The sequence below is a fragment of the Nocardia otitidiscaviarum genome, assembly GCF_007362295.1.
Classification (GTDB): Bacteria; Actinomycetota; Actinomycetes; order Mycobacteriales; family Mycobacteriaceae; genus Nocardia; species Nocardia otitidiscaviarum.
Genome location: NZ_CP041695.1, coordinates 3,779,548 through 4,694,806, shown reverse-complemented (window position 1 = coordinate 4,694,806; position 915,259 = coordinate 3,779,548). Strand labels below are relative to the sequence as shown.

The 915,259-nt window shown below is 69.2% G+C and carries 852 protein-coding genes, 12 tRNA genes and 8 pseudogenes (2 of these 872 running past the window's edge); 488 read left to right on the top strand and 384 right to left on the bottom strand.

All coding sequences use genetic code 11. The features are described from left to right. The 3 genes from FOH10_RS20970 to FOH10_RS20960 form a co-directional block, all read right to left on the bottom strand. Positions 1-4,903: the 5' portion of a non-ribosomal peptide synthetase gene (locus FOH10_RS20970; RefSeq protein WP_143982024.1), read on the bottom strand. 8,339 nt of this gene lie to the left of the window's left edge; only the first 4,903 of its 13,242 coding nucleotides appear in the window; the start codon lies at positions 4,901-4,903; the stop codon falls past the left edge of the window. 33 nt (positions 4,904-4,936) lie between these two features. Beyond that, a complete protein-coding gene (locus FOH10_RS20965; protein ID WP_143982023.1) occupies positions 4,937-5,401 on the bottom strand; it encodes an AMP-binding protein in 465 nt (154 codons plus the stop codon). 165 nt (positions 5,402-5,566) lie between these two features. After that, a complete protein-coding gene (locus FOH10_RS20960) occupies positions 5,567-6,436 on the bottom strand; it encodes a helix-turn-helix domain-containing protein (RefSeq protein ID WP_143982022.1) in 870 nt (289 codons plus the stop codon). 264 nt (positions 6,437-6,700) lie between these two features. Here FOH10_RS20960 and FOH10_RS20955 point away from each other — a divergent pair, with 264 nt between their 5' ends. Together FOH10_RS20955 and FOH10_RS20950 are read left to right on the top strand one after the other, a co-directional pair. Further along, positions 6,701-7,060, top strand: a complete 360-nt coding sequence (locus tag FOH10_RS20955; protein WP_039816306.1) for a DUF4254 domain-containing protein — start codon at positions 6,701-6,703, stop codon at positions 7,058-7,060. A gap of 322 nt (positions 7,061-7,382) precedes the next feature. Beyond that, positions 7,383-7,754 carry a hypothetical protein gene (locus FOH10_RS20950; protein ID WP_143982021.1) on the top strand — a complete coding sequence of 124 codons (372 nt, stop codon included), beginning with the start codon at positions 7,383-7,385 and terminating at the stop codon, positions 7,752-7,754. A 13-nt stretch (positions 7,755-7,767) separates the two neighbouring features. On the opposite strand, the gene FOH10_RS20945 is transcribed toward FOH10_RS20950, so the two are convergent. From FOH10_RS20945 to FOH10_RS20920, 6 genes are all read right to left on the bottom strand, one after another. Further along, positions 7,768-8,565: an ABC transporter permease gene (locus FOH10_RS20945; protein ID WP_143982020.1), complete on the bottom strand. Its 798-nt coding sequence runs from the start codon at positions 8,563-8,565 to the stop codon at positions 7,768-7,770. Position 8,566: 1 nt separating this feature from the next. After that, on the bottom strand, positions 8,567-9,457 hold the full coding sequence (locus FOH10_RS20940) for a 2-aminoethylphosphonate ABC transporter permease subunit (RefSeq protein WP_143982019.1): 891 nt from the start codon (positions 9,455-9,457) through the stop codon (positions 8,567-8,569). Further along, positions 9,454-10,638 (bottom strand): ABC transporter ATP-binding protein, encoded by a 1,185-nt coding sequence (locus FOH10_RS20935; RefSeq protein ID WP_143982018.1) that lies wholly within the window; start codon positions 10,636-10,638, stop codon positions 9,454-9,456. The genes FOH10_RS20940 and FOH10_RS20935 overlap by 4 nt, the downstream gene beginning before the upstream one ends. 30 nt (positions 10,639-10,668) lie before the next feature. Next, positions 10,669-11,652, bottom strand: a complete 984-nt coding sequence (locus FOH10_RS20930; protein WP_143984232.1) for a 2-aminoethylphosphonate ABC transporter substrate-binding protein — start codon at positions 11,650-11,652, stop codon at positions 10,669-10,671. Between the two features lie 176 nt (positions 11,653-11,828). Further along, entirely contained in the window at positions 11,829-12,515 is a 687-nt protein-coding gene (locus tag FOH10_RS20925) for a phosphonatase-like hydrolase (RefSeq protein WP_143982017.1), read from the bottom strand. Between the two features lie 8 nt (positions 12,516-12,523). Further along, positions 12,524-13,639 (bottom strand): TIGR03364 family FAD-dependent oxidoreductase, encoded by a 1,116-nt coding sequence (locus FOH10_RS20920; RefSeq protein ID WP_143982016.1) that lies wholly within the window; start codon positions 13,637-13,639, stop codon positions 12,524-12,526. A gap of 98 nt (positions 13,640-13,737) precedes the next feature. Between FOH10_RS20920 and FOH10_RS20915 the strand changes: the two genes are divergently transcribed. The 4 genes from FOH10_RS20915 (at position 13,738) to FOH10_RS20900 (ending at position 16,800) form a co-directional block, all read left to right on the top strand. After that, a complete protein-coding gene (locus FOH10_RS20915; RefSeq protein WP_143982015.1) occupies positions 13,738-14,463 on the top strand; it encodes a GntR family transcriptional regulator in 726 nt (241 codons plus the stop codon). A gap of 376 nt (positions 14,464-14,839) precedes the next feature. Further along, positions 14,840-15,508, top strand: coding sequence for a universal stress protein (locus FOH10_RS20910; protein WP_143982014.1), 669 nt, complete (start codon positions 14,840-14,842; stop codon positions 15,506-15,508). Between the two features lie 183 nt (positions 15,509-15,691). Beyond that, entirely contained in the window at positions 15,692-16,348 is a 657-nt protein-coding gene (locus FOH10_RS20905; protein WP_143982013.1) for an SRPBCC family protein, read from the top strand. After that, positions 16,348-16,800 carry an ArsR/SmtB family transcription factor gene (locus FOH10_RS20900; RefSeq protein ID WP_143982012.1) on the top strand — a complete coding sequence of 151 codons (453 nt, stop codon included), beginning with the start codon at positions 16,348-16,350 and terminating at the stop codon, positions 16,798-16,800. Before FOH10_RS20905 ends, FOH10_RS20900 begins: the two co-directional genes overlap by 1 nt. Here the strand turns inward: FOH10_RS20900 and FOH10_RS20895 are convergent. Together FOH10_RS20895 and FOH10_RS20890 are read right to left on the bottom strand one after the other, a co-directional pair. Continuing rightward, positions 16,706-17,722, bottom strand: coding sequence for a TerC family protein (locus FOH10_RS20895; RefSeq protein ID WP_143982011.1), 1,017 nt, complete (start codon positions 17,720-17,722; stop codon positions 16,706-16,708). The genes FOH10_RS20900 and FOH10_RS20895 overlap by 95 nt on opposite strands. Positions 17,723-17,984: 262 nt before the next feature. Continuing rightward, on the bottom strand, positions 17,985-18,992 hold the full coding sequence (locus tag FOH10_RS20890; protein WP_143982010.1) for an LLM class flavin-dependent oxidoreductase: 1,008 nt from the start codon (positions 18,990-18,992) through the stop codon (positions 17,985-17,987). Positions 18,993-19,102: 110 nt separating this feature from the next. Between FOH10_RS20890 and map the strand changes: the two genes are divergently transcribed. From map to FOH10_RS20875, 3 genes are all read left to right on the top strand, one after another. Next, positions 19,103-19,966, top strand: a complete 864-nt coding sequence (gene map / locus FOH10_RS20885; protein ID WP_029929917.1) for a type I methionyl aminopeptidase — start codon at positions 19,103-19,105, stop codon at positions 19,964-19,966. Positions 19,967-19,997: 31 nt separating this feature from the next. Beyond that, complete coding sequence (locus FOH10_RS20880) at positions 19,998-21,512, top strand: cobyric acid synthase (RefSeq protein ID WP_143982009.1); 1,515 nt, start codon at positions 19,998-20,000, stop codon at positions 21,510-21,512. Between the two features lie 64 nt (positions 21,513-21,576). Continuing rightward, on the top strand, positions 21,577-22,140 hold the full coding sequence (locus tag FOH10_RS20875) for a hypothetical protein (protein WP_039816034.1): 564 nt from the start codon (positions 21,577-21,579) through the stop codon (positions 22,138-22,140). On the opposite strand, the gene FOH10_RS20870 is transcribed toward FOH10_RS20875, so the two are convergent. Further along, positions 22,120-23,187, bottom strand: coding sequence for an alpha/beta hydrolase (locus tag FOH10_RS20870; protein ID WP_143982008.1), 1,068 nt, complete (start codon positions 23,185-23,187; stop codon positions 22,120-22,122). The genes FOH10_RS20875 and FOH10_RS20870 overlap by 21 nt on opposite strands. A gap of 231 nt (positions 23,188-23,418) precedes the next feature. Here FOH10_RS20870 and mqo point away from each other — a divergent pair, with 231 nt between their 5' ends. From mqo to FOH10_RS20830, 8 genes and pseudogenes are all read left to right on the top strand, one after another. Beyond that, positions 23,419-24,888 carry a malate dehydrogenase (quinone) gene (mqo, locus tag FOH10_RS20865; protein WP_228808029.1) on the top strand — a complete coding sequence of 490 codons (1,470 nt, stop codon included), beginning with the start codon at positions 23,419-23,421 and terminating at the stop codon, positions 24,886-24,888. A gap of 12 nt (positions 24,889-24,900) precedes the next feature. Beyond that, complete coding sequence (locus FOH10_RS20860) at positions 24,901-25,350, top strand: GNAT family N-acetyltransferase (protein WP_029929906.1); 450 nt, start codon at positions 24,901-24,903, stop codon at positions 25,348-25,350. A 313-nt stretch (positions 25,351-25,663) separates the two neighbouring features. Next, positions 25,664-27,849: pseudogene (locus FOH10_RS20855) on the top strand (VWA domain-containing protein). Between the two features lie 140 nt (positions 27,850-27,989). Further along, complete coding sequence (locus FOH10_RS20850) at positions 27,990-28,172, top strand: hypothetical protein (RefSeq protein ID WP_115061543.1); 183 nt, start codon at positions 27,990-27,992, stop codon at positions 28,170-28,172. A gap of 118 nt (positions 28,173-28,290) precedes the next feature. Then, positions 28,291-29,211, top strand: a complete 921-nt coding sequence (locus FOH10_RS20845) for an alpha/beta fold hydrolase (protein ID WP_143982007.1) — start codon at positions 28,291-28,293, stop codon at positions 29,209-29,211. 286 nt (positions 29,212-29,497) lie between these two features. Further along, positions 29,498-30,118 carry a cob(I)yrinic acid a,c-diamide adenosyltransferase gene (cobO, locus tag FOH10_RS20840; RefSeq protein WP_143982006.1) on the top strand — a complete coding sequence of 207 codons (621 nt, stop codon included), beginning with the start codon at positions 29,498-29,500 and terminating at the stop codon, positions 30,116-30,118. Then, a complete protein-coding gene (locus FOH10_RS20835) occupies positions 30,112-31,944 on the top strand; it encodes a cobyrinic acid a,c-diamide synthase CobB (protein ID WP_143982005.1) in 1,833 nt (610 codons plus the stop codon). Before cobO ends, FOH10_RS20835 begins: the two co-directional genes overlap by 7 nt. A gap of 156 nt (positions 31,945-32,100) precedes the next feature. Continuing rightward, a complete protein-coding gene (locus FOH10_RS20830) occupies positions 32,101-32,469 on the top strand; it encodes a cobalamin biosynthesis protein (protein WP_308212912.1) in 369 nt (122 codons plus the stop codon). A gap of 204 nt (positions 32,470-32,673) precedes the next feature. Here FOH10_RS20830 and FOH10_RS20825 read toward each other — a convergent pair whose 3' ends face one another. Continuing rightward, entirely contained in the window at positions 32,674-33,774 is a 1,101-nt protein-coding gene (locus FOH10_RS20825; RefSeq protein ID WP_143982004.1) for an Rv3169 family protein, read from the bottom strand. Between the two features lie 22 nt (positions 33,775-33,796). Continuing rightward, complete coding sequence (locus FOH10_RS20820) at positions 33,797-34,930, bottom strand: phosphotransferase family protein (RefSeq protein WP_143982003.1); 1,134 nt, start codon at positions 34,928-34,930, stop codon at positions 33,797-33,799. 277 nt (positions 34,931-35,207) lie between these two features. Between FOH10_RS20820 and FOH10_RS20815 the strand changes: the two genes are divergently transcribed. The 5 genes from FOH10_RS20815 to FOH10_RS20795 all read left to right on the top strand — a co-directional run bounded on the left by FOH10_RS20815 (position 35,208) and on the right by FOH10_RS20795 (position 41,316). After that, a complete protein-coding gene (locus FOH10_RS20815; protein WP_143982002.1) occupies positions 35,208-36,557 on the top strand; it encodes a DoxX family protein in 1,350 nt (449 codons plus the stop codon). A 102-nt stretch (positions 36,558-36,659) separates the two neighbouring features. Beyond that, positions 36,660-37,070 (top strand): PPOX class F420-dependent oxidoreductase, encoded by a 411-nt coding sequence (locus FOH10_RS20810; RefSeq protein WP_235204458.1) that lies wholly within the window; start codon positions 36,660-36,662, stop codon positions 37,068-37,070. Positions 37,071-37,304: 234 nt separating this feature from the next. Beyond that, positions 37,305-38,534: a uroporphyrinogen-III C-methyltransferase gene (cobA, locus tag FOH10_RS20805; protein WP_244962106.1), complete on the top strand. Its 1,230-nt coding sequence runs from the start codon at positions 37,305-37,307 to the stop codon at positions 38,532-38,534. Positions 38,535-39,125: 591 nt separating this feature from the next. Next, positions 39,126-40,610 carry an MFS transporter gene (locus FOH10_RS20800; protein WP_425326095.1) on the top strand — a complete coding sequence of 495 codons (1,485 nt, stop codon included), beginning with the start codon at positions 39,126-39,128 and terminating at the stop codon, positions 40,608-40,610. A gap of 67 nt (positions 40,611-40,677) precedes the next feature. Then, positions 40,678-41,316 (top strand): HD domain-containing protein, encoded by a 639-nt coding sequence (locus FOH10_RS20795; protein ID WP_143982000.1) that lies wholly within the window; start codon positions 40,678-40,680, stop codon positions 41,314-41,316. 24 nt (positions 41,317-41,340) lie between these two features. Here FOH10_RS20795 and FOH10_RS20790 read toward each other — a convergent pair whose 3' ends face one another. Together FOH10_RS20790 and FOH10_RS20785 are read right to left on the bottom strand one after the other, a co-directional pair. Next, positions 41,341-41,580: a hypothetical protein gene (locus FOH10_RS20790; protein ID WP_143981999.1), complete on the bottom strand. Its 240-nt coding sequence runs from the start codon at positions 41,578-41,580 to the stop codon at positions 41,341-41,343. 701 nt (positions 41,581-42,281) lie between these two features. Continuing rightward, a complete protein-coding gene (locus FOH10_RS20785; protein WP_143981998.1) occupies positions 42,282-43,748 on the bottom strand; it encodes an HNH endonuclease signature motif containing protein in 1,467 nt (488 codons plus the stop codon). 230 nt (positions 43,749-43,978) lie between these two features. Between FOH10_RS20785 and FOH10_RS20780 the strand changes: the two genes are divergently transcribed. Continuing rightward, positions 43,979-44,230 (top strand): hypothetical protein, encoded by a 252-nt coding sequence (locus FOH10_RS20780; protein ID WP_143981997.1) that lies wholly within the window; start codon positions 43,979-43,981, stop codon positions 44,228-44,230. Here the strand turns inward: FOH10_RS20780 and FOH10_RS20775 are convergent. Continuing rightward, positions 44,227-45,051 (bottom strand): helix-turn-helix domain-containing protein, encoded by an 825-nt coding sequence (locus tag FOH10_RS20775; RefSeq protein ID WP_244961305.1) that lies wholly within the window; start codon positions 45,049-45,051, stop codon positions 44,227-44,229. The two genes, FOH10_RS20780 and FOH10_RS20775, sit on opposite strands and share 4 nt — an antisense overlap. A gap of 106 nt (positions 45,052-45,157) precedes the next feature. On the opposite strand from FOH10_RS20775, the gene FOH10_RS20770 reads away from it, so the two are divergent. After that, a complete protein-coding gene (locus FOH10_RS20770) occupies positions 45,158-45,976 on the top strand; it encodes an alpha/beta fold hydrolase (protein WP_244961304.1) in 819 nt (272 codons plus the stop codon). A gap of 68 nt (positions 45,977-46,044) precedes the next feature. Here the strand turns inward: FOH10_RS20770 and FOH10_RS20765 are convergent, their stop codons facing one another. Further along, positions 46,045-47,412 (bottom strand): aspartate aminotransferase family protein, encoded by a 1,368-nt coding sequence (locus FOH10_RS20765; RefSeq protein ID WP_143981996.1) that lies wholly within the window; start codon positions 47,410-47,412, stop codon positions 46,045-46,047. 18 nt (positions 47,413-47,430) lie between these two features. Continuing rightward, positions 47,431-48,921, bottom strand: a complete 1,491-nt coding sequence (locus tag FOH10_RS20760; protein ID WP_143981995.1) for a CoA-acylating methylmalonate-semialdehyde dehydrogenase — start codon at positions 48,919-48,921, stop codon at positions 47,431-47,433. Positions 48,922-49,079: 158 nt separating this feature from the next. On the opposite strand from FOH10_RS20760, the gene FOH10_RS20755 reads away from it, so the two are divergent. Then, positions 49,080-50,678 carry a PucR family transcriptional regulator gene (locus FOH10_RS20755; protein WP_143981994.1) on the top strand — a complete coding sequence of 533 codons (1,599 nt, stop codon included), beginning with the start codon at positions 49,080-49,082 and terminating at the stop codon, positions 50,676-50,678. Here FOH10_RS20755 and FOH10_RS20750 read toward each other — a convergent pair. The 5 genes from FOH10_RS20750 to FOH10_RS20730 form a co-directional block, all read right to left on the bottom strand. Then, a complete protein-coding gene (locus tag FOH10_RS20750; RefSeq protein WP_143981993.1) occupies positions 50,625-51,407 on the bottom strand; it encodes a potassium channel family protein in 783 nt (260 codons plus the stop codon). The two genes, FOH10_RS20755 and FOH10_RS20750, sit on opposite strands and share 54 nt — an antisense overlap. Before the next feature lie 81 nt (positions 51,408-51,488). Next, the gene (locus FOH10_RS20745; protein ID WP_143981992.1) at positions 51,489-52,856 is read right to left on the bottom strand and encodes a DoxX family protein; all 1,368 of its coding nucleotides are present in this window, start codon (positions 52,854-52,856) and stop codon (positions 51,489-51,491) included. A 383-nt stretch (positions 52,857-53,239) separates the two neighbouring features. Beyond that, on the bottom strand, positions 53,240-54,418 hold the full coding sequence (gene tuf / locus FOH10_RS20740) for an elongation factor Tu (RefSeq protein WP_143981991.1): 1,179 nt from the start codon (positions 54,416-54,418) through the stop codon (positions 53,240-53,242). 228 nt (positions 54,419-54,646) lie between these two features. After that, positions 54,647-55,303, bottom strand: coding sequence for a response regulator (locus FOH10_RS20735; RefSeq protein ID WP_143981990.1), 657 nt, complete (start codon positions 55,301-55,303; stop codon positions 54,647-54,649). Then, complete coding sequence (locus FOH10_RS20730; protein ID WP_143981989.1) at positions 55,300-56,403, bottom strand: sensor histidine kinase; 1,104 nt, start codon at positions 56,401-56,403, stop codon at positions 55,300-55,302. Before FOH10_RS20730 ends, FOH10_RS20735 begins: the two co-directional genes overlap by 4 nt. A gap of 187 nt (positions 56,404-56,590) precedes the next feature. Here FOH10_RS20730 and FOH10_RS20725 point away from each other — a divergent pair, with 187 nt between their 5' ends. Further along, positions 56,591-56,992 (top strand): DUF6223 family protein, encoded by a 402-nt coding sequence (locus tag FOH10_RS20725; RefSeq protein ID WP_143981988.1) that lies wholly within the window; start codon positions 56,591-56,593, stop codon positions 56,990-56,992. 18 nt (positions 56,993-57,010) lie between these two features. On the opposite strand, the gene FOH10_RS20720 is transcribed toward FOH10_RS20725, so the two are convergent. Beyond that, the gene (locus FOH10_RS20720) at positions 57,011-57,490 is read right to left on the bottom strand and encodes a nuclear transport factor 2 family protein (protein WP_143981987.1); all 480 of its coding nucleotides are present in this window, start codon (positions 57,488-57,490) and stop codon (positions 57,011-57,013) included. Positions 57,491-57,582: 92 nt separating this feature from the next. Here FOH10_RS20720 and FOH10_RS20715 point away from each other — a divergent pair, with 92 nt between their 5' ends. Genes FOH10_RS20715 through FOH10_RS20705 form a run of 3 tightly spaced genes read left to right on the top strand, consistent with a single transcriptional unit; the run spans position 57,583 to position 59,961 of the window. Further along, positions 57,583-58,341, top strand: coding sequence for a sporulation protein (locus tag FOH10_RS20715; RefSeq protein ID WP_143981986.1), 759 nt, complete (start codon positions 57,583-57,585; stop codon positions 58,339-58,341). A gap of 52 nt (positions 58,342-58,393) precedes the next feature. Next, complete coding sequence (locus FOH10_RS20710; protein WP_143981985.1) at positions 58,394-59,473, top strand: NAD(P)H-dependent amine dehydrogenase family protein; 1,080 nt, start codon at positions 58,394-58,396, stop codon at positions 59,471-59,473. Next, positions 59,470-59,961 carry a carboxymuconolactone decarboxylase family protein gene (locus FOH10_RS20705; RefSeq protein ID WP_143981984.1) on the top strand — a complete coding sequence of 164 codons (492 nt, stop codon included), beginning with the start codon at positions 59,470-59,472 and terminating at the stop codon, positions 59,959-59,961. Before FOH10_RS20710 ends, FOH10_RS20705 begins: the two co-directional genes overlap by 4 nt. A 480-nt stretch (positions 59,962-60,441) precedes the next feature. On the opposite strand, the gene yaaA is transcribed toward FOH10_RS20705, so the two are convergent. Further along, complete coding sequence (yaaA, locus tag FOH10_RS20700) at positions 60,442-61,185, bottom strand: peroxide stress protein YaaA (RefSeq protein WP_143981983.1); 744 nt, start codon at positions 61,183-61,185, stop codon at positions 60,442-60,444. Positions 61,186-61,243: 58 nt separating this feature from the next. On the opposite strand from yaaA, the gene FOH10_RS20695 reads away from it, so the two are divergent. After that, complete coding sequence (locus tag FOH10_RS20695) at positions 61,244-63,001, top strand: proline--tRNA ligase (protein WP_143981982.1); 1,758 nt, start codon at positions 61,244-61,246, stop codon at positions 62,999-63,001. 145 nt (positions 63,002-63,146) lie between these two features. On the opposite strand, the gene FOH10_RS20690 is transcribed toward FOH10_RS20695, so the two are convergent. The 5 genes from FOH10_RS20690 to FOH10_RS20670 all read right to left on the bottom strand — a co-directional run bounded on the left by FOH10_RS20690 (position 63,147) and on the right by FOH10_RS20670 (position 67,412). Further along, positions 63,147-63,629 carry a nitroreductase family deazaflavin-dependent oxidoreductase gene (locus FOH10_RS20690; RefSeq protein WP_143981981.1) on the bottom strand — a complete coding sequence of 161 codons (483 nt, stop codon included), beginning with the start codon at positions 63,627-63,629 and terminating at the stop codon, positions 63,147-63,149. A 96-nt stretch (positions 63,630-63,725) separates the two neighbouring features. Then, on the bottom strand, positions 63,726-64,346 hold the full coding sequence (locus FOH10_RS20685; RefSeq protein ID WP_143981980.1) for a TetR/AcrR family transcriptional regulator: 621 nt from the start codon (positions 64,344-64,346) through the stop codon (positions 63,726-63,728). A 253-nt stretch (positions 64,347-64,599) separates the two neighbouring features. Beyond that, positions 64,600-66,138, bottom strand: a complete 1,539-nt coding sequence (locus tag FOH10_RS20680; protein WP_221937850.1) for a three-helix bundle dimerization domain-containing protein — start codon at positions 66,136-66,138, stop codon at positions 64,600-64,602. 279 nt (positions 66,139-66,417) lie between these two features. Beyond that, complete coding sequence (locus FOH10_RS20675; RefSeq protein WP_143981979.1) at positions 66,418-66,849, bottom strand: ferritin-like domain-containing protein; 432 nt, start codon at positions 66,847-66,849, stop codon at positions 66,418-66,420. Continuing rightward, entirely contained in the window at positions 66,846-67,412 is a 567-nt protein-coding gene (locus FOH10_RS20670) for a hypothetical protein (protein ID WP_244961303.1), read from the bottom strand. The genes FOH10_RS20675 and FOH10_RS20670 overlap by 4 nt, the downstream gene beginning before the upstream one ends. A 320-nt stretch (positions 67,413-67,732) precedes the next feature. Between FOH10_RS20670 and rimP the strand changes: the two genes are divergently transcribed. The 8 genes from rimP (at position 67,733) to car (ending at position 78,713) form a co-directional block, all read left to right on the top strand. Beyond that, positions 67,733-68,371 carry a ribosome maturation factor RimP gene (gene rimP / locus FOH10_RS20665; protein WP_143981978.1) on the top strand — a complete coding sequence of 213 codons (639 nt, stop codon included), beginning with the start codon at positions 67,733-67,735 and terminating at the stop codon, positions 68,369-68,371. Beyond that, entirely contained in the window at positions 68,368-69,399 is a 1,032-nt protein-coding gene (gene nusA / locus FOH10_RS20660) for a transcription termination factor NusA (protein ID WP_029929831.1), read from the top strand. The genes rimP and nusA overlap by 4 nt, the downstream gene beginning before the upstream one ends. 122 nt (positions 69,400-69,521) lie before the next feature. Continuing rightward, complete coding sequence (locus tag FOH10_RS20655) at positions 69,522-69,863, top strand: YlxR family protein (RefSeq protein WP_370450420.1); 342 nt, start codon at positions 69,522-69,524, stop codon at positions 69,861-69,863. Positions 69,864-69,978: 115 nt separating this feature from the next. Continuing rightward, entirely contained in the window at positions 69,979-72,822 is a 2,844-nt protein-coding gene (gene infB, locus FOH10_RS20650) for a translation initiation factor IF-2 (protein ID WP_143981977.1), read from the top strand. A 137-nt stretch (positions 72,823-72,959) separates the two neighbouring features. Then, positions 72,960-73,250 carry a DUF503 domain-containing protein gene (locus FOH10_RS20645; RefSeq protein WP_029928021.1) on the top strand — a complete coding sequence of 97 codons (291 nt, stop codon included), beginning with the start codon at positions 72,960-72,962 and terminating at the stop codon, positions 73,248-73,250. 24 nt (positions 73,251-73,274) lie between these two features. Then, positions 73,275-73,724 (top strand): 30S ribosome-binding factor RbfA, encoded by a 450-nt coding sequence (rbfA, locus tag FOH10_RS20640; RefSeq protein WP_039815975.1) that lies wholly within the window; start codon positions 73,275-73,277, stop codon positions 73,722-73,724. A gap of 145 nt (positions 73,725-73,869) precedes the next feature. After that, a complete protein-coding gene (locus tag FOH10_RS20635) occupies positions 73,870-74,910 on the top strand; it encodes a DHH family phosphoesterase (protein WP_051037542.1) in 1,041 nt (346 codons plus the stop codon). Positions 74,911-75,242: 332 nt separating this feature from the next. Further along, a complete protein-coding gene (car, locus tag FOH10_RS20630; RefSeq protein WP_143981976.1) occupies positions 75,243-78,713 on the top strand; it encodes a carboxylic acid reductase in 3,471 nt (1,156 codons plus the stop codon). Here the strand turns inward: car and FOH10_RS20625 are convergent. The 3 genes from FOH10_RS20625 to FOH10_RS20615 form a co-directional block, all read right to left on the bottom strand. Further along, entirely contained in the window at positions 78,702-79,562 is an 861-nt protein-coding gene (locus FOH10_RS20625; protein ID WP_143981975.1) for a helix-turn-helix domain-containing protein, read from the bottom strand. The genes car and FOH10_RS20625 overlap by 12 nt on opposite strands. Further along, positions 79,559-80,311 (bottom strand): DUF6879 family protein, encoded by a 753-nt coding sequence (locus FOH10_RS20620; protein WP_244961302.1) that lies wholly within the window; start codon positions 80,309-80,311, stop codon positions 79,559-79,561. Before FOH10_RS20620 ends, FOH10_RS20625 begins: the two co-directional genes overlap by 4 nt. Before the next feature lie 357 nt (positions 80,312-80,668). Then, a complete protein-coding gene (locus tag FOH10_RS20615) occupies positions 80,669-81,028 on the bottom strand; it encodes a cysteine hydrolase family protein (RefSeq protein WP_143981974.1) in 360 nt (119 codons plus the stop codon). Positions 81,029-81,216: 188 nt separating this feature from the next. Between FOH10_RS20615 and FOH10_RS20610 the strand changes: the two genes are divergently transcribed. From FOH10_RS20610 to FOH10_RS20595, 4 genes are all read left to right on the top strand, one after another. After that, the gene (locus FOH10_RS20610) at positions 81,217-82,572 is read left to right on the top strand and encodes a 2OG-Fe(II) oxygenase (protein WP_143981973.1); all 1,356 of its coding nucleotides are present in this window, start codon (positions 81,217-81,219) and stop codon (positions 82,570-82,572) included. A 111-nt stretch (positions 82,573-82,683) separates the two neighbouring features. Continuing rightward, positions 82,684-83,055 (top strand): DUF2628 domain-containing protein, encoded by a 372-nt coding sequence (locus FOH10_RS20605; RefSeq protein ID WP_051037536.1) that lies wholly within the window; start codon positions 82,684-82,686, stop codon positions 83,053-83,055. A 109-nt stretch (positions 83,056-83,164) separates the two neighbouring features. Beyond that, positions 83,165-83,416 (top strand): hypothetical protein, encoded by a 252-nt coding sequence (locus FOH10_RS20600; RefSeq protein WP_115061549.1) that lies wholly within the window; start codon positions 83,165-83,167, stop codon positions 83,414-83,416. Positions 83,417-83,572: 156 nt separating this feature from the next. Further along, complete coding sequence (locus FOH10_RS20595; RefSeq protein WP_143981972.1) at positions 83,573-84,991, top strand: MATE family efflux transporter; 1,419 nt, start codon at positions 83,573-83,575, stop codon at positions 84,989-84,991. Positions 84,992-85,049: 58 nt separating this feature from the next. On the opposite strand, the gene FOH10_RS20590 is transcribed toward FOH10_RS20595, so the two are convergent. From FOH10_RS20590 to grpE, 3 genes are all read right to left on the bottom strand, one after another. Next, entirely contained in the window at positions 85,050-85,748 is a 699-nt protein-coding gene (locus tag FOH10_RS20590) for a hypothetical protein (protein WP_039815968.1), read from the bottom strand. Between the two features lie 184 nt (positions 85,749-85,932). After that, positions 85,933-87,060: a 3-ketosteroid-9-alpha-monooxygenase, oxygenase component gene (locus tag FOH10_RS20585; RefSeq protein ID WP_143981971.1), complete on the bottom strand. Its 1,128-nt coding sequence runs from the start codon at positions 87,058-87,060 to the stop codon at positions 85,933-85,935. Between the two features lie 41 nt (positions 87,061-87,101). Then, on the bottom strand, positions 87,102-87,662 hold the full coding sequence (gene grpE, locus FOH10_RS20580) for a nucleotide exchange factor GrpE (protein ID WP_244961301.1): 561 nt from the start codon (positions 87,660-87,662) through the stop codon (positions 87,102-87,104). 50 nt (positions 87,663-87,712) lie between these two features. Between grpE and FOH10_RS20575 the strand changes: the two genes are divergently transcribed. From FOH10_RS20575 to FOH10_RS20560, 4 genes are all read left to right on the top strand, one after another. Continuing rightward, positions 87,713-89,395: an Hsp70 family protein gene (locus tag FOH10_RS20575; RefSeq protein WP_029928047.1), complete on the top strand. Its 1,683-nt coding sequence runs from the start codon at positions 87,713-87,715 to the stop codon at positions 89,393-89,395. Between the two features lie 10 nt (positions 89,396-89,405). Beyond that, positions 89,406-91,721, top strand: a complete 2,316-nt coding sequence (locus FOH10_RS34895; protein WP_186000542.1) for a SaeA-related protein — start codon at positions 89,406-89,408, stop codon at positions 91,719-91,721. A gap of 160 nt (positions 91,722-91,881) precedes the next feature. Next, positions 91,882-92,826 carry a metallophosphoesterase family protein gene (locus tag FOH10_RS20565; protein WP_029928051.1) on the top strand — a complete coding sequence of 315 codons (945 nt, stop codon included), beginning with the start codon at positions 91,882-91,884 and terminating at the stop codon, positions 92,824-92,826. Between the two features lie 119 nt (positions 92,827-92,945). Next, entirely contained in the window at positions 92,946-94,106 is a 1,161-nt protein-coding gene (locus FOH10_RS20560) for an XdhC family protein (RefSeq protein WP_143981969.1), read from the top strand. A 41-nt stretch (positions 94,107-94,147) separates the two neighbouring features. Here FOH10_RS20560 and FOH10_RS34890 read toward each other — a convergent pair whose 3' ends face one another. The 5 genes from FOH10_RS34890 to FOH10_RS20535 form a co-directional block, all read right to left on the bottom strand. Beyond that, positions 94,148-94,291, bottom strand: coding sequence for a hypothetical protein (locus FOH10_RS34890; protein WP_186000541.1), 144 nt, complete (start codon positions 94,289-94,291; stop codon positions 94,148-94,150). 172 nt (positions 94,292-94,463) lie between these two features. Then, positions 94,464-95,906, bottom strand: a complete 1,443-nt coding sequence (locus tag FOH10_RS20555; protein ID WP_143981968.1) for a DUF1254 domain-containing protein — start codon at positions 95,904-95,906, stop codon at positions 94,464-94,466. A gap of 134 nt (positions 95,907-96,040) precedes the next feature. After that, positions 96,041-96,520: a DUF6461 domain-containing protein gene (locus tag FOH10_RS20550; protein WP_143981967.1), complete on the bottom strand. Its 480-nt coding sequence runs from the start codon at positions 96,518-96,520 to the stop codon at positions 96,041-96,043. Between the two features lie 231 nt (positions 96,521-96,751). After that, positions 96,752-97,264 carry a nitroreductase/quinone reductase family protein gene (locus FOH10_RS20540; protein ID WP_143981966.1) on the bottom strand — a complete coding sequence of 171 codons (513 nt, stop codon included), beginning with the start codon at positions 97,262-97,264 and terminating at the stop codon, positions 96,752-96,754. 88 nt (positions 97,265-97,352) lie between these two features. Continuing rightward, on the bottom strand, positions 97,353-97,754 hold the full coding sequence (locus FOH10_RS20535) for a hypothetical protein (RefSeq protein ID WP_143981965.1): 402 nt from the start codon (positions 97,752-97,754) through the stop codon (positions 97,353-97,355). Positions 97,755-97,765: 11 nt separating this feature from the next. Between FOH10_RS20535 and FOH10_RS20530 the strand changes: the two genes are divergently transcribed. Continuing rightward, positions 97,766-98,512 carry a hypothetical protein gene (locus FOH10_RS20530; RefSeq protein ID WP_143981964.1) on the top strand — a complete coding sequence of 249 codons (747 nt, stop codon included), beginning with the start codon at positions 97,766-97,768 and terminating at the stop codon, positions 98,510-98,512. A gap of 129 nt (positions 98,513-98,641) precedes the next feature. On the opposite strand, the gene FOH10_RS20525 is transcribed toward FOH10_RS20530, so the two are convergent. Next, complete coding sequence (locus FOH10_RS20525; RefSeq protein WP_143981963.1) at positions 98,642-99,235, bottom strand: hypothetical protein; 594 nt, start codon at positions 99,233-99,235, stop codon at positions 98,642-98,644. 188 nt (positions 99,236-99,423) lie between these two features. Between FOH10_RS20525 and FOH10_RS20520 the strand changes: the two genes are divergently transcribed. After that, positions 99,424-99,834 (top strand): RidA family protein, encoded by a 411-nt coding sequence (locus tag FOH10_RS20520; protein ID WP_143981962.1) that lies wholly within the window; start codon positions 99,424-99,426, stop codon positions 99,832-99,834. 29 nt (positions 99,835-99,863) lie between these two features. Here the strand turns inward: FOH10_RS20520 and pip are convergent, their stop codons facing one another. The 3 genes and pseudogenes from pip to FOH10_RS20505 form a co-directional block, all read right to left on the bottom strand. Continuing rightward, positions 99,864-100,823 carry a prolyl aminopeptidase gene (pip, locus tag FOH10_RS20515; protein ID WP_255056445.1) on the bottom strand — a complete coding sequence of 320 codons (960 nt, stop codon included), beginning with the start codon at positions 100,821-100,823 and terminating at the stop codon, positions 99,864-99,866. A gap of 136 nt (positions 100,824-100,959) precedes the next feature. Then, positions 100,960-101,358 carry a VOC family protein gene (locus FOH10_RS20510; RefSeq protein ID WP_143981961.1) on the bottom strand — a complete coding sequence of 133 codons (399 nt, stop codon included), beginning with the start codon at positions 101,356-101,358 and terminating at the stop codon, positions 100,960-100,962. Between the two features lie 74 nt (positions 101,359-101,432). Beyond that, positions 101,433-102,395: pseudogene (locus FOH10_RS20505) on the bottom strand (helix-turn-helix transcriptional regulator); the annotation flags it as partial. 63 nt (positions 102,396-102,458) lie between these two features. Here FOH10_RS20505 and FOH10_RS20500 point away from each other — a divergent pair. The 3 genes from FOH10_RS20500 to FOH10_RS20490 all read left to right on the top strand — a co-directional run bounded on the left by FOH10_RS20500 (position 102,459) and on the right by FOH10_RS20490 (position 105,401). After that, complete coding sequence (locus FOH10_RS20500) at positions 102,459-102,812, top strand: YybH family protein (RefSeq protein ID WP_143981960.1); 354 nt, start codon at positions 102,459-102,461, stop codon at positions 102,810-102,812. Positions 102,813-102,952: 140 nt separating this feature from the next. Then, positions 102,953-104,329, top strand: a complete 1,377-nt coding sequence (locus FOH10_RS20495; RefSeq protein WP_143981959.1) for an acyl-CoA dehydrogenase family protein — start codon at positions 102,953-102,955, stop codon at positions 104,327-104,329. A 121-nt stretch (positions 104,330-104,450) separates the two neighbouring features. Then, complete coding sequence (locus FOH10_RS20490) at positions 104,451-105,401, top strand: alpha/beta fold hydrolase (protein ID WP_143981958.1); 951 nt, start codon at positions 104,451-104,453, stop codon at positions 105,399-105,401. 140 nt (positions 105,402-105,541) lie between these two features. Here the strand turns inward: FOH10_RS20490 and FOH10_RS20485 are convergent, their stop codons facing one another. The 3 genes from FOH10_RS20485 to FOH10_RS20475 form a co-directional block, all read right to left on the bottom strand. Next, positions 105,542-106,261, bottom strand: coding sequence for a TVP38/TMEM64 family protein (locus FOH10_RS20485; RefSeq protein ID WP_143981957.1), 720 nt, complete (start codon positions 106,259-106,261; stop codon positions 105,542-105,544). Between the two features lie 159 nt (positions 106,262-106,420). Beyond that, the gene (locus FOH10_RS20480; RefSeq protein ID WP_143981956.1) at positions 106,421-107,560 is read right to left on the bottom strand and encodes a TfoX/Sxy family DNA transformation protein; all 1,140 of its coding nucleotides are present in this window, start codon (positions 107,558-107,560) and stop codon (positions 106,421-106,423) included. Positions 107,561-107,609: 49 nt separating this feature from the next. Continuing rightward, positions 107,610-108,206 (bottom strand): TetR/AcrR family transcriptional regulator, encoded by a 597-nt coding sequence (locus FOH10_RS20475; protein ID WP_143981955.1) that lies wholly within the window; start codon positions 108,204-108,206, stop codon positions 107,610-107,612. 61 nt (positions 108,207-108,267) lie between these two features. On the opposite strand from FOH10_RS20475, the gene FOH10_RS20470 reads away from it, so the two are divergent. Then, the gene (locus FOH10_RS20470; RefSeq protein ID WP_143981954.1) at positions 108,268-109,641 is read left to right on the top strand and encodes a flavin monoamine oxidase family protein; all 1,374 of its coding nucleotides are present in this window, start codon (positions 108,268-108,270) and stop codon (positions 109,639-109,641) included. Positions 109,642-109,674: 33 nt separating this feature from the next. On the opposite strand, the gene FOH10_RS20465 is transcribed toward FOH10_RS20470, so the two are convergent. The 4 genes from FOH10_RS20465 to FOH10_RS20450 form a co-directional block, all read right to left on the bottom strand. Beyond that, entirely contained in the window at positions 109,675-111,477 is a 1,803-nt protein-coding gene (locus FOH10_RS20465; protein ID WP_143981953.1) for an LVIVD repeat-containing protein, read from the bottom strand. A gap of 147 nt (positions 111,478-111,624) precedes the next feature. Beyond that, positions 111,625-113,889 (bottom strand): xanthine dehydrogenase family protein molybdopterin-binding subunit, encoded by a 2,265-nt coding sequence (locus FOH10_RS20460; RefSeq protein WP_143981952.1) that lies wholly within the window; start codon positions 113,887-113,889, stop codon positions 111,625-111,627. After that, the gene (locus FOH10_RS20455; protein WP_143981951.1) at positions 113,889-114,896 is read right to left on the bottom strand and encodes an FAD binding domain-containing protein; all 1,008 of its coding nucleotides are present in this window, start codon (positions 114,894-114,896) and stop codon (positions 113,889-113,891) included. Before FOH10_RS20455 ends, FOH10_RS20460 begins: the two co-directional genes overlap by 1 nt. Further along, positions 114,893-115,432 (bottom strand): (2Fe-2S)-binding protein, encoded by a 540-nt coding sequence (locus FOH10_RS20450; RefSeq protein ID WP_425326094.1) that lies wholly within the window; start codon positions 115,430-115,432, stop codon positions 114,893-114,895. The genes FOH10_RS20455 and FOH10_RS20450 overlap by 4 nt, the downstream gene beginning before the upstream one ends. A 221-nt stretch (positions 115,433-115,653) precedes the next feature. Here FOH10_RS20450 and npt point away from each other — a divergent pair, with 221 nt between their 5' ends. From npt to FOH10_RS20415, 7 genes are all read left to right on the top strand, one after another. Beyond that, positions 115,654-116,328, top strand: coding sequence for a 4'-phosphopantetheinyl transferase Npt (gene npt / locus FOH10_RS20445; protein ID WP_143981950.1), 675 nt, complete (start codon positions 115,654-115,656; stop codon positions 116,326-116,328). 6 nt (positions 116,329-116,334) lie between these two features. Beyond that, a complete protein-coding gene (gene truB, locus FOH10_RS20440) occupies positions 116,335-117,270 on the top strand; it encodes a tRNA pseudouridine(55) synthase TruB (RefSeq protein WP_143981949.1) in 936 nt (311 codons plus the stop codon). A 212-nt stretch (positions 117,271-117,482) separates the two neighbouring features. Further along, a complete protein-coding gene (locus FOH10_RS20435; protein WP_228815021.1) occupies positions 117,483-118,649 on the top strand; it encodes a glycosyltransferase family 4 protein in 1,167 nt (388 codons plus the stop codon). Further along, positions 118,646-120,790: an amylo-alpha-1,6-glucosidase gene (locus FOH10_RS20430; RefSeq protein ID WP_143981947.1), complete on the top strand. Its 2,145-nt coding sequence runs from the start codon at positions 118,646-118,648 to the stop codon at positions 120,788-120,790. The genes FOH10_RS20435 and FOH10_RS20430 overlap by 4 nt, the downstream gene beginning before the upstream one ends. Before the next feature lie 63 nt (positions 120,791-120,853). Further along, positions 120,854-121,678 (top strand): hypothetical protein, encoded by an 825-nt coding sequence (locus FOH10_RS20425; protein ID WP_244961300.1) that lies wholly within the window; start codon positions 120,854-120,856, stop codon positions 121,676-121,678. 105 nt (positions 121,679-121,783) lie between these two features. Beyond that, positions 121,784-122,680: a LysR substrate-binding domain-containing protein gene (locus FOH10_RS20420; protein WP_143981946.1), complete on the top strand. Its 897-nt coding sequence runs from the start codon at positions 121,784-121,786 to the stop codon at positions 122,678-122,680. Between the two features lie 68 nt (positions 122,681-122,748). After that, positions 122,749-123,687, top strand: coding sequence for an SDR family oxidoreductase (locus FOH10_RS20415; RefSeq protein ID WP_221937849.1), 939 nt, complete (start codon positions 122,749-122,751; stop codon positions 123,685-123,687). Positions 123,688-123,700: 13 nt separating this feature from the next. Here FOH10_RS20415 and FOH10_RS20410 read toward each other — a convergent pair whose 3' ends face one another. Next, the gene (locus FOH10_RS20410) at positions 123,701-124,486 is read right to left on the bottom strand and encodes a metal-dependent transcriptional regulator (RefSeq protein ID WP_081872230.1); all 786 of its coding nucleotides are present in this window, start codon (positions 124,484-124,486) and stop codon (positions 123,701-123,703) included. Positions 124,487-124,674: 188 nt separating this feature from the next. On the opposite strand from FOH10_RS20410, the gene FOH10_RS20405 reads away from it, so the two are divergent. The 5 genes from FOH10_RS20405 to FOH10_RS20385 all read left to right on the top strand — a co-directional run bounded on the left by FOH10_RS20405 (position 124,675) and on the right by FOH10_RS20385 (position 131,933). Next, positions 124,675-125,610: a bifunctional riboflavin kinase/FAD synthetase gene (locus FOH10_RS20405; protein WP_143981945.1), complete on the top strand. Its 936-nt coding sequence runs from the start codon at positions 124,675-124,677 to the stop codon at positions 125,608-125,610. 105 nt (positions 125,611-125,715) lie between these two features. Beyond that, the gene (gene rpsO, locus FOH10_RS20400; protein WP_029928108.1) at positions 125,716-125,985 is read left to right on the top strand and encodes a 30S ribosomal protein S15; all 270 of its coding nucleotides are present in this window, start codon (positions 125,716-125,718) and stop codon (positions 125,983-125,985) included. A gap of 371 nt (positions 125,986-126,356) precedes the next feature. After that, positions 126,357-128,606: a polyribonucleotide nucleotidyltransferase gene (locus FOH10_RS20395; protein ID WP_029928110.1), complete on the top strand. Its 2,250-nt coding sequence runs from the start codon at positions 126,357-126,359 to the stop codon at positions 128,604-128,606. Positions 128,607-128,733: 127 nt separating this feature from the next. Next, positions 128,734-130,101 (top strand): M16 family metallopeptidase, encoded by a 1,368-nt coding sequence (locus FOH10_RS20390; protein WP_143981944.1) that lies wholly within the window; start codon positions 128,734-128,736, stop codon positions 130,099-130,101. Between the two features lie 134 nt (positions 130,102-130,235). Then, entirely contained in the window at positions 130,236-131,933 is a 1,698-nt protein-coding gene (locus tag FOH10_RS20385) for a tetratricopeptide repeat protein (protein WP_143981943.1), read from the top strand. A 296-nt stretch (positions 131,934-132,229) separates the two neighbouring features. On the opposite strand, the gene FOH10_RS20380 is transcribed toward FOH10_RS20385, so the two are convergent. Continuing rightward, positions 132,230-133,039: an MBL fold metallo-hydrolase gene (locus FOH10_RS20380; RefSeq protein ID WP_143981942.1), complete on the bottom strand. Its 810-nt coding sequence runs from the start codon at positions 133,037-133,039 to the stop codon at positions 132,230-132,232. Positions 133,040-133,085: 46 nt separating this feature from the next. Here FOH10_RS20380 and FOH10_RS20375 point away from each other — a divergent pair, with 46 nt between their 5' ends. Beyond that, positions 133,086-133,514: a MerR family transcriptional regulator gene (locus FOH10_RS20375; RefSeq protein WP_143981941.1), complete on the top strand. Its 429-nt coding sequence runs from the start codon at positions 133,086-133,088 to the stop codon at positions 133,512-133,514. Here FOH10_RS20375 and FOH10_RS20370 read toward each other — a convergent pair. Together FOH10_RS20370 and FOH10_RS20365 are read right to left on the bottom strand one after the other, a co-directional pair. Beyond that, the gene (locus tag FOH10_RS20370; RefSeq protein WP_143981940.1) at positions 133,511-134,020 is read right to left on the bottom strand and encodes a GNAT family N-acetyltransferase; all 510 of its coding nucleotides are present in this window, start codon (positions 134,018-134,020) and stop codon (positions 133,511-133,513) included. The genes FOH10_RS20375 and FOH10_RS20370 overlap by 4 nt on opposite strands. Before the next feature lie 59 nt (positions 134,021-134,079). Then, entirely contained in the window at positions 134,080-134,406 is a 327-nt protein-coding gene (locus FOH10_RS20365; RefSeq protein ID WP_029928120.1) for an ArsR/SmtB family transcription factor, read from the bottom strand. Between the two features lie 92 nt (positions 134,407-134,498). Here FOH10_RS20365 and FOH10_RS20360 point away from each other — a divergent pair, with 92 nt between their 5' ends. Both FOH10_RS20360 and FOH10_RS20355 read left to right on the top strand, forming a co-directional pair. After that, entirely contained in the window at positions 134,499-135,695 is a 1,197-nt protein-coding gene (locus FOH10_RS20360; protein ID WP_143981939.1) for an MFS transporter, read from the top strand. Between the two features lie 207 nt (positions 135,696-135,902). Then, positions 135,903-137,345, top strand: coding sequence for a pentapeptide repeat-containing protein (locus FOH10_RS20355; protein WP_143981938.1), 1,443 nt, complete (start codon positions 135,903-135,905; stop codon positions 137,343-137,345). Here the strand turns inward: FOH10_RS20355 and FOH10_RS20350 are convergent. After that, positions 137,342-138,424 (bottom strand): PQQ-dependent sugar dehydrogenase, encoded by a 1,083-nt coding sequence (locus FOH10_RS20350; RefSeq protein ID WP_425326164.1) that lies wholly within the window; start codon positions 138,422-138,424, stop codon positions 137,342-137,344. The genes FOH10_RS20355 and FOH10_RS20350 overlap by 4 nt on opposite strands. Before the next feature lie 948 nt (positions 138,425-139,372). Here FOH10_RS20350 and FOH10_RS20345 point away from each other — a divergent pair. Then, positions 139,373-141,364 (top strand): peptidoglycan DD-metalloendopeptidase family protein, encoded by a 1,992-nt coding sequence (locus FOH10_RS20345; protein WP_244961299.1) that lies wholly within the window; start codon positions 139,373-139,375, stop codon positions 141,362-141,364. Positions 141,365-141,368: 4 nt separating this feature from the next. Here FOH10_RS20345 and FOH10_RS20340 read toward each other — a convergent pair whose 3' ends face one another. Then, on the bottom strand, positions 141,369-142,022 hold the full coding sequence (locus FOH10_RS20340; RefSeq protein ID WP_143981936.1) for a class I SAM-dependent methyltransferase: 654 nt from the start codon (positions 142,020-142,022) through the stop codon (positions 141,369-141,371). Between the two features lie 80 nt (positions 142,023-142,102). Between FOH10_RS20340 and FOH10_RS20335 the strand changes: the two genes are divergently transcribed. The 5 genes from FOH10_RS20335 (at position 142,103) to FOH10_RS20315 (ending at position 145,508) form a co-directional block, all read left to right on the top strand. Beyond that, a complete protein-coding gene (locus FOH10_RS20335; protein ID WP_143981935.1) occupies positions 142,103-143,218 on the top strand; it encodes an alcohol dehydrogenase catalytic domain-containing protein in 1,116 nt (371 codons plus the stop codon). Between the two features lie 85 nt (positions 143,219-143,303). After that, a complete protein-coding gene (locus FOH10_RS20330) occupies positions 143,304-143,588 on the top strand; it encodes a type II toxin-antitoxin system Phd/YefM family antitoxin (RefSeq protein ID WP_143981934.1) in 285 nt (94 codons plus the stop codon). Continuing rightward, positions 143,585-144,007, top strand: coding sequence for a type II toxin-antitoxin system VapC family toxin (locus tag FOH10_RS20325; RefSeq protein WP_143981933.1), 423 nt, complete (start codon positions 143,585-143,587; stop codon positions 144,005-144,007). The genes FOH10_RS20330 and FOH10_RS20325 overlap by 4 nt, the downstream gene beginning before the upstream one ends. A gap of 141 nt (positions 144,008-144,148) precedes the next feature. Beyond that, the gene (gene dapB / locus FOH10_RS20320; RefSeq protein ID WP_186000916.1) at positions 144,149-144,889 is read left to right on the top strand and encodes a 4-hydroxy-tetrahydrodipicolinate reductase; all 741 of its coding nucleotides are present in this window, start codon (positions 144,149-144,151) and stop codon (positions 144,887-144,889) included. 136 nt (positions 144,890-145,025) lie between these two features. After that, positions 145,026-145,508: a hypothetical protein gene (locus tag FOH10_RS20315; protein WP_143981932.1), complete on the top strand. Its 483-nt coding sequence runs from the start codon at positions 145,026-145,028 to the stop codon at positions 145,506-145,508. Positions 145,509-145,652: 144 nt separating this feature from the next. On the opposite strand, the gene puuE is transcribed toward FOH10_RS20315, so the two are convergent. The 7 genes from puuE to FOH10_RS35780 form a co-directional block, all read right to left on the bottom strand. After that, on the bottom strand, positions 145,653-146,537 hold the full coding sequence (gene puuE / locus FOH10_RS20310) for an allantoinase PuuE (RefSeq protein ID WP_029928138.1): 885 nt from the start codon (positions 146,535-146,537) through the stop codon (positions 145,653-145,655). 29 nt (positions 146,538-146,566) lie between these two features. Beyond that, a complete protein-coding gene (gene alc, locus FOH10_RS20305) occupies positions 146,567-147,598 on the bottom strand; it encodes an allantoicase (protein ID WP_143981931.1) in 1,032 nt (343 codons plus the stop codon). Continuing rightward, the gene (locus FOH10_RS20300) at positions 147,595-148,809 is read right to left on the bottom strand and encodes a DUF6986 family protein (protein ID WP_244961298.1); all 1,215 of its coding nucleotides are present in this window, start codon (positions 148,807-148,809) and stop codon (positions 147,595-147,597) included. Before FOH10_RS20300 ends, alc (FOH10_RS20305) begins: the two co-directional genes overlap by 4 nt. Then, positions 148,806-149,552, bottom strand: coding sequence for an aspartate/glutamate racemase family protein (locus FOH10_RS20295; protein WP_143981930.1), 747 nt, complete (start codon positions 149,550-149,552; stop codon positions 148,806-148,808). Before FOH10_RS20295 ends, FOH10_RS20300 begins: the two co-directional genes overlap by 4 nt. A gap of 5 nt (positions 149,553-149,557) precedes the next feature. Next, positions 149,558-151,057, bottom strand: coding sequence for an NCS1 family nucleobase:cation symporter-1 (locus tag FOH10_RS20290; RefSeq protein WP_143981929.1), 1,500 nt, complete (start codon positions 151,055-151,057; stop codon positions 149,558-149,560). Positions 151,058-151,148: 91 nt separating this feature from the next. Further along, positions 151,149-151,886: a GntR family transcriptional regulator gene (locus tag FOH10_RS20285; protein ID WP_195147624.1), complete on the bottom strand. Its 738-nt coding sequence runs from the start codon at positions 151,884-151,886 to the stop codon at positions 151,149-151,151. Positions 151,887-151,993: 107 nt separating this feature from the next. Beyond that, complete coding sequence (locus tag FOH10_RS35780; protein ID WP_244961297.1) at positions 151,994-152,515, bottom strand: hypothetical protein; 522 nt, start codon at positions 152,513-152,515, stop codon at positions 151,994-151,996. 197 nt (positions 152,516-152,712) lie between these two features. Here FOH10_RS35780 and FOH10_RS20280 point away from each other — a divergent pair, with 197 nt between their 5' ends. Further along, positions 152,713-153,315, top strand: coding sequence for a maleylpyruvate isomerase family mycothiol-dependent enzyme (locus FOH10_RS20280; RefSeq protein WP_143981927.1), 603 nt, complete (start codon positions 152,713-152,715; stop codon positions 153,313-153,315). Between the two features lie 190 nt (positions 153,316-153,505). Here FOH10_RS20280 and FOH10_RS20275 read toward each other — a convergent pair whose 3' ends face one another. Continuing rightward, entirely contained in the window at positions 153,506-153,850 is a 345-nt protein-coding gene (locus FOH10_RS20275; protein WP_143981926.1) for a DoxX family protein, read from the bottom strand. A gap of 77 nt (positions 153,851-153,927) precedes the next feature. Between FOH10_RS20275 and FOH10_RS20270 the strand changes: the two genes are divergently transcribed. The 4 genes from FOH10_RS20270 to FOH10_RS20255 all read left to right on the top strand — a co-directional run bounded on the left by FOH10_RS20270 (position 153,928) and on the right by FOH10_RS20255 (position 156,308). Next, positions 153,928-154,800: a sigma-70 family RNA polymerase sigma factor gene (locus FOH10_RS20270; protein WP_143981925.1), complete on the top strand. Its 873-nt coding sequence runs from the start codon at positions 153,928-153,930 to the stop codon at positions 154,798-154,800. Positions 154,801-154,853: 53 nt separating this feature from the next. Continuing rightward, a complete protein-coding gene (locus FOH10_RS20265; protein ID WP_235204425.1) occupies positions 154,854-155,171 on the top strand; it encodes a DUF222 domain-containing protein in 318 nt (105 codons plus the stop codon). Between the two features lie 115 nt (positions 155,172-155,286). Next, on the top strand, positions 155,287-156,018 hold the full coding sequence (locus tag FOH10_RS20260; RefSeq protein ID WP_143981924.1) for an SDR family NAD(P)-dependent oxidoreductase: 732 nt from the start codon (positions 155,287-155,289) through the stop codon (positions 156,016-156,018). Positions 156,019-156,095: 77 nt separating this feature from the next. Further along, positions 156,096-156,308, top strand: coding sequence for a hypothetical protein (locus FOH10_RS20255; protein ID WP_143981923.1), 213 nt, complete (start codon positions 156,096-156,098; stop codon positions 156,306-156,308). A 389-nt stretch (positions 156,309-156,697) separates the two neighbouring features. Here the strand turns inward: FOH10_RS20255 and FOH10_RS20250 are convergent, their stop codons facing one another. Continuing rightward, the gene (locus FOH10_RS20250; RefSeq protein ID WP_143981922.1) at positions 156,698-157,681 is read right to left on the bottom strand and encodes a DUF2332 domain-containing protein; all 984 of its coding nucleotides are present in this window, start codon (positions 157,679-157,681) and stop codon (positions 156,698-156,700) included. Between the two features lie 277 nt (positions 157,682-157,958). On the opposite strand from FOH10_RS20250, the gene FOH10_RS20245 reads away from it, so the two are divergent. Then, positions 157,959-158,366, top strand: coding sequence for a transcriptional regulator (locus FOH10_RS20245; protein ID WP_143981921.1), 408 nt, complete (start codon positions 157,959-157,961; stop codon positions 158,364-158,366). Positions 158,367-158,369: 3 nt separating this feature from the next. On the opposite strand, the gene FOH10_RS20240 is transcribed toward FOH10_RS20245, so the two are convergent. Next, positions 158,370-158,828: a DUF6194 family protein gene (locus FOH10_RS20240; RefSeq protein WP_143981920.1), complete on the bottom strand. Its 459-nt coding sequence runs from the start codon at positions 158,826-158,828 to the stop codon at positions 158,370-158,372. 43 nt (positions 158,829-158,871) lie between these two features. Here FOH10_RS20240 and FOH10_RS20235 point away from each other — a divergent pair, with 43 nt between their 5' ends. Continuing rightward, positions 158,872-159,624 carry a MerR family transcriptional regulator gene (locus tag FOH10_RS20235; RefSeq protein ID WP_143981919.1) on the top strand — a complete coding sequence of 251 codons (753 nt, stop codon included), beginning with the start codon at positions 158,872-158,874 and terminating at the stop codon, positions 159,622-159,624. Positions 159,625-159,850: 226 nt separating this feature from the next. Here the strand turns inward: FOH10_RS20235 and FOH10_RS20230 are convergent, their stop codons facing one another. Continuing rightward, positions 159,851-160,882 carry an AraC family transcriptional regulator gene (locus FOH10_RS20230; protein WP_186000539.1) on the bottom strand — a complete coding sequence of 344 codons (1,032 nt, stop codon included), beginning with the start codon at positions 160,880-160,882 and terminating at the stop codon, positions 159,851-159,853. 109 nt (positions 160,883-160,991) lie between these two features. Between FOH10_RS20230 and FOH10_RS20225 the strand changes: the two genes are divergently transcribed. The 8 genes from FOH10_RS20225 to FOH10_RS20190 all read left to right on the top strand — a co-directional run bounded on the left by FOH10_RS20225 (position 160,992) and on the right by FOH10_RS20190 (position 167,405). Next, the gene (locus FOH10_RS20225) at positions 160,992-161,543 is read left to right on the top strand and encodes a hypothetical protein (RefSeq protein WP_143981917.1); all 552 of its coding nucleotides are present in this window, start codon (positions 160,992-160,994) and stop codon (positions 161,541-161,543) included. Between the two features lie 84 nt (positions 161,544-161,627). Then, positions 161,628-162,092: a DUF5946 family protein gene (locus tag FOH10_RS20220; RefSeq protein ID WP_143981916.1), complete on the top strand. Its 465-nt coding sequence runs from the start codon at positions 161,628-161,630 to the stop codon at positions 162,090-162,092. Between the two features lie 132 nt (positions 162,093-162,224). Further along, a complete protein-coding gene (locus FOH10_RS20215; protein ID WP_143981915.1) occupies positions 162,225-162,689 on the top strand; it encodes a YybH family protein in 465 nt (154 codons plus the stop codon). Positions 162,690-162,815: 126 nt separating this feature from the next. Continuing rightward, on the top strand, positions 162,816-163,700 hold the full coding sequence (locus FOH10_RS20210; protein WP_143981914.1) for a class I SAM-dependent methyltransferase: 885 nt from the start codon (positions 162,816-162,818) through the stop codon (positions 163,698-163,700). Positions 163,701-163,710: 10 nt separating this feature from the next. Next, positions 163,711-164,163 carry a flavodoxin family protein gene (locus FOH10_RS20205; protein WP_143981913.1) on the top strand — a complete coding sequence of 151 codons (453 nt, stop codon included), beginning with the start codon at positions 163,711-163,713 and terminating at the stop codon, positions 164,161-164,163. 272 nt (positions 164,164-164,435) lie between these two features. Continuing rightward, positions 164,436-165,104, top strand: coding sequence for a response regulator transcription factor (locus FOH10_RS20200; RefSeq protein ID WP_143981912.1), 669 nt, complete (start codon positions 164,436-164,438; stop codon positions 165,102-165,104). Beyond that, positions 165,101-166,390 (top strand): sensor histidine kinase, encoded by a 1,290-nt coding sequence (locus tag FOH10_RS20195; RefSeq protein WP_143981911.1) that lies wholly within the window; start codon positions 165,101-165,103, stop codon positions 166,388-166,390. The genes FOH10_RS20200 and FOH10_RS20195 overlap by 4 nt, the downstream gene beginning before the upstream one ends. Next, positions 166,377-167,405 (top strand): hypothetical protein, encoded by a 1,029-nt coding sequence (locus FOH10_RS20190; RefSeq protein ID WP_143981910.1) that lies wholly within the window; start codon positions 166,377-166,379, stop codon positions 167,403-167,405. The genes FOH10_RS20195 and FOH10_RS20190 overlap by 14 nt, the downstream gene beginning before the upstream one ends. A gap of 62 nt (positions 167,406-167,467) precedes the next feature. On the opposite strand, the gene FOH10_RS20185 is transcribed toward FOH10_RS20190, so the two are convergent. Next, positions 167,468-167,914 (bottom strand): hypothetical protein, encoded by a 447-nt coding sequence (locus FOH10_RS20185; protein ID WP_143981909.1) that lies wholly within the window; start codon positions 167,912-167,914, stop codon positions 167,468-167,470. A gap of 147 nt (positions 167,915-168,061) precedes the next feature. Between FOH10_RS20185 and dapA the strand changes: the two genes are divergently transcribed. Together dapA and FOH10_RS20175 are read left to right on the top strand one after the other, a co-directional pair. Then, a complete protein-coding gene (gene dapA / locus FOH10_RS20180; protein WP_029928186.1) occupies positions 168,062-168,970 on the top strand; it encodes a 4-hydroxy-tetrahydrodipicolinate synthase in 909 nt (302 codons plus the stop codon). Continuing rightward, positions 168,967-170,976 (top strand): ribonuclease J, encoded by a 2,010-nt coding sequence (locus tag FOH10_RS20175; protein WP_186000538.1) that lies wholly within the window; start codon positions 168,967-168,969, stop codon positions 170,974-170,976. The genes dapA and FOH10_RS20175 overlap by 4 nt, the downstream gene beginning before the upstream one ends. Before the next feature lie 68 nt (positions 170,977-171,044). Here FOH10_RS20175 and FOH10_RS20170 read toward each other — a convergent pair whose 3' ends face one another. Together FOH10_RS20170 and FOH10_RS20165 are read right to left on the bottom strand one after the other, a co-directional pair. Beyond that, positions 171,045-171,602, bottom strand: coding sequence for a WKL family lipoprotein (locus FOH10_RS20170; protein WP_143981908.1), 558 nt, complete (start codon positions 171,600-171,602; stop codon positions 171,045-171,047). A gap of 29 nt (positions 171,603-171,631) precedes the next feature. After that, entirely contained in the window at positions 171,632-172,015 is a 384-nt protein-coding gene (locus FOH10_RS20165; RefSeq protein ID WP_143981907.1) for a DUF4189 domain-containing protein, read from the bottom strand. Between the two features lie 239 nt (positions 172,016-172,254). On the opposite strand from FOH10_RS20165, the gene FOH10_RS20160 reads away from it, so the two are divergent. The 3 genes from FOH10_RS20160 to FOH10_RS20150 all read left to right on the top strand — a co-directional run bounded on the left by FOH10_RS20160 (position 172,255) and on the right by FOH10_RS20150 (position 179,098). Beyond that, entirely contained in the window at positions 172,255-172,878 is a 624-nt protein-coding gene (locus tag FOH10_RS20160) for a TIGR03085 family metal-binding protein (RefSeq protein WP_039815833.1), read from the top strand. 154 nt (positions 172,879-173,032) lie between these two features. Then, the gene (locus FOH10_RS20155) at positions 173,033-175,906 is read left to right on the top strand and encodes an AfsR/SARP family transcriptional regulator (protein ID WP_143981906.1); all 2,874 of its coding nucleotides are present in this window, start codon (positions 173,033-173,035) and stop codon (positions 175,904-175,906) included. A 597-nt stretch (positions 175,907-176,503) separates the two neighbouring features. Continuing rightward, on the top strand, positions 176,504-179,098 hold the full coding sequence (locus FOH10_RS20150; protein ID WP_143981905.1) for a DNA translocase FtsK: 2,595 nt from the start codon (positions 176,504-176,506) through the stop codon (positions 179,096-179,098). A 3-nt stretch (positions 179,099-179,101) separates the two neighbouring features. Here the strand turns inward: FOH10_RS20150 and FOH10_RS20145 are convergent, their stop codons facing one another. The 5 genes from FOH10_RS20145 to FOH10_RS20125 all read right to left on the bottom strand — a co-directional run bounded on the left by FOH10_RS20145 (position 179,102) and on the right by FOH10_RS20125 (position 183,656). Beyond that, positions 179,102-179,473 (bottom strand): hypothetical protein, encoded by a 372-nt coding sequence (locus FOH10_RS20145; protein ID WP_039815813.1) that lies wholly within the window; start codon positions 179,471-179,473, stop codon positions 179,102-179,104. Positions 179,474-179,476: 3 nt separating this feature from the next. Further along, on the bottom strand, positions 179,477-179,962 hold the full coding sequence (locus tag FOH10_RS20140) for a roadblock/LC7 domain-containing protein (protein WP_235204426.1): 486 nt from the start codon (positions 179,960-179,962) through the stop codon (positions 179,477-179,479). After that, complete coding sequence (locus FOH10_RS20135) at positions 179,959-180,765, bottom strand: hypothetical protein (RefSeq protein ID WP_143981904.1); 807 nt, start codon at positions 180,763-180,765, stop codon at positions 179,959-179,961. Before FOH10_RS20135 ends, FOH10_RS20140 begins: the two co-directional genes overlap by 4 nt. Further along, on the bottom strand, positions 180,755-181,147 hold the full coding sequence (locus FOH10_RS20130) for a hypothetical protein (RefSeq protein ID WP_039815809.1): 393 nt from the start codon (positions 181,145-181,147) through the stop codon (positions 180,755-180,757). The genes FOH10_RS20135 and FOH10_RS20130 overlap by 11 nt, the downstream gene beginning before the upstream one ends. Positions 181,148-181,475: 328 nt before the next feature. Continuing rightward, complete coding sequence (locus tag FOH10_RS20125; RefSeq protein ID WP_244961296.1) at positions 181,476-183,656, bottom strand: CocE/NonD family hydrolase; 2,181 nt, start codon at positions 183,654-183,656, stop codon at positions 181,476-181,478. Positions 183,657-183,683: 27 nt separating this feature from the next. Here FOH10_RS20125 and FOH10_RS20120 point away from each other — a divergent pair, with 27 nt between their 5' ends. Further along, complete coding sequence (locus FOH10_RS20120) at positions 183,684-184,319, top strand: TetR/AcrR family transcriptional regulator (RefSeq protein WP_039815807.1); 636 nt, start codon at positions 183,684-183,686, stop codon at positions 184,317-184,319. Positions 184,320-184,407: 88 nt separating this feature from the next. Here the strand turns inward: FOH10_RS20120 and FOH10_RS20115 are convergent. Further along, positions 184,408-184,481, bottom strand: a tRNA-Arg gene (locus FOH10_RS20115). A 69-nt stretch (positions 184,482-184,550) separates the two neighbouring features. Then, positions 184,551-184,625, bottom strand: a tRNA-Leu gene (locus tag FOH10_RS20110). A gap of 449 nt (positions 184,626-185,074) precedes the next feature. Between FOH10_RS20110 and FOH10_RS20105 the strand changes: the two genes are divergently transcribed. Beyond that, a complete protein-coding gene (locus FOH10_RS20105; protein WP_081592598.1) occupies positions 185,075-185,296 on the top strand; it encodes a DUF397 domain-containing protein in 222 nt (73 codons plus the stop codon). A 104-nt stretch (positions 185,297-185,400) separates the two neighbouring features. Here FOH10_RS20105 and FOH10_RS20100 read toward each other — a convergent pair whose 3' ends face one another. Together FOH10_RS20100 and FOH10_RS20095 are read right to left on the bottom strand one after the other, a co-directional pair. After that, on the bottom strand, positions 185,401-186,321 hold the full coding sequence (locus tag FOH10_RS20100) for a helix-turn-helix domain-containing protein (protein WP_143981903.1): 921 nt from the start codon (positions 186,319-186,321) through the stop codon (positions 185,401-185,403). Positions 186,322-186,564: 243 nt separating this feature from the next. After that, positions 186,565-187,233, bottom strand: a complete 669-nt coding sequence (locus tag FOH10_RS20095) for a TetR/AcrR family transcriptional regulator (protein ID WP_143981902.1) — start codon at positions 187,231-187,233, stop codon at positions 186,565-186,567. A gap of 118 nt (positions 187,234-187,351) precedes the next feature. On the opposite strand from FOH10_RS20095, the gene FOH10_RS20090 reads away from it, so the two are divergent. Then, positions 187,352-188,239 (top strand): alpha/beta fold hydrolase, encoded by an 888-nt coding sequence (locus tag FOH10_RS20090; RefSeq protein WP_143981901.1) that lies wholly within the window; start codon positions 187,352-187,354, stop codon positions 188,237-188,239. Between the two features lie 174 nt (positions 188,240-188,413). Here FOH10_RS20090 and FOH10_RS20085 read toward each other — a convergent pair whose 3' ends face one another. Together FOH10_RS20085 and FOH10_RS20080 are read right to left on the bottom strand one after the other, a co-directional pair. After that, the gene (locus tag FOH10_RS20085; RefSeq protein WP_143981900.1) at positions 188,414-189,310 is read right to left on the bottom strand and encodes a phosphatidylinositol mannoside acyltransferase; all 897 of its coding nucleotides are present in this window, start codon (positions 189,308-189,310) and stop codon (positions 188,414-188,416) included. 69 nt (positions 189,311-189,379) lie between these two features. Continuing rightward, complete coding sequence (locus tag FOH10_RS20080) at positions 189,380-192,916, bottom strand: ATP-binding protein (RefSeq protein WP_186000537.1); 3,537 nt, start codon at positions 192,914-192,916, stop codon at positions 189,380-189,382. Positions 192,917-193,151: 235 nt separating this feature from the next. Here FOH10_RS20080 and FOH10_RS20075 point away from each other — a divergent pair, with 235 nt between their 5' ends. Then, positions 193,152-193,871 (top strand): alpha/beta fold hydrolase, encoded by a 720-nt coding sequence (locus FOH10_RS20075; protein ID WP_143981898.1) that lies wholly within the window; start codon positions 193,152-193,154, stop codon positions 193,869-193,871. Between the two features lie 66 nt (positions 193,872-193,937). Here FOH10_RS20075 and FOH10_RS20070 read toward each other — a convergent pair whose 3' ends face one another. Both FOH10_RS20070 and FOH10_RS20065 read right to left on the bottom strand, forming a co-directional pair. After that, on the bottom strand, positions 193,938-194,912 hold the full coding sequence (locus FOH10_RS20070) for a terpene synthase family protein (protein WP_143981897.1): 975 nt from the start codon (positions 194,910-194,912) through the stop codon (positions 193,938-193,940). A gap of 86 nt (positions 194,913-194,998) precedes the next feature. Beyond that, positions 194,999-196,639 carry a cytochrome P450 gene (locus FOH10_RS20065; RefSeq protein WP_244961295.1) on the bottom strand — a complete coding sequence of 547 codons (1,641 nt, stop codon included), beginning with the start codon at positions 196,637-196,639 and terminating at the stop codon, positions 194,999-195,001. A gap of 106 nt (positions 196,640-196,745) precedes the next feature. Here FOH10_RS20065 and FOH10_RS20060 point away from each other — a divergent pair, with 106 nt between their 5' ends. Then, positions 196,746-197,897: a DUF6236 family protein gene (locus FOH10_RS20060; protein ID WP_143981896.1), complete on the top strand. Its 1,152-nt coding sequence runs from the start codon at positions 196,746-196,748 to the stop codon at positions 197,895-197,897. Between the two features lie 10 nt (positions 197,898-197,907). Here FOH10_RS20060 and FOH10_RS20055 read toward each other — a convergent pair whose 3' ends face one another. Continuing rightward, complete coding sequence (locus FOH10_RS20055; RefSeq protein ID WP_143981895.1) at positions 197,908-198,192, bottom strand: YciI family protein; 285 nt, start codon at positions 198,190-198,192, stop codon at positions 197,908-197,910. A gap of 40 nt (positions 198,193-198,232) precedes the next feature. Further along, complete coding sequence (locus tag FOH10_RS20050; RefSeq protein WP_081592592.1) at positions 198,233-198,775, bottom strand: amino-acid N-acetyltransferase; 543 nt, start codon at positions 198,773-198,775, stop codon at positions 198,233-198,235. A gap of 119 nt (positions 198,776-198,894) precedes the next feature. On the opposite strand from FOH10_RS20050, the gene pgsA (FOH10_RS20045) reads away from it, so the two are divergent. The 15 genes from pgsA (FOH10_RS20045) (at position 198,895) to FOH10_RS19985 (ending at position 212,808) form a co-directional block, all read left to right on the top strand. Beyond that, complete coding sequence (gene pgsA, locus FOH10_RS20045) at positions 198,895-199,560, top strand: CDP-diacylglycerol--glycerol-3-phosphate 3-phosphatidyltransferase (protein WP_244961294.1); 666 nt, start codon at positions 198,895-198,897, stop codon at positions 199,558-199,560. 11 nt (positions 199,561-199,571) lie between these two features. Then, entirely contained in the window at positions 199,572-200,084 is a 513-nt protein-coding gene (locus FOH10_RS20040; protein ID WP_425326093.1) for a CinA family protein, read from the top strand. Positions 200,085-200,177: 93 nt separating this feature from the next. Next, positions 200,178-200,585, top strand: a complete 408-nt coding sequence (locus tag FOH10_RS20035) for a helix-turn-helix domain-containing protein (RefSeq protein ID WP_143981894.1) — start codon at positions 200,178-200,180, stop codon at positions 200,583-200,585. Positions 200,586-200,789: 204 nt separating this feature from the next. Further along, positions 200,790-201,620, top strand: coding sequence for a phage shock protein PspA (gene pspA / locus FOH10_RS20030; protein WP_039815749.1), 831 nt, complete (start codon positions 200,790-200,792; stop codon positions 201,618-201,620). Between the two features lie 948 nt (positions 201,621-202,568). Continuing rightward, positions 202,569-203,387, top strand: coding sequence for a phage shock envelope stress response protein PspM (gene pspM / locus FOH10_RS20025; RefSeq protein WP_143981893.1), 819 nt, complete (start codon positions 202,569-202,571; stop codon positions 203,385-203,387). 559 nt (positions 203,388-203,946) lie between these two features. Then, positions 203,947-204,120, top strand: a complete 174-nt coding sequence (locus FOH10_RS34885) for a hypothetical protein (protein WP_029928261.1) — start codon at positions 203,947-203,949, stop codon at positions 204,118-204,120. Positions 204,121-204,354: 234 nt separating this feature from the next. After that, a complete protein-coding gene (locus FOH10_RS20020; RefSeq protein WP_143981892.1) occupies positions 204,355-205,299 on the top strand; it encodes an NADP-dependent oxidoreductase in 945 nt (314 codons plus the stop codon). A 108-nt stretch (positions 205,300-205,407) separates the two neighbouring features. After that, complete coding sequence (locus FOH10_RS20015; protein WP_143981891.1) at positions 205,408-206,568, top strand: sugar ABC transporter substrate-binding protein; 1,161 nt, start codon at positions 205,408-205,410, stop codon at positions 206,566-206,568. 6 nt (positions 206,569-206,574) lie between these two features. Continuing rightward, on the top strand, positions 206,575-207,348 hold the full coding sequence (locus FOH10_RS20010) for an ATP-binding cassette domain-containing protein (RefSeq protein WP_143981890.1): 774 nt from the start codon (positions 206,575-206,577) through the stop codon (positions 207,346-207,348). After that, positions 207,345-208,052, top strand: coding sequence for a hypothetical protein (locus tag FOH10_RS35270; RefSeq protein ID WP_221937848.1), 708 nt, complete (start codon positions 207,345-207,347; stop codon positions 208,050-208,052). Before FOH10_RS20010 ends, FOH10_RS35270 begins: the two co-directional genes overlap by 4 nt. Then, entirely contained in the window at positions 208,046-208,771 is a 726-nt protein-coding gene (locus tag FOH10_RS35265; RefSeq protein WP_221937847.1) for an ABC transporter permease subunit, read from the top strand. Before FOH10_RS35270 ends, FOH10_RS35265 begins: the two co-directional genes overlap by 7 nt. Positions 208,772-208,796: 25 nt before the next feature. Beyond that, complete coding sequence (locus tag FOH10_RS20000) at positions 208,797-209,969, top strand: ROK family transcriptional regulator (RefSeq protein ID WP_143981889.1); 1,173 nt, start codon at positions 208,797-208,799, stop codon at positions 209,967-209,969. A 78-nt stretch (positions 209,970-210,047) separates the two neighbouring features. Further along, positions 210,048-210,758: a PIG-L deacetylase family protein gene (locus FOH10_RS19995; protein WP_143981888.1), complete on the top strand. Its 711-nt coding sequence runs from the start codon at positions 210,048-210,050 to the stop codon at positions 210,756-210,758. 354 nt (positions 210,759-211,112) lie between these two features. After that, positions 211,113-212,279 (top strand): glycosyltransferase, encoded by a 1,167-nt coding sequence (locus tag FOH10_RS19990; RefSeq protein WP_143981887.1) that lies wholly within the window; start codon positions 211,113-211,115, stop codon positions 212,277-212,279. Between the two features lie 337 nt (positions 212,280-212,616). Further along, the gene (locus tag FOH10_RS19985) at positions 212,617-212,808 is read left to right on the top strand and encodes a DUF3046 domain-containing protein (protein ID WP_143981886.1); all 192 of its coding nucleotides are present in this window, start codon (positions 212,617-212,619) and stop codon (positions 212,806-212,808) included. A 10-nt stretch (positions 212,809-212,818) separates the two neighbouring features. Here the strand turns inward: FOH10_RS19985 and FOH10_RS19980 are convergent, their stop codons facing one another. Continuing rightward, positions 212,819-213,334: a CGNR zinc finger domain-containing protein gene (locus FOH10_RS19980; RefSeq protein WP_143981885.1), complete on the bottom strand. Its 516-nt coding sequence runs from the start codon at positions 213,332-213,334 to the stop codon at positions 212,819-212,821. Positions 213,335-213,487: 153 nt separating this feature from the next. Between FOH10_RS19980 and FOH10_RS19975 the strand changes: the two genes are divergently transcribed. The 11 genes from FOH10_RS19975 to FOH10_RS19920 all read left to right on the top strand — a co-directional run bounded on the left by FOH10_RS19975 (position 213,488) and on the right by FOH10_RS19920 (position 225,605). Beyond that, positions 213,488-213,949 (top strand): VOC family protein, encoded by a 462-nt coding sequence (locus FOH10_RS19975; RefSeq protein WP_143981884.1) that lies wholly within the window; start codon positions 213,488-213,490, stop codon positions 213,947-213,949. Between the two features lie 68 nt (positions 213,950-214,017). Beyond that, entirely contained in the window at positions 214,018-214,905 is an 888-nt protein-coding gene (locus FOH10_RS19970) for a pyridoxamine 5'-phosphate oxidase family protein (RefSeq protein ID WP_143981883.1), read from the top strand. A gap of 24 nt (positions 214,906-214,929) precedes the next feature. Next, on the top strand, positions 214,930-215,382 hold the full coding sequence (locus FOH10_RS19965) for a nuclear transport factor 2 family protein (RefSeq protein ID WP_143981882.1): 453 nt from the start codon (positions 214,930-214,932) through the stop codon (positions 215,380-215,382). Positions 215,383-215,541: 159 nt separating this feature from the next. Beyond that, positions 215,542-215,937 carry a hypothetical protein gene (locus tag FOH10_RS19960; protein WP_143981881.1) on the top strand — a complete coding sequence of 132 codons (396 nt, stop codon included), beginning with the start codon at positions 215,542-215,544 and terminating at the stop codon, positions 215,935-215,937. An 83-nt stretch (positions 215,938-216,020) separates the two neighbouring features. Beyond that, on the top strand, positions 216,021-216,815 hold the full coding sequence (locus FOH10_RS19955; RefSeq protein ID WP_143981880.1) for a tryptophan 2,3-dioxygenase: 795 nt from the start codon (positions 216,021-216,023) through the stop codon (positions 216,813-216,815). Continuing rightward, positions 216,812-218,056, top strand: a complete 1,245-nt coding sequence (locus FOH10_RS19950; RefSeq protein ID WP_143981879.1) for a kynureninase — start codon at positions 216,812-216,814, stop codon at positions 218,054-218,056. Before FOH10_RS19955 ends, FOH10_RS19950 begins: the two co-directional genes overlap by 4 nt. Continuing rightward, positions 218,049-219,041 (top strand): PaaX family transcriptional regulator, encoded by a 993-nt coding sequence (locus FOH10_RS19945; RefSeq protein WP_244961293.1) that lies wholly within the window; start codon positions 218,049-218,051, stop codon positions 219,039-219,041. The genes FOH10_RS19950 and FOH10_RS19945 overlap by 8 nt, the downstream gene beginning before the upstream one ends. Before the next feature lie 166 nt (positions 219,042-219,207). Continuing rightward, on the top strand, positions 219,208-220,245 hold the full coding sequence (gene recA / locus FOH10_RS19935; protein WP_029928296.1) for a recombinase RecA: 1,038 nt from the start codon (positions 219,208-219,210) through the stop codon (positions 220,243-220,245). An 814-nt stretch (positions 220,246-221,059) separates the two neighbouring features. Further along, positions 221,060-221,560 carry a recombination regulator RecX gene (recX, locus tag FOH10_RS35775; protein ID WP_255056541.1) on the top strand — a complete coding sequence of 167 codons (501 nt, stop codon included), beginning with the start codon at positions 221,060-221,062 and terminating at the stop codon, positions 221,558-221,560. A gap of 1,368 nt (positions 221,561-222,928) precedes the next feature. After that, positions 222,929-224,245 (top strand): hypothetical protein, encoded by a 1,317-nt coding sequence (locus tag FOH10_RS19925; RefSeq protein ID WP_143981878.1) that lies wholly within the window; start codon positions 222,929-222,931, stop codon positions 224,243-224,245. A gap of 130 nt (positions 224,246-224,375) precedes the next feature. Continuing rightward, positions 224,376-225,605, top strand: a complete 1,230-nt coding sequence (locus tag FOH10_RS19920; protein ID WP_143981877.1) for a cytochrome P450 family protein — start codon at positions 224,376-224,378, stop codon at positions 225,603-225,605. A 131-nt stretch (positions 225,606-225,736) separates the two neighbouring features. On the opposite strand, the gene FOH10_RS19915 is transcribed toward FOH10_RS19920, so the two are convergent. The 4 genes from FOH10_RS19915 to FOH10_RS19900 form a co-directional block, all read right to left on the bottom strand. Next, complete coding sequence (locus FOH10_RS19915; protein WP_143981876.1) at positions 225,737-226,636, bottom strand: amino acid ABC transporter permease; 900 nt, start codon at positions 226,634-226,636, stop codon at positions 225,737-225,739. After that, a complete protein-coding gene (locus tag FOH10_RS19910; RefSeq protein ID WP_143981875.1) occupies positions 226,633-227,313 on the bottom strand; it encodes an amino acid ABC transporter permease in 681 nt (226 codons plus the stop codon). The genes FOH10_RS19915 and FOH10_RS19910 overlap by 4 nt, the downstream gene beginning before the upstream one ends. Positions 227,314-227,387: 74 nt before the next feature. Beyond that, the gene (locus FOH10_RS19905; protein ID WP_039815725.1) at positions 227,388-228,221 is read right to left on the bottom strand and encodes a glutamate ABC transporter substrate-binding protein; all 834 of its coding nucleotides are present in this window, start codon (positions 228,219-228,221) and stop codon (positions 227,388-227,390) included. 34 nt (positions 228,222-228,255) lie between these two features. Then, on the bottom strand, positions 228,256-228,984 hold the full coding sequence (locus FOH10_RS19900) for an amino acid ABC transporter ATP-binding protein (RefSeq protein WP_162836486.1): 729 nt from the start codon (positions 228,982-228,984) through the stop codon (positions 228,256-228,258). 257 nt (positions 228,985-229,241) lie between these two features. Here FOH10_RS19900 and miaB point away from each other — a divergent pair, with 257 nt between their 5' ends. Continuing rightward, positions 229,242-230,774 carry a tRNA (N6-isopentenyl adenosine(37)-C2)-methylthiotransferase MiaB gene (miaB, locus tag FOH10_RS19895; protein ID WP_143984211.1) on the top strand — a complete coding sequence of 511 codons (1,533 nt, stop codon included), beginning with the start codon at positions 229,242-229,244 and terminating at the stop codon, positions 230,772-230,774. A gap of 61 nt (positions 230,775-230,835) precedes the next feature. Continuing rightward, the gene (locus FOH10_RS19890) at positions 230,836-231,423 is read left to right on the top strand and encodes an Rv2732c family membrane protein (protein ID WP_143984210.1); all 588 of its coding nucleotides are present in this window, start codon (positions 230,836-230,838) and stop codon (positions 231,421-231,423) included. A gap of 16 nt (positions 231,424-231,439) precedes the next feature. On the opposite strand, the gene FOH10_RS19885 is transcribed toward FOH10_RS19890, so the two are convergent. Beyond that, positions 231,440-231,910 carry a hypothetical protein gene (locus FOH10_RS19885; protein ID WP_143981874.1) on the bottom strand — a complete coding sequence of 157 codons (471 nt, stop codon included), beginning with the start codon at positions 231,908-231,910 and terminating at the stop codon, positions 231,440-231,442. Between the two features lie 46 nt (positions 231,911-231,956). Next, positions 231,957-233,396 (bottom strand): DUF349 domain-containing protein, encoded by a 1,440-nt coding sequence (locus tag FOH10_RS19880; RefSeq protein ID WP_029928317.1) that lies wholly within the window; start codon positions 233,394-233,396, stop codon positions 231,957-231,959. A 176-nt stretch (positions 233,397-233,572) separates the two neighbouring features. Between FOH10_RS19880 and FOH10_RS19875 the strand changes: the two genes are divergently transcribed. The 7 genes from FOH10_RS19875 to FOH10_RS19845 all read left to right on the top strand — a co-directional run bounded on the left by FOH10_RS19875 (position 233,573) and on the right by FOH10_RS19845 (position 240,779). Then, on the top strand, positions 233,573-234,328 hold the full coding sequence (locus tag FOH10_RS19875; RefSeq protein WP_143981873.1) for a class III extradiol ring-cleavage dioxygenase family protein: 756 nt from the start codon (positions 233,573-233,575) through the stop codon (positions 234,326-234,328). Continuing rightward, positions 234,325-235,242 carry a tRNA (adenosine(37)-N6)-dimethylallyltransferase MiaA gene (gene miaA / locus FOH10_RS19870; protein ID WP_143981872.1) on the top strand — a complete coding sequence of 306 codons (918 nt, stop codon included), beginning with the start codon at positions 234,325-234,327 and terminating at the stop codon, positions 235,240-235,242. Before FOH10_RS19875 ends, miaA begins: the two co-directional genes overlap by 4 nt. Then, positions 235,242-236,063: a TrmH family RNA methyltransferase gene (locus FOH10_RS19865; RefSeq protein ID WP_143981871.1), complete on the top strand. Its 822-nt coding sequence runs from the start codon at positions 235,242-235,244 to the stop codon at positions 236,061-236,063. Before miaA ends, FOH10_RS19865 begins: the two co-directional genes overlap by 1 nt. A 23-nt stretch (positions 236,064-236,086) precedes the next feature. Beyond that, positions 236,087-236,965, top strand: coding sequence for a diaminopimelate epimerase (gene dapF, locus FOH10_RS19860; RefSeq protein WP_143984209.1), 879 nt, complete (start codon positions 236,087-236,089; stop codon positions 236,963-236,965). Between the two features lie 62 nt (positions 236,966-237,027). Further along, positions 237,028-238,488, top strand: coding sequence for a GTPase HflX (gene hflX, locus FOH10_RS19855; protein ID WP_143981870.1), 1,461 nt, complete (start codon positions 237,028-237,030; stop codon positions 238,486-238,488). A 96-nt stretch (positions 238,489-238,584) separates the two neighbouring features. Continuing rightward, entirely contained in the window at positions 238,585-239,466 is an 882-nt protein-coding gene (locus FOH10_RS19850; RefSeq protein WP_244961292.1) for a lysophospholipid acyltransferase family protein, read from the top strand. 167 nt (positions 239,467-239,633) lie between these two features. Then, entirely contained in the window at positions 239,634-240,779 is a 1,146-nt protein-coding gene (locus tag FOH10_RS19845) for an acyl-CoA dehydrogenase family protein (RefSeq protein ID WP_143981869.1), read from the top strand. A 153-nt stretch (positions 240,780-240,932) separates the two neighbouring features. Here the strand turns inward: FOH10_RS19845 and FOH10_RS19840 are convergent, their stop codons facing one another. From FOH10_RS19840 to FOH10_RS19830, 3 genes are all read right to left on the bottom strand, one after another. After that, complete coding sequence (locus tag FOH10_RS19840) at positions 240,933-242,951, bottom strand: copper-translocating P-type ATPase (protein WP_244962103.1); 2,019 nt, start codon at positions 242,949-242,951, stop codon at positions 240,933-240,935. Between the two features lie 107 nt (positions 242,952-243,058). Beyond that, positions 243,059-243,922 carry an ATP-binding cassette domain-containing protein gene (locus tag FOH10_RS19835; RefSeq protein WP_143981867.1) on the bottom strand — a complete coding sequence of 288 codons (864 nt, stop codon included), beginning with the start codon at positions 243,920-243,922 and terminating at the stop codon, positions 243,059-243,061. Beyond that, complete coding sequence (locus FOH10_RS19830; RefSeq protein ID WP_143981866.1) at positions 243,919-245,028, bottom strand: ABC transporter permease; 1,110 nt, start codon at positions 245,026-245,028, stop codon at positions 243,919-243,921. Before FOH10_RS19830 ends, FOH10_RS19835 begins: the two co-directional genes overlap by 4 nt. Positions 245,029-245,370: 342 nt before the next feature. On the opposite strand from FOH10_RS19830, the gene FOH10_RS19825 reads away from it, so the two are divergent. From FOH10_RS19825 to FOH10_RS19815, 3 genes are all read left to right on the top strand, one after another. Next, positions 245,371-245,619 (top strand): SHOCT domain-containing protein, encoded by a 249-nt coding sequence (locus tag FOH10_RS19825; RefSeq protein WP_244961291.1) that lies wholly within the window; start codon positions 245,371-245,373, stop codon positions 245,617-245,619. Continuing rightward, on the top strand, positions 245,616-246,248 hold the full coding sequence (locus tag FOH10_RS19820) for a hypothetical protein (RefSeq protein ID WP_221937846.1): 633 nt from the start codon (positions 245,616-245,618) through the stop codon (positions 246,246-246,248). The genes FOH10_RS19825 and FOH10_RS19820 overlap by 4 nt, the downstream gene beginning before the upstream one ends. A gap of 361 nt (positions 246,249-246,609) precedes the next feature. Beyond that, a complete protein-coding gene (locus FOH10_RS19815) occupies positions 246,610-247,266 on the top strand; it encodes a class I SAM-dependent methyltransferase (RefSeq protein WP_143981865.1) in 657 nt (218 codons plus the stop codon). Between the two features lie 73 nt (positions 247,267-247,339). On the opposite strand, the gene FOH10_RS19810 is transcribed toward FOH10_RS19815, so the two are convergent. Together FOH10_RS19810 and FOH10_RS36075 are read right to left on the bottom strand one after the other, a co-directional pair. Further along, on the bottom strand, positions 247,340-247,789 hold the full coding sequence (locus FOH10_RS19810) for a hypothetical protein (RefSeq protein ID WP_244961290.1): 450 nt from the start codon (positions 247,787-247,789) through the stop codon (positions 247,340-247,342). Positions 247,790-247,792: 3 nt separating this feature from the next. After that, positions 247,793-247,915 (bottom strand): hypothetical protein, encoded by a 123-nt coding sequence (locus FOH10_RS36075; protein ID WP_255056467.1) that lies wholly within the window; start codon positions 247,913-247,915, stop codon positions 247,793-247,795. Between the two features lie 199 nt (positions 247,916-248,114). Here FOH10_RS36075 and FOH10_RS19805 point away from each other — a divergent pair, with 199 nt between their 5' ends. Then, positions 248,115-248,849: a Crp/Fnr family transcriptional regulator gene (locus tag FOH10_RS19805; RefSeq protein WP_143981864.1), complete on the top strand. Its 735-nt coding sequence runs from the start codon at positions 248,115-248,117 to the stop codon at positions 248,847-248,849. 209 nt (positions 248,850-249,058) lie between these two features. Here FOH10_RS19805 and FOH10_RS35765 read toward each other — a convergent pair whose 3' ends face one another. From FOH10_RS35765 to FOH10_RS19790, 4 genes are all read right to left on the bottom strand, one after another. After that, complete coding sequence (locus FOH10_RS35765) at positions 249,059-249,313, bottom strand: hypothetical protein (RefSeq protein WP_244961289.1); 255 nt, start codon at positions 249,311-249,313, stop codon at positions 249,059-249,061. 183 nt (positions 249,314-249,496) lie between these two features. Further along, the gene (locus FOH10_RS35760; protein WP_244961288.1) at positions 249,497-250,132 is read right to left on the bottom strand and encodes a flavin-containing monooxygenase; all 636 of its coding nucleotides are present in this window, start codon (positions 250,130-250,132) and stop codon (positions 249,497-249,499) included. A gap of 14 nt (positions 250,133-250,146) precedes the next feature. Next, positions 250,147-251,364: an MFS transporter gene (locus FOH10_RS19795; protein WP_143984205.1), complete on the bottom strand. Its 1,218-nt coding sequence runs from the start codon at positions 251,362-251,364 to the stop codon at positions 250,147-250,149. Between the two features lie 48 nt (positions 251,365-251,412). Further along, the gene (locus tag FOH10_RS19790; protein ID WP_143981863.1) at positions 251,413-252,750 is read right to left on the bottom strand and encodes an FAD-dependent oxidoreductase; all 1,338 of its coding nucleotides are present in this window, start codon (positions 252,748-252,750) and stop codon (positions 251,413-251,415) included. Positions 252,751-252,851: 101 nt separating this feature from the next. On the opposite strand from FOH10_RS19790, the gene FOH10_RS19785 reads away from it, so the two are divergent. Further along, complete coding sequence (locus tag FOH10_RS19785) at positions 252,852-253,712, top strand: helix-turn-helix domain-containing GNAT family N-acetyltransferase (RefSeq protein WP_143981862.1); 861 nt, start codon at positions 252,852-252,854, stop codon at positions 253,710-253,712. 37 nt (positions 253,713-253,749) lie between these two features. Here FOH10_RS19785 and FOH10_RS19780 read toward each other — a convergent pair whose 3' ends face one another. Both FOH10_RS19780 and FOH10_RS19775 read right to left on the bottom strand, forming a co-directional pair. Then, positions 253,750-254,460, bottom strand: coding sequence for a GNAT family N-acetyltransferase (locus FOH10_RS19780; protein WP_244961287.1), 711 nt, complete (start codon positions 254,458-254,460; stop codon positions 253,750-253,752). A gap of 60 nt (positions 254,461-254,520) precedes the next feature. Continuing rightward, entirely contained in the window at positions 254,521-255,408 is an 888-nt protein-coding gene (locus FOH10_RS19775; RefSeq protein ID WP_143981861.1) for a DUF1963 domain-containing protein, read from the bottom strand. Positions 255,409-255,612: 204 nt separating this feature from the next. Between FOH10_RS19775 and FOH10_RS34880 the strand changes: the two genes are divergently transcribed. The 6 genes from FOH10_RS34880 to FOH10_RS19745 all read left to right on the top strand — a co-directional run bounded on the left by FOH10_RS34880 (position 255,613) and on the right by FOH10_RS19745 (position 260,704). Then, on the top strand, positions 255,613-256,050 hold the full coding sequence (locus FOH10_RS34880; protein WP_186000536.1) for a hypothetical protein: 438 nt from the start codon (positions 255,613-255,615) through the stop codon (positions 256,048-256,050). A 108-nt stretch (positions 256,051-256,158) separates the two neighbouring features. Next, positions 256,159-256,941, top strand: a complete 783-nt coding sequence (locus FOH10_RS19765; RefSeq protein WP_052373137.1) for a DsbA family protein — start codon at positions 256,159-256,161, stop codon at positions 256,939-256,941. Further along, positions 256,938-257,780: a cytochrome c biogenesis CcdA family protein gene (locus tag FOH10_RS19760; RefSeq protein ID WP_143981860.1), complete on the top strand. Its 843-nt coding sequence runs from the start codon at positions 256,938-256,940 to the stop codon at positions 257,778-257,780. Before FOH10_RS19765 ends, FOH10_RS19760 begins: the two co-directional genes overlap by 4 nt. Positions 257,781-257,849: 69 nt before the next feature. Beyond that, positions 257,850-258,185, top strand: coding sequence for an ArsR/SmtB family transcription factor (locus FOH10_RS19755; RefSeq protein ID WP_029928352.1), 336 nt, complete (start codon positions 257,850-257,852; stop codon positions 258,183-258,185). 1 nt (position 258,186) lies between these two features. Further along, positions 258,187-259,140 carry an SRPBCC domain-containing protein gene (locus FOH10_RS19750; RefSeq protein WP_143981859.1) on the top strand — a complete coding sequence of 318 codons (954 nt, stop codon included), beginning with the start codon at positions 258,187-258,189 and terminating at the stop codon, positions 259,138-259,140. A 346-nt stretch (positions 259,141-259,486) separates the two neighbouring features. Further along, complete coding sequence (locus FOH10_RS19745; protein ID WP_143981858.1) at positions 259,487-260,704, top strand: PucR family transcriptional regulator; 1,218 nt, start codon at positions 259,487-259,489, stop codon at positions 260,702-260,704. Here the strand turns inward: FOH10_RS19745 and FOH10_RS19740 are convergent. Beyond that, positions 260,694-261,710, bottom strand: a complete 1,017-nt coding sequence (locus FOH10_RS19740) for an FAS1-like dehydratase domain-containing protein (RefSeq protein ID WP_143981857.1) — start codon at positions 261,708-261,710, stop codon at positions 260,694-260,696. The genes FOH10_RS19745 and FOH10_RS19740 overlap by 11 nt on opposite strands. Before the next feature lie 27 nt (positions 261,711-261,737). Beyond that, complete coding sequence (locus FOH10_RS35260; protein ID WP_221937845.1) at positions 261,738-262,355, bottom strand: YdcF family protein; 618 nt, start codon at positions 262,353-262,355, stop codon at positions 261,738-261,740. 266 nt (positions 262,356-262,621) lie between these two features. On the opposite strand from FOH10_RS35260, the gene FOH10_RS19730 reads away from it, so the two are divergent. After that, positions 262,622-263,836 (top strand): esterase/lipase family protein, encoded by a 1,215-nt coding sequence (locus FOH10_RS19730; RefSeq protein WP_143981856.1) that lies wholly within the window; start codon positions 262,622-262,624, stop codon positions 263,834-263,836. 66 nt (positions 263,837-263,902) lie between these two features. Here FOH10_RS19730 and FOH10_RS19725 read toward each other — a convergent pair whose 3' ends face one another. Further along, complete coding sequence (locus tag FOH10_RS19725) at positions 263,903-264,601, bottom strand: TetR/AcrR family transcriptional regulator (RefSeq protein WP_029928362.1); 699 nt, start codon at positions 264,599-264,601, stop codon at positions 263,903-263,905. Between the two features lie 114 nt (positions 264,602-264,715). On the opposite strand from FOH10_RS19725, the gene FOH10_RS19720 reads away from it, so the two are divergent. Next, on the top strand, positions 264,716-266,104 hold the full coding sequence (locus tag FOH10_RS19720; protein ID WP_143981855.1) for an ABC1 kinase family protein: 1,389 nt from the start codon (positions 264,716-264,718) through the stop codon (positions 266,102-266,104). Here the strand turns inward: FOH10_RS19720 and FOH10_RS19715 are convergent. Further along, positions 266,101-266,589, bottom strand: a complete 489-nt coding sequence (locus FOH10_RS19715; RefSeq protein ID WP_143981854.1) for a response regulator — start codon at positions 266,587-266,589, stop codon at positions 266,101-266,103. The genes FOH10_RS19720 and FOH10_RS19715 overlap by 4 nt on opposite strands. Positions 266,590-266,841: 252 nt before the next feature. Between FOH10_RS19715 and FOH10_RS19710 the strand changes: the two genes are divergently transcribed. Continuing rightward, positions 266,842-267,342 carry an acyl-CoA thioesterase gene (locus FOH10_RS19710; RefSeq protein ID WP_143981853.1) on the top strand — a complete coding sequence of 167 codons (501 nt, stop codon included), beginning with the start codon at positions 266,842-266,844 and terminating at the stop codon, positions 267,340-267,342. 12 nt (positions 267,343-267,354) lie between these two features. On the opposite strand, the gene ctaD is transcribed toward FOH10_RS19710, so the two are convergent. The 3 genes from ctaD to FOH10_RS19695 all read right to left on the bottom strand — a co-directional run bounded on the left by ctaD (position 267,355) and on the right by FOH10_RS19695 (position 271,901). Beyond that, positions 267,355-269,094 (bottom strand): aa3-type cytochrome oxidase subunit I, encoded by a 1,740-nt coding sequence (gene ctaD / locus FOH10_RS19705; protein ID WP_143981852.1) that lies wholly within the window; start codon positions 269,092-269,094, stop codon positions 267,355-267,357. Positions 269,095-269,314: 220 nt separating this feature from the next. After that, positions 269,315-270,313: an Acg family FMN-binding oxidoreductase gene (locus FOH10_RS19700; protein WP_143981851.1), complete on the bottom strand. Its 999-nt coding sequence runs from the start codon at positions 270,311-270,313 to the stop codon at positions 269,315-269,317. 67 nt (positions 270,314-270,380) lie between these two features. Beyond that, on the bottom strand, positions 270,381-271,901 hold the full coding sequence (locus FOH10_RS19695) for a flavin-containing monooxygenase (RefSeq protein WP_143981850.1): 1,521 nt from the start codon (positions 271,899-271,901) through the stop codon (positions 270,381-270,383). A 134-nt stretch (positions 271,902-272,035) separates the two neighbouring features. Between FOH10_RS19695 and FOH10_RS19690 the strand changes: the two genes are divergently transcribed. Next, complete coding sequence (locus FOH10_RS19690; protein WP_143981849.1) at positions 272,036-273,043, top strand: AurF N-oxygenase family protein; 1,008 nt, start codon at positions 272,036-272,038, stop codon at positions 273,041-273,043. A gap of 54 nt (positions 273,044-273,097) precedes the next feature. Next, the gene (locus tag FOH10_RS19685; RefSeq protein ID WP_051037501.1) at positions 273,098-273,445 is read left to right on the top strand and encodes a hypothetical protein; all 348 of its coding nucleotides are present in this window, start codon (positions 273,098-273,100) and stop codon (positions 273,443-273,445) included. Positions 273,446-273,457: 12 nt separating this feature from the next. Here the strand turns inward: FOH10_RS19685 and FOH10_RS19680 are convergent, their stop codons facing one another. The 4 genes from FOH10_RS19680 to FOH10_RS19665 form a co-directional block, all read right to left on the bottom strand. Further along, positions 273,458-273,904, bottom strand: coding sequence for a hypothetical protein (locus tag FOH10_RS19680; RefSeq protein ID WP_039815689.1), 447 nt, complete (start codon positions 273,902-273,904; stop codon positions 273,458-273,460). Between the two features lie 177 nt (positions 273,905-274,081). Next, a complete protein-coding gene (locus FOH10_RS19675) occupies positions 274,082-275,089 on the bottom strand; it encodes an NADP-dependent oxidoreductase (protein WP_143981848.1) in 1,008 nt (335 codons plus the stop codon). Between the two features lie 43 nt (positions 275,090-275,132). Beyond that, a complete protein-coding gene (locus tag FOH10_RS19670) occupies positions 275,133-275,681 on the bottom strand; it encodes a TetR/AcrR family transcriptional regulator (RefSeq protein ID WP_143981847.1) in 549 nt (182 codons plus the stop codon). Positions 275,682-275,684: 3 nt separating this feature from the next. Then, positions 275,685-276,380: a type 1 glutamine amidotransferase domain-containing protein gene (locus FOH10_RS19665; RefSeq protein WP_143981846.1), complete on the bottom strand. Its 696-nt coding sequence runs from the start codon at positions 276,378-276,380 to the stop codon at positions 275,685-275,687. Between the two features lie 213 nt (positions 276,381-276,593). Here FOH10_RS19665 and FOH10_RS19660 point away from each other — a divergent pair, with 213 nt between their 5' ends. The 3 genes from FOH10_RS19660 to FOH10_RS19650 all read left to right on the top strand — a co-directional run bounded on the left by FOH10_RS19660 (position 276,594) and on the right by FOH10_RS19650 (position 279,545). After that, the gene (locus FOH10_RS19660) at positions 276,594-277,094 is read left to right on the top strand and encodes a hypothetical protein (RefSeq protein ID WP_228814318.1); all 501 of its coding nucleotides are present in this window, start codon (positions 276,594-276,596) and stop codon (positions 277,092-277,094) included. A gap of 39 nt (positions 277,095-277,133) precedes the next feature. Continuing rightward, positions 277,134-277,574 (top strand): class I SAM-dependent methyltransferase, encoded by a 441-nt coding sequence (locus FOH10_RS19655; RefSeq protein WP_342355899.1) that lies wholly within the window; start codon positions 277,134-277,136, stop codon positions 277,572-277,574. A 75-nt stretch (positions 277,575-277,649) separates the two neighbouring features. Further along, positions 277,650-279,545: an HNH endonuclease signature motif containing protein gene (locus FOH10_RS19650; protein ID WP_143981844.1), complete on the top strand. Its 1,896-nt coding sequence runs from the start codon at positions 277,650-277,652 to the stop codon at positions 279,543-279,545. A gap of 217 nt (positions 279,546-279,762) precedes the next feature. On the opposite strand, the gene FOH10_RS19645 is transcribed toward FOH10_RS19650, so the two are convergent. The 7 genes from FOH10_RS19645 to FOH10_RS19615 form a co-directional block, all read right to left on the bottom strand. After that, positions 279,763-280,776: an NADP-dependent oxidoreductase gene (locus tag FOH10_RS19645; RefSeq protein WP_143981843.1), complete on the bottom strand. Its 1,014-nt coding sequence runs from the start codon at positions 280,774-280,776 to the stop codon at positions 279,763-279,765. 104 nt (positions 280,777-280,880) lie between these two features. Continuing rightward, positions 280,881-282,101, bottom strand: coding sequence for a cytochrome P450 family protein (locus tag FOH10_RS19640; RefSeq protein WP_244961286.1), 1,221 nt, complete (start codon positions 282,099-282,101; stop codon positions 280,881-280,883). Beyond that, positions 282,098-283,378, bottom strand: a complete 1,281-nt coding sequence (locus FOH10_RS19635; protein WP_029932934.1) for a cytochrome P450 — start codon at positions 283,376-283,378, stop codon at positions 282,098-282,100. The genes FOH10_RS19640 and FOH10_RS19635 overlap by 4 nt, the downstream gene beginning before the upstream one ends. Further along, complete coding sequence (locus tag FOH10_RS19630) at positions 283,375-284,007, bottom strand: GTP-binding protein (protein ID WP_425326092.1); 633 nt, start codon at positions 284,005-284,007, stop codon at positions 283,375-283,377. The genes FOH10_RS19635 and FOH10_RS19630 overlap by 4 nt, the downstream gene beginning before the upstream one ends. After that, a complete protein-coding gene (locus FOH10_RS19625; protein ID WP_029932932.1) occupies positions 283,988-284,359 on the bottom strand; it encodes a DUF742 domain-containing protein in 372 nt (123 codons plus the stop codon). The genes FOH10_RS19630 and FOH10_RS19625 overlap by 20 nt, the downstream gene beginning before the upstream one ends. Next, positions 284,356-284,769: a roadblock/LC7 domain-containing protein gene (locus FOH10_RS19620; protein ID WP_143981841.1), complete on the bottom strand. Its 414-nt coding sequence runs from the start codon at positions 284,767-284,769 to the stop codon at positions 284,356-284,358. Before FOH10_RS19620 ends, FOH10_RS19625 begins: the two co-directional genes overlap by 4 nt. Next, positions 284,766-286,130, bottom strand: coding sequence for a sensor histidine kinase (locus FOH10_RS19615; protein WP_244961285.1), 1,365 nt, complete (start codon positions 286,128-286,130; stop codon positions 284,766-284,768). Before FOH10_RS19615 ends, FOH10_RS19620 begins: the two co-directional genes overlap by 4 nt. Before the next feature lie 356 nt (positions 286,131-286,486). On the opposite strand from FOH10_RS19615, the gene FOH10_RS19610 reads away from it, so the two are divergent. Further along, positions 286,487-286,777, top strand: a complete 291-nt coding sequence (locus FOH10_RS19610) for a WhiB family transcriptional regulator (RefSeq protein WP_029932929.1) — start codon at positions 286,487-286,489, stop codon at positions 286,775-286,777. 14 nt (positions 286,778-286,791) lie between these two features. Here the strand turns inward: FOH10_RS19610 and FOH10_RS19605 are convergent, their stop codons facing one another. Continuing rightward, positions 286,792-288,522 carry an alpha/beta hydrolase gene (locus FOH10_RS19605; protein WP_143981839.1) on the bottom strand — a complete coding sequence of 577 codons (1,731 nt, stop codon included), beginning with the start codon at positions 288,520-288,522 and terminating at the stop codon, positions 286,792-286,794. A 493-nt stretch (positions 288,523-289,015) separates the two neighbouring features. On the opposite strand from FOH10_RS19605, the gene FOH10_RS19600 reads away from it, so the two are divergent. Continuing rightward, on the top strand, positions 289,016-290,332 hold the full coding sequence (locus FOH10_RS19600) for an ABC1 kinase family protein (RefSeq protein ID WP_186000535.1): 1,317 nt from the start codon (positions 289,016-289,018) through the stop codon (positions 290,330-290,332). A gap of 6 nt (positions 290,333-290,338) precedes the next feature. Here FOH10_RS19600 and FOH10_RS36070 read toward each other — a convergent pair whose 3' ends face one another. The 3 genes from FOH10_RS36070 to FOH10_RS19590 form a co-directional block, all read right to left on the bottom strand. Then, positions 290,339-290,461 carry a hypothetical protein gene (locus FOH10_RS36070; protein WP_255056468.1) on the bottom strand — a complete coding sequence of 41 codons (123 nt, stop codon included), beginning with the start codon at positions 290,459-290,461 and terminating at the stop codon, positions 290,339-290,341. A gap of 171 nt (positions 290,462-290,632) precedes the next feature. After that, on the bottom strand, positions 290,633-291,823 hold the full coding sequence (locus tag FOH10_RS19595) for a KasA/KasB family beta-ketoacyl-ACP synthase (protein WP_244962102.1): 1,191 nt from the start codon (positions 291,821-291,823) through the stop codon (positions 290,633-290,635). Between the two features lie 258 nt (positions 291,824-292,081). Then, entirely contained in the window at positions 292,082-292,861 is a 780-nt protein-coding gene (locus tag FOH10_RS19590; protein ID WP_143981837.1) for an SGNH/GDSL hydrolase family protein, read from the bottom strand. Between the two features lie 154 nt (positions 292,862-293,015). Here FOH10_RS19590 and FOH10_RS19585 point away from each other — a divergent pair, with 154 nt between their 5' ends. From FOH10_RS19585 to FOH10_RS19570, 4 genes are all read left to right on the top strand, one after another. Further along, entirely contained in the window at positions 293,016-293,315 is a 300-nt protein-coding gene (locus tag FOH10_RS19585) for a hypothetical protein (RefSeq protein ID WP_143981836.1), read from the top strand. A gap of 15 nt (positions 293,316-293,330) precedes the next feature. Further along, entirely contained in the window at positions 293,331-295,010 is a 1,680-nt protein-coding gene (locus FOH10_RS19580; RefSeq protein WP_143981835.1) for an alpha/beta hydrolase, read from the top strand. Positions 295,011-295,240: 230 nt separating this feature from the next. Further along, positions 295,241-295,801, top strand: a complete 561-nt coding sequence (locus FOH10_RS19575; RefSeq protein WP_143981834.1) for a hypothetical protein — start codon at positions 295,241-295,243, stop codon at positions 295,799-295,801. 67 nt (positions 295,802-295,868) lie between these two features. Then, positions 295,869-296,333, top strand: a complete 465-nt coding sequence (locus tag FOH10_RS19570; RefSeq protein WP_143981833.1) for a DUF2231 domain-containing protein — start codon at positions 295,869-295,871, stop codon at positions 296,331-296,333. 87 nt (positions 296,334-296,420) lie between these two features. Here the strand turns inward: FOH10_RS19570 and lexA are convergent, their stop codons facing one another. Then, the gene (gene lexA, locus FOH10_RS19565) at positions 296,421-297,143 is read right to left on the bottom strand and encodes a transcriptional repressor LexA (protein ID WP_029932920.1); all 723 of its coding nucleotides are present in this window, start codon (positions 297,141-297,143) and stop codon (positions 296,421-296,423) included. Between the two features lie 269 nt (positions 297,144-297,412). Between lexA and FOH10_RS19560 the strand changes: the two genes are divergently transcribed. From FOH10_RS19560 to nrdR, 3 genes are all read left to right on the top strand, one after another. Next, positions 297,413-297,868 carry a hypothetical protein gene (locus tag FOH10_RS19560; protein WP_143981832.1) on the top strand — a complete coding sequence of 152 codons (456 nt, stop codon included), beginning with the start codon at positions 297,413-297,415 and terminating at the stop codon, positions 297,866-297,868. Between the two features lie 150 nt (positions 297,869-298,018). Beyond that, the gene (locus FOH10_RS19555; protein WP_244961284.1) at positions 298,019-299,296 is read left to right on the top strand and encodes a hypothetical protein; all 1,278 of its coding nucleotides are present in this window, start codon (positions 298,019-298,021) and stop codon (positions 299,294-299,296) included. 85 nt (positions 299,297-299,381) lie between these two features. Further along, on the top strand, positions 299,382-299,858 hold the full coding sequence (gene nrdR / locus FOH10_RS19550) for a transcriptional regulator NrdR (RefSeq protein WP_039815659.1): 477 nt from the start codon (positions 299,382-299,384) through the stop codon (positions 299,856-299,858). A gap of 135 nt (positions 299,859-299,993) precedes the next feature. On the opposite strand, the gene hrpA is transcribed toward nrdR, so the two are convergent. Then, positions 299,994-303,995 (bottom strand): ATP-dependent RNA helicase HrpA, encoded by a 4,002-nt coding sequence (gene hrpA, locus FOH10_RS19545; RefSeq protein WP_143981831.1) that lies wholly within the window; start codon positions 303,993-303,995, stop codon positions 299,994-299,996. Positions 303,996-304,133: 138 nt separating this feature from the next. Here hrpA and FOH10_RS35755 point away from each other — a divergent pair, with 138 nt between their 5' ends. Next, positions 304,134-304,811, top strand: coding sequence for a Pr6Pr family membrane protein (locus FOH10_RS35755; protein WP_244961283.1), 678 nt, complete (start codon positions 304,134-304,136; stop codon positions 304,809-304,811). A 26-nt stretch (positions 304,812-304,837) separates the two neighbouring features. Here the strand turns inward: FOH10_RS35755 and FOH10_RS35750 are convergent. Further along, positions 304,838-305,317, bottom strand: a pseudogene (locus tag FOH10_RS35750) (HAD family hydrolase); the annotation flags it as partial. Positions 305,318-305,428: 111 nt separating this feature from the next. Here FOH10_RS35750 and FOH10_RS19530 point away from each other — a divergent pair. Both FOH10_RS19530 and glmS read left to right on the top strand, forming a co-directional pair. Then, positions 305,429-305,704: a hypothetical protein gene (locus FOH10_RS19530; RefSeq protein WP_143981830.1), complete on the top strand. Its 276-nt coding sequence runs from the start codon at positions 305,429-305,431 to the stop codon at positions 305,702-305,704. A 47-nt stretch (positions 305,705-305,751) separates the two neighbouring features. Next, the gene (gene glmS, locus FOH10_RS19525) at positions 305,752-307,578 is read left to right on the top strand and encodes a glutamine--fructose-6-phosphate transaminase (isomerizing) (RefSeq protein ID WP_143981829.1); all 1,827 of its coding nucleotides are present in this window, start codon (positions 305,752-305,754) and stop codon (positions 307,576-307,578) included. Positions 307,579-307,582: 4 nt separating this feature from the next. On the opposite strand, the gene FOH10_RS19520 is transcribed toward glmS, so the two are convergent. Further along, entirely contained in the window at positions 307,583-309,091 is a 1,509-nt protein-coding gene (locus tag FOH10_RS19520) for a PucR family transcriptional regulator (RefSeq protein WP_029932910.1), read from the bottom strand. A gap of 164 nt (positions 309,092-309,255) precedes the next feature. Here FOH10_RS19520 and uraD (FOH10_RS19515) point away from each other — a divergent pair, with 164 nt between their 5' ends. From uraD (FOH10_RS19515) to FOH10_RS19495, 5 genes are all read left to right on the top strand, one after another. After that, a complete protein-coding gene (gene uraD, locus FOH10_RS19515) occupies positions 309,256-309,792 on the top strand; it encodes a 2-oxo-4-hydroxy-4-carboxy-5-ureidoimidazoline decarboxylase (RefSeq protein ID WP_143981828.1) in 537 nt (178 codons plus the stop codon). Beyond that, complete coding sequence (gene uraH / locus FOH10_RS19510) at positions 309,789-310,088, top strand: hydroxyisourate hydrolase (RefSeq protein WP_029932908.1); 300 nt, start codon at positions 309,789-309,791, stop codon at positions 310,086-310,088. Before uraD (FOH10_RS19515) ends, uraH (FOH10_RS19510) begins: the two co-directional genes overlap by 4 nt. 3 nt (positions 310,089-310,091) lie before the next feature. Then, positions 310,092-310,964, top strand: coding sequence for a factor-independent urate hydroxylase (gene pucL, locus FOH10_RS19505; RefSeq protein WP_029932907.1), 873 nt, complete (start codon positions 310,092-310,094; stop codon positions 310,962-310,964). Between the two features lie 54 nt (positions 310,965-311,018). After that, positions 311,019-312,368 carry an 8-oxoguanine deaminase gene (locus tag FOH10_RS19500; protein WP_186000534.1) on the top strand — a complete coding sequence of 450 codons (1,350 nt, stop codon included), beginning with the start codon at positions 311,019-311,021 and terminating at the stop codon, positions 312,366-312,368. Positions 312,369-312,558: 190 nt separating this feature from the next. After that, positions 312,559-314,007, top strand: a complete 1,449-nt coding sequence (locus FOH10_RS19495; RefSeq protein WP_143981827.1) for an NCS2 family permease — start codon at positions 312,559-312,561, stop codon at positions 314,005-314,007. A 4-nt stretch (positions 314,008-314,011) separates the two neighbouring features. Here FOH10_RS19495 and FOH10_RS19490 read toward each other — a convergent pair whose 3' ends face one another. After that, positions 314,012-314,698, bottom strand: coding sequence for an IclR family transcriptional regulator (locus FOH10_RS19490; RefSeq protein ID WP_244962101.1), 687 nt, complete (start codon positions 314,696-314,698; stop codon positions 314,012-314,014). A gap of 142 nt (positions 314,699-314,840) precedes the next feature. On the opposite strand from FOH10_RS19490, the gene FOH10_RS19485 reads away from it, so the two are divergent. The 12 genes from FOH10_RS19485 to alc (FOH10_RS19430) all read left to right on the top strand — a co-directional run bounded on the left by FOH10_RS19485 (position 314,841) and on the right by alc (FOH10_RS19430) (position 325,044). Continuing rightward, positions 314,841-315,083, top strand: coding sequence for a thiamine-binding protein (locus tag FOH10_RS19485; protein WP_029932903.1), 243 nt, complete (start codon positions 314,841-314,843; stop codon positions 315,081-315,083). Further along, complete coding sequence (locus FOH10_RS19480; protein ID WP_029932902.1) at positions 315,076-315,465, top strand: helix-turn-helix domain-containing protein; 390 nt, start codon at positions 315,076-315,078, stop codon at positions 315,463-315,465. The genes FOH10_RS19485 and FOH10_RS19480 overlap by 8 nt, the downstream gene beginning before the upstream one ends. Positions 315,466-315,651: 186 nt before the next feature. Beyond that, positions 315,652-316,152 (top strand): 2-oxo-4-hydroxy-4-carboxy-5-ureidoimidazoline decarboxylase, encoded by a 501-nt coding sequence (gene uraD / locus FOH10_RS19475; protein ID WP_143981825.1) that lies wholly within the window; start codon positions 315,652-315,654, stop codon positions 316,150-316,152. Next, entirely contained in the window at positions 316,149-316,481 is a 333-nt protein-coding gene (gene uraH, locus FOH10_RS19470) for a hydroxyisourate hydrolase (protein ID WP_039815645.1), read from the top strand. The genes uraD (FOH10_RS19475) and uraH (FOH10_RS19470) overlap by 4 nt, the downstream gene beginning before the upstream one ends. 5 nt (positions 316,482-316,486) lie before the next feature. Next, positions 316,487-317,392: a factor-independent urate hydroxylase gene (gene pucL / locus FOH10_RS19465; protein WP_143981824.1), complete on the top strand. Its 906-nt coding sequence runs from the start codon at positions 316,487-316,489 to the stop codon at positions 317,390-317,392. Between the two features lie 15 nt (positions 317,393-317,407). Beyond that, on the top strand, positions 317,408-318,805 hold the full coding sequence (locus FOH10_RS19460) for a nucleobase:cation symporter-2 family protein (RefSeq protein ID WP_244961282.1): 1,398 nt from the start codon (positions 317,408-317,410) through the stop codon (positions 318,803-318,805). A gap of 125 nt (positions 318,806-318,930) precedes the next feature. Further along, a complete protein-coding gene (locus FOH10_RS19455; protein WP_029932897.1) occupies positions 318,931-319,311 on the top strand; it encodes an allophanate hydrolase-related protein in 381 nt (126 codons plus the stop codon). Beyond that, positions 319,308-320,105 (top strand): hydroxypyruvate isomerase family protein, encoded by a 798-nt coding sequence (locus tag FOH10_RS19450; protein WP_143981823.1) that lies wholly within the window; start codon positions 319,308-319,310, stop codon positions 320,103-320,105. Before FOH10_RS19455 ends, FOH10_RS19450 begins: the two co-directional genes overlap by 4 nt. Before the next feature lie 95 nt (positions 320,106-320,200). Further along, positions 320,201-321,031, top strand: a complete 831-nt coding sequence (locus FOH10_RS19445) for an NAD(P)-dependent oxidoreductase (protein ID WP_228809123.1) — start codon at positions 320,201-320,203, stop codon at positions 321,029-321,031. Next, on the top strand, positions 321,028-322,827 hold the full coding sequence (gene gcl / locus FOH10_RS19440; protein WP_143981821.1) for a glyoxylate carboligase: 1,800 nt from the start codon (positions 321,028-321,030) through the stop codon (positions 322,825-322,827). The genes FOH10_RS19445 and gcl overlap by 4 nt, the downstream gene beginning before the upstream one ends. 17 nt (positions 322,828-322,844) lie before the next feature. Further along, positions 322,845-324,002: a glycerate kinase gene (locus tag FOH10_RS19435; RefSeq protein WP_244961281.1), complete on the top strand. Its 1,158-nt coding sequence runs from the start codon at positions 322,845-322,847 to the stop codon at positions 324,000-324,002. A gap of 7 nt (positions 324,003-324,009) precedes the next feature. Next, a complete protein-coding gene (alc, locus tag FOH10_RS19430; protein WP_143981820.1) occupies positions 324,010-325,044 on the top strand; it encodes an allantoicase in 1,035 nt (344 codons plus the stop codon). 186 nt (positions 325,045-325,230) lie between these two features. Here alc (FOH10_RS19430) and FOH10_RS19425 read toward each other — a convergent pair whose 3' ends face one another. Then, positions 325,231-326,868 (bottom strand): AAA family ATPase, encoded by a 1,638-nt coding sequence (locus tag FOH10_RS19425; RefSeq protein WP_186000533.1) that lies wholly within the window; start codon positions 326,866-326,868, stop codon positions 325,231-325,233. Positions 326,869-326,892: 24 nt separating this feature from the next. Here FOH10_RS19425 and FOH10_RS19420 point away from each other — a divergent pair, with 24 nt between their 5' ends. Both FOH10_RS19420 and FOH10_RS19415 read left to right on the top strand, forming a co-directional pair. Next, positions 326,893-329,007: an HNH endonuclease signature motif containing protein gene (locus FOH10_RS19420; protein ID WP_143981818.1), complete on the top strand. Its 2,115-nt coding sequence runs from the start codon at positions 326,893-326,895 to the stop codon at positions 329,005-329,007. A gap of 312 nt (positions 329,008-329,319) precedes the next feature. After that, positions 329,320-329,901 carry a DUF5134 domain-containing protein gene (locus FOH10_RS19415; RefSeq protein WP_143981817.1) on the top strand — a complete coding sequence of 194 codons (582 nt, stop codon included), beginning with the start codon at positions 329,320-329,322 and terminating at the stop codon, positions 329,899-329,901. Positions 329,902-329,968: 67 nt separating this feature from the next. On the opposite strand, the gene FOH10_RS19410 is transcribed toward FOH10_RS19415, so the two are convergent. The 3 genes from FOH10_RS19410 to FOH10_RS19400 all read right to left on the bottom strand — a co-directional run bounded on the left by FOH10_RS19410 (position 329,969) and on the right by FOH10_RS19400 (position 333,734). Continuing rightward, complete coding sequence (locus tag FOH10_RS19410; protein WP_143981816.1) at positions 329,969-331,552, bottom strand: FAD-dependent monooxygenase; 1,584 nt, start codon at positions 331,550-331,552, stop codon at positions 329,969-329,971. A gap of 144 nt (positions 331,553-331,696) precedes the next feature. Continuing rightward, positions 331,697-332,713, bottom strand: a complete 1,017-nt coding sequence (locus FOH10_RS19405; protein WP_143981815.1) for a Gfo/Idh/MocA family protein — start codon at positions 332,711-332,713, stop codon at positions 331,697-331,699. Between the two features lie 16 nt (positions 332,714-332,729). Continuing rightward, positions 332,730-333,734, bottom strand: coding sequence for a LacI family DNA-binding transcriptional regulator (locus FOH10_RS19400; protein ID WP_143981814.1), 1,005 nt, complete (start codon positions 333,732-333,734; stop codon positions 332,730-332,732). A 257-nt stretch (positions 333,735-333,991) separates the two neighbouring features. Between FOH10_RS19400 and FOH10_RS19395 the strand changes: the two genes are divergently transcribed. From FOH10_RS19395 to FOH10_RS19335, 13 genes are all read left to right on the top strand, one after another. Then, positions 333,992-334,894, top strand: a complete 903-nt coding sequence (locus tag FOH10_RS19395) for a TIM barrel protein (protein WP_143981813.1) — start codon at positions 333,992-333,994, stop codon at positions 334,892-334,894. Between the two features lie 117 nt (positions 334,895-335,011). Continuing rightward, the gene (locus FOH10_RS19390) at positions 335,012-335,905 is read left to right on the top strand and encodes a sugar ABC transporter substrate-binding protein (RefSeq protein ID WP_244961280.1); all 894 of its coding nucleotides are present in this window, start codon (positions 335,012-335,014) and stop codon (positions 335,903-335,905) included. A 20-nt stretch (positions 335,906-335,925) separates the two neighbouring features. Beyond that, positions 335,926-336,981, top strand: coding sequence for an ABC transporter permease (locus FOH10_RS19385; RefSeq protein ID WP_143981811.1), 1,056 nt, complete (start codon positions 335,926-335,928; stop codon positions 336,979-336,981). Beyond that, positions 336,978-337,763 carry an ATP-binding cassette domain-containing protein gene (locus FOH10_RS19380; RefSeq protein WP_039815619.1) on the top strand — a complete coding sequence of 262 codons (786 nt, stop codon included), beginning with the start codon at positions 336,978-336,980 and terminating at the stop codon, positions 337,761-337,763. Before FOH10_RS19385 ends, FOH10_RS19380 begins: the two co-directional genes overlap by 4 nt. Then, positions 337,760-338,698 carry a 5-dehydro-2-deoxygluconokinase gene (gene iolC, locus FOH10_RS19375; RefSeq protein WP_143981810.1) on the top strand — a complete coding sequence of 313 codons (939 nt, stop codon included), beginning with the start codon at positions 337,760-337,762 and terminating at the stop codon, positions 338,696-338,698. The genes FOH10_RS19380 and iolC overlap by 4 nt, the downstream gene beginning before the upstream one ends. Beyond that, on the top strand, positions 338,689-339,582 hold the full coding sequence (locus FOH10_RS19370) for a Cgl0159 family (beta/alpha)8-fold protein (RefSeq protein ID WP_039815617.1): 894 nt from the start codon (positions 338,689-338,691) through the stop codon (positions 339,580-339,582). Before iolC ends, FOH10_RS19370 begins: the two co-directional genes overlap by 10 nt. After that, positions 339,579-340,469 (top strand): 5-deoxy-glucuronate isomerase, encoded by an 891-nt coding sequence (iolB, locus tag FOH10_RS19365; RefSeq protein ID WP_143981809.1) that lies wholly within the window; start codon positions 339,579-339,581, stop codon positions 340,467-340,469. The genes FOH10_RS19370 and iolB overlap by 4 nt, the downstream gene beginning before the upstream one ends. A gap of 10 nt (positions 340,470-340,479) precedes the next feature. Beyond that, complete coding sequence (gene iolD, locus FOH10_RS19360; RefSeq protein WP_143981808.1) at positions 340,480-342,324, top strand: 3D-(3,5/4)-trihydroxycyclohexane-1,2-dione acylhydrolase (decyclizing); 1,845 nt, start codon at positions 340,480-340,482, stop codon at positions 342,322-342,324. A gap of 58 nt (positions 342,325-342,382) precedes the next feature. After that, positions 342,383-343,657: an aminotransferase family protein gene (locus FOH10_RS19355; RefSeq protein WP_143981807.1), complete on the top strand. Its 1,275-nt coding sequence runs from the start codon at positions 342,383-342,385 to the stop codon at positions 343,655-343,657. A gap of 196 nt (positions 343,658-343,853) precedes the next feature. Next, on the top strand, positions 343,854-344,546 hold the full coding sequence (locus FOH10_RS19350) for a chymotrypsin family serine protease (RefSeq protein WP_143981806.1): 693 nt from the start codon (positions 343,854-343,856) through the stop codon (positions 344,544-344,546). Between the two features lie 283 nt (positions 344,547-344,829). Continuing rightward, positions 344,830-345,216, top strand: a complete 387-nt coding sequence (locus FOH10_RS19345) for a hypothetical protein (protein ID WP_143981805.1) — start codon at positions 344,830-344,832, stop codon at positions 345,214-345,216. A gap of 41 nt (positions 345,217-345,257) precedes the next feature. Then, a complete protein-coding gene (locus FOH10_RS19340) occupies positions 345,258-345,950 on the top strand; it encodes a S1 family peptidase (RefSeq protein WP_143981804.1) in 693 nt (230 codons plus the stop codon). Between the two features lie 116 nt (positions 345,951-346,066). After that, a complete protein-coding gene (locus FOH10_RS19335) occupies positions 346,067-346,732 on the top strand; it encodes a molybdopterin-dependent oxidoreductase (protein WP_143981803.1) in 666 nt (221 codons plus the stop codon). Between the two features lie 5 nt (positions 346,733-346,737). On the opposite strand, the gene FOH10_RS19330 is transcribed toward FOH10_RS19335, so the two are convergent. The 8 genes from FOH10_RS19330 to FOH10_RS19295 all read right to left on the bottom strand — a co-directional run bounded on the left by FOH10_RS19330 (position 346,738) and on the right by FOH10_RS19295 (position 353,607). Beyond that, on the bottom strand, positions 346,738-348,294 hold the full coding sequence (locus FOH10_RS19330; RefSeq protein WP_143981802.1) for an MFS transporter: 1,557 nt from the start codon (positions 348,292-348,294) through the stop codon (positions 346,738-346,740). Positions 348,295-348,426: 132 nt separating this feature from the next. Beyond that, complete coding sequence (locus tag FOH10_RS19325) at positions 348,427-349,443, bottom strand: beta-ketoacyl-ACP synthase III (RefSeq protein ID WP_143984195.1); 1,017 nt, start codon at positions 349,441-349,443, stop codon at positions 348,427-348,429. 107 nt (positions 349,444-349,550) lie between these two features. Further along, the gene (locus tag FOH10_RS19320; RefSeq protein WP_308212913.1) at positions 349,551-350,309 is read right to left on the bottom strand and encodes an LGFP repeat-containing protein; all 759 of its coding nucleotides are present in this window, start codon (positions 350,307-350,309) and stop codon (positions 349,551-349,553) included. A 98-nt stretch (positions 350,310-350,407) separates the two neighbouring features. Then, a complete protein-coding gene (locus FOH10_RS19315) occupies positions 350,408-350,875 on the bottom strand; it encodes a nitroreductase/quinone reductase family protein (protein WP_143981801.1) in 468 nt (155 codons plus the stop codon). Between the two features lie 150 nt (positions 350,876-351,025). Next, positions 351,026-351,487, bottom strand: coding sequence for a peptide-methionine (S)-S-oxide reductase MsrA (gene msrA, locus FOH10_RS19310; RefSeq protein WP_425326163.1), 462 nt, complete (start codon positions 351,485-351,487; stop codon positions 351,026-351,028). 154 nt (positions 351,488-351,641) lie between these two features. After that, complete coding sequence (locus FOH10_RS19305; protein ID WP_039815605.1) at positions 351,642-352,334, bottom strand: PhzF family phenazine biosynthesis protein; 693 nt, start codon at positions 352,332-352,334, stop codon at positions 351,642-351,644. A 112-nt stretch (positions 352,335-352,446) separates the two neighbouring features. After that, positions 352,447-352,986: an alkylhydroperoxidase, AhpD family gene (gene ahpD / locus FOH10_RS19300; protein ID WP_029925887.1), complete on the bottom strand. Its 540-nt coding sequence runs from the start codon at positions 352,984-352,986 to the stop codon at positions 352,447-352,449. Between the two features lie 33 nt (positions 352,987-353,019). Then, positions 353,020-353,607 (bottom strand): peroxiredoxin, encoded by a 588-nt coding sequence (locus FOH10_RS19295; protein ID WP_143981799.1) that lies wholly within the window; start codon positions 353,605-353,607, stop codon positions 353,020-353,022. Positions 353,608-353,715: 108 nt separating this feature from the next. On the opposite strand from FOH10_RS19295, the gene FOH10_RS19290 reads away from it, so the two are divergent. The 4 genes from FOH10_RS19290 to FOH10_RS19275 are packed head-to-tail and all read left to right on the top strand — an operon-like array spanning position 353,716 to position 357,560. Continuing rightward, a complete protein-coding gene (locus tag FOH10_RS19290) occupies positions 353,716-354,624 on the top strand; it encodes a hydrogen peroxide-inducible genes activator (RefSeq protein ID WP_029925891.1) in 909 nt (302 codons plus the stop codon). A 58-nt stretch (positions 354,625-354,682) separates the two neighbouring features. Then, complete coding sequence (locus tag FOH10_RS19285; protein ID WP_143981798.1) at positions 354,683-355,465, top strand: MBL fold metallo-hydrolase; 783 nt, start codon at positions 354,683-354,685, stop codon at positions 355,463-355,465. Positions 355,466-355,469: 4 nt separating this feature from the next. Then, positions 355,470-355,913, top strand: coding sequence for a gamma-glutamylcyclotransferase family protein (locus FOH10_RS19280; protein WP_221937844.1), 444 nt, complete (start codon positions 355,470-355,472; stop codon positions 355,911-355,913). Between the two features lie 60 nt (positions 355,914-355,973). Further along, on the top strand, positions 355,974-357,560 hold the full coding sequence (locus tag FOH10_RS19275; RefSeq protein WP_143981796.1) for an acyl-CoA synthetase: 1,587 nt from the start codon (positions 355,974-355,976) through the stop codon (positions 357,558-357,560). Here FOH10_RS19275 and FOH10_RS19270 read toward each other — a convergent pair whose 3' ends face one another. The 18 genes from FOH10_RS19270 to FOH10_RS19185 all read right to left on the bottom strand — a co-directional run bounded on the left by FOH10_RS19270 (position 357,561) and on the right by FOH10_RS19185 (position 379,662). After that, positions 357,561-357,998, bottom strand: a complete 438-nt coding sequence (locus FOH10_RS19270; protein ID WP_143981795.1) for an RpiB/LacA/LacB family sugar-phosphate isomerase — start codon at positions 357,996-357,998, stop codon at positions 357,561-357,563. 342 nt (positions 357,999-358,340) lie between these two features. Beyond that, complete coding sequence (locus tag FOH10_RS36065) at positions 358,341-360,314, bottom strand: hypothetical protein (protein WP_143981794.1); 1,974 nt, start codon at positions 360,312-360,314, stop codon at positions 358,341-358,343. 3 nt (positions 360,315-360,317) lie between these two features. Further along, positions 360,318-361,442, bottom strand: coding sequence for a VWA domain-containing protein (locus FOH10_RS19260; protein WP_143981793.1), 1,125 nt, complete (start codon positions 361,440-361,442; stop codon positions 360,318-360,320). After that, entirely contained in the window at positions 361,435-363,780 is a 2,346-nt protein-coding gene (locus tag FOH10_RS19255; protein ID WP_143981792.1) for a DUF5682 family protein, read from the bottom strand. The genes FOH10_RS19260 and FOH10_RS19255 overlap by 8 nt, the downstream gene beginning before the upstream one ends. Positions 363,781-363,785: 5 nt before the next feature. Further along, a complete protein-coding gene (locus FOH10_RS19250) occupies positions 363,786-364,874 on the bottom strand; it encodes an ATP-binding protein (protein WP_244961279.1) in 1,089 nt (362 codons plus the stop codon). A gap of 94 nt (positions 364,875-364,968) precedes the next feature. Then, a complete protein-coding gene (gene acs / locus FOH10_RS19245; protein ID WP_425326091.1) occupies positions 364,969-366,912 on the bottom strand; it encodes an acetate--CoA ligase in 1,944 nt (647 codons plus the stop codon). Positions 366,913-366,959: 47 nt separating this feature from the next. Next, on the bottom strand, positions 366,960-368,588 hold the full coding sequence (locus tag FOH10_RS19240) for a solute symporter family protein (protein ID WP_143981790.1): 1,629 nt from the start codon (positions 368,586-368,588) through the stop codon (positions 366,960-366,962). Then, positions 368,585-368,944 (bottom strand): DUF485 domain-containing protein, encoded by a 360-nt coding sequence (locus tag FOH10_RS19235; protein ID WP_029924006.1) that lies wholly within the window; start codon positions 368,942-368,944, stop codon positions 368,585-368,587. The genes FOH10_RS19240 and FOH10_RS19235 overlap by 4 nt, the downstream gene beginning before the upstream one ends. A gap of 173 nt (positions 368,945-369,117) precedes the next feature. Beyond that, positions 369,118-370,878 (bottom strand): sodium/solute symporter, encoded by a 1,761-nt coding sequence (locus FOH10_RS19230; RefSeq protein ID WP_143981789.1) that lies wholly within the window; start codon positions 370,876-370,878, stop codon positions 369,118-369,120. A 2-nt stretch (positions 370,879-370,880) separates the two neighbouring features. Then, positions 370,881-371,243 (bottom strand): hypothetical protein, encoded by a 363-nt coding sequence (locus tag FOH10_RS19225; protein ID WP_029924004.1) that lies wholly within the window; start codon positions 371,241-371,243, stop codon positions 370,881-370,883. Beyond that, positions 371,240-372,013 (bottom strand): LytR/AlgR family response regulator transcription factor, encoded by a 774-nt coding sequence (locus FOH10_RS19220; protein WP_143981788.1) that lies wholly within the window; start codon positions 372,011-372,013, stop codon positions 371,240-371,242. The genes FOH10_RS19225 and FOH10_RS19220 overlap by 4 nt, the downstream gene beginning before the upstream one ends. Before the next feature lie 72 nt (positions 372,014-372,085). Next, on the bottom strand, positions 372,086-373,657 hold the full coding sequence (locus FOH10_RS19215) for a flavin-containing monooxygenase (RefSeq protein ID WP_143981787.1): 1,572 nt from the start codon (positions 373,655-373,657) through the stop codon (positions 372,086-372,088). Beyond that, positions 373,654-374,211 carry an SRPBCC family protein gene (locus FOH10_RS19210; protein ID WP_143981786.1) on the bottom strand — a complete coding sequence of 186 codons (558 nt, stop codon included), beginning with the start codon at positions 374,209-374,211 and terminating at the stop codon, positions 373,654-373,656. The genes FOH10_RS19215 and FOH10_RS19210 overlap by 4 nt, the downstream gene beginning before the upstream one ends. A gap of 14 nt (positions 374,212-374,225) precedes the next feature. Further along, complete coding sequence (locus FOH10_RS19205; RefSeq protein ID WP_143984193.1) at positions 374,226-375,800, bottom strand: flavin-containing monooxygenase; 1,575 nt, start codon at positions 375,798-375,800, stop codon at positions 374,226-374,228. Between the two features lie 26 nt (positions 375,801-375,826). Then, the gene (locus FOH10_RS19200) at positions 375,827-376,399 is read right to left on the bottom strand and encodes an alpha/beta hydrolase (RefSeq protein WP_143981785.1); all 573 of its coding nucleotides are present in this window, start codon (positions 376,397-376,399) and stop codon (positions 375,827-375,829) included. After that, a complete protein-coding gene (locus FOH10_RS19195) occupies positions 376,396-377,940 on the bottom strand; it encodes a flavin-containing monooxygenase (RefSeq protein WP_143981784.1) in 1,545 nt (514 codons plus the stop codon). Before FOH10_RS19195 ends, FOH10_RS19200 begins: the two co-directional genes overlap by 4 nt. Positions 377,941-377,947: 7 nt before the next feature. Further along, on the bottom strand, positions 377,948-378,808 hold the full coding sequence (locus FOH10_RS19190; RefSeq protein WP_143981783.1) for an SDR family NAD(P)-dependent oxidoreductase: 861 nt from the start codon (positions 378,806-378,808) through the stop codon (positions 377,948-377,950). Next, positions 378,805-379,662 (bottom strand): SDR family NAD(P)-dependent oxidoreductase, encoded by an 858-nt coding sequence (locus tag FOH10_RS19185; protein WP_143981782.1) that lies wholly within the window; start codon positions 379,660-379,662, stop codon positions 378,805-378,807. The genes FOH10_RS19190 and FOH10_RS19185 overlap by 4 nt, the downstream gene beginning before the upstream one ends. 200 nt (positions 379,663-379,862) lie before the next feature. Between FOH10_RS19185 and FOH10_RS19180 the strand changes: the two genes are divergently transcribed. Together FOH10_RS19180 and FOH10_RS19175 are read left to right on the top strand one after the other, a co-directional pair. Continuing rightward, on the top strand, positions 379,863-380,537 hold the full coding sequence (locus tag FOH10_RS19180) for a TetR/AcrR family transcriptional regulator (RefSeq protein WP_186000532.1): 675 nt from the start codon (positions 379,863-379,865) through the stop codon (positions 380,535-380,537). 54 nt (positions 380,538-380,591) lie between these two features. Continuing rightward, on the top strand, positions 380,592-381,989 hold the full coding sequence (locus FOH10_RS19175) for an ABC1 kinase family protein (RefSeq protein ID WP_143981780.1): 1,398 nt from the start codon (positions 380,592-380,594) through the stop codon (positions 381,987-381,989). Between the two features lie 5 nt (positions 381,990-381,994). Here the strand turns inward: FOH10_RS19175 and FOH10_RS19170 are convergent, their stop codons facing one another. The 4 genes from FOH10_RS19170 to FOH10_RS19155 are packed head-to-tail and all read right to left on the bottom strand — an operon-like array spanning position 381,995 to position 387,879. Then, positions 381,995-383,191: a sensor histidine kinase gene (locus tag FOH10_RS19170; RefSeq protein ID WP_143981779.1), complete on the bottom strand. Its 1,197-nt coding sequence runs from the start codon at positions 383,189-383,191 to the stop codon at positions 381,995-381,997. A 43-nt stretch (positions 383,192-383,234) separates the two neighbouring features. Further along, a complete protein-coding gene (locus FOH10_RS19165; protein ID WP_143981778.1) occupies positions 383,235-386,450 on the bottom strand; it encodes a DUF4132 domain-containing protein in 3,216 nt (1,071 codons plus the stop codon). Positions 386,451-386,506: 56 nt separating this feature from the next. Then, positions 386,507-387,343 (bottom strand): helix-turn-helix domain-containing protein, encoded by an 837-nt coding sequence (locus tag FOH10_RS19160; protein ID WP_143981777.1) that lies wholly within the window; start codon positions 387,341-387,343, stop codon positions 386,507-386,509. Next, positions 387,340-387,879, bottom strand: a complete 540-nt coding sequence (locus FOH10_RS19155; protein WP_143981776.1) for a DUF6879 family protein — start codon at positions 387,877-387,879, stop codon at positions 387,340-387,342. Before FOH10_RS19155 ends, FOH10_RS19160 begins: the two co-directional genes overlap by 4 nt. A gap of 486 nt (positions 387,880-388,365) precedes the next feature. Between FOH10_RS19155 and FOH10_RS19145 the strand changes: the two genes are divergently transcribed. From FOH10_RS19145 to FOH10_RS19120, 6 genes are all read left to right on the top strand, one after another. Continuing rightward, positions 388,366-388,590 (top strand): hypothetical protein, encoded by a 225-nt coding sequence (locus tag FOH10_RS19145; RefSeq protein ID WP_143981774.1) that lies wholly within the window; start codon positions 388,366-388,368, stop codon positions 388,588-388,590. A gap of 228 nt (positions 388,591-388,818) precedes the next feature. After that, complete coding sequence (locus FOH10_RS19140) at positions 388,819-389,655, top strand: ion transporter (protein WP_186000531.1); 837 nt, start codon at positions 388,819-388,821, stop codon at positions 389,653-389,655. Further along, entirely contained in the window at positions 389,579-389,980 is a 402-nt protein-coding gene (locus FOH10_RS19135; RefSeq protein WP_143981773.1) for a hypothetical protein, read from the top strand. The genes FOH10_RS19140 and FOH10_RS19135 overlap by 77 nt, the downstream gene beginning before the upstream one ends. A 457-nt stretch (positions 389,981-390,437) precedes the next feature. Continuing rightward, positions 390,438-390,935 carry a GNAT family N-acetyltransferase gene (locus tag FOH10_RS19130; RefSeq protein WP_143981772.1) on the top strand — a complete coding sequence of 166 codons (498 nt, stop codon included), beginning with the start codon at positions 390,438-390,440 and terminating at the stop codon, positions 390,933-390,935. A 240-nt stretch (positions 390,936-391,175) separates the two neighbouring features. Further along, positions 391,176-392,399, top strand: coding sequence for an FAD-dependent oxidoreductase (locus tag FOH10_RS19125; RefSeq protein ID WP_143981771.1), 1,224 nt, complete (start codon positions 391,176-391,178; stop codon positions 392,397-392,399). A gap of 21 nt (positions 392,400-392,420) precedes the next feature. After that, the gene (locus tag FOH10_RS19120; protein WP_143981770.1) at positions 392,421-393,059 is read left to right on the top strand and encodes a TetR/AcrR family transcriptional regulator; all 639 of its coding nucleotides are present in this window, start codon (positions 392,421-392,423) and stop codon (positions 393,057-393,059) included. An 11-nt stretch (positions 393,060-393,070) separates the two neighbouring features. Here FOH10_RS19120 and FOH10_RS19115 read toward each other — a convergent pair whose 3' ends face one another. Next, a complete protein-coding gene (locus tag FOH10_RS19115) occupies positions 393,071-394,078 on the bottom strand; it encodes a PHP domain-containing protein (protein WP_143981769.1) in 1,008 nt (335 codons plus the stop codon). A gap of 22 nt (positions 394,079-394,100) precedes the next feature. Beyond that, on the bottom strand, positions 394,101-394,772 hold the full coding sequence (locus FOH10_RS19110) for a GntR family transcriptional regulator (protein WP_244961278.1): 672 nt from the start codon (positions 394,770-394,772) through the stop codon (positions 394,101-394,103). A gap of 56 nt (positions 394,773-394,828) precedes the next feature. Here FOH10_RS19110 and FOH10_RS19105 point away from each other — a divergent pair, with 56 nt between their 5' ends. Further along, entirely contained in the window at positions 394,829-395,347 is a 519-nt protein-coding gene (locus FOH10_RS19105; RefSeq protein WP_143981768.1) for an SRPBCC family protein, read from the top strand. Between the two features lie 5 nt (positions 395,348-395,352). On the opposite strand, the gene FOH10_RS19100 is transcribed toward FOH10_RS19105, so the two are convergent. Both FOH10_RS19100 and FOH10_RS19095 read right to left on the bottom strand, forming a co-directional pair. Beyond that, positions 395,353-396,336, bottom strand: a complete 984-nt coding sequence (locus FOH10_RS19100) for a dimethylarginine dimethylaminohydrolase family protein (RefSeq protein WP_143981767.1) — start codon at positions 396,334-396,336, stop codon at positions 395,353-395,355. A gap of 194 nt (positions 396,337-396,530) precedes the next feature. Beyond that, positions 396,531-396,773 carry a hypothetical protein gene (locus FOH10_RS19095; protein ID WP_143981766.1) on the bottom strand — a complete coding sequence of 81 codons (243 nt, stop codon included), beginning with the start codon at positions 396,771-396,773 and terminating at the stop codon, positions 396,531-396,533. A 275-nt stretch (positions 396,774-397,048) separates the two neighbouring features. Here FOH10_RS19095 and FOH10_RS19090 point away from each other — a divergent pair, with 275 nt between their 5' ends. Beyond that, positions 397,049-397,519, top strand: a complete 471-nt coding sequence (locus FOH10_RS19090) for a hypothetical protein (protein WP_143981765.1) — start codon at positions 397,049-397,051, stop codon at positions 397,517-397,519. 14 nt (positions 397,520-397,533) lie between these two features. Here FOH10_RS19090 and FOH10_RS19085 read toward each other — a convergent pair whose 3' ends face one another. From FOH10_RS19085 to FOH10_RS19065, 5 genes are all read right to left on the bottom strand, one after another. Beyond that, positions 397,534-400,842 (bottom strand): DUF4132 domain-containing protein, encoded by a 3,309-nt coding sequence (locus FOH10_RS19085; RefSeq protein WP_143981764.1) that lies wholly within the window; start codon positions 400,840-400,842, stop codon positions 397,534-397,536. Between the two features lie 225 nt (positions 400,843-401,067). Continuing rightward, positions 401,068-402,282 (bottom strand): adenosylmethionine decarboxylase, encoded by a 1,215-nt coding sequence (gene speD / locus FOH10_RS19080; RefSeq protein ID WP_143981763.1) that lies wholly within the window; start codon positions 402,280-402,282, stop codon positions 401,068-401,070. An 8-nt stretch (positions 402,283-402,290) separates the two neighbouring features. Next, a complete protein-coding gene (locus FOH10_RS19075; RefSeq protein WP_143984191.1) occupies positions 402,291-403,391 on the bottom strand; it encodes a type III PLP-dependent enzyme in 1,101 nt (366 codons plus the stop codon). Positions 403,392-403,598: 207 nt separating this feature from the next. Next, complete coding sequence (locus FOH10_RS19070; protein WP_143981762.1) at positions 403,599-406,106, bottom strand: DEAD/DEAH box helicase; 2,508 nt, start codon at positions 406,104-406,106, stop codon at positions 403,599-403,601. Positions 406,107-406,129: 23 nt separating this feature from the next. Then, a complete protein-coding gene (locus FOH10_RS19065) occupies positions 406,130-407,086 on the bottom strand; it encodes a PAC2 family protein (RefSeq protein ID WP_039815511.1) in 957 nt (318 codons plus the stop codon). Between the two features lie 302 nt (positions 407,087-407,388). On the opposite strand from FOH10_RS19065, the gene FOH10_RS19060 reads away from it, so the two are divergent. After that, positions 407,389-408,096: a DUF5642 family protein gene (locus FOH10_RS19060; protein ID WP_244961277.1), complete on the top strand. Its 708-nt coding sequence runs from the start codon at positions 407,389-407,391 to the stop codon at positions 408,094-408,096. Positions 408,097-408,100: 4 nt separating this feature from the next. Here the strand turns inward: FOH10_RS19060 and FOH10_RS19055 are convergent, their stop codons facing one another. Together FOH10_RS19055 and FOH10_RS19050 are read right to left on the bottom strand one after the other, a co-directional pair. After that, entirely contained in the window at positions 408,101-408,607 is a 507-nt protein-coding gene (locus tag FOH10_RS19055; RefSeq protein ID WP_143981761.1) for a hypothetical protein, read from the bottom strand. 20 nt (positions 408,608-408,627) lie between these two features. Continuing rightward, positions 408,628-409,047 carry a hypothetical protein gene (locus FOH10_RS19050; RefSeq protein WP_143981760.1) on the bottom strand — a complete coding sequence of 140 codons (420 nt, stop codon included), beginning with the start codon at positions 409,045-409,047 and terminating at the stop codon, positions 408,628-408,630. 1,181 nt (positions 409,048-410,228) lie between these two features. On the opposite strand from FOH10_RS19050, the gene FOH10_RS19045 reads away from it, so the two are divergent. Then, positions 410,229-411,317 (top strand): DUF4192 domain-containing protein, encoded by a 1,089-nt coding sequence (locus tag FOH10_RS19045; RefSeq protein WP_143981759.1) that lies wholly within the window; start codon positions 410,229-410,231, stop codon positions 411,315-411,317. Positions 411,318-411,619: 302 nt separating this feature from the next. Here FOH10_RS19045 and galE read toward each other — a convergent pair whose 3' ends face one another. Together galE and FOH10_RS19035 are read right to left on the bottom strand one after the other, a co-directional pair. Further along, positions 411,620-412,603 carry a UDP-glucose 4-epimerase GalE gene (galE, locus tag FOH10_RS19040; RefSeq protein ID WP_039815508.1) on the bottom strand — a complete coding sequence of 328 codons (984 nt, stop codon included), beginning with the start codon at positions 412,601-412,603 and terminating at the stop codon, positions 411,620-411,622. A 3-nt stretch (positions 412,604-412,606) separates the two neighbouring features. Next, the gene (locus FOH10_RS19035) at positions 412,607-413,293 is read right to left on the bottom strand and encodes an iron-dependent transcriptional repressor DtxR (protein WP_039815507.1); all 687 of its coding nucleotides are present in this window, start codon (positions 413,291-413,293) and stop codon (positions 412,607-412,609) included. Between the two features lie 176 nt (positions 413,294-413,469). Here FOH10_RS19035 and FOH10_RS19030 point away from each other — a divergent pair, with 176 nt between their 5' ends. The 4 genes from FOH10_RS19030 to ppc all read left to right on the top strand — a co-directional run bounded on the left by FOH10_RS19030 (position 413,470) and on the right by ppc (position 420,709). Then, positions 413,470-414,708, top strand: coding sequence for an acetoin utilization protein AcuC (locus FOH10_RS19030; RefSeq protein ID WP_029923970.1), 1,239 nt, complete (start codon positions 413,470-413,472; stop codon positions 414,706-414,708). Further along, entirely contained in the window at positions 414,701-417,499 is a 2,799-nt protein-coding gene (locus FOH10_RS19025; RefSeq protein WP_425326090.1) for a bifunctional acetate--CoA ligase family protein/GNAT family N-acetyltransferase, read from the top strand. The genes FOH10_RS19030 and FOH10_RS19025 overlap by 8 nt, the downstream gene beginning before the upstream one ends. 32 nt (positions 417,500-417,531) lie before the next feature. Beyond that, complete coding sequence (locus FOH10_RS19020) at positions 417,532-417,873, top strand: DUF4333 domain-containing protein (RefSeq protein ID WP_143981758.1); 342 nt, start codon at positions 417,532-417,534, stop codon at positions 417,871-417,873. Positions 417,874-417,946: 73 nt separating this feature from the next. Continuing rightward, positions 417,947-420,709, top strand: a complete 2,763-nt coding sequence (gene ppc, locus FOH10_RS19015; RefSeq protein ID WP_143981757.1) for a phosphoenolpyruvate carboxylase — start codon at positions 417,947-417,949, stop codon at positions 420,707-420,709. A 158-nt stretch (positions 420,710-420,867) separates the two neighbouring features. On the opposite strand, the gene FOH10_RS19010 is transcribed toward ppc, so the two are convergent. From FOH10_RS19010 to FOH10_RS18995, 4 genes are all read right to left on the bottom strand, one after another. After that, the gene (locus FOH10_RS19010) at positions 420,868-421,836 is read right to left on the bottom strand and encodes a sigma-70 family RNA polymerase sigma factor (protein WP_029923966.1); all 969 of its coding nucleotides are present in this window, start codon (positions 421,834-421,836) and stop codon (positions 420,868-420,870) included. Positions 421,837-422,217: 381 nt separating this feature from the next. Further along, positions 422,218-423,738 (bottom strand): DUF7782 domain-containing protein, encoded by a 1,521-nt coding sequence (locus FOH10_RS19005; protein ID WP_143981756.1) that lies wholly within the window; start codon positions 423,736-423,738, stop codon positions 422,218-422,220. 56 nt (positions 423,739-423,794) lie between these two features. After that, entirely contained in the window at positions 423,795-424,526 is a 732-nt protein-coding gene (locus tag FOH10_RS19000) for a VOC family protein (protein ID WP_244961276.1), read from the bottom strand. 12 nt (positions 424,527-424,538) lie between these two features. Continuing rightward, positions 424,539-425,516: a GlxA family transcriptional regulator gene (locus tag FOH10_RS18995; protein ID WP_143981755.1), complete on the bottom strand. Its 978-nt coding sequence runs from the start codon at positions 425,514-425,516 to the stop codon at positions 424,539-424,541. Positions 425,517-425,606: 90 nt separating this feature from the next. Here FOH10_RS18995 and FOH10_RS18990 point away from each other — a divergent pair, with 90 nt between their 5' ends. Further along, positions 425,607-426,926 carry an MFS transporter gene (locus tag FOH10_RS18990; protein WP_143981754.1) on the top strand — a complete coding sequence of 440 codons (1,320 nt, stop codon included), beginning with the start codon at positions 425,607-425,609 and terminating at the stop codon, positions 426,924-426,926. On the opposite strand, the gene FOH10_RS18985 is transcribed toward FOH10_RS18990, so the two are convergent. Then, positions 426,897-427,247: a DUF3099 domain-containing protein gene (locus FOH10_RS18985; RefSeq protein WP_228814498.1), complete on the bottom strand. Its 351-nt coding sequence runs from the start codon at positions 427,245-427,247 to the stop codon at positions 426,897-426,899. The two genes, FOH10_RS18990 and FOH10_RS18985, sit on opposite strands and share 30 nt — an antisense overlap. Before the next feature lie 159 nt (positions 427,248-427,406). On the opposite strand from FOH10_RS18985, the gene FOH10_RS18980 reads away from it, so the two are divergent. Continuing rightward, complete coding sequence (locus FOH10_RS18980) at positions 427,407-427,649, top strand: DUF3039 domain-containing protein (RefSeq protein ID WP_029923960.1); 243 nt, start codon at positions 427,407-427,409, stop codon at positions 427,647-427,649. A 36-nt stretch (positions 427,650-427,685) separates the two neighbouring features. Here the strand turns inward: FOH10_RS18980 and FOH10_RS18975 are convergent, their stop codons facing one another. Then, positions 427,686-429,002, bottom strand: coding sequence for a site-specific integrase (locus FOH10_RS18975; protein WP_143981752.1), 1,317 nt, complete (start codon positions 429,000-429,002; stop codon positions 427,686-427,688). Between the two features lie 34 nt (positions 429,003-429,036). Continuing rightward, positions 429,037-429,267 (bottom strand): helix-turn-helix domain-containing protein, encoded by a 231-nt coding sequence (locus FOH10_RS18970; protein WP_143981751.1) that lies wholly within the window; start codon positions 429,265-429,267, stop codon positions 429,037-429,039. Positions 429,268-429,935: 668 nt separating this feature from the next. Here FOH10_RS18970 and FOH10_RS18965 point away from each other — a divergent pair. The 4 genes from FOH10_RS18965 (at position 429,936) to FOH10_RS18950 (ending at position 433,681) form a co-directional block, all read left to right on the top strand. Next, positions 429,936-430,313, top strand: coding sequence for a YbaB/EbfC family nucleoid-associated protein (locus FOH10_RS18965; RefSeq protein WP_143981750.1), 378 nt, complete (start codon positions 429,936-429,938; stop codon positions 430,311-430,313). 107 nt (positions 430,314-430,420) lie between these two features. Further along, entirely contained in the window at positions 430,421-430,723 is a 303-nt protein-coding gene (locus FOH10_RS18960; RefSeq protein ID WP_143981749.1) for a hypothetical protein, read from the top strand. 37 nt (positions 430,724-430,760) lie between these two features. Further along, positions 430,761-433,097: a TPR repeat domain-containing protein gene (locus FOH10_RS18955; protein WP_143981748.1), complete on the top strand. Its 2,337-nt coding sequence runs from the start codon at positions 430,761-430,763 to the stop codon at positions 433,095-433,097. Next, positions 433,094-433,681, top strand: coding sequence for a hypothetical protein (locus FOH10_RS18950; protein ID WP_143981747.1), 588 nt, complete (start codon positions 433,094-433,096; stop codon positions 433,679-433,681). The genes FOH10_RS18955 and FOH10_RS18950 overlap by 4 nt, the downstream gene beginning before the upstream one ends. A gap of 133 nt (positions 433,682-433,814) precedes the next feature. Here FOH10_RS18950 and FOH10_RS18945 read toward each other — a convergent pair whose 3' ends face one another. Together FOH10_RS18945 and FOH10_RS18940 are read right to left on the bottom strand one after the other, a co-directional pair. Beyond that, complete coding sequence (locus FOH10_RS18945) at positions 433,815-434,243, bottom strand: nuclease-related domain-containing protein (RefSeq protein ID WP_186000530.1); 429 nt, start codon at positions 434,241-434,243, stop codon at positions 433,815-433,817. Further along, positions 434,191-434,532, bottom strand: coding sequence for a hypothetical protein (locus tag FOH10_RS18940; RefSeq protein ID WP_143981745.1), 342 nt, complete (start codon positions 434,530-434,532; stop codon positions 434,191-434,193). The genes FOH10_RS18945 and FOH10_RS18940 overlap by 53 nt, the downstream gene beginning before the upstream one ends. Before the next feature lie 234 nt (positions 434,533-434,766). Between FOH10_RS18940 and FOH10_RS36310 the strand changes: the two genes are divergently transcribed. The 5 genes and pseudogenes from FOH10_RS36310 (at position 434,767) to FOH10_RS18915 (ending at position 438,278) form a co-directional block, all read left to right on the top strand. Then, positions 434,767-435,147, top strand: coding sequence for a class I SAM-dependent methyltransferase (locus FOH10_RS36310; RefSeq protein WP_143981744.1), 381 nt, complete (start codon positions 434,767-434,769; stop codon positions 435,145-435,147). Next, positions 435,093-435,452 carry a class I SAM-dependent methyltransferase gene (locus tag FOH10_RS18930; protein WP_143981743.1) on the top strand — a complete coding sequence of 120 codons (360 nt, stop codon included), beginning with the start codon at positions 435,093-435,095 and terminating at the stop codon, positions 435,450-435,452. Before FOH10_RS36310 ends, FOH10_RS18930 begins: the two co-directional genes overlap by 55 nt. A 36-nt stretch (positions 435,453-435,488) precedes the next feature. After that, positions 435,489-435,794 (top strand): annotated as a pseudogene (locus FOH10_RS36305) (FAD-binding protein); the annotation flags it as partial. Between the two features lie 109 nt (positions 435,795-435,903). After that, entirely contained in the window at positions 435,904-436,500 is a 597-nt protein-coding gene (locus FOH10_RS18920; protein ID WP_244961275.1) for a hypothetical protein, read from the top strand. After that, a complete protein-coding gene (locus FOH10_RS18915) occupies positions 436,497-438,278 on the top strand; it encodes a tetratricopeptide repeat protein (protein WP_143981740.1) in 1,782 nt (593 codons plus the stop codon). Before FOH10_RS18920 ends, FOH10_RS18915 begins: the two co-directional genes overlap by 4 nt. 137 nt (positions 438,279-438,415) lie before the next feature. Here FOH10_RS18915 and FOH10_RS18910 read toward each other — a convergent pair whose 3' ends face one another. Further along, positions 438,416-444,646: an NACHT domain-containing protein gene (locus FOH10_RS18910; RefSeq protein WP_143981739.1), complete on the bottom strand. Its 6,231-nt coding sequence runs from the start codon at positions 444,644-444,646 to the stop codon at positions 438,416-438,418. 60 nt (positions 444,647-444,706) lie between these two features. Beyond that, entirely contained in the window at positions 444,707-444,961 is a 255-nt protein-coding gene (locus FOH10_RS18905; protein WP_143981738.1) for a hypothetical protein, read from the bottom strand. Between the two features lie 403 nt (positions 444,962-445,364). On the opposite strand from FOH10_RS18905, the gene FOH10_RS18900 reads away from it, so the two are divergent. Next, complete coding sequence (locus FOH10_RS18900; RefSeq protein WP_143981737.1) at positions 445,365-446,501, top strand: Fic family protein; 1,137 nt, start codon at positions 445,365-445,367, stop codon at positions 446,499-446,501. A gap of 112 nt (positions 446,502-446,613) precedes the next feature. Continuing rightward, entirely contained in the window at positions 446,614-448,815 is a 2,202-nt protein-coding gene (locus FOH10_RS18895; protein WP_221937843.1) for a TerD family protein, read from the top strand. 42 nt (positions 448,816-448,857) lie between these two features. Here the strand turns inward: FOH10_RS18895 and FOH10_RS18890 are convergent, their stop codons facing one another. After that, complete coding sequence (locus FOH10_RS18890; protein WP_143981736.1) at positions 448,858-449,574, bottom strand: maleylpyruvate isomerase family mycothiol-dependent enzyme; 717 nt, start codon at positions 449,572-449,574, stop codon at positions 448,858-448,860. 79 nt (positions 449,575-449,653) lie between these two features. Between FOH10_RS18890 and FOH10_RS18885 the strand changes: the two genes are divergently transcribed. From FOH10_RS18885 to FOH10_RS18865, 5 genes are all read left to right on the top strand, one after another. Beyond that, entirely contained in the window at positions 449,654-450,091 is a 438-nt protein-coding gene (locus FOH10_RS18885; protein ID WP_143981735.1) for a MarR family winged helix-turn-helix transcriptional regulator, read from the top strand. A gap of 144 nt (positions 450,092-450,235) precedes the next feature. Then, the gene (locus tag FOH10_RS18880) at positions 450,236-451,288 is read left to right on the top strand and encodes an ABC transporter substrate-binding protein (RefSeq protein WP_143981734.1); all 1,053 of its coding nucleotides are present in this window, start codon (positions 450,236-450,238) and stop codon (positions 451,286-451,288) included. A 95-nt stretch (positions 451,289-451,383) separates the two neighbouring features. Then, positions 451,384-452,337 (top strand): FecCD family ABC transporter permease, encoded by a 954-nt coding sequence (locus FOH10_RS18875; protein ID WP_228814496.1) that lies wholly within the window; start codon positions 451,384-451,386, stop codon positions 452,335-452,337. After that, entirely contained in the window at positions 452,334-453,116 is a 783-nt protein-coding gene (locus FOH10_RS18870) for an ABC transporter ATP-binding protein (RefSeq protein WP_143981733.1), read from the top strand. Before FOH10_RS18875 ends, FOH10_RS18870 begins: the two co-directional genes overlap by 4 nt. Positions 453,117-453,145: 29 nt before the next feature. Beyond that, the gene (locus tag FOH10_RS18865; protein WP_244961274.1) at positions 453,146-454,447 is read left to right on the top strand and encodes an MFS transporter; all 1,302 of its coding nucleotides are present in this window, start codon (positions 453,146-453,148) and stop codon (positions 454,445-454,447) included. A 13-nt stretch (positions 454,448-454,460) separates the two neighbouring features. Here the strand turns inward: FOH10_RS18865 and FOH10_RS18860 are convergent, their stop codons facing one another. Next, positions 454,461-455,060: a GNAT family N-acetyltransferase gene (locus FOH10_RS18860; RefSeq protein ID WP_143981732.1), complete on the bottom strand. Its 600-nt coding sequence runs from the start codon at positions 455,058-455,060 to the stop codon at positions 454,461-454,463. A 189-nt stretch (positions 455,061-455,249) separates the two neighbouring features. Beyond that, positions 455,250-456,317: a YihY/virulence factor BrkB family protein gene (locus FOH10_RS18855; protein WP_143981731.1), complete on the bottom strand. Its 1,068-nt coding sequence runs from the start codon at positions 456,315-456,317 to the stop codon at positions 455,250-455,252. A gap of 123 nt (positions 456,318-456,440) precedes the next feature. Here FOH10_RS18855 and FOH10_RS18850 point away from each other — a divergent pair, with 123 nt between their 5' ends. After that, positions 456,441-458,162, top strand: coding sequence for a DEAD/DEAH box helicase (locus FOH10_RS18850; protein ID WP_244961273.1), 1,722 nt, complete (start codon positions 456,441-456,443; stop codon positions 458,160-458,162). A 166-nt stretch (positions 458,163-458,328) separates the two neighbouring features. After that, positions 458,329-459,879: an APC family permease gene (locus tag FOH10_RS18845; protein WP_143981729.1), complete on the top strand. Its 1,551-nt coding sequence runs from the start codon at positions 458,329-458,331 to the stop codon at positions 459,877-459,879. 27 nt (positions 459,880-459,906) lie between these two features. Here the strand turns inward: FOH10_RS18845 and FOH10_RS18840 are convergent, their stop codons facing one another. Further along, positions 459,907-460,509: a TetR/AcrR family transcriptional regulator gene (locus FOH10_RS18840; RefSeq protein WP_143981728.1), complete on the bottom strand. Its 603-nt coding sequence runs from the start codon at positions 460,507-460,509 to the stop codon at positions 459,907-459,909. 109 nt (positions 460,510-460,618) lie between these two features. Between FOH10_RS18840 and FOH10_RS18835 the strand changes: the two genes are divergently transcribed. After that, the gene (locus FOH10_RS18835; protein ID WP_143981727.1) at positions 460,619-461,359 is read left to right on the top strand and encodes an SDR family oxidoreductase; all 741 of its coding nucleotides are present in this window, start codon (positions 460,619-460,621) and stop codon (positions 461,357-461,359) included. A gap of 151 nt (positions 461,360-461,510) precedes the next feature. Here the strand turns inward: FOH10_RS18835 and FOH10_RS18830 are convergent, their stop codons facing one another. From FOH10_RS18830 to FOH10_RS18815, 4 genes are all read right to left on the bottom strand, one after another. After that, positions 461,511-462,062 carry a hypothetical protein gene (locus FOH10_RS18830; RefSeq protein ID WP_143981726.1) on the bottom strand — a complete coding sequence of 184 codons (552 nt, stop codon included), beginning with the start codon at positions 462,060-462,062 and terminating at the stop codon, positions 461,511-461,513. A 1-nt stretch (position 462,063) separates the two neighbouring features. Then, complete coding sequence (locus FOH10_RS18825; protein ID WP_143984184.1) at positions 462,064-463,791, bottom strand: DEAD/DEAH box helicase; 1,728 nt, start codon at positions 463,789-463,791, stop codon at positions 462,064-462,066. Positions 463,792-463,981: 190 nt separating this feature from the next. After that, complete coding sequence (locus FOH10_RS35745; protein WP_029924071.1) at positions 463,982-464,176, bottom strand: DUF7455 domain-containing protein; 195 nt, start codon at positions 464,174-464,176, stop codon at positions 463,982-463,984. Between the two features lie 349 nt (positions 464,177-464,525). After that, the gene (locus tag FOH10_RS18815; protein ID WP_143981725.1) at positions 464,526-466,310 is read right to left on the bottom strand and encodes an acyl-CoA dehydrogenase; all 1,785 of its coding nucleotides are present in this window, start codon (positions 466,308-466,310) and stop codon (positions 464,526-464,528) included. 52 nt (positions 466,311-466,362) lie between these two features. Here FOH10_RS18815 and FOH10_RS18810 point away from each other — a divergent pair, with 52 nt between their 5' ends. The 3 genes from FOH10_RS18810 to FOH10_RS18800 are packed head-to-tail and all read left to right on the top strand — an operon-like array spanning position 466,363 to position 468,450. Next, on the top strand, positions 466,363-466,764 hold the full coding sequence (locus FOH10_RS18810; protein WP_143981724.1) for a DUF952 domain-containing protein: 402 nt from the start codon (positions 466,363-466,365) through the stop codon (positions 466,762-466,764). 10 nt (positions 466,765-466,774) lie between these two features. Beyond that, positions 466,775-467,257 (top strand): cation:proton antiporter regulatory subunit, encoded by a 483-nt coding sequence (locus tag FOH10_RS18805; protein WP_029924074.1) that lies wholly within the window; start codon positions 466,775-466,777, stop codon positions 467,255-467,257. Between the two features lie 5 nt (positions 467,258-467,262). Further along, positions 467,263-468,450 carry a cation:proton antiporter gene (locus FOH10_RS18800; RefSeq protein ID WP_143981723.1) on the top strand — a complete coding sequence of 396 codons (1,188 nt, stop codon included), beginning with the start codon at positions 467,263-467,265 and terminating at the stop codon, positions 468,448-468,450. Here FOH10_RS18800 and FOH10_RS18795 read toward each other — a convergent pair. Beyond that, complete coding sequence (locus FOH10_RS18795) at positions 468,349-469,173, bottom strand: rhomboid-like protein (protein WP_143981722.1); 825 nt, start codon at positions 469,171-469,173, stop codon at positions 468,349-468,351. The two genes, FOH10_RS18800 and FOH10_RS18795, sit on opposite strands and share 102 nt — an antisense overlap. Positions 469,174-469,343: 170 nt before the next feature. On the opposite strand from FOH10_RS18795, the gene eat (FOH10_RS18790) reads away from it, so the two are divergent. Genes eat (FOH10_RS18790) through FOH10_RS36385 form a run of 3 tightly spaced genes read left to right on the top strand, consistent with a single transcriptional unit; the run spans position 469,344 to position 473,259 of the window. Beyond that, positions 469,344-470,762, top strand: coding sequence for an ethanolamine permease (gene eat / locus FOH10_RS18790; protein ID WP_143981721.1), 1,419 nt, complete (start codon positions 469,344-469,346; stop codon positions 470,760-470,762). Then, positions 470,759-472,171 (top strand): ethanolamine ammonia-lyase subunit EutB, encoded by a 1,413-nt coding sequence (locus tag FOH10_RS18785; RefSeq protein WP_143981720.1) that lies wholly within the window; start codon positions 470,759-470,761, stop codon positions 472,169-472,171. Before eat (FOH10_RS18790) ends, FOH10_RS18785 begins: the two co-directional genes overlap by 4 nt. A 5-nt stretch (positions 472,172-472,176) precedes the next feature. After that, positions 472,177-473,259: an ethanolamine ammonia-lyase subunit EutC gene (locus FOH10_RS36385; RefSeq protein ID WP_244961272.1), complete on the top strand. Its 1,083-nt coding sequence runs from the start codon at positions 472,177-472,179 to the stop codon at positions 473,257-473,259. 62 nt (positions 473,260-473,321) lie between these two features. Here FOH10_RS36385 and FOH10_RS18770 read toward each other — a convergent pair whose 3' ends face one another. Then, on the bottom strand, positions 473,322-473,753 hold the full coding sequence (locus tag FOH10_RS18770) for a DoxX family protein (protein WP_143981719.1): 432 nt from the start codon (positions 473,751-473,753) through the stop codon (positions 473,322-473,324). A gap of 100 nt (positions 473,754-473,853) precedes the next feature. Here FOH10_RS18770 and FOH10_RS18765 point away from each other — a divergent pair, with 100 nt between their 5' ends. Next, a complete protein-coding gene (locus FOH10_RS18765; protein WP_143981718.1) occupies positions 473,854-474,429 on the top strand; it encodes a TetR/AcrR family transcriptional regulator in 576 nt (191 codons plus the stop codon). A gap of 14 nt (positions 474,430-474,443) precedes the next feature. Here the strand turns inward: FOH10_RS18765 and FOH10_RS18760 are convergent, their stop codons facing one another. Further along, positions 474,444-476,033, bottom strand: coding sequence for a Na+/H+ antiporter (locus tag FOH10_RS18760; RefSeq protein WP_221937842.1), 1,590 nt, complete (start codon positions 476,031-476,033; stop codon positions 474,444-474,446). 68 nt (positions 476,034-476,101) lie between these two features. On the opposite strand from FOH10_RS18760, the gene FOH10_RS18755 reads away from it, so the two are divergent. The 3 genes from FOH10_RS18755 to FOH10_RS18745 all read left to right on the top strand — a co-directional run bounded on the left by FOH10_RS18755 (position 476,102) and on the right by FOH10_RS18745 (position 478,930). Beyond that, the gene (locus FOH10_RS18755) at positions 476,102-477,217 is read left to right on the top strand and encodes a sensor histidine kinase (protein ID WP_143981716.1); all 1,116 of its coding nucleotides are present in this window, start codon (positions 476,102-476,104) and stop codon (positions 477,215-477,217) included. Then, positions 477,214-477,861, top strand: coding sequence for a response regulator transcription factor (locus FOH10_RS18750; RefSeq protein WP_143981715.1), 648 nt, complete (start codon positions 477,214-477,216; stop codon positions 477,859-477,861). The genes FOH10_RS18755 and FOH10_RS18750 overlap by 4 nt, the downstream gene beginning before the upstream one ends. An 85-nt stretch (positions 477,862-477,946) precedes the next feature. Further along, positions 477,947-478,930: a DUF418 domain-containing protein gene (locus FOH10_RS18745; RefSeq protein WP_221937841.1), complete on the top strand. Its 984-nt coding sequence runs from the start codon at positions 477,947-477,949 to the stop codon at positions 478,928-478,930. Here the strand turns inward: FOH10_RS18745 and FOH10_RS18740 are convergent. After that, entirely contained in the window at positions 478,902-479,735 is an 834-nt protein-coding gene (locus FOH10_RS18740; protein WP_143981713.1) for an MHYT domain-containing protein, read from the bottom strand. The genes FOH10_RS18745 and FOH10_RS18740 overlap by 29 nt on opposite strands. Positions 479,736-480,117: 382 nt before the next feature. Between FOH10_RS18740 and FOH10_RS18735 the strand changes: the two genes are divergently transcribed. Beyond that, the gene (locus tag FOH10_RS18735) at positions 480,118-481,083 is read left to right on the top strand and encodes an alpha/beta fold hydrolase (protein WP_221937840.1); all 966 of its coding nucleotides are present in this window, start codon (positions 480,118-480,120) and stop codon (positions 481,081-481,083) included. A gap of 104 nt (positions 481,084-481,187) precedes the next feature. On the opposite strand, the gene FOH10_RS18730 is transcribed toward FOH10_RS18735, so the two are convergent. After that, positions 481,188-482,132 carry an alpha/beta hydrolase family protein gene (locus tag FOH10_RS18730; RefSeq protein ID WP_143981711.1) on the bottom strand — a complete coding sequence of 315 codons (945 nt, stop codon included), beginning with the start codon at positions 482,130-482,132 and terminating at the stop codon, positions 481,188-481,190. 150 nt (positions 482,133-482,282) lie between these two features. Here FOH10_RS18730 and FOH10_RS18725 point away from each other — a divergent pair, with 150 nt between their 5' ends. Then, positions 482,283-482,879: a TetR/AcrR family transcriptional regulator gene (locus FOH10_RS18725; protein ID WP_143981710.1), complete on the top strand. Its 597-nt coding sequence runs from the start codon at positions 482,283-482,285 to the stop codon at positions 482,877-482,879. Here FOH10_RS18725 and FOH10_RS18720 read toward each other — a convergent pair. The 3 genes from FOH10_RS18720 to FOH10_RS18710 form a co-directional block, all read right to left on the bottom strand. Then, entirely contained in the window at positions 482,833-484,128 is a 1,296-nt protein-coding gene (locus FOH10_RS18720) for a hypothetical protein (protein ID WP_143981709.1), read from the bottom strand. The genes FOH10_RS18725 and FOH10_RS18720 overlap by 47 nt on opposite strands. Beyond that, positions 484,125-485,318: a coiled-coil domain-containing protein gene (locus FOH10_RS18715; RefSeq protein ID WP_143981708.1), complete on the bottom strand. Its 1,194-nt coding sequence runs from the start codon at positions 485,316-485,318 to the stop codon at positions 484,125-484,127. Before FOH10_RS18715 ends, FOH10_RS18720 begins: the two co-directional genes overlap by 4 nt. 225 nt (positions 485,319-485,543) lie before the next feature. Then, the gene (locus FOH10_RS18710) at positions 485,544-486,119 is read right to left on the bottom strand and encodes a CGNR zinc finger domain-containing protein (protein ID WP_143981707.1); all 576 of its coding nucleotides are present in this window, start codon (positions 486,117-486,119) and stop codon (positions 485,544-485,546) included. Positions 486,120-486,201: 82 nt separating this feature from the next. Here FOH10_RS18710 and FOH10_RS18705 point away from each other — a divergent pair, with 82 nt between their 5' ends. The 3 genes from FOH10_RS18705 to FOH10_RS34875 all read left to right on the top strand — a co-directional run bounded on the left by FOH10_RS18705 (position 486,202) and on the right by FOH10_RS34875 (position 488,396). Beyond that, on the top strand, positions 486,202-487,377 hold the full coding sequence (locus FOH10_RS18705; protein ID WP_143981706.1) for an epoxide hydrolase family protein: 1,176 nt from the start codon (positions 486,202-486,204) through the stop codon (positions 487,375-487,377). Positions 487,378-487,678: 301 nt separating this feature from the next. Further along, on the top strand, positions 487,679-488,254 hold the full coding sequence (locus FOH10_RS18700; RefSeq protein ID WP_186000528.1) for an ADP-ribosyltransferase: 576 nt from the start codon (positions 487,679-487,681) through the stop codon (positions 488,252-488,254). Between the two features lies 1 nt (position 488,255). Next, entirely contained in the window at positions 488,256-488,396 is a 141-nt protein-coding gene (locus FOH10_RS34875) for a hypothetical protein (RefSeq protein ID WP_186000527.1), read from the top strand. 296 nt (positions 488,397-488,692) lie between these two features. Here the strand turns inward: FOH10_RS34875 and FOH10_RS18695 are convergent, their stop codons facing one another. Together FOH10_RS18695 and ppgK are read right to left on the bottom strand one after the other, a co-directional pair. Next, positions 488,693-490,108: an RNA polymerase sigma factor gene (locus FOH10_RS18695; protein ID WP_039815454.1), complete on the bottom strand. Its 1,416-nt coding sequence runs from the start codon at positions 490,106-490,108 to the stop codon at positions 488,693-488,695. 146 nt (positions 490,109-490,254) lie between these two features. After that, positions 490,255-491,013 carry a polyphosphate--glucose phosphotransferase gene (ppgK, locus tag FOH10_RS18690; RefSeq protein WP_143981704.1) on the bottom strand — a complete coding sequence of 253 codons (759 nt, stop codon included), beginning with the start codon at positions 491,011-491,013 and terminating at the stop codon, positions 490,255-490,257. A 141-nt stretch (positions 491,014-491,154) separates the two neighbouring features. Between ppgK and FOH10_RS18685 the strand changes: the two genes are divergently transcribed. Continuing rightward, on the top strand, positions 491,155-492,081 hold the full coding sequence (locus FOH10_RS18685) for an inositol monophosphatase family protein (protein WP_425326089.1): 927 nt from the start codon (positions 491,155-491,157) through the stop codon (positions 492,079-492,081). A gap of 155 nt (positions 492,082-492,236) precedes the next feature. Here FOH10_RS18685 and cei read toward each other — a convergent pair whose 3' ends face one another. After that, positions 492,237-492,911, bottom strand: a complete 675-nt coding sequence (cei, locus tag FOH10_RS18680) for an envelope integrity protein Cei (protein WP_039815451.1) — start codon at positions 492,909-492,911, stop codon at positions 492,237-492,239. A 379-nt stretch (positions 492,912-493,290) separates the two neighbouring features. Between cei and FOH10_RS18675 the strand changes: the two genes are divergently transcribed. Continuing rightward, complete coding sequence (locus tag FOH10_RS18675; RefSeq protein WP_029924101.1) at positions 493,291-493,593, top strand: DUF4193 domain-containing protein; 303 nt, start codon at positions 493,291-493,293, stop codon at positions 493,591-493,593. A 223-nt stretch (positions 493,594-493,816) separates the two neighbouring features. Here the strand turns inward: FOH10_RS18675 and FOH10_RS18670 are convergent, their stop codons facing one another. Then, the gene (locus FOH10_RS18670) at positions 493,817-494,287 is read right to left on the bottom strand and encodes a DUF3093 domain-containing protein (RefSeq protein WP_029924102.1); all 471 of its coding nucleotides are present in this window, start codon (positions 494,285-494,287) and stop codon (positions 493,817-493,819) included. An 82-nt stretch (positions 494,288-494,369) separates the two neighbouring features. On the opposite strand from FOH10_RS18670, the gene dut reads away from it, so the two are divergent. Together dut and FOH10_RS18660 are read left to right on the top strand one after the other, a co-directional pair. Further along, positions 494,370-494,870, top strand: coding sequence for a dUTP diphosphatase (gene dut, locus FOH10_RS18665; RefSeq protein WP_029924103.1), 501 nt, complete (start codon positions 494,370-494,372; stop codon positions 494,868-494,870). Between the two features lie 5 nt (positions 494,871-494,875). Beyond that, positions 494,876-495,769, top strand: a complete 894-nt coding sequence (locus tag FOH10_RS18660; RefSeq protein WP_244962098.1) for a DUF3710 domain-containing protein — start codon at positions 494,876-494,878, stop codon at positions 495,767-495,769. Between the two features lie 97 nt (positions 495,770-495,866). Here FOH10_RS18660 and FOH10_RS18655 read toward each other — a convergent pair whose 3' ends face one another. Next, entirely contained in the window at positions 495,867-496,592 is a 726-nt protein-coding gene (locus FOH10_RS18655) for an alpha/beta fold hydrolase (protein ID WP_143981701.1), read from the bottom strand. Between the two features lie 141 nt (positions 496,593-496,733). Between FOH10_RS18655 and FOH10_RS18650 the strand changes: the two genes are divergently transcribed. From FOH10_RS18650 to FOH10_RS18640, 3 genes are all read left to right on the top strand, one after another. Next, positions 496,734-497,126: an OB-fold nucleic acid binding domain-containing protein gene (locus FOH10_RS18650; RefSeq protein WP_029924106.1), complete on the top strand. Its 393-nt coding sequence runs from the start codon at positions 496,734-496,736 to the stop codon at positions 497,124-497,126. A 204-nt stretch (positions 497,127-497,330) separates the two neighbouring features. Further along, entirely contained in the window at positions 497,331-497,906 is a 576-nt protein-coding gene (locus FOH10_RS18645; protein ID WP_039815559.1) for a DUF3159 domain-containing protein, read from the top strand. A 157-nt stretch (positions 497,907-498,063) separates the two neighbouring features. After that, a complete protein-coding gene (locus FOH10_RS18640) occupies positions 498,064-498,774 on the top strand; it encodes a sigma-70 family RNA polymerase sigma factor (protein ID WP_081592564.1) in 711 nt (236 codons plus the stop codon). A 47-nt stretch (positions 498,775-498,821) separates the two neighbouring features. On the opposite strand, the gene FOH10_RS18635 is transcribed toward FOH10_RS18640, so the two are convergent. Both FOH10_RS18635 and FOH10_RS18630 read right to left on the bottom strand, forming a co-directional pair. Continuing rightward, entirely contained in the window at positions 498,822-499,544 is a 723-nt protein-coding gene (locus FOH10_RS18635) for a potassium channel family protein (protein ID WP_143981700.1), read from the bottom strand. Between the two features lie 2 nt (positions 499,545-499,546). Next, complete coding sequence (locus tag FOH10_RS18630; RefSeq protein ID WP_029924110.1) at positions 499,547-500,212, bottom strand: potassium channel family protein; 666 nt, start codon at positions 500,210-500,212, stop codon at positions 499,547-499,549. Between the two features lie 209 nt (positions 500,213-500,421). Here FOH10_RS18630 and FOH10_RS18625 point away from each other — a divergent pair, with 209 nt between their 5' ends. The 3 genes and pseudogenes from FOH10_RS18625 to FOH10_RS18615 all read left to right on the top strand — a co-directional run. Further along, entirely contained in the window at positions 500,422-502,413 is a 1,992-nt protein-coding gene (locus FOH10_RS18625) for an APC family permease (RefSeq protein ID WP_143981699.1), read from the top strand. Further along, positions 502,388-502,501: pseudogene (locus FOH10_RS36290) on the top strand (hypothetical protein); the annotation flags it as partial. The gene FOH10_RS18625 and the pseudogene FOH10_RS36290, both read left to right, overlap by 26 nt. A gap of 597 nt (positions 502,502-503,098) precedes the next feature. Continuing rightward, positions 503,099-504,208 (top strand): annotated as a pseudogene (locus FOH10_RS18615) (class I SAM-dependent RNA methyltransferase); the annotation flags it as partial. A 285-nt stretch (positions 504,209-504,493) separates the two neighbouring features. Here FOH10_RS18615 and FOH10_RS18610 read toward each other — a convergent pair. After that, the gene (locus FOH10_RS18610; protein ID WP_143981698.1) at positions 504,494-505,030 is read right to left on the bottom strand and encodes a M15 family metallopeptidase; all 537 of its coding nucleotides are present in this window, start codon (positions 505,028-505,030) and stop codon (positions 504,494-504,496) included. Positions 505,031-505,117: 87 nt separating this feature from the next. On the opposite strand from FOH10_RS18610, the gene FOH10_RS18605 reads away from it, so the two are divergent. The 3 genes from FOH10_RS18605 (at position 505,118) to FOH10_RS18595 (ending at position 508,251) form a co-directional block, all read left to right on the top strand. Continuing rightward, positions 505,118-505,789 (top strand): response regulator transcription factor, encoded by a 672-nt coding sequence (locus FOH10_RS18605; RefSeq protein ID WP_143984182.1) that lies wholly within the window; start codon positions 505,118-505,120, stop codon positions 505,787-505,789. A gap of 10 nt (positions 505,790-505,799) precedes the next feature. After that, positions 505,800-506,870, top strand: a complete 1,071-nt coding sequence (locus FOH10_RS18600; protein WP_280525728.1) for a sensor histidine kinase — start codon at positions 505,800-505,802, stop codon at positions 506,868-506,870. A gap of 76 nt (positions 506,871-506,946) precedes the next feature. Then, positions 506,947-508,251, top strand: a complete 1,305-nt coding sequence (locus tag FOH10_RS18595) for a DoxX family protein (protein WP_143981696.1) — start codon at positions 506,947-506,949, stop codon at positions 508,249-508,251. A gap of 76 nt (positions 508,252-508,327) precedes the next feature. Here FOH10_RS18595 and FOH10_RS18590 read toward each other — a convergent pair whose 3' ends face one another. Then, entirely contained in the window at positions 508,328-509,008 is a 681-nt protein-coding gene (locus tag FOH10_RS18590; RefSeq protein ID WP_411157805.1) for an SIMPL domain-containing protein, read from the bottom strand. 382 nt (positions 509,009-509,390) lie between these two features. Here FOH10_RS18590 and dxs point away from each other — a divergent pair, with 382 nt between their 5' ends. Further along, complete coding sequence (dxs, locus tag FOH10_RS18585; RefSeq protein WP_029924119.1) at positions 509,391-511,331, top strand: 1-deoxy-D-xylulose-5-phosphate synthase; 1,941 nt, start codon at positions 509,391-509,393, stop codon at positions 511,329-511,331. Positions 511,332-511,431: 100 nt separating this feature from the next. After that, on the top strand, positions 511,432-512,235 hold the full coding sequence (locus FOH10_RS18580) for an enoyl-CoA hydratase (RefSeq protein WP_143981694.1): 804 nt from the start codon (positions 511,432-511,434) through the stop codon (positions 512,233-512,235). A gap of 339 nt (positions 512,236-512,574) precedes the next feature. Here the strand turns inward: FOH10_RS18580 and FOH10_RS18570 are convergent, their stop codons facing one another. After that, entirely contained in the window at positions 512,575-513,828 is a 1,254-nt protein-coding gene (locus FOH10_RS18570) for a ribonuclease D (protein ID WP_143981692.1), read from the bottom strand. Positions 513,829-514,019: 191 nt separating this feature from the next. Continuing rightward, on the bottom strand, positions 514,020-514,571 hold the full coding sequence (locus FOH10_RS18565) for a DUF3000 domain-containing protein (RefSeq protein WP_228814472.1): 552 nt from the start codon (positions 514,569-514,571) through the stop codon (positions 514,020-514,022). 156 nt (positions 514,572-514,727) lie between these two features. On the opposite strand from FOH10_RS18565, the gene hemE reads away from it, so the two are divergent. The 3 genes from hemE to hemQ all read left to right on the top strand — a co-directional run bounded on the left by hemE (position 514,728) and on the right by hemQ (position 518,437). Next, positions 514,728-515,795, top strand: a complete 1,068-nt coding sequence (hemE, locus tag FOH10_RS18560; protein WP_143981690.1) for a uroporphyrinogen decarboxylase — start codon at positions 514,728-514,730, stop codon at positions 515,793-515,795. A 192-nt stretch (positions 515,796-515,987) separates the two neighbouring features. Next, the gene (locus FOH10_RS18555) at positions 515,988-517,343 is read left to right on the top strand and encodes a protoporphyrinogen oxidase (RefSeq protein WP_143981689.1); all 1,356 of its coding nucleotides are present in this window, start codon (positions 515,988-515,990) and stop codon (positions 517,341-517,343) included. A gap of 398 nt (positions 517,344-517,741) precedes the next feature. After that, complete coding sequence (hemQ, locus tag FOH10_RS18550) at positions 517,742-518,437, top strand: hydrogen peroxide-dependent heme synthase (RefSeq protein ID WP_143984181.1); 696 nt, start codon at positions 517,742-517,744, stop codon at positions 518,435-518,437. A 223-nt stretch (positions 518,438-518,660) separates the two neighbouring features. On the opposite strand, the gene msrB is transcribed toward hemQ, so the two are convergent. From msrB to FOH10_RS18530, 4 genes are all read right to left on the bottom strand, one after another. Then, positions 518,661-519,095 (bottom strand): peptide-methionine (R)-S-oxide reductase MsrB, encoded by a 435-nt coding sequence (msrB, locus tag FOH10_RS18545; protein ID WP_029924133.1) that lies wholly within the window; start codon positions 519,093-519,095, stop codon positions 518,661-518,663. A 39-nt stretch (positions 519,096-519,134) separates the two neighbouring features. Further along, complete coding sequence (locus FOH10_RS18540) at positions 519,135-520,424, bottom strand: glycosyltransferase family 87 protein (protein ID WP_244961271.1); 1,290 nt, start codon at positions 520,422-520,424, stop codon at positions 519,135-519,137. A gap of 145 nt (positions 520,425-520,569) precedes the next feature. Beyond that, a complete protein-coding gene (locus tag FOH10_RS18535; RefSeq protein WP_143981687.1) occupies positions 520,570-522,129 on the bottom strand; it encodes an alpha/beta hydrolase in 1,560 nt (519 codons plus the stop codon). Between the two features lie 94 nt (positions 522,130-522,223). After that, positions 522,224-522,979, bottom strand: coding sequence for a pyrimidine reductase family protein (locus FOH10_RS18530; RefSeq protein ID WP_308212914.1), 756 nt, complete (start codon positions 522,977-522,979; stop codon positions 522,224-522,226). 53 nt (positions 522,980-523,032) lie between these two features. Here FOH10_RS18530 and zapE point away from each other — a divergent pair, with 53 nt between their 5' ends. Both zapE and FOH10_RS18520 read left to right on the top strand, forming a co-directional pair. Further along, on the top strand, positions 523,033-524,055 hold the full coding sequence (gene zapE / locus FOH10_RS18525) for a cell division protein ZapE (protein ID WP_143981685.1): 1,023 nt from the start codon (positions 523,033-523,035) through the stop codon (positions 524,053-524,055). Between the two features lie 90 nt (positions 524,056-524,145). Further along, complete coding sequence (locus FOH10_RS18520; RefSeq protein WP_143981684.1) at positions 524,146-524,952, top strand: tyrosine-protein phosphatase; 807 nt, start codon at positions 524,146-524,148, stop codon at positions 524,950-524,952. 101 nt (positions 524,953-525,053) lie between these two features. Here the strand turns inward: FOH10_RS18520 and FOH10_RS18515 are convergent, their stop codons facing one another. Beyond that, entirely contained in the window at positions 525,054-526,007 is a 954-nt protein-coding gene (locus tag FOH10_RS18515; RefSeq protein ID WP_143981683.1) for an oxygenase MpaB family protein, read from the bottom strand. A 161-nt stretch (positions 526,008-526,168) separates the two neighbouring features. On the opposite strand from FOH10_RS18515, the gene FOH10_RS18510 reads away from it, so the two are divergent. Beyond that, positions 526,169-526,813, top strand: coding sequence for a TetR/AcrR family transcriptional regulator (locus FOH10_RS18510; protein WP_143981682.1), 645 nt, complete (start codon positions 526,169-526,171; stop codon positions 526,811-526,813). Positions 526,814-526,828: 15 nt separating this feature from the next. On the opposite strand, the gene FOH10_RS18505 is transcribed toward FOH10_RS18510, so the two are convergent. From FOH10_RS18505 to FOH10_RS18495, 3 genes are all read right to left on the bottom strand, one after another. Continuing rightward, positions 526,829-527,326, bottom strand: coding sequence for a GbsR/MarR family transcriptional regulator (locus FOH10_RS18505; RefSeq protein WP_143981681.1), 498 nt, complete (start codon positions 527,324-527,326; stop codon positions 526,829-526,831). Positions 527,327-527,398: 72 nt separating this feature from the next. Then, complete coding sequence (locus FOH10_RS18500; protein WP_143981680.1) at positions 527,399-528,178, bottom strand: ABC transporter permease subunit; 780 nt, start codon at positions 528,176-528,178, stop codon at positions 527,399-527,401. 36 nt (positions 528,179-528,214) lie between these two features. Then, positions 528,215-529,102, bottom strand: coding sequence for an ABC transporter ATP-binding protein (locus tag FOH10_RS18495; protein ID WP_143981679.1), 888 nt, complete (start codon positions 529,100-529,102; stop codon positions 528,215-528,217). 253 nt (positions 529,103-529,355) lie between these two features. Between FOH10_RS18495 and FOH10_RS18490 the strand changes: the two genes are divergently transcribed. After that, complete coding sequence (locus tag FOH10_RS18490; protein ID WP_143981678.1) at positions 529,356-530,993, top strand: TlrC/CarA/OleB/SrmB family ABC-F type ribosomal protection protein; 1,638 nt, start codon at positions 529,356-529,358, stop codon at positions 530,991-530,993. 188 nt (positions 530,994-531,181) lie between these two features. Here FOH10_RS18490 and FOH10_RS18485 read toward each other — a convergent pair whose 3' ends face one another. Next, positions 531,182-531,724: a GNAT family N-acetyltransferase gene (locus FOH10_RS18485; protein ID WP_244961270.1), complete on the bottom strand. Its 543-nt coding sequence runs from the start codon at positions 531,722-531,724 to the stop codon at positions 531,182-531,184. Positions 531,725-531,998: 274 nt separating this feature from the next. Between FOH10_RS18485 and FOH10_RS18480 the strand changes: the two genes are divergently transcribed. Continuing rightward, positions 531,999-532,964: a hypothetical protein gene (locus tag FOH10_RS18480; RefSeq protein WP_244961269.1), complete on the top strand. Its 966-nt coding sequence runs from the start codon at positions 531,999-532,001 to the stop codon at positions 532,962-532,964. Positions 532,965-532,986: 22 nt separating this feature from the next. Here the strand turns inward: FOH10_RS18480 and FOH10_RS18475 are convergent, their stop codons facing one another. The 6 genes from FOH10_RS18475 to FOH10_RS18450 all read right to left on the bottom strand — a co-directional run bounded on the left by FOH10_RS18475 (position 532,987) and on the right by FOH10_RS18450 (position 541,079). Further along, positions 532,987-537,588: a cation-translocating P-type ATPase gene (locus FOH10_RS18475; RefSeq protein WP_143981676.1), complete on the bottom strand. Its 4,602-nt coding sequence runs from the start codon at positions 537,586-537,588 to the stop codon at positions 532,987-532,989. After that, the gene (locus tag FOH10_RS18470) at positions 537,588-538,388 is read right to left on the bottom strand and encodes a hypothetical protein (RefSeq protein ID WP_143981675.1); all 801 of its coding nucleotides are present in this window, start codon (positions 538,386-538,388) and stop codon (positions 537,588-537,590) included. The genes FOH10_RS18475 and FOH10_RS18470 overlap by 1 nt, the downstream gene beginning before the upstream one ends. Before the next feature lie 107 nt (positions 538,389-538,495). After that, the gene (locus FOH10_RS18465; protein ID WP_244961268.1) at positions 538,496-539,665 is read right to left on the bottom strand and encodes a hypothetical protein; all 1,170 of its coding nucleotides are present in this window, start codon (positions 539,663-539,665) and stop codon (positions 538,496-538,498) included. Between the two features lie 127 nt (positions 539,666-539,792). Beyond that, positions 539,793-540,074 carry a hypothetical protein gene (locus FOH10_RS18460; protein WP_029924149.1) on the bottom strand — a complete coding sequence of 94 codons (282 nt, stop codon included), beginning with the start codon at positions 540,072-540,074 and terminating at the stop codon, positions 539,793-539,795. Between the two features lie 161 nt (positions 540,075-540,235). Continuing rightward, a tRNA-Gly gene (locus FOH10_RS18455) sits at positions 540,236-540,308 on the bottom strand. A 114-nt stretch (positions 540,309-540,422) separates the two neighbouring features. Then, the gene (locus FOH10_RS18450; protein ID WP_143981674.1) at positions 540,423-541,079 is read right to left on the bottom strand and encodes a DUF8176 domain-containing protein; all 657 of its coding nucleotides are present in this window, start codon (positions 541,077-541,079) and stop codon (positions 540,423-540,425) included. 1,500 nt (positions 541,080-542,579) lie between these two features. On the opposite strand from FOH10_RS18450, the gene FOH10_RS34870 reads away from it, so the two are divergent. After that, positions 542,580-542,717, top strand: coding sequence for a hypothetical protein (locus FOH10_RS34870; RefSeq protein WP_186000526.1), 138 nt, complete (start codon positions 542,580-542,582; stop codon positions 542,715-542,717). Positions 542,718-543,013: 296 nt separating this feature from the next. On the opposite strand, the gene FOH10_RS18445 is transcribed toward FOH10_RS34870, so the two are convergent. Genes FOH10_RS18445 through FOH10_RS18425 form a run of 5 tightly spaced genes read right to left on the bottom strand, consistent with a single transcriptional unit; the run spans position 543,014 to position 548,445 of the window. After that, positions 543,014-544,672 (bottom strand): cutinase family protein, encoded by a 1,659-nt coding sequence (locus tag FOH10_RS18445; protein ID WP_244961267.1) that lies wholly within the window; start codon positions 544,670-544,672, stop codon positions 543,014-543,016. A 44-nt stretch (positions 544,673-544,716) separates the two neighbouring features. Then, positions 544,717-545,343: a hypothetical protein gene (locus FOH10_RS18440; RefSeq protein WP_143981673.1), complete on the bottom strand. Its 627-nt coding sequence runs from the start codon at positions 545,341-545,343 to the stop codon at positions 544,717-544,719. Beyond that, on the bottom strand, positions 545,340-546,167 hold the full coding sequence (locus FOH10_RS18435; protein WP_143981672.1) for a MinD/ParA family ATP-binding protein: 828 nt from the start codon (positions 546,165-546,167) through the stop codon (positions 545,340-545,342). The genes FOH10_RS18440 and FOH10_RS18435 overlap by 4 nt, the downstream gene beginning before the upstream one ends. A gap of 6 nt (positions 546,168-546,173) precedes the next feature. Then, positions 546,174-546,980 (bottom strand): DUF8176 domain-containing protein, encoded by an 807-nt coding sequence (locus FOH10_RS18430; RefSeq protein WP_143981671.1) that lies wholly within the window; start codon positions 546,978-546,980, stop codon positions 546,174-546,176. A gap of 28 nt (positions 546,981-547,008) precedes the next feature. Next, positions 547,009-548,445, bottom strand: a complete 1,437-nt coding sequence (locus tag FOH10_RS18425) for a hypothetical protein (protein ID WP_143981670.1) — start codon at positions 548,443-548,445, stop codon at positions 547,009-547,011. A 336-nt stretch (positions 548,446-548,781) separates the two neighbouring features. Here FOH10_RS18425 and FOH10_RS18420 point away from each other — a divergent pair, with 336 nt between their 5' ends. Beyond that, positions 548,782-549,414: a DUF8175 domain-containg protein gene (locus FOH10_RS18420; protein ID WP_244961266.1), complete on the top strand. Its 633-nt coding sequence runs from the start codon at positions 548,782-548,784 to the stop codon at positions 549,412-549,414. A gap of 244 nt (positions 549,415-549,658) precedes the next feature. Here the strand turns inward: FOH10_RS18420 and FOH10_RS18415 are convergent, their stop codons facing one another. Continuing rightward, on the bottom strand, positions 549,659-550,603 hold the full coding sequence (locus FOH10_RS18415) for an NAD(P)/FAD-dependent oxidoreductase (protein ID WP_143981669.1): 945 nt from the start codon (positions 550,601-550,603) through the stop codon (positions 549,659-549,661). 82 nt (positions 550,604-550,685) lie between these two features. Between FOH10_RS18415 and FOH10_RS18410 the strand changes: the two genes are divergently transcribed. From FOH10_RS18410 to FOH10_RS18395, 4 genes are all read left to right on the top strand, one after another. Further along, a complete protein-coding gene (locus FOH10_RS18410; protein WP_143981668.1) occupies positions 550,686-551,273 on the top strand; it encodes a helix-turn-helix domain-containing protein in 588 nt (195 codons plus the stop codon). Between the two features lie 176 nt (positions 551,274-551,449). Next, positions 551,450-552,829: a TrkH family potassium uptake protein gene (locus FOH10_RS18405; protein WP_143981667.1), complete on the top strand. Its 1,380-nt coding sequence runs from the start codon at positions 551,450-551,452 to the stop codon at positions 552,827-552,829. Then, a complete protein-coding gene (locus tag FOH10_RS18400) occupies positions 552,822-553,508 on the top strand; it encodes a potassium channel family protein (protein WP_143981666.1) in 687 nt (228 codons plus the stop codon). The genes FOH10_RS18405 and FOH10_RS18400 overlap by 8 nt, the downstream gene beginning before the upstream one ends. A 59-nt stretch (positions 553,509-553,567) precedes the next feature. Further along, positions 553,568-553,987 (top strand): VOC family protein, encoded by a 420-nt coding sequence (locus tag FOH10_RS18395; protein ID WP_143981665.1) that lies wholly within the window; start codon positions 553,568-553,570, stop codon positions 553,985-553,987. Positions 553,988-554,070: 83 nt separating this feature from the next. Here the strand turns inward: FOH10_RS18395 and FOH10_RS18390 are convergent, their stop codons facing one another. After that, positions 554,071-555,318, bottom strand: a complete 1,248-nt coding sequence (locus FOH10_RS18390; RefSeq protein ID WP_143981664.1) for a TMEM143 family protein — start codon at positions 555,316-555,318, stop codon at positions 554,071-554,073. A gap of 425 nt (positions 555,319-555,743) precedes the next feature. Here FOH10_RS18390 and FOH10_RS35250 point away from each other — a divergent pair, with 425 nt between their 5' ends. Both FOH10_RS35250 and FOH10_RS18375 read left to right on the top strand, forming a co-directional pair. Then, positions 555,744-556,190 carry a hypothetical protein gene (locus FOH10_RS35250; protein ID WP_221937839.1) on the top strand — a complete coding sequence of 149 codons (447 nt, stop codon included), beginning with the start codon at positions 555,744-555,746 and terminating at the stop codon, positions 556,188-556,190. A gap of 458 nt (positions 556,191-556,648) precedes the next feature. Then, positions 556,649-557,662, top strand: coding sequence for a helix-turn-helix domain-containing protein (locus FOH10_RS18375; protein ID WP_186000525.1), 1,014 nt, complete (start codon positions 556,649-556,651; stop codon positions 557,660-557,662). A 5-nt stretch (positions 557,663-557,667) separates the two neighbouring features. Here the strand turns inward: FOH10_RS18375 and FOH10_RS18370 are convergent, their stop codons facing one another. From FOH10_RS18370 to FOH10_RS18350, 5 genes are all read right to left on the bottom strand, one after another. Then, a complete protein-coding gene (locus tag FOH10_RS18370) occupies positions 557,668-560,049 on the bottom strand; it encodes an ATP-binding cassette domain-containing protein (RefSeq protein WP_143981662.1) in 2,382 nt (793 codons plus the stop codon). Positions 560,050-560,087: 38 nt separating this feature from the next. Then, complete coding sequence (locus FOH10_RS18365; RefSeq protein ID WP_039819190.1) at positions 560,088-560,501, bottom strand: VOC family protein; 414 nt, start codon at positions 560,499-560,501, stop codon at positions 560,088-560,090. A 14-nt stretch (positions 560,502-560,515) separates the two neighbouring features. Continuing rightward, positions 560,516-560,953: a helix-turn-helix transcriptional regulator gene (locus FOH10_RS18360; protein WP_186000524.1), complete on the bottom strand. Its 438-nt coding sequence runs from the start codon at positions 560,951-560,953 to the stop codon at positions 560,516-560,518. A gap of 84 nt (positions 560,954-561,037) precedes the next feature. Continuing rightward, positions 561,038-561,109, bottom strand: a tRNA-Val gene (locus FOH10_RS18355). Positions 561,110-561,122: 13 nt separating this feature from the next. Then, positions 561,123-561,195, bottom strand: a tRNA-Gly gene (locus FOH10_RS18350). 228 nt (positions 561,196-561,423) lie between these two features. Here FOH10_RS18350 and FOH10_RS18345 point away from each other — a divergent pair. Together FOH10_RS18345 and FOH10_RS18340 are read left to right on the top strand one after the other, a co-directional pair. Next, positions 561,424-563,421, top strand: a complete 1,998-nt coding sequence (locus FOH10_RS18345) for a hypothetical protein (protein ID WP_143981660.1) — start codon at positions 561,424-561,426, stop codon at positions 563,419-563,421. 51 nt (positions 563,422-563,472) lie between these two features. Further along, positions 563,473-564,219 carry an SDR family NAD(P)-dependent oxidoreductase gene (locus FOH10_RS18340; protein WP_143981659.1) on the top strand — a complete coding sequence of 249 codons (747 nt, stop codon included), beginning with the start codon at positions 563,473-563,475 and terminating at the stop codon, positions 564,217-564,219. A 1-nt stretch (position 564,220) separates the two neighbouring features. Here the strand turns inward: FOH10_RS18340 and FOH10_RS18335 are convergent, their stop codons facing one another. Continuing rightward, positions 564,221-564,418: a hypothetical protein gene (locus tag FOH10_RS18335; RefSeq protein ID WP_029924169.1), complete on the bottom strand. Its 198-nt coding sequence runs from the start codon at positions 564,416-564,418 to the stop codon at positions 564,221-564,223. Between the two features lie 225 nt (positions 564,419-564,643). Further along, on the bottom strand, positions 564,644-565,321 hold the full coding sequence (locus FOH10_RS18330; protein ID WP_143981658.1) for a TetR/AcrR family transcriptional regulator: 678 nt from the start codon (positions 565,319-565,321) through the stop codon (positions 564,644-564,646). 148 nt (positions 565,322-565,469) lie between these two features. Between FOH10_RS18330 and FOH10_RS18325 the strand changes: the two genes are divergently transcribed. Continuing rightward, entirely contained in the window at positions 565,470-566,555 is a 1,086-nt protein-coding gene (locus FOH10_RS18325) for a saccharopine dehydrogenase family protein (RefSeq protein WP_143981657.1), read from the top strand. A 55-nt stretch (positions 566,556-566,610) separates the two neighbouring features. Here FOH10_RS18325 and FOH10_RS18320 read toward each other — a convergent pair. The 3 genes from FOH10_RS18320 to FOH10_RS18310 form a co-directional block, all read right to left on the bottom strand. After that, positions 566,611-566,685 (bottom strand) — tRNA-Val (locus FOH10_RS18320). Between the two features lie 25 nt (positions 566,686-566,710). Beyond that, positions 566,711-566,781 (bottom strand) — tRNA-Cys (locus tag FOH10_RS18315). Positions 566,782-566,804: 23 nt separating this feature from the next. Beyond that, a tRNA-Gly gene (locus tag FOH10_RS18310) sits at positions 566,805-566,877 on the bottom strand. 384 nt (positions 566,878-567,261) lie between these two features. Here FOH10_RS18310 and FOH10_RS18305 point away from each other — a divergent pair. Next, a tRNA-Val gene (locus FOH10_RS18305) sits at positions 567,262-567,333 on the top strand. Between the two features lie 98 nt (positions 567,334-567,431). Here the strand turns inward: FOH10_RS18305 and FOH10_RS18300 are convergent. The 3 genes from FOH10_RS18300 to FOH10_RS18290 all read right to left on the bottom strand — a co-directional run bounded on the left by FOH10_RS18300 (position 567,432) and on the right by FOH10_RS18290 (position 569,530). After that, positions 567,432-568,451: an AbfB domain-containing protein gene (locus FOH10_RS18300; RefSeq protein WP_143981656.1), complete on the bottom strand. Its 1,020-nt coding sequence runs from the start codon at positions 568,449-568,451 to the stop codon at positions 567,432-567,434. Between the two features lie 354 nt (positions 568,452-568,805). Continuing rightward, a complete protein-coding gene (locus tag FOH10_RS18295; RefSeq protein WP_039819129.1) occupies positions 568,806-569,156 on the bottom strand; it encodes a cupin domain-containing protein in 351 nt (116 codons plus the stop codon). Positions 569,157-569,161: 5 nt separating this feature from the next. Next, entirely contained in the window at positions 569,162-569,530 is a 369-nt protein-coding gene (locus tag FOH10_RS18290; protein ID WP_039819185.1) for a nuclear transport factor 2 family protein, read from the bottom strand. A gap of 146 nt (positions 569,531-569,676) precedes the next feature. On the opposite strand from FOH10_RS18290, the gene FOH10_RS18285 reads away from it, so the two are divergent. Further along, complete coding sequence (locus FOH10_RS18285) at positions 569,677-573,093, top strand: ATP-binding protein (protein WP_143981655.1); 3,417 nt, start codon at positions 569,677-569,679, stop codon at positions 573,091-573,093. Next, the gene (locus FOH10_RS18280) at positions 573,077-573,508 is read left to right on the top strand and encodes an SRPBCC family protein (protein WP_143981654.1); all 432 of its coding nucleotides are present in this window, start codon (positions 573,077-573,079) and stop codon (positions 573,506-573,508) included. Before FOH10_RS18285 ends, FOH10_RS18280 begins: the two co-directional genes overlap by 17 nt. Positions 573,509-573,548: 40 nt before the next feature. Here FOH10_RS18280 and FOH10_RS18275 read toward each other — a convergent pair whose 3' ends face one another. The 3 genes from FOH10_RS18275 to FOH10_RS18265 form a co-directional block, all read right to left on the bottom strand. Beyond that, a complete protein-coding gene (locus tag FOH10_RS18275; RefSeq protein ID WP_143981653.1) occupies positions 573,549-575,186 on the bottom strand; it encodes a LuxR family transcriptional regulator in 1,638 nt (545 codons plus the stop codon). Between the two features lie 52 nt (positions 575,187-575,238). Further along, positions 575,239-576,348 carry a flavin-containing monooxygenase gene (locus tag FOH10_RS18270; RefSeq protein ID WP_143981652.1) on the bottom strand — a complete coding sequence of 370 codons (1,110 nt, stop codon included), beginning with the start codon at positions 576,346-576,348 and terminating at the stop codon, positions 575,239-575,241. Between the two features lie 135 nt (positions 576,349-576,483). After that, complete coding sequence (locus tag FOH10_RS18265; RefSeq protein WP_143981651.1) at positions 576,484-576,759, bottom strand: Clp protease/crotonase-like domain-containing protein; 276 nt, start codon at positions 576,757-576,759, stop codon at positions 576,484-576,486. Positions 576,760-577,107: 348 nt separating this feature from the next. On the opposite strand from FOH10_RS18265, the gene FOH10_RS18260 reads away from it, so the two are divergent. Continuing rightward, a complete protein-coding gene (locus FOH10_RS18260; protein ID WP_143981650.1) occupies positions 577,108-578,286 on the top strand; it encodes a hypothetical protein in 1,179 nt (392 codons plus the stop codon). Positions 578,287-578,305: 19 nt separating this feature from the next. On the opposite strand, the gene FOH10_RS18255 is transcribed toward FOH10_RS18260, so the two are convergent. Then, positions 578,306-579,202, bottom strand: coding sequence for an alpha/beta fold hydrolase (locus FOH10_RS18255; RefSeq protein WP_143981649.1), 897 nt, complete (start codon positions 579,200-579,202; stop codon positions 578,306-578,308). A 168-nt stretch (positions 579,203-579,370) separates the two neighbouring features. On the opposite strand from FOH10_RS18255, the gene FOH10_RS18250 reads away from it, so the two are divergent. The 3 genes from FOH10_RS18250 (at position 579,371) to FOH10_RS18240 (ending at position 583,349) form a co-directional block, all read left to right on the top strand. After that, a complete protein-coding gene (locus FOH10_RS18250) occupies positions 579,371-579,910 on the top strand; it encodes a hypothetical protein (protein WP_029924176.1) in 540 nt (179 codons plus the stop codon). 72 nt (positions 579,911-579,982) lie between these two features. Continuing rightward, positions 579,983-581,644: a bifunctional 3'-5' exonuclease/DNA polymerase gene (locus FOH10_RS18245; protein WP_143981648.1), complete on the top strand. Its 1,662-nt coding sequence runs from the start codon at positions 579,983-579,985 to the stop codon at positions 581,642-581,644. Positions 581,645-582,017: 373 nt separating this feature from the next. Next, positions 582,018-583,349: a TerD family protein gene (locus FOH10_RS18240; protein WP_143984177.1), complete on the top strand. Its 1,332-nt coding sequence runs from the start codon at positions 582,018-582,020 to the stop codon at positions 583,347-583,349. 7 nt (positions 583,350-583,356) lie between these two features. Here the strand turns inward: FOH10_RS18240 and FOH10_RS18235 are convergent, their stop codons facing one another. Continuing rightward, positions 583,357-583,740 (bottom strand): hypothetical protein, encoded by a 384-nt coding sequence (locus FOH10_RS18235; RefSeq protein ID WP_143981647.1) that lies wholly within the window; start codon positions 583,738-583,740, stop codon positions 583,357-583,359. Positions 583,741-584,005: 265 nt separating this feature from the next. Between FOH10_RS18235 and FOH10_RS18230 the strand changes: the two genes are divergently transcribed. Then, positions 584,006-584,620 carry an alpha/beta hydrolase family protein gene (locus FOH10_RS18230; protein WP_143981646.1) on the top strand — a complete coding sequence of 205 codons (615 nt, stop codon included), beginning with the start codon at positions 584,006-584,008 and terminating at the stop codon, positions 584,618-584,620. 19 nt (positions 584,621-584,639) lie between these two features. On the opposite strand, the gene FOH10_RS18225 is transcribed toward FOH10_RS18230, so the two are convergent. After that, positions 584,640-585,074 carry a hypothetical protein gene (locus FOH10_RS18225; protein WP_143981645.1) on the bottom strand — a complete coding sequence of 145 codons (435 nt, stop codon included), beginning with the start codon at positions 585,072-585,074 and terminating at the stop codon, positions 584,640-584,642. 296 nt (positions 585,075-585,370) lie between these two features. On the opposite strand from FOH10_RS18225, the gene FOH10_RS18220 reads away from it, so the two are divergent. After that, entirely contained in the window at positions 585,371-586,612 is a 1,242-nt protein-coding gene (locus FOH10_RS18220; RefSeq protein WP_143981644.1) for a cytochrome P450, read from the top strand. Between the two features lie 140 nt (positions 586,613-586,752). Next, positions 586,753-587,172 (top strand): GtrA family protein, encoded by a 420-nt coding sequence (locus FOH10_RS18215; RefSeq protein WP_308212880.1) that lies wholly within the window; start codon positions 586,753-586,755, stop codon positions 587,170-587,172. Positions 587,173-587,177: 5 nt separating this feature from the next. On the opposite strand, the gene FOH10_RS18210 is transcribed toward FOH10_RS18215, so the two are convergent. Genes FOH10_RS18210 through FOH10_RS18200 form a run of 3 tightly spaced genes read right to left on the bottom strand, consistent with a single transcriptional unit; the run spans position 587,178 to position 590,856 of the window. After that, positions 587,178-589,523 carry an ABC transporter permease gene (locus FOH10_RS18210; RefSeq protein ID WP_143981643.1) on the bottom strand — a complete coding sequence of 782 codons (2,346 nt, stop codon included), beginning with the start codon at positions 589,521-589,523 and terminating at the stop codon, positions 587,178-587,180. A gap of 6 nt (positions 589,524-589,529) precedes the next feature. Further along, positions 589,530-590,276, bottom strand: a complete 747-nt coding sequence (locus FOH10_RS18205) for an ABC transporter ATP-binding protein (protein ID WP_143981642.1) — start codon at positions 590,274-590,276, stop codon at positions 589,530-589,532. Then, positions 590,242-590,856 carry a TetR/AcrR family transcriptional regulator gene (locus tag FOH10_RS18200; protein ID WP_143981641.1) on the bottom strand — a complete coding sequence of 205 codons (615 nt, stop codon included), beginning with the start codon at positions 590,854-590,856 and terminating at the stop codon, positions 590,242-590,244. The genes FOH10_RS18205 and FOH10_RS18200 overlap by 35 nt, the downstream gene beginning before the upstream one ends. Before the next feature lie 182 nt (positions 590,857-591,038). On the opposite strand from FOH10_RS18200, the gene ligD reads away from it, so the two are divergent. Beyond that, the gene (ligD, locus tag FOH10_RS18195) at positions 591,039-592,013 is read left to right on the top strand and encodes a non-homologous end-joining DNA ligase (protein ID WP_143981640.1); all 975 of its coding nucleotides are present in this window, start codon (positions 591,039-591,041) and stop codon (positions 592,011-592,013) included. Positions 592,014-592,041: 28 nt separating this feature from the next. On the opposite strand, the gene FOH10_RS18190 is transcribed toward ligD, so the two are convergent. Continuing rightward, the gene (locus FOH10_RS18190) at positions 592,042-592,350 is read right to left on the bottom strand and encodes a MerR family transcriptional regulator (protein ID WP_029924200.1); all 309 of its coding nucleotides are present in this window, start codon (positions 592,348-592,350) and stop codon (positions 592,042-592,044) included. Positions 592,351-592,513: 163 nt separating this feature from the next. Between FOH10_RS18190 and FOH10_RS18185 the strand changes: the two genes are divergently transcribed. Beyond that, positions 592,514-592,936 carry an Hsp20/alpha crystallin family protein gene (locus FOH10_RS18185; protein ID WP_029924201.1) on the top strand — a complete coding sequence of 141 codons (423 nt, stop codon included), beginning with the start codon at positions 592,514-592,516 and terminating at the stop codon, positions 592,934-592,936. A gap of 213 nt (positions 592,937-593,149) precedes the next feature. Here FOH10_RS18185 and FOH10_RS18180 read toward each other — a convergent pair whose 3' ends face one another. Then, on the bottom strand, positions 593,150-595,897 hold the full coding sequence (locus FOH10_RS18180) for a LuxR C-terminal-related transcriptional regulator (RefSeq protein WP_143981639.1): 2,748 nt from the start codon (positions 595,895-595,897) through the stop codon (positions 593,150-593,152). Positions 595,898-596,018: 121 nt separating this feature from the next. Here FOH10_RS18180 and FOH10_RS18175 point away from each other — a divergent pair, with 121 nt between their 5' ends. From FOH10_RS18175 to FOH10_RS18165, 3 genes are read left to right on the top strand one after another with little or no spacing between them, the layout of a single operon-like run. Then, the gene (locus FOH10_RS18175; RefSeq protein WP_143981638.1) at positions 596,019-596,960 is read left to right on the top strand and encodes an alpha/beta hydrolase; all 942 of its coding nucleotides are present in this window, start codon (positions 596,019-596,021) and stop codon (positions 596,958-596,960) included. After that, positions 596,960-597,799, top strand: coding sequence for an alpha/beta hydrolase (locus tag FOH10_RS18170; RefSeq protein WP_143981637.1), 840 nt, complete (start codon positions 596,960-596,962; stop codon positions 597,797-597,799). Before FOH10_RS18175 ends, FOH10_RS18170 begins: the two co-directional genes overlap by 1 nt. Positions 597,800-597,826: 27 nt before the next feature. Beyond that, a complete protein-coding gene (locus FOH10_RS18165; RefSeq protein WP_143981636.1) occupies positions 597,827-598,630 on the top strand; it encodes an alpha/beta fold hydrolase in 804 nt (267 codons plus the stop codon). Positions 598,631-598,633: 3 nt separating this feature from the next. Here the strand turns inward: FOH10_RS18165 and FOH10_RS18160 are convergent, their stop codons facing one another. Further along, positions 598,634-599,845, bottom strand: a complete 1,212-nt coding sequence (locus tag FOH10_RS18160; protein WP_143981635.1) for a L,D-transpeptidase — start codon at positions 599,843-599,845, stop codon at positions 598,634-598,636. Between the two features lie 239 nt (positions 599,846-600,084). Between FOH10_RS18160 and FOH10_RS35735 the strand changes: the two genes are divergently transcribed. The 3 genes from FOH10_RS35735 to FOH10_RS18140 are packed head-to-tail and all read left to right on the top strand — an operon-like array spanning position 600,085 to position 606,080. Continuing rightward, positions 600,085-604,374 carry an amino acid adenylation domain-containing protein gene (locus tag FOH10_RS35735; protein ID WP_244961264.1) on the top strand — a complete coding sequence of 1,430 codons (4,290 nt, stop codon included), beginning with the start codon at positions 600,085-600,087 and terminating at the stop codon, positions 604,372-604,374. Continuing rightward, entirely contained in the window at positions 604,371-605,069 is a 699-nt protein-coding gene (locus tag FOH10_RS18145) for a DUF6875 domain-containing protein (protein ID WP_143981634.1), read from the top strand. The genes FOH10_RS35735 and FOH10_RS18145 overlap by 4 nt, the downstream gene beginning before the upstream one ends. A gap of 39 nt (positions 605,070-605,108) precedes the next feature. Then, entirely contained in the window at positions 605,109-606,080 is a 972-nt protein-coding gene (locus tag FOH10_RS18140) for an alpha/beta hydrolase (RefSeq protein ID WP_029924209.1), read from the top strand. Between the two features lie 13 nt (positions 606,081-606,093). Here FOH10_RS18140 and FOH10_RS18135 read toward each other — a convergent pair whose 3' ends face one another. Then, complete coding sequence (locus FOH10_RS18135) at positions 606,094-607,608, bottom strand: MFS transporter (RefSeq protein ID WP_244961263.1); 1,515 nt, start codon at positions 607,606-607,608, stop codon at positions 606,094-606,096. Positions 607,609-607,779: 171 nt separating this feature from the next. On the opposite strand from FOH10_RS18135, the pseudogene FOH10_RS18130 reads away from it, so the two are divergent. The 4 genes and pseudogenes from FOH10_RS18130 to trpA all read left to right on the top strand — a co-directional run. Next, a pseudogene (locus tag FOH10_RS18130) lies at positions 607,780-608,502 on the top strand (M23 family metallopeptidase); the annotation flags it as partial. 42 nt (positions 608,503-608,544) lie between these two features. Next, positions 608,545-608,709 (top strand): tryptophan biosynthesis modulator TrpM, encoded by a 165-nt coding sequence (gene trpM, locus FOH10_RS34865; RefSeq protein ID WP_186000522.1) that lies wholly within the window; start codon positions 608,545-608,547, stop codon positions 608,707-608,709. A gap of 134 nt (positions 608,710-608,843) precedes the next feature. Next, positions 608,844-610,082 (top strand): tryptophan synthase subunit beta, encoded by a 1,239-nt coding sequence (trpB, locus tag FOH10_RS18125; protein WP_143981632.1) that lies wholly within the window; start codon positions 608,844-608,846, stop codon positions 610,080-610,082. After that, complete coding sequence (trpA, locus tag FOH10_RS18120) at positions 610,079-610,888, top strand: tryptophan synthase subunit alpha (protein ID WP_143981631.1); 810 nt, start codon at positions 610,079-610,081, stop codon at positions 610,886-610,888. The genes trpB and trpA overlap by 4 nt, the downstream gene beginning before the upstream one ends. Positions 610,889-611,334: 446 nt before the next feature. Here the strand turns inward: trpA and FOH10_RS18115 are convergent, their stop codons facing one another. Then, positions 611,335-612,159 (bottom strand): universal stress protein, encoded by an 825-nt coding sequence (locus FOH10_RS18115; protein ID WP_143981630.1) that lies wholly within the window; start codon positions 612,157-612,159, stop codon positions 611,335-611,337. 83 nt (positions 612,160-612,242) lie between these two features. Here FOH10_RS18115 and FOH10_RS36060 point away from each other — a divergent pair, with 83 nt between their 5' ends. After that, positions 612,243-612,368, top strand: coding sequence for a hypothetical protein (locus tag FOH10_RS36060; protein WP_255056037.1), 126 nt, complete (start codon positions 612,243-612,245; stop codon positions 612,366-612,368). Between the two features lie 2 nt (positions 612,369-612,370). Then, positions 612,371-612,742: a hypothetical protein gene (locus tag FOH10_RS18110; protein WP_039815371.1), complete on the top strand. Its 372-nt coding sequence runs from the start codon at positions 612,371-612,373 to the stop codon at positions 612,740-612,742. Between the two features lie 97 nt (positions 612,743-612,839). Here the strand turns inward: FOH10_RS18110 and FOH10_RS18105 are convergent, their stop codons facing one another. After that, a complete protein-coding gene (locus FOH10_RS18105; RefSeq protein WP_081592556.1) occupies positions 612,840-613,550 on the bottom strand; it encodes a DUF4389 domain-containing protein in 711 nt (236 codons plus the stop codon). 43 nt (positions 613,551-613,593) lie between these two features. Further along, entirely contained in the window at positions 613,594-614,523 is a 930-nt protein-coding gene (locus FOH10_RS18100; RefSeq protein WP_186000521.1) for a ribose-phosphate diphosphokinase, read from the bottom strand. Positions 614,524-614,908: 385 nt separating this feature from the next. Between FOH10_RS18100 and FOH10_RS18095 the strand changes: the two genes are divergently transcribed. Together FOH10_RS18095 and FOH10_RS18090 are read left to right on the top strand one after the other, a co-directional pair. Continuing rightward, positions 614,909-617,119, top strand: a complete 2,211-nt coding sequence (locus FOH10_RS18095) for a SulP family inorganic anion transporter (protein ID WP_143981629.1) — start codon at positions 614,909-614,911, stop codon at positions 617,117-617,119. Between the two features lie 201 nt (positions 617,120-617,320). Further along, positions 617,321-619,522 (top strand): SulP family inorganic anion transporter, encoded by a 2,202-nt coding sequence (locus FOH10_RS18090; RefSeq protein ID WP_143981628.1) that lies wholly within the window; start codon positions 617,321-617,323, stop codon positions 619,520-619,522. Between the two features lie 494 nt (positions 619,523-620,016). On the opposite strand, the gene eutC is transcribed toward FOH10_RS18090, so the two are convergent. From eutC to FOH10_RS18060, 6 genes are all read right to left on the bottom strand, one after another. After that, positions 620,017-620,841 carry an ethanolamine ammonia-lyase subunit EutC gene (gene eutC, locus FOH10_RS18085; protein WP_425326162.1) on the bottom strand — a complete coding sequence of 275 codons (825 nt, stop codon included), beginning with the start codon at positions 620,839-620,841 and terminating at the stop codon, positions 620,017-620,019. A 158-nt stretch (positions 620,842-620,999) separates the two neighbouring features. Next, positions 621,000-622,349, bottom strand: coding sequence for an ethanolamine ammonia-lyase subunit EutB (locus FOH10_RS18080; protein ID WP_425326161.1), 1,350 nt, complete (start codon positions 622,347-622,349; stop codon positions 621,000-621,002). A 59-nt stretch (positions 622,350-622,408) separates the two neighbouring features. Next, on the bottom strand, positions 622,409-623,851 hold the full coding sequence (gene eat / locus FOH10_RS18075) for an ethanolamine permease (protein ID WP_244961262.1): 1,443 nt from the start codon (positions 623,849-623,851) through the stop codon (positions 622,409-622,411). A 37-nt stretch (positions 623,852-623,888) separates the two neighbouring features. Beyond that, entirely contained in the window at positions 623,889-624,422 is a 534-nt protein-coding gene (locus FOH10_RS18070; protein ID WP_143981624.1) for a DUF779 domain-containing protein, read from the bottom strand. Next, positions 624,422-625,945, bottom strand: coding sequence for an aldehyde dehydrogenase (gene adh / locus FOH10_RS18065; protein ID WP_143981623.1), 1,524 nt, complete (start codon positions 625,943-625,945; stop codon positions 624,422-624,424). Before adh ends, FOH10_RS18070 begins: the two co-directional genes overlap by 1 nt. A 93-nt stretch (positions 625,946-626,038) precedes the next feature. Next, positions 626,039-627,271 (bottom strand): transcriptional regulator, encoded by a 1,233-nt coding sequence (locus tag FOH10_RS18060; RefSeq protein WP_244962096.1) that lies wholly within the window; start codon positions 627,269-627,271, stop codon positions 626,039-626,041. 291 nt (positions 627,272-627,562) lie between these two features. Here FOH10_RS18060 and FOH10_RS18055 point away from each other — a divergent pair, with 291 nt between their 5' ends. From FOH10_RS18055 to FOH10_RS18020, 8 genes are all read left to right on the top strand, one after another. Further along, positions 627,563-627,991 (top strand): TIGR02611 family protein, encoded by a 429-nt coding sequence (locus tag FOH10_RS18055; RefSeq protein WP_143981621.1) that lies wholly within the window; start codon positions 627,563-627,565, stop codon positions 627,989-627,991. Continuing rightward, positions 627,958-628,869: a (2Fe-2S)-binding protein gene (locus tag FOH10_RS18050; RefSeq protein WP_244961261.1), complete on the top strand. Its 912-nt coding sequence runs from the start codon at positions 627,958-627,960 to the stop codon at positions 628,867-628,869. Before FOH10_RS18055 ends, FOH10_RS18050 begins: the two co-directional genes overlap by 34 nt. A gap of 459 nt (positions 628,870-629,328) precedes the next feature. Further along, positions 629,329-631,386, top strand: a complete 2,058-nt coding sequence (gene thrS, locus FOH10_RS18045) for a threonine--tRNA ligase (RefSeq protein WP_143981620.1) — start codon at positions 629,329-629,331, stop codon at positions 631,384-631,386. 26 nt (positions 631,387-631,412) lie between these two features. Further along, positions 631,413-632,006, top strand: a complete 594-nt coding sequence (locus FOH10_RS18040) for an ATP adenylyltransferase (protein WP_029924231.1) — start codon at positions 631,413-631,415, stop codon at positions 632,004-632,006. Between the two features lies 1 nt (position 632,007). Further along, positions 632,008-632,679: a phosphatidylinositol phosphate synthase gene (gene pgsA, locus FOH10_RS18035; protein WP_143981619.1), complete on the top strand. Its 672-nt coding sequence runs from the start codon at positions 632,008-632,010 to the stop codon at positions 632,677-632,679. Then, positions 632,676-633,746 carry a phosphatidylinositol mannoside acyltransferase gene (locus FOH10_RS18030; protein ID WP_143981618.1) on the top strand — a complete coding sequence of 357 codons (1,071 nt, stop codon included), beginning with the start codon at positions 632,676-632,678 and terminating at the stop codon, positions 633,744-633,746. The genes pgsA (FOH10_RS18035) and FOH10_RS18030 overlap by 4 nt, the downstream gene beginning before the upstream one ends. Continuing rightward, positions 633,743-634,867 (top strand): glycosyltransferase family 4 protein, encoded by a 1,125-nt coding sequence (locus tag FOH10_RS18025; protein WP_143981617.1) that lies wholly within the window; start codon positions 633,743-633,745, stop codon positions 634,865-634,867. Before FOH10_RS18030 ends, FOH10_RS18025 begins: the two co-directional genes overlap by 4 nt. Continuing rightward, positions 634,867-635,910, top strand: coding sequence for an NUDIX hydrolase (locus FOH10_RS18020; protein WP_143984171.1), 1,044 nt, complete (start codon positions 634,867-634,869; stop codon positions 635,908-635,910). Before FOH10_RS18025 ends, FOH10_RS18020 begins: the two co-directional genes overlap by 1 nt. Before the next feature lie 66 nt (positions 635,911-635,976). Here the strand turns inward: FOH10_RS18020 and FOH10_RS18015 are convergent, their stop codons facing one another. Both FOH10_RS18015 and FOH10_RS18010 read right to left on the bottom strand, forming a co-directional pair. Next, positions 635,977-637,251, bottom strand: a complete 1,275-nt coding sequence (locus FOH10_RS18015) for a hypothetical protein (RefSeq protein ID WP_143981616.1) — start codon at positions 637,249-637,251, stop codon at positions 635,977-635,979. Between the two features lie 42 nt (positions 637,252-637,293). Further along, on the bottom strand, positions 637,294-638,040 hold the full coding sequence (locus tag FOH10_RS18010) for a hypothetical protein (protein WP_143981615.1): 747 nt from the start codon (positions 638,038-638,040) through the stop codon (positions 637,294-637,296). Positions 638,041-638,218: 178 nt separating this feature from the next. Here FOH10_RS18010 and FOH10_RS18005 point away from each other — a divergent pair, with 178 nt between their 5' ends. Beyond that, positions 638,219-638,926, top strand: coding sequence for an EthD domain-containing protein (locus tag FOH10_RS18005; RefSeq protein ID WP_143981614.1), 708 nt, complete (start codon positions 638,219-638,221; stop codon positions 638,924-638,926). Between the two features lie 254 nt (positions 638,927-639,180). After that, entirely contained in the window at positions 639,181-639,648 is a 468-nt protein-coding gene (locus tag FOH10_RS18000) for an aggregation-promoting factor C-terminal-like domain-containing protein (protein ID WP_221937838.1), read from the top strand. A 90-nt stretch (positions 639,649-639,738) separates the two neighbouring features. Here the strand turns inward: FOH10_RS18000 and FOH10_RS17995 are convergent, their stop codons facing one another. Beyond that, on the bottom strand, positions 639,739-640,878 hold the full coding sequence (locus FOH10_RS17995; RefSeq protein WP_143981613.1) for an acyl-CoA dehydrogenase family protein: 1,140 nt from the start codon (positions 640,876-640,878) through the stop codon (positions 639,739-639,741). Positions 640,879-640,958: 80 nt separating this feature from the next. Here FOH10_RS17995 and FOH10_RS17990 point away from each other — a divergent pair, with 80 nt between their 5' ends. The 3 genes from FOH10_RS17990 to FOH10_RS17980 all read left to right on the top strand — a co-directional run bounded on the left by FOH10_RS17990 (position 640,959) and on the right by FOH10_RS17980 (position 643,766). Further along, positions 640,959-641,639, top strand: coding sequence for a winged helix-turn-helix transcriptional regulator (locus FOH10_RS17990; RefSeq protein ID WP_143981612.1), 681 nt, complete (start codon positions 640,959-640,961; stop codon positions 641,637-641,639). Positions 641,640-641,770: 131 nt separating this feature from the next. Continuing rightward, on the top strand, positions 641,771-642,688 hold the full coding sequence (gene pdxS, locus FOH10_RS17985) for a pyridoxal 5'-phosphate synthase lyase subunit PdxS (RefSeq protein ID WP_029924241.1): 918 nt from the start codon (positions 641,771-641,773) through the stop codon (positions 642,686-642,688). A 229-nt stretch (positions 642,689-642,917) separates the two neighbouring features. After that, a complete protein-coding gene (locus FOH10_RS17980; RefSeq protein ID WP_143981611.1) occupies positions 642,918-643,766 on the top strand; it encodes an MHYT domain-containing protein in 849 nt (282 codons plus the stop codon). A gap of 18 nt (positions 643,767-643,784) precedes the next feature. Here the strand turns inward: FOH10_RS17980 and FOH10_RS17975 are convergent, their stop codons facing one another. Both FOH10_RS17975 and FOH10_RS17970 read right to left on the bottom strand, forming a co-directional pair. Next, the gene (locus tag FOH10_RS17975) at positions 643,785-644,666 is read right to left on the bottom strand and encodes a hypothetical protein (protein WP_143981610.1); all 882 of its coding nucleotides are present in this window, start codon (positions 644,664-644,666) and stop codon (positions 643,785-643,787) included. Between the two features lie 113 nt (positions 644,667-644,779). Further along, a complete protein-coding gene (locus tag FOH10_RS17970; protein WP_143981609.1) occupies positions 644,780-645,610 on the bottom strand; it encodes a helix-turn-helix domain-containing protein in 831 nt (276 codons plus the stop codon). Positions 645,611-645,698: 88 nt separating this feature from the next. On the opposite strand from FOH10_RS17970, the gene FOH10_RS17965 reads away from it, so the two are divergent. Both FOH10_RS17965 and FOH10_RS17960 read left to right on the top strand, forming a co-directional pair. Then, a complete protein-coding gene (locus tag FOH10_RS17965; RefSeq protein ID WP_143981608.1) occupies positions 645,699-646,130 on the top strand; it encodes an SgcJ/EcaC family oxidoreductase in 432 nt (143 codons plus the stop codon). 45 nt (positions 646,131-646,175) lie between these two features. Then, positions 646,176-646,586 (top strand): hypothetical protein, encoded by a 411-nt coding sequence (locus FOH10_RS17960; protein WP_228814280.1) that lies wholly within the window; start codon positions 646,176-646,178, stop codon positions 646,584-646,586. 16 nt (positions 646,587-646,602) lie between these two features. Here FOH10_RS17960 and FOH10_RS17955 read toward each other — a convergent pair whose 3' ends face one another. From FOH10_RS17955 to FOH10_RS17945, 3 genes are read right to left on the bottom strand one after another with little or no spacing between them, the layout of a single operon-like run. Beyond that, positions 646,603-647,634 (bottom strand): alpha/beta fold hydrolase, encoded by a 1,032-nt coding sequence (locus tag FOH10_RS17955; protein WP_143981607.1) that lies wholly within the window; start codon positions 647,632-647,634, stop codon positions 646,603-646,605. A gap of 41 nt (positions 647,635-647,675) precedes the next feature. Next, positions 647,676-648,491 (bottom strand): methyltransferase domain-containing protein, encoded by an 816-nt coding sequence (locus FOH10_RS17950; RefSeq protein ID WP_143981606.1) that lies wholly within the window; start codon positions 648,489-648,491, stop codon positions 647,676-647,678. Then, positions 648,488-649,510, bottom strand: a complete 1,023-nt coding sequence (locus FOH10_RS17945) for a hypothetical protein (protein ID WP_143981605.1) — start codon at positions 649,508-649,510, stop codon at positions 648,488-648,490. The genes FOH10_RS17950 and FOH10_RS17945 overlap by 4 nt, the downstream gene beginning before the upstream one ends. Before the next feature lie 91 nt (positions 649,511-649,601). On the opposite strand from FOH10_RS17945, the gene FOH10_RS17940 reads away from it, so the two are divergent. Next, a complete protein-coding gene (locus FOH10_RS17940; RefSeq protein WP_143981604.1) occupies positions 649,602-650,219 on the top strand; it encodes a TetR/AcrR family transcriptional regulator in 618 nt (205 codons plus the stop codon). A gap of 123 nt (positions 650,220-650,342) precedes the next feature. Here the strand turns inward: FOH10_RS17940 and FOH10_RS17935 are convergent, their stop codons facing one another. Beyond that, entirely contained in the window at positions 650,343-650,954 is a 612-nt protein-coding gene (locus FOH10_RS17935) for a nucleoside/nucleotide kinase family protein (RefSeq protein ID WP_143981603.1), read from the bottom strand. A gap of 85 nt (positions 650,955-651,039) precedes the next feature. Here FOH10_RS17935 and FOH10_RS17930 point away from each other — a divergent pair, with 85 nt between their 5' ends. Genes FOH10_RS17930 through FOH10_RS17920 form a run of 3 tightly spaced genes read left to right on the top strand, consistent with a single transcriptional unit; the run spans position 651,040 to position 653,368 of the window. Further along, complete coding sequence (locus tag FOH10_RS17930; RefSeq protein WP_029924251.1) at positions 651,040-651,888, top strand: acyl-CoA thioesterase; 849 nt, start codon at positions 651,040-651,042, stop codon at positions 651,886-651,888. Positions 651,889-651,934: 46 nt separating this feature from the next. Continuing rightward, positions 651,935-652,558, top strand: coding sequence for a pyridoxal 5'-phosphate synthase glutaminase subunit PdxT (gene pdxT, locus FOH10_RS17925; RefSeq protein ID WP_029924252.1), 624 nt, complete (start codon positions 651,935-651,937; stop codon positions 652,556-652,558). Between the two features lie 54 nt (positions 652,559-652,612). Then, entirely contained in the window at positions 652,613-653,368 is a 756-nt protein-coding gene (locus FOH10_RS17920; protein ID WP_143981602.1) for a YebC/PmpR family DNA-binding transcriptional regulator, read from the top strand. A 73-nt stretch (positions 653,369-653,441) separates the two neighbouring features. Here the strand turns inward: FOH10_RS17920 and FOH10_RS17915 are convergent, their stop codons facing one another. The 3 genes from FOH10_RS17915 to FOH10_RS17905 all read right to left on the bottom strand — a co-directional run bounded on the left by FOH10_RS17915 (position 653,442) and on the right by FOH10_RS17905 (position 655,149). Next, positions 653,442-653,897 (bottom strand): DUF4383 domain-containing protein, encoded by a 456-nt coding sequence (locus tag FOH10_RS17915; RefSeq protein WP_143981601.1) that lies wholly within the window; start codon positions 653,895-653,897, stop codon positions 653,442-653,444. A gap of 158 nt (positions 653,898-654,055) precedes the next feature. Next, on the bottom strand, positions 654,056-654,262 hold the full coding sequence (locus tag FOH10_RS17910) for a DUF397 domain-containing protein (RefSeq protein ID WP_143984168.1): 207 nt from the start codon (positions 654,260-654,262) through the stop codon (positions 654,056-654,058). Further along, positions 654,262-655,149, bottom strand: a complete 888-nt coding sequence (locus FOH10_RS17905; protein WP_143981600.1) for a helix-turn-helix domain-containing protein — start codon at positions 655,147-655,149, stop codon at positions 654,262-654,264. Before FOH10_RS17905 ends, FOH10_RS17910 begins: the two co-directional genes overlap by 1 nt. A gap of 207 nt (positions 655,150-655,356) precedes the next feature. On the opposite strand from FOH10_RS17905, the gene FOH10_RS17900 reads away from it, so the two are divergent. The 10 genes from FOH10_RS17900 (at position 655,357) to FOH10_RS17855 (ending at position 662,973) form a co-directional block, all read left to right on the top strand. Then, on the top strand, positions 655,357-655,548 hold the full coding sequence (locus FOH10_RS17900) for a hypothetical protein (RefSeq protein WP_143981599.1): 192 nt from the start codon (positions 655,357-655,359) through the stop codon (positions 655,546-655,548). 4 nt (positions 655,549-655,552) lie between these two features. Beyond that, positions 655,553-655,756: a hypothetical protein gene (locus tag FOH10_RS17895; RefSeq protein WP_143981598.1), complete on the top strand. Its 204-nt coding sequence runs from the start codon at positions 655,553-655,555 to the stop codon at positions 655,754-655,756. After that, on the top strand, positions 655,753-655,953 hold the full coding sequence (locus tag FOH10_RS17890) for a hypothetical protein (protein ID WP_143981597.1): 201 nt from the start codon (positions 655,753-655,755) through the stop codon (positions 655,951-655,953). Before FOH10_RS17895 ends, FOH10_RS17890 begins: the two co-directional genes overlap by 4 nt. A 224-nt stretch (positions 655,954-656,177) precedes the next feature. Next, on the top strand, positions 656,178-656,696 hold the full coding sequence (locus FOH10_RS17885; RefSeq protein ID WP_143981596.1) for an O-acetyl-ADP-ribose deacetylase: 519 nt from the start codon (positions 656,178-656,180) through the stop codon (positions 656,694-656,696). Between the two features lie 269 nt (positions 656,697-656,965). Beyond that, the gene (gene ruvA, locus FOH10_RS17880) at positions 656,966-657,571 is read left to right on the top strand and encodes a Holliday junction branch migration protein RuvA (protein WP_143981595.1); all 606 of its coding nucleotides are present in this window, start codon (positions 656,966-656,968) and stop codon (positions 657,569-657,571) included. A 9-nt stretch (positions 657,572-657,580) separates the two neighbouring features. Continuing rightward, a complete protein-coding gene (gene ruvB, locus FOH10_RS17875) occupies positions 657,581-658,672 on the top strand; it encodes a Holliday junction branch migration DNA helicase RuvB (protein WP_029924264.1) in 1,092 nt (363 codons plus the stop codon). 139 nt (positions 658,673-658,811) lie between these two features. Continuing rightward, positions 658,812-660,245 carry a sensor histidine kinase gene (locus FOH10_RS17870; RefSeq protein WP_143981594.1) on the top strand — a complete coding sequence of 478 codons (1,434 nt, stop codon included), beginning with the start codon at positions 658,812-658,814 and terminating at the stop codon, positions 660,243-660,245. A gap of 88 nt (positions 660,246-660,333) precedes the next feature. Beyond that, a complete protein-coding gene (locus tag FOH10_RS17865) occupies positions 660,334-660,537 on the top strand; it encodes a hypothetical protein (protein ID WP_143981593.1) in 204 nt (67 codons plus the stop codon). 94 nt (positions 660,538-660,631) lie between these two features. Next, complete coding sequence (locus tag FOH10_RS17860) at positions 660,632-662,167, top strand: cytochrome P450 (RefSeq protein WP_143981592.1); 1,536 nt, start codon at positions 660,632-660,634, stop codon at positions 662,165-662,167. Next, the gene (locus tag FOH10_RS17855) at positions 662,164-662,973 is read left to right on the top strand and encodes a TetR/AcrR family transcriptional regulator (RefSeq protein WP_143981591.1); all 810 of its coding nucleotides are present in this window, start codon (positions 662,164-662,166) and stop codon (positions 662,971-662,973) included. Before FOH10_RS17860 ends, FOH10_RS17855 begins: the two co-directional genes overlap by 4 nt. A 23-nt stretch (positions 662,974-662,996) precedes the next feature. Here the strand turns inward: FOH10_RS17855 and FOH10_RS36055 are convergent, their stop codons facing one another. Together FOH10_RS36055 and FOH10_RS17845 are read right to left on the bottom strand one after the other, a co-directional pair. Then, positions 662,997-663,548, bottom strand: a complete 552-nt coding sequence (locus FOH10_RS36055) for a DivIVA domain-containing protein (protein WP_143981590.1) — start codon at positions 663,546-663,548, stop codon at positions 662,997-662,999. A 168-nt stretch (positions 663,549-663,716) separates the two neighbouring features. Continuing rightward, entirely contained in the window at positions 663,717-664,391 is a 675-nt protein-coding gene (locus FOH10_RS17845) for a TetR/AcrR family transcriptional regulator (protein ID WP_051037445.1), read from the bottom strand. Positions 664,392-664,429: 38 nt separating this feature from the next. On the opposite strand from FOH10_RS17845, the gene FOH10_RS17840 reads away from it, so the two are divergent. The 6 genes from FOH10_RS17840 (at position 664,430) to FOH10_RS17815 (ending at position 672,067) form a co-directional block, all read left to right on the top strand. After that, the gene (locus FOH10_RS17840; RefSeq protein WP_039815321.1) at positions 664,430-665,923 is read left to right on the top strand and encodes a flavin-containing monooxygenase; all 1,494 of its coding nucleotides are present in this window, start codon (positions 664,430-664,432) and stop codon (positions 665,921-665,923) included. Positions 665,924-666,013: 90 nt separating this feature from the next. Then, entirely contained in the window at positions 666,014-666,391 is a 378-nt protein-coding gene (yajC, locus tag FOH10_RS17835) for a preprotein translocase subunit YajC (RefSeq protein ID WP_143981589.1), read from the top strand. A gap of 98 nt (positions 666,392-666,489) precedes the next feature. Then, positions 666,490-668,280 (top strand): protein translocase subunit SecD, encoded by a 1,791-nt coding sequence (gene secD / locus FOH10_RS17830; RefSeq protein ID WP_143981588.1) that lies wholly within the window; start codon positions 666,490-666,492, stop codon positions 668,278-668,280. A gap of 2 nt (positions 668,281-668,282) precedes the next feature. Beyond that, a complete protein-coding gene (gene secF, locus FOH10_RS17825; RefSeq protein WP_143981587.1) occupies positions 668,283-669,485 on the top strand; it encodes a protein translocase subunit SecF in 1,203 nt (400 codons plus the stop codon). Between the two features lie 279 nt (positions 669,486-669,764). Beyond that, positions 669,765-671,462 (top strand): ABC transporter substrate-binding protein, encoded by a 1,698-nt coding sequence (locus FOH10_RS17820; protein WP_186000913.1) that lies wholly within the window; start codon positions 669,765-669,767, stop codon positions 671,460-671,462. Between the two features lie 32 nt (positions 671,463-671,494). After that, entirely contained in the window at positions 671,495-672,067 is a 573-nt protein-coding gene (locus FOH10_RS17815; protein WP_029924278.1) for an adenine phosphoribosyltransferase, read from the top strand. Between the two features lie 16 nt (positions 672,068-672,083). Here the strand turns inward: FOH10_RS17815 and FOH10_RS17810 are convergent, their stop codons facing one another. Then, on the bottom strand, positions 672,084-672,377 hold the full coding sequence (locus FOH10_RS17810) for a hypothetical protein (protein ID WP_051037444.1): 294 nt from the start codon (positions 672,375-672,377) through the stop codon (positions 672,084-672,086). Between the two features lie 272 nt (positions 672,378-672,649). On the opposite strand from FOH10_RS17810, the gene FOH10_RS17805 reads away from it, so the two are divergent. The 4 genes from FOH10_RS17805 to FOH10_RS17790 all read left to right on the top strand — a co-directional run bounded on the left by FOH10_RS17805 (position 672,650) and on the right by FOH10_RS17790 (position 679,076). Continuing rightward, the gene (locus FOH10_RS17805) at positions 672,650-674,248 is read left to right on the top strand and encodes an ATP-binding cassette domain-containing protein (RefSeq protein ID WP_143981586.1); all 1,599 of its coding nucleotides are present in this window, start codon (positions 672,650-672,652) and stop codon (positions 674,246-674,248) included. A gap of 319 nt (positions 674,249-674,567) precedes the next feature. Beyond that, positions 674,568-676,982 (top strand): RelA/SpoT family protein, encoded by a 2,415-nt coding sequence (locus tag FOH10_RS17800; RefSeq protein ID WP_425326160.1) that lies wholly within the window; start codon positions 674,568-674,570, stop codon positions 676,980-676,982. Positions 676,983-677,047: 65 nt separating this feature from the next. Beyond that, on the top strand, positions 677,048-677,359 hold the full coding sequence (gene ppnP / locus FOH10_RS17795) for a pyrimidine/purine nucleoside phosphorylase (protein WP_143981584.1): 312 nt from the start codon (positions 677,048-677,050) through the stop codon (positions 677,357-677,359). Between the two features lie 175 nt (positions 677,360-677,534). Then, the gene (locus FOH10_RS17790) at positions 677,535-679,076 is read left to right on the top strand and encodes a DEAD/DEAH box helicase (RefSeq protein WP_143981583.1); all 1,542 of its coding nucleotides are present in this window, start codon (positions 677,535-677,537) and stop codon (positions 679,074-679,076) included. A gap of 616 nt (positions 679,077-679,692) precedes the next feature. Here FOH10_RS17790 and FOH10_RS17785 read toward each other — a convergent pair. Continuing rightward, on the bottom strand, positions 679,693-679,971 hold the full coding sequence (locus tag FOH10_RS17785) for a hypothetical protein (protein WP_143981582.1): 279 nt from the start codon (positions 679,969-679,971) through the stop codon (positions 679,693-679,695). After that, complete coding sequence (locus FOH10_RS17780) at positions 679,968-680,342, bottom strand: hypothetical protein (protein WP_143981581.1); 375 nt, start codon at positions 680,340-680,342, stop codon at positions 679,968-679,970. Before FOH10_RS17780 ends, FOH10_RS17785 begins: the two co-directional genes overlap by 4 nt. A gap of 200 nt (positions 680,343-680,542) precedes the next feature. On the opposite strand from FOH10_RS17780, the gene FOH10_RS17775 reads away from it, so the two are divergent. Next, a complete protein-coding gene (locus tag FOH10_RS17775) occupies positions 680,543-681,436 on the top strand; it encodes an alpha/beta fold hydrolase (RefSeq protein WP_143981580.1) in 894 nt (297 codons plus the stop codon). Positions 681,437-681,516: 80 nt separating this feature from the next. Here FOH10_RS17775 and FOH10_RS17770 read toward each other — a convergent pair whose 3' ends face one another. Genes FOH10_RS17770 through FOH10_RS17730 form a run of 9 tightly spaced genes read right to left on the bottom strand, consistent with a single transcriptional unit; the run spans position 681,517 to position 689,956 of the window. Further along, positions 681,517-682,110 (bottom strand): hypothetical protein, encoded by a 594-nt coding sequence (locus tag FOH10_RS17770; RefSeq protein ID WP_186000519.1) that lies wholly within the window; start codon positions 682,108-682,110, stop codon positions 681,517-681,519. A gap of 16 nt (positions 682,111-682,126) precedes the next feature. Continuing rightward, the gene (locus FOH10_RS17765; protein ID WP_143981579.1) at positions 682,127-683,098 is read right to left on the bottom strand and encodes an MlaD family protein; all 972 of its coding nucleotides are present in this window, start codon (positions 683,096-683,098) and stop codon (positions 682,127-682,129) included. Continuing rightward, positions 683,095-684,159: an MlaD family protein gene (locus FOH10_RS17760; RefSeq protein ID WP_244961260.1), complete on the bottom strand. Its 1,065-nt coding sequence runs from the start codon at positions 684,157-684,159 to the stop codon at positions 683,095-683,097. Before FOH10_RS17760 ends, FOH10_RS17765 begins: the two co-directional genes overlap by 4 nt. After that, on the bottom strand, positions 684,156-685,256 hold the full coding sequence (locus tag FOH10_RS17755; protein WP_143981578.1) for an MlaD family protein: 1,101 nt from the start codon (positions 685,254-685,256) through the stop codon (positions 684,156-684,158). Before FOH10_RS17755 ends, FOH10_RS17760 begins: the two co-directional genes overlap by 4 nt. Further along, complete coding sequence (locus FOH10_RS17750; protein ID WP_143981577.1) at positions 685,257-686,237, bottom strand: MlaD family protein; 981 nt, start codon at positions 686,235-686,237, stop codon at positions 685,257-685,259. After that, positions 686,225-687,262, bottom strand: a complete 1,038-nt coding sequence (locus FOH10_RS17745; protein ID WP_143981576.1) for an MlaD family protein — start codon at positions 687,260-687,262, stop codon at positions 686,225-686,227. The genes FOH10_RS17750 and FOH10_RS17745 overlap by 13 nt, the downstream gene beginning before the upstream one ends. Continuing rightward, a complete protein-coding gene (locus FOH10_RS17740) occupies positions 687,259-688,308 on the bottom strand; it encodes an MlaD family protein (RefSeq protein WP_143981575.1) in 1,050 nt (349 codons plus the stop codon). Before FOH10_RS17740 ends, FOH10_RS17745 begins: the two co-directional genes overlap by 4 nt. A gap of 2 nt (positions 688,309-688,310) precedes the next feature. After that, entirely contained in the window at positions 688,311-689,108 is a 798-nt protein-coding gene (locus tag FOH10_RS17735) for an ABC transporter permease (protein WP_143981574.1), read from the bottom strand. Continuing rightward, on the bottom strand, positions 689,105-689,956 hold the full coding sequence (locus tag FOH10_RS17730) for an MlaE family ABC transporter permease (RefSeq protein WP_143981573.1): 852 nt from the start codon (positions 689,954-689,956) through the stop codon (positions 689,105-689,107). The genes FOH10_RS17735 and FOH10_RS17730 overlap by 4 nt, the downstream gene beginning before the upstream one ends. Before the next feature lie 290 nt (positions 689,957-690,246). Between FOH10_RS17730 and FOH10_RS17725 the strand changes: the two genes are divergently transcribed. Beyond that, the gene (locus tag FOH10_RS17725) at positions 690,247-691,413 is read left to right on the top strand and encodes an alpha/beta hydrolase (RefSeq protein ID WP_143981572.1); all 1,167 of its coding nucleotides are present in this window, start codon (positions 690,247-690,249) and stop codon (positions 691,411-691,413) included. A 13-nt stretch (positions 691,414-691,426) separates the two neighbouring features. Here FOH10_RS17725 and FOH10_RS17720 read toward each other — a convergent pair whose 3' ends face one another. Further along, a complete protein-coding gene (locus FOH10_RS17720; protein WP_143981571.1) occupies positions 691,427-692,230 on the bottom strand; it encodes an SDR family oxidoreductase in 804 nt (267 codons plus the stop codon). Between the two features lie 294 nt (positions 692,231-692,524). Here FOH10_RS17720 and FOH10_RS17715 point away from each other — a divergent pair, with 294 nt between their 5' ends. Continuing rightward, entirely contained in the window at positions 692,525-693,568 is a 1,044-nt protein-coding gene (locus FOH10_RS17715) for an AraC family transcriptional regulator (protein ID WP_143981570.1), read from the top strand. Positions 693,569-693,573: 5 nt separating this feature from the next. Here the strand turns inward: FOH10_RS17715 and FOH10_RS17710 are convergent, their stop codons facing one another. From FOH10_RS17710 to FOH10_RS17700, 3 genes are all read right to left on the bottom strand, one after another. Beyond that, positions 693,574-693,993, bottom strand: a complete 420-nt coding sequence (locus FOH10_RS17710) for a hypothetical protein (RefSeq protein ID WP_039815275.1) — start codon at positions 693,991-693,993, stop codon at positions 693,574-693,576. 141 nt (positions 693,994-694,134) lie between these two features. Next, positions 694,135-695,511 (bottom strand): HAMP domain-containing sensor histidine kinase, encoded by a 1,377-nt coding sequence (locus FOH10_RS17705; RefSeq protein WP_244961259.1) that lies wholly within the window; start codon positions 695,509-695,511, stop codon positions 694,135-694,137. After that, the gene (locus FOH10_RS17700; protein WP_143981569.1) at positions 695,508-696,173 is read right to left on the bottom strand and encodes a response regulator transcription factor; all 666 of its coding nucleotides are present in this window, start codon (positions 696,171-696,173) and stop codon (positions 695,508-695,510) included. The genes FOH10_RS17705 and FOH10_RS17700 overlap by 4 nt, the downstream gene beginning before the upstream one ends. 76 nt (positions 696,174-696,249) lie before the next feature. Here FOH10_RS17700 and FOH10_RS17695 point away from each other — a divergent pair, with 76 nt between their 5' ends. The 3 genes from FOH10_RS17695 (at position 696,250) to FOH10_RS17685 (ending at position 700,370) form a co-directional block, all read left to right on the top strand. Next, a complete protein-coding gene (locus FOH10_RS17695) occupies positions 696,250-698,199 on the top strand; it encodes a glycoside hydrolase (protein ID WP_143981568.1) in 1,950 nt (649 codons plus the stop codon). Positions 698,200-698,296: 97 nt separating this feature from the next. Then, positions 698,297-698,869, top strand: coding sequence for a TetR/AcrR family transcriptional regulator (locus tag FOH10_RS17690; protein ID WP_143981567.1), 573 nt, complete (start codon positions 698,297-698,299; stop codon positions 698,867-698,869). A gap of 301 nt (positions 698,870-699,170) precedes the next feature. Then, positions 699,171-700,370: a Cmx/CmrA family chloramphenicol efflux MFS transporter gene (locus FOH10_RS17685; protein ID WP_143981566.1), complete on the top strand. Its 1,200-nt coding sequence runs from the start codon at positions 699,171-699,173 to the stop codon at positions 700,368-700,370. A 376-nt stretch (positions 700,371-700,746) separates the two neighbouring features. On the opposite strand, the gene FOH10_RS17680 is transcribed toward FOH10_RS17685, so the two are convergent. After that, positions 700,747-701,508, bottom strand: coding sequence for a 3-hydroxyacyl-CoA dehydrogenase (locus tag FOH10_RS17680; RefSeq protein WP_143981565.1), 762 nt, complete (start codon positions 701,506-701,508; stop codon positions 700,747-700,749). Positions 701,509-701,800: 292 nt separating this feature from the next. Between FOH10_RS17680 and FOH10_RS17675 the strand changes: the two genes are divergently transcribed. The 14 genes from FOH10_RS17675 to FOH10_RS17610 all read left to right on the top strand — a co-directional run bounded on the left by FOH10_RS17675 (position 701,801) and on the right by FOH10_RS17610 (position 717,761). Next, the gene (locus tag FOH10_RS17675; RefSeq protein WP_143981564.1) at positions 701,801-702,409 is read left to right on the top strand and encodes a hypothetical protein; all 609 of its coding nucleotides are present in this window, start codon (positions 701,801-701,803) and stop codon (positions 702,407-702,409) included. A 14-nt stretch (positions 702,410-702,423) separates the two neighbouring features. Continuing rightward, complete coding sequence (locus FOH10_RS17670) at positions 702,424-703,293, top strand: MinD/ParA family ATP-binding protein (protein WP_029924304.1); 870 nt, start codon at positions 702,424-702,426, stop codon at positions 703,291-703,293. Beyond that, positions 703,290-703,934 (top strand): hypothetical protein, encoded by a 645-nt coding sequence (locus FOH10_RS17665; RefSeq protein WP_143981563.1) that lies wholly within the window; start codon positions 703,290-703,292, stop codon positions 703,932-703,934. Before FOH10_RS17670 ends, FOH10_RS17665 begins: the two co-directional genes overlap by 4 nt. A gap of 183 nt (positions 703,935-704,117) precedes the next feature. Continuing rightward, entirely contained in the window at positions 704,118-704,408 is a 291-nt protein-coding gene (locus tag FOH10_RS17660; RefSeq protein WP_029924306.1) for a hypothetical protein, read from the top strand. Further along, complete coding sequence (locus FOH10_RS17655) at positions 704,408-704,677, top strand: hypothetical protein (protein ID WP_029924307.1); 270 nt, start codon at positions 704,408-704,410, stop codon at positions 704,675-704,677. The genes FOH10_RS17660 and FOH10_RS17655 overlap by 1 nt, the downstream gene beginning before the upstream one ends. 17 nt (positions 704,678-704,694) lie before the next feature. Continuing rightward, positions 704,695-705,306: a DUF8175 domain-containg protein gene (locus tag FOH10_RS17650; RefSeq protein WP_143981562.1), complete on the top strand. Its 612-nt coding sequence runs from the start codon at positions 704,695-704,697 to the stop codon at positions 705,304-705,306. Further along, positions 705,303-706,133 carry a DUF8175 domain-containg protein gene (locus FOH10_RS17645; protein ID WP_143981561.1) on the top strand — a complete coding sequence of 277 codons (831 nt, stop codon included), beginning with the start codon at positions 705,303-705,305 and terminating at the stop codon, positions 706,131-706,133. Before FOH10_RS17650 ends, FOH10_RS17645 begins: the two co-directional genes overlap by 4 nt. A gap of 34 nt (positions 706,134-706,167) precedes the next feature. Continuing rightward, positions 706,168-707,637: a hypothetical protein gene (locus tag FOH10_RS17640; protein ID WP_143981560.1), complete on the top strand. Its 1,470-nt coding sequence runs from the start codon at positions 706,168-706,170 to the stop codon at positions 707,635-707,637. Then, positions 707,634-709,124, top strand: a complete 1,491-nt coding sequence (locus FOH10_RS17635; RefSeq protein WP_143981559.1) for an SCO6880 family protein — start codon at positions 707,634-707,636, stop codon at positions 709,122-709,124. The genes FOH10_RS17640 and FOH10_RS17635 overlap by 4 nt, the downstream gene beginning before the upstream one ends. Before the next feature lie 2,922 nt (positions 709,125-712,046). Continuing rightward, entirely contained in the window at positions 712,047-714,539 is a 2,493-nt protein-coding gene (locus FOH10_RS17630; protein ID WP_244961258.1) for a hypothetical protein, read from the top strand. Continuing rightward, on the top strand, positions 714,536-714,844 hold the full coding sequence (locus tag FOH10_RS17625) for a transposase (RefSeq protein WP_039815235.1): 309 nt from the start codon (positions 714,536-714,538) through the stop codon (positions 714,842-714,844). Before FOH10_RS17630 ends, FOH10_RS17625 begins: the two co-directional genes overlap by 4 nt. Positions 714,845-714,933: 89 nt before the next feature. Then, positions 714,934-715,482, top strand: a complete 549-nt coding sequence (locus FOH10_RS17620; protein ID WP_244961257.1) for a hypothetical protein — start codon at positions 714,934-714,936, stop codon at positions 715,480-715,482. 36 nt (positions 715,483-715,518) lie between these two features. Beyond that, a complete protein-coding gene (locus FOH10_RS17615) occupies positions 715,519-717,378 on the top strand; it encodes a type IV secretory system conjugative DNA transfer family protein (RefSeq protein WP_143981558.1) in 1,860 nt (619 codons plus the stop codon). After that, positions 717,375-717,761, top strand: coding sequence for a DUF4913 domain-containing protein (locus FOH10_RS17610; RefSeq protein ID WP_051037435.1), 387 nt, complete (start codon positions 717,375-717,377; stop codon positions 717,759-717,761). The genes FOH10_RS17615 and FOH10_RS17610 overlap by 4 nt, the downstream gene beginning before the upstream one ends. Positions 717,762-717,900: 139 nt before the next feature. On the opposite strand, the gene FOH10_RS17605 is transcribed toward FOH10_RS17610, so the two are convergent. Beyond that, positions 717,901-718,455: a hypothetical protein gene (locus FOH10_RS17605; RefSeq protein ID WP_029924317.1), complete on the bottom strand. Its 555-nt coding sequence runs from the start codon at positions 718,453-718,455 to the stop codon at positions 717,901-717,903. 468 nt (positions 718,456-718,923) lie between these two features. After that, positions 718,924-719,814, bottom strand: a complete 891-nt coding sequence (locus FOH10_RS17600; RefSeq protein ID WP_143981557.1) for a peptidylprolyl isomerase — start codon at positions 719,812-719,814, stop codon at positions 718,924-718,926. Between the two features lie 238 nt (positions 719,815-720,052). On the opposite strand from FOH10_RS17600, the gene hisS reads away from it, so the two are divergent. The 3 genes from hisS (at position 720,053) to FOH10_RS17585 (ending at position 725,139) form a co-directional block, all read left to right on the top strand. Then, the gene (hisS, locus tag FOH10_RS17595; protein WP_143981556.1) at positions 720,053-721,327 is read left to right on the top strand and encodes a histidine--tRNA ligase; all 1,275 of its coding nucleotides are present in this window, start codon (positions 720,053-720,055) and stop codon (positions 721,325-721,327) included. Positions 721,328-722,273: 946 nt separating this feature from the next. Then, complete coding sequence (locus tag FOH10_RS17590) at positions 722,274-722,921, top strand: hypothetical protein (protein WP_143981555.1); 648 nt, start codon at positions 722,274-722,276, stop codon at positions 722,919-722,921. A gap of 193 nt (positions 722,922-723,114) precedes the next feature. After that, positions 723,115-725,139: a M13 family metallopeptidase gene (locus FOH10_RS17585; protein WP_186000518.1), complete on the top strand. Its 2,025-nt coding sequence runs from the start codon at positions 723,115-723,117 to the stop codon at positions 725,137-725,139. A 55-nt stretch (positions 725,140-725,194) separates the two neighbouring features. On the opposite strand, the gene FOH10_RS17580 is transcribed toward FOH10_RS17585, so the two are convergent. Then, positions 725,195-725,530 carry a hypothetical protein gene (locus FOH10_RS17580; RefSeq protein WP_143981553.1) on the bottom strand — a complete coding sequence of 112 codons (336 nt, stop codon included), beginning with the start codon at positions 725,528-725,530 and terminating at the stop codon, positions 725,195-725,197. Between FOH10_RS17580 and FOH10_RS17575 the strand changes: the two genes are divergently transcribed. Beyond that, complete coding sequence (locus tag FOH10_RS17575) at positions 725,511-726,257, top strand: hypothetical protein (protein ID WP_143981552.1); 747 nt, start codon at positions 725,511-725,513, stop codon at positions 726,255-726,257. The two genes, FOH10_RS17580 and FOH10_RS17575, sit on opposite strands and share 20 nt — an antisense overlap. A gap of 440 nt (positions 726,258-726,697) precedes the next feature. Here FOH10_RS17575 and FOH10_RS17570 read toward each other — a convergent pair whose 3' ends face one another. Next, complete coding sequence (locus FOH10_RS17570; protein WP_143981551.1) at positions 726,698-727,255, bottom strand: hypothetical protein; 558 nt, start codon at positions 727,253-727,255, stop codon at positions 726,698-726,700. 419 nt (positions 727,256-727,674) lie between these two features. Between FOH10_RS17570 and FOH10_RS17565 the strand changes: the two genes are divergently transcribed. Further along, complete coding sequence (locus FOH10_RS17565) at positions 727,675-728,055, top strand: hypothetical protein (RefSeq protein ID WP_143981550.1); 381 nt, start codon at positions 727,675-727,677, stop codon at positions 728,053-728,055. A gap of 54 nt (positions 728,056-728,109) precedes the next feature. On the opposite strand, the gene FOH10_RS17560 is transcribed toward FOH10_RS17565, so the two are convergent. After that, positions 728,110-729,234: an erythromycin esterase family protein gene (locus FOH10_RS17560; RefSeq protein WP_143981549.1), complete on the bottom strand. Its 1,125-nt coding sequence runs from the start codon at positions 729,232-729,234 to the stop codon at positions 728,110-728,112. A gap of 81 nt (positions 729,235-729,315) precedes the next feature. Here FOH10_RS17560 and FOH10_RS17555 point away from each other — a divergent pair, with 81 nt between their 5' ends. Both FOH10_RS17555 and FOH10_RS17550 read left to right on the top strand, forming a co-directional pair. Then, positions 729,316-730,038 (top strand): TioE family transcriptional regulator, encoded by a 723-nt coding sequence (locus FOH10_RS17555; RefSeq protein ID WP_143981548.1) that lies wholly within the window; start codon positions 729,316-729,318, stop codon positions 730,036-730,038. A gap of 64 nt (positions 730,039-730,102) precedes the next feature. Further along, on the top strand, positions 730,103-731,128 hold the full coding sequence (locus FOH10_RS17550; RefSeq protein ID WP_425326159.1) for an alpha/beta hydrolase: 1,026 nt from the start codon (positions 730,103-730,105) through the stop codon (positions 731,126-731,128). A 167-nt stretch (positions 731,129-731,295) separates the two neighbouring features. On the opposite strand, the gene FOH10_RS17545 is transcribed toward FOH10_RS17550, so the two are convergent. After that, a complete protein-coding gene (locus FOH10_RS17545) occupies positions 731,296-732,048 on the bottom strand; it encodes an alpha/beta fold hydrolase (protein ID WP_143981547.1) in 753 nt (250 codons plus the stop codon). Positions 732,049-732,124: 76 nt separating this feature from the next. Between FOH10_RS17545 and FOH10_RS17540 the strand changes: the two genes are divergently transcribed. Beyond that, complete coding sequence (locus FOH10_RS17540) at positions 732,125-732,730, top strand: TetR/AcrR family transcriptional regulator (RefSeq protein WP_143981546.1); 606 nt, start codon at positions 732,125-732,127, stop codon at positions 732,728-732,730. A 338-nt stretch (positions 732,731-733,068) separates the two neighbouring features. Here FOH10_RS17540 and FOH10_RS17535 read toward each other — a convergent pair whose 3' ends face one another. Both FOH10_RS17535 and FOH10_RS17530 read right to left on the bottom strand, forming a co-directional pair. Next, positions 733,069-733,941 carry an LLM class flavin-dependent oxidoreductase gene (locus FOH10_RS17535; RefSeq protein ID WP_143981545.1) on the bottom strand — a complete coding sequence of 291 codons (873 nt, stop codon included), beginning with the start codon at positions 733,939-733,941 and terminating at the stop codon, positions 733,069-733,071. Between the two features lie 52 nt (positions 733,942-733,993). Further along, positions 733,994-734,875 (bottom strand): alpha/beta fold hydrolase, encoded by an 882-nt coding sequence (locus tag FOH10_RS17530; protein WP_143981544.1) that lies wholly within the window; start codon positions 734,873-734,875, stop codon positions 733,994-733,996. 89 nt (positions 734,876-734,964) lie between these two features. On the opposite strand from FOH10_RS17530, the gene FOH10_RS17525 reads away from it, so the two are divergent. Further along, on the top strand, positions 734,965-735,804 hold the full coding sequence (locus FOH10_RS17525; RefSeq protein WP_143981543.1) for an N-formylglutamate amidohydrolase: 840 nt from the start codon (positions 734,965-734,967) through the stop codon (positions 735,802-735,804). A gap of 40 nt (positions 735,805-735,844) precedes the next feature. Further along, on the top strand, positions 735,845-736,849 hold the full coding sequence (locus FOH10_RS17520; RefSeq protein WP_143981542.1) for a malate dehydrogenase: 1,005 nt from the start codon (positions 735,845-735,847) through the stop codon (positions 736,847-736,849). 15 nt (positions 736,850-736,864) lie between these two features. Here the strand turns inward: FOH10_RS17520 and FOH10_RS17515 are convergent, their stop codons facing one another. Next, complete coding sequence (locus FOH10_RS17515; RefSeq protein ID WP_143981541.1) at positions 736,865-737,737, bottom strand: TIGR03619 family F420-dependent LLM class oxidoreductase; 873 nt, start codon at positions 737,735-737,737, stop codon at positions 736,865-736,867. A gap of 247 nt (positions 737,738-737,984) precedes the next feature. Between FOH10_RS17515 and FOH10_RS17510 the strand changes: the two genes are divergently transcribed. Continuing rightward, complete coding sequence (locus FOH10_RS17510; RefSeq protein WP_143981540.1) at positions 737,985-738,734, top strand: SDR family oxidoreductase; 750 nt, start codon at positions 737,985-737,987, stop codon at positions 738,732-738,734. A 119-nt stretch (positions 738,735-738,853) separates the two neighbouring features. On the opposite strand, the gene FOH10_RS17505 is transcribed toward FOH10_RS17510, so the two are convergent. Both FOH10_RS17505 and FOH10_RS17500 read right to left on the bottom strand, forming a co-directional pair. Then, entirely contained in the window at positions 738,854-740,446 is a 1,593-nt protein-coding gene (locus FOH10_RS17505) for a hypothetical protein (protein WP_143981539.1), read from the bottom strand. Then, entirely contained in the window at positions 740,443-740,772 is a 330-nt protein-coding gene (locus FOH10_RS17500; protein ID WP_029924340.1) for a type VII secretion target, read from the bottom strand. The genes FOH10_RS17505 and FOH10_RS17500 overlap by 4 nt, the downstream gene beginning before the upstream one ends. A gap of 136 nt (positions 740,773-740,908) precedes the next feature. Here FOH10_RS17500 and FOH10_RS17495 point away from each other — a divergent pair, with 136 nt between their 5' ends. The 4 genes from FOH10_RS17495 to FOH10_RS17480 all read left to right on the top strand — a co-directional run bounded on the left by FOH10_RS17495 (position 740,909) and on the right by FOH10_RS17480 (position 746,138). Next, positions 740,909-741,901, top strand: coding sequence for an NAD-dependent epimerase/dehydratase family protein (locus FOH10_RS17495; RefSeq protein ID WP_143981538.1), 993 nt, complete (start codon positions 740,909-740,911; stop codon positions 741,899-741,901). 31 nt (positions 741,902-741,932) lie between these two features. Then, positions 741,933-742,973 (top strand): Rv2578c family radical SAM protein, encoded by a 1,041-nt coding sequence (locus FOH10_RS17490; protein WP_143981537.1) that lies wholly within the window; start codon positions 741,933-741,935, stop codon positions 742,971-742,973. A 157-nt stretch (positions 742,974-743,130) separates the two neighbouring features. Continuing rightward, a complete protein-coding gene (locus FOH10_RS17485; RefSeq protein ID WP_143981536.1) occupies positions 743,131-745,059 on the top strand; it encodes a 2-oxoacid:acceptor oxidoreductase subunit alpha in 1,929 nt (642 codons plus the stop codon). Beyond that, positions 745,059-746,138, top strand: coding sequence for a 2-oxoacid:ferredoxin oxidoreductase subunit beta (locus FOH10_RS17480; protein ID WP_143981535.1), 1,080 nt, complete (start codon positions 745,059-745,061; stop codon positions 746,136-746,138). Before FOH10_RS17485 ends, FOH10_RS17480 begins: the two co-directional genes overlap by 1 nt. Before the next feature lie 24 nt (positions 746,139-746,162). Here the strand turns inward: FOH10_RS17480 and FOH10_RS17475 are convergent, their stop codons facing one another. Further along, the gene (locus FOH10_RS17475; protein WP_244961256.1) at positions 746,163-746,579 is read right to left on the bottom strand and encodes a hypothetical protein; all 417 of its coding nucleotides are present in this window, start codon (positions 746,577-746,579) and stop codon (positions 746,163-746,165) included. A gap of 649 nt (positions 746,580-747,228) precedes the next feature. Continuing rightward, positions 747,229-748,152: a KPN_02809 family neutral zinc metallopeptidase gene (gene ypfJ / locus FOH10_RS17470; protein WP_143981534.1), complete on the bottom strand. Its 924-nt coding sequence runs from the start codon at positions 748,150-748,152 to the stop codon at positions 747,229-747,231. Positions 748,153-748,342: 190 nt separating this feature from the next. Between ypfJ and aspS the strand changes: the two genes are divergently transcribed. Next, positions 748,343-750,136: an aspartate--tRNA ligase gene (aspS, locus tag FOH10_RS17465; protein ID WP_143981533.1), complete on the top strand. Its 1,794-nt coding sequence runs from the start codon at positions 748,343-748,345 to the stop codon at positions 750,134-750,136. Between the two features lie 55 nt (positions 750,137-750,191). Here aspS and FOH10_RS17460 read toward each other — a convergent pair whose 3' ends face one another. Continuing rightward, a complete protein-coding gene (locus tag FOH10_RS17460) occupies positions 750,192-751,424 on the bottom strand; it encodes a hypothetical protein (protein ID WP_143981532.1) in 1,233 nt (410 codons plus the stop codon). A 195-nt stretch (positions 751,425-751,619) separates the two neighbouring features. Between FOH10_RS17460 and FOH10_RS17455 the strand changes: the two genes are divergently transcribed. Further along, positions 751,620-752,789, top strand: a complete 1,170-nt coding sequence (locus FOH10_RS17455) for a phosphotransferase family protein (protein WP_143981531.1) — start codon at positions 751,620-751,622, stop codon at positions 752,787-752,789. A 77-nt stretch (positions 752,790-752,866) separates the two neighbouring features. Here FOH10_RS17455 and FOH10_RS17450 read toward each other — a convergent pair whose 3' ends face one another. Next, entirely contained in the window at positions 752,867-754,522 is a 1,656-nt protein-coding gene (locus FOH10_RS17450; protein WP_244961255.1) for an alkaline phosphatase D family protein, read from the bottom strand. Positions 754,523-754,628: 106 nt separating this feature from the next. Between FOH10_RS17450 and FOH10_RS17445 the strand changes: the two genes are divergently transcribed. Continuing rightward, positions 754,629-755,975 (top strand): replication-associated recombination protein A, encoded by a 1,347-nt coding sequence (locus FOH10_RS17445; RefSeq protein ID WP_029924364.1) that lies wholly within the window; start codon positions 754,629-754,631, stop codon positions 755,973-755,975. Between the two features lie 131 nt (positions 755,976-756,106). Beyond that, positions 756,107-756,682: a Uma2 family endonuclease gene (locus FOH10_RS17440; protein ID WP_218007355.1), complete on the top strand. Its 576-nt coding sequence runs from the start codon at positions 756,107-756,109 to the stop codon at positions 756,680-756,682. A 67-nt stretch (positions 756,683-756,749) separates the two neighbouring features. Here FOH10_RS17440 and FOH10_RS17435 read toward each other — a convergent pair whose 3' ends face one another. Then, on the bottom strand, positions 756,750-757,427 hold the full coding sequence (locus tag FOH10_RS17435) for a CatB-related O-acetyltransferase (protein WP_221937837.1): 678 nt from the start codon (positions 757,425-757,427) through the stop codon (positions 756,750-756,752). 53 nt (positions 757,428-757,480) lie between these two features. Between FOH10_RS17435 and alaS the strand changes: the two genes are divergently transcribed. The 5 genes from alaS to FOH10_RS17410 all read left to right on the top strand — a co-directional run bounded on the left by alaS (position 757,481) and on the right by FOH10_RS17410 (position 763,691). After that, positions 757,481-760,150 (top strand): alanine--tRNA ligase, encoded by a 2,670-nt coding sequence (gene alaS / locus FOH10_RS17430; protein ID WP_143981529.1) that lies wholly within the window; start codon positions 757,481-757,483, stop codon positions 760,148-760,150. Between the two features lie 113 nt (positions 760,151-760,263). Beyond that, positions 760,264-760,824, top strand: a complete 561-nt coding sequence (ruvX, locus tag FOH10_RS17425; protein WP_029924369.1) for a Holliday junction resolvase RuvX — start codon at positions 760,264-760,266, stop codon at positions 760,822-760,824. After that, the gene (locus tag FOH10_RS17420) at positions 760,821-762,287 is read left to right on the top strand and encodes an endolytic transglycosylase MltG (protein WP_143981528.1); all 1,467 of its coding nucleotides are present in this window, start codon (positions 760,821-760,823) and stop codon (positions 762,285-762,287) included. Before ruvX ends, FOH10_RS17420 begins: the two co-directional genes overlap by 4 nt. Further along, positions 762,262-763,089, top strand: coding sequence for a shikimate dehydrogenase (locus FOH10_RS17415; RefSeq protein WP_425326088.1), 828 nt, complete (start codon positions 762,262-762,264; stop codon positions 763,087-763,089). Before FOH10_RS17420 ends, FOH10_RS17415 begins: the two co-directional genes overlap by 26 nt. Positions 763,090-763,184: 95 nt before the next feature. Then, positions 763,185-763,691: a B-4DMT family transporter gene (locus FOH10_RS17410; protein WP_186000517.1), complete on the top strand. Its 507-nt coding sequence runs from the start codon at positions 763,185-763,187 to the stop codon at positions 763,689-763,691. Between the two features lie 118 nt (positions 763,692-763,809). Here the strand turns inward: FOH10_RS17410 and aroB are convergent, their stop codons facing one another. From aroB to FOH10_RS17390, 4 genes and pseudogenes are all read right to left on the bottom strand, one after another. Beyond that, the gene (gene aroB / locus FOH10_RS17405; protein WP_143981527.1) at positions 763,810-764,928 is read right to left on the bottom strand and encodes a 3-dehydroquinate synthase; all 1,119 of its coding nucleotides are present in this window, start codon (positions 764,926-764,928) and stop codon (positions 763,810-763,812) included. A gap of 1,280 nt (positions 764,929-766,208) precedes the next feature. Next, positions 766,209-766,694 (bottom strand): annotated as a pseudogene (locus tag FOH10_RS17400) (shikimate kinase); the annotation flags it as partial. 86 nt (positions 766,695-766,780) lie between these two features. Continuing rightward, positions 766,781-767,986, bottom strand: coding sequence for a chorismate synthase (gene aroC, locus FOH10_RS17395; protein WP_143984158.1), 1,206 nt, complete (start codon positions 767,984-767,986; stop codon positions 766,781-766,783). A 60-nt stretch (positions 767,987-768,046) separates the two neighbouring features. After that, positions 768,047-768,679: a prepilin peptidase gene (locus FOH10_RS17390; RefSeq protein ID WP_143981526.1), complete on the bottom strand. Its 633-nt coding sequence runs from the start codon at positions 768,677-768,679 to the stop codon at positions 768,047-768,049. 169 nt (positions 768,680-768,848) lie between these two features. On the opposite strand from FOH10_RS17390, the gene FOH10_RS17385 reads away from it, so the two are divergent. From FOH10_RS17385 to FOH10_RS17370, 4 genes are read left to right on the top strand one after another with little or no spacing between them, the layout of a single operon-like run. After that, a complete protein-coding gene (locus FOH10_RS17385) occupies positions 768,849-769,970 on the top strand; it encodes a M24 family metallopeptidase (RefSeq protein ID WP_143981525.1) in 1,122 nt (373 codons plus the stop codon). Between the two features lie 34 nt (positions 769,971-770,004). Then, positions 770,005-770,568 carry an elongation factor P gene (gene efp / locus FOH10_RS17380; protein ID WP_029924386.1) on the top strand — a complete coding sequence of 188 codons (564 nt, stop codon included), beginning with the start codon at positions 770,005-770,007 and terminating at the stop codon, positions 770,566-770,568. 19 nt (positions 770,569-770,587) lie between these two features. Then, the gene (gene nusB / locus FOH10_RS17375; protein ID WP_039815178.1) at positions 770,588-771,106 is read left to right on the top strand and encodes a transcription antitermination factor NusB; all 519 of its coding nucleotides are present in this window, start codon (positions 770,588-770,590) and stop codon (positions 771,104-771,106) included. Further along, positions 771,107-771,364 (top strand): YciI family protein, encoded by a 258-nt coding sequence (locus FOH10_RS17370; protein ID WP_221937836.1) that lies wholly within the window; start codon positions 771,107-771,109, stop codon positions 771,362-771,364. 27 nt (positions 771,365-771,391) lie between these two features. Here the strand turns inward: FOH10_RS17370 and FOH10_RS17365 are convergent, their stop codons facing one another. Then, positions 771,392-772,375: a quinone oxidoreductase family protein gene (locus FOH10_RS17365; protein ID WP_143981524.1), complete on the bottom strand. Its 984-nt coding sequence runs from the start codon at positions 772,373-772,375 to the stop codon at positions 771,392-771,394. A gap of 86 nt (positions 772,376-772,461) precedes the next feature. Here FOH10_RS17365 and FOH10_RS17360 point away from each other — a divergent pair, with 86 nt between their 5' ends. Continuing rightward, the gene (locus FOH10_RS17360; RefSeq protein WP_143981523.1) at positions 772,462-773,037 is read left to right on the top strand and encodes a TetR/AcrR family transcriptional regulator; all 576 of its coding nucleotides are present in this window, start codon (positions 772,462-772,464) and stop codon (positions 773,035-773,037) included. Between the two features lie 278 nt (positions 773,038-773,315). Here the strand turns inward: FOH10_RS17360 and FOH10_RS17355 are convergent, their stop codons facing one another. The 4 genes from FOH10_RS17355 to FOH10_RS17340 all read right to left on the bottom strand — a co-directional run bounded on the left by FOH10_RS17355 (position 773,316) and on the right by FOH10_RS17340 (position 776,802). Next, positions 773,316-773,948, bottom strand: coding sequence for an NUDIX hydrolase (locus FOH10_RS17355; protein WP_143981522.1), 633 nt, complete (start codon positions 773,946-773,948; stop codon positions 773,316-773,318). A gap of 9 nt (positions 773,949-773,957) precedes the next feature. Further along, positions 773,958-775,211 (bottom strand): adenylosuccinate synthetase, encoded by a 1,254-nt coding sequence (locus FOH10_RS17350; protein ID WP_143981521.1) that lies wholly within the window; start codon positions 775,209-775,211, stop codon positions 773,958-773,960. A gap of 12 nt (positions 775,212-775,223) precedes the next feature. Then, on the bottom strand, positions 775,224-776,195 hold the full coding sequence (locus FOH10_RS17345) for a hypothetical protein (RefSeq protein WP_244961253.1): 972 nt from the start codon (positions 776,193-776,195) through the stop codon (positions 775,224-775,226). A gap of 154 nt (positions 776,196-776,349) precedes the next feature. Then, positions 776,350-776,802: an SgcJ/EcaC family oxidoreductase gene (locus tag FOH10_RS17340; protein ID WP_029924397.1), complete on the bottom strand. Its 453-nt coding sequence runs from the start codon at positions 776,800-776,802 to the stop codon at positions 776,350-776,352. A 132-nt stretch (positions 776,803-776,934) separates the two neighbouring features. On the opposite strand from FOH10_RS17340, the gene FOH10_RS17335 reads away from it, so the two are divergent. Together FOH10_RS17335 and FOH10_RS17330 are read left to right on the top strand one after the other, a co-directional pair. Next, positions 776,935-777,483 carry a DUF4334 domain-containing protein gene (locus FOH10_RS17335; RefSeq protein WP_425326158.1) on the top strand — a complete coding sequence of 183 codons (549 nt, stop codon included), beginning with the start codon at positions 776,935-776,937 and terminating at the stop codon, positions 777,481-777,483. A 52-nt stretch (positions 777,484-777,535) separates the two neighbouring features. After that, positions 777,536-778,765 (top strand): FAD-dependent oxidoreductase, encoded by a 1,230-nt coding sequence (locus FOH10_RS17330; RefSeq protein WP_143981519.1) that lies wholly within the window; start codon positions 777,536-777,538, stop codon positions 778,763-778,765. Between the two features lie 21 nt (positions 778,766-778,786). Here the strand turns inward: FOH10_RS17330 and FOH10_RS17325 are convergent, their stop codons facing one another. The 8 genes from FOH10_RS17325 to FOH10_RS17290 form a co-directional block, all read right to left on the bottom strand. Further along, positions 778,787-779,671: an aldo/keto reductase gene (locus FOH10_RS17325; RefSeq protein WP_143981518.1), complete on the bottom strand. Its 885-nt coding sequence runs from the start codon at positions 779,669-779,671 to the stop codon at positions 778,787-778,789. 60 nt (positions 779,672-779,731) lie between these two features. Further along, positions 779,732-780,556, bottom strand: coding sequence for a carboxymuconolactone decarboxylase family protein (locus FOH10_RS17320; protein WP_029924401.1), 825 nt, complete (start codon positions 780,554-780,556; stop codon positions 779,732-779,734). Positions 780,557-780,603: 47 nt separating this feature from the next. Continuing rightward, complete coding sequence (locus FOH10_RS17315; protein WP_143981517.1) at positions 780,604-781,233, bottom strand: alpha-ketoglutarate-dependent dioxygenase AlkB; 630 nt, start codon at positions 781,231-781,233, stop codon at positions 780,604-780,606. 54 nt (positions 781,234-781,287) lie between these two features. Continuing rightward, positions 781,288-781,899 carry a hypothetical protein gene (locus FOH10_RS17310; RefSeq protein ID WP_186000516.1) on the bottom strand — a complete coding sequence of 204 codons (612 nt, stop codon included), beginning with the start codon at positions 781,897-781,899 and terminating at the stop codon, positions 781,288-781,290. Between the two features lie 161 nt (positions 781,900-782,060). Further along, positions 782,061-783,047, bottom strand: a complete 987-nt coding sequence (locus FOH10_RS17305) for a VOC family protein (protein ID WP_143981516.1) — start codon at positions 783,045-783,047, stop codon at positions 782,061-782,063. A 29-nt stretch (positions 783,048-783,076) separates the two neighbouring features. Beyond that, positions 783,077-783,790, bottom strand: coding sequence for a TetR/AcrR family transcriptional regulator (locus FOH10_RS17300; RefSeq protein ID WP_143981515.1), 714 nt, complete (start codon positions 783,788-783,790; stop codon positions 783,077-783,079). A 102-nt stretch (positions 783,791-783,892) separates the two neighbouring features. Next, positions 783,893-784,771 (bottom strand): alpha/beta fold hydrolase, encoded by an 879-nt coding sequence (locus tag FOH10_RS17295; protein WP_244961252.1) that lies wholly within the window; start codon positions 784,769-784,771, stop codon positions 783,893-783,895. Positions 784,772-784,795: 24 nt separating this feature from the next. Next, positions 784,796-785,893, bottom strand: coding sequence for a mechanosensitive ion channel family protein (locus tag FOH10_RS17290; protein WP_143981514.1), 1,098 nt, complete (start codon positions 785,891-785,893; stop codon positions 784,796-784,798). A gap of 414 nt (positions 785,894-786,307) precedes the next feature. On the opposite strand from FOH10_RS17290, the gene pyrR reads away from it, so the two are divergent. The 15 genes from pyrR to FOH10_RS17215 all read left to right on the top strand — a co-directional run bounded on the left by pyrR (position 786,308) and on the right by FOH10_RS17215 (position 803,153). After that, positions 786,308-786,943, top strand: coding sequence for a bifunctional pyr operon transcriptional regulator/uracil phosphoribosyltransferase PyrR (gene pyrR / locus FOH10_RS17285; RefSeq protein WP_143981513.1), 636 nt, complete (start codon positions 786,308-786,310; stop codon positions 786,941-786,943). Continuing rightward, complete coding sequence (locus tag FOH10_RS17280; RefSeq protein ID WP_143981512.1) at positions 786,940-787,905, top strand: aspartate carbamoyltransferase catalytic subunit; 966 nt, start codon at positions 786,940-786,942, stop codon at positions 787,903-787,905. Before pyrR ends, FOH10_RS17280 begins: the two co-directional genes overlap by 4 nt. Beyond that, the gene (locus FOH10_RS17275) at positions 787,902-789,236 is read left to right on the top strand and encodes a dihydroorotase (RefSeq protein WP_143981511.1); all 1,335 of its coding nucleotides are present in this window, start codon (positions 787,902-787,904) and stop codon (positions 789,234-789,236) included. Before FOH10_RS17280 ends, FOH10_RS17275 begins: the two co-directional genes overlap by 4 nt. Further along, positions 789,236-789,736 carry a PH-like domain-containing protein gene (locus tag FOH10_RS17270; RefSeq protein ID WP_143981510.1) on the top strand — a complete coding sequence of 167 codons (501 nt, stop codon included), beginning with the start codon at positions 789,236-789,238 and terminating at the stop codon, positions 789,734-789,736. Before FOH10_RS17275 ends, FOH10_RS17270 begins: the two co-directional genes overlap by 1 nt. Next, positions 789,733-790,869: a glutamine-hydrolyzing carbamoyl-phosphate synthase small subunit gene (gene carA / locus FOH10_RS17265; protein ID WP_143981509.1), complete on the top strand. Its 1,137-nt coding sequence runs from the start codon at positions 789,733-789,735 to the stop codon at positions 790,867-790,869. The genes FOH10_RS17270 and carA overlap by 4 nt, the downstream gene beginning before the upstream one ends. After that, positions 790,869-794,210 (top strand): carbamoyl-phosphate synthase large subunit, encoded by a 3,342-nt coding sequence (carB, locus tag FOH10_RS17260; protein ID WP_143981508.1) that lies wholly within the window; start codon positions 790,869-790,871, stop codon positions 794,208-794,210. Before carA ends, carB begins: the two co-directional genes overlap by 1 nt. Positions 794,211-794,214: 4 nt before the next feature. Continuing rightward, complete coding sequence (gene pyrF / locus FOH10_RS17255) at positions 794,215-795,039, top strand: orotidine-5'-phosphate decarboxylase (protein WP_143981507.1); 825 nt, start codon at positions 794,215-794,217, stop codon at positions 795,037-795,039. Between the two features lie 72 nt (positions 795,040-795,111). After that, complete coding sequence (locus tag FOH10_RS17250) at positions 795,112-795,738, top strand: LysE family translocator (RefSeq protein ID WP_186000911.1); 627 nt, start codon at positions 795,112-795,114, stop codon at positions 795,736-795,738. A 656-nt stretch (positions 795,739-796,394) separates the two neighbouring features. Further along, positions 796,395-796,718, top strand: coding sequence for an integration host factor, actinobacterial type (gene mihF, locus FOH10_RS17245; protein WP_029924430.1), 324 nt, complete (start codon positions 796,395-796,397; stop codon positions 796,716-796,718). A 7-nt stretch (positions 796,719-796,725) separates the two neighbouring features. Next, positions 796,726-797,337, top strand: coding sequence for a guanylate kinase (gene gmk, locus FOH10_RS17240; protein WP_143981505.1), 612 nt, complete (start codon positions 796,726-796,728; stop codon positions 797,335-797,337). Between the two features lie 89 nt (positions 797,338-797,426). Beyond that, a complete protein-coding gene (gene rpoZ / locus FOH10_RS17235) occupies positions 797,427-797,693 on the top strand; it encodes a DNA-directed RNA polymerase subunit omega (RefSeq protein ID WP_029924434.1) in 267 nt (88 codons plus the stop codon). A gap of 125 nt (positions 797,694-797,818) precedes the next feature. Beyond that, a complete protein-coding gene (coaBC, locus tag FOH10_RS17230; RefSeq protein WP_039814982.1) occupies positions 797,819-799,039 on the top strand; it encodes a bifunctional phosphopantothenoylcysteine decarboxylase/phosphopantothenate--cysteine ligase CoaBC in 1,221 nt (406 codons plus the stop codon). A gap of 213 nt (positions 799,040-799,252) precedes the next feature. Beyond that, positions 799,253-800,467, top strand: coding sequence for a methionine adenosyltransferase (metK, locus tag FOH10_RS17225; protein ID WP_039814981.1), 1,215 nt, complete (start codon positions 799,253-799,255; stop codon positions 800,465-800,467). Between the two features lie 90 nt (positions 800,468-800,557). Then, positions 800,558-802,594: a primosomal protein N' gene (locus FOH10_RS17220; RefSeq protein ID WP_483406963.1), complete on the top strand. Its 2,037-nt coding sequence runs from the start codon at positions 800,558-800,560 to the stop codon at positions 802,592-802,594. 67 nt (positions 802,595-802,661) lie between these two features. After that, positions 802,662-803,153 carry a pyridoxamine 5'-phosphate oxidase family protein gene (locus FOH10_RS17215; protein WP_143981504.1) on the top strand — a complete coding sequence of 164 codons (492 nt, stop codon included), beginning with the start codon at positions 802,662-802,664 and terminating at the stop codon, positions 803,151-803,153. Between the two features lie 6 nt (positions 803,154-803,159). Here the strand turns inward: FOH10_RS17215 and FOH10_RS17210 are convergent, their stop codons facing one another. Beyond that, the gene (locus FOH10_RS17210) at positions 803,160-803,564 is read right to left on the bottom strand and encodes a nuclear transport factor 2 family protein (protein WP_186000515.1); all 405 of its coding nucleotides are present in this window, start codon (positions 803,562-803,564) and stop codon (positions 803,160-803,162) included. Positions 803,565-803,635: 71 nt separating this feature from the next. Between FOH10_RS17210 and FOH10_RS17205 the strand changes: the two genes are divergently transcribed. Continuing rightward, positions 803,636-804,772, top strand: a complete 1,137-nt coding sequence (locus tag FOH10_RS17205) for a LysR family transcriptional regulator (RefSeq protein ID WP_143981502.1) — start codon at positions 803,636-803,638, stop codon at positions 804,770-804,772. Here the strand turns inward: FOH10_RS17205 and FOH10_RS17200 are convergent. Then, the gene (locus FOH10_RS17200) at positions 804,745-805,584 is read right to left on the bottom strand and encodes an NAD(P)H-binding protein (protein WP_143981501.1); all 840 of its coding nucleotides are present in this window, start codon (positions 805,582-805,584) and stop codon (positions 804,745-804,747) included. The two genes, FOH10_RS17205 and FOH10_RS17200, sit on opposite strands and share 28 nt — an antisense overlap. 76 nt (positions 805,585-805,660) lie before the next feature. On the opposite strand from FOH10_RS17200, the gene FOH10_RS17195 reads away from it, so the two are divergent. The 8 genes from FOH10_RS17195 to FOH10_RS17165 all read left to right on the top strand — a co-directional run bounded on the left by FOH10_RS17195 (position 805,661) and on the right by FOH10_RS17165 (position 812,224). Then, positions 805,661-806,245 (top strand): TetR/AcrR family transcriptional regulator, encoded by a 585-nt coding sequence (locus FOH10_RS17195; RefSeq protein WP_244961251.1) that lies wholly within the window; start codon positions 805,661-805,663, stop codon positions 806,243-806,245. A gap of 155 nt (positions 806,246-806,400) precedes the next feature. After that, on the top strand, positions 806,401-807,051 hold the full coding sequence (locus tag FOH10_RS17190) for a PadR family transcriptional regulator (RefSeq protein ID WP_039815157.1): 651 nt from the start codon (positions 806,401-806,403) through the stop codon (positions 807,049-807,051). Positions 807,052-807,144: 93 nt separating this feature from the next. Further along, a complete protein-coding gene (locus FOH10_RS17185; protein WP_372341737.1) occupies positions 807,145-808,146 on the top strand; it encodes an esterase/lipase family protein in 1,002 nt (333 codons plus the stop codon). A 64-nt stretch (positions 808,147-808,210) separates the two neighbouring features. Then, positions 808,211-808,777, top strand: coding sequence for a peptide deformylase (gene def / locus FOH10_RS17180; protein ID WP_143981500.1), 567 nt, complete (start codon positions 808,211-808,213; stop codon positions 808,775-808,777). Then, on the top strand, positions 808,777-809,700 hold the full coding sequence (fmt, locus tag FOH10_RS17175) for a methionyl-tRNA formyltransferase (protein ID WP_029924459.1): 924 nt from the start codon (positions 808,777-808,779) through the stop codon (positions 809,698-809,700). Before def ends, fmt begins: the two co-directional genes overlap by 1 nt. A 303-nt stretch (positions 809,701-810,003) precedes the next feature. Next, the gene (locus FOH10_RS35720) at positions 810,004-810,672 is read left to right on the top strand and encodes a hypothetical protein (RefSeq protein ID WP_244961250.1); all 669 of its coding nucleotides are present in this window, start codon (positions 810,004-810,006) and stop codon (positions 810,670-810,672) included. After that, entirely contained in the window at positions 810,564-811,859 is a 1,296-nt protein-coding gene (locus FOH10_RS17170; RefSeq protein ID WP_039815153.1) for an RsmB/NOP family class I SAM-dependent RNA methyltransferase, read from the top strand. Before FOH10_RS35720 ends, FOH10_RS17170 begins: the two co-directional genes overlap by 109 nt. A 164-nt stretch (positions 811,860-812,023) precedes the next feature. Further along, complete coding sequence (locus tag FOH10_RS17165) at positions 812,024-812,224, top strand: nitrilase-related carbon-nitrogen hydrolase (RefSeq protein WP_143981499.1); 201 nt, start codon at positions 812,024-812,026, stop codon at positions 812,222-812,224. A gap of 206 nt (positions 812,225-812,430) precedes the next feature. Here FOH10_RS17165 and tnpA read toward each other — a convergent pair whose 3' ends face one another. Then, positions 812,431-812,847 carry an IS200/IS605 family transposase gene (gene tnpA, locus FOH10_RS17160; protein WP_143981498.1) on the bottom strand — a complete coding sequence of 139 codons (417 nt, stop codon included), beginning with the start codon at positions 812,845-812,847 and terminating at the stop codon, positions 812,431-812,433. Between the two features lie 25 nt (positions 812,848-812,872). Between tnpA and FOH10_RS17155 the strand changes: the two genes are divergently transcribed. Together FOH10_RS17155 and FOH10_RS17150 are read left to right on the top strand one after the other, a co-directional pair. After that, positions 812,873-814,033: an RNA-guided endonuclease InsQ/TnpB family protein gene (locus FOH10_RS17155; protein WP_143981497.1), complete on the top strand. Its 1,161-nt coding sequence runs from the start codon at positions 812,873-812,875 to the stop codon at positions 814,031-814,033. Positions 814,034-814,168: 135 nt separating this feature from the next. Then, a complete protein-coding gene (locus FOH10_RS17150) occupies positions 814,169-814,489 on the top strand; it encodes a carbon-nitrogen hydrolase family protein (RefSeq protein WP_143981496.1) in 321 nt (106 codons plus the stop codon). Positions 814,490-814,513: 24 nt separating this feature from the next. On the opposite strand, the gene FOH10_RS17145 is transcribed toward FOH10_RS17150, so the two are convergent. Together FOH10_RS17145 and FOH10_RS17140 are read right to left on the bottom strand one after the other, a co-directional pair. Further along, the gene (locus FOH10_RS17145; protein ID WP_280525727.1) at positions 814,514-815,428 is read right to left on the bottom strand and encodes a SigB/SigF/SigG family RNA polymerase sigma factor; all 915 of its coding nucleotides are present in this window, start codon (positions 815,426-815,428) and stop codon (positions 814,514-814,516) included. Next, entirely contained in the window at positions 815,428-815,850 is a 423-nt protein-coding gene (locus FOH10_RS17140; RefSeq protein ID WP_143981495.1) for an ATP-binding protein, read from the bottom strand. The genes FOH10_RS17145 and FOH10_RS17140 overlap by 1 nt, the downstream gene beginning before the upstream one ends. A gap of 135 nt (positions 815,851-815,985) precedes the next feature. Between FOH10_RS17140 and rpe the strand changes: the two genes are divergently transcribed. Further along, a complete protein-coding gene (gene rpe / locus FOH10_RS17135) occupies positions 815,986-816,648 on the top strand; it encodes a ribulose-phosphate 3-epimerase (protein WP_029924469.1) in 663 nt (220 codons plus the stop codon). Between the two features lie 10 nt (positions 816,649-816,658). On the opposite strand, the gene FOH10_RS17130 is transcribed toward rpe, so the two are convergent. Then, complete coding sequence (locus FOH10_RS17130; protein ID WP_029924471.1) at positions 816,659-817,105, bottom strand: hypothetical protein; 447 nt, start codon at positions 817,103-817,105, stop codon at positions 816,659-816,661. A 447-nt stretch (positions 817,106-817,552) separates the two neighbouring features. On the opposite strand from FOH10_RS17130, the gene FOH10_RS17125 reads away from it, so the two are divergent. From FOH10_RS17125 to FOH10_RS17095, 7 genes are all read left to right on the top strand, one after another. After that, on the top strand, positions 817,553-818,179 hold the full coding sequence (locus FOH10_RS17125) for a riboflavin synthase (protein ID WP_143981494.1): 627 nt from the start codon (positions 817,553-817,555) through the stop codon (positions 818,177-818,179). A gap of 95 nt (positions 818,180-818,274) precedes the next feature. Beyond that, positions 818,275-819,534: a bifunctional 3,4-dihydroxy-2-butanone-4-phosphate synthase/GTP cyclohydrolase II gene (locus FOH10_RS17120; protein WP_143981493.1), complete on the top strand. Its 1,260-nt coding sequence runs from the start codon at positions 818,275-818,277 to the stop codon at positions 819,532-819,534. A gap of 61 nt (positions 819,535-819,595) precedes the next feature. Then, on the top strand, positions 819,596-820,075 hold the full coding sequence (gene ribH / locus FOH10_RS17115) for a 6,7-dimethyl-8-ribityllumazine synthase (RefSeq protein ID WP_143981492.1): 480 nt from the start codon (positions 819,596-819,598) through the stop codon (positions 820,073-820,075). A gap of 361 nt (positions 820,076-820,436) precedes the next feature. Continuing rightward, complete coding sequence (locus tag FOH10_RS35715; protein WP_244961249.1) at positions 820,437-820,925, top strand: PH domain-containing protein; 489 nt, start codon at positions 820,437-820,439, stop codon at positions 820,923-820,925. 119 nt (positions 820,926-821,044) lie between these two features. Beyond that, the gene (locus FOH10_RS17105; RefSeq protein WP_029924481.1) at positions 821,045-821,344 is read left to right on the top strand and encodes an ArsR/SmtB family transcription factor; all 300 of its coding nucleotides are present in this window, start codon (positions 821,045-821,047) and stop codon (positions 821,342-821,344) included. Between the two features lie 92 nt (positions 821,345-821,436). Beyond that, positions 821,437-823,281: a phosphoenolpyruvate carboxykinase (GTP) gene (locus FOH10_RS17100; protein ID WP_244961248.1), complete on the top strand. Its 1,845-nt coding sequence runs from the start codon at positions 821,437-821,439 to the stop codon at positions 823,279-823,281. After that, positions 823,170-824,900, top strand: coding sequence for a SulP family inorganic anion transporter (locus tag FOH10_RS17095; RefSeq protein WP_425326087.1), 1,731 nt, complete (start codon positions 823,170-823,172; stop codon positions 824,898-824,900). Before FOH10_RS17100 ends, FOH10_RS17095 begins: the two co-directional genes overlap by 112 nt. Before the next feature lie 19 nt (positions 824,901-824,919). Here the strand turns inward: FOH10_RS17095 and FOH10_RS17090 are convergent, their stop codons facing one another. Next, positions 824,920-826,872 carry a gamma-glutamyltransferase family protein gene (locus tag FOH10_RS17090; protein ID WP_143981488.1) on the bottom strand — a complete coding sequence of 651 codons (1,953 nt, stop codon included), beginning with the start codon at positions 826,870-826,872 and terminating at the stop codon, positions 824,920-824,922. Positions 826,873-827,121: 249 nt separating this feature from the next. Between FOH10_RS17090 and FOH10_RS17085 the strand changes: the two genes are divergently transcribed. After that, on the top strand, positions 827,122-828,591 hold the full coding sequence (locus tag FOH10_RS17085) for an amino acid permease (RefSeq protein WP_143981487.1): 1,470 nt from the start codon (positions 827,122-827,124) through the stop codon (positions 828,589-828,591). A 231-nt stretch (positions 828,592-828,822) separates the two neighbouring features. After that, entirely contained in the window at positions 828,823-829,341 is a 519-nt protein-coding gene (locus FOH10_RS17080; RefSeq protein WP_029924486.1) for a hypothetical protein, read from the top strand. Positions 829,342-829,441: 100 nt separating this feature from the next. On the opposite strand, the gene FOH10_RS17075 is transcribed toward FOH10_RS17080, so the two are convergent. Then, complete coding sequence (locus FOH10_RS17075) at positions 829,442-831,106, bottom strand: FAD-binding dehydrogenase (protein WP_143981486.1); 1,665 nt, start codon at positions 831,104-831,106, stop codon at positions 829,442-829,444. Between the two features lie 131 nt (positions 831,107-831,237). On the opposite strand from FOH10_RS17075, the gene FOH10_RS17070 reads away from it, so the two are divergent. Beyond that, positions 831,238-832,449 carry a winged helix-turn-helix domain-containing protein gene (locus FOH10_RS17070; protein ID WP_143984151.1) on the top strand — a complete coding sequence of 404 codons (1,212 nt, stop codon included), beginning with the start codon at positions 831,238-831,240 and terminating at the stop codon, positions 832,447-832,449. 161 nt (positions 832,450-832,610) lie between these two features. Here FOH10_RS17070 and FOH10_RS17065 read toward each other — a convergent pair whose 3' ends face one another. Both FOH10_RS17065 and FOH10_RS17060 read right to left on the bottom strand, forming a co-directional pair. Beyond that, positions 832,611-832,952: a hypothetical protein gene (locus FOH10_RS17065; protein ID WP_039814955.1), complete on the bottom strand. Its 342-nt coding sequence runs from the start codon at positions 832,950-832,952 to the stop codon at positions 832,611-832,613. Between the two features lie 113 nt (positions 832,953-833,065). After that, entirely contained in the window at positions 833,066-833,530 is a 465-nt protein-coding gene (locus FOH10_RS17060; protein ID WP_143981485.1) for a winged helix-turn-helix transcriptional regulator, read from the bottom strand. Between the two features lie 89 nt (positions 833,531-833,619). Here FOH10_RS17060 and FOH10_RS17055 point away from each other — a divergent pair, with 89 nt between their 5' ends. The 8 genes from FOH10_RS17055 (at position 833,620) to tpiA (ending at position 843,318) form a co-directional block, all read left to right on the top strand. Further along, positions 833,620-834,846 carry an MFS transporter gene (locus tag FOH10_RS17055; RefSeq protein ID WP_244961247.1) on the top strand — a complete coding sequence of 409 codons (1,227 nt, stop codon included), beginning with the start codon at positions 833,620-833,622 and terminating at the stop codon, positions 834,844-834,846. A 10-nt stretch (positions 834,847-834,856) separates the two neighbouring features. Next, on the top strand, positions 834,857-837,037 hold the full coding sequence (uvrC, locus tag FOH10_RS17050) for an excinuclease ABC subunit UvrC (protein WP_143981483.1): 2,181 nt from the start codon (positions 834,857-834,859) through the stop codon (positions 837,035-837,037). Between the two features lie 119 nt (positions 837,038-837,156). Continuing rightward, entirely contained in the window at positions 837,157-838,113 is a 957-nt protein-coding gene (rapZ, locus tag FOH10_RS17045; RefSeq protein WP_039814952.1) for an RNase adapter RapZ, read from the top strand. Continuing rightward, positions 838,110-839,156, top strand: a complete 1,047-nt coding sequence (locus FOH10_RS17040) for a gluconeogenesis factor YvcK family protein (RefSeq protein ID WP_143981482.1) — start codon at positions 838,110-838,112, stop codon at positions 839,154-839,156. Before rapZ ends, FOH10_RS17040 begins: the two co-directional genes overlap by 4 nt. After that, positions 839,147-840,130, top strand: a complete 984-nt coding sequence (whiA, locus tag FOH10_RS17035; RefSeq protein ID WP_029924495.1) for a DNA-binding protein WhiA — start codon at positions 839,147-839,149, stop codon at positions 840,128-840,130. Before FOH10_RS17040 ends, whiA begins: the two co-directional genes overlap by 10 nt. A gap of 151 nt (positions 840,131-840,281) precedes the next feature. Further along, positions 840,282-841,301, top strand: coding sequence for a type I glyceraldehyde-3-phosphate dehydrogenase (gap, locus tag FOH10_RS17030; protein WP_143981481.1), 1,020 nt, complete (start codon positions 840,282-840,284; stop codon positions 841,299-841,301). 4 nt (positions 841,302-841,305) lie between these two features. Next, positions 841,306-842,529, top strand: a complete 1,224-nt coding sequence (locus FOH10_RS35710; RefSeq protein WP_143981480.1) for a phosphoglycerate kinase — start codon at positions 841,306-841,308, stop codon at positions 842,527-842,529. 3 nt (positions 842,530-842,532) lie between these two features. Further along, complete coding sequence (gene tpiA / locus FOH10_RS35705) at positions 842,533-843,318, top strand: triose-phosphate isomerase (RefSeq protein WP_143981479.1); 786 nt, start codon at positions 842,533-842,535, stop codon at positions 843,316-843,318. A 72-nt stretch (positions 843,319-843,390) separates the two neighbouring features. On the opposite strand, the gene FOH10_RS17015 is transcribed toward tpiA, so the two are convergent. Then, positions 843,391-843,663, bottom strand: a complete 273-nt coding sequence (locus FOH10_RS17015) for a YggT family protein (protein WP_039814948.1) — start codon at positions 843,661-843,663, stop codon at positions 843,391-843,393. Between the two features lie 174 nt (positions 843,664-843,837). On the opposite strand from FOH10_RS17015, the gene FOH10_RS17010 reads away from it, so the two are divergent. Continuing rightward, positions 843,838-844,302 carry an SRPBCC family protein gene (locus FOH10_RS17010; protein ID WP_143981478.1) on the top strand — a complete coding sequence of 155 codons (465 nt, stop codon included), beginning with the start codon at positions 843,838-843,840 and terminating at the stop codon, positions 844,300-844,302. A 26-nt stretch (positions 844,303-844,328) separates the two neighbouring features. Here FOH10_RS17010 and FOH10_RS17005 read toward each other — a convergent pair whose 3' ends face one another. Together FOH10_RS17005 and FOH10_RS17000 are read right to left on the bottom strand one after the other, a co-directional pair. Beyond that, positions 844,329-845,987 carry an alkaline phosphatase D family protein gene (locus FOH10_RS17005; protein WP_143981477.1) on the bottom strand — a complete coding sequence of 553 codons (1,659 nt, stop codon included), beginning with the start codon at positions 845,985-845,987 and terminating at the stop codon, positions 844,329-844,331. A 34-nt stretch (positions 845,988-846,021) separates the two neighbouring features. Next, a complete protein-coding gene (locus FOH10_RS17000) occupies positions 846,022-846,882 on the bottom strand; it encodes a TIGR02452 family protein (protein ID WP_143981476.1) in 861 nt (286 codons plus the stop codon). A 105-nt stretch (positions 846,883-846,987) separates the two neighbouring features. On the opposite strand from FOH10_RS17000, the gene FOH10_RS16995 reads away from it, so the two are divergent. Further along, a complete protein-coding gene (locus FOH10_RS16995; protein WP_143981475.1) occupies positions 846,988-847,350 on the top strand; it encodes an ACT domain-containing protein in 363 nt (120 codons plus the stop codon). A gap of 8 nt (positions 847,351-847,358) precedes the next feature. Here FOH10_RS16995 and FOH10_RS16990 read toward each other — a convergent pair whose 3' ends face one another. Beyond that, positions 847,359-848,894 (bottom strand): multicopper oxidase family protein, encoded by a 1,536-nt coding sequence (locus tag FOH10_RS16990; RefSeq protein ID WP_143981474.1) that lies wholly within the window; start codon positions 848,892-848,894, stop codon positions 847,359-847,361. 203 nt (positions 848,895-849,097) lie between these two features. Here FOH10_RS16990 and FOH10_RS16985 point away from each other — a divergent pair, with 203 nt between their 5' ends. From FOH10_RS16985 to FOH10_RS16970, 4 genes are all read left to right on the top strand, one after another. Further along, on the top strand, positions 849,098-849,472 hold the full coding sequence (locus tag FOH10_RS16985; RefSeq protein WP_039814938.1) for a BlaI/MecI/CopY family transcriptional regulator: 375 nt from the start codon (positions 849,098-849,100) through the stop codon (positions 849,470-849,472). 96 nt (positions 849,473-849,568) lie between these two features. Next, entirely contained in the window at positions 849,569-849,976 is a 408-nt protein-coding gene (gene lpqS, locus FOH10_RS16980; protein WP_143981473.1) for a putative copper homeostasis (lipo)protein LpqS, read from the top strand. A 91-nt stretch (positions 849,977-850,067) separates the two neighbouring features. Continuing rightward, on the top strand, positions 850,068-851,153 hold the full coding sequence (locus FOH10_RS16975; protein WP_143981472.1) for a PLP-dependent cysteine synthase family protein: 1,086 nt from the start codon (positions 850,068-850,070) through the stop codon (positions 851,151-851,153). Beyond that, on the top strand, positions 851,150-852,430 hold the full coding sequence (locus tag FOH10_RS16970) for an MFS transporter (RefSeq protein ID WP_186000875.1): 1,281 nt from the start codon (positions 851,150-851,152) through the stop codon (positions 852,428-852,430). Before FOH10_RS16975 ends, FOH10_RS16970 begins: the two co-directional genes overlap by 4 nt. Here FOH10_RS16970 and FOH10_RS16965 read toward each other — a convergent pair. From FOH10_RS16965 to FOH10_RS16940, 6 genes are all read right to left on the bottom strand, one after another. Further along, positions 852,400-853,545 carry a transcription termination factor Rho, short form gene (locus FOH10_RS16965; RefSeq protein WP_143981471.1) on the bottom strand — a complete coding sequence of 382 codons (1,146 nt, stop codon included), beginning with the start codon at positions 853,543-853,545 and terminating at the stop codon, positions 852,400-852,402. The two genes, FOH10_RS16970 and FOH10_RS16965, sit on opposite strands and share 31 nt — an antisense overlap. 189 nt (positions 853,546-853,734) lie before the next feature. After that, a complete protein-coding gene (locus FOH10_RS16960) occupies positions 853,735-854,574 on the bottom strand; it encodes a M56 family metallopeptidase (RefSeq protein WP_143981470.1) in 840 nt (279 codons plus the stop codon). Positions 854,575-854,812: 238 nt separating this feature from the next. After that, positions 854,813-857,038, bottom strand: coding sequence for a thiamine pyrophosphate-dependent enzyme (locus FOH10_RS16955; RefSeq protein ID WP_143981469.1), 2,226 nt, complete (start codon positions 857,036-857,038; stop codon positions 854,813-854,815). A 128-nt stretch (positions 857,039-857,166) separates the two neighbouring features. Beyond that, positions 857,167-857,721, bottom strand: coding sequence for a 3'-5' exonuclease (locus FOH10_RS16950; RefSeq protein WP_143981468.1), 555 nt, complete (start codon positions 857,719-857,721; stop codon positions 857,167-857,169). A 55-nt stretch (positions 857,722-857,776) separates the two neighbouring features. Further along, positions 857,777-858,562, bottom strand: a complete 786-nt coding sequence (locus FOH10_RS16945) for an META domain-containing protein (protein WP_143981467.1) — start codon at positions 858,560-858,562, stop codon at positions 857,777-857,779. Between the two features lie 19 nt (positions 858,563-858,581). Beyond that, entirely contained in the window at positions 858,582-859,985 is a 1,404-nt protein-coding gene (locus FOH10_RS16940; RefSeq protein WP_143981466.1) for a lipase family protein, read from the bottom strand. A gap of 164 nt (positions 859,986-860,149) precedes the next feature. Here FOH10_RS16940 and FOH10_RS16935 point away from each other — a divergent pair, with 164 nt between their 5' ends. The 12 genes from FOH10_RS16935 to FOH10_RS16885 all read left to right on the top strand — a co-directional run bounded on the left by FOH10_RS16935 (position 860,150) and on the right by FOH10_RS16885 (position 869,433). Beyond that, positions 860,150-860,782, top strand: coding sequence for a TetR/AcrR family transcriptional regulator (locus FOH10_RS16935; protein ID WP_244962026.1), 633 nt, complete (start codon positions 860,150-860,152; stop codon positions 860,780-860,782). 182 nt (positions 860,783-860,964) lie between these two features. Then, the gene (locus FOH10_RS16930; protein ID WP_143984149.1) at positions 860,965-863,106 is read left to right on the top strand and encodes an MMPL family transporter; all 2,142 of its coding nucleotides are present in this window, start codon (positions 860,965-860,967) and stop codon (positions 863,104-863,106) included. 73 nt (positions 863,107-863,179) lie between these two features. Next, entirely contained in the window at positions 863,180-863,449 is a 270-nt protein-coding gene (locus FOH10_RS16925; protein ID WP_029924528.1) for a metal-sensitive transcriptional regulator, read from the top strand. A gap of 56 nt (positions 863,450-863,505) precedes the next feature. After that, entirely contained in the window at positions 863,506-865,113 is a 1,608-nt protein-coding gene (locus tag FOH10_RS16920) for an MFS transporter (RefSeq protein ID WP_195146073.1), read from the top strand. A 120-nt stretch (positions 865,114-865,233) separates the two neighbouring features. Further along, on the top strand, positions 865,234-865,422 hold the full coding sequence (locus tag FOH10_RS16915; protein ID WP_029924531.1) for a YegP family protein: 189 nt from the start codon (positions 865,234-865,236) through the stop codon (positions 865,420-865,422). Positions 865,423-866,040: 618 nt separating this feature from the next. After that, positions 866,041-866,754: a hypothetical protein gene (locus FOH10_RS16910; RefSeq protein ID WP_143981464.1), complete on the top strand. Its 714-nt coding sequence runs from the start codon at positions 866,041-866,043 to the stop codon at positions 866,752-866,754. Between the two features lie 117 nt (positions 866,755-866,871). After that, entirely contained in the window at positions 866,872-867,684 is an 813-nt protein-coding gene (locus FOH10_RS16905) for an Rpn family recombination-promoting nuclease/putative transposase (protein ID WP_143981463.1), read from the top strand. A gap of 149 nt (positions 867,685-867,833) precedes the next feature. Then, positions 867,834-867,919, top strand: a tRNA-OTHER gene (locus FOH10_RS34860). Between the two features lie 204 nt (positions 867,920-868,123). Further along, a tRNA-Glu gene (locus FOH10_RS16900) sits at positions 868,124-868,199 on the top strand. A gap of 5 nt (positions 868,200-868,204) precedes the next feature. Next, positions 868,205-868,277 (top strand) — tRNA-Glu (locus FOH10_RS16895). A gap of 85 nt (positions 868,278-868,362) precedes the next feature. Continuing rightward, positions 868,363-868,596: a preprotein translocase subunit SecG gene (secG, locus tag FOH10_RS16890; RefSeq protein WP_029924535.1), complete on the top strand. Its 234-nt coding sequence runs from the start codon at positions 868,363-868,365 to the stop codon at positions 868,594-868,596. 150 nt (positions 868,597-868,746) lie between these two features. Next, on the top strand, positions 868,747-869,433 hold the full coding sequence (locus tag FOH10_RS16885) for a DUF1361 domain-containing protein (RefSeq protein WP_143981462.1): 687 nt from the start codon (positions 868,747-868,749) through the stop codon (positions 869,431-869,433). A 22-nt stretch (positions 869,434-869,455) separates the two neighbouring features. Here FOH10_RS16885 and fadD8 read toward each other — a convergent pair whose 3' ends face one another. The 3 genes from fadD8 to FOH10_RS16870 are packed head-to-tail and all read right to left on the bottom strand — an operon-like array spanning position 869,456 to position 873,177. Further along, positions 869,456-871,063, bottom strand: coding sequence for a fatty-acid--CoA ligase FadD8 (gene fadD8, locus FOH10_RS16880; protein ID WP_143981461.1), 1,608 nt, complete (start codon positions 871,061-871,063; stop codon positions 869,456-869,458). A 23-nt stretch (positions 871,064-871,086) separates the two neighbouring features. Continuing rightward, complete coding sequence (locus tag FOH10_RS16875) at positions 871,087-872,280, bottom strand: thiolase C-terminal domain-containing protein (protein WP_143981460.1); 1,194 nt, start codon at positions 872,278-872,280, stop codon at positions 871,087-871,089. Between the two features lie 48 nt (positions 872,281-872,328). Beyond that, a complete protein-coding gene (locus FOH10_RS16870) occupies positions 872,329-873,177 on the bottom strand; it encodes an SDR family NAD(P)-dependent oxidoreductase (protein ID WP_143981459.1) in 849 nt (282 codons plus the stop codon). A gap of 54 nt (positions 873,178-873,231) precedes the next feature. On the opposite strand from FOH10_RS16870, the gene FOH10_RS16865 reads away from it, so the two are divergent. Both FOH10_RS16865 and FOH10_RS16860 read left to right on the top strand, forming a co-directional pair. Continuing rightward, positions 873,232-874,218 (top strand): alpha/beta fold hydrolase, encoded by a 987-nt coding sequence (locus FOH10_RS16865; RefSeq protein ID WP_244962025.1) that lies wholly within the window; start codon positions 873,232-873,234, stop codon positions 874,216-874,218. 128 nt (positions 874,219-874,346) lie between these two features. Continuing rightward, a complete protein-coding gene (locus FOH10_RS16860) occupies positions 874,347-875,015 on the top strand; it encodes a YoaK family protein (RefSeq protein ID WP_143981458.1) in 669 nt (222 codons plus the stop codon). A gap of 58 nt (positions 875,016-875,073) precedes the next feature. Here FOH10_RS16860 and FOH10_RS16855 read toward each other — a convergent pair whose 3' ends face one another. The 3 genes from FOH10_RS16855 to FOH10_RS16845 all read right to left on the bottom strand — a co-directional run bounded on the left by FOH10_RS16855 (position 875,074) and on the right by FOH10_RS16845 (position 877,287). After that, on the bottom strand, positions 875,074-875,808 hold the full coding sequence (locus FOH10_RS16855; RefSeq protein ID WP_143981457.1) for a PRC and DUF2382 domain-containing protein: 735 nt from the start codon (positions 875,806-875,808) through the stop codon (positions 875,074-875,076). A gap of 136 nt (positions 875,809-875,944) precedes the next feature. Continuing rightward, positions 875,945-876,757, bottom strand: a complete 813-nt coding sequence (locus FOH10_RS16850) for a DUF72 domain-containing protein (RefSeq protein ID WP_143981456.1) — start codon at positions 876,755-876,757, stop codon at positions 875,945-875,947. Between the two features lie 68 nt (positions 876,758-876,825). Continuing rightward, positions 876,826-877,287: a MarR family winged helix-turn-helix transcriptional regulator gene (locus FOH10_RS16845; protein ID WP_228810324.1), complete on the bottom strand. Its 462-nt coding sequence runs from the start codon at positions 877,285-877,287 to the stop codon at positions 876,826-876,828. Between the two features lie 121 nt (positions 877,288-877,408). Between FOH10_RS16845 and FOH10_RS16840 the strand changes: the two genes are divergently transcribed. The 3 genes from FOH10_RS16840 to FOH10_RS16830 are packed head-to-tail and all read left to right on the top strand — an operon-like array spanning position 877,409 to position 879,622. Beyond that, the gene (locus tag FOH10_RS16840) at positions 877,409-878,413 is read left to right on the top strand and encodes an SMP-30/gluconolactonase/LRE family protein (protein WP_186000874.1); all 1,005 of its coding nucleotides are present in this window, start codon (positions 877,409-877,411) and stop codon (positions 878,411-878,413) included. 59 nt (positions 878,414-878,472) lie between these two features. After that, positions 878,473-879,249, top strand: a complete 777-nt coding sequence (locus FOH10_RS16835; RefSeq protein ID WP_221937994.1) for an arsenate reductase/protein-tyrosine-phosphatase family protein — start codon at positions 878,473-878,475, stop codon at positions 879,247-879,249. Continuing rightward, complete coding sequence (locus FOH10_RS16830) at positions 879,230-879,622, top strand: VOC family protein (protein WP_143981455.1); 393 nt, start codon at positions 879,230-879,232, stop codon at positions 879,620-879,622. Before FOH10_RS16835 ends, FOH10_RS16830 begins: the two co-directional genes overlap by 20 nt. An 11-nt stretch (positions 879,623-879,633) precedes the next feature. On the opposite strand, the gene FOH10_RS16825 is transcribed toward FOH10_RS16830, so the two are convergent. Further along, complete coding sequence (locus tag FOH10_RS16825; protein WP_143981454.1) at positions 879,634-880,092, bottom strand: SRPBCC family protein; 459 nt, start codon at positions 880,090-880,092, stop codon at positions 879,634-879,636. Next, the gene (locus FOH10_RS16820) at positions 880,089-881,594 is read right to left on the bottom strand and encodes a YbfB/YjiJ family MFS transporter (protein WP_186000873.1); all 1,506 of its coding nucleotides are present in this window, start codon (positions 881,592-881,594) and stop codon (positions 880,089-880,091) included. Before FOH10_RS16820 ends, FOH10_RS16825 begins: the two co-directional genes overlap by 4 nt. A 70-nt stretch (positions 881,595-881,664) precedes the next feature. On the opposite strand from FOH10_RS16820, the gene FOH10_RS16815 reads away from it, so the two are divergent. Next, positions 881,665-882,498 (top strand): LysR family transcriptional regulator, encoded by an 834-nt coding sequence (locus FOH10_RS16815; RefSeq protein WP_143981452.1) that lies wholly within the window; start codon positions 881,665-881,667, stop codon positions 882,496-882,498. Between the two features lie 300 nt (positions 882,499-882,798). Here the strand turns inward: FOH10_RS16815 and pgl are convergent, their stop codons facing one another. From pgl to tkt, 5 genes are read right to left on the bottom strand one after another with little or no spacing between them, the layout of a single operon-like run. Then, on the bottom strand, positions 882,799-883,533 hold the full coding sequence (gene pgl, locus FOH10_RS16810) for a 6-phosphogluconolactonase (RefSeq protein WP_143981451.1): 735 nt from the start codon (positions 883,531-883,533) through the stop codon (positions 882,799-882,801). Next, positions 883,526-884,434, bottom strand: coding sequence for a glucose-6-phosphate dehydrogenase assembly protein OpcA (gene opcA, locus FOH10_RS16805; RefSeq protein ID WP_174385109.1), 909 nt, complete (start codon positions 884,432-884,434; stop codon positions 883,526-883,528). Before opcA ends, pgl begins: the two co-directional genes overlap by 8 nt. After that, positions 884,431-885,990, bottom strand: coding sequence for a glucose-6-phosphate dehydrogenase (gene zwf, locus FOH10_RS16800; protein ID WP_244962089.1), 1,560 nt, complete (start codon positions 885,988-885,990; stop codon positions 884,431-884,433). The genes opcA and zwf overlap by 4 nt, the downstream gene beginning before the upstream one ends. 2 nt (positions 885,991-885,992) lie before the next feature. After that, positions 885,993-887,123 (bottom strand): transaldolase, encoded by a 1,131-nt coding sequence (gene tal, locus FOH10_RS16795; RefSeq protein ID WP_143981449.1) that lies wholly within the window; start codon positions 887,121-887,123, stop codon positions 885,993-885,995. A gap of 4 nt (positions 887,124-887,127) precedes the next feature. Further along, positions 887,128-889,272: a transketolase gene (gene tkt / locus FOH10_RS16790; protein WP_143981448.1), complete on the bottom strand. Its 2,145-nt coding sequence runs from the start codon at positions 889,270-889,272 to the stop codon at positions 887,128-887,130. A gap of 422 nt (positions 889,273-889,694) precedes the next feature. On the opposite strand from tkt, the gene FOH10_RS16785 reads away from it, so the two are divergent. Together FOH10_RS16785 and FOH10_RS16780 are read left to right on the top strand one after the other, a co-directional pair. After that, positions 889,695-890,633, top strand: coding sequence for a heme o synthase (locus FOH10_RS16785; protein WP_085996436.1), 939 nt, complete (start codon positions 889,695-889,697; stop codon positions 890,631-890,633). A 196-nt stretch (positions 890,634-890,829) separates the two neighbouring features. Then, positions 890,830-891,093 carry a DUF2798 domain-containing protein gene (locus tag FOH10_RS16780; protein ID WP_143981447.1) on the top strand — a complete coding sequence of 88 codons (264 nt, stop codon included), beginning with the start codon at positions 890,830-890,832 and terminating at the stop codon, positions 891,091-891,093. A 335-nt stretch (positions 891,094-891,428) separates the two neighbouring features. On the opposite strand, the gene FOH10_RS16775 is transcribed toward FOH10_RS16780, so the two are convergent. Beyond that, a complete protein-coding gene (locus FOH10_RS16775; RefSeq protein ID WP_143981446.1) occupies positions 891,429-893,861 on the bottom strand; it encodes an NERD domain-containing protein in 2,433 nt (810 codons plus the stop codon). A gap of 284 nt (positions 893,862-894,145) precedes the next feature. Further along, the gene (locus tag FOH10_RS16770; protein ID WP_143981445.1) at positions 894,146-895,594 is read right to left on the bottom strand and encodes an FAD-dependent monooxygenase; all 1,449 of its coding nucleotides are present in this window, start codon (positions 895,592-895,594) and stop codon (positions 894,146-894,148) included. An 86-nt stretch (positions 895,595-895,680) separates the two neighbouring features. Here FOH10_RS16770 and FOH10_RS16765 point away from each other — a divergent pair, with 86 nt between their 5' ends. Continuing rightward, the gene (locus tag FOH10_RS16765) at positions 895,681-896,283 is read left to right on the top strand and encodes a TetR/AcrR family transcriptional regulator (protein ID WP_143981444.1); all 603 of its coding nucleotides are present in this window, start codon (positions 895,681-895,683) and stop codon (positions 896,281-896,283) included. A gap of 113 nt (positions 896,284-896,396) precedes the next feature. Here the strand turns inward: FOH10_RS16765 and FOH10_RS16760 are convergent, their stop codons facing one another. Next, entirely contained in the window at positions 896,397-897,365 is a 969-nt protein-coding gene (locus FOH10_RS16760; protein WP_143981443.1) for a quinone oxidoreductase family protein, read from the bottom strand. Positions 897,366-897,447: 82 nt separating this feature from the next. Here FOH10_RS16760 and FOH10_RS16755 point away from each other — a divergent pair, with 82 nt between their 5' ends. Both FOH10_RS16755 and FOH10_RS16750 read left to right on the top strand, forming a co-directional pair. Beyond that, positions 897,448-897,798 (top strand): hypothetical protein, encoded by a 351-nt coding sequence (locus FOH10_RS16755; RefSeq protein ID WP_143981442.1) that lies wholly within the window; start codon positions 897,448-897,450, stop codon positions 897,796-897,798. Positions 897,799-897,842: 44 nt separating this feature from the next. Beyond that, a complete protein-coding gene (locus FOH10_RS16750) occupies positions 897,843-898,571 on the top strand; it encodes a GntR family transcriptional regulator (protein ID WP_244962024.1) in 729 nt (242 codons plus the stop codon). Between the two features lie 74 nt (positions 898,572-898,645). Here FOH10_RS16750 and FOH10_RS16745 read toward each other — a convergent pair whose 3' ends face one another. Next, on the bottom strand, positions 898,646-899,095 hold the full coding sequence (locus FOH10_RS16745; RefSeq protein WP_143981441.1) for a PTS sugar transporter subunit IIA: 450 nt from the start codon (positions 899,093-899,095) through the stop codon (positions 898,646-898,648). A gap of 5 nt (positions 899,096-899,100) precedes the next feature. Next, on the bottom strand, positions 899,101-899,331 hold the full coding sequence (locus tag FOH10_RS16740; protein WP_039814894.1) for a PTS sugar transporter subunit IIB: 231 nt from the start codon (positions 899,329-899,331) through the stop codon (positions 899,101-899,103). Between the two features lie 119 nt (positions 899,332-899,450). Here FOH10_RS16740 and FOH10_RS16735 point away from each other — a divergent pair, with 119 nt between their 5' ends. Genes FOH10_RS16735 through nagB form a run of 5 tightly spaced genes read left to right on the top strand, consistent with a single transcriptional unit; the run spans position 899,451 to position 904,535 of the window. Continuing rightward, complete coding sequence (locus tag FOH10_RS16735) at positions 899,451-900,674, top strand: PTS transporter subunit EIIC (RefSeq protein ID WP_143981440.1); 1,224 nt, start codon at positions 899,451-899,453, stop codon at positions 900,672-900,674. Beyond that, positions 900,671-900,934 (top strand): HPr family phosphocarrier protein, encoded by a 264-nt coding sequence (locus FOH10_RS16730; protein WP_039814892.1) that lies wholly within the window; start codon positions 900,671-900,673, stop codon positions 900,932-900,934. Before FOH10_RS16735 ends, FOH10_RS16730 begins: the two co-directional genes overlap by 4 nt. Continuing rightward, entirely contained in the window at positions 900,924-902,582 is a 1,659-nt protein-coding gene (ptsP, locus tag FOH10_RS16725) for a phosphoenolpyruvate--protein phosphotransferase (protein WP_186000871.1), read from the top strand. Before FOH10_RS16730 ends, ptsP begins: the two co-directional genes overlap by 11 nt. Before the next feature lie 16 nt (positions 902,583-902,598). Continuing rightward, entirely contained in the window at positions 902,599-903,765 is a 1,167-nt protein-coding gene (locus FOH10_RS16720) for an N-acetylglucosamine-6-phosphate deacetylase (RefSeq protein ID WP_143981438.1), read from the top strand. Further along, positions 903,753-904,535: a glucosamine-6-phosphate deaminase gene (gene nagB, locus FOH10_RS16715; RefSeq protein WP_143981437.1), complete on the top strand. Its 783-nt coding sequence runs from the start codon at positions 903,753-903,755 to the stop codon at positions 904,533-904,535. Before FOH10_RS16720 ends, nagB begins: the two co-directional genes overlap by 13 nt. 4 nt (positions 904,536-904,539) lie before the next feature. On the opposite strand, the gene mraY is transcribed toward nagB, so the two are convergent. Beyond that, positions 904,540-905,610 carry a phospho-N-acetylmuramoyl-pentapeptide-transferase gene (mraY, locus tag FOH10_RS16710; protein WP_143981436.1) on the bottom strand — a complete coding sequence of 357 codons (1,071 nt, stop codon included), beginning with the start codon at positions 905,608-905,610 and terminating at the stop codon, positions 904,540-904,542. Between the two features lie 273 nt (positions 905,611-905,883). Between mraY and FOH10_RS16705 the strand changes: the two genes are divergently transcribed. Next, complete coding sequence (locus FOH10_RS16705) at positions 905,884-906,756, top strand: CE1 family esterase (protein ID WP_143981435.1); 873 nt, start codon at positions 905,884-905,886, stop codon at positions 906,754-906,756. Positions 906,757-906,887: 131 nt separating this feature from the next. On the opposite strand, the gene mbp1 is transcribed toward FOH10_RS16705, so the two are convergent. Then, positions 906,888-907,130 (bottom strand): microaggregate-binding protein 1, encoded by a 243-nt coding sequence (mbp1, locus tag FOH10_RS16700; RefSeq protein ID WP_143981434.1) that lies wholly within the window; start codon positions 907,128-907,130, stop codon positions 906,888-906,890. A gap of 137 nt (positions 907,131-907,267) precedes the next feature. On the opposite strand from mbp1, the gene FOH10_RS16695 reads away from it, so the two are divergent. After that, positions 907,268-907,939, top strand: a complete 672-nt coding sequence (locus FOH10_RS16695; RefSeq protein ID WP_143981433.1) for a DNA alkylation repair protein — start codon at positions 907,268-907,270, stop codon at positions 907,937-907,939. Between the two features lie 88 nt (positions 907,940-908,027). On the opposite strand, the gene FOH10_RS16690 is transcribed toward FOH10_RS16695, so the two are convergent. Both FOH10_RS16690 and FOH10_RS16685 read right to left on the bottom strand, forming a co-directional pair. Then, on the bottom strand, positions 908,028-909,503 hold the full coding sequence (locus FOH10_RS16690; protein WP_244962023.1) for an MFS transporter: 1,476 nt from the start codon (positions 909,501-909,503) through the stop codon (positions 908,028-908,030). Positions 909,504-909,589: 86 nt separating this feature from the next. Then, positions 909,590-910,696, bottom strand: a complete 1,107-nt coding sequence (locus FOH10_RS16685) for an FAD-dependent monooxygenase (protein ID WP_143981432.1) — start codon at positions 910,694-910,696, stop codon at positions 909,590-909,592. 127 nt (positions 910,697-910,823) lie between these two features. On the opposite strand from FOH10_RS16685, the gene FOH10_RS16680 reads away from it, so the two are divergent. Both FOH10_RS16680 and FOH10_RS16675 read left to right on the top strand, forming a co-directional pair. Further along, positions 910,824-911,429: a TetR/AcrR family transcriptional regulator gene (locus FOH10_RS16680; protein WP_143981431.1), complete on the top strand. Its 606-nt coding sequence runs from the start codon at positions 910,824-910,826 to the stop codon at positions 911,427-911,429. A 62-nt stretch (positions 911,430-911,491) separates the two neighbouring features. Next, positions 911,492-911,860 (top strand): hypothetical protein, encoded by a 369-nt coding sequence (locus FOH10_RS16675; RefSeq protein WP_221937991.1) that lies wholly within the window; start codon positions 911,492-911,494, stop codon positions 911,858-911,860. Positions 911,861-911,957: 97 nt separating this feature from the next. Here the strand turns inward: FOH10_RS16675 and FOH10_RS16670 are convergent, their stop codons facing one another. Further along, entirely contained in the window at positions 911,958-912,167 is a 210-nt protein-coding gene (locus FOH10_RS16670; RefSeq protein WP_143981430.1) for a hypothetical protein, read from the bottom strand. A gap of 176 nt (positions 912,168-912,343) precedes the next feature. Between FOH10_RS16670 and FOH10_RS16665 the strand changes: the two genes are divergently transcribed. Beyond that, on the top strand, positions 912,344-912,955 hold the full coding sequence (locus FOH10_RS16665) for a DUF4126 domain-containing protein (RefSeq protein WP_143981429.1): 612 nt from the start codon (positions 912,344-912,346) through the stop codon (positions 912,953-912,955). A 41-nt stretch (positions 912,956-912,996) separates the two neighbouring features. After that, positions 912,997-913,650, top strand: a complete 654-nt coding sequence (locus FOH10_RS16660) for an alpha/beta fold hydrolase (protein WP_143981428.1) — start codon at positions 912,997-912,999, stop codon at positions 913,648-913,650. On the opposite strand, the gene FOH10_RS36140 is transcribed toward FOH10_RS16660, so the two are convergent. Both FOH10_RS36140 and FOH10_RS16650 read right to left on the bottom strand, forming a co-directional pair. Beyond that, complete coding sequence (locus FOH10_RS36140; protein WP_342355926.1) at positions 913,632-913,736, bottom strand: MerR family transcriptional regulator; 105 nt, start codon at positions 913,734-913,736, stop codon at positions 913,632-913,634. The two genes, FOH10_RS16660 and FOH10_RS36140, sit on opposite strands and share 19 nt — an antisense overlap. A gap of 178 nt (positions 913,737-913,914) precedes the next feature. Then, positions 913,915-914,835, bottom strand: coding sequence for an SDR family oxidoreductase (locus tag FOH10_RS16650; protein ID WP_143981427.1), 921 nt, complete (start codon positions 914,833-914,835; stop codon positions 913,915-913,917). 136 nt (positions 914,836-914,971) lie between these two features. On the opposite strand from FOH10_RS16650, the gene FOH10_RS16645 reads away from it, so the two are divergent. Next, positions 914,972-915,259 carry the 5' end (the start) of a TetR family transcriptional regulator gene (locus FOH10_RS16645; RefSeq protein ID WP_143981426.1) on the top strand. 330 nt of this gene lie beyond the right edge of the window, so the window shows 288 of its 618 coding nt (coding positions 1-288); its start codon is at positions 914,972-914,974; the stop codon falls past the right edge of the window.

Genomic DNA, 915,259 nt, shown 5'->3' with positions numbered 1-915,259 from the left:
GGCGATCGGTCGACTCCGGAAGCTGGGTGAGATCCATTTCCTGCCAGGCGATCTCGGCGGAGCCGAGTACCAGCTGCCGGGGCCCGTCCGGGGTTTCGACGAAGGCGACGCGCAGCACGTCGTGCCGGTCCAGCAGCGTCTGGGCGGCGGCGCGCAGGGCGGGCGCGTCCACCCGGCCCGCCAGCGACAGCCGGGTCTGCACCGTGTAGCCGTCGGCGGTGTCGTTGTCGTAGCGGGCGTGGAACAGCAGCCCGTACTGCAGCGGTGACAGCGGCCAGATATCGGTGAGCGCGGGGTAGTCGCGCTCCCACCCGTCGATCCGGTCCTGGGGCACCTCGACCAGCGGGAAGTCCGAGGGGCTGTGCCCGCCCGCCCCGGTGCCGCGGGCGTGCGCGGTGAGCGCCGCCAGCGCCTGCGACCACAGGTCCGCGAGTTCGCGCACCTGGGCGTCGGTGAGGATGCGCGCGGCGTAGGCCCAGGTGACCTCCAGCCCGGCCGCGGTGTGCAGGGCATTGACATCGACCACGGCGGCCAACGGCGCGTGATCGTCCTGAGTGGCGGTGAAACGTCGTGGCAGCCAAGCGCCTTCGCCACCGGCTCCGGTGCGGCCCAGGTAGTTGAAGCTCAGGTGCGGGGTGGGTGCGTCCGCGAGCGCGGTCGCCGTCTCCGGGGTGAGGTAGCGCAGCATGCCGAAGCCGACACCCTTGTCCGGTATGGTGCGCAGCCGCTCCTTCACGGCCTTGAGCGCCGCGCCCGCCGCGGGTCCGCCGTCGAACGCCTCGGCGATATCGATCGCGCCGAGTTCCAGGGCCACCGGGTAGACGCTGGTGAACCAGCCCACCGTGCGGGAGATGTCCGCGCCGGGCAGGATGACATCCTCCCGCCCGTGCCCCTCCAGGGTGAGCAGCGTATCGGTGCGGTCGCGCCAGCGCGCCCAGGCCAGCGCGAGCGCGGTGAGCAGGGCGTCGTCCACGCCGCAGTGGAAGCGCTCCGGTATGAGTTCCAATGCGGTGGAGGCGGTTTCGGTGTCGACGACGGTGACGACCTGCCCCATGGTCGCGGTCGTGTCGAATTCGAGATCGAGCGCCCGCAACCCCAACTCGCCCTGCGGCGTCGCCGCCATCCGCTGCCACAGCGGCAGTTCCCCGACCCGCTCGGCGGCATGCTCCACCTGCCCGTGCGCCCACCGCCGGAACGAGGTGCCGACCGCCTGCAACGGCACCCCCGCGTACGCCAGCGCCAGATCCGGCAGCAGAATCCGCCAGGACACCCCGTCGACCACCAGATGATGCAGCACCATCCACAGCCGCGGCGCGTCCTCGGCCCGCTCCATGACCACGAACCGCGCCACCGTCCCGGCCGCCGGATCGAGCAGATCGGCGGCCCGCCGCAACGCGGCTTGCTCGTCGTCGGCCTCGGAGTCGGAGTCGGAGTCGGCGGCGACGGTGACGTACTCGACGAGCGCCGCGGCCTCCACCGTCCCGGGCGGCTCCACCAGCCACTCCCACCCGTTCGCCCGGTCCGTTGCCGCCGCGTCGTCGCTCGCGCGGTGAATCAGGGTGCTGCGCAACAGGTCGTGGTGGTCCACCAGGGTGTGGATCGCCGCGGCCAGGCGGGCGCGGTCGAGGTCGGCGGGCAGGTCGATCAGGGCGGCCTGGGCGAAGCGCGGCCAGGTGTCGCCCTGCTCGAGCATGGCGTGCACGATCGGGGTGAGGGGGATCGGGCCGGTGCCGCCGCCGGGGAGTTCGCGCACCTGGAGTGCGGTGACGTCGGTGGCGGCGGCGGCCAGGGCGGCGACGGTCTTGTGCTCGAACACATCCCGGGCTCGCAGCCCCAGACCAGCGGCCTTGGCGCGGGCCACCAGCTGGATGGCGACGATGCTGTCGCCGCCGAGGGCGAAGAAGTTGTCGTCCGCGCCGACCTCGTCCAGTCCGAGCACATCGGCGAAGACGGCGGCGAGGGCGCGCTCACGTGGCGTGTCCGGGGCGCGGCCGGCGCGGGCGCGGGTGCCGAAATCGGGTGCGGGCAGCGCCTTCCGGTCCACCTTGCCCGCCGGGGTGAGCGGCAGGCTGTCCAGCACCATCACCGCCGTCGGCACCATGTAGCCGGGAAGGTGTTGCGCGACGGTGGCTTTCACCGCCTCCGGATCGACCGCCGCGGCGGGGTCGGCGCGGACGTAGGACACCAGCGCCGTCGCTCCGGCCGGGGTGTTCGCGCCGACCGTCACCACCATTTCGACGCCGGGATGCCGCGCCACCGCCGCATCCACCTCGCCCAGTTCGATGCGGAATCCGCGCACCTTCACCTGGGTGTCGCCGCGCCCGGCGTACTCCAGGCTCCACGTTCCGGCGACCGCACGCCAGCGCACCAGATCGCCGGTGCGGTACATGCGTTCACCCGTCGTGAAGGGATTCGCCACGAATCGTTCCGCGGTCAGGCCGATGCGCTGGTGATAGCCGCGCGCCAGACCCGGGCCGCCGAGGTACAGCTCACCGGTCGACCCGGGCGGCACCGGCCGCAGCCAGGGATCCAGCACCACCGCGGTGACACCGCGCGCGGGTCCGCCGATGGTGATCGGGTCACCGGCGGCCAGGGGTGCGCTCAGGGTGGCGGTCACCGTCGTCTCGGTCGGCCCGTACCCGTTGAGCACCCGGCGTCCGGCCCAGCGGGCGACCAGTTCCGGCGGACACGCCTCACCGCCGACCACCACCGTGCGCACCCGGGGCAGCGTCTCCGGTTCGAGTGAACCCGCCACCACCGGGGTCACATTCAGATGGGTGACCTCGTGCGCGCGCAGTACCCGCGCCAACTCCTCACCCGCGTAGGCGGCGGGCGGCACCACGGCCACGGTCGCGCCCGCCGCGAAGGCGACGAGCAGTTCCTCCACGGAGATGTCGAAGCTCGGCGACACCGCGTGCGCCATCACCGCGCCCGCGCCCACACCGAAGGCAGCGCCGGAGCCGGTGGCCAGATTCGCCAGACCGCGATGGGTCACGCCGACACCCTTGGGCAGCCCGGTGGAACCGGAGGTGTAGATGAGGTAGACCAGCTGGTCGATGCGCAGCGGCGAGCGCCGGTCGGCATCGGTCACCGGCGTGAAATCCGCTGCGGCGAGGGCGGATTCGGTGTCCGCGTGGTCCAGCACCAGCCAGCGCACCCGCTCGGGCAGCCCCGCGCGCGCAGCGGCGACGGTCACCCCGGCCACCACGCCGCTGTCGGCGAGCATGTGCTCGATGCGGTCGACGGGATAGTCCGGGTCGACGGGCACGAACGCGGCCCCGGTCAGCGCCACCGCCCACATGGCCAGCACCGACTCCGCCGAGCGCGGAATCGACACCGCCACGGCGCGTTCGGGTTCCGCCCCGGCGGCGATGAGCACCCGGGCCAGCCGCCGGGTGTACTCGCTCACCTCGCGATAGGTGAGCACGGTGTCGTGGGCGCGCAATGCCACGGCCGCGGGATCGAGCGCCGCCCCGGCCTCGAGCAGCTCCGGCAGCGTGCGGGCAGCGGTCCCGGCCGGTCCGCGCGCGGGGACGAGTTCGCGCTCGTCGTCGGCCAGCACGGTGAGCGCCGCCAGCCGCGTATCCGGTCCGGCGGCCAGGAACGAGTGCAGGTAGGCCAGGAACCGCCCGTGCAGCGACACCAGCTCGGCCTCGTCGTAGCGGTTCGGGTTGGCCTGGAAGTCGATGTGGGTGCTCTCGCCGCCGACCCCGGGGTAGACGTTGACGAACAGATCCTCGATGAGCCCGGAGGTGAGCACGTGCAGCCGCCCGGTCACACCGCCGAGCCGGATGCGGCTGTCCACCAGCATGAGATTGACCGTCGGCCCGAACGAGCCCACCTCGTCCATGGACCAGCCGAGGTCGCGGACGATGTCCTCCTGCCGGTACCGCTGCCGCCGCAGCGCCGCCGTCAGCTCGCTCCGGGTGGCGCGAATCAGCTCGTCCACGGTGCGGGTGGGTGACTGCCGCAGCCGCAGCGGCACCACATTGGCCATCATGCCGCCGGAGCGGCGCAGCGTGGCGGTGGTGCGTCCGGAGACCGGCAGGCTGAGCACGATCTCCGGCGCACCGGTCAGCGCTCCCAGGAAGGCCGAGAAGGCGGCGACGATGACGGGTGCGGCGCTGGTGGACAGCCGGGCCACCAGCTCGTCGAGCAGGGCGGCGGTATCCGCGGGCAGGGCGCGGCTGAGCAGCCGCGGATGGGCGTCCACCGCATCGCTGTGACGACCCAGCCGCACCGGTTCGGCCAGCCCCGTCAGATGCTCCCGCCAGTACTCGCGGTCGGCGGCGATGCGGTCCGAATTCCGGTACGCCGCATCGGCGTCCACGATCCCGCGCAGATCCTCGGCCCGGCCGGGCGGGATCTCGCGCCCCGCCGCGGCGGCGTTGTAGATGTCGCCGGTGCGCTGCAGCATGGTGAGCGCGCCGACGCCGTCGAGCGCGATGTGGTGGAAGCGCGAGTACCAGAACCAGCGGTCCTCGCCCAGCCGCAGCATGGTGACCTGGCAGAGCCGGTCGCGCAGCGGGTCCAGCGGCGCGGTGTACTCCGCGCGCATCCAGGCGTGCGCGGCCGCCTCCGGGTCGGGCGCCGAACGCAGGTCGACCGTGTCGATGGCGTCGTCGAGCGTGGTGTCGACGACCTGGTAGGGCAGGTCGTCGAGTTCGAGCAACCGCAGATAGCCGGTGCCGAACTCCTGACCCGCCCGGCGGGCCGCCGCCGCCAGCAGTGCCACGTCCACCGCGCCGACGAACTCGACGTACTGGGCGATGGAGACGGGCGTGTCACCGGCGAGGTGCTGGGCGAACCAGATGCCGCGCTGTGCGGCGGACAGCGGGAAGGGCGCGGCCGGACCGGTGGCGGCGCCGACCGGGGCGGGGGACAGGGCGGAACTCGAAACCATGAACAGTCCTGCGTGCTGGTGAGATATGACGGCTCAGGACGCCTTCCTCGCCGTCTGTCGTTCCGCGTCGGTGATCGGCGCGTCGGAACCGGTCAGGTACTGCACCAGCGTGGAGCGCTCGTCCAGCACCAGCCAGCGGGTGGTGTCGGCCGTGCGCGGCTTGCCCTCCTTGGTGGTCACGCCGAAATCGGCGCGGGTGGAGGAGGTTTCGGTGCCGAGCGGGACCGGGGTGGCACCCGTCTTGGTAATGGCCAGACGTGCGACCACCGATTCGAGTCGCGGGGTTCCCGCGATGGCGACCCGGGTGCCGGGGCGGGCTCCGAGCCGCAGCAGCATCCGCGCCAGGCGGTTGGACCAGCGCTCCAGCTCGCCGTAGGAGAGCGCGCAGTCGGCCGCCGTCACCGCGATGGCAGCCGGGTCGAGCGCGGCGGCGACCGGCTCGGTCGCGCCCGGGCGGAGAGCGACCAGTGTTGCGGACGAATCGACCGGCTTGCACATGAATATCATCCCCTCGGATGTGGTGATCTGTGGCGCTGTTGGGATGTATTCAGACTCGCGGTCGGCGAGTTCATCCGACAGCAACCTCAGTGCGGGGGATCACCTCTCCGAGGGTGCGGGAATCCTCACCCAAGGTGTATTGATCACCCGGGGGAATCGGTGCGTCTACGTGGACTGGCGCAGCTCCTCGATGACCTGGTTGATCACTTCCTCGGAGTTGCGCGGGCTCAGCGCCATGGCGCGCAGCTGATCGAACATCACCCCGTAGCGGCGCACCTCGCTGTGGCCCTCGATGATCTCGTCGCTGGCGATGCCCTCTACGTACACCAGTTCCGGGTCGGCGGGGTTCTGGAAGTCCAGCACCACGAAGGATCCGGACATGCCGGGATGCGCGCCCGCGTCGAAGGGCAGCAGTTGCAAGATGACATTGCGTTGCGCGGCGTCGTTGAGCAGTCGCTGCAACTGCCCGATCATGACCTCCGGTCCGCCGACCATGCGGCGAATCACGGCCTCGTCCAGCACCACCCAGAGTTCGAGGGGCTCCTCCTTGGTGAGCACCTTGGCGCGTTCCACCCGGGCCCGCACCCGCTGACTGCGCACCTCGTCGGAGATCTTGGGCCAGGAGGTCTGCATGACGGCGTCGGCGTACTCCTCGGTCTGTAGCAGTCCGGGGATATAGCTGGCCTGGAAGAAGCGGGCGGACAGGGCCTCCGCCTCGAAGTTGATGTACGCGCCGTACACCTCGCCGACGGCGGCCTCGAAGGGCCGTGCCATACCGGGCTTCAGCGCGTCGGTCAGCAACTGCAAGGCATCTGAACGCTGCGGCTCGCCGATGCCGTACAGATCGAGCATGGCCGTCAGGGTGCGGCGCTGCGGGCGCGCCTGGGCGGTCTCGATCCGATACAGGGTGGTGACATTGATACCGGTACGGCTGCTGACCTCTTCCTTGCTGAGTCCGGAGTTCTCGCGCAGCTCGCCCAGCATCGCCGCGAGTCTGCGCAAACGGACGGTCAACACGGTGCGCTTGCCTGCCATGTCCAACCCTTTCGCCTAGCGCACGAGTTAGAACGCAGTATTGCGTTCTTGCATTTGTAAGAGCATGATCCAGCTAGCCTAGTTCTTGTACGACCGATCCGATGAGCGGTACAGCTGAATCCGGAGACCAATCATGTTGGTGCGAATAGTGATGTTGTCGGGAACGTTCTGGGAGTCGCGATGACCATGTCCATAGCCGGCGGGCTGCCGACCGCCCCGCAATTGCTCTGCGCCTTCCAGGGCCGGCGTTTCCAGGACCGGGTTCTGCTCCGGTCGGCGCACGCGCTCGCGGAACTGCACGAACGCCGCGCGCAAGTGGCCGACCCGCTCCTTGCCGCCGAGATCGATTGTCGGCGCGGCGAACTCGTTGACGATATCAACGAATGGGTGGAACGGGAACTGCCGCAGCATCGCAACGGCGCCGCCCTGCACACCGAGAGTCTGGGCGCGGTGGTGGACCGGATGGCCCGGAGCTGGGTGGAGGCCAACCAGGTCATCGACCACGAGGGCGCGGCCAGCGACAATACCCATAAACACTGGTATCACCTCGCCGAACTCGTTGACGGCTACACTGATCTCGTAATCGACGTGGCCGGAGGCCGTCGCCGTTTACCTGAGCAGTGACTCCCGAAATGCGTTGACACGATTGATTGCATTGCTACAGAGCCATTGTCGTCAGCGGAGACGTCAATAGAGCGGTCTATCCGACCAATAGCTCGCTCGAAACGTTGGACGTCGCCCGCCACAAGACGGCGGGCGCAACGGGGCGCCCCGCCCGGCGTGCCGCGTGGTCGACTGGCGCGGCACGCCCGTACCCGATATCGCGTTGCAATACCCCATATCGCTGTGTTTTTCGGCAAGGCGGCTACCGCAATTGCTCACCGCATAACTACACACCATTCGGTTTCTTATGAATGGATTCATCGGTGCTCGCGAATGGAGTTCGATGGTGAACGAAGCTGATTCGACTGCTGCGGCATTCCGCGGGCAGGCCGCGGCCGGGGCGTTTCGCATGGATACGGACGCGGCGCGGGGATGCGCCGCGAACTTCCTGCGATTCGCGGCGGCGGTGGAACCGCAGCGGTCCCGGGCGGCGCGCACGCACCGCCTCACCGGCTTCGGCGGCTTCGATTCGGCCCGGCAGTTGCGGTGCGGATTCGAGCACAAGGGCGTCGAACTGAGTCGCTCACTGTCGGAGCTGCGCGATGCCGCGGTACGGATGGCGGAGGTGTATCTCCTCGCCGGCGGCCTCATCGAGGAAGCCGATCAATTGCCCGTCGATGCCCTCCGCGCGCTCGCGGAGGGCATCGACGGGTGAACGCGGGGCCCGTTCACCGCAGCGCGGCGCGGCCGCGCAGGCGGCCCAGCACCACCAGCGCGATCAAGGTGACCAGTACCAGTAGCGTGGTGCTGGCGGCGGCGTCGAAGACCTCACCGCGATCGGTGGCCGCGAAGATGGTGACCGGCAGCGTTTTCCAGGTGGCCGGGTAGACCATGATCGTCGCGCCGAGTTCGCCCATGGACAGTGCGATCGACAGTCCCGCCGCCGCGCCGAGCGCGGGCAGCAGCAGCGGCAGGGTGATCCGGAACAGCACCCGGACCGGCCCCGCCCCCAACGATTCGGCGGCCTGCCGGTATCCGGGGTCCAGCCGATCCAGGGCGGCGCTGACGCCGCTGAAGGCGTAGGCCAGCACCAGCACCGTATGGGCCAGGACGACAATCCATTTGGTGCCGCCCAGCAGCAGTGGACGTTCGTTGAAGGCGATCAGGACGCCGAGGCCGATGGCCACCGACGGCACCGCCACCGGCACGTGGAAGACGGCATCGGTGATGCGGCGCAACCATTCCGGTGTTTCCCGGGCGGCCAGCGCCGCCCAGGTGCCCAGGACCAGCGCGGCCGCACCGGCCAACAGCGCGGTCTGCAGGCTCACCGACAGACTGGCCGCCTGCTCCCCGGACAGTGCCCGACCGACATTGCCGAAGCCGAGATCCGAGGGCAGCGGTCCGGTCCAGCGTCCCGCCAGCCCCGCCGCCACCACCGTGGCGATGGGCGCGATGAACACCACCGTCACCACCACCGCGAAGACGGCGAGTACGGCGGCGCGCCCGCGCCGGGTCCACACCAGCATGTCAGCGCTCCTTCCGAGTCCCGGTGAGCCGGGCGAAGATCAGGCGATAGCCGAGGTAGAGGCTCAGCGACAGCAGTACCTGCACGCTGGCCAGCACCGCCGCGCCGGGCAGGTCGAAGGTGACGATGCCCCGGGTGTAGATGAGCGCGGGCAGGGTGATGACGCCCTTGGCCCCGGTGAAGAGCACGATGCCGAATTCGTTGAGCGTCAACAGCAGAACGAGGCTGCCGCCCGCGGCCAAGGCGGGCCAGGCCTCCGGCAGCACCACCCGCCACAGCACCCGCCACGGCGACGCCCCCAGGCTCGAAGCCACATCCAGCTGTTCGCGCGGCAGTTGGGCGAAGGCGGCCAGCAGCGGGCGCACGACGAACGGGGTGAAGAAGGTGACCTCGGCGGCGATCACACCCAGCGGGGTGGTGAGGAAGTTCAGCGCCGGTTCGCCGCGGCCGGTGAGTTCACCGATGAGCGCGTTCACCGCGCCCGCCGTGCCGTAGAGGAAGGTGAAGGCCAGCGTCACCAGGAAGGAGGGCAGGGTGAGCACGGTGTCGATGAGGCGGCCCACCAGACCCGATCCCGGAAACGGCACGAAGGCCAGCACGATCGCGAGGAAGGTACCCAGCACCAGGCAGCCCAGGGTGGAGCACGCCGCGATGGATACGGTGCGCCACAACGCGTTCCGGAACGACTCCGAGCCCAGCACCGTGGTCCAGGTCTCGGTGCCGCGGCCCGCGTCGGTCCGGGTCGACTCCAACAGCACCCGGCCGATCGGATAGACGGCGATACACAACACGACCAGCACCGGCGGCAGTGTCCAGAGCAGCGGCGCGAGCGAACGGCGCGGGCCGGGTGGGGTGGTGGCGGGGGCGGCGGGTGCGGTGCGGGTCGCGATCACGCCCGCACCTCGGATTCGTCCGCCGCGGCGGCGGTTCCGATCCCGGGCGGAATCAGCACGCCGGCCGGATCGGGGAACTTCACGCCCACGACATCGCCGATCTCCAACTCCGCGTGGCCGGGCACATCGGCGGTGAGCTCACCGGGCAGACCGGTGACGTCCAGGTGCAGCCGGGTCGACGCGCCCCGCCACACCGTGCCGGTCACGCTGGCGCGCAGGACGTCCTTCTCGGTGAGCGGCCGAATCGAGACGGTGTGCGGCCGGACGCACAGGTGCGCATCGGCATTCGGCACCCAGTCGGGCCGCCCCACCCCCGGCGCGGGAACCTCCGCGCGCAGCGTGTGCTCGCCGACGGTGACCAGCGCGGCGGTGCCGGTGACGTGATTGACGGTGCAGGGCAGCAGATTCGCGCCGCCCAGGAAGGCGGCGGTGAAATCGGTGGGCGGCCGCTGCCACAGCTTCCGGGCGCTGTCGATATCGACCAGGCGGGCATCGCGCATGACGGCGATCCGGTCCGCCAGCGCCAGCGCCTCGGATTGGTCGTGGGTGACATACAGCATGGCGGTGTCCGGCAGGGCTTTACGCAACTGCTGGAGCTCACCGAGCATGGACTGCCGCAACTGCGCGTCCAGGGCCGCGAGCGGTTCGTCGAGCAGCAGCACCTTGGGGCGGATGGCGAGCGCGCGGGCGATGGCCACCCGCTGCTGCTGTCCGCCGGACAGTTCCCGCGGCAGCCGCTCCGCGTACCCGCCCATGCCCACCATGGTCAGCGCCTCGGCGACGCGTGCGCCGATCTCCCTGCGCGGCACCCGATGTGAGCGCAGTCCGAAGGCCACGTTCTCACGCACCCGCATATGCGGGAACAGCGCGTAGGACTGCACCACCACCCCGATGCCGCGTCGGGCGGGGGAGAGCTGGGTGACGTCGCTGCCCGACAAGCGCACCGCACCCGAGGTGGGCCGGACGAAGCCGGCCAGCGCCTTGAGCGCGGTGGACTTGCCGGAACCGCTGGGCCCGAGCAGCGCGACCGTTTCCCCCGCGGCGACGCGGAGCGTGAAATCGGCCAGTGCGACAGTGCTTTTCCGGCCGCGGCCGTAGGTGACGCCGACCCGGTCGAATACGATGGCCGGCTCGGCGGTCGCGGCGTCGGTCGCCCTGGATGTCGTCAACGCGGTGGTCATGAGTGCGCTCCTCGGGGGTGGGGCGGATTCCTACTGGCCGGTGGCCTGCTGGTAGGCGGCGAGGTCGGCGTCGAGATCGGTCAGCACCTGCGCCCAGTCCGGGTAGATGATCTGGACGTTCTGCAGCAGCACCGCCGGATTGGTCGCGCCGCCGGAGGACATGACGCCACGCAGTTCCTGGCGGGCCGGAATGGCGAAGGAGTTGGGCAGCGCCTGCTGCGCCTCGGCGGAGAGCAGGAACTCCATGAGCTGCTTGGCCTCGGCCTGGTGCGGCGCGCCCTTGGCCAGGCCCATCAGATACGGCACCGGTACGGTGCTGGCCTTGCCGTCGGCGTTCGCCGGGAAGAACACCGTGAACTTGGAGCCCTTCTCCTTGATATTGGCCATATTCATCTGGATGTCGCCGTTGGCGATGAGGATCTCGCCCTTGTCGACCTTGGCCTGGAGCTTGCCGGTGGAGGAGGAGGGACCGACATTGTTCTCCTGGAGCTTGGCCAGGTAGTCGAGCGCGCCCTGCTTGCCGTAGAGCTGCTGCAGCAGGATCAGCACCGCGGTGCCGTCACCGGCCTGGCCCGGGGTGGAGTACTGGATCTTGCCCCGGTACTCCTGCTTCAGCAGGTCGTCCCAGGTCATCCCGGCGACATTGACCGAGGGGTTGGCGATGAAGCAAAGGTAGTTGCCCGCCATCATGACGTACTTGCCATTCGGGTCCTTGTCCGAGTCGGCGACGGCGCTGGTGTCGATGCCGCTGGGCTCGAGCAGACCGGACTTGTCGGCCTTCTGCATGAACGGCGGCAGCGTGACCAGCACATCGGCCTGCGGGTTGGACTGCTCCTTCTCCACCCGGTTGACGACCTCACCGGAACCGGCTTCCACCAGGTTCACCGCGATGCCGGTCTGCTCCTTGAACTTGTCGAACTGGGTCTTGTACCACTCGCCGACGCCGTCGGCGGAGTAGACGGTCACCGTCTTGCCGTCGGCGGATTCGGTGCCGGTGCCGCCGCAGGCGGTCATGCCGAAGACGACGGCGGTGGCGGAGGTGAGGATCAACGCCGTCCTGGCGAGGGAGCGTGCGAGGCGGTTGTTCGGATTGCGCACGGGGGAAGCAACTTTCGGTTTGTCGGAACTGCTGAATCGAAGGGATGGGGGAGGGCCGCCGCCCGGCTCCCTCGGGAGCGGGCGGCGGGGCTTCAGGAGCGCTGCGCCAGCAGCAGCCGGGCGAACTCGGTGACGGAATCCACCACGTGGGTGGCGCCCGCGGCGCGCAACTGCTCCGCGTTGTGTGCGCCGGTCAGCGTGCCCGCCACGATGCGCGCGCCCGCGGCCCGGCCGGTGGCGATATCGCTGGCCGTATCGCCCAGTACCGCAACGCGATCCACGGCGTCGATACCCAGCCGCAGCAGTGCGGTGAGCACCAGGTCCGGATAGGGGCGGCCGCGGCCGGCGTCGGCGGGGGACAGCGTGAGGTCGGCGAGGTCCTGCCAGCCCAGCGCCGCCAGCAGCTTGTCCTGGGTGGCGCGGCTGAATCCGGTGGTGAGCGCCACCTTGATACCGGCCGCGCGCAGTGCCGTGATCGCTTCGGCCGCACCGGGAACGGGCGCGGCCGCGGTGGCGGCGAACCTGTCGTAGGCGGCCTCGAATGCCTGATTGGCATGCTGCGCGCGGTTCTCGTCGCCGAGCAGCGCGCGGAAGACCACGATCTTGGACTGGCCCATGGTGTCGAGGACGTAGCGACGGGCGGCCTCGCGCTCGATACCCTCGGCGGGGATTCCGGCGGCGGTGGCGGCCTCCTCGAAGGCGCGCAGCACCAGCCCGCCGTCGGCGACGGTGGTTCCGGCCATATCGAGGACGGCGAGATCGATCTGTGTGTCGGACATGGGATTTCCTACAGGTTCAGAAGGTCGGCGGTCTCTTCGCCGAGGGCCGGGCCGAGGGTCATGCCGCGTCCGCCCGGACCGGTGACGACCCAGACTGCGTCATCGGCCCGCACCCGGGTGACGATGGCCGCCGGATCGACGGACTGGCTGTACACGCCCGCCCAGCGGCGCACCACCGGCGGGAGTTTGCGGCCGAGCAGCTCCTCCACGACCCCGGTGAGGTATTCGTAGGGGGCCTCGTCCACGTCGAAGGCGAAGGGCTCCTCGTATTCGTGGGTGTCGCCGATGGTGAGGCCGCCGTGCAGGCGCTGCACGCACAGCATCTGCATCCTGTGCCGGGCGGCGACGAAGGACTGCGACTCCTCGGCCTCGAGCCGATCGAGCGCATCGCTCGCGTAGCCGGGGTAGTAGCGGAAGCTGTCACCGTCGGCGATGGCGGTGGTGAGATCCTCGCCCAGCGGGGCGGTCTGCATCATCTGCAACCGCACCCGGCGAACGGGCATGTCGCCCACCAGTTCCCGGGCGAGTCCGCGGTGCGACGCACCCGGGCACACCACCACGAGATCGCCCGTGTGGCGACGGCCGCGGTCGTCGGTCACGGTGCCGCCGGTGACGGCGCGCGCCTCGGTTCCGGCGAAGAACCGATAGCGGCCGGTGGCGTCCAGGTACCGGCGCAGCGCGGGCAGCACCTGTCGGGACTCCACCGCCGCATCGGTCGAACAGTGCAGTCCGGCAAGGAATTTGCCGCGCAACGCGGGATTGAGCGCGCGCACCCGATCGGGTTCGAGCAGTTCGAATCCGCGCTCGGCGGCGGACGCGGCGTTCGCGGCGGCCTCGGCGACCGCGAGTTCGGCCTCGGTGCGCACCAGGGTCAGCGAACCCGCGGGGCGGAAGCCGACGCCCGGCACCCGGCCGCCGATCTCCTCCCACAACTGCCGGGAGCGCAGCGTGATCTCCAGCTCACCGGCGCTGCGTCCGGACACCCACACCAGGCCGAAGTTGCGCACGGTGGCCCCGCGGGCCTCGACCTCGCGCTCTAGCTGGATCACTTCGTGGCCGCGCCGGACGGCGGCCAGGGCGTGGGCGGTGCCGAGGATGCCGCCGCCGATGATGACCAATCGCATGCGCCCTATCGTGGTCACTGGTCTAGACCTAAGAGTGTTTCGTACGCAAACGGCAGGTTAAAAATTGGTATAGACCATTTCGCTGTACGCTGTGGGGCATGGAGAGATCCGACGCGGCGGGGGCGGGCGCTCGTATCCCGAAGGCGTATCGAATCCGCACCGAACTCGACGCCATGCTGGCCGAACTGGCCGTCGGCGATGCCGTCCCCCCGGAACGCGAACTCGCCCTGCGCTTCGGCGTCGCCCGCGAAACCGTCCGACAGGCGCTGCGAGATCTGTTGGTGGAAGGCCGGATTCGGCGCAAGGGGCGCGGGACCGTGGTTTCCCGCCCGAAGATGGTGCAGCCGCTGTCACTGCGCTCCTACACCGAGGGGGCGATCAGCTTCGGCCGCGCCCCCGGCCGCCTGCTCGTCGACTGGGCCGACATCCCCGCCGACGACGACATCGCCCGCGATCTGGCCCTGCCCGCCGGAACGCCCGTCATGCATCTGGAACGCGTCCTGCTCGCCGACGGCGAACGCATCGGCCTGGAGAGCACCTACATGCCCCTGCCCCGCTTCGCCGCCCTGCGCGACAGCTACGACCCGGAGACCTCCCTCTACGCCGCCACCCGCGCTCTCGGCGTCACCTACGCCGCCGCCACCGAACGCATCGAAACCGTGCTCGCCTCCCCCCGCGAGGCCGCCCTCCTGGAATGCACCACGGCACTGCCCATGATCCTGCTCCACCGCCGCAGCCTCGACCCCGACGGCACCCCCATCGAACGCGTCCGCTCCCTCTACCGCGGCGACCGCATCGCCTTCGAAGCGCAGCTGCGCGAATAGCGGAACCGCTCAGGCGCGCAACGCCTTCGGGGCTACGCGGCCAGCTCGGTGGCCCTGGCGGCATGGCTGGTCCGGTTCGCCGCGGACAGGCGGCCAGGTCGACTGCATCGGCACGGTGGCCGGGGCCAGCGGTTGACCGTCGCCGGGTGGCGGGGTCCGTCCGACGTGACGATCCGCGTGCGCCGGGGCGGTGGGGATTTCCGGGCGCGCGGCAGGCTGGCCGCTGTGTGCGTGTCGTGTGCGTGTCCGCATGGTCGGGGTGGTCCGCTCGCCACTCGCCGGTGGCCGGTGGCCGGTGGGCCGTGGGACGTAAGTCCCCGCAACCGGGGGCTTCGTGCGCTACACGTGCGGGTGTCCGCCGGGGGACCGTGGAGCCATGGCGCTCACACTGGCACTGTTTCTCATCGCCTGGGCGTTCATCGGCGTGGTGACCGGCCTGTGGATGATCCGTCGCGGCCACGACCCGATGTGGCTCGTCATCGCTGTCGCGCTGGGGCCGCTGTTCGTCCCGATCGCGTGGGAGCGGGTCGAGCGCCGCCCGCGTCTGGCCGCGTCGGGGCCCGAGGGCATTCTGGGTCGCGCCGAAACTCGTGGGCCTCGGGTGCTGGTGGCCATGGACGGCTCCCCGGAATCCGATCGTGCGCTCGATACGGCGCTCACCCTGTTCGGATCCGGGTGCGGCATGCTCGTACTCGCCGAGGTGGTCTGCTACGACGCCACCGACGACGCCACCCACGCCGCGATCGACGCCGCCGACGCCCGCTTGGCCGCCGCCGCGGAGCGGGCCCGCGCCGCCGGAATGCCGGTGCGCTTCGAGGTGCTGGCAGGTCCCTCGGGTGAGACCCTCCGCCGCTTCGCCACCGACCAGGACATGGACGTACTGATCGTCGGCCGCCGCGGTCGCGGCCTGTCCACCCGCTTGCTCGGCAGCGTGTCCACCGAGCTGGTCCACCACGCCGCCCTCCCGGTCCTGGTCGTCGAGCCCGCGCGACTGCGTGCTCCGGAGTCGAACGAGACGGTTTCGGCACGATCCGGTCGCGGCTGATCCCTGTGGTCGCCAGCTGCTGACCCCGTGGTCGTGCTGGTCGCTGTGGTCTCCAGGGCTGAGCGCCGTGGTCGGCAGAGGCTGATCGCTGTGATTGGCGGGGTGATTGCTGTGGTCGGCAGGGGTGGCGGGGTGGGCTCGCGCGCGCTAATATAAGTGCCAACTTATAGAGGAGGTTTCGTTATGCCCTTGTTGACCGATCCGGCCGCCGTAGCCGGACTCGTGGCCCGTGAACTGCGCAGCGGTGAGCGCGCCGGTGCGCCGACCAAGATCGCTGTCGCACGCCGGACCTACGCGACCGAACAGGCCGATCTGTGGAGCGCGCTGACCGATATCGAGCGCATTCCACGGTGGTTCGCGCCCGTCTCGGGTGACCTGAAGCTCGGCGGGAAGTACCAGATCGAAGGCAATGCCGGTGGCGTCGTCGAGGAATGCGACGAACCGCGACGATTCGCCATCACCTGGGTGTTCAACGATCAGACCTCGTGGGTGCAGGTGACCCTCACCCCGGACGGCGACGGCACGCGGCTGGAACTGGTGCACGAGGCACCCGTCGACCCGGAGTTCTGGGAGCGGTTCGGGCCGGGCGCGGTCGGGGTCGGCTGGGATCTCGCCCTGATGGGACTGGGGGAGCACCTGGCGACCGGGCAGCCGATGGATCCGGCGCTGGCGCAGACCTTCCACGAGACGCCGGAGGGGCGCGACTTCATCGAGCACGCGGCACGCGGCTGGGCCGAGGCCGCCATCGGCGACGGCGAGGACCCGGCCGCCGCCCGGGCGGCCGCGGACCGCACCATCGCGTTCTACACCGGTGCGCCCGAGGACGGCGCGCACTCCTGATGGACCGCTCCCCGGCGAAGATCTTCGAGGCGCTGGGCGATCCGATCCGCCGCCACATCCTCGAACTGTTGGCCGCCACCGGCGAACAGCCCGCGGGCGCGATCGTGACCGCGGTGCAGCGCCACGCGACCATCTCCCAGCCCGGCGTCTCCCAGCACCTCAAGGCGCTGCGCGACGCCGGGCTGGTGCGCACCCGCGCCGACGGCACCCGCCGTCACTACGCCCTCGACCCGGACGGTATCGAGGCGGCGCAGCATTGGCTTGCGGCCCTGCACGATTCGCTCACGCCGTTCGCCCAGCCGCTCGACGCCCTCGCCACCGAGATCGCCCGCGGCAAACGCGCCCGCCGCGACGAGATCAGCCCGGCTGCCCCTGCCGGTCGCGCTCCTGATCCGGATGAGCCCGCAGCGAGCCCGCGTGCGCCTTCGCGGTCGGATCCTGCCGCGTCTTGATCAGGCTGGCCACGGTGACGATCACGAGCACGGCGACGATCACGCCCAGGCTGACCGAGGTCGGAATCTCCGGCACGCGGTCGTCGATGTCGACGTGCGCCCAGTGCAGGATGAGCTTGGCGCCGATGAACGCCAGGATCAGCGACAGGCCGGTCGACAGGTACACCAGCCGGTCCAGCAGGCCCTTGACGAGGAAGAACAGCGCCCGCAACCCCAGCAGCGCGAAAGCGTTGGCGGCGAAGACGATATAGGGCTCGCGGGTGACGCCGAACACCGCCGGAATCGAGTCCAGCGCGAACAGCAGATCGATACTGCCGATGGCCAGCAGCACGATGAACAGCGGCGTCACCATCCAGCGCCCGTCCACGCGGGTCGACAGCTTGCCGCCCACATAGTCGTCGGTAATGGGCAGCAGCCGCCGCGCGGCCCGCACCATCACATTGTCGTCGACCTCGGGATCCTGATCGCGGTGCCGGAACAGCTGCACCGCGGTGTAGATGAGCAGCAGCCCGAACAGCAGGAACATGAAGGAGAACAGCGACAGCAGCGTCGCGCCCAGGGCGATGAAGATGGCCCGCATGATCAACGCCAGCACGATGCCGAAGGTGAGCACCTTGTGCTGATGCTCCTCCGGCACCGCGAAGGTGGTCATGATGATCACGAAGACGAAGAGGTTGTCCACCGACAGGCTCTTCTCCACCACGTATCCGGCGAAGAACTCCGCCCCGAACCCGCTGCCGTACTGCCAGGCGAACCACACCCCGAAAGCGACGGCCACGAGAATGTAGAACACCGACCAGAGGGTGGCCTCCCGGAAGCCCACCCGATGCGGCTTCACCGCCGCCACGATCAGATCCACCGCGAGCAGCGACAGAATCAGACCGATGGTGACAATCCAGGTCAGGGTGCTGATTTCGGCCACGCGCGCATCCTCCGCTGTGTGCTGCCCCGCGCGGCGTCGACGCCACCCGAGAGTGTCCCCGAGATCGTAACGGTAGCCAGTGACCGTGCGGGCCGACCGCGCCGGAACCGGGCCTCCAGGTGCGCATGAATCGGTGTCGGTCACGGCACCGCCGGTAACGGCCGCGAGCCCGTGGTCGGCCGGGCCTCTTGTCGGCCTGCTCACCGCGTCGTGCCGGGCATGACCGCGGATCGGCGATCGACGCGGCTCCGGCCGTCGCCGCTCACCGCACCTGCGGGGCCACCTTGTCGCCGAGCAGCTCGATGTTGCGCAGCACCTTTTCGTGCGGCAGCGTGCCCACGCTGGTGTGCAGCATGAAGCGGTCCAGGCCGAGATCGTCGCGCACGGTGGCGATCTTCTCCGCCACGTGGTCGGGGGTGCCGACGAACAGCGAACCGCTTCGGGAGCGCAGGGCGTCGAAGTGGTCCCGGGTCATGGGGGCCCAGCCGCGTTCGCGTCCGATGGCGCTCATGGCGGCGGCGTAGGGCGCGTAGAAGTCGTTCACGGCCTGCGAATCCGTTTCCGCCACATAGCCGTGCGCGTGCACCGCCACCGGCCGCGGCTCGTGGCCGCCCTCCGCCAGTGCCCGGTGGTACAGGTCCACCAGCGGTCTGAAGCGCGCGGGCTGCCCGCCGATGATGGCGATGGCCAGCGGCAGGCCCAGCAGCCCGGCGCGGGCGACGGATTCCGGGGTGCCGCCCACCGCGATCCACACCGGCAGCGGGCGTTCGGTGCGCGGATACACCACGGTGTCGCTGAGCGGGGCGCGGAACTTCCCGGACCAGGTGACCGGCTCGTCCGCGCGAATCTTCAGCAGCAGCGCCAGTTTCTCGTCGAAGAGTTCGTCGTAGTCGCTCAGGTCGTAGCCGAACAGCGGGAAGGATTCGATGAACGAGCCACGGCCCGCCATCAGTTCGGCGCGCCCGCCGGAGAGCAGGTCCAGGGTGGCGAACTCCTGGTACACGCGCACCGGGTCCGCGGAGCTGAGCACGGTGACCGCGCTGGTGAGCTGGATGCGTTCGGTGCGGGCGGCGATGGCCGACAGCACCACGGTGGGGGCGGAGGCCGCGAAGTCGGCGCGGTGGTGTTCACCGACGCCGTAGACGTCCAGTCCGGCGCGCTCGGTGGCGACGGCCTCGGCCACCACCTCGCGCAAGCGCTGTCCGGCGCCGGGCGCGGGCCGGTCGCCGACGGCGGTCATCTCGGCGAATGTGGTCAGTCCCAATTCCACGGCGGGTGCCTCCTGCAAGTAGTTACCGCGTCAACCAACCTACTAAACGGACCATGGTCCGGAAGTATTCCGGGTAAGAACCACTCCTCGCGGACGGATAGTCTTGTTCCATGTCAGTGCGCACCCGCAAACCTCTCGTTCCCGGCACCCAGTCGCCCATTCGAGAGGTGCCGAAGTCCATCGAGCGGCCGGAGTACGTCTGGAAGAAGACGGTCAACGAGGGACACGAGCCCTGGGTGCAGACGCCGGAGACCATCGAGAAGATGCGGATCGCGAGCAAGATCGCGGCGCAGGCGCTCGCCGAGGCGGGCAAGGCCGTCGCACCCGGCGTCACCACCGATCAGCTCGACGCCATCGCGCACGAGTACCTGTGCGATCACGGCGCGTACCCGTCGACGCTGGGCTACAAGGGATTCCCCAAATCCTGCTGCACCTCGCTCAACGAGGTCATCTGCCACGGCATCCCCGACTCCACCGTGATCGAGGACGGTGACATCGTGAATATCGACGTCACCGCCTACATCCACGGCGTGCACGGCGACACCAACGCCACCTTCCTCGCCGGTGACGTGGACGAGGAGGTGCGCCTGCTGGTCGAGCGCACCGAGGAGGCGACCATGCGGGCCATCAAGGCGGTGCGCCCCGGCCGCGCCCTCAATGTCATCGGCCGCGTCATCGAGTCCTACGCCAACCGCTTCGGCTACGGCGTGGTGCGCGATTTCACCGGCCACGGTGTCGGCCCCACCTTCCACAGCGGCCTGGTGATCCTGCACTACGACCAGCCCGCCGTGGAGGCCGAGATCGAGCCGGGCATGACCTTCACCATCGAGCCCATGATCAATCTGGGCGGCATCGACTACGAGATCTGGGACGACGGCTGGACGGTGGTCACCAAGGACCGCAAGTGGACGGCACAGTTCGAGCACACCCTGGTCGTCACCGACACCGGCGCGGAAATCCTCACCCTGCCGTGAGCGCGCGCCCGTCCGCCGCGAAGGCCAGCCGGTGAAGGGCGCGCTGCTGGTCGCGGGCACCACCTCCGACGCCGGGAAAAGCGTTGTGGTGGCGGGTCTCTGCCGCATGCTGGCGCGGCGCGGGGTGCGCGTCGCGCCGTTCAAGGCGCAGAACATGTCCAACAACTCCGTCGTCACCCCCGACGGCGGGGAGATCGGCCGCGCGCAGGCCCTCCAGGCGCGGGCGTGCGGACTCGAGCCCAGCGTGCGCTTCAATCCGATCCTGCTCAAACCCGGCAGTGACCGGCGCTCCCAGCTGGTGGTGCGCGGGCGGGCCGTCGACACCGTGGGGGCGCGCGACTACTTCCGGCACCGGCAGCACCTGCGGCAGGTGGTGGCGGACGAATTGGCCGCGTTGCGAGCCGAATTCGATGTGGTGATCTGCGAGGGCGCGGGGTCACCGGCCGAAATCAACCTGCGCGCCACCGATTTGGCGAACATGGGCCTGGCGCGCGCGGCCGGGCTGCCGGTGCTGCTGGTCGGCGATATCGACCGCGGCGGGGTGCTGGCGCATCTCTTCGGCACCGTCGCCATTCTGGAACCCGAAGACCAGCAACTGATCTCGGGATTCGTCATCAACAAGTTCCGCGGTGACGTGGAGCTGCTGCGACCCGGTATCGACCAGCTCACCGCGCTCACCGGCCGCCCCACACTCGGTGTCCTCCCCTTCGCCGAGGAGCTGTGGATCGACGCCGAGGATTCGCTCGGCACCGTCGCCGACGCCCCGGTGGGCCGCTCCCTGCCGCCGCGCGGGCCGGAATGGCTGACCGTCGCCGCCATCCGGCTGCCGCGCATCTCCAACTCCACCGATGTGGAGGCGCTGGCCTGCGAACCGGGGGTGGCCGTGCGCTGGGTCACCGATCCCTCCCGGCTGACCGGCGCGGATCTGGTGATCCTGCCCGGCAGCAAGGCCACCGTGAGCGATCTGGAATGGCTGCGCCGCACCGGAATCGCCGATGCCCTGCGCGCCCGCGCCGCCGCGGGCGGGCCGATCCTGGGCATCTGCGGCGGCTACCAGATGCTGGCCCGTGCCATCGAGGACCGCGTGGAATCGGACGCGGGCACGGTCGCGGGCCTCGGCCTGCTGGACCTCGAGATCGAATTCGCCGACCCGAAGGTGCTGCGCCGCGCCACCGGCCACGCCCGCGGCCTGCCCGTGCACGGATACGAGATTCATCACGGTCGGGTCCGTCACAGCGGCGACCGGCCCTGGCTGGAGTTGGACGGCGCTCCCGAAGGGAGTGCGCGCGGCTGCGTCTGGGGCACCCACCTGCACGGCGCCCTGGAGAACGACGCGTTCCGCCGAGCCTGGCTGCGCGAACTCGCCGAGCGCGCCGGGCGTACGGGCTTCGTTGTGGCCGACGATGTTTCGGTGGCGCGGGAGCGCACCGCACAGCTGGACCTGCTCGCCGACCTGATGGAGAAGCACCTCGACGAGGCGGCCCTGGAAGGACTGATCACCGGCGGCGCACCGACCGATCTCGCCATTCTGCGCACCACCCGCTGAGCCCCGATCGAAATCACACCGACACGCGATGCGGTCTCCCCGGTGACGTGTACCGTGAATTCACATGGAATCTCGGCAGCTCACGGTCGGTGACAAGACGTGGACCGTGCGAGTCGGGGGCCCCGAATCCCGGCACAGTGTTCTGCTGCTGCCCGATGCGGGCGCTCCCGCGGACGTCTACGACCAGGTCTGTGCCCGCTTGCACAACTCCGATCTGCGCACCTTCGTCGTCGAGCACGCCGACGGCCTCGACACCGCCACCGTGCTCGCCCTGCTCGATCAACTGCGGGTGCCGTGGGCCAACCTGGTCGGCTGCGGCGCCGGGGCCGAGCTGGCCTGGCAGCTGTCCGCCCGGGGTTTCGGCCGGTTCATGAGCCTGGTCGTGGCCGGTCGCGCCCACCCCGCGGTGCCCGTCACCGGCGGCACGGCCCCGGATCCGAGCTGCCCCGCCGTGGAGATACCCACCACCCTGCTGGCCACCAAGGCGCTGCCCCGGGAGGCGGCCGAGGCGTCCGGCCGCCATGTCTACGGGGAATACCGCCTGGTCACCATGGATGTCACCGACGTGGCCACCGAGGCAGACCACGAACTGGCCACCGAGATCGTGCTACGCACCAGCTTCTGGTGAGGTGGCGACGGGCTCGGCCGAGGCGGTGTCGAGCCAGTCCAGCCACGAATCCAGCTCCGCGAACGCCTGTTTACGCGGCGTCTCCGCGGACAGGAACACATCGTGGCGGGCCCCCTCGATGGGCACGATATTGGTGCGCGTGCCCAGGCAGCCCGACCAGCGCTGGATCTGGCGGACATCCAGCACCACATCCGACACATCCGCGGCCGGACCGTACTTGCGCATGAACTTGGTCACCTTCGACCGCATGATGAGCGCGGGCACCCCGATATCCAGGCCCTGATGCAGGCGGGCATGCCCGCGGCGGATCGCGCGCAGCCAGCCCGCGTGCACCGGGAAGCCGGTCAGCGGCTTCCAGTCCAGGTCGTAATCCCATTCCCCGGCGACGGTGTGGTGCAGGCTGTCGCCGTAGGCGCTGCCCTCGGGCAGCGGCAGGCGAGTCATGGCGCTGAAGCGGGCCAGGCCGTGCAGTACCGCCGTACCGACCGACCGGTAGTAGGCAGGTCCCTGCAAGTCGAACCACGGGCTGTTGAGCGCCAGTCCGGTAATGCCCTGCGCCCGCACGCCGCCGGAGCGATTGAGTCGGTTCAGCCACAGCGAGGCGATCAGCCCACCCGTCGAATGCGCCAGGATCAGCGTGGGCAGCCCGGTCTCGGCACGGATGGTCCGCAGCGAGCGATTCAACTCGGCGTCGTAGAGCGTCAGATCGCTGACATAGTGCGCGGTCTGCCCCGACTTCCGGGCCCGGCCGCACTTGCGCAGGTCGAGCGCGTAGAAGCGGTATCCGCGCCCGGCGAAATGCTCGGCCAGATGCTTCTGGAAGAAGTAGTCGGTGAACCCGTGCACATAGAGCACGGCCTTGGTCGCGACCGGCGCCTCGGTGGGCGTGTGGCGGACCAGGACGGCCTCCACCTCACCCTCGCCGTCCGGGTCGGGACCCAGTGGGATGGTCAGTCGTTCGTAGCCCGCACCCAGCACATCCGGTTGCCAGGCGGGAGCCGTCGGATCGGTGACGGTGGAGGTCGCGGCGGGCGTATCGGAGCTCACAGTCCCAATCTATCCCCCGACGTCGCGGCATCACACCCGGGAGGGATCTCTCACAATCGGCCCTGTCGCTGCGTGAATTCCACGTGTTGAGGGGCACAATCGAAACTAGGTGAACGACGGGTAACCTAAGCGCCGCTAGGTTGCCGCATCTAGGACAAGGAAGTCGATCTACCCGTGCCGAACGCTGCCAAGATTGAGAAGACCGATGTAGTACTCATCGGTGCCGGCATCATGAGTGCCACCCTGGGTGCACTGCTTCGCCAGGTGCAGCCGGACTGGTCGATCACCGTGTTCGAGCGGCTCGACGCCGCCGCCGCGGAGAGCAGCGACCCGTGGAACAACGCGGGCACCGGCCACTCGGCGCTGTGCGAGCTCAACTACACGCCGCAGAACGCCGACGGCTCCGTCGAGATCACCAAGGCCATCGACATCAACGAGCGCTTCCAGGTGTCGCGCCAGTTCTGGTCGTACGCCGTGGAGACCGGCATCCTGGCCGAACCCTCGAACTTCATCAACCCCATACCGCACGTGAGCTTCACCCACGGCGAGGCGGATGTGCAGTACCTGCGCAAGCGCTACGAGGCGCTGTCGCGGCATCCGCTGTTCGAGGGGATGGAATTCATCGACAGCCCCGACGAATTCGCGCGTCGGCTGCCGCTCATGGCCCGCGGCCGCGACTTCTCCGACCCGGTCGCGCTGAACTGGACCGACGCCGGCACCGATATCGACTTCGGCGAGCTGACCACCGAACTGCTGGCCTACCTGGGCGCGTCCGGTGCCGATCTCGCCTTCGGGCACGAGGTGCGCAACCTCACCAAGCAGTCCGACGGTTCCTGGCTGGTGAAGGTGCGCAACACCCGCACCGGTAAGGCGCGCGTCGTCAACGCCAAGTTCGTCTTCGTCGGCGCGGGCGGCGGCGCGCTGCCGCTGCTGCAGAAGTCCGGCATCAAGGAGATCTCCGGCTTCGGCGGGTTCCCGGTGTCGGGTCTGTTCCTGCGCTGCACCAATCCGGAACTCATCGCCAAGCACGAGGCCAAGGTGTACGGCAAGGCCGCCGTGGGCGCGCCGCCGATGTCGGTGCCGCACTTGGACACCCGCGTCATCGACGGGGACCGTGGACTGCTGTTCGGCCCCTACGCGGGCTGGACGCCGAAGTTCCTCAAGGACGGCGGCTACACCGACCTGCTCAAGTCGGTGAAACCCAACAACCTGTTCTCCATGCTCGGCGTCGGCGTCACCGAACTCGGCTTGGTCAAGTACCTGGTCTCGGAGCTGCTGAAGTCGCAGGCCGGTCGGGTCGACGCGATGGAGGAGTTCATTCCGCGCGCCGACGGCCACGACTGGGAGCTGATCATCGCTGGCCAGCGCGTGCAGATGATCCGGCGCAAGGGCGCCGGCGGCGTGCTGGAACTGGGCACCGCCGTGGTGGCGGCCGAGGACGGCACCATCGCCGGTCTGCTCGGCGCCTCCCCGGGCGCGTCCACCTGCGTGAGCGCCATGCTCGACGTCATGCAGAAGTGCTTCCCGCACGAATACGCCTCGTGGCAGCCGAAACTCAAGGAAATGGTGCCCTCGCTGGGCGTGAAGCTCTCGGAGAACCAGGCGCTGTTCCGCGAGGTGTGGGACTGGTCCAACAAGGCGCTGCGTCTCGAATCGAACACGCCCGATACCGAAGGGGTCGCGCCGCACGCCGCGGTGTGATAGCAAGACGCGATGATGTCAACGGTTGCTCTCAAACGGTCGTGGGCCCAGGACCTGGATACCGAGACCCTGTACAAGCTGTTGAAACTTCGCGTCGAAGTGTTCGTCGTCGAGCAGAAATGCGCCTACCCGGAACTCGACGGGCTCGACCTGCTGCCGGAGACCCGGCACTTCTGGCTCGACGACGAGGGTGAGGTCATCTGCACCCTGCGGCTGCTCGAGGAGCACCACGACGGCGTGAAGTCCTTCCGCATCGGCCGCCTCTGCACCAGCGTTCCCGCCCGCGGACACGGCTACACCACCCGCGTGCTGCAGGCCGCCCTCGCCGAGGCGGGTTCGGCCACGGTCCGCCTCAACGCCCAGACCTACCTGGTCGACATGTACACCAAGCACGGCTTCAAGCCCGACGGCGACGAGTACATCGAGGACGGCATACCGCACATCCCGATGCGCCGCGGCTGAGCCGCCGCATCTTCCTCGGCCCCCACCGAAACCCGGTGCGGGGCCGAACCTTTGTCCCGGTACGGCGGTCGCGTGCACCCAGCCGCGGCCGTCGGTGAATGCCGATGCGATGGAACCGGCCTGCGACGGGGTTCGGGTTTCACCGTGGCGTCTGTGGCCGGCGGCGTCGAGCGGATGCGGCGGCGACCGGTCACGCTGTCGCCATCGACGCTCAGATCTCAGCTGTGACGGGGGCGTGGTGAGGGCCGGTGTGTGGCGCGCATACAGTGGGGGCGTGTCGGCTTCCCGTGTTGCGCATCCCGAATCCGTACGAGTGGGCGGTTCGTCCGTCGGGGACGATGCCGGGTTCCCGTTCTCGGCCGTGGTCGGTCAGGAGCGGTTACAGCTCGCGCTGATCCTGTGCGCGGTGCATCCCGGTATCGGTGGTGTGCTGGTGCGCGGGGAGAAGGGCACCGCCAAATCGACCGTGGTGCGTGCGCTGGCGCAGTTGCTGCCGCCCATCGTGGACGAGAGCGGGGCGCGGCCCGCCCGGCTGGTGGAGTTGCCGGTGGGCGCGACCGAGGACCGTGTGGTCGGCTCACTGGATCTGGAGCGGGTGCTGCGCGACGGCGAGCAGGCGTTCAAACCCGGTCTGCTGGCGGCCGCCCACCACGGCGTGCTCTACGTCGACGAGGTGAACCTGCTGCACGACCACCTGGTGGACGTGCTGCTCGACGCCGCCGCCATGGGGCGGGTGCATATCGAACGCGATGGCGTCTCGGCCTCGCATCCCGCCCGTTTCGTGCTGGTGGGCACCATGAATCCGGAGGAGGGCGAGCTGCGGCCGCAGCTGCTGGACCGCTTCGGCCTCACCGTCGACGTGGTCGCCTCGCGCGAGGTGGACGTGCGCATGGTGGTGGTGCGCCGCCGCCTCGACTACGAGGCGGACCCGGCCGGATTCGCGGCCCGCTACACCGCCGCTGACCGTGAGGTGGCCGAGCGCATTCTGTCCGCACGCGACCGCCTCGACGAGATCACCCTCGACACCGTGGAACTGCGCCGCATCGCAGCCCTCTGCGCGAGCTTCGACGTGGACGGGATGCGCGCCGATCTGGTGGTGGCACGCACCGCCACCGCACACGCCGCCTGGCGCGGCGGCGGCGCGGTCACCGAGGAAGATGTGCGGGTGGCGGCGGAACTCGCACTGCCGCACCGACGGCGGCGCGACCCGTTCGACGAGCCCGGTATCAGCGAGGAGCAGCTGGACGAGGCCATGCGGCAGGCGGCGGAGGAAGCCGCGCGGGCGCAGGAGGACGATCCGGGAAAAGCGATGGGGTCTCGCCCGACGACGGTGCGGGGCCGCTGACCGACGACACGGAACCCGAAGGCGGAGCGGCTGATTCGCCCGAGCCCGAGGACTCGCGAGGCTGCGCGGATTCTGCCGAGGGCGGTGCCGATACTGCTGAGGGCGGTGCGGATGCTGCCGAGGGCCGTTCGGAGAGCCGGGACGGCCATTCGGACCTTTTCGATGGCCGTTCGGATGAATCAGACAGCCATTCGGGCCAGTCCGAGTCGGCGTTGGATCCGACCCGGGATGGGCCGAATCATCCTGACGCCGAATCGGATTCACGGGTCCGTCCACCAGGCGATGTGAATTCTCCTGATGGCGAGTCGAATTCCGGTCGTCCCGCCCGGGAGAACGATGCGGGACTGCCCGCGCTCTCCCCGGCCAAGCCCCCGCGCTGGGAGGTCCCGGGTATCGGCGAGGGTGCCCCCGGCCGCCGCTCCCGCGCCCGCACCCGGCAGGGCCGGGTGGTGCGCGCCATCGCGGACACCACCGGCGGCCTGCACCTGCTCGGTACCGTTTTCGCCGCCGCGCCGCACCAGCGCGCCCGGGGCCGCGACTCCGGCCCCCTCGCGCTGGCCGTCGACGACCTGCGCGGCGCGTATCGCGAAGGCCGCGAAGGGAATCTGGTGGTCTTCGTGGTCGACGCCTCCGGTTCCATGGCGGCCCGCGACCGCCTGTCCGCCGTCACCGGCGCGGTGGTGACGCTGCTGCGCGATGCCTACCAGCGCCGCGACAAGGTCGCCGTCATCACCGTGCGTGGTCAGGACGCCGACCTGGTGCTGCCGCCGACCTCCTCGGTGGACATCGCCGTCCGTCGCCTGGCGGGCATCCGAACCGGCGGCAAAACCCCACTGGCGCAAGGACTTCTGAAGGCCCGCGAGGTTCTGGCCCGCGAGCGCGTTCGCGACCCCCGGCGCCGCCCGCTGGTCGTGCTGCTCACCGACGGCCGCGCCACCGGCGGCACCGATCCGGTCCCGCGCGCTCGCACCGCCGCCCGCCTGCTGGCCGGTGACGGGGTCACCGCCATGGTGGTGGACTGCGAACGCGGCATGATCCGCCTCGGCTTGGCCCGCGATATCGCCCGCGACCTGCGCGCCGGATATCTGCGGCTGGGTGAGCTCACCGGCGAGTCGGTCGCGGGCGTGGTCCGCGCCGGAGTCGGCGTCGCCTGATCCGGGTCGTCTGATCCGGGTCGCCGGTGCGTCCCCTGCGCTGCGATGCCGGGCGTTCGGTGCCGCCGACCGGCCGCCGCGCGACCGCAGGCGCCGATCGCCCACGGGAACGAATCGTGGCGCCCACACGTCGAAGGTGTATGGGGATATTTCGTCGTCGTGACCGGCGGGCCGACCGGCGCGGCCAGGTGGCCGACAATGGTGCCGATTTCATGGGGGAGGCCGCACCGGCCTTGATCGAGGCCGCCGCACCCGGCCTGTTCCGTGCGATCACCAGCGGTATCGGCCGTCTCTTCTCGGCGGTCCTGCACGCCCTGAACTGACCGACTGCTGCCAATCCGGTGGCTGCTGGCTGGATTGTGCCCGGAATCGTGCTTGAAATAGTAAAGTCCGTAGGAAATATTCAAGCTACTCGGGAGTCCGAGGAGAGAGGGGGCCGCCATGGCCGATATCACCAGGAGTGTGCGGCCCGACTGGGTCGATGACGCCCTGTTTCCGTTCGAGAGCCGATTCATCGATATCGACGGGCACACCGTGCACTACGTCGACGAGGGGTCGGGGCCCACACTGCTTCTGCTGCACGGCAATCCGACCTGGTCGTTTCTCTGGCGCGACGTGATCCGGGGGCTGCGCGACGACTTCCGGTGCGTCGCCCTCGACTATCCGGGCTTCGGGCTGTCGACGCCGAAGCCCGGATACCGCTACCTGCCCGAGGAACACGCCGACGTGGTCACCGCATTCGTCGACGCGCTCGGCCTCGAGGGCGTCACCCTGATCGGGCAGGACTGGGGCGGCACGATCGGCCTGGCCGCGGCGCAGCGGCGGCCGGGCGTCTTCGAGCGCCTGGTACTCGCCAATACCTGGGCGTGGCCGGTCAACGGCGACCTGCACTTCGAGGCGTTCTCGCGCCTCATCGGCGGACTTCCGGGGCGCTTCCTGGTGCGTCGGTTCAACCTGCTCGTCAACACCTTCATCCCCACCGGACATCGCCGGCGCACGCCCACCGCGGCCGAAATGGACCACTACCGCCGCGCGCTGGACACTCCGGAACGCCGCCAGGCCTCGGCCGTCCTGCCCGGCCGGGTCCTCGCCAGCCGGACCTTCTTCGCCGAGGTCGAGGCGGGTCTCGCCGATATCGCGCAGCTGCCGACCCTGATCGTGTGGGGTGACGCCGATATCGCCTTCCGGTCGCGGGAACGTGAGCGTCTGGAAGCGACCTTCCCCGATCACCGGACCGTGATCGTCCAGGGTGCCGGCACCTATGTGGAGTCCGACGCGCCCGAGGAGTTCATCGCCGCGTTCCGCGACTGGGCGGCGAGCCGGAGCGGGTCCGCCGGTCGCGCGGGTGAGGAGCGCCCATAGTCCGCCGGACATCCGGCTGAGCGGACAGCACCGGACGCCCGCGACTTCGACACCGATGCCGCCGCCGCGGACGGGGCATCCTGGAGTGGCGAGTGGCGAGCGGCAGGCGCGGGCGGCCAGCGAGCCAGTTGGCGGCTTCGGTCGCCCGGCCGGGCTCGCGGCGGTCGGTGTGGCGCGTTGCCCGGCGGGCGGTGTGGCGCGCTGCCCGGCGGTCGGCGCGGGGGCGTGGTGTGGCACCGTTGGGGGCGGCGACCGGGGGTCGCCGTCGCGAAAGGAGCCACATTCCATGCCCAAAGGTGTCCCGCTGCCGGAGAGCATTCCCGACGACGGACTGACGACGCGGCAGCGGCGCAATCAGCCGGTGCTCGCGGTGCACACCGGGCCCGGCAAGGGGAAGTCGACCGCGGCGTTCGGGATGGCGTTGCGGGCGTGGAATCAGGGCTTCGACATCGCGGTGTTCCAGTTCGTGAAGAGCGCCAAATGGAAGGTGGGGGAGGAGGCGGCCTTCCGCGCCCTCGGCGGCCTGCACGAGCAGACCGGTGCGGGCGGGGCCGTGGAATGGCACAAGATGGGTGAGGGCTGGTCCTGGACCCGCAAGCACGGCACCGAGCAGGATCATGCCGCCGCCGCCCTGGCGGGCTGGCAGGAGATCGCGCGCCGCCTCGCCGCCGAGCAGCACCGCTTCTACGTCCTCGACGAATTCACCTACCCGCTGAAATGGGGCTGGGTCGATGTGGACGAGGTGGTCGACACCCTCCGCTCCCGTCCCGGCAACCAGCACGTGGTCGTCACCGGCCGCGACGCCCCGCAGGCCCTCGTCGAGGCCGCCGACCTGGTCACCGAGATGACCAAGGTGAAACACCCGATGGACGCGGGCCGCAAGGGCCAGCGGGGGATCGAATGGTGAGTACACCGGCGGTGGTGATCGCCGCACCCGCCTCCGGCAGTGGAAAGACCACGGTCGCAACGGGTTTGATCGGTGCGCTGCGGCGAGCCGGGCATCGGGTGGCCCCCTTCAAGGTCGGCCCCGACTACATCGACCCCGGCTATCACGGACTGGCCGCTGGTCGCCCCGGCCGCAACCTCGACCCCGTCCTGGTCGGCGCGGAACGGATCGCGCCGCTGTATCTCCACGGCAGCCGCGACTGCGATATCGCGGTGGTCGAGGGCGTCATGGGCCTGTTCGACGGTCGCATCGACGAACACCACACCGCACCCGTGGCCGAGGGCTCCACCGCCCAGATCGCCGCCATGCTGGGCGCACCGGTCGTCCTCGTGGTCGACGCTCGCGGCCACAGCCAGAGCCTCGCCGCGCTGCTGCACGGTTTCGCCACCTTCGACAGCGGTATCCGCCTCGGCGGCGTCATCCTCAACCGTGTCGGCAGTGAACGCCACGAACAGGTGTTGCGCGCCGCCTGTGCCCGCGTCGGCCTCCCGGTCCTCGGCGCACTACCCCGCATGGCCGAATTGGCCGTCCCCTCCCGCCATCTCGGCCTCATCCCCGCCGTCGAACACGGTGTCGCGGCCGAATCCGCGGTGGCGGCCATGACCGACCTCATCGCCGCACACATCGACCTGCCCGCCGTGGTGTCCCTGGCAGCCTCCCGGGTCACCGGCCCCGCCTGGGACCCCGCCGCGGAATTGCGGGCCGCGATGGCAGCACACGGCATCTGCTCGGCAGCTACCGCTGCCGCCGATCAGACCCACGAGCCGGGCGCTCCCACCTCGACCGCTCCCGCCGAGGCGGTCGTGGGCGTCGGTGCCGCTGTCGGCGAGGGGCACGAGCCCGTCGGAGCATCCGTCATGCGAGATATCGGCGTCGGCGCTCGGCGGCGGGACGGTTCCGGTGCCACCGGTCCCGCGGCCGCCGCCGTCCCCGACGCGGCCGCGGTGCCTCGTGCCGATCGTGTCGCCGCCGTCACGACAGATATGGGAGACGGCACTCGACGTGGCGATGCGGTAGGAGGAATCGAAGAGCCTGCCTCGTCGGCCGGGGCGACCGGTGGCGGAGTCGGCGGTGCCGGGGTCGGCACCATTGGCGGCAGCGCCGCCGGGTTTGGTGGTGTCGAGGACGGCGATTCGGCCGCGGTCGCGTCGCACGGTGCCGGTGTGGTCGTCGCCGTCGCCGGGGGCGCCGCGTTCACCTTCGGTTACGCCGAGCATCGGGAACTGCTCGAGGCGGCCGGGGCGCGGGTGGTGGTTTTCGATCCGCTGCGTGACGAATTGCCGCCCGGCACAGCGGGTCTGGTGTTGCCCGGCGGGTTCCCCGAGGAGCATGCGGCGGAGCTGTCGGCGAATACCGCGCTGCGCGACGCGGTGGCCGAGAGCGCGCGGCGGGGTATGCCGATCCATGCCGAATGCGCCGGTCTGCTCTACCTGACCCACTCGCTCGACGGCCATCCCATGGCCGGAGTCGTCGACGCTGCGGCCGAATTCGGCCCCCGCCTCACCCTCGGCTATCGGGATGCGGTGGCGCTGTCCGATTCCCCGCTGTGGTCGGCGGGCGAACGGGTACGCGGCCACGAGTTCCACCGCACCCGGCTTACCGCCACGGGTGCGGACCTCCCCGCCTGGGGCTGGCGCTCACCCACCGGCGAAACGGTCAGGGAAGGCGCTCTCCCGCACCGCGTCCACGCCTCCTACCTGCACACCCACCCCGCCGGAAATCCGGCGGCCATTGCCCGCTTCGTCACCGCCGCAGCGGATTTCGCCCGGAGCCGGACAGGTGCCTGACGCACCCGGCGGCGCGATCGACATCGACCGGCACCGCACTCCCGATCGGCTTCAGCCGACCGATCACCGGGTGCGTGACCATCGCCGCAGCGGCCTGGTGCGTTTGGACATACCCCCGGCCGCTGGTGCCGTAGCGCCCGGAGGGAGTGGGTTCTCGTGACGGGTGCTCTCGTGGTCGGCGTGGGCATGCGGACCGGGGCCGATGCCGCTGACATTCTCGATGCGGTGCGCGCGGTGGCCGCCGAGGTCGAGGTCGCCTGCCTGGCCACCGTGGACCGCAGGGCCGAGGAGCCCGGATTGGTCGCGGCGGCGGCCGAACTCGGCGTTCCGGTGGTCGCGTTCACACCGGACGAACTGGCGGCGGTGGCGGTGCCCAACCCCTCGGTGCGCACCGCCGCCGCGCTCGGCACGCCGAGTGTGGCGGAGGCCGCCGCACTGCTCGCGGCGACGGGTGGGCGGTTGGTGGTTCGGAAACGCGTGGTCGGCGGAATCACGGTGGCGACGGCTGTATTCGGCGGACGCTAGCGGATCCACCGCGCCGATCGCATCGCGAGGCGGCCGTTTGGTCAGGGACGCCCCGCGCGGTTAGGGACGTCGCGCGTGGTTAGAGACGCCCCACGTGATTTGGGACGCCACGCGTGGTTAGGGAGGCCCCGCGCCGGGTGTCGGCGCGGGGTCCCGTCGAACCGTGGCATGAAGTACTTCGTCACCACCGGCCCGTCGGATTGCTCAGGGTGCCACCGACGTCCAGTCCGCGAATCCGGTCGGGTCGTGGCGGCCCAGGCTGCCGTGCTCGAACAGCCCCCAACCCTCGGCATCACCGCAGCGGGCCTTGCCCACATGGTCGATGACGCCGAACGGGATGCGGCCCGCGATGGCGGGGTCGGTGAGGTCGTAGCGGCGGCTGTCGACCCAGCGGCGGCCCTTCCACTGGCCGTGCAGCCAGTCGGGGTCGCCGCCGTAGCCGCAGCCCACGTTCAGGGCGATGAAGGTCCCGGCTTCGACCTCCACTTCCAGCGGTTTGCCGTCGGGGGTGGTCAGTTCGAGGCGCAGCGACACCGGAATCCGCGTGCCGGACTTGTAGGTGAGGTGCACCCGCGGCCAGCCGAGCTGTTCGATGCGCCCGTCGTGCCAGATGCGGGTGGCGTCGTTGAGCGTGCGGAATCCGTTGGGTTCCTCCTGCACGATGACGATGATGGAGAAGTCGTCGAAACGCAGCGGCACGTACAGCCACCAGAAGCCCTGTGACGGTTCGTCGGCCGCGCGTCCCGGCGGATCGGATTCGCCGACCGGCCGGATGCCCCAGGACCGGTCCCGGGTCCCGGTCCACACCGCCGGATCGACCGTGAAATCGGTGCCGTCCACGGTGAGCGTCCCCGACCACGATCCCACCTGCGCGAACCGCTGCGCGTCGATGATGGGCCGGTTCAGCCCGGTGATGATGGTGTGCGGCTCCTCCCGCACCACGGGAAACGCGCCCTCCCATGTCATGTCGAAGGACAGATCCTCGTGTTCGCACACCGCGCGGATCTTGTGCAGCGGCTCGATCACCTCCAGCCGGTACCCGCCGACGGCGAGATCCAGGCTGCGCTCGGACAATGCGTCCGAGAAGCGCACCGCCCGTTGCTCGTTCCCGCGTCGCACGGTCGCGAAGGCGTCCACCACACCGAGATTCGGGTACACACCGAACCCGGTGACGAGGAAGGTGCCGCCGTCCCGGTCGGAGGCGTTGAAGTAGCTGCGGTCGTAGAAGTTACGATCGCTGGTACCCACCCGCGCCATGGGCAGCGGCGTCTGGTGGATGGGGTATTCGTCCAATGGACCGATCATGTCGTTTCCTCGGTTCGCGGGGTCAATCCCAGGCGTAGGTGCCGTCGAGCAGGGCCTGCAGCAGTGGCCGGTGCATGACGTAGTCGTCGCGGTCGGCGGTGTCGGTGTCCTCGCCGAAATGGATCATGCGGCGTTTGATGCGCGCCATGACGATGCCGTGTCGCAGCGCCGCGTACATGAGGTACCAGTCCAGGTCGCGCACCCGGTGCCCGGTGAACTCCTCGTACAGCCGCTCGACGTCGCTGCGCCGCATGAAGTCCGGCAGGCCGGGCTGGTCGAATCGGGTGGCGATGTCCTGGAAGAACCGGTGGATGAGCACTGTCCACGCCACATCGAGTTCGCGCGGGCCGATGGCCGCCATCTCCCAGTCCAGCACCGCGACCGGATCGAAGTCGCCGAACATGATGTTCCCGGGCCGGGCGTCGCCCCAGCTGAGCACATCCGGTCCGGGATCGGCGGGCCAGTGTTCCTCCAGCCAGTCGAAGGCCCGCTCCAGGATCGGGATGCGATAGCCGTCGCGTGCGAGCGCCCAGTCGTACCACGCCTTCTGGGCGTCCACGTGTCGCCGCAACGACGATCCGGTCCCGGCCAGCGTCGGAAACCGCTCGGCGGGATCCTCGATGGCGTGGATCTTGGCGATGACCTCGATGGTGTTGCGGGTCACGGCATATCGCTGCTCGGGCGTGGCGTCGAACAGCCAGCCGAGGAAGACGTAGGGCGGATTGTCCTCGGGCACTCGCCCGTCCACGCGCCGCATGACGAAGAACGGCGCGCCCAGCACGCTCGGATCCGGCTCCAGCCAGGCCAGTGGCGGCACCGGCACGTCGGTGGCTTCAGCCACCCCGGCCATCACCGCGAATTGGGTTGCCAGATCGTAGGTTTCGAAAACGGGAAAGGAGCTGTCCTCCGGTGGCAGCCGCGCCACGAACGCGCCGCCGGCCGCCGCGCCGCGCTCGGTCCAGGCGGCGTCGAAGAGCAGGGTGGTGCTCGACATGCCGCCCGCCGTCGGACGGGTGATGGACGTGACCTCGGGCGGGCGGTCCGCCTCGACCTTGGTGGCGAGCCACTGCGCCAGCGCGGCGGCGACCGCGTCGAGGTCGCGTTCGGTGGTGGTCAGTTGCCGCCGCTGGTTGGGATCGGCGTCGGCCGATGTCATGGATCCTCCTGACACAGTGGGACGGTGAGTGGAATGTAACGCGTTCTAGTTGCCGTGCGCCATGAAATCGGCGGATGGAATCCGGTAGTTCCGGTCACCGGGATGATCCCTTGTCTTCCCCGGCTGTACTGGGGAAATACGCCGCGGTGTGGATGGCACGTAAGCCGCGAGGAGTACGTCGGCTCCGGCGGAACCGGGGTGGAAATCAGGGTCAGCCTGGAGGTCGCGCGCGCCCGGAATTCGTAGCGTCGAACTCTCGACAAAGAGAGGGGACACCATGAGCGTGGGGACGGTCGCCGTCGACACCGACCTCGATCAGCCTCCGGCGGCCGCGACGCGGTGGAATCCGTTCACCCGCATCGCCTTCCGTTTCAGCTTCGTCTACTTCGGGCTGTTCTGCGTGCTCTTCCCGCAGATAATGCTGTCGTTTCTGGGACCGCTCGCGCTGCGGCTGCCCGACGACCTGGTCATCAGATACGCGCAGCTGCCCGCACCGGTCATCGAATGGGTGGGCCGCGCGGTCTTCGACGCCGAGGCGGTCGTGCGCACCGATTCGGGCAGCGGCGACCAGGTCTACTTCTTCGTCCTGGTGTTCTGCATCCTGGTGCTGGCGGTCGCGGCCACGGTCGTCTGGACCCTGCTGGATCGCCGGCGCACCGAATACCGTCGCCTGGCGGGCTGGTTCCTGCTCTTCCTCCGCCTGTGCCTGGCCACCCAGATGCTGCTCTACGGCTTCGCCAAGGCCATTCCCACCCAGATGGCGGAACCGTCGCTGGTGACCCTGCTACAGCCGTACGGCGACTTCACCCTCATGTCGGTGCTGTGGAGCCAGGTCGGCGCGTCCCCGGCCTACGAGATCCTGCTCGGCGCGGCCGAGATACTGGGCGGCCTGCTGCTGCTCCTGCCGCGCACCGCGCTGGCGGGCGCGCTGCTGAGCCTGGTGAGCATGGCGCAGGTGTGGGTGCTGAACATGACCTACGACGTGCCGGTGAAACTGCTGTCGTTCCACCTGCTGCTGCTCAGCCTGGTGCTGCTGGCCCCGGAGGCACGCCGCGTGACCGCGGTGCTGCTCGGCGGCGCGGCCGGACCGTCCACGGCTCCGCGTCCCTTCCACGGCCGCGCCGCCCGAATCGCCGCCGTGGCCCAGATCGCGCTGGCCGCGTGGCTGTGCGTCGGCTTCGCACAGATCAATCTGGAGGGCTATCGCGAATGGGGCGGCGGTCGGCCGACCTCCGAGCTGTACGGCATCTGGAACGTGGACGAGTTCACCCGCGACGGTATTCCGCAGCCGCCGGTGCTCACCGATGAAAACCGTTGGCGGCGGGTGGTGTTCGAGGATCTCGAAGTGATCCACTACCAGCGGATGGACGACACGCTGGTGCCCGTGCTCGGCACGGTCGACGCCGCGGCGGGCACGATCGTCATGAAGCCGGATCCGGAGGGGCCCACCTGGGCGGACTTCACCTACGAGCGACCCGCTCCCGACCGGCTGGTGTTGACCGGCACGATCGACGGCCAGCCGGTCACCATGACGTTGATGCGGCAGGACGAGAACGAATTCGCCTTGCGCGGTTCGGGATTCCATCTGGTGCAGGATTATCCGCACCTCAGCGGCGGTGTGCAGTGAGGTAGGGACGCACGGCCGAACGAGTGATCCCGGCGCTCTCCGGCGAGATCGCCGGGGGACCGCCGGGAATGCTCGGCGTAGGGGTTGGCGTTCGCAGCGAATGTGAACGCAGCCACTCTGCCCGAGAGCCTGAAGAACCACATCGACGAGGCGAAGGTGTACGCCACCGTCGCCACGATCGGAGCCGACGGCCAGCCGCACCTGACCGTGGTGTGGCTCGACCGCGACGGCGACGAGCTCATCTACTCCACGACGGTCTCGCGCCAGCAGTACCGGAACATCGTCCGCGACCCGCGTGTCACGGTGATGATCAACCCGCCGGATCGGCCGTACGTCTACGCCGAGGTCCGCGGCGTGGCCAAGGCCGTTCCGGACCCGGAACGCGCCCTGCCCGACCACATGTCGCTGAAATTCACCGGCAAGCCCTACCGCGAGTTCAATCCGGCCTCGGTCGACGATGCCGACCGCGTGGTCGTACGGATCAGCCCCACCAAGGTGCTGGGCCGCTTCTGAACAATCGGGGGCGACAGCCCGGTGCGCCCGTGCCGGATCGGCGCGGGTCCGGGGTTCGAGGGCCGCGTACCCGGTGAGGTATCTATCGTTTGCCACACGGAAGCCGGTCGCATGTCGGGTCCGCTCGGCCACGCCGTAGGCTTGAACCTTGTGCAGAACACGTCAGCCGCATCTCATGACCGCGCCGGCGGCGACCCGAACTTCGCTCCCCGCGCGGGCGGGGATGAGCCGTACCTGGTCGGACTGGATCTGAACGGTCGTCGCGTCGTCGTCGTGGGCGGCGGGACCGTCGCCCAGCGGCGGCTCGGACTGCTCATCGCCTCCGGCGCGGACGTGCACGTGATCACCCGGGCCACCACCCCGGCAGTGGAGGGCATGGCCACCTCCGGGCAGCTCACCCTCACCCTGCGCGACTATGTCGACGGCGACCTGGACGGGGCCTGGTACGCCCTGGCATGTACTGATGAGCCCGACACCAACGCGGCCGTGGTCGCCGAGGCCGAGCGCCGACGCGTCTTCTGCGTGCGTGCCGACGCCGCTCGCTTCGGCACCGCCGTGACCCCGGCCACCGCCCGCTACGACGGTCTGACCCTTGGCGTGCTGGCCGGCGGCGAGCATCGCCGCTCGGCCGCCGTGCGCACCGCACTGCTCGAGGCGCTGCAATCCGGGGTGGTCACCGACGAATCCGAACCGACCGCCCCGGGGGTCGCGCTCATCGGCGGCGGCCCCGGCGATCCCGATCTCATCACGGTGCGCGGCCGCCGCCTGCTGGCGCGCGCCGATCTGGTGGTGGCCGACCGGCTCGCCCCGCCGGAACTGCTCGCCGAACTCGGACCGCACGTCGAGGTGGTCGACGCCGCCAAGATCCCGTACGGCCGCGCCATGGCGCAGGAGGCCATCAACGACGCGCTCATCGACGGGGCGAAGGCGGGCAAATTCGTGGTGCGGCTCAAGGGCGGCGACCCGTACGTGTTCGGGCGCGGCTTCGAGGAATTGGAGGCGTGCGCGGCGGCGGGTGTCCCGGTGACGGTGGTGCCGGGTGTCACCAGTGCCATCTCGGTGCCCGCCCTGGCCGGGATACCGGTCACGCACCGCGGCGTCACCCACGAATTCGTGGTGGTCAGCGGCCATGTCGCCCCCGACCATCCGGATTCGCTGGTGGACTGGCCCGCCCTGGCCCGGCTGCGCGGCACCATTGTGCTGCTCATGGCGGTGGAGCGGATCGAGCAGTTCGCCGCCGCCCTGCTCGCGGGCGGCCGCGCCGCCGACACCCCGGTCACCGTCGTCCAGGAGGGCAGCCTGCGCACCCAGCGCACCCTGCGCGCACAGCTGTCCACGGTGGCCGAGCGCGTACGCGCAGAGGGCATCCGCCCGCCCGCGATCATCGTCATCGGCCCCACCGCCGGATTCACCGCGGGCACGCCGGACGCTGAGGCTGTGTCTATTGACCAGGGCGCGAGCTGAGTTGGCAGGGGGCGTGAGCTGAGTTGACCGGGGCGCGAGAGCTGAGGTGACTGGTGGCGTGAGCCGAGGTGACCGGGGGCGTGAGCTGAGGTGACCGGGGGCGCGAGCCGAAATGGCCGGTGGCGTGAGCCGGGCTGGCTGGTGGCGTGAGCTGAGGTGACCGGGGGCGTGAGCCGAGGTGACCGGGGGCGCGAGCCGAGTTGACCGGGGGCGCGAGTTGAGTTGGCCGGTGGCACGAGGTTGACGGTCGGCGTGGGCTGGTCGTGGGCGTGGTGATGGTCGTGCGAGTTGTTCGGCGTCCTGTCGGGTGCGATCGGAGGCACGCATCCCGCGGGCGAGAACCGACTGGCCGGTCGTTCGTGTGTACGGACCGGTTGTGCTCGGTTGGTGGTGCGAGAGCCCGCGGGGGTGGGCGTTGGTTGAGGTCCCCGACGCGAGCGACGGTCGAACCCGATCGTCGGCGTGTGTCGGTCGCGCCGGTTGCGCGCCTCAGGTCGGGGGCGTGTGGAGGCTACCGGGCGGCCGCTGCGTGGCTCCGACCGCGCGGTGAGATCGGTTGGCCGTGTCCGGCATCCATTACAGTGGCTTGCTGTGCTCGATAAACCCGCTGCGACGATGCAGTATCCGGTGACCACGCGGGCGTTCGGGCTCGCAATCCTCGTCCTGAGCGGGCTGCAGCTGATGGTGGTGCTCGACGGCACCGTCATGATTCTCGCGCTGCCGCGGTTGCAGGAGGAGATGGGCCTGTCCAGTTCGGGCAGCGCCTGGACCGTCACCGCCTACGGCCTGCCGTTCGCGGGACTCATGCTGCTGGGCGGGCGGCTCGGCGACTCGTTCGGCCGTAAACGCATGCTCATCCTCGGCGTCGCGCTGTTCACGGTGGCGTCCGCGCTGTGCGGTACCGCCACCAACGAAGCCTGGCTCATCGCCGCCCGCGCCTTGCAGGGCACCGGCGCCGCCATTGCCGCGCCCACCGCATTCGCGCTCGTGGCAAGCACTTTCGCGCCGGGGCCCGCGCGCAATCAGGCCATCGCCATCTTCGGCTCCATGGTGGGTATCGGCTCGGTCGGCGGTCTGGTGATCGGCGGCGCGCTCACCCAGGTCGACTGGCGCTGGATCTTCTGGATCAATGTCCCCATCGGCATCCTCATCGTGATCGGCGCGATCTATCAGCTGCGCGATACCGAGCACCACCGCATCAGCATGGATGTGCGCGGCGCGATCCTGGGCACGGTGGCGGTGGCGGCCATCGTGTTCGCCGCCACCGAGGGGCCGGTGTACGGCTGGGACAGCGCGGTCATTCTCGGCTCGCTCATCGGCGGCTTCCTGCTGCTGCTCGTCTTCATCTTCGCCGAGCGCACGGTCGCCAATCCGCTGCTGCCGTGGTCGCTGTTCGACAGCCGCGACCGGGTCATCTCCTTCGCCGCCATCTTCCTGGCCTCGGGTGTGCTGGGCGCGACCACCTTCTTCGTGGCGCAATTCCTGCAGAACGTGCTCGGCTACAGCCCGCTGATGGCCGGTCTGGCGAGTATTCCGTTCACCCTCGGCGCGGGCGTCGGCACGGCCGTCGCGTCCAAACTGGCCATGCTGGTGCCGCCGCGCTGGCTGCTGTTCGCCGCCGCCCTGCTGCTGGCCGCCGGGCTCTTCTTCGGCTCGACACTGGATCAGACCGCCGAATACTTCCCGACCCTGCTGATCCTGCTGTCCGTGGTCGGCTTCGCGGTGGGCACGACCATCGTGATCCTGCCGCTGTGCGTGCTGGTGGGCGTGGATATGGCGAATATCGGCCCGCTGTCGGCGGTCGGCCAGATGTTCATGAATATGGGCACCCCGGTCGCGGTCGGCCTGCTCAGCCCGGTCGCGGCCTCCCGCACCCTCTCGCTGGGCGGGCACACCGGCAAGGCCGCCGATATGAGCACCGCCGAAATCGCCGCGCTCGGCAGCGGTTACACCCTCGTCCTGCTGGTCTGCGCCATCGGCACCGCCATCATGGGCCTGCTCGCCCTGACCCTGCGCTACACCCCCGCCCAGCTGGCGCAGGCCCAGCACAATCAGGAGGAAGCCGAACGCTCCTGAGCGCGGTGGTGAAAACCACCGTGCGCCAAGGGTGTTGCGCGGGCCGACGATTCGGCACACTGCGTACATGAGTACCGACGCGACGCTGATGGAACGGTGGGCGGCGCTGGCCGGTCCGCATGCGCGGGCGGTGGGGGAGGATCTCGTCCGGCGGTACCGTGAGCCGCACCGGCGGTACCACACGGTCGAACATCTGGCGGCCATGCTGGCCGTCATCGACGATCTGGCCGCGGCCGCCGACGATCCGGACGCCGTCCGCTACGCGGCGTTCTTCCACGACGCCGTCTACGCGGTCGACCGCGCCGACAACGAGGAGCGCAGCGCGCGTTTGGCGGAAGCGGCACTGCCCGATCTCGGCGTGGATGCGGGCACGGTGGCCGAGGTGGCGCGGCTGGTACGCCTGACCGCCGGGCACGCCCCGCAACCCGACGACCGCAATGGCGCGGTACTCTGCGACGCCGACCTGGCCGTGCTCGCCGCGGACGAAACAGGTTATGCCGCCTACGTATCCGCCGTCCGCGCCGAATACGCCCAGATCCCCGACGACGCGTTCCGCACCGGCCGTCGCGCGGTACTGGAGGGCCTGGCACGGCTACCGCGACTGTTCCACACCGACATCGGCCGCACCCGATACGAGTCCGCCGCACGAGCCAACCTCACCCGCGAACTCGCGGCGCTGTCGACTCAGCGGGTGCCCCACCTGTAGGTCCCTTTCGCGCAGCGTCCCCGTTCACACGGCCAACGGAGCCGGTGCCGAGGCGGCCTGCCGGGGTGGATCATACGAACGCCAGACCCGCGCCAGCCGCCGCACCGCCTCCCGCAGTTCGCCCGGACCGGCGACGAAGCCGATCCGGATCATATAGAGACTGCCGCCGGTGGGGCCCAGTCCGGAATCCGGCAGCACCGCGACGCCGCACCGCAGGGCACCTTGGGCGAAGGCGATGCTGTCACCGTGGGGAGTCGCACCCACAGCGTCCGCCCACCGGCAGTCTCGGGCACCCGCCATTCGGGCAGATGGTGGCCAAGGCGTGGTGCAGGAGACCGTGGCCTTCCTTGCGCTCGTGGGGGCGGGGCGAGACGCGGGCTCATCGAGCTGGCGCTTTCCTGGAATGTATGGGCTTTGAGGTGGCAAGAGATATGAAGTGTGGTGGCGTTGGGTGCCTTTCCTGACTTTCGCTGACGCCGGGTTGGGTGCCGTTGGCTGCTATTCCGGCCTGCGGACTGGCTGCGGTGGCGTTTTACAGATTTGATGGTTCGGGGATTGTTCGACGCTTGAGGTCTGGCGGGGGTTTCGGAGCTTTGGGGATCGCGGCGGTGCGGTTGGGTGCTGGCTGGAAGGTCGGGTGCGTGCTGGGCCTGGTGAATCAGGCCGTTCGTGATGTTGCTTGCGTGCGGCCCGCAGGGTCTGGGTGTGGCCGGAACGCGTGGATGCGGCTGGACGGCGTGAGCGTGGCCGCAATGTGCGTAGGCGCGGCCCGACGGCGGAGGCGGAGCCCGATGACGTGAGTCTCCCCGGATGACGTGGGCGTGGCCGGACGGTGTGGGCGTTGGTGTGGCCGGATGGCGTGGGTGTGGCCCGCGCGGGCAGGTGGTGGCCGTGCGGGTGGTCCTGTATACCAGGTGCCCTGGTGGACGGTTGGTGTCCCGTCCACAAAGGGTGTGGTGGTGGGCTTATTGCCGCAGGGGTGGTGGTGGTAGCCCGGCGTCTTGTTTGACGCGCAGTCGGTGGATGGCGGGGCCGAGGAGTTCGTCGCCGTGGTGGCGGTGGTTGACCCGCCGACCCCGTGCCGGATCGTGATGGGCCGGGGGACGCCACCCGGTACGACCCGGATACCCAGTGTGCGCACCCATGCGTTCGGTGGCCCATCCGGTGGGGTCGTCGGTGTCCTCGGCGACCTGGGCGTGGTGCCGGTCGCACACCAGGGTCAGGTTGTCGATATCGGTGCCACCCTGGTGTGCCCACGGGATCAGATGGTGCACCGCGCACATCGTCGCGGGCGCGTCACAACCGGGGAAGGTACAGCCACGGTCACGGGCCACACACGCCAACCGCTGCCACCGCGACGCCAACCGCTGCCCGCGCCCGAGGTAGAGCGGGACTCCGTCGCGGCCGAAGAGCAGCAGCCACGGGTAGCGGCCCTCGGCCAGCCGCAACGCGGCCGGGATCGACATCGTCGTGCCCGCGGCGGTGACCGCGTGCCCGGTACCGCGTTCGAGATCTTCCATCCGCATGGTGAGTACCACCGAGACGGGCATGCCCCGGTGACTGCCGAGGGTTTTCGATCCGCCGGTGGCGGTCAGGAACGCGGCCACAGCATCGTGATTGCGTTGCGCGATGGTGCGGGTGTCGCGTCCGGCGGCGGCCTCGAGGTGTTTCGGGTCGATGGCGCGGGTGGCCAGCGAGGGACTGTCGGGGTCGGCGGGGTTACACATGCCCGGCCGCGATCCCTTGGCCAAGACCGCGTCCAGCAGTGCCCGCAGGTGCGGGGTGAGCAGTCCGCAGATTTCGGTCATGCCGTCGATGCGTTGACGTCCCACCGTGATCCCCCGGACGCGGGCGCGGTCGCGGTCGTCGGTCAGGGTGCCGTCGGGGTCGAGGTGAGCCAGGATCGATTCCCCGACCGTCACGATCGCTTCCGGGGTCAGCTCGCACGCGTGCTGGGCCAACAGCTGTTCGGCCTCTACCCGTAATTCGGTCGGTACGGCGGCGGGGATGCGGTCCATGACCGTCATGATGCGGCGGGCGTGTTCTACCGACAGCAGCCCGGCCGCTTGGTGGGCGGCGGTGTGCGGTAATTCCGGTTCCCGGTCTTCTCCGTGCACGAAATGGAACACGCCGAGTTTCTGTGCTGCGCGTCGTCGTGATCCGGCCTCGGCCATCGATATCCGCAGGGTTTCGCTCAAATACTTGGTCAGGCTCTTGGATCCGGCGCGTTCGGGCAGGTGCCGGTCGCTGGTCTCGATGACCAGGCGATGCGACACCGCGCCCAACCGGGCGCGGAAGGCTTCGACGCGTCGCATCAGTTCCACGAAGTCGGTGTCGGTGTAGCGGGTGAGGTCTTCGTCGAGCAGGGCGGTGGTCGCGGTCGTCAATTCCTCCACGACCGCGAATACCTCTCCTGCCCGGCTCGTATTCATGCCGAAATTCTATCGGGAAAAGCCACTGTGCCAGAAGGAGAAACATCGTTCACGCACCCCTTCCAGCAATGCGATTTGTCCTTTGATTATCGCCCTGTGGCTACCGTGCCCGCGAATACACGAACCCGACGTATCGACCGCCTCCCCCCACCATCGATCGGAGAGACCGACGTGCTGTCGGGTCGGCCTGACGATCTCTCGAACAGCGAGAAGGATGCGAGAATCGCCCGATGGACGACTACACCACCCACAAGCAGCGGGCCGAGGCGCTACTCGAGGAGCTCACCGCCGCAGCGGAAGTCAGCGAAGCGGAGCGACGGAACGTGATCGCGCAGGCGCAGGCGCACGCCGCCCTCGCGCAGGCGGAGGCCCAACGGGAGACCGCGGAGGCAATACGTGCGATCGGGGCGTTGTCGGCGTCGGAGCCGAGCGGTTTGACCGAACCCGGATCGGGCTCGCGTTCGGTCGTCCGTGGGAATTAGATTGTCGGCCAAGCGACTTCGTCGATCGCAAGCCATGGCGCGGTGGCCACGCCGGTGGGGGTCATATCGATGATCGACTTGATTCGGCGGTGAAGATGGGACTGGTCGGCATAGCCGGCCTCGGCGGCCACATCCGCGGGCGGGCGCCCTGCCGCGAGGAGATGGGCGGCATGATCGAAGCGTACGAGTTCGCACGCTCGCTTCGGCGAAACTCCGAGATGAGTCCGGAAACGAGACCATAGGCGCTGGCGCGTCCAGCCGATCTCCATGGCAAGGTCCTCGACGCGGAGCAGCCCTCTGGTGCGGATGGTCTGGTTCCAGGCGTACGCGATCTCGGGCGCGACGCCGAATCTGCGGGCGGCCCGGTCGCGAAGGAACTCTGCGGCGACTGCGAACCGATCGTCCCATGACGGCGTCGCACGCAGCCGCTCGGCAAGGGCGGTAGCGCAGCTGCCCCACAGTTCCCGCAGCGGAGTCACGGTACCGCCGATGACGTCGGTGTCGCGGAGAATTGCTGCGGCGACAACAGGAGACACCCGGATCTGTAGGACGTCGCCGGCGCCTGCCCCGGCGACACGTACGGCACCCGCATCGAGGCCGACGATCGTGTCACCCGTGACCGAGCGCCCGAGCCGATCGTGGACGACCACCTGCTCGCTGAGATCGAACAGGAGCGTAACCATGGGGTACGGGATCATCGTGATGTCGACCGAGGCACCGTAGTTGTATCGGAAACCCGCCATCCAGACTCCCGGAGTCGGTTGTCGGACCGGAACCGCGACATCGACCCGATTCCAATCCAATTGGCCGGCAGCGGTCATGCAGCCAGATTAGTCGGTGTTCCGGATGCTCGGCGAGCGCGCGGACGGCGCGCAGGCGTGACATTCGTTCAATACGGCGGGGCCGCCTGCGACGACGCTGTCGGGTATGACCAAATCGACTCCAGCGCAGGCGCGACGCTCGAGGACGGTGCGCGGGGTGCACGTCGTCATCGACGGGAACTCGGCGGCGCCGCCCGTGCTGCTCATCCACGGTTCGGGCGCCGTCGGTTCCACCTGGGCAGCGGTGGTGCCGACGCTGAGCAGGGAACATCGGCTGATCACGATCGACCTTCCCGGATGCGGCCGGTCCGAGTCGGCCTCGACGTATGCCGTTGCACAGCAAGCGGATCGGATAGCCGCCGTATTGGACGAACTCGGCGTCCGAAACGTGGATGTCGTCGGTCACTCCAGTGGAGGTTACGTCGGCACAGCCCTCGTAGAGCGTCGTCCCGACCTGGTCGGCAAGTTGATCCTGGTCAGCACCGGGCCGAGCCTTACCGCCCTGCGCCCCGAACCGGCCATCATCCGGGTGCTCGTCTCGCCGCCGATCGGGCCGCTCATCTGGTCGATTCGTAGCGACTCGATGATCCGCCGCGGACTAGCGGCGACGGCGGCGGCCCGGATCACGGTGCCCGACGAGGTTGTCGCCGACCTGCGAAGGACTTCCTATCGAGCCTTTCGTGCGATTCTCGCCGCCAACGGCGACTACATTTCCACCCGATCGGTTCCCCAGCGCCTCATCGACGCCGGGAAACCCGTCTTCGTGATCTTCGGAGACTCCGACCCTCGTTGGGACCCGGCGTCGGCGCACCAGTACGCGGCGGTGCCGGGTGCCAAGCTGGAATACCTCCGCGGAGTCGGACATATCGCGATGCTCGAGGACTGCGATGCTCTCGCCCTGAGTCTCGCCCGCGCACTCGAATAGCCAACACGTTGGCCGGAGCATCAGCCGAGGTGCCGAAGACCTGATGAGGGTGAGCCTTCCGGCAGGAGTCAGCCGAGATGGCCGTCCGCGACCGTCAGTGCCTGATCCAGCAGCCCCAGACCCTCCTTGGCCTCGGCCTCCGTGATGGTGCACGGTGGCACCACGTGCAGGCGGTTGAAGTTCACGAACAGCAGCAGCCCGGCGGACTTGGCGGCGGCCACCGTGTCGATCATGGCCTGGCTGGTGCCGCCGTAGGGGGCGAGCGGTTCGCGGGTGCCGCGGTCGCGCACCAGCTCCACCGCCCAGAACACGCCGAGTCCGCGCACCTCGCCGATGCTCGGATGGCGCTCGGCCAGCTCCCGCAGACCCGGCCCGATGACGCGTTCGCCGATATCGGCGGCGTTCTCGACGATCCGCTCCTCGGTCATGGCCTCGATGGTCGCCACCGCGGCCGCCGTCGCCAGCGGGTGCCCCGAATACGTGAGTCCGCCCGGATACGCCCGGTCGTCGAAGGTGGCGGCGATCTCGGGGCTGATGGCCACCCCGCCCAGCGGCACGTATCCGGAGTTCACGCCCTTGGCGAAGGTGATGAGGTCGGGCACCACGCCCTCGAAATGCTGGATGGCGAACCACTTTCCGGTGCGCCCGAAGCCCGCCATCACCTCGTCGGCGATGAGGACGATGCCGTGCCGGTCGCACAGTTCGCGCACCCCGGCCACGTATCCCGGTGGGGGAACCATGATTCCGGCCGTACCGGGAACCGGCTCCAGGATGACGGCCGCGATGGTGGCCGGTCCCTCGAACAGGATCGTCTGCTCGAGATGTTCCAGTGCCCGCTGCGACTCCTCCGCCTCGGTGCTCGCGTGGAACTGGCTGCGGTACAGGAACGGTCCGAAGAAGTGGACCACGCCGCTGCTGCCGGTGTCGTTGGGCCACCGGCGCGGGTCGCCGGTGAGATTGACCGCGGTATCGGTGCCACCGTGATAGGAGCGGTAGCGGGCGAGCACCTTGGGGCGGCCGGTGTGCAGCCGCGCCATCCGCACCGCGTGCTCCACCGCGTCCGCGCCGCCGTTGGTGAAGAAGATGCGGTTCAGCTCACCGGGGGTGCGTTCGGCGATCAGCCGCGCCGCCTCGGAGCGGGCGTCGTTGGCGTGCGGCGGGGCGACGGTGCACAGCTTGCCCGCCTGCTCCTGGATGGCGGCGACCACCTTCGGATGCTGGTGTCCGATATTGGTGTTCACCATCTGCGAGGAGAAGTCCAGCAGTCGGTTGCCGTCGCCGTCCCACACGTACGAACCCTGGGCGGCGGTGATGACCATCGGTTTCAGTGCCGCCTGCGCCGACCAGGAGTGGAAGACGTGCTTGCGGTCCAATGCGTAAGCGCGGGCGGCCTGTTCGCGTGCCGCCTCGGGGGTGAGTCCGTTCGGAAGGGTCATGATGGTCCTTACGCGGCGTCAGTGGTTCTGCGGGAAACCGAGATTCAGGCCGCCGTGGCTGGGGTCGAGCCAGCGGGTGGTGACGGCCTTGGTGCGGGTGAAGAAGTGCACGCCGTCGATGCCGTGCGCGTGGGAGTCGCCGAACAGCGAGTTCTTCCAGCCGCCGAAGCTGTAGTAGGCCATGGGCACCGGAATGGGGACGTTGATGCCGACCATGCCGACCTCGACCTCGTTGTGGAAGCGCCGGGCCGCGCCGCCGTCATTGGTGAACAGGGCGGTGCCGTTGCCGTACGGGTTGGCGTTGAGCAGCGCCATGGCCTCCTCGTAGGACTCGACCCGCAGCACCGACAGCACCGGTCCGAAGATCTCGTCGGTGTACACGCTCATCTCGGGAGTGACGTGGTCGAGAATGGTGGGGCCGAGCCAGAATCCGTCCGCCGCGCCGTCGGCCTCCACCGTGCGACCGTCGAGAACCACTGTCGCACCGGCGGATTCCCCGGCCTCCACATAGGACGCCACCCGGTCCCGATGCGCCCGGGTCACCAGCGGCCCCATATCGGCGTCCCGGGTGCCGTCGCCGGTGCGAATGGTCTTGGCGCGCTCGGCGATCCGCGCCACCAGGTCGTCGGCCACCGGACCGACCGCCACCAGCGCGCTGATGGCCATGCATCGCTCTCCGGCGGAGCCGAAGCCCGCGTTCACGGCGGCGTCGGCGGCCAGATCCAGATCCGCGTCCGGCAGCACCACCATGTGGTTCTTGGCCCCGCCCAGCGCCTGCACCCGTTTGCCGTTGGCGGTGCCGCGTTCGTACACGTACCGGGCGATGGGCGTGGACCCCACGAAGGACACCGCCTTGACGGCCGGATTGTCGAGCAGTTCGTCCACCGCGACCTTGTCGCCCTGCACCACGTTGAACACGCCGTCGGGCAGCCCGGCCTCCTGCCACAGCGCGGCCAGCCACAGTGAGGCCGACGGATCCTTCTCGCTCGGCTTGAGCACCACGGTGTTCCCGGCCGCGATGGCGAGGGGGAAGAACCACATCGGCACCATGGCGGGGAAGTTGAACGGCGAGATGACCGCGACCGGTCCCAGCGGTTGGCGCACCGAGAAGATGTCGACCTTGGTGGAGGCGTTCTCGGTGTACCCGCCCTTGAGTAGATGCGGTATGCCGCAAGCGAATTCGACTACTTCCAGGCCGCGTGTCACCTCGCCGAGCGCATCGGCGAGCACCTTGCCGTGTTCGGCGGTGATGATGGCGGCCAGTTCCTCCTTGCGCTCGTTGAGCAGTTCGCGGAATCGGAACAGCACCTGGGTGCGTTTGGCGAGGGAGGCGTCACGCCAGGCGGGGAAGGCCGCGACCGCCGCGTCCACCACCGCCCGCACATCGGCCTGGTCGGCCAGTGCGACCTGTCCGGTCACCGCGCCCGTGGCGGGATTGGTCACCGGCGCGGTCGCCTCGCTGGATCCGGCGAACGGTTTGCCGTCGAGCCAGTGCGCGATGGTCTGCATAGTTCCTCGATTCGGTGAGCCGCGATCCTGAAAGGGGGGTCCGCTCCCGGTCACCGGCATGACGGGACGGACCCTCCGCGTCCTACTCTGCGCTGTCCATCATCATTCGCACCCCGACGATCTGTATGTGTTTTCGGATTTCGTATTACGATTCGTCGGTGCTGCTCTCCGTCGCTGATGTCCTGGCGATGCCGGTGGTGCGCGCCGGGGAACCCGAGGTGGTCGGCGGCGGATCGCTCGACCGGCCGGTGCGCTGGGTGCACGTGAGCGAACTGCCCGAGGTGGCGGAACTACTGGTGGGCCGCGAACTCATCCTCACCACCGGCCAGGCGCTCACCCACGGTGCCGCCGCCACCGTCGACTATCTGAAAGCCTTGGCCGCGGCCGGTGTTTCGGGACTGGTGGTGGAACTGGGCACCTCCGTGCGGGAACTCTCCCCGCTCGTTGCCGCCACCGCCGACGAACTGGGCATGCCGGTGATCGCGCTGCACCGGGTGGTGCGATTCGTGGAGATCACCGAGGCCGTGCACCGGGTGATCGTGGCCGACCAGTACGCCGAGCTGGAGTTCGCGCGCACCGTGCACGAGACCTTCACCGCCCTGAGCGTGCGCCGCGCATCGCTGGCCGAGATCGTGCAGACCGCCGCCACCATGCTGGACGCCTCGGTGGTGCTGGAGGATCTCACCCACCGCGTGCTGGCGCTGACCGCGCGCCATGCCGCCACCTCGGCCATTCTCGAGCACTGGGAGACCACCTCCCGGCTGCTGCCCGACTCCGACCCCACCGTGGTGCCGGTCGGCCCGCACACCCAGCGCTGGGGGCGGCTCATCCTGCGCTCGCATCGGGTGCCGACGGCTCGCGCGCGCATGGTGCTGGAACGCGCGGCGCAGACGCTCACCCTGCACCGCATGATCGAACGGGATCGGTTCGGTCTGCACCGGCAGGCGCAGACCGGACTCATCGACGACATGGTGACCGGGCGGATCAGCGACGAACGCGACGCCCTCGCCCTGGCCGCCTCCCTCGGACTGGCCCGCCGGGCCCGCTATGTGCCGATGGCCATCGATGTCGACGCCGTCACCGAGGCCGATCCGGTGGCGCGCCAGCGCCGCACGGCCGCCATTCTGGACGCCGCCATGCACGGGGTGGCGCTGGGCCGCGCCACCGCGCTGGCCACCCCGGGGCACGGCAGTCGCGTACATCTCGTCCTCGCCGTGGGCCGTACCGCCGATCCGGACGCGAGCCTCACCACCGTGTGCACGGCCGTGGCCGCCGAGGTGCGCCGGGTGGCGGGCGTGGACCGGGTGGTCATCGGTGTGGGCGCGGATTCGGAATCCCTGCTCGACACCGCCCGGGAGCTGGCGCAGGCCGCGCATATCGCGGAGGTGGCGCTGTCGCTGGAGACCTCGCGCCCGCGGGCGTTCTATCGCAGCGGCGATGTGCGGCTGCGCGGGCTGCTGTCGCTCATCCGTGCGGAACCGGGCGTGCAGCGCTTCGCCGAAACCGAGCTGAGTGCCCTGCTGCGCCACGACATTCGGCACGACACCGAGCTGGTCCGCACCCTGCGCCTGTTCCTGGATCTGGCGGGCAACAAGACCGAACTGGCCCGGCGGTTGACCATCAGCAGGCCCACGCTCTACGACCGGCTGGCGCGGATCGAGCGGATTCTCGACGTCGATCTCGACAACGGGGAGACCCGCACCTCACTGCACACCGCGCTGCTCATTCGCGATCTGGCCCCCGGCGACGGTGCGTGATTCGCGCAGCGCGGTGACCTCGGTGCGCAGTGCCCGCAGTTCCTCGACCAGTTTGCCGATCTCGCGGTCGGTGCGGTCGGCGGACTCCTCCACGGTCTTCAGCTTGTCGATGACCCAGCTGGTGGTGGTGCCGATGGCGAAACTGATCAGGCCGATGCCGAAGGTCATGAGCACCAGCGCCACCAACCGGCCCTCGGTGGTGACCGGGTAGAAGTCGCCGTAGCCGACCGTGGTCACCGAGACCATCGACCACCACAGCGCGTCGCCGAAGTTGTGGATGTTCGAGTCCTCCACCCCGTACTCGGCGTCGTAGATGGCCAGACTGCACAGATACAGCATGAGAATCGAACTGGCGCCGATGAACACCGACAGCCGCGCACGGGTCAGCGTGTGCCGGTGCAGGGTGTCCAGCAGGATCATGGCCGCGCGCAGCAGCCGCAGCGGACGGAACGGCGGTAGCAGCACGAACAGCAGATCCAGCGGATTCTGCTTCACGAACTGCCAGCGGTGCGTGGACAGCCGCAGCCGCACCCCGAAGTCCACCGCGAACACCGCCCACACCAGGACGTCGACGGCGGTGAGCCAGAAGTCCAGCCGCGGTGACGGCCCGGTGTCGAGCACCTGCCAGGAGTAGACGCCCAGGAATACCGCCGCCAGCACCGTCAGGGGGATGTTGGCGGCGCGCTCCCAGCGCTGGAGGCGGTCGGCGGGCGGGGTGGACGTGGCCATCGGTACAACCTGCGGATTCGAGTACACGGACCAGCCGAGGTTACGAGATGACCACCGTCGCGCACGAGCAGACCCCGAAACCTATCGGTAGTAGGGCACGGGGGAGACCCAGTGGACGCCGCGCGAGACCACCGGGAATCGGTCCAGGTCGAGCAGTTCCAGCTGCATCCGCACCGGACGGCCGCCGAGCTGGCCGGTGAGGATCAGCCGGTCCGGCTCCGGCCGCTGATAGCCGAACATGCCGAGCGGCCAGGTGTGCGAGGTGTCCTTGGACAGCGTGATGGTCTGCCGTTCGGTGTCGATGCGGGCCGGGAACGACAGCAGCGAGTCGTCCATGCGCTGTGCGGTCACGCCCTGCGGGATATCGAAGATGATGCGGCGCAAGCGCGCGGCGGGGTCGAGTGCCGAGCCGGTGTCGGGCGCGCCGTCGAAGTCGGTCAGCGCGGGCATGGTCTCGCCCGCCACGGTGTACTCGGTGACATCCCAGATGCCGTACAGCGGTGAGCGGTCGCGGCCGTTTCCGGTGGTGCGCCAGGCGTCGTGGGCTTCGACGGTCGCGGTGAACAGCAGCCAGAGGCCGAGCACCGCCTGCGCGCCCACCAGGATGCGCCGTGCCCGCGGGGTCGAGACCAGCGGTTCGGCCGCGCGGACACCGACGGCGTGGCCGAGCAGCGCTCGCACCAGGCGCACCAGTTCGGGCGCGGCGAGGATCAGCGCCCAGACCAACAGTTGCCCCGCGAAGAGCTTCACCGGCACGTCGAAGGTGAGATTGAGCAAGAGCACCTGCATGGCCACCACGAGCGCCAGCACCGACCCCAGACCGGCCGTGACCGGCAGCACCAGCAGCAGCGCGGCCGCGACTTCCGCCGCGCCCAAGGCCATTTCGTACGGCTCCGATGCCGAGGTCTGCGCCCACAACACCGCCATCGGACTCATCTGCCCGAACGGCTCCACCAGCCGCTCCAGATAGAACGTCATCTGCGAGGGCAGCAGTTTGATCATGCCGTACAGCAGCAGCGCGCTCATCAGCGCCAAGCGCAGCAGCAGCCGGAACCACGCGTACAGCCGCAGGTAGTTGGGCCGGTTCCGGTCCACCAGCGACCACACCGCCGTGGCCACCAGGCTGACCAGCAGCAGCGTGAACTGTGAAATCCAGTGCGCCGCGGTGTCGCCGCTGCCGGTCGGCGTGTAATCGACGGTGACGCCGAAGATTCGCGCACCCACCCAATCGGTGAGCGGAGACAGCGCCAGCCAGGTCGACAGCTCGAGCACCGCATCCTGCGGCACGCCCACCGATCGCACCAGGGTGTGCGCCAGCCAGGTGCCCGCCATGCCGATGCCGACGAAGACGAACCCGAACCGAAAGACCACCCGCGTCAACGGATGCCACCGCACGACGGTCTCCGGCTCGTCCGTGCGAATCGCCTCGACCGCCACTTGCGCAACCACGTCGATCCCTCCACCGCTACCGCGCCCAAATCCTTTGCGGCCGAAACGCTATGGCACCTCGTGACCTAGTCGTATCCACCAAATACTGTGCCCCGACCTTCGGTGCCCCCAGAACGCGGGTGGACCCGCATCCACCCGAGCCGAGGTGATCGGGACTCACCCGCGGCGGGGGCTCGACGCGGGACCTGCCCGCGTCGGGAGGGCGACGACGGCACCCACCCGCGTCGGGAGGGCGAGGACGGCACCCAACCCGTGCCAGGGCGCGGCGACGGAACCCATTCGCGCCGGGCGAGCACCGTTGGATCGCGGCGACCGCTCGCACGCGAACGTCCGGCCCGACCGCCGTGGCGGCCGGACCGGACGCGATGTCGAGCAGCGCCGTACTACCCGTCTACCGTGAGCACCGAGCCCGCGGCCACGGTCCGGCCGCCCTCCCGGACGGCGAAGCCGAGGCCGGGCTCCAACGGCACCGGTTGGCCCAGCTCCACCGTCACCTCGACGGTGTCGCCGGGCATCGCCATCGTCGCGGTGCCGAGGGCGACGTCGCCGACCACATCGCCGGTGCGCAGGTAGAACTGCGGCCGGTAGCCGGTGGTGATCGGCGTCCGCCGCCCGCCCTCGGCCGCCGACAGCAGGTGCAGGCGCGCGGTGAAGCGGGTGCGCACCTCGACACTGCCGGTGGCGGCGACGATCTGACCGCGCCGCACCTGATCGCGCTGGACGCCGCGCAGCAGCAGCGCGACATTGTCGCCCGCCTCCGCGAATTCCATGGTGCGACCGAAGGTTTCCACACCGGTGACCACCGTCTCCAGCTCGCGGCCGTAGCCGAGCACCGCGACGCGGTCGCCCATGCGGACCCGCCCGCGCTCCACCGCACCGGTGACGACGGTGCCGCGGCCGGTGATGGTGAGCACGTTCTCGATCGGCAGCAGGAACGGCGCGTCGGTGTAGCGCACGGGCGTGGGGATGTGGTTGTCCACCGCGTCCAGCAACCGCAGCACCGCCGCCGACCAGTGCGGGTCACCCCGCAGCGCGAGCAGCCCCGAGACCGGCACCACCGGCGTGGCCGCACCGTCGTAGCCGTGCACACTCAGCAGCTCGCGCACCTCGAGGTCGACCAGCTCCAGCAGCTCGGGATCCGCGCCGTCGGCCTTGTTCAGCGCGACGACCAGGTGCTCGACCCCGACCTGCCGGGCCAGCAGCACATGCTCGACGGTCTGCGGCATCACGCCGTCCTGCGCGGACAGCACCAGGATCGCGCCGTCGACCTGCGCCGCCCCGGTGATCATGTTCTTCACGAAGTCGGCGTGCCCCGGCATGTCCACGTGCGCGTAGTGCCGGGCGTCGGTCTCGTACTCGACGTGCGCGATATTGATGGTGATACCGCGGTCGACCTCCTCCGGGGCGCGGTCGATGCGCTCGAACGGTACGTAGGAGCCGCCACCGCGCTCGGCGAGCACCTTGGTGATGGCGGCGGTGAGCGTCGTCTTGCCGTGGTCGACGTGGCCCATGGTGCCGATATTGAGGTGCGGCTTGGTGCGGACGAATGCCTGCTTGGCCATGATGAGATCTTTTCTGGGAGTCGTGGATCGGGACCTCGGCGACGAACCACCTTCCCCATCCGAGGTCCCGGGGACATCCCGGGGAAGGTCAGCGTCGGGCGCCGTCGAACGCGGATGCGACCACCAGGGCAGCCGTCATCGCGCCCGCTGCCGCGGGCGAGACGATGATCAGCTGCCGGAACATGCGGACCATGGTGCCGTCCGCACGGCCGTGTCCGCCACCGAATTTCAGCGGTCGCGCGGCACCACCAGGCCGGATTCGTAGGCGAGCACCACCAGTTGGGCTCGATCCCGGGCCCGCAGTTTGGTCATGGCCCGATTGACATGGGTTTTCGCGGTGAGCGGGCTGATGACCATCTGGTCGGCGATCTCGTCGTTGGACAGCCCCCGGGCGACCAGTGCCACCGCCTCGCGCTCCCGATTGGTGAGGTCGTCCAGGCCGCCGCCCACCGCGAGCGGCAGGCTGACGTAGCGGTCGATCAGGCGACGGGTGATGGATGGGGCCAGCAGGGCGTCACCGCGGGCGGCGACCCGGATGGCGTGCAGAAAGTCCTCCGGCTGAACATCTTTCACCAGGAACCCGGCCGCGCCCGCGCGCAACGCGTGGAATACGTACTCGTCCAGACCGTAATTGGTGAGGATGACGACGTGCACCCCGGCCAGCGCCGGATCCGCGGCAATGCGTCGCGTCGCCTCGATACCGTCCAGCACCGGCATCTGGATGTCGACCAGCGCGATATCGGGCAGCAGCTCCCGGGCCAGTTCCACGCCCGCGTATCCGTCGGCGGCCTCGCCCACCACCTCGATATCGTCCTCCATATCGAGCAGCGCCCGGAATCCACTGCGAATGAGCGGCTGGTCGTCCACCAGCAGGACGCGGATCACGGCTGTCCCACCGGCAATTCGGCGTGCACGCGGAATCCGCCGTCGGCGCGCGGCGCCGCCCGCAGTCGACCGCCGAGCGCGGTGACCCGCTCGCGCATGCCGTGCAGTCCGACCCCCGGCACCGGCTCGCTGTCCGGCATCGCCCGGCCGTCGTCGTCGACCCGGACCACGAGTGCGTCCGGGCGGTAGTCCAGGCGCACCGAAGCCGTCGCGGCGGAGGCGTGCCGGGTGATGTTGGTCAGCGCCTCCTGCACGATTCGGTAGGCGGTCCGGCCGACTGTGGCGGGTAGGTCCCGGGGTTGTCCGGCCACCGTCAGGCTGGCGTCCAGGCCGGTGCTGCGCGCCCGTTCCAGCAGGTCCGCGATGTGGTCCACGCCGGGCGGCGGAGTCCGGTCGTCGTCGCGCAGCGCCTCCAGGGTCGCCCGTAACTCGCGGGTCGCCTCCCGCCCGGCCTCCCGGATGGCCAGCAGCGCCTCCGGCACCTGTTCGCCGCGCTTGTGGGCCAGATGCACGGCGACCTCGGCCTGCACCTTGATGACCGAGATCTGGTGGGTGAGTGAATCGTGCAGTTCCCGCGCGATGTGCAGGCGTTCCTCGTCGGCGCGGCGGCGCGCGGTCTCCTCGCGGGTGCGCTCGGCCTCGTCCGCCCGCCGCTCGGCCTGCCGCAGCGCCTCACCCGCGGCCGCGGCCGCGATCAGCCACGCCAGTTCGAGCGCACCCCGGGCCTGCGCGAACGCCTCGCGCGAATCGTCGAGGGCGACGAAAGCGGCCAGCGGCAGGGCGGCGACCAGCGACACCGCCGCGATGGCGGTGACCACATGGTGTCCGGCCCGCACCGCCGCGTACACCGCGAACAGGAAGGCCACCGCGGGCACATCGAAGCCCACGGCCTGGTACCCCAGTGAGCATGCCCCGGTCACGGCCAGCACGGCGATCGGCGCGCGGCGGCGCACCACCAGCACCAGGCCGCTGGCCGCCAGCAGCGCGTAACCGAGCGGGTCCAGCGCGGTGGGGGAGTGTCCGGCCGAGCGCCCGGCGAGGAGCAGGCTCGCGGCCACGCCGAGGGCGATCGCCCAGTCCACGAGTCGTGCCCTGCTCATGCGCGCACATTAACCGGCCGCCCACGCGACGGAAACCCGCCTACGGATGATTTCCGCCTACCGCGTCCGCGGTATGTGCACGGCGTCGGCGGTAGCGCGAAGTGTCCGCGCTCGCACGACGACTCGCGGCCGGTCCGCCGGACATGCTGCGGGGGAGTGCTCGTTCTCGACGCGAAGGAAGCAGATCATGTCCGCTCGTCACCGGGTCGCCGCCGCGACCGCCGTTCTCGCAAGTTCCGTCCTCACCCCCGCGGTCGCGCACGCCGCGGCGGAACCGGTCGCCGCCGGTGCCTCCGAGCTCAGCGCCGGGCGATTGGGCGGTCTCGTCGCCGCGCTCGTCGGGATCGCCGGGGCGGTGGTCGGCGGGCTGGCTCTCGCCCGGCGCGGTGGCCGTCTCGGCACCGGCGGCGGGGCGATCGTCGCCGCGGCGGCCGGACTGTTCGCGCTCGTGCTCGGCGCGGTGGTCGTGGCGACCGCCGACGGCGGATTGGGCACCGGCAACGGGCTCGGCGGTGGCGTCGTGGCCATGGTCATCGGGTTGATCGCCCTGATCGTCGGCGGGCTCGCCTGCGCCCGCCGCGTCGGCTGATGCGGAAACGCTCCCGCCTCAGGCGGATTCGGCGGGAGCCCAGCGATTGGCGGTGAGGGTGAACCCCGGCAGGGCGTCGAGCGACATGGTGGCCTCGAAGATGCGCTCGTAGCCGGTGTGCGCGATGCGCCAGCGCCCATCGTCGCGGCGGTACCGGTCGCGGTAGTAGGCGGCGCCCCGGATCAGCACCCGATACTCGGGCACGATCACGGTGTCCTCCAGACACCAACTGCCCGCGGCGGTGTCGCCGTCCACCTCGATCTCCGGGTGGGTGGCGACGTGCACCGTGATGATAGTGGCGCTCAACGCCGAGCGCATGTAGTCGACGATCGCGTCGCGGCCGGTGAACCGCAAAGGCATACCGCCGGAGGGGGATCCGTAGTCACCGGTCGCGTCGGGAGTGAAGGTGTCGGCGAATTCGTCCCACTGCTTGAGGTCCAGGGACCGCAGGTAGCGATATTTGAGGGAGCGGATGCTCTCCACGGCTTCCAGGTCCATACCGGACACCTTCCTGAGAACATGTTCTAGTTCGCAGCAGGCTAGAGCACTTGTTAAGCGATCGACAAGGGTTGCCGGTAAGACTGTGGCCCATGTTCAAGAAGTTGCTGGCAGCCGTCGGAGTCGGTGGGGCCGAGGTCGAGACCGAATTGCACACGCCCGGAGTGCAACCCGGCGGGACGGTGCACGGTGTCGTTCGCCTGCGCGGGGGGAGTGTCGAACAGGAGATCAACCGCGTCGCGGTGGAACTGGTGACCCGGGTCGAGATCGAGCACGCCGACGAGGAATACGACGCCTACCGGTCCTTCTGGTCCGCCGACGTGCACGGGCCGTTCACCCTGGCGGCGAACGCGCCCTACGAATTCCCGTTCGCGCTGCACACTCCGATGGAAACCCCGATCACCTTCTACAACGGTCGGCATCTGCCCGGTATGGAGGTCTTCGTTCGCACCGTGGTCGAGGTCAGCGGTGCGGTGGACCCGGGCGACCGCGATCCGCTCGGCATCGGCGCGCTGCCCGCCCAGCATGTCATTCTCGCCACCCTGGAGCAGTTCGGCTTTCCGCTGCATCGCGCCGACGTCGAGGCCGGTCGCCTGCGCGGCATCCAGCAGCAGCTGCCCTTCTATCAGGAGATCGAATTCGGCCGCTCGCACAACTATCCGCGACTGAACCAGCTCGAGGTCACCTTCGTGGCCCGGCACGACGGTATGGACGTGGTGCTCGAGGCGGACAAGAAGGGCGGCTGGATCAGCGAGGGTCGCGATGTGTTCGATGTGATCCACGTCGACTACGGCGCTCTCGACCACACCGACTGGGCGGCGGTGCTGCACGACCGGCTGGCAAAACTGTAACGTGTTCTCGAAATAGCCTCGGGCGGTACCGAGCGGTTGCTACCCTCCCGGCATGATCGCCACCCTGGTCTGGGGAACCGGCAATGTCGGCCGGGCAGCCATCCGCGCCGTCGCCGCGCATCCAGCGCTCGAACTCACCGGCGTCCTCGTGCACGACCCGAAGAAGGTCGGCCGGGACGCCGGTGACCTGGCCGGGCTCGACACCGAACTGGGCGTCGCGGCCACCGACGACATCGACGCCGCGCTGGCGGACGGCCCCCGCGCCATCGTCTACGCCGCGTCCGGGGATATCCGCCCCTTCGAGGCATTCACCGATATCGTGCGCGCCCTGCGCGCCGGAGCCGTGGTCGTCACGCCCGCGCTCTACGCCTTCTACGACCATCGCAGCGCCCCGGCCGATCTGCGTGAGCAGGTGCTGGAAGCGATTGCGGCGGGCGGTGGTTCGCTGTTCGTCTCCGGCATCGATCCGGGCTGGGGCAACGACGTGCTGCCCCTGCTCATGACCGGGCTCGCCAGCACCGTGGAGGTGGTGCGCTGCCAGGAGATCTTCGACTACAGCACCTACGACCAGCCCGATTCGGTGCGCTACCTGGTCGGCATGGGGCAGCCCATGGACTACGAACCGCCCATGCTCGCGGCGGGCGTCCCGACCATGGTGTGGGGCGGGCAGATTCGACTCATGGCGCGCGGACTCGGCGCGGAACTCGACGAGATCCGGGAGACCGTGGAACGCCGCGCCCTGGACGAGACCGTCGGCACCGAACTCATGGGCGAATTCGACGCGGGCACACAGGGTGCCGTGCGTTTCGAGGTGCAGGGCATCGTCGGCGGCGAACCCCGCATCGTCATCGAACACGTCACCCGCATCCACGGCGGTTGCGCCCCCGACTGGCCCACCCCGCCCACCGGCGACGGCGCGCACCGCGTCATCCTCGAGGGCCGTCCCCGGATCGAGGTGAGCGTCGAGGCCACCGACGAGGGCGGCAATCGCTCCGCGGGCGGAAACGCCACGGCCGTGGGCAGATTGGTCGGGGCCATCGACTGGCTGGCTGCCGCCGAACCCGGACTCTACGACGCCCTCGACGTCCCGCTGCGCGCGGGCGTCGGCATTCTCGGAAAGGCACGCTCATGATCATCGACATTCCCGCGGGCAAGGATCCGATCGGCTACGTGTGGGGTGAGATGGTGCCCGGCATCGGCCTGGCCGCCTCCCGGTTCTCCCTGGCCGTCTATGAGCACACCACCCTGGGGCTGCGTGAGTTCGAGGCCGCCCGGCTGCGCATCGCCCAGCTCAACGGCTGTCTGTTCTGTCAGGACTGGCGCACCGAACGCGACGGGCAGAAGGTCGAGGACGGTTTCGACGCCGCGGTCACCGCATGGCGCACCACCTCGTCCTTCGACGAGCGCACCCGCATGGCGGCCGAGTACGCCGAACGCTACGCCCTCGACCATCACAATCTCGACGACGAGTTCTGGGCCCGGATGACCCGGCACTACACGCAGGCCGAGATCGTGGAGCTCAGCATGTGCATCGGCTCATGGCTGGCGTTCGGGCGGCTCAATCACGTGCTGGGACTGGATGCCGTCTGTGTCCTGCCCGGCCACCCGAACTCGCGGTAGGGCCACGGTTCATCACCGTATTCCACCACGCGTCGAGGGGACTGGGATGCGGCCAGACCGCCACCACGTCCTCGCCCTCGATGTCGTCGTCGCCACCGCTGGTATCGATATCGCTCACCGTCCGCGCCCTTCCCGGGACAGGAGGAACCTGTCTCACATCCGTTGTATCCCAAGAAAAGTCGGACCTCGCGGTTTTGGGAAGCGGCTGGCGCTGACGACGGGGCATTCCGGGCGGCCGCGCACGCCGGTTGCTCGATCTGTGCGGCGGTATTGCTCCCGCGCGCGGTCCGGACCGAAATCGGCGCGGTGATGCGCGGCAGCTCCGCCGGCGGTGTCGCGGTGATGTCGCCGAGCAGTCGCTGTATCGGCGTCAGGCTGCCCTGGGGTGCGTGAAAATACCCGTGCCGCAAGGACTTCGAGAAACTGGTCTAGCGGGGTATACAGCGCTGACCGACGTCCGGCTCGCGGATTCCCGCCGCGTCAGGTGATGACGAGCAGTTCGGTGGGCGAGGCGATCTCGACGCGCAGTCCGGCCTTCTCCGCCACCCGCGCCAGTCCCCGCACGTCCGTGGGCTCGGCGCGGGTCAGCACCAGGGCGCGGGCCAGCAGTCCCTTGTGGTGTTTGTTGAAGTGGCTCACCACGGTTCGCGACCCGTCCGGCCGCTCGGTGAGCACGGTGGCCGTCACCGCACCCGGCACCCGGCCCAACTGCTGATAGGTGCCCGAGCGCAGATCCACCACGAGCTCACCCTCGGTCTCGTCGCGCAGCGCCTGCGGCAGCACCTCCTTCCACACCGACTGCAGGGTCGGCAGGCCGGGCAGCTTGGAACCACCCGAGAGCCGATACGCCGGAATCGGATCGCCCGCGCGCACCACCCCGAACAGCGCCGAGCCGATGCCGACCCGCGCCTGCGCCTTGGCCCGCTGCGCCTTGGTGAAGGAGGCGGCGTCGAACGCGTCGTAGAGCACCCCGGTGTAGCGGTCCAACGCGGGCCGGGTGGGGGAGGAGCGCAGCGCCGCATTGCGCGCGATCTCGGCGTCAGCCCCCTTGCCCAGGCCCAGCGCGGCGCGGGCGGTGTCGGGGTCGGCCGCCAGCGCCGTCAACTCGGTGCAGAGCCGGTCGCGCACCTTCGTGAGCTGCGGCAACGACAGGGCGTCCAGGTCCAGCGGACCGCCCGATCCGCCATCGGACTTGGTTTCGGAGGGAGGCAGCAGCACCAGCACGAGCGAACACGGTAATCCCTTACGGAGTTCCCCTGCGCAGCGGCTACGCTGTGGAGCCGTGATCACCCGCCTCTCCCACCTGTTCCTGCGCACGCTGCGCGACGACCCCGCCGACGCCGAGGTGCCCAGCCACAAACTGCTGGTGCGTGCCGGATACGTGCGGCGCATCGCGCCCGGTGTCTACTCGTGGCTGCCGCTCGGCCTGCGCGTGCTGCGCAAGGTCGAGAACGTGGTCCGGGAGGAAATGGACGCCATCGGCGCCCAGGAGATCTCACTGCCGGCGCTGCTGCCGCGCGAACCGTACGAGGCCACCAATCGCTGGACCGAATACGGCGACGCCCTGTTCCGGCTCAAGGACCGCAAGGGGCAGGACTACCTGCTCGGACCCACCCACGAGGAGCTGTTCGCGCTCACCGTGAAGGGCGAGTACAACTCCTACAAGGATCTGCCCGTCACGCTGTACCAGATCCAGACCAAGTACCGCGACGAAGGCCGTCCGCGCGCGGGCATCCTGCGCGGGCGCGAGTTCATCATGAAGGACTCGTACTCCTTCGACCTGGACGAGGACGGGCTGAAGAACAGCTACAACGCCCATCGCGAGGCGTACCAGCGCATCTTCGACCGGCTCGGCGTCAAGTACGTGATCGTGGCCGCCACCTCCGGCGCCATGGGCGGGTCGGCCTCCGAGGAGTTTCTGGCCGACAGCCCCGTCGGCGAGGACACCTACGTCATCTGCCGCGCCTCCGGCTACGCCGCGAACGTGGAGGCGGTGGTCACCCCCGCGCCGCCGGAGATCCCCATCGAAGGCCAGGCCGAGGCCGTCGTGCACGACACCCCGGACACCCCCACCATCGCGACGCTGGTCGACTGGGCCAATGCCGCCGGGATCGCCGAGCGGCTGGGCCGCCCGGTGACCGCGGCCGACACCCTCAAGAACGTCATGGTCAAGCTGCGCTACCCGGACGGCAAGACCGAGATCCTCGGTGTCGGCATCCCCGGCGACCGCGAGGTCGACGACAAGCGCCTGGAAGCCGCGGTCGAACCGGCCGAGGTGGAGATGCTCGACGACGCCGACTTCAAGGCCAACCCGTTCCTGGTGAAGGGTTACATCGGCCCGAAGGCGCTGCTGGCCAACGGCATTCGCTACCTGGTCGATCCGCGCGTGGTGAGCGGCAGTGCCTGGATCACCGGCGCCGACGAGTCCGGCAAGCACTACGTCGGCCTGGTCGCCGGGCGCGACTTCACCCCGGACGGCACCATCGAGGCCGCCGAGGTGCGCGACGGCGACCCCTCACCCGACGGCCGCGGCGTCCTCGAGGCCGCGCGCGGTATCGAGATCGGCCACATCTTCCAGCTCGGCCAGAAGTACACCGACGCCTTCGACGTCGACGTGCTCGGCGAGAACGGCAAGCCGGTGCGCCTCACCATGGGCTCCTACGGCGTCGGCGTCTCTCGCATGGTGGCCGTGGTCGCCGAGCAGATGCACGACGACAAGGGCCTGCGCTGGCCGGGCGAGATCGCCCCCTTCGACGTGCACGTCGTCATCGCCAACAAGGACGCCGGCGCTCGGGCCGGAGCCGAACAGGTCGCGGCGGAACTGAACGCGGCCGGGCTGGAGGTGCTGCTCGACGACCGCACCGCCTCCCCGGGCGTGAAGTTCAAGGACGCCGAACTGCTCGGCATGCCGCTGGTGCTGGTGGTCGGCCGCGGCTGGGCCGACGGCAAGGTGGAACTGCGCGACCGCTTCGCGGGCACCGGCGACGAGATCCCCGCCGAGGACGCGGTGCGGGCCGTACTCGCCAAGGCGCGCGGCTGAGCGAACCGAAGCCCCCCGGGTCCCCGCCGGCGGCCCGGACGGCACAGCGGGTCGGTCGGACCGGCTCGCTGTGCCGACCCACCCGCTCCATCGATGCCGCTTCGAGCGCGTGGCATGCGGGTCTCGGCGCGTGGCGTCCGGGGGCTCAGGTGCGCGGTACGAACCGCACGAAGGGGATGCGCTCGCCGACGGCGCGGAAATCGGCCTGTGAGCCGTCGACCTTGTAGCCCATCAGGCGGGGGAGCAGCTTCTCCGCCGCGCGGCGGTGTTCGACGGCGTAGCGCGCGAACACCTCCGCACCGTCCTGCTGCGGCACGAATTCGGCCGTAACCGGGATGGTGCGGCGACCGACCTGGATGGTGACCTCCGGGGTCTTCTGGAGATTGCGGTACCAGGCGGCGGTGGGGCCCCAGCCGGACGCCACGATGTAGCTGCCGTCCGCCGGGTCGTGATGCACGACCTCAAGCACTACCTCGCGGGGTTTGCCGCTCTTGCGGCCGATGTGATGCAGCAACATCATCCGGCCGCCGAAGATCCAGCCGAGATGCCAGTGGTAGAAGTGGATCGGCAGCCGGAAGAACCAGCGCTTCAGTCCGGTCGGCGGGCCGATGTTCTTCACGATATCCACGGGATACTCCTTCCGTCGGACGGCGCGGCGGCCGTCGGCATCGCGATGGTCGATGAGCGGTGTGCCGCCGCGATGCCTCGGCGGAACACCGGATTGCTATTCCGCCTGCGGATTCGATGTGTCGTCACGCCGGGGCGAGGGCGCGGGGGAGCGGGGCGGTTCCACGAGCCGGTACAGCACGGCGGCGATCGAATCCTCGGTGTGGCGCAGCCGCAGTGCGCGATGGATGACCAGCCCGTCGACAGCGGCCATGACCGCTGCCGCGCCGCGGTGTGGGTCGGTGACGCCGTGTGTGGCGAACCAGTCGCCGAGCCGGGCCACGAATTCGTCCAGCACCGCCGCGACGGCCGCGCGCAGCGTCGCGTCCCGGGTGGCGGCCAGGGCGGTCTCGGTGAAGAGCAGGGTGGCCGGATTGTCGCCGGTGTAGGTGGCCGTGATCGCCAGCAGGGCGTCCACGGCTTCGGTGGGGGTGGTGACGCTGTCGAGCAGATCCCCCATCCGGGCGGTGGCCGCCCGCAGCTCCTGGGTCACGGCGTCGGTCAGCAGCGCCTGGAGCGATGAGTAGTGATAGTGCACGACGCTCGGGTTCACTCCGGCGCGTTCGGCCAGCACCCGGGTGCTGACCGCGGACCAACCCCGTTCGGGGATGAGCGTGACCGCTGTCCGCCGCAGCCGCTCACGCACCTCATGTCCGCGCATCGCCGCTGGTGAAACCATGTACTACACCTCTCGGGAACCGCACCGGCGGCCATGTCGAGCATTCGTCCTGTACGACTGCCCTGTACGAATGACCCGAATCTACCTCGGAAAGATCGATCGGTCCAGACGCGCTCCCGACCGGTGCCCCGCTCGCGCGTGTCACGCCCGGTATCGACGCCGCCCGGCGCGATACCTCGGATGCTCAATGATCAGGCGAATTCCGCATGTGCGGCCGAACCCGGCGAGTCATGGCCGGGCTCGGCGACGCGACTCAGTTGTACGACTGGGCGACCCCGTCGAGCAGGCGCTCCAGCGTCTCGTAACTCGGCAGGTCTGCCACATCGATGAGATCCGCGGTGACGGGCACCCGATTGCGCTCGGCCACGTCGGTGAACAGTTCGGCGTCGCCGGTGCGGAAGCCGTATTCGGCGGCCAGTCGCTGCAATTCCGGGTCGGTGGAAAGCAATTCACCGAGCCGGTCGCCGCTGTCGCTGAGCGGCACCACCGTGTGATGCGACATCACCGTCGGCGACGGGTACAGCATGACCATGTCCGGCTTCAGCTCCCCGTGCACCGCCGCCTCGACGTACTGGGCCTCGTACGCCCACACCAGCGGCGTGGTTCCCATCCCGGTCGACAGGTACTCCCGGAACGGCCCCTCACTGCTGTTCTCGGTGTAGCCCTGCCGGGTGAACAACCGGGCCACCCGGGAGAGCGCGTGCTCCTCGGCGGCGGCGCCGCGCACCACCGAATGCTCGTTCGCCACATGGGATGCCACCGCCAGATACATGGCGGCGGAGTTGGAGGTGCGCGGATCGGTGGTGGAGATCAGCATGTGCTTGCGCACCGGATAGGCGGTATTGCCCGGCAGCTGGTCCCACTGCGTCCCCCGCTCGACCAGTTCCAGGTACTTCGCCATATCCAGCACCGGCGTCGGACCGGGCCGCACCACACCCGCCGCCGTGAGCAGATCCACGATCGGCCGGAAGGTCGCCACGATCATGGGCGAGGAGAACGGCGTGTACTTCGCGCTCACCCCCACCTGTCGCTGAATACGTTCCGCCGCTACGGAACTCGACGGGAACGCGAAGTCGTAGTCCGCCAGGTCCACCGAGGTGGCGATCTGCCGCGACCCCGCCGGATCCACCTCCACCGTCAGCCCGTGCCCCGCCAGCGTCTCGATCACGCGGGCATCACCGAAGAACGCCGCCTTCTCCGACCCGATCACACCGCGCACCGTGGTGAGCGTCGCCGGAGCGGCCGTCACCGGCCCGGATTCCGACCCGCCACCCCCGACCGCCACCGCGACAGCGGCCACCGCCACCACCGCGACCGCCGCTGCCGCCAGTACGCGCTTGTCGCGCACGTTCACGGCGCGCAGCCGCTGCGCGACCCGCCGCAGCGCGCCCGTGGCTCCGCCGACACCGGCCGCCCCCGCCTCGGTCCGCGCATGTCTCGGCGCACCGGCGGCAGGCGTACCGGCGGCGACCACGCCCCGATCGTTCGCGGCGCTGCTCCCGTCGTCCGCGGCCCGGTCTCCACCCTCCACCGCCGCGTCGGGATCGGCGGCGACCAACTCCGCGGCATCCACCTGGTGCGCGGGTTCCAGCTCGCTCCGCACGATCCGCTCCACCAGAATCGGCACGAACTCCCGAATCTTGCGCCCCTCGAACCGTTTTCTCGCCTCCCCCACCGCCGACTCGACGCGCTCCACCGAATGCGCCCGCCCGTACGCATCCACCAGCCGCTCCCGTACCTGCGCCAGCGCCTTCTCCTCGCGGGCGGTATCTCGGGGGGTTTCGACCGTCACCGGCTATCTCCTCAGCCTCGCACCAGATCATCCGCGCGCCAGCCGGATCACCCACCGACACGTCCCGAAGCTGTCTACCCGTTCCGGTGAAACATCCAGCAACACACAGGTGTTCACCGCCTGAACACGGCGCGAGCTTCGTTCGGAAATTCCACCGAGTGCTCCTGATGATCGGCCGGGCCGCGGCGCACCCAGTACTCCGGCAGGTCCGGTCCCGCGGCGGACGATGTGGCGCATCGGCCATGTCACCGAGGTGATGCCCCGCCCGGAGCCGAACGCCTACTGACCCGGGAAGGCGACCGTGGCCGGATCGGTGCCCAGAATCGTCTGCCAGGTCGCCAGTCGCATCGCCGTCTCGGTGAGCGCTTCGATACCGGTGCGGCGAAGGTCGGGGGAGGCGGCACGTTCCACCACCGAACGCCAGGCCGCGGCGGCATCGGATTCGACGGCCACGGCGAGATTCGCTGCCGGAATCGGATCGTCGACCGGGAAGGGGGCGGTGTAAGCGGCATCCGGGGCGGGGACCGGCGCGCCGAGCGACTTCAACAGGTCGGCGGTGGCGTCGCGGCGGGCGCGGTGGGCGGCGGTGAACTCCGAAACCACTTGGAGCCGTTCCGGATTGGCGTAGGCGGCGATGACGCCATAGGCGTAGACGGCCGCGTATTCGGCGCTCAACGCGGCGGTGAGCGCCTGCTGGTCGGCGGTGGTCATGCGAGCAGAACCCCCGCGTGGGTGGCGCAGGCGGCGCTGATGGAGGCGAGCAGGGCGGCGCGGTACCCGGACAGCGTGGCCGCCAACTCGGCCGCGGAGCGCTGGGAATCGGTGAGGGCGGTGCGCAGTTCGGTGAGCGCGGGCGGCGTCACCGGGGCGGTGGGGGTGACCGGCGGCGTGCGGTGCGCGGGCGTGGTGCCGTCTCCGTAAACGCCTATGACACGGTCGATCTCGGTGCGCAGCGCTTCGGCGTGCGCGGTGCGCTGATCCGCGACGGTGCGCAGTGCCGCGGCCCGTTCGGGCAGCGCCGCGATGGCGGCGGTGGCGGCCACCGCGTCGGCGCGGGCCGAGGTTTCCTGGGCCACAAGCGGATCGGGTGCGGCCGGGGTCTCCTGGGCGCAGCCCGCGACCGCGCCCACGGCGGTGACCGCGAGCGCGCCGCCACCGGCCAACCGCAGCAGGCCGCGACGGTCCAGGGTGAACGACGGTGAGCTGGGACACGGTGTCGAGCGGTCGGCGTGGACCGTGAGATCGGCCGCATGACGGCGGAGGCTGCTGGGCACGCAACCATGGTGCCAGTCCGCCGAGCGGACCCGCGCCCCCAGTCCCCTCGGATAGGCTGTGATCTCGATCGATATCGGCCACCACCGGGCGCGTCCGCGCGGAGTCGCACTGGACACGCCGACGGTGCGGCCGGTGCGACAAGGCGAAAGCCGGGGCCGTTGGCTGGTCCTTTACACTCTTTCAGCGCGTTACGCTAGACCTTTGGCAGGGTATTTCGCCGTGGCTGCCCGCCGACACCGCTCGACCCTATCGATACCGGCCCCACCTGTATCGATACCGACAACTCAACCCGCCACAACTGAACCAGGAGCCGCCCCACATGCCGATGCCGACCGAGGAAAGGGTGAGCCAGCTAGTTGCTGGGCTCGTCGAACGCCGAGGATTCGACCTCGAAGGCGTCGTGATCGCGGCTGCGGGAAAAGAGCAGGCGAAGGTCACGGTGATCGTCGACAGCGACGGCACCACCGACCTGGACGCCGTGGCGGAGCTGAGTTCGGATCTCTCGGCGCTGCTCGACGAGGCCGGTGACTTCGGAGAAACCCCCTATCTCCTGGAGGTCACCACCCCCGGCATCGACCGCCCCCTCACCGCGCTCCGGCACTGGCGGCGGGCCCGGGGTCGAAAAGTCGCCGTCACAATGCGCCCCGGCACCGAATCACCGGAGGGCAAGCCGAAGTTCGAGGCCCGCGTCGGGGCAGTCACCGACACCGACGTGGCCCTGGTGCTGGGCGGTAAACGGAATCCGCACCGGGTGACGGTGCCGCTGGCCGATATCGAGCGGGCCGTCGTGCAGGTGGAGTTCAACCCACCGGGTGCGGCCGAGCTGGAGTTGGCGGGGGGAGTCGCACCGGGCCGGCCCCGGCCAGGTGCCCAGGAGGTATCCGAAGTATCCGAAGACACAACAGCAGAGGCAGCAGTGGCAGCGTCCGCTTCACCGACCGAAGGGATCGTGGAATGAACATCGAAATCGAAGCCCTGCGCGCGATTGTCGCCGACAAGGGAATCTCGATGGAGACGGTGATCTCCGCGATCGAGTCCGCGCTGCTCACCGCCTACCGCCACACCGAGGGCCACCAGCCCAACGCCCGCATCGACATCAACCCCAAGACCGGCGTGGTGCGAGTGATGGCGCGCGAGCTGGACGCCGACGGCAATGTCGTCTCCGAATGGGACGACACCCCCGAGGGCTTCGGCCGCATCGCCGCCACCACCGCCCGCCAGGTCGTGCTGCAGCGGTTGCGCGACGCCGAGAACGAGAAGTCCTTCGGTGAGTTCTCCACGCACGAGGGCGATATCGTCGGCGGCGTCGTGCAGCGCGACGCCCGGATGAACGCCCGCGGCACCGTGGTGGTGCGGATCGGCAGCGAGGCGCACGGCGCGGAGGGGCTCATCCCGCCCGCCGAGCAGGTGCCCGGGGAGACCTACGAGCACGGCGACCGCATCAAGTGCTACGTGGTCGGCGTCTCCCGTGGCCCCCGCGGCCCGCAGATCACCCTCTCGCGGACCCACCCGAATCTGGTTCGCCGCCTGTTCGCTCTCGAGGTGCCCGAGATCGCCGACGGCTCGGTCGAGATCGTGGCGGTGGCCCGCGAGGCCGGACACCGCTCCAAGATCGCGGTGCGCTCGACCGTGCCCGGCGTCAACGCCAAGGGCGCGTGCATCGGCCCGATGGGTCAGCGCGTGCGCAATGTGATGAGCGAGCTGGCGGGGGAGAAGATCGACATCATCGACTACGCCGACGATCCGGCCGCGTTCGTCGGGAATGCGCTGTCGCCGTCGAAGGTTGTCTCCGTCACGATCGTCGACCCCGATGCCCGTGCCGCCCGCGTGGTGGTGCCGGACTTCCAGCTGTCGCTGGCGATCGGCAAGGAGGGGCAGAACGCCCGCCTGGCCGCCCGTCTGACCGGCTGGCGTATCGACATCCGCAGTGACGCCGCCCCGGATGTGGCGGGCGCCCCCCGTACGGAGGCGCATCACCGGGGGTGATCACAACGACCCGCGAATAGGCTCTCACCAGCACGGAGATTCGCGGAACAGACCTTCCGGATGACATGTTGGTAACTTCCGAGAAGGACGGATGCGGAGATCGGGACACGGTGGAGGTAGAGTTGACGCAGGCTCAGCGCGAGTCTTCGGCTACTTCGCACTCCGCGCGGGTCCGGGATCAACGACCGGCACCCGTGCGGACATGTGTGGGGTGCCGGAAACGCGAGCTGGCCGCCGATCTGTTGCGGGTCGTGGCGCAGGATGTGGATGGAGAGCATTCGGCTGCGGTCGTTCCCGATCCGCGGCGCAGACTTCCCGGACGGGGTGCCTGGTTGCACCCCCTTTCGGCCTGTCTGAGCACGGCAGTTCGGCGCCGAGCATTCGGCAGAGCACTACGAGTGTCCGGAAATCTGGATATCTCAGCCCTGGAGCAGTACGTAGAGAACAGGCACGAGCACTCATGAGCACACCGTGAAGTCCCAGCGATGATCGGCCATCGGAAATAACCGGAGGTCGTGCGGGTTCCCCATCACCTAACGACGGATGGGTGCCACGCTCGACCTCTCAGTGAGGAGAGCAGTGGCAGGCAAGGCCCGCGTGCACGAGTTGGCGAAAGAACTCGGTGTCACGAGCAAGGAACTACTCGCAACGCTCAAGGAGCAGGGCGAGTTCGTGAAGTCGGCGTCATCGACGGTGGAGGCCCCCGTCGCGCGCCGCCTGCGCGAGTCGTTCGCGTCGAAGAACGCCCCCGCGAACGGCAACGCCGGCAAGGGCGGCGGCAAGCCCGGTCAGTCCCAGGCCCCGCGTCCGGCCGCCAAGCCGGCCGCCCCGGCCGCCGGAGGACCGCGTCCCGGCCCCCGTCCCAGTGCGCCGAGCCCGGCGCAGACCCCCGCGCCCAAGCCCGCGCCGGAGCAGACCGCCCCGGCCGCGCGCACCGAGGCGCCCAGCGTGAAGCCGGGACCGGCCGCCAAGCCCGGTCCCGCCGCCAAGCCCGAACCGCGGGAGACCCCGGCCGCCGCGTCCGGCGCGACCCCGTCGGCTCCGGCCGGTCCGCGTCCGACCCCGGGCGGCCCGCGTCCGGGTCAGCAGTCGGGTGCCCCGAGCCCGGGCGGCCCGCGTCCGGGTGGTCCGAAGCCGGGTCCGCAGGGCGGTCAGCGTCCGGCTCCGGGTCAGGGTGGTCCGCGTCCGGCCGCCGCGCAGGGCGGCCCCCGTCCGGGCGGCCCGCGGCCGAGCCCCGGCTCGATGCCGCCGCGGCCCAACCCGGGTGCCATGCCCCAGCGCGCCCAGCGTCCCGGCCCCGGTGGCGGCGCGGGTCGTCCCGGCCGTCCGGGCGGTGGCCCGGGTGGCGGCGGTCGTCCGGCCGGTGCCGGTGGTCCGTACCGCGGTGGCGGTGGCGGTGGCACGGGTGCCCCGGGTGCCGGTGCCGGCGGTGGCGCCGCGGGTGGTTTCCGCGGTCGTCCCGGTGGTGGCGGCGGTGGCCGTCCCGGTGCCGGTGGTCGCGGTGGCGCGGCCGGTGCCTTCGGTCGTCCCGGTGGGGCTCCGCGTCGTGGTCGCAAGTCGAAGCGGGCGAAGCGCGCCGAGTACGAGTCGATGCAGGCGCCCGCCGTCGGCGGCGTGCGGCTGCCGCGCGGCAACGGTGAGGTCATCCGCCTCGCCCGCGGCGCGTCCCTCTCGGACTTCGCGGAGAAGATCAACGCCAACCCGGCCTCGCTGGTGCAGGCGCTGTTCAACCTCGGTGAGATGGTCACCGCCACCCAGTCGGTGAGCGAGGAGACCCTCGAGCTGCTGGGCGCGGAGATGAACTACGTGGTGCACGTGGTCTCGCCCGAGGACGAGGACCGCGAGCTGCTGGAGAGCTTCGACCTCACCTACGGCGAGGACGAGGGCGACGAGGAGGACCTGCAGGTCCGTCCGCCGGTGGTGACCGTCATGGGTCACGTCGACCACGGTAAGACCCGACTGCTGGACACCATCCGCAAGGCCAACGTCCGCGAGGGCGAGGCCGGCGGCATCACCCAGCACATCGGCGCCTACCAGGTGCTCTCGCACGTCAACGACGCCGACCGGCTCATCACCTTCATCGACACCCCGGGTCACGAGGCGTTCACCGCCATGCGTGCCCGCGGTGCGAAGGCGACCGATATCGCGATCCTGGTGGTCGCCGCCGACGACGGCGTCATGCCGCAGACGGTGGAGGCCATCAACCACGCGCAGGCCGCGGACGTGCCGATCGTGGTGGCGGTCAACAAGATCGACAAGGAAGGCGCGAATCCGCAGAAGATTCGCCAGCAGCTGACCGAATACGGTCTGGTGGCCGAGGAGTACGGCGGCGAGACCATGTTCGTCGACATCTCCGCCAAGCAGGGCACCAATATCGAATCGCTGCTGGAGGCGGTCGTGCTGACCGCCGACGCGGCGCTCGACCTGCGGGCGAACCCGGATATGGACGCCCAGGGCGTGGCCATCGAGGCGCACCTCGACCGCGGTCGCGGTCCGGTCGCCACGGTGCTGGTGCAGCGCGGCACGCTGCGCGTCGGCGACTCCATCGTCGCCGGTGACGCCTACGGCCGCGTGCGCCGCATGGTGGACGAGCACGGCGAGGATGTCAGCGAGGCGCTGCCGTCGCGTCCGGTCCAGGTCATCGGCTTCACGTCGGTGCCCGGAGCGGGTGACAACCTGCTGGTCGTCGAGGAGGATCGCATCGCGCGCCAGATCGCGGACCGGCGCAATGCGCGCAAGCGCAACGCCCTGGCCGCGCGCAGCCGCAAGCGCATCTCCCTGGAAGATCTGGATGCCGCTCTGAAGGAGACCTCGGAGCTGAACCTGATCCTCAAGGGCGACAACTCCGGTACCGTCGAGGCCCTCGAGGAGGCGCTGCTCGGTATCGACGTCGGCGACGAGGTGCGGCTGCGGGTCATCGACCGCGGTGTCGGTGGTGTCACCGAGACCAACGTCAACCTGGCCTCGGCCTCGGACGCGATCATCATCGCGTTCAATGTGCGCGCCGACGGCAAGGCGACCGCGCTGGCCAACCGCGAAGGTGTGGACGTCCGGTACTACTCGGTCATCTACCAGGCCATCGACGAGATCGAGAAGGCCCTCAAGGGCATGCTCAAGCCGATCTACGAAGAGGTCGAGCTGGGTCGGGCGGAGATCCGCCAGATCTTCCGCTCCTCCAAGTTCGGCAATATCGCCGGTTGCATGGTGCTGTCGGGTTCGGTCAAGCGCAATGCCAAGGCGCGCCTGCTCCGCGACAATGTCGTGGTCGCCGAGACCATGACCATCGCCTCGCTGCGACGCGAGAAGGACGACGCCATGGAGGTCCGCGAGGGCTTCGAATGCGGTATGACCGTCACCTTCAACGACATCAAGGAAGGCGACATCATCGAGGCCTACGAGCTGCGGGAGAAGCCGCGCGACTAGGCGAGTGACACCAGCGTCCCGCCGGGCCCACCGGGTCCGGCGGGACGGTGCTCCCGCCGCGATGAGCGACGGGTTCTACTATCCCCGACCGGGTAACTCACGCGCATTTCCCGGGGCGCGTTCATATGACTGAAAAGCTGTTTTTCGGAGCGCTGGAATTCGATATCTTGCTCGGTGACGTGCGTTCACTGAAAGAGAAGCGCTCCGTCATCCGCCCGATCATCGCCGATCTGAAACGGTTCGGCGTGAGTGTCACCGAGGGCGGGGAACACGATCTGTACCGGCGTTCGCTGCTCGGCGTGGCGATAGCCAGCTACGGCATGAATCATCTGACCGAAGTGTTGGACAAGTGTGAACGGCACGTCGCGTACCGACCGGAGTTAGAGTTGCTGTCGGTACGCCGCCGCGTCTTCGGACCCGAAGACTGAAAGACGAGTTAGGAGGGACGTCCCATGGTTGATCAGGCCAGGGCACGCCGACTCGCGAAGCGGATCTCCACGATCGTGGCTACTGCCATCGAATACGAGATCAAGGATCCGCGGCTGCGTTTCGTGACCGTCACCGATACCAAGGTGACCGGAGATCTACGCGAGGCCACCGTCTACTACACGGTGATGGGGGAAACCCTGGACACCGAACCGGATTACGCGGAAGCGGCGGCCGGACTGGAGAAGGCCAAGGGCATTCTGCGTTCCAAGGTGGGTGCGGGCACCGGGGTGAAGTTCACCCCCATCCTGTCCTTCGCCCTCGACACCGTGCCGAACGCGGCGCGGGAGATGGAGGAGCTGCTCGCCCGCGCCCGCGCCGCCGACGCCCAGGTGGCGCAGGTGGCGGCGGGAGCCAAGCACGCGGGTGACGCTGATCCGTACAAGTCCGACCGCGACGACGACGCCGAGGACTGAGACGGGTGACGGCGCGGGCCGGTGGGTACTACCCCGGTAATGAGTATTACCGACCGGTCCGCTATCGGGCGGGAATGGAGCCGTCGTGAGTGAGGCCGTGGACGCCGATAACAGCACCGCCACGAGCGCCGATCCCTCCCCTGTGATGAACGATTCGGGTGTCGCACCCGTGGTGGCCGGGATCGGCGCCGAAGAACCGAGCAGTCCGGTCGATCTGTCCGCCGCCGTCGACGTGCTGGACACCGCGCGATCGGTCACGGTGCTCTGCCACGTCCAACCCGATGCCGACACCATCGGCAGCGGACTGGCGCTGGCGCAGGTATTGCACCGGCGCGGGGTGCCGGTGCGGGTGTCCTTCGCGGAACCGGCGGAGGTGCCGGTCTCCATGCGCTCGCTGCCCGGTATCGAACTCCTGGTGCCGCCGGATCGGGTGCCCGCCGAGGTCGATGTGCTGGTGGCCGTGGACTGCGGCAGCGTGGGGCGCCTGGGAACGTTGCGCGACCGCCTCGCCGGTGCCCGGGTGAGCCTGGTACTCGATCACCACCGCTCCAACACCCGCTTCGGCACCGTCAATGTCATCGACGAATCCGCGGAATCCACAGCGGGTTTAGTGGTTCGGGTGCTGGATGCCTGGGGCGAATCCATCGATCGCCCCATCGCGCACTGTCTCTTCGCGGGACTGGTCACCGATACCGGTTCCTTCAAATGGCCGCGCCCCGGCTCGCACACCCTCGCCGAACGTCTGCTGGCCACCGGTATCGACGGCGCCGCCATCACCCGCACCCTGATGGACACCCATCCCTTCGCCTGGCTGCCCATGCTCTCCAAGGTCCTCGGCTCCGCCCGCCTGGAGCCCGCGGCCGCCGGTGGCGCGGGCCTGGTCTACGCCTTCGTCCGGCGCGACGACACCGCGGGTGTCCGCTCGGAGGAGGTGGAGAGCGTGGTCGATATCGTCCGCACCACCGCCGAGGCCGACATCGCCGCCGTCTTCAAGGAATCCCGCACCACCCCCGACCTCTGGACGGTCTCGCTGCGCTCGCACGCCCGCCCCGACGGCACCCCGGGCGTCGACGTCGCCCGCATCGCCACCACCCTCGGCGGCGGCGGTCACCGCTATGCGGCGGGCTACACCACGTCCGGCACCCCGGACCAACTCGTGGCCACCCTGCTCGCCGAACTCGGCTGATCCACACGACGATCCATGCCGTCGCGCCTGCCCGGTGGCGATGAGCCGGTTTGCCGACAGTGAGGATCGTCACTGCGTGTCGTGCCGCGGTGGCGTCGCGTGGACCTGCCGGGTGGGGAATGTCGCCGGTATCGGGGACGAGCGGCCGACCATCGCATCCGGTGTCCACTGTCGGGGAGCGCGCCGTGCGGCCACGTTGTTACCCGATGGTTCTTGACAGCGGCGGGCGTAAGGCGGACGCTGAGATAGTTACTAAAGCTAAGTTAATTGTGACATGTCCCGTCCGCCACGTGCGGATGTACTGAATCCGGCAATTGTGCAGGAGGTTGGTCATGCTCGATGATGCACGCGCCGAACGGCGTGAACGGCGAATCGCGGACGCACTGGCCGATGATCAGGTGCGCGAGGCGGTGGCGGATGCCGCCGTGAGCGAGTCGGTGCGTCGGGTGGAGGTGCGACTCGCGAGGATCGTCGACGCGGTGATGTCGGGGTACGGGGACCGGGCGGCCCTGGCGTGGCGGCGGTCGGAGCTCGTCGACGGGGCGGTGCGGCTGCTGCCCGAATACTCGACCATGACCTATCGCGAACTGTGGCGACGAGCCGGCGCGGTCGCGGCCGAATGGGGTGCCGATGCCGAATCCCCGGTCCGCGCAGGTGATTTCGTATGCACGCTGGGCTTCACCAGCCCGGACTACACGGTGGTGGATCTGGCGCTGGTCCGGCTGGGCGCGGTGGCGGTGCCGCTCCAGGCCAGCGCCTCGGTGGCCCAGTGGCGGTCGATCATGGCCGAGACCGAGCCGCGGATGCTGGCGACCAGTGCCGAAACGCTCCCGGCCGCGGTCGAAGCCGTCCTCGGCGGATTCGCGCCGCGCCGGGTACTCGTCTTCGACTACCGGCCCGAGCTCGAGGCGCACCGGTCGGCCGTCGACTCGGCGCGCGAGCGGCTGGCCGAGGTGGGCTGCCGGGTCGCCACCGTGGCCGATGCCGTCGACCGCGGGGCGAGTCTCCCCGCACCCCTGTGCATTCCGTCCGACCGTGAACGGCTCGCCCTGCTCATCTACACCTCCGGCAGCACCGGCGCTCCCAAAGGCGCCATGTACACCGACCGGCTCGCGGCCGGTTTGTGGTTGTCGGCGAACGACATTCGAGTACCTGCCCTCACCATGAACTACATGCCGCTCAGCCATGTCGCGGGCCGGATGTCCCTCTACGGCACGCTGATGCGCGGCGGCACGGCCTATTTCGCCGCCGCCAGCGATATGTCCACCCTCCTGGACGATTTCGGTCTGGCGCGGCCTACCGAACTGTTTCTGGTGCCGCGCGTGTGCGAGCTGCTCCACCAGCGCTATCAGAGCGAGTTGGACCGGCGGGTGCTCGCGGGCGACGATGTCGAGACCACCGCCACCGACGTGAAAGCGGAACTGCGGGAACGAGTGCTGGGTGGGCGCTACCTCACGGCGCTGTCGGGGAGTGCGCCGCTGGCCGCCGAGATGAAGACCTTCATGGAATCGTTGCTGGACGATGAGCTGCACGATGGCTACGGCTCCACCGAGGCGGGTGGCAGCGTGCTGCTGGACAACCGCATCAAGCGGCCTCCCGTACTCGACTACCGGCTCGTCGACGTCCCCGAACTGGGCTACTTCCGCACCGACAAGCCCCACCCCCGTGGGGAATTGCTGCTGAAGACCGAAAGCATGTTCCCGGGCTACTACAAGCGCCCGGAGATCACCGCCGAGATGTTCGACGCGGACGGCTTCTACCGCACCGGTGACGTGGTGGCCGAACTCGGCCCGGATCAGCTGGTGTACGTGGACCGCCGCAACAATGTGCTGAAGCTGTCGCAGGGCGAGTTCGTCACCGTGGCCGCCCTGGAGGCCGTGTACGCGACGAGTCCGCTGATCCGGCAGATCTTCGTGTACGGCTCGAGCGAACGCGCGTACCTGCTGGCCGTGGTGGTGCCGACGGACGAGGTGCTGGCGCTGCCGCCCGCCCGGGCGCGTGCGGAGGTGGGGGAGTCGCTGCACCGCATCGCCAAGGAATCCGGCTTGCAGCCGTACGAGATCCCGCGCGAGGTGCTCATCGAATCCGAGCCCTTCACCATCGACAACGGTTTGCTGTCGGGTATCGGAAAACTGCTGCGGCCCAAGCTCAAAGAGCACTACGGCGAGCAATTGGAGCGGCTGTACACCGAACTGGCACAGCAGCGCGAGGACGAGCTGACCACGCTGCGGCGCGGCGCGCACGAACGCCCGGTCCTCGAGACCGTGACCCGTGCGGCCGGTGCCGTGCTCGACCTGGCCGCCGGGGAGGTGTCGCCCGACGCCCACTTCGCGGATCTGGGCGGCGATTCCCTGTCCGCGCTGTCGTTCTCGACCCTGCTGCGGGACATCTTCGGCGTGGAGGTGCCGGTCGGTGTCATCGTCGGCCCGGCCACGGATCTGACGCGGATCGCCGAATACCTGGTGGCCGAACGTGATTCCGGCACCCGGCCGACCGCCGCCACCGTGCACGGCGACGACGGACTGCTGCGCGCCGACGATCTCACGCTGGAGGCATTCCTCGATCCCGGCACGCTGGCCGCGGCCACGCGCCTGTCGGCCCCGACGGACCCGCCGCGCACGGTCCTGCTGACCGGCGCCAACGGCTATCTCGGCCGCTTCCTCGCCCTCGAATGGCTACAGCGCCTGGACGTTTCGGGCGGCACCCTGATCTGCCTGGTCCGCGGCAGCGACGCCGACGCCGCGCGCCGCCGTCTCGACGCGGTGTTCGCCACCGGCGATCCGGAGCTGGAAGCCCACTACCGCGACCTCGCCGGGCGGCGGCTGCGCGTCCTGGCGGGCGATATCGGCGAACCGAATCTCGGCCTGAGCGAACAGGACTGGCGCGACCTCGCCGAATCCGTCGACGTGATCGTCCATCCGGCCGCCCTGGTCAACCACGTCCTGCCCTACGCCCAGCTGTTCGGCCCCAATGTCGTCGGCACCGCCGAGGTCATCCGCCTGGCCCTGACCGCGAGGCTGAAGCCGGTCACCTACCTGTCCACCGTGGCGGTATCCGCCGGTATCGACCCGGAGACGTTCACCGAGGACGGCGACATCCGTGAGATCAGTCCGGTACGCCGCCTCGACGACGGTTACGCCAACGGCTACGGCAACAGCAAATGGGCCGGGGAGGTGCTGCTCCGCGCCGCCCACGACCGTTTCGGGCTCCCGGTGGCGGTCTTCCGCTCCGACATGATCCTGGCCCACAGCCACTACGCCGGACAGCTCAACGTGCCCGATATGTTCACCCGCCTGCTGCTGAGCGTCCTCGCCACCGGCCTGGCGCCCGGCTCCTTCCATGACGCGCACGGTGAGCGCCACCGCGCCCACTACGACGGCCTCCCCGCCGATTTCACCGCCGCGGCCGTCACCACCCTGGGCGCCCAGGCCACCAGCGGCTTCGACACCTACGACGTCCTCAACCCACACGACGACGGCCTGTCCCTGGACACCTTCATCGACTGGCTCATCGACTCCGGCCACCCCATCGACCGCATCGACGACTACGCCGACTGGTTCACCCGCTTCGAAACGGCCGTGCGCGCCCTACCCGAACCCCAACGCCAACACTCCCTGCTCCCCCTCCTGCACGCCTACCGCCACCCCACCCCACCCCTGCGCGGAGCCGCCCTCCCCGCCAAGCACTTCCGTGCCGCCGTACAGCAGGCGAAACTGGGCCCGGACGCCGATATCCCACACCTGACGCGGGAGCTGATCGAGAAATACGTCAGCGACCTGCGCCTACTGGGGTTACTCGGGTGACCGGGGCTTGCCGCGCCCGGTCCGAGTCGCGAGAGCGCGCCGTATCAGGGCTCGGGCGGCCGGGCCTGTCACCGCCTGCCCGGCCAGCACATCGAATGCCCGGCCGTACTGGGCTATCTCCCGGGGCTGGGTGACGGTCAGCTCGGCTGTCACGGTTTCGATCATGACCCGCGCCTGGTCGAACATGGCGAAGTTCGTCATCGACACCCGATACGGCGACTCGGCGGGGATGATCCCGAGCGCGACCCTCGGCATGCCGAGCACGGCGGACAACCGATCGAGCTGGCCGATCATGGTCTGATCGGTGCCCACCGTGGTGTGTAGTGCTTGCTCTGCGATGACGAAGTGGAACCTGTGGTTGCGGCGGTACAGGATCTGCTGGCGTTCCATCCGTTTGGAGACACCTTCGTCGATGTCGTCGGGTGTCTGCTGAAACTCGACAACACTCCGCAGCACCGCCTCGGCATACTCCGCCGTCTGAAGCAGGCCCGGGACCAGGAACGGATGAAAGACCCGAAGGATTTCGGTCTCGGCTTCCAGTCTGATCGAAACCTGCTGTCTGCGTTTGGTTCCGGTGCCGAGAACGCGTCTCCACTCGACCCACGCGGCTTCGATGTTCCGCAGGGTGGCGATCAGGTCCGGTATCTGAGCCTCGGACCCGGTGTGCGCGCACCACACTCGGATATCTTCGTCCGCGGGCTTGGTTTTGCCGTACTCGATCTTCGAGACCTTGGTCTGATGCCATCCGGCCCGGCGGGCGAGTTCGGTGCCGGTGATACCGGCATCCTGGCGAAGCTCCCGGAGCCGAGCCCCGAGCGCTTCCTTTGCCTGTTCCAGCGAACCGGTCACGCGTCGATGTACTCCGACAGGGGAACAGCCAGTGACCAGACCCGTTCCTTGACACCTCGCATGTAGGAGACGATGCGAGGGTCGGTGGTCACGGCCCCACCGACCCAGCGTCCGTTCGTACCAGGTTCGAATACCGTGAACGCCACGACCGAGTCATCGAATAACCACCAATCGTCCGTGGTCAGCTCGGTGGGGGCGATCAGATGCCGAGACAGGTAGCGAACGTCCTCGCCTGCTTCGACATTGAGGCGGGCAACGTGTTTCGCGTATCGGGTGTAATCGTTGTGCGGCACCGTGACCACCCGCGCTCGATGGACGGCCACTCCGCGACGGACAGTCTCCCGGACGTGGCTCAACCATGGCTGGAACCATCCGTAGTCGTCGGGCTCGTCGGCGAGGAACCGGACCAGTGGTGGATAGTCCGCCGGGTAGTAGTCATCCCGCACTTCGAGGTGAAAGGCTTCCCGCTCGGCCTGCTGTCGCAACGCTTCCAGATCGGTGACCGATGTGCCGGACAGTACGAAGGTCCCGCGACCCGTATCGGTCATGGTCGCCCCGATGAACGTGCCCGGCAGCGCGAAGCCCAGCAGCAGATGGGGGATCTCGATCGTGCCCGGTGTGCCGGTCCGCCAACCTTGAACGACGTAGGTGCCCCTGTCCGTCGCATACAACGAGGGGCACCCGCCACCTTCGGTACCACCTTTGCCGAGAAATCGTAATCGCATGGTTCGACCCCCAAATCGGTGCAAGCGGATTCATGCTCGTACTTGCTCCATGATCCCCTCATACCGCCCGCTGTGTTGCCGAACAGCCGATATGAGCATTCTCGAGCATAGACATGGACCAGTTCCGCTGGGAGTTCCTAGCGTGCGGTCCAAGCGCTCGGTGGCGGTGCGGTCGTCCCGCCGCCGGGCGTGGACAACCACCAGACGGAGGGGCGCGGGATGGCGAAACGGACCTGGATCGGCGAGTTCCCCGGCGGCGTCCTCGAACTCGACGCCTACGACGATGACCCCGCCTGGGAGCGCGGGCTGTCATAGTGCCGGGCCTCGAACATGTCGAAGGTGGGCAGGTCCCCGGATCTCTGACCGAATGAATCGTCGTCATCACCGTGTGCCCGGAGGCGACCTACGAGAGTCGAGCTGTTCCACCGTTGCCGAATTTGCCACCCAGTAAAGCAAATGGAGCCTAGTGCGTATCGAGGATGCGATCTCAGGAAAAGGGGCATAGAGCACCCGCATCGAGTCGAGGGCGCCGCGGTGCAGTGCGGGTCTGTCGGTGGAGACGGCGTTCTCCGCGACCGCAACCTCGTAGTTGCGCTCCAGTGCCGCGCGCACCGTCGCTTCGACGCAGACGTTCGTCTGCAATCCCGCCACGAGAAGCCGTTGCGCCCCAAAGTTTCTGAGGACCGGGTCCAGTTCGGTATAGGTGAAGAAGCTGATCATCAACACCGCGCGATCCGCCATGATGCCTCGTCTCCTCGCCCAGCAGCGAATCGAATAGGGGACCCACCGATCATCCTCGCCCCGGACACCGGGAGTCCCTGTTTCCGGCCGCGACCGCCCCGCCCGTACCTCCCGGCGCAGGCTCCCACACGGATTGTCGGTGCGCTTCGAGAGGATGCTCCCGAACGTTGTCGGACAAAGGAGATGGGATGACGGACAGCACTTTACGAGCGATCGGCGAGCTCATGGGTTCGGTGCCGTCGGCGGGTTCATTCGCCGCGCAGCACACCGGGTCGGCGGAGAACCTCGTGATCGAGGTGGAGGGGGTGGGGCGACTCGAGTTGCCGGTGACGCCGAACCAGGCGCGGCGACTGTGCGAGGTCGCGCGTCCGGCGCGGTACGGCCTGCGCGAGCAGACCCTGCTGGATGCGAATGTGCGTGACACATGGGAGGTTCCGCGGGAGCGGGTGGCGATCGACGACGGGCAGTGGCACAAGACGTTGCTGCCCCTGCTGGACACCCTGCGGGCCGAGTTGGGCCTGGCCCCGGACTGTGAGTTGTCCGCGGAACTGCATTCGATGCTGGTTTATGAACCGGGGCAGTTCTTTCAGCGTCACCAGGATTCGGAGAAGACGGAGGGCATGATCGGCACATTGGTGGTGACACTGCCTTCGGCGTTCACCGGAGGGGCACTCGTGATCGATCAGCAGGGGGCGCGGGTCATCGACCGAGGTTCGCCGGAGCGATTGTCCTTCGTCGCGTTCTACAGCGACTGTGAGCATGAGGTGCTACCGGTAACCGACGGATTCCGAGTTACGTTGACCTACAACCTGATGGCGAAGGGACGTACCGGACCCGGAAGCGCCGATTTCGCTCGGCATCCGTCGGTCGCGCTGCTAGCCGAGCAATTGCGCGCGCATTTCACCACGCCGATCGAATCGGCGGCGGATTACTTCCATCGGTCGGCGCCACGGCCACCCCGTCAACTCGTCTATCTGATGGACCATCAGTACTCTCAGAACGGTTTCGGGTGGGACCGACTCAAGGGCAGCGACGCGGGCCGAACCGGAATGTTGCTGGCGGCGGCCGAGATCGCGGGGTACGACACAGCGCTGGCGCTGGCGGAGGTCGAGGAATGCTATGAGGAAGAGGACTACACCACCTCGATGTTGATCTATCGGCAGCGCTGGGAACGCGTTGCCGACGGGTGGAAATGCGTCGAAAGTTCCGAGGTGGATTTCGATGACGAGGGGGAAATGATCGACCCGGTGGCAGATGATCCCGCAAGCATCCCGGTTCGTTCCGACCTTCCCTTGCAGCCGAACTCGGACGAGCTCGGTGAACTGCGTTTCTCCGACCTGAGGTTGACGTGGCTGATCGATCGGTCGGGAGCTGCCGGTAAGCCCGAAGTGGCACGGGTCCAGGACGAGGAGTTGTGCACGGGCGCGACCACATCGGCGCTGGAGCCCTTCGCGTCGGAGTTGGAGGGGTACATGGGCAACGAAGGAAACAACGCCAATTTCTGGTATCGGCGCGCGGCGATCGTCGTCCGGCCGCATCAGTAGATTTGCAGAGGGGCGACGCCTCGGATTCACGGTTGAACGGCCGATTTGTGGCTTGTGATACCGTCCTGGACGCTCCGGCCGGGCAGGGCTGGCCTGTAGTTCAGACTGCCGGTGCCCGGTGACGAAGCTGTGGGACCCGGGGCGCCGGAATACCGCCAGGCGGTACGCGGTCTGCCGTTCCGCAAGCAGATGCTGGTGGGGTCGAACTTCATCGCCTTCTTCTTCGGGCCGATCTATTTCTTCGTTCTCGGTCTCTGGAGGAAGAACCTCTCGCTGCTCGGAATCTGGGTCGGGGTCGTTGTCGCGATCATCGCACTGGAAGCGATCATGGAGACAACGGTGCCCGACCTGGTTGCCCGAGGTGTCGGTTTCGGTATGGCCGCGCTGTACATGTCGACCGCGAACTACGCCTATTACCTGCAGCGCACGCGTGGGATCCAGGGGTGGAACCCCTTCGAGGGGATGGGCAAGCGCGCGCCGTAGCCGTTCGTCGGCCCGTCCACGTGCTCTTCACCGGTTGCCGGTGAGACGGCATCAGAACCGCGCCTTGTCATCTCTCACCGGAGGTGCTGTTCTGTGGCAGTCTGGCCGCGTGCGTGAGAGTGAAAAGGCCGGGCATGAAAGCGGAGTCGCTGCGATCATCGAGAGGATCGCGGTCAACAACGGGGGAGCCTTCGGGGTGGAGGTTGCCGTCGGGAGAAGGGTTGAGGTTCGACCTTCGACGCAGCGGATGGCTCAGCCCGCCCGAGTATTCTTCCTCTGTTCGGTGTTCATCGCTGTTCTGCTGGCGGTCCTCCTATGCGTGGGAGTGACTTTCTTCGGGTTCCTGGTCTTCCTCTTCTAGCGGCACGGTTCGCCAGTTCCGGATCGTTACACGGGATACCGTTTCGGTCGGTGAATGGCCACACGGCACATCTCGCCAGGGTGGCTTCGAGCCGGGCCTGCGGGCTTGCCGCGGCCGTGCTCGGAGTGTGTCGGCGGCGTGTGCGATCGTGATCGAATGCGCGAGGGTGATGGCGAAGTGGCCGAGGAGTCGGAGGCCGTGGCGCGGAGTGAGGCGAATACGGTGACGACCGCGTACCCGGATCGGGGCGCGGATGCCGCTGATGCGGGACCGCGGCGGATTCTCGGAATCGCCGTGCCGACGCTCGGGGTGCTGGCGGCGGAACCGCTATACCTGCTGTTCGATATGGCCGTCGTGGGGCGGTTGGGGGCGTTGGCGTTGGCCGGGCTGGCGGTGGGCGGTCTGGTGCTGGCGCAGGTGTCGGCGCAGTTGACGTTTCTGAGTTACGGCACCACGGCGCGGGCGGCGCGGCGGCATGGTGCGGGGGATGAGCGCGGCGCCGTGGGGGAGGGGGTGCAGGCCAGTTGGGTCGCGGTCGGGGTGGGGTTGGCGATCGTCGTGGTCGTGCAGGCGCTGGCGGGGCCGGTGGCTCGCGTCATCGCGGGTGGGTCGGAGATCGCGGACGAGGCGCTGCCGTGGCTGCGCGTGGCCCTGTTCGGGGTGCCGTTGATCCTGCTCTCCATGGCGGGGAACGGATGGATGCGCGGGGTGCAGCAGACGCGGCGGCCGCTGCTGTATGTGGTTGCGGGGCTGGCATTGTCGGCCGTGCTGTGTCCGGTGCTGGTGCACGGGCTGCTGGGTGCGCCGCGCCTGGAGTTGACGGGTTCGGCCGTCGCCAATCTGCTCGGGCAGCTCGTGACCGGCGGGCTGTTCGTGCGCGCGCTGTTGCGTGCCCGGGTGCCGCTGGCCCCGCGGCCCGACATCATGAAGGCACAGCTGGTGCTGGGCCGCGACCTCATCGCCCGCAGCCTGGCCTTCCAAGCCTGCTTCGTCTCCGCGGCGGCGGTGGCGGCCCGGTTCGGCGCGGCCTCGGTGGCCGCGCACCAGCTGGTGCTGCAACTGTGGAATTTCCTGGCGCTGACCTTGGATTCCCTGGCCATCGCGGCACAGACGCTGGTGGGCGCGGCGCTGGGCGCGAACAATGCCCGGGGCGCGCAGGGCCTCGCGCGCCGGATCACCGGCTGGTCCACGATCTTCGCGGTGCTGCTGGCGGTGGTGTTCGCGCTGGGGCACACCGTGATTCCACTGCTGTTCACCGATGATACCGGCGTGCTCGACCGCACCCACGTGGTGTGGTGGTTCTTCGTCGCCATCATTCCGGTGGCGGGCGTGGTCTTCGCCCTGGACGGCGTGCTGTTGGGTGCGGGCGATGCCGCCTTCCTCCGCAATGCCACCCTCGGTTCGGCCCTGCTCGGCTTCCTGCCGGTCATCTGGCTCTCACTCGCCTTCGACTGGGGGATCGCCGGAATCTGGTGGGGCCTGGTCGCTTTCATGGTGCTGCGCCTGATCGCGGTGTCGTGGCGGGCCCTGTCGGGCCGGTGGGCGCGAACTGGCGCGGAGGTTCCGCACCGGTAGACATCCCCGAGCCGACGGCCGGTCAGCTCGGGGGTGCCCACCTGGGCGGGAAACGGCCCTACTGGCCGTCGAGTTGCTTCACTACGTCCCGGTAGGCGTTCGGTACCGTGACTTCGATCAGGTGATTCTGCGCCTGCTCAACCGTCCAGCCGAGCTCGCCGTCTTTCCGCTTGTCTTCCCGAGCGAGATCATTGTCCAGGTTGATGTCGAACATCATCATCAGATCGCGCTTCCTGTCGAGCACGAAGACCGTGATCATCCGACCGGCCACGTAGGCTTTGATGAACGTCGCCTCGTCCCAGGGGCCTTCGATCGTACGATCTTCCACGTCCTCGTCGTCGTCCCTGATCAGATTCCGGCGCAACTGGATCTGCTCGTCGTAGCGTCCGGTAGGGGTTTGGTATTCCCGGTCGGCATAACGTTCGTCGACCTGTGAGGCGGTGGCGAGCCCGAACGAGATGTCGCCGTCGATCTTGCGGGCATACGAGTCGTCCCCCTTGCCGTCGTCGACCCAGATGACCGACCCGGCGCACGGCCTGACGCCACCGGTCAGCTCACCACCGCGGCTGTTGGGTTCCTTTCGGAACCGGTCGTAGTCCAAGAACTCCACGAACTCCTGCAAATGCTCGCCGAGCACCTCACACGGGTCCAGGCTTTTCGGGCTCCGGGACGACGCGGTGCTCGGTCCGCCGCCGGGGATATTCGATCCATCGGCCACGACCTGCCTGTCGCCACAGGCCACCGTCGCCATGATCATGGCGGCAGCGAGCGGCACGACCCTGAGCTGCCGAAGTGTGGTCCGAGTTCCCCGCATGTCTGTCCTCCCATATCTGTGACACGTCGCCTGCGCGTTAGCTGTTCGCGCAGGCGGCGAGATCGTGACATGCGTTCCAGATATAGACAAAATGGACATTGTTGTGTGGGGTGCGGTGTGCCTCCGGTTAATCCCGCTGTTCCAGGTTGGCGGCCACCTCGGCCTGCCAGGCACGGTTGGCGTGCGTGGTGTCGACCTCGAATTCGAAGCGCTGCGTCATTTCCGGCGTCACATCGGCGACATCCACATAGAACTGTTCGTACCAGCGGCGCAGCTGGTACACCGGCCCGTCCTCCTGGGTGAGTAGTGGATTGTCGATGCGGGACTTGTGCTTCCAGATCTCCACGTCCTGGAGGAAGCCCACCCGGAAGCTCTTGGCGAACGCCGCGGCCAGCTTGTCGGCCTTCTCCGGCGGCAGCCCGGGAATCCGCTGCACGCTCACCCCGTACTGGAGGACGAAGGAGTCCTGACTCACCGGATAGTGGCAGTTGATCAGCACCGCCTCGACGGTGTAGTCCTCGAAGTCGTTGTGCAGATAGTTGATCATGTACGCCGGCCCGTAATACGAAGCCTCCGAACGCAAGAGCGCCATCTGCGAGTAGTTCGATCCGGTGGCCATATCGGGCCGCCCCTTGGAACGCAGAAACTGCGTCGCCACATGCCCTTCGAACACGTTCTTGAAGTACACCGGATACGCGTAGTGGATATAGAAGAAGTGCGCCATATCCACGTTGTTGTCCACGATTTCGCGGCAGTGCGAGCCCTCGATGAGCATGGAGTTCCAACTCCAGTCGCTCCACAGGTCGGTCTCGATGCCGTCGATGTGGGGTATGGCGACCTCGGGCGGCGGCGGATTGCCCTCCGGGTCGTTCCACACGAACAGTTGCCCGTTCTCCTCGCAGGTGGTCCACGACCGCGTGCGCGCCAGCGGCGGTACCCGGCGCGCGTAAGGGATTGCGGCACAGCGTCCGTCGCCGCGCCAGCGCCAGTCGTGGAACGGGCAGGCGATATCGTCGCCCTTGACGCTGCCGTAGGAGAGGTCCGCGCCCATATGGCGGCAGTAGCCGTCCAGCACGTGCAGCTCACCCTTGCTGTCCGCCCAGACGACGAGCTTCCCGCCGAACGCCTGGATCGCGTGGGGTTGACCGTCGCGGAAGGTCTCCGCCAGTCCGAGGCAGTGCCATCCGCGCGCGTAGCGGGTCATCGGCTGCCCCACATCGATGGACCGATAGGTCTGGCTTCGAGTGTGCGCCATGAGCCGAGGTTAAGCGCCTCGGCGCAAAATTGCAACCTGTTCTAGTTTTGCGTCGTGGCTCCGGAGCGGTGCCGCCGCACCACCACCCGTGCCGGACGCACCGACCGCTCCGCCACCAGCAGTCCCGGCTGCACCACCGCGTCGACGGTGCGGTCCGCCGCCGGATCGTCGGTGGCCGTCACCTCGGCGGCCTCCATGGTCAGCGCGTCGAACACCGCCCCGGGTTCGGGCGCCACCAGCCGCCCACCGCGCCCGGTGAGCAGCCGCTCCACCCGCCCCGCGAAGGTCTCGAACGCGGCCCGCTCGGTCTCGGATCCCGCCGTGTCCGCGAGCGTCCGAGCGTCGCCGTAGAGCGCGAACAGCTCCACCACCAGCGGCAGATCCGCCCCGGCGCGCTCCCGCTGCGCCCGGGCCTTGGCCTCGTCGACCAATCGCTCGATGGTGCCCGCCTGGCGGGCGATCACCCGGGCGAGATCGTCCACGCGCTCGAGCACCCGCTCGGTCAGGTGGTCGGTCACCGGCGCGGACACGCCCGGTCCGGGTTCGGTATCGGTCGTCGCGTCGGTCTCGGATTGTCCGGCGGCTGCGGCGGATTCGGTCACCGGCAAACTGTATCGCCGCTGTCGGATTTCGGCTGCTACGATCGCCAGCCATGGGGGTCTTCGGCATAGACCTGGGCACGACGAATTCCGCTATCGCACGTATCGACGCGGATGGTCGCCCAGAGGTTCTGGTTGGGTTGAACGGTGAACCGACGGTCCCCTCGGTGGTCCTGTTCGCCTCCGCGCACGACCACGTGGTCGGCGAGGGCGCGCGACGGCAGGCCCGACTGGACCCGGAGCACGTGTGCGCCCTGGTGAAGCGCCGAATGGGCGATGCGGACTGGCGGTTCATGGCGCACGGTCAGGCGTGGTCGGCGCCCGCGGTGTCCTCGCTGATCCTCAAGAGCCTCGCGGCCGACGCGGAATTCGCGGGGGCGCAGCCGGTGCAGCGGGTGGTCGTCACCGTGCCCGCGTACTTCGGCGACGAGGAGCGCCGCGCCACCATGCAGGCCGGAAGTTACGCCGGATTCGACGTGGCTGGTGTGCTCTCCGAGCCCATCGCGGCCGCACTGTCCTACGGTTTCGGACGGCTCGACGGCAGCCTCGATGTCGGCAAGGGCGACACCCGCGAAACCGTCCTCGTCTACGACCTCGGCGGCGGCACCTTCGACGCCACCGTCATCGAACTGGCCGACCGGCGCATCTCCGTGCTCGCGGTGGAGGGCGACCATCAGCTGGGCGGCGCGGACTGGGACGAGCGCATCGCACTGCACCTGTCGCAGCGGTTCTGCGCGGAGCATCCGGAGGCCGAGGATCCGCTGGATGATTCGGCCGGATCGCAGATGCTGGTGCTGGCCGCCGAACGCGCCAAACACGAACTGAGCGAGGCCGAGAGCACCGAAGTGGTGGTCGCCCACGACGGGGTCCGCGCGGTCGTCACGCTCACCCGCGCCGAGATGGAGGCCATGACCGCCTCGCTCATGCGCCGCACCCTCGACCTCACCAAGGCGTGCCTGGCCGCGGCCGGGCAGCGCGGTGTGCACGCCGTGGACCGGGTGCTGTTGGTGGGCGGCTCCTCCCGCATGCCCATGGTGGCGCGGGAATTGCAGCGTGAACTGGGCCTGGTGGGCGAACTGCGCGACCCGGACCTGTCGGTGGCGCGCGGCGCGGCGCTCTACGGCGAGAAGCTGGAGATGGAACGCCTGGTGGTCGCCGATCTGGTGACCCGCGGGCGGCTGCGCGACGGAGCGGAACTGCGCGAGGCGTCCCCGGCCGATCTGGAGCAGTCCATCGCGCGGGTGGCCGACTCCTTCGGACAGCCGGTGGGCCTGGTGCGCCGCATGCTCGAGATCCGGGTGGACACCGTGGTGTCGCGCGGATTCGGCGTGCTGGCGCTGGACCCCTACAGCGGTCTGGCCGCCAGCTGGCTGGTGCACCGCAATCAGACCCTGCCCATTCGGGTGCGCCGCTCCTACGGCACCGTGCGCGCCGATCAGGATCAGATCGAGCTCACCATCGTCGAACAGCAGGGCCAAGCCGCCTCCGTCCGGCCCGAGGATACGAAAGTCTTGGTGGAGGGCCATATTCGCAATATTCCGCCCGGCTATTCGGCGGGCAGCGAAGTGCAGGTCACCTTCGAGATGGGGTTCGACGGGGTCTTGCACGTCACCGCCTATCACGTGGAGGCGCGCATGCCGTTGACCCTGTCGGTGCAGACCGGCGCGACCCTGTCGCAGGCGGATGTGGCGCGCGAACTGGACCAGTTGCAGCGCACCCGCCGCCGCCCCGCCTAGGCGAGAACAGATGCAGCCCTTCAGCCCCAACGACTATCGCAAACGCGTGCTCGCCGCCGTGGAGCGCCGCGGCGGCCTCGAGCATTCGGATGCCTTCGAGCTCTACGACATTCCGCTCGACGAGGCGACCACGCTCACCGACACCGAGGTGGAAGCGCGGATCGAGCAGGTGTGGGGCTTCTGGCAGAAGCAGCGCGACCATCCGAAGTACCGGGTGCTGGTCGGGCTGCTGGTGGACGGCCACGAAGAGCTGTCGTACCCCCTGCTGTCGGCGGCCTCACGGCGGGTGGAGGCCGATCGGGTACGGCAGGTGCGGGCGCGGCGCGAGGGCGAGCGCTACGAGATGCTCGACACCGCCATCGAACGAATGGTGAACCGGCACGGCGGAATTCCCGCCGCGAAGCTCCCCGGCCTCGAGGATATCGGCAAGCTCAGCGGGCTCGACGCCGACGAGATCGCCGCCCGGCTGCGCCGACATCCGATTCTCGACGAAACGCCCGCCGCCGCACCGCCGCCCACGACCGAGGTGACCGCGCAGCGGCGTCAGCAGATCCGCCAGCTGCTCACCGAATACGAGCGCCTGCTCCCCGGCGACCCCGTTCCGACCCTGCTCGTGCTGCTCGGCCTGGACTACGCCCGCGCCCACGAGACCGCCGAGATCCGGTTGCGCGCCGAAGCGCTGCGCGCCCGCACCCGCGAACTGCCCCCCGGTCGCGTCCGCGTGGTCCTGGACGAACTGCTGGTACACGTCCAGGACCTGCTCGAACCCGGCGGCCACACCGTCGACGACTATCTGCGCGCCATCGCCGCCGACGTCGCCGACCAACTGCGCCCCCAGGTCCGCGCCGCCATCCTGGTGGAAGACCAACTGGTGGAGGCGGATTACGACTTCCTGGTGCACGAGGCCATCGCGGGCGGACTGGACCACTCGACGGCGCAGCAGGTGGTCGTCGGGCTCGCGACCGAGCTGGGATCGACCGTGGAGGGCGTCACGGGGGTGTCGGACGCTCGGGGGACGTCCGCACCGGGTCACGGCTCCGACCGCCGCGGTTCGACATCCGGGGGCGGGTACGGCACTACCTCCGCGAGTCCGCACCCACGCGCCTGGGAGGAACCCCTGAAGGCCGCGCGGGCCGCGCTGCGCGCCGGGCATCCGCGCAAGGCCGCCCACCATGTGGAGCGGGCGCGTCGTGCGGTCGACGCCGACGGCACCGGTATGACCTCGGTGCGCCCGGTCGCCGAGGAGGTGGATCGGGTGCTCGCCGAGGCGGTGGTCCGCTGGCGTTCGGCCACCGTCGGCTGCGCGGGCAAGCGTTATGTCGAGGCCCTCGACCACCTGCAGTATCTGGAGCGCCATGCCTCCGACGTCCCCGATCCGCAAGGCGGCCGGGATCTCTCGCAGCTCCTCGCGGAGGCCCGCGCCGCCATCGCCGAGGCGGACCGCCTGCTCGCCGCCGCCCCCACCGGGCCCCTCGATACCCGCATGCGCGCCATGCGCGCCGTCCTCGACCTCTGCGCCGACCACACCGGTGCCCGCGCCGCCCTCGCCGCCGTCCCCATCGACCCGCCCGGCGCGCTCACAGCCATCCGCCAACCCAATGGCACCGTGACCCTCAGCTGGGAACCCTCACCCACCGCGGATGTCGAATACCGCGTCACCCGCCTGCAACCCGACGACTCCTGGCGGGTGGTCGGCCGCACCCGCGCCACCGAACTCGAGGACGGCGGCGCCCCCGACGGCCCGCTCCCGATCTACGCGGTGGTCGCCACCCTGTCCGGCCGCACCTCGGACATGAGCCGCACCGACGCCCCGAGCACCCCACCGCCGACCCCCGCGCCGACCCCACCGACTCCCGGCCGCATCGACATCACCCGCCCGGACCGCCGTGCCGCCCGAGCCGCCGCCCGCGCGAACGCCACGACCGGTGCCGGCGCGGCTGATCCCTCCGGGGGTGCGCGCGCGTCGACCGGTTCGAGCGCCCACCCGGGGGCTGCGCCATCGACCGATCCCGCACCCAGCGGCATCCCCGTGGTCGAGAACCTCGCGATCCGGGGCGATGTGCTGACCTTCGACTGGCCGCTCGGCGTCACCGAGGTCATGGTCGTGGTCCGCACCGATTCGCCGCCGGTCGCCCCCGACGATCCCGACGCCCGCGCCTGGAAGCTCACCAACACCCGCTACCAGATCGACGGCGGCGGTCGTCTGCCCGCCGATATCCCGCGTCCCTGCCATATCGCCATCGCTTCCACCCGGCGCGAGCCCAATGGAATGCTCACGGTGGCGGCCGGATTCGTGTCCTCGGCCCGCATCCGCTGGGAGGCGTGAGCCCGCGCCCACCGTGGGTAGACGATCGGCACGGCGGCAGGCGGGTGATCGGCGTGCGATCGCGCATGGGAATCTGGTGGGAGCCGCCGCTGTTGCCGCAGGGAGTGCGTGCGGCGCGTGGTCGTGAGCAGAGAGGCGGAGCTGGGTGAATCCGAAGCTGATGGCGGTGAGCGACATCCATGTCGGTCATCAGGGCAACAAGCCGGTGGTGGAGCGGATCCGGCCGGACTCGCCCGAGGACTGGCTGATCCTGGCCGGTGACGTGGGCGAGAAGACCGACGACATCCGCTGGGCGCTGGAGACCCTGCGCGGCCGCTTCGCCAAGGTGATCTGGGTGCCCGGCAACCACGAATTGTGGACCACCGCAAAGGATCCCGTACAGATCCACGGCGCTCCCCGCTACGACTACCTGGTCTCGCTGTGCCGCGACCTGGATGTGATCACCCCGGAGGACCCGTTCCCGGTCTGGACCGGCGCGGGTGCGGAGGAGTACGGCGGCGCGGTCACCCTCGCTCCGCTGTTCGTCCTCTACGACTATTCGTGGATGCCCGACGGTGCGCTCACCAAGGCGCAGGGCCTGTCCATCGCTCGGGACCGCAATGTGGTTGCCACCGACGAGTTCCTGCTCTCCCCGCAGCCGTACGCCACCCGCGACGCCTGGTGTCACGCCCGCGTGCAGTACACCCAGCGCCGCCTGGACGCGCTCGCCCCCGATACCCCGCTGGTGCTCATCAACCATTTCCCGCTGCTGCGCGACCCCACCAAAATGCTGTTCTACCCGGAGTTCGCGCTGTGGTGCGGCACCGAGCTCACCGAGGACTGGCACATCCGCTACAACGTCGTGTGCTCGGTCTACGGTCACCTGCACATTCCGCGCACCACCTTCCACGAGGGCGTGCGCCACGAGGAGGTGTCGCTGGGCTACCCGCGTGAATGGCAGCGGCGCGGGCTGCCGGATCAGCTGCTCCGCCAGATCCTGCCGACACCGCAGTACGGCCCGGACGATCTGAATGCCTGGGGTGGGCACTTCAAGATCACACCCGAGATGGAGAAGATGGCTGCGCAGATGCGGGCACAGGCCGACAAGCGGCGCGGACTGGCCTAGCGGAACCGGATTTTCACCGCTCAGAGCGTTGCATCTGGTGCCACTTCGTCGGTAGCTGAATATTCGCCACATCAGCGCTGCGGCGTGCATGCCGACCATCCCACTGTGATGATGGGGGAGTGCGCGAGCTGCTGCCAGAACTGCTCGACCAGGTCCGGCGCGGACCGGTCGCGCTCGCCCGCATTATCGACGTCACCGGCGCGGGACCGCGTGAGGTGGGTGCCGCCATGCTGGTCACCCCGGCGGGCGAGGTTCTCGGTTCCCTGTCCGGCGGCTGTGTCGAATCGGCCGTGGTGGTCTCGGCGGCCACCGTCCTGCGGGGCGCGGATGCGGTGGTCGAACACTTCGGCGTGGCCGACCCCGACGGTATCGCCGTCGGCCTGACCTGCGGCGGCGAGATGGAGATTTTCGTCGAGCGGGTCGACGCCGCACAGCTGCCGCTGCTCGAGGTGCTGCATCGCGACATCTGTGCTGGTCACCCGGTCGCCCTGGTGACCAGCATCGACGCCACCCCGTCCTGGCAGCTGATCCATCCCGGCCCGGCCGATGCCCCGCCCCGAGCTGCCCTGTCCGGTGCTGCGCCGTCCCGCAACGCCCCATTCCGAGACAGACCGGCCCGAGCATCCTCGTCCCGAGGCGGCCCGGCTCCCTCCCGTGATGCCCTCGGCATGGCGCGGGCGGGGCGCACCGGTTCGATCGGCGCCGACGCATGCGAGGGCTCCGACTTCCCATCGCGCGCCTTCGTGCAGAGCTTCGGCCCGCCCGCCCGCATGATCCTGGCCGGAGCCAACGATTTCGTCCGCGCCCTCAGCCGCACGGCCGCCCAGCTCGGCTACCGCGTCACCGTCGTCGACGCCCGGGAAACCTTCACCACCCCAAGCCGTTTCCCCGCCGCCCAGGAGGTGGTCGTGGACTGGCCGCACCGCTACCTGCGGCGCGAACACGACGCGGGCCGCCTCGACTCCCGCACCGTGGTCTGCGTCCTCACCCACGACCCCAAATTCGACGTCCCCCTGCTCACCGAGGCGCTCGCCATTCCCACCCTGGCCTTCGTCGGTGCGCTCGGCTCCCGCCGGACCCACGCCGATCGTCGTACCCGCCTCATCGAGGCGGGCCTCACCACGGAGCACCTGCGCCGCCTGCACAGCCCTCTCGGTCTCGACCTCAACGCTCGTACCCCGGAGGAAACCGCCATCTCCATCGCCGCCCAGATCATCGCCGAGACCGGCCGCGCCTCGGCGCGCCCGCTGTCCAGCTTGGACGGCCCAATCCATCACTGAGGCAGTGGATTTCGCCAGTCCGCTAGCGGCGGACGTCGGCCCTAGCCGATAGCCCGGTCGACGAGTAGCAGGGCGGCGACGATTCCGGCCGCCACCACCAAGGGGTAGTTACCTGCCGCCGTCGTGTAGTCGAGCATCGACGCCGCCAGGAGTATCGCGAGGATCAGGAAAAGAAGCCGCTTCACTGGATGCCCCCTTGACCGGCTTCCAGCGTAGAAGGTGCGGATCCCTCGGTACCACAGGTGAACTCGCTTGTGGCAGCGTCCGGACATACCTGAGGCAGGAGAGGGGCGGACCTGCTCCCCGGAATGGTCGTCCGGCAGCTGAATTACGCTGCCGGACGGCCGGTTTGGTGCGTCAGTTGCGTGTGACGGCGGGCGGGTTCCAGCTACCATCGATAATCGCCTGATCGGGCCAGTAGAGCCGCAGCAGCATATTGAAGTCTCCGCCGGCGGGGGTGGGTAGCCAGTTGGATTCCTTGTCCGCGCCGGGGTTTTCGCGCTGAATATAGATGTCGACCGACCCGTCGGGATTCTTGGTCAGCCGCTCGCCCCGCACGGTGTAGCGGTTGTCCGGATTGTCGACGAAGAACCCTTGTTCGTCGTACATGGTGAGCGACCAGAATCCTTGAACGGGCGGAAGCTGGCTGGCATCGAAGTGCAGCACGTAAGAGTGCTCGGAGGTGAGCTGAGTGTTGCTCGCGTCGACGCGGGTGGCCGGGTAGATCGCGTCCTGCGGCAGGTTCGCGCCCAGGCCGGCGTAGGCGACGACAGCGCGGGCGGCGTAGTTGGTGCCGTAATCGCCGATATCGCTGCGCGCGATCCGCCAGCCGTTGACCTCGTCGTTGCCGAGATCGAGCTCGATGTGCGCCAGCGCCTTCGGCCACGCCTGTTCCCATCGGGTGCGCTCGGTCTCCGCGAGAGTGCTCAGGTCGAGCTTCGTCTCCGGGGACCAGCCGATGGACGCCAGCCGGTCGAGCAGGGCTTCGTCGCCGGGGCGGGTCTGAGAGTGTGACAGGTTCGAGTAGTACAGCTCCCAGTACTGCTGCGGGGTCAAATCGTGTATGTACTGGGCGACCTCCTGATCCCGGGGCCAGTCCGGATGCAGGTCGGGGTTAGCCGGGGGCGTGTAGGGCGTGCCGTATGCGCTGAGCGGGACCGCGGTCATCCGGTCCTGGATGGCGATCACATTCGGTACGTCGTCGGGGCCCTCCACCTGGATGCGACCGATCATCCAGCCGGAATCGGTGGCGAGCCGGTATTCACGCACCCCTTCGGGCAGACTGCCCTGCCAGTCGGGTCCGACCAGCGCGAATTCGTAACCCGTCACGTCGCCGAGGGTCCTCGAACCGGGGGAGACGTCGATATTGGTCCACATATCCATGATCGGGAACAGGTGGTACCGGTCGCCCATATCGGGGACGCTGATGATCAGCGGCTCCTGTGCGACATCGAAGAACATCGACGTGTAGAGGGTGTCGACGTTGGGACGCACGACATTCTTGAACGTCGCGTCCGGGAGGAAGTGCAGGGGCGCCAGCTGATTCATCGGGGCCGCCCCGATCAGTGGGTCCTGGGCCGGGTAGTTGGTCGACTGCCGCCGCGTCACCTCCACCGCCACCAGGGGGTAGGTGTACACGTACGCCTGTACCGCCAGATCATCGGCGGTCGGAGCGGCGGCCCCGGTCGGCTCCGACGATTCCGAGGAACTCGACGAGCAGGCCGCCGCCAGCGCGATCACCGCCACCATCCCCATCGCGACCGCCGCCCTGCCGCGTCCAGATTTCGAACTGCTGATCACCGCATCCTCCTGTGTGGATCCGCCGAGCACAGTTGCGAGTGAGCCAGGTGGCTCACTCCTCGCGAGCGTAGCCGCTTCCTGCGTGCGGAGTTGGAACGACGAGGCCGTCTCGGCATTCCATGGCCTCCAGCCGGTCAGCCGGCACACCTCCAGATGCCGTGCGGCGCATCAGCGATCTCGCCCCACCTCAGTCCGGCCAATCGCGCCATCATCTCGAAGAGATGGTCCTCGTCGAAAGGCCCTGGAGCCGATACTTCTTCCGGCAGGGGTGGCCCGTACTCATCGACGACCGCACCCTCGGCGTGCACAATGCGTCGTACCGGGATCCCGTCGATGTACCAGGCGAACCCATGCACGGTCGAAACGCTGTTGGTCACCCACGCCAGCGCTCTTCCGGTCCGAGAAAGCGACCGCACTGCTTCATCGTCGAACGCCACCCGAAACTGCGGATCGGCAATGCACGTCCATCCGCCGACTGTCGACACCCCGTAGCCGCGCAACTGCCGAAACACTTCGTCGAATTCGATAAGCTCCCGGCCGTCGGACGGTTGCCCGGGAAGATCGGCCGGGTCGACAACTCCTTCGACGAACAGCCCCTGTACTTTCCACCCCATGGTCAAACGCCTCTCCGTGTCCTGGACGCTGCGACCACTGCGTCGCGTCCGTGCGCGAGGCGTTCGAGTCGCTACCGGGTGTCACGGCGATCACCATAGACGTCGGTACCGACTCCGTCCGGGTAACCAGCACGCACAGCCTCGAGCCGATGCCGTCCGCGCGGTTGTCGACGCGGCCGATTACGAGCTGGCCGGTTCCTGATTCCGCTCGTGCCGAATCGGCTGGGGCGTTCAGCTCTCGTCGTCGAAGATCAGGACGACCAGCGGTATCGGTCGGTCGACCTTGGACTGGAAGTCCGCCAGTAGCGGGTTGTGGGCCAGTACCCAGGCCGCGAACTCGTCGTATTCCGCGCCTTCCAGCGCCTTTCCGGTCGCCCGGTAGGTCTTGTCCCGGAGCTCGACGGTGACCTGCGGATTCGCCTTGATGTTGTACCACCAGGCCGGGTACTTGTCCTCGATGAACGAGCTCACGTACATGACGTCGCCCCGGTACAGCGGGCCCAGCGGAGTCGTGTGCCGCTTACCGCTCCTGGCTCCCGTGGTGGTGAGCAGGATGAGATCCCCACCCGCGTAGGCACCGCCCACCTTGCCCGAGTTGTTCCGGAACTCCTCGATCACGTCGGCGTTCCAGTTGGCGATGCCGCCCTCCTGGTCCCACGCCTGGTTCCACGGCGCGTTCGGGTCGTCGTAGTCGGTGATCGCGGGCTGATCCGGTTGTTCCGCAGTCGATTCGAAGTCGCTCATGATTCGATTGTGGCGCAGGAATAGGACAGATACTGTCCTAGTTCGGCGCGGGGCTCGAGATTTCTCGGTCGATGGCAGGAGAAGTACGTCACGCAGGACCGTTCACGGCCAGCAGGAAGCTGACGACCCCCACACCGATCAGCAGTGGAATCGCCAGCACTGGCCATATCAGCAAGGAACGCTTACGCGACCAACTCCGCGCCATCAGCACCAGTGCGACGCACCCGGCGCCAAGCGTTCCGAAAAACATCAGGCCAGCGCCTACGTCCACGTAGGTGCGGCACCGGTCGGCGCACGCGCTGGATTCTCCCCCGGGGGCACCGACGAAGCCGATCATCAGCGTCGCGGTCATTCCGGCGAACACCACGAATGCGAGCAGGGCCACTGCTGCGGTCAGGTCGACGGCACGCAAACCTGGTTTGCTGTCAAACTCCACGGCCGCAGCATAATCCGCAATGCGGGCGGGGGAAGTGCGGATCTTCGGCACCATGGGCGGCCCGAATGTCGGTGACTCAGTATGCGCCCCATGACAATCAACTCGTCGAGATGGAGGTCGTTGCGGCGGTGGTGGATGCTAATGGGGGACAATCGATACCGGGAACATCTGTGGCCGATGGCGGTGACAGCGCAGCTAGGACGGATGACATGACCGATACCTTGGTGTTGGACGACTTTCTTCCCACTTACGACCACGTCGTCTCCGTTTCGCGGGTTTTCCGAGCGCCGCCCGCGGAGGTTTTCGAGGCGGCGGTGACCATCGATCTGTATCGACTTCCGCTCGCGCGATTGCTGATCGCGGCCCGTGGGCTACCGGCGCGGATCTCCGATGTGCGGGCGCGGCGGCGGGGCGAGGCGGTGCCGCCGGAACCGCCGACGTTTCGGGTGCGGGACCTACCGGAGCACGGGTGGATGCTGTTGGGTGAGCGTCCGCATGCCGAACTCGTCTTCGGCACCGTGACCAAACCATGGCGTGCGCTCGGTGGTGAACCCGAGAAGCCTGTTACCGCGGAGAGCTTCGCCGGTTTCGACGAGCCGGGGTTCGCCAAGATGGCCGAGAGCACCAGGGTCAGCCCCTATGGTGCCCACGCGTGCATCCTCACCCTGGAAACCCGCGTGGCGGCGACGGACGAGGACAGTCGGCGGCGATTCCAACGCTATTGGCGGTTGACCGGACCATTCATCGAACTGATCCGCCCGGCCGTGATGCGTGCCCTCGAACGGAAGCTCTCACAGCCTGTCGGCGGGTGAGGATCGATTTCGCGGCACTACGCATCACGAAGATCACGCCGTGAATATCCGGCGGTCATACAGACCGGATCGTCATGGGCATGGTCACCGTCGTCATCGGGCGGATGTATCGCGGACAGTTCCCGCAGCTCAGCGACTTCCGCTGTGCCCGAGTCGTTTCCGGATCGAGGGCGGGGAGCCACGCGGGCGTCGGGATGTCGGGCGGAGCACGCCGATCAGCACGGCGATACCTCCGATCGCGAACAGCAGGCCGAGCACCAGACAGAATCCGCCGATGAAGATGGTGACGATCAGGTTTCTCGCCCAGCCCGCACCACGTTCATACGCCTGATTCACCCGGCTCGCCGAGTTCCAGCTGTCCGGGCTGCCGCGCACGAGTTCGACGGCGACCCGGTCACCCGGTGTGCAGGAGTGGACGTGTACACGGAGCCCGGTGCGGACCGGCCCGGCGTGCTCCGGAGTGAAATCGCCCCAGCAGGTGAATCCGGAGCTGCGCCCGCTCGTACGCGTCTTCCCGGTAATAGTCACCATGCCCGCTCCGTCGCCCCGCCCGGCCCAGGACGCGGCCAGCGCGCGCGTGGTATGTCCGGCCAGATCGACCAGAACGTGCAGGAAGAAGTAGCCGACGGCCAGGCACACCAGCGCGAGTATCAGCGCGGCGCGCCGTTCGGCAGGCGTGCGCACCGTCGCCCGGCTCCGCGCCCGCCAGCGCCTGTTCCGCACGAATCGAACCCTTGTCATCGGCTTGCGCGTCCGGTCTCCGGGTGACATCGATGCACCTCCCGGGCGCTGTGGAGCGTCACGGCATCGTACCGACGTGCCGAATCGTAGGCCAACCCAGGCAGCTCTCCTCGACCGTCTCGACCGAAGCCGTACACGACTGCTGGTCCGACGTGCGACATGATGGCCACATGTCCGAACACATCAGCCTCATCCGCTCCGGCATTCTTTCCGACACGGCCGAATATGCCTACGCCGCGACGGCTCCCGCTGGTGCGCGGTTGATCTTCATGGCCGGAGCCTGCCCGCTCGAGGCCGACGGTTCCACCGCCGCGGTCGGTGACTACGTCGGCCAGGCGCGGAAGGTCATGGCGAACCTGCGCGTCGCCCTTTCCGATGCTGGTGCCTGTCTCGACGACGTGGTCAGTACCCGCGTCTATGTTGCCTCCTCGAACCAAGCCGACCTGGTGGCGGTCTGGGAGATGGTGAGAGACGCCTTCGCCCCTCATGATCCACCGAGTACGTTGCTCGGCGTCACCGTGCTCGGGTACGACGATCAACTCGTCGAGGTGGAGGCTGTTGCGGCGGTGGTGGACGGCTGATCCACGGATCGCTCGGCCGCCGGGCGGACCTACGGCTCGGGCTGCTCTGAGAATGCGGCGATGGCCCGCATCATCGCCTGGATCATCGCGGGACCACCGTGCCCTTCGTCGTCGATCAGGACGAAGCGGGATCCCGGCCATGCCTTGTGCAATTCCCACGCCGTCGCCGCCGGTCCGCTGACGTCGAGCTTGCCCTGGATCAGCACTGCGGGAATGTGATGCAGTGCGGGCAGGCCATCCCACAGCGCTGACGGCGGCAGGAAGGCCGCGTGCTTCCAGTAGTGCACCACGAGCGTGGTGAATACCCGTCGCCACACCGGATCCTGCTCGTCGGCAGCCGGTTTCGCACCGAGCGAGACGTGCGCGTCCTCCCATGCCATCCAGGAGTCCACCGCTCGCGTCCGAACCTGTTCATCGGTGTCGGTGAGCAGGTCGTAGTAGGCGTCGACCAGGCGTTGGCCGGGCCGTGCACCGGCCGCGCTGCGAAAGGCGTCCCATTCGACGGGAAACAGCCGTCCCACCGTTTCGGTAATCCACTCCACCGCATCGGAATCGGTGAACGTGGTGGACATCAGCACCAGCTGGTCGACCCGCCCCGGGTGGGCCTGCGCATACGCCAACGCCAGCGTGGTACCCCAGGAGACACCGTCGACGAGCCACGACCGTATGCCGAGATGCGCACGCAGGACCTCGATGTCGGCGACCAGATGCGCCGTGGTGTTCGTCGCCAGCGCGGCGGCGTCCGGGGTGACGAGCGGTCGGCTACGACCACAACCACGCTGCTCGAACCCGACGATCAGATACTTCTCCGGATCGAACCACCGCCGATAGCCGGACCCGATCCCCCCGCCCGGCCCACCGTGCAGATACAACGCCGGCTTCCCGCGGGGGTTACCGATGCTCTCCCAGTAGATCTCATGCCCATCACCGACCGGCAGCATTCCGCTCGCGTACGGCTCGATCGGCGCGAACAGCGCGGGGGTCGACACGGGTCGACCCTATTCCCCCGGGTATCACCGACTCGTCGCCCCCTCGGACAGACCGCGTGCACGATGGTCCGCTGAAGGAATCTCCATTCGACTCAGAGATCGCGAGTAGCGGTGTCCGCGCGATTGCTTCGCATCGCTACGTACTCGACGGGCTCCCCACCGCTTCCACGCGGCGTCGCAGGAGGCAGAATTCGTTGCCTTCCGGGTCGGCCAGGACGTGCCAGGAGACGTCGGGGCCCTGGCCGATGTCGATGGGGCGGGCGCCGGCGGCCAGTAGGCGGTCGAGTTCGGTGTGTTGGTCGCGGTCGGTGGGGTTGAGGTCGAAGTGCAGGCGGAGTTTGGTGCGTTTCGGTTCGGGGTTGGGGAGGAACATGAGGGTGGGTCGGGGGCCGCCGAATCCGGTGTCGGGCGGGCCTATTTCGAGGGCGCCGTCTTCCCAGCCGAGTTCCACGTAGCCGAGGACCTCGCACCAGAAGTCGCCCAGTCGTTGCGGGTCGGCGCAGTCGATGAGGAGTTGGGTGATTCGGCAGGCCATGGAGGTGACGGTACCTGCGCGGGATTGTCCCGGATAGTCGTTTTCGGTGCTGGTCGGCGCGTTCGGGGGGATGCTTCGTAGCGGGCCACGATCGCGGCGGCGCGGTCGCGCAGCGAGGTGCGCAGCCATTGCGGCGCAAGGACTTCCGCATTGGCGCCGAGCTGCCACAGCGCCCATTCGGCATGTCTCGAATCCTGGAAGGTCACTTCCAGCCGGACCCAGCCGTCCGGGTCGTCGGTCTCGGCGCCGACCGACAGTGCGGTGCCCACCAGTTCCGCCCGCTGCGCCGGATGCACCCGGGCCAGCACGGTGACCTGCTCACCGCCGGTGCGGAAGCGGGTGGCGCGCTCCTCCCAGGCCCGCGCCAAATCGACGCGGTCCGGGCGCTGCGCGGGTTCGGGGAGCGCTTCCGCGGCCCGGATCCGGGACAGCCGATAGGTGCGCTCCGCCCCGGACCGCCTGGCCATCAGATACCCCTGGCCGCGCACGGTGACCAGGCCGATCGGGTCCACCGTCCGCCACTGCGGGGTCTGGTCCACGGCGGCGTAGTGGATGCGCAGCCGATACCCGGCGAATACCGCCCGCCGCACCTCGGCCCCGATCGCGTCGGGTACGTCCTCGGCGATCAGACGGCGCGCGAGCAGGTCGGTCTCCGGTTCGATGAGCAGCCGCTGCGCCGCGCCGGTCGCGGTGGCGCGATTGCTGTCCGGGAGCGCGTCGACCACCTTGCGCATGGCCGAGGACAGCGCCGTGCCGAGGCCGAAAGCCAGTGCGCCGTGCCGTGATCCGGCGACCAGCAGCGCGAGCGCCTCGTCGTGGTTGAGCCCGGTGAGCTCGGTGCGGAAGCCGGGCAGCAGGGCGAAACCACCCCGCCGACCGCGTTCGGCGTACACCGGGACCCCGGCCGCGGACAGCGCCTCGATATCGCGCAGCACCGTGCGGGTGGACACCTCGAGTTCGCGGGCGAGCGCGGTGGCGGACAGCCGACCGTGCTGGCGCAGCAGCAGCACCAGCGAGACCAATCGGTCGGCGCGCATGCCGAGAACTCTATCGGAAATACCTGACAGAGGATGTCGTGTTTCGTTGGCAGGGTTATCGGCATGACAACCAACGACAAGGCCACCGACCCCAACGACCTGGGCAAGTACTTCATCGAACGCGCCAATGCGGGCGACGTCGACGGACTGGTGGCGCTGTACGAGCCGAATGCCGTCCTGGCCTTCCCACCCGGCAGCCTCGCCACCGGGCACGCGGAGATCCGCAAGGTCTACGAGCAGTTCGTCGCGGCCGCGCCGGTGCTCACCCCGGGACGGCAGCATCCGGCGCTGGTGAGCGGCGACCTGGCGCTGACCGCGTCCACCCTCACCACCGGTGAGATCACCGTCGAGATCGCCCGGCGACAACCGGACGGATCCTGGCTGTGGGCCGTCGACCAGCCGGCACTCGAGGCGTAACGCGACGGCGGTGGGCCGGTACGGCTCGGCCCACCGCCGCACGGCGGGCCCGCGAACAACCGACGCGGGCGAACGGCAATCCGAACGAACAGCAATCCGAACGAGCGGTTCGACGGCACCCGACCGGGTATCGACCAATCGTGACCTTCGATCTGACACCGACGGCGGCACAGCACGAACTGGCCGAGCGGGCACACGAGTTCGCTCGCGACCACATCAGACCGGTGGCCGCCCACTACGACCGGACCCAGGAGTTCCCGTGGCCGGTCCTGGAGGAGGCCGCCGCACGCGGGTTCTACAGTCCGCTGTTCTATCGCGACCTCATCGGGGACCCGACCGGACTGTCGCTGCCGATGTTCATGGAGGAGCTGTTCTGGGGCTGCGCCGGAATCGGTTTGGCCATCGTGATGCCTGCCTTGGCGCTGTCGGCGATCGGCCGCGCCGCGACACCCGAGCAGATGATCCACTGGGCGCCGGAATGTTTCGGTACGCCGGGCGACCTGAAGCTCGCGGCACTCGCCATCTCGGAACCCGAAGGCGGCAGTGATGTGCGCAACCTGCGCACGCGGGCCGTCCGCGACGGCGACGACTGGATCATCGACGGCCACAAGATGTGGATCGGCAATGGCGGCATCGCGCACGTGCACGTGGTGAACGCGGTGGTGGACGAACAGTTGGGCCATCGCGGCCAGGCGCTGTTCGTGGTGCCCGGCGGCACCCCGGGATTGCAGCTGGTGCGCAAGCTCGACAAACTGGGCTGCCGCGCCTCGCACACCGCCGAGTTGACGTTCGACGGCGTGCGGGTGCCCATGGAGAATCTGCTCGGCGGGCCGGAACGGCTGGAGCGGATGCTGGCCGAGCGGCGCGAGGCGCGCGGCAACGGCCGCTCCGGTTCGGCGACCCTGGGCACCTTCGAGCAGACGCGTCCGATGGTCGCCGCGCAGGCGCTCGGAATCGCCAGGGCCGCGCTCGAATACATGACGTCCTACGCGAATCGGCGCGAAGCCTTCGGTGCGCCGATCATCGACAATCAGGGCATCTCGTTCCCCATCGCGGACCTGGCCACCCAGATCGACGCCGCGCGGCTGCTGACCTGGCGCGCATCCTGGATGGCCGCGCGCGGAGTCCCCTTCGAACGTGGCGAGGGGTCGATGGCCAAACTGGCGGCCAGCGAAATCGCCGTGCGGGCAACCGAACGCGCGATCCAGACGCTCGGCGGATGGGGGTACATCACCGACCATCCGGTGGAGAAGTGGTATCGAGACGCGAAGCTGTACACCATTTTCGAGGGCACCAGCGAAATTCAGCGCATTGTCGTCGCCCAGGCGATGGGAGCCGCCGCGGGCCGCCTACCCCTGCATATCGACCTCGAACCGTCGGGCGGGCCGCTGAACCGGATGTTCGGCCGCGGCACCCCGGCGCGCGGGCGGGTGGCCGCGGCGGCGCTCGGTATGCGCGACCGCGTGCCCGCTCCGGTCGTGCGGGCCGCGATGAAGGTGCTGCGGCCACCACGCTGAACCGCACCTAGGTGGCGATTCGCTCCACCCTGGGCGGCGACGCCCACCCCTCGGTGGGCTGATGTCGGCGGCCCCTCCGGCGGACAGTGGAACATGTCCCGTCCAGGAACCGGAGCCACCGATGTCGATCACGCGCACCACCGCCAGCACGGCGCACCGCCGTGCCACGGTCCGGACAGCGGACGGCATCGCCCTGGCGGTGCGGGAGTACGGCCCGCGCGACGCGGAGTCGACCGTGGTGCTGCTGCACGGGCACTGCCTGCGCGCCGAGTCCTGGACCTATGTCCGTGACGCCATGGCGCGGTATCCGGGCGCGCGCATCGTCTGCTACGACCATCGCGGGCACGGCGCGTCCGCCGCCGCGCCCCGCCGCACCTACCACCTCGACCAGCTCGGCCGCGATCTGCGCGACGTTCTCGACGCGGTCGCCCCCACCGGACCGGTGGTCCTGGTCGGGCACTCCATGGGCGGTATGACCGTGCTCACCTATGTCAGCCAGCAGCCGCACGAGATCGGCACCCGCATCGTCGGTGTCGGCCTCATCGCCACGGCCGCCAGCGGTCTGGCCGACGCCGGATTCGGCCGCCTGCTGCACAACCCGCTCATCTCCCTGTTCCAGACCGCCGTCCGCTTCGCGCCCACGCTGATGCAGCGGGCGAAACTCCTGGCGTGCAAGGTTTTCGCGCCCATCGTGCGGGCCGCCGAATTCGGTGACCGCAAGGTCAGCCCGCGCGTACTCGCACTCGCCAACGCCATGCACAACCAGACCTCGATCGTCACCATGGCCGGCTTCCTGAGTTCCTTCGCGACCTACGACCAGACCGCCGCCCTCGCCGTGCTGTCGAAGATCCCCACCCTGGTCGTGTGCGGCGCGGCCGACCTGATGACGCCGCCCGCCCACTCCGTCGCCATCGCCGCCGCCGTCGACTACGCCGATCTCGTCCTGATCGACACCGCCGGTCACTCGGTGATCCTCGAACAGCCGGTGCCGGTGGCCGAGGCGATCGGCCGCCTCCTCACCCGCGTGTCCGGCACGCGCACCCACCCGCGCCGACTCTCGCTCGCCGCGTGATTCGTGCCGACGAATCCGTGACGCCGTCACGACAGGATCTCTCCGCCGGAGTGCCGCGGTGGTCGATGAGCTCGTGCACGGGCCGGAGCGCCGCCGGTACGGGGATGTCGTGGCTGTCGGAGTCGATCGCCACGCACGGGTCAGCTGTCGTGGGCGGCCGGGGAGCCGGCATCGCCAGCCGTGCGGGATTGCCGCCAGAGCCGGTAGCCGCGATGGGCGGTGAACGCGCCGAGGATCGCGACCACGCACCAAACCGTGATGGCGGCGACCGCGAGCGGGGCCGACAGGTCGCCGATCGACGCGCCGAGGGCGGTGTAGACGAAGGCGCGCGGGGTCGAGCCGATGAGAGCGCCGACCGCCATCTGCCACAGCGGGATTCCGAGCGCCCCGAACAGATAGGCCGCCATGGCGTCGGAGACACCGGGGATGAAGCGCTGGCCGACGACCGCCCACAGGCCGCGCCGGCGGATCTGCGCGTCCAGCAGGTCGGCGCGTGCGGGGCCGAGCAGTTCGCGGGCGCTCGCATGACCGGCCCGCCGCCCGAGGAAGGCGCACAGGGTGGCCGATCCGGCGGTGCCGCCCAGCGTCACGAACGTCCCGACCAGGGGGCCGAACAGCAGGCCGCTGCCCGCGGCCAGCATCGGCCCCGGCACGAAGGTCGCGCCGAGCAATGCCGCGGCCACCGCATAGGCCAGCGGTGCGGCGGGACCGGTCGCGGCGACCAGGTCGCGCACCCCGTCGACATCGACAACACGCGCGATGGCCACGAGATAGAACATCGTCGACAGGAACACCACGCACAGCGCGAGGCGCAGGATGTGCCGCCGTCGGCTGGTCGGCGGGCCGTCGATCGCTGTCATGGTGCATCACCCTGCCGCATCCGAGGCCGAGCCCGCGACCCGGGCGCTCATCCGATGCCGTCGCCGGCTGCGAGCGGCCGGATCACGCGGGGGCCGGCCGCCACGCTCGGCGGTACCGGACGCAGTCGTGCATCCGGTACCACGTGGCCCCACCCCTGATCAGCGCGCCGCCGGAAGTCGCGCCCGCCGTGTCGGCAGCCGAGTCGGGCGCGAGGAGCGGCGGCGTTCCGGCGTGGCGGGAGCGGGTAGGTCCCCGAGGGCCTCGAACAGCTCGCGCCGCCGGGCCGCGGAGACGCTACGGCGGTCGCGATAGGTGAGCGCGGCCTCGATCGCCCACAGCATGTCGAGGGTCAGACCTTTCACCCGTGCGGCGTGCAGGCGGCGATACGCCTCGACCGGGCCGACGGCCGCCAGCCCGTCGAGGGTGTTCACGTCGGCGTGAACCAGTACCGCCGCGGCCTCGCGGCCGAGTTCCCAGCCGCCGCTGCGCCATTCGCGGATCCTGAGATGGGCTTCGCCCCTGACCGTTTCGGCCTCGCGCCACACCGCGCAGCGCAGGGACTCGGGGTCTGCCGGTGCGTCCTCACGCGAGAGCACCTGGGCGCGGGCCTGGTTGGCCACGCTCACCATCGGGTGGAAGCGTCGGAATATCTGGATCTCGCCGTCGTACCCGTAGTTCCAGGGGCCGAGATAGGTGTAATCGCTGCCGTACCCACCCGTCGTGTCGAGACCGGCCGCGTCCAGCGCCCATGCGCGGGCCTCATCCGGAGTGCGCGGACGAAGGACGAGCAGGCCGCCGCGACGCCTGACGCTGCCCCGGTCCTCGCGTCGGCGAGAGCGGTCCCACCGGGTCTCGCGCACCGCCGGCCGCAGCGTCCGATCGAGGCCGAAGGTGTGCCAGCGCACGGTACCGTCCGGATTCGACAGCGGCAGTCGGTTCTTCAAGCTTCGGGCGATGCGGTCATCGAAGGGCGTGCACCAGCCCGGAACCAGCACGATGGGATCGGCCGGATCCGCGTCGAACGGGTTCGGGCGGAGGAACGGCCGGTCGACGAGCACGACCGTGTGCGGACGCGCCTGATACGACAGGCCCCACAGCAGCCGAGCGAGCAACCGTGCGCCGTGGTCGTCGGACAGCACATGCCAGGTGTCGTGGAATCGGTTCGTGCTGAACCCGGCACGGGTGCCCGGCCGCAGGGTGATCACGGTGTGGACGCGACCGGGCGACCGCACCAGATGCCGGTGCAGTTTGAGGCCGTCGGAAACGGATCGGGCGGTGGCCGGACGTTGCTGCTTCATCGTGATCCATGACGCCACAACGGTGTTCGCCGCACAACCGAATTTCGCCCTACGGTCGTTGCGTGGCCAGCCCGCCGAGCAGCTCGTGCACCAGCCTGGCGCTCAGCGTCCGGGCGTGTGCGGGGTCGTCGGTCTCGGTGATGGTCAGCGGTAGTTCCGTGAGTGCGCCGTAGAAGGCGCTCGCGATGAGTTCGGCCGGATAGGGCCGGATGAGTTCGGCGGCCAGCAGCTCGCGGATCGCCTCCAGGAGCAGACCGCCGAGATGCCGCTGGTCGAGTTCACGCCAGCGCCGCCAGCCCAGCGCGATCGGGCCCTGTTCCAGCACGATCTGCCGGTAGTCGGGTTCGGCGCAGATCTCGAGGAATGCCGCGATGCCGCGGTCGATCCGCTCGAAGGGGTCCGACACCGCGGCGACAGCACGCCGGATGCGTTGTGCCGCTCGGTCTTCGAGCAGTTCGACGACCGCCTCGAACAGGCCGCGCTTGCCGTCGAAGTGGTGGTAGAGCGCCCCTCGGGTGAGGCCCGCGGTGCGCACCAGTTCCTCGGCCGAGAGGTTCGCGTACTCGCGTTCGGCGAACAGGCGCGCGGCGGTGTCGATCAGCGTCTGGCGGGTGTTCTCGGCGTACTTCTCCCGCAGGGATTCCATACGCCATGGATATCACATACAGTGTGCATGTCAGATACATGTTGTATGAGAGCAGGTGGTCATGGACAAGTCGGTAGATGTCGTGGTCGTCGGGGCCGGGATCGCGGGACTGGTCGCCGCCCGCGATCTGGCGCGCGACGGGGCCGAGGTGCTGGTGCTGGAGGCGCGCGATCGGGTCGGTGGGCGACTGCTGAACGGCGAACTGCCCGGCGGGGCGCCCATCGAGGTGGGCGGCCAGTGGGTCGGGCCCGGACAGCATCGCATCCTGGCATTGCTCGCGGAACTGCGCTTGGACACCTATCCGACGCATACCGCCGGGCGGAGTATCGCCGAAATCGGTTCGGCCCGATCGGAGTACACCGGCCGTATCCCGAAGCTGAACCCGCTGGCGCTGGCCGATGTCGCCCAGGCACAGTGGCGGCTGGACCGGATCGCACGTCGCGTCGCGGCGGGGGAGCCCTGGCTCGCGGCCGAGGCCGAAACGCTGGACGGGCAGACCTTCGCGACCTGGTTGCGGCGCACCGCCCGCACCCCGGGCGGCCGATCCTTCTTCCGGATCATCACCGAGGCGGTGTTCTCCGCCGAACCCGAGGACATGTCGGCGCTGTGGGCGGCCTTCTACGTCGGCGCGGCGGGTGGTCTGGACGCCTTGATAAGCACGGCGGGCGGGGCGCAGCAGGACCGTGTCGTCGGCGGTTCGCAGACCATCGCCACGGTGCTGGCCGACGAATTGGGGGAGCGGGTCGTCCTCGGTGCCCCGGTGCGCGATATCGAGTGGGACGCCGCGGGTGCCCGGGTCCGCGCGGGCCGTACCGTGGTGCGGGCCCGGCGTGCGGTGGTGGCGGTGCCGCCGCCACTGGCGGCGCGCATCCGCTTTTCGCCAGGACTGCCCGGTGATCGCGACCAACTCGTACAGCGGATGCCGATGGGCCGGGTGATCAAGGTCAATGTCGCCTATGACGAACCCTTCTGGCGGCGAGCCGGTTTCAGCGGTCAGGCCAACAGTGATCGACGTGCGCTGGGCACCGTCTTCGACAACACCCCGCGCGACGGCGCACCCGGCGTGCTCGTCGGATTCCTGGAGGGACGGCACGCCGATACCGCGGCACGCCTGGATCTCGCCGACCGTCGCGCCCGGGTCGTCGACGACCTCGTCGGCTACTTCGGCCCGCGCGCCCGCACGCCCATCGACTACCTCGAACGTGACTGGGCCGAAGAGGAATTCAGTCGCGGCTGCTACGGCGCCTTCACCCCACCCGGCGCACTCACCCGCTTCGGCCCCGCCCTGCGCGCCCCGATCGGCCCCCTGCACTGGGCGGGCACCGAAACCGCCACCCGCTGGGCCGGATATATGGACGGCGCGGCCGAATCGGGCCACCGGGCCGCACGGGAAGTCGCCGCCGCGTTGGCCGCGGCCTCGCGGGTGACCACCTGAACCACCCGCGAAGCCGCCCGGCTCGGATTCGGTTCAACGCGCGCTGGTGCGGAACGGCGCGGTCGGAGCGCCGAGATTCGGTGTGCCCAACAGGTCCTGGGACGACAGCGCGTAGATGCCGTCATTGGTCAGCAGCCAGACGATCTTGCGGTCGTACTCCACGTACACGCCGTGGGTCGGATTGCTCCGCGCCCAGTCCTCGGTCTCCGGACCGAAGGTGGGCGGTGCGAAGTATCCGGCGATGCGCGGTCGCCGCGGATCGGAGACGTCGAAGAACTGCGCTCCCGCGTTGTAGAAGTCGTAGACGAGCAGCCCGTCCTTCGGGTCGCCGGGCGAGGTGTAGTACCCGCTGCGCTTGGGTCCGAAGCTGCCGCCGCGCTGGCAGAAGTCGGTCACCACGGCCTCTTTCGGCGGTGTCGGGCGGGGCAGCCGCCCGACGATGCGCGGACGCGCCGGATCGCGGGCATCCACCTGGAAGATGTCCTTGTAGGGCTCGTAGCAGTCCTCGGACAGCGGATATCCGCTCAGATAGACCATGCCCGTCCGTTCGAACTGCGAGACGTCGATATTGTCGGCCTCGGTTCCGGCGACCGACATCGGGACGTCGAGATGGCCGATCTCGCGCAGATTCGCCGGATCGGAGATGTCGAGGATCGACATGCCGAGACCGCCCAGGGCCGCGAATCCGTACCTGCCGCCCTCCTCGACCGGTGTGGGAATGTAGAGCGGATTGCGCGAACCCATCCACGAGGTGCGGTTGCCGCAGCGGGGATTGGTCCGGTAGGCGTCCTCCTCACCGCGCACCGTGCCCTCGCGATGCCAGGTGTCGAGCAGTCGGGGCCGGGCGGGGTCGGCCATATCCCACGCCTGGAATCCGTTGGCGTACAGGTACGTCGGATACTCCTGCAACGACCAGTCGTCGCTGGGCGCGGTCGCGATGAACATGTAGCGCCCACCGTCCCACTGCGGGACGTCGAGGGATCCGGAGCCCTGCTGCGGTGCACCGAGATCGGGTGCGAGCGGATCCCGCTGGTGTTCGTCGGTGCTCACCGTCGCCAGCAGCTGCCAGTCCCGTTTCCGGGGGCCGTTCAACTTGTAGACCTTGAATCCCTTGAGTTGGGTGTCGGCCCGGGCGGCGGCCACCCCGGCGGGCGCGGCGTACTTGCTGTGCTCGGGGGTGTCGCCCATCCAGAACGGCACCTGGCGGCGCATCTCGAAGCTCTGCACCATGATGTAGCCGTCGTACCGGTCGCTCCACTGGATGGTGGAAGCGCCCCAGAAATCACCGGCGGCCCAATCCTTTCCGGCGACGGCCTCGGCATTCCCGTCGACACCCGCCACATCGTCGCGCGACAGCGATTCGACCACCCGCACATCGGTGACATCGGTGATGTCGTAGACGCGGGCCTCGCTGCGGTCGTACTGGAACATGTAGCGCCGACCGTCGAAATCGACGATGTTCTGCCAGGAGTGGAAGGGATCCGGGGTGAAGCGCGCGCCCGGATAGTGCGCTTCCACGGTCACATTGTCGCTGCGGTAGGTGTTCGGGTCGTAGCCGCCGGTCTCGGGGAACAGATCCTCGCCGCCGCCCGGGAACGGATGCTGCTCCTCCTCGTTCACGTAGGTCAGCGACGGATGCAGGAACGACCCGTCGTGCTGCATGCCGTAGCTGCCCGGGTCGATCGCCGCCGGACGCCTGTCCTCGCACACCAGCGGGATATCGGGATCCGCCCGGGCGACGCCGGCGCCTTCGTCGTCCACGATCCGGGTGACCAGCACCCCACCCGCCACGGCGACGACCGCCAGCCCGGCGGCCCATCTCATTCGCGATGTCACGGCACCGAGTCTGGTCAGCGTGGGCCTTCGGCGGTTCCTCCGCGCAGGCGGCTCCCGGCCGCCGGATCCCGCCCCGGCGGCTCTTGTGCCAGCGGAAGTGATGTGATAGCTGGTCGGACCGACGCCGCTGCGGCGTGCGGACGACGGTCAGGGCGTCATCGGCTCGGTGAGCAGATGTTCGATGCGGAGCGGGATCTCCCGGATGGTTCGGCCGGTGGCGTGGCGCACCGCATTGACGATCGCCGCCGCCGCGCCGACCATGCCGAGCTCGCCGAGCCCTTTGACCCCCAGGGGATTCACCACGGGATCGGCGACCTCGACGAAGGAGATGTCCACCTCCGGGGCGTCGGCGTTGACCGGCAGCAGGTACTCCAGCAGGGAGGAATTCGCCCAGCGACCGTCGCGGGTATCGGGCAGGCTGGCCTCCATGAGGGCCTGCGACAGTCCCCAGTTCATCCCGCCGAGCACCTGGCTGCGGGCCAGCTTGGCATTGAGGACGCGGCCGGGGGCGAACGCGCCGACCATGCGCCGCACCCGCACCAGGCCCAGATCCGCGTCCACGGCGACCTCGGCGAACTGCGCGCCGAAGCTCATCCGGCCGTAGGGCAGGTCCTGCGCCGGGGGATGCCAGGTGCCGATGGTCTCCACATCGGTGAGATGGTTGCGGGACAGCAGATCCGAATACGCCTCGGCCACACTGGGATCGGACTTCAGGCGCAGCATGCCGCCCCCGCCCTCGATGGCGTGCGCGGGCAGTCCGTGCAGGACCGACTCGGCATCCGCCACGGCCAGCGCGATCAGCTGGGCCAGCAGTTCGGTGCAGGCGGTGTGCACCGCCGCGCTGATCATGCCCGCGCCCATGGAGCCCACGGCCGCCGCGATATTCGGATAGTCGGTATCGCCGATATCGACCCGCACCCGTGCCCAGGGGACGCCGAGCGCATCGCCCGCCACCTGCGCCATGGTGGTCGCCACCCCGGTCCCGAAATCCTGGGTGCCCGCCTGCACGATCAGGGAGCCGTCGGCGAGCAGGCGGGCGTGCGCGCGCTGCGGCTGACCGGGCAGGAAGACCGGGTACCCGGCGGTGGCCACACCCCAGCCGATGAGCCAGTCGCCGTCGCGGCGCATCCTGGCGCGGCGGTCGCTCGCCGACCAGCCGAAGCGTTCGGCGGCCAGGTGCAGGCATTCCGCGTAGCCGTCCGAGGACCACGGATGCCCGCTCTCCGGATCGAGCGCGGCGTGATTGCGCAGCCGCAGTTCCACCGGATCGATCTCGATGGCGTCGGCCAGCTCGTCGATGGCGCACTCCATGGCCACCATGCCGGAGGTCTCCCCGGGCCCGCGCATGAAGGTGGGCGTCATGGTGTTGCCGCGCACCAGCCGATAGCGCCCCTCCCAGTTCGGGATTCCGTACGCCTGCCCGGCCACGCCCAGCGACAGTTCGGCCCAGTCGTCGAACGGGGAGGTGACCGACAGCTTGTGGTGCCGCAGCCCGGTGAACATGCCCTCGTTGTCGCAGACCAGCGTGACCCGCTGCTCCTGCTCCTCGCGTAAACCGGTGCCGTAGAACATCTGCTCGCGGGTGAGCACCAGTTTGACCGGCCGCCCCAGTTCCCGCGCGATCATGGGTGCGAGCGTCACATGCGGCCACATCATGGCCTTGGCACCGAAACCGCCGCCCACGTAGTGCGCGATCACCCGCACATTGCTCGGTGAGATGCCGAGGTAGGCGGCGATGGTGGCCTGGGTGGCGCTCACCCCCTGGGTGGCGTCGTACACCGTGACGGTGTCGCCGTCCCAGACCGCCGCCGTCGCCGAGCATTCGATCGGATTGTGGTGGTTGGCGGCGAAATGGTAGGTGGCGTCGACGGTATGGGCGGCGTCGGCGGCGGCCGCGGCGACATCGCCGCGCGACTGCACGGCGGGCACCAGCCCGCAGAAGACCGTGTCCGGCTGGTACTGCCGATCGCGGCCGTCGTCGAGGCGCATCAGCGCCGGACGCTCGTCGTAGTGGGCGTCCACCAACTCGGCCGCCTGCTGCGCCGCCTCGAAGGTGTCGGCCACGACCACCGCGATGGGCTGGCCGAAGTAGTGAATCACGGTGTCCTGCATGGGGAAGAAGGTCTGCCCGGGTGCGGGGCCGCCGAATCCGGAGGGGAGGACCGGCGGCACGGCCGCCACCCGGGGCAGGTTCTCGTGGGTGAACACCGCGACCGCGCCCGCGGCCATGGCCCGGCGGGTGTCGATGGATCGCACCGCGCCGCTGCCGATCCGGGCTCCGACGATCACCGCGTGCGCCACCCCGGGCAGCGGGATCTCGGCGGTGTAGTGCGCCGCGCCGGTCACCTTGGCGCGGCCGTCGACGCGATCGAACCCCTGTCCGACGAGTCGTCCGGAGACCGTGGCGGTCATCACCGGACTCCCGATGGAAGCACTTGCGGTCGAACTGCTTCCAAGGCTCGCACCAGGGTGCGCGCGCCGAGTTCGATCTTGAAGCGATTCATCGGGTGGGTATCGTCGGCCGCCTCCAGCTCCGCCGCCGCGGCCAGCGCGAAATTCGGTGTGGTGGCGGGCTTGCCGAGGAGCAGCTCCTCGGCGACCCGTGCCCGCCAGGGTTTCGTCGCCACCCCGCCGAGACCGATGCGCACGTCCACCACGGTCCCGTCGGCCACATTCATGGCCACCGCCGCCGAGGCGAGGGCGAATTCGTAGGATTCGCGGTCGCGCACCTTGAGGTAGTGCGAATTCCGCGCGAAGGGCAGTGCGGGCACGTCGACGCGGGTGATGAGTTCGTCGTCGGCCAGCGGGTGTTCGAGGTGAGGGGTCTCACCCGGTTCCGGGAAGAAGTCGTCGAAGGCGATGCTCCGCTCCCCGCGCGGCCCCCACACCGTCACCGTCGCGTCCAGGGCGACCAGCGGAATCGCCGCATCGGAGGGATGGGTGGCGAAGCACAGGGGACTGGTGCCGAGCACCGCGTGCCCCCGGTGGATCCCGTCGACGGCCGCGCAGCCCGAGCCCGGATCGCGCTTGTTGCAGGCGGTTCCGGGTTCGCGGAAGTACGCGCAGCGCACCTTCTGCATGAGGTTGCCGCCCAGGGTGGCCATATTCCGCAGCTGTGCCGACGCGCCCTTCCAGAGCGCCACCGAGAGGAATGGGAAGCGTTCCACCACACCGGGATCCGCGGCGATCTCGCTCAATCTGGCGAGTGCGCCGATCCGCAGCCCGCCCTCGGCGGTGTGCTCGATACCGCCGAGCGGCAGCCAGGTGATGTCGACGACATTGTCCGGTTCCATGGCTCCGGTGCGCAGCAGGTCCACCAGAGTCGTTCCGCCCGCGAGGAATACGGTGTTCGGCCGGGAGGTGACGGTGGTGACGGCCTGCTCCAGGCTGTGCGGGCGGGCATAGGCGATCGGTTTCACCGCGCACCCCCGCGCATGGCGTCGCGGCCGATGCGCACCGCGTCGCGTATGTTCTGGTAGGCCGCGCAGCGGCAGATATTGCCGCTCATCCACTCCGCGATCTCGGTATCGGATTCGGCGTGGCCCTCCTCGATGCACTTGATGGCCGACATGATCTGCCCGGGAGTGCAGTACCCGCACTGGAATCCGTCGGCCGCCAGGAAGGCCCGCTGCACCGGATGCAGGTTCTCGCCGTCGGCGACGCCCTCGATGGTGGTGATCTCGCGGCCCTCCGCCGCCAGGGCCAGGGTGAGGCAGGCCAGCACCCGGCGATTGTCGATCCACACCGTGCACGCCCCGCAGCCGCCCTGATCGCAGCCCTTCTTGGTGCCGGTGAGCTGGAGGTGCTCGCGCAGCGCGTCCAGCAGGCTGGTGCGCGGCTCCAGCACCGCGTAGCAGTCGTGCCCATTGATGTGCAGCGTGGTCATGATGCGGGACGGCCCGATGAATTCGGCCGGTTCCGCGGTGGGCCGGCTGGTCGACGGCTCGACGGTCATACCTCACCCTCCTGCCCCGCGGTCGCGTGGACGCGCCGCGGAAAGTGCTGGACTGCGTGCGGATATGAATCAGCAACATCGTAGCAACCGATGGGTGTCGGTGTGCCGGACGGATCGCCCGGTCGCGTGCCCGGGGCGGCGGGATAGGCTCGTGACGCAACGATCACGAGCAGGAGGCGGTCATCGAACAGCGGGCAGCAGCGACCGAGGGGTCGGCGCGTTTGATCGGCAGAATTCTGCCCACCGGGGTCGCCGCGGCCGAACTGCTGGCGTACCCGCCGGAGTTGAAGGCGCACCCCGGCGAGGAGCATCTCATCGCCAAGGCGGTGGAGAAGCGGCGGCGCGATTTCATCGGCGCCCGCCACTGCGCCCGCCAAGCCCTGGCCGCACTCGGCGAACCCGCCGTCGCCATCGGCAAGGGGGAGATGGGCGCGCCCGTCTGGCCGCGCGGCGTCGTCGGCAGCCTCACCCACTGCGACGGCTACCGCGCCGCGGCGCTCGCGCACAAACTGCGCTTCCGCTCGGTCGGCATCGACGCCGAACCGCACGGCGCACTGCCCGACGGCGTCCTGGACTCGGTCAGCCTGCCCGCGGAACGCTCCTGGCTGGCCGCCGCGCTGCCCGGCACGGACCTGCACCTGGACCGCCTGCTGTTCTGCGCCAAGGAGGCCACCTACAAGGTCTGGTACCCGCTCACCGCGCGCTGGCTGGGCTTCGAGGACGCACACATCACGTTCACCGTGGACGAGGAGTCCGACGGCGGCGGGGCGGGCACCTTCCGCAGTGAACTGCTGGTCCCCGGCCACACCACCGACGGCGGATCGCCGCTGACCTCGTTCGACGGCCGCTGGCTCATCGCCGACGGCCTCATCCTGACCGCGATCGTGGAGGGCTGAGACCGTATGGGTGAGAAGCGAACCCCGGTCGTGGACGCGCTCGGCGGCCTGCTGATCGTGGACAAGGACGGCGGCTGGACCAGTCACGACGTGGTCGCCAAGGCCCGACGGCTGCTGCGCACCAAGAAGGTCGGGCACGCGGGCACCCTCGACCCGATGGCCACCGGGGTGCTGGTGCTCGGCGTGGAGCGGGCCACCAAGATGCTGGGCCTGCTCACCCTGACCACCAAGGCGTACACCGCCACCATCCGGCTCGGGCAGTCCACCGTCACCGACGACGCCGAGGGCGAGGTCACCGCGACCACCGCCGCCGGACATCTCACCGATGCCGAAATCGCCTCCGGCGTGGCGGCATTGACCGGCGACATCCAGCAGGTGCCCGCCACCGTGAGTGCCATCAAGGTCAATGGCGAACGCGCCTACGCCCGCGCCCGCGCGGGGGAGGACGTCCAGTTGGCCGCGCGTCCGGTCACCGTCAGCCGGTTCGACGTGCTGGCGCGCCGGGAGGTCGACGGCGAGGACGGGCGGTTCGTGGACCTGGACGTCGAGGTCGAATGCTCCTCGGGCACCTATGTGCGGGCGCTGGCTCGCGATCTCGGCGCGCGGCTGGGCGTGGGTGGGCATCTGACCGCGCTGCGCCGCACCCGCGTCGGGCCGTTCACCCTCGAACACGCGCGCACCCTGGCGGAATTGACCGCGGCGGCCGAGGCGGCGGAGCCGTTGCTGAGCCTGGATGTCGATGCCGTCGCCCGGACCGCGTTCGCGGTGCGTGCGATCGACGAACGGCAGGCCGAGGATCTGCGCAATGGCCGCTGGCTCGAACCGGTCGGTCTCTCAGGTGTTTACGCCGCCATCGACCCCTCCGGTCGGGCCATCGCCCTGCTTCAGGAAAGCGGCAAACGCGCCTCTTCGGTCATGGTCGTGCGACCGGCTAACCTTTGAATCCGGCCCGCCACCTCGTAGAGGTTTGAGTTCCGCGCATTGGTGGAATGTGCTACGCGGAGTCATTCACCTCAATGAGGAGGCTTGGAATGAGTTTCGAGGAGCCGGAATCCGACGAGGATTATCCCGCCACCATTTTCGATTTCGTACGTTCGGCCAGGGCGGTTTCGCCCGGTTCGGGCACCGGCCCGGACAGGCCGTTGAATATCGTCATGGTGGCTCCGCCGTATTTCGATATCCCACCGGCAGGGTATGGCGGCGTAGAGGCGATAGTGGCGACACTGGCCGATGAACTCGTGGATCGTGGACATCGAGTGACCCTCATCGGCGCAGGTCGGCCAGGTACCAAGGCTCGATTCATCCCGGTTTGGAATGAAATTCAGGCGCATCGGCTCGGCGAGCCGTATCCTGAGATCGTGCATGCCATGAAGGCTTTACGCGTCATCATGGAATTGAACGGAGAAGACTCCGTCGATATCGTGCACGACCACACTTTCGCCGGTCCGCTGAACGCCGCGGCGTATCGCACGCTCGGTATTCCGACGGTGGTCACCGTGCACGGTCCGGTCGACCCGGACATGCACGAGTACTATCGGTCCTTTGACCAGGACGTGCAGTTGGTCGCCATCAGCGACCGGCAGCGCGAATTGGTGCCGGATCTGAATTGGATTGCCCGCGTACACAATGCGATTCGGCCGGAAGAATGGCCGTTCCGCACCGAGAAGCAGGATTACGCGCTGTTCCTCGGCCGGTACGCGCCGTACAAGGGACCGCATCTGGCGCTCGATGCCGCACACGCGGCCGGACTGCGCCTGGTGCTGGCGGGCAAGTGCAACGAGCCGCCCGAGAAGAAGTATTTCGAGGAGGCCGTCCGACCACTGCTCGCCGACGGCGACGACGTCTTCGGTGAGGCGGACGCGGTCGCCAAGCGACATCTGCTGGCGGGCGCGCGCTGCCTGCTCTTCCCGATCCGCTGGGAGGAGCCCTTCGGCATCGTCATGATCGAGGCCATGGTGTGCGGCACCCCCGTCATCGCGCTGCGCGGCGGCGCGGTCGACGAGGTGATCGAACACGGTGTCACCGGCTTCATCTGCGACGATCCGGAGCAGCTGCCCGAATTCATCGCGCGGGCCGACGAAATCGACCCCTACGCCTGCCGGGAGCGGGTGGAGCGGCTGTTCGCCTCCGACCGGCTCGCGTCCGGCTACGAGACGGCCTACCGCCGTGCCGTGGCCGCACGGGTCGCGGCTGAGCGGGTCGCGGCCGGGCGTCGGGTCGAGGCCGAAGCCGTGCCGATCCTGGTACCCGAGCAGCGGTTGGCGACCCCGACCGTGCTGGGTACGGCGGCGGTCAGCGGGGCGGTGCGCAGCCCGCAATGAGTATCTTCAACGCCGGTCAGCCCCCGATCGCCGATGGTCACGGCGGTATCGTGACCATGGTCGAGGCGAGCACCTTCTGTCTGTCGGACCAACTCGGCGATATCCACGCGGGCACTTCGCAGGGCCTGTTCTACCGGGACGCCCGCGTCCTGGCCCGCTGGGAGCTCCGGCTCGACGGCCATGCCCCGGAACAGCTTTCGGTCATGATGCCGGAAGCGTTCCGGGCACGGTTCGTCGCGCGGAAACAGCCGCGGCCCGGCGTGGCCGACGCCACCGTGCTGGTACTGCGCAAGCGGATGATCGGTGACGGCATGCGCGAAAAGATCGTGGTGCACAACCTCGGCGACGAGGACACCGCCATGACCATCACGCTCACCGCCGACTCCGATTTCGCGGATCTGTTCGCGGTCAAGGCGGGGCGGGTCGATGGCGGCGGATGTGAACTCAACATCTCCGACAGCGCCCTGCACCTCACCGATCGCAAGGACTCCGGTCGTGGTCTCACGGTGACCGCGACCGGGGACCCGGTCGTCCAGCTCGGCACCATGAGCTGGCGGATCGTCGTACCCCGCCGCGGCACCTGGCAGACGGTGGTGCTGTGCCAGCCGATCCTGGAACACCGCGCGGTGCCGATGAACCTCACCGCGGACGACGAGGACAGCCCCACCAACAAGATTCGCCAGTGGCGGGCCACCGCCACCCGGCTCACCACCGGTGACGTCGGCCTGACCGCCGTCCTGCAGCGCACCGAGAGCGATCTCGGCGCGCTGCGGATGGACGATCCGGCCGACGGCACCGCGTACGTGGCGGCGGGCGCGCCGTGGTTCATGGCGCTGTTCGGCCGCGACAGTCTGCTCACCTCCTGGATGGCCTTGCTGCTGGACTCCGACCTGGCGCTGGGCACCCTGCGTCAGCTCGCGAAACTGCAAGGCACCCAGGTGGATCCGGTCACCGAGGAGGAGCCCGGCCGCATCATGCACGAGATGCGGCACGGGCCCGGCGGCGACCAGGTGCTCGGCGGCACCGTGTACTTCGGCACCGCCGACGCCACCCCGCTGTTCGTCATGCTGCTCGCCGAATGCTGGCGCTGGGGCGTGGAGGAGTCCGCCATCCGCGAACTGCTGCCCGCCGCCGACGCCGCCCTGGAATGGATCGACCGCTTCGGCGACAGCGACGGCGACGGATTCGTCGAGTACCGCCGCAAAACCGATCGGGGCCTGGCCAATCAGGGCTGGAAGGACAGCTGGGACTCGATCAGTTTCGCCGACGGACACCTCGCCGAGCCGCCCATCGCGCTGTGCGAGGTGCAGGCCTACACCTATGCCGCCAAGCTCGGCCGCGCCGAACTGGCCGAAGCCTTCGGCGAGAAGGGTCGGGCCGCGCGGTTGCGGGCCGAGGCCGAGAAGCTGCGCGAGCGGTTCGACGATGCGTTCTGGCTGCCCCGATCCGGTTGGTACGCCATGGCACTCGACGGCGGCAAACGTCAGGTCGACGCACTCGGCAGCAATGTGGCGCACTGTCTGTGGACCGGAATCGTGCCCGACGAACGCGCCGCGCAGCTCATCGAACATCTCGGAAACGCCGATATGGACAGCGGTTTCGGGCTGCGCACGCTGTCCTCGTCCATGCGGCGGTTCAATCCCATGGGCTACCACAATGGTTCGGTGTGGCCGCACGACACCGCCATCGCCGTCGCGGGACTGCTGCGCTACCGGCACCTGCCCGGAGCCTGGGAGCTGGCCGAGCGGCTGGCGGGCGGACTCACCGAGGCCGTCATGAGCTTCGGCGCGCGGCCGCCGGAGCTGTACTGCGGCTTCGGACGCTCCGAATTCCGTTCTCCGGTGCCCTATCCCACCTCCTGCTCCCCGCAGGCGTGGGCCAGTGCCGCACCGCTGCTGCTCATGCGCTCCTTCCTCGGGCTCACACCCAATGTGCCGCGTCGCACCCTCACCGTCACCCCGCGCCTGCCCGAGCGGGCCGGGCGGGTACGGCTGGCGGATCTGCGCCTGGGCGCGGCGACGGTGACCATCGAGGCCGAGGGAACCTCGGTCACGGTGGAAGGGCTGCCGGGGGACTGGGAACTGATCCAGGACGGGGCCGCTCCCGTCGTGCCCCAGGAAATAGGGGGTGAGCAGCGGTAATCGCTGCCGGTCCGGAGCCGATATCCCCGATGTCGGAATGATGCGACCGGAAGGTGCACGGCTATGCGAACGCGGCGAATCCTACAGGCGGTGCTGCTGGGCGGGGCGATGATGGTGGTGACGGCGTGTGAGAACGGCGCGCCGGAGCCGCCGCCCGGCACCACCGCCCCCACGGTGACGGTGACAGCGCCGTCGTCCGGCGGGCCGACAGTCGTTCCGGGCGTGACGAATCCGAGCGCGCCCGCAGCGCCGCGGACCGATTCGAAGACCACCGTCGCGCCGTCCGAGGATTCGGAGCCGCCGCGCGGCAGCGGCACGGTCGTGATCCGGACCGCCAGCCTCTCCGGTACCGCGATTCCGTATGTTCCGGTGGAACTGGCGCTGTTCCGGCCCTGTGATCCACTCGCCCACGATCTGCCGGAGGGCACACCCGAGGCCGAGCGGTGGCACGCGACCACCGGAATCGACGGGCAGGCCGCCTTCTCGGTTCCGGTGGGCTGCTACCGGTTCGGCATGAATCCACCACCCGGAACCGACCCGGTGCCCGAGGGTATGCATACGCTGTTCGTGGAGTCCGACGGCCAGACCGTGTTCGGCAGCTTGCGATTCCAGGATCCGGCGCCCGAACCCGTCTGCGCCGCACAGACCATCGTGCACGATCTCGGTGCGGGGCCGCCGTTCACCACCGCCACGCCCAGCGTGGCGTACTGTGACCGGTCCTGGGCGGTCATCGCCTGGGATATCCCGGGCGACAGTCAGCGGATGGTGCGCCGGGTGGATGGTGCGCCGTGGACCACCTACGTGTACTTCCCCAACGATGTGTGCCGGGCGCAGGCGCGGGCCGACGGGGTGCCGGTCGGACTCGAGGAGTACTTCCCCGTCTGCTGAGCGGCGGGTGGCATCCGTCACACGACCGCGCGGACCCGCTGCTTGTGGCCTCGGCCCGATTCGTCGCCGGTTCACCTCCGGTGACGGGGTGGCTAGGGTTCGGGTGTGGTGGAGTTGCGGCAGTTACGGTATTTCGTCGCCGTGGCGGAGGAGTTGCATTTTCGGCGGGCGGCGGAGCGGTTGTTCATCTCGACGCCGACGCTGAGCCAGCAGATCCGGGCCATCGAGCGCGAGGTCGGCGGGCTGCTGCTGGTGCGCGGGCCGCAGGGGGTCGAGCTCACCGCCGCCGGGGAGGTGCTGTTGGCCTCGGCGCGCGAGGTACTGGCGGCGGCCGACGGGGCGGTGCGCCGCACCCGCGCGGCCGTGCGGGCGGACGCGGCCTTCCGGCTCGGCGTGGTCAACGGTGCGCCGTTCGGACTGTCGGCTCGCATGGAAGCGCTGCTGCGCGCCCACAAACCCGGCCTGCGAGTGGCATTGACCACGGGGACCTCCGCCGAACAGGTGCGCCTGGTCGATCAGGACGAGGTGGATCTGGCGGTACTGCGCGGCCCGGCGTCGCTGCCCCCGCACCTCACCCAGGCGGACGTCATCGAGGAGGAACTCGGCGTGCTCATGTCCGCCGCGCATCCCCTCACCGCCCACGACGCCATCGACCCCACCGCCCTGTCCGGCCTGGAACTGATCCTGTTCGCCCGCGCCTCCGCTCCCGAACTGCACGACGACCTGCTGCGCCAACTGCGCGAGCGCGGCGCGGACGTGGTGCTCAGCGACAGCGCCCTCAGCCACGCCCAAATGCTGTGCCTGCTCCCACTGCGCCCCGACGCCATCGGCCTCGGCTCCGGCCGCACCGCCGGAACCCCCGGATTGGCCTGGCGCCCATTGCGTTCCGGCCCCCTGCGCATCACCTACCTCGCCGCCTGGCGCACCGCCACCCGCGACCCCCTGGTCCGTGAGATAGCCGACATCCTCACCACCGGCCCCCTCCCGGACCGGCCCCATTAGCCCACCCCTCACACGCCTTCGCCCCCACGACATGGACCCCCACCGCCACCCCTGGTCGGCTGGAATCCATGACAGCGAACAAGAACCCCTCGACCGGTATCCCGACACCCACCTCCGCGTCGGCCCATGACATCGCCACCAGCGGGCAGGCGACCGCTGCGGCGGAGCAGGCTGTGCCGAGCTGGGACGATATCGGGCGGGCGGTGGTGATCGGTGGTGGGTCCGGGATGGGGCGCGCCATTGCCGCGGCTCTGGTCGCGGCGGGGAGCAGGGTGACCATTGTCGGCCGCTCGGAGGAGCGGCTCGCGCGGGCCGTGCGGGAATTGCGCTCGGCCGCGGTCGGTGCCGCGGCTTCGCCCGATGCCGATGCCGATGCCGCGTCCGGTCGCACGGTGGTTCACTCCGCTGCTGCGGTGCCCGCCGGGCCGACAACCGGTGGCGGCGAGGTGGATTGGATGGTCGCCGATATCGGGGACGAGGTGCGGGCGGCGCGGTTGTTCGAGCGGATCGGCCCGGTCGATCATGTGATCAGCACGGCCGCGGATGTGGGTGGGGCGTACGGGCCGATCGGGGAGTTCGACTTCGCGGCGGGGCGTGGTTTTCTCGATACCAAGTTGATCGGGTCCATGCTGGTGGCGAAGTACGCCCGGGTGCGGGCCGGGGGTTCGCTCACCTTCACCTCCGGGATCGCGGCCTACCGCCCGGCGGCCGGGGGAGCCATGGTGGCGGCGGTGAACGGGGCGCTGGAGTCGCTGGCCTACGCGCTGGCCGTGGAGTTGGGGCCGACCCGGGTGAACGTGGTGTCGCCGGGGTGGGTGCGGACCTCGATCTGGGATCGGCTCGGCTGGCCCGACAGGGAGGAGCGGCTGGCCGCCATGGCGGGGCGGCTGCCCGCCGGACGCCTCGGCACACCGGAGGACATCGCGGCGGCCGTGCTCTCGCTGCTGCGCAACCCGTTCGTGACCGGTACGGTCCTGCACGTCGACGGCGGGCACCGGCTGGTCTGAACCCGCCGGGGGACTAGGCCGTCAGCCAGATGGCCTCGGCGGCGATACCGCCCAGGTCGATGGTGCGGTCGTCCACGCGAATGGCGATGGTGCCCGCGAAGTCCCGCCGCTCCACCACCGCGATCGGGGTGTCCAGCGCGATGCCGAGCGAATCGAAGTAGCGCAGCATGGCCGGATCGGAATCGGAGATCCGCGCGACCCGCCCGGATTCGCCGTCGTGGAAATCGGAGAGCTGCCGGGCCGGGGGCGTGGGCACCGCGCCGTCCGCCGAGGGAATCGGATCGCCGTGCGGATCGCGGTCCGGATGCCCCAGCTTGGCGTCGATGCGCGCCATGAGGGTCTCCGAGACCGCGTGCTCGAGCACCTCCGCCTCGTCGTGCACCTCGTCCCACCCGTAGCCGAGTTCCTGCACCAGAAAGGTCTCGATGAGCCGGTGTCGCCGCACCATGGCGACGGCCGCCCGGCGGCCCTCCTCGGTCAGCGTGATGGCCCCGTAGCGGGCGTGCTCGACCAGCCCCTGGTCGGCGAGCTTGCGCACGGCCTCCGACACCGTCGAGGCCGACACCCCGATCCGCTCGGCCAACAGCTTGGTCGACACCTTCTCCTGCGACCACTCCTGCGCGGTCCAGATCACCTTCAGATAGTCCTGCGCGACCGACGACAGCACCGGTGCGACACTCGTGCTCGAACTCACCGCGGCGGTGGCGACATCTCCGAGGGGTGCGGATGCGGACGGATCGGCCAGCTCGCGGCGCGTGGCGATGTCTCGTTTTCCTGGCACGTCCCCGAGCTTAGGCATACCTCGCCCGGTTTCCCACATCGGCGCGCCTGCTGGTCGAGCCGGTGCGCGACTGTTCGAACGGTGTGGTGACGGGTGGTGGCGCGCACCCGGCGCGGGGGTGAATCGGGGGTGGCGGGGGTCGGTCCGGCGGTGAACATCACCACGGCCGAATATTGTCTGTGACGCGCTTTCCGTAAGCTGCGCTTGTGCAGAGATGGCGAAGTCTCGATGAGATGCCCGCGGAGTGGGGCCGGTGCGTGCTCACGATCGGGGTGTTCGACGGCGTGCACCGGGGTCACGCTCAGCTCATCAGCCGCGCGGTGAAATCCGCTGCGGCACGGGGCGTTCCCGCGGTGCTCATGACCTTCGACCCGCATCCGCTCGAGGTGGTGCGGCCCGGCTCGCATCCCGCGCAGCTGACCACGCTGGACCGCCGCGCCGAACTGGTGGCCGAACTCGGCATCGACGTCATGGTGGTGATGCCGTTCACCCAGGAGTTCATGAAGCTGACCCCCGAGCGCTACGTGCAGGAGCTGCTCGTGGACAAGCTGCAGGTGGCCGAGGTGGTGGTGGGCGACAACTTCACCTTCGGCAAGCAGGCCGCGGGCACCGTGGACACCATGCGCGAGCTGGGCGGCCGCTACGGCTTCGACACCGACGGGGTGCAGTTGCTCGGCGAGCACGCGGTGACCTTCTCCTCCACCTACATCCGCTCCTGCGTGGTCGCCGGTGACATGGCCGCCGCCGCGGAGGCGCTGGGCCGCCCGCATCGGGTGGAGGGCATCGTGGTGCGCGGGGACGGGCGCGGCAAGGGCCTCGGTTTCCCGACCGCCAATGTGGCCCCGCACCTGCATGCCGCCGTCCCCGCCGACGGCGTGTACGCGGGCTGGTTCACCGTGCTGGACTCCGGCGATCCGGTTCGGCGCATGGCCGCCGTCTCGGTGGGCACCAACCCCACCTTCGACGGTCGCAACCGCACCGTGGAACCGCACGTGCTGGACTTCGACGGCGACCTCTACGGCAAGCGGGTGGCGGTGGACTTCGTCGAACAGCTGCGCGGAATGCGCAAGTTCGACTCCATCGACGAACTGGTGGAGGCCATCGGCCGCGATGTGAAACAGGCCCGCGAAATCCTCGCCTGACGGTTCGTGTACTCTGGTCCGCTGGGTTTGCTGCGGTCCGCGGCGGCACCCACCCAGGGCGACCTGGCACTTCGAGCGCGGACTGGAAATTACAGGAGAAATTCTGTGGCTCTGACCACCGAGCAGAAGAAGGCGATCCTCGCCGAGTACGGCGTCCACGAGAAGGACACCGGTTCCCCGGAGGCGCAGATCGCGCTGCTGTCGAAGCGGATCGCCGACATCACCGAGCACCTCAAGAAGCACAAGCACGACCACCACACCCGCCACGGTCTGATGGCGCTCATCGGTCGTCGCAAGCGTCTCTCGAAGTACCTGCAGGACAAGGACATCGAGCGCTACCGTGCCCTGATCGAGCGGCTCGGCCTGCGTCGCTGATCATCGCGACACAACTCCGGGTTCCCGGAGCCTGTTGACGAAGCAGCCAACGGGGAGGCTTAGAATCTCCTCGTTGGCTATTCGTGCATGCGGCCAGTGGTGCATGCACGACCAACGCACAGCCGTATGCACCCGTCGCGTGGCGTCGGTCTTCGGTAGTGGCTTTTCGGTGCGCCGCACTCGCGCGGCCCGGAGGGCTTCGATCGATGACCGCCTCCGCGTCGCTGTATCCAAGGGGATATCGGCACGGGTGTGCGCGCTGCCGCCAGGAGGGCTGTGGCGTGTCCACGCCGGGTACGGCTGACGATGCCGGATCGCGCGCTGACCTAGCGCACGCGGGTCCGGCGAGACGAGAGGTTGAGAGAAGAACAATGACAGAGACTGTGACGACCGGTTCCGCCGCCGAGGTCGAGCCCGGCGTTTTCGAATCCGTAGCGCTCATCGACAACGGTGACCTCGGAACCCGCACCATCCGCTTCGAGACCGGCCGCCTGGCCAAGCAGGCCGCCGGCTCCGTCGTCGCCTACCTGGACGACGAGACCATGCTGCTGTCGGCCACCACCGCGGGCAAGCAGCCCAAGGACCAGTTCGACTTCTTCCCGCTGACGGTCGACGTCGAGGAGCGGATGTACGCCGCGGGCCGCATCCCCGGCTCGTTCTTCCGCCGTGAGGGCCGTCCCTCCACCGACGCCATCCTGACCTGCCGCCTGATCGACCGCCCGCTGCGCCCGTCCTTCGTCGACGGTCTGCGCAACGAGATCCAGGTCGTGGTGACCGTCATGTCGCTGGATCCCAAGGATCTGTACGACGTGGTCGCCATCAATGCCGCGTCGGCGTCCACCCAGCTCGCCGGTCTGCCGTTCTCCGGCCCGGTCGGCGGCGTGCGGGTGGCGCTCATCGACGGGCAGTGGGTCGCCTTCCCGACCGTGGAGCAGCTCGAGGACGCCGTCTTCGACATGGTGGTCGCCGGTCGCGTGGTCGACGGTGACGTCGCCATCATGATGGTCGAGGCCGAGGCCACCGAGAAGGTCATCGAACTGGTCGCCGGTGGCGCGCAGGCGCCCACCGAGGCCGTGGTGGCCCAGGGCCTGGAGGCCGCCAAGCCGTTCATCGCCCGCCTGTGCAAGGCGCAGCAGGATCTGGCCACCCTGGCCGCCAAGGAGACCGAGGAGTTCCCGCTCTTCCTGCCCTACCAGCAGGATGTCTTCGAGGCCGTGGAGGGCACCGCCAAGCGTCCGCTGAACGAGGCGCTGTCCATCGCGGGCAAGCAGGAGCGCGAGGAGAAGATCGACGAGATCAAGCTCGAGGTGCTCTCCAGCCTGGCCGAGGATTTCGAGGGCCGCGAGAAGGAGATCGGCGCGGCGTTCCGCTCGGTCACCAAGAAGCTGGTGCGCCAGCGCATCCTGTCCGACGGCTTCCGCATCGACGGTCGCGGTCTGGCCGATATCCGTGCCCTGTCCGCCGAGGTCGCCGTGGTGCCCCGCGCGCACGGTTCGGCGCTGTTCGAGCGCGGCGAGACCCAGATCATGGGTGTCACCACCCTCGACATGGTGAAGATGGCGCAGCAGGTCGACTCGCTCGGCCCGGAGACCTCCAAGCGCTACATGCACCACTACAACTTCCCGCCGTTCTCCACCGGTGAGACCGGTCGCGTGGGTTCGCCCAAGCGCCGCGAGATCGGCCACGGCGCGCTCGCCGAGCGGGCGCTGGTGCCGGTGCTGCCCTCGCAGGAGGACTTCCCGTACGCCATCCGCCAGGTGTCGGAGGCGCTGGGCTCCAACGGCTCCACCTCCATGGGCTCGGTGTGCGCCTCCACCCTGTCGCTGCTGAACGCCGGTGTGCCGCTGAAGGCCCCGGTCGCCGGTATCGCCATGGGTCTGGTGTCGGACACGATCAAGAACGACAAGGGTGAGGACGAGGTCCGCTACGTGGCCCTCACCGACATCCTGGGCGCCGAGGATGCCTTCGGCGACATGGACTTCAAGGTCGCCGGCACCCCCGACTTCGTGACCGCCCTGCAGCTGGACACCAAGCTGGACGGCATCCCGTCGCAGGTGCTGGCCGGTGCGCTGAACCAGGCCAAGGACGCCCGCCTCACCATCCTGGACGTGATGGCCGAGGCCATCGCCACCCCGGACGAGATGAGCCCCTACGCGCCGCGCGTCACCGCCATCAAGATCCCGGTGGACAAGATCGGCGAGGTGATCGGACCCAAGGGCAAGGTCATCAACCAGATCACCGAGGACACCGGCGCCAACATCTCCATCGAGGACGACGGCACCGTGTTCGTCGGCGCGACCGACGGCCCGTCCGCGCAGGCCGCCATCGACGCCATCAACGCGATCGCCAACCCGCAGCTGCCGAAGGTCGGCGAGCGCTTCCTGGGCACGGTCGTGAAGACCACCGCCTTCGGCGCGTTCGTCTCGCTGCTGCCGGGCCGCGACGGTCTGGTGCACATCTCCAAGCTGGGCAACGGCAAGCGGGTCGCGAAGGTCGAGGACGTGGTGAACGTCGGCGACAAGATCCGCGTGGAGATCGCCGATATCGACAACCGCGGCAAGATCTCCCTGGTTCCGGTCGAGGAGGAGTCCGAGGCGGCGGCCCCGGCCGACGCGGAGTAACCTTCGGTCGTCCGTAACGCGCGGTGGCCCCTCACCCCGATAATCGGGTGAGGGGCCACCGGATTTTTCATTGCCGGGTTTCATTGCCTCGGATGCCATCGTGTGGTCAACATGCTGTGTGGGAAACATGGTTCGGAAGAAGGACACTCCACTGTCGGGTAGCAAAGCCCCTTCGTTGAGGCTCTCCACCACCGAAGCGACGCTGGCCGATACCGGTGTGCGCAAGACCGTACTGCCCGGCGGGCTGCGGGTCGTCACCGAACATGTGCCCGGGGTGCGGTCGGCCTCCATCGGTGTGTGGGTCGGCGTCGGCTCGCGCGACGAGGGGCCCACGGTGGCCGGGGCGGCGCACTTCCTCGAACATCTGCTGTTCAAGGCGACGCCGTCACGATCCGCCCTCGATATCGCGCAGGCCATGGATGCGGTCGGCGGCGAACTCAACGCGTTCACCGCCAAGGAGCAGACCTGCTACTACGCGCACGTCATCGACGAGGATCTGCCGCTGGCGGTGGATCTGGTGTCCGATGTGGTGCTGCGCGGGCTGTGCCGGGCCGAGGACGTGGCCGTCGAGCGGCAGGTGGTGCTCGAGGAGATCGCCATGCGCGACGACGATCCCGAGGACATCGTGGGCGACACCTTCCTGTCGGCGCTGTTCGGTGATCATCCCGTGGGCCGTCCGGTCATCGGATCCATCGAGACCATCGAAGCCATGCAGGCGCACCAGCTGCACTCGTTCCACCTGCGCCGCTATCGGCCGGACCGGATGGTGGTCGCGGTGGCGGGCAATGTCGAACACGAGCACACCGTCGAGCTGGTGCACCGCGCCTTCGCCGACCGGCTCGAACCCGGCCGGGAACCGGCCCCGCGCCGCGAGGGCCGATTCCGGCCGCGCGGCGCCCCCGAACTGCACCGCATGTTCCGCGACAGCGAACAGGCGCATCTGGTGTTCGGCACCCGGGCCTTCGGTCGGCACGAGGGTGAGAAGCGCTGGCCGCTGTCGGTGCTCAACACGGTGCTCGGCGGTGGACTGAGTTCGCGGCTGTTCCAGCGCATTCGCGAGGAGCGCGGGCTGGCGTACTCGGTGTATTCGAGCGTGGACACCTTCGCCGACACCGGGGCCTTCTCGGTGTATCTCGGCTGCCAGCCCGAAAACCTCGGCAAGGTGGCGGCTTTGGCGCGCGGCGTGCTCGAGGAGGTGGCCGCCGACGGCATCACCGACGCCGAATGCGCCCGCGCCAAGGGTTCGCTGCGCGGCGGCCTGGTGCTCGGTCTGGAGGACTCCGGCTCGCGCATGAACCGCATCGGCCGCAGCGAACTCAGCTACGGCAATCACCGCAGCGTCTCCGAAACCCTCGCCCGCATAGACGAAGTCACCACCGACGAGGTGTCCGCCATCGCCCGCACCCTGCTCTCCCGCCCGTTCGGGGCGGCGGTGGCGGGGCCCTACCGCCGCACCCGCGATCTGCCCGCGGCGGTGCGCCGCCTGGTCGGCTAGCCCGCCCCGAATCGGTTCGGCTACCTTCCGGCGGCCCGCGTGCGAGACTGTCGGCGGCTGTCGGCCGGGTGCCGCTGCCCGCCGGTCGCTGACAGGCTAGTCTCAGCGTCCGGAGTGTTTTGATCGGGAGAGGGATGAACGACACCTCGCAGGTGCTGGAAAGCGCGCGTGCCGCAAGTGATCTCGGACGGCTGGAAGAGGCTCGGCGGATAGTCGGGGACGCGTTGGAGGACGCACCGCACGATCCGGAACTGTTGAATTCGATGGCCGATATCGCCTATCGGCTGGACCGGGTGGACGAGGCGCTACGGATGGTCGGATTGGCCATCGCGGCCGACCCCGATCGGGTGGAGCCGCATCTGACCGCGGCGCTGGCGTTCGAGGCGTCGGCGCGGTGGGAGGAGGCGATTCGGCATGCGCGGGTTGCCGTTTCGCTCGCGCCGGAGAATCCGAACGCGCTGCTCACCGTGGCGGGGGTGATCGCGCGGAAATTCGGCCCCAGTGAAGCCGAACGTTCCGAGGCGCGCACCGCCGTGGTGCGGGCGCTGCGGATCGCGCCGACCGCCGACACCCATGCCGCGGCGGCCGAGGTGGAACTCGAGTTCTCCGACCGCATCGCGGCGGCGAAACACGTCGAGGACGGGCTCGCGCTGAACTCGCTGCACCCGGAACTGCTTGTGCTGCAAGCGCGCCTGCAGGCGTGGCGCGGGGGACCGGTGGGTGTGCTGCGCGGACTGCTCGCCTCCCGGCCGGACCATCTGCCCGCGCGGCAGACGCTGTCCGCCCGCACCTGGCGGGGACTGCTGCGGCTGGCCGAATGGGTGTGGGCCGGTGCGGGAATCGCCGCGCTGGCGTCGGTGTGGCTGCCCCCGGCGGGCCTGCTCGGCCTGCTGCCCGTGCTGCTCGCGGTGATTCCGGTGGCCTGGTTCGTGGTGTACCGGATGCTGCGGCGACAGCTGCCCGAGGGGTATCTGAAGCGGCGGATCGGCGCCCGGCCCGGAGCGCTCGCCGGACTCGCGACCCTGGTGGTGACCGCGCTCATGGCCGGGTACGGGGCCGTGCTGCTGGCCACCGGCCACGAGGCGGCCGAGGTGCACGGCGCCCAGGTGTTGCTGGTGGCCGCGGCCGTCGGCGCCGGGGTCGGCCATGTGCTGGTCTTCCTGGCGTGGTTGCGGCGCAAGGGCGGCGAGGAAGACGCGCTGGGCAGCTACCCCTACGCGGCCAAGGGTTTCCTCGGCGTGCTCGTGGGCGGCCTGATCGGCGTCGGCGCGGTCGCGGCGCTGGCCCAGTGGGCGCGGCAGCCCGACGCCGCCTGGGCGCTGGCCGCCGTGGTCAGCGCGGTGGCGTTCACCCTCGCCGTGGAAACCCTTGTCACCCTGCTGGTTCAGGCCCGCCGTCGCCGCCTGCGCCGCCTCGCGGCCATGCTGGCGGCCCTCATCGCCCCGGTGATCGTGGCGGCGGGCGCGGCCTTCTGGTGGACCGCCGGACACACCGCCACCGCCGACTACCGCGGCACCGACCCGGACCCGGTCCCGGTCACCCCGGCGGTGACCCCCGCGCCGACGACCACGACCTCGGCCACCCCGACGACGACCACCCCGGCGCCCCCGCCCGCCGAACCCGTGGCCCCACCCGCCCCCGACGCCCCACCCCCCGGCGAACCGGTCTCACCCCCGCCCGGCGAACCGGCCCCACCGCCCCCGGGCGAGCCCGTCCCGCCACCTCCCGCGGAACCGGCACCCCCGGCCCCGGAGCCCGCCCCGCCCGCGGACGTACCACCCCCACCCGCCCCCGTGGAGGGCGAGGCACCCCCACCGCCGCCCCCGGCGTAATCCACCGGCGCCCGGCCGTGCGCCCCGCTGTCGCGGCGTGCACCGGGCGCACCGCGTAGGTGCCCGCGCCCGGTTCCACCTTCGCCTTCGGCGAATGCCCTGCGCTGATGCGGCTTCGGTCACGACCGCGGCCCGATGGTTTCCTCGGTGTGCGCGGTGGCCACGTCGAACCGGCTGGATACCGAGCCGGGCTGGGTGCGAGGCCGGTGGCCGCCCGGCGTCGGTACCCGGGGTGTCGGCCTGTCCCGCCGGACTCGCGGTACCGAGTCGTTCGCACGCACGACCTCGGCCTGCTTTCACGCGCTGTGGGCCGGGGCCTGCCGGGCCTGGAGTTGCCAGGGGTCGTGGGCGTTGAAGAGGGTGACCTCCTGCGGGTGGGTGCGGACGAGTTCGCGGAGGCGGGCCTGGGTGCCCAGGCGAAGGTCGCGGTCGAATTCGGTGGACTGCTGGAGCAGGTCGAGCAGGGGGTGGGGCTGGGGTGGGAGGTCCAGTTCGCGGTGGTAGAAGAAGGCGTCGCCGCAGTGCAGGAGCCAGTGGTCGTCGTGGCGGACCGCGACGCCCGTGTGGCCGGGGGTGTGGCCGCCGAGGGGGACCAGGCGGAAGTCGGGGCTCAGCCCCTGGACGGGGGCCGAGGTGAAGCCGAACCATTCGTCGCCGGGTTCCGGGGCGTAGCTCACCCATGTCGGGCCGTGTGCCCAGTGCGCGGGGCGGTAGCGGCTGGCGGCGGATTCGGCCAGGGCCGTGGCCAATTCGGCGGCGTGGACGTGTACCCGCGCGTGCGGGAAGTCCGGCAGGCCGCCGGAGTGGTCGACGTCGAGGTGGGTGAGGATGATGTGGCCGACATCGCCGGGGGAGTAGCCGAGCCGCTCGATCTGGCGGATGGCGGTCTCCTGCTCGTCGAGCGCCGGTCGGGCGAAGTCGACCCAGTCCGGATCGAGGGTGCCCGCCGGATTCCGCACATTCTCCAGCCCGAGTCCGGTGTCGATGAGCACCAGATCGTCGGCGGTCTCCACCAGCAGGCAGTGGTTGACCGTGGGGGCGGGGGCCACGTCGTAGGTCGCTTCGATCTCGGCCATGGAGCCGCAGTTGAGGTGATGGATCTGCATGGGCGCTAGTCTGTGACTTGAAGCGCGCTTCAAGTCAAGGAGTGATATGTCCCACGCCCTGTTGGATATCGCCGAGGTCGCCGCTCGATCCGGGATGGCGGCCTCCGCCCTGCGCTACTACGAACAGCAGGGGCTCATCGCGTCGGCGGGCCGCAACGGCCTGCGCCGCACCTATGAACCGGAGGTGGTGCCCCGGCTGGCGCTCATCGCCTGCGCCCGCCGTGCCGGTTTCACCATCGCCGAGATTCAGCACTTCCTGCGCGCCACCCCCGACGACACCGCCCTGCGCGCTCAATTGGCCCGGAAGGCGCGGGAGGTCGACGAGGACATCGCCCGGCTCACCCGCATGCGCGACGGTCTGCGGCACGCGGCCGTCTGTACGCACTCCCGGCTCGTCGACTGCCCGGAATTCACGCGCACCTTCGCGCCGCCGGGCGCGAAATCACCCGGCGGCGAGCACTGTTCGAACGATTAGGCCAGCTCGCGCCGCATGGCGATGCGGGGCCAGCGGTCCAGGCCGACCTCGGCCTCGTGGGCGCGAATCTCCCGCAGTTCCGGGGTGAGTTCCGCATCGGGTATCCGGCGGAAGCCGAGCCGTTCGTAATACGGTGCGTTCCAGGGCACTTCGAGAAATGTGGTGAGACTCAGCGCGGGCAGCCCCCGCGCCCGGGCGAAGTCGGCCAATCGTTCGATCATCGTGCGCCCGATGCCGTGATGGGCGAAATCGGGGATGACCGAGACCTGGCAGATGTGTTCGGTGTCGTCCACCTGCCTGCTGACGAGGTACGCGACGGGCATGCCGTCGTCGTCCACGGTGACCCAGGCCCGGCCCGCGCGCAGGTGCGCGTCGAGGGTCTCGATGCTGGGCGGGTCGTCATCGGCGATCTCGAGCATGCCGAGGGTGCGGAAGGGCTCTCCGGCGGCGATCTCGATCTTCTGGAGTGTTGGCAGGTCCTCCGTCGTCGCGACGCGAATACGCATGAGATGACGGTAGCGCGGCCGGGGGTCCGATGGCTGCAGGGTTTATCGTCGGATCTGCACTATTTGTCGGTGGTGTCACTCGACCTGTTGGCAGCCTCGAGCACCGCCTCGAGCAGGCCGGGCAGCGCCGCGCCGATCTCGGCGGTGCGCAGCCGGACGAAGGTTTGCCCGTCCACGGATTCGCGATCGGTGAGGCCGGCCTCGCGCAGGATCTTGAAGTGGTGCGCGGCGGTCGATTTGCTGATGGAGTCGTAGAGCGCGCTGCAGCGCTGTGGTTCGCCCGCGGTGCCGAGACGGCGCACCATCTCCAGGCGAATCGGGTCCTGGAGCGCGCCGAGCACCGTGGACAGCGGCGCCACCGCGGGCTTCACATCGGTGTCGGACATGAGCTACCTCACTCGGAGACTGGTTTGACGATCATCGAACCAGGAGTATGGTCAGGTTCGATCACGATCAAACTTACCTGATGGAGAGTTCGATGTCAGCGGATGTTGCGGTTCGGGCCGAGCCGGGCACACAGACCTGGGCGTACGCGCTCGTACTCGCCGCCAGCGGCGTGGCACTGGGAGTGTCCGGGGTGCCGGCCCCGCTCTACGGCATCTACCAGCAGGAGTGGCATTTCACGCCGCTCACCACCACCTTCGTCTTCGCCGCCTACGCCGTCGCGGCCCTGGGCGCGGTGCTGGTATCGGGCCGGATCTCCGACGCCGTGGGCCGAAAGCCGGTGCTGCTGGGAGCCTTCGGCATCATGGTCGCCGGACTGGTGGTGTTCCTGCTGGCCGACAACGTGGCCATGCTGCTGCTGGCGCGGGCGCTGCACGGCGCGGCGGTCGGCTCGACGGTGGTGGCGGGCGCGGCGGCGCTGCTGGACCTGCGGCCCAAACATGGTGCGCGCTCCGGGCAGCTGACCGGGGTGGCCTTCAATGTCGGCATGGCCGTCGCCATTCTGGGTTCGGCGCTGTTGGCGCAGTACGCGCCGTATCCGCTGCGCACGCCCTACGTGGTGATCACCGTGGTCTGTCTGCTGGTCGGCGTCGGCGTACTGGCGCTGCGCGAACCGCACACGGCCCGGGTGGCCGGTCCCATCCGCATCGCCAAACCGGCGGTGCCGCAGGAGATTCGCGGCGACTTCTGGTTCTCGGCGCTGGGCGTGATGGCGGCCTGGTCGGTGCTGGGCGTGCTGCTGTCGCTGTATCCGTCGCTGGCGGCGGCCAAGACCGGGGTGCACAATCTCGTGTTCGGCGGCGCGGTGGTGGCGGCCACGGCCACCGCCGGTGCGCTGGCGCAGTTCTTCGCCACCGCCATTCCGGCCCGTCGCGCGGCCATCGCCGGGGATATCGGCATGGCGGCGGCGCTGCTGCTCACCCTGCCCGCGCTCGCCACCCACAACGGGGTGTGGGTGCTGGCCTCGGGGGTGCTGCTGGGTGCGACCTTCGGACTCGGCTTCGGCGGTTCGCTGCGCCACCTCTCCGATGTGGTGCCGCAGCACAAGCGCGGCGAGACCATGTCGGCCTACTACCTGCTGGCCTACTCGGCCATGGCGCTGCCGACGGTGCTGGCGGGCTGGGCGGCGACCACCTGGGGGCTGAATACGGTCTTCCCCTGGTTCGTCGGTGCGGTGGCGGTGGCGTGCCTGGTGGCGGCGGGCCTGGGCATGCGACGACGGACGGCATGAGACGGCGACCCGGTTCGGCGCGGCGGGCGGTTCGAGGCGACCGGGCGGCGTGGAGAGTCCGCCCTGCGGTGGGAACCGTCGGGCGGACTTCGCTTTTCGGGCATAGTGCCTGGTCGCGAACCATCCGGTCGGCATCGAATCTCATGGAGCGGAACGGGAATCGGGGCTCCCTGTGCGCTCGCGCGCCGCGGTCGTTACCATCTCGCTATGCGGCGGCGTTGGGGGTGGTTCGGGTCCAAGACCGAGCGACGGACCCGAACGGCGCTCTCGCCGTCGGTGTTCCTGGCGGTCTCGAGCGGCGTGGCGGTGGCGGCACTCACCTGGTGGGTGCTGTGGTTACTGTTCGGCGCGACCGATGCGCGCCCGGATCGGCTCGATCTCGCCGAGATCGCGCTCTGGGTGACCGCAGGGGTCGGCGTCGCGGTGGCGCTGGTGCTCGCCGCCAGACGGCAGCGCGATCACGACCGCGGCCGCTTCTCGGAGCTGTTCGGCGCGGCCGCCCTGCAACTGGGCGCTGCGGACGTCGCCGTGCGGCTCGCCGGCGTGTACGCCATGGCCGGGGTGGCCGACGAATTCCCCGAACGCGCCCGACGTCAGCAGTGCATCGACGTGCTGTGCGCCTACCTGCGGCTGCCGTACGCGGCCAAGGAGGGTGTCAACCACCTCGTCTCCCGCACCGAGCGGCTGGAGGAGGACGGCGCGGGGGTGGAGCGGGTCTACCACTACCGGCAGAACGACCGGCAGGTGCGCGACACCATCGTGCGCGTCATCGCCGAACACCTGCGCGACACCGCCGAGAGTTCGTGGTCGGCATGCGATTTCGACTTCACCGAGGCGGTACTGGAGAACGCCGACTTCCAGAACGCGGTCTTCGCGGGCGACAGCACCCGCTTCACCAACACCGATTTCGTCGCCTCCCGCGTCACCAGCTTCGAGGGCGCGCGCTTCATCGGACGGCGGGTCAGCTTCCAGGGCGCGGCCTTCCGCGGTCGCGGCGTGACCTTCCAGCACGCGCGATTCCAGCCACCGGAGGCGGATCGCGCCGAACCCGACGGCACGGCGGTGAGCTTCGCCGAGGCCAGCTTCTCCTGTCCGACCAGCTTCGAATCCGCCGAATTCTCCGGTGCGCGCACCACCTTCGACCGCGCCACCTTCGCCAACCAGCGCACCAACTTCGGTGAGGTGAACTTCGGCTCCGCACTCACCTCCTTCGGCCGCGTCGTCTTCGACGGCGACCGCATCTCCTTCGACAGCGCCGAATTCTCCGGGACCAAGGTCGCGTTCACCGGTGCTCGCTTCTACGCCGAGGGCACCAGCTTCGACGGCACCCAACTCGGCGCGCGGCAGCGCTGGCGCTCCGGCGGCACCCAGGAGATCGACTTCGCCGACGCCGAATATCACGGCGCGGTGTCCTTCGCGGACGCCGTCTTCGAGGCGCGCTCGGTGTGCTTCACCGGCGGTGACTTCTTCGGCGACATCTCCTTCCGCCGCGCCGCCCTGCACGCCCGCGAGGTGTCCTTCGAGCGGCCCAAGGCGTGGGTGGGGACGCAGTTCGACTGGGACGACGATCCCGGTGCGAAACCGGAGAACGTGAAGCCCGAGCACTGGCCGCCGCGCCCGGTGAGCTCGCAGCTGGAACCGCTGATCTAACGCGCGGGGAAGCGGACGATCCGATCGTCGCCGGCGCGCACGTCGCCGCGGCCGTCGGTATTCGACGTGGTCAGCCAGAGCGCGCCGTCGGGTGCCACCGCCACCGTGCGCAGCCGCCCGATCCGATCGGCCAGGCGCGCGGTCGGCGTGCCGAGCGCGCCGTCGCGCAGCGGCACCGTCCACAGCCGCTCGCCGCGCAGCGCGGCCACGTAGAGGATGTCGCCGGCGATGGCGACACCCGAGGGCGACGCCTCCGAGGTTTCCCAGGTGACCAGCGGATCGACGAATCGGTCACCGCCGCCGACCCCCTCCACCTCCGGCCAGCCGTAATTGCGGCCCGGTTCGATCAGGTTGATCTCGTCGGCGCGGTTGCGGCCGAATTCGGCGGCGAACAGGCGGCCCGCGGAATCCCACGCCAGCCCCTGCACATTGCGGTGGCCCAGGCTGTAGACGGGGGAGCCCGGCGTGGGATTGCCGGGTGCGGGGCCGCCATCGGGTGTGAGGCGCAGGATCTTTCCGTTCGGACTGCTCGGATCCTGCGACAGCGCCGGGCGACTCGCGTCGCCGGTACCGACGTAGAGCATGCCGTCCGGACCGAAGGCGATCCGGCCACCGTCGTGGATGGACGCCGCCGCGATGCCGGAGAAGATCACCGTCGGTGGTTCGCCGAGCCGGAAGCGCACGATGCGGTTCTCGTCGGCGGCGGTGAAATAGGCGTACACGTAACGGTCTTCGGCATAGTTCGGGGAGACGGCGAGGCCGAGCAGCCCACCTTCCCCGGCCGCCGCCACCTCCGGCACCGCGTACACCGGCTCCGCCGCCGTGCCCGGCACCACCCGCAGTATCCGACCGGTATCGCGTTCGGCGACCAGCGCGCTCCCGTCGGGGAGGAAGGCCAGCCCCCAGGGCGCGTCCAGCCCGTGCACCAGATCCTGCCCCGCGTCCAGATCCGGTACTCCGGAGGAACTGCTGGGCGCGAGCGACGTGGCGACGACCCGCGAATCACCGGAGCCGTCCGCACCGTCCCCACAGGCCGTGACCGCGCCCAGCGCGAGGAGACCCGCCGCGATCACGCGCAGCGGAACCGAAGTCCCTGTCCGCCACCGTGACCGGCCGAAGCCCCAGCGCTGTTCGCCGTAGCTGCGGTGCTGTTCGCTGGAGTTGCGGTGCTGTGCGTTGGAGTTGCGGTGCTGTGCGTTGGAGTTGCGGTGTTGCTCGCTGGAGTTGCGGTGTTGCTCGCTGGAGCTGTGGTGCTGTTCGCCGTAGCCCCGGCGCCGGTCGCCGGAGCGGGGTGTCGCAGTCGCGGACACGGTGCCGAACGGGGGGATTCCGCGCATACCCTCCATCCTGCGCCGTCCAGTTCGTTTTGGGCGGAGATCGAGCGGTCGCTGCCCCGAGCCACCGGTCAGCTCCGTGCACGCTCTGTCCCGCCCGCCGTGCTCCGGGTTCCCTACGGTGCCTTCTACCTGCCGCATCCGCGATCCTGGCCGACGCGGTTCCCGCCGCACCGCGCGTAGCGCGGAAGGCGGTGCGGCAACAGGCGTCCGATATCGTGCTCGCGCCGAACACCCCGGTACCGGTGGGCGGCGGGCAGATCGCGCGGGCACCCCGCGATCCGGCCCACCGCGACCCCGCGCAGCTGGCCGTGGCGGCACCGGGGGGTCGCGTCGCCGACTGGCGCGTCCGCACATCCCGCGTCGCCACACCGGCGCATTCGCGCACCCGTGTCGCTGTGCGGCCGTCTGCGTTCGGGTGGGCCGCAACCGTCGCCATGCACGATCGCGGTATCCGACGTACCCGGGCCGTCGCGTCGGACCGCGCGGTGAACACTCGCGGGAGATACCGCCGTCCCCGCTCCGGGCATGGCAGAATGACCTCGCGATCTGTGCCGATCACGCCCGACCCGTTCGCGCCGAAGGAGCATGACCGATGCCTCGCTCAGTGCAGTCCACCGCATCGGCGGTCGGCGCACCTGTTCCGGCGGTCGTGGTCGGTCCGCTCGCCGCACCGGCCGGGAGCGCTCTCGCGTGACGGGCTCTCGCCTGGCGATGATCGCGGGCGGCACGGTGCTGGCCCTGGTCACCCTGCTGCTGGTGATCGTCCTGCCCGCCAGCGACGACGCCTGCGCCCCCGGTATGCCCGCCATCGCCACCACGACACGCGCTGCGACGGAACCGAATTGCCCGGCCACCGGTGCACCGGCCGAGGTCGGCCTGCAGGAGGGAGCGCTGCGCGCGCTGCGCTGCGTGGTGGCCCGGTTCGGCATGATGGATATGCGCGGACGCATGGACGACAGCGCCTATCCCGATCATGCGAGCGGACGCGCGGTGGAATTCATCGTGGGCGCCGATGGCATCGGTCAGGCCAAGGGCGACGCCATCGTCGCCTTCCTCCAGGAGAACGCCGCGAATTTCGGTGTGGAGTACGTGATCTGGAAGCAGCGCAGCTGGACCCCCGACACCGCGGCGGGCGTGCGCTGGACACCGCTCGCGGATCGCGGCAGCGACGAGCTCAACCACATGGACCGGGTGCAGGTCACCGTGAAGGAACAGGCGACCACCCCGGCCCTCGACGATCCGACCGTGTCGCTGGCGGCCATGCCCGGCCCGGTCAACGAGGCGGGCGGCCTGCGCCCCAACAACTCTCGCAGCTTCCCGCTCGCGGCGAACTCCTACACCGTGTCCGACGTCTACGGGTCGCGCGGCGGCGGCCACCACGGCGTCGACCTGGCCGCCCCCTCCGGCACTCCCATCTTCGCCGCGGCCGACGGCCGGGTGGTGGCCGCGGGACCGGCCTCCGGTTTCGGCGGCTGGGTGGTGATCGACCACCTCGACGCGAAGGGGAACCGCTACTCCACCGTCTACGGACATATGTACCTGCCGCAGATCTACGTGAAGGTCGGCGATGTCGTGCGCGCCGGACAGCACATCGCCGATGTCGGCAATGCCGGTGAATCCACCGGACCGCACCTGCATTTCGAACTCGTCCCCGGCGGCCGCATGACCGGTGGGCGGGCGGTGGACCCGATGCCGTGGCTGTCGGGCGGTGCCATGCCGTCGCTCGAGGATCTGGTCTCGGTGTTCTGCGACAACGGTTTCGGCAGCCCGGGCGGCAATCTCGCCAGCGGCAAGGTGCCGCCGGAACTCGAGATCTGGTACCGGCGCGCCGGGTCGCTGTGCCCGCAGATCAGCGCCTCGCTGCTGGCCGCGCAGGGCCAGGCCGAATCCGGCTTCCGGCGCGGCGCCGTATCTCCGGCGGGCGCACAGGGTTTGGCGCAGTTCATGCCCGGTACCGCGGTCTCGGCCGCACCGGACGGCCAGCCCTATGTCATCGACGCCGACGGCAACGGCGTGGCCAGTGTGTGGGACGACGGCGACGCCATCATCGGTCAGGGCCGCTACATGTGCGCGCTGGCGGACAAGGTGCAGGGCTGGGTCGACCAGGGCACGGTGGCCGGTGACGTCACGGCGCTGACGCTGGCCGCCTACAACGCCGGTGAGGGAGCCGTGCTGGCCTCGGGCGGCATGCCCAACCAGTACGCCGCGCACTACACCGAGACCCGCCCCTACGTGGCGCGAATCCTGGCCGCGGAGGCCGGATTCCGCAGTATGGGCAGCGCCGGACGCTTCGTCCCCGATCCGGACGCGGATCTGGGCCCGCAGATCGTGGAGGCCGCGCACGACTGGGTCGGCACCCCCTACGTCTTCGGCGGCGGCGGACCGCAGGGGCCGTCCGCCGGTGGGTTCGACGAGGCGGGCTTCACCGCCGCGGCCGTCTCGGCGGCCAGCGGCGGCAGCATCACCCTGCCGACCACGGTCGAACAGCAGTGGGAGGTGGGCACGGAGGTGCCCGCGAGCAGGGTCGCACCCGGCGACCTGGTCTTCAGTGACTTCCGCACCCGCGGACCGGTGCTGGTCGGTATCTACACCGGCGGCGGTGCCATGGTGTACGCGCAGCCCGACGGCACCGTGCGGGAGGTGCCGGTGCCCGGCGATATGCGAGCGCGCCGCATCGGGTGACCGGTCAGCGGCGGCGGGCGACGGTGATCACATCGGGAATCAGGAAGTCCGGCAGCGGCGGCCGGTGCACCTTGCGCTGATCGGTCACCTCGAAACCGGCTCGCTCCAGCAGGTTTCGCGTCTCCTGCGGAGAGGGCGCGTGCGCCGGGAACTTCGGGCTGCGGGTGAGCCGCTGTAGGGGGCGGCTGGCCGGGGCGGACGGATGCACGGTGGCGATGGCCACCAGACCGCCGGGCGCGAGCACCCGGTGGAATTCGCGCAGCGCCGCCGGATGGTCGAAGAAATGGAAGGCACTGGTGGTGACCACCGCGTCGAGTTCGCCGTCGGCCAGCGGCAACCGCTCGGCCGGGCCGCGTACCCAGCGCACCGCGGTGGAACGCCGCCCGGCCCGGGCGAGCATGCCCGCCGAGGCGTCCACCCCGTACACCACCTCGGGGTGCAGTTCGCGCTCGATGCGATCGGTGAGAATGCCGGTGCCGCAGCCGATATCGGCGATCCGGCGGGAACCGGCGGCGCGCAGTTCGGCCACCACCTGATCCTGCGGCGGCCGGTACACGAGGCGTTGCAGCGTCGCACTGTCGTAGGCGCGGGCGACCTGCCCGAAGAAGTCGGTCACCACATGGTTGAGCGCCCGGCTGGACGTCTGGACTCTGCTCATGGTCGCCTCCTGGTGTCTGGGACAATAGAAGCAGGCTTCGGCTCGTTCCGAAAGGGGGAAAATTGGGTACCGTCTGGCCCATGAGGATTCGTGGTGCAGTACTGGAGCGGATCGGCGCGGAGCCGCCCTACGAGCGGTCCCAGCCGATAACCGTGAGCGAACTCGACCTGGCCGAGCCCGGAGCGGGCGAATTGCTGGTCCGGATCGAGGCCGCCGGACTGTGCCATTCGGACCTGTCGGTGGTGGACGGCAACCGGGTGCGGCCGGTGCCCATGCTGCTCGGCCACGAGGCGGCCGGGCGGATCGAAGCGGTCGGGCCGGGGGAGAGCACGCTGCGCGTCGGCCAGCGGGTGGTCATGACCTTCCTGCCGCGCTGCGGGGAGTGCGCCGGATGCGCCACCGAGGGGCGCACACCGTGCCTGCCGGGCAGCCTCGCCAACAACGCGGGCGAACTGCTCGCGGGTGGGCGGCGGCTGCTGCGCGACGGCGACGAGGTGCACCACCATCTCGGAGTGTCCGGCTTCGCCACCCATGCCGTGGTCGACAGCCGTTCGGTGGTGCCGGTCGACGACGACGTGCCCGCCGACGTGGCGGCGGTGCTGGGCTGCGCCGTGCTGACCGGCGGTGGGGCGCTGCTGAATTCGGCGAAGCCGGGACCGGCCGACCGCATCATGGTGGTCGGGCTCGGCGGGGTCGGCATGGCGGCCGTGCTGGTGGCCGCCGCGCTGCGGGAGGGCACCGGCCGCGATGTCATCGCCGTCGACACCGTGCCCGAGAAACTGAAGCCGGCCACGGAATTCGGCGCGACGGCCGCCTACACCCCGGCCGAGGTCGCCGCCGAGGGCATCCAGGCCGAGATCGTGATCGAAGCGGCGGGCAATGTCCGCGCCTTCGAAACCGCCGTCGCCGCAACGGCTCCCGGTGGTACCACGGTGACCGTCGGCCTGCCCGCACCGGACGCGACCGCCACCATCTCCCCGCTCGGACTGGTCGCCCAGGGCCGCTCCATCGTCGGCAGCTACCTGGGCTCCGCCGTGCCGTCCCGAGACATCCCCGAGTACGTGCGCATGTGGCGAGAGGGCAGCCTCCCGGTGGAACGCCTCATCTCCGCCCGCATCCGCCTCGAGGACGTCAATCAGGGCATGGACGAACTGGCCTCCGGCCACGCCCTGCGCCAGATCATCGTCTTCGACTGACGTCTGGACGCCGAATGTTGATCATTCGGATCGGCTATAGACCGAAGTGACTAGTTTGACTAGCCTGGATGTGGGAGGTGGTCAGATGGTGGACGAGGCTCGACGAACCCGCATGGACGTCGCGTGGCCGCTGGCGGAGGCCAAAGCCAAGCTGTCCGAATTGATCGACAAGGTCGAACGGGAGGGACCGCAGGTGATCAGCAGGCGCGGACGTGAGGTGGCCGTCGTGGTGCCGGTGGACGAGTGGCGTCGGAAAAGTGCGCGCACCGGTAGTCTGGCTCAGTTCTTCGCCGAATCGCCGCTACGTGACTCCGGGGTGGTGATCGAGCGCGAGCGCAGTGATTCCCACCACCGGGACGTCCGGCTGTGAATTTTCTCCTCGACACCAACGCGGTATCGGAATGGGTGAAGCCCCAACCGAATCGAGGGCTGGCCGACTGGTTCGACTCGATCGACGAGGACCGCACATTCCTCAGCGTCGTGACGCTCGGTGAATTGCGTAGGGGCGTCGACAGACTGCCGGACGGCAAACGGCGGGAGCGGCTGTCCGCATGGTTGACGGAGGAGGTGCCGGATCGTTTCGCGGGTCGGCTGCTACCGATCGACGAGGTCGTCGCGCTGGCGTGGGGACGATTGCGGGCCCGGGTGGACGTGCTGGGCCGCTGCGTCGACCCGGTCGACGGACTCATCGCCGCGACCGCCGAATCTCACGGGCTCACGATTGTGACCCGCAATGTGCGGGACTTCGAAGTGACCGGCGTGCCGATCGTCGATCCGTGGACCCGATAGGCGCGCGGGCTGCACGGTGCCGTACTCGGTGACGTGGAGAGGGACGCATCCCACCGGGGGTCCGGCGGTGCTCGGTGGGCGCAGTAGGCTCACTGGCGACTGCCGAACGACGGGTGAGGAGAACAGGTGACCACGAACCGGATCCGGGTGGGTGTGCTCGGGGCGCAGGGCAAGGTCGGGCAGGCGATCTGCGCGGCGGTCGAGGCGGCCGATGATCTGGAGCTGGTCGCGCAGGTGGACAAGGGGGATGCGCTGGACGCGTTCGCCGAGTCCGGGACGCAGGTCGTGGTCGACTTCACCCACCCCGACGTGGTGATGCCGAATCTGCGGTGGCTGGTCGAGCACGGGATCCACGCCGTGGTCGGCACCACCGGCTTCGATGCCGCGCGACTCGACGAGGTGCGCGGGTGGCTGGCGCAGAACCCGGAGGTGGGCGTGCTCATCGCGCCGAACTTCGCCATCGGCGCGGTGCTGTCCATGCGGTTCGCCGAGCAGGCGGCGCGGTTCTTCGACTCCGTCGAGGTCATCGAACTGCACCACCCCAACAAGGCCGACGCGCCGTCGGGCACCGCCTACCGCACGGCGGGGCTGATCGCCGCCGCACGCGAGAAGGCCGGGGTCGGACGCAGCCCCGACGCCACCACCACCGAACTCGAGGGCGCGCGCGGCGCTGATGTGGACGGGGTGCGGGTGCACTCGGTCCGCCTCGCCGGACTGGTCGCCCACCAGGAGGTGCTGTTCGGCACCCAGGGCGAGACCCTCACCATCCGCCACGACTCCATCGACCGCAGCTCCTTCGCACCGGGCGTGCTGCTGGGCGTCCGCAAGACCCCGCACCGCCCCGGCCTGACCGTCGGCATCGATCCGCTGCTGGACCTGTGAGCGAGCGGGCCGATGACACAGGTCGCAGCCTGCGCGGCGGCACCGAGGGTCGTGCGGCAGTGAGCGTGTGTGCGAGTGAGCGGATGACACAGGGCGCAGCATGCGCGGCGCTGTCGAGCGTCGGCCAGGTGCGGCGGTGAGCGGTACCGGCGGCAATCGGTCGCCGCGCATCATCGGGCTGATCGCCTTCCTGGTGGTGGCGCTGGGGTTCTACTTCTTCCTGCTCGGCCGGATCGCGTTCAGCCTGCTCGGATCCGGTGACCTGGCCGCCATCGGCATCGGCATCGGCGTATTGATCCTCCCGATCGTCGGCGTCTGGATCGTCTACAGCTCCGTCCGCGCCGCCCTCGACCATCAGCGCCTGGCTCGGCGCATGGCCGAGGACGGCCAGGAACTGGACGTCTCCGACCTGCCCCGCCGCCCCTCCGGCCGCATCCAGCGCGACGCCGCCGACCAACTCTTCGCCCAGGTCAAATCCGAATGGGAGGCCGACCCGGACAACTGGCGCACCTGCTACCGCGTGGCCCGCGCCTACGACTACGCGGGCGACCGCTCCCGCGCCCGCGAAACCATGCGCCGCGCCGTGGAACTGGAGAAACTGGAGCGCCACGGCGGCTGAGTGCCGACCGGCGGGCGGCGTATGCCCGAGTGCAGGTGACCGGGGCGGCACGCCCGGGACCGTGCCGCTGCGCTTGGGCAGTCTGCGCCAGGGGCGCAGGGTGGGCAAGCGCAGCACCCTCCGCCCGAGCGCCGTTCCCACCACTCAGCGCGGCGGATGCACCGTGCGCCAGTGCTCGGCGATATCGATCCGCCGCGCCAGCCACACCTTCTCGTGCGACTGCACGTAGTCCAGGAACCGCTCCAGCGCCGCCGCCCGCGCGGGCCGCCCCGCCAGCCGGCAGTGCAGTCCGACGGACAGCATCTTCGGTGCCCCCGCCATCCCCTCGGCGTACAGCACGTCAAACGCGTCCCGCAGGTAGGCGTAGAACTCGTCCCCGTTGGCGAATCCGGCCGCCGAGGAGAAGCGCATGTCATTGGCCTCCAACGTGTACGGCAGCACCAGTTGATCGGTGTCGCCGACCTTCACCCAGTACGGCAGGTCGTCGGCGTAGGAGTCGGAGTCGTAGACGAATCCGCCGTGCTCGACGACCAGTTCCCGGGTGTGCGGCGAATCGCGCCCGGTGTACCAGCCGCGCGGCGGTTCACCGAACAGGCGGGTGATGATCTCCACCGCCTCCGCCATATGCTTGCGCTCGGTCTCGCGGTCGACCGTCTGGTAGGAGATCCAGCGCAGCCCGTGGCAGGCGATCTCGTACCCGTTGCGCTGGAACGCCGCCACCGCCTCGGGATTGCGTTCCAGCGCCCGGGCCACCCCGAAGATGGTGAGCGGGATATCGCGTCGTTCGAAGGCACGCAGCACCCGCCAGAGTCCGGCGCGGGAGCCGTACTCGTAGAGCGACTCCATGCTGAGGTGCCGGTCCGGGAACGACTGTGCCGGAACGATATCGGAGAGGAAGGTCTCCGATCCCTCGTCGCCGTCCAGGACGCAGTTCTCGCCGCCCTCCTCGTAGTTGAGCACGAACTGCACCGCGATATTCGCCTCGCCCGGCCACTGCGGATGCGGCGGGTTGGGGCCGTAGCCGACCATGTCGCGCGGGTAGGTGGTGTCGAATTCGGTCACGACAGCTCCTCGTATTCGGCCCGCAGTCGTGCGCGGGCATCCTCGGTCAGGGTGCCCACCAGCCGCAGCCGGGCCAGGCCGCCGTCGGGGTAGGCATCCAGGCGCACCTCGGTCACCGCCGCGTCGGAGTCGATGGCGAAGCGGTGCCGGGTGTCGGGGCGCAGCACCGTGCGCGGCAGCAGCTCGACCTCGCTGCCGTCGGCGCGAATTCCGGTGAGGGAGGCCGCGCCCGGGCTGTTGAACAGGAAGTAGGAGGTGTCGATCTCGGCCATGGTGAGCACGCCCTCACCGGCCAGCCGCACCCGGACCCAGTCGTTGTCCCGGTCGCGGCGGCGCGCGGTCTCCCAGCCGTCACCCATGACCCGCGCCCGGCCGGGCATCAGAATGTTCTGCGGATGCGAGTAGAAGCGGTTGGAGCAGTCGGCCACCAGTCCGCCGTTCTCCAGTGCCGCCAGGTCGAACTGTCCCGAATCCAGCAGTCGCAGATCGGGTTTCGCCTCACCATGCACGCGCAGCCGGGCCACGCCGCCGTCGGGGAACATGCGCAGCCGCACATGCGTCCAGCGCTTGCGCGAATCGACGGAGAACGGGTTGCGGCTGTCGCCCTCGACCTTCGCCCGCTGTACCAGGGTGGTCCAGTCGTCCCTGGCGACCAGCTCGTCGGTGGCCGGATACCCTTCCACCGCAATGGCCTCCATGGTCACCTCGGGCGGGTAGTTGCCCTTGAACCACGCGGTGTCGACCACCACGCCGTGGATGACGCCGGGCACGCCGAGGCGCACGATGGCGGTATCGCAGTCGTCGGTGTCCGGATGCGCGCCCAATTCGCCGCGGCGGCGGCGGGTCTCCCACCCGTCGTACACCTGGCCCTTGTGGCCGAAGGTGGCGGGGGAGTAGGTGGACTCCTCCGGACGGATGAGATTCTCCTTCTCCGCGAAGGATTCGTCATTGGCCCACACCACCGCACCGCCGAGGGTGCGCAGGGCCAGATCCGGGAGCAGCGTGAAATCGGGGGTCGTGCCGGTCATAGGGTCGGCATCTTCCTTTCTCGCAGTTGGTGCAGGACGTCGACGGTGGCGCGGGGGACCAGCGCGGTGACCTCGGCGGCGGTGAACGCGCCGCAGTCCAGTCCGCGCAGCACGACGGTGGCCAGCGCCTGTGCTGTGGCGGGTTCGTCCACCACGGCCCCGCCCTGACGGTCCAGATAGCGGCCGATGCGCGGTGCGGCGACGCCGAGCGCGGTTCGGTAGAAGGCGAAGGTGGCCAGCCAGCGGGTGACCAGATGTCCGGCACCCATATCCCAGCCCTGGTAGTAGCCGCGCTCCAGGGACCGGGTGACGAGCCGGAAGTGCCGCGCGATCGCCTCGCGCACTTCGTCGTCGGTCCCCAGCGGCAGCACCTGCGTGGAGCCGTCGCACACCCACACCCCGGTCTGCGCGGCGGCGGCCTGCATGACCGCCTTGGCGTGATCGGCCACCGGATGCTCCAGCGACTGGAACTGCGGCGCGATACCGCAGGCGGCGCTGTAGTCGTAGGTGCCGTAATGCAATCCGGTGCAGCGCCCATCGGTACGGTGGATCGCCCGGGCCACCGTGGCGGTGCCGTCGGCGGCGATCACCGCCTGCGGGCTCTCGATCTGGAGCTCGAACTTCAGTGCGCCCGAGGGCAGTCCGTGCGCGGATTCGATGGCATCGCAGAGCAGGACGGCGGTGTCCACCTGGTCGGCGTCGCGAATCTTGGGAATGGTGAACACGAAACCCGACGGCACCCCGCCCGCCCCGTCGAGCACTCGCTCCAGGGTGCGCACGGCCCGCGCCCACTCCAGGGTGGTCAGACCCTTGATCCGAATGCCGCGCGAGTACACCTGCGCGGGCAGCTCCCGCAGCATCTTCCCGGCGCGCGACGCGTCCCGATCCTCGATCTCGTCGCCGCGGGTGCCGTAGCCGTCCTCGAAATCCAGGCGCAGATCCTGAATCGGCCGCTCCCGCAGCCGGTCCAGCACCAGTTCCACCACGTCGTGCCCGGCCAGTCCGGTCAGCAGTTCGCGATGCTTCTCACCCAGTTCGATGGCCGCCGCACCCCAGCGGCGCGGCAGATCGACCGTGGCGTCGGCGGCACCGATGTAGGCGGTGTGGATCGGCTGCCCGGGACGCTCGCCCGGGTAGTGCCGAGCCAACCGCGCATCGACCGCCTCGAGTCGGGATTCGATCCCAGCCAGCACATCCGGTGGCAGGGTCACAGGCGCTTGTCCTTTCCGTCGGTTCCGAATTCGGCGAGCAGGCCGATATAGCGTTTGGGCAGCGGGGCCGCGAACTCGCCGCGGCCGGATTTGCGCAACCCCATGGTGACCAGCGACTGCACGGTCAGCGTCGCCGCGCCGACCCCGTCCACCACCGGTACGCCCACCTCCTCGGTGAGGTACTCGCACAGATCCGCCATCCCGGCGCAGCCGAGCACGATGGCGTCGGACCCGTCGGCGTGCACCGCCTCCCGGCACGCGTCGGCGATCACGGTGCGCGCCTTGGGATCCTCGAGTTCCAGCACCGGGATCTCACAGGCGTGCACGCCGAGGCAGAACCGTTGCATCCCATAGCGTTCCGCCAGATCATGGGCCCGCCCCGCGGTGCGGGCCAGCGTGGTGACCACACTGAACCCGCGCCCGAGATGGCTGGCCGCGTGCATGGCCGCCTCGGCGATACCGATCACCGGTCCGCGCGCCAACTCCCGCGCCGCGTCCAGTCCCGGGTCGCCGAAGCAGGCCAGCACATACCCGTCCACACCCACCTGTTCCCCGCGCGCGATCTCGGCCAGCACGCCGGGCACGGCCAACGCCTCGTCGTAATGCGATTCGATGGAGGCCGGACCCATACTCGGCGTGATCCCCTCCACCACGGTGCCGGGCGCGACCACCGCGCGGGCGGCCTGCTCGATCACCGCCGTCATGGCGGCCGTCGTATTGGGGTTGATCACACGAATACGCATATCCCTCACCGAGTTTCGGGCGCGGGTAGCCGCAGCGGCCCGCGCGTGGCCAGCAGGTGGTAGCAGACGAGCCCGAGTGCGCAGCCGATGAACCAGCTGTACTGGGCGGCGGTGTACATACCCGTGATATCACCGGAGGTGAGCACGGGGAATACGGCCACCGCCGCGCCGATCGCGGTGGCCAGCACGGCGGCCGGGTTGTATCCGCTGCGGTACCAGTAGGTTCCGGTCTTCGCCATGGTGAACAGGTCGTCGACGATCACCCGCTGCTTGCGCACCAGGTAGTAGTCGGCGATGAGCACGCCGAACAGCGGGCCGATGAACGCGCCCAGGGTCTCCAGCGTGTAGTGGATGACCTCCGGGTTGTTGTACAGGTTCCACGGCGTGATGAGCACCGAGCCGACGGCCGCGATCATGCCGCCCGCCCGCCAGCTGATGCGCTGCGGATCGACATTGGAGAAGTCGAAGGCGGGGGAGATGAAGTTGGCGACGATATTGATGCCGATGGTGGCGATGCTGAAGGTGAGCGCGCCCAGCACGATCGCGAAGGTGTTGTCGATGCGGGCCACGGTCGCGACCGGGTCGGTGATGAGTTCGCCGTACACCGGCAGCGTCAACCCGGCGGTGATCACCACGAGCAGCGAGAACACCAGGAAGTTCAGCGGCAGGCCCAGCAGATTGCCGCGCTTGACGGCGGCGAAGCTGCGGCCGTAGCGCGAGAAGTCGCCGAAGTTGAGCATCGGCCCGGAGAAGTACGACACCACCAGCGCGATCGCGCCCAGCATGACCGGCACCGCCTCCCAGCCGGACAGCGTGACCGCGCCCAGGTTCAGGTCGATGGCGCTCCACCCGGCCTTCCAGATGAGGTAACCGCACAGTACGAACATGACCACGTAGACGGCCGGACCGCAGAAGTCGATGAACTTGCGGATGGACTCCATACCGCGCCAGAACACCGCCGCCTGCAAGACCCACAGCAGCAGGAAGCTGCCCCAGCCCAGGGCGGACAGGCCCACGAACCCGTAGTCCTCGACCACCGCGTACGGGGCGAGCCCCGGGAACAGTTTGATCAGCACCACGTCCAGGGCCGCCGAGGCCAGGAAGGTCTGGATGCCGTACCAGGCCACCGCGATCAGACCGCGGATGATGGCCGGGATGTTCGCGCCGAGCACACCGAAGGCGCTGCGACAGATCACCGGGTAGGGCACGCCGGTGATCTGGCTGGGCTTGGCGACCAGATTGCACAGCCCGTACACGATGGTGATGCCGACGACCAGCGCCACCAGCACCTGCCAGCTGTGCAGACCGAGGGCGAACAGGCTGCCCGCGGTGACGTACCCGCCGACGCTGTGCACGTCCGACATCCAGAACGCGAAGATGTTGTAGGTGCCCCAGGTCTGGTTTTTCAGCGGGGCGAGATCCTCGTTGGTGAGCCGGGGATCGTATGCCGGCGCGGTGGTCGCCGGGGCCGCCTCGGTCCCCGGCGACACAACAGTGTCGGTCATGGTCGCACATCCGATCGTGAAGTCCCGCTCACGGCGGGAAAAGGCATTTGCGCGACGCTATCGAGCGGGTATTGCCCGGGTGTTGCGAAAACTATATATCTTTTACGGCGTCCGAATCGGCGGCCAGCAAGCCGCTGGTCGTCGGCAGCTGATCCAGCACCCCGGTCATGTGCGCATGGTGCTGCGCGGTTGCCGCCAGCAACGCCTCGGCATCACGGGCCAGGAAGGCGTCCAGCTGCCGTCGATGATCGGCGTGCAGCACCACCCGATCGGCGGTGGTCACATGCACCATGGGCTGCACCGGTTCGGTGATGTTCCAGGCGTACTCCAACATGTGTACCAGGCGCGGCATCCCCGACGGCCGCACCAGGGCGAGGTGGAATTCCCTGGTCTCGCGGTGGTAGGCGACCGCGTTCTCGGTGAGCACCGCCCGCTCCATGCGGTCGTGCGACTCCCGCGCCGCCCGGTGGTCCGCGGCGGTGGCGCGCGGAACCGCCGCCAGCAGAGCCGTGGACTCCAGACGTTCGCGCACCAGATACAGCTCCCGCAACTCCGCGGCGGTCAACTGGGTGACGCGATAGCCGAGGTTCGGCTTGTGCTCGATGAGCCCCTCACCGATCAGGGTTTGCAGTGATTCGCGCACCGGAATCGCACTGGTTCCGAACTCCCGCGCCAGCTCGCCGAGTGGCATCCCGGTGCCGGGTGGCAGGTTTCCCTCCAGGATCAGCCGGCGCAACTCGTCCAGCACCTCGTGCTGCGCGTAGCCGCGCCGCGCGTCGTGCGGCGGGGTGAGCTGCGGCAATCGGGGTAGGCGGGGACGAGGTGGCACCCCGCTACGGTAGCCGTCGGTGCGGCCGTGCCCGCCGTCGGTCGCGTCACCTGAGCCGACCGGGCGGTTGGGCAGCCGCGCGAGGGCGGGCGTGCTCGCGGATCGTGTCAGCGGGTTGTCGTCGCGGTGAGGTCGTCGAGCAGGATCATGACCTCGCCCTGCTGCTTCACCACGTGCATGAGCCGCACCCGCAGACCCACCAGGCTGGCGTCCGTCATCGGCTGCGGAACCTCGAGCTCCACATGCTGCCATTCGCCACCGGCGGGCACAGTGCCGAACTGCGCCTGCGCGCTGCCCTGCTCGGATTCCAGCCGGGCGTGCACGCGAATGGCGGCGTGCGGGGAACGCACCCACAACCGCAGGGCGGTGAGCTCGCCCGCGATGGTGAACGGCCGACCGGCCTTGGCGACCAGGTCCACCTCGAAGTCGTCGGCGGCCCGGCGGATCAACAGCACCAGCGCCCGGTAGTCGCGTCCGGCCGCACCGTCGGCGAAGGAGGCCACCTCCTTGTTGGGCGCTCCCTCCGCGAAGGTGGTCAGATGCGTCCGCTCCGCGCCCGCACCGCCGAGTTCCCAGTTGCCCTTGTCCTCGAAGTCGTCCAGGAGCACCTCGACCGATGCTTCCGACATCCCCGCCGTCCCTTCGTTATTCGTGCCCGGTGGACCGCTGTGGCCCGCCGAGAACCCTATCGGTCCGCGTCGGCGCCCGCGCAGTGATCGCGTCCTCGACCGCGGGCGGTCACCACCCGTTCACGTCCGGGTCCGATGAATATCGGTGACACGCGCCGTCACTACGGATAATCGTCCGTCCGAACCGGGAGTTACCTGTGAACACCGAACTGATCCAGCGGTGGGTGCGCGACGAGCGCCTGTCCCTCGCGGACTTCCTCGCCGGGCTCAGCGCCGACGACTGGAACCGCGACTCCCTCTGCGACGGCTGGACCGTGCACGACGTCCTCGCCCATGTCGCCCTCTCCAATCGCGACACCTGGCGACGCGTCCTCACCGACATCATCCGGGCCCGAGGCGACTGGAACCGCATGACCGCCGACCAGGCACGCCGATATGCCGCACACGTCACCCCGGCCGAACTCATCGCCCAGTTGCGCGACGGCGCCGATCTCCACCGCCCCGCCCCGGGCGCGAGCCAACTCGACCCCCTGGTGGACATCATCATCCACGGCCAGGACATCGCCCGCCCCCTCGGCCGCCCCCGCCCCGTCCCCACCGCCCCCGGCATCGCCGCCCTCGACCACGTCCTGCGGAGCCGCTTCTACGGCGCCCGCAAACGCCTGCGCGACACCCGCCTGATCGCCACCGACGCCGACTGGACCCACGGCACCGGGAGCACCGAGATCCGCGCCTCGACAGCCGATCTGCTGCTCGCCGCCACCGGCCGCCTGGAACCCCGCACGCTGTCTCGGGCATAGCCGTCGGCTGGCCCGAGATTCGCGGCGTCCGAGCCGCACACTCCGAAGTTCCGCGATGATGTCGTGCGGGTTCCCCGCGGTGGCGAGGCCGGGGTGACTCTGGAACGGCCCGATTTCGGGATCAGGGCAGCGGTGAGCGCATACAGCGCTGCGACTCTCGGCTGGCCGCGAGGCTGTCGTTCCGTCCCGATCAGGTGAGATGCAGCGCCAGCGCGGCCGCCGCGAGTGCGAGAAACGGCAGCGGGTAGCCGACATCGGACCACGCGCGGGCTCGCACCACGGTTGCGAGTGCGAGCACGAAGTAGATCGTCAAACCGGCGGCCGCCGCGAGCGCCAGCGGGTGCGCGGCCAAGCCGATCAGCAGCCCCGCTCCGCCCAGGGCCTTGACGCCCGCCAACCCTGCCAGCCAACCGCGAGGCACGCCGTAGCGGGCCATATTGCCTGCCACCCAGTCGGTCCGGATCACGTCGGCACCGGCCGCGACAAGTGCCGCCAGGGCTGCCAGCACGGACACGATGATGGCTGCGGTAGACATGGATACTCCTTCGATATCGCCACTTCCCCCGTACGGGGTCTCGACAGGTGGACGAACGGGCGGGGGGAAAGGTGACGATGTCCGATCAGGGCGAGTTGGCCAGGCAGTTCGAAGCGCAGCGCTCGCACCTGCACGCCGTCGGCTACCGCATGCTCGGGTCGTGGGCCGCGGCCGAGGACGCCGTGCAGGACACTTGGCTGCGCCTGTACCGCACCGACCCGGCCGAGGTGGCGAACCTGTCCGCCTGGCTCACCACGGTGGTTTCACGAATCTGCCTGGACCGCTTGCGTTCCCGCACAGCCCATCCCGAGCACCCGCTCGACGACGCTGCCCCCGACCTGTGGGACACCACCCACGACCCGGAACAGGCGGCGGTGCAGGCAGACTCGGTCGGCCGCGCCCTGCTGGTGGTGCTGGATCGGCTGTCGCCCGCCGAACGGGTGGCTTTCGTGCTGCACGACGTCTTCGCGGTGCCGTTCGACCAGATCGCCGCGGTCGTCGACCGCACACCGACGGCTGCCAAACAGCTCGCCAGCCGCGCCCGCCGACGCGTCCGGGGCAACCCCGCGGTTTCCCCCGTGGACCTCGCCCGGCACCGCCGCGTGGTCGAGGCGTTCCTGGACGCCGCCCACACCGGCAATGTCGAAGCGCTGCTCGCGATCCTGGCTCCCGACGTCGTCCGCCGCGCCGACGCCGCGGCCGTCCCCACCGGCACCCCGCTCACCGCGCACGGCATCACCCGCGTCACCGAGGACATCGCCCGATTCGGCCGCCGCGCCGCGTTCGCCGAACCCGCCCTCATCGACGGAACGGTCGGCGCCGTGGTCGCCCCGCGAGGTCACCTGACCCTGGTCCTGCGCTTCCAGGTCGAAGGCACTCGCATCACCGAATACGAAGTCATCGCCGACCCCGACCGGTTGCGCACCCTGGCCATCGCCACACTCCCCTGAGCATCCGCCGCGTTTCTCGAACATATGTTCTATCGTGCGGTAGGCTGCGTCGGGTGACCACACATTCGACCGCGCTGGCGCCGAATGCTCCAGCACCAGGATGGCCGGACCTGGCCGATGTCGACCTGCTGCGCACCCTCGTCGAAACCGAACGCCGCCGGAGGCGACTGGACGCCGCCATGCGCGCCGCCGTCGCCGAGGCCGAGCGCCGTGGGCTCGCCGCGGATACCGGCTATCGGGACACCGTGGAGTTGCTGACCGATCTGTTGCGCATCAGTGCGACCGAAGCGCGTCGGCGCATCGAGTACGCGGCCCCGCAGGTTCGCTCGCGTTCCAGAAAGGTGTGGCGGGTGCTGGCGACCGCAGGCTGAGGGAGCCGCCGGGTGCGCGGAATGCCACGTCGGATTCCCGCCGGTGCCGTGTGGTCCTCGCGGGCCATGATCCGAGGGACGTTCTTTCGAGCGGCGTATTCGGAGAGGAATCGGTGTGGCCGAGGTTGCGGTGGTGACGGGCTCGACCCGTGGTATCGGGTTCGAGACGGCGCTGGGGTTGGGCCTGGCGGGGTGCACGGTCCTCGTGACTGGGCGTTCGGAGCAAGCGGCGGTAGCCGCGGCGCGGCGGCTGGGGGAGCGGGGTGTCGACGCACACGGTTACCACCTCGAGGTCACTTCGACCGCATCGGTGCAGCGGCTGGCCGACGACATCGAACGCGACCACGGTCGGCTCGATGTGCTGGTGAACAATGCGGGCATCGCCGCCGAATGGGATGCGCCCGGCCCCAGCCGGTACGTGCACCCGGAAGCGGCGCGGCGCACCGTCGAAACCAATGTGATCGGGGTGTTTCACATGGTGGAGGCAATGCTGCCGCTGCTGCGGCGCGGCGACTCGGGTCGGATCGTGAACGTGTCCTCGTTCATGGGTTCGCTGACCCTGCAGTCCCAGGCCGATCCGGCGGCCCTGGTGGTGCCCGCCTATCAGGCATCCAAGGCGGCCCTCAACAGTCTGACCATCACCCTGTCGAAGGTCCTCGCGGACACCGGCATCACGGTCTACTCTGTCGACCCGGGTTTCGTGCAGACCGACTTCTCACCCATCAACCGCGCCCAAGCGCCCCTCACCGCCGCGCAGGGCGCGGAACCGGTGGTCGCGGCCGCGATGCGGGCAATCGACGCCGCCTCCGGCTCATTCGTGAGCCGTGACGGAGTGGTGCCATGGTGACAACGGCATCGACGAAGCGATCGAGACCCTGTATTCGGGGGCAGCCGAATTCGCCTGCCCGACCATACGATTCAGCCATGAACCGCCCAACCCGAACACTGCGCGTAACTGTCGCCACCCTCGCCGTCGCCACCGGACTTGTCACCGCGGCCGGTTCCGCCACCGCGGAAACCACCGGCACCGGCAGCAGTTCCCTCGGCACCGGTTCCGCCGACGTGATGCAGAACCTGCTCACGTCACTCGCCTGTGCCGTGGGCGCCATGTCCTGTCCCATCGTCATACCGAATTGATCGAGGCGCGCCAGCTACTCCACCGGTCGCCCTCGGTGCGGCCCTCAGCGTCAAGACCGTTGGGTTCAGCGCAAGACAATAGGATCCTGACATGGCCGACGCAGCACAGGGTTTCGTCGAGGGAGACTTGCGACTCGCGCGGGAACCTTTGCCGCACGATCATGGACGCAGTGCATATCGAGAAGCGCTAGCGTCGCCACGCCAACCCAGCGCTGGGGGTCGAGGTCGGAAGCAGGTGGAACAGGACGGGTGCACGAATCCAGATGAGACCGATACCCAGTGGAACGCACTCACTTACCGCTTACATGGTGACTCCGGCCAGCCAGCCCGCAGCCAGCGATCGACCGGCCGAGCCGATCTGAGTTCGGCAGCATCCCCGTAACTGCCGCTCATTTCGTGCCTTGGTCAGTCTGATTGATCCAGTCCAGCGTCTGACCGTGTGCGCCCGCGTAGGCGAGCGGTTGGCCATCGAGACTGACGACGAACCTGCCTCGGGAGCCGCCGAGCGGCTCGGGCAGGCGCGCGGCGACCGACTCGATCACGCCGGTGCCCTCGTTGGCGATCCAGCGACAGTCGAGAACCCGCACTGTCGACTCGAATACGCGTCGAGCATCTGGGGCGAGATAGGACAGCACTGCACTACCGAAGACCACCACGGTGGTGGCCGATGGGGCCGCGTCGACCAGCTCCGCGACTGAATCGAGTAGGTCCCCGACGACCAGTCGGGGCGCGTCGAAACGAGCGATGGCGACTGCGGCGCGTAGTCGCCGCAGTCGGTGGTGCTGCTCCGGCCAAACCAGGCATTCTAGCCAGCGCACATCATCAGGGTCGTTGACGTCGAGCGGATTCACATCGACCCCGACCCGTGAGGTCACTGTGGGTAGGCGGGCGGGCAATGGCGGATTCCCCGAGGTCGTGCACGGCAACACCACCGTGGACACCCCATCGGTCGGATCGATGTTCACTTCGTCGTCGTAGCGATAGCTGTACCGGTCGGGATACAGACACAACCCGGCCGAAGCCCCAACCTCTATCAACGACAGCGGTCCGGGAATCTGCGTCAGGACCGGCAGCAGCACGGCCGTGCGGCCGGGCTCGTTCGTCTGGGTGCGCCGCCGCAGTGCGACCTCGACGACGTGTGTCCAATGGTCTGTCAGCCAGTTCCTGAAACTTCGGTAGTCCGACGGTTCGACACCGAGATAGCGGGCCGCGCCGAGGACGAGATTCGGTTGCCGCTTTTCCGGAGGAAGCTGCTCGATCAGACCGAGAACACCTTTGTCGCAGGCAATTTCGTGGCACCAATTCTCGTAGCACGGCGAATGCCCGCCTGCCTCGTACTCGGCGAAGAACTCATACCGCTGGGCCGTGTCCATCCGTCCCCCTCGACCCGACCGTAAGGCCGGGACCATAATGCTGAGCTACCGAACGATCGGCAAACTGGACGTCCTGACCCGGTCTTCGGTAGCCGCCGACTGCGCAAACCGTACCGGCCAGCGCGGCGCCGCGCACCAACTCCGACGGCTCGCTCGACTTCTACGGCCAGCCCCCAACCACGGTTCCATGCGATGAGATGTCGCTCGTTGCGGCGGCGCGGTCGCGCCTGAGGGGGTGCGCTGCTACCTCGCGTAGTAGGTCGCTAGCATCGTCGCTGTGCCGGACAAGAGACGACTGACGCTGGTGGGTGCCGTGCTGTCGGCGGCGGCCGCGATGTTGCTGCTGCTCGGTTGGTTGGCCTGGGGGCGCGGGTCCGGGTATGGGGTCGACGACAATCCGGGTTATGTGCTGTTGTTCCCGGTGTTCGCGGGGTTCTTCCTGTGGGGGCTGGTCCGGTTCCGGGCGATGGAGCGGGATGCGGCGCTGACCGAAGGGAACCCCTTGTCGGATAGGGAGATTCGGAAGATTCCCGCCGGGCTGCTGCCCGCGCGCGGGGCGGCCGCGAGCGATACCGATCGCGCGATGGACGCGTACAACCGGTATCTGGCCGAACTCAATGCGCGCGAGCTGCAACACCATTTGCGGGCAGCGGGTTTGGACGTCTTCGCGGGTGACCGGAAGTAGGCGTTAGCCGGCGCGTCGGTCGTAGCGGCTTCGGGCGCGGTCGTGGGCGGTGCGGAGCAGTTCACGCACCGTGGTATCGGTGCGCGGGCCCGGGTTCACCACCGCCAGCCACGCGGCGCTCTTGTACACGGGGTGGGGTAGGACCGTATCGGCGACGCTGGCGTCGACCTCGGGGGCTTCGCGTGGGGTATGTTCGGTCGACTGTACGAAGGCGTCCTTTCCGGCGCTGATGTTCAGGCGGAACGTGTTCGGCCGGTACAGCTGTGACGCGGTGTCGTCGGGATAGTCCTTGGTCACGATGGTGGCGAAGGGTTGGGTGGTGGTCGGCACCTGCCCGTCGGGGGCGTAGTAGAAGAACGCGTCGCCCCAGGCGATCTCGGGCGTGCCGTCGCCGGGCTGCGGCTTCAGGGTCAGCACGCCGCCGAGGCTTTCGATGTAGGCGATGATCTCATCGATACTCATGGTTACAGCGTGGCATTGAAGTGCTTGTGTAGGGTTTTCGGTGATGGGCGCAGGTGAGGTCGGAGAAAGTCGCAACTCGTCGGGTTTGCGCACCGCTGCGGTGGCGCGGCTGGCCGGGTACTCCGTGCAGCAGGTGCGCAACCTCGAACGCGACGGGGTGCTGCCGCCCGCGCGGCGCACGCCCACCGGGTACCGGGTCTACGACGACACCCATGTGCGCGCCGCCCGCTCCTACCGGGCGTTGGCCGCGGGTGTGGGTCCGGTCGAGGCCAAGACCATCATGCGGGCGGTGCACGCGGGGCCGCCGTCGCAGCCCCTCGCGCTGCTGGACGCCGCGCACGCGCGCCTCGATCGCGAACGTCGCGATCTCGCGTTGGCGCAGGCGGCGGTTCACGCCATCGCCGACGAGTCCATCGACGACGTGCGCGCCGCCGACGCCATGAGCATCTCGGAGTTGGCCGAGGCGCTCGGCGTGCGGCCGTCGACGCTGCGGCATTGGGAGGCAATGGGTTTGGTGACTCCGGGGCGCAGCTCGACCGGTGCGGCGCGCAGCTACCGGCCCGGTGATGTCCGGGACGCGCGCATCGTGCACCAGCTGCGGCTGGCGGGCTACCGCATCGCCCCGCTCCAGTCGCTCATGCCGCAACTGCGCGGGGCGCGCCGCTGGGCCGAGGTGCTGGCCGGGCTGTCCGCTCGGGACGCGGATATCACGGCGCGCTCCCGCGCCCTGCTCACGGCGGCCGCCGAACTCGACGCACTCCTGCCGCCGATCGGTGCCGTGCCGGACGCTCGGTAGATACGTGCCGTGCACGGCGTGCCGCTGCCAGGAGACCCGGCGTCGGCCATGAGCGCGCTGGACCGGTAGGACCCAGGCTGCCGCCGCCGCAGTCGGCACCGCGAGGACCAGGAGCTCGCAGGCCACCGGCGGGATTGCGCCGGGCGACGTTGCGGCGCGGTAGTTTCTGCGTCGTCGAGCGCGTGATGCGGTTGTTCCGGCCAGTCGACAGCGGTGCACGTCCGCGTCAGCCCCTGCTGGCCTCCTGCCGGCTCTCGCGGGCGAAACGGCCGGGGGCCAACCCTTTCCAGGTGCGGAAGGCGGTGGAGAAGGCCGACATGCTGGAGTACCCCAGCCGCTGCGCCACCGTGTCGACGGTGAACCCCTTGGCGAGCAGTTCCTCGGCGAGCATGCCGGTGGTCTCGTGGCTCAGGGCGCGAAAGCTGGTGCCCTCGTCGGCGAGTCGGCGGCGCAGCGTGCGGACGCTGATGTTCAGGTCGGCCGCCACCTCCGTCTGCCCCGCGAGTCCGCCCCGGTAGACGAGCAGTTCGCGCACCTGCCCGCTGAGGCCGGTGCGCGCGTGCCGCTTCTGGATGGTCTCGACGCAGAGCCGCTCGTATTGCGCGCGCAGCAGCGGATGGGCCTGCGGCATGGGGTGGCGCAGATCGGCGGCGTCGAGGACGAGCACGGTGCGCTCGGCGTCGAATCGGATCTCGGGCACGTTCAGCAGGGTGCCGACCGCCTCGTAGACGGGGGAGTAGCCGAGGATGACATCCAGCCGCTGCACCGGCACATCCCAGCTCAACAGCTCCCGCTGCACCGTGCGGATCAGCGTGAGATCGCGTTCGATCGCGAACTTCCGCACCGGCTCGGGAACATTCGAGGCGTCCATACTCACCAGCACCTGCGCCCCGGACGTCTCCAGCGCGTACCGCACATACGCGAACGACAGATCCGCGAACCGCGTCCACATCTCCACCATCTCCCGCACGGTCGCGCACGCGCTCAAGGCCACCCCGAGATTCCCGATCACCGGCAGATGCACCGCCATTCCGGCGATCAGCCCAAGCCCCGGCTCGTCCCCGGTCACATCCAGAATGTTGCGGATGATCCGGAACTCCTGGTCGAGGTCGATCTCCACCGTCGGATCGGTGAGCTCAGCCTCCTCGATCCCCGTCCCCGCCAACGCGACCGTTCCCGCGATCCTCCGCTCCGCCGCGAAGTCGACCAACAGTGCCGCACTGACCGTCGAGCGCACATACCAAGGGTCCCTGGCCATACCGAGAATCATCGCAACCCGAACCCACCCGCATCCCCCGAATCGAAGACCACGACCTGGTTGCTTCGGTTACGCTGCGGTCGCGGCTCAGGATCGAAGGAGGGCCACCGTGCACATCGTCATCTCCGCCCTCCCGGCCACCGCCGCTACTCCGCACATCGAGATCGCCGTCATCGCAGCCGCGTCGGTACCCGTTGTGGGAGCGATTCTTTCGGCCCCACCCCTGCGCGGCCGCCGTCCCGCCGGTACCGGACGAAGTCACCTGCTCGCACAACTCTTCGCCACCCTGGGCGCCCTCACCTACATCGCCGCCGTCCTCCTCGGCGTCTTCACCGACGACGCCCCGACGGAGGTCATCTTCACCGCCCTGGTCGGCGCCACCTGCGGCGTGGTCGCCCTCCTGGTCGCCCGCCGCACCGGGGTCGACCACCGGTTCCTGCTCGACGCGGCCGCGACCGCCCCGCAATCCGACCTCCCGGCCCGCTACGCCCTCATCGACACCCTGATCGCCGGTATCGCCGACCGGGGCGTCCAAGACCGGGTACGCGCCGACGCCGCCCAACGCCTGGTCGGCTCCATCACCACCGACCCCGAACCACTGGACGCCGCCGCTGCCGTCCCGGTCAGCCCCGCGAAGCCCCTCCCGACATCCGATTCCTGATCGGTTCGCCCCGTCTGCCGCATCCAGACACGAGCGCATCCACATGCCTTCCGTCTGCGATCGCGGGCGGCCTAGCCTGGAGGCATGACCGGTAGGGGCGGGTGTGAGTGTGGTGCGTCGGCACCGTGTGTCGACAGCTGGTACGAGGCGCTCGCGCAGGAGCACGAGGATCCCGAGATGGCGGCGTGGCATGCGCCGTTGGTCTGCACCTTCGTGTTGCAGCACCCGTCCCGGAACGAGGAGCGGTTCGCCGATGTCCAGTTCCGGCTGTTGCAGTTCTTCCTGGACCGAGGAGTGGTGGCGACGAACCGGCTGGCGCGGCATCAGGTGGCGCGCAACAAGAGTGGCGGGCCGGGATACGACATGACGCCACTGGAGCCGTATCACGCACTACCGCAAAGGTTGTCGCTACCACGCTTCGCCCTCGGCGTCGCAGACCTCAGGGATGCCGACGGCGGGTTCGTCGGCGACGGTCACGTGGCCTACGGTGAGCGCATGCGGCAGGTCGCCGATGCGACCGTCGCGGGCTACCTCGCGCCGGACGGCTAGGTCGAGGGCGTCGAAGGCGTCGGCGAGGGTAGCCCGATATCGGCCGATCATGTGGGCTGCCGCAGCTTGCGGCTTGACCTCAACCTTGGTTGAGAATCGAGGCTGGGTCCGACGCCGACAACGGAGGACGACATGGATACTCGACCGACCCTGCACGACCCGAGCGCCCAGGCGACGGCCGAGACGGTCGCTGCCGATCTCGCCGCCGAGCTACAGCGGGCGGGCGAGACCGCCGACGCCGACCGCTACGACAGCTGGTTCGCGGCGGACGTCGTGTGGGGCTCGCCCTTCGGCGCCCTGGTCGTCGGGTATGAGCAGATCAACGCGATCCACCGGCGCATGATGGTGGCGGCGAAACCTGTCGCGCCGCACTCCCGGTTCGAGGTGGTGGTGGCGACCAGTCCTGCTCCGGGGGTGGTCGTGACGCAGATTCGCCGGCAGGCGCTCGAGCCCGGTGGCTTCTCCGAGGTCGCGTTGTACGTGCTGGTGGAGCGCGACGGGAAGTGGTGGCTGTCGGCGGCGCAGAACACCCCCGTCGACGAAGCGAAATCGGTGCTGAAGCGGGGGCGAATCGTGCGTCCTGACCCGGCGGAGTGATACCGCGGCCCGGTGGGAAAGCATCGGCGGGGTTGTGCGGAGCCGGGCGCGTACGACGAGGCGTCCGCCGTACGGTGCGGCGAAATTCGATGGTGTCGAACCGATCGTGACCGTTAGCGTCCGGGCATGGCTTATGAGCATCCGCTGGCGTATGTGCTGGGTGTGGAGGGTGCCGCGCTGCTGCGTGCCTTCGCCGGGGAATACGACCGGGCCTTCACCGAGGCCCGGATCGAGGAGGTGCGGCGCTTGCTGAACGATCCGGTGCTCGCTGCGGGGATAGCGGTGGACCATCTGGATCCTGTTGTGGGATATGGCATCTGGTCGCGAGCATATGACGACCCGGGCAATCCGGCATTCGGTTACGACGAGGGCATCGTTCGAGCCGTGGCGGCGTCGGCAGCGCGCGGGGTCGCACTGGACGCCGCCTGCGGCACCGGGCGGGTGGCGGCCGTGCTGGCCGAGTACGGGCACCGTGTCATCGGCGTGGACAGCTCACCGGAGATGCTGGACATCGCGCGGAAGCGGTTGGCGGAGGTGGATTTTCGGCTGGGGGAGGTGGCCGGCCTGCCGGTGGAGACCGATACGGTGGATATCGTCACGTGCTCGCTCGCATTGACGCACCTGCGCGAACTGGGCGAGGCGTTCGGCGAGTTCGCTCGGGTGCTGCGCCCCGGGGGCCAGCTCGTCATCGCCGACGTTCATCCCGAGTTGGTGGCGCGCACCCACATCCCGACGGTACGGCTGCCCGACGGGACTCCCGCCCGGGTCCGCTCGTATCGTCACCGCACCGGCGACTATCTGCGCGCCGCACTCGCGGCGGGCTTCACCGCCCGCCGCTGCGAGGAACCCCGACCGCGGCGCGTCGCCGCCGATGCGACCCCGACCGCCGAGCCCGGCCCCTGGGACGCCTGGCCCTGGTCGCTGACCGGTCTCGTTCCCGAAGCCGCGCGTGCCGCCGACACCGACGTCCCGGCCATGCTCCTCTGGCACTTCGAACTGACCGGCCCCTAGGCTCGATACCATGCCGCGGTTGCTGATCATCCACCACACGCCGTCCCCCTTCATGCAGGCGATGTTCGAAGCGGTGGTCTCCGGCGCGACCGATCCCGACATCGAGGGCGTGGAGGTCGTGCGCAGGGCAGCGCTGGCCGTATCGCCGACCGATGTGCTGGAGGCCGATGGTTACCTGCTCGGCACCCCCGCGAACCTCGGCTACATGAGCGGAGCCCTCAAGCACGCGTTCGACGTCGTCTACTACCCCTGCCTCGATTCGACCCGAGGCCGCCCCTTCGGCTGTTACCTCCACGGCAACGAGGGCACGGAGGGAGCGGAGAAGGGCGTCACCTCGATCACGACAGGACTCGGATGGACGAAAGCCGCTGAATACGTGGTGGTATCGGGCAAGCCGTCCAAAGATGCGCTCGAAGCGTGCTGGGAACTCGGTGCGACCGTGGCGGCGCAGCTCATGGAGTGAGTGCGACCGGAGCTCACCCCGCCTCGAGGCGGCGCTCCAGTTCGGCCGCGATCAGCTCGTGCGCCGCGTCGCAGAAGAGGGTGATCGCCGAGTTCGGAGCCCGTGCACGGCAAACGTCCGTTCGCCAACCGCACAGCCTCCGCGAGGGCTCGCGCGTCGTCGGGTCGAGGCCCAGTTCGCCCCCCGATTTCTGGTGGCTGACATACCTGGCGGGAATACGGTCATACTGCTCAACGGGGTACATCGGGATTGGGAAGAGGTGAAGGGTCGCCGTGGAGGCGCAGGAGTCGAGGCCACGCCGGATCGGGTTGGTCGAGGATCACGAGTCGGTGGCGATCGGGTTGGCGGCCATGTTGGCGCCCGAGGCCGATCTGGAATTGGTGATCACGGCGGGTACGGTGCCGGAGTTGTTGGCGGCGGCGCCGGAGCTGGATCTGGTGGTGCTGGATCTGCGGTTGGCCGACGGGTCCTCGCCCGAGGACAATGTGCTGGCGCTGCGGGAGAGCGGTGTCGAGGTGCTGGTGTTCACCGGTGCGGACAATGCGTTCCTGGTGCGGGCCGCCGCACGCGCGGGAGTGCTCGGCGTGGTCCGCAAATCCGAGGATGTGCCCACCGTGGTGGCGGCCGTGCGGCGGGCCGCGCACAAGGAGCTGGTGGTGACCACCGACTGGGCCGCCGCCATCGACGGCGACCCCAAACTCCAGGACGTGGGCCTGAGCCCGCGGCAGCAGGAGGTGCTGCAGCTCTACGCCTCCGGTGAGAAGGCGTCGCGCGTGGCCCGGCTGACCGGGCTGTCCGAGCAGACCGTCAACGACTATCTGGGCCGTATCCGGCAGAAGTACGCCGATGCCGGACGTCCCGCGCACACCAAGACCGACCTGTACAAGCGGGCCGTCGAGGACGGCTGGCTGCCCGTGCCGGAACGCGACACGAACGCATGACCGCGTCCAGCGCGCTGGACTCCCCGCCCGCCGAGGCCGCCGCCATGTCCTGGACCGATGCGCTGCGGCGATTGCGGGGAGCGCTCGATACGGCCGACGGCAGGACGACGGCCGCCTCCGACCGGATCATGCGCCGCCTCGGCGTCTCCCTCGGTATCGGCGGGGTCATCATCGGCCTGTTCGAGGTGCCGGAGATCGCCGAGCACGGGCGGTTCGTACCGGTCTGGTGGACGATTACCGCGGCCCTGCTGACCTTCGGATTCTTCCCGATCCTGGCCCTGGTGGCGACGCTGACCGGGCAGCGGCCGATCAAAATCGTCTCCGCGTGCGCCGCCCTGAGTTTCCTGGTGGTGGTCGCCAGCGTGCCCGCCGTCTTCGAGCCGGACACCGTGAACGCCTCCACCATCTGGCCGTTCCGGGTGCTCGTCATCGCGGTGACGGCGGCGGTGCTGGCGTTCCCCACCCGCTGGGCGATCGTCTACATGATCGTCGCGTCGGCGGCGGCAGCCACCGCCAATGTCTATACGCTGACCGATTTCACGGCCGCGCTGTTCATCGAGAACTTCCTGCGCGCGGCCGGACTCGCGGCGCTGTTCGTCTGGTGCGGCACCGCCGCGCGCGGCGCGGCCGAACGGGTGGACCGTGAATCGGCCATCGCCGCGCGCCGGGCCGCCGTGGCCGCCGCCGCGCAGGCCCGCGACCGGGAGCGCGCCCGCTTCGCCGCCCTCATCCACGACGCGGTGCTGTCCACCCTGCTGGAGGCCTCGCGCGCGGGCACCGAATCGGATGTGCTGCGCCGCCAGGCCGAACGCACCCTGGAACAGCTCGAGGAGGTGCGCGGCGGGGAACGCGATCCGGATCTGCTGGACGCCCGCTCGGCGGTGCTGTTCCTGCGTTCGGCCGTGCAGGAGGTGAATCCGAGCATCCGATTCGCCACCCGCACCTGGCCCGGCTTCGACGACCTGCGCATGCCGGTGCCGGCCGCCAGCACCCTGGCCGCCGCCCTCACCGAGGCCGTACGCAACAGCCTGCGCCACGCCTCGGTGCCGGGGCGGGAGGTGCGGCGCACGGTCACCACCACCATCAGCGCGGGCAGTATCCGCATCGTATTCACCGATGACGGAGCGGGTTTCGACCTCGCCGCGGTCTCGGCCGACCGGCTCGGCATCTCCATGAGCATCATGGGCCGCATGCGCCAGCTCGCGGGCGGCTCGGCCTTCGTGGAATCACAGCCGGGGGAGGGGACCACGGTGACACTGGTCTGGGGTGGCGATGGCTCGCTCTGACGTTTCCGACAGCCGCTTCGGCCTCGGCGATCTGCTGGGGCTGCGCGGCGGCGCGGGCTGGTTGTTCCTGGTCATCCTGGAAGCCACCATCGCGCTGTACATGTACAAGAACTTCCACGGGGTGCCGTTCTGGTCGGCGCTGGCGGGGATGGCGCTCATGCTCGCGGCGGGTGCGCTGGTGATGGTGGTGCCCGTCGATCCGCTGCCGGTTCCGGTGGCATTGTTCGCGGCCGCCGCCGGACCCGCCTCGGCGGGGCTGACGGTCATGAGCCTGTCCCCGGGCGGGCAGTCGCATTCGGTGTGGACCGCCTACGCGAGTTCGTACGTGCTGGCGGTGCTGGTGCTGCGGGGGCGGGTGCGCATCGCCTGGGTGGGTGTGGCCGCCATCGCGGCCGTCGTCGCGGTCGCGGGGATGGGTCCGCAGTTGGAGGCCAGCGCGGTGGTCGGCTCCATCGTGCCCATCGGCACGGTCGCGGCGATCACGGTGTTCGCGGCGATCATGCGACCCATGCAGCGGTCGCTGCGGCTGTTGCGCGAGGAGGCCATGCTGCGCGCGGCCGCCGAGGCCACCATGTCGGCCGCCGACAACGAGCGCACCCGCCAGCTCACCCGGCTGGACCGGGTGGCGGGGCCGATCCTGGAGCGCATCGCCGACGGCGTGGAACTCACCGTCTCCGAACGCGAGGAATGCCGCCTGCTGGAGGCCGAGCTCCGCGACGGGCTGCGGGCGCCGCAACTGGTGACCGATGAGCTGAGCTGCGCGGCGCGGGGTGCGCGATCGCGCGGGGTCGAGGTGGTGCTGCTCGACGACGGCGGTTTCACCGGTGTGCCCGAGTGGGTGCGCAAGCGGGTGATCGACGCCGCCACAAGGGAATTGGACGCCGCCAATACGGGCACGGTGACGGTGCGGGTGCTGCCGCTGGGGCGGCGGCTGCTGGCCACGGTGCTGGCGACCGGTCCGGAGCGCGACCAGCGCACCGAGATCGACACCGACGGCAAGGTCACGGTGGGCTGATCCGATCGGCTCGTCGGTGTGTCGGCCGGACGTCGCGGGCGCGACGGCGGGCCGTCACCGCCTCACTCGTCGTAGCGTCCGGTGCCGCCCTTGCGCATCTGGTCCCGCAGCGCGCCCTGCACGGCGGTCGACAGCCACGAGTTCAGCGATTGCCCGCTCTGTGCTGCGGCCTCCTCCGCGCGCGATTTGATCTGCTCGACCAGTCGCAGGGTGACCCGGCTGATATCGCCCGTGACCTCCTCGAAGGAGGGCTGTTCGGCATCGGATGCGGTCTTGCGCACATCCACGTGGGCGTCGGTGCCGTCGACGGAGACGTGCACGGTCCGATCGCCCAGCGTGGTGCTGATCTCGGTGGCCAGATCCGAGAGCGCGGCCAGCAGGGTCAGCCGGGCGGAATTCTCCGTGGCTGCGGCCAGCGCGGCGGCCGTGGCCTGCGTTTTCTCATCGCCGAGCGCGGCCGCGGCAATGAGGTCCTCGCGCAGGCGAGCGGTGTATTTGTTCAGGTCCATGACACCAGTGTGACGTCACGAATGACACCACACAAGGAGTGAAATGATGTCAGGTACAACCCCCATTACACGAATCCGCATCCGACTGGCGGCGCTTCGGCGACAAGGGTGCAAAACCCATTCCTGCCACCGGGTAGCCTTCTGGCTATGACGAACGGTAATTCGACGCGAACCGAGCTGCACGCGTCCGGCACTGTCGGTGTCGCGATGGTGACCCCCTTTACCGCCGAAGGCAAGCTCGACGTCGATACCGGTGTCGCCCTCGCGTCCAGCCTGTGCGATCGAGGCGTCGACCTGCTCGCGATCTCCGGCACCACCGGCGAATCTCCGACCACCACCGAGTCCGAGAAGTTCGACCTGCTGCGTGCCGTCATCGACGCGGTCGGTGACCGCGCCACCGTCATCGCGGGCGCGGGCACCTACGACACCGCGCACAGCATCGAGCTGGCGCGCAACGCACAGCGCGCGGGTGCCCACGGTTTGCTGGTCGTCACCCCGTACTACTCGCGGCCCTCCCAGGACGGGTTGGTCGCACACTTCACCGCCGTCGCCGACGCCACCGATCTGCCGGTGACGCTCTACGACATCCCGCCGCGCTCGATCATCCCCATCGGGCCGGAGGCGCTGCGGCGGCTGGCCGAACATCCGCGCATCGTCGCGGTCAAGGACGCCAAGGGCGATCTCAACGCGGGTGCGGAGATGATCGCAGAGACCGGGCTGGACTACTACTCCGGCGACGACGTGCTCAACCTGCCCTGGCTGTCCATCGGAGCCGTCGGATTCATCAGTGTCATCGGGCATCTGGTGCCCGATCGGCTGCGCGCCATGCACACCGCCTACCAGGCCGGTGACGTCGTCAAGGCGCGCGAGATCAATGCCAGCATGATTCCACTGAACCGGGCCATGGCCCGTCTCGGAGGTGTTGCCATGACCAAGGGTGCCCTGCGCCTGCTCGGCGTCGAGGTCGGCGAACCGCGCCTGCCGCAACTCATCCCGAACGACAGACAACTCGACGACCTGGCCGCGGACCTGCGCGCCGCGGGGGTGCTTGTATGAGCAACCCCATCGGTCGTCGTCCACGCCGTACCGCGAGTCGCGCCGCGGGAGCACCGGAGCCGGTGCGGGAGCGCGACACCCAGCAATCAGCCACACCTATCAAGGAGACCGCCGCGCCGACAACGGAAACCGCCGCACCGGCTTCGACGTCCACTACGACGCCCGAACCCGCTGCCGCGCAACAGGAATCACGAGATCGCAGCCGAAACGAGTCCGAGGGCGGACGTTCCGGCCGGGGCCGCTCGTCCGACCGCAACCGGCGTGGCGGCCGGGGCCGTCAGTCGGGCCGGTCCGATCGCGGCGAGCAGTCCGCACCGCCGGTGCGCGATCCGCACGCCTTCGGCACCCCGCCCGCCGCCCCGCGCGGCGGCCTGCGGGTGTTCGCGCTCGGCGGCATCGGCGAGATCGGTCGGAACATGACCGTCTTCGAACATGACGGCAAACTGCTCATCATCGACTGCGGTGTGCTGTTCCCGGAGGACCAGCAGCCCGGCGTCGACCTGATCCTCCCGGACTTCGGCCCCATCGAGGACCGCATCGACGATGTCGCGGCGGTGGTGCTGACTCACGGTCACGAGGACCACATCGGTGCGGTGCCGTTCCTGCTGCGCCTGCGTCGCGACATCCCGGTGGTGGGCGCGAAGTTCACGCTCGCGCTGGTGGCGGCCAAATGCCGCGAACATCGGTTGCAGCCCAAGCTCATCGAGGTCAGCGAGGGCGAGCACACCCAGCACGGGCCGTTCGACTGCGAGTACTTCGCGGTCAACCACTCCATTCCCGACGCGCTCGCGGTGGCGGTGCGCACGCCCGCGGGCATCGTCCTGCACACCGGCGACATCAAACTCGACCAGCTGCCCCTGGACGGCCGGCTCACCGACCTGGCGGGCTTCTCGCGACTCGGCGACGAGGGCGTGGATCTGTTCCTGGTGGACTCCACCAACGCCGAGGTTCCCGGCTTCGTCACCCCCGAACGCGAGATCGGGCCGGTGCTCGATTCGGTGATCGGCAAGGCGCGCGGCCGGGTCATCGTGGCCTCCTTCGCCTCGCACGTGCACCGCATCCAGCAGGTGGTGGACGTGGCGCAGCGCTACGACCGCCGGGTGTGCTTCGTGGGCCGGTCCATGGTCCGCAATATGCAGATCGCCCAGGATCTCGGCTACCTCGACATCCCCGATGGCCTGGTGGTCGATCTGGATCAGGCGGCGAATCTGCCGGTGCACAAGCTGGTGCTCATCTCCACCGGATCGCAGGGCGAGCCGCTGTCGGCGCTCTCGCGCATGGCGCGCGGCGACCACCGGCAGATCAATATCCGCGCCGACGATCTGGTGGTGCTGGCGTCCTCGCTCATTCCGGGCAACGAGAACGCCGTCTTCACCGTGGTGAACGGGCTGGCGCGGCTCGGGGCCACCGTGGTGACCCAGCAGAACGCGAAAGTCCATGTCTCCGGCCACGCTTCGGCCGGTGAGCTGCTGTACCTCTACAACGCGGTGCGGCCCACCAACGCCATGCCGGTGCACGGCGAATGGCGGCATCTGCGCGCGAACGCGGCACTGGCGGTGGCCACCGGCGTACCCGAGGAGCGGGTGGTGCTGGCGGAGAACGGCGTCGTGGTGGATCTGGTGGACGGTATCGCCAGCATCACCGGCAAGGTGCGGGTCGGCCAGGTGTACGTGGACGGTCTATCCGTCGGCGATGTGGGCGAGTCCACGCTGTCGGACCGGCTGGTGCTGGGCGAGGGTGGCTTCATCTCCATCACCGTCGCCGTCGACGAGACCACCGGAAAGGCCGTCACCACACCGGAACTCAACGGCCGCGGCTTCTCCGACGATCCGGACGCGCTGGCCGACGCGCAGGAACTGGTGGAGGCCGAACTGCGCCGCCTGGCGGGCGAGGGCGTCACCGACACCCACCGCATCGCGCAGGGCGTGCGCCGGGTGGTGGGCCGCTGGGTGGCCGACACCTACCGCCGCCGCCCGATGATCGTCCCGACGGTCATCGGCGTGTAGGCGGCGTCGGCGGACGAATCAGCGCCCCAGCGGAAATCGCTGGGGCGCTGCGTTTTTCGCCGCTACTCTCAGTTGTCCTGGCAGGCGGCGGAATCCAGCTTGGCGGCCTTCACGATGCTGCACGCGAAGCCGTGGTCGACCTTCCACTCGGTGCCCTCGGCGACGAAGGCGACGGTGGCGTTCTCCACCGGGGAACCGTCGATGGTCACATTGGCGTCGGCCTTCAGCTTGCCGTCGACCGGATCCTGCACATTGGTGATCTCGACGGTGACGTTGTTCTGCTTGGCGGCCTCGACCAGCTTGTCGACCAGTTGCGGATCCTGGGCCGCGTCCTCGATCCACGAGATCTTGGTCTTGGCGTCGATGGACGGATCGAACGCTTTATTGATCTTGTCGTTCAGTTCCTGCACGGTCGGCTTCGGCAGATCCGGCACCGCGGTGGTGGACGGCGCGGCGCCGGTCACCTTCGCCTCGTCGTCGGTGGAACCCTCGAACTCGCCCGCGGGGGCGGCGGAGGTAGTGGTCGCGTCGGCGCCGGTGTCGTCACCGGAGCCACAGGCCGCCAGACCGAAAGCCGACGCCGCCAGCGCCACCGCGGCGGCGGCGCGGAAAATGGTGTGCTTCAACGAATTACTCCCTGAATCGGAAAGAAGGATTAGAGCCGGTAACCGCTGGTGCAGTTCCAGTGGATGATGGTGGCGTCGGAGAAGTTGCGATCCAGTGCCTGATTGCGCGCCGCGCTGCGGGAGGCCGCCGCCCCGTAGGTGTAGAAGCCCTGCGGCGAGTAGGCGACCGCGCCGCAGCCGTTGGCGAAGCGCGCGACGATCTTGCAATCCATCCCCCGGCATTCGCTCAGCGCGCCGTCCTGCGCCGCCGCCGACGTGGAGTAGTCGTAGGAGTAGCCGATACTCCCGGTCGACGGTGAGAGCGCGATGGCGCCGTAGTTGTACCCCGCCGCGTTCGCCGGTGCCGCCGTGACGGCCAGCAGGGAACCCGCCGCCGCGATCACAGCGGCCGCGCCGCTGACAATCTTCTTCAAGGTGTTGCCCTTCTTTGCTTATGGGTCCACGACCCGATGGACCGAGGAGTCAAGCTACCGACCCGAATTGGCCGACGCCAACCCGGAAGCAGCGGAAACGAGCGATCGCCGCACGATTCGCGTACCGGACTGCCGTGCCGGTGATGCGGTAATGATCATGTGGAGCGCTTATCGACGGCCGGGTGTTTCCCTTAAGGCCGACCCTTCTGCTGAGCTGTTTGTCCGATTAGGGTGCGCGTATGAGCATGGCCCAACGCGAGCGGCAACATCTGGTGCAGACCATGGCGGCCGCCGGTCCGGACGCCCCCACCCTCTGTGGCGACTGGACGGTGCGGGATCTGGCCGCCCACTTGATCGTTCGTGAGCGCCGTCCGGACGCGGCGCCCGGAATCCTACTGAAACCCCTGGCCGGATATTTGGAACGCGTGCAATCCACAGTGGCGCGGCGGCCGTTCCCGCAACTGCTCGAACAGGTGCGCACCGGCCCGCCCGTCTGGTCGCCCCTGCGGCTGGTGGACTCGGTCGCCAATCTCACCGAGATGTTCGTCCATCACGAGGACGTCCGCCGCGCCGGCACCAGCTGGGAGGCCCGGGAGATGTCACCCGACGACGAGGACCGGCTGTGGAAGGCGCTGCGTCCCGTCGCCAAGATGGCGTATCGCAAGTCGCCGGTGACCGTGGTGCTCGCGACCCCGGACGGCCGCCGCCACACCGCGCACACCGCCGGTGGCCGCACGGTGGTGCTCACCGGACCGCCGTCGGAACTGCTGTTGCACGCCTTCGGACGCGATGAGGTGCGGCTGAGCATGTCCGGCGACCCGGACGATGTGCGGGCGGTGCTGGCCACCGATCGCAGCGTCTGATCCGCCCGATTTCCGGGCACCCGCCGACCACATCCCGGTTCGGCTGGTAATAACCACCGTGGTCGTGCAACGATCACGACGAGCGGTGGCTCACCGTGACGAGCGCCACATCCGGCGGTCGGCGCGGGAGTGTAGGTATTGAGGTGGAATTGCGATGACATGGCGACTGTCGGTACTCGGACCGGTCGAGCTGAGTCACGAGGGCGTGCCAACGGCCGCCATGCCGCCCAAACAGCAGGCCGCCCTGCTCATTCTGGCCGGGGCGCGCGGACGCACCGTCTCGGTCGAGGAGCTGGTGGACGGCATCTGGGGCGAGCGGCGGCCGCCGTCCGCGCTGGGCGCGCTGCGCAATTACGCCTGGGCGCTGCGCAAGCGTTTCGCCGCGGGCACCCATGCGGTGCGGTTGACCTCCGGCACCGGCGGCTACCGGCTCGACGGGGCCGTCGAGCTCGACACCGACCTGGTCGACCGCTTCCGGGTCGAGGTCGAACAGCTGCGCATCGCCGGCGATCTGGACCGCGCCGAATCCGTCCTGGAGGCGGCGCTGGGCCAGTGGCGCGGCGACCCGCTCACCGGGGTGCCCGGTCCGTGGGCCGAGGCCGAACGGGCCCGGCTGCGCCGCCTGCACCGGGTGCTGTGCGAGGACCGGGTCGAACTCGCCGTGGCCGCACAGGACTATCCGCGCGCCATCACCGATCTGGAAGGGCTGATCACCGCCGACCCGCTCAGCGAACGGCTGCGCGGACTCATGATGACCGCGCTCTACCGCGCGGGCCGCCGCACCGAGGCGCTGGAGGAATATCAGCGCATCCGCCGCCTGCTCGTCGCCGACCAGGGCATCGAACCGGGACCGGCGCTCATCGAACTGCATCAGCGCATCCTCACCGACGAACTGCCCACCGTGGCCGCCGGTGCGCCCGCACCGCTGCCGGTGCCCGCCCAATTGCCGCCCGACACCGCGGATTTCACGGGTCGGCGCGAGGCCGTGGAGCGGCTGTGCGACGAATTGCGCGACGATCTGAGCCTGCCCATCGCGGCCGTATCCGGTATGGGCGGGGTCGGTAAGACCACCCTCGCGCTGCATGTGGCGCATCGGATGCGCGCCCGCTTCCCGGACGGGCAGCTCTATGTGGACCTGCACGGCGCGGCCGCGCTGCCCGCCGACCCGGGGCAGGTGCTGGGCGGATTCCTGCGTGCCCTGGGCGTGCCCGATTGGGAGATGCCCGCGGGGGTGGACGAGCGGGCGGCGCTGTTCCGGTCCACGGTGAGCGGTCGGCGGCTGCTGCTGGTGCTCGACGATGCCTTCGACGGCGCCCAGATCGCGCCGCTGCTGCCCGGAACGCCCGGATCCGCGGTGCTGGTGACGGCGCGGCGACCCCTGACCGCGCTGCCCGGGGCACGGCCCACCGCGCTGGGCGTGCTCGCCCGCGACGAGGCCGAGGAGCTGTTCGCGCGGATCGTCGGCGTGGATCGGGCGGCGGCCGAACCCGAGGCGTCCCGGCGGGTGGTCGAGCTGTGCGGGCTGCTGCCCCTGGCGATCCGGATCGTGGCCGCGCGCGTGGCGGCCCGGCCCACCTGGACCATTGCCTCGGAGGCGCGGAGACTGGCCGAGGAACGTGCCGGGCTGCGCTGTTTCCGCACCGGGGAACTAGCCCTGGACGCGGTGTTCCAGGCCGGCTACGACCAGCTCGATCCGGCGGCGGCGCGGGCCTTCCGACTGCTGGCCGGTACCGGTCTGCCGGAGCTGCCGCTGGCCGCCGCCGCGGTGGCGCTGGGATGTGCGGTGGACGAGGCCGAGGAGGTGTGCGAGGGACTGGTCGATCGCGGCATGCTCGAATCCATCGGGCGCGGGCGCTATCGCTACCACGAACTCATGCGGATGTTCGCACTCGGCCACGGCTCTCGGCCCGATGAGACCGATGTGCTGGCGCGGTTGCTCGATCACTACCTGGCGACCATGAAAACCGTGCTGCGGGTGCGGCATCCGGGACTGGTGCTGCCGTCGAGTGCGACCGTGTCGGCGGGGGAGCGGCTGCGCGACCTGGACGACACCCGGCGCTTCCTCGAGCTGGAGCGGCGCAATATCGCCGCACTGTACCGGCTGGCGGCCGCCGCGACCCCGCCACACCGGGTGGTGGCCGCGGATCTGGCGATCACGGTGGCGGTGACCCTGCTGGCCGGTGATGCCACCGCCGACCTCGAACAGGCGCTGGACGGCCTGATCGCGGCGACCGCGGCCGACGGGAACGCGGCCGCATGCCGCCGGGCGCGGCTGGCGCTGGCGTTCGCGCTGCTCGTGGAGTTCGGTGAACCGGAACGGGCGGCGGTCGAACTGCGGCAGATCCTCGACGGCATCGACCCGAGCGCCGAGATCTGGGTCGGCGGCGCCGCCCATCTGCTCACCGGCGCGCTGGCCCTGGGGGAGGGGGAGGCCGACGCCGCGATCGACTCCTTCCGGATGGCGCTGCGGCTGCACCGGCTCGGCAACAGTCCGGAATGCGTGCGCGTCGCCTACGCCATGCTGGCGCGCGCCTACGCGGTCGCGGGTCGCGACCGCGACGCGCTGGCCGCCGCCGCCCGCGCCGTGGTCGGCGACCAGCGCCCCGGCACCCGCCACAACATCATGTGGGCCCTCACCGAGGCGGCCTGGGTCATCTGCCGCGACAACGACCCGGACCTGGGCCAACGCCTCTTCGACGCCGCCCTCACCGCCGCCCGCCGCGCGGGCAGCCCGCGCTTCGAATCCGCCGTCCACACCCGCGCCGCCCTCGCCAATCTGGCCGCGGGCCGCCTCCGCGAAGCCGTCGACGCGGCCGACCGCGCCGAGGCCACCCGCGGCCCCACCCGCACCGCCCATCCGCACAACCAACTCATCCGCTACACCGCCCTGCGCCGCCTCGGCCGCACCCTCGACGCCGCCGAGTGCTACCGCACCGCCGCCAGCCAGATCCCCGACTTCGACACCGCACTGGCCCGCTGGACCGCCACCCCCGCCGCGACCGCCCACCCCCTCCCCAGCGCCAGTTGACCCACCCGCTGCCGAAGCCGGTCCGGCGCGTTCAATGCGGCCGGTATCCCCCGGCCTCATCGGCGCGCTCAGGGCGACCGGTGTGCCTGCGCACTCACTCGCCGCTGCGCTTGGGCAGTCTGCGCCAGGGGCGCAGGGTGGGCAAGCGCAGCACGCTCCGACCACGAGCGTTCCCCCTGCCGCACGTCACCGAAACCCGCACCATCCGGGCAGCGGATCTCCTGCGCACTGGAGGCCGCCCGCACCTGCACCGCCCCGCGGACCATGCGATCGGCCGTCCCCGGCGTCGCTCGCCCGCTGATGGGGCCGCGCGCCCGTGCCCGCGCTGGACCGGGCACGTTGGTGTCGCCACCTCCATGTCGAATTCCCGCAACGCGCTTCCGGCGTGTCGCACGCGAGTGCCCGCGTCGCGTCGGCACGGTGCGGTTCACTGGTACTCAGCCGAGCCGCACGGTGTCATCGCAGCTCGCACGACCGGCTCCGCCCGTGCGGCGGCCTCCGGTCCGCCCGTCGCCCGCCCCGATCTCCGGGGTGTGATGTGCGTGGGGTGGGTGTTGCGGATGGTCCGGATGATGCGCCAGCGGCTAGCCTGAGTGCATGGCAGGTAAGTCCCGCACCACCGCAACGTCCCGTTCGCGGGCGGGATCGACGCGGGGGCAGGCTCCTGCACGGTCTCGTTCCAAGGCCCCGCGTTCGGCCCCCGCCGCCCAGCGCCGGTCGGCGTCGGCGGGCCGGGTGCGGCGTTCCCCGGCGCGCCGCCCCGCCCGCGCCCGCTCGAACACCGCCCCGCTGGCGGTGTTCACCCGCGGGGTGAGCAGCGGCTGGAACATGCTGGCGCGCGGCCTCGGCGCCACCACCCGGGCGCTCGGCCGGGCGGGGGAGATCGAGCACGGCCATCGCCGCGACGGCATCGCCCTGGCCCTGGTCGCCTTCGCCTTCATCATCGCCGCCGCGGTCTGGCTGTCGGCGGGCGGCCCGGTCGGGCGCGGGGTCGATACCGCCATCCGCTGGGTCGCCGGGTCCGCCTCGGCCGCACTGCCTTTCGTGGCGTCGGGGATCGCGGTGATCCTGATGCGCACCGAACCGCATCCGGAGGCCCGCCCCCGCCTGGTGCTCGGCGGCCTGCTGGTCGGCCTCCCGATGCTCGGCCTGTGGCATCTGGCCTCCGGTTCCCCGTCCGATATCGATGGTCGTTCCCGCGGTGCGGGTTTCGTCGGCTACGTGGTCGGCGGCCCGCTCAGCGACGGTCTCAGCGCGTTCCTGGCCGTGCCGCTGCTCATGCTCGCCATCCTCTTCGGCGTGCTGCTGCTGACCGGCACCACGGTGCGCGAGATCCCGGAACGGATGCGCGAACTGTTCGGCACCGGCAGCGGCGGCGACGAATACGACCGCGAGCCCGGCGAATTCGGCCTCTACGATCCGGCCGACTACGACGCCGACGGCTTCCCGATCCATCAGAAGACCAAGCGCCGCCGCGGTAGGTCCCCCTCGGACAACTATCCGACCGACGAATTCTGCGGCTCCGACGCGGTCACCGAGATCATCGGCGAACCCCCGCTGCAGGACGCCAAGGACATCGCCCCGCCCGAACCGCCGAAACCCAAGGCGCGCAAGGCCCCCAAGGTGGTCGATCAGACCCCGCCACCGCAGCAGGCCGAGCAGTTGGAGTTCGTCACCGACCGCGAGGTCGAGGGCGACTACCAGTTGCCGCCCATGACCCTGCTCACCGACGGCGATCCGCCCAAGAAGCGCAGTGCCGCCAACGAATCCATGATCGAGGCGATCACGGAGGTGTTGGTGCAGTTCAAGATCGACGCCGCCGTCACGGGTTTCGTGCGCGGTCCGACGGTCACCCGCTACGAGGTGGAGCTGGGTCCCGGCGTCAAGGTCGAGAAGATCACCGCACTGGCCCGCAATATCGCCTACGCGGTCGCCACCGAGAACGTGCGCCTGCTCGCGCCCATCCCGGGCAAGTCGGCGGTGGGTATCGAGGTGCCCAACTCCGATCGCGAACTGGTCCGGCTCGCGGACGTGCTGAAGGCCCCCTCCACCCGCAACGACCATCACCCGCTGGTGATCGGACTGGGCAAGAACATCGAGGGCGAGTTCGTCTCGGCGAATCTGGCCAAGATGCCGCACCTGCTGGTGGCCGGTTCCACCGGTTCCGGTAAGTCCAGCTTCGTCAACTCGATGCTGGTGTCGCTGTTGCAGCGTGCCACCCCCGATGAGGTGCGCATGATCCTCATCGACCCGAAGATGGTGGAACTCACTCCCTACGAAGGCATTCCGCATCTGATCACGCCCATCATCACCCAGCCCAAGAAGGCCGCGGCGGCGCTGGCCTGGCTGGTGGAGGAGATGGAGCAGCGCTATCAGGACATGCAGGCCAACAAGGTCCGCCACATCGACGACTTCAACCGCAAGGTCAAGTCGGGGCAGATCACCGCCCCGCTGGGCAGCGAGCGAGTGTACCGCCCGTACCCGTACATCCTCGCCATCGTCGACGAGCTCGCCGACCTGATGATGACCGCTCCCCGCGACGTCGAGGACGCCATCGTCCGCATCACCCAGAAGGCCCGCGCCGCCGGGATTCACCTGGTGTTGGCGACCCAGCGGCCGTCGGTGGACGTGGTCACGGGCCTGATCAAGACCAATGTGCCGTCCCGGCTCGCCTTCGCCACGTCGTCGTTGACGGATTCGCGCGTCATCCTCGATCAGCCGGGCGCGGAGAAGCTCATCGGTATGGGTGACGGCCTGTTCCTGCCCATGGGCGCGAACAAGCCCACCCGTTTGCAGGGCGCGTTCATCTCCGACGAGGAGATCCACGCCGTCGTCGAATTCACCAAGGAGCAGAAGGAACCCGAGTACCAGGAGGGTGTCACCGCCGGGAAGTCGGGTGAGAAGAAGGACGTCGATCCGGATATCGGCGACGACCTCGACCTGTTGCTGCAGGCCATCGAACTGGTGGTGACCAGTCAGTTCGGGTCCACGTCGATGTTGCAGCGCAAACTCCGCGTCGGTTTCGCCAAGGCGGGTCGCCTCATGGACCTGATGGAAACCCGCGGGGTGGTCGGCCCCAGCGAGGGCTCCAAGGCCCGCGACGTCCTGATCAAGCCCGATGAGCTGGACGGACTGCTCTACACCATTCGTGGTGGGGGAGAGGCGGATTCGGAGCCCTCCGGCGCGGAGTAAGGGTCACACCTCGAGGTCTTCCTCGATGCCCTTGAGTCGGTGGCGGGCCATGGCCAGATTGGCGCGGTTCTTGTCCAGTGCCACATACAGGAACAGGCCCTTGGATTTTCGGCCCGTCATGGGTCGGATGATGTGGTACTGGCTGGAGAGGGTGATGAGGATGTCCTCGATATCCTCATTGAGCCCCAGCTGTTCGATGGTGCGCATCTTGGCCCGCACCACCTCGGTATTGCCGGCGGCGGCGACCTGCAGGTCCAGTGCCTTCGAGCTGCCGAGCATGCCGAGGGCCATACCGCTGTTGTAGTCGACCACGGCCGCGCCGACCGCGCCGTCGATGACCATCATGTCCTTGAGCGCGATATCCAGATTGGACATAGTTCATTCCTTTCCCACTGTTTTCTTGCGCTGGTCTTTGCGGTGTTGGCCCGTGGTCGGCGACAGATGGTCGGAGATGGCACGGGCCACCGGGCGCGACTCCAGGTGGAGGCGGCCGATATTCACCTCGGGACCGGCCAGCACGGTCAACGAGGTCCAGCCCGCCGCGTAGATGACGACGGACCCGTCGGTGCCGTTGACCACCACCTCGTGGAAGCCGCCACCGTGTGCGGTGGTGGCGAGGCGGTGCGACAGCGACAGATGTGCGGCGGACATGGCCGCCATGCTCGCGGGTTCGATGTGCGGCGGTAGATCGTGTGCGACCAGCAGTCCGTCCGCGGACGCCACCAGCGTGCCGGTCAGCCGGGGTACGCGGGCGCGCAGCGCCTTCAACTCCTCCAGTACCGCCGGATCGGGTTCGGGTCCGGTCATCGCCACCTTGGTCAGCCTTCCCATGAGATCGCCGAGCAGTCTTTTCCGCGGGGTCACGCAAGCTCCTCCAACGCCGCCCGCAGCCGTATGAGCACATCGCGGTCGACGGGCTCCCAGCGATCGGGTACGGAGATCACGGGAGTCTGTCGGACCCGGCGGCGCAACGGTGGTGTGGGGCCACCGATCGCGGGTTCGGCCACCATCGACTCGGCCATGACGAGTGGGGCTCGAACCGGGGCGGCGGGTGGTTCGATGAGGCCGACGGCGCTGAGATCGCGGACCGCCGCGAGGCATCCGTAGGTGGTGCGGCCGAGTTCGCGGGCGATGGCGGTAATGCTGCGGCGGGTATCGGCGGCGGCGAGCACTTCGGCCGCGCCGCTGGTGAGCACCACCCGCCGCTGCCGGAAGTGCCGGGCCGGCACCACGGGCACCCGATCCACCAGATCCGGTGTCCACGGGCCGGATTCGCGGTTCGCGCGCCGGGCGCACTCGTTCACCAGAATGCGGGGCGCGATCCGGCAGACCGGTGCCAGCCAGTGCGGCGGCGCGGGCCGGAAGTCCACCGTGGTGGTGGATTCCAGCAGGAAGTAGGCGGCGTCGAAGACCGACAGCAGCGCCAGCGCTTCCAGGCGCGGCCGCTCCAGCAGCGACCCCGGGTCGCCGATCTCGGCTCGTCGCCATTCGTCGGCGCTGGCCACCCCGGCCTCCACCACGAGCCGGTCCATACCGGTGGTCCGGCGGCAGTCGGCGAAGGCGATCGCACCGCTCACCAGATGGAATATGCCGTCGCCCGCTCGCAGTATGCCGGTATGCCTTTCCGTCTCCAGCCGACGCAATTCCGCGGCAAGATCAACGCTCATGACCACCCTCGGCCAATTCCGCCAGAATGCCCCGTAGCTGGAAGCGCGCCATGGCGAGATTGCCGGTGGTTTCGTCGATGAGCACGTGCACGAACAGTCGCCCGTCGAAGTCGCCGTCCACCAAATTCAGTAGGTGGAATCCGTGCGTGCCGAATACGACGATCTCACTGATGTCGTCGCCGTCGCGACCGCTCGCCAGCGCCGGGCAGGCGAGCACAGCCCGCACCACATCCGTTGTGGCAGCGGCATCTTCATGCTGATCAACCAGTTCGTGCTGCCCCGCCGCCGCTATCGCCAGCCCGCTCGCCCCGTCCACGAGCGTGGCGCAGCGCGCACCGGGAATATCCATGATCGATTGCAGACAACCGTCGATTCCGAGCACCGTGCCACCGCATTTTTCCCGTGAGACATTCGAGCGCTGGCGACGTTACACACTGTTCGCCAGCAATGTGCCGGAACCGCAAGAGGATTGCTGAGATCGGGAAATGTTTGCTGGCTCTTGGAAATGGATACCTAAAGGTATCGAATACCTTTCGGTTGCCGGTAGTGCGAATGCCCGGCGTTGTCTAGAGTCTTTCCGACCTTCCTGTATGACAATTCGTGCCTACCCGGCCCTGAGCCGCGTGCTCATGCCGTGGCGGATCTTCTGGATCGCTGTCCACGCCTCCCAGCGGCCGTGCGCGCCGTGGTGCGCACGGCCGTCCAGGGGCCTATTCGGGAATCGGGTTGTCCAGCGCCACGTTGATCCAGCTGGGTGCGTCGGGGTCCAGGCGCAGGTGTTCGGGCCTGAGTCCGGAGTCGGCGAGGAACATCATGGGCGGCAAGCCTTTCGGGAAGTTGCTCGCGTAGATGTCGATGCGCAGCCGATGTCCTGGTTGCAGGACGGCGTCGATCGGGGTGAGCGCGATGTCCAGGGTGACCGGGACGCCGGGCACGGTCGGTTCGCGTTTGTCGAGGTCGAGGTAGTAGGTAGGTGCGGTGTAATCGCCGTTGGGTGACTTCGTGCTGTTGGCGTCGTCGATCTGGCGCATGGAGGCGACCAGTTGGCCGGTGGCGATCTCGCGTGAGGCGCCGTCGGGCGCGACGTCGTTGACCGTGGCCACCCAGTAGCCGTCGGTGGCGTCGTGGACGACGTTGAGGTGCGCGGTGATCGGGCCGGACAGGGTGGTCGGCATGGTCACCGGACTGCTGGTGAAGCTCAGCCCGTCGTTCTCCCAGATGCGCGAATCGTTGCCGCAGGCTTCGATGATGGAGGTCACGCCCGCAGTGATCTGTGCGACATCGCGACCGCACAGACTCAGCAGGCCCGGCGCCACCGTCAGGTCGCGGATGCCTGCCTGCCGTGGGGTCGCGGACAGGCCGCCGTCGTAGACGGAGTGCGGGCTGGTGCCGGAGGGGAGGTCGTTGAGGTACATGCGCCGATAGGTGACCTCGGAGCGCGGGAATCGCAGTGCATCGTTCCAGCCACCGCCCTGCTGTTTGATGGTCAGCGGACTGTACTTCTCGATGCCGTTGTCGATTCCACGCAGCCAGCGGTCGAACCAGGCGCGCTGCAAGACATCCAGGCGCGGGGGCATGCCGGTGTGGCCGAAACCGGCCACACCCGCGCCCGCATGGTAGCCATCGCCCATGATCAGCTTCTTCTGTTCCAGCGGCAGCGGAATGGCATCGAACGTGGCGGTGGGCGAATTGCCGAAGATATCGAACCACGCGCCGACCATGAAGGTCGGCACCTGGATGCGGGTGACATCGGTTTTCAGGCCCTGCCGCAAGTAGGAATTCGGGTCTACGAGTTGCTTTGTCGCATCGGTCAATTGGTCGGGAGTCATGGCGGTGTAGCCGTTGATGACCATGTCTACCAGGGTCAGCGGGTTGGCGAGGCGATCGCGCAGCCACTGCAATTGCTGTTCGGGATCGAACTTGCCGACGACCAGGGATGTGATGTCCGGCAGCATCTTGAGTGCGTTGACGCCCAGTAGCCAGGGAATCAGGAATCCGACGCCGACCGCACCGCCCGTGCCGGTGATGTCGTTGAAGAGGTCCGCGCTGCCCTCGTAGGCGAAGACGGCCTTCAGCCCCGGCGGCTGACGATCGGTGGCCTCGAGCGCGGTGATCGCGGTGAAGGAGGTTCCCATGGTGCCGACGTTGCCGTCGCTCCACGGCTGGCTGGTGATCCAATCGATGACCTGTGCGATGTCCTGCTTTTCGCGGTCACCGAAAACCTGCCACGCACCCTGTGAACTGCCGGTGCCCCGCAGATCGACCTGGACCAGGGTGTAGCCGGCGTCGACGAGGGCCCAGTCCTGCACCGCGGCTTCTATGGCGCCGGAGTCGGCTTGCCGGGTCAGCTCGAACAGGCCGTCCAGTCCGACTCCCGGAAGATTCAGCGAACCGATCCAATTCTCCAGCGGCGCTTTGATTCCCAGGTCGTCGGCGGCATACAGCAGGGCCTGTCCGATCAGCATCGGTAGTTTGCCGTAGCCCTGCATCTGCAGGATCACCGGTCGCTGACCGTCGGCGATCCGGCCGTCCTCGGCCGGATGAATGATATCGGCCGCGAGTACCGTGCCGTCGTCCATCGTGATCGGTACCGCCAGATCGGGCACGATGCCGTTGTAAGGCTGCGGCCCGTCCACGGCTTCCGTCCACCGGGCGGCGTATTCGCCCCCGTCGATACCGGTGAACCGCTCGTTCTGCTCACCGGACGCCGACGGGGCCACGAACATCGCGCTCACCGCCAGTGCGACCGTCGCGGCCAGTGACCGCGCTGTTGTCCTGCGAATCGATAGTCCAGCCTTCATCGGAACCCCGCTCTCCGCCCATCTTCTTACCGGCGAGTAGGACTGTAACGGGGGACACACCCGGTAAGCAAGATAGCGATAGGTCACCATCTAAATGAGATGTCCTACAGTTGACCGGTGCGCAGGACACAGCAGGAACGCCGGGAAGCCACCATCGCCAAACTGTTCGACGCTGCGATCGCGACTCTCGACGAACTCGGTTACGCCCGAGCCTCGGCCAACACCGTCACCGCCCGCGCCGGCATCTCCTACGGCGCACTGTTCCGTCACTTCCCAACCATGAGCGAGTTCATGGCCGCTGTCGCCCGGGAAGCCGTACGCCGCAACGCCGAACTCGTGACTCGCCGCGTTCAGGAGCTCGCCGACGCGTCGAGCGGGACCGACATCGAGACCCTGCTGCGGGTGCTGCACGAGTTGACCGACAATCCGACCCACCACGCGATCCTGGAACTCACCACGGCGGCGCGAACCGACGAGCAGCTCCGCGACGCGATGCGTCACTCCATGACCGACGTCGGCCCTTTCATGATCGACACCGCCGCTCGCATCGTAGGCCCCGAGTTCGATCTCGACGCACAGGACTTCGCCACCCTCGTCTTCATCCTCGTAGACCTGTTCGACAGTGAAGCCATCCAGCACCCCCTGCGTGCCGCGTATCCCGAGATCTACGAACGCCGTATCCCGCTACTGGTCCACATGCTGAATTCCTTTACGTCCCGGACCGATTCGGTGGCCGATTCACGGTGCCGGTAAGCAGCATCGGCGTAGCCGCACGCGCGGTGCCGCATCGTGATCGGTGGCTGTCCGCGGGGCCGGTAGGTGGTGTCGGGTCTGGCGGTCGTGTGCCCGGGAGGATTCGAACCCCCGGCCTCCTGCTTCGTAGGCAGGCGCTCTTTCCGGCTGAGCTACGGACACGTGGCCCCGCGCGGATGTCGCCGTTGACATCCACTCCGCGCTGAGCTGCGCGGGGCGAGAAAGAATGGGTTCCCTCGGTGAGATTCGAACTCACACTGTCCGGATCCTGAATCCGGTGCCTCCTGCCAATTGGGCTACGAGGGAAGGGGATACGAAAAGGGCCGCTCCGGCAGCGTGTCCTGGAGCGACCCTGTGGTAGAACTCGGGTGAGATCTAGGGAACGCTCCGTACGCCTGCGCGGAGGCGTCGGGGGAAGGTGAGGGCGCGCGCGATGCGACGCTGTGTCGGCTCGGTCACGGTGCCGCCTTTCCCGGTTGTCGGAGGAACGTGTCGAGACCACGGTAGCAATGCGATCGGGCGGCGGTAAAACGATTTTCCGACCTGCCGATCTGCCGCGTCGCCGCGGCCCGTACGCCCCCGTAACTTGTCGGTGGGTGGCCGTAAGGTTGCTTTCATGAGCGTTTCGATGTATCAGCGCGCGGGTCCGGACGAAATCAGTTGCGCGGCTGGGGGTCCGGATATCAGTGTGGGTGTCGTCAGCGTTGTACGCGAGGGTCATGGGGAGTGACTCTCCGGGGGAAGGAATGAATGCCATGAACGGCAATATGATTCGCGGGGAGCGTCGCGGCCCGAAGTTCGCCAAGAGCAGCTTCAGTTACGGTGGCGGTGATTGCGTCGAGGTCGCGTACCACGACGGCCGGATCGCATTGCGTGATTCCAAGGATCGGCACAGTCCGACGCTGTGGTTCACGCGGTCGGAGTGGCGAGCGTTCACCTCGGGTGTGCGGGCCGGTGAATTCGATTTCGGTGACTGATTCGGTGACCGAAGTCGGTCGGTGGTGCCGCAGCGAATTCGCTGCGGCACCACCACCCCCACCCCCAGTTGCGGCCGACCCCTCGTGCGGCCGCTGGAAACAGGTCAATTCATTGCGACGTGGTGTATTTCGGCTCGGAGTTCGGCGAGGAATTCTCGGGCATCGGAGTCGAATACGGCCATGCGAGTCAGTGCCACCCAGTGACGGCGGTGCGCGTCGACGAGTTCGGGTCCGCGCGTGACCAGGCTGCCCGCGATCGGCTCCGCCGAAGCGACGGCGTGGTCGGCGTTCTCGTAGATGACGAAACCGTGCGGGATCGTGGTGCTCGCCTCGATGTCCTGCGGAATCACCCCGATGGTGACCGTATCGAGGGTCTCGATCGAGATGATTCGGTCCAGTTGGGCGAGCAGCACGCGATGCGGACCGGGCCGAAAGCGCAGGGCCGCTTCGGTGATCAGGAATTCGAAGCGCTTCGTCGGGTCGTACAGCACCCGCTGGCGCTCCAGCCGTGCGGCGAGTGCGGCCGCCAGGGCGTCGGGCGCATAGGGCGGATCGAAATTGGCGAACACCCGGCGGGCGTAGTCGGCGGTCTGGAGCAGACCCGGCACCAGTGAGGGCTGGAAGTTGCGCACCGTCTGCGCGTCCTCTTCGAATGCCCGGACGTCGTCCTGTAGATGCGTGCGGTCGGCGAGCGCGGCCGCCCAGTCACTGACCTCGGGTGAGTGCGCCGCCTCGGTGAGCGTACGCAGCGACCGGCGGCAATCCGGTTCCGCACCGACCGCTTCGGCCCAGTCGAGGACCTGCGGCAGCGGGGGAACCACCTGCCCGGCTTCGATCCGCGACAGCGTCGACTGGCTGATGCCGACCCGCTTGGCCAGTTCCCGCCCGGAGATGCCGGCCAGATCCCGCAGCCGACGTAGCTCCACACCCAGCTGCTGACGCGGATGCGTCTGGCGCGCACCGGAATTCGCGACGACTGCCGCCGCAGCCGCCGCGTCCTCCGCAGGGTGATTCAGTGGAACCATGATGATTCGAATCGAATCAGTTTGATTCAGCCGAGTCAAGTCCGACTTGGTCGACGAGAGTTCGCTGCCCGCAGTGGATCTGGCTCTCGCGGACGCGGATGTCCGGATATGGTCGCGATTCGGCGTATCGTGCCGTCGGGTGTGGGGTGCGACACATCTGTAGCGGGCGCGGTCGAGACCCTGCGTGTCGAGCCGGATTCGGCACCCGGCGGACCGCGCGGAACTCGGCATGTCGAGTGTGGGTTACTCCGGCTGGTCCGGCGGTGTGGTGAGCATGGGGGCGAGGTAGTGGCGGGCGAACTCGCGTGCCTGGTCGGTGGTGTCCAGGGCGATGGCGGTGTCGGTGGTCAGCAGTAGTGACAGGGCGATGCGGATGTGGAGTTCGGCCACGGTGCGCAGGTGCTGTTCGGTGTGGTCGGAAATCGGTGTGTCGCCGTAGAGTTCGTGTTTCCACAGGGCGACGCAGAATTCTCGGAACAGGCCGATGATGGGTCCGGCGTCGAGGGTGAGACCGGGCAGGGCGGTGTCGGGTTCGGTGTCCAGCAGTCGCCGCAGCAGGCGGTGTTCGCGCAGGTATTCGGTGGTGTAGGCGGCGCTTTCGGCCAATCGTTCGGCGATATCGGTGCGCCCCGCGACCGCCGCGGTGCTCCCGGCCAGGTATTTGCGCAGTTCATCGTGCAGCACGGCATCGGTGAGCACGGTCTTGTTCGGGAATTTCCGGTAGACGGTCGCGCGTCCGACCTTGGCGCGTTTGGCGACGTCCTCCATGGTCGAGCGGCGCCAGCCCACGGTGGCCATCTGCTCGACGGCGGCGGTCAGGATGCGCGCGGTGACCTCGTCCGGGTCGTCGAGCAAGCGCAGCACCGCCGGGTCCGGATCGGTGAGTCTGTGCGTCCATGTGCTCTCGGTCACTCGCGGTGCGCTCCTTGTTGCCAGGCGAATCAGGGCAACCGTATCGTGTGAGACGGCAAGTCAAATCTTGTCTCAAGCGTATCATCCACTGGATGGATGGAACCGGCACGGAGGCGTCATGGCCCAGATCGCACCGCAGCGACCGTCCCGCACGGTCACCTCGACCGACGGCGTCGAACTCGCCGTCTACGAGCAGGGATCCCCGACCGACCCGGCCGTGGTCCTCATCCACGGCTATCCCGACGATCACGCCATCTGGGACGGGGTCGCCGCGATCCTGCGCGATGACGGGTTCCGCGTCATCGCCTACGACATGCGCGGCGCTGGCCGCTCCGATCACCCGGCATCGACCAGCGCCTACCGGATCGCGCGGCTGGTCGACGACCTGGTCGCGGTGGTCGACGCCGCCGCCCCCGAGGGCGCGCATCTGCTCGCCCACGACTGGGGCTCGATCCAGGCTTGGGACGCGGTGGCCGACCCGCGCCTGACCGACCGCATCGCGACGTTCACCAGCATCTCCGGGCCCTCGCTGGACATGATGGGGACCTGGCTGCGCGGGATCGCCCACCAGCCCCGCGCCGTGCTGTCACAACTGGCGCGCTCCTCCTACGCGCTGGGATTCCAGGTTCCCGCCGTCGCCGAATTCGCTGTCCGTCGCGGTGTCGTCGACCGCGTCGTCGCCGCCTCCAGCACTCGTGGGGAGCCCGCGGGCACCACACCACGCACACCCTCGTCGGCGGCGGATGCGATCGACGGAATCGCCTTGTACCGCGCCAATCTCGGGCGGTTGTTGCGCCCGCGCCCGCGCTCGGTCTCGGTCCCGACGCAGGTTCTCGCCCCGGTGCATGACGTCAACGTCACCGTCGCCTGCCAGACGAGCGCCCCGCGCGCCTTCGTGCCCAACCTGCGCACCTACGTCATCGAGGGAAACCATTGGGCCCCAGCCCAACACCCGGACGCTATCGCCGAACGCTTCCTCGCCTTCGTCCGCGGACTCGACATCTAGCCGACCTGTACCGACGAAAGGGAGCTCTGTCGACGGCAGAGCGCACCATATCGCTGTGCTGGTGGTTGGTCGATGAACTGTGCCGACCAGCGTCAGGGTCCCGGCTGGTCGGCGAACGACTCCGTCGCCGGAGGAGCCGAGCTCGTGACGAGTGCGTTCGACAGGCCGGCGCGATCAGATTCCGCCGTCGGGCCGGGCGGCGCGGAAGTCGGCGGTCCACACCGGTTGCAGCATGTGCCAGTCGGCGGGGTGCGCGGTGATAGCGGCGGCGAAGCGGTCGGCGAGTGTCTGGGTGGTGCGCAGCACTCCGCCGGTGGTGTCGATCGGCTCGTCGATGTGGAAGCCCCAGCCGCCCGGGGTGAACCAGCAGCGCACCGGCAGCAGGGGTGCGCCGGAGGCGATCGCCAGCCGGGCGGGGCCGGTGGGCATGCGGGCCGGTTCGCCGAAGAAGTCGACCGTTACACCCGAGCCGGTCAGGTCGCGTTCACCGAGCAGCCCGACGATGCGTCCCTGTCGCAGTCGTGCGGTCAGCTGCTCGAATGGTGGCATCGTGCCGCCGGTGAGCGGGATGATCTCGAATCCCAGGCCCTCCCGGAAGCGGACGAAACGCTGGTACAGCGCTTCGGGTCGCAGTCGCTCGGCCACCACGGTCGGCGATCCCACCCGCTGCACCACCCAGACTCCCGCCAGATCCCAGTTGCCGCAGTGCGGTAGGGCCAGCACCGCGCCGCGACCGTGCGCGACGGCCGCGTGGATGTGTTCGAGCCCGGTGGCCACCGATTCGATGCGTTCGGCCAGTCGTACCGGATCCATCGAGGGCAGCCGGAACGACTCGCACCAGTACCGCGCGTAGGAGCGCAAGCTCGCGCGCACGAGTTCGTCGGGCACTTGCTCTGGTGTCGTGGACAGCACCCGGGCCAGGTTGCGCCGCAACTGGATCGGCCCGCCATCGCGGGCCGCGCGATCGGCCGCCAGGCCGAACAGGCCGAGCGCCCACCGCTCCGGCAGGGCGCGTACCAGTCGCCAACCCGCCGCGTACCCGAGATCCTGGACCGCGTCCCGCGGATTCACCGCTCACCCTCCCGACCCATCCCTGCAGTCTCCTCCCTCGCACCGACCGAGGGGAAGTGCGGTATCAGGTCAGCCCGCAGCGGCCTGCATCCGCCCCTCCGCCACCGCCCGGTCCTGGGCGGGGTCGCGGCCGGTGCGACGGTCGACGGCGAGGGAGCGCAAGCGCGCGTCGATACGGTCGGTGAACAGCGTCGCACCTCGCCCGGCGGCGATATCGCGGGCGGTCAGCAGATGCTCCCGCGCGGCGCGGTCGTCACCCGCGCGCCGGAGGGCGTCGGAGAGGTCGATCTCGGCGAGAACGAGTTCGGTGACGGTTTCGGAGTGCCGCAGGTGGTCGACCGCTCGGTGCAGAAGTGGAATCGTCTGGGACTCATCGGAAGTCAGGGCCACCGCGCGGTAGGCGCGGCCGAGGGTGTACGGAGTGTTCCAGCGGAGCGCGAGTTCCAGTTCGGCGGTGGCGAGTTCGCGCGCTCGCGCCGTCTCTCCCAGCGAAACGAGTTGCAGCGCGGCGGAACTGCGCCAGGCGATGTGGGCGGGATTGGCCAGACCCTTCGCGGCGGTGCGGCGGCCGCAGTCCAGGAAGAGCGTCGCGGCTTCGCGGGCGCGGCCGCGCGCGGCGCAGACCAGGGCGCGCACGTACTTCACCACGGTCCATTCCCAGGCTTCGGGATTGGCCTGATCGGTGACGCTGTCGAGCCAGTGCTCGGCCTCGTCGGCGCGGCCGAGGCCGAGCAACGCGTGCGCGTACTGGGCGACCAGGGCGGCCGGGCGGCGGGTGACGGGGCGGGCCGGATCGGTTCCGATCAGGTCGCATTGGGCCAGGGCTCGGGTGTAGTGGCCGCCGCGCAGCAGCGCTTCGGTGTAGACGACACGGCGGTAGACGTCGAGATCGCCGAAGGACCGGTCATCGAGTTGCTCGCTGAGTTGGCAGGCCAGGGTCAGATCATCAGCCCACATGGCCACCGACGCGACGATGCCGCCGATCTCCCGGGGCAGGTGATCACCGGAGCCGAACATCGGGAAGCGGGCCAGCGCCTGCTGTGCGCTGCAGCGGACCGCGAAGGCGTCGTCCCAGGAGAGCACCGCGGCGGTAATGGTGTCGCGGACGGGTTCGCGGCGCAGCCGGGCGACGAAGTCGCGCCAGGACTGGTCGGTGAGCGCGGCGATCATCCACATCGACGCGCGCAGCGGGACGGCGGCGGCCGGATCGCGGACGGCGGTCTCGGCGATCACCTCCTCGACCAGCGTCCGGGCGGCGTCGGCTTGGCGGCCCGTGGCGAGCACCCAGGCGAGCGGAATGACGGCCGTCGGGGTGACACCCAGGCTCCGCTGACTGGTCAGGGCTTCGTCGAAGTACTCGCGCGCGGCGGCCGGGTCGGTCCACAACTTCAGCTGACCGAGCCGGATCAGAGTGTGTTCGCGCTGTTCGGATCCGGCGATGCGCAGCGCCGCGGTCAGATGGTCGGCGGCCTCGGTCAGGTCGCGGTGGCGTGCGGCCTCGTCGGCTGCCTCCAGCAGCGCCGGGACCCAACCCGACCACCGCTCGCCGCGCAGCCCGTGCAGGTAGCGCGCGACCGTGCGGGGATCACAGGATTCGCGTCGGGCCTGGCGGGCGGCCGCGAGCCGGATGCGCTCGATCTCCTCGGGCGCGGCCAGCCGCAGCAGGGTGGTGGCGAACAGTGGATGGCACAGCCGCGGTCGCGCCGCATCGTCCAGAATGCCGACGGTCACCAGCAATTCGCAGCGCTCCCGGAATTCCGCCGCGTCCTGTTCGCAGGCGGCGGCCAGCACCGCGAGCGGTGGCTCCCCGTGCTGCAACGCCGCGATCGCGCGCAGCATTCGGCCACCGTCGACGGAATACCGGCTCAGCTGATGGCGCACCGCCCGGGCGTAGCCGCCGCCGGGCAGCCGGGCGGGCACCGTGCGCGGGTCGTCCAGCAGGCGCAGATCGTCGAGCAGCGCGGTGACCAGGACCGGCATTCCGGCGGTGGCGCGGTGGATGTCGGCGGCCAATTCGGCGGGGCAGGGGCGACCCAGTTCGCGGGCGGCGAGCGCCCCGATCGCGGCCGGACCCAGCCCCGCCAACCGGACGGTGGTGATCGCGCCGCGCTCCAGGGCGGCATGCCATTCGGAGGTGACGAGCGGATACCACGGCCGGTCGTCGAAGGCGACCACGATCAGCACCGGCATCGAGCGCAGTGCCGGTGCGAGCGCGGTCAGCAGCCGTAGCGATGGCTCGTCGCCGTCGGTCACGTCGTCGAGCAACAGCACCAGCGGATGCGCGACGGACACCGCGACCAACAGGTCGCGCACCCGGTCGACCAGCGTCGGGAGATCGTGGGTCGGCTCGATCTCCGCGGCTCCGAGGGCGGCGTGGATGATGTCGAGGACGCGCGGTTCACGGCCGCCCGGAGCGGCCAGGCTGGCGCGATACGACGACGGAATCCGCTGCGCCACCGCCTCGAGCAGTGCGGTCTTGCCATATCCCGGATAGCCGGAGATCAGCACGACCCCGCCCGCGCCCGCGATGGTGCGGCGATGGGCGGCGAGAATGCGATCCACCTGTTCACGACGGCCGGGCGGCAGTGGCGCATCGGCGTTCCGCGTGGGTGTCGGCACTTCGTGCGACGGTGTGGCACCGTGCGATGTGAGCGGTGAACCTGCTCGCACGGGTGTGGCAGCACCTGGTGTGGGCGGCGAAAGATGCTGTGGCCCAGCGGCGAAGCCCGGCCCCGGTGTCGCTTCGTCCAGTGGCGGTGCGGGGTCCAGCTGTGGCGCGGGGTCCGCCGATACCGGTAGGGGAGTAGCCGCCACCCGGAAGTCCGTGCCGCCGTTCAGGATTCGCGCCTGAAGCGCGCACAGTTCGGCACCCGGCTCCACCCCGAGTTCGTCCACCAGCCGCCGCCGGATCCGCGTGTACGTCGTGAGCGCTTCGGCGCGCCGTCCCCGCTCGGCGAGCGCGCGCATGAGCAGCCCCGCCGCGCGCTCCCGCAGCGGATGGTCGGCCAGCAGTTGCCGCGTGCACTCGATGACATGGTCGGCCTGTTTGAGTGTCAGGTCCACCTCGAGACTGTCCTCCACGACCGCGAGGCGGCGTTCGATCAATGCGATGCGCTGACTCTCGGCATACGGGCCCGGCATTCCGGCCAGCGGTTCGCCCGACCACAGGCCCAGGGCCCGGCGGTAGCGCTGCTGGGCGGACACCGGATCGGCGCGGACCAGTTCGGCGTCGGCGACGAGCCGATCGAAGACACCGAGATCGATCCGGTCGTCGTCGATGCGCAGCTGGTATCCACCGTGGCCGGACAGCAGCACCATGGGTGCGGTGCGCGGCGGCCGGTTGGGTTCCAGCGCGCGGCGCAGGGCCGAGATATGGGTCCGCACCACGCCGATTCCGCTGGCCGGGGCCGCCCCGTCGTAGAGGGCGTCGAGCAGCGTCCGCGCCGACACCCACTGGCGGCGGCGGAAGGCCAGGGCGCACAGCAGTGCCCGCCGCTGCGGCGGTCCCAGCGGCACCGGGATGCCGTCGCGTTCCACCTCGACGCCGTTGAGCACGATGAACCGCAGCCCGGTCCGGGCTCCGGATTCCGCGTCGTGCCGGTCCATGCAACCTCCGCAACCTGGCCTGCGCCCGATCGGCACAGGGAAATTCATCCTATGTGTGACGGTGTGGGCGGCCGCGTCGAGTACCGGGCGCAGCGGGCCGCCGATCGCGCCCACAACAGCGTTTCAGCTGCGCTTTCATCGAGCTTTCACACGGCGTTGAGTCCTCTGCCACACGGTGGTCGCGATCGAGAACCCCGACCGTGCGCGGTGATTCGCGTGCGAACAAGGAGCGGATATGACCGACCACCCCAACGTGCTACTGGTGCACGGCGCCTGGGCCGACGCCTCCAGCTGGGCCCCCGTCATCGAACTGCTGCACCGGGACGGCTTCGGTACGGTCGTGGCCAGCCAGTTGACCCTGCGCACCTTCGCCGACGACGTCGCGACCGTGGCCCGCGACCTCGACCTGCTCGCCGGACCCACCATCGTGGCCGGGCACTCCTACGGCGGCGCGGTCATCAGCCAGGCCGCCGCCGGGCGGGCCGACGTCACCGGCCTGGTGTACGTGGCGGCCTACGCGCCCAAGGCCGGGCAGTCGGCCTTCGCGATCAACCAGGAATTCGGTGCCGCCTCCCAGGGCGCGGCCGACCTGGTGAACATCGGCGCGGACGACGCCCCCGACCTCGTCCTCGACCGCGCCCGCTTCCACGCCGACTTCTGCGCCGACCTGCCCGCCACCCAGGCCGCGGTGCTGGCCGCCGTCCAGAAGCCCACGTCGGTGCTCTCCCTCGCAGGCGCGGGTGCCGCGGTGCCCGCCTGGGAGACCCTGCGCGCCAACACCTGGTACCAGATCTCCGCCGAGGACAAGATGATCCAACCCGAGCTGCAACGGCAGCTGGCCGCCCAGGTCGCCGACGACGAGCGGATCGTCACCCTCCCCGCCGCCCACGCCTCGATGCTGAGCCGCCCCGCCGAGATCGCCGGACTCATCGAGAAGGCCGCCCACAACAGCTGATCTCGGGCCGCCGCCGGAACGCGCACAGCGCTCCGGTCCGGCGGCCGTGGATGGATGCGGCCCGGGTCAATCGCCGAACAGGCGCTGTGCGGTCCAGTCGGGTGCTTCGTCTCGGCTGTGCCGCGCGGCGGCCAGATAGTCCGACGCGTTCCGGTACCGCTGCGTGCGACCCTCGATATCGAAACAGGCTCGGCAGACCTGACGGTAGGAGACGAAGCACTGTTCGGCGTCGGCGCGATCCCGAGCCGAGGCCGCGGTCGCATCGAATGCCGAGCGGCACTCGCGCTCGCATTCGAGATATCGCCTCATACAGTGATCCGCCATGTCGGAAACGGCGACGAGCGATTGTTCCAGGGACAGCCCACCCGTGCGGTGGACGATGCAGACGGCATTGTGCGCCGGGTCGATCTCGAGATCCTTTCGCGCCATGTAGATGTCGTTGTGCAATCCGATCCATTCCGCGAGCCACAGCCGAGCCCGCGAGAATTCCGGCAGGGCGCGCAGCCGCGGATCGACATCCACTCCGACCGAGAGTTCCGCGAGGTCGAAGAACATCGGCATGCCGGACCCATAGCGTCGCCGTCGTCGATACTCCGCGATCGTGGGGCGGTAATCGTGCCGTCGGTCCTCGGCGTCGAGGCGCAGTGAATCCAGCCATTCCCCGGTGCTGGTGCTGAACTGTTCGATCCAACCCCGCGACCGCCGCGCGACGGCGCGCGTCCAAATATCGCGCAGCGCTCGCGCGGGGCGGCTGCGGGCCCGCGTCGGAGTCGTCTCCAGTTGGGCTCGGAGCTCGGTCACGGCGGCGGTCGCCTGTGCGACATCGCGCCCCACCGGACCGTCGTCGAATTGATCGTCGACGATGAAGGCCCAGGCCAGGTGCTGCGTCAGCACGGGCAGGACGTGGGGTGCAGCCTGCGGGTAGAACAGGCTCGCGATCCACGGGGTTTCGGTGCGCTCCAGGTGCTTCCGGCTGCTGTCGGTCGGAGTCAGCTCGAACGAGTCGACCCATGCCCACACCCCGGCCGCGGTGGCGCTCATCGCAGGATTCTCGGTGCACTCGTCGAACGGCATGAACAGTCGCGGCATCGGCAATCCGTCATTGGTCGCCTGTCGGCCTTCCGCTGTCATCGGTCGGCCTTGTCGCCCGCGCGGACCGGGGTGGTGTGTCGGGAGCTGGCCGTCATCAGTAGATTTCGAGGTCGCAGCAGCAGACCCGTCGCCGGGGTCACATCCCGGGTGGTCGACAGCCGTAATCGCCGGCGACTCGCGATGGTCGCCAGCGCGAGGGTCGCCTCGGTCATGCCGAATCTGTCGCCGATGCATTTTCGCGCGCCCCCGCCGAAGGGGATGAAGTGCTCCGGCGGTGGTTGTGCGGAATCGGGATCCCATCGATCCGGATCGAAGATCTCCGGCTCCGGGAAGACGTCCGCCCGGTGGTGGATCAGATAGGGGCTGTAGGCCACTGTCGTGCCGGCGGGCAGCGTGTACCCGCCCAGCGTGGTGGGGCCGGTGACCACCCGCATCGACAGCCAGGCCGGTGAGTAGACGCGCAGCGCTTCGGTGATCACCCGTTCGGTCAGGGTGAGTCGACGCAGATCGGGATAGCGCGCGGTCCGGTCCGGCAGGACCGCGTCGACCTCGGCGTGCAGCCGGTGTTCGACGTCGGGATTGCGGGCCAGCAGGTACAGCGCCCATGCCAGCGTCGTCGCGGTGGTCTCGGTGCCGGCGAGAAAGAACGCGATGATGGTGTCGGTGATCTCCTCGTCGTTCATTCCGCCGCCGTCGTGTTCGACGTCTCTGGCCGACATCAGGGCGGACAGCAGGTCGCCGTGGTCCGCGGGCGCGCGACGTCGTGCCGCGATGATGTCGTCGACGGTGCGGCGCAGGCGCGCGTGCGCGCGGCGGTAGGACAGGTTTCCCGGTGACGGAAAGCGGTCCAGTGGCGGCGGCAGGAAGGTGCGCAGATAGAAGCCGTCGAAAAGGGTTGTGATATCGGTCAGCAGCCGATCGAGCAGTTCGGCGGGGAGGCTGTTCGACAACAGGGTGGAGGCCGTGACGCGCGAGGTGATCGTCATCATCTCCGTCAGCAGGTTCAGCGGCTCGTCGTCGGGCCAGGAATCGATGACGTCGACAATGCATTCCGTCATCGTCTGCGCGTACAGCGGGAGGCGGTCGGAGCGAAAGGCGGGCTGCGCCAGGCGGCGCTGCCGGCGATGTGCCTCGTACGGGCAGGAAGCGAGGCTGTCCCGCAGCACTTCGCGGATTCGGTCGTAGATCGGTCCGCCCTTGTCGAAGGTCCGATCGTCGCGCAGCAGTTGGCGAACCGTCGCGGGATCGCAGGCCAGCACCATCCGGGCGGGGCCGATACGAATCCGGATCAGGCTTTCCGTGGTGGGCAGCGAGGTGAGGAAGCGCGTCGGATCTCGGAGCAGCGGACCCGCGTGCCCGAGCAGCGGCATCGCTTTCGGCGCAGTGGGAATGGAATTCACGGAGCGCATGCGCACCTCTCGCTCGATTCGTCGGATCGTCTGGTGCCGCAGGACTTCTCGCTGACGGGAGCGGAGGCACGGAAAAGAGATCAACGGAACGGTCGAAGATGTGCTTTTCGACGAATACGCCGAAAGGATTGGACATTCGGAATGTGGGCGCGTCGTGATCGAGCCCAGTGGTGTGCGACGATTCGGTGTGCGGTCGAGGCCGGATTGCTCGGAAACGGAAATCCCACTGACAGTTGTGATTTTAGTCTCAGCGACGTGGCGTCGCAAGGTTTTGCCGGACCATCGAAGAACAGATCCAATGCTGCCGAACGCAATTCGGATGCGGCAGTGCTTTCGCGAGACAGCGCTCCGGTGGTGCTGGCATGCTGGGGCCGTGTCACAGATCGCCCTGTACTACCCGTGGATGCGTTTCCGGAACGAGAACTGGCTGAAACTGGCCCTGCTGACGTGGGACCATCTCGCGCGCATTCGGCCGCGATCGGCCACGGAAACCGATTCGGACGCGGTGGCCAGGTTGCGTGCGGAGACCGATTTCCTGCACGACGTGGAGCCGGTTCGGGAGGATCTGCGGCGGCTCACCAATATCTTCGGCGACATCATCACCTTGGGGGAGCCGCGGGTATTGCAGCCGTACGCGTGGCGGGCGGTGGTGGACTCGGCCGGGTCGGCGGCCACGCCGCGCAGGTCCGGTGGGCCGCGCCGGGCGTACCCGGGTCTGGCGTGGGTGCACGTCGGCACCGACGGACCGAAGGCGCACCTCGCGCTGTCCCGGCTGCTGGAGGAGGAGGGGTTGGCGGTGGCCGTCGAGGAGGCGACCGGTCCGTACCTGGGGATGCATCCTCGCCTCGCCGACGTCTACCGGACGGCGCTCGCCGATGTGGTGGCGGCGCGGCAGCGGGTCTCACCCGTGACCGACGACCCCCGTGCGCACGCGGCCGTCGGCACCATCGACCGGCTCTACGCTCTGCTGGTCGACGACGATACGGCCGAGCCGGTGAGCGAGGACGCGCAACACGCCTACATCCATTTCGCCGCGCACGCCGCGCTGCGGCCCGAGCGGTTGCGTGACGTGCCGCTGTCGACGCTGCTGTCGTTTCGCGAGCGCCACGCGGGGCCGCTGCGGGCCTTCCGGGAGCACATCGGATCGCTGTCGAAGGAACTGGAGAGCGTCGTGCTCGTCGCGGGGCCGGAGTCGGCACGGCGCCGACTCCGGGACGTCTACCGGTCGACAACCAAACCCCGGCTCGAGGAGCTGTGCCGAGCGTCGGACGACTTCGGTATCGACGCCGCACCCGGTCTGCTGGGCATCAAGGTCGATCTGCCCGCCGCGAGCACCAGGGCGACGCTTCCCGCGCTCTCCGATCTCGCCGGTTCCGGAACGGGTTTCGCCTTCGCGGTCGTCCCGTACGTCGCGGACCGGATGCGCGCTCGCCGCACCACCATCCAGGAAACGCCGGTCTCCTACCTGCTCACGGCCGACCGCAAGCTGACGGGCAAGGCGCTGCTCGCCGGCATGCGGCGCTGACCGCGCCCGGCTACTCCGCGAACGCGCCCATCACCGGCAGCCACTCCACGAACCGCACCTCCTCGATCAGCCCCAGCTGCGCGAACGGATCCTGCGCCAGCAGCTTCGGCATCTCCTCGGCGTCGGAGACGCGGAAGAGCAGCAGCGCGCCGGAGCCGTCGGGGTACGGGCCGCTGGTCAGCACGATGCCCTGGTCGACCAGTCCGTTGAGGAAGGCGCGGTGCGCGGGGCGGTGTTCGGTGCGGGCCGCGGCGGTGGCATCGGTGTAGGTGTAGTGGACGGCGAAGATCGGCACGGGTGGAGCTTCCTGGTCGGGGGGACGGTTGTCGAAAGGTTCAGAGGTTCAACAGCATTCGGGTATTCCCGAGAGTGTTGGGTTTGACGTAGCTGAGGTCGAGGAATTCGGCGACGCCGGTGTCGTAGGAGCGGCACATCTCGGCGTACACCTCGGCGGTGACCGGGGTGCCGTCGATCTCGGCGAAGCCGTGGCGGCCGAAGAAGTCCACCTCGAAGGTGAGCACGAACAGGCGCTTCAGTTCCAGCTCCCGCGCCACGGTGATGAGCTGGGAGACGAGCATGTGCCCGACTCCCGAGCCCTTCACATCCGGGTGCACGGCCACGGTGCGCACCTCGCCGAGGTCGGCCCACAGCACGTGCAGGGCCCCGCAGCCGACGAGGCGGCCGTCGAGTTCGGCCACCCAGAACTCCTGCACCGCCTCGTAGAGATTGACCAGGTTCTTCTCCAGCAGGATCCGGCCCGCGTAGATATCGACCAGGCCCTTGATCTCGGGCACATCCGAGGCGCGGGCGCGGCGCACGGCGGGAGTGCCCGCCGCCGCGCCGTCTACCGAACCGCTGTGAGGTGCCCGTGTTGTCATGGGGTGCACAGTAGTCGGCCCCCGTACCGATAGTCTGAAGGTGTGTCGCACATCCAGTCCCCCCGCTGCCCGGTCGTCGCCGGGTCCCTTGGCCGAGTCGCCGGCCGGTGGGGGCGCTGGTGACCGTGCAGCGTGAGGAGGGCCGCTGGGCCGGGGCGGGTTCCCCGCATTCCGGGTTCGCGCCCGCACCCCGACCGGAGGTCGGCGCCGTCGAACCGGCCGCCGTACCGCTCATGAACGTGGCCAATGTGCTGACGGTGTTGCGCATCGCCATCGTGCCGCTGTTCCTGGCGGCGCTGTTCGCGGGCGGCGGCCACGACACCGGCTGGCGGTGGGCCGCGGCCGCGCTGTTCGGCATTGCCGCCATCACCGACCGCATCGACGGGCAGCTGGCCCGGAAATACGGTCTGATCACCGATTTCGGCAAGCTCGCCGATCCGATCGCGGACAAGGCGCTGATCGGCGCGGCTCTGGTGGGGCTGTCCATGCTGGGCGATCTGCCCTGGTGGATCACCATCGTCATCGGCGCCCGCGAAATCGGGATCACGCTGCTGCGCCTGGCGGTGGTCCGGCGCGGGGTGATTCCGGCCGGTCGCGGCGGCAAACTCAAGACGCTGGTGCAGTCGGTGGCCATCGCCGTGCTGCTGCTGCCGCTCTCGGACGGCTGGTTCACCGCGGGCATGCTGCTGATGTACGCGGCGGTGGCGCTGACCGTCGCCACCGGCCTCGACTATGTGGTGCAGGCGGCCCGGCTCTGGTTCGGCGCGCCGCGCCGCACGGCCTGACGGGTCCGGCCGTGACCGCCGTCCGGACACCCTCGACCGATCCCCTGACCGCCGAGGCCCCGGCCGCCGAACTGGTGCGCGCTCTGCGCGCGGCGGGGCAGACGGTGGCGACCGCGGAATCGCTCACCGCCGGACTGCTCGCGGCCACCATCGCCGGAGTTCCGGGTGCGAGCGCCGTGCTGCGCGGGGGACTCGTCGTCTACGCCACCGACCTCAAGGCGACCCTCGCCGGGGTGAGCGCCGACACCCTCGACACCGACGGACCGGTGGCCGCCAGCACCGCCGAACAGCTGGCCGTGGGCGCGCGCATCCGGTGCGGAGCCGACTGGGGCGTCGGATTGACGGGGGTCGCCGGACCCGAACCACAGGACGGCCGCCCGGTCGGCACGGTATTCCTGGGATTGGCGGGTCCGGAGGGCACCGAGGTGATTCGGTTGAAACTGTCCGGGGACCGGTGGACGATCAGGGTGACCGCGGTTCGCGCCGCGATCACCGAACTGCTCCGCGGCGTGCGGGGTGGTTGAGGCGTTCGGGAACGCGAGGGCGCCGCTGGGCGTTGTCCAGTCAGGCTCCGGGATTCGATCCATCCGCCCGGCGACGAGTGTGAGGAGAACGAGATGACGCTGCTGCGAGAAGCCATCGGGGAAAGTCTGCGGCGCGCTCGGGTCGCCCAGAGCCGGACGTTGCGCGAGGTCTCCACCTCGGCGCGGGTCAGCCTGGGGTACCTGTCGGAGGTCGAGCGCGGCCGCAAGGAAGCGTCCAGTGAGCTGCTGGCGGCCATCTGCCAGGCGCTGGACGTGCCGCTGTCGCAGGTGCTTTTCGATGTGAGCGCGGCCATGGCCGACGCCGACCGCGAGACCGAGCGCGCGGCCGCCGCACCCGCCGGGGCCGCGACGGCGAGCGCCGCCGCGTCCGCCGCGTCCGGTTCCGGTGTGACGCCGCGCGGCGGGGACGGCGCGTTCGGCCCCCGGTTCGTCATTCCGGCGCCCAAATCGGATCGCCTGGTGCTGGTCGCGGCCGACTGAACACTGTGCGATGGAGCCGAAAGGGATAAATTCTCGGTAGGCTTCGTGCCGGGAGTGTTGTGCGGGGACGGTCCCCTAGGGGGCCGTCCCGGATTTCAACGGCTACCGCGCAGTGGAGGATAGGGACACAACGGGGTGCGTGACGGTCGCGCACTATGTCGCGTGGGCTCGCGCGGCACGTCAGTATGGAGGCGGGATCAATCGATGGCTAATCCGTTCGTCAAGGCCTGGAAGTACCTGATGGCCCTCTTCGACTCGAAGATCGAGGAGCACGCGGATCCGAAGGTTCAGATCCAGCAGGCTATCGAGGAAGCCCAGCGCCAGCATCAGGCCCTGTCGCAGCAGGCCGCGTCGGTCATCGGCAATCAGCGTCAGCTGGAGATGAAGCTCAACCGCCAACTCGACGAGGTGGAGAAGCTCAACGCCAATGCCCGCCAGGCGGTCATGCTCGCCGACCAGGCCACCAACGCCGGGGATACCGAGAAGGCGATCCAGTACACCAATGCCGCCGAGGCTTTCGCGGCGCAGCTGGTGACCGCCGAGCAGTCCGTCGAGGATCTGAAGGTGCTGCACGACCAGTCGCTGCAGGCCGCCGCCCAGGCCAAGAAGGCCGTGGAGCAGAACGCCATGCTGCTGCAGCAGAAGGTGGCCGAGCGCACCAAGCTGCTGTCGCAGCTGGAGCAGGCCAAGATGCAGGAGCAGGTGTCGGCGTCCCTGCAGCGGATGGACTCCACGCTCTCCGCCCCCGGCACCACCCCGAGCCTGGACGCGGTGCGCGAGAAGATCGAACGCCGCTACGCCAATGCGCTCGGCGCCGCCGAACTGGCCCAGAACTCGGTGCAGGGCCGCATGATGGAAGTGCAGCAGGCCAGCATCCAGATGGCGGGCCACAACCGCCTCGAGCAGATCCGCGCCTCCATGCGTGGCGACGCCCTGCCCTCCAGCGGTGCGTCCCCGCAGCTCAACCAGGGCCAGGCCGCCGCCAACCCGGCCCAGCCGCAGCTGGACAAGGACCGCAGCGCACAGCAGCAGTAGTGACCGAGCGCTCCGGCGGGCCCTCGCCGGGAGCGCTGCGCAGCAATCAGGCGAAAGGTTCGACCGATGGGGAGATCGCGGGCAGCGGGTGAGCCCGCGACCCCCCGCGCCCGCTTCCGCCGCAAACCGGTAGCGGAGCGCTCGACCGGATTCCGATTCCCGATCCCGGGCCTGGGGTCCGCAGCCGACCGGGACGCGACGCCCCCGGTTGCCCCGCCGCCGGTCGCGAAGAACTCTTCCGGCTCCTCGTCTCAGGGTGAATACGGCCCCGCCGGTCCCGACGCCGCCGGTCGGACGACATCCGGGTACCCCTCGCCCCCGCGCCCGGCCGCACCGGAACCGCCGGACCCTCTCGACCCTGCGCCGACCGGAACGGCCCATGAATCCAGCAGTGCCACAATCGCTTTCGGCGCGGCTGGCTATCGGTCGGACCACGGGGTCGGGGACTGCCCCGATCCGAGCGCGACAGGTGCGTCTCCGCGTGCGACCGGCGCGTCCACAGGCGCACCGGTACGGCCGTGGAACCCCTTGCCCGGCTTCGATATCGGCGTCGTGCGCGACCGGTGGGCGGCCACCGCCGAACGGGGCATCTCGCGCGACGAGCCCCGGGACCAGCCACGCGGCGTCTACCGGGACTCCGACGCCGGGCGGCAGCGAGCCCGGGAGGACGACGGATCCGTCGATGACGCATGGGATCTCCGCTCCGGCGGCGATGTCTCGAGAGTTCCACGCCGTGATGATGCCGAGCGTGGCACCCGCGGCGATGCGGGGCACGGCGGTTCGCGTGGTGTTGCCGGGCGCGGTGACTCGCGTGGGGATCTGCGGGATGGACGGACTGGTGGCGTGTTCGGTCGGGGAGGCGGTGCTCGTGGGGCGGCCGGTGGCCCAGAATCGACGGTGTTCGGGGTGCGGGGGGCTCGGGAACGGGCTGGCGAGACCGTTCGGGAGATGTTGGCTCCGGCCGGTGTGGAGCCGGAGGAGTTGGCGCAGCGGCTGCCCGAGGCGCTGCGCGGGATGGGGGAGCAGGCGTTCGCCACGGTGCGGCGCTGGGCCGATCCGCGGGAGCGTGAGTTGCGCAAGCGGCGGCGGGTGCGGCGGCGCAGCCTGCGGTTGGGCACCGCCTCCGGGGTGACGACCATCGGCACCATCGGCCTGGTGCTGATCTCCGCGCCCGCCTGGGCCGTGGTGGTGGTCGGCGGCGGTGCGGTGGCCTTGGTGACCGGGGCGGCCGTGACCACCAAGCGGTACCTGCAGATTCGCAACGATCCCCTGCCACCGGCCGCGTTCCAGCCCAGGCGGCTGCCACCGGTGCGGTCGGCCGCGCGGGCGGCGATCGCGCGACTGGTGCGGGCCGAGCGCGCCATGCACGGCCTCGGCAATCAGATCGCCCGCTCCGGGCGGTTGCCCGCCGACGACCTCGCCGACACTCTGGAGACCGCCGGGTCCGGAGCGGCCGCCCTGCATGCCCTGGCCGCCGACATGGTCGCCATGGAACGTGCCGCGAGCGCCCTGTCCCCAACGAATTCTCCTGTGGCCGAACATATTCGGATCGCCGCCGGACGCCTCGACGCCGGTGTCGCCGAATACGAGCGAATCGTGGCCGCCACCGCCCAGGTGCTCGCCGTTCCCGAGAGCGCCGCGCTCGCCGACGACCTCGGCTGGGCCATGGTGGACCTGCGCGACGCCGCCGACCGCCTGGACGGCTGGGCACAAGCCCTCACCGACCTCGCCGACGGCCGCTACCGCGCCACACCGCCCACGGCCTGACCCGCAAATCGTCGCAACCCCACCCGCGCTGTTGGACCGCCGTGCGCGATCGGCTGGAGCCGCTGCTGTGAGCGTGACTGCTTCGCGCCGTTCGTTCACCCGTGGCGCGATCGGCTGGAACTGCCGCCGTGAGCGTGACTGCTTCGCGCCGTTCGGTCACCCGTGGCGCGGCCGGCTGGAACTGCTGCCGTGAGCGTCGCCCTGCCTGATCGCCCCGCGCCGTTCGACCGGCTGTGCTGTTCGGTGCTCGCGGACCGGCTGTGTCGCTCGGGCGCGTTCGCGTGACTGAACTCGGTCCGGCCGTTGCGGCACCCCGTGCTGCCTGCTCGGCTGGGGTATCGGATGGTCGGCCGCGAGCGGTGTCTGCTGTCGATCGGGTGTGTCCGTGCGGGCGCTGCCGGGCGGGTGCACGTCAGGTCGGCCGTGGCGTGGGCTCAGGGGGAACCCTGAACTTTCCCGGATATTGGCGCTGACCTGGTGTTTTTCTCTTGCGGCCCTGCGAGTATGGAGGGTGTCGGATCGCGCGAACGCCGGTTCGGGAAGACTTCGGGAGGTACCAATGCTGTGGAAGATCATCGGCGTCGTCGCGGTGGTGTGGATCGCGCTGGCCATTATCGGCGCGCTGATCAAGGGCCTGTTTCCGATCCTCATGATCAGCCTCGTGGTGTTCGGGCTGTACCTGCTGTACAAGGCGGTGTCGGGCTCGGACAAGTCGACGATCAGCAAGATGTAGACGTACCGGCACAGCCGATCGGGCCGCCCGCGATTTCTCGCGCGGGCGGCCCGATGCCGTGTCGGCAGACCGTGGGATTCGGCCCCGGGGCCGTATACCTCCGGCCCGCGTGCTCGCGTTCCGGCCAGCGCGCCCGCTCTCCGGCCCGTGTGCCCGTGGCTGCCGGAAAGCGTGCCCGCGTCCGCGTGGTGCATGCGGGGGAACAGTCCACGCGACCGAACCGTTGACCGCGCTATGGCTATCGCGATCATCGCCACCGCCTACGGTGGCCCGGAAGTCCTCACTCCCATCGAGATCGACGTACCCGCGCCCGGGCCGGGTGAGGTGACCGTCGAGGTGCGGGCGGCCGGAGTGAACCCCTTCGACTACAAGCGCTACTCCGGAGCGTTCGGCACCGACCCCGATGCCCTGCCGATGCGGCTGGGTGGCGAGGTGTCCGGTGTGGTAACCGCGGTGGGCCCTGACGCCGTCGGCCCGGCCGGTCCGATCCACCTCGGTGACGAGGTGCTGGCCCGGGTGGACGGCGGCTACGCCACCGCGGTCACCGCGCGGGCCGACCGCGTGGTCCCCAAACCGAAGGCGGTGAGCTGGGAGGTCGCGGCCGGAATCCAAGCCGTCGGCGGAACCGCCGTCCACACGCTGGCGGCGACCGCCGTGCGCGCGGGCGACACGGTGCTCGTGCACGGTGCGGCGGGCAGTGTCGGCGCGACCGCCGCACAGTTGGCCGTCGCGCGCGGCGCGCGGGTGATCGGCACCGCGGCCCCCGCCCGCCACGAACGCCTGCGCGGCTACGGCGTCGAACCGGTCGCGTACGGGCCGGGGCTCGCCGATCGCGTGCGCGCGCTCGCTCCCGGTGGCGTGGACGCCGCCATCGACACCGTCGGCACCGACGAGGCCGTCGACGTCTCCCTGGCGTTGGTCGCCGACCGTGCGCGCATCGCCACCATCGCGGCGTTCGGGCGGGTGGCCGAGACCGGTATCAAGGCCCTGGGTGGCGGTCCGGGCGCGGATCCGGGCACCGAGATCCGGGCCGGGGCGTGGCGGGAACTGCTCGAGCTGCTCGGCGCGGACAAACTGGAACTCGTCATCGCCGCGACCTATCCGCTCACCGAGGTCGCCGCCGCGCACGAGTTCGTCATCGCGGGCCATGCGGGCGGAAAGGTCGTACTGCTGCCCTGATTCGGGCAATTCGCCATCGGAGGCGACCGCCGTCGCATATGTTGTTGCCCACAACATTTAGTCGGTGCGCGGTCGCCTACCCGTGACCGCCGCTCGAAAGGTCACCCGATGAGGACGAAAACCCCGCTCCCGCCCCGAAACTCCCGGCGCACCCGCCGCCCGGGGTACGCGCTGTGCGCCCTGGCCATATCCGGGCTCATGGCCCTCACCGCCTGCGGCTCCAACACCACCCGCGACGACGGCCCCACCACCGCGGCGGGCGGCGGTGGCGGCAGCGGCACCGTCGGCGTGATCCTGCCGGAGACCGCCACCTCCGCCCGCTGGGAGTCCTTCGACAAGCCCATGCTCGAACAGGCCCTGCGCGCCGAGGGTTTCGACGCCGACGTGCAGAACGCCCAAGGCGACGTCCAGAAGTTCAGCGCGCTGGCCGACGGCATGATCGCCCAGGGCGTGAAGGTGCTCATCATCGCCGCCATCAACAGCGAGGTGGGCAGCACCGTCGCCGCCAAGGCACAGCGCGCGGGCATCCCCACCATCGACTACGACCGGCTCAGCCTCGGCGGATCCTCCGACTACTACGTGTCCTTCGACAATGTGCGCGTCGGCGAACTCCAGGGCCAGGCCATGGCCGACGCCCTGCGGGACAAGCCGGGCGCGGAGGTCATCGAGATCGAAGGAGCTCCCACCGACAACAACGCGACCCTCTTCCATCAGGGGCAAACGAACATCCTGAAGCCGCTGTACGATTCGGGCGCTTTGAAGCTGGTGCACAGCCAGCCCATCGACGGCTGGGACAACCAGAAGGGCGGCACCGTCTTCGAACAGCTGCTCACCGGCAACGGCGGCAAGGTCGACGGTGTGGTCGCCGCCAACGACGGACTGGCGGGCGCGGTGATCACCGTGCTCAAGAAGAACGGCCTCAACGGGCGGGTGCCGGTCACCGGCCAGGACGCCACCGTGGAGGGCCTCAAGGCCGTGCTGCGCGGCGACCAGTACATGACGGTGTTCAAGCCGATCCAGGCCGAGGCCGAGGCCGCCGCCGCACTGGCCGCCGCCCTGGCCAACGGCGACAAGGCCGCCGCGGACGCGTTGGCCCAGGACGTGAGTCAGGATCCGAAGGGCGATCGCGAGGTGAAATCGGTGCTGCTGGAACCGCAGACGATCCTGAAGGATCAGGTGAAGACGGTCATCGACACCGGCTATGTGCGGGCCGCCGACGTCTGCTCCGGTGACCTGAGCGCCATCTGCGCCGAACTCGGCATCGGCTGATCCGCCATGACCGAGCCATTGCTCGACATCACCGGGCTGAACAAGAGTTTCGGCCCGGTGCGGGTATTGCACGAGGTGGACTTCACCGTACCGGCCGGATCGGTCACCGCCCTGGTGGGCGACAATGGCGCGGGCAAGTCCACGCTGGTGAAATGTATCGCCGGCATCCACGCCGCCGACTCCGGCACGGTGCGCTTCCGTGGCGAGGACGTCCGCATCCACGGCCCCAAAGACGCTGCCGCCCTGGGCATCGAGGTCGTCTACCAGGATCTGGCGCTGGCCGACAATCTCGATATCGTCGCGAATATGTTCCTCGGCCGCGAGCGCGGCCGACCCTGGTTCCTCGACGAGGCGAGTATGGAGGAGGCGGCGCGGCGCACCCTCGCCTCCCTGGGCGTGCGCACCGTGAAATCGGTCCGCACTCCGGTCTCGGCGCTGTCCGGCGGGCAGCGGCAGACGGTGGCCATCGCCAAAGCCGTACTGTGGAACAGCAATCTGGTGCTGCTGGACGAACCCACCGCCGCGCTCGGCGTGGCCCAGACCCGCCAGGTGCTCGACCTGGTGCGCAGGCTCGCCGAACAGGGGCTCGGGGTGGTGCTGATCAGCCACAATCTCGCCGACGTGTTCGAGGTGGCCGATCGCATCGCCGTGCTGTACCTGGGCCGGATGGCGGCGCAGGTGCGGGCGGCCGATGTCACCCACGCCCAGGTGGTGGAGCTGATCACCGCGGGCCGGTCCGGTGAACTCGGGCTGGCGCGACCGGAGGCGGTGGCGCTGTGAAGGTTTCCGAATCCGCCGCCTCGCCGGCCGCCGACACCGCGGTCTCCGATTTCGGGATCGACACCACCGCCAAGTCGACCCGGGATGCGCTGCGCGACTATCTCATTCGCGTGCGATCCGGCGATATCGGTTCGCTGCCGGCCATTTTGGGCCTCATCGCGCTGGTGGTGCTGTTCTCGACGCTGTCGGATGTCTTCCTCTCGCTCAACAACATCGCCAATCTGCTGGCGCAGGGCGCGGGGCAGACCATCATCGCCATCGGCATCGTCTACGTACTGCTGATCGGTGAGATCGACCTGTCCGCGGGCACCGCCTCCGGCGTGGCGGGCGCGGTCCTGGCCATGCACTACGTGGAGAACGGGAATCTGCTCGCGGGCATGGGATCGACGGTCTTCATCGTCTTCGTGGCCATGCTGGTGCTGGCCGCCGCCCTGGCGGCGTTCCTGCGCATCTGGCCGGGTGTGTTCATGTCGCTGCTCGGCGTCGCCATCACCGTCATCGGCTTCGAGGCGAACCCGTGGGTGGAGATGCTGCTCGCGGTGTGCGTGGGCACCGCCATCGGCTGCATCACCGGCTTCCTCATCGCCAAGATCGGGATGCCCTCCTTCGTGGTGACGCTCGCGCTGTTCCTCGCCTGGCAGGGCGTGATCCTGCAACTCATCGGTGAGGGCGGGGTGCTGGGCATCAGCTCTCGCACGTGCTGAACCAGGTAGCCAACGGCAATCTGTCCACGATCGGCAGCTGGGCGCTGTTCGTCATCGCGGCCGGCGGCTACGCGGCGGTCACGCTGGGCGGACATCTGCGGCGGCGCAAGCGCGGCCTGGTGACCCAGCCGACCCCGCTGGTGGTCACGAAGGTGGTGGCGCTCACCGGATTCGCGGCCGTGGTGACCGCGCTGCTCACCGTGAACCGGTCGCCGAGCGATCTCATCGAGATCTCCGGCGTGCCGTACGTGGTGCCGATCGTGCTGGCGCTGCTGGTGGTCGGCACCTATGTGCTCAACCGCACCACCTACGGTCGCCACATCTACGCGGTGGGTGGCAACCGGGAGGCGGCGCGGCGCGCCGGTATCGACGTCACCCGGTTGCGGGCCAGCGTTTTCGTGATCAGCTCGGCGTGCGCGGCGGTCGGGGCCATCGTCTACTCGTCCAAGGTCGGCTCGGTCGACCCGCAGGCCGGCGGGCTCAATACGCTGTTGTTCGCGGTGGGCGCGGCCGTGATCGGCGGCACCTCGCTGTTCGGCGGCAAGGGCCGGGTGGCCGACGCCGTCATCGGCGGCGCGGTGCTGGCGGTGGTGGCGAACGGTCTGGGGCTGCTGCGCCAGCCCGCCGCGGTGGTCTCCATCGTGACCGGACTGGTGCTGCTGCTGGCCGCCACCGTCGACGCCCTGTCCCGCCGTCGCAGCGCCGCGTCGGGACGGTGAGCGCCGCAATGGTATTCCTGATGCCATGACCGTCGCCCGCCCGGACGAGGTGCGCCGCTTCAACCGGTCCAGTCTGCTGCGGCTGCTGCACATCGGCGGACCGGCGACCCGGGCGGCCCTCGCCACCGACCTCGGACTCAACCGGTCCACCATCAAGATGCTGGTGGACGGGTTGGCCGAGGCCGGGATCGTGGAGGAGCGGGTCCCGCGCCAGACGCCCGCTGGTGCCGGGCGCGGGGCCGGGCGGCCGTCGCTGCTGGTGCTGCCGCAACCCCAGGCGGCGGTGGTGCTGGCGGTGGACGTGCAGGTCGAACGCACCGCCATCGCGCTGGTGGGATTCGGCGGGCACATCCTCGGGCGCAACAGCTGGAATCTGCACGGGAGGCAACGCGATCCGATCGAAGTGGTCACCCATGTCGCCGAATCCGCCGCCCTGCTGGCCGGTGATCTCGGCGTGCACCCGGTGGCGGTCGGCATCTCGGTGCCCGGGGTGGTGCGCCGCACCGACGGATACGTCCACACGGCGGCCAACCTGCGGTGGTCGGAAGTGGCGCTGGGGGAGCGTGTGTCGGCGGTGCTGGGGCTGCCCGTGGCGGTCGGCAACGACGCCGAATTCGGTGCTCTCGCCGAACATGTGCGCGGCGCGGGCCGGGGCACGGCCGACGCCGTCTTCGTCTCCGCCGATGTAGGCGTGGGCGGCGGTCTCATCGCACAGGGCGGCATTCTGCGCGGCGCGGCCGGATACCTCGGCGAGATCGGGCATATGACCGTGCGCCCCGACGGGCGGGCCTGCCACTGCGGCAATGTGGGCTGCTGGGAGAGCGAGGTCGGCCAGGCCGCGCTGTGCCGGGCGCTCGGCCTGCCCGAACACGGTCCGCGCGGTGGAATCGTCGCCGAATTGCGCGCCCTGGAACGGGATTCGGACCCGCTGGCGCGGCTGGGGGAGTACCCGGACTGGTTGGTGCTCGGCCTGGTGAACGTGGTGAACGTCCTCGGCCCCGAACTGGTGGTGCTCGGCGACCTGTTCACCGCCCTGCCCGATGTGGTCGTCGCGCGCGTCCGGGACCGGGTGCGTGAGCGCAGCATCGTCAGTCGGGCACTGGGCGGGGTTCGGATCGAGAAGTCCACGCTGGGAGCGGATTTGAAGCTGCTGGGGGCCGCCGAGGCGGCGTTCGAGGGGGTGTTGGGTGCGCTGTGAGACGAGATCCGGGCAGGTCGCGCCCGACTGGGCGCGGCGCCCGAGTGTTCGGGCGCGCGCGGATGTTTGAATACCGCCATGGAGCAGCTACCCGAGGACTGGCAGCGCGGCATCGTCATCGTCGCGCACCCCGATGACATCGAGTACGGCGCGGCCGCTGCCGTGGCGCGCTGGACACGGCAGGGCAAGGATATTCGCTATGTGCTCGTGACCAGCGGTGAGGCCGGAATCGCGGGGTTGCCGCCCGCGGAATCCGGGCGGCTGCGCGAGGCGGAGGAGATCGCCGCCGCCAAGGCCGTGGGGGTCGCGGAGGTGGAGTTTCTCGGGTATCCGGACGGGCGGGTCGAGGAGTCGCTCGCACTGCGCCGGGACCTGGCCGCCGCCATCCGCCGGCACCGGCCGGAGATGGTGATCCTGTTCAACTTCGGCGATACCTGGGCACCCGGATACGCCAACAGCGCCGACCACCGGGCGGTGGGCCGGGCCGGTCTGGACGCCGTCTCCGACGCGGGCAACGAGTGGATCTTCCCCGAGCTGGCGGAGCTGCCCGTCTGGTCGCCGCGCTGGGCGGCGGTCACGGGGCCGAAGGTCACCCACGCCGTGGACGTCACCGATACCATCGAGCCCGCAGTGGAATCCCTTGTCGCTCATGGCCGCTACCTCGCCGCGTTGAGCTCGGACCCGGTGCTGGAGCAGGCGCGCGCCATCGTCGACATGTCGACCGGGCCCATCGAGGGCTTCCCGGCCGCTCGCGCGACGGGGTTCGAGCTGTACTACTTCGGCGGCTGACTGGCTGGGTGCGGCCGTTACGAGCGGCGGCTGCATAGCCGGTGTATGTGGCTGCGCAGCTCGGCGTCTGTGACAGCCCTGCCCGGCGGCTGAGTGCGTAGGCGGCGCAATGGCGTTGCGACGGCACGACTGTGCCGCGTGCCTGGCGGGAGTCGCGCATTGCGCACGCGCGGGGCGCGGGATCCTGGCTGCCCGCGTGCCCGCCCGGCTGGCTCGGGGGCGGGTAACAGGCACAGCGATATCGACACTGAAATATGCGCATTCTGACATCCATTCCGTACCTGTCGTGCGGGTGATCGACCGTGCTCAGTGGTGTGTGCTGAGTTCCACCCGCGGATATGGCACGCTGGGCGCGTGCGAGTAGCGGTGGTGGCCGGGCCGGATCCGGGGCATGCGTTCCCCGCGATCGCCCTGTGTCTGCGATTTCTCGAGGCGGGCGATGAGCCCGTGCTGTTCACCGGGCCGCGGTGGTTCGACGCCGCGAAGCAGGTCGGTATCGGGGTGCGGCGGCTGAAAGGGCTCGCGCCCCGGGCCGAGGACGACGATGCCGACGCCGGGCAGCGGATCCACGAACGCGCGGCCTTCATCTCGACCGAGATCCTGCCCGATATGAGTGCCATGCTGCCCGATCTGGTGGTGTCGGACGTGCTCACCGCGGGCGGCGGGATGGCGGCCGAGCGGATGAAGGTGCCGTGGGTGGAACTCTCCCCGCATCCGCTCTACCTGCCGTCGAAAGGGCTGCCGCCCATCGGAAGTGGGCTCGCGCCGGGGGAGGGGCTGAGCGGCCGGGCCCGCGACGCGGTGCTGCGCGGAATGACTGCCCGCGCCATCCGGCAGGGCGAGGAGCAGCGCGAGCGAGCCCGGGCGGGCATCGGCCTGCCGCCCGAGGATCCCGGTCCCGCGGCGCGGCTGGTCGCGACCCTGCCCGCGTTGGAGGTGCCCCGCCCGGATTGGCCGGACAACGCGCACCTGGTCGGCCCGCTGCTGTGGGAGCCGACGGCGAATGTTCTCGACCTGCCGCCGGGTGACGACCCGCTGGTCATGGTCGCGCCGTCCACCGCGCACACGGGTGTCAGCGGCATGGTGGACACCGTGCTCGAGGCGCTCGACGGCGCCGGGGTGCGGGTGGCGATCTCCATGCTGGACACCCCGCCCGCCGAGCTGCCGCCGTGGGCCACAGCGGGTTTGGGTCGCCAGGACGAGTTGCTGCGGCACGCCTCGGTCGTGATCGGCGGCGGCGGCCACGGGCTGCTGGCGAAATCGCTGCTGGCCGGTGTGCCGGTGGTGACCGTCCCGGGTGGCGGCGATCAATGGGAACTGGCCAATCGCGCGGCCCGCCACGGCAGTTCGCTCCTGGTCCGCCCGCTCACCGCCGAGGCCGTCCGCACCGCGGTGCGCCGGATACTCGACGAGCCGACCTTCGCCGAGCGCGCCCGCAAGGCGTCCGCCGACGCGAGTGTGGTCTCGGACCCCGTGCCGCTGTGCCACGAGGTGGCCGCTGCGGCGCGCACACACCGCTAGCCGAGGTGGCTCGCGACGAGCACACCGGTAGCCGAGGTGGCTCGCGGTGCGAACACACTGACACCGGTAGCCGAGATGGCCCACGGCGAGCACGCCGGTAGCCGAGGTGGCTCGCGGTGCGAACACACTCACATCGCTAGCCGAGATGGCTCGCGGTGCGAACACACTCTCGGCCGGGGTGGCTTCGGTGCTTGGCGGACGCGCGGCCGGCCAGCCGTGGCGTTGTGACGAGCGGTGGCCTCCGACGGCCGCGTGCGTGATGTCGCCCGGCACGCGGCCGAGTGGGCGCGGACCCGGGCTCGTACCGGCGTTCGTGCCCTCGCGTAGGCTCGCGGCCGTGCGGTTGACGGAGTTCCAGGAGCTGTTGTACACCGAGTTCGGTACGGCGCGCGGGGATGCGCTGCTGAGCGACCACGTGCTGCCGTCCATGGGGAAGACCGGGGCGCAAGCCATCGAGGCGGGGATCGATCCCCGCGATGTGTGGCGCGCCCTGTGCGCCGAATTCGATGTGCCCAAGGCGCGGTGGTGAACTCAGCGTGTCAGGCGTTGCGCGCGTAGTGCCGGGCCGCCTTGGCGCGGTTGCCGCAGGTCGCCATGGAGTGCCACCGCCGGGCACCGTTCTTCGAGGTGTCGTAGAACCAGAGCACGCAGTGCGGGTGCGCGCACTGCTTGATGCGGTCGGGCGCCGCCATCAGAGTCAGCAGGTCGTCGGCGGCCAGCCAGCCCGGTAGCCATGCGGGGTCGCGGACCTCCACCTCGTCCCGGGGGCCGTGGTCGGTGAGGATGCGGCGGATCCGCCCGTGCTCGAGGATGCCGTTGAGCGCCTCGATATCGTCGCCGCGCGCCGCGCGCAGGATGGCCTCGCGTGTCCGCACGAGGGCGTGCAGGGTCGCCGCGTCGGCCGGGCAGCGTTCGGCGAGATCGTTGTCGGCCAGCCATTGCCGCAATCCCGCCACGTCGGAGAGCAGATCCTGCAGTCCTTCCCCGCTCATCCAGCGGGTGTTGAGCAGGTCCAGGGCGAGCGGCTCTCCGAGGTGGGGGCGTGGAACGGGCATGCCTGAGGGTAACCAGCTTCCGGTCCGGTTCGGTTGCGGCAGTGCCATTCTAACCACTCAAATCATTTAGGGGGTTGACAGCGGTTCCCCGCTGCTTCTAGATTCTAACCATCAAAACAACACAAACCAGTTAGAGCTTCCTCGGAGGAAATCATGACCGCGGTCACCGCACCCCAGCTCGCCACCGGCCACATCGGCTTGAACGTCACCGACCTCACCCGCTCGGTGGACTTCTACCGCCGCGCCTTCGGCTTCGAGCAGCTCGGCGCGAGCACTGAGGGTGAGCAGCGCTTCGCCTTCCTCGGTGCCGACGGCAAGCTGGTGCTGACCCTGTGGCAGCAGAGCGATGGCGAGTTCTCGGCGAAGACGCCCGGCCTGCACCACCTGTCGTTCCAGGTCGACAGCCTGGAGCAGGTGCGGTCGGTGGAGTCGGTGCTCAAGGATCTGAACGTGAGCTTCGCCCACGACGGCGTCGTCGCCCACGGTGAGGGCGCCTCCTCCGGCGGCATCTTCTTCAGCGACCCCGACGGCATCCGGCTCGAGGTGTACGCGCCGAGCGGTGCCGAGGCCGCCCCCGCGCCCAGCGGCACCGCCCCCACCTGCGGATTCTTCTGACCGACATCGTGATTCACCCGGTGCGGGCATCGAGCCCGCACCGGGGCGGACGCACACCGGAGAACGAGATGACCACCAGCTACCACCCGGGCGAGGTGGCCGTGCAGCAGCGCATGGGCCAGTCCGATATCGCCCAGCACGTCGGACGCATGATCCGCGCCGAGATACCGCACACCGCGGCGGCTTTTCTCGCCGAGCAGCCGCTGGTCGTGATCGCCGCCGCCGATGGCGCGGGCCGACTGTGGGCGAGCCAGTTGATCGGTCCGGCCGGATTCGCCCGCGCCACCGACGAGCGCACCATCGTGGTGGACGCGCTGCCCACCGCCGCCGATCCGCTCGCCGAACCCCTGCGTTCCACCCGGCACATCGGCATGATCGCCCTGCAACCGCAGCGCCGCCGCCGGATGCGCGTCAACGGCGTGACCGAACCGACCGAGCGCGGGCTGCGGATCACCACCGACCAGGTGTACTCCAACTGCCCGAAGTACATCACCCGCCGCACCATCGACGACTGGAGCGGCGCCTCCGCGGTGACCGTGCACCGATCGTCCGAGCTGACCGCCGCGCAGCAGCGGGCGATCACGGCCGCCGACACCTTCTTCATCGCCTCCGCCGATCCGGACGGCAATGCCGACGCCTCCCACCGCGGCGGCAATCCCGGCTTCCTCCAGGTGCTTTCGCCCACGCGCCTGCGGTGGCCGGACTACCGCGGCAACTCCATGTTCATGACGCTGGGCAATATTGCCGCCGACCCGCGCTGCGGACTGCTGATCCCGGACTGGCGCACCGGCTCGACCCTGCAGCTGACCGGAACTGCGGAAATAATCTGGGACGACACCACATTCGCCCCCGGCTCACAGGCCACGGTGGACTTCACCGCCACCGAGGTCGTCGAGATCGCCGGTGCCAGCCCGCTGCGCTGGGGTGCGTCCGAACTGTCTCCCGCGAACCCCTGAAGCCACCCTCCGAAAGGATCCGCCATGCGACCCCCACTGCCCCCGTTCGATCTGGAATCGGCCCAGACCAAGGTCCGCGCCGCCGAGAACGCCTGGAACACCCGCGATCCGGAAACCGTCGCGCAGGCGTACACGGAGGATTCCGTGTGGCGCAATCGCGATGAGTTCATGACCGGCCGCGCCGAGATCGTCGACTTCCTGAAGCGCAAGTGGGCCAAGGAGAACGGCTACGCCCTGCGCAAGGAACTCTGGGGATTCCGGGAGAACCGCATCGCCGTCCGCTTCCAGTACGAATGGCACGACGAGGACGGCCAGTGGTACCGCAGCTACGGGAACGAGCTGTGGGAGTTCTCCCCCGAGGGACTCATGTCACGGCGCGAGGCCAGCATCAACGACACTCCCATCGCCGAAGCCGACCGTCGCATCTTCGGCCCCCGTAGTCCGGAGGAGGAGAACGCACTGCTGCCGATCCGGTGACACCCGTCGAGTCCCCGTCCGCGTCCGCCCCTCGGACGGGGGCTCGGTTGTGCCCCGCCGTGGCCGTGCGGGACCATGGAGTTCGCGGTGCCCGCGTACCGCGATCTCTTCTGAGTGTGTTCGGTGATCTGTTCCCGCTACCCAGGAGGACGACGATCTATGCGCACCATTCGGAACTACCGCCGCTCGGCCCTGCTGACGGCCGCTCTCGGTGCTACAGCCACGGCTCTCGTCGCCACCGCGGCCCCTGCGGTCGCTGCCAACTCCATCGACATCACGGGCGTCGGCCCGGCCAATATCGGCATCGACTACAGCTGCGAGGCCACGGCCGGAGTGGTCGCCGCCAAAGCGCTGGTCGGCGCGCCCGAGGCGGACAGCCCCTCGGCCTCGGGCTCCCATTCCGCCCTCATCTGCGATGGCTCCGCCCGGTCCGCCGTGATCGCGCTGACCGGCGCACCGCTGTCGGCGGGGCAGACCGTGCAGGTGCGGGTCGCGCTCGTCGACCACACCGACACCGTGGTGTCGGGTCGGGCGGAGGTGGTCACGCTCGGCTAGTGGTGTCTAATGACGTATTCGTGACGGACGTCATAGTTGTGTACTAACCTGAGGTGGTCGGCACCGTCTGAGTGGGGACCGCCATGACCTACAGCACCTATCTGGACCTGGAGACGCTGCTCGGTGCGCAGCATCCGGTCAGCAGGCCGCCGCAGCACGATGAAATGCTGTTCATCATCCAGCACCAGACCACGGAACTGTGGCTGAAATTGGTGCTGCACGAGATACGCGCGGCGCGTGCGGCTTTCGACGACGATGCGCCCGATATCGCGCTCAAGGGCATCGCGCGCGTGAAACACATCCAGCAGACGCTGACCGAGCAGTGGTCGGTGCTGGCGACGCTGACGCCCACCGAGTACGCGCGGTTTCGGGGAGCGCTCGGAAACTCCTCGGGGTTTCAGTCGTATCAGTACCGAGCCGTGGAATTCATTCTCGGCAACAAGAATCCCGCGATTCTGGCCGTTTTCGCGGACGAACCGCAGGCCGCCGCGGAGTTGACGGCACTGGTCTCCGAACCCACGCTCTACGACGCCTTCTGGCGGCATCTGGCGCGCACCGGACTGGAGGTGCCGCGGTCGACGCTGGAGCGGGATGTCACCGGACGCTACGCACTCGATCCCGCGCTGCTCCCCTTGGTGAAATCGGTGTATCAAGCCCCGCAGCAGTATTGGTCGGTCTACGAGACCTTCGAGGAACTGGTCGACCTGGAGGAGAACTTCCAGCTGTGGCGGTTCCGGCATCTGCGGACGGTGCTGCGGACCATCGGGTCCGCGCGGGGGACCGGGGGGACCAGCGGCGCGGGCTTCCTGCGCCGCGCTCTCGAGGTCAGCTTCTTTCCGGAACTCTTCGCCGTCCGCACCGAAACGGGAGCCCCATGACCCGCAGCGACACCGACTTCACCGCTCGGGCAACGGCTCTCGACGCCGCCGATCCGCTGGCGGCGTATCCGGGCGAGTTCGTCGGCCACGACGATCCGGAGATCGTCGCCTATCTCGACGGCAACTCCCTCGGCCGCCCCACGCGCCGCACCGCCGAACGCCTGTCCGCGTTCGTGACCGAGGCGTGGGGCCGCAGACTCATTCGAGGCTGGGACGAGGAGTGGTTCGAGCTGCCGCTGATCCTCGGCGACCGGATCGGCGGCACCCTGCTGGGCGCCGCGCCCGGACAGACCACCATGGGCGACTCCACCAGCGTGCTGCTCTACAAGCTCGCGCGCGGCGCGCTGGCCATGCGGCCCGGACGCACCGAGATCGTGCTCGACCGCGACAACTTCCCCACCGACCGCTATCTGATGGAATCCATTGCCGCCGACAGCGATATGACGCTGCGCTGGATCGACGCCGACTTCGACGGTGGCGTCACCGCCGCGGACCTGGCCGCGGTGGTCTCCGAACACACCGCGCTGGTGGTGCTCAGCCATGTCGCCTACCGCTCCGGCTATCTGCTCGACGCGCCCGCCCTCACCGCCGTCACGCACGCCGCCGGGGCCATGCTGCTGCTCGACCTGTGCCATTCCGTCGGCGCGGTGGAGATCGAACTCGACACCTGGGGAGTCGATTTCGCGGCCGGATGCACCTACAAGTACCTCAACGGCGGGCCCGGATCTCCGGCCTTCGCCTATGTGCGCGCCGACCATCTGGCCGATTTCCGGCAGCCGATCTGGGGCTGGATGGGCCGGGAGAATCCCTTCGACATGGCACAGGGTTACGTGCCCGCGCCCGGCATCCGGCGGGTGATCAGCGCCAGTCCCGGCATCGTGGGGATGCTCCCGATCCAGGACATGCTCGACCTCATCGAGGCGGCCGGGATGCCGCGGGTGCGCGCGAAGTCGGTGGCGCTCACCGAATTCGCACTCGAACTCGTGCGGGAATGGCTGCTGCCCCGCGGTGTGACAGTGTCCTCGCCCATCGATCCGGCCCGGCGCGGCGGGCACGTCACCATCGATCACCCCCGGTTCCGGGAGATCACCGCGCGGCTGTGGCAGCGTGGCGTCATGCCCGATTTCCGTCGGCCGCACGGTGTCCGCCTGGGCCTGAGCCCGCTGAGCACCACGTTCGGTGAGGTGCTCGCCGGAGTGGCCGCCATCCGCGACGAGCTCGACGCCGATCCCGATGTCTGAACTCCGCGCCGTCGGCGCCATCCTCGACGACATCGATTCCCGGCCCGGCAGTGTCACCTCGCTGGCGCGAACCGTATTGGGCGCGTACGTGCGCGAACTCGGCGGCTGGATCGCCATCGCCGATTTCGGCGGGCTGCTCGCCGCACTCGGGGTGCCCGAGCAGAGCGCGCGCACGGCGGTCACCCGGTTGAAGGGCAAGGGCGTGCTCGATGCCGAAACACGCGGCGGCCGCAGCGGATACCGTCTCACCCCGGCCGCCGAGGCCATGTACGCACGGGGCGATGCCCGCATCTTCGGCTTCCGGCGGATGGGCGAGGACGATCCCTGGCAGCTGATCTGTTTCGGCATTCCGGAATCGGCGCGCGCGGCGCGACATCAGCTGCGCCGCAGGCTGTCCGCCATCGGCTGCGGGACGGTCGCGCCCGGACTGTGGATCTGCCCGCACTACCTCGCCGACGAGGCCACGGCCATCGTCACCGCACTCGGACTCGACGAGTACGTGACCACCTTCCGCGCCACCGATATCACCGCGCCGACGACGCCGCGCGCCGCCGCGACGCAGTGGTGGGATCTGGACGCCCTCGCCCGGAGATATCGGGCCTTCCTCGCACACCATGGTGGGAGCTTCACCGGCGCTGACGGGGTGGCTGTCGATGGGACCGTGGCCGAGGGGACCGTGGCCATGGCGAGTTCGGCCATGGGGAGGGCGGCAGGTGGGCACACGGTCGAGGGGAATGCGAGTGCGGGCAACGCGACAGGGAGCGCCGGGGCGGATCGGCTCGGTGACGACGAGCGGGCGTTCCGGATCTTCGTCCCGCTGCTGGACGAATGGCGGACCATTCCCTACCTCGATCCCGGACTACCCGAGCGCATGCTGCCCCCGGACTGGCCGGGACCGGCCGGCGTGCGGCTGTTCGCCACCGCTCGGGACCGCTGTCTGGGGCCGAGTCTGCGCTGGGTACGGTCGGTCGTCGACCCTCGGTAGCCGACCGTGCGCGGCGGGTCGCCCGACCGATCCGCGTGTCGAGGGGCGCGTCGCTTGCATCGAACATCTGTTCGTCTAAGCTCGGCGGCGGAACTTGTCGGTGCCGCCCTCTAACGTGGGCGCCAACCACAGATTGAGACTCACCCGTCGAGAAGGGGACCAGACGATGGCACCACAGGCTTTTGACCGCGACAAGGCGCTCGAACTGGCGTTGGCGCAGGTCGAGAAGAGCTTCGGCAAGGGCGCGGTCATGCGCCTGGGCGAAGAGGCGCGCCAGCCCATTTCGGTGATTCCGACCGGCTCCATCGCGCTCGACGTCGCCCTCGGCCTCGGCGGTCTGCCGCGCGGCCGCATCGTCGAGGTCTACGGTCCGGAATCCTCCGGTAAGACCACCGTCGCCCTGCACGCGGTAGCCAACGCGCAGGCACAGGGTGGTGTGGCGGCCTTCATCGACGCCGAGCACGCGCTCGATCCGGAGTACGCCCGCAAGCTGGGTGTCGACACCGACGCGCTGCTGGTCTCCCAGCCCGACACCGGTGAGCAGGCACTGGAGATCGCCGACATGCTGGTGCGCTCCGGCGCCATCGACATCATCGTCATCGACTCGGTGGCCGCCCTGGTGCCGCGCGCCGAGATCGAGGGCGAGATGGGCGACAGCCACGTCGGTCTGCAGGCCCGCCTGATGAGCCAGGCGCTGCGCAAGATGACCTCCGCGCTCAACAACTCCGGCACCACCGCCATCTTCATCAACCAGCTGCGCGAGAAGATCGGCGTCATGTTCGGCTCGCCCGAGACCACCACCGGCGGTAAGGCGCTGAAGTTCTACGCCTCGGTGCGCCTGGACGTGCGCCGTATCGAGACCCTCAAGGACGGCTCCGACGCGGTCGGCAACCGCACCCGCGTCAAGGTCGTCAAGAACAAGGTCAGCCCGCCGTTCAAGCAGGCCGAGTTCGACATCCTCTACGGCGTGGGCATCTCCAAGGAGGGCTCCATCATCGATATGGGTGTCGAGCAGGGCTTCATCCGCAAGTCCGGCTCCTGGTACACCTACGAGGGCGACCAGCTCGGCCAGGGCAAGGAGAACGCCCGCAAGTTCCTGCTGGAGAACACCGACGTGCGCGACGAGATCGAGAAGAAGATCAAGGAGAAGCTCGGCATCGGCGCGGATGTGACCGTGGGCGACGAGGCCCCGGCCGACTTCTGATCCCTCGATGACCGACCGGGACACCCCCGAGCCCCGGCCCGCCTCGCCGGGGCACGGCAACACCCGCCTGGAAGCGGTGGAACGCCTCCGCCGCCAACTCGACGCCATCGAATCCCGTGCCCGCAAGTCCGACAAACCGTCGCACCTCGCCCGCTACGGCACCGGTGTCTACAGCGCCGAAACCTACGGCCGCCGCCCGGACGAGGACGACGCCGGCGAGGGGTACCCGGCGGAGGAGCCCACCGCGCGCCGTGCACCGGCGCGGCGGCGGGCAGCCGCGCCCGGCACGGGGCACGATGTCGAATCCGATGCGGAGGAGCCGTATTCGGTGACGGCGTGGCCGCGTCGCGCATCCGCTGGGGCCCGGTCGTCGCGTGAGTGGGGGCGTGCTGACGCGGCACGGGATGTCGAGCCAGGGCATGCCGCCCACCACGGGATGGCGGGGGACGAGGACGCAGCCGGCGACATCGCGGGCGGCAGCCATGACCGCGGTGCTCGCGGGTCCGACACCTCCGAGGGCTTGCATCGGCGCGGTAGGCGGTATCGGCGCGCGGATATCGGTGCGGAGCCTGATTCCGCTGCCTTGGAGGAGGAGCACAGCGGTGCCGATGGGTCGTCCGGCGGTCGAGGTCGGCGGTATCGGCGTACGGGCTTCGGAGGAGAGCCTGACGGCGCGGCGTTCGAAGGAGAACGAGGCCGGGGCGGTTCGGGTTTCGCTGGACCGGGCGGTGAGCCGGGGGAGTCCGATGGGAGGCGTGGTCGGGGGCGTGGAGCGCGGCGGCGGTCTGCCGGTGGGGGCGAGCCGGGGGAGGGGCTGCCCGGGGGCGGGACCGAGGCGCAGGCGAAGGACGTGTGCCTGCGGTTGTTGACCGATCGGGCCCGGAGCCGGGCGGAGTTGGCGGATCGGCTGGCGGCGAAAGGGTTCTCCGCCGAGGTGGCGGGGCGGGCGCTGGACCGATTGGCCGAGGTGGGATTGATCGACGACGCGGCGTTCGCGGAGCAATGGGTGCATTCGCGGCACACCTTCTCCGGAAAAGGAAAGAAGGCGCTGGCGCAGGAATTGCGGCGCAAGGGGGTCGCGCCCGAGGACGCGGAATCGGCGCTGGCCGGGATCAGCACCGAGGACGAGCACGAGCGCGCCACCGAGTTGGTGCGGCGCAAATTGCGCACCCTGCCGCGAGATCTGGATCGGGAGAAGACCATTCGGCGGTTGGTGGGCATGCTGGCGCGGCGCGGATACAATCAGTCCACCGCCTTCACGGTGGTGAAAGCCGAACTGGCCGACCGGGATCTCGCCGAACCCGACTCCCACTGACGAGCGCCACCGGATTCCCACCGGTGGGCAGCGGAATTAATCGAGCGCGCGGTCGGAATGTCTCGTCTACTATCGCGGAGGACGGCTGCGGCCGGACGATAGCGGGGGTGGGAGAATGGGACCTCGTCTACCGGTTGTGAGATGCGACCGGGATGCCGGGTGGGGGCGACGGATGGAGAACCCGTCGGTGACTATCGGGGTGGTAGCCACGAAATTCGCTGCGCCGTGCGCGTTCACGGGAACCCCGTACGCGTATCGGCTTGACGATACGACCGGTCGACGAAACCGGGCGCTACCGCACACCGGCTTATCGCCGTGCTTCCGCAGCAGCGGAACGGTGCGCCCGTTCCAGCGGTCCGACCACCTTCGATCCGCCTCCCGCGACACGGCCGCCGACTCCCCGGATGCGAGGACCAACCGGTGAGCGGTGAGTCGGACGCCGAGCCGACCCCGCCCCCTCCCGACCCCGCGGCAGCCGATCCGGTAGTGCCCGATGATCCCGCGACGTCCGGCCAGGCGGCACCCGATCCCACAGAGTCCGGCCAGGCAGTGTCGGGCCAGGCAGTCTCGGACCAGGCAGAGTCCGGCCAGGCAGAGTCCGGCCAGGCAGACTCCGGCCAGGCAGACTCCGGCCGGGCAATGCCCGAGGCGGCAATACGCGATCCGCTGGCGTCCGACCCGGCAATCCCCGGCCCCGATCCCGCGTCCCGATCCGCCCCGACCGATGGTCCGTCCGGATCCACACCCGATACCGCTCGGCCCGACCACGCGGCCGCCGAGCACCTTTCCCATTTCACTCAGCCCGACCGCGCCGCGGCCGGGCCCGTCCGCGAGGAAACCGCGCCTGTGACCGATGCACCCATACCCGCCGTCGACGCTCCCGCTGCCGAAGCACCCGCCACTCCCGAGGAAGCGGCCACACCACCGTGCGACGGAACCGAGGCAGCAGTGCCCGGTGCCGCGCCCGATCCCGCGGCGGTGCCCTCGAATCCCGGGTACAGCGTGTCGGGACCTGCGGCAGCGTCCTCGAGTCCCGGGTACGGCGCGTCGGACTCCGGGGCGGTGCCCTCGAGTCCCGGGTACGGCGCGTCGGGATCTGCGGCAGCGTCCTCGAGTCCTGGGCGCGGCGCGTCGGACTCCGGGGCGGTGCCCTCGAGTCCTGGGCACGATGCGTCGGGACCTGCTGCGGTGCCCTCGAGTCCTGGGCACGGTGCGTCGGGACCCGCGACGGATCGGTCCGGCGCGCCGGGCGGGCCACCGCCCCGCATTCGGCGGGTGGCGCTGCCGGACCGGGACCGGCCCGTCGGACCGTGCACCGGATGCCGAGGGGAGAACTACGACCGTGCCGGGCACTGCGCGGGCTGCGGAATGCCGCATCCACGGCAGGATCGGTTCGAGGCCGACCTCGGGACGGTATGCGTCGTCACCGACCGCGGACTCGTGCACGAGCACAATGAGGACTCGGTGGCCGTGGCCGTCCTGGACGGCCCGACCCCCGGCCAGCCCGGCGCGACCGTGATCGTGGTCTGCGACGGTGTGTCCACCTCCGAGGATCCACAGGCCGCATCGGGTGCCGCGGCACGGGCCGGGGTCGCGGCGAGCCTGGCGGCGTTCGGCGCGGGCGCGGTGCTGGAGGAGGTGGCGCTGGCCGGACTGTCGGCGGCCGCCAAAGCGGTCCGCGCCGTCGGAACCCCCGAGGGCCGCGCCCCCTCGTGCACCTACGTCTCCGCCGTACTGGTACCGACGGCGGACGGCACCCACATCACGGTCGCGAACGTCGGTGACAGCCGCGCCTATTGGCTCGCCGCCCCCGCTCCCGCCGCTCCCGGTGCAGCCGCAGGGCGCGCCACGCCGGGCGCGCCCGCGCCATCGGGCGCGACCGGCACAACGACAGGCACCAGCGCGTCCACCGGGCCTGGTGCGTCCGCCGCGCCCGGTGCAGTCGTGGGGGGCACCGCGGCGGGTGCGCCCGCTACCCCCGGCTCATCCGAAGCGACCGACACAGCGGCAGGCACCGGCGCGTCCGCCGGGTCTGGCGCTTCCGCTGCGTCCGGTGCAGCAGCAGGGAGCACCGCGCCAGGTGGGTCCGCTCCGTCCGATGCATCGGGCGCGACCAGCACAACCGCCGGCACGAGTGCGTGGACAGGATCTGGCGCGTCCGCCGAGTCCGGCGCGTCCGCCGGGTCCGGCGCGATGGGTGCAGCCGTGGAAAGCGCTGCGCCGGGTGGGTCCCCCGGGTCCGGTGCGGCAGCCGGGGCCGGGGCACCCGGTCAACTCGGCGTGGGCACAGGCTCACGCCGTCTCACCGATGACGACTCCCTGGCCCAGGACTTCATCAAGATCAGCGGTGTGGACGAGCGCACCGCCATGAGTATGCGCGGGGCGCATACGCTCACCCGCTGGCTCGGCGCGGATATCGGCACCACGCCCTGGGCGGAGGACAGTATCCGCTCGCTGCACGCCACCGGTCCAGGCGCGTTGCTGCTGTGCAGCGATGGCCTGTGGAACTACCTGCCCGAGGCGGAAGCGTTGGGGGACTACACCTTCGGGCCGGCGGGCGCGACCGGTCCGGTCGGGCTGTCGGAGGCTCGCGCCCTGGTCGACTTCGCCATCCGTCAGGGCGGCAGCGACAACATCACCGTCGCGCTGGCTCCCGTCCCGGGTGCCGCCCAGCCGCCTCGGTAATGCGGGCGTACCGGTCTCCAGCAGCGAAAACGGCGTCCCGCCAAGCGTTTCGGTAGCGTGGTCGCCGTCGGATCTCTTCATGGTGGACAGGTGGGGCGCGGCGGTGGGTCGCGGTGGTCAGGAGGATGACATGGTCGACAGCGGTACCACCGAATCGATCGAGGTGGTGGGCGAGGACTTCCACGCCGATCCGCACCGGTACTACGACCGCTGGCGCGCCCACGGTCCGGTGCACCGGGTGCGCTTTCCGGGCGGCTCCCCCTGCTGGGTGATCATCGGCCACGCCGAGGGCCGCGCGGCCCTGGCCGACCCCCGGTTGCGCAAGAACGCCGACGACCTCTACGCCCTGTTCCGCGCCAAGAACGTGCGGACCCTGTCGGATTCGAATGCCCAGGCGCTGGCCGCGCACATGCTCAACAGCGATCCGCCCGAACACACCCGGCTGCGAAAACTGGTGAACAAGGCGTTCCTACCGCGCCGTGTCGCCACCCTGCGCCCGCGCATCGAGGCGATCACCGCCGGTCTGCTCGACGAGATGGCCGCACACGACGAGGTCGATCTCATGCGGGTCTTCGCGAACCCGCTCCCGGTCACGGTGATCTGCGAACTGCTGGGCATACCGTTGGACGCCCGCGCCGACTTCCAGGCGTGGACACGGGTGCTGGTCTCCTCCGGGAATCGGGTGGAGGAGCGGGAGGCCGCCACGCTGGGCATGTCGGAGTACCTGCGTCGGCTCATGGCCGACAAGCGCGCCGATCCGGGTGACGACCTGTTCTCCGATCTGGTGCACGCCGCCGAGGACGGCGACCGGCTCGACGAGCGGGAACTGGTGGCCATGGCGTTCCTGCTGCTGGTCGCCGGGCACGAGACGACCGTCAACCTGATCGGCAACGGCACCTACGCCCTGCTGCGGAACCGATCCCAATGGGAGACGCTGCGCGAACATCCGGACCGGGTGCCCGCCGCCGTGGAGGAGTTCCTGCGCTACGACGGCCCGGTCGGCTGGTCCACCATCCGATACACCGCCGAACCCGTCCGCATTTCCGGAATCGATATTCCCGCAGGGGAATTCGTCTACATCGCCCTGGCCGCCGCCAATCGCGACCCGTCCCGCTACGACTCCGGCCCGGACCTCGATATCGACGGAAACACATCCGGGCACCTGGCCTTCGGCCACGGCATCCACTTCTGCGTCGGCGCGCCGCTGGCCCGGCTGGAGGCCGATATCGCCTTCCGCGCCCTCCTGCGCCGCTTCCCGCACCTGGAATTGGCCGACGCGGCATTCACCCCCGCATGGCAGACCAGCGTGCTGATGCGAGGCATGAACGAGCTTCCGGTGCGGCCCCAGGGGAGCGGGTAGCGCCGCGCGATCGAGCTGTGCTGCACAGCAGTTGACCCGCTGCAGCAGTGAACCCCGCTCCGCGGCCGCGCAGCGGGGTCCATTCGAGGTGCGGGAACGCGGTCGCCGAACCGAATTCAGTCCTTCTTGACTCAGTCCTTCTTGGTGAGCGTGATATCCATTCCGGGCGGTGCGGCGGCGGTGGCGTTGTCCGCGCCGATCGCGGTCCGCCCGCCGCGCTTGCGGGTGCGCAACCACCGCTCGACCCGGGTCGCCACCACGGTCAGCGTGTAGTTGAGCGCGATCATGATGGCCGCGATGACCAGCAGCGCCTGGAAGGTATTGCCCTGCGCCGACCCGAGCTGCTGTCCGGAACGCACGACCTCGACGTAGCCGATGAGGTAGCCCAGCGCCGAATCCTTCAGCGCCACCACCATCTGTGAGATCAGCGCGGGCAGCATGGCGGTGATCGCCTGCGGCAGCAGGATGGCGGTCATCACCTGGGACTTGCGCATGCCGAGCGCCACGGCGGCCTCGGTCTGCCCCTTGGGCAGCGATTTGATGCCGGAGCGCACGATCTCGGCGATGACGGAGCCGTTGTAGATGGTCAGCGCCGTCACCACGGCGGCGAGCGCGAGCCGGTCGTTGGGGAAGACGTTGTACTCGGCGTAGACCGCGAACAGGAAGATCATCAGGATCAGCACCGGGATGGCGCGGGCGATCTCCACCACGGTGCCCGCCACGATGCGCACGCTGCGGTGATCCGACAGCCGCAGAATGCCGAAGAGCATGCCGAGCACGAGTGCGAAGGCGATCGACAGTGCCGCCGCCACCAGGGTGCCCCGAATACCCGGAAGCAGATAGGTTTCCCAGATCTGCGCGTCCAGGAACGGCTCCCATTTGTCGGCGGCCCACTGGCCTTGAGCGTCCAGGCCGCTGTAGACCACCCAGGCGAGTGCCGCCACCGCCGCCACGACCACGGCCGTGTACAGCCAGTAGCGCATGCGCGCCTTGGGGCCGGGGGCGTCGTAGAGAACGGTTCCGGCGCTCATCGGGCCACCTCGAATCGCTTGGCCAGCCAGCCGAACAGCAGACCGGTGGGCAGGGTCAGGACCACGAAGCCGAAGGCGAAGATGGCACCGACGGCCAGCGGCGCGGCCTCCACCTCGATCATCTCGTTCATGAGCAGGGCGGCCTCACCGACGCCGATGGCCGCCGCGACCGTCGAGTTCTTGGTCAGCGCGATGAGCACGCTGCCCAGCGGTGCGATCACCGAGCGAAAAGCCTGCGGCAGCACGATGAGTCGCAGATTCTGCGAGAAGGTGAAGCCCAGTGACCGGCCCGCCTCCGACTGCCCCATGTGCACCGTATTGATTCCCGAGCGCAGCGATTCGCACACGAAAGCCGCCGTGTACACCCCCAATCCGACGACCGCCCAGCGGAAGTTGTTCTCCGCGAGGTCGTTCGGCCCCTCACCGGCGAGTTTGATACCGAGCTGGAAGTACAGGCCCAGCGAGCAGATGACGATGATCAGCGTCAGCGGGGTATTGCGGAAAATCGTCACGTACGCCGTGCCGACCCAGCGTGCCACGGGTACCGGCGCGACCCGCATGGCGGCGATGATCGTGCCGAGGACCAGCGCGAGCACTCCGGAGAAGACCGTCAGTTTGATGGTCACCCAGAACGCGTCGAGCAGCTGGTCGGAATACTCAGAGATCAAATCGAACACGGCGTGCGCATCCCTCCGATCGAAAGACGTCGCGTGCCGGGCGGGGACGCCCCCGCCCGGCACGCACGGTCAACTCAGTAGCGGTCCAGCTGCGGCGGCTCGGGGATCTGGATTCCGGTGGAACCGAAATTCTTCTCCAGCGCGGCCTGCCAGGCGCCGCTGGTGATCATGTCCTCGATCGCGTCGTTGATCTTCTGGCGGGATTCGGTGTCGCCCTTCTTCACACCGATGCCGTACTTCTCGACGGTGAAGGTGTCACCGACGACCTTCAGCGCGCCCGGGTTCTGCGCCGCGTAACCGCGCAGGATGATGTCGTCGGTGGTGACGGCGTCGACGGCACCGGCCTTCAGCGCCTCCACGCACAGCGAGTAGGTGTCGTACTCCTGGAGCTGAACGTCCTTGGCGTAGGTGTCCTTCACGTTCTGCGCGGGGGTGGAGCCCTTGACCGAGCACAGCTTCTTGTTGCCGCTCAGCGACTCCGCGCCGGTGATGTCGGTGTTGTCCGAGCGCACCAGCAGCGACTGGCCGGTTATGAAGTACGGCCCGGCGAAGTCGACCTTCTCCTTGCGCTTGTCGGTGATGGAGTAGGTGGCGGCGATGAAGTCCACCTGCCCGTTCTGGATCAGCGTCTCGCGCTGTGCCGACGGTGCTTCCTTGAAGGTGATGTTCTCCGGGGACACGCCCAGCTTCTCGGCCACATAGGTGGCGACGTCGACATCGAAACCGCTGAAGGAGCCGTCCTTCTCGCGCAGTCCCAGGCCCGGCTGGTCGTACTTGATGCCGATGGTGAGCTTGCCGTCGGCGGCGTTCTCCGTGGCGGTCTTGTCGCTGCCGCCGCCGCAGCCGCTGGCGACCACGGTCAGGGCGATGGCCCCGACGGCTAGCCGCAGCGCTTGGGTGATCCTCATCTGAATCCTTCTCTCTCGTGAAGTGGCGGAGTGTTTAGTGGCTGAGAATCTTGCCGAGGAAATCTTTCGCGCGTTCGGATTTGGGCGCGGTGAAGAACGTGTCCGGATCGGTGTCCTCGACGATCTGACCGTCCGCCATGAACAGCACCCGGTTGCCCGCGCGCCGCGCGAAACCCATCTCGTGGGTGACCACCACCATGGTCATACCGTCCTTGGCCAGCTGCACCATGACCTCGAGAACCTCGGACACCATTTCGGGGTCGAGCGCGGAGGTGGGCTCGTCGAACAGCATCACCTTCGGGTCCATGGCCAGCGCGCGAGCGATGGCGACGCGCTGCTGCTGACCGCCCGACAGCTGGGCGGGATACTTGTCGGCCTGATTGGCGATGCCGACCCGTTCGAGCAGTTCCATGGCGCGGGCGCGCGCCTTCGTCTTGTCCATCCGGCGCACCTTCACCGGCGCCAGCATGACGTTCTCGAGAATGGTCTTGTGCGCGAACAGATTGAAGCTCTGGAACACCATGCCCACATCGGCGCGCAGCCGCGCCAGGGCCTTGCCCTCGTCGGGCAACCGCACCCCGTCGATGGCGATGGTGCCGGAGTCGATGGTCTCGAGCCGGTTGATGGTGCGGCACAGCGTGGACTTACCGGAGCCGGACGGTCCCACCACGATGACGACCTGGCCCCTGGGCACTTCGAGGTTGATGTCCTGCAGGACGTGCAGAGCCCCGAAATGCTTGTCCACGGTCTGCATCGAGATCATCGGCGCGTCGGCGGTGACGGGTGTGGCGGCGTCGGTCATGACCAGTGACCTTAGAGGGCCGTTGCCCGAAATGCTCGCCTTTGGCCCCCGCGACGCCACAACCGCCCGGACTCGACACCCCGCCGTAACCGAGGATTGACGCCGCGGTGACGGGAGAGAGACGGATCACGCTGATCCCATGGGGTGGAACGGCCGCGAATCGGAGCCCGTACCCTGGACGGGTGAATTCGTTGGGGCTGGTTTCCGCACGTGACTCGATGGACGTCGATGTCGTGCGCACCTATGAGGTGCGCACCTACGGCTGCCAGATGAACGTGCACGACTCCGAGCGGCTGTCCGGTCTGCTCGAGGACGCCGGGTACGTCAAGGCCACATCCGGTGACACCGCCGATCTCGTCGTGTTCAACACCTGCGCGGTGCGCGAGAACGCCGACAACAAGCTGTACGGCACCCTCGGCCATCTCGCGCCGATCAAGGCCGAACGTCCGGGCATGCAGATCGCCGTCGGCGGCTGCCTGGCCCAGAAGGACCGCGACACCGTCGTGAAGAAGGCCCCCTGGGTGGACGTGGTGTTCGGCACCCACAACATCGGTTCGCTGCCGGTGCTGCTGGAACGCGCCCGCCACAACAGCGAGGCGCAGGTGGAGATCATGGAGGCGCTCGAGGCGTTCCCGTCCTCGCTGCCCGCCAAGCGTGAATCCGCCTACGCGGGCTGGGTGTCGATCTCGGTGGGCTGCAACAACACCTGCACCTTCTGCATCGTGCCGTCGCTGCGCGGCAAGGAGGTGGACCGCCGTCCCGGCGATGTGCTGGCCGAGGTGCAGGCGCTGGTCGACCAGGGCGTCATGGAGGTGACGCTGCTGGGGCAGAACGTCAACTCCTACGGCGTCTCCTTCGCCGACCCGAACGAACCGCGCGATCGCGGCGCCTTCGCCAAACTGCTGCGCGCCTGCGGATCCATCGAGGGCCTGGAGCGGGTGCGCTTCACCTCCCCGCATCCGGCCGAGTTCACCGACGACGTGATCGAGGCAATGGCCGAGACGCCGAACGTGTGCCCGCAGCTGCACATGCCGCTGCAGTCCGGTTCCGATCGCGTGCTCAAGGCCATGCGGCGCTCCTACCGCAAGTCCAAGTACCTGGGCATCATCGAGAAGGTGCGGGCGGCGATGCCGCACGCCGCCATCACCACCGACATCATCGTCGGCTTCCCGGGCGAGACCGAGGAGGATTTCCAGGAGACCCTGGATGTGGTGCGGCAGGCGCGGTTCACCAGCGCCTACACCTTCCAGTACTCCATCCGCCCCGGCACCCCGGCCGCCGAGATGCCCGATCAGCTGCCCAAGGACGTGGTGCAGGAACGCTATATGCGGCTCATCGAGTTGCAGGAGCGGATTTCCCTGGAGGCCAATCAGGCACTGGTCGGCACCGAGGTGGAACTGCTGGTGGCCGAGAGCAGCGCGGGCAAGAAGAACGCCGCCACCGCGCGCATGAGCGGTCGCGCCCGCGACGGCCGCCTGGTGCACTTCCGTCCCCCCGCCGATCCCGCGCCCGGAACGGAGATCCGTCCCGGCGATCTGGTCACCGTCGACATCACCGGCGCGGCTCCGCACCACCTCATCGCCGACAGCGTGGTCCGCGACCATCGCCGCACCCGCGCGGGCGACGCCCACGAGCGCGGCGTCACCCCGAAGACCGCGCCCATCGGCGTCGGCCTGGGACTGCCGCGCATCGGCGCACCCGAACCGCTGCCCGCCGCGTCGTCGGGCTGCGACAGCGGCTGCGGGCTGTGAGCGCGCGATGAGCGATCGGCACGGCGACGAGCCCAACACCCCCGACCCGAACGAGGAGACGATGAAGTCCACCGAGCAGGGCAGCCAGGAGTTCGAGCAGTTCCGCGGCGATCTGGAGGCGGTGGAACGCAAGATCGCCGGTGAGATCGATCCGGGGGTGCGCGCCCTGGTGGTCGCTGGCGCGGTGTTCGTGCTGCTGCTCTCGCTGGTGCTGCCGCACGCCGGGGCCGCCCGCGGCTTCGACGTGCTGCTCTACGATGCGGTCGCCCAGGACGAGCACATCGGCCTGCCCTCCCGGGTCTTCGAGTGGTTCGTGGTGGTGTTCGGCATCGGCTTCTCACTGGCCGCCCTGACCACCCGCCGCTGGGTGCTGGCCTGGATCGCCACCGCGGGCACCGCCATCGCCAGCGTGTTCGGCGTCTTCTCCATCTGGCACCGCCAGACCCCCGGCCTGGGCAACTACGAGGGCTCGGGTCCCGGCATCGGGCTGATCCTGGCGGCCATCGCCGCGATCGTGCTCACCTTCCACTGGATTCGCGTCGTGTGGAGCCGCACCGTCGTGCACCTGGAGGCCGAGGAGCGCCGCCGCCAGGCCGCGGCCGCCGCCGAGCAGCAGGACCGCCGCTGGCTCACCGGCGACGAGGAGTGAGCCGCCGCGGCGCGGGTCAGCTGTCGCTCGCGTCGTCCTCCCGCTCCACCGCGCCCTCCTCGGGCGTCTCGTCGTCCGCCGCCGCTCGCGCGCGCTGGGCGATGGCGAGTTCCAGGCCCGCGAGCAGCGGGTAGACCAGCGCGATGAGGAAGCCCGCGAGCGGCCAGGCGAGGGTGCCGCCGACGAAGCGGGCGACGACCCAGGCCACGCCGATGGTGGCGCCGACCGAGAGGAAGCTCAACGAGACACCCAGCGCCATCACGGTGCTGGGCTCCTTGTCGAGCCGCTGCCGGAATCCGGTCGAGACGACCGCTTCGAGCAGACTGAACGCGGCGACCGCGCCCATGGCGAACAGGAAGATCTGTGCCGCGCCCGCGCGATGCGCCTCGGTATTGAGCAGTGCGGCGCCCGCGGTGATGGAGACGGAGAAGCCGTAGGCCTGCCCGTTGTTGCGCATGGACGCCCGGAGCCCGCGCTTCAGGTGCATGCCTCACTCCCGTCCGGCTCCGGGTGCCCGACGGTGGTGGCGGTGATCAGCGCTGGCTGACCGCGCCCTCGGCGGCCTCGGCCCATTCTCGCCACTGTTTGGCCTGCTCCAGGGCTTTCTCCGCGTCGCGGGTCTTGCCCGCGGCCTGGGCCTTGGCGGCCTGCTCCTCGAATTGGGCGACGCGTTCGCGGAATTGGGCGGCGCGCGCCATGGCCTCCGGGTCGGTGCGCCGCCACTGGGCGTCCACCGCTTCGCGCACCTTCTTCTCGATGGCGCGCAGGCGGCCCTCGAGTTCGTGGATGCGTTCGCGGGGGACCTTGCCGATGGCGTCCCACTTCTCCTGGAGGTCGCGCAGGGCGGCACGGGCGGCGTCGAGTCCGGATTCCGGATCGATGTGCTCGTACTGCTTCAGCAGTTCCTCCTTGGCGGCGGCGTTCTGCTCGAATTCCGCGTCGCGTTCGGAGGCGGCCGCGTTGCGGGCGGCGAAGAAGACGTCCTGGGCGGCCTTGAACCGCCGCCACAGCTGCTCGTCGGCCTCGCGCGGGGCCCGGCCCGCGGCCTTCCATTCGGTGAGCAGGTCACGGAACACCGAGGCGGTGCCCGCCCAGTCGGTGGAGGAGGACAGCTCCTCTGCGCGCACGCACAGTTCTTCCTTGCGGGTCTTGGCGGCGGCCCGCTCCCGGTCCAGTTCGGCGAAGTGCGCACCGCGGCGGCGGTTGAACGCCTCGCGCGCCTTGGAGAAGCGCCGCCACAGTGCGTCGTCGACCTTGCGGTCCACGCCGCGAATGGTCTTCCACTCCTCCAGGATCTCGCGCAGCCGGTCGCCCGCGGCCTTCCACTGGGTGGATTCGGCGGCGATCTGCTCGGCCTCGGCGGCGAGCGCCTCCTTGCGTTCGGTGTGCTCGTGCCGGGTGCGCTCCTTCTCCTCCTTGGCGTGCGCGGCCGCCTCGTCGGAGTGTTCGATGATGGCCTGCAACCGCCGGGCCAGACCGTCGATGTCACCGATCACGGCGGCGGTCGGCAACGATTCGGCAAGCGCGGCGGCATCGGCCTTGATCTTGCGGGCGTCGGCTCCGGCGGCGAGCCGTTCCTCGAGCAGCACCACGTCGGTGGCGAGGTTGTCGAAGCGGCGGCCGAAGTGCGCCAGGCCCTCGGCGGCGTCACCGGCCTGCCAGGAGCCCACCACCCGCTCGCCGTCGGCGGTCTTCACCCAGGCGGTGCCGTCCTCGTCCACGCGCCCCCATTGGCTGGGGTCGCTGACGGTCGGCACCACCACCGCATGCGGGTGGGGGGTGTGCGCCGGGCCGGGCGCGGGTTTGACCGCATGGGGTTTGGGGGTATCAGAGCTGCGGGCACCGGGTTTGCGGGGCCGATTGCCGGCGGCCTCGGCGGCTGGTGACGGTCGTTCGGCGGCGGCCGCGCCAGGCTGGGGCGTCGTGGTCGACTCCGGGTGGGTAGCTTTGTCGTTTCCGTTGTTGTCGGTCATTGCTCCTCGTCCCTGCCGCGCGTCACGGCTGCCTGGTTACGCCCTGGTCATCCCATCTAGCTTGACCCCATTCAACCAGGCTGGGTGGCGAAATGCTGCGTTTGCGGGCCGCGTCACCGCGCGGCGGCGCGGACGGGGTGGGGCTGGTGTGGCGGGTTAGCGCTACGGTTGACGGCGTGTTCAGTGTTGCGGCCCTGGTCCCTTCGCCGCCCGTGCTCGTACCCGAGTTGGGCGGTGCCGCGGGTGTGGCGGACGGTGGCGAGGTGACGGCGCTGCGGGAGGCCACGCTGGATGCGGTGCGGGAGCTGGCCCGGTCGGCGGTGCGGTGGATCGTCATCGGGGTTTCGGAAACCGACCGACAAGTAGCCTCGACGGCGGTGGGCACGTTCCGCGGATTCGGCGTCGATGTCCGGGCGGGCCTCTCGGCCGCCGCGCTGACCGCCGATACGGCCGCCGATCCGGGTTTGCCGCTGCCGGTGCTGATCGGTGGCTGGCTGCGCGCCCGGACCGCCCCGGACACCAGCGCCGAAGTCCGGCTGCTGGCCGCCGACACCCCCGGCGCGCGGGCCCTGAACGTCGGCCGCGAGCTGCGCGCCGAACTCGACGCCGACCCCGAACCCGTCGGCGTGCTGGTGGTCGGCGACGGTGCGGCAACCCTGACCACCGCCGCGCCCCGCTATTTCGATCCGCGCGCCGAAGCCTTCCAGGCCGATCTCGACCGCGCGCTCACGGCGGGGGACCGGGACGGCCTGGCCGCGCTGGACGCGCCGCTGTGCGCCGAACTGTCGGTGGCGGGCAGACCGGGGTTCCAGGCGCTCGCGGGTCTGTTCGTGGACGACCCGAGCCGCCCGCGGGTCGAGACCCGTTACCGCGCGGCACCGTTCGGCGTCGGCTATCACGTCAGCGTCTGGCGGCCCGGGGGCGAGCGGTGATCCGCCCCGTCGCCGTCGTCGGCCCCACCGCCACCGGAAAGTCGGATCTGGCTCTGGAGCTGGCGCTGCGCCTCGGCGGCGAGGTCGTGAACATCGACGCCATGCAGCTGTACCGCGGTATGGATATCGGCACCGCCAAACTGTCCGTCGCCCAGCGGCGCGGGATTGCGCACCATCAGCTCGACGTGCTCGACGTGACCGAGTACGCCACCGTCGCCGCCTACCAGACGGCCGCCCGCGCCGATGTGGAGCAGATCATGGCGCGTGGGCACGTTCCGGTGATCGTGGGTGGCTCCATGATGTACGTGCAAGCGCTACTGGATGATTGGGATTTCCCGGCGACCGATCCGGAGGTCCGCGCCAAGTGGGAGCGGGTGCTCGCGGAGCGGGGCCTCGGCGCGGTGCACGAGGCGCTGCGGGCCGCCGATCCGGTCGCGGCGGCCACCATCCTGCCCACCGACGGCCGCCGCATGGTGCGCGCGCTCGAGGTGGTGGAGCTGACCGGGCAGCCGTTCGCCGCCTCCCAGCCGAGGATCGGCGAACCCCGCTGGGGCACAACCGTCATCGGTGTCGACCGGGAGACCGCCGAACTCGACGCCCGCATCGAGCTGCGCACCGCCCGCATGTTCGAGCAGGGTCTCGTCGAGGAGGTGATCGGGCTGCTCGATCACGGTCTGCGCGAAGGGGTTACGGCGCGGCGCGCGATCGGATACGCACAAGTCCTCGCGTACCTCGACAACGAATACGACCTGAGACACGCACAGGAGCGCACCTTCATCGGCACCCGGCGCTACGTTCGACGGCAGCGTTCGTGGTTCCGGCGGGACCCCCGGGTGCGCTGGGTCGACGGCGCGGATCCGGATCTGGTCGCCACGACGTCGGCCCTCCTCGAGGAACAGGAACGAGTTCGGTAGTGACGCAGCGCGGCAGCACCCGTAACGCCTCGGTTCAGGTGTGGCAGGCATATCTGAACAATCGGACCAAACGGGCGCGCGATGGACGTTTTCTCGTGCTCGGGCAGCGGGCCATCGCGCGCGCGCTCGAAACCGATTGGCCGCTCGAAACGCTGGTGTACCGGCTCGGTACGCCCGCGCCGTCGGTGTGGGCGCGGCAGGTCATCGACAGCAGCGGGGTACCGAGCGTCGGCCTGGTGCCCGAACTCATGGCCGAACTGGCCGAACCCGCGGAGTCGGTACCCGAACTGGTCGCGGTCGCGGTGTCGCGGCACACCGAACTCGAGGACTTCGCACCCGGATCGGTGGCGGATCCGCCCGTGGTGGTGGTCATCGACCGGCCGTCCTCGGCGCTGCGCCTGGGGGCGCTGCTGCGGTCCGCCGCCGCCTACGGAGCCGCCGGGGTCATCGTGACCGGTTCCGGTGCGGACCATTTCGACCCGCAGGCGGTGCGCGCCTCCGACGGGGCGCTGTTCGCCGTGCCGGTCTTCCGGGTGCCCGGCCCCGAGCGGGTGCTCGCCTTCCGGGACGCCCTGGAGGCGCGCGGACTCGACCCCCGTATCGTCGGCAGCGACGATCGCGGCGGGATGGCGCTCGACGAACTCGACTTCGGCGGAGCCACCATCCTGGTGCTCGGCGACGAGCGGGACACCCTCGGCTCGGCCTGGGCGCCGGTGTGCGACGAGCTGGTGAGCATCCCGACCCACGGGACGCTCGGCGCGCCGTCGGCCGCGGCGGTGGCCCTGTACGAAATTTCCCGGCAGCGCCGGGCGTTGCGGTGAGGACTATGAGCGAGAGCGCTGAGATCGAATTCAGCAAGGGGCACGGCACCCAGAACGATTTCGTGGTGCTGCCCGATCCGGACGCGTGGCTGGAGCTGACCGAATCCCGCGTCGCGGCGCTGTGCGACCGGCAGCGCGGACTCGGCGCGGACGGGGTGCTGCGGGTGGCGCGCGCGGGTGCGCTCGTCGACACCGGCGTGCTGGCCGAACTCCCCGCGGGCGTGCGCGCCGCGGACTGGTTCATGGACTACCGCAATGCCGACGGCTCCATCGCCGAGATGTGCGGTAACGGGGTCCGCGTCTTCGCCCACTACCTCGCCGCCACCGGCCTGGAGAGCCGCGACGAGTTCGTGGTCGGCAGCCGCGCCGGAGCCCGGCCCGTCGTCGTGCACCACGCCGACGCCGTGCACGGCGAGGTCACCGTCGACATGGGCCGCGTGCGCCGGCTCGGCACCTCCACCGCCACGCTGTCCGGCCGCACCGTCACCGGCCTCGGCATCGATGTCGGCAACCCCCACCTGGCCTGCGTCGACCCGACGCTCACCGCCGCCGACCTGGCCGCGCTCGACCTCACCGCCGCCCCCACCTTCGACCGCACCGTCTTCCCCAACGGCGTCAATGTCGAAATCCTCACCCCGCTGCACGACGGCGCGGTCGATATGCGCGTCTACGAACGCGGCGTCGGCGAAACCCGTTCCTGCGGCACCGGAACCGTCGCCACCGCGGCCGCCGCCCTGGTCCGCGCGGGCGTCGACATCGACACCGCATCCGGCGAGGTGCACGTCCGCATCCCCGGCGGCGAGGTCACCGTCACCATTGACCACGGCACCGCCACCCTGCGCGGCCCCTCGGTCCTCGTGGCATCCGGTCGCATCGCCGCGAAGTGGTGGCAGGAGCTCTGAGCGCGACGCGCGTGAAATAACCGAATGCGCCTTCTTGTTCCTTCGTGGGACCATGGAGGTGTATGAGCAAACAAGAAACGTACGAGTTCACTCCCGCCGAGGAGATCGCCGAGGCCAGCCGTAACGGCTGGTCCGCTGATCCCACCGTCGGTGAGCTGCAGCTCGAGGACCGCAGCGCGCTGCGCCGCGTGGCCGGGCTGTCCACCGAACTCACCGATATCACCGAGGTCGAGTACCGCCAGCTGCGCCTGGAGCGCGTGGTGCTGGTCGGTGTCTGGACCGAGGGCACGGCGACGCAGGCCGAGGCCAGCATGGCCGAGTTGGCCGCGCTCGCCGAAACCGCCGGATCCGAGGTGCTCGACGCGCTGATCCAGCGCCGCGACAAGCCGGACCCGGCCACCTACATCGGCTCCGGCAAGGCCGAGGAACTGCGCGCCGTGGTGCTCGACACCGGCGCGGACACCGTGATCTGCGACGGTGAACTGACCCCCGCCCAGCTGACCGCGCTGGAGAAGGTCGTCAAGGTCAAGGTGATCGATCGGACCGCCCTGATCCTGGACATCTTCGCCCAGCACGCCACCTCCCGCGAGGGCAAGGCACAGGTCTCGCTGGCCCAGATGGAGTACATGCTGCCGCGGCTGCGCGGTTGGGGTGAGTCCATGTCCCGGCAGGCCGGTGGTCGTGCGGGCAGCAATGGCGGTGTGGGTCTGCGCGGTCCCGGTGAGACCAAGATCGAGACCGACCGTCGCCGGATTCGCGAACGCATGGCCAAGCTGCGCCGTGAGATCCGCGAGATGAAGACCGCCCGCGACACCAAGCGTTCCAAGCGCACCTCGAGCGGCATTCCGCAGGTCGCCATCGTCGGCTACACCAATGCCGGTAAGTCGAGCCTGATGAACGCGCTCACCGGCGCCGGAATCCTGGTGCAGGACGCGCTGTTCGCCACCCTGGATCCGACCACCCGCCGAGCCGCCCTGGAGGACGGTCGCGAAGTGGTGTTCACCGATACCGTCGGCTTCGTGCGGCATCTGCCCACGCAGCTGGTCGAGGCGTTCCGCTCCACCCTGGAGGAGGTGACCGGCGCGGATCTGCTGCTGCATGTGGTGGACGGTTCCGATCCGCTGCCCGATCAGCAGATCAAGGCGGTGCGCGAGGTCGTCACCGAGGTGCTGCGCGAGTCGGATACCCCGGCCCCGCGGGAACTGCTGGTGGTCAACAAGATCGACGCACTGGATCCGCTGGAGCTGACCCAGTTGCGGGCGGCCATGCCCGATGCGGTGTTCGTCTCCGCGCGCACCGGTGCTGGCCTGACCGACCTGCGGGATCGGCTGGCCGAGATTCTCGGTGGCCTGGATGTGGAAGTCGGTGTGCTGCTGCCGTATTCGCGTGGCGATCTGCTCTCGCGAGTGCATGCGGACGGTCGCATCCTCAGTGAGGAGCACGAGGAGTCCGGTACCCGGTTGCGGGCGCGGGTGCCGCGGGCACTGGCCGCGGTGCTCACCGAATTCGCGCACGCCGGGTGAGCTGGGTCACGTTCGGAGTGTGACACCCACAATCGGTGCCTTGCAGTGGTTTTCGTTACCATGACGTAATCGAATTTTCTGCAGGGAGGGAATTTCGTGTCCGACCGAGTCACGTATTTGTCCGATAAGACCGATCGTCCGGCGCTCACCGACGGTGCGCCGCTGCATGTGGAACTGTCCGACCTCGATCGCCGCATGCTCGATGTGCTGGCGGTGCCGGGGCGGGCCTGGTTCAGTCCGCGGTTCTACGGACTGGACCGGCTGCCGACCGACGGGCCGGTGCTGCTGGTGGGCAACCACACCCTCACCGGTGGCCTGGACGCGCCCATGCTGGCGCATGAGATCCTGCGCCGTACCGGACGGCTGGCGCGCGGACTGGCCGAGAACGTGCTCATCGACGTGCCGGGGTTGCGCGATGTGCTGCACCACCTCGGCGTGGTGCGCGGCAACCGGCACAACTGCACCACCCTGCTGCGGCAGGGGGAGATCGTCGCGGTATTCCCGGGCGGGGGCCGGGAAGCCATGAGCGGCAAGCACGAGAAGTACGTCCTGAACTGGAAGGGGCGTACCGGATTCGCGCAGATGGCCATCGAGGCGGGCGCACCCATCGTGCCCATGGGCATGATCGGGGGCGACGATGTGTACGACGTGGTCTTCGACGGCGCGCATCCGGTCATGCGCCCGGTGCGGGGTCTGGTGGAGGCGCTGGGCCTGCGCGCCAGCCTCACCCCGCCGCTGATTCGCGGCCTCGGACCGACCCTGCTGCCCAAGCCCGAGCGCTTCTACTTCTCCCTCGGCGACCCCATCGACACCAGTGCGTGGGCCGACGCCTCCGATCCGGCCGAGGCGGCCCTCGAATTGCAGGGCGTGGTGCGCAAGGCGCTCGAGGAGGAGATCCGTTTCCTTCTCGCCCAGCGTGACGCCGATCGCGGTCGCAGTCTGCTGGGTCGGGTGATGCAGGCCGCGAACCCAGCCTGACTGGACGGTCAGGTTTACGGTCGTTCGTTTGGTGCAAACTGCGACTGGTTCGGATACAGCCGCAGTTCCACCCACTTTTTCGGGGTCGGAAGTAAACGACGATTCGACTTCCGTGTACCGTATGTGACGTAGGCATCAGTGCCGCTGTGGTCACATAGGAGGTCGGCGTGGAGCGCACCCTTTTCGAACCCGAACACGAGCTGTTCCGGGAGTCCTTCCGCAAGTTTCTGGATCAGCACGTCGCCCCGAACCACGAGCGGTGGGAAGAGGCGGGCATCGTGGATCGCGCGGTCTGGCTGGAGGCGGGCAAGCAGGGCTTCCTCGGAATGGCGGTGCCGGAGGAGTTCGGCGGCGGCGGAGTGAAGGACTTCCGCTACAACGCCATCGTCACCGAGGAGACCACCAAGGGCATGTACTCGGGCCTGGGCTTCGGACTGCACAACGACGTCATCGCGCCGTACCTGCTGGAGCTGGCCAACGACGAGCAGAAGGCCCGCTGGCTGCCCGGTTTCTGCACCGGCGAGATCATCACCGCCATCGCCATGACCGAGCCCGGCACCGGCTCCGATCTGCAGGGCATCAAGACCCGCGCCGTCCGCGATGGTGACGACTGGATCCTCAACGGCTCCAAGACCTTCATCACCAACGGCATCAACTCCGATATCGTCATCGTGGTCGCCCAGACCGACCCAGAGAAGGGTGCGATGGGCTTCTCCCTGCTCGTGGTCGAGCGTGATATGCCCGGCTTCACCCGCGGCCGCAATCTCGACAAGATCGGTCTCAAGGCGCAGGACACCGCCGAACTCTCCTTCGACAATGTGCGCGTCCCCGGCAAGAACCTGCTCGGCACCGAGGGCATGGGCTTCATCCACCTCATGCAGAACCTCCCGCAGGAGCGCCTGTCCATCGCCGTCATGGCCGCCGCCGCCATGGAATCCTGTCTGGACCTGACCTGCCAGTACGTCCGTGACCGCAAGGCGTTCGGCAAACCCATCGGCGCACAGCAGAACACCCGCTTCGTCCTCGCCGAACTCGCCACCAAGACCACCGCCGTCCGCGTCTTCGTCGACCACTGCATCACCCTGCTCAACCAGGAGAAGCTGTCCCCCGAGGACGCCGCCAAGGCCAAATGGTGGAGCACCGAGGAACAGATCGACCTCATCACCAAATGCCTGCAACTGCACGGCGGCTACGGCTATATGCGCGAATACCCGATCGCCAAGGCGTACATGGACGCCCGCGTGCAGACCATCTACGGCGGTACGACGGAGATCATGAAGGAGATCATCGGGCGGAGCTTGAAGCTGGCCTGATCACGGTCGGTCTTCCGACTCGGGAGACGGCTGATGTCCCGGCTGCATCCCGTCTCAGCTCTGAGACTTGTTCGTTTCCGTGGGGGTGCGCCCCGGCGTATCCCCTTCGAGACGGCGCTGCCCGCGAACGACGCTGCGACACAGCGGGATCCGTCAGATGTGGACACGGCGTAGTCGAAGGGCGTTGGCGATGACGGACACCGAGCTGAAGGCCATTGCGGCGGCTGCGATCATGGGGGAGAGCAGGATTCCGAAGGCGGGATACAGCACGCCGGCGGCGATGGGGACGCCGACGGCGTTGTAGGCGAAGGCCCAGAACAGGTTTTCGCGCATGTTGCGCATGGTGGCCTCGGACAGGTGGCGGGCGCGGGCGATGCCGCGTAGGTCGCCCTGCACCAGGGTGACGCCCGCGGTCTGCATAGCGATGTCGGTGCCGGTGCCCATGGCGATACCGACCTGGGCCTGGGCCAGGGCCGGGGAGTCGTTGATGCCGTCCCCGGCCATGGCGACGAATCGGCCTTGTTGCTGTAGTTGTCGCACGATTGTGGCCTTCTGGTCGGGCAGCACCCCGGCGACCACATCATCGAGGCCGAGACGGGCGGCGACGGCGTGGGCGGTGGTTTCGTTGTCGCCGGTGAGCATGACGATCCGTATCCGGGCCGCGTGCAGGGCGTCGATGGCTTCCGGGGTGGTCGGGCGGACCGGATCGGCGACCGCGACCATACCGGCGAGTACGCCGTCGGAGGCCAAGTACATGATCGTTTTTCCCTCGGCGCGAAGGCTGTTCGCGTGTGCTGTCGTGGCGGCGGTGTCGATGTGGTGTGCGGCCATGAGTGTGTCGTTGCCCAGCGCGAGGTGCCGGCCGTCGATGCTGCCGGTGACGCCCTTGCCGGGGACAGCCTGGAAATCGCTGACGGGTGACAGTGCGATGCCACGGTCGGATGCGCCCGCGACGATGGCGGCGGCGAGCGGGTGTTCGCTGCCGCGTTCCAGCGAGGCGGCCAGTCGCACCACGTCCGTCTCATCGTGGGTCTCGAGCGCCACGACGTCGTGCAGGCGGGGATGTCCTTCGGTGAGGGTGCCGGTCTTGTCCACCACGAGAGTGTCGACTCGGCGCAGGGTTTCGATGGCGGCGGCGTCGGAGAACAACACCCCGAAGCCCGCTCCTTTCCCGGACGCGACCACGATCGACATGGGCGTGGCCAGGCCGAGTGCGCAGGGGCAGGCGATGATCAGGACGCCGATGGCGTTGAGGATGGCGTAGGCCAGTGCGGGGGCCGGTCCCCAGGTCACCCACACCGCGAAGGTGACGGCCGCGATGATCAGGACTACGGGCACGAAGTATCCGGAGACGATATCGGCGAGGCGTTGGATGGGGGCGCGGCTGCGCCCGGCCTCGCTGACCATGTTCACGATCTGGGCCAGCAGGGTGTCGGCGCCGACGCGGCGGGCCTGGACGATCAGCGAGCCGGTGCCGTTGACCGTGGCGCCGATGACCTTGTCGCCTTCGGTCTTCTCCACCGGGATCGGTTCACCGGTGATCATCGATTCGTCGATCGAGGAGCGGCCTTCGACGACGATCGCGTCCACGGGCACCTTCTCACCGGGTCGTACCCGCAGCCGGTCGCCGACCCGTATCCGGTCGAGTGCCACATCGTGTTCGGTGCCGTCGGGTTCGATCCGGCGTGCCGTCTTGGGAGCCAGTTCCAGCAGTGACCGGATGGCGGCGTTGGTCGAGCCCCGGGCTCGGAGCTCGAGGACCTGCCCGAGCAGTACGAGGGTGGCGATGATCGCCGCGACTTCGAAATACACCGGTGGGCCGGATTCGCCGGTGTGAAGGGACTCGGGGAAGGCCCCGGGCGCGGTCACGGCGACCACGCTGTAGAGGTAGGCGACGCCGATACCGAGTCCGGTCAGGGTGAACATGTTGGGCCGCGGCGGAATCAGCGAGCGCGCGAACCGCACGAAAATCGGCCAAGTCCCCCACAACACGACCGGGGTGGTCAACGCCAGCTGCGCCCAGTGCGAGATCGACGACGGCGCGATGCTCGTCATACCCAGCACCGCGATGGGAACCGACAACGCGGCGCTGACCCAGAACCGCCGTGTCATATCGGCCAGTTCGGCATCGCCGGACGCGTCCGGGTCTGGTTGGCGTGGCTGCAAAGTCATGCCGCAGACCGGGCACTGACCGGGCGCCGACCGGATGATGTCGGGGTGCATGGGACATACCCATTCCCGCGCGGACACCGCTGCGGATGTGTCGATGGTGTGACCGGTCATCGTGTGCCCTGCCCTTCGTCGTTCGGCACCGCCGACCGGTACCGCTGCGGGTCGGCGTCGTATTTGTCCAGGCATATCCGGGAGCAGAAGTACAGGGTGCGGCCGCCCGCGGTGCGGTGGCCGGCGGCGCGTTCGACCATGATCTCCATGCCGCAGACGGGATCCGCGGCGGTGACGAACGCGGTTTCGCGGTCCCGCAGTTGCCCCTCGGCCAACCACAGCAGGCGATCGGCGACAGCGGTGATGCGGTGATCATGGGTCACGATCACGATGGTCTTTCGCTCGTCGGCGGCGATCTCCTGCAGCAGATGCAGTACCTGATAGCCCGAGGCGGCATCCAGATTCGCGGTGGGCTCGTCGGCCAGCAGCAGCGACGGATCGTTGATCAGGGCTCGGGCGATGGCGACGCGCTGTTGCTCCCCGCCGGACAACGCGTCCGGACGGTGTCGGCTCCGATGCGCCAGACCCAGCCGAGCCAGCAGCGCCTCCGCACGATCGCGGCGAGTGCGGTGGGAGGCTCCGGCCAATGCGGCGGGCAGGGCGACATTCTCGAGCGCGCTGAGCGCGCCCAGCAGATTGTACGACTGGAATACGAAACCGAGTTCATGCAACCGCAGCCGGGCCAACTCGGCATGCCCGAGACCCGACAGCGGCCGGTCCTGGATGCGGATCTCCCCTTCGCTGGGTGAGAGCAGCGCACCCATCAGCTGTAACAGGGTGCTCTTGCCCGATCCCGAGGGGCCCATGACGACGATCAGTTCGCCGACCGCGACGGCTAGATCAACCCTGTCGACGGCTCGGACCGCGGTCTCGCCTCGACCGAAGGTCTTGGTGACGTGGTCCAGTCGCAGCACCGTCATGACCGGAACACCTCGGCCGGATCGATGCGCGCGATGCGAGCCAAGGGAATCAGCGAAGCCACCACGGCCATCGCCACCGTCGCGGCCGCGATCCACGCGAGGTCAGCGGCGACGATATCGGAGACGAACGCCGGCACCCACCGTTTCGCGGCGGAACGGGCGGCCACGGCGAGTCCGATACCGGCCGCATAGCCGGCGAGCGCGGCGATCAATGCCTGGGCGGCGACGGTGACGGTGAGCTGTCGGGCGCGGGCCCCGAGCGCTTTGAGCACCCCGTACTCGCGGCGCTTCTCCAGCACGGCCGAATAGATGGTCAGGCCGACGACCGCGACACCGACGGCGAATCCGATGATCAGCAGGACGGTGATCACCGGTAGGAAGCTGCCGGTGATCACCCGTTGGTTGGCTGCGACCACCGACGCGGTGTCACGCACCGACAGCTGCGGTGACAGCGCTTCGATCCGGGCGATCACCGCGGCCCGGTCGGCGTCGGGGGCGAGCCCGACGAGTATGCCGTTGTCGGTGTCGGGCATGGAGAGCACCTGCCGGGCGGTCGCCGTGGTCACGTAGGCGTACTGGAACATCACCATGTCGCCACCGCTGCTGATTCCGGTGACACGCAGGGTGATCCCGTTCAGCACCAGGTCGTCGCCGAGGTGCACACCGTGCTCGGCCGCGAACACCTGATCCACGATGATCCCGCTGTCGTTCGGTGCCGCGGAGCCGGATTCGAGCTGGGCCGGGCCCGCGACCGGTAGCGTCGGGTCGAACCCGACCAGGTAGAGCAGGGCTGGCTCCCCGTGCAGGGTGAAACCGACCTGACGGGCGAGGTACGGGTACGTGAACGTCACCCCGGGTGTGGCCGCGATCTGCTCCCTCTCGCCGTCGGCGACGATCGAGTAGGAGTGGAAGAAGTCCGCGGTGCCCTGTTGCACCACCCACAGCTGGGCCGGGATACGTTCGAAGTACCCGCTGACCTTGTTCTCGTAGGACACATACAACCCACGCAGCAGCACGATCAGCATTACCGCCAGCGCTACCCCACCCACGGAAATGGCCAGGCGCATACGCTCCTTGGCAAGGTTTCTGGCCGCGAAGGCAATCATCGCCGGGCTCCCGGAGGGGTTCGGTTTATCGTTCGAGAATCGACCATCGCATCCGGGCTCGGTGTGCGATAGCGACCTTCGTCCGGAAACCGGGAGGGCGGAGGTCCCTTGCCTCCCCTGCCGTCGGACGGCTCGCGTTGCACTCTCACGGCCCGTGACGCGGTGCTAGGTGGATGTGCTTTCAAACGCTCCCCGACACCCCGCGCCGGGTGCTTGCGACCGGTCCCGATTCCGAGGCGGGGTATCGAGACATGCAGATTCAGGACCAATTCCCCTGTGCGTCTGTTAGCAGGGGTGGCCATCGTGGAAGGACGAGGTTGCTCGTCTGACGGAGGTGACGACATGATGCACGGCTACGACTGGGGCTGGGGTGGGGGTTGGATGATGCTGATGCCGGTGGTCTGGATACTCCTGATCGGTGTGATCGTCTGGGCCGCGGTCACTCTGACCCAGCGGTCGTCGGATCGCACGACCCCGCACCGGGAGACGCCTTCGGAGATCTTGGATCGGCGATTCGCCAGCGGCGAGATCGACGCGAAGACCTACGCCGAGGCACGAGCTCAGCTGACCGGGCGAGGACGGGAGACATGATGGGCCGCAATCGCTCCCGCTGGTTGCTGCTCGCCGTTCTAGTCGCGGCATTCGCCGCACTCGTCGGCTCGATCGCATGGGTGGGTGGCCGGGACGGCTGGCGGACCACACCGGGGCCGATGATGGGATACACCGTCGGCGGAGGAGGGCCCGTCCGTGATCTCGCCGCCGCCGAAGACAGTGCACAGGAGTTCGCGCGGCGGTGGGGACTCGACGTCGGAGAGGTAATGCAGTTCGACAACGGTTTCTACGCCGAACTAGTGGATTCCGACGGCAACGGGGCGACCGAGGTACTGATCGATCCGCGCACCGGCGCCACCCAGCTCGAGTGGGGTCCGGCCATGATGTGGAACACCACCTACGGCATGCATCATCACGGCCGCTCCAGCAGCACCTGCACCGTCGATGCAGACCGAGCGCGCGACATCGCCGGACAATGGCTGCGCGACAACCGATCCGATGAGACACCCGCGGGGCCCGACGCGTTCCCCGGCTATTACACCCTGCACACCCTCCGCGGCGACACGGTGACCGGAATGCTGTCCGTACACTGCTATTCGGGCGAGGTCTGGTATCACGACTGGCACGGACAGTTCGTCTCCATGAGCGAACACCAGGAACCGCGCTGACAGCTCCGAACGGGAGAAACTCGGACCCCGATCTGGCTCGCCGATTTGCCCCTCACGCGCTTTCGGATCGACGAGTCTCGTACATGCGACGGCCACGGCGGCACTGACGAGGGTGGCTGCCCACACTGTGGCGTGCAGATCCAGCAGGTCCGCGACCACGCCACACCGGGTCGGCGACATCGCCGATGACCGCGAGCAGTGTGCGAAGACATGGCGGTGCCCGCGCTGCGCAGCACGGTCCCGGCGGCCCATCCGGTGAATCCGTGGGAGCGGTCTGACGATGCGAATTCGACAGTACCGGTGGCAGTTTGGGGGTTGTCCCTGATGTGGTGAGACGTCAGAGCTGGTTGGGTGTACAGGTATGACAGCCGCATATGGAGCTGGCAAGGTCGAGCGGATATTCGACCGACTCGCCGCCGGCTACGACCGACAGATCACCAGGTCGGAAAGGTTCATGCTCGGCAACGCCCGCACCTGGGCGGTGGCACAGGCATCGGGCACCGTGCTCGAGATCGGCGTCGGCACCGGATTGAATATTCCTCTCTACGGCTCGGACGTCACCAACATCATCGCAGTGGATCTGTCTCGAGAAATGCTGCGCATCGCCCGTGGCCGCGTCTCGGCCGCCGACACGGAACGGTTCAGCTTGCACCACGGCGATGTAGAGCACTTGGACCTGCCCGACGCCTCGATCGACACCGTCGTCTCGACCTACACCTTCTGCACGATCCCCGACCCACTCGCCGCCTCTCGCGAGGCGCACCGGGTGCTGCGCCCAGGCGGACTGTTCGTGCTCGCCGAGCACGGCCCATCCCGAAACCGGCTGGGCGCGAGGGTGATGCGCCTGATCGAGCCGATCACTGTGCGATTCGCGGCCGACTACCTGACCCGCGACCCCGTCCCGTACTTGCGGGACGCGGGATTCGCGGTGGAATCGGTGACACGCACCGGACGTGGCGGGGTGACCTTCCGGGTGCTCGCCCGCAAACCCGGTCTCACGGTCGAAACCAGTTCCTGACGCTCGGCCCGAATACACGATCAATGACCGCGTAGGCTATGACGATGCCGACACCAGAGTGGTGCCGGGCGGCCTACTGCCGATGTGCGCGCCAGGCCAGCAGCATGCCGAGTGCGCCGCCGAAGAGCAGGTGTTCGACGATGAAGGTCGGGTAGCCGACCATGCTGGCCATATCGCTGATCGGATCGCCGCCGCTGAAGATCGCGGCCGCGAGGGGCAGCCCGATCCAGGCGCTCACCGCGAAAACGATCAGGCCCCAGACGATTCCGGCCATGGTGAGCACGGCCAGGCCGTGCGGTTTGGCGACGCGGGCGATGACGGCGAACAGTGCGCCGTACATGGCGCCGACCATCATGTGGATGACCGCGCCGAGGACGGCGGGGCCGAAGGAGAAGTAGAACAGTGATCCGTCGCCCGCGCGTGCCATGGAGGTCATCATGGTGTCGGGAGCGATGAACGTGGTCGCGATGCGGTAGAGCGGGGTGAAGAAGCCGGTGCTCTGGTAGGTGGCGGCGGCGATCATCGCCTAGGCGGCCATCACCATGGCGGCGGCGAAGCCGAGGAGTGCACCCCATCCGGCGGCGACGCCGACGGCCCGCCCGGTGACGGTGCTCGGGGAGAACGAGCTGCTGGAAGCCGAGGTGGCCATGACGGAAATCCTCTCGATCCGAGGTGCGCGGTATCACCTTCAGCCAACCTCGCCCGGCCGGGCTGTCGCGCATCGATTGTCAGGTGCATGACAATGTCGGTGTCCCTGTCGCTTCACCTGTGCGACAGTCGAGGCGATAGCGGGTGAGCTCGGTGGGTTGTCTGTGGATGCGGGGCACGACGCGAATCGAGAGGATCCGATGAGTCGACTGGAACGGCCGTTCACACAGCTGGTGCGGGCGGTCGGAGGTGAGGCGTACTCCGACGATCAGTTGCGTCAGGCGGCGTGGATCGCGCGTTGCGTGGGACGGGGCGAGTCGGCTCCGCTGGGAGCCGACGACCTGACCGCGTTGGCGGATTTTCTGGAGTTGCGGATAGCGCCGCCCGGAACGGTGCTGTTCACCGCTGGCCGTCCCTCCGACGGAGTGTGGGTGATCCGGCACGGACGGGTGGAGTTGTCGGTGGGCTCGGGTCGTCGGCGCGCGATTGTCGATGTGCTGCGGCCGGGCGACGTCGACGGGGATATTCCGCTGCTGCTGGATATGCCGCTCATGTACACCGCACGGGCACTGACGGATACCACCTGTCTGTTCCTGTCGCAGGCGGCGTTCGAGAAGCTGCTCGCCGCGCGTCCGGCCATCACTCGCCGCTGGCTGTCGAGTGTTGCCCAGCGCACCTCCGCGGCCCAGAACCGGTTGTTGAGCATTCTCGGGCGGCCGCTGCCCACCCAGGTGGCGCAGTTGCTGCTGGACGAGTCGGTGGACGGGAAGGTGCCGCTGGCCCAGCGCACCCTCGCCGCCATGATCGGGGTGCAGCGGCCGTCGCTGAACAAGGTGCTCAAGGATTTCGAGCGCGACGGGTTGATCGGCACCGGCTACGCGGCGATCGAGATCAGGAATCCGGACCGATTGCGTGCGATACAGCGACGATCCTGATGGCTAGCTCGAGGTCCTTGCGCTCGGCGGACTTCTCGGGGGTGCCCTCGACGCGTACCCCGTTCCAGAAGGCGACGTGGTTCGCGCGCATCATCGGATTCCATACCTCCTGCAATCGATTCTCCTCCATCGAATCGCGCGCGACCGGACCTGCGCGAGTGAACTGTCAGGGTGCTGACCCGATCGGCGATTCCTTGTCGAAGCGCCGGTCAGTCGATCGGTCGGCTGGCGCGTGGTCTCGGCGAGAGCAGCTCCCGTGCCAGTCGGTCCGCGTCGCGGCCGACGCCGCGCAGGGAGTTCGACGAAGGGCTGCGCTGCCATTCGAGGCCGACGTATCCGAGCCCGATATGCGTGGTGGACAACCCCATTCGGTGCCGGGGCAGGCCGGTGTCGGTGAGGGCGGCGATGTCGGTGAGATAGGGCAGGTGCGGGCGGTAGCCGGTGGCCAGGATGATGGTGTCCACCGGCCTGCGGGTGCCGTCCGGCCAGGTGGCCGTGCCGCCGTCGAGATGGGGGAACAGGCGTGTGCGTGTCGGTGCGCCGGTTGCGAGGGCCGCTCGGTAGCGGCCGGTGTCGAAGTCCGGCTGCGTTGGTGGGTTTCGGATGAAGCGGCCGAGGGGGAGAGTGTCGAATCCGGTTGTGCGCAGCTAGAAATGCACGTCGCGACCGAGTGGACGTTGCGGGAAGAATCGCACCGGTGTGCGGGAGGCGAGGGTGACGGTTGCCGTGGCGGCGAGTTCGGTGGCGATCTGGACGGCGGAGTTGCCCGCACCCACCACGATCACCTGCTGGCCGTCGAAGGCATCGGGTGCTCGATAGTCGCTGGCGTGCAACAGCTTTCCGGCGAAACCGGTCTGGCCGGGCAGCGTCGGCAGGTGTGGTGCGCCGAAGGTGCCGCTGGCGGCGATCAGTCGGGGTGCGCTGAACGTGCCGCCGGTCGCGGTGTGAGCGGTGAAGACGTGATCCCGATGGGTGACCGATTCGACCCGTTCACCGAGGCGGATGTCGGCGTCGAGGGTTGCGGCGTAGCGGCGCAGGTAGGCGACGACCTCGTCGCGGTGCGGGTAGCGATCCGGATCACCCGGGAAGGGCAGGCCCGGTAGCGAGCTGTAGCGGGCGGGGGAGAACAGGGTGAGGCTGTCGTAGTAGCGCGGCCAGGACCCCACCGGCTCCGTCCCGGCCTCCAGGATGGCGACGGACAGGCCACGGCGGGTCAGATGGTGGGCGGCGGCGAGTCCGGACTGGCCGCCGCCGACGATGAGGGCGTCGTATTCGGTGGGCATGGTGCCCCTTTCGTTCAGCGCGAGATTCGAACGGTGCGTGCGGCCAGTACGGAGGCCGGTGCCGCGAGGAGGGCGAGTGCGAGGTAGGCGCGGGCGTAGTCGCCGGTCCAGGCCGAGAGCAGGCTGCCTGCCCAGGGGGCCAACGCCATGACGATGACGACCGGTGCGGCCAGCAGGCCGTTCAGTCGGCCGTAATGGGTTGCGCCCCAACGGTCGGTGATGGCCGTGGCCTGGATGAGGGTGAACAATCCCCTAACCACTCCGGCGCCGATGCCGATGGTGATCAAGACCGGCACCGTGGTGCCGACGCCGAGCAGCGCGGTCGCGAGCGCGGTCGCCGCGACGATAGCCACCGTCCGCGCCGCCACGCTGGTGCGGGCGGCCAACGCCAAGTAGCCGATACGCCCCAGCAGCTGCCCGGCCCCGCCGAGACCGAGTGCCAGCGCCGCCAGTTCCGGGGAGAACCCGCGCTCCTGGAGGAGCGGAACGAGATTGAACAATCCGGCGGAGGTCACGAACGCGGTCACACACAGCGTGATCACCAGGGCGGTGAACGCGCGGCTGCGGGCGATGGCGGTATGGTCGTCGAACGCGGCGGTGACCGGCGCGGGCGGATGCGGCCACGCGCCGCGCAATCCTGCCCAGTGCGCGGGCACCGTCACCACGGCGAGGACGACCGCGAGCGCCAGATAGGTTGTCCGCCAATCGGATCGCTGCGCCAGCACGGCGGTCAGCGGTGCGAACAGGGTGCTGGCCAGTCCGGCGGCCAGCGTCAGGATCATGAGCGCGCGCACCCGCTCCGCACCCCACCAGCGGGTCAGCGCGGCGAAGGCGGGCGGGTACAGCACCGCGCCCATGGCGGTTCCGGCCGCGAACCAACCGGTGAAGAACACCGCGAGATTCGGTGCGGTGGCCACGACGACCAGTGCCGCCGCGCCCACCGCCGATCCGGCGGTCATCACCCCGCGTGGACCGGCGCGATCGAGTACGCGGCCGACCGGGATCCCGATCAAGGCGGCGGTCAGCTGGCTGATCGAGAACGCCGCCGTGATCACCCGCGCCGACCATCCGGTATCGCGGGTGATCGATACGGCCAGCACCGGGAACGCGTAGTAGAGCACGCCCCAGCTGGTGATCTCGGTGAGGCACAGCACGGCCAGGACGCGGCGCAGTCCGGCACGGGTGAGCGCGCCCGTCCGCGGCGCGGTCTCGGAGTCGGGCTCACCCGCCATCCGATCACCGCGCCCGGAGGAGTCGCCGCGCGATGTCGTCGCCATCGATCAGGAATCGGCGCGGACCGACCCCAGGGAGATCAGCTGCGGTGTCGGGGATCCGCAGCAGCCACCGCCGTCGCCGTCCGGCTCGGATTCGTCGACCACGCCCGCTCCGCCGCAGACTCCCGTCTCGGGCAGGGTGAGTTCGACGCGGGCGGCGGACTCACGATCCCCGGCGAGTTCGGCGGCGATGCTGCGGACCTGCTCGTATCCGGTGAGCGCCAGGAAGGTCGGCGCGCGACCGTAACTCTTCATGCCCGCGAGGTAGAACCCGGGCTCCGGATGCGACAGCTCGGCCGCGCCGTGTGGGTACACCGTGCCGCAGGAATGCACGTTCGGGTCGATGAGCGGGGCGAGCCGCACCGGGGCCTGGAGCACCGGGTCCAGGTCGAGGCGGAGCTCCGACAGCCACGACAGCTCCGGCCGGAAGCCGGTCAGCGCCACCACTCGGTCCACGCCTTCGACGCGAGTGCCGGACTCGGCCGTCAGCGTGATCCGTTCGCCGTCGGATTCCACTGCCGCCGTGCGGAACCCGGTGACGAGCCGGAGCAGTCCGGCGTCGACGGCGGCCTTGGCGCGCAGGCCGAGGGCGCCGCGTGCGGGCAGCTGATCGGCCGCGCCGCCGCCAAAGGTGTCGCCGACCTCGCCCCGGCGCAGTACCCAGGTCAACCGGGTGCCCGGGGCGTCCTTCGCCAGTGCCGCCAGGGCCACGATCGCGGTCAGCGCCGAATGACCGCTGCCCGCGATGACGGTGTGCGCACCGGCGTACCGGGCCCGCTCGCGCGCATCGTCCAGGTCGGGTACCCGATATGAGATCGCCGCGGCCGCAGCGGATTCCCCGAGGGCGGGCAGTCCGTCGCCGCCCAGGGGATTCGGTCCGGTCCAGGTGCCCGAGGCGTCGATGACCGCGCCTGCGGTGACCCGCTCTTCGCCGTCGGCGGAGCGCAGCCGCACGATCAGCGGTTCGGTGTCGCGTCCCGCGCCCACCACCCGGTCGCGACCGCGCCGCGTCACCCCGACCACCTCGACACCGAGTCGAACCACTTTGTCGCCCAAGGCATCCGCCAGCGGAAGCAAGTAGTCGTGCGCCCAATCCCGCCCGGTCGGATACGTATTCGGATCCGGTGCGGTCCAGTCGGTGGACTCCAGCAGCCGCCGGGCGGCCGGGGCGATCAGCTCACCCCAGCGGGAGAAGAGCCGCACATGATTCCACTCCGACACCGCCGCGCCCGCCCGCTCGCCGCGTTCGAACACCAGCGGGCGCAGTCCGCGTTCCCCCAGTTCGGCCGCCGCCGCCAAGCCGATCGGCCCGGCTCCCACCACGACCACAGGCAACTCGTTCATCGGAAGATCCTTCCATCGATACTCATCGATTTAGTGCTTCGAACTCTATCGACCACTGTCGATGAAAGCAACCATTGATGTACATCGATATAGTGGAGGGCATGACGTCGCTGGATATGCCGGTCGTGCGGGCCGAATACCGCGTGGACACCCTCCCGGTCGCCGATGCGACCACCTACGCGGGCTGGTTCGCCTGCCTGGCCGACCCGACGCGGGTGCGCCTGCTGCACCACGTCGCCAGTCGACCGGCCGGGATCACGGTGGGGGAGATCGCCGAAGCCCTCGGCATCGGCCAGCCGACCGTCTCCCACCACGTGCGCAAACTCGCCGATGTGGGGTTCGTGCTGGTGCACAAGGAACGCACCAGCACCGTGGTCACCGTCAACCCCGCCTGCTGCACCGGTCTGCCGCATGCCGCCGACGCCGTCATGGGCGTGCTGCCGCCGCAACCGTGCTGCCCCCAGGACATCCCCGACGATGTCACCGTCCGCGCCATGACCGATGCCGACTGGGACGCCGTGCTCCGCATCTACGGTGAGGGAATCGCCACGCGCAATGCGACTTTCGAAACGGAGGTGCCGGAGCGCGCGGACCTCGATGCCACCTGGCTGCCCGGGCATCGCTGGGTCGCCGAGATCGACGGCGCGGTCGTGGGCTGGGCGGCGCTGGCCCCTGTCTCCCGCCGTGACTGCTACCGAGGCGTCGCCGAAACCTCGGTCTACGTGGCCGCGAGCATGCGGGGCCGCGGTGTCGGCAAGGCGCTGCTGCGCACCCAGGTGTGCACCGCCGACGAGGCGGGCCTGTGGACGCTGCAGAACTCGATCTTCCCCGAGAACCGCGCGAGTATCGCCCTGCATCACGCGGCGGGCTTCCGCACCATCGGCGTGCGCGAGCGCATCGCCCGCCTCGACGGCGAATGGCGCGACACCGTCCTGCTCGAACGCCGCGGTCCGGTCGCCTGATCATCGCCGCGCCGACCGGATCACCGGCGATATCGGTCTACGGTGCCCCGTTGCCGGCTCGCACGGCCCGGTCGAGCCGAGCGGTCAGCCGCGTTCGGGTCGCGGGCCAGTCCTCGGCGATGATCGAGAACAGCACGCTGTCACGAACGGTGCCGTCGGCGCGACGGAAGTTGCGGCGCAGCACCCCCTCGTAGCGAGCGCCGAGACGCGCGATGGCCTGCTGTGAACGATGGTTGCGCACATCGGTTTTCAGCTGCACCCGCCCCACGCGCAACTGTTCGAACGCGAATTCGAGGAGCAGCAGCTTGGTTTCGGGATTGACGCTCGTCGCCCATACCGCCGGGTCGTACAGCGTGAACCCGATCTCCATCGCCGCATCACGCGCGGACACCGCGAGATAGGCGGTGACCCCCACCATCGTGTCGGCGTCCACGTCGCCGATGCGCCGCCGAGTCCGCACGGTCCACAGCTGCCAATCCGGTTGCCGGCCGGTGACTTCCAAGTGCTCGCGAAATCGCAGCGGATCCGACGGCCGCCACGGCACGTGCGCCCACACCCGGTCGTGATCGAGCGCCGCGAACAGCGCCGTCGCGTCCGCGGCCGGGTCGAGCGGTGTCAGCCGCACCGTCGCACCGACCAACTCCGTCGTCGCGGGCACCGGCCAGATCATCTCCGGCCACGGTTCGTCGGCCGGACGGGGATCCGGAACGGGTGTGAACCGGTGCGGTTCGTCGATGCTCTCGCTCACGGCAGCACACTAGTGGGGTCGTGCCGCCGCGAGGAATCGAATTCTTGTGGAGCGGCCGGATCAATCGTGCTCGTGGGCGATCGGGCGGTCCGGGCATCGACGGCATTCGAAGATGTAGACGCCTCCGGAGCGGCCGATGTGAACGCCGACCGGTTCGAGTCGATCGGTCGGGTAGTAGGAGTCCGCCCGGATCGCGGGTGCCGTCCGCTCCTCCAGCGGCAGCCAGGTGCGCCAGCTCTCGCCGTCGTATTCCGAACTCGGCACGGTGAGCAGATGCTCCATGCGCTGCCCGCAGGACGCGCAGTCGGGCCAGACCGGATCGGTGGACCAGCCCGGATATCCGCCGAGCTTGATGCCCGGGGCGGTGGACAGGTGGTACTGATACTCCCAGCCGGTGTCCGCCGTGAGCTGCTCGAACCGGGGTCGCAGCGCACCTCTGAGGCGAGGGTGCAGTTCCAGATCCCAGCTGGGGTACTCGGCGACTTGCTCCGGATGCGCCAGGCACGGTGACGGGATGTATTCCGGCTCGGCGGCCGCGGGCAGCGCCGGGGCCGTCCGCATCGTTCCAGCCGTCGCCGAGTCTCGCCAGAACACCTGTGGGCGTGGACATTCGAGCTCTTCGTGATCGAGCGGGCACCACAGCACCTGGAGGAGGTCACGGCCCTCCGGAAACGGGAGTCCGGGAGCGTCCCGCCGCCACACCTGCACGATCGGCACCATGGGCACCTCGTCGTCGACCGCTGTGGCCGAGGCGATCCCGAAATGCGGCTCCTCGCAGACCGGCCACGGTTCATCCTCCGGCCACCGCAGCGGCCCGCCGACCGAACTGTCCGTGGCCGTCGGCCGACCGGGCCTGGGATGCAATCGCACCGTATCCAGGCGCAGCGCGGCCAGTTCCGGAAAAGTCTCCTCGATATCCACCGGCCGGGCCGGTGTGCGAAAGCTCATTCAACATCCCCCGATGTGACGCAACGGATCAACCGCTGTCCGAGCATAGGCCACCCGACAGTGGACTGTCGGGCCGGTCGAACACCGCGTACGGCACGCTGGCGCGGAAGGATTCCCGCACGCCCGAGCTGGGGCAGTGTCCGAAGGGTTGCCCGTCTGCACTGTAATCCGGCCCGTCCGTGGCGGTGTCGTACACTCGGCGGCGTGAGTCTCCGATCCGGTTCGCGTCGACGGGTGGCTTCGCAGCGCCGTCCCGCGCTGGTCGGAGTCGTGGTGACGGCTGTTCTCGGCCTGGTTGTCAGCCTGGTCGCGGCATGTGCGTCCGCTGATCGGTCTCCGACTGCCCAGCGGGTTCCGGAGGTGGCGGCGGTGTCCGCCGGAGCGGCGGCGGAGGCGACCGGTACGGCGGCCGTCGCGGTGAACGCGGACAAGGCACCGGGTTGCCGGAAGATGCCTGAACAGCCCCCGACGCCGCTGCGGGATGCCGCGTCGCATCGGGAGGACATCCGGATACCGGTCGCGATCCGGGAGACGCCGGACCCGGCCGTGGCCGGACGCTCACCTTCCGTGCGGCCGGTGCCGATCGAGACGACGGGCCCGCCGATATCACCACTGGATCTGACTACTGTCCTGCGGATTTAGACGACCCCGGACAGCACCGACTCGCCGTCGGCGGGCGGGCTGTATTCGGCATGTCCTCGAGTCGTAGGTCGCGCGTCCACGCCGGACGTGCGTAGTCAGGAGTCTCCCATGTCCAATCGTTCCCAGCGCCGTGTCCGGAACACCCCGGCCGCACGGCCGTCCGCTCGACCGGCCATCGCGAAAATCGGGGCGGGTCTCGCGGTGTTCGCCGCGGTGGCCTTGCTCGTGATCGCGATCTCGCAGATCGCCCACACACGCACCGAGGAATCCGCACGGGCGGATTCGGCGGCCACGTCGACGGCGGACGACGAGATCATTCGGCAGCTGGCCGCCCTGGCGCGCCGAGACGCCGCCGACCCCATGGCGCGCGGTGCGGTGGACGCACCGGTGGTGATGATCGAATACTCCGATTTCCAATGCCCGTACTGCCAACAGTTCGCCCAGCACACCGAACCGGAACTGGTGCGGCGGTATCTCGACAGCGGGCAGTTGCGCATCGAGTGGCGGAGTATGGCGTTCTTCGGGCCGGAATCCGAGGTGGCGGCGCGGGCCGCCTGGGCGGCGGGGCAGCAGGGCCGCTTCTGGGAGATGCACGATCTGCTGTTCGCCCATTCGCCGGAGAAGAAGAACACCGGTGCGTACACCGATGACACCGTGACCGAGTGGGCGATGCGCGCCGGGGTCGCCGATATCGCCAAGTTCCGGGCGGACCTGAATTCCGATGCGGCGCGCGACGCCGTGGACGCCGATATGAGCGAGGCGATCGGGATCGGAGTCGGCTCCACGCCGGCCTTCCTGATCAATGGGCGGCCGATCCTGGGCGCGCGGCCGGTCGAGCAGATGATCGCGGTGATCGAAGCCGGGCTACGCGACCGGGAGGGCGTCAAGTGAGCTCCGGAATCGGTTATGCCGCAGCGTTTCTCGGTGGAGTGCTGGCTTTGCTGAGCCCGTGCGGCGCACTGCTGCTGCCGAGCTTCTTCGCGTACTCCTTCGGTGCCACCGGGAAATTGATGTCCCGCACCGGCATCTTCTACCTCGGCCTGTGCACCACCCTGGTGCCGCTCGGTGCGGCCGGATCACTGCTCGGGGGCGTGCTGACCCGGCATCGCGAACTCGTGATCGCCATCGGCGGCTGGACCATCATCGCGCTCGGAGTGGTGCAGATGCTCGGTCGCGGTTTCGCTTTCGGTTTCGCCCAACGCGGAATGGCCAAGCACGGCGGATCCGAGAAGTCTGGTGCGGTCTATCTGCTCGGCATGGTCTACGGACTGTCCGGATTCTGCGTCGGCCCGATTCTCGGCTCGATTCTCACGGTGGCGGCCCTGAGTTCCTCGCCGGTGCACGGCGGCACCCTGCTCGCCGTCTACGCGCTGGGCATGGCCCTGCCGCTGTTCGTCCTGGCCCTGCTCTGGGATCGCTTCGACCTCGGTCGCCGCCGCTGGCTGCGCGGCCGCCCGATCACGATCGGGCGTCTCCACCTGCACACCACATCGCTGCTCTCGGGCGTGTTCTTCATCGCCGTCGGCGCACTGTTCCTACTTTCCGACGGCGGCTCGATCATCGCCGGAAATGCCGACGCCAGTGTCGATCTCGAAGACCGGGTGTTGCGTCTCACCGCCGCCCTGTCCGACACCACGGTGCTGCTTCTGCTCGGCGCGGTCGCGCTGCTGCTGGTGGCGTGGCGATTGCTCCGTGCCCCTCGACGCGAGGGGGACAGCGTCGAGGTGTGAACATCCCCGGCGCCGTGTCGGATGGCCGCACCCGTTGCCTTTATATTCCCTCGCGGCTATATTGCCGGTATGGCATATACGTTCGAGGTGGTGGCCGAGCCACGGCGTCGGGAGATACTCGACCTGCTGCGGGATCGCGACCGGCTGGTGGGGGAGCTGGTGGCGGAGTTGCGGCTGGCGCAGCCGACGGTCTCCAAACATCTGAAGGTGCTGCATCGGGCGGGGCTGGTCGAGGTGCGGCGGGATGCGCAGCGCCGGTGGTATCGGCTGCGACCGCAGCCGCTCGCCGAGATCGACCTGTGGCTGGCCCCCTACCGCTCGCTGTGGGAGACCAGTCTGAATGCCCTGGAGCGCCATCTCGACACCATGCCCGACGACACCGCGCCCGATGACGAGGAGGAATGACATGGACGACCGGGCTGAGCTGAATGTCGTTCGCGGCGAACCGATCCTGCGGCTCGAGCGCCGTCTGGCACACCCACCCGAGAAGGTGTGGAAGGCGATCACCGACCCGAAGGAGCTGGTCGCCTGGTTCCCGGCGATGGTGGACTACACCGAGTTGCGGCCCGGTGTGCCGATGCGGTTCACCTTCCCGGGCGAGGCCGTGGTGGACGGCACCTGGGCGGGTGAAGTCCTCGAGGTCGACCGGCCCAAGGTATTCATGTTCCGCTGGAGCCACGATGTGCTGCGCTTCGAACTGATACCCGACGGGGCCGGGTGTCGGCTGGTGTTCACCCAAACCATCGGTGGCGGCGGAATCGGTCGCCTGGGCGCGGCCCGCTCCGCGGTCGGCTGGGAAGACTGCCTGACCGAACTCGTTGCCGCACTCGACGGCGTGGCGGCGAGTCCGAACGGTGAATTCCTGCCCCGGGTCGAGCGGTACATCGCCGCATTCGACTTGGGCACCGGCGTTCTCGCCGAAGCGGGCGATGACCGCGACATCCGGTTCGTCCGCGATCTGGTCTGGAAGCCCGCCGACGAGGTGTGGTCGGTGCTCGTCGAGGACGCCGCCGCGGCCGTCGGCGGGCAGCCGCCGGTGCGTGCGTACAACGAGCACATCCCGATCGGAACCGTCACCGCCGTCGAGCCGCCGCGAATACTCGAGTACAGCTGGCTCCACGACGGTGTGCCGGTCGGCCGGGTTCGCTGGACCGTCGTCACGGACCCGGAGTTCGGCACCCGCGTCGAACTGAGCCAGACCCTGCCACGCCACCTGATCGCGCTGGCTCCCGAATTCCTCGCCGCCTGGCACGTCCACCTCGACCTGTTCTTCGCCGCGGTCCACGGCGAGGTGCGCTGCGGCTGGCCCGCCGACCGCGTCGCGGCCCTGACCGAGCGGTACGCGTCGATCGTGTCGTGAATGCGGCCGGTTGTGGCAGGCCGTGGGCATTCGCCTCGGCGGCAGTGTCATTCGGGCTGAAAGTGCGCGCGGGCCGGAGTGTGCGCGCGGATCAGCGGCCGCTGCCCGGTCGTCGTCTGTGGGACTGGGCGGAGCTGGGCGATGAAAAGTGAGCGCTTGTGTACAGGCGGCGCCGTCTCGAACTGGTCGAAAGTCCGATTCTGTGGACAAGGCGGCTGGTCGTTCGCCGGGTGCGCCGATACCGGGGTCGCGGCGCGAAAGGGGAGTAGAAGGTGAGCGCTTCTTCACTTTAGGCTTCGATCATCGGCCGAAAGGACCGCAGCACCTGGGCGGAAAGGAGTCGACGATGACATCCAACGAGGCACTCCGGGCGGGACTCACCCTCTCGGGAAAACCCATGTCCTCCCCGCTACAGGACGTGCGCGCCGTGTCGAGGCGACTGGTCGGACACTTCGTCGACAACGTGATCCCCTGCGGCACCCTGCCCGGCGACATCATCGCCGGGGATGTCACCACGATCACCAGGTTCTGCCTACGGCTGTCGGTCAGCATGCTGGACGGGCAGGACATTCCGGCGAAGACCGACCGGCTGGCCGCCGCGGCGGCGGGCTGGGCGCGCGAAGGCGTGCCGATCGACACGATCCTGCATGCCATCCACGAGGGATTCAAGGTCGGAATGGATCTGGTGCTGTCGAATGCGACGGCCAACGACTACGACAATCTCGTGGGCGGTGCGAAATTGGTGGTGGAGATGCTGGACACCATGAACGCCACGGTCGCCCGTGCCTACGTGAGCGAACATCGGGCGGCCGTCAGCGAACATCACACCGCCGTGCACACCCTGACCTCGGCCCTGCTGGCGGGCTGCCCGACCTCGACCATGGCCCGGGAGTGCGGGATCGCCATCGCGGAAGCGTATTTCGTACTGGCGCTGGATATTCCGATGCATCCGGACGAACAACATCCGATGCTCGACGGCAAGGTCGTCGCCCGGCGCAAACTCCGGCGGCTACAGACCGAACTCGGCGCCCGCTGCGGTGAGGACGCACTCGCGCTGCTCAGCGTGGACGGCGGCACGATCCTGCTGCCGACGGCGGGCCGCCGCGACGAGCATCTCGACGAACTGCTCGAGCACCTGTCGGCCGCCGCGCGGGTGTCGGTGACCGCCGCCGTGGTCACCGCCGCCGTCGACGATGTGCCTGGTGCGGCCGATCGCGCCCACGAGGTGCTCGACATGGTGCAGCGGCTCCATTGCGTTCCGGGCCTGTACCGATTCACCGATATGGCACTGGAATATCAGCTGACGCGGCCGGGGCCGGGCCGCGAGGCCCTCGGCTCACTGCTGGATCCGCTCGACTCGCATCCCGAACTGCTCGACACCCTGCTGAGCCATATCGCCAACAATCTCAATCGCCAGCGCACCGCCCGCGAGTTGCACATACACACAAATACCGTGGACTATCGACTGCGCCGCATCGGGCAGCTGACCGGATTGGATCCGACGGTGACTTCCGGTCTGTGGCAGTTACGTTCGGCGATCATCGCCCGCTCTTTCACGGAGTGAATTCGAGGGTCGTGTGACGTGCCGCAGGGGGCGGAAAGCGCACCTCCGCACTCGCATAGCCGAAGAGCTTGCGGCCCTGCGATATCGCATTGAGCGAGACGGTGGCGGTGCGGCGGATGCGGTCGCAGGCGACGACCCGCCCGCTGAACTCGATATCGACCGCATCGGCCCGCGGCACCGCCAGATAGTGGACCTGGTTGGCGAATTCGGCGCGGTAGGTGGTCACGGCTGCGGGGTCGCCGGTCCACGAGGTGAGGTACCCGGCGGTGAGCGCCAGCACGAGGATGCCGGGCGCGACGACCACCGGCTGCCCGGCGGAGGCGGCGCACTCCGGCATGTCGACATCCCCGACGGCGCGCGCGTAGGTGGCCAGATCGCGTCGGGTCAGTGTGGTGCCGGCGGTGGGGAGATCGGTGTCGACGGTCAGCCGGTCCAGATCGACGCGTGTCCGCGGTCGCCGGAGGCGTCGCACCGGGGCGAGGGCGGGTTCCCGGTCGAATCCGGCTCGCGTACGCATCGACGAATGCGGACCTTCGGGCGGCGCGGTGCGGGCGAGCAGAGCGGTCGATCCGGTCTGAACCGGCATTCCGTGCTGGTCGGTGAGCACCCCGTTGATGGTGATCACGTCGAAGTCGTGGAACTGCCGGAACGACTCGAAATAGATGTCGCAGGTGAGTACGTCACCCGCGAGCAGGGGACGGCCGATCTCCAGCGTTTGATCCACGTGCACGATCCGGTCGAGCCGATATCCGGTGATCAGCGTCCGCAGGATCTCACGTCGGGCCTGCTGCCAGATCAGCGCCGCGAAGGACGGCGGCGCCACCACGGCGTCGAAACCCAATCGCGCCGCCGCGGCCTCTCGCCAGTGCGCCGGGTGATACGCCTGAACGGCCCGGGCGAACTCCCGAATCCGAGTGCGCTCCACCCGGAACGGTTCCGCGCAGCGGTAGTGATGCCCGACCAGCGCCCTGGCCTGTCCGGCCGCACTGGCCACGGTGTTCGACATGGTGTCTCCCTTTCGAATCGGGCACGGCTACGGCAGCGGGCCGTAGTGCAGGAGGACGGGTAGCTGGTCGGGGGTGAAGGTGTCGGCCAGGTCGATGCCCGCGGCCCGGAAGATCGCGGTGGCCCTGGGCATATGGTCGGCGGAGGTGATCAGCAGTGCGTCACTGCTGCCGACCCGTGTCATCATCTCGGCGGTGTAGGCGGCGTTCTCCACGGTGGATCGCGCGGCCGGTTCGACATGGATGCGCGCGGCCGGAATGCCATGGGCCACAAGCCAGGCCGCCATGGCCTCGGCCTCGGTGACGCCCGACCGCGGGTTGCCGCCGGTGACGATGACGGGGGCGGTCGGCGAGACGAGCGCGCCGAGATAACCGGCGCGCAGCCGATCGATCAGCTCCGGGCGCATGGTGCCGTCCGCACGCAATCCGTAGCCCAGGATGACGATCGCGGTGCCGGGGCCGTGCGCCGTGGGCAGCGGAAGACCGGCGGCGGACGGCAGCGCGGGCGGCGGCGCGGCGGAGCCGGTGCCGACGGCACTATCCGCCCGGGCGGCCGAACCGGTGGTGAGCGCGGCGGCGGTCAGCACCGCCGCCGCCACGACGCTGCCGAAACACCGGAACAATCGATCGACGGGTAAGTCGCGCATGTGGACTCCAGGATCACGCGAGGGCTGTAGGGAATGACGGTCGGTCTGTCGATGATTCGGCCGGATGTCATGGCGATGGGCAATTCGACGCCATTCCTGGAGATCTCACCGAGAGACCGAAATCGGATTGGTGAGGTTTGTCAGAGTTCGTTCCGGTCGCGTCGAACGGAATCTTTTCCGGCCTAGCGTGAACGCGGTTTCGGCGCCCGGCATTTCGTCGCCGGTCGCGGAACCGGAATCACCAGCGGGATACAGGAAGGCGCGAAATGAGACGAAGTACCCGCCGCAGGACGGTCATGGCGGCGGTCATGACCGGAGTCTCGATACTGGCCATCGGATTCGCAGGACCGACCGTGCACGCCGAACCGGAATCCGCCCCGACCGAACAGCAGTTGGCCGACATCATCGGTGCGGGGCTGAAAGATCCAGCGGCACGGCCGATCGTCGACTCGGGCAGTGCGGGCTCCGGGTCGGCGTGCACCTCGGGCAGCGGGGCGGGGTCGGGCAATGGCTCCGGCGACTGCTACGGCGGTTCCGGATCGAGCTCCGGCTCGGCGGGCGGATACGCCTCCGATACCGTGGGGCACGGCCCGGCCATGACCTCCTGGGTCGCGGCCTTCGGCCACGGCCTGCTCAATCCGGATGTCGCGCCGCCGGGCGCGAACGACTGGAACTGCAAGCCCACCGCCGAGCATCCGCGGCCGGTGCTGCTGGTGCACGGCACCTGGATGAACGCCTACAACGGATTCGCGTACATGGGCCAGCCCATCAAGGACGCCGGATTCTGCACCTTCACCTTGAATTACGGGCGCTCGAACCTCGTCGAGGGCGGCGGACTCGGATCGGTGCTGCCCGGCGTCATGGGCACCGGCTACATCCAGGACTCGGCAAAGCAGTTGGCCGCCTTCGTCGATCGGGTGCTGGCGGCCACCGGCGCCGAGCAGGTCGACATCGTGGCGCACTCCCAGGGCGGCTCGATGGCGAACTGGTACACCAAGTTCGAGGGCGGCGCGGCGAAGGTCCACGACCTGATCACCTACGGCGCGACACATCACGGCACCTCGCTGGTCGGGATCGGCGCGCTCGGTCGCGCCATCAACAACCTCGGGATCGATGTGCTCGGCCTCGTCGAGATCTTCGTGGGGCACGCCGGAATCCAGCAGACCATCGGCTCGGATTTCGTGAATCGGCTGAACGCCGACGGCGATACCGTTCCCGGGATCGAGTACACCATCGTGGCCACCCGCTACGACGAGATCACCAATCCGTACGATCTGACCTTCCTGCGGCCGGGACCCGGTGCGCGGGTGGACAATATCCTGCTGCAGGACGGCTGCGAACAGGACCTGTCGGATCACCTCACCATGATGTACTCGCCGCGGTCGCTGTCCATCGCGCTGCGGGCGCTCGACCCGGTGCGGTTCCCGGAGCTGGTGTGCGACTTCAACCCCTGGCTGGTCGGCGGCGGCGGATCGCTCTGACGGACGGCTCGAACAGGCCCACCGGGAGCTGACCCCGCCCGGTGGGCACGCCCCACGCCGATGCCGTCAGTTGGCCGCAGCGACGCCGTCGACCACGGGAGTCGTTGTGGCCGAGACGGTTCGAGCGTCGCGCTGCTCGGACTCCATCCACGCGCTGATCATGCGCGCGGTCGAGGCGATGGCCTCGCGGCGGGCCTCCCCGTCGACATCCAGCGCCGAGGCCCGCAGTACTCCCGCGAACCCGGTGTTGATCAGTACGAAGGTCATGACGTCGTACCGGTGATCGTCACCCGGTCCGAGCAGTTGGATCAGCAGCACCTTGACCAGCAGGCGCAGCCGCGGTTCGAATTCCGGGAGACCGCTGCTGTAGAACTGCACTCCGGCCACCAGGGCGCGCACCAGTTTCGCATTGGCCACCAGCTCCTCGGTGAACACCTCCAGCAGTTCGGTGATCAATTCCGGCAGCGCATCGACGAATGTCGAGTTGACCTGTTCGCGCGATATCTCGGAAACCCACTGGGTGAAGCGACGTTCCGAGCTCTCCAACAGCCGCCCCAGCAACTCGTCCACGATCACGGAGCGATCGGAGAAGTACCGGTACAGGGTGCCGATGCTCACCCCGGCCTCGGCGGCGATCCGATTCGTGGAGGTATCGGCGATTCCGCGTTCACCGAACAGGCGTGCGGCGGTGTCGAGAATGTGTTCCCTGGTCGCCTTCGCGCGCTCCTGGGTCGGACGACGGCGCTGTCTGACGGCTTTCGTCATCCTCGCGATCTCCTGTCGTGCGGTGAAAGTCGAGCTTTGCTCATCTTAGGGTGTTCCAGATCACTGCGGTGCGGTATGTTGATGCGCCACACGTGGCACAGGGAGGTGCGCGCAATGGCCGGTCGAGTGCCTTCGGGGCGGCTGGAGCGGGGAACTCGACTGGGTCGACTGGCCGCGGGGCAGGCGATGCGCGGCATCGGCACCAGGCTGTCCATGATCGGCCGTCCCGACGAGGCGCGACGAATCCTCGCGGAGCGCTCCACATTACAGGCCGCGCAGCAACTGGTCGCCGTGCTCGGCACCATGAAGGGCGCGGCCATGAAATTGGGGCAGATGCTGTCGGTGCTCGATCTGGATCTCGTCCCGGAATCTCATCGGGAACTGTTCCGGCAGAAACTCGCCGAACTCCAGGACCGGGCGCCGGTGGTCGAGTTCGCGCAGATGCGCGCGGTCGTCGAGGACGGACTCGGACCGCTGTCGCGGGTATTCGCCGACTTCGACGAGGAGCCGATCGCCGCGGCCTCGATCGGCCAGGTGTATCGGGCGCGGCTGCGTGACGGCCGCACGGTCGCGGTGAAGGTGAAGTATCCCGATGTGGATCGGGCGGTGGCCGCCGATATGCGCAATCTCGGCATGATCAGCGGGCTGCTGCACGCCGTACTACCCAGTGCGGGTGACGCTTCGGTACTGGACGAGATCAGCCGGAATATCGGCGGGGAACTCGACTATCTGCGGGAGGCGCGCAACCAGCATCGCGTCGCGTCGCGATATCGCGACCACCCGCTCATCACCGTTCCGGACAGCATCGCCGAATACTGCACCCACAATGTGCTCGTCACCGAATTCCTCGACGGAAAGCCCTTCGAGCACATTCGCTCCCTGCCCGCCCGCGACCGGGACCGTATCGGGGAGCTGATCTACCGCTTCTACATCACGTCGCTGTTCTCCGACTACGAGTTCTGCGGTGATCCGCATCCAGGCAATATCCTGCTGCATTCGGACGGTCGGCTCGGATTCGTCGACTTCGGTCTCTACAACCACATGAATCCGGTCGACGTGGAATTCGAGCGCACCGGAATGCGCGCCGCGGCCGAACAGCGCGCCGAGGATCTGTACCGGCACTGGGTCGACCGCGGCATCATCGCCCCGGATGCGGAAGTCAGCGCGCGGGAATGCCTCGACTACGTGTGGGCCGCCGCCGGATGGCATCTGCTCGACGAGGACATCACCATCACCCCGGAGTGCGCCACCGGTGCGGTGGTGTGCGCCATCGACCCCCGAATGTCCGAGTTCCGAGGCATGCGACAGCAATCGCTGCCACGCGAACACGTGTTCTCCCGCCGCACGGATCTGTGGACCTGTGCCGTACTCGGACGCCTGGAGGCGACCAACAATTGGCATCGGCTCGCCCGCGAATGGCTCTACCACGAGCCGCCGCAGACCGAGATCGGACGGACCATCGCGCGCTGGCACCGCGACCGGACGCGACGGGCCGCCCGTTAACGCTCGGCGAGCGCGCGGCGACGGAACTCCCGCATCAGCACCGGGGTGGCGTGGCCGTCCAGATAGGACTCGCCCGCGGCCACGGCCTTCACCGAGTCGGCGAGCGCCAGACCGGTGAGATCCTTGACGATATAACCGGCCGCACCCGCACCGACGGCATCGAGCATGGCGCCCGCGCTGACATCGGAGGTCAGAATGAGGAAGCGGGTGGCGGCGTCGGCCGGGACACTCCGGCACAACTCCAGCCCGTCCCCGTCCGGCAGCTGCGGTTCGAGGATCACGACATCGGGTCGCAGCTCGGCGATGAGCAGCCGGCCCTTGGCCAGGGTGGCGGCCTCACCCGCCACCGATACCGCGGGATCGAGGTCGAGCAGGTCGCGAACCGCACGTCGGACCGCACGCTCCTTGTCGACCAGGAGCACGCGGACCCGTCTCGCGGACGCGGGGCGGGAGCGGCCGGAGCCACAGTGCGAGGTGGTGCTCATGCCTCGACGATCCTCCTGCCGCCCCCGCGGCAACCGGTGAGAAAGCAACCTGCCGCGAGGACTTTCGGCACCGAAATGTCGGGCACGTGATGTCGGCGACCCCGGTTTGTCCCCGTGCCGATCACCGGTAGCGGCGCGGCCCGGCGGAATCACAATTCAAGATCGAAACCCGGCGGAGTGGCGGCGGGCGGAGGTAGGCTCGCGATCGCGGTACCGATCGATTCCACTCCCGGATCACGAGGACGGTACGAGATGATCTTCCATACCCGTCGCTGGATCAAACCGCAGGACCTCAACCCCAACGGCTCGCTGTTCGGCGGCACCCTGCTGGCCTGGCTGGACGAGGAAGCGGCCATCTACGCCGCCGGTCAACTGGACAATTCCCGATTGGTGACCAAGTACATCTCCGAGATCGAGTTCATCAATCCGGTGCGGCTCGGCGACGTGATCGAACTCGGCGTGGTGGTGCGCGACTTCGGCCGCACCTCGATCACGCTGGGCTGCGAGGTCCGCAACAAGGTCACCGGTCAACCGGTGCTCACCATCGAGCGGATCACCTTCGTCAACCTCGACGCCGAGGGGCGGCCGGCGCCGCACGGTCGGCAGGAGGTCACCGAGACCCGCATGGTGTACCGGCGGCCCCCGGTCGAGGTCGACGCGGCCCCGGCGCCCTCGCTCGAGCGATCGTCGTCACCGCCGCGCCCTCCGGTCGCCCGCCCGCGCGAGGTGCCGGTGAGCGGCTCCCCGCGCTGACCCGCGCACGCATCAGCTCGCTGGTTCCCGTTCCTGTTCGGACACGGTGTGCGACCCCGCGCCCCAACCGACGTGTGCCTCCGCGCGGATGCGGTCGACCATGTGCGGGTAGTGCAGTTCGAATGCCGGGCGCTCGGAGCGGATGCGCGGCAGTTCGTGGAAGTTGTGCCGCGGCGGCGGGCAGGTGGTCGCCCATTCCAGGGAATTGCCGTTGCCCCAGGGATCGTCGACGGCGACCACCTCGCCGTAGCGGTAGGACTTGAAGACGTTCCACAGGAACGGCAGCATCGACGCGCCCAGCAGGAAGGCGCCGACGGTCGATATCTGATTGAGCAGGGTGAAGCCGTCACCCGGCAGATAGTCGGCATAGCGCCGCGGCATCCCGGCGTTGCCCAGCCAGTGCTGCGCCAGGAAGGTCAGGTGGAAGCCGAGGAACGTGGTCCAGAAATGCCAGGTGGCCAGGCGCTCGTCCAACATGCGGCCGGTCATCTTCGGGAACCAGAAATAGATGCCGGCGAAGGTGGCGAAAACGACGGTGCCGAACAGGGTGTAGTGGAAGTGCGCCACCACGAAATACGTGTCGGACAGGTGGAAGTCCATGGGCGGGCTGGCCAGGATGACGCCGGACAGGCCACCGAAGAGGAAGGTGACCAGGAATCCCAGTGAGAACAGCATGGGTGATTCGAAGGTCAGCTGCCCTCGCCACATGGTGCCTAGCCAGTTGAAGAACTTCACGCCGGTGGGCACCGCGATGAGGAAGGTCATGAACGAGAAGTACGGCAGCAGTACGGCTCCCGTGGCATACATGTGATGCGCCCACACCGCGATCGAGAGGGCGGCGATGGCCAGGGTCGCGTACACCATGCCGGTGTAGCCGAACAGCGGCTTGCGGCTGAATACGGGCAGGATCTCGGAGACGATGCCGAAGAACGGCAGCGCGATGACATACACCTCGGGGTGGCCGAAGAACCAGAACAGGTGCTGGAACAGCATCACCCCGCCCGAGGCCGGATCGTAGATGTGCCCGCCCAGGTGCCGGTCGTAGTACAGCGCCAGCGCCGCCGCGGTCAGCAGCGGAAAGACCAGCAGGATGAGGAAACTCGCCACCACCACATTCCAGGTGAAGATCGGCAGCCGGAACATGGTCATACCGGGGCAGCGCAGGCAGACCACCGTGGTGAGCATATTGACCGCGCCCAGAATGGTGCCCAGACCCGAAACGCCGACACCCAGAATCCACAGATCCGCGCCGACGCCGGGGGAGTGCACGATATCGGCCAGCGGCACATAGGCCGTCCACCCGAAATCCGCCGCGCCGCCCGGGGTGACGAATCCGGCGGTGGCCATGGTCGCGCCGAACAGGTACAGCCAGTAGCTCAGCGCGTTCAACCGGGGAAACGCCACATCCGGTGCGCCGATCTGCAAGGGCAGCAGGATATTCGCGAAACCGAAGATGATCGCCGTCGCGTAGAACAGCAACATGATGGTGCCGTGCATGGTGAACAGCTGATTGAACTGCTCGGGCGACAGGAACTGCATACCCGGCTCGGCCAGTTCGCCGCGCATGAGCAATGCCATCAGGCCCGCGACGAGGAAGAACGACATCGATGTCACCAGGTACATCTGCCCGAGCACTTTCGGGTCGGTGGTGGTGACCATGCGGTGGATGAAGGACCCGCGCGGTGCGCGGCGCGGTGGGTAGGGACGCGTAACATCCAGCGGTAGGCTGGATTTCGGTGATACTGCGGTCACCAAACTTCTCCTCACTGGACCGGTGGAGACACCTGTTCCCCACCGGAATTCCGTGCGAACGCGATCGAACATGCGCACGGTACGCAGCGGAGGCGGGCCCGGATAATCCCCCGAGCACGGTTCGGTGACCTTCGACCGGCGACTGATGACCTTGGACCCTCCGGCTCGGGGACCTACGCACCGGGACCGGGCCGACACCGTATCGACGCCGGTCGCGAATTCAGGACAGGGTCAAGACCTCCGACAGCGGGCGGCGCGGTGTGACCGCGATCGCCTCGGCGTCCGCGGGGGCCGTGCCGACCCGGATCACGATCTGCGGTGTGCCGTGGTGGGAGATGAGATCCGCCAACAGTTCTCGCCCCGCGGGCAACTCGGTGACATCGGTCAGCGCACAGGTCGCCAGTCCGGCAGCGGTGCAGTGCAGCAGCATCGTCGACAGCGTCTCACCGACCCGCATCCACTGCCGCACCGTGGTGCCCTTGGTGCTCAACACCAGCAGCCGCGATCGGTCCACCAGCCCGGTGCGGCGCGCGGACCGCGGCGCGGCGGGGAACTGCCTGCCCACCCCGACCCGTGCGAACTCCGCCTCGGACGCCAGCGCCGCCCGCGGCACGCCGTCTCGGGTGCCGTAATGACCTGTCCACCAATTCAATTCGGTCTCGTAGAGAACGTCTCGATGGCGCAGCTCGCCGAGTCGTCGCGACGCCGCCGCGAGCCGTGGCCGAACCGAGTCGTCGAGGACGTCGATTCCGACCCGCCGTGCGGCGGCCAATGCCCGCAGTCCGCCCAGGACGTCGTCCCAGCCCTCGGGCTCGCGCAGCGGCAGCCGATCGGTGTGACGCCGGGGGATCACGTGTGCGCGCCGACGCAGCGCCATCGGCGGATCGGGCCACGGCCGGAACTCGAGCACCGCCAGCCGGTCCGCCCGTCGCGGATCCGGAACCCGCGCGATATCGGTGTGCCACCCGAACTCGGCGAAGGCGGTGCGCGCGTGGTCCAGTGCGGCACCGCAGCTGATGACCAGCTGACGGCCGAGCGGATCGGTGGTCGGCAGCAGCCGATCCGCGTCGGCGGTCAGGACGAGCCGGTCGCCGTCGAAACGCCACAGCCACGGCTGGGTGTTGTGCACCGATGGTGCGCGCGTCGCGAGTTCCAACGCCGCCACGATCGTCTCGTGGTCCGGAACCGTGGGTACGAGTACGTCCGCGTCGACTCTCATCTATCGATGATCGCCGTCGACGGCCGGCGGGACTACAGCCCTTGCTCCCGTGCCGATGGGCCTTTGGTCACCGGCGGGCGGGTAGCCCGCCGGGCTGGCGCGTCGAATCCTCCTGTGGCACCCCGCTCGTGGTCCCGTCGAAGGTGAGAATGCCGTCGTCGATCGGTTCGTCGCGCAGTACGGCGCGATCGGCGAAGTAGTCGTCGAGCACACGCCACGGGGCGCGGGTGCCCTGCCGGGGCATCACCGCGTCAGCGCGTCGGATGTAGCCAGAGGTGAGAACGTCGCCCAGCACGGATGTCTCGGCCCGGTCACCCTCGGCGGCCCGCGCCACCACCGTGGTGTGGCCGTGTGCGCGTAGGTATCGGAGGAGGCGGCAGAGGTACTCGGCGGCGAGATCGGCCTTCAACGTCCAGGACGCGTTCGTGTAGCCGAGCACCACCATCGCATTGGGCACGCCGTCGATCATCGTGCCCTTGTGGAGCAGCCGGTCGTGCATCCGCACGGTTTGGCCGTCCACGACGAGCTGTGCGCCGCCGAACAACTGAATGTCCAGGCCGGTGGCGCTGACGACGATATCCGCGGGCAGTTCCCGCCCGGACGCGAGCCGGATCCCCGTGTCGGTGAAGGTGTCGATGCGGTCGGTGACGACCGATGCCCGACCGCTGCGCAGCGCCGCGAACAGGTCCCCGTCCGGAACCACGCACAGGCGCTGATCCCACGGCTGATAGTCGGGGGTGAAATCGCGCATATCGGCGTCCGGGCCGAGCTGTCGCCGTACCGCGGCGAGCAGCAGGGCGCGGACGAGACCGGGATGGTTGCGTGACAGCCGGTAGACCGCGCGCTGCAACAGGATATTGCGCGCCCGCCCGGCCCGATAGGCAAGCGCCGCAGGGAGTTTCGCCCACCGCAGGGCTACCGCGACCGGATCCTCGGCGGGCAGCGTCGCGATATAGGTGGGGGAGCGCTGCAGCATCGTGATGTGCGCGGTATCGGCGGCCATGGCGGGAATCAGGGTGATGGCGGTCGCGCCGCTGCCGATCACCACGACACGCTTGTCCCGGTAGTCGAGGTCCTCGGGCCAATGCTGGGGGTGCACGATGGGACCTCGAAAATCCTTCTCGCCCGGGAATTCCGGCCGATATCCGTGGTCGTAGTCGTAGTAGCCGGTGCAGCCGACGAGGAAGTCGGCGGTGTAGGTCTCGGTCGCGCCGGTCGCCTCGTCGACCGCCGTCACCGTCCAGCGCCGGTCGGTGCCGGACCAGGCGGCGGTGGTCACCCGGCGGCCGAAGCGGATGTGCGGGACGACGCCGTACTCGACGGCGGTGTCCTCGATGTAGCGGCGGATCTCCGGGCCCTCGGCGAGCACCTTCGTGCCGGTCCAAGGGCGGAATTCGTAGCCGTAGGTGCACACGTCCGAGTCGGAGCGGATGCCGGGGTAGCGGAACAGATCCCAGGTGCCGCCGATGGCGGTGCGGCGTTCCAGGACGAGGTAGCTGTGCCCGGTGCGTTCGCGGGTGAGATGGCAGGCCACTCCGATTCCGGACAAGCCCGCGCCGATGATCAGTACGTCGACGTGCCGTGTCATTGACATCCCATTTCGTCGGTGGTGCCGGGGCCTTTCGGTCCCGGATGGCCCCGTGGACGTTATATGTGACCTGAGGTTACGGATAGTGACCTATGGCCCTATTTCCGATGCCCTGCCCGGTGGACGCTGTGATCATGAACCCTGTCACCACCACCGATGCCGACCCCGTCGTCGCCGAGGCGCGGGAGTACGCGCGCGCCCTGCTACTGCTGTCCGAGGGCTCGGTGCACAAGCACTTCGATCCGTTCGTCGACATCGATTGGGAGAACCCGGATTTCGATGTCGATGCCGATCCGCGACGCTGGATCCTGCCGGAATCGGCCGATCCGCTCGGCCGCCATCCCTGGTATCGGTCGCTGCCCGAGGCCGAGCAGATCGCCATCGGGAAGTACCGGCAGGCCAATATCGCCAAGGTCGGGTTGCAGTTCGAATCCATCCTGATCAGCGGCATGCAGCAGTACGTATTCGGGCTGCCCAACGGCTCGCCGGAATTCCGCTACTGCTCGCACGAGATGATCGAGGAGCACAACCACACCCTGATGTTCCAGGAGATGGTCAACCGCATCGGCGTCGACGTGCCCGGTATGGGACCGCTGGTGCGGCAGCTGCGACACCTGGGCGTACCGGTCGCCATCGCCTTCCCGAGCCTGTTCTTCATGGCGGTGCTGGCCGGTGAGGAGCCCATCGACCACATCCAGAAGGCGGTGCTGCGTTCGGGCGAAGAGGTGCACCCGATCATGCGCGGCGTCATGGCCATCCACATCGCCGAGGAGGCGCGGCACATCTCCTTCGCCCACGAGTTCCTGAAACATCATGTACCGCAGCGGAATCCGGTTAGCCGCATGGCACTGTCCATTGCCATGCCGATCGTGATGTTCATCCTGGGCCGTTCCATCGCCACACCGCCCAAGGCGTTCTTCACCGAATTCGGCATTCCCGACCGCGTGCGCAAGGAACTGTTCTACGGTTCGAAGGAGGCTCGGCAGGTCTTCGCCGACTATTTCGTCGACGTACGCGCGCTGGCAACCGAACTCGGCCTGATGAACCCCGTCGCCGCGCGCGTCTGGAAGCTGCTGGGCATCGACGGCCCGGTCAGCCGGTACCGCTCCGAGCCGATCCGCGCGACACCGGGCGAGCGGTGAGCCACCGCCCCCGCCGCCCGCTAGGCTGGGCACGGATCTCGATCAGGAGGGCGCATGAATCCGAAAGCAGTCGCGCGACGGATGGTCGGCGGGGTCAACGGCGCGGTGGTCGCACTGCTGCGCATGCCGGTGATCGGGTCGGTCATGGCTCGGGGTTTCGCCGAGATCACCTATGTGGGCCGCCGCTCGGGCAAGACCTTCAGCACCCCGGTCAACTACTGGCGCTCGGGTGACGTCCTGAAGATCGGCGTGGCCATGCCGGACAAGAAATCCTGGTGGCGCAACTTCCAGGGCGAGGGCGGCCCCATCACCATGCGCCTGGCCGGGGAGGATCGCGGCGGGCACGCCATCGCGCGCCGCGACGAGCGCGGCCGGGTGACGGTCGAGGTCCGGCTCGACTAGCGTGCCCGTCGGTCACGCCCGCCGGCGTTCCCGGGGTGCGAGGGCCGCCAACAATGCGATGAGCAGGCCGCCGCCGAACAGGTACAGACCCCAGGTGCCGGAGAGCAGGTCGCGGGCGCTGTCGCGCAATTGATCGTCGAACCGCTCGTTCAACCGCCAGGTCAGTGTCGCGAGACCGGCCAACCCGGCGAGGATGCCGAGCCAGGCGAGCCCGCGCGACCCGGTCAGCGCGGCCACCAGCACCGCGGCGGCCGAACCGAGCAACACGATGGCGAGTGAGGACCACAGCGTCGCGTTCTGCTCGGCGAGCTGGTCGAGCGTGACACCCGGCGCGAAGCCCTCGCGCAGATCCTCGAATCGCACGTCACGCGCCTGAACCGACCCGATGAGGGGCCCGACCGCCCCGACGCCCATCGCGATGGCGACCACGAACAACAGCAGGTGGACCGAAGTGCGCATAACTCCACGGTATGCCCGAAAAGGTGTTTTCGGGGGCATTGCGGCGGCGGGCACGTCATCCCGTCGGCATCGGCGCGGGGCCTGGGACCTCACCGGCGGCGACGATCGGACCTGCCCGCCCCCGCACACCGCCGACACGGGTCGGGCTGTGTAGGGCGGGCAGCGCAACCGACAGGGTCAGGACAGGCGTACCAGCATCTTGCCGGTGTTGGCGCCGCGCATCATGGCGAGGAAGGCGTCTACGGCGTTGTCGATGCCGTCGACCACGGTCTCCTCGGTGGCCAGGGTGCCCTCGGCGAGCCAGGTGGCGGCCTGGGGGATGAAGTCCGGGGCCAGGTGCAGGTGGTCGCTGACGTTCATGCCGCGCAGGGTAATCCGCTTGCCGATGGCGAGGGGGAGATGCTTGGGGCCGGGGCGCAGTTCGGTGTCGTTGTAGACCGAGATCGCGCCGCAGAGGGCGATGCGGCCGTAGCGGTTCATGGTGACCAGGGCGGCGTCGAGATGGTCGCCGCCGACATTGTCGAAGTAGACGTCGATGCCGTCGGGGGCGGCCTTGCGCAGCTGCTCGACGAGATCACCAGCGCGGTAGTCGATTCCGACGTCGTAACCGAACTCCTCGGTGAGACGGCGCACCTTCTCCGGTCCGCCCGCCGAGCCGATCACCCTGCTGGCACCCAGCTGTCGAGCCAGCTGACCGGCGACGGAGCCGACCGCACCCGCCGCACCCGAGATGAAGACCACATTACCCTCGCGTACCGGGGCGACCTCTTTCAACCCACCCCACGCGGTGAGCCCGGTGGTACCCAATACCCCCAGGTATGCCTGTGCCGGAGCGAGATTCGCGTCGACAACCTGCGCCTGCGCGGCGTCGAGCAGTGCGTACTCCCGCCAGCCCTGGAAGTGCGACACGGTCGCGCCGACCGGGACGTCGTCCGACTTCGAGGCCACCACGGTGCCGACCGCCGAACCGGTCATCGCCTCACCCAGCTCGAACTGCGGGATGTAGGACTCGCCCTCGTTCATCCGGCCACGCATATAGGGGTCCACGGAGACGAAGTCGTTGCGCACCACGATCTGGCCCGGGCCCGGATCGGGCACGGTGGTGGTGACGAGGGAGAAGTCGGTGGGTACCGGCTCGCCGACGGGACGGGCGACGAGATGCCATTCACGGCTGGAAAAAGACATGACAAAGCTCCAAAAGTGTTGGGGGTGAGAGTGTTCAGAGTGTTCAGGTGGCGAGCAGTCCGGCGAGCAGTGCGGTGACACCGGTGTCGAACAGTCGCCGCGCCTGCTGCGGCATCTGCTCGAGTCCGACTACGAGCGCGATACTCAGATCGGCGGCCGCCTCGGGCGACACCGAGGATGCGGTCCCCGCCTCGGCGAACAGACGCACCAGCAGGGCACGCAGTTCGGCGGTGTAGTCGACACAGATGTCGCCGAACAGCCGCGCCTTCTCGTCGATCAGCTCGGTCGCGTGCGGTGAATCCTCGATCAACCGCAGCACCAGGTCGAGTTTGGCCGCGAGCACCCCGCGAATGCGTTGTGCGGCAGGCGCATCCGAATCCGCCGCCGCCTGCGCCCGCGTCAGGGCCCGCGCGTGCAGCCGCCGCGCGAGCTGGCGCACGGCATCGTCCTTGCCGCGCACGTACTGGTAGACCGCCGACCGCGAGACGCCCATGGTGCGGGCGATGTCATCGACGGTGGTGCGTTTGACGCCGTAGCGCCCCAGGCACTCGTAGGTCGCGTCGAGGACCTCGTCGAGGCGGTCGGTGGGCATGATTCAGACCAACTTCCTCGATAGTTCCTCGGCGACACCGGCGGACGACGCCGGATTCTGTCCGGTGATCAGATTACGATCGACCACCACATTGGGTGCCCACGGGTCACCCGCGCGGAAGTCCGCGCCGATCTCGATCAGCCGATCCTGCAGCAGCCAGTGCGCCTGGTCGGCGAACCCGGCCTGCGTCTCCTCCGCATTGGTGAACCCGGTCAGGGCGTACCCCGCGAAAGCATTGGCACCCGTGGCCGTGGTGGCGGCCAGCAGTGCGGCGGGCGCGTGACAGACCACGGCCAACGGCATGCCGGACGTCAGGGCGGCGACGAGCAGCCGACCGGAGTCGGCATTCACCGCGAGGTCCTCCATGGGCCCGTGCCCACCGGGATAGAACACCGCGTCGAACTCGGCCAGCTCGACATCCGCGAGCCGGACCGGATGGTTCAACTCGGCGCTGTCCCGAATCACCCCGGCCCGATGCTCCGCGACCTCCTGTCCACCGTTGGCGTCGGGTGCGAGACTGCCCCGGTCGACCGGCGGCACCACACCGTCGGGCGTGGCGACCACGATCTCGTGGCCGGCGGACTTCAGCGCCTCGAACGGCACCACGAACTCCTCGGCCCAGAACCCCGTCGGATGCTTGCTGCCATCCGCGAGCGTCCAGTGGTCCGACCCGGTCATCACGAAGAGAATCTTGGACATGACGTCCTTTCCACAATCTGACATTCTGTGCAGATTTCGTCAGTAACGACAGTTACGACACTAGACCCACGCCGAGTATTCCCGCATGGTGACGCTTGCCACGGGATTGCTGGCAAACGAATGGCGAACTAGCATGGCGGATGGGTCGGGGTTGACCCTCTGGAGGCTGCCATGCTCAGGTCTCTCGTTCTCGCAGGTATAACGGTCACACTGATGCTCAGCCCAATAGCAGTACCCGCCGCCCACGCCGACACCGACTACGGCGGCGGTTGCGTACTGTTCGCCAATGACCGTGCGGCCACCGTGGATTCGCTGCGCTTCCGCTGTAATCCGGAACAGCAGGACGCCATCTTCCGCGACGCCCCCCGCGGCGCCGTGCCCATGGGAGTCAAGAACGGCTGGGTGGTGCGCCCCGTGGACATGCAGTGGTGGACCCCCGCCGTGTGGATCGGCAAGACCTTCTACACCGGCCCCGACGGCGGCTACCTCATGAACCGGATCACCGGCGCGGGCATCGAAGGCTGGCCCGCCAACGTCTACACCGCCCCGGCCATCCTGGACGGCCAGCCGACCTGGGCGCTCGACTACGCACCCTCGCCCACCCCTCAGGTCTACGACGAGATCCGCGAGGTAACCCCCGGCGTATGGTTCGGCTACTCCTGGTGGCGCGAGGGCGGCCAGAACTCACTCATGCTCACCTTCGCCCTGGCCTGAAAGCCGCGAATCCCAGCTTCTCCCAGCCGCGGTGTCGAAGTGCTTCAGGATCGCCTCGGGGCCGAGCGGGTGACTGCCTTCGACTTCGACCCCGCGATGGTCGACCTGGCTCGGGATCGGCTGTCCGGGCGGGATAACGTCGTCGTCTCCGAGGGTGATGTCTGTGAAATCCAGGAGCCTGCGGCGAGTTTCGATATCGTTGCCGACTTCGGAATCATCCATCACGTGCCTGAATGGCAACTGGGTATCGCCGAGATCGCCCGGGTGCTGCGACCAGGCGGTACCGTTCTGTTCGAGGAGGTGCCGCGCCATATTCTCGATACCTGGATAATGCGGACATTCACCGTACATCCGCGCGAAAACCGCTTCGAAGCAGAAGAATTCGCTGCCGAACTCGCGCGCAATGGTCTGCACGGCAGAGGTCGAATCGAACAGCACTTCAGTGGAATGCTGTTTGTGGGCGCCGCGACGAAAATGTGATTTGCCATCTGAAGATTTCGATATCACATAGCTATTGCTGTTCTGCTGCAATGGGATTCGCGATAGAATAAATGCATGATTCCGGAGGGGGAAACGCGAGGCGGTGATACCGCAGCCGGTCTGTCGGCGGCGATGGACACCCTGCTCGCGACCGATCTCACCGGACTGTCCGACACCGCTCTCGTGGACGTGATGCGGGAGGTGGAGTCGGTGCGTTGTCGGATGGCGGCACTGTCGCATCGTATGATCGCCGAAGTCGAGGCGCGGCATCTGTGGGAGCGTGCCGGGGCCAAGGGGATGCGCGGCTATCTGATCGATGTGTTGCGGTTGTCGGCGGCCGAGGCAGGGGCGCGGGTGCGAGCGTCGGCGTCGTTGCGGCCGCGTGCGTTCTGCGGGGAACCGACCCCGGCGTTGTTGCCGACCACGGCGGCGTCGCAGGCCGAGGGTGTGGTGTCCCCGGAGCACGCGCGGGTGATCATGCGGGTGATGGACCGCATCCCCAACGCGGTGCCCGCCGAGACGCAGGCCGAGGCCGAACAGCAGCTCGCCCACGCGGCGAGCCAGATGCCGCCGGAGTACGTGACCAAGGTCGGGCACGTGCTGCTCACCTGTCTGGACCCGGACGGGGGCCTCACCAACGACGACGACCGCGCCCGCCGCCGCGAGCTCTGGCTCGGCAAACAACGCGTCGACGGTATGAGCGAGATCAAAGGCGTGCTCGATCCGCAGCTGCGTGCCCTGTTGGATGTCGTCTTGGCCAAGTGGGCGCGTCCGGGCATGTGCAACCCCGAAGATCCCGACAGTCCCCGCATGGGACCCGCAGCCGTCGACAAGGATGCGGTGGAGGCGGCGGCGCGGCGGGATCGGCGTAGTGCCGGGCAGCGTAACCACGACGCGCTCAAAGCGTTCCTCGCCGCCGGGGGCGGTCCGGAGAGCCTGGGATCGCATCGGGGTGTGCCGGTGTCGGTGGTGTTGACGATGAGTGTGACCGACCTGCACTCGGGCACCGGGTACGCGCATACCGCGTCGGGATCGGTGATGTCGATCCCCGACGCGTTGCGGATGGCCGAGGGCAGCTACCCGTTGTTGATGTTGTTCGACGGCAAGGGTTTGCCCCTGCATTTGGGTCGGGGGAAGTATCGGTTGGCGTCGCCGTGGCAGCGGTTGGCGTGTATCGCCGCTGATCGGGGTTGTACGCGTCCGGGCTGTGAGGCTCCGGCGACGATGTGCGCGGTGCATCATATGGTGCCGTGGTTGCGGGGTGGTCGTACCGATATCGAGAACCTGACGTTGGTGTGCGACCGCTGCCACGCTCAGATCCCGGAGGATGTCGAGGATCCGACGGGGTGGGCCACCCTCGGACGCGGCGGCTACAGCCACGGCATCGCCGGTGGCAACAGCAGCAGCGGCGGCAGCAGCAGCGGCAACCGCGGCGGCAACAGCAGCGGCAGCGACGGCAGCGGCCGCAGCCGCGGCGGCAATATCGGCGGCGGCAGCATCGGCGGCCTCGGTGGCGGCCTCGGTGGCGGTATCGGCGGCGGCCTCGGTGGCGGCGGCAACCGTGGCGGTGGTGTCGGTAGTGGCCGGTATCCGGGTCGTGTCGTGTGGGCTCCGCCGACGCGGATCGATCCGGCACGGGTTCCCCGGGTGAATCTGCATCATCATCCCGAGCAGTGGCTCACCGATGCCCCGGGCGGGCAGTCGCCGCCGACGCTCAGCCAATCGGCATCCCCAACCCTCGTCCAGCCGACGCCCCCGACGCTCGGTCAGCCAACACTGCCGCTGCCCGGTCAGTCGACGCTTCCGCCAGTCGGTCGACGGGCTGCAGGCGCGTGTGATCGCCCGTCCCCGCGACGGATCGACCGAAACGCCACCGACCACCACAACCACTCAGATCCTCACGCCCGCACGGTGCCCCCGCAAAACGCCCAGCGGCCGGACCCGACCCGAGGCGACCACTTACGCCAATAGCCACACCTGCACAAGGGCCCGTCTCGGGAACGCAACCCCAGCCAGTCCGTCGGCTGGGGTAGAAGGGTGCGGCACCCAACCCGGCGTCAGCGCAAGCCAGGTAAGGCACCCACCGCCACCACACTCATCTCTTCACATCTCTGCAGCAACACCCCGAACCCGGCACGACCGCCGAAACCTCAACACATGGACAAGGCCGAAACTCACCGCCGAACAATCACTCCCCAACCCGCACCACAACCTTCCCCATATTCTTCCCGCTCAGCAACCCCTGAAACGCCCCCACCACACTCCCCAACCCCTCGACCACATCCTCGAGATAGGCAACCCGCCCCTCCCGAACCCACCCCGAAACCTCGGAATAGAACTCCCCGAACTGCCCTGAGAACTCCGTCTGAATAAACCCCCGCACCGTCAACGACTTCCGCAACACCAGCGACATCAGCAGCCCCATCCGATCCGGCCCCGGCGGCAGCGACGACGCGTTGTACTGAGCGATCAACCCACACACCGGAATTCGGGCGAACCCGTTGAGGCGCGGCAGGACGGCATCGAATACCGCACCACCGACATTCTCGAAGTAGACGTCGATACCGTCCGGGGTAGCGGCGGCCAACTGCTCCACGAAATCGGGTGCCCGATGATCGATCGCGGCGTCGAAACCGAAATGGTCACGTAGAAGCGCAACCTTCCGCGGCCCGCCCGCGATCCCGACCGCTCGCGCCCCCTTGATCTTGGCGATCTGCCCGACCGTGGCCCCGACCGGCCCGGTGGCGGCGGCGACCACCACCGTCTCACCCGGTTGGGGACGGCCGATGGTGAGCAACCCCGAATAGGCGGTGAATCCGGGCATGCCCAGGACGCCGAGCGCGGTGGTGAGCGGTGCGGCTTCCGGGTCGAGCTTGCGCAGGTGCTTCACCCGCTCCACCGAATGCGTCTGCCAGCCACCGTATCCGAGCACGTAGTCACCGGATCGCACTGCGGGATCGGCGGATTCGAGCACCCGCGACACCGTCGCACCGACCATGGTCTCGCCGATACCCACCGGTGGCGCGTACGAGGGTGCGTCGCTCATGCGCCCCCGCATGTACGGGTCGAGCGAGAGATACAGCGTCTGAAGCAGGGCTTCGCCCGCCCCGGGCGGATCCAACTCCACCGTCTCGGTGCGGAAGTTCTCTTCGGTGGGCATGCCGGTGGGCCGGGAGGCCAGGACGATCCGAGTGCTCTTCATTCCGCGATACACCTTTCGCCGGGGGAACGATCCCACGGTACGACGGAACACCCGCGATACCCAGGCGACGGGCCGCCACCGAGACGGCGGCCCGCCAGCGAGGGTCAGCTCACGTGGACCGGGAAGAACGCCAGATCGTTCTGGGTGAGCACGGGCAGATTGCCGATCTCCTCCACCGGCACCGCCAGCCGCAGCTCGGGGAACCGCTCGAACAGCGCGGGTAGTGCGATGGCGGCCTCCATGCGGGCCAAGGCCGCGCCGGGGCAGATGTGCGGACCGTAGCCGAAGGAGATATTGCGGTGGGCGGTCGGCCGGGTGATGTCGAATTCGTCGGCGTCCGCACCGTGCACGGCGGTGTCGCGGCCGATGGCTCGATACGACATGACGACGCCCTCGCCCTTCTCGATCACCGTGTCACCGACGGTGATGTCCTCGGTGGCGAAGCGCATCAGCAGATGGATGACCGGCCCGTCCCAGCGCAGGGTTTCCTCGATGGCGTTGCGCCATTCGTAGTCGCCCGAGCGGATCTTGTCGAGCTGTTCCGGCCGGGTGAGCAGCGCGCGCACGGCGGCGAGAATCAGGCTGACGGTGGTTTCGTGGCCCGCGGCGACCAGGGCCTTGAGATTGCCCACCACCTCTTCCTCGGTGAGCGGTTCACCGCCCTCGTCGGCCTGGATGAAGGCGCTGGTGAGATCGTCGGTCGGGTCGGCCGTCTTGGCGCGCACCATCTTCAGGTAGTAGACGTCCAGTTCTTCGAGCAGCCGTAGTCGCTCCTCGTGCGGTGTCAGCATGGAGAAGAACGCCTTGTACGACTCCAGCAGATACCCGTGGTCTGCCTTGTCGACGCCCATGAGCTCGCTGACCACCCGCATGGGCAGCGGATACGCGAAGATCTGCTTGAGATCCACGACCGCGCCGTCCTTGCCCGCCGCCTCCAGATCGTCGAGCAGTTCGGCGACGAACCGTTCGATCATGGGCCGCAGGGCCTCCAGCCGCCGCGGGCTCAGCGCCTGGGTGGTCTTGATGCGCAGGCGGCGGTGCTCCGCGCCGTCGGCGGTGAACATGGAGCGTCCCGCGTCGATCATGCCGATCAGCGGCCACTGCCGGGTGACGACACCGGAATTCCACAGTCCCCAGGCATTGATGTCCTTGACCAGGCGGTTGTCGACCAGCAGTTGGCGGGCGACGCTGTGATCGGTGACCGTCCAGGCGGTGGCGCCCAGCAGGTCGATGCGGGCCAGCGGCCCGGCCGCGCGCAACCGGTCGGTCTCCCCGGCCAGATCACCGATCATGGGGTCGATGGCGATGGGGCATTGACTACTCACGAGAAACCTCCGACAGCACGAACTGGAGTGAAAACCACGGGAAGAGAAGTCATCCCGCGCAGAAACGGCGAGGGTCGCCGCATCAGGTTCTGCGGCGGCACCGCCAAGTCGACATCGGGCAACCGATCGAGCAGTACCTCGATTCCGGTGCGCGCGATGACCTCGGCGATCTGCTGCGCCGGATACGGGCACCGGTATTCGCCGTAACTGAACGCGAAGTGCGCGCTGTTGCCGAGATACGCCGATTCCGGCCCGTCCGAAATCCCTTGTCGCACATGGGGGTCGGTATTGGCCGCGCCGAGCCCGAGCAGCAGCAGATCCCCGGACCGCACCGTCTTGTCCGCGAGCCGGGTGTCCCGGGCCGCCCAGCGTCCGGCGAGGATCTGTGTCGGGGTGTCCTCCCACAGCGCCTCGTTCATGGCCTGGCCGACACTGCTGCGTCCGCCGCCGAACGCCGCCGCGAACCGGTCGTCGGTGAGCATGAGTCGCAGCGAGTTCACCAGCCAGTCGGCGGTGGTCAGATGCCCGGCGGCCAGAATGGCCTGGAGATCGAGGGTGTACTCCTCGGCGGTGAAGGGCTCGGGGTGAGCCAGCATCATCGACACCAGGTCACTGCCCGGATGCCGCTGCTTGGCCGCCACCAGATTCGCCATGGCCTGGTTGAAGCGCCCGTACGCCGCCTGCGCCTCCGCCCCGCTGTCGGCGATGTGCTTCATGATCGTCGCGAGTTCCGGGGCCTCACTGTCCGGGAACCCCATGATGCGCGCCAAGGCCAGCACCGGCAGTGGTTCGGCGAAGTCGGCGACCATGTCGGCCTCTCCGCGCCCGCAGAACGAGTCGATCAGCCGATCCGCCAATTCCTCACAGGTGGCGCGCAATTCGAACGGATTGACCGCCTCCAGCGCGGGCTCCACCATGGCGACGTGCCGCCGGTGCTCGGCCCCGGCGGTGAAGTAGATGGACGGCATGGGCGAGCCGACCATGGGCAGCAGCGGCCAGTCCGGCGGGATGTTCGGCCACTGGTTCCACCGGGCGACATCGCGCGGGAACAACTCGGCATCGCTGGTCACCTGATGCAGTTCGCGGTAGCCGATCACCAGCCAGGCCGGAATGCCGCCCGGCAGTTCGACCGCCACCACCGGCCCGTGCTCGCGACGCATCTCCGCGTACAGCCGGAACGGATCGGTGTGGAAGCGCGGTCCGCTCAGCGGCACGGCGGAATCACGGTGCACCGGGCACCCGCCGGAACGCTCCGGCACGAGGTCGGGCGAGGTCATGAGGCGGTCTCCGGGGTGAGGACGTGGTGTCGAGCGGCCTCGGCGTAGAGGTGCTCGACGAGGGTGATCAGCACCCGCTTGCTGGACTCGCGCGAGCGGGCGTCGCAATTCAACAGCGGCACAGCGGGATCCAGGTCGAGTGCATCGCGCACATCGCCGGGCATATGGGGATGACCGCCGAAATCGTTGCACGCCACCACGAAGGGGGTGCGCTGATGTTCCAGCCGGTCGATGGCGTACCAGCAGTCGGCGATCCGGCGCGGGTCCACCAGCACGATGGCTCCGAGCGCGCCGGTGAACAGCCGGTCCCACAGGAACCAGAACCGTTCCTGACCGGGCGCGCCGAACAGGTACAGCACGTTCTCCGCGTCGATGGTGATGCGGCCGAAGTCGAAGGCGACGGTGGTGGTCGACTTCCCCGGCACGCTACCGGGATCGTCCACGCCGACACCGACATCGGTCATGGTGGCCTCGGTGTCCAGCGGGCGGATCTCGCTGACCGAGCGCACCAGCGTGGTCTTGCCGACCCCGAAACCGCCGACGATGACGATCTTCAGCCCTTGTCGGGCGGTGTTGTGCAAGGGGGCGTCGGCGCGGGCGGGTCGGGGGTCAAAGCTTGCGGAGTCCAACGAGTACCTTCTCGAGGGTGGTGGCATCCGGCACCGCGGTCCACGGCGAGCCGGGGGTGGCCGTGCCGGTGTGCGGGTGGCGAACGGTGATCCGGCCCGCGTGCAGCAGGTCCGACAGCAGGATGGTGGCGATTCCAACCGGGATGCGCAGCTCCGCCGCGATTTCCACCACGGCCGTCGGGGCCGTGCACATCCGGAGGATGGCCGCGTGCTCGGACTGCATTCCCGGCGTCGGATCGCATTCGCTCACAACGAGAGTCACGAGATCGAAGGCATCGGAGTCGGGTCTGCTCCGGCCCCCCGTCAGCGTGTAGAGCCGATCGGGGGAGTCGTCGCGGCCGGGTCTGCTCACGGCAGGCTCGTTCCCCCGCGCGGTGCCGCCGCGAGATGTTCGCCGAGTTGTTCGACCAGTTCGCGCATGTTGTGGCCGACCAGCCCGGCATCGGCGTCCTCGGCCGCGATCACCGCGATGTGCGCGCCCATACCGGCTTCCACGATGAACAGGATGCCGCCGTAGAACTCGGTCATGGACTGGCGCACGCCGCTGTGCCCCGCGCCGAATTCCACCGAGGCCCCGTGCGAGAGGCTCTGGATGCCCGCCGCGATGGCGGCCAGCTGGTCGGCCTTGTCGACGGTGAGTTCCGGGGTGTGACAGATTTTCAGCCCGTCGCTGGACAGCAGCAGTGCGTGCCTGGCGCGCGGGGTGCGGCCGAGCAGCTGTTCGAGCAGCCAGCCGAGTTGTGCGGGCGCGGACGTTGTCATCGATCGGCCTCCACGGCAGGGGAAGTGGTTGCGGTATCACCGTTCTCGCGCCCGGTCACGGCGCGCTGGAAGGCTCCCAGCGACGACGGTGACGACGGGGCGGGCGGAACCGCGGCGGATGTCGGAGCGGACAGACCCTCGGGGTGCACCGCGGCCAGGGTGCTGCCCCGGCGGCGTTTGGGGAGCGCCGGTTCGGGGGCGGCCGGTGCGAGCGCGGGGTGCTCGCCGGTGCTGTCGGACCGCCCGGGGAGTTCCCGCGGTGTCTCGGCGATGGCCGCGGCGATGGTGGACAGCGTGCGGGGCGCCGGTTCCACCCGTGTGGTGAGGTCACGCGGCACCACCACGACCACCGCGGTACCGCCGATGGCCGACGGCCGGTACGAGACGGTGAGCCCGTGCTTGCGCGCGAGATGGCCCACCACCGCGAGCCCGAGGCGAGTGCCGGTGAGCGAGGACAGATCCGCGCGCGCATCGCGCCCGTCGGTCCCCGATACCGCCGCCTCGGCGCGGCGCAGTGCGGATTCGCTCATCACGAGTCCGCTGTCCTCGATGGTGATCACCACGCCCGCGGGCACCTCGGCGGCGTAGACGTGCACCTCCGTGGTGGGCGGGGAGAAGTTGCAGGCGTTGTCGAGCAGTTCGGCGAGTGCGTGCATGACGCCCTCGGCCGCGTGCCCGGCGACGGCGATCTCGGCGATGGCGCGCAGCCGGACCCGCTGATACCCCGCGACACGCCCCATGGCCCCGCGCAGAATCGATTCCATGGCAATGGGTTTGGCCCAGCGCCGCCCCGAGCGCGCCCCGCTGAGCACCGCGATGCTGTCGGCCAGCCGTCCGGCCTGGGCGGTGCGGTGATCCAGGTGCAGCAGGTCGGCCAGCACGGTGGGGTCGGCGTGCCGATGCTCCATCTCGCGCAGTTCCGCCAGCATGCTGGTGGTCATGGCCTGCATGCGCCCCGCCGCCCCGGCGAAGGCGGCCAGCGCCGCGGCCCGGCGCGCCTCGGCGCTTCTGGCCTGCTCCAGGAGTCCGGTCGCGGCCTCGGTGGCCGCGTCGGCGCGCCCGGCGGCCTCGGCGGCGGTGGTCGCGGCGACCCGCCGGACCGCTGCGGCCTCAGCACGCGCCCGGTCGGCCTCCACACGGTAGTGGAATGCCGCTGTCACACTGGCGCACAACGTGATCGCCGCCACCAGCACACCGATGGTTATCGGTAGTCGGGCGGCGGTGGGTGCGAAGAACACCGCGGCGGCGCCGAGTGCGGTGGTCAGGATCGCGCAGACCAGTAGCGCCAGATAGGGCTGACGCGTACCGCGAATGCTGGGTGGGGTCGGTTCGCCGTCCGGGGGACTGGATGATTCTGACAAGTTCCGCACTTCCGCACTCGCGTCGACCACGGGAAACGCATACGGTCTCCGGGCTCTGTACCCCCCTGCCGCAACCATTCAAAAAACATGGCCGACAAGCGGTTTCGAAGGTCGCCAGGATTGTAGCCCCGGATTTCAGCAACCGCTACTCGAGTCTTGCTGGACGGTTGTCCGGGGGTGCGGCGTGCGGATCTACCTGGTCGATCGCGGCGTGCGGGCTGGTCGCCATGTCTCGAGATGACAACTACTCATGAGACAGTTACCTTATGGTTACCTAATTCGACTAGAAGTGATCCACAAGAAATCACTGCGAGTATCGGACGATCGAAGACGCATGACAGACGAGGGAGGTTCCAATGGCAATCAAACAGCTAGCCATCGTTCCGCTGGTGGAGGCCGAAGATCCGGCGTGGCGTGAACTGGCACTGTGCTCCCAGACCGATCCGGACGTCTTCTTCCCGGAGAAGGGCGGCTCCACCCGCGAGGCCAAATTGGTCTGCGGCCGTTGCGAAGTGCAGGGGGAGTGCCTGGAGTACGCGCTCGCCCACGACGAGCGCTTCGGCATCTGGGGTGGCCTGTCCGAGCGGGAACGCCGCAAGCGCAAGGACGAATTCCGCCGTCGCGGCCATCTGCGCGCCGTCAGCTAGGCGCGCGCACCGCGTCACTTGTGCGCGTACTCCCAGTCGATGTCCGCATCGAGGGCCACGCGGATACGCTGCGCGAGTTCCGGTGTCCAGTCCGGTGGCCGGGTGATCGCGGCCCAGCCGTCCAGGACCAGGGTGCCGTACTTGTGGCCGTGCCCGGCCGGAACCTTCTGGGCATTGGCCAGATCGGCGCTGATCTGCCAGAAGGTGACGATCGGCCACCAGCGCACCGACCGCGAGACATCCGCACCGCGTGGTTCGGCGAGCCAATCCGGGCGGGAGAACAGCAGATCCGGCGACCACCAGACGATCGGGTCCGAGGCGTGCTGGAGATACACCACGCGCGGATCGAGCCACTGGGCGTTCGGCCGGTTCAAATCCTCCGCGCTTCCGGCGAATCGAACGACCAACCCATCGGCGTAGACGGGCAGGATCTCGGGGGTGCCGGGATCGCGCCGCGCCTCGAGCGCGCTCCAGATGCGATTGGAATTCGGGGGACCCACCCACATCACCCCGTCCACCAGGGTGCGGATGTCATCGAGCCCGGTGAACGCTCCCTCGGATCCCTGTGAGCCCAGACTCTCGCCGTAGACGAGCAGCTTCGGCCGCGCCTCCGGCGGCAGCGTCGCCCAGCGCGCGTGGACGGCGTGCACGAGCAGTCGCCCGGCCTCGGTGGCCTTGTCGCGGTCGGACAGGAACGACAGCACGCTCGGCAGATACGAGTACTGCGTCGCCGCGATGGCGGTGTCGCCGCCGTACATGTACTCGATGGCCGCGGCCGTGGTGGAGTCCACCCACCCGGTGCCGGTGGTGGTGACCACGACCAGCACCCGCCGGTCGAAAGCGCCGGTGCGGTCGAGTTCGCGGACCACCAGATCGGCCACGGCCTCGGGTGTCGGCGCCGACTCCAGCCCGGCGTAGACCCGAATCGGCTCGCGCGCGGGTTTTCCCGTGACGGCCGTGATGCGCTCGGCCGACGGTGCGTAGGAGACGAACCAGCGCCCCTCGGAACCGAGCGTGTCCCACGGCGCCAGCGACGTCGGACTGCCCGACCGTTCCGGCAGGACGGGCTGCTGGGCGGCCGCGGAGGTGTGGCCGTTGCGCAGGCTGAAGGCCGAGTTCGCCACCGAGAAGAAGGCTTTCACCAGCACGCCCTGCCACAGCAGTACGCAGAACACCGCGACCAGCACCACCGCGCCGGGCAGGGCGATCGGGCGCGGGACGCGCAGATCGATATTGAGCGCCCGGGTGAGGCGGCGCACCGCCCAGCGCAGCAGCCGGAACACCAGGATGATCAGCGCGACGGTGGCGAAGGCCAGCAGTTCGGTGCGCAGATAGCTCGAGGTGGTGGTCGGCTCCATACCCATCATCGTCTGGAGGTTGCGCTGCCAGCGGGCCGAGCGCACCAGGATGAGCGCCGCCCCGACGACCACCGCCACCACCGTGCCCGCCTTGAGCAGATCCTGCACGCGCTGTGGTGGATTCATGAGCGTGGCGATCCACGCGCGCTCCGGCAGCCGCGGCCGCACCCAGCGCGTGAACGCCCACTCCAGCACGCATCCGACGGCATAGCCGATCACGGCGCTCACCCCGCTGACGAGTCCCTGGAACAGCCAGGTGCGCGGGAGCAGCGACGGTGATACCGACCAGGCGAAGAAGATGGCCGCGACCACGACACCGGGGTAGTTCGGCCGGATGGCGCGTTCCGCCGCCAGCAGCGCCGCCATGCCGCGCTCCAGGATCGTCATCCCCCGAGTGTTACCCGCCGATTGCCGTGACCTGGGGCAGCGACACGGATGAGAGGTCGGTCACGCCGTCGCTCCCGCTGTGCGATAGGCCATCGATCATCGCCAAGTTCTGGACGTCTGACTACTTTCGACATGGTTCATGTAGTCCAGTTCAGAGGGAACAGCCATGCCCATTATCGATCTCGGTTCCGCCGCCTTGAATCTCGCCAACGTCGTCACCAATATCGCCGCGAACATCACCTACATCCTGCACGCCTGGGGTCTGGCCTGATCCTGATCGGGTGAATCCCGGCGCGCGCGGTTGACGAACAGTGCTATTCGCAAGTCGCCGGAGCGTGTGACAGACTACACACCGCAGGGAACAGTGGGCGGTGGGTGAATGGTGAGTGGCAGGCAGACTTCGGGGCGGGTGATTCCGTTTCCGGGGCGGCACCGCAAGGATGCGGGACCGGCGCCGACGGGGCGATTGCGGCGCGATGCGAAATTGGCGGCCGTGCCCGTCGCGTATGCGGGACGGCGCGCGGCCGGCCTGGGTCGGCGCATGCTCGGGCGCACCGCGGCGGAGATCGATCACGATATCCAGGTGCGCACCGCCGAGCATCTGGTCGACGTCCTCGGCGAACTGCGCGGATGTGCGGCCAAACTCGGCCAGATGGCGTCGGTGTACCGGTCGGCCGTACCGCTGGTCCCCCTGGAGTTCGGGGAGATAGCGGGCACTGCCCTCGCCCGATTGCAGGATTCCGCGCCACCGATGCTGCCCGCGCTCGTCCATCAGGTGCTGGCCGAGGATTTCGGCCCCGGGTGGCGGGAGCGATTCCGCGACTTCTCGGATCGACCGGCCGCGGCGGCCTCACTCGGGCAGGTGCACCGCGCCGTCTGGCACGACGGCCGCGAGGTCGCGGTCAAGGTCATGTACCCGGGCGCACAGCAGGCGGTGGCGTCGGATCTGAGCCAATTGCGCAGCGTGACCGGAATCATCGGCGCGGTCATGCCGGGCGCGGATGTGCACGCGGTGGTCGACATGGTGTGCTCCATGGTCGGCGACGAACTGGACTACCACCGGGAGGCGGCGAATCAGCAGCGCTGTGCCGACGCCTTCGCCGGAGACCCCGACTTCCTGGTGCCCGCGGTTGTCGAACACACCGAACACGTGCTGGTCAGCGACTGGGTCGAGGGTATCGCGCTGACCCGACTCATCTCCGGCGGTGTCGCGGTCGACGAGCGAAGCCGGTGGGGACGGCGGGTGTTCCGCTTCCTGGAGATGTCCTATCGGCGCTGCGGTCTGCTCTACAGCGACGTGCATCCCGGGAACTTCCTGATGCTGCCGGACGGGCGACTCGCCGTGGTCGACTTCGGCGCCTGCGCCGGATACCCGCGCGACTTCCGTGCCATCGTCGCCGACATCAGCGAGGTGCTGTTCAACGGTACGCCCGCGGAACTGGACGCCGCCGTGCGCAGGCACGGATTCGTCCGTCCGGGAACCGATTTCGACGCCGAGGAACTGCTGCGCGTGGCCGCGCCGTTCCTCGAGGTGCTGCTGCGCGACGACTTCCGGATGTCGGTCGAGTGGCTGCGCGAGCAGGTGAACGACATCGTGGCCATCCGGCTGTCCAATGTGTTCCGGCAGATGACCCTGCCGCCCGAACTCACCCCGTTGGCGCGCAAGGTCGGCACCACCGTCGGCACCCTGTGCGTGCTGGGTACCGACGGGATGCGCGAGGACTTCCTGACCTGGTGGCCCGAGGTGGCCGCCGCGGTCGCCCGCTACGAGCAGCGTGTCACGGCGGCGCGTTCGGGCGACGGCGACTGAGTTCGGTCATCCCGCCATCATGGCGGCGGTGAACAGCGCGCCGATTATGGCGATCGCCATGAGCGCGACGATCACGCGATTGCCGCGCGTCGGTGGTTCCGCTCCCTGGATCTCGGGGTTCTCGCTCATCGTCCTCATTTCCTCTGCGGGTCGGCGGTGGTACCGGGTGCTCGTACTCCCGTGGCTCCCAACCGGTTTGCAGACCACGAGGTACGGGGTGACCACGCCGATACGGCATGATCTCATCCGCCGCCCGGTCGATGCCGGGGACCCCGAAAATGTTCGCCGTCGTATCCGTGATCAGTAGCGTCCGAACAGTACGGCGGCATTATGCCCGCCGAAGCCGAACGAATTGTTGAGGGCGAACTCCACATTCGTGTGCCGCGGAGTGGAATGAACTACGTCCAGTTCGATTTCGGGATCCTGATTGTCCAGATTGAGCGTGGGCGGCACCACCTGATCGCGCAGCGTGAGCACCGAGATGACGGCCTCCAGCGCGCCGACCGCGCCCACCGAATGACCCAGCGCCGATTTCGGCGCGTACACCGACGGATGGCGGCCGATGGCCGCCGCGATCCCTCGGGCCTCGGCCAGGTCGCCCATGGTGGTGCCGGTGGCGTGGGCATTGACATGGTCGACCTCGCTCGGGCTGACCCCGGCCGTCGCGACCGCGCGGCGCATCGCGCGGGCGCAGCCCTGCCCCTCTGGATCGGGGGCCACCAGGTGGTAGCCATCGGCGGTGAGCCCCACCCCGAGCAGCCGGGCCAGCGGGGTGGCGCCGCGCGCCCGCGCGTGGTCCTCCGATTCCACGATCAGCAGCGCCGCCGCCTCTCCGAAGACGAAACCGTCGCGATCGCGGTCGAAGGGGCGCGAGGCCCGCGCCGGATCGTCGACACGGGAGCTGAGCGCCCGCGCCATCGAGAATCCGGCGATGGTCACGGGATTGATATAGCCCTCGACGCCACCGGCGATGATCATGTCCGCCTCGCCGAGCACGATGGAACGCCACGCGTGCACCAGCGCCTCGCAGCCGGAGGCGCACGCCGATACCGGCGTGACGAGACCGGCACGGGCGCCGACCTCCAGACCCACCACGCCGGATACGCCATTGGGCATGGACATGGGCACCGCGAACGGCGACACCTTCCGGTAACCGTGTTCCCGCATGGCCGCGTCGGCCGCCACGATGGTGTCCGCGCCGCCGAGGCCGGTGCCGATGCAGACGCCCAGCCGGTCGGCGTCCACCTCGGGTTTTCCGGCGTTCTCCCACAAGCGTTTTCCCATGGCATACGCCATCTGCTGCACGTAGCACATGCGGCGTTTGCGGACCCGGTCCAGACCGGCGGTGGGGTCGTCGACCAGGGTGCCGCCGATGGCATGGGGTAGCTCGTGGCGGGTGATCTCCGGATCGGTCAGGGTGCTGATTCCGCTCGCCCCGGCCAGCAGGCCCTGCCAGGTGCCCTCGGTATCGGCGGCGATCGAGGTGGTCATCTCCACCGCCGTCACCACGACGTCGCGGAAGCCGCCGTTGCGGGTGGAGAAGGTGTCGAGTGTGTGCACGTGTCCCAGTCCCAACTGTCGATCCCACAGGCTCGAGCACGGCAGGTTCGTCAGGTCGGTGGAGACGTCGTTGTCCGGGATTCCGTGCGGCGTGGGCGACCAATTATTCAGGGCGGCAACGAGATTGCGCGCCGGGGCCAGCGTAGCCGGAAAGTCGGGGAACCGGCAGGGGCGGTGGGTTTCCGGCGGTCAGGCCAGCGCCGCGTCGACGACCACCGCGGCCAGATACGCCTGTCCCGCGACATTGGCGTGCAGCGGCACGGTCGGCGTCTCCGGGCGCGGACCATTGACCCGGCGGACCTCGACCGGTGCGCAGATGTCGTGTCCGGTCGCGGCGTAGTTGTCGGCGAACCGGGCGCCGTGGGCGCGGGCCAGCTCGCGCAGGGTGTCGGTGAGACGCTGTCCGCCACCGTGGTCGAGCACGCCGAAACACGGTCCGCTCGTGGGCAGATACCGCAGATAGGTGGTGAGCACGACGGTGGCGTGCGGGGAGCGCCGACGGATCTCGGTGAGTATCGCCCCGATGCGCTCGGTGAGCACGGTGAGCTGGGCGGCGGTGATGACATTGACGTCGAAGACACCGATGTCGTTGCCCCCGATGGTGAGTGTGACCAGGTCGGTGTCGGGCGTGAGCGCGGCGAGCTGCGGTGGGTTCACCGCTCCGCCGCGGCCGATCTGCGGCGCGGTCATATTCGCGGTCTTCGCTCCACTGCAGCTGACATCGACGAACTCGCGCACCCGCAGCGTGCGCGCCACGACCGACGGATAGTTGTCGGCGGCGCGGTCGCAGAACCGGGGACTGCCCGGCTGGATTCTGTCGAGCGACCCCACCGCCGCCGCGGAATCGCCGAGTGCGACATAGGTGTCGAACGGGGGAGCCGCCGGTGTGGCCGCAGCCGCGGTGAACGCCGCCGCGATGCAGATCGACACCGGCGTGATGACTAGGCGACGCAATCGGGCTGCGTGCATATGTCCTCTCTACCGCACCCGCCGGTCGGGTGCGACCACCGTGCGCCCCGGATGTGAACAGCGCGCGGATCATCCCCAGCGAACGTTCTCACCCGGCCGGGATCTCGGCTGGCTGCTAGATTTCCCGGCAGAAAGGGGATTTCCAATGGGGGAGATGCTGCGAACCGATATCGAGGCCCTGCGCGTCATGGCGGCGGGGGTGCGTGGGGAGGCCGATGCCATCGGTGGTATCGATCCGGTCGGACTGATCGCGACGGTGGGGCGGGCTATGCCGAATTCGGCCATCGGTTCCGCCGCCGTCGAATTGAGTGAACCGCTACGGATGGCGCTGCGCGATATGGCTCGGCAGGTGCGGGGCTTCGCCGATGCGGCCGACCACGGCGCCACCACCTACGAGGCGCTGGATCAGGCGCTCACCGAGCGGCTGGACGGATACCTGCACGGCACCTCGTAGCGGGGGAGTGCCGCCGTGTCGCGAGCGAGCCTGTCCCGGATGCGCGGCTGGGATCCCGCGACCGTGGCCGTCACCGCCGATCCGCTGGCGGCGATGAATCTGCGCATGGCCGAGGCCGTGCGCCGGGTCGGCCGGCATGTCGACGAGGCAGTGGGGCGGTGGCGCGGCGACGCCGCCGCCGCGGCCGCGCTGCGGGCGCTGGAGTCGCGGCTGGCGGCCGGCCAGCTCGCGGCGGCCGTACTCGATATCGCCGACGCCTGCGCGGACGCCGGGAATCTCGCGGAGATCCGCGCCGCGGTACTCGGCCTCGAGGACGACGCCCACGCTCACGGCTGCGTGGTCGCCGACGACGGTACGGTCACCGCACCCGTGGCGGACACGGGCAATCCCGCCCTGGATCTCGCACTCCAGGCATGTCTCGACACCAAGGCCGCGGCACTTCAGGCGCGGCTGGTGCCGCTGTTGGCGGCCGCCGACGGGCTGGACCGCGAGGTGGCCGCCCGACTCGACGATGCCCGTGCCGAACTGCTCGCCCTGGCGGCGAATCCCCAGGGCGCACGGCCGGATTCGCGGGTCATCGACATCCTGGACGGCGCCGCGTTGTTCCCCGACGACCCGTACGCCGTGCACGAGCTGTGGGAATCCCTCACGCCCGCCGATCGCGACGCGCTCGTCGCCTACGACCCGGCCATCGGGAATCGCGACGGCATTCCGGCGGTGGCGCGGGACTTCTACAACCGGCGGTATCTGGCGCGGCTGGAGTCGGCCGCCCACGCCGAACTCGCCTACCTCGACGGGCTGCATCCGGACTGGGCGGCCGGGCGGAACCCGCCCAGTACACCGGCGGAGTGGATACGTCTGCGGGAGTGGGACGCCGCCCGGCAGGAGGCGCACACCCGGCTGGCCGACTATCGGGTGGTTCGCCGGCAGCTCGACGGTGGCGATGACCCGCCCCGCTATCTGCTGGCGGTCGACGACAGCGGGCGGGGCGCGATCGCCCTCGGCAATCCGGACTCCGCCCGCAATATCGCGACCTTCCTCCCCGGCACCGGCGCGCGGCTGGGCACCATCGGCGCTGGCGTCGACCGCTCGCGTGCGCTGCTGGACGCGGCCACACGCGCGAATCCGGCCGAGCGCAGCGCGGTGATCACCTGGTACGGCTACCACGCGCCGCCCGACCTGATGGCCGCGCTGCGTCCCGACTACGCCACCGCCGCCGCTCCCGCGCTCGACCGCTTCCTGGACGGGCTGCGCGCCACCCACTCCGGCCCACACGCGCACACCACGCTCGTAGGCCACAGTTACGGCAGTACCGTGATCGGTGTCGCGGCCACCGGAGGACGGTCGCTCGCGGCCGATAGTGTGATTTTCGTCGGCAGTCCGGGGGTGCGGACCGATCATGTCACCGAGCTCCGGCTCGACGGCGTGCCGCCCGCGGACAACCCCCGGCACATCTTCGCCACCGCGGCCGCCGCCGATCCGGTCGCCGTCTTCGGTTCCGTGGCGCACGGTATCAGTCCGATCGAACGGGCGTTCGGCGCAACGGTTTTCGAGTCCGCGCCGGGCACCCGGCTGCAATTGCCGTTCCTCACGGTGTTCCCGGGAGAGCCGTGGGCGCATCACGGTTACTGGGATGCGGGCAATCCCGGATTGGTCACCCAGGGCGAGATCGTCGGCGGTGCATACCCCCGATGACCACGGGTTAAACGTTTACCGACGGATCGCCGCGAGTGTTATTCGTACGATTGACCATGTTATGGTGCGTGTGATCCGGGGCACATCGCCCGTAATGGGCAGAACGTCGCGGGTCGCGATGAGGGAAATTGGAAGGTTCGACGATGTTGGTTACCGCTGGCGAGATTCCGGCGCAAGCGGATTCGTGTGGTGCTGAGCGCGTCGACGTGAACGGTTCGGCGAGGACGTAGATGCGCAGCGACAGCATTCGACGCAAGTTCAAGCTCCACGAGGATCAGCGGCGCGCGAGTGAACTACCCCGGCTCCTGGAGGGGCTGGAGGTCCTCGGTTTCGTGCGCGCCGACGAGCTGCCCCAGCAGCTGCTGGACACCCTCGCCGATTTCGGCACCGCCAACCCGGCGCCGAACCAGCGCATCTACGCCGGGACCGCCAAGCCCCGCGTCGACGAGTGGCATGGGGAGCTGCTGCGCCGCGCGGGCATCGGTGAACGGTTCTTCCTGCGCACCGGGCTCGAGTACTTCCCCTGGGCGGACTGCCGGGTGACCGACGGACGCTGGCTCGACACCGTGCGCTCCGTGCTCGGTCCCGGTCTCGCGTTCATCGCCCACGACCGTCATTCGGCGGCGCTCACCGTTCCGGTGCGATACGAACTGCTCGGCTATCTGACCGTGCCGCTGGTCGGCCCGACCGACGCCAAACCCGCCGAACCGGCCGAGGACAACGAGGCGACCGTCCTCATGTCCCGGATCGAGCCCGCCGAGACCGTGCGGACGGAAGTCGCGGGCGGCTGACACCCGAACCGTGGCGCGCCGGGATACGTTGTTCCCGGTATCCGCGCGACGGAACGGAGGCGCTGCCATGACGACCCTCGACGGACTGCCCGCGCACGTGCTACTGGTGCACGCACTGGTGGTGCTGGTGCTGCTCACCGCGGCGCTGCTCATCCTCTGCGCACTGTGGGTGGCCGCGCGCCGGCGACTCGTCTGGCCGACCGCGGTCCTGGCGGTGGTGGTGGTCGCGCTGACACCGCTCACCATCGACGCGGGCGAGTGGCTGTACACCAGGGTGGGCAGCACGCCCGCCGTCGACGAACACGTCGAACTCGGCCGCGCCACCCTCTACTACGTGATCCCACTGCTGGTGGTGGCGCTCCTGCTGCTGCTCTGGCACTGGCGCGAGGAGCGCGGCGCGACCATCGGCCGTCCCGTGGTGAGTGTCCTCATCGTGCTCGCGATCGTCGCCGGGGTCGCGGCGGGTGTGCAGATCTACCGCGTCGGTGAGAGCGGTTCACGCGCGGTGTGGGGAGGCATCACGGCGACGTAGCGGCGAAAGGCCGTCGAGACGAAAAAACCGCCGTGGCCCGGCGCCCGGTCTGCGGGGCGGGCGCCCGGCCACGGCGGCTCGGCACGGTCAGATCTTGCGGATCACCGTGACAACCTTGCCGAGAATCTGTGCGTCATTGCCCGGGATGGGCTCGAACAACGGGTTGTGCGGCATCAGCCACACCTGGGAGCCGGTGCGCTTGAAGGTCTTGACCGTGGCCTCGCCGTCGATCATGGCGGCCACGATATCGCCGTTGTCGGCCACGTTCTGCTGGCGCACGACCACCCAGTCACCGTCGCAGATGGCGGCGTCGACCATGGACTGGCCGACCACCTTCAACAGGAACAGCGAACCCTCGCCGACCAACTCGCGCGGCAGCGGGAAGACATCCTCCACCGCCTGCTCGGCCAGGATCGGACCACCGGCGGCGATCCGGCCCAGCACGGGCACGTAGGTCGGGATGGGCTGATCGCCGGAATCGGCGGGCTCCGCGCCGACCGGACGCAGCTGGGTCACGCCGGTGGCGCGCACGGCCGTCTCGTCCAGGCCCCGGACATCCACGGCGCGTGGCCGATTGGGATCGCGCCGCAGGTAGCCCTTGCGCTCCAGGGCGCGCAACTGATGGGCGACCGAGGAGGTGGAGGTGAGGCCGACGGCGTCGCCGATCTCGCGGATGCTCGGCGGATAGCCGCGGTCGCTCACCGAGGTGCGGATGACCTCCAGCACCTTGCGCTGCCGGACGGTGAGATCCGCCCCGGTGCCGGACGCTTCGGTGCTGTCGTCGCCGACCGGTTCGTTGTCACCGTCCACGCCGCCGTGTTCGCTCACCGCCGTCGTCCTCCGTTCCCTGCTGTGTCTCACCGGAATGCTGCTGCACCGGAATTGTGGGTGGCTACCCGGAATTCGTGCTTCGACTGTAGTCCGAGGGCCGCGCTGGATCAAACATCTGTTCGACGCATGTCGCGGAAATACTGGATTCTATCGGTGGGGCGTGGTAGAAATTCGAACATCAGTTCTTCGAACACATGAGCGAACATGTTCGGCACATCCACCATAAGCCCACTTCGGAGGTTTGTTCGATGCGCACTGTGGTCAGCGAATTCGACACCCTGGGAAGCGATCTCGGCTTCGACACCATCCCGCGCGCCATCCGCGCCAGCTTCGCGCCCGCGCGTGTCGTGAATGCCGCGTCGCGCCCGGTCGCGGAACGGCGGCCGTGTCGGAATCGGCCACGCCCCGGTGTCGTGTCCTACGGCCGGGCGCGGATGCGTCGCGACCATGTCGTGATGCGCACCGAACCCGAGGCGATGCGCCGCCGCCCCTCGTTCAGTCGGGTGCAGCGCGCACAGGCCGGGCTCGCGGCGCTGGCCATCGCGGCACTGGTGAGCGCCATGGCGGTGGCGGGTCTGATCGCGCTGGCGCAGCTGCGTGCCGGTGAGTTCGGCTCGCAGACCGTGCCCGCCGAGATCATGCCCGCCGAGATCATGTCCAGCGAGATTGCGCCCGCCCAGGTGCCGCCCGCCGTTCCGCGCTAGGCGCTCGGCTTCCGCGGCGACTGGGGAAGGTCGCCGCGGGAGTTGGGTCGAATGGGCCACCGGGTGTGGCCGGAATTGTTGATCGCAAACTGAAACGTGTTGCTACGTTCCTCGGGGATGTGACCGCGGCAACAGGGGAATGTGCGATCGATGAGCGGACGTAGCAAGGGAAATCGGCGAACCGGGGCCGTGGTTCGACTGCTGGGCATGGCGAGCTGCCTGGCACTGGGCATGGTCGCGGTACCGGCCACACTCGTCACGGCACCGGCGGCCCATGCCGACTCGGCCTATGCCGCCTACCTGGACCTGCCGCCGGTGAACGGCGACGGGGCCGGTGGTGGCGGGCTGCATCCGGCGCTGCCGCTGGACCCGGAGTCGCTGCGCCTGGCACTCGACGAGGTTCGCGCGGCGGGTGTGGCACCGCGCCGCTATGCCACGCTGCTGCATCAGTACTGGCTCACGGTCGCCACCCGCCATGCCGATATCGACCTGGCGGCCTGGGACCCCACCCTCGGCGTCGACGCCAATACCCGCACCTTCACCCAGGTGTATGTGAACTATCTGCGGCTCAACAACGAGCATCCGGACTTCTACTGGGTGGGCCTGGCCGGGCTGGCGGGCGGCTCGTTCGCCTCCGGCTTCTTCGATATGAGCGATATGGGTGCGATCGTGAGCGTGCCCGGCGTGCATCAGCTCGGCAATGCCGTGGCCGACCTGCTGCGCACCACACCGCCGGAGCTGCTCGACATCCTGCCCTCGGATATCCGGCTGCTCGCCAGCGCGGGCGCACGGCTCACCGCCGCGGATCTGACCTGGTATCAGACCCGGCTGATGATCATGCAGAAGCACATCTTCATCGACCAGGTGCCGATGCACGAGGCGTACGTGGCCGGCGGCCTGGCCGCGGTGGAGGAGATGTACCGGGCCGGGGTCCTGGACGAGAACGCCATCCTGGCCTGGCGCGGAATCGCGGGCGGCACCCCGGCCGGTCTGGCGGACGCGGCGGTGCGGATGACCGACCGGGAACAGAATCAGATCATCGCCGACCAGTGGGACGTGACCTCCCGGGGGCGGGGAGCCATGGGCCGGGTCATGACCTACGTGAGCACCGTCGCCGGGAAGGCGGCCGTACCCGGCGTGCGCGCCCCCGGCGTTTTCGCGCCCACCACCCTCACCGCCGAGGCGGGCGGGCGCACCATCTCACTGCGCACGCCGCTGCCCGATTTCAACTGGGCGGATCGGGACACGCGCTGGCACTACATCGTCAACGATCTGCTGCCCAGCTATCTGGCCATGGTCGCCGATCCCGTGGTCGCGAGACCGGTTCTGGCCGAGCCTTTCCCGGCCAAGCTGGCGAACGGCCGCCTCCTGGTCAGATTGCCGGATCTGCTCGCCGACGTGACCTCGCAGTGGCAGCTGACGGCCTGATGTCAAGACCGGGCGCACGGTAATTGCGTCCCGCCGGGTATCCTCGGGGTTGCTGAGGACCCCAGGCATCGACGAAGGATCCGGAATGCATTGCCCGTACTGTCGTCACCCGGATTCCCGGGTGGTCGACTCGCGTGAGGCCGAGGAAGGCACCGCCATCAGGAGGCGACGTGCCTGCCCGCAGTGTGGGCGGCGGTTCAGCACGGTCGAAACCGCGATTCTCTCGGTGGTGAAGCGCAGCGGCGTGAGCGAGGCGTTCAGCCGCGAAAAGGTGATCCGCGGCGTGCGACGCGCCTGCCAAGGCCGCGAGGTCGACGACGACGCCCTCAACCTGCTCGCCCAGCAGGTGGAGGATGCGGTGCGCGCCAAGGGCTCCCCGGAGGTGCCCAGCCACGAGGTCGGCCTCGCCATCCTCGGCCCGCTGCGCGACCTCGACGAGGTCGCCTACCTCCGCTTCGCCTCCGTCTACCGATCCTTCAGCTCCGCAGAGGATTTCGAACGCGAGATCGCCGAACTACGCAAACACCGCGAGGAACAGTCCGTCGGCGCGACCGCGGACTGACGAGGGCTCGCCGCCCTGCGGCCGAACGGCACGGGTGCGCTTGGGCAGTCTGCGCCAGGGGCGCGGGGTGGGCAAGCGCTGCGCACTCCGAACCGCAGCCTTCGCTCCTAGCGCCGAGTCCCGGCCGCGGCACCCTCACCGCCGGGCAGGGGCCTTCCGCACCGCGTCGATCGCCTTCTCGATCCGCTTGACCGACACCGGATACGGCGTACCCAACTGCTGCGCGAACAGACTCACCCGCAATTCCTCGATCATCCACCAGATCTCGACCACATCGCGCCCGCCACGCCGCCCCTCGGGCAGTGCGTCGACCAGCCGATCGTAGGCGGCGTGCACGCGGTCCAGTTCGATCATCCCCTGCCGGTCCCGTCCGGCGGCAGCGGGCAGCGCCTCCAACCGCAGCCGCGCGGCCTCGAGATAGCGGGGCAGCTCGCGCAGCCGCGCGCTGCCCCACTCGGAGATGAATCCGGGGAACACCAGATCGTCGAGCTGATGGCGCACATCCTCGACCGCCTCGCGATCACGGGTGTCGACCAGCGCCGACCGCACCCGGTGCGCCTCGGCCAACACCGGCACCACCAGACGCACGATCCGCGCCACCGCGGTGCCGAACTCCGGTCGCACCCGCTCCACGAGTGCCTGGAACTGCTCGGGACCGCGCACCGGACCACCCGCGGCGGCGATGAGCTCATCGGCGGCGCAGGCGCGGCAGTCCTCCAGCAGCGCATCCAGCGAGCCGTACGGATTCTGGCTCAGCGCAAGCCGATCCGCGGGCGGCAGCCCCGCGGTGACCGCGCGCGGCGACGTCGGCAGCGCACCGAGCAGCAGGGTGCGCGTACCGACCCGCATGGCCGCGGCCTGTTCGCCCGGTGAGCTGAGCACCCGGACCGCCACACCCTCCGGTTCGGCCACCAGGGCCGGATAGCCGGTGATGGTCTGACCCCCCACCTGGCGCTTGACCGAGGTCGGCAGCTCACCGAGCGATTCCGAGGTCCACACCGTGGCGGGTGCGCGTTCGGCGGCGTTGTTGGCCCGCGCCACCGATTTCGAGACCTGCTCGGCCAGCCCGTTCTTCAGCTCCGCCAGGCTCTTGCTGCGCGCCACGATCGCCCCGGACTGGTCGACCGCGGCGAAGGTCATGCGCAGATGATCGGGCAGGCCCGCCGGATCCAGCTGTCCGGGCGCGATGGTGACCGATCCGAGCCGCGACAGCTCCCGCGCCAGTCCGGTGCGCAGTGGTTCGGCGCGCGGCGTGAGCGTCTCCAGCGCCGCGCGCGCGTAGTCCGGTGCCGGAACCACCATGCGCCGCAACTGCTTCGGCAGCGTCTTGATGAGCGCGGTGACCAGTTCCTCGCGCATGCCCGGCACCAGCCAGTCGAAGCCCACCGCGCGCACGTGCGCCAGTTGGGCCACCGGAATGTGCACGGTGACACCGTCATCGGCCTGGCCGGGTTCGAATTGATAGGTGAGCGGGAAGGTCAGCTCGCCCTGCCGCCAGCTGTCCGGGTACGCGGTCGGATCCAGCAGTGCCGCATCCTCGTTGACGATGGTGGAGGCGGTGAAGTCCAGCAGGTCCGGATTCTTGCGCTGCTCCTTCTTCCACCAGCTGTCGAAATGCCGCACCGACACCACGTCGGCGGGGATCCGCTGGTCGTAGAAGTCGAACAGCACCTGGTCGTCGACCAGGATGTCGCGTCGCCGGGCCCGGTGCTCCAGATCGGCGACATCCTCGAGCAGATCCCGATTGCGTTGGAAGAAGGCGTGTCTGGTCTGCCACTCACCCTGCACCAGGGCATGCCGGATGAACAGCTCGCGGGACAGCTGCTGGTCGATGCGCCCGAAGTCCACCCGCCGCTGCGTCACCAGCGGCACCCCGTAGAGCGTGACGCGCTCGTAGGCCATGGCCGCGCCGCGCTTGGACGACCAATGCGGTTCGGAGTAGGTGCGTTTGACCAGGTCCCCGGCCAGGCGCTCGGCCCATTCCGGTTCGATCCGCGCGGCCATGCGGCCCCACAGCCTGGAGGTCTCCACCAGTTCGGCGGCCATCACCCAGCGCGGCGGCTTCTTGGCCAGCGAGGAGCCCGGAAAGATCATGAACTTGGCATTGCGGGCACCCAGGAACTCCCGCGATTCCGCTTCGCGCACACCGAGATGCGAGAGCATGCCGGACAGCAGCGCCTGGTGGATCGAGGTGGTGTCCCATGGCAGGGCGTCGTCGCCGAGCACCGATCGCTCGGTGCGCTCCTCGACCGTCCAGCCGAGCCCGCGGGTGATGGTGCGCAGCTGCCCGTGCAGGTCCTGCCACTCCCGAATGCGCAGGTAGTGCAGGAACTCGTCGCGGCACAGCCGCCGGAACTGGTTGGACGACAGTGCTTTCCGCTGATCCGCGAGGTAGTCCCAGAGGTGTAGGTAGGCCAGGAAGTCCGAACCCTCCACGGTGAACCGCGCATGTTTGGTGTCGGCCGCCTGCTGATGCTCCACCGGCCGTTCGCGCACATCCTGAATCGACAGCGCCGCGACGATGCGCAGCACTTCGGGCAGGGTGCCGTTGCGGTGTGCCTCCACCAGCATGCGAGCCATGCGCGGATCGACCGGCAGCTGGGACATATCGCGGCCGACCGGGGTCAGCACCAGTCCGGCGTCCGCAATGCCGGGCCGCGCGGCCGATTCGGATTCGGAGCGGCGGCCGAGCGCGCCCAACTCCTCGAGCAGCGCGATGCCGTCGCGGATGGCGCGGCTGTCGGGTGCCTCCACGAACGGGAAGCTCTCGATATCGCCGAGTCCCAGCGCCGTCATCTGGAGAATGACCGCGGCCAGATTGGTGCGCAGGATCTCCGGTTCGGTGAAGGTGGGGCGCGAGTCGAAATCGTCCTCGGAGTACAGGCGGATCGCGATGCCGTCCGCCACGCGGCCGCAGCGGCCGGAGCGCTGCCGCGCTGACGCCTGGGAGATCGGCTCGATGGGCAGTCGCTGCACCTTGGTGCGCATGGAGTACCGCGAGATGCGTGCGGTGCCCGGGTCGATGACGTAGCGGATACCGGGCACGGTGAGCGAGGTCTCGGCCACATTGGTGGCCAGCACCACGCGGCGGCCGGTATGCGGCGCGAACACCTTGTGCTGTTCGGCCGCCGAGAGCCGCGCGTACAGCGGCAGGATCTCGGTGCGCGGCAGCTTCAGATCGCGCAACGAGTCGGCGGTATCCCGGATTTCGCGTTCGCCGGACAGGAAGACCAGGATGTCGCCGTCACCCTCGCGCTGGAGTTCGCGCACCGCGTCGGCGATGGCGTCGGTGGGATCGCGGTCCACGATCTCGGTGTCCTCGTCGTCGGGATCGTCCGAGGTGAGCGGAATCTCCAGCGACAGTGGGCGATAGCGGATCTCGACCGGATACGAGCGCCCCGACACCTCGACGATCGGTGCGGGCGTACCCTTCTCGTCCGCGAAATGTCTCGCGAACAGCTCCGGGTCGATGGTGGCCGAGGTGATGACGATCTTGAGGTCGGGCCGCTTGGGCAGCAGCTGCTCGAGATAGCCGAGCAGGAAGTCGATATTGAGGCTGCGTTCGTGCGCCTCGTCGATGATGATGGTGTCGTAGCGGCGCAGCAGCCGGTCGCGCTGGATCTCGGCCAGCAGAATGCCGTCGGTCATGAGTTTGACCAGCGTGCGATCCGACGCCTGATCGGTGAAGCGGACCGTGTAGCCCACCACATCGCCCAGTTCGGTGTCGAGTTCGGACGCGATGCGCTCGGCCACCGTCCGTGCGGCCAGTCGCCGCGGCTGGGTGTGGCCGATGGTGCCGCGGATGCCGCGACCCAGTTCCAGGCAGATCTTCGGCAGCTGGGTGGTCTTACCCGAGCCGGTCTCACCGGCCACGATCACGACCTGGTTCTCGGCGATGGCCTTCGCGATATCGTCGCGTCGCGCCGAGACCGGCAGCTGTTCCGGATAGCGGATGGTCGGCACCGCGGCGCGGCGGGCGGCGACGCGCTGGGCGGCGGCGTCGATATCGGCTTCGAGTTGGCTGAGATCGCCGCCGCGGACCTTGTCGAGCCGCCGACGCAAACGGTGTTCGTCGCGGATCGAGAGATCGGCCAGGCGGGAACGAAGCTCGCGGAAGGTGGCGGCGGTCCTGGTCATTGCGTCAACCAGCGTAGCGAAGCCTTTGCCCGGTTTGCGCGGCGGCGGTGGGCCGGCGGCCGGTCAGGGCTAGCGGGAGGATTGCCACACCCGCCGAATGTCGCTGTTCCGCACTCGTGCTGTGGGACGATCGTACCCATGGTGACCAGTTCAGCGACACCGCTCTGGATTCGCTCGGCCCGGATCGCTTTCGGTGTGCTCGGTGTGGTGGCGCTGCTGTGGATTCCGCTGCGCAATCTCGATGTGGAGACCTTCTCCACCGCCAACTACTTCAGCTACTTCACCATCGAATCCAATGTGCTGGGCGTCGTCGTGCTGCTGGTCGGCGGCGTGCTGGATCCGAGGTCGCGGCGGTGGCAGCTGGTGCGCGGCGCGGCGACGCTGTACCTGGTGATCACCGGCGTGGTGTACGCGGTGCTGCTGGCCGATATCGATGTCATGCTGACCGACCGGTGGATCAACGACGTCCTGCACCGGGTGCTGCCGATCGTGCTGCTGGTGGACTGGCTGCTGGTGCCCGCGGGGTTGATCGCGGGTCTGCGCCTGGTCGGGCTGTGGCTGATCTATCCCGTGGTCTACGGCGCGTACACGCTGGTGCGAGGGCCGATCGTGGACTGGTACCCGTACCCGTTCATCGACCCGCGCGGCCAGGGCTATGTGTCGATGGCGCTCGGGCTGGTGGTGCTGGTCGTGGTGTTCGCGCTGCTGGCCGTCGCGGTGGCGGCGCTGGGCGGACTGCTGGGCGGCTGGATCGGATTGTCGCGCAACCAGGACGGGAAGGCCGTCAGCTCCGACAACACCGCGTCCGCACCGTAGTCCCGCAGCGCCGCGGCGCTGTATCCGCCCGTCGCCACGGTCAGGCTGAACGCTCCGGCAGCCCGTGCCGCGTCGACGTCGCCCGGATGATCACCCACATACAGCCCCGCCCCGTGCTCCCGCAGCGCGATCCCCTTCTCCGCGGCCCACAGCCCACCCCGCACCACATCCACCGGCAACCCCAGGAACGCCACCGTCGCCACCGTGTCCCGATGATTCTTGGCCGACACCACCATGGTCCGCCCACCCCTGGCACGCACTGCCTCGATGGCATCCCACGCCCCCGGCATGGTCACACTCGCCGGCACCGCGATCCCCGGATACAACTCCCGATACCGCGCCACCATGGCATCGACCTCCCCGGCCGGAAACCAGTTCGCCAACTCCACCGCCAACGGCGGCCCCAACCGCGAGGTCACCAACTCCACATCGATAGCCACGCCCGTCTCGGCCGCCAACCGCTCGTACACGGCCCCGATCCCCGCCCGCGTATCCGCCAGGGTCATATCGAGGTCGAAGCCCACCATCATGGCCATCAGGCTAGACGCAACGAATCTGTGCCCGAAATCGGGCAGGAAATTCCACCATCGGCGCGTGGAGTGGCTAGGGTGGTCGCCGTGCCTGCTACCGAAGCTCCGCCGCGTGATCTGGTTCGGCATGTCGCCGGGTCCACCGGGCTGCCGTTGGCGGTGGCGGCCCGGGTGGTCGCCGATGTGGTCGCCTATTTCGGGGAGACGACCGAGGAGTATGTGCGGCGGCGGCATGCGGAGTTGCGTGGGCGTGGGCGCAAGAACGCGGAGATCTGGGTGGAGTTGGCCGGGGAACTGGCCAACCGGCCGGTTCGGGCGGGGGAGCTGACCGAACGGCAGCTGCGCCGCATTGTGTACGGCTGAGCGTCCGCGCCCCTATTTGTCCGATATCCGAAGGAAAGAGCGAGCGTATGTGTGGAATCGTCGGCTACGTCGGCCACAAGGCGGCGACACCGATCCTGTTGGAGGGGCTGCGGCGGCTGGAGTACCGCGGCTACGACTCCGCGGGGATCGCGGTGCTGCACCGGGGCCGGATGAAGGTCACCAAGGCCGCCGTGCGCGTCGACGAACTGCGGGACCTGGTCGGGGACGGCGGGCTGGGCACCATCGGCATCGGGCACACCCGCTGGGCCACCCACGGTGAACCGTCCGAGGCCAATGCCCACCCGCACTTCGACACCGCCAAGCGGATCGCGGTGGTGCACAACGGCATCATCGAGAACGCCGACGTGCTGCGCGCCAAGCTCACCAGCGCCGGGGTGAAGTTCGTCTCCGAGACCGACACCGAATGCATCGCACACCTGGTGGCGGCGCGGATGGACGCCGGTGCGGCGACTCTGGAGGATGCGGTGCGGGCCGCGCTCACCGAGGTCGACGGCGCGTACGGTCTGGTCGTGCTCGACCTGCGCACCCCCACCGAACTGGTGGTTGCCCGCAACGGCAGCCCCATCGTGCTCGGCATCGGCGAGGGCGAGATGTACGTGGCCTCCGATGTGGCCGCCCTGGTCCGGCACACCCAGCGCGTGGTGTTCCTCGACGACGGCGAACTGGCCACCGTCACCGCCGACGACTTCCACACCAGCACCCTGCAGGCGGTGCGCACCGCCAAGACGGCCACCACCGTGGCGGTCGACGACGCCGACTACCGGCTGGGCGGGCACGACGACTTCATGCACAAGGAGATGAGCGAGCAGCCCGACGCCATCCGCCGCGCCCTGCTGGGCCGCCTCGACGAGCGCTTCGCCACCTCCCGCCTCGACGGCCTGCGCCTGGATGCCCGCGAGCTGCGGGCGATCCGGCGGGTCAAGTTCCTCGGCTGCGGGTCGGCCTACTACGCCGGTCAGCTGGGCGCGAGCCTGGTGGAGGAGCTGTCCCGGCTGCCCGCGGACGCCGAACCCGCCTCGGAGTTCCGCTACCGCAATCCGGTGGTCGAACACGACACCCTGTACGTCGCGGTCAGCCAGTCCGGGGAAACCGCCGACACCCTCGCCGCGGTGCAGGAACTCAAGCGCAAGGGCGGTCAGGTGATCGGCGTGGTGAACGGCGTCGGCAGCGCCATCGCCCGCGAATGCGGCCGCGGCGTCTTCCTGCACGCCGGTCCGGAGGTGTCGGTGGCCTCCACCAAGGCCGTGACCAATATGAGCGTCTGCTTCGCCCTGCTGGCCACCCTGCTCGGCCGGGTGCGCGACCTCGGTGTCGCCGACGGCTCCCGCATCGTGTCGGCCCTGAGCGAACTGCCCGACCGGGTGGCCGAGGTACTGGCCATGGACGCCGAGATCGCCGCCGTGGCAGAGCAGTTCAAGGACGCCACCCGCATGTTCTTCATCGGCCGGGTGCGCTGCTGGCCGGTGGCCCGCGAGGGCGCGCAGAAGCTCAAGGAGATCTCCTACGTCCACGCCGAGGCGTATCAGGCCTCCGAGCTCAAGCACGGCCCGCTGGCCCTGATCGACCCGGATATGCCGTCGGTGGTGCTGGTGCCGGACGACGAACTGCTCACCAAGAACATCGCCACCATCGAGCAGATCAAGGCCCGCGGCGGCCCGGTCATCGCCGTCACCAACGCCGACCTTCCGGAGGGCTTGGCGGACGCGGTGATTCGCGCCCCGCACACCACCCGCGAACTGGACCCCATCCTGCTGACGGTGCCGTTGCAGCTGTTCGCCTACCACCTGGCCCGCGCCCTGGGCCGCGATATCGACAAGCCGCGCAACCTCGCCAAGAGCGTGACCGTGGAGTAGCGGATCAGCGCAGGGCCAGCGCCAGGAAGAAGTCGACGCGGTCCTCGAGCCGGGACAGATCGCGCTGGGTGAGCTCCTCGATGCGCTGGATGCGGTAGCGCAGCGTGTTCACGTGCACGTGCAGCACCTCCGAGCAGCGGGCCCACGAACCCGACAGTTCGAGGAAGGTCTCCAGCGTGTTCACCAGATCGGCGCGATTGTCCTTGTCGTAGTTGATGAGCGGGTCCAGCAGCCGGACGCGGAACATGCGGCGCACCTCGTCCGGCACGCTGGCCAGCAGCAGCATGTGGGTGGCCAGTTCGTCGTGGCGCACCACACTGGTCGGCTGCGGGCGTTCGGCGGCCATGCGGCGCGCGTAGCGGGCCTCCTCGATCGCGCCGCGCAGGCCCTCGCCCTCCACCGCGCCGCTGATGCCGACCGACAGCCGACTGCCCTGGAGTCCGGGGCCGAGCGCTTCCACGGCGCGGTGGATGCGGTCGTCGAGCGAGGTGTCGCCGCCGAGGGCCACCAGCACGATCGCCTCGCCGTCGACCACCCCGGCGGCGGGGCTGCGATCGTGCAGGATCTCCCGCAGCAGCGCGCGCAGTTCGCGCGGGCGCACCGCCCCGGAGTCGGCGGTGGCGGCCACCGCGAGGTAGCGGTCGGAGAGTGCGAGCCCGGTGAGTTCCAGCCGCGACACGATGTCGGCCGTCTTGGCGTCGGAGACGATGAGTTCGATGAGCTCCTGCGCGAGTCGCCCCTCGGAGCTCTGCCGATCGTCCAGCCGCGCCCGTTCCAGCGACACCACGGCGGCCAGTTCCCCGATCAGGGTGCGGCGCTCCTCGTGCCAGTCCTTGTAGTCGCCCGCGAAGACCAGGAACCAGTCGGCGACCCGCGAGGTGCCGTCGGGGTCCACCGCGAACAGCGAATAGCGGGTGCCGTCGACGGTCGACACGTGCGGCAGTCGCCGGGCGGCCAGGAAGGCGGTGCGCAGCGCGGCGGGCGGCGGTGCCGCGGGTCCGGCGATCACCCGCCCGGTGGACGACACCACCCAGCAGGGCATGCCCAGATTGCGTTCCACGAGTTCCAGCACCGAATCCAGGCCCTCGCCCGAGACCAGGCGGCGGTGCCGGTCCAGGATGGCCGACAGGTCGGCGGCGCGGCCGGTGGACAGATGCCGGTTGACCTGTTCGGTGACCGTGGCGAAGGCGATGTGTTCGGGCACCCGGAACAGCGGGATGCGGTGCTGTTCGCAGGCCGCGACCAGATCGGCGGGCACCTCGCCGTAGAGCGCGTCCCCGGCGGCCAGTCCCGCCACCTTGGCGCGCGCCAGCGCCGAGACGAACGCCTCGCTGTCGGCGGGTTCGCGCCACCACTGCAGGCCGGTGAGCACCAGTTCGCCGCCGGAGAGATATCGGCTCGGGTCGAGCATGTCGGTGGTGACGACCCAGCGCACGAACCGTTCCAACTCGCCCTCGCCGGTGACGAGTCGCAGGCCGAGATCGGTCATGGCCAGCAGGGAATGCAACCGCATGATTGCCGAGGCTAACAGCCAGTGACATCGAGGTTACGGAACTTGGATGTATCTACAAACCGACCGCTGTGAAGCAGGCCACATCTTCGGAGATCTCGTCCCTGCCGCTGGTCACGGCCGCCCTGTGTACTTACCGGCGTAGCTGGTCAAGGGATGGAGGTCGGATGTCGAGTCGCCTGGAATGGCTCGGTTCGCTGCCCCTCGAAGAGGCCGAAGCGCAGCTGCTCAGTTGCTGTGCCTCGCGCCAGTGGGTGCGCAAGATGGTGGCCAACCGGCCCTACGCCGACGAGGCGAGTCTGCTCGCCGCAGCGGTGGACGGGGTGCGGGAACTCGCGTGGTCCGATGTGGAGGAGGCGCTGTCGGCGCATCCGCGTATCGGGGAGCGGGCCGAGGCCGCCCATCGCGCGGGGATGTCCGCCGAGGACGCGCGGCGTGAGACGCAGTGGTCGCGACAGGAGCAGTCCGACGCCGCCACCGCCGACGACGCCGTCAAGGCCGAACTGGTCGCCCGCAATCTGGCCTACGAGGAGCGCTTCGGCCACGTCTTCCTGATCCGCGCCACCGGCCGCGGCGTGACCGAGATCCTGACCGCCCTGCACCGACGGCTGCACAACTCGGTCGAGGAGGAGCGCGTCGAGGTGCGCGCCGAACTCGCCGACATCACCGTCCTGCGTATCCGAAAACTGTTGGGGCTGCTGTGAGTCTGTCCACCCATGTACTCGACGCGGCCACCGGCCGCCCGGCGGCGGGACTGCCGGTGCGACTGGAGGCCGCCGACGGAACGGTGCTCGCCGAGCACCGCACCGACGCCGACGGTCGGATCAAGGATCTGCCCGCGCCCGGTGCCGGGACGCATCGGCTGGTCTTCGACACCGGCGATATCAGTCCGTTCTATCCGTCGGTGACCATCGCTTTCACGGTCACCGACCCGGCGGAGCACTATCACGTGCCCCTGCTGCTCAGTCCGTACTCCTTCTCCACCTATCGAGGTAGCTGAACAATGTCGATCACGCTCGGTCCCAACCGATACGGCAAGGCGGAAACGCGCGTCGTCCGGGTCACCAAGAACGGCAACAAGCACGATCTGCGCGATCTGAACGTCAGCGTGGCGCTGTCCGGCGACATGGAGGACGTGCACCTGACCGGCGACAACGGCGCGGTGCTGCCGACCGACACCCAGAAGAACACCGTCTTCGCCTTCGCCAAGCAGTACGGCATCGCCTCGCCGGAGGAGTTCGGCCTGCGTCTGGCCCGGCATTTCGTGGACTCCCAGCCCACCATCGACCACGCCCGCGTGGAGATCGAGGAGTACGCCTGGGAGCGGAATGTGGTGGGGCTCAACGCCCATCCGCACTCGTTCGTGCGCTCGGGCCGCGAAACCCGCACCGCCCGTATCCATTACGACGGCAACAAGGCGTGGGTGGTGTCGGGCCTGAAGGACCTGACCGTGCTGAACTCCACCGGCTCGGAGTTCCACGGCTACATCCGCGACCAGTACACCACCCTGCGCGAGACCCGTGACCGCGTGCTGGCCACCGAGGTGGAGGCGCAGTGGCGGCACTCCGGTGACACCGCCGAGTGGGACAAGTCCTACGAGATCGTGCGTCGCTGCCTGCTGCAGGCGTTCGCCGACACGCACAGCCTGTCGTTGCAGCAGACGCTGTACGCCATGGGGGAGCGGGTGCTGGAAACCGTCTCCGACATCGTGGAAGTCAAGCTGGCACTGCCCAACAAGCACCACTTCGAGGTGGATCTGACCCCGTTCGGCCAGGTCAACGACAACGAGGTGTTCTGGGCCGCGGATCGTCCGTACGGTCTCATCGAGGGCACGGTGGTGCGCTCGGTCCCTACCGCCGGTCCCGCCTGGGATTGAGAGTACTAGCGGCGCAATGGATCTCCTACGTCCTGAGGATCGGTACGCGACACCATGAGCACACTGATCATCGAAAACGCTTACATCGCACCGGTCGTGGGCGATGAGATCCCGCACGGCCACCTGGTGATCGAGGGTGGCCGTATTCGAAGCCTCGGCGCCGGACCGGCGCCGACGGTGGTGGGCGCGCAACGCCTCTCCGCCACCGGCTGCCTGGTGACCCCGGGCCTGGTGAACACCCACCACCATCTCTACCAATGGGCCACCCAGGGCCTGTTCCAGGACGCGACGCTGTTCGAATGGCTGACCGGCCTGTACCGCACCTGGGCGCGTATGGACGCCGACGTCGTGTACGGCGCGGCCACCGCGGCGCTGAGCTGGCTGGCGCTGACCGGCTGCACCACCTCCAGCGATCACCACTACCTGTTCCCGAAGGGGCGCGGCGACCTGTTCGCCGCGGAGGTGCGCGCCGCCCAGGAGGTGGGGCTGCGCTTCCATCCGTGTCGCGGTTCCATGGATCGCGGCCGGTCCGACGGCGGCCTACCGCCCGACGAGGTGGTCGAGAGCCGTGACGACATCCTGGCCAGCACGGCCGAACTCATCGACACCTACCACGATCCGTCGTTCGACTCCATGCTGCGGGTGGCCGTGGCCCCGTGCTCACCGTTCTCGGTGACCGAGGGCCTCATGCTCGACGCCGCCGCGCTGGCCCGCACCAAGGGTGTGCGGCTGCACACCCATCTCGCCGAGACCCTCGACGAGGAGCAGCACTGCCGCGAGCAGATGGGCTGCTCCCCGGTCGAATACATGGCGAAGCTGGGCTGGCTCGGCGACGACGTGTGGTTCGCCCACGCCGTGCACCTGCACGACGCCGATATCCGCCGCTTCGCCGAGACCGGCACCGGCACCGCGCACTGCCCGAGCTCCAATGCCCGGCTCGGTGCGGGTATCGCGCGGGTGTCCGAACTGCTCGCCGCCGGCGCGCCGGTCGGACTCGGCGTGGACGGCGCCGCCTCCAGCGAACTCACCTCCCTGGCCGGAGAGATGCGCCAGGCCATGCTGTTCCAGCGCGCCGTGCACGGCCCCACCGCGCTCACCGCCCGCCAGGCTCTCGAGCTCGGCACCCTCGGCGGTGCGCGCAATCTGGGCCGCCAGCACGAGATCGGTTCGCTGGAGCCGGGCAAGCTCGCCGATATCGCCGTCTGGCGGGTGGACGGCTTCCGGGCCGCGGTCGAGGATCCGATCTGCGCCCTGGTGTTCGGCCCCACTCCGCCGCTGACGCGGCTGCTGGTCGGCGGTCGCACCGTGGTCGAGAACGACGAACTGCGCACGCTGCCGCACGACATGGTCGGACAGGCCGGTGTCCTGGCCCGGCAACGGCTGCTGCGGCAGCAGTCCCGATGACCCACTCCCGATGACCCCACCCGAGCGCACGGAAGGAAACACAGGCCACCGGAGCCTTACTCCGGAGCAGTTGATCAACAGGGGCAGACCGCATCCCACGCGGTAGAGACCCCACAACAGCAACGACCGAATCTCGGTCCGGCACATTCGGGTCGGACCGCAGGTCGGCTATGCCCTGAGGAGGGCAGCCATGACCCAGCTCCAGTCCCCGTCCGGCCGATCACAGCCGGATACCGTCGCCGTCCGGTCGCCGCTCGACCGGTTCTTCAAACTGAGCGAACGGCGGACCACCGTTTCCCGCGAAATCCGCGGCGGCATCACCACATTCGTGGCGATGGCCTATGTCATCCTGCTGGTGCCGCTGATTCTCGGCGGTGTCACCGACATCAACGGCGACAAGCTCAGCATTCCCCAGCTGACCACCGCCACGGCGCTCGCCGCCGGACTCTCCACCGTGCTCATGGGTCTGGTCGGCAATGTGCCGCTCGCCCTGGCCGCGGGCCTGGGTCTGGTCCCGGTGGTCGCCTACCAGGCGGCTCCGCACATGACCTGGCCGCAGGCCATGGGACTGGTGGTGCTCATGGGCGCGGTGATCGTGGTGCTGGCCGCCACCGGCCTGCGCACCATGATCATCAACGCGATTCCGCTGGCGCTCAAGAACGCCATCGGCGTGGGCATCGGCATGTTCATCGCCATGATCGGCCTGGTGTCCTCCGGGGTGGTGGGCAATGGCGCGGCGGGCGGACCGCCGGTCACGCTCGGCGTGGACGGACATCTCGAGGGCTGGCCGGTGGTGGTGTTCGCGGTCGGACTGCTGCTCATGCTGGCGCTGTTCGCCCGCAAGGTGCCCGGCGCCATGCTGATCAGCATCGCGGTGGCGACGGTACTCGCGATCATCATCAACTCCGTGGCCACCATCGATCCCATGGCCTGGGGCACCGTCGTTCCGGAAGCGCCCGAATCGTTGTTCGCCGCACCGGATTTCGGACTCATGTTCAATGTCGACCTGTTCGGCGGCTTCGCCGAGGCGGGTGCGCTGGTCGCCAGCGTGGTGCTGTTCACCCTGGTGCTGACCGGCTTCTTCGACGCCATGGGCACCGTCTTCGGCGTCTGCGACGAGGCCGGACTGCTGGACGAGAAGGGCAGCATGCCCGGCTTCGGCAAGATCCTGACCACCGACGGTGTCGCGCAGATCATCGGCGGGGCCACCGGCGGCGCGGGCAGCACGGTGTACGTGGAATCCGCTACGGGCGTCGGTGAGGGGGCCCGTACCGGACTCACGAGTGTGGTCACCGGTGGACTGTTCTGCGCGGCCATCTTCTTCACGCCGCTGGCGGCGGTGGTGCCGATTCAGGCCGCCGCACCCGCCCTGGTGCTGGTGGGCGCGCTCATGATGACCCAGGCCCGCAAGATCGACTGGTCGGATCTGGAAGTGGCCATCCCGGCCTTCGTGACCATCGTGCTCATGCCGTTCACCTACTCCATCACCAATGGCGTCGGTGCCGGCCTGATCGCCTACGTGGTGATCAAGGCGGCGCGCGGCAAGTTCGGGGAGATCCACGGGCTGGTGTGGATCGTGAGCGCGGTCTTCGCCGCGTACTTCGCCATCTCCGGTATCGAACTCGTCCTGGGTGGTTAGTGTTTCACCGCAGGTCGGCCGCCAACGCGCGGCCGACCTGCGCGAGCAGGGGCACCGCCCGCGCCACCAGCTCATCGCTCATCCGCCCGGCCGGTCCCGAGATCGAGATGGCCAGCCGTGCGGGGGCTTCGGGCACCGCGACGGCGACGCAGCGCACTCCCACCTCCTGCTCTCCGTCGTCCATGGCGTAGCCGTTCTCGGCGGCGCGCTCCAACTGCCGTGTGAATTCCCGGGCGTCGGTGACGGTGTGGTCGGTGTAGCGCGGCATGCCGGTGCGCTGCAACAGCTCTCGTACCCGTTCCGGCGGCATTCCGGCCAGAATGGCCTTGCCCACCGCGGTGCAGTGCGGCAGCACCCGGCGGCCCACCTCGGTGAACATGCGCACCGAATGTCGCGAGGGCACCTGGGCGACGTAGACGATCCGATCCCCGTCCAGCATGGCCATATTGGCCGATTCCCCGAGTTCGTCCACCAGCCGCGCCAGATGCGGTCGCGCCTGCGAGCTGAGCATGCGCGCCGAACTCTCGCCCAGTTTGATCAGCTTCGGCCCCAGCACGTACTGCCGCGACGGATCCTGGTGCAGATACCCCAGATCGACGAGGGTGCGCACCAGCCGGTGGATCGTGGGTAGCGGCAGGCCGGACGCCTCGGCCAACTGCGATAGTCCCATCGTGCCGCCCTGGTCGGCCATGGTCTCCAGCAGGCCGAACGCCCGCTCCACCGACTGCACGCCGCCGGAGCGCCCGCTGGTTGAATTCGCCACTGAACCGCCTCGTCGAAGTTTCCGGATGGCGGAAGTTTACCGGGGGAGTGGTGGCGGTAGCCTGAGGGCCATGCGGCTGCGCGCGGAGTTCACCACCGAACCCTTCCACGGCGAAGGGCAGCCGCCGCCGCACGCCACCGAGACCCTCGATGTCCTGCAAAGTGCCGGTCTGGCTTGTGAATTCGGCCCCCTGGGCACGTCGGTATCGGGTTCCGACGAGACCCTGCTGCCCGCGCTGCGCGATATGCTCGCCGCCGCCTTCGCGCACGGTGCGACCCGGGTGACCCTGCAGGTCGAGCGTGTCGATGAGTGAGCGCGCGACGCTGGACACGAGCCATCCGGTGCTGGTGACGGTGGCTCCGTTGCTGGAGCGGATCGGCGGCAGGCTGGTGCCACCGCAGGAGTGCGCCCCCGATGACGTCCCGCTGGTGTGGGAGGGCGCGACCCTCGCCGGGGTGCGACTGGCCGCACCGGGCGCGGAGACCGATCAGGGTATCGACCGTCTGCTCAGCGATGTCGCGGCCGAATTCGGTGGTCGGCTGGCCGATCTGCCGAGAGACGAAAAGCAGCGGGCGGTGCGGTTGCTGGAGGAGCGGGGCGCGTTCAGCTACCGCAAATCCGCCGAGAAGGTCGCCGAGGCGCTGGGCGTCACCCGGTTCACCGTCTACAACTATCTCAACCGCACCCGGTCCTGACCCGGTTCATAGCTTCCTGAATCCCGCTGCACGGCAGCGGGATTCGTCGTTTTCCGGGTAGGTGCGTCGCGCCTGGGCGCAGACTGTCAGCACAGAATTTCAACAAACTGTTGACGCCAATGCGTGATCCGTGCCACTATTTCGTTAGTCGGAATTCAACTTCCGCAATACGAGAAAGTGCAGCTCATGGTCGTGCTCGACGAGTTCAACAGTATGGAGGCCGCCTGGCTGCGCCCGGCCCTGCTCGACTGCTGCGATGTGCCCGAATGGGCCGACGCGCTGCTCGATGCCCGGCCCTACCCGGATCTCGACAGCCTGCTGGGTACCGCCGAACAACTGGCCGGAGCGCTGCGCCCCGAGGCCGTGGAGCGCGCGCTCGCCGCCCACCCGCGCATCGGCGAGCGCGCTCCCGGCTCCGGCCGCGGCGCCTCCTGGTCCCGCGAGGAGCAGTCCCGCATCGATGCCGACGTGGAGACCGCCGCCGCCCTGCATTCGGCGAACCGCCTGTACGAGAAGCGCTTCGGTCGCGTCTTCCTCATCTGCGCCACCGGGCTGACCAGTTCCGAGGTGCTCGCGGCCCTGCTGCTGCGGCTGGGCAACGACCCGGAGACCGAGGCCGCGGTGGTGGCGGTGGAGTTGCGCAAGATCGCGCTGCTGCGCCTGCGCCGGGTGGTGGTGCCCGCATGAGCGCCGTCACCACCCATGTCCTCGACACCGCCCTGGGGCGGCCCGCCGTCGGCGTGCCCGTGCGGCTGGAACGCGTCGACGGCGATACCGCCGAAGTCCTCGCCATCGCGGTCACCGACTCCGACGGCCGTATCCGCGATTTCGGGCTCGACCGGCTGGACCCCGGCGGCTACCGGCTGGTCTTCGGGGTCGCCTACTACGCCGCGACCACCGGGCAGGACTACTTCCTCTCCGCCGTCGACATCACCTTCACCCCCGCCGACAGCGGCCACCACCATGTGCCGCTGCTGCTGAGCCCCTTCGCCTGTTCCGTCTACAGAGGGAGTTGATCACCGTGGCCATTCAGCTGGGCCCCAACCAATACGGGAAGGCCGAGAACCGGATCGTGCGCGTCTACCGCGACACCGACCGGCACCGGATCCGGGACCTCAACGTCTCCACCTCGCTGCGGGGCAGGTTCGACGACGCGCACATCACCGGCGACCAGAAGGATGTGCTGCCCACCGACACTCAGAAGAACACCGCCTTCGCCTTCGCCAAGGAGAAGGGGGTGGAGGCGGTCGAGGACTTCGCGCTGGTACTGGCCGACCACTTCATCTCCCGCACCCCCGGTGCGGACGGGGCGCGTATCGAGATCGAGGAGTACGCCTGGAACCGCATACCGGTGGACGGCGCGGAGCACGATCATGCTTTCGTGCGCGGCAGCTCCGAGGTGCGCACCACCGTGGTCAATATGGACGGCTACGGCCCGGACCGACGCACCCACGTGGTGTCCGGGCTGCGGGACCTGGTGCTGTTCAAGTCCACGGGGTCGGAGTTCCACGGCTTCTTCGAGGACAAGTACACCACCCTGCGGCCCACCAAGGACCGCATCATGGCCACCTCGCTGGTGGCCCGGTGGCGCTACGACCACCTGGACGTGAACTGGGACAAGTCCTTCGACGCCATCCGTTCGATTCTGCTGCGGCAGTTCGCGGCGGTGCACTCGCTCGCCCTGCAACAGACCCTCTACAGCATGGGACGCGCTGTGCTGGAACAGCTTCCGGAGGTCGCCGAGATCAAGTTCTCCGCGCCCAACAAGCACCACTTCCTGGTGGACCTGAGCCCGTTCCACGTGGAGAACCCGGGTGAGGTGTTCATCGCCGCCGATCGCCCCTACGGGCTGATCGAGGCCAGCGTGCACCGCGACGACGCCTCCGATCCCGGGGCCGCGTGGTTCGCCGTACCCGGATTCTGTTGAGGGAGTGATGCTTCCGTGAAGCTCTTCAACAAGAATCGGACCCCGGGGCCCGAGGACGAGACCTATCCACCGCTGGCCACCCTCGCCTACGGCACCCAGCACATCCTCACCATGTACGGCGGGGTGATCGCGCCGCCGCTCATCGTGGGCGGTGCGGCCGGGCTGTCGCCGGCGGAGATGGCGCTGCTGGTCACCGCGGGCCTGTTCGTGTCCGGACTGGCCACCATGCTCCAGGCGCTGGGCATCGGTCCGGTCGGCAGCCGATTGCCCATCGTGCAGGGCGTGTCGTTCGTGAGCGTCTCCACCATGGTGGCCATCTCCGAGAGCGGCGGCCTGAGCGCGGTCTACGGATCCATCATCGTGGCCGGTGTGATCGGCCTGGTGCTGTCGTCGGTGTTCGCGCATCTGGTGCGGCTTTTCCCGGCGGTGGTGACCGGCACCATCATCACGGTGATCGGGCTGTCGCTGCTGCCGGTCGCCCTGCGCTGGGCGATGGGCGGTGATCCGGGACAACCCGACTACGGGTCCATGTCCAATATCGGTTTCGCGGGCCTGACCCTGCTGGTGATCCTGGTGATCAGCCGGGTCTTCCAGGGCGCGATATCCCGGCTGTCGATCCTCATCGGCCTGGTGCTGGGCACCGTGGTGGCCGTGGTCCTCGGTCGCGCCGACTTCTCCGACGTCGGCGACAGTCCGCTGGTGGCGCTGCCGCCGCTGTTCCCCTTCGGTCCGCCGACCTTCGAGGTCGGGGCCATCGTGGCCATGACCATCGTGATTCTGGTGATCATGACCGAGGCGACCGCGGACATCCTCGCGATCGGCGAGATCGTCGATACCGAGGTCGACACCAAGCGGGTGGCGGCCGGACTGCGCGCCGATATGGCCTCCTCGGCCTTCGCGCCGCTGTTCGGCAGCTTCCCGTGCAGCGCGTTCGCACAGAATGTGGGGTTGGTGGCGCTGACCGGCATCAAGAGCCGGTTCGTGGTCGCCACCGGCGGCCTGGTGCTCATGCTGCTGGGTCTGGTGCCCGTCATCGGCGCGGTGGTGGCCGCCATCCCGGACGCGGTGCTCGGCGGTGCCGCCGTGGTGCTGTTCGGATCCGTTGCGGCCAGCGGCATTCGGATGCTGGCGCGGGTGCGCTACGAGGACAACCTGAACATGGTGATCGTGGCCGTATCGCTCGCCTTCGGCGTCATACCCATTGCGGCCCCGACGTTCTGGGACGCGTTCCCGGAATGGATCGGTGTGGTGATGCACTCCGGTATCAGCGCCACTGCCATCGTCGCCGTGCTGCTCAATCTCTTGTTCAACGAGATCACCATCGGCAATCGTTCGGGCGCGTCCGTGTTCGCCGCCGCGGCGGACGAACGCGACGGATTCGGCGAGCGAATCGACGACGACATCCGGGACTGAATGCCCGGCTGGACGAATCTACGAAAACAGCCCCGAATCGATTCGGATGTTTGGTGCTCATCGGCCTATCGCGGGCGGTGTGACTCCGGACATACTTTCGGTCACCGGGGGAGGAAGGACTCACGATGCCTCTCATTTTCCTGAATGGCGGAGCCATGCGTGGTGGGCCGCTGAATCATCTGCTCGCGGGCGCACCGTTCGCGGGTGAGGTGAAAACCGCGCCGCACTACCGGTTCTATTCGGTCGGCGACCGGTTCCCGGGCCTGCATCCCGTGTCCGATGGGGGCGCTCCGATTGTCGGGGAATTGTTCGACGCACCGATGGAAGTGCTGCGTACCAGCCTGCTTCCGGCGGAACCGCCGGAACTGGAGCTCGGCGTGATCGAACTCGAGGACGGCCGTTCGGTGCTGTCCATGGTGCTGCGCCGTCCGCCGGTTTCCTATCCGCAGCTGATCGACATCACCGAATTCGGCAGCTGGACGACTTATCGCGAGGGAAAGAAATGAAATACGGACCCGGAGGCTCGCCTCGGAAATTCGACGTCAACTGTTCGATTCTCTTCACCGACCTGCCGCTGCTGGAACGGCCCGCCGCGGCCAAGGCGGCCGGATTCGACGGCGTCGAATTCTGGTGGCCGTTCGGAGAGAATCCGACCCCGGGCGACAAGGAGATCGACGCCTTCGTGCGCGCCATCGGCGACGCCGGGGTGGAATTGGTCGGCCTGAACTTCATCGACCTCATTCCCGCGGGCCGCGGCCTGGTCTCGGTGCCGGGGGAGGAGACCCGATTCCGCGACAATATCGACGTGGCGCTCGGCATCGCCGAGCGCACCGGCTGCACGGCGCTGAACGCCCTGTACGGCAATCGGATTCCCGGCGAGGACGCGGAGAAGCAGGACGAACTGGCCCTGGAGAACCTCGGCCTGGCCGCCCGCGCCGCCCAGCGCATCGGGGCGACCGTGCTGCTCGAGGCGCTCAACTCCTATGAGTCGCAGTCGTATCCGATCGTCTCCGCGGCCCAGGCGGTGCGGGTCATCGAACAGGTCGGCGAGCCCAATGTGCGCTTCCTCTGCGACCTCTACCACCTGGCCCGCATGGGCGAGAACCTGACCTCCGTCATCGACACCTGGGGCCGCTACATCGGCCACGTGCAGATCGCCGACTCGCCGGGGCGCGGGCGGCCGGGCAGCGGCGTCCTCGACTTCGACGGACTGTTCGCCGCCCTGGACGCCAGCGGCTACGACGGCTGGATCGGCCTGGAATACAAAGACCCCGAACTGGATTGGGAGTGGATCAAATGACAACAGCATCGCGTAGCGACTCCGTGGGGGGCGGCGGCCGGGTGACGGGTGGGCGCAAGATCGGATTCGTCGGACTGGGCATCATGGGCGGCCCGATGGCCGGGCATCTGGTGAAGGCCGGTCACGATGTCACCGTCTACGACGTCAACCCCACCGCCATCGACAAGCTGACCACCGTCGGCGCGACCGGTGGCGGCGATATCGCGGAGACGGTGCGCGACAAGGACATCGTCATCACCATGCTGCCGCAGGACGAGCACGTGGAGGCGGTGTTCGCCGAGGTCCTGGCGCACGCCGCCGAGGGCACCCTCTACATCGACTTCTCCACCATCACCCCGCGCACCGCCGAGTGGACCTACACCGAGGGCGCCAAGCGTGGTCTGCGGGTGCTCGACGCCCCGGTCTCCGGCGGTGAGCCCGGTGCGGTGAACGCCACGCTGTCCATCATGGTCGGCGGCAACGAGGACGACTTCGCCACCGCCACACCGATCTTCGAGACGGTGGGCAAGACCTTCGAACTGGTCGGCCCGAACGGATCCGGGCAGGTCGTGAAGGCGGCCAACCAGCTGGTGGTGGGCGGCACCTACGCCCTGATCGCCGAGGCCATCCTGCTCATGGAGTCGCTGGGCGCGAATGCCGAGAAGGGCCTCGACGTGCTCGCGGGTGGGCTGGCTGGCAGCCGCATCCTCGAACTCAAGCGCAAGACCATGCTGGAGCGCAGCTTCCAGCCGGGCTTCCGCATCGACCTGCACCACAAGGATATGGGCATCATCCTGGCCGCCGCCCGCCAGGCCGAGGTGCCGATCCCGATGGGCGCGCAGACCGCGCAGCTCATCGCCGCCGCCCGCGCCATGGGCCACGGCTCCCTGGACCACTCCGCGCTGCTGCTGGTGGCCGAGGCGCTGGCCGGGAAGGGGCGGGCGTGACACGGATGCGCACCGTGGACGCGGCCGTCCTGATCCTGGAGAAGGAAGGCGCGACACAGGCTTTCGGGCTGCCCGGCGCGGCCATCAACCCCTTCTACAGCGCCATGCGGGCGCACGGCGGCATCCGCCACGTGCTCGCCCGGCACGTGGAGGCGGCCTCGCACATGGCCGAGGGCTACACCCGCGCCCAGGCCGGGAACATCGGCATCTGCGTCGGCACCTCGGGCCCGGCCGGAACCGATATGATCACCGGACTGTATTCCGCCAGTGCGGATTCCATTCCGATCCTGTGCATCACCGGCCAGGCGCCGGTGGCGAAACTGCACAAGGAGGACTTCCAGGCCGTCGATATCGCCTCGATCGCCGCCCCGGTGTGCAAGTGGGCCGTGACGGTGCTGGAGCCCGCCCAGGTGCCCGGCTCCTTTCAGAAGGCGTTCCAGCTGATGCGCTCCGGGCGGCCCGGCCCGGTGCTCATCGACCTGCCCCTGGACGTGCAGCTGGCCGAGATCGAATTCGATATCGACACCTACGAACCGCTCGCCGTGCACCATCCCGCCGCCACCCGGGCGCAGGCGGAGAAGGCGCTCACCATGCTGGCCGCCGCCGAGAAGCCGCTGCTGGTGGCGGGCGGCGGCGTGGTGAACGCCGATTCCGCCGATCTGCTCGTCGAATTCGCCGAGCTGACCGGCGTTCCCGTGGTGCCGACGCTCATGGGCTGGGGCACCATCCCGGACGACCACCCGCTGCACGCGGGCATGGTGGGCTTGCAGACCTCGCATCGCTACGCCAATGCCACACTGCTGGAATCGGATTTCGTGCTGGGCATCGGCAACCGATGGGCCAACCGGCACACCGGCGGTGTCGACACCTACACGCGCGGACGCACCTTCGTGCACGTCGATATCGAGCCGACGCAGATCGGGCGGGTGTTCGCCCCCGACTACGGCATCGTCTCCGACGCCGGTGCGGCGCTGACGGTGTTCCTGGAGGTGGCGCGGGAGATGGCCGCCGACGGGCGGCTGCCGGACCGGTCTAACTGGGCGGCGCAGTGCCGGGAGCGCAAGCGCACCCTGCTGCGCAAGACCCATTTCGACGCGGTGCCGATCAAGCCGCAGCGGGTGTACCAGGAGATGAACCGGGCCTTCGGCTCGGACGTCCGCTACGTCACCACCATCGGCCTGTCGCAGATCCAGGCGGCGCAGCTGCTGCACGTGTACAAGCCGCGGCACTGGATCAACGCGGGCCAGGCCGGACCGCTGGGCTGGACCCTGCCCGCCGCGCTCGGCGTGGCGACGGCCGATCCGGACACCCCCGTGGTCGCGCTGTCGGGTGACTACGACTTCCAGTTCCTCATCGAGGAATTGGCGGTCGGCGCGCAGTTCAACATCCCGTACATCCACGTGGTGGTGAACAACTCCTACCTCGGTCTCATCCGGCAGGCGCAGCGGCAGTTCGACATGGACTACTACGTGCAGCTGTCCTTCGACAACATCAACAGCCCCGAGGTGGGCGGCTACGGCGTCGATCACCTGAAGGTGGCGGAGGGTCTGGGCTGCAAGGCCATTCGCGTCTCCGAGCCCGACCGCATCGGGCAGGCGCTCGAGGACGCCAAGAAGTTGATGGCCGAGCATCGGGTGCCGGTGCTGGTGGAGGTCATCCTCGAACGGATCACCAATGTGTCCATGGGCCTCGAGATCGACAGCATCAACGAGTTCGAGGAACTGGCCGGCTCGGTGGCCGACGCGCCCACCTCCATCGCCGCTCTGGAGTACGAAGCGAGCGGGAGCACGGTGTGATTCAACCGCGCGGTGGGGTGAGGAAGGGATGGCAGGAGGGCCACGTGCTGCTGGCCCCCGACAAGTTCAAGGGGTCGTTGACCGCCCCGCAGGTCGCCGCGCACCTCGCGGCCGGACTCCGGGCCGTGCGCCCGGATGTCCCGGTCGTGAGCGCACCGGTGGCCGACGGCGGCGACGGCACCGTGGACGCCATGGTGGCCGCGGGTTTCGCTCGTCTGCAGACGGGCGTCACCGGGCCGGTCGGAGATCAGGTGGCCGCCTCGTTCGCGATGAGGGGCGAGACGGCCGTGGTGGAGCTCGCCGAGGCGTCCGGGCTGCGGCGGCTCCCCGACCGGCCCACGGCCGCCACCAGCCTCACCGCCACCAGCGCGGGCACCGGTGAGCTCATGCGCATCGCCGCCGAACGCGGCGCGCGGCGCATCGTGCTCGGTCTCGGCGGCAGCGCCTGCACCGACGGCGGTGCGGGCATGCTCACCGCGCTCGGGGCCCGGCTGCTCGACGAGGACGGGCAGCCGGTGCCGCCGGGCGGCGCGGGTCTGCTGCGGTTGGCGCGCATAGACATCACGGACATGATCCGGGTGCCGGTGGTGGTCGCCTCCGACGTGGACAATCCACTGCTCGGCCCGCGTGGCGCCGCCGAGGTGTACGGGCCGCAGAAGGGTGCGGGCCCGGCGGAAGTATCCCAGCTGGCAGCCGGTTTGGCGCGGCTGGCCGAAATCGTCCGTCGCGATGTTGGCGTCAACGCGGCGGAGCGCCCGGGAGCGGGCGCAGCGGGCGGCGTGGGTTTCACGGCCCTCGCCGTCCTCGGCGCCACCCTGCGCCCCGGTATCGAGATCATGTTGGAGCAGCTGGATTTCGACGCCCTGCTCGCCGGTGCGCGGCTGGTGATCACCGGCGAGGGCTCGCTGGACGAACAGACCCTGCACGGCAAGGCCCCCATGGGCGTCGCGCGGGCGGCCGCGCGCGCCGAAGTGCCGGTGCTGGCGGTGTCCGGTCAACGGCTGGTGTCCCGGGAACAGTTGCGCCGCCACGGATTCGAGGACGCGTTCGCGCTCACCGATATCGAATCCGATCCGCAGGTCTGCATGACGCAGGCGGGCGCACTGCTGGAGCGGCTGGCCACCCGGATCGCCGAAGCCCGTCTGGAGCGCCCCCTGACCCGAAACCCCCTGTAGGAGAACCATGTCGGATTTCACCACCCTGCCGGATCTGGCCCTGCGCAGCTACCGCGCCGGTGTCGTCGCCGCCAGCGACGAATCCTTCGAGGAGCGCGAGAATCTCATCAACCCGTGGGAGCCGCGCTTCTCCGCGGAAACCTTCGGCCCCAAGGGGCAGGAGTACGACGGCTGGGAAACCCGCCGCCGTCGCAGCCCCGGCCACGACTGGGCGATCATCCGCCTCGGCATGCCCGGCATCATTCGCGGCGTCGTCGTCGACACCGCCTGGTTCAAGGGCAACTACCCGCCCTTCGCCTCCGTCGAAGCCTGCCGCGTGTCGGGCTATCCTTCGGCGGCACAGTTGAATTCCACCGCCGACTGGGTGGAGATCGTTCCCCGTACCGCGCTGGGCGGTGATGCCAAACACGAGATCCCGGTCTCCGACGACCGCATCTTCACCCACGTTCGCCTGAACATCCACCCCGACGGCGGCGTGGCCCGACTGCGCGTGCACGGCGAGGTCGTCCCCGATCCCGACCTGCTCGCGGGCCTCACCATCGACCTGGCGGCGTTGGAGAACGGCGCTCGCGCCCTGTCCTGCTCCAACCTGTTCTATTCGGCGGCCGACAATATGCTGGCCCCCGGCCTGGCCCGCAACCAGGCCGAAGGCTGGGAAACCGCTCGCCGCCGCGATGACGGCAACGACTGGGCTGTCATTCGTCTGGCCGCCCAGGGCACGCCCGAGCTCATCGAGTTGGACACCACCAACCTGATGTTCAACGCTCCCGGCGAGGTGCGGCTGCTCGGCATCGACCACTCCGGCGACGAGCCGCTGCCCCCCGCCGAATCCGCCGACTGGTTCGAATTGCTGCCCCGAACAGCCGTGCAGCCCGACACCCCGCACCGTTTCCGGGTGGCAGCCGAGGCCAAACGGCCCGCCACGCACGCCAGGCTGGACATCTACCCGGACGGCGGCATCGCTCGCCTGCGCATTCTCGGTTCGCTCACACAGTCCGGAACGGATGCACTGACCGCCCGCTGGTCCGGCACTCCGGCGTGACAACCACGGTCGGCCCGCAGCGGTCGACCGCACCATCGTGCCGCCCGCCATCGCCTACCCGGCGGGTCCCGGCGATCCGAACAGCCACAGTGCACCCCTGAACGGATCGCGGTACGGCCGCCCGGCCCCCTTCGTACCGGTTACTTCGAGCAGGACCGATGAGGAGGGGGCCGGTGCGTGCGCACGTCATCGGACGGGCGGTGCGGCGGGTACGGCGTGTCGCTTCGCCCATTCCCGCCACGTGGTGAGTTCGTCCCCGCTCCGGGCTGACATCGCGACGGTGCCTTCCACGGCCCGAATGAGATCGGCCGCGGCCAGCGGGCGACGGCCGGAGTAGGCATCGAAAAGCCCAGTGAGGACGCACTGTTCGATCTGTTGGCCGGAGAAGCCCTCGGATGCTTCGGAGAGGTCGTGGAGCAGGGGAGGGGAGAGCGACAGCCCTGCGGCGGGGCCGGTGAGACGACGTTCGAGATGAATGCGCCAGATGGATTCGCGTGCGGCAGAATTCGGGAGGTCGACGAAGAAGGTCTGGTCGAAGCGGCTCCCGCAGAGGAGCTCCTGGGGTAGACCATCGATTCTGTCGGCAGTGGCGATCACGAACACCGGGCGAGTCTTCTCGCTCAACCACGCGAGGAATGCGCCGAAAACCGCCGTGCGAGCACCGTTCTCGCCGGTGATCATCCGATCGATACCGCTCACCCAGAGTACGCAGGGCGCGGTGCCCTCGACCGTGGACAGGGTCGCGCGCACATCGCGGTCACCCACTGATCCATCGCACACCCGGCCGAAGTCCCAGCGGATGAGTGGCAGCCCCCATTCGCCGGCCGTCGCCTTGGCGATCGAGGATTTCCCGCACCCGGACACACCGGCGAGGAACACTCCTTTGGGCGCGGGCAGCCCGTAATCGGCGGCCTCGGCGCGCCAACAGTCGCGACGACTCAGCAGCCACGCCTCGAGGTTCGCGAGCCCACCGACGTGCTCGAACCGCATATCGGTCCGAATCAGCTCCAGCCCACCGGATCTGCGCACAGCCTGTGCTTTCCCCTCCAGCACGACGTCCACCGCCGACTCCGCGAAACCACCGTCCACCATGGCCAGCGTGAACGCCCGTTCGGCCTCGATGAGCGTCATTCCGACCGCCGCCGTGGCGAGCCGGTCGCGCAATGTCTCATCGAGAACGGCGGTTCCGTCTGCCCCCATGCTGTCCAGCAACTCACCGATCTCCGCCGCCGTCGGCAGCGGGAAATCCACCACGGTGACATCCCGCTGCAACTCCGCCGGTATCCGCAGCATCGGAGCCACCACGATCACTGTTCGTGCCGCTTCACCGGAACTGAAGTCCCGCACCAGATCTCGTAGCGCTCGCACCACCTGAGGATCGGCCGGACGCTCATCATCGCCGAGAAAGGCATGCAGATCAGTACAGACGAACACGGCAGACTCCACCACCCGCCGAATCCCTTGCAACATCTGCGCTGGTTCCCGGGTATTGCGTTCGGTCAGCCCACCCGACCGCCGCATCCCCTCCGTAGTCGTCCAGTGCCACAGCGCCCGAGACGGCTCCAATTCCTCCACGGCGGACCGGATCTCGCCGAGAACCCGCTGTTCCTCGAACGTTTCGATATAGAGAAGTGGAAAACGACCCTCGAGGAGGCGCGTCAGGGTGCGGCGAAACGGGTGCACACCCGCCGATGGTAGTGCCGCCGGGAAACGCTGGCCGCGTATTCGCGACGGCAGTCGTAAAAGCGGTCGGCACCGAACCCTAAACGGACAATTCGTATGTGAAGATGTGCAGGTCAGATACTGTTTTCGCTTCTGCTGCAATAGATTTAGCGGTAGAATTAATGCATGATTCCGGAGGGGGAAACGCGAGGCGGTGATACCGCAGCCGGTCTGTCGGCGGCGATGGACACCCTGCTCGCGACCGACCTCACCGGACTGTCCGACACCGCTCTCGTGGACGTGATGCGGGAGGTGGAGTCGGTGCGGTGTCGGATGGCGGCACTGTCGCATCGCATGATCGCCGAGGTGGAGTCCCGGCATCTGTGGGAGCGTGCCGGGGCCAAGGGGATGCGCGGCTATCTGATCGATGTGTTGCGCCTGTCGGCGGCCGAGGCAGGGGCGCGGGTACGAGCGTCGGCGTCGTTGCGGCCGCGTGCGTTCTGCGGGGAACCCGCTCCGGCGTTGTTGCCGACCACCGCGGCGTTGCAGGCCGAGGGCACGATCTCGCCCGAGCATGCGCGGGTGATCATGCGGGTGATGGACCGCATCCCCAACGCGGTGCCCGTCGAGACGCAGGCAGAGGCCGAACAGCACCTCGCGCACGCCGCGAGCCAGATGCCGCCGGAGTACGTGAGCAAGGTCGGTCACGTGCTGCTCACCTGTCTGGACCCGGACGGGGGCCTCACCAACGACGACGACCGCGCCCGCCGCCGCGAGCTCTGGCTCGGCAAGCAACGCGTCGACGGTATGAGCGAGATCAAAGGCGTGCTCGATCCGCAGCTGCGTGCCCTGTTGGATGTCGTCTTGGCCAAGTGGGCGCGTCCGGGCATGTGCAACCCCGAAGATCCCGCCAGTCCCCGCATGGGGTCGGGCGCGGTCGACAAGGATGTGGTGGAGGCGGCGGCGCGGCGGGATCGGCGTAGTGCCGGGCAGCGTAACCACGACGCGCTCAAAGCGTTCCTGGCCGCCGGGGGTGGTCCGGAGAACCTGGGGAGTCATCGGGGTGTGCCGGTGTCGGTGGTGTTGACGATGAGTGTGACCGACCTGCACGCCGGAACCGGGTACGCGCATACCGCGTCGGGATCGGTGATGTCGGTTCGGGATGCGTTGCGGATGGCCGAGGGCAGCTATCCGTTGTTGATGTTGTTCGACGGCAAGGGTTTGCCCCTGCATTTGGGTCGGGGGAAGTATCGGTTGGCGTCGCCGTGGCAGCGGTTGGCGTGTATCGCCGCTGATCGGGGGTGTACGCGTCCGGGGTGTGAGGCTCCGGCGACGATGTGTGCGGTGCATCATATGGTGCCGTGGTTGCGGGGTGGTCGTACCGATATCGACAACCTGACGTTGGTGTGCGATCGCTGCCATGCCCAGATCCCGGAGGATGTCGAGGATCCGACCGGGTGGGCCACCCTCGGACGCGGCTACAGCCACGGCATCGCCGGTGGCAACAGCAGCAGCAGCGGCAACCGCGGCGGCGGCAACAGCAACATCGGCGGCGTCGGCGGTATCGGCGGCGGCCTCGGTGGCGGCGGCAACCGTGGCGGTGGTGTCGGCAGTGGCCGGTATCCGGGTCGTGTCGTGTGGGCGCCGCCGACGCGGATCGATCCGGCACGGGTTCTCCGGGTGAATCTGCATCATCATCCGGAGCAGTGGCTCACCGGTGCCCCGGGCGGGCAGTCGCCGCCGACGCTCAGCCAATCGGCATCCCCAACGCTCGGCCAGCCGATGTCCCGTGCGCTCGCACGGTCGACGCCCCCGGTGGTCGGCCAATCGACACCTCCACCACTGAGTCAGCCGACGTCGGGTCAGCCGTCGCCTTCGGTGGTGTGTCAGCCGTCGTCGCCGATGTCGGGTCAGTCGTCGCCTTCGGTGGTGGGTCAGCCGCCGATGTCGGGTCAGCCGTCGCGTCCGGTGATCGGCGAGCCGACGCCTCCGTCGTTGGGTCACCAGGCGCCCCCAGTGAGCGGCCAGCCGACGCCTCGAACGAAGGGCCAGCCGACGCCTCGAACGAAGGGGCAGCAGACGCCCTCGACGCTTGGCCAGCCGAAGCCCTCGGTCGTCGGTCGGCCGATGCCTCTGCCGTTGGGTCGGCAGGGTGCGGGTGCGTGTGATCGCCCGTCCCCGCGACGGATCGACCGAAACGCCACCGACCACCACAACCACTCAGATCCTCACGCCCGCACGGTGCCCCCGCAAAACGCCCAGCGGCCGGACCCGACCCGAGGCGATCACTTACGCCAATAACAACCACCCCGGTAACAACCATCTCGAGAACGCAACCCCAGCCAGTCCGTCGGCTGGGGTAGAAGGCTGCGGCACCCAACCCGGCGTCAGCGAAAGCCAGGTAAGGCACCCAACGCCACCACACTCATCTTTTCAGATCTCTGCAGCAACACCCCGAACCCGACACGACCCCCGACACCTCAACACATGGACAAGGCCGAAACCACTCCACACCGAGCAACTACTCCATATCGATAACGAAATCCCCCTCCACCCAGCCCCCCGAAGTGCGATCATGGAAAAGCCTGCGTCGCCGCTGAAAGGTGGTGTGCTGTGACCCAATTCGTCCAACAGTACGAACCCCTACGATGGCTGGCCCTCCTATCCTTCATAGCCGCAGCCGCAATAGTCACAACCCGCCTGGCCACCCCCACCCCCGCCCTGGAAACAGACCAGGAGTCCGACGCCGCACACCTGATGATGTGCCTGGTCATGCTCGCAATGATCGGCTTCCCCACCGCCATAGACCCCCACGCCATGAACGGCGTCCTCACCGCCATGACAGTGGTCTACGCCCTCCTGTTCCTGGCCCGCATAATCCAGTGGCACGGTAACTCGCTGGCCCCCGCCGCCCGAGTCATCCCCTTCGCCTACCACCTCACGGCGGCAGCAGCCATGCTCTACGCCATGAGCGGTCACACCGGCGGACACCACGGCGGAGCCCCCGCCGCCCCCATGCTCGCCCTGGCGACCCTGTTCACCATCGACGCCGCCGCCATGGCCCTACCGATGTCGAGAAAGGCTCTGCGCCACATCGTTCCGCACCACGTCGGTACCGCAGGCCCCGCCACGGTGGTGCCACACATCGTCATGGACCTGGGCACCGCCTACATGCTCGTAGCCGCCATCGGCTGATCCCGCGGCGGCGCCTGGAGGTCTGGTCAGCGGATGGAGGTCCGGGACCCCACCGACGCGGTGACGCCTATCGACGCAGCATGGTCGCCGATGGGGTGTCTGCCGACTGTGAGCCGGTGCGTGAAGTCTCCGATCCGAACCACCGTGCGAGCGCTGCTCGCAGCGTGGGTGCCGCGGAATCGGCGGATTCCTCGTCGCTCGCTGCCCAGGCGATATGCGCGTCCGGGCGGATCAGCAGGGCATCGGCCGGTTGGTCCTCGGTCTCGGCGGTGACGATCTCGACGCGCGGCAGCCACTCCCGGACGATCGCGCGCAGGTCCGCGCGGTCGGCCAGATCGAGGAAGACCGGGCGGGCGGCGCGCATGAGTTCCGCGATGCTCGTGACGCCCACGTCGGTACGCAGGGTGCGGTCGGCGGCGAAGGTGCCCGCCAGCGCGTGCTGGTCGGAGCCGGGCAGAGGGTAGCGGATGTCGGTGCCGCCGACCAAGGCTCCCAAACGCCGTTGCGTCGCCTCGTCGGTGAGCAGTTCCTCGAAGACCGTTCGCAGCGCGTCGGCGGCCGGATCACCGCCACGACGCAGTGCCATCTGGGCTCGGGTCTGGAGCCGGGCGCGGGCACCGGCGAAATGGCGTTCGTCGTGGTAGGTGTCGAGCAAGCCCTCCGGAGCCCAGCCCTCGATCGCGGCGGCTAGTTTCCAGGCCAGATTGGTGGCGTCGGACATACCCGCATTGAGGGCCGTACCGGTGGCCGGGAACAGGTGGGCCGCGTCACCGGCGACGAGAATCCGGCCCGCGCGATACCGCTCGGCCTGACGATCCTGAAAGACGTAGCGCGACAACCGCATAGGTTCTCCCAGTGGCAGATCCACACCGAGTACACGGCGGATGCTTTCCCGCACTTCGGGCAGGGTCAGCGGTTCGTCACTGTCGTAATCGGCGCCCTCGTCCTCGGAGGTTTGCAGGAACAGGATTTCGGGGGTGGCATGAATCGCGAACTGGCCGTGCTCGGTTCGGGTGTAACCGGCCGCGATTCTGCCTACGCCGGGCACGTCGAGATCGCCATTGTCGTGCACGGTCAGCATCTCGGGCGTGGTGACCTGGGCCAGTCGGTTGACCTCGATCAAGGTGGTGCCGGAGAACTCGATACCGGCCATTCCACGGATCGGGCTGCGCCCGCCGTCGCAGCCCACCAGGTAGCGGGCCGTCACCTGGTAGGGCCCGTCGGGCCCGTGCACGTCGGCGGTCACCGTGTCGTCGTCCTGGCCGACCCCGACCACCGTGTGCCCGCGTCGGATTTCGGAACCGAGTTCCTCGGCGCGCTGGCCGAGCACCTGTTCGATCGCCAGCTGCGGGATCGCCAGCGCCCGCATCGGCGGGTCCGCCAGCTGAGTGAGGTCGAGATACACACCGCCGAACGGGAATCGGGGCGGCGGGTAGGAGCCGCCCGCAGCTTCGAGTCGCTCCAGCAGGCCGCGGTAACGCAGCAGGTCGAGAATTCGGCCGCCGATACCGCTGGCCTTCGGGGTCTCCCGAGGCTGCGGGTACTTCTCCAGCACCAGCGCCCGCACTCCGGCCAGACGCGATTCATTGGCCAGCATCAGGCCGGTCGGGCCAGCGCCCACAATGATTACGTCTGTTTCCACAACTCGCATGTATCGCAACTTCCATATGCACGGATTCTGGCGTCGGAGAGCAATTCTGCGGCATACCCGGTGTCGTGCAGCAAGGGGGCGGTTGCGTTGTCGACCGGACGCCGAGCACGATCTTCACTCGCGCAGGGCCCTGGCCGCTCGATGTCAGTGGCCTCCGCGCACCTCGCGCATGGTCACCGGCCGCTGCTCGCGACGCGACAGCTCGCACGCCTCGGCGACGTAGAACGCCGCGAGCGCCTCGGTCGGCGGGCACGGGTTGGCGAGTGTTCCGTCGACCACCGCCACGAAGGCTGACAGCTCCTCGGTGTAGGCGCGCCGGAACCGATCCATGAACCCTGGGTAGGCGGGCAGCGGTGACGCCGGGAAATCCGGTTCCACCGAGTGCAGTGGCGCTCGATCGTCCAGTCCCACAATGGCATTGCCCACCGAGCCCAACAGTTCCAGCCGTACGTCGTAACCGGCCCCGTTGTAGCGGGTGAGGGAGACGGTCGCCAACGCGCCGTCGTCCATGCGCAGCACCACCGCGGCGGTATCCACGTCGCCCGCGTCCACGAAGAACTGCTCGCCCCGGTTGGCGCCGACGGCGTAGACCTCGGTGATCTCGCGTCCGGTCACCCAGCGGATGATGTCGAAATCGTGGACGCCGCAGTCCCGGAACAGGCCGCCGGAGCGCGGAATGTATTCGGCGGGAGGGGGAGTCGGGTCCAGTGTGGTGGCGCGCAGGGTGTGTAGCCAGCCGAGCTCCCCGTTGGCGACGGCGGCGCGGGCGGCCCGGTAGCCCGCGTCGAAGCGCCGCTGGAAGCCGATCTGCACCGGTACCGACGATCCGGTGAGCCGTTCGATCACCGCGAGTGTCCCCGAGATGTCGGCCGCGATGGGCTTCTCGCAGAAGACCGGCAGTCCGCGTGCCACGGCCGCGAGGATGAGTTCGGGATGGGAGTCGGTGGCCGTGGTGATCACCAGCCCCGCGAGGTCGGCGGCGAGCAGCGCGTCGATATCGGGTGCGAAGTCGACGCCGAGCTTGCGGGCGGTCTCGCGTGCCCGTTCGGTGTCGACGTCGGCGACGACCACCGATTCCACGTCCGGCAGCGCTTTCAGGGTCTCGGCGTGGGAGGTTCCGATGCGGCCGGTCCCGGCCAGGCCGATGCGAAGGGAAGACATGATTCTCCTGATTGGCTCAGATGCGAGGTGGGGCCGTCGTCGAGCGGACGACCAGGGCGGGTTCGACGCGGCTGCGTAGTGGTTCGGTGCGTCCGTCGCGCAGCCGCTGGGTGAGTGCTGCCACGGCCAGTTGACCGATGCGGGTGCGCGGCTGGTCGATGGTGGTGAGTGAGACGTAGCGCAGGGCCGCGAGCGAGGTGTTGTCGTAGCCGACCACCGACACGTCCTCCGGCACCCGCAGTCCGGCCTCGTCGAGGGCGGACATGGCGCCGAAGGCGTTGAAATCGTTGCCGCAGACCAGTGCGGTGGGAAAGGTGCTGGGGGAGAAGACGTTCAACAGTTTCCGCACCGCGGCGGCGCCCGCGGCGTCGGTGTGTTCGCTCGGGATCACCATCGGTTCGAGCCCGTGCCGCTCCATCGCCGCGGTGTATCCCTTGCGCCGCGGCCCGGCGGCGAAGGCGGCCCCGCCGTCGAAGTGCACGATGCGCCGATGTCCCAGTGACACCAGGTGATCCACGGCCTGTCCCGCACCGGTCTCACCGTCGTCGTTGACCGTGTCGACCCCCGCGATATTCGAGGTCCGCGACACCAACACCACCGGACACCGCTGGGCCGCTTCCCGTATGGCCGCGGCCGGTAGGACCGGCGACAGCAGGATGATCCCACCGGGCCGGAACGACAGCAGACTTTCCAGCGCCGCCCGTTCCCGTGCCGCACTGCGCCGCCCGGTATTGAGGATCAGTTCCAGCCCGGCTTCCTGCGCCGCCGCGTCCATACCCTCCACCACTTCGGCGAAGTAGGCATTGCGCAGGTCCGACACCATGACGCCGACGAGATTGGATGTTCGGCTGGCCAGTGACCGGGCCAGGAAATGCGGTTGGTACCCCAGTTCCTTGGCGGCGTCGAGCACCGCCCGCCGGCGGTGTTCGCTCACCTTGGGGGAGCCCCGCATGACGAGCGAGACCAGGGCGCGGGAGACGCCCGCCCGAGCGGCGACGTCCTCCATCGTCGGTCGCGTCACAAATCCCTCCGTGTCGGTGCTGGTGTGTGTGGCACGTTACTGCCCGGACGCGAACCAATCAATAGAGCGCTCTAATCGGACATTTTCCGGCAACCCGGTATCCCTGTTCACGCAGTAAAACCCATCATTTCAAGGGGTTTCGCGATCATGAAACCCGCTGAGGGTTCTTGACACACGAGTGACCCAGATTACATAGTTGGAGCGCTCCAACGCATGGAGCCACAACCGTGTGACTACGACAGGTCGAGGAAGTTCCGATGACCGCACCGCTGCACCCGCTGCGCATCGCCGCCGCACCGATCTCCTGGGGAGTCTGCGAAGTCCCCGGCTGGGGACACGTTCTCGACGCGCACACCGTCCTGGCCGAAATGGCCGCGCTCGGCATCACCGCCACCGAATTCGGGCCACCGGACTATCTGCCCGCCGACCCTCTCGCGCTGCGCGCACAGCTCGGCGAACACGGCCTGACCGCGATCGGCGGCTTCCTCGCCCTTCCGCTGCACCGGGAGTCCGACACGGCGCTCACCTTCGCCCGCGATACGGCCGCCCGCTACGCGCGGGCGGGTGCGGAGGTGCTCATCCTGGCGGCCGCCACCGGCCTCGACGGCTACGACGAACGCCCCGCGCTCACCGACACCGAATGGGACACCCTGGTCGACACCGCCGCCGCCATCGCGGCCATCGCCGCCGAGGTGGGCCTGCGCACAACCCTGCACCCGCACGTCGGCACGCACGTGGAGTCCGAGGCCGAGGTGGAGCGCTTCCTAGCCGACTCCGACCTGCCGCTGTGCCTGGACACCGGCCACCTGCTCATCGGCGGCACCGACCCGGTCGGACTGGCGCGCCGCTACGCGGACCGCATCGGCCACATCCATCTCAAGGATGTTCGTCTCGATCTCGCCGATCAGGTGCGCGACGGCGCGCTGGAGTACAGCGAGGCGGTGCGGCAGGGCATCTACGCCCCGCTGGGCGCGGGCGATATCGATATCGACACGCTGGTGCGGGAGGTTTACCGCGCCGGTTATACCGGCTGGTATGTGATCGAGCAGGACACGGCATTGCGGCCGGGCGATACCGCGAGGACGCCGACCCGCGACGCCGAACGCAGTCTGCGGCATCTGGCGGCCATCGGCTCGGCGCTCGCCGCAGCACGGATTTAGCTGGAAGTGAGGACGACGATGTCTCAGCAGACCAGACCGCGACGGTGGCGGTGGCTACTACCACTGTCGGCCGTCGCGGTGGCCGTACTGGCGGCGTGTACCGGCCCCGGGGCGGAGGTGGGAACGCAGACTCGCGCACCGGTCGAGGTCGGCACCCTGGAATCGGTCGCGTTCGTCACGCACGGCTCACCCGGCGACGCCTTCTGGAACGTGGTGAAGAACGGGGCCGAGGCCGCGGGCGACACGTTCGGCGTGCGCGTCGAATACAACTCCTCCGGCGATCCGAGCCAGCAGGCCAAGCTCATCGACAATGCCGTGGCCCAGCGCGTGGACGGCCTGGTGGTCTCCATGGCCAACCCCGACGCCCTGCGCGAATCGGTGGAAAAGGCGGTGACGGCGGGCATTCCGGTGGTCACCATCAATTCCGGTGAGTCCGAGAGCGCCGAGTTCGGCGCCATCGGCCATGTCGGCCAGAGCGAACGGCTCGCGGGCGAAGCAGCCGGGGCGCGGCTGAAGGATGCCGGAAAGACCAAGATGCTCTGCGTCATTCACGAGGCGGGCAATATCGGCGCGAACGAGCGCTGCGCGGGTGCGACGCAGGGTTTCGGCAATGCCGCCACCCTCCAGGTCGATATCAACAATCCCACCGACGCCCAGGCCCGGATTCGCGGCGCACTGGAGGCGGACCGCTCCATCGACGCCGTGCTGACCCTGAACTCGCAGATCGCCGCCCGCGCGGTGGACGGCGCCCGGGAGGCACGCTCGGAGGCCGCCATCGCCACCTTCGATCTGAATACCGATGTGGTGGAGGCGATTCGGGCGGGCAGCCTGCTCTTCGCCGTCGACCAGCAGCAGTACGAGCAGGGCTATCTGCCGGTGGTGCTGCTGGAGCTGTACAAAACCAATCTCGATACCGTCGGAGGCGGACGTCCGGTGCAGACCGGCCCGGCCTTCGTGGACGAATCCAATGTCGACGCCATCGGCGGCCTGGTCGCCCAGGGCACGCGGTGAGCACCGGTCGGGAGAACGAAATGGCTGTTGTGACAAAGGAACCCGCTGGACCCGCCGATCGGCGAGAGAACAGCCCGCCGCCGCTGCTACAGCGGCTGATCGTGCGGCCCGAGATCGGTGCGGCGATCGGCGCGATGGTGGTGTTCTTCTTCTTTTCGGTGATCACCGACGAATTCCTCAGCCCGGGCGGGGTGGCGAACTGGCTCGACGACGCCTCCACCCTCGGCATCATGGCGGTGGCGGTGGCGCTGCTCATGATCGGCGGTGAGTTCGACCTGTCCGCCGGTGTGATGACCGCGTCCACGGCGCTGGTGACCGCGCTGCTGGCGGTGGAGCTCGGCTGGAACGTGTGGTTCGCCCTCGCCGCCTCGCTGGTCTTCGCGTTGGCCGTGGGCGCGCTCAACGGCTGGGTGGTGATGCGCACCGGCCTGCCGAGCTTCATCGTCACCCTGGGCACCTTCCTGGCGCTACAGGGTCTGAATCTCGGCGTGACCCGGCTGGCCACCGGCACCGTGCAGGTGTCGGGCATTCGCGGCGCCGACGGCTACGAGTCGGCGGGCTGGGTATTCGCCTCCACCACCGATATCGGCGACGCCCACATCCAGGCGTCGGTGGTGTGGTGGATCGTGCTGACCCTGCTGGCCGCCCTGCTGCTGGTGCGCACCCGCTTCGGCAACTGGATCTTCGCGGTCGGCGGCGCGCTGCCCAGCGCCCGTGCCGTCGGCGTGCCCGCGGTGCGCACCAAGATCCTGCTGTTCATGGGCACCGCGTTCGCGGCCTGGGTGGTGGGCGCGTGCAATCTGCTGCGCTTCACCAGTGTGCAGGCGAATCAGGGTGTGGGACTGGAGTTCCAGTACATCATCGCCGCGGTGGTGGGCGGCTGCCTGCTGACCGGCGGCTTCGGTTCGGTGGTCGGCGCGGCCATCGGCGCGCTCATCTTCGGCATGGCTCGGCAGGGCATCGTCTACGCCAATTGGAACAGCGACTGGTTCATGCTCTTCCTCGGTGTGCTGCTGCTGTCGGCCGTCCTGGTCAACAATGCTTTCAAGAAGCAGGCGGAAAGGGTACGGCGATGACCACCCCACTCATCGAGACCGTCGACATCGGCAAGAGCTACGGTGGCGTGGTGGCGCTGCGGGAGGTGTCCACCGTGGTCCGGGCGGGTGAGGTCACCTGCGTGCTCGGTGACAACGGCGCGGGCAAGTCCACCCTCATCAAGATCCTGTCCGGGGTGCATCAGCACGATCGGGGTGAGCTGCGGATCGAGGGCACCGCGACCCGATTCTCCTCCCCGCGTGAGGCTTTGGACCGCGGTATCGCCACCGTGTACCAGGACCTCGCGGTGGTGCCGCTCATGAGCGTGTGGCGCAATTTCGTGCTGGGCTCCGAGCCGACCAGGAACTACGGCCCGATCCGGCTGCTGGACCGGCGCAAGGGTATGGAGATCACCCGGCACGCACTGGACGATATGGGTATCGACATTCGCGATCTGGAGCAGCCCGTCGGTACGCTGTCGGGCGGTCAGCGGCAGTGCATCGCCATCGCCCGCGCCGTGCACTACGGCGCGAAGGTGCTGATCCTCGACGAGCCCACCGCCGCACTGGGCGTCAAACAGGCGGGCATCGTGCTCAAGTATGTGGTGCAGGCGCGTGACCGCGGTCTGGGCGTCGTACTGATCACCCACAATCCGCATCACGCCTACCCGGTGGGTGACCGGTTCCTGCTGCTCAAGCGCGGCACCATGCTCGGCTCGTACGAGAAGAACGAGATCGAGCTCTCCGAACTCACCCGCCAGATGGCCGGTGGCGCGGAACTCGAGGCGCTGCAACACGAATTGGCGCGGGTGGTGTCGGAGTGACGGATCTGGAGGTGTTGACCGTCGGCCGGGTCGGGGTCGATCTGTATCCCGAGCAGAGCGGGGTGCCGCTGGCCCAGGTGCGGACGTTCGCGAAGTTCCTCGGCGGCACCGCCACCAATGTCTCGGTCGCGGCGGCGCGGCTGGGGCGGCGCGCGGCGGTGCTCACCAAGGTGGGGCCGGACGGCTTCGGTGACTACGTGCGCACCGCGCTGGAGGGTTTCGGGGTGTCGGCCCGCTATGTGTCGACCGCGCCGGATCTGCTCACCCCGGTGGTGTTCTGCGAGCTGAATCCGCCCGCCGATCCGCCGCTGCTGTTCTACCGGCTGCCCACCGCCCCGGACCTCACCCTGACCGAGGACGAGATTCCCTGGGACACGGTCGCTTCCGTGCCGCTGCTGTGGGTGACCGGTACCGGGGTCAGCGCCGAGCCCGGCCGCTCGACCCAGCGGGAGATACTGCGGCGGCGCGGCAGGCGCGGCCACACCGTGCTCGATCTCGACTACCGGCCCATGTTCTGGCCCGACGAACACACCGCCCACACCGAGATCGACTGGATGCTCGACCACGTGAACGTGGTGGTGGGCAATCGCACCGAGGCCAAGGTGGCGGTCGGCACCGACGATCCGGACACGGCCGCCGATCGGCTGCTGGCCCGGGGCGTCGAGCTGGCCGTGATCAAACGCGGAGCCGAGGGCGTGCTGGTGGCGACCGCGGACGACCGCGCCACCGTGCCGCCCTGCCGGGTGGAGGTCGTCTGCGGTCTCGGCGCGGGCGACGCGTTCGGCGGGGCGCTGGCCCACGGGCTGCTGGCGGGCTGGGACCCGCACCGCATCGCCACCTACGCGAATGCCGCCGGTGCGCTGGTGGCCGCCCGGCTGGCCTGCGCCGACGCCATGCCCACCGCGACCGAGATCGAGGAGTTGCTGTGCACCTGACCGATGAGCGCTGGCAGGAACTGCTGCGGGTGCGCGCCACCGACCCGGACGCGGTGCCGCGCGCCTACGCCGACCGCCGTCGCCGCGAGCGGCTGCTGTCCGAGCGCGGCACCCTGTTCCTGGTGGCCGCCGACCATCCGGCGCGCGGCGCGCTGGGTGTCGGCCCGGACCGCACCGCCATGGCGGATCGGCGCACGCTGCTGGAGCGGTTGCTCATCGCCCTGGAGCATCCGGCCGTGGACGGTGTGCTCGGCTCACCCGATATCGTCGAGGAACTGCTGCTGTTGGACGCCCTGCACGACAAGGTGGTGGTCGGCTCCATGAACCGGGGCGGTCTGGCCGGGGCGGACTGGGAGATCGACGACCGCTTCACCGGATACGACGCCGAATCGCTGGTGAAGTTCGGGCTCGACGGCGGCAAAATGCTGCTGCGCCTGGTGGATTCGGACCGGTCGACCGCGCCGACGCTACACGCGTGTGCCCGCGCGGTATCGGCCCTGGCCGCGCACGGGCTGATGGCCATGGTGGAACCGCTGCCCTACCGACGTGACGAGTCCGGGGCGCTGGTCATGTGCAAGGACGCGGCCTCACTGCAACGGGCCATCACGGTGGCGGCCGGGCTGGGGATCACCTCCGCCCACACCTGGCTGAAAATTCCAGCACCGGAGGATATTTCGGTGCTGGAGGCGACCACGCTGCCGGTGGTCGTACTGGGCGGCGTGCCCTCGGGTGATCCGGCCGCCGATCTCGAATCCTGGGGCACCGCACTGCGTCACGAGGTGGTGCGCGGGCTGGTGGTCGGCCGCAGTCTGCTGTACCCGCCCGACGGTGACGTGGCTGCCGCCGTGGACGCGGCCGCCCGCACGCTGGGGGCCGCGAAATGAGCGCACTACACCGCCCCGCCGGAACCCTCACCGCGGGTGCGGATCCCGTCCTGCTCACCCCCGAGGCGGCGGGCTGGACCTACACGGGTCTGCGGGTGCTGCGACTCGCGCCCGGAGCCCGGAGCACGGTGCACACCGGGGAGTTCGAGGCGTTCGTGCTGCCGCTGGCCGGTTCCTGCACGGTACGGGTGGACGGCGAGGTCTTCGCGTTGGAGGGGCGGGACTCGGTGTTCACGCGGGTCACCGATTTCGCCTACGTGCCCCGCGACGCCGAGGTGGAGCTGGCCACCGACTCCGGGGTGGAGGTGGCGCTGCCGATGGCCCGCTGCACCCGCCGACTCACCCCGAAATACGGCCCGGCCGAAGAGGTTCCGGTCGAGGTGCGGGGTGCGGGCCGCGCCACCCGGCAGGTCGTCAACTTCGGCACCCCCGGCGTCTGGGAGCACGCCGACAAACTCAATGCCTGCGAACTGCTCACCCCCGACGGCAACTGGTCCTCCTACCCGCCGCACAAGCACGACGAGTCCACCGAATGCGAGGTCGCCAACGAGGAGATCTACTACTTCCGCATCGCCGGTCCCGACGGAATCACGCCGTCGCCCACCGGTTTCGGCATGCACCGCACCTACACCGCCGACGGCACGCTGGACGAGAACGTGGCGGTGCGCGACGGTGACGTCTTCCTGATTCCGCACGGGTATCACGGTCCGTGTATCGCCGCGCCCGGTTACCCCATGTACTACCTGAATGTGCTGGCCGGTCCCGCGGCGGAGCGGTCGATGGCCTTCTGCGACGATCCCGCCCATGCCTGGGTGCGGGACCAGTGGCACCACGAGACACTCGACCCGCGCTGCCCGCTCACCGACCACAAAGGTCGCATCGAATGAGGTTGTCCGCATGAAACTCACCACCGCGCAGGCGCTGGTCGCCTGGCTCATCGCACAGCATTCGGAAACTCTCGACGGGCGTGAAGTGCCCATGTTCCCGGCGGTTTTCGCCATCTTCGGGCACGGCAACGTCTTGGGGCTGGGCACCGCGCTGGAGGAGCGGCGCGATGTGATCCCGGTCTGGCGCGGGCACACCGAGCAGGGGATGGCGCTGGCCGCGGTCGGGCTGGCCAAGGCCACGCATCGACGGCAGATCGGCGTCGCCACCTCCTCCATCGGGCCGGGGGCGCTCAATATGGTGACCGCCGCCGGGGTGGCGCACGCCAATCGACTACCGCTGCTGTTGCTGCCGGGGGACACCTTCACCGGCCGCGCACCCGATCCGGTCCTGCAGCAGGTGGAGCATTTCGGCGATCCGACCGTCACCGTCAATGACGCGTTCCGGGCGGTGAGCCGCTGGTTCGACCGCATCACCCGGCCCGAACAGCTGCTCGCCACCCTGCCGCAGGTGGCGCGGGTGCTCACCGATCCGGCCGAGGCGGGACCGGTGACGCTGGCACTGCCGCAGGATGTGCAGGCCGAGACCTTCGACTTCCCGGAGCGGCTGTTCGAACCCGTGGTGCACCGGGTGCCGCGGCCGCGCGCGGACCGGCGCAGTCTGGAGGAGGCGGCCGCGGCGCTGCGGCGGTCGAAGCGCCCGCTGCTGGTGCTCGGTGGCGGGGTGCGCTATTCGGGTGCCGCGGCGCGGGCGCTGGAATTCGCACGGCGGCACCGGATTCCGGTGACCGAGACGACCGCGGGGCGCACGCTCGTCGCGCACGACGATCCGCTCTACGCCGGACCGCTCGGCATCACCGGTTCGGCGTCGGCCAATGCCTTGGCCGGCCAGGCCGACGCGGTGTTGGCGGTCGGCACCCGGCTTCAGGACTTCACCACCGCGTCGTGGACGCTGTTCGATCCGGACGTGCGGCTCATCCATGTCAACGCGGCCCGCTTCGACGCGGTCAAACACGGTGCGCTGGAGGTGGTCGCCGACGCCGATACCGCGCTGGAGGACCTGGCCGCGCATATGACCGGCTGGAATGCCGATCCGGCCTGGAGTGCGCGGGCGGCGGCGGTGCGGTCGGAATGGGATACCCATGTCGACAAACTGCGCGCCCCGACGCCCGGCCCGCCCAGTTACGCCCAGATCGTGGGGGTGGTGAACGAGCTCAGCACCGCCGACGACTACGTCATGACGGCCTCGGGCGGGCTGCCCGGCGAACTCATCGGCGGCTGGCGTGCCTCCGGCGGTGAACCCACCATGGATGTCGAATACGGGTTCTCCTGTATGGGCTACGAGCTCGCGGGTGCGTGGGGCGCGGCCATGTCGCATTTCCGCGGCCTGGTCACCACCCTGCTCGGTGACGGCTCCTACCTGATGCTCAACTCGGACCTGTTCTCCGCCGCCTTCGCCGGACATCCGCTGGTGGCCGTGGTCTGCGACAACGACGGGTACGCGGTGATCGGCCGCCTCCAGGAGGGGCAGGGCGGCGAGCCGTACAACAACTTCTACGCCGACTGCCGCAGCAACCATCCGCGTCCGCCGCGGGTGGACTTCGCCCAGCACGCCCACGCCATGGGTTGCCTGGTGTTCACCGCGGGTGATCTGGTGCAGTTCCGGGTGGCCTACAAGAACGCCCGCACCGCCGCGCTGGCCGAGCGGCGGCCGGCCGTGGTGGTGATCCGCACCCAGGCGCGCTCCTGGACCGAATCCGGGGCCTGGTGGGAAGTCGGTGTGCCCGAACATCTCTCCGGCCGCGACGCCTATGAGCAGGCCAAGCCCGGCCAGCTGCGCCTTGCCCGCCGCCCCTGACCGTCCGGTCCGGTGGCGGGCCCACCTCACTCGGCGGCTACCGTAGTCGTGAAGTGAAATGCGCCGTGTGCGAAGTGTGGGCGGCGGGTGGTCCAGGGAGGTGCTTGTGGGTTCGCTGTGGCACGGCTTCGCCGATATGGGTGCGGTGGAGCGCGACGGAGCGTTCGTGGTGGCGCGCGGTGCGGGCGCGTACGTCTGGGACGAGGCCGGGAACCGGTATCTGGATGCCACCGCCGGGCTGTGGTTCACCAATGTCGGCCACGGTCGCCGCGAGATCGCCGACGCCGTGGCCGCCCAGCTGGGCGATATCGCGCACTACTCCAACTTCGGCGACCTGGCCTCCCCGGTGCTGCGGGAGTTGGCCGAGCGGCTCGCCGCCATCGCACCGGTGCCCGGCAGCAAGATCTTCTTCACCTCCGGGGGTTCCGACGGCATCGACACCGCCGCCAAACTGGCCCGCCGCTACTGGCATGCGCAGGGCAAGCCCGAGAAGACCGTCATCGTGGGCCGCCAGAAGGCGTACCACGGCATGCACGTGGCGGGCACCGCGCTCGCGGGCATCCCGGTCAACCGCGAGGGCTACGGCGAGTTCATGTCCGACGCCCGCACCGTCGGCTGGGACGATCCGGCCGCCCTGTCCGCGCTCATCACCGAGGTCGGCGCGGACCGCATCGCCGCCTTCTTCGTCGAACCCGTCATCGGCGCGGGCGGCGTCTACCCGCCGCCGCCGGGCTACCTCACCGAGGTCCGCCGCATCTGCCGCGAGCACGACATCCTCTTCATCGCCGACGAGGTGGTCACCGGCTTCGGCCGCATCGGCGGATCCTGGTTCGCCTCGTCCCGCTTCGACCTCCAGCCCGACCTGATGACCACCGCCAAAGGTCTCACCTCCGGCTACCTGCCCATGGGCGCGGTGTTCATCGCCCCGCACATCGCCGCCCCCTTCTTCGGCGGCGGCGTCTGGTTCCGCCACGGCTACACCTACGGTGGCCACGCCGCCTCGGCCGCCGCGGCCATGGCCAACCTCGACATCATCGAGCGTGAACACCTCCTCGACGCCAGCAAGAACCTGGAAGCGCTGCTGCACGAACACTTCTCGCCGCTGGCGGCGCACCCGCGGGTCGCCGAGGTCCGCAGCGGTGTCGGCGCGGTGGCGGCCGTGCAGCTCGCCGACCCCGCCGAAGCGCTCGCCATGGTGAAAACCCTGCGCGCGCACGGCGTCTCGACCCGCGCGGCGGGCCAGGGCGCCTTGCAGATCTCGCCCACCTTCGTCATCACCGAACAGCAGGTCGCGGATATGGCGGCGGCCTTCGGCCGCGCCCTCGACGCCTAGCCGCGGTCCGGTGAAACGCCCGGGGTCGTCGCGATCCCGGGCGTTGTCGTGTGTCCGGATACCTCCTCGGACCGGCCCGGTGGTCTCGATATTCGAACGAAACGCGCTCGGATGTGATCGCGCCCGCGCGGTGACAGCGAATCATGGTGAGGACACCCGGGCATTCCACGGGCCGTACGACGAAGGGACGCATGCCATGGTCAGGTTTCGCCGCGCGTTGGTCGCCCTCGCGGGTTCGGTTCTCGCGGCCGTGAGTGGCGGCGGCGTCGCCGGGGCCGCACCCGCACCCGCCGTGCTCGGCGGTGGTTCCGGGATCGTGTTGGCGAGCGAGCCCTGTTCGCTCACCATGATCGGATACGACGGCGGGGGCCGGTTGGTCGGCCTGACGGCGGGGCACTGCACCCATGCCGGTGCGCCGGTGCGCGCGGAGCGGTCGCCCGAGGCCGGTGTGCTCGGCACCGTGGTGTTCTCCGACCGGGGGCAGGGGCTCGATTACGCGGTGATCGAATTCGATCCGGCCCGGGTGAACGCGGTGCGCACGGTGGGGGCGACCACGATCGCCGGGATCGGGACGGCACCGGGTTTCGGGACGACCGTGTGCGCCGACGGGCGGTCCAGTGGGTTCGACTGCGGGATGGTGTGGGCGTCGGTGGATGGGCGGGTCTACAACCAGTCCTGTTCCATTCCCGGGGACTCCGGGGGACCGGTCACCGTGGGGGACCGCCTCGTCGGCATGAATCAGGGGCATCTGAAGCCGTGGGGGATCGACCTGCCGTGCGTCAGCGCGGCGTTTCCGCTGTACGGACCCGCCTACTTCCGTCCGATCACGGAAATCCTGCACGCGCTCGATGTCGCGGGTGGGGTCGGGGCAGGTGTGCGGCCGGTGTGACCACCGAAGCCCAATGATAGCTGTCTAATAGCTGATGCCCTGGAAGTAGAGGATATCGCCGCCGCAACAGGTCACGGGCGCTCGGTGGCGAGGATTACATCCGCTGCTCGGCGACGACGTTGCAGCGGCGTTGTGCAGGGATTTGCTGGTGTACGGAAGGTGAACGGCGGATCACACGCGCTCCGAAGTGACACCCGTGGATTGCCAGAAATTTGCTGACCATGTTCACTCTGAGCACTCCATTCGGACGGTTGTCCGGTGTCGATCGAGAAAGAGCGGGATCATGCGTATTCGAGTCATCTCCCTGGGTTTCGTCGCGGCGGCCGGCGGTGCCGCCGCTGTGCTGGTGGGTTCGGGCACGGCGTCGGCCGTCACCCCGTTCGTGGGACCGGACGAGGTCGGAGTCGTGCTCACGCCGGGTGAGACCGCCGCCTTCGCGACCGGTCCGATTCCGGGTGGAATCGACGCGCTGGTGCCGTTCGGAGCGCAGCGGGTGGATCTGGAGCCGGAATCGCAACTGGCCGAGCCGGATGGCAGCACCTACGCCAGCACCGCCGCGATCGCCGCCGAGGCCGCCGCGCATCCCGGTGGCGGGGCCTATGTGTCGGTGGTGAATCCTCTCGACCCGCGTGATCCGGGCGCGCTACTCGTCGTCGGTCAGTACTGGTGACGGCGGGGCGACGGGATCACGGCTACGAGAGGAATTCAGGTATGAGAAGGCGTTTCGCGGTCGCGGCCGTGGTCGGCGCGGCACTTGTTTCCATCGCCGGGGTCGGTGCTGCCGCGGCCGATCCGGCTCCGGCCGTGCTGGGCGGCAGTTCGGGGATCATCTTGAACACCCATGAGGCGTGTTCGCTGACGGCCATCGGCTACGACGCCGCCGGTCGGCTGGTCGGCCTCACTGCCGGGCACTGTGCGGCGGCCGGGTCGCCGGTGCGGGCCGAGCGGTCCCTGGCGACCGGTGTGCTCGGCACGGTGGTGTTCTCCGATCAGGGCCAGGATCTGGACTATGCGGTCATCGAATTCGATCCGGCCAAGGTGACGCCGGTGCGCACGGTCGGTCAGACCACCATCGCCGGAGTCGGGGCACCGCCCGCTCCCGGCGCGCCCGTCTGCTCCAGCGGTCGTTCCAGTGGTTTCGACTGCGGCGTCGTCTGGGGTGCGGCGAGCAACATCATTGTCAACCAGTCCTGTTCCATTCCGGGCGATTCCGGTGGGCCGGTCACCGTGGGCGATCAACTCGTCGGCATGAACCAGGGGCACGTCACCCCCTTCGGAATCGATATGCCGTGCGTGACAGGGGCATTCCCGATCCACTCGCCCGCGTACTTCCGCCCCATCGGCGACATTCTGCACGCCGTGAACGCCAACGGCGGCGTGGGAGCCGGACTGCGACCGGTGTGATCCGCCGGTCACAGTCCTTGCGCGCGACGGCAGGGAACTAGTACGTTCGCTCCATATAGAGCAGTCGCCCTATATGGAGCGGTACCAGTTCGCTTGCGGCAGGACAGAGGATCGGCATGAAACTCCCCCCGGGTCAGCGCGCCGTCGATGGATTTCCACGGTTCGGAACACATCTGCACCACCCGCCACCGCCGATCCCCGACGATCCGGTCATCGGGGTCGGCGGTGCCCTGACCGAGGGCTTCACCCTGCCGGTCGCGGGACTCACCGAACTGCCGCGACGTGAGATCGAAGCCGACTTCCACTGTGTCGCGGGATGGTCCGCGACCGGTCTGCGGTGGGAGGGGATCGCGTTCGAGACCCTCTACCGCACCCGGGTGGTGCCACGGCTGCGGCCGGGCGCGGTGATCAGCCACGTCGTCTTCGACGGTCTCGACGGCTACCGATCGATCACGCTGCTCGAGGATGTCCTGCACGCCGATGTGCTGATCGCCGACCGGCTCGACGGGCGACCGCTCGACGGTGATCACGGCGCACCGGTGCGGCTGGTCAGTCCCGCGCAGTACGGCTTCGTCAATACGAAGCACCTGTGCCGCATCGGATTCCGCACCTCCCAGCCCCAGGACCCCGATCGGTGGTCGCCGCTCGCGGCGCACCACAGGGCCCGGGTCTGGGAGGAGGAACGCCATCGCCATCTGCCCGGGCGTATCGTCCGGCCGGTCTACCGTTCACTGATCGGACCCATTCGCAGGCTGAGCGCCCGCGGCGGATCGTCGAGCTGACCGCTCTACTCGTGCCCGTTCAGCTCACCCGCCGGGATGTGCCGCAGCTTGATCACGGAGATGACCGCCAGCACGGCCGCGGCCACGGTCACGATGCCCGCGGTCAAGTGCACGCCGTGCAGGAACGCCTCGCGGGCCGCGGTCAGGACGGCGGTCCCGATCTGCTCGGGTAGCGACTCCGCCACCGCCACCGCCGCCCCGAGGGTGTCGCGGACGGATTCGCTCGTCTCGGCGGGCAATCCGGCGGGCAGGGTGGTGAGATCGCCGCGGTAGATGGCCACGCTCAGGCTGCCGAGTATCGAGATACCCAGGGCCCCACCCAGTTCCGCGCCGGTCTCGGAGAGGCCCGACGCCGCGCCCGCCTGCTCGGGCGGGGCCGAGCCGACGATCAGTTCGGTGGTGATGCCGAAGACCGGGGCCAGGCCGAGGGAGATCAGCAGGGAGGCCACGATGGCGAGCATCGGGCCGCTGTCCGCCGACGCCTGGGTGAGCAGCGCGAGCCCGACGGCCGCCACGCTCATCCCGCCGCCGATCAGATACGCCGGTCGCAGCACCCGCACGATGCGCGGGGCGAGCTGCGAACCGATGATGAATCCCAGCCCCGAGGGCGCCATGGCGATACCCGCCCGCAACGGTGACATGCCCAGCACCAGCTGGAAGTACTGCCCGATGAACAGGAAGTACCCGAAGGCCACGAAGACGCCGATCACATTGACGGTCAACGCGGTACGGAATTCGCCGAGTTTGAACAGGCGCAGGTCCAGCATGGGGTCCGGCCGCGACAGCTGCCGCCGCACGAACAGCACGCCCGCCGCGACGCCGACGGCCAGTGCCGCCAGCGCGCCGACGCCGATGCCGTCCTGCGCGATCTGCTTCATGGCGAAGACCAGCGCGATCATGGTGACCACGGACTGCGCCGCGCCGATCAGGTCGAGTCGACCCGCCTCCGGATCCTTGAACTCCGGCAGCACCTTCGGCCCGAGCACCAGCAGCAGCACCATGACCGGCACCGCGAGCAGGAACACCGAACCCCACCAGAAGTGTTCCAGCAGTACGCCTCCCGCCAGCGGTCCGATCGCGCCGCCGGCGGAGAACGCGCCCACCCACACGCCGACCGCCACCGACCGCTGCCGCGAGTCGCGGAACATGTTGAAGATCAGCGACAGCGTGGAGGGGGCCAGGGTCGCCCCCGCGATGCCGAGCAGCGCCCGGCACAGGATCAATGCCTCCGCCGTCGGTGCGAAGGCCGCGATCACCGACGCCAGGCCGAAGGCCGCCGCACCTGCCAGCAGGATGCGTCGCCGCCCTATCCGGTCGCCGAGCGTGCCCATGGTGATGAGCAGGCCCGCGACCATGAATCCGTAGACGTCGATGATCCACAGCAGCTGCGCGCTGGTCGGCTGGAGGACCGCGCTGATCTGCGGTACCGCCAGATGCAGCACGGTCAGGTCCATGGCGTAGACCAGGCAGGCCAGCGCGAGCACGCCGAGGCCGACCCACTCGCGCCGCCCGGCCCGATTATCGGCGAGCCCGGCGGGCTGCGAACTGACGGCGGTATCCACGGCGGGAGTCCTTCGATCGGGGGAGGTGTCGCCGGTAGTGACGGCGTGATCCCTACGATCTCATCGGCCACCGACAGATTCGGCAACCGAATTTCCCCGCGATGAATTCCGGGTCGGTGACCGGATCGCCGATCACACCACCGCGGGCATGCGCACGACCTGGCCCGCGTAGGCCAGGCCCGCTCCGAAGCCGAGCAGCAGCGTGACGTCGCCGGGCCGGGCCGCGCCCGAGCGCAGCAACTGCTCCATGGCCATCGGGATGGAGGCGGCGCTGGTATTGCCGGTCTCGGCGATATCCCGTGCGATGGCGACGGTTTCGGGCAATCCGAGGGTCCGGACCAGTGCGTCGGTGATGCGGCTGTTGGCCTGGTGCGGTACGAAGGCGTTCAGCTCCTCGGCCGCCACCCCCGCCCGTTCCAGCGCGTCGCGGCACGCCTTCTCCAGGAAGGTGACCGCCCAGCGGAAGACGGCCTGCCCGTTCATCCGGATGTAGGGCCGCTCCGAGCTGCCCCCGGCGGCCTCCGCGGCGGCGACCTCGGCGAAGTACTGCTGGAAGTCCTTGTCCTGCTTGATCGCCGAGGTCTGGCTGCCGTCCGAGCCCCAGGCCACCGGGCCGATGCCCTCGGCTTCGGCCGGACCCACCACGGCCGCGCCCGCGCCGTCGGCGAAGATGAACGCGCAGGTGCGGTCGGTGGGGTCGAGCAGGTCCGACAGCCGCTCCACGCCGATCACCAGCACGTACCGAGCCTCGCCGGAGCGCACCAGGCTCGCGGCATTGGCGAGCGCGTAGCAGAATCCGGCGCATCCGGCGGAGACGTCGAAGGCCGCGGTGTCGTGCATGCCGAGTTCGGTGGCCACCACCGCGCCCGCCGACGGTCCGAGCACCATTTGCGAGGAGGTCGCCAGCACGACGGCGTCGATCTGCTCGGCATCGATTCCCGCCGCCGCCAAGGCGTCCCGGGACGCGGCGGTGCTCATGGAGACGATGGTCTCGTCCGGTTCGGCCCAGCGGCGGGCGGCTATTCCGGAGCGCGTTCGGATCCACTCGTCGGAGGAGTTGATCCGGTCCACGATCTCGGCATTGGGGACGATTCGGCGGGGGCGGTACGCCCCGAGTCCCAACATGGCGGCATGCGCCACCTGCGGCATCGACTTGATCTGCACAAACTCCGACCCTATTGGGGAGGTGCGCGCCGCGCTACCCGAACACCCGCAGAGTTGCCGACCCGAATTTGGAGATTCCACCAGTAACGAAATCAGGGGTGCCAGGTGATGCGGCCGCCCTGGAAATCCTGGGCCTTACCGCCCTCGTAGTCGTACTCGTCGCTGGTGGGGAAGCCGTAGACGCCGTTCTCCGCGCCGCGGCCGACCCACTGGTCGCGAATGGCTCCCCAGACCACGTGCGCCCCGGTGCGCGCGGACCAGTAGACGGCTCCGCCGGGGAAGAGGTTGTAACGCCCGTTGTCCTTGCCCGCCGCGGATTCGTCGGTGATGGGGAAGCCCAGCGCGCCGCTCTCCCAGCCGTAGGCGGCCCACTTGTCCCGGATCGCGCCGCCGATCTGGTGTGCGCCGGTGCCGACGGACCAGTAGATCGAACCACCCTGGAAGTGGTTGTAGCGGCCGGGGTTCACCGGCGTGCCGTACTCACGGGTGACCGGATAGCCGAGAGTTCCCGTCTCCCACCCGAGGTCGCGCCACTTGTCGCGCACGGCCCCGCCGACCTGATGCGCTCCCGTCGCCGGATGCCAGTAGATCGAGGACCCGCGCTGGAACACCTGGAACCGCCCACCTCCGGCGGCGTCCAGTTCCGGTGTGGTGGGATCGCCGAAGAATCCGCCCCCGCCCGCCTGGTCGTATTCGACCTCGATCGCCCCGCCCACATCGAACGGCCCGATCGGCCGTGCCCCGGCCGCGCCGGGATCCAGGGCCGCCAGCACGGCGGCGGCAGCGCCGACGGTCAGCAGACGGCTGGCGGCGCGGCGGATGGGACGGTTGCTCGGACGTCGTGACAGCAAAGGGGCTCTCCGTTCGCAGGCAATCGATACGCCCCTTCATCGGGGCATCCGCACCGCACATTAGCCAGCCTGTTGCTCACCTCACATCGGGCGCGGCGTCAGTCGCGGGGTTCGAGGACGACCACCGCGGTCTCGGTGGAGCGCCGCGCGGCGAAAGCATCGAGGTCACGGTCGATCTCGCGCCACCGGTCCCACAGCCGGGCGCGCTCGTCACCCGCCGCCGCGCGCCCGCGCACCGCGCGGGTGCCGCCCTTCAGCTCGGCGGTGGCCTCCGGATGCGCGCGCAGATTGAGCCACCACGCCGGTTCGCCCTCGCCCCAGCCGTTCATGGCGAGGGTGACCAGATTCGGCCCGTCCTCGAAATAGCCGAGCATGACGCCGCGTTCACGCCCGGTGCGCCGCCCGATCGTGGTGAGCCGCAGGGTGCCCCAGTGCTCGCGGTCCTTGGGTGGCCACAGCCCGACGCGCCCGCCGCTGACCCGATGGAGCGCCCGGTGGGTGTGCCAGGCCAGATGGATGAACCAGCGCGGCGGCAGCCACGGCTGGCGACGAGACGCGGACGACATGCCGCCTCCTCTGGTTCGGCCGGACTCGGACCGGCGAATCACGCTGTCCCTCATAGGATCAGCGCCGCGCTGGGCCGTGTCCAGCCCAGCGGATACCGTCCTGCCGCCACGACCGACCGTCGCCCGCGCCGGGGCGCGGGCGACGTCGCCTCAGGCCGTCTGTCGCTTGGGCAGCTTCCAGTTCGGCCGCGGGTAGTGGCAGGTGTAGCCGTCCGGGTAGCGCTCCAGGTAGTCCTGGTGCTCCGGTTCGGCCTCCCAGAACTCGCTCGCGGGCGTCACCTCGGTGACCACCTTGCCGGGCCACAGACCCGAGGCGTCCACGTCGGCGATGGTGTCCAGGGCGATGCGCCGCTGCTCGTCATCGAGGTAGAAGATGGCCGAGCGGTAGCTGCTGCCGATGTCGTTGCCCTGGCGGTCCTTGGTCGTCGGATCGTGGATCTGGAACAGGAACTCCAGCAGCGTCCGGTAGTCCGTCCGCGCCGGGTCGTAGACGATCTCGACGGCCTCGGCGTGGCCCGGATGGTTGCGGTAGGTCGGATGGTCGTTGACGCCGCCGGTGTAGCCGACCCGGGTGGACAGCACGCCGGGCTGCTTGCGGATGAGGTCCTGCATCCCCCAGAAACAGCCACCGGCCAGAATCGCCTTGCGGGTATCGGTCACGCTTCCTCCTTCGTGAACAGGGTCCGGTACCGCCCGTACAACCCGCGGCCCGCGTCGGAAAGTTCCGGTGCGAGGCGACGTCATACTTCGTTCATCACCGGTCGCGCTAGACGACCACCGGATGGTCGGCGACCGTGCGCCCGCCCAGACGCACCCACCCGTCGGAGTCCCATTCGGTGAACATCTGCGAGCCCCGGCCCTGGGTGATGTTGAGGCTACGCCGCAGCAGCGCGGTGAGCGCGATGGCCGCGGCACCGGTGGCCTCGTCCTCGGCGATACCCATGGCGGGGGCGAACATCCGCGCGCGCAACGCACCGCGGTTCTCATCGGTCCAGGTCCACACGTAGTGCGCGCCGGAGGTGAAGTCGGCCGGGTCCAGCGTGGCCATCTCCTCGGCGCTGCCGAACTGGTGGAATTCGAACTTGGGCGCCCATTCGGCGCGGGCGCGCACCCAGGTGATGCCGTCGGTCCCGGACACCTCGACCGGTCCGGCGGGCACCTCGATGACCGTGACCGGGGTGCGCTGATCGCTCAGCCACCAGCCGGTGCCCACGGTGGGGTGCCCGGCGAAGGGCAGTTCCACCGCCGGGGTGTAGATCCGCATGCGGGTGCGGTCGCCGGTCGGCGCGTCCACCACCACGGTTTCGGCGTATCCGGCCCGCGCGGCCAACGCCTGGTGGTCGACCCCGGCGACATCGGCGGCGCGGGCGATGCCGAGGCGATTGCCGAAACGTCCCGCTTGGTCGGTGAAGACCCGAACCACGTCGATCTGGGTGCCATCGCTTTCCGGAACGGTCATGAATGCCAGGCTACGACGTGATCGGGCCGGTGGGGGGAGGTAGGTGGTGAGCGTCTCGCACGGAAAGGGCCGCGCACCGTGGCGGTGCGCGGCCCGTCCGGTATGCCGGTTGCTAGACGGTGGCCGTGGCCAGCGCCTCGGTGGACGCCACGGCCTGACCCACGCCCGCGACGATCGCGGCCACGCGCAGCGACTCGAAGATCACCTCACGCGACACGCCCGCCTCACGCAGCGTGTTCTCGTGCGCCTCCAGGCAGTGGGCGCAGCCGTTGATCGACGACACGGCGAACGACCACAGTTCGAAGTCGGCCTTGTCGACGCCCGGGTTGCCGATGATCTGCATGCGCAGACCGGCGCGCAGGTCGTCGTAGCGACCGCCCAGGAAAGCCTTGCCCCGGTAGAACACATTGTTCATACCCATGATGGAGGCGGCCCCGAGCGCGGCGTTGTACGCCTCGGCCGACAGCGTGTCCGCGGCCTCCTCGGCGATCTCACGCAGCGTGGTGGCCGACCGGGTGGCGGCGGCCGACGCCAGCAGGGTGCCCCACAGCTGCTGCTCGTTCAGCACGGTGGTGCGTGCGATCGAGGACAGGTTGAGCTTGAGGTCCTTGGCGTACTCGGGCAGGGAGTTCTTCAGGTTCTCGATGGTCACAGCGCGAAATCCTTACTCGGACGGCAGAGTTGCTCAGACGGAAGCGGTCATGAGCTCGCCCGCCTTGATGGTGGGATCGCCCTTCTTCCAGTTGCAGGCGCACAGCTCGTCGGACTGCAGCGCGTCGAGCACGCGCAGCACCTCGTCGACATTGCGGCCCACGGAACCCGCGGTGACCGAGACGAACTGGACCTCGTTGTTGGGGTCGATGATGAAGGTGGCGCGGTCGGCGACACCCTCGGCGTTGAGCACACCGGTGGCGGCGGACAGCTCGCGCTTGAGGTCCGACAGCATCGGGAAGGGGAGGGTCTTCAGATCCTCGTGCTGGGCCCGCCACTGGAAGTGCACGAACTCGTTGTCGACGGAGACGCCGAGTACCTGCGCGTCCCGGTCGGCGAACTCCTCGTTCAGCTTGCCGAAGGCGGCGATCTCGGTGGGGCAGACGAAGGTGAAGTCCTTCGGCCAGAAGAAGACGATGCGCCACTTGCCCGCGTAGTCGTCGCTCGAGACCTGGGTGAAGTAGTCGTCGGGCTGCTGCGCGTTCACCTGCGACAGGTCGCCGCCGATCACAGCCTTGAGGTTGTAGGCGGGGAACTGGTCGCCGATGGTCAGCAGGGCCATGCTTGCTCCTCTTTCGTAGTCGGATCGATCGTGTCGTGACTGCCGCGAACGATCTTGCCCAAACCGCTGTGAAAGGTAAAGGTGATCGGTCGCACTATACTGATAGGCGTGTCTGATCAAACTTATCAGCCGACCCTCTCGCAGCTGCGTGCGTTCGTGGCAATCGCGGAGTATCGCCATTTCGGCACCGCCGCGAATCGGCTGAGTGTGAGCCAGCCAACGTTATCGCAGGCACTGGCATCACTGGAAAACGGACTGGGGCTCAAGCTCATCGAGCGCAGCACCCGGCGGGTACTCGTGACAACGGCCGGCAAACGCCTGCTGCCGCAAGCCATCGCCACCCTGGAGGCCGCGGACCGGTTCGTGGCCTCGGCGGCCGGGTCCGGCCTCGGCGGCACCCTGCGCCTGGGCATCATTCCCACCGTCGCGCCCTACGTGCTGCCGACGCTGCTGCCCGAACTGCGCCGCCAGCTCCCGGCGCTGGCGCCGTACGTGATCGAGGATCAGACCGCGCGGCTGCTGGACGGGCTGCGCTCGGGCGTCCTGGACGTGGCCCTGCTGGCGCTGCCCACCGAGGCCACGGGGCTGGTCGAGATTCCGCTGTACACGGAGGAATTCGTGCTGGTGGTGCCGCGCGGACACACCCTGGCCGGACGCACCGATCTGGTGCCGGGCGATCTGCACGCACTGCCGCTGCTGCTGCTGGACGAGGGGCACTGCCTGCGCGATCAGACCATCGACCTGTGCCGCTCCCACGACGCCCATCCGGGGACCGTGGGCGATACCCGGGCGGCGTCACTGGCCACGGTGGTGCAGTGCGTGGCCGGGGACCTCGGGGTGACGCTCATCCCGGAGATGGCGGTCTCGGCCGAAACCGAGCGCGGCACACTGGATATCGCCCGTTTCGCCCCGCCCGCGCCGGGACGCACCATCGGGCTGGCCTTCCGGTCCTCCACCGCGCGCACCGAGGACTACGAGATCCTGGCCGAGGTGATCCGGTCCCAACAGCCCCATTGACCGATCGGTTCGTGCGTTCCGATTGACCCGAAAGATGCCGTCTGGGACTCTCGGGCACGTGCGGATTCATCACCTCGACTGCGGGACCATGTCCATGGGCATGGTCGACCATTGTCTGCTCATCGAAACCAAGCGTGACGGGCTCGTTCTCGTCGACACCGGCTACGGGTTGGACTGCGTGCGGTACCCCGAGCGGATGATCGGTCCCACGCGGTTCATGCTGGGTGTGAAGCTGCGGCAGGAGGCGACGGCCATCCGCCAGATCCAGCGGTTGGGGTACGACCCGCGCGACGTGCGGCACATCATCCTCACGCACCTGGATCTCGACCACGCGGGCGGATTGTCGGACTTCCCGGAGGCGACGGTGCATGTGCACGGTCCGGAGTTCCGTGCCGCGACCACCCGGCGGGCGATGGGTGAGCGCCTGCGGTACCGGGCGGCGCAGTGGGCGCACGGCCCGAAATGGATGGTGAACGAGATCGAGGGCGGGCAGCCGTGGTTCGGCTTCCAGACGGTGCGGGATCTGCCCGGCCTGCCGCCGGAGATCCTGGTGGTGCCGCTGCACGGGCACACCCGCGGCCATGTCGGCGTGGCGGTCGACTCCGGTCGCGGCTGGCTGCTGCACGCCGGGGACGCGTTCTTCGTCGGCAGCTCCATCGACCCGGTGAAACCGAACACCCCGGCGCTGTGGCGGGCGTACGAGCTGGGATCGATCCTCGGCGGTGCGTATCGCGAGAACCAACGCCGGCTGCGGGAACTGCGGCGCGACCACGGGCACGAGATCACCATCGTGAACTCGCACGATCCGGCGCTGTTCGCGCCCTTCGCGAATCAGCGGTGAATCGGTGAGTGCGCCCCGGGCCCGGCGGCTGCCGGTGCCGAGCGACCCGCTGTTCGTCTACGGCACCTTGACGTTTCCGGAGGTGCTGGTCGAATTGCTGGGCCGCACACCGCGGCTCGACGCGGCCCGGGTGTCGGGGCGGCGGGCGGCCCGGCTGCCCGGCCGGGTCTATCCGGGACTCGTCACCGCCGCCGGTGCGGTGACCCGCGGTGCGGTGCTGCGGGGACTCACCGCCGCCGAGTGGCGGGTGCTGGACGACTTCGAGGACGACGAATACGACCTGCGGCCGGTCTTCGTCCACGCGGGCGTGTCCGCACACGCCGCGTGGACCTATGTGTGGACGGCCGAGGTGCTGGCGGCGGACTGGTCGGCCACCGCGTTCGCCAGCGACCACCTGCCGCGCTACGCGGGCCGCTGCGTGCGCTGGCGGACCGGACCGGCGGTCTGAAGGTCCTGCTCAGCGAGACTGTATGGCGTGGGCCACAATCCGGTGGTAAACCGTGGTCGCATGGACACCACAGGCATCGTCGCCGAGGCGCGCAGTCAGACACTGGGGGATCTGTTGCGGCGCAGCGCCGCCCGGCATCCGGACAAGACCGCACTGGTGTGGCGGGGGCGGCGGGAGAGCTTCGCCGAACTCGACGCCGCCGTGAACCGGGTGGCGCACAGTCTGGCCGATCGCGGTGTCGGGCAGGGGGATCGGGTCGCCCTCTACACGCACAACTGCCGTGAGTTCGTGCTGCTGTACTTCGCGCTGGCACGGCTGGGCGCGATCTCGGTGCCGATCAACTTCATGCTCACAGGTGAAGAGGTGGCCTACATCCTGGAGCATTCCGGCGCGGTCGGGCTCATCATCGAGGACGCCCTCGGCGCGGAGGCCGAGGCGGCGGTGAAGCTGGTGGGCGACAACGAGATCCGGTTGTTCGGCTGGATCGGGTCGGGCGGCCTGCCGGTGCCCGGCGGCTGGGAGGACGTGGCGGCGTGGGAGGGCCACGCCGACGCCACCGAGCCCGGGGTGCGGATCGGTGACGACGATCCGGTGCAGCTCATGTACACCTCGGGGACCGAATCGCGGCCCAAGGGCGCGATCATGACCAGCCGCGGGCTCATCGCCCAGTACGTGAGCGCTGTCGTCGACGGGCGGATGAGCGTCGACGATGTGGAGGTGCACGCGCTGCCGCTGTACCACTGCGCGCAGCTGCACTGCTTCCTCACGCCCGATATCTACCTGGGGGCCACCAGTATCCTGCTGCCCGGCCCGGACCCGGCGACGGTGTTGCGCACCATCGAGACCGAGCGCGCCACCAAGCTCTTCTGCCCGCCCACCGTGTGGGTGTCGCTGCTGCGGCATCCGGAGTTCGACTCCTACGACCTGTCCTCGCTGCGCAAGGGCTACTACGGGGCCAGCATCATGCCGGTGGAGGTGCTGCACGAACTCGCCGATCGGCTGCCCGGCGTGCGGCTGGCCAACTTCTACGGCCAGACCGAACTCGCGCCGCTGGCAACGGTATTGGCTCCGGAGGACCAGCTCACCAAACCCGGGTCGGCGGGACGTCCGGCCCTGAACGTGGAGACCCGGGTGGTCGACGACGACGGGGTGCCCGTCGGCCCGGGGGTGGTCGGCGAGATCGTGCACCGCTCCCCGCAGGCCATGCTCGGCTATTGGAACGATCCGGAGAAGACCGCGGACGCGTTCCGCGACGGGTGGTTCCACAGCGGTGATCTCGGTGTCGTGGACGCCGACGGCTATCTGAGCGTGGTCGACCGCAAGAAGGACATGATCAAGACCGGTGGCGAGAACGTCGCCAGCCGAGAGGTGGAGGAGGTGCTCTACCAGCACCCGGACGTCTCCGAGGCCGCCGTGGTCGGCATCGCGCATCCGCACTGGATCGAGGCGGTCGCGGCGGTCGTCGTCCCCCGCGTCGGGTCCCGGCCGATCGCCGAGGACCTGATCGCACACTGTAGGCAGCGCCTGGCCGGGTACAAGGTGCCCAAATACGTCGTGCTCGCCGACGCCCTGCCCAAGAATCCGAGCGGCAAGATCCTCAAGCGCGAATTGCGTTCCACCTACGGGGATCTGGCCGTCGGCGGATAGTCACTCGATGGCGTCCACGTGCGCGATATTGGCCCGGTCGCCGGGGTCGGCACTGGCCGCTCCGGCGAACCAGGCGTCCAGGATCTCGTCGAGTTGTGCCCGCGAGGTCAGCCGCAGGCTCAATGCCAGCACATTCGCGTCGTTCCACGTGCGCGCCCCGTCGGCGGAGTAGGCGTCCACACACAGTGCCGCCCGCACCCCCGGCACCTTGTTCGCGGCGATCGAGGCCCCGGTGCCCGTCCAGCAGCAGACCACGCCCTGCTCGGCTCGCCCCTCGGCCACATCCCGCGCCGCCGCCTCACTGGCCCACGCCCAGTCGTCGCGCTCCTCGGGTGCCAGTGCCCCGTGCGCGATCACCTCGTGCCCGCGCCGCCGCAACTCCTCGACCACCGCCGCGGCCACCCCGGTGTTCTCATCCGCCGCCACCGAAATCCGCATCGCAGTCCCTCCATCCGATCGCGCCCTGACTCCGCACATTCTGCCCGACGTACGGCTCGGCGCGAGCGCCGTCACCTCGTCGGCGGCGGCCCGCATCGCGTTTCGCATGTGCCACCGCGACGACGGCCGACCGCACGGCCCAACCGGCTACGCCGAAGATCATGCTCAGGGCCGTATCAAGGCAGGGGCCGCGGACCGGGTCCCAGCAGGTGCGGGGACCGACATCACCGGGAATCGAGGTGCGCTCCGGGCGCGACTCCATCGACACGACCTACACCAAACGCGCTCAGCAGCGGTATCCGAGGTGGATCGTGCCACGGCACCCTATCGGTCGGCGTCGCGCTAGAGCCGTTCCGCGGTGACCAGGAGCCGCAGGTGGGTGTCGGCCCACTGGTCGAGGGCGGCGTGGCCGGGGTGGGTGAGGGTGCGGCTCAGGCGATCCAGGGCGGCGGCCGCACCGGACAGACCGAGGCGGCGGAGGGTGGCGGCGGTGTCGGCGGCGCGGGCGGACCAGGTCGGGGGCAGGTGTCGCAGGCCGCGGTGGGGGATTTCGGCGGACAGGGCGAGGGCGGTGGTGAGGGCGGCGGCGAGTGGATCTGGTTGGGGCAGTGCGGCTCCCGACGGCGTCGGGTGGTCGGTGGTGGCGAAGGCGGGGACCACGACCGCCGCTGCGGCGACGACGGCGGTGGGGTCCAGGGTGAGGCGGCCGTGGTGGCGTTCCAGGGTTCCGGCGAGAAAGCGAATCGGACCCGCGTCGCCGGAGAGCGTGCGGGCGAGATCGTCCAGTGCGCCGGGGGCGGCGGCGGTGTGAGTGAAGGTGACGGTGGCCCTGCCCGCCGGGGCGTGCACGGTCGCCTCCAGGCGTTGTTCGTCCGGGAGGTAGTGGATGGCGTCGATGCGTTCGACCGCGACGGCACGTACCGATTCGCCGCGGACGCGGGGGCGGATGACGGTAGGCGGGAGGGCGGCCAGGCGTGCGGCCTCGGCGTCGAGGTCGGTGACGAGAAGGTCGGGCGGCAGTGTGTCCCAGTCGCCGGTGGCGGGCAGCACCGAGGTCCGCGCCACGCGGCCGGTGGCCAGGCGCACGCCGCGGTTCGCCGAGCGGACGGCGGATTCGGTGACGATATGGCCCGCGGCCAGCTCGCGCAGGCGGGACGTGCCCGCCCGGCGCGCGCCGAGGGCGGCGGCGGTCGGCGGGACGGCGCCCTCCCGGACGGCGATCGTATGCCGGAGGGTGAGTACGATGCGCGCCTCGGGGTGGGCGAGATAGACCTCCACACAGCGGGATTCGTCATCACCGTGGACGCGCGCGCCCAAACCGGTGAGGCGGAGGTGGCGCAGCGGGGTCCGCGCGGCCTCCTCGGTGCCGAGGACCGCGACCGGGTCGCGGGTACCGGCGCGTTGTCGCGCCACCAATTCCGCGATCAGCGCGGCGGTGCGCAGGGGATCGTGGCGAGCGGCGCGGTCGCGGTAGGCGGCGAGCTGGTCGAGCAGTTCGGTGAGCGCGTCGTGCGGCCAGCGCGCCCCGGCGGCGTCGAGGGCGCGATGCGCGCCGGCGAACACCTGCGGGAGCGCCGGACCGGCATGGGCGACACCGTCTTCCAGCAGTTCGGCCAGGGGCGTCAGCACCGCCGCGGCCGCACTCGCCGCCGCTCCCGCCGCAGTGCCGTCGGCGTGGTCACCGACGGTGACCTCCACGGTCTCGTCAACCGTATCGACCGCGTCCGCGGCCCGGAATGCCCACACCGCCAGGACGATCGCATCGGCACGCGCCCCGCGGGCGGCATCGGTGCGGGCGTACCCCAGGTCGCCGGGGACGAGGAATCGCACGGTGACAGCGGACAATTCGGCCGACGGCACCGGATCGTGCGCGGTGGCCCGGCGCACCCGGGCGCGGTACCCGGCGCGGCGGGCACGACCGGCGGCCGCGAAGGCGCGCGCACCCACCAGGTCGCGCAGCTGTTCGTCGGTGAACTCCGCCGGGGACCACGAGACGGCGGCCTCCGGTGTGTCGGCACGGGCGGCTTCCGCGGTGGGCTCGGAGGTTTCGGCGTACGCGCGATAGGCGAGCACCGCGCGCACCCGGTGCCGGCACACCGTCGTCGCCGCACAGGTGCAGGACGACAGCTCCAGGGTCGTATCGGGCGGCAGGATGGTGCGCACGCCGTCGGCGAAGGTGACCGCCACGGTGCCGTCGCCGGATTCGGTGAGTTCCGGAGGCGCGGCTGCGTTCTCCTTGGCCGCGCGCTTGAGAAGCCCCCGGTTGGCGAGGCTGATCAGGGAGTCGTCGGTGAGGGCCAGCAGGTCCGCGCGCATGGACTATCCGATCGTTTCCGCGATGAAGGCGGCCAGTTCACCGGGCGTCATCGCCCCCACGTGCACGCCCACATCGGCCAGCCGCTGCCCCAGCTCCCGGTCGAAGACCGGATCGGCCTGTTCGTCGAGGGCCGCCAGCCCCAGCACCGTCGTCCCCTCCGCGACGAGGGCGGCCGCCGTGCGCACCAGCCACGCCGCATTGCCGCCCTCGTAGAAGTCACTGATCACCGCGATGACGGCGCGGCGCGGGTGCTCGACCAGCTGGGCCGCGTAGCCGAGCGCGCGGGCGATGTCCGTGCCGCCGCCGAGCTGCACCTTCATCAGCAGTTCGACCGGATCGTCCACATCGCGGGTGAGGTCGACGACCTCGGTGTCGAAGGCGATCAGGTGGGTCTCGAGGCCGGGCAGCCCCCACAGACAGGCCGCCGTGACCGCCGAGTGGATGACATTGCCGACCATGGAACCGGACTGGTCCACCAGCAGGATGACCTGCCAGTTGTCCGTATGGCGGCGGGTGCGTGCCCGGAAGTGCGCGGTCTCCACATAGAGCTGTCGCTGTTCGGGCCGGTAGTGGGCGAGGTTGGCGCGCACCGTGGTCGGGAAGTCGAAGTCGGCGGCGCGGGGGATGCGGCCGCGGCGGCGCGAGCGGGCGCCGTGCATCGTGGTGCGCACCTCGGTGGCGAGCCGTTCCATGAGCTCGCGCACCACCTGCTCGACAATGCGCCGCGCCATGCGCAGCACCTCCGGATTCATGAGGTGTTTGGTGCGCAGCACCGCGCCCAGCAGCTCGGCATTGGGCTCCAGCCGACCGAGCACCTCGGGATCGGTGAGCACGTCGTGTAAACCGTAGCGCTGCACCGCGTCCCGCTCCAGGCGCTCGACGGTGGCCTTGGGGAAGAGCCGGTGGATGTCGTCGAGCCAGTCCACGGCGTGCACGATGGCGGGGCCGTCACCGCCCTGGCGACGGATACCGCGCCGATCGAGTTCCTCGTCGCGGTCGTAGAGCCAGGCCAGCGCCGCGTCCTGGCCGGCGGCCGCGGCGCTGAGCGCGGCATCGCGGACGAGACCCGCCGCCGCCTCGCCCAGAATGAGCCGCCAGCGTTCCAGTGTCGGATCGAGTTCAGTCATGGCCGCTCCCCAGCGGATTCGCGAGCAGTGCGTGCTCGGTCAGCAGTTCGTCCACCCGCGCCTCCAGCGCCCGCGCTCGCGCCAGCAGTCCCGCATCGGCGTCGAGGCGCAGCAGCGTCGCCGGGGCCGCGTCCGCGCCCCGTGCCGCCAGCAGCCGGGTGGCGATGCGGGCGCGTTCGCGGGGCGGGAACCAGGCGAAGGCCAGGCGCAGTGCGGGCAGGGCGGTGAGGAAGTCGGGCGATGCGAACCGGTCGACGAGTTCGTCGAGCACCGCGAGCAGCGGCGCGTCGGTGTCGAGGAGTTGTTCGCGGGCCAGTGCGAACAGCCCGGCCAGGAAGTCGCCCAGGACTTCCGGCTGCCCGGCCAGCCGGACGGCCCGCGCCACGTCGAGGGTGTCGTCCGGTGCCAGCGCCGCGACCAGGCCGACCGCCGCGCCGCGCAGTGCGGGCGGCCGATCGGGTGCGGCACCGCGCCGGAAGACCCCGACGATATCCGCGCGGTCGACGCTCAGCACGGTCGGTGCGTGCTGGGCCGTGTCACGAATGGCGATGAGGGCGTGCAGCATCCGGTCGTCGGCGGGTGCCGGACCGCCCCGTATCGCCTCGATCAGCCACAGCAGTCGCAGCACGGCGGCGTCGATGAGCGCGGCCAGGGTGGGGGAGTGCGCGGTGCCGAAGATCCGGTCGTGCCGCCACAGGCTCAGCGTGACCGCCAGCAGCTGTCCGAGACCGGCGGTGTCACTGGCGGATTCGATGAGGCCGCGGATACGGTCCACCACCGTGTCGCCGAGTTCCGCGAGCCCGCACAGGGTGGCGTCGAACAGCACCTCGGCGAGGCCGCCGGTATCGGACCCGGCCGCGTCGAACCGTTCACCCAGCCGGGTGGCGGCGGCCTCGGCGCAGGTCGCGCCGAGCGAACCGGCTTCGATGAGCATCGGCAGCCGCAGCGGTGATGCGGTGACGCGCCATACCTCGCGCGGGTCCGGCGGCCGCCCGACCAGTGGCCCGCTCGTACGCCGGTACCCGGGAATGTCGAGTACGCGCAGCCGGTGCAGCACTCGGCTGGCCGCGAGGCCGGAGTCGGTGGCGAGATCGAGTTCGTGCTCGCCCCGCTCGGGTATGCCGTGGCGGGCGAGTTCGCTGTCGGCGTCGTGCACGAGGGGCGGATGCGGGGTGTCCCGGTGCAGCCGCCCGGTCCGGGAACCCGACAGTGCGGCCACCATCTCGACCACCACCGGATCGGTGCCCGGACGCAGCTGTCCGCGACCGGTCCACGGCAGCGGGCGGTCGAGCGCCTCGGTGACCAGCGCCCCGGCGAGGCCGTCGAGAACATCCGTGCGCGACGGCGATCGGTGTCCGCGCAGGCGGCTCAGACCGCCGGTGAGGGTGCGCGCGCCGATCAGGGCGGCGGTCGACACCGGCTGGCCCCGCTCCCGCAGCCGCCGCACCACGGCGCGGGTGATGCCCTCGGCGGCCTGTTCCGGCCCGCCTTCCCAGAGCCGCTGGTAGTACTCCGGCGACGGCATGCCGGACTGATAGCCGTCGAAGGCGTCCAGTCGGCGAAAGCTGTAGGGCACCAGGTAACTGCCGCCGACACCGTCCCCGGGAAAGGGTGGTACGTGCGGCCAGGGAGAGTCGGATGGAGCGGTGCGCGCGGAAAGCAGGTGCTCGTCCAGGCGGCGCACGAGTGCGGGCCGGTGGAAGCCGCCGGTGACCACCACGATGGGTGCGGGTCGCGTTCCGGCCGCGCGGTTCGCGGCGTCCACGGCGGCGTGGATCCAGCGGGCCATGTACTCCTCGCGCTGCACGTCGCCCGCGCCCGCCTCGTCGTCGCCTCGAACCAGATCGAAGTACGCGGCCAGCCGTTCGGCGAGGGTGGCGTCGTCCCCGATTTCGACGAGGTGATCCCACAGCGTGTCGATATTGTCCACCGCGAACTCCCGGCACAGCCGCGTCACCGCGTGGTCGTAGCGGCGTTCGGCGTCGGCGTACCGGTTCTCGGTGTCGGCGAAGGCGCTGTGCCAGGCGGGCAGATCGATGAACCGCACCACGGACCCGGCGGACCGACCCTCGGTGAGCGCCACCCACTCGGGGGAGTAGTCGCACAGCGGAGCCCAGGACACGTGCCGGGTGGTCCGGTCCCGGTAGCTGGAGAACACCGCGATGGGCAGTTGGTGCCCGAGCAGCAGTTCGTCGAGTCGGTCGTTCATATCGACCGGCCCCTCGATGAGCACATACGCCGGGCGCAGGGCGCGCACGGTGTCGCGCACCAGCCGCGCGCAGGCCGGACTGTGGTGGCGCACACCGATGAAGGTGACCCGCGCCGCATCCCCCGTCATCCGGCTCAGCCCGGTAGCTGGAATCGCGCGTCGTGCAGGGACTTCCACGCCTTTCCGGATTTGCGTGGGGGCTGCTGCTCCAGATAGCGGCGCAGCCGGGCCAGGTCGTCCGGGTCGTCCTTGGCCGCGGTTCCGGCCAGGCAGTGCACGATATCGGCGGCGTCTCCGGCCTCACCGCGCAGGAACCAGCCGCGCAGGCCGACGGCATGGGCCACCGACACCGCCTCGGCGGTACTCATGACCGCGGACATGCGGTCCAGGGCGTCACCGGCATCGGTCGCGCCGCGGCGCAGTTCCCGGAAGGTGGTGACCAGCACCGCGAGTACGTCGCGCGGTGGGGCCTGCGGTACCCCGGAACGGTGCAGCAGCGCTTGCGCCTCCGCCTCCACCAGCGCCAGTTCGGCGTCGAAATCGGTGATGGGGAAGACGGTTTCGAAGTTGAACCGCCGTTTCAGCGCGGCGCTCATCTCGTTGACGCCGCGGTCGCGGGTATTGGCGGTGGCGATCACATTGAATCCCGCGACCGCGTACACCATCTCGCCGAGTTCCGGCACCGCCAGCACCCGATCGGACAGTAGCGACAGCATCGAGTCCTGCACCTCCAGGGGGCAGCGGGTGATCTCCTCGAAGCGCACGATCTTGCCCTCCCGCATGCCGCGCAGCATGGGCGCGGGCACCAGGGACCGCTCGGACGGACCCTCGGAGACGAGCAGCGCGTAGTTCCATCCGTAGCGAATCTGGTCCTCGGTGGTGGCCGCCCCGCCCTGGACGGTGAGTGTGGAATCACCCGAGATGGCGGCCGAAAGTAGTTCCGAGAGCAGCGATTTGGCGGTTCCCGGCTCGCCGGTGAGCAACAGTCCGCGGGTGGTGGCGAGGGAGACCAGCGCCCGGTCCACCAGGGAGGCGTCGCCGACGAACTTGCGGGCGATGCCGAGCGTCGGGTCGCCCACGATGAACCGCTTGGCGGCGTCGACGCTCAACTGCCAGCCCGGTGGCCGCGGCGCGGTGTCCTGTTCGCGCAGCCGGGTCAGGTCGTCGGCCCAGCGGAGTTCCGCGGCCGGGCGTTGTAGATGCTGGGTGGAACCGGTGGTCACGGCACGCACACTAACGCGGCTCGGTGACACGTTCGTTCGGATGCGATCGGTCGGCCCGGTCCCCTCATCGCAACCGGGCCGACCGATCCGGCGATCACCGGCGTGCGATCGCCTCGAACACGGTGGGGTCCACCAGGGTGGAGGTGTCGCCGAGTTCGCGGCCCTCGGCGACATCGCGCAGCAGCCGGCGCATGATCTTGCCGGAGCGGGTCTTGGGCAGCTCGGGCACGATGTGGATCTCGCGGGGTTTGGCGATGGGCGAGATCTCCAGGGACACGGTCGCTTTGAGTTCGGTGACCAGATCGGCGCCGGTGTCGGTGGCTTCGGCGGTGAGGATGACGAAGGCCACGATGCCCTGACCGGTGGTGGCGTCGGAGGCCCCGACGACCGCGGCCTCGGCGACGGCGGGGTGGCCGACGAGGGCGGATTCGACCTCGGCGGTGGAGATGCGGTGGCCGGAGACGTTCATGACGTCGTCGACGCGGCCGAGTACCCACAGGTCGCCGTCGGTGTCGAGCTTCGCGCCGTCCCCGGCGAAATACCAACCCCGGCTGCCGAACCGCGCCCAATAGGTGTCGCGGTAGCGGTCGTTGTCGCCCCAGATGCCGCGCAGCATGGACGGCCAGGGCTGGTCGAGGACCAGATATCCGTTGGCTTCGGATTCGCCGAGTTCGACCGCGTTCCCGTCCTCGTCGACGACGGTGGCGGAGATGCCGGGCAGGGGTCGCATGGCGGCGCCGGGTTTGGTGGCGGTGACGCCGGGCAGGGGGGAGATCATGATGGCGCCGGTTTCGGTTTGCCACCAGGTGTCGACGATGGGGGTGGTGTCGCCGCCGATGACCTCGCGGTACCAGCGCCAGGCTTCGGGGTTGATGGGTTCGCCGACCGAGCCGAGCAGGCGCAGGCTGGACAGGTTGTGGGCGTCGGGGATCTCGCGGCCCCACTTCATGAAGGTCCGCACCAGCGTCGGGGCGGTGTAGTAGATCGTCACCCCGTACTTCTCGATGATCTCGAAATGCCGATGCTCGTTCGGGAAGTTCGGGGTGCCCTCGTAGACGACCTGGGTGGCCCGATTCGCCAAGGGGCCGTACACGATGTAGGAGTGCCCGGTGACCCAGCCGATGTCGGCGGTGCACCAGTACACGTCCTGGCCGGGCTTGTGGTCGAAGACGTAGTGGTGGGTGTACGCGGCCTGCGTCAAATAGCCGCCGCTGGTGTGCAGGATGCCTTTGGGTTTTCCGGTGGTGCCGGAGGTGTAGAGGATGAACAGCGGGTGTTCGGCGTCGAAGGGCTGCGCCTCGTGTTCGGGGGACGCCTGGGCCACGGTGTCGTGCCACCACAGGTCGCGGCCGTCGGTCCAGGGGACCTCGATGCCGGTGCGGCGGACGACGAGGACGTGGTCGACGCTGGTCGCGCCGCCGTCGGCGGCGAGGGCTTCGTCGACGGCGGCTTTGAGCGGGGCGGCGGTGCCGCGTCGCCACTGTCCGTCGGTGGTGATGACGAGTTTGGCTTGGGCGTCGTCGACGCGGGAGCGTAGTGCGGTGGGGGAGAAGCCGGCGAAGACCACGGAGTGGGTCAGTCCGAGTCGGGCGCAGGCCAGCATGGACACGATGGCCTCGGGCACCATCGGCATGTAGATGGCCACCCGATCCCCGGCTCGCAGCCCGAGCCCGGCCAGTGTGTTCGCGGCCCTGGACACCTCGGCCAGCAGCTCGCCGTAGGTGATGTCGCGGGAGTCCCCGGGCTCGCCCTCCCAATGGACGGCGATCTGATCGCCGTGTCCGGAGTGCACGTGGCGGTCCACGCAGTTGTAGGCGACGTTCAGCTTGCCGTCGGCGAACCACTTCGCGAACGGCGCGTCATCCCAATCCAGTACGCGGCCGAACGGCTGATCCCAGTGCAGTCGCCGCGCCTGCTCCGCCCAGAAGCCGAGCCGATCGGCGTCGGCCCGCTCGTAGAGCGAGGCGTCGGCATGGGCTGCCCCGGCGAACTCGGCGCTGGGCGGGTAGACCTCGGAATGGGTGACACTGCTGGACAATTCGATACTCCTTGACATGACGAGAGAGCGAGCCCGGGGAGGGGCGGTCAGTGCACGACGGCCTTCTCGGCGCCGACACCGGTGAGCGAGCGCACCTCCATTTCGGCGGCCTTGACCGGATCCTCCTTGTCGCGGCCCACGAAGGTGCCGACGATGCCGAGCGCGAAGGCGAGCGGGATCGACACGATGCCCGGGTTGGACAGCGGGAACCAGTCGAAGCTCATCGACGGCAGCATGGCCGACTTGGAGCCGGAGACGGCGGGGGAGAACACGATCAGCACGATGGTGGAGAGCAGGCCGCCGTACATGCTCCACAGCGCGCCGGTGGTGTTGAAGCGCTTCCAGAACAGCGAGTACAGGATGGTCGGCAGATTCGCCGAGGCCGCCACCGCGAAGGCCAGCGCCACCAGGAATGCGATGTTCTGACCGTTGGCGAGAATGCCGAGCCCGATGGCGAGCAGACCGATGATCACCGCCGTGATCCGCGATACCCGAACCTGTTTCGTCTCATCGACATTGCCGCGCTTGATGACACCGGCGTAGATGTCGTGGGCGAAGGACGCGGACGCGGTGATGGTCAGGCCCGCGACCACCGCCAGAATGGTGGCGAAGGCGACCGCGGAGATGATGCCCAGCAGCAGCACGCCGCCGAGTTCGAAGGCGAGCAGCGGGGCCGCCGAGTTCTGACCGCCCGCCGCGCCGAGTATCTTGTCCGGGCCGACGATCGCCGCCGCGCCGTAGCCGAGGACCAGGGTGAACAGGTAGAACGCGCCGATCAGGGCGATAGCCCAGACCACCGAGCGCCGCGCCTCCTTGGCGGTCGGCACCGTGTAGAAGCGCATGAGCACATGCGGCAGACCGGCGGTGCCCAGCACCAGCGCCAGACCCAGCGACAGGAAGTTCAGCTTGGACAGCTCGCTGCCGCCGTACTGCGCGCCCGGGGCGAGCACATCGCGCGCCGCCACACCCGCATTGGTGGATTCGGAGACGGTGCGCTGCGCGGAACCCAGGATCTCGGAGAGGTTGAAGCCGAACTTGGCGAACACCAGCACGGTCATGAACGCCGCACCGGTGATGAGCAGCACCGCCTTGATGATCTGCACCCAGGTGGTGCCCTTCATGCCGCCGACCAGCACGTACACGATCATGAGAATGCCGACCACGGCGATCACCAGGGCCTGGCCCGCCTCGGAGGTGACATCCAGCAGCAGCGCCACCAGGCCACCCGCGCCGGCCATCTGCGCCAGCAGGTAGAACAGCGACACGGTCAGGGTGGTCAGCGCCGCGGCGGTGCGTACCGGCCCCTGCTTGAGCCGGAAGCTCAACACGTCGGCCATGGTGAATTTGCCGGTGTTCCTGAGCATTTCGGCCACCAGCAGCAGGGCGACCAGCCACGCCACCAGGAATCCGATGGAGTAGAGGAAGCCGTCGTAGCCGTAGACGGCGATGGCGCCCGCGATACCGAGGAAGCTGGCCGCCGACAGATAGTCACCGGCGATGGCGATGCCGTTCTGCGGGCCGGAGAAGCCGCGGCCGCCGGTGAAATAGTCGGCGGCGCTGGCATTGTTGCGGCTGGCGCGGATCACCACGACCATGGTCACGGCCACGAACAGGCCGAAGATCGCGATATTGGCGGCCGGATTGCCGACCGTCGTGGCGGCGAAATAGCTGGTCACGCCGGGCCTCCCTCGAGTTCGTTGCGGATGGCGGCGGCGCGCGGGTCGAGTTCGCGGTTGGCGAACCGCACGTACAGGCCGGTGATCAGGAAGGTCGACACGAACTGGCCGAGGCCGAGCAGCAGACCGAGATTGACATTGCCGAACACCTCGGTGGCCATGAAGTCGTGTGCGTACGCGCCCAGCAGCACGTACATCAGGTACCAGGCGAGGAACAGCGCCGTCATGGGAAAGACATAGCGCCGCAGTCGAGTTCGCAGCTCCTGGAATTCGGGGCTGGCCTGGGCGGCGACGAAGTCCTCGGCGGTGGGTACGCGGCCGGGCCGCGTGCCGTCGTCGAGATCGGTACTGCTCATGGGAGAGTCCTAGCGTGTGATGTGGCTTACTTCGCCAGAACCGTAACGAGCGGTCGGGGGCTGGAACACGGTGTGGCCTGGGTCACTCGGTGAACCCGCGCGATCGTGCGGTGAGCGGTCGCTGCGTCACGACGAACGGTCGCCGCCGCGGGCCGCTCAGCGGCGCGCGGCGATCATGCCGAGTGCAGGCCGCGCTCGCGGTCCGCGCCCATGCCGAGGCGTTCGGGAGCGTGCATGCGGACGAAGATGCGGGCCACCTCGCGCGCCGACTGGCCGCGAGTCAGCCTGCTGCCCAGCATCATCGTGAGGAAGGCGAGCGGAACGCTCACGGCCGCCGGATATCCCAGGATGGCGGCGGGCCAGCCGTTCGCCGCGGTGTCGCTGATCCCGCCCAGCACCGAGACCGCGGTCGCGCCGCCCGCGGTGAGCCCGCCGACGACCAGTCCGGCCGCCGCGCCCGTCGCGGTGAGTCCGCGCCACCAGATGCCCAGCACCAGCAGCGGGCACAGCGTCGACGCCGCCAGGGAGAAGGCCAGGCCCACGGTGCGGGAGACATCGAGGGTCGCGACACCGAACGACAGGCCCAGCGGCACCGCACCGCCGATGAGCGCGGCCACCCGGAAATCCCGGATGCGCCCGCGCAGCACATCGGTGCTGAGCACGCCCGCGATACTCACCAGCAGCCCGGACGACGTCGACAGGAAGGCCGCCACCGCGCCGGCGGCGGCCAAGGCGGCCAACAGCTTTCCGGGCAGTCCGGACAGCACCGCGCCGGGCAGCAGCAGCACCGCCGCGTCGGAGGTGCCGGTGAGCAGCAGTTGCGGCACGTACAGCCGTGCCAGCGCGCCGAGCAGCACCGGGAACAGATAGAACACGCCGACCAGGGCGATGACGGCGAGCGCGGTGGCGCGGGCGGCGCGACCGTCGGGATTGGTGTAGAAGCGCACCAGTACGTGCGGTAATCCCATGGCCCCCAGGAACAGCGCGATGATCAGCGAGTACACCGCGTACAGCGGATGCGGCCCGCCGAAGCCGCCGCCCGCCCGCACCCAGTCCGCACCGTCGGCGGGTGCGCCGACCACGACCGGCACGGTGTCGCCGGGCTCGAGCACGACCGTGGTGTCCGCGCCGAGGATGTGTTCACCCGGGGTGAGGGTGACCAGGCCGTGCACGGCGCGCCCGTCCAGGGTGCCCTGGATCGAGGTCACCTGCGGTGCGTCGGTGGGCATGCGCACGGTGACCGCCGTGGTGACGTCCACGGTGGTGCGCTGGCTGACCGTGGGCGGTGCGGGCGTGCCGAATTCGCGGTGGTCGCCGAGGAAGTGCACCAGCAGGACCAGCGCGGGCAGGGCTACCGCGGTGAGTTTGAGCCAGTACTGGAACGCCTGGACGAAGGTGATCGAGCGCATCCCGCCCGCGGTCACATTGGCGATGACGATCACGCCGACCGCGGCCGCGCCCACCCATCCCGGCACGCCGAGCAGGATGCGCAGCGTCAGTCCCGCGCCCTGGAATTGGGGAATCAGATAGAGCGCGCACACCAGCACCACGATCAGCGCCGCCAACCGTCGCAGGCGCAGTGAGCCGAGCCGGAACTCGGCGAAGTCGGGCACCGTGTAGGAGCCGGAGCGGCGCAGCGGCGCGGCCACGAACAGCAGCAGCCCCAGATATCCGGCGGTGAATCCCACCGGATACCACAGGGCATCGGCCCCGAATTTGGCGATCAGTCCCGCGACGCCGAGAAATGATGCGGCGGACAGGTATTCACCGGAGATGGCGGCGGCGTTGAGCCGTGATCCCACACCGCGCGAGGCGACCAGGAAGTCGGAGGTGGTGCGGGCCAGCCGGACGCCGAGCGCGCCGATGGCGACGGTGGCGACCGCCACCAGCACCAGTGCCGCGAGGGTGAGCCCGGAGGCCGGGGCGGTGTCCACCCTCAGTCCTCGGCCAGTTCGGCGAAGTCCTGATCATTGCGATCGGCCAGCCGCAGATACACCCGGCCCGCCGCGTACAGCAGCGGAGTGGACAGCACACCCAGCAGCAGCCACGGCAGCCGGATGCCCAGCACCACGGTCGACCCCACGCCGAGGGCGAACAGCACGGGCAGCGCGCCCAGCACCGCGACCACGACCAGGCCCGTCCGCACCGCGAGCCCGAACTGCGCCCGAATCAGCCCGTCGATCATGGCCGCACCGATCTCGGTCTGCTCGGCCACCTCCACCCGCGTTCGCACCATGCGTGCCCCGCGCCGCTGCGCCAGCACCACCCGCTGCCGCACCGGCCGCTGCGGGCCGGTCATCGGGCGGGCTTTCGCGGGCGGATGAGCCGCTGCTTGAGATCGCGCACCTGGCGGCGGCTCACCGGCAGCTCCACGGCCGGGGCGGAACCCTCCGCGCGCAGGCACACCACGGTGCCGGTGCCGACCGTGCGCAGGCCGGTCACCATGCGCAGCGCGATCAGATACGAGCGGTGAATCCGTACGAAACCGGCTTCCCGCCAGCGTGCTTCGAGTTCCGAGAGCGGAATCCGGATCAGATGCGATCCGCTGGCGGTGTGCAGCCGCGCATAGTCGCCCTCGGCCTCCACCCAGCTCACGGTGGACCGCTCCACCAGCCGGGTGACCCCGCCGAGTTCCACCGGCAGCACCTCGTCCGGATCGGCGTGCGTGGGCCGATCCGCCCGCGCGGCCGCGATACGACGCACCGCCTCGCCGAGCCGCGCCTCCCGCAGCGGTTTGAGCAGGTAGTCCGTCGCCCCGATATCGAACGCGGCCACCGCGCGGTCGTCGTGCGCGGTCACGAACACCACCGCGGGCGGGTCGGCGAAGGCCGACAGGATGCCCGCCAACTCCATCCCGTCCAGTCCGGGCATATTGATGTCGAGGAAGACCGCGTCCACCGGATGCGCACGCAGCAGCCGCAGCGCCGTGGTGGCATCGCCCGCCCGATGGATCTCGCCCACATCCGGCTGGGCGCGCAGCAGATAGACCAGCTCATCCAGGGCCGGTTGCTCATCGTCGACGGCCAGCACGCGTAGCGCGCCCGGTCCGCTGTCGCTGGTCGGGGTCACAATCGGGTCATCGTAGGCCACCGACCGGACATCACGGGCGAAGCTCACGAATCCGCCCGCACCGGGCGGGGGTCAGTCCCGAGCCAGCACCGCGTCGGGCCGGTCCACCGGTGGTTCGACCGCGGCGAGATAGCGGTAGGCGTAATCGTCGCGGTCGAAGCGGGTGGCCCTGCGGTAGGTCTTCCACAGTGACCAGGGCCGGATATAGGGGGATCTGCCCTGGGAGTTGACGAAGTAGCTGTTGGAGCCTGCACAGCGGTTCTCCAGGTAGTAGGCCAGATTACGGCCACTGCGCAGCATGTCCTGATGGAACCGCTCCTGGGCCTCGGCGCGCACCTCGACCGCCGTGGCGCCCCGGCGACGGGTCTCGTCGATGACCGCGGCGATATGGCGCATGGAATTCTCCACGAAGTAGTGGAAGGCGGTGCCGGTCCAGGAGTAGGGCCCGATCATGATGAATCGGTTCGGGATTCCGGCGACCGACGTGCTGTAGTACGCCTTGAGTTCCTCGGTGTTGTAGAAGACGCCCAGGTCGAAGCCGTCCCGGCCGATGACGGTGCCGGGCCGGTAGCTCTCCGGATCGGAGAACACCTCGTAACCGGTCGCCAGCACCAGGGCGTCGATCTCCCGCTCGACCCCGTCGACGGTGCGGATGGCGGCGGGCTCGACGGCCGCGATGCCGCTGGTGATCAGCTCGACATTCGGCCGGTTCAGCGTGGGGAGGTAGTCGCCGCCCAGACCGCCGCGAATGCAGACGATGCCGAACCCGGGTCGCAGCTGTCGGCGGATCGTCTTGTCCTTCACCTTGATTCGCACCCACCCCGCGTAGGCACGACGTCCGGCGAAGTCGACCAGGCGAGCGCCGAGCCGCCACAGCGGCGCGGGCGTGAATACCGCCACGCGCAACAGGGAGTCGATCACGACCTGCGCGATGCCGTTGGCCACGGCGGAGCCGCCGGGCAGCGCGAGGACGCGTTGCATCCACGGACGCAGCACGAAATCCGGCTTGGGCAGATAGACCTGGGGTGTGCGCTGGTAGATGTCGAGTCGTTCCACCAGTGGTGCCAGTCGCGGGGCGATCTGCATGGTGCTCGCGCCCACGCCGATGACGGCCACGCGCTTGCCGGTGAAGTCGTAGTCGTTGTTCCACTCCGACGGGTGCATCCACACGCCGGTGTAGTTGTCCAGCCCGGGGATGTTCGGGTTCTTCTTCGGATTGATGTACGCGCCCACGGCGCTGATCACGAAGCGTGCCGTGATCACCTCGCCGGACGCCAGGGACAGTCGCCACAGCAGGTTGGCGTCGTCCCATTCCTCGCGGACGATCTCGGTGCCGAACCGCATGCGGCGGGGCAGATCGTGATCGGCGGCGACCTGCTCCAGGTATTCGAGGATCTGGTCGCGTTTGGCGAACAGCCGGTCCCAGTCGGGTTTGCGGGCGAAGGAGAACTGGTAGGTGGTGCTCGGGATGTCGCAGCCCGCGTCGGGATAGTCGTGGGTGTACCAGGTGCCGCCGAGACCACCGACCCGGTCGACGATGAGGAAGTCGTCGATCCCGATCTCCCGTAGCTTCACCCCGGCGCAGATGCCGCCGATGCCCGCGCCGATGACGACGACTTCGTACTGTGGTTGCTCGGTACTCATCTCATGACACCCTTCGCGATCTCGTGAACTCGGCGTTCGAACAGCGGCCCCACCCCCGCGACGCGATAGGCCAGTCGCCACAGCGGCGGGAACCAGGTCGCGAAGCGCAGCGGCAGCCGGGGCGTGACCGCCACGGTCCAGGCCACGGCGGTGCGGTCGCCGCCGAGATCCTCGAAGGTCATGTCCTCGGCGTACTGGCGCACCAGCAGGTACTGCATCCAGGTGCCGCTCACCACGCCGAAGGTGATGCGGCGTTGCGGCTCGTAGCGCCAGAAGCGTTCGCGCTCGACCCACAGCACGCGCAGCGGGTCGAATACCGAACCCATCTCACGTATCACGCCGACGCCGCGGGCCGGTGAGTCGTAGCGCACGCCGGTGCGGGGGATCGGCAGCCAACTCCAGGCGCGGTCGTCGTCGAACGCGGTCCACACCGCCCGCAGCGGTGCGTCGATGGTGCGATCGACGGTGAAAACCAGTGCGGCGGTGTCGAAGACGGAATCGTCGACCGGTTCCGCCGCCGGGTACTGGGTAAGCAATCTCGTGGTGACAGGCATAGGTCTCTTCCTGATCAAGGATGGGCGGGCAGCGCCTCGGCGGTGGTCCGCGCCGCGTCGCCGGTGTCCGGGGTGAGGTCCCGACGAGCGGTGTAGCGGTAGTGGTCGAGCGGGAAATGCCGGTTGCTCCAGTACATTCCGAGTTGCGTGGTGGCCCGGAACGCCGGTCCGTCGCCCTGGTAGTTGATGTAGTAGGTGCGCGACTCCGCGCAACCCTGCTGGAACAGATAGGTGTTGCGGTTGCGGGCGTACATGCGCGCGAAGTACTCGTCGTGGGGTTCGCTGCGGATCTCCGCCCGGGTCGCGCCGCGGTGCAGGGCCTCGGCGATGACCCGTGCGCTGTGCGCGGAGGTGGCCTCGATCAGGGGGATGACCGAACCGGGCGCGTAGCCGTAGGGGCCGAAGATGTGGAACATATTCGGATAGCCGGGGACCGAGACTCCCTCATACGCCTGGTACTTGTGGGAATCCCAGAACTCGCCCAATTCCGTTCCGCCGCAGCCGTACACCGGATACGGCGGGGTGGCCCCGCGGTCCATGACCCGGAAGCCGGTGGCGGTGACCACCAGGTCGAACTGCCGATGCGCGCCGTCGGCGGTGACGATCCCGGTCTCGTCGAAACGCTCGATCGGGGTGGTGACGAGATCGACGTGCGGCCGGGTGAAGGTCCTGAGGTAGCTGTTCGAGATCGAGGGCCGTTTGCAGCCGAGCCGATAGGTCGGGGTGAGGGAACGCCGCAGCGCGCGGTCGCGGATCTGCGTGAACAGATACGCCTTCAGGAACGCCTCACCGGCCCCCAGGACGGCGGAGGTCGCGCGGGGACGGCCGGAGAGCGCGAACCCGATGCCGAGGAAGGCGTTGACGGCCGCGTTCCCGACCAGCCGCACCGCCTGCTGCGCGGGCGGGAAGTCGAGCACCCGATTGCTCACCGTCCCCATCGGGAAATCGGGTTTGGGTGCGACCCAGATGGCGGTGCGCTGGAATACCGTCAGCCGCTCGACCCGCGCCGCCAACTCGGGTATCACCTGGAGTGCGGTCGCACCGGTGCCGATTACGGCGACCCGCTTACCGCGGTAGTCGTAGGAGTGATCCCAGCGGGCGGTATGCATGAGTGTGCCCGCGTACTCGTCGATCCCCGCGATCTCCGTCGGTTTCGGCTGCTCCAGGACGCCGACGGCGCTGATCAGGAATCGGGCGGTGATCTCGTCACCGTCCGTGGTCGTCACCCGCCACAGGTCGGCGGCCTCGTCGAAGCGGGCCGCGGTGGCCCCGCAGTTCAACCGGAGTTTGTTCCGCAACCCCTGCCGGTCCACCACTTCCTCGGCGTAGCGCTGTATCTCGTGACCGGGGGCGAAGAATCGCGACCAGCGGGAGCGCTGCTGAAAGGAGAAGTTGTAGATCGGGGACGGAACATCCACGGCGACACCGGGATAGGTGTTGGCGTTCCAGGTGCCGCCGACCGTCGGCCACTTGTCGATGATGAGGAAGTTCTCGATGCCGCGGCGACGCAGCGCGGTACCGGCCCCGATACCGCCGAAACCCGCGCCGACCACGAGCACTTCGTAGCTGGGAATGGTGCTGGAGTGCATACGTTCTCGCTTGTCGTAGTTCGCGGTCACGCCGCGGTGGTCCGGTCGATGTCGCCTGCGACCGCGCCGGAATCGAGCGCCCGCCGCACGAAGTCGGCGAGGTCGGCGATGGCGGCGCGAGCGTCGGGCAGCACATCCGCGCCCGCGTGGAAGACATGGATGGCGTTGTTCCAGATCTGCAGGGTGTGCGGCACCCCGGCCTCGGCGCAGCGCCGAGCCAGCGCCTCCGCATCCGGCAGCAGCACTTCGCTGTCGCTGACCTGGATGAGAGTCGGTGGCATTCCGGCGAAGTCGTGATTGACCGGCGACCACATCGGATCGAGGATGCCGTCGCGGGCGAAGCCGATCAGCGCCGGAACCGCGAGCGACCGCGCCGACAGCAGCGGGTACGCCGCCAGGTCGGCGGCATTGGCGATCCGGAACGCCGGGTCGCCGCGCAGCGGGGTGCGCTCGGCGAGGACACTCAGCGCGTCGACGGCGGGTCGCAGGGTGGCCCGCAGCAGCGCGTGCGCGATGCGCAGCCGGAGGCTGGCGCGGCCGCGGAACTCGACCTCGACGCGGCCGGGCGTCCGGACGGTGGCAGCGACCGGCGCGCTCATGCCGACACCGCCGCCGGTGCGCATGTGCCGTAGCGGTAGTCGTCGAGCGGAAAGCGCCGATTGCCGCGCCGTGCGGCGAAGAATCCCGACGGCCGCACATAGGTGGTGTCACCCTGCGAATTCCGGTAGTAGGTCGGCACATGCCCGTTGAGTTCGGCGAGGTAGTAGCGCAGCGGCGCGCCCCGGCGGTGGATGGTGCGGTGATAGGCGTCGGCGACCTCCTTGCGCACCTCACACCAGACCGCGTCGCGGCGGCGGGTCTCGGTGATGGCGCGGACCGCGTGATCGGCGGTCATCTCCACGAAGGCGTGCCAGCCCGAGCCCGTCCACGAGTACGGGCCGACGAGCGTCCAACGGTTGGGCAGACCGGGCACCGACACGCTCTGGTATGCCTGCAATCCCTGCTCGGCGTAGAACTTCGCCAGATCGAACCCATTGCGGCCCACCACGGTTCCGGGTCGGTAGGTCTCCGGGTCGGAGAACACCTCGTACCCGGTCGCCATGATCAGCGCGTCGAACCGGTGCAGGCTGCCGTCGGCGGTGCGTACGCCGGTGGCGGTGATCTTCTCGATCGGATCGGTCACCAGCGCGACATTGTCCCGGTTGTAGGTCCGCAGGTAGCTGTTGGACAGCGTCGGCCGCTTGGCGAGCAGACCGAAATTCGGGGTCAGCCGGTCCCTGGTGGCGGTCTCGGTGATCACGCGCGCCAGATAGCGGCGATACAGGGCCTGGCAGGTGGCGTCGAAGCGATCCATGGTCGGTCGCGACACCGCGCCCGGCATGCCGACGATGGTGCGCAAGACGAGATCGACCGCCACCAGCGCGGTCCCGTGCAGCAGCGGCTGCACCCCCGGGACCGCCAGTACCCGGCGCAGCGGGGCGGGAATCGGGAAATCGGGTTTGGGCAGCGCCCACACCGGAGTGCGTTGGAAGACGGTCAGCCGCCCGACCTCGGGGGCGATCGACGGAATGATCTGCACCGCACTGGCACCGGTGCCGATGATGCCGACTCGCTTGCCGGACAGGTCGTAGTCGTGATCCCAGCTGCTCGGGCGCAGCAGCTTCCCCCGGAACGACCGCGCCCCCGCGATGCCGACATCGGCCTTGGGACGGACGAAAGCGCCCACCGCGCTGATGACGAAACGCGCCGTGACCGTGGAGCCGTCCGCGAGGTGCAGCACCCAGTACCCGGCCGCGTCGTCCCATTCCTCGCGCTGTACCTCCGCGCCGAATCGGACCCGCTCGTGGACGCCGAACCGGTGGGCGACCTCGACGTGGTAGCGCTTGACCTCATCGCCCAGCGGGAACACCCGGCTCCAGGTGGCCTTGCGGGCGAACGAGTACTGGTAGGCCAGCGCCGGAATATCCACTCCCAGACCGGGATAGTGGTTCTCGTGCCAGCTGCCGCCGACCTCGTCGGCGCGTTCGAGCACCACGAAGTCGTCGATGCCCGCGCGGCGCAGTTTCACCCCGGCCGCTATCCCACCGGGACCCGCACCGATCACCGCGACCTCGTACTGCGGCTGTGCTGTGTCGTTCATGGTTGTCTCACTTCGCAATTCGATCGAGCAGCGGCCGCAGGCGGAGCAGCAGCGCATCGGCGACCTCCAGGGACCCGACGCCGCCGATGCCCCGCATGAGGGCGGGGGACAGGCGCAGCCCCGCGTAGGCGAGCCAGGCCTCGACGTTCACCGGCACCACCGCGCGATTCCGGTGCACCGCGGTGTCGATGACGCGGGCGACCTTCTCCGGGCCCGCGAAGGCCAGCCCCTGAACCCGACCGGCCTCCGCACGCCAGGCGGCCTGCCGTTCCGCATCGAGTCCGGCGCGTTCACCGTGGGCGACGAGATCGGTGCGGATGGCACCCGGACAGATCGCGGTGACGCCGATTCCCCTGGGGCGCAACTCAACCCGCAGGCATTGGCTCGCCATCAGCACCGCGGCCTTGGCGGTCGCGTAGGCGGGGACGTACCGGGCGGGCAGGAAGGCCGCCGCCGAGGACAGATTGACGATATGTCCCCGGATTCCGGCGTCGATCATCTGCCGCGCGAACACCCGCGATCCGTAGATCACGCTCATCAGGTCCACGTCGACGGTGCGCTGCCACTGTGCGGCGCTCATCTCGGTGAAGCCGCCGGTGTCCATGATCCCGGCGTTGTTGACCAGCAGCCGCGCCGGTCCGTATTCGCCGCGCACCCATGCGGCGCAGTCGTCCCACTGCGATTCGCTCGACGCGTCCAGCCGGTAGGGACGCGCGCTCCCGCCCGCGGCGGTGATCTCCTCGGCCACCGCGCCCGCGCTGGCCTCGTCGATATCGGCCACCACCACGCGGTAGCCCTTGGACGCGAAGCGGCGCGCGGTCTCCCGGCCGATACCCGCGCCCGCGCCGGTCACCACGGCGGTGCTCATCGAGCCGCTCCCAGCACCCGATCGGAGAGGTGAACGACCCTCTCCGCCAACGGCATCCGCACCAGTTGCGCCAGGCCGCGCAGCAGCCCCGGCGACAACCGCGACAGATACCACCCCGCCCAGCCCTCGATGCCCACCGGAACGGTCGACAGGTTCCAGCGCACGGCGCGCTCGACGGCCGCCGCGCCGCGATCCGGTGAGCGGCCCAGCAGATGTTGTCCGCGGGCGAGTTTCGCCGCCCACTCGGCGGTGCCGAGGTCGTCGGCTCCGGCGCGGGTGCCGTTGGCGGACAGGCCGGTGTCGATCAGCCCGGGACAGACGGCGCTCACCCGGATGCCGCGTCCGGCGAATTCGGTGCGCAACGCCTGGGTGCCCATCCAGGCGCCCGCCTTGGCGGTGACGTAGGAGGGGGCCAGGGAGTTCGGCAGGAACGCGCCGACCGAGCACACGTTCACGATCGCGCCGCGCACACCCGCGTCCACCATCTGCTGGACGAACACCCGGGAACCCCACAGCGGTCCCATCATGTTGACCGCGATCATGCGCCGCCAGTCGTCGCCGGTCTGCTCCAGGAAGCCGCCGGAGATCAGGATTCCCGCATTGTTGACGACCAGTTCGGGCACGCCGTGGTCCTGGCGCACCCGGACGGCGAACAGCTCCCAGGCGTCGGCGTCGGCGATATCCAGGTAGCGGAACTCCGCCCGGCCGCCCGCCGCCCGCACCAACCCGACCGTTTCGTTGCCGCCGTGCCGATCGATATCGGCGACGATCACGGTCATTCCACGTTTCGCGAGCCGCAGCGCGGTCGCCCGGCCGATCCCGCTCGCGGCCCCGGTCACGACTGCCGGTGTCATAGTTCGTCCACCCGTCGTTCGATCATGACGCGACTCCTTTGTCGTCACTCCGTCGAAGATCCACAAGAGCGCCACCACCAGGTGGTAATTAGCGGATGTGGATGTCATCAAAATAAACTGTCCCAGACGATCGCACAAGGGGGTCGCGTGCAGCGGTACGCGGGGCCGCGGTCGGTGGGGCGGCGCATACGATGTGCTGGATGACCGAATCAGCCAAGCGTGGACGGGGTCCCGGGCGTCCGCGCGACGAGCGGAACGCCGAGCGCCGCCGCCGCGAACTCATCGCCGCCGCCTACCGCGTATTCACCACCAAGGGGTACGCCGCGGCCTCCGCGGCGGATATCGCCGCCGAGATCGGCGTCGGCTACGGCACCTTCTACCGCTACTTCGACAGCAAGCGCGCGATCCTCGACGACGTCGTCGACTACGGTCTGGATCGCATCCTCACCGAGATCGCCGGTGATGTGTTCGAACCCGCCCTGGACCGCGACGAGATCACCCTCGAACAACTCGCCGCGACCTGGACCACCGCCGTCGAGCGCATGTGCCGGATCGCCGAATCCGATCCGGCGCTCATGCAGGCGCTGCTGTTCGAACTGCCCGGTATCGACGAGGAACTCAACACCCGGATCATCGGGCTCGGCGGGATGCTGGCCGCCACGGTCGGGCGATTCCTGGCCCGCGCCGTCGACGCCGGGGTGTTCCGCGACGACGTGGACACCACCGAGGTCGCCTGGATGCTGATGGCACTGACCATCCCGCCGGTGATGCGCACCCTGCAGGGGGAGGGGGAGCCGAGTCGGCGCGCGTACACCGACACCGTGCGCGCGGTACTGGCCCCGGGTCTGTGGACGGCCCACCCCGCACCGCATTAGTCGACGTCGACGTCTGCTAATCTCGGGCCACTGGCCGAGGGAAGAGGTCGTGAGATGACCGAGCCGATACCCACCTCGCGGCTCGTGCGCGGAGCGAAACTGGGAAAGCTGGTGGCGGACCAGGCTTTTCGCGGCGCGGGTGTCACCCTGGCGACCATGCGCGGCACCGAGGAGCAGCGCCTCGCCCGGACCGAACGCGCGCTGGCGGATGCCGCCGAGGACATCGTCACCGTGCTGGGCAGCATGAAGGGGCTGGCCATGAAGGCCGGACAGCTGCTGTCGATGTTCGATCCGCTGGCCGCGCTCGACGCCGCCAACGTCCCGTCGCACCAGCGCGAGCGGTTTCGGCGTCGGCTCGCCGCACTCTACGATCAAGCGCCCCAGCTGCCCTTCGCCCGCATGCGTGCGGTGATCGAGCGTGACCACGGGTGTCCGATCGGCGAGATCTTCTCGGATTTCGACGAGCACCCCATCGGCGCGGCCTCGATCGGACAGGTCTACCGGGCCCGGCTCCGCGACGGCCGCGCCGTCGCGGTGAAGGTGCAGTACCCGGGCGTCGACGTGGCCATCCGCGCCGACCTGAAGAATCTCGCGCTCGTCATGCGCATGATGCGCACGGTGGCCCCGGCGCTGGCCGAGCATGCCATGTTCCGCGAGCTCACCACGCATTTCGCCGAGGAGACCGACTACCGCGCGGAGGCCGAACACCATCGGATGGTCGGCGAGATGTACCGCGGTCATCCGTTCATCCGGATTCCGGAGGTGGTCACCGAGCTGTGCACCGGGCGGGTGTTGGTCACCGAACTGGTCGAGGGGCTGGGATTCGACGAGATCTGCGCGCTGCCCGCCGCCGACCGAGATCGCGTCGGGGAGGTCCTGTTCCGCTTCTACATGGGGACCATGGCCCGCGAGCATCGGTTCACCGGTGACCCGCACCCGGGCAATATCCTGCTCGCACCGGACGGCGCGGTGGTATTCCTCGATTTCGGGCTGTTCAAGCATATGAACGACGCCGCGGTGGAATTCGAGCTGTCCTGCGTGCGCGCGGCCGTGGAGTACCGCGCTGCGGATCTACGCGAGCTGCTGGTGGATTACGGTGTGCTGGAGCCGGATTCGGCGGCCACCGCCGAACAGTGCCTACGCCTGCTGTACGAGGTGTCCGGCTGGCTGTTCACCGACGCCGAGATCCGGGTCGGCGCGGACGCGGTGTCGAAGGCCCTGCTGGCCCTGGTCGACCCGCGTCGCGGCTATTTCGAGCACTGGCGGCGCGAGTACGCGCCCGCCGAACACGCGTTCGCCCGTCGCGTCGAGTACGGCACCCTCGCGTTGCTGGGCAAGCTGCGTGCCAGCGGCAACTGGCACCGCATCGGCCGGGAATGGTGCTACGGTGACCCGCCGCGGACGGAACTCGGTGTGCTGGAGCATGATTGGCTGACCGGCCGGACACGGTGACGGCGTCACGCGCGGATGCCCGCGCGGAACTTCGGCACCCGCATGCTCACCTTGGTGCCCGCACCCGGCGCGGTCTCCACGACCAATCCGTAGTCGTTGCCGAAGGCGGCGCGCAGCCGGTCGTCCACATTGGCCAGGCCGACGTGAGCGGCCTCGGAACCGGCGGTGCGGGAACCGGATTCGACGGCGTCCAGAGCACCGGAGCGCAGCAGCTCCGGATCCATGCCGACACCGTCGTCCTCCACGCTGATCACACAGTCGGTGCCCTCGTCGAGGGCGACGATGCTGACCGTACCGCCACCGGGCCGCGGCGCGAGACCGTGCCGGACGGCATTCTCGACCAGGGGTTGCAGGGCCAGGAACGGCAGGACCACCCCGAGCACCTCGGGGGCGATCCGGAGGCGTACCTGGAGGGCGTCGCCGAAACGGGCGCGTTCGAGGGCGAGATAGCGGTCGATATTGCTCAACTCGTCCGACAGCACCGTGAATTCTCCTGCTGCCCGGAAGGAATAGCGGGTGAAGTCGGCGAAGTCGAGAATGAGTTCGCGGGCGCGGGCGGGGTCGGTGCGCACGAACGAGGCGATGGTGTTGAGCGCGTTGTAGATGAAGTGCGGGCTGATCTGGGCGCGCAGGGCCCGGACCTCGGCGCGGTCGAGGCGGGCGCGGGAGGCGTCCAGTTCGGCCAACTCCAGCTGTCCGCACACATAGCGGGCCACCTCGGCGAGCGCGCCGAGCATACCGGGCTCGGGTTGTACGGTGGTGACGACGCCGAGCACCCCGACCGGGCCGGTGCTGTCGATCAGCAGCGGCTGCGCGATGAGGATGCGGCGCGGATAGGCCCCGTTCTCGGGTCCGGCATCCAGCACCCGGCGTTCCCCGTCCACCGCGCGCCGGGCCGCCTCGGTGAACCGGTCGGCGAGGTCGGCGTGCCCGCCGTCCCACGCCAGCAGTTGCCCCTCCGGATCGGCGATACCGAGCCCGTCGGCCGCGGTGAGGGTGCGCAGGTGCGGCGCGGCTTCGCTGGCCGACTCCTCGGTGAGCCCCCGCCGCAGCGCGTTCGCGGCCAGGGAGGCGGTGTGCAGGGTGCTGTGCACCGCGCGTTCGGCGGAGGTGGTCACGGTGCGGCGGGTGCGCGGCCACGCCACGATGGCCGCCGCGATCAGTACGCCAGCGACCAGCACCGCCACCGCCGTCGCCGTCACCGGACGCGCCTCGGGTCACCCATGCAGGGATTATGACCGTTCGCTAGTGGCGCTCATGCCGTAGCCATGCGATATCGCGCAGGATTTCCGACACGGTGACGGTGTCCAGGTCGCCGAAGGTGATGCCGCCGGAGGTCGAGCGGGTCGGATGCAGTCGCACCTCGATGGACTGTTTCGGCGATCCGTTCAGATCCCAGGTCGGCAGGCCCGGGTCGCAGCTCAGGTGGAGGACGCGGCCGTGCGGCAGCGGTTTCTCGAAGCTGTCGATGTAGCCGCCGTCGCCGGTCTCCGGGGGCAGCCAGCCGCGTGACGCCAGCCCCAGCAGGCGCTGCCCCTCGACCGTCGCACCCGCGTCGCCGAGCACGTCGCGGTCGCGGAGGTCCGTGGGGAGCGTGTGGGTCTCCCGGTCGAGCTGGGGGAAGGGTTGCAGGAGTTCGTAGTCGGCGAAGATCTCCCGCCAGGACGTGAGCTCACCCGGAAACCGGAGCGGATGGGCGACGCCCAGCACCGCATCGTCGGTGAGGGTGACCCCGTCGTCGGCGCTGTCGGCGAAGCCGCGATCCTCGGCGATACGGAAGGTGGTCGTCAGCGCATCACCCTTGTAGACGCCCCAGACCAAGCGGCGGGTCACCTGCCAGCGCAGGGGATGGCCGATGAACAGGGTGCGCAGTTCGTCGACGGTGAAGCGGCGCTGGACCACCATGGCCCGCTCCAGGCGGCGGATCTGATCGGTGGCGATCGTCCGTGCGTTCTTCTTGAGCGCGCGAAAATCCTTGTGGGCCTGCGCTGCTCGCTCCGGGTCGTCGTGGACTCCGGGCTTGGGCAGCGAGCGGACCGGGGTGCCGTCGGCGGTGGCGACGGTCGGGCGCAACTGTTCGTCGAAGCCGACCACGAACCGTCGCGGTCCGAAATCCAGGACGGCGGTGCCGTCCGCGCGCAGCCCCAGATCCGGTACCAGGCGATCGGCCAGTTGATCGGCGGTGAGCCCGAGCCGCTCCGCCACCGCCTCGATGCGCTCCTTCGCGCCCTCGCGCACGCGAGTGGTCTTGACCTTCTCGCTGATATGCCGCAATGCCAGCAACGCGGCATCGGAACCGATGGCGACGAAGGCGTCCAGCGCCGATACCGAGCGCGGATCGGAACGATGGGCGCGGACGTGGTCGAGCAGCGCGGCCACCGTGTCGTCATCGCCGAAGGAGCCGAGGGCGTCGTACACCCAGCTGTGCCGGGTGGGCGCACCTGCCCGCTGCCACTGTGCGAACAACTCCCATGCCAGGTCGGCCAGCGATGCCGGATCGCAGTCCCGAGACACCTGTGCCACACCGGAATACGGCTCGAACGGGTCGGCCAGCATGAGCATGACGAGCAGATTCTCCACCGCGGCGGCGGGGAGGGTCGCGCCGTCGGCGGTGCGCACCGGAGGAAGTGCGGCCGTATTGATCCAGGCCGGAACCGCCGGGATCCGGGCGGGCAGCAGAGTGAGGGGATCGGCCGCCAGCAGCGCCGCGACCGCCGCCGTGGCCTTGTCGCCGTATTCCGCTGCGGCGCCGTGTATGTCGCCGTCGTGGCCGTGTGCGGCCAGTAGTCGCAGAACCCGGGTGGCGAGGCGGCGGTCCTTTGCCGCCGACCCGACGGCACGAGGGATCAGCACGCGGGCGACGTGGTGGGCATGGCGGCGGAGATAGCGCAGTGCCCCGGGGCGCAGGGTGCGCCGGTCCAGGCGGGTGATCGCGAGGTCGATCAGTTCCGTGCCCGCGTAGGGAACGATCGCGTCCTCCATATCGCGGGGATACTCGCGCACCGCGGCCACGACCATCGGGTAGGCGGCGGTTTCGAACGCCGCGATGGCGGCCTTGACCTGTTTCGACGGTCCGTAGAGCCAGCGCAGCCGGGAGGCGGCAAGTATCGGCAGGGCGCGCTCAGGGCCCGCGAGCACCAGCGCGCCCAGAACCTGCTCGGTGAGCGTGCCGTCGGTGCGGCGCTCGAGGGTCTTGTCGAGATCCGCGTAGTCGTCGGGCCGTACCAGGTTCCGCCATTCCTCGCGTTCACCCGGCAGCCATGCACAGTACGGTTCGGTGGGCGCTGCGAGTTCCGGCACCACCGCGGCGGCCTTGCCGCGTTTCCGATTCTGCCAGGGCGGATTCCGCAGTATTCCAGGAATCTCGACCTCGTCGGCGGTGGGTTGAGAAGCCATCCGGCCCAGTTCGCCGGTGATGAGTTCGGCTGTGGCGGTGGGTAGTTCGGGCTTCAGTCGCCGTGCCAGCTCGGGGTGGCCGTGAATGTGCTCACGCAGGATGTCGCCGTGGGTGCCGGGGTCGAGCAGGCGCAGGGCCCGCATCGGGAAACGCACGGCCGCACCGCGAACGGCGGCCAGCGCGGGCGGACGGAAAATGCGGGCGGCCAGCGCCGCGAACGCGGTATCCGTAGGTATCACGCCGAGCGCGTCCGCGATCGGAACGCGCAGCGCCTGCGTGGTATCCGGGTGGTCGAACCAGTGCGTCAGCATCTCCACCACCTCGAACCCCACCCCGTCGACCACGGTGATCGCCATCCCGGGCGTATCGATGGCCAACCCCTCGGTGCCGTGCCAATACCCGGTGAACAGCGAATTCAAGCGCCGCAACTGCGCCACGGACCAGGCCGCGTCGACGAGCAGCCGCGCATCCCCCGTGGACCCGGCCGCCACCACCTCCTCGATATCCGCCGCCACCCACTCCCGCCGCGACGGTAACAACACCGACGTGACCACGCGCGCCCACCGCGACGTCCCTCGATACCGCTCCAGTACGTCGACCGCCGCCGCCAGCTCCTCTTCCGAACACCCCGCGAGGCGGTTACGCAAGGCCCCCGACACCGCCCGCATCTCCCGCACCTCGCCCCGTGCGTCCCACTGCGGCGGACGCACCCACGACGGCTCGGTGACCGCCCGCATCAACACCTCGGCCGTGAACCCCAACCCCCGCACCGAACTCCAGGAGTCGAGCAGCGCACGCACATCCGTCACCGCCCGCCGCCGCTCCCCACCGCTCAGGTGATACAGCAGCTCCACATGCCTACGCAGCAACGTCGCAGCGGATTCCACCCCCAGCGCCCCCACCTCCCCCGGCACCGCACCCACGCCCACCGCACCCCGGGGCGCCCGCAGCAACCCATCCCGTCGAAACAACAGTTGCTTCAACTGCTTTGCCGTCGGCTCGAAAACCGACTCGCCACCCACCCGGTCTCTTCCCTCGGTCGAACTCTGCGTGCGTACGGTCATCGATATCCCCGCGTAGTACCCGGTGCTTCATGACCGACTCTAGCTATCGCGATCATCTACGCGGTTCGTGCCTCCACAGCGCGGCGGATGAGCCTTCTGGCGTGGTCGCCGATGACGGACTGCGCGGCGAGGATGTCGAAGGCGCGACCGTAGATGGCGATTTCACGAGGTTGTGTGATGGTCAGTTCAGCGGTTGTGCCTTCGACCTTGACTATTCGATTGTCGAACATGACGAAGTTCTCGACGGCTGCCTTGGCCTCGGCGGCGGCGGGCACGATGCCCACCGTGATCCGGTGCATGCCGATGATCGAGAACAGCCGGTCCAATTGGCCCTGCATTACGTGGTCGTCGCCGACCGTCGTGTAGAGCGCCTGCTCAGCGATCAGAAAGTGGAAGCGGCGACCGCGCCGGTAAAGAATGCGCTGCCGTTCCATGCGTTTGGAGACACCCGCGTCCACGTCATCTGGAACGCGATACAACTCGACGCCGTACCGGAGGATCGCCTCGGCGTAGTCGGCCGTCTGCAACAGGCCGGGGATGACCTGCGGTTGCCAGTTCCGAATCTGCTCGGCTTCCGATTCGAGCCGGATCGACTGGTGCTGGCGATGCCTGGTTCCGGCGGCGAGGATCCTGCGCCACTCGATATAGGCGGCGTCCAGATTGCGCAGTGTGGCAACCAGATCAGGGAGTTGGCCCTCGTTTCCCGTATGTGCGCAGTAAGCCCGCAGATCTGACTCCGAAGGCGCGATCTTCCCGTACTCGATCTTGGAGACCTTGGACTCGTGCCAGCCTTCTCGCCGCGCCAGCTCTCTGCCTGTGACTCCGGCTGACCGACGGATCTCCCGAAGTCGCTGTCCGAGCGCTTCGCGTTGCTGCTGTACCGCATTGGTCACCGTGTGTCGGCCGCCACGATGTAGTCATGGAACGGTACTGCCAACGCCCACAGTCGGATCCGAGCATCGCGGGAGTAACCGACGATACCTGGGTCGGTCGTAATGCCCGCTCCCGCTGGCCTGCCGTACTCGTCGACCAGATTGAACGCGACCTTCGCGTCATCGAAGATCCAGAAGTCGTCCCCGGGCACCAGCTCCGGGTCGACCAAATGTCTTGGTAGATAACGGATATCCTCTCCAGCCTCGATATTGTCGGCCGTCTCCGTGAGTAGCCATCGCTGGTAGTCACTGTGCGGGACGCTGATGACGCGTACGCGACTGACGGTCACGCCTCGACCGGTGACCTCCTCGACCAGGGAACTCCACTCGCTCCACGCGTCGTCCGGTGCATCGGAGCGTGGCTCACCGGCCAGGAATCGCCGCAGGGGTTCCGATTCGCTCGGTACGGCATAGGTGTCACGGACCTCGAGGTGAAACGCCGACCGCTGGGCTGCACGGAAGAGGTCCGGCCAAGGCTCATGAACCCTCAGTTCCACCGTAATAGGCCCTCCGACTCATGGGGACTTCGACAGCCGACTCGAAATCCGCGATTGTGAGCCGCGCGAGTATCTCCGGCTCGGATATCGGCCGACCCGACACTGTGAACGTCCCGCGCCCGGTATCGATCATGGCGGCTCCGATGAACGTATCAGGTTCCGCAAAGCCCAGGAGGAGATGCGGAATCTCGACCGTCTCCGGTGTATTCGTCCGCCATCCCTGCACGAGGTAGGTTCCTCGATCGGTGGCGTACAAGGTGGGACAGTCCCCTACTTTGGACCCACCTCGTCCGAGAAAACGTAACCGCATCCCCGTCCTCCCTCCTGCGATATGCATTGGTTTGCCTCCTGTCGTCTGATGGTCCTCCGCTTGTGTGCTGTTCGCAGCGGTTCGAACGAGTTGGTGCAAGGGTGTGCAAGTTCATGGTTCGGCCGGTGCCTGAACTTCTACGGTGAGCCGACAACCCGTAACCGAGGAGAACGCCCATGTCACCGGAGTGCGGCACCCACATCTGGATCCACGACGGCTGCGAGCAGGGCGGAATCTGGCCCATCAACCGGCAGCGCGCCGAGGGAATCCTGTCCATCCACGCTTCCTGCGAACCGCCGTGCCCGCGCAAGCAGCGGGCGGCCCGGTATCTCGAGGATCTGGACGCGGGCCGGGAGGAGGACACCACCTTGTCCAGCCACGACTGGCGGGCCGCCCGCTAGCACGTCATCGGGACGATGCGGTGTGGAATGGCAGTCGACTGCGGCCCGGCGGCGTGGAAATGCTGTGCCATGGTGGGTATTTGGGCTGGTATCCCCTTGCGTGATCCGAGTGACGACGTGGCGTGGGCCGGGTACGGTCCGCTAGCGGCGGTTTCGGCTCGGCTGGATGGGTACGGCTACCGGTGACAGCTCATCCGGCGGTCGCCGGGCAGTCGATCGGATGGCGCCATGACCGAACCACGTTCCGCTCAGCCGGGAGGTGGCGGCGGCGCCGATCAGGAGCGGCAGGAGTGGGCCGAAGGGCTGGTCGCGCGCTTGGACGGCCCGATGAGCGCCCTCGGCGTGCTGTTCCTGTTCGTCGTCCTGGGACAGACGCTGGCGCGGTCGCCGGTCCTGATCACCTTTTTGGCGGTCCTGGCCTGGGGGCTGTGGTTGATCTTCGCGGGCGAGTTCCTGCTGCGGCTCTACGTGGCCCCGCGGCGCGGTCGCTTCCTGCGAAAACACTGGTGGCAGGTGCTGTTTCTGGCGTTGCCGTTCCTGCGGTTCCTGCGTTTGGTGCGGCTGGTGCGATTCGTGCGCGCGGGCGGTGTGGTGTCGTCGGCGGTGCGGGGCAGTCGCTCGGCGGGGCGGCTGCTGTCGAGCCGCGTGGGCTGGCTGGCCGCGCTCACCGCCGTGGTGGTGCTCGCCGGTAGCCAGCTCGTGGTGGTGACCGGTGACTATCGCGACTACGCCACCGCGCTGCACGATGTGGGTTTCGCGACCGTCACCGGCGAACCGATGACGGGTGGCGGCGCGCTGGTACGGGTCCTCGAGATGGTGCTGGCCGCCTACTCGGTCGTCGTCTTCGCCACCCTCGCCGCCAGCCTGGGCGCGTACTTCCTGCGTCGTGACACGGACGCGCACCCCGGCCCGGCCGCTCCCGACGGGGTGGGGGAGTTCACTCCGGGTACCCGGGTTTCGGGCCGGGCAGTACGGGCATCCGGCCTGCATGAACGGAAACCAGGACCCGGCCGACGAAATGGGCCCCGGCGACACGCTGAGTTCGACGGAGAGCCTGGACCCTGATGACGTACGCAACGCCGACGACGACACCGTGGTCGCACCACCGGAGGACTGGCGCGCCGCGGACAAATACGGCATGACCGAGCGGGAACAGCGCATCGGCGAACCCCACGCCGCCCGCCTCGACGCCGAGGAACCGGACGTCAGCCCGGACCGGCGCAACCCCGACGCGGGCCCGCCCACGGAGGAATTCTCCCCACTGGACGCATCCGCCGTCGTCACCGACGAGAACGCCGAGGACACCGACCCCCGCCCCACCCGCCAGCATCGCGGGCAGGTCGACGACACCCCGGAAGACGGGGAGTCCTACTTCCCGATCGTGGAATAGCCGACCCGACTCCTGTCCGAGGTCCGATCCGAGTCGTGAACCCGCGGGCTGTACTTCGCTGCCGCCGTGCCGCATTCGCCGTGGAAGCTGTAACCACCTCGGCCGGGCCGGTGGATGTCGGCTGGGGCGGCGATGGTCCTCGGTGACTGCGGGTCACCACGTCCGGTACTGTCGAGCTACCCCGCGATCCACTGTTGGAAGGGTGCTTTTGTCGAGGTGGTCCCACGTCCGGGGCGAGGTCCTCCAGCGAGTGAGTGCCGTCATCGCCCTTGTGGCAGGTGTCCGCCGCCGACCGCTGGAGGAATCGGCCGAGCACCTACGAGCTACGACGAATGACTGTGAACGCGGCGACGCAGTCGGCGGAAGAGCAACCGCTGCACTCGATTTCGGTGACTTGCGGCACGGCCATGATGAACCGGCCGGGCCCGGCGGCGCACCGGATCCGGCAGATCGTGCTATGCGTGACGACGCCCTCGATGTTCGTCGACTGTCCGCCGAGGATTGGAAATGCCAGCGAGAATTAGCTCTTCGTTCCATCGCGGACACACCGTGGGCGTTCAAGACGACCCTCGAGCAGGCGGCGGCGCGGACGGAGCAGGAGTGGCGCGCGCTGGTCGAGTCGGCGAGGAGCAGGTTTGTCGCGACGCGGGATGGCAAGCCGGTCGGCAGTATCGGCACGGTTGCCGATCCCGAGCGATCCGACACGTTGGAGATTGTCGCTGTGTGGGTTGCCCCCGAGGCGCGCGGAAGTGGGGCAAGTGACCGGCTGCTGCACGCTCAGCTGCAGTGGGTGCACGACAATGGCTACCGTCGAGCGGTGCTGTGGGCTCGGCAGGACAACGCTCCGATGCGACAGCTGGCCGAGCGGCACGGCTTCGCTCCCACCGGTCGTACCAGAGACAGCCCGGGCGGCAACGCCATTCCGACAGTGGAAATGAGCCGGGACCTGTCCTGACGGCCGAACTGACCTGAGCCGCTGCGCCGCCGCGCGGCCACATACGCATTCGCCAGCACCATCGCCACTTGCGGAGCGACCGCAAGCGCCGCCGCGAACGGTGACAGCACCGGAGTCAGGAGCATTCCCGGTGCCGATGGTTCGTGGGTACTCGGATTCTCGAATCCATAGTTACGAGTCCGTAGTTACGTTACCGTATCAAACGTCGGAAGCGAGCGGGCAGGACAAGGGGAACCGTCGATGAGTGCGAACTGTGTGGTGGTGGGGGCTGGGCCGGTGGGGTTGGTCGGGGCGCTGGCGTTGGCGCGGCGGGGTGTGGCAGTGACGGTGGTGGAGGCCGAGGGGGTGGGGCGGGTGCGGCCGGGGAGTCGGGCTATCGGGTTGTTCGCGCCGACCGTGCGTCGGTTCGATGCCGTGCTGCCGGGGCTGGGGGAAGCTGTTGCGGCGGCGGGGATTCGGGTTCGGGGTTATGACGCGTACTACGGGGAGCGTCGGGTGTTCGGGTACCGCTCCCGGCGCGGCGTGCTGGGGCGGGTGATGCCCAGTGAACTGCTGGGTGTCAGTCTGCCGCAGACGGTTACCGAGAACCACCTGTACGAGGCGTGCGTGGCGCACGGCGTGCGGTTTCGGTGGGCGTCGCCACTGATGCGGTTGACCAGCGGTCCGGACGGAGTCGAGATCGAGCTCGGCACGGGGGAAACCCTCTCTGCCGCATACGTTATCGGGGCCGATGGGGCGCGGTCGCGGGTGCGGGACCAGATCGGCGCGACCCTGCGGGGTACACCGGACGACACCCGATTCGTCATCGTCGACGTCGCCGACCACCCGGACGGCACGACACCGCACATGCCGGGCTTCTTCCAATACAACTGTCCCCGCCTGGGCGGGCGCAATGTCATGCACATGCCGTTCCAGGGCGGGATGCGCATCGATCTGCAATGCCTGCCCGGCGACGACATCGACTACTGGTCCGGTCTCGACGGCATCCGGCGGTGGACCGCCGAGGTCGTCGACCCCTGGTACGGGGAACATGTGACCTGGGTGTCGAGCTACCGCTTCCACCAATCGGTCGCCGACACCTACACCGACCCGCACCGGCGGGTCCTGCTGGCCGGGGAAGCCGCACACCTGTTCGCGCCGTGGGGTGGAAGAGGGCTCAACTCAGGGGTTTTCGACGCCACCGATGCCGCCACCGCCATCGCGCACGCCCTCCGCACCCCCGATCCGCGCCGCGCCCGCCGCGCGATCGAGCGGGTCGCTTGCCACCGGCGCGCCTGGGGCATCCGCAATCGCGACCTATCGTCGCGCGCCCTGCGGATCATGCGCGCCGCCGAGCCCGACACCCTGCGCGTCCGTGATCGGGCGGCGCGTCTCGCGCCCGTATGCTGGCCGGCCGGAGCCTGGCTGGCCAACGCGCCGCTGCAAGTGGCGCCGCCACCGGTCGGGTTGCGCGGCCTGTACTGAGCACCGCATACGGTGAACCGTATGCCCGCTCCCCTCGAGTCGCCGCGGAAACGTCAACCGCGCATGGACCTGGAAGTTCGTCGCGTCCAGGTCCTGGACGCCGCCCTGCGGCTGGTTGTCCGTGACGGCTACGCGGCCGCCACCATGGAGGCGATCGCCCGCGAGGCCCAACTCGCCAAACCCCGTGTGTACGCCGCCTATCCGGGCCGCGGCCCGCTCCTGCTGGCACTGCTGGAACGCGAACAGCGACGCACCATCGACACCCTCGCGACGGCCATGCCCCCCTTCGACGACGACAGCGACTTCGAAACCATCCTCACCACCGCCGCCACCAACCTACTGCACGCCGTCGTCGAACATCCGGCATCCGCCCTCCTGCTGACCGCCCCCGCCGACGACGCCCCCGCCGAAGTCCGCGAACACGCCGCCCGCGCTCGCGCATTCGCCCGCGACAACCTGCGCGCCCTCATCGAATGGGCTCGCCCGCGCCGCCCCGACCTCAGCCGCCTGGACCCCGAACTGCTGTCCATCGCACTGCTGGCGGTCGGCGAACAACTCGTCCGTCTGGCCGTCACCGATCCCTACCGCTACCCCCCGGTCCACCTCGCCGAATTCGTCACCACCGCCGTCGACCATCTCAGCCGCCCGGCCGGGACCTGATCGCGCTGCTGTCAGCCGCGGGATGTCCACGCCAGCAACTCGTCCACCGGCCAGGTATTGACGATGCGCTCGATCGGGATGCCGCTGTCCACCGCGCGTTGGGCGCCGTAGCCGAGGAAGTCGAGTTGGCCGGGGGCGTGCGCGTCGGTGTCGATGGAGAACTGGCAGCCCAGGTCGCGAGCGAGGCGGAGCAGGCGGGTCGGTGGGTCGCGGCGTTCGGGGCGGGAGTTGATCTCGACGGCGGTGCCGTGATCGCGGCAGGCGGTGAAGACCGCTTCGGCGTCGAAGGTGGATTCGGGGCGGCGGCCGCGAGAGCCTTCGACCAGGCGGCCGGTGCAGTGGCCGAGCACGTCGACGCGGTGGTTCGAGACGGCGCGAATCATCCGCCTGGTCATGGCGGCGGATTCCATTCTGAGCTTGGAGTGGACGCTGGCCACGACGATATCGAGGCGATCGAGTAGAGCCGGGTCCTGATCGAGGGAGCCGTCGTCCAGAATGTCCACTTCGATGCCGGTGAGAACGCGCATGGGGGCGAACCGTTCACGCAACTCGTCGATGACGTCGAGCTGTTCGCGCAGCCGCTGCGCCGACAGGCCGTTGGCGACGGTCAGGCGCGGCGAATGATCGGTGAGCGCGCAGTACTCGTGACCCAGGGTGCGGGCGGTGTCCATCATCTCCGCGATGGGCGCCGAACCGTCGGACCAGTTCGAGTGCAGGTGCAGATCACCCCGCAGTGCCGCGCGCACCGCACCGCCGCCCAGATCCTGTGCCGCCGAGCGCAATTCGATCAGTGCGTCGGGTTCGCGACCGGACCACGCCTGGGCGATGACCGCAGCCGTCTTCGGTCCGATGCCGGGCAGCGACTGCCAGGCGTTGGTGCGGCCCAGCACCTCGCGCTGGGCCGTGTCCAGCCGTTCGACGATATCGGCGGCCCTGCGGTAGGCCATGACCCGTCGGGTGTCCTCGCGGGCGCGGTCCTTCCAGTACGCGATCTGGCGTAGTGCGACGACGGGGTCCATGCCTCCAGTGTGCCCGGGGGCGTCACGCGGGGTCGGTCAGTCCGGTCGCGGTGAGCGTGAGGTGCCGGGTCAGTACGGCGGCGGCGGTATCGGCGTCGCGCGACAGCGCCGCCTCCTCCAGGCGGCGGTGTTCCGCGGCTCCGTCCCGATCGGGATTGCGGTGTGCCGACCAGCGGCGGGCCAGCTCACTGGCGGTCCACAGGCGGTCGAAGGTCTCCAGGAGCACGGGGTTGCCGCACCCCTCCAGCAGGGTGCGGTGGAACCGGCGGTGCACCTCGGACCAGGCGTCGGTGTAGTACGCGCCCTCCTCCGGAGCGAAGGCCGGGGTGCGGGCCAGCCGGTGGTGGGCGGCGCGCACCCGGGCCTCCCAGTCGACGTCGCCGCGCTCGATGGACAGCCGCAGCAGCACCGGTTCGACGGTGCGTCGCGCTTCCGCGATCTCCTGCCAGCGGCGATCGGAGTACTCCGGGACGGCGAAGCCGCGGTTGGGCAGCCGGTCGGCCAGACCTTCGCCGACCAGGCGCACCAGCGCTTCGCGGACGACAGCCAGACTCACGCCCTGGTCCCGGGCGAGATCCTGCGGTTTGAGGGCGGTGCCGGGAGGGTGGTCGCCGCGCATGATCGCCGTGCGCAGGTGGGTGTAGACCTGCTCGGACAGCATCTGCTTACCCGTGGACAGCGGAGTGGAGGGCACAGGGGCAGCATAGACAGTGCGCAAGATAATCGATTATTCGTGTTATCGTCGATCACATGTCCAATCATGCGAACGCCCCCGTCGAAACGCCCTCCACGGCAGATGTCATCGAACGGATCGAGGTCTCGAGGCTCATCCCCGCGCCCGCCGCCGCCATCTTCTCGGTGCTGACCGACCCGAAGGGGCACGTCGATATCGACGCGTCGGGAACGCTCCTCGACGCGGAGGGTGCGACGGTCGAGCGGACCGGCGACCGGTTCGTCGTCCATATGGATCGAGAGGCGTTGGGCGATCTTCCGCTGGGGCGATACGACGTCGAAGTCGTCATCACCGAACTGGTTCCGGATACCGAGATCGCGTGGACCGTGGAGGCCCACATCAAGCCGCACGCCCGCCACATCTACGGCTACCGGCTCGAACCGGTCGCGGACGGCACCCGCGTCACCTCGTATTACGACTGGTCGGAGGTCGACGAGCACTGGCGGCGGCGCGTCGACTTCCCGGTGGTCCCCGCATCGGCGCTCAGGGCGACGCTCGGAATTCTCGAGCGCACCGTCCGGCGGCGCGCCGCCTGAACCGATCAGTCCGCGCGCAGCAGCGGTTGGGTCGAGCAGCGGAATGCCCCACCGAACAGCCGCGACACACTGAAGTCGATGTATTCGACGGTGATACCGCGAGCCTTCAATTCCGTGCCCACCCGCTCGAATTCGGGATCGGTGAGGTAGGTGTCCGCATCGATGGGCAGGCCGTTGGTCGCCATGGCCGCGGCCTCGTCCTCGCTGACCTCGATACTGTCCCAGTCGCGCAACGGCTCCGGCAGGCCGTCGGGCAGACGGTCGGGGCAGGCGATGAGCAGATCGTCGCGGACCAGGCTCAGCGCACAGTCCAGGTGCAGGACGTGCGCGGGCAGGCGCACCGGGATGGCGGTGAAGCCGAACGGCTCCAGATATCTTGCCAGCCAGCGGAATCCGAGGTCATTGGTGGCCACGCCGGACAGACCGACGAAGACCTGATCACCCAGCACCAGCACATCTCCACCCTCCAGGAACGGTCCCGGTCCGGGGTCGCCCAGCGGTGCGATACCGGGTCGGGGGAGTGCGACATACCGTGCGGCGGAGGGGAGGACGCGGTCGAGCAGCAGTTGCCGACTGGGCAGCACCTCCATGCGCCGGTGCGGGAACTGCAGCGTTCCCTCGATCACGTGATCACCCACCGTGAACCAGGGATCGCGGACAAAGAAATTGGCGTAGCCCGCCGGCCCGGCCGCTGCCTTCTCGGCCTCGTCGAACAGGCGCGGACGCAACACCTCCACTCCGTGGCGGCGTAGCACGGCGGCGAGTTCGTCGCGCTCGGCCTCCCACGCGGATTGCTGCTCGGGGTACACCTCGCCGAACTCCCGGCCCCACACCGCCTCCAGGATGTCGGCCGCACCGGGCTCGACCGGCATCGAGTGTCCGAAGACCTCCGCATTGGCTGGAGCCCGGAACTCGCACCGCGCGACGACCATGGTTCGCAGCGGCGCGAACTCGCTGTCCACCCGTACCCGCAACGATTCAGCGACCATGAAATCGACTATACGCAGGGATCCCGCCCGCGGCGTCGAGCTGCGGGACCGTCACCAGCCACCGGCGAGGAACGCCGACGGATTCGACAGCGGGATTCACCACAGGTCACGTTTTCGCGGGCGTGCCGACAGTCACCACCCGGCGTACGAGACAGGTGGCAATGGTTCGGCTAATGCGTCCCGGGGCGATACGCTCAGCGCCGCTCGGAGTGGAGGGCGGGCTCGAGTAGTCGTTGGCGAGCCAGTCGCTCACCGAGTTCGGGCATGGCGCCGGGGGGATTGCCGGTCAGATCGTCGAGACTCCACCGGAGCACCAACTCCACCCGCTGTCGTGACACGCTGCCCGCGAGTTCGGCGGACAGCCGCTCGACCGTCTGGTCGTACACCGCCGGGTCGATGGTTCGCGTCGGCCCGGGCGTTCCAGTAGTGGGAATCACAGGTACAGGCTGCTGGGTGGGTAGCCGCCGCGGCAGAGCCGAAAGACCCTTTCTGAGATGGCCTTCACACCGAACGGGACGGCCCGGAGCGTCGTGGCACGGCTGCGCGGACGACGCTAACCTCGGTTTCGGGACAATCGCGACGCTCTTCGTCTGGGACGGCGGGCGGGGCGTTGCTCGTCTCACCCGTGTCAGCGCTGACTCGCGTGTGAAAGGTATTGGCAAACAACTACTTTGGAGTTCGATCGGCTATGGTTTCGCACACCGCACCCGCAATGAGACCGCACCGGCGGGCCGAGATGGTTCCGGTCGGCACGAGCGCATGGCATGACGGATCGCTGTGGTGGGATGCGAAATCCGTGCTGGTGACGCGTCCGGTCGCACCGGGAAGTATCGCCACCGCACCGCATCTGGTGCTCCCCGCCGAACAGGGGCGACTGGCCTTCGTCCTCTCCTCCTATGGGGAGGAAGCGCAGCAGCTCGCCTACGACGGCCGGGTCGTGATCCAGATCGGCGACTGGCGCGGCCGCCCCGCACTGGGATCCCGCCAGCACTACGGGACCGCGCACATCGTCAACGATCCCCGGGTGACCGAACGGGTACACGAGGGGATGCGCATCAAATACGGAGCCAAGATCGCACTGGCGCGCATGGCGCATCGATTCGCGCACGGGGCGGTGCCCTACGGTGACCTGGTCGCCATTGTCGAACTGCATCCGCAGGGTCCGCTGATGATCTCGCGCTGAGTCGTTCGCCTCGGTCAGGTGGTGAGCTGTTCCAGCTCCCGCAACACCTCCGAGACCGTGACCTGATCCAGGTCGGCGAAGGAGTGCTCGGTCCGGTTCCGATGACCCCACGCGGATTCCTGCCCGCTGGCGGTGATGTGCACGCTGATCGTCTGGTCGCCCAGTTCCAGGGCCATACCGGCCACGAAGCCGGGGTCCAGATCGAGGACCACGGACCGATCGTCGCCGAGCGGCCGGAAGATCTCGCCCGAGATACCGGCGTCCATGGGCGTACCGCGCTCCCAGCCGAGGCGGGTCAAGCCGAGCACCTTGCCCGCCGGAACGACCGTGCCGTCGAAGCGGGCGAAGGCGGCGTCCCGGTCGGTGGGCAGGTGGATCTCCCGTTGCAGCTGTGGAAACGGCTGCAGGATCTCGTAATCGGCGAAGACCTCCGCCCATGCGGCGCGGGTGTCCCCGAGATGCAGCGGATGGGCGATGCCGACCAGCATGTCATCGGGCAGGGTGACGGTATCGTCGTCGACGTCGGCGAGGCTGCGATCCTCGGCCACCCGGAAGGAACCGGTCGGCGCGCCGTCGGCGTCGAAGGTGGCCCACACCAGGCGGCGGGTGGGATGCCACAGCAGTGGATGCTCCACGAACAGCCGCCGATGGATCGCGGCGGTCCAGCGCCGGTTGCGGACCATCGCGCGCTCCATGCGGAGCAGCTGCTCGGCGGCAACGGATTTCACATCCTTCTTCAGGTTGTTGAACCGTGTGTATGCTGCCGGTGCGAGTTCCGGATCGTCCTTCACGCCCGGTTTGGGCAATGCCTTGCGGGGTGTCCCGGCCACGTCGCGAACCGTCGGGCGCAGCTGCTCGTCGAAGCCGACGAGGAAGGCGCGCGGTCCGTAGTCCAGCAGCAGCGTCCCGTCCTCGGCCAACCCGAAGCTCGGTACCAGTCGATCGGCCAGTTCCTCCGCCGACATTCCCGCCTCCGCGGCGAGCTGGCGGATCTTCTCCCTCGCTGTGGCCTTGATGCCCTTGAACTTGACCTTCTCGGCAATGCTGTTGAGTTGCATGAGCGCGACGTCGCTGCCGATGGCGGTCAAGACGTCCAGTGCGGCCACCGCGCGCGCGTGTGCGTTCTCGCCGGGCCAGGCGCGGATCAGCGGCGTGAGGGCGCGGGCCGTGTCGTCGGTACCGAGCAGGCCCAGGGCGTGCAGGACCCAGTTCTCGTCGGCGGAGTACCCGGTGAAGCCCCATAGTTCGAACAGCGCCCAGCAGAACTCGGCCAGCGAATCCCGCTCGGCGAGCTCGAGCATCCGGGTGACGCCCGCGTAGTCGCCGGTGGGGCCGCTCATCGCCAACATGGTGCATACCGCCGCCACGGCGTCGGGCGGTAGGGCGCGCGGTCCGTCGGGCCTGGTCAGGACCTCGCGGCGCAGCACGATGGGCGGGAGTGCCGCCGGCACGAGCCAGGTGGGCAGTGTCGGAACGGTTTTCGGCAGGATGTCGAGCGGATCGGTGGACAATGCCGCCACCAGGGCCTCCGCGGCCGACTCGCCGAGCGTGTGCGCGGCCGTGACCAGTGCCTCCCGGTGGCCGCGGCCGTCCAGGGCGCGTAGCGCCTTCCATGCCAGGGTGCGCTGTCTGCCCGTTTTGTCGAAGGCGGCGGTGAGGAGATCCGGTGCCGCCGTGGGCAGGTGACGCTCGAACCAGGACAGGGTCACGGCGCGATTGCGCCGCGAGTCGAGCTGACGGGTCATCAATTCCGTGACCGGGGTCCCCGTGGCCGGGAGCAGGACCGAGATCGTCGTGGCCGCGTTGTGTCGCACGGCGTCGACGATCGTCGCGAGGGCGGAATCGCCGCAGCGGCCCAGGATGCGGCGGAGCGGGTCGACGGCGTCCCACAGCTCGGTCGGCTCGATCAGGTCCAGGTTCGCCAGTGCCAGCGGCGGGGGCGCGGTGGCGATCAGGCGCAGCGTCCACCAGGAGCTGTGCCATTTCCGATCGCGGACGCGCTGGAACTCGTCCTCCCAGTCGCAGTCCGGATCCGTCTGCGCCACAAAGGTATTCGACCAACAATCCTGCTCGCCGGGAAGCCACGACAGAGCGAGCGGCCGCGGTGAGCCGAGACCGGTCAGCACGGTCGGCGGCGCGGGCGCGACGCCGCGTTCCCACGGCGGCACGCGCAGCAACTCCGGCAGGTCATCGCGGGGAACGCACTCCACGGCCGGTTGCGGCGCGTGCGTCCCCGCGTTCAGACCGGGGTACACGCGGGTCAGCAGATCACGCAGCCCGACGGTGAACGGATCGTCGGGCAGGTCGGCGAGCACGCGCGCGGCCCGTCGAGGGAAGCGATACGTCGCCTCGACGGCGGCCGCGCGAACCCCGGGCCGGTCGGTGCGGTGCAGCAGCGCGAGGAGCGCGGCATCGGTGGGCAACTGCGCGAGGAGCTCCGCGATACCGCGCTGGTCATCGGCGGACAAGCCGTACACGTCCAGCAGCTGGGTCAGATACGGCGTCGCGTCGGGGCCGACCTCGATCACCGCGCGCAGGATGTCGGCCCTGCCGGTGAGCCGCCACAGGTATCCGGGGGTGTCCAGGAGTGCGAGTTGTTCGGCCGATGTCACGGTCGCGGCGAGCATGGTCTCGGCGCTATCAGGGTGGGACGCGCAGCGCGCCAGTGCCAGATCGCGGTTCACCCAATCCTGTTCGGTGGGTGCGAGATACGAGGTCGCGGTGTGCACGGCCAGCGCCCGCGATTCGGCGCGCACCCGCCCCAGGCCCGCCACCGCCGCGTGGTACTCGGTATCGCTCAGCGCCGCGAGATGCGTGCGCAGCCGGGGGAGTAGCGTCGCGGCCGGTTCGTCGAACACGTGCGGGCGTTCCGGGCGGCGCGCGACACACCGGGTGAGATCGGCGCCGATATGGCCGACGGACAGTCCGGCCAGCAGCGCACCCGCCGCCGCGGCTGTGCCCGCCCCGTGCGCGGCCACCCATGCGTCGACCAGTCGACCGGTCAGATTGGGCTTGGGGCGGGTGGCATCGGCGACCCGTGCGGCGAGCGCGCCCGCGACCGCGATACCCAGCGGTGTGGCGTCCCCGGGATGTTCGATCGCATGCTCGGCCGCTTCGGCGAGGTCGCGGTATCCGCCTCGGGACGTCAGTTCGATCGCGAGGCGAACACGCTTGTCGTCCAGCCATTTCCGATACAGCCCGAGCGCCTTGGGGTCGGTTCGCACGGCCCGCACGGGACCTCGGCCGCGGAACGGCGTGGCTTTGGCGTGCCATGCGTCGGGCACCACCCACTGGTCCTCGTCGGCGCGGCGCAGGTGTGTCATATTCCCCTCCGTAGTCCCAGCGGCACGGCCGATGGGGTGGCCGGCGTCCGATCGCCACGACTGTAAACGCGGAGTCCGACATATCGGTGGGAGCGCGCTGTGGCTTCTCCGTTTGGACCGGTCGAATGCTCTGTGGGAGAGGGTATTTCGAAGCGAATCGGCGGTCGGCTACGACAGCGCCCCGCACGGTGCTCCGTGCGGGGCGCGGTGCCGAGTCGCCTCGACTCAGACGCTGACGCCGACGCGCAGCGCGTGCGGCTCGATGGCGCCGCGGACGATCGCCCGCTCGTCGATGGTCTCCGCCCGGTACGGCAGCCGCGACAGGGTGGTGGTCATCTTGGCGACCGGGTCGGCGATCGCCTTCGGGGTGCCGAAGATGAAGGTCCACTCGTGCTCGTCGCTGACGTAGGGCACGACGGTGTCGAACAGGCTGTGGAAGCGGGTCCACGAGCGCTTCAGGGTTTCGTTGCGCCACATGGTCTGACAGCCCGCCTGTGCGGCCAGCACGCCGCCCTCGGACAGCAGCGCCTTACAGCGGAGCAGGAACTCGTCCTCGTAGAGGCGGTTGTGCTGGGCGTCCTCGACCCGCTCGTCGGGCAGGTCGATGACGATCATGTCGTAGCGCACGCCCGCGGCCTCGGCCTGGGCCAGGAAGTCCCAGCCGTCGGCGTAGTGCATCTTGATCGGGCCGGTCTGCGCGACCGCCGCGGCCAGATCCGCCTGCGTGTAGCCGTAGGGGAGGTGCTCGGCGCACAGCTCCACCTCGAGCTGGTCGATATCGACGTGGTCGACGAGCGACGCGCCCGCGGCCACCGACATCTGCGAGGCCACGCCCTCACCGGACCCGATGATCAGCACCCGGTCCAGCTTCTCGGCCAGCGCGTACCCCGGGACCAGCATGGCCTCGTGGTAGGTGAGCTGCGAGAACTCGGTGGACTGGCGGTCGTCGTCGGAGAACAGGCTGATGCCCTGCTCGGTCTTGGCGATCACCATGTGCTGGTACGGGGTGTTCGTGTCCACGATCACCTCGGACATGTTCCACACCCGGGTCAGGCCCTCGCCGACCGGCTCGTGGATGCGGCGCGAGGTGTGGCCGCGCTGGATGACCTCCATGTTGACCGATCCGGGCGACAGCTCCTCCTTCAGCAGCTCGACCGCCTTGGTGGCACCGGAACCGATACTGCCGCAGGTGAATACGTCGACGAAGATGTCCCCGGACTCCGGATACGTGTGGATGGAGGCGTGCGACTCCGACAGCAGGGCGAGAATGGTGACCCCCTGCGGCTCGAACTGCTTGTGCACCACATCGCAAATGGTCACCCCCGCGGCGACCAACGATTTTCGGAGCGCACTCTCGAGTCGTTCGAGGTCGTCGCACAGCTGCGGGTCGACACCACCGAACTCGGCCAGCACATGCCAGCCGGTGAATTCTGCCGTCATAAGCGAACTCACTCTCGCTCAGCGCCGATGACATGAACAGTCAAAGGCGGAAAACCGTTGAAGGACACCGACGAATAGCTCGCCGTATAAGCGCCGGTATCGAGGATCCGAACGGGATCACCGGCTCGCAACGTGGTCGGAAGGAGGACACGCGTGCGTTGATAGAGTACATCGTCGCCATCGCAGGTCGGTCCGGCGACCACCGCCTCGTCCATCGGGTCATCGTCCCGATCGGTTTCGAAACGGTAGGCGATGTACTCGTTCTCGGTCTCGGCCATACCGTTGTAGCGGCCGATATCGAGGTATATCCAGCGCCGCCCGTCCGGCGCCTGGCGAACATTCACCACCTCGGCGTGAATCACACCGGTATTGCCCACCAGGGCGCGACCGGGCTCCACCACCAGTTCGGTGTGTTCCGGGAAATGGGCCGCGAACGCCTCGGCGATCACCGCACCCAGCTCGGACAACTCCGGCGCGGCATCGGCGTACGAAATCGGCAGTCCACCACCGACATTCACCGACGGAACCGGAATGTCCTTGACGGCCAACGCTTCCGCGATGGCACCAGCCTGCTCGATGCCGATGCGCCAGGCGATCGGATCGGTCTGCTGCGAGCCCACGTGGAAGTACGGGCCGGCCACCCGCAGGCCCAGGTCACGCGCCCGCACCAGCAGGCGCTTGGCCTCACCGGGATCGCAGCCGAACTTGGTGCCGAACGGCGTCTGCGACTGCGGAGCGGAGGACAGGAACCGGCACTCCACCTCCGCGCCGGGGGCGTGCTCGGCGATGCGAGCCAGATCGTCCTCGGTGTCGAAGGCGTAGCGGCGCACCCCGGCCGCGTGAGCGGCGGCGATATGGGCGGCTTTCTTGATCGGATTCCCGTAACACATGACGGCCGGATCGACACCCTGCGCGATGCAGAGTTCGATCTCACCGATACTGGCGACGTCGAACTCGGCGCCCTCGTCGTTCAGGAGCCGGATGATCTCCGGCACGGGACTCGCCTTGACGGCGAAGCGAATTCGTGCCGCTGGTAGAGCGGCTCGCAGTGCTTGGTAGTTCGCACGGACCCGGTGCAGGTCGATGACCAGACGGGGGGATTCGAGCAGGTTTCGGTTGGTCAATCTAAGGGAACTCTTTTCGATCGGGCGCTGTGGCGGGATGTGGGCAACAGTGCGCGACGATACACGCGATCAGCCTGGAAAAACGAACCGGCCAGCGGTCGTCTTCGTCACCGTACCGCCGGGACGGTTGAACAAACCGGACCGGGCATCTTACGGAACTATGAAGAAATCGGGGCGCGAACGTGGCGGCGGTCAGCCCGCCGACACCGTGACCTCGTCGAATACCACTTCACCGGCGGCATCCGACTCCGCCAGATCGACCACCGCCGCCACGGCCCATCCGTGGTCACCGGACGGATCGTCCAGCACCTGACGCACATGCCAGAAACCCGGCCGCTGCTCGATCTGGAACAGTTTCGGGCCGCGCGCGTTCGGCCCGATACCGATCTCGCCGTATTCGTCGTAGTAGGGCGCGAGTTCGCCTTCCCAGTCCAGGCCGTCGCCCAACTCGTCGAGAGCGTCCCAGCGGCGCAGCGCGGCCATCTCCACCCGCCGGAACATGGCATTGCGCACCAGCACCCGGAAGGACCGCTCGTTCGCGGAGATCGGCCGGGGCGCCTCCGCGCCGAACGCCACCTCCTCGGTATCGCTCTCCGCGCCCGGATTGGTGAGCTGCTCCCATTCGTCGAGCAGGCTGGAGTCGACCTGGCGCACCAGCTCGCCCAGCCACTCGGTGATGTCGTCGAGCTCATCGGTGCGGGCCTGCTCGGGCACCGTGCGGCGCAGCGCCCGGTAGGCGTCGGCGAGATAGCGCAGCACCACCCCCTCGGAGCGCGCCAACTCGTAGGTGGACACCAGCTCGGCGAAGGTCATGGAGCGTTCGATCATCTCCCGCACCACCGACTTCGGCGACGGCTCGAACTCCGACACCCACGGGTGCCCGCCCTTATAGGTCTCGAAGGCGGGCTCGATCAGGTCGGCGAGCGGTTTGGGCCAGGTCACCTCCTCGAGCAGCTCCATGCGCTCCTCGTATTCGATGCCGTCGGCCTTCATCTCCGCCACCGCCGCACCGCGGGCCTTGTGCTGCTGGGCCATGAGCAGCTGGCGCGGATCCTCCAGGGTCGCCTCGATGAGCGAGATGACATCGAGGGTGTAGGTGGGGGAGTCTTTGTCGAGCAGCTCCAGCGCGGCCAGCGCGAACGGCGACAGCGGCTGATCGAGGGCGAAATCGCGTTGCAGGTCCACGGTGAGCCGGGCGCGGCGGCCGAACTCGTCGGGTGTGTCGAGCTGCTGCACCACGCCCGCGTCCCGCAGCGCGCGGTAGAGCCGGATGGCGCGCAGGATGTGCCGCCGCTGCGCCGGACGCGGCTCGTGGTTCCGCTCCAGCAGATGCCGCATGGCGTCGAAGCAGTTGCCCTTGCGGGCGATCACGTTCAGAAGCATGGAATTGGTGACATGGAAACGCGACACCATCGGTTCCGGGGTGGCCCCGACCAGCCGGTCGAAGGTGTCCTCCGACCAGGACACGAAACCCTCCGGCGGTTTGCGCTTCTGGACCTTCTTGAGCTTCTTGGGATCGTCACCGGCCTTGGCGATGAGGCGGGCGTTCTCCACCTCGTGCTCGGGCGCCTGCACCACCACGGTGCCCATGGTGTCGTAGCCGGCCCGGCCCGCGCGGCCCGCGATCTGATGGAACTCGCGGGCATTGAGGCGGCGGGTGCGCACACCGTCGTACTTGGTGAGACCGGTCAGCAGCACGGTGCGAATCGGCACATTGATGCCGACGCCCAGGGTGTCGGTGCCGCAGACCACCTTCAGCAGGCCGTCCTGGGCCAACTTCTCCACCAGCCGCCGGTACTTGGGCAGCATGCCCGCGTGATGGACGCCGATACCGTGGCGGATGAAGCGCGACAGCGATTTGCCGAAGCCGGTGGCGAAGCGGAAGTCACCCAAAGCCGCGGCGATGGCCTCCTTCTCCGCCTTGCTGGCGAAATTCACGCTCATCAGGGCCTGTGCCCGCTCGATCGCCGCTGCCTGGGTGAAGTGCACGACGTACACCGGGGCGAGGCTGGTGGTCACCAGATCCTCGAGAGTTTCGGTGATCGGGGTGCGCACATAGGAAAAGCTCAGCGGCACCGGGCGTTCCGAACCGGAGACGACGGCGGTGTCACGGCCCGTTCGGTCTTTCAGATCCCGGGCGAAGAAGTCGACCTCGCCCAGCGTGGCCGACATGAGCAGGAACTGCACTCCCGGCAGTTCGATCAGCGGCACCTGCCACGCCCACCCGCGATCCGGATCGGCGTAGTAGTGGAACTCGTCCATGACGACCTGACCCACCGGGGCGTCCGCACCCTCGCGCAATGCCAGGTTGGCCAGGATCTCCGCCGTCGCGCAGATGATCGGCGCATCCGGATTCACCGCCGCGTCACCGGTCACCATGCCGACCCGGTCCGCGCCGAACACCTCGCACAGCGCGAAGAACTTCTCGCTGACCAGGGCCTTGATCGGGGCGGTGTAGTAGCTGCGCTGGCCGCGGTTGAGCGCGGCGAAGTGCGCGCCCAGCGCGACCATCGACTTACCCGAGCCGGTCGGGGTCGCCAGAATCACGTTCGAGCCGGTGAACAGCTCGAGCAGCGCCTCCTCCTGCGCCGGATACAGCGTCAGGCCCTGCTCGAGGGTCCAGTCGACGAAGGTCTCATACAGCCACTCGGCATCGACGTCGGGTACGGCACGGTCGGGGACGAGTTCGGAGAGCTGCACGCCCACCTACGTTACTGGTGTGGTCAGGACCGCCGGTCGCCGCCGTCGTTCGCGTCGCCGTCGCCGAATCCGGACTGTTCGGCGAGGAAGCGTTCGAATTCCGCGCCCAGTTCCTCGCCGGTGGGCAGGTCGCTCTCGCTGGCCAGCAGGCTGGACTGGCGTTCCTGGGCGGTGACGAAGCTGTCGTACTGGCGTTCCAGGGCCGCCACTACGGTCTCCACCTCGGAATTGCCCGCGATGTGCTCGTTGACCTGCTCCCGCACCCGGGCCGCCTGCTCGGTGAGCGCCGCCAGGGGCAGCTCCAGCCCGGCGTTCTCGGCGACGCTCTCCAGCAGCGTCTGCGCGGCCTCCGGATAGGCGGTCTGGGTCAGATAGTGCGGGACGTGCACGGAGAAGCCGACCGATTCGTGGCCGTGCTGGGCCATGCGGTACTCCAGCAGCGAGGAGGCGCTGCCCGGCACCTGCAACTCACCCGGCCAGCGCTGGTGATCGCCGATGAGGTCGCGGTCGCTGGCGTGCGCGGTCATTCCGAGCGGTCGGGTGTGCGGGATCGCCATGGGGATCGCGCTCAGGCCGATGGTGCGGCGCACACCCAACTGCTCGGCCAGCAGCCGCACGGCGGTCACGAACTTCTCCCACCGCAGATCCGGCTCCAAACCGGCCAGCAGCAGGAACGGTGTGCCCTGAGTGTCCTTGAGCGCCCACAGGTTCAGCTCCGGCTCGGTGTAGTCGGAGAAGTGGTCGGTCTTGAACATCATGAGCGGGCGGCGCGAGCGGTAGTCGAGGAGTTCGTCCATATCGAACGAGGCGACCAACTCCGCCTCCAGGCTCTCCCGCAGATGCGTGGTGGCCAGGCGGACGGCGTGACCGGCGTCGGTGAAACCCTCCAGCCCGTGCACCAGCACCGGACCCGCGCCGTCAGCGGAGGACAACTGCGGCGCGGGGAACTCCAACTCGTACATGCTCGACTCGTAGTCCATCGCTTCATCCCTTCTGCATGGTCTCCAGCGGTCCGGTCCGGCGGAACTCGGCGGCGCGTGCCGCGGTTCATTCGCCTGACGGGCGATACTGGGACCACCACCATTGTCCCTCATGCCCTCGCGTGCCCGCGCCCCGTGGGTGCGAGCCCGCATCTGGTGTGCAACACGCCCGACGGTGGAACGCATTCCCACACCGCTCGCGGTCACACCTGTTTCCGGCGTGGCATCCCGGATGAACAGCGGAAATTCGGCATAGTGGACGGGTGATCGTGCCGGATTCGCCGTGCCCGCGGCAGCCTCCAGTGTCCGTGGTGCGGCGCCGCCGCACATCGACCGTACGGCGGATATCCGCACTGCTGGGTGTCGCGGCCCTGGGCTGCGCGCTCACCGCCTGCGGAACCACGGTCTCCGGGCACCCCCGGTCCTCGTCCGGGCCGAACTCGACGGCCGCGGCATCGGAACTGGCACGGCTGCTGCCGAATCCATCGCAGTTCCCCGAGCCGTACGCGGCGGTGGAACTGCCGCCGGACACCGCCGAGCAGGCCGCGCACGATCTCGACGGGATTCTGCCGGGCGCGCGGGTCGATCCGGAGGACTGCGCGCCGATGCCGCCGGTGTCCGTACCCGCGGTCTCGGTCGGCACCGACGACGCCACCCGCGCCACCCTCACGGTGGAACTGGTGCGCACCGATCACTCCCTGGCCACCCTGCAACGGCAGCTCGAACGCTGCGGCACCGTGCGCGCCACGCAGAACGGCACGACGGCCACCGTCACCACCGAACTGCTGCCGCCGCCACCGCTGGATGCCGACGAGACGGTGGCGCTGCGGCGCACCGTCCGGTCGGAGGCGGGCGATCCGGAGACCACCCGCAACATGCGCACCCTGCTCGGTCAGGTCGGCGATGTGCGAATCACCGTGACCTACATGACCTTCGGTGCCGACAGCCTCGACGGCGAGGCCCTCGACTCGCTGTTCACCACCGCGGTGAGCAAGGTGCGCAGGGGCTGACGGGTCAGCAGGCCGAGCCGCTCGCCGAGCCGCTGCCCGCGGAACCCGAACCGGCGGAACCGCTTCCGGCCGAGCCGGTATCGGCGGATCCGGAAGCCGAACCGGTGCCCGCGGACCCGGAGGCCGAACCGGTGGGGAACCAGCCGCAGCCGGAGGCGTGCTGGGTGACGGTGTAGACGATGGTCGACGTGTTCTGCGCCTGTCGCGCGCCCACCGTGTACGTGCCCGAGGCTTCCGGCCGCCACTGCAGCGTGGCGGTGATCAGGCCGGAGCTGGTGCGCTGCGGCGTGGCGGTGCCGACGGCGGTGTTGTTGATCAGGAAGTCCACCGCCTCGAACTGGGTCACGGTCACCTGGATGAGGCAGCCAGCCGCGACCGAGCACGGCCGCTCGTCGATACCGGTGATGCTGATGTCCTCGATAGCCGCGGACGCGGAGCCCGCCAGGACGACCGGTGCGGTCAGGGCGAACAGCGCGGCGGTCGCGCCCAGCCCGGTACGTGTTCTCGTCATGTGATCACTCTTCTGGCGAATCAGCCCGCCGAACCGGACGGGAGCAGGCCCCCGAAGGATCCGGTGCCGCCTGGGCTCTGGATGTCGTAGGTGATGACGCCCGAGGAGACGCCCTGCTTGGCGACGATGTGGAAGCTGCCGGATTCGCTGGGGTTCCAGACCACTTCGGCCGAACCGCGGTTGGGGTCCCACTGATCCTGCACCGGCCAGGCGTAGCCCACTACGGTGCCGTTCACGGTGACGGCGACCTCGTCGAGACGGTTCTTGCCGACGGTCCGAATGCGGATGACGCAGCCACCCGACGTGCCGCAGGTCTCACCGGATACGCGGGCGTCGACGCGGATGTTCTCGGTATCCGCCGACGCCGTCGGGGCCAGCAGCACCGGCGCGGCGGCGCTCGCCAGGGCGACCGCGAGACCGCCGAAAGTACTTCTCTTCATTGCTGATGCGTTCTTCCTTCCGACACCGAGCCGATGGTGTCGAGGCGGACTGTAACAGCGCGACGGTGGCGGTTCGGGCAAAATGAAACGCTACGCATTCAGATTTTTCGCCGGGTAGGTCACCGATCGCCCATCACGCGACCTGCCGGAATCGGACGGTAGCAGGGGGCACCGACGAAAAGCCCTCGGCGCGAGCCGATTCGCACCCATTCCGCACAGCCGCGGCGACTACTCACAGACTTGTCCGACGCCCAGGTCGGCACTCCGGCGCGGTCGGCGCCATCGCGCACCGTGAGGACATGACGAATTCCACCGAACCCCTGCCCGCACCGCCACCGGGTGACGCCCCGCGTTACCGGTACTGCGAACCCGCGCGCATCCCGCGCCACCGCGGCCGCCGCACCTGCTCGGGCGGGAACACCTTCCCACCGGACGACTTCGGCACCGAACGCTGGCTGCCACCATCGCCGGATCCGCTGGCGGACGACGACCCGCCGCCGGTCGAGGGCAGCGAAACATCCGACACCCGTGCGGCGTACACCGAGCCACCCGGGCGCGGTGCGGACTCCGCAGTAGGCGCAACGGCATCGGCCGGGCCTGCGCGGTCACGGGAGCATGCGGAGTCGTTGGAGCATGCGGAGTCGCGGGACCATGCGGTGTTGCCGGAGCATGCGGTGTCGCCGGAGCATACGGAATCGTTGGAGCAGACCCAGCCGCGGCAGCATGCGGAGTCGCGGGAGCATGCGGTGTCGCGGGAGCATGCGGAGTCGCCGGAGCATGCGGTGTCACCTGGGCAGGCGGGGTCGCCCGGGAATGCGCTGTCGCCCGAGCGTGCCGCGTCTGCCGAGGCTGCTGGGTCTGTCGAGCGTGCCGCGTCTGCGGAGCGTGCTAGGACTGTCGACAGCGCTGCGTCTACCAAGCGCGCCGCGTCGGTCGAGAGCGCTGCGTCTACCAAGCGCGCCGCGTCGGTCGAGAGCGCTGGGTCTATCGAGAGCGCTGCATCGGTCGAGAGCGCTGGGTCTGTCGACAGCGCCGCGCCCACCGAGAGCACGCTGTCTGCCGCGAGCGCTCAGTCTGCGGAGGACGCAGTACCGGTCGACGACGTGGTGACCGCCGAGAGGGCCGTCCGGGCCGACAGGGCGGCGACGGACGCGGATGCCGCGTCGTTCGGGAATGCCGCTGTGCCGCAGCAGCATCTGCGCGAGCCGGGGGAGTTCATCGCGGCGGTGCCCGCCATGCTCGGATTCGTGCCCGCGCGGTCGCTGGTGCTGGCGGTGCTGCGGGCGGAGGAGGGGCGGTCGGATTCCGCGGCGGTGGATGTGGTGGTGCGGGTGGACACCGACGTGACGGGGCGGGCGGCGGTGCGGGCCATGATGGACCAACTCGCCGATATCTGCGTGCGGCAGCGGGCCGTCGCGGCGCTGGCCCTGATCGTGGACGACCGCGCCACCGTGCCGGATGCGCGCCACCGGGGAGTGCGCACACGACGGCACCGGGAACTGACCGACCTGCTCGCCGCTCGGCTCGCGGCCGCCGATGTCACGCTGACCGGCGCGTGGGCCGTCGCCGGATTCGACGCCGGGCGGCCGTGGTGGAGCGTGCTGGACCCGGCGAACACCGGCGCGCAACGGGCTCCGGCGGACTCACCGGTGACGTTCCGGCAGGTCCTCGACGGTCGCCCGCTGCGCGGATCGCGAGCCGAACTGGCCGCCGTGGTGGCGGTCGACGCCGACGCCCGCGCCGCGGTCGCGGCGGTGCTGGAGTCGGTGGTCACCGCGGCGCAGGCCCGGCTGGCCGCGGCCGTGCGACGCGGCGAAGCGGAGGTCTACACGCGCGCCGCGCTGCGCAAGGTGCTCTGGCAGCTCGCGAACGTCGAATCCGGAGCGCGGCTGCATCCGGCCGAACTCGCGGAACTGGCGGTGGCCCTGCGGAATCCGGTGGTGCGGGATGTCATGTTCGCGCTCGCCCCGGGTGATCACGCCGCGGCCGCGGAGGCGCTGTGGATCCACCTCACCCGCGTTCTACCCGACCCGGACCGGGCCGAGGCGGCGGCACTGCTCGGCTACTGCGCCTATGTGCGCGGCGACGGTCCCCTGGCCGGAGTCGCGCTGGACGCGGCCCTGGCCTCCGACCCGGACCACACCATGGCCCGCCTGCTGGAGACGGCGCTGCGGAACGGTCTGCGCCCGGCCCAACTGCGCCGCATCGCCGAGACCGGCCGCGAAGCCGCCGCGATCCTCGGCGTCGACCTCGGCCCGGAGCTGTCGTGACCGCCCCGGCCGGCCCACTTCCGCGCACCGGTCATCCGGTCGATGCCGGGGGAAGCACGCCGAAACCCCGTCCGCGCCCGGCCAGGCCGAGGCCGGGGCGAACGGGGCTGGGCCGAATGAGTCCGGGGCGACCGGGGCTCGGGCGAACGAGTCCGGGGCGACCGGGGCTCGGCCGAACGAGTCCGGGGCGAATGAGTCCGGGGCGACCGGGGCTGCGCGAACGTGTCCGAGGCGGACGGGACTGCGGCCGAAGGGACTGGGGCGGACGGGACTGGGACGGACGGGGTTGGCGAAGGAGCGGGTCAGCGGCGGGCGCTGTGCGCCCGGTCGCCGAGTGTCTGCAGGAACGACCAGGCATCGGCCACGATGGTGTCCAGTTCGGTGTGTCGCGGACGCCAGCCGAGTTCGGTGACGGCCCGCTCGCTGGAGGCGATGAGCACCGCCGGATCGCCCGCGCGCCGAGGGGCATCGATCGCGCGGATGGGCAGGCCGGTGACGCGTTCGCAGGCCGAAATCACCTCGCGCACCGAGAAACCGGTACCGCTGCCGAGATTGAAGATGCGGTGCGCACCGGGGCGCGACTGCGCCAGGGCCAGCAGATGCGCCTGGGCGAGATCGCGGATGTGGATGTAGTCGCGCACCGCGGTGCCGTCGGCGGTGGGGTAGTCGGTGCCGAAGACCGAGATGGACTCGCGGTGGCCCAGCGCCGTCTGCAGGACGAGGGGAATGAGATGGGTTTCCACGACGCGGTTCTCACCCAGGCCCGCGTACGCGCCCGCCACATTGAAGTAGCGCAGGCTGGTCGCCGCCAGACCGTGCGCAGCCGCGTAGGAGGTGATGGCGTAGTCGATGGACAGCTTCGACGCCCCGTAGGGGTTCGTCGGCCGGGTCGGCGCGTCCTCCACGATCGGCACCTGTTCCGGCTCGCCGTACACGGCGGCGGTGGAGGAGAACACCAGGCGCGGCGTACCGGCGGCCCGCATGGCCTCCAGCAGGGCGAGGGTCTTCACCACATTGCCGTGCCAGTACTTCTCCGGCTGCTGCACCGATTCCCCGACCAGCGACTGCGCCGCGAAATGCAACACGCCGTCGAAGTTCTCGGCGGCGACGAGCTCCACGCCCACCGTGGCGATATCGCCCTCCACGAACTTGGCGCCGGTGGGCACCCCGTCGGCATTGCCGGTCGAGACATCGTCCACCACGACCACCTCGTGGCCGTCCTCGAGCAGCACCTGCGCGCAGACGCCGCCGACATAGCCCGCACCGCCCGTGACCAGAAGTTTCACGCCTCAGACCAACTTCACCTGGACGGCGTGGGCCATCTCGTCGGAGAGTTCGAAACCGGCGTGGCCGGGCACCAGAATGACCACCGCGCCCGGCTTGGTCTCGACATTCACGCGGGCGTCGGGCACCACGCCCGCCTCCCGCAACTGGTTGATGATCTCCGGATCGGTCTGGATGTGCTCGGAGAGCCGTCGCACCACCACCGCCGCGGACTGCCCGGAGGGCAGGTCCGAGAGCCGGACCAGCTTCTCCTCGGCATTCGAGGTGCCGGTGACACCCAGCTCGTCCAGGCCCGGGATCGGGTTGCCGTACGGCGAGGTCGTGGGGTGGTTGAGCACCTCGACCAGGCGGCGCTCCACCTCCTCGCTCATCACGTGCTCCCAGCGACACGCCTCGGCGTGTACGTTCTGCCAGTCCAGGCCGATGATGTCGACCAGCAGCCGCTCGGCCAGCCGGTGCTTGCGCATCACCGCGACCGCCATGGCCCGGCCCTTCTCCGTCAATTCGAGATGGCGATCACCCGCGACGGTCAGCAGTCCGTCGCGTTCCATACGCGCCACCGTCTGACTGACCGTGGGCCCGCTCTGCTCGAGGCGTTCGGCGATGCGCGCACGCAAGGGCGTGACGCCCTCCTCCTCGAGGTCGTAGATGGTACGGAGGTACATCTCCGTGGTGTCGACCAGATCCTTCACCTGTTTAACCCCTTCGTCGTGCACGAATTCTACCCATGCGCGGCGGCTGCACCGGGCGACAGCTTATTTCGCGAACGCACTGTCAACACCCAGGGCGCGCTGCGTGTTCCCTGCGGGTTCGGTGCTGCGCGGTGTCCAGAGCCTACGAAGCGCCGTGACGCATTAGCGTGGCAGGTATGCCTGGCCCACCGCGCAGCGACGGCACCGTCGTCTGGACCGACCGTTTCCTGGACTACAAGTGGACGCCGGAGCATCCGATGCGCCCCGTGCGGCTGCGCTTCACCATGGCGCTGGCCGAGAGTCTCGGGCTGTTCGACGGGGTGGAGGCGCTCTCGCCGACGGCAGCCACCGAGGGTGATCTGCTGCGCGTGCACACCCACGACTACATCGAAGCGGTCAAGCACGCTCGACAACCGGACGGCCAGCCGCCGCTGGCACCGCCCTACGGACTCGGTTCCCCCGACAACCCGGTGTTCCCGCAGATGCACGAGGCGGCCTCGGTCATCGTCGGCGGGACCCTTGCGGCGGCCCGGGAGATCGCCGCCGGACGCACCCGCCGCGCGGTGAGCATCGGCGGCGGCATGCACCACGCCATGCCGGATTCGGCGGCCGGATTCTGCGTGTACAACGATGCGGCGGTGGCGATTTCGTGGCTGCTGGACAACGGTTTCGACCGCATCGCCTACCTGGACGTGGACGTCCACCACGGGGACGGGGTGCAGCGGGCCTTCTACGACGACCCGCGCGTGCTGACCGTCTCCATCCACCAGCATCCGGCGACGCTGTGGCCGAATACCGGCTGGTCCGAGGAGACCGGCGCGGGTAAGGCGGAGGGCACCGCGGTGAACCTGGCCATCATGCCCGGCACCCGGGACGCGTTGTGGCTGCGGGGCTTCCACGCGGTGGTGCCCGGCGCGCTGGCCGCGTTCCGGCCGCAGATCGTGGTGAGCCAGTGCGGCGTCGACACCCACCGCGAGGATCCGCTCGCCGACCTGGAGCTGTCGGTGGACGGGCAGCGCGCGGCCTTCCTGGCCATGCGCGATCTGGCCGACCGCTACGCCGAGGGCCGCTGGCTGGCCATCGGCGGTGGCGGCTACGGGCTGATCCGGGTGGTGCCACGCGCCTGGACGCATCTGCTGGCCGCCGCCCTGGACCGCGATATCGACCCGGCCACCCCCATTCCCGCGGAGTGGGCCGCGGCCGCCGCCGAGTACGCGCCGAATATCGCGCCGCCCGCCACCATGGGCGACGGCGGCGACATCGCCTTCGAACGCTGGGACGGCCCCGGCGGCGGCCGGGAGACCGGTGACGAACGCGCCGACCGGGCCCGCCGGGCCCTCGACACATCCGTATTGGCAACACGCCGAGCGACTTTCGGACTGCTCGGCCTGGATCCGGAGGATCCCCGTGACTGAACCCACCGACCCGGCGACACCGCCGCCGGGCGACCCCGCCGCACGCGACAGACCCGGCGTCGGTGAGCCGTCGGCCGCCCCGGCTGGAGCACCGTCCGCCACCGCACCCTCGTTTCCGGACAGTCCGGGGACCCCGGCGACGCCCCCGCCCCCGCCGGAACACTGGTTCGCCGACGTGCTCGCCTCCGACGGCGGCGTGGTGCGGCTGCGACCCATCACCCCCGAGGACGCGGAGCCCATGCAGCGGTTCCACGCGGGGCTCTCGGATCGCACGCGGTATCTGCGCTACTTCGGGCCGTACCCGCGGATGACGCCGAAGGATCTGTACCGAACGACCCACGTGGACTACCACGACCGGGTCGGGCTGGTGATCGAGCTGGGCGACGAGATCATCGCCGTGGGACGGTACGAGTATCTGGCCGAACGGGGTGAGCCCCGGGCCGCCGAGGTGGCGTTCGTGGTGGCCGACGGGCATCAGGGGCGCGGGCTCGGGTCGATACTGCTCGAACATCTGGCGGGCGCGGCGGCGGAGAACGACATCGACACCTTCGTGGCCGAGGTGCTGGCCGAGAACAACGCCATGGTGCAGGTGTTCCGGGATGCCGGGTACCAGGTGCAGCGCAGTCGCGACGGGTCGGTCCTGCACCTGGAATTCGCCATCGACCCCACCGAGGCGCTGCTGTCGGTGCGGGACTCGCGCGAACGTGCCTCCGAGGCGCGCAGTGTGGGAAATCTGCTGTCGCCCAAGTCCGTTGCCGTCATCGGCGCGACGCCCTCCACCGGGCGGGTGGGCGGCGCGGTGCTGGCGAATCTGTTGTCGGGCACCTTCCAGGGGCCGGTTTTCCCGGTCAACCGCAATCGCGCCGCCGTTCGCGGGGTGCGGGCGTACGCGACCGTCCGCGATATTCCCGACGAGGTCGACCTGGCGGTGATCGCCGTCCCCGCCACCGAGATCGATTCCGTGCTCGACGACTGCATGGCCAAGGGCGTCAAGGGGCTGGTGGTGCTGACCGCCGGATTCTCCGAGACCGGCCCGCGCGGCTACGCCGCCGAACGCAGCCTGGTCGACGCGGCCCGCGCGCACGGTATGCGGGTGGTGGGCCCGAGCGCGCTCGGCATCGCCAATACCGATCCGGCCATCGCACTCAACGCCACCCTCGCCCCGGTCCTGCCCGGCCGCGGGCGGATCGGCTTCTTCTGCCAGTCCGGCCCTCTCGGCGGGGCCATTCTGGCCGAGGCCGCGGCCCGGCAGCTGGGCCTGTCCACCTTCGTCTCCGCCGGCAATCGTGCCGATGTCTCCGGCAACGATCTGCTCCAGTACTGGGACAGCGACCCGGATACCGATGTGGTGCTGCTGTATCTGGAGACCTTCGGCAATCCGCGCAAGTTCTCCCGCATCGCCCGCCGGGTGGCCCGCAGTAAACCCGTGGTCGCGGTGAACAGCGGCCGCAATGTGGCGCAGGCGGAGGGGGAGCGGGATCTGGACCGGTCGCTGGTGCGCAATCTGTTCGCGCAGGCGGGCATCATCCAGGTCGACTCCATCGCCGAACTGTTCGATTGCGCCATGCTGGTCGGTTATCAGCCGCTGCCCGCGGGCAAACGACTCGCGGTGATCGGCAACAGCGCCGCCCTCGCCTGGCTGGCCGTCGACGCCGCCCGCGGCGAGGGCCTCGACGTCGGCGAACCCATCGACCTGGGACCGCAGGCTAGTCCGGCCGACTATCTCACCGCCGTGGCCGCCGCGGTCAGCGACAGCGAGGTGGACGCGGTCATCGTCGTGTACTCACCGCCGGTCGCCACCGGTGTGGCCGCCTTCGCCGAGGCCATCCGTTCCGGTGCGCAATCCGATCCGGACACACCGGTGCTCACCACTTTCGTCGCTGATCAGGGCATGCCCAATCTGCTCGCCACGCGCGGTGCGGGCGGTTCGGTGGAACGCGGCTCCATCCCGTCCTACGCCGATCCGGAGCGCGCGGCGCGGGCCCTGGCCCGGGTGCGGCGCTACGCCGACTGGGTCGCCCGCCCGATCTCCCCGGTGGCGCGGCCGGACGGACTCGACACCACCCGCGCCCGTGACCTGGTGGCCGGGTGGATGGCGGCGGACGAGGGCCGCTGGCTCACCGATCTGGAAGCCGTGGACCTGCTGGCCTGCTATGGCATTCGCATCGTCGAATTCCGGGAGGTGCTCGACGCCGATGCCGCCGTGGCCGCGGCCGAGGAACTCGGCTACCCGGTGGCGGCCAAGGCGACCGGTGAACTGTGGCGCAACCGGCCCGATCTCACCGGGGTGCGGCTGGACCTGTGGCGCTCCGACGCGGTGCGGCGCGGCTACACCGACCTCGCGGAGGTCTCCGGCAATCCGGTGGTGCACATCCAGCGCATGGCGACCAAGGGCGTCGGCTGCACCTTCCGCGTGCAGGACGACCCGTCCTTCGGCTCGGTCATCAGCTTCGGCCTGTCCGGCACCATCATCGACCTGCTCGGTGACCGCGTGTACCGGGCGCTGCCGCTCACCGAGGCCGAATCCGCGGAACTCATCGACGCGCCGCGCGCCGCCCCGCTGCTGTCGGGCACCGTCGGCGGGCGCACCCTCGACAAGCCGGTGGACCGTGGCGCACTCGCCGAGATCGCCCAGCGCATCTCCGCGCTGTGCGACGACCTACCGGAGGTGCGGGAGCTGCTGTGCGAACCGATCCTCGCCTCCCCGGAGGGCGCGGCGGTGCTCTACGGCCGGGTCCGCATCGGTCCGGAACCGAGTCGATTCGATATCGGTCCCCGTCGTTTGGCGTAAACGACCGGTGGGTCGGCGGCGATACTTCCGACATGTCCGCTCTGCTCTCGGCTCGCCGTCGATCCGCCCGTGCGCTGTCCGCTTCCGCATTCGTTCTCGGCGTCGCGCTCGCCGCCACCGCGTGTTCGGTCTCGATCGGCGGCGGTCCCGTCGTCGAGGAGGCCGAACTCGAGAATTCGATCAAGCAGACGCTCACCGACCAGGTGGGTGTCGCCCCCGACGCCATCGACTGCCCCGGCGATCTGCGCGGGAAGGAGGGCACCACCATGCGCTGCACCCTTACCGCGGGCGCCGACACGCTCGGGTTGACGGTGACCGTGACCGGCACCGACGGCGATACGGTCAACTACGACGTGCAGGTCGACGAGTCGTGAGGCTGCGCGCCGTGCGATAGCCGCGGGTGTGCCCGGTCCGCCTCCCACGGCGAAAGCGGGCAGAATTCATCCCATGCGGGAAGATCGGATCGAAACAGCCACCGCGCCGCTGCGCGACGACATCCGGTTCCTCGGCGGGATCCTCGGCGACACCATCCACGATCACGAGGGGTCGGACGTCTTCGACCTCATCGAACGGGTGCGGGTGGAGGCGTTCCGGGTCCGGCGTTCGGAGGTGGAGCGCCGCGCCGTCGCCGACATGGTCCGCGATGTGGACATTCACACCGCCATACCGCTCATACGCGCCTTCAGCCATTTCCTGCTGCTGGCCAACCTCGCCGAGGACCTCCAGCGCGACCGCCGCCGCGCCGTGCACCTGGCGGCCGGGGAGCCGCCGCAGGACTCCAGCCTCGCCGCCACCTACCGCAAACTCGACGCCGCCCGGCCCGACGCCGATATGGCCGCCGAACTGCTGCGCGACGCCCTGGTCTCGCCGGTCATCACCGCGCACCCCACCGAGACGCGGCGTCGCACCGTCTTCGACGTGCAGTCACGCATCACCGAACTCATGCGGCGGCGGCAGCGGTACGCCGAGACCGAACCCGAGTACGCCGCGCTCGAGAACGATATCCGCCGCCAGGTGCTGCTGCTCTGGCGTACCGCGCTGATTCGGCTGGCGCGCTTGCGGATTCAGGACGAGATCGAGGTCGGCCTGCGGTACTACGATCTCACCCTCTTCGACGTCATCCCACGCATCAACGCCGAACTGCGTCAGGCGCTGCGGACGCGCTGGCCCGAACAGGAGCTGCTGACCCGGCCCATCCTGCGGCCGGGCTCCTGGATCGGCGGCGACCGGGACGGCAATCCGAACGTCACCGCCGAGGTGGTGCACCGGGCCACCCACCGCGCGGGGGCGGTGGCCTTCGGCAACTACCTCACCGCGCTGGTGGATCTGGAGAAGCAGCTCTCGCAATCGGCGCGGCTGGTGCCGGTCACCCCCGCGCTCGCGGCACTCACCGACGAGGGGTACGACGATTCGCCGCAGCGCGCCGACGAGCCCTACCGGCGTGCCCTGCGCGGCATCCGCGCCCGGCTCAGCGCCACCGCGAAGCGATCGCTCGGCGAAATCCCCACCGATGGCATCGATGTCGGTGCGCGCCCCTACAGCGGACCGCGCGAGTTCCTCGACGAGCTGTGCGTGGTGGACGCCTCCATGCGCGCCTCCGGTGACGGGCTGCTCGCCGACGACCGTCTCGCCGCGCTGCGAAACGCGGTGGAGACCTTCGGATTCCATCTGCAGGGCCTGGACATGCGGCAGAACTCGGAAGTGCACGAGCAGGTGGTGGCCGAGCTGTTCGCCTGGGCCGGAGTGCATTCCGACTACGCGTCGCTCGACGAGGCGCAGCGGGTGGAACTGTTGGCCGCCGAGCTCACCACCCGCCGTCCGCTGGTCGGCCCGAACGCACGGCTCAGCGAGTTGGCCACCAAGGAACTGGGCGTGGTGCGGGCGGCCCGCACGGCACTCGACGACCTGGGCGCGGATACCGTGCCGAACTACATCATCTCCATGTGCACCTCGGTCAGCGACATGCTGGAGGCGGCGTTGCTGCTGAAGGAGGCGGGGATCCTGGACCCGGGCGACGCGCAGACGCCGCCGTCGAGTCCGGTGGGCGTGGTGCCGCTGTTCGAAACCATCGACGATCTGCGTCACGGCGCGGACATCCTGGTGGCCGCGCTGGAGGTGCCCGCCTATCAGCGGCTGGTCGCGGCGCGCGGCATGCGACAGGAGGTCATGCTCGGCTACTCGGACTCCAACAAGGACGGTGGGTATCTCGCCGCCAACTGGGCGCTGTACCGGGCCGAACTCGATCTGGTGGAGGCGGCGCGCAAGACCGGAATTCGCTTGCGGCTCTTCCACGGTCGCGGCGGCACGGTCGGTCGCGGCGGCGGGCGCAGCTACGACGCCATCCTTGCGCAACCCGCCGGAGCGGTGCGCGGTTCGCTGCGGCTCACCGAGCAGGGCGAGGTCATCTCCACCAAGTACGCCGATCCCGGCACCGCGTACCGCAATCTGGAGGCGCTGGTGGCGGGCACCCTGGAATCCACGCTGCTGGATGTGGAGGGTCTCGGCGCGGATGCCGAACCGGCCTACGAACTGCTCGACGAACTGGCCGAACTCGCGCGCCGGGCCTATGCCCGGCTGGTGCACGACACCCCCGGTTTCGTGGAGTACTTCCGTGCCTCCACCCCCATCGCGGAGGTCGCCGACCTCAATCTGGGCAGCCGCCCCGCCTCCCGCAAGCCCACCAATTCGGTCTCGGATCTGCGGGCCATTCCGTGGGTGATGGCCTGGAGTCAGTCGCGGGTCATGCTGCCCGGCTGGTACGGCACCGGTTCGGCCTTCGAACAGTGGATCGGCGACGACCCGGACCGGCTGGCCACCCTGTCGGACCTGTATCGGCGGTGGCCCTTCTTCCGCACGGTGCTGTCGAATCTCGCCCAGGTGATGGCCAAGGCCGATATGGACATCGCCGCCACCTATGCCGAACTGGTGCCCGATGAGGCGTTGCGCGACACCGTGTTCGGGATGATCCGGGACGAGTACGCCCGCACCGTGCGCGTGCACGCCGCCATCACCGGCAGCGACGAACTGCTCGCCGACAACCCGGCGCTGGCCGAATCCATCCGCAACCGCTTCCCGTATCTGGAGCCGCTGAACCAGATGCAGGTGGAGCTGTTGCGCCGCCGCCGTGCCGGGGACGATTCCGAACTCGTGGAGCGCGGCATCCTGCTCACCATGAATGGCCTGGCGACCGCGCTGCGCAACTCCGGATAGCGGTCCGGCTCCACGCTGCGCGTCGAACCCTGCCGTAGGCGGTCACCGCGAACGAAAGTGCCGGTCGGTCCACGCTGTCCCGAGGGGTTGATGGGCAGCGGGAACCGACCGGCGTTGGTGTCGGACCGGCGCCTCGAGACGGCCCGACGATCGGGGGTCTAGCTCGCGTAGGCGCGCAGGCGGTCGGCGCGCTCGCCCTTGCGGAGCTTCGACATGACCTCACGCTCTATCTGGCGAACCCGCTCGCGGGACAGGCCGAAGAGCTTGCCGATCTGGTCCAGGGTGCGCGGCTGGCCGTCGTCGAGGCCGTAGCGCAGGCGGATGACCTGCTGTTCGCGTTCGTCCAGGGTGGCCAGCACGGTGCGCACGTCGCGGTGCAGCAGACCCGCGATGACGGCGCTCTCGGCGGAGGTGGCCTCGGAGTCCTCGATGAAGTCGCCCAGCGGGGCTTCCTCGTCATTGCCGACCGGCATGTCCAGGCTGACCGGATCGCGGCTGTGGTCCAGCAGATCGGCGATCTTCTCGACCGGAATGCCCGACTCTCGCGCCAGCTCGGCGTCGGTGGCCTCGCGTCCCAGCTGCTGATGCAGTTCGCGCTTGATCCGGGCCAGCTTGTTCACCTGCTCGACCAGGTGCACGGGGAGCCGGATGGTGCGGCTCTGATCGGCCATACCGCGGGTGATGGCCTGCCGGATCCACCAGGTGGCGTAGGTGGAGAACTTGAAGCCCTTGGTGTAGTCGAACTTCTCCATGGCTCGGATCAGGCCGAGATTGCCCTCCTGGATCAGGTCCAGCAGCGGCATACCGCGACCGGTGTAGCGCTTGGCAAGCGACACCACGAGACGCAGGTTGGCTTCGAGCAGATGCTGGCGCGCGGCCTGACCTTCGCGAACCAGGATCGCGAGATCCTTCTTCTTCGCGGCCGACAGCCGTTTGCCGGTCTCCAGCAAATGCTGAGCGTAGAGGCCCGCCTCGATGCGCTTGGCCAGCTCGACCTCGTCGGCCGCCGTCAGCAGCGCCGTCTTGCCGATCCCGTTCAGGTACACACGTACCAGGTCGGCGGCGGGGCTCTGGGCGTCGAGGTCCTGTTCGCTGGTGCGCACGTCAGTGGTGGCGGGGCTTGTCATGACTTGCCTCCTGTCGGTGGTGTCTCACTCCGATCAACGGACCCGACATTGGGAAAGTTCCCCGCCGTAAGCCTGATAAACCGCATCTGAGCTGCGGTTTCATCACGCTTCGGCTGAGAAGTTCCTGAGAAGGGTCCGCCCGGGGAACGCGGCCCCGCGCGGGTCCGCGCCGATTTCCGGATGGTTGCCGTAACCGGAACCCAACTTCCGCATACGCCCCTCGGATAGGCGTTTTCGGCGAGAAGTAACCCCGCCGTCGGACGTTGTGTGGTGTGGGTCTCGTGGGAGCAGCTCAACCGATAGGTGAAACGGCGGGTGGTCACCGGGCATTCCCTGGGGAATGCGTGGGACCACCCGCCGTGACGTGTGCGTTTCGCCGAACTACCGAACCGGTCGGATCAGGCCGTGCCGGACCAGGTCCAGCACCACCCGCAGGGCGGCTGTCCGGAACTCCGGGGTTGCCGTGTCGCCGGACTCACCGAAGGCGAGCAGTTCGACCAGATCGGCCAGCGGCAGCCCGTCGGGCCGCATCCCGGCCAGCAGGGCGGCGATGGCGTCGTCGATCTCGTGCTGCCAGCGCGGGCCGTCACCGCGATGCAGGCGCGCCACCCGTTGCTCCCAGCCGTGCGTGCCCGGCAGCGAGACCCGCTCCAGCGCCGTCGCGGCATCCACCTCGAAGCGTGCCGACCACGCCACCTCGGGATCGGCGGCCACCGCCCGCAGCCACGCCGAGCGCTCGAAGTAGCGGGTGGCCTCCGGCCCCAGCGGATCGTCGAAACCGTGCGTGAGGTCCTCGGCCAGCAGCTCGGTCGGGCCGTCGATGGCACGCAGATAGACGAAGCCGAATCCGACGCCCTCCACCTCGGCCGCCGCGAACGCGTCCAACCAGGCCTCGGCGCGGGCCTGCGCGGCCGGATCGCGCGGATCGAGTCCGGCGTCGCGCAGCCAGGTGCCGACATAGAGGGCGGGATCGGCCACATCGCGCTGCACGATCCAGGCGTCCACCCCGTGATCGGGCAGCCAGCGCGCTACCCGGGCGCGCCAGTCCTCGCCCTCGACATGGACCCAGGAGGCCAGCATGGCGGCCGTACCGCCCGGATTCAGCAGGGCGGGGGCACCCGACACGACGAGTTCGCTGGCCCCGTCCAACGCCAGCCCGGAATCACGGTAGGTGTGCTCGACCCGGGCCGGGCCGACGACGAACGGGGGATTGGCGACCACCTGGTCGAAGCGGCGTCCCGCCACGGGTTCGAACCAGGAACCCTCGAGCAGTTCGAAGGTCAGGTCGTTGAGGGCGGCATTGGCCTCGGCCAGCCACAGGGCGCGCTGGTTCACGTCGGTGCCGGTGACGCTGCGGCCGTAACCGCTGGCGTGGACGGCCTGCACACCGCAGCCGGTGCCCAGATCGAGGACGGTGCCGACCGGTTCGGTCGGGGTGGCGCGCAGCAGCGACAGCGACGCCTGCCCGACCCCGAGCACATGATCGGTGTCCAGCGCCCGCCGCCGCATGGAGTCGTCCAGATCGGACAGGATCCAGCGGGTGCCGTGGCCCAGGTCCAGGGGCCGCAGATCCAGCGCCGCCCACACCTCGCCGCCCTCGCGGTCGAGCAGACCGGCGGCGACGGCGGCCTCGATATCGACCGGCCGCAGCGCCGCGGCCGCCTCCCGTTCGGGCACCGGGTCACCGAGCAGCAGCAGCCGGATGAGAACGCCGAGTTCCCCGGCGGACCGGGCGGCGCGGCGCACCGGCACCGGCTCGGAGCGCCCGAGGGCCGAATGCGCCGCATCGCCGAGCACGTCCAGGAGAGTGTCGGCGTCGTAGCCGACGCGGGTGAGGGCGGCGCGCAGGTCCGGGGCCAGTGCGGCGAGCAGAGACGAGGTGGTCGTCGGATTCGTCGGCATGACCGAAACTCTGCCACCGCAACCTTCGGGCATCGCGCAGCGGCCCCGGAACGTCACTACCTGGGCGACCGTCCGGTGACGCAGTAGGGCTGGCCGCTCGGATCGGCCATGACGATCCATTCCTTGCCGATGCCCAGGCGTCGGGCGCCGAGCGATTCGTGCCAGGCCGCGATGGCCTCGGTGTCGGAGCTGGCCAGATCCACGTGCGCGGAGGTGGGACGGTCCTCGTCGAGGCGTTGCAGCAGGAACTGCACGAGTGGGCCGTCCGGCGGGCGGAGTCGCTCGAATTCCGGCCGCGCGGACGGCGTTCGATCCCAGCCGGTGAGTTCGACCCAAAATCGGCTCTCGGCCTCGTAGTCCGCGGCTCCGATATCCAGGCACACCTGATCGAGCCGGGAACGGCTGCCATCCGGGGCGACGACCACCGGTGTGTCGTCGGTGCCCGCGGAGCGGTCGAACGGTGTGAGGCAGAACGTCATGCCGTGCGGGGATTTCAGCACCGTGTAGTCGGGATGCTCCAGAACCGGTGTCGCGCCCAACTCCCGGGCCCGCTTCACCGCGGCGGGGACATCGTCGACATCGAGGTCCACGTGCACACGCGGATGGCTTGCCACCGCTTGCATCTTCACGCTGGGCGTGCCGGATTCGGGGAGCAGCGTCACGAATTCCGCGTTGTCGCCGCGGGTGTCCGACAGGCGACTGCCGGTGACGGTGGTCCAGAAGTCGGCCGCGGTGTCGAAATCGGCGGCGGGACGGTCCAGGAACACCCAGAGCCATCGAATCATCATGCGGTTCTCTCCTCATCGGCTGCCGACGATGGTCCGTCGGAAGGTGCGGCGGTAGGCGAGCGGTGCGACACCGAGTTCGGTGCGCATGTGGTGGCGCAGCGAGGCGGCGGTGCCCAGGCCCGCCCGCCGCGCCACCTCGTCGACCGCGAGGTCCGTGGTCTCCAGCAGGTGACGGGCGTGGCGGAGCCGCTGCTGGAGTACCCAGGTGCCCGGAGCCACACCGGTTTCGGCCTTGAATCGCCGGGTGAAGGTGCGCACGCTCATGCACGCGTGCGCGGCGAGGGTGGCCAGGCCCAGATCGTGGTCGAGATGTCGCAATGCCCAGGCTCGCGTCGGCGCGGTGCCCTCGGTGCCAGGTTCGGGCACTTGCCGGTCGATGAATTGTGACTGCCCGCCCTCGCGCCACGGCGGCACCACGCAGTAGCGGGCGGCCTGATTGGCGGCTGCGCTGCCGTGATCGGTGCGCAGCAGATGCAGGCAGAGGTCGATGCCCGCGGCGAGACCGGCCGCGGTGCAGACGTTCCCGTCCTCCACGAACAGCAGATTCTCGTCGAGCCGTACCCGCGGGTAGAGGGTGCGGAAGGCATCGGCGAAGGCCCAGTGAGTGGTGGCGCGGCGGCCGTCGAGCAGGCCGGCCGCGGCGAGGACGAACGCACCCGTGCAGATGGAGACGATGCGGGTGTTCGGGCGGATGGTGGTCAGGGCGGCGGCCAGTTCGGGTGGCAGGGTGCCGTGCTGGCGCGGGCCGTCCAGGCGATTGCCCGGCACGATCACGGTATCGGCGCGGGCCAGCAGGTCGGGTCCGTGCGCGGGCAGGATCGAATAGCCCGTGGTGGTGGCGACGGGGCCACCCAGGCCGCAGATTCGCACGTCGTAGAGCGGAACGCCGACGGGATCGGTGGCCGAGCCGAGCACCGTGCCGGGGATGGTCATGTCGAATCCGACGACGTGTTCGAGGGCGAGCACCGCCACCAGATGCGGGGTGGTCATGGGTTCCTCTCGCGGCGAGTGGCGTGATCTTTACGTATTGTGTCATTCCGGCCACTCGTTCGGTAGGCGTATTTCCGGCACGCTCGGTCGGTGACCGACACCCAGCTACCCGAGACCACGCGATCACCGCATGTCACAGGCGAATTCCGCAGCCGACGTCCGCACCCGGCCTGGATCGTGGCGGCGGTCGCCTTCCTGACCCTGTTGGGCGCGGCCGGATTCCGCTCCGTCCCCGGCGTGCTCATGAATCCGCTGCACGAGGAGTTCGGCTGGTCACACGGCACCATCGGCTTGGCCGTTTCGGTGAATGTGCTGCTCTACGGGCTGATCTCACCCTTCGCGGCGGCCCTCATGGACCGCTTCGGCATTCGCCGGGTGGTGGCGGGCGCGCTGGTGCTCATCGCCGCGGGCAGCGGGCTCACGGTCTTCATGACCCAGGCGTGGCAGTTGGTGGGGACCTGGGGGTTGTTGGTCGGCATCGGCGTGGGGTCGATGTCCATGCCGTTCGTGGCGACCATCACCGGCCGTTGGTTCGTGCGTCAGCGTGGCCTGGTCACGGGGGTGCTGACCGCCGCCGGGGCCACCGGACAGCTGATCTTCCTGCCGCTGGTGTCGACGCTGGCCGTCGAGTACGGCTGGCGGCTGCCCGCCCTCATCGTGGCGGTCACCGCGCTGGCGGTGGTGCCGCTGGTGCTGCTGTTCATCCGGGACTTCCCGAGCGATCTGGGTGTCACCGCCTACGGCGCGACCCCCGGCGACGACCCGGGCGTGCGGTCCGCGGCGTCCGGCGGGGCCGTACGGGCGCTGACCGTACTCGGCACCATTGCCCGCAAACCCGTGTTCTGGCTGTTGGCAGGTGGTTTCGCCATCTGCGGGGCCTCCACCAACGGGCTGATCGGTACCCACTTCGTCAGTGCCGCCCACGATCACGGGATGCCCGCCACCACGGCGGCCGGGTTGCTGGCGCTGGTCGGCATCTTCGATGTGGCGGGCACCATCGCGTCGGGGTGGCTCACCGATCGGGTCGATTCGCGCTATCTGCTGGTCGCCTACTACTCGCTGCGCGGGCTGTCGCTGCTCATCCTGCCCGCGCTGTTCGCGCCGGATGTGGAGCCGAGTATGTGGGCGTTCGTCATCTTCTACGGCTTGGACTGGATCGCCACCGTGCCGCCCACCGTCGCGTTGTGCCGCGTGCACTTCGGTGCGGACGGACCGGTCGCCTTCGGCTGGGTCTTCGCCTCACATCAGATCGGCGCGGCCGCGGCCGCCTTCGGGGCGGGCTTCATTCGCGATATCCAGGGCAGCTACGACCTGGCGTGGTGGATCGCGGGCGGGCTCTGCGGTCTCGCTGCGCTCATGTCCGCGGGCATCCGGCGGCCGTCAACCGTCGATCGCGCGGTGTTGACCTGACTCCAGGGCGATCTGCCGACGGCGCTCGTCCCAGCGGCTCGGCTCGTCCTTGCGGCGCGGCGGCCGGTCGTTGGCGACGAGCACCGCGATCCACGGCAGCGGTATGGAGATGCCGATGATCAGCAGCGAGATCACCCAGTTCTCCCACATGCTGTAGGCCACCGCCGCCAGGATCAGGCACGGGATCCGGAAGCCCATGAGGATGGTGTACCGACGCACCCGATTCCGATGCTGCTGCTCCAGCGAGGTCTGCGCCTCGGTGATGAGCACCGGCTTCTCCGGCTCACCCTTGAAGAAGCCCTGCGAAGGCCGGGGCGGCATGGGTATGGAACCGGCCGGACGGAACTCGAACTCGGGGCGAACCGCGTCGCCATCGTGCTCGGCATCGGGGGTCTCGCCGTCACGCTGCATACCCCCGAGTCTTCCACCCTCGCCACACGAATGCACACGGCGGTGGTCCCGGGCACGGTTCCTGGCATCATGGAGGGCGTGAGCGCAGACACCCTGGTACGCCCCGATGAGACCACCGACGAGTCCACCGACAGCGACATCCCCAAGTACTTCCACTACGTGAAGAAGGACAAGATCGCCGAGAGCGCGGTCATGGGCACCCACGTCGTGGCCCTCTGCGGCGAGGTCTTCCCGGTCACTCGTTCCGCCAAGCCGGGCTCCCCGGTGTGCCCGGAGTGCAAGCGGATTTACGAGATGATGAAGAAGGATTGACCGTTTCCGCTGGTCAGCGGGGTGTAGATGGTTCAGCTAGGCGGTGGAGTGCCATTTTGGTGCCATTTTGAACGGGTTCAGCAATTCCAGGACGTCGGCGTTGTCCACTGCGACCATGCGGCGAATGCCCTGGTGGATGTAGTGGCGTTGGGCCATCGATCTACCGCCGTCCATGTGCCCTAGCTGGGCGCTGGCCCGTTCGTCGTCGCCTGTGACCATGGCGATGTGGGTGGCCACCGTGTCCCGTAGATCAGACAGGCGAAAAGTGTCGAACGGGCTTCCGTTTCGCATGGCGTACACCGCCATGCGAGCGTTGGTCACGCTGATCCATGAGCCTTCGCCGCTGCGTGGGCCGCGGAGTATCGGCAGCTGTTCAGAGGCGGGGGATGCCCGGAGCCGCTCGTCGGCCAAGACTTCCCTGAGCCAAGCAGGTAGCACCACCCGGTACTCGTTGCCGCTCTTACGCCGAGGGTGTCGATACGGCCCTGTCACGGATTTGCATCTGACTGTGGCGCCGACGTACAGCACGGACCGAATTACTCCGTCGAACTCTTGCTCTGTGATGTCGCACCATCGGACTGCCAGCCCCTCGCCGGGCCGTATGCCGGTGCCGAGCAGCAGCAGAAACAATGTCCGCAGGTAGTGGCTTTCACCACGCTCATCGTTCAGCCAGGTATCGATGCGCTCGAGGACACCGGTTTGCTCATCAGGAGCGAGCGGTCGAGGTTCAGCACGGTCACCGGTTGGCCGCGGGACATACGGCATCGGGTTGGCGCTCGGCTCGATTCCTTTGCCCAGCACGGCGAGCTTGAAGGCCGAGCACAGTTGGCGGTGCTGGTGGTAGGCCGTGCTGTAGGCGCTGTCGGCCACCTCGTCCAAATAGTCGGCTATCCAAGCGGCATCAGCAGCCTCAGCGATACTAAGACTACCCATCTCGATGTCAAGCTTGAAGGCGTCGGGCTTGTTGCTACGCTTCGCGTTCTTGGCTGGCGGATAGATAAAGCAGCGATAGTTGTCGTAAGTCCCATCGGACATTTTCCCCGCCGCTACTTTCGCCTTGTATTGGGCATCGAGCTCGGCGAAAACCTTGCTCATCTTGTCGGTGGGGGAGAACTGCGGTCGTCTGCTGGTCCGTTTGCGCTTAGAACCTTTGAGAACATTCCTTTTAAAACTTCTTTCCCACTCGTCGAGGCACTCGCGGCGAGTTCGACCGATGGCGCTCGTCTTGATGTATTCGCCGCTGAAAGCGCGGTGGCGTATCCGTGTGAGCCTCCACAGGCCGTCCGCCCCTTTCGTTGGTGTGAGTTTATCTTTCGGGGGCATAGCGCCGGGTGCAAGTGCCACTTGGGCCATGCTTCACTCTCCTATCATGCATGTTGCGTGCAGTTCAGGCTGCATTTCTCTGATCACTCAGAGGGAATTGCGAATCGCTTCCTCGGTATGGCAGCGTTTGCTCCCATCTCTTTAGGTCGCTCACCTTGTAGCGTCGGAACCGGCCAATTTTTGCGAATCTTGGCCCTTTTCCTAATGACGCCCAATTGGCAAGAGTTTTGGCCGGAACTTGCCAGTAGCTCGCAACTTCTTCGGTGCTGAGCCAGTGATCGGCGTGTTCCTCCATGAGTCCGGCTCCTTTGCCTTGTTGTCATTTACTGAATTCTGTCTCTATGAATCACCCCGGTTTCGATGTAATCATTGGCACTAATAGACGGTCGTCGTTTGCAGAACGTCAAGACGTGCGGCTGCGTCCGAGCGTCTTTGAGAAATTCTCCGAGTCGTAGAGCCTGGCACTCTGTAACTGGCGAAAGAATTGCTTTACTACCCTCTTTGGTCGGTCACAATCAGGTATCTATCGCGAGAGTCGAAACTGACCTGGTAACGAGGCTGGTGATCTGACCATCGACTGTGGCCATTCCCTGAGGGGTCGCTCGGACCTTCGGATCATCGGGTTGGGCTCGGGCCGAGTGGCGTACCGAGCCGCCGAACACTCCGGTGGTCAGCGAGCCGGCGACCGCCGCGCTGAAGGATCGCGCGGGAAGGCTGAGCGGTACCCTCGTCTCCCCGCGCAGATTCGTCGAAACTGACTGATCCCGATGTCCTGGGGATGGACAGGTGCGGCTCAGCCGAATAGATCTGGGTTAGCCAGCCCCGCAGCCGTGCGACCGCACAGGTCGCAAGTCCGGTTATTGGGTCTTGGCGAGGTTCGGTGCGTACATTCTTGGCGAACGCCGATTGGAGGAGGTTCGGTTGAGTTCCCTGCGGTCATCCCCACAGGGGTACAGCGAGTCCTTGGCAATGAAGATGGATCGAATGGCCGAGGCGATGAGCAACGGGCATGTCGCGCTGCGGGTGGAGGGGGTGTATGTCGATGTGTACGCCAGTGGGCAGGTTCGTGCGGTCGCTGTCGATGAGGAGCTCGCTCCGCGTGGTGCTCGGCTCGGCACTTTGATCGCCGATCTGATCAACAAGGCGCGTGAGCAGGCGCAGGCGCAGGTTGCGGAGTCCGTGCGCGCGGTGCAGGCGGATCCGCGCATTGCGGGCATTATCGAGCAGGTTGGTGACGCACCGGAACGATCCCTGCCCGCACCGGCTGCCGTAGATGACCCCTGGGACGATGACGATGACCCGTTTCGGCGCAGGTCGCGAATCGCTGCGCCGGACTGGTAGGCCGCCGCTGCCTTCGGTGGTGCTCGCCGATCGTGGTCGACGTGCAGGTCCCGTAGAGTGTCGATCGGTAACCAAGATCGGCACTGACCTGTGAGGGGGCTCGCTCGGTGGGTGATGAGGACTTCCTATACGTCGATCGCGAGCGCGTGCGTGGCCTGATCACCGCCGTGAACGCCAGCGCGGACACGCTCGGAACGATCGATGTGGATCAGCAGGCGGCTGCGCTGATGACCGCGGTCGCGGGCACAGGAGTTGGTACGGCGTGTTCGACGGGGGCGCTGTCGGCGGCCGCCGCGATCGAGTCGACGCTACAGAAGGTCCGGAGGATGGCCGCGGCCACCGATACGGGCCTGTCCACGGTGGTAGCGATGGATCGGCACAACGCCGACCAGATGCCGCAGGGTAACTGAGCCGATGGGCGAGGCCGCGACCCCGACTGTGTCCCAGGTGAGCAGCTGGCAACTCGACACCCTCGACACGCAGGCCAGCGCCTGGAAACAGCAGGCCACCACACTCAAGGCCGAGCTCGACGGCATGTACACCACCGTCGGCAACTCGGTGGACTACCTGGTCGGCAAATTCGGCAACGGACTACGCGACAAGGGACTGGCTGTCCGGGACGACGGCTACAAAACCGTGGGCGCGCTCGAGGCGGCCGGTACCGCCATCACGGTGGGTTCACCCGGAATGCGATTCGCCCAGCAGACGGTGAAACAGACCGTAGCTACCCTCGCCGCCGAGGGATATGTGTGGGGTGAGGACGGCACGGTGACGTTGTCGCTGGCGCAGACAGCGAACGCGCTGTCGGACAAGGACAAAGACAGCGCGGTGCTCAAGCTCGCGGTGCTGCAGCGCCAAGCCGACCTGTACTCGACAACCCTGAAGGGCGCACTCCACGCTGCCGGGGTAGCCGCTCAAGGTGTCGCCGACGGGGTGACCGCAGCGTTCAACGAGCTACCCGAGGCCGCTCAAGGCGCGAAACCCGGCTCGCTGACCGACCGCGGAATCGCGAAAGATCAGGGTGTCAGTGACGGCAACCTGGTTGCGGGCGGCGAGGCCAGCGACGACGACCTGGAGAGGATCGCGGCTCGGCTGGAGGCGGCGGGTATCACCCCCGCCGATGTCGAGGCCATCAACGCCGGCAAACAGGTCGAACTATCCGAGACGCAGTGGAACTATCTGCACGCCTTCTACAACACCGCCGGTCTCGACGGTCTGACCTCGATGACCGACCGACTCACCGCCGCCGGGGATACCCAGGCCGCAGCCACAGTCGTCAACCAGCTCAACACCCTGGCCAACCCGAACGTGCACTCCGCCGGACCGGATCCGTTGCTGGGCAGCCAGTTCCACCCTCAGGGCGGACTATCACAGGTGCCGTCGGATCTGCGCAGTGCGGTGACCAAGGACTACGACATCCATCAGGGCAGGCCGTACCGCAATCTGGCGGCCACCGAGCTGTCGCAGGTCACGCAGTTGATGGACAAGGCTGATGCCCGGTCCGCGCCGGGCAGTGACATCAACCGGGCGCTGCTGGCGCAGGCGGGCACGATCGCGGGCGAGCTGAACTCCTCACCCGGCAGCCGGGTCAACATCGACACCGACCACCGCAACGGCACCGCGGGGGAGCTGTTGCAGCAGCTGGTTTCGGTCGGCGGTGAGGACAAGATCGCCGTCCACGACGTCCTGACCGGTACTAATCTCCCGACCGGCGTCGACATCGAGCCGGGGGAGGCGCTCGATGCGTTCTCGCACCGGCATTGGGCAGACGATGGCGCCGCGGTGCAGAAGATGCTGTCGTGGGTGGAAGCCGACGCCACCAACCCGGATCCCGCGATCGCAACACGCGCGGGGGAAACGGCCTCGCAGGTCGCCGACTATCTCGCGTCGCACAAGAGCGACCTGCTCAACCTCGACGGCGGTAGCTCGGCGTCGCTGGGCGAGGTCAACCCGTTGGCGGTGCAAGGGTTCGCCTCCGCGCTCAGCCCCTACATCCCCGAGCTGGCCGGAGTCCCCGACAAGTTCCTCAACACCGAGGGGTTCACCCCGCCGGGGAACGACGCGCTGAGCCCCGACCGTGACGGTGCTCGAGCGATCTTCTCGGTCATCGACTCGGACAAGGACGCGGCTGTCGCGTTCAATACCAAGGCATTGTCGGTGGCCCAGCAGCTGCAGAGCAGCTGGGTGCAGTCGGTGCTGGCGGATCCGGCCAACCCGCACGACGAGCTGGCGATCAAGTCGGGAACGATCCTCGGCCTGGTCGACCAAGGCCTCACCGGCGAACTCGATGCCCGCAAAGCAGCCGAGATCCGCACCGCGATCAGAGATTTCGCCATGGACGGGGCCAACTGGGACTCCGGCAAGGGAATCGTGAGCACCGGCGTCAAGTACATCCCGGTCGTCAAGGACGTCTTCGGACCGATGATCGACATCTCCAACTCCTACGCGAAGATGAACATCATCGGATACGCCTACGAGATGCCCGACCCCTCCCAAGCCCACTTCGACAACACCCGCGACTACGCGCCCGCGCGAGCGCTCTACCAGGTCGCCCAGGTGCTACAGGCCCAGGATGGGATGTTGGCGCACGACCCGCGCTACAGCCACCTGTTCGCTGACGGCCAGCTGAAAAGCTACGACGACGCCGTCCGCGTCGCCGGCGATCCGCACGTCCTGGACTCCGAGCTGGGCAATATCCTCAACGCCTACCAAGGAGGAGTTCTGCGCGACAACCTCCAGGACCTCGTCACCAAGATCCGAGAAGGCAGGGATGCTGTCCGATGAGCAGCCACAACCACCGCGCCGGTCTCACTCATGCACGGCAAGTCGTCGTCTCCGCCCTGCTGATCGTCGTCGCGGCCGCGACCGGATGTGCGACGACACCCGAGGACAGCCAGCCGGTCCACACGGCCCAAGACTTCTGCACACCATTCCTGGATTACTTCCGCACCGACTTCCCGATCGACCGCGTCGAACTCGACTACCAAGGCGGTACCGGAAAGCCCGACCAACCCCTGGACCGCGCTATCACCTGCCGCTTCACCCAGGGCAGCGACCCACAGGTCAGCGCCACTGTCACACTCCGGCCTACGAAAGTCGATGAGGACGAGAACGGCCTCGCCACCTACGTGAAACACAACGGTCTCGTTCCGCTCCCGGGGCATGAGAAGGAGATCTGGATCGACGACGCACGTGTCAAGAACGGCCAGTTCCAGACCAAGAGCGCTGTGGAACTCGCCACCCGCGTCGACCCATGGGTCAGCGGCATGACCATCACTGATGCCAAAGGCTCCCTAGAAATTACTGATGAACAGATCGGGGAAGCTGCGGACCTCCTCATTACGACAACTGAAGCAATGAGTCAGTGAGCCCTTTCATCTTCTGCGCATGCCGTCGTGAGAGTTGTTGTGCCGCATAGTGTGCCGACGTGACACGTGTGAAGCCACTGGTAGATCAGTTATCGACCAAAGCGGCCGTTCCGCCAAAGGCTTCGATGCTGTTCTACCGCACCGCGATGGGCGTTGCCTCGTTCGACCCTGACCTGGTTGGCCGGTGTGGTCCGCTGCCACCCGTCACGCCATCAGCTCGGCGTGGCGAATTCTCAACCGGGGTCGGCGAGCGCTGCTCGTTCTGGCTCACCTGTGCACCGCCGTCGACCGCCCATTCGGACTCGTACACATTCCCGCGCGTGCTGACCTTCTGGAACCACCACCGGTCGTCGACCGCGTGCAGCAGAACTCGGCGGCACTTGACCTCGACCGCCCAGACCCCGTCGGGACCGATCAACACGCTGTCGGTCTCACCGCGCCGGTTCCGGTGGCCGCGCAGCATCACCCACTCGTCGGACAGGGCCGACAGGCTCCAGGCCAGCAGGTCCTCACCGCAGGCACCCGACAGGTGCTGCTGCACCCGGCCGTATGCCTGCTGCACGCTGTAGTCCCACCCACGCCACCTGCTGAGCGGCTTGGCCGACATGGTGCCGCGCGGCTTCTTCGGCCTCGGTGGGGACGGCCAGTATCCGCTTCCAGAAGGGTTTGGCGCGTCTGGCGGCCTCCCACTCGGTCAGCACCTGCGCGTAATAGCTGTGCCAGGCAGCCTGATTCGCTGCGGTCTCGTCGAGTTGCTGCTCGGAGACCTGCAACTGCTCGCCGATGTGATCGGAGAGAACTTTGATTCGCATCGTGACCAGCCCCCTGCGCACGGCTACCGCATCCAGCATGACCGATCCGCCGAACACCGGCGCGGCGAACGCGCCGGATTCTAGTATTCGAACAAGTAGCGGCGGGTCCGTGGAGATTCGGACCAGCTGGTCCGGGATTCTGCTCGTGCCGTCACATAGCTTCCAGATCCGATGGGCGACTCCATAAACGACCGGGCGCGACTGGCTGAGCGTTGGAGGGCCGAGCGGTATCGTTGGTATCCGATCGGAGCGAGGGGTGCGCGTTGATGATGGATGAGGGGCAGCCGAGGTTCTCGAAGGGCTCTGACCGGGTGTCGGCCACGAGCGAGGGGACTTCGCAGGCTGGTTTTCGATCGATTGGTCGAGGGCTATGAGCTGGCGTATTCGGACCGGCCCGAGCAGGTTCGCGCAGCTGCTTGGCTCGTTGAGTGTGTGGGTGTAGGCGCAAGAGTCCTGGATGTCGGTTGCGGTAGTGGTGTTCCGATCGCCCGCCAGTTGGTTGATGCCGGGATACAGGTTGTGGGCATTGATATTTCACCCGCGATGATTTCGGCCGCCGCAGCAGCGGTACCGAGGCCATGTTCCATACCTGTGATGTTTTGGAGTTCACCGAAGTCGAATTCGATGGCGCGGTCGCATTCTTCTCCTTGCTGATGCTGCCCCGATCCGATATCCAGCTGGCGCTTTCGGTTCTGCACGATGCCATCAAGCCCGGCGGATACTTACTGGTCGGCATGGTCGAGGCCGATTTCGGCGACGAGGCGGTCACCTTCCTGGATACGGACGTCCGGGTCAGCGGCTATCTGCGCGGCGATCTTCATCGAGTGGTGGAGCAGGCTGGCTTCACATGCCTCGACATGCGGGTCGTGTCGTACACGCCCGCCCTCGCTGAGGCAGATCCCGAAACTCACCTCTACGCCTATGCTCAGCGGCCTCGACTCGGCGGGGAACCTTCGTAGCCGAGCGAACCCGCGGCCTTCGGTACAGTTCGGGCTATGGCGGAGGCGGACCTGCGCGGTGCGACGCGTGATTTCGGTGGCCTTGTCAGCCGAACTCCGCGCCTGGTCGTGCGTCCTGGCTGTGCGGAGGAGATCGCCGCGCTCGTCCGGAACGAGGAGACGAGGGTTCGGGTGGATGTGGTTGCTCGCGGTTGCTGGCACTCTTGCCGCGGTGAGTCGTTGACCGAGGGCATCGCCGTTGATATGCGCGGCATGGCGTGTGTACACGAAGTGAGAGAAGACCGCGTCATCGTGGATGCAGGGGCGACCTGGCGGGAGGTCCTGGAAGCCACGCTGCCGCGCGGGTTAGTGCCGCCGGTGCTCACGGACTACCTCGATCTGACCGTGGGCGGAACGCTCTCGGCCGCCAGGCCAATGCGCTTTTCGTGGAAATGGCTTACGCTGCAATCTCATGGCAGGGGAGACTGCGCACGCCAAGGGGGCGGACGGGACCTGGCGGGCGAAGCGGTGGCTCGAACGCACGACCCGCGCCGACGTGCGGTGGATGCAGCCGGATCCCGCTGCCATTCCGAAGCTGACTTTCCCTAAACCGAATGGTTCGTTTTCATTCGATCTCGGTGGTCTCCTGCGCGGCGGCGAGGTGCACAACCAGGAGTTCTTCGCCGAGGTGAAGAACTACAAGGACGCGAGCGATCAGCCTGCCCACTATCGGGATTTTCTCGCGAAGTGCTTCCGCGCGTATTCCATGCGCCCTGAACGCTGCGACCATTTTATGTGGATTACGTGGTCGCCGTTCAACGCGACCGAGTGGTCCAAGCTCGACAGCGCCGACAAGGTGAAGCTGTGCGTGCGGGAGCGTTGGCAGTTCAACTTCGCCAGCGAGCAGGAAGCCGCCGGTTCGACTCTGGATTCACGCATGATCAAGGAGGTCGCCGAACGGATCTGGGTGCTCGTCCTGTCCGACAAGCAGATCAACCACCTGTCCATGAGCGATGAGAATCTGGCAGTGATCGCCATGCACGAGGTCTTGGAGGGGGCGAGGAAATGACCTCGGAAACCGAAGTAGAACTGGAAGATGCCCTGCAGGTCGAGGACAGTGCCGAATCCGTGCGGCGTGTGAAGGACATCGTCAGTGCCGCGTTGCTGGTAGCCGATCCCAGCGTGCGGGTTACACGAACGGAGTATTTCAACCACACCTATGTGCCGGATCTGGTGGTCGAGTGGCCGTCGCGGGGCGTTGATTGCCTGCGTCGGGTCTATCTGAGGGCAACCCAGGACCCTGAACAAATCGAGATCGACGTCAAGATGCACGAGTCGTCGAGCTCGGTGTTCGTGCATCTTTCGGCGCTGCTGCCGACGCCGGGCGTCGCGGTCGCGGGCTTGGCAGATTTGTCGGACACTGCTAAGTCGACGCAATCGTTGGTAACGCAGGTCGGTTCGTTCGAACAACTGGCCAAGTATTCGCTCGCTCCCGGCGCGCGACTTCTTCCGCCGTCGGTGCTGCGCGGAGGCTGTGGACTGCTCGAGGCTGACCACGCGGCGGCCACCGCCCAGACTGTCAGCCGCGGATTTGCGGGGGCGATTGAGGCCGACAGGGAGACGACTCAGTCGGCGCTCGAGGCGATTGAGAGCGTTCTCGCGCCGGCTGCGGCTACCGAGGTGACTTCCGTGCTCGAGACGATGTGGGTGGCATCGGGCGCCCCCATACACAGCTTTCCCAGGCGAAACGACCGTGACTGGAACGACCGCTACTGGGACGACCCGCACCTGAGCCCCGACAGGCTCCGGTCGCTGCTGCGTGCGGTCCCGCCGGGCCTGTCCGATTTCTGGCAGAAGGTCGGACATCGGATCACACTCGAATCCTTCGACGGACTCAACATCGTCGGCGAGGATCGTACTGCCCTGCAGTCGATCATGCAGTCGGCGCTCAGGAACATCACGGCGCGAACCTGTCGCATCGTTGACCTGCAGCGAACCGAAAAGGATTCAGGTGATCTGATCTGGCGAGTCGAACACGGGCAGTTGTCGCTGCAGGGATTCGGGCACCGATCGTGGATCGGGCAAAGGAGCGATGACTTCCCAACCCCGGACAAGTCTGTCGATCGCCGCCCGTCGCCTCAGAAGCTGGCGAACAAATCACTTCGGTCGGGCATCCCGATCACTTCGGTGAGCCTCATCGGCGGTGGTCGTACGCTGTCCTACGGGTCGCAGGAAGGGGTCGACATCATCGGTGACGACTTCGCAGCGCCATTCGCGGAGAACCTGGGTTCGGGCGCGGTAGTCGAACGCGCAGTCGCTCTGGTCGAGAGCAGCAAGCCGGTTACCATCGATTTCTCTACCGGCACGGCGTTCGGTCGTCCGAGCGCTCGTCTCGAGGCGCCGCGTTTGTTGTGGACGACCTGGACCATGCTCGGTGAACTCGACAGCAGCGAATGGGCGTCGTTCACCCGTGTAGTTCGTCCGAAGGAGCGCGCACTTGGTGAGGATGAATTCCTGGATATCCGCACTCCGCGGCGTGCGATCTCTGGTCCCGGACCTGTAGAAGCGGTGACTACGCGTCTGCGCAGTCTTCGACACCAGCTCGCCGATGCCGAGACCGAATACCGAAGCGCCGCTCGTTCCGGCGACTTGTACGCGATGCTGCTGCTCGGAATGTTGTTGGAACACAAAGGCGAGCTCACCGAAGCCGAGATCTGGTTTCGCAGCGCCATCGATCCGGGCAAGGGTGAGGCCATGGTCGCATTGGGATCCTTGCTGGAGGAGCAGGGCGAGATCGCCGAGGCGGTGAAGTGGTACCGGTTGGCAGCGAAAGTCGTTGAACCATGATTGCTGGGCTGCGTTGGTCTATCCCGGGTGGGTGCGGCTCGTGTCAACGGAACGTCAATCCTATTCACGTGCTGTCGACGCAAGCGGTGGCTCAGGCGTGAACCGTCACCAGTTCCTGCAGCGGCCCCCGGTGTCGGTCACTGCCCATTATCGGTAGTCTCCGACGTGGTTGCGTCGCTTGGCTGCGGGGCGCCCAGGATCGTCCGGAAAGTGCTGACTCGTTCAGCGGGGTGTCCTTGCCGCCCGTTGGCTGGCAGACGTCTTGTGATGCGCAGCTCTCGCCGGAGTGATGGCCACTCCGCGACGATGTCGGTGTAACCGGCGTTGCTGAGTTGGACTTGCCATGTTTCGGTGCAGATTGCGTCGCTGCGGGGCTGATGGGTGAGCTCTCCCTGCACAAGCAGGACCGATCTCGCCCGCCACTGTCCATCGGTGCCGTTCCAGGTGAAGAGCTTCTGATCGTCGTGTCGCCACCCGAGTCGCGCGCCCACGGCCGGATGTAAGGCCAGCCATGTCATATGTACTGCGTCGCTGAAGGTCTCGTATCCATGCACGACGAACTCCTCGTCGGTCCATTCGAGATCATGTAACAACGGGTACCGCTGAGCGCCGTCGTAGCTCTCTTCCCATGGATGCAGTGTGGGTAGGAGCAGAGGGCCGTCCGAGGAGCCGTGATGAGCGTGCAGAAAGCGGTTCTCCTCGGGCAGGCTCCAGTCCAGGATCCGCCAGCGGCCATATTCGGCGAGTATGTACGGTGTGCTGTCGGTGTAGGCGTCCGTGTATCGCGCCAATGCCTGCTGGGTCTCCGAACACCAGTCTCGGAAGTCGTATGTCGGCGCTGTGTCGGGCCACCAGGGTGGCGGCATCGTGCCCGGAATAGGGGTCGGTTCGATTCCTGCTAGTCGCTCGTCGACCAGCCCGAGGCGATACGTTCGTGGGAACGGAATGCTGTCGAGCAGCCCGGCGTCGGCTAGGTCGGCCAGAACGGTACCCAGTGCACGCCGGCCCGCCATATAGGCCCAGGGTCGGTAGCCGAGTAGCTGTCTGCGCTTGTTCAGCAGGTCTGCTTGTCCCTGATGGCCGTGGGCGATCCATCGATCGCCGCCGGAATCCGTGAGGCGCGACGCGTGGTGCATCACCGCCGATGCCGACAGCGACGACAGGTCGGCTAGCAGCTTCAACGGTTCGTCGAAGGGAGCGAGGAGCTGCTGCGGATCATGTGGGTCGAGGTGCGGGACGCCGCGACGATCCAACTCAGGCAGTGTTCGCGACGGCAAAGTCGGGAGAACCAATTCGTAGCCAACCGGCAGCGTCCGTGGCTCGGGATCGGGGGTGCCGACCCGGTAAAGGTTGCCGACTCGGGCAGCGAGTTCGCGGCAGATACCGTCGGCACCGACTGCGGTCGTGCGCAACGCTGCGATCAACGTCACCGACAACTCGGTTACTCGCTCGTCCGGTGGTGTGGTGATCAGTGCCAGGAGGGCAGCTTCACATCTCCACCCGCCGTTGTCGATCGCCTCAGCCAGGATCTGCTGGATGCTGTCTGGGTGGCGGCTGTGGAGTAGTTGCAGTGCTCGTCGGGCCCCGAAGTCGAGAGGGCGAATCGGATGACCGAGATGTTGCGTCACCCACTGCGCGAGTACGGCAACCGGATTGGTTGTGGTGGCTGAAGTGGGGTTCGGGATGGAATCCGCCGGATCAGACCCCGTCGCGATGATCTCGTCGAGATGGGTCTCGATCTGGGGCCATGCCGCGGCGATCGTGTCCGCGCCTGCGATCACGGTAATGATGCGACGGATATCGTCGGGAGACAGATTTCCTGCCAGCGAACCGGTAGCCAGTGAGTTGGTGAAATCGTGTCGGGCCAGTCGCACTAGTGCCGGGTGGCGGTCGGAGAGTGCAGCGCCGAGCAGGGTCAGGCGGGATCCTCCATCGCCATGGCGGAGCCATCCGGAGCCTCGGGTGCGGCTCAGTTCATCGGTAAGCACGGCAGTTGCGGTCGCGACTTCACCTGATCGCGCCGCGAGTGCGATCAGGCCGCCGAGCGCCGGCCCGCTCAGGCCCACACGTGTGGCGCTCTCGATGAGCGCTCGGGCCATCGGCTGCGGCACCGGCCCTATCGACGCCAGCCGTTGAACCGTCTCGTCCCAGCCTCCCAGTGGAGCATCTGCAATCGAGGCAGCGTTGCGCAGTCGCGCGAGAAGCGCCCCTATCGTGTCGATACGGGTGTTATCCGCGAAAGCGATTTGCGGTGAAGACGGGCTGCGAGTGCTGTGTGAGGTGGGCGCAGGCTGGTGCTCCGGCATAGGTAACGGACAGGCCGCCTGGGCGTTCCGCAATGTTGTCAGTGCCGATCCGTCGGGCGCATCGCGTAGCCGTACAGCCTTCTCGATTCGCGAAGGAGGTTCGAGCGCAATCGGATACAACAGATGAGCGGCCACAGTGACGGCGTCGGTGATGGGAATGTCCGGATGTCCACACGCGGCCAATACGATGGACTGGATCATGGCAGTCTCGCTGAAAACGCCTGCGTTGCAAAGCCATTCGGCTATGGTGCAGCCCAGTGCTGGGTTGTGTGCGAACACGAGCTCAGTGAGCTGTTCAGCGGCGCTCCATGCTTGGTTTGTCGCGACGGGGGCCGCTGCCGCGAGACGCGCAGCATATCGGCGTGCGGCGGTATCGAAGTGGGTCGGCGACAGTTGTCCCGCTGCGTTCGCTGCCGCCAGCCAGTCGATCCATTCGATAAGTTGCTGGTCGTGGTCGCTGGCACCGATGCTCATCGACGCACGCACCCCAAGTTGCACACAGCGGCGCGCAGCGTCCGGTTTCTGGGCGGCGGCCCAGGCTTGGGCCTGGCTGAGATAGCGGTTCGCTCGGCCGTACGGCTCGTCGTGCAAGGTGTCAATATCAGCGTCGAGTTGCTCGAGCCTCTCCAGTGCCCAAAGACGAGCCAGCGGGTGGGCGTTCACTGCGGCAGTGATGATTGTTTGTCGCTGTTCCGGTGGCCAGTATCGGCTGCGGTGAGGATCGGTCCATGCGGTGTCGAATTGTTCGAGAAGCCGCATTAACCCGTCACCGCCGCCAGCCTTCACGGCCAGATCGATGATCCGGACATGCAGGTCGCGGGCGATGCTCGACAACCGTCCCCACGTCATCGAACTGTGGCTGTGGCTCGACGGTATTTCACGGAGTCGGATGATGATTCGCGCGAGTGCCGCGACGGGTGGGGGCTCGTTCAGCCCGAGTTCGGCTGTGAGTTGTTGGCCTTCGAGTTCGGCGAGCGTTCGGAGAGCTCGTCGCAGCCGCTTCCGGTAGGGATCGCTGGACATCGGATTCTCCGATACCGCCAGGGCCTCTAGCGCCGGGTCTCGTTTCACTTGGCGGAGGCGGTGGAAGGCAATCCACGTAGCGAACGGTGCTAGGCCCTCGCGCCTGTCGGTGCCGGAGGGCCAGGCCGGTGTGGTGCCCGGCGGAACGAGTTGGTCGATCTCGGGCCGCTCGGTGAAGCCGTGGCGGGCGAGGAGTTCGGCACTGGCAACGCGGATACTCAGTGCGACTGCATGATTGGAGGTGCCGTCGGCGAGGTCTTTGTCCTCTTCCTCTTCGGCGTCGGATTCGGTGTTGATGGCGATAATCTCGAGGACCAGTTCCAGTACTCGTGCGGGCATTTGATCGTCCGATGCTGCTCGGGCGCGCGCCAATCGAGCGCGGGCGCGCCAGGACGGTCCGGCTTCGGCGTCGATCAGACCCGTGAGGCGGTCGAGTTCGCTGTCGTCGCGGTTTTCGATGACGCGGTCGAAGCAGACTGTGTGAACAACATTGCGGTGAAAGGCATGGTCGATCTGCGAGTCATCCTGCTCGGGCGGAATGTCGTCCCGCGCGGATGTGTCCGCATCAAGTGATGGAACGGTGCGCGCCGGTGGCAAGTGGTAGTCGAGTTCGGCCAGAACGGCGTCGGTGCCGGACAGTAACCAGGTCACCCTGGCCCAGTCTGAGAACACCGTGTCCGATCGATGTGAGCTGTCGAGCAGACCTGGCAGGCCTCCGCAGGCGTGGACGATCTGCCGGGCGGCGTCGAAGTCGCCTGCTGTGGCGAATTCGACCGCGAGGTGCATCGCGTCGTGAGGCTCAACGCGCAGGCTATTTGCGCGAACGACGTGCTCCAGGGCAATCCGGCGGTCGCACAGCAGCAGCGTCTGCGCGAGATCCGCTGTTTCGAGTACGTACTCGCGTCCCCATAGCTCGTTGAGAAATATCAACACCGAGACGAGCGTCGGCGAGTTATCGACGGTGGCAGCGGAACGCACAGCGAGCAGGGCGTGGTCGCGAACCGTCTCTAGCGGACGCAGGTTAACCAGCGACTGCAGCAACCTCACTGGTGACGCGAGCGCCAGTACATGGTCGTGCTGGTTTGCCAGGTAGCGATGTGCGATCTCTTCTTCGCCATACAAGCGCCACTCGTCGTTCGCGCGAGCGCAGATCTCGGCGAGCTGCCGATGGAAATGCTGATCGATGTTCTGGTCGAACCGGTCGCCGACACGTGCAGTCTCCTCGACCAGAAACCGCCGGAAGCTGTTATGGATGAATTGCAGGTCATCGCCAGCTCTCCGGAAGAATGCGGCAGTCTGCTCGGCGAACGAGGACACGATATGCGGATCTGCCCAGGTCGCCAGCCATGCCAGATTCACCGGCACGCGCAGCCGCGCGACCATACCCAGTAGATTGCGGACCTGCGGATCGGACGCGACGGCCCGAAAATAGCCGCGATAGCGGGCTTCTATGTCCCGGCCGTAACCCGCGGCTTCAACGAGTAGCCTCGACGCGGATTCGCGGCGGGCCTGTAGGTCGGCCACTCGCTCCTGCAACGCTGTCAGTTCCTGCAGCAGGTAGGTCAGCGCCAGCGGGTGTCCCTCGCCCGCTTCCGCTGCCTTCTGGATTTGGCCCGGGTACATCCAGGAACCGACTCCGCTGAGTTCGACAACCCGCTCGGACTCCTGTGAGGACAGCGGCGGGAGGACAACTGTGCGGTTGTGCTGTTGCAATACCGCGCGCACCTCAGCACCCAACATCGCGACACTCTGCGTGCCCAGCACGACGAAAACCCCAGCAGGCAGAGCGGTAGGCGCCGGGAGTTCCTCAATGAAGGACCGCGTCGGATTCTGTTCCCGGGGTACGTGATCGAGCCCGTCGACGATCACGATGGTCCGCTCTCCCCGTTCGGACCAGTGGCGTCCGGCTTGATCGAGTTGGTCGAGCATGACGGCCCGGCGACTGCGCAAGTCGTTACCGATCCCGCGGCGCGGCAATCCGTTTGCCTCCAATGCCAGCGAAACGTCATGCAGGTAGCTTTCGGCCTCCCCACGGCTGCTCAGTGGATTCGGGGAGTCGGGTACGAAGGCGTAATAGTGAACGACTCGGCCGGATAGTTTCAGGCTGGCCAGAAGGGTTGATTTGCCCGATCCCGCGGGTCCGATCAACGCGAGGTAGCCACCGTCGGGTTCGTTGAGTCGCTGCTCCAGGGCCGTCCGGGCCGCGTTGTTGGCGGTGTAGACCTCCGGGATCGGGAACTGGTGTGGGTGCCGGTACGCAAGCCGGTCCGTCCACCCGAGCCTGGCCAGCAGATCCTCCCGACTCAACTGCTCTGGACGTACGGGGTCGCGGACGATCTTCTGCAGCGTTGCCGAGAGGTGCTCCACGTCGCCGTCCGCACAGTCCTGGTCGGGCAGGAGCAGCGGATCGGTCGTCTGGATACCGAACCTCAATTCCAGTGCCTGGATGAAACCGACGAACTCTTCGTCGGTTAGTGGCGCCAGCTCCCGCAGTGCGTCCCAGACCGAAGCCCAGTCCGCGACCGCCGGCAGCACCGCGAGGTCACTCCATCGGGTGCATCCCGCGTCGATAGCCTCCCGCGCGGGGGTGAAGGAGTGGATCACGAAGCGCGCCAAACTTCGAGGTTTCGGTGCGCCAGCCCGATCAAGCGGTGATCCAGCAGGCGCCGGACCGTCCGAAGCGATGTTGTTACTGCACAGATAGATTGTGAGTGGATCCGGGGACGCCGCTCGAAGTCTCCGCCATGCGAGAGACAGTTGCGTGAACAGCCCTGGCTTCGCGGGCAGGTCGCCTTTCGCCTTCTTGCCGGCTGTGAGATCACTCCAGGAGAACGTCCCAGGTACCTGGGACCATTTAACCTGCAGTGCATGGCGACGGCCCGCAGATTTGAACTGGAAGTCGTCGGCGATACCGGCATGCAGGTCGGCGACCCGAATCCATTCCAGGGTAGCGAGTTTCGCTATTACGATGCGCGCCGCCAGCTCGAACTGGCCGCCGAAGCCGACCAGCGCAGACACTTCGCCCTTGCTCGGTTCCACGACGCCCTCTCACTTACCGTTGCCGAGGAGAGAATCCTCTCAGAGTGCAGGTTGCGAGCGCTAGTAAGGTCGGAAGATTGTCCAGGACGCAGAGAGGAACTGATAGAGCGCCTTCAAGAAAGCACGCTGCTGCCTCTTCAACTCCGGCGTCGGTTCGGCATCCGCAGGTAACCCGACCATCAACTTCGGCACCGCATACACCATGGTGGTGAGATCGGGCAGCGTCCAGTTCTCGCCCATCCGATCTACGAGCAGCGCGACACCGTCACGAGTGGAGGCATCGAGCGCACTCCACGCATCGGCATTGAAGTCCATTCGAACGATGGTCCGCTCGCCCTCGGGCAAGGACTCGGTGTAGCGGATCGCGTTCGTTGCCTAAGCGAGGCTCGAAGCGGTGGGATGTGGTGGGAATTCCAGTGTCATTTTGAGTGCCATTTTGCGGCCGAAACGGTGGGAATCCTTGGGTTTCGGCTGGAACGAACGGGATGCGTTGGGATAGCGAAATGCCAGGTCAGGATAGGTAGAACCCCCAAGATCGCCACGTCAGCGCGTGTTTGAGCGGTTTCCTCAGCTCGAGCGGCCTGAGCAGCGGCCGTAGCGCCGCTGCGCCGTCGACCGGTTGCCGTCGCGCGCCGCCATCGAGGGGGTGATGAGGAAGGACAGTCAGCTCGATCGGGTTCAGCTTGACGTAATAATTGCGTCAAATTATCATGGTGTCATGCTGTTCCCGACGCCTGAATTGACTGCTGTCGACGCTCGTGTCCTTGCCGATGTGGACCGGATGCGCGTCGATCTGCGTCACGAACTTCAGGGCAAGCCTGGCAAGTGGGCAAGTGGGCTGCGCAAGTTCCTGACGGCGGACGCTGTCGCCGCGTCGAACTCCATCGAAGGGTTCAAGGTCTCCACTGTCGATGTGGAGGATTTGATCGCCGGTGAGCGAGATGTCGAGGTTTCGGAGGAAAACAAGGCCGAGACGCTCGCCTACGAGCGGATGATGACTTACATCCAAACGTTGCATGATGTCGTCGATTTCGGCTACAGCAAGGGATTTCTGAACGCTCTGCACTGGATGCTGCAAGGGCATCGGCATACCGAGCGTCGCCCGGCCGGGCAGTGGCGTCCAGGCCCCGTGTACGTGACCGATGCTCGCGACCCGAGTATCGCTGCGTACACCGCCCCTGACGCGGACACGGTGCCGGCATTGATGGAAGAGCTTGTTGACTGGCTCAATATCGAGGACGGCACGCACCCGCTCGTGCGGGCGGCGATGGCGCACCTGCATCTGGTGTCCATCCATCCGTGGGCCGATGGCAACGGACGCATGTCGCGATCGCTGCAAACATTGATGATCGCCCGTGAAGGTGTTCTCGCACCGGAATTCTCGTCCATCGAGGCATGGCTCGGCAGGCCTGGTAACACGTGGGAGTACTACCAGGTGCTCGGCCGACGGGGCAGTACCTATCGGCCGAATCAGGATGTGTCCGAATGGATTCGGTTCAACTTGACCGCCTATCACCAGCAGGCGCAAACCGTGCATGCGCGCTGGGTTCGGTCCGGCACGGTGTGGGCGATGCTCGAAGAATACGTCAGGGGTATCCGCCTCGACGAAAGGGTTGTCAGCGCATTGCACGATGTCGCGATGTCCGGTCGTGCTCGCCGAACTCGATACGAACAAGCCGAAGGGCTGAGTCTGCAACAGGCGCAACGCGATCTGCGTGACCTCGTCACACTCGAGGTGCTCGAGCCGGTCGGTCGCACTCGAGCACGTTTCTACACTGCGGGACCGCGCTACCCCGTAGATGTGTTGGAGGTCGCGGGCACCCCCATGACCCTCGAGAATCCGTACGCCGAATAGCGCACGCGGGCGGAGTAAATCATCGAGCCCGTTGTCGGAACCAGCCGGACCTCTGTGGGGATGTCGCGGATGGCCGCGCGAAATAGGGAGGAATGATCGACGGGTTCGCGCTATGGTCACCATCGGTGACCGGCGGCGACGTGCCGGGGAGGGGTGGACGACTGTGATGATCGACGAGTTGGTCGTTCGCCGTACCTTGCGGGTGCCTGCGCCCGCGGGCGTGGCGGGTGATGGGTCCGTCGCGACTCGGCAGTTCGACGCCGTGTTGATGTCGGTGGGGTTCAAGCTGTCCGAAGAGCTTTTCGACCGGTTGTCGGCGCTGTCGGCGGGGGTGGTGATCGATACCGCGGTCAGCGTGCTCGCGGCTGTGCGCGGGATGGTCGGCGATCATGTCCAGCACAATGTCTACTTCCGGGACTTTCCCCGCAATGTGCCCGACACGGTGGAGTTCTGGGCCGAGTGCTTGGTCGAGGCGTTGGCGGAGCCGGAGGTGGCGGAGCGGATCGGTGGCGATGTGCTGCTCGGTTCGCTGAATCTGCTGGATCTGCCGAAGTACGGACGCTACCAACACGATTACGCCGATATGCTGGCCGCGCACGCCGAGTTCATCGCGGGTGCGGGTGACCGGGTGACCGTGCTGCACGCCGGTAGGGACGTGGCCGACGAAGCCGCCGGGTTGTACCGCGCGCTGGCGGGCGCGGCCACCCCGGGCAATGACGACGACCGGGAGGCGCTGCGCACGCTCGCCCGGTACTGCGCGACCGATCCCCGTCAGCCGCACGACATTCCGGTGCGCGAGAACCGGGCGCTGATCAATGCGGTTCGCCTCGATCTGGGGCAGGAACCCTTGCTGGGCACGGTGACCGATGCGTTGCGGCTGGCGTGCGCGATCTCGGGTGGTGACGTCACGCTCGTCGAGCCGACGCGGTTCCGCACCTTGCCGCGCTCGTATCGCAGGGCGCTGCTGGCTGGGCTGCATCGACTCGTGGGCGACAACCCGAGTGTGCTCGGGGATGTGTCGCGCCATCGCGAACAGTGGAAACGGCTCGGTGAGCGCCTGCATCCGCACGAGTACCCGAAATGGCCGCGCGCGGCAGCGGTTTTCGCGGTGGCGCGCGGCGAGCTGGACGCCGAATCGACCGTTTCGCGCTTCGAGCGGCTGATGCGCTCGGGGCGTGTCGACGACGCGGCCGCTGTGCTGCGAACCCGGGCGCCGGGACTGCTGTTTCGGTCAGCGGACCGGGTGCTGCGCGCCAGCCCGACATCCGATCAGGACGCGATGGTCACCCGCATCGCCGACGCCGCTCCCGAGGTGTCGGGCCGGGTGCTGCTGTCGCTGCGGGAGCACCTGGAGAACCGGGACGCGGAGCGCGGTCGGCGGCGGGTGTTCATCAATCGGTCGGCCCGCGGCCACGCGATCGACGATGAGCGGCCGCCGATTTCGCGTGCGGCACTCGAGCGGTTGCGGGATGTGCTCGACGGCGAGATTCGCCGTCGCCATGCGGCGCTACCGCGCTGGGTGGTCGATCCGGACATGCTGAATGTCGCGCTGCCGATCAGCGGGAAGTCGATCGCGGGTGGATTCGGTACCCTGCCGCGCGGCTCGGTGTCAGCCGTGGACGGACGGCTGCTGCGCTTCTTCGTGTACTGGCGAGAGCGCCAGCGGCGCACCGACTTCGATCTGTCCGCGCTGATGCTCGACGGTCGCTACCGCAACCCGACGTGGCTGTCCTACACGAATCTGACCGCAGCCGGTGGATGCCATTCGGGCGACATCACCGAGGCACCGTTCGGCGCGTCGGAGTTCATCGAAGTCGACCTGGCCAAAGTTCCCGCGCGGATTGTGATTCCCCAGGTGAACATCTACTCCGGCGAGGGATTCGACGAGGTCGCCGAATCGTTCTTCGGCTTCATGCTCCGCGAGGGCGAGCAGCGGGGCGCACCGTTCGAACCGCGGACGGTGCGCATGAAGTCGGATCTCCGTGGCGTTGGTCGCGTGGCCCTGCCCCTGGCGTTCGTCCGCGGCGGAGGTAAGCGCTGGCGGGCGGTGTGGACCCACCTGCACCTGTCGGGTCGAACCTTCAATCAGATTGAGAACAACCGCCTCTCGACCGTCGACCTGATCCGCAGCGTGGTCGAACGCCGGTATCTGACCGTCGGCTACCTCGCCGGATTGCTGGGCGCGGACATCGGCGATCTCAGCCCGGTGGCGGGCCGACCGATCACTTATGTCGGACGCGAAGACCCCGGGCAGCTGCCCGACGGTTCGATCGTGATCACACCGAAAAATCTCGCGGAGCTCGTTCCGGTGTAGTGCTAGAGTCGGTGACGGCGAGGCCATGGGGACGCTTCCTTCTCACACTTCACATGTTCCAGCATCTCCGCTTTCCTCGCCTTTACCTTTCGGTGCCGTCGCGGTTTCCGTTGCCCGGGAAGCGGTTCCCAGCCGAGTCGCGAGGATCTCGACGCCCGGTCCGGTGGTGTGTGCGAAACCCGCTGGGCGGCCGGTGATCACGAGCAGTAGGGCCAGCGTCGGGCCGTGGATCTCGAGTCCGTCGCCGTGCTCCCAGGTGGAATCGGTGGCGCGCAGTCGCACGCCGTCGAGGCGGTGGCGGTCCCAGACCGGCCAGCCGACCTCCACCGCGCGGTCGGCGGCGGCAGCGGCGGCTTCGGGGGAGACGGTGATGGTGTGGCCCAGGGGGATTGCCATGTCCTGGGCGTGCACCATGGTGTCGAAGAGGATGTTCCGGTAGTTGGTGAGCTTGGGCAGGTCGCGTGAGGCGGCGTGGGTGCGCAGCGCGGCGACCGGATCGAAGTCGGGGTCCGCGGCGTAGCGGCGGGTGATGATGTCGATGAAGCGGTTGTAGTTGCCGCGGGCGCGGAGCCCGGTGGACAGCATGAGCGGGAATGCGGGCGGAGTCGGGGTGAGGGCCACGTGGGCGGCGACCTCGCGCACGCTCCAACCGGTGCACAGGGAGGGCGTCCGCCACTGTTCGGGGGAGAGGCCGCTCAGCATGTCGGCGATGGCGAGCCGTTGTTCCTCGATGATCCGCCAACTGGCTTCGCGGTCCATGGCCCTCTCCCTTCAGTCTGCATTTAGTCAGCCTATCTGTCTAATATAGTCAGAGAGGCGAACTGAAACAAGGAGTGCGATGGCCGACGACCAGATGAATGTGGGGCTACTGATGGCCATAGCCCACCGATCCATGGAAACCCGCGTCTACGCCGAGTTGGCGGCCGCCGGGCACGCCGACATCACGGTCGCGCAGGGCAAACTGGCCGCGCAGATCGCCGCGGACGGCAGTCGGCTCACCGAACTGGCCGAGCGGGCCCAGGTCACCAAGCAGACGGCGAGCTTCCTGGTGGACCAGTTGGAGAAGGCCGGATACGTGGAGCGGATACCGGATCCGAGCGACGGCCGCGCCCGACTGGTGCGGCTGTCCGCGCGTGGGCGGGAGATGGCGGATGTCGCCAATGGTGTTGCCGCGCGGGTGGAGAGCGAGTGGGCCGCCCATCTCGGGGTCCGGCGCATGCGGCAGTTGCGGGACAGTCTCGAACGGCTGCGGGAGATCACCGACCCGTACGCGTGAGCGCGCGGGGGTGTCGGTGAGTGCCGGGGCTCCCGGCGGATCGGCCGCGCGTGGGACCACTGGACAACGTCTGTACGATGCTTAGCCTGCCCTAATTTGTGGTGCCGCTCGCTACCGCCGAGCGATCCTGATGAAAGGTTTCCGATGCGCCCGAGCCCCCGCCGACTACTCGTCTCGGCCGTTGTCGCCATGCTGTCCGCCGGTGTGCTCGCCGGTTGCGGTGCCTCGGAACCGATCGACGACACGGCGGCGGCATCCGACACCGAGGGCGTGGTGAACTACCCGCTGACGCTCGAGAACTGCGGTCTGTCACAGACTTTCGACCAGGCACCCGCCCGGGTGGTGTCCCTGGACCAGGGGTCCACCGAGATCCTGCTCTCGCTCGGACTGGCGGACAGGATCGTGGGCACCGCGTCCTGGACCGATCCGGTCCGGGAGAATCTGGCCGAGGCCAATGCCGCTGTTCCCCGGCTGGCCGACAACGCCCCCTCCTACGAGGCCGTGCTCGACACCGACCCGGATCTGATCACGGCATCGTTCGGGCGGCACTTCAAACGGGAGGGCGGCGTCGCCACCCGGGAGCGGTTCGCCGAGACCGGCACCGAGACCTACCTGTCGCCCACCGACTGCGAGGACGGCCGGTCCATCAACGCCGGCGGCAAACGCACCCGGCCGCTGACCATGGACGCCCTCTATCAGGAGATCACCGAGCTCGCGCAGATCTTCGACGTGCCCGGACGGGGCGCGCGGCTGGTGGCGGAACTGAAGCAGCGCACCGATGCCGCCGTCGAGAAGGTGCGGGCCAGCGGGCAGACCGTCGGCTTCTGGTTCGCCGACACCAGGAGCCCGTACTTCGCCGGGGGGACGGGATCGGCGAACCTGCTGGCCACCACGGTGGGGCTGACGAATATCTTCGCCGAGGTGGCCGACGACTGGCCGGCCGTGAGCTGGGAGGCCGTGGTGGACCGCAATCCGGACATCCTGGTGCTCGGCGATCTGGCCCGCACCCGCTTCCCGGGCGATCGTCTGGACGACAAGAAGGATTTCCTGGCGTCCGATCCGGTGGCGGGTGCGATGGCGGCGGTACAGGGCAAGCGGTACATCGCACTGCACGGTGCCGAGCTGAATCCGTCGATCCGCGCCGTGGACGGCATCGAGAAGCTCGTCGACGGCCTCGCCCAGCTGCCACCGCGGTGACCGCGCTCGATCGCGGCGGTCGCGTCGCCACCCGCAACCGCGCCACCGGTCCCGCCCTGATACTGATCGGCCTCACACTGCTGGTGCTGTCGGTGATGGTCGCCGTGACCCTGGGCACCGCGGACATCTCCCTGGTGAATGTGCGCGACATCCTGACCAACCACCTGCGTCTGACCGATATCCCGGTCCGGCGCACCGAGGACGCCATCGTCTGGGAGGACCGGCTGCCCCGCTCCCTGGTCGCCGCGGCATGCGGTGCCGGGCTGGCGGTGTGCGGTGTGGTGCTGCAATCGCTGCTGCGCAACCCGTTGGCCGACCCGTTTCTGCTGGGCATCTCCTCCGGCGCTTCCACCGGCGCGGTGATCATCGGAGTGCTCGGCCTGGGCGGCGCGGTGATCGGCATGTCCGGTGGCGCGTTCGTCGGTGCACTGCTCGCCTTCGCCCTGGTGCTGCTGCTGGCGCGCGGGTCGGGCGGCAGCAATGAACGGGTGATCCTGGCTGGAGTGGCCATGACCCAGCTGTTCTCCGCCCTGACCTCCTTCGTGATCTTCGCCTTCGCCGACTCCGACGAGACCCGGGGCGTGATGTTCTGGCTGCTCGGCTCGCTGGAGGGAGTGCGCTGGGACGATGTGTGGGTGACCGGCACGGTGGCGGTCGCGGGCGTGCTCGTCTGCGTCGTGCTGGCTTTCGTACTGGACGCCTTCACCTTCGGTGACGAGGTGGCCGCCTCGCTCGGCATGCCGGTGCCGTGGGTGCGGGGCGGGCTGCTGGTGCTCACCTCGCTGATCACCGCCGCACTGGTGAGCGTGGCGGGCGCGATCGGCTTCGTGGGGCTGGTGCTGCCGCACGCGGCCCGGTTCCTGGTCGGTCCCGGCCACGCCCGGCTGGTGCCGGTCGCCGCGATCTTCGGCGCCGTATTCCTGGTGTGGGTCGACGCGCTGTCCCGGGTGGCCTTCGCTCCCACGCCGCTGCCGGTGGGCGTCGGCACCGCCCTGATCGGCGTCCCGGTGTTCGTACTCATCATGTTCCGACGGAGGGCGGCCGCATGACACTCCACGCGGACAGCGTGACCTGGGATCGCGGTGGGGCGATCGTCGTCGACTCGGTCAGCGTGCATCCGGAGCCGGGGCAGACCGTGGGTCTGCTGGGACCCAACGGTTCTGGCAAGTCCTCGCTGTTGCGGTTACTCGCCGGGCTGGCGGCGCCGACCGCCGGCACCGTTGAACTGGACGGGCGTGACCTGCGCCGGATCGGGCGGCGGGAGGTGGCGCGGGCGGTGGCCGTGGTCTCGCAGCACGCGGACACCAATGTCGACGTCACCGTGCGGGAAGTGGTGCGGCTGGGCCGGATTCCGCATCGTGGCCTGTTCGACAGCGATCGCGCGGCCGACGATGCCGCGGTCGCCGCCGCGCTGGCGCACACCGGTCTGGAGGACAAGGCCGACCGCCTGTGGCATCGGTTGTCCGGCGGCGAGCGGCAACGGGTGCAGATCGCCCGGGCGCTGGCCCAACAGCCACGGGAACTGTTGCTCGACGAACCCACCAACCACCTGGACATCCACCATCAACTGGAGTTGATGGCGCTGGTGGCACGGCTGCCGGTGACCTCGATCGTCGCCCTGCACGATCTGAACCTGGCCGCCATGTTCTGCGATCACCTGATCGTCTTGCGCAACGGCCGGGTCATGGCGGCCGGGCCGGTCCGGGAGGTGCTCACCACCGACCTGATCGCCGAGGTGTACCAGGTGCGCGCCGAGGTCACCGACACCGCCGACGGCGGGCTGCACATCCGCTTCCTGCCCACGGCGGTCGCGGTGGAAGCGCGGTGACCGGTCGGCTGCCCGGTGGGGACCGCCGCGTGACCGCGGTGAGTGGGTTCCGGGCAGCCGGTCCGGTGGTGCGCCTGCTGGTGCTGACCCAGTTGGCGTTCAATGTCGGATTCTTCATGGTGCTGCCGTACCTGGCGGTGCACCTGAGCGACGATCTCGCGCAGGGCTCGGCCGTGATCGGCGCGGTGCTGGGGTTGCGGACGGTCTCGCAACAGGGTTTGTTCATCGTCGGCGGGATACTGTCCGACCGTATCGGGGTGCGGCCGGTGGTGTTGCTGGGCTGCGCCTGCCGGGTGCTCGGATTCCTCGGATTGGGTCTGTCCACCGGTCTGGCGGGGATCGCCGTGGGAGCGGTGCTCACCGGTTTCGCCGGGGCGCTGTTCTCCCCGGCCGTGGAGGCCGCGCTCGCCCGCGCGGTCGCACCGGCGACCACATCGACGGAACTCGACCGCGCCGGTGCTCGAGGCGACAGTGCGCGTTCCGCGCGGCTCGGCGCGTTCGCCCTGTTCACCGCCTTCGGTCAGCTGGGCACCTTCCTCGGCCCGCTGGTCGGAGCCGCCCTGCTGCTGGTCGACTTCACCGCCGCCTGTCTGGTCGCCGCCGCCCTGTTCGCGGTGATCGGCTGCGCCCAATTGCGCTGGCTGCCCGGCGAACCCGGCGATTGCTCTCGTGGCGGTGCGGGATCGGTGCCCGGTTGGCGTGTGGCGCTGGCCAACCGCCCGTTCCTGGCCTTCGCCGCGGTGATGAGCGTGCAGCTCGTCGGTTACAACCAGCTCTACCTGCTGCTGCCATTGCAGGTGGACCGGGCGTGGGGATCGGCGGCACCCCTGAGCGTGCTGTTCGCGGTGGCGTCGCTGCTGGTGGTCTTCGGGCAGCTGCCGGTCACCGCTGTCGTCGCGGATCTGCGGCCCGCGACCTGCCTGGCGGTCGGCCTGGCGTCGATGGCCGCCGCGTTCGCCGTCGGAGCGGCCGGTGTCGCGGCGAACCTGCGCGGTGCGGCGGCGCTGACCGTACTGGTCGGATTCATCCTGCTGTTCACGGTGGGCCAGATGATCGCCACCCCCACCGCCCGGGCGATGATTCCCGGCCTCGCCGGGGACCGCTGGCTGGGCACCTACTACGGGTTGTTCGCTTCGATCGGGGGACTGGCGGTACTGCCCGCGGCGATGGCCACCGGACTGCTGTCCGATCTGCTACCCACCACCGGAATCGGTGCCGCCGGCCCGTGGCTGCTCATGACCGGAGCCTTCGCCCTCGCCATCGTGCCCATCCTGCGCGGTGCCTCCTCGGCGACGAGGGTGCGCGCGGGCGAGGACATGGCGAGCCGCTGATCAGCCAGCCCGCTCAGGGCGTCGGTCGGAGCATGGCCCAGTGCATCGGGCCGTCGTCGGGCAGCCGGACTTCGCCGACGACCTTGAATCCCAGCGATTCGTAGAACGGCAGATTCGCCGCGTCCTGCGTCTCCAGAAACGCCTGCACGCCTTCGGCATCCGCGGCGGCCAGGCCCGGGGCGATGACCGCCCGCCCCAGACCCCGGCCGCGCTGGTCCGGGTCCACGCCGACCACGGCCAGACCCCAGACGGGTTCCGCGGGCCGGTGCGCCTCGATCACCGGACCGTCCATCGCGACAACGTCGGCGCGGCTGCCGCTGATGTCCTCGAATTCCGCGGCGAGCTCCGCGAAGACGCTGAGCGGGGTGCACGGGGTCAGCCAGACCGAGACGGCGCTGTGGTCGTCGGTTACCCACACCCGACCGTGGGGCAGGCCGATGCCGCTGAGGAACAGGCGCTGGTAGCGGGCCAGGCGGGTGAGGTAGTCGTCCGGGGCCAGGCTGCGCCGGGTCATCGGATAGTGCTCGAAAGCGCGGGTGAGGGTGCGGACGGCGGGGTCGATATCGGCGGCGGTGGCGGAACGGACGTCGGCTCGATCGAATGGGTCACCCATACCCGCAAGATACCTGCGTGGCGCAGGGGATGACGGAAACGTCCATGCGATGGCAAGTACCGCAACCGTTTTCGGCCAGCGCCTCGGTGAGTGCAGGGATCCGTGACCGACGGAAACCCGGTGGTCGGGTCCTGCGCGCCTCACCACGGCCGTTGTGATCCGGGTGGCCGACGGTCGGCCCTGCGACGCTCAGACCGTGCGTACCGGCTGCGGGTCCGCGGGCGGCAGCGGGGGCGGGAGGTCGGTGTCCGGGTCGCCCTCGTCGGGGCCGATGTCCTCGGACAGCCGTCGGCGGCGGCGCTGTGCCAGCCACTGCTGGAACTGGGTCCAGCGGGTCTGCCGGGCGGGCCAGAACTCCTGCACGCTGGCATTGAACTCCGCGCCCAGGATCACCGCGAAGCCGAGAAAGAAGGTGAACAGCAGGAAGGCGATGGGGGTGGCGAGCGCGCCGTAGCTGATGCCGGTGCGGGTGACCCAGGTCAGATAGCGGCGCAGGCCCTCACTGGCGGCCATGAAGAACACACCGGCCACCAGCGCGCCGCCGAACAGCCGGTGCCAGGGCAGGGTGCGGTGCAGGGCCAGTTTGTACAGGGTGGTCAAGCCCACGATGAGCAGCAGCGCCGTGCCCGGGTAATAGAAGCTGTCCACCAGCCGCAGGCCGGGTTCACGCCAGCTCTCCGGCAGCGCGCGGCCCACCAGCGCCGGTCCCAGCGCGACCAACGGCAGGATGAGCACCGAGGCCACCAGGAAGCCCACGTACAGCAGCAGCGCGAACAGTCGTTGCCACACCGGATGTCGGGCATCGGCCTGACCGTGCGCGGCGGTGATGGCGTCCACGAAGGTGGCCATGGCCGAGGAGCCCGCCCACAGCGAGAGCACGAAGCCGAAGGACACCACACCGCCGTGCCCGCGCAACAGCACGTCGTTGACCGTCGGCGCGATGAGATCGTCGACCACGCTGGGGCTGAACAGCTTCCGGCTGAAGCTGATCACCTTGGATTCCACGATCTGGACGGTGTCGGGACCGAACCAGCCGCCCACGTAGCCGAGGCTGCCGAGCAGGCCCAGCAGCAGCGGTGCCAGCGACAGCGTCTGCCAGAACGCGGCCGCGGCGGACTTGGCGAATATCGAATCGTCCCACGCCTTCACGGCCACATGGGCGACGAGTTCCCAGCCGCGGCGCACGGCGGCGGCGACACGCGCGAGCGCGCCGCTCGGTGCGGCGGATGTCGCAGAAGGGCCAGCGTGCTCGTTCATGGTGGTTACAGCATCGCCCACCTGGGTTGCGGTTGGCTTGCGACCTGCCAATGTGTCGGGAACCACCCAACTGTGATGTGTCGAATTGGTGCGGTGTCGGTCGCGGTCGCTAATCTCTTCCGAGTGACTTCGGGTGGTGGCGGTTCGCTTCGTGCATGGCAGCGTAGGGCTCTCACCAAGTATCTGACGTCGAAGCCACGGGACTTCCTCGCGGTGGCCACGCCCGGTGCCGGTAAGACCACGTTCGCGCTGCGTATAGCCGCCGAACTGCTCACCGACCGCACCGTCGACCAGGTGACCGTGGTCGCGCCGACCGAACACCTCAAACACCAGTGGGCGGCCTCGGCGCAGCGCAGCGGACTCCAGCTCGACTCCAACTTCTCCAACTCCACGGGCTCCACATCGTCGGATTACCACGGTGTGGTCGTCACCTACGCGCAGGTGGCCTCGCATCCGTTCAAACACCGGGTGCGCACCGAGAACCGGCGCACGCTGGTGATCTTCGACGAGATCCACCACGCCGGTGACGCCAAGAGCTGGGGTGAGGCGGTCGAGGAGGCATTCGGCGACGCCACCAGACGCCTGGCGCTGACCGGTACGCCGTTCCGCAGCGACGACTCGAAGATTCCGTTCGTGAGCTACGAGCCCGACGAGTCGGGTTTCGAGAAGTCGCGCGCCGATCACACCTACGGCTATTCCGAGGCCCTCGCGGACGGCGTCGTGCGTCCCGTGGTCTTCCTCGCCTACAGCGGTGACGCGCACTGGCGCGACAGCGCGGGCGAGGAGTATCAGGCCCGGCTCGGGGAACCGCTGAGCGCCGAGCACACCGCCCGCGCCTGGCGCACCGCGCTCGACCCCGCCGGTGACTGGATGTCGAAGGTGCTCACCGCCGCCGACACCCGCCTGCGGCAGCTGCGCGCCACCGGGATGCCGGACGCGGGCGGCCTGATCATCGCCACCGATCAGGAGAAGGCCCGCGACTACGCCGAACTGATCGAGCACATCTCCGGCAGCAAGCCGACCGTGGTGCTCTCCGACGATCCGGGCTCCTCCGAGCGCATCGACCAATTCAGCCGGAGCACCGACCCGTGGATGGTGGCCGTCCGCATGGTGTCCGAGGGCGTCGACGTGCCGCGGCTGGCCGTGGGCGTGTACGCCACGTCCGCGTCGACGCCGCTGTACTTCGCGCAGGCCATCGGGCGTTTCGTGCGTGCGCGCAGACCCGGGGAGACCGCGAGCGTCTTCCTACCCTCGGTGCCGGTGCTGCTCGACCTGGCGGCGCAGCTGGAGATCCAGCGCGACCACGTGATCGGCAAACCGCACCGCGAGGCCAGCGCCCTCGAGGACGAACTGCTCATCGACGCCAACCGGCAGAAGGACGAGCCGGGGGAGGAGGAGCGCAAGTTCGTCGCCCTCGCCGCCGACGCCGAACTCGACCAGGTCATCTATGACGGCGACTCCTTCGGCACCGCGACCTTCGCGGGCAGTGACGAAGAGGCCGACTACCTCGGCATTCCGGGTCTGCTCGACGCCGACCAGATGCGGGCGCTGCTGCGTGACCGGCAGACCCGGCAGTTGCAGGAGCGCAGCGCGGCGGTGGACACCGCGGTGCGACCGGAATCGGGGGCCGGAATCACCGCGGCCACCGAGCGGGCGGCGACCGCCGACCGGCTCGGGGAACTGCGTCGGGAGCTGAACAGCCTGGTGGCCATGCATCACCATCGGACCGGAAAGCCGCACGGGGTGATCCACGGAGAATTGCGGCGGGAGTGCGGGGGACCGCCCACGGCTTTGGCGACCGCCGATCAGCTCGAGCAGCGGATCGCCGCACTGCGCCGGATGTAGGACGGCGGCACCCGGGAAGCCGCGCCGCTGTCCCTGCGGCTCGAGCGCGGACCTACGTGGCTCGGATGCGGCCCCGCCGTTCGGGTGCGGCCCCCGCTCGGGTGTGCTCCGCTCGGATGCGGCCTCGGATTCCTGATTGCGGGAGTGTTGCCATTAACCTTGTTCGGTGACTTCTCCGAGCACCCTGCGGTCGGGTGCGCTTTCCCTGGCGTCCAGCGTCGTCATCGGTGTGGCCTCCGCCGGGCCCGCGTACAGCATCACCGCCACCCTCGGCCTGGTGGTCGCGGCCGTGGGATTGCAGGCCCCGATCATCGTGCTGCTGGCGTTCGTGCCGATGCTGCTGGTGGCCATCGGATATCGGAATCTCAATGCGGTGGAACCGGATCCGGGGACCAGCTTCGTGTGGGCGACGCGGGCGTTCGGACCGTTCACGGGGTGGATGGCCGGGTGGGCGATCGTGGTGTCGGATCTGCTGGTGATGGCGAGTCTGGCCCAGATCAGCGCGCAGTACACCTTCCTGCTGGTGGGTGCCGACGGGATCGGATCGGACGCCACCAGCTGGTGGGTGTTGTTGCTGGGCATTGTCTATCTGGTGGTCATGACCGCGGTGGCGGTGGCCGGGATCGATGTGTCGGCGCGGTTGCAGTCCTGGCTGCTGGCCGTCGAGTTCGTGATCCTGGTGCTGTTCGCGGTGGTCGCGCTGGTGCGGGTGTTCCTCGGGCACGCCGCCGTGGGTGCGGCGACGCCGAGTTGGGAGTGGTTCGACCCGTTCGCGATCGGCTCGTTCAACGATTTCGTGACCGCGCTGCTGCTCATGGTGTTCATCTACTGGGGGTGGGATTCGGCGGTCTCGGTGAACCAGGAGACGGTGGACCCGCGCCGCACGCCGGGCCGGTCGGCGGTGCTGTCCACCATCACTCTCGTCGCGCTGTACCTGCTGGTGACGGTGGCGGCGCAGGCGTTCGCGGGCAGCGGCACCGAGGGGCTGGGCCTGGCCAACCCGGATCATGTCGACGATGTGCTCGGCGCGCTCGGCACCGCGGTGTTCGGCGCGGGCCCGGTCGGCTCGTTCCTGGTGCACCTGCTGTTCCTCATGGTGCTCACCTCGGCGGCGGCCTCCACCCAGACCACGATCCTGCCGACCGCCCGCACCACCTACTCCATGGCGCTGCATCGCGCACTGCCGGAGGCGTTCGGCCGCGTCCATCCGCGCTTCCGCACCCCGATCGTCTCGACGGTGGTGTTCGGCGCGCTGTCGGTGCTGCTCTATGTGGCGCTGAACTTCGCCTCCGGCGGGCGGCTCATCGCCGACGCGGTGACGGCCATCGGCATCTCCATCGGCGTCTACTACGGTCTCACCGGCGTCAGCTGCGCCTGGCTGTACCGGCACGAATTCGCTTCGGACCGAAGGGCTCTGGTCATGAAGGGCGTGCTGCCCGCGCTCGGCGGCGGCATGCTGCTGTTCGCGGCGGGCTGGACGGCCGTCACCTCCTGGCAGGCCGATTACGGCGATTCCGCCTGGACGCTGCCCTTCCCGCCGCACTGGCAGATCGGCGGGGTCTTCCTGCTCGGCGTGGGCACCCTGCTGCTCGGGGTGCCGCTGTATCTGCTGCTCGCCCGCTCCATGCCGGAGTTCTTCCGGGGTGCGGTGCTGGCGCGACGGTTGCCCGCGCCGACGGAGCGGATCGTCGAATCCGATGTGACGCCGCGCGTCTGAGGTCGGCAAGCGCTGGGCGGCAAGGGATCAGCGCGTCGGTACCGGCCAGGCCGCCATGGCGGTGTCGATGGAGCGTTGCAGTTCGCGGTCGTCCACGCCGTCGCGGGCCTGGATGGACAGTCCGTACAGCACGGTCGCGTAGAAGGCGGCGAGGGCGTCGATATCGGTGTCCGGCGGCAGATCCCCGTCGGCGACACCGCGTTCCAGCCGCCGCCGGATGTCTTCGGTTGTGCACCTGCGCATGTCGATGAGGAAGTCGCGAACGGCGGTATTGCGGGTGGTGTAGGTGGAGCCCGCCAGGACCACCATGCAGCCGCGCGGGGAGCCGGGGGTGGTGTAGGAGCGGGCGTTGTCGCGCAGCATGGCCTCGATGGCGGCGCGGGCGGTGGGCTCCTCGCGCAGGGCGCGTTCGGTCAGGCCGCCCTCGGTGCGGCCGTAGAGCGCGACGGCCTCGCGGAACAGCGCCTCCTTGCCGCCGAAGGCCGCGTAGAGGCTGGGGGAGTTGATGCCCATGGCGGTGGTGAGGTCGGTCATGGACGCGCCCTCGTAGCCGTGCTCCCAGAACACCTCCATGGCGCGCCGCAGCGCGATGTCGCGGTCGAACGCCCGTGGCCGTCCGCGTTCCGCCATGGCGGACTCCTTTCTGTGTCGATCGTTAAATATACCCCTTGACGCGACCGCCGGGCCTCTGCTTGGGTATTTATGTACTGATCGACACAAAAAGTGATGGAGGGTTCCGATGTCGGATCTGACGGGCAAGGTGGCGCTGGTGACCGGTGGCAGCCGGGGGATCGGCGCGGCGATCGCCCGCGCGCTCGCCGCCGCGGGCGCGGATGTGGCGCTGACGTATCAGGCCAATGAGGTGCTGGCGAAGAACATGGTGGCCGAACTCGAGGCGCTGGGTCGTCGGGCCGTGGCCATTCGGGCCGACAGCGCCGACGCCACCGCGGTGGCCGCCGCCGTCGACCGCGCCGCCGCCGAACTCGGCCGGCTCGACGTGCTGGTCAACAACGCGGGCATCTTCCCGGCCAAGCCGTTCGAGGAGTTCACCGTCGACGAGATCGACAACGCCCTGCACATCCACGCCCGCGCCCCGTTCGTCGCCGCGCAGGCCGCACTGAAATACCTGACCGAGGGGGGCCGCATCATCAGCATCGGCACCAATCTGGTCGAGCACGCGCCCTTCGGCGGACTGGCGCTCTACAACCTGAGCAAATCGGCCCTCAACGGTTTCACCAAAGCCCTTGCCCGCGAACTCGGCCCGCGCGGCATCACCGTCAATCTCATCCAGCCCGGCTCCACCGACACCGATATGAACCCGGCCGACAGCGATCACGCCGAGGGGCAGGTCCAGCTCACTGCCCTGGGCCGCTTCGGTGCGGCGACCGATATCGCCGCCGCCGTCACCTATCTCGCGAGCGATTCCGCCCGCAGCGTCACCGGCGCGTTCCTCACGGTCGACAGCGGAACGAACGCCTGACCCGCGGCCGGTCGCGACTCGGCCCAGCGGCTGGGAGAAGCGGGGATCGTCGCACCACGGGGCGAAGTCGCCGTCGCGCACGCCGTGCTCCTGGGAGATGCGGGGATGCTCGACGGTGACTTCCACGGCCGCCCAGCCGCGCCGACCGTAGTCAGGCGAGATCGAAGAACCGGGCGGGATCCAGACTGTCGATGGGGGTCCAGCGGGCCGGGGCGGGCTCCGGACCCTCCTCGGTCGCGCCGCCCGTGCGGTAGCCCTGGAGGTCCAGGGCCAGCCAGGGGTTCTCGTCCACCATGCGAGCGAGGGTGTAGCAGGTGGCGAGCATGTGGACGCAGCGCGTGGTGCGGGCGCGGCAGGAGCAGTCCGCGCTGGTGAGGGTGGGTGCCAGGGTGATGCCCGCGGCGCGGATCGCGGCGTGCATCTCGTCGGTCGGGGTCAGCGCACCGGCGGGGACGAGTTCGGCGATGGTGCGGATGGCGGCCCCGGTCAGCGGCGCGAACTCCAGGTAGGTGACCGAAGCCTCGGAACCGCGGTGGATGGTGGCGCGCACCACGGTGTGCTCGATCTCCGTCCGCACCCCGCCGTGCCGGGCGATACTGCGGGCGCGGGGCAGCAGCGGTTCGGGTTTGGTCACCGAGAGCGGTTCGGCCAGGCGCACCCAGTCCATACCCCAGGGCGTGAAACCGAATTCGTTGTCGGGCATATCAGTTGCCTCGCTTCCGGCGCAGCAGTTCCATGAGTCGGTCGTCGTCGAGGCGGGCCAGGGTCGCCACTCCGGCGGCATCGGAGAGATCGGTGAGCGCCGATTTGCGGTCGTGCATGCCCGCGATGTGCTCCTCGATGGTGGTGCCCGAGGTCAGCGTGGTGACGGTGACCGTGCGGGTCTGCCCGATGCGGTGCGCGCGATCGGAGGCCTGCGCCTCCACCGCCGGATTCCACCAGCGGTCGAAATGCACCACATCCGCCGCCCGGGTCAGCGTCAGCCCCGTCCCGGCCGCCTTCAGGCTCAGCACGAGAACCGGTGGGCCGTCGGCGGATTGGAACCGCCGCACGATCTCGGCGCGCTCCTGCTGGTTCAGCCCGCCGTGGAAGAACGGTGCCGTCACCCCGAACCGTTCGGCGCACAGCCGTACCAGCAGCTCCCCGGTGCGCCGGTACTGCGTGAACACCAGTGTGGGCGCGCCCACCTCCACATTGTTGGCGAGAATATCGGCGCATACGTCGAACTTGCCCGAGCGCCCGAACAATTCGTCCAGCTCACCGGTGACGAGACCGGGATGGTTGCACACCTGTTTCAGCTCGGTGAGCACCGCCAGCACGCGCGTGTGCCGCTGCGCGCCGGACCCGAAGCCTTCCGCCTCGGCGCGGTCGAGCAGCTGGTCGTAGAGCGTCTCCTGTTCGGCGGTCAGATCGCAGACCAGGTCGCTGTGGATCTTGGGCGGCAGGCTCGCCGCCACCTGGGCCTTGCGCCGCGCCAGCACCACCGGTTCGATGGCGTCGCGCAGCCGCAGCACCGCCTCGGCCGACCCCTCGTGCACCGGCCGCACGAATCGCCGCCGGAACTGCGACCGGTGCGTGAACTCCCCGGGCGCCACCAGGTTGAGCAGCGCCCACAGCTCGTCGAGATGGTTCTCCACCGGGGTTCCGGTGAGCGCCACCCGCACCGCCGCGTCGATGGCCCGCGCCGCCTTGGCCACCTGTGTGCGCGGATTCTTCAGGACCTGCGCCTCGTCGAACACCACCGCGGCCCAGTGTGTTTCGGCCAGGACGGGGCCGTGCCCGCGCAGGGTGGGATAGCCGGTGACCACCACCGTGCCCGCCGTGGCGTGCGGCGGCTGCCCGCCCCGCCAGGCCACGGCGCGCAGGCCGGGTGCGAATCGTTCGATCTCGTGCACCCAGTTGCCGACCAGGGAGGTCGGGCACACCACCAGTTGCGGTCCCTCGGCGGCCCGCCCCAGCAGGAAGCCGATGGCCTGCACCGTCTTCCCGAGGCCCATCTCATCGGCCAGCACCGCGCCACCGTGCGCGGTGGTCGTCTCCCGCAGCCAGGTGATGCCGCGGGCCTGGTAGGGCCGCAGCTCCGCCTTCAGGCCCGAGCGCAGTTCGCCGGCGAGGGCCACCGTCTCCCGTAGGGTCCGCAGCGCCCGCTCGGCGGACACCACGGCCGTTCCCGCCGCATTGGGCACCGCGTGCGCGGCGGCGGGCAGCGGGCCGGGTGTGTCGGTGAGCGCGGAGAGCCACGCCCGGCCGGAGGTCGCGAGGTCGGGCAGTGTCAGTGTCGGGAGTCGCTCGGGTTCCACCAGGGCGCATTCGACGTCGGCGATCTCGATCCGCCGCCCGGACGGCACGGCCAGCGCGACGGTCTCCCGCTCCCCGATAGCGCGCGGGGCGGCGCCGGGGCCGGTTCCGGCCCAGGTCCAGAGGGCGAACATGTGCCGGTCCGGCAGGTAGGTGACGTGGATGGCGGACAGGGGACACCTCGATTCGGTTCGTGTCAAATCGGCGGGCTGAGAGCGCGACAGCGGGCGACCGTGTGGTCGCCCGCTGTCGGGTTTTCTGTTGGGAAGATTCAGTTGTCGAGCGGACCCCTCGCGTTCACATACCGCGAGGCGGAGGAGCTGATTACAGCGCCGGTGCCGACTCCGTGTCGATCACGGCTTCGAGCTCACGAAGACGATCCATGTGCTCATTGGCGTGATGCTGGCAGAAGAGCAACTCTCCACCACCGGGAAGGGTCGCACGCACGCGCGCGCCTGCCCCGCAGCGGTCGCAACGGTCGACCGCGGTCAGTGGGGTGCTAGTCAGGGTTCCTGGCATGACTCCTCCGTCCTGGCTCCGGGTGCTCACACACCGTTCGCCTGGTGTGGGGCTCACGGACCTCTCCGTGAGCTCGCTACCGCTACTTCCCAGCAGTGGCTATGACTACTTTGTCAGACGTTCGGGACGGGGGCTTTGTTCCCGAGAATGTTTCTTTGTGTTTTCGATAACACGACCTGCGGTTTCGCTAGAAGCGAACAGCCCGCGGCCGCATTCGCGAAACGCCGATATCACCCTCCGGAACAGGCCGATCCATTTGTCTTATCGGGAGACTACCCGGGGGCACCGACACTCACACTCCGATTGGATATCGGCACGGACTCGGTAGCAAACGCGAGTAGGACTCGTTTCAGAACCAGGACTCGTCCAGGTCCAGGGTGGTCCGGTCGCGCGAGACCAGCAGGTCGAACAGCGGACCGGTACGCGGCAGCTCCCAGCGGAAGAAGTAGCGCGCCGCCGCGCGCTTGCCGAGCGCGAAGGCGTCGCCGCCGCTGGCAACCAGGGACTGCTGCAACCAGATCCAGGCCAGCACCACATGCCCGACCGCCTCCAGATACGCCGCGGAGTTGGCCAGCGCCGTCTCCGGTTCGAGGTCCTGCCACAGCGTGGCGGTGGTGGTGGCGACCCGGCCCGCCGCCAGGTCCAGGGCGTCGGCGAAGGCGGTGAGCTCCGTATCGCCGGTGTCGCGCGCGGCGGTCACCGTGGTCGCGATGGCGTCGAGCAGGGCGGTGAGCGCGCTGCCCCCGTCGGCGGTGACGGCCCGGCCCAGCAGGTCCAGGCTCTGAATGCCGTGCGTCCCCTCGTGAATGGGATTGAGCCGGTTGTCGCGGTAGTGCTGTTCGACGTCGTAGTCGCGGGTGTAGCCGGCGCCGCCGAGCACCTGGATGGCGAGATCGTTGGCGGTCAGGCACCACTGGGACGGCCAGCTCTTGGCGACCGGAGTGAGGATGCGCAGCAGCACGGCGGCGCGCTCGGCGTCGGTACCGGTGCGCAGATCGTCGACCAGCTTGGCGCAGTACAGCTGGAGCGCGAGCGCGCCCTCGGCGTACGCCTTCTGCGCCAACAGCATCCGCCGCACATCCGGATGCCGCACGATGGGCACCTGCGCGCCGTCGCGCACCCCCTGCGGGCGGCCCTGCGGCCGAGTGCGGGCGTAGTCCAGGGATTTCAGGTATCCGGTGTAGCCCAGGGCGGTGGCGGCCAGGCCGACGCCCAGACGCGCCTCGTTCATCATCGAGAACATGTACGCCAGACCGCGATTGGGCTCGCCGACCAGGTAGCCGACGGCACCGGTGGCTCCACCCGGGGTGTAGCGGCCGTCGCCGAAGACCGGCGCGGTATTGACCGTGCCGCGCCATCCCATCTTGTGGTTGATGCCCGCCAGCGCCACGTCGTTGTGTTCGCCCGGCGTGCCGTCGGCGGCGGGCAGGTACTTGGGCACGATGAACAGCGAGATGCCGCGGGTGCCCGCCGGTGCGTCGGGGATCCGGGCCAGCACCAAATGCACGATATTGTCCGAGAGTTCGTGATCCCCGCCGGAAATCCACATCTTGCGGCCGAACAGCCGGTAGGTGCCGTCCTGCTGGGGAACCGCCCGGGTGGTGATGTCGGCGAGATTGGATCCGGCGTGCGGCTCCGACAGCGCCATGGTGCCGAAGCTGCGGCCGTCGAGCATGGGGCGCAGGAATCGGTCGACCTGCTCCGGGCTGCCGTGCGTGGCAAGCAGATTGGCATTGCCGACGGTGAGCAGCGCGTATCCGGTGGTGCCCACATTGGCGGCGTGGAACCAGGACATGCAGGCGGTGAACACGCTGTAGGGCAGCTGCATGCCACCGACCTCGTAATCCATGGCCGCGCCGATCATCCCGGCATCGGCGAAGGCCCGCAGTGCCTCGCCGACCGCGGGGATGATGTGCACCTTCTCCCCGTCGAAGGTGGGCTCGTGCAGGTCGCTGTCGCGGTTGTGCGGCGCGAAGTAGCGGGCGGCGAGATCCTGGCTCAGTCGCAGCACCTGGTCGAAGGTCTCGCGCGAGTGGTCGCCGTAGCGGTCCCGCGTCGTCAGCGACTCCACGTCCAGCCAGTCGTAGAGCAGGAATTCGATATCGCGGGCGGACATGATGAGCGACGGGTTCATGGCCACCGGTCTATCAGAGACCGCGTGTCGTGCACACCGCTAGCGTGGCGGCATGGCACTCGACGCATCCGGGGCGGTATCGGAGTACACCGGCCCGCTCCTGCACATCTGTTCGCGGGCGGAATGGGAGGCGGCGCGCGCGGCCGGGGAATTGCGCGCCCCCTCGTTGGCCGAGGTCGGCTTCATCCATCTGTCCGCACCGCGGCAGGTGCATCTGCCCGCCGATCGCCTGTTCGCGGGCCGCCGCGACCTGGTGCTGCTGTGGCTGGACCCGGCCCGCCTGACCGATCCGGTGCGCTGGGAGCCGGGTGTGCCGACCGATCCGGAATCCATGCGGTTTCCGCATCTCTACGGGCCGCTGCCGGTGGCGGCGGTCGTCGAGGTCACCGAGTTCCGGCCCGGTCCGGACGGTCGCTTCGTGCCGGTGGAGCTGCCGCGGGGGGATCTGTCCTAATCTGGACGTCGTGAACGTCGACGTTACTGCGCTGCCCGGCATCGGTGTGCGGAAAGATTTCGAGTCCCGCGGCGGTCGCCGGATCGGGGTGGTGGTGCACCGCGACGGGGGTATCGACCTGATCGTCGCGCAGCGTGACGATCCCGATGCCTGCCTGGCCCAGGTGCCGCTGACCACCGACGAGGCGGCGGTACTGGCCAATCTGCTCGGCGCGCCGCAGCTGGTGGAGAGCCTCAAGGAAGACCATCGGGATCTGCCCGGCATCACCACCCGGCAGCTCCCGATCAACAACAATTCGCCGTACCGGGGGCGGATGCTGGGGGAGACCGGGATGCGCACCCGCACCAAGGCATCCATCGTGGCGATCATGCGGGCCGGACAGCTGCATCCCTCGCCCGGCCCGGACTTCGTGCTCGATTCCGGTGATCTGCTCGTCGTGGTCGGCACACCGCAGGGTCTGGACGCGGCCGCGCGTATCCTCGCCGACGGCTGAGCGGCGTGGATCCGACGGCGCTAGGACTCGTCGAACTCGGCGCGATCTTGTTCGTGCTCGGCATGATGGGCCGGGTCGCCGGACGGTTCGGCATGTCGCCCATTCCGCTGTACCTGCTGGGCGGGCTCGCCTTCGGCACCGGCGGGATCGTGGAGATGCACGCCGCGGCCGAATTCGGCCATCTCGCCGGGGAAATCGGCGTGGTACTGCTGCTGCTCCTGCTCGGGTTGGAGTACACGGCCGCGGAACTGGTGACCGGACTGCGGCGGTCCTGGCTGGCCGGTCTGCTCGATATCGTCGCCAACGCCACCCCCGGCGTGCTGGTGGCGTTGCTGCTCGGCTGGGGCACGGTCGGCGCGATCACCATGGGCGGGGTCACCTACATCTCGTCCTCGGGCATCGTGGCCAAGGTCCTCAACGATCTCGGCCGACTCGGCAACCGCGAGACGCCGGTGATCCTGTCCATCCTGGTCTTCGAAGACCTGGCCATGGCGGTGTACCTGCCCATCCTCACTGTCATGCTGGCCGGTCTGGGTTTCGCCGCCGGGGTGAAGACACTCGGCATCGCCATGCTGGCCATCACCGTGGTGCTGGTGGTCGCGCTGCGCTACGGCAGGTACGTCTCGGCCGTCGTGGACAGCGAGGACCGGGAGGTGTTCCTGCTCAAGCTGCTGGGTGCGGCGCTGCTGGTCGCCGGGGTGGCGTCGGCGCTGAACGTCTCGGCCGCGGTCGGCGCGTTCCTGCTCGGCATCGCCATCTCGGGATCGACCGCGCAGCAGGCGGCGAAACTGCTGGAGCCGCTGCGGGATCTGTTCGCGGCCATCTTCTTCGTGGCCTTCGGTCTCAATACCGACCCCCGCGCCATTCCGCCGGTGCTCGGCTGGGCGGTCGCGCTGGTCGTGGTCACCACCGTGACGAAGGTGGGCACCGGGTGGTGGGCGGCCAAACGGCAGGGCATCCGGCGGATGGGCCGGGCCCGTGCCGGCGCGGCGCTGGTGGCGCGCGGCGAATTCTCGATCGTCATCGCGGGATTGGCGGTGACCATGGGCGGGGTCGACGGTGAACTCGCCGCGCTGGCCTCGGCCTACGTACTACTGATGGCGATACTCGGGCCGATCGCCGCCCGGCTGGTCGAACCCGCCGTCGGCTTCATCAAGCAGGACCGGCCCCGGGCCGAGCCCGTGGGCCGCTGACTCGCGTTCCAGCCGCCGGGTGGTGAAGACCGCCGATCCGGCGATGAGGAAGCCGATGGTCATGGCCAGGACGTGGCCGTAGTCGGTGAAGGTGCGCCCGCGCACCGCCGCCCCGACGTAGACGACGATCAGCAGGCCCGCCCACAGCAGTCGCGGCACCCCGCGCAGTCGGAAGGTGAGCGCCGCCAGCACGGCCGACATGCCGTAGCTGGGGCCGACATCCGAGGCCAGCGCCACCCGCAGCGGAATCAGGCGATGCTCCACGGCGTAGGCGATTCCGGTGACGGTGCCGAGTGTGGCCCCGACGTGCCCGATGGCGAACACACCGATCCAGCGCAGGGTGCCCAGCCAGCGTTCGGCGGCGGCCATCACCGTCAGGAAGGTGATGATGAACTCCCACGGGAAGTCGCCGTCCACCCAGAACGCCGAGGCCACCAGCACCTGAACGGGGTCGCGGCGCATATTCGCGAGGTTGGTGGAGGCCGAGAAGATGATGTGGCGGTCGGTGATCTCGTTCGCACCCCGCAGCGTCCAGTAGGTGACGAAGAGCGTGAACGCGTAGCAAACGCTGGCCGGTGCCGCCGCCAGGTGGTCGCGCACGGTCTGCACGGCCCGCCGCGGGCGGTGTGGTCGCCGCCACCAGCTACACCACCGGCGTAGCTCGTCGGCGAGATCGAGGGTCCGGGTCCACGGGGACCGGTACCGGTGCGGTACGGGCGGCATAGCTGCGATTGTGCTCGGTCCGCGGCGGATCGGCACGCACGCGGGTCCGTAACGAGGCGTCATGCCGCCACAAACTCGTAGTTACACGTCAGCAATATAGGTCCGGAGGATCTACAGGTCAGCCCTCTGGGCATGTGACCAACCGAGTACGAGGGGTACGGGCAACCTGCATGACGACTGCTTCGAGGCCGACGGCGGACACCGCCGAGGATTATCTGGCCAAGCGGACCCTGCGCTCCGGATCGGCGGGCTGGCTGCTGCTGGCCGGGCTCGGCGTGAGCTATGTGATCTCCGGTGACTATTCCGGATGGAATTTCGGCCTGGCCGAGGGCGGATTCGGTGGGCTCCTGATCGCCACCGTCCTCATCGCGGGCATGTACCTGGCCATGGTGCTGGGGATGGCGGAACTGTCGGCGGCGCTGCCCGCGGCGGGCGGCGGCTACACCTTCGCCCGCCGGGCGCTCGGGCCGTGGGGCGGATTCGCCACGGGCACCGCGGTTCTCATCGAGTACGCCATCGCACCGGCGGCCATCGCCACCTTCATCGGCGCGTATGTGGAGTCGCTGAACCTGTTCGGGATCACCGACGGCTGGTGGGTGTATCTGGCGGTGTACGCGCTGTTCATCGGCATTCACCTGGCCGGGGCGGGGGAGGCGCTCAAGGTGATGTGCGCGATCACGGTGATCGCGCTGATCGGGCTGGCGGTGTTCGCGGTGGCGGCCTGGGGCCGTTTCGATCTGGGCAATCTCACCGATATTCCCGTAGATACGGGGGCGGCGGGGGCCTCGGAGTTCCTGCCGTTCGGCGCTTTCGGCGTCTGGGCGGCGATTCCGTTCGCGATCTGGTTCTTCCTGGCCGTCGAAGGGGTGCCGCTGGCCGCGGAGGAGGCGCGCGAGCCGGAGAAGAACGTGCCCAAGGGCATTATCGCGGCCATGCTGGTGCTGCTGGTGACCGGCGGCAGCGTACTGGTGCTGTCCACGGGAGCGATTGGCGCGCAAACGCTCTCGACCTCCGGCAATCCGCTGGTCGAGGCGCTGGGCACTGGTGGCGCGGCCACGGCGGTGAACTACATCGGCCTGGCCGGGCTGGTGGCCAGCTTCTTCTCCATCGTCTACGCCTACTCCCGGCAGACCTTCGCGCTGTCGCGGGCCGGATATCTGCCGACCAGCCTGTCTGTCACCAACTCCCGCAAGGCCCCGGTGTGGGCGCTGATCGTGCCGGGTGTGATCGGCTTCGGGCTGTCGCTGACCGGCGAAGGCGCGATGCTGTTGAACATGGCCGTCTTCGGGGCGGCGGTCAGCTACGTGCTCATGATGGTGAGCCATATCGTGCTGCGGGTGCGCGAACCGGGTATGCGGCGGCCGTACCGCACCCCGGGCGGCGTGGTGACCACCGGATTCGCACTCGTGATCGCGTGTGTGTCCGTGGTGGCGACCTTCCTGGTGGATCCGGTGGCCGCGGGCTGGACGTTCGCCGCGTTCTGCGCCTTCATGCTCTATTTCGCCCTCTACAGTCGCCATCGGCTGGTCGCGGCCTCGCCCGATGAGGAGTTCGCGATCCTGGCCCGCGCCGAGAAGGAGCTCGAATGACGGTGTACCAGCAGCGCATCGGCGGCGTGAGTTACCGGTTCGACGGGTTGGTCGAGCTGTTGGCCAAGGCGACGCCGCGCCGCAGCGGTGACGAATTGGCCGGGTGCGCGGCGCATTCCGACGCCGAACGGGCGGCCGCGCAGTGGGCGCTGGCGGAGGTGCCACTGCTCACCTTCCTGAACGACGTGGTGGTGCCGTACGAGAGCGACGAGGTCGCCCGGCTCATTGTCGACACCCACGATCGCGTCGCGTTCCAGCAGATCTCGCACCTGACCGTGGGCGGGCTGCGGGATTGGCTGCTGGCGGTGGCCGCCACCGAACACGCGGCCGCCACGCTCGCGGCCGTATCCCGTGGGCTCACACCGGAAATGGTGGCCGCGGTCAGCAAACTCATGCGCAATCAGGACCTCATCGCGGTCGCTGCGGCCACCGAGGTGCGGGCCGGATTCCGTACCACCGTGGGACTTCCGGGCACCCTGTCCACCCGCTTGCAGCCCAACCATCCGACCGACGATCCGCGCGGTATCGCCGCCGCCGTACTCGACGGGCTGCTGCTCGGTTGCGGCGACGCCGTGATCGGCATCAATCCGGCCACCGACTCGCCACGGGCCACCGCGGATCTGCTGCACCTGCTCGACGAGGTGCGGCAGCGGTTCGACATTCCGACGCAGTCGTGTGTGCTCTCGCACGTCACCACCACGCTCGGGCTGATCGAGGCGGGTGCCCCGGTGGATCTGGTGTTCCAGTCCGTGGCCGGCACCGAGGGCGCGAATTCCGGGTTCGGCGTGAACATCTCGCTGCTGCGGGAGGCGAATGCGGCTGGGCGCGCACTGGGGCGCGGCACGGTCGGCGACAATGTCATGTACCTGGAGACCGGGCAGGGGTCGGCGCTCTCGGCGGGCGCGCACCTCGGCACCGGCGGGAAGCCGGTGGACCAGCAGACCCTCGAGGCCCGCGCCTACGCGGTCTGCCGGGATCTCGATCCGCTGCTGGTGAATACGGTGGTCGGGTTCATCGGTCCCGAGTACCTCTACGACGGCAAGCAGATCATCCGCGCCGGGCTCGAGGACCACTTCTGCGGCAAACTGCTGGGCCTGCCCATGGGCGTGGATGTCTGCTACACCAACCACGCCGAGGCCGACCAGGACGATATGGACACCCTGCTCACCCTGCTCGGTGCGGCCGGTGTCGCCTTCGTCATCGCGGTGCCCGGGGCCGATGACGTCATGCTCGGGTACCAGAGCCTCGCCTACCACGATGCCCTGTACGTGCGAAAGGTGCTGGGGCTGCGGCCCGCTCCCGAATTCGCGGGCTGGCTGGACCGGCTGGGCATGCTGGACGCCGACGGCCGGGTGCGACCGGTCGAGCCGCTCACCTCGCCGCTGCGCGCCCTGGCGAGTGCGTCATGAGGCCCGTGCGCGGCGATAGCCTCCGTACCGATACTGCCCGTACGGGTACCTCGGAGGAGTTCTGGGCCGAGCTGCGGCGCACCACCCAGGCGCGCATCGGGTTGGGCCGCACCGGGGACGCGCTGCCCACCGAACGGGTGCTGGACTTCCGGGCCGCGCACGCGGCGGCGCGGGACGCGGTGCACACGCCACTCGCGGTGGACGACCTGGCCGCGCGGGTGGCGGAGCTCGGTCTGGGGCGACCGACGCACGTGCGCAGTCGCGCGGCGGACCGATCGGAGTATCTGCGCCGCCCGGACCTCGGACGACTGCCCGCGATCGCGGCGGGTGCGGTCGAGCGGAAGCGCACGAGCGCGCCGGAAGCCGCCGCATACGCCGTCGAGCCGCATTCCGTCGCGTCGAATGCCGTCGCGTCGAATGCCGTCGCGACGGATCCCACCGCGACGGATGCGCCAGGGAGGGATGCACCAGGGACGGCACGTACGCCCTCTGCGCGCCCCGTGGTCGGGGAGACGCTGTCGTCCTCGGCGGGTGGGCGCACCGGTCCGGGCATCGAGATGGATCCGAGTAGTCATGTCGGGCAGAGGGTTTCGGCGTCACCCGGAACCGGGGCCGATATCGGTTTCGTGCTCGCCGACGGTTTGTCGCCCCGGGCGCTCGCCGAACACGGTGTGCCCATGCTGCGGGCACTGGTAGCGGTGCTGGGGGAGCGCTACACCCTCGCTCCGCCGGTCATCGCCACTCAGGCGCGGGTGGCGCTGGGTGATCACATCGGTGAAAGCCTCGGTGTCGCAACCGTTCTGGTACTCATCGGGGAGCGTCCCGGACTGTCGGTCGCCGACAGCCTCGGCATCTACCTCACCCACCTGCCGCGTCCGGGGCGGGCCGACTCCGAGCGCAATTGCATCTCCAATATTCACCCGCCGGAAGGGCTCGGCTACGAGCGGGCGGCGCGGGTGGCGGCGGGGCTGGTCGAGGGCGCCCGCGGACTCGGGCGCTCCGGTGTGGATCTGAAGGACACCTCGGTGAGTGCGCTGGTTCCCGGTGCCGACGCGTTCGTCCTCGAGGCGGGTGGCGCGCAGGTGTGAGCCGACAGGCGATCGCCCCCCGCATTCGTGCGGGGGGCGCCCGGTGCGCCTGGCGGATTCCGTCAGAATGCGGCCAGTACGCAGGCGGCGAGGAAGACGCCCTGCACCACCGTGCGGGCGGGCAGCGGCATCGTCTTGACCCCGCCGCCGGTCCGCGCGGCTCGGATATTGGCCGGGAACATGACGATCAGCAGCGCCGCAAGGCACGCGGCGGCAACCGGGGCGACCGGCGGCAGCAGTAGGCCCACCGCACCGGCCGCCTCCAGGACACCGGTGAGGGTGATCATGGCCGCCGCGTTGGGGAAGGCGGGCGGGACCATGGCGATCAGGGCGTCACGCTTGGGCTGGGTGAAATGCGCGCTCGCGGTGAGCAGGAACATGGCGGCCAGACCGACGCGTGTGGCGTGTGGCCAGGAGTCGAGCCAGTCGACACCGAGCAGGCCGATGAGGCGAGACAGTCCGGTGACGACGATGAGGGCGATGAGTGGCGCCATGGGGCACTCCTGAGGGGCGAGCAGTGAATCTTGACAATGACTAGATTAGAAGCCGTGGCGAGAACTTGTCAATGACAAGATTTGGCGTCAGGATCGAGAGATGACCAAGAGCGCCTACCATCACGGCGACCTGCGCGCCGCGCTGCTGCGGGCCGCGGCCGACCAGATCGCTCAGGACGGCGTGGACGCGGTATCACTGCGCGCCCTCGCCCAGCGGGCCGGAGTCTCCCATGCCGCGCCCGCCCATCACTTCGGCAACAAACAGGGGCTGCTCACGGAACTCGCCATCGAGGGATTCGAGCTGCTGGCGGCGCAATTGCATGGCGCGGCAGGCGATTTCCGAGCCGTTGCGCTCGCCTACATCGGTTTCGCCCGGCGCTGGCCCGGCCATTTCGATGTCATGTTCCGACGCGACCTGCTGTGTGTCGACGATGAACGGCTGATCGCGGCGCGCCGTCGCTCCGGGGCGGAATTACGTTCCGGCATAGCGGAATTGGGTATCGAACCGGAGGATCGCCGGGCCGGTCAGCTCGCGGCCTGGTCGCTGGTGCACGGTTTCGCGCATCTGTGGCGCGAGGGCGCGCTGGTGGGATCGGATCTCGGGGGCGACGACCCCGAGGCGTTGGCGCTGGCCATGGTGTCGGCCGTCCGATTCGAGAGTGGTACCGCCGACTGACCGGGCGGCCGAGATCAGGGCATGGGGTTGGACCGCAGGTCCAGGCGGCGCATCACCCGGTCCACCACATCCGGTGGGATACCCGGTTCGCGGCGGGCCGTCAGGGCTTCGGTGCGGCCCGCCTCCATCACCTCGTGGGTGATCCGGCGCATCTCGGTGGTGAACCTCAGGGTCTTGTCGGTGGCGAGGCGGGCCTTGTCGTCGGCCGCCTCCGGATCGGCCTGGGCCAGGCGGCGTTCGAAGGATTCGCGCAGTCGAACGTAGACGTCCTCCGGCAGATCCTCGGTGGTCGAAATCTGTTTCAGGCGGGCCAGTTCCGCATTGAGGACCCGGGTCCACAGTTGGCGTTCCAGGGTGCGCTCGAGTTCTGTGTCGGCGTGCACACCGGTCGCGCGCACCACGGCGGGCAGTGTCGGGCCCTGGAGCAGCAGGGTGAACAGCACGACGGCGAAGGCGGTGAACAGGATCTCGGTGCGTCCGGGGAAGGGCTCGCCGTCGGCGGTGGTGAACGGCACGGCGAGGGCCAGCGCGACCGTCGCCACACCGCGCATCCCCGCCCACCAGGTGACCAGGGTTTCCCGCCAGGTGTACGGCTCATCCTTGTCCCGGGTGCGCCACCAGCCCTGGAAGACCGCGGTCGTGCCCAGCAGCCACAGCAGGCGCAGCCCGACCACCACCGCCACCACGGCGGCCGCGCCGGTGAGGAAGCGCGGCCAGTCCGGGCCGGTGGTGCGCAACACGGTGCTCAATTCCAGGCCGATGAGGCCGAAAGCGAAACCGGTGACCAGCATTTCGGTGATCTCCCAGAAGGAGTCGCCCACCGTCCGATAGGCGCTGTCGCTGAAATCCGTTGCCGCGTCGGTCAGATACAGTGCGCTCACCAGCACCGCCAGCACTCCCGAACCGCCGCGGGCGTCGGCGATGCCGTAGGCCGCGAAGGGCAGCAGCAGGCCCAGCGCCACCTGCCACGGCGCTTCGCTCAACCGCTTCATGAGCATGGTGCCCAGCCAGCCCAGCGCCAACCCCACACCCACCGCGACCAGCGCCGACAGCACGAACTCCCAGGCTGCGCTCCACGCCGAGAACGTCCCGGTCAGCACCGCCTGAACGGCCACCGTGTAGATGACGATGGCGGTGACGTCGTTGAACAGCCCCTCACCCTCGAGCACCGACACCAGGCGGCGCGGCAGCCCCAGCTTGCCCGCCAGCGCCGAGACCGCCACCGGATCCGGTGGCGCCACCAGCGCGCCCAATGCCACCGCCGCGGCGATCGGCACCGTCGGGAACATCTCGTGGAACACCCAGGCCGTGGCCGCCGTGGTCACGATGACCAGCACCACCGCCCGCATGACGATGGCACTCCAGTTGTCGGCGAACTGCCGCCACGAGGTGCGCCGCGCCTGGGCGTAGAGCAGCGGCGGCAGCACCATCGGCAGGATCAGCTCCGGATCGATGTGGATCTCCGGCACCGAGGGAATGAGGGCAAGCACACACCCGAAGGCCGTCATGAGCACGGCCGGAGCCTGTCCTATCCGCTTGCCCAGCGGCTGCGCCAGGATCGTCGCGAACAGGACCAGAAAGATCAACTCCAACTGGTGGTGCACCCCCGCCAGTTTGCTGTCGATGCGCTGGATTGTCGAACCGGCTCGCTGGGCCCGCTAGGGTCGGGCCTATGCGTCGCCTCCTGTTCGCGCTGTGCGTGCTGCCCGCCGGGCTGGCCGCGCTGCTGGAGTTGAATGCCACGGGGTCGCTGTCGTGGACGGGCGTGGACGCGGGCGGGGCGGCGCTGGGGAGTTGGGCCTGCTGGACGGCGGCGCGGGAGGACGCGGTGCCGCTCACCCGACGCGCCGGGGTGGTGGCCGCCCTGGCGGGGCTGGTGCTCGTGATCGTCGCGGTGAGCCTGTGGTCGCCGGGCGGGCACGGTTGGGCGGTGGCCTCGGCGTGGGTGGCCGTGGTCGCCAGCGGGGTGACCGCGTCGCGGATCGCCGGCATCGCCGACGCCGGGCTCACCGGTGCGCTGGCCGTCGCGGCGGTCGGCTCGGCCTTCGCCCTGCGGACCGCCGACGCGCCGACGGCGGTGTTGATCGTCACCGTTCCGACGGTCACCGCGCTGGGCATCGGGTTGCTCGTGCGGGCCCAGCGCCAGCGGCTGGTGGCCGAGCGCAGTGCGGCCGTCGCGGGCGAACGTGCCCAGATGGCAAGGGAACTACACGATGTCATCGCGCACGAGGTAATGGGGATGGTGGTGCTGGCGCAGGCCGCACAGGCGGGAGCGGGGGAGCGGACCCGGCCGCTGCTGGAACGCATCGAACAGTCGGGGCGGCGGGCACTGGGCGATATCCGTTCGCTGGTCGACACCCTGGGCGACGGTGCGGGCTCACGCGGCACCTACGACCTCGACGATCTGGTCTCGCGTTTCGCCGATACCGTCGCCGCCGAGGTGGTGTCGGACATCGACCCGGACCTGCGTGACGCCGGAGTGGCCGATGCGGTGCTGCTGGCGGCGCACCGGGTGCTGGCGGAGGCGTTCAACAACATTCGGCGCTATGCCGCCGACGCGAGCCGCATCGATACGGTGGTGCGGCTTCGTGGTGCCGAGTTGATCGTCGAGGTGTGTGACAACGGTTCCGGGACAGCGGGATTGGGTGGCGGCGGTGGCACCGGGCTGACCGGGCTGACCGCGCGGACGGCGGCGGTGGGCGGCAGCGTCACCGCGGGCCGCCGGCCCGACGGCCGCTGGCTGGTGTCCGCGCGGCTCCCGGTCGATGGAAAGGCTGGCGGGATATGACGATTCGGGTACTGGTGGCCGACGACCAGGAGATGGTGCGCATGGGCTTCGCGCTGATCCTCGACAGCGCGCCCGATATCGAGGTGGTGGCCCAGTGCGGCGACGGTGTCGCGGCGGTGGCGGCCGTGCGCGAGCATCGGCCCGATGTGGCGCTGCTGGATATCCGGATGCCGCGGCTGGACGGACTCCAGGTGTGCCGCCAGATCAGCGGTGAGACGCGTGTGGTCGTGGTGACCACCTTCAACGACGACGACTATGTCGACACCGCGCTCGCCCACGGGGCGACCGGATTCCTGCTCAAGGACTCCGGTCCGGACCTGTTGCTCGCCGCCGTGCGTGCGGCCGTCGCCGGTGACGCCCTGATCGGCCCGGAACTCACCACCGGGCTGCTGCGCCGCACCCACGCCCGCGCGGGCCGCCGGGTGCCGCCCGAACTGGCGGCCGCGATCGCCGCCCTCAGCCCACGCGAACTGGAGGTGACCCGGCTGGTGGGGGAGGGTGCCACCAATGCGGAGATCGGGGAGCGGCTACACCTGTCGCTCGGCACGGTGAAAACCCATATCGCGAGCGTGCAGCGGCGGCTGTCGGCGCGGAACCGGGTGGAGGTGGCGGCCCGCGCCTGGCGGGCCGGGCTCATGGACTGAGATCGGCCGATCGGCCGAGGCGGGCGGGCGGATACCGGCCGTTCGGCCGATGCCGGACGGATGCCACGGCGGCCAGCATGAGGGTATGCGACGACTGCCGAGCCTCGATGTCCTGCGTGGATTCGCGCTGTGCGGAATCCTTTTCGCCAACGCGCCCGCCATCCTGCGGCTCGATCCGGTGCGCGACGGTGTGCTCGATCCCGTTCCGCCGGTGCTGGAACTCGCCGTGTACGGGCGGTTCTTCCCGCTGTTCTCGCTGCTGTTCGGGATCGGCTTCGCGCTCATGTGGCGCTCGGCCCGCGGCCGGGCGGCGGCGCCGCGCGTGGTGCTGTTGCGGCGGATTCTCGCCTTGGCGGCGCTGGGTGCGCTCCATCAACTGCTGCAACCGGGGGAAGCGCTGCTGCCGTACGCCATCGCGGGGCTCACGGTGTTGCTGCCGTCGACGTTCCTGCCGCAGCGGTGGGCGATCCCGGTGACCGGTGCGGCGGGTGCGCTGCTCACCGTCGCCGGGGTCGCGCAGGGTGGTGGCCTGGTGCTGGTGCCCGGGCTGTTCCTGCTGGGGTTCGCGGCGGGCCTGGCCGATCTGCCGCGACGATGGGAAGCCGTTGCGGGTCCGGCACTGCCGACAGCCGCGCTGGTGTTGGTATCGGCCAGCGCCGCCGGAATCCTGTGGCAGTGGGGGCATCCGGAGGCCGGTGCGGCCGTCGGGCTGTTCATGGCGGCGACCTATGCCTGCCTCGTGTCGATGCTCACTCGCACAAAGGGTTTCGCGGTGATCACCCCGGTGCTGGCGGCGCTGGGCCGCACGGCGCTCACCAACTATGTGGCGGCCACCCTCATCGTGGTCGGCCTGCGCTTCGCCGCGCGGCCCCTCGGCATCGTTCCGGACGCGCCGCGGGCCTGGTCGCATACGGTCGCGCTGTGTCTGCTGATCCTCGCGGTTCAGGGGGTGGTCTCCCGGTGGTGGCTGAGCCGCTTCGACCAGGGGCCACTGGAGTGGTTGCTGCGCAAGGCATCGTGGGCCGGGGCGGCCCCGGCGGTCAGGGTCGGTAGCGCGGCGGCTGCGTAGTCGTGGTCCGGGGTGCGGCCGGGTTGCTGCCGGCCAGCGACCACGGTTCGGGCGCCGGCGTCCGCGGCGGCGTCTCGCGGCGGCTGCGCTCGTCCACCTCGGTCAGTCCCACGTGGATGAGCAGGACCAGGGTCACCATGCTCACCGAGATCATCAGCGGCGCAAGCAACTCCATGGCTCCCGCGCCGGAGGGCGTGGTCGGGTTCGCCGCGTGGTGCGCGCTCATGGCCGCCATGCCGGTGTAGTGCATGCCGCACACTGCCACACCCATGATCAGGGCCGCCCCGATGGTGGCGAGGATTCCGTTGATGTGCAGCGTGAACCACAGCGCCACCGTCGCCGCCACCACCGCGATCACCATGGACAGCGTGACCAGGCCCGGGTCGTACCGGACGATCGCATCCGATTTCATGGCGTACATTCCGGCGTAGTGCATCGCACCCACGCCCGTTCCGGTGATCGCGCCACCCACCGGAAGCTCCCAGCGCCCCCGCCGTTCCCGCGTCACGATGGACAGTCCCAGCCACACCACCACCATGGCGATCCCGGCGCTCAACAGCGTGATGGGTATGTCGTAGCGAATCGTGGCCCCGTGAATCGAGAATCCGAGCATGGCGATGAAGTGCATCACCCAGATCCCGGTGCCCCCGATGGCCACCGCCGCCGCGATCAACCACCCGCGCCGTCCACCACCGGCCCGTGCCCGCGCCGTACACCGCAATCCGAGCAGCGAGCCCGTGACGGACATGACATAGGCCAGTACGGGCGTCACCCACCCGTAGCTGAAGTGATGAATTTCGAGCACACGAACTCCATTGCCGGAACAGGGCTTTGGCGCTTCACCGCCGCGATCGAGCGCGAACCTTACCGCCCGGTAGCGGCTTTGTGAAATTGAAAGGCCATTTTTCCTCGAAACTCGTTCCAGGTGGTGATAGCTCGAAGTTTCCGCAGGTGGCGAGCTATTCCCCCGCGAACGTGGGAATCGTCCGAGCCGTGGTTGACGGTCTCGATTTGCTGGAACTGCAAAGTCGCGTGCCAAACGGCGGTCGGTGCGGCGACACTGGGCGCGTTCTCGCCGCCGGTCCGGCTCGGCCCGGCGACGGCGGTCCGGGCGGCCGCCTGCTGCTCCGCCCTGAAAGGCGCATATGGTCAACGCAACTCGGCCCGCCACGGCCCGCTCGGCTCGCATGACGGCGTCCGTCCTGTTCACCTTCCTGCTCGGTGTCGGAGCGTGTGCCCCGACCGCCGCCGACATCGCCCCATACGCGGCCGTCACTCACGAGGATCCCGCGTTCGCGAACGTTTTCCGCCACGAGTTCGCCGATGTCGACGGCGTCCGCATGCACTACGTGACCGGCGGCAGCGGCACCCCGGTCGTCCTCATCCACGGCTGGCCGCAGACCTGGTACGGCTGGTGGCCGATCATGCCCGCTCTCGCCGAGAATCACACCGTCTACGCCATCGACCTCCCCGGACTGGGGGACAGCGTTGGCTCGCCCACCGGCTACGACAAGGCCACCCTCGCGCGGTACGTGCACACACTGATCGCCGATCGGCTCGGGGTGCACGACGCGAACGTCGTAGGGCACGACTTCGGTGCGGCGGTCGCCTTCCAGTACGCGGCCCAGTTCCCTTCCGACACTGCACGTCTCGGCTACTTCGACCTTCCGCTTCCTGGCCCCGCGATCGATGCGTCCACCTATCGATCGATGAGCTGGCATATCGCCTTCCATGCCCAACGGCGGGTTCCGGAGGTGGTGGTCGGCGACGATGTCCGTGCGTACCTGGCGCTGTTCTATCCGCAGGTTTCCTTCGGCGGCACCGCATTCGGCGGCACATCGGACCGGTCCCCGTTCACCGATGCCGAAATAGATGAATTCGCACGCACTTACGGACGTCCCGATGCGCTGTCCGGTGGTTTCGAGCTCTACCGCGCTCTCGACCAGGATGTCCGCGACACCACCGCCGCATCGCCGACTTCCGTTCCGACGCTGCTCCTGACCGCTCAGGGGCAGCTGGACGCCGTGCGAGCCACCGTGGCCCCGCGCATCACCGATATCGTGCGGGCGGCGGATGTGCCGCACGCCGGACACTGGCTGGTCGAGGAGAACCCCGAGTTCGTCAGCGCGGAACTGCGGCGGTTCCTCGGCTGAGGGCCACCGGTGCGGATCAGACGGGGCAGTGTCCGGCGAGGGCGTCGCGGGCTACGGCGAGGAATGTCGAATCGGCGGGCTCCACAGCGGGAGTCTCGGCGCGGCTATTTGGTGTCGATCCGGCCGATCGGTTCCGCGGCCTGCGCCAGGTCGGTCCGCAGCTGTTTCCAGTCCGTGTCGTCGATGCCGAGCACGTCGCGGAGAAAGGCTCGGGCGGCGCGCCGGATGAGCGCTACCCGCTCGGGGCTCTCGTCGGTGGTGTCGCGGGCGTTGTAGCCGTGGATGCCGCCGAGGGAGTGCTCACCGCCGTGGATGGTGAGCAGGCTCTGCGCGCCCGGACTGTGGGTGTAGGCGTCGGTGAACCAGTCCGGCCCGCGTGTCGAGAGGTGGGATTGGTCGTGGTCGCCCGCGACCACCAGTGTCGGGGTGGTCAGGGCGGCGAAGTCGGGACTCATGAAGGGGAAGTGCTCGGCGGCGAACGGTGTCAGGCTGTCGCCGCCGATGCCGGTGGTGGCAAGCAGCACACCGGCTTTCACGCGTGGATCGGTCAGGTCGGGTCCGGGTCGCCCGTCCGCGTCGAGTGCGCGCGCGCCGAGCAGCATGCCGACCGTCTGGCCGCCCCAGGAATGCCCCGCCACCGTGATGCTGTCGTGGTCGACGCGGTTGCCGAGTCCGGGGATCGCGGTGACGATGTGGTCGAGTTCGTCGAGCACCCGCGTGATGTCGGCGACGCGGATCCGCCAGATATCCGGGTAGCGCGGGTCGGCCATGGTCAGGCCCAGGGTTCGGGAATCGAGGAAGGTCGGCTGCACGACGACGAAACCGTTGCCCGCCCAGTAGTCGACCAACGGGTCGTAGGCGGACATCGATTCGCCGAAACCGTGCGCGAACACGATGACCGGCAGGCCGGTCCCGACGGCGGGTGCGGACACGCGCACCTGGAGGTCGTGGCCGCGTTCGGGTGCGGGCAGCACAACCGGTTTGACGCTGATGACGGGCGTGGACAGTGCGGGTACGGCGCTGGGGGCCGCCAGATCTGGTCCGGGCATGGCTTTTCCTTCGATAGCGGTGAACGCCCCACTGCGACGGTGCGGCCGATGACCGCGCGAACCGCCGATATACTCATAACCGGAGCGCTGTTCCGAATATACGGAGCAGTGTTCCGCTTAGCAAGTGCTGTCATCGGAAAGGGACGTCACATGGACGCAGGCGACCGGACTCCACCCGCCGCCACCTCGGCCAAACGTGCCGACGCGCAGCGGAACGAGCGCGCCCTGCTCGACGCCGCCGCCTCGGTCTTCCTCACCCACGGCGTGGACGCACCGGTCCGCCGCATCGCCGCCGCCGCGGGCGTCGGCATGGGCACCATCTACCGCCATTTCCCCACCCGAGCCGACCTCATCGCCGCCGTCTACCGCCACCAGATAGCAGCCTGCGCCGAAGCCGCCCCCACCCTCCTCGCCACCGAACCCACCCCCTTCACCGCCCTCACCCGCTGGATCGACCTGTTCGTAGACTTCCTCGTCACCAAACACGGCCTGGCCGCCGCCATGCGCACCGACCCCGAAGGCTTCACCTCCCTGCACACCCTCTTCCTCGACCGCCTCCTCCCGGTCCTCGACACCCTCCTCACCGCCGCCCGCGCCGCCGGCGACATCACCACCGACATCCCCGCCTACCAACTGATGCGCGCGGTCGGCGACATCTGCGCGGGCGCGGAAACCGCCGACCCGGATTACGACGTGCGGTTCACGATTCGGCTACTGCTGGAAGGGTGTCGGCGGGTGGGGGAGTGAGTGTGTCCGACAAGAGGTCTGCGATGGTGACCGCCTCCGGCAGGGTCCACGTCGCGGCCTCCGCGGCGAGTAGCTGTTCCCACGACGGTGCTCCGGCTTGTGCACGGGTTGCGGCGTCGGAGCGGACTCTCAGTGCGAGCATGCCGATCCGCATGAGCACGGGAAGATTGAGATGTCGTGCGGCGACGACGGTTTCACCGGCGATGGCTGCTGCGGCGGTCTTCGACACGCTGATCGCTCCGGCTGCGGCGTGCGCGGCCAGCAGCAGTTCGGTGCGGTTGGCTGTTGCCGAGGTGGTCAGGCGTGCCGTGCCTGTGGAGCGATAGGCGCGCAGGTGGGTGTGGGTTCGAATGATGGCCTCGGTGGCGAGCATTCCCAGTCCGGGAGTCAGCATGCCGGAGCGGAGATTCAGCCCGTCACCGGAATTCGTGCCGGCGTAGGCGTCATTGGCGAACTTCCGCAGGTCGTGGTTCGGCATCTCGCAGAGGAGCGTCCAGCCCGGCAGCGGCAGGTTCATCGGGGTGACGAAGTCGGCTGCCCAGTGCTTCAGCAACAGCGCGACCGCGAGATGGGGTTCGGGTGCTTGCGCAAACGGCAGTCCAGAGCGCGTCGCCGTGACGTGTTCGACCATCCGCTGCCCGTCGTTCCACCAGGTTCCTTCGAATGTTCCGGTGCGGATTTGCTCTAGTGCGGTGAAGAAGCGGCCGATGTCGTGGCCCGCGGACCGGGCGCGATGCGCCGGACCACCGAATTTCGGGCCGGTGTAGTCGATGGGAAGTCGGGCGGTCTCCCTCTCCCAGCGGCGCACCAGGTCGCTCTTCTTCAACACGGACAGGCCATTGAGGACTGCGGCGTCCACATGGTTGTCGTAGAGGTTGCCGAGTGCGCCGATGAGCCCGGAGATTCCGACGACCACCAGATCACTTCGTTCCCATGGAATCCGCTGGGCCGCCCGCCATGCATCGAGCTGTGCGAGCGCGATCGGGTCGAGCATGTCGGACAGTTCGGGCTCACCCCATCCTTCGGCCGCTCGACGGTCCTCGTGACGGGCCGTGAGTTCGGGATAGGTGAGCTCGGTCGGAGTATTCGCTACGCGCTCCCTCGCCGCATGGTCGGTCGGCTGGTTGGAAAGCGCTGACGCGGCGATCATTTCGATGTCGTCGAGGTCGCGCGTGAGTGCGTCCAGGTTGCCGAGGTAGGCGTCGTCGATCGGCGAGATCCGGTCGCTGGAATCGCGGTCGGCGCTCATGCGGCGTCCTCGAGGTCGTCTGCGAGGTTGGCGACCCCCTGGGCGAGGTTCTCGACGGTCTTCTTCTCGCCCTCGAGATCGTAGAGTTCGGCGAGCAGAGCCTGGAGTTCGTCGTTCTCTGGTCCGGTGACGCGCTCCTTGAGCCGGTCGGCGACGACCCGGAAGCGGGCGACGCGATCCTCGGCCGCGAGGCGCTGCCCCCGCTCCGCGTTCAGCTCCGCCTGCTTGATCTCGAGCTGCGCACGGAGGGCGTCGATTCGCTCGGCGAGAGCCACGACGGTCTTGCCGAGGTTGGTGACCCGTTCTCGGAGGCTGACGATGACCGCCTTCGCCGCTTCCTCGTTGCCGTCGACATCGCGAAGTACGAGTTGGGTCACGACGTGGAGTCGGATGGCGTCGGCTGCGATGCGAGCCGCCGTGAGCCCGGATGCCTTACCCGCGAGCGTGACCGCTCCGGCTCCCACCGCGCCACTGAATCCGGTGATCAGGGCCGCCCCACCGGCCATACCGAGACCACCGGCGGCAATGGAACCGCCGCCGATCGCGGCCAGGCCCGCAGACGTCGCGGCCGCGCCCGAATAGCCGAGAACGAGCGCTCCGTACGCTCCTCCGATCGCTGGTGCGGCGAGACCGCCGGTCAGGATGCCGAGACCGAGACCGGCCCCGGCGAGGAGCGCGTACTTGCCCCAGCTACCCGCCTTCGACAGCGTCTTGATCGCGTCCCTGTATGCGGTTTCCACCGCGTGCAGATCTTCGGGATGCAGCGGGTCCAGGGATCGATGAGCGGCGATGAGAGCCTCGGCACGAACGGTCTTCTCCCACTTGCCCTCGACCCACGGCTCGAAGCCGTACAGGTCGATGAGCAGCAGCAGGGCTCGTGACCTTCGCGTTACGACCGAGAAGATATCCGGCCCAGCGGATTCGAGCGCTTCGAGGTTGGGAGATTCGCCCTCCACCACGATCTGGTCGACGGCCTCGGCGACAGCGGGCGACCAGTCCTCCCGATTGCGCTGCATGATGGCCGCAACCGCGTTGTCGCGGAACGAATTGCGGATCTCGCGCTTGGATGGTAGGTGCTTGCCCTTCGATGCGGCGATGTCGCGCTGCATCATCCGGTATTGCCACACCGTGAGGACGAAGTCCTCATCGGGCGTGAGCTCGAGCTTCTTCTGCACCAGCACCGCGTCCATGCGCTCGACAGTAGCGAGACGATCCGACCGGAAACGGCAGTTCCGAGCGACGGATTGCGAATTACGTTACAGACTGGCCGAAATCGATGCAGTCGCGCCACGGATGGTGCTCACCTAGCTCGGCAAGGACCTTCGCTTCGTCGCGTATGCACTGGATGTCGGGTGCGGTCGCGGCGAACCACATCGACGCTCCTGGCAGCCCAGTCGTGGCGATCTGTTGTTCGTTCAAGCCCCCGCCCCTGCCGCGTTGCGCTGGTTCGCGATGAAGCGCGCCTTCTTCTGCCGGTTCCCGCAGGTATTCATATCGCACCATCGGCGGGTGCGGCTTCGGCTGGTGTCGAAGAAGGCGGCTCGGCAGGTGGGGGAGGCGCACAGGGCCAGTTTTCCGTCTCGTTCGCCTGCCAGGATGCCGATGGCGTCAGCGGCGATCACGCCCAGGGCGTCTTCTATGCAGGACGGTGAGCTGAGTCGCCATTGCCGGGTCCCCTCGGGGGTCAGGATCGGTGCGGCTCGGCCCTGCATGCTGCGGTCATTGATGATGTGGACCGCTGCTACCGGGAGGGGGGCGTTGGTGGCGGCCGCGGTTGCCGCGGCGTGGATGGATTCCCTGAGTTCCCAGGCGAGTTCGAGTTGGGCGGCGGTGCAGGAATCCACGGCCAGTCCGCTCACCACCAGCCAGTCGACGAGTCGCTGCGGGGTGGGAATGCGCTCCACGGCGTTGCCGTGACGTTCCGACAGAGTCCCCGTGAAGCTGGTCGCCAGCACAGTGCCGAGACGGAATTCAGGGAACCGGGCAGCCATGGAACCACCATAGCCGGTTGCGCGTCGAGATTCCGCCGTGTTAGAACCGGCATAGCCGGTTCCACGATGGCCAGGAGGTCTCATGTCCCGACCGACCAGCGATGTGCGGGTATTCGAAGCCCACGCACCCGACGCCGAGCTCGACGAACTGCGCGCGCGTTTGGCCGCGGCGCGACTACCCGAAGCCGAGACGGTCCGCCGCCCCGCACCCGAACCTCGCCGCTGGGACCAGGGCGTGCCCCTCGCGGATCTCGTCGATCTCGTGGAGTACTGGCGCACCGGATACGACTGGCGCTCGTTCGAAGCGCGCCTCAACCGGATCGGCCAGTTCCGCACGACCATCGACGGCGTGGGGATCCATTTCCTGCACCGCCGATCCACGCGCACGGACGCCACCCCGCTGCTCATCACACACGGCTGGCCGGGCAGCATCGCCGAGTTCGTCGATGTGGTGGACGAGCTGGCGGAACCGAAAGACCTTGCGGCTCCGGCATTTCACGTCGTAGTACCGTCGCTACCGGGATTCGGCTACAGCGACAAGCCCGCCACCACCGGATGGGGCATCGAAAAGATCGCTGCCGCATGGGTGGAACTGATGGGCAGACTCGGCTACCGCGAATTCCTGGCCCACGGCGGCGACTGGGGCGGAGTGATCACCACGGTTCTCGGCGGCAGATTCCCCGACCACGTTCTCGGCATCCACACCGTGACCCCGCAGGCCCCGCCCGGACTGACCACGGACGGGCTGACCGCGACCGAGCGCGCCTGGACCGAGGAAACCCGCGAATTCTGGGGCAGTCGCCGCGCGGCCTACGCGAAGCAACAGGCGGCCCGCCCGCAGACCATCGGCTACTCACTCGTCGACTCCCCGGTCGGCCTGCTCGCCTGGATCCTCGACAAATTCGCCGAGTGGACCGATACCGAGGACAGCCCCTTCGAGGCGATCTCCCGCGACAGAATCCTCGACGACGTCACCCTCTACTGGCTGACCCGAACCGGCGCCTCGGCGGCCCGCATCTACTACGAGAGCCACAACTCACTCGACCCCGAACTGCGCGTCGACGTCCCCTCGGCGATCACGGTGTATCCCCGCGATATCGAGAAGTGCCCGCGCCCCTGGGCGCAGCAGCGGTTCCGGCAGATCGTTCGATGGACCGAACCCGACACCGGGGGACACTTCCCGTCGCTGGAGGTACCCGAGTATTTCGTCGAGGATCTGCGAGAAGGTCTCGCGGCCGTACTGGCCGCTGGTCGGTGAACGCGGCTCGGGGCGAGACAAGGTGCCGGGCCTCCACTATTGGCCGAGGCGGAGCGGCCGGATACGCCTGCGGGCCGCTGAGCTCGGCTCAGTGGCTCCCAAGCACGTGATCGCTGATCCAGGTACTCGCACACTAGGATCGGTTGGACGATCTGCTATGCGGAGACCGTTGAGGTGACCCGGTGGACGCCAACTCGCCCGATACCCTTGACTGACGATTGCAGATCGCTCCGTGCGAACGGCCACACGCTATGCGCGGGGTGCATGCTGTTTTCGCGTTGTCATGCGGGACAATCCGCATGTGGCGGGTGTTGATGACGAGACCGACGCTTTTCTGACGACCCGACTGGCCGATTCGGCCCTCATAGGTCAGGATCACTTCCTACTCACCCCCGAGGAGAGCGGAGCAATCCGCGCTTACGCCTACAACTTCTTCGAACAGATCAATAGCGCACTCTGGGACGGCGGCGAGAGGTCGCCACTGGTGGCGCGCTACATCGACCTGATCAGGTCGGGTCTTGCGAAGTACCCGCTTCCCGAGCAGGTGCGTGTCACCCGCGAAGCTGTCGCTGCCGACTTCGGCATCGTCGATGAGGAATCAGCCTACGCGCTGGTTGAGGAGGAGATCAGGCACCGAGGGTTCATGTCGACGTGCGGCCTGGCATATCCGCCGCGCTCGGTCCGTCACCGCCCAGCGGTGATCGTGGACTTGATCGTGCCTGCGGGTACCCCCGCGCTACGGTTGGGCGATCTCGCCACCGTGAAGGAAGAGCGGGAGGTGCTGCTCATCGACGCGCGTAGTTACTTCATCAGTGGTGTCGAGTGGGATGAGGCGCGTAGCATGTGGCGTATCCAAGGATTCGTGAGGGAGGCGTGACATGGGAGCCTTGACGCAGGAGACTATGCGCGTCGAGCGTGTGCAGCTGACGCCTGAACAGCGCGAAGAACGGCGCCGTGAGGCCGAGAAATTGGGTATCAAGATCCGTAAGCGCAGCGGGACCGGCAAAGCCGGCAAGTAGCCAGGATCCGAAAACTGTCGCGAACCCGCGGAGCAGGAGTCTCCAAGTAACCGTCTGAACCGACTACGAATCGGCAGCGACTACGGCGCGGAACAACGAGGGCCTGTAGTAGTGCGCGAGCTACTCGCGGAACCCACGTCGACTCTCTGTCCCGTACGCGCTTGGCACCGTTCCCTTGGAGATGAGAAGTCCTGGGGCGCAGGGCATTCTGTATGTCGCAGGATGTAACGCTGTACTCCGCGTCGAATACGGCTCGGGCCGCAGAACTACTGTTCTGCGGCCCGACTCGTGCGGAACTAATCCAGATAATCCCGCAAGACCTGGGAGCGGCTCGGGTGGCGGAGCTTGCTCATGGTCTTGGATTCGATCTGGCGGATGCGTTCGCGGGTGACGCCGTAGACCTGGCCGATTTCGTCCAGGGTGCGGGGCTGGCCGTCGGTGAGGCCGAAGCGGAGTCGGACTACGCCTGCTTCGCGCTCGGAGAGGGTTTCCAGGACGGACTGGAGTTGGTCCTGGAGGAGCGTGAAGCTGACGGCGTCCACCGCGACGACGGCTTCGGAGTCTTCGATGAAGTCGCCGAGCTGGCTGTCGCCCTCGTCGCCGATGGTCTGGTCCAGGGAGATGGGTTCACGCGCGTACTGCTGGATCTCGAGGACCTTCTCGGGCGTGATGTCCATTTCCTTGGCGAGTTCCTCGGGGGTGGGCTCGCGGCCCAGGTCCTGGAGGAGTTCGCGCTGGATGCGACCGAGCTTGTTGATGACCTCGACCATGTGCACCGGGATGCGGATGGTGCGGGCCTGGTCGGCCATGGCGCGGGTGATGGCCTGCCGGATCCACCAGGTGGCGTACGTGGAGAACTTGTAGCCCTTGGTGTAGTCGAACTTCTCGACGGCGCGGATCAGACCCAGGTTGCCTTCCTGGATCAGGTCCAGGAACGCCATGCCGCGGCCGGTGTAGCGCTTGGCCAGCGAGACGACCAGTCGGAGGTTGGCCTCCAGCAGGTGGTTCTTGGCGCGGTTGCCGTCGCGCATGATCCAGTTCAGATCGCGGCGCAGCTGGACGTTGAGCTTCTCACCCTTGTCGGCGTACTCCCGGATCTTCTCCGTGGCGTACAGACCGGCCTCGATGCGCTTGGCGAGTTCGACCTCCTCCTCGGCATTGAGGAGGGCGACCTTGCCGATCTGCTTGAGGTAGGCGCGGACCGAGTCGGCGGAGGCGGTGAGTTCGGCGTCCTTGCGGGCCTGCCGCAGCGCCTCGGACTCCTCCTCGTCCCAGACGAAGTCGCCGGACGCCTTGTCCTTGGCGGTCGGCTCGTCGGCCTCCTCCTCGGTTTCGGCTTCGGCCTCCTCGGCCTCGTCCTCGGCCTCGTCGTCCTCGACTTCGAGCTCCTCGTCGCCGAGGTCCTCCTCGTCGACCTCGAGGTCGCCCAGGTCGTCGATTTCCAACGACTCGTCGTCGAGGTTCTCGGTTTCGGCGCCGTCGGCGCCCTCACCGGCCTTCTTGGGGGCCGCCTTCTTCGCGGCCTTGGTGGCCTTGGTCGCCTTGGCGGTCTTCTTCGCGGCGGTCTTCTTGGCCGCCGTCTTCTTGGCAGCGGCCTTCTTGGCCGGAGCCTTCTTAGCGGCAGCCTTCTTGACCGGCCGTGCTGCGGTGGTGTCTGCGGAGTCGGCAGCGTCGGCCGATTCGGCGGTCTCTCGGGTATTCGTGGCTACCACGTACGCCCTTTCGTGACGGTTTCGTGCGGCGTCACGCCAGAGTGGTCATCCGGCGGAGCGGTTCGGTCGGGGGTTCCGGCAATCGCCGGGTTGGCTTTCCGGCTCACCGCCGGGCTTGTTCCATTGTAACGATCGAACCTGGCTGCTTACGGTGCGATACCGGCATCGACGGCCATGGCGGCTCCGACGATGCCCGCGGTGTTCTTCAAATCGGCCGCCACCACGGGGGTTCTGTTGGTCAGCAACGGGATCCACTGCTCATAATCCCGACTGATCCCGCCGCCCGCCACGAAGACATTCGGCCAGAACAGATTCTCCAGGGTGACCAGCACCTTGCTCACCTCCTCGGCCCACTGCGGGTAGGTCAGGCCGAGCCGATCCTTGATCGACGCGGCGGCGAGATGCTCGGCCTCTTGGCCGCCGACCTCGACGTGTCCGAGTTCGGAGTTGGGCATCAACACGCCGTTGTACATCACCGCCGATCCGATACCGGTGCCGAAGGTGAGCAGCACCACCAGACCGGTCAGTTCCTTCGCTGCGCCGTAGCGGTCCTCGGCGAGTCCGGCGGCGTCGGCGTCGTTGAGCACGGTGACCTCACGGCCACCCAGTGCCGCGGAGAACAGGGCGCGGGCGTCGGTGCCGATCCAGTTCGGGTCGATATTGGCGGCGGTGCGGGCGATGCCGCCGATCACCACGCTCGGCAGGGTGATGCCGACCGGTCCCTCCCATCCGGCCTGGGCGACCAGCTTCGCCACCGCCTCGGCGACGGCGTTCGGGGTGGACGGCTGCGGCGTCGGAATCTTGATGCGCTCGTGGACCAGTTCGCCGTCGGCGAGATCCACCGCGGCTCCCTTCACCCCACTGCCACCGATATCGATGCCGAACGCGTGCCCCCGAGCGGACATGACGACTCTCCTCGTTCTCTCCTGATAGGCCGGTACATCATCGTGGTCGCCCGCCACATCGCGTCCCGCACCGGCGTATGAGCTGTGTCGTGCCCGACAAGCCTAATGCGCGTTTCGCCGGATCTGTGCTGCGATGGATGCGTGCCGGACTCCGATTTCACTTCGACTTCCACTTCGACCTTCACTTCGACCGCATCGAACACCACCGACGACCCCGATGGGACCGATATCGCCGAACTGCGCCGTGTAGCGGTACTTCTGGCCGAGACCGCCGCCGCGCACGTGCGCTCCCGCCGCCCCGAGGTCTTCGGACCGCACGCCCGCGAATCGGACGCCGTGCAGGCCAAGAGCACGCCGACCGATCCGGTCACCGTCGTGGATACCGAGACCGAACAGTTGGTTCGCAAACTGCTGGCCGAACTGCGCCCACACGATCGCGTGGTGGGGGAGGAGGGCGGCGGCTCACTCGACGGCGACGCCGTGCACTGGGTGGTGGACCCCATCGACGGCACCGTGAACTTCCTCTACGGCATCCCGGCCTACGCCGTCTCGGTGGCGGCCATGCGGGACGGGCGTTCGCTGGCGGGAGCGGTGGCCGACGTGGCGCACGAGGTGATCTACAGCGCGGGGCTGGGGCAGGGCGCGCACCGGCTCGAACCCGGTGCGGACCCGATCCCCTTGCGCTGCAATGCCGTGGACAGCGCCGCCATGTCGCTGGTGGCCACCGGCTTCGCCTACGCGCGCCACCGCCGCACCCGGCAGGGGCGGCTGATCGCCGAACTGCTGCCGCATATTCGCGACATTCGACGTGTCGGGGCGGCCGCGCTGGATCTGTGCATGGTCGCCGAGGGGCGCGTGGACGCCCACTACGAACACGGTTTGAATCTCTGGGACTGGGCCGCGGGAGCGCTCATCGCGGCGGAAGCCGGTGCGCGCCTGCGCCTTCCGGCTCCCGAGGCGTCCGGTGCCGAGGGCGCGCTGACGGTCGCCGCCGCGCCGGGCATCGCCGACGAGCTGTTCGGGCTGCTGGAGGAGCTGGGCGCGACCGAGGCCATTCCGGAGAGCTGAGGCATACCGGGCGGCTGACGGCGGTACGGGGACGGCTGGGGCGCTGTATCGCACGGCTGGGGCGCCGGACAGGCGTGGGGCCGTGAACCACGGTTCACGGCCCCACGTCGATCGGGCTGGACAACCCACCGGGCGGCAGGTTCGGAGAACTCAGGTCAGCACTTGGCCGTCCGTGCGGCGTCGAGCAGGGCCGGGTCGATGGCCGGTTCGCTGCCGGGTGCCGGATTCTTCAGCGAACGCAGCACCTCCTCGGCGTCGGTGCTGGGCCGCACGTCGCGGAACAGCGAGCCGAGCACCAGGTCCACGCTCTCGTCGGTGCGCTGGTCCTCGATGAGTTCGGCGCAGGGCGCCACCAACTGCACGGAGGCGGCGGCCGCGCGGCCGTTCACGCCGTAGCGGATCTGCCCGCTGCACTCCAGATCGCCGTTCACGTACACCGTATCGTTACCGAAAGCCTCTGCCGCGGGCGCGAATCCGAGATCGCTGAGCTGCGAGGCCACATGGGTGGCCTGGCCGCGCTGGCCGTTGGCGTTGAGTACGCGGACCTTGGTCTGGGCCAGTGCCGCCGGTTCCACATCTCGCAGCCGCGAGGGGGACACCCGCTGACCCAGTTCGGTCGCCGCGGGGGCGTCGGTGCTCTGCGCGGGGCTGGGGGAGTTGCAGCTCATGGCGCCGGAGTCGCGCGCGTCCCGGGTGAGCGCGCCCCACCAGACGAGCAGGCAGATCACGGCGAGCGCACCCACCAGCGCCGCCCACGGTTCCCAGCGGCGTCGGATGAAGGGTCGGCCCTCGGAATCGGTCGCGGTGCCTCGAGTGATCAGTGAAACCACCCTCACACTCTACGAAAAGGTCTCGCTCACGGTGCGGAAGGTCTCGGCGAGTTTCAGCAACGGTGACGATTGCCCCTCAGTTTCGACTCGTGTGTGTTTTGATTGCGACTTTTGTCGTGGGGTCCGCTATTGTCTGGCGGCCAGATCGGATCATCCGAGGTGAATCGGGGGTGCGATTTCGGGAACAACAAGGGCATGTCCTGCGTTGACCGAGCGCGATCAGGGACGGATCCACCGGGTCCGGACCGGTCAGTGACCGGTGTGCGTCGTGACGTACACCACGGGCGGGGCGGTGCACCCCGATCCGATTCCCCTCCAGGGGGTCGGTGAGATGTGCGTCGGTCCGGGATATACGGAGTAAGGACGAGGGGAAGACGACATGGCAACCGACTATGACGCACCGCGGCGCAGCGAGACCGACGAAGTGTCGGAGGACTCGCTGGAAGAGCTGAAGGCTCGCCGCAACGAGGCCGCGTCCGCTGTCGTGGATATCGACGAGTCCGACACCGCGGAGTCGTTCGAGCTTCCCGGCGCGGACCTGTCCGAGGAAGTGCTCTCGGTCCGGGTGATCCCGAAGCAGGCCGACGAGTTCACCTGCTCGAGCTGTTTCCTGGTGCACCACCGCAGCCGACTGGCCGAGGAGCACGGTGGCCAGCTGATCTGCATGGATTGCGCGGCCTGAGAGCCGGACACTGTTCGGCGAGGGGAATTGGAGTCCGCGCTCGGACGGCCGAGCGCGGTCAGGACCGTGTCGAGTTCCGCAGCGCGGCTCGACCAGCCCAGGTCCACCGTGACCAGCGCTGCACGACCTTGTCGGGCCCACTCGGCGTGTCCCGACGCGGCAGGGGTTCGACCGAGCCCCGCACGACCTGCCGGGTCCACCAGCGCGGCCCGGCCGACGGGGGTCATTTACCGAGCGCTGCCAAGACCTTGTCGGGCCGACGCGTACTGACCAACCAGTACGGCGTCGGGTCGTCGGGGTCGTCCAGCACCAGCAGCACCATGGGGCCGATCCAGGCCCGATGCTGGACATAGGCGGCCGGGTCGAGTTGCCGGCCCAGTGCCGCGCTCTTCGCGCTGGCGGGCACCGCCGCCGCCCGCGCCACGAACGACGCGGGCAGATGCGCCCGGTCCGCGCGTAGTTCCGGCACTCCGGCCGCGTCGCGCGTCACCTCCACGCGGTGTCGCGAAAACCACAGCAGCACCCACACCACTATCGGGAACAGCACCGCGTAGGGCAGCCATGCCCGCAATCCCGGTGCGCCCATGTGGATTTCGGCGGCCAGCAGCCCGGCCACGAGGAAGCCGGCCGGCCACCACCACAGCGGCACCCAGAGGCGCTCGCGGTAGAGGGTCGCGGTCTGCTGCTGTTCCATGGTCACCTGTGACGGGAGCTGGTCGGACACGACCCCAGACTAGGTCAAGGGGTGCGGCTCGGAACGCGTAGGCTCGGCATACGTGACCGGTATTCCACCTATTCCGTTGCTGCGGCTCGATCCCGGCATCCCCGTACCCACGCGTGCCCACGCCGGCGACGCGGGTGTGGACCTGTGCACCACAGAGGACGTCATCATCGAACCCGGGGAGCGGGTGCTCGTCGGCACCGGGATCGCCGTCGCTCTCCCGATGGGCACCGTGGGGCTCATCCATCCGCGGTCCGGACTGGCCGCCAAGCACGGCCTCTCCGTTGTCAACACCCCCGGCACGGTCGACGCCGGGTACCGCGGCGAGATCAAGGTGTGCCTCATCAATCATGATGTGCGTACCCCCATCGAGCTCCGGCGCGGTGACCGCATCGCCCAGTTGCTGGTGCAGCGGGTGGAGCTGGTCGACTTCGTCGAGGTGGAGCAGCTCGACGACACCGCTCGGGGCGCGGGAGGATACGGATCGAGCGGAGGGCACGCGAGCCTGTCCGAGGGGTCCGGTGGGGCGGGCGTGGCGACCGGCAAGGAGGCATGACGATGGTGTTCGGACGGAAGAGAAAGCGCTCCGACAGAGAACCGGAGGAGCGGTTCGACGACGAGTACGTCGACTACGACGAGTCCGAGTATCGGGACACCGATTACCAGGACGCCGACTATCGGGACGCCGACTACGACGACGAGTACGCGGACGAGGCCGACAGCGGCTACGACGATGCCGCGGCCCACTTCGCCGAGCGCACCGGGCCCTACGACTACGACGACGTGTCCGAGTTGCTGGCGAAGGTCGCCGATCAACGCCTCGATCTCGGCTCGGTGATCGTGCCGGTGCCGCCGGGCGGCCAGCTCCAGGTGGAGATGACCCCCGAGGGCAGCCCGCAGGCGGTGCACCTGGCCACCCAGCACGGTCGTATCACCGTCGCCGCCTACGCGGCGCCCAAGTCGCCGGGGCAGTGGCGGTCGGTGGCGGCCGATCTGGCGGACACGCTGCGCAAGGACGGCGCGCAGGTATCCGTGCAGCAGGGCCCCTGGGGTCGCGAGCTGCACGCGGTGACCCAGGGCGCGGATCTGCGCTTCATCGGCGTGGACGGCCACCGCTGGATGGTCCGCCTGGTCGCGGCCGGTCCCTCCGGCGCGGCCGACGAGGGCCAGCCCCTGGTGGCGGCGGCGCGGGCGATTCTGGGCGAGACGATCGTCCGGCGCGGCGACGAGCCGCTGCCGGTGCGCGAACCGCTGCCTGTGGTGCTGCCGCAGGAGCTCGCGGATCAGCTCGCCGCCGCCCACCAGCAGCAGCTGGCGGCGCAGCAGCAGGCGGTGGCGGCGCAGATGGCGGCCATGAACACCGGGCAGCATCCGGTGATCGCGCCGACCGAGCCGGACCAGCCGCGCCGCGGTGCCGAGGGTTCGGCCATGCAGCAGCTGGGGTTGAACGGCTGAACGGCCCCGAACAAGTAACGGACACTGTGTGATACGGCCCGCTCACCGACGGTGAGCGGGCCGATTGCGATATCGGGCACAGTGACCGTGGGATGGGTTACGCCGATGTGGTGGGGCGCACGGTGGTTCGCAGCAGCGCCGGGATGCCGCGGCGGCCCAGCACGCTCGGGTCGGCGCCGAGTTCTTCCAGGGTGATGCGGTGCAGTTCGGCGTGGGGCAGCAGGGCGGTCCACCGCTGCGCCACCGCGATCGGATGCACCGGATCGTCGACCGCGCCGATCACCGCCACCGGCGCGGTCACGTGCGCCAGCAGGTCCGGTTCGGGCCAGCCGTAGGCGGCGGCCTCGTCGAGGAAGCGCGGCAGTTCCGGCCACTGGGCGCGCCAGGAGCGGGTGAGGGCGTCGGCCAGCCAGGCCGGGCTGGAGGCGCGCATGCGGGCGGTCACGGCGTCGATGCCGTCGGCACGCAACTGGACGGCGGTGGCGGCGGCGGAGCGGGCGGCGGGACAGTCGATGGTGTCGGCTCCCGTCCACGCGGGCAGGGCGGCCACCACACCGGCGGTGCGGTCCGGATGGCGTGCGGCCCAGTCGACCGCGACGGCCGCGCCGAGTGAGATTCCGGCGATCAGCACCGGCCCGGAGCGGGCGGCGGTGTCCAGGGCGGCACGGTAGCTCGCGACCACGCCGCGGGCATCCGGATCGACCGCGTGCAACGGCAGATCGACTGCGGCGCAGGCGGTTTCGAATGCACGCCGGGCGAAGTGGGCGTCGGATCCGGTTCCGGGCAGAGCGACGGCGATCGCCGGACGGGGTAGCTCGGGCACCCGGATGAGGCTACTCACGTCGGGCGCGCGTGGCGGGGGCAGGCCCACACCTCTACAGTGGCGGTGTACGGCCGAAGCCGGTCGTGTGGGAAACCCGACGACGTGAGACCCACGCCGTCTTGCTCTACAGGGAAGTGCGAGATGCCATCCTCGGGTGGGAAGGACACACCCTCCGGTTATTTCCGGCGGTTGAGCCGCCGGCTGACCGAGGACCTGGATCGATTGGACGCCGAGGAGCTCGCCGAGACGTCGGAGGCGTCGGGGGCCTGTCGGGCGTCGGAGTGTCGACGGGGTGAAGAGGTCACCATGCTGGGTCGGCTGCGCAGTGTCGAAGCCTGCCCCAAGGCGGCCGGTGCGGAGGTCGAGGCGGAGTTCTTCGACGGCACCGACAGCATCGCCCTGGTGTGGATCGGGCGTCGCCGCATCCCCGGCATCGAACCGGGACGTAGGATTCTGGTCCGCGGCCGGATCGGTGAACGCGCCGGCGGCAAGGTGATCTACAACCCCTACTACGAACTCCACGAGAAATCCTGAGGCATGCCGATACCGAGCAGCGACGACAAGGGTACGAACTTCCGGACCGCCGGGCAGCCGGGCAGCGTCGACGACGCGGCGCTCGCCGCCGCCGAGCGGTCCATTCTCGATGACGCGGACCAAGCCCTGCTCGCCGCTGCCGGCCGCGAGGCCGCCGCGGAGGAGGCCCGCGAGGAGCGGGTCGAACAGTCGCTGCTCGAGCAGATGGGCGGTTTCAGCGGCCTGATCTACTCGTCACTGCCCGTTGTGGTGTTCGTGCCGGTGAATACCTGGCGCGGCCTCACGACTGCCATCTGGGCGGCCCTGGGGGTCGCTACGGCCATTCTGATCTGGCGGATCGTGCGTCGCGATCCGGTCCAGCCCGCCATCTCCGGATTCCTCGGGGTGGGCGTGTGTGCCTTCATCGCCTACCGGATGGGTGAGGCCAAGGGCTTCTTCCTGTTCGGCATCTACGCCAGCCTGGTGTACGCGGGCGCGTTCGTGCTGTCGCTGCTGGTGCGCTGGCCGCTGGCCGGTGTCATCTGGGGGTTTCTGAACGGCCACGGCAGCGACTGGCGGTCCGACCGCCGGGCCATGCGCCTCTACGACCTGGCCACCGCGGTGTGGGCGGTGGTGTTCAGTGCCCGCTACGTGGTGCAGAACCACTTCTACGACGCCGACTCCACGGGTCTGCTCGCCGCGGCCCGCATCGCCATGGGCTGGCCGTTGACGGCGGTCGCCCTGCTGGTGACCGTCTGGGCGGTGCGCCGCGCCGGGCACCTGCCCGCGCGCAAGCCCTGATGTGCGAGCCCTGGTTTCCGGGGGCACTTATCGCGCGAAGCGCACCAGACGCAACACCTTTGGGGGCATCGGTGGCATAAAGGTGGATCCCAACCCACCCCTGGGGTGCCTATTTCGGCGCTCCGGTTCGCAGCAACATCGTTTGTGACAGGAAACGATGAAAGGACCGGAGTTGGTTACCGAGGGCAAGGCAGCGGCGACGTCGGACATCCGCGACGAGGGGCGCGGGTCGGCGGCGCAGGGCGCCTCGCGCCGGCATCTGGCGGGGCGGGGTTCCAAGAACAGTGCGGCGACGTCGGAGAGTCGCCGGGCGGCAGCCGAATTGGAGAAACTGATCGGACCGGCCGCCAACGGTGACAAGCACGCGGTATCGGACATGCTGCGGATCGTGTATCCGCTGGTGCGCCGCTACTGTGCGGCCCGCATGAGCGGCGCGGCCCATCTGCACGTCACCACCGACGATGTGGCGCAGGAGATCTGCCTGGCGACCGTGCAGGCGATTCCGCGCTACCGCGACCAGGGCAAGTCGTTCCTGGCCTTCGTCTACGGCATCTCGGCCAACAAGGTGGCCGACGCCTACCGCCGGGCGCAGGTGCACCCGGCCTATCCGGTGGCGGAGTTCCCGGACGAGCCGAATACCGAGGCGGGGCCGGAGGAGCGGGCGCTGGCGTCGGAGGCCAGGGCCGCCACCCGGGAACTCATGAAGGTGCTGGCACCCACCCATCGTGAGGTGCTGGTCATGCGCATCGTGCTGGGGTGGACGGCCGCGGAGACCGCGGAGGCGATCGGCACCAGTCCGGGCGTGGTGCGGGTCATGCAGCATCGCGCGCTGAACAAGCTGCGCGCCGAGTTGCGGGCCGCGTCCTGAGCGCCGGGCCGGATCGAACGCCCGCGGCGGATCCGGTCCGGGGCCTGTCAGGAGGCGAAGTCGGCTCCGGTGGAGAACTCCGCCGGGGTCGCGGCCGTGCCGGGGCCGAAACCGTTGACGCCGAGGGCCTTCCGTAGCTCGTCCTCGGCTTCCACGGAGGTGACGAACAGCAGTTCGTCCTCCCCTTCGAGCGGGTCGTCGCCCTGCGGCACGATCACCCGGCCGCCGCGCAGAATGGTCACCAGCGCGACGTCGCGGGGGATGGCGAGGGTGCGAACGGCCTTGCCCGCCAGCGGCGTATCGGTCGGCAGTGTGATCTCCACCAGATTGGCCTGACCCTGGCGCAGGGTCATCAGCCGCACCAGATCGCCCACCGACACCGCCTCCTCCACCAGGGAGGCCAGCAGGCGCGGTGTCGAGACGGCCACGTCCACGCCCCAGGACGTATCGAACAGCCACTCGTTGCGCGGATCGTTGACGCGCGCCACCACCCGCCGCACCCCGAACTCGGTCTTGGCGAGCAGGCTGAACACCAGGTTCACCTTGTCGTCGCCGGTGGCGGCGATGACCACCTCGTAGGTCTCGAGGTCCGCTTCCTCGAGCAGTTCCAGTTCGCACGCGTCGGCGTGCACCCAGACGGCGGTGGGGGCGACGGTGGGGTCGATGTGGTCGAGGCGGCGTTCGAGCAGCATCACCTCGTGGCCGCCGCGCAGTAGTTCCTGGGCGATGCTGCGGCCGACGGCTCCGGCCCCGGCAATGGCTACCTTCATGATCAGTCCTCGTGGGCGGGTGCGGTGGTGGCCAGGGCGACGGCCTCGCCGACGGTGCCCGAGGTCGCGGCGATGTAGACGGCGTCGTCCGCCTGCAGCACGGTTTTGCCGGTGGGCAGGACGCCCTGTCCGAAGCGGATGATGAACGCGACGCGCGCGCCGATCGTGCCCTCCAGATCGGTGACGGTGCGGCCGTACCAGTCCTCGTGCAGGGTGAGTTCGGTGACCGCGACGGTGCCGGTGGGGTCGCGCCAGGAGGTGGTGGCCTGGTCGGAGACGAGGGTGCGCAGGAAGCGGTCGGTGGTCCAGGGCACGGTGGCGATGGTCGGGATGCCCAGCCGTTCGTAGACGGCGGCGCGTTTGGCGTCGTAGATGCGGGCGACCACGCGTTCCACGCCGAAGGTTTCGCGCGCTACCCGCGCCGAGATGATGTTGGAGTTGTCGCCGGAGGATACGGCGGCGAATGCGCCTGCCCGTTCGATTCCCGCGCGAGTCAGGACATCTCGGTCAAATCCGACACCGGTGACGCACATTCCGGGAAAATCACGGCCCAGGCGCAGGAAGGCGCTCGAGTTCTGGTCGATCACCGCGACCTCGTGACCGATGCGGACCAGGGCCCGCGCGAGGGAGGAGCCCACGCGCCCGCACCCCATGATCACTACGTACACCGTTCGAACCCCATTCCCGAAAACCGTGGTGTGCGGTCTGGTTGCTTGTCCGGGGGGCAACCGTACCGCCCATGTTCCTCCGAGGCCACGTTCCCCCTCCTGAATGCTTTCAAACCGGAACGAGAATTTCTCACATCGAAGAGGTGCATATCGGCCGCCCGGCCGCGCCGCGAATAACGCATGCCCCGGGCTGCCTTATGCTGCCTCGAGTGTCGAAGTTGACGACGGCCGCCAAACGCATGGTGGTGGGCCGCCCCTTCCGTAGCGATTCGCTGGGGCACACGCTGCTACCCAAACGGATCGCCCTGCCGGTGTTCGCCTCCGATGCGCTGTCGTCGGTGGCGTACGCGCCGGAGGAGATCTTCCTGGTGCTGTCGGTGGCCGGGCTGTCGGCGTACGTGTACGCGCCCTGGATCGGCCTCGCCGTCGCGGTGGTGATGGCCGTCGTGGTGGCCAGCTACCGGCAGAACGTGCACGCCTACCCGTCCGGCGGCGGCGACTACGAGGTGGCGACCAAGAACCTCGGGCCCACGGCGGGCCTCACCGTCGGCAGTGCGCTGCTGGTGGACTACGTGCTCACGGTGGCGGTGTCGATCTCCTCGGCGGCCTCCAACATCGGCTCGGCGGTGCCGTTCGTGGCCACGCACAAGGTGCTGTTCGCGGTGGTGGCCATCGCGCTGCTGACCGCCATGAACCTGCGCGGGGTGCGCGAATCCGGCACCATGTTCGCCATCCCCACCTACGCCTTCATGTTCGGCATGTTCGCCATGCTGATCTGGGGATTCTTCCGCACCGACGTGCTGGGTGAGACGGTGCACGCCGAGTCCTACGGCTTCGAGCTGCAATCCGACGAGGACCATCTGCTCGGCATCGCGCTGGTGTTCCTCATCGCGCGCGCCTTCTCCTCCGGCTGCGCGGCCCTGACCGGTGTGGAGGCCATCAGCAACGGGGTGCCCGCCTTCCGGAAGCCCAAGTCTCGCAATGCCGCCACCACCCTGCTGCTGCTCGGCGTCATCGCCGTCACACTATTCATGAGCATGATCGTGCTCGCCCAGCGGGTCGGCATCGTGTACGCGGAGAATGTGAAGGACCTGGTCGGCGCGCCCGCGGGCTATGAGCAGAAGACCCTGATCGCGCAGCTGGCGCACGCGGTGTTCTCCGAATTCCCGATCGGGTTCTACTTCATCACCATCGTCACCGCGCTGATCCTGGTGCTGGCGGCCAATACCGCCTTCAACGGATTCCCGGTGCTGGCGTCGGTGCTGGCGCAGGACCGGTTCCTGCCCCGGCAGCTGCACACCCGCGGCGACCGGCTGGCCTTCAGCAACGGCATCATCTTCCTGGCGGGTGGGGCCATCGCCTTCGTGGTGCTGTTCGGCGCGGAGGTGACGCACCTCATCCAGCTCTACATCGTCGGAGTGTTCGTCTCGTTCGTACTGAGCCAGACGGGCATGCTGCGGCACTGGACGCGGCTGCTGCGCACCGAGACCGATCCGGAGCAGCGGGCGCGGATGAAACGCTCACGGGTGATCAACGCCATCGGTCTCACCATGACCGCCGCGGTGCTCATCATCGTGCTGGTCACCAAGTTCCTGGCGGGGGCATGGATCGCCATCGTCACCATGGCGTCCATCTTCGGGCTCATGAAACTCATTCGCCGCCACTACGACACGGTCGCGCGCGAACTCGACGAGACCGAATGGGACGGCGTGCTGCCCAGCCGCACCCACTCCATCGTGCTGGTGTCCAAACTGCATCTGCCGACCAAACGCGCCATCGCCTACGCCCGCGCCACCCGGCCCGACACCCTCGAGGCCATCACCGTGAACGTCGACGAACCCGATACCCGCGCGCTCGTGCGGGAATGGGAGCGCAGCGATATCTCGGTGCCGCTCAAGGTGATCGAATCGCCCTACCGCGAAATCACCAAGCCGGTGGTGGATTACGTGAAGCGGCTGCGCAAGGATTCCCCGCGCGACGTGGTCACCGTATTCATTCCCGAATACGTGGTGGGCCGCTGGTGGGAACAGTTGCTGCACAACCAGAGCGCGTTGCGGCTCAAGGGCCGCCTGCTGTTCGAACCCGGCGTCATGGTGACCAGCGTGCCGTGGCAGCTCAGCTCCTCGGCCAAGGCCCGCCGCGAGGGCGAGGTCAGCGCACCGGGCGCGATCCGGCGTGGATTCGGGGACGGGCGTGGCTGATTGGCGCGGAGCCGAACTGGAGGTACGCCTCGGCCCACCTGGGCACGGCGGTTTCTGCGTGGCCCGGCACGAGGGGCGGGTGCTGTTCGTCCGCCACGGCCTGCCCGGGGAACTGGTCCGGGTCCGGGTGACCGAGGACCGTGGCGGGTCCTTCTGCCGCGCGGAGGCATTCGAGATCCTGGAAGCGTCACCGGATCGGGTACCGGCCTTGTGCCCGGTCTCCGGCGTCGGCGGCGCGGGCTGCTGTGATTTCTCCTACGCCACCCCCGACGCGCAGCGCCGCCTGAAGGCGATGGTGGTCACCGAGCAGCTGCGGCGGTTGGCCGGGTGGGAGACCGAGGTCGTCGTCGAATCGATTCCGGTGGACCTCGGGCTGCTACGCCGTGGCCCGAATGCACCGTTCTCCGGACCGGTGCCGAGCGGAGATACCGGCGGCACGTCGGCCTCGACAGTGCGGGCGGACGGCGCGTCGATGCCCGGTGGGGGGACGGGAGACGCGCCGGGGAAGGGCGCGACGTCGGGCAAGAGGGCATCCACCGGCAGCGAGCGGTCCGGGTTGACGCGATCGGCCGACGAGATGACCGGCGGTACGGCACCCGGCGGTTCGGCACCGGGAACCGCCGCGATTTCGGGTGGGGGGCGGCCCGGCGATCACGCGGCCGGGGCCGAGGGGCTGGTCCGGGGCTGGCGCAGCCGGGTGCGGTTGGCCGTGGATGCCGAGGGGCGGGCCGGGGTGCACCGGTATCGCGGGACCGAGGTGATCACCGATCTGCGCTGCCCGCAGCCGGTGGCCGGTGCGATGACGGGGATCGCGGAGCGCAGCTGGACGCCCGGGTCGGATCTCGTGGTGGCGGTGGACGGGGATGGGCAGCGTCATATCGTCGAACTGGCACCACCGGAGGCCGGGGAGGCGAGGAGTCGTCGCGCCGGGCGTGGCGATCGGGGCTCCGGTGCGCGGCGGGGCGGTGGTGGACAGGATGCTTTCGGCCACGACGGCGGCCGACCCGAACGTGCGGACGGTCGTCGACGTGGTGGCGCGGAACGCGATCGTCGGGGCGGGCCGGACAGCCGGAGTCGGGGTGGCTCCCAGCATCACCGGGGCGGTTCGGGCGGCACTCGTCGCGGCTCGAACGAGGACCTACGTGGCGGCGTGAACAACGATCGCCGGGGTGCCGCCGCGCGGCGGGCGGCGGCGCACGCGCCGCGCGCCGAGACCGTGATCGAGGGCACCGGCCGGGCGGTTCAGTATGTCGCGGGGCGGCGTTGGGAGCTGTCCGCCACCGGGTTCTGGCAGCCGCATATCGGTGCGGCGCAGTGCTATTCGGATGTGGTGGCGGAATGGGCGTACGCCTCGCCCGGTGCCCTGGCCTGGGATCTGTATTGCGGGGTGGGCGTTTTCGCGGCGCGGGTGGCCGAACAGGTCGGGTCCGCCGGGGCGGTGTCGGGTGTCGAATACGCGCGGACGGCCGTCGCCGACGGCACCGCGTCCCTGCGTGACCTGCCGTGGGTGGACCTGCGCGCCGAACGGGTCGAGCGTTGGATTTCCGAACAGCCCGCGGCCGCACCGGAAGTCGTGGTGCTCGATCCGCCGCGCGCGGGTGCGGGCAAGGAGGTGGTCGCGGCGCTCACCGCGCGCTCACCCCGCCGCATCGTGCACATCGGCTGTGACCCGGCCGCCTTCGCCCGTGACATCGGCCTCTACCGGGCCGCGGGCTACCTGGTCACCGAACTGCGCGCCTTCGACGCCTTCCCGGGCACCCATCACGTGGAATGCCTTGCGCTGCTGGAACTGTGAGGACGGCTTCGGCGCGGCTCGCCTCGGCGATCAGTGCGGCCGTTGCCGACGGTAGGCCGTACAGCAGCTGCCGCACCGCACTCGCGATCCGAGGCAATGCGCGGTCTGTGCGATGTCCGACCGGCCGAACCCTCGGAAGTCCGAGGCCGCGTGCACGATCGTGTCCACACCGGGCACCGCCTCGGCCACCCGGCGGCCGGTGCGCCGATCACCGGTGCGCGCGTACTGGACGATGTCGGGTCGAAGCTGGTACGGGTGTGTCGTCGATGACGGGGCAGAACGTGGTCAACGCCGCATCCTCGGATCGTGAGCTGGATCGGGATACATGGGGACGCAACCACCATGAATGGCCTCGGGGCGCAGTTCGAAATGCCAGGGCTCGTTGGCGTAGATCTGGCACAGGCCGTAGGCGGCGCCGTGAACAGCCAGCCACTTCGCGGCATCCGGGGCGAGGTCGACGGCGTCGCCCGACACGTGAGCCGACGTTTCCGCGCTGGCGACCCAGCGGGCGGCCGCTTGGCGCGAACCGTACTTCACGACTGCCTCGCGTAGCAGACGATCCTGGTGGTCCGGGGAACGCCAGCCGCTGTTGACGGTGAACGTGACCCCGTCAGCGGCGGCGTCGGCCGCCGCCTGCCGCAGTGCGCGGAGTAGATCGGGGGCCAGGTTCGCGACACCGGGATACCGGTCGTCGAAGACCGTCGCATCGCGGGGGAGGCCACCGTCGGCCTCGGTGGATTCTCCGCACGCCACGGTGATCGATGTGAGGGCGGCGAGCAGTCCCAGGACAGCGCGTCTACGGGTGACAGGTCTTGGTCTCATGCTGCCAGTCAAGGCAGCAGGGTGTTGCCGGCCCGTAAGCCGTTTCGCATACGTCGGCGAAATACGCCTCGACTTAGCATCGAGAGCATGCGTGTACTGGTGGTAGAGGACGAGTCGTACCTGGCGGAGGCCATTCGCGACGGGTTGCGCCTGGCCGCGATCGCCGCCGACATCGCCGGTGACGGTGACACCGCGATGGAACTGTTGACCATCAACAGCTATGACATCGCCGTCCTCGATCGCGACATCCCCGGGCCCTCCGGCGACGTGATCGCCGAACATATCGTCGCGTCCGGTAGTGGCATGCCGATTCTGATGTTGACCGCCGCCGACCGGCTCGACGACAAGGCGTCGGGATTCGAGCTCGGCGCCGACGACTATCTCACCAAGCCTTTCGAACTGCGTGAACTCGTGCTTCGGCTCCGCGCGCTGGACCGTCGGCGTGCGCACAGCCGGCCGCCGGTGCGGGAGATCGCCGGATTGCGTGTGGATCCGTTTCGTCGCGAGGTCTATCGGGACGGCCGCTATATCGCGCTCACGCGCAAGCAATTCGCCGTGCTCGAGGTGCTCGTCGCCGCGGAAGGCGGTGTGATCAGCGCCGAGGAATTGCTGGAGCGAGCATGGGACGAGAACGCCGACCCGTTCACGAACGCGGTGCGAATCACCGTGTCGGCCCTACGCAAACGGCTCGGTGAACCCGGTCTCATCGCCACCGTGCCCGGTGTCGGCTACCGGATCGACGAATCCGCGCATGAATAGGGCACCCGGGTTGAGCGTTCGCCTCAAGCTCGCGCTCAGCTACACCGGGTTCCTCATGCTCGCGGGTGTGCTGCTGCTTACCGCCGTATGGGTGTTTCTGCTGCGTGACCTGCCGGTCGGGAATGTCGTGCCCGACCCCGCCAATCTCCCGCTCATTGTCGACCCGTCCAACTTCGGTCCGGGTGTGTTCGGCACGGCCGCGGCCGTCGTGCTGGTGTTCCTGCTGGTGTTCGGTCTGGTCGGCGGCTGGCTTCTGGCCGGACGCATGCTCGCGCCACTGGACAGCATCACCGCGGCCACCAGGGCCGCCGCGAATGGCTCACTCGCACACCGAATTCGACTTCCGGGCCGCCAGGACGAGTTCCGCGAACTCGCCGACGCTTTCGACGGCATGCTCGCGCGACTCGAATCCCATGTCGCCGAACAACGGAGGTTCGCCGCGAATGCCTCGCATGAACTGCGGACGCCGTTGGCGATCACCCGGACCCTGCTGGATGTCGCCCGCGACGATCCGGATCGCCGCACCGGCGAACTCGTCGAACGGCTCCATGCCGTCAATGCCCGGGCGATCGAGTTGACCGAAGCGTTGCTCCTGCTCAGCCGCGCCGATCAGCGTTCCTTCACGCGGGAACCGGTCGATCTTTCGCTGCTGGCCGAGGAAGCCGCCGAAACGCTGCTCCCGTTCGCCGAAGCGCGCGGGCTCACCATGGAAACCTCAGGCGACATCACCCCGACCGTCGGGTCGTACGCACTGCTGCTGCAACTGACCACGAATCTCGTGCACAACGCGATCGTGCACAACGTCGCCGACCAAGGCACCGTATGGGTGACGACCGCGATTCACCCCGGCACGGTCACCCTCACGGTCGAGAACACCGGCGAAATACTGTCGGCTCAACTGGTGTCGACGCTTGCCGAGCCCTTCCGGCGCGGTACCGAACGCATCCGCACCGATCACGCGGGCGTGGGGCTCGGGCTGGCCATCGTCGACACCATTACTCGAGCTCACGACGGAACGCTCACGCTCACACCGCGTGTCGGCGGCGGGCTGCGTGTCACGGTGCGACTACCGCGGGCCTGACGCGAGGTCCGGCATATCGTCGGTGTATCGAATAATCCATACGCGCTGACCACACCGCACCGTCTTCGCTGAAGGCGTGAATCACAGCCTTTCAACACAGTCCACGACCGCGGCAGGTTGGCGCTGGGCCGTCTTTCGTTTCTGCTTCGTCTACTTCAGCCTGTTCTGCCTGTTCACCACCGTGATCCCGTTCGCGCTGCTGGGATTGCTCGGACGTTGGGTCCACCGCCTCGGCGGGGAATGGGCGGTTGCGCCGGCCGACCCGATCACCGGGTGGGTGGGCCGGACGGTCTTCGGCGTCGACGCCGTGCTGCACCGGGACTCCGGAGCCGGTGACCAGACCGCCAATTGGGTACTGGTGTTCTGCATCCTGGTGGTCGCGGTCGTGGCCGCCGCGGTGTGGACGGTCGTCGATCGCCGGACCGCGCACCCTCGTTCGTGGGCGTGGTTCACCCTCTTCCTGCGCCTGTGCCTGGGCGCGGTGATGGTCGGTTTCGGAGTCGCCAAGCTGATCCCCACCCAGATGCCCGGACCGACGCTGGCGCAACTGTTGCAGCCGTACGGAGATCTGAGTCCGGCCTCGGTGCTGTGGCTACAGGTCGGTGGCTCGCACCCGTACGAGATGGCCCTCGGTGCGGCGGAAGTCGTGGCAGGGCTGCTGTTGTTCGTACCGCGGACAGCGGTACTGGGTGCCCTGTCGAGTGTGCTCTGCATGGCTCAGGTGCTGCTGTTGAACTTGACGTTCGACATACCGGAGAAGCTGCTCTCGGGGCATCTGCTGCTGATCGGCCTGATCCTGCTCGCTCCATACTGTGCGCGACTGATCGATCTGTTCGTACGGCAACGCCCATGCCGACCGCTGACACCGCCGCCGCTGTTCACCGACGTTCGGAAGAACCGCAAGGCCGTGTGGTTTCAACTCGCCGTCGCCTTCTGGGTGGTGCTGGGTGGCTACGACCGTTGGCTGGTCTGGCAGGAGCAGTACGGTCCCGACAGCCCGAAGTCCGAACTGTACGGAATCTGGGAGGTGCGCGAGTTCACCCTCGACGGGCAACCGACACCACCGCTGACGACCGACGAGAATCGATGGCAGCGACTGGTTTTCGACGACCCCGCGGAGGCGACCTATCAACGGATGAACGGAGAACTGGTGGCGGTGCGCGCCGAGTTCCGACCGGATGGCCGGGTGATATTCAGCGATGACACAATACAACCGTTCGCGACGTTGTCCGTCGAGCGACCGGTGCCGGACCGGCTGTCATTGCGCGGGACACTGCGGGGTCGCCCGATCACCGTCACTCTGGAACGGGTCGACCTGAACAGCTTCACCCTCAACAGTCGCGGATTCCATTGGGTGCAGGACTACCCGTACTTCCGATAGATGGCGCATCGTTCTCGCCCGCGAATCGCACGATCGGCGCGGCCGGTCGATCACGACCCGGCGACCTCGGGCTCGCTCAGCGCAGCTGCCAGGTGACGCGCAGGCTCGCGGACAGTTCGCTCTCGCCGAGTTCGACGGGGATCTCCGGGGATCCGCCCATTCCGGCGGATTTGGCGGCGACGGCGTAGGCGCGGGGGACCGGGGTGGGCATCGAGGTGTTCTCGGTGATCTCCACCACCGGGCCCAGGGTGCGTCCGGCGCGGGTGGCGTACTGGGTGGCCTTGGCGAGGGCGTTGTCCCAGGCGGCGTCGCGGGCCCGCGCCAGGAGTGCCTCCTCGTCGGAGACGGTGAGGTTCAGGCCGCCGAGGCGGACGTCGTCGCCGCCCGCGTCCACGGCGTGCGCGATGACGGTGGCCGGGGCGATTCCGGATTGCGTTGCGGCACTGCTGGATCCGACATCGCGCAACACCACGGTCAGCGCGGTGGTGGCGATGTAGCCGGTGATGCGTTCGCGATTCTCGGCCCACACGGTGTCGGTGCGCACCGACAGCCCGCTGGTGGCGATATCGGCGGCTCGCACCCCGTCGCCGCGCAGGGTGGTGACCACCGCGTCGCTGCGCTCCCCGGCGCGGGCATACGCCGCCGACACGGTCTCCGCCCGCGACTCGATGGAGATGGTGACCCGCATGAGATCCGGCGTGGCGCGCGCGGCCCCGCTGCCGAAGGTGGTGACGGTGCCGGTCTCGGTGCTGGTCACGGGCATTCCTCCGGGTAGGCGGACGGGTCACGGCCGATGCTACCGACGCCCCGGCCGGGACCGGGCCACGCCGACACGGGAGTTCGATAGGCGGCCACGGCGCGCGGGGCGCGGCGGCTCGGCGGTGCGACACCGCTTCGCCGTATCCATCGCTTCGCCGTATCCGTGGCCTGGCCGGAATCCGGGAGGTCGAACAGGCGTGCCCCACCGCCGCCCGTTGTCCGCTCCGACCCGGCCGACGGCCCGCGCGAACCCGAGTATCGTGTGTAACCTCACATTCGAAGCCGATGTCGCAGGTGGGGTTTCATTCCCGGCATCGGGGGCCGGTAGGGGCTCCGTAGACTGTGGCAAACACAGGAGTTTTCCGGAGGGAGCAATAGCCGTGGGAGTGCTTTCCCGGGTCGATACGCCCGAGGACCTGCGTCGGCTGTCGGTACCGGAGCTGGGCGAGTTGGCCGAGGAGATTCGCGAGTTCCTGGTGCGGAAAGTCGCCGCGACGGGCGGTCACCTGGGGCCGAACCTCGGCGTCGTGGAGCTGACCATCGCGCTGCACCGCATCTTCGACTCGCCGGCCGATCCGATCATCTTCGACACCGGTCACCAGGCGTACGTGCACAAGATCCTGACCGGCCGCAAGGACGGCTTCGACACGCTGCGCAAACAGGGCGGGCTGTCCGGTTACCCGTGCCGCGCCGAGAGCGAGCACGACTGGGTGGAGTCCTCGCACGCCTCGGCCGCGCTGTCCTACGCCGACGGACTGGCCAAGGCGTTCGCGCTGACCCGGCAGAAGCGGCACGTGGTCGCGGTGGTCGGCGACGGTGCGCTCACCGGCGGCATGTGCTGGGAGGCGCTGAACAATATCGCCGCCGGGCAGGACCGCTCGGTCGTCATCGTGGTGAACGACAACGGCCGCTCCTACGCGCCCACCATCGGCGGCCTGGCCGACCGGCTCACCGCGCTGCGCATGCAGCCCGCCTACGAGCACGCCCTCGACGCCACCAAACGCATCGTGCAGTCCATTCCCCGGGTGGGCGAACCGGCCTACTCGATGCTGCACGCGCTCAAGACCGGCATCAAGGACGCGGTCGCGCCGCAGGAGCTGTTCGGCGACATCGGGCTGAAGTACGTGGGCCCGGTGGACGGGCACGACCCGGTGGCCCTGGAAGCGGCGCTGCGGCGTGCCAAGGACTTCGGCGGCCCGGTGGTGGTGCACGCGGTCACCCAGAAGGGGCGCGGTTTCAAACCGGCCGAGGACCATGTGGCCGATCAGATGCACGCCGTGGGCCGCATCGATCCCGAGACCGGCGAGCCGGTCGGCAAATCCGGGGCGCAGAGCTGGACCGCGGTGTTCTCCGAGGAACTCATCGCCCAGGCCGAGCAGCGCGACGACATCGTGGCCATCACCGCCGCCATGCCCGGACCGACCGGGCTGAGCGCGTTCGGGAACCGCTTCCCGGAGCGCATGTTCGACGTCGGCATCGCCGAACAGCACGGTATCGCCTCGGCGGCCGGGCTGGCGCTGGGCGGTATGCATCCGGTGGTCGCCATCTACTCCACCTTCCTCAACCGCGCCTTCGACCAGCTGCTCATGGATGTGGCGCTGCTGAAGCTGCCCGTGACGCTGGTGCTCGACCGTGCCGGCCTCACCGGCGACGACGGCGCCTCGCACAACGGCATGTGGGATATGTCGGTGCTGGGCATCGTGCCCGGAATGCGCGTGGCCGCCCCGCGCGACGCGGCCACCCTGCGTGAGGAACTGGGCGAGGCGCTGCTGATCAACGACGGCCCGACCGCCATCCGCTTCCCGAAAGGCACAGTGTGCGAGGAGATCTCGGCCATCGAGCGGCATGACGGCATCGACGTGCTGCACCTGCCCGACGGTCGGGAATCGGTGCGGTCGGTGCACGGCGATGTGCTGCTGGTCGGCGTCGGCTGTTTCGCGGAACTGGCCATGCGCACGGCGGAACTGCTGGAGGCGGAAGGGATTTCGGTCACCGTCATCGATCCGCGCTGGGTGCTGCCCGTCAACGAGGGCATCGTGAAACTGGCCGAGCACTACCGCATGGTGGTGACGCTCGAGGACAGCGGCCTGCACGGCGGTATCGGCTCCTCGGTCTCGGCGCGGATCCGCGCCGCCGGGCTGGACGTGCCGACCCGGGAGATCGGTGTGCCGCAACGCTTCCTGGATCACGCTTCGATCGCGCAGCTGCGTCAGGAGCTCGGGCTCACCCCGCCCGATGTGGCCCAGCGGGTGACCGCCTGGTTGCGCGGGGGCGCGCTGACCGTCGACGCGGACGTGGTGGCGGAGCAGGCCGTCTCGTAGGGCGCGGAGTCCGCGCGATTTTCGGATGCGGGGCGCGGCTGCTCGCGTAGATTCTAGAACCGGTTACAGTTTATCGGGAACAGCCGGTTCAGGAGTTCGCATGTCCTTCGTGCTCGTCGAGAAGCCGCGTCCGCAGGTCGCGCTCATCACACTCAACCGCCCCGAGCGCATGAACGCCATGGCCTTCGACGTCATGGTGCCGCTGCGGGAGACCCTGCAGGCGGTCGCCGCCGACAACGAGGTGCGCGCGGTGGTGCTCACCGGGGCCGGGGAGGGCTTCTGCTCCGGGGCGGACCTCCAGCACTCGGGCAGCGTCCCCGGCGTCGCGGGGCTGACCCGGACCAGTATCGCCCGCCGCTCCATGGACCTGTTCAACGACGTCATGCTGGCGCTGCGCCGCATGCATCAGCCGGTGATCGCCGCCGTCAACGGCGCGGCCATCGGCGGCGGGTTCTGCCTCAGCGTGGGCGCGGACATCCGCATCGCCGCCGAGGGCGCCTACTTCCGGGCGGCGGGCATCAACAACGGCCTCACCTCCGCGGAGCTCGGCTTCAGCTATCTGCTGCCGCGCGCCATCGGTTCCTCCCGCGCCTTCGACATCATGCTCACCGGTCGCGACGTGGACGCCGCCGAAGCCGAACGCATCGGCCTGGTCTCCCGCGTCGTCCCCGCCGAGAAACTGCTCGACACTTGCTACGACCTGGCCGAGCAGATCCTGCGCTACAGCCGCGTCGGCACCGAGCTCACCAAGCGCATGCTGTGGAGCGGCATGGAGGCGGGCAGCTTCGAATCGCATATGCAGCAGGAGGGCATGGCGCAGCTCTACGTGCGGCTCACCACCGAGAACTTCGACGAGGCCATGCGGGCTCGCAAGGACCGCCGTCCGCCGGTCTACGAGGACTGACATCCGGCCGGTCATCCTCTGCCACTGGAGGACGACAGCCAGCCGGTCGGGGTGCACGATGGGCCTGTCGCCCGGGACGGCACCCGTCGCCTGGGCTGTGCCTGTCGCCGTGGGCCGCACCCGTCGCTGGTGCCGTGCCCGTTGCCGACCGGGGCCTTGCCCGCACCCGTCGCTGGGGGCCGTGCCCGTTGCCGGGGGCCGGGCCCGTTCTCGTCGCTGGAACTGTGCCCGTTGCTGGTGCCGCACCTGTAGCTGGTGCCGCACCTGTCGCGGGTGGCGGGCCTGTCGCTGCTGCCGCATCCGTCGCGGGTGCTGCGACCGTCCTCGCGCGGCGCGGGGTTATGTCTGCTGTGCGGGCGCGAAGAGCGCGGTGGCGAGGCGCGGCACCGTGAGTTCCCGCTGCCACGGGCGCGCGCCCCCGGCGCTGAGGTAGTCGTCGATCACGGCCGCACCGTCGCCATTGGCGGCGGTGCGCGGCAGACCGTCCCAGCACATGCGGCGCAGCAGGTCGGGCGTCAGCAGGTTCTCGACCGGAATCGACACCTCACCGGACAGATCGGTCATGGCGGCGCGGGCGCGCTGCAGTCGCGCGGCGGCGGCCGGGTCGCGGCGCTCCCACCGGTTCACCGGCGGGGGACCGTCGAAGGGCTGCGCCAGCGGGGGCAGTTCGCTGTCGGGCAGCGCGCGGGCCCGCTCCACCGCGCCCAGCCATTCGCGCGAGTACCGCCGTTGCCGCGGGCCGCCGAAGATCGGCAGGGCGCGCAACTGGGCGATGGTCTTGGGCTCGTTGGCGGCGGCGGCGATGATGGCCGAATCCGGCAGGATGCGGGCGGGGGCGACATCGCGCAGCCGGGCGAGCTTGTCGCGGGTGGTCCACAGTTCCCGGACGATGGCGAGCTGACGGGTGCGGCGCAGGGTGTGGATGCCGGAGGTGCGCCGCCAGCGGTCGGCCTTGGGTGGTGCGGGTTCGGCAGTGCGCACATGTTCGAATTCCTGCGCGGCCCAACCGGTCTTGCCCTGCTCGTCCAGTTCCACGGCGACCGCGTCGCGCAATTCCAGCAGCAGCTCCACATCGAGGGCCGCGTAGTTGAGCCATTCGTCCGGCAGCGGCCGCGTGGACCAGTCCGCCGCACCGTGCCCCTTGCGCAGTTCCCGCCCGAGCAGTCGCTCCACCATGGCGGCCAGGCCCACGCGCTCGAATCCGGCCAGCCGTCCACCCAGTTCGGTGTCGAACAGGCGGGCGGGGTACAGGCCGAGTTCGGCCAGTCCGGGCAGATCCTGGTCGGCGGAGTGCAGCACCCACTCCAGATCGTTGACGGCGGCGGCCAGTGGCTCCAGGTCCTGATCCACCGGAATCGGGTCGATGAGGAAGGTGCCCGATCCGGCGCGGCGCAACTGGATGAGGTAGGCACGGCTGGAGTAGCGGAAGCCGGACGCGCGTTCGGCATCCACGGCGAGCGGTCCGGAACCGGCGGCGATGCTGCGGGCGGCGGCGGCTATCTCGGCGGCGGTGTCCAGTACCGGTGGTACGCCGTCCACTGGCGCGAGCAGGGGGACCGCGGCAGTGGCTTCGGAATCGTCTGGTACGGACATGGTCTTGAACTCTACGGGTTGGGCGCGGCCGGGTCCGCGTCCCATTCGGATTCGGGCGGCTGCGGAGACTGCGCCGGACTGATCGGTATCGTACGTGGCCGCCGCTGATTTCGTTGCGGTACAGAAAGTTTGATGTTCAGTCAGCTGGACACCGGCCGGTCGCGGCTGTGACGAGGGTGATAGCGGAGTGATTACTGTTGCGTGTCGTCCGCGCCGCCCGGCCGCACCTCGAGGCGCGTCACCCCCGCGGGCGGCAGCCCGGCGGCGTAGGCGAGCACCTCGCCGAACGCCTCCACATGCGGCCGCATCAGGGTGTCGCCGACCGTCCAGGAGGCCCGCAGCTCCAGTTGCTGCGCGCGCGGAGGACCGGCGATATCACCGAAGCGCACCGAACTGGTCGCGGTCACGGTGCCGCCGAGCGCGGTGAACGGGACCCGCGATTCCAGGGCGTCCACCAGCCAGCTCCACGCCACCTCCGGCAGCAGCGGGTCGGCGGCCAGGGCGGCGTCGATATCGGCCTGGATGTAGGCGACCAGCCGGAACACCCCGTGCCAGGCCTCCTGGCCGTCGGGGTCGTGCAGCAGGATGAGTCGGCCGAAGGCGTCACCGTCGGAGTCCACGGGCACCACGGTGGTGTCGCCCTGCGTGACTTCCGCCCCGATGGCGTACGAGTAGGGGGCCAGGCGCTGCGGCGGGCGGATCGGTGCGAGCTCGATCCGAGGATGCACGGTTGCGGTGCCCATCGCCTCGACCGCGGCGCGGAACCGGGCGGGTTCATCGGGTTCCGGGGTCGGTGCGGCGCCGTCGCGGAAGTCGAGCGGTGTCACGCTCAAAAGGTAAACCTCCCGGGGCCGGTGTCGTCGGAGGCGCGCCGCCGGTCACCTCTACGATGAGCGGTGATGAGCACTCACACGCGCCGCCGCTTGACCGATGCCCCGTTCCTCGCCGCCGCCACCGGCGCGACGCCGCATCGGCGTCCGGTGTGGTTCATGCGCCAGGCCGGGCGGTCGCTGCCGGAGTATCGGGAGCTGCGCGCCGGGATCGGCATGCTGGAATCCTGCTTCAATCCGGAGCTCGTGTGCGAGATCACCATGCAGCCCATCCGCCGCCACCGGGTGGACGCGGCAATCCTGTTCTCCGACATCGTGGTTCCGCTCAAGGCCGCCGGTATCGACCTGGATATCGTGGCCGGTGTCGGCCCCGTGGTCGCGAATCCGGTACGCACCCTCGCCGATATCCGCGCGCTGCCGCGGTTGCGCGCCGAGGAGGTCGGGGCCGTCACCGCCGGTATCCGGCTGCTGCTCGACGAACTCGGCGACACCCCGCTCATCGGTTTCGCCGGCGCCCCCTTCACGCTGGCCTCCTACCTGGTCGAGGGCGGCCCCAGCAAGCATCACGAGCGCACCAAGGCCATGATGCTCGCCGATCCGGACGCCTGGCATCAGCTCATGGGCGTGCTCACCGACATCACCATCGAATTCCTGCGCGCCCAGCTGGACACCGGCGTGGACGCCATGCAGCTGTTCGACTCCTGGGCGGGCGCGCTGCCGCTGGCGCAGTACCGCGAGTTCGTACTCCCGCATTCCGAGCGCGTCTTCGCCGAGCTGGCCGAATACGGCGTCCCCCGAATCCATTTCGGCGTCGGCACCGGCGAACTGCTGGGCGCGATGGCCGAGGCGGGCGCGGATGTGGTCGGCGTCGACTGGCGCGTCCCGCTGACCGACGCCGTCCGCCGCATCGGCCCCGGCAAAGCCCTCCAGGGCAACCTCGACCCCGCGGTCCTCTTCGCCGGACCCACGGCCGTCGAATCCGAGATCCGCCGCATCGCCCACGAGGCCGACCAGGCCATCGCCCTCGGCGCCACCGGCCACATCTTCAACCTCGGCCACGGCGTCCTCCCCGACACCGACCCGGGCGCCATCACCGCCGCCGTGGAACTCATCCACAGCCTCCCCACCCCACTCTGACCGGCTGCCGCTACCAGGACCCGACGGGCTTCGGACGCTACGACGGTCATGTCGGTGGCCAGGGGCGGCGTGGGTCACAGCCGGTGCAGGAGTAGGTTCCGAAGGGCAGTGGCTCGCCGGTGGGATGGGGTGTCGCTGTCGCCTCGCTCGTGCGGTCGGGTGCGGTGATTCCGAGTGGCTGAGGAGTGGTCGATGCGGGTCGCGGTGGTCGGTGGCGGGATCAGCGGGTTGGTGGCGGCGTATCGGTTGCGGGGGGCGTTGGGGGAGCGGGTCGAGCTGGTGCTGGTGGAGGGGGGTGAGCGGGTCGGGGGGATTCTGCGGACCGTCGATATCGCGGGGGAGCCGGTGGATCTGGGGGCCGAGGCGTTCGTGGGGCGGCGGCCCGAGATCCCGGCGCTGATGCGGGAATTGGGGATCGCCGAGCAGTTGGTGCACCCGGCGGGCAAGCGACCGCTGATCTGGTCGGGCGGGGCCGCGCATCCGCTGCCCGAACGCACTCTCATGGGGATTCCCGCCGAGGCGGAAGCGGTTGCGGGGCTGGTCGACGCGGAGACCATGGGGCGGATCGCGGCCGAGCCGGAATGGCCGCTGCGCTGGGAACGCGGCGCGGATGTCGCGGTGGGCGCGCTGGTGGCGGAGCGTTTCGGGGCGCAGGTGGTGCGGCGCAGCGTGGATCCGCTGCTGGGCGGGGTGTACGCCGGAACCGCCGACACCATCGGAGTGCGCGCGGCCCTGCCGACCCTCGCGGCGGCGCTGGACGCCGGAGCCGCCAGTCTCACCGAGGCCGTGCGCAAGGCACTTCCGCCGCAATCGGATACACCGGTCTTCGGCGGCATTCGCGACGGCTATCGGGTCCTGTTGGACGCCTTGCGCGCCGCCGCCGCCGTGCGGGTCGAAACCGACACCGCCGCAACCCGTCTCACCCGCACCGGTGCGCGCTGGCAACTGGACCCGATCGGCCCGGTGGACGCCGTGGTGCTGGCCACCCCGGCCCCCGTCACGGCCACCCTGCTGCGCGAGATCGCCCCGGCCGCCGCCGATCTCGCCGGTGGCATCGAACTGGCCTCCTCCGCCGTGGTGGCGCTGGCCCTGCCGCGCGACACCCCGCTGCCGGACAACTCCGGAATTCTCGTCGCCACCGGAGAACCGCTGCGCGCCAAGGCGTTCACGCTCTCCAGCCGCAAATGGCCGCATCTGGCCGCCCGCGAGGTGGCGCTGGTCCGCGCCTCCTTCGGCCGCTTCGGCGATCCGGCCCCGCTGTCCTGGTCGGACGAGGACCTCACCGCCGCCGCCGTGGACGACCTCACCACCGTCATCGGCACCCCGGTCCGACCCGTCACGACGGTGGTGCAGCGCTGGCCCGGCGGCCTCCCGCAGTACGCCCCCGGCCACACCGAACGCATTGCCGCCCTGCGCGATACCGTCGCCGACCTTCCCGGCCTGGCCTTGGCGGGTGCCTACCTCGATGGTGTCGGAGTCCCCGCGTGCGCGGCTTCCGGCACCGCTGCCGCCACCCGTATCGTGGACCATCTGGCCAGCGTCCGGTAGCTCGATTCGGTGGACGGGGTGCGTGGCGAACGGCTCGGGCAGGAACGTGGCGCATGCGTTCTCTCCGATCGTGATGTCGGCAGCGGCGCGAATCCTCCCACCCGTCCCGGTTCGGGTATCCGTTGGCTCGGTGCTCGGTGCTCGGTGCTCGGTGCTCGGTGCTCGGTGCTCGGTGCTCGGTGCCCGGTGCGAGGCCGCCCCTCACGCCCGCGCGGGGTTGTCCCGCGGGTGCTCGCGGCACGGTGCCGATCCGGCGCGACGGCGGTGGCATCGTGCGACCGGCTGGCCAAGTGCGCGGGTGTGCGCTGAAACTCGCCGGTGGTGGATGTGTTCGACATCTATCCCGAACAGCGCGCCCGGCGTGCCGATACGATCCGGGCGAATGGCACGATGGGGGTATGGCGCGACTCGACTACAAGGCCCTCAACGACACCATCCGCTACCTCATGTTCTCGGTGTTCCAGGTGGAGCCCGGGGCGCTGGGGGACGAGCGCGAGGCGATCGTCAAGGAGGCGAGGGCCTTCTTCGATTCGCTGGAGGAGCGCGGGGTGGTGGTGCGCGGCCTCTACGACGTGGCCGGGATGCGCGCCGACGCCGATTTCATGATCTGGTGGCATGCCGAGCAGATCGAGGAGTTGCAGGCCGCCTACGCCGATTTCCGCCGCACCACCGAACTGGGCCGCGCCAGCGCCCCGGTGTGGAGCAATGCCGCCCTGCACCGCCCGGCCGAGTTCAACAAGAGCCACATCCCGGCCTTCCTCGCCGGTGAGGAGCCGGGCAAGTACATCTGCGTGTACCCCTTCGTTCGCTCCTACGAGTGGTACCTGCTCCCCGATGAGGAGCGCCGCAAGATGCTGGCCGACCACGGCAAGGCCGCCCGCGGCTACCCGGACGTACGCGCCAACACCGTCGCCTCCTTCGCCCTCGGCGACTACGAGTGGCTGCTCGCCTTCGAGGCCCCCGAACTGCACCGCATCGTCGACCTCATGCGCGACCTGCGCGCCACCGAGGCCCGCCTGCACGTCCGCGAGGAGATCCCGTTCTTCACCGGCCCGCGCGTCGAGGTGGAGCAACTGGTCAACGCACTGCCCTGAGCGCGATAGCCAACCGTTAGCCACCCGACTGCCCCAGGAATTCGGGGCATGCGGGGAATCCCTCGCTCTCCGTAGGGTTTCTGCGACTCGTTCGTCTGCGGAGTCCGAGGGGTGCGACCGCAGGAAGACTGGTTGTTCGTTCGGACCGCGACCACCGAGGTGTCACATGGGCGGTGACACCGACGTGTCGTGGGTCCGTTCGTCGTCCTCCCCGCTGCCCGCGCTACCGCTCGGTGGGCGTCAGCCGCAGCGAGATCGAATTGATGCAGTAGCGCTTGTCGGTGGGCGTCGGATAGCCCTCACCTTCGAAGACATGCCCCAGATGGCTGTGGCAGGTGGCGCACAGCACCTCGACCCGGCGCATACCCAGTGAATCGTCCGGGCGCAGGATGACCGCGTCGGAGTTCGCCGGATCGAAGAATGACGGCCAGCCGCAGTGCGAGTGGAATTTCTCGCCGCTGCGGAACAATTCGGCCCCGCAGGCTCGGCAGGAGTACACGCCTTCGGTCTCGGTGTCGGTGTATTCGCCGGTGAAGGCCCGTTCGGTGCCGGCCTCCCGCAGCACCCGGTACTCCTCGGGGGAGAGTTTGGCCCGCCACTCCTGCGGCGTCAGCTGAATGCGCGGTGCCGGAAGCGAGGTATCAGCATCGGAACTCATGCCCCCACGCTAATACGTCGCTTCGGCGCTCGCAGCGTCCTACGGCTTGGCGGTTTCGACGGCCTCGCGAGGCCGCCCGTTCAACCGCTCGCGCGTCACCGCGGTCTCCGGATGCATCCACGGCGGATCGAGGGTGAGGCCGACGCGCAGCCGACCCTCGCGCCTGGCGGCCAGATAGCGGTCACCCAGGACACAGAACACCACGATGAGCAGCAAACCCCAGCCGAAGGTGGTGCGCAGGTACTCCAGGGTGCGACCGGCGCTCTGCCAGCGGTCCGACAGCCACTTGTCGTAGGTCATGAAGCCGAAGATGGCCAGCCAGGCGGGCCAGTTCCGCAGCACCGAATTGCGCAGCACCACCGTCATGAGGAACGGGAACAGCAGCATGGAGTAGTACATCTGCCCGAGCGGCCCCAGCACGAAGACCGCGGTGAGCAGCACGCCGGAGCTGGTGCAGATGAAGAACAGCTCGTCCTGGCGGTAGTAGCGGTACAGCAGCCACAGCGAGAGCAGCACCAGTACGCCGATGCTGAGCCGGATGATCCAGGTCAGCCAGTCCGCGACACCGTAGTACATGCCGTTGCCGACGATGGAGCTGTTGAAGTAGTCCCGCGCCTCCGACAGGTACGGATAGGTGTGGGTCCAGAAATCCATCCAGTCCACGATGAGCGGCCAGGCCGCCAGGTTGAGCACCACCGGGACGCTGATCGCCGGGACGAGCGTCTTCCACTGGCCGCGTGCCACCGCGACGAGCAGCAGCGGCGCGAGGATCGGCCCCTTCACCGCGATCGCCAGCCCCATGGCCACACCCGCCCACAGATCCCGCCGTTGCAGCAGCAGGTGGATGAACACCACTTCGATCAGCAGAATGCAGCCGTTGATATTGGTGAAAACCAGTGTGTTGATCACGGTCTCGGACATGAACATGGCCAGCAGCAGCGCGGGCGCGGCCACCGAGGAGAGCGTGAACTTGAACAGCCGCAGCAGCAGATACCAGGCGAGCAGAATCGCGACCGCGTTGAGCAGGATGAAGCACCAGCGCGACTTCTCCGGATCGAGAATCGCCAGCGGCGCGATGAGCAGTGTCCCGCTCGGCGGGTACAGGTAGTGCGGGTCGGTGGAGCCGAAGTTCGCGGTGTAGATCGGCTGGTGGTTCAAGAACGCCAGCGACGCGTTGTAGACCGGTCGGAAGTCGTCGGTGATGAATCCGTTGACGGCCTTGATGAACACTCGGTTCAGTACGGTCAGGATCGCGAAGGGCCACAGTGCGAAGTTCAGGACCTCGGCGGTGGTACGAGCTGTTCGGGGCTCGAGCTGGCGAAGGAACACTGGGGCACGGTACACCGGAAGGTACCGTCATGGGTGCGCGGACCCGCCGAAAGCGTGCGATAGCGCACAATCTCCCGGGGCATCGGCGTGGCCGCGCTGACCGGCGCGACTCCCGCCTACCGGTCATCCGACCGACCGATCGGGCTCAGGCCGGGCAGGCGGTGCCGTTCTCGGGCAGGGTGCCCTGCCGCAGGTAGTCCACGACGGCCCGCTGCGCACAGCCGGAATGCGACACCACCGGATGCCCCCACCCCTGCCATTCCACGGTGGAGGTGCGCGCCCCCGCCGCGGCCAGCGCCCCGGTCACCGTGGGCCGTCCCTCATCACCCACCACCGGGTCGGCCTTCGCGCCCAGCACCAGCGTGTCGAGTTCGAACTTCTCCGGCATGGCCTGCGGTGCGGCGACCGGCCAGGCCGAACACACCATGAGGTCGATGGCCGCCACCCGCCCGAACACCGGGTATTCGCCGCCCCAGGTGCCCATCAGCTCCCGGGCCTGCACCGGGGTGGCGGGCAGCTGGCTGTCGCTGCACCGGTTCACGAACGCGCCGTCGTTGGCGATGGCAGCGGCGGCCCGCTGCACCCGCGGCGTGATGGGTCCGCGATCGCCGCGGCCGAGTGCGGCCAGGGCGTCGGCGAATTCGGTGACGACCGGATTCGGCAGTCCGCGCGGATCGCCGAGGAAGTCGCTGAGCGTGGTCACCAGCGCCGCCGCCGACAGCTCCCCGAACTCCCCGCGCTCGGCCCGCGCCACCAGATCGGCGATGGCGGTGCGCGGATCGTCACCCAGGGCGCAGTTCAGGGCCCGGCAGCGCTGCGCGAAGGCGGTGAGCGCGGCCTCGGCGCCCTTGACCCGCTGTTCGGCCCGTCCGACGGCATCGGTGTCGACCGGTTCGGGTGAGTCGAGCACCAGGCGGGCGAGGTGGTCGCCGTACTTGCGGGCGTAGGCCAGCGCGATATTCGACCCGCTGCCACTGCCGAGCAGTGCGATGTGCTCGACCTGCCACTGCCGTCGCAACTGCTCGATGTCGTCGGCGGCGTGCGCGGCGTCGAAGGTGCCCTGTCCGGGTTGCAGGTAGTCCTGGCAGGAGATGGTGGCGTCCTGGCTCAGCCCGGCCACCGCCGCCACCGGATCGCTTGCCCCGGGACCGAATTGGGCCTGGTCGAGCAGTCGCTGCCGGATATCGCCGCCCACGCAGTCGATGGGTTCGGAGCTGCCGATGCCGCGCCGATCCACGGCCACCACGGGCCGCTCGCTCAGCAGCGCTCCCGCTCCGCCCGCCGCGAAGGCCGCCAGCGTGGCGGTGGAGGCCCGGTCCGAACCCGACGTCAGCACCAGCGGTGCGGCGTCGGCGGGGGTGCGGTCGTAGCGGGCGCGCAGGGCCGCGGTCTGGAAGTTGCCGCCCACGCCGCCGGTGGCGTCCACCTGCGTGGTGTATTCGGCGCACTCCAGGACGAGACCGGCGGGCGGCGTGCCCAGTGACAGCAGATTGAAGGTGGGGACGGTGCAATCCCGCCATGCCAGCTCGGTTTTCGGCACCTCGGGAGCCGGGGGCGGGGTGGGTTCGGTGGAGGTCTGCACCTCCCCGGCCTGGCGCGGCCGTTCGACGGCGACGTCGGGGCGGTCCGACGGTCCGGCCCCGCAGCCGGTGGTCACCAGGATCGAAAGTGTCGACGCCAGCAGAGCGGCCCGAGTCCAGCGCATGCGCTACAGCCTGCCAGGTCCGGCGGCCGGTTTCAGCAATGGGTGGGGCGGCCGGTGCGCCGCCGACGCCGGGGACGAGGTCGCGAGGGTGGCGTCAGCCGTGCGGGTGGGCGCGTTCCCAGCGGGTGAGCATGGTGCCGTCGTCCGCGAGCAGCAGGTGCCGACAGCACATGGGGGTCGGCATGGCATTGGGGGACAACGCGATCCGCCGTCCGGTTCCGCCCACCAGCAGGGGTGTCACGGTGAGGCAGAGGTCGTCGACGGCCTCGGCCTCGATGAGGTCGCCGAACAGTGCGGGGCCGCCCTCGCACAGCACCCGGCGGAAGCCGCGTTCGCCCAGGGCGGTGCGGATTCCGTCTGCGGTGCAGGCGGTCTCGCCCGCTTCGACGATCTCGGCTCCGGCGTCGGTGAGCGCCTTCTTGCGGTCGGCGGGCGCGTCGGCGGTGGTGAGGATGAGCGGATGCGCGCCGGTATCGGTGAACAGGCGGCTGGTGGGATCGAGTGCCGCACTGGCGGTGACCACCGCGATGCGGGGTGGTGCGCCGTCCGGGTGGCCGCCGAACCCGTGGTGGTGCAGCCGGATTCGCAGGCGCTCGTCGGTGTGGGCGGCTCCGTAGTTCTCGGCGCGGGCGGTGCCCGCACCGACGAGCACCACGTCGGCGAGGTCACGCAGCAGATGGAAGACCCTCTTGTCGGCGGGGGTGGCGAGTCCGCCGGATCGTCCGTCCAGGGTGGCCGTCCCGTCGATGCTGGTGACGAAGTTGACGCGTATCCACGGCCGATCCGGTCGCGCCGGATAGGCGTACATCCCAACCAGGTGGTCCGCACCGATGGCTGCGAGCTGGGTCACATTGGGGATACGCTGCATGACTGTCCATCACACCACGTCAGTACGCTACGCGGGTGCAACAACGCCTCGTCGATCGCCACCCGGAGGTTCCGGCAGATCAGCTCGTCGCCCAGATGGTGCCGCCGCCCACCTTCGACGAGGTGAGCTTCGCCTCCTACATCCCCGATCCCAAGGAGCCGACCCAGGCCGCCGCCGTGCGCACGGCCGAGGAGTTCGCCGCCCAGGTCACCAAGGTGCGCAAGGCCGCCGACAAGAAGGGCCTGTTCGGCAAGAAGAAGCCGGTGCAGGGCGTGGGCCTGTACCTGGACGGCGGCTTCGGTGTCGGCAAGACCCACCTGCTGGCCTCGATCTTCCACAGCGTGCCCGCTCCGAAGTCCTTCGGCACCTTCGGCGAGGTCACCAACCTGGTCGGCGCGCTCGGCTTCAACAACGCCGTGGAGCGGCTCGCCGCCAACAGCGTGCTGTGCATCGACGAGTTCGAACTCGACGATCCGGGCGACACCATGCTGGTCTCGCGCCTGCTGACCGAGCTGACCGCGCGCGGTGTCTCGGTGGCCGCCACCTCCAACACCCTGCCGGGGCAGTTGGGCGAGGGCCGCTTCGCCGCCCAGGACTTCCTGCGCGAGATCAAGAAGCTGGGTTCGCTGTTCGAGGCCGTGCGCGTGGACGGACCCGACTACCGGCACCGCGACCTGCCGCCCGCCCCCGAACCCACCGCGCCCGAGCTGCTGGCCGAGAAGGCCGCCGCCACACCGGATTCCACCCTCGACGAGTTCGACCAGCTGTGCAAGCACCTGAGCACCCTGCACCCGTCGCGGTACGGCGCGCTGATCCACGGCATCTCGGCGGTCTACATCTCCGGTGTGCACACGGTGACCGATCAGGCGGTGGCGCTGCGCATCGTGGTGCTGGCCGACCGGCTCTACGACGCCGGTATCCCGGTGACCGTCTCCGGCGCCAAACTGGACCGGATCTTCTCCCAGGAGATGTTGGACGGCGGCTACCGAAAGAAGTACCTGCGCGCCATTTCGCGCCTGCTGGCGCTGTCGCGTTTCGAGGCCCCGGCCGCGTCCTGAGGCGGGCGGGCCCCGGCCGCGATACTTCCGTCCGGTAATTTGCCGGGGGATCGCCGGACCGTGGAGTCCGGCCGACGGAAAGAGGTACTCATGGTGCGCGACCGCGCTGTCCGGGCCGTCGTGACGGCCGCCCTCTGTTTCGCCCCCGTCGTCGGCGCGGCGGGCACCGCCGCGGCGGCCGATCCGTCCGCCGCGACCACCGCCGTGGTGGTGAGCACCGACGATCGGTCCCTCGGGTTGCGGGGCGTCGCCAACGCCCGTGACGCGGGCGGCTACCGCACCACGGACGGGCATACCGTGCGCACCGGTCTGGTGTTCCGCAGCGGGGATCTGAGCAAGGCCACCGACGCCGATCTGGCCGCGCTCACCGCCCGTGGCCTGACCGTCGTCGACGACCTGCGCACCTCCTTCGAGCGCGCCGCCGCCCCCGATCGGGTGCCGGTCGGCGCGACGCTGAACCACGATGACGTCATCGGCCAGGCCCCGCCGCAGGTGCTGGTCTCCACGCTGTCGGCGGGCGCGGATCTCTACCGCGCCTTCATCACCGCCCCCGGCGCGAACGAGGGCTTCGCGAGTGTCTTGCGCGATATCGCCCACGCCGACGGTTCGGTGCTGTTCCACTGCACCGCGGGCAAGGACCGCACCGGGTGGACCGCCGCGGTGCTGCTCACCCTTCTCGGCGTGGACCGCGACACCGTCACCTACGACTACCTGCTGTCGAACCACTATCGCGGGGCGGCGGAGAACGACGCCCTCAACGGTGTGGTCCCGGCGGCGCTGGACGCGGCATTCGACCAGGTCGACCGGAGCTACGGCAGCTTCGACGGCTACGTCCGCGACGGCCTGCGGCTGACCGATGCCGACATCGCGGCTCTGAAGGCGAAACTGCTCGCCTGAGACAAGCGAAACCGCTCGCCTGAGACAAGCGAAACCGCTCGCCTGATACCCGGTGCCGTGCCCGGACGCGGGAATCCCGGGCCGGCGGCTGTCACCGGTGCCTAACCGGCGTCTGCCACCGCGCGCATCCGATCTCCGCGCGAGCTGTACAGCTCCCGCGCGCGGGCCGGGGTGATGGTCTCCGGTGTGGTCGGCGGTTCGTATTTCACGTGCTGGGCCAGGATCTGTCCGGCCATCGGCGCGATGAGCGGGGCGGCCTTGATCAGGCCGAACGAATTGAACAGCGCGAACAGCCAGACCAGGATCTTCGCGGCGGGACGGACGGCCAGATCCACCAGCACCGGGTAGTCGTACCCGCCGAGGCGGCGCATCCACTGCGGGGTGATGGGCGCGGAGGCGAGCGACAGCAGCCTGCTGCCCAGCGCGTAGGTGATCCCCGCGCCGTTCTTCCGGGATGTCCACAGCAGATGCCGCATTCCCTCGGCGGCGGCCTCGGAGACGCACAGCCGCGGGCGCACCCGCGCGTAGTACTCGCGCACCTCGGCGCGGTTGCGCGGGACGTCCTCCGGCTTGCAGGTCTGGAGTTCGGCCGCGATGGCGCATTCGGCCCAGTACCGTTCGTCCTCCTCGGGGGTGAGCGGGCCGGGACCGTACACCTCGTAGGCCTTGAGCACCGAATGCCAGCCGGTGATGTGGATCCACAGCTGGGTCTCGGGACTGTTGGCGCTGTAGCGCTGCCCGCTGATCGGTTCGATGCCGGTCATGGGCGCGTGCACCCGCATGAGGTGTTCGGACGCCTGGATGGCGGTGCGTCCGTCCCCGATGGCCGCGATGAGGAAGTACGAGAACGTGTTGTCCAGCCGACTGCGCGGATCGGTGTAGATGCCCCGGGCGTCGGCTACGGCCGCGGTCAGGAACGGATCGAAGTGTTCCAGAACGACCGCCCGCTGGAAGCCGATGACCGCGGTGGGAGCGGTCCAGATCTTCCAGCTCAGCGAATCGGGGCCGAAGAACCCGTAATCGTCCCTGCGGAGGGTGGTCGGATCGAAGGCCATGGGGGCTGCTCCCTCGGTGCGTGCTGCGCCGGACGGCGAATACAACGCCACCGTAGCAATTGCGGATGACGAATACAACGGTGCCGTAGCATTTGGCTGGTCGATCGTTTTCCCATTCCAGGCCGGGACTGACACGATGGTCGAATGGAGGTGAGCTGGCCGTGACGAAATCCCGCACCGGGACCGACCGCCCGCGCCGCCGCTACGCGCCGCGCCTGCCTCCCGAGCAACGTCGCGCCCAACTGCTCGACGCCGCCTACGCGGTCCTCGGCCGAGCCGAACTGCACGAACTCAGCATGGAGGCCGTCGCGCAGCAGGCGGGCGTGGCCAAACCGGTGCTCTACACGGTCTTCAAGACCCGCGCCGAACTGGTGGCGGCCCTGCTGGAGCGGGAGCGCGAACGCGGCCTCGAACAGGTCGCCGACACCCTGCCCACCGATCTGGTCGGTGCGGATCCGGTGCTGGCTGCCTCCTCGACGGTGGCCGCCTTCATCGGCGTGGTGCTGGAGGATCCGACCCGCTGGCGGCTGATCCTCACCTCCCCGGGGAGCGCGCCCGAGGAATACCGTGCGGCCCTGCGCAGTTCGCGCACGGGGATCTTCGATCAGGCGGAGGCGCTTATCCGCATGGGTGCGGCACTCGACTCCCGCTGGGCGGCAATCGATTCCGGACTGCTCGCCAATTCCCTGCTCACCATCGCCGAAATGCTGGGTCGCCTCGCGGTGAGCGAACCGGCCGAGTATCCGAGGGAGCGCCTCGACGAGTTCGTACGCTCCATCGTCGGTCTGCTCAGCGGCGGGGCGTGAGCGGCTCGCGCCGAATCATCGTGCGCCGCCGCCGTGTTCGGCCTCCCACCGGTCGATCAGCGCGGGCAGCTCCTTGCCCATCCACGCGAAGAAACCATGGGTATCCCGTATCCGAGCCGCGTCCCCGCCCTCGGGATCGTCGAACAAGGCGAGACCGCGTGCGGTGACGGCCGTGAGGCTGTCGTAGATGCCGGACTGCTGCCGTGTCAGCTCGGGCAGGATGCCCGGTCGGATGTAGTAGTAGTCTCGGCGGTCGCCGGGCTTGCTGGTCTTGTCCACCCACCGCATCGTCGTCAGTGTCTTGAGCGCGCCGGAGATGGAACCCTTGGACGCTTGCAGCGCCTCGGTGATCTGATTGAACGTCTGCTCCGGAGGGTCGCAGACCAACAACCAGCCGACGGTCCGGCCGACCATACGGACGAGCCCCATCTGTTCGAGGACGAGCGCGTAATCCTCCACGAAGGCCAGCTGGGCGTCGGTGGGGGCGGTGTTCGATTCGGCTGCGCTAGTCATGGGATGAGTATTCCTTCCGTAGGACGCGGCTGTGCGGGGTGGGTTCGCCGAACCCACCCCGCGTTCGGCGGGTCAGACCGCGAGGTCGCGGCGATCGAAGGCGGCCAGCGACAGTCCCACCGCGATGGCGACGAGCACCGCCAGAATTGCGAGATATCCGATGTTCCAGCCGTTCACCAGCGGCGAGTCACCGCCCGCGTAGTAGAAGGGCGACAGCCGGCGCAGCCACTGCGCGCCGTCGATCATCCCGCCCAGATTGTTGGCGAGATATCCGAGCACCGCGACCAGCGCCGCGACCGCGAGCGCGGTCCCGCGGTGGCCGGTGGCGGCTCCGGCGAGCAGCGTGATGGCGCCCACCGTCAGGGTCAGCAGCCCGAGTCCGGCGACGGCGGCGAGGATATTGCCCGCCGGAATCCCCATGTCGGCGCTGGCCGCCCCGGCCAGGACCGCGAGGCCGAAGACGGTGACCACCACGGCGGTCTGCGCCGCGAACGCCGCGCACCGCTGCAGCAGCAGGTTGGCGCGGCCGATCGGCTGGGCCAACAGCAGGTCCAGGGTTCCGCTGTCCTCCTGGGCGGCCGTGCGGGTCGCGAAGGTGATCGCGAAGATGAGCAGCAGCAGCGGCCCCATCAGCGCGAACATGGTCGACTCCAGATAGCCGGTGGCCGTGCCGAAGTCGCCCATGCCGAGGGCGTCGTAGAAGCCGCCGCCCTCGATGTCGAGCGCGCCCTGCTCCTTGAAGGTGGAGTAGGAGGGCACGTAGATCATCGGCACCGCGAACAGCGCGATCGACCAGCCGATCAGGCCGCGCCGCTGCTCCGTGAGGGTCTGGGTGAACACCGAGCGGGTCATGTCGAATTCCTTTGTGTGAGAACGTGCGTGGAGAGTTCAGCGGCCGTACAGGCTGAAGAACATCTGCTCCAGGTCGGGTTCGGTGGACAGCACACTGACCAGCGGATACTTGGCGGCGGTCTTGAACAGCGCGTCCACCTCGCCCTCGGTGGTGCAGCGCAGGCTGCGGCCGGAGATCTCGAGGTCGCGCACCCCCGGCAGTCGCTCGAAGTCGTCGGCGAAAACATCGGCGGCGAAGACCATTTCGACGCTGCGCGGGGCGCGGCGGCGCAGCTCCTCCACATTCTCGGTGCCGAGCAGCTGTCCGGCGCGCATGATGACGGCGCGATCGGCGGTCTGCTGCACCTCGCTGAGGATGTGCGAGGACATGAACACCGTCTGCCCGTTGCGCTTGGCCTCGCCGACCAGGTCCAGGAACCGTTGCTGCAGCAGCGGATCCAGTCCCGAGGTGGGCTCGTCGAGGATCAGCAGATCGGGGGAGTGCATGAAGGCGGCGATGATGCCGACCTTCTGCTTGTTGCCCTTGCTCATCGAGCCCACCCGCTTGGACAGGTCCAGATCCAGCAGTCCGGCCAGCTCCTCGATCCGCCCCGCGGGCACGGTGCCGCGCTGATCGGCGAAGAACGCCAGCAGCTCGCGCGCGGTATTGCGGCCCTCCAGGGCGAGTTCGCCGGGCAGGTAGCCGATGCGCCGCCGCAGCTCCGCGCCACCGGCGCGGGGGTCGGTGCCGAAGATCTCGACGTGTCCCGCGGTGGGTCGGATCAGGTCGAGCAAGATGCGGATGGTGGTGGATTTGCCCGCGCCGTTGGGGCCGAGGAACCCGAACACCTCGCCCGGTGCGACATCGAGCGTCAGGTCGGTGAGGGCGACATGCTTGCCGTAGTGCTTGATCAGCCCGGCGACGCGAATGGCGGGGACGGTCATTTTCACTCCTTGGTTGCCGCTCTACATCATGTTCTGCATGTGCGGTGAGTTCAGTAAACACTGAACACTATGAACATGTCAACGGTCGGGGTTCGCAAACTGGGCGTTGACGACCGTTCGGCCCGGCGATATCTTGGTGAGCCTCATGGGTTTCCTCTTCCTGTAATCACCCGGCCGCGTTGAGCTCCGCTCCGCGGCGATCCCACTCGAACCACTTCGAACCGGCCGTTCGCGGCCAGAACAGGGGATACCTGTGCGCACTGCCCAACTCACGCTCTCCGACGTCACCAAGCGCTATGACGAGCGCGTCATCCTCGACCGCGTGAGCGTTACCATTCGGCCCGGTGAGAAGGTCGGCGTGGTCGGCGACAACGGAAGCGGCAAATCGACGCTGCTGCGGCTGCTGGCCGGGCGCGAATCGCCGGACAACGGCGAGGTGACCGTGCACTTTCCGGGTGGAGTCGGATATCTCGCGCAGGTCCTGGACCTGCCCGACAGCGCCACCGTGGCCGATGCGATCGATCTGGCCCTGGCCGGGCTGCGGGAGCTGGAGGCCGAGATGCGCGCGGCCGAACGAGCCATGGTCGCGCCCGGTCCGCTCGGCCGCCGGCTCGACGCGTACACCGACCTGGTGGCCCGGTTCGAGGCGCGCGGTGGTTATCAGGCCGACGCCCGGGTGGCGGCCGCGCTGCACGGTCTCGGTCTGCCGGAGCTGGACCGCGACCGTCCGCTGGGAACGCTCTCCGGTGGTGAGCGCCGCCGCCTCGCCCTGGCGGGAACCCTCGCCGCCGCACCGGAACTGCTGCTACTGGATGAGCCGACCAACGATCTGGACGATGCCGCCATCGCCTGGCTGGAGCAGCGGTTGCGCGACCATCGCGGCACCGTCGTCGCGGTCACCCACGACCGGGTGTTCCTGGAGCACATCACCTCGATCGTGCTCGAGGTGGACGCGGGCGCGGTGCGCCGCCATGGCGACGGCTACGACGGCTACCTGGCGGCCGTGGCGGCCGCCCGTCGCCGTCAGCGGCGCGAATTCGAACAGTGGCAGCGGGAGCTGGCCCGCAATCAGCGCCTGGCCGACTCGAATGTCGCACGGCTGGAGGCTATTCCGCGCAAGCTGCCGCTCGCGGTCTTCGCGGCCGGACCGTTCCGGTCGCGCGGGCGCGGGCACGGTGCCATGTCCCGCATTCGCAATGCCAAGGAGCGGGTGGCCCGGCTGACCGCCGATCCGCTCGCCCCGCCACCGGATCCGCTGCGCTTCGCCGCCGCGTTCTCGACGGCCGGTGCGGCGGACGGCGGTCCGATCGCGACGCTGTCGGAGGTGGTCGTGGCCGACCGCCTCCGGGTGGACGAGCTGCGCATCGCGGCGGGCGAGCGGGTGCTGATCACCGGGCCCAATGGCGCGGGAAAGACCACACTGCTGAAACTGCTTGCCGCCGAACATCGTCCCGATGCGGGCACGGTCACGGTACCCGCCCGAGTCGGCCATCTGCGACAGCGGGAATCGCCCTGGCCGCCCCGCATGACGGTGCTCGACGCCTACGCCGCGAACCGGCCCGGCCACCCGGACGAGCACGCCGAATCACTGCTGTCCCTGGGGCTTTTCCGTCCATCGGAATTGCGACTGCGCATCGGCGAACTCTCCTACGGCCAGCGTCGCCGCGTCGAAGTGGCCCGGCTGGCCACCGATCCCGCCGACCTGTTGCTGCTGGACGAGCCCACCAATCACCTCTCGCCGGCGCTGGTGGAGGATCTGGAACAGGCGTTGACGGACTATCCGGGCGCGGTCGTCTTGGTCACCCACGACCGCCGCATGCGCGACCGCTTCACCGGCCGTCACCTCGAGCTGCGCTCCGGCGCCGTCCATACCCCGGCGGTCGCTGCCTGACCAGGAGAAGACCGCGACGCGCCGCCGCTCGAAGCCGACCGCTGCGAGCGACGACACTGCCGGACGGCCGGGCTGGGCCGGAGTGGGGTCCGGCCCGCCGCCAGCTCGTGCCGGACGCGGGTGGCGCACTGCTGTGGACCCGTGCGAGCCCGATTCCGGAGACGCTGCTGACGCGGCGTCGAGAACGGTCAGAACGTCCGCTGCATGACGAAATCGCTGTGCAGCTGCGCGCCGACCAGGAAGGTCTTGGTGCCGACCACCTGGAAGCCGTGCTTGGCGTAGAAGCTCTGGGCACGCTGGTTCTCCTGGTTGACTCCCAGCCAGACACCCGCGCTGTCGGCGGTGCGGGCCCGGTCGAGGGAGGCGGCCATGAGGGCGGCGGCGACACCGTTGCCGTGGTGGCCGGGCAGCACGTACATCTTGCTCAGCTCGGTCACCGGCCGCAGGGTGACCGCGGCCGCCACATCCGGATCAGTGGGTTCGGCGGCGACGAGCAGGCTGTAGCCGATGATGCGGTCGTCCGCGACCGCCTTGAGGACGGTGCGCGCCGGATCGGCGAGATAGTCGGTGAACCGCCGCGGGGACAGCACGTCGGCGATGAAGGCCGCGATATCGGCGGCACCCGCACCCGGCGGGCAGGCCAGCGGGAAGGTGACGGCGGCGACCTCGCCGAGCGCGGCGGCGTCCGCGGCGGCGGCGAGTTCGACGGTCACGGTGGGATTGCTGCTCACCCGACCAGTGAAGCACGGGTGCGAGCGGCGCGGCGGCGCGCCCGGGGGTGTCGCGAAAGGGATTTGTACGCAGGCGATGTCGGGCATCGGCCCCGGGTGTTACTTTTCGGGCCTTCGATGATCACGTACTCCTAGCGGTTGGGTAACGAATGCGGTCACTGTCCTGGGTAGTCCCCTGCTGCCTGCGGCACTCTGGAAGTAGACGGCGTGGGCTGGTGGTTTCCCGTACCGATGGGAAGCGGCTCACGGCGCAGTGGTTTGGGGCGGTGATCGTGTGAGCACGAGGCGAGTAGAGGTTCCGCACGGGCGGTCGGTGGTCTTGGCCGACCCCGTGCTCCCCGAACCGGTCGCACCACGAAGAACCGAACCCGACGCACGGGGTCATCGTCCGGGGGAGGCGTGCTTCACCCCGGGCTGCGCGGACTGCCGCTGGGACGAACAGCGGCTCAAGTACTGGCTGCGCGGTCGCCTGCTGGCCGCCGGGGCCGAGACCGCCCATGTGGACGGCACGGTCGGCCCGTTGGACCCGGATGTGCTGTGGCGGCAGGGGGATCGGGTGTGCGCGATCCAGGTGTGCGGCGCCGTGCCGGACCTCACCCGCGCTCGCCACCGCACCGCCGCGCTGAAGGCGGCGGGCTGCACCGAGGTGCTGTGGCTGTGCCCGCCCGGTTGGCAGATCGCACATCTGCCCGCCCTGGCGCTGTCGGACTTCGCGCCCGCGGACTGCGACTACCGCGCGGTAGGCGGACAGCTGACGCCCGGACCGGGCGGCTTGGTGACTCCGGGTGACAAGCCCTGGGAGATACGGGATTTCATCGAGAACTGGGTCGCGGGCGAGGTGGCCTACGGCTACCGCGACGAACATACGGGAGGGTGGGCCACGGTGGCCGATTGGGAACGTCACACGCGCACACAGGCGGCGGTCATCGCGCGCCAGCGCCGCGAGCTGATGAATCAGCGCACCGCGCTGGCACTGTCCCGCAAGGCCGCCCGCGACAGGTCCAAGCTGCTGTCCAAACTCACCCACCGGCTGGAACGCGCCGAGTCGTCCGCACAGCAGCACGCCGACGAGCTGGCCCTGGCGCAGCGCCGCATCGCCGACCACGACCGCGTGGACGCCACCCTGCGGCTGACCGTGCGCAGTCAGCGGCAGGCCCTGGTGCACTGGCAGCTGATCTCCTGGTTCGCGCTCATGGTGATCATGACGTTCCTGGTGGCGGCCTTCGTGGTGCTGGACTGACCGGACCGACCGGGCGGGCCGGTCAGCGCAGTGAGCGGCCCGTGTACGCCGCGCCGACGGTTCCGGCGACAGCGCATCCGGCGACGATGGTCCACGCCAGCGGCCCCAGCGGGGTGCAGCCGAAGAAGTAGTTCACCCCGGGCGTCATGATGATGGCGGCCAGCAGCGCGGTGCTGCCCGCGGCCGTGGCCCAGACCAGCGGGCTGTCCCGGCCGATCATGAGGGTCTGGCCGAGCTGGGTGGTGACCAGGGCGGCCAGTGCCATGGTGGCGGCGCGCTTCGGCCGACCGGTGGCGCGGCCCAGTATCCACGCCGCGCCCGCCCCCGCCGTGGTGTACGCGCCGCGCACCGCGACGGCGCGCAGGAAGTCGCCGCCCAGTTCGGGTTTCGGCAGCTGGCGCAGTTCGTGTCCGGCGTCGTCGGGTTCCAGGCGGTCGGTGGCGGTCCGGGTGCCCGAGAGCGCCACCGCCATGGCCGGGCCGAGATCGGTCAGCAGGTTGACCAGCAGGAACTGTCGGGTGCCGATCGGCGCGCGCCCGGACAGCAGGGTGCCCAGCATGGTGAAGGTCACCTCACCGGCATTGCCGCCGACCAGCACGCCGATGGCGTCGCGGACCCGCTGCCACATGCCGCGTCCCTCCACCAGGGCGGTGAGCAGGACCGTGAGGTCGATGCCGCGCGATCGCTCGTCGTCGCGGACCTCGTCGGAGCCGGTGATGATGAGGTCGGCGGCCTCGCGGGCCGCGACCGAGCCGCGGGCGGCGAGCCCGATGCCGATATCGGCGGTGCGGATGGCGGCGGCGTCATTGCTGCCGTCCCCGGTCATGGCCACCACATGATCGCGCCGCTGCAGCGCGGTCACGATGCGCACCTTGTGTTCCGGGCTCACCCGGGCGAAGACGGTGGCGCGGTCGATGAGTTCGGCTTGGGCGTCCTCGTCCAGCTGGTCGAGGTCGGCCCCGGTGGCCACGGTCTCGGCGGGAATGCCGAGCTGTGTGGCCACGGCGCGGGCGGTGACCGGGTGGTCGCCGGTGATCATGCGCACGCTGATGCCGGTGCGGTCCAACTGCCGCACCAGGTCACGGGTTTGCGGGCGCGGGGTGTCGGCCAGTCCGATGAAGCCGAGCAGGGTCAGCTGTTCGATCTCGTCGGCCACATCGTCGGGGGTACGCGGGAAGTCGCGCCGCGCCACCACCAGGACGCGCAGGCCGCGTTCGGCGAGCTGCTGGATGCGGGCCTCGGCGGCGGACCGTTCGTCGGCGGTGAATTCGACCCGCCGCCGCCCGCCGCTGCTGCCGTTGGCGCGCAGCACCTGGGTGCAGCGCGGCAGCAGCACTTCGGGCGCACCCTTGACCGAGAGCCGGATGTGGTGGGCGGTGTGCCCGACCGCCGCCGCGTAGCCGCGATTGCTCTCGAACGGGATCTCCTCGATGGGATCCCAGGTGTGCGCCGCGTCCGGCCCGAGGGTGGCATCCGCGGCCGCCACCACCGCGCGGTCGGTGGCGTGCACCAGCGGGCCGTCCTCGGTGTGCGGGCAGGCGCGGGCCGCCGCGCGCAGCAGCCGCCGGGCCTGCGGGGTGTCCCCGGCCTGGTCGGTCTCCCACGACTCCTCGAGATCGGCGAGCGCGGCCAGATGCAGTTTCCCGGCGGTGAGGGTGCCGGTCTTGTCGAAGCAGACGGTGTCCAGCCGACCCAGCGCCTCGATGGTGCGGCTGGAGCGCACCAGCACGCCGCGCCGCGACAGCCGGCGCGTGGCCGACAGCTGGGCGACGGTGGCGACCAGCGGCAGCCCCTCCGGCACCGCCGCCACCGCCACCGCGAGCCCGTCGGCGAGCGCGGGCCGCAGCGGCAGGCCGCGCAGGAAGCTGGTCGCGGTGACCAGACTGCCGCCGCCCAGGGTGAGCGGCAGCACCCGCTCGGACAGGGAGCGCAGATGCGCCTGCACCCCGGCGGTGCGCGGCGGCCCCGCCACGGCGAGGGCGCGGCCGGATTCGGTGGCGGAGCCGACCGCCACCACCACCGCGCGGGCGCGGCCGTTCACCACGACGCCGCCCTCGAACACCATGCAGGACCGATCACCCAGGGCCGCACCGGGAGTCGCGCCGACCTGCTTGTCCACCGTCACCGATTCGCCAGTGAGCCCGGACTCGTCCATTTCCAGCCCGTCGGTCTCCAGCAGGCGCGCGTCGGCGGGCACCACATCGCCCGAGTGCAGCGCGATCACGTCACCGGGCCGCAGTTCGTCGGCGGGAGTGCTGGTTTCACCGTCCTCGGTGACGACGCGGGCGAGCAGGCGTTCACCGACCAGCAGCCGGTGCAGGGATTGCCCGGCGCGGCGGCGCTGCAACGCCGACACCACGGCATTGAGGCCGAGCACCGACCCCACCAGCACCGCGTCGGTCGGCGAGCCCAGCAGGGCGGAGGCGACCGCGCCCACGGCGAGCAGCGGCGTCAGCGGGTCCGCGAGTTCTCGGCGCACCTGCTGCGCCAGATCGGCGACGGTCTCCGTGGGACGCGCCAGCCAGCGCGCCGCCTTCAGCGCCTCGGTGGTGACGGCTCCGTGCCGCGGCTGTCGGGGTTCGGGTGCGGGCAGCCGGGCCAGCACCTCATCGGGTTCCAGGGCGTGCCAGGGCACCAGCGGTACCGGCGTGATCTGGTCGGTGCGCCCGGCGCGGCGGCCCGAGAGCAGTCCGGTGGCGAAGCCGAGCAGGGCCGCCGACGAAATCGGTGCGGTGGCCGCCACCGGGCGCGTCCGGGTGGGGCCGGAGGCGAGCAGCAGGCCGCTGAGGGTGGAGGCGGACAGGGTCAGCACGCGCCCGCGTTCGCTGGCGGCGCGTGCGGGTCCGGCCGCGGCGATGATCCGCCGCGCACACGCCAGATTCGGGCACACCACTCCGGCCTGCCAAGGCACCCGCGACCGGGTGCCGTTCCCGTGCGCCAGTCCGATCCCGAGATCCGCCGCGGCCAACGCCTTGTGCGCATTGCCGCTCAGCATGGCGACCACGTGACCCTGCCGCTGCAACCGCCGCACCAGGGCGGTGGTCGAGCCGCCCGCGGTCACGAATTCGTCCGCGCTGCGCCGTAATTCGGAGGTCGACTCGTCGCCGACGAGCACCACCCGCAATCCGGCCTTGCGTGCGGCGGCCAGCAGTCCGATCGCCTCGGGATGCAGTTCCCAGCCGACCAGCACCCGGCCCGCGACGCCGTCCCCGTCGCGCAACTCGTACCAGACCGGTTCGCCCTCATCGGTGTCCGCGTGCTTCCCGATCGGCCCCGCGTCGGGGTCTTCGCCCGGCGCCTCCTGCTCCGGCACGAGGGTGAGCTGTTCGCGATGGCGCGAGCGCGGCGGGGGAATGGGCAGGTCGGGGCCGTCGCGCCAGAGCAGCCGCTGCGCGGCGCTCCAGACATGCTCGGTGGACCAGTCGGGGTTGCCGGTATCGGCCGACAGCACGACCGGCCGGTCACCGCGCACCGCATGGCGGTCCACCACCAGGGCGGAGGCTCGGTCGAGCCGCCGCCAGAGCACCGGGTCGATGGTCAGCACCCCCTGCACGGCCATGACCGTGGCCAGGGTGCCCGCGAAGGTCTCGCGGCTGGCCCGCGCCGCCTTGGGCACACCCGCGGCGAGCGCGTCCGCCGCGTCCGACATGCCCCGGCTTCCGGCGAGGGAGGTGAAGGACACCAGGGCCGACCCCGTCGACACCTGCTCGGTGCAGCGCTCGACGGGACCGGGCGGCAGCGGCACCGGCCGGAGTTCGGGCGGTCGATAGTGGTGGACGCCGGGTTGGTCCGGCCCGGCGATCAGATCGTCCCAGCGCTGCCACTGCGCGTACCGCGCGGCGGCTTCGACCAGCCGCACGGTGCGTTGCAGGCTGTCGGCGACGAGGCTGGCGAGGTGCCCGTCCAGCGCCTGCCCGAGCGCGCTGCCGGTGGTGAGCAGGGTGTCGGTGCGGTCGCGGCCGAGGTGTCGTTCCAGCAGCGCGCGTGCCGACGGCTGGCCGTCGGCGAGCGAGACGCCCGCGCGCAGCAGTTGCGCCGGGGTGGAGCCGGGCAGCGCCGAGCGCGCCACCGCCACCCCGATGCCGACGAGATCACCGGCCAACTGGACCGCCGCGGCCAGTACGGGTTCGCGTTCGGAGGTGTCGTCGACGACCTGGCTCCAGGCCGTGGTATCGGTTCCGGCGGCGCGTTCGGCGTCGACGAGGATCTCCTCCAGCCGCGCCGTGGTGAGTTTTTCCCGGTCCGCGGCGACCGTCACCCGCCCGAGCGCCTCGTTCACCCGGTGCCAGTGCACCCCGTCGGTGCGGTCGAGACGTTCGGACACCGCCTTCGCGACCCGGTCGGCCTGCTCGGAGTGCAGCCCCCGGACCTCGGCGTGTATCCGGTTGTCCCGGATGGCCACATGTCGTTGCCGCTGCCGTGGGCGCGGGTCGAACAGGGCCTCGAACTCCCGGGTGACATCGTCGGTGAACTCGTTCACCGCGTCGGGCAGTATCGGTTCCAGCAGGTGGCGGGTCCCCCGGGCCGCCGCGGCGGCGGGACGGCCCACCAGGGTGACCGCGGCGGCGGCGCCGAGCATGGGAATCCGCAGCGGTGCGGTGGCGATCGAGCGCAGTCCGGGCATCAGCGTGCGGTCTCCGTCGTGGACTTGCGGGTGGTGGACTTGCCGGCGGTGGACTTGCTGGTCGTGGAACGCTTGCGCGGCGTCGGTGTCGTGGATGACTTCCGGCGCGTGCCTTCGGCACCGGCGGACCGATTCGCCGCTCCCTCGGGCTTACTCGCCGCGGCCGCGCTGCCCTCCGCATCCGCGCCTTCGTCCAGCGCCGCCGCGTCGTCCCGCCGGGTGTGCTTGGTGCCGGTGGTTCGCGTGCTGGTGCCGGTCTTGCTCTTGCGCGTACCCGACTTGCGCCGGGTACCGGCGGTCTGGTCGGTTTCACTAGCGGCCGTTGCCTCGCGCTCGGACGTTGTCTCCGCGGCGGACGGGATCGTGTGTCGGCGGGCAGTCGTCGTGCCGGTCATGACTTCGTCCGAGGAGTTGCCGCCACTGCCCTTCTCCGTGCCGGTCGACGTGCGGCGTCGGGTCGAGGCGGCGCTGTCGTGTTGCCTGCCGGTGGTCGGGCCAGCGTGCTCGCGGTGCTGCGGTCGACCCGAATCGTCGTGCCGCCGGGCGCGGTTCACCAGGTAGACAGCGCCCGCGACGGTGCTCGCGCCGAGGGCCAGCGGCCATTCGACGAGTCCGATCACGCCCGCGGCGGTCGCTCCGAGGGCGACCGCGGTGGGCGTGCTGACGCCTGACTTCGCGCCGGAGTACGCCCCCTGGACCGCGCCGCGCGCCGCGCCGGTGGTGGCTCCCACCACCGCGCCGCCGACCGTACCGACCGTGGCGGTCACCGCGGAGGTGGCCGCGGCGGCCGTGTTGCTCACTACCTTCGCCGTACCCGATGCAATACCCATGACTGATCCCGAGGATGGTTGGTGACGATGTCATGGACGTAGCCCGGGAACGGGAAGGCAAACGTGCCCGCGGAAGATCAGGATTCGCGGCTCAGCCGGAACGGCCCACGGTCCCAACGCCATCCGTGCTTCAGCACCAGGGCGGCGAAATCCAGGAGTTCCATGCCGGTTTCCTCCCGGATCCGGCGTAGTTCCACCCAGTCGACCGGTCCGTCGGCGAGCCGGTTGCGGAGAATGTTCTCGGTGCGCGCGTCGACCTGCCGCCGCATGAGGTCGGCGACCCCGGATTGACTGCCCGTCCACACCAGCCAACCCCAGCCGCGCGCGTGCGCGTACCCGCGCCCGGCCGTCGCCTTGGCCCGGTTGGCGTGTACCGCCGCGTGCCCGAGCGGAATCACGTCGATGAGCACCACCCGCCCGTCGGCGAAGCGCACCGCCACACTCGGGTGGTGCACCCGCTGGGCTCCGTCGAGTTCGTACTCGACCGCGCCGGGATACTCCTGGAACTCCTCGACGCGTTCACTCCCGTCCAGCATGCGCAGCAGCCGCGCCTGCAGGCCGGTATCGAAGGTCACCTCGCGTCCGAGTTTCTCGGCGAACATGGTCCCGCGTCCGTCGTCGTCGAAGTCCAGGCGCCGCGCCGGGCCGTCGGGTAGCTCCTCGGGCGTGCCGTCGGCCCACTCCACGCGCCGCAGCCACGGATTCCAGATCCCGGCCGGCACCTCCTCGGGTTTGGCGGCGGGCAGCAGATGCCAGCGCCCCTTCTGCTGCCAGCCCGCGATGCGCTGAAAGACGAATCCGGCCAGCCGTTTCGAATCCTGGAGATCGTGCCCGGCCAGCCGCAGCTTCAGATACGCCCAGTCCTGCGCGGCGATATCGCTGTCGGTGGCATAGGTTTCGGCCAGCAGGGTGCGCACCAGCCGCTCGTCACCCAGGCCCACCGGATACCGTTCGGCGAAGACGGCCGTATCCGGATGTCCGGTGCCCTGCACCCGCCGCACCATCTGCCCGACGGCGCGGGTGTACAACTGCCGCGCCCGATCCCGCGACACCCCGAGCCGCGCGCCCAACAGGGTCAGCGTTTCCGGGCTCTCCCCGTCGAGTCCCAGCCGACAGGTGACGAGTTCCCGGTCGCGCGGCCGTTCCTCGGCCTGTTCGTCCACCATGACGGCGACGACCTCGTTGACGTCCTCGAGCCCGAAGGTCACGCTGTCCCGGCTGTCGAGCAGTCCGCTCGCACTCCTCACACTTCTCGTCACCGCGGCCCCACTGTCCGTGCTGTCGACACCTGTTCGCCAGTCTGTTCGACGAGATTAGCGTCGGGCACCGACAATCCGTGCCGACCGGGGACCGTGTCCGGTCATTCGTCCCGGATCAGCCGATGGCGGCGTTCATGATGGTGCCCGCACTGGTGGCGATGATGCCGCCGATCATGGCTCCGGCCACCATCTTCGGCGACGCCAGTCCGCCACCGGTCCATTTCTCCCAGGCGAACCGACCGCCCGCGTAGGTGATGCCCAGTACGCCGGACAGCAGCACGAACCAGGTGAAGTACCGCACCAGCTTCATGAGTTTGTCCGCCGCGGGCGGCGTCTCGGGAGTCGGATTCCCGATCTGGGCGAGCACGGTGTCGGCCAGGGCGCTGATGATCGTCACCCTCCGAAGGTACCGCGAATCCGCCGCGAAGTGGCTGTGAATGTGCCCGAGATCTACTGTGCGCGACCGGCTTTCACGGGGTGTCGGGATGTCCGAAATGTCGGATCCGGGGATCATGACGAAAGCCCCGGCACGAGTGATCGTGTCGGGGCTCTCGGAGGAGCGGATGACGGGATTCGAACCCGCGACCCTCACCTTGGCAAGGTGATGCGCTACCAGCTGCGCTACATCCGCATCTCGCTCACCGGGGCGTTTGCCCTGCGGCGTGCGAGAGAGAACATTAGCCCACACCCGGGCGAAACTCCAAAACGCCCGGATCGGAGCGCCCCCGGCGCGTGTGCGCAGCCCTCAGCGTGGCGTGGCGTCGTCGGGGAGCGGGATGATGGCGTTGATGACCGTGCGGTCCGCATCCGTGGTGGTCATGACCAGTTGCGGACTCCAGATCCGCCGGGAGTCGTCCGGCCGGAACTCGGTGACGATCACGATGTACTGGCCGGCGAACGCACCCGGTGCGATCTGCACGCAGTGCGTGGTCAGCGGCGGAATGGTGTCGATCCCGGCCTGGATGTCGGCCGCCGACGGCACCGCCGCATCGGCCGCCACCAGTTCCCGGGCCAGCGCCCCCGACCGCGCCACGTAGTAGGCGTGCTGCAACGCCAGAATCGCGTCAGGACCCGTCCGGGTGCCACCCGGACCGTTCCCGCGCACATGCTCACCCTTGACCTCCGCCGGACATTCGGGCGTGGCCGCGCCCACCGGCGCGGTCGCACCGTTCCCCGCCGCCGGTGATTCGGGAGCCGCCGAGTCATCCGGAGCCGCCGATGTCGCGGGCACCACGGTCGGCGCCGCCGCGGCAGGCGTCGGCTCACCCGACTTGTTCACCTGCACCAGCACCGCCGCCACCACCGCACACACCCCCAGCAACCCGAGCAACGGCGCGGCCCACCGCTCCCGCGCATCCCACATCCGCTCCCGCACCGACCACGGCTCCCGATCCGCCCCCACCCGCCGCCGCGTGCCCCCGGAGCTCCGGTGCAGCCGAGCCAGTGCCGCCGCCGCCTCCGCCCGCGACCGCGCGGCGACCTCGGCCCGCGTACTCGGCCCGTACCCCGACCGGGCGCTCGGCCCGTACCCCGACCGGGCGCTCGGCCCGTACCCCGACCGGGCGCTCGGTCCATACGCCGACCGGGCGCTCGGTCCATACGCCGACCGGGTGTCCGGGCGGTACGTCGAGTGCGTCCCCTCGTCGTTCGTCGACGGAGTGCCCGCGTCGTATCCCGGTGCGTCCGTTCCGTCTTCCGGATATGCGTCCGCGCCGTATCCCGACCGCGCATCCGGATCATCTCCCGGGCGAGGGACTGAGCCTCTTCCCGACCGGGTGCCCGGACCGTATGTCGAGTGCGTCGCCTCGTCGTGTTCCGGCGGAGTGTCCGCGTCGTATCCCCGTGTGTGCGTTCCGTCTTCCGGATATGCGTCCGCGCCGTATCCCGACCGTGTATCCGGATCATCTCCCGGTCGACGGTTCGAGCCGACTGCCGACGAGGTTTGCGCGTCGTGGTCCCGTGGCGTGCCCGTGGTGTATCCGGCTCCAGTGCCCGGGGCGTGGTCCGGGGTTCCATGCTCCGGAGGACCGCCCGCATCGTGCCCCGGCCGAGCGTCTGTGCCGTGTGCCGACCCAGCGGCGATGTCGTCGGCCGATCGCGCGACCCTGTCGGCCCTGTCGTGGTCCGATAGTGCGGCCCTGTCGTGGTCTCGTCGGGTGGCCCTGTCGTGGTCCGGTAGTGCGGTGTCGTTGTGGTCTCCGCCGTGGTCTGATCGCGTGGGTCCGTCGCGATCCGAAGCGGCGGCCCCTTGACGGGTCGATCGTGTGCTCAACTCGTGGCTCGATCGCCGTTCCGCGGTGTGGTCCGAGCGCGGGGTGGAGCCGTGACCGGACCGCGGTGTCGCGCCGCGGGCGGGGTCAGCGCCCGGAGTATCGCGTGCGGGTGACCCGGCGTCCTGGTCCGCCCTGGCGTCCTTCCGGAATGTCCCGGTCGCGTGCCCGGCTGTCCGGGAGCCGGTGTCGGTCCCCCGGTCGGCCGAATCCCAGTGCGTCCGTGCGGCACCGCCGGACCGCGCGTGCGCCACGGCGGGAGGTGCGGTCGGTGGTTCGGGCATCCAGTGGGGGTCCGATGAGGGGAACGGGTGCGGCCGGGCCGTCCGATCTCGCCGCCACGCCGCGGATCCCGCCGCGGCGGCGGGACCCGCGCCGGACCGGCGACCGCTCGCCGACCGCGTGTTCGGGGTACCACCGCCGTCGCGGTCATCCTCGTCATCATGCTCGCCGCGCGTGCTCGCGTGCTCGCCATGGCTGCCCGGGTGCGCGTCCGGGGCCGCGTAATCATCGGTACCGCCGGTGGATTCGCGCGGTCCATCGGTCGTCTCCGCGTCGTCGCCGCCCGCCGCCCTCGATACGCGATCCCGGAATGCGGTGTCGGGCCGGCGTGTGCTCGCGGCGGTGGGCCCGTGCGTGCTCGTGTCGGGCCAGTCGGCAGTGGGGTCGGCACCGTCGCCGGGATCAGGCTCGAGGTCGTCGTCCTCGACGTCTACGAGGCGGGCGCGCTGTCGTGCCAGGCCCGCCAGGCGGTCGTCCCAGCCGGGTAGGTCGGCGTAGTCGTCCTCGTCGTCGAAGTCGTATTCGTCGTCCGGCCGGATGTAGCGGTCGGCCGCGGGTTCGCCGTCCTCGGCCGCGGCTGCGTCGAACCCGTCATCGCCGTATCCGCCCCGCGCGTCCGCGAATTCGGCGGCCTGGCTGTCGCGTCGACGGCGGCGTGCGGACGCGCCGCGCTCGCGGCGGGGGCCGTGGCGGTCCGGAGGTGGTGGCGCGCCGAGGCTTTCGCCGATCCAGTCGGCCCAGCTGCCGGAATACCCGCCGTCGGTGGGGGAGGTGTCGGTGGTGCTCATGGGATGACCTGTGGTTGCGCGGGGGAGGCGAGGGGGAAGCCGCCGGAGCCGGCGGGATTCGTGGTCGGTGCGGTGGTGGGTGCGAAGAGCGGCGCGGGGCTGGTGCTCGGCGGCGTGGTCGCGTCGCTCGGACCGCCGAGCGGGAACTGGCCGTCGGGGGCGGTGGACGGCGCGCTCGTGGTGCTGGGCGCGAAGTCGAAACCGCCGTCGGGCCGGTCGCTGCCGCCCTTGGGGGCGCTGCCGTAGTCGTGTACTCCGGCGAGGTCGTGGGCGAGCGCCGCGAACCACTGGCCCACGAATTGCGCCGGGCTGTCGCCGAAGTCGCTGCCCTGCGGGTTGGAGTAGTCGTGCTTCTGCGCGGTCTGCCAGTACCGCACCCAGGTGTTGGCGTCGAACAGGTCCTTGTTGTCCTGCAGGTTCTCCACCACCGCCTCGAACGCCTCGGTGACCAGGTTGTCGATGGTGGTCGGCGGCACCAGCTGGGTGACCGCGCCGACCACCTTGGTGCCCAGCACCGCCAGCCCCGCCAGCGGATTGGCCAGTCCGGCGGTGGCGATCTCGGCGATATTGCCCGGCGTCAGCACGGTGCGCACCACGGTCACCACGGTGTTGATGGCGATGGTCCCGAGTTTCAGCAGTGCCTGGAACGCGTCCGGGATGTTCACCTGATTGCGCGGATCGGACGCCTCGGCCAGCCGCTGGGAAATGGACTTCTGCGGGGAGATCCGCAGATTGCTCAGCGAGGTGCCCGAAATATCGTTGTTCACCACATTGGTCACGGTCTTGATGGAGGTGAACGCCAGCGCCTGCCCGATGGACATGAGCGACCCGATCGGATCACCGCCCGAAAGCTTCACCTGGCCGGCGATATTGGCGACCACCTTCAGCAGCGCCGCGTCCTCGGGCACATCGCAGGCGAGATCACCGGCGGTGCAGAAGCTCGCCACCCGTCCGGTGAGTGCGCCGAAATTGGCCGCCACATCCCGCTCCGGCCCGATCCCGCCGCCGTAGGCCACCTGCGCGGGCTGCGCGGTGATCCGCGACAGCGCCTCCCCACCCGTGCCGGGCACCGCGTCGGGCGTCACCTTGCCCGGCGATCCGGGGAACAGCGGCGCACCCGGATTGCGGGTGGGGTCGCCGAACAGCGCCACCGCCGCCACCTTGTCCGCCGGGATCGCGCCCCGCCCCGCGCCCACCTCCTGGGCGAACAGCGAGGCCACATGCGCCCCTTGGGAATACCCGGTGACGGCGATGCGGGTGTGCTCGCAGCGGTCGAGTACCGAGCGCGCCATGGATTTCAGGGTGCCGAGCCCGCCGCTCACCGATTGCGCGTACGGCGTCTCGTTGGCCGAGGTGGCGCCGCCGAACGACGAGTCGTAGGGCACGTACGCGCGGGCGACCAGACCGTCGTCGGGTGCGGCGGCCAGCATGGGCCGGAAGACGGTGGACAGCATGCCGGTATCGGTGGTCACCGCGGCGTCGGGAGACGACTGCCCGGTGCCTTGAATGCCGAGCGCGAACAGCGCCGGGCAGGTCTCGATGGGTGGTTGTTGGTCCGTCGGGGCGGCGGACGCGCCGCCGATCCCCACCGCCGCGATGACGCTGACGGCGGTCGCGAGGACAGCCGAGTGTCGAATTCTTGCCCAGGACAGCAATGTTCGATCCTCCTCGTATTCGGCGGTGGGTGCCGCACCGGTGTTCAGCCGGTGTCGCGGTGTCCGGTCTGCTGCGCCTCGGGCGCGGTGAGAGCTATTCCCGCCGCGCGCGCGGCCAGGAAGATCTGTTCGGCGAGATGCCGAACCGGTTGCGGGGGAGTGCGTGTCGCGTCGCCCTCGTCCACCGGATTGCGCACGGCGGCCGGATCCCAGACCGGCATGCGGTGCGGTTCGAGTTCGCGCCACGGCTCGATCCAGTTCAGCCGCCACGCCCGCGCGCCCATATCGACCGCGCGCGCCTCCACCACCTGCCGTCGGCGTGCCACCGACTCCGGCAGCGGGCGAGCGGAATCGGCCACCGTGACCACTCCGACGAGTCGGCTGCCCGCCGGTGTCGCCTCGTTCTGATGCGAGAGCAGCGCGTATTCGAGAGCGTTGACACCGCTCATATGGGTGCGCGCGACGAGCACCACCAGCGGCGAATCCATATCGTGCAGCAGCCCGATGCGGCCCGGCCAGCGCCGCCCCGCATCACCGGCCCAGCTCATACTGGCGGCCAGGCTGGTCACCCCGGCGCCGCCGTGCACGCCGACCAGCCACACCAGCGGGGGACGTCCCGGCGGGACCGGCACCGAGCGGTGCCACATGGGTACGGGCGGCCAGTCGTTCACCGCAGCACCCCCAGCAGTCGCAGATACGCGTCGCGCGTCGGGGCCGCCAGCCGGTGCCACGAGATCACGTCGCCCGCGGCCAGATGGCCGTCGAACGGCACGGTCACCACTTCCCGCACCCACTTGCCGAGATAGGTGCGCACGTGGTCGATGGACGCTTTTCCCGCGCCCTGCACCTGTTCGGTCAGCACGATCACCGCGTCGCCGATGAGGAATTCGCTGTACTGCTCGTCGAGCCAGCGCAGCGCCGGTCGCAGCCGGTTCACCGCGTCGGGCCGGGCGGCGACGGTGATCACCAGCCCCACCCGGGGGTCGGAGAGCAGCGGTGCGGCCAGGCGGCTGGTGACCGGCGCGCCCGCGTCCAGCACCGCGAGCAGTCCGGCCGTCTCGAGATGGCGTGTCACCGACACCAGGGTTTCCCGGCGCGGCAGCGGGTCCGGGCCGCGGGGCAGCACCCGCACGCCGGTGGCGGTGTGGCCGGTGCAGGCGAGCACGGTGGAGGCGAGTTCGGGATGCGGGGTGTTCAGCCAATCCTGCAGGGTGCTCACGGGTGTGGCGGCGTCGCAGCCGCGCAGACCCACATCACCGCCGCCGAGGGTGGTGTCGACCACGATCGGCCACACCTGTCCGTCGCTCTCGGCCACCGCCGCGGCGGCCAGTCCGAGCGCGGTGGTGGACGCGCCGGAGGAGCCCGTCGTGCCGAGTACCAGCACCGACGGCAGGGCGGCGCGCATCAGGCGCCCCTGCCCGCCGCGCAGTGGAACCGGGTCGGTCGGCGCGCCGGGCGTCGCCGTGACCGACAGCTCCACCGCCTCGGAGGTCATGGGGCACTACCCTTCCGCGGCGACGATCGCGGTGATGAGCACTCGTCCGTCGCGGTGCGCGGTGGTGACGATCTGCTGCCAGGACGCCTGCTCGCCATCGGGATGCCGCTCGTCCACGCCGACCAGCCAGCGCCCGGCGGGCAGCGGGGAGACGGTGACGCAGTGCCGGGTGCCGGCCGGGACCGCGGCGATGGCCTCGCGGGTGGCGCTCTCCGGGGCCACCCGGGCGTCCGGGGCAAGGAGGGCGCGCACGGCGGCGGGGTCCCGCTGTACGTACCACGCGTATTCGAGACGCAGGATGACACCGGGCGCGGTGGTGGCATCGCCCGCACCCGCGCCCACCACCCGCTCGGGGGTGACCGACGGTTGACACCAGGTGTCGGTGGCGTCGGCGGCCGGTGCCGCCGCTGGCGGTTCCGGGGGTGTGGACGGCGGTGCGGCCGTAGGCGTTTCGTCTCCGGTGACCAGCCAGGCTCCGGCCGCGACCACGGTGACCAGGGCCAGCGCCGCGGCCGCCAGGGCCGAGCGCATGATCATCCGCTGTCGGCGGCGGGTGGCGAGGCTGCGCCGTCGCGCCTCCTCGACGAGCGGGGCCATCGGGTCCTCGGCCCGCAGATCCGACGACAGATCCTCGCCGTCGTAGTCGTCCGGGTCCGGTGCGCGGCGCACGCCGCCGCGGACACCGTCATCGGTCTCGAGCCACCGGGACCACGGGGCCGCTTCCGGACTCGCCGGGTGATCCGCTCCCGCGTTCTCCGGGGACAGGGCGGGCATCGTGGCCCGCGGCATCGAGGGGTCACGCCGCTCGGACACCGACATCACTCCAATCGGTCGTCGTCACTCAGCGCGGCGCGTGGAAGGCCGACACCACACCATTGATGACATCGGCGGCGGGCCCGAGCTCCGGAGCCAGCGGCGGCATGCCCGCCACCGCATCCCGCAACCCACCGACCACCGCCGCGCCCACCGGCCCGGACTCCTCCACCGCCGCGGCCGTTTCCACCACCTGCGCGGTCACCTGCGCGACGGGCTCCGCGTACTGGGGAGCCGCGGCCGGCGCGGGCTCCCACACGGGAGCTGGCTCCGCGACCGGCGCGGGCTCCGCGACCGGCGCGGGCTCCGCGACCGGCGCGGGTGCCGGTGCGGGCGCGGCGGCGGGCGTGATGCCGGGGATGACCGGCGCGGTGATCGTCGCGACGCCGGGGATGTCGATGAGCGGAGCGGGTGCTGGCTGTGCGCCCGGCGTGGCGGCGGGTGCGGCCGCGGAGATGACCGGCGCGGCGATTGACCCGACGCCGGGGATGTCGATGAGCGGGGCCGCGTCCGTGCCCGGCGCCGGTGCGGCGGCGGGGGTGATGCCGGGGATGACCGGTGCGGCGACGGTCAGCACGCCGGGGATGTGGATGAGGGGTGCCGGGGTGGGGGCCGCGACCTGGGTCGCCACCGGCTGGTCGATGGGCAGCGGGGGCTGTGGTTTGGTCGAGTCGCCGCCGCTCAGGGCGCCACCCGCGAGGGCCGCCAGCGCACCGCCGCCGACCACCAGGGGGACGCTCACCATGCCACCGAGCGATCCGCCGCCGACGCATCCCGCGATACCGCCGACGATCGCACCGGCCGGGGCGCCGACTCCAGCGGTGGGGATGCCGCCGATCGCGGCACCGGCCAGGGCGCCGACGGCCGCGCCGACACCGCAGCCGATCGGCACCAGCACGGCCGGGGCGAGTGCGCCCGCCGTACCGGCCCCGAGCAGTGCGCCCATCGAGCTGGTGGCGGCCATGCGGTCGGATTCCTCACGCGAGAAACCCATGCCGTCGTAGGCGGCGGCGATCTGCCATTCCGCCCAGTCCGCGTACGCCTGCGCCTTGTCGCGCGTCCGCACGTCCACCCATTCGGGCAGGTCGACGATGCCGGTGCCGAGTCGCAACTGGTGCGGATTCTCCGGAATGTACGGCGTTTCCGGTGCGGGCTGTGCGGGCTCGGCCTCGGGTTCGGAGGGCTGTTCGCGCTGGCTCGGCGGCTGCACCAGGGTGTCGATATTCGGCTGCACCTGCTGCTGCGGCCGGGGTCGGGCCGGAGGTGGGGGCGGGTCCGGAATCCAGTCGGCCGGGCTGGGTGTCGGCGGTGTCGCGGGGGCCTGGGGCGGCTGGGTCAGTCCCGGTTGTCCCTCACCGGGCACCGCGAGCCCGGGTTGTCCCGGCGCCGCCCCGGCCACGCCGTGTCCCGCGGCGAGGACCACGGGTAGGACGGAGAGAGCGGTCAACGTGCGTCTAGCGGTCATTCCGGATCCCCTTGTTCGCGGCGGGTGTCGCACCGACCGCACATCCCACACCAAACCCTCTGGACGCCCACTGCGGTCGGCCGTCACCACCCCGGGTGACATATCGGGTTCCCGCCGCAATTACCCCGCGATGAGTCCCCGTCACCTGCGATGATGTTTTGCCGGGATGATGGTACCCGAAACTGAGGTCCGGCAACTGAATACGGACGAGTCGGTATGAATTCCCTTGAATAGCCGACATCCTCCGAATCCGCCACAATAAGATCGGCGGGTGTGCGCGGCAGCCGTGCCCCGCAACACCTTTCATCAGCGCCCCGATCCGCGAAGGGGAGGCTCATGCGCCTATCAGCAATCCGCCAGCGAACGGCGCTGCTCCTGCTGACACTGGTCACCGCCGCCGCCTGCGGCCTCTCCGACACCCCATCCTCCGCACCCACCTCGGCGCCCCCCGACCCGAACCGGCCACCGGCCGACATCCACTGGGAGACCTGGCAGGGTGTGCGACTTCCCTTCGGCGGCAAGGACGGTCCCACCCGCGTGGCCGAGGCCGCCCTGGGGTACTCGCACACCCCGCAGGGTGCGGCGTTGGCCGCCATCCACCACACCGTCCGCATCTCTCTGGCTCCCGACGCCACCTGGTCGAAGATCGCCGCGCAGACCCTCGTACCCGGCCCCGGCAAGGACGAATGGGTGCTGGCCCGCGCCCGGATCTCGGTCACCCAACCCGCCTCCGCGGAACTGGCTCCCCGCATCGCCGCCTACAAGTTCACCGCCTACGCCGAGGATCGCGCGCAGTTGCTCGTGTACAGCATCTACTCGGACAACAGCATTGCGGCAAACTCTCAGACAGTCGTCTGGTCACACGACGACTGGCGTTTACTCCTGCCTGACCCGGCCCTGAAATCCGTGGTGGTGGAAGCGGTCCCGGACATCCCCGCCGATGCCGTGCGATTGCCGCAACCCGACTAGTCGGCTGTCCCATTTGCGCCGCCCAAACCTTGGTGGCCCACCTGCGCACCGGCAGCCCCGCACGCACTTCTCACGTCCGGCCCGCAACCCGACCCCCGCGCGCGGAGCGTCCGGACCGGAACCCGACCACCATGCGCAGAGCGTCCGGACCGGAACCCCCATGCGCGAGGGGGGAACTGGTGGCGGCATCGCCCGGGTGCGGCTCGCCAAGAGTTCCCCCTCGCGGGTCGGACGCGCGCGGCCATCAGACGCGCGCGGCCACCGCCTCGCGGACTTCTTCGGCCACCAGGTCGGCATTGATCTGCGCACCGGCCATGGCGCCCGCGGCGGCGGCGCTGCCGACCTGAGCGGACAGGTCGGTGACATTGCCCGCGGCCCAGACGCCCGGCACCTCGGTGCGGCCGGTCGGGTCGGCGGGGATGTGCTCGCCCATACCGGAGGGGTGGGCGACCGCGGTCAGGCCCAGGCCCGCGAGGAACTCGGTGCGCGCCACCATGCGCGAGGCGACCGCCACCGTGGTGCGGGGGATGAGCGTGCCATCGGCCAGCCGCACACCGGTCAGCCGGTCCTGGGTGATCTCGAGTGCGGCCACCGCCCCCTCGACGACCTCGATTCCCCGCGCCGCCAACTCCTCCCGCTGGGCCGCGCTCAACGGCAGATCGTTGGCGAGGAACACCACATCGGCGCTCAACTGCCGGAACAGCAGTGCGCCGTGCACCGACATCGGCCCGGTGGCGATGACGCCGATGGGTTGATCGCGCACCTCCCAGCCGTGGCAGTAGGGGCAGTGCACCACCTCGCGCCCCCAGCGTTCGCGCAGTCCCGCGATCTCGGGTAGTTCGTCGACCAGTCCGGTGGTCACCAGCAGTCGCCGCGCCCGCACCGTCCCGCCGTCGCGCAGCGTCACCGCGAAACCGTCGTCGGTGCGCGCCACCGCCGTGACCTCATCGTCGACGATCTCGCCGCCGTAGCCGCGTACCTCGTCGCGGCCGCGCCGCAGCAGCTCCCGCGGCGGCACGCCGTCGCGCGCGAACAGCCCGTGCACCGCGTGGGCGGGGGCATTGCGCGGCGCTCCCGAGTCGATCACCAGCACCGACCGCCGCGAGCGCGCCAGCATGAGCGCCCCGTTCAGTCCCGCGGCCCCGCCGCCGATCACCACCGCGTCATAGTTTTCGGTCCATTCGGTCATCCAGACCACCTCCTCGCCGACGACCATGCGCCCGAACCCGCGATTTCGGCAAGCTCCTTTGCCGTTATGGCAAACTGAAGGCATGGACGACCTGGATCAGGCCCTGGAAGCGGTCGGCCCCCGCCTGCGCGCCCTGCGCAAACAGCGCGATGTCACCCTCACCGATCTCTCCGCCACCACCGGCATCTCGGTGAGCACCCTGTCCCGCCTGGAATCCGGTGCCCGCCGCCCCACACTCGAACTGCTGCTGCCCTTGGCCAAGGCCCACCGCGTCACCCTGGACGAACTGGTCGGCGCCCCGCCCACCGGCGATCCGCGCGTCCACCTGCGCCCGGTCACCCAGCACGGCATGACCATGATCCCGCTGACCCGCCGCCCCGGCGGCGTGCAGGCGTACAAGCTGGTGCTCGCCCCCGATGCTCACCGCGGCGATCCGGATCCCAAGACCCACGAGGGCTATGAATGGCTCTACGTGCTCAACGGCCGCCTGCGCGTCATCCTCGCCGAACACGATTTCGTCATGCTCCCCGGTGAAGCGGCCGAATTCGACACCCGCATCCCGCACTGGTTCGGTCCGGCCGACGACAATCCGGTCGAATTCCTCAGCCTCTTCGGCAAACAGGGCGAACGCGCGCACCTGCGCGTGAGTCCGAAAGCGGAGTCGAAGTAGGCCGGTCCGGCCCGTATTCCGGGAGTCGCGCCACGCGGAGTCGCCCTCTGGGAGGGCCGTGAAAACCGCGTATAAACTACCTCGCGGCCAACCGCATCCGGCGAGGCCGGATACGCCAGAGGAGGCCCGTGTGGAGATGAGCGTCTATTCGCCGCCAGGTGCGGTGCGCTGATCTCATGGGACGGACGGCATTGCCGGTGGTGCGGCGATTGGGGCCGCTGGGGCATCCGGCCCGGCTGACGGTGGCCGGGTTCACCGCGGTGAATTTGCTCGGCATGCTGTTGCTGACGCTGCCTGTCTCCTCGGAATCCGGTACCTGGACCGACCCGGTGACCGCGTTGTTCACCTCCACCTCGGCGGTCTGCGTGACCGGCCTGGTGGTGGTCGACACCGCCACTTACTGGTCCGCGTTCGGTGAGGCCGTGGTGCTCGCTCTCATCCAGATCGGCGGGCTCGGCATCATGACCGCGGCCTCGCTGCTCGGGCTGCTCGTCGCCCGCCGGATGGGCTTGCGGATGCAGCTCATCGCACAGGCTGAGACCAAGACCCTGCGGCTGGGCGAGACGAAACGCGTTGTGGTCGGCGTCCTCGCCATGAGCCTGACCATCGAAGTGATCGTCGCCGCGGTGCTCACCACGCGGCGATTGGCGACCACCACCGATTCCTTCGCCTCCGCGCTGTACTGGGGTGTCTTCCACGCGATCTCGGCCTACAACAACGCCGGATTCGCGCTACAGGCCGACAGTCTCGTCGGCCATGCCACCGACGCCTGGATCGTCCTGCCGATCATGATCGCCTTCATCCTCGGCGGCATCGGCTTCCCGGTGGTCTTCGAGGTCTCGCGCGCGATCCGCACCCGGCTGCGTGGGGCGCGGATCGCGGGCTGGTCGCTGCACACCAAGATCACGGTGATCACCTACTTCGGGCTCATGATCCTCGGAATCATCTTGGTGACCGCGCTGGAATGGACCAACCAGCAGACCCTCGGCCCACTCGGGCTGCCAGGGAAACTGCTGACCGGGGTGTTCCACGGCGCGACCCCGCGCACGGCCGGATTCAATTCGCTCGACGTCGGCGCGCTGCATCCCACCACACTGCTGGTCAACGACGCGCTGATGTTCATCGGCGGCGGCAGCGCGGGCACGGCGGGTGGTATCAAGGTGACGACCTTCGCGCTGCTGGCGTTCGTGATCTACGCCGAGGTCCGCGGCCAGCCCACCGTGCACGTGATGGGTCGTCGCCTGGCCGCCACCGTGCAGCGGCAGGCGATCACCGTCACGCTGCTGAGCCTCGGCGTCGTGCTGATCTCGACCATGACCCTGCTGCGGCTGTCGCACCTGCCCCTCGACGATGTGCTGTTCGAGGTGACCTCGGCCTTCGGCACCGTAGGCTTGTCCACCGGCATCACCGCCGACCTACCGCACACGGGCCATCTGTTGCTGATCGCCGTCATGTTCATCGGCCGCGTCGGACCGATCACCCTGGCGTCCGCGCTCGCACTGCGCGAGCACGAACGCCGCTACGAGCTACCGGAGGAGCGACCCATCGTTGGCTAGGACACCATTCACCAAGGCTCCCAAACACCCCGGCACACGGGTAGTCGTCATCGGCCTGGGACGGTTCGGTAGTTCGCTCGCCCGCGAACTGGTCGTGCACGGCTCGGAGGTACTGGCCATCGACTCCGACCCGCGCCTCGTCCAGGGCTACTCCGACGAGCTCACCCACGTCGCGGTCGCCGACACCACCGACATCGGCGCGCTGGAACAACTCGGCGTCCCGGACTTCCCGCACGCCGTGGTCGGCATCGGCACCGATCTGGAAGCCAGCATCCTCACCACCTCCCTGCTCGTCGATTTCAAGATTCCGCGTATCTGGGCCAAGGCCACCAGCCGCCAGCATGGCCGCATCCTCGAGCGCATCGGCGCCCACCGCGTGGTGTTGCCGGAATTCGATATGGGTGAACGCATCGCACACCTGGTGACCGGGCGCATGCTCGATTACATCGAGTTCGACGACGACTACGCCATGGTGCGCACCACCGCTCCCCGTGCGGTGATCGGTACGACGCTCACCGACAGCGGGCTGCGCGAGCAGTTCAATGTCACCGTCGTCGCCATCAAACGACGCGGCGGCGAGTTCACCTATGCCACACCGGAAACCATCGTGATGGATGGTGACCAGCTGATCGTCTCCGGCAGCATCGCCTGTGTCGAATCCTTCGCCGACCTGGTCTGAGTCGGTTCGGGGCCGCGACTGGCGGTCGGCTGTCGGTGCCCGGCGCTAGGGTACGGCCCATGGGATACGAATTTCAGGTGGTCGTCGACTGCGTCGATCCGCACACCCAGGCCGACTGGTGGGCGGAGGCGCTGGGGTGGGAGGTCGAACCCCAGGACGAGGACTTCATTCGCACCATGGTCGCCCAGGGGCACGCCTCGGAGGACGACACCACGACGCATCGGGGAAAGCTGGTCTGGAAGATCGGGACGGCCATCCGGCATCCGGAGCGGCCCCGGGTGCTGTTCCAGCTCGTGCCCGAGGCCAAGACGGTGAAGAACCGACTACATCTGGATATCCGGGTGGGGGACGAGCGGCGGGCGGCCGAGGTGGAGCGGCTGACCGAACTCGGCGCGAAGCCGCTGCACGAAGGGCGGCAGGGGCCGTTCTCCTGGGTCACCATGGCCGACCCCGAGGGCAACGAGTTCTGCGTGGCCTGAACTCCGCGGCGCGGGTCTCCGGGGCCTGAATTCCGGGCTGCCCGACCGATGTCGGAAGGCCCGACCGAGACCCGCCCGTTCACCTATCGGTTCTGTGCGCCCGGTGTGCCCGACGCTGGCGTGTGGAAGCGAAACAGATTGTCCCAGCGATGATCCAACCGCTGTTTCGCCTCCGGAAGTGACACCACCCCGAGGGCTCCACCCTCGCCCTCGGTGAGCAACTCCAGCTCCCGCAGTTTGCGCAACCCGTCGGAGACCTCGTAGTCGAAGGTGGTCCGCCAGTGCGTGCGGAACCACTCCTCGATGCGCCGATCCAGTTCCGCCGCGGTCAGCGGGTGCTCGGCGGTGCGCAGGAAGTGATAGGCGAGCAGCGCCTCCTTGACCTCCGATTCCTCCGCCGCCCCCAGCAGGTGGTGGAAGACGCCCGCGTCATTGTCCAGATTGCGGAAGTAGAGGTGCTCCGACAGCGTCTTCATGAGCTTGATCTTGCGGTTCTTGAACTTCGAGAACTGGCGCACCAGATACCCGCCGAAGGCCGCCAGTCCGGCCCCGAGCGTGACCAGCGCGGTCTGATCCAGCGTGACCGATTCGTCGCGGAGTCCGAGCCAGAACGCCAGCAGCAGCACCAGCAGCCCCATCGAAGCGATCAGCTTGGTGACCACGACGATGATCCCGGAGACCACCGCGGGCACCCCGATGAGCAGTTTGTCCAGCGGCCGCATACGCACGCGCACGCTCGGATACAGCATCTCCAGATCATTGCGCGGCACATCCTGGAACAGCTTCAACAGCACACCGCCGGCGGGCTGCCCGTCGTCGGCCTGCTCGCGCTCGGTGAACGCGATATACACCAGCACCTTGGCGTAGCTGGTGAATTCGACCGTGCGCCGCCGCAACCCGTACAGCGACTTCACCCGTTCGGTTTTGCGTGTCTCGCCGCGCCGGAAGAACAGCACCGTGTCGATATTCTCGTCCTCCACCTCCAGCCGCACCTTCACCAGCGACTGTTCGGCGAAGGCCCGCTCGATCTCGGCCTCGTCGATGCGCGTGAAATTGGCCGCCTCCGCCAGTGCGATGAGCTCCCGCTCCACTCGCTGCCGCGCCGCCACCCGCTCCGGCGGGGTCGCGGTCCGGATCACCCGCATGTCCTCGGCCGGATCGACCAGCTGATACGCGTCCAGCACCGCATCGCCGCGCTCGTGGAACGAGTAGTGGACCAGGGCCGCCAGTAATCGGGCGAACTCCAGGAAGGACTCCCGCTCGGTCTCGGGCACCTCGTCGGCGCACAGCGAGATGACCGCGCTCTTGCGAAACGGCAGAAAGTGTTCCATCGGCAACTCCTCTCGGCGGGCGCACCCGTCGGCTTCAACCCTAGGGGGCGGCCGCCACCGCCCGCGCGGGACCGGTGACCGCGAAACGGCTTCGAGCGCACCGGGTGTGCGCACCGGTCGGGTCCGTCTGGGGTGCGGGCGGTGTGCCGCGTCGCCGCCCGTTTCGCGGAATCACGGCCCGTCTCCGGCGCGCCGGTGCCCGAACAGCTGTCGTTGACGCCCGCGGGTGCCCGTTCTTGGCGGCGAACCCGCTCGGCTCGCGCCCGATCCCGCGCCGCGACGGCGGTGACGACCTGCGCCGCGACCGCCGCCGCAATCGGTCAGGAATCGAGAAGCATCGCTCGCCGGGCCGTAGCTAGCGTCGACTCCGGAACATCCGCCCGCGAGTGCCGCGGCGGCGTGGCTCGAACGGAGAGGAGACCACCATGACCAGGAATATCCGGATCAGGCAGATGCACCGGTGGCTGGCCGTCACCTTCGTGGCGACCACCGTCGTCACCGTGGTCGGATTGGCGGTTGGCGGCCCCGAATGGCTGTCCTACCTGCCGCTGGCGCCGCTCGCCGTACTGGCGTTCTCCGGTCTGTACCTGCTGGTGTCGTCGTATACGAGCGCCCGTCACGGTGCCGCGCCGCGCCCGGTCGGCTGGGTGCGGGGACAGCGGGTGCGGCAGGCGCACCGCTGGTCGGCGGTCGCTTTCACGGTGACGGTGCTCGCCACCTTCGTCGCCCTCGCCCCGGAGGACCCCATCGTCTGGGTCTCCTACCTGCCGCTGATCCCGCTGGCAGCCCTGCTCGTCACCGGATCCACCATGCTGGTGCGATGGTGGCGCGCCCGCTCGGTCCCGCTCCAGAACGCGGAACGACAGTCGTAGCACGACCTCCCGGAGATCGAATCCGAGTTCGGCGGCGCGCAGCGCGGCCGTCTCCATGGCGAGCTCGGCGTCCACCGCCGTGGGATCGCTGAGTGTCTCGTCGAGAACCATGGCACTGATCGCCTGTTCGCGTGACAGGGCGAAGCCTGGCAGCCAACTCACCGTCCACCGACCCGGCTCGGTCTCCCGGGCGAACTCGGGCGTGCGGTCACTGCTTATCAGCGGCCTGATTATCCGGAGTGTCATCGTATTTCACCTCTCGCGTAGGTGCTCGATTCGACGGTACGAGCGATGAATTACCCCGATCAATCGAAATGACCGCTGTCACTTGCCATTTGCCTGACCAGTTCGACCCCGCCCGGGCATCGGTGTGAATCATGGGATGTCTGGTGGCATTTCGTGGCACGAACTAGGCTGACATGACACACCCTGGGCGGCACGGGCAGGGGAGGGGCGCGATGCTGGCGAATCCCGAGGGCGACGCCATCGGCGACGTGGTCCGCCGTCTGCGCAAGGACCGGGGTTTCACCCAGGCGACCCTGGCGGCCAAGGTCGGATGTTCACGCAGCCTCATCCAGCAGATCGAGATCGGTTCCCGGATACCGCAGCTGTCGCTGCGCGAACGGCTCAGCCTGGCGCTGGGTGCGGTGCTGCCCGCACCCGGACGCGCAGCCACCGCCCGGGCCGTCGACAATCGGCACGACGCGCTGCGTATGCGCTTCAACGTGCTCCTCGGTGAGGATGTCGAAGCCGTCGAACGGGGTCTGCGCCTGACTCGGAGCCTGATCGAGGCCGCTCGCGCGGGGGCGGCCTGTCAGCCCCTGCGCGAGATCGCCGAACGTCAACTCGAACGCGCGGAAGACGTGCTCGCACAGGTGCCCTCGCACAGCGCCATGGTGTGGGAGTGGAATACGGTGAGCGACTGGAGCGCCATCGTCACCCACGCCACCCGTTCGGTGCGTATCATCCACTCCGCGACACTCGGTTCCATCGGCGGTGACGTCGGCGAGGACTACCACGACGTCCTGCTGCACCTGGCGAGCCGCACCGGTTCCGCCCGGGTGGACATCCGGCGCATGTACGTCCTGGACGATATCGCCGACGTCTGGCCCTACGCGGACAAGCTCTGGCGGCTGGTGCGCGCCGGGGTCGAGAATGTCGTGGTCAAGCGCGAGCACGCCAGCAATGCTTCCGGCCTGCTGCTGGTCGACGACCGCTATGTGGTGGCGGGCGAATACGACTACGCCCGCGAAACCCGGGTCGCCAGCCGCATTTCGGGCCTCGAACACGATGTGCGCTTCGCCGAGCGCCGGTTCGAACGGCTCTACCGGCTCAAGGGCACCCGCTCGGCCTTCGTGGTGAACGCGCTGATGCTGCGACCACCGCTCGCCGACTTCGAGGACCTCGACGACGGGAACTGTCGCACCCTGTTCCGTGAGGTCCTCGAAGCGGCATGGGAGCAGCTGCCCTGACGGGGTCAGGCCCCCACGTACTCAGCGAGGTGCTGACCGGTCAGTGTGGAGCGGTCGGCTACCAGATCGGCGGGCTTGCCCTCGAAGACGATCGTGCCGCCGTCGTGGCCCGCGCCCGGTCCGAGGTCGATGATCCAGTCGGCGTGCGCCATCACCGCTTGATGATGCTCGATGACGATCACCGACTTACCGGATTCCACCAGCTTGTCGAGCAGTCCGAGCAGCTGCTCCACATCGGCGAGATGCAGGCCGGTGGTGGGCTCGTCGAGGACGTACACCCCGCCCTTGTCGGCCATGTGGGTGGCCAGTTTGAGGCGCTGCCGCTCACCGCCGGACAGTGTGGTCAGCGGCTGCCCGATGGTCAGATAGCCGAGCCCGACATCGGCGAGTCGTCGCAGGATCGCATGCGCGGCAGGGGTTTTGGCCTCGCCGTCACCGAAGAACTCCACGGCCTCGGTCACCGGCATGGCCAGCACCTCGCTGATGTCCTTGCCGCCCAGGGTATATTCCAGCACCTCCGCCATGAACCGCTTGCCCTCGCACACCTCACAGGTGGTGGCGACCCCGGCCATGATGCCCAGATCGGAGTAGACGACGCCCGCGCCGTTGCAATTCGGGCACGCGCCTTCGGAATTAGAGCTGAACAGCGCGGGTTTGACCCCGTTGGCCTTCGCGAACGCCTTGCGGATCGGCTCGAGCAGCCCGGTGTAGGTGGCCGGATTGCTGCGCCGCGAGCCGCGAATGGGCGTCTGGTCCACCGCCACCACGCCGTCGGAACCGGGTATGGAGCCGTGGATCAGCGAACTCTTGCCGGATCCGGCCACGCCGGTGACCACGCACAGCACGCCGAGCGGGACATCGACGGAGACATCGCGCAGATTGTTGGTCTTGGCATGGCGAATCTTCCACGCCCCGTTCGGTTCCCGTACCTCGCTCTTGAGCGTGGCGCGGTCGTCGAAGTGCCGCCCGGTGATGGTCCCGCTGGTGCGCAGCTTGTCGACGGTGCCCTCGAAGCAGATGGCGCCGCCCGCCGCGCCCGCGCCCGGACCGAGGTCCACCACATGGTCGCCGATGGCGATGGTCTCCGGCTTGTGCTCGACGACCAGGACCGTATTGCCCTTGTCCCGCAGTCGCAGCAGCAGATCGTTCATGCGCTGGATATCGTGCGGATGTAGTCCGGCGGTGGGCTCGTCGAACACATAGGTGACATCGGTGAGCGAGGAGCCGAGGTGGCGAATCATCTTGACGCGCTGCGCCTCACCGCCCGACAGCGTGCCCGAGGGCCGGTTCAGCGACAGATAGCCGAGCCCGATCTCCACGAACGAGTCGAGCGTGTGCCGCAGCGCGTCCAGCAGCGGCTGCACTGACGGTTCCCGCAGTCCGCCGACCCACTCGGCCAGATCGCTGATCTGCATGGCGCACGCGTCGGCGATATTGACCTTGCCGATCTTCGACGAGCGCGCCTCGGCGCTGAGCCGGGTGCCGTCGCAGTCCGGACAGGTCTGGAAGGTCACCGCTCGTTCCACAAACGCGCGCACATGCGACTGCAAGGAGTCGACGTCCTTGGCCAGCATGGTCTTGCGCATCTTGGTGATGATGCCCTCGTAGGTGAGGTTGATGCCCTCGACCTTGATTTTGGTGGGCTCCTTGTAGAGCAGATCGTTGAGTTCACGTTTGGTGAACTTCTTGATCGGCTTGTCCATATCGAAGAATCCGGAGCCGCTGAAGATGCGGCCGTACCAGCCGTCCATGCTGTAGCCCGGCACGGTCAGCGCGCCCCCGTTGAGCGATTTGCTGTCGTCGTAGAGCTGGGTCAGGTCGATGTCGTTGACCGACCCGCGCCCCTCACAGCGCGGGCACATCCCGCCGGTGATGCTGAAGCTGCGCCGCTCCCGGACCTTCTGGCCGCCCTTCTCCACCGTGACCGCGCCCGCCCCGCTGATGGAGGCCACATTGAAGGAGAACGCCTGCGGGGAACCGATATGCGGTGTGCCGAGTCGGCTGAACAGAATGCGCAGCATGGCATTGGCGTCGGTGGCGGTGCCGACCGTGGAGCGGGGGTCGGAGCCCATTCGCTCCTGGTCGACGATGATGGCGGTGGTCAGACCGTCCAGCACGTCCACGTCGGGTCGCGCCTGGGTCGGCATGAAGCCCTGGATGAAGGTGCTGTAGGTCTCGTTGATGAGCCGCCGCGACTCCGCGGCGATGGTGTCGAACACCAGCGAGCTCTTGCCCGAGCCCGATACGCCGGTGAACACGGTCAACCGGCGCTTGGGGATCTCGACGCTGACGTCCTTCAGGTTGTTCTCCCGCGCGCCGACCACCCGGATCAGATCGTGGGTGTCGGCCGCGTGCGCGGGCGACCGCGTGTCCGTCTTCTTGGCCATAGCTCGTGGTGTCTTCCTCTTGTTCGGTCGGACGGCTCTCAATCCAGCTGCTTGATGCGGACCATATTGCCCGCGGGATCGCGGAAGGCGCAGTCCCGAACCCCGTACGGCTGGTCGGTCGGTTCTTGCACCACCTCGGCTGCGTCGCTGGCCTGCACCTTCTCGAAGACGCCGTCGAGGTCGCGGGTGGCCAGATTGATCCCGGCATAGGTGCCCTTGGCCATCATCTCGGCGATGACGCGCCGCTCGTCGTCGGTGATACCGGGATCGGCGGCCGGGGGATGCAGCACGATGGAGACATCGGGCTGGCCGACCGGCCCGACGGTGATCCAGCGCATGCCCTCGTAGCCGACGTCGTTGCGGACCTCGAAGCCGAGGGTGTCCCGGTAGAACGCCAGCGCGGCGTCCGGGTCGTCCTGGGGCAGATAGGAGGCATTGATGCTGATGTCCATGCTGATCACGGTAGTTACCGGCCGCCGGTCGAGGCTTCTCGATTCCTGATCGGTCTGGTGATCTGCTTGGCCACGCAGGCCGGGATGCCGGCCGCCTCGTTCGCGGCCTCCCGCTTGTACACGCTGGGCGGCATTCCGACCAGTTCGGTGAACCGGGTGCTGAACGTGCCCAGCGAGGAGCACCCCACCTCGAAGCAGACCTCGGTGACACTCAGATCGCCGCGCCGCAGCAGCGCCATGGCGCGTTCGATCCGCCGCGTCATCAGATACGAGTAGGGCGACTCGCCGTAGGCGGCCCGGAACTGGCGGCTGAGATGTCCCGCCGACATGTGCGCGTCCCGGGCGAGCCGTTCGACATCCAGGGGTTGGGCGTACTCCCGGTCGATCCGGTCCCGGACGCGCCGCAATACCGCGAGGTCGCGTAGCCGCTGCTGCTCGGGTCTGCTGGTCACTTCGCAGATCGTCCCATATCGCCGGATCGGCGGGGTGCGCTCGCGTGGCGCGTGTTGCGGCAGCGACGTACGTGACCACTTCGGTGCGCGATACTGGGATTGAACCAGTGACCTCTTCCGTGTCAGGGAAGCGCTCTCCCGCTGAGCTAATCGCGCGGGACCCCCACAGAGCGGATGACGGGATTCGAACCCGCGACCCTCACCTTGGCAAGGTGATGCGCTACCAGCTGCGCTACATCCGCACGTCCGGTGGCGTTTCGGCTCCGGCTCGCGAGGAAGAACCATAGCCACAACACCGTGCAGACTCCAAATCGGGCTGGTCTACGGCCCCTCGACCGGGTATTTCGTGCGTTTGTGCCCGTTTGTCCGTTGTGGCACAGTCGGTTCCCGAAGCAGGGTGGTGTGAAGGGAGGGGCGGCTCGGGGATGGCATCGGACCCGTCGCAGCCAACAGGGCAGGGATTCTTCTCGGTGACCGGCACGTCCGGTGACGTCTACTTCGTCGCGGGTGACCCGTACGGCACGGCGGGCGGGCGGTCGCGGCTGTTCCGGTGCCGCGACCGACACGGCCGCGAACGCGTCTACAAGCTCTACGGCACGGCCGTCACCGATGCGCACGCCATCGGATGGGCGGCCCGCGCAGCGCATTTCGGCCGCGAGATCGTGCTCCCGGCGGAACGGCGCGGGGGAGTGGCGGCCACCCCCGAGAGCTCGATCGGCTGGCCGCTCGACCTGGTCCGACGCGACGAGGACCTGCTGGGCGCGATCCTGCCGCTGACCCCGGGCGAATTCCTCGAACCCGACGGGTCGCCGCTGACCCTGCACCGACTGTGCCTGGCCGGACAACAGCCGCCCGACGCGTATTACCGTGTCGCCGTGGCGATTCGGATCTGCGAGATCGCCACCGCGCTCGAGGAGCGCGATCTCGTCCACGGTGCGCTGTTCCCGCGAAACCTGCTCTGGAGCCGTTTCCAGCCGCACGTCTACCTGCTCGAATGCGATGGCCTGCGGTACGGGCGGGTGGCCGCACCCGAGGGCATCCTGCTCGAGAAGTGGTGCGATCCAAGACTTCTCACCGGCGCTGTCCCCGGGCCCGACCGCTTCAGCGACCGCTTCGGCGTGGCCGCCCTGCTGTACCGCTGCCTGTTCCTCGCCACCGAGGTTCCCGCTCGGGCCCGCGGCGGCTGGCGGGGGCCGTCGCGCTTCCCGTCCGAACTCGATGCCCGCCTGCGCGTCCTGTTCGACCGCGCCTTCTCCGATCCCACCGCCACCGACGACCGCCCCCGCGCCAGCGAGTGGCTGGACGCGCTCCAGGACGCCTACCTGCTGGGCGACGGCTCGTTCTACAACCAGGCCGCGGTGGCCGTGCTCGACCGGCACACCCAGCGCTTCCGTGCGGAGGGCGCGGTGGGGCCGACCGACGCGGGATTCTCCGCAGCGGGGGACGCCGATCCAACCGCTCGTACCGGGTGCGTCGACGGGGCGGGGTCCGCCGCTCCCGGTGCGGGCGCGGCGGCTGGCCAGACGGCCGATACGACCGCCGCCGCTGCCGTCACCACGGCCGCGCGGGGGCAGACACCTGCGGGCGGAACCGCGACCACCACCCGGGTCCTGGATCCCCCGAGGACCGACGCGACGCACGATCCGGTCGATGCCGACGAGCCGCACGGTCCCTTCCCGGCGCGGTCGCCGCTCGAGCCCGCCTGGCCGGTGGATTCCCATCGACATGTGCCGACACCCGCTGTGGCCCCGATGGATACCGGCTCCCACTTCGCGGCGGTCCTGGCCGTGGTCGCACTGGCCGTCGCGGGCATCGCTCTGGTCGCCGTCACCCTGCGCGAAACGACCGCGCCCGATCTCACGTCATCGGCCACCAGTCAGCAGGCGCTGGCACCCGAGGCTCGCGCTCCGGTCAGCACGGCTCCGGCCTTCGACTGGGGCACGCTGCACTCGGCCACCACCGATACCACCCCGTTCACATCGGAAGCGCTGCTGCCGCACTCGTTCCGCGACGCCATGAACGTCGAGTACACGCTGCGCGCTGGCGGCGTCCGGGACTGCATCACCACGGAGATGTCGCAGAATGTCAAAGACATTCTGGCGCAGTACAACTGCACGCACATGGTCGCGGGCTCCTACGTCGACCACTCCAACCAGATCCTGGTCTCGGTGAACGTGCTCGCCCTGCCCACCAGCTCCGACGCCGACAGCCTCTACGAGACCATGAAGGGTCAGGTCCAGGACTGGGCGGTGTGGTGTCCGCAGCAGGGCCCCGGCGCATCGGTCTGCGACAGCTACATCGGCGCCGCCACCCGCAGTGGCTGGGGCTCCAAGAGCTACCGCTACGTCTACAAATCCACGGCCCTCTACATCAACCTGACCGAGGACACCGATATCACCGACTGGCTCGACGCCGCCGCCGAGGCCGCTGTCTCCGAGGCGGGGCCGGAGAACTACTGGCCCCGCTGACCCGAGCGCACCGAATTGGCCGACGGTCCGCCCGCCTGACAGGGTGGGGCCATGGTGAACGAGAGTCGTGGCGTGTTGGTGACGGGTGCTTCGCGGGGGATCGGCCGGGCGGTGGCGTCGGCCTTCGCCGCGCAGGGCGACCGGGTGGCGGTGCACTACTCCTCGCGTCGCGAGGACGCGGAGGTGACGGTGCGGCACCTGTCCGGGGACGGGCACACGCTGATCGGCGGTGACCTCGGCGCGGCCGACGGCGCCGAGGCGATCGTGACGGCGGCGGTCGAGGCGCTCGGCACGGTGCACGTGCTGGTCAACAATGCGGCCGTGAATATCGCCCACCCGCTGGCGGAGACGGATTACGCGGACTGGCAGCGAATCTGGCGGCAGACCGTGGACGTGAACCTGCTCGGCACCGCGAATGTGTCGTACCAGGTGGCTCGGCACATGATCGATCGCGGTATCGCCGGGACCATTGTGAACATCGGTTCCCGCGGGGCCTTCCGCGGCGAACCCGACCACCCGGCCTACGGTGCCAGCAAGGCGGCCGTGCACGCGCTCGGACAGTCGCTGGCGGTGTCACTGGCCCCGCACGGTATCCGCGTGGCCTCGGTCGCTCCGGGTTTCGTCGCCACCGAGCGCGTCGCCGACCGGGTCACCGACGCGGTACGGGCGCAGAGCCCCTTCGGACGCGTCGGCACCCCGGAGGAGATCGCCTCCGCTGTCCGCTATCTCGCCTCGCCGGATGCCGCGTGGACCTCCGGCGCGGTACTGGACGTCAACGGAGCGTCCTACCTGCGCTGAGTCAGCGCTTGTCCCGCAGTCCCAGGTCATGCGCCTTCGCCCGCACCGCCCCGAGGACGAGATGCCCGCTCTCGGTGAGCAGTTCCTGCACCTCGGCGGCGGTCCGACTGGCGGCGTCGGCCCCGACCCTGGACAGCCGCCGACCGCTGCGCCGCCCCACCCGGGACAGCTCCCGCGCCAACTCCCCGAACCCGCTCATCGAATCCGCACCTCCATTATCGAGCTGGTGAACGAGTGTTCCCTCACGGCTGACGGCCGCATGATCGAACAACCTCCACCAGTAGAAACATTCGCCATGTCAACGCAGGTTGAGAGTACGTCTGTTCACTGCCCGGTGCCAACCAGGCGATGAGTGGCGGGGCAGCCGGAGTCGCGTGGGCAGCCGGAGCGGCGGCCGGTCATTCGTGCGACGGGTCCGCCGGAATCAGTTCGCGGCCTCGCGGTGTCGTATCAGCGGCACTCCCGACAGGCCCTGTGCGCACAGTTTCGCCGTCAGGTCGATCGCGTGGGTCTTGGGAATCGGCCGGTCGGTGTCGAGCCACTGCCGCGCGGTGAACCGGCAGATTCCCACCAGGCCGGCCGCCAACACGCGGACCCGAGCCACATCCGCCCCGAGGTCGCGGGTCAACAGCCCCGCGACCGCCATGACGCAGTTGTCGATGGCGTGGTCGACGCGCACGCGCACCTCCGGCTCGCTCGGCACCTCGGTTTCGAACACCATGCGGAACCCGTCGGGATCGCTGTCGATGAAATCGAAGTAGACCGCGACCGCGGACCGGGTGCGGGTCCGATTGTCGCCGGGAGCGGTCAGCGCGGAGCGAATGTCGTCGACCAACCGGTCCAGTCGCGACTGGATCACCGCGAGGTACAGCTCGATCTTGCTCGGAAAGTGTTTGTACACGGTGGGTTTGCTTATCCCCGCGCCGTCGGCGATTTCGTCCATCTGGGCCGCGTGGTACCCGCGACGGCCGAAGATCCCGGACGCCGCCGTGAGCACCCGCAGGCGCTGCGCCGCCCGCTCCGCCCGCTGATCCGCACCGAGGCGCGGACGGTCCTGCACGTGCGGCGGCCCAGCGCACTCCCTGCTCACCGACTGTGTCATCTCACCTCCGCAAACGCGCCGACCTCGCCTATCGGCATCTGTGAGAGCCTGGCGGCATTGTTGGCGACATGTCAACAAGATGTGAGCAATCTGTCGCAGCGTGCTAGACATGCACCTGGGACGCCGAACGGAAAGCAGGTGGCAGCCGATGCCGAAGATCGTCGTGTTCGGGGCGACCGGGTACACCGGACGCCTGACCGCCGAAGCCCTTATCGCACAGGGTGATTCACCGGTGCTGGCCGGACGTGACGCTGCCGCGCTGGCGACGCTCGCCGCCGAACTCGGCGGCGCCGCGACCGCCGTCGCCGATGTCGCCGACCCCGCCTCGGTGACCGCCCTGCTCGAGCGTGGCGACGTGCTCGTGACGACGGTCGGGCCCTTCCTGCGCTACGGCGGTCCGGCCCTGGCCGCCGCGCTGGCCGGCGGAGCCCACTACCTCGACTCCACCGGCGAGGGCCCGTTCGTCCGCACCGTGTTCGACCACGACGAGCAGGCCCGCGCCGCCGGGGTGGCGCTGCTGACCGCGCTCGGATTCGATTACGTCCCAGGCAATCTGGCCGCCGGGCTGGCGCTGCGCGAGGCGCCCTCGGCGGTCCGCGTCGACGTCGGCTATTTCATGGACGGCCCCGCCACCAGTGGTGGCACTCGCGCCTCGGTGGCCGGGATGCTCTTCGAGCGCGGCTTCGCCCTGCGTGACGGCAAGGTCGTCACCGAACCCGCCGCCGCGCACCTGCGCGACTTCGACGTCGCCGGAAAACCCCGCACCGCCGTCTCCATTCCCGGCTCCGAGCACTTCGCCCTGCCGCGCACCCACCCGAACCTGCGCTCGATCGACGTGTTCCTCGGTCTGCCGTCGGTCGCCGCCCACGGTATGCGGCTCGGTTCGAGACTCGCCGCCACCGCGGCGCAACTCCCGCCGCTGAAACACGGACTCGAAGCCGCACTGGCGCGAATCGTCAAGGGCTCCACCGGCGGCCCCGACGCCCGCACCCGCGCCCGCACCCGCGGCTGGGCCGTCGCCGAAGCCTACGACGCCTCCGACCACCTCCTGGCCTCGGTCACCCTCACCGGCGGCGACCCCTACGACTTCACCGCCCACCTGCTGGCCTGGGCCGCACACACGGCCCTGAACGACGGCCTGCTCACCACCGGTGCGCTGGGCCCGGTCGCGGCATTCGGCCTGGACGCCCTGCACGCCGCCGTCGACGAAGCCGGTTGGACCCGTATGGGCTGAAGGGTGCACGACAGCAGAAAGGCCCGGTGAAAACCGGGCCTGATCTGGTACTTCTTGGTGCGCGATACTGGGATTGAACCAGTGACCTCTTCCGTGTCAGGGAAGCGCTCTCCCGCTGAGCTAATCGCGCGAGTCTTGTCTCTTCATAGAAGAAGAGGCGGCGACGGGAATCGAACCCGTGTGCACGGCTTTGCAGGCCGTTGCCTCACCACTCGGCCACACCGCCAAGCAGGCCGTGTTGGCCTCTCGAGCGGATGACGGGATTCGAACCCGCGACCCTCACCTTGGCAAGGTGATGCGCTACCAGCTGCGCTACATCCGCATGTCACCTCGGGCGCCTCTCGGCTGTCCCGCTGACGAGAGAGAACATTAGCCGACAATCGGCGTCGGCAACAAATCGCCTGGTAGGAGGGGGTGAAACCGAACTACACGGGTGTAGTTCACGCACCCGCAAACGTGTCGCCACACGGAGCTCGCCCACCCGGTGTCCAGCGGTCACCGAACCATGCGAGGCTCCCCCCATCGCACCGTCGGCCGCCTCACCGGCGACACCCCCGGGCGAGTCCCCTGCCGCCCCGGTCGAACCCACCTTTTGTGCCCATATGCACGCGATTTGGTGTGACGCCGGGGGAGCGTGTTAATGTTCTGTCTCGTTCGGAGCGGCACGAAAGAGCCGAGACGAACAGCCGCTCCGGCGGCGAGCTACGGTTCTATAGCTCAGTGGGAGAGCACTCGCCTCACACGCGAGGGGTCGCTGGTTCGAACCCAGCTAGAACCACTCAGAAAGAAGCCGCAGGTCTACCACCTGCGGCTTCTTTGCTGTGAACCGTCCCGGGTTTGAGCCGTTTCCATGCTGGCGGTTGAGCGGTGCTCCCGTCAGGAGTGGAAGACCTGGGTGACGTATTTGAACGTGGCGGACTGGCCCGCATTCTTTTCGCCCGCTGGGATCGTGCCCGGGCCGGTGGCGATGCCGACGCCGGTCAGGGCGAATCCGAAATCGAGCAGCGTTCGCTTGTGGTCGGGGCTGTTCCACCAGGAATCGAACGCGGCCTGCGGGCCCGGTGGGGTGGCGTTGCCGAACCACCATGCCACGTAGACGTTTTCGCTGCCCGGTGAACCCATCGCGTTCTGGATGCGCTGCGACGGTGTGCTGCCGTCGGAACCGATGTGGCCGCGGTAGCCGTTCAACCGCTGCTCCCAGAGGCCGGGATGATCGGCGAGGTCCTGACTGTGTCGCTGGGCGACGGTGGTCAGCCGGTTGTCGAGGATCAAGCGTGGGGCACGGCAGCCGTTCTGCGCGGAATTGTGCCGGGCACGAGCGAAATTGACGATGTCGACGACCTGTTCCGTCTCCGGTGAACCGTGGGTGGTGAAGCCGTTCGCCACGCGGAAGGTGGCGTCGCGGCGGCCCAGGTCGTCGCTGATCGGCTCCAGATGGAGGCTGAAGCAGCGGTGTCTGATGTAGTGCTCGCGCAGATTCGAGTTGTAGGCCGAGAACGACGACGCCCCGGTATCGGCCAGCCCGGGGCGCATTCGGAACGTCGCATCCTGGCGCATCAGGGTGTCGTTGCTCAGCTCGTCGAGCTGCAGGCGGAAGTTCCGATGGCGCAGATAGCGATTCGGATAGTTCTTCGATCGGAAGGAAACCCACGACGAATCCGCCAGCCCGGCCACCATGTCGAAGGTCGCGTCGGCGCGATCGAGATCCGTCGACACCCGTGTCAGTTCGCCCTGGAAGAAGGCATGACGGATGTACATGTCGGGAATGTTGTAGGACTGCAGTGCACGGTTCGCGACCGGTTGTGCCCAACCGGTGCCCTCGGCCAGACGACTGCCGACGGTGAGTCCGGTGAGCGCCGCCGCGCCCCCGAGTAGGAAGGATCTGCGAGATGCCATGGCGTTCGGTTTCCTGCCTGGAATTGCGATACGCAGTTGACATCGCACCAGGTGAGCCGCCTGTTAACCATCCGATGCGGGCCGGGCGCCGCTCCGGGAACGATGACCGAGAGGAACGTATCGCGCGCCGCGATCTTGACCGCTTTGATTCACGCTCAGGCGGTCTGAAGTTGTGAACTAGTCGAAAAGGGTTGAGAGCCAACATGATAGGTACCCACCCGCGCCGAAAGTCGCGCAAGCAGCCGCAGGTCGTTGACCTGCGGCTGCTTGTTTTCTCCAGCGGCGATACGAAGCCGGTGTCCTCGAGCCGGACCGCACCCGCGTGGCGGAAGCGGGTCGTCGAGATCGGTTGAGCTACTTGGCGTAATCGCTCGCGCCCCACCAGTCGACGAGGATCACCTCCTCGTCGCCGACCACCCAGGCGTCGTGTCCGGAGGGCAGTGCGGTGACCTGTCCGGGCCCGGCGTCGAATTCGGTGCCGTCGGCCATCTGAATGTGGATCGTGCCCGCCACGTGGTATTGGAAGTGCGGGGCCAGGCACCAGTCCGTGCCCGCGACGGGCTTGACGTGCTCGGACCACCGCCAGCCGGGTCGCAGGACGAGCCTGCCGATCTCCCGCCCGCCGACCTTCAGGATCTCGGCCCGGCCGTATTCGAAGGCGCGCACCTCGTCGGGTGCGGCGAAATCACGATGTTCGGTGTTCATCGCGCTCACTGATCCCATGCTTGGACGCCGGTCTCCCGGATGATGCGGCCGTCGGCGAGATCCAGGGTGGCCGCGCACAGCACCCGGGTGCCGTCCGGGTACCGGCAGGACTCGAAGAAGTTCACCGTCACCCCGTCGGTGACGGCGTGCTGGATCTCATGTGTCATCTCCCGCCCGCACACATCGTCCAGATAGGCCCCGATCTGGTCGCGGCCGCGCAGGACGAGCGGGTGGCTCGGCGGGTTGTTCTGGTCGATGAGCCGGATCTCCGCGTCCTCGGCGTAGAGCGCGCGCAATCCCGCCGCATCGCGCTCCTCGGTGCTGCGGCGGAATTCGTCGAGATCGAATCCCCGGGCGGCTTCGGTGCTGCTCATGATGCCTCTCTTCTTGGTGTTTTCGCTGGCGGAGGAAGTGTGCGCGGCTTCCGTCAAATGCCCGTCAACCCCGATCCGGCAGCACGTCGGGGGTTGCCAGCACGGTGCCGGGGGCAGAGACTGAAGTCTCGCGGAGAGGGTGCGCGATGCTGCGGATACAGGTTCTCGGCCCACTGCGGGTCGAACTCGACGGAAGATCGGTGGAACTGCCGGATCGGCGGCAACGCGTGTGTGCCCTGCTGGCCTGGCTCGCCGTTCACCCCGGCCCGCATCACCGTTCGCGCCTGGCGGGCGAGTTCTGGCCGGAGGTCCCGGAAGCCAATGCGCGAGCCAGCCTCCGCAGCGCGGTGTGGGCGTTGCGAGCCGCGCTGGGCCCGGCGGGCGTTTGCCTCGAAGCGGACCGCGATACCGTGCGCCTCGGCGGCGACCCATGGGTTGACCTCGCGGAGTTCGATCGTTTGGCCACCTCCGGCGATTGCGTCGCGGCTGTGGACCTGTGCCGTGGCGAACTGCTGGCCGGGTGGCACGAGGACTGGGTTCTCGAGCTACGCACCGAGCACGCTCGTCGGCTGGCCGCGGCGCTGGGCGACTTGGCCGCTCGCGCCGAGGCCGGTATCAGGACCGGGCCTGTGACCGGGGCCAGGGATGAATCCGGGACCGAGACAGAGCCCGGGGCCGAGGGAAATGTGCGAGCCGCCATCGGCTGGGCCCGTCGGCGCGTCGACCTCGACCCGGCGAACGAATGCGCCGGACGGGAGCTGATCCGGCTGCTCTGCCTCGCCGGGGACGAGCAGGGTGCGATAGCGGCCTACGCACGTCTGCGACGGGCATTGAGCACGGAACTGGACTTGCGCCCCTCCGCCGAGACGACAGCCCTCATCCACCGGCTCCGCCCACACGAACCGGTGCTCGCCCCGTGGACCCCGCCTGTGCAGCCCCGTCCGGAGTTCATCGGCCGCGCTCGTGAACTGGAGCAACTGCGAAAGTGCCTGGCACGCACCGACACCGGCCTCGGCCTGGTCGCCACCATCACGGGCGAGGGCGGCATAGGCAAGACAGCGCTGACCGAGGAGATACTGGACGCCGCAGCACATCACGGCGCCCGGACCGCGGGCGGTGCGGCCGGCGGCCCCGGCGGAATGCCCTTCGAGGTGTGGTCGGCACTGTTGACCGACCTGCTCGCCGCTACCGACCCGCTACCCCCGGAAGCGCCCTGGGTCGCCGATCTCGCCCGCTTGGTCCCCGCCGTAGCGCCCCGAGCCCCCGCCGTCGGACCGGAGCACGATCGCATCCGCCTGTTCGAAGCGGTGATCGCCCTGCTGGGCACCCTGTGCGCGCGCCACCCGCTGGCGCTCGCCCTGGAGGACCTGCACCTCGCCGACCCCTCCAGCCTGGACCTCCTGGGCTACGTGACCCGTCGAATCACTCGCCTGCCAATCCTTTTCGTCCTCACCCGCCGCCGTCTCCCACCGAGCCCGCGCGCCGAGGCAGTACTGGGCGCACTCCGCGCCAAGGGCGCCCTGGCGGCCGAAATAGAGCTGAAACCAATGGATTCCGCTGAGATCCGCGCCCTCGCACAGCTCACCGCGGCCCAGACCGCGACCGGGATGCCCGCTGCCCACGCTCGGGTCGAACCGATCACCGCGACGGGCCCCGCCGAGACGACGGCCTACCGGACTGCCACCGAGCCGTCCACGGTAGTCGCTGTGGCTGAGCTGTCCTCCGCACCTGATCCGGCTGAGCGGGGTGGCACGCTGAGCCCGGCGCAGCTGGCGGGTGTCGTCGCGGTGGCGGGTGGCAGCCCGCTGCTCGCGGTGGCTGCCGCGCGGCAGTTCGCCCTCGGCAACGAAGGTTTCGCCACGGATCTGCGTGCTGCGACTCGGGCGGAGTTGGCGCGATTGAGCGGGTCCGCTCGGCTGTTCGTGGAGCTGGTGGCGGTGGCCGGGCACGATGTGGGTCGCGCGGAGATCGTGCGCCTGCCCGCGCTGGGCGATGCGGATCGCGCGGCCACCGAGGCCCTGGGGTCGGGGCTGTTACGAATTCGGGAGGGAGCCATCGGGTTTCGGCATGAGCGGCTGCGAGTGGCGGTGTACGAGGATATCGCCGAACCGCTACGGGCCCGGATGCACGAGGATCTGGCCGCTGTGTTGCGGGCGCGGGGCGTGCCGGGCACACGGCGGGCCGCCGAGATCGCGGGACATCTGCGCAGGGCCGGTCGCGATGATCTGGCGGTCGGCCACCTTGTTCACGCGGCCGCCGAAGCCCGTGCGATGGCGGCGCTCGCCGAGGCTGCCGGCTTCCTTCGTGAGGCACTCGAGGTGGAGCCGGACAACCCTGACGCGTTGCTCGAATTGGGTGAGGTGGAGGCGTGGCGCGGGCGATTGGATGCCTCCGATGCCGCGTTCGACCGGGCGCAGCGGCTGCTCTCGCCGCAGGACACCGGCGCGCTGGTCGCCGCCTGGCTACGGCGCGGAATGTGGTTGCGCGGCGGTATCTGTCATCCGCGCGAGTCGCGGCGTTCCTACCGCGCGGCACTGGATCTGCTCGAACGCGAAACGGATTCGGATCCCACCATCCGGGCCGCGGTGCTGGCGGGACTGGCGTGGGCCGAATCGGTGGCGGGTGACCCGGGTGCGGTCGCCGAACTGCTCAGTGCGGTGGGCGAACTCATGGACGGCAGAGCTATCGGTGACCTGCTCTCCCATGACGTGGAGATCGCACGCGCGCACGCCCTGCTGCGTGCCGGTCGGTTCACCGAGAGTTTCGGCCCGCTGCTCGACGCGGCGGCAGCGGCGGACCGGGCGGGGCGACCCGATCTGGCGTACAGCTGCCTGATCAATGCGGCGGGTGCGGCGGCGTGCGCCGGAAAGTTCGAGCGGGCGCTGGATTTCGCCGATCGGTGCCTGTCGCTGGTGGTGCCGAACGATCTGCTGCGACTGGTCGTCTATACCCAGTCCGGTCGTTGCGCGCTGCTGCTGCGGCTCGACCGGGTGCCCGAAGCCCGTGCGGCGCTGGACGGCGCGGCGGCGGCAGCGGAACGGCTCGGTAGCGCGGATCTGGCGGGACTCGTGCGGCACGATCGAGGTCTGCTGGCTCGGGCGTGCGGGGATCCGGACGAGGCCATCGCCCAGTTCCGGCGGGCGCTGAATTCCGACGCGCCGATCAGCCGAGCGCTGACCAGACTGCACTGCGCCGAAATGCTGACCCGCACGGGAGATCTCACGGCGGCGGAGGAAGAGCTCCGCGAGGTCGCCCTGGAACCCGTGACGGCGGGCGACTTTCCCGACATCCTGGTGGCGCGGATGCAGCGCATCCAGGGCCTGATCGCCCTCGCCCGCGATGATCGGGGGCTGGCCGTGATGCGCCTGCGGCAGGCGGAGCGTGCCTGGCGGCGGCGCGTGGACGCGGGAAGCCTTACCGGGGAACGCTATTCGGCGGCCATCGTCGATCTGGGCCGTCCACCGCTGGCCGCCTTCGTGGAGCCCGAACGTGAACTCGCTCTCGTGCTCGCGGATCTGTCATCCTTCGACGCCGCCGGGAGCGACCATGCCGAGCTTCGATGACCACGCGCACAGCGCCGCCGCTCCTGAGGATGTCTGGCAGCTGCTCTACGACCCCGGCCGGTTCCCCGAATGGTGGGCGGGCATCGGATCCGTCGATCCCGCACCGGATGCCCAGCCGGACCGATACACCATGTACCCCGACGGCTATCCCGACTTCCCGATGCCCCAGACGCTGCGCACCGACCGGCACGACCGCCGCGTGATCATATCCTGTTTGATCTCAGACCTGCGCTTCGACTGGCGTCTGGTGCCCGCACCTTCCGGCACCGACATACACGTCCACGTCGAGCTGCCGGACGCCGAGGCCGCCCGGCTGGAGACCCAGCGAAGGATCGTCCGGGATTCGGTGTCCGCCCTGGCCGCGCTCGCGGCAGGCGGACACCACTCCGCAGGGTCTGCCTCGCCGCGCGCCTAGCATGGCGTTCGGGTACGGCCCACACCGTCGTTCGCCCAGTTCAGTCGGTGGCGCGGTACAGATCGTGTTCGTAGGCGAAGGCGGCGGCCGCGGTCCGGGAGGTCACGTCGATCTTGGTGAAGATGTTGGAAAGGTGCCGTGCCACGGTCTTCTCGCTGAGGACCAGGGTGGCCGCGATCTCCGGATTGGTGTGTCCGGCGGCCACCAGCCGCAGCACTTCCAGCTCGCGCGCGGTCAGTCCGCAGGGGTTGGTCGGGCGCAGGAATTCGTCGGCCGCCTGTTCCGCCGGGGCGGCGCCGAGTTCGGTGAAGACGCGGCGGGCGGCGGTCAGCTCGGAGCGGGCGGATTCCTCGTCGCCGAGTGCGCGCAGCGCGCGGCCGATCGCCACTCGACACCGCGCTGTCTCGTAGGGCGCTCCCAGCTCGGACCAGATCCGCGCCGCGTGGCGCAGTTCGGTGATGGCGGCGGGGTAGTCGTCGCGTACCGTCGCGATACAACCTCGGGCGTGACCGGCCATCGCCCGCAGCGCGGCACAGCCGAAGCTCGCGCCGATCCGGGTCAACTCGACGCCGAGTTCGGCGGCCTCCTCGGATTCGCCGACGGCGAGCAGGATTTCGATCGCGGCGGGCAGCAACCGGGACCGATGCACCGGATTGTCCGCTTCGGCGAGCAGGCGGCGTGCGGCACCGAGGGCGGCCGCTTGTCGGCCGCGGGCCAGCCAGAGCAGCGCCAGTCCGGGCTGTGGCTCGTGACCGAAGGCCAGCGCGTCATGGTAGGCGTGGTCGGCCTCGTCGTACGCGCCCCGAATGCGCAGCACATCCGCTCGTTCGGCCATGGCCAAACCCGCGGCGGCAGGAGCCTCGGTGTCGGTGTAGCGGCGTATCGCGAGCTCGAACTCCTCGAGCGCCGCGTCGTAGGCGCCGTGCATGCGCATCAGCTGGCCACGGTGCACGGCGCACTGGCCGGTGAACATCACCAGGCCGGGTTGATCGGCACACCAGGTGGTCAATGCGATCGTCCACGTCTCGGCCCGGCTGAAGTCCGAGATCTCTTGGCAGGCCTCGATCATGGCGCAATAGATGTGGCCGACGAACATCGTCGACACGCTGCCGGTCGTAATGCAGGTCATCGCCTCGTCCAGCAGCGCCAGCCCCTCCCGAACGTGACCGGAGTACAGCGCCAATCTGCCCTGGGCGCACAGTCCCATCGCGGTCAGATCCGGTTCGGCGAAGCGGTGTCCGTAGTCGGTGACCTCGTCGGCGCATCGGGCGGCGGCGGGGAACTCGCCCGCGAAGATATGGCGGAACATCACCGCGACCAGGACGTAACCGCCCTCCACCACATCGTCCGGCACCTCCTCCAGCAGCCGCCGCGCTCTGGTCACCCAACCGCCCCCGATTACGGACTCCCCGGTGAACAGCAGGGTTTGTGCCAGCCAGAATGCGGAGCGGACCGCCGCCAGCCGATCGCCCGAATCCAGATTCAGCTGGTAGGCGCGCTGCAACGCGTGGACGCAGTCATTGGTGCGTCCCGTCAGGTAGGCCGCTGTCGCCAGGCGTGCGAAATCGTCGCCATCGAGGGTGTCCGCATCCAGGTCGGACAGGGCGCCGAAGGCGGCCAGCCACTCCCGCCGCTCGTATGCCTCCCGAGCCCGCAGCAGGTTGTCGACCACGCCCATCGCGCATCACTCCTGGTAGGAAGGATACGCGCCGGGCGTGACGACGGTCGGCTCATGCCGCCTCTCGGTGGGCCGTCCGGTCCTTCGCCCGGGCGGCGATCCGGCGCGCGACGTACTCCGCGTCTCGCCCCACTCCGGGGAACACCATGGAGGAGAACGCGTACTGGAAGCTGAGGCCGCAGAAGAACAATCCGGGCGCCTCGTCAACCACGCCCCGGTACTCCCGCGGCCAGCCGTCGTCACCGATGACGGGCACCTCGATCCAGTCGAACACCTGTCGAAAACCGGTCGCCCAGATGATGTTTCGCACATCGAGCACGGTGCCGTCGTCCAGTTCCGGCATGCCGTCGCGCACCCCGGCCACCCGGGCGGTCGACCGTCGTACGCCGCGCGCGGCCAGATCGGCGCGTTTGACCCGCAGCATCGGTCCGCCGTGGAACCGCACCTCTCGCATCTCCTTGCGGCCCATGGGTGTGCGGCGGGTGAGGATGTGGCGCCACAGGAACACCAGTACCGGTAGTGCGACCTTGATTCGGCGCGAGTCCCAGCGCAAGGGAATCTGCCCGCAATCGCGCCCACACAGGATCGTCGGGCGCGTGGCGGCCAGCTCATACGCGATATCGGTTCCCGAATGCGAGGCGCCGACAACCAGAGCCGGACCTTCCTGGAGCTGGTCCGGGCGCCGGTATTCGCTGGAATGCAGTTGGGTGATGCCAGGATCCAGTTCCGCCGCGAACTCCGGCCGATACGGGGTGCGACCGAAGGTGCCCGTCGCGACGACCACGTTGTCGCAGGTGATCGTGTCCGAGCCGATCCGGGCGCGGTAGCCGCCTCCCGGGCGGGCCGTCAGCTGGTCCACACCGGTGCTCATGCGCACGGGAAGCTCCTGGTGCAGCGCATACCGCTCCAGGAAGTCGGCCACCTCGTCCTTGCTCGGATAGCTCCACCGGTCGGCCGCCGGGAACGCCATGCCGGGCAGGGTCGTGTACTTGGCCGGGGTGTAGAGCTGCAACGAGTCGTAGTGCCTGCGCCAGTTGTCGCCGATCCGCTTGTCGCGGTCGACGATCAGAAACGGTCGCCCGAGCTGCCGCAGGTGGTATCCGGTCGACAGTCCGGCCTGCCCGGCCCCGATGATGAGCGTCTCGATATGTTGCGTGGCCATGGCGTCCTCCCTGACGTGCTGGTGAGGACTCCGACGCTATGGGTGCACCGTCCCGTCGCACATCGGCCGATCCACCCATTCCCGTCCAACTCGGCATGGGTGGATTTGCGCAGGTGACGTGCTCAGTGGGCCGCGCTACCGGTCCAACCAGGCGGTCAGGTCCGGTAGGTCGGTGGCGGCGACCCCGGTGAATCGGGGTGGGCGCTTCTCCAGGAAGGAGGAGATGCCTTCGGCCAGATCGGGACTGGTGGAGGCGTGCGGGATCGTCTTCTTGTCGAGGGCGAAGGCCGCTTCGGGGCTGCCGTGGGCGGCCATGGCCACCAGGGCTCGGCGGATGACGGCGGCGGAGTGCGGAGCGATGGCGTCGGCCATATCGAGTTCTCCCGCCGTAGTTGAGTAGATGAAGCTCAAAGATTCTCAATCCGTCACGGCGGGGTCAATACGTGGTCTTGGGCTCCGCTGGACCCGTGTATCGGATGCCCTGATGAGTCGTTCGCGCCTGTCCACGGTGCACGGCATTGGATATCGTGTTGCGGACTGGTTAGCCGTTGGGTTGCTGACCCGGTGCTGCAGTGGGATCTTCACGGCGGCGTGGTGAGGATTCGCGAGACGTACTCGAGATGAGGGATTGTGCGTTACGGGGGACGAGTGGTGGCGGCCGTTATCGGTGCGCTGGGCGGTGCCTGGACGGGGTACGGCGTGCAGCGCACGGTGGGTGCCGACTGGAGATCGATTGCGGGCGGTCAGGGGAGTGCCGCGATGACCGTGGCGGTGGTCTGCGCCCTGACCGCGTTGGGTGCCGTGTGGTTGTTCGAGTGGGGGCGGGTCCGGTACGCGGTGGTGTTCGGGACCGGGCTGGGCGGGGTCGCCGTGCTGTGCGCCGTGGCGGCGTTGCCGGCTCCGGACGAGTGGGACGAGTTTCCGATCGCGTTCGGGGTGGGACTCGGGGCGCTGATCGTGCCGGCGGTAGTGCTCGGGTCGGCGCGGATCTGGTTCTTCGGTGCCCTGATCGCGGCCGTGGTGCTGGGATACCAGGTGGACAATCTCCTCGATTCCGAACGCTATCGGTACCGCGATTTTCCGTCGGCGGTGGGCGCGAACGGACAGTCGTGGCAGTTGCTGGTGGCGCTCGTGCTGGTCGGTGCGTTGCTGGCGGCGATGTGGTGGTGGCGTGGTGAACGCGTCGAACCACAGGTTTCGGGTCCGTCGGTGGCGGTAGGCGTCGGACTGGCGGTCGCGACGTCATTGGTCGTGCGGTGGTGGGCTGGAACGGGATGGCTGCCATGGGCGGCGGCCGCGCTGGCGGTGGCGGTGTGCGTGGCGGGTACCCGATGGCTGCCGGAGCGGTCGGCCGCGGCGCTGGCGGCCATGACGGCCGCGGCGGCATTGGTGGTCGTCGATCCCGGATGGGATCGGGAGCCGTCGGCCGCCGGGTTCGCCGTGGGCTGCGCCGCAGTGGTCGTCGGCCTCACCGCAGGCTGGCGAGTGGGGCGACCGGCGCTCGCGGTCGGGGTGTGTGCCGTAGCGGCCGTGGGGGCCGCACTGTCCCAGCTCTCCGACCTCGGCTGGGTGCGGCTCGGCGCTGGTGCGTTGGTGCTGTTCGCCATCGCGATGGCTGGTGCGTCCGTCCTCCCTGTGGAACCCGCACTGCTCGCGGGCTGGACCGTGCTGCCGATGCTGGCAGCGCTGACGGCGCGTGAACTGTCGTCGCGAGCAGACGCTGATTCGATTCCCACGGTGACCGACTGGGCGTACCGGCCGGATGTCTACCCGCCGTCGGGGACCGTGGCGGACTCGTCGCATACCCTCATCGCTTGGGCGGTTATGCCACCCCCGCCGTTCGTCCCGCGTCCGGGCCTGGTCGTCCCCGGCCTGATCGTCGCGGCCGCATGTGCGGCGTGTGCGGTCTGGCTGGCGCGTCGCGCCAGCACGTCATGAGGCAGTGACCGGTCCCGCCCTACGGTGCGCCGTCTCCGCTCCTGTTCGCCTCGAAATGCTCGACCAGTAGCCGAGTCACGGCCTCGGGTGCCTCGTCGGGGATCCAATGGGAGACCCCGGGCAGCACCTCGAGGCGGAAGGGGCCATCCACGTAGCGGCTGGACAGTTTCGGGCCGGTGGCGAGGACGGCGGTGTCGCCGTCGCTCCAGATCTGGAGGGTGGGGATGGTGACGCGGGCGCGGAGGCGTCCGGGGGCGGAGAAGGGCATGCCGCGGTACCAGTGCAGGCCGCCGCGGGCGATTGTCCTGTCGCGCAGGCGGTTTCCGTCGCGCCGGGCGACATCGGCCGGTTGGCCGGTGCGTTCCAGCATACGGCGGAACAGCGGGGTGCGGACCATCAGTTCCGGGAGCAGGGGGAGTTGGAAGACGTACATGTACCAGGAGGCCAGGGCTTGGCGGCTGGTGAGCATAGCGCGCAGGAACGCGGTCGGGTGCGGGACGGAAAGGGCGGTGAGAGAACGCATTCGGTGCTGCCCGTCGGTGGCTGCGGCCCAGGCGGCGGCCGCGCCCCAGTCGTGGCCGACCACGTGCACCGGCCGTCCGATCGCGTCGGCCATGGCCAGCACGTCCCGGGCCAGTTCGTCGAGTCGATAGGACCAGCGCCAGCGGGGTGCTGCGGTGGGGCTGGCGCCGCGCATGTTCGGCGAGAAGGTGCGGTAGCCATGCTGATTCAGGGCGGCGGCCACCGCGTCCCAGCTGCGGGAGTCCTGCGGCCAGCCGTGCAGCAGCAGGACCGGCTCGCCGTCGAGCGGACCGGAATCGGTGACGGGAAAGGTCAGGCCGTCGCGGTGGAAGGCGGTGATGCGGCGCGGGCTGTCGTCCTGGTCGCGTGCGGATGGGTCGGCGGCGGTCGACACGTGCACCTCCTTGTGCTCACGGTATTGACGTAACAGCGTGTCACATCAATCGAGATCGCACTACCCGTACCCCGATTGCGCGCCGGATCGTCGCTGCCTAATCTCGAATCAGACGATGTTGAAGCCGCTCTTGTTCGATCAACGATGATCTCCAGAGAGGTGTGGGACATGTCGACTCTTCGAGGTTCGCTCATCGCCGCGGTGGCGGCGGGTTTCTCGGTCGCCGGGGTGTGCGCCGGCGGCATCGCATCGGCCCAACCGGAACTCGACAGCGGCGGCTGCACGGCGGGCTCGATCGCCTGGCAGGCGAATGGACCGGGGATCACGGGCAGCTCCCAGGCGCCGGTGGCCAGCAATATCGGCGGCCACCTGGTGGGCTGCTACGGAGCTCCCGACGATATCGGGGTCGGAACCATCATCGGCACCACCTTCGAACCGGCCGCGACCTGTTACGGCAGTCGCGGTGGACGTGCCGATCTGCTCGTCATCTGGGACAACGGCGTGAACAGCCATGTGATCGGCTCCTGGGAGTGGACGCTTGGCCAGCAGGCGACCAATCATCTGAAAATCGTCGGCGGCCTGGGGTCGGGCAAGATGCTGCAGGTCGTGACCGCGCCTCCGGAGGTGAGTCCGGCGGCCGTCACCGGCTGCATCATGGGCGGCTATCGCGGCGGCAGCTACCAGGTGCTCAGCGTGAAGGTGCTCTGAACCGACGCGCCGCCGAGCCCGTCCCACGGTGGACGGGCGAAGGATGTCCGTGCCCGGTGCGAGACTCTGACCATGCGATGGGCGGTGGCGGAGTCCGGTGACGGCGGGGCGCGTCTGTGTCCGCTGGGTCCGGACGGCCGACCCGCGGGTCCGGTGGTGCACGAGCCCGCACTGGCCGATGCGGTGCGCTCGCGCCCGGAGGTGCAGCGCTGGGTCTGGCGATCCACCGGCGAGATCTATCGGCGTCTGCTCGCGGCGGGCGTGCGTGTCGAACGCTGCTACGACGTGGAAGCCGCCGAAGCGCTGCTGATCGGGCACGAGGAGGGGCAGTCGGGGCAGGCGCGCTCGCTGGCGGCCGCCTGGGCGCGGTTGCACGGGCTGCCGGTGCCGCCGGACGCGCCCGCCCGCGCCGCCGACACCGAGCCGACCCTGTTCGACTCGGGTCCGGTGCCGCTCCCGCCCGGCACCGACGAGTTGACGGCGTTGCTGGAGGTCTACGCGGGGCAGGTGGCCCGGGTGGCGCGGACCGAACACCCGGAACGGATGTGGCTGCTGCTCGCCGCCGAATCGGCGGGCATGCTGGTGGCCGCGGAGATGTCCCGCGCGGGCATACCGTGGCGGGCCGATATCCACCGTGAACTACTCGATTCGATGCTGGGCGAACGTATCTCGGGTGGGACGGAACCGCGGCGCATGGCCGAGCTGGCCGACGCCGTGTCGCGGGCCTTCGGCGCGCGGGTCCGGCCGGACCTGCCCCAGGACATCATCCGCGCCTTCGGCCGTGCCGGAATCTCACTGTCGTCCACCAGGAAATGGGAGCTCCAGGAGATCGACCATCCGGCGGTCGCGCCGCTGCTGGCCTACAAATCGCTGTATCGCCTGCACACCGCGCACGGCTGGTCCTGGATCGACCAGTGGGTGCGCGACGGCCGCTTCCGGCCCGAATATCTGCCGGGCGGCACGGTGACCGGTCGCTGGACCACCAATGGTGGTGGCGCGCTGCAGATTCCGAAGGTGATCCGGCCCGCCATCCGCGCCGATCCGGGCTGGCGACTGGTGGTCGCCGACGTGGATCAGATGGAACCGCGGGTGCTCGCCGCGATCTCGCGCGATCCGGGACTGATGGAGGTGGCCGGTCGCGACGAGGACATGTACGCGGATCTGGCGGCCCGCGCCTTCGGCGGCGACCGCGCCCAGGCGAAACTCGCCATGCTGGGCGCGCTCTACGGCCAGACCTCCGGCGACGCCCTCACCCATATCGCCGAACTCCGCCGCCGCTATCCGGCCGCCATGGCGTACGTCGACAATGCGGCCCATGCCGGTGTGGAGGGTCGCCTGGTGCGCACCTGGCTCGGCCGCACCTGTCCGCCCGCCGCCGCCATCGACCACGAGACCGACGCCGAGCGGGACCGGTCCGGCGGATACGGCGGTAGCGCCGCCCGCGCCCGCGGCCGCTTCACTCGCAATTTCGTCGTCCAGGGCAGTGCCGCCGACTGGACGCTGCTCGTACTCGCGGGCCTGCGGCACACCCTGCACCGCGCGGGGCTGCGCGCGGAACTGGTCTTCTTCCAGCACGACGAGGTGATCGTGCACTGTCCGGAGGAGGAGGCGGCGACGGTCGCCACGGCGATCACCGAGGCGGCGGACACCGCGGGCCGGATCGCGTTCGGCCGCACCCCGGTGCGCTTTCCGTTCACCACGGCGGTGGTGGAGTGCTACGGCGACGCCAAATGAGGGGGAGGGACCTCGGGTGCGCGGATGCCCCACCGAGAGCGGGTGCGTCATCGGTCCGTGACAGACCGCGGCGACATCGCGGGTCGGCCGAGGCCCAGCACGGTCGGGGGAGTCCGTCGACAGGGGCGGTGTCGTGTCGGCAGCACTCCATGGTGCCGGGGCGATGAGCGCGTCGCGTCGGTGGAACTCCATGGTGTCGTCGGCGATGGGCGGTGTCGCGTCGGTGGAACTCCGTGGTGCCGGGGGCGATGAGCGCGTCGCGTCGGCGGCACTCCGTGGTGCCGTGGGCGATGGCCGACGTCGCCGCGTCAGTGGTACTCCACGGGGTCGGGGGCGATGAGCGGCCGGATCGTATATGTTGACTGCCGTGGGGATGATGAAGGGGGCCAATGTGGCGGTCCCGGCGAACGCGGTGCGGGTCGAACTGGGATGGCAAGCGGGCCAGGGTGTTCCGGATGCCGACGCGTCGGCGCTGCTGCTGGTGGGCGGAAAGGTCCGTTCCGATGCCGATTTCGTGTTCTACAACCAGCCCGCGCATCCGTCCGGCGCGGTCAGTCACGAGGGCAAGCAGCACGGGCCGACGGTGCTGGATGTGCTGTCGGTGCGGCTGGCGCAAGTCGAGCCGCAGATCGAGACCATCGTGCTCGCGGCCTCCACGACCGGCGGGACCTTCCGGCAGTTCCGGGGCCTGTACGTGCGGGTGCTCGATGCCGCGAACGGCGCGGAACTGGCGCGTTTCGACAGCGCGGACGCCACCACCGAGACCGCCTTCGTACTCGGTGAGCTGTACCGGCGGCAGGGTGCCTGGAAATTCCGGGCGGTCGGCCAGGGGTACGACTCCGGATTGGCGGGACTGGCAACGGATTTCGGCATCTCCGTCGACGACGAACCCGCCCCCGCACAGCCGCATACGCCGCAGTGGCACACGCCGCCGCAGCCTCAGCAGCAGTACGCGCCACCGCCGCCCCAGCAGCACACGTCGCCGCCCACGCTGCCGCCCCAGCAGCAGCCCGCACCGCCGCCTCAGCAGCAGCCCGCACCGCCCCCACGGCAACACACCCCGCCACCGGCTCCGGTCAACCTCACCAAAATCTCCCTGACCAAGGAAGCCCCCACCGTCTCGCTCACCAAATCGGGCGTCACCGGCGGCACCATGCGGGTCAACCTGAACTGGACCACCGCCCGGGGCGCGGGTCTGTTCGGCCGCAAACGCAACAGCCTGGACCTGGATCTGTGCTGCTTCTACGAATTGATCAACGGCGCGATCGGTTCCGTGCGCGCCCTGGACCGACGCTTCGGCGACCTGCACAACCCGCCGTTCATCCGATTGGACCAGGACGACCGCACCGGCTCCAGCGCCACCGGTGAAAACCTCGACATCAACCTGGATTTCACCAAATTCTTCCGCCGCATCCTGGTGTTCACCTCGATCTACGAGGGCGCCAGGGACTTTCGGGGCGTGCAGGCGACCGCGACCCTGTACCCGGTCAACAGCGCCCCGATCGAGATGACCTTGGACGGCTGCGTCGACGATTCCCGCGACGCGGTCCTCGCGGTCATCGAGAACATCAACGGTGAACTGGTGGTCCGTCGCGAGTGCACCTTCATCCGGCCGCCGGCCGGGCAGCCGGGGGCGGGTGTCGCCGAGATCGCCCGACTCTACAACTGGGGCTTCGACATTCGGGCCGGTCGCGGCAAGGACTGAACGACCGTCACGGGGTGTCGAGCACGCTGGCGGGCACCCCGTAGGGCAGGAAGCGCACCCGGCGGCGAGCGTCGGTGTTGTCGCGGTGTGCGCGCAGGGCCTCGAGTTCATTGGGGAACACCTGGTCCACCCGCGCCCCGCCGTCCTCCTCGATGGTGTAGATGGCCCACACTCCGCTGCCGGTCTCGCCGGTGGTCTCGCCCTCCGGCTTCGGCGGCCGGGGCCGCTGTGGCGCGACGAACTGGCCGAGCAGGGATGTCAGCGGATTCGCGCTGGTGCGGTCGAGGTATTCCGACGCCTTGTCGAGCAGGTCACGGATTTCGATGCCCGCCTCCCGCAGGGCGCGTTCGAAGTCTTCCGGATCGACCCCGAAGGGCCCGTTGTTCGCCATCGCATCTACTCCTGGGGGACGAATTCGGCGCTACGCCCTCAGTGTCCTCGCGCGGCGCGGTCCGCGCCAGGGAGCCCGGCCCGGAAAATGTCCGGCAAGTCCGGACCCGGATGGGGCCGTCGGCCCGCGACATCGCGTAATGGCATCGGAGCGCACGGCCTGTGTAACCGTTGTGCCAGGAATCAAGAACACCAGCAATTTCCGGGTACCCGGGGCTGAAGCCGGGCCGGACCCGGAGACCTGACAATTTCAGAAAGTTACGACCATGCGTAGAGCAACGGCGCTCTTCGCCGCATTACTGCTGGCATTTTTCCTTTCCATCGCACACCCGATGAGCCCGACCGCGCACGCCGATCCCTGCGGCGGCGACTGGGCCATCGGAATCGGCGGCCTCGGGGACAACACATCGTCGGTGTTCGTCCCGTTCGTGAATCAGCCCGTCGGTTACAACTCGCTCGACCCGATGTCGGGGTTGAACGAACTCGACCGGCTGTTCTGGTCGCATCGCAATCAGTGCCCGGGTGACCACATCCGGCTCATCGGACACAGTGAGGGCGCGGGCATCCTGCATGCCTGGGTCACCGCGCATCAGGATGTCGGCAATGCCAACGCCATTCTGTTGTCCGATCCGAAACGGGCTCCCGGCCCCGGGTGGGGCGGATTGTCGTCGACTCCCGGCAGTGGCATCGTCGGATATCCGCTGGCCGGTGTCGACGATTGGTTCGGCGGCTTTCCGGTGCTGACGGTGTGCAACCGTGACGATCAGATCTGCGATACCTCCGCGGGCTGGTGGGGCTACCTCTTCGGTGGTGCGCACAGTCGTTACGATTTCAACGTGTGGAATTACGGCCCTTGGGATTCCGGCGTCTGGTACCGGTAACCGGTAGCGGTCATGGGGATCAGTAGCCATGCGGCACCGGTCCCCATTGACTGAATCCATGCCCCATCGAGGTGCACACGGCCGCACCCGTGAAAGTGATTTGGCAGGTCGCCCCGGCATGGGTGACCGACATCCTCGGGTCGTGAAAGTTCACCGCCGCGAGTCGCGGCAGCGGCGGATTACCGCCGGGCAGGGTATGACTGCCATGGGAGTTCCATTGGGGATGCGCGGGCCACATGACGGAATCGATGACGATGGCGGGCACATGGGGCAGCGGAATCTGCATACCGGCGAAGAGCACGTTCATCGACGCGGCCGGAACCTGCAGGTCACAGCCCACGGCGCCGGTCGAGCGGATCGAACAGTTCCACCCGCCCATGGCGAAATACGCGGTGTCCCCGACCAGTATCGGGCCGGGGGCGCGCTCGGCGTGGGCCGCGCCCGCGCCGAACACGCAGACGACGAGTCCGAGAATTACTCCGCACATTCGTGCGGCGGCAACCTTCGCAGCCGTGCACACCGGCTTCTCCCTGTGATGCGCAGTGGGTATCAGGCCCGTTGGGCCATAGCCAGAAACTATCACTATACGGCGGAAAGGCGGGTTTTCCGCCTAGGGGGCTTGCACGAAAAATCCTCGCCGATTTCGGCACATTCGGGCAACCGCGTCGGTAGGGTGACCCCGGTCCGCGTCCGGGATATGCGGTGTTCGGCAGCGGTGACGTGCCGTGCACCGCGGGGAGTCACTTGTCGATGTCAGATTCGCTGCCCGTCCATCCGTCGCATACCGCGCCGTTCGAGGTGGTCGGCCCGCGTGTACCGCTGTATGCTCCGGAATTCGCCGCCGACCCGCATCGGGCCTACCGGGAGATGAGACAGCAGTTCGGGGCGATGGCCCCGGTGGAATTGGCCCCGGGCATACCCGCCACCCTGGTGCTCGGATATCGCACGGCGGTGCGGATTTTCAATGATCCGGACCGTTTTCCGGCCGATCCGCGGATATGGCAGGAGAGCGTGCCCGCCGACTGCCCGGTGCTGCCGATGATGCAGTGGCGGCCCAATGCCCTGCGCAATGCCGGTACCGCGCACGCGCGCTACCGGCAGGCCAATACCGCGGGCTTGGCCGGTATCGACCAGTTCGCACTGCCGGGGATCGTGGAGCAGATCGCGGTACCGCTCATCAACGAGATCTGCGTGGCCGGTGCGGCGGATCTGGTGCGCGACTACGCCTTCCCGCTGGCATTCGACGTGCTCAATCATCTGCTCGGCTGTCCGGTCGATATCGCCGCGCAGGCGGCCGAGGGTCTGCGCGCCATCTTCGAGGGCATCGGCGCGGACCGCGGCAACGGCCTGCTCGTGGACGCCCTGTCGCGCTTGGCCCGGCAGAAGCGGGCGCAGCCCGGCGACGACATCACCACCCGGCTGCTGCGCCACCCGGCCGACCTCAGCGATATCGAGATGGTGCATCAACTGGCCACGCTCTACGGCGCGGGCATCGAGCCGCAGCAGAATCTGATCGTCAACGCGCTCTTGCTGATTCTGCTCGACGGCCGATTCGGCGGGGACGTGCTGGGCGGCAGCCTGTCCACCCGCGACGCCCTGGACGAGGTGCTGTTCGACGATCCGCCGATGGCCAACTTCTGCATCAGCTTTCCGCGGCAGCCCGTCGTGCTCGACAATGTCTGGCTGCCCGCACATCAGCCGGTCGTCATCAGCATGGCGGCCTGCAACACCGATCCGGAGATCCGCTCCGGGCAGCTCGCGGGCAACCGCTCCCATCTGGCCTTCGGTGCGGGTCCGCACGCCTGCCCCGCCAGTTCGCTGGCGTACCTCATCGCCCAGGAGGCCATCGACCAGCTCCTCGACGCCCTACCGGATATCCGGCTGGCGGTGCCGTCGGATGAACTGTCCTGGCGGCCCGGACCGTTCCACCGCGCCCTGACCGCCCTCCCGGTCACCTTCACACCCGCCCCACCGCTGCCGGAGCCCTGGTAGTCGGGCACCACCGAGCGCACAACCGCTGTTGGCCTCGTGATCACCCGGTCGCCACCTGTCGCTGACACCGTGAACGGGTGCGGATCGACATCCCGGCGGCGCGGCCCAGTGACTCGGCCCCGGTGCGGTGGTTTCACCGGGTGAGCTGGGGTGTAGCCGCCCGCCTGCCGTTCGGACTGGCCCGCGTGGTGCCCCCGACCTTCGTCGGCTACCTGCTGGTGAGCGCCTGCACCTTCACCCTCGACCTGCTGCTGATCACCGCCCTGCACACGGGCTGGGGCCTGCCGCTGCCGGTCTCGGTCACCCTCGGGTACGTCACGGCGTTCGCCACCAGCTTCCTGTTGAACCGGGTGCTCAACTTCTCCTCGCACGCCCCCGTCGGCCCCCAGCTGGCCGTCTACATCGTGGTGGTCACGGTGAACTACCTGGTCTTCATCCTGGGCGTGACCAGCGGTCTGGCGGCGCTCGGCGTGGAATACCACCTGGCCCGCGTGGTCGGCGGCCTCGGCGAGGGCCTCTACCTGTACGCCTGCATGCGCTGGCTGGTCTTTCGCCGGTGACGCGGCTACTGGGCGCGTTCGCGCACGACGCGGGCGACGTCGATGCCGCGGACCATGCGGGTACCCGGTAGCTGCGACAGGGCCGCCGCGGCCAGCACCGCAGCGATCGCGAGCAGGGGAGCGAGCCACCCCAGGGCTAGTTCGATATCGAACATGTCGCTGTCGAAGGAGTTCAGGAAGGCCCAGGCGGACAGCAGGCCGGCGGCCAGGCCGAGGGGGACGGCGAGGGCCGTGGCGGCCAGGTTCTCCAGGGCGAGCATGGCGGTGATGCGGCGCGCGGGGACGCCGGTGGCGCGCAGGGTGGCGAGTTCGGTGGTGCGCTCGGTGAAGCTGACCGTCATGGTCACGTAGATGACGGTGAAGGCCAGCACGGCACCCAGGACCAGCATGACGATGACGAAAATCCAGAACAGGCCCAGGAATTGGTCGAACTGGGCTTGCAGGGCGTGGGTGTCGGTATAGGCGGTGACGCCGGGCATGCCGGTGACGGCCGCGCGCACCGCGTCGCGATCGGCGTCGGGGGCGAAGCGCAGCAGATACCCCCGCATGCCGGTGCCGCCGATCCGTTCCGCGGTGTCGGTGCCGGCATAGGCGAAGGTGCCCAGCGGCTCGTCGACCAGCCCGGCCAGCCGAATGTCCTGTGGTACGCCGAAAGCCGGTGTGACGGTGAGGGTGTCGCCCACCGCGACATCCAGTCGGTCGGCGAGCGCACTCCCGGCCACCAGGCCGTCGGCGGGCAGGCCGGGGGCACCCGCGGCGGTGCGGAAGCCGTGCATGGTGGTTTCGGGCGGCAGACCGTTGAGTGCGGTCGAGTACGAATTCCCGTGGGCCGCCAACGTTACCGGCGTGACGCTGCCCGCCTCCACCGCGACGACGCCGGGTACCGCCGCCAGTTCGTCCGACAGCCGCGGGTCGCGGCCGTCCACCAGCACGGTGGCGTCCTGCAATTCGATGACATCGAATTGCAGGTGCAGCACATTGCGCATGCTGGTGATCATCCCGACGGAGGTCAGGATCAGGACCAGCGCCAGCACGGTGCCGGTCATGGTGGCCAGGGTGCGGCGGCGGCCACGCGCCATGGAGCGCACGGCCATCCGGACGACCACGGGTATCCGGGTCCATCGGGCCGACAGTCGCGCGACCGCCCCCGGGCGCGTGGGCACGCCGCCGTCACCGCGCATGGCCTGCGCGGGAGCGGTGCGCGCCGCCGCGACGGCGGGTGCGAGCGCCGCGAGCAGCCCGGCCAGCAACCCCAGCGCCAATCCGATGGCGGCCGTGTCGATCCGGTGCTCGACCACGGTGTCCGGAATGCCGATGGTGGAGGTGTAGGCCGAGGTCACCGCCGAGGTGGCCACGAATCCGCCGAGCACGCCGAGCACCGCGCCCGCGACCGTGATGGCGACGCCGTAGGTGACGTAGTGGCCGACGACCGTGCGCCGCCTCGCGCCCATGGCCAGCATGGTGCCGATGATCGGGCGCTCGGTCTGCACCAGCCGGGTGATGAGGATGTACTCGGCGATGGCGGCGGCGGTCAGGAACAGCGCCGGAAAGCCGACGGCGATACTGGAGAAGCCGGAAAGATCCTCGCGCAGAGCGGCATTGGAGGGCTGCTCCGACTGTGGTTCGATCGCCGTCGCCCCGGCCGAACGCAATGCGGAGGTGACCCGGTCCCGCTCGGCATCGGTCGCGGTATCCGACATCTCGATCAGGGTCTGATTCGGACCGGGCCGCCCGGTCAGTGCGCGGGCCCGGGACTGCGGTGCGAAGGCGACCGCGAAGGAGTGCGGATCGGCCAGCACCTCCTGGCGGCTGCGCGCGGGCCACAGGTACTCCGCCGAGCGGGCGACCCCGGTAACGGTGACCGACTGCCAGGAGTCGCCGTCGAAGATCCGGAAGCTGTCGCCCGCACCGAGTCCGAAGGTGTCGGCGGCGTGGTGTTCGAGGACCACCTCGGGACGGTCGGGGTTCGGCAGGGCGCCGCTGGTCAGGTCGATCTCGTCGACCGCCGGTGCGCCGGGTGCGGCCAGGCCGGTGACGCGGCCGAGCAGTTTGGTGTCGCCGATGGTGAACGGCACATCGGCCTGGGTGCGGACCATCACCCGGTCGACGCCGTCCAGGCCGCGCACGGCCGCCGCCAGCGCCTCCGGATCACCCCCGCTGGCGGTGTGATCGGCCAGGTGCAGCCGGTCGTAGGTGTGGTTGTAGGAGGTTTCGAGGTTGCGGAACGAGTCGTAGCTGGCGATGAACAGCAGCACCCCCAGCAGCACCGTGACGGCGATGGCGACGACCTGCGCGGGCCGCCGCCGCAACTCGCGACGAATCTTTCTGAACAGCACCGGATGTCGCAGCATGAGTGCTCACCACCGAATCGTCGCGGCGTCGGCGGGCTCGGGATTGGGGTCGCTGGCGACCACCCGCCCGTCCCGCATGCGCACGATCCGGTCCGCGATGGCGGCGGCGGCCTCGTTGTGCGTCACCATGACCACGCCCCGGCCCGCTCGGCTGGTCTCCTGCAGGACCGCCAGCACCTCGCGGCCGGTGGCGACATCCAGTGCGCCCGTGGGCTCGTCGGCCAGCAGCAGGTCCGGGTCGGTGGCCAGGGCGCGAGCGACGGAGACCCGCTGCTGCTGCCCGCCCGACAGCTGCGCCGGGAAGTGGTCGGCACGCTCGCCCAGCCCGACCGACGCCAGCAGGTCCGGCACCGCACGGCGGTTGCCGCGACCGGTCAGTTCGATGATGACTTCGACGTTCTCGCGGGCGGTGAGGCTCGGGATGAGGTTGAAGAACTGGAATACGAATCCGATGTGGTCGCGCCGGAATTCGCCCAGCGAGGCGGGGTGGCGTCGCGAGATGTCCTGTCCGGCAACCTCGATGGTGCCGGTATCGGCGGTCTCGATACCGCCCGCGATATTGAGCAGGGTGGTCTTGCCGGAACCGCTGGCCCCGAGTACGGCGACCAGTTCGCCGGGCGCGATATCGAGGTCGACGTCGGTGAGGGCGTGCACGGCGGCCTCGCCGGTGCCGTAGGTCTTGCCGACCCCGCGCAGGCGGATTCCGCCGCGCGGAGCATCAGTCGCCGGGTGCGCTGTCGTGTTGTCGGACATGGGAATTCCCCTCGTCGTCGGTGAGTCCCGCGGCGCGCAGCAGCGGACCCGTCACATCCACGGCGGCCAGCGTGGGGTCGATCAGGCGGTGCAGCACCAAGCCGTCGAGCAGTGCCAGCACCGCGGCGGCGGTGGCCTCCGGATCGGCGTCGCCGGGCTGGGCGCGGAACCAGTCGGTGAGCCCGGCGCGGGCCTGGGCGACGAAGCGGCCGAGTTCGTCGCGCAGCCGCTGGTGCCGGGTGGCGGCGAGCATCATCTCGCTCAGGGCCACCATCGAGGGATCGGTGGCGGAGTAGGAGCCGACCGTGGCGAGCACGCGACGCATCCCCTCCGGGCCGTCCACCTCGGTCAATCGCGCCATCACGGCGTCGAATTCGGCGCGGGCCACGTCCAGGGCGGATTCGATCAGCAGGTCGGTGACCGACGGGAAGTGGTAGTGCACCAGTCCGGGCCGCACGCCCGCGCGGTCGGCCACCATGCGGGTGGTCACCGCACCCCAGCCGCGTTCGACGATCAGTTCCACCGCGGCCGCCATCAGCCGGGCGCGTGTCTGTCTGCCCTGTTCGATCGCCGTTGCCATGGGTCTCTCGATGCGTCCCAATGCTTGATATGTGCCGGTGCGTGATGTGTACCGGTGCTTGGGCATTTGCCTTGGGCGTTCGCCTAAATTACCACATCCCGCGACGTTCGGGAACTACCCGATCGTCGCGCTGGAATACCGGGCGGCCGTGTTTTGACACGCGTGGGGGCGATTCGCCCGTTATGGTCGGACGGGTGGCCAGCAAGTCGGCACCTGCCGTGGAGTTGACGGTCGGCGAGCACGCGGTGCGCGTATCCAATCCGGACCGGGTGTACTTCCCCGAGACCGGGGCGACCAAGCTCGATCTCGTGCGGTACTACCTGAGCGTGGGTGACGGCATCGTCAACGCGCTGCGGGACCGGCCGTGCATGCTGCACCGCTTTCCCAAGGGCCTGCCCGGCGGAAAGGTGCACCAGAAGCGACTGCCGGGCGGCGCCCCGGACTGGATACCCACGGTGCGGCTGTACTTCCCGCGCTACGGCCGCACCGCCGACGAACTGTGCGTCGAGAAACTGGCCGACGTGATCTGGGCGGTGCAGATGTCGACCGTGGAGTTCCATCCCTGGAACTCCCGGCGCTTCGACACCGAACTGCCCGACGAATGGCGGATCGACCTGGATCCCATGCCGGACTGCCCGTGGTCGCGGGTGCGCCGGGTGGCCGGTGTCGTGCACGAGATACTCGACGAACTCGGCGCGGTCGGCTGGCCGAAGACCTCCGGCGGCAAGGGATTACACGTCTACGTGCGTATCGAGCCGCGCTACGGATTCCAGGAGGTGCGCCGGGCCGCGCTCGCCTTCGCACGGGAGGTGGAACGCCGCGCCCCCGACGATGTGACCACCGCGTGGTGGCGGCGCGACCGCGATCCGGCCATGCTGTTCGTCGACTACAACCAGAACGCGCGCGACCACACCATCGCGGCCGCGTACTCGGTGCGCGGCGTGGCGGCGGCGACGGTCTCCACGCCGGTGCGCTGGGCGGAGATCCCGGAGATCGATCCGCGCGATTTCACCATGGCCACGGTGCCCGCCCGCTACGCGGAACTCGGCGATCTGCACGCCGGTATCGACGAGGCGGTCTTCGATATCGCGCCGCTGCTGGAGTGGGCCGACCGCGACCGGGTCGAGGTGGACCTCGACGAGGACGCCGACGGATGAGCCGGGTCCGTATCCCGGGTCCCGCCCGCTAGCGCTGGTCGCGCAGCCGGTCGCGTTCGGCGGTGAGGGCGGAGTTGGCGTCCTCCAGGTCGAGGATGCGTCCGATCCCCGCCAGGTTGATGCCCTCCCCGGCCAAGGCGATGATGCGGGCCAGCCGGGCGAGATCGTCACCGCTGTAGCGCCGCGTGCCCCCGGCGCTGCGGGCGGGGGTGATCAGCCCGTGCTGCTCGTACAGGCGCAAGGTCTGCACTCCGACGCCGGAGAGTTCGGCGGCCACCGAGATCGCGTACACCGCCTGTCCCGACGGCGGAAAGTGGCCCTGCTCGCGCCCCAGCATCCTGTTCGTCTCCCCGTTCTCCCGCATGATCACCTGCCTCGAGATTACCTCTCCGCCCGTCTTGCACTCTCATGGCCAGAGTGCTAAATAATATCTCTGTCAGATGACAGAGATTATCTGATGAATCTTCGATCGAGAATGGAGTGAGTTGGAGGTGGCGACCATGCTTATGCGTACCGATCCCTTCCGTGACCTGGATCGACTGACGCAGCAGGTATTCGGCACATCAGCCCGACCGGCCGTGATGCCGATGGATGCCTGGCGCGACGGTGACGAGTTCTTCGTGGAGTTCGACCTGCCCGGCATCGACCCGGACTCCCTCGACCTGGACGTCGAGCGCAATGTGATCACCGTGCGCGCCTCCCGCCCGGAACTGGACGCGGGCCGCTCGATGATCGCCGCCGAACGCACCCGCGGCGTCTTCAGCCGCCAGCTGTTCCTGGGGGAGAACCTCGACACCGACCGCATCCAGGCCGACTACCGCGACGGCGTGCTGCGGCTGACCATCCCGGTCGCCGAACAGGCCAAGCCCCGCAAGATCGAGGTCACCCGCCACGATCGCGAGCACCAGGCCATCAACGCCTGACCCGCGACCGCGCCATGACAGCGATGCCTCGCGCCCACGGCCGTCTCGACCACTCGCCCCGGACCCCGGCCCTGCGCCGAAGAGACACGGCCGCAACAGAGTCCGGGGACGTGCCGGTGGTGCACTGGCCCGAACCCAGCCCGCTGGCGTCATGGTGGGACGCCGTCATGACACCCGCCCGCCGCCGGGTGAGCGACTCGGCGGACGGGCGGGTCAGAGCTGCCGGGGCAGTTCCCTGCGGGAAGTGACATCCAGTTTTCGGAAGACCTTGCGGAGGTGGTATTCGACGGTGGCGGTACTCAGGAACAGTTCGGCGGCGATCTGCTGATTGGTGATGCCGGTGGCGGCCAAGTGGGCTATCTGGAGCTCCCGGGGCGTGAGCCGCCGGGCGGAGCCGGGGCTGCGCTCGCGGGCGGTCTCGCCGGTGCCCGCCAATTCGGTGCGGGCTCGTTCGGCGAAGCCGCTCGCACCCATATCGAGGAAAAGCTCATGGGCGCCGTGCAATTGATCGCGGGCATCGCGGCGGCGACGGCGGCGGCGCAGCCATTCACCGTAGAGCAGCCGGGTGCGCGCGACCTCGGTGGTCAGCGGCGTGGAGCCGAGCAGCTCGAGGGCCTCGCGGTAGTACCGCTCCGCCTCGGCGTCGTCGGCGAGCAGGGCGCGCCCGCGAGCGAGAACACCCAGCGCCCACGGGGTTCCACTCGCGCTCGCGCGCCGGGCCAAGCGGTCCAGGGCTTGTGCGGCGGTCGCGGTGTCACCGCAGCGCACGGCCGCCTCGATCAGGTCGGGGAGCACCGTGTTGCCGAAATGCGGTGGGTCCTCGTCGAATACGGTGAGCGCCGCCTGCCGGGCGGCAGGGTAGTCGCACCGGCCCAGATGCAGCACCACCAGCGCGCCGCGGGCGAGCTGAACTTGGAGGCCACCGGGGGTTTCGGCCTCCGGCCCGGCCTGGACGGCGACCGCGGCCAGAGTAGCCTCCGCGTCACCGCGCCAGCCGTGCAGCAGGGCGTCACTGGTCTCGGCGAAGCGCAGATCCGCGCCGATGGTGGCGGCGACATCCTTGAACTCGGCGAAATGCGCGGTGGCGGCGGACAATCGGCCACACAGCAGTGCGTGCGTGGCCAGCCCGTGGGTCGCGGCCTGGAGCATGCGCAGCGCGCCGTGCCGGCGGGCGGTCGCGGCGTAGCGGCGTGAGCACGCGCCCAGGGCGTCGATATCCCAGAGTTCGATCGCGAGCAGCACACCCAGCAGGAACCAGCGGGCGGCATCGCCGTCCTCCGCGCCCTCGGCCAGCATGGCCGCCAACCCGCGCCGCATGAGCGGCACCGCCGCCGCGTAGTCGCGGCCCACCAGTTCGGCGTGGGCGTCGAGCAGCAGGTCCGCGATGATCGGTGCGCCGGGAGCGGGCGGCAGGGTGAGCGCGGCCTCGGCGATGCGCCGCGCGCTCACCCCCGGACCGATCCGGGCGACCACGATGACCGCGTCGAACGCCTCCAGCAACGTATCGCGCGCGGCGCGGGAATCGGTGGCGGCGAAGACGGTGGCGGCGGCGAAGAGCAGCGGCACCGCACCCTCCCGGCCCAGCATCACATGCATGAAACCGCGCAGCCGCATGGCGTAGGCGTCGAGCGCGGCGATGCCGAGATCCGGGGTGAGCCGGTCGAGCAGCTGTTCGGCCAGTCGCGGCGCACCGGCCGTGAGGGCGGCTCCGGCCGCCGCCAGCAATCTTCCGTCACGCTGCGGGCCGGGAGCGGTGAGTTCGGCGGCGCGGCGCAGCAGCGCGGCCTGCGCCAGATGGCCGCCGCGTTCGCGCGCCCCGGCCGCGGCCGATTCCAGTGCGGCGGCAACGGTTTCATCGGGCGCGGGGGCCGCCGCGGCTCGGTGCCAGGCATACCGGGCGGCATCGCGGGACGGGTCGGTGGCGGCGGCCAATGCGGCGTGGGCCGCGCGCCGCCGATCCGCCGCCGCGCCGTTGTAGACGGCAGAACGAATCAGTGGATGCCGGAAAACCGGTAGGGCCGTGCCTGTGTCGGCGATGATCAGCTCCGCGCGCTGCGCGTGGTGCAGGGCGGTGTCGATGGCGACCGGATCCGCCCCGGTCAGCGTGCGCGTCGCACGGCGGAAGGCGGTGCGATCACCGGCGTCGGCCGCGAGCACCAGCAGCAGGTCTTGGCCGGTGGCATCGAGTCGTCGAACCAACTGGAGGAAACGCGTTTCCAGTCGCCGATCCAACGGCAGATGGTCACCCAGGCCGGGCTCCACCGGGGTGCCCCCGCCCAGACCGCGCGCCAATTCCAGGATAGCCAAGGGGTTTCCAGCGGTTTCCCGGAGCAGGCGAGCGGTGATCACCCCGTCCACCGCGGTGCGCAGTTCGGCATCCAGGAGTTCGGCCGCGTCGCTGTGGGCCAGACCGTCGAGTCGCAGGGTGGGCAGGCCGGCCAGGGCGGCCTCACCCGTGGTGTGCTCGCGCACACCGAACAACAGCACCACGCCCTCCGCATCGAGCCGCCGGGCCACGAATCCCAAGACCCGCAAGGATTCTCGATCCAACCAGTGGGCGTCATCGCAGACCGCCAGCAACGGTCGAGTGGCGGCGGCGTCGGCGAGCAGGGACAGCGCGGCCAGCCCCACCAGGAACAGATCCGGCGGTGCGGCGGCGGTCAACATGCCGAAGGCGGTCTCCAGCGCGTCGCGCTGCGGTCCGGGCAGCCGTCCGCGCTCGCCGAGGAACGGCAGCAGCAGGCGGTGCAGTCCCGCGAAGCCCATATCCTGTTCGGCCTCGACCCCGGCCACCCGGGTGACGCGCACCGTGGTCGCGATGGTGACGGCGTGCTCGAGCAGCGCTGTCTTGCCGATACCGGCCGGGCCCTCCAGCACCAGCACACCGCTGAGCCTGGATTCGGCGCGGCTCAGCAACCCCTCCAGCTCACCGAGCTCGGCCTTCCGGCCACGCAGCACCATGGTCACAACATAGCTGCGGGTGCCGGGGGCCGCTCACGACTAGGGTTCGCCAAGGATTCGAACGCGGTCGCGGCGGCGGATCGTGGAGTGCGCAGGAGCACTACGAGTCCGGAGGACAACCGTGAGCAAGCCCGTATTGGAACCGGCGGCGCAGGCATTCGTCGAGGCCACCGCCAACCCGCCGTATCTGTTCGACCTGGGGCCGATCGAGGGCCGCAAGACCGTGGACGAGGTGCAGTCACCCCAGGTGCCGGTGCCCGGCACCGAGCGGGAGGTGGTCACCGCGCCGGATCTGACCATCTTCCGGCCCACGGACGTGCCCGGCCCGCTGCCGGTGATCCTCTACATCCACGGGGCCGGTTGGGTTTTCGGCAACGACCACACCCACGACCGGCTCGCGCGCGAGCTGGCGAAGGGGGTCGGCGCGGCGGTGGTGTTCGTGAACTACAGCCGCTCGCCGGAGGCCCGCTACCCGATCGCCGTGCACGAGAACTTCGACGCGCTGCGCTGGGTCGTCGAGCACGGCGCCGAACGCGGCCTCGACACCGGCCGCATCGCCGTCGCGGGTGATTCGGTGGGCGGCAATATGAGTGCCGCCCTGACCCTGATGGTCAAGGAGCGTGGCGGACCCGAGCTGGCCGCGCAGGTGCTGTTCTACCCGGTGACCGATGCCTCCTTCGACACCGGCTCCTACCGGCAGTTCGCCACCGGCTACTTCCTGCGCCGCGATGCCATGGAGTGGTTCTGGGACCAGTACCTCGCCGATCCGGCGCAGCGCTCGGAGATCACCGCCTCCCCGCTGCGCGCCACCCGTGAACAGCTGGCCGGGCTGCCGCCCGCGTTGGTCATCACCGCCGAGGCCGATGTATTGCGCGATGAGGGCGAGGCATACGCCGACAAGCTGCGCGAGGCGGGCGTACCCGTCACCGCGGTGCGCTACGGCGGGATCATCCACGACTTCGTCATGCTCAACGCCCTGCGCGACACCCATGCCGCCGTGGCCGCCATCGGTCAGGCCATCGCCTTCCTGCGTGCCGCGTTGCGCGGAAAGGACGCCGAATAATGTTCAGCGAGCACGATATCCAGCAGCTGGAGCGGGCCGACGCGACCGGACGCGTACCGGCGGTGTTCGTGCACGGGCTGTGGCTGCTGCCGTCGAGCTGGGACCGGTGGGCCGAGGTGTTCCGCGCCGCCGGGTACGCGCCGGTGCTGCCGGGCTGGCCCGACGACCCCGAGACCGTGGCGGAGGCCAACGCGCATCCGGAGACCTTCGCGGGCAAGACCGTCGGGCACGTCGCCGACCACCTCGCCGCCCTGATCGGGGAGCTGCGGCGCACCCCGGTGGTGATCGGACATTCCTTCGGCGGCCTGCTGGCCCAGATACTCGCGGGGCGCGGGCTGTCGGCGGCGACGGTGGCCATCGACCCCGCGCCGTTCCAAGGCGTGCTGCCGCTGCCGATCTCGTCGCTGCGCGCCGCCGCGCCGGTGCTGACCAATCCGGCCAACCGGCATCGTGCGGTGCCGCTGACCTTCGACCAGTTCCGGTACTCCTTCGCCAATGCCGTCGACGAGATGGAGGCGAAGCAGTTGTACGAGACTTTCGCCGTACCCGCCCCGGGCGCACCGCTGTTCCAGGCGGCCGCCGCCAACCTCAATCCGTGGACCGAGGCCAAGGTCGACAGCACCGGTCCCGAACGCGGTCCGCTGCTGCTGATCTCGGGGGAGAAGGACAATACGGTGCCGTGGGCGATCACGCACGCGGCCTACAAACGGCAGGTGCGCAATGCGCACGCCGTCACCGAGATCGTGGAGATACCCGGCCGCGGCCATTCGCTCACCATCGACGCCGGATGGCGCGAAGTCTGCGATACCGCACTGCGTTTCGTGCAGCGCTTCGTCTGAATCCGCTTCGTCCGAATCGAGGAGATCATGAGAAAGCCGACCCGTACCTCGCGCGCACCGCTGCTCGCCCTCGCTCTCGCCCTCGCGCCGGTGGCGGCCGCCGGACCCGCCACCGCCGCACCCGCGCCGACCTTCGTGCTGGTGCACGGGGCGTTCGCCGACACCACCAGTTGGGACGCCGTCGCCGCGGAACTGCGGGCGGACGGCCATCGCGTGGTGGTGCCGGACAATCCGCTGCGCGGACCGGCCCACGATGCCGCCGCGATCCAGCGGACCCTGGACACCGTCGACGGGCCCGTGGTGCTGGTCGGGCATTCCTACGGTGGCTCGGTCATCACCCAGATCCACGATGCCGAGGTGACCGCGCTGGTCTACATCGCGGCCTTCGCCCCGGCGTCGGGCGAGGTCAACCAGCTCGCCCTGGACCCGATCCGGTTCCCCGGCAGCCGGCTGCTGCCGCCGGTGCTCCAGGTGGGGGTGGTCGACGACGGAAACGGCGTGGCCGGGAAGAACATCGACGCCACCATCGCGGCCGACAGCTTCCACGAGGTGTTCGCCCAGGACGTGGACCCGGCCACGGCGGCGCGGATGCTCGCGCACCAGCGGTCGTTGGCCGTCGCGGCGAATCTGGAACCCTCCGGCACGCCCGCCTGGTCGAGCACCCCGACCCGATACTTGATCTCGACCGCGGATCGGGCGATTCCACCCGCCTCCCAACGCTTCATGGCCGACCGCATGGGTGCGCACGCCGCCGAGATCGACGCCTCGCACGCGGCCCTGGTGTCCAGGCCGCGCGAGGTCGCCGCGTTCGTGGCCGCGGCGGCGGGGTAGCGTTCAGGCGCTCGCGCCGCCACGCAGCCAGTGTGGCCACGGGATGGTCCAGTCGCCGCCCTGCCAGATGTCGAGGGGGTCGCCGCCGGTGTTGCGGACCTCCACGACATCGCCGGGGACGACGAAGTCGTAGAACCAGGCGGCGTCGGCGGGGGAGAGGTTCAGGCAGCCGTGGGAGACATTGGTATTGCCCTGTGCCCACATGCTGTCGGCGAGGGCGTGGACGAAGATGCCGTCGTGGCTGATGCGGACCGCGTGGTCGATGGTCGAGCGGTAGCCGAGGCGGGAGTTGACGGGCAGGCCGTAGCTGGAGGAGTCCATGGTCACCGGGTGGTGGCGGTCCAGCACGGTGTAGGTGCCGGGGCGGGTCCAGAAGGACAGCACGGTGCCGCCGACCACCGCGGTGCCGCCCATGCCCATGGAGGTCGGCATGGTACGCACGAGGGTGCCGTTGTCGAAGACCTCTATCTGTTTGGTGACGTCGTCGGCGATGGCGACGTGGGCGGGGCCGATGTGCACCGACACCCGCTGATCGCGCAGGCCGTACGCGCCGTCGCCGAGCGGGGCGCCGAAGAGGTCGGCGGCGACGGTGATCCGGGTGCCGGGCGCGTGGTAGTGCTCGGGCCGCCAGTGCGCGTTGCGGTCGTCGAGCCAGTACCAGGCGCCGGTGACGGCCGGTTCGGTGACCACGCGCAGGTGGCGTTCGGCGGCCGCACGGTCCACGGGCTCGTCGAAACGGGCGGCGAGGACGAAACCGACACCGTAGACGTCGTTCTCGGCGAGCTCGACCAGATTCCCGGAGCGCAGCGAGACGTCCACCAGTCGATCGGGTACCACCGTGGCGCAGGTCGCGGTGGCGGTGACCGCGCCGGTCGCGCCATCGGCCACCGCCCGCACGGTGTAGGTGTGGCCGTAGCCGAGCGGTTCCGTGCTCGTCCAGGAACGGTTGTCGGGTGCCGGTGCGCCCGGCAGCGGGCGGCCCGTCTCGTCGATCCACTCCACCGAGCGCACGGTGCCGTCGGTGACCGTGACCCGGCCGGGGGAGCGGGCGTCGACATCGCGGGCATCCGGTGGCGGATCGAAGCCGATGGCGGCGGGCACCGGCGGCGGCGCCGGTTCCGGCGGTCGGGCACACCCCGCGAGGGCCAGCCCGCCCGCACCGGCCAGCCCGACCAGCAGCTCACGCCGTCGCACTCCCACCGCGCACCTCCCCATCGTCGGGTCCGTCTCCGCGCCAGCATTGAGCACGGCGCGCCCGCCGACGCGCCGACGTGCGGTGACTCCACCGTTCCGTCGCGCAACCGACACCGTTCCTCGACCGCCAGGTCACCTGACCCACGCGACTCCACCCGAACCGAGGCGGCACGGCGGTTCCTCCCCGGTCGCGGCCGGTCCATGCCGTAGGTTGCCAGCGGGACGGTTCGAACACTGCTGCTCGGGGGTGAGGAGGCACGTTGGCGCGAGCCGATGGAGATGTGGAGCTGTCACGGTCCGCCGTGGCGACACCCCGGGTCGCGCCGACCGACCTGCCGCTGTCGGTGGCCCAATTGCGCTGGTGGGTGGCACAGCAGCTGTATCCGGAGGTGCCCAATACCGTCGCCATGTACCTGGAGCTGCGCGGACCGCTGCGCGAACAGCGGCTGCGCGAGTGCGCGGCGCGGGCGGCGTGGGAGTTGCAGTCCCCGCACGTGCGGTTCCGGATCGTGGACGGTCATCCCCGGCAGTTCCTGGATCCGGACGTTTTCGCGCCGATGGGCTACGCGGACCTCACCGCGGACGCCGACCCGGTCGCGGTCGCCCGGGAGCGGATGGAGCGCGACCACACCGCGCCGCTGAATCTGCAGACCGATGCGCTGACCGTCGCCACGCTGCTGCGGGTGGAGCCCGATGCGCATCTGCTGTATCTGCGCAGCCATCACATCGTGCTGGACGGTATCGGCGCGGCGGTGCTGCTGCGCCGGACGGTCGAGCTGTACGCCGCCGCCGACGATGCCGAGGACGTGTCCGCGCCGTCGGCGCATGCGCCGCACGGCCCGCTGACCATCGCCGAGCTACTGGAAGCGGAGCGGTCCTACGCGGATTCCCCCCGCGCCCGCGCCGACCGGGAGTACTGGTCCGAACAGGTGGCGGGCCTGGGCGAACCGGTGCGGCTGGCGGGCCGCGCGGCCACCCGGCCGCGACCGCCGCACCGGGTGGCGGCCACGCTGCCACCGTCCACGGCGGATCGGCTCACCGTCTTCCGGGAGGGCGGTGACACCTTCCCCGAACTGGCCATCGCGGCCTTCGCCTGCTACCTGGCCGCCATGACCGGGTCGGACCAGGTGCTGCTCTCGCTGCCGGTGGCGGCCCGGCCGACCGCGGCGCTGCGCCGGTCGGCCGGATCGGTATCCAATGTGGTTCCGCTGCGAGTCGGCGACTTCCGCGACGCCACTGTGGCGGAGGCGGTCGAGCGGGTGCGGGCGCGGCTGGTGGGGGCGCTGCGGCATCAGCGCTACCGGTACGAGGACATCCAGCGGGACCGCGGCGAGAACCACACCGTACGAGGCGGTTTCGGCCCCGTGGTGAACATGCTCGGCGCCACCGAACCCCTGCGCATGGGCGCGCTCACCGCGCACGTGCACCTGCTGGCGCTCGGGCCGGTGGAGGACCTGCTGGTCAACGGCTACCAGCTCGGCCCCGACGATCGCTCCATCACCGTTGGCATGCAGGGTAATCCGGAGCTCTACTCCGCCGATGCCCTGGCCGCGCACCATCGGGGGTTCCTGGAGTATCTCGACCGCTTCCTCACCGACCCGGAACGGCCGGTGCGGAGCCTGGATCCGGAGCCCGTGCTCCCGCCGCCGGAGGCGATTCGCGCCGATCGTCTGCTTCCGGATCTCCTGCGCGCCGGTCTGATCGATGACGAGGCGGGAGGGGACGCGGTTCCCGGCGCAGCCGCGTCGGGGGATGCTCGGGGTGCCGAGGACGTGCGCGGCTCCGTCGGGGGTGGCGAGCGCGGTCCGGCCGGGGGCGGTGAGGACGTGCGCGGCTCCGTCGGGGGCGGCGAGGGCGAGCGCGGTCCGGCCGGGGGCGGAGGGTATGGGCGGAGCCTTGTGAGCGGCGCGGTGGCGCTCGGGCCGGTCGGAGATGACCGGGATGCGCGGGGTTTCCTCGGTGCTGAAGGAGCGGCGTGCGTCCCCGCCGACGGTGCTGGGGAAATGCCGGGCCGGGCCGGTGGCACCGCGGCCCACGAGGCCAGGTCTCCGCGGTGCGATCGGGTCGCGGTCGAGGACGGTGACCGTGCGTGGACATATCGCGAGTTGGACCGGCTGTCGTCGTGCTGGGCGCGGGAACTCATCGAATCCGGCGCGGGGCCGGGCACGGTCGTCGTCGTGGCGATTCCGCGATCGGCCGAGTCGGTGCTCGCCCTGTGGGCGGTGGCGAAGACCGGAGCGGCGTTCGCACCCGTCGACCCGAACGATCCGGCGCGGCGGCTGGCGACCGTAGTGGCGGATTCCGGTGCGCGCCAAGGGCTGACGGTGGCATCCGCGCGCGATGTGCTGCCGTCGGGACCGGCTTGGCTGGTTCTCGACGATTCGGATACGGTCGCGCGGGCGCGGCGGCGATCGGGCGCGCCCATCACCGACGCCGACCGGATCCGGCCGCTGCGCCGGGATCATCCGGCGTACCTCATCTACACCTCGGGCACCACCGGCACCCCGAAAGGAGTGGTCGTCACCCACCGCGGGCTCGGTCCACTCACCGACCATATTGTCGAACACTATGGGGTGGAACGGGCTTCGCGCGTTCTGCATGCGCATGCCCCGTCGTTCGACGCGCATCTGCTGGAATTGCTGGCCGCCTTCGCCGCCGGTGCCCGGCTTGTGATCGAACCGCCCGCCGTGGTGGCCGGGGCCGATCTGGCCGCACTGTTGCACCGGGCCGCCATCACCCACTTCCTCACCACCCCGGCGGTTTTGGCGACCATCACTCCCGAACAGGTTCCGCTACTGCGGGTGGCGGTGGTGGGCGGTGAAGCCTGCCCGGCCGAGCTGGTGCGGCGCTGGGGTCCGGCGCTGCGACTGTTCAACGGCTACGGCCCCACCGAAACCACGGTCATGGCAACCCAATCGGGGGCGCTCACCGCCGACGGTCCGGTGCCGATCGGGCCGCCGCTGCCGGGAGTGCGGGCACTGATTCTCGACCAGCGGGTGCGTCCGGCACCGCCGTGCGGGCACGGTGAGCTGTACCTGGGCGGACCCGGCGTGGCGCAGGGGTATCTCGGCCGTCCGGGAGCGACGGCCGAGCGTTTCGTCGCCGATCCGTTCGGCGACGGGGACCGCGTCTACCGCACCGGCGACCTGGTGCGGGTGGCGGCCGACGGTGCGCTCGAATTCCTCGGTCGCGCCGACGATCAGCTGAGTGTGCGCGGCCGCCGCGCGGAACCGGCGGAGGTGGCGGCCGCGCTCACCGCCCTGCCCGACATCGCGCAGGCGGCGGTCACCGCGCACGACGGGCCGGGCGGTATCCGGCTGATCGGCTATATCGTGGCCGCCCCCGGACTCCGGCTCGACCACGCCGACATTCTCGGGCGGCTGCGCGAACTGCTGCCCGCCGCACTGATTCCCGCGCAACTGGTCGAACTCGACGAGCTGCCGGTGACCGCGCACGGCAAGGTGGACCGCTCGGCGCTGCCCCCACCGCCGACGCCGCAGCGGCCCTATCGCACGCCGGAATCGGAGTCCCAGCGACTCGTCGCCGAACGGTTCGCGGCGATCACCGGAGCCGCGCGCGTCGGTCTCGACGACGACTTCTTCGAGCTGGGCGGCGATTCCCTGCTGGGCGTGGCACTCTCGGCCGATCTGGCCGCCGCCACCGGCCTGCCGGTCACCGTGCGCTGGCTCTACACCGCCCCCACCGTACGGGAACTGGCCGCCCGCCTGGACGCGCACGAGGGCGGCACCGCCACCGACGACGCGCTCGGCGCGGTGCTCACCCTGCGTCGCGGCGGCACCCGGCCGCCGCTGTTCTGCGTGCATTCCGCGGTCCCGCTGGCCTGGTGCTATTCCGGCCTGGCCCGGCAGCTTCCCGACCGCCCCGTCTACGGGTTGCAGGCGCTGACCCTGGCGGGTGAACCGCGCGCCGGAGCGACCGTCGACGAACTGGCCGACGGGTATGCGGCCGAGATCGTGCGGGTGTCGCCGGACGGCCCCTATCACCTGCTGGGCTGGTCGCTGGGTGGGCAGATCGCGCACGCGGTCGCCGTGCGGCTGCGGGCGCGCGGGGCGGACGTCGCCACCCTCGCCATGCTCGACAGCATCGACTTCCCCGACGACATGCCGCCACCGCCGGTGCCGCGCATGCGCGATCTGCTCACCCATCTGCTCGGCGACGAACCCGAGGACGCCGACGAACTCCCCGATCTCACCGCCGCCGAAGCGGCTGCCGAATTAGCCTCCGCCGCTGCTTCTTTCGGCACCGGCCTGACCGCCGACCAGCTGACCCGCCTGCATCGCGGCTATGTCGACGGCGTCCGCCTGTCGCACGGCTACCGTCCCGGGGTCTTCGACGGCGACCTGCTGTACTTCTCGGCGACCCGCGGCATGACCGCCGGACTCGACGCGCGGATGTGGCGTCCGCACGTCACCGGCGCGCTCGTCGAACACCCCGTGGACGCCACCCACGCGCAACTGTGCAATGCCGACGTCGTCGCCGCCATCGGTCCGATACTGGCCGCTCACCTCGACGGTGCGGACTCCCGATGAGGAGCGGGCCACGCTCGGGCGTGCACTGGTGGAATGTGTACGCCGATCCCGAGGCGTGGGAGCGGCAGGGTCCGGCCGCCGCCGCGCTGGTCGGCTGGATGGCCGATCATCTGGCCCAGCCGCATCCGGAACTGGGTCGTCCCGGACCGGTGTGCCCCTTCGTGCGGCACAGTGCCGATCGGCAGGTGGTGTGGGCCGGTTGCGCATCCGGCGGGGACGGGCTGACCGAGGAGCGGATGCACAGTGTGCTCGACGACGCCTTCGAGGTGTATGCCGCGCTGCGGCAGGAGAATCCGTCCGAGCCGGCGCGTTCGACCCTCATCACGCTCTTTCCGGGCCTGACCCGCTACGACCTGATCGACGCCGTGCACGCGGCGCGCAAGACCGAGATCGTCGGGCAGGGGCTGATGCTGGGACAGTTCTATCCCGGCTGCCCGGTACCGGGACTGTGGAATCGCGATTTCCGTCCACTCGACGCCCCGGTGCCCATGCTGGTGCTGCGGCCGATGATGAGCACCGACTTCCCCTTCCTGGTGGCCCGAACCGACTGGCTCTACGCGTACTTCACCCGATTTGCCCCGGATCTGCCGCGCACACTGCGGTGGGCGGTCGCTGAGCGAATGCTGGTGTCCGGCCAGGCGGCGGGCGATATCACCGATCTGCGCGTGCATTCCGCCGACGAACATGCCCGTTGATCACACACAATCGGTCTCGAACAAGGGATACTCCCAGTCATGCACCGGCTCACGCGCTGTCTGGTTGTCCTGTTCGCCGTATTCGCTGTGCTATTGCCGATACCCGCTACCGCGGATCCCGGATCCGTGATCGTCGAGGTGCGTCCCCTCGGCGGGCGGCAATTCGAAGTCGTCGTCTATTCGGCCGCCATGAATCGGACCATTCCGGTATGGGTATCGCATCCGGGTCATCCCGCGCCCGCGCTGTATCTGCTCAATGCCGTCGACGGCGGCGAAACGGGCGGTCCGTGGACCAATCGCACCGATGTCGCGCAGTTCTTCGCCGACAAACCGGTCAATGTGATTCAGCCGATCGGCGGACACGCCTCCTACTATTCGGATTGGGTCGCCGACGACCCGGTCCTGGGCCGCAACAAGTGGTCCACCTTCCTCATCGACGAACTGCCGCCGCTGCTGGAGAACCACTTCGACATGACCGGCCGCAATGCCGTCGCGGGCACCTCCATGTCGGCGACCTCGGCGCTGAACCTGGCCATCGAGGCCCCGGGCCGGTACCAGGCCGTGGGTTCCTACAGCGGATGCCCGCGCACCAGTGACCCGCTGGCCCGCGCGTACGTGCACTCGCAGCTGCGGCTGTTCGGCGCGAACGCCGACAATATGTGGGGTGGCGGCGACCATCCGGCCTGGGCGGCGCACGATCCGGTGGTCAATGCCGAGCGGTTGCGCGGTGTGGCGCTCTACATCTCGTCGGGTAATGGCGGGGCCGGGGTGCACGACACCCTGACCGATCCGTCCATCGGCGGCGACGCCGGTCGGCTCGCGGACCGGCTGCTGGTCGGCGGCGGCATGGAATCGGTGGTGCGCAGCTGCACCAACTCCTTGACCGATCGCCTGGCCGCCCTGGGCATTCCGGCCACCGTGGTGCGCCGCAACGGCACCCACGCCTGGCCGTACTGGCAGGACGACCTGCACGATTCCTGGCCGCTGTTCGCCGCGGCGCTCGGCGTGTAGCGGGCGTGGCGGCCTAGCGTCGGTCCGGAGGTTCGGGCAGCGCGAGGGTCGCCACCCCCGTGGCCACCGCCACCACCGCGATGGCGGTGAACATGGTGACACTGCCCGACAGCGTGTGCGCGCGGAAGAACACCGCGCTCAGCAGCGCGAGCCCGAGCGCATTGCCGATCTGCTCGATGGTCGGCAGCAGACCCGAGGCCGAATCCAGCTGCCGCTGCGCCAGCCGGGCCAGCATGACCGGTTGCAGCGGTACACAGAACACGCCCACGCCCAAGCCCGCCAGCAGGACCGGGCCGATCACCAGCGGGACGGAGACCGCCCCGGCGGTCAGCCACAGGTAGACCGCACCGACCGCCACGCACACCCCGAAGCCGATGATCCCCGCCGCCAGCACGCGAACTCCCCAGCGCCGCACCAGCATCGGCGAGGCCAGCGCGCCCGCGCAGGCGCCCACCGCGAACGGCATCATCAGCACCCCGGTGCGCCACGGCGTGAACCGCAGCACTTCCTGCAGCGTGATCGACACCGCGAAGACGAAGGCCGTGAACAGGCCGAAGAACACGGTCACCAGTCCGGAACCCAGGCGGAAGCCGCGATCGGCGAACAGGTCGAAGCGCACCAGCGGATTCCCGCGTGCGGCCGCCCGCCGCTGCTGTAAGAGGAAGGCGGCCACACCGCCCACGGCCACCGCGATCAGCGCCAGCGGCGCGGGCCGCCACCCGTGCTGCTGGATATCGGTGAGCGCCCAGAGCAGTGCGAACAGGCTCGCGGTGGACAGCGCCGCCCCGACCGGGTCGAGCCGTTCGCGCCGCGGTGCGCGGCCCAGCCGCAGATAGCGCAGCGCCAGCGCGAAGGTGACGAGCCCCAGCGGCAGGTTGATCAGGAAGATGGCATGCCAGCCCAGTCCGAACGGATCGGCGGTGACCAGCGCCCCGCCCAGTATCGGCCCGATCATTCCGGCGGATCCGGCCACCGCGCCGTATACGGCGAAGACCTGCGGAAGCCGGGCCCGCGGGAAGCTGGCCGTGGCGATGGCGATGGTCTGGGCCGCCATCCCGGCCGCGGCGATGCCCTGCACCACCCGGGCCGCGACGAGTTCGGCCGCGCTGCCCGAGATTCCGCACCACACCGAGGCCGCCGTGAACGCCGCCGTGGCGGCGAGGAACAGCCTGCGCCGTCCCAGCAGCTCACCCAGTCGCGCGGCGGTGAGCAGGGTGCATGCGAAGGCCAGCGCGTACCCCGATACCACCAGCAGCTGCGCCCGCGGTGAGGCCGACAGGTCCGCGGTGATGCTGGGCAGGGCGGTGGTGACGATGGTGCCGTCGACCATCTGCATGAACACCGCGATCAGGCAGCCGGTGAAGGCCAGCCATGCCGCGGTGTCGCCGTCAGCCCGCTCGCCGATGGCGAATTTCTGGTAACCCTGCGGAGTGTCGATGGGGCCAGCATAGTGGCAGCCAGGTCTGTTATCTGTGCGCCGGAGTCGAATTGCGGGCAGGTAGCTGATTTTCGTGGTCCCGGGCTTCACAGGTTCGGGTGGTAGGGTCTCGCACCCGAATCAAGGTCAGGCGTGACCGGTGGCGGGAAGGGGCGGGGGCGCAGCGGTAACGCCTGCGTGGAGCGGGTCGGGTAGGAGGGTTCGGTTTCGTTGCGGGACAGCGCTTTCAGGGATTCCCAGGACCATGCCCGAACGCCGCGGCGGCCGGGTCGACATCGCAAACCCTCGCCCATCGGCGCGCTGAAGGGCCGGGCCGTGGTGGTGGCGGTGGCGCTCGGTGCGGCGGTCGCGGCCGCGCAGGCCGGTATGCAGGAGGCCGCCGCCCGCGAACGCCTCGACACCGGCGTGCACGCCCAGGAGATCGCCGGACTGCCGCCCGCCCAGCACACCGGCACCGATGCGCACTTCCCCGAAGTCCTGAACGACCCGCCGGTGGAAGACCTCTCGCAATTCCAGGCGATTCTGGAGCACGGGCGGCACTTCGCCGCCGACGCCGAAGCGCGGGCGACGGCGGGTCTGCGGCCGCTGTTCGTGAAATTCGCCGACGGCGTGTTCACCTCGGGCTTCGGGATGCGCTGGGGCGCACAGCACCTGGGCGTGGATGTGGCCGCGCCGATCGGAACGCCCATCTACGCCGTCGAGGACGGGGTGGTGATCAGCGCCGGACCCGCCTCCGGTTTCGGCATGTGGGTGCGGCTGCTGCACGACGACGGCACCATCACCGTCTACGGCCACGTCGATACGACCACCGTGTCGGTAGGACAGCCGGTGCTGGCCGGTGACCAGATCGCCACGGTCGGCAACCGCGGCTTCTCCACCGGACCGCACTGCCATTTCGAGGTGTGGCTCAACGGCTCCGACAAGGTGGACCCCCTGCCGTGGCTGGCCAGTCGCGGCATCTCCCTCGGACCCGAGCGCGACTGAGCCGCGTACCGGGCCGGGCCCGCATGGGTTAGGCTCGGACCCGTGTCCATTGCCGTCCGCCTCGCCCCCGGATGCCGCCCGCGCGGCTGCCGGGCGCCCGCGCGGCGGGTGCACGGACGGCGGGTGCGGTTCGTGATCGGCGCCGAGCCCGGCCAGGTCGACGGGATGCGATGGCTCGGCGCGCCGCGCATCGGACGGGGTATCTGAGGGCAGCGATCCGCTGCCCGGCCCCGTCGGCTCTCCCCATGTCATCGGGTGTGCTTTCGCCGTGCGCGGCGCGTTCTCGTGACCCTTCCGCCACGGACACCGGGACGCCGCTCCCGGCTCAGGAGCATGCCGATATGGACAGCCACTACTTCTTTCCGGCACCGCCGGACCAATTACCCGGCCCCACAGGGTATTTCGGTGCGTACGGAGGCATTTTCATTCCGGAGGCGCTGGTCGCCGCCGTCGACGAGGTCGCCGTCGAATACGACAAGGCCAAGGCCGACCCCGCCTTCGTCGACGAACTGGAGCGCCTGCTCGCCGACTACGCGGGACGACCAACGGCCCTCACCGAGGCGCGCCGATTCGCCGAATACGCGGGCGGGGCACGGATTTTCCTCAAACGCGAGGACCTCAACCACACCGGTTCGCACAAGGTGAACAATGTGCTCGGGCAGGCGCTGCTCGCGCGCCGCATGGGCAAGACCCGCGTCATCGCCGAGACCGGGGCCGGATCGCACGGGGTGGCCACCGCCACCGCCGGTGCGCTGTTCGGCCTCGACTGCACCGTCTACATGGGTGAGGTCGACATGCGACGGCAGGCGCTCAATGTGGCGCGGATGCGCATGCTGGGCGCGCGGGTGGTCCCGGTCGCCACCGGATCGCGCACCTTGAAGGACGCCATCAACGAGACCTTCCGGGACTGGGTCGCGAACGTCGACAGCACGCACTACATCTTCGGCACGGTCGCCGGGCCGCATCCCTTCCCCGCCATGATCCGCGACTTCCAGCGGGTGATCGGGGTGGAGGCGCGGCGTCAGCTGCTCCAGCGGACCGGACGGCTGCCCGACGCGGCCGTCGCGTGCGTGGGCGGCGGCTCCAACGCGATCGGGCTCTTCCATCCATTCCTCGCCGACGATGTGCGCCTGATCGGTTGTGAGGCAGCGGGTCACGGTGTCGATACCGGGCGACACGCGGCCACGCTGACGGTCGGCGAGCCGGGTGTGCTGCACGGCTCCCGCTCCTATGTGCTCCAGGATGACGAAGGGCAGATCGCCGAGGCGCATTCCATCTCCGCCGGACTCGACTATCCGGGCGTTGGCCCCGAACACGCGCACCTGCACGACAGTGGCCGTGTCGAATATCGCCCGATCACCGACGCCGCCGCCATGCACGCGTTCCGGCTGCTGTCGGCGACCGAGGGCATCATTCCGGCGATCGAGAGTGCGCACGGCCTCGCCGGAGCGCTCGAGGTGGGTCGGGAACTCGGTCCGGACAGGGTGCTGCTGGTGAACCTGTCCGGGCGCGGTGACAAGGACATGGACAGCGCCGCAAGTTATTTCGGCTTGCGCGAGGCGGGGGAGGAGGGGCGATGAGCGGGAACATCCAGCTGTTGACCGATACGCTCGCCCGGGCGAAACGGGAGCGCCGGGCCGCGCTCGTCACCTACCTGCCCGCCGGATTCCCGACCGTCGACGGTGGCATCGCCGCGATCACGGCGGCCTTGGACAGCGGGGCCGACATCATGGAAATCGGCCTGCCGCACAGTGTTCCGGTGCTGGACGGCCCGACCATCCAGACCGCCGCCGAGATCGCCCGGCGCGGCGGTACCCGCATCGGCGACGTATTGCGCACGGTGCGCGAGACCCATCGGGCCACCGGCAAACCCGTGCTGGTGATGTCCTACTGGAATCCGATCTCCCGCTATGGGATCGAGCGCTTCGCCGCCGAACTGGCCGCGGCGGGCGGTGCGGGCTGCGTGCTGCCCGACCTGCCCGTCCAGGAATCCGCCCGGTGGCGTGCCCACGCGGCCGCCCACGACCTCGCCACCGTCTTCATGGTCGCACCCAGCACCACCACCGAGCGGTTGCACGAGATCACGGCCGCGGGAACGGGTTTCGTCTACGCCGCCGCGCTCATGGGCGTCACCGGCTCCGGCGGGCCTCTCGGTGACACCGCCGCCGACCTGGTGCGCCGCATCAGAACCACCACCGACCTCCCCGTCTGCGTCGGCATCGGCATCACGAACGCCGCCCGCGCCACCGCGGTCGCGTCCTACGCCGACGGTGTGGTCGTCGGAGCCGCCCTGGTGCGCGCCGCCCTCGACGCGCCCGACGCGAGCGCCGGATGCGCGGCGGTCCGGGAGCTCGTGCGCGACCTCGCGGAGGGGGTGCGCGGTTGACCACATCGCCTCCGTGCACGGTGCCGCAACCGTGCGCGGAGGCGATGCCCCAGGACGTGCGTCCACCACCGGCCGGGCGGAGACGCGGCGGGCCGAGAAGCATGTGGCGGAGGCGTCGGTACAGCGCCGCGTGGGAGGTGGCACCGAGCGACGTGTGGGTGTGGTGGCGGTTGAGCGGTGTGTGGGTGTGGTGGCGATGCGGGTGACGTGTGGGTGTGGTGGCGGTCGAACGACGCGCGGGTGTGTACTTGCGGCGCGCGGGGGAGGTGGCGGCCAGGGCCGGGCGCAGGCGCGAGATGAGGATGAACGGGGCCACCGAGTTGCACAGCTGCACCTCGAGCAGTTCGGTGGCGTCGACCTCGCGAGGCGAGCGGCTTGTGGCGGCGGGGCGAGCGTGTGGGCGCGGTGGCGTGCCTCGCGACGAGTGCGGTCGGGAAACGATGCGGTCAGCGGCAGAGCAGTACCGGGCAGGCGGAGTGGTGCAGGAGGTCGCGGCTGGTCGATCCGAACAGGGCGGCGGCGGTGGTGGAGCGGGCTCGGGTGCCCAGGACCAGGAGTTGGGCGTTGTGGCTCAGTTCGGTGAGGGCGGGGCCGGGGACGGCGGGCAGGGCCAGTTCGGTGACCGGCACCTCGGGGTGGGTCAGGCGGGGTGCGGCCAGCGCCTGGGTCAGGACGGCGCGTTCGGCGGGGGCACGATCGGGTGCGGTCCCGAGCGGTGCGATGCGCTCGGGCGGCCAGCAGTGGACGGCGGTGAGCGGTACGTGGAAGGCGGCGGCCAGGTCGAAGCCGAGTGCGACGGCGGCGGCGCTGAGCGCGGTGCCGCCCACGCCCAGCGCGACCGGTTTGTTCCGTGGGATGGGGCGACCGGCGACGCCGCGCCAGATCGCGACGGGGCAGTGCGCGTGCCGGGCCACCGCCATGGTGGTCGAGCCGACCACATGGTCGTCCCAGGCGGTTTGCGCGCCCACCACCAGCATTCGCGCACCGCGACTGCGGTCGACCAGGACCCGGTGCGCGGTGTCCGCGCTGACCTCGGTGGTGATCGGCAGATCCGGATCGCAGCGGCGGACCAGGCGCAGCGCGTACTCGGCGGCGCCGCGCGCCTGCTCGGTACCGTTCGGGGATCCGTGTCGATGCGGACCCGCGGCGGCGATCACGAGCGGTGCGTCCAGCGCCTCGGCGAGGTAGGCCGCCCACCGCGCGGCATTGAGTGCGGTGCCGGAGCCGTCGACACCGACGACGATGCTTCCGGACTCGCCATGGGTATCCATCGGGCCTCGATTCCCGCTCGACCGGTTTGGGCGAACGCTGGTGCGGCACTACCAGGATGACCGTTGGGCTGCGGTCCGGCGTGATGCGTGAGACCTCGAAACAGGTGACCTTCGTCGATGCGGCGGGGACCGGATTCCACTGCCGCGCGGTATCGGCGGCGGCGCACACTCACCGCATCACGACCGCGATCGACGGTTGGGAGGAGTGAGGATGATTGTCACAGGCATCGCACTGGTCGCCGTCAGCGCACTCGTGGTGGCGTTCGGGTGGTGGAAATGGGTGGAACCCCGGTGGAGACGGTACTCGGGTGCCGACGATCGCCGCTCCACGACGCGAATCGCCCGCTCTCCGTTCTCCGACAATTCTTCGACGCTGGAGCAGGTCATGGAAATCCCCCCGGAACTCACCGCCGACTGGGCCGATCGCGGGCAGGTCTGGCCCGCCCTCAAGGTCGAGAACGCCCTCCTCGCCGAGCGTTTGGCCGGTCGCCTCGGCGCGGCGGACTACCGCCGCCGCCTCGCCGAACTGGCCTGGCGCTGCGAACCCGCCTCCGACGAACCCGCCTCCGACGACCGTCGCTAGCTCTCGCGGCGGATGTCCCGGTCACCGATGAGGCGACCGGGACATCCGTCTGCCGTCGCGCCCGCAGGCCCGCCGGTCGTGTTCCGCGACAATCCCATTACGTGGTTTCGCGCGCGCCCTGGTCGAGGCGGAACGGGGGATACTCGTCGCGCATGAGCGCCGCGTACGCCAGCACACGGTAGAACCAGCGGTTCACGCCCATGATGAAGTCGAACAGGCCGCGCGGGTAGCGGGCGGTGAACAGCAGGGCGATGGCGGCGATCAGGACGAGGACGCCGATGAGGGGGATGACGGTGGTGCCGTTGCCGTTCTCGGCGGCGGTGTCGCCCAGCGTGACGCCGCCGCCGTACAGGGCGGCGATCACCAGGTAGTGGGGGATGGCGAGCAGCCACCACTTCACCAGAACCAGTCCGCGAGAAAGGTTTTCGGGGTACTCGACCTCGAGTTCGGCCGGATAGCCGGTGGGGCGCAGGGTGAACGGGGGATAGCGGTCGGTGCCGAGGGCGGCGTAGGTGTAGAACTGGACGCGCCAGGACCAGCGCATGACGCCGACCGTGAAGTCGAACAGCGGGCGCGGATAGCGGCCGGTGAACAGGATGGCGAACCCTGCCACCACGGTGACCAGCCAGAACGCGATCCACAGGAACAGCAGAACGATGTAGTGCGGGATGGCCAGCAGCCATTTCACCAGCCACAGCCACCGGGAGAGCGGTTCGTCGAGGTCGCCGCGTAGGTGGACGGGATAGGTGGACGCACCGTCCGGGGGCGCGGCGGTGGGACGATCCGGCACGGTCTGTTCGGGATTCATCGGGACTTCTCCTTCATCGATGGCGGATGGGAAGATCGGGGGCTCACCGGTGCGCGGCCAGTTCGGCCAGCGGTCGGTCCTGGTGCAGGCGTGCGATGGCGTCGGCCAGCAGCGGGCCGACCGAGCACACGTCCAGCGGGGCGGCGCTATCGCGGTGCGCCACCGTGTCGGTGACCAGCACCCGGCGCAGGCCCAGGGCCCGCAGCCGTTCGGTGGCGGCGGGCAGCAGCGGGCCGTGCGTGGCGGCCACGACCACATCGCGGGCGTGATAGTGCAGGATGTGCAGCGACGCCTCGATGGTCGCGCCGGTGGCGATCATGTCGTCCACGATCACCGTGGGCCGACCCTCGATATCGCCGATGAGTTCCACGGCGCTGACCTCGGTGCCGCTCTGCCGGAACTTGCGCACGATGGCGACCGAGGTGCCGAGTGCGGCCGCGTACCGTTCGGCCAGCGGACCGGCCCCCAGATCCGGGGCGACGACGACCGTGCGGTCGGTGCGGCCCGCGGTGAGCCGCGACGCCAGCAGCGGTACCGCCGACAGCGTCTCGACCGGAATCGGGGACATGGCCTCCAGCGTCGGCGTATGCGGATCGACCACCACCAGCCGTTCCGCTCCCGCCTGGGCGATGGCCTCGCACACCAGCCGCGCGCCGAGCGACTCCCCGGTGTGGGTGCGCCGGTCCTGCCGCACGTAGCCGAGGTAGGGGACCACCGCCGTCACCCGCCGTGCCCGCGCCCGCCGACACGCGTCCAGCAACAGCAGCAGTTCCATGAGCGAGTCGTTGGCGGGCGGCGCGGTCGGCTGCACGACGTACACGTCGTGGCCGCCGACATGCTCCACCCGGGGCCGCAACTCCCCGTCGGGGAATCGCTCCACCGCCGATGCCTCGGAGGTGACGTCGAGAGCGTCGGCGATCGATTCGGCCAATCGCGGGTTGGCACTACCGGAAACAATGCGCAGCGAGGACATGGGTCCGCCTCCTAATCACCGGATGCGCGCCGGGTGCGTGGAGCCGCGCCCGTCGTCTCACTGTCCGTCCCGGCCGGTGCCGTGGAGCAGTGCCGATCGCCACCGGATGCGATGACCTAGGCCATGTGTGCGCGCCGCGGAAACTCGGAACCGGGTCCTGGCCGCAGTCCGCTTGATGGTGGCGCAGGTCACAGTTTGATAGCGGTTTGGGCAAAGCCTTTTCGCCGTCTTTGCTCAGTCTTTACGATTAGCGCGACCTTCGATCGGGCTGCGTTTCCAGCGGCCCACGATCGGTCGGCTCTACAGCTTCGCCCGCCCGCGCTCGATGCCAGTACATGTTGACCGATGAACCGGATCGGCCGAGCCGATTCGGCGAAGGAGAGATATGTCGACCGACACCGAACCAGCCGTCCGGACGTCGCTACCCGGTTTCGCCGCCGTACTCCGCCACGATGTGCCCGCTTCCCTCGTGGTGTTCCTGGTCTCCCTGCCGCTGTCCATCGGGATCGCCGTCGCCGCGGGCGCGCCGGTGGCCGCCGGACTCATCGCCGCCGTGGTGGGCGGCGTCGTCGCGGGCATGCTGGGCCGGTCGGCGTTGCAGGTGAGCGGGCCGACGGCGGCGCTCACCGTGGTGGTCGCCGAGTCGATCAACCAATTCGGTTGGGCGGCAACCTGTTTCATTACCATGCTGGCGGGGCTGCTGCAGATCGGCTTCGGGTTGAGCCGGATCGCGCGCGCCGCGCTGGCCATCGCGCCGGTGGTGGTGCACGCCATGCTGGCGGGCATCGGCGTGGTGATCGCACTCCAGCAGGTGCACGTACTACTCGGCGGCGGCTCGCTCAGCTCCTCCTGGGACAGCATCACCGGACTGCCGCACCAGCTGCGCACCGCCGACGGCGGCGACCTGTTCATCGGCGTGCTCGTGATCGCCATCCTGATCGGCTGGAAGTACATGCCCCGGCCGCTGCGTCCCGTCCCGGGTCCGCTGGTGGCGGTCCTGGTGGCCGTGCTGCTGGCCGCCGTGCTGCCGATCGACGTCGAGCGCATCGTGCTGAACGGCTCACTGCTCGACGAGATGCGCATACCCGAACTGCCGCAGGGCAATTGGACCGCCATCGCCTTCACCGCCGTGAGCGTCGCGCTCATCGCCAGCGTGGAGACCCTGCTCTCCGCGGTCGCCGTGGACCGCATGCGGCCCAACCATCGCACCGATCTGGACCGGGAACTGATCGGGCAGGGCGGCGCCAACATGGTGTCCGGACTCATCGGCGGCCTGCCCATCGCCGCCGTCATCGTCCGCAGCATCACCAATGTGAAAGCCGGTGCGCGCACCAAGGTTTCGACCATGCTGCACGGGCTGTGGATCCTGATCTTCTCGGTGCTGCTGGTCGGGGTGGTGCAGCAGATCCCCAAGGCGGCACTGGCCGGGCTGCTCATCGTGGTCGGCGTGCAGCTCATCAAGCTCGCGCACATCCGCCGCGCACAGCGCACCGGCGATCTGGTGGTCTACGCGGCCACCGTGGTGGGGGTGGTCTTCTGGAATCTGTTGCTGGGCATGGTCGTCGGCCTGGTGCTCGCCTTCGCGCTGCTGCTGGTGCGGGTGGTGCGGGTGAGCGTCACCGCCGCACCCGACGACGGCGGCCGGTGGCGGGTGGTGGTGGACGGCACCTGCACCTTCCTGGCGCTGCCCAAGCTCACCAGTGAGCTGGCCAAGGTGCCCGCCGGTGTGGGCGTGACGGTGGAATCGACCGTCGACTTCCTCGACCACGCCGCCTACGACGCCATCGAGGAATGGGCGAAGCAGCATCGAAGTGGCGGCGGCACCGTGGAATTCGTCGATATCGGAACGGTGCGGATGGCCGCCGCCGTGGACGGGCCGCCGGCGCGTGGCCAGTCCCGGCTGCTGCTGGACGAGGTGCTCGGCCCGTGGCGGCGCACCGCGGTGTCGGCCGATCCGATCGTCGCGGGCGTGGCCGCCTATCACCGGCGCAACGCGCACGTCATGCGCACGCACCTGGATGTGCTGCGCAACAGCCAGGAACCGGACTCGCTCTTCCTGGCCTGCGCGGATTCGCGGATCGTGCCGAATGTGATCACCAACAGTGGTCCGGGCGACCTGTTCACCGTGCGCAATGTCGGAAATCTGGTGCCCGCCGACGGCTGTGACGCGTCCATGGAGGCGGCGCTCATCTACGCGCTGGACAAACTCGACGTGCGCTCGGTGGTGGTGTGCGGACACTCCGGCTGCGGGGCCATGGAGGCGCTGTGTGCCGAATCGGTCACCGGCTCCGGGCTGGACGACTGGCTGGCGCACGCGCGGCCGAGCCTGCTGCGCTACCGACTCGGGCATCCGGTGGGCGCGGCCGCCGCGGCGGCGGGGTTCGGTCCGGTCGATCAGTTGGGGATGGTGAATGTGGCGGTGCAGCTCGAGACGCTGCACGCGCACCCGGTGGTGCGGCGCGGGGTGGAGGAGCGCGGCGTGGTCGTCTCGGGCTTGTTCTTCGATATCGCCACCGCGCGCGTGGTGGAGATCACGGTCGATGGGATCGCCGAGATCGACGACGTCGGACGTCGGGTTTCGGCACAGCCGGTGTGAGCGGGGCGGGCGTGGATACAGGGCGTTCACGCACCATTCCCATTGGTGGACAGTTTTTCTCAGGCTTTGCTAAGTCTTTACCCTTAGCCTTGCCTTCACTTCCCGGCGATCTTGTGGTCAACGTCGCCCGCAAACCGCTTTCCTCGATGCCCTTGTTCGACATCGTCCGGGTCACCTCGTCAGACCTGGTGAAGGAGAAGTATGTCCCTCGACACCGCCTCGCAGCAGAGCTCCGGTGAATCACGCTGGCAAACCCTGCTGCGCCACGATCTGCCCGCGTCACTCGTGGTATTCCTCGTCGCCCTACCCCTCTCGCTCGGCATCGCCGTCGCCTCCGACGCGCCCATCGCCGCCGGACTCATCGCCGCCGTGGTCGGCGGCGTGGTGGTGGGCCTGTTCGGTGGTTCCCCGCTACAGGTGAGCGGCCCGGCCGCGGGCCTGACCGTGGTGGTCGCCGAAACCATCAACCAATTCGGCTGGAAGACAGCCTGTTTCATCACCGCCGCGGCGGGCGTGCTGCAAATCCTGTTCGGCCTCAGCCGGATCGCCCGCGCTGCCCTCGCCATCGCGCCCGTGGTGGTGCACGCCATGCTCGCCGGAATCGGCATCACCATCGCCCTCCAGCAGGTGCACGTGCTGCTGGGCGGCTCGTCGCAGAGTTCGGCCCTGGCCAATATCACCGAACTCCCTACCCAGCTGCTCAACCTGCACGGCGTCGACGTCCTGATCGGCGGCGTGGTCATCGCCATCATGCTGGGCTGGAAGTACCTACCCGCCAAGATCCGCGTGGTGCCCGGACCGCTGGTGGCCGTGCTGGTCGGCACCCTGCTGTCGCTGGTGGTGCCCGCCGATGTGGAGCGCATCGCGCTGAGCGGCTCGCTGTTCGACGCCATCGGCCTGCCCGAGATGCCCAACGGGAACTGGGGTGCGGTGGTGCTCGCCGTGCTGACCATCGCGCTCATCGCGAGCGTGGAGAGTCTGCTGTGCGCGGTGGCCGTGGACAAGATGCACACCGGCCCGCGCACCAATTTCGACCGTGAACTCGTGGCCCAGGGCATGGCCAACACCACCTCCGGCCTGCTCGGCGGGCTGCCGGTGACCGGTGTGATCGTGCGCTCGGCCAGCAATGTGCAGGCCGGAGCGCGCACCCGGGCCTCGGCTCTGCTGCACGGCATCTGGGTGCTGGTCTTCTCGGTGGCCCTGGTCGGCGTCGTGGAGCAGATCCCCAAATCCGTGCTGGCGGGCCTGCTCATCGTGGTCGGCATCCAGCTCGTCAAACTCGCGCACATCCGACTCGCCAAGCGCACCGGTGACCTGCTGGTCTACCTCGTCACCGTCACGGGCGTGGTGTTCCTGAACCTGCTCGAGGGCGTGCTGATCGGTCTGGGCCTGGCCTTCGCACTGCTGCTGTGGCGCGTGGTGCGGGTCGTGGTGTCGGCCGAACACGTGGACGCCGACCGCTGGGTGGTCCGGGTCGAGGGCACCTGCACCTTCCTGGCGCTGCCCCGACTCTCCTCGGAGCTGGCCAAGGTGCCCGCCGGAGCCGACGTACTGCTGGAACTCAGCGTCGACTTCCTCGACCACGCCGCCTACGAAGCCATCCACGACTGGGCGCGCCAACACGAAAGCACCGGCGGCGCCGTGGAATTCGTGGAACTGGGCACCGTGGACATGTCCCGCGCCCTGGCCGGTCCGCCCGAACGCGGACATGCGCGCGGCCTGCTGAACGATGTGCTGCGGCCGTGGCGCGACACCGAAGGCAACCCCATCACCGCGGGCGTCGCCGCCTACCACCGTCGCAACGCCCACGTGGTGCGCCCGCACCTGGACGAGCTGCGCGACGGCCAGGCGCCGCATTCGCTCTTCCTCACCTGCGCCGACTCGCGCATCGTCCCGAACGTCATCACCAACACCGGTCCGGGTGACCTGTTCACCGTCCGCAATGTCGGCAACCTGGTGCCCGGCCACGGCCGCGACACCTCCCTGGAGGCCGCCCTCACCTTCGCCCTCCAGGAACTGCGCGTCGAACACCTGGTGGTGTGCGGTCACTCCGGCTGCGGTGCCATGAAGGCGCTGCGCGCGGGCGTACCCGACGGCCCCGGCCTCGGCGACTGGCTCCGCCACGCCCTGCCCAGCCTGGACCGCTACCGCCTCGGCCACCCCGTCGCCCGCGCGGCGGCGAACGCCGGTTTCGACGAGACCGACCAGCTGAGCATGGTGAATGTCGCGGTCCAGGTGGAAACCCTGCTCACCCACCCGGAAGTCCGCCGCGCCGTCCTCGAGCGCGGTATCACGGTGTCGGGCCTGTTCTTCGACATCGCCACCGCCCGCGTCCTCCAGGTCACCGCCGAGGACATCGCCGATATCGACGACCCTGAACTAGCGGAGCTAGCCGGGGTGTAGACGACAATCGCACAGCGGTCGCCAGGGCGCGGATTCGAACCGAATCCGCGCCCTCGGCGTGCGAGCCGCACCGCCATGAGTCCCGGAACAGCGGGCCCGGCGACGGTCGCGGGTCTCGGCACCGCGGATCAGGCGGTGGCCGCGAATCCCGCGACGGTTGCGAATCCCGCCACCGCGAACCCGACGGTGCCCGCGCATCCCGCCACGGCGAACTTGGCGGTGACGGCGAGTCCCGCTACCGCGAATCCGGTGACGGCCGCGATTCTTATCGTCCTCGCGAACCCAACCGCGCGCGAATAGCGCTGCCCCAGTACGGCCCCGGTTCTGCAATCACTCACCAGCAGCGAAACGCACGGCTAAATCCCTTGCCGCGCAAGGTATCCGCCGTGACCTGAGCGGCTTTACGTTCGCGCGGCATTCGCCTCGTGGAGACAGCTTCCCCACGGCCGTTCGAATCGACACCGTGCGGGTTCGGTGAGGGGCAGGCGGTGGTCTCACGGCACGGCCGCGCCGTTCCGTGGTGCGGAGTCGAGTGTCCTCATCTCGTGTGCCGGACCCGTGAGGGGGTCGGCGCGCGAGGTGTCCTTCAGGTCGACGCCGGAGCGGCCGAGGCGGTGGGCTCCGGCGACTAGGCCGGCGACCACGCGGGCCGCTTGTTCGTAGCCGAGGCCCTCCGGGGGGTGGATGTTGGAGACGCAGTTGCGGTCGGCGTCGGTGCGGCCCGGGCGGGGGTGGTGGGTGAGGTATATGCCGAGGCTGTCGGCTACCGAGAGGCCGGGGCGTTCACCGATGAGGACGATCAGGGTGCGGACACCCTGGGCCGAGGCGATGTGGTCGCCGAGGGCCACGCGGGCCTGGGTGGCGATGACCGGTGGGGCGAGCGAATAGTGTTCGGCGAGTTCGGAAGCCAGGGCGGCCAGCAGGGGAGCGCCGTGGTCCATGAGGGCGCGGGGAGACAGGCCGTCGGCGAGGACGAAGCCGATATCGGCATCGCTGTGCGGGACGGGGGTCAGGTCGTGCGGAAGCCGGCCCAGGTCGGGGCGGCGCAGGTACTCGGGGCGGTCGGCGGCGCGACTGCGCACCACGGCCGGGGTGCCGAGGCCGACCGCTTCGATGTGGGGCACCAGGGCCGAAATATCCATGGGCAGGTGGACCGCGTCGCGAGCCGCGGCATGGGCCGCCCGGAATTCCAGCACGCGGGCGGTCGGCAGCGCGTCACCCGCGCGGCCGAGACCGATTCGGGACTGAGTCGCCGAGCGCAAGGTGTTCCAGAAGTCCTGCGCCCCTTGTGTATTGCTCGTCGATTGTGCGGTGCCCACCGTGCGCTCGGTGGCTGCTGTGAGTTCGGTTCCTGCCGCGTGCTTGGTGTCAGCTGTGCGTTCGGTGCCGACCGCGTGCTCGGTGCCGACCGCGTGCTCGGTGCTCGCCGTGCGTTCGATGTTTGCCGTGTGCTCGACGTTGGCCGTGTGTTCGACGCTCATAGTGCTCCCGTGAGGGCGCGCAGTGGGGAGGCGGTGATCTCCACCGGCAGCACCCGACCGGAGTCGTCGGCCATGCCGAGCTCCCGCAACCACGTCTCGAATTCCGGTGCGGCGCGCAACCCCAGCACTCGGCGGGCGTACAGCGCGTCGTGGAAGCTGAGACTCTGATAGCCGAGCATGACGTCGTCGGCCCCGGGCACTGCGATGACGAAGGCCGCACCGGCCGCGCCGAGCAGGGTGAGCAGGGTGTCCATATCGTCCTGGTCGGCCTCGGCGTGGTTGGTGTAGCAGACGTCCACGCCCATGGGCAGGCCCAGCAGTTTGCCGCAGAAGTGGTCCTCGAGTCCGGCGCGGATGATCTGCTTGCCGTCGTAGAGGTATTCGGGACCGATGAACCCGACCACCGTATTCACCAGCAGCGGCCGCAGTTCCCGCGCCACCGCGTAGGCCCGCGTCTCCAGGGTCTGCTGGTCCACCGGCTTCCCGCCGGTGCCGAGGTGCGCGCCCGCCGACAGCGCCGAGCCCTGCCCGGTCTCCAGGTACATGACATTGTCGCCGACCGTCCCGCGCCGCAGCGACCGTGCCGCCTCCTCGGCCTCCCGCAACAGCGAGATGTTCACGCCGAACCCGGAATTCGCGCCCTCGGTGCCCGCGATGGACTGGAACACCAGATCCACCGGCACACCCTGCTCGATCAATTCGATGGTCGTGGTGACATGGGACAGCACACACGACTGGGTGGGGATGGCGAACCGCTGCCGGATGTCGTCGAGCAGGTAGAGCAGTTCGGCCGTGGCGTGCGGCGAGTCGGTGGCCGGGTTGATGCCGATCACCGCGTCCCCGCAGCCGAGCAGAAGCCCGTCCAGCGTCGCGGCGGCGATCCCGCGCACGTCATCGGTGGGATGGTTGGGTTGCAGCCGGGTGCTCAGCCGCCCCGGCAGCCCGATGGTGGTGCGGAAGGCCGCCGTCACCTCGATGGCGCGGGCGACCGCGATGAGGTCCTGATTGCGCATGAGCTTGCTGACCGCCGCCACCATCTCCGGCGTGAGCCCGGGGGAGATCGCCGCCAGGCGCGCGGCGGCGTCCGGGCGTGCGGCGGTCTCCAACAGCCAGTCCCGCAGCCCGCCCACGGTGAGATGCGAGATCGCTTGGAAGGCAAGCCGATCGTGGCTGTCGATGATCAGCCGGGTGACCTCGTCGGTCTCGTAGGGCACCAGCGGTTCGAGTAGGAACCGCTCCAACGGCACCTCGGCGAGCGCCCACTGCGCGGCGGCCCGCTCGGCATCGGATTCCGCCGCGCACCCGGCCAATTCGTCGCCTCCGCGGCGCGGCGTCGCCTTGGCCATCAGCTCGACCAGTCCGTCGAAGCTGTAGCCGACACCGCGAATTCGCTGGTGGTAGCGCGTCACCGCAATTCCTCCTCGGCCTCGGCCAGGGCCGCGAACTCCTCATCGGGTGAGTTGGCGACCAGGTGATGGCGGCTGTAGAGCCCGAAGTAGGCCATGAAGCCCGCGAAGGCGACCAGGGTCCAGGCCGCCGCGGTACGGTCGACCAGGAAGGTGGCGATCACCGCGGCACAGGCGACGACCAGGGCGAATCCGGTGGTCACCACGCCGCCCGGGGTGCGATACGGCCGCCGCATACCCGGCTCGCGCACCCGCAGCACGATATGGCTCACCATCATGAGCACGTAGCTGACCGCCGCCCCGAAGACGGCCATGTTCAACAGCATCGCGCCTTCGCCGGTCAGCGACAGCCCGAAGCCGATCACGCCGGGCACGATGAGCGCGAGCATCGGCGCTTTGCGGGAGTTGGTGACCGACAGGCTGGTCGGCAGGTATCCGGCCCGTGACAGCGCGAAGGTCTGCCGGGAGTAGGCGTAGACGATGGAGAAGAAGCTGGCCACCAGTCCGGCCAGGCCGATGTAGTTGACCACCCGCGCCGTCGAGGAATCGCCGAGCGCCTCGACGAGCGGATTGCCCGAGGCCGACAGTGCGTCCGCCCCCTGGGCTCCGGTGGCCAGGAACAGCACCGACGCGCCGGTGACGATGAGCACCAGCATGCTGATGATGATGCCCTTGGGCACGTTCTTCTCCGGCTCGCGCGCCTCCTCCGCGGCGAGCGGCACACCCTCCACCGCCAGGAAGAACCAGATGGCGAACGGCACCGCCGCCCAGATGCCGAAGTACCCGAACGGCAGGAACGACGAACTGCCCACGGCGTCCGGATCGGCTGGGATATCGGTCAGATTGGCGGTGTCGAACATGCCCCACGCCGACACCGCGAACACCAGCAGACCGACCAGCGCGATGGCGGTGATGACGAACATGGCCTTGAGCGCCTCACCCGCCCCGGTCAGGTGGATGCCGATGAACAGCGCGTACACCGCGAGATACACCCACCAGCCGTCGGTGATCCCGAACAGGTTGAGCGACTCCACGTACGCGCCGATGAAGGTGGCGATGGCCGCGGGCGCGATGGCGTATTCGATGAGAATGGCTGTGCCGGTGGCGAATCCGCCCCACGGCCCGAGCGCCCGGCGGGCGAAGGTGTAGCCGCCGCCCGCCGCGGGCAGGGCCGAGGACAGTTCCGCCATACCGAGCACCATGGCCAGGTACATGCCCGCGATCACCACGGTCGCGATGAGCAATCCGCCGAATCCGCCCTGGGCCAGACCGTTGTTCCACCCGGCGTAGTCGCCGGAGATCACATAGCTGACGCCGAGGCCCGCGAGCAGCACCCAGCCGGCGCTCCCGGATTTCAGGGAGCGCTTGGCGAGATAGGCGCTGTCCTCGAGATGAGTCTCCACATGCCGGTGATGGTGGGGCTCATTGGTGGGGATCGCCATCGCGACCTCCTTCATGCTGAACGAAACACAATGATTTCTAGACTGTTCCGCGACCGGGAACAGGGCAGGCGTCGGCCGCCTCGGCGACCACCTGCGGTTGGGTGGGAGTGGGCGGGCGTTCGCCACGGTCCCAGCCCGCGCCGGTCACCGGCGCGGAATCGGCCAGGGCGGCCAGTTCGTCGGTATCGAAAACCCGTCCACGACTGAGGAATCGGAAGCCCTCCGGCGATTCGAGGCTGAAACCCGAACCGCGCCCGGGCACCACGTCGAGGACGAGTTGGGTGTGCTGCCAGGCGGCGAACTGCGGACCCGAAATCCACACGGCGGCGGTGTCTTCCGGCTCGGGCGCGGTGGTCGGCAGCTCGTCCACGCCGAGCCGCAGGTCGAGCAGTCCGAGCAGCACATCGTGATCGCCGACCACGAATTCGCCCGCCGGATAACACATCGGAGCCGAGCCGTCGCAGCACCCGCCGGACTGGTGCAGCATGAGCGGGCCGTGCCGCCCGCGGAGGCGACGGAGCAGATCCATCGCCGCCGCGGTGGCGCGCACCCGTGCGGGGCGCGCGGACATCAGAAGAAGCCCTGGGCCTTCGGCGCGTAGCTCACCAGCAGGTTCTTGGTCTGCTGGTAGTGCTCGAGCATCATGTGGTGGTTCTCGCGGCCGATACCGGACTGCTTGTAGCCGCCGAACGCCGCGTGCGCCGGGTACTGGTGGTAGGTGTTGGTCCACACCCGCCCGGCCTGGATGTCGCGTCCGGCCCGGTAGGCCACGCCGCCGTCGCGGGACCACACGCCCGCGCCGAGCCCGTACAGGGTGTCGTTCGCGGTCTTGATGGCATCGTCGTAGTCCGCGAACCGGGTCACCGATACCACCGGACCGAAGATCTCCTCCTGGAAGATGCGCATGGCGTTGTCGCCCGCGAACACGGTCGGCTGCACGTAGTAGCCGCCGGACAGATCGCCGCCGAGGTCGGCGCGCTCGCCGCCGGTGAGCAGGGTCGCGCCCTCGCCCTTGCCGATCTCGATGTAGGACAGGATCTTCTCCAGCTGGTCGTTGCTGGCCTGCGCGCCGATCATGGTGTCGGTGTCGAGCGGATCGCCCTGACGCACCGCCTTGGTGCGCACCACCGCGGCGGCCAGGAACTCGTCGTAGATATCGGACTGGATGAGCGCGCGCGACGGACAGGTGCAGACCTCGCCCTGGTTCAGCGCGAACATGGTGAAGCCCTCCAGGGCCTTGTCCTGGAAGTCGTCGTTGGCGGCGAGTACGTCGGAGAAGAAGATGTTCGGGCTCTTGCCGCCGAGTTCGAGGGTGACCGGGATCAGGTTCTGCGAGGCGTACTGCATGATCAGTCGGCCGGTGGTGGTCTCACCGGTGAAGGCGATCTTCTTGATGCGCGGGCTGGATGCGAGAGGCTTGCCCGCCTCCACGCCGAAGCCGTTGACGATATTGACCACGCCGGGCGGCAGCAGATCGCCGATGACGCTGATCAGGAACATGATCGAGGCGGGGGTCTGCTCGGCGGGCTTGAGCACCACCGCATTGCCCGCGGCCAGGGCGGGGGCGAGCTTCCAGGTGGCCATGAGGATGGGGAAGTTCCACGGAATGATCTGACCGACCACGCCGAGCGGTTCGTGGAAGTGATAGGCCACGGTGTCGGCGTCGATCTCCGACAGCGAACCCTCCTGGGCGCGAATGGCTCCGGCGAAGTACCGGAAGTGGTCGATGGCCAGCGGGATGTCGGCATTGAGGGTTTCCCGGATGGGTTTGCCGTTGTCCCAGCTCTCGGCGAGCGCGATGGCCTCGAGGTTCTCCTCGATCCGGTCGGCGATCTTGTTGAGCAGGACCGCGCGTTCGGCCGCGGAGGTCTTGCCCCAGGCGGGGGCGGCGGCGTGGGCGGCGTCGAGGGCGAGTTCGATATCCTCGGCGGTGCCGCGGGCCACCTCGCAGAAGGTCTGGCCCGTCACGGGGGTGGGGTTCTCGAAGTACTGGCCCTTGACGGGGGCCACCCATTCGCCGCCGATCCAGTTGTCGTAGCGAGCCTGGAACGACATGGCGGCATCGGGGGTGCCGGGGCGGGCGAAGACGGTCATCGAATGCTCCTCGGTCGGCTGACAGTTCGTGCGTCAGGGTGTGATCCGGAACACTAGGAGCGGCCATGTTGCATTACGGTTGCAAGTAACTGGTCAAATGCCCAGCTTCTGGTCGAGAACTCCCAACTGCGCCTTGACCTGCGTGTACATCGGCGATTGCCGGTCCAGCACGGCCAGGTAGGCGGTCCACGCCGCCACATCCTCGCGGCCGTCCACCGACCCGGTCCAGCGGGCGAGCAGGCGGCGATCACCGGACCGCAGCAGGGCCGCGCGCAGCCGCTCCCGCAACTCGACCCGCAACTCGTCGATGCCGGGAGCCAGCGAGCGCGGCAGGATCGGTCCGGGATAGGCGCGCAGCGCCGCCGCCGTCTCACCCCGGGCGAGTGCGGCGCGCACCTCGTCCACATCGGTGGTGAGGTCGATGAGCAGCCGATACGGCCGCGAGCCGAGGCCGCCCCCACCCAGCAGTTTGCGCACCCGCGACAGCTCCGCGCGCACCGTCACCGGATCGAGTTCGGCCTCGTCGAGCAGGATGGCCAGATGGTCGGCGCTGAGCCCCTCCGGATTCTCGGCCAACAGCAGCAGGATCTCGGCGTGGCGCTGGCTCAGGCGGACGCGCTCGCCGCCGCGGGTCAGCGTCGGGCGGTGAGGACCCAGCACCTCGAGCCGTGCGGCCGTGGCTGCCAAGGGTTTCCGCGATTCCAGCAACAGCAGCCGCAGTTCGGATTCGGCCGCCGCCACCGTGGCCCGCACCAGCGACAGCACCTCGGGCGCGGCCACCCGGGGCCCGCCGGTGATATCGATGGCCCCGATGATCGCGCCGCTGAGCGGATCGTGCACCGGGGCGGCCGAACAGCTCCACTCGTGCACCGCGCGATTGAAATGCTCCGCCCCGAAGATCTGCACATGATGGTCGAGGGCGAGTGCGGTCCCCGGGGCGTTGGTGCCCACCCGGTCCTCGCTCCAATCCGCGCCCTCCACGAAATTCATGGCCAGCGCGCGATCCTTGACCCGGGAATCGCCCTCCACCCACAGCAGCCGCCCCTGGGCGTCGCTGACGGCCACCAGCAGACCGGATTCGGCGGCGTCCTCCACCAACAGTTTTCGCACCACGGGCTGGATGAGCGCGGTCGGATGATCGGCCCGGTACTGCCGCAGCTCGGACCCGTGCAGGTCCACCACATCGCCGAAGCCGTCCGGATCGACACCGCTGCTGCGGCTGCGCCGCCAGGAATCCAGCACCACCGAGCGCACGGACTCGCCCTCGGGACGGATCACCGGCAGCGATTCGGCTCCCGCCAGGAACGAACTGTGCGCCGACGACATCCGTCGCGCCAACTGTCCGAGATCATCCCCCGGCCGGAACGCGACCCATGGATTCGCCTGCGCTGCTCTGTTCAATCGGTGTCCTTCGTGCTCTCCCACAAGCACTGTAACACCGGTCACACCCTGGTCAGGGCGGCATCGGCACCGACCCCGGGATCGGGTGGGCGAGGGTCTGCGCCCACCGCGCCACCGGTCGCGTCCCGGCATCCCGGACAGTGCCCGCCCGGTGACTCCACCCGGTGAGCGCGGCTCGTCCGGGCTCGCCGCCGCCCGGGTCCGTACCCTGGCGGTGTGGTAACCGCACCGGAATCGACGCCGCCCACGCCGACTCGCTGGCGCGCCTGGCGCGCGGGCGTGGCGCGACGTCCTACGCTGAACCTCGCCTACCGGATCGTGGTGGGCGTGCTGGGTGTCGTGGTCCTGGCGGTGGGGATCCTGGCGATCCCGTACCCGGGTCCGGGCTGGCTGATCGTCTTCGCGGGGCTGGGTATCCTCGCCACCGAATTCGCTTGGGCGCAGCGGGCTCTGCTCTGGACGCGTCGGCGATATCAGTGGGCCATGGGGTGGTACGCCGCCCGCGGGCCGCTGCTGCGCGGACTGGCCGCGATCGCCACGGTGGCGCTGGTGCTGGCGACGCTGTGGCTGCTCGGCACCTTCGGGATGCTCGGCGGCGTGATCGGAGTCGAATGGGAATTCTTGAACAGTCCGCTGTTCCGGTGAACGCGGCCATAGTCCCCGGTGGGGAACTGCTGCGCCGGGAGTGGTTGGCCGAGCGCATCGGCGACATGGGGATCTCCTGGGGCACCGCGGATTCCCGGGTGGCCGGGACGCTGTGGTGGTGTATGGCGGCCTCGTCGCTGGTCACACCCATCGTCGCCGCCTACGCCGACGGCCGCCCGGCCATGAGTCCGGCGCTGGACCGGATCGCCTGCGAGATCCGCCCCGACGGCGGCGTGGAGCGGGTGCTGTCCATCCCGACGGTGAGCGAGGACCAAACCGCGACCGGGGTTGGTGACCGCCGGAGCGCCACGGCGTTCCCCGACTCCCACCCCGCGCCCGGCAACGCTTCGCCCGATGCCGCGGGCCTCGACACCACGGGCCTCGACACCACGGGCCTCGACATCGCCGATCTCGGCACTGCCGATCTCGGCACTGCCGATCTCGGCACTGTGGGCATCGAGACCGCCGACCTCGACACCACGGCGGCCGGTGGCACGGCACGCGATGGCGCGCCCGCAGAGCCGTGGTCCGCCACGTCCACCGGCCCGGCCCTGCGCAACACCCTCTCGCGGCTGATTCCGCTGGTCGCCGAGGTCTCGGGCGCGAGTCCGGCCGCGCTGTGGGCGATCGTCGCCGACGCCATCGGCAATCGCGCCCTGGACATCGGCGCGCACGAGGCCGGAGCCCGGCTGGCGCGCGAGGTCGCCGGACGGCTGCCGGTGCCGCGCTTCACCGATATCGGCTCGCGCACCTTCGTCCGCCGCATCTCCTGCTGCCTGGTCTTCGAGGTGCCCGGCTGCGAGATGTGCACGAGTTGCCCGAAACGCCCTGCGGCCCAACGGGAAGCGCTGCTGTCGGAGCTGGCCGCACGCGGCTGAGATACCGACTCCGGCGGACGGGACGCCCAGGTGAGTCGCTCGCTGCCACTCCGGCGCACCCACTAGCTGACTACACCGCCATATCGCGGCCCGGCTTGCTGTATGCGGGACATGTTCAGGCATGCACCCGAGGTCGCACCGCTCTGGAGGTCGCGGCGCTGTGGACGACGCCGGGTTCGGAAGGCGCAGCGCTCGGGAGATGGGAGCAGGGCTTACCGGTGCCGCCGTGCTCGCGGTCGAAACAGCACGGATCACGCGCCCGGCCGGGTCCATCGGCGCGGGGCCGGGGTCGTCCCGATAGCATGGTCGCGCCGGAGGAAGTGTCTCGTGCGGGCGCACGGACGCGTCCGGTCGTGGTTGCCGGGGAATCCGTCCCGGGCGACCGAACACCGCGGGGGGTACCCCGCACCGTACGGCGGGCAAACCACCCGCCTCGACAATGCCAAGGAGTGCGCAGCCGTGACCACCTCAGCCCCGAAGAACCCAGCGGCCCTCGTCCGGGTGCCCGCGGGGACTACCGCGGGCGCGGCGGTGCGGGAGGCGGAACTGCCGGGCAAGGGACCCAACGCCGTCATCGTCGTCCGCGACCCGGAGGGCAACCTCAAGGATCTGTCCTGGATTCCGGACACCGACGTCGAGGTGGAGGCGGTCACCGCCGACACCGAGGACGGCCGCAGCGTGATCCGGCATTCGGCCGCGCACGTGCTGGCCCAGGCGGTGCAGCAGGAGTTCCCCGAGGCCAAGCTGGGCATCGGTCCGCCCATCAAGGACGGCTTCTACTACGACTTCCAGGTGGACCGCCCCTTCACCCCGGAGGATCTGGCCAAGCTGGAATCCCGGATGAAGAAGATCATCAAAGGCGCGCAGCGGTTTTCGCGCCGGGTGGTCGAGGTGGAGGACGCCCGCGTCGAACTGGCCAAGGAGCCGTTCAAGCTGGAACTCATCTCCGACAAGTCCGGAATCGACGATCCGGAGGTCATGGAGGTCGGCGGCAAGGAGCTGACCATCTACGACAACCTGGACCCGCGCTCGGGGGAGAAGGTGTGGGGCGACCTGTGCCGCGGCCCGCACATCCCCACCACCAAATACATTCCGGCCTTCAAGCTGACCCGCAGCTCCGCCGCCTACTGGCGCGGTGACCAGAGCCGCGAGGACCTGCAGCGCATCTACGGCACCGCCTGGGAGTCCAGCGAGGCCCAGGACGAGTACCTGCGCCTGCTGGCGGAGGCCGAGAAACGCGACCACCGCAAGCTGGGCCTGGAACTGGACCTGTTCTCCTTCCCGGACGAGCTGGGCTCGGGCCTGCCGGTGTTCCACCCCAAGGGCGGCATCATCCGCAAGGAGCTCGAGGACTACTCGCGTCGCCGCCACATCGCGGCGGGTTACGAGTTCGTCAACACCCCGCACATCACCAAGGGTCATCTGTTCGAGGTCTCCGGCCACCTGGACTGGTACCGCGACGGCATGTTCCCGGCCATGCACCTGGACGCCGAACTCGACGAGGACGGCACCGTCCGCAAGCCCGGCCAGGACTACTACGTCAAGCCGATGAACTGCCCGATGCACAACCTGATCTTCCGGTCGCGCGGCCGGTCGTACCGGGAACTGCCGCTGCGCATGTTCGAGTTCGGCTCGGTGTACCGCTACGAGAAGTCCGGTGTCATCCACGGCCTGACCCGGGTTCGCGGCATGACCCAGGACGACGCGCACATCTACTGCACCAAGGAGCAGATGCACGCGGAGCTGACCACCACGCTCCAGTTCGTGCTGTCGCTGCTGCGCGACTACGGCCTCGACGACTTCTACCTGGAGCTGTCCACCAAGGACCCCAAGAAGTTCGTCGGCTCCGACGAGCTGTGGGAGGAGGCCACCGAAACCCTGCGCAAGGTGGCCACCGACTCCGGCCTGGACCTGGTGCCGGATCCGGGCGGCGCGGCCTTCTACGGCCCCAAGATCTCCGTGCAGGCCAAGGACGCGCTCGGGCGCACCTGGCAGATGTCCACCATCCAGCTGGACTTCAACCTGCCCGAACGCTTCGAACTGGAGTACACCGGCCGCGACGGGGCCAAGCATCGCCCGGTCATGATCCACCGCGCGCTGTTCGGCTCCATCGAGCGCTTCTTCGGCGTGCTCACCGAGCATTACGCGGGCGCGTTCCCGGCCTGGCTGTCGCCGGTGCAGGTGGTGGGAATCCCGGTCGCGGAGAACTTCGCCGAACACCTCGACGGGGTGGTCGAGGAACTGGCGGCGCAGGGCATTCGCGCCGAGGTCGACCGCGGCGACGACCGCATGCAGAAGAAGATCTTCAACCACACCGCGCAGAAGGTGCCGTTCATGCTGCTCGCGGGTGCGCGGGATGTGGAGGCGGGCGCGGTGAGCTTCCGCTTCCGCGACGGCACCCAGGTGAACGGCGTGCCGGTCGCCGACGCGATCGCCACCATCGTGGACTGGGTCCAGCGCCGCGAGAACACCTCTCCGACCGCGGAGGGGTTCGAAATCCGCGAGGGTGAGCAATGAGCGAACGTACGGCGTCCGACGGTCTCATGGATGAGGCTGCCGGACAGCAGGATTCAGCACCACGCGAGGTGATCATGGATACCGGCGCGGGCGATCCGGACCGCCTGCAGCGGCTGTGGACCCCGTACCGGATGTCCTACATCACCGGTGCGGCCGCCGAGCGTGCGGAGCGGGAAGCCGACGCGCCCAAGAAGTCCGGGCACCCCTTCACCGATATCCCGGAGATGTCGGACGAGGACGGTCTGGTCATCGCCCGCGGGCAGTGGGTGTACGCGGTGCTGAACCTCTACCCGTACAACCCCGGCCACATGATGGTGGTGCCGTACCGCCGGGTGGCGAATCTGGAGGACCTGACGCCCGAGGAGAGCCTCGAGCTGATGTCGTTCACCCAGCAGGCGATTCGCACCATGAAGAAGGTGTCGCGGCCCGAGGGTTTCAACGTGGGCCTGAATCTCGGTGGCGTGGCGGGTGGTTCGCTCGCCGACCACCTGCATCAGCACATCGTGCCGCGCTGGAGCGGCGACGCGAACTTCATCACCGTCGTCGGCGGAGTCAAGGTCATGCCGCAGCTGTTGCGGGAGACCCGCGCACTGCTGGCGGAGGCATGGAAGGCGGCATAGCGTGCTGAGCTTCTTCGGTCGCGATACGTTCGCCAAGGCGACCGCCCCGCTGGGCAAGGCGCTGGTGAGCACCGGACTCACGCCGGACGCGATGACGCTCATCGGCACCACCGCGTCGATCGCGGCCGCGGTCACCCTGTTCCCCACCGGACATCTGTTCTGGGGAACCATGGTGATCTGGCTGTTCGTCATGTTCGACATGCTCGACGGCGCGATGGCACGCGCCCGCGGCGGCGGCACGAAATACGGTGCGGTACTGGACGCCACCTGTGACCGGGTGGCGGACGGTGCCATCTTCGGCGGCCTGGCGTGGTGGGCGGTCTACCACGAGAACAGCAGGCACCTGTTCGCCGCCACCCTGGTGGTGCTGGTGACCTCCCAGGTCATCTCGTACGCCAAGGCGCGCGCCGAGGCCAGTGGCCTATCCGCCGACGGCGGTCTCATCGAGCGGCCGGATCGTCTGGTCATCGTGCTGGTCGGGGCCGGATTCACCGGTATCGGCGGGCATTACGGCATCGAATGGCTGAGTTACGCGGTGTACGCGGCCATGTACGCGCTGGCGGTGCTGAGCATCGTCACCGTCTTCCAGCGGGTGCTGGCGGTGCGCAATTCACCCGGTGCGCGCGACGTCATCGCGCTCGCTGCCAAGTCCCCGGAGGAACCACAGCGGTGACGGCCTCCGATTTCACCTCCGCGCTCAGCGACAAGGCGTACGCGGCGGGGTGGCGACTGGTGCGCGCCCTGCCCGAGCGCACGGTGCGCCGCGCGTTCGACGCGGGAGCCGACGCGGCGGCGCGGCGAGCCAACCGGGCCGCGCGTGCCGGACAGCCGAATCAGTTGCGGCGCAACCTGGCTCGCGTGCTGGGCGTACCGCCGGAGCAGGTGCCGGATCAGCTCATCCACAAGAGCATGCGCTCCTACGCCCGCTATTGGCGCGAGGCGTTCCGGCTGCCGTCCATGGATCACGCGGCGCTGGGGTCACGCCTGTCGGTGCAGCAGGTCGAGAACCTGGAGGTCGCGCTCGCCCGGGGCAAGGGCGTGATCCTGGTGCTGCCGCATTCCGGGAACTGGGATATGGCGGGGGTGTGGCTGGTGCAGAACAACGGCCGCTTCGCCACCGTCGCCGAACGCCTGAAGCCGGAATCGCTGTTCGAGCGGTTCGTCGCCTACCGGGAGAGCCTCGGCTTCGAGGTCTTCCCGCTCACCGGCGGTGAACAGCCGCCCTTCCCGCAACTCGCGCAGCGGCTGCGCGCGGGCGGCGTCATCTGCCTGATGGGGGAGCGCGACCTCACCGGTAAGGGGGTGCCGGTCACGTTCTTCGGGGAGCGCACCTGGATGCCCGCGGGCGCGGCCAAACTCGCGGTCGAAACCGGGGCGGCGCTGATCCCGGTGCACTGCTGGTTCACCGAGGACGCGGCGGGCAATGAGGGGTGGGGCTTCAAGACCGAACCGGCCCTCGACGTTTCGGGCGGCGTGGCGGCGGCAACCCAGGCATTGGCGGACCGCTTCGCGGCCAATATCGCCGCCCATCCCGCCGATTGGCACATGCTGCAACCGCTGTGGGAGAGCGATCTGTCGGAGGCCCGACTGGACCGTATCGCGGCGGCGCAGCGTGAACTCGGCTACACCCGAGACGAGACGCCGACGGCGAGCGCCCCGACGGCCGCGGATATCGGCGCGCGTGGTGTCGGCGTCGCGGATGTCGACGCCACCGAACACAAGGGGGAAGGCGCGCTATGAGAATCGGCATGGTCTGCCCGTACTCGTTCGACGTTCCCGGTGGAGTGCAGGCGCATGTCGTGGAACTGGCGCAGGTGCTCATCGAACGCGGGCACAAGGTGAGCGTGCTCGCGCCCGCCGCCGACGACACCCCGCTGCCCGATTTCGTGGTGTCGGCTGGCCGCGCGGTCGCCATCCCCTACAACGGGTCGGTGGCGCGACTGTCCTTCGGGCCCACCGCGTACACCCGCATCCGGCGCTGGATCGCCGAGAACGACTTCGACGTACTGCACATCCACGAGCCCAACGCGCCGAGCCTGTCCATGCTGGCACTCAAGATCGCCGAGGGGCCGATCGTCGCCACCTTCCACACCTCGACCACGAAATCGTTGGTGCTCAGCACTTTTCAGGGCGTGCTGCGGCCGTATCACGAGAAGATCAGCGGTCGTATCGCGGTGAGCGAGCTGGCGCGGCGCTGGCAGGTGGAGGCGCTCGGCGGCGATGCGGTGGAGATCCCCAATGGCGTCGACGTGCCCGCCTTCGCGCACGCGCCGCTGCTGGACGGTTATCCGCGCCCGGGCGGCACCGTGCTGTTCCTGGGCCGCTACGACGAACCGCGTAAGGGGATGGAGGTGCTGCTGGGCGCGCTGCCCGAGCTGGTGCGCCGCCACCCCGACGTGCAGGTGCTGATCGTCGGGCGCGGTGACGAGGAGCGGCTGCGGCGCGAGGCCGGGCGCAACGCCGGTCATCTGCGCTTCCTCGGGCAGGTCAGCGATGCGGAGAAGGCGTCGGCCATGCGCAGCGCCGATGTGTACTGCGCGCCGAATCTCGGCGGCGAGAGCTTCGGCATCGTGCTGGTGGAGGCCATGGCCGCCGGGACCGCCGTGGTGGCCAGCGAACTGGACGCCTTCCGCCGGGTGCTGCGTGACGGCACCGCCGGAATGCTGGTGCCCGTCGGCGATTCGGACCGCCTGGCCACCGCCCTGGACACCATGCTCACCGACACCCGGCGCCGCGAGGAATACATCCGCACCGCCAATCAGGTTGTCGGCGAATACGATTGGCCGGTGGTGGCCGAACAGATCCTGCGCGTCTACGAGACCGTCACCGTCGGCGACACCCGGGTCAGGACCGCCGGATGATCACCTTCTCCGCGACAACCATCCTGGTTCTCGCGCTGGTGACGGCGCTGATCCTGGCCGTCGGCGTGTGGGCCTACACCACCGCCAACCGGCTCGACCGGCTGCACGTGCGCGGCGACCAGGCCCGGCACGCCCTCGATGCCGCCCTGGCGCGGCGTGCCGTGGTGGCGCGGTCGGTGGCCACCACCATCGGCCGCCCGGAGGCCGATACCGAGGTCGTAGACCAGGCCCGCCGCCTCGCCTCCCTGGCCGACCGTGCCGAACGGGCCAACTGGCGCGACCGGGAAACCGTCGAGAACCAGCTGGCGGCAGCGCTGTCCGCCGTCGACATCACGAATCTGCCGCCGCAGCTGGTGGCCGAGCTCGCCGACGCCGAGGCCCGGGTGCTCATCGCGCGCCGCTTCCACAACGACGCCGTCCGCGACACCCTGGCGCTGCGCACCCGCCGCCTGGTCCGGCTGCTGCATCTCGGCGGCACCGCGCCGCTGCCCACCTACTTCGAGATCGCCGAACGGGTGACCCCCGCCGCCTCGACCGGTCTGGACGTCGACACGGTGCGCACCTCGGCCCGCGTGGTGCTGTTCGACGAACAGGATCGGGTGCTGCTGTTACGCGGCAACGACCCCAAGGCCCCCGATATCCCGTTCTGGTTCACCATCGGCGGCGGCGTCGACCCCGGCGAATCCCTGCGCGCGGCCGCGGTGCGCGAACTCTACGAGGAAACCGGCTACACCGCCGACTCCTCCCAGCTGCGTGGCCCGCTCTGGCGGCGCGTGGCGGTTTTCCCGTTCAACGGCGAGCTCATCCGCTCCGAGGAGCTGTTCTTCGTCCTGCGCGTGCGCAACTTCACCCCCGAACCGGCGAACCTGACCTTCGTCGAGCGCCGCTGCATCTCCGGCAACAAATGGTGCACCCCCGCCGACATCGTCGACCTGGACCGCATGGGCGAAACCGTCTACCCCTACCACCTGGACCAACTCCTCCCCGAAGCCCTCGCGGCCGCATCCACCGACACCGACCCCGAGGTCCGCTCCATCCGCTGACCGCCGAGGGGGAACTGGTGGCGGGAGCCACTCGGGCGATGCCGCCACCAGTTCCCCCTCGCGGTTTCAGCCGAAGTGGTTGCTGCGGACGGGGCCGGGGGAGTCGACGGCGAAGCGGGGGCCGGTGAGCCAGGCGGGGTGGGTGGTGGTGACGAAGGCCGTCAGGGCGGTGTCCGGATCGGCGGGCGTGTCGCCGTCGCCGGGGTCGGGGGTGCCGTCGGCGGCGACGATGTCGGCGGCGATCTCCGCTTCCGGGCGGTCGTCGGCGGGTACGTCGTCGCGGACGCCGTCGGGGGTGAAGCGCAACTGTGACTCCCACGGCGGCACCACGCGCTGGCCCAGCAGCCCGGTGATATCCGCGCTGAGCGGGGGCGGGGAGGTCCAGCAGGAGGCGTGTTCGACGAGGATGCGGCCGTCGGCGCGGTCCCGCAGCGTCGGCTCCAGTTCGCCGTCCAGCTCCCGGAGGTCGTAGGCGACGACCAGGGTGTCGGTGGCGTCCGGGGTGTAGGGCCGCGTCGGGAGGCCGAGCAGTTCGGCCGCCGCCAAGCCCAGAATGCGGTCGCCGCGGCCGGGAAGCAGTGCGACCGCGCGCGGTCGGCGTTCGGCCGCCGCGAGCACCAGCGCCACCCGATCGAGGGTCTGCCGACACTGGCCGTGGCTGTCCTGCGTATACGCCCACCGGCCGGTCATCCCGGCGGCGAAACCGAACGGCGACATGGTCGCCAGGTAGCCGCCGGTGATGACGAAATGCCAGCCGCGCAGGTCCTGCCCGTCCAGCGGACCGGCCGTCGCCGCGATCTCCGCGCGCCGCAGCATATTTCGCAGCCGATCGTAGGCGGGCCACCAGTCCCGGTCCTCGGGTGCGGGCAGACGCGCGAACTGCTCGCGCGCCAGCGGCAGATCGCCGGCCAGCACGGCATTGAACACCAGCAGATAGCGGTGCGGCCACGCGCTGAGCACCGCATCGTGTGCGGCGAGCAGCGCCGCCGCCTCACCGTGGCGGTATTCCCGCTCGAAAGCATCGGAGAGCCCTGCGATGGCGAGCTGGCCGGGTGCGTAGCGCAGGGCGGCCCGCAGCGCCGGAATCGCCAGGAACGCGATACCCCGCTCGGTGCAACCGATTCCGAAGTGGAACAGCGCCACCGGATCCTCCGGCGCCGCGGCCGCCGCACGGGCCACCTCGGTCAGGTCGTCGAAACCGATGGCGGCCGCGGCCTGCGCCACCACCTCGGCGAGTTCGGGCAGGGGAGCGGTCTCGGCCGCCGGACGCAATGCGCGCACGGCACCGGGCACATCGCCCGCGGCCAACAGGCCGCGAGCCTCCTCGAGAGGTTGTGTCATGGTGAACCATCCTGGGGGAAGGGGAGTACGGGGACGATGGGCTCAGACGTGGCAGTCCACATTGACGAGCCAGGTGTCCGGTGGGAGAGCGGCGAGGACCGAGCGGTAGGTGGCACGCCACGCGGCGTCGCCGACGTCACGGGAAACACTGGCCAACCAACCCATTTCCCCGCGTTCGTGCCAGACACCGTCGAGATCGAGGAGTGCGAAGCCGGGTTCGAGGGATTCGGGAGCGATGACCTTCAGCCGAGCCATATCGGTGCGTACGGGTTCGACGCCGTTCCAGTTGTCGGTGTGCATCTCCGCGCCGAGCACCTCGGCCCACGCTTCCACCCGGACGACCCAGTAGCCGGACCAGCGACCGCCGATCACCCACCAGTCCCATTTGCCCTCGGGATTCCAGGTGCTGTACACCTCGCCCCCTGGGCCGATGTTTTCGGCGGCGTAGTGTCTCGTCTCGTAGGCGTAGACCTGTTCGTCGCTCCACGACAACCTGGCGGGAAAGCCGCCATCACCGTCGGTTCCGGCCAGGTACCGCAGATGCGCGCTGTTGTGCGCGTTGCGCGCCTCGTAGGCCGGCGTATCCGCCAGGTAGGTGGCGTAGCGAGTGTCGCGGAATTGCTCGATATCCCCGCGCCCCTTCGCGATCAGCTCCTGCCTCGTGTACTCGAGATAGCGCGGCACGTCGCGGTTCTCGTCGAAACGTGCGAGGGCGCTGTCCAACGCGGGTTCCACGGCATCGCGGGTGAGATGGCCGGGCAGGCAGACGGTCAGTACGAAGTGCGACATGGGAGATCCTGGGGGAGAAGCGGACAGCGCACGGTACCGCGCCCGGAATACCGTGTTCCACGGATTTTTTTGGGTGCTCGTCCGGTAGCCGGGACGGTGACGCTATTGCGGGCACCGGTGGGTAATCGGGCGATTAGGGTGGCCCCGGTCACGAGAGAGCCGCGAGAGACGAGACGATATGAAGCTGATGTACGCCCTGTGGGGTAGCGGGCTGGACGAGCGGTTGCACCGGGTGGAACTCCGGCGGCGGCTGGCGGATATCGGAGCCACCGAGCTTCAGATCAACACGCGTGACGCCCATGTGGCGGCAGCGCAGGTGCGGCACAGCACGTACGCCGAACCCATTGCGGCGATCGTCACGGTGCGCACCGAGGGTGGGCACGAATCCGTCACCGCCGCACTGCGTTCCGTGGCCGACGAGGTGAACGGGTGGATCGTGGACGAGCGGGTGCCCATCGTCGCGCCGGCGACCGGTGACGGGGTGCGGGCCGAGGCGCTGGCCAATGTCGCCCTGCTGCGCATTCCCGCCGACCTCACCCGGGAGGAGTGGTTGCGGCACTGGCACGGTACGCACACCACGGTCGCCATCGAAACGCAGGCCACGTTCGGGTATGTCCAGAACACCGTCGTCGAGCCGATCACCGACGGTAAACGGGTCGACGCGCTGGTCGAGGAACTGTTTCCGATGGCGGCCATGACCGACCCGCACGCCTTCTACGGCACCGGCGGCGACGAGGCCGAGTTGCAGCGCCGCATAACCCGCATGATGGAGAGCGTGGTGGCCTTCGGGGCGCATCTGGATCTCGATGTGGTGCCCACCAGCCGCTACGTGTACGCGCTGAGCCCGGTACCGGGAGCGGCTGTGCCGGGCGGCGATCTCCACTAGGGTCGGACGCGGCGCGCCGTGACGGATGCGGCGCGCTCGTTGGAGGTGAATGGTTTCGTGTCTTATCTGCTCTACGACTTCCTGTTGCCCTATATGGGCCCGTCGGCGGCCGAATACTGGGCGACGCTACTCGTCATCGGACCCATCGCGGGGTAGCGCCGCGGGGTAACGCCGCAGATCCCGCGGTATTTTCCGCGCGGACACGCCGATAGCGAATACCGGCATTTCGGATAACTAGTGGTTTGCTCTCCGGAATGCGATATGTCGCGAAATTCATCGTGGCCGCGCTGGCGGCCGGTGCGATGACGATCGGCAGCGCAGCGACGGCGAAGGCGGAGTGCACGGCGCACTGCGCGGAGGACGCCGCGCCCGTGGCCGGTGGCCTGGTGCCGAATCTGCTGGGTCTGGGCCTGAGCGCGGGCGCGGCCCTGTACGGGCTCACGCCCAAGGCCATCGCCCTGATCATCGTTCCGGCGCACGAGTTTCCGGCCTTCGACAACATCATCACCCGCGAAAGCGGTTGGGATATCTTCGCGCTCAACCCGACCAGCGGCGCCTACGGTCTGCCGCAGGCGCTTCCGGCGCACAAGATGGCCAGCCACGGGCCGGACTGGATGTTCAACCCGGTCACCCAGATCCGGTGGGCCTACGACTATATGAACGCGCGCTACGGCAGCCCCACCGCCGCCTGGGCGTTCTGGCAGGCCAACGGCTGGTACTGAGCGCAATGGTCCGGCCGTCAACATCGTCGCAGCGCCTGGTCCGGGGCCGCACCTATGCTGCCACCGACCCGTCAGCTACCCATCGCACGGCTACCCCAGCGGTCCGCGGCCGAGCAGCACGTTGCCGCTGAACCGCAGCTGCTTGGCGCGCGGCAGCGGGTGGAACAGGCAGCCGTGGATATCCCGGTACCACATTTCGAGCGGGCTGGTGCGTGAATAGCCCACGCCGCCAACGGTTTCGATGGCCAGCCGCACCGTCGCGACGAGATTGTCGGCGGCCACCGTCTTGCGGCTGAGCGTACGGGCCGCGTGCTCGTCGGTATTGGCGAAGGCCAGATCGTCGGCGGCGGTGAACATGGCGTCGATGAGATCGGCGGCCGTGGTGTGGGCATTCGCCATCTCGCCCACCAGCGCCACGGTGTGCTCCTCGGCGCGTCGCGCCATCAGTCCGGTCGCGAATTCCACCGCCCGGTCCGCGATGCCGAGATAGGCCGACAGCACCAGCGGCATGGCCGCTCCGGCGACCATGTTCAGAATCGGCGGCCACACGCCCGCCGGGCGCACCAGCGAGATCGCCGCATCCGGGACGAAGACTTCCTCGAAAACGATGGTGTGCGAGCCGCTGGCGCGCAAACCCATAGTGTCCCAGGTCTTCTCGATCCGCACCCCGGGCGCGGACAGCGGGATGGCGCAGTGCAGCACCTGCGGCCCCTCGGGTGCGTCGTCCCAGCGGACGCTGGTCACCGCGATGGTGCCCACCTCGCATCCGCTGGCGGGCAGCTTGTGGGCGCTCACCCGGTAGCCGCCGTCCACCCGCCGGGCACGGCCATTGGATTCCACCCAGTCCGACGCGCCGGTGCTGACCAGGATCGCCCCGGCCGCCACCTTCTCGAAGACGGCGGCGGCGTCCATGCCGTGCTTGTGCCGCCACACCTGGGCGGCCACCAGGTGGGTATGCATGGCGAAGGCCACGGCGGTGGACGGATCGTGGCGGCCCAACTCGCGCAGGACCGCGCCCAGATCGCGGTGGGTGGCCCCGCCACCGCCGAATTCGACGGGGACGAGCGCCCGGGACAGGCCGGAGGAACGGAGCAGATCGACCGCGTCGGTGGCGATCTCGCCGCTGCGGTCACGGTCGGCGACACCGTCGCGCAGGGCGGTGCCGACGCCGGTCGCCGCGGCGACCCAGGTGGCGGTGGAGGTGGGGAGGTGCACGTCGGTAGAGGTCATGTTTCGAAAGTTAGGGACGCCCGCGATAACCGGATAGTCCAGAAAGTGGACTCCCCGATCGCACCCCCGGCGAGGTCTCCATGCGCGCACCCGGCGAAGGCTCACCCAGTGAAAGCTACGGCCAGTACTGTCCGATTTCCCGTGCCCTGGATGTGCTCGGCGAACGCTGGTCGCTGCTCATCCTGCGCGATCTGCTCACCGGCACCACCCGGTTCAACGATCTCGCCCGCGGGCTGCCCGGCCTGTCGCGCAGTCTGCTCGCCAAACGGCTGCGGCAGTTCGAACGCTCCGGACTGGTCGTGAAGTCCGAACAGCACTACCGGCTCACCGCCGCCGGGCGGGACCTCGAACCCATCCTGTTCGGGCTCGGCCACTGGGGTGCGCGCTGGACCTTCGGTGAGCCGCAGCCGGAGGAACTCGATGCCGATCTGCTGGTGTGGTGGATGCACACCCGCCTGGACACCTCGTCGTTCCCGGGCAGGCGTCAGGTGCTCGGCGTGCGGTTCACCGATGATCCGCGCCGCTACTGGATCGTGGTGGAGGCGGGCGTGCCGTCGGTGTGCGTGACCGATCCGGGTTTCGCGGTGGATGTGACCATCACCTCGGACGTGAGTTCGCTGTACCAGGTGTGGCTGCGTCGCCTGCCCATCGACCATGCCATCCGCACCGGTCGCCTGGAATTCACCGGTCCGCGCATGCTGACCCGCCGGATGCCGTCGGTGCTGCGGTTGACCCCGCTGCCGCCCGTAGCGGCGGGATAGCCGGTAAACGTGATCTGCGCTACTGGGCTGGCGGGTAGGCGGTCCAGTCGTACTCAACTGGCTATCTAGTGGCCTGGGGGAGGGGCCTAGAATCGGGGTGTTCGATTCCGAGCGAGATCCGATAGGCCCAGATGACACAGGAGTTTGCCGTGACCACGTCCGACACCACCACCATCGGCACCGCCCGCGTGAAGCGCGGCATGGCCGAGATGCTGAAGGGCGGTGTGATCATGGATGTCGTCACGCCGGAGCAGGCCAAGATCGCCGAGGACGCGGGCGCCGTCGCCGTCATGGCGCTCGAGCGCGTGCCCGCCGATATCCGCGCCCAGGGCGGTGTCTCCCGCATGAGCGATCCGGACATGATCGACGGCATCATCAACGCCGTTTCCATCCCGGTCATGGCCAAGGCCCGGATCGGCCACTTCGTGGAGGCCCAGATCCTGCAGTCTCTCGGCGTCGACTACATCGACGAGTCCGAGGTGCTGACCCCGGCGGACTACTCCAACCACATCGACAAGTTCGCCTTCACCGTGCCGTTCGTCTGCGGTGCGACCAACCTGGGCGAGGCGCTGCGCCGAATCACCGAGGGCGCGGCCATGATTCGCTCCAAGGGTGAGGCCGGCACCGGTGACGTCTCCAACGCCACCACCCACATGCGCAAGATCCGCGACGAGATCCGCCGCCTGACCTCGCTGCCCGAGGACGAGCTGTACGTGGCCGCCAAGGAGCTCCAGGCCCCCTACGAGCTGGTGCGCGAGGTGGCCCAGACCGGCAAGCTGCCGGTGGTGCTGTTCACCGCCGGTGGTATCGCCACCCCGGCCGACGCCGCCATGATGATGCAGCTCGGGGCCGAGGGCGTCTTCGTCGGTTCCGGCATCTTCAAGTCCGGCAATCCGGAGCAGCGCGCCGCCGCCATCGTCAAGGCCACCACCTTCTACGACGATCCGGACGTGCTCGCCAAGGTGTCGCGTGGCCTGGGTGAGGCCATGGTCGGCATCAACGTGGAGGAGATCCCGCAGCCGCACCGCCTCGCCGAGCGCGGCTGGTAAGCCACCGGCGGTAGCGGGCCGTGCGCTGACGTCAAGGCCGGGAGACAGGAATCCGTCGTCCCGGCTCGACCCGGCCGCGCGTCCGCTACCAGCGCGCATACCCTCCAGCAAACGCGGCAACATTTCGCGGATTGTGCTGCGGCAAATTTACGACCTGCTGATTCCTCGCTAGCCTTCGAGCCAGTCACCGGTGAACTGTCGACATGAAGCATCCTGGCAAGGAGTCCGCATGCTGGAGATCGATCAATTCACCTATGGCTGGCTGACGCCGGTCCTCGCCTACGTCATGTCGGTCACCGGCTCGTTGCTGGCGCTGCGCTGCATGGTGCGGGCCCGCGCGCGGGGTGGGCACGGCGGGTGGGTGGCCATCGGGGCCGTCGCCCTCGGCGGCACCGGCATCTGGGTCATGCACTTCATCGCCATGCTCGGATTCTCGGTGCGGGACACCACCATTCGCTACGACGTACCGGTCACGCTGTTCAGTGCCGCCGTCGCCATGGGGGTGGTGTGGGTCGGACTGTCCATCGTGGTGCATCAGCACGCCGAGGCGTTCGCCCTGATCACCGGCGGCGCGATCACCGGGCTCGGGGTGGGGGCCATGCACTATTCGGGCATGTACGCCATGAAGACCGACGCGGTGGTGCGCTACGACCCCTGGATCGTCCTGCTGTCCCTGGTGATCGCCATTGTCGCCGCCACCGCCGCACTGTGGTTCACCCTGCACGTGCGCGGGTTCGGGTCCACGGTCGCCGCGGCCCTCATCATGGGGGTGGCGGTATCCGGAATGCACTACACCGGAATGTTCTCCATGAGCGCGCATGTCGCCGAGCACGTGCACCCGCCGTCGGGCGCGCAGGCGGGCCAACTGCTCGCACCGCTCATCGTGGCCGTCAGCATGGTGACCATGCTGACCCTGCTCCAGGTGGGTATCACTGAGATCTACGAACCCGACCTGAGCCGGATCCGCGGGCAGCGCGCGAGTCGGTTCTGGCCCAGCCGAGACGGAGGGGACGCGGTGGCCGATCCCGCCGACGACTTCCCCACCCAGTCGCTGCGGTCACGGCACCGCCGCTATTGAGTTCTCCGTTGTCGAGTCCTACGAACTACTGGACGAACTGCTCGACGAACTGCTTGGTGAACTGCTCGGTGAGCTGCTCGGTGAGCTGCTCGACGAACTCGACGATGTGGCCCCGGACCCCGGCTCGGCGGGGGAGAAGTGGAAGTACATGTTGAGCGCGGCGTCGAGCTCGATGGCGGAGATTCCCGTGATGCCCAGCTCCCGAGCCCAGTCGATGACCAGAAACGCGGGGGCCGTGCCGTTCATGGTGCCGAGCAGGGCGTAGTACTTCGCCGTACCGGCCGCGTAGACGGCCGCGGGCAGGGCGCCGTCCCCGGCGGGGTCGTGGAGGTAACGCAGGTAGTCGTAGACGGGCTGCGTCGTAAGCGCGTACGCCTGCTGTCTGCGCACGTAGCGCAGCGGCGGCAGGGGGTGTGTGGTGGAGGCGCGGTAGTACTGGAAGTAGTAGATGTCGGAGTTGCGCAACGGCTCCCGCGCCGAGCACCGCTGATTCTGCCAGGACAGAATGCGTCCCGCGCTGGGCTGCGGCGTGTTCTCGTAATAGGACGTGCTGTCGGTCGCCGCCCGCCACGTGGTGCGCAACGCCCAGCCGAGCTTGGTGTACGTATCGCTGTGGCCGACCCGCTGGGTGCGATAGGCGGTATCGAAGACGGCGAGTTTGTCGTCCTTGATTCGCTCCTGCTGGGTGGTGTCCGGCGTGGAGAGTGCGTCCGCGGCGGCCCGCATCAGCTTCTCCCGCTTCATCCCCGCCGTTCGGCACTCCTCGTAGGCCGCCGCCCAGGATTTCGAGTGCGTTGTCGCGGCCGCGGCGAAGGCGGATACCGCGTCGTCCGCGTCGAGCGGCGGTGCCTCCGGCACATCGAGACGATCCGTGGCGAGATGGTCTTCGGCGGAGGTCATGCCACTCACCGTCCTTCATGAGTCGTGCGCATGCCGAGCGCCCACCCGTGCTGTCCAGTGTGCGCCGGAACCGCCGCACGAACCGCCGGGTCTGGTGAGGTTGGCACCGGAAGTCAGCCGCGCCGGTCTGCTTCGACCCGGGGCTCGGCCAGCGCGCGCAGTGCCGCCGCGGTGGCATCGTCGAGGGGGTAGAACAACTCGACGGCCAGTTCGGCGAGTGTCACGTCGGCGGGCGCGCCGAAGGTGACCATGGTGCTGAACAGGCGCAGTTCGCCGTGCGGGGTGCGAATGCGCAGCGGTACCGAGAACGGGCTCGAAGGCAGTGCGGCGCTGTCGGATTCGTCCTCGGGCTGCATCGGGTAGGCGGACACCTCGTCGTAGAGGTCGCGCAGTACCGGGTCGCCCGTCGCGCGGACCTGCCGCAGCAGCCGGTCCAGCAGGTACTCCCGGACCTGTGCGTAGTTCACCATGTAGACGGTGGACGGGTCGCCGGGATACAGGGCGAGTCGGTACACGTTCAATGGCTCGGTGGCCAGGTGGGCGGGGATCTCGTCCTCGAACAGGCCCATGGTGCGATTGGTGGCGACCACATTCCAATAGCGGTCCACCGCGACGGCCGGATATGGCTCGTGGGTGGTCAGCACGGCCGACAGGGCCGCCCGCGCGGCGGCCATATCCGCGTCCCCGAGATCGCGCTCCCGGTACTCAGGAGCGAAACCGCCTGCCAACAGCACCGTATTGCGTTCGCGCAGCGGTACATCCAGTGCCTCGCACAGGATGAGCACCATGGCCCGACTGGGGCGTGCCCGGCCGGTCTCGATACAGGACAGATGCCGCGCGGAGGAGCCCGCGGCGAGCGCCAGGTCCAGCTGGCTCAGTCGTCGTCGCTGCCGCCACTCCCGCAGCAGCGTGCCGACCGGGGAGTGCTGCGCGGGACGGGTCACGCGACCAGGCTAACCGGGCGCGGATGCGGTCCGCGATGACCTGTGAGGTCATTGAGCGCATGACCCGACCGCTGGCAGCGTGACGGGCATGACGACACCCACCGACGCAACACCCGCCGACACCGTGGCCGCACGCGCCGCCGTGCTCGACCTCCTGCACGCCCAGATGGACGCCTGGGCAGCCGGGGACGGCACCGCCTTCGCGGCGACGTTCACCGACGACGCCGTGTTCATCTCCGTGCTCGGCGAATACATCTGCGGCCGTGCCGAACTCGCGGCCGTCATGCAGCAGGGATTCGACGGTTTCATGCGTGGCACCCGCATGTCGGAGCCCACCACGCTCACCATCGACTTCCCCGTCCCCGACCTCGCCGTCATGGTCACCATCACCCCGCGCCCGTCCCCACCCGGCGTGCACGCCGCCGAAGAGTCGATCCAGACCCGAATCGCGGTGCGCGCACACGGTGCGTGGCGGTTCACGAACTTCCACAACACGCACCGGCAGGCGCAGGCGGTATAAGACATCGCCTCCCAACGGATTTCAAAGCGAGAAAGGCTGTCGCACATGGTGATGACGACACGCGCCGAGACAGATCACGGACCCAGGTTCCTGCGGGGCGCGCTGTATGTGGACGGGTGGAGTACGGGTGTTTTCGGTGCACTCCTGCTGGCTACCGCGCCGATACTGCGGAAACCGTTGGGACTGCCGGTCAGCTGGTCGATTCCCTTCGGCGTGGTCATGCTGGTCGGCGCGGCGGCACTGCTGCTGCTGGCCGGGCGCGCCGAGGTGCCCGTGCGCGCCGTGCGCGCGGTGGTGACGGTCAATGCGCTGTCGGCGATAGGCATGGTCGGTCTCACCGGCACCGCTCTGCTCCCGCTTACGGAGTGGGGACGTGTGTTCCTGTACAGCGGAGCTCTCTTCGTGGCGGTGTTCGCCGGACTCGAGTACGTCGGCCTGCGTTGGATGCGGCGGTGACGGCGATCTCGCCCGGTCAGCGCTCGAGCGCGGTCGCGAGATCGCCGACCGCGCCGAGGAATACCGCGGGTCGCTCGAAATGAACATTGTGGCCCGAGTCGACCTCGACCAGTGTCGCGGCGGGTAGGTGGCTCAGCGTCCTGGCGACATCCTTGTCGTCCATGGCCGCCATGAGCACACCGTGCTTGTCGTAGTAGGACTTGCGGTGGCGGAACCAGTAATTGGTGTGGATCAGCACGGCCGGTGCGGTGATCGCGGACAGGCTCGTATCGGTGTCGAATCCGCGGTACCAGGAGTTGTCGTACCAGGCCGCGCCGAATACCGGATCGTAGTCGGCGATTCCACGGAAGTAGATGTTCAGGACCGGGGGCAGGAAGAAGACCTCCAGGGGCCGGCCGGGACGGGTGCGGAGGTAGTGGACGCAATACCGGGTGATCGGTCCGGCGAGCGGACCGAAGAACGAGAATATGCGACTGTGCTCGACGTAGTAGCGGGTGAAGTCGCGCTCGCTGTCCTGGGCCAGGAATTCGCGGGTCACCCGGGCCATATCGCCGCCGGTGGTCAGTGCCGCCCGGGGCATGATCGACGAGTAGTACGGCGGGTCCTCCAGCACCACGCCGCGCACCAGGTCCGGCCGCTCGGCGGCCAGCCAGGTGGTGAGCAGTCCCCCGGAGGAATGGCCCGAGACGAGCGCGGGTGCGCCGATGATCTCCTCGATGAACCGGGCTATCCGGGCGCCGACACCGGCATTGGTGTACTCGTCGGCGGGCAGTCGCGCCGAACCGCCGTGACCGGGGACATCGATGACGTACACATGGTGGTGCTCGGCGAGTTCCGGCAGCACCCGCTGGTAGTCCTGCCAGCGGGAGCCCTGTCCGTGGATCAGCAGTAGTGGTCGCCCGGCGGCGGGGCCCTCGGCGTAGTTGATTCGGTATCCGTCGATCTCGGCCTGTTTCTCGAGGAATCCCGCATCCCGGACCCGAGTCATCCCGCGCCGGTAGTAGCCCAGGGCCGCATCCGCATTCGACCGTTTCCGCTGCCATCGCACGGCAGTGACTGTATCCGCTCGTTCCGGTCGGTGCTCGGGCGTCAGGGCAGGTGGGCGACCACCGCGAACATGGTCACCGAGCAGTGGTAGTCGCCCACCTCGGCGCCGCGGGTGAGGTCGGACAGGAAACGGTCGCGCTGGTCGGGGGTGACGGCACCGGCGGCCACGGCCTGGTCCAGGCCCGCGGTCAGCATGGTGTCGATGAAGGAGCGGTCCCAGACCACGGCATCGGCCCCGATGTCGTCGACGGTCAGGCCCGCCGCGGTGAGCAGCCCGGGCAGGTGCCGGCCGGAATGGCGGTTCGCGGTGTGGGAAAGCCATGACTCCAGCAGTGCCGCAACGACATCCGGATCACCCGGGTGGATGATGGCGGTCGACCAGTCACTGTCGACCAGGGCCACCCGGCCACCGGGCCGCAGCACCCGGGCGATCTCCGCGGTGGCCCGCTCCGGATGGTCGAGATGCTGGAAGACCCGCTCGCATCGCACGGCATCGAAGCTGTCGTCGGGAAACGGCAGCGCATACCCGTTGCCCTCGACGAACTCCGCCGCGATCCCCGCTGCCGCGGCTCGCGCCCGCGCTTCCGCCAGCATGCCGGGATTCGGATCCACCCCGACGGCCGCGCCGCCGGGCCCCGACGGCCGCGCCATGGCCAGCACCTCCGACCCGGTCCCCGATCCGATATCCAGGGTCCGATCCCCGGCCGCGATCCGCAGGGCAGCCCTCGTCCACTCCCGTAACCGCCGCACCCCCGGCAGCGCGGCCTGCGCGTCGAGGACCTCCACGAGAAATTCCTGCTGCTCGTCGTCCCCGATCCGATCGGCGTGGAATGACGGCCCGGCGGTGTGCTCGGTCATGATGCCGTTGTACCCGAAGTTCGGCGGGCGAGGGCCGCGAACGCCGCCTTGGGTTCCCAGCGCCGAGCCGCGGTGCGCCGCGCCGGGTCGTGCACCTTCACCACACCGTTGCTGGCCAGGTCCAGGTCGGTGCGGGGATCGTCGCGGTGGGGCAGATGGTACGACGCGAACGTGTACCAGAAAGCGATGTCCACGCCCTCGGCATCGAAGATGTCGAGCAATTCCAGAAGGTGTGCGGCCTGGCCGGCTTCATCACGCGTGTGGTCGCCGTCGAGTGCCAGGGGATGGGCGGTTTCCGGATCCCACACGACGATATCGCCGCCGCGCGGTCCGGCATCGGGCGCGCCACGGTAAGTGGCACAACCGAATTCGGTGATCGCCAGCGGTGTGGGTCCGGTGGCCGCGGCGCGGATGCGGGTGCGGTAGCCCTCGGCCAGTTCGGCGGAACGGTATCCGGCGTCGGTGGCGACATAGTCGAAAGGTGTCCAGTCCACGCCTTCGAACGGGAGCGAGCAGTAGGTGAGGGGGCCGGTGAAGGACCGTCGCGCCACCGCCACGGCGCGCGTCAGGAATGCGTTGATCCGGGCGGAGAGTTCGGGGAGCAGTTCGGCCAGTCGTGGTGTGGACAGCAGCGCGGCGCGCTCGGTGAACGTGTCGCCGGGAAGGAAACCGGGGACGAACAGGCTGAGTTCGGAGCCCAGTGCCAGCACCACCCGCGCGCCTTCCGATCGCAGGCTCTCGGCGTAATCGGCGCAGTCGCGGAGGAATTCGAGCAGATCGTCGGCGGCGACCTCATTGGTGAACGGGCAGAGCCAGACCTCCAACCCGGCGTCGGCGGCGCAGCGCGCGGCCAGTCGCAGGCGATGGCGGTCGCCGCCGGTCACGCGCACCGCATCGCAACCCAGCTCCTCGCGAATCGCCCGCATATCCTTCCGCACCCCCTCCGGGGTGAAGGGCTCGTGCGTGCAGTGGCCGCGGTGGAAGAAGCCGGTGTCGTAGGTGATGCCGATCGCTCGCATGGTCACTCCTGTTTATTAGGGTACGTGACGTACCTTAGCTTCGCTAGATCATGTGCTGCAAGCCCAGTTGTTCGGTACGATCCGTACTCAAATGGACAGCACACAGGTCGAAGACCGTCCCCGGCGGCGGCGCGGAGCGGAACTGGAACAGGCCATCCTGCGAGCGGCCGTCGACGAACTCCTCGCTTCCGGCTACGCGGGCATGACCATGGACGCCGTCGCTACCCGGGCGGGCACCAACAAGAACGCCATCTACCGCCGCTGGCCCAACCGCGCCGCGCTGGGCATCGCCGCCTACCGGCAGCTGGCACTCACCGAAACCCGGATCCCCGATACCGGCAACCTGCGCGACGACGCTCTGGAACTGCTGCGCCGCGCCAACCGGCACCTCGCCTCACCCCTCGGCGATATCCTGCGCAGCCTGCTGTCCCACGCCGCCGACGAGCCGGAACTTCTGGCGCAGTTGCGCGAACACGGTGGGGATGCCGGATCGCAGATGTGGCTGACCGTCCTGGAGCGCGCGGTGGCGCGCGGCGAAGCGCCACCGGAAGCCCTGCACCCCAGGGTGGCGACGACAGCCGTGGTGCTGCTGCGCAACGAGTTCGTCACCCGGGGCGTCACCACGGTGTCCGAGCAGGTGATCGTCGATATCGTCGACGAGATCTACCTACCGCTCATCCACGGGCGCGCGAGGCGCGGACTCCGCTGAAACGAAGCGGGGCTCCAGGTGGACGTCCACCGCCGGAGCGCCAAGCGGGAAAGGCCACCTGCTGCCGGAGATTCTGCTGCGCGTCGTTCGGGTCGGGCTATCGCAGCCGGAGGGCGGGTCGGGCTATCGCAGCCGGAGGGCGGGGCGGGTGGGGTGGTCCCAGGCGACGATGATGTCGGGTTCCTCGTGGTGGCCGCGGTCGTGTTCGTGCAGGGCGGCGATCGTGAACGTGTCGGCTTCGGGGGTGGTGCGGTGGAGGGCGGCGTCGGACATGTGCAGGGCTACCGTCAGATCGAAGGGGAGGTTGCGGCCGAGCAGCATCGGGCCCGCGACGAGCAGGACGGTGTTCGGTGGGGTTTCGCGGGTGGCGGCGCGGGCGGAGCGGTCGGTGCGTTCGTCCCACAGGGCGGGGAGGTAGCGGTGGTGGGTGCGGAGTGGTTGCAGGACTTCGCGATTCAGGGCCGAATAGTCGAACCAGGCGGTGCGGTAGGACAGTTCGTCGGTGCGGCCGAATTCGTAGCGCAGGGAGGCGGGGCGGACGAAGTCGTGCAGGGCGATAACGGCGGCGGTGCGGCCGTGGCCGACGGCCCGGTCGGCGACGGTGCGGGCGAAGCGCACGGGATCGGCGGCGTCCGCGCCGTCCACGGCCACCACGGCGGGTTCGGGGAGGACGAAGGCACGGTCGGCGATGCGGTCGGCGAGAGCTTCCGGGGTGAGGGCGGCGAACTCGGGCACCCCACCATCTATACCCGGCACCATTCGCTCGAACGTCGCCGCCAGGTTGTTAGCCTGAGCCGGACAATCCGGAAAGGGACGGTGCATGGCGACGATCGAAGAGGCCCTCGAGATAGAGCACATCGAGCGCGACATCTTCCGCGGCGCGTCCACCAAGACGCAGCTGCCGCGCACATTCGGTGGGCAGGTCGCCGGGCAGGCGCTGGTCGCGGCGGTGCGCACCGTGGAACCGCGCTTCCAGGTGCATTCGCTGCACGGTTACTTCCTGCGCCCCGGCAATCCGGTGGAGCCGACCGTGTACCTGGTCGACCGGATTCGCGACGGACGCTCCTTCTGCACCCGCCGGGTGACCGGCGTGCAGAACGGCGAGGCCATCTTCACCATGTCGGCGTCGTTCCATGTGGGCGACGAAGGGCCGCAGCACCAGGACACCATGCCCGTCGTGCCGCCGCCGCACGACATGCCCGACGCCAAGACCACCATGAGCCCGGAGCGGCTGTGGGCCATGCGCGAATGGGAGCACTGGGATATCCGCACCATCCCGCAGGAGCAGGTGTCGCGCCGCGACGGACTGGCCGCCCAGCAGCAGGTGTGGTTCCGCTACCGGCACCCGCTGCCCGACGATCCGCTGTTCCACGTGTGCACGCTGGCCTACATGAGCGATATGACGCTGCTGGGGTCCTCGAAGGTCATCCACCCCGACGAACCCACCCAGAACGCGTCGCTCGACCACGCCATGTGGTTCCTGCGCCCGTTCCGCGCCGACGACTGGCTGCTCTACGACCAGCAGTCGCCGTCCGCCGGGCTGGGCCGGGCACTGACCGCCGGGCGGATCTGGAATCAGCGCGGCGAGCTGGTGGCGGTCGTGCTGCAGGAGGGGCTCATCCGCACCCTGCGCGAGCCGGGCGCGTCGTTCCCGCCCGGCACCAACTGATCCGCGCCGCCCGTGGGTGTGCCGGGTCACCAGGACCGCGGTCCGTATGCTCGAAGCCGTGAATCCGACCATTGGTGTGCTGGCTCTGCAGGGCGACGTCCGCGAACATATGCGCGCGCTCGCCGAATGCGGGGCCGAGCCGGTCCCGGTGCGGCGGGCCGCCGAACTCGCCGCGGTGGACGCGCTGGTGCTGCCCGGCGGGGAATCGACCACCATCAGCAAGCTGCTCGAGGTCTTCGACCTGCTGGAGCCGCTGCGGCAGCGGCTGCGCGACGGGATGCCCGCGTACGGCTCCTGTGCGGGCATGATCCTGCTGGCCTCGGAGGTGCTCGACACCCGGCCGGATATGCAGCCGCTGTACGGTATCGATATGACGGTGCGGCGCAACGCTTTCGGCCGTCAGGTGGATAGTTTCGAAACCGATCTCGACTACACCGGACTCGACGACGGCCAGGTGCGCGCGGTGTTCATCCGCGCCCCGTGGGTGGAGAAGATCGGCGACGGGGTCGAGGTGCTGGCGACCGTGCCCTCCGGTCCCGCGGCGGGCCGGATGGTGGCCGTTCGGCAGGGCAATGTCATGGCGACCTCGTTCCATCCGGAGGTCACCGGCGATCTGCGAGTTCACCGGCTGTTCGTCGACACCATGGTGCGCCCACGCGCCGGTGTGTGAACGCGCGATAGTCTCTATCGGGAAAACACGTCCCCTGAAAAGAGGAAGTAGGGAATGAGCGGCCACTCCAAATGGGCCACCACCAAGCACAAGAAGGCTGCCCTCGACGCCAAGCGGGGCAAGCTCTTCGCGAAGCTGATCAAGAACATCGAGGTGGCGGCGCGGACCGGTGGTGGTGACCCGGATGGCAACCCGACGCTCTACGACGCCATCCAGAAGGCCCGCAAGAACTCGGTGCCGCTGGACAATATCGAGCGCGCCCGCAAGCGCGGCGGCGGCGAAGAGGCCGGCGGTGCCGACTGGCAGACCATCATGTACGAGGGCTACGGCCCCAGCGGTGTCGCGGTGCTGGTGGAATGCCTCACCGACAACCGCAACCGCGCCGCGGGCGAGGTCCGCGTGGCGGTGACCCGCAACGGCGGCAATATGGCCGACCCGGGCTCGGTGTCGTACCTGTTCTCCCGCAAGGGCGTCGTGACCCTGGAGAAGAACGGCCTGTCCGAGGACGACGTCCTGATGGCCGTGCTCGACGCCGGCGCCGAAGAGGTCAACGACCTGGGCGAGGAGTTCGAGATCATCTCCGAACCGAGCGATCTGGTGGCGGTCCGCAGCGCCCTGCAGGGCGCGGGCATCGACTACAACTCGGCCGAATCCGGCTTCCAGCCGTCGGTGTCGGTCCCCGCCGACGCCGACCTGGCCAAGAAGGTGTTCAAGCTCGTCGACGCCCTCGAGGACTGCGACGACGTGCAGAACGTGTACACCAATATCGACGTCTCGGACGAGGTGCTGGCGCAGCTCGACGCGGAATAGCGCGATACGCGACGACCCCCGGCAGCCACGCTGCCGGGGGTCGTCCGTGTTCCGGGTAAATCGGGATCGATCGTCAGGTCCGTGCCACGGTCTGAGTGGCGAGGCGTGGGAGCAGCAGGCCCAGCAGGACCATGCCGACGCCGAGGCCGAAGTGTAGCCAGTCGTCGGCGGTGTTGAGGGGGACGAAGTTGGCGTCGGACGTCTTGTCGATCACCAGGCCGTAGATCCAGAGGGCCAGGTAGATCACGCCGCCGCCGATCAGGAAGCCGCGTGCGGCCGATATGGTGCGCGCCGCCAGCAGGCCCGCGACGCCGAAGAGCAGATGGACGATATTGTGCAGGATCGACACCTGGAAGATGCCGAGCAGTTCGGCCCCGGACTCGTGGCCCGCGAACTCCATGGTGTCGAAGTCGGTCGTGACGCCTGGAATGAATCCGAGCACGCCTACCAGCAGGAATACCGCGCCGCCGGCGGCGGAGGCGAGCTGTACCGGAGTCCATCGTCTGGTGCTGGTGTTGTAGGTCGCCATATCCTCATCGCCTTTCTACGATCCGGCACTCGGAACACCGCGGATCGCGCTGCCCGAAATGCCGGGCCTGTCGGCGACTTACCCTGGGGTGCGGACGACAAACAGCGGTCTCGGACGGAGACCGCCCGTCGGCGAGCATCGGCAGAGCGTGCTGGGTGTCACCGTGGGTCGAAGCGGCCCGCGTCGACAGCCGAGGTGAACGCGTCCCAGGCGGGGCCGTCGAACAGCAGGACGGGACTCTCCTCGCCCAAGGTGGAATCTCGCACGCCGACCGAGCCGCCCGGTAGGTGCGCGGCCTCTACGCACTCCCCGCCGGATGTGCTGTAGCTGGACTTGAACCATGTCGCCTGTGCCGGATCGAACATCACCCTGTGTGCTCCTTCGCTATCGACAGGATCAGCTGTCTGGTCGCGTCCTCATCCAGCGCGGCTCGGCTGATCTCAGTGAACGCACTGTGGTAGCGCTGCACTTCGGCCTCACGTTCCAGGTAGAGGTCTCCCGCGTATTCTTCCACGAACACCATCGGCGGTCCGGTCAATCCGGTCGCTGACAGTTTCGGGAATTCCAGCAGCACAAAGGATCCCACACAGGAGCCGAGATGGCGTGGGGTGCTGAAGGGGACGGCACGCACCGATACGTTCGGCAGTTGCGAAACCTCCCAGAGCCTGCGGAGCTGATCCGCCATCACGCTCGGTCCGCCGATCTGGTCGCGAAGGACGGCTTCCCACAATATGGCGTCGACGGCGAAGCCGGTCTCGGCGAGCCGAGTTTGCCTTCGTATGGCGATCTCGATGCGCTTCTCGACCTGTGCGGGCGGCATATCCGGATGCTCGGTCCATTCGATCGAACGGCGGTATTCGGCGGTTTGGAGGAGACCCGGAACGACGGCTGTCTTCCAGATGCTGAGCTTTCGTGCCGATTCTTCCAAGCTCATGTAGTGGTCGAAGCCGACGCGCATTTCATCGACGTACGCCCGCCACCAGCCACCACCGGACTTGCGGGTGGTCCGAACCTCGTAGGCCAGCTCCAACAGCGTCGTCCGTTCGGTCGCGGTTGCCTCGTACGCGTCGCACAGGGCGTTCATGTACAGGTCCGACACCTTCGTCGGTAGTCCGTCCTCCATACGCCCGATGGTCTGCGGCGACACTCCGATCACCCGCCCGGCGGCGGACTGGTTCATGCCGTGGGCCTCGCGCAGGCGCTTGAGTTCGCGCCCCAGCGCGCGGCGGGCGAGTGTTGATCCGGTCAGCATCTCGTTTGCCTAACTATCGGATGAACCCAATTCTGGAAAGCTCTGCCGTGGAAACGCGCTGGGTGGAAATGCCGCGCTTTCTCGGCCGAAACGCGTGTCCGGGGGTGCGCAGTCCCGGTGATTCGGAGTGTACTGACGGCATTCCCCGAGGTCAGGGGATTCTCCACAGCCCTAACGCATTCCAGAGTTCCGAGGAGGTGGCCGACCATGCACGAACTTCCCCCGGTGGCGCACAGCGCGGTACCGGATTCCACGCTCACGCCGTCGCGCGCGCATCGAATCATGCAGGACCACAGAGGATGTCCGGTTTCGGTGTGTCCGGCGAAGGCACAGGCGAAGCGGCTGCTGATCGAGGCGGGCAAGCTGGTGCCCGCCGATGCCCCGCATATGGGGAGCTGACGACATGGGCGACAATCCGATCTTTCACCGGGTTCCGGATCATCCGATCCTGAATCTCGAGGTGGCGCAACGCGCGCTGGCGCGACACCGGGACTGCGGGGACGACTGTGCCGCGCGGCGCTACTTCCTCGCATTGGTTCCCGCGCTGAGCCAAGGACAGCGCCCGATGGACGGCGGCGACTCCGATGATTCGAGGTGGGCGAGATGATCGGCGCGATCGCGTATCTGGCACTCGGCGCGGCACTGGGCATCCTGGTCGGTTGGCGACTGGCGACCGCGCACCGGGCCGAGCACGCCGTCCGTCGTGGAGCCGGGCGTACCGTCGCGGAGATCCGAGCCCGGCTCGACCGCGAGGCCCACGGACGGTCGCCGAACCGGTCGCGGCCCATGGTCCTTGCCGCGTAGGGCGGGAGTGCGCACCGGGTAGCGGTGCGGGAGTTCACGCCGGGTAGCGGTACGGGGGTTCACGCCGGGTAGCGGTACGGGGGTTCACGCCGGGTAGCGGTACGGGGGTTCAGGCCGGGTAGCGGTAGCGGGTACGTGCTGCGTAGCGGTGCGGGAACTGTGGTCGCCAGCCGTGCGGGAATTCCGGCCGCGTAGCGGTGCGGCCGCGTGGAAGAATCGCCCGCATGGTCGATCTGCTGATCGTGCGCGGCGACATCACCGAGCAGGAGGTGGATGCGGTGGTGAACGCGGCCAATTCGTCGCTGTTGGGCGGTGGCGGGGTCGACGGGGCCATTCATCGCAAGGGTGGGCCGGAGATTCTGGCCGAGTGCCGGGCATTGCGGGCGGCGCGGTACGGGCGGGGGCTGCCGCAGGGGCGGGCGGTGGCGACGACGGCGGGAAAGTTGCCCGCGCGGTGGGTGATTCACACCGTGGGGCCGGTGTGGTCGGCGAGTGAGGATCGGTCGGCGGTGCTGGCGTCCTGCTATCGCGAATCGCTGCGGGTCGCGGATGAGCTGGGCGCGGAGTCGGTGGCCTTTCCGGCGGTGTCGACCGGGATATTCCGGTGGCCCATGGACGACGGCGCGCGCATCGCGGTGCAGACCGTGCGCGCGGCCGGAACGTCCGTGCGGGAGGTGCGGTTCGTGCTGTTCAGCGAGGATGCGTATCGGGCGTTCGACGCGGCAGTGAGCGGTGCTGCCTGAGCTACTGAGCGGCACGGCTCGCGTTGCCGAGCGGTGCGGCTTGCGTTGCCGGGCGGCATGGCCCGCGTTGCCGAGCGGCGCGGGCTGAGTTGCCGCGGCCGTGCTGGGCGCGTGCCCGTGTCGGTCGGCGGGTGGGCCGCGCCGGTCCGTTAGACTCTCGAACAGTTGTTCGTGTGCGGTGAGTGGATGGGGGTGGCGCGTATCCTCGGGCTGGCCGCGCGGCGGCTGTACAGGGACAGGCTGGACCGGCAACGGAAGGCGGTATCCGGGTGATCGCGTCGGTACGCGGTGAGGTGCTCGAGATCGGGCTCGACCATGTGGTGCTGGAGGCCGCGGGGGTCGGGTACCGGCTCAATGCCACGCCCGCCACGCTGGCCACGCTCACCCGTGGGGAGGAGTCGCGGCTCTATACGGCCATGATCGTGCGTGAGGACTCCATGACGCTGTTCGGCTTCGCCGATACCGAGGCGCGCGAACTGTTCGGCCTGTTGCAGACCGTGTCCGGCGTGGGACCGAAACTCGCCATGGCGGTGCTGGCCGTGCTGGAACCCGAGGCGCTGCGCAAGGCATTGGCCGAATCCAATGTCGCCGCGCTCACCCGGGTGCCCGGTATCGGCAAGCGCGGGGCCGAGCGCATGGTGGTGGAACTGCGTGACAAGGTGAATCTCGTTCCGGTGCAATCGGGTCCGCCCGGATCGGGCCCCGCGCCGGCGGTCACGCCGGTGCGCGAGCAGGTCGTCGAGGCGCTCGTCGGGCTGGGTTTCGGAGTCAAACAGGCCGAACCCGCCGTGGACGCCATTCTGGCCGAGCAGCCCGATCTCGGCACCTCGCAGACGCTGCGCGCGGCGCTGAGTGTGCTGGGCAAGAACCGATAGGACGCCCGAATGTTCGACGACTCCGACGAATTCGACGACAGCGACTCCCCGGTCAGCGCGAGCTATCAGCAGACCGACGGTGAGGTCGAGGCCAGCCTGCGCCCGAAAGCGCTGGACGACTTCATCGGTCAGCCCCGGGTGCGTGAGCAGTTGGCCCTGGTGCTGCGCGGCGCGAAACGGCGCGGCGGCACCCCGGATCACGTATTGCTCTCCGGCCCACCGGGTTTGGGTAAGACCTCGATGGCGATGATCATCGCCGGGGAACTGGGTTCGGCACTGCGCATCACCTCCGGCCCGGCCCTGGAACGCGCGGGCGACCTGGCGGCCATGCTCAGCAATCTCGGCGAGGGCGACGTGCTGTTCATCGACGAGATCCACCGCATCGCCCGACCGGCCGAGGAGATGCTCTACCTCGCCATGGAGGACTTCCGGGTCGACGTCGTGGTCGGCAAAGGCCCGGGAGCGACGTCGATTCCGTTGGATATCGCCCCGTTCACCCTGGTCGGCGCGACCACGCGATCGGGTGCGCTCACCGGCCCGCTGCGCGACCGCTTCGGCTTCACCGGCCATATGGATTTCTACGAACCCGAAGAGCTGCAACGGATTCTGCTGCGCTCGGCGCAGATTCTCGGCGTGCGCATCGACACGGATGCCGCCGCCGAGATCGCGGGCCGCTCCCGGGGCACGCCCCGGATCGCCAACCGCCTGCTGCGCCGGGTGCGCGACTACGCCGAGGTCAAGGCCGACGGTCTGGTCACCCGCGAGATCGCCCATGCCGCCCTCGCGGTCTACGACGTGGACGTGCTCGGCCTGGACCGCCTCGACCGGGCGGTGCTCGGCGCGCTGGTCCGCAGCTTCAACGGCGGGCCGGTCGGCGTCTCCACGCTCGCGGTCGCGGTGGGTGAGGAGGCCGCCACCGTGGAGGAGGTCTGCGAACCCTTCCTGGTGCGTGCCGGTCTGGTGGCGCGCACCCCGCGCGGCCGCGTCGCCACCGCTGCCGCCTGGGAGCATCTCGGCCTGGTGCCGCCGCCCGATCTGGTCTTCGGCTCCATCGAGGTGCGCGCCCGCGAAGATCAGCCGACCCTGGACCTCTTCGACTAGTTCGCCACATGGTCGCGCGGGCGACCAGCGGGTATGTCGTGCGGACCGTCCAGCCGTGGCGACACCTCATGCGATACTGCGGAGCGACCGGGGCGCTTAGGATGGACGGTGAGTCCGACTGTGATGGGGGGCGCCGATCTTGAAGGGCAGGAAGGCGATTCCTTATCTAGCCGCGCTGTCGGGGCTGGTGGTCGTCACCACTGTCCTCTGGCCGCTGCGCGACCTGATCCGGGACAATCCGGGGACGTCGGCACTCGTCTATGTGCTCGTCGTCCTGTTGGTCGCGCTGCGGTGGGGGCGAACTCCCGCACTGGCGACCTCGGTCGCCGCGATCCTCGTCTGGAATTCGGTATTCCTCTCACCGTATCTGGGGTGGTTCGAAGCTCCGGCATATCTCGACGACTGGATTCTGTTGGCGGTCTTCGTCATTACGGCCGGTACGGTCGGTTCGCTCGCGGCCACCACCAAGCGGCGCGCCGAACAGACCGAGGCCGTGCGGGCCCAGGTGGAGCAGCTCTACATCGAATTGCGGCAGGAGAGCGGCGAACGACGCCAGGCGGAGGAGGCGCTGCGGTCGAGCGAGTCGAGATTGCGCGGTCTGTTCGAATCCGCTCCCGACAGCGTCGTCGTCCTGGACGCCGCGGGCCGCATCGTCCAGGCCAATTCGCGCACCGAGCTCATGTTCGGCTATCCGGCCGGGGAGCTGGTGGGCCGTTCGGTGGAATCGCTGATCGCCGAGGGGCTTCGTGAGCGGCACCGCGCGCACCGGGGCAACTTCACCGATCCCCCCGACGGCCGCTCACCCGACGCCGAGTTCCGCGCCCGCCGCCGGGACGGCTCCGAATTCCCCATCGACGTCGTGCTGAACTCGATGGGAGCCGGTGCCGACGCCCTGACCATCGAGGTGTTCCGGGATATCACCGACCGCAAGCACTCCGACGATCGAATCAGGGCGGCGCTCGAGGAGAAGGCGACCCTGCTCGACGAGATCCACCACCGCGTCAAGAACAATCTCCAGATCATCACCAGCCTGCTCAGCCTGCAAACCCGCCGCCTGACCGATCGCCGGGTGCAGGACGCGTTCACCGCCAGCCAGGACCGCATCCGCTCGATGTCGCTCATTCACGAAAAGCTGTACCAGTCCGAGGGTTCGGCGCAGATCGACGCCGGGGACTACATTCACACCCTGACCGGCAACCTCATTCGTTCCTACGGTCTCGACCAGCAGCGGATCCAGCTCCGCGCGAAGGTCGAGAACGTCCGGCTGGGCGTCGACATCGCGGTACCGTGCGGCCTGCTGGTCAGCGAACTGGTCACCAACGCCCTCAAGCACGCCTTTCCCGGCGATCGCGCCGGAGAGATCCTGGTCGAGCTCTGCCCGCTCGACGGCGGCGTCCTACGCCTGCTGGTCAGCGACGACGGCGTGGGCATGCCGCCCGAACTGGACTTCCGCACCACCAAATCCCTTGGGCTGCGCCTGGTTACGGCATTGGCGGCGCAATTGAACGGCGTCGTCCGACGGCTGGACGCCACCGGTACGGCGATCGAGGTCAGATTCGCCGTCGACCGCTGACCCCGACGCGACGCGCCGAACCCACGCTGTCGATGCTGATTGATCCCGCCACCGGCGGGTATCCGCCCGGCGAACACAGGAGGTACTCATGCTCGCCATCGCCGCCGCCGTATCCTTCGGGCTCGCGCTCATCTTCGACCTGGTCGATGCCACGCTCGGGGATACCGTCACCTCGGGCACGCTTGTCATCGTCGGGCTCCTGCTCGTTGCACTGCACCTCGCCGGGTACGGCAACGGCAGCCGGTCGGGTCTGGGCGGACGGTCCTGGAGCTGGCGCCGGGCGCGCCGTTGACCGGAGCCGCCACGGCCGTTGACCGAGTCATCGTGTCTCACTAAAGTGAGTGGGACATCAAGTCCCACTCACTTCACCCGGTGAGGAAGCCGCCATGGCCGAGGCTGTCGATTCGAGATTGCACCCACCGCCCTGGACGCCGACCTTCATCCGATGGCACGGCACGCCGGTGCGCTGGCGTGAGTCCATCCGTCTGGCGCTCGGCATCCTGCCGCGGGTGCGCGACCACACCGTGCTCGACTACGTCACCCGGCTGCCGGGCGAGGACGACGTCATGGTGGCGCGGGTGCCGTTCAAGAAGTTCGTCATCGTGCGCAGTCCGGAACTGGCGCGGCACGTGCTGGTGACCAATCAGAACAACTACACCAAGAGCCCCGAATACGACATGCTTGCCGTGGCCTTCGGGCGCGGACTGGTCACGGATCTGAACGACGCTCGCTGGCAACGGAATCGGCGTCTGGTGCAGCCGATCTTCGGTAAGCGCAATGTGGACGGGTTCGCACCGCTCATGGTGGCGGCGGCCCAGGACGCCGTCGCGCGCATCCGTGAACTGTCCACGTTCGGTGACACCGTGGATGTGAACGCCGAGATGAACCGGCTCACCCTGGACGTCACCTCGCGCACCATGTTCGGCACCGACATCACCGGCCCCATGTCCGAAGTGGTGCTGGCCCGGCTGCTGCGCTTCTTCGGGCGCGGGTTCATGACCAATGCCAGCCATCCGCTGCACAATGTCGCCACCTGGCTGCACCGGCGCACCGGCAGCGCGGGCGAGGCCGCCAACTCCCGCTGGCCCATGCGGGCGATGCGGGCCGCGGGCTGGGTGGTCGAGCCGCGCGCCATGCGGGATCTGCGCCACGCCGAACGCGTGGTCGACGGCCTGATCGCCGATCACCGCGCCGGTCGCATCGACCGCAAGGACAACCTGCTCGCCCTGCTCATGGACGCCACCGATCCCGAAACCGGCTACCGGTACAGCGATCAGGAGATCCACGACGAACTCATGACCTTCATCGGCGCCGGAATGGAGACCACCGCGACGGCGCTGGCGTGGGTGTGGCAGCTGCTCGCGGAGAATCCGCGGGCCCGCGACCGCCTCTACGACGAGGTGCGCACGGTCCTCGGCGACCGGCCCGCCACCGCCGCCGACCTGGACCGGCTGCTCTGGACCCAGGCCGTCGTCGCCGAGACCATGCGGCTGCTGCCGCCGGTCATCGGCCTCGCTCGCACGGCCAAGCAGGCCGATGTGCTGGGCGGCTACCCCATTCGGCCCGGCACCACGGTGGCGGTCATCCTGCACGGCGTCCACCATCACGCGCGGGTGTGGGAGCGGCCCGAGGAGTTCGATCCCGGTCGCTATCTGCCGGAAAACCTGCAGCGCCAGCAGAAACGGGCCTCCATCCCGTTCGGTGCGGGCAAGCGCATGTGCGTCGCCTCGGGGTTCGCGAGTATGGAGGCCGCGCTGGTGGTCGCCACCTTCGCCCAGCACCTGCGGTTCGACGCGGTCTCGGATCGGCGTGTGCGCCGCCAGATCTCGTTCACCGGCGGCCCCGACGGGCCGCTGCCCATGCGGCCGCGCTTCCTCGACGACGCTCGGCCGCTCGGCACCGCCGTGGAGTTCACCGGGTGAAGCCGCCGCCCGATCCGCGCCACCATCGTCGCCGCGGCGGACACCGGCGCTGGCAGGAACACAATACGGAGCGGCAGCACGCCATTCTGGCGGCCGCGGTCGACCTCATCGAGGAACGGGATGCGGGACAGGAGGTTTCGGTACGGGAGATCGCGGAGCGGGCCGGGGTGGCGCGCTCGGTGGTCTACCGGCAGTTCGAGAACCGCGACGACCTCGACGCGCGGATCCGCGCGTTCATCCTGCGCCGATTCGTCGCGGAGTTCGAATCCGGACTGGTGCTCGATCCCGGAAAGTCCGCCGACGACGTCATTCTCGCGGTCATGCGCTCGGTGGTGCGCTGGGCGGGGGAGCATCCCCGGTTGTACCGGTTCGGGCAGAGCGGGCCGGTGCACGGTCATGACGGCGCGGAGACCAGCCTGAGCATCGCGCGGAATCGGATCGCCGAAATCCTCTGGCAGCGCTTCTCGTCGTGGGCAGCGGTACTGGGTATCGAGGTCGAGTCGTTCCGGCCGCTCGTATACGGCGTGGTCGGCCTCGTCCAGGGTGTGGTGACGCGCGGGGTCGACACCCCCGACGATCCCGCCTTCGCCGATCCGGAGGCCATCGCCCGCCTGCTCGCCTCGTCGGTCTGGCACCTGTTCGCCGGCCACGCGGCCGACCTCGGATACCGCTTCGACCGGACGGACAACCTGGCGGCGGTGCTCGGCGAACTGTTCGCCGACGCCGCGCGGACACCCGCGGCGACGCCCGGCCAACGAGAGCACCCGACCGGCGAGAGCGCTCGACCGGCGAGAACACCCGAATAGCCGTACCCTCCAGGGGCTTCGGGTCAGCGCTGTCGGTCGAGTTGGCGGACGACCAGGTCCAGGAAGGCGTCCACCTCATCGCGGTGATAGGCGGGGTAGCCGTGGGCGGCGGTGTGGAACTCGGTGTGGCGCACCTCGTCCGCGGTGAGCCGACTGGGGCCGTCGTGGGCCAGGGTGGCCGCGAGGCGGTCCAGGAACGCGCCCACCTCCGCGGCCGCGTAGCCGGGCAGGCCGTACGGGGGAGCGGAGAACTGGATGCGCAGCACGTCGTCGTGGGTGAGGGCCGGTGCGACGTTCGCGGTGGGCACCCGGCGGCGGCCCCGGCGGAGGTATTCCAGCTCGATGCACACGTGGTCGAGGAAGTCGTCGACCTGTTCCTGATCGTAGCCGCGGTGCCCGAACGGCGGTGCTCCGAACTGGACCTGGCGGATATCGGCGGCCGTGAGGTGGTCGCGGCCGAGGATGGTGTCGGCTATGCGCGCGCAGAAGGCATCCACCTCGGCCGGGTTGTAGCCGTGGTGGCGGGTTTTGCCGAATCGCTTGCGGCGGACTTCCTCGGGAGTCACGCGGGTCATTGTGCACGGCGGGCCGGAGCCGGTCGCGAGCGAGGTCCGATCAGGTGGGATGGCCTGCCTCGCAGGGTGATTCCGCGCGGTGATGATCGGATCTATCGGTCTTTCGGGGCGGCGCGGTCCATTCCGGACGGCTCAGTCCTTCCGGACAGCTCAGTCTTTTCGGACGGCTCAGTCTTTTCGGACGCCGTCGATGAGCAGGCGGCGGATCGCCTGGGTCATCTCCGACATATCGGTCTCCTCGCCGTCGCGGGTATCGCGCAGCCCGTGCAGGATGGCGGCCAGGATCATGCCGGTCACGGCGCGGGCCGTATTGCGGGTGTCCAGATCCTCACGCAGATAGCCCAGTTCCACGCCGTGCTCCAGGTATCCCGCGGTGAGCATGTCGGCGGTGTCGAGCAACCCGTAGAGCCGCATGGTCAGTTCGGAGTCGATACCGGTGGCCTGGAACAGCAGCAGCTGCGCCACCCGGCGGTCCTCCAGGAAGATGCGGTTCAGCGCCGCCCCGATGCGCTCGGTCTGCTCCCGGTACTCCTGCAGGCTGGTGGGAGCGTCCGGGGCGTTCTCGGTGCCCAGCGCCTCCACGATGCGGGTGGCCAGATCGTCGATGACGTGATCGATGATGTCGCGCTTGTTGGCGAAGTAGCGGTAGAAGGTGCCGTGGCCGATGCCCAGCTCGGCGGCGATATCGGCGATGCCGGTGGCGTGATAGCCCCGCTCGGCGAAACAGGCGAACGCGGTGTCGATGATCTCCTGCCGGAGTTCGGCCTTGCGGCGTTCGATTCTCGAGGATGGCTTCGTCACGCCCCCGATGATACGGTGTTCACAAACGGAATGAGATGTCATTCCGTGATACGTGAATCATTTTCAATGGGAGGTTCGGCGTGGCACCTCAGTACGACGCCATCGTGGTCGGCGCGGGATTCGGCGGAATGGGCGCGGGCATCGAATTGGATCGGCTCGGGCTGAGCGATTTCGTGATCCTGGAGCGCGAGAACGATCTCGGCGGCACCTGGCACGTCAACCGCTACCCGGGACTGGCCGTGGATATCGCCTCGGTGACCTACTCGTACTCCTTCGAACCCAATCCGCACTGGTCCCGGCTGTTCGCGCCGGGCGCGGAGCTGAAGAAGTACGCCGAGCACGTCGCCGACAAGTACGACCTGCGTCGCCGCATGCGCTTCGACACGGTGGTCGGGGGCGCGCGCTGGGACGGCGAACAGCAGCACTGGGTGGTGTCGATCGAGAACGGCGAAACCCTCACCGCGCGTTACCTGCTCGCCGCCACCGGATTCCTGTCCCAGCCCTACACCCCGCCGTTCCCGGGGATCGACAGCTTCGCGGGCAAGATCATCCACACCACGGCGTGGGAGGACGACTACGACCTCACCGGCCGCAAGGCCGCCATCATCGGCACCGGCGCGACCGCCGTGCAGCTCATTCCCGAACTGGCCAAGCGGGTTTCGGCGCTCACCGTCTTCCAGCGCACTCCGATCTGGGTGGTGCCCAAGGTCGACGCCCCCATTCCCGCGCCGGTGCGGCAGCTGTTCGAGCGCTTCCCGGTGACCCAGCAGGGTGCGCGGCTGGTGAACACCACCATGCTGGAAGCCCTCATGGTGGTCGGGGTGCTGCACTTCAAGCAGGCCAAGCCGCTGAACAAGGCCGCCGCCGCCCTCGCCAAGGCACATCTGCGGGCGCAGGTGCGCGACAAGGAAACCCGCGCGAAGCTGACCCCCGACTACGACTTCGGCTGCAAGCGGCCCACCTTCTCCAACCACTACTTCAAGACCTTCAACGAACCGCATGTGCGCCTGGAGACGAACTCCATCGACCACATCGAACCCGACGGCATCGTCACCGCGGACGGGCACAAGACCGAGATCGACACCCTGGTGCTGGCCACCGGATTCAATCTGTGGGACGTGAACTTCCCGGCCATCGAGATCATCGGCCGCGACGGGGTGAACCTCGGAAAATACTGGCGCGACAATCGCTTCCAGGCTTACGAGGGCATCTCGATCCCGAAGTTCCCCAACTTCGTCTCGCTCAACAGCCCGTACTCCTACAGCGGCCTGTCGTACTTCACCACCATCGAGGCGCAGATGAAGCATATGGGCCGCCTGTTCGGTGAGATGTTCCGCCGCGGCGCCCAGGTCTTCGAGGTCACCGAGGCGGCCAACGCCGCCTTCCTGGAGTCCGTCACCGACAAGCTGGGCTCCTCGGTGTTCTACGGCGGCCAGTGCTCGACCGCCCGCAGCTACTACTTCAACCAGCACGGCGAAGCGGCGCTGCTGCGCCCCAACAGCACGTTGACCACGCACCGCCACGCGGTGAGCTTCCCGCTGGACGACTACACCTACGAGCGGATCCCCGCCTAAAGGTGGTGCCGATGTGGCAGTGGCTCCGACAGCTGGCAGACTGTGGGGGATACGCACCCATCCGACCATGACTAGGGGCTGACTTCGAGAATGGACCTTCTGCTTCCGCTGCTGTTGGTTGCCTTGCTCGTCCCGATGTTCCTCGGCGTTCGTCGCCAGAAGCGTGAGATGGCCAAGGTCACCGAGATGCAGGACTCCCTGAAGGTCGGCGATCGGGTCACCACCACTTCGGGTCTGTACGGCACCGTCGTCGATCTGGACGACCTCACCGTCGATCTGGAGATCGCCGAGGACGTCGTCACGACCTGGCTACGGCAGTCGATTCGCGAGGTTCGCGCGGACGAGGTGGAGACCACCGAATCCACCGAGCTCACCGAGGCCGCGACCGTCGAGGAGACCCCGGCGCAGACCGCCGAGCGCATCGAGTCGACGCCGTCCGACGAGACCACCCGCCTGACCAAGGACTGATCGCCCCGAGCCCCGCTGCCCGCCCGCCAGGGGTGGGCAGTGGGGCCGAGGTGTGTCCGCCCACCCCCGCAACTCTTCCCGCCTAGGAGATACGAACCGTGCCACCTTCCCAGGGATCGGCGCATCCATGGCGCCTGCTCGGCGTCTGGGCCGCGCTGGTGGCCGTGATCTACCTGCTGATCTTCTTCACCGGAGACAAGGCCGCCACCCCGAAACTGGGTATCGACCTGCAGGGTGGTACCCGGGTCACGCTGACCCCGCGCACCCCCGACGGCGGCAAGCCCAGCCAGGACAGCCTGCGCCAGGCGCAGAGCATCATCGAGCAGCGCGTCAACGGTCTCGGTGTCTCCGGGTCCGAGGTCGTCATCGACGGTGACAATCTGGTCATCACGGTGCCGGGTGACAGCGGCTCCCAGGCGAAGACCCTCGCCACCACCGCCAAGCTGTACGTGCGCCCGGTGGTCGGCCAGCCGATTCCGGCGCAGCAGCCGGGCCAGCAGCTCCCGGGCGAGCAGGCACCGCCGCAGGACACGCCCGCACCGGGCGAGACCCCGGCGACCGACGCCCCCGCCGACACCCCGGTGTCGCCGGACGCGCCCGTGACCACCGACGCTCCCGCGCCGGACGGCGCGGAGGCACCTGCACCGCAGAACCGGGTGTTCCCGGCGCAGGCCCCGACCGACGAGCCGACGCCGACGGAGGAGCCCGCGCCGACGCAGGAACCCGCGCCGACCACCGAGCCCGCCCCCACTCCGGAGCCGAGCGGCACCCCGCAGGACGTGCAGCAGGAGATCGCCGCCGCGAAGGCCCTGCGGCAGAGCACCGATCCGCAGACCCAGCAGCTGGCCATGCTGTCCATGGACTGCAGCAAGCCGGACCCGCTGGCCGGTAACGACGATCCGAACCTGCCGCTGGTCACGTGCAGCACCGACGGCCAGTACGTGTACACGCTCGGCCCGAGCCGCCTGGACGGCCAGGAGATCAAGGACGCCTCCGCGGTACTGGATCCGCAGCAGTCGCGCTGGGTGGTGAACGTCGAGTTCAAGTCCGGCGGCGCCGACACCTGGGGCAAGCTGACCAACGAGTTCTACCAGCAGCAGTTGGCCTTCACCCTCGATACGCAGGTCGTGAGCGCCCCGGTCGTGCAGGCCGCCAACCAGTTCGGCGGTAGCACCCAGATCTCCGGCAACTTCACCGGCGAAACCTCCAAGGAGCTGGCCAACCAGCTGAAGTACGGTTCGCTGCCGCTGTCGTTCACCACATCCGAGGCCGAATCCGTCTCGGCGACGCTGGGCCTGTACTCGCTCAAGGCCAGTCTGATCGCGGGCGCGATCGGCATGGTGCTGGTGCTGCTGTACTGCCTGCTCGTCTATCGACTGCTCGGTCTGCTGGCGGGGTTCTCGCTGCTCATGGCCGGTGCGGCCGTCTACGGTCTGATCGTGCTGCTGGGCCGGTGGATCGGCTTCACCCTCGATCTGGCCGGTATCGCCGGTCTGATCATCGGTATCGGTCTGACCGCCGACTCCTTCGTGGTGTTCTTCGAACGCATCAAGGACGAGATGCGCGAGGGCCGCACCTTCCGCTCGGCGGTGCCGCGCGGCTGGCAGCGCGCCCAGCGCACCAACCTCTCCGGTAAGACGGTCAGCCTCATCGCCTCCGTCGTGCTGTACATCCTGGCCGCCGGTCAGGTGAAGGGCTTCGCGTTCACCCTCGGTGTCACCACCGTGCTGGACGTGATCGTGCTGTACCTGGTGACCGCGCCGCTGATGATGATGGCGTCCAAGTCACCGTTCTGGGCCAAGCCCTCGGTCAACGGTCTCGGCGTGGTGTCGCAGATCGCCCGTGAGCGCAAGGCCGCCGCTGCCGCCGTCGCGGCCAGGGAGGCGTGAGGATGAGCAACTCGGTGATGGACTCCGACATCGACTACGTGGAACCGACCGACGCGCCGCGTCACGGATTCTTCGAACGGCTCTACACCGGCACCGGCGGATTCGAGATCGTCGGCCGCCGGAAGTTCTTCTACGCGCTGAGCGCCACCTTCGTGCTCATCTCGCTGCTGAGCATCGCGGTGCGCGGCTTCACCCTCGGCATCGACTTCGCCGGTGGTTCGCGCATCCAGCTGCCCGCCGAGGGGACCAGCGTGGAGCAGGTGGAGCAGGTGTACCGCGATACGCTCGGCCACGATCCGGTGACCGTGCAGCGGGTGGGCTCCGGGGAGACCGCCACCATCCAGCTGCGATCCGACACGCTGGACGCCGCCGACTCCGCGCAATTGCAGAACGCGCTGTTCGAGGCGTTCCAGCCCAAGGACACCTCGGGCAATCCCAGCCCGGCGGCCATCAGCATCGCCGAGATCAGTGAGACCTGGGGTGGTCAGGTCACCCGGCAGGCGGTGATCGCGCTGCTGGTGTTCGTGGCCCTGACCATGATCTATATCGCGATCCGCTTCGAACGCGATATGTCCGTCGCGGCCATCACCTCGCTGTTCTTCAACCTCATCGTGACCGCGGGCATCTACTCGCTGGTCGGCTTCGAGGTGACCCCGGCGGCGGTGATCGGCCTGCTCACCATTCTGGGCTTCGTGCTCTACGACAATGTCGTCGTCTTCGACAAGGTCGAGGAGAACACCCGCGGCGTTCTGCACCTGACCCGGCGCACCTATGCCGAACAGGCCAACCTGGCGGCCAACCAGACGCTGATGCGCTCGATCTCCACCACCGTCATCGGCATCCTGCCGATCATCGGCCTGCTGGTGATCGCGGTGTGGATGCTCGGCGTCGGCACCCTCAAGGATCTCGCGCTGGTGCAGCTGGTCGGCATGATCGTCGGCACCTACTCGTCGATCTTCTTCGCGGTGCCGCTGCTGGTGAGCATCAAGGAACGCTTCGGGCCGGTGGCCGCGCACACCAGGAAGGTGCTCGCCAAGCGCTCCGGCGCGACGACCAGCCGGGTGGGTTCCGCCGCCGCCCAGCGCGCGGGCTCGGCCAGCCGCCCCGTCGCGGCGCGCGAAGCATCGGCCCCGCGCTCGCGGACGTCGGAGGGACCGCGCCCTGGCGCCCGGCCGAGCGGAAAACGACACAAGCGACGGCACTGAGCGCAGGGGGTAACAGGAGTGGGACGGCGCGAAACCGAAGCGGCGGAACACGAGTCAGGCACGGGCGCGCACCGGCTTCCCGAACCGGTGCCGGCCAGGGCGGATACCGCCGCGCACGCGACCGAGTCCGCAACGGGTGCGACGGAATCCGCCGCGTGCGGCACCGCGTCCGGAGCGCCGGAGCACGTGGCCGACACCGCCCCGACCGACGACATCGCGGCACCACTGTCCGGCGGGCGCGCGTGGCGAGTCGGACGTCCGGCGCGGGCGCGGCGGTCGGTGCGCGGTGCGGCCGTGGTGGCCGCGGGCGCGGTGGCGGCCGGGGCGCTGGTGGGCTGCGCCGGGAAGAACCAGGTGCCGTCCATCGGTTACGGCGTCGACGCGGTGGTGGCCTCGTACAACGGTGGTTCCACCCTGGGGGCCAACAGTGGTACGGCGGCGGTGTTCTCGCGCGTACTGACCGGCTTCTTCTACACCGGTCCGGACGGGCAGCAGGTCGCCGACACCGATACCGGCACCGCCAAGGAGGTGCCGGGGGAGACGCAGACCATCCAGTACCGGCTCAATCCGGACGGCGTCTGGTCCGACGGCACCCCGACCTCCTGCGACGATCTGGTGCTGGCCTGGTCGGCGCGGGGCGGCCGCTTCACGAAACCCGGTCCGGGCGGGCCGGTTCCGCTCTTCGACGCCGCCAGCACGCTCGGCTACTCCGATATCGAGCGGGTGGAATGCCAGCCCGGCTCCAAGGACGCCACCGTGACCTTCCGGCCGGGCCGCACCTACGCCGACTGGAAGACGCTGTTCAGCGCCGGTGAACTCATGCCCGCCCATGTGGCGGCGCAGGCGGCGAACGTGCCGAACGCGGCCACCGCCCTGCTCTCCGGGGATACCGCGGCGGCCGAGCGGATCGCCGAGTTCTGGAATACCGGTTGGACACTTACCCCCGGGAAGATCGACGCCACCCTGCTCCCGTCGTCGGGACCGTATCGGATCGAATCGTTCACCGCCGACGACGGCCTGGTGCTGGTGAAGAACGAGAAGTGGTGGGGCAATGCCGCCAAGACGCCGCGGATCGTGGTGTGGCCCAAGAACTTCGACCTGAAGTCCAAGGTCGCCGACAAGGAGGTCGGCGTACTCGACATCGGTGCCGGCTCGCTGGGTGACGCGGACCTGAGCGGCTTCACGGTGGGGAACATGCCCAGCCGCGGCGCCGAACAGCTGGTGCTGTCGACCGGCGGCGTCCTCACCTCGCCGGAGGCGCGGCGCGCACTGGCGCTGTGCACCCCGCGCCAGGAGCTCTACAACCAGCTCGGCCATCCGGATTTCGAGGTGAATTCGGGGCTGGGTGCCGGACCGCTGGATTCGCGCACCCTGCAACAGGATTCGCTGTACTACTCGGCGGTGACCGGCGCGGCGGACCGGTACGAGAATCCCGATGTCGCCGCGGCGAAGAAGGCCCTGGGCGCGGCGAACCTCCAGAATCCGACCATTCGCGTCGGTTACTCGGCGCCCGACGAGCGGCGCGCGCGGACCATCCAGCTCATCGCCGAGTCGTGCAAGGCCGCCGGCATCACGGTGGTTGACGCCTCGGCGCCGGACTTCACGGCGGCCAAGCTGCGCGAGGGCGCGGTGGACGCCGTACTGGCCGGGACCGCCGCCGCACCGGGACCGTCGGGGTCGCTGCCGGGCGTGGCCGCCGTCGCGGCGCTGCACAGCGGCCAGGGCCTCGATTTCGGGGGTTTCGTCAACCCCCGCTACGATGCCATCGCGGATCAGCTTGCGGCGGAGCGAAACTCGACGGTAGTGCTGAATCTGTTGACCGAGCAGGAGAACCTGCTGTGGAACGAGATGCCGTCGATTCCGCTGTTCGCCACACCGCGCACCATCGCCTTCGGTGACGGTATGGAGAACGGAATCGCCAACCCCACCCGGGCCGGTGCGGGCTGGAACATGGACCGCTGGGTACTGAAGCGGTGAGGCTGCGGCGTGGTGACGAGGAGTGGGTGTAGATGAGCAAGCACGAACTGGTGGAGACGCCCGAGCGGGTCGGTGAGCGGGCGGCGCGGGCCGAGGCGGCGGTGCAGCGGCTGACCCGCTGGCACGACGATTTCCCGACCCCGGGTGTGCGGTTCGCGGATCTGACGCCGGTATTCGCCGATGCCGAGGGCTACCGGGCGGTTCTGGACTGTCTGGCGGCGTGCGCGCCGGACGCCGATCTGGTGGCGGGCGTGGACGCGCGCGGCTTCCTGCTGGGTGCGGGTGTGGCGGCGCTGCTGGGTACCGGTGTGATCGCGGTGCGCAAGGCGGGCAAGCTGCCGCCGCCGGTGTTCTCCCGCGAGTACTCGCTCGAATACGGTTCCGCCGCACTGGAGATTCCCGCCGACGGCGTCGAACTGCGGGGGCGCAAGGTGCTGCTGCTCGATGACGTGCTCGCCACCGGTGGCACGCTCGCGGCCGCCGCGGACATCTTCACCGAGGCCGGGGCGCAGGTGGTCGCCGCCGCGGTGGTCCTCGAACTGGGCTTCCTCGGCGGGCGGGATCGTCAGGGCGACTATCCGCTGACCTCCGTGGTCAAGCTCTGACGGTCGGAAATCGGCGTCACCTGGTGCCGGAGACCAGCCGGGCCAGGATGCCGGTGACGACGAGCCAGAAGACGGCGGCCAGTCCGTAGTCCAGCACGATGTCGAGATTGGCGTTCCCGGTCTCGAACAGCCCCGGGAAGAACAGCGCCAGCGGTTCGGCCAGGTTCTCGATGAATCGATAGAACGGATTGGACTGGTCGGCATCGAACACCCGCAGCAGGATGTAGATGCCCTCGATCAGTGCGAAGACCGCACCGACCGTACTGATGATCCGAGCGGCGGTGCTCTCGCGGTAGTACGTGTACGGCATACGTTCGAAATTCCCCGCTCGCGCCGGTCGAAACAGCCCCTGACGGGCATCGAGACCGAAACGTTCTGATCAGTCGGCCGCACCCGTCGATTCGCCGCCACGTCGTGAGCTGGGTCTCGAAATAATCCCTTGCACGGTCGGGTTGGCCCGGATAGCTTGGGAACGTCTCATTGCCGCATGATCGGAGTTATGCACGTTGATCTTCTGAGGTAGCGCTCCGGTGGCCCGCATTCGCGCGCCGCGTTCTCTTTCGCCTACCTCGAGGAGTGTGCATGTCCAGTACGTTTGTCGTTTCCATTTCCGATCTCACCTTCACCTGGCCCGACGGCACACCGGTATTCGACGGCCTCGACGCCGCTCTCGGACCGGGGCATATCGGTCTGGTCGGGAGCAACGGCGCGGGCAAGTCCACACTGTTGCGTCTGATCGCCGGAGAGTTGCGGCCCCAGCGTGGCTCGATCACCCCGCCCGAACGGCTCGGGTATCTGCGGCAGGATCTCGGCCTGTCCGCCGGACAGCGGGTGGACGAGGTGCTCGGCATCGCACCGATCCGGAATGCGCTGCACCGCATCGAATCCGGTGCGGGCACCGACGCCGATTTCGAGCTGATCGGTACCCGCTGGGATGTCGAGGAGCAGGCCGTGGCATTGCTGGGCAAACTCGGATTGCACTATGTCGCCGGGGATGTCGGGCAGTTGGACCGCCGCCTCGACACCCTCTCCGGCGGGGAGACGGTGCTGCTCGGCCTGGTCGCCGAACTGCTGCGCGAACCCGAGGTGCTGGTGCTCGACGAGCCCACCAACAACCTGGACCAGGTTGCGCGCCAACGCCTCTACGAGGTGATCGGGCAGTTCGCGGGCACGGTGCTCACGGTCAGCCACGACCGCGAACTGCTGGAGGGCGTGGACGGCATTGCCGAACTGCGCCACGGCGAGATCCGGTGTTTCGGCGGGAATTTCAGCGAGTACGAGCGCATTGTCGCGGTCGAGCAGGCGGCGGCCCGGGCGGCCGTCCGCGACGCCCGCGGCGATGTGCGCAAGCAGGCGCGGGAACTGGTCGAGGCGCGGATCAAACTCGACCGCCGCCTGCGCTACGGCCAGAAGATGTGGGATACCAAGCGGGAACCCAAGATCGTGATGGCCGAACGCAAACGCCAGGCCCAGGTGTCGGCGGGCAAGTTGCGCAACAACCACATCGGCAAGCTCGAGGAGGCGAAGGATCAGCTCACCCAGGCACAGGAACTGCTGCGCGACGACCGGGAGATTCGTGTCGATCTGCCCGCCACCCTGCTCTACCCCGGACAGGATGTCATCGACCTGGAGGAGGTGACCCTCGCCAACGGCCCGGTGGTGACCCTGAAGGTCTCCGGACCGGAGCGGATCGCCCTTACCGGCCGCAACGGTTCCGGCAAAACCACGCTCCTGCACCGCATCCGAGACGAATCGCCGAAGGTGCCCTGGCGCATGCTGCCGCAGCGCCTCGATATCTTCGACGAGTCGAAGACGGTGTTCGAGAATGTGGCCGCCGCCGCGCCGCACGCGTCCGCGGAACGGATTCGAGCCCAACTGGCCCGCTTCCTGTTCCGGGGCACGGACGCCGATGTGGCCGCCGAGGCACTGTCGGGTGGGGAGCGGCTGCGGGCGGCGCTGGCCATGCTGCTGCTGGCCGAACCCGCGCCGAAGCTGCTGCTGCTCGACGAGCCCACCAACAACCTGGACCTGCCCAGCCTGCGGCATCTCACCGAGGCCCTCGCCGCATTCCAGGGTGCGCTCATCGTGGTCAGCCACGATCCGCGCTTTCTCGACGAGATCGGGGTCACCCGCCGCATGGAGCTGTCGGCACACGGATTGGCCGAAATCCCGTCCGAGTAGCGAGGTTTGGCCGGGTGCCGCGGCCCCGGGGAGAGGGGCGGCGTCGGGTGCGGAGCAATCCGTACGCAACGCCGCCCCGAACACGGTAGAAAGGGGGGTGATCACGTCGGTATGGGCACGTCCGGACGGGCGGTAGTCACCGTCGGCGACCCCGAGACGAAACCCGGACTAAAGTTGGTGGTCCGGGTGGTTGCACGGTCCGATATGGTGTTCCGATCGCGGCCGGGAGAGGTGGTGTGGCATGACTCAGCATTTGGAACAGGCGAATGCCGGGCAATCGAACAATGACGCATCGGCCACCCCGCCCACCCCTAATTCCATGCCCCAGCGCCAGGGCGATCCGACATCACAGCGCCAGGGCGATCCGGCGGCTCAGCGCCAGGGAGATGCAACGGCGGCACGGCGGCCGGGCGATACAACCGCACAGCGCCCAAGCCTCCCCGTGGCGCAACGCCAGGGCGGCGCGCCCGCCGCGGTGCCGACCTCCGCCTCCCGGCGCGTGCGCGCCCGCCTGGCCCGCCGCATGACCGGCCAGCGCGGCATCGCCGCCGTCAAACCGGTGCTCGAACCCCTCGCGACCGTCCATCGCGAGCTGTATCCGAAGGCCAACCTGCAGCTGTTGCAGCGGGCCTTCGACGTGGCCGACGAGAAGCACGCGCATCAGTTCCGCAAATCCGGCGATCCGTACATCACCCATCCGCTGGCGGTGGCCAACATCCTGGCCGAGCTGGGCATGGACACCACCACGCTGGTGGCCGCGCTGCTGCACGACACCGTCGAGGACACCGGCTACTCGCTCGACGAGCTGACCAATGAATTCGGTCAGGAGGTCGCGCACCTGGTCGACGGCGTCACCAAGCTGGACAAGGTGAACCTGGGTGCGGCCGCCGAGGCCGAGACCATTCGCAAGATGATCATCGCCATGGCCCGCGACCCGCGCGTGCTGGTGATCAAGGTGGCCGACCGGCTGCACAATATGCGCACCATGCGGTTCCTGCCGCCGGAGAAGCAGGCCAAGAAGGCCCGCGAAACCCTCGAGGTCATCGCGCCGCTGGCGCACCGGCTCGGTATGGCGACCGTCAAATGGGAGCTGGAGGATCTCGCCTTCGCGATCCTGCACCCCAAGAAGTACGACGAGATCGTGCGCCTGGTCGCCGACCGCGCGCCCTCCCGCGACACCTACCTGGCCAAGGTGCGCGCCGAGATCGTCAACACCCTCGCCGCCAGCCGGATCAATGCCATCGTCGAGGGCCGCCCCAAGCACTACTGGTCGATCTACCAGAAGATGATCGTCAAGGGTAAGGACTTCGACGACATCCACGACCTGGTCGGCATCCGCATCCTCTGCGACGAGGTGCGCGACTGCTATGCCGCGGTCGGCGTGGTGCACTCGCTGTGGCAGCCCATGGCGGGCCGGTTCAAGGACTACATCGCCCAGCCGCGCTACGGCGTCTACCAGTCGCTGCACACCACCGTGGTGGGCCCGGACGGCAAACCCCTGGAGGTGCAGATCCGCACCCAGGACATGCACCGGACCGCCGAGTTCGGCATCGCCGCGCACTGGCGGTACAAGGAGACCAAGGGCAAACACTCCAATGATTCGACCGAGGTCGATGACATGGCGTGGATGCGGCAGCTGCTGGACTGGCAGCGGGAGGCCGCCGACCCGGCCGAGTTCCTGGAGTCACTGCGCTTCGATCTGAAATCGCCCGAGATCTTCGTGTTCACCCCCAAGGGCGATGTGATCACGCTGCCGCAGAAGTCCACCCCGGTGGATTTCGCCTACGCCGTGCACACCGAGGTCGGCCACCGCTGTATCGGTGCCCGCGTGAACGGCCGCCTGGTCGCGCTGGAACGTCAGCTGGAGAACGGTGAGGTCGTCGAGATCTTCACCTCCAAGGCACAGAACGCCGGACCCAGCCGCGACTGGCAGAACTTCGTGGTCTCCCCGCGCGCCAAGGCCAAGATCCGGCAGTGGTTCGCCAAGGAGCGCCGCGAAGAGGCGCTCGAGGCGGGCAAGGAGGCCATCAGCAAGGAGGTCCGGCGTTCGGGCCTGCCATTGCAGCGCCTGATGAGCGCCGACGCCATGTCGGCGCTGGCCCACGAACTGCACTACCCGGATATCTCGGCGCTCTACGCCGCGGTCGGCGAGAGCCAGGTGTCGGCGCACCATGTGGTGCAGCGACTCATGGCCCAACTCGGCGGCGTCGGCGATGTGGAGAACGAACTCGCCGAACGGTCCACGCCCTCCACGGTTCCGGCGCGCCAGCGCGGCACCGGTGACGCGGGCGTGGAGATTCCGGGCGCGTCCGGCACCGTGGCCAAGCTGGCCAAGTGCTGCACCCCGGTGCCGGGCGACGAGATCATGGGCTTCGTGACCCGCGGCGGTGCGGTGTCGGTACACCGCACCGACTGCACCAATGCCGACTCGCTGCGCAGCGAGCCGGAACGCATCATCGAGGTGAAATGGGCTCCGTCCCCGTCCTCGGTCTTCCTGGTCGCCATCCAGATCGAGGCCCTGGATCGCACCCGGCTGCTCTCCGACGTCACCAAGGTGCTCGCCGACGAGAAGGTCAATATCCTCTCCGCCTCGGTCATGACCTCCGGTGACCGGGTGGCCATCTCCAAGTTCACCTTCGAGATGGGCGACCCCAAACATCTCGGCCACCTGCTCAACGTGGTCCGCAATGTGGAGGGCGTCTACGACGTCTACCGCGTGACCTCCGCGGCCTGACCTCCCCGAGGTTCCCGGGGGCGGCGCCAGCTAGGCTGGCTCGTCCCCCGGAACGAGGAGAGTTCATGACGACGTTCGAGAATGTCACCGTCACCAAGAAGGCCAATGTCTACTTCGACGGCAAATGCCTCAGCCACGACATCGAGCTGGCCGACGGCACCCGCAAGTCCGTGGGGACGATCCTCCCGGCCACGCTGACATTCGACACCGGCGCGCCCGAGGTCATGGAGCTGCTGGACGGGGAGTGCCGGATCACCCTCGCCGGGGCGAGCGAGGCCGTCACCTACCGGGGTGGGCAGTCCTTCGACGTGCCCGCGAACAGCTCCTTCCAGATCGAGGTGCTCTCGCCGGTGCACTACGTCTGCCACTACGGCTGACCGTCGAACTCACCCCGGTCGGTGCGGGACGGGACACATTGTCCGCCCCGAGCGGCCGGGGTGAGCTATAGTGCTGGAGTCGAGTACTGATCTTGTACTCCTTTCCGTCGTGGATGTCTTTCTTTCGTGCACCGCTGCGGTCACCCCAGATGCTCGAAAGGCACCCCGAATACCCATGACGACTCGTTCATCGAGCCCTGCCCCGACCTTCGCCGCGCTCGGCCTGCGCACCGACCTGATCGACGCGCTGACCGCGAACGGGATCACCGCGCCCTTTCCGATTCAGGCGGCCACGCTGCCCGACACCCTCGTGGGTCGCGACGTGCTGGCGCGCGGTAAGACCGGCAGCGGCAAAACCCTCGCCTTCTCCATTCCGATGGTGCACCGGCTCGCCGGTGTGGCGGTCACGCCCGCCCGTCCGGCCGGGCTGATCCTGGCCCCCACGCGCGAGCTGGCGACCCAGATCGCCGCCACCCTGGAACCCATGGCCACCGCGTGCGGGCTGCGGGTGACGACCATCTTCGGTGGCGTCCCGCAGAATCGGCAGGCGCGCGCGCTGAAGACCGCGCAGATCGTGGTGGCCTGCCCCGGCCGCCTCGAGGACCTCATGAAGCAGGGCCTGGTCTCGCTGGACGCGGTGCGCATCACCGTGCTCGACGAGGCCGACCATATGGCCGATCTCGGCTTCCTACCCGGCGTGACCCGTATTCTCGCGGCCACTCCGGATACCGGTCAGCGGCTGCTGTTCTCCGCCACCCTGGACAACGGCGTGAACAAACTGGTTAAACGCTTCCTGCGAAATCCGCTGTCGCACAGCGTGGATGAGGCGCATTCGCCGGTTCCGGCCATGACCCACCACATCTTCGAGGTCTCCGATGCCGGCGCCAAACGCGATCTGGTGCAGGTGCTGGCCTCCGGCACCGGCCGCCGCATCCTGTTCATGCGCACCAAACACCACGCCCGCCGCCTGGCCAAACAGCTGACGGCCGTTGGCATTCCCGCCACCGACCTGCACGGCAACCTCTCCCAGGCGGTGCGCGACCGCAACCTCGCCGCCTTCGCCGCGGGTACCGCGCGCGTGCTGGTCGCCACCGATATCGCCGCCCGCGGTGTGCACGTGGACGACGTGGAACTGGTCGTCCACGTGGACCCGCCCGCCGAACACAAGGCGTACCTGCACCGTTCCGGTCGCACCGCCCGCGCGGGCAGCTCCGGCGATGTGGTGACCGTGGTCCTGCCCGAGCAGCGCCGGGACGTCGCCGCCCTGCTCCGCAAGGCGGCCATCACCGCCACCCCGCAACGGGTGACCGGGAATTCGGCCGAGGTGACCACCCTGGTCGGCCCCATCGCCCCGCTGGTGACCGCCCGCCCCGAGCCCGCCGCGACATCGCCGGAACGCGATCGGCGTCCCGCCGCCCGCAAGGCCACGGTGTCCGATGCCCGCCGCTCCCGCTCGCAGGCCCCGGCCCGCACCGCCCGCCCGCAGCGCGTACGCCACGCCGACCGATCCGCCACCCACGCCGCCGAGCCGATCGGCACTCGCTCGGACGCTTCCGCTCGCGCCGCCCGCCCGCAGCGCGTGCGTCACGCCGACCGGTCGGCCACGCGCGCTGTCGAGTCGACCGGTACCCGCTCGGACGCTCCGGGTCGTGCGGCCCGGCCGCAGCGCACGCGCGGCGGCGGTCAGCCCGCCGCCCGCCAGACCGGCCGCCGCTGATTCGAGAGCGGTTCGTAGCTCACCGGACCGGCCGCCGCTGATCGGATCCGCCGGATTGCTCCGCCGTTCGTATGGGCGGTGACCGGGCGGCTCATCGCTGCCGCCGGTCCGGCCGCCCCACCGCCCGGACCGGTACCGAAACGGCCACCCGCACTGCCGAATCGAGCGGCCCTCGCTCGGATGCTCCTGGTCGTGCGGCCCGGCCGCAGCGCACGCGCGGCGGCGGTCAGCCCGCCGCCCGCCAGACCGGCCGCCGCTGATTCGACAGGCGCTCGCTCGGATGCTCCGGCTCGCGCCGACCTGCCCGGCAGCGGACGTGCCATGCGTACCGCGCCGTGACCCGCGCAACCGAGTCGAGTCGTACGTGGGCACAGTCTTCGGCCCGCCCGCAGCGGACGCCATGCCGATCGATCCGCCCACGCGTGCTGTCGAGTCGTTCGGCACTCGCTCGGATGCTCCGGCTCGTGCGGCCCGGCCACAGCCCACGTGCGGCGGCGGTCAGGCCGCCGGCCGGATCGGCCGCCGCTGATCGATCCCGTGTTTCGGTCCGCCGCACGGGGTTTGGCCGGGGTAGTTGACGGCCGTCGGTTCGGCGAGGGGAACTCGGGATCGGCCGTCAGTACAGAATGCCCTGGGGCTGAACGCCGTTCGGGCAGGCGAAGGCGCCGACCGCGCCCGCGCCGTGCGGGGGGATGAGGCCCGATACGGCGTATTGGGGGCCGTTCGGGCATACCTCGGTGCCGGTGACGGTCTGCGGTTGGTCGGTGGTGTTGTAGCAGAACGTTCCGGCGCAGTAGACGCCCGCGGGGATGCCCGCGTTGGCGGTCGCGGTGGAGAGTGTTATCGCCGAGACGGTGGCCGCGGCGGCGAGCAGGCCGTATCCGAGTCGTCTCATGACCCGGCCTGCTGCTGCATCTCGGCCTCGGCGGCGGGGCGGGAGACCGATACCTGGGTCGGCATCTGGATGGGGCCGTGCAGGGTGATGCGCATCCAGCCGCCGGGCATCGACCCCGCGACGGCGGCGTCGCTGCTGATCGTATTGCCGACCTCGTTCTTTCCGGCCGGAGACCAGCCCGGGAGGGCGACCTGGGCGAGGGCGGGGCCCAGGTTCATGGACGCGACGGCGGCGGCTTCGCCCTGGTTGAGGGTCACCGATGCCGCGCCGGGCTGCGGGTCCACCGTGAGTGCCGAGGCCGTTCCGCTGCCGATGGCGGTCGCGATGCCCGCCGTGCCGAGTAGGACGAGTACTGCGGATTTCTTGTGCATTCGAACTCTCCTGTGCGAGTCGATGAGATCGCCGCCTCGAATGTACGGTAGCTAGATGTTTGCTGACGTTCGTCGTCCGGGCTAGGTGTCGACCTCGTTTCATGAGCCTTCTCACAGTCGCGGACGACTCACTACTTGGTGGTATGTGCATACCAAATACGTGGTACGTTGATACCATCAACGATGATGAAGGGGTGGTCATGGCCAAGATCGGGCGATTCGCCAATGACGCGGCACGGGCGGAGTATCTGGCGATGTGCGAGGCGGCGGAGGGGTTGTGGCCGCTGCCGGTGACGCAGGCCGATATCGCGACGTCATTCGGTTCGACGCACGTGCGGTGGTCGGGGGAGGGGGACGGGATTCCGATCGTGCTGCTGCACGGTGTCGGATCCAACGGCCTGGCCTGGCATTACGTGATCGAGGATCTGGCTCGCGATCGGGTGGTCTACGCGCTGGACACCATCGGCACCGCGGGCCGGAGCGTGCAGACGGCGCCGCTGACCCGGGAAGCCGACTTCGCGGTGTGGGTGAACGAGGTGCTGGCGGGGCTGGGGCTGGAACGCGTGCACCTGGTGGGCTATTCGCACGGAGCCTGGCACGCGAGCCTGGTGGCGCTGCACGACGCGGGACGGCTGGCCAGCGTGACGCTCGTCGAGCCGGGTGGGATGTTCACCAAGCCGCCGTGGCGTGTGCTGCTGAAGATGATCCGCTTCGGAATGGGAGGACGCTCGGACGCGAATATGCGCAAGATGATGGCGTGGCTCAGCCCCGGGGTCGAGGTGACCGAGCCGGAGTTCGCGATCGCCAAGGCGGCCCTGCGCTACCGCATGCGGATCGGCTGGGCGCGCGTACTGAAAGACGCCGAGCTGCGGGCGATCACGGTGCCGACCCTGGTCGTCTTCGGCGGCGACTCCCTGGTCACCGATGCCGAGGTGGCCACCCGCAGGATCGTCGAGAACATTCCGAACGCTGAGACCCAGGTGTATCCCGGCCGGGGACACGGGGTGTTCTACGAGATTCCGCAGCGGGTCGCGGCGCGGATACTCGCCTTCGCCGCCCGCCATGAAGCGTCGAACAGCGCTGTCCCGGAGTAGTTCTCCGTCGCGCGGTGCGCACGTCGGACGCGGCGCGCGCCGCGTGGCTCACCGCACCGGCGGCTCACTTCGACGGCAGCTCACTTCAACGGCAGCGCGCCCTCCATGCCGCCCACATCGGTGACCTTCCAGTCGGCGTTGCGGTCGACGGTGACGTTGTAGGTCACCGTCGTCTGCGCCCCGTCGGGGTTCTGGGCATTGGTGGAGCTGACATTGACGAAGACGTTGACCTTGTAGATGCCACCGGATTCCGACACCACCTTGGCCGTGATGGGCATGGCGGTGGAGGTCCACCGCAGCGGCGCGATGATCTCCTGCAAGGCCGGGGCGCTGGCGTCGAACTTGTTGGCCAGCGCGGGTGCCGTGTTGTGCTTGAGCCGCACCACCCAGGCATCGAAGTCGGCGAAGTTCACCGTGGACGCCCCCACGGCGTAGTCGGTGGCCACCTGTTCGGCGCGGACGGTGGCGGCGGCGACCGCGTCGCGGTCGGCGATGTCGTTGCGCGCCACCAGGAGCAGCACCCCGAGCGCGGCCGCCACCACCGTGACCACCGCGACCGCCGCGGACCAGCGCAGTGTGGTCAGCGGAATGGCCACCGAACGCGGAACCGGTCGCGCCCCGGCGGATTCACGCCGGCGTCGCGGGGTGGTGCGCTTGGTCAGATCGACGGTCATGACGGACTCCTGTCGGTCAGTTGACGGTGATTCGCAGGCGCAGCGTGCCGTCGGGCGTGGTGGCGTGCAGCGCCTGGGCGATGAGGCTGCCGAGATCGAGTTGGCTCACCAGTGGCGGAACCAGGGCCAGCACCGGTTCCAACAGCGGAATCAGCGGCGCCAGTTCGGGTCCCATCCGGTCGACGCGGACGGTGAGCTCCCGCAGGAAGGGAGCGAGACCGATGGCGTCGGGAGTGTGTACCAGGAAGGATTCGGGCAGATTGCCCGCGCGGATGACGCGGGCGATGGAGTCGGCCACATCGATCACCCGGGGCCCGAATTCGGCCCACGGCTCCGATGCCTGGATGAGCGCCGGGCCCGACCATGCCATATCGCTCGCATTGGCCTGTAGCGCGATGAGCAACTGCCGGATCACGTCGGTGCGGGCCAGCAGCGTCGCCGCCAGCAGATCGGTGGCCCGGGACAGCTGCGGAATCACCGCCTCGGTGTTCTCGGTCGCCGCGGTAAAGGTCTCGACAATGGAGGCGAGCGCCGTCGGATCCAGCTGCCGCAGCAGTTCGGTGGTGGTGCGGGCGATATCCGGAATCGACACCGGCGCACTGATCTTCGTCGCCCGCACCACCTGGCCGTCGCTCAGGTACGGTCCCTCGGCCGAGGGCGGGTCGAACAGCAGATACGACTCGCCGAGTCCGGACAGCCCCTCGATCCGCACGGCGCTGGCGGTGGGAATCGGGTAGTCCGCGTCGACGCGGAAGCGCACCTCCACCGCACCCGGCACATGCTCGACCGCGGTGATCCGGCCGACCTCCACTCCCGACAGCAGCACCTTCGAACGCGGCAGCAGCCCACCGGATTCCGGCACGTACATGGTGGCGTGCATCTGCTCGGAGAACCAGGTCACCCGCACCACGCCGAACGCCAGGTAGGCACTGCCCACCACCAGGATGGTGAGGATACTCGCCAGTGAGAGCAGGGTCTTCGTCTTCATCGAACCATTCCGATCATGCGCAGCGCCCGGACGATCCCATCGATCCGCTCCTCGGCGGGCAGGGTCGCGCCCTCCACCTGTATCCCGGTGACATTCACCTTCGGTCCGCGCTCCACGAAGGGAATGATCTTCTCGCGCAGCAGCGCCACCAGGCGGTTCAGATTGGACGGTGCGCTGAGGTCGAGCGGATTGCCGCCCAGCAGCAGCGGCACGAAAGCCTTGGCGGCGGCGTCTCCGGCGCGCAGCAGCGGCGCGGTCCACTGCAACGACTGCCCGATCACCCCGAGTGAGCTGAGGATGCCGAGGGTGTACACCAGCGACTGCACATCCGCGGGCAATTCCCTGGAGCCCCGTTCACTCAGCAGCGTCCCGAGTTCGCGCGGATTGGCCAGCACCGCTTCGAGATTGCGTTCGAAACCGTCCAGGAACCGGTCGACGGCATCCAGATTGTCGGCGATATCGCGCACGTCGGTGCCCAGCCGGTCGGCGATGCGCGCCGTCTCCTCGCGTGCGGCGGGCAGCACCGCATTGGCCTGTTCGATGATGTCCTGAATCCGCTGCGGCGCACCGCCGCCCACGAAGGCGGACAGTGCCGCGAGCAGATCCTCCACCTGGAGGGCGGGTTGGGTCCGCTCCAGCGGGATGGTGCCGCCGGGCGGAATGGTCGCGCCGGTCTCGCCGGGTGGCGTGGTCAGTCCGATGTACACATCACCGAGCAGCGTGTTCTGTCGCAGCTGCGCGGTGGTGCGCACCGGTAGCCGTACCGCACTGGAGATCTCGACCACGGCGTCGATCCGCCCCGGTCCCGCCGCCGACGGGTCGACGACGGCGACCGAGCGCAGACTGCCGACCTTCGCGCCATTGGCGATCACCTTGGCCTGGGCGGGCAGATTCAGCGCATTGGCGAATTCGATGTGGATCTCGTAGGTCGGTCCGGCCACGGACGCGCCGGGCACGGGCACGGCGGCCGGGTCGACACCGCACGCGCCCGACAGGGCGGCGACCACCGCGCAGGCCATGGCGGCGACCGCGCGTCGCCGACGGGAAGGTGGTGTGTTCACCGTGCACCTGCCAATCCGAGGACGAGTGGCACCAGGTCCACCGTCGCCATCCCGTGCTCGGCGTCGCGGCAGCGTCCGGGTGCGACCGCGTTGACGGCCCCGCACACCTGGTCGGCCAACTGCTGCGGGAGGGCGACGCGCGGTGGGGCATAGGTGATCCGGACCTGACCGGTCTCCGGATCGAGGGTGTCGCGGAAGGCTCCGACCAGGGCCGGGATCAGCTCCAGCAGCTGGCGCAGCGATCCGATGTGCGCCGAGAGCAGTCGCAGTTTCGGCACCAGTGCGTCGAGGCCGCGCAGCACGGGCTGCCCGTACGCGAGGGTCATGCGGTTGAGCCACGGCAGGATCACCAGCAGGGAGTCGACGATCTGCACCGTGCGGTCCCACATCTGGTTGACGAAGTCGAAGCCCTCCCCGGCCTGGGTGAGCGCCAGTTTGATGTCGCCCCAGTTGAGCGCGATGCTGCGGGCGATGGAGCTGAAGGCGTCGATCAGATCGCCGATATGTCCGATGGCGGCGTCGGGCTGCCGCAGTGCCGTGGCGAGTTCCCGGATGACGCGGTTGAGCCGTTCCCCCATGCCGTCGGTGGCCCGGTCGAAGGCGATCACGCTGTCGCGCAGTCGTTCCCGTTCGGCTGGGTCGCCGTGTCCGGTCAGCTCGTCGGCGAGGGTGGAGAACGCCTCCAGGGTGCGGCTGATGCTCTTGGGCGTGAAGGTCTCGGTAATGCAGGTGTCGGCGTCCCAGAGCTGCTCGGAGGTGTTGTCGCCCAACACTTCCAGCTCCCGGTCGGCGAGCACGGTATCGGAGACGGTGGTGGCGGTGACCGCGCCGCGCAGCGGATGCCCGGCGTCCACCCGGAAGCTCACGCGCACCGAATCACCGTGCGGGTGAACCGTATCGACGACGCCGACCGGCAGCCCCCGCATGGTCACGTCATTGCCCGGGTACAGGCCGATGGCGTCGGGCATGAGGGCGCAGTAGCTGAGCATCCGCTTCCCGGGTTGGAAGGCGACGAGGTAGCCGACCACGGCGATCAGCACCACCAGGGCGACGCCGACCACGGTCGTGAAACCCGGTGAGCCGAGGAAGCGTTTCATTCAGCACCGCCTTCCCGGCACCGGGACACACACCGGCGGGGCCTCGACCGTGATGGCGGACTGGTCGACGCTCAGTCCGTGCTCGGGGGTGATCGCCGCCCGCAGCCGGGTGCGCAGCAGTCCGAGGCCGTGCAGCGACGCGTCGATGCGCCGTCCCAGCTCCTCCAAGTGAGGTACGGCCCGCACGAGTTGGTCTGCGAGGGGTTCCAGCACCTCGCGCCAGGCGGGTTCGACGGCCGCGATTCGCGAGAGCAGCTGGCCGGTCACCAGCAGCGCCTCCGCGATCTCGGCCTTCTTCGCCAGCCCGCGGGTTTCGATGTCCCCGAGCTTGCGGACGAAGGTGCCCAGCAGGGCGGTGTTGGCGTCGATGACGGTGAGGTACTCGTCCATCACGGTCAGCGCCCGCGAGATCTCCGCGTTCTGCCGTTCGAGCACGCCCACGATGCTCTCCACGGCGATACCCATGCGCCGCAGCGCGTCCGGGCTATCCTCCAGGGCCTGTCCCAGGGCGGCGAAGGTGGCCCGCAGCGTATCGCCGTCCACCTCGGCGACCGGTGCGGCGGCGTCCTGGAGAACGCGGATCAGACTGTAGGGCAGGCGTACCCGCTCCGGCGGAATGACCTGGTCGCCGAGCGGTTCGTCGCCCGCGGGGAAGGCGGCGATGTAGTGCCCGCCCACCACGGTCAGCATGCGCACCTCGAGGGCGGTGCGGTCGCCGAGCCGGACGTCGTCGTCCACGGTGAAGGTCATGCGGACCCGATCCGGCAGCAGTTCCAGGGATCTCACCGCGCCGACCCCGATTCCGGCGATCCGCACCTCGTCACCCACATCCACCGACCGGGCCTCGGTGAGTTCGGCCGTGTAGACGCGCTTGCCGATCGGCAGCACGTAGACGATGCCGGTGGCGACGAGCAGCACGACCAGCGCCACGGCCCCGTACAGGCCGAGCCGCAGCTCCCGCGCGGGCGTCAGTTCCGACATATCGCGATCCTCTGTCCGGCGATCAGCACGGCGAACGGCGCGGGCACCGGGGCCGGTCCGCGCGAGCAGGTGAGGTCGGCCCGGCCGGGTGTCCCGTCGGCCGGTGGCAGCAGGTCGGCCAGGGTCTGCAACAGGCCGGGCAGGCGGCCGAGCACGTCGAGGGCCTGGTCCGGATCCGGGAACAGCAGCCGCAGGTCCCGCACCAGCAGCGGATTGCTGCGCTCGGTGAATCCCAGCGTCGCCATGAGACTGTTCAGCGGGCCCAGGGCCGAGGGCGCGGTGTCGGCGAACAGCAGCAGCCCGTCGAGTTCGATGTTCAGGGCGGTGAACACGTCGGCGATCCCGCGCAGCAGGGTGACCAGATGGGGGGACTTGCCGCCGATCTGATCGGAGATGTGCTGCAGATTGGACACGATGAGCGACAGCACGGCCTGCCGGTCGCTGACATAGCGGCTGAGTCGTTCGAAGGCGTCCAGGGCGGGCCCGATGCCGGACCCGTCGCCCTGGATCACCGCCAGCACGCTCTCCGCGAAGTGATTGAGCGCGCCGGGGGAGAATTCCTCCAGCACCGGCCGCAGGCCGTTGAACAGCTGGGTGATATCGAACGACGGGATGGTCTTGTCGAGCCCGATGGTGGCACCGGCCCCGAGTCGCGCGCCGGGCCGATCCGGTTGCCGCACATCCACATACCGCTGCCCGGTGAGCGTCTGATACCGGATGGCCAGCCCGCTGCTCTCGTAGACGGGCCTATCGGTGCGCACCGTGAACCGGACGACGGCCGTCGCGCCGCTGAGTTCGATCGCGGTCACCTCGCCGACCTGCACCCCGTACATGCGCACGTCGTCACCGCGCCTCAGGCCGCTCACATCGGTGAATTCCGCGCGGTATCCGACGGTGTCGCCGGATACCGGCCGCAGGATGGCGGTGATCACCACCAACAGCAGCGCCAGCATGGCGGCGGTGAACACGCCGAGCCGCACCAGCACCCCGACCGTGGTGGATCTCGTCGTCGCCCCTCTCGTCATCGCACCCCCTCTGGCTGTGTGAGAGCCGTGAACGCCTGCTGCCCGAGCAGGGGTACGCCCACCGCCGGGACGCCGCGCAGAGTCACCTCGAGCGACACCACGGGACCGTCGGGCGTGTCGGCGAAGACGCGGTCCAGGCGCTCGATGAGTTCGGTGAGTTGCGCCCGCGAGGTCGCCGGGTCGGGCACCGTGCCCGCCAGCGCCTCGACGGTGGGCGTGAGCGCGCCGATCAGTCCGCCGAGGTGGGTGCGCAGGGTGTTCAGCGTATCGGCCAGACCGAGCAGCACCCCGTCGCGGATGACGGTGATGGAGGTGTCGTAACGCTCCCGTTCGGTCCGGAAGATCTCGATATCCATCAGAGCCGCCGCCAGCCGGAAGGTGGCGGAGGTGAACGCGCCGAACCCGTTCAGGAACGACCCGTACTGGTCGATCAGGAACGACGACGGGTACACCTGGGTGTCGGCGACGATCCGGCCCAACTCGACGACCGCCTCGATGATCGGCGTGAAGGCCCGCAGATCGGTGTCGATGCGGGTGAGCAGTTCGGTGAGTTCGGGAGTGAGCACCTCGGTGACGGTGCCGGTGAGGGTGCGCAGCAGCGCGCCCATGGTCACGTCCTCGACGCGTCCGCCCACATCGATCAGCTGCCCGTCGCGCAGCGGCGCGCCGCCCGGTTCGGCGCGCAGCGCCAGCGTGCTGATGCCGAAGAGGTTCTCCGGCGCGTAGTCGACGCCGAAGGTGTCGGTGAGGCCGGCGGTCTGGGACCGGTCCAGTTCCAGGGTGAGCAGTTGCCGCCCCCGTTCGACGGGCCGCACCGCCGCGATCCGGCCGACCGCCACCCCGTCCAACCGCACCGCCGTGCCGACGCCGATGCCCGCCCCGATCTGCTCGGTGCGCAACTGGATTCGCAGTGTGTCCGTGGGCGCGCGCCGCTGGTAGGCGTTCCAGGTCAGCACCGCCGCCACCGTGCACAGCACCAGCAGCACGCCGAGCCCGCGGGCCATGGGCCGTGTGGTCCGCACCCCGGGAATCGCGTAGTTCGGCATGGCTACCCCGGGAACTCGATGGCCGAGTCGACGCCCCACAGCAGCAGCGTCAGCACCATGTCCAAGCCGACGATGGCGACGAAGCTGGCGCGCACCGCCCGCCCCGAGGCGATGCCGACACCCTCCGGTCCGCCGGAGGCGAAGAAGCCGTAGTAGCAGTGGATGAGAATGACCGCGACGCCGAACACCAGGATCTTCACCACCGCCGCGACGATGTCGTAGCCGCTGGTGAACTGGAAGAAGTAGTGGTCGTAGACGCCGCCCGCCTGGCCGTGCAGCAGCACGATCACGGTATCGCAGGCCAGATACGACAAAATGAGCGCGATCAGGAAGGTCGGCACGATCGCCACCGCCCCCGCGATCACCCGCGTGGTGACCACGAACGGGACCGAGCGCAGGCCGAAGGATTCGATGGCGTCGATCTCCTCGGAGATGCGCATGGAGCCGATCTCGGCGGTCATCCGGCAGCCCGCCTGCGCGGCGAACCCGACGGCCGCGGCGATGGGGGCGAGTTCGCGCGTATTCGCGAAGGCCGACACCACGCCGGTGACCGAGCCCAGCCCGAGCAGGTCCAGGGCGGCGAAGGACTGGATGCCGACCCCCGCGCCGATGGCGATGCCGAGCACCACCAGCATCGGCACCGTGCCGCCGCCGACGATGAACGAGCCGCGGCCCCAGGTCATATCGGTGATGGTGCGCATGGTCTGGGCGCGATACCGCGCCAGCGTCACCGGGATCCCGGCGAGTGCCTGCCACACGAAGCCGACCGCGAATCCGGCGTTCTCCAGTGGACGCATCATGCCACCCGCATCGGCAGGAACATGGTGACCACCTGCGTGATGGCGAGATTCACCACGATGATGGCCGCCACCGACAGCACCACCGCGGCATTGACGCCGTCGGCGACGCCGCGCGGCCCACCCCGGGCCTCCAGCCCGCGCTGACAGGCCACGATCACCACGATGAATCCGAAAAGCATTGCCTTGCCGAGGGAAATCCAGACGTCCGCGAGAACGGTGAACGCGCCGAATGTCGCCCAGTAACTTCCGGGCGTCACATTCTGCGCGCCGATCGCCACCCCGTATCCGGCCAGAATGCCCACGAATACGATCAGGATATTGAGCAGCGGTGCCACGAAAAGCATGGCCGCCACCCGTGGTGCGACGAGTCGGTGCACCGGGTCGATACCCATGACGCGCAGGGCGTCGATCTCCTCGCGCACCGTGCGCGCCCCCAGATCGGAGGCGATGGCCGAGGCCCCCGCACCACCGAGCAGCAGTCCGGTGGCAATCGGCGCGCCCTGCTGGATGACGCCCAGACCGCCTGCCGCGCCGAGCAGTGAATCCGCGCCGAGCTGGTGGATCAGATTGCCCACCTGCACCGAGACCACCACGCCGAAGGGAATCGCCATGAGGATGGCGGGCAATGCCGTGACGGTGATGAGATACCAAGCCTGATGCAGCATTTCGCGCCAGGGGAAGGTGCGCGCCACCATATCGGTGACCGCGCCGCGCACCGATTCGACGGCCAGGTCCACCGTGCGGCCGAAGGTGCGCAGACTCGATATCGCGGTGGCGGAGAAGTTCTTTCGGATGATGCGCAGGGCCGAGGCGGTCTCGCCGCGCGGGGATGCGGACTCGGGCTGCACGGCCGCTCCCTCCCTCGGTTCCCGTGCCGAGGCGGTGTGACTCCCTCGACACCCGCTCGCTGGGCAGGCGTCGGCGAGGAGGCAGGATGGCGACACGGCCGACGCAGGCGCGGACCCGTCATGCGCCGGTGCTCCGGCGGGCCGCGCGGGGTATCCGCTTTCGAGGCTAACGGAGAGGTTCGGGGCTTATTGCCGTAATGCGCGGCGCAATTCGACACTGTTACCGGAATGGCGGTTTCTGTCGGCGTGCCGTCGCGCCGGGCGCGGCGCGGCATGGATTAATAGCGCGCATGATCGTTCGCTGGCTATTCGCCTTCGTGGCGGTACTGATCGCGGCGGTAATGGGAACGAGCACCTATGTCATCGTCCGCTACCCGATATCCGATCCGCTGGTGCGGCTGTCGGCGGTGGTCAGCAATTACGGGCTGTTCCTGATTCCGCTCGGCATCGCGGGCGCGGGGCTGGCGCTGCTGGCCCGGCTGCGCGGGCACGCCGTGGTTCGCTGGCTGGGTGCGCTCACCGCGCTGGTGTGTGTGGTGGGTGCGGCGGCGGCCGTCGTGCCGCTGGTGGCGTCTTGGCGGGAGGCGCAGCGGCAGGGGGCGAGCCTGTCGTTCGGTGAGTACATCACGGCGGGATCGAATACCGGATCGCTGGATCCGCGGTTCGGGGTCGGCTACAACGTCGTCGACGGCCGGGAGTTGCTGCTCGATGTGAAACTGCCGTCGGGAACCTCGGATTCGCCGCGTCCGGCCGTGGTGTGGGTGCACGGCGGCGGCTGGGCCGAGGGTGATCGCGCGCAGTCACCGCGCTGGCACGAGTGGCTCAACGAGCGCGGCTACGCCGTCTTCGCCATCGACTACCGGCTGAGTCCGCCGCCGCGCTGGGATCAGGCGCCCGCCGATGTGAAGTGCGCGATCGGCTGGGTGAAACAGCACGCCGAACGCTACGGTCTCGATCCGGAGCGGGTGGTGGTGGCGGGCGCTTCGGCGGGTGGGAATCTGGCTCTCGTGGCGGCGTACTCCGACGACCGTGTCCAGCCCAGCTGCGCGGTCACCGATACCGCGGTGCGGGCGGTCGCCGCCCTCTACCCGGCCACCGACCTGCGGGCGGGCTGGCACGATCCGGACCTGGTCGCGGGAACGCGGGAACTGTTGCGCGACTACACCGGTGGCACCCCGGAGCAGGTGCCCGAGCGTTACGCGGCGGCCGCGCCGGTGAGCTATGTGCGGCCCGGGCTGCCGCCGACCCTGCTCATGCACGGCACGCGCGATCACGTGGTGCCGCACGCCCAGTCGGCCCAGCTGGCCCGGCTGCTCGCGGCGGCCGGTGTGGCACACGAGCTGCTGTCGATTCCGTACGGCGAGCACGCCTACGACATCAACTGGGGTGACTGGGGTACGCAGCTGTCCCGGCACGCGTTCGACCGGTTCCTGGACCGGCACGCGCGGCCGAATTGAGTCCCGGGCCGGGTCAGCGCTTCAGGCCGTAGGCGGCGGCGATGGCCTTCTCCATGACCGTGCGCGGCAGCAGCCGCCGCACCGCGAACAGCAGCGGGGCGTTGCTGCCCACGGCGTACAGCGGTTTCGGGCGGTCCGCCGCGACGGCCCGGACGATGGTCTCCGCGACCCGCTCGGGCGTGATGCCCTCGGCCTGCTTGCGATCCAGCGCGGTCATGAAGCGCGTGAAATCCGCGGTGTGTGCGGAACCTTCGTCGAGGTATTTGGTGCGGCGCTCGCGCAGGCCGGTATCGATCTGCCCCGGTTCGACCGTGGTGATCCAGACGTCGAAGGGTGACTCCTCGAATCGCGCGGCGGTCGCGAAGCCGCGCAGCGCCGCCTTGGTCGCCACGTACGAGGAGCGGTACGGCATCGGGAAACTCGCGAGCATGGAGCCGACCATGATCACCCGGCCGCGGCGTCGCTCGCGCATTCCGGGCAGCACGGCCTGGGTGAGGGCGACGGGGCCGAGCACATTGAGCCGGAACAACCGCGCCACCGCGTCGCCGGGGAGTTCGGCCAGCGGCCCGGCCTGGCTCTCCCCGGCATTGTTGATCAGCACGTCGACCGGGCCGAGTCCGCGCGCGAACTCCGCGATGGACGCGTCGTCGGTGAGGTCGAGGGCCCGGTACTCCACGCCCGGCACCCGATCGGCGTCCGCAATGCCCTCCGGGCTGCGGCTGGTGCCGATCACCCGGTAGCCGCGGGCGGCCAGCGCCGCCGCGGTGGCCTTCCCGATTCCGGACGATGCGCCGGTGACGACGGCGGTTTCCTGCACCGCGACCTCCTCGTGCTCTGGTGTGCGCCCCACCCTACTGGGCGCGGCGGCGCAGCTCTTCCGGGAACGAGGTGACTGAGACAGCAGGTTCCGATTGTCGCGCCATATCCCCTGTTCGGGGGGATTTCACCGGTTCTGTCCGGTATCACTGGCGGTCTAGCGGTCTGGGTCAGTTGGCGTTCGGTCTTGTGTACACCACCGTTCATTTTGTAGGTTTCGTCACAGGGAACGGTTGGTGTTGATATCTGTCGCCAACCCGCTGGGACAGTTCGACGGCGATGAGGGAACGGGTACATGTGTGACTGGGATCTGCTGCGGAATACCTCCGGGGTGCGCGTTCTGACACGACTGGCGGAGGAACGGGGGATGCCCGCGGCGGACTGCCTGGCGGGTACCGGGCTGCCGACGACGGCGCTGGTCGATCCGAGCGCCGAGATCACGGCGGGCCAGGAACTCACGGTCATGCGCGCTCTGCTCGCGCGCTTCGGTCGGGAACCGGGACTGGGGGTGGCGGCGGGCGCTCTCGACCACGTCGGCCTGCACGGCCCGTGGGGTCTGAGCCTGATCGGCAGTCGCACCCCGCGCGATGCGGTGGACGTGGCGCTGCGCTACGTGGACCTGTCCTTCGTGGGCGGCGGGCTGTCCTTCGAGGAGTCCGAGGGTGAGGCGCGGCTGCGGTTCGACGGTGACGAGGTGCCCGCCGACGTGCGATCCTTCCTCGTCGAACGGGTCATGACGGGTGTGCTGCTGCTCGGGCGCGAACTGTTCACCACGGGGGTTCCCGTCCGCCGCATCGGATTCCGGCACCGCCGCCCCGCCGACACCACCCGCTACCGCGACATCCTGGGCATCGAACCGACCTTCGACCATCCGGTCGACGAAATCGCCTTCGACAGCGCGTGTCTGGACAGCGCGCCGCCGCGGGCCAACGAATGGGCGCGCAGCACCTGCGAGCAGCTGTGTCGTGAACTGCTGTCTCGCCGCCAGGCCCGCACCGGGGTCGCGGGCGCGGTGCGGGATCTGCTGGTGCGTGACCCGGCCGAGATCCCGGACCAGACCGCCGTGGCCGCCCAGCTGTACATGAGCCAGCGCACGCTGTCGCGGCGACTGCACGAGGAGGGCACCTCCTTCCGGGCGCTGCTGGACGAGGTCCGCCAGACGCTCTCGGAGGAACTGCTCGACCACACCGATATGACCACCGAACAGGTCGCCGCCCGCCTCGGCTACGCGGAGGCCGCCTCGTTCATCCGCGCCTTCCGGCGCTGGAAGGGCTGTCCGCCACAGGAATACCGCGCTCGCGGCCCGCGCGCCTCCGCTCGGACACCGGCCCTGGTGTAGCGCGTTCAGGCGAGGCCGTGGATGCGGTCGTTCCACGCGTCGGCGAGGGTCGCCAGGCGATGCCACGCGGTGTGGACCCGTTCGTCGGAGGCGCTGGCGGCGGTGCGCAGCACGGTACTGGCGTGCACCTGGGCCGCGGCCATGCGATCGACGGCGGTGCCGAAGGACCCGCGGCGCTGCGCGGCGCGCGGGACATTGCGCCGCACCCACTCGTCGATATCGGCGATGAGTTCGGCACGGACACCGTCGATCTCACCGGCGTGCTGGGGATGACCCTGCGATACCAGGTGCAGCTGCGCCAGCGCGAAGGCGCAGCGGGTGACGGGGTGGGTACCGGGCTGCTCACCGATATGGCCGCAGAAGGCCGCCAGTAGCTCATGCCAATCCGGAATGACGGTGCGGCGCAGCGTGACTCTGGCGAGCATGGCGAACTCCTGTCCGGTACCGCGGCCCCTGCGGGGGGAGTAAGTGATCCAAGTCATCCGGAGTGAATTCGCGGTGTATCCCTGGTGCACCCGACACGGCGGCTGGCCGAATCTCGCGCCGCCCCAGCATAATGCGGGCGGTCAGCGCTCGGTGCGGGCCGTGGGGAAGGACAGCCGGAATTCCGCGCCGTGGCCGAGTTCGGAGGCGACGGTGAGCTGGGCGTCGTGTGCGGCGGCGACCTGGGCCACGATGGCCAGGCCCAGACCGTGGCCGGGTGTCGAGCGGGCGGTGGGGGAGCGGTAGAAGCGGTCGAAGACATGCGGCAGGTCCTGTGCTGCGATACCGGGGCCGCCGTCGCGCACCGACAGGCACCGGCCGGTCAGCTCCACCCGGACCGTGCCGTGCGGCGGACTGAATTTGGCGGCATTGTCGAGCAGATTGGTGACGGCGCGGGTGAGCCGCTCGGGGTTGCCGTACACGGTGGTCGGTTCCAGCTCGGTGTCGAAAGCGATAGCGGGCCAATGCCTTCGAGCCTGGTCCAGGCAGTCCCGCACCAGCGTGTCCGCGCGCAGGTCCTCGAACGGCACCCGGGGTGCGGTCGGATCGTCGTCCCGGGCGAGGTCGATGAGGTCGGTGACCAGGCCGGACAGTTCCTCCGCCCGCACGCGCAGCGCGGCCGCCGTCTCGTCGAGGTGTTCGGGGGACAGCCGCCGGGCGCGGCGCAGCAGATCGATATCGGTGCGCAGCGCGGTGAGCGGGGTGCGCAGCTCGTGGGAGGCGTCGGCGACCAGACGCCGTTGTGCCGCACGGGCATCCCGTTCCGCGGTGAGGGCCGCGTCGAGTTCGTCGAGCATGGTGTTGACACTGGCGGCCAACCGGGCCAGTTCATCGGATCCGGTGATCGCGATGTGCCGGTCCGGGTTTCGGGTGCGCGCCACCTCCTCGGCGGCCCGGGTGAGCGTTTCCACGGGGGCGAGTGCGCGGCGCGCCAGCGTGGTCCCGATGACGGCGGCCAGCAGGGTGCCCACCCCCGCCGCCGCGAGCAGGGCGAGACCGACCCGGCGCTGTCCGGTGGAGACGGTATCGGCGCGCTGCGCCACCTGGACGGCACTGCCCGGCCGCAGCGGCGCGGTGTACATGCGCATGGGGAGGCCGTCGGTCGTGAAATCGCTGAAGTACGCCGCCGCGGAACCGTTCGCGACCGCACGGGTGCGGTCGTCCACCGGCAGCGTGTCCTCGGGCCGGGTATCCGATTCGACGATGCCGTCGGCCGTCACCACCTGGACACAGCTCGGGGCGGCGAGGTAGCGGCAGGGTCCGGAGAGGGCGGCCACCGCGGGCTCGGTCGCGAACTGCCGCGTGATCCGGGTGGCCTCCCGGCGCAGACCGGTGTCCAGGGCGCTGTGCAACTGGTGGCCCACCACCAGATAAGCCGCCGCCGCCATGCCCGCCAGCGCCCCGGCCATGGCGAGCACGAAGAACGCGGCGATCCGGCCGCGCAGCCCGAGCCGCCTCACATCCGCCCCAGGCGGTAGCCGATACCGCGCACCGTGTGCACGAGTGGCGGCAGCTCGTCGATATCGAGTTTGCGCCGCAGATAGCGGATGTAGACCTCGAGCGAATTCGAGGTGGCCGCCCGTCCCCACACCCGCTCGACCAGCATTTCGCGGGGCAGCGCCTGTCCGGCATTGCGCAGCAGGACCTCCAGCAGCGCGAATTCGGTTCGGCTGAGCTCGATGACGCGTCCGCCGCGGCGCACCGTATGGGCGGTGGTGTCCATGACCAGATCGGCGCAGCACAGCACCGCACCGTCCGCGGGCTGGGTGCGCCGCACCAGCGCCCGCACCCGCGCCAGCAACTCATCCAGATCGAAGGGTTTGACCAGGTAGTCGTCGGCGCCGGCATCCAATCCGGCAATGCGGTCGGCGACGGCGTCGCGGGCGGTGAGCATGAGGATCGGGGTGCGGTCGCCGCGCGCCCGCAGCGTGCGGCAGGCGGTCAGGCCGTCCAGGAACGGCATGACCATATCCAGCACCACCACTCCCGGCTGCCAGTCGGCAATCGCAGTGAGAGCGGTCGCGCCATCGCCCACCCCGCGCGTGTCGTAGCCCTCTGCGGCCAGGGCCCGCACCAGGGCGTCGCGCACCGCGGCCTCGTCGTCCACCACCAGCACCCGCATGCCACGGCATCATACGGACGGCCCCGAACTGGGCGTTCTCATCCAACTCTCATCGGAGACCGTGAGCGTGGCGGGTATGAGATGGCGGAAACCTCGACGCATATGGGTGCTGCTGATGCTGTCCGGACTGGTCGTGACCGGATCCGCGGCCTGCTCGCGCCCGCCGGAGACGAACGCGCCGCGCGTAGATGGCAATCGGGTGGCTATCACGGTGGACGGCGGAACGGCCGAGATCGACACGGCCTCGCTGGCTGTCAGCGCCGAGACGGGCGGGCAGCGTGTGGAGCTGTCCGGCCCCGCCGCCGGACTGGGGACGGCGGGCGCCGTGCGGACGGACGGCGAGAGCGCGCAGTGGACCTACCCCGACCGAGGCTGGACGGTCACCGCCAGCGGACAGGACGGCCGCCTGCGCGTCACCGTGCACAGTGCGCGCCCGGGTCGCCTGATCTGGCCGATCACCGGCGGTGACCCCGCCGCGCGCTCCCTGCAGATCCCGCGCGGCGAGGGCCTGTCGTTGCCGGTGCGGGATCCGTTCTGGAACGGGCCGGACGCGGGGCTGGTGGACAGCCCGCTCACGCTCACCTCCGGGCTCACCATGCCGTTCTGGGGGTATCGGCTGGACGGGCGCGGTGTCAGCTACCTGGTGCCCACCGATATCGGCAGCACGCTCACGGTGCGGTCGGTAGACGGCAGCCTGACAGCCGCTGCCGCACACGATTTCGACGATCGCGGCGACACCGCCGATTACACGGTCACCTTCGCGCTCACCGACGATTCCCCCGTGGCCGCCGCGCGGGACTATCGCGACTGGCTGCTGCGGCACGGCGAATTCCGCTCGCTGCGTGCGAAGATCGCGCGCAATCCGGAGGTGGTCCGGCTGCTCGGCGCGTTCCACGCCTACGTGTGGGGTGAGGCGCGCACGCCCGAGGCCGTCGAGCGCTTGCGGCAGCTGGGCATCACCCGGATGTGGCTCGGCTACGACTCCGATGATTCGCCCATGAGCGCGGCGGCCGTCGCGGCCGCGAAGAACGCCGGATACCTTGCCGGGCCCTATGATTCGTGGGCCAACGGGCAGGATCCGGCGACCGCCGACAATCCCGGCTCGCGCTGGCCGGGCTCCACCTGGCCGGACGGCTGCGTCCGCGCGACCGACGGCACCCCAGAAACGGGCTTCGGCGGCCGGGGCTGCTACCTGAGTTCTCAAGCGTTGCACCAGGTTCCGGACCTGTACCGGGACCGCTACGCGCAGGTCACCGGCAATGGCGCGAACACCTATTTCCTCGATGTGGACGCGGCCGGAGAATTCTTCGACGACCACAGCGTCGATCACCCGATGACCGCGCGCCGGGACCGGGACAATCGGCTCGCCCGCCTGCGCTGGCTCGCCGAGGACCGCGGCCAGGTGCTCGGCTCGGAATCCGCGGGTGCGTGGGCGGCGCCGGTGCTCGACTTCGACCATGGCGCGCAGACCCCGGTCTCGGACCGGCTGTGGGCATTCCAGCGCGATCGCGCGGTCTGGGGCGGCTACGCCCCCGCGAACGCGCCGCGGACCTACTTCCAGCCGGTCGTGCTGCCCGACCAGCTGGCGCGGGCCATGTTCGATCCGGCCTACCGGGTGCCCCTGTACGAAACCGTGCTGCACGACTCGATCGTCAACACCGACCGCTGGGAGTTGTCCTACGACAAACTGCCGCAACAGCAGACGATGCGGGCCCTGACCGCCATCCTGAACAACACCCCGCTGAACTTCGTGCTCGACGGCGACACCCTGGCCGAGCGCGGCCCCGACATCGCCCGCCTGCAACGCTTCTTCGCACCCCTGCACGAGGCCGCGGCCACCCTCCCCATGACGGACTTCCGCTGGCTCACCGACGACCACCTGGTGCAGCGCACCGTCTTCGGCAACGGCACCCTCACCGTCACGGCCAATTTCGGCACCGCCGAGCACGACGGGCTGCCGGGTGGTTGCGTGGACGCCGCGCTCGCGGTCGACACCACCGCGCGTCGCCTGTGCCCGGCCGCATGAGCGACGACGATCGGGAACGCCACTGCGGCCCGTCGGGACGACCGGGGCTCGGACCCATTTTGGACTGGTCCATACAAAACGTGCTAGCGTCGGTCGCATGGCGCGACCCAAGCAGTTCGACGAGGAGAGGGCGGTGGACGCCGCCATGCGGGCCTTCTGGCGTGCGGGGTACGACGGCACGTCCACCCAGGAACTCTGTGCCGCTACCGGATTGGGGCGGAGCAGTATCTACAACACCTTCAGCAGTAAGCACGATCTGTTCCAGCGGGCGCTGCGGCGGTATATGGCGGACAAGAACGCCGATACGTTCGCGGTGCTCGACGGGCCGGGGCCGGTGCGGGACCGGATCGCGCGGCTGCTGGAGTTCATCATCGATGCCCCGGAGGGGGATCCGCTGGGGTGTCTGGTGGTGAACGCGACCGTCGAACTGGGGGAGCGGGATCCGGAGATCGCGCGGTTGCTGCGTGCCGACGAGGAGCGGCGGCTGCTCGCCCTCGCCACCGCCATCGCCGAGGGGCAGCGCGCGGGGGAGATCAGCGGCGACCGGGACCCCCGCGATCTGGCCCGGTTCATCGTCGCCACCATCGGCGGTATGCGGGTGGCCGCCCGGGGCGGTGCGGACCGGGCGGCGCTGGCCGCCATCGCCGAGGTGGCGTTGGGCTGCCTGTGAATCGGCGCTCGGTGCTGTGCGTCGGCGAAGCCGTATTAACCGTGAAGCCGGGTCGCTGGTGAAGCCGGGTCGCCGGTGAAGCCGAGTCGCTGGTGGCGCGGGCTGGCTGGTGAACCAGCTCTGATTGTCGCTCCGCTCCGGGGCGACAGGGCGGCTCATCGCCCCGATTCGACGGAGATGTCACTCGATCCGACGTAGCGCCTGGCGCGGTTCGCCCAGCGGCGACCCGCGCGGATCGCGCCGTCCTCATTTTGAACCAATCGATCCAAAACATGCTGTCCGACAACCGAAGGGAATTCCGATGCCAGTGGCCGTCTACATCCTGGGCCTGTCCATATTCGCCCAGGGCACATCCGAACTCATGATCGCCGGGCTGCTCACCGAAATGGCAAGTGACCTCGGTGTTTCCGTGCCTCAGGTCGGACTGCTCATCTCCGCCTTCGCAGTGGGCATGCTCATCGGCGCGCCGATCCTGGCCGTCGCCACCCTGCGCTGGCCGCGCCGAACCGCACTGCTGGCCTTCCTCGCCGTTTTCGCCGCCGCGCACGTCCTGGGCGCGCTCACCTCCGACTACGGGGTGCTGTTCGCGACGCGCGTGGTCGCGGCCTTCGTCTACGCCGGTTTCTGGTCGGTGGCCGTGGCGACCGCGGTCGGTCTGGTGGCGGAGAACGCACGCGGGCGCGCGCTGAGCGTGGTGGCCGGCGGTCTCACCGTGGCGACCGTCGTCGGACTGCCCGCGGGCACGGTCATCGGACAGCATCTCGGGTGGCGGGCCGCGTTCTGGGCGGTGGCGGTGCTGTCGATCGCGGCCATGGCGGGGGTGATCGCCAAGGTTCCGGACGTGCGTCCGGCGGTCGCGCCGCGCGTGCGCACCGAGGTGCGTGCCCTGGCCACCCTGCCGGTCTGGCTGCTCTACCTCACCACCGCGCTGGCCATCTCCGCGCTGATGGTCACCTTCGGCTACCTCGCCGCCTTCCTCACCGAGACCACCGGGATGTCCGAAAGTTGGGTGCCCGTCGTCCTGGCCGTCTACGGGATCGGCAGTTGCCTGGGAATCATGGTGGGCGGTCGTACGGCCGACGCCCATCCGCTGCGCAGCCTCACGGTCGGGATCACCGGACTGACCGTCACCTCGGCACTGCTGGCGCTCGCCGCGCACCACGTCGTGCCGGTGGTGCTGCTGGTATTCCTGTTGGGCGCGTTCGGTTTCGGCGTCAACCCGGTGCTCAACAGCCGCGTCTTCACCCTCGCCCCGGGCGCGTCCACCCTGGGTGCGGCCGGAAATGTGGCGGCGTTCAATATCGGCATCACCGTCGGCCCGTGGCTGGGCGGCGTGGCGCTGGGCGCGCACTGGGACTACCCGGCACTCGCCTGGATCGGCGTGGCCCTGGGCGCTACCGCGCTGGCCGTAGTCGGTTGGTCGAGCGCACTGGCCGCACATGCGGTGCCCACCGATGGCGACGCCGTGCTCGGCGCGGAGCCGATATCGGTGCGCGCGTAGCGGGATTGCGGTCGAGCCGAATCCGGTCGATGCTCCGTTTCGAGTCGTGCCGTCGCGCCGGATCGAATCCGACTGCCGGATCCGGCCCGAGGTCGGTCGATGGAACCGCTCGAGGTCGGTCGACGGAACGGCTCGACGTCGGTCGACGGGACGGATCGAGTTCGGTCGATTGCACCGGATCGGTCCGATCGACGCGTGACTGGTCCAGGGGCCATTGTCGTGGACGGCCTCGGCGTGGCGGCCTCTCGACGCGGGCGCGGCCGACGCGCTGATTCGGGACTCGCCGGGCGAGACTCCGGAGGGGGGCGCGCGGCCGTGGGCGCGGTGAGAGCCGGTCGGCCCCGGGATCTCGGAACCGGGGCCGACCGGCGGCGGATCAGCGCGGCGCCATCCGGATGGCGCCGTCGAGGCGAATGGTCTCGCCGTTGAGCATGGGGTTCTCCACGATGTGGCGCACCAGGGCGGCGAATTCGGTGGGGTTGCCCAGCCGCGAGGGGTGCGGCACCTGTGCCTCCAGCGAGGCGATGGCCTCATCGGAGAGCGTCGCGAACAGCGGGGTGCGGAACAGGCCGGGCGCGATGGTGTTCACCCGGATCTTGTAGCCCGACAGGTCGCGCGCGATCGGCAGGGTCATGCCGACGATTCCACCCTTGGAGGCCGAGTAGGCGGCTTGACCGATCTGGCCGTCGTAGGCGGCCACGGAGGCGGTGTTGACGATGACGCCCCGTTCGCCCTCGGCCTCCTCGGTGGCGGCCATGCGCTCGGCCGCCAGACGGATCACATTGAACGACCCGATCAGGTTGACGTTGACCACCTTGGTGAAGGCGTCGAGCGGGAACGCGCCCTTCTTGCTCACCGTGCGGATGGCATTGCCGATTCCCGCGCAGTTCACCGCGATTCGCAGCGTGCCGAGTCCGGCGGCGGCGTCCAGCGCGGCGGTGACGTCCGCTTCGCTGGTCACATCGCCCGGTGCGAAGGTCGCGCGCTCGCCGAGTTCCTCGGCCACGGCCTTGCCGTCGGACGACGGAAGATCGAGGATGACGACCGAGGCGCCGGCGCCGTGCAGCTCACGCACGGTGGCCAGGCCGAGTCCGGAAGCGCCGCCGGTCACCACCGCGACGGTATCTGCTGTCTTCACAAAACCTCCTGTTACTAGGTCTTGTTAATGTAGATTCTCGGCTTCTGGTGTGGAAGGGGGGTACCCCACAACCCCTTTCACGGCGGTAGTTACCGGTGAGTATCAAGCCGGGGGTGAAGCATGGTACCGGTCGGTTCACGAGTTCCGTCGAATTTCTGAGGGTGATTTCCGGCGCGTCGGGAGGTGGGAATCCGCCTGATACGAGAGAATTTCCAGTCGGGACCGTGCCCGAGGACGGCGCGCCCCGCCGCGACCACACCGAAGCTTCACCGACCGCCGAGAGGGTACGACGATGCCGCACGACGCGCCTCGCTCCGCGGAAATGTTGAAGTCGTACAAAAAGATGTCGCGCTGGTATCCGGCGCTGCCCCCCGAAGACGGGGCCGGCGCCGAGGACGCGCACGTCGCACCGGTATTCGGCGACGACGGCGGAACGGGCGGATTCCCGCACTACATCCGCGACGACGATGTCGAGGTCGTACCCCCCGTCGACGAGTCGCTGTTCCGGCGCAGTCACTACACGGGGCGCTGGTCGGACTGGGTGACCGATCGCGCTCCGGCCTTCCGGCTGCGCGAACGTCCGGCCGATCTACTGCCCTTCCCGGCCGACCTCGACGGCGGGCACGACGACAGCGGGAACGAGGAGTTCGACGACGCGGCGCTATCGCGGGCGGCGTCGGACTCCGCCGAGGCGCGCGGCGCGAAAGCCGCTGCCGCATCGGCGAAGTTCCGGCGTCGCCGCCTCGTCGCCCTGGCCGCCGTCCTGATAGCCGTTCTGTTGCTGGCCCTCGCGGGCGGCGTTGCGCTCTATGTGCTCCATTCCCGTGGCGCCACAGCGCAATCCGTGGGCACCATGGTTGTCGGCGGTCGCACCACCACGCCGGTGATCCCGGCGGGATAAGAGGGAGCACGGACATGGATCAGGACTGGAGCCGCTGGCTCGACGAGACCCCCGAGGAGGGTGAGCCGTCGGGTCGGCCCGCGCGCGCTCCGGTGGTACGCCTGCGCAAGCGGCGCGAACACTCCGGCGACGGCGAACCCGACCCGCGCCCGATCCTGGTGGTCGGCGGCTGCGGTGGGGCCGGAACCACCACCACCGCACTCGGGCTGGCCGGGGAGTTGAGTTCGGCCGGAGCGCAGGCGGCGGCCGTGGACGCCACCTCGGCCGGCAGTGATCTGGCCCTGCGGGGCGCGGACGAACACCTGAGCCCGATCAGTCTGCAGGCGTGGCTGTACGGCCGCGGGGACGGTGAACCCGCGCCGCTGAAGGAATGTCTGTCGCGCGCCACCTCCGGCATCGGACTGCTCTGGCGCGACGCCGCCCCGCTGCGCCGCCGCGCCACCTACCTGACCGTGGCGCGCGGCATCCACGACTCCGGCTACACCGGGGTGTACGACGGCGGCAATCCCATTGCCAGCCGCCATCTGCGGCCGTTGCTCGAGGACGCCGATATCGCGCTGGTGCTCGCCATTCCGGCGCGCGCCGACGCCGCCAACCGGCTGCGCCTGACCCTGGAGTGGCTCGACGACAACTTCAGCGGACAGGGCGAGGGGCAGGGCGACGGCATCGTCGGCGACACCGTGGTGGCCGTGTCCCATCAGCTGCCCCACGGTGACTCGCGGGTCGCTGATCATTTGCGGGAACATCTCACCGGCTGGGTGCGGGATATCCGTGAGATTCCCTACGATCCGCACCTCGCGCGGGGTGAACTGGTGCGGCACAGCGACCTCGCGCCGGAGACACGCCGTGCGTATCGCCGCCTGCTTGCTGGAGTGGCATCATGACCGCAGCCATGAAGGAACGCCGATCCGAACCCGCCATGGCGGCAGGTGTCGTGCCGCCGCCCGAACCACTTCGTGCACCCATCTGGGACCGACCGGTCCCCGGCGCCGGACGTGCTCCGCTGGTCTGGCTGCTGGGTGTGCACGGCGGGGCGGGCACGTCCACGCTCGCGCATGTGCTTGCGCCCGCGGCGGATTCGCATCGCCGCTGGCCCGGAGGTTTCGACCGCGAATCACCGTTCGTCGTACTCGTCGCCCGCGAAACGATCTCCGGCCTGAGCCGCGCCCACGACCTGCTGCGCCAGCACCTCGCGGACCTCGCCGGTCCCTGTGAGGTGCTCGGCCTGGTGACCGTGGCGGCGCGCCCGGGCCGCATCCCCGCGGAGATCCGGCGCTACCGCGATCTGGTGGGTTCGCTGGCCGGTCAGGTGTGGCAGGTGCCGTGGCACGAGGAGTGGACGCTGGTCGAAGCCGACCAGTTGCCGGTCTGGTCGCCCGGTGACCCCCTGCCGCAGCAGCGGAAGCGCAAATCCGATCCGCTGCACGAGGTTCCGCTCGATATCCGCGAGCTCGGTGCGGGCATCGTGGCGGCGGTCCGGGAGGCGCTCGCCGAACCGGACCCGGAATCGGACGACGACGACTAGACCCCGGGAGAGCGATATGCGCCGAACACTCGATCTTTCGCCCCGCCCGGGGTCATGGGATGCTGTAACCCGCAGCGTCCCTTCGCATTTGGATAAGACCATCGGGTCGGTCGCTGCCGGGGCCGCGCGGGCCACGGTACGCGACAGTGTGATCGACGATGTGCTAGTGGAGAAGGACAGATCATGAGCATGCTCCTCGCCGTGCACGACGCGTACGGTGCCGTCCTCGCGCAGGTCGGGAATCCGACCCCGGAGGCCCCGCCCGCGTCGGACAAACTATTGAAACTTGTTCGGTATTTCACCTGGTTCGTGCTGTTGTCCGGAATCCTCGGAATCACCTACGCGGGCGGCAAGTTCGCGTGGGAGAAGTGGACAGGAGGCGGTTTGGAATCCCCGAAGATGGTGGCTGGCGCCATGATCGGCGGCATCATCGCCACCAGTGCCGGCACGATCATGAATGCGGCGATCGGCTGATGTCCGCCTCCGCGGTGGTCACCGTGCTGGCCTACAAGCAGATGCCGGCGGACGTGATCCGGCCGATCATGCAGCTGATCGACTGGCTGCTGTGGTGCGTACTGCTGTTCTGCATGGCGTGGATGATCCTGTCCGCGGGCAAGCTGTGGTACGCGTTCCGCGGCGATATGGCCGCCAACGAGGCGACGCACGGGGTGGTGATGAGTCTGATCGGCGCCATCATGGCGAGTTCGGCCAGCGGCATCGCCCTCGCGTTGCTGCCGACCTAGGGACGCAACGGATTCCGATGGCTCCCACCCACGCCCCCGCCCGCCTGCGCCGTGCCGTCGGCGTCCTCGGCGTCGCCGTGCTGGCCACCGCCGGCTGCGACGGCGAGGTGGCGGACCCGTCCGCGCCCTCCGGGGTGCGCTGGCAGGTGTACCAGGGGGTGTCGCTGCCGCATACCGACCAGGGTCCGAGCAGCGACTCCGGCGGCGCCGCAACGGGTTTCGAACGATCCCGAGCCGGTGCCGCCGTCGCGGCGATCACCCACACCATCCGACTGCTGGTGGCCACCGACACACAGTGGCCGACCGTGCTCGACGCCGCGGCGGTACCCGGCCCGGCCCGGGACGGCTGGGCGGTCACCAGAACACAACTGTCCATCGCCGGGCCTGCCGCACCGGAGTACGCGCCGCGGCTGCTCGGCTTCCGCATCACCGGCTACACCGAGGACAGATCCACCGTCGATGTCTACACCGAATACGCCGACAGCTCCCGGGCGGTGAGCCACACCACCGTGGAATGGTTCCGAGACGATTGGCGGCTGCGGCTGCCAGAGCCCGACTCGACCGCCCCGACGGTCGAGGCCATCGATGAATTGCCCACCGACATAGTGACCGTGGAGGCACCGAAATGAGCGAGAAGGAGCCGTCCGAGCGCGGCGGCGTCTCGTTCGGTGTCATCGCGTCCGCTGCCCTGCTCGCCCTGATCCTGATCGCGGGCGTGGTCATGTGGGTGGGCCGCGACGACGACCCCGGCGAACCCGCGGCGACGGGCGACGCGCCCCCGGCCGTGGCGGGCGACACCGGGGCCACCGGATTCGCCCAGCCGGAGGTCGACATCTTCGGACGGCGCGTGGACGTGCCGAACAATCCGGCGGGGCAACCACTGACGCAGGACACCTCCGCCCGGCGGGAGCCCTCCGATCCGGACTGGCTGACCGCCGCGCCGCGCGGCACCACCGGGCCCGGTGGCTGGCAGCGGGTATTCGGGGCGTCGGTGCCCTTCTCCACCTCCGACGGCCCGACCCGCCTGGAAGACGGTCTGGCCGTGGGGTACTCGCACACACCGCAGGGCGCGGTGCTGGCGGCGGCGCAGATCACCTATCGGCTCAACGCCCGCCCCGCCGACCGCACCCTGTACGTGCGCCAGGTGCGGGTGTCGGCCCAGCAGGTCGCCGCCTACGACCAGGCGCTGGCCGACGAACGGCTGCCGAAACAGCAGCCGGAGAAGGTGACCCGCTACCTGGTGGCGCCGGATGCCTTCCAGGTGGAGAACTACGCCGACGACATGGCGATCGTGCGGCTGGCGGCGCGCGGTCCCGTGGTGGACGGCAGACAGCTGTGGGCGGCGGTACGCCTGATCATGGTATGGGACGCGGGGGACTGGCGGCTCAAACCGGCGACGGCGCGCGGCTCGCAGACCGAATACGTGGATTCGCTTGCGGGGTGGACGAAATGGTGAATGACCTGGCAGCAGATCAGGAGAGGTGGATCACATGCTGAGGCGCATCGTCACGATCCTCGCGGTCGTGTTCACCGTCATGATCGCGACTCCGACGGTATCGCACGCTCAGTACGGTTTCGACCAGGCCTGCAACGAATTACACGACTCCCTCGACGGCCTCGGCATCCCCGGCATCTCCCTCGGTGACGCCGCGTCGGCGGCGTGCAAGGCCGGCAATGTGGCCACGCACCCGGGCGACGCCGCCGCGGCCGTCCGGGACAAGGCGTGGGACTCCACCTTCGGCAAGGTGGTGGACTCGCTCATGAACGGTTTGGGCGAGGCGTTGATCCTGGCGTTGACCTTCTGGATGAAGGTGCCCAACGAACGGGTCTCGGACTCCGGGGCGCTGTTCACGAAGATCAACGACTACACCTATCAGGCCCAGATACTCCTACTCATGGTGTCGGTGATCATCTCCGGGGCCAGACTCGCGGAAGCCAAACGCGGGGCGGCCATGAGCGAGGCCGCCGAATCCTTCCGCATGTTCGCTCGCGTGATCTTCAGCTCCTGGATGCTGGGGGCGGTGATCGTCGCGGGCACCCAGGCGTCGGATCGCTTCTCCGAGTGGGTGATCAACGACGCTACCGACGGCAACGCGCAGAACCTCGCCGAACTCATGGTGAAAACCGCCAAGCTGCAAGCGTTCTCGCCGGGCTTGGTGCTGATCATCGCCATCGTCGGCCTGCTCGGGGCGCTCGCGCAGATCGTGCTCGCCATCGTGCGACAGGGGTTGCTCGTGGTGGCGGCGGGCGTCCTGCCGCTGGCCGCGGCCTCCTCCGGGACCAATACCGGCAAACAGGCGTATCCGCGCCTGATCGCGTGGATCATCGCCTTCATGCTCTACAAACCGGTGGCGGCCATCGTCTACATGATCGCCTTCACCACCGCCGGGCACGTGGACGAACTCACCACCACCGCGGGGCTGCCGGACGCCGACCAGGCGCAGCGCATGCTGGTCGCCATCGTGCTGCTGTGCAGTGCCGCGTTCGTGCTGCCGGTGCTCATGCGGCTGGTGACCCCGGCGGTGTCCATCGTCGGCAGCGGCGGTTCGGGTCTGACCGCCACCACCGGCACCCTGGTCGGCGTCGCCGCCCTGGGCGCGGTCGGCACCCGTGCGGTGGCGGTGAAGTCCACCGCCGCACCCGGCACCGCCGGATACGTGAACCGCGGCGGCAAGCCGCCGGGCGGAACCGGAGGTGGCGGACCGCGACCCGGAGGCGGCGGGGGCGGACCGCGGCCGACACCGCCGCCGCGCGGTGGTGGCGGGGCCGCGGCGGGCAATCCCCAGGGCGGCGGGCAGGCAGGCGTACCGTCCGGTGCGTCCCGAGTGGCGGGCCGGGTCGCGTCCATGCGGTCCGCGACCGCCGGAGCCAACCGCGCCGAAACCGCCATGGGCGATATGGCCGGTGACCGCTGGACCAACCGTTCACCCGACCTCGGCAGGAGCACCATTCCGCGATGACCACCACCGAGAGCTACGAGCGCCGCGCCTACGGGCTGTGGCAGAAGCCGCGCAGCGCGGGCCTGTTCGGCCTGCGCTGGGGCGAGACCGTGGTCGGCTTCGCCGTCGTGATCACCGCGCTGCTGACCGCGCTCGTCGCCGGGCCGAAACCCGCGTTCGTGGTGGCGGGATTCGGTCTGGTCGTGATGGTTCCACTGGTCTGGCGGACGGGGGGCCGCTCCGGATACGAGAACGGATTGATGATGTTCCATTGGTTGCGTGGCCGCAGCAAGGGTGAGCATGTGTACCGCGGCGGTCGGTTCTCCCGGATTCCGGGCGGCGTCACCCGCCTGCCGGGCCTGATGGCCCCGTCGCGGCTCTACGAGGGCATCGACGCGGGCGGGTACAGCTTCGGCATGATCCACCTACCGCAATTCGGGCAGTACACGGTGGTGTTGCGCGCCTGGCCGCAGGGGCACGAGGCGGTCGACCAGCCGGTCATCGACCGCTGGGTGTCGGCGTGGGGCACCTTCCTGGCCTCACTGGGGCAGACCTCCGACATCGTCGCGGTGGTGCCCGTCATCGACACCGTCCCCGAGACCGGAAACCGTTTGCTCACCGAGGTTTCCGCCATCACCCGGCCCGAAGCGCCCGATCTGGCGCAGCAGGTCATGTACGAGCTGGCCACCGAACTGCCGCAGGAGCGGGTGCAGCTGCTGCCGCGCGTGGCCATCACGTTCAAGGCCACCACGGCGGAGCGGCGCAAGAATCCTGCGGAGGAGGCCGTCGAGATCGGCCGCCGCCTGCCCGGCATCTGCGCGGCGCTGGCCGAGGCCGGGGTGCGCGCGCAACCCATGTCGGCCGACGAGGTGATCTCCTTCATCCGGCGCAGCTACGATCCGGCCGCGCAGGCGGATCTGGAGGTGGCGGCGGGCGAACCCGGTGGGCACGGGCTGGATTGGGCCGATGCCGGGCCGGTGTCGCACGAGGAGCGCTGGGATCACTTCATCCACGACGGCGGCCGGTCGGTCACCTGGGAGATGGACACCGCGCCCGAGGGTGCGGTGGACGAGCGGGTGCTGCAACGGCTGCTCGCACCGAATCCCGAGGTGCCGCGCAAGCGGATCGCCATCGTGTACCGGCCGCACTCCGCCGGTGACGCCGCCCAGATCGTGGACGACGACTACAAGAACGCGCTGGTCGCCCAGCAGAGCGAGCGCGGTGTGGTGTCGGCGGCGGCCACGCTGCGGGTCGGCGCGACGCAGCAGGCGCGCGAGGAGCAGGCGCGTGGACACGGTGTCACCCGATTCGGCGCGCTGGTCACCATCACCGAGCCGCTGCGCGGTGATCTGCCGCGGATCGAGGCCATCACCCGTGACCTGTCCACCCAGGCCCGACTGAAGACCCGGCGCTGCTACCGCTACCAGGCGGCCGCGTTCGCGGCCTCGCTCGGCTGCGGCGTCATCCTGCCGGAGCACGCCACCATCCCGAAAGCGCTTGTGGGGTAATCCACCATGGCCCGTGACGTCGAACCACCCGTCCGCGAACGCGATGCCGCGCCCACCCGGCGCGGCGGTCGCCGCGACATCCCCAGCCTCCCCGTGGAACCCGCGGAGACGCCCCGGGACCGCGCGCCGTCGGAACCCGCCGACCTCCGCCAGGGCCAGCCCCGCCGCCGCGACCACGAACGCCCCCGCCGCGGCACCCTGCCCGACCGCCGCCTGCTCCGCCGCGAGCCCCCCGCCGACCCCGAGGCCCTGGAACGCGAACGCGCCCGCGAAGCCGCCGCGGGCGCCCGCGCCGTCCCCCGCGACCCGGCCCGCCGCGAATCCACCAGCGCCCCAGCCACTTCGAACTCGGCCCCTGCGGATCCCGCCGCTTCGAACCGAACCGCGGACGCCGCCGCTTCGCGCCGAACCGCGGATCCTGCCGCTTCGCGCCGAACTGCAGACTCCACCAGTTCGCGCCGAACTACAGATCCCGCCGCTTCCAGCCGAGCCGCCGCGGACCCTGGTGCGCCGAAGTCCCGAGACCGCCGCACCCCTGATTCCGGCCGCCCCGCACGGAGTCCCGCCGACCCCGACCGCCGAACCGAACCCGCCGCCGACCCCACGCGCGCCACGAGGTCCGCTGCGCCCGACACGCGGTCCGCTCCGCGCGCCTCGAGGTCCGCTGCGCCTGACGCGAACTCCGCTCCGCGCGACGTGGCGGGTGCCCCGCGAGCCGCTGGCCCCAAGCGCGGAAGAACGGCCAGCGCCGCCCCACCGGAGCGCTCCCCACGAGACGGCTCGGCCCCTACGCGCGGAGCGCGCGACGATGCGACGGCCGCGCGAGGAAGGCGTGACCGCGCGAACCCCCCATCGCCGCGGACCGACGCGACATCCGCGCGTTCAGCCCGTGACGCTGCGCGTGGCGACGTGACCGCTGGACGAACGCGCCGCGATGATGCGACTGCCGACGGTGACCCGGGAGGCGTGGAGACTTCCGCGCGGCCTGCGGCGAGTCCGGCGCGGCCGCTGAGTGATTCGTCCGAAACATCCGCGGCACGTCCCGAATCACGTCTGGCGCGCGTGCGGCGCGCCCTGTTGCCGAGGCGTTCCGCCCGCAAGTCCGAGCCGCAGGACCCGGCACTGTATCCGTCTCCAGCGACGGGCGAGTCCAGCACGGCCGCCGAAGAATTCGCCCCGCTCTACACGGACCGACCCGGGCACGCCGGTGCCGATGCGACAGCACTCGGTGACGCGACCCGACCGGCCACGCGGGAACACACCCGGAACACCGCCGATATCGGCCCCGGGCAGGCGCGCCCGAGCAAACGGGGGCACACCATCGGCGACGTGCCCGCCGCGACGGACGCGGCGGACGGGCACGAGCGACACGTCGCGGCCGGTGAGCATGACCACGCGGCAACGGAACCGGCGGACCTCCACGCAGCGGGCGGTACGGACAAGCCTGCATCGGTAGATCGGCTCCCGGCCGAGCACGAACACGGCGCGGACGTCGGCGCAGCCGGGGACGGCCATACTGCGGAGGCGGAAGCCGCCGCCGATACCGCGGGTCGGCGGGCCGCGGCGGCTCCGGCTTCCCGGCGAGAGCGCAGCCCTTCCGAAAACCCGGCGCGAGCGCCGCACGATGAGCTGAAATCCGATGTGGCCGTACCGAATTCGACCGGCGCAGCGGATCTCGACAGCACCCACGCCCCGGCAACCCCGGCCACCGGCCGCAAGCGCGCCGACAGCACCCGAACGGAGCGCAAGCACACCGCCCCCGATTCGATGGCACCGAGCGGCGCGGACACCTCCGAGCCGGCACCGTCGCACCGCCCCGCGAAGAGCGCGCGAGCAGCGTCGAACCCCGCCGCCGGTGCCCCCGACGCAACGGTCACCCCACCCCGGCGTGGAAAGCTGAGCCCACCGACCCTCTGGGACGACGACGAACCCGCTGCGGGCGGCGAAACCGATATGCGCCCATGGTCGGAAACCGACGGGGGAGCGGCACCCTCCTCCGGAGCCACACCGGACAGCGCGGCGCTCTCCGACGGCCCCACCCGACGCGGAGTGGTCTCACCCGGCAGGGAGCGCGGCCGCGACGGCACCGGACGTACCCATGCTGCGGACACTGCCAGCGCTGTGAACGCCGCCAGCACCACGAACCAGGCGAGCGCCCCGCGTGACACCCGCGGCGGTGACGACGCACAGCCCCGTCGGCGCGAGGAACTCGCGACGGGCGGTGCGGGAGCGAATCTCGCAGCCCACGGCGAGGCGCATGCGCGCGGCACGGGCGCACGACCGAATGCGACCCAAGCGGAAGCGTCGGGCGTGCGGTCGGAACGTCGGCGTACTCCCGACGCGGAATCCGCCGGTGCCGCAAGGGCTTCGGCTGGCGCGGCGGTGACATCCACAGCGGCACCGGACGAGAGTGCGGGCGGTGCGAATCCGGGGCACGCGCACGGTACGGCTGCGCGCGGTACCGCGGTTACCGGCTCCGGCGTTGACGAGCATGACGCTGCGGTACCCGATATGGAACCGGCGGCGAGTGGCACATCCCGTGAGGGCGTGGTTACCCCGGAACCGAGGGCACGCGACAGCCACCGTGATGCTGCACGTGCCGGTCGCCCGCGTGATGCCGAGCCTGCCGGTCCCGAACGTCGTGATGCCGAGCCTGCCGGTCCCGAACGTCGTGATGCCGAGCCTGCCTGTGGCGAGCGCGGTGATACCGAGCCTGCCGATCGTGAGCGTGCTGATGCTGAATCTGCCGGTCGCGAGCGCCACGATGCGGAGTCGGTGCGCCGTGGTCGTGACGGGCAGGAGTTCAGTTCATCTGGCGCGGACCTCGCGGACCGCGCGGACACACGCGCCGTTCGGCGACCGCGCGATGGTGAGTCGGCGGGTGGGGCGGAGGTCTCCGTCCGAGAGTGCCGGGAGTCCGGGATGATTCGGCGTGGACAGGGCGAATTCGCCTCCGATTCCGAGCGTGCGGCCGACGCGTCCCAGACCGGTGCGCGTGGGGCGGTCGGTGACGTGGCCGGTTCCGAGGTGCGGGCGGCCGTGGCTGTCGGGGGCGAGGGGCTGGGGGATGAAGGCTCGGGGCGGGTGGGGGAGCGTCGTGGGCATCGAGAGGTGGAGGCCGCTGTGCGTGATCGGCGTGTGAGTGAGCAGTCCGGACGGGAGCGTCGGGAGGAGGAGGCCGCGCGGCGGGAGGGGCGGCGGGGCGGTACCTCGGGGCGGGAGCGTCGGGAGGCGGAGGTCTCGGGTCGGGAGCGGCGGCGCGGGGAGGACGACGCCCCGGAGCGGCGCCGGGGCGACGACGGTACTCGCGAGCGGCGGGACGGGGAGGCTCGGCAGCGGCCGCGCGCCGAACATCCGGTGCGTGAGCGCGCGCGGGGAACGGATCTGCCGGAAGGGGAGCGGATGCGCAAGGCGGAGCCGGGGCGGGAGCGGGCCAGGGACGCCGGTGGGCGACGGCCCGTCGAGGGGGATCGACGCGGCCGGGAGAACGCACGCGGGCGGGCCGTCGACGGCGACCGCGTGCACCTGGGTGGGCGCGCCGCCACACCCGGGCGACCCCGGCGGCCACGCCACGAAACCGAACCGGTCGAGCGGACCGGGCGGGGACGTCGCACCGGCCGCAACGCGGACAAGCCGGACCGGGCCGCCCTGGCGGCCGCACGGGCCGAGCAGCGGGCCAAGGCGCGCAAGGGCAAGGGCGGCAAACCGAAGCAGTCCGGTCCGAAACTGCTCGACGATTCCACCCGCGCCCGGCTCGAGGCCGTCGCCCGTGAGAAGAACGGTCTCGGCGCGGCCTGGGCGGCGTTCCGGCTGCACACCGACGATCTGCGCCGCCGCAACTTCGCCGCCCGCGTGGAGCGCATGGAGTACGGCAGCCACGACGAATTCGACCGCACCACAGCCCAACTCACCGACCGCGGCTATATCGGCGAGGGCGGCGGCCGGATGAACGTGATCGGCCGCCCGGTCGAATACCGCGCCACCACCGCCCAGGTCGCGGGCCTGTGGCCGTGGTCGGTCGGCGCGGGCGCGCCACTGATCGGCACCCCGCTGGGTTCGCACCTGCACACCGGCGCACCGGTCTGCTTCGACCCCATGAACTGGTTCATGCGCGGCAGCTTCATCACCGCACCGAGCCTGTTCGTGCTGGGCCTCAACGGTTTCGGCAAATCCTCGCTGGTGCGCCGCATCGTGCTGGGCGGTGTCGCACAGGGCATCACCCCGCTGATCCTGGCCGACGTCAAGCCCGACTACCGCAAACTGGTGGAGTTGGTCGGCGGCCAGGTCATCGACCTCGGCTACGGGCACGGCAAACTCAATCCCCTGGCCGCGGGCGTGCTCGGCTCCATCGTCCCCCGCCTGTCCGAACTGCCCGCTCTGCAAACGCAGGTGGTGCAGGAGATGCGCGCCCGCCAGGTCACGCTCATCGCCGGTCTGGTCGAACTGGTGCGCGGCGCCCGGGTGCGCGACTACGAGGAAACCCTCATCTCCACCGGCCTGCGCATCCTCTACCGCGAGGGCAGCGGTTTCACCCCGGACCAGCCGCCCATCCTGGAGAACCTGCTCGAGGTCATCGTGGCGGGCGGCGACGAGCTGAAACTCGATGCGGGCGCGGACGACGACACCGAGTACCAGAACGCCATCAAGGGGCTGCGCCGCTCGCTGCGCGCGCTCACCCAGGGTCCCTTCGGCGCGGTCTTCAACGGTCACACCACCACGCCGATCGACACCGCGGCCACCGCCGTCTGCATCGACGTCTCGCATATCCCCAACGGGGACAAGAAGCTCAAGGCCGCCGTCATGCTGGCCTGCTGGGCCGACGGTTTCGCCTCCGTGGAGGCGGCCCATGTGCTGGCCGACGCGGATATGGGACCGCAGCGCTACTTCCAGGTGGTGATGGACGAGCTGTGGCAGGTGCTCGGCCTGGGCGACTTCATGGTCGACCGCGTGGACGAGCTGACCCGTCTGCAACGCAGTATCGCCACCGCGCTCATCATGATCAGCCACACCATCAAGGATCTGCAGGCGCTGGGCTCGGAGGCGGCCATCGCCAAGGCGCTCGGCTTCCTGGAGCGGGCGCGCGCCAAGATATTCGGCGCGTTGCCCGCGGAGGAGATCGCGCGACTGGATTCGACGGTGCCGTTCACTGCTGCCGAGGAGGAGATGGTGACCAGTTGGTCCGCGCCGCAGGCGCTGACGGGTGAGGCGCTCAAACCGGGCCAGCACCGCCCGTCCGCGCCCGGTACCGGCAAGTTCCTGCTGAAGATCGGTGAGGACCGGCGACCCGGCATCCCGTTCCACATGGAGTTCACGCCCTCGGAGCGGGAGAGCGGAATCCACGACACCAACCAGCGTTTCAGCGAGTTCACCGAATCCACCTCGCACCGCGGCTCGGACGAGGAGGGTGCCGCATGATGCCGCATCGGTCGTACCGAAGAGTCTCCCCGGAGGTCCGGCAGGCCGCCGTCGAACAGGTCATCGCGCTGACGGGCAAGCTACGCAGCGAATCCGAGGCGTGCCGGGTGGTGGCCGATCAGATCGGCGTGCACACCAATTCGGTGCGCAACTGGGTCCGCGCCGCCGAGGGACCGGGCCTGGAGCGCATGGACGCCACCGCGCTGCGCCGCAAAGTGGCGCTGCTGCAACAGCAGTTGGCCGCCGCCGCCGAGATGAACCGGACCCTGGTCGAAACCCTCAACGACGCCAAGCGCGGCATATGACGGCATCCGACACCGGACACGCCGACTCGGGAAAACCGCAGGTATCGCCCCGCGACCGGCGGGGACGACTAGCCTGGAACGGTAGTCCGGTGAAACGCGCGAACCTGGTGGTGATGCTGGTGGCGAGCGTCGCGGTGTTGGTCGTGTCCTGTGGTTCCGACGGCGACGATCCCGGATCCGCGCCGGGCTGGAGTCCGCCCACGTCCACCACCAGGTTGTTGGAGGAGGCCCCGGCTCCCGATCCGTCGACTCCGGAGGGTGTCGCGGTGACGGCGCTGCACGAGATATTCACCTGGCATCCCGCCACCGAGGGTGAGGGCGCGGCGCTGGCGCGGGCGCGGGAATGGCTCGGTCCCAGCTTGATCCGTACCCTGGACAGCACAGCGACCGCGGTCGAGACGCCGAAGGCGAGCGTGCGGTGGGCCGAGTGGAGCAGCGCCGGCGCCACCGTCGAGGCATTCACCTTCGCCTCCGGCGTGGCGGCACCGGGCACCGACACGAACCGGCAGCAGTACAAGATCGGAATCGAACAGACCGTCGTGTACCCGGACGGGCGGCGCGAACCGCTGCCGCCGACGACGGTCGTCGCCACTGTCGTCCGCACCGCGGACGGCTGGCGGCTCGACGAGTTCCGTTGAGCGGCAACGACTGACAGGTCATCCCAGGAGGCAGAGATGGCGAAGAAGAAAGTGCAGGATCCGGCCGTACCCGGTCCGGATGCGACCCTGTATCTGATCTACGCGGGCTTCGCGCTGTTCGGAACCCTGTGGGTGGCCCTGCAACTGGGCAATCAGCTCTCCACGCCCCCGCAGGATCTCCCGATCAACCCGATCGCCCTCGGCTTCGGGTTGGGCCGCGGCGAACTGACCTGGCCCACCGCGTCCACGGTCATCGTGGTGCTGGTGGTGCTCGCCGCCGTGACCTATGTGCTGGTCAAGCGGAAGCTGAAGGCGCGCAAGTCCGTCGGCCGACTGGCGGTCGACGACAAGGCCGACCACATGGGCAGCGGCAGCGCCATCGGCCCGCTCACCGAGGCCGGGGTGCGGGACAAGGCCAAGCAGCTGGGCATGCGACTGGGGCGTGACGACACGCCGGGTGTCCCGATCGGCGTGGCCGTCGCGGACGGCCAGATGGTGTACGGCTCCTACGAGGACCTGCACGTCGACATCTGGGGTCCGCGCCAGGGCAAGACGACCTCCCGGGTCATTCCGGCCATTCTCACCGCTATCGGTCCGGTGCTCACCACCTCCAACAAACGGGACGTGGTGGACGCAACCCGGGATGTGCGCGAGGGCAAGGGCAGTCGTACGTTCGTCTTCGACCCGCAGGGCGTCGCGGACGAGGAACCGACCTGGTACTGGGACCCGCTGGCCTGGGTGGACGCGCACAGCCCCGGGTGCGAGGTGCGCGCGGTGCGGTTGGCCGGTCACTTCGCCGACGGCGACGACAGTTCCGGGCCGCAGGTCACCACCGACTCCTACTTCGACCAAGAGGCCGAGGACCTGCTCGCCGGTCTGTTCCTGGCCGCCGCCGTGGACAATCGCCCTATCATCCAGGTGTGGGACTGGGTCAACAACTGGCGTGACACCGAACCGGTGGAGTTGCTGCGGCGCGCGGGTCAGCACTTCATGGCCTCCGGTCTGGCGCAGCAGTTCAACGTCGACGACCGCACCCGCAGCGGCATCTTCGGTTCCGCCAAGAAGATGGTGCGCTGTCTGAAGCTGTCGAATGTGCACCCGTGGATCACGCCGGGTGACACCCGTACCCGGGACGGCCGCACCGTCAACCGGATCCAGTTCGACGAACTCGAGTTCATCGAGGGCAACGGCACGCTCTACAGCCTCTCCCTGGAGGGACGTGGGTCGGCGGCGCCGCTGGTCAGCGCCCTCACCGAGGCCGTGATCGACGTGGCCACGCACAAGGCGTCGCGCTCGCCGGGCGGTCGCCTGCCCATTCCCATGCTGGCCGTGCTCGACGAGGCCGCGAACGTGGTGCGCTGGAAGGATCTGCCGAAGCAGTACTCGCACTTCGGATCTCGCGGCATCGTGGTGATGACGGTGTTGCAGTCCTGGGCGCAGGGTGCGCGCTGCTGGGGCGTCGACGGCATGGAGGCACTGTGGGCCGCGGCCAATATCAAGGTGCTGGGCAGCGGCGTGGACGACAACAAGTTCCTGCAGGAGCGCTCCGAGCAGATCGGCGAGTACGAGACCATCTCGGCCTCGGTCTCGGAATCCAAGGGCGGCAAGAGCTATTCCCGCTCGCTGGGCTCGTCCAAGACCTTCAATGTGCACGCCCTGGCCACTCTGCCACGCGGGCGCGCCATCGTATTCTCCTCCGGCACACCGCCGGTACTCGTTCGGACCGTGCCGTGGTGGGAGGGCGAGTACGCTGCCGAAGTGAAGAAGTCGATCGCTCACCACGATCCGTCTCCGCACAAGAAGACCGAGATCGCCGACCTCATCGGCGCTCCCTCGCTGATCAAAGCGCCTCCGGGGCAAGACGCCGGACAGATTGAGGAGGTCAAGCCGCTGTGAGCGAACAGCAGCAACAGCCGATGGTCTACTCCAGCGTGGTGGAGTTCGTGGAGAACTACCTATCCCTGGTGTACCGGCGGCAGGTGACCGATATCAGCGATACGGTCTGGTGCCCGGAGTGGTGGAAGCACGCGGAGGCGGTGGCCCGGCTCGACGCCATGTGGCGGGCATGGGAGCACTACCGCCTGGACGGCAAAACCGGTCTGTCGGTGTGGTTTCTGGATCACGCGGACCCGCATATGGCGAAGCTGTTCGACCCCAAGGGGCCGTTCAAGTATTGCAGTGTGCGCAACGGGCACAAGGACATGTTGACGCCGCTACCGCTGAAGTCGCCGCAGCAGGGCCTGTTCAGCGATCCGACCATGGGAGATTTCCGGATCTGAGCCGAGATGGTGCGACCGAGCGCCGTCGCCGGCTGGCGGATCGTCTGTCGAGAACGGATCCGATCCGCCTGAGCGCTCCGTCGCACTCCCCGACCAGTAACCGAAGAAGGAAGTAACCGAAGAAGGATTCAGCGCCGTGTCAGGAACGTACGCGCTGTAGTCCCCGAGCTTCCTGTTCGCGAGCCCGCCGCTGTACCGCCGCGGCCTCCTCCTGTCGAGCCCGTACCGCGTCGGCCGCCGACTGCGCCTGCCCAACCTCGAGCAGCATCCGCACGGCGGCGAGCTCGGGTGCGATGCCCATGCGAGTCAGGTGCTGCGCCAAGGCGGCACGCCGCTCCACGGAGTCGTATCGAACCAACGGTTTGGACATCGCTGCCTGCGTGGCGGCCATGCGGGTGGCCTCGGCCTGCGCGGCGAAACGGTCCTTCTCCAGCGAAACGCCCTTGTCCAGCGGTGGCTTCTCGATCATGCGAGCGAGTTCCACATTGCGCGGATCCTTGGCCTTGGAGTCAGCGGCCTCCCGGAGCTGACGCTCACGGGCTTCCTTCTGACGGGCCTCGGTCATCTTGACGCGGGCTTCCGCTTCCTTCTGGCCACGTTCCCGGGTGCGCAGCGCGACAAGTGTCGCGAGCTGCAACATTTGCCTCATCATCGCCGCGGTTTCGCGGCCGATGTCGTCGAGTTCCTCGGCCATTGCCTGCTCCCCGATGCTGCAGTGATCACTATGGATGATTGTGGTGCTTCGTCACGGACATCGCCACACGAACGGTGGTTCGGGTAGCGGTGTCCCGCCTGCAAACGTGGACACCGGGAGCACTCGAGGCGCGGCACTTGCCCGGTGGGGGTCGCCCGATGGGATTACTACGCCGCTTCGTACTCCGTTCTATGAGGTTACCAGCGAGAACTCGGATACCGCCGTACGCGCGCGTCGCGATCCAGCATATATCGCACAATTCCGACATGAACCGGAAAACTTCGGATTTTCTTTGGTTAGGAAACCCTTACGCCGAAGGTTCGATCATGGGTTTCGGGCCGGTCACCGGAAAAGAACCGGCCCCGGCGCACCAGGTGCGCCGGGGCCGAATGTCGCTGGTGGTCAGTCGATTCCGCAGTACCCACCGGGCCGTTCGATTAAACCCGTGAGCGGTACCGATCTGTCGGATCAGTCGATCTGCACCGATTCCAGGGTGACCTGTAGGTTCGGCTTACCGCCACCCGGGCTGGGCTCCATCGAGCCGTCGTCGCCGGCGGCAGCGATCTTGTCCAGGGTTTCCAGGCCGGTCTCGTCGATGGTGCCGAAGATGGTGTACTGCGGCGGCAACTGCGAATCGCCGAAGACCAGGAAGAACTGGCTGCCGTTGGTGCCGGTGCCGTCCGGGCTGGGGCCGCTGTTGGCCATGGCGATGACGCCGCGCTGGTACTTCACCGGCACCGACTGGGCGGTCGGGTCGCCGGGGGCGTACTGGTCCGTCGGGTACTCGTTGTCGAAGGCGTAGCCCGGACCGCCCATACCGGTGCCGGTCGGGTCGCCGCACTGCAGGATCTTCAGTCCCGACGTGCTCAGCCGGTGGCAGCTGGTGCCGTCGAAGTACTTCTGGCTGGCCAGACTCGCGAAACTATTGGTGGTGCAGGGGGATTCGGCATTGTTGAGGGTGAGGCCGATGGGGCCCTGACTGGTCTGCATGCTCACGCTCAGCGTGGCGTCGTCGCCGGTGGTCCGGATGCCCTCGGCGCGGGGCTTGTCCACCGGACGGGCCGCCTCGCCCGAATCCCGATACGTGCAGTTCACCAGTTCCGGCTTGGGCTTGGCCGACGGGGGCGCGGAGGCCAGCGACGCCTCCGGGGTCTCCGACGTGGTAGCGGTGGTGGCCGTATCGTCGTCACCACGGGTCAGGTAGTAGATGCCGACACCCGCCGCCACCGCCACCACGACACCCAAGGCCGATGCCGCGATGGTGAGCTGCTTGCGCTTGCGGGCCCGCGCGGCCCGATTGGCCAGTTGACGCTCCAGCTTGCGTTTCGCCGCAGCGCGTCGCTGTTCATTGCTCGGCACTAGGTGGTCCCTCCGTGGTCGGTTGTATCGGCATAAGAGTGTGCCATCCCTTGCTGAGGCGATCCTGTACAACCGCTGGGTGGCACTCGTCGGTTCGCGGCGCGTCTCGGTTCTGGACTGACCGGAGCGGGGGAGCGAAGCGGAGGAGCGGAGGGAGGGAAGAACCGAGACTTTCAGCGCCGCGAACTCGCCCGGAGCGCAGCGGAGGGCAGATTGAACACAGCTTAGACTGGACGCCGTGACCGATACCAGCAGCTTCAAGGCCCCGAAGGGTGTCCCCGATTACCTGCCGCCGACCTCGGCGGAGTTCGTCGCCGTGCGCGACGGGCTGATCCGTGCCGCGCGACTGGCCGGGTACGGGCATATCGAGCTGCCGGTGTTCGAGGAGACCGCCCTATTCGCCCGGGGTGTGGGCGAGTCCACCGACGTGGTCAGCAAGGAGATGTGGACCTTCGCCGACCGCAAGGGGCAGAGCTACACGCTGCGTCCCGAGGGGACGGCCGGGGTGATGCGCGCGGTCATCGAGCACAATCTCGACCGTGGGCAGCTGCCGGTGAAGCTCTGCTACGCCGGGCCCTTCTTCCGCTACGAGCGGCCGCAGGCCGGTCGGTACCGTCAGTTGCAGCAGGTCGGCGTGGAGGCCATCGGGGTGGACGACCCGGCCCTCGACGCCGAGGTCATCGCCATCGCCGATGCCGGATTCCGCGCGCTCGGACTGACCGGGTTCCGACTGGATATCACCTCGCTCGGTGACGAGACCTGTCGTCCGCAGTACCGGGAGCTGTTGCAGGAGTTCCTGTTCAGGCTGCCACTGGACGAGGAGACCCGCCGCCGGGCCGAGATCAACCCGCTGCGCGTGCTCGACGACAAGCGGCCGCAGGTGCAGGAACTGGTGGCCGACGCGCCGCTCATGATCGACCACCTGTCCGAATCGGCGAAGGCGCACTTCGACCAGGTGCTCGGCCTGCTCGACGCGCTCGGAGTGCCGTACGTGGTGAATCCGCGCATGGTGCGCGGACTCGACTACTACACCAAGACCACCTTCGAATTCGTGCACGACGGGCTGGGCGCGCAGTCCGGCATCGGCGGTGGCGGCCGCTACGACGGGCTGATGGCCCAGCTCGGCGGGCAGCCGCTCTCCGGTATCGGCTTCGGTCTGGGCGTCGACCGCACGGTGCTGGCCCTGCGGGCCGAGGGCAAGTCGGCCGGTGACGCTGCCAGCTGCGACGTCTACGGCGTCCCGCTCGGCGATATCGCCACACAGCATCTGGTGGTGCTGGCCGCGCGACTGCGCGCGGCCGGAATCCGCACCGACCTGGCCTACGGCGGCCGCAGCATGAAGAGCGCCATCAAAGCGGCCGACAAGTCCGGCGCCCGCCTGGCGCTCGTGCTCGGCGACCGTGAGGTGGCCGACGGCGAGATCGGCCTCAAGGACCTGCGCACCGGCGAGCAGCGCCAGGTCGCCCTGGACGATGTGGTGGCGGAGGTGACGGCGGCGCTGGCCACCGAGTGATATTCCGGCAGTCGGAACCGCCGGTGTCCGGCTCACGCGACCGTCGGTGCCCAGCTCACGCGGTTCGCGTGGAGTCGGGCGGCCCGCCCACTGGCATGCCACCAACGCGTCCAGGGCGACAGCCGCCCGGCCAGTGCGTCCAGGGGCAACAGCCGCCCAACCAGCGCGATGACCGGTGGTGACGGTCGTGCCGCCCGCCTCCGCACGAGGTGTGCGGGGCGGGGTGATCCCGCGCCACTCGTCCGGCTCACCCCACCGGCGCGTGCCGGGGCACGGCCGTGCCAGCGCGCTGGCCAAGGTGTCGTTGGACGCCTCCATCCAGGACGATCTGCCGCCGGAGTTTCATGGCGCGATGACCTTGGCGTCGGCTCGCCGTCCGCGTCGCGCGCGAGGTTCGGGGCGGGGTGATCGCGGGCTGCTTGCCCGGCTCACGCCATCGGCGCGTGCCGGGGCATGGCCGTTCACGGCGGGATGACCTTGGCGTCGGCTCGCCGTCCGCGCAACGCGCGAGCCGGTGCCACTGGCAGCGATCCCGCCTCCCCGGGGCGTTTCGTGCCGCTTGTGCGGGCTAGCGTCACCTCCGCGCCCGTCGGCGCGCCGCTGGACGCGGGCGCGCGCCGTGTCCGTGGCGACGGACGGGTACTCGGCCGCCATATCGGTGCCGCCGAGCGGTTCGGTGGGCGTGGGGGTTTCATGGCGTCGGTGTGGAAGTGGGCGTGGGGGTTTCCGTGTGCTGAGTGGTGCGGTCGGTGTGGGAGTTTTCCTGGAGCCGGGGTGACGCGGGCGTTGGGTTTCGTGGTGTCGGGGTGGCGCGGGCGTTGGGTTTCGTGGTGTCGGGGTGAAGGTGGGCGCGGGCGGTGGGGATGCTGGTAGCGTCCCGGTCGGTGTGCGGGCCGCTGTGTCCGTGCGGACGTACACCCACCCTCACCTGGACGAATGCGCACCCGTGACTGAACAACCGAATGTCGAGCCCACCCCGGCGGTGGGGCTGGACCTCATCGCTCCCGAGATGTACGCCCCCGCACTGCGCCGTTTGGCGCTCGCCGCGCTGGGGGTGGGGATAGGCGTCGGCCTGCTGTCGGCTCTCTTCGTGAGCTGGCCGATCGCGCTGGCGGTGGCGCTGGTGCTGGGGCTGCCGACCGCCCTGTACGCGCTTGCCGCGCAGCGCCGCCGAATGTCGCTGGCGGGCACCGTGATCCATGCCCAGACCTGGCGTGGGGAACATACGCTCGATATCGCGGCCGCCACCGGTGTGGAGGTGCTGGTCTACTCCGGCCGCCTCAGCCGGGTGGTGCTGCGCGTCACCGCCGCGCCCGACACCCGCATCATCCCGCTGGCCATGTACACCGATGCCGGGGGTGGCCGCGAACTCCACCTGCTCGGGCTGCGCCGCCTGGCCGACGCCCTGGCGGCCTGCCCGCTGGCCGCCGCGCTGGCCGTATCGGGCGTGCTGGTGCACCAGCTGCGCGCCGAGGCCCGCGACGCGGTGGCCGAGGAACGGCCCCTCTACCGTGCCGCCCGCATGGTCCGTGACCGCGACGCGGTGCAGCCGGTGGTACTCAGCGATCGCGATATCGCCGAACTCGTCAAGTAGTCGAACAGCCCAGCCGTAGATACCGAACCAAGCCCAGCCGCCGTGGCGCGATCAGACTCGGTGCCGGATCAGGGTCGGGTCAGGGTGGAGATCATCCGGCAGCCCGATCCCACCGCGACCCGCCGTCCCTACTGTCGTGAATATGACTGGGCGCGACAGAGTTTCGGGAGAGCATCCGCACAGACCCTGCCGGTTGGACCGGCGTCGGTTCCTCGGCACGGCCGCGGCGGTACCGCTGCTGGTGGCCTTGGCCTCATGTTCGTCGGCCGCACCGCGCCGTTCGACCGGACCGGATCTGACCGGAATGGACCCGGCCGTCCGACCACAGGATGACCTGTACCGGCATGTGAACGGTGCGTGGCTGCGTGACTTCGAACTGCCTCCCGACAAACCGACCTACGGCGCGTTCGAGGAACTCATCGACAGCACCGAGGATCGGCTGCGGGAACTGCTGGAGGAGCTGTCGGGGTCGCGGCGGGGTACCGACGAGCAGCGGCTGCACCACCTCTACCGCGGCTTCCTCGACACCGCCGCCCGCGATCGTGCCGGTATCGAACCCCTCGCCGACTTGCTGTCGGAGATCGAGAAGGCCACGGACAAAACCGATCTCGCGCGGATCGCGGGCAATCTCACCACCCTCGGCGTACCCGGACCGATCGGCGTCCGCATCCAGCCCGATCGCAAGGATCCGAGTCGCCACCGCGCCTACCTCGTACAGTCCGGACTCGGCATGCCGGACCGCTCCTTCTACCTCGACGCCGAATACGACGCCCAGCGCGGCGCGTACCGCACCTATCTCGAACGCATCGCCACCGCGGCGGGTATGGCGGCCCCGGCCGAGATCGCCGCCAGCACCCTCGCGTTGGAGACCGAGATCGCCCGCGGCCATGTGGAACTGGTGGAGCTCATCGCGTCGCTGTCCTCCTACCAACCGTATGCGTGGCGGCAATTGCCGGAACTGGCACCGGGTTTCGACTGGGACGCCTGGCTGGCCGGAGTGACCGACGCACCGGCGGCGTTCGACACGATCGTGGCCGATCAGCCCGGTCACCTCACCGCGATGGCTCGCCTCTGGGCCGCTACCGATCCGGCCACGCTGCGCGACTACCTGCGGCTGCTGGTCGTCACCCGCTACGCGCCCACCCTGTCCACCCCGTTCACCGAGGCGCACTTCGAGTTCTTCGACCGCGCCCTGCAAGGCACCCGGCAACCTCGGGAGCAATGGCGAACCGCTCTGCGAGTGATCCGGGAGCGGCTCGGCGACGCCCTCGGCCGCCGGTACGCCGAACGGTATTTCCCGGCCGAATCCCGCGCACTCGTCGAGGAATTGGTCACCGACCTGCTCAGCGCCTACCGCACCGCGTTGTCGGAGACCACGTGGATGTCCGACGCCACCCGCCGCGAGGCGCTCGCCAAGGTGGACCGGGTCGTCCCGCTGGTCGGCTACCCGGAGAACTGGCGCGACTACAGTGGTCTCGACCTCCCCGACGGCCCGCTGATCGCCGCCCTGCGCGCCGCCGACGCCTTCGAATTCCGCTGGCAGCTGGCCAAACTCGGCCGACCGGTGGATCGTGCCGAGTGGAGTATGCTGACCCCCGCCGACGTGAACGCCAGCTACAGCTGGGAACTGAACCACATCTGCCTCCCGGCGGCCATCCTGCAGCCCCCGTTCTTCGACCCGGACGCCGACGCGGCCGTGAACTACGGCGGCATCGGCATGGTGATCGCCCACGAAATGGGCCACGGATTCGACAGCGGCGGCTCGAAATTCGACGCCGGCGGCAGTCTGCGCGACTGGTGGACCGCAGCGGACAAGGCCGCGTTCGAGGCCAAGACCCGGCTGGTGATCGAGCAGTACGATCCGCTGGTTCCGGCGGGGCTCGCCCCGGAACACCATGTCGACGGGGCGCTCACCGTGATCGAGAATCTGGCCGATCTGCGCGGTATGGCCACGGCGCTGGCCGCCTTCCGACTGGCCGAACGGCGGCGCGGCACTGCGACCCCCGACTACCGGCCGGTCTTTCTCGCCTACGCCCGCATGTGGCGGGAAGCGGCGAGCCCGGAGTACACGGCCACCATGCTCGCCCTCGACTCGCACTCACCCGCCGAATTCCGGGTGAACCAGGTGGTCCGCAATATGCCGGAGTTCTACACCGCGTTCGCGGTGCGGTCGTCGGATCGCCTGTATCTGGCGGAGTCCACGCGGGTCGCCATGTGACACTCCGCGGGGTGATTGGCCGATCGTGTCGCAGGCGTGGGGGAGAATCGGCACATCACCGCCCGTCGAAAGGATCGCCCGTGCGCAGCCACCCGCCGAGTCCCGCCCGCCGCACCCGCGAGTCGGAGGCGTAGGCGACGGTGGCGGTGTTCGACGCGCAGGCGCTCATCGATTCCGGCCGGCGCCGCATCTGCGAAGGGTGCGGTTTCCTGGTCGGGACGAATACGCCCCGCTGTCCGCGCTGTGGGCATACGGCCGCCGCCCCGCCGACGTCGGACCAGCCGACCACACCGGCCCGGTCGACGAGGACCCAGCCGAGGACGAGCGCCCAGCCGACGGGAGCGTCCCAGCCCACGGCCCCCACCGGTCGGGTGCCCCGCCAGCGCTCCACGGCTGCTCGCAAGCGGGCGGCCCGGTTCGACGCCGCCGTCGGGGACGGCGAGGTCACCGAGTACGGGCTCGGCGGTATGGCCGGGGTGCCGGACCGCACCATATGGATCGTCTCCCACGGCATTCCGAAGACCCAGGGCTCCATGGTCGCGATCGGCCCCGGTCAGCTCCGGGCCGCCGACAAGGATATGTACGTCTGGCGCGACACCATCGCCGCGGACGCCCTGCTCCGAGTGGGTATCCGCTGGCAGCCCATCGACGCACCGGTCCATATCGACGTGTGCTTCACCCTGCCGTTCCCGCAGCGCTTCGAGGACCAGTCGGAGCGGATCGCCGGACTCGACCCCGAGTGCCCGCCCCGCATCCCCGCCATGCAGACTCCCGACCGCGACAAACTGCTGCGCGCGGTGCAGGACGCGCTCTCCCTACCGAATCCAGGCAATCGCAGCGAGGCCGAATCCCAGGGCATGGCCAGCCGCTTCAAACTGGTCACCGACGATTCCCGCTTCGTCTACGGCTCGGAGGCGAAAACCTATCCGCGCCCGGGACATACGCATTCCTGGGCGCTGGACCGGCCCGGCGCCGTGATCCGCCTGACCATGATCGACGCCGACGTCGCCCCCATGCCCCGGCCCACCCTGCGCGACCCCGGCGCGCTCCCACCCCGGGTGGCGGCCCTGCACGAGGAGGTCGTGCGCCGCAATCGCCTGTCGAACCTGAGCGGTTAGCGCACGTTCGGCTGCGGATTGTCGCGGGTCTGCGTTCTCCGACCTGATCGAGTCTCAGCGCGACAGCGACAAGCCGCCGCCAGGCACGGAGGACCTCTACCAGCCAAGGTCGCAGGTTGCGACCGCGGCGGGGGATCCGGATGGGTGAGATCGATTCCACATGATCACATTCCGGGCGGTGTAGCGGATCGCTCCCGACAGTGCTCGAGCGTACCGAGGGCCTCGGCTACGACACCGCTTCCGGGCTCGCGGGAGTCATCGGCGTTACCTTCCGGCGCGTGCCGGCCTGGTCGCCCTGGCCTGCGGCGGATTCTCCGGTGCGATACCCAACCTCACCGCGGTCTCGCCCGATGTGGTCCCCCGTCCGCCGCGGCCTGGGATTCGCCCTGCTCACCCTTCTCGTCACCCTCGGTGGAGGAGACGGAGCCTGCCGGTGGGAACTAAACCGCCCACGGATCCCAGGGCTCGGGTACGACGATCTCAGCGGCGACCGGGTCGTCGAGTTCATAGCTCGCATCCGCACGTTCGCCGAGCAATCCGGCTAGAACGGTGTCGAGTACTTCCAGATGTTGCTGCCGCAGTGTGCGGGCGGGGCTCTGCATGCGAGCACAGCCGTCGGTGACCGCGTCCGCGATGCCGGCGTCTTCCATGGCCCGCACCAGCAAGCTGGCTTCCATGTACCCGTCGAGTGGCGTTCCGATCGCGCGATACGACCGGGCCGCCTTCAGCAGAAGCGTCAGCAGCACACGCCGGCGCATGTCGCCGGAACCCGACATGGGGTCGGGCAGTCCGAGATCGACGCCGAACAGCTTCTCGAGACCGGCGAGGTAGGCCAGATGAGCCTTCGAACGGATGACCGCGTCGGGGGACCAACTCGCATACGCGGCCTCGGCCTCCACTCCGGTCTTGCCTCCGAGTGTCGAGAACTCTCCTACCGCATCCAGGTAGGCACCCAGCAGTACGGATCGGTCGTAGCGGGCTGGAGAAGTGCCAGTCATGGGGCGAGCTTGCCTGGCCAGGTCCCGTAGCGCGAGTTGATTCTGGCGTGTCGACAACCGCTCTTCGATTCCGAACCGCGGGGTCTCCGGCAGTGCGGAATGCTCCGCGGCCGAAGGAGTCCCCCGCATGAGCGCTGAACACCTGTTGCTGCACGTGCTGTGCGAGCCGGCCTGCGCAACCCCTACCGCGTACAGCTGAACTTGCCGAGCACTAACGGCAGGGAGCCTACGCGGTCCGGCACGAGAGCTCGAACCACGCGGGGTGGTGCCCCGGGGCTGAGGGCAGTAGGTCTGACTATTCGTGCCAGATGCTGGCCGGTCGCTGGCGTGGCATCACTCTGACGAGGATTATTTCCCGCACCGCTGCTCCCGTGCGGTGGAGGTAGCGATCACTCCGTACCGGTTCCTCTGGGGGTAACTTGACCGATCCGAACATGTCGCAACAGAACTGGCTTGCCCCGCATCAGCCGAGCCAGCCGCAAATCCCGATGGCCGGGCCACAGTACGGTCCACCGATGGGGCCGCTCGCGGAGATGCCGCTCGATCAGCGGCGCCAGACGCTGGCGATGGCGGTCGCCAGCGAGGTTGCGCGCGGTGGGCGCGTCGAATCCCAGACCGATACCTCCGCGATCATCGTCACCGGGTCGAAGCCGAATCATGTTCTGCACCTGCTCCTGACGATCCTGACCTGCTTCCTCTGGGCCATTGTGTGGATCGCCGTCGCGATCGGGCAGAAGGAGCATCGCGCCAGCATCTCCGTGGACCCTTACGGTCAGGTTCTCCGACAGCAACTGAGCTGATTTCGGATACACGCGCACGCCCGGCCCTGGAATCCCCGGACTCGGGCACAGGGTTCAGGCGATGTGGAGCACCGCGTCCGTGCCTTCCAGGATGGACTGATCGAGGGGGAAATAGCCCTGCGGTTGGGTGACGTCTGTGCGGACGCGGGCGGAGGGGAGGTCGCGGGTGGGTAGGAGGCCCCAGGTGGGGAAGCGGTGCTGGAGGAAGCCCTCGAAGGTGTCGGCCGCGGGATCGTGCAGTTCGATGGCGTCGCTGTGGCCCAGGCTGCCCGCGATGAAGGTGTAGTGGTCGCCGAGGAACTGGGCGGCGATGGCACCGGTGGGGAACCAGGTGACATCCAGTTCGCCCATGGGCATATGGGTCTGCGTGCGCTGCAGGTGACTGTTGTGGGCGAAGACCAGGGTGGGGCCGCGGTCGGCTTCGATATCGCGGATCTCGAGCAGGTTCTGCGCCATGAGCACGTCCCGGGTGCTGCTGAGCAGGGAGATGCGGGCCTCGGGCTGGAGTGGGCGGGCGGCTTGGCGGTGGTAGCGGAGCAGTCCGAGCGCGGCGGTGAGGTGGGCTCGGGCGCGCAGCCACCGGGCGCGTGAGGTCTTCGCGATCAATGCGGGGGAGCGGCCGTACAACTGGCTGAGCATGTCGTCACCGATCGCCGCCAGCTTCGCGGCCTCGGCGGTCGCGCCCGGCGACACCGTCGGATCCAAGACCGCCTCCGTGCGGCTCCACCGTTCGTCCTCGCCGAGCAGATCCGTCAGCTCGAGATCGAGTTCCAGGTAGTCCCGGGCGAATTCGAGGTAGCGGCGGGGGCTGGGGGCGCTCATCTTCTCCAGCGGGGCGTCGATGCCGTGGAAGGCCACCCGCTGCTCGGGCGGTCGGCCCTCGTTGTACTGGCGCAGCCAGACGACCAGCTCGCGATTGGCCTCCAGCTCGCCGAAGCCGTGCGAGATGCCCTCGCGCAGCACCGTATCGAGATCGCCGACGCCCTCCTGGACGAAGTCGTCCACGGCGAAACCGGCGACGCGATCGGATTCCAGTGCAACGGAGCGGAAGCCGCACTCCACCAGTCGGGCGAACAGGTCGTTGCGCAGCCGCGCGAAGGCGGGTTCGAAATGCGTGGGTTCACCCAGGCCCACGAGTTCACATGACGGGGTGAGGAAGTCTCGAATGTCCTGGCTCATGTATTTCAATCGTATCGTTGAAACCTCTGTGGAAACTTGCCCACCGGTTACCCCGTATTCGGCAGGTAAACTCTCAAACCGATGGTCACTCTGCGCCCCGCCGACCTCGCACGTGAGCACGGCATCTCGACCCAGGCCGTCCGCAACTACGAGCGGGACGGTTTTCTGCCGCCCGCGCGGCGCACCCCCAGCGGCTACCGGGTCTACACCGAGACGCACGCGGCGGCGTTGCGCGCCTACCTGGCGCTGATTCCCGCCTTCGGGCACGCGGCGAGCGGGCGCATCATGAATGCGATCCACGACGGCGCGCTCGACGACGCGCTGACGGTCATCGACGGCGGCCACGGACAGTTGCGGCGCGACCGCGAGACGCTGGTGTCGGTGCGGGCGGCGGTCGAGCAACTCGCCGCAGCGCCGCGCGAGGCCATGGGGCGGACCGGTACCCGGACCATCGGCGAGCTGGCCCGAATGCTCGGACTCACCCCGGCGACCCTGCGCACCTGGGAGGAGGCGGGCATTCTGGCTCCGGATCGCGAACCGGTCACCGACTATCGGCTGTACCGCCCGGCCGATGTACGCGATGCCGAACTGGCCCATCTGCTCCGGCGCGGCGGATACCCGTTGGCGTACATCGCGACGGTGGTCCAGCAGATTCGCGCGGCGGGCGGCACGGACCGGCTGGCCGCGGCCCTGGCGGGGTGGCAGCGGCAGCTCACCGCGCGCGGCGTCGCCATGCTCGAGGCGGCCGGGCAGCTCGGAAGCTATCTCCGCGCCTCGGGCGTCGATACCGGGCCGCACGGCTGAGCGGGGCGGTTACGGTACCAGGGTGATTCGTCGACACCTCCCGTACGGCAGGCGGGCCGCCGCCCTGATCGCCGCGTTCGTCGCGCTAGCCGGAATCGGACTCGTGACGCCCACCGCCGCGGCGGGCGATCCGGTCATGGACTCGCGACAGCTGCTGGCCGATCCGGTCACGCCGAACGGTTCGCGAATCATGAAGGTGACCTTCACCGACGACCGCACGCTCCGACTGTTCGTGTACTCGGCCGCGATGGAGCAGTACTTCCCGGTCGATGTGCAGCGCCCCGCCGACGCCTCGGTGCCGCGACCGACCCTGTATCTGCTCAATGGCGCGGACGGCGGTGAGGGTACGGCGAATTGGCAGACCAAAACCGATATCGTCACCGGCTTCCTCGCCGACAAGAACGTGAACGTGGTGCAGCCGATCGGTGGTGCGTTCACCTACTACACCGACTGGATCGCACCCGACCCGGAGCGCGGAAAGATCAAGTGGCGCACCTTCTTCACCGAGGAGCTGCCCCCGCTCATCGATGCCGCACTGGGCACCAACGGCGTCAATGCCGTTGCCGGACTGTCGACTTCGGGTACCGCAGTGCTCAATCTTCCCATCCACAAGCCCGGCCTGTACCGCGCGGTCGCCGCCTATTCCGGCTGCGCGCAGTCCGCCGACCCGGTCGGACGCGAGTTCATCAAGCTGGCCGTGGAGGTCTGGGGCGGCGGTGATGTCGAGAATATGTACGGCCCCGTCGGCGCCCCCGCCTGGACCGAGAACGACCCGGTCGTCCATGCCGACGGGCTCCGCGGCCTCGACCTGTACCTGTCCACCGGCAACGGTCTCCCCGGCATCCACGACGTCCTGGACAGCGAATACTCCGCCGGCAGCGGCCCCCGCGTCCTCGCCAACCAACTGCTCGTCGGTGGCGTCATCGAGGGCGCGGCCAACTACTGCACCCACAATCTCAAAACCCGCCTGGACGCCCTGAACATCCCCGCCACCTACAACTTTCGTCCCTCCGGCACCCACTCCTGGGGTTACTGGCACGACGACTTCATCGACTCCTGGCCGGTCCTGGCCCGCGGCCTGGGCCTGTAGTCACGACCGGTCGCGAGACGCGGCTTCGGGTGGGCGGGGTCCCGTGTCGGGGCGCCGCGTGGCGTCATGGTCGGATTCGGTTCGCGTGGCCGATCTCCACGAGTGCGGCGATGAGCCGTGTGGTCATCGTCGACCTGCGCGGACCGGCGCGGTCGTGGCCGTGGTGATCACACCCCGCCGACGCGGCTCCGCGCGGCGACCCGGCCGCCCATACCGCGCCCGAGTCGGAGGTGGCGGCATTCGGTGGCGATGGCGGCCGCCAGGGCCGCGGGTTGGTCGCGGGCCACCAGATGTCCGGCCTGCGGGATCTCGGTCACCGTGGCGTGGGGGGCCGTGTGCCGGAAGCGGGCGATGTCGTCGTCGGACAGCGGTGTGTCGGTGCCCGCGCGGACCAGCCGGAGGGGAAGGTCGAGGGTGGCGGTGAGCTGCCGCAGGCGCGGCAATTGGGCGAGGATGTCGTCGACGAGTTCGGTGTAGCCGTCGAGTACACCGGCGTCGGCGAGGAAGCGGCGGGCGCGGGCGGGGTCGATATCGGGGACGACGTCCACCAGGACCAACCGCGCCACCCGGTCGCGCACCGCGGGATCCGCGAGGGCGGCGAGGGTGGCGAGTCCGCCCAGGGACGCGCCGACCACCAGACAGCCCGGGGGTTCGGCGAGCACCATCGCGCCGACATCGGCAGCGCAGGGCGCCAACGTCTTTCGCTCGCCGCCGGATTCGCCGTGGCCGCGCTGGTCGTAGGCCACGCACCGGAATCCCGCCGCCGAGAGCAGCGTCGTCACCGGGGTCCATACCTGTCGCTGTTCGCCACCGGCGTGCAGCAGCAGGACGGACGGTCCGGTGCCGATCTCCTCGCCGTGCAGCACGACCGAGTCGGGGCGGGTGAGGCGTCGGGGTCGGGAAGTGGCTGGGTCGGTCATGGCCGTTCCTCCTACCTTGCGGTGTCAAGGTAGACCGTAGGCGGGTTGCTTTGGCGCGTCAAGGTAAGGTGGCGGCGTGACCGCATCACGTGTACGCCGCGCTCCCGACGAAGCGCGTCGGCTGATCCTGGACGCCGCCGAGCGGCTGCTCGCCGAGGGCGGGGTGGCCGCGGTCCAGGTCCGTGCCGTCGCGGCCGCGGTCGGCATGACCGACGCGGGGGTCAACCACCACTTCGGAAATCGGGACCGGCTACTGGAGGCCCTGCTGCGCCACGGCGGCCGCAAGATCCGGGCCGGACTGCGGCAGGTGCTGGACTCGTGGCTCGACCGCGGCGCCGACCTCGGTGAACTGGTCGAGGCGCTGGCGGGCTTCTATCGACAGGGGTACGGCGAACTGGCCGTCGCCCTGCACGCCGCCGGTTGGCGGGATACGGAATCGGGCATGCTCGCTCCGGTCGTCGACGCCCTGCACGCGCTGCGACCCGATGCCGCCGACATTCCGATCGACGACACCCGGCTGGCCGTCGCCGCCCTGCATCAGGCACTCGCCACCGAACCACTGTACGGCGCACCGTTCCGCCGCAGCGCCGGTCTCACCGGCCGGGCGGCCGATACTTCGGACCGTCAAATACGCTGGTGGACAGAGCATCTCGCCCGATCGCTGGGACTGGATCCGCGCTAGCGCAGATCTGTCCCGGTGTCGTTCCCGGCGACGATTCGCGTGCGCCAGCCTGTCGCGGCGCGATGGCCAGGTGTCGCGATGGCCGTGTGTTCAGCCCGCGATGGCGGTGTAGGTGACCGTGTGTCGACGGCGTGGGTCACCGCGCGGGCGACGGTGTGCGCGGCCGCGTGATGGCGGTGTTCCCGGCCGCGCGGCGACAGCGCGCTCGGCCGCGCGACGGCGGCACGCTGTGGCGTCGCCCATATTCCGGCGTTCCCGGGAGCGGCGGCGTGCCGGTCGACGCGAGCTCGCGGCCGCCGGCGACGCCGCGGTGCCGACCGGGACGCTGCCGTCGTGTTTCAGGGGACCAGGGGGCGCACCCGGTCGGCGACGAAGCGAATGAACCCTTCCGGATCGGGCTCGTCGGCGGTGGGTTCGACGATGACGCTGGTGGCACCCGCCTCGGACCAGCGGATGACGGCGTCGGCGACGGCGTGGGCGTCCCCGGCCACACCGATGCCCGCGATGGCATCGCGTCCCTGGGCGCGGAGTTCGGCGGCCACCCGGTCGGCGGCGTTCGGGCCGGTCGCGGCCAGGAGGTACACGACGATCGGGAAGGGTTGGCCGGTAACGGATTCGGGGCGAGCGGCGGCGACGATCCGGCTGGCTTCGCGAATGCCGTCGGCGGGAGTGGAACTGGTGAGGATGACGCCGTCGGCCGCCGCGCCGACCAGCTGGAGGGTGCGGGGTCCGGTAGCGGCGGCCAGCATCGGCGGTGCGGCGGCGGGCGGCCAATCCAGGCCGACATCGTCGAGCCGCACGTAGCGACCCTTGACGGTCAATCGGTCACCACGCAGCAGCCCCCGCAGCGCGTCGAGATACTCGCGCAGCAGGGTCAGCGGGGAGGCGGCGCGTGCGCCCACCTGCCCCATCCAGTCCTGGACCCCGTGCCCGACACCCCAGATCCCGCGCCCGGGAAACAGGCGTTCCAGCGTGGCGATCTCCATGGCGGTCGCGGCGACATTGCGCAGCGGCACCGGCAGCACGCCGACGCCGACCCGCACCCGCTCCGACCAGGCCAGTGCCGCCGCGGCGGTCGAAATGCCGCCCTCGAGGAAGCAGTCCTCCCACAGCCACAGCTCCTCGAGGCCCGAATCATCCGCTGCCCGAACCGCATTGCGCAGCCGTTCGGGGGGAAGCTGGGGCCGGAACACCACGCCGAGACTCGTCATGGTCCCTGCCTACCAGAATCCGGTATTCGCGTCCGGTGGATTTCGGGAGGGTTCAGGCCCGTGCGGGCTCGTGTGCGCGCACGAATTCCAGGAAGCGGGGGATCGCCCGGTCGGGGATCGCCCAGATCATGTCGTGTCCGACGCCGGGGTAGGTCTCGATATCGGCATCCGGCCGCAGTCGACGGACGTGGTCGGCCGCCCATCCGGGATCGTGCACGACGGTGTCACCGCCGAAGAGGACCAGCAGCGGGGCGGATATCGCGGCGAAGCGTTCCTCGGGCAGCGGACGCGCCCACGGCATTCCCTGCCGAAAATCGAAGCTCGCCAACAGCATTGCCCAACCCGACTCGGTGAGCCGGGTGCGTGGAGCGATCCACTGGTTGAACTTCTCCATCTTCGCCCGCGTAGGGCGGAATCCGGCGACCATGAAGCGCCACAGCACTCGCCAGCTCGGCCGCGCGAAGGTGGCCGGAGCCGGTTCCAGCAGGCTCAGACTGGCCACCCGGTCGGGGCGGTGGGCCGCGACCACGGCTGCCAGCCATCCGCCCAGGGAATAGCCCGCCACATGGACGTGATCGGCCCCGAGTCCGGCGATCGTCTCGGCTGCCCACTCGGCGATCTCGTTTTCGTCGCGCAGGGGAGAGGTCTGCACGCAGCGCCCGGCCCAGCCCATGACGTCGGGCGTGTACACCGTGCGGTCGTGTGCCAGCTCGGTGATGAACTGGCTCCAGAACAATCCGTTGCCCTGCATCCCGGGGAAGAGGAACAGCGGCGTTCCTTCCCCCGCCCCCGATCGGCGGACACGTGTTGTGCCGAAGGAGGTTTCGACGTCGATATCGGTCCACGGCACCGGCCACGCCGCCGCCACGGCATCGTAGGCGCGCAGATAGGCGGCCCGCGCCGCGTCATCGGTGAACCGTCCGAGCTTGGTCATGATCTCCCCTTTCTGCTTGATGATACGAACATATCACGAAGATGGTATGTGCGTATCATCAAGCGTGGGACATCGAAGGGAGTGCGTGCATGACGCAGCCGCGCGTGATCCTTCCGGGCGACCCGACCAGTCCGGTGGTGCTGCACGTGCCGCATGCGGGACGCGAGATTCCGCCCGACGTGCGCGCCGGAATCGCCCTGTCCGAGTCGGCGCTCGCGGCCGAGCTCGCCGAATCCACCGATACCGCAACCGATTCGATCGCCGCGACGGCGACCGAGCGGGCGGCGCGGCGGCCGTGGCGGGCGGTGCACCGCTACTCGCGCCTGGTGGTGGATCCCGAGCGCTTCCCCGACGCGAGCGAACCGATGCTGCGGCACGGGCGCGGCGCGGTGTACGAACGCACCTGCGGCGGAGCGGCTTTGCGCACGGGTACGGGGCCGACGGCCGATGAACTCCTGGCGCGATACTTCCATCCCTACGCCGCCGCCGTCACCGCCCTGGTGTCCGAGCGGCTGGCGGCCACCGGCGCTGCCGCGGTGGTCGACGTGCACTCCTATCCGGCGCGTCCCTCGGCATTCGAGAATGCCGCCCGGCCGCGCCCGCCGATCTGCGTCGGCACCGACGCGACGCACACCCCGCCCTGGCTCGCGGAGGCCGCGCGGCGGGTATTCGAGGCGGCGGGCGCGGTCGAGTTCGACACCCCGTACGCCGGTTGCTATGTCCCGCTGGCCCACTATCGTCGCGACCTCCGGGTCGCCGCCGTCATGATCGAGATCCGTCGCGACCTGTACCTCGACGCATACGGGGAACCCCGGCCCGCGGCCGTCGCCGATCTTGGTTCGATGCTCGCCGAACTGGCCGACGCCGCCACTGTCTACTCGCTCACGTCCGGCTCACCAACCGGGACCGGGCAGGGTGAGCGTGATTAGGGTGAACAGCGGAGTGTCCGACAAGCGCTAGGAGTTCGTCGTGAGCAGTGCCGCCCGACCCGTGACCGTCACCGTGACCGGTGCCGCCGGACAGATCGCCTACGGTCTGCTGTTCCGGATCGCCTCCGGGGCCATGCTCGGACCGGACACTCCGGTGCGGCTGCGACTGCTCGAGATCCCGGCCGCGGTGGGCTCCCTCGAAGGGGTGGCCATGGAACTCGAGGACGGCGCGTTCCCGCTGCTGTCGTCGATCGACATCTCCGATGACCCGTGGATCGGCTTCGACGGGGCGAATATCGCGCTGCTCGTCGGCGCGCGTCCCCGCACCGCCGGTATGGAACGCGCCGATCTGCTCGCCGCCAACGGTCCGATCTTCACCGATCAGGGCGCGGCCATCAATGCCAGTGCGGCCGACGACGTCAAGGTGCTGGTGATCGGAAACCCGGCCAATACCAACGCCTTCATCGCCGCGAGCAACGCACCCGATGTGCCCGCCGCGCGATTCACCGCGCTGACCCGGCTGGACCACAATCGAGCCATCGCCCAGGTGGCGAAGAAGACCGGCGTGCCCGCCGCCGATATCCACCGTATCGCGGTGTGGGGCAACCACTCCGCCACCCAGTATCCGGATATCAGCCACGCCACCGTGGCCGGACGGCCCGCACCGGAGGTGATCGACGATCGCGACTGGATCGAGCACGACTTCATTCCCACCGTGCAGCAACGGGGTACGGCCATCATCCAGGCGCGCGGCGCGTCGTCGGCGGCGAGTGCGGCCAGCGCCGCCATCGATCACGTCCACGACTGGGTGCTGGGCAGCGCGGCCGGGGACTGGGTGTCGATGGCGGTGCCGTCGGACGGTTCCTACGGGGTGCCGGAAGGGCTGATCAGCTCGTTCCCGGTCACCTGCGCGGACGGCGCGTACACCATCGTTCCCGACCTCGCCATCGACGAATTCTCCCGGGCGCGTATCGATCTCAGCGTGGCCGAGCTGGCGAGCGAACGCGACGCCGTCATCGAGCTCGGCTTCGCCAAGCGGTCCTGAGCCGGGTGTTCCCGGTCAGCTCAACTTGGCGATCACATTGTCGCCGTACCACTTCAGCTTGGTGATCTTGTCCGCCAGCGATTCGGTGTCGTGCTCCATGGCATAGGAGTTGCGGAAGCCGACGATCAGATCGGTGATGCCCTTCTCCTCGAGGCGCTTCACCCCGTCGGGGGTGTAACCGTCGCGGGAGACGGCATGGATCTCGAACGGGGTGGTCAGGTCGCGCTCGGCGCGCAGCTCTTCGATGCGCGCCAGGTACTTGTCCAGATCCTCGGCGCTGCCGCCGGCGTGCATCCAGCCGTCGGACAGGCGCACCGCGCGCTTCAACGCGGCGTCGGAGTGGCCGCCGATCAGAATGGGCAGCGGCTCGGTGGGGGCGGGGGTGAGCTTGATGCGCGGAATGTCGTAGAACTCGCCGTGGTACTCGAAGTACTCGCCGGTGGAGAGGCCGCGCACGATCTCGATGCACTCGTCGAGCCGCTTGCCGCGCTTCTCGAACGGCACGCCCATGATTTGGAAGTCCTCCGGCCACGGGCTGATGCCCACGCCCAGGGCGAAGCGGTTGTTGCTCAGGCGAGCGAGGGAACTGGCCTGCTTGGCCACCAGTACCGGCGGGCGGATGGGCAGCTTCAGTACGAACGGGGTCAGTCGCAGCGTGGTGGTGGCCGCCGCGATGGCGGCCGACAGCACGAAGGTCTCGATGAACGGTTTGCCGTCGAGGAATTCCCGATTGCCGTCCTTGGTGTAGGGATATTTCGAGTCCGACTCCGCGGGGTAGGCGATGCTGTCGGCGACGGTCATGCTGTGGAATCCGGCGGCCTCCGCGGCCTGGGCCAGCGGGACGTAGTAGTCCGGATCGGTCATCGCCTCCGCATAGGTGAAGCGCATCGGGTCGTCCTCTCGACAGTGGGCGGGCGAAAACTAGAACAGATTCTATTTCTTGCGCTGATGCTAGTCCGGCACCGCGGTGGTCCGCGACCGAACCGGCGATCCGAATCCGGACGGCGGACACGCCCAGGGGTGCATGGTCAGTCGTAGCGGGTGCGCCCGGGGTGCGGCGACCGCGGTCCCGGTGTCCGAGATCGGATCCGTCGGGCATTGCCCGGTGAATCTGCATCCTGTTCTAATCACAGCCATGACGATCGCCATCACCGGCTCCGCCTCGGGCATCGGCGCGGCCACCGCCGCCGTCCTGCGCGCCGCCGGGCACGACATCATCGGCATCGACCTGGCCGCCGCCGACCTCACCGGCGACCTCACAGACGCGGACGTGCGAGCGGGAATCGTCGACCAGGTGCTCGAACGCGGCGGGGGAGTGCTCGACGGACTCGTACTGTGCGCGGGCGTCGGGCCGCAGGTCCCCGACCCGATGCGCATTGTCGAGATCAACTACCGCAGTACCATCGCCCTGCTCGATGCCCTGCTGCCCGCGCTGCGCAAGGGGGAATCACCCGCGGCCGTGGTCGTGTCGTCGGTGGCGTCGACCCACCTGGCCTGGGCGCAGAACCCCATCGCCACCGGCACCGAGGCGGAGGCGTTCGCCTCCGCCGGGGACTACGCGGGCAGCTACGCCTACGCCGCCTCCAAGAACGCCGTCACCGTCGCGGTCCGCCGCCGCGCCGCCGAGTGGGGCGCGGCCGGGGTGCGGCTCAATGCCGTGGCGCCCGGCAGCGTCGAAACCCCGCTGCTGCAAGCGGGTCTGGACGACCCCCGCTACGGCGAGGCCATCCGCAACTTCACCTCACCCGTCGGCCGCAACGGCCGCCCCGAGGAGATCGCCGACCTGATCGCCTACCTGCTGAGCCCGCGCGCCGGATTCATCCACGGCGCGCAATTCGTCATCGACGGCGGCACCGACGCCCAGGCCCGACCGGAAGCCGTGTGAGCGTTGCCGCTCGGCCGCCGCGAACGTTCCCGCGAGCGGGCCGGTCGGTTGATCCGCTCACGGTCGGCAGGTCCGCGACCGCCGGGAAGGACGCGGAGTGGCGCTCCTGCTGCGGTGGGTCAGGATGTGGCGTCGTGGTCGCCGGAACCGTCCGCGGTGGCGGTGTCGCCGATGACTTCGGGGCTGGCCGGGCCGAGATTGCCGGTGAGTTCGGCTTCGCCGGAGTGGTTGTGGTGAGGTTGGACGGTGCGGGTGTGGTTGTCGTCGGTGCCACGCTGGCCCGCCGCGCCGCCGTAGGGCGCGCCCATGTAGCCGCCCGGGGGCATGCCGCCGACGCCGGGAGCACCGGGGGCGCCGGAACCGAACGGGGAGCCCGCGGCGGGGGCGAGTTTGCCGCCTGGGATGGAGGAGCCGGGTCCGCCCGGCTTGGCGGCGAGTCCACCGAGTCCGCCGATACCGTCCGCGCCGCCGCCACCTCCGGCTCCGCCGCCGAGACCGGCGGCCTTGGTGTCGAGATCGCCCGAGGTGGCCGGGATCGGGCCGGTACCGGCGGGTGTGGTGGCCTGGTCGATACCGGACTTCAGCAGTTCCTGAGCCTGCGACAGGATCGGCTGGCCGACATTCTGCGCCAGGGACTGGGCGACCTCGGCGGGGTTGGGTCCGCCGCCCCGGCCGAGCAGCGGACCCAGTACGCCGCTCAACTGCGCTGTGTAGGTGCTCAATTCGCCGCGGGTGGCGTTGACCACGGCCACCGCCGCGCCGAGATGCTCGGTGGCCGAGGCGATCAGAGCGGCCTGACCGGGCGGGGTGAGTGCCACGGGGGCCATGGCGGTCGCCTGGGCCGCGAAGGATTGCGCGATGGCGGTGAGCTGTAGATTGCCGCGCTGGACCACCGCGGCGGCCTGTTCGGTGAGCGCGGAGATGTCGAAGCCGCGCTGGGCGGTCTCCGCGCCGTGGCTCTGTGCCTCCTGCCCGGCCGCCTGGGCGGCGGTGCCGGATGTGCCCTGCCACAACGTCTCGACCGTCTTCAGCGCACCGGTGCCGATCTGAACGGCCCCCTCGATGAACTTCGAGGACTGACTCAGCAGGGTGGTCGGGTTCACCGCGCTCAACACCCCGGTGCCGAAGCCGTTCAGCAGGTCGAGGAACGGTGTGAACAGTGCGTCGAGACCCGGGATCGCGGGCAGTGCCATCCCATTCAGCAGCGCTTGGACCGGATCGGCGGGCAGTGGCGGCAGCGCGCCCGGCGCGAGCCCCGCCCGCGCGAGCGCGGTCTGCGCGTCGGCGAGGGTGCCGGAGGGATCGTTCAGGGCGGACCGGGCGCTGTCGAGCACCCTCTGTGCGGAATCGAGGGCGGTTCGTCCGCCGTCGAGCACACCTTGGGTGGCGTCGAGTCCGGAAGTCCCCCCGAGCATCCCGGAAGCGTCGTCGGGGCCGGGGTGTCCGCCGAGTACCGCCGTCGGCTCGGTGGCGGCCGTACCCGATATTCCGGCCGGTATCCCGCCCGGAACCGGTGTCGCGCCCTGCTCGAATTCCTTGCGCGCCGCCAGATACGCGGGCGGCTCGAACGGTGCGATATCGGCGGGCAGCTGGAACAGCGGCACATCGGGAAGCGGCCCGCGCGGGCCGGTTCCGGCGGCGGGCATCGTCACCAGCGACTCCCCGGCGGCCGAGGCGGGGCCGATCACGCCCGAGGGATCGACGGGGCTCATCCCTGTCCTCCGATCGCCGTGTCCATCCGGTCCAGACCGCCCGCGAACTCGCCGTCGGTGGTCTGGATGGCCGTCGCGGTTCCGGCGGCCACCTGCCCAAGGTGCGCGTAGCGCGCCGAGAGCGCGTTGACGTCCTTGCCGTGCAGCAGCTCCGCCACCGCGAACATGGCCAGATAGTCGGCGCCGATGAGCCCGAAGACGGGCGTCATGGCGGCGACATTGGCTACAGTGTCCAGGTTGCCCGCAGCAGCGATATCGCCCGCGACACCGTGCTGGGTCGTGGCGAAGGCGCGGACCGCTTCCGGATCCACCGAGAGTTCGGTCATGACTCGCCCCCCGATCGTCGTGGACAGATAGCGGTTCCGAATATATCGGACCGCGCTGACGAGCGCGCGTGGCCTATCCACAGGCAGGATGACTAGAACTTGTTGCAATTTAGAACAGGTTCTATATTCATTGTTCATGAAGGTCGCAGTCACCGGCGCCGCCGGGTTCCTTGGCACCAATTTGCTTCGCCTGCTTACCGATCGCGGACACGAGGTGACCGCCATCGATCGGGTCCGGCCCACCGGCGTCGCGGAACCGGGTGTCACCTGGGTGACCGGAGACGTGCTCGACCCCGCCTCCATGCGCACCGCGCTCGAGGGGGCCGAGGTGGTGTACCACCTGGTCGCGGTCATCACTCTGGCCCAGAAGAACGACCTCGCCTGGCGCATCAACACCGAGGGAGTGCGCGTGGTCGCCGAGGCCGCGCTCGCCGTCGGCGCGCGCCGGTTCGTGCACGCCAGCTCCATTCACGCGTTCAACCAGTACCAGTGCGGCGGCCGCATCGACGAGCGCACCGCGCGGTCCATCAGCCCGGATCTGCCGGTCTACGACCGGTCCAAATGGCAGGGCGAGGTCGAACTGCGCAAGGTCGTCGACAAGGGCCTCGACGCCGTGCTGTGCAACCCCACCGGTGTCTACGGCCCGGTCGACTACACCCGCTCGCGCATCAACGGCACCCTGCTCGACGCGTCCAAGGGTCGCGTCCCGGTCATGATCGGCGGCAGCTTCGATCTGGTCGACGTGCGCGATGTGGCCCTCGGCCTGGTGCTGGCCGGGGAGCGCGGCCGGACCGGGGAGAACTACCTGATCACCGGCCATATGCAGACCATGTGGGATGTCACCCGGCTGGCCGCGGCCATCAATGGCAAGAAGGGGCCGCGCTTCCTGATTCCGGCGCAGGCCGTCTCGGCCGTCATGCCGGTGCTGGAACCGATGGGCAAGCTCTTCGGCAGCGACATCCTGTCCAAGGCCGCCATGGGCGCGCTCATCTCCGCGCCCGTCGTGGACGGCACCAAGGCCAGGACCGAACTCGGCTATCAGCCGCGTCCGACCGAGGAGACGGTGCGCGATCTGATCGCCTTCGCCGATAACGAGCTCGGCAAGGTCGACACGCGGCAGATCGCTTGACAGTATCTAGAACACATGTTCGACTGGGAACGTGCGGTGGCAGAACCAGACCCTGGACGCCGATGACGGCGCGCTGCCGGGACTCGAGCGGGCTGGTCTCGTGCGCAGCGTACAGACTCCCGAGTTCGAGGGCATCACTTTCCACGAGGTGCTCTGCAAAAGCGCGCTGAACAAGCTCCCGGAGGGCGGCAGCATGCCGTTCAACTGGACCATCAATCCCATGCGCGGGTGTTCGCACGCGTGCCGCTACTGCTTCGCGCGCGGCTCGCACGAGTACCTGGACCTGGACGCGGGGCGGGATTTCGACAGCCAGATCGTCGTCAAGACGAATGTGGTGCCCGTCCTGCGCCGGGAGGTGCGCAAGCGCTCCTGGCGGCGGGAAACCGTTGCGCTGGGCTCGAATACGGACCCCTACCAGCGTGCCGAGGGCCGCTACCGGCTGATGCCGGGCATCATCTCCGCGCTCACCGAATCGGGCACGCCCTTCTCGATTCTCACCAAGGGCACGCTCATGCGGCGGGACCTGCCGCTGCTCACCCAGGCGGCGCAGCAGGTTCCCATCGATCTGGCGGTGTCGCTCGCCATCCTCGACGAGGATCTGCACCGCAGCCTGGAACCGGGCACGCCGTCGCCGCGGGCCCGCCTGGACCTCATCCGCGCGCTCGCCGACTCCGGATTCGCCGTGAATGTCATGGTGGCACCGGTGATTCCGTACCTCACCGACGGCAAGGCGCATCTGGACGCGCTGTTCGAGGCCATCGCAGACGCGGGCGCGGCCGGGGTTACCGCCTTCCCCATGCATCTGCGCGGCTCCACCCGCGACTGGTTCCTGGAATGGCTGGCCGCGGAGCATCCCGCGCTCATCCGACGCTACCGACAGCTGTACGGTCGCGGAAGTTCGGTGACACCCGAGTATTCTGCTTGGCTGCGCGGCCGCATCGAGCCGCTGCTGGAGAAACACCGTTTGAACCGTGCACGTCCGGCCGGGCCCGAGCTACGGGCCGTCGCCGAATCCGCATCGCGGCCCGCCGCGGAGCGGACGCCCGACCGGCAACTGGCGCTGTTCGCCTGATCCGGCTGAGATTCACCAGAACAACCGCTCGATTTCGCGGGTGTGTCGCGAATACAGCGGAGTAGTTTGGCGTTGATACCTCACAGCGACGAGGAAGTGATGCAGGCGCATGGTTTCGCAGCACGACGATGAACCCCTGGCACCCGCCGGATCTCCGATGCCCGCGTCCGGAAACGGCGGCGTCACAGAGAAATTGGAAAGGGTGGTTATTCGCTTCGCGGGTGACTCCGGTGACGGCGTGCAGCTCACCGGTGACCGGTTCACCCACGAGGCCGCCGCCTTCGGCAACGATCTCGCCACCCAGCCCAACTTTCCCGCCGAGATCCGAGCGCCGCAGGGCACGCTGCCGGGTGTTTCGTCGTTCCAGATCCAGATCGCCGACTACGACATCCTGACCGCCGGTGACCAGCCCGATGTGCTGGTGGCGATGAATCCCGCGGCGCTCAAGGCGAATCTGGAGGAGTTGGCGCGCGGCGCCACCGTCATCGTCAATACCGACGAGTTCACCAAGCGGAATCTGGCCAAGGTCGGCTACAGCGGCGATCCGCTCGCCGATGACACGCTGTCGGATTTCGTGGTGCACCGGGTACCCATGACCTCGCTGACGCTCGGCGCGACCGAACCGACCGGTATTGGAAAGAAGGACGGGCAGCGCGCCAAGAATATGTTCGCGCTCGGTTTGCTGTCCTGGATGTACGGACGGCCGATCAGCGGAACCGAACAGTTCATCCGGGAGAAATTCGCCGCCAAACCCGAGGTGGCGGAAGCAAATATTCTCGCAATTCGGGCGGGCTGGAATTACGGCGAAACCACCGAGGCATTCGCGAGCACCTACGAGGTTGCCCCGGCGACGCTGCCGCCCGGCACCTACCGGCAGATCACCGGCAATACCGCCCTGGCCTACGGCATCGTGGCGGCGGGGCAACTGGCCGGTTTACCGGTCTTCCTGGGCACCTACCCCATCACCCCGGCCTCCGACATCCTGCACGAACTGAGCAAGCACAAGAACTTCGGCGTCACCACCTTCCAGGCCGAGGACGAGATCGCCGGAATCGGTGCGGCGCTGGGCGCTTCGATCGGCGGCGCGCTGGGGGTGACCAGCACCTCCGGCCCCGGACTGGCGCTCAAGAGCGAAACCGTCGGACTGGCCGTCATGACCGAGGTGCCGCTGCTCATCGTGGACGTGCAACGCGGTGGACCGTCCACCGGCCTGCCGACCAAGACCGAGCAGGCCGATCTGCTCCAGGCGCTCTACGGGCGCAATGGCGAATCGCCGGTGGCGGTGCTGGCGCCACGCTCACCCGCCGACTGCTTCGATACCGCCGTGCAGGCGGCGCGCATCGCGCTGACCTACCGCACCCCGGTGCTGCTGCTGTCCGACGGTGCCATTGCCAATGGGTCGGAGCCGTGGGCGATTCCGCGGGTGTCGGATCTGCCGCGCATCGATCCCGGATTCGAACCCGATGCCGAGGACGAGGGCGGGTTCCAGCCCTACGCCCGCGATCCCGAAACCCTGGCCCGTCCGTTCGCCGTCCCGGGCACCAGCGGCCGGGCGCACCGCATCGGCGGTCTCGAAAAGGCCGACGGCAGCGGCAATATCTCCTACGATCCGGCCAATCACGAGTTGATGGTCCGGTTGCGGCAAGCCAAGATCGACGGCATCACCGTGCCCGATCTCGAGGTCGACGACCCGGACGGGCGCGCCGAACTGCTGCTCATCGGATGGGGCAGTTCCTACGGACCGATCGGCGAGGCGTGCCGCCGGGCACGGCGCCGCGGCGTACCGGTGGCGCAGGCGCATCTGCGGTATCTGAATCCCTTCCCCGCCAATCTCGGTGAGGTGCTGGGCCGCTATCGCACAGTGGTCGCGCCGGAGATGAACGGCGGTCAGCTCGCCCTGCTGCTGCGGGCGAAATACCTGGTGGACGTGCAGCCCTGGACCAAGATCGCCGGAACCGCGTTCTCGGCGCAGGAACTGGTCGGCGTGATCGACGCGGCACTGGACGGATCCATCGCGGAGATGGAACAGGACAAGGCTTTCGCCGCACGGGCGCGGGCCACCTACCGCACCCCAGGGGGTAAGTGATGACCATTGTCGAGAATCCGTTCGTCGGAACCGATCTGGGGCTCACCGGCCTGTCCGGCGTGCCCGCCGCCGACCGACCGCAGAAGGTCAAGGAGTTCACCTCCGATCAGGAGGTGCGCTGGTGCCCCGGCTGCGGCGACTACGTGATCCTGGCGACCGTGCGCGGTTTCCTGGCCGAACTCGGGTTGCGGCGCGAGAACCTCATGTTCGTCTCGGGGATCGGCTGCTCCAGCCGCTTCCCGTACTACCTGGAAGCCTATGGGCTGCACTCGATCCACGGCCGCGCCCCGGCCATCGCCACCGGACTGGCGGTGACGCGACCCGATCTGTCGGTCTGGGTGGTCACCGGTGACGGCGACGCGCTCTCCATCGGCGGCAATCACCTCATCCACGCGCTGCGGCGCAATGTGAACATGACGATCCTGCTGTTCAACAATCGGATCTACGGGCTCACCAAGGGGCAGTACTCGCCGACCTCGGAAACCGGCAAGATCACCAAGTCCACCCCGATGGGCTCGGTCGACCACCCCTTCAACACGCTGTCGGTGGCGCTGGGCGCCGAGGCCACCTTCGCCGCCCGCGCCCTGGACTCCGACCGCGCCGGACTCACCGAGGTGCTGCGCGCGGCGGCCGAACACCGGGGCACCTCCTTCGTGGAGATCCTCCAGGACTGCCCGATCTTCAACGACGGCTCCTTCGACGATCTGCGCAAGGAGAACGCCGCCGCCCACCTCGTTCCACTGCGCCACGGCGAACCGATCCGCTTCGGCGCCGACGGTGAGATGGCGGTGGTGCGCAATGGTTTCGGGCTGCGCGTCGCCCGCGCCGACAGTGTCGCCGAGGCCGATATCGTCGTCCACGACGCCTACACCGACAGCCCCGAATACGCCTACGCCCTCTCCCGGCTGTCCGATCAGGACCTCTCGCACGTGGTCACCGGCGTATTCCGCAGCGTCTCCCGCCCGACCTACGACGACGGCGTGCGCGCCCAGGCCGAGACGGCCCGGGAACGCAAACCGGTGGACGACGACGCCCTGCAGGGTCTGCTCACCGGTCGCGAAACCTGGACCGTCGGATAGCGTTTCAGCGTTCGGACAGCGGTTTCAGCGGTCGGCGACGAAGGCGTCGAGGAGTTTCTCCGACAGTGTGGCGAACCGGGTGCGGTTCGCCCGCTGCTCCTCGGTGAGGCCGTCGGTGGTCTCCGGGTCGTAGACGATGACGTGCGCGTCCTGATCCGGCTGCTGCGGGGTGTAGTCGAGAATCATGCTGCTCTGGTTGGAGACGCCCGCATTCCCCATATCCAGGGTGGTCAGCGCCCGCGTCTCGGTGATCGCGGCGGTGACCACCTCCTGCGGAATGGTGCCGGTGATCTCCTGCGGTGGGGTATTCGCGCTCCGATCCGGATCGGCGGCATCGGGACGCCGAATGGCCCGCCCGTCGGCCTGCACCTCGAGCAGCGGCCGCAGATCGGTGCGCCCGATGAGCCAGCCGTTCGGGATCGACGTGAGCGTGAACAACATCGGACCCGTGACGGGCGCCGGTGCCGCCGGAGCCACGGGCGACGCCGGCGCCGGTTCCTGCGCACCGCCCACCCCACCGCTAACGGTGAGCGAAGCGGCGGTCACCACGACCGCCGCCACCGACCGCAACACGTTCCGCCGCCCGAAAAGTCCTGTAGCACCGCGTATTCCCATGAACCAATCCCTCCGTACCGGCGAACCTCCCGCCCGCCGACGGTGATTGTCCACCGAAGGGCCGCCGCTGCGCGACCCGCGCACGACCGGCCCCGCTCAGAACGCCGCAGACTCACTAACCTTCCCGATCACAACGTGACAACTGATCTCGCACCGCTCGGGGTAACTCACCGCGTACGCCCGAAATCGGATCGGCATACGACCGTTGGCACGTGCATGAGTGTCGACGGCAAGCAGACGACCATCAGCACGCACGGGTCTCGACGGCTCAGCCGTGCATTGAGGTCGATAGTCGCGGCGTGGCGGGCGAACGCGCTGACGTCGCGTGCGGGCGGCAGGTGGGCACACGACCGCTCGCACGCGCGTGCACGTGTCGCAACGGCTCAGTCGCGTGCCGAAGTCACGGAGACGTGGGCGAGCGCGTTGATGTCGTGGTGCGGGTGTGCGTGCTGAGGTCGCGGGGGAGTCCGGCCCGCTAGCGCAGTGCGGGTGGGTTGCGCAGGTCGCGGGCCGAATAGGTGTCGCAGGCCGCGACTTGGCCGGTCTTGTAGCCCGCCAGGAACCACTTCTGGCGTTCCTCGGCCGAACCGTGCGTCCACGCTTCGGGATTCACGCGGCCGGTGGCCTGCTCCTGGATGCGGTCGTCGCCGACGGCGGCCGCGGCGGAGAGGGCGTCGTCGATGTCCTGGTCGGTGAGTGGTTTCAGGAAGGGCTGGGTGCTGCCGGGCGCGTTCTGCTTGTCGGCGTAGTAGGCCCAGACGCCGGCGTAGCAGTCGGCCTGGAGTTCGGTGCGCACGGCGCCCGATTCGGGGCCGCGGGGGTCGCGCTGGGCGCGGCCGAGGTCGCCGAGCAGATTCTGGATGTGGTGTCCGAACTCGTGGGCGACCACGTACTCCTGGGCGAGCGGGCCGGTGCTCGCGCCGAAGCGAGTGCTGAGTTCCTGGAAGAACGCGGTGTCGAAGTAGGCGGTCTGGTCGGCGGGGCAGTAGAACGGGCCGACGGCGGAGGACGCCTGCCCGCAGCCGGTGTTCACCACGCCGGAGAACAGCCGCACCGCGGGTTCGGTGTAGCGGCGGCCGGTCTGCTGGCCCAGTTCGTCGTCCCACACCGCGTCCAGGCTCTGCACGGTCAGCACCACCCGGCAGTCGACGTACTTGTTGGCGTCCGCGCCGGTGCGGCAGTGTTCCGGCGTCCCCGCCACACCCTGGTCGGTCTGCCCGTTCTCCGCGCCGGTGAACTGGCCGAGCACCGATCCCGGATCGCCGCCGAGCAGCAGCGTCACCACCAGTGCGATGAGACCCACCGCACCACCGCCCAGGACCAGCCCGCCGCCCATGCCGGGACCGCCGCCGGAGGAGACCCGGTCCGGGTCGATCTGCATACCTTCGTTGAAGGTCATCGTGCTAGCTCCCGTCTGCGGTCGCCTCGATACTGCGGCAGGACATCAGGATTGAGCGGATCGGAAATCCGCCGTCTTACAGCTTGGCACGGGGAGGTGGATATCGGTTTCCACTCCGGCGACGTGTCTCTCTACGATGGACCCGGCGCCTGTCACTCTCCGGCGCCTCGAATCCGTCGAAAGGACTCCCGTGCTGCGCACCCACTTGGCTGGTTCGCTGCGAAGCGAGCACGCCGGTCAGACCGTCACCCTCACCGGTTGGGTGGCCCGGCGGCGAGACCACGGTGGCGTGATCTTCATCGATCTGCGCGACGCGTCGGGTGTCTCGCAGGCGGTGTTCCGGGAGGGCGAGCCCGCCGAGCAGGCGCACAGGCTGCGCAACGAGTACTGCGTGCGGATCACCGGCGTGGTCGAGGACCGGCCCGAGGGCAGCGGCAACCCGAACCTGCCGACCGGGCAGATCGAGGTGAACGTCAGCGAACTCGAGGTGCTCAACGAGGCCGCGCCGCTGCCGTTCCAGCTCGACGAGACCCCCGGTGAGGAGGCCCGGCTCAAGTACCGCTACCTGGATCTGCGCCGCGAAGGGCCCGGACACGCCATCCGGCTGCGGTCCAAGGTCAACGCCGCCGCCCGCGACGTGCTGGCCAAGCATGCCTTCGTCGAGGTCGAGACGCCGACCATGACCCGGTCCACCCCGGAGGGCGCGCGCGACTTCCTGGTGCCCGCCCGCTTGCAGCCGGGCAAGTTCTACGCGCTGCCGCAGAGCCCGCAGCTGTTCAAGCAGCTGCTCATGGTGGCCGGTGTCGAGCGGTACTACCAGATCGCGCGCTGCTACCGCGACGAGGACTTCCGCGCCGACCGGCAGCCGGAGTTCACCCAGCTCGACATCGAGATGAGCTTCGTCACCCAGGAGGATGTGATCCTGCTGGCCGAGGACATCCTGGTGGCGCTGTGGAAGCTCATCGGCCACGAGATCGCGACGCCGATCCCGCACATGACCTACGCCGAGGCCATGCGCCGCTTCGGCACCGACAAGCCGGACCTGCGCTTCGGCGTCGAGATCACCGAGATGGCGGAGTACTTCAAGGACACGCCGTTCCGGGTGTTCCAGTCGCCGTACGTGGGCGCGGTGGTCATGCCCGGCGGCGCGAGCCAGCCGCGTCGCCAGCTCGACGCCTGGCAGGAGTGGGCCAAGCAGCGCGGTGCGAAGGGCCTGGCCTATGTGCTGATCGGCGAGGACGGCGAACTCAGCGGTCCGGTGGCCAAGAACCTGAGCGAGGCCGAGCGCGAGGGCCTGGCCAAGTTCGTGGGCGCGAACCCGGGCGACTGCGTGTTCTTCGCCGCCGGTGAGGCCAAGTCCAGCCGGGCACTGCTGGGTGCGGCGCGCGGGGAGATCGCCCGCAAGTGCGGTCTCATCGACGAGAACGAGTGGGCCTTCGTCTGGGTGGTGGACGCGCCCATGTTCGAGCCCGCCGCCGACGCCACCGCCAGCGGCGATGTGGCGCTGGGGCATTCGGCCTGGACCGCGGTGCACCATGCCTTCACCTCGCCCAAGCCGGAGTTCCTGGACACCTTCGACACCGATCCGGGCGCGGCGCTGGCCTACGCCTACGACATCGTCTGCAACGGCAACGAGATCGGCGGCGGCTCCATCCGCATCCACCGCGGTGACGTGCAGGAGCGGGTGTTCAAGGTGATGGGCATCAGCCATGAGGAGGCGCAGGAGAAGTTCGGCTTCCTGCTCGACGCCTTCCAGTACGGCGCCCCGCCGCACGGCGGCATCGCTTTCGGCTGGGACCGCATCACCGCCCTGCTCGCCGGCGTCGACTCCATCCGCGAGGTCATCGCCTTCCCCAAGTCCGGCGGCGGCGTCGACCCCCTCACCGACGCCCCCACCCCGATCACCCCGCAGCAGCGCAAGGAAGCGGGCCTGGACGTGAAAGTCGACGAGAACGGCGTCCCGATCGTCGAGGGCAAGAAGTAGCCGCTGCTCGCGGCCGAGAACGTGCGGTGGGTGCCCGGCACCCACCGCGCGTTTTCTACAGCGGGGCGACCAGGCCGCCGGTCAGGGTGCGGTAGGCGTAGGTGACGGCGATGGCCGATACCGGGCCGGCGACCAGTAGGCCCAGGCCGCAGAGGAGGGCGCCGATGGTGGTCATGACCGCGACGACCAGGGCCAGGAGCACGGTGGGGACCGGGTTGCGGATGACCAGCTGGGCGCTGGACTTGATCGCCTCGATGGGGCTCATGTCCTCGTCGATGACGAAGTTCAGAGCGAACATGCACAGCACGCCGACGATGACCGCGGGGAAAACACAGGCCAGCGAGGCGATGAAGCAGCCCACGAGGACGATCAGGGCGGTGAGCAGGACGTTGCCCGCGTTGACGAAGCCGAAGAAGGAGGGGAAATCGGTTGGGGTGCCGTCCGTTTCGTAAAGCGCGCCGCGGATCATGGCGGCCTGGAGCAGCCAGACCATGAGCGAGGCGATGGCGAAGACCAGCAGCACCACCGACAGCGATTGCACGTCGGCGATATTCACCAGCAGCACGACCACCAGGTAGGCGATCAGCCCGACCATGACGATGCCGAGCCACGGAACGGGATTGAGGCGGAACCGATCCCAGCCGTAGGCGATGGCGCGGCCGACGTCGAGCTTCTCGCCGGTGGCGTGGTGCGGTCCGCCCGGCTGGGCGGAACCGACGGAACCCGGAGCACCCGGCGGCGGACCCGACGGGGTCGTGCCGGGCGGCATCGCGCCCGACTGTGCGGCGGCACCCGGTTGGGTCGGGGCACCGTAGGGCTGGCCCGCCCCGTACTGCTGGCCCGGGGCCTGGCTCGACCCGTAAGGCTGTCCCGCGGGTTGGCCCGTGCCGTACGGCTGCTCCGCGCCGGGCTGGGGCGCAGCGCCGTAGGGCTGTCCGGTGCCGGGCTGCGGTGGCTGTCCCTGCGACGCGCCCGACTGCGGGGGTTGGCCGTAGCCGGGTGGCGGCGGCATACCGGTATCACTCGAGCTGCCCTGCGGCGGCATGGGTGGCGGCGGCTCCACGGGCTCGCTGCCGTACTGCGCCGCGCCCGGCCCCTCGAACTGGGGGTAGCCGCGCGGGCCCGGCATTTCGTGGCGGCCGTGCTCGGGACCGTTGCCCGAACCCGCCGAATGCGGTGTCGGCTCGGTGTTTTGATGGTGGCCGGAACGGGTGGGTTGCCGCTCATCGCCCTTCTGTGAGGGTGTTTCGTCCGATTCGTTCGGTGTGGCGGGCGGTGTGCCGGTCATCGTCACGGACCTTTCACATTTACCGGTTTACGGTGTGGCGCACAGCAGTTGAAGATGAGACAACCGGACCGTAATGGTTGTGTCAAGCAACCAGCGCCGTGTGGGCAAACCCTTGACGCGGACACGCCGAACGACGCGCGAAAGGTTGCGCAACCGCTCGCTGAAAGTGACCTGGAGCGAGTAACTTGGGACGCGATGACCGCACTATTGGCCGAACGCGCCGCCGAAGTCGTGTCCGCGGTACAACAGTTGCTCACAAAGCGAATGGGTGCTCCGGTAAAGCTGAGTGATCCTATGGAGCTCAGCGGTAGTGGTAGGACGACAGTCCTACGCGTGCGTGTTGCGGAGAACGCATTTTCACTTCCGCGAACCCTGATCATCAAGCAGGTTCGCGGTGCCGCGCAGGAGCGACGCACCGGAGGTATGGCCCCCGGTGTCGCCAGTATCGACTCGGCATTCCTCCGGGAGGCGGTGTCGTACCAGTTCACCACCGCACTCGGACGCGACCACCGGCCCGGGGCGTACCTACTCGGCTACAGCCTGCCCGACCGCCTGCTCATCCTGAGCGACCTCGGGGAGAACTCTCCGCTCACCGCGGTGCTCCAGGCCGGGCAGGAGCCCGCCGGGCGCAATGCCCTCATGGCATTCGCGCAGGCGCTGGGCCGCATGCACGCCGCGACCGTGGGCCGCGAGGCCGATTTCGTCGCCCTGCTACGCCGTGTCGACGTGGTGCACCGTGTCGACGGCATCGCCCAGCAGGCCGAATCCGCCGTCGCCGAGGTGCCGCTCATGCTGCAGCGCGAACTCGGCATCGACGTGCCGGGTGAGATCGCCGAGCGCATCGTGCGCGGTAACCGGCTGTTCTCCGCGGGCCGCTACCGCGCGTTCAGCCCCTCCGACCTGTGCCCGGACAATGTGATCCTCAACGAGGAGGGCGCCCGGTTCCTCGACTACGAGTGGGGCGGCTTCCGCGACGCCACCCTCGATATCGCCTACGCCCTGGTCTCCTTCCCCGGCTGCCTGTGCGATGTCGAACTGTCCCGCGAACGCGCGCGGCAGATGGTGGAGGCGTGGCGCTCCGAGGTGGTGGCGGTCTGGCCCTCGCTCGCCGACGACGAGGTGCTGGCCGAGCGCATTCTCGAGGCCCGGCTCATCTGGGTGTGGCTGTCGACCTACTGGTTCCTGCCCGCCGACCACACCCGCATCGCCGCCGCGCGCGAACACGGACTCTCGATACCGCGCTCCGCCGCCCTGATCAACCGCTGGGCCGCCCTGGCCGAGGACGCCCGCTGCATCGGCGACGACACCCTCGGCGACTTCGCCGAACATGTGTCGGCGACCCTCGAGGAGCACTGGGAGGAGTAGGGCGTTCGGATCGCCCGCCGCCCGGCGGGCTCCGCCCAGCTCGTCCCCGCTGCGCGCGGCGGGCGGGCCGCACGGCGTCAGTCGAGCAGCGGCGCGGTGCGTGGCTCGATACGCCCGCCTCGACGGACGGCGAACGAAGCACCGTGGCGCACACCGGTACTCGGGTCGGCCACATCGCCGACGTAGAACCAATCCATCTGTGCCTGCTCGGCGTCCACATGCAGCACGCCGTATCCGTGTGAATCCACCTCGACGTAGCGCAGGTGCCGGTTCACCGATTGCAACGCGCCCTCGGCGGCCACCGAGACGGTGCGCGGCGGGGTCCGCATGATGTCGCCGACACTCTGCGAGGTCACCGACGGTACGACGAACTCCGCGCCCGCCGTGGGGCTCGCCGGGTAGGTGGCCGCGTCCAGCGGCAGGTCGGCGGCCCAGGAGGAATGGATATCGCCGGTCAGGAAGACCACATCGCCGACCTGGTTGTCGGTGATCGCGGTGAGCAGGCGCTTGCGGTCGGCGGTGTAGCCGTCCCACTGGTCCAGGTTGGCGGGAATGCCGCCCTCCGGAATGCCGATCAGCTGGGTGAGCGCGGCGGTGGTGGCCGGATCCAGCGGCGGGAAGACCAGCGGCGCGATCATGACCGGATTGCCGACCAGCTTCCAGGTCACCGGCGCGGACACCAAACCATTGGTGACCCAATCCATTTGGGCCGGGCCGGTGATGCTGCGGTCGGGAGCGTCCACCTGTCGCCAGCCGGGGCCCGCCGTCACCTGCTGGGTGCGGTAGCTGCGCAGATCCAGCATGGACAGTTCGGCCAGCGTGCCGAATCGCAGCCGCCGGTAGAGGCGGCCGTCGGCGCCCGCGCGCACCGGCATCCATTCCAGATACGCCTGGAGCGCGGCCGCCCGCCGCTGCTGCCAGTCGCCCTCCGCACCCGGTGTGTGGTTCTCGGCCCCACCCGCCCACGCGTCGTTGGCGGTCTCGTGGTCGTCCCAGATGCAGATGAACGGCAATGCGGCGTGCAGGTTCGTCAGATCGGGGTCGGTCTTGTACTGGGCGTGGCGAATGCGATAGTCGGCCAGCGAGACGATTTCGTGTGCGGGCTCGTGCAGCCGCGCGGAGCCGAGTCGGCCACCGTACTTGCCCGCCGCGTATTCGTAGAGATAGTCGCCGAGATGGACGATGGCGTCCAGATCGGTGCGGGCGGTCAGATGCCGGTAGGCGCTGAAGAAACCGGCCTCCCAGTTGGCGCAGGAGACGACGCCGAAGCGCAGCCGGTCGGGGGTGTCGCCGGTGGCGGGGGCGGTGCGGGTGCGGCCGACCGGCGAGGTCTGACCCAGCGCGGTGAAGCGGTAGTGGTAGTCGCGACCCGCGGCCAGGCCCGAGACGTCCACCTTCACGGTGTGATCGGAATCGGCGGTGGCCGTGTGGGTTCCGGAGGCGACGACGGTACCGAACCCCTCGTCGGTGGCCACCTCCCAGCGGACCCGCACCGGCTCGCCCACCCCGGAACCGGGCGTGGCCGCGGCCGACGGGGTGACGCGGGTCCACAGGATCACCCGGTCCGGCAGCGGATCCCCGGAGGCCAGACCGTGCTGGAACACCGGATGTTCGGCGCGGGCCGTGGCCCTGGTGAGCAGGGTGGCCGCGACCGCCGCGGTGCTGCCGGTGAGTACGGTGCGTCGGTCGAGCCGGGCGGAGTTGATCTCGGGGAGAGGCACGGCAACGATCACACCCGATCGCTATGCCCGAGGCAAACTTGGACACGTGAACAGTCGGTGACGGGCCGCGGACCTGCGCGTGGCGGATGTGTCGGGGTGCCTCGGTAGGGTTTCGCCTGTGAGTGAAGGGCTGTTCGACGCGCCAGGGGCCGAGCCGGTGTCCGACGAGTACACGTCGTCCTCGCCCACCGCCGACCGCTTCGCACCCCTGGCCGTGCGCATGCGGCCGCGGAGTCTGGACGAAGTGGTCGGGCAGCGGCATCTGCTCGGCGCGGGCTCACCGCTGCGCCGGCTCATCGAGGGATCCGGTGCGGCCTCGGTCCTGCTGTTCGGCCCGCCCGGCACCGGCAAGACCACCCTCGCCTCGCTCATCTCGCAGGCCACCGGGCGGCGCTTCGAGGCGCTGTCCGCGCTGTCGGCGGGGGTCAAGGAGGTACGCGCGGTCATCGATGTGGCGCGGCGGCGGCTGCTGCACGGCGAGCAGACCGTGCTGTTCATCGACGAGGTGCACCGGTTCTCCAAGACCCAGCAGGACGCCCTGCTCGCCGCCGTCGAGAACCGCATCGTGCTGCTGGTCGGCGCGACCACCGAGAATCCGTCGTTCTCCGTGGTGTCACCGCTGCTGTCGCGCTCACTGGTGCTGCAACTGCAATCCCTCACCGCCGACGAGGTGCGCGAGGTGCTGCGCCGGGCGGCCGCCGATCCGCGCGGTCTGGCGGGGGAGTACACCGTCACCGACGCGGCGCTCGACCACATCGTGCGCATCGCGGGCGGCGACGCGCGGCGCGCGCTCACCGCCCTGGAAGCCTCCGCCGAATCCTCGCTGGACGGAACCGTCGACGTGGACCTGGTGGAGGCCAGCGTCGACAAGGCCGCCGTGCGCTACGACCGCGCCGGTGACCAGCACTACGACGTGATCAGTGCCTTCATCAAATCGCTGCGTGGCTCCGATGTGGACGCGGCCCTGCACTATCTGGCCCGCATGATCACCGCGGGCGAGGATCCGCGATTCATCGCCCGCCGCTTGATGATCCAGGCCAGCGAGGAGGTCGGCATGGCCGACCCCACCGCCCTCCAGACCGCGGTGGCGGCGGCCCAGGTCGTCCAACTCGTCGGCATGCCGGAAGCGCAACTCGCGCTCACCCAGGCCACCATCCACATCGCCACCGCCCCCAAATCCGGCGGCGTGGTCAAGGCCATCGGCAAGGCCATGTCCGACATCTCCGCGGGCAAGGCGGGCGCGGTGCCCCCGCACCTGCGCGACGGCCACTACTCCGGGGCCAAGGCTCTCGGAAACGCCCAGGGCTACAAGTACCCCCACGACCACCCCGACGGCGTCCTCACCCAGCAGTACCCACCCGACGAACTGATCGGCGTCGACTACTACGAACCCACCGACCACGGCTACGAACGCGAGATCGGCCCCCGCGTCACCAAACTCCGCCGCATCGTCCGCGGCAGGTGACCGAGTCGCGTGTCCATCGTGTCGCCGTGGCGAGCCGTTGTGAAAGACTGTCTTCGCAGCACACTGGGGCATACGGTGGCCGTGTCGACAATCCGATGCGGCCGACGGAATGGAGGGTTTCGGTGACCGCCATGGCTGACCGACCGCAGATGCTCGTCGAGGATTTCGAAGAACTTGCGCGACTCGCCCAGCAAGCGGGTGAGGGGATCAGGCTCGAATTCATCTACGGCAAGCTGGGGGTCAAGCCGGTGCCCGACGGCGATCATGTCGAGATAGTCCAGTGGCTGATGGAACACGTCTTCCAGCAGCGGCCCGATCTGTCGATCTATCCGGGAAACGAGTTGAAGGTCGAGGCGTATCGAGGAGGCCGGGCAATTCCCGACGCGGTCATCGCGCCGAAGCGTTCGTTCGCAGGTCAACCGCTCTGGAAGAATCCGGATCCAGTTCTGTTGGCTGCGGAGGTAACGTCATTTGATTCGGATACCGACCGTCGTGACCGCGTGCAGAAGCCGCGTGCCTACGCGGAAACGGGAATCCCGGTGTACCTCTTGATCGACCGTGACGCTGCGGAAGTCGTGGTGTACAGCCGACCGGTCCGGTCGGTGTACTCCTCGATCATTCGTCTCCCGTTCGGTGAGCGAGTCGAACTGCCGGAGCCGATCGGAATCACGCTGGATACCGAGCCGTTGAAGGATTTCGTCCGCTGAGGCGATGCGTGTCCGATGCCCGTACACGGAGCGTGGGTAGGCATCGGCGGCATCGCTGGCGCGTGTGTTACGGCGTGATCAGCCCGTTCTCGACCGCGATCTTCTCGATGTCACGCGGGGTGCCCGCCATGATGGCGCGCACGTGCGTCGTGATGAGTTCGACCGGCCAGTTCCACCAGGCCGCGCGGAGCAGGCGGGCGACGTCCTCGTCGGGGTAGCGCTGTTTGACCGGTTGGGCCGGGTTGCCGCCGACGATGGTGTAGGGCGGAACGTCGGTGGTGACGACCGCGCCGGTGGCGATGACGGCACCGTCGCCGATGCGGACGCCGGGCATGATCAGAGTGTTGTAGCCGAACCAGACGTCATTGCCGACGACGGTGTCGCCCTTGCTGGGGATGGACGTGATGATGTCCATGGTCTCATCGGCCCAGGTGCCGCCGAAGATGGTGAAGGGGAAGGTGGATACGCCCTGGGTGGGGTGGTTGGCCCCGGCCATGATGAAGCGGGTGCCGGTGGCGATCGCGCAGAATTTGCCGATCACCAGTTTCTCCGGGCCGAAGGCGTACAGCACATTGCGGTTCTCGAAGTCGGTGGCCGCGTCCGGATCATCGAAGTAGGTGTACTCGCCGACCTCGATCTTGTCGGATTCGACGTGCGGCTTCAGGAAGACGGTCCGGTCGGTATGCGGCAGTGGAAAGGGCGCTGATGGGTCCGGGATCACAGTCACCCCGGCGATGGTAGCCATCCGGCGGTGGTCGCCGAAAACCCGCTGGACCGGCAACGGTAGGCTGGATAGTTGTGCAGACCCACGAGATTCGACGGCGCTTCCTGGAGCATTTCGTTCGTGCCGGACACACCGAGGTACCCAGTGCCTCGCTGGTCCTGCCCGACCCCAACCTGCTGTTCGTCAACGCAGGCATGGTCCAGTTCAAGCCGTATTTCCTGAGCCAGGAGGCACCGCCGTACACCCGGGCGACCAGCGTGCAGAAGTGCGTGCGCACCGGTGACATCGAAGAGGTGGGCGTCACCACCCGGCACAACACGTTCTTCCAGATGGCCGGAAACTTCTCCTTCGGCGACTACTTCAAGGAGGGGGCCATCACCCTCGCCTGGGAGCTGATCACCAAGTCCCAGGAAGAAGGTGGCTTCGGCTTCGACCCCGAGCGCATCTGGGTCACCGCCTACGAATCCGATCCGGAGGCGGCCGAGATCTGGCACCGCGTCGCCGGTATCCCCACCGAGCGCATCCAGTTCCGCGACGGCAAGGACAACTACTGGGATATGGGCGTGCCCGGTCCCGGCGGCCCCTGCTCGGAGATCTACTACGACCGCGGTCCGGAATACGGTGCGGAAGGCGGCCCGGTCGCCGACGAGGACCGCTACCTCGAGATCTGGAACCTGGTGTTCATGCAGGACATCCGTGGTGAGCAGAGCCCCAAGCAGGGCTTCCCGCCGGTCGGTTCGCTGCCCAAGAAGAACATCGACACCGGTATGGGCGTCGAGCGCGTCGCCATGCTGCTGCAGGGCGTGGAGAACGTCTACGAAACCGACCTGCTGCGCCCCATCATCGACAAGGCCGAGCAGCTGACCGGCCGCTCCTACGGCGTGGAGCACGCCGACGACGTGCGCTTCCGCGTCATCGCCGACCACGTGCGCAGCTCCGCCATGCTCATCGCCGACGGCGTGAACCCGGGCAATGACGGTCGTGGCTACGTGCTGCGCCGCCTGCTGCGCCGCATCGTGCGCTCGGCCCGCCTGCTCGGCGCGGAGAAGCCGGTGATGGCCGAATTCATGAAGGTCGTCAGCGATCTCATGGCGCCGTCGTATCCGGAGCTGTCCACCGACTACAAGCGCATCGAGACGGTGGCCGTCGGCGAGGAGACCGCCTTCCTCAAGACGCTGAACACCGGCTCCAAGCTGTTCGACGAGACCGTCGAACAGCTGAAGGCCCAGGGCGGCCGGAAGATCGCCGGTTCGGACGCCTTCACCCTGCACGATACCTACGGTTTCCCGATCGATCTGACCCTGGAGATGGCGTCGGAGGCCGGGCTCGAGGTGGACGAGGCGGGCTTCCGCTCGCTCATGGCCGAGCAGCGCCAGCGCGCCAAGGAGGACGCCGCCGCACGCAAGCACGCCCACGCGGATCTGTCCATCTACAAGGAACTGGTCGACCGCGGCGCGACCGAGTTCACCGGGTTCGACGAACTGACCTCGGAGGCAACGGTTCTGGCGCTCATCGCCGACGGCGTGCGGGTGCCGGTGGCCGAGGCGGGCACCGATGTCGAGGTGATCCTGGACCGCAGCCCGCTCTATGCCGAGTCCGGCGGTCAGATCGCCGACCGCGGCACCATCACCTCCTCGCACGGGTTGAGGGTGCGCGTCAACGATGTGCAGAAGATCGCCAAGAAGCTGTGGGTGCACAAGACCACCGTTGAGGCCGGGCAGCTCACCGAGGGCGATACCGTGCTGGCCCAGGCCGATCCGGCGTGGCGGCGCGGCGCGACCCAGGGCCACTCGGGCACCCACATGGTGCACGCCGCGCTGCGGCAGGTGCTCGGCCCCAACGCGGTGCAGGCCGGTTCGCTCAACAAGCCCGGCTATCTGCGGTTCGACTTCAACTGGCAGGGTCAGCTGACCGAGCAGCAGAAGGCCGATATCGAGGCCGTGTCCAATGACGCGGTGGGCGCGGACTACGCGGTGAACACCTTCGTCACCGATCTGCCCAAGGCCAAGCAGATGGGCGCGCTGGCCCTGTTCGGCGAGAACTACGGCGACGAGGTGCGCGTGGTGGAGATCGGCGGACCGTTCTCCATGGAGCTGTGCGGTGGTACGCACGTGGCGCATTCCTCGCAGATCGGCCCGATCACCGTGCTCGGCGAGTCCTCGGTCGGCTCCGGTATCCGCCGCGTGGAAGCGTTCGTCGGCTTGGACTCCTACAAGTACCTGGCCAAGGAGCGGGCGCTGCTGGCCGGTGTGGCCTCCTCGCTGAAGGTGCCCTCCGACGAGGTGCCTGCGCGGGTGGAGCAGTTGGTGGAGCGGCTCAAGGTTGCCGAGAAGGAACTCGAGCGCACCAAGATGGCCGCCGTGCTGTCGAGCGCGGGCACGTTCGTCGACGCCGCGCAGCGCGTGGGTGAGGTGCTGTTGGTCGCCGAGGCCGCGCCCGAGGGTGTGGGCGCGGGTGATCTGCGCACCCTGGTCTCCGATATCAAGGGCCGCTTCGGCACCCAGCCCGCCGTGGTGGTGCTGCTCGGCAATGCCGACGGCAAGGTGCCGTTCGTGGTCGCGGTGACCAAGGCCGCCCAGGAACTCGGCATTGCCGCCGGTGACCTGGTCGACTCGTTCGGTCCGTCCATCGCCGGACGCGGCGGCGGCAAGCCGGAGATGGCGCAGGGCGCGGGCTCGGACCCGTCGGGAATCGCGGCCGGGCTGGCCGCGGTGCGGGCACGGGTGGCCGAGCTCGCGGGCTGATGGCCGAATCCGATTCACCACGGTCGGGCGTCCACGGCGACGCCCGACCCGTACCGGGCGCGGCTGCGCCGGGGGTCGTGCCGGGCGCGGATCCGGGCCGGGACGCGCCGGGCGTGCCGCATCGTGAACCGGCGTCCGGATCGACATCCGGATCGGCGTCGGCAACAGCGCCGTCACGTCCCGACCTCGCCCGGGATCCGGGTCGAGGGCGGCGGATCGGCATCGATGTCGGCACCGTGCGCATCGGCGTCGCGGCCTCGGATCCCGACGGCATCCTCGCCACGCCCGTGGAGACCGTGCAGCGGGCGAAACAGATACCCAAGGGTGCGATTGCCCCCGAACTCACCCGCATTGCGGATATTGTGCGGGAGTACGAGGCCGTCGAGGTGATCGTCGGTCTGCCACGCACGCTGCGCGGAGAGAACGGATCGTCGGCCAAGCTCGCCACCGTATTCGCTGAGCGTTTGCGGAGACTGATAGCTCCCGTCCCGGTGCGGCTTTCCGACGAACGTTTGACTACGGTGTCTGCTGCACGCGCCTTGCGGGACAGTGGAGTTCGCGCGCGCGGGCAGCGGCGGGTCATCGATCAGGCGGCCGCCGTATCGATCCTGCAAGGCTGGTTGGACGAACGGAGTGCGCTTGTGAAGTCGGTCGACCGCGGGGATGATGCATGACGGACCGCTGGACTCGAGCCGAGGAACGCTACCGGCAGGACGCCGAGCGTCGATACCGCCGCGACGATCTCGACTGGGACGAGGTGGCCGACGACTACGAGGACGACACCACCGTCATCCCGCGCTACACGGATGCGGACGAGCCGCCGCGGCGAAACACCATGCGCCGCGCCGGAGACCGCTCCCGGCGCGCCGAAACCGGCTCGGAGACAGGGACTTCCGGACGGCGCGTGGGAGCGCGCGCCGGTGGCGCGGGTGGCCGCTCCGGCTCCCGCTCGGGCACGCAGCGCGGCCGTCGCTCCTCGCGGGTGGCCTCGCGCAAGGCGGCCGAGCGCAAGCGGCGGCGGCGCAATATCTGGATCTTCACCTTCGTCTTCGCCGTACTGTTCGCCGGCGCCGCCGGATTCGCGCTGCTGAAGGTGATGAACCGGTACACCCCGCCGGAGGACTTCGCCGGTCCGGCCGGTCCGGTCGCGGTGGTGCGCGTGCAGCCGGGCGAAACGGCCAACGAGATCGCCGAAACCATGTACGACAAGGGTGTCGTCGCCAGCACGGCCGCCTTCTACGAGGCCGCGGTCAAGAACGACGGCATGAACTCGCTGCAACCCGGCTACTACGCCATCCCGACCCACAGCCCGGCCGCCGACGCCGTGGCCGCCCTGGTCGACAACTCGTCGCGGGTCGGGAATGTGGTGCTGTCCGAGGGGCGGCAGCTGCACGACTCCACCGATGTGCACACCGGCGCGCGCAAGGACGGCATCTACCGCAAGATCGCCGACGCCAGCTGCGTATCCGGCAAATGCGTCAGCTACGAGCAGTTGGAGGCGGCCGGCGCGAGCGATCCGGTCGCGCTCGGCGTGCCGGAGTGGGCCCTGGAACGGGTGCGCACCGTACCCGACCGCAGCCGTCAGCTGGAGGGGCTGATCGCCGCGGGCACCCTGGACTTCGATCCCAGCGGCACTCCCGAGCAGATCCTGAAACAGCTGGTGTCGGAGAGTGCCGCGCGGTACGAGGAGACCGGCCTGCTGCAATCCGGCGGCGCCAACGGCCTCACCCCGTACGAAACCCTGGTCGCCGCCTCGCTGGTGGAGCGGGAAGCCCTGCCCAACGATATGTCGAAGGTGGCGCGGGTCATCGTGAACCGCCTGGAGGTCGGGCAGCCGCTGCAATTCGACTCCACGGTCAACTACACCCTGGACAAGACCGAGGTGGCCACCACCGACGCCGACCGGGCCCGCGAGACACCGTGGAACACCTACGCCATGTCCGGCCTGCCCGCCACACCGATCTCCGCGCCGTCGCTGGATGCCTTGCGCGCCATGGAGAATCCCGAACCGGGGCCGTGGCTGTACTTCGTGACCATCGACAAGCAGGGGACCACCCTGTTCACCGAAAGCTACGGTGAGCACCTGCGCAATATCACCAAGGCCCAAGAAAGTGGAATTCTCGACAGTGGACGGTGAGGTTCGCCGGGCGGCCGTACTGGGCAGCCCGATATCGCATTCGCGTTCGCCGCAGCTGCACCTGGCGGCATACCGCGCACTCGGCCTGGACTGGACCTACGAACGCGTCGAATGCACCGCGGAACAGCTGCCCGGCTTCGTCGACGGACTCGGACCGGAATGGGTGGGCCTGTCGGTGACCATGCCCGGCAAGGTCGCGGCCCTCGACTACGCCACCGAGCGCACCGACCGGGCCGAACTCGTCGGCTCCGCGAACACCCTGGTGCGCACCGACACCGGGTGGCGCGCGGACTGCACCGATGTGGACGGCGTGCGCGGCGCGCTCGAAGGCGGCGGCGTCGTGGAGGTGGCGCGGGCGGTGGTGCTCGGCGCGGGCGGTACCGCGCGACCCGCCCTGCTGGCGCTGGCCGAGCTGGGCGCGCACACCGTCACCATTGTCGCCCGGGACCGGGGGCGGGCGGCCGACACCCTGGATCTGGCGGCGCGACTCGGCATGTCGGCCGAGGTCATCGGCTTCGATCCAGAGGCACTGGGATTCGTGTGCTCCGATGTCGACGCCGTGGTCAGCACGGTGCCCGCGGCCGCGGCGGCGACCGTGGCGGATGCCGTCGCGCAGGCGCCGGTGGTGCTCGACGCCATCTACGATCCGTGGCCGACGCCGCTCGCCGACGCCGTGGCGCGCGCCGGGCACACCGTGGTGAGCGGGCTGCAGATGCTGCTGAACCAGGCATACGGTCAGGTGGAGCAGTTCACCGGGAAGCCGGCTCCGCGCGCGGCCATGGCGGCCACCCTGGAAGCGTGAGCGGCACCGTCACGGCCGCGACGCTGCGTGAATGAGCGAGATTCTGTAACGGGTTCCAGTTCAGTGTCGGGGCCGGACAGGCTAGGGTGATCGACATGAATGCGTGGGTGTTGCGCGCCGTGGGTCTCGGAGCGCTGACCGTGGTGCTGCGTACCGTGCTCGGCTTCGCCATGGTGTACTGGCCGACCAACGGCTCCTGGATGCGCCCGCTGGGGCTACTCGTCCTCATCGCCGCCGTCATCGCCTGGGGCCACCTCGACGGCCGCGCCGACGCCACCTCCGGGACCGGCGACGACCTCACCATGCGCTGGCTGAAGGCGGGTCTGGCGGGCGGCATCGGCGGCGGGGCGGTCGCCTGGCTGCTCGACTTCCTGCCCGAATTCGACCTCGGCGATCAGGGCCTGCTGTTCGAGCTCACCTTCGGGGCGTCGTTCATCGTCCTGCTGATCTTCATCCCCGGTGTGCTCGGCGTGGCGCTCGGCCGCTACCTGGTGCGGCGCAAGGAGAACACCGGCGGTTCCGCCACCGGCACCGGTGCCGATGCCGACGCCGGTGCCGATGCCGACACCGTCGCGCTGACCAAGGACTCCGCCAACGCCTGAGTGGCGGAACACCCGTCGGCCGCCCCACGCTCGCGTGCGGGCGACCGATTCGTTTCCGGCGGGCGGTGCCGCAACCGGTGGTTCCGCGGCGTGGAACCGGCCGCGGAACCCATCCCGCTCAGAGCAGAATCGCGCTGCCGCCCGGATTCTCGTTGCGGGCGACCGCGGAGTAGGCGGCGGCCATGAGCGAGGGGTCCGGACCCTCCAGGCGGCCCGGCTTGGCGAGGCCGTCCAGGACCACGAAGCGGATGACGCCGGAGCGGGTCTTCTTATCGGTCTGCATGGACTTCAGCAGTTCGGGCAGCGCGTCGGCGTCGTAGCTGATCGGCAGGCCGATGCTGGACAGGATGGCCGCGTGGCGGTCGGCGGTGGCGTCGTCGAGCCGGCCCGCCAGGCGGCCCAGTTCGGCGGCGAAGACCAGGCCGACCGAGACGGCCGCACCGTGACGCCACCGGTAGCGCTCCCGGCGTTCGATGGCGTGGCCCAGCGTATGTCCGTAGTTGAGGATCTCGCGCAGGTCGGATTCCTTCAGGTCGGCGGCCACCACATCGGCCTTGACCTGGATGGCGCGCCGGATCAGTTCGGGCAGCACCTCGCCGGTCGGGTCCAGCGCGGCCTGCGGATCACGCTCCACCAGATCGAGAATGACCGGATCGGCGATGAAACCGGCCTTGATGATCTCGGCCATGCCCGCGACGATCTCATTGCGCGGCACGGTTTCCAGCGTCGCCAGATCGACCATGACGGCGGACGGTTCGTGGAAGGAGCCGACCAGATTCTTGCCCGCCTCGGTATTGATGCCGGTCTTGCCGCCGACCGCCGCGTCCACCATGGCCAGCAGCGTGGTCGGCACGTGGATGATGCGCACGCCGCGCATCCAGGTGGCCGCCACGAATCCGGCCAGATCGGTGGCCGCGCCGCCGCCCAGGCTGATCACGACATCCTTGCGGGTCAGGCCGATCCGGCCCAGCACCTCCCAGCAGAATCCGGCCACCGCCAGATCCTTACCGGCCTCCGCATCCGGAATCTCCACCCGGTGCGCGTCGATCCCCTTGTCGGCGAGGGCCTGTCGCACCACCTCGGCGGTCTCGGCCAGCGGCGGCTGATAGAAGATGGCCACCGTCCGCACCCCGGACTTCCCGGTCACCTGCTCGACCAGATCCCCCAGCAGCCCCCGCCCGATGATCACCGGATACGGGTCGGCCGTGCGGACGTCGATACGGGTCGGCTCGCTCATCAGTGCTCCGATTCTTCTCGTGCGAATTGTGCTGGGCTCTCACCCGTTTCCCGCTGCTCGGCCCGAGCCTCCCGGGCCCGCCGCGCCCGCGCCCTGCGCGCCCGCGCCCGCCGGGACCGCCCCGGGGGAGCGGCGTCGGCAGCGCCGCTGGCGTCGTGCTCCGGGACGCCTGCCGAGGTGCGTCCTGTTGTCGGCTCGCCCGCACTGTCCGACCGTAGCCGGGTACGCGGTTCCGCCACAGCGGGACCGGGCGTCGAGCCCTCGTGTGCTGTGATCGGATCACCGCCGACCGAGTCGGTGCCGGGGGACCCCTCGTGGCTGCGGAGTCGGTGGCGACTGTAGGTCGAATCCCGGTCACCACCAGGCGCATTCACCGTGGTTCGACCGGAACTGTCGGCTGTGCGGGCGGGTGTGTTCGGGCTGTCGGGGGCGTCCGCTGTCCCAGCCGACGCCTGCGACATGCCGAACGGGCGATCGGCCCTGGACTCGATATCGGAGGCACCGATCTGTTCCGGCCGTCCGCTCCGTGGCTCGGGCGATGTCGGCTGTGCCTGCGTCGTGCTGGGACGGTGTGCAGAACGTGCGGACTGGGAACCCGGGGCTGGGCCGGATGCCGCTGCGGGGGTGGGTATTCCGGTGGCGGCCGGGCCGGTGGGGCGGGTCGCGCGGCGTGATCGACGGCGGTGACCGGTGGGGCGCGACGACGTCGCGGTGCTGTCGCCCGGTCGGTTCGCTGTGTCGCTCGTGCCCACAGTGGGCGTGGCGGCCGGGGTGGGGGTGCGGCCACTGTCCCGGCCGTGGTCGGGCGTGGTGGCCGGGCCGCTCGAGTCGGTCGCGGCACCGGTTCCCGGGGTCACCTCGGGGGTGCGGCGGCGGCGCGAGCGGCGGTTGCGGCGTTTGCGCTTCGGCGCGGCGGCGTCGGCACCTTGGCCGGACGGTTGGTCGCGGTGCTGGGCGGTCCCGGGGGTTGCGGGGGAGGAACCCGAATCCGTTACGGCGGCAGGTGGAGTCGTGCCGGGCGAAGCAGCGGTGGCTGAGTCTGTGCGGGCAGGCGTGGCGTGGGTCGCACCCGAGGTGGCCGGGTCGGAACTGTCAGGGGCCGCGGTGACTGGATCCGCGGTGCTGTGGGCCGAGGCGGCGTCGGTGGTGGGTGCGGTGGTCTGTGCTTCGCTTCGGCCGCGTCCGCGGCGGCGTCGGCGGCGGGCGCGGGAGCGGCCGCTCGGGGTGGGAGTGGGTCCGGTGGGTTCGGTGGGGTCCGGCTTCTCGGTGGGTTCGATGCCGAGTTTGGCCAGGATCATACGGACGACGCGGCCGGGGCTGCGGCCGTCGGTGCGGACGCGGATGGTCGCCACCTCGCGGTAGAGCGGGCGGCGGATCTTCATCAGCTCGCGGTACTTCCCGGCCGGATCGTCGCCGGTGAGCAGGGGGCGGTTGGTGCTGGCACCGGTGCGCCGGAGTCCTTCGCCCACACTGATTTCCAGGTAGATGACGGTGCGGCCGCGCAGCACTTCGCGAGTGGCGGCGGACAGCACCGACCCGCCGCCGAGGGAGATGACGCCGTGCCCGGCGAGGACGGCCTCGCGGACCACCTCTTCCTCGATCCGGCGGAACTCGGGTTCACCGTCGGCGGCGAAGATCTCCGGGATGGTGCGTCCGGTGCGCTCCTCGATACCGGCGTCGGTGTCGTAGAGTTCCAGCCCGAGTTCGCGGGCCAGCTTGCGGCCGATGGTCGATTTGCCCGCACCGGGCGGACCCACCAGCACCACCGAGAGTGCGTGCGCTGCCGTCCCGGTCGTCGATTCCGTCTCCGTCGGGGCCGCGGCGGCGGCCTCCGACGGATCGGTCGCATCGGTCACTGCGGTGTATTGCCCGGAATGTGCGGCCGGGCGTTGATGCGCTTCAGGTAGCTGTTGAGGTTGTCGACGGTCTCGGCCAGCGAGTCGCCACCGAACTTCTCCAGCGCGGCCTGCGCGACCACCAGGGCGACCATGGCCTCGGCCACCACACCCGCGGCGGGCACGGCGCACACATCGGAGCGCTGGTGAATGGCCACGGCCTCGCCGCCGGTGGACATGTCGACGGTGGACAGCGCCCGCGGCACCGTGGAGATGGGCTTCATGGCCGCCCGCACCCGCAGCGCCTCGCCATTGGTCATCCCGCCCTCGAGTCCGCCCGCGCGGTTGGTCGAGCGCAGCACGCCGTCGGGGCCGGGCTTCATCTCGTCGTGCGCCTGGCTGCCGCGGCGGCGCGCGGTCTCGAAACCGTCACCCACCTCGACACCCTTGATGGCCTGAATCCCCATGAGGGCGGCCGCGAGTCGCGCGTCGAGACGATCCTGGCCGCTGATGAACGATCCCAGACCGATGGGCAGGCCCTCGATCACGACCTCCACCACACCGCCGAGGGTGTCGCCGTCCTTCTTGGCGGCCTCGATCTCGGCGATCATGGCGGCCTCGGCGTCGGCGTCGAACGCGCGCACCGGGCTGGCGTCGATGGCGTCGAGATCGGCGGCGGAGGGCACCACGCCGGTGGTGTTGGCCGCGGTGCCGATGGACACCACATGTGAGATCACCTCGACCCCGAGGGCCTGGCGCAGGAAGTTCTTGGCCACGGTGCCCGCGGCGACGCGGGCGGCGGTCTCACGGGCGCTGGCGCGCTCGAGCACGTTGCGAGCGTCGTCGAAGCCGTACTTGAGCATGCCCGAGTAGTCGGCGTGCCCGGGCCGCGGCCGGGTGAGCGGGGCATTGCGCGCCAGCTCGGCCAGTTCGGCCTCGTCCACCGGGTCGGCGGACATGACCTGGGTCCACTTGGGCCACTCGGAGTTGGCCACCTCGATGGCGACCGGGCCGCCCATGGTCTTGCCGTGGCGCACCCCGCCGACCATGGTGACCACATCGGCCTCGAACTTCATGCGCGCGCCGCGGCCGTAGCCGAGGCGGCGTCGGGCCAGCTGCGCGGCCACATCGGCGGAGGTCACCTCGACACCGGCCACCATCCCCTCGAGGATCGTGACGAGAGCAGGGCCATGGGATTCTCCGGCAGTTATCCAGCGCAACACGGGCACCATCTTTCCATGGGAATACCGTCGCACCGACATGCGGTCCGGCATACGGCGACGTCAGCGTGTCAGCATGATCGCCGCCACACTCGCCGCGCACATGGCGGCACCGTGCGCGAGGGTTGCTGGCGGTACGGCGACGACAGGCGACATCGGCCGCGGAAGGCCGCGCTCCGCTAGCTCCGCACGCGGGCCGATCAGGCTGTCCCCGGGTGCTGCCCGGCGCGGACCGCCGACCGGTGGCCCGCCCGTGCGGCGCGGATGTGCCACGGGATCGACCGTCGCCCACGTCCACGCCGGTGCGCCCACGCGTCCGCACCGGCCGCCGGGGCGTGCCCGGGCGGCCAGCAGGGTGCCCGCGCCCGCGAGGGCGGTGAGCAGCGGTGCGGTGATGGCCGCCCACACCCACGCCTGTGCGCCCGCGAGCGCGCTGGCGCCGCCCAGGCCGAGGGCGAGTTTCACATCCCCGGCACCGAGTGCGGACGGCATCGTCAGATGAATCAGTAGGTAGGGGGCCGCCAGCAGCACAGCGCCGACCAGTGCGACCGCCCACCGGCCGCCGAGCCAGGCGTAGCCGAACACCACCGCGGCGCCCGGCAGCGTCAGCAGGTTCGGCAGCCGCCGGTGGCGTAGATCCGCGGTGCTGAGTGCCACACACCAGGTGAGAAGTCCGAGCAGCGGGATCGGGTGCATGTCTACGAGACTGCCGCGCCGCATGCCCGCGCGGGCGCCCCGAACGCGAATTGTGGACAACCACCTCGGATGTGGACAACCTCTGTTCCCCTCGGCGACCCCCGTCGTGACCGGGTGGGTCCACGTGTTGCGGGTCGGTGTCGCGGCGTGTCGGCTGTAGCTTGGACGCATGGCTGATCACGATCCCGGCCCGCGCCCCAACTACGCACTGCGGCGGGCCGCGCTGCGGGACCTGCTGGTGGAGAACCGGGTCGACGCGCTCCTGGTGACCGACCTGATCAATATCCGCTACCTGACCGGATTCACCGGGTCCAATGCCGCGCTGCTGGTGTACGCCTGGGACACCACCGAGGACCGCACCGTCATCTGCACCGACGGCCGCTACCGCACCCAGGTGGCCGAGCAGTCGCCGGATCTGCGAGCGGAGATCAACCGGGCCAGCGCGCGTCGCGTCGTCGAGATCGCGGGGGAGTGGCAGACCGGCCGCGTCGGCTTCGAGAGCCACATCGTCACCGTCGAGCAGCATCGCGCCTTCCTGGCCCAGGCCACCGGCCTGGATCTGGTTCCGGTCTCGGGCCTGGTCGAACAGCTGCGGATGGTCAAGGACGCCTTCGAGGTGCACCAGCTCGCGGCCGCCTGCACCGCCGCCGACACGGCGCTGGCCGCCTTATTGGAACGCGGCGGCCTGCGTCCCGGTCGCACCGAACGCCAGGTGGCCCGCGAACTGGAATGGCTCATGTTCGAACATGGCGCGGAGGCCGTGGCCTTCGAGACCATCGTGGCCACCGGCGTGAATTCGGCTGTCCCGCATCACCGCCCGACCGGAGCGGAACTGGCCACCGGCGATTTCGTGAAGATCGACTTCGGGGCGGTGGTGGGCGGCTACCACTCCGATATGACCCGCACCTTCGTGCTCGGCCACGCCTCGGACTGGCAGCGCGAGATCTACGACCTGGTGCTGCGCGCCCAGCGGGCCGGCCGCGAGGCGCTGGCGCCGGGAGTGGCGACGAAGGCGGTGGATGCCGCCTCCCGCGCGGTCATAGAGGAAGCCGGCTACGGCGAGCTGTTCGTGCACGGCCTCGGACACGGCGTCGGCCTGCGGATCCACGAAGCACCCGGAATCGCCAAAACGGGCACAGGTACACTGCTGGATGGCGTGGCGGTGACCGTCGAGCCAGGTGTGTATTTCCCCGGCCGCGGCGGCGTCCGGATCGAGGATACGCTCGTGGTTCGCAAGGGGGGCCCCGAACTGCTCACCCACACCAGCAAGGACCTGACCGTCGTCGACTGACGCGGTTGCCCGACTATGAGGAGATCCGAAGACAGTGGCGGACACCAGCGACTTCAAGAACGGCCTCGTGCTGAAGATCGACAATCAGCTCCAGCAGATCGTCGAATTCCAGCACGTCAAGCCGGGTAAGGGTCCCGCCTTCGTGCGCACCAAGCTGAAGAACGTCGTCTCCGGCAAGGTTGTCGACAAGACCTTCAACGCCGGTGTGAAGGTCGAGACCGCGACCGTCGACCGTCGCGATATGACCTACCTCTACCACGACGGCTCGGACTACATCTTCATGGACGGCGAGACCTTCGACCAGATCCACCTGGGCGAGAACATCGTCGGCAAGGCGGGCGGCTTCCTGCTGGAGAACATGGGCGTGCAGATCGCCATGTACGAGGGTGAGGCGCTGTTCATCGAGCTCCCCGTCTCCATCGAGGTCGAGGTCACCCACACCGAGCCGGGCCTGCAGGGCGACCGCTCCAGCGCGGGCACCAAGCCCGCCACCATCGAGACCGGGGCCGAGGTGCAGGTGCCGCTGTTCATCAATGTCGGCGACAAGCTGAAGGTCGACACCCGCGACGGCAGCTACATCAGCCGCGTCAACTCCTGACGCGCGGATAATGGTGACCGTGGCCGATCAGCCCGTGGACAAGAAGTCGAACTACAAGAAGCTGGGTGCGCGGCACAAGGCGCGCCGCCGCGCGGTGGACCTGCTGTTCGAGGCCGAGGCGCGCGACATCGACCCGGCGGAGCTCACCGCCGAGCGGGTGACGCTGGCCCTGCGCGATGACGCGGTCGCGCCCGTGAACCCCTACACCCGGGTGCTGGTCGAAGGCGTGGCCGACGATCTGGACCGGGTGGACGCCACCATCGAGTCCTACCTGCAGGATTGGACGCTGTCGCGGCTGCCCGCCGTGGACCGCGCCATTCTGCGGGTGGCGGTGTGGGAGCTGTTCCACGCCAACGACGTTCCGCCGGTGGTGGCCGTCGACGAGGCGGTGGAACTGGCCAAGGAGCTGTCCACCGACGACTCCCCGTCCTTCATCAACGGTGTGCTCGGCCGCGTGGTGGAGGTGGCGCCGCAGGTGCGCGCCGCCGCCGCGGCCACCCGCGCCAGCGCCCCCGCCGACCCGTCCGACGAGGCGTAAGTGCGCAAATATCTCGTACTGGCCATGCGCACCCCGCGCTTCGACCGGTCCGTCGTCGAACCGCATCGAGCCTGGCTCGATGCGGTTCGTTCGCGTGGACAGCTCGTGGAGACCGGCGCGTTCACCGACGGCTCCGGCGGCGCCTACGTGATCACCGCCGAAAACCTGGACGCCGCACGCGAACTCGTCCACACCGATCCCATCCACACCACCGGGTCCTCGGAACTGACCGTCTACGAGTGGGAGATCACCGGCTGACCGCGGCCCGAATCCCGGTCTGCGCCGCTATTCTTCGCGGGCGTCGGGTCTGAGCACGATCGTGCCCAGTGGACGGCGTTCGGCGATGAGCCGGTGTGCGTCCGCGGCGCGGTCGAGTGGCAGGACCCGATCGGTCAGTGCCGACAACGACCCCGAGGCTGCTCGGTGGAGGACGGCCGGGCGGGCCGCACCGACCCGGGCCAGCCACTCGGGTCCGGCGCAGCCGATGAGGGTGAGGCCGCGCGAGAGCAGGTCGGCGGCGTGCACCTGCGCCGGCGCGCCGGAGAGCCAACCGTAACTGAGCATGCGCCCGCGCAGCGGGGTCATGAGATCCAGCAGGGCGGTCGCGGATTCGCCGCCGATCGCGTCGAATACGACATCCACCGTGGTCTCGCCCACCACCTCGCGCAGGTGGCGCGTCCACTCGGGATCGCTGTGGTCGACGACCTCGTCCGCGCCGAGTTCCCGGGCGCGCGCCAGCTTGACGGGACCGCCGGCGGTGGCGATGACGCGGGCCGCACCGAACTCCTTCGCGAGCTGGGTGAGGTAGCCGCCGACGCCGGTCGCGGCGGCCTCGATCAGCACGGTTTCGGTCCCGGTCAAGCGCGCCGTCTCGAGGAGCGGAAGGGCGACCGAACCGCTCATGCCCACCGCGGCGGCGTCGGTGGCGGACAGGTTCTCGGGTAGCTCGACGATGGAATCGGCTGGGGCGCATACCAGTTCGGCGTATGTGCCGAAGCCTTCGCAGGCCGCCAGCACTCGCCGTCCGACCAGTGCGGTGTCGAGGTCCGCACCGGCTTCGACGACCACTCCCGCGGCCTGCGTACCGAAGATCAACGGTGGTGCGGCGGGCATCGGGAAGACGCCGGCGCGCAGCAGGGTCTCGGGGAACAGCACCGGAATCGCCTCGGTGCGAATCAGTACCTCGCTTCGGCGGGGGCGGGGTGCGGGCAGCTCCCGCGCCACCAGGACCTCGGGCCCACCCGTCGCGGTCATTACGATTGCCTGCATTGCGAACTCCATAACTTGACTATCGGTCCAGATTGCTGCCGCAACGATATGGACCGGCGGTCAACTTGTCAATGAAAGCAGAGGCCATGGCGGTTGAACAGCGCAAAGAGCGGGCGGACGCGGCACGGAACCGCCGCGCCATCCTGGACGCCACCCGGGCGCTGCTGGCCGAGCACGGGGCCGAGGCGGTCACCATGGACCGGGTCGCGGCCGCGGCCGGAGTGGGGAAGGGGACCATCTTCCACCGCTTCGGCAGCCGCGCCGGCCTGCTCTATGAACTGCTCGCCGAACCCGCCGAGACACTCATGGCCGCCATCGCCGACGGCCCGCCGCCGCTGGGCCCCGGCGCGCCCGCCGGGGAGCGACTGCTCGCGTTCTTCGACGCCATGACCGTCGTGATGGCCGAGAACGTCGAACTGACCGCGGCGTCCGCGCATATGCCGCCGCATCCGCGCGTGGCGGAGTTCCATGGCACCTGGGACCGGCACATCACCGCACTGCTGCGCGAGGTGCGCCCCGACATCGACGCGGACTCCGTGGCCCGCCTGTTGTTCAGCGCCGTGGGCAGCGATGTGGCCCGCGCGATGGTTCGCAACGGCGAGACCGACCGGCTGCGGGCGGCCGTACGCGATATGGTGACCGCCGTACTGCGTCAACCGTGACTGTTGTGTCCCGTACCGTGCCTGCCGTGGGTGCTGCGTCGTGATCTGCGACAACCGTGTTCGCGCTCGCTGAATTCGCCACCGAACGCGCCCTGGCACGGATGCGGTGTGCGCTGGCTACCGTTCGCGCCTGGCCTTCAGCGCGGTGGGCAGTGAGGTGGCCCCGCACCATGGCCCGGGGCGGCGCGACCGATCGCCTGCGCGCTGCCATCCGCGACCTGGTCGAATCGATGCTGCGACAGCCGTAGTCGCGCGGGTCGCGGTGCGGGTGTCCCGACTCAGGCGGATCGGTCGAAGGCCCAGACGGCGGCCGGGCGGCCGGTCGTCTTGACCCGCACCCGTTCCCCGGTGCGGGTCAGGCCGGGCAGTGCCGCCAGGGTGCGGTTCAGGTTGCCGGGGTCCGGACGGGTGCCGTCGAGGGCGGTGGTGAGTTCGACGGCGCGGGTGGCGGGGAACTGCTCTCCCACCAGGGCTCTGGTGAAGACGAGGTCCTTCCAGAGCATGGCGGCGAGGAGGGTGCGGGCGGTGTCGACGATGCCGTTGTGGTCGAAGGCCAGCGGTGGCACCCGGTCGAACGGTACCCACTCGGTATCCGGGTCGCCCCGGTCGGTGACCACCGCCCACATGGCGATGGACAGGGTCGGTCCGCGCGGGTCGCGGTTGGGTTCGTCGAAGGTGACGAGTTGGCCGACCGCGGCGATGGCGTCCTCGGGGACACCGAGTTTGGTGTGGACGGCCCGGCGGGCGGCGGTGGCCAGCCGTTCACCGCGATGCAGCAGCACCCCGGGCAGGGCGAGCGCACCGGCGAACGGATCCCATTGCCGGGCCGCGATGCCGAGCGTGACGGTGCTGTCGTCACGCCCGTAGCGCAGCGCGACGACGTCGAGTGATACGGCCGATTGCTGCTCCACGGCGATCCATCATGCCGCAGTCCGCGTGCGGAGCGTACGAGCGGTGCGGTCGGGCCCGTCGGCGGTGAGCACCACGGGCACGCCGAGTCGATGCTCGAGGTGGTCGGGGATCGAGCCGGGCGGCTCCACCAGCACCGGCACGGCGGCGGTGAGCGTGTCGGTGAGCCGCCGCTGATAGCCGAGATCCCGCCAGGGGCCGCACTCGATGCGGTCGACGACGCCGTCGACGGTGAGATAGCCGGTGGCCGTGCGGATATCGCCCACGGCGTCGAGATGGTTCACGGCGAGTCCGTCGACCCCGCCGCAGGCGTCCACGGCATAGCGCAGCAGGATCGGATCGAGATGCCCGCGCCGGAACGCGCCCTGATACCGCCCGAATCCGTTGTGTGGTTCGGGAAATGTCAGCGCCGGATCCTCGGTGGGGAACGGTCCCGCGCCGTGGCGCGTCTGATAGGCGCGGGTCACGCCGAGTACGTAGCCGGGCACGCCGAGGCGGGCGAGCATGGCGCGGGCATTCCGCGGCTCCACCGTTGACCAGGTGGTGTACGGGTGCAGGCCGCGCCATTCGTCGAGCAGCACACCCTGCGCGCCCTCGAAGACCAGACGGCCCGCGGCCGCGAATCCGGCGAGTCGATCACCGGGCACGATGGCGACAGTGCGGGCGAACTCGGTGTAGACCGCCATCAGCGCGTCCACCGGTTCGTGGTGGTGCGTCCCACCCGCGAGCAGCGGCCGGTAGTGCTCCTCCAGTGCGATGAGTTTGCGGCGCAACACATCCGGGCGCAGGCAGTCGACCACACGCGGCGCGTCGTGGGTGAGCGCGTAATGTGCCGTCTCCCCGATGCCGATACCGCAGGAACCGTGCCGGGAGGCACCCCTCGCATCCTCCCGGCAGCGGTTGACGGCCCCGTGCACGGGCGTGGTCAGCAGTGCCCGCCCGTCCACCGACAGCAGCGACAGCGGGTCGGCGACGCCGAGTGCCGCGAGTGCGCGGGCCTCGGTGGCGAGGGCGATCGGCTCCACCAGCATGTGCCGCGACAGCAGGGTCGGGACGCCGGAGAACGTCCCGGATCCGAACTGCCGGAAGGTGTGCCGCCGTCCGCCCGCGACCACGGTGTGCGCGGCCTGCGCGCCACCGTTGAAACGCACCACGGCCGCCACGTCCAAGCCCGTCTCGGGTGCGCACAGCCAGTCCACGGTGGCGCCCTTCCCGGCATCGCCGAAGCCGAGATCGACCACGATGAGGTGCTTGTCACCGAACACCGCTGTCTCCCTTCAGCTTCCGAGCGTTTCGTCGCTCGGCGAGGGTCCGGCGCCGCGGCCGCGCGGGAGGGCGGCCGTCGGCGCGAGCGCCGCGTGGACGGCGGCGGCCTCGGTGTCGGAGCCGATATCGCGCAGATCCGCCAGGCCCGCGTCCAGATCCACGCGGTCCTCGCCGATGCCGATGGTGAGTGCGATGAGTTCGCACACGGCCGCCGGATCGTCGAGGCGCAGGAACCGTTCGCCCAGCAGGTCCCGCCAATGCTCGGCGATCTGCGGATCACGGTAGTAGCAGGACTGATTCGGCAGGATGTAGTGCACGTGCCAGCGCTCGGCGAGCTCCCGATAGACCGATCGCACCGAGATGTCCTGGTGTACGGCGTCACCGATGACACCGCGAATATGGCGGGCCGCCAGCCGGGGCTTGTTCAGTTCGTCGCCGACGATGAAGAGATACCCCTGCTCGCCGCGCTTGTCCCACGCGTCGGTCGCGGTGTGCTTGGCCATGAAATACGCGGCCAATTCATAGCTTTCGGACTTCTGCCCGCCACCGCCGCCCTCCAGCAGGATGAGGCGCAACTGCTCGTCCATCCGATTGTCGGATTCGAACTGCCCGACCTGTAGCGGCACCCGATCGCAATCGGCGTCGCCGATGGCCCCGAACAGGATCTGCGGATCCTCCGCGTACCCCTTGCGCCGCAACAGGCCGTGCAATCTGCCGAGCTTCTCCTGCATGATGCGCGGCACCACCCGCATCGATCCGGTGACATCGAAGAGCACCGCGATGGGCAGTGACCGCGCGTGATCCGCGGAATCGCGCGACTCCCGCACCGTGACGCCGAAGGGGTCCAATTCCGGATGCGCGGTCCACCGCTCCCACGGTTGGGTGCGCATGGCGGCGGTGTAGCCGAAATCGTCGAGTCCGCGCGCGGCGCGGAAGGTGCGGGCGGCGGCGTACGCGCTGTCGTCCCAGTGGCCGTAACCCATGGTGATCACTGTCCTTTCGAGTGAGGCACGTGTTTTAGGCTATATGACTAAAACCGTGCGCACCAGAGGTGGCGCCCCGTTTTTGTCAGATCGACAAAATTAAGCCCCCGGCCGGGGGTGTACGAGGACCGGCCGGGGGCTCACCGGAGCCGAACTACTCGGCCCGGGGGACCAGGGTGTTCTGCCGCGCCACCGCCCACCAGCGGCCGCTCTCCTTGACCAGCACATACACGGCGACCATGGCGTGATCGGCATCGATCAGCGTTCCGGAGGCATCCGTCGCGCGCGCCCCCTTGTGCGCGATCGCGACATCCGGGCGGGGGAAGGCGATATCGAGCACGTCGTAGCGCACGTACTGGTCCCGCAGGAATCCGGCCAGCCCCGCCCGGCTCGCCTCCAGTACCGCGTCCCGCCCGTGTTGCAGGATGCCGACAGCATTGCCCACCACGGCATTCTGCGCGAGATCGGCCACCATCAACTCGGCGTCATTGGTGTTGTACGCGGTCTCGACCCGCTTGATGATCGCGGTGATGGCCGCGCGATCCGCCGTGTGATCCACGCTGGTGTCGGCTATGACCGGTGCCGCCTGACTCGTTGTGTCGCTCATGGCTCGAGTCAACGTCCTCAACCGCACTCGAGGTCAATCCCGCCCGCCGAGGCGATGATCACAACGAGATATTGTGAGGCGAATTCTTTCATTCATTCGGTGTGGAGGCTGATGGTGACGGGGCGATTGGGCATCGATGGAGCGGAGCGGCTGCGAGAACTGCGGGGCGGGTGTACGCCGGAGCAGGCGTGGCAACTGTTCGACACCTTGCCCACCGTGCGGGTGGAGGAGATCACCGACGGGCTGTGGCGCGGGGACGAGCTGGATACCGGGCATCCGTGGCGGGGCGTACTGGTCGAATCCGGCTGGTACGGCAAGCGGTTCGACAGCGCGGACGCGGTGCAGCCGCTGGTGTTCAGCACCCCTGACGGGCAGTTGTTCCCGGTGGATCCGCGGCGGGTTCCGCTGTTCCTGGCGGGCAAGGTGCCCGCCGCGACGCTGCGGCCGGTGCGCCGGTCGCTCGGTGTGCTGCGTCCGCTGCTGCGCGCCGGCACGCCGCGCGCTCGACTGCGTGACCTGGAATTCCGTGGCAGGTCCAGCGCCGCCATGATCTACGATCACCTGCCGATCATCGATATCTTCCGGCGCGTCGACGACCACACGCTGCTCGGCGTCATGGATATGCGCGGACTGGCACAGCCGTACTTCTTCGTGCTCTTCCGGGACTCGGCCGACCGCTAGCACCACTACCATCGGCGGAGACGGTGCGATTTCCGACTCGGGAGGTGCGGCGATGGAACGCACGACCTGTCTCGTCGCCGGAGGTGGTCCGGCGGGAATGGTGTTGGGGCTGTTGCTGGCTCGCGGCGGCGTCGAGGTCACGGTACTGGAGAAGCACGGTGACTTCCTGCGCGACTTCCGCGGCGACACCGTGCATCCCACCACCCTGGAACTGCTCGACGAACTCGGGCTCATGGACGAATTCGCGAAACTGCCGCAGCGGCGGCTGCGTTCGGTGCAGCTGCCGATCGGCGGCACGATGCGGACCGTCGCCACGTTCGACCGCATTCCGGGGCGATACACGTACATCGCCATGGTTCCGCAGTGGGATCTGCTGGATCTGCTGGCACGCGCCGGGGATGCCGAACCCACCTTCCGGCTGCGGATGAACACCGAGGCCACGGATCTGCTGCGGGCGGACGGCCGGGTGGCGGGTGTTCGCTACCGCACGAAAGATGGTGCGGAGGGCGAGATTCGGGCCGATCTCACGGTCGCCTGCGACGGCCGTGACTCGACGCTGCGGCGGGCGGCCGGTCTCGGGTCGCGCCGCTGGGCCACTCCGTTCGACGTGTGGTGGTTCCGGTTGCCGCGCAACGACACGGATCCGGCGGGTGCGGTCCCGGTGCTCGCCGCCGACCGGGTGGCCGTCCTGCTCGATCGCGGCGACTACTGGCAGGCGGCGACCTTGATCGGCAAGGGCGCCGATGCGGCCCTGCGCGCGGGACCGGTCGGCGAGATCATGGACAGCATGGTCGAGGTGGTGCCCTGGCTGGCCGACCGCCGCGACGCCCTCACCGGCTGGGACGAGGTGAAGCTGCTCGACGTGCAGCTGGACCGCCTGGACCGGTGGTACACCGACGGCCTGCTCTGCATCGGCGACGCCGCGCACGCCATGTCCCCGGTCGGCGGTGTCGGGATCAATCTCGCCGTCCAGGACGCGGTGGCGGCGGCGCGCATCCTCGCGCCGTCCTTGCGCGCGGGCGGCGTGACGACCGCGGACCTGCGCCGGGTGCAGCGCAGACGCATCCTGCCGACCGCGGTCACCCAGGCCATGCAGCGCTTCGCCCACGCCAAGGTCATCGGACCGGCTGTGCGTGGCCGGGTGAACCTGTCGAATGCCGAACGACCGCCGCTGGCCCTGCGCGTCTTCCGCCGCATTCCGATCGTCCGCAGTATCCCGCCGTTCCTGGTGGGCCGGGGCGTACTACCCGAACACGCCCCGGGGTTCGCGAGGCGGCCCTGAAAGTCCGCGCTGCCCAGCGGCTTACGCCGCGACCACGGGCGGCGCGACCGCCGAGAGTCGCTCGAACTGCTCGTCGTTCAGCGTCACCCGCGCCGCCGCGAGGTTCTCCTCGAGATGTGCCAGTGAGGTGGTACCCGGAATCGGCAGGACGGTGGGGGAGCGGCGCAGCAGCCAGGCCAGCGCCGTCTGCGCCGGAGTCGCCCCGATCTCCGTGGCCACGGCCGCCACCGGACCATCCGGTGCGGCATGCGCGCCCATGGCCACCGGGAAGAACGGAATGAACGCGATCCCCTGTGCGGCAGCGTAATCCACCACATCCTCATGGTGCCGGTCGCCGAGGTTGTACAGATTCTGCACACTCGCGATCGGGGTGATGGCCGCCGCCTCGCGCAGCTGCGCCACACTCGCCTCCGACAGCCCGATATGGCGAACCTTGCCCTCGTCGACCAGTTGCTTCAGCGCGCCGATCTGCTCGGCGAGCGGGAAGCCCGGGTCGATGCGGTGCAGCTGGAGCAGGTCGATACGGTCGAGTCCCAAACGGCGCAAACTCAATTCGGCCTGCTGGCGCAGATAGGCCGGATGCCCCAGCGGCACCCACTCCAGCGGCCCGGGCCGCACCACGCCGACCTTGGTCGCGACCACCACATCCTCGCGATAGGGCCGCAGCGCCGCCGCGACCAGCTCCTCGGTCTCGCCGAGGGCGTACGAGTCCGCGGTATCGATGAGATTCGCGCCCAACTCCACCGCCCGTCGCAGCACGGTGAACGCCGCCTCGCGATCCACGGGACCCCGCCAGATATGCCCCATGCCGGGATCCACACCCGGCTCCGGCGGCGCCGCCAGCCGCATGGTCCCGAATCCGATCCGGTTGACCCGGAGATCGCCACCCAGTGCGAACGTGGACATTCTCATCACTCCCAGTGCGTCGTACGGTTACGCCGGGGTGGAACCCTGCCCGGCGGCGGCTCATTCCCGCCCGGCCCCGCCCCTCTCATCGCGTTCGGCGAACACCGCACGCGCGGCGGTGATCCCGTTGAGCGCCGCGGGGAATCCGGCGTACACCGCCATCTGCATGATCACTTCGACGGCTTCGGCGCGGGTGCCGCCGACATTGAGCAGCCCGTGCAGATGCACCTTCAGCTGCGGTGCGGCGGTTCCCAGTGCGGTGCACATCGCCACCGTGGCCAGTTCGCGTGACCGCAGATCCAGCCCGGGGCGGGAGTAGATGTCGCCGAAGCCGAATTCGATGATGTAGCGACCCAGATCCGGTGCGATATCGGCCAGTGCCGCGATGACCTGTTCGCCGGCGTGACCGTCGACGGCGGACAGGGTGGTGCGCCCGCGGTCGAAGCGATCGGCGGCGGCGGGCACGGTCGTCGGCGTGAAGTCGATGTCGGGCCGGGCCCGGAACGCTTCCCGCGCCACCGTGAGCGCGTTGAGCGCCGCCGGGAATCCCGCGTACAGCGAGACGTGGATGAGCACCTCGACGATCTCGCCGGGCGCGCAGCCCACGTTCAGCGCGCCGTCGATGTGGAATCGCAACTGCGGCATCGCGTTTCCGAGCGCGGCCAGCGCCGCCACGGTCGCCAGCTGTCGTTGCGGCAGCGTCGGACCGGGACGGGCGTTGATATCGCCGTAGGCGAACTCGACGGTGAGGCGGGCCAGATCGGGCGCGATATCGGCGAGGCTGTCGAGGGCCTCCGGATGCTCGGTGCCGGAGACGGCGCGCAGCACCGCCGCACCTCGCTCGAAGCGATCGGCGGCGGCGAGGGTGGATGGGACGCTGTTCATGCGACGAACCTAGGAGCTGGAGCGCGCTCCAACGCAAGATCGCCTGCTCAGCGCACCCCGCGCGGACGGAACTGGATGCTGATGCGGGGGCCGACCGGGCGGCGGGTCTTCGGCACGGCATGCTCCCAGGTGCGCTGGCAGGAGCCGCCCATGACGATCAAATCGCCGTGTCCGAGCGAATAGCGCAGGCTCGCGCCACCGCCGCGCGGACGCAACAGCAGGGGGCGTGCCGCGCCGACCGACACGATGGCGACCATGGTGTCGTGGGCGGCCCCGCGGCCGATGGTGTCGCCGTGCCAGGCGACGCTGTCGTCACCATGCCGGTAGTAGCACAGGCCCGCGGTGCGGAACGGCTCCCCGAGCTCCCGCCGGTAGTGCGCGGTCAAGGCGTCGCGGGCCCGGTCCAGTATCGGATCCGGTAGGGCGCGGCCTTCCGCGTAGAAGCATTGCAGCCGGGGCACGTCCACCACGCGCTCGTACATGGGTCGCCGGTCCGCGCGCCACGGCACCTCGGCGGCCAGCCGCTCGAACAGCGTGTCCGCACCGGTGAGCCAGCCGGGCAGCACATCGACCCAGGCCCCCTCGGTCAGCACGGTGCGCCGCAGGCCGGACAGCGAACCCAGGGCCGGCTCGCCGTCGAAGCCGTCGAGCAGCGAGCCCTGCAATGGAGTGGACATGTCATCGAATCTACGTTCGATCGAACGTATGTTCAAGCGGGTGTGTCGGGCGCGTCAGGACGCGATGCCGACGGGTGCCGTGGCGACGATCGGCCGGCTCGACCGCACCGGCAGCCACCAGCGGTCGTCCTCGATGGTGTCGCCCGCCCCTGACGAGTCCGCAGGTTCCAGCAGATCGGCGCGCCGCAGGCCGGGGAGTACGCGGTAGGCGATCGAGCCCGGCACGCAGACGAGCGCGAGAACGCCCCACAGCGTGCGGGCGTACGATTCGGCCGCCGCCGGATCGTCCCACTCGTACAGTCCGCGATACCGCCCCCGCTGGTCGTGCGCGAGCCACAGCTTGGTGATCAGCCCCGGGAATCCGGCGAAGAGCAGGGTGTTGAGCAGGCTCTCCCGGCGGAACAGCGCATGGCCCGCACCGTGCACCGCGCGCAGCTGGAACTCGACGGCCAGCACACATGGATCCTGTGCGGCGGCGCGGTCGATCACGGTCTCCCGGAAGACGTGCGCCGCGGTCCCGTCCGCGAAGTCGATGCGCGCCCCGCGATTGACCGCCGGAAGGTGGATGCGACGGCGTGCCAGCAGTTCGAGGGTCCGGATCAGACAGCGGGCCATGGCCCGGACCGTCCGCCCGACGGAGAGCCGCGCCTGCACGGAAGAATGCATTGATTCCACTCGATTCCACTGGAACCCGTTGGCGGTGCGCGACGACCTCGCACCGCCATTGCCGTGTTCCAGTGTGTGCCACGGAAAGTCGCCGCCACAGCGGCGTCGGTCATCGATGTGGAGACCTCGGACCCTTGCGCTCGCCGCGCGGCCGCGGTCGATCAGACGGTCGCGGTGGCTGCGCGGATCAGCACGGCCGCACCGCACGCGGCCGCGGCCGGGATGAAGAGCTCACCGGTGGCGGCGGTGCGCAGCGGGACGTCCCGGTCGCGCAGCAGCCGTTCCGCGGCGGCCAGGTCGGTCACCTCGATGGTGTAGGCGGACAGCGCCGGGGTCCTCGGCCGTTCACCCGGCAGTCGCGCCGCGACCGCGTGCGGTGTGGTGAGGGTGAGTCGATGCGTGCCGAGCGAGAAACCGTAGGAGGAGCTTTCGTGGTGCGCGGCGACACCGAGATAGCGTTCGTAACGTGCGGCGGTGGCGTCGAGCTCCTCGTCGTCGACGCAGAGGACGCATTCGACGAGGCCGACCGCGCCATTGGGATGGTCGAGCCCGGTCTGGGCGTCGAGGACGGCGGCCGGGACGTCCTCGGCGACGCCTACCCGGCCCTCGGGCAGGATGGCCGCTTTCGTTGCGGGGTCGTGGATCTCTAGGTAGGAGATCGGCTGGGGGCTGGTGCCCTCCGCGGTGGTGATCGGCCGCTGCGCCACGACGACGCCTCCGTGTGCCACCCCTTCGGCCGCGATTCTGGCGGCGGTCTTCTCGGCGTCGGCGGTGGCGAAGATCAGAATGTGGGCTCCCTCGAAACGCTCCAGCCGTTCGGTGAGGCCCGCGACGGTATGCCGGATCGCCGTTCTGGTCGCGTCCAGCCGATCCGCCGGGATGCGCAAGGGCACGAGTGTGGCGTCGGCGGGAATGCGAGCCCCGTCCGCGGTCGTGACCGCGAGCAGTTCGAGGAAGCCGCGGGGGAAGTCGGCGTGGGTATTGCCCGCTCCGACGGGCTCCGGCGCCGCGCCGGGGGTCGGCGGCAAGGCCGGATAGGTCGGTGCGGCGATATGGAAGCCGAAGCGGCGGAACGTGTCGAGCGCGTCGCTCAGATCGTGCAGGACGAGGCCGACGTGGTGCAGTCCGGTGATCTCGCTGGTGGTCATGGGGCGGAACTCTCTCTCGGGCAGGTGATTCAGTCGGCGGCGGCGCCGTAGGCGGTGCGGCGGAACTCGTTTCGAAGGCGTTCGAAGGCGTCGACGACCCGCGGTGCGGCGGCGGCGTAGCGTTCGGGTGCGGGCGGGCGGGCGGGTTCGAAGGATCGGCGGATGACGTCGGCGAGCTGATCCGCCCGATGGTCGAGGGTGAAGCGCGCGTCGCCGGACAGCAGTGGCGTGGCGGCGAAGAACCCGTAGGCGACGGCTTGCGCGCTGAAGTCGACGTCGACCGGATGCAGGCCGGGGCGCAGCAGCCGATGCTCCCGCAGTGCGGCCAGATGGTCGTGTGCGGCACGAAGTTTGGCCTCGGCCAGCCGGGTGCGGGCCGGGTGGTCGGCGAGTGCGCCGAGCCGGGTGTGGTCGGTGACGAACAGGCTGTGCAGGATGGGTCGCCGCATGGCCTCGAGAAAGTGGCGACGCAGGTAGCGGTGCAGGGCCACCTCGACCGGTTCCGCGCGCATCGCGGCGATGACGGTGGCGAGCATGGCGACCGCTTCGCGGGCGCCGACGGCGAGCATCAACTCCTCACGGCTGGCCCAGTGCAGGTAGACCGTCCCCTTGCCGACGCCGGCCCGCCTCGCGACCTCCTCGATGCGGAGGTCGCGCGCAGCGGTCGTCAACATCAGTTCGGTGGCGGCGTCCAGGATCGCGTCGGCGCGCTCATGGAGGTCCGCTCGCTGCGTTCGGGCCACGATCACCTCCGGACATCGGCCGAACTCGTGACCAGAATGCTATCCCAGTCACGAGTTCTGTGTCGGGCGAATCGTGAGATGCCGATGCGCCGGGCTCGCGACTCAGTCGACGTCGACGTGTGCGCGGACGAAATCGACTACCGCGTCGGTGAATTCGTCGTTGGCGTCGGAGGCCGCGGTGTGGGCGGCGGTGCCGATCTCGGTGTAGTCGGCGTGCGGGACCAGTGCGCGGAAGGCGGCCACCCCCTCCTCGCTCACCACGTCGGAGAGCGCGCCGCGCACCAGCAGCACCGGGATCGTCAGGTCGCGGGCGGCGGATTCCAGTATCTCGCTGTGCAATTCGATATCCTCACCCGCACCGCGGCGGGACATCATGGCCGGATCCCAGTGCCAGTACCAGCGCCCGTCCGCGCGCTGGCGCAGATTGCGCAGCAGCCCTTCGGGATTGCGCGGTCGGCGGCGATGGGGGAGATACTCGGCCACCGCGTCGGCGGCCTCCTCCAGAGTCGCGAAACCTTCGCGGTGACCGCCCAGGAAATTGAGTACGCGCTCCACGCCCGCGCGTTCGGGGCGCGGCACCACGTCGACGAGCACCAGTCCGGTGATGCGCTCCCGTTCCGGGTGCGCGGTGGCGAGCAGTCCGGTGAGCCCGCCCATGCTCGCGCCCACCACGAACGCGGGCTTGCCGAGTTGCGCCAGCACCGCCATCAGGTCGCCGACCATGGCGTCGCGTCGATAGTCGCCGTCGGCCGCCCAGTCGCTGTCGCCGTGCCCGCGGGCGTCGAGCAGTACCGCGTGCAGTCCGGCCTTGGCCAGCGCGAGTCCGGAGTCCTTCCAGGAATGCCGTGTCTGGCCGCCGCCGTGCAGGAAGACGACGAGGGGCGCGTCGGTCGGGCCCCAGCTGTCACCGGCGATATCGATGCCGCCGTAGCCGCGGAAGGTCATGCGGGTCGGTTCGGTGTGGTCAGCTTCGTTGCTCACCCCACGAGCATCGCACACTCCGGTTTACGGTGTACGAAGAGCGGTCTCGAGCGGTGAGGGATCGACGAGCGGTACCGTGTGCGGCTCGGTGATCGGGGCGGTGTGGAGTACGCGAATGGGGTAGGGGATGACGATGCCCTCCATCCGGAAGCGTCGGTGCAGCGCTTTGATGAACTCACTGACGAGCAGGTATTGGTCCTCGTACTGTCGGGTGCGCAGCACCACCCGGAATCCGATACCCGAGTCGCCGAAGGTGTGGAATCGCACCCGCGGTTCGGCGTCGGGCACGCCCACATCGAGTTCGCACATCACCTGCCGCGCCACCTCCAGTGTCACCCGCTCGACCTGGTCCAGATCGCTGTCGTAGCTGGTGCTGACCTCGACGGCGATCGCCATGTCCTGGGCGGGGTGGTTGAAGTTGGTGAGGATGGCGTCGGCGAACTTGCGGTTCGGTACGATGACGACATTGCCCGGAATCTCGCGAATGCTGGTCGTGCGCCAGTTGACGTCGGTGATCCACCCGACCTCACCGGTGTCGAGGCGGACGAAATCGCCCGGCTGCACCGTTCGTGAGGCGAGGATGTGCACACCCGCGAACAGGTTGGCGAGCGTGCCCTCCAGGGCGAGAGCGATGGCCAGCGCGCCGACGCCGAGCGCGCCCAGCAGTGGTGTCACGCGAATGCCCACGCTGTCCAGGGTGATCAGTGCGCCGACGGCATAGATCAGGACGCGCGTGATGGTGGCGAACAGGCTCACCGATCCGGAGATGCCGCTGATCCGTCGAATCACCGAGGTGACCACGTCGGCGGCGAGCCGTGCGATCGCGAAGGTGATCGCGACCATCAGGGCGCCCTTCAGGACCTGGTGGATGATCTCCATCGGGAAGGGGATGCCGCCCGGCAGGTCGAGTGCGACGGCGAGGGCCACCAGCGCGCACACCGGCACGGCCAGGTCGTGTGCCAGTCCGAGTACGAGTCGACGCGCGGTCTGACTGCCCGGCGTGGTGGAGGCGACGAGGGTCTTGGCGGCGATGCGATCGACGACCCGGCGCAGTGCGATACCGATCAGCGGTCCGGCGATGATGAGGGTCAGACCCAAGATCCAGGCCACGGGTTTGCTCATACGAGATTCCTTCCAGCATCCGGTGATGACGGCGGACCTCTGCAAAGACCAAACGGTCTGATCATAGTCCGGTGTGGCCTCCGTGGATCCGTATCCGCCGCGGAGTCGGATCACGATCGCCGCGCCTCAGGGATATCGCGATGGAAATATGCGCATTGGGGCATGTATTGTGGGCGATTCGAACCGTGCCGGCACGTGAACCTGACCACAGCCGCCGAAGCGCCCGTAACTGGGCACTTGCTGTCCAGACCGGCGCTTTTCCGATTCGCGCTGGTCGTAGCCGTGTCGCGGCACCTGGCGACCCGAGGTTGCCGAGGGGGTGCGGCGGATTCGGCGGCGCGCGGCGCTGTTAGGCTCTTGCTCCGAAAGACATCCTTTAACGGACCGTCCAGTGAGGCGGGGAAGGAGGTCGGCATGGCCGTGCCCGAAAACCGGGCCGCCAAGTCGAGCGCTGCCGAGCATTCCCAGCGGCACGATCCCGAGCGGATTCAGACCGGGCGTGAACTGCTGTCGGATTCGGATGTCGGCCGCACCATCGCGCGCATGGCGCATCAGATCATCGAGAAGACCGCGCTCGATTCCGCCGACCCCGCCGCCGCGCGCGTCGTGTTGATCGGAATTCCCACGCGCGGAACGACTCTCGCCAACCGGCTGGCACTCAAGATCGAGGAGTTCGCCGGCGTGCGCCCCGCGCTCGGCTCCCTCGACATCACCCTCTACCGCGACGATCTGCGCAGTCGTCCGCACCGTCCGCTGGAACGCACCTCGGTGCCCGAGGGCGGTATCGAGGACGCGCTGGTCGTGCTGGTCGACGATGTGCTGTTCTCGGGCCGGACCGTGCGCTCGGCCCTGGACGGGCTGCGCGACCTGGGCCGTCCGCGGGCCGTGCAGCTCGCGGTGCTCATCGATCGCGGCCATCGGGAACTGCCCATTCGCGCCGACTACGTCGGCAAGAACGTGCCCACCGCGCGCACCGAGGACATCTCGGTGCTGCTGCGCGAACACGACGGCCGCGACGGTGTGTACCTGGCCCAGGAGGGTGACAAGTGAGGCATCTGCTGTCGGTCACCGACCTGGACCGCGAGACCGCCACCGGTTTGCTGGACGAGGCCGAGCGGTTCGAGCAGGCGCTGCTGGGCCGCGAGGTCAAGAAGCTGCCGACGCTGCGCGGGCGCACGGTCATGACGGTGTTCTTCGAGAACTCCACCCGCACCCGGGTCTCCTTCGAGGTGGCGGGCAAGTGGATGAGCGCCGACGTGATCAATGTGAGCGCGTCGAGTTCCTCGGTCTCCAAGGGCGAGTCGCTGCGCGATACCGCGCTGACCCTGCACGCGGCGGGCGCGGACGCGCTCATCGTCCGGCATCCCGCCTCGGGCGCGGCGCATCAGATCGCCCGCTGGTTCACCGAGATGCAGGACGCCGCGAGCGGTTACAGCGGTCCCGGCCCGGCGATCATCAATGCCGGTGACGGTATGCACGAACACCCCACCCAGGCCCTGCTGGACGCCCTGACACTGCGGCAGCGGCTCGGTGACCTGGCGGGTAAGCGGGTCGTCATCGTGGGCGACATCCTGCACAGCCGGGTGGCGCGCTCGAACGCCTTCCTGCTCGACACGCTCGGCGCGGAGGTGGTGCTGGTCGCGCCGCGCACCCTGCTGCCGGTGGGCGTGGAGGCGTGGCCGGTGCGGATCTCGCACTCGCTCGACGCCGAACTCCCGGGCGCGGACGCGGTCATGATGCTGCGGGTGCAGGCCGAGCGGATGAACGGCGGCTTCTTCCCGTCGGCCCGCGAGTATTCGATCGCCTACGGGCTCAACCAGCGGCGGCTGGACATGCTCGACGAGCACGCGGTGGTGCTGCACCCCGGGCCGATGCTGCGCGGTATGGAGATCGCCGCGTCGGTCGCGGATTCCCCGAAAGCCGCTGTGCTGCAACAGGTCAACAACGGAGTGCATATGCGGATGGCGGTGCTGTTCCGCCTGCTGGTCGGAACGGACGAGGTGGTGGCATGAACGGCGGCAACGTGCTGATCAAGAGCGTTCGGCTGTACGGCGAGGGCGAACCGGTGGACGTGTTGCTCGCCGACGGTGAGATCCGGCAGATCGGCACCGATCTGGGGATCACCGACGCCGAGATCGTCGACGGCGCCGGGCAGTACCTGCTGCCGGGCTTCGTGGACCTGCACACGCATCTGCGCGAGCCGGGCCGCGAGGACACCGAGACCATCGAAACCGGTTCCGCCGCCGCGGCATTGGGCGGCTACACCGCGGTGTTCGCCATGGCGAACACCAATCCGGTGGCCGACACCCAGGTCATCACCGACCATGTGTGGCGGCGCGGTCAGGAGGTCGGCCTGGTGGACGTGCATCCGGTGGGTGCGGTCACGGTCGGCCTGAAGGGTGAGCAGCTCGCCGAGATGGGCACCATGGCCGCCGGTGAGGCCAAGGTGCGCATGTTCTCCGACGACGGCCACTGCGTGTACGACCCGCTGATCATGCGCCGCGCCCTGGAGTACGCGAACTCCCTGGGCGTGCTCATCGCCCAGCACGCGGAGGAGCCGCGGCTCACCGAGGGCGCGGTGGCGCACGAGGGCCCGAACGCGGCCCGGCTGGGCCTGGCCGGCTGGCCGCGCGCCGCCGAGGAGTCCATCGTGGCCCGCGACGCGCTGCTGGCCCGCGATGCCGGTGCGCGCGTGCACATCTGCCACGCCTCCACCGCCGGAACCGTGGAACTGCTGAAATGGGCCAAGGCGCAGGGGATCTCGATCACGGCCGAGGTGACCCCGCACCACCTACTGCTGGACGACTCGCGGCTGGAGACCTACGACGCGGTGAACCGGGTGAACCCGCCGCTGCGCGAGGTCTCCGATGTGGAGGCGCTGCGCCGGGCGCTGGCCGACGGCGTCATCGACTGCGTCGCCACCGATCACGCCCCGCACGCCGAACAGGACAAGTGCTGCGAGTTCGCGGCCGCCCGCCCCGGCATGCTCGGCCTGGAGACGGCGCTGTCCATCATCGTGGCGACCATGGTGCGCACCGGTCTGCTGGACTGGCGCGGCGTGGCCGCGGTGATGAGCGAGAACCCGGCCCGCATCGCGGGCCTGGCCGATCAGGGTCGGCCGCTCGAGGTGGGTGAACCGGCCAATCTGGTGCTGGTCGATCCGGAGACGTCGTGGACGGTGCGGGCGAAGGATCTCGCCAGCATCTCCGACAACACGCCGTTCGAGGCGATGACGCTGCCGGGACTGGTGACCGCCACCTTCCTGCGCGGCCGCAATACCGCGCGCGACGCGGCCCGGATCGCCGGGGGAGCCCGGCGGGCGGGGAACCGAGGAGGACCGTAATGGAGCGAACGCTGTGGGTGGTCGGATGCCTGGCGGTGTTCCTGCTCGGCCTGTGGCTGATGTACCGGGCGTGGACGGGCCGGGCCCGACGCCAGGCCGGTGCGATCGGCAACCTCCCGACGGTGCCCGCCGATTGCGGCGCGCAACTGCTGGAGCCGACCACGGGCCTGTACCTGGGCAGCACCCTGGCCCCCAGCTGGATTCAGCGGATCACGGTGGGTGATCTGGGTTTCCGCGCCACCGCGGAGATGACCCGCTTCGAGCGCGGCATCCTGCTGGAGCGCGACGGCAACGCGCCGATCTGGATTCCGGCGGAGTCCATCACCGCGGTGCGCGCCGAGCGGGGCCATGCGGGCAAGGTGATGACCGAAGATGGTGTGCTGGTCATTCGCTGGACGCTGCCGACCGGAACCGAGGTGGATACCGGATTCCGGGGTGACGACAAGACGGTGTACCCGGCGTGGACGACGGCGGGTGCGATGAACGGAGACGAGGCATGAGCGGCGTAAGGGTTGGGTTCGGGGCAGACACTGCCGTAATGGTGCTGGAGGACGGCCGGGTGTTCCGGGGCTCGACCTTCGGTGCCGTGGGACAGACGTTGGGTGAGGCGGTGTTCTGCACCGCCATGACGGGGTACCAGGAGACGCTCACCGACCCCAGCTACGACCGCCAGATCGTGGTGGCCACCGCGCCCCAGATCGGCAATACCGGCTGGAACGACGAGGACGACGAGTCCGCGAAGATCTGGGTGGCGGGCTACGCGGTGCGCGACCCCGCGCGCCGCGCCTCCAACTGGCGCGCCAACCGCACCCTGGCCGACGAGCTGGAGAACCAGAACATCGTCGGCATCGCGGGGATCGACACCCGCGCCCTGGTGCGCCACCTGCGCACCCGCGGCTCCATGAAGGCGGGCATCTTCTCCGGCGACGCCCTCGCCGACTACGAGGAGCTGGTGGATCGCGTCACCGGCCAGCCGTCCATGCTGGGCGCGGACCTGGCGGGCGAGGTGTCCACCGACGAGATGTACACCATCGAGCCGGTCGGCGAGCACCGCTTCACGGTGGTCGCGGTGGATCTGGGCATCAAGTCCAACACGCCGCGCATGTTCGCCCAGCGCGGGATGCGGGTGCACGTGGTGCCGTCGAACGTCACCCTGGACCAGATCAAGGAGCTGAACCCGAACGGGGTGTTCCTGTCCAACGGTCCGGGCGACCCGGCCACCCAGGACGACGCCGTCGCGCTCACCCAGGGGGTGCTGGGCGAGGGCATGCCGCTGTTCGGCATCTGCTTCGGCAACCAGATCCTGGGCCGGGCGCTGGGCCGCACGACCTACAAGATGAAGTTCGGCCACCGCGGCATCAACATCCCGGTCGTCGAACACCACTCGGGCCGGATCTCGATCACCGCGCAGAACCACGGCTTCGCCCTGGAGGGTGAGCGCGGCGAGGTCTTCGACACCCCGTTCGGCAAGGCCGAGATCGACCACGTGTGCGCCAACGACGGCACCGTCGAGGGCCTGCGCCTCGTGGACGGCAAGGCGTTCTCCGTCCAGTACCACCCGGAAGCGGCCGCCGGTCCCCATGACGCCGCCTACCTGTTCGACCGCTTCGCAACGCTGATGGAAGGAGCCTGATGCCTCGCCGCACCGATCTCAACCACATCCTGGTGATCGGCTCGGGCCCGATCGTCATCGGCCAGGCTTGCGAGTTCGACTACTCCGGCACCCAGGCGTGCCGGGTGCTGCGGTCCGAGGGGCTGCGGGTGTCGCTGGTGAACTCCAACCCGGCGACCATCATGACCGACCCGGAGTTCGCCGACTCGACCTACGTGGAACCGATCACCCCGGAGTTCGTGGAGAAGGTCATCGCCAAGGAGCGCCCCGACGCGATTCTGGCGACCCTGGGCGGTCAGACCGCGCTGAACACCGCGGTCGCCCTGCACGAGAACGGCGTGCTGGAGAAGTACAACGTCGAGCTCATCGGCGCGGACTTCGAGGCCATCCAGCGTGGTGAGGACCGGCAGAAGTTCAAGGACATCGTCGCCAAGGTGGGCGGCGAATCGGCCCGCTCCAAGGTCTGCTACACCATGGCCGAGGTGCGCGAAACCGTTGCGGAACTGGGTTTCCCGGTGGTCGTGCGCCCGTCGTTCACCATGGGCGGCCTGGGTTCGGGCATGGCCTACGACGACGAGGATCTGGACCGCATCGCCGGCGGCGGCCTGGCCGCCTCACCGACCGCGAACGTGCTCATCGAGGAATCCATCCTGGGCTGGAAGGAATTCGAGCTCGAGCTGATGCGCGACGGCAAGGACAATGTCGTCATCGTCTGCTCCATCGAGAACGTGGACCCGATGGGCGTGCACACCGGTGACTCGATGACCGTCGCCCCGGCCATGACCCTGACCGACCGCGAGTACCAGAAGATGCGCGATCTCGGCATCGCGATTCTGCGCGAGGTCGGCGTGGACACCGGCGGCTGCAATATCCAGTTCGCGGTGAATCCGCGCGACGGCCGCCTCATCGTCATCGAGATGAACCCGCGCGTCTCGCGCTCGTCGGCGCTGGCCTCCAAGGCGACGGGATTCCCGATCGCCAAGATCGCCGCCAAGCTGGCCATCGGCTACACCCTGGACGAGATCGTCAACGACATCACCAAGGAGACCCCGGCCTGTTTCGAGCCCACGCTCGACTACGTGGTCGTCAAGGCGCCGCGCTTCGCCTTCGAGAAGTTCCCGGGCGCCGACCCCACCCTGACCACCACCATGAAGTCGGTCGGTGAGGCGATGTCGCTGGGCCGCAACTTCTCCGAGGCGCTGGGCAAGGTGCTGCGTTCGCTGGAGACCAAGGCCACCGGCTTCTGGACTCAGCCGGACGGCGAGTGGACCGATGTGCAGGCGATTCTCGACGATCTGAAGGTGCCCACCGAGGGCCGCATCTACCAGGTGGAGCGGGCGCTGCGGCTGGGCGCGAGCGTCGAGGACGTGGCGGCCGCCTCGGGTGTCGACCCGTGGTTCGTGGCCGAGGTCGCCGGGCTGGTGGAGCTGCGCCAGGAGATCATCGACGCGCCGGTGCTGGACGAGCCGCTGCTGCGCCGCGCCAAGCACTACGGTCTGTCCGACCGCCAGATCGCTTCGCTGCGACCGGAACTCGCCGGTGAGGACGGGGTGCGCGAGCTGCGGCACCGGCTCGGCATCCGCCCGGTGTTCAAGACCGTCGACACCTGCGCGGCGGAGTTCGAGGCCAAGACGCCGTACCACTACTCGGCCTACGAACTCGATCCGGCCGCCGAGTCGGAGGTCGCGCCGCAGCGTGAGCGCGACAAGGTGATCATCCTGGGTTCGGGTCCCAACCGCATCGGCCAGGGCATCGAATTCGACTACAGCTGCGTGCATGCCGCGCAGACGCTGTCGGAGGCCGGGTTCGAGACCGTCATGGTCAACTGCAACCCGGAGACGGTGTCCACCGACTACGACACCGCCGACCGGCTGTACTTCGAGCCGCTCACCTTCGAGGACGTGCTCGAGGTGTACCACGCGGAAACCGAGTCGGGCACGGTCGCGGGCGTCATCTGCCAGCTGGGCGGTCAGACGCCGCTGGGCCTGGCGCAGCGGCTGACCGATGCCGGGGTGCCGGTGGTCGGCACCTCCGCCGCCGCCATCGACCTGGCCGAGGACCGCGCCGAATTCGGTGACGTGCTGGTCGCGGCCGGGCTCCCGGCCCCGAAGTACGGCACCGCCACCACCTTCGAGCAGGCCAAGAAGATCGCCGCCGAGATCGGCTACCCGGTGCTGGTGCGGCCGTCCTACGTGCTGGGCGGTCGCGGTATGGAGATCGTCTACGACGAGCAGACGCTCGAGGGCTACATCTCCCGCGCCACCGATATCAGCCCGGATCGCCCGGTGCTCATCGACCGGTTCCTGGAGGACGCCATCGAGATCGACGTCGACGCCCTGTGCGACGGCGACGAGGTGTACCTGGGCGGCGTCATGGAGCACATCGAGGAGGCCGGTATCCACTCCGGCGACTCCGCGTGCGCCCTGCCGCCGATCACCCTGGGGCGCAGCGATATCGAGGCCGTGCGCCGCTCCACCGCCGCGTTGGCCAAGGGCATCGGCGTCAAGGGTCTGCTGAACGTGCAGTACGCGCTCAAGGACGATGTGCTCTACGTGCTCGAGGCCAATCCGCGCGCCAGCCGCACGGTGCCGTTCGTGTCCAAGGCCACCGCGGTGTCGCTGGCCAAGGCCGCGGCGCGGATCGCGCTCGGGGCCAGCATCGCCGACCTGCGCAAGGAGGGCATCCTGCCGCCCGAGGGCGACGGCGGCCACGCGCCGTTCGACGCCCCGGTGGCGGTCAAGGAGGCGGTGCTGCCGTTCCACCGCTTCCGCCGCCCGGACGGCAGCGGTATCGACTCGCTGCTCTCGCCGGAGATGAAGTCCACCGGTGAGGTGATGGGCATCGACGCCGATTTCGGCACCGCCTTCGCCAAATCGCAGGCGGCGGCCTACGGTTCGCTGCCGACCGAGGGCACCGCGTTCGTCTCCATCGCCAACCGTGACAAGCGGGCCATGGTGTTCCCGGTGAAGCGCCTGCACGACCTGGGATTCCGCATCCTGGCCACCGACGGCACCGCGGAGATGCTGCGCCGCAACGGCATTCCGTGCGAGCGGGTGCGCAAGCACTCGGACCCGGAGCCCGCTCAGGGGCGTTCGGGTACGGCGGACGCCGCGACGCTCGCGCCCAGCATCGTGGACATGATCAAGGACGGGGACGTCGACATCGTCTTCAACACCCCGTACGGCAACAACGGTCCGCGCGTGGACGGCTACGAGATCCGCACCGCCGCGGTGGGCGCGAACATCCCGTGCATCACCACGGTGCAGGGTGCGGCGGCCGCGGTGCAGGGCATCGAGGCCACCATCAACGGCGGTATCGGCGTGCGGTCCCTGCAGGAACTCCACACCACCCTGCGGGGCTGACCCGATGACGACATTCGGGGTGCGGTTGCGGGAGGCGATGCGTGCGCACGGTCCGCTGTGCGTGGGCATCGACCCGCATCCACCGCTGCTGCGGGCCTGGGGGCTGAGTGAGGACGTGACCGGGCTCAAGGCGTTCACCGACGCCTGCGTGGAAGCCTTCGCCGGTCGCGTCGCCCTGGTCAAACCCCAGGTGGCCTTCTTCGAGGCGTACGGCTCCGGCGGCATCATGGTGCTGGAGGAGGCCATCGGCGAGCTGCGGGAGGCGGGCACGCTGGTGCTCGCCGACGCCAAGCGCGGCGATATCGGTTCCACCATGGACGCCTACGCCCGCGCCTGGCTGGGCGACGGTCCGCTCGGCAGTGACGCGGTGACCGTCTCGCCGTACCTCGGATTCGGTTCGCTCGCACCGGCACTGGAGTTGGCGCGCGTCAACGACCGGGGCGTGTTCGTGCTGGCGGCGACCTCCAATCCGGAAGCGGCCGAGCTGCAACGCATTACCGGCCCGGACGGCCGCAGCATCGCCCAGCGCATGGTCGACGACGCCGCCGCCCACAATGCCGGGGCCGAATTCGGTTCCGTGGGTGTGGTGGTCGGCGCGACCCTCACCGAGGCGCCCGACCTGAGCGCGCTCAACGGCCCGATTCTCATGCCGGGCGTGGGCGCGCAGGGCGGGGGAGCGGACTCCATCCGGAAACTGGTGCGCGACAGCGATCTCGGCGCGGTGGTGCCGAACGTCTCGCGTGAGGTGCTGAAGGCCGGTCCGTCGGTGGGCGCGCTGCAGGTGCGCGTGCATCGGCTCACCGACGAATTCGAGTTCCTGCGAGACTGATTCGACCGGGTGAACCTGTGCCGTTCGACACCGCTGTTCGACACCGTGGCCGCCGCGTACGCTGAGCCGGTGATGTCGACGGCACAGGTTCTCGCACTCGCCGGGGTGATTCTGCTCGGATCCATGACACCCGGCCCCGATTTCGTCATCGTCGTGCGCAACAGCGCCGTCTCGGGTCGCCGCGCCGGAATCGCCAGCGCGGCGGGCGTCGCCGTGGGCGTGTTCGTCTGGTCGTTGGTCACCGCCGTCGGCATCGCCGGTCTGCTGGCCGCCTCGGCCGTGGCCTACACCGTGGTGAAGCTGGTCGGCGCGGCCTACCTCGGCTATCTCGGGGTGCGCGCCCTCCTGGCGGCGCGGCGCGGGGACTACGCACTCGACGCCGAGGTGGGGCCGCGGCGGCACGGCCTGCGCGTGGCCTTCCGGCAGGGTTTGCTCAACAACCTGCTCAATCCCAAGGCCGCGGTGTTCTTCATCGCCCTGGTGCCGCAGTTCCTGCCCGCCGATCCGTCGGCGCTGAGCACCCTGGAGTTGAGCCTGGTCTGCACGGCGGTGAACCTGTCCTGGTTCGTGACCCTGGCCGTGGCCATCGGCGCGTTGCGTCACGTCTTCACCCGCCAGCGGGTGCGGCGGGCCATCGATGCGGCCATGGGCACGCTCATGGTGGCGCTCGGCCTCCGGATCGCCGTGCAGAGCAGCTGACCGCTGTTACCGCGCGTCCGATCGGGGCGCGAGAGCAGCTGAGCGCCGTATCGCGCGTCCGATCGGGGCGCGCAGGGGTGTGACCAGCCGAGATCGGTCCGATATGTCCGGTTTCGCTGTGGGCGAAACGGTGCCGGCCGGGCGGCCCTCGGTGCCGTTCTGACGCGTGATCGCACCCGTGCCGCACCCGAGAACTACACCGATGTGTTTTCGCCCGTCTACGGCCCCTTCAGGCCGTGTTCAGCGGGGTTCGGGCGGACTCGGGACCGGGCGGTGCACGCCTCGCGGTGGTAGCGTGTGATGCGCGACACGCGGTGCGGTTTTTGCGCGACACGCCGAGAAATCCGAGAAAATTCCAGGTCGCGTGATCACAGCTCGGTTACGAGGTGACCCGGCGGTAGGGCCTGTCCCCGGCTCACCTGGTGAAAGCGTGAAAACGCCCTGGCTGCAACGGGGTTCGCGATTCTGTGGTTAGTATCGTCGCAGCCGGGCGGAGTCACCCCTCGCGGATGCCCGCTCGGCGCGGCCGTGCCCGGAATCACGCGCTGACCTGGGGGGCGGGTTCGCAATCGCCAGGCGACGTGGGTACGGTCGCTGAGACCGCCGGGGTTCTCCCCGGCGGGAGTAGATGCAATGAACGATGAGACGGAGGAACCGTGGCCCTTCCCCAGCTGACTGACGAGCAGCGCGCCGCTGCTTTGGAGAAGGCGGCTGCCGCTCGCCGCGCTCGGGCGGAGCTCAAGGAGCGCTTGAAGCGTGGCGGCACCGACCTGAAGACGGTCCTTCAGGACGCCGAGAAGGACGAAGTGCTCGGCAAGATGAAGGTTTCGGCTCTGCTGGAAGCCCTGCCGAAGGTGGGCAAGGTCAAGGCTGCTGAGATCATGAGCGAACTGGAGATCGCTCCGACCCGCCGTCTGCGTGGTCTGGGCGACCGGCAGCGCAAGGCGCTGCTGGCCCGGTTCGACTTCAGCGCCGAATAATCCGAGGGTGGTCGAACACACTCGGAAGGGTCGGCTGGTAGTCCTGGTCGGCCCCTCGGCCGTAGGAAAGTCAACCGTCGTGCGCTGTGTGCGCGAACGGTTGCCGGAACTGGTGTTCAGTGTGTCGGCCACCACCCGGGCTCCCCGGCCCGGTGAGGTCGACGGTCGTGACTATCGCTTCGTCACCAGGGAACAATTCGACGCCATGATCGCGGCGGACGAACTCCTGGAATGGGCCGATATCCACGGCGGGTTGCAGCGGTCGGGCACCCCGGCCGCGCCGGTGCGGGAGGCCCTGGCGGCCGGTCGCTCGGTACTGCTCGAAGTCGATCTCGAAGGGGCGCGCTCGGTCCGCCGGGCGATGCCGGAGGCCCTGCTGGTCTTCCTGGCACCGCCCAGCTGGGACGAGCTGGTATCCCGGCTCACCTCCCGGGGCACCGAATCGCCCGAGGTGATCGAGCGGCGCCTGCAGACCGCGAAAACCGAATTGGCGGCCTGTGACGAGTTCGACATCGTCATAGTGAACGACGAGGTGACCGCCGCCTGTGAGCGGTTGGTATCGTTGTTCGTTAGCACAAATTCGAGGTCTGCCTCGAAGCACGGCTCGTCGGCCCCCTGAAGTCCGCCCGCGGACCTCGCGGCCGACCGGGCCGGACGCCCACCCCGTTGACCATCAACCCCGCAGGAGCCTCCCCAGTGAGTACGGACATGAAGGCCGCCCCCGCCTACGACACTCCGGTCGGCCTGACCAACCCGCCGATCGACGAGCTGCTGGAGCGCACCTCGTCCAAGTACGCGCTGGTCATCTACGCGGCCAAGCGGGCGCGGCAGATCAACGACTACTACAACCAGCTCGGCGACGGCATTCTGGAGTACGTCGGCCCGCTGGTCGAGCCGGGTCTGCAGGAGAAGCCGCTCTCGGTGGCCATGCGTGAGATCCACGCCGATCTGCTCGAGCACTCCGAAGGCGAGTAGGCCGAGCCATTCGGATACACGCCGAGCATGCGGAACGCCCGGCGTGACAACCAACGACGGCGCTGGAGGCACACGGTGACCACTCCCATCACGCCCGCGAGCGTGCCAACCGTCCGGGGCGTGCGGTGACCCGGATCGTCGTCGGCGTCGGCGGCGGCATCGCCGCCTACAAGAGTTGCGCCCTCGTGCGCCGGTTCACCGAGACCGGCCACGAGGTTCGCGTCATTCCCACGCAGTCGGCGCTCGAATTCGTCGGCAAGGCCACGTTCGAGGCGCTGTCCGGCAACCCGGTCAATACCGGTGTGTTCGCCGACGTGCCCGAGGTGCCGCACGTGCGGCTCGGCCAGGAGGCCGACCTCGTCGTCATCGCGCCCGCCACCGCCGACCTCATGGCGCGGGCCGCGCAGGGGCGCGCCGACGACCTGCTCACCGCCACGCTGCTGACCGCCCGATGTCCCGTGCTGTTCGCCCCGGCCATGCACACCGAGATGTGGGAGCATCCGGCCACCCAGGAGAACGTCGCCACGCTGCGCCGCCACGGGGCCATCGTGATGGAACCCGCGCACGGCCGCCTCACCGGCGCCGACACCGGTGCGGGCCGCCTGCCCGAACCCGAGGAGATCTTCGCGCTCGCCTCGCTGCTGCGGGAGCGCGCCGACGCGATTCCGCGTGATCTCGAGGGTCGCCGGATCGTGGTGACCGCCGGTGGCACCCGGGAACCCCTGGATCCGGTGCGCTTCCTGGGCAACCGCAGCTCCGGCAAACAGGGGTACGCGCTGGCCCGGGTGGCCGCGCAGCGCGGGGCGCAGGTGACGCTCATCGCGGGCAACACCATCGGCATGGCGGCTCCGGCCGCGGTCGAGGTCGTCGACATCACCACCGCCGAACAGCTGAAGACCGCGGTCGACAAGCACGCTCTCGGCGCGGACGCGGTGATCATGGCGGCCGCGGTGGCCGACTTCCGGCCGGTGAACGTGGCCGCGGCGAAAATCAAAAAGGGTGCGGGAGAACCGAATTCGATCGAACTCGCCAAGACTCCCGATATCCTGGCGGGGCTGGTGCAAGCCCGTCGGGACGGGCAGCTGCCGGGGACCGCGATCGTCGGTTTCGCCGCCGAGACCGGGGACGAGCACGGTGACGTGCTCACCCACGCCCGCGCCAAACTGGCCCGCAAGGGCTGCGACCTGCTGGTGGTGAACGCCGTCGGCGAGGGCAAGGCGTTCGAGGTGGACCACAACGACGGCTGGCTGCTCGGCGCCGACGGCACCGAGATCGCTCTGGACCACGGGTCCAAGGCGCTGCTCGCCAGCCGCGTGTTGGACGCGCTCGGCCCGCTGCTGCGCTGATCGCGATCGCCACGCCGACGCAACGTACCAATCGGGCGGCAAACTGTCTGGGTCGGTATTGTTTCGTCACCTGGGCGCGGCATCCCGGCCACCCGGTCGTGGCCCACGCGCCCGCAGCTTTGGAATAACCTACAGACACAGGGTTGTGCAGACGGGGGAGCCCGCTACTGTCGCAAGCCGAACGAGAAACCCGTTGAGGGAGAGGGAAGAACTGTGCGCACGTCTGGCAGCCGCCTATTCACCAGTGAGTCCGTGACCGAGGGTCATCCGGACAAGATCTGTGACGCCATCAGCGATTCCATCCTCGACGCATTGCTCGCGGCCGATCCGCGCAGCCGGGTCGCGGTGGAGACCATGGTGACCACCGGTCAGGTGCACGTGGCCGGTGAGGTCACCACCTCGGCCTACGCCGACATCCCGACCATCGTCCGCGAGAAGGTCCTGGAGATCGGATACGACTCGTCGGCAAAGGGATTCGACGGCGCCTCCTGCGGCGTGAACGTCGCCATCGGCGCGCAGTCGCCCGATATCGCCCAGGGCGTGGACACCTCGCACGAGGCTCGCGTCGGCGGCGAGGACGACGCCATCGCGCGCCAGGGCGCGGGCGACCAGGGCCTGATGTTCGGCTACGCGACCCGGGAGACCCCGGAGCTGATGCCGCTGCCGATCTCCTTGGCGCACAAGCTGTCCCGGCGTCTCACCGAGGTCCGCAAGTCCGGCGTGCTGCCGTACCTGCGCCCCGACGGCAAGACCCAGGTCACCATCGAATACGACGGCGCGACCCCGGTCCGGCTGGACACCGTGGTCATCTCCACCCAGCACGCCGCCGATATCGACCTGGACAACCTGCTCGCCCCCGATATCCGCGAGAAGGTCGTGGACGCGGTGCTGGGCGAACTGCGGCTGCCGAACCCCCTGGACACCTCCGAGGTGCGACTGCTGGTCAACCCGACCGGCAAGTTCGTGCTCGGCGGCCCCATGGGTGACGCGGGCCTGACCGGTCGCAAGATCATCGTCGACACCTACGGCGGTATGGCCCGCCACGGCGGCGGCGCCTTCTCCGGCAAGGATCCGTCGAAGGTCGACCGCTCCGCCGCCTACGCCATGCGCTGGGTCGCCAAGAACGTCGTCGCGGCCGGCCTGTCCGAGCGCGTCGAGGTGCAGGTCGCCTACGCCATCGGCAAGGCCGCCCCGGTGGGCCTGTTCGTGGAGACCTTCGGCACCGAGCAGATCGATCCGGCCAAGATCTCCGCCGCCATCGCCGAGGTCTTCGACCTGCGTCCCGGCGCGATCATCCGCGATCTGGACCTGCTGCGCCCGATCTACGCGCCGACCGCCGCCTACGGCCACTTCGGCCGTACCGATGTCGATCTGCCGTGGGAGCGCACCGATCGCGCGGAGAAGCTGCGCGCGGCCGCCGGACTGTAATTGGCCGACACCGACGCGACGGCGGGAGCGCCGGGCCCGGAGGACGCGACGCGTACCTCGCAGGGCTCCGCTCCCGCCGTCGCCGGTTCGGTGGAACGCCCCATCGCGCGGGTGCTTCCACTGCTGGAACCGGTGCATCTCGACCGGGACTTCGACTACCGGGTCCCGCCCGAGATGGATGCGCTCGCCCAGCCCGGCGTGCGGGTGCGGGTGCGCTTCTCCGGCCGCCTGATCGACGGGTTCGTGTTGGAACGGCTGGCACGCAGCGAGCACACCGGCAAGATCGTCTCCCTGGACCGGGTGGTGTCGGGCGAGCGGGTGCTGACGCCCGAGATACTGCGCCTGGTCGAGGCCGTGGCCGCGCGCTACGCGGGCACCCGCGCCGACGTGCTGCGGCTCGCCATCCCGCCCCGGCACGCGCGGACCGAGGCCGAGGAACCCAAACCCGTTGAACTGCCCGAGATTCCGGAGTCGTTTCCGGATTGGGAGCGCTACGCGCACGCCGGCAGCTTCCTCGCCGCCCTGCGCGCGGGGCGCGGTCCGCGCGCCGCGTGGCAGGCGCTGCCGGGGGAGGACTGGGCGCGTCGGCTGGCCGAACTCGCCGCCGTGGTGGTGGCCGGGGGTCGCAGCGCCGTCCTGCTCGTCCCCGACCAGCGCGATCTCGACCGGGTGCTCACCGCATGTACCGCGCTGGTCGGCGATGCCGCGGTCGGGCTGGCCGCCGGGCTCGGTCCCACCGCCCGCTACCGGCGGTGGCTGGCCGCGCTGCGGGGCAGCGCGCGGGTGGTGGTCGGCACCCGCAGCACCGTCTTCGCGCCCGCCCGGGAGTTGGGGCTCATCGCCATCTGGGACGACGGCGACGACACCTACGCCGAACCACGCGCGCCGTATCCGCATGCCCGCGAGGTGGCCATGCTGCGCTCGCACGAGACCGGCGCGGCGTTCCTGGCCGGTGGCTTCGCCCGCACGGCCGAGATCCAGGCCGTGGTCGAATCCGGGTGGGCACACGATCTGCTGGCGGAGCGGTCCACGGTGCGCCAGGCCATGCCGCGCATCAGCGCGCCCGGCGATACCGACACGGCCATGGAACGCGACCCCATCGCCCGCGCCGTCCGCATTCCCGCGACCGCGTTTGCCGCCGCCCGCCGTGCGCTGGCCGCGGGTGATCCGGTACTGGTCCAGGTGCCGCGCCGGGGCTACATTCCGGCGCTGGCCTGTGCGAAATGCCGGACGCCCGCGCGCTGTCGGCACTGCAACGGCCCACTCGCCCTGCCCGACAGCGCATCCGGTGGTCGCGGACCGCGCACCGGTTCGCGGGAACTCGGTGTCGCGGCGGTGCGCACCGCATCCGGCGAGACCGCGCACAGTCCGAGCTGCCGGTGGTGCGGTATCACCGAGGCGGCGTTCCGGTGTGGCTCCTGCGGTTCCCGGGCACTGCGGGCGGTGGTGATCGGCGCCGTGCGCACCGCCGAGGAACTGGGCCGGGCCTTTCCCGGCGTGCCCATTCGGGGATCGGGCGGCACATCGGTGCTGACCTCGGTGCCGGAGGGGCCGCAGGTGGTGGTCTCCACCATCGGAGCCGAGCCGACCGTCCAGGGTGGGTACGGGGTGGCGCTGCTGCTGGACGGCTGGGCGCTGCTGGGCCGCGCCGATCTGCGGGCCGCCGAGGACGCGTTGCGCCGCTGGATGTCCGCCGCCGCGTTGGTGCGGTCGAACGGTCAGGTGCTGGTCATGGCCGAACCGTCCATACCGACCGTGCAGGCGCTGGTGCGCTGGGACCCGGTGGGACACGCGCATGTCGAGCTGTCCGGGCGCACCGAGGTGCGGTTCCCGCCCGCGGTGCGCTTCGTCGCCGTCGACGGCACCACCGACACCATCGCCGAACTGCTGGGCGATGCGCGGCTGCCCGCCGAGGTGGAGGTGCTGGGGCCGGTGCCGCTGCCCTTCGGCGCCCGCAAACCGTTCAGCGGGGACACTCCCGCCGAGGTGGAGCGCATGATCTTGCGGGTCGACCGGTCGCAGGGCGCGGCGCTGTCGCGGGCGCTGCTTGCGGCCCAGGCGGTGCGCAGCAGCCACCGCTCGGACGGGCCGCTGCGCGTGCAGATCGATCCCGTCGACATCGGCTGAGCTGCCGCGCGCGGATCGGGCAAGAACGGTCAAGCGCGGGGCGTAGCCGCGGATTTACCGTTGATCCATGACACCCTGGACCGACTTCGCCGCCGCCGCGCCCCGCATCGCGACCATCTTTCGGCGGCGTCACTCCGCGACCGGCAAACTCTGCATGCTCGCGACCCTGCGCTCGGACGGCGCACCGCGCATCAGCCCGATGGAACCACTGTTCTTCGAGGACCGGCTCTGGCTGATCGGCATGCCCGACACCACCAAATTCCGTGATCTGCAACGTGATCCGCGGTTCTGCCTGCACACCGCCACCGTCGACACCATGGTCGGCGACGGGGACGCCAAGCTCTGGGGGACGGTGGAGAACATCCAGGACGAGGCCCTGCACGCGCGTTTCGCCGAGCACCTCTACCAGGACAGCGGCATGGATCTGCGCGGCGAGAAGTTCGATCCGTTCTTCGGCGTCGAGATCACCGGCGCGTCCGCGGTCGAGCTGATCGACGGACAGCTGGAGATCGTGGTGTGGAAGCCGGGCGGGCAGGAGTACGCGATCCGCAAGGAGTGAGCGGGCTCAGGGCCGCACCAGGGTCCGCTCCACCAGCGCGGTGTCGCAGTGCTCCACGATCTCGGTGATCAGTCCGTCGGCCAGGCGCAGGATGAGGCAGTACGTCTGCTCGTAGGCGTCGCCGCGCACGGTGGTGCCGTGCCCGCGCGCCTGCACCACCACGCGATCGCCGTCGGCGAGGACGAGATCGGCCGTCATCCGGTAGTCGGTGAACTGAGCCAGCAACGGCCGCAACAGCTCTCGCAGCACCACGGTCTTCGGTGACCAGGTGCCCGACCACGACCAGTCGCCCGGGAAGGTCCAGGCGACATCATCGGCCATGGCCTCGGTCAACGCCCGGGTGTCGCCCGCCGCCATGCGCGCGAAGACGCGTTGCACGAGTTCGCGGTTGGTCTGCTGCTGCGCTGTCATACCGGCCACGCTAGGTCGGACCCGGCCATGCGACCAGCGGGGCTTTCGCATATCTGGTATCACCTTTCCGCATGGGTGAGTTCACCGTCGTCGGTCTGCGCGTGCTGCGGGAGGTGGTGCGCGGCGGTTCGTTCTCGGTCGCCGCGGATCGCCTGGGCTACACCCAGTCCGCGGTGTCGCGCCAGATCCAGTCGATGGAGCGGGCGGCGGGCCGGGCATTGTTCGAGCGGCGGGCGCGTGGGGTGCGGCCCACCGCGGCGGGCCGCGTGGTCGCCCGGCACGCCGAGATCGTGCTCGGCGATCTGGACGCCGCCCGGCAGGAACTTCTCGACCTCGAGGCGCGGCCGCGCGGACGGCTGCGCGTCGGCGGCTTCGCCAGCGCCATGGCCGCGCTGGTGCCACGGGCCATGGCCGAATTCGCCCGGCGGCATCCGCACATCACCCTGGTGCCGCGCGAGGGCACGAGTCCCGCGCTGCTCAACTCCGTCGCGCGCCGCCGCGCGGACGTGGTGGTCGTCGCGGCACCGGAGACCGCTCCCGACGACCTGCGGGTGGTGCCGCTGCTGGACGATCCGCTGTTCGTCGCCGTCCCCGCGACGCATCGGCTGGCGGGGCGCAGCACGGTATCGGCCGCCCTGCTGCGGGACGAGCGCTGGATCGTGGGCAGCCTCGAACCGGGCACCCCGCTGCTGGGGGCGTGGCTGGGCGGGTCCGCGCCCGCACACCCGTACGTGGTCAAGGACTGGACGGCCAAGCTGGGCCTGGTCGCCGCCGGGCTCGGCGTCACGGTCGTTCCCGGCCTGGCCGTCACCGCCCTCCCGGACGCGGTGACGGCCCTGCGCATCGATCACGAAGAGGCCGTGCGGCCCACGGTGGCCGTACTCCGGCGGGAATCGACTCCGGGCACGGAGGAGTGGGCTTCCGGTGCAGCACCTTCGGCCTCAGGCGCGCTGGAACCGCTTTCCGGTACAGCGACTTCGGCCTCGGGCGCGCTGGAACCGGCATCCGGTGCAGCGGCTTCGGCTTCGGGCGCGCTGGAACCGCCTTCCGGTGCAGCGGGTTCGGCCTCGGGCGCGCTGGAACCGGCTTCCGGTGCAGCGGGTTCGGCCTCGGGCGTGCTGGAACAGCCTTCCGGTGCAGCGGAATTCCTCGACGCGCTGCGTACGGCCATCGTGGACGTTCAGCGGAAGGCCGCGACCGTGCGCTGAGCCCAGGCGGCGAACGGCCGGGGTGCACGCCCGAGCACGCGTTCGACATCGGGGCTGATGCGCCGTTCGGCGTCGGTGGGCGCACCCAGGATGGCGAGGGTCGTATCGGCCACATCCGACGGCATGATCGCGAGCAGCTCGGTCCGCGCCTGCGCGGGGGACTGGTCCAGGAAGCGCACCGGCTCCCCGAGTGCCTCGCTCAAGGCTCGGACCCGTTCGCGCGGGGATTCCGCGACCGGGCCGGTGAGCACGTAGATCTGCCCGTCGTGCCCGTCCTCGCGCAGGGCGGCCGCCGCGACCGCGGCGATGTCCTCCGGATCGACGAACGGGATGGCCACCTCGCCGAACGGTGCGCTGACCTCGCGTTCGGCCCGCACCCGTGCGGCCCAGGCCAGGGCGTTGGACTGGAACCCGCCGGGGCGCAGGATGGTCCAGGACAGCCCCGAGGCCCGCACCGCGTCCTCGATCGCCTTGCCCAGCTGTCCGTGCGAGGGGGATTCCGGCCGGGTGGCCACGCCTTGCGAGGACTGGAGCACCACGCGCCGCACGCCCGCCGCGGCGGCGGCCGCGAGCAGACCCCGCACATCCGCGTGGAACGAGCCCGGTGCGAAGAGCAGGTAGAGCGCGTCGGCGCCCGCGAAGGCGGGGGCCAGGCTGTCGGTATCGGTGAGGTCCGCGGCCACGTGGCGCACACCCGCGGGCAGCTCGGCGGCCGCCGAGCGGGACACCGCCGTCACCTCCTCGCCCGCCGCCGCGAGCATGCGCACCAGTGGGCGTCCGACATTTCCGGTCGCACCGGTCACCACGATCATCGAAACTCCTAAGTAAGTTGACTGACTAAGAATGAACCGTAGCCGATGCGGGGCGGTCGTGTCTATAGTTAGTTGCGTGACTAACTCAGTCGGGAGGCGGCGGATGGCGCAGGGTAAACGCGAGCGGTTGGCCGCGGCCGCCGCCGACGTGTTCTATCGGCAGGGCGTGGAGAAGACGACCATCGCCCATATCGCGCAGGCGGCCGACGTTCCCGTCGGCAATGTCTACTACTACTTCAAGACCAAGGATCAACTCGTGCAGGCGGCGATCGGCTCGCACGCGCGCGTGCTCGACGCGCTGATCGCTGACCTGAACGCCCTCGACACCCCGGCCGAGCGGTTGAAGGCCCTGATTCACGGCTGGGTCGAACAGCGCGATGCCGCCGCCCGGTACGGCTGCCCGACCGGCACGCTCGCCACCGAACTCGACAAGCGCGCCGACGGTCTGGACCGTGAACTGGCCGCCGTCATGGGGCTGCTCATCGACTGGGCCGAAACGCAGTTCGCCGCCATGGGTCGCGCCGACGCGCGCGAACTGGCGGTGGCACTGCTGGCCGCCTATCAGGGAATCTCGTTGCTCACCAACACTTTTCGTGATCCCGAGCTCATGGTGACCGAGGGGCGCCGCTTGGCGGCGTGGATCGACTCCCTCGCGCACTAGGTCGCGACCGGACGGTTTGTGTCGTCTTTCACTCTTGTCGTGGATAGATTGCCGATATATCGTCGACATCGGAAAGAGTAACGACAAGCCTTGAAGGAGGCAGCGCCATGGAACACATGGACAACACACACGGGGCCCGCGGGCCCTGGCGTCGCATGCGACGCGATCAGCAGCGCGGTCCCGACCATCCCCGGATGGGGCGCGGTCCGCACGGTGGCCCCGGCGGTCCGCACCGCCACGGTCACGGCCGCGGCTTCGGCGACTTCGGTCCCGGCTTCGGCCCGGGTGGTTTCGGCCCCGGTTTCGGGCCCGGTCCACACTTCGGTCGCGGTCGTGGCCGCGGTGGCCGCGGTCGGCGCGGTGATGTGCGCGCGGCCATCCTCCTGCTGCTGCAGGAGCGGCCCATGCACGGCTACGAGCTGATCCAGCAGATTCGCGAACGCAGCGAGGACGTCTGGCGGCCCAGCCCCGGATCCATCTACCCCGCGCTCGCGCAGCTCGAGGACGAGGGTCTGGTGATCATCGAGAAGGTGTCGGGTCGCAAGACGGCCAAACTGACCGAAGCCGGTACCGCCTACGTGGAGGAGCACCGCTCCGACCTCGGCGACCCCTGGCAGGAGGTCAAGGACGGCGTCGGCGATCAGACCCTGGACCTGCGCGGGCTGGTCGGCCAGCTCATGGGCGCGGTCGCCCAGGTGGCCGCCGTCGGCACCCCGGCGCAGGCGGCCAAGGCGGCCGAGGTGCTCACCGAGGCGCGCAAATCGCTCTACCGCATCCTCGCCGAGGACGACACACCCGAAAAGTAATGGCAGCGAAACGCCCTTGCCCGATGCGCTTTTCGGCCGCCCGCCGGGGAAAATCATGGCATGGCACAAATGGGCCCCGTGTTGCATTGGGACATGGGACAAAAGAGGAGCCGCTGGCGCTGGATCGCCGCGGCGGGGGTAATGATGTGGGCGGTCGCCGCGGGCATGACGCCGATCGGCGCGGCGACCGCCACCGCACAACCGGTGGGGGACGGCATCGTGGTCCCCGTCCAGGCGGGACCGCCGCAGACCGACCATCTCGGCGCGGCCCGCTATCTGAAGGATCATCCGAACGCCGCGCCGCAGGGCGCGAACGATTTCGACTGTGAACCCGGCGCCGCGCACCCGCGCCCGGTGATTCTCGCGCACGGCACCGACTCGTCGGCGTACTCCGACTGGGCGGCCATCGCGCCGCTGCTGGCCGCGGCGGGCTACTGCGTGTTCGCGCTGAACTACGGCGGCGCGCCCGACGCGGAGACCTACGGTACCGAGGACATCTGGGTGAGCTCCGCGCAGATCGGCGTCTTCGTCGACCGGGTGCTGGCCGCGACCGGCGCGCAACAGGTGGATCTGGTGGGATTCTCCCAGGGCGCCAACGTGACCCGCTACTGGGTCAATCAGCTCGGGGGAGCGCCGAAGGTCGGGCACTGGATCGGCCTGGCCTCACCCAGCTACGGCGGCGTCATGTACGGCATCGTGCCGGTGGCGAAGTACATGCCGGTACTGTTCCCGGTCTTCGAACTGGCCAGCTCCAAGGCCGCCGTGCAGCAGGCCGCCGGATCGGAGTTCATCGTGGCGCTCAACGCGGGCGGGGACACCGTGCCCGGTGTGCGTTACACCACCATCGGCAGCCGGGTGGATGAGATGATCCAGCCCTTCGAGAACATCGCGCTGCGCGGTCCGGGAGCGACGAACCTGGTCGTCCAGGACCTCTGCGCGGACAATCTGACCGGCCATTTCCACACGGTGTACGAACCGTACGTGCATCGGCTGCTGTTGAACGCGCTCGATCCGGCCACCGCGCGGACACCGGTCTGCGAACCGGTCGCCATGGGCACCGGAATCGCCGAAGTAGTCCTGGCGGCGCATTCCTGATCAGGGTGGCTCCCGGTATCCGTAAAATGAGACGACCGTATTCATTCGCTACCGGGAGCCGCCCGTGACCATCCAGCCCGTCCGCCTGTTCGGCGATCCGATTCTGCGCGCTCGCGCGGCGGAGGTGGAGACGTTCGACCAGCAGGTGCGCCAGCTGGTCACCGACCTCACCGACACCATGTACGAAAGTGGCGGCGTCGGCATGGCGGCTCCGCAGATCGGGGTCGGGCTGCGCGTCTTCGTCTACGACACCGGGGACGCCCGCGGGCATCTGATCAATCCGGTGTTCGAGGTCGACGGCGACGAGACCCAGACCGGGCCGGAGGGCTGCCTGTCCATTCCGGGGGTGCGCGAGGACGTCACCCGGGCGATGGCGGTGCGCGCCCGCGGGGTCGACATGACCGGCGCGCCGGTGGAATTCCGGGCCGAGGGTCTGCTGGCCCGCTGCGTCCAGCACGAGACCGACCATCTGGACGGCGTGCTGTTCCTGCAACGCCTGGAACCCGCCCTGCGCAAGGAGGCGATGCGGACCATCCGCGAATCCTCCTGGTTCACAGCGGGCATCACGGTGGTGCCCGCCGCCGAGATCGGTGGCCGCAAGCGCGCCGACGCGTCGGGACGGGGTCGCTGATGCGCGTGGTCTTCGCGGGAACGCCGGAACCGGCGGTGCCGTCGCTGCGGCGGCTCATCGCATCGTCGCGTCACGAGGTGGTCGCGGTGGTGACCCGGCCGGACGCCGTCGCCGGGCGCGGGCGCAAGGTGACCCGTTCACCCATCGGGCGGCTGGCCGACGAGCACGGGATTCCGGTGCTCACGCCGCGCAAACCGTCCGAACCCGAATTCATCGAGCGATTGCGGGAATTGGCGCCCGACTGCTGTCCGGTGGTGGCCTACGGGGCGCTGCTGCCGCAGCGGGTGCTCGACATTCCGCGCCATGGCTGGATCAATCTGCACTTCTCGCTGCTGCCCGCCTGGCGCGGCGCGGCTCCGGTGCAGGCGGCCATTCTGGCCGGGGACGAGATCACCGGCGCCTCCACCTTCCAGATCGAGGCGGGCCTGGACACCGGTCCCGTCTTCGGCATGGTGACCGAGAAGATCCGGGTCACCGATACCGCGGGCGTGCTGTTGGAGCGGCTCGCCGACAGCGGTGCGCACCTGCTCGAAACCACCCTCGACGGGGTGGAGGACGGCACCGTGCACGCGGTCCCGCAATCCACCGACGGCATCTCCTACGCCCCCAAGGTGGAAGCCGAGGCCGGGCACATCCGTTGGGACCAACCGGCTCTCGCCATCTCCCGCCGCATCCGCGCGGTCACCCCGGCCCCCGGCGCGTGGACCGTGGTCGACGGCAAACGCCTCAAACTCGGCCCCGTCGACATGGTGGAGGAGGCCCTGCCCGAGCGTGCCATCGAGGTCCGCAAATCCGGTGTCTACATCGGCACCGCCACCACCGCGATCCGCCTCGACCAGGTGCAGCCCCAGGGCAAGAAGATGATGGCCGCCCTCGACTGGGCCCGCGGCGCCCGCCTGCAACCGGGCGCGGTGGTCGAGTGACCCGGCCCGAGCGCGGACGCGACGACGACCGCCGGTCCGGAGGGCGGCACACGGGGGCCTCGGACCCCCGCGGCTCGCGCGAGGGTGGCATGTCGGGCGATCGGAACGGCGCGGAAGACCGGCCCGCGGGTCGGCGGAATGCCGTGTCCCGCAGCGAAGGATACGGTCGCGGCGGAGGTCGGCCGCACGACGACCGCCAAGGGCGACGAGGCGGAACCGGCGGCCCGCGGGACGGCGGCTTCGCCGAGGGGCAGCGCGGTGCGGAGGATCGCCCGCCAGGTCGGCGAAAGAGTCTGTCCCGCAGTGAAGTTCACGGTCGAGGTCAAGGCGCGGGCGCGCCCGGCGGGGGTGATCTCGAGCGGACGGCCGACGACGCACGCCGTCGGCGGCAGGATGACCGGCCGCGTGGTGATCGATCGCAGGATGACCGGCCGCGTGGTGATCGATCGAGTGATGACCGGCCACGTGGTGACCGATCGCAGGATGACCGGCCGCGTGGTGACCGATCGCGTGATGATCGCAACGGCCGCCGGCGTGGCGCGGCTACCGGAGCCGGTGTCTCGCGAGCTGATGAGCGGGAGGGCCGCTCGGGCGCTCCGGCCGCGCGGGACGGGTCCGCCGATGTCCGGCGCCGCGATCCGCGGGACGGTGGTTTTGGCAGTACCGGTAGCGAGGACGGTCGTGATCGGCGCGGTCGGAGTGGCGGCGCTGGGCGCGGCGGCGGTGTTCGTCGTCGCGATGACGGTTCGGGCGGCGGTGGCGGCCGGGACCGGTCGCGGGGTGACGGCGATCGTGGCGCGCGGAAATCCGGGCGCGGCGGCGAGTACGGGCAGGCCGATCCGGTGCGGGTGGTGGCGCGGGATGTGCTGCGGGCCGTGCGGGAGCGGGACGCGTACGCGAATCTCGTGCTGCCGGGGCTGCTGCGGGAGCGGAAGCTGTCCGGGCGGGACGCGGCGCTGGCCACCGAGTTGACCTATGGCGCGTGCCGGTCGCAGGGGCTGCTGGACGCGGTGATCGCGGACTGCGCCGGGCGGCCGGTCACCGAGATCGACGGGGCGCTGCTGGATGTGCTGCGGTTGGGGGTGTATCAGCTGTTGCGGACCCGGATCGGGGCACACGCGGCGGTGGACACCTCGGTGGCGCTGGTGCGATCCGAATTCGGCGGCGGCAAGGCCGGATTCGTCAATGCCGTGCTGCGGCGGGCGGCCGAGCGGACGTCGGAGGAGTGGGTGGACCGGCTGGCTCCCGCGGATCCGCTGGGACATCTGGCCTTCGAGTACGCCCATCCCACCTGGATCGCGCAGGCGTTCGCGGACGCGCTCGGCGCGCGGGCCGGGGAGTTGCGCGATGTGCTCGCCGCCGACGACGCCCGCCCGGCGGTCCACCTGGTGGCGCGGCCGGGGGAGATCAGCGCCGAGGAACTGGCACTGGTGACCGGTGGCGAGGAGGGCCGCTGGTCGCCGTACGCGGTGTACCTCGACGGCGGCGATCCGGCCAAGCTGGAACCGGTGCGCGAGGGTATGGCGGCCGTCCAGGACGAGGGCAGCCAACTGGTGGCGCTCGCGCTGACCCGGGCCCCGCTCGACGGCCCCGACGGCGGCCGCTGGCTGGACCTGTGCGCGGGTCCGGGCGGCAAGACCGCCCTGCTCGGTGCCATCGCCGATATCGACGGCTTCCACGTCGACGCCGTGGAACCGGCCGAGCACCGTGCCGACCTGGTCCGCCAGGCCACCCGCTCGATGCCGGTCACCGTCCACGTCGCCGACGGCCGCGACACCGGCCTGACCCCCGGCTACGACCGCATCCTGGTGGACGCCCCCTGCACCGGCCTGGGCGCGCTGCGCAGACGTCCCGAGGCGCGCTGGCGTCGCCGCCCCTCCGACGTCCGCGACCTGGTCACCCTGCAACGCGAATTGCTCACCGCCGCATGGGATCTGCTGCGTCCGGGCGGCGTGGTCGTCTACTCCACCTGCTCCCCGCACCTACCGGAGACAGTCTCGGTGGTGGCCGATATCGCCCGCCGCACCGGCGCGACCCAACTCGACACCCGAGACCTGCTCCCCGGCGTCCCCGATACCGGCGACGGACCGGGCGCCCAACTGTGGCCGCACCGCCACGGCACCGACGCCATGTTCCTCGCGGCCCTGCGCAAACCCTGACCTGACCGGTCGCGCGGCTCGCCCCGCGGCCGGGGGTGAGCCGCACGGCCACCGGATATGCGATCGTTGGTCGCGGACCGCCCGGCCGCCGGTGATGTGGTCATCGGCTGCGAGCCGTTCGGCCAGCGGATGCGTCATCGTCCGCCGCGAGCAATGATGTCGGCATGATCATCAGCGCAGCGCAGTTCACTTCCCGGCCGCTCGACATCGCCGTGAACGCGGCGGCTGTGGCGGAGCTGGTTCGCGCGGCGGGCCGTGCCGGTGCGGAGCTGGTCGTCTTTCCCGAACTCGCGCTGAGCGGCTATGAACTGGGGTCGCCGACGATCCGGACCGGTTCGCGCTCACCTCGGACGACGAACGGCTGACGGTGATTCGCGAGACGTGCCGGGACGTGCGGGCGGCGGCACTCGTCGGCGGTCCGGGACGCACACCACAGGGCACCGCCATCAGCGCCTTCGTCTACGGCCCCGACGGCGAGCCGCTGACGCGCTACCGGGTGTGGGCCTGTGTGCCGCCCTTCAGGGCGGTGGTGAAGGTCCACGCGGGAGGGCCGCCGAGGCCCGAGTGTGCTCTAGACCGGACGGTCCTGCTGTTCGATGTACTGCCGCACGATCGACAGCGGCGCACCGCCGACTGATCCGGCGAAGTAGGAACCCGACCACAACCGGTTTGCGCGCCAGTAATGGCGCTCGAGGTCGGGGAACTCTTGGCGCAGCCGTCGAGAAGACACCCCCTTGAGCGAGTTCACGAGCTTGGACACAGCGACCTTTGGGGGGAAGTTCACCAGCAGGTGCACATGGTTGGCCTCGCCGTTGAACTCGACCAGCTCGACCTCGAAGTCGGAGCACACCGCCCGCATGATCTCCTCGGCCCGTTTCAGGTGCCGGTCGGTGAAGACCGGATGCCGGTACTTCGTCACGAAAACCAAATGCGCGTGAAGTACGAAAACACAATGCCTGCCTGTGCGTATGTCACTGTACTCGCCCACAAACCAATACGGTACAGTGTGAATTGTGCAGCTCCGGTACAACTTCCGCGTCTACCCGACGCCCGGCCAGCGGATCGCGCTGGGACAGGCGTTCGGGTGCGCGCGGGTCGTGTACAACGACGGACTGCGTGCCCGGCGGGAGGCATTCGAGTCCGGACAGCGGATCGGCGACGCCGAACTGTCCACACGGTTGACCGAGGCGAAGAACACTCCGGAACGTGCGTGGCTGTCGGAGGTTTCGTCGGTGGTGTTGCAGCAGGCGTTAGCCGACTTGAACAGCGCCTACCGGAATTTCTTCGCCTCGGTCACCGGGAAACGCAAGGGCGGCAAGGTCGCCCCGCCACGGTTCCGGTCCCGCAAGGACAACCGGCAAGCGATCCGGTTCACGCGCAACGCCCGGTTCGTTGTGACGGCGGCGGGGAAGCTGCGCCTGCCGAAGATCGGCGACGTCCCGGTCCGCTGGTCGCGGGAGCTGCCGTCGGCCCCGTCGTCGGTGACGATCATCCGGGACGCGGCGGGCCGGTACTTCGCGTCGTTCGTGGTCGACGTGAACCCGCGACCGTTGCCGTCGGTCGATTCCGAGCTCGGTATCGACCTGGGCCTGTCGACGTTCGCGGTCGGGTCGGACGGGAAGATGATCACCTCCCCGCGTTTCCTGCGCCACGCCGAACGCCGCCTACGGAAGGCGCAGAAAGCGTTGTCCCGCAAGGACAAGGGCTCCAAGAACCGGGCGAAGGCCCGGCGCAAGGTCGCTCGCGCTCACGCGAAGGTGGCCGACACCCGGCGGGATTGGGCACACAAGCAGTCCACGATGATCATCCGCGATAACCAAGCGGTGTACGTCGAGGACCTGTGCATCAATGGATTGGCTCGTACCCGCCTGGCGAAGTCGGTGCACGATGCCGGGTGGGGCATGTTCGTTCGCATGCTGGAGGAGAAAGCCGCCCGGTACGGGCGGCAGTTCTCCAAGGTGGATCGCTGGTTCCCGTCCACCCGAATGTGTTCGGTGTGCGGGGCGATCGGGGAGAAACAACCGCTGCACGTCCGCGAGTGGACGTGCACGTGTGGAACGGCCCACGACCGCGATCTCAACGCGGCCATCAACATACTCGCGGCCGGACGGGCCGAGAGTTCAACGCCTGTGGAGCTGGTGTCAGTCTCGACTCCGGTCGAGCGACGGCGGTGAAGCAGGAACCCGCCGGGAGCGCGGTCTAGCCGCAGCAGACCGGAATCTCCCGCCCTCAGGCGGGAAAGGACGTCAAGACAAGCGGCACGTCACCGCCGCAACCGCGACCGAGCGGCCGCTGGGTCCGTTCCCAGCATCGTCGACGGCCGATTCAGGCTGGGCGACACCGCTTTCGGAATCGCGATCTGCTATGACGCCTGCTTCCCGGAACTGGCCGAGCGCTGCCACGCCCTGCTCGCCAGCTCCCTCTACGGCAGCGGCCCGGGCCAGCGGGAGCGCGCCGCGATCATGCCCGCACTGGCCGAGCGGAACGGCCTGCACGTCGTGCTGGCCAATCATCTCGGCCCCGCCGGTGCCTACGATGCCTGCGGCGGCAGCGCGATCTGGGCTCCGGACGGCACCCGCGTCGCCGAATGCGCCCGCGTCGGCCCGGGATTCGTCACGGCCGAGCTGTGATCCGCTGATCGCCGACCCGGACCGTCATTCCCGTGCCGACTGCTCCCGCAGGCGGGCAAGCGTTTTGGCGAGGATGCGGGAGACGTGCATCTGCGAGATGCCCATCTGCTGCGCGATCTGGGTCTGGGTCATGGATTCGAAGAACCGCATGGTGAGAATGCGGCGCTCGCGTTCGGGCAGGCCCGCGAGCAGCGGCCGGATGGCGACGTACTCCTCGACCCGGTCGAACTGCGACTCCTCCTCACCCAGGGTGTCGAGCAAGGACGCCTCGGTGTCGCGGCCCACCGAGACGGCGTCGATGGAGCTGGGCTGGTAGGCGTTTCCGGCGATCACGGCCTGGGTCACCTCATCGGCGTCGATCCCGAGTTCGGCGGCGATCTCCTTGGCCGTGGGGGAGCGGCCCAGCTGCTGGGAGAGGGCGTCGATGGCGGAGCCGATGCGCAGATGGGTTTCCTTGATCCGGCGCGGAACCCGCATGGCCCAGGTGTTGTCGCGGAAATAGCGACGCACCTCGCCCATGATGGTCGGCACGGCGAAGGACAGGAAGTTGGAGCCGCGGGTGATGTCGAACCGGTCCACCGCGTGCACCAGGCCGACCCGCGCCACCTGGGTGAGATCGTCGAACGGTTCACCGCGGCCGCTGAATTTGCGGGCGATGTGGTCGGCCAGCGGGATGCAGCGGTTGATGAGTTCGGCCCGCAGGTCGGCGCGCCGCGTGGACTTCTCGGGTGCCGCCGCCATCGCCTCGAACAGCGCCGAGACGTCGTCGTAGCCGGAGACGCTGCGCGCGACCTCCTCCGCCTCGCCGGCATCGAGATCCTCGGCGGTTTCCTCGTTCTCGGTGCTGTCGCTGTTCTCGCTGCCGTCGCCCACCCGCTCCTCGGTGGGCTCGGGCTGCGGAGATTCCTGGGATTCGAACACGGTGTCCTCGCCGACCACTACGCCTTCCCCCGGACCCGCCGGAACTCCACGGTGGTCGGGTATCCGGCGAGCGCCGGATCGAACTCGCCCTGCGTCGCGGTCACCGAGTCCGACAGGGTGCGCAGCACATGCCAGCCGAAGCCGCTCTCGTCCGGCATACCCTGCTTCTCCGCCACGCCGTCGACCGCCACCACCAGATCGGTGTCGCCGACGGTGAACCGGCAGCGCAGGGTGGAGTCGGGTTTGGCGAGCGCGATGAGAGTGGAGGCCGCCTCGTCCACGGCCAGCCGGATGTCGGCGACCTCGTCCAGGGTGAAATCACTGAGCAGCACCAGTGTTTCGGCGAGTCCGCGCACGATGGGCAACTGGGAGACCGATGCGGCGACGCCGATCTCGACCGGGGTCGCGCGCAGCCCTTGTTCCGCCGAAATATTGATCACCTGCACTAGGCTACCCATTCCGTCGCGCGGCAATCAGCGCAATGCCCTGTTCGGGCGTGCCGGGGCGGTCGGGGCCGGGCCGATAGACTGCGCCCTGTGTGCACCTCCTCCACTTCCTTCCATCGGCCCACGCCGATGATCGCCCCCTCCATCCTGTCCGCCGATTTCGCGAATCTCGCCGCCGAGCTGAAGGCCATCGAAGGCTCGGACTGGGTGCATGTCGATGTGATGGACAACCACTTCGTGCCCAATCTGACCCTGGGTCTGCCGGTGGTGCAGAGCATTCTGAAGGTGACCGACATTCCGGTGGACTGCCACCTCATGATCGAGAATCCGGAGCGGTGGGCCCCGGGGTACGCGGAGGCCGGCGCCTACAACGTCACCTTCCACGCCGAGACCACCGACAATCCGGTCGCGGTGGCGCGCGATATCCGCGCGGCGGGGGCCAAGGCGGGACTGTCGGTGAAGCCGAACACCCCGATCGAGCCCTACCTCGAGGTGCTGAAGGAATTCGACACGCTGCTCGTGATGAGTGTCGAACCGGGTTTCGGCGGCCAGTCGTTCATTCCGCACGTCTTGGACAAGGCGCGCGTCGTCCGTGATCTGGTGGACGCGGGCGAACTGCGTCTGGTGGTGGAGATCGACGGCGGCATCAATATGGACACCATCGAACAGGCCGCCGAGGCGGGTGTGGATTGTTTCGTCGCGGGGTCGGCGGTGTACGGCACCGCCGATCCGGCCGAGACCGTCGAGAAACTGCGGCAGAAAGTCGTCGCGGTCGAGGCGTCGGCCGAATAGCGATACCGGGTCAGCGCCCGAGCAGCGCCTCGAGCACCGATTCCAGCGGCGGGACCGTGCGCGCGGTCCCGGGCGCTCGCACCCAGGTGCGATATCCCGTCCGTTCGTCGTCGGCGGACGGGAGGACGACCTGTGCGCCCGTGCACGCGACGGTGGCGTACATGCGGAACAGCGTCGCCGATACCGCGGGGGTGATCGATTCCGGCCGGGCGGGACCGGTGATGAAGGTCCAGCGTCGGGCGCGGGGGTGGTGTACGACGGGGCCGGCGAGTTCCGCCTGTTCCAGTCGCCGCTGGACGCGCTCGCCGAGTTCGGCGGGCATGGTGACGGCCCCGTACCGATTGCCTATTTCGAGCAGGATGTGTCGTGACGTGGGATCGATCGATGACGGCAGGTGAAACTCGCGGCGGTAACGAACGCAGCGGGCTTCGAGTGTCGAATCGAGAAACGTGGTCACGCCGCACTCCCAAATGTGTTGTTGTCCACCTGGATCCGACCCGCTCGGGGTCCAACCTTCCTTCGGTCTAGTCTGGGGATCAGCTACATAACAATCTTGCGTCCATTTTCCGTTCTCCGCAAGATTTTGGTGTAAGCGAGTTGCGAACTGGGTAGAAATTTCCGTTTGCCTTGTGGTTGATAATTCGAGAAGACGGGAAATCCTGGCATTTCAATTGGAAAAGCCTGGGTAATTCGGACAATTCGATCTCGATCAGTCGGATTTCGCGTCATATCGCTGACCTTCGGTATCGAACGCTCCTGTGAACAAGGCCGCGTGTCGACTACGACTCCGCGTCGTTACCCTGAGTGGGTACATCCCACCGCCGGGAATCCCCCGGTGGCCCGGGCTGTTGGCGCAAGCGGATGACCCGGCACGCGGGCATCGGGCCAGAGGAGAGTGAAGGGCATGTTCACAGGCATCGTCGAGGAACTCGGCGAGATCGTGGCCGTCGAGGAGCGCGGCGACGCCTCCCGCATCACGGTGCGCGGTCCGGTGGTGACCTCCGATGCCGGGCACGGCGATTCGATCGCGGTCAACGGTGTCTGTCTCACGGTCGTCGACAAGGTCGTCGAGGGTGACACCTTCACCGTGGACGTCATGGGGGAGACGCTGAACCGGTCCAGTATCGGCGGTCTGACCGTGGGCTCGCGGGTGAACCTGGAGCGGGCCGCCGCGGTGGACAGCCGCCTGGGCGGACATATCGTGCAGGGCCATGTGGACGGCACCGGCACCGTCGTCTCCCGCGACCCCCAGGAGAACTGGGAGGTGGTGCGACTCTCGCTGCCCGACAGCCTGGCTCGCTACGTGGTGGAGAAGGGTTCCATCACCGTGGACGGTATCTCGCTGACGGTGTCGGCCCTCGGTGTCGCCGCCGCCCCCGCCGCCGATGGCAATACCGACTGGTTCGAAGTCTCGCTGATCCCGACCACCCGCGAACTCACCACCCTCGGCACCGCCCCCGTCGGCACCACGGTGAACCTCGAGGTCGACATCATCGCCAAGTACGTCGAACGTCTCGTCGCGCGCGGCTGAGCGCGGCGTGCCGCCGATCGAGAGGCGGCGCAAATCGGACACAGCCGCTGCCTTACTGTAATGAGGCACCTAATTCGAGATGGAGCACAGCAGACGTGACCAGGTTCGACACCATCGAGCGCGCAGTCGCCGATATCGCCGCCGGTAAGGCGGTCGTCGTCGTCGACGACGAGGGCCGGGAGAACGAGGGCGACCTCATTTTCGCCGCGGAGAAGGCCACCCCCGAACTCGTGGCCTTCATGATCCGCTACACCTCCGGTTACATCTGCGTCCCCCTCACCGGCGAGGACTGCGACCGCCTGGGTCTGCCGCCCATGTACGCGGTCAACCAGGACAAGCACGGCACCGCCTACACCGTGTCGGTGGACGCGCGCGAGGGCATCAGCACCGGCATCTCGGCCGCCGACCGCGCCACCACCATGCGGGTGCTGGCCGATCCGCAGGCCAGGGCCGAGGACCTCACCCGCCCCGGACACGTGGTCCCCCTGCGCGCGAAGGACGGTGGCGTACTGCGCCGCCCCGGCCACACCGAGGCCGCCGTGGATCTGGCGCGCATGGCCGGACTGGGCCCCGCCGGCGTGATCTGCGAGATCGTCTCGCAGAAGAACGAGGGCGATATGGCCCGTACCGAGGAACTGCGCATCTTCGCCGACGAGCACGACCTCGCGCTCATCTCCATCGCCGACATGATCGCCTGGCGGCGCCGCCACGAGAAGCATGTGGAGCGCGTGGCCGAGGCCCGCATTCCGACCGAGTTCGGTGACTTCCGCGCCATCGGGTACAAGAGCGAATACGACAACACCGAACACGTCGCGCTGGTCATGGGCGATATCCCGGGCCCGAACGGGCTGGGCGAGGACGTGCTGGTGCGCGTGCACTCCGAATGCCTCACCGGCGACGTGTTCGGCTCGCTGCGCTGCGACTGCGGTCCGCAGCTCCATGCCGCCCTCGGGATCGTGGCCGAGGAGGGCCGCGGCGTGGTGCTGTACATGCGCGGGCACGAGGGCCGCGGCATCGGACTCATGCACAAGCTGCAGGCGTACCAGATCCAGGACGAGAAGCAGCTCGACACCGTCGACGCCAATCTGGACCAGGGCCTACCCGCCGACGCCCGCGACTACGGCACCGGCGCGCAGATCCTCGCCGACCTCGGCATCAGCTCCATGCGACTGCTGACCAACAATCCGACCAAGCGCGCCGGGCTGGAGGGGTACGGTCTGTCCATCACCGAGCGGGTGGCCATGCCGGTGCGCGCGAATCAGCACAATCTGCGGTACCTGCGCACCAAGCGCGACCGCATGGGCCACGACCTGATCGGCCTGGACGATCTGGATCTCGGCGAAACCGCGCAGTAGGCGCGACCTTTCGATACAGCGGCTTCGACAAGAAGCTTCGACGAGAAGAGGTGGAGAACCGTTGAGTGGAGGCGGGGTTCCGACGTTCGAACTCTCGGACGCCAAGGACCTGAAGCTGGCCATCGTCGCGTCGCGCTGGCACACCGAGATCTGCGACGCCCTGGTCGCCAACGCGGAACGGACCGCGCGCGAGGCCGGGACCGCCGAGATCACCGTGGTGCGCTGCGCGGGCGCGATGGAACTGCCGGTGGTGGCGCAGGCGCTGGCCCGCTCCCATGACGCGGTGGTCGCGCTCGGTGTCGTGATCCGTGGGGAGACACCGCATTTCGAGTACGTGTGCGATGCGGTGACCGCCGGGCTGACCCGGGTGTCGCTGGACGAGAGCACCCCGGTCACCAATGGCGTGCTCACGGTGAACACCGAACAGCAGGCCCTCGACCGGGCGGGGCTGCCCGGGGCCAGCGAGAACAAGGGCGAACAGGCCGCGGCCGCGGCCCTCGACGCCGCGCTCACCCTGCGCGCCCTGCGCCAGACCGTCTAGTCCGATGCCTGTCGTACGGATCTGGCGGCGGGGCGGCGAGGAGCCGCCGCGCCGACCCGAGCGCGAGGATCGTTCCGCGACAGGCGAACCGGCGGCCGCGTCGCGACGCGGGTCCGAGGCGGCGACCGATGGTTCCGCGCCCGACACGGAGTCGCCAGGGCCTGAAACCGCGCCGCCCGCACCTGACGCCGCGTCGTCCGCACCTGACGCCGCGCCGCCCGCACCTGACGCCGCGTCGGCGGGGTCCGGTGCCACGTCACCTGCGGACGCCGCGTCGGCGGGACCCGGTGCCGCACCATCCGAATCCGAATCCGGCTCCGTGTCACCGCGATCCGAGACGAGCTCCGAGGAGTCGGCACCCGTGCCCACGACATCCGACATCGCCGCCCCTGCCGCTGCCGACTCCGAGTGGGATCTCGAGGTGCGGCCCCGCCGGTCGACCCGCAACGCGCGGATCGTGGCGGCCGTCCTGGTCGTCGTATTCGGCGTCGCGGGCGTCTTTCTGCGCAACGGCTCCACCGGCGTGAACTTCCGGGTGGTGGACCAGGTCGCCGTCGTGGCCATCGGACTGCTGCTCGGCGGCGGCGTGCTGCTGTTGACCCGGCCGCGGCTGCGCGTCGGAGCGCGCGGAGTGGTGGTGCGCAATATCGTGGGCGACAGCGAATTCCGGTGGCAGGACATTCGCGGGGTGTCGTTCCCGGACAAGAAGGCGTGGCCGCGCCTGGAGCTGGTCGACGACGACTACGTGCCGATTCTCGCCATCCGCGCCAATGACGGCGAGCGCGCGGTCGCGGCCATGGATCGCTTCCGGGAGCTGGGGGCGAAGTACTCGGCCGCGCCACCCGCCTGATCCGCTGCTTCAGCTGTTTGCTAAACTCTGCAAGCAGCAGGTCGGTCGTCCGCGCCGATACCGCCACCAGCGGAAGGATTGGTTCGGAAGTGCCAGGACTGAAAAGGCCGCTGTACCAGATGAAAGCGGACTTCTTCAAAACGCTCGGTCACCCCGTGCGCATCCGCGTGCTCGAACTGCTCAGCGAGCGTGAACACGCGGTCTCCGAAATGCTGCCCGAGGTCGGGGTGGAACCCGCCAACCTCTCCCAGCAGTTGTCGATCCTGCGCCGGGCCGGTCTGGTCACCGCCCGACGCGAGGGCCTGTCGGTCACCTACTCCCTGACCTCGCCCGAGGTCGCCCAACTCCTCGCTACCGCCAGGGCCATCCTGACCGGTGTGGTGGCGGGTCAAGCCGAACTGCTCGAGCCACCCGCCTAGTCGCTGTCCCGGTCGTCCCGATGCGCACTCCCGTGTCCACTGATTGCATAGTTTCGCAACTATCTACCTAGTCACATTCGAAGGAGATCCCGTTGACCGTCTTACCCGCCTTCGTGTCGGCCGCGCCGACCACGCACCGCGGCATCCTCGACTGGGTGGGCGAGGTCGTCGCGCTCACCGCGCCCGATCACGTGGTCTGGTGTGACGGCTCCGCGGCGGAATGGGATCGGCTCACCGCCGAACTGGTGCGGCGCGGCACCTTCGTACCGCTGCCGGCCACCCCCAACTCCTTCTGGTGCGCCTCCGACCCCGAGGACGTCGCCCGCGTGGAGGATCGCACCTTCATCTGCTCCGAGCGCGAATCCGATGCCGGTCCCACCAACAACTGGATGGACCCGGTGGATATGCGCACCGTCATGACCGAGCACTACCGGGGCGCGATGGCCGGACGGACCCTGTACGTGATCGCCTTCTGCATGGGGCCGCTCGACGCCGCCGAGCCGAAATACGGTGTGCAGATCACCGATTCGGCCTACGTCGCGGTCTCCATGCGCATCATGACCCGCTCCGGCACGCCGGTCTGGGAGCGGCTCACCGACACCCGGGACTTCGTGAAATGTCTGCACTCGGTCGGCGCTCCGCTGGCCGCCGGGGAGCCGGATGTGCCGTGGCCGTGCGACCGGACCAAATACATCGCGCACTTCCCGGAGACGCGCACCATCTGGAGCTACGGCTCCGGCTACGGCGGCAACGCCCTGCTGGGCAAGAAATGCTTCGCGCTGCGCATCGCCTCGGTCCTGGGTCGCGACGAGGGCTGGCTCGCCGAACACATGCTCATCCTCAAACTCACCTCGCCGCAGGGGAAGACGCACTACATCGCGGCGGCCTTCCCGTCCTCCTGCGGCAAGACCAACCTCGCCATGCTGGAACCCGCGCTGCCGGGCTGGCGGGCCGAAACCGTCGGCGACGACATCGCGTGGCTCCGGTTCGGGGCCGACGGTCGGCTGTACGCGGTGAATCCCGAGGCCGGATTCTTCGGTGTCGCACCGGGAACCGGCGCGCGCACCAACCCCAACGCCATGGCCACCATCGCGCGCGGCAACACCATCTTCACCAATGTGGCGCGCACCGACGACGGGGAGGTGTGGTGGGAGGGCATGACCGACGAGCCGCCCGCCCATCTCGTCGACTGGCGCGGGCGGGACTGGACCCCGGAGAGCGAAACCCCGGCGGCCCATCCCAATTCGCGCTACTGCACGCCGATCGAACAGTGCCCCACGGTGGCACCCGAGTGGGACGATCCGGCGGGGGTGCCCATCTCGGCCATCTTCTTCGGCGGGCGGCGCGCGAGCACCGTGCCGCTGGTGACCGAATCGTTCGACTGGACGCACGGGGTCTTCCTCGCCTCGGTGCTGTCGTCGGAGACCACCGCGGCGGCCACCGGCGCCATCGGCGTGGTGCGCCGCGACCCCATGGCCATGCTGCCGTTCCTCGGCTACCACGTGGGCGACTACTTCGCGCACTGGCTGTCGCTGGCGCAGCGGGAGGGGGCGCGGCTGCCGAAGATCTTCCAGGTCAACTGGTTCCGGCGCAGCGACGAAGGAGCCTTCCTCTGGCCGGGGTTCGGCGACAACGTGCGGGTGTTGCAGTGGGCGCTGGAACGTCTCGACGGCACCGCCGAGGCGGTGACCACGCCCATCGGCTACGTGCCCACCGCCGACGCGCTGAACCTGGACGGCCTCGACGCGGTGCACCGCGACCGGGTGCCCGCCGCGCTGGCCGTCGACAAGCGGGAGTGGGTGGCCGAGCTACGGCTGATCGACGAGTGGTACGCGACTATCGGCGGCAACCGGCTGCCCGAGCCGTTGCGTGCACAGCTCGCGGCGCTGAAGCTGCGCCTGGCCGACTATCGCGGCGACGACGCCACGGTGAACTGACCGTGCGGTCGCTGCTCCCGGTCCGATCGGATTGGGCTCCGGCCGTGAAAGCTCCCGGTGCGGACCTGCTGGCGGGATTGATCGTCGCGCTGGTGGCATTGCCGTTGGCGCTGGGTTTCGGGATCAGCTCCGGACTCGGCGCGGCGGCGGGGCTGGCCACCGCGGTCATCGCGGGCGCACTCGCCGCGGTGTTCGGCGGCTCCCGCTTCCAGGTATCGGGTCCCACCGGGGCCATGACCGTCGTGCTGGTGCCCATCGCGCACCAGCACGGCGCGTCGGGCGTTCTCATGGTCGGCCTGCTGGCGGGCCTGCTGTTGGTCGCCATGGCCGCGGCCGGGGTCGGCCGGGCGGTGCGCTTCGTCCCGGCACCGGTGATCGAGGGCTTCACCGCCGGAATCGCGGTGGTGATCGCATTGCAGCAGGTGCCCTCCGCACTCGGCGTCGGCGAACTCGACGGTGAGCGGGTGTGGCAGGTCGCCGTCGCGGCGGTGCGCGCGTACGCCGCGCATCCGGTGGCGGCCGCGCCGGTGACGGCGGTGGTGGTCGCGGCGGTGATCCTGTTGGGCGGCCGGTATCTACCCAAGCTGCCGTTCGCGCTGGCCGCGGTCGGCGCGGCGACGCTGGTAGCCGAGTGGACGCACCTGGACATCGTCCGCATCGGTGCGCTGCCCACCGGGTTGCCCGCTCCCACGCTCGAATTCGTCGATCCGGATCGGCTCGGCGCACTGCTCGCGCCCGCCTTGGCGGTCGCCGCGCTCGCGGCGCTGGAATCGCTGCTGTCGGCGACGGCCGCCGACGCCATGGCGGTCGGCACCCGGCACGATCCGGATCGCGAACTGCTCGGGCAGGGGCTCGCCAATATCGCGGCCCCGCTGTTCGGCGGCGTCCCGGCCACCGGGGCCATCGCCCGGACGGCGGTGAACGTGCGCTCCGGGGCGCGGACCCGGCTGGCCGCGCTCACCCACGCCCTCATCCTGGCGGGCATCGTGTACGCCGCCGCGCCGCTGGTGGAGCGAATTCCGGTGGCGGCCTTGGCCGGAGTGCTGCTGGCCACCACCGTGCGCATGGTGGAGACCGCCTCGCTGGCCGCGATCGCCCGCGCCTCGCGCGGCGACGCGGTCATCATGGCGGCCACCTTCGCGGTGACGGTCGCACTCGATCTGATCACCGCCGTGGCGGTCGGCGTCGGTATCGCCGCGATACTGGCACTGCGGTCGATCGCCCGCGAGGCCCGGCTGTCGCAGGTGCCGCTGGACGACTCCGACCACCTCGCGGAGGAGCACGCGCTGCTGCACGACCACATCGTCGCCTACCGCCTGGAGGGGCCGCTGTTCTTCGCGACCGCGCACCGCTTCCTGCTGGAACTGGCCGAGGTCGCCGACGTCCAGGTGGTGGTGCTCCGGATGGCGCATCTGACCTCGCTGGACAGCACCGGCGCGCTGGTGCTCGCCGATGCCGTCGGGAAGCTCGAGCATCGCGGCATCACCGTACTGCTGTCGGGGCTGCGCCCCGATCACCGGCGTCGGCTGGCGGCGGTGGGGGCGCTGCCCGCCGATGAACGGATCTTCGACACCACCACGGCCGCCATCGATTGCGCCCGAGCGCGGGTGACGGCGTGACCGGTGTGCCGCGACCGGGTCAGCGGTTGTCGCCCATGACCGCGCCCTCGCGGCGGGGGTCGGCGCCGCCGATCCAGCCGTCGCCGTCGCGGGTCAGCGCGGACAGGCCGCTGGTCTGCGGTGCCACCGAGACGGTGTGGCCGAGTTCGCGCAGGCGTTGGACGAGCGGGTCGTTGTCGCCGTCGGCGTCGACGGCCGGATGCTCGCCGCCGACATTGGTGGTGGGAGTGTTGCCCGCGCCGAAATCGACCGCCGAGACGGCCTGCTGCGGATCCAGGCCCCAATCCAGCATGGCCACCAGGGTTTTCACCACGAACTGGATGATGAGGGAGCCGCCGGGAGAGCCGGTGACGTGGGTGAGCCGTCCGCGCTCGCCGTCGGCGGCGCGGTCGAAGACCAGGGTGGGGGCCATGGAGCTGCGGGGGCGCTTCCCGGCGTCGATGCCGTTGGCCACCGGGAGACCGTCCTCGCCGAGCGGGTCGGCGGCGAAGTCGGTGAGCTGGTTGTTGAGGATGAAGCCGTCGACGAGATGGAAAGAGCCGAAAGCGGATTCGACCGTGGTGGTCATGGACGCGGCATTGCCGTAGCTGTCGATGACGGAGATGTGGCTGGTGCCGTGCTCGGGCGGCTGGGGGCCGGTGCCGAGCGGGACCGGTCCGAAATCGCCGGGCTGCGCGGTGCCCATGCTGCGGCCCGGATCGATGAGACCGGCCCGCTGCCGCAGATAGTCCGGATTCACCAGGGTCTGCGGGGTGTTGCCGGGCAGCGGCACGAAATCCGAATCCGCGATGTACTTGTTCCGGTCGGCGTAGGCGAGCCGTTCGGCCTCGGAGATCAGGTGCACCGCTTCGGCTTTCGGCTTGCCGCCGTCGAGCGCGGCATTCCCGCCGTCGAGCTGGTCGGGCCGCAGGGCGGGCAGTTCGAAATTCGACAGGATGCCCAGGGTGGCGGCCACGGTGATGCCGCCCGAGGACGGATTGGGGAAACCGCACACGATGTGCTCGCGATAGGGCGTGCACAGGACGGTGCGCTTCTTCGGCTGATATCCGGCCAGATCCGCCAGCGACATCAGACCCGGGGTGCGGCCGCCGTCGGTCGAGGCCACCGCGTCGACGATATCGGCGGCGATGGCACCGGTGTAGAACGCTTCCGCGCCGTCGGCGGCAATCGCGTTGAGCGTCTTGGACATCGCGGGATTGGTGAGGTTGGTGCCCGCGGGTTTGGGGCTGCCGTCGGGCTGCAGGAAATATGCGCGGGCATTCTCGTCGCGGGCCAGATCGTCCGCCGACTCCGCGATCTGGCCCGCCAACCGGGGGCTGATGGCGAAGCCCTGATCGGCCAGGGCGATGGCGGGATCGAACAGCTCCCGCCACGACTGTTTGCCGTGCTCGCGGTGGGCGAGCTCCAACATGCGCAGCACGCCCGGGGTACCGATGGAACGCCCGCTGGCGCGGGTGGACGGCTGCGGTTCGGTGCGATCGGTGTCGCTGATCCACCGCAGATAGTTCTCGGTGGCCGCCGCGGGCGCGGTCTCACGCCCGTCGTAGGCGTCCACGGTCCCGGTGGCGGCGTCGTAGTAGAGCAGGAACGCCCCGCCGCCGATCCCCGACGCCTGCGGTTCCACCAGCCCCAGCACGGTCTGCGCCGCGATCAGGGCGTCGGCCGCGGTGCCGCCGTCACGCAGCACCCGGCAGGCCGCGTCGGTGGCGAGCGGATTGGCGGTGGAGACGGAGAACGTCGCCGTGCGCACCGGCGTCATCCCGGTGCGATAGCCGGAGGCGATCTCGGGATTGGTGCTCAGATTCGTGGTGGTCGTGCCGGGTGCGGCGCGGGCGGTCAGCGGGGTGCCGTTGGCACTCGTCACACAGGTGCCGTCGGCCTCGTTCTCCGGGCCGGTCGTACAGGCCGTGACCAATCCGAGCAGGAGCAACAGGGCGGCGGCCGCGCCGCTCCAGTTCCGCGTACGCCTCATGATCGGACTCTAACGCCGGGCGGCGCGGTGGACGGGGCTTTCGCGGCGGATGGCGAATAAGCGTGCCCCGTCGGGGGAGGCCAAAGTTGAGCGTCCTCGAAGCAACCTGTAAGACAGGTAGGTGGCGAACCGTGGAAATGCCGCTGGAAACCATAATCCGCCCCGGTCGGGACGGCGATGTGGTTCTCGGTAAATGGCAAGGTATCGTCACAACGCCTCACTACACGATTGCGGAGGGTTAACCGGCGTATGACCGAGATCCGGACACAGGCCACCAACCTCACGGCGGAGGACTCCGGCTATCACAAGAGCCTCAAGCCGCGGCAGTTGCAGATGATCGCCATCGGCGGCGCCATCGGCACCGGCCTGTTCCTCGGCGCGGGCGGTCGCCTGCACAGCGCCGGACCGTCGCTGTTCCTGGTCTACCTGGTCTGCGGCATTTTCGTCTTCTTCATTCTGCGGGCGCTCGGCGAACTGGTGCTGCACCGACCGTCGTCGGGCTCCTTCGTCTCCTACGCGCGGGAATTCTTCGGCGAGAAGGCGGCTTTCGTCGCCGGGTGGATGTATTTCCTGAACTGGTCCATGACCGGCATCGTCGACACCACCGCCATCGCGACCTATCTGCACTACTGGGGGCCGTTCCAGCCCGTCGCGCAGTGGGTGCTGGCGCTGGGCTCGCTGCTCATCGTGCTGGGCATCAATCTGGTGTCGGTGAAGTGGTTCGGCGAGATGGAGTTCTGGGCCGCCATGATCAAGGTGGCCGCCCTGGTCAGCTTCCTGGTGGTGGGCACCATCTTCTTCGCGGGTCGCTTCGAGGTCGACGGCCAGCCCACCGGGTTCGGCATGGTCGATGCCGCGGGCGGCTGGTTCCCGACCGGCGTGCTGCCGCTCATCACGGTCACCTCCGGCGTCGTATTCGCCTACGCCGCCGTGGAAATGGTGGGCATCGCCGCCGGTGAGACCGAGAATCCGGCCAAGATCATGCCGCGCGCCATCAATTCGGTCATCATGCGCATCGCGGTGTTCTACTGCGGTTCGGTGATTCTGCTGGCCCTGCTGCTGCCGTATACCGCATACCAGGCGGGCGAGAGTCCGTTCGTCACGTTCTTCGGCAAACTCGGTGTGGCGCACATGGGTTCGATCATGAACTTCGTGGTGCTCACCGCCGCGCTGTCCTCGCTCAATGCCGGACTCTATTCGACCGGGCGCATTCTGCGTTCCATGGCCATGAACGGCAGTGCGCCGACTTTTACCGCGCGCATGTCCCGCAGCGGTGTGCCCTACGGCGGTATTCTGCTCACCAGTTGTATCGCGCTGTTCGGCATCTGGCTGAATTACGTCGTGCCGTCGCAGGCATTCGAAATCGTGCTGAATGTGGCGTCGCTGGGAATTCTGGCGTCGTGGGCCACCATCGTGCTGTGTCAGCTGAAGCTGTACCGCTGGTCGCAGGAGGGGCGCGCCGAGCGCCCGGCGTTCCGGATGATCGGCGCGCCCTGGACCGGCATCCTCACCCTGGTCTTCCTGGTCGGTGTGCTGGTGCTCATGGCCTTCGACTACCCGGTCGGCACCTGGACCGTCGCCAGTCTCGCCATTATCGTCCCGGCGCTCGCCGTCGGCTGGCTCGTCGCTCGCAAGCGGGTGCTGGCCATCGCCGCGGAGCGGGCCGGGTACACCGGTGAATATCCGGTGCTGCCACCGATTCCGCTGGACGACAAGTAATCTCGCCGATTTCCGGCAGGCCGGGCGAAAACAGCTCGGGACCAGTGCTTTTCGCGGCCGCGCACGATAATCGTGCGCGGCCGCGCTGTGTGCTGGGACACAGTGGGGGCGGGCTGTGGCCATGGTCATAACTTGGCCGCCGCGATTGTCGGATATCGAAACGGTTGGTTAGCGTCGGATTGCGCGTTCGCAGGGGGCGCGCAATGGATGGATGCTCGATGAGGAGTAGCTGTGACTGCGCATTCGGCTGTCGTCGATGAGGTGGAAGCCGATTCGACCGATGCGGACAAGGGTACTCCCGCAGCGTTTTTCGAACGTGTCTCCGGCGCACTGGGGATCGCGCTCCGTGATCGTTCCGAGATCGGCGACGCATTGCGCGCCGAAGTGCCCGCGAAGGTGCGTGAGGCCCGCTACGCGGCCTGGGCCACGGCCGGTTTCGCCGTGCTGCACTGCCTGCTCGCCATTCCCGACGGCGTGCTCTCGGTACTCGGCAGCGGCGGGCACTTCTTCGCCGCCTGGCTGACCGGGGCGATGGCGGTGCTGTTCGGCATTCGCTCGCGCTGGGTCTGGATCGGTGCGCTGGCGGTATCGAGCCTGCAGACCTTCCTGGGGGTGTTCACGCTGTTCTCGACCGAATTGCCCACGGGGGTAGGGCCGTTCATCGTGCTTGCCGGCATCATGGCCTCGGGCGTCGTACTCGCGCTGCTGCTGCGGCGCGACGTCTACGCCTGGTTCGCCGCCACATCCTGAGTCGACCCCGGTGCGCCGGACGGCGCGCCCGAGGATGATCGGGTCGCGCCGTCGCTCGATCGGCTGTGCGGCGGCCGATTCGGGGCATCGGCCGCGACGATCAGGACAGGGTGCGGGCCAGTGCCCGCCCGGCGGCGCGGCCCGAGAAGATGCAGCCGCCGAGGAAGGTGCCCTCCAGGGCGTTGTATCCGTGCACGCCGCCGCCTCCGAAGCCCGCCACCTCACCGGCTGCGTACAGTCCGGGGAACGGGGTGCCGTCCGGGCGCACGACCTGTGAGTCGAGATTGGTCTGCAAGCCGCCCAACGTCTTTCGGGTGAGGATGTTCAACCGCACCGCGATGAGCGGGCCGTGTGCGGGATCGAGGATGCGGTGCGGGGTCGCCACTCGACCCAGTTTGTCGCCGAGGTAGCGCCGCGCATTGCCGATCGCCATCAGCTGGGCGTCCTTGCTGAACTTGTGCTCCACATCCCGGTCGCGGGCGACGATCTGGCGTTCCAGGTCGGCGAGATCGAGCTGCGGTCCCCGGGCGATCTTGTTCATACCCTGCACGAGTTCGGCCAGGGTGTCGGCGACCACGAAGTCCGCGCCGTGTCGTTTGAACGCCTCCACCGGCCCCGGTGCGCCCTTGGCGACCCGGCTCTTGAGGGTGAGTTTGAGATCCTTGCCGGTGATATCGGGGTTCTGCTCGGAGCCGGAGAGCGCGAACTCCTTCTCGATGATCGACTGGGTGAGGATGAACCAGGAGTAGTCGTAGCCGGTGGACAGGATCTCCTTCATGGTGGCATTGGTGTCGAAACCGGGGAAACACGGTGCGGGCAGCCGCTTTCCGGTGGCGTCGAACCACAGCGAGGAGGGGCCGGGGATGATGCGGATGGCGTGATCGGGCCAGACCGGATCCCAGTTGTGGATGCCCTCGGTGTAGTGCCACATGCGATCCCGGTTCACGATGCGGCCGCCCGCGGCCTCGGTGATGGCCAGCATGCGACCGTCCACATGCGCCGGGACGCCGGAGATCATGTGCTCCGGGCAGGGTCCGAGCCGATCGGTGGGCCAGTTGCGGCGGATCAGTTCGTGATTGTGGCCGATGCCGCCGGAGGTGACGACCACCGCCTTGGCGTGGAACTCGAACTCGCCCACCACCTCTCGTGACGAGGCCACGCCGCGCTCGGCATCGCTCGGGGCGAGCAGGCTGCCGCGCACGCCGGTGACGGCGTCGTCGCTCAGCACGAGATCGTCCACCCGGTGCCGGAAGGCGAATCCCACCTGGCCGCGGCGCTCGGCCGCCAGCACCGGTTCGGCGAAGACACGCACCACTTCGGGGCCGGTGCCCCAGGTGAGATGGAAGCGCGGCACCGAATTGCCGTGGCCGTCGGCGGTCGCGCCGCCGCGTTCGGCCCAGCCCACCAGCGGGGTCACCCGCAGGCCGAGGTCGTGCAGGTACTGGCGTTTCTCGGTGGCCGCGAACTCGACGTAGGCGCGCGCCCACTGCCGGGCCCAGTGGTCCTCGTCCTCGCGGTCGAATCCGGCCGCGCCCTGCCAGTCCTGCCAGGCCAGTTCGAGTGAATCCTTGACCCCGAGCCGTCGCTGCTCGGGGGTGTCCACCAGGAACAGTCCGCCCAGCGACCAGAACGCCTGTCCGCCCAGATTGGCTCGGTTCTCCTGGTCCAGCACCAGCACCCGGCGGCCCGCCTGGACCAGCTCGTAGGTGGCCACGAGGCCGGCCAGCCCGGCGCCGACCACGATCACATCCGGATTCTCGATCATGCCCTGTCCTCGGTCGTAGAAGTTCGATACACGACTGTATCGAACCAGGTTAGCCCCGGTGGTAGGGATGCGGGTAGGGATTGCCGGAGCGAAGATGTCGGTGGGGCGTGGCAAGGTGGCGATCTGTGCCCATGACCGTCGCCACCGCTCGCCGCATCGCCCTCGCCGCACAGGGTTTCGCCGCCGCCCGGCCCACCGGCGCGCCCACCCGCCGTGCCGTGCTGCGCGCCATGGAACACACGCGACTGCTGCAACTGGATTCGGTGTCGGCGGCCGTGCGCGCCCACTACGCCCCGGTGTTCAGCCGGATCGGCGGCTACGACCGGGACCTGTTGGACGCGACGGCGTGGAGCCACACCGCCCGCAGGCCGCGGCGGCTGGTCGAGTACTGGGCGCACGAGGCCGCGCTGCTGCCGGTCGAGGACTGGCCGCTCCTGCGGTGGCGGATGGAGCAGTACCGCAACGGCCGCTGGGGCGGGGCGCAGCAGGTGTTCGCACGCAATCCGACCCTGGCCGACGACGTGCTCGGGGTCCTGCGCGAATTCGGGGCGTGCACGGCCGGTGAGGTGGAGAAGCATCTGGAGCTGGATCGTCCACGGGCCAAGGATCATTGGGGCTGGAATTACAGCGACACCAAGGTGGTCTGCGAGGCGCTGTTCGCCTCCGGCGAGGTGTCGGTGGACAAGCGCGTCGGCTTCCAGCGCTACTACGATCTCACCGAACGCGTCCTCCCCGCCGATGTGCTGGCCCGGCGGATCGACGAGGCCGACGCGGTGCGCGAACTCGTGCGCCGGGCCGCCGCCGCACACGGCATCGGCACCGAAACCGACCTACGCGACTACTACCGCCTCACCCGCCGCCAGACCGAACCCGCCATCGCCGATCTCCTCGACGCGGGCGAACTCGAACAGGTCACGGTCGCGGGGTGGGACAAACCCGCCTACCTGCACCACGCCGCCCGCACCCCGCGCCGCGTGACCGGCGCGGCCCTGCTGTGCCCCTTCGACCCGCTCATCTTCTTCCGCCCCCGCACCGAACGCCTCTTCGACTTCCACTACCGCATCGAGATCTACACCCCGGCCCACAAACGCGTACACGGCTACTACGTCTTCCCCTTCCTCCTGGACGGCGAACTCGTCGGCCGCGTCGACCTGCGCGCCGAGCGCGCCACCGGCCGCCTCCTGGCCCCCGGCGCCTTCACCGAACCCGGCCGTGACACCGCGCGCATCGCGGCCGAACTCGCCAAATCACTGCGCGAGATGGCCGACTGGCTCGACCTCGACACGGTCGAGGTGGGGGAGCGCGGCGACCTCGCACCCGCACTGGCCGCGGCCGTGCGCTAGGTCGGTGGCGCGGCCGTCGACGTCGGGCGGCCGCGGCCGGTGCCGTCGTCTTCCGGATCGCCGACCGCCGCGGCCGCACCCGCCCCGGCCGTCGGCTGATTCGGCGCGGTCGCGATGGGCGGGAACGGGCGAGCGTCTGTCGCCGGGGCGGCGTGCGGCGGTCAGACGCCGTCGGTCCAGGCGTCGAGGGCGATGCCGCGCTTGGATTCGCCGTTGCAGGTGAGGGTCATGGGGGCGAACGGGCGGGCGGAATCGCTGACGATGAAGGTGGGTGCCTGCTGTCCGTGGCCGACGGCGCGGGAACCGAGGCAGCGCACGATGCCCACGTACCAGACATCGTCCGGGCAGGTGAAGGTGACGCTGTCGATACTCGGCCGGTCGATCCGGCAGCCCACGCCCGCGGCCGAGGCGGGTGCCGCCATGGCGGCCAGTCCCGCGGCGGTGAGCAGGACCGCGGAGCCGATGGACAGCGTCCGACGGTGCGGGCGAAGACGGTTCATCATGGTGAAACTCCCTCGAATCGACCGGTGGTGCTCTGGAACTCCCACCCCATACTGACGTCGGTCGGTACTTCGGAGTGGGAGCCACGGCGGATGCGTCACTCGGCGCGCCGCGCTCACTCGGCGCGCTCACCCACCTTGCGCACCCGGGTGGTCGCCGCGGACACCGGGACGCCCGCCGCGTTCTCGGCCCGCAGCGGCGCGACCGCCCCACCGTCGAGGTCCACCAGTGTCGAGTGAGCTTCCCCGCTGTCGAAGGCATGCCGCTCGCCCCACTGCCGCAGCGCCACCACGACGGTGAACAGATCCTGTCCAGCGGAGGTGAGCGCATAGCTGTGCCGCTTGCCGCCGGGTGCGGTGCTCGTGGTGAGAACGCCGTGGTCGACGAGTCTGCGCAGGCGGTCGGTGAGGATGTTGCGGGCGATGCCGAGGCGTCGCTGGAACTCGGTGAAGGTCGCGGCGCCGTCCATGGCGTCGCGCACGATCAGCAGGCTCCACCGATCACCCACCAGATCGACGGTCCGGGCGACGGGGCAGGTGGGATCGGTCCACCGGTGGTCGGAACGCGGCGTCGCGGTCATGAACCCTCCCAATCGGTTGCAATGTGAAACCGATACTACCTATGCTCAAACGGTTTCATATTGCTACTAATCGAGGAGGCGTAGTGGCCGTGGGAGGAGCGACGAGAGAGCGGCGTTTCGTCCTGGCCCTGGTGTGCGCGGTGGCCGTATCCACCGTCTACGCGATACAGCCGGTGCTGGAGTCGGCGGGCGCCGACCTCGGCATGTCGCACGAGTCGGTGGGTGCGCTGGTCGCGGCCGGGCAGATCGGCTACTTCGTCGGCCTCGTCCTACTGGTTCCGCTCGGCGACATGATGAATCGTCGTCGGCTCATCGCCGGTCAGCTGCTGCTCACCGCGGTCGGGACCGCCGTCGTGGCCGTCGCGCCGACCGGCGTCGTCGCACTGGCGGGGCTGGCGTTCGCGGGTCTGTTCGCGGTGGTGGTGCAGGTGACCGTCGCGTACGCCGCGGCGGTCTCCGCGCCGGGCGAGCGCGGCCGCACCATCGGGGCGGTCACCTCGGGCGTGGTGATCGGCATCCTCGGCGTCCGCGTCCTCGCGGGCGCGCTGGGCGACACCGTCGGCTGGCGGGCCGTCTACGCGGTGCTCGCCGTCCTGTGCGTGACGCTGGCGATCGTCGTCCGCGCCACGCTCGACGCCGATCGCCCCGCCTTCGCGGCGCGCTACGGGCAGGTGCTGGCCTCGATGGGACGGCTCGCCCGCACCGATCGGCTGTTCCTGAGCCGGGGGCTCATCGCGCTGTTCCTCTTCGCCTCCTTCGGCACCCTGTGGAGCGGGCTGGCGCTGCCGCTGGGCGCGGCGCCCTGGCACCTCGGCACCACCCAGATCGGTCTGTTCGGGCTGGCCGGACTGGCCGGTGCGCTCGGTGCCGCCCGCGCGGGCCGGTGGGCCGATTCCGGTCACGCGCACGCGATCACCGGAGCGGCGCTGGTGCTGCTGGCCGCCTCCTGGCTGCTCATCGCCCGTACCGAGGCGACGCTGTGGCCGCTCGTCATCGGTGTGGTCGTACTCGACTTCGCCGTGCAGGTCGTCCATGTCGGCAACCAGCACCTGCTGACCGCGGCGCGGCCGGATCGGACCGGCGTCGTCATCGGCGGCTACATGGCCTGCTATTCCCTGGGCTCCGCGCTGGGGGCGGTCACGACCACCTGGGCGTACGGCACCTGGGGCTGGTCCGCTTCCTGCGGTCTCGGAGCGGCCTACGCGCTGGGCGCGCTGCTCGTCTGGGCGCTGGCCCGGCCGGTGGCGGGGTCGGGCGCTGTCGCGACCGCCCCGGTTCGGGCCGAGGCGTCGTGTGCTGTCGGACCGGATCAGTAACCTTGGTGCCGTGGCAGATCCCGCGACGTACCGGCCCGCCCCGGGCACCATTCCTGTCGAACCCGGCGTGTACAAGTTCCGGGACGCGCACAAGCGGGTCATCTACGTCGGCAAGGCGAAGAGCCTGCGCAGTCGGCTCAACTCCTATTTCGCCGATGTGGCGTCACTGCATCCGCGCACCCGGCAGATGGTCACCACCGCCGCCAGCGTGGAGTGGACGGTGGTGTCCACGGAGGTGGAAGCCCTTCAGCTGGAATACAACTGGATCAAGGAGTTCGATCCGCGCTTCAATGTGCGCTACCGGGACGACAAGTCGTATCCGGTGCTGGCGGTCAGCCTCGACGAGGAATATCCGCGGGTCTTCGTGTACCGGGGCGCGCGCAAGAAGGGGGTGCGCTATTTCGGGCCGTACGCGCACGCCTGGGCCATTCGCGAGACGCTGGATCTGCTGCTGCGGGTGTTCCCGGTGCGCACCTGCTCGAATGGAGTCTTCAAGCGGCACAACCAGATCGGGCGACCCTGCCTGCTCGGCTACATCGACAAGTGCTCCGCGCCGTGTATCGGCCGGGTGAATGCGGCCGAGCACCGGCAGATCGTGGAGGACTTCTGCGACTTCCTCTCCGGCAAGACCGACAAACTCCTCAAGGACCTCGAGAAGCGCATGCACGCCGCGGCCGAGGAACTCGACTTCGAGACCGCCGCGCGGCTGCGCGACGACGTGCAGGCGCTGCGGCGGGCACTGGAGAAGCAGGCCGTGGTGCTCGGCACCGGCACCGACGCCGACGTCGTCAACTTCGCCCTCGACGAACTCGAGGTCGCGGTGCAGATCTTCCACGTGCGCGACGGGCGGGTGCGCGGGCAGCGCGGCTGGGTGGTGGACAAATCGGGTGACGCCCTCGACCTGAGCTGGTCGGGCCCGGAGGCGGCAGGCCGCGCAACCACGGAGGGCTCCGACTCGGGTCGTCGCGGACACGGCGGTGTGGCGGCCGGGGGAGAGCTGCCGGCGCTGGTCGAGCAGTTCCTCACCCAGTTCTACGGGGAGCAGTCGGCGGTGGCCGCCCAGTCCGGTGACGAGCATCCCGGTGCCGTGGTCCCGCGCGAGGTGCTGGTTCCGGCCCTGCCCGGCGACGCCGAACAGGTGCAGCAGTGGCTGTCGGGCCTGCGCGGTTCGGCGGTGCAGCTGCGGGTGCCCCAGCGTGGCGACAAGAAGGCCCTCGCGGAGACCGTGCAGCGCAATGCCATGGAAGCGCTGGCCCAGCACAAGCTCAAGCGCGCCGGCGACCTGACCGCCCGGTCGGCGGCATTGCAGGGCATTCAGGACGCCCTCGATCTGGACAGCGCCCCGCTGCGCATCGAGTGCGTGGACATCTCCCATGTGCAGGGCACCGATGTGGTGGCCTCGCTGGTGGTGTTCGAGGACGGGCTTCCCCGTAAGTCGGAGTACCGCCACTACGCCATCAAGGAGGCGGCCGGGGAGGGGCGCTCCGACGATGTGGCCAGCATCGCCGAGGTGACCCGGCGGCGTTTCGCCAAACTGCGCCGGGACCTCGATGCCGCCGCCGCGTCGGAACTCGAATCCGGCACCGAGACAATCGATTCCAGTCTGCCCGGCATCGACCCGAAGACCGGTAGGCCGCGCCGCTTCGCCTACCCGCCCAACCTGTACGTGGTCGACGGCGGCGCCCCCCAGGTCAACGCCGCCGCCGAGGTGCTCGACGAACTCGGCATCACCGACGTCGCGGTGATCGGTCTGGCCAAACGCCTCGAGGAGGTATGGGTGCCGAACGAGCCCGACCCGGTGATCATGCCGCGCACCAGTGAGTCGCTGTACCTGCTGCAGCGGGTGCGCGACGAGGCGCACCGCTTCGCCATCACCTTTCACCGCAGCAAGCGCTCCCGCCGCATGACCGAGTCCGCCCTCGACGCGGTGCCGGGTCTCGGTTCGACCCGCAAAACGGCGCTGGTGACCCACTTCGGATCGGTCGCCAAACTGAAGCAGGCTACGGTGGAGGAGATCATCGAGGTCCCGGGCATCGGCGTGGCGACGGCCACGGCGGTGCTGTCCGCCCTGCGCGGCGACCGCGACCAGGAAGTCGGCGACCAGGAAGGGGCCGACCGGGAACGGTCCGGCAGGGAACGGTCCGGCAGGGAACGGCGTGACCAGGAAATACGTGTCGGCGACGCGGAATAGCCCACCCGAAAGGGACACGCCCGGCGTGACGGCCGCCGCACATCGGCGTGTCGCAATGCCCGATCGGTGATCGGTGCAGCATGATCGAGGCAACGCCCAGACACGAACCCCGGTAGGACATGACGCGCGTCGAATCCAGTAGTACAGCGGACAGTGCCCCGACGACAGCAACCCCCGACGATGTTCCCGCCGCGCCCGTCGAGGTCGTCATCGTCACCGGACTATCCGGTGCGGGCCGCGGCACCGCGGCCCGCGTGCTCGAGGACCTCGGCTGGTACGTGGCCGACAATCTGCCTCCCGAGCTGATCGCCCGGCTGGTCGAACTCGGTGCCTCGGCCGAACCACCCATTCGCAAGCTGGCCCTGGTCATGGATGTGCGCAGCCGGTTCTTCACCGGTGACCTCTCGGCCGTGACCGAGCAGTTGCGCGGCGCGGGCGTGCGCACCCGCATCCTGTTCCTCGAGGCGTCCGATGATGTGCTGATTCGACGTTTCGGCTTCGCCCGCCGGCGGCATCCTCTACAGAGTGAGAGCGCTGACGGCACGCTGTCCGAGGGCATCGCCGCGGAACGGCGTCGGCTGGCCTCGGTCAAGACCGCCGCCGACGTGGTCATCGACACCACCGCGCTGTCGGTGCACCAGTTGCACCGGCGGCTCGAGGAGGTCTACGGCGGCGGTACGCCCACCGCCCTGCAACTGACCGTCCAATCGTTCGGTTTCAAGTACGGAGTTCCCCTGGACGCGGACATGGTGTTGGATGTGCGTTTTCTGCCCAATCCACATTGGGTGCCGGAACTCCGCGAACAGACCGGACAGGACGCCGAGGTGAGCGAGTATGTGTTGGCGCAGCGGGGCGCGCGGGACTACCTGAGCACCTGCCGGCACCTCATCGACCTCACCACCGACGGCTACCGTCAAGAGGGGAAGCGATACATGACCGTGGCAGTGGGCTGCACCGGCGGCAAGCACCGCAGCGTGGCGATAGCGGAGGCGCTGGGCGGACTGCTCGGTGACGACGTCGACAACGGTTCGGTGGACGTGGTCCGCGTGGTGCATCGGGACCTGGGGCGAGAATGAGCGGGCGGGAGACGAACCCGGCGATCGCCGCGCTGGGTGGTGGACACGGGCTGTACGCGACCCTGACGGCGGTCCGTCGGCTCACCCGCAAGATCACGGCGGTGGTGACGGTCTCCGACGACGGTGGCTCATCGGGCCGGCTGCGCGCCGAGTTGGGCATGCTGCCCCCGGGGGATCTGCGCATGGCCCTCGCGGCGCTGGCCGAGGAGCCCGACGGCGTCTGGGCGCGCACCGTGCAGCACCGCTTCGGCGGGACGGGCGCGCTGGCCGGGCATTCGGTGGGCAATCTGATCCTGGCGGGCCTCACCGAGGAGCTCGGTGATCCGGTCGCGGCGCTCGACGAGGCGGGAAGAATTCTGCGCATCACAGGCAGGGTGCTACCGATGTCGCCGCTCGCGCTCACCATCGAGGCGGATGTGGCGGGGTTGGAGGCCGATCCGCGCGTGAGTCGCTGCATCCGCGGTCAGGTGGCGGTGGCGACCACGCCGGGCAAGGTGCGACGTGTCCGATTGATCCCGTCCGACCCGCCCGCGTGCCCGGAGGCGACCTCCGCGATCGAGCACGCGGATGTCGTCGTTCTGGGCCCCGGCAGCTGGTTCACCAGCGTGATTCCGCATGTGCTGGTGCCGGAACTGCACGATGCGCTGGTGCACACGCGGGGTCGGAAGATCTTGGTACTCAACCTCGCCGCCGAACCGGGCGAAACGGCCGGATTCTCCGCGGAGCGGCACCTGCATGTATTGTCCCAGCACGCACCGGATTTCACGGTCGACGATATTGTGGTCGATTCCGGCTCCGTACCGGAGGGTAGGGAACGCGAACATGTGGCAAGAGCTGCCGAACAGCTGCGAGCACGAGTAACCTTCGCTGATGTCGCCGAGGCGGGGACGGACCGGCACCACCCCGGAAAGCTTGCCGCCGCATTGGATCAGGTGATCCGGCAGCCTCGGCCGGAACTGGCAGGGCTTCGAAGCGAAGGACGGCGTATGGGCCAGCACGTGCGGTCCGGGTTGGGTGGAAAGGAGCGCGTCTCGTGGCGATGACAGCGGAAGTGAAGGACGAGCTGAGCCGACTCACCGTGTCACAGGTGAGTTCGCGCAAGGCCGAGTTGTCCGCACTACTCCGGTTCGCCGGTGGACTGCACATCGTGGGCGGTCGGGTGATCGTCGAAGCGGAGGTGGACATGGGTTCCATCGCGCGTCGGCTGCGCCGCGAGATCTTCGAGCTGTACGGCTACGGCTCGGATGTGCACGTGCTCGGCGCGGGCGGACTGCGCAAAACCTCCCGGTATGTAGTACGAGTTTCCAAGGAGGGCGAGGCGCTCGCCCGGCAGACCGGATTGCTGGATGTGCGCGGTCGGCCGGTGCGGGGTTTGCCCGCGCAGGTGGTCGGCGGCAGCATCTCCGATGCCGAAGCGGCCTGGCGCGGAGCGTTTCTCGCGCACGGGTCGCTCACCGAACCGGGGCGCTCCTCGGCCCTCGAGGTGAGCTGCCCGGGACCGGAGGCGGCGCTGGCGCTGGTGGGCGCGGCCCGGCGGATGGGCATCTCCGCCAAGGCGCGCGAGGTGCGCGGCACCGATCGCGTGGTGGTGCGCGACGGTGAGGCCATCGGCGCGCTGCTCACCCGGATGGGCGCACAGGACACCCGATTGACCTGGGAGGAGCGGCGGATGCGCCGCGAGGTCCGGGCCACCGCCAATCGCCTGGCGAATTTCGACGACGCCAATCTGCGCCGCTCGGCCCGCGCCGCCGTGGCCGCCGCGGCGCGGGTGGAACGCGCGCTGGAGATCCTCGGCGACGACGTGCCGGACCATCTGGCCGCCGCGGGCAAGCTGCGCGTACTGCACCGGCAGGCGTCGCTGGAGGAGTTGGGTCAGCTCGCCGATCCGCCCATGACGAAAGACGCTGTGGCGGGACGGATTCGCCGACTGCTGTCGATGGCCGACCGCCGCGCCAAGGAGCTGGGCGTCCCCGATACCGAATCCGCCGTCACCGCCGAACTGCTCGAGGACGCGTGAGACGGACCGTTCGGTAGCCGGTGCGTTCGCCGAACACCCCCGGTCGGGATGGGAGTTCACATCCCCGGGGGTGTTTCTGTGATGTTCCCCGCCGGGTTTAGGGTTAGTAGGCAACGGAAAAGATTCCGCGACACAACTGAGGAGCGATAACGTGACTGTCCGGGTAGGCATCAACGGCTTCGGCCGCATCGGACGTAACTTCTTCAGGGCGGTCGAAGCGCAGAAGGCGCTCGGCACCACCGACATCGAAATCGTCGCGGTCAACGACCTCACCGACAATGCGACGCTGGCCACCCTGCTGAAGTACGACTCGATCCTCGGCCGGCTGCCGCAGGACGTCTCGCTCGACGGCGATGACACCATCGTGGTGGGCGACCAGCGCATCAAGGCGCTGGCCATCAAGGAGGGCCCGGCGGCGCTGCCGTGGGGCGACCTGGGCGTCGACGTGGTCGTGGAGTCCACCGGCATCTTCACCGACGCCACCAAGGCCAAGGGGCACCTGGCCGCGGGCGCGAAGAAGGTCATCATCTCCGCCCCGGCCAAGGGCGAGGACATCACCATCGTCATGGGCGTCAACGACGACAAGTACGACGGTTCGCAGAACATCATCTCCAACGCGTCCTGCACCACCAACTGCCTCGGTCCGCTGGCCAAGGTGCTGCACGACTCGTTCGGCATCGAGCGTGGCCTGATGACCACCATCCACGCCTACACCCAGGACCAGAACCTGCAGGACGGCCCGCACAGCGATCTGCGCCGTGCCCGCGCCGCCGCCCTGAACATCGTGCCCACCGGCACCGGCGCCGCCAAGGCCATCGGCCTGGTGCTGCCCGAGCTGCAGGGCAAGCTGGACGGCTACGCGCTGCGCGTGCCGGTCCCGACCGGTTCCATCACCGACCTGACCGCCGATCTGCGCACCGCCGCCTCGATCGACGAGATCAACGCCGCCATGAAGGAGGCCGCCGAGGGGCCGCTGAAGGGCATCCTGAAGTACAACACCGATCCGATCGTCTCCTCCGACATCGTGACCGATCCGCACTCCTCCATCTACGACGCGCCGCTGACCAAGGTCATCGACGGCCAGGTCAAGGTCACCTCGTGGTACGACAACGAGTGGGGCTACTCCAACCGTCTGGCCGACCTGATCGGCCTCGTCGGCAAGTCGCTGTAAACCTATGGCGATCAAGACACTCCAGGATCTGCTGAACGAGGGTGTCGAGGGTCGGGGCGTGCTGGTGCGCTCCGACCTGAACGTTCCCCTCGACAACGGCGTCATTACCGATCCCGGCCGCATCATCGCGTCGGCACCGACCATCGCCGCGCTCGCCGAGGCGGGCGCGAAGGTGGTCGTCACCGCGCATCTGGGTCGCCCGAAGGGTGAGCCGGACCCGAAGTTCTCCCTCGCCCCGGTCGCCGAGCGGCTGGCGCGGGAGCTGGGCCGCAATGTGCAGCTCGCCGGTGACGTGGTGGGCCAGGACGCCCTCGCGCGCTCCGAGGGCCTCACCGACGGCGATGTGCTGCTGCTGGAGAACGTGCGCTTCGACGCCCGCGAGACCAGCAAGGACGACGCGCAGCGGGCCAAGCTGGCGGCGGCACTGGTCGAGTTGGTCGGCGACGACGGTGCTTTCGTCTCCGACGGTTTCGGCGTGGTGCACCGCAAGCAGGCGTCGGTGTACGACGTGGCGAAGCTGCTGCCGCACTACGCCGGTGGCCTGGTCGCGGCCGAGACCGAGGTGCTGAAGAAGCTCACGGAGAACGCCGAGCGGCCGTACGCGGTCGTGCTGGGCGGCTCCAAGGTCTCCGACAAGCTGGCGGTCATCGAGGCGCTCGCGCCCAAGGTCGACACCCTGGTGATCGGCGGCGGCATGTGCTTCACCTTCCTTGCCGCCCAGGGCCTCCCGGTGGGCTCCTCGCTGCTGCAGGAGGAGATGGTCGACACCTGCAAGAAGCTGCTGGAGACCTACGCCGACGTCATCCACCTGCCGATGGATATCGTCGTCGCGGACTCCTTCGCGGCCGACGCCGAGTCGAAGGTGGTGCCCGCCAACGAGATTCCCGACGGCTGGATGGGCCTGGACATCGGTCCGGAGTCGGTGAACCGCTTCGCGGCGCTGCTCACCGAGGCCAAGACGGTGTTCTGGAACGGTCCCATGGGCGTCTTCGAGTTCGAGAAGTTCGCCGCGGGTACGCGCGGAGTTGCCGAGGCGATTGCCACGGCGACCGGCAAGGGCGCGTTCACCGTGGTCGGCGGTGGCGATTCGGCCGCGGCCGTGCGCACCCTGGGGCTGCCGGACGACGGTTTCTCGCACATCTCCACCGGCGGCGGCGCGTCGCTGGAATACCTGGAGGGCAAGGAACTTCCCGGTATCGCCGTGCTCGACGACGCGGCGGAGGGCTGAGCCATGGCGCGTAAACCGCTCATCGCGGGCAACTGGAAGATGAACCTCAACCACCTCGAGGCCATCGCCCTGGTGCAGAAGATCGCCTTCGCCCTGCCGGAGAAGTACTTCGCCAAGGTCGACGTGACGGTGATCCCGCCGTTCACCGACATCCGCAGCGTGCAGACGCTGGTGGAGGGCGACAAGCTGCTCGTCACCTACGGCGCGCAGGATGTCTCCACCCACGAGTCGGGCGCGTACACCGGCGAGATCAGCGCGGCCATGCTGGCCAAGCTGGGCTGCACCTACGTGGTGGTCGGCCACTCCGAGCGGCGTCAGTACCACCTGGAGGACGACGCCACCGTGCTCGCCAAGGCCAAGAAGGCCCTGGAGCACGGCCTGACTCCGATCGTCTGCATCGGTGAGGGCCTGGGTGTGCGGGAGGCGCAGACGCACGTCGAGTACAACCTCGAGCAGTTGCGCGGTTCGCTGAAGGGGCTGTCGGCCGAGGACATCGCCAAGGTCGTCATCGCCTACGAGCCGGTGTGGGCCATCGGCACCGGTAAGGTCGCCACTCCCGCCGACGCCCAGGAGGTGTGCGGGGCCATCCGCGCCGAACTGGCCGAACTGGCGAATCCGGAGGTCGCGGCGTCGGTGCGCGTCCTCTACGGCGGTTCGGTGAACGCCAAGAACGTCGGCGAGTTGGTCTCCCAGACCGATATCGACGGCGCGCTGGTCGGCGGTGCCTCGCTCAAGGGTGACGAATTCGCCACCCTGTCGGCCATCGCCGCGGGCGGCCCGCTGCCGTAAGGCACGTCCGCCGAGACGAGCAGGGCCGGACATCCGATGGATGTCCGGCCCTTGCCGTTGGATCGCGGGTGACTAGATGAGGATGTTGTACAGCACCAGCGCGACGATGAACACCACCGTGAACGCCAGGTCGATCTGGAGACCGCCCGCCCGGATCGGCGGCAGCACCTTGCGGACCGGAGCCAGCACCGGTTCGGAGAAGCGGTGGGTGAACTCGCGGGCCTTGTAGATTCCCGGCGACGGGCTCTGCGAGAGGGTGACAATCCAATCCAGCACCAGGCGGGCCAGTAGGAGCAGCAGGAACACCCCTACGACCAGGCCGAGCAGGGTTCCGATGGCGCCCATGGCGTAACTCCCTTCCTGACGGCCGACTCGGCCGTTCTACTCGATCAACGCGCGGATAGCGATCAGAGTGCCGGATTTGCCGTGCTTTCAGGTGATTATCAGGTGAGCGTCCCGCGTGTCGGGTGCCGGAATGCTCACATTCCGTTGGGACTGGTCGGCACGTAGGCTCGGGCTGTGCGAGATTCGGTCACGGTCCAGATGGCGGCTCCCCCCGAACGAATCTGGGAGGTGATCAGCGATGTCACCGATGTCGGGCGGTTCAGCCCCGAAACCTACGGCGCGGAATGGCTCGGCGGGGCGACCGGCCCCGCGGTGGGTGCGAAGTTCCGCGGTCGCGTCAATCGCAACGGCTGGGGGCTGAAGTACTCCACCGTCTGCCGCATCATCGACTGCGAACCCGGACGGGAATTCGCCTTCACCGTGCTCGGTCCCGGCAGTATGCCGATCAATACTTGGCGCTATCACCTGGAGCCCGTCGACGGCGGCACCGCGGTCACGGAATCCTTCCAGTTGCACGACTCACCGGTGCTGCGACTGTACTGGCTGCTGGCGGGCCGGGCCCGCGGCAAGACCAACCGCGACGGCATGCTCGAGACGCTGACCCGGATCAAGCAGTACGTCGAGACCGCGAACCGATAGCGAAAACCCCAGGCCCGCAGGGGCGTTCAGCGCGGCCCGGCGGCGTCGGCGTCCGGTCCCGCGGCGGTATCGGGTTCGGCCGGGTCCGGAGCATCGGGCCGCCACGCCTCGACGACTCCGGGCAGGCCGTTCTGCACGACGTAGGTGGCTCGCGTGTGGATGGGGGCGTCCGGGCGGTGAACGTAGGGGAGTACGCGAAAGTCGGTGCGCCACAGGTCATGATTCAGGTCGACGCGGACGTAGCCGCGCTGGGAGTTGCTGAACTTCAGATCCGGATTGGCCGCCATCAGGCGGCGAACCGCCGGACTCAGATCGGTGCCGTCGCCACCGCTGGTGATCGAGGTGCCGATGAATTCCGAGGCCACCACCGGTGATTCCGGATCGCCGTGGTCGCGGCGCAGATCGGAGGCGCAGTGCTGGTGGCGGTCGCCGGTGATGACGACCAGATTGCCGGCCCCGCGCGCGGCGGCCGCGCCCAGCACCGCGGCGCGGTCGGCGAGATAGCCGTCCCAGGCATCGGTGCCCATGGCGACCTCCGGACCCGGATCGGTGTCGGTGCGGCTCATGGACACCTGATTGCCCAGTACCTGCCAGCGGGCCCGGGTGCCGGACAGCCCGTCCAGTAGCCAATCACGTTGCCGTGCACCGAGTATGGTGCGGTCTGGGGCAGCGCGCTCATCGCATCCGACGACCACGTCGCCGTCGCCGCATGCCAGCGGCGTCCGATACGAACGGGTATCCAGCATGGTGATATCCGCCAGATCCCCGTAGTGGAACCGCCTGTGCAGCAGGATGTTCGGACCACTCGGCAGCTGTTCGATACGCAGCGGCTGGTGTTCGTACATGGCCTGGAACGCGGCGGCCTTGCGGCGGCGGAACAGGAACGGCAGCCGGTAGATGTCGAATCCGAGGCCGGGGGAGTCGCCCGCCCAATTGTTGTCGACCTCGTGATCGTCCATGGTGGTCAGCCACGGGAAGGCGGCGTGCGCGGCGCGCAGCGGCACCTCGGTCTTGACCTGGGCGTAGCGCAGCCGGTAGTCGGTCAGATCGACGGCTTCGGTCCGGAACACCGCACTGGCCGGCACTCCGTCGCGACCGTTGGTCCAACTGCGCTCGTAGATGTAGTCGCCGAGATGGACGACCAGGTCCAGATCCTCCCGGCTCATGTGGTCGTAGGCGGTGAAGTAGCCGGAACTCCAGGACTGGCACGAGGCGAAGGCGAACCGCAGGCGCGCGGTGGCCCGCCCGAACGGGGGCGCGGTGCGGGTGCGGCCGACCGGTGACAGGGCCGACCCGGCGCGAAATCGGTAGTAGTACCAGCGATCCGGCTCCAGCCCCCGCACTTCCGGGTGCACGCTGTGCGCGAGTTCGCGGGTCGCGACGGCACTGCCGCGCGCCACCACCTGCCGGAATCCTTCGTCGTGCGCGACCTCGTAGTCTACGGTCACCGGATCGAACGCCATCCCGCCGTGGCCGTCCGGTGCCAGCGGGGCGGGTGCCAGCCGCGTCCACAGCACCACACCGTCCGGTGTCGGATCACCCGAGGCCACCCCCAACGCGAACGGATCGCCGCCGATCCAGCGCGGCGCGCGCAGCCGCCCGCTGCTCACCGCCGAGGTTCCCACCAGTACGGCGGCCGAACCCGCGGCCCCGATCCGCAACAACCGCCGACGAGACACGCTCATAAGACACGGTAATCACTTCCCGGTTCGTCCGTCGTTAACGGCCGCCCTGACCTGGCGAAACATTCGATGACGGTTCGGCGTCGGCGGCCGCGAACCGGGCGGTGAAGGCCGCCCGATTGGCCGAGTCCGGCGTGCGATCCCACACCGCGAAGACCACCCGCTCGAAGGCGGCCCCGTGACACGTCAGCGCGCCTTCGAACGCCGCCGCGACCTCGGCGGGATCATTGCGGAACACTCCGCATCCCCACGCCCCGAGCACCAGATCGCGCACCTCGTGCCGAGCCGCGACCGCGAGCACACGTGTCGCGCGCTCCATCAGGATCGCGCGGACCGGCACCGCCGCGCCGGACCGCCGCGCCAGCTCACCCGCGTTCGGCGCGGGCGAGGTCAGGAACGACACCGGGTACGGGGTGGCGAGCAGGTCGCCGCGATCGTCGCGCACGACGGGAACATCCGGCGAGAAGATCACCCGGTGGCTGTAGCGCAGATCGTTCGAGGCCCGGTGTGCCGCATAGTAATCCGGTGCCTCGAGCAGGCAGCGGTACAGCAGCGCGCTGCGGCACAGATCCTCCTCCTGTGCCCGTGCGCCTCGCAGATATCCGCCGCCCGGATTGCGCGCCGACGCGAAGTTCAGCACCCCCACCGCTGTGCGCCCGGAATCCCGCAATCGTCGCGCCGCCGTCATGCTGCCCTCCGCGGTGACTTCGACCGTGCCCGTGAACGGTCCGCGCACCACACCGGATACGTCGTCCTCGGGCGCGTAGGAGACGGTTCCACGCCGCGCCGCCGCGAGCAGTGCGCCGATCTCGACCGCCACGCCGTCGGGGGTTCGATAGCCACCGAGGTCGGCGATCCGCTCGTTCTCGGCCGCCGTATGCCTTGGATTGGTACTCATTCCCCAGACCGTACGGCTCGCCGCGGCACCCGTCACGCGAATTTTGGTCAAAACTACTAAATCTCGATGCGTGTCCGGATCTCCGGTCCCGCCTACGATGTCGCCATGACCGGCAGCCAGCGCCTGAGCGTCGTACCCTCCCAGTTCGTCATCGAGCACCTGCCGAACTCCACCTTCCCCGAGGACGACGAATGGATCGCGCTGGTTCGGGCACCCGAGGGCCTCACCGTGATTCGTGAGGCCCCGCCCTGGGCGGAGGGCGAGATCTGGAAGGGCATCTACGGCGACGGCTCCCACACCCTCGACACCCCCGGCATGCTCGCCGCCCTCGTCACCCCGCTCGCGGACGCCGCCGTCCCGGTCTTCGTGGCCTCCACCTACCACGCCGACCTGGTCCTGGTCCCGTCCCGCCGCCTGCCCGATGCCACGGCGGCGCTGCGCGACGCCGGTCACCGCATCGCCGAGTGAGCGAGGCGTCAGTCCACGTACGACAGCTCCGCCATCATGCCCGCCTCACCGTGATAGATGTTGTGGCAGTGGGTCATCCAGCGGCCTGGGTTGTTCGCGTCGAAATCCACCTCGACGGTGCGCATGGGAAGGACGAGTGAGGTGTCCTTGCGGGGGCCCGTGCCGGTCGCGGTCACCACCTGGTAGGTGTGGCCGTGCAGGTGCATGGGGTGGGCCATCATGGTGCGGTTGACGAAGCGCAGTCGGACCCGTTCTCCCTCGGTCACGTCCAAGGGGTCGGTGTCGGGGAAGGCCTTGCCGTTGACGGTCCAGGTGTAGTCGCGCATATCGGAGCCGAGTACGACGTCCAGGATGCGGTCGGGAGTGCGGCGCGCCGGTCGGACCGCCTCGGCCGCGCTCAGCGCGTCGGCGGTGAGTGGTGGTGAATTCAGTTCCGCGGGGCGGACGTTCGGCGGGGGAGCGCTGCCGCCGCCGGTGCGGATCAGGGCGAAGGCCTGACCCGTCTTGCCCTCCGCGCCGGCGACGAGGGGGAAGACGCCGTCGGCCAGGTCGATGATCGCGTCGTAGCGTTCCCCCATGCCGACGAGCACACTGTCGGTGGTGACGGGCTGTACCCGGAAGCCGTCGCTGTGGGTGATCCGCAGCCGGTGGCCGCCGACCGCGACGCGAAACGCGGTGTCGGAGCCCGCGTTCACGATGCGCAGCCGCATGCGCTGTCCGGGCTTGCCGGTGAAGGTCACCGGATCGTCGCCGACTCGCCCGTTGAGCAGATAGTACGGATACTCGATATCCCCGGCGTCGGCGCCGAGCGGGAGGTTCGGGTCACCGCCCATACCCATTCCGTCCATGCTCGTTTCACCCATGCCCCCGTGTCCGCCGCCGCCCATGTGCATTCCGGCCATGCCGCCCTCGCGGAGTCGTCTCAGCTCCTGGTCCGGATCGCGGCCGTCCACGCCGTCCAACCAGTCGTCCAGCACCACAACGGCTTCCAGGTCGTAATCGCTGCCGTCGGCGGGGTCCTCGACGATGAGCGGCCCGTAGAGCCCGCGATCGAGCTGGACGCCGACGTGTGGGTGGAAGAAGTAGGTCCCGGCATCGGGCACGGTGAACTCGTAGCGGAACGAGGAGCCCGGGGCGATGGGAGCCTGGGTCATGTCCGGCACCCCGTCCATATCGTTGCGCAGGGCGACACCGTGCCAGTGCACGGTGGTGGGCGCGGGCAGTTGGTTGATCACCTCGGCGCGCAACACCTCACCCTGGCGTACCCGGATCTCGGCGGCGGGGAGCGGTCCGTAGCTCCAGGTCCGCGCGCGTACCCCGGCGAGGTCGATCGTCTGTGGCTCGGCGCGCAGCGTCACCTCCCGCACGGGTGCGCCCGCGACGCGCCGCCGGCCCTCCGCCGCCCGCACGGCGTCGGAATCGGGTTGCACGACGGTGCGGCTGGTCGCTGTCTCCCGGGTGCACGCGGCGAGGGTGAGCGCGCTGCCCAGGACGAGGAATCCGCGTCTGCTGAGTGCGGGATTCGGGAGGTGGCTGGATGACATCTGGTTTCTCCTGGTTTCGGCCACGCGAGGGCGGCCCATCATGAGAGTCTACTAAGTACGTACGTAGATCGTATGAATACCATGTTTCCGCTCGCCGGTTCCGGTTGAGGGGGTTTCCCGCGCCCCTTACGATCGAGATCTACGCAACTGGGCAGTAGGTTGAGGTTTCGGCGGACGCCGTGACGTGAGGAGGTGTCGGCACCATGGCTGGGCGAGGCTTCGGGGATTTGGAAGCGGTCGTCATGGACCGTGTCTGGACGCGCACCGAGCGGACGAGCGTTCGCGAGGTGTACGACGAGCTCGCCGCCACGCGTGACATCGCCTACACGACGGTCATGTCCACCATGGACAACCTGCACCGCAAGGGGTGGCTGGACCGAGTGCGGGTGGGCAAGGCGTATCACTACTGGGCCACCCTGAGCCGTGAGCAGTACAGTGCCCGGCTCATGCGTGACGCGCTGGGTGCGGGTGGGCGATCGGAATTGGTGCTCGCGCACTTCGTGGAGCAGATGAGCCCGGAGGAGTCGGAGGGGCTGCGGGCCGCCCTGCGCAAGTTCACCCGCGGTAAGCGCGCCTGAAGCAGCGGATTCCCGCATCGGAGATCGATTGTGTCTACTATCTACGTACGTAGCTAGTAGATAGTTGGTTCCGGTAAGGAAAGGCGTCGATAGCCGGTGAGGTCGAGCGGGCGGCTGCGCTCTCGTGGGCATCTGCCTGCGGTATTGGCCATCCTGCTGCTGATCGTGCCGTTGATCGATTGCGCACTCGTCGAGACGACCGGGCACGCGCATTCACCCGCCGATACCGCGGTTGTGCTGGCGGCGGAGATCCCCGGCGGCGCGCTCGCGCCCCTCGATCACCGTGCGGCACGGTGCCTTCCCGATACCGAGCACTGTGAGAAGGCGCTGCCGCCCCTGCTCGCGGCGGGCGTCCCGCAGCTTCCGGCGCTCCCGCACGGGGTGGCGGTCGAGCTGTCGGCCGTCGGGGCGCTGTATTCGGGCGGGGGAGTGCGCGGTCCGCCCCCGCCCCCCGCACGCGCCGGTCGCTCCCTGTTGACCCGCTTCTGTATCTCCCGACGCTGATCGGTCAGCGCCAGGCCGATCACCGCATCGGCCGGTGTCCGCTGCCCGCATCAGTCTCGCCGCCCCCGGGCGGATACAGAAAGCGACAGTCATGGACAAGGTTGTGCTCGACCGGTCGGCCGCGGCTCCCGGAGCCGCCCGCCAACCGCGCGCCCTGGTGGGCAATACGCCCGTGCTCTGGGTGGGGGAGCCGCTGGCTCCCGCCGGGCGCGGATTCTGGGCGAAGTTGGAGGGATGCAATCCCGGCGGGATGAAGGACCGACCGGCGCTGCATATGGTGTGCCGGGCGCGCGAGCGCGGTGACCTCGCCCCGGGCGCGCGGATCATCGAATCCACCAGCGGCACTCTCGGTTTGGGGTTGGCGCTGGCGGGAATGGTGTATCGGCACCCGGTGACGGTGGTCACCGATCCGGGTTTGGAGCCGATCGTGGCGAATATGCTCGCCGCGTACGGAGCCCGGGTGGAACTCGTCCCGGACCCGCATCCGGTGGGCGGTTGGCAGCAGGCGCGGCGCGATCGGGTGGCGGAGCTGCTCGCCCGCGAGCCGGGAGCCTGGTGCCCGGACCAGTACGGCAACCCCGACAATGTTGATGGATACCGTTCCCTGGCAATGGAACTGGCCGATCAACTGGGCCGGATCGACGTGCTGGTGTGCGCGGTCGGCACCGGTGGGCACTCGGCAGGGGTGGCGCGGGTGCTGCGGCGGTTCAATCCGGACCTGACCCTCATCGGCGTGGATACGGTGTCCTCCACCATCTTCGGCCAACCCGCCGGGCCGCGGCTCATGCGCGGCCTCGGCTCCAGCATCCACCCGCGCAATGTGGACTACGCCGCCTTCGACGAAATCCATTGGGTGGCACCGGCCGAGGCCGTGTGGGCCTGCCGCGCACTGGCCGCCACCTACCACGCCAGCGGCGGCTGGAGTGTCGGCGCGGCGGCCCTGGTCGCGGGCTGGGCGGCCCGCACCCGACCGCGGGGGACCCGGATCGCGGCGGTCTTCCCCGACGGTCCGCACCGCTACTTCGACACGGTCTACAACGACAGCTATTGCGAGGAGCACGGTTTGCTCGACACTCCACCCACCGAGCCGCGGACCATCGACCATCCGAGCCGGTGCGTGGTGCGGTCGTGGACCCGCTGCACCACCGTGGTCGATCCGCGGGAGGCGCTGTCGTGAGCGCCGTGGCGACCTTCCGCGGCTTCGACGCCGCGGCCCGACTGTTGATGGTCAACCAGTTCGGTATCAATCTGGGCTTCTACATGCTCATGCCGTATCTGGCCGGATACCTGGCCGGCCCACTGGGTTTGGCGGCGTGGGCGGTGGGCCTGGTGCTCGGGGTGCGCAACTTCTCCCAGCAGGGCATGTTCCTGCTCGGCGGCACCCTCGCCGACCGGCTCGGATACAAACCGCTCATCGTGGCCGGATGTCTGCTGCGCACCGTGGGATTCGCCCTGCTGGTCTTCGCGACCTCGCTGCCCGCCCTGTTGATCGCCTCGGCGGCGACCGGGTTCGCGGGCGCGCTGTTCAATCCGGCGGTGCGCGCCTATCTCGCGGCGGAGGCCGGTGAGCGGCGCGTGGAGGCGTTCGCGGTGTTCAATATTTTCTATCAGGCGGGCATTCTGGCCGGACCGCTGGTCGGACTCGCGCTGTTGGCCTTGGACTTCCGCCTGGTCGCGGGCGCTTCGGCGGTGGTGTTCGCGGTGTTGACGGTGGCGCAGCTGTTCGCGCTGCCCGCCCGCGCGGCGGTGCGCACCGAGCGCTCCTCCGTACTCGAGGACTGGCGGCTGGTGGTGCGCAACCGCCGGTTCCTGGCCTTCGCGCTGGCCATGATCGGCTCCTACGTGCTGTCGTTCCAGGTGTACCTGGCGCTTCCGCTGCAGGCGGAATTCGTGGCGGGAGACCGGGCGCAGACCCTCACCTCGGCCGTCTTCGTGATCTCGGGTGTGGTCGCGGTGGCGGGCCAACTGCGTATCACGGCCTGGTTCCGGACCCGCTGGGGCACCGGTCGCGGCCTGGTGGTGGGTATGGGTCTGCTGGCGGCGGCCTTTCTGCCGTTGGCGCTGGTGCCCGGTCCCGGCCGGCTCGGCTCGGTGGCCGCCGTGGCGGCCCTGCTGGTCGCGGCCGCGGTGCTCGCCGTCGGCACCGCGGCGGTCTTTCCCTTCGAAATGGATACCGTCGTATCGCTGTCGGGAGATCGTCTGGTGGCCACCCACTACGGCTTCTACAACACGGTGGTCGGCGTGGGCATTCTGGTCGGCAATCTGGCCACCGGCGCGGTGGTGGGTGCGGCCCGCGCGGCGGACGTGGACTGGGCGGTCTGGGTCGGACTCATGGTGATCGGCGCGCTGTCGGCCCTGGCGCTGTATCGACTGGACCGCGGCGCGGTGCGGGTGGCGGCGCGTGACGGCGCGGAACCGGCGACTCAGGCGGTGCGGCGCGGCGCGGTGAGCTGAGCCAGGAATTCGGCGTTGGTCTGCGTCTGCCGCAGCCCCTCGAGCAGCAGTTCCGTGGGCTGCGTATCAACCGCGGCCAGGGTACGGCGCAGCAGATCGGTGGCGGTCAGCTCATCGGCGGTGAGCAGGAGTTCGTCTCGGCGCGTGGACGATCGGGCGATGTCGATGGCCGGGAACACGCGGCGGTCGGCGGTGGCGCGGTCGAGTTTGAGTTCGGCGTTGCCGGTGCCCTTGTACTCCTCGAAGATCACCGAATCGGCGGTGGAACCGGTTTCGACGAGGGCGGTGGCGACAATGGTGAGCGACCCGCCCTCCTCGAAGTTGCGGGCCGCGCCCAGGAAGCGCTTGGGATGCGCCAGGGCGGCGGCGTCCACACCGCCGGACAGCACCCGGCCCGAGGACGGCGCGGCCAGGTTGTAGGCGCGGGCCAGCCGGGTCAGGGAGTCGAGCAGGACCACCACGTCGCGACCGGTTTCGGCCAGTCGCTTCGCATGTTCGATGGCGAGCTCGGCCAGTGCCACATGCTCGCGCGGCGCGCGATCGAAGGTGGCGGCGGCGATATCGGCGGGCACCGAACGGGCCAGGTCGGTGACCTCCTCGGGTCGTTCGCCGACCAGGACGAGCATGAGCTCGCACTCCGGGTGGTTCTTGGCGATACCGTGCGCGATCGATTGCAGCACAGAGGTTTTGCCCGCTTTGGGTGGTGCGACGACCAGTGCGCGCTGGCCCTTGCCGATGGGCATGAACAGATCGGTGACGCGCGTGGTGAGTTCGTGCGGTTCGGTTTCCAGGCGTAGGCGCTGATTCGGGTGGATCGGGGTCAGGTCCGCGAAACGTGGCCGGTGCGCGGTCTGGCGCGGGTCCTGCCCGTTCACCGCCGTCACCGCGGTGAGGCGGTCGTATTTGCCGTTGCCGCTCGGCGGCGCGGCGATACCGGTGACGAAATCGCCACGCCGAAGCTGTGTTTCGCGAATCAGTCGGTTCGGCACGTGGATATCGGCGGCGTCGGGGAGATATCCCCGCACCCGCAGTCCGGCGTGCTGGTCGGTGCTGTCGAGGATTCCGGATACGGTGCGTCCGGTCTCGCTCGGTTGCTGAGATGTGTTGTTGTTCATGGGGTTTCCTCACAGGGAGTACGGGAGACGAGCCGGCGGCGCGTGCGATGCGGCGCTACGACAGAGATGTCGCCGAAGGTCTCCGGAGAAGGGATGTCGACCGCCGGTGGGAGAAATTCCTACAACCACCCGGAGCGGATATGGGTCAGGGTACGCCCCCTGTCCCGGATCATGCAACGGTGGGCGCGGTCACCGTATTCCGCTCAGTCGCCGAATCCGGCGGTCGAGCCCGGTGTCGGCGGCTCCCGCGGCACCCTCCGGACCGTCCTCGGTCTCGGCGAGGGCGAGCAGTGCGCGCAGCACGGTGCCGCGCCCGTGACTGCGGACCGCCGCGTCGTCGGCGATCAGTTCGAGCAGTCGAGCCACCTCCCGCGCACCCGTCGTGAACAGGCCGATGCGGGGCAGTGCCGTCGCCAGTCCGCGGGTCACCGCGAGCAGCAGGTGGTGGTGTCCGTCCAGATGGGCCCGCTCGTGCGCCAGCACCGCCTCGACCTGGCGATCGTCCAGCGCGCTGAGCGCGCCGCGGGTCACCACCACCGTATGCGGCTTGCCCGCCACGCAGTACGCCGCGGGCTCGTCCACATCCAGGACCACCGCGTCGAGTTCACGGCTGTGCCGGCCCGCGATCCGTGCCATGCGCGCGTGGGTGAAGGTGGTGCGCCGCGCCTCCCACAGCGACCGGCCCAGTCGGACCGTCAGGACCGTACCCGCCAGCACCGTGAGCGCCGCGAGGGTGAACGCTCCGACCCGCACCGCATCGCCGTAGCCGCCGACGGCGGCATCGTGCAGCTGGCTGATGCAGGCGTCCATCATCGGCTGGTTCAGCGGGAACAGGCGGTGGTGGAGGAAATCCACGATCAGGGCGATCACGGCGGCGGCCCAGGACAGCGCCGTGAGTCCGATGGCGACGAGCCACGCCATCAGGGCCACGCGCGGTGACGCCGCCGTGTGGGTGATCCGGAGCAGTAGCGGCGGGGCCAGGACGGCGATGACGAAGCCGAACACGATCGAACAGACCGCGGCGCTCACCCACACCTCCCATCCACCGTCTCGAGTGTACGTGCGCTCGCGGAGTACGTGGTTGCGCGTTCCGCCGCGATCTGTTTACTATCTACGTACGTACTACGTAGATAGTGCACTGCGAAGTACGTAGAGCTTGTGCCGCCCCCTCATCGGCACAGGGGACGCCGTCCGGCAAGCGGCGTCGACGATCGGCGGGCGTGGGCCACCCCCTCATCGGCCTACTCCCGCCGATTCGGGACGACTGCTATCGGGCCAACAGTGCGGTGGCCGCCTCCTCGATTCGAATCTCGTCCAGCAGAACGAGATTCGCTGCGGGGCCGAGCGGTATGAAACTGTCCGCACTGGTGACGCGGGCGATGGGTCCGTCGAAGCCGCCGTCGAGCAGGGCCGCGCACACCGCCTCGGAAATGCCGCCGCTGCGCCGGGTTTCGTCGGCGATGAGCACCCGCCCGCTGGCGCGGGCATGGTCGAGCAGATCGTCCACGGGCAGCGGTGCGAGCCAGCGCAGATCCACGACCCGGGCATGGATACCGCGCTCGGACAGGCGGCGCGCCACGCGCAGACTCATGGGCACGCCATTGGCGAAACTGACGATGGTCAGATGCGTTCCGGTGCCGTGCGCCCGCGCCCGCCCGATCTCCGCGTGCCGCGGATTCGTGATCGCGGCCGCCCAGCCGCCGTCGCCGTCCCGGTAGAGGTCGCGGGTGTGGTAGAGCGCGATGGGTTCCAGGAAGACGCAGACGCGGCCGTCCACCCGCGCGGCCGAGACGCACGTGCGCAGCATGGCGGCCGCGTCGTCGGCGCGCGCCGGCGACGCGATGACGACGCCGGGGATATCGCGCAGTGCCGCAATGGAATTGTCATTGTGGAAATGTCCGCCGAAGCCCTTCTGATAGGCGTATCCGGCGATGCGGACCACGAGCGGATTGCGGTAGCGGCCCGCGGAGAAGAACGACAGCGTCGCCGCCTCGCCACGCAGCTGGTCGGCGGCATTGTGGACGTAGGCGAGGTACTGGATCTCCGGGATCGGCACGAATCCGGCCAGGCCCGCGCCGAGCGCGGTGCCGAGTACGGACTGCTCGTCGAGCAGCGTGTCGAAAACCCGACGCGCGCCGAAGGTCTGCTGCAAACCCTTGGTCACGCCGTACACACCGCCCTTGCGGCCCACGTCCTCGCCGAATACCAGGATGTCCGGATCGCGGGCCAGCAGATCGGCGAGCGTACGATTCACCGCCTGCGCCAAGGTCATCGGGTGCCCGCCGTCGGCCGCGGCCGGTGGCGCGGGCCGCGAGGCCGGGCGCGCGACCCCGGTGCGCGGGCGGGCTCCGGGGGTCGACGGGGCGGCCGTACGCAGCGCATCGGTGCGGACCACGGTGGGGCGGGCGGGAGCCAGCGGCTCCATGACCATCTCCGCGGTCAGCAGTTTCGGTTCGTGCCGGACCTTGTCGGCGGTCTCGGCCACCCGCGCGCCGATCTCGTCGTAGCGGCGCATTACCTCGTTCGCCGTGGCCACGCCCGCGGCCACCAGCAGTCGCCCGGTCGCCGTCACGGGGTCGCGTCGCAGCTCGGCCGCCAGTTCGGCGGGCCGCCGATAGGCCGTCTCCACATCCGATCCGGCGTGCCCGAGCAGCCGCACCGTGCGCAGGTGCAGGAAGGCGGGCCGCCGTCGCTCCCGCACCCAGTCCACGGCCGCGGTCGCGGTGTCCAGGGCCTGCGGCAGATCCGAGCCGTCGGCGGCGAAATACCGCAGCCCGGGCCGGGATCCGTAGGCGTGCTCGATCCACCGGCCGGGGGTCGGGACGCTGATGCCGATGCCGTTGTCCTCGCACAGGAACAGGATGGGCATGGCGATGCCCTGCTGGGCGGTGTGCACGGCGGCATTGACGGCACCCGTCGCCGTGGAGTGATTGGCCGAGGCGTCGCCGAAGCTGCACAGCACCACCGCGTCCGCCGGCCACTCGCACGCCACCCCCAGTTTGGCCGCCCGCTCGAGGGCGAAGGCCAACCCCACCGCGCGCGGCAGCTGGGAGGCGATGGTCGAGGTCTGCGGGATCACCGCGGCGGCCTTGCTGCCGAAAACCTTGTGCCGCCCACCGGAAATCGGATCGGCCGCCGCGGCCACGACACCGAGCAGCACATCGCGGACGGGATCGGTCCCCGCCACCTGTCCGGCCCGGTGCACGAAGAAGGCCCCCGATCGGTAGTGCAGCAGCGCCGGATCGTCGACCCGTGTCGCCGCCGCCAGCACCACATTGCCCTCGTGCCCGGCGGACCCGATGCTGTAGTACCCGTTGCCGTCCCGGCCGAGTCGGCGCGCCGCCAGGTCCAGGTGGCGACTGGTCGCCTGGGCGTCGAACAGCTCCAGACACCGTGCGCCGCTGAGGGTTCCGGTCGGCGTCAGCGGTTCGTCGCGGGCTCGGGTCGCCCCCGGCGTCGTCGCGGTGACCTCCGCGCGAAACCACTGGTCCAACTCCGCTTCCCGCTCGCCGATGACCCGCCCGCCTCTCTCTGATTCTGCGGTATTTGTCCCGTTCTGCGGTGTTTCAGATTAGTGGTGTGCCGCGTTCCCCGGGGAGAATCACGGTACGCGCCCGCGAGTCACGCGGGCCAGGAATCGCGCTGCATCATGTCGATCACGAGTGCGGCGATGTTCCAGGCGTCGTCGCCACCACGATGATGGGTGCCCTCCAGGGCGATCCCCGCCAGCCGCAGCGCACCCGCCATTCCGTAGCGCCGCGAGGTGTCCCGGGACGCGGAGAAGGCGAGCTTGGCATTGGTGTGCCGAGCGCCGAACGGGTACGGCACCCCGGTGGCCCCGCACTGCCGCTGGAACTGCACGCGGTCGTAGTCGCCCCAACTGGCCCACGGCCGCGCATCGGTGTGGAACCGCTCCCGCAGCAGCGCGCACGCCTCGGCGAAGGGGATGCCCGTCGCCACCTGTTCCGGCGTGAGAGTGGTGAGCCGGGTGCAGAACTCGCTCACCGTGGAGCGCTCCGGCCGTACCAGGATGCTGTGCTTCGCCACCCGCTCCCGGGTCTCGGTGTCGAGGACGCACAGGCCGATCTCGATGATCTCGCTCGGCTGGCCGGGCGGAGTGTCCCCCTCCCAACAGGTGGCCTCGACGTCCACCACATTGAGGAATCGTTCGTTCATGGCGGCGGACGCTACCGGCGGTTCCCGGTGGGCGACACCGATTTTCGTCCGCGTGCTACTCGGCGCGCAGCTTCAATCCGCTGCCGTCGGCCTGGTTGCGCAGCGTGAGCGTGTCGGCCTCGACGGTGGCGGTCACCGTGCCGTTCAGCGCGCTGAGCACCTGCTGCTCCAACTCCATGACCTGCGGATCGCACAGCTTCTTGGTGGTGCCGATCTGGAAGGTGACATCGGTGCCGGAGATCTCGGCGGTGCCGATCATCCCATTGCATCCGGCGCTGCCCGAGACCGCGCCGTCGGCGGCGATGAGCAGTGTCGGCCGCACCTCGTCGATGGTCTGCGAACGGATCTCCGCCTCGGGTGTCAGCACGGCGGTCACCACCCAGGTGGTGCCGGTGAGCGGCTTGTCCGGATGCGCGACCTCGCGATCCAGCAGGGTGACGGTACTGCCGTTGCCGCTGACGACCAGCGTGTCGCCATCCAGCTTCCAGGTCGGCTCGGACTTCAGCAGGCCCTCCTGCCAGGCGTCGGCCTGCGCGCGGTCGTCCGGGCAGCCCATGAGCGTGGTGGCGAGTTGACCGGCGTTGAGCACGCCGCCGTCGAGATTCACCGGGCCGGTGGCGGTATTGCAGCCCGCGTTGGCCGTCACCCGACCTTCCCGGAAACTGAGCGTCAAGGGCCCGCCGCCCGGAATCGGCAGGCCCTCGACCTCGGTGGAGACGAAGTCGCGGCCCATCGGAGTGGCCGCCGGGGTGGCGCCGTCGTCGCTGCCGGAGGAACATCCGGCGACGACGATCGCGGCGGCCGCGACGAGGAGCCCGCCCCATAGTCGAGTAGCTGGCATGGGGCCGATCGTACGGAGATCAGACGGGCATGCCCAGTGCCGACGCGAGTGTCTGCCCGATCGCATTGGCGAAGGCGGCGAGCGCGCCGGGGTCCAGCAGCTGGGTGACGACATCGCGGTTCGAGCATCCGGCCGGAGCCGGAACGCCGTTGAGCCGGTCGTTGAGCCACAGCGCCGCGCTGGCGGTCCCGCTCACCGCGGCGACGCCGTGTTCGCTGAGCAGATCGCGCGTGTAGAAGACCCGGGCGTCCGGATCGGTGCAGTAGGTGTCGTAGAGGCGGTTGACCGCGTTGATCGGCATCACCTCGTCCAGCGGCGCCTGGTAGATGTGCAGCGGCGCGGTCGGCGTGCCGCGCCGCCCGAGTGCGAGTTCGTCGAGCAGCGGCTGTATTTCCGGTGCGAGCATGGGGTCGCCCGGGTAGTCGAACAAGCCCTTGATGTTCACGAACGGGAATCCCGCGAACTGCAGCACCACGCATTGACCCTCGTGCACCACCCGCACGGCCTTGCCGAGTGGATTCATGTACCGGTCGATGAACTGGTTCAGTTCCGGGTACTCGCGGGCGACGCCGAACAGCCCACCGAGCACCGCACCGCCGAAGGTCGAGGTGCCGTTGTTGTAGTTGATGGCGTCGCGGATGTCGGCCATGAGCCCGCCCGTCGAGGAGCCCACCAGGTTGATCTCCGGGGCGTACTCGGGCTGCAGTTCGGCGGCGTGGGCGGTGGGGATGGCACCGCCGGAGTAGCCCCACATCGCGACCCGGGTGTCCGTGCCGGGCAGCCCGGCGGGTTCGAAGCGCTCGGCGGCGCGAATACCGTCCAGGGTGATGCGTCCGCCCAGTGGACCGGCGGCGTAGGCGGCGTTCGGCCCCTGGTGGTCGGGTACCACCACGGCGTGCCCGAGTTGCAGCATGGCCTGCACCTCGATGAACTCCGCCTCGATCACCGCATTGAGCGGATTCGGCAGCGACCCCATCTGGAGGGAGTAGGACGGCGCGCAATTGATCGACAGCGAATCCTCCGCCATCTGGAACGACAGCAGTGCGCGCTGTCCGGTCGGCGCGGGTCGGTGCGGCACGATGACCGTGGCCACCGCGGGGATCGCCTCGCCGCGGGTGTTGGTGCTGCGATACGACAGCTGCCATGCCTTGACGTTCAGCGGAATCAGCCAGAAGTTCGCGAGATTGACCTGTCGCGCGGACAGGATCTCGCCGGGTTGCGCGGCTGCCACCCGCGCCGGATCCGGATGGTAGAAGCCCGGATCCAGATACGGGGGCGCGGGCGGAACGGGGAAGGGGAGTGCCGGGCTCACCGGTACCTCGTCGGCTCCGGCCGTTGTCGTCGCCACCGGGCACACCGCCACGGTCAGTCCCGCCGCCACCGCCATGCACGCCTTGGCCACCGCCCGTGTCCGCGCTGTCATCTCGCTGCCTCCACACCCCGCGCCCTGGGGCGCGCGCCTCTACCAAGATAGAGAGCGATTGTTATCTAAGTCGCGCAAACTGTATGGGACAGTTCAAGCGGGTGTCAACGGTCACGTGTGGCCCGGGTCGGCCGACCCGATCGGGAAGGCGGGATGATCGGACCGTGAGCGAAGTCCCCCCTCCGCGCCGGACCCAGGAGCAGCGCCGTGCCGCCACGGTGGCCAAACTCGTCGATGCCACCATCGCCGCCATCGGTGAGGTGGGCTATCAGCGCGCCACCGTGCAGGAGATCTGCGGTCGCGCCGGATTGTCGGCCGGGGCCATGTTCCGGCAGTTCGACACCCGCCTCGATCTCATCGTGCGCACCGCCGACGAGGTGTTCGGTCGGCAGCTCGCGGGCTTTCGGGCGGTCATGGATCATCTGAGCGCGCAGGAGAACGCGATCGACGTGGCGCTGCGATTTCTGCGGCAGGCGCAGCAGTCGAATCCCACCCATGCCCTGCGCGAGATCTATCTGGCCGCACGGTCGGATGCCGAACTGCGCGAACGTATTTCACCCATCGCGGACAACTACTATCGCGAGATCGTGGCGGAACTGAATCGGGCGCGGTTGCTCGACGACTTCCCGGCCGAGGTGCGCGAGCCGCTGTTCTTCATGATGCTGCACATGTTCTCCGGTGAAGCGGTGGTGCGCGGCGTCTACTCGCGCCCCGATCTCGATGCCGCCATTCTCACCCTGGTGGAGGACATGTTGGCGGCCTATGCCGCTCGGGTGGCGGCCTCGCCGGAGGGTTGATCGGCGTCGCGGCGGTGTGAGTCGGGCCGCTTCGGGCGTCCCCGCTGCCGTCGCGTATGGCCTGCTGGATACCCCCTGGGGTATCCTCGCTCGGGTAGATACCCCCGGGGGTATAGAAGGAGTGAGAGTATGCCGAATCGCGACAGTCGCACCGCCACGGAGGTGCCCCGGTGACGGACACGATGATCACGACCGAAACCGAGCAGATCGACACGCGCACGGGCGGGCCGCTGGCGCGGCTCGGCGCGGCCATGGCCGGGCACACCCGCTGGGTGTTCGGCGCGTGGTTGGTGGTGCTGATCGCGCTGGGCGCCGCCGCGCCGAGCGTGTTCACCTCCCTCGCCGGCGCGGGCTGGCAGGCGAACGGATCGGAGTCGGTGCGAGTCCGCGAGTTGGCGCAGCAGCACTTCGGCGGCAATTCCTCGGCGGCCGTGCAGGTGGTGGTGCACTCCGACACCGAGACCGTCGACAGCCCCGCCGTACAGCGGGTGATCGGTGCGGTCACCGCACGGCTGGCCGGGGACGACCGGTTCGGCGCGGTGATCGCGCCGCAGCCGGGCATGACGATCAGTCCCGACAACCACACCGGAATCCTGATCGCGGGCGCCGATGCCTCGACCGATGACATGGTGCGCGCCGTGGACGAGCACAAGCAGGCGCTGACCGCGCTCTCCGGCGACGGCATCGAGGTCTACCCGACCGGGGCCTCGGCCCTCTGGAGCGACTTCAACAAGGCCAATCACGACGCCATGATCAAGGCCGAATTGTTCTCCTGGCCGGTCACTCTGGCGATCATGGTGCTGGCCTTCGGATCACTGGTGGCGGCCGGGCTGCCGCTGCTGCTGACGGTCGCCGGGCTGGTGGCGTCCGCGGGCGGGCTGGTGCTGTTGAACCAGGTCACGCCGATCTCGGTGTGGGCCATGAACTTCGCCATGATGTTCGCCCTGGCGCTGGGCATCGACTACGCGCTGTTCATCGTCGCGCGTTTCCGCGACGCACTGGCCAAGGCCGGCGACACGCGCGCCGCGGTGGCCGAGACCATGGACACCGCGGGCAAGGCGGTCGTGCTGTCCGGGCTCACCGTGCTGGTGAGTCTGTCGGCGGTGCTGTTGGTTCCCGCACCGGCGGTGCGCACCATGGCGGTCGGCATCATGCTGGCGGTGGTCTTCGTGCTCGCGGCGACCCTGACGCTGCTGCCCGCCGCACTGGGTGCGCTCGGCAGCCGGATCAATGCCGGCGCGCTGCCGTACGCCACGCGGCAGCGGCATCGGTCACCGCGGTTCGCGCGGTGGGGCGAGCTGCTGCACGCGCATCCCGTGCCCTTCGCGGTCGCCGGTCTGGCGGTGCTGATCGGATTGTCGATTCCGGTGCTCGGGCTGCGGGTCGCGATGCCCTCGATCCAGGTCGTCCCGGCCGACGCGCCGGTGCGGCAGGGGTATGAACTCGTGCAACGGCAGTTGGGCGCCGGTGCGCCGGGGGCTTTGCAGATCGTCGTCCCCGCCGAGGCGGCCGCCGAGACCGCGCGCCTGGCCGCCGACACCGAGGGCATCGCCATGGTCACGCCCGCACAGCCGGCCGGGGACGGATCCGGTCTGGCCATGCTGCAGGCGCTGCCTGACGTCGACCCCTCCGACGCACGGCTGGGGGAGACCCTGGATCGGCTGCGCGACCGGCTGCCGGAAGCGGCGCTGGTGGGTGGCGCGCCCGCGGAGAATCTGGATCTGCAGCAGGCACTGGACGACTATCTGCCGATCATCGTCGGCGTGATTCTCGTGCTCGGATTCCTCCTGCTGCTGGTCGCCCTGCAGGCCCCGCTCATCGCGGCGCTGGGCACGCTGGTCAGCCTGCTGTCGACCGCGGCGGCGTTCGGGGTGGCGAAGCTGATCTTCCAGGACGGTCACGGTGCGAGTCTGCTCGGCTTCACCCCGCAGGGGTTCCTGGACGGGTGGGGTCCGGTGTTCTTCTTCGCCATGATCTTCGCGATCGCCATGGACTACACCGTGTTCCTGCTCGCCACCGCCAAGGAGCACTACGAGCGGTCCGGAGACGCCAGGGTCGCGCAGGTGGACGGCCTGGCCCACTCCGGGCGGGTGATTCTCGCCGCCGCGGCGGTCATGGTGGCGGTGTTCTTCACCTTCGCGCTGGCCGAGCCGCTGCCACCGAAGGAGATGGGCATCATTCTCGGTGTCGCGGTGCTGCTCGACGCCGTCGTGGTGCGCCTGGTGCTGCTGCCGGTCACGCTGCGGCTGACCGGGCACGGCGCGTGGTGGTCGCCGCGCTGGCTGCGCGCGGTGCTGCCCACCATCACTTTCGTCCACCACTGAGGGTGGGCGGCAGCCCGTCCCGCGATACCCCGGCGGGTATCGTGGGACGGGGTTCGATCGAGGAGGAGACATCATGGTCGGCGACGAGAACAGCATCGCACCGGTGCTCAACCGGTTGCGTCGTGCGCACGGACAGCTGGCGGGGGTGATCTCCATGATCGAACAGGGGCGCGACTGCAAGGAAGTCGTCACCCAGCTCGCGGCGGTGTCCCGCGCCCTGGACCGGGCCGGGTTCAAGATCGTCGCCACCGGGTTGCGAGAGTGCCTGACCGAGGAGCGGGCCGAGGGTTCCGATCCGATGACCGTGGACGAGCTGGAGAAGTTGTTCCTGGCGCTGGCCTGACTCCCGGACAGCGTGGCGTTCGCACCGACCGGTAGGTGGGAAATACGCTCGTGCCAGTGAGCGAGGTTGTTGCGAAACGCGGTGATTCGGCCTGGGCGCCGCTGGCGTCCAAGGTCTTCCGGGCGCTCTGGATCGCGCAGTTGGTCTCCAATCTGGGCACCTGGATGCAGACGGTCGGCGCGCAGTGGGTGCTGGTCGACAATCCGAATGCCGCCACCCTGGTGTCGCTGGTACAGACGGCCACCACGCTGCCGGTCATGCTGTTGGCCGTCCCCTCGGGGGTATTGGCCGATCTGGTGGACCGGCGGCGGCTGCTCATCGCCGCGCAGTCGGCCATGGCCGGATTCGCGGCCCTGCTGGCCGTGCTCACCGCGACCGGGCACACCACGCCCGCGGTGCTGCTGCTCCTGCTGTTCGTGCTCGGCTGCGGACAGGCGCTCACCGGTCCGGCCTGGCAGGCCATCCAGCCGGATCTGGTGCCGCGCAATCAGATTCCGGCCGCGGCGGCATTGGGCAGCATGGGCATGAATATCGGTCGCGCGGTCGGCCCGGCACTGGCCGGAGCGCTGGTGGCGGTGTCCGGGCCGAGTTGGGTCTTCGCCCTCAACGCCCTGTCGTTCACCGGGATTCTGGTGGTGCTGGTGCGCTGGCGGCGACCGACGGCCGACCGGGATCTGCCGACCGAGCGGCCGATCGCCGCCCTGCAGGCCGGGCTGCGCTACATCCAGGCGTCGCCCGCCGTGCGCCGGGTGCTGGTGCGCTGCCTGCTCTTCGTCGGTCCCGGCAGCGCGCTGTGGGCGCTGCTGCCGGTGGTCGCGCACGACCGGCTGGGGCTGTCGTCCTCCGGTTACGGACTGCTGCTCGGCGCGCTCGGCCTGGGTGCGATCATCGGCGCCACTCAGCTCGCGCGGCTGCGAAAGTCCATGCGGCCCACCGGATTGCTGGCTGTGGGTGCGATCGCCTTCGGCCTCGCCACGCTCGCCGCCGCCCAGCTGCGCAACGAGGTCGTCGTCCTCGTGCTGCTGGTGCTCGGCGGGTTCGGCTGGATCACCGCCATGTCCACCCTGAACGCCACCATGCAGTTGCTGCTGCCGGGGTGGGTGCGGGCGCGCGGCCTGTCGGTCTATCTGTTGGTGTTCATGGGCGGCCAAGCTCTCGGCTCGCTGCTGTGGGGCCTGGTCGCGGGCTGGTTCGGGATGGAGTCCGCCCTACTCGCGGCCGCCGCGCTGCTGGCACTGTGCGCGGTGAGTACCCGCTGGCTGCCGGTCAAGGTGGCCTCGGTGGACACCACGCCGTCCGCCCATTGGCCCGAACCGACATTGGTCTTCGAACCCGCACCCACCGACGGTCCCGTGCTGGTCCTGGAAACGTACAAGGTCCCCGAGGAACTCGCCCCCGACTTCGTCCGGGCCATGTCGCGGGTGGGACGCTCGCGGCAGCGCACCGGCGCGATGGAATGGCGGCTCTTCCGCGATGTGGGCTCGACCGATCGCTATATCGAGGCGTTCGTGGTCCGCTCCTGGGCGGAGCACATGCTCCAGCACCAACTCCGTCTCACCGCCCAGGACCAGGCCGCCGAGGCCCGTGTCGCCCAGTTCACCATCGGTGAGAGCCATACCCTGCACCTGGTCGCGGTGCCGCCGCCGATCCCGCCACGGGCATGAGGAATCGCCGCCGTCGGTCACGACAGCGACTCGGTCGTGTCGCCGCGGGTTTACCCACCGGTGAGTGGGCATACCTCCACCATTCCGGCTATTAACCGGCAACCGAGAATCGAGGCAGTCATGTCAGGGAAGTTCGAGATCTTCTGCGACGCCTCCGGCAAGTTCCGGTGGCGGCTCAAGGCGGGCAACGGCGAGATCGTCGCCCAAAGTCAGGCGTACGCGAGCAAGGACGCCGCGAAGAAGGGCATCGCGTCGGTGCAGAGCACGGCGGCGGCGGCCCCGGTGGTCGACCTGGTCGCGGCATCCTGACGCGGTGCGACACAACCGAACGGATTGCTAACAGCGGCCCGGCATTTCCGACAAACCTATCGAGGCCCCGGTCACTCCCTTCGCGCCGGGGCCTCGCACCTGCCCACCGGGGCCGATGTCCAGGGCCGATGTTTCGGCGAATCCTGCACGCGCGTGGGCGGACAGGCGCATACTGATGCGAGAAGCCCCGACGTGACCCCCTGTGCGTCGGGGCTTCGCGATGGTCGGACCAGGCTCGGCGGGTGGCACATTCGCCGTCGTCGTCGACCCGCCGATTCGCGTGCCGAGTGGTGACCGTCCGGCGGAACTCGCACACGTCCCCACCGGGGGACCGACGAACAGAGTCGGAATGTCGCGCAATTCTCGGCGCGGCGCACCACCGCCGAATATGTGATCTCCAGCCGATCTCGCGGCCGCTGTTCACAATTCGCCGTCCACAGGACCGGCCATCGGTCGCATGGCGCACAGCCGCGGTTCACCTGCCGTCTGCCCGTCCTTTACGCAGGTACGCGACGGTCGGCACCGGCCGTGCGATCCGGTTCGACCGGTCGGTCGGGGGTACCCCATCCGTCGGACCACGCGACCGGTCGGTTGGGAATAGCGGCTATCCTCAGCAACTTGATCTACACGACAAAAACGTGCAGAAGGGGGCATGTAGTGAAACGAACCGTGGGTACGGCAATCGCCGCGACCGCTGTTCTACTGTTCAACGTGGGATCGACGGGAGGGGCGAACGCCACGACCGACGAGTTCGACCGTACCGAATTGGGTGCGAATTGGATAACCGCCGGCGGTGGCATCCTGCATATCGCCGAGGGGCGGCTCTCGGCCGACGGGACTCCCAGCGAACCGGTGTCGATGGCGTTCCACGCGGTGCCGGCCGCGGGCGAGACGCAAGAGGTCCAGGCCACCATTCGCTGGAACGGCCGCAACCCCGAACATTCCGCGATGTCGATCGCCTTGCGCGCGGACCCCGCCACCCAGCACGCGGGCGTGCATTTCTGGTTCACCGCCACCTCGATGGGCCTCTCGCTGCTGAGCTGGGACGGAACGACGTTCACCCCCGCCGCGGGCACCGACAAATACATCCCGGTGTGGTTCAAGTGGCCCGACGGGACCACGGTCCGCCTCCGCGCCGAGGGCGACACCTACGCGGCATACCTGGGCGATTCCCCGCGCCCGATATTGTCCGGAACCTTCACCGAAGAGCAGGTCCCGCACACCAACCGCTACGGCGGCGTGCACGGCCAGGACGATTCCGAGGCCCCCGGCGGCGGCGAGCCCCCGGCCGTCCTGGACGACTTCCGCTTCTCCACCCCGGCAATCGACTGACCGACCCCGTCGCCGATCCCGGCCGCCGCGACGCGGTCGGGGTCGCGGCGGGCGACCACGCGTGGAACCGCAAGGAATCGGTGTGTCGCAATCTGTCTGGGAGTAGGTTGCCCGTCCGTGACCGACTCGCCGTCGAACCCACACGACGCCTACTTCCGGCACGTGATGTCGCGCCCCGCCGACGTCGCCGGTGAGCTACGGGCGATGCTGCCGGCATCGGTGGTGACCCGATTGGATTGGGACGCGCTGGTATTACAGCCGTGCAGTTTCGTCTCTCAGCGGTTGCGTTCGCGCTACAGCGATCTGCTGTTCAGGACTCGGCTGGACGGTCATGAGGCGTTGGTGTATCTGCTGGTCGAGCATCAGAGCCGTCCGGATCCGCTGATGCCGATGCGGATGCTGGAGTATCTGGTGGCGATCTGGAATCGGTATCTGGGCGACCATTCGCAGGCCAGGATGCTGCCGGTGGTGATCCCGTTGGTCGTGCACGCCAGTCCGGACGGCCGTCGCTGGGAGGTTCCGACGGAGCTGTCGGAGGTGATCGACATCGATCCCGCCACCCGTGACGCGCTCGGTGCGTGCCTGCCACGGTTTCGGTTCCTGCTCGACGACCTCACCGCGCAGTCGGTGCCGACGTACATTCTTACTGTCGGCAATACCAGTGATTCCGATCTGGGGCCGGTGGTCGACCGGCTCGGTCCCGAGGTCAAGGAGGTCATCGTGACGGCTGCGGAACAGCTTCGCGCGGAGGGTGAAGCCCGCGGAGCGGCGCGGGGGCGTGCCGAGCTGCTGTTCGAGCAGCTTACGTTGAAGTTCGGGCCGCTGGCGGCGGAGGTCGAGTCGACCGTGCGGGGTGCGGACTCCGCTCGGTTGCGGGTGTGGGCGGCGCGGGTGCTGACCGCTGACAGCATCGACGCGGTATTCGAGTAATCCCTTGACCGGTGTGATGCCTGGCCGCGGTTCGCTGCGGGCAGGATGGTTCTGCCTTGGGATCCGCAGGGCGGTGAAAATCGGTTGTGGTCGCGCGGGCTTTCCTGCGAATCTGGTTATACCGCACGCTCGATCGGGTGGTCGGGGAAGGAAAGTTCCGGCCTGTGGAGGCCAGCCGGTCTTGAAAACCGGAGGCGGGCATTGTGTCCCGGGGGTTCGACTCCTCAGCTTTCCGCGAGGAAGACAAATCGGCCATGGAGGTCGAGCCGCGTTGCTAGCGCGGTCGTGCCCGTCGGGTATGGGGTTCGAGTCCTCTGTCTTCCGCACGGGCCGCCTGAAACGGGCGACCTCACTACCGGTTGAGCACATGGAGTGCACGGAGGCTGTAACCCTCCTGCCCGCGGGCACAGGTGGTTCGATTCCATCCAGCCGGACGCATGGCGTAGTTGCTCTGTCGGTATGGGCAGCCTGACTTTCAATCAGGACCCTCGTCGGTTCGACTCCGATCTACGTCATTGATGGCCTCGTGCTGTGCTGGTTCGGCACCCTGACTCTCACTCAGGGCGACGTGGGTTCGATTCCCGTCGAGGTCACGACTCCCCGGTAGCCGCATCGCACCACCCCGGCGCACCAGGGCCGGTTGGAACGTACCGGTGACATGCGCATATACTCCGTGAAATGCGCATGTTCCTCGACATCCTGCTGATCATCACCAGCGTGCTGCTGGTGCTGCTCGTGCTGCTGCACCGGGCCAAGGGTGGCGGTCTGTCCAGCCTGTTCGGTGGCGGCGTGCAGTCCAGCCTTTCGGGGTCGACCGTGGTCGAGAAGAACCTGGATCGCATCACCATCTTCACGGGCATCGTCTGGTTGATCGCCATTCTCGGGATCGGCCTGGAGATCAAGTTCTCCTGAACTGATCGGGCTTCGGATAACCCGGGTACCGCCGCGGCGGCACCCGGGTTATCCGTGCTGGGCGGACCCGTTCGTGGTGGTTGTGTGTAGAGACTGTGGGGTCTCTGAGAGCGGCGGCCGATCGGGCCGATCCGTGGGCAAGATGAGCGCATGGATATTGTCGATGCGGTCGGGCCCAGCCTGACGGGGGTGCTGCACCGAAACCTGTTCTGGATGGGGTGGAACACGGTATTGGCTTGGATCCCAGTGGGTTTGGCGCTGCTGGTGTTCCGGATGGCGAAACCGCGGGAGCGGCGGCTGCCGGTGTCGCCGGTGTGGTGGGCGGGAGCGGTGCTGTTGCTGCTGTTCCTGCCGAACGCGCCGTATGTGGTGACCGATCTGGTGCATCTGCGCGATGACATCCGGTGGGCGGGGGACGGGCCGGTCGTGACCACCGTACTGCCGGTGTACGCGGCCTTCATCGCCTCCGGGTTCGTGGCCTACTACCTGGTGCTCGGTGAGATGAACCGCTTCCTGGAGCGGTCCGGTCTCGGGGCCTGGCGGACGCCGGTGACGCTGCTGACGCATCTGCTGTGCGCGGTCGGCGTCTTTCTGGGGCGCTGGGTGCGGCTCAATTCGTGGGAGCCGGTGGTGCAGCCGCGCGACACGTTCGAGCGCATGCTGCTGGCGCTCGGCTGGGAATGGGCTCCGCTCCTCATTTCCGCCGTCTTCGTGGCAACAGCGGTGGGGCACTTCGTGACTCGTGCGGTGGTCGAGGCGGCGACCGACAGTGTGCGCAGGGGAGCGCTGTCGCTGCGCACACTGGGGGCCGCGCGCCCGACCACCGGCCGCGCCTAGGGACTCAGGCGGCCGGGCCCGATCACGAAATGCCCAGTCGCTCTTGGGCGATCACCCGTACCGCCTTCTTGTCGGGCTTGCCGAGCCCGGTCAGCGGCAGCTTGTCGATGACCACGACGTTCTTCGGCACCTGCACCGAACCCTTGCGCTGCTTGACCGTGGCCTGGATCTCGGCGGTCACCGTGTCCACCGCGGCGGCATCGGCGGCCGTGGCGGCGTCGAGCACCACGACCGCGGTCACCGCCTCGCCCCACTGCGGATCCGGCACGCCGACCACCGCGACATCGAGGACGGCGGGATGTTCGGACACCACGTCCTCCACCTCGCGCGGGAACACATTGAACCCGCCGGTCACGACCATGTCCTTGCTGCGTCCGACGATGTGCAGGAAGCCGTCCTCGTCCTCGCGGGCGAGGTCGCCGGTGTGCAGCCAGCCGTTCTTGAACGTCTCGGCCGTCACCTCGGGCAGGTTCAGGTAACCGGCCGCCAGCAGCGGCCCGGATACGCAGATCTCGCCCACCTCGCCCTGCGGCACGACCTCGCCCTTGTCGTCGATGAGAGCGACACGCAGCGCGACCGAGGGTCGTCCGCAGGAGCTCAGCCGCGCCGTGTCGTGCTCGTCCTTGGCCAGGTAGCTGATGGCCATGGGCGCCTCGGACTGTCCGAAGTACTGCGCGAAGATCGGCCCGAACCGTTCGATGGCCTGGGTCAGTCGGTTCGGGTCGATGGCGGAGGCCCCGTAGTAGACGGTTTCCAGCGACGAGAGGTCCCGTGTCTTGGCATCCGGGTGGTCGAGCAGCGCGTAGATCATGGACGGCACCAGCATGGTGGCGCTGATCCGGTGTTCCTCGATGGCCTTCAGCACCTCACCGGCGTCGAAGCGCGGCAGCACGATGCATTCGCCGCCCAGCAGCACCACCGGCACGAAGAAGGCCGCGCCCGCATGGGAGAGCGGCGTGCAGATGAGGAATTTCGGGCGCTTCGGCCACTCCCATTCCGACAGCTGGATCTGCGTCATGGTGGCCATGGTGAGCGCGGTGCCGACCACGCCCTTGGGTTTGCCGGTGGTGCCGCCGGTGTAGCTCACCGAGATGACATCGTCGGGCCGCAGTTCGGTGGCCTCGATCGGTTCGGGTTCGAACTTCTCCACCTCGGCGAGGAAGTCCACACCGACATCGGCCAGCTCGTCCGGTACGGGGCCGAGGACGAGCACCTTGGTCAGGTTCGGTACCCGGTCGACCAGTGCGCGGGCGCGCTGCACGAAGGCGGGCACCGGATCCAGGATCAGGGTGGTGATGCCGGCGTCGGCGAGGACGTACGCGTGATCGTCGAGTCCGCCGATGGGGTGCAGCGCGGTCCGCCGCTGCCCGCGGACCTGCCCGGCCGCGATGGTGAACAGCACCTCGGGACGGTTGAGCGCGAGAATGCCGACCGGCGTTCCGGTGCTCACGCCATTGGCTTCGAACGCGGCCACGTACCGGCTGATGGCGTTCAGCACGTCCGCGCCGGTGAGCACGGTATCGCCCAGTGTCACAACGGGATTGCGCTTATGGCGGCGCAGTCCGGCGAGCAGGCTGTGGCCGTTGTGCACCGGCATCCGCAGGCGGGTGTCGGGATCGATGGCAGTCATGGGTAATTCAACTCCCGTTCCGGTCAGGCGCTGGGCGCGGCGTAGAGGGTGACGACGGTGGCACCGCCGAGTCCGAGGTTGTGGGCGAGGGCGATCCGGGCATCGGGTACCTGCCGCTCACCGGCGAGACCCCGCAGCTGCCAGGACAATTCGGTGGCCTGCGCCAGTCCGGTGGCGCCCAGCGGGTGGCCCTTGGAGATGAGGCCGCCGGAGGGGTTCACCACCCAGGTGCCGCCGTAGGTGGTGGCCCCGGATTCGGCCAGCGCACCGGATTCGCCTTCGCCACAGAGTCCGAGGGCTTCGTAGGTGATGAGTTCGTTGATGGAGAAGCAGTCGTGCAGTTCGATCACGTCGACATCGCCGATGCCGATTCCGGCGCTGTCGAATACCCGCTGTGCGGCGCGACGGGTCATACCCGAGCCCACCACATCGATCATCGATCCGGAGGCGAAAGCGGCGGAATCGTCGGTGGCCAGCTCCTGGGCGAGGATCTCCACGGCCTGCGCCTCGAGCCCGTGCTCCCGCACGAACTCCTCGCTCACCACCACCGCGGCCGCCGCCCCGTCGGACATGGGGGAGCACTGCGAGCGGGTGAGCGGTCCGTGCACCGGCTTGTCCGTCAGCACCTCGTCGAGGGTGTACGCGTTCTGGAACTGCGCCAGCGGATTCCGGGTCGAATGCTCGTGATTCTTCACCGCCACCCGCGCCAGCTGCTCGGGCGTGGTGCCGTACCGCTTCATGTGCTCGATGGCGGCATTGCCGAAGAACTGCGTGGTGATGGGCGCGTTCCCGAAGTCGAACTGCCCGCGCATGACGGCCAGGTGGTGGTCGACGGTGGTCGCCTTGGGCTTGCTGGCCGGTCCGGCCATGGCCTCCTTGGTCATCTGCTCGAACCCGACCGCCAGCGCCACGTCGGCGAGGCCGGCGCCGACCCATTCCCGGGCCAGCATGAGCGCGGTGGAGCCGGTGGCGCAGTTGTTGTTGACGTTCACCATCGGAATGCCGGTGAGTCCGATGTCGTAGAGGGCGCGCTGCCCCGCCGCGGACGGCTGGAAGACGTAGCCGACGGCGGCGCGCTGGATCCGGTCGTAGCCGATGCCCGCGTCGCCGAGCGCCCCGCGTACCGCCTCCGCGACCATCTCCGGATAGGTCCATTCGCGGGAGCCGATCTTGACGAACGGCGTCATGGCGACACCCACGATGAATACGCGTCGCATTACTTGGCACTCCTTCTGTCGGAAACTGCTGCGAATTGGTGCGGTGCGTTAGTCGGCGCGCGGAATACGGCCGTCGATATCGGTGAATCCGTACTCGTCCGCGAGATCGGCCACCCGCCAGGCTTTTCCGGTCCGCTTGCGGCGTTCGGGATCGGCGGCCAGTGCGACCACGGCACGGCCCGGGAAGCGCGGCGACTCGGCGGCGTCGAGGTCGAAGGTGCCCTCACCGGGCAGCGTGACCATTCGGCGGCCGTGTTCGTCGGCCGGAACCATCTGCAGCAGTTCGGTATTCACGATGCCGGGCCAGATGGACACCGCCGTGACCTCGGTGTCGGCGAGATCGTGCGCGAAGTCGGCGGTCATCCGGTCCAGGGCGGTCTTGCCGACGCCGTAGACGGCATTGTGCATGTGCCGCTGCGCGCCGGGCGAGGACACGTTCACGATCAGTCCGCCCGCCTCGATGAGCAGGGGCGCGGCGAAAACGCTTGCCACGTAATGGGATCGCACCCCGATATCGAAGGTCTCGTCCCAGGCTTTCGGCGGCACGTCCCAGAACTTGCGTCCGAGCCAGCGCGCCGCCGACGGCGAGTTATAGACGTTGTTCACCAGCACGTCGAGTCGCCCGTGGTCGGCGCGCACCTGGGCGAAGAGCCGTTCCACCGCCGCGTCGTCGTGGTGATCGCACGCCACCGCGACTCCCGCGCCGCCGAGTTCGGTGATCTCGGCGGCGGTGGCGTGCACGGTGCCGGGCAGCTGTCCGGCCGTGGTGCTGCGGCCGGTGACGTACACGGTGGCACCCGCCGCGCCCAGCTCCAGGGCGATGCCCTTGCCGATACCGCGACTCGCGCCGGTGACCACCGCGACCCGGCCGTCGAGAATCTTGGGTATTTCGCTCACAACCGCTGGACACTACCTTGAAATAAGAACGTGTTCTAGAAGTTGGAGGCGGTAGTGGAGAACAGCCATCGCACGGTGCGGACCAGCGGCATCGATATGCATGTCACCGAGCGGGGGCAGGGGCACCCGGTGGTGTTCTGTCACGGGTTCCCGCACACCGGCTTGGTGTGGCACCACCAGGTCGAGGCGCTGGCCGCGGCGGGCTACCGGGCATTGGCCCCCGACCTGCGCGGATACGGCCGCACCGACGCTCCCGCCGATCCCGAGGCGTACACCAACGCGGCCGTCATCGGGGATCTGCTCGCCCTGCTCGACGACATCGGCGCCGAGCGGGCCGTCTTCGTCGGCCTGGATTTCGGGGCGCAGCTGGTGTGGGAGCTGGCGTTGCGCGCCCCCGAGCGGGTGGACGGCGTCATGGTGTTGAACAATCCGTTCGCCCCGCGCCCGCCCAAGCCGCCGTCGGCGTTCTGGACCAAGGCCGCGCAGCGGCACTTCCTGCACCTGTCGTACTTCCAGGAGCCGGGTGTGGCCGATGCCGAACTCGCCGCCCGCCCACGGGAATTCCTGGCCCGGGTGTACTACTCGCTCAGCGGCGCCTACCACTACCTCGACACCTGGAAGAATCCGCCCGGCCTCGGCTACCTGGACGTACTGCCGGAGGCCCCCGCACTGCCGTGGTCCTGGCTCACCCAGGAGGAATTCGACACTCTCGCCGCCGATTTCGAGCGCACCGGATTCACCGGCGGCCTCAACTGGTACCGCAATCTGGACCGCAACTGGGAACTGACCGCCGACTTCGCCGACGCGACGGTGAGCGTGCCCGCCTACTTCCTCTACGGCGAGCACGATCCCGATATGGAGGGCTTCAGCGGCCGCGATCCGCTGGCCACCATGCGGGCCGCGGTCCCGGACCTGCGCGCGGTGGTGGAGGTGCCCGGCGCGGGTCACCTGGTGCAGCTCGAGAACCCCACCGCGGTGAACGACTTCCTGCTCGCCAGCCTCGACAGCCTCGGAGTGAAACCCGCCGCGACATCGGCTTGACGGCCGGCTCACGGGGCCGATCCGCGTCCCGGTGCTGCGGTCACGGCGTCGCCGTCGATGCGCGGGGGTGATGCGGCTCGCCCTCGTCGCTGCCGGGCAGGTCGGTGACACGCGGATACGGTGACCGCATGGCAATCGAACAGGGGAGCCGACTCGGCTTTCCGGGCGGCCCCACCGCGCTGGTGCTGCTCAGCGCCGGGGCCGGGGCCATGGACGCGCTGGTGTTCACCGAGCTGGGCAAGGTGTTCGCCAGCGTCCTGACCGGCAATCTGGTGCTGCTGGGCGTGGCCGTGGCACTGCCGTGGACGGATGTCGCGGGCCCGCTCACCGTGCTGGGCGGCTATGCGGTGGGAATCGTGGTGGCGGCCTGTTGGTGTCGTGCCGAGCGCGGGCGCCGCGAGCGCCGCGTACTCGAATGTCTCGTCGCCGAAGCCGTTCTCGTCGGCGCGCTCGCCGCACTGGCCGTGGTCTACGGCGACGGGTTCGGCCGGGCGCCGCTGCTGGTGCTGGCTTCGCTGGCCATGGGCATGCAGTCCGCGACGGTGATGGCGGCCGATCCGAATTCCCCCACCACCTATCTGACGAGCACCTTCACCCGCTGCTGTAGCGATCTCGCCGCGACCGGCAAAGCGGACCCGTGGTCACTGGCCCGCATCGCCGGACTGGTGGTCGGCGCGGGAGGCGCTGTGGCGCTGGGTAGGGCGACGGGCTGGTGGGCATTCCTGGTACCCGCGGCATTGATCGTCGCGGCACTGGGCTGCGTCGGGCGCGGAGTCCGCGCCGCAGTGTCGACGTAGCCGGTGCCGCGCCCACCGACCGCTCGGTTCCGTGGCGGGATCGGTGGGCGCGGACTCCCTAGCGCTCGCGGTTCGGATCGTCCTCGACGCCTTCGGTTTCGAAGCGCTCCTTGCGGACGGTCCCGGAGACCGTCCTGTTGTCCTCGACCTCGTCGACGGCCAAGCGGGCGCGCTCGACCGGGACGGCCTCCTTGTCGACGGTCAACCGGTCCTCGTGCAGGGTGACCTCACGCTCCTCGTCGCCGATATCCGCGTGCTCCGCCGCGTGCGGATCGGTGATCGGCTCGCGTTCGATACGGACTTCCTCGTGGGTGGTCGGCACCGTGACGGTCTGCTCCTCTGTCACCACGTACTTGCGCAACCTGGCGCGGCCCGTGGTGGCTCGCTCCCTGTCGATCTCGAGGCGTTCCTCGGAGCGGATCATCTCGTCGTCGGCTCGGCGGTCGTAACCGGGTCCGCCGCCGGCGTCCCAGCCCGCACCGCGCGGGTCCAGGTGGTAGTGGGTGAACAGTTCGCGCTCGTCGTCGACGCTGATCTCGGGTTCGAGGTCGACGTGCGGGGCGGATTTCACCTCGTCCTTGGCGACCTGCACCTGGAGGGCGTCGGAGCCGGGTTCGTGCCGGGCCCCGGCCAGCGGCACCAGGGAGTCGTCATGGAAGAAGCCGGTGGAGACCGCCGCCCAGGTGGGCGCGCCCGAGGTGTTGTCGATGTAGATCTGCTTGACCTTGCCGATCTTGTCGCCACCGCGGTCGTACACGGAATTGCCGATGATCTCGTCGAGCAGTCCAGTCATGGTAGTGCTCCTCGAATTCTCGGAATCGAATGACCTTGGTTCAGCTATGTTTCGGCAACTACCCGGCTCGCTCGAGGGCAAACATGATCGCGGAGGTGAATCGAACCCGTGCCGAGCGAGCGGGCAACCCGTGGTCTCACCACGGAGTGTTCCATTCCTTCGACACGGCGGGCGGGTCCACGGCCGGTGCCAGTGGTGCGGGCGTGCGCGTGACCGGCCAGCCCGCGGCGCGCGCGAATGCGGCGAAGCGAACGGCATTGTGGATCGCCGCACCGCCCGGATCGTTGTTGAAGTACACGTACACGTCTCGGTCGGTGTCCCAGGTATCGCCGATCCGCCGCACCCAGGCGGCCAGCACCTCGTCCGAATAGCACGGCCACGGCTCGGCCGTACCCTCGTGGAAGCGGACGTACGCCCAGTCGGTGGTCCGCCACAGCGGCGTGACCGGCTCGTTCAGTCGATCGGCCCAGCACAGTGCCGCCCGATGCGCCGCCAGTACGGCGCGCACCTCATCGCTCCACCAACTCTCGTGGCGCGGCTCCACGACCACCCGCAGGGCGGTGGGAATCAGCCGCAGCACCGCATCCAGCCGATTCGGTGCCGCGGTCAGGTTCGGCGGCAGTTGCAGCAGGATCGGACCCAGTTTGTCGCCCAGTCCGGATGCCGCCGCGAGTGACCGCTCCAGCGGAAGGTCGACATCGACCAGCCGCCGATAGTGGGTGACCACCCGGCTGGCCTTCACCGCCATGACGAAGTCGGCCGGGGTGCGCTCCCGCCAGCCCTCGAAGGTCGATCGGGTCACCGGCCGATAGAACGCGGCATTCAATTCCACGGTGGCGAACGAGGCGGCATAGTGCTCGAGCCACCGCCGTTGCGCGACGCCCCTCGGGTAGAACACCGCACGCCAATCCGCGTACTGCCAGCCCGAGGTGCCGACGATCATCGTCATAACCGTGGTGGTTCCCGCGCATCGCGACGGCAATCACACGGTGGGGGCGCGGGTGCGCCCGCCATGGATCAGCGCTTCCCGGGTTGGGGTTCGGGACGAATCGTGTCGAGGCGGTCCGCGCAGCGGGTGAGCAGGTCCAGCAGGGTTTGCCGTTCGGCGGCGGTGAACTCCTCGGCCAGGGCGCGTTCGACGCGGACGGCGCGGGCGTCGGCATCGTGCATCACCTGCTCGCCCTGTTCGGTCAGGCGGGTTTCCAAGACGTTTCGATGCCAGGCGTGCGGGGTGCGCTCGATGAGCCCGCGGTCCTGGAGGTTGGTGAGGATCGTATTCATGGTCGGCGGGGTGACGCCGCACAGCCGGGCCAGGGCGGCGGCGGAGATGCCGGGATTCTCGGTGAGGAAGAGCAGGGCGGCGTACTGCGCGACCGTCACCCCGGCCGGTTTGAGGGCGGCGTTCTTGGCCGCGTTCAGAGCCTGCTCGGCGCGTTTGACATAGGAGCCGATGCGCTCGGCGGCAGGCATGGCGGTCATGCAGGCATGGTATCCGGTCGTCCCATGGTTAGGGTCTTGACGAGGATTAGAACTCTAATCTACATTCGTGACCGCTCAATGATGAGTAGTCACTCATTCGCGCTGTCGAGAAGAGAAACCCATGCTCACCGCACCCCGCCGCGTGCCGACGTTCATCGCGACCCTGGCGGCGGCACTCGTCCTCACCGCCTGCGGGCAGTCCGACGAACCGGCCGCTAGCTCGAACGAACCCGAGACGCGGGTCGTCACCGCCTACACGCTGCCGGATGACCGCGCCTATCCCGAGGGCATCGCCCTCGACGCCCGCACCGGCGACACCTACGTAGGCTCCTACACCAATGGCGCGGTCTACCGGGCCGCCGCCGGTGCGACCGCGGCGGAGGTCTTCCTGCCCGCCGGAACCGACGGCCGGGCCACGGCCAACGGCATGAAGGTCGACGACCGCGGTCGGCTGTGGGTCACCGATTCCACCGCCGGGGTAGCCGTCTACGACATCGCCACCCGGGCGCTGGTCGCGCGCTTCGACGTGCTGGGCGATGCGCCGCGTTTCGTCAACGATCTCGACTTCGCGCCCGACGGCACCGCCTACCTGACCGACAGCATCCGCTCGGTCGTCTACCGCGTGACCCCCGAGCAAGTCGCCGCCGGCGGAAATGCCGAACTCGCACCGGTATTCGACCTCGCGCCGCATCTCGAACCACTCCCGGAGGATGCCTTCGGCATCAACGGCATCGTGGTCGATTCGACGGGCCGGTATCTGCTGATCGTCGATATGACCGGCGGGGACCTGTACCGCATCGCCACCGCGCCCGGCGCGGCGGAGCCGGTGCGCAAGGTGGTCCTGAACGGTGGCGACGTGGCCCACGGTGACGGCCTGGACCTGGTGGATCACACGCTGCGGGTCGCCCACAACACCACCAACACGCTGAGCCGCTGGACCATGTCCGACGACTACGCCACCGCCACTCTCACCGAGCAGTTCACCGACGAATCCCTCGCCATCCCAACGACTCTGGTGCGTGTGGGAGATCGAACGCTGGTCGTGGCCTCCCAGTTCGACAAGGGCGGGCCGATGGCTCCGGGGACGCCCACGACGCCTTTCCGGATTGTCGCTGTACGTATCTGACGGGATCGGGCCCCGCACACCCCCTAGTGCATCAAATCAGTTTGATGTATTTTCGAGACATGGTGGTCGATCGGGTCCCACTCCTCATGCGGATGGCCTCGCACCCGTTGCGCTGGGCGCTGCTCACCGAGTTGGCGGGCAGTGACCGGCGCGTGCGGGAACTGGTCACCGCGACCGGGGAGCCGCAGAATCTGGTCTCCTACCATTTGCGACTGCTGCGCTCGGCCGGTCTGGTGACGGTGCGGCGCAGTAGTTTCGACGGCCGCGACAGCTACTACCACCTCGACCTGGACCGCTGCGGCACGGCCTTCGCCGCGGCATCGGCGGCGCTGCATCCCGCCCTGGCTCCCACCGTCGACGCCGCCGGGGAGCCGTCCGGCGCGGTGCTGTTCCTGTGCACCGGAAACAGTGCGCGCTCACCGATGGCGGAGGCGCTGTTGCGCCGGCGGGGTGGCGGTGCCCTCGAGGTGGCCAGTGCGGGCAGTCATCCCAAGCCCGCACTGCATCCGAACACCGTGCGTGTCATGCGGGAGCGGTACGGCATCGACCTCAGCGGCCACGGCACCGTGGGGCTGTCGGCCGTCGCCGACCGCCACTTCGACTACGTGATCACGTTATGCGACAAGGTCCGTGAGGTACCCCGTGACCACGGGGCGGCCGTCAGCATGCACTGGAGCATGCCGGACCCGGCGGCCGCCGGGTCCACTCCGCAGGCCGAATACGCCGAGTTCTGCCGTGTCGCGGCTGAACTCGACACCCGTATCCGATTCCTGTCGACCACTATGTATCCCACATTCACTCCCAGGAGTGTCGACTATGTCGAACACCGCAACTGACCAGATCAGCGTCCGCTATATGGTCGACGATGTCGCCGCCGCGCTCGCCTTCTACACCGACCACTTCGGCTTCAGCGTCGATCTCGACGCCGCCCCGGTATTCGCCGGAATCAGCCGTGGCCCACTGCGACTGCTGCTCTCCGGGCCGAAGAGTTCCGCCGGCCGCCCCATGCCCGACGGCGAGGTCCCGCACCCGGGTGGATGGAACCGCGTCCAGCTCATCGTCGACGATATCGCCGCCGAGGTCGAGCGACTGCGTGCCGCCGGGGTGCCGTTCCGCAACGACATCGTGAAAGGCCCCGGCGGACAACAGATCCTGCTGCTCGATCCGGCGGGTAATGTCGTCGAACTCTTCCAACCGGCGGCAGGCTGACCCGCGCGGAGCTACTCGCTTTCGGCGAGGGCGGCCAGACGGTCGATCGAGGCCAGTAGCTTGTCCGAGGTCGTCGCACGGGCTCGGGGGAGGCGCTTCTCGTCGGTCAGGTTCGACCAGTCGTAGGTGTGGGTGACCCGAGTCCGGTTGTCGCCCAGGGGCTCCAGTTCCCAGCGCCACAGGTGGCCGGGGGAGTCCTCGCCGGGCTCCGAGGGCAGCCAGGCGATGCGGCGGCCCTCCTCGAACTCGACGATGTGGTTCTCGCGGACATGGCCGTTGGTGAGCGTCATCGTGAACACCGCACCCGCCGCGCGCACGCGCTGCCCGTCCGGTGCGCGATCGAGATTCTCGTTGCCGTCCCAGCGCGGCTGCTCTGCCGGATCGGCGATCAGGTCGAAGATCCGCTCCGCGTTGGCGGCGACCTCCCGGCTGGCGCTCACGACCCGAGCGACATCAATGCTGTCCGTCATGTCTCGATCGAAGCATATGACCGGTGCACAACCAATGCCGCCGCCGCGGCGGCGAGCAGGACGGCGGTGGCGATACCGAAGGCCGCGGTGTACCCGCTCCCGAGCACCGGTGCGACGACCAGCGGGCCGAGCATCTGCCCGAAACCGTAGCCCGCGGTCAGGGTGGCGGCCGCCGGGCCGTCGACCAGATCGTCACCGATCTCCATGGCCAGCATGACGATGCCCATGAACGTCGCGCCGAACAGGACGGCCGAGACCAGCGCGGCGGCGGTGCCGGACGATACGGCGGGCATGGCGGCCGAGATCGCCTGCAGTATCAGGGCGAGGACGAGCATGCGGGAGGCCGACCACCGGCGCGCGCCCGCACCCCACAGCACCGTCGACGGAGCCGCCGCCGATCCCACCAGAATCCACATCAGCGTGCCCTCGGCCTGTCGGCCCGGCCCAGCGACGGCCGCGACGAGGAAGGTGCCGATCACGATATAGCCGAGTCCCTCCAGGAGGTACGACACACGCAGCGCCAGCCAGACGCGCCCCGGGCGGGGCGGGCCGAGTTCGCTGTGCCCCGTTCGGGATGCCGTGAACTCGCCGTGCTCCGTTCGGGATGCCGTGAACTCGCCGTGCTCCGTTCGGGGTGCCGTGAACTCGCTGTGCTCCGTTCGGGATGCCGTGAACTCGCTCTGCTCCGTTCGGGATGCCGTGAACTCGCTGTGCCCCGCTCGGGATGCCCTGAGCTTGCCGTGCCCCACCCGAGACGCGGTGATCTCGCCCTGGCCCACCACCCGGTATGCGGCCTCCTCGGTGGCAACCCGCGGCCGGATTCGTGCGGCCTTCGTGCGGCTCACCACGCGGTGCCCGGCCGTATCGGCCGTATCGGCCGGATTGCCATCGGGCGGTGCGGCGCTCGCACCGGCCCGTGCCCCCGTGCCCCGCCGGGTGCCCGGTCGGATGTCGAGGCGTCGCGTAGGCGCGAGCAGCGCGGCGGTGACCGCGGCCGACACCAGCCACAGCGCCTGCCAGGACAGCACGTGCTGGGTGAGGAGCACCAGCAGCCCGGCCGCGGCGATGCCGGCACCGACACCGGAGAAGACGATCCCGGCCGCCCGCCTGCGGTTCTCGTGCCGGGCCGCGACGGCGGCGCAGCCGATGAACAGTGCCGCACTGGCGATCCCGGCCACGAACCGCAGCACCGCCGCAACGGCCGGTGCGGCCGGGATCGCCATGAGCAGGTCACTGACGATCAGGGCCATGGCGGCGAGCCGAAAGGTCGAGCGCCCGTTCCATTCCGGACGCCGAGCCAGCGCCACCGCGCCGAGCAGATAGCCCGCGTAGTTCGCGGCGGCCACCAGCGCGCCGCTGTGCGCGTCGAGCCGACCGGCATCGACCATGGTCGGCAGCAGCGGCGTGTAGACGAACCGCCCGACCCCGACGGCGGCCGCCAAGCCCGCGGCCGCCGCGACGGCCGTGCCCAGTCCCAGTCGTCGAGTCGCCACGATAGTCACGCCCGCCGACGCTACGGACCGTGAAAGCACCTGGGAAATGCTTCTCACGCGGTATGTATACGCTGGACGCATGGATCTGGAGCTTCGCCACCTGCGCGCCTATCTCGCCCTGTGCGACGAGGCCAACTACACGCGGGCGGCCCGGCGACTGCACGTCACCCAGCCCTCACTCACCCGCACCATCCAGCAGTTGGAGCGCATACTCGACACCCGCCTCATCGAGCGCACCTCGCGGCGCTTCGACCTCACCGAGGACGGCGCGGCCTTCCTCGCGCACACCCGCCGCATCCTCGCCGACCTGGACACCGTGTGCGCCGACCTGCAACTGCGTGCGGCGGTGGCCCTCGGCTTCTCCTGGCTGCTGCCCGACACCTGGTTCGCGGCCGCACGCACCCGCTTCGAGGCGGTCGGCGGGCATATCGAGATCCACCGCGTGGACGACCCGCTCGCGGCGCTGACCGCACGCACCATCGATATCGCGCTGTACCGCAAACAGATTCGCCTGCCGCGAGGATTCGCTTCGAAGCAGATCGCCACCGAACGGCGCGTGCTGGCCGTCGCGGCCACCTCGCCACTGGCTCAGGGCGATGCGCCGAGCTGGCGTGATCTCGCCGATCTCCCGTTGGTGGTCAACACCATCTCCGGCACCACCGACGAGAACTCCTGGCCCGCACCCAACGCGGAGCGTCAGGTCATCACCTGCGCCAATTTCGACGAGTGGATCGAGCTGGTGGCGGCCGACCGGGGGATCGGCGCGGTCCCCGAACTGGCCCGAACTCGCGCGCCCCACCCCGGCGTGGTCTACCGCGATGTCCCGGACGCCCCGCCATCGCACCTGTATCTGGTCTGGCGCACCGGCCCGGCCCCGTCGCGCTCGGTACAGCGGTTCCTCGAAACCGCCTGAGCGACTCCGGCGTTCGATCGTCAGCTCGGTTGTCGCGCGGCTGATCGCTCTCAGCGCTGCATCACGCGTTGGGCGTGAGCGGCCCTCGCCCGATACGGCGACCCGCGCGATACGGCGACCCGCCTGGTGCGCAACCTGCTTGGTGCAGCGGCACGGCAGGCACGACGGGAGGGCTTGTGCGGCGAGTCCCTAGCGACATTCACGGCCCCGATCGACACCGCCAATGGTATCGACCGACCGCCGAGTGGTCCGGGCAAGCGTGGGCGGCAACCCGCACCGCCCTACATCAGCCGGATGCGGTCAGCGTGGCAGATCGGCGGCGGCCGACTCGTCGAGCAGCCAGGTGGTGGACTCCGCTCCGACCGCACCGGCGGATGGGACGTCCAAGGGCGACGCGCCATTGAGGGCGGCGGCCACCGCAGCGGCCTTGGCCTCGCCGGAGACCACCAGCACCACGTGGCGGGACTGCCGCACGGCGGGCAGCGTCAGCGTCACCCGCACCGGCGGCGGCTTCGGCGAATCCGTCACCGCCACCACGAGTTCGTGCTCCTCGCGCACCGCGTCGGTATGCGGGAACAGGGAATTGATATGGCCCTCTCCGCCCATACCGAGCAGGTGCAGGTCGAAGAAGCCGCTCTCGCCGAGGTGGCTGCGCACGGTGCGCAAGTACGCTGCCGCCGCCTCGACCGGATCCGGGTACTCGCTGTCGGAGGTGGCCACCGGGTACACGCGGGAGGGGTCCACCGGAACATGATCCAGCAGCGCCCGCCGGGCTTGCAGATCATTGCGTTCCGGATCGTCGGCGGGCAGGAATCGCTCGTCACCCCAGAAGATGTCGATGCGTGACCAGTCGATCTCCCCGGGGGCCCGCCGCACCACCTCGAGCAGGCCGATGCCGGTGCCGCCGCCGGTCAGCACCACCGACGCCGACCCGCGCAGCCGCTGGGCCTCGACCACCTGGGCGACGAACCGCGCGGCGGCGGCCTCGACCAGATCCTCGGTGCCGGTGAAGGTTTCGACGGCGGGCTTACTCATAGGTCACCCTTTCGATGCCGGTGAGGGCTTCGGCGTAGATGTCGTCGGCTTCCAGATGCCGCAGCTCCTCCGCCAGACAGTCCCGGGTCTCCCGGCGCGCCAGTGCGAAGCGCTGCGACGGCTCCCCGGTGCGGGCCAGGGTCGCGGTCCGACCCTCCTGCGGGCGCGAGATCGCGATCGACACCGTGGGCCTGCGGATCTCGACCTTCAGATCACCGGACCGGCGCACCACCGGGCAGGACAGCCGCGCGGCCAACCAGCCCGCCAGCATGTCCAGGGCCGGTTCGTCACGCAGACCCGACACGGTCACGGATTCCACGGGTTCGAACGGGGCCTCGTCGAGCGCGGCGGCCAGCAGCGCCCGCCAGTAGGTGACCCGGCTCCACGCCAGATCGGTGTCGCCGGGAGCGTAGGCGTTGCGCCGCTTCTTGATCGTGGCCTGCGGATCCGGTGCGAAGGTGGCGTCGGTGATGCGGCGGGTCGCCAGGCGGCCCACCGCGTCCTTGGACGGGAACTCGGGTGCGCCGCGCGGCCACCACGCCACCACCGGGGTGTCCGGCAGCAGGAACGGGGTGACCACGCTGGCCTCGTGGGAGACCAGATCGCCCTGCAACCGCAGCACTATCACCTCGGCCGCGCCCGCGTCACCGCCGACTCGGATCTGCGCGTCCAGCCGGGTCGCCGCGGTGCGATCCCCGCGCGCCAGCACGATGACGCGGCAGGGGTGTTCGCGGCTGGCGTCGTTGGCGGCCTCGATGGCGTCCTCGGCCTCGGAGCTGTCCAGGGTGCACACCACCAGGGTGAGCACCCGGCCCACGGTGATCACGCCATTGGCCTCGCGCAGCGAGATGAGGCGCTTGGATACCTCGCGGGTATCCGTATCCGGCATGTCGATGATCACGGCCGCCGCCATTCCCGCCCGCTGCGCGCGAGCATCTCGTCGGCCGATTCCGGACCCCAGGTGCCCGCCTCGTACGGTTCGGGTCGCCCGTCGGCCGCCCAGCGTTCGAGTACGGGATCGAGGATGCGCCAGGACAATTCGACCTCCTCGTTGACCGGGAACAGCGACGGCACCCCGAGCAGCACGTCGAGGATGAGCCGCTCGTACGCCTCGGGGGAGTCCTCGGTGAACGCCTCGCCGTAGGAGAAGTCCATGTTCACGTCCCGGACCTCCATGCTGGAGCCGGGCACCTTGGACCCGAACCGCATGGTGATGCCCTCATCCGGCTGCACCCGGATGACCAGCGCGTTCTGGCCGAGCTCCTCGGTCATGGTCTGGTCGAAGGGCAGGTGCGGAGCCCGTTTGAACACCACGGCGATCTCGGTCACCCTGCGGCCCAGGCGTTTTCCGGTGCGCAGATAGAACGGCACACCGGCCCAGCGGCGGGTCTCCACGGCGAGGGTGATGGCGGCGTAGGTCTCGGTGGTGGAGTCGGGGTCGAAGCCCTCCTCCTGCAGCAGTCCGGCCACGGGCTCACTGCCCTGCCAGCCCGCCGTGTACTGCCCGCGCGCGGTCGTCTCGTCCAGGGGTTCGACGAGTTTGGTCGCCGAGAGCACCTTGATCTTCTCGATCTGCAGCTGCTTGGGCTGGAAGCTCACCGGTTCCTCCATGGCGGTGAGCGCCAGCAGTTGCAGCAGATGGTTCTGGATGACGTCGCGGGCGGCCCCGATACCGTCGTAATACCCGGCGCGACCGCCCAATCCGATGTCCTCGGCCATGGTGATCTGCACATGGTCGACGTAGTTGGCATTCCAGATCGGATCGAACAGCTGGTTCGCGAAGCGCAACGCCAGGATGTTCTGCACCGTCTCCTTGCCGAGATAGTGGTCGATGCGGAAGACCGTCTGCTCCGGGAACACCCGGTTCACCAGGGCGTTGAGCTCCTGCGCGCTGTCCAGGTCGTGTCCGAACGGCTTCTCGATCACCACCCGTCGCCAGGGTGCGGGATCGCCCGCCCCAGGGGCCGGTTGGGCCAGCCCGTTCTTCGACAGCTGATCCAGTACGACCGGGAACTCGGTCGGCGGAATCGCCAGGTAGAAGGCGTGATTGCCGCCCGTCCCGCGATCCCGGTCGAGATCCTTGAGGGTGGTGGCCAGCCGGTGGAAGGCGCCGTCGTCCTCGAAAGTGCCTTGGACGAACCGCAATCCCTCGCGCAGCTGCTGCCACACCTCCTCGCGGAAGGTGGTGCGAGCGGAGGATTTGATCGATTCGTGGACGAGATCGGCGAATTCGTCGTCGCTCATATCCCGTCGGGCGAACCCGACCAGGGCGAACCCGGGTGGCAGCAGCCCCCGGTTCGCCAGGTCGTAGATGGCCGGCAGCAACTTGCGCCGCGACAGGTCACCGGTCACCCCGAAGATCACCATGCTGCACGGTCCAGCGATCCGGGGAACCCGGCTGTCCCGCTCGTCGCGGAGCGGATTCCCCGTCGTGACCGTCGTCGGCGCGCCGGTCACCGTCAGTTGCCCCCGGCCGCCGTGAGCTGTTCGGTTGTCGCCGTGAGCAGTTCGTTCCACGAGGTGACGAACTTGTCCACGCCCTCGGTCTCCAGCACCCGGAACACGTCGTCGAGATCGATGCCCACGGCCGCGAGCTCGTCGAAGACCTGCGCCGCGTCGGCGGCGGTGCCGGAGACGGTGTCGCCCCGGATCTCCGCGTGGTCGGCCACGGCCTCGAGGGTCTTCTCCGGCAGCGTGTTCACCGTGTTGGGGGCCACCAGTTCGGTGACGTACATGGTGTCGGAGTACTCCGGGTTCTTCACGCCGGTCGACGCCCACAGCGCGCGCTGCTTGTTCGCGCCCGCCGAGGCCAGATGGTTGTAGGTCGAGGTGTGCTTACCGCCGTCGAACACGTCCTGGTAGGCGGCATAGGCCAAGCGCGCGTTGGCGATTCCCGCCTTGCCGCGCAGGGCGAGGGCCTCCGGGGTGCCGATGGCCTCGAGCCGCTTGTCGATCTCGGTGTCCACGCGGGAGACGAAGAACGAGGCGACGGACTGGATCTTGGCCAGATCCCGGCCCTGCACCTGCGCGTTGCGCAGACCGTCCAGGTACGCGCCCATGACGGACTTGTACCGCGCCACCGAGAAGATGAGGGTGACGTTCACGCTGATGCCCTCGCCGATCACGCGCGTGATGGCGGGCAGCCCCGCTTCGGTGGCCGGAATCTTGATGAACAGATTGGGCCGGTCCACGATCTTCCACAGCTCCATGGCCTGCGCCACGGTGCCGTCGGTGTCGAAGGCCAGCCGCGGGTCGACCTCGATGGAGACGCGGCCGTCGAGCCCGCCGGTCTGCTCGTACACCTCGGCCAGCACGTCGCAGGCGGCGCGCACGTCGTCGGTGGTGATGACGCGCACGGCCTGATCGGCGTCCGCGCGCTGGGCGGCGAGCTCGCGCACCTGGGCGTCGTAGGCGTGGCCCTTGCTGAGCGCGCCCTGGAAGATGGTCGGGTTGGTGGTGACGCCGACGACGCTGCGGGTCGCGATCAGCTCGGCGAGATTGCCGGACTGGATGCGGTCGCGCGACAGATCGTCGAGCCACACCGACACACCCGCGGCGTACAGCGCCGCGGTGTTCGGGTTCTGGGTCATGGTCTTATCCCTTCACCTTGTCGAGGGAACGGGTTGCGGCTGCGACTACGGCCTCGGGTGTGATGCCGAACTCGCGGAACAGTGTCTTGTAGTCGGCCGACGCGCCGAAGTGCTCGATGGAGACGATCTCCCCGGCCTCGCCGACGAAGCGGTACCACGGCATCGCGATTCCGGCCTCCACGACCACCCGCGCCCGCACCGAGGGCGGCAGCACGGAGTCGCGGTACGCCTGATCCTGCGCGTCGAACCATTCCACGCACGGCATGGACACCACGCGGGTGCCGATGCCCTGCGCCTCCAGCGTAGTGCGCGCCTCGACCGCGAGGTGCAGCTCGGAGCCGGTGGCGATGAGGATCACCTGCGGTGTGCCGGTGGAGGATTCGGCCAGGATGTAGCCGCCCTTGGCGACACCCTCGTAGGAGGTGCCCTCCAGGACCGGCAGGTTCTGGCGGGTCAGCGCCAGCGCGGACGGGCCGTCCTGGTGTGCGGGCTCGGACACCAGGAAGTGCGAGTCGCGCTCGGCGGAATCGCGCTCCAGGATGGTGCGCCAGGCGTAGGTGGTCTCGTTGGCGTCACCCGGGCGCACCACGTTCAGGCCCGGAATGGCGCGCAGCGCGGCCAGGTGTTCGATCGGCTGGTGGGTGGGGCCGTCCTCGCCGAGGCCGATGGAGTCGTGGGTCCACACGTAGGTGACCGGGGTGCGCATGAGCGCGCCCAGGCGCACGGCGGGCCGCATGTAGTCGGAGAACACCAGGAAGGTGCCGCCGTACGGACGGGTCGGTCCGTGCAGGGCGATGCCGTTCAGGATCGAGCCCATGGCGTGCTCGCGCACACCGAAGTGCAGGGTGCGGCCGTACGGATCGGCCTTCCACATCCCGGTGGAGATGGACTCCGGGCCGAAGGACGGCACATCCGGCATGGTCGTGTTGTTGGATTCGGCGAGGTCGGCCGAACCGCCCCACAGCTCCGGCAGCACCGGCGCGAGCGCCGCGAGGACCTTGCCGGACGCCTTGCGGGTGGCCATACCGCTCGGATCGGGCGCGTGCACCGGCAGCACATCGGTCCAGCCCGCGGGCAGGCGACGCTCCTGGAGCCGGTCGAACAGCGCCTTGTTCTCCGGATTGGCGGCGGCCCAGGCGTCGAACCGCTCCTGCCAGGCGGCCTTGGCCGTCTTGGCGCGGTCGGCGGCATTGCCGCGGGTGTGCGCGATCACGGCCGCGTCGACGTCGAAGGTCTTGTCCGGATCGAAGCCGAGCACCTTCTTGGTGGCCGCGACCTCGTCCGCGCCCAGCGCCGCGCCGTGCGAAGCGCCGGTGTTCATCTTGTTCGGGGCCGGGTAGCCGATGATGGTGCGCAGCAGGACGATCGACGGCTTGTCGGTCACGCTCTGGGCGTGCGCCACGGCCGCCTCCAGGGCGACCACGTCTTCGCCGCCCTCGACCACCTGCACGTCCCAGCCGTAGGCGCGGTAGCGCGCGGCGACGTCCTCGGTGAAGGCGATCCGGGTGTCGTCCTCGATGGAGATGCGGTTGTCGTCGTAGAAGACGATGAGGTTGCCCAGCTGCTGGGTGCCCGCCAGCGAGGACGCCTCGGAGGTGACGCCCTCCTCCATGTCGCCGTCCGAGGCCACCACGTAGATGTAGTGGTCGAAGGCGCTCTCACCCTGCGCGGCGGACGGATCGAACAGGCCGCGCTCGCGCCGGGCCGCCATGGCCATGCCCACGGCGGAGGCCAGGCCCTGGCCGAGCGGGCCGGTGGTGATCTCGACGCCGTCGGTGTGCCGGTACTCCGGGTGGCCCGGGGTGAGCGAACCCCACTTGCGCAGGTTGACCAGATCGTCCAGCTCCAGGCCGAAACCGGCCAGGTACAGCTGGATGTAGAGGGTCAGGCTGGAATGCCCGCAGGACAGGACGAAACGGTCGCGCCCCACCCACTTCGGATCGCTCGGATCGTGCCGCATCACACGCTGGAACAGCGTGTACGCCAGCGGGGCGAGGCTCATCGCGGTGCCGGGATGGCCGTTGCCCGCGTTCTGCACCGCGTCGGCGGCGAGGACCCGGGCGGTGTCGACGGCCCTGGTGTCGACGTCGGTCCAGTCGGCGGGGTGGCGGGGCTGGGTGAGGGCGCGGATGTCGTCTGTGACTGACACGACCGAGGTTCTCCTGACCTTTTCGTCAACGATGCGGTTGTGGGTTCGCTGCGGGGTGCTGCGGTGCGAAGCTCCGCACCGACACCCACCACCCTAAGGGTGACCGTTTCGGCGCCGTACAAGAACCCGCGTTCACCGGCCGCCGTGTCGTATGTTCGTTGCTTCGCGCGGACCCGTTCGTGACCGCTCGGGACCCGAGTCGCGATGCGGTCTCGGGCAACCCACGCCCATACCTGGGCGAGAGTGCTGTCGCCCACGGTCTACCATGCTGTGTAGTAGTGGCCGCGCCGCACTGGGCTCCAGTCGTCGTCGATGTTCGAGCGCGCTGCTAGTTCCACGACCGGATCAACATGCACGTTGTGCGAGGAGAAACAGTGCGGATTGGGCAACAACCGGGTGGGGCGCACGGCTCCTCCGGCACGGTGCTGGCCGACCGCGTGACGGGCAGTGGCCCGCTGTCGGCGGCGGCGCGGCGTGTACTCGCCTACATCGCGCTGACCAAGCCGCGCGTGATCGAGCTGCTGCTTGTCGCCACCATTCCCACCATGCTGCTGGCCGACCGCGGTCACGTCGACATCCGCCTCATTCTGGCCACGCTGTTCGGTGGCTGGATGGGTGCGGCGAGCGCGAACACCCTCAACTGTGTCGCCGACGCCGATATCGACAAGGTGATGAAGCGGACCTCCAAGCGGCCGCTGGCGCGCGAGGCGGTACCGACCCGCAATGCCGCGATCTTCGGCATCACGCTGGGGTTGGCGTCCTTCGCGTGGCTGTGGTGGCAGGCGAATCTGCTCAGCGGTGCGCTGGTGGTGGCGACGATCCTGTTCTACGTCTTCGTCTACACCCTCGGCCTCAAGCGTCGGACCTCGCAGAATGTGGTGTGGGGCGGTGCGGCCGGCTGTATGCCCGCGCTGGTCGGCTGGTCCGCGGTCACGGGTTCGGTGGGGTGGCCGGCCATCGTGCTGTTCTTGGTGATCTTCTTCTGGACGCCGCCGCACACCTGGGCGCTGGCCATGCGCTACAAGGAGGACTACCGGGCGGCCGGGGTGCCCATGCTGCCGGTGGTGGCCACCGAGCAGGCGGTCACCAAGCAGATCGTCATCTACACCTGGCTCACGGTGCTGGCCACCTTCGCGCTGGTGCCCGCCGCCGGTGTGATCTACGCCGCGACCGCGCTGGTGGCGGGCGCGTGGTTCCTGCTCATGGCACATCAGCTGTATTCCGGTGTGCGGCGCGGGGAATCGGTCAAACCGCTGCGACTGTTCTTGCAGTCCAACAACTATCTGGCCGTGGTGTTCTGCGGGCTGGCGGTGGACTCGGTGCTGGGGTGGACCACCCTCGGCGAGACCCTGTTCGGCTGAGCCGGATTCCGAACGTCCCGAGCCCGTCGCGCGAGCGGCGGGCTCGTCTCGTTCCCGATCGGAATTGCCCCGCCCCCGCGCCCTGTTCTACTATCACGACGCGATCTTCATCGCCGTAAGCGTTAACGCCAATCAACGCACCCGCTCCGTCCCATGCGGAGCGATCGCTATTGGTATTCCTACGCTTTCGGAGGACATGATGAATTCTTCGGCATCGCACACCCCGTCCCGCAAACTCCCCGCACGCTACGCGTCGCTCGTCCTGCCGCTCCTGCTGTCGATCCTGATGACGCTGGTGGTGTCGTTCATCAGCACCGTGAACGGCCGCGGCTTCGACGCCGGTTTCCTCGGTATCTGGCTGCGCGCCTGGGGAGTGTCCTGGCTCATCGCCTTCCCGACCCTGCTGCTGGTACTGCCCCTGGTCCGCCGCGTCACGGCCGCGGTGGTGCAGATGGGCTGAGTGCGCGACCGCGCAGGCGACCGTGTATGCCGTTGCCTGCGCGGACTCGAGGGCGGACCGGCTCGTTCGTAGTTCGGTCCCGCCCCGCCCGTACGGGTTCGCCCGGGACGGGCACAGGGGGGAGACACAGGGATGTGGTTCGTTCGGGGGGAGCCGGGCGAACGGCCGCGTCGTGGACGGTCTCACGCGCCGGATTCAGCCTGCTCGAGCCGGCCCGGACCGATACGTCGGACCGGCGCGCGGGCCGCGCCGGGAGCGGTCGCCGTGCGGCCCGTGCGCATGGGGGTCCGCCGTCGGCGCTGCCCGGCGGTCGATCGGATCGCGACGTCGCGCTGTCAGCAGCCGGGTTGGAACGGGAAGCAGGCCGGGCCGACGGTGGTGGCCGGGATGGTCGGATCGGTGCTGGTCGGGGTGGTGGTGCGGACCGTGGTCGTTCGTTCGGGGGTGCGGTCCTCGCCGGTGCTGCTGCCGATGCTGCCCGTGCACATGACGGCCACGGACAGGATCAGGAAGACCAGGACCAGGGCCGCCACCGTGGGCAGATCCCGCCGTCGTCGGCGCGATGCCGTGGGCTGCGAGTTCTCCCACAGCGGGAAGCCCTGGCCCGAGGGCGGGGGACCGGAGGGGGCGCGACCGGGCTCCCCGGAACGCGCGCCCTGCGCGCCCACGGGCATCGGGCTGCCCGGCGGCGGTTGCCCGCCCGGGCTCGACGTCTGTCCCGCTCGGCCACGGCTCGCGGCGGCGGCACCCGCCGCACCGGTCAGCAGAGCCCCCGCCGCACCCATCGGTGCGGTACCGGATCGGCCCGACCCCGACGCGCCACCACCGGCGTGGCCGGAACCTGCGGCGGTGCTGCCGGCGTGGCCGGAACCCGCAGCGGTGCTGCCGGGTTGGCCGGAGCCCGAGGCGGTACCGGGTTGGCCGGAACCCGAGGCGGTACCGGGTTGGCCGGAACCCGCAGCGGTACCGCCAGGGTGGCCGGAGCCCGAGGCGGTGCCACCGGGGCGGTCGAAGCCTTGGGTGGCACTGCCCGGTTGATCGAAACCTGGTGCAGCGCCACCGGGTTGGTGGTATCCGCTGGGATCGTGGCCTGTGGTTCCTGCCGGGCCGCGATCCAGGTCTCCGGTGGCCGGGCGGCCCTGCCCGGATCGGCCGGGATCGCCCGCCGCCGATCGTCCACCCATGGACTCGGCACCGTGGGCGGCTGTCTCGGACCGCGCGTAGTCGGAGGATTCGGTGGAAGATCCCATACCGCCCCCGGGCCCGTATGGGTCACTTCCGGTGCGGCCGGGTGGCTGGGAAGTTCCCGACCGGCCGTATGTTTCGGCTGCCGCGTCCGGACTCGACGCGCCCGTGGTGGAATCGCCTGCGGCGGTGCCCGAATCCCGTGATCCCGCACCGGCCGTGTCCGCGTCGTTTCCCCGGTCGCGCGAGCCGCGCAGCGCGGCGGCGGCCGCTCCAGCGGCGGCGGCTGCCGCGGCGGCACCGCTCGCGATCTTCCCCTTCTTGCCGGAGCCGGATCCGCGGCGCGGACCCTGCTGCCCTTCCGCCGCCTCCCTCGCGGTGCCGGATTCGCGTCGAGGGTCCCCGTGGTCCGCCGGCGCGTTGCCTGTCGCGCCGGGTTCATGCCCCCGACCGCGTTCGCTGTCCGGCGCATCGCCCGCCGAGCCGGATTCGCGCGGTGCGCCACCGCGTCCTTCCGGAGCCATGCCGGTCGCGCTGGATGCGCCGTGCGGCCCTGGGCGACCTCCCGGCATGCCCACGGTTCCGGACCCCTGCCACGAGCCCTGCTGCCCGCCCGCTGCGGTGCCGGGGATGGGGTGTTGTCCGCCCGGCGCGGTGCCGGGGGCGGATTGCTGTCCGCCCGGCGCGGTGCTGGGGGCGGGGTGTTGTCCGCCCGATGCGGTGCCGGGGAGTGGGTGTTGTCCGCTCGACGTGGTGCCGGGGATGGGTTGCTGTTCGCCCGACGTGGTCCCGGGGAGTGGGTGTTGTCCGCCCGGCGTGGTGCCGGGGATGGGGTTGCGCACCGGTACGGCCGCCGGGCCGGGTACGACTCCGGTCGCGGTGCCTGCACCGTGTGGTGGCTCCGGGGGTTCGGGCGCGGCGACGGGCACGGATGGCACGGAGCGGGCGGGCGCCGAGGTGGGTGGTGGCGGGGTGCGGTTGGCGGCCGGGGGATCGAAGCCCTCGAGGACCAGGTCCGAGTGGGTGGCCGCGGCGGCGAAACCGAGCGCGCCCAGGGCCTGCCCGACCTGGGCGGCATCCCAGGCCGGGTCCGCGCCGTCGGCCAGGCCGGTGAAGTAGGCGCGCAGCGAGGACGGGCCGTCGCCGAGCAGCACGTCGATACCGGGCGGCATGGCGCCCTTGGTCAGCTTCAGCCGGCTGCCCAGCTGCGGCACCAGCAGCACCAGTCCGCTGACCGGCACATGTTCGCGTCCGGGGGCGGCGCGCAGCTGCCGGGCGAGTTCGGTGGTCTGCCGTCGCACCCGTTCCAGCGGGTTGCCGTCACCGTCGACCGGGGCGGGGTCGTCGTCCACCGTCCACGGTTCGTCCTCGGCGCAGTGCAGGGTGCCGTTCACGCGTTCGGTGAACCCGTGCACCGCGATCACCACGCAGGTCTGCGGCGTCCACACCACCACGTCGGCGTCCTGGCACTGCACCACCGCGATCCCGGGTACGGCATGCGGCCCGCTCCACGATTTGAGCCAGTTGACGACGGTCCGTTCGGTGCTCGAAAGGCGCGACGGATCGTCGTTCCGGACCTTCACCAACAATGCAGACTCACCTCTGACCGATGCCTCATCCCGTGTCGGCCGCACCCACGGTCGCCGTGACCCACCATACGGGCTCGTCCGAATGGTCGCGGCGAATCGTCTTGTGCGGCAGCAAGATCATCCAGCATGTCGCCGGCCTTGTCGCGCGCGGGAGGTGATCACGGGCGAACCGCCCGGGATGTCCGGCTCGGGAGGTGACCGCGGCTGGGGTGGCCGAGGCGGCATTTCAGACGAACCGGTCGGTCGAGGATGTGGTTGCCGAGGCGTGCGCGCAGCGTTCAACCCACGCGTTCGGCGACATACCCGTCGGGACGGACGAGCACCCGGGTCCCGTCCACGGCATCGTAAGCGCGGAACGCGTCCCCGTCGGGGTCGCCGAGCGCGTCGCCGACCCCGTGCTCGCGCACGATGGGCACGACCCGCACCCCCGCCTCGGCGGCCGGAGCCCGGTCCGCCCCGAACAGCAGCAGCGTCGAGTGCGGACCCCGGAAGAGTTCGAACAGCCGAACCCGTCGCCGCGCCGCGTCCACCAGCGGAGCGTCGGGCGCGCGATCGCCCGCCCGCAGTGCGCGATCGGTCGAGTTGTGTGCCATCAGGTCTCGATAGGAGATATCGAGCTGATGAGTTTCCTCGCCCCGGTTCATGGCGTCCGCGGCCCCGTCCATGGTCTTGTCGAGCAGTTCGGTGCTCACCCCCAGCACCCGCGCGGCCACCGCACGCCGCTCGGTCTGGTAGCTGTCCAGCAGCGCCTCCGCCTCGGCGCCCGGACCGCGCAGCGCCGCCGCGAGCTTCCAGCCCAGGTTGTAGGCGTCCTGGACGCCGGTGTTCAACCCCTGCCCACCGGTCGGCGGGTGCACGTGGGCGGCATCGCCCGCGAGGAACACCCGTCCCTCCCGGAACCGCTGGGCGAGACGGATATTCGGCCGCCACACCGTCGCCCAGGCGAGGTCGCTCAGCACCACCTCGGGCCGGTGGGCGAGTCGGTCGACGTAGCCCTGCAAGACCTCCAGGCTCGGTGCGGCGTCACCGCGCAGCCGCGTCCCGAACTGGAAGTGCCGCCCACCGGGCAAGGGGGACAGCACGATTCCGTCCATGGGCGCGTCCGCTTCGGCGAACCAGTAGCCGAAGTCGTGGTCGAGGGCATCGGCGCGCACGTCGCCGAGCAGCATGCGCACCGATTCGTCGGTGCTGCCCTCGAAGGGGATGCCGAGCCGCTTGCGTACCGTGCTGCGTCCGCCGTCCGCGCCGACCAGATAGTCCGCCCGCACGGTTTCGGTCCCGGCCGGAGCCGACAGCGTGGCGGTCACGCCGTCTCCGTCCTGGGTGACATCGACCAGCGCCGTGGACAGTTCGACCGTCACCCCGAGCCGTGTCAGCCGCTCCCGCAGGATGCCTTGGGTATCGGACTGCCCGAGCACCCACGGATTCGGGTAGGGCACAGCGGAACTCGGCTCCCGCCACTCGCTCATCCGCCGCTCGGCCACCAGTTCCCCGCCGAAGTAGGCGCGTACGAGCGGCTGCGGCATCCCGGCGGCGAGGACGGCGTCCAGGACACCGAGGTCGTCGAACACCTCGAGGGTGCGCGGCTGGATGCCGTCGCCACGGGAACCGGCGAAGAACCGCTCGGCCTGCTCGACCACCCGCACGGCGATGCCGCGCCGGGCCAGGTCGATGGCGAGGGTGAGGCCGGTCGGACCGGCTCCGGCGATCAATACCTGTGCTGACATGCTGACTCCGTATAATGAACTGAAATTCACTGAATGTGAATTCAGTATTGATCCTGGTACGTTCCGCTGTCAAGGAGGTGGTGCGAATGGGTGGCAAACGCCAGGAGAAGGCGGCCGAGACCGAACAGGCGCTCAAGGCCGCCGCCCGCAAACTCTTCGCCGAGCGCGGCTATCTCAACACCAAGATCACCGACATCACCGCGGTGGCCGGACGCGCGGCGGGCTCGTTCTACAACCACTTCGCCAGCAAGGAGGAGCTGCTCCAGTCCTTGCTGAAAGACCTTGCCGACGAAGGTGATTCACGCGCGGAAGGTCCGGACCACAAGCCGGACTTCACCGACCCGGAGGCGGTGCGCTACCACATTCGGGGCTACTGGACCGCCGCGCGCGAGCATTGGCCGGTCTTCCGGGCCGTGAGTCAGGCCGCCCTGGTGAACGAGGACTTCGCCCGCATGATGGGTCGCTTCTCCGCCGACCAGCGCGAGGACGTGCTCGACCACCTCGACGGGTTTCCCGCCGCGGGCCTGCGCCTGCCCAGCACCCCCGACGCCAGCCTCACCATGATGTTCCTGGTGGCCTCCGGCCTGCTCCAGGCCATCGAGGACGGCACCGTCGACCTCACCGACGAACAGGCGGTGGAGGGCATCACCCGTTTCGTCTACCGGGGACTCACCGGCCGCGACTACTGAGCGACCGCGGCTACTGCGGCCGGGACTACTGAGCGGCCGGGACTGTTCGAGCACGCGCGACTGTCGGGCTCCGTCGCGACACCGGCGGTGCCGCGCCGCCGGTCGGGCCCGCGTCAGCGCGGCAGCAGCACGATCGAACCGGTTGTCTTGCGCCCCTCCAGATCCCGGTGGGCTCGCTCGGCCTCGGCCAGCGGGTAGGTCGCGCCGACGCGGATACGCAGCGTCCCGTCGGCGATCGCGTTCATGACATCGCGGGCGCGCCAGAGCAGTTCGGCCCGGTCGCGGGTGTAGTGGGCCAGCGTCGGCCGGGTGACGAACAGGGAGCCGAGGGCATTGAGGCGTTGCAGGTCGAACGGTGGCACCGGCCCGCTGGCCGCGCCGAACAGCGCGAGCATGCCGCGCACGCGCAGCGAGGCCAGACTGGCCTCGAACGTGCTCGCGCCGACGCCGTCGTACACCGCGGCCACGCCCACGCCGCCGGTGAGTTCCCGCACCCGCGAGGCCAGTTCGCCGTCGTAGCGCAGCACCTCGGCGGCCCCGGCCTCGCGCGAGAGCTTCTCCTTCTCATCGGAGGAGACCGTGGTGATGACCCGCACTCCGCGCTTGGCCAGCAGCTGCGTGATGATCAGCCCGACGCCGCCCGCCCCGGCGTGCACGAGCACCGCCTCGCCCGGTTCGGGCTTGTAGATCGACTCGACCAGGTAGTGCGCCGTCATACCCTGCAGCAGCGCCGAGGCCGCGACCGGTGCGTCGATGCCCTCGGGCACCGGAATCGCCACCGCCTCGTCCACCGCGACCCGCTCGGCATAGCTGCCCGGGGCGGCCGCCCACGCTACCCGGTCACCGGCCGAGAACTCGGTGACCTCGGCCCCCACCGCCGCCACCACGCCGGTGCCCTCCGCACCCGGAACGTACGGCACGTTCTGCGGATACCGCCCGGTGCGAATGTAGGTGTCGATGAAGTTGATCCCGATGGCCTCGGTGTCGACCAGCAGCTGTTTCGGCCCGATGACCGGGTCCGGCACCTCCGTGTACCGCAGGACCTCGGGACCCCCGTGCTCGGAAACCTGGATGGCGCGCATGGTTACCAGTTGTACACCCGCGCGGCCGTGCAGTGGGCAGTGGCACATCAACTCGGTCTTACCGATGGGTAAACTGCTCGGCATGAGCGCTACCGCCGCCCCGGCTTCCGTCAAACTGTCGCCGTCCGTCGTCGATTCGGTGAAGGGATTCGTCGCCGACAACGGCGGCTCCGCCACGGCGGTGTTGCAGCCGCTCGGGCGCATCGGCGTCCGTGTCACGCTGGTCGGTGACGACGGTGTGCTCGGTGACCGCGTGGTGCCCGATATGGCCGCCGCCAAGGCGCTCGTCGAGGCCGTGAACGGACTCTCGGAGGCCGAGGAGTGGGAGCGTGAGCTCGTCGCCAAGGTGACCCCGGCCAAGGGGCACTGGGCGCGCATGGCGGGCTGGGTCGCCAAGCAGAAGCGATTCCCCAAGGCCCGCAACGAGAAGTAAGAGGAGCGCATGAGCCCGGCGGACCAGGCGCACCCGGGGACCACGTGGCCGGGCGCGTAACCAAACAGGCCCAGCTGCGGTCCGCGCTGACCGCCCTGTGCGCGACGTTGCGCCCGGGGGAGATGCTGCCCAGCGAGCGGCAGCTGTGCGACGACTATCGCGTGAGCCGGATGACGGTGCGAGAGGTGTTGAGCCAACTCGAATCCGAGGGCGTCATCACCCGTATTCCCGGCAAGGGCACCTTCGTCGCCGAACGGGTGGCGCGCTCGCGGCTGCACATGGCCTCGTTCAGTGACGACATGCGCCGCCTCGGCCGCACCCCGAGCACGGTGGTGCTGCACAGCGATTACGCGGTGCCGCCGCCCGCCTCCGTCACGGCACTGGGTCTGACCGCCACCGCGAAGGCGTTCCATCTGGTGCGGTTGCGGCTGGCCGACGGGCTGCCCATGTCCATCGACGACGGCTGGTACCGCGCCGATCTGCTGCCCGGCCTGCTGGAGCACGACCTCACCCAGTCGCTGTACGCGCTGCTGGCCAAGGAGTACGACTGCCCGATCGACCGCGCCGAGCAGAGCGTGCGCGCGGTGGCCGCCGATGAGCGGCACGCGGGCTGGCTCGGCACCGAACTCGGTTCTCCGCTACTGGCTTTCGACCGCATGTCCTACTCGCGGGATCGCTGTGTGGAGCATGCGCAGTCCTGGTATCGCGCCGATCGGTACCAGGTCTATATGACGGTGTCGGCCGAGGACAACGGGAATCAGACGTCGGGCTGAGACGCCCGGAAAAGCGGTTCGCGGGCACTCGATTCGAGTGCCCGCGAGCGAATTGCCCTGTGGGCGGTTGGTTCTCAGATGGAGAACAGTACCGCGCCCGCCGCGATCGGGCCGCTGGCCGGTTCGAGTGCGGAGCCCGGGGCGGTATCCATCACCACCACGGGGACGGCGGCGCTCAGGTCCAGGCGGCGGATGGCGTTGGGGGAGAAGGTGATCAGGGCATCGCCCTGGTTCACCGCCGCCCCCTCCTCGACATGCACCTGGAACAGGTCGGTCTTGCCGACGGTGTCGATGCCGACGTGCAGCAGCACGCCCGCGCCCGAGTCGGAGACGATGACCGCGGCATGCGGGTGCAGTTTCACCAGGGTGCCGGAGACGGGTGCGACCACGGTGGTCGGCTCATCGGTGTCGAGGGGTTCCACCGCCACCCCGGCTCCCACCATCTCGGCGGAGAACACCGGGTCGGGGACCTCGGACAGCGGCATGGCGGTGCCCGCGAGGGGCGAGAGGATTTGAGTGCTCATGTGATTCAGAGCAGATCGTTGATGTCTTCGGCCAGTGCGTCGGCGGTGGGTCCGACCACGACCTGAACCGCGGCGCCCGCCTTGACGACACCGTGCGCGCCGGCGGCCTTGAGCGCCTTCTCGTCGACCTTGGTGGCGTCCTTGATCTCGACGCGCAACCGCGTGATGCAGCCTTCGACCTCGACGATGTTGTCGGTGCCGCCTAGCCCGGCGACGATCTGATCGGCCTTGGACATTCTTCCTCCGTGCGTGTCGGGGTGGACAAAACTGGTTATAACCAGTATATCTCTGGTTATAACCAGTCACCGTCACCATACACGCGTGTGACTCGATTCACGGACTGAAGGACCCCGCTATGGCCGACGTCGCCGCAAGCGAGCGTAAGAAGCTGGATCTATCCGGCCTGCAGAAACTGGGTCGGAGCTTGATGCTGCCGATCGCCACCCTTCCCGCGGCGGGTCTGCTGCTGCGGCTCGGCCAAGACGATATGCTCGGCCGCTTCTCACCACTGGAATCGGTGGCCGCCGTCCTCGCGGGGGCGGGCGGCGCGCTGCTCGACAATCTCCCGCTGCTGTTCGCGGTCGGTATCGCCATCGGCTGGGCCAAGAAGGCCGACGGCTCGACCGCACTCGCGGGCGTTGTCGGCTATCTGGCCTTCCAGGGTGTGGAGAAGGCCATGTCTCCGGTCGTGCTGGAGGGTAAGACCACTGCCGACGGGGATCAGGCACTGGTGAACTTCGGTGTCCTCGGCGGCATCGTCATGGGCATCACCGCCGCCGTGCTGTGGCAGCGCTACCACCGCACCCAACTGCCCGACTACCTGGGCTTCTTCTCCGGCCGCCGCCTGGTGCCGATCCTCACCGCCTGTGCCGCCGTGCTCATCGGCGTGGCCATGTCCTTCATCTACCCGGCGTTCAACGCGGGCCTGACCTGGCTCGGCGAGGCGGTCGCGGACAACGACGTCGCCGGTGGCGGCATCTTCGGCTTCGCCAACCGGCTGCTGATCCCGCTGGGCCTGCACCACATCCTGAACTCGGTGGTGTGGTTCGTGATCGGCGACTACGACGGCGCACACGGCGACATCCCGCGCTTCCTGGCCGGTGACCCGACCGCGGGCACCTTCATGACCGGCTTCTTCCCGATCATGATGTTCGGTCTGCCCGCCGCGGCGCTGGCCATCTGGCGCAATGCCAAGCCCGAGAACCGCAAGCTGGTCGGCGGCATCATGCTCTCGACCGGTCTGACCGCCTTCCTCACCGGCATCACCGAACCGCTGGAGTTCGCCTTCATCTTCGTGGCGTGGCCGCTGCTGCTCATCCACGCGCTGTTCACCGGTTCGGCGCTGGCACTGACGAATGCGCTCGGTATCCACGACGGCTTCACCTTCTCGGCGGGAGCCATCGACTACCTGCTCAACTTCGGCAAGGCGACCCATCCGCTGCTGCTGATTCCGATCGGTCTCGGCTACGCGGTGCTGTACTACGTCACCTTCAGCTTCATCATCCGGCGCTGGAACCTGCCGACCCCCGGACGCGAACCCGACGAGGCAGACATCGAGAAGGAGAACACCGCCCAATGATCAACCGCACCGCCGTCGTTGCGTCGAAGTCCGGCTTACACGCCCGTCCGGCCGCCCTTTTCGTCAAGGCCGCCGCGGAATCCGCGGTGCCGGTGATGATCTCGGTGGACGGCAAGGCCCCGGTGGCCGCGGCCTCCATGCTCCAGGTCATGACCCTGGGCGTGAAACAGGGTGACACCGTCGTCCTGAGCGCCGAGGATGGAGCCGAGACGAGTCTGGACGCGCTCGTCGAGCTGCTGGAGACCGATCTTGACGCGTGAGATTCACGGTGTCGCGGCCGCGCCGGGGGTGGCCGTCGGGCCGGTGCTGTGGTTGGCGTCCGCGCCGACCACCAGCGCCACCGACGCCCCCGGCGCGGACATCGATGCCGAAATCGCGCGGATGGAGGCCGCTTTCGACACCGTCGCAGCGCGCTACGCCGCCCAGGCGGAGACCGCTCGGGGTACGGCGGCCGACATCTTGACCATGACGGCGGCGCTGGCCGCCGATCCGGCGCTGCTGGATCAGGTGCGTGCCGGGATCCGAGCGGGCGGCCCCACCGCACATGCGGTGACCGAGGCGGTCGACCACTTCGCCGAGCAGTTGACCGCGCTCGGCGGCATGATGGCCGAGCGCGCCGCCGACCTGCGTGATGTGGGGCAACGCGTCGTCGCCGAACTGCTCGGCGTCGACCCGCCCGGCATCCCGGACAGCGCGGTGCCGTTCATTCTCGCGGCGCGTGACCTCGCGCCCGCCGATACCGCGACACTCGATCCGGACACGGTGGTCGGGCTGCTCACGGTGGCCGGTGGACCGACCTCGCACACCGCGATTCTGGCCAAGGCGCTGGGTATTCCGGCCGTGGTCGCCTGTCCGGGCGCGGTCGAGATCGCCGAGGGTACCGAGGTGGTGGTCGACGGGACGGCGGGCACGGTCGAGATCGCGCCCGCACCGGGGCGGCGCACGGAGGTGCTGGCGGCTCGGGCGCGACAGCAGGACGCGCCGACCGGACCGGGGCGCACGGCCGACGGGTACGCGGTACCGCTGCTGGCGAATGTGGGCAGCGCGGCCGACGCCCGGCTCGCGGTGGAACTCGGCGCCGAGGGTGTCGGACTTTTCCGCACCGAATTCCTGTTCCTGGGACGGCACTCCGCACCGACCATCGACGAGCAGACGGCCCGGTACCGGGAGATCTTCGAGATCCTGGGGGAGCGTCCGGTCACCGTGCGCACCCTGGACGCCGGATCGGACAAGCCGCTGCCGTTTCTGAAGCTGTCCGAGGAGGAGAATCCGGCTCTCGGCGTGCGCGGTATCCGGTTGGCCAGTGTCGATGAGGGGACATTGGACGACCAGCTCACCGCCATCGAGGCCGCCCGTGCCGCCACCGGAACGCCGGTGAAGGTGATGGCCCCCATGGTGGCCACCGTGGAGGAGGCGCGGGCCTTCGCCGCTCGCGCCCGGGAACTGGGCGTGACCAGCCGCGGCATCATGGTCGAGGTTCCGGCCGCGGCGCTGCGCGCCGAGCGGCTCGGCGCGGAGGTGGACTTCTTCTCCATCGGCACCAACGACCTGTCGCAGTATCTGTTCGGGGCCGATCGCATGTCCTCGGCCCTGGCGGAGCTGCACAATCCCTGGCAGCCCGCGCTGGCGGAGACGATCGCGGCCGTGGTGGCGGGCGCGCGACGGCACGAGGTGGCGGTCGGCGTCTGCGGCGAGGCCGCGTCCCATCCCGAATTCGCCTGCGTGCTGGTGGGTCTGGGCGTGGAGACGCTGTCGATGGCGCCTCGGTCGCTGGCCGGGGTGCGGGCCGCGCTGGCGGCGGTCACCCGCGAGCAATGCGAGCAGGCGGCCTCGGCGGTGCTGGCCGCCGCCACCGCCGAGGAGGCCGCGCGGGCGGCGCGGTCGGTGTTGCGGGGAGGGGACCGATGAGCCGGGGGCGGGCGGGTTGAGGACGACACTGCGCGGGCGGGTCGTCACCCTCACGGAGGCGGGCGAACTCGCCGACGGCGTGGTGTCGTTCGACGGTCCGCTCCTCGACTTCGTCGGCCCGGCGGCCGAATTCGACGGTGAGATGCCCACACTCGGGGATGAGCCGCCGATCGTGCTGCCGGGGCTCATCGATGTGCACTGCCACGGCGGCGGCGGATTCGGTTTCCCGGAAACGGATTTCGACGGCGTCGTGAGCGCCGTCGGCTTCCACCGCGGCCGCGGCACGACGACGCTGGTCGCCTCCCTGGTCTCGGCCACCGAGGACGAACTGCTGGAGCGGATCGACCTGCTCGGCAAGGCCGTCGATGCCGGACTGCTCGCTGGCATTCACCTGGAGGGGCCGTTCATCAGCGAACACCGCTGTGGCGCACACGATCCGGCGCGCATCGTGCCCGGTGACCCGGCCATGCTGCGGCGGCTGCTGCGGCACGGCGACGGGCGCATCGTCTCGGTCACCGTCGCCCCCGAGACCGCGCATTTCGACGAACTCGCGGATCTGCTGAACGAGGCGGGCGTGCTGCTGTCGCTCGGACACACCGTGGCCGACTACGAGCGCTCGGTGCGTGCCATGCGCCGCGGTGAACGAGTGTCCATCACTCATCTGTTCAACGCCATGCCCGCGCTGGCGCACCGCGACGCCAATTTCCTGACGGCGGCGATGGCGGCGGCCGGGCGCGGTGACGTGGTGGCCGAACTCATCGCCGACGGTGTGCATCTGGCCGACGGGACCGTGCGCATGGTGTTCGACACCCTCGGCGCGGACAATCTCGCGCTCATCACCGACGCCATGGCGGCGGCCGGAATGCCGGACGGTCGCTACCACCTCGGCATCCTGGACGTGATCGTGGCGGACGGGGTGTCGCGGCTCTACGACCCGCACGGGCCGGGCACCATCGCGGGCGGCACCGCCTGCGCCTCGGATGTGCTGCGGCGCACCGTCTTCCACGCTGGGGTGGATCTCACCAGCGCCGCCACCGCGGCCTGTGCCACCCCGGCCCGCCTACTCGGCATCGACGATCGCGTCGGCGCGCTGCGCGCGGGGATGCGCGCCGACGTGCTCGTCACCGATAGCCAACTGACCCCTGTGACCGTGTACAAGGACGGACTGCCATGGAACTCGTGATCACCGACAACGCGACCGAAGCCGGTGTGCTCGCCGGCCGCATCATGGCCGACCATGTGCGGCGCGGTGCGCGCGCCATCGGCCTGGCCACCGGCTCCTCGCCGCTCGGCGCCTATCAGGAACTCATTCGCCAGCATCGGGAGGAGGGCTTGAGTTTCGCCGGGGTGCAGGCGTTCCTGCTCGACGAGTACATCGGGCTGCCCGCCGGGCACCCGCAGTCCTACGCCCAGTTCATCCGGGACGAGTTCACCGCGCAGGTGGACTTCGCGGACGCCGACGTGCACAGCCCCGACGGCCGCGCCGACGACATTCCGGCCGCCGCGGCCGATTACGAGCGCATGATCGCGCTGAGCGGACCGGTCTCGGTGCAGATTCTCGGTATCGGCGCGAACGGGCACCTGGGCTTCAACGAGCCCGGCTCCTCGCTACGCTCACGCACCCGCGTGAAGACGCTGACGCCGAAGACCCGCGAGGACAACGCCCGGTTCTTCGATGGTGACCTGTCGCAGGTGCCCACCCATGTGCTCACCCAGGGGCTCGGAACCATCAGTGACGCCGACCATCTCGTCATGATCGCCACCGGCGAGGGTAAGGCCGATGCCGTGGCCGCCGCCGTGGAGGGGCCGGTGTCGGCCTTCTGCCCGGCCTCCATCCTCCAGATGCACCCGCACGTCACGGTCATCGTCGACCCGGCCGCGGCCGTCAACCTGAAGGCCGTGGACTACTACCGGTTCGCCGTGGAGAACAAGCCGTCGTGGCAGCGCTTCTGACCGCTCACGCCGTCAGGTATTCGGCGTAGAACAGCATCAGTCCGATGGCGGCGGATATGCCGCCCAGCAACCAGAATCGGATGATGACGGTGGTCTCGGCCCATCCGGCGAGTTCGAAGTGGTGGTGGAACGGAGCCATCTTGAACAGGCGCTGGCGGGTCGTCTTGAACACGATGATCTGTAGCAGCACCGACAGGATCTCCACGAAGAACAGCGCGCCGACGACGACCATGAGCAGTTCGGTGCGGGTGGTGACGGCGAGTCCGGCGAGCAGGCCGCCCAGTGTCATGGAGCCGGTGTCGCCCATGAATATCTTGGCGGGGGCGGCATTCCACCACAGGAAGCCGATACAGGCGGCGGCTCCGGCGGCGCACACCAGCGCCAGGTCCAGCGGGTCGCGCACGTGGTAGCAGCCCGCGCTGGGGCGCGGCGTGCACGCGTTCGAGTACTGCCAGAACGTGATCAGCATGTACGCGCCCAGCGCCCAACTCATCGCGCCCGCCGCCAGCCCGTCCAGGCCGTCGGTGAAGTTCACGGCATTGGACCAGGCCACCACGAGAAAACAGACCCAGACCAGAAAGAAGACGGTGCCCAGGGTGATGATCGACGTATCGCGCACATAGGACAGCGCCCGGCTGCCCGGCGTCAACCCGGTGCTGTTCGGAAATCGCAGTACCAGCACCCCGAAGATGATCGCGGCGGTGAGCTGCCCGATGTACTTCCCGGTCGCCGTCAAGCCCAGGTTCCGCCGCTGCCGCAACTTGATGTAGTCGTCGAGGAAGCCCACCACGCCGAGGGCGGTGGCCAATCCGAGCACCAGCAGCGCCGAGGCCGAAACGCCTTCGGCCCCATACCCGATGCCGATCAGATGGGATCCCAGATATCCCGTCCACATCCCGACCAGAATGGCGATTCCGCCCATGGTCGGCGTGCCCCGCTTCTGCTGATGGCTGGCCGGACCCTCGACCCGGATCTCCTGCCCCCAGTGCCGCCGCGAGAACACCTTGATCAACACCGGTGTCAGCGAGATCGACACCACCAGCGCGATCAACGCCGCCACGAGAATCTGCCGCACAACGCCCCCACTTCACCGAATTCGTCCGGCCCGACTTGCTGTTCCGGCGCGACACACCAAGCTCAGATGTTAGCCAACATGACCCGATTCCGCTGCCCTCGGACACGGTCCGGAAACACCCGCCGCGGACCGGTGGGCGGCCCGTCCGAGCCGCGTACAGCTGCGGCAAGACCGCAGTTCTGCGGGCATCCGTCGTCGCGGAAACCGCCACGAAGGCTACGGCAATCTGGGTAGGGTGCGTTTCGCAATTTCGTTCGCACACAAGGAGTTTCTGTGGCGATCTCTGTTTCCCAGCGTGTGGCCGCCGTGATCGGCGCGTGCTGCACGGCATTATCGCTCGTGGTTTCCACCGCGGGTGCCGCCGCTGCCGACGAAGAACTGTACGAGGATCCCGACGGGCTGGCCGTCGCGTGTTCTACGACGCCGACCACCAAACGGGTCGACTTCGGCGGAAGGTACTACCGCGTCCATGTTCCGGCCGGAATCCCCAGCGGCGGGGCGCCGTTGGTGGTCGCACTGCATGGCGGCCGGGGCACGCCCGAGAGTATGGAAGGGGGATCGGGCTGGAACGCGGTCGCCGATCGGACCAAATCCATTGTCGTCTATCCACGCGGTAGCAAACCGGAGGGATCGGGGTGGGGCTGGGAAGCCGGTGACAACCCCGTGGACCTCAACCATATCCGTAGTGTGGTTGCGAACGTGCGCGCGCAGTGGTGTGTGAACCCGAAACGCATCCACCTGTTGGGCCACTCCAACGGTGGGCAGATGGCATCCCGGGTCGGATGCGTGGATTCGACCTTCTACGCCTCCGGGGCTGTATACGCTCCCGCGCCCCCTCCGGCGGGCTGCGACCCGGCCCGCGCGATCTCCTGGGCGGTCTTCGCGTCCGCCAACGACACCACGGTGCCCGAGCCCATCGCCTACAGCCATGTCATGTACTGGAGCTGGGAGAACCGACCGTGTCAGAACGAGCGGCCCGACGGTGGTACGGATGTGAAGGATTCCAAGCGCTGGGACTGCGCCTCCGGCACACAGGTGGTGTGGCGGGTGTACAACGGCGGTAGCCATTCGTGGCCGACCGGCGTCCGCCGCACCGAGATCCAGAACCGGATGTGGCAGCTGTTCCAGGCGTACCCGCGCCCATAGCGGAGCCGATACGACCCGGTCGCTGTCGAACCCGGATCCCGCCGCTTCGGATACGGCCCGGAACACCGGCAGAAGCGATCGGTGGGCGGCCCGTTCGAGCCGCCCACCGATCCGCGATACCTGTTCGCGAATTACTTGTCCTGATATCCGGACTCACGCGCCTTCGCGACCTCGGCCTCGGCCCGAGCCTTCTCCGCGGCCGCCTCCTTGGTGGCCACCTCCCGCTGCGCCTCGGCCTTATCCTGCTGGGCACGGCCCTCACCCTTGAGGTCCTCATCCCCGGTGATCACACCCGCGACCTCCTTGGCCTTACCCTTGGCGTCCTCGATGACGCCCTCGATACCCTGGCGCGCGCTCTCTTCCTTGTCGGACATGAGTACCTCCCGTAGTCGTTTGGGCTCACTGCTGCCGACATACCCGGCACCGTCCGACCGAATCCGGCCAGGTCGCTGTCATGGCGAGAGTCACATTCATGGCAGGCTGAGCTCTGGACAGTGGAGCGGAGGATGCGATGGCCGAGGTGACGGTGACCGAGGTGATGGCCGAGTTGGCCGCGCTCGAGGATCCCCGGGTGCGTGCGGTGAACGAGAAGCACGGCGACGATCACGGCGTGAACCTGACCGCACTGCGCGCGGTCGCGAAGCGGCTGAAAGCGCAGCCGGAGCTGGCACGACAGCTCTGGGAGACCGACGACACGGCGGCGAAGCTGCTGGCAACGCTGATCTGTCGGCCGAAGGCGTTCGATCGTGGCGAACTGGACCGCATGCTGCGTACCGCGCGTACCCCCAAGACGCACGACTGGCTGGTGAACTACGTGGTGCGGAAGAGTCCTCACGCCGAGGAGCTCCGCACAGCCTGGATGGCAGACCCCGATCCGGTGGTGGCGAGCGCCGGCTGGGCGCTGACCACCGAGCGCGTAGCGAAGCGACCCGACGGCCTCGACCTCCCCGGCCTGCTCGACACCATCGAGTCGGAGATGAAGGACGCCCCCGACCGTCTGCAATGGGCGATGAACCACTGCTTGGCGCAGATCGGCATCGAACACGTCACCCACCGCGCTCGCGCCCTCGACATCGGCGAACGCCTCGGGGTCCTCGCGGACTACCCGACCCCACCCGGCTGCACCTCCCCCTACGCACCCACCTGGATCACCGAGATGGTCCGTCGACAGCAGGGCGGATAGGGGCTCGTCCCCACGACCGGGAGTTCGAGCGAGTCACGACACGCGTGGGCGCCGGTCCACATGCCCCAGGAGGCGTGGCGTGGAGGACTCATCGACGTCGGCGAACGACCGGACGCATCGTCACACCGGATGCGGCGGCTGTCCGGTTGCGTACCAATATGATCGCGGGCACGGCGGCGAGGAGGAAGAGCGCTCCCGCCATCGCGATGTAGAGGTACACGCCGGTCGACGTGCTCACCGGTGCGCCGTCGGCGAAGGTTCCGGGTATCCGCGTCGCTTTGAGTATTTCGCCCCCGGCGACGTTGACGATGACCGAGCCGAGGGCGAGCACGACCGAGACCAGACCGGCGATGGTGCCCTGCCGTTCGGGAGCTTCGAGACCGGTCGCGAGGTTGTATCCGGACGCCCCGATCGCGCCGGCCGCCATTCCGACGAGGGCACCGCAGGCGATGGCCAGCGGCAGTGTCGATACCCCCGCCAGCATCGCGAAGCTCGCCACGACGCCGACCGCGATGCCGCCGAGCAGGGGTACCGCGGGACCGAACCGTCCCGCGATCCATCCGGCGCACACGCCGCCGACCACAATCCCGAGGTTGGGCGCCGCGAGCAGCACCGCGATCGCCTCGCCGTCGCCCAGCCCGTACCCGAGCCCCAGTTCGGGCGGCACCTGGGCGACGATGCTCGTCAGTTGCAGCATGCTCCGGAAGGAGCCCGCCGCCAGCACCAGCGCCAACAGCGTCAACAGGATCGGGCGACGCAGCGCCCGGATGTCGATGATGGGTTCGTCCACCCGCAGCGCGCGGAGTGCCCAACCGGCAAGCGCGGCGACTCCGGCCGTCACCAGCACGAGCATCTCCCCGGATCCCCACCCGAAATTCCTGCCGAGACTGATGTAGGCGAGCAGCGCACCCAGGCCGCCACCGAGCAGGAGTGCACCGCCGACGTCGATACGACCGTGGCCGAGAACAGGCGACTCCGGAATGAATGCCCGTACGCAGAGCGCGGCCGCCGCCGCGAGCAGCGCCGCCGCCACGAACACGCTGCGATAGCCGAACAGATCGATGATCGGTTTCATCAGGAACGGTTCGACGATGCCGACCACCGACGACCCGGACGTGACCATCCCGACCACCGCCATCGCCACTGTGGGCGAGGCGATCTGACGAGTGAGCGCGACCGTGAGGAAGACCGCGGCGAAGGCGGCGCCCTGAAAGAATCGGCCCACCAGGAAGATCCAGAGGTTCGGGGCGAGCAGGCAGACTGTCGCCCCGGCGCAGGCGAGCAGCAGGGTGCCGATGAGGATCCGGCGCTTGCCGAAGATATCGGAGCTCTTCGCGAGCAATGGTGACCAGATGGCTCCGGCCAGCATCGCGCTCGCATTGAGCCAGGCGGCCTGGTCGGTGTCGAAATGGTCCAGCAGTTGGGGCAGCACCATCATGGGCGAGCCGATGACGACGTCGGCCAGGACATTGGCGAGGGTGAGGACGGCCGCCCAGAGGATGAGCCGACTGCTCCAGCGGTACTCCCGGACGATGGGGGAGTGTTCTTCCAGCCTGTGTGTCACTGTGCATTCTCTTCAGCGCGTAGGGATTTCGGCACGAGGTGCGGAGGCGGCCGCGCCGGTGTGGCGGATGGTGGTGGCGCACGGCTTCAGCGCACGGTGTCCGGCGATCGCAGTGCCGCGTTGCGGGTGGCGATGTCGGCCCAGGTGCGCGGCACGATGCGGTCGAGACCGCCGATGGCACGACCCTGTGCGAATGTCACGTAGGGGCGTTGCCGGGCCTCGTATTCCGCGAACGCCTCGGCTCGGGCGCCGTGCCGCTCGAGTGCCTCGGCGAGGAAACGGGCGCCGGTGAGTGCGAGCGAGGTGCCCCGCCCGGACAGGTAGGCGGGGCAGTAGCCCGCGTCGCCGACCAGGACGACTCGACCGCAGTGCCAGGAGGGAAGCCGAGTCTGGCGCGCCGCGGTGAAGTAGAAGTCGGGATCGGCGCGGGCCGCGTCGAGGAGTTCCGGAATACGCCACGATCGGTAGCCCGCGAACGCGTCGACGAGTATCCGCTTCTGCGCGTCCAGGTTCCGGTGGTCGTAATCGATGGTCGCCGAACGGAACTGGAAGTTGGCGACGGTTTTGCCGCCGAACCGGAAGACGCCCGCCATCCGACCGGGGACGTTGTAGATCGAGTTGATGCCCGGCACAACCGCGTCGGGGAGTTCGGCCAGGGCGAAATAGACCCCTAGGTGTCGTGCGTAACGTTCCTCGGGACCGAACAACAGTCCGCGTACCGCGGAATGTTCTCCGTCGGCCCCGATCACCAGGTCGTACCGATCGGCGCGGCCCGAGCTGAACCGCACGTCGACGCCGGTGTCGTCACCGGTCAGAGCTGCGATCGAGTCGTCGAAGCGGACCACCGTGGAATCCGGGAGCGCCTCGGCGAGGATGCGCACGAGGTCCGCGCGGAGGAGTTCGATGTCGTCGTCGGAATCGCTGACCTCCGCCAATGGGATTCGGGCCACCGGTTCGCCCGCACTGTCGACGAACTGGGTGAGTTCGGACATCCGAACACGGTGCCGACGGATCCGCGGGAGCAGTCCCATCCCGCCCACGGCCGCGATCGCGTCACCCCGGATATCGATGGGGGTGCCGGTGAGCCGCAGTTGGCGGGCGTATTCGACAACGGTCACCGCGTGGCCACGGCGGCCGAGCTCGAGGGCGGAGGCGAGTCCGGCGATACCGGCTCCGGAGACGAGGACCTGCACGCGTGTGCTCCCAGCTGGCGAGTAAAAGCAACTATCTGTCGCTTTTGTGGAGCATACTGGTGGCTGGTTTGCGCCGCAACGTCGCGGCTGACGAGAATCGGCACCCGGAGCAGGAGGTGAGCACGCAATGACCGACGGGACCGCGGATCGGCCACCCGCACGGCGACCCGGCGGCCGCAACGCACGGGTGCGCGCCCAGATCCTTGCCGCGACCGCCGAACTCGTCGCACGGGACGGCATCGCGGGCTTCCGCTACGAGGAGGTCGCCGAACTCGCCGGCGTGAACAAGACCAGCGTCTACCGCAACTGGCCCGACCGCGAAGAACTGGTGGTCGAAGCGCTGCTCCGCTACGCCGAGGATCTCGCGTCGGTCGCCGACACCGGCGACATCCACCGAGACCTGGTGGACTATCTGCTGGCACTCGCCGCTGCCCTGGACACGCCGTTCGGTCGCACTCTCGCCCACGCCATTCAGCCCGCCCGTCACCACCACACCGTCCAGATGCTGACCAAGGTGCTCGACCAGCGCGTCGCCGCCCTGCGACGACGGGTCGACACCGCTGTCGCCCGCGGTGAACTCCCCCCGATCGACAGCGCCTTCCTCGGCGAGATGATCTCGGGCCCCGTGCATCTCGTCGTCGACCGTGGCATCCGCCCGTTCACCCGCACGGACGCCGAACGCATCGTCGGCGTCGTGCTCGCCGGTCTCCGAGCCACGGCCCCGCCCAGCTGACTCCTCAGCGGCGGCAACGGAATTCACTCGCCCCGACGCGATCGCGAATCTACGCTGCTCCCATGTGCATATACCCGAACCGGACACATCTGGTGTGCCTGCGCTGCCGGGTGTCCTTCAAATACCCGACCAAGCACGGCCCCGTCCCGTGCCCGCACTGCCGGGCGGATCTCATCGACGCGGGCCCGCACCTCGCGGTACCCAGAAAGCTGGACAAGGCCGGTTGGCGCACCCTGACAGCAGTTCTCGACTCCGGCCTCACCTTCCACGGCGGCTGCTGCGGCACCGGCCCCGGCTACCGCCCCCGCACACCCCGCGAGGTACGCGAACGGATACTCCTCGCCGAACGCACGGGCATGCCGCTCGCTGAGGCCCTGGCCACGGCCGATCCGACAGTCATCGCGGGATCGCGGCTCGATGTGCGGGTGTAGCAGTTCGTGATGCGGCGCAGCCCCCACATCGGGACGCCCCTTTGGGGGAGGTCGTCATGCGCACCCTGGCACGCAGGGCCGAACAGCAGATGAACCTCTAAGCCAACTCGACTTCCTCGAAGCTCACGATCAGCCCATGCCGCCGCTCACGCAGCACATTGCCTTCACGCCGCGCCATCCCCTCACCGAAGTCGATACGCAGCTTGGCATTCCGTGCGTCCACCTCCCGCACCACCCCGCAGATCCCACTGAACGGACCTTCTGGAAACCACACGACGTCACCCGGTGCGTATTCGCTGAAACCCACGGAGCCACAGTAATTCGCGGTGCCGACATGTGCGCTCGGCCGACCCGATGTCCCATCCGCCCCGTAGCTGTGTTCATGCCTCTGTGAGCGGGGCATGGCTGGAACCGGCGGGACACCCGCGGTGTCTCGCCGGGCAAATATCGGCCCCTGTCGGTCGATGGCGGCAGACTTGTGGCATGGAGATCACAGCGGCCGTCGCGGCGGTGCTCGGTGCGTTCGGGCTGTCGGGGGCGGCGGGGCTGAACGCGTGGTTGCCCCTGTTGGCGGTGGGTATCGCCGACCGGATGGGCTGGATCGATCTGGGCAGTTCGTACGGGTGGTTGTCCTCGACGCCCGTGCTGATCGGGATCGCGGTGGTGTTCGTTCTCGATCTCGTCGGCGACAAGATTCCGGCGATCGATTCGGTGGTGCACGGTATCGGGGTGCTCGTGGCTCCGGCGTCCGGGGCGATCCTCTTCGCCGCCGAGACCAGCCTGTCCTCGAACCTGCCGCCCGCGGTCGCCGCCGTGCTCGGCGCGATCACCGCGGGCAGTGTGCACGCCGGTCGCACGGCGGCGCGACCGTTCGTCACGGGAACGACCGCGGGTGTGGGCAATCCGGTCGTCTCCACCGCCGAGGACGGCACTTCGCTGGCGCTCACCATTCTGGCGTTGGCCGTCCCGGTCGTGGCGTTCATCGCGGTGGTGCTGCTGCTGATCGGTCTGGGCTGGCTGGCCGTGCGGGCCGGTCGGTGGCTTCGCCGGGGGCGCAGGCGAGAGCGGCCCGGGCCGGGTGGAGAGCGACGATGATCCCGGTAGTCTGCGATGGCGAGGCGGCGGAAGAGGGACCTGTGAGCACATTCGTTCTGGTGCACGGGGCGGGGGACGGCGGCTGGAGTTGGCATCTGGTGGCGGCGGAATTGCGACGCCGCGGGCATGATGTCGTCGCTCCCGACCTCCCGGCCGACGACGATGCGGTGGGGTTGGATCGGTACACCGAGGTAGTGGTGGAGGCGGTCGGCGATCGCACGGACCTGGTGGTGGTCGGTCATTCCTTCGGGGCGTTCACCGCGCCGCTCGCGGCCGCCCGACTCTCGGCAGATCTGCTGATCCTGGTCGCGGGGATGGTGCCGAAGCCGGGGGAGCGGCCGGACGAGTGGTGGGATGCCACCGGTTACCGATCCAGCACGGAGTACGTCGACGACGACGCGATCTACTACCACGACGTACCCCACGAACTAGCCGCCGAGGCGCGCCGCCGCGAACGCAACCACCCCTCCACCGCGGCCGGTGCGACACCCTGGCCCTTGCCCAACTGGCCGGACATCCCCACCAAGTTCGTCCTGTGCACCGAGGACCGCTTGTTCCCGGCTGATTTCCAGCGTCGCGTGGTGGCCGACAGACTCGCCATCACGCCCGACGAACTCGCGGCAGGCCACTACGCCGCCCTGGCCCGCCCCACCGAACTGGCCGATCTGCTCGACAGCTACCTCCCGGGCCGGTAGATGGCAGGTCGGCGAGCCTGGCCGCTGCCGCGCATGCCCGCGGGCGCGAGCAGCCCGATGTCGTTGTAATGGCGCAATATTCGCATCGTGACTCCCGACATGCGGACCGCCTTCGCGATCGACCACGCCAAGTTCGCACCTCCTGGGGAACTCCACCGGTATCGCCGGTACTCGGATGCCGAACGTTCACACAGCATCAACGTCAAAGCCCGTGTCCCCGGAAGGAATGGGCTGCGGCGCTACCGGCAACCCGTACGGCCCCACTCATCCGGTGTTTGCCGAGGCGTCGAAGTAGTGGCCCTGGCCGAGGTCCTCGATGAGGCCGGGCTGGGCGGGCTTCCAGCCGAGGAGGTCCTGGGTCAGCGTGCTCGAGGCCGGGTTGTCGGCCTGGGCGTGTGCGCTCAGGAAGCCGAAGTGGGCTTCGGCTTCCGTCGCCGGGATGCTGACCACGGGCAGGTTCAGACCGCGGCCGATGCCCTCGGCGATCTGGCGGAAGGTGACCCCCTCGTCGCCGACGGCGTGCAGCCGTGACCCCGCCGGCGCGGATTCCAGCGCAAGCCGGTACAGGCGTGCCGCATCCAGTGTGTGTACGGCGGGCCAGCGGTTGGTCCCGTCGCCGACATAGGCGGCGACGCCCTTCGACCGGGCGATGGAGATAAGGGTCGGGATGAAGCCGTTGTGGTCGAGCGTGCTGTGCACGGTCGGAGTGAGCCGGACGACGGACGAACGGATGCCGCGTTCAGCGAGCGCGACCACCGTGTTCTCGGCGTCGATCCGCGGGCCTGCGTCGAGCGCGTCGGCCTCGGTGACGGCGTTCTCGAGTCCAGCGAAGGCGAACATCACGGTTCCCGACGTGGCCACCAGAGGCTTGCCGGTACCGGTGAGCGCGTCCCCGAGCGCTTCGATGGCACGCAGATCCGCTGCGACCGCACCTTCGAAGTCGCCGGCGAACATGGCGTCGTGTTTGAAGGCCAGGTGGATGACACCGTCGGCTGCTGCGGCGGCTGCGGCGAGGCCGACGAGATCGTCGAGGTCGCCTCGGTACACCTCGGCACCGGCAGCCGTCGACGCGGCGGCGGACTTGTCCGAACGGGCCAGGCTCACGACCTGGTGTCCCGCTGCGATGAGCTCGGGAACGACCGCTGAGCCAAGGTGTCCCGAGGCTCCGGTGACGAATACGCGCATGTCGTGCGCCTTCCTGCTGCGGGCTCCCGTCGGGGCGGGAACCATGATGTCAGTCCGTGACATCACCGTAGCACCCATGTCAGACCCTGTCATCACATTGATGTCAGGGTCTGTCATCGCAGGGTAGGATCGCAGCATGAGCCGATGGAAACCCGACGCACGAGGCCGCCTGGAGAAGGCAGCGCTGGAGCTCTACAACCAGCAGGGCTTCGACGCCACCACCGTCGCGGAGATCGCGGCCCGCGCCGGGCTCACCGAACGGACGTTCTACCGGTACTTCGCCGACAAACGGGAAGTCCTCTTCCCCGGCGACAACCCCCTCGCCGCCATCCTCGTGGACGCCACGGCCACCGCCCCCGACTCGTTCCCGCCGCTGGAGGTGGTCACTCACGCCCTGATCGAAGCCGCTCCCGTCTTCAAAGGG

What these genes read in the sequence shown, in the direction of transcription:
- FOH10_RS19595 (WP_244962102.1), bottom strand. Translation starts at nt 291,823, where the DNA reads ATGACCACCTCGATCGCCGCCGATACCGAGGGCACCTGGCAGGGCCTG.
- FOH10_RS19195 (WP_143981784.1), bottom strand. Translation starts at nt 377,940, where the DNA reads ATGAACGACACAGCACAGCCGCAGTACGAGGTCGCGGTGATCGGTGCG.
- FOH10_RS17750 (WP_143981577.1), bottom strand. Translation starts at nt 686,237, where the DNA reads ATGTCGGAACTGACGCCCGCGCGGGAGCTGCGGCTCGGCCTGTACGGG.
- ligD (WP_143981640.1), top strand. Translation starts at nt 591,039, where the DNA reads ATGGTCGGACGGGTGGCCAGCAAGTCGGCACCTGCCGTGGAGTTGACG.
- FOH10_RS19825 (WP_244961291.1), top strand. Translation starts at nt 245,371, where the DNA reads ATGATGCACGGCTACGACTGGGGCTGGGGTGGGGGTTGGATGATGCTG.
- FOH10_RS18890 (WP_143981736.1), bottom strand. Translation starts at nt 449,574, where the DNA reads ATGGACCGCGAAGCCAGTTGGCGGATCATCGAGGAACAACGGCTCGCC.
- FOH10_RS18220 (WP_143981644.1), top strand. Translation starts at nt 585,371, where the DNA reads ATGTCAGATTCGCTGCCCGTCCATCCGTCGCATACCGCGCCGTTCGAG.
- FOH10_RS20230 (WP_186000539.1), bottom strand. Translation starts at nt 160,882, where the DNA reads ATGGCCAGGGACCCTTGGTATGTGCGCTCGACGGTCAGTGCGGCACTG.
- FOH10_RS20425 (WP_244961300.1), top strand. Translation starts at nt 120,854, where the DNA reads ATGCGAACGCGGCGAATCCTACAGGCGGTGCTGCTGGGCGGGGCGATG.
- FOH10_RS18005 (WP_143981614.1), top strand. Translation starts at nt 638,219, where the DNA reads ATGAAGCTGATGTACGCCCTGTGGGGTAGCGGGCTGGACGAGCGGTTG.
- FOH10_RS19950 (WP_143981879.1), top strand. Translation starts at nt 216,812, where the DNA reads ATGACCCGCAGCGACACCGACTTCACCGCTCGGGCAACGGCTCTCGAC.
- FOH10_RS19715 (WP_143981854.1), bottom strand. Translation starts at nt 266,589, where the DNA reads ATGAGCACCACCTCGCACTGTGGCTCCGGCCGCTCCCGCCCCGCGTCC.
- FOH10_RS20815 (WP_143982002.1), top strand. Translation starts at nt 35,208, where the DNA reads ATGAGCGTGGGGACGGTCGCCGTCGACACCGACCTCGATCAGCCTCCG.
- FOH10_RS17105 (WP_029924481.1), top strand. Translation starts at nt 821,045, where the DNA reads ATGAAAGCGGACTTCTTCAAAACGCTCGGTCACCCCGTGCGCATCCGC.
- FOH10_RS18015 (WP_143981616.1), bottom strand. Translation starts at nt 637,251, where the DNA reads ATGACACAACCTCTCGAGGAGGCTCGCGGCCTGTTGGCCGCGGGCGAT.
- yajC (WP_143981589.1), top strand. Translation starts at nt 666,014, where the DNA reads ATGGACCTTCTGCTTCCGCTGCTGTTGGTTGCCTTGCTCGTCCCGATG.
- FOH10_RS16675 (WP_221937991.1), top strand. Translation starts at nt 911,492, where the DNA reads ATGTGCATATACCCGAACCGGACACATCTGGTGTGCCTGCGCTGCCGG.
- recA (WP_029928296.1), top strand. Translation starts at nt 219,208, where the DNA reads ATGGCACCACAGGCTTTTGACCGCGACAAGGCGCTCGAACTGGCGTTG.
- secF (WP_143981587.1), top strand. Translation starts at nt 668,283, where the DNA reads ATGAGCAACTCGGTGATGGACTCCGACATCGACTACGTGGAACCGACC.
- FOH10_RS18180 (WP_143981639.1), bottom strand. Translation starts at nt 595,897, where the DNA reads ATGGTGCTGCGTGGCCGGAAGGCCGAGCTCGGTGAGCTGGAGGGGTTG.
- FOH10_RS19405 (WP_143981815.1), bottom strand. Translation starts at nt 332,713, where the DNA reads ATGTCTTCCCTTCGCATCGGCCTGGCCGGGACCGGCCGCATCGGAACC.
- FOH10_RS16770 (WP_143981445.1), bottom strand. Translation starts at nt 895,594, where the DNA reads ATGTCAGCACAGGTATTGATCGCCGGAGCCGGTCCGACCGGCCTCACC.
- FOH10_RS19645 (WP_143981843.1), bottom strand. Translation starts at nt 280,776, where the DNA reads ATGAAGAGCACTCGGATCGTCCTGGCCTCCCGGCCCACCGGCATGCCC.
- FOH10_RS16950 (WP_143981468.1), bottom strand. Translation starts at nt 857,721, where the DNA reads ATGAACGAACGATTCCTCAATGTGGTGGACGTCGAGGCCACCTGTTGG.
- FOH10_RS17780 (WP_143981581.1), bottom strand. Translation starts at nt 680,342, where the DNA reads ATGCACAAGAAATCCGCAGTACTCGTCCTACTCGGCACGGCGGGCATC.
- FOH10_RS17125 (WP_143981494.1), top strand. Translation starts at nt 817,553, where the DNA reads ATGTTCACAGGCATCGTCGAGGAACTCGGCGAGATCGTGGCCGTCGAG.
- FOH10_RS16735 (WP_143981440.1), top strand. Translation starts at nt 899,451, where the DNA reads ATGGCCGACGTCGCCGCAAGCGAGCGTAAGAAGCTGGATCTATCCGGC.
- FOH10_RS17515 (WP_143981541.1), bottom strand. Translation starts at nt 737,737, where the DNA reads ATGCGCTTCACCTATGCGGAGGCGATGACCGATCCGGACTACTACGTC.
- FOH10_RS16830 (WP_143981455.1), top strand. Translation starts at nt 879,230, where the DNA reads ATGTCGAACACCGCAACTGACCAGATCAGCGTCCGCTATATGGTCGAC.
- FOH10_RS20035 (WP_143981894.1), top strand. Translation starts at nt 200,178, where the DNA reads ATGACGCTGCTGCGAGAAGCCATCGGGGAAAGTCTGCGGCGCGCTCGG.
- FOH10_RS17895 (WP_143981598.1), top strand. Translation starts at nt 655,553, where the DNA reads ATGGGCGACAATCCGATCTTTCACCGGGTTCCGGATCATCCGATCCTG.
- FOH10_RS20100 (WP_143981903.1), bottom strand. Translation starts at nt 186,321, where the DNA reads ATGGTTCCACTGAATCACCCTGCGGAGGACGCGGCGGCTGCGGCGGCA.
- FOH10_RS17685 (WP_143981566.1), top strand. Translation starts at nt 699,171, where the DNA reads ATGCCAGTGGCCGTCTACATCCTGGGCCTGTCCATATTCGCCCAGGGC.
- FOH10_RS18100 (WP_186000521.1), bottom strand. Translation starts at nt 614,523, where the DNA reads ATGTCCTCGCTGCGCATTGTTTCCGGTAGTGCCAACCCGCGATTGGCC.
- FOH10_RS20015 (WP_143981891.1), top strand. Translation starts at nt 205,408, where the DNA reads ATGAGGACGAAAACCCCGCTCCCGCCCCGAAACTCCCGGCGCACCCGC.
- FOH10_RS19795 (WP_143984205.1), bottom strand. Translation starts at nt 251,364, where the DNA reads ATGGCGGGTGAGCCCGACTCCGAGACCGCGCCGCGGACGGGCGCGCTC.
- FOH10_RS18230 (WP_143981646.1), top strand. Translation starts at nt 584,006, where the DNA reads ATGCGTAGAGCAACGGCGCTCTTCGCCGCATTACTGCTGGCATTTTTC.
- FOH10_RS19605 (WP_143981839.1), bottom strand. Translation starts at nt 288,522, where the DNA reads ATGACGATCCTGGAGCGCGGCATGGCGGCGCTGCTGGCGGCGGAACGC.
- carA (WP_143981509.1), top strand. Translation starts at nt 789,733, where the DNA reads ATGAGCGGCGTAAGGGTTGGGTTCGGGGCAGACACTGCCGTAATGGTG.
- FOH10_RS17695 (WP_143981568.1), top strand. Translation starts at nt 696,250, where the DNA reads ATGAGATGGCGGAAACCTCGACGCATATGGGTGCTGCTGATGCTGTCC.
- FOH10_RS19785 (WP_143981862.1), top strand. Translation starts at nt 252,852, where the DNA reads ATGACGTCGCTGGATATGCCGGTCGTGCGGGCCGAATACCGCGTGGAC.
- FOH10_RS20860 (WP_029929906.1), top strand. Translation starts at nt 24,901, where the DNA reads ATGATGTCAACGGTTGCTCTCAAACGGTCGTGGGCCCAGGACCTGGAT.
- FOH10_RS17805 (WP_143981586.1), top strand. Translation starts at nt 672,650, where the DNA reads ATGTCCAGTACGTTTGTCGTTTCCATTTCCGATCTCACCTTCACCTGG.
- FOH10_RS20485 (WP_143981957.1), bottom strand. Translation starts at nt 106,261, where the DNA reads ATGACAGCGATCGACGGCCCGCCGACCAGCCGACGGCGGCACATCCTG.
- FOH10_RS19835 (WP_143981867.1), bottom strand. Translation starts at nt 243,922, where the DNA reads ATGACGGTGCTGCGACTGGACCACGTCACCAAGACCTTCGGTCGAGGC.
- FOH10_RS19610 (WP_029932929.1), top strand. Translation starts at nt 286,487, where the DNA reads ATGGCAATCAAACAGCTAGCCATCGTTCCGCTGGTGGAGGCCGAAGAT.
- FOH10_RS18985 (WP_228814498.1), bottom strand. Translation starts at nt 427,247, where the DNA reads ATGCCGCCCCGGCCTTCGCAGGGCTTCTTCAAGGGTGAGCCGGAGAAG.
- FOH10_RS20375 (WP_143981941.1), top strand. Translation starts at nt 133,086, where the DNA reads ATGTCCCACGCCCTGTTGGATATCGCCGAGGTCGCCGCTCGATCCGGG.
- FOH10_RS18745 (WP_221937841.1), top strand. Translation starts at nt 477,947, where the DNA reads ATGCGACGACTGCCGAGCCTCGATGTCCTGCGTGGATTCGCGCTGTGC.
- FOH10_RS20475 (WP_143981955.1), bottom strand. Translation starts at nt 108,206, where the DNA reads ATGGAATCCCTGCGGGAGAAGTACGCCGAGAACACCCGCCAGACGCTG.
- FOH10_RS20190 (WP_143981910.1), top strand. Translation starts at nt 166,377, where the DNA reads ATGGCTCGCTCTGACGTTTCCGACAGCCGCTTCGGCCTCGGCGATCTG.
- FOH10_RS17325 (WP_143981518.1), bottom strand. Translation starts at nt 779,671, where the DNA reads ATGTCCACGTTCGCACTGGGTGGCGATCTCCGGGTCAACCGGATCGGA.
- FOH10_RS20235 (WP_143981919.1), top strand. Translation starts at nt 158,872, where the DNA reads ATGGGCGCAGGTGAGGTCGGAGAAAGTCGCAACTCGTCGGGTTTGCGC.
- FOH10_RS20595 (WP_143981972.1), top strand. Translation starts at nt 83,573, where the DNA reads ATGCGCGAGGGTGATGGCGAAGTGGCCGAGGAGTCGGAGGCCGTGGCG.
- FOH10_RS17675 (WP_143981564.1), top strand. Translation starts at nt 701,801, where the DNA reads ATGCCGCACGACGCGCCTCGCTCCGCGGAAATGTTGAAGTCGTACAAA.
- FOH10_RS16760 (WP_143981443.1), bottom strand. Translation starts at nt 897,365, where the DNA reads ATGCGCGCCATCCAGGTTTCCGAGCACGGGGGTCCCGAGGTCCTGCGG.
- FOH10_RS19965 (WP_143981882.1), top strand. Translation starts at nt 214,930, where the DNA reads ATGCGACCCCCACTGCCCCCGTTCGATCTGGAATCGGCCCAGACCAAG.
- FOH10_RS17210 (WP_186000515.1), bottom strand. Translation starts at nt 803,564, where the DNA reads ATGACAGCGCAGCAGCAGACCAACCGCGAACTCGTGCAACGCGTCTTC.
- FOH10_RS18010 (WP_143981615.1), bottom strand. Translation starts at nt 638,040, where the DNA reads ATGTCGCACTTCGTACTGACCGTCTGCCTGCCCGGCCATCTCACCCGC.
- FOH10_RS19175 (WP_143981780.1), top strand. Translation starts at nt 380,592, where the DNA reads ATGACCGAGCCGATACCCACCTCGCGGCTCGTGCGCGGAGCGAAACTG.
- FOH10_RS17015 (WP_039814948.1), bottom strand. Translation starts at nt 843,663, where the DNA reads ATGGGCGCCATCGGAACCCTGCTCGGCCTGGTCGTAGGGGTGTTCCTG.
- FOH10_RS19765 (WP_052373137.1), top strand. Translation starts at nt 256,159, where the DNA reads ATGTCCAATCGTTCCCAGCGCCGTGTCCGGAACACCCCGGCCGCACGG.
- FOH10_RS17315 (WP_143981517.1), bottom strand. Translation starts at nt 781,233, where the DNA reads ATGTCCACTCCATTGCAGGGCTCGCTGCTCGACGGCTTCGACGGCGAG.
- FOH10_RS18970 (WP_143981751.1), bottom strand. Translation starts at nt 429,267, where the DNA reads ATGGAGGAACACGCCGATCACTGGCTCAGCACCGAAGAAGTTGCGAGC.
- FOH10_RS19010 (WP_029923966.1), bottom strand. Translation starts at nt 421,836, where the DNA reads ATGACAAGCCCCGCCACCACTGACGTGCGCACCAGCGAACAGGACCTC.
- FOH10_RS18325 (WP_143981657.1), top strand. Translation starts at nt 565,470, where the DNA reads ATGCCGAAGATCGTCGTGTTCGGGGCGACCGGGTACACCGGACGCCTG.
- FOH10_RS16680 (WP_143981431.1), top strand. Translation starts at nt 910,824, where the DNA reads ATGACCGACGGGACCGCGGATCGGCCACCCGCACGGCGACCCGGCGGC.
- fadD8 (WP_143981461.1), bottom strand. Translation starts at nt 871,063, where the DNA reads ATGACTGCCATCGATCCCGACACCCGCCTGCGGATGCCGGTGCACAAC.
- FOH10_RS17755 (WP_143981578.1), bottom strand. Translation starts at nt 685,256, where the DNA reads ATGAAACGCTTCCTCGGCTCACCGGGTTTCACGACCGTGGTCGGCGTC.
- FOH10_RS17485 (WP_143981536.1), top strand. Translation starts at nt 743,131, where the DNA reads ATGCCCGCGTCCGGAAACGGCGGCGTCACAGAGAAATTGGAAAGGGTG.
- FOH10_RS19495 (WP_143981827.1), top strand. Translation starts at nt 312,559, where the DNA reads ATGACCCAGCTCCAGTCCCCGTCCGGCCGATCACAGCCGGATACCGTC.
- FOH10_RS17360 (WP_143981523.1), top strand. Translation starts at nt 772,462, where the DNA reads ATGGCGGTTGAACAGCGCAAAGAGCGGGCGGACGCGGCACGGAACCGC.
- FOH10_RS18200 (WP_143981641.1), bottom strand. Translation starts at nt 590,856, where the DNA reads ATGGCAACGGCGATCGAACAGGGCAGACAGACACGCGCCCGGCTGATG.
- FOH10_RS17605 (WP_029924317.1), bottom strand. Translation starts at nt 718,455, where the DNA reads ATGGCCGAGGAACTCGACGACATCGGCCGCGAAACCGCGGCGATGATG.
- FOH10_RS17535 (WP_143981545.1), bottom strand. Translation starts at nt 733,941, where the DNA reads ATGACGAGTCTCGGCGTGGTGTTCCGGCCCCAGCTTCCCCCCGAACGG.
- FOH10_RS19890 (WP_143984210.1), top strand. Translation starts at nt 230,836, where the DNA reads ATGAAGTCCACCGAGCAGGGCAGCCAGGAGTTCGAGCAGTTCCGCGGC.
- FOH10_RS17905 (WP_143981600.1), bottom strand. Translation starts at nt 655,149, where the DNA reads ATGCTGACCGGATCAACACTCGCCCGCCGCGCGCTGGGGCGCGAACTC.
- FOH10_RS19635 (WP_029932934.1), bottom strand. Translation starts at nt 283,378, where the DNA reads ATGACCTCGCCCGACCTCGTGCCGGAGCGTTCCGGCGGGTGCCCGGTG.
- FOH10_RS17190 (WP_039815157.1), top strand. Translation starts at nt 806,401, where the DNA reads ATGCGACGCGATCAGCAGCGCGGTCCCGACCATCCCCGGATGGGGCGC.
- FOH10_RS20950 (WP_143982021.1), top strand. Translation starts at nt 7,383, where the DNA reads ATGGTGAACGAAGCTGATTCGACTGCTGCGGCATTCCGCGGGCAGGCC.
- FOH10_RS17845 (WP_051037445.1), bottom strand. Translation starts at nt 664,391, where the DNA reads ATGACATCTCATTCCGTTTGTGAACACCGTATCATCGGGGGCGTGACG.
- FOH10_RS18425 (WP_143981670.1), bottom strand. Translation starts at nt 548,445, where the DNA reads ATGACCGCTAGACGCACGTTGACCGCTCTCTCCGTCCTACCCGTGGTC.
- FOH10_RS34875 (WP_186000527.1), top strand. Translation starts at nt 488,256, where the DNA reads ATGGGAGCCTTGACGCAGGAGACTATGCGCGTCGAGCGTGTGCAGCTG.
- FOH10_RS20070 (WP_143981897.1), bottom strand. Translation starts at nt 194,912, where the DNA reads ATGAGCGCCACCGCGGCCGGGGTGTGGGCATGGGTCGACTCGTTCGAG.
- FOH10_RS19665 (WP_143981846.1), bottom strand. Translation starts at nt 276,380, where the DNA reads ATGTCCAAGATTCTCTTCGTGATGACCGGGTCGGACCACTGGACGCTC.
- FOH10_RS19695 (WP_143981850.1), bottom strand. Translation starts at nt 271,901, where the DNA reads ATGACACGGCACGTCGACGTACTGATCATCGGCGCGGGCTTGTCCGGA.
- fmt (WP_029924459.1), top strand. Translation starts at nt 808,777, where the DNA reads ATGCGCGTGGTCTTCGCGGGAACGCCGGAACCGGCGGTGCCGTCGCTG.
- FOH10_RS20240 (WP_143981920.1), bottom strand. Translation starts at nt 158,828, where the DNA reads ATGAGTATCGATGAGATCATCGCCTACATCGAAAGCCTCGGCGGCGTG.
- FOH10_RS20795 (WP_143982000.1), top strand. Translation starts at nt 40,678, where the DNA reads ATGAGTACCGACGCGACGCTGATGGAACGGTGGGCGGCGCTGGCCGGT.
- FOH10_RS19325 (WP_143984195.1), bottom strand. Translation starts at nt 349,443, where the DNA reads ATGCCGCAGGTGGCGCATGCCGCCATGTTGGGACTCGGGGCGTACCGC.
- FOH10_RS20850 (WP_115061543.1), top strand. Translation starts at nt 27,990, where the DNA reads ATGGGGATATTTCGTCGTCGTGACCGGCGGGCCGACCGGCGCGGCCAG.
- FOH10_RS18635 (WP_143981700.1), bottom strand. Translation starts at nt 499,544, where the DNA reads ATGAAGGTAGCCATTGCCGGGGCCGGAGCCGTCGGCCGCAGCATCGCC.
- carB (WP_143981508.1), top strand. Translation starts at nt 790,869, where the DNA reads ATGCCTCGCCGCACCGATCTCAACCACATCCTGGTGATCGGCTCGGGC.
- FOH10_RS20875 (WP_039816034.1), top strand. Translation starts at nt 21,577, where the DNA reads ATGGAATCTCGGCAGCTCACGGTCGGTGACAAGACGTGGACCGTGCGA.
- FOH10_RS20590 (WP_039815968.1), bottom strand. Translation starts at nt 85,748, where the DNA reads ATGATCATGGCGACGGTGGCCTGTGGCGACAGGCAGGTCGTGGCCGAT.
- FOH10_RS20635 (WP_051037542.1), top strand. Translation starts at nt 73,870, where the DNA reads ATGAACGATTCGGGTGTCGCACCCGTGGTGGCCGGGATCGGCGCCGAA.
- FOH10_RS20185 (WP_143981909.1), bottom strand. Translation starts at nt 167,914, where the DNA reads ATGGACCTGAACAAATACACCGCTCGCCTGCGCGAGGACCTCATTGCC.
- FOH10_RS18115 (WP_143981630.1), bottom strand. Translation starts at nt 612,159, where the DNA reads ATGGATACCCATGGCGAGTCCGGAAGCATCGTCGTCGGTGTCGACGGC.
- aroB (WP_143981527.1), bottom strand. Translation starts at nt 764,928, where the DNA reads ATGAGCGAGCCGACCCGTATCGACGTCCGCACGGCCGACCCGTATCCG.
- FOH10_RS17810 (WP_051037444.1), bottom strand. Translation starts at nt 672,377, where the DNA reads ATGCCGTACACGTACTACCGCGAGAGCACCGCCGCTCGGATCATCAGT.
- FOH10_RS18370 (WP_143981662.1), bottom strand. Translation starts at nt 560,049, where the DNA reads ATGGCCAAGAAGACGGACACGCGGTCGCCCGCGCACGCGGCCGACACC.
- FOH10_RS19050 (WP_143981760.1), bottom strand. Translation starts at nt 409,047, where the DNA reads ATGAAGAGAAGTACTTTCGGCGGTCTCGCGGTCGCCCTGGCGAGCGCC.
- FOH10_RS19905 (WP_039815725.1), bottom strand. Translation starts at nt 228,221, where the DNA reads ATGAGGATCACCCAAGCGCTGCGGCTAGCCGTCGGGGCCATCGCCCTG.
- FOH10_RS19190 (WP_143981783.1), bottom strand. Translation starts at nt 378,808, where the DNA reads ATGAGCACCGCCGTGGTGACCGGCGCGGGCGCGGGTATCGGCCGGGAG.
- rapZ (WP_039814952.1), top strand. Translation starts at nt 837,157, where the DNA reads ATGACGCGCGTCGAATCCAGTAGTACAGCGGACAGTGCCCCGACGACA.
- FOH10_RS17670 (WP_029924304.1), top strand. Translation starts at nt 702,424, where the DNA reads ATGGATCAGGACTGGAGCCGCTGGCTCGACGAGACCCCCGAGGAGGGT.
- FOH10_RS20090 (WP_143981901.1), top strand. Translation starts at nt 187,352, where the DNA reads ATGGCCCAGATCGCACCGCAGCGACCGTCCCGCACGGTCACCTCGACC.
- FOH10_RS18730 (WP_143981711.1), bottom strand. Translation starts at nt 482,132, where the DNA reads ATGCCCGGACCAGATCTGGCGGCCCCCAGCGCCGTACCCGCACTGTCC.
- eat (WP_244961262.1), bottom strand. Translation starts at nt 623,851, where the DNA reads ATGGCGATCCCCACCAATGAGCCCCACCATCACCGGCATGTGGAGACT.
- FOH10_RS17070 (WP_143984151.1), top strand. Translation starts at nt 831,238, where the DNA reads ATGACCGTCGCCACCGCTCGCCGCATCGCCCTCGCCGCACAGGGTTTC.
- FOH10_RS19065 (WP_039815511.1), bottom strand. Translation starts at nt 407,086, where the DNA reads ATGGACTACGAGTCGAGCATGTACGAGTTGGAGTTCCCCGCGCCGCAG.
- FOH10_RS17715 (WP_143981570.1), top strand. Translation starts at nt 692,525, where the DNA reads ATGTGTGACTGGGATCTGCTGCGGAATACCTCCGGGGTGCGCGTTCTG.
- FOH10_RS19005 (WP_143981756.1), bottom strand. Translation starts at nt 423,738, where the DNA reads ATGCCGACGAATCCGACGACCACCTCGTCTCTGCTCGCCGCACTGGCC.
- FOH10_RS20080 (WP_186000537.1), bottom strand. Translation starts at nt 192,916, where the DNA reads ATGGACCGGCACGACGCGGAATCCGGAGCCCGGACCGGGCTGCGGTTC.
- FOH10_RS18870 (WP_143981733.1), top strand. Translation starts at nt 452,334, where the DNA reads ATGACACTCCACGCGGACAGCGTGACCTGGGATCGCGGTGGGGCGATC.
- FOH10_RS19885 (WP_143981874.1), bottom strand. Translation starts at nt 231,910, where the DNA reads ATGCACCTGAAGCGCGGGCTCCGGGCGTCCATGCGCAACAACGGGCAG.
- FOH10_RS18160 (WP_143981635.1), bottom strand. Translation starts at nt 599,845, where the DNA reads ATGGGGAGGTGCGCGGTGGGAGTGCGACGGCGTGAGCTGCTGGTCGGG.
- FOH10_RS20435 (WP_228815021.1), top strand. Translation starts at nt 117,483, where the DNA reads ATGGTGGCTCCGCCGTATTTCGATATCCCACCGGCAGGGTATGGCGGC.
- FOH10_RS18435 (WP_143981672.1), bottom strand. Translation starts at nt 546,167, where the DNA reads ATGACCTCCGAGGCGGTGGAGCTGTCGGTCACGGCGACGCCCGGCGCG.
- FOH10_RS18920 (WP_244961275.1), top strand. Translation starts at nt 435,904, where the DNA reads ATGGCAGGGGAGACTGCGCACGCCAAGGGGGCGGACGGGACCTGGCGG.
- FOH10_RS16650 (WP_143981427.1), bottom strand. Translation starts at nt 914,835, where the DNA reads ATGCGCGTATTCGTCACCGGAGCCTCGGGACACCTTGGCTCAGCGGTC.
- FOH10_RS20385 (WP_143981943.1), top strand. Translation starts at nt 130,236, where the DNA reads ATGAACGACACCTCGCAGGTGCTGGAAAGCGCGCGTGCCGCAAGTGAT.
- FOH10_RS17740 (WP_143981575.1), bottom strand. Translation starts at nt 688,308, where the DNA reads ATGCCGAACTACGCGATTCCCGGGGTGCGGACCACACGGCCCATGGCC.
- FOH10_RS19560 (WP_143981832.1), top strand. Translation starts at nt 297,413, where the DNA reads ATGCGCACTGTGGTCAGCGAATTCGACACCCTGGGAAGCGATCTCGGC.
- trpB (WP_143981632.1), top strand. Translation starts at nt 608,844, where the DNA reads ATGGACAGCCACTACTTCTTTCCGGCACCGCCGGACCAATTACCCGGC.
- FOH10_RS19970 (WP_143981883.1), top strand. Translation starts at nt 214,018, where the DNA reads ATGACCACCAGCTACCACCCGGGCGAGGTGGCCGTGCAGCAGCGCATG.
- FOH10_RS19090 (WP_143981765.1), top strand. Translation starts at nt 397,049, where the DNA reads ATGAGACCGCACCGGCGGGCCGAGATGGTTCCGGTCGGCACGAGCGCA.
- FOH10_RS17765 (WP_143981579.1), bottom strand. Translation starts at nt 683,098, where the DNA reads ATGAAGACGAAGACCCTGCTCTCACTGGCGAGTATCCTCACCATCCTG.
- FOH10_RS19900 (WP_162836486.1), bottom strand. Translation starts at nt 228,984, where the DNA reads ATGATCTCGATGCAGACCGTGGACAAGCATTTCGGGGCTCTGCACGTC.
- FOH10_RS17570 (WP_143981551.1), bottom strand. Translation starts at nt 727,255, where the DNA reads ATGACTGGCACTTCTCCAGCCCGCTACGACCGATCCGTACTGCTGGGT.
- FOH10_RS20765 (WP_143981996.1), bottom strand. Translation starts at nt 47,412, where the DNA reads ATGACCCTTCCGAACGGACTCACCCCCGAGGCGGCACGCGAACAGGCC.
- FOH10_RS18270 (WP_143981652.1), bottom strand. Translation starts at nt 576,348, where the DNA reads ATGGCCACGCAACATATCGAGACGCTCATCATCGGGGCCGGGCAGGCC.
- FOH10_RS19380 (WP_039815619.1), top strand. Translation starts at nt 336,978, where the DNA reads ATGACCACCCCACTCATCGAGACCGTCGACATCGGCAAGAGCTACGGT.
- FOH10_RS16755 (WP_143981442.1), top strand. Translation starts at nt 897,448, where the DNA reads ATGAGCGCTACCGCCGCCCCGGCTTCCGTCAAACTGTCGCCGTCCGTC.
- FOH10_RS20355 (WP_143981938.1), top strand. Translation starts at nt 135,903, where the DNA reads ATGCGGCGGCGTTGGGGGTGGTTCGGGTCCAAGACCGAGCGACGGACC.
- FOH10_RS19185 (WP_143981782.1), bottom strand. Translation starts at nt 379,662, where the DNA reads ATGACACCGGCAGTCGTGACCGGGGCCGCGAGCGGGATCGGCCGGGCG.
- FOH10_RS17215 (WP_143981504.1), top strand. Translation starts at nt 802,662, where the DNA reads ATGACACCCTGGACCGACTTCGCCGCCGCCGCGCCCCGCATCGCGACC.
- FOH10_RS17455 (WP_143981531.1), top strand. Translation starts at nt 751,620, where the DNA reads ATGACCGCACTATTGGCCGAACGCGCCGCCGAAGTCGTGTCCGCGGTA.
- FOH10_RS17165 (WP_143981499.1), top strand. Translation starts at nt 812,024, where the DNA reads ATGATCATCAGCGCAGCGCAGTTCACTTCCCGGCCGCTCGACATCGCC.
- FOH10_RS19680 (WP_039815689.1), bottom strand. Translation starts at nt 273,904, where the DNA reads ATGCGCACTTCGGTCCACCTGCTGTTGTTCGTGGTCGCCATCGCGATG.
- eat (WP_143981721.1), top strand. Translation starts at nt 469,344, where the DNA reads ATGACGACTGCTTCGAGGCCGACGGCGGACACCGCCGAGGATTATCTG.
- FOH10_RS17065 (WP_039814955.1), bottom strand. Translation starts at nt 832,952, where the DNA reads ATGATGAACCGTCTTCGCCCGCACCGTCGGACGCTGTCCATCGGCTCC.
- FOH10_RS18390 (WP_143981664.1), bottom strand. Translation starts at nt 555,318, where the DNA reads ATGGAACACTTTCTGCCGTTTCGCAAGAGCGCGGTCATCTCGCTGTGC.
- FOH10_RS18720 (WP_143981709.1), bottom strand. Translation starts at nt 484,128, where the DNA reads ATGAGCGCCGACCGCGATTCCAGCGACCGGATCTCGCCGATCGACGAC.
- FOH10_RS16985 (WP_039814938.1), top strand. Translation starts at nt 849,098, where the DNA reads ATGGCTGGGCGAGGCTTCGGGGATTTGGAAGCGGTCGTCATGGACCGT.
- FOH10_RS17420 (WP_143981528.1), top strand. Translation starts at nt 760,821, where the DNA reads ATGACGGACCGCTGGACTCGAGCCGAGGAACGCTACCGGCAGGACGCC.
- FOH10_RS16925 (WP_029924528.1), top strand. Translation starts at nt 863,180, where the DNA reads ATGGTCGGCGACGAGAACAGCATCGCACCGGTGCTCAACCGGTTGCGT.
- FOH10_RS18095 (WP_143981629.1), top strand. Translation starts at nt 614,909, where the DNA reads ATGTCGACCGACACCGAACCAGCCGTCCGGACGTCGCTACCCGGTTTC.
- FOH10_RS20770 (WP_244961304.1), top strand. Translation starts at nt 45,158, where the DNA reads ATGACCAAATCGACTCCAGCGCAGGCGCGACGCTCGAGGACGGTGCGC.
- adh (WP_143981623.1), bottom strand. Translation starts at nt 625,945, where the DNA reads ATGACCGTCTTCGCCCGCCCCGGCACCCCCGATGCCGCCATGTCGTTC.
- FOH10_RS18980 (WP_029923960.1), top strand. Translation starts at nt 427,407, where the DNA reads ATGGAGGGCGTGAGCGCAGACACCCTGGTACGCCCCGATGAGACCACC.
- FOH10_RS19700 (WP_143981851.1), bottom strand. Translation starts at nt 270,313, where the DNA reads ATGAGAGTCGACGCGGACGTACTCGTACCCACGGTTCCGGACCACGAG.
- FOH10_RS20415 (WP_221937849.1), top strand. Translation starts at nt 122,749, where the DNA reads ATGACAGCGAACAAGAACCCCTCGACCGGTATCCCGACACCCACCTCC.
- FOH10_RS20760 (WP_143981995.1), bottom strand. Translation starts at nt 48,921, where the DNA reads ATGCAGACCATCGCGCACTGGCTCGACGGCAAACCGTTCGCCGGATCC.
- FOH10_RS17275 (WP_143981511.1), top strand. Translation starts at nt 787,902, where the DNA reads ATGAACGGCGGCAACGTGCTGATCAAGAGCGTTCGGCTGTACGGCGAG.
- uraH (WP_039815645.1), top strand. Translation starts at nt 316,149, where the DNA reads ATGAGCGCCGTCACCACCCATGTCCTCGACACCGCCCTGGGGCGGCCC.
- FOH10_RS20540 (WP_143981966.1), bottom strand. Translation starts at nt 97,264, where the DNA reads ATGAGCGACTTCGAATCGACTGCGGAACAACCGGATCAGCCCGCGATC.
- FOH10_RS20780 (WP_143981997.1), top strand. Translation starts at nt 43,979, where the DNA reads ATGGACGACTACACCACCCACAAGCAGCGGGCCGAGGCGCTACTCGAG.
- FOH10_RS18210 (WP_143981643.1), bottom strand. Translation starts at nt 589,523, where the DNA reads ATGCTGCGACATCCGGTGCTGTTCAGAAAGATTCGTCGCGAGTTGCGG.
- FOH10_RS17965 (WP_143981608.1), top strand. Translation starts at nt 645,699, where the DNA reads ATGACGACACCCACCGACGCAACACCCGCCGACACCGTGGCCGCACGC.
- FOH10_RS18610 (WP_143981698.1), bottom strand. Translation starts at nt 505,030, where the DNA reads ATGAGACCAAGACCTGTCACCCGTAGACGCGCTGTCCTGGGACTGCTC.
- FOH10_RS19455 (WP_029932897.1), top strand. Translation starts at nt 318,931, where the DNA reads ATGCCTCTCATTTTCCTGAATGGCGGAGCCATGCGTGGTGGGCCGCTG.
- FOH10_RS17790 (WP_143981583.1), top strand. Translation starts at nt 677,535, where the DNA reads ATGACGACTCGTTCATCGAGCCCTGCCCCGACCTTCGCCGCGCTCGGC.
- FOH10_RS20730 (WP_143981989.1), bottom strand. Translation starts at nt 56,403, where the DNA reads ATGAGCAGGGCACGACTCGTGGACTGGGCGATCGCCCTCGGCGTGGCC.
- FOH10_RS17745 (WP_143981576.1), bottom strand. Translation starts at nt 687,262, where the DNA reads ATGACGAGAGGGGCGACGACGAGATCCACCACGGTCGGGGTGCTGGTG.
- FOH10_RS19165 (WP_143981778.1), bottom strand. Translation starts at nt 386,450, where the DNA reads ATGACCGTACGCACGCAGAGTTCGACCGAGGGAAGAGACCGGGTGGGT.
- msrB (WP_029924133.1), bottom strand. Translation starts at nt 519,095, where the DNA reads ATGAGTTCCGATGCTGATACCTCGCTTCCGGCACCGCGCATTCAGCTG.
- pdxS (WP_029924241.1), top strand. Translation starts at nt 641,771, where the DNA reads ATGACACAGGAGTTTGCCGTGACCACGTCCGACACCACCACCATCGGC.
- FOH10_RS19915 (WP_143981876.1), bottom strand. Translation starts at nt 226,636, where the DNA reads ATGAGCGCCGGAACCGTTCTCTACGACGCCCCCGGCCCCAAGGCGCGC.
- FOH10_RS19490 (WP_244962101.1), bottom strand. Translation starts at nt 314,698, where the DNA reads ATGGCCGACCAGGGCGGCACGATGGGACTATCGCAGTTGGCCGAGGCG.
- FOH10_RS19720 (WP_143981855.1), top strand. Translation starts at nt 264,716, where the DNA reads ATGGCCGGTCGAGTGCCTTCGGGGCGGCTGGAGCGGGGAACTCGACTG.
- FOH10_RS19295 (WP_143981799.1), bottom strand. Translation starts at nt 353,607, where the DNA reads ATGGCCCTGCTGACCATCGGCGACCAGTTCCCCGCCTACAACCTCAAG.
- FOH10_RS18105 (WP_081592556.1), bottom strand. Translation starts at nt 613,550, where the DNA reads ATGAATCCCGAACAGACCGTGCCGGATCGTCCCACCGCCGCGCCCCCG.
- FOH10_RS19820 (WP_221937846.1), top strand. Translation starts at nt 245,616, where the DNA reads ATGATGGGCCGCAATCGCTCCCGCTGGTTGCTGCTCGCCGTTCTAGTC.
- FOH10_RS20785 (WP_143981998.1), bottom strand. Translation starts at nt 43,748, where the DNA reads ATGAATACGAGCCGGGCAGGAGAGGTATTCGCGGTCGTGGAGGAATTG.
- FOH10_RS20330 (WP_143981934.1), top strand. Translation starts at nt 143,304, where the DNA reads ATGGTGGACGAGGCTCGACGAACCCGCATGGACGTCGCGTGGCCGCTG.
- FOH10_RS19480 (WP_029932902.1), top strand. Translation starts at nt 315,076, where the DNA reads ATGAGTGAGCGCGCGACGCTGGACACGAGCCATCCGGTGCTGGTGACG.
- FOH10_RS16975 (WP_143981472.1), top strand. Translation starts at nt 850,068, where the DNA reads ATGGACAAGGTTGTGCTCGACCGGTCGGCCGCGGCTCCCGGAGCCGCC.
- FOH10_RS19810 (WP_244961290.1), bottom strand. Translation starts at nt 247,789, where the DNA reads ATGATCGCCGCCGCCACCTACCAGAGCACCGGCTTCTTCACCCCGCTC.
- FOH10_RS17390 (WP_143981526.1), bottom strand. Translation starts at nt 768,679, where the DNA reads ATGCACCCGATCCCGCTGCTCGGACTTCTCACCTGGTGTGTGGCACTC.
- FOH10_RS20500 (WP_143981960.1), top strand. Translation starts at nt 102,459, where the DNA reads ATGACAACCAACGACAAGGCCACCGACCCCAACGACCTGGGCAAGTAC.
- FOH10_RS34895 (WP_186000542.1), top strand. Translation starts at nt 89,406, where the DNA reads ATGCAGCCCTTCAGCCCCAACGACTATCGCAAACGCGTGCTCGCCGCC.
- ppc (WP_143981757.1), top strand. Translation starts at nt 417,947, where the DNA reads ATGCGGGAAGATCGGATCGAAACAGCCACCGCGCCGCTGCGCGACGAC.
- FOH10_RS19130 (WP_143981772.1), top strand. Translation starts at nt 390,438, where the DNA reads ATGCGTGACGACGCCCTCGATGTTCGTCGACTGTCCGCCGAGGATTGG.
- FOH10_RS17500 (WP_029924340.1), bottom strand. Translation starts at nt 740,772, where the DNA reads ATGACCGAACTCTCGGTGGATCCGGAAGCGGTCCGCGCCTTCGCCACG.
- FOH10_RS19235 (WP_029924006.1), bottom strand. Translation starts at nt 368,944, where the DNA reads ATGAGCAGTACCGATCTCGACGACGGCACGCGGCCCGGCCGCGTACCC.
- FOH10_RS18580 (WP_143981694.1), top strand. Translation starts at nt 511,432, where the DNA reads ATGTCCTTCGTGCTCGTCGAGAAGCCGCGTCCGCAGGTCGCGCTCATC.
- uraD (WP_143981825.1), top strand. Translation starts at nt 315,652, where the DNA reads ATGGTCGTGCTCGACGAGTTCAACAGTATGGAGGCCGCCTGGCTGCGC.
- FOH10_RS16825 (WP_143981454.1), bottom strand. Translation starts at nt 880,092, where the DNA reads ATGACGGACAGCATTGATGTCGCTCGGGTCGTGAGCGCCAGCCGGGAG.
- FOH10_RS20395 (WP_029928110.1), top strand. Translation starts at nt 126,357, where the DNA reads ATGACAGAGACTGTGACGACCGGTTCCGCCGCCGAGGTCGAGCCCGGC.
- FOH10_RS18895 (WP_221937843.1), top strand. Translation starts at nt 446,614, where the DNA reads ATGGTCACCATCGGTGACCGGCGGCGACGTGCCGGGGAGGGGTGGACG.
- FOH10_RS18500 (WP_143981680.1), bottom strand. Translation starts at nt 528,178, where the DNA reads ATGACCCGCTCGGTGTTCACCCAGACCCTCACGGAGCAGCGGCGCGGC.
- FOH10_RS17560 (WP_143981549.1), bottom strand. Translation starts at nt 729,234, where the DNA reads ATGAGCCAGGACATTCGAGACTTCCTCACCCCGTCATGTGAACTCGTG.
- msrA (WP_425326163.1), bottom strand. Translation starts at nt 351,487, where the DNA reads ATGCAGGACCTCATCCGCAAGCAGCCCGGCGTGCTGTCCACCCGGGTC.
- FOH10_RS18640 (WP_081592564.1), top strand. Translation starts at nt 498,064, where the DNA reads ATGAAAGGACCGGAGTTGGTTACCGAGGGCAAGGCAGCGGCGACGTCG.
- FOH10_RS17410 (WP_186000517.1), top strand. Translation starts at nt 763,185, where the DNA reads ATGAATGCGTGGGTGTTGCGCGCCGTGGGTCTCGGAGCGCTGACCGTG.
- FOH10_RS20250 (WP_143981922.1), bottom strand. Translation starts at nt 157,681, where the DNA reads ATGGACACGGCCCAGCGGTATGAGTTCTTCGCCGAGTACGAGGCAGGC.
- FOH10_RS19880 (WP_029928317.1), bottom strand. Translation starts at nt 233,396, where the DNA reads ATGACCGACAACAACGGAAACGACAAAGCTACCCACCCGGAGTCGACC.
- nagB (WP_143981437.1), top strand. Translation starts at nt 903,753, where the DNA reads ATGGAACTCGTGATCACCGACAACGCGACCGAAGCCGGTGTGCTCGCC.
- FOH10_RS18675 (WP_029924101.1), top strand. Translation starts at nt 493,291, where the DNA reads ATGGCAACCGACTATGACGCACCGCGGCGCAGCGAGACCGACGAAGTG.
- FOH10_RS20410 (WP_081872230.1), bottom strand. Translation starts at nt 124,486, where the DNA reads ATGCCTAAGCTCGGGGACGTGCCAGGAAAACGAGACATCGCCACGCGC.
- tpiA (WP_143981479.1), top strand. Translation starts at nt 842,533, where the DNA reads ATGGCGCGTAAACCGCTCATCGCGGGCAACTGGAAGATGAACCTCAAC.
- FOH10_RS17040 (WP_143981482.1), top strand. Translation starts at nt 838,110, where the DNA reads ATGAGCGGGCGGGAGACGAACCCGGCGATCGCCGCGCTGGGTGGTGGA.
- FOH10_RS19350 (WP_143981806.1), top strand. Translation starts at nt 343,854, where the DNA reads ATGGTCAGGTTTCGCCGCGCGTTGGTCGCCCTCGCGGGTTCGGTTCTC.
- FOH10_RS20215 (WP_143981915.1), top strand. Translation starts at nt 162,225, where the DNA reads ATGGATACTCGACCGACCCTGCACGACCCGAGCGCCCAGGCGACGGCC.
- FOH10_RS18185 (WP_029924201.1), top strand. Translation starts at nt 592,514, where the DNA reads ATGCTTATGCGTACCGATCCCTTCCGTGACCTGGATCGACTGACGCAG.
- FOH10_RS17920 (WP_143981602.1), top strand. Translation starts at nt 652,613, where the DNA reads ATGAGCGGCCACTCCAAATGGGCCACCACCAAGCACAAGAAGGCTGCC.
- FOH10_RS17270 (WP_143981510.1), top strand. Translation starts at nt 789,236, where the DNA reads ATGGAGCGAACGCTGTGGGTGGTCGGATGCCTGGCGGTGTTCCTGCTC.
- FOH10_RS20920 (WP_143982016.1), bottom strand. Translation starts at nt 13,639, where the DNA reads ATGCGATTGGTCATCATCGGCGGCGGCATCCTCGGCACCGCCCACGCC.
- FOH10_RS19980 (WP_143981885.1), bottom strand. Translation starts at nt 213,334, where the DNA reads ATGCCCGTTCCACGCCCCCACCTCGGAGAGCCGCTCGCCCTGGACCTG.
- FOH10_RS18285 (WP_143981655.1), top strand. Translation starts at nt 569,677, where the DNA reads ATGCTGCGGATACAGGTTCTCGGCCCACTGCGGGTCGAACTCGACGGA.
- FOH10_RS18300 (WP_143981656.1), bottom strand. Translation starts at nt 568,451, where the DNA reads ATGGCATCTCGCAGATCCTTCCTACTCGGGGGCGCGGCGGCGCTCACC.
- FOH10_RS20210 (WP_143981914.1), top strand. Translation starts at nt 162,816, where the DNA reads ATGGCTTATGAGCATCCGCTGGCGTATGTGCTGGGTGTGGAGGGTGCC.
- FOH10_RS16875 (WP_143981460.1), bottom strand. Translation starts at nt 872,280, where the DNA reads ATGCGACGCGTATTCATCGTGGGTGTCGCCATGACGCCGTTCGTCAAG.
- FOH10_RS19275 (WP_143981796.1), top strand. Translation starts at nt 355,974, where the DNA reads ATGGACACCACAGGCATCGTCGCCGAGGCGCGCAGTCAGACACTGGGG.
- FOH10_RS18165 (WP_143981636.1), top strand. Translation starts at nt 597,827, where the DNA reads ATGAGAAAGCCGACCCGTACCTCGCGCGCACCGCTGCTCGCCCTCGCT.
- FOH10_RS18395 (WP_143981665.1), top strand. Translation starts at nt 553,568, where the DNA reads ATGGGATACGAATTTCAGGTGGTCGTCGACTGCGTCGATCCGCACACC.
- FOH10_RS20290 (WP_143981929.1), bottom strand. Translation starts at nt 151,057, where the DNA reads ATGACCGACACTGTTGTGTCGCCGGGGACCGAGGCGGCCCCGGCGACC.
- FOH10_RS18295 (WP_039819129.1), bottom strand. Translation starts at nt 569,156, where the DNA reads ATGAACACCGAACATCGTGATTTCGCCGCACCCGACGAGGTGCGCGCC.
- FOH10_RS19335 (WP_143981803.1), top strand. Translation starts at nt 346,067, where the DNA reads ATGAAACTCCCCCCGGGTCAGCGCGCCGTCGATGGATTTCCACGGTTC.
- tal (WP_143981449.1), bottom strand. Translation starts at nt 887,123, where the DNA reads ATGACCCAGAACCCGAACACCGCGGCGCTGTACGCCGCGGGTGTGTCG.
- FOH10_RS17650 (WP_143981562.1), top strand. Translation starts at nt 704,695, where the DNA reads ATGGCTCCCACCCACGCCCCCGCCCGCCTGCGCCGTGCCGTCGGCGTC.
- FOH10_RS17290 (WP_143981514.1), bottom strand. Translation starts at nt 785,893, where the DNA reads ATGAGCAAACCCGTGGCCTGGATCTTGGGTCTGACCCTCATCATCGCC.
- FOH10_RS19225 (WP_029924004.1), bottom strand. Translation starts at nt 371,243, where the DNA reads ATGACCGGCCCGCAGCGGCCGGTGCGGCAGCGGGTGGTGCTGGCGCAG.
- FOH10_RS19620 (WP_143981841.1), bottom strand. Translation starts at nt 284,769, where the DNA reads ATGACAACGTCCGCGCCCGCACAACTCGGCTGGCTGCTCGAACAGCTG.
- FOH10_RS16990 (WP_143981474.1), bottom strand. Translation starts at nt 848,894, where the DNA reads ATGTCATCCAGCCACCTCCCGAATCCCGCACTCAGCAGACGCGGATTC.
- pyrF (WP_143981507.1), top strand. Translation starts at nt 794,215, where the DNA reads ATGACGACATTCGGGGTGCGGTTGCGGGAGGCGATGCGTGCGCACGGT.
- FOH10_RS17915 (WP_143981601.1), bottom strand. Translation starts at nt 653,897, where the DNA reads ATGGCGACCTACAACACCAGCACCAGACGATGGACTCCGGTACAGCTC.
- FOH10_RS20450 (WP_425326094.1), bottom strand. Translation starts at nt 115,432, where the DNA reads ATGACCGTCGAGCCGTCGACCAGCCGGCCCACCGCGGAACCGGCCGAA.
- FOH10_RS20470 (WP_143981954.1), top strand. Translation starts at nt 108,268, where the DNA reads ATGGACAAGTCGGTAGATGTCGTGGTCGTCGGGGCCGGGATCGCGGGA.
- FOH10_RS20705 (WP_143981984.1), top strand. Translation starts at nt 59,470, where the DNA reads ATGATCATCGACATTCCCGCGGGCAAGGATCCGATCGGCTACGTGTGG.
- FOH10_RS20050 (WP_081592592.1), bottom strand. Translation starts at nt 198,775, where the DNA reads ATGACAACACGGGCACCTCACAGCGGTTCGGTAGACGGCGCGGCGGCG.
- FOH10_RS18650 (WP_029924106.1), top strand. Translation starts at nt 496,734, where the DNA reads ATGCCATCCTCGGGTGGGAAGGACACACCCTCCGGTTATTTCCGGCGG.
- FOH10_RS17495 (WP_143981538.1), top strand. Translation starts at nt 740,909, where the DNA reads ATGAAGGTCGCAGTCACCGGCGCCGCCGGGTTCCTTGGCACCAATTTG.
- rbfA (WP_039815975.1), top strand. Translation starts at nt 73,275, where the DNA reads ATGGTTGATCAGGCCAGGGCACGCCGACTCGCGAAGCGGATCTCCACG.
- FOH10_RS17885 (WP_143981596.1), top strand. Translation starts at nt 656,178, where the DNA reads ATGGTCGATCTGCTGATCGTGCGCGGCGACATCACCGAGCAGGAGGTG.
- FOH10_RS18725 (WP_143981710.1), top strand. Translation starts at nt 482,283, where the DNA reads ATGGACGCAGGCGACCGGACTCCACCCGCCGCCACCTCGGCCAAACGT.
- FOH10_RS20915 (WP_143982015.1), top strand. Translation starts at nt 13,738, where the DNA reads ATGGAGAGATCCGACGCGGCGGGGGCGGGCGCTCGTATCCCGAAGGCG.
- hemE (WP_143981690.1), top strand. Translation starts at nt 514,728, where the DNA reads ATGAGCACTCACACGCGCCGCCGCTTGACCGATGCCCCGTTCCTCGCC.
- FOH10_RS19450 (WP_143981823.1), top strand. Translation starts at nt 319,308, where the DNA reads ATGAAATACGGACCCGGAGGCTCGCCTCGGAAATTCGACGTCAACTGT.
- FOH10_RS17690 (WP_143981567.1), top strand. Translation starts at nt 698,297, where the DNA reads ATGGCGCGACCCAAGCAGTTCGACGAGGAGAGGGCGGTGGACGCCGCC.
- FOH10_RS20255 (WP_143981923.1), top strand. Translation starts at nt 156,096, where the DNA reads ATGAACCGCCCAACCCGAACACTGCGCGTAACTGTCGCCACCCTCGCC.
- FOH10_RS16745 (WP_143981441.1), bottom strand. Translation starts at nt 899,095, where the DNA reads ATGAGCACTCAAATCCTCTCGCCCCTCGCGGGCACCGCCATGCCGCTG.
- iolD (WP_143981808.1), top strand. Translation starts at nt 340,480, where the DNA reads ATGAAACTCACCACCGCGCAGGCGCTGGTCGCCTGGCTCATCGCACAG.
- FOH10_RS36055 (WP_143981590.1), bottom strand. Translation starts at nt 663,548, where the DNA reads ATGACCCGCGTGACTCCCGAGGAAGTCCGCCGCAAGCGATTCGGCAAA.
- FOH10_RS18520 (WP_143981684.1), top strand. Translation starts at nt 524,146, where the DNA reads ATGGTGCGCGACCGCGCTGTCCGGGCCGTCGTGACGGCCGCCCTCTGT.
- FOH10_RS19140 (WP_186000531.1), top strand. Translation starts at nt 388,819, where the DNA reads ATGACCGAACCACGTTCCGCTCAGCCGGGAGGTGGCGGCGGCGCCGAT.
- FOH10_RS18885 (WP_143981735.1), top strand. Translation starts at nt 449,654, where the DNA reads ATGGCCGACGACCAGATGAATGTGGGGCTACTGATGGCCATAGCCCAC.
- FOH10_RS20585 (WP_143981971.1), bottom strand. Translation starts at nt 87,060, where the DNA reads ATGGCGCACACTCGAAGCCAGACCTATCGGTCCATCGATGTGGGGCAG.
- FOH10_RS20295 (WP_143981930.1), bottom strand. Translation starts at nt 149,552, where the DNA reads ATGCGTATTCGTGTGATCAACCCCAATACGACGGCCGCCATGACGGCG.
- FOH10_RS35710 (WP_143981480.1), top strand. Translation starts at nt 841,306, where the DNA reads ATGGCGATCAAGACACTCCAGGATCTGCTGAACGAGGGTGTCGAGGGT.
- FOH10_RS17635 (WP_143981559.1), top strand. Translation starts at nt 707,634, where the DNA reads ATGACCACCACCGAGAGCTACGAGCGCCGCGCCTACGGGCTGTGGCAG.
- FOH10_RS16665 (WP_143981429.1), top strand. Translation starts at nt 912,344, where the DNA reads ATGGAGATCACAGCGGCCGTCGCGGCGGTGCTCGGTGCGTTCGGGCTG.
- FOH10_RS19805 (WP_143981864.1), top strand. Translation starts at nt 248,115, where the DNA reads ATGAGTCGACTGGAACGGCCGTTCACACAGCTGGTGCGGGCGGTCGGA.
- FOH10_RS17005 (WP_143981477.1), bottom strand. Translation starts at nt 845,987, where the DNA reads ATGAGCGTGTCTCGTCGGCGGTTGTTGCGGATCGGGGCCGCGGGTTCG.
- FOH10_RS36065 (WP_143981794.1), bottom strand. Translation starts at nt 360,314, where the DNA reads ATGCGCGCGGACCTGCTGGCCCTCACCGACGACTCCCTGATCAGCCTC.
- FOH10_RS18905 (WP_143981738.1), bottom strand. Translation starts at nt 444,961, where the DNA reads ATGGACTTCAATGCCGATGCGTGGAGTGCGCTCGATGCCTCCACTCGT.
- FOH10_RS17975 (WP_143981610.1), bottom strand. Translation starts at nt 644,666, where the DNA reads ATGACCTCCGCCGAAGACCATCTCGCCACGGATCGTCTCGATGTGCCG.
- hrpA (WP_143981831.1), bottom strand. Translation starts at nt 303,995, where the DNA reads ATGACCAGGACCGCCGCCACCTTCCGCGAGCTTCGTTCCCGCCTGGCC.
- FOH10_RS18090 (WP_143981628.1), top strand. Translation starts at nt 617,321, where the DNA reads ATGTCCCTCGACACCGCCTCGCAGCAGAGCTCCGGTGAATCACGCTGG.
- FOH10_RS20530 (WP_143981964.1), top strand. Translation starts at nt 97,766, where the DNA reads ATGTCGGTGACTCAGTATGCGCCCCATGACAATCAACTCGTCGAGATG.
- FOH10_RS18765 (WP_143981718.1), top strand. Translation starts at nt 473,854, where the DNA reads ATGACCAAGAGCGCCTACCATCACGGCGACCTGCGCGCCGCGCTGCTG.
- FOH10_RS20575 (WP_029928047.1), top strand. Translation starts at nt 87,713, where the DNA reads ATGGGGGTCTTCGGCATAGACCTGGGCACGACGAATTCCGCTATCGCA.
- FOH10_RS19840 (WP_244962103.1), bottom strand. Translation starts at nt 242,951, where the DNA reads ATGACTTTGCAGCCACGCCAACCAGACCCGGACGCGTCCGGCGATGCC.
- FOH10_RS18275 (WP_143981653.1), bottom strand. Translation starts at nt 575,186, where the DNA reads ATGGGCGTGGTCGACAACCTGCTGCGGGCTCGGGAGGCATACGAGCGG.
- FOH10_RS20820 (WP_143982003.1), bottom strand. Translation starts at nt 34,930, where the DNA reads ATGACATCGGCCGACGCCGATCCCAACCAGCGGCGGCAACTGACCACC.
- FOH10_RS18995 (WP_143981755.1), bottom strand. Translation starts at nt 425,516, where the DNA reads ATGACCACCCCGCATCTGGTGGCGGTGCTCGCCCTCGAACACGTCGTC.
- FOH10_RS20150 (WP_143981905.1), top strand. Translation starts at nt 176,504, where the DNA reads ATGGCAGGTAAGTCCCGCACCACCGCAACGTCCCGTTCGCGGGCGGGA.
- FOH10_RS17090 (WP_143981488.1), bottom strand. Translation starts at nt 826,872, where the DNA reads ATGAGGCGTACGCGGAACTGGAGCGGCGCGGCCGCCGCCCTGTTGCTC.
- FOH10_RS18040 (WP_029924231.1), top strand. Translation starts at nt 631,413, where the DNA reads ATGGATGAGGCTGCCGGACAGCAGGATTCAGCACCACGCGAGGTGATC.
- FOH10_RS19340 (WP_143981804.1), top strand. Translation starts at nt 345,258, where the DNA reads ATGAGAAGGCGTTTCGCGGTCGCGGCCGTGGTCGGCGCGGCACTTGTT.
- FOH10_RS35745 (WP_029924071.1), bottom strand. Translation starts at nt 464,176, where the DNA reads ATGCCAGGAACCCTGACTAGCACCCCACTGACCGCGGTCGACCGTTGC.
- FOH10_RS18880 (WP_143981734.1), top strand. Translation starts at nt 450,236, where the DNA reads ATGCGCCCGAGCCCCCGCCGACTACTCGTCTCGGCCGTTGTCGCCATG.
- FOH10_RS16855 (WP_143981457.1), bottom strand. Translation starts at nt 875,808, where the DNA reads ATGACTGGACTGCTCGACGAGATCATCGGCAATTCCGTGTACGACCGC.
- FOH10_RS16945 (WP_143981467.1), bottom strand. Translation starts at nt 858,562, where the DNA reads ATGCCAGCTACTCGACTATGGGGCGGGCTCCTCGTCGCGGCCGCCGCG.
- FOH10_RS16740 (WP_039814894.1), bottom strand. Translation starts at nt 899,331, where the DNA reads ATGTCCAAGGCCGATCAGATCGTCGCCGGGCTAGGCGGCACCGACAAC.
- pyrR (WP_143981513.1), top strand. Translation starts at nt 786,308, where the DNA reads ATGGCCGTGCCCGAAAACCGGGCCGCCAAGTCGAGCGCTGCCGAGCAT.
- FOH10_RS20390 (WP_143981944.1), top strand. Translation starts at nt 128,734, where the DNA reads ATGGTTCGGAAGAAGGACACTCCACTGTCGGGTAGCAAAGCCCCTTCG.
- FOH10_RS20020 (WP_143981892.1), top strand. Translation starts at nt 204,355, where the DNA reads ATGGCTATCGCGATCATCGCCACCGCCTACGGTGGCCCGGAAGTCCTC.
- FOH10_RS19125 (WP_143981771.1), top strand. Translation starts at nt 391,176, where the DNA reads ATGAGTGCGAACTGTGTGGTGGTGGGGGCTGGGCCGGTGGGGTTGGTC.
- FOH10_RS18070 (WP_143981624.1), bottom strand. Translation starts at nt 624,422, where the DNA reads ATGTCCGCGCGCCCCGCACGGGTGCGCGCCACCGCGGCGGCGATGGAT.
- dapA (WP_029928186.1), top strand. Translation starts at nt 168,062, where the DNA reads ATGACGAACGGTAATTCGACGCGAACCGAGCTGCACGCGTCCGGCACT.
- FOH10_RS16940 (WP_143981466.1), bottom strand. Translation starts at nt 859,985, where the DNA reads ATGACAGCGCGGACACGGGCGGTGGCCAAGGCGTGCATGGCGGTGGCG.
- FOH10_RS17800 (WP_425326160.1), top strand. Translation starts at nt 674,568, where the DNA reads ATGCCCCAGCGCCAGGGCGATCCGACATCACAGCGCCAGGGCGATCCG.
- FOH10_RS17330 (WP_143981519.1), top strand. Translation starts at nt 777,536, where the DNA reads ATGGAACGCACGACCTGTCTCGTCGCCGGAGGTGGTCCGGCGGGAATG.
- FOH10_RS18290 (WP_039819185.1), bottom strand. Translation starts at nt 569,530, where the DNA reads ATGAGCAGCACCGAAGCCGCCCGGGGATTCGATCTCGACGAATTCCGC.
- pspM (WP_143981893.1), top strand. Translation starts at nt 202,569, where the DNA reads ATGTTGGCTCCGGCCGGTGTGGAGCCGGAGGAGTTGGCGCAGCGGCTG.
- FOH10_RS20135 (WP_143981904.1), bottom strand. Translation starts at nt 180,765, where the DNA reads ATGAGCGTTGATCTTGCCGCGGAATTGCGTCGGCTGGAGACGGAAAGG.
- FOH10_RS20000 (WP_143981889.1), top strand. Translation starts at nt 208,797, where the DNA reads ATGACCGTCGCCCGCCCGGACGAGGTGCGCCGCTTCAACCGGTCCAGT.
- FOH10_RS20520 (WP_143981962.1), top strand. Translation starts at nt 99,424, where the DNA reads ATGTCCGAACACATCAGCCTCATCCGCTCCGGCATTCTTTCCGACACG.
- pdxT (WP_029924252.1), top strand. Translation starts at nt 651,935, where the DNA reads ATGCTCGAAGCCGTGAATCCGACCATTGGTGTGCTGGCTCTGCAGGGC.
- ppgK (WP_143981704.1), bottom strand. Translation starts at nt 491,013, where the DNA reads ATGTCCGCTCGGGGGCACGCGTTCGGCATCGATATCGGTGGCAGTGGG.
- FOH10_RS20565 (WP_029928051.1), top strand. Translation starts at nt 91,882, where the DNA reads ATGGCGGTGAGCGACATCCATGTCGGTCATCAGGGCAACAAGCCGGTG.
- FOH10_RS19100 (WP_143981767.1), bottom strand. Translation starts at nt 396,336, where the DNA reads ATGGTCGCTGAATCGTTGCGGGTACGGGTGGACAGCGAGTTCGCGCCG.
- FOH10_RS20160 (WP_039815833.1), top strand. Translation starts at nt 172,255, where the DNA reads ATGAGCATGGCCCAACGCGAGCGGCAACATCTGGTGCAGACCATGGCG.
- FOH10_RS17615 (WP_143981558.1), top strand. Translation starts at nt 715,519, where the DNA reads ATGGCGAAGAAGAAAGTGCAGGATCCGGCCGTACCCGGTCCGGATGCG.
- FOH10_RS20510 (WP_143981961.1), bottom strand. Translation starts at nt 101,358, where the DNA reads ATGGCCTGCCGAATCACCCAACTCCTCATCGACTGCGCCGACCCGCAA.
- FOH10_RS17785 (WP_143981582.1), bottom strand. Translation starts at nt 679,971, where the DNA reads ATGAGACGACTCGGATACGGCCTGCTCGCCGCCGCGGCCACCGTCTCG.
- FOH10_RS17930 (WP_029924251.1), top strand. Translation starts at nt 651,040, where the DNA reads ATGGCGACGATCGAAGAGGCCCTCGAGATAGAGCACATCGAGCGCGAC.
- FOH10_RS20155 (WP_143981906.1), top strand. Translation starts at nt 173,033, where the DNA reads ATGACATGGCGACTGTCGGTACTCGGACCGGTCGAGCTGAGTCACGAG.
- FOH10_RS19585 (WP_143981836.1), top strand. Translation starts at nt 293,016, where the DNA reads ATGCTGCGAACCGATATCGAGGCCCTGCGCGTCATGGCGGCGGGGGTG.
- FOH10_RS20010 (WP_143981890.1), top strand. Translation starts at nt 206,575, where the DNA reads ATGACCGAGCCATTGCTCGACATCACCGGGCTGAACAAGAGTTTCGGC.
- FOH10_RS17185 (WP_372341737.1), top strand. Translation starts at nt 807,145, where the DNA reads ATGGGACAAAAGAGGAGCCGCTGGCGCTGGATCGCCGCGGCGGGGGTA.
- FOH10_RS19755 (WP_029928352.1), top strand. Translation starts at nt 257,850, where the DNA reads ATGGCATATACGTTCGAGGTGGTGGCCGAGCCACGGCGTCGGGAGATA.
- FOH10_RS19485 (WP_029932903.1), top strand. Translation starts at nt 314,841, where the DNA reads ATGCGGCTGCGCGCGGAGTTCACCACCGAACCCTTCCACGGCGAAGGG.
- FOH10_RS17475 (WP_244961256.1), bottom strand. Translation starts at nt 746,579, where the DNA reads ATGTTGTTCACGCTCACGTCGATCCCGAACGGCTGGCTCATCGGGCGC.
- FOH10_RS18840 (WP_143981728.1), bottom strand. Translation starts at nt 460,509, where the DNA reads ATGGCGGAACGCGGACGGCCACGGGCGTTCGACCGCGACATCGCGCTG.
- FOH10_RS17525 (WP_143981543.1), top strand. Translation starts at nt 734,965, where the DNA reads ATGACGCAGCCGCGCGTGATCCTTCCGGGCGACCCGACCAGTCCGGTG.
- FOH10_RS18515 (WP_143981683.1), bottom strand. Translation starts at nt 526,007, where the DNA reads ATGGCCTTCGATCCGACCACCCTCCGCAGGGACGATTACGGGTTCTTC.
- FOH10_RS17510 (WP_143981540.1), top strand. Translation starts at nt 737,985, where the DNA reads ATGACGATCGCCATCACCGGCTCCGCCTCGGGCATCGGCGCGGCCACC.
- cobO (WP_143982006.1), top strand. Translation starts at nt 29,498, where the DNA reads ATGCCCAAAGGTGTCCCGCTGCCGGAGAGCATTCCCGACGACGGACTG.
- FOH10_RS18415 (WP_143981669.1), bottom strand. Translation starts at nt 550,603, where the DNA reads ATGACCGAATGGACCGAAAACTATGACGCGGTGGTGATCGGCGGCGGG.
- FOH10_RS18405 (WP_143981667.1), top strand. Translation starts at nt 551,450, where the DNA reads ATGGGACGGACGGCATTGCCGGTGGTGCGGCGATTGGGGCCGCTGGGG.
- FOH10_RS20480 (WP_143981956.1), bottom strand. Translation starts at nt 107,560, where the DNA reads ATGAAGCAGCAACGTCCGGCCACCGCCCGATCCGTTTCCGACGGCCTC.
- FOH10_RS19345 (WP_143981805.1), top strand. Translation starts at nt 344,830, where the DNA reads ATGCGTATTCGAGTCATCTCCCTGGGTTTCGTCGCGGCGGCCGGCGGT.
- car (WP_143981976.1), top strand. Translation starts at nt 75,243, where the DNA reads ATGCTCGATGATGCACGCGCCGAACGGCGTGAACGGCGAATCGCGGAC.
- FOH10_RS19055 (WP_143981761.1), bottom strand. Translation starts at nt 408,607, where the DNA reads ATGACGAGAACACGTACCGGGCTGGGCGCGACCGCCGCGCTGTTCGCC.
- FOH10_RS19255 (WP_143981792.1), bottom strand. Translation starts at nt 363,780, where the DNA reads ATGACGGGGGATGCGGCGCGGGTCACCTTCATCGGTGTGCGCCACCAC.
- FOH10_RS19180 (WP_186000532.1), top strand. Translation starts at nt 379,863, where the DNA reads ATGACCGAATCAGCCAAGCGTGGACGGGGTCCCGGGCGTCCGCGCGAC.
- FOH10_RS20960 (WP_143982022.1), bottom strand. Translation starts at nt 6,436, where the DNA reads ATGGCAGGCAAGCGCACCGTGTTGACCGTCCGTTTGCGCAGACTCGCG.
- FOH10_RS19105 (WP_143981768.1), top strand. Translation starts at nt 394,829, where the DNA reads ATGTCCAATCATGCGAACGCCCCCGTCGAAACGCCCTCCACGGCAGAT.
- FOH10_RS20610 (WP_143981973.1), top strand. Translation starts at nt 81,217, where the DNA reads ATGACGGACAGCACTTTACGAGCGATCGGCGAGCTCATGGGTTCGGTG.
- FOH10_RS35760 (WP_244961288.1), bottom strand. Translation starts at nt 250,132, where the DNA reads ATGCCCACCGAATACGACGCCCTCATCGTCGGCGGCGGCCAGTCCGGA.
- FOH10_RS20195 (WP_143981911.1), top strand. Translation starts at nt 165,101, where the DNA reads ATGACCGCGTCCAGCGCGCTGGACTCCCCGCCCGCCGAGGCCGCCGCC.
- FOH10_RS18080 (WP_425326161.1), bottom strand. Translation starts at nt 622,349, where the DNA reads ATGGCCAAGGCGACGCCGCGCCGCGGAGGCGACGAATTGGCCGGGTGC.
- truB (WP_143981949.1), top strand. Translation starts at nt 116,335, where the DNA reads ATGGGTGAGAAGCGAACCCCGGTCGTGGACGCGCTCGGCGGCCTGCTG.
- FOH10_RS19590 (WP_143981837.1), bottom strand. Translation starts at nt 292,861, where the DNA reads ATGCACGCAGCCCGATTGCGTCGCCTAGTCATCACGCCGGTGTCGATC.
- FOH10_RS18375 (WP_186000525.1), top strand. Translation starts at nt 556,649, where the DNA reads ATGCTGGCGAATCCCGAGGGCGACGCCATCGGCGACGTGGTCCGCCGT.
- FOH10_RS17980 (WP_143981611.1), top strand. Translation starts at nt 642,918, where the DNA reads ATGCTGGAGATCGATCAATTCACCTATGGCTGGCTGACGCCGGTCCTC.
- FOH10_RS18240 (WP_143984177.1), top strand. Translation starts at nt 582,018, where the DNA reads ATGATGAAGGGGGCCAATGTGGCGGTCCCGGCGAACGCGGTGCGGGTC.
- FOH10_RS19145 (WP_143981774.1), top strand. Translation starts at nt 388,366, where the DNA reads ATGTCACCGGAGTGCGGCACCCACATCTGGATCCACGACGGCTGCGAG.
- FOH10_RS36140 (WP_342355926.1), bottom strand. Translation starts at nt 913,736, where the DNA reads ATGCGAATATTGCGCCATTACAACGACATCGGGCTGCTCGCGCCCGCG.
- FOH10_RS20825 (WP_143982004.1), bottom strand. Translation starts at nt 33,774, where the DNA reads ATGATCGGTCCATTGGACGAATACCCCATCCACCAGACGCCGCTGCCC.
- FOH10_RS16965 (WP_143981471.1), bottom strand. Translation starts at nt 853,545, where the DNA reads ATGAACAACAACACATCTCAGCAACCGAGCGAGACCGGACGCACCGTA.
- FOH10_RS20725 (WP_143981988.1), top strand. Translation starts at nt 56,591, where the DNA reads ATGTCCGCTCGTCACCGGGTCGCCGCCGCGACCGCCGTTCTCGCAAGT.
- FOH10_RS18505 (WP_143981681.1), bottom strand. Translation starts at nt 527,326, where the DNA reads ATGACTAGCGCAGCCGAATCGAACACCGCCCCCACCGACGCCCAGCTG.
- pgl (WP_143981451.1), bottom strand. Translation starts at nt 883,533, where the DNA reads ATGAGTAAGCCCGCCGTCGAAACCTTCACCGGCACCGAGGATCTGGTC.
- FOH10_RS19710 (WP_143981853.1), top strand. Translation starts at nt 266,842, where the DNA reads ATGATCTTCCATACCCGTCGCTGGATCAAACCGCAGGACCTCAACCCC.
- FOH10_RS18975 (WP_143981752.1), bottom strand. Translation starts at nt 429,002, where the DNA reads ATGGCCCAAGTGGCACTTGCACCCGGCGCTATGCCCCCGAAAGATAAA.
- FOH10_RS20535 (WP_143981965.1), bottom strand. Translation starts at nt 97,754, where the DNA reads ATGGTGCCGAAGATCCGCACTTCCCCCGCCCGCATTGCGGATTATGCT.
- FOH10_RS20550 (WP_143981967.1), bottom strand. Translation starts at nt 96,520, where the DNA reads ATGGGGTGGAAAGTACAGGGGCTGTTCGTCGAAGGAGTTGTCGACCCG.
- FOH10_RS18900 (WP_143981737.1), top strand. Translation starts at nt 445,365, where the DNA reads ATGCTGTTCCCGACGCCTGAATTGACTGCTGTCGACGCTCGTGTCCTT.
- FOH10_RS19920 (WP_143981877.1), top strand. Translation starts at nt 224,376, where the DNA reads ATGGTCGACAGCGGTACCACCGAATCGATCGAGGTGGTGGGCGAGGAC.
- FOH10_RS19215 (WP_143981787.1), bottom strand. Translation starts at nt 373,657, where the DNA reads ATGAGTACCGAGCAACCACAGTACGAAGTCGTCGTCATCGGCGCGGGC.
- FOH10_RS19395 (WP_143981813.1), top strand. Translation starts at nt 333,992, where the DNA reads ATGACCGCACCGCTGCACCCGCTGCGCATCGCCGCCGCACCGATCTCC.
- FOH10_RS20715 (WP_143981986.1), top strand. Translation starts at nt 57,583, where the DNA reads ATGTTCAAGAAGTTGCTGGCAGCCGTCGGAGTCGGTGGGGCCGAGGTC.
- FOH10_RS16780 (WP_143981447.1), top strand. Translation starts at nt 890,830, where the DNA reads ATGATGAATTCTTCGGCATCGCACACCCCGTCCCGCAAACTCCCCGCA.
- FOH10_RS19270 (WP_143981795.1), bottom strand. Translation starts at nt 357,998, where the DNA reads ATGCGGATTTCGGTGGCGGCGGATGAGAACACCGGGGTGGCCGCGGCG.
- FOH10_RS17640 (WP_143981560.1), top strand. Translation starts at nt 706,168, where the DNA reads ATGCTGAGGCGCATCGTCACGATCCTCGCGGTCGTGTTCACCGTCATG.
- rimP (WP_143981978.1), top strand. Translation starts at nt 67,733, where the DNA reads ATGCCGATGCCGACCGAGGAAAGGGTGAGCCAGCTAGTTGCTGGGCTC.
- FOH10_RS20370 (WP_143981940.1), bottom strand. Translation starts at nt 134,020, where the DNA reads ATGCGTATTCGCGTCGCGACGACGGAGGACCTGCCAACACTCCAGAAG.
- FOH10_RS17555 (WP_143981548.1), top strand. Translation starts at nt 729,316, where the DNA reads ATGGTCACTCTGCGCCCCGCCGACCTCGCACGTGAGCACGGCATCTCG.
- FOH10_RS20340 (WP_143981936.1), bottom strand. Translation starts at nt 142,022, where the DNA reads ATGAGCAGAGTCCAGACGTCCAGCCGGGCGCTCAACCATGTGGTGACC.
- FOH10_RS20460 (WP_143981952.1), bottom strand. Translation starts at nt 113,889, where the DNA reads ATGACCGCCACGGTCTCCGGACGACTCGTCGGACAGGGGTTCGATCGC.
- FOH10_RS18810 (WP_143981724.1), top strand. Translation starts at nt 466,363, where the DNA reads ATGGCACTCGACGCATCCGGGGCGGTATCGGAGTACACCGGCCCGCTC.
- FOH10_RS18950 (WP_143981747.1), top strand. Translation starts at nt 433,094, where the DNA reads ATGAGCAGCCACAACCACCGCGCCGGTCTCACTCATGCACGGCAAGTC.
- FOH10_RS19775 (WP_143981861.1), bottom strand. Translation starts at nt 255,408, where the DNA reads ATGAGCTTTCGCACACCGGCCCGGCCGGTGGATATCGAGGAGACTTTT.
- FOH10_RS18830 (WP_143981726.1), bottom strand. Translation starts at nt 462,062, where the DNA reads ATGCCCGACAACGAATTCGGTTTCACGCCCTGGGGTATGGACTGGGTG.
- FOH10_RS17305 (WP_143981516.1), bottom strand. Translation starts at nt 783,047, where the DNA reads ATGACCACCAGCGAGATCACCGGACTGCACCACGTCGGCCTCGTCCTG.
- FOH10_RS18535 (WP_143981687.1), bottom strand. Translation starts at nt 522,129, where the DNA reads ATGCGCTGGACTCGGGCCGCTCTGCTGGCGTCGACACTTTCGATCCTG.
- FOH10_RS18475 (WP_143981676.1), bottom strand. Translation starts at nt 537,588, where the DNA reads ATGCCCGGACTGCGCTCGATCGCCACCGCACCGCTGCGGATTCCCATG.
- FOH10_RS19555 (WP_244961284.1), top strand. Translation starts at nt 298,019, where the DNA reads ATGAGCGGACGTAGCAAGGGAAATCGGCGAACCGGGGCCGTGGTTCGA.
- FOH10_RS17345 (WP_244961253.1), bottom strand. Translation starts at nt 776,195, where the DNA reads ATGGGTTACGGCCACTGGGACGACAGCGCGTACGCCGCCGCCCGCACC.
- FOH10_RS19575 (WP_143981834.1), top strand. Translation starts at nt 295,241, where the DNA reads ATGCGCAGCGACAGCATTCGACGCAAGTTCAAGCTCCACGAGGATCAG.
- FOH10_RS19315 (WP_143981801.1), bottom strand. Translation starts at nt 350,875, where the DNA reads ATGTCGTCCGCGTCTCGTCGCCAGCCGTGGCTGCCGCCGCGCTGGTTC.
- pucL (WP_029932907.1), top strand. Translation starts at nt 310,092, where the DNA reads ATGTCGATCACGCTCGGTCCCAACCGATACGGCAAGGCGGAAACGCGC.
- FOH10_RS19570 (WP_143981833.1), top strand. Translation starts at nt 295,869, where the DNA reads ATGACGACCCTCGACGGACTGCCCGCGCACGTGCTACTGGTGCACGCA.
- FOH10_RS19960 (WP_143981881.1), top strand. Translation starts at nt 215,542, where the DNA reads ATGCGCACCATTCGGAACTACCGCCGCTCGGCCCTGCTGACGGCCGCT.
- FOH10_RS17860 (WP_143981592.1), top strand. Translation starts at nt 660,632, where the DNA reads ATGGCCGAGGCTGTCGATTCGAGATTGCACCCACCGCCCTGGACGCCG.
- FOH10_RS19200 (WP_143981785.1), bottom strand. Translation starts at nt 376,399, where the DNA reads ATGAGCGCGCCGGTCGCTGCCACCGTCCGGACGCCCGGCCGCGTCGAG.
- speD (WP_143981763.1), bottom strand. Translation starts at nt 402,282, where the DNA reads ATGACGGCAGAATTCACCGGCTGGCATGTGCTGGCCGAGTTCGGTGGT.
- miaB (WP_143984211.1), top strand. Translation starts at nt 229,242, where the DNA reads ATGGACGTCGATGTCGTGCGCACCTATGAGGTGCGCACCTACGGCTGC.
- FOH10_RS19520 (WP_029932910.1), bottom strand. Translation starts at nt 309,091, where the DNA reads ATGCGGTTGCATTCCCTGCTGGCCATGACCGATCTCGGCCTGCGACTC.
- FOH10_RS19725 (WP_029928362.1), bottom strand. Translation starts at nt 264,601, where the DNA reads ATGACGAAAGCCGTCAGACAGCGCCGTCGTCCGACCCAGGAGCGCGCG.
- FOH10_RS19740 (WP_143981857.1), bottom strand. Translation starts at nt 261,710, where the DNA reads ATGTCGAACACCGTGGCCAGTGCGGCCGGACAGGCCAGGGCGCTGGTC.
- FOH10_RS18645 (WP_039815559.1), top strand. Translation starts at nt 497,331, where the DNA reads ATGGGCGGTTTCAGCGGCCTGATCTACTCGTCACTGCCCGTTGTGGTG.
- FOH10_RS20125 (WP_244961296.1), bottom strand. Translation starts at nt 183,656, where the DNA reads ATGGTGACCTATCGCTATCTTGCTTACCGGGTGTGTCCCCCGTTACAG.
- FOH10_RS17200 (WP_143981501.1), bottom strand. Translation starts at nt 805,584, where the DNA reads ATGATCGTGGTGACCGGTGCGACCGGAAATGTCGGACGCCCACTGGTG.
- FOH10_RS17775 (WP_143981580.1), top strand. Translation starts at nt 680,543, where the DNA reads ATGGCCAAGATCGGGCGATTCGCCAATGACGCGGCACGGGCGGAGTAT.
- FOH10_RS18190 (WP_029924200.1), bottom strand. Translation starts at nt 592,350, where the DNA reads ATGCTGGGGCGCGAGCAGGGCCACTTTCCGCCGTCGGGACAGGCGGTG.
- FOH10_RS16930 (WP_143984149.1), top strand. Translation starts at nt 860,965, where the DNA reads ATGATCACGACCGAAACCGAGCAGATCGACACGCGCACGGGCGGGCCG.
- FOH10_RS17910 (WP_143984168.1), bottom strand. Translation starts at nt 654,262, where the DNA reads ATGTTCGATCCGGCACAGGCGACATGGTTCAAGTCCAGCTACAGCACA.
- pspA (WP_039815749.1), top strand. Translation starts at nt 200,790, where the DNA reads ATGGCTAATCCGTTCGTCAAGGCCTGGAAGTACCTGATGGCCCTCTTC.
- FOH10_RS16915 (WP_029924531.1), top strand. Translation starts at nt 865,234, where the DNA reads ATGTCAGGGAAGTTCGAGATCTTCTGCGACGCCTCCGGCAAGTTCCGG.
- FOH10_RS20105 (WP_081592598.1), top strand. Translation starts at nt 185,075, where the DNA reads ATGAACGGCAATATGATTCGCGGGGAGCGTCGCGGCCCGAAGTTCGCC.
- FOH10_RS19135 (WP_143981773.1), top strand. Translation starts at nt 389,579, where the DNA reads ATGAACGGAAACCAGGACCCGGCCGACGAAATGGGCCCCGGCGACACG.
- FOH10_RS18915 (WP_143981740.1), top strand. Translation starts at nt 436,497, where the DNA reads ATGACCTCGGAAACCGAAGTAGAACTGGAAGATGCCCTGCAGGTCGAG.
- FOH10_RS19995 (WP_143981888.1), top strand. Translation starts at nt 210,048, where the DNA reads ATGGAGCAGCTACCCGAGGACTGGCAGCGCGGCATCGTCATCGTCGCG.
- FOH10_RS16850 (WP_143981456.1), bottom strand. Translation starts at nt 876,757, where the DNA reads ATGACGATGATCGTCGGCACCTCGGGCTGGCAGTACGCGGATTGGCGT.
- FOH10_RS19445 (WP_228809123.1), top strand. Translation starts at nt 320,201, where the DNA reads ATGGCCGGGCATCTGGTGAAGGCCGGTCACGATGTCACCGTCTACGAC.
- FOH10_RS18250 (WP_029924176.1), top strand. Translation starts at nt 579,371, where the DNA reads ATGTCGACTCTTCGAGGTTCGCTCATCGCCGCGGTGGCGGCGGGTTTC.
- FOH10_RS18330 (WP_143981658.1), bottom strand. Translation starts at nt 565,321, where the DNA reads ATGACACAGTCGGTGAGCAGGGAGTGCGCTGGGCCGCCGCACGTGCAG.
- FOH10_RS16860 (WP_143981458.1), top strand. Translation starts at nt 874,347, where the DNA reads ATGGCAATCGAACAGGGGAGCCGACTCGGCTTTCCGGGCGGCCCCACC.
- FOH10_RS18365 (WP_039819190.1), bottom strand. Translation starts at nt 560,501, where the DNA reads ATGGACATCAGCATCAATGCCTCCTATCTGCCCCAGGACGACCCGGAC.
- FOH10_RS20335 (WP_143981935.1), top strand. Translation starts at nt 142,103, where the DNA reads ATGAGGATTCGTGGTGCAGTACTGGAGCGGATCGGCGCGGAGCCGCCC.
- FOH10_RS17250 (WP_186000911.1), top strand. Translation starts at nt 795,112, where the DNA reads ATGTCGACGGCACAGGTTCTCGCACTCGCCGGGGTGATTCTGCTCGGA.
- FOH10_RS17645 (WP_143981561.1), top strand. Translation starts at nt 705,303, where the DNA reads ATGAGCGAGAAGGAGCCGTCCGAGCGCGGCGGCGTCTCGTTCGGTGTC.
- hemQ (WP_143984181.1), top strand. Translation starts at nt 517,742, where the DNA reads ATGGCGCGACTCGACTACAAGGCCCTCAACGACACCATCCGCTACCTC.
- FOH10_RS18420 (WP_244961266.1), top strand. Translation starts at nt 548,782, where the DNA reads ATGCGCCTATCAGCAATCCGCCAGCGAACGGCGCTGCTCCTGCTGACA.
- FOH10_RS18260 (WP_143981650.1), top strand. Translation starts at nt 577,108, where the DNA reads ATGACCGTGGCGGTGGTCTGCGCCCTGACCGCGTTGGGTGCCGTGTGG.
- FOH10_RS17725 (WP_143981572.1), top strand. Translation starts at nt 690,247, where the DNA reads ATGATCGTTCGCTGGCTATTCGCCTTCGTGGCGGTACTGATCGCGGCG.
- FOH10_RS19945 (WP_244961293.1), top strand. Translation starts at nt 218,049, where the DNA reads ATGTCTGAACTCCGCGCCGTCGGCGCCATCCTCGACGACATCGATTCC.
- FOH10_RS18280 (WP_143981654.1), top strand. Translation starts at nt 573,077, where the DNA reads ATGCCGAGCTTCGATGACCACGCGCACAGCGCCGCCGCTCCTGAGGAT.
- FOH10_RS20380 (WP_143981942.1), bottom strand. Translation starts at nt 133,039, where the DNA reads ATGCAGATCCATCACCTCAACTGCGGCTCCATGGCCGAGATCGAAGCG.
- FOH10_RS35260 (WP_221937845.1), bottom strand. Translation starts at nt 262,355, where the DNA reads ATGCGCGACTTACCCGTCGATCGATTGTTCCGGTGTTTCGGCAGCGTC.
- FOH10_RS17630 (WP_244961258.1), top strand. Translation starts at nt 712,047, where the DNA reads ATGATTCGGCGTGGACAGGGCGAATTCGCCTCCGATTCCGAGCGTGCG.
- FOH10_RS19500 (WP_186000534.1), top strand. Translation starts at nt 311,019, where the DNA reads ATGAGCACACTGATCATCGAAAACGCTTACATCGCACCGGTCGTGGGC.
- FOH10_RS17960 (WP_228814280.1), top strand. Translation starts at nt 646,176, where the DNA reads ATGGTGATGACGACACGCGCCGAGACAGATCACGGACCCAGGTTCCTG.
- FOH10_RS18205 (WP_143981642.1), bottom strand. Translation starts at nt 590,276, where the DNA reads ATGTCCGACAACACGACAGCGCACCCGGCGACTGATGCTCCGCGCGGC.
- FOH10_RS18025 (WP_143981617.1), top strand. Translation starts at nt 633,743, where the DNA reads ATGAGAATCGGCATGGTCTGCCCGTACTCGTTCGACGTTCCCGGTGGA.
- FOH10_RS19685 (WP_051037501.1), top strand. Translation starts at nt 273,098, where the DNA reads ATGAATCCGAAAGCAGTCGCGCGACGGATGGTCGGCGGGGTCAACGGC.
- FOH10_RS20935 (WP_143982018.1), bottom strand. Translation starts at nt 10,638, where the DNA reads ATGACCACCGCGTTGACGACATCCAGGGCGACCGACGCCGCGACCGCC.
- FOH10_RS17060 (WP_143981485.1), bottom strand. Translation starts at nt 833,530, where the DNA reads ATGACCGCGACGCCGCGTTCCGACCACCGGTGGACCGATCCCACCTGC.
- FOH10_RS19675 (WP_143981848.1), bottom strand. Translation starts at nt 275,089, where the DNA reads ATGTCTTTTTCCAGCCGTGAATGGCATCTCGTCGCCCGTCCCGTCGGC.
- FOH10_RS17660 (WP_029924306.1), top strand. Translation starts at nt 704,118, where the DNA reads ATGAGCATGCTCCTCGCCGTGCACGACGCGTACGGTGCCGTCCTCGCG.
- FOH10_RS19385 (WP_143981811.1), top strand. Translation starts at nt 335,926, where the DNA reads ATGGCTGTTGTGACAAAGGAACCCGCTGGACCCGCCGATCGGCGAGAG.
- FOH10_RS16840 (WP_186000874.1), top strand. Translation starts at nt 877,409, where the DNA reads ATGCTCACCGCACCCCGCCGCGTGCCGACGTTCATCGCGACCCTGGCG.
- FOH10_RS20685 (WP_143981980.1), bottom strand. Translation starts at nt 64,346, where the DNA reads ATGGTTTCACCAGCGGCGATGCGCGGACATGAGGTGCGTGAGCGGCTG.
- FOH10_RS17545 (WP_143981547.1), bottom strand. Translation starts at nt 732,048, where the DNA reads ATGACCGACCCAGCCACTTCCCGACCCCGACGCCTCACCCGCCCCGAC.
- FOH10_RS19790 (WP_143981863.1), bottom strand. Translation starts at nt 252,750, where the DNA reads ATGAACGAGTTGCCTGTGGTCGTGGTGGGAGCCGGGCCGATCGGCTTG.
- FOH10_RS20270 (WP_143981925.1), top strand. Translation starts at nt 153,928, where the DNA reads ATGTCCGATCAGGGCGAGTTGGCCAGGCAGTTCGAAGCGCAGCGCTCG.
- FOH10_RS18855 (WP_143981731.1), bottom strand. Translation starts at nt 456,317, where the DNA reads ATGAACGAGCACGCTGGCCCTTCTGCGACATCCGCCGCACCGAGCGGC.
- FOH10_RS20720 (WP_143981987.1), bottom strand. Translation starts at nt 57,490, where the DNA reads ATGGACCTGGAAGCCGTGGAGAGCATCCGCTCCCTCAAATATCGCTAC.
- FOH10_RS17480 (WP_143981535.1), top strand. Translation starts at nt 745,059, where the DNA reads ATGACCATTGTCGAGAATCCGTTCGTCGGAACCGATCTGGGGCTCACC.
- FOH10_RS16730 (WP_039814892.1), top strand. Translation starts at nt 900,671, where the DNA reads ATGATCAACCGCACCGCCGTCGTTGCGTCGAAGTCCGGCTTACACGCC.
- FOH10_RS19730 (WP_143981856.1), top strand. Translation starts at nt 262,622, where the DNA reads ATGAGACGAAGTACCCGCCGCAGGACGGTCATGGCGGCGGTCATGACC.
- map (WP_029929917.1), top strand. Translation starts at nt 19,103, where the DNA reads ATGTCAGTGCGCACCCGCAAACCTCTCGTTCCCGGCACCCAGTCGCCC.
- FOH10_RS17440 (WP_218007355.1), top strand. Translation starts at nt 756,107, where the DNA reads ATGGCTGACCGACCGCAGATGCTCGTCGAGGATTTCGAAGAACTTGCG.
- mbp1 (WP_143981434.1), bottom strand. Translation starts at nt 907,130, where the DNA reads ATGTCCGACAAGGAAGAGAGCGCGCGCCAGGGTATCGAGGGCGTCATC.
- FOH10_RS19120 (WP_143981770.1), top strand. Translation starts at nt 392,421, where the DNA reads ATGCCCGCTCCCCTCGAGTCGCCGCGGAAACGTCAACCGCGCATGGAC.
- FOH10_RS19000 (WP_244961276.1), bottom strand. Translation starts at nt 424,526, where the DNA reads ATGATGATTCGATGGCTCTGGGTGTTCCTGGACCGTCCCGCCGCCGAT.
- FOH10_RS20925 (WP_143982017.1), bottom strand. Translation starts at nt 12,515, where the DNA reads ATGTCCGACACACAGATCGATCTCGCCGTCCTCGATATGGCCGGAACC.
- puuE (WP_029928138.1), bottom strand. Translation starts at nt 146,537, where the DNA reads ATGGTCGGCTACGGCCCCAACCCGCCGCATCCGCAGTGGCCGGGCGAG.
- FOH10_RS18875 (WP_228814496.1), top strand. Translation starts at nt 451,384, where the DNA reads ATGGTCGCCGTGACCCTGGGCACCGCGGACATCTCCCTGGTGAATGTG.
- FOH10_RS17890 (WP_143981597.1), top strand. Translation starts at nt 655,753, where the DNA reads ATGATCGGCGCGATCGCGTATCTGGCACTCGGCGCGGCACTGGGCATC.
- FOH10_RS19650 (WP_143981844.1), top strand. Translation starts at nt 277,650, where the DNA reads ATGATTCCGGAGGGGGAAACGCGAGGCGGTGATACCGCAGCCGGTCTG.
- ppnP (WP_143981584.1), top strand. Translation starts at nt 677,048, where the DNA reads ATGACGACGTTCGAGAATGTCACCGTCACCAAGAAGGCCAATGTCTAC.
- FOH10_RS35780 (WP_244961297.1), bottom strand. Translation starts at nt 152,515, where the DNA reads ATGTCGGAAGCATCGGTCGAGGTGCTCCTGGACGACTTCGAGGACAAG.
- FOH10_RS17205 (WP_143981502.1), top strand. Translation starts at nt 803,636, where the DNA reads ATGGGTGAGTTCACCGTCGTCGGTCTGCGCGTGCTGCGGGAGGTGGTG.
- FOH10_RS36075 (WP_255056467.1), bottom strand. Translation starts at nt 247,915, where the DNA reads ATGGCCACCTCGGCTTCCAGCAGCTCGTTCTCCCCGAGCACCGTCACC.
- FOH10_RS19815 (WP_143981865.1), top strand. Translation starts at nt 246,610, where the DNA reads ATGACAGCCGCATATGGAGCTGGCAAGGTCGAGCGGATATTCGACCGA.
- FOH10_RS19955 (WP_143981880.1), top strand. Translation starts at nt 216,021, where the DNA reads ATGACCTACAGCACCTATCTGGACCTGGAGACGCTGCTCGGTGCGCAG.
- FOH10_RS17770 (WP_186000519.1), bottom strand. Translation starts at nt 682,110, where the DNA reads ATGACCGTCGATCTGACCAAGCGCACCACCCCGCGACGCCGGCGTGAA.
- FOH10_RS18835 (WP_143981727.1), top strand. Translation starts at nt 460,619, where the DNA reads ATGTCGGATCTGACGGGCAAGGTGGCGCTGGTGACCGGTGGCAGCCGG.
- uraD (WP_143981828.1), top strand. Translation starts at nt 309,256, where the DNA reads ATGTCGAGTCGCCTGGAATGGCTCGGTTCGCTGCCCCTCGAAGAGGCC.
- FOH10_RS17665 (WP_143981563.1), top strand. Translation starts at nt 703,290, where the DNA reads ATGACCGCAGCCATGAAGGAACGCCGATCCGAACCCGCCATGGCGGCA.
- alc (WP_143981820.1), top strand. Translation starts at nt 324,010, where the DNA reads ATGTCGGATTTCACCACCCTGCCGGATCTGGCCCTGCGCAGCTACCGC.
- FOH10_RS17310 (WP_186000516.1), bottom strand. Translation starts at nt 781,899, where the DNA reads ATGCATTCTTCCGTGCAGGCGCGGCTCTCCGTCGGGCGGACGGTCCGG.
- FOH10_RS18605 (WP_143984182.1), top strand. Translation starts at nt 505,118, where the DNA reads ATGCGTGTACTGGTGGTAGAGGACGAGTCGTACCTGGCGGAGGCCATT.
- FOH10_RS18670 (WP_029924102.1), bottom strand. Translation starts at nt 494,287, where the DNA reads ATGGAACAGCAGCAGACCGCGACCCTCTACCGCGAGCGCCTCTGGGTG.
- FOH10_RS18000 (WP_221937838.1), top strand. Translation starts at nt 639,181, where the DNA reads ATGCGATATGTCGCGAAATTCATCGTGGCCGCGCTGGCGGCCGGTGCG.
- FOH10_RS19745 (WP_143981858.1), top strand. Translation starts at nt 259,487, where the DNA reads ATGACATCCAACGAGGCACTCCGGGCGGGACTCACCCTCTCGGGAAAA.
- FOH10_RS18770 (WP_143981719.1), bottom strand. Translation starts at nt 473,753, where the DNA reads ATGGCGCCACTCATCGCCCTCATCGTCGTCACCGGACTGTCTCGCCTC.
- FOH10_RS17085 (WP_143981487.1), top strand. Translation starts at nt 827,122, where the DNA reads ATGACCGAGATCCGGACACAGGCCACCAACCTCACGGCGGAGGACTCC.
- FOH10_RS18245 (WP_143981648.1), top strand. Translation starts at nt 579,983, where the DNA reads ATGCGATGGGCGGTGGCGGAGTCCGGTGACGGCGGGGCGCGTCTGTGT.
- FOH10_RS36060 (WP_255056037.1), top strand. Translation starts at nt 612,243, where the DNA reads ATGCGTGAGACCTCGAAACAGGTGACCTTCGTCGATGCGGCGGGGACC.
- FOH10_RS20615 (WP_143981974.1), bottom strand. Translation starts at nt 81,028, where the DNA reads ATGGCGGATCGCGCGGTGTTGATGATCAGCTTCTTCACCTATACCGAA.
- FOH10_RS17625 (WP_039815235.1), top strand. Translation starts at nt 714,536, where the DNA reads ATGATGCCGCATCGGTCGTACCGAAGAGTCTCCCCGGAGGTCCGGCAG.
- FOH10_RS16695 (WP_143981433.1), top strand. Translation starts at nt 907,268, where the DNA reads ATGGCCGAGGTGACGGTGACCGAGGTGATGGCCGAGTTGGCCGCGCTC.
- FOH10_RS18785 (WP_143981720.1), top strand. Translation starts at nt 470,759, where the DNA reads ATGACGGTGTACCAGCAGCGCATCGGCGGCGTGAGTTACCGGTTCGAC.
- FOH10_RS20360 (WP_143981939.1), top strand. Translation starts at nt 134,499, where the DNA reads ATGTCAGCGGATGTTGCGGTTCGGGCCGAGCCGGGCACACAGACCTGG.
- FOH10_RS17460 (WP_143981532.1), bottom strand. Translation starts at nt 751,424, where the DNA reads ATGACCGGCACACCGCCCGCCACACCGAACGAATCGGACGAAACACCC.
- FOH10_RS19020 (WP_143981758.1), top strand. Translation starts at nt 417,532, where the DNA reads ATGTCCGCTCTGCTCTCGGCTCGCCGTCGATCCGCCCGTGCGCTGTCC.
- FOH10_RS20845 (WP_143982007.1), top strand. Translation starts at nt 28,291, where the DNA reads ATGGCCGATATCACCAGGAGTGTGCGGCCCGACTGGGTCGATGACGCC.
- FOH10_RS18145 (WP_143981634.1), top strand. Translation starts at nt 604,371, where the DNA reads ATGAGGAGCGGGCCACGCTCGGGCGTGCACTGGTGGAATGTGTACGCC.
- FOH10_RS19750 (WP_143981859.1), top strand. Translation starts at nt 258,187, where the DNA reads ATGGACGACCGGGCTGAGCTGAATGTCGTTCGCGGCGAACCGATCCTG.
- FOH10_RS18715 (WP_143981708.1), bottom strand. Translation starts at nt 485,318, where the DNA reads ATGGACGCGGTGCTGGTGCAGAAGAAGCTCGAGCTCACGCCCGATGAG.
- FOH10_RS20220 (WP_143981916.1), top strand. Translation starts at nt 161,628, where the DNA reads ATGACCGGTAGGGGCGGGTGTGAGTGTGGTGCGTCGGCACCGTGTGTC.
- FOH10_RS18110 (WP_039815371.1), top strand. Translation starts at nt 612,371, where the DNA reads ATGATTGTCACAGGCATCGCACTGGTCGCCGTCAGCGCACTCGTGGTG.
- FOH10_RS18335 (WP_029924169.1), bottom strand. Translation starts at nt 564,418, where the DNA reads ATGAGCGGGTTCGGGGAGTTGGCGCGGGAGCTGTCCCGGGTGGGGCGG.
- FOH10_RS17505 (WP_143981539.1), bottom strand. Translation starts at nt 740,446, where the DNA reads ATGAGCCCCGTCGATCCCTCGGGCGTGATCGGCCCCGCCTCGGCCGCC.
- FOH10_RS20075 (WP_143981898.1), top strand. Translation starts at nt 193,152, where the DNA reads ATGACCGACCACCCCAACGTGCTACTGGTGCACGGCGCCTGGGCCGAC.
- FOH10_RS36070 (WP_255056468.1), bottom strand. Translation starts at nt 290,461, where the DNA reads ATGAGCGAGAACCCCGAGATCCAGGGAGCGGAACCACCGACGCGCGGC.
- FOH10_RS20945 (WP_143982020.1), bottom strand. Translation starts at nt 8,565, where the DNA reads ATGCTGGTGTGGACCCGGCGCGGGCGCGCCGCCGTACTCGCCGTCTTC.
- FOH10_RS17995 (WP_143981613.1), bottom strand. Translation starts at nt 640,878, where the DNA reads ATGACCTCTACCGACGTGCACCTCCCCACCTCCACCGCCACCTGGGTC.
- alc (WP_143981931.1), bottom strand. Translation starts at nt 147,598, where the DNA reads ATGACCGGCACGACCCCCGATTTCACGCTGCTCCCGGATCTGGCCCTG.
- FOH10_RS35250 (WP_221937839.1), top strand. Translation starts at nt 555,744, where the DNA reads ATGACCAGGAATATCCGGATCAGGCAGATGCACCGGTGGCTGGCCGTC.
- FOH10_RS20930 (WP_143984232.1), bottom strand. Translation starts at nt 11,652, where the DNA reads ATGACCGCCTGCGGCGGCACCGGCACCGAATCCGCCGACGGCAAGACG.
- FOH10_RS17000 (WP_143981476.1), bottom strand. Translation starts at nt 846,882, where the DNA reads ATGAGTACCAATCCAAGGCATACGGCGGCCGAGAACGAGCGGATCGCC.
- FOH10_RS19085 (WP_143981764.1), bottom strand. Translation starts at nt 400,842, where the DNA reads ATGACACACCTGCGCCGCGCCGACGAGGACCAGTGGGTGGTGCCCGAC.
- FOH10_RS35755 (WP_244961283.1), top strand. Translation starts at nt 304,134, where the DNA reads ATGGTGACCAGTTCAGCGACACCGCTCTGGATTCGCTCGGCCCGGATC.
- FOH10_RS16835 (WP_221937994.1), top strand. Translation starts at nt 878,473, where the DNA reads ATGGTGGTCGATCGGGTCCCACTCCTCATGCGGATGGCCTCGCACCCG.
- FOH10_RS17385 (WP_143981525.1), top strand. Translation starts at nt 768,849, where the DNA reads ATGGCTGATCACGATCCCGGCCCGCGCCCCAACTACGCACTGCGGCGG.
- FOH10_RS19205 (WP_143984193.1), bottom strand. Translation starts at nt 375,800, where the DNA reads ATGCACTCCAGCACCATTCCCAGCTACGAAGTGCTCGTGGTCGGCGCG.
- FOH10_RS19355 (WP_143981807.1), top strand. Translation starts at nt 342,383, where the DNA reads ATGCGCCGTGTGCGAAGTGTGGGCGGCGGGTGGTCCAGGGAGGTGCTT.
- FOH10_RS17950 (WP_143981606.1), bottom strand. Translation starts at nt 648,491, where the DNA reads ATGACCGAGCACACCGCCGGGCCGTCATTCCACGCCGATCGGATCGGG.
- FOH10_RS17990 (WP_143981612.1), top strand. Translation starts at nt 640,959, where the DNA reads ATGCGCGCACCCGGCGAAGGCTCACCCAGTGAAAGCTACGGCCAGTAC.
- FOH10_RS17710 (WP_039815275.1), bottom strand. Translation starts at nt 693,993, where the DNA reads ATGCTCGCCAGAGTCACGCTGCGCCGCACCGTCATTCCGGATTGGCAT.
- rpoZ (WP_029924434.1), top strand. Translation starts at nt 797,427, where the DNA reads ATGAAGGCCGCCCCCGCCTACGACACTCCGGTCGGCCTGACCAACCCG.
- FOH10_RS20750 (WP_143981993.1), bottom strand. Translation starts at nt 51,407, where the DNA reads ATGGCCACGTCCACCCCGCCCGCCGACCGCCTCCAGCGCTGGGAGCGC.
- FOH10_RS20365 (WP_029928120.1), bottom strand. Translation starts at nt 134,406, where the DNA reads ATGTCCGACACCGATGTGAAGCCCGCGGTGGCGCCGCTGTCCACGGTG.
- FOH10_RS34885 (WP_029928261.1), top strand. Translation starts at nt 203,947, where the DNA reads ATGCTGTGGAAGATCATCGGCGTCGTCGCGGTGGTGTGGATCGCGCTG.
- FOH10_RS19305 (WP_039815605.1), bottom strand. Translation starts at nt 352,334, where the DNA reads ATGACCGTTCCGGAAAGCGATGGCACCCAGATCGACGTGGTTCGGGTC.
- FOH10_RS20775 (WP_244961305.1), bottom strand. Translation starts at nt 45,051, where the DNA reads ATGACCGCTGCCGGCCAATTGGATTGGAATCGGGTCGATGTCGCGGTT.
- FOH10_RS19030 (WP_029923970.1), top strand. Translation starts at nt 413,470, where the DNA reads ATGCCTGGCCCACCGCGCAGCGACGGCACCGTCGTCTGGACCGACCGT.
- FOH10_RS20430 (WP_143981947.1), top strand. Translation starts at nt 118,646, where the DNA reads ATGAGTATCTTCAACGCCGGTCAGCCCCCGATCGCCGATGGTCACGGC.
- FOH10_RS18940 (WP_143981745.1), bottom strand. Translation starts at nt 434,532, where the DNA reads ATGCTGGATGCGGTAGCCGTGCGCAGGGGGCTGGTCACGATGCGAATC.
- FOH10_RS16845 (WP_228810324.1), bottom strand. Translation starts at nt 877,287, where the DNA reads ATGACCGCCATGCCTGCCGCCGAGCGCATCGGCTCCTATGTCAAACGC.
- FOH10_RS18235 (WP_143981647.1), bottom strand. Translation starts at nt 583,740, where the DNA reads ATGGCGAACAACGGGCCCTTCGGGGTCGATCCGGAAGACTTCGAACGC.
- FOH10_RS18755 (WP_143981716.1), top strand. Translation starts at nt 476,102, where the DNA reads ATGCGTCGCCTCCTGTTCGCGCTGTGCGTGCTGCCCGCCGGGCTGGCC.
- FOH10_RS20905 (WP_143982013.1), top strand. Translation starts at nt 15,692, where the DNA reads ATGCCCTTGTTGACCGATCCGGCCGCCGTAGCCGGACTCGTGGCCCGT.
- FOH10_RS20675 (WP_143981979.1), bottom strand. Translation starts at nt 66,849, where the DNA reads ATGACCACCGCCGACCAGCAGGCGCTCACCGCCGCGTTGAGCGCCGAA.
- FOH10_RS18750 (WP_143981715.1), top strand. Translation starts at nt 477,214, where the DNA reads ATGACGATTCGGGTACTGGTGGCCGACGACCAGGAGATGGTGCGCATG.
- FOH10_RS18815 (WP_143981725.1), bottom strand. Translation starts at nt 466,310, where the DNA reads ATGAACCCGTCGCTCATCATGTCCGCCCGCGATATCGAATTCCTGCTC.
- iolB (WP_143981809.1), top strand. Translation starts at nt 339,579, where the DNA reads ATGAGCGCACTACACCGCCCCGCCGGAACCCTCACCGCGGGTGCGGAT.
- ruvB (WP_029924264.1), top strand. Translation starts at nt 657,581, where the DNA reads ATGTTCGACGACTCCGACGAATTCGACGACAGCGACTCCCCGGTCAGC.
- FOH10_RS18795 (WP_143981722.1), bottom strand. Translation starts at nt 469,173, where the DNA reads ATGCCGCCCGTACCGCACCGGTACCGGTCCCCGTGGACCCGGACCCTC.
- FOH10_RS17735 (WP_143981574.1), bottom strand. Translation starts at nt 689,108, where the DNA reads ATGATGCGTCCACTGGAGAACGCCGGATTCGCGGTCGGCTTCGTGTGG.
- nrdR (WP_039815659.1), top strand. Translation starts at nt 299,382, where the DNA reads ATGCATTGCCCGTACTGTCGTCACCCGGATTCCCGGGTGGTCGACTCG.
- FOH10_RS20145 (WP_039815813.1), bottom strand. Translation starts at nt 179,473, where the DNA reads ATGTCCAATCTGGATATCGCGCTCAAGGACATGATGGTCATCGACGGC.
- FOH10_RS18555 (WP_143981689.1), top strand. Translation starts at nt 515,988, where the DNA reads ATGCGGGTCGCGGTGGTCGGTGGCGGGATCAGCGGGTTGGTGGCGGCG.
- FOH10_RS17320 (WP_029924401.1), bottom strand. Translation starts at nt 780,556, where the DNA reads ATGAACAGCGTCCCATCCACCCTCGCCGCCGCCGATCGCTTCGAGCGA.
- FOH10_RS20710 (WP_143981985.1), top strand. Translation starts at nt 58,394, where the DNA reads ATGATCGCCACCCTGGTCTGGGGAACCGGCAATGTCGGCCGGGCAGCC.
- FOH10_RS20175 (WP_186000538.1), top strand. Translation starts at nt 168,967, where the DNA reads ATGAGCAACCCCATCGGTCGTCGTCCACGCCGTACCGCGAGTCGCGCC.
- FOH10_RS19925 (WP_143981878.1), top strand. Translation starts at nt 222,929, where the DNA reads ATGCCGCATCCACGGCAGGATCGGTTCGAGGCCGACCTCGGGACGGTA.
- FOH10_RS20910 (WP_143982014.1), top strand. Translation starts at nt 14,840, where the DNA reads ATGGCGCTCACACTGGCACTGTTTCTCATCGCCTGGGCGTTCATCGGC.
- FOH10_RS16885 (WP_143981462.1), top strand. Translation starts at nt 868,747, where the DNA reads ATGGATATTGTCGATGCGGTCGGGCCCAGCCTGACGGGGGTGCTGCAC.
- FOH10_RS18570 (WP_143981692.1), bottom strand. Translation starts at nt 513,828, where the DNA reads ATGTCCGTACCAGACGATTCCGAAGCCACTGCCGCGGTCCCCCTGCTC.
- FOH10_RS19410 (WP_143981816.1), bottom strand. Translation starts at nt 331,552, where the DNA reads ATGCGAGTTGTGGAAACAGACGTAATCATTGTGGGCGCTGGCCCGACC.
- trpA (WP_143981631.1), top strand. Translation starts at nt 610,079, where the DNA reads ATGAGCGGGAACATCCAGCTGTTGACCGATACGCTCGCCCGGGCGAAA.
- FOH10_RS19420 (WP_143981818.1), top strand. Translation starts at nt 326,893, where the DNA reads ATGATTCCGGAGGGGGAAACGCGAGGCGGTGATACCGCAGCCGGTCTG.
- ypfJ (WP_143981534.1), bottom strand. Translation starts at nt 748,152, where the DNA reads ATGACCTTCAACGAAGGTATGCAGATCGACCCGGACCGGGTCTCCTCC.
- secG (WP_029924535.1), top strand. Translation starts at nt 868,363, where the DNA reads ATGCGCATGTTCCTCGACATCCTGCTGATCATCACCAGCGTGCTGCTG.
- FOH10_RS19690 (WP_143981849.1), top strand. Translation starts at nt 272,036, where the DNA reads ATGAACCCTGTCACCACCACCGATGCCGACCCCGTCGTCGCCGAGGCG.
- FOH10_RS17365 (WP_143981524.1), bottom strand. Translation starts at nt 772,375, where the DNA reads ATGCAGGCAATCGTAATGACCGCGACGGGTGGGCCCGAGGTCCTGGTG.
- mqo (WP_228808029.1), top strand. Translation starts at nt 23,419, where the DNA reads ATGAGTGCCACCCTGGGTGCACTGCTTCGCCAGGTGCAGCCGGACTGG.
- FOH10_RS19975 (WP_143981884.1), top strand. Translation starts at nt 213,488, where the DNA reads ATGACCGCGGTCACCGCACCCCAGCTCGCCACCGGCCACATCGGCTTG.
- FOH10_RS18170 (WP_143981637.1), top strand. Translation starts at nt 596,960, where the DNA reads ATGTTCAGCGAGCACGATATCCAGCAGCTGGAGCGGGCCGACGCGACC.
- FOH10_RS20900 (WP_143982012.1), top strand. Translation starts at nt 16,348, where the DNA reads ATGGACCGCTCCCCGGCGAAGATCTTCGAGGCGCTGGGCGATCCGATC.
- FOH10_RS18705 (WP_143981706.1), top strand. Translation starts at nt 486,202, where the DNA reads ATGTCCCGACCGACCAGCGATGTGCGGGTATTCGAAGCCCACGCACCC.
- FOH10_RS17435 (WP_221937837.1), bottom strand. Translation starts at nt 757,427, where the DNA reads ATGGCTACCATCGCCGGGGTGACTGTGATCCCGGACCCATCAGCGCCC.
- FOH10_RS20205 (WP_143981913.1), top strand. Translation starts at nt 163,711, where the DNA reads ATGCCGCGGTTGCTGATCATCCACCACACGCCGTCCCCCTTCATGCAG.
- FOH10_RS18060 (WP_244962096.1), bottom strand. Translation starts at nt 627,271, where the DNA reads ATGTCGTCGGCGCACAGTTCGTTCCTGGCGGGAGCCGAATCGCTGCCG.
- FOH10_RS20965 (WP_143982023.1), bottom strand. Translation starts at nt 5,401, where the DNA reads ATGTGCAAGCCGGTCGATTCGTCCGCAACACTGGTCGCTCTCCGCCCG.
- FOH10_RS16995 (WP_143981475.1), top strand. Translation starts at nt 846,988, where the DNA reads ATGACCGGCAGCCAGCGCCTGAGCGTCGTACCCTCCCAGTTCGTCATC.
- FOH10_RS16815 (WP_143981452.1), top strand. Translation starts at nt 881,665, where the DNA reads ATGGATCTGGAGCTTCGCCACCTGCGCGCCTATCTCGCCCTGTGCGAC.
- FOH10_RS16765 (WP_143981444.1), top strand. Translation starts at nt 895,681, where the DNA reads ATGGGTGGCAAACGCCAGGAGAAGGCGGCCGAGACCGAACAGGCGCTC.
- FOH10_RS19670 (WP_143981847.1), bottom strand. Translation starts at nt 275,681, where the DNA reads ATGCCCACCGACCGCCTCGACGAGGTCCTCGACGCGACCTACGAGTGC.
- FOH10_RS18340 (WP_143981659.1), top strand. Translation starts at nt 563,473, where the DNA reads ATGGTGAACGAGAGTCGTGGCGTGTTGGTGACGGGTGCTTCGCGGGGG.
- FOH10_RS17700 (WP_143981569.1), bottom strand. Translation starts at nt 696,173, where the DNA reads ATGCGGGTGCTGGTGGTGGACGACGAGGCCGCGGTGCGCGACGCCCTG.
- glmS (WP_143981829.1), top strand. Translation starts at nt 305,752, where the DNA reads ATGTGTGGAATCGTCGGCTACGTCGGCCACAAGGCGGCGACACCGATC.
- FOH10_RS18710 (WP_143981707.1), bottom strand. Translation starts at nt 486,119, where the DNA reads ATGGCTGCCCGGTTCCCTGAATTCCGTCTCGGCACTGTGCTGGCGACC.
- FOH10_RS17655 (WP_029924307.1), top strand. Translation starts at nt 704,408, where the DNA reads ATGTCCGCCTCCGCGGTGGTCACCGTGCTGGCCTACAAGCAGATGCCG.
- FOH10_RS17945 (WP_143981605.1), bottom strand. Translation starts at nt 649,510, where the DNA reads ATGCGAGCGATCGGCATCACCTACGACACCGGCTTCTTCCACCGCGGC.
- FOH10_RS20835 (WP_143982005.1), top strand. Translation starts at nt 30,112, where the DNA reads ATGGTGAGTACACCGGCGGTGGTGATCGCCGCACCCGCCTCCGGCAGT.
- FOH10_RS19210 (WP_143981786.1), bottom strand. Translation starts at nt 374,211, where the DNA reads ATGCCTGTCACCACGAGATTGCTTACCCAGTACCCGGCGGCGGAACCG.
- FOH10_RS19115 (WP_143981769.1), bottom strand. Translation starts at nt 394,078, where the DNA reads ATGGACCCCGTCGTCGCACTACGCCAGATCGCGTACTGGAAGGACCGC.
- FOH10_RS17900 (WP_143981599.1), top strand. Translation starts at nt 655,357, where the DNA reads ATGCACGAACTTCCCCCGGTGGCGCACAGCGCGGTACCGGATTCCACG.
- FOH10_RS18140 (WP_029924209.1), top strand. Translation starts at nt 605,109, where the DNA reads ATGCACCGGCTCACGCGCTGTCTGGTTGTCCTGTTCGCCGTATTCGCT.
- rpe (WP_029924469.1), top strand. Translation starts at nt 815,986, where the DNA reads ATGATCGCCCCCTCCATCCTGTCCGCCGATTTCGCGAATCTCGCCGCC.
- FOH10_RS20490 (WP_143981958.1), top strand. Translation starts at nt 104,451, where the DNA reads ATGTCGATCACGCGCACCACCGCCAGCACGGCGCACCGCCGTGCCACG.
- FOH10_RS18050 (WP_244961261.1), top strand. Translation starts at nt 627,958, where the DNA reads ATGGGAATTCTTGAACAGTCCGCTGTTCCGGTGAACGCGGCCATAGTC.
- nusA (WP_029929831.1), top strand. Translation starts at nt 68,368, where the DNA reads ATGAACATCGAAATCGAAGCCCTGCGCGCGATTGTCGCCGACAAGGGA.
- hflX (WP_143981870.1), top strand. Translation starts at nt 237,028, where the DNA reads ATGAGCAAACAAGAAACGTACGAGTTCACTCCCGCCGAGGAGATCGCC.
- FOH10_RS18495 (WP_143981679.1), bottom strand. Translation starts at nt 529,102, where the DNA reads ATGACCGTCCCCGCCATTCGCGTCGCCGGGCTGATCAAGCACTACGGC.
- FOH10_RS18565 (WP_228814472.1), bottom strand. Translation starts at nt 514,571, where the DNA reads ATGGGCACCGCAACCGTGCATCCTCGGATCGAGCTCGCACCGATCCGC.
- FOH10_RS36310 (WP_143981744.1), top strand. Translation starts at nt 434,767, where the DNA reads ATGAGGGGCAGCCGAGGTTCTCGAAGGGCTCTGACCGGGTGTCGGCCA.
- FOH10_RS17530 (WP_143981544.1), bottom strand. Translation starts at nt 734,875, where the DNA reads ATGACCAAGCTCGGACGGTTCACCGATGACGCGGCGCGGGCCGCCTAT.
- FOH10_RS19260 (WP_143981793.1), bottom strand. Translation starts at nt 361,442, where the DNA reads ATGACTGAACTCGATCCGACACTGGAACGCTGGCGGCTCATTCTGGGC.
- FOH10_RS19830 (WP_143981866.1), bottom strand. Translation starts at nt 245,028, where the DNA reads ATGATTGCCTTCGCGGCCAGAAACCTTGCCAAGGAGCGTATGCGCCTG.
- FOH10_RS17865 (WP_143981593.1), top strand. Translation starts at nt 660,334, where the DNA reads ATGCTCGCCATCGCCGCCGCCGTATCCTTCGGGCTCGCGCTCATCTTC.
- tuf (WP_143981991.1), bottom strand. Translation starts at nt 54,418, where the DNA reads ATGGCCAAGCAGGCATTCGTCCGCACCAAGCCGCACCTCAATATCGGC.
- FOH10_RS18410 (WP_143981668.1), top strand. Translation starts at nt 550,686, where the DNA reads ATGGACGACCTGGATCAGGCCCTGGAAGCGGTCGGCCCCCGCCTGCGC.
- FOH10_RS17340 (WP_029924397.1), bottom strand. Translation starts at nt 776,802, where the DNA reads ATGAGCGACACAACGAGTCAGGCGGCACCGGTCATAGCCGACACCAGC.
- FOH10_RS17940 (WP_143981604.1), top strand. Translation starts at nt 649,602, where the DNA reads ATGGACAGCACACAGGTCGAAGACCGTCCCCGGCGGCGGCGCGGAGCG.
- FOH10_RS18735 (WP_221937840.1), top strand. Translation starts at nt 480,118, where the DNA reads ATGACGGCGTCCGTCCTGTTCACCTTCCTGCTCGGTGTCGGAGCGTGT.
- FOH10_RS20275 (WP_143981926.1), bottom strand. Translation starts at nt 153,850, where the DNA reads ATGTCTACCGCAGCCATCATCGTGTCCGTGCTGGCAGCCCTGGCGGCA.
- FOH10_RS18825 (WP_143984184.1), bottom strand. Translation starts at nt 463,791, where the DNA reads ATGTTCGCCCTCTGGACCTGGGCCGGAACCGGCCCCGGCGCCGCCCCG.
- FOH10_RS17815 (WP_029924278.1), top strand. Translation starts at nt 671,495, where the DNA reads ATGAGCAAGCACGAACTGGTGGAGACGCCCGAGCGGGTCGGTGAGCGG.
- FOH10_RS19660 (WP_228814318.1), top strand. Translation starts at nt 276,594, where the DNA reads ATGCTCAGCCCAATAGCAGTACCCGCCGCCCACGCCGACACCGACTAC.
- FOH10_RS18860 (WP_143981732.1), bottom strand. Translation starts at nt 455,060, where the DNA reads ATGGGTGACCCATTCGATCGAGCCGACGTCCGTTCCGCCACCGCCGCC.
- FOH10_RS17075 (WP_143981486.1), bottom strand. Translation starts at nt 831,106, where the DNA reads ATGATCGAGAATCCGGATGTGATCGTGGTCGGCGCCGGGCTGGCCGGC.